The following is a 916,896-nucleotide window of genomic DNA, read 5'->3' as shown; positions in this document are numbered from 1 at the left end:
ATATGCCGCCGAGGTGCGGGAGCAGGAGCAGTTGTGGGTATCTCGCGGGGTGACTTCTGTGCCTACCATCGTGTTCAACGATCAGTACGCGGTGAGTGGTGGGCAGCCGGCTGAGGCGTTTGTCGGGGCGATTCGGCAGATTATCAGTGAGGCCAAGGGCTGAATGGGGGCTGTCAGATAAAAATTAAAAAGCAGCCGACCTGAGTGTTAGAAGCAAAAGCAGAGCCGCTTTATGTGGGAGCGGGCTTGCTCGCGAAGAACCAGAGGGTGCCGCGTTGAATCAGGATGCCCGAGTCATCGTTAACGACCTTCGCGAGCAAGCCCGCTCCCACATTTGGAGCGTGCCCGCCTTTGATTTTGCTGTTGCTTCAATCAAATTTATAGCTGATGGCAGTCTGCACCTGCCCCTGATTCACATCCCCGGTCTCCTTGACGATGCTGCTATTGGCCGCTGACCCCACCAGGTGTATCCAACTGGCACTGGTCAACAGCGACCACTTCGCATCCAAAGGAAACTCAAAACTTTGCGTCAACGTCAGGTTCTGAAACCCGGCACTGGCGTTATACGGCCGAAACCCCGAGGCCGCAGCCTCATTGGCATCCACCCCGAAAAACGTCTGCGCCTGGCGGGCATCGGCAAAGTGCGCCATCAGGCCGGTGCTGCCGATAATGCCGCTCCCCAACGGATAACCCAACTCGCCGCCGAGCTTCCCCACAACCCCGCTTTGATCACGCGCCCCGCCCACGGCCTGACCCACCTGTGCATACACCCGCCAGAAATCAGCCGGAGCGTACTGAATAAAGCCTCCAACCTCGGCCATATCCGAAACATCACGCAAGCCCCGCAGCGACCCATTGGCCGTCCGCCCCGGCAAGTAGTTGATGTAAGGCCCGGCAGTAAAGCCATGGGTATTCAGGGCACTCCAGGTCAGCCCATCGTCGGTACCCAGGCTGACACTCCCCCAATCCAGATCGAAATACGGGATCGGCCGCGTTTCGTAGCGGCTGCCCGTCGGATCATGGGGCTGATAGCTGACGCCTGCGCCGACCTCGCCGGTAATTCCGTCCGCCAGCGCAGCGCCGCAAACGCCCCACAGCCCCAGCAAACCGGTGAATACAGCAAAAGTAACCCTGAACATGAAGCCATTTCCTTTTGTGAACATGCGCGCATGAACGCGCAAACACCCGACCTTAGGCAAGCACTCATCTAGGTTGTAGCAAGCTACAAAAATTGTAGCCAGTTCCGACACAACCAAATGCAAATACCCGCCAAACCCTTTGAAAACAGGGGGTGCGAGCACTTGGCACAGTCCATGCTCTAGCACTCTGCAAGCGCAACAGCGCGCTCCTACTTCATAGGTAAATGCAGATGATCCACTGGCATATCGTGTGTGACTTCGACGGGACCATCACCCCTACCGACGTCATCGACAACGTCCTCCAACGCTTCGCCGGCCCCGAGTGGGAAACCATCGAGCAGGAATGGCTGGATGGGCACATCGGTTCGCGCGAATGCCTGAGCCGTCAACTGGCGCTGATCAAGGCGACCCCGGCCGAGTTGCTGGCGTATTTCGACAGCGTCGAGATCGACCCGGACTTCCCGGACTTCGTCGATCACGTCATGGGCCTGGGCGCTTCCATTGAAGTGGTCAGCGATGGCATCGAACAAGGCATCGCGCGGATTCTCTCGCGCAACTACGTGACCTTGCTGCCGATCCTCGCCAACCGCCTGCGCCAGGTCGACCAGAACAGCTGGCGCATCGACTTCCCGTATGCCAGCGACGCCTGCCGTGCCGCCTCCGGCAACTGCAAGTGCAAGTCCACGCCGCGCAACAAGCGCGTCCTGGTGATCGGCGACGGCAAGTCCGACATGTGCGTGGCCTCCACCGCCGACTTCGTCTTCGCCAAGGCCAGCCTGGCCGACTACTGCGAAGCCAACAACATCCCTTACGCGCGGTTCGACACCTTCGCCGAACTGCCGGCATTGCTGGCCAAGCTGCCTCAGGGCATCGCCGCCAACGCCACCTCCTTCAGCACCTCTTCCGACAATCAGGAACTCTTCCACCATGTCTGATATCCGCATCGCTACCGCAGAAGACCAGGTTCTTCTGGATAAAGAAGCCAAGTACTGCTCCTACGGCGACACCGTTCACTACATCGACCCGCCGCGCATTTTCAGCCGCTGCGAAGGCTCCTACGTGTGGGACACCGAAGACCAGGCTTACCTCGACCTGCAAATGTGGTACTCGGCCGTTAACTTCGGTTACGCCAACCCGCGCCTGAACAACGCGCTGAAACAGCAGATCGACACCCTCCCGCAAATCGCCAGCCAGTACCTGCACAAAGGCAAGATCGAGCTGTCGGAAATGATCGCAGTCGACGCCAAGAAAAAATTCGGCCTCGACGGTCGTGTGCACTTCAACGTGGGCGGTTCGCAGTCCATCGAAGACTCCCTGAAGGTGGTGCGTAACGCCACCAACGGCAAGAGCCTGATGTTCGCCTTCGAAGGCGGCTACCACGGCCGTACCCTTGGCGCTTCGTCGATCACTTCGAGCTACCGCTACCGTCGTCGCTATGGCCACTTCGGCGAGCGCGCCAACTTCATCCCGTTCCCGTACCACTTCCGCGGCCCTAAAGGCATGACCAAGGAAGAATACGGCAGCCACTGCGTGCAGCAGTTCGCCCGTCTGTTCGAAACCGAATACAACGGTGTGTGGGACCCGAAAGTCGGCCAGAGCGAATACGCCGCCTTCTACGTCGAGCCGATCCAGGGCACCGGCGGCTACGTGATCCCGCCGATGAACTTCTACAGCGAGCTCAAGCAGGTCCTCGACCAGCACGGCATCCTGATGGTCGTCGACGAAATCCAGATGGGCTTCTGGCGTACCGGCAAGCTGTGGTCGATCGAACACTTCGACGTCAAGCCGGACGTGATCGTCTTCGGCAAGGCGCTGACCAACGGCCTGAACCCGCTGGGCGGCATCTGGGCCAAGGAAGAGTTGATCAACCCTAAGATCTTCCCGCCAGGCTCCACTCACTCCACCTTCGCGTCCAACCCGTTGGGCACCGCGGTAGGCCTGGAAATGTTCAAGATGACCAGCGAAGTCGACTACGGCGCAATGGTCATGGCCAAGGGCAAATACTTCCTGGCCGGCCTGCAAGAGCTGCAAAAACGCTTCCCGATCATCGGCGACGTCGACGGCCTGGGCCTGGCACTGCGCTGCGAAATCTGCGGCCCGGACGGCTTCACTCCGGACAAGGCGACCCTGGACTACATGGTCGAGGAAGGCATGAAGGGCGACATGGTGGTTGACGGTCAGAAACTCGGCCTGATCCTCGACGTGGGCGGCTACTACAAGAACGTGATCACCCTGGCACCGTCGCTGGAAATCAGCTACCCGGAAATCGACCTGGGCCTGAAGCTGCTCGAGCAACTGCTTGTGCGAGCGACCAAACGGTGAGCAGCCACGAGATCGACCTCGGTGAAGGTGATGCCGGCTTCGTTCTCGGTAGCGGTCCGATTGGGATCCTGTTGATCCACGGCCTGACGGGCACCCCGACGGAACTCCGTCGGGTGGCTCAGGGGTTGGCCAAGGTCGGTAACTGCACGGTGTACGTGCCGACCCTGGCCGGCCACTGCGGGGACAACAGCGACCTGCAAGCCACCGGCTGGCAGGACTGGTACGAAGGCGTGCGCAAGACGTTCGTCGCGGTGAAACAGCGCCACGAGCAGGTATTCGTCGGCGGCTTGTCGATGGGCGCGGTGATGTCGATGTACGTGGCGTCGCAGTTCCCCGGCCAGGTTGCCGGCTTGCTGATGTACTCCACGACGCTGAAGTACGACGGCTGGAGCATCAACAAGATGGCGTTCATCACGCCCTTGCTGATCCGTATTCCCTTCGGTGTGCGCCTGTTCCGCTTTACTGAAAAGCCGCCCTACGGCATCAAGAACGAGCGCCTGCGGGCGATCGTCGAGCGGCAGATGAAGGAAGGGGAGAGCAGCGAGGCGGGTCTCTTGACCATGGAGGGCGTCACGGTGCGCGAGTTGCACTGGATGAATGCCGTGGTGAAGAAGCTCATGCCATCGATCAAGACCCCGGCCCTGGTGCTGCATTCCATCGAGGATGACATCACCAGCCGCTGGAACGCCGATTACGTGGAACGCCATCTCGGCGGCCCCGTGACCAAGATCCTGCTGGACAACTGCTACCACATGATCACCGTCGACCTGCAATACCGTCGGGTGATCGAGTTGAGTGCCGAGTTTGTCGGGCAGCACGCACACGCCACAGAGGCACCTGAAGATTATCGACAGCTGGCTTGAACCCTAAGGATTTGACGTGATCACCGCCCAAGCCTTTTCGACCATTCGGGCCATCGAACGCAGTGCCTGGAACGACTGTTTTCCCGATGCCCTGGAGGATTGGGGCTATTACGTGGCCGTGGAAAACGCCGCTATTGATGACTTTCAGTGGCGCTACCTCGCGGTGTTTGACGATGCAAGGCTGGTGGCGGTCGCGCCGGCGTTCATCACGCGGTATCGCCTGGACACCACCGTGTCAGGCGTAGGCAAGCGCTTTACCGAGCGCCTGGAGCGACTGTGGCCGGGTGTTTTGAAGTTGGGCCTGTATGCCATCGGCTCGCCGGTGGCGGAACAGTGCAATGCGGGCATCGCCAGCCACGTTGCCGAATCAGGGCGCGAGGCGCTGCTTGCGCAATTGCTCGCTGCCGCGCGCCAGGATGCCGATACGTTTGGTGTCGGGCTGGTGGCGGTCAAGGATGCACCGACCAGGGACGAAGGCTGGTCAAACAGCTGCCTTGGCGCGGGTTTCCAGAGCATGCCCAGCCTGCCAACGGCCTTGTTGCCGATCCCTTTTGGTTCAGTGGACGCCTACCTCGGTTCCCTGGACAAAGCCACCCGCAAGGACCTGCGCCGCAAACTGCGTGCGCCGGGGCCGCGTGTCGAGTGGCGACGCAACATCGACGACGTACTGCCGCGCATCATGGCGCTGTATGAGGCCACCCTGGAACGCTCCGACCTGCAGTTCGAGCGACTGCCGGCGGGCTATTTCACCGGTATCCTTGAACAGCTGCAGGAACGTGCGGTCTGTGTGCTTTATTGGGTGGACGAGCAACTGGTGGCGTTCAACCTGATCCTGTTTAACCGGGATCGCCTGATTGACAAGTTTTTCGGCGAAGACAGTGACTACAGTCGCGAATACAGCCTGGCGGTGCGCAGTTGGTTAACCAACATCGACTACTGTATTCGCAACGATATTGCGTTATATGAATGTGGTCAGGCCGGCTATGCCAGCAAGTTGCTGCTGGGCTGCGAGTTCCAGGGCAACAGCATGTTTTTCCGCCACCGTAACTGGCTGGTCAACCGTGCGCTGTTCGTTGCAAAAGTGTTTCTCCGACCGGATCGATCCGACCCTGCCATGGCTGCTGCGATAAGCGAAACCTGATGATCAACAAGACCCGCCAAAAAGCCCGCCCCTTTGCCATTTCGCGTTGGAGCGTCCAGCGCAAGCTGGTGTTGGCGTTCTGGCTGGTGACGGTGATCCCGACGATGATCGCGGCGGAGCTGGCCGCGACGACGCTGTCGCAGATCTTCGACAGTAACGTGCGTATCTGGCTGCAGGAGTCGACCAAGATCGTCAAGGACGAGATCGGCGACATCCTCCACGACAACGCCCGGGTCGCCCAACTGTTCCTGCGCTACACCAAGCCGCCGTCGTCGCGCCAGGCCGAGAAACACGACAAGCTGACCGCTGATATTGCCGCCGCCACCGACATCGACGTGGTCGCGCTGATCCGCAGCAGTGACCACAAAATCGTGTTTACCACCGCCGCCGACGACATCGTCAAGCAAATCAACCTGGCCAGTAATGCGGTGTTGCAGACGGTCGAAGTGGGTGGCGTGACCACCGGGGTTGTGGTGTCCACCTTCGAGACCAGCGAGGACGGCGTCGATTATCAACTGCTGGTGGCCACTTATCTGGACAGCAGTTTCCTGACCAGTGTGGCCGATGTGCATTCCCTCGACCTGCGCTTGTACCTGGCCAACCCCAGCGGGTTTTCGGAGATTTTCTCCACCCAGCGCTTTGTCGATCACCCCGCGCGGATTCCTTCGAGTATCGAATCTGCGCTGCGCAGCACCAAGCAGCCCAGCGAACAGTTCACCAACAACTACAGCGGTTTGTACTGGCCGATCTTCAACGATGCCGGCGAGCTGCAAGGGGTGATCTTCAGTGGCTTGCTGCGCCATACCAGCCTGGTGGGCCTGGTGAACCAGAGCAATCTGTTCGTGTTGATCTTCCTGCTCAGCTCGGCGTTGTCCCTTGGTGCGGGCATGCTGGTGTCCCAGCGCCTGACCCGGCCATTGCGGGATCTGTCCGAAGGCGTCAGCGCGGTGATCTCGGGTAACTATCAGCATCGTGTGGCGGTCAGCGGCGGCGACGAGCTGGCGCAACTGAGCAGCACCTTCAACCACATGACCGAGCGCCTCGGTGAGTTGCATCACCTGGAAGCGCAACTGCGCCGCCGCGACCGCCTGCATGCACTGGGCGAAGTCGCGATGGGCCTGGCCCACGAAATCCGCAACCCGCTGGGCATTATCAAGACGGCCACCCAATTGCTGCATCGCCGCGCCGATTTGCCGGAAACCGACAAGCGTCACCTCGAATATGTGATCAGCGAAGTCAGCCGGATCAACGACCTGATCACCGAATTCCTCGACTTCGCCAAACCCAGTGCGCCGCTGCGCACCGTGCAGGCGGCACGCCCGGTGGTGGAGGAGATCCTCGGCTTCTGCGGGCCTGAGCTTGCGACCCATAACATCGACGCGCAAATTGATGATGCGGCTCCCGGCGCGACGATTTATGCCGATGCCAAGCAGCTCAAGCAGGCGTGCCTGAACCTGATTCTCAACGCCGTCGACGCCATGCCCGGAGGCGGGCGCCTGACCCTGGGCATCCACAGCGTGGGCGGCAACACGGTGATCAGCATCGGCGATACCGGCGAGGGCATTGCGCCGGACATGATCGAGCGGATCTTCACACCATTCGTCACCACCAAGGCCTCGGGCACGGGCTTGGGTCTGGCCAAAGTGTTCTCGATCATGGAAAGTCATGACGGCAGCATCGAATGTGTCAGCGAGACAGATGCCGGCGCCACCTTCAGCCTGTACATTCCGGCCCAGGGTGCAGACGACGGCGATGATGAGGATGGTGATGACGCATAACGTATTGGTAGTTGACGACGAACCCAAGCTCTGTGACTTGCTTTCGTCGGCCTTGAGCCAGAGCGGGATCCAGGTGTTTACCGCCGGCAACGGCCTGCACGCGCTCAAGGTGCTGGAGCAGGAAGACATCGACCTGGTGATCAGCGACTGGCGCATGCCCGGCATGGACGGGCCGGCGCTGCTGGCGGAAATCAAGGTGCGCTACCCGCAACTGCCGGTGATCGTGATGACCGCCTACAGCACCGTGAAGAACGCGGTGCAGTCGATGCGCAACGGCGCCTACGACTATATCGCCAAGCCCTTCGATATCGACGAGCTGGACATCACGGTGGCGAAGGCCCTGCAGTTTCGCGACATCATGCGCGACAACGCGCGCATGCGTGCCGAGTTGGATGAACATGCGCAGTTCGACAGCCTGGTGGGTGACAGCCCGGCGTTCCGCCGCGTGCTGCACGCCGTGGACTCGGTGCGCGACAGCAACGCTACGGTGCTGCTGACGGGCGAAAGCGGCACCGGCAAGGAGATGGTCGCCCGCGCCATCCACAAGCACGGCAACCGCGCCGACAAGCCGTTTGTGGCGGTCAACTGCGCGGCAATCCCCGAAGGTTTGCTGGAAAGCGAGATGTTCGGCCACCGCAAGGGCGCCTTCACTGGCGCCGTGGCGGATCGGGTCGGGCGCTTCATGCAGGCCGACAAGGGCACGTTGTTTCTCGATGAAGTGGGTGACATGCCGTTGGCGTTGCAGGCGAAAATCCTGCGGGCCTTGCAGGAGCGGGTGATCGAGCCGGTGGGTGACCCGCGCGAGCGCAAGGTGGATGTGCGAGTGATCGCTGCCACCAACAAGAACTTGCTGGATGCGGTGGCGAACAAAGAGTTTCGTGAAGACCTTTACTACCGCTTGAACGTATTTCCGATTCCGCTGCCGGCCTTGCGTGAGCGGGTGGAAGATATCGCGCCGCTGGCCCGGCACTTTGCCCAGACCTTGAGTGCCACGGCGGGCAAACGCATCACCGGTTTCAGCCCCGAGGCGTTGCAGGCCATGGCGGCGTATTCCTGGCCGGGCAATATTCGTGAGCTGCAGAACTGTGTGGAGCGGGCGACCATTGTCGCGGCGACGCCGGTGATCGAGGATATTGATTTGCCGGCGTATCTGTTTGCTTCGACGCCGGCTGAGGATGGGGTGGGCGCGATACTCAGCAACGGGCCGGGTGTGCCGCAGGATCTGGATGCGGCGCTGGCTGAGGTGGAGAAGGCTTACATCATGGCTGCGTTGCAGGAGAGCAACGGGGTGCAGGCTGCGGCGGCGCAGAAGATCGGGATTTCCGAGCGCAGTTTTTGGTATCGGTTGAAGAAGCTGGGGATTCAGGTGGACAAGATTGTTCGCTAGGGGGCGCTGAGCGGTTGCTTGGGGGCATATCCGTTATTTAGGTAACGGCGACTTATGGTTTCGCTCTTACAGCGAGTCACTTTGCAAAAGCGGCAAAGTAACCAAAGCGCTCTGCCCCGCCTGTCGGCGCCTCGCTTGGGCTCGGCGTTCCCTCACTCCGGCATTGCTCCGCGGGCCGCCGCGACGGGCCATCCATGGCCCGGCGCGGCTAAACCGGCGTCCTGCCGGTTTACCCGCTCCGCAATACCTGCGTTCGGCCTCGGGCTTATTGGGGCAGTCAGATCAAGATCAAGATCAAAAGCACGGCGGCCTGAGAGCCGACCTGAGTGTTAAAAGCCAGATCAAAAACCAGAGCGAAAGCAGAGCCGCTTTTCTGTAGGAGCTGGCTTGCCGGCGATGCAGACAACTCGGTGTATCAGGCACACCCAGTTGATGCCATCGCAGGCAAGCCCGCTCCCACATTTGGACCGTGCCCGCTTTAGATTTTGATTTGGCTTTTGCTCTTCAACACTCAAGCCGGCCGGTAGGCCGCTGTGCTGTTGATCTGCTTTTGATCTTGATCTTAGGCGCCCCGTTAAACCACGCTGGCCGAACGCAGGCTTTGGAGCGTGGGTAACCCGGCAGGACGCCGGGTTAGCCGTCCTGGGCCAAGGATGGCCCATGACGGCGGCCCACGGTCCAAAGCCGGAGTGCGGGCACTCCGAGCCTAAGCGAGGAGCCGAGTGGTGGGGCAAGAGCGTTTTGCTTACTTTTGCGCTTTTCAAAAGTGAGCCGCTGTAAGAGCGGAACCAATAGCGGCCGTTACCTAAATAACGGATATACACACCCACCCGGCTCCGCATCTTTGATAGGTGTATGTCAGGCGTGTACCCGGACCCAAACGCTGACCAAAATCGTAGCCGCCATCAACCACGCCACCGCCGCCACCGCCAGCGAAGCCTCCAGACGCATCCGGTCAACCATCACATACAACGTCGCCAGGTACACAAAGTACGGAATGATCGACCACATCCCGAACACGATGGTGGTCTTCAAATCCTCCACCGAACGACCCTTGCCGACAATGTAATGCGCGATCAGCGCGAACGTCGGAAACAGCGGCACCAACCCTGCAATGTAATAATTCTTGGTCTTGGCCAGTGCGGCCAGGATCAGCACCACCCCCGCACCCAATGCTGCCTTCAACAATAAATCCACAATGCGCTCCTAGTGGCTCAGCCCGTACTTCTTGACCTTGTCGAACAACGTGGTCTTGGCCATCCCCAGTTCCTGGCTGGCCTGGGTCAGGTTGCCGCCGCTGCGTTGCAAGGCATCGTTGAGCAGGTTGCGCTCGAACGCCTCCACCGCTTCGGTAAAGGCCAGCCCATGGTTGCCGCTGCTGGCGCCGCTTTTCTTGAACGCCGGCAAACCGAGGGCAAACCGCTCGGCCACGTTGCGCAGTTCACGCACGTTGCCCGGCCAGTCATGGCTCATCAGGCTGGACAGGGTCTGGTTGTCGAGGTCCGGCGCGGTGCGGTCGAAACGCAGCGACGACTGCTGCAGGAAGTGTTCGAACAACTGCAGGATGTCTTCGCGGCGTTCACGCAGCGGCGGCAGTTCCAGGGTCACCACGTTGAGGCGGTAGTACAGGTCGCTGCGAAACTGGTTGGCGCGGCTCAGGTCGTCGAGGTCGGACTTGGTCGCGGCGATCACCCGGCAATCCACCGCCACGCTCTGGTTCGAACCCAGGCGTTCCAGGGTGCGTTCCTGCAACACCCGCAGCAGCTTGATCTGCAGGTTCATCGGCATGCTTTCCACTTCGTCGAGGAACAGCGTGCCTTCGTGGGCGTGTTCGATCTTGCCGATGCGGCGCTTGCCGGCACCGGTGAACGCGTTGGCTTCGTGGCCGAAGATTTCGCTTTCGAACAGGTTCTCCGGCAGGCCGCCGCAGTTCAAGGCGACGAACTGGTGGGAGTGGCGCCGGCTGAAATCGTGCAGGCAGCGCGCGACCAATTCCTTGCCGGTGCCGGTCTCGCCCTCGATCAACACGTTGGCCGAGGTGTCGGCGACGTTGGCGATCAATTCCCGCAGGTTCTGCATGGCCGGAGAGCGACCGATGATCCGGCCTTCCAGCGAATCGCGCTCGGCCAGTTGCCGGCGCAGCGACCAGACTTCCCGGGCCAAACCGCGTTGTTCCAGGGCGCGGCGGGCTACGTCCACCAGGCGCTCGGGAGAGAAGGGTTTCTCCATGAAGTCATAGGCGCCGTTGCGCATCGCGCCCACGGCCATGGAGATATCGCCGTGGCCGGTGATCAGCACCACCGGCAGGCTTTTATCCAGGGCCTTGAGCCGGGTCAGCAACTCCAGGCCGTCGATACCCGGCAGGCGAATATCGCTGATGACGATGCCGGCGAAGTTTTCACCGACGAGGGTCAGGGCCTCTTCGGCACTGCCCACGCCCACGCTGGGAATGTCTTCCAGGGCCAGGGCTTGCTGGCAGCCGAGCAATACATGGGGGTCGTCTTCGACGATCAGGACGGTCAGGTCGGTGGTTTTTTCTGCGTTCATTTCGACTCGACTTGTTGAGGGCTCGCCAGCGGCAAACTCAGGACAAAGGCAGTACCACCGCTGGCCGGATGCTCGACGGCGAGGTTGCCGCCGGTCGCCGCCGCGAGGCTGGCCGACAGCGTCAGGCCGAGGCCCAGGCCTTGTTCGCCGGGTTTGGTGGTAAAGAACGGTTCGAACAAATGCTTGCGGGTCTCGGGATCAATCCCGTGGCCGTTATCGCGCACCCGCAGGCGATATTTGCCGTCGGCGATGTCGCCTTCCAGCCACAGTTCGGGGGCCGGTTGCGCCTGCATCGCGTCCAGGGCGTTGCCCATCAGGTTGACCAGGATCTGCTCCAGGCGTGTCTGGTCGATCTGCAACTGCGCGCTGCTGAAGTGGCGGTGCACCGTCAGCGGCAGGGTCTCCAGGCGACTGCCGAGGATCTGGAACGTAGCGTCCACCGCCTTGCCCAGATTGGCTTCGCCCTGGTCATCGCCACGCCGGGCAAAGGAGCGCAGGCTGGCGGTGATGCGACCCATGCGGTCGATCAGTTCGTTGATGGTCTTGAGGTTGGCACTGGCGGTGTCCAGCGCCCCACGCTCAAGGAAGCGCACGGTGTTGCCCGACAGGGTACGCAGGGCGGCCAGTGGCTGGTTCAATTCATGGGCGATGCTGGTGGACATCTGGCCGATGGCCGCGAGTTTGCCGGCCTGCACCAGTTCGTCCTGGGCCCGGCGCAAGGTTTCCTCGGCCTGGCGCCGCTCGCGAATCTGGCTCTTGAGCCGCTCGTTGCTGGCCCGCAGGTCGGTGGTGCGTTCGGCAATCCGTCGCTCCAGCTGGTTATTGGCTTCCTGCAGGGCTTCCCGGGCGGCGAGGCGGGTGGCAATCACCTTGCGGCGCTCGTTCCAGGCAATCAGCAGGAATGCCACCAGCGCAAAGGCTACGGCCACCAGGATGCCCTGGTTGATGGCGGCCCGGCGCAGGTCGTTCAGCGGGGTGAGCAGGGTGAAATTCCAGGGGGTGTCGTTCAGTGGGCGGGTCTGGGCCAGGTAGCTGACCTCATGCTCGTCGGCCACCACTTCGCTGTTGGCCGGGAAGGTCAATTTCTCGGTGCCTTCGTTGAGGCGTTCGCGGGCCAGTGGTTCCAGCTCGTTGAGCGTCGCCCAGTAGTATTGCAGGCTGTGGGCGAGGCGGTCCTTGGTGTCATCGCTCAATGGCCGCACGGACTTGAGGCGACGGGCCGGGTCGCTGGAGAGAATGATGATGCCATTCTCGTCACTGACGAAGGCCTCCAGGCGCGCCCGCTGCCAGCGCTCTTCCAGCGCTTCCAGGCGTACCTTGACCACGGCGACGCCGATGATCTTGCCGTGTTCTTCCAGGCCATGGGCCAGGTAATAGCCGGGTTCGCCGTTGGTGCTGCCGATGCCGTAGAACCGGCCGGGCTGGCCGCGCACGGCATTCTGGAAATAGGCACGGAAGGACAGGTCTTCACCCTGGTAACTGTCGGCATCGCGCCAGTTACTGGTCGCCAGCACACGGCCGGTGGTGTCCATCACGTAGATCGCCCGGCTGCGACTGCGCCGGTTCAGGCCTTCGAGGTAGTCGTTGACGGTTTTGCGGGTTTCTTGATTCGGGTCGGCCAACAGCCTGGAGACGCTGGATTCCAGCTCCAGGAGACTGGGCAGGTAGGTGTATTTGCTGAGTTCGCTCTCGACGGTGCGGGCGTGCAGTTCCAGCTGGCGTTCGCCGGTATCGCTGAGGGTGCGGATCCCATAGAACTCGCTGATCCAGAAGCCGACGTAACCCAGTCCGATCATCAGGGCGATGATCAGCGGCGGCAGGAACAATTGGCGAATCAGACGAGGCTTCACGGCAAGTGATGGCGGCGCGGCGCGAAAGAGGTTGGGGTCGCATTTCATCACAGATGCCTTGGGTCAACCAGAGCTGCCAGCTTGCGCGGTCACGTGTGGGAGCAGGCTTGTGTGGGAGCTGGCTTGCCTGCGATTGCATCACCTCGGTGTAGCTGACACATCGAGGCGCCTGCATCGCGGGCAAGCCCGGCTCCCACACAAGCCAGCTCCCACACAAGCCCGGTTTTCACTGGGGAGCAGTGGTGCTTTTAGTGCTGCAGGATTTTCTCGAGGAAGTGCTGCGCACGCTCGGAGCGGGCGCTGATGTCGCCGAAGAATTCCTCTTTCGGGCAGTCTTCGATGATCTTGCCGGCGTCCATGAAGATCACCCGGTCGGCTACCTTGCGGGCGAAACCCATTTCGTGGGTCACGCACATCATGGTCATGCCTTCCTGGGCCAGTTGCACCATCACGTCGAGCACTTCGTTGACCATTTCCGGGTCGAGGGCCGAGGTCGGTTCGTCGAACAGCATGACGATCGGGTCCATCGCCAGCGCACGGGCAATCGCCACACGCTGTTGCTGGCCGCCGGAAAGCTGGCCCGGGTGCTTGTGGGCGTGAGCCGACAGGCCGACGCGCTCCAGCAGTTGCAGGCCCTTCTTGGTGGCTTCTTCCTTGCTGCGGCCCAACACCTTGATCTGCGCGATGGTCAGGTTTTCGGTGATGGTCAGGTGCGGAAACAGCTCGAAGTGCTGGAACACCATGCCGACGCGCGAGCGCAGTTTCGGCAGGTTGGTCTTCGGGTCGGCAATGGAGGTGCCATCGACCACCACGTCGCCTTTCTGGAACGGTTCCAGGGCGTTGACGCACTTGATCAGGGTCGATTTGCCCGAGCCGGACGGCCCGCACACCACGATCACTTCGCCTTTTTTAACCTCGGTGCTGCAATCGGTCAGCACCTGGAAGTCGCCATACCACTTGTTGATATTCTTGATAGAGATCATACGGCAAACCTTTTTTGCAGACGCTTGACCAGCAGCGAGGCGGAAAAGCTGATGATGAAGTAGACGACACCGGCGAAGATCAGGAACTCATTGGAGCGGCCGATGATGTCGCCGTTGGAGCGGGCGGAGTTGAGGAAGTCCACCAGGCCCACGGTGTAGACCAGCGAGGTGTCCTGGAACAGGATGATCGACTGTTGCAACAGCAACGGGGTCATCTTGCGGAACGCCTGGGGCAGGATGATCAGGCGCATGGTCTGGCCGTAGGTCATGCCCATCGCTTGCGCCGCGGCCATCTGGCCCTTGGGGATCGACTGCACGCCGGCCCGCACGATTTCGCAGAAGTACGCCGCCTCGAACATCATGAAGGCCACGACGCAGGAGGTGAACGCACCGATCGGGGTGTCTTCGCCGGTGATCCAGCGCAGCACGAACGGCACCGCCAGGTAGAACCAGGTGATCACCAGCAGCAGCGGGATCGAGCGGAAGTAGTTCACGTAGGCGCCGGCCAGGCGCGACAGCAGTTTGCTGGACGACAGGCGCATCAGCGCGAGGATCGTACCCAGGATGATGCCGCCGACCACGCCCATGACCATCAACTGCAAGGTCATGACCATGCCGTTCCACAGGCCCGGGATGGCGGGGATGATGCCGCTGAAATCGAAGTCCATTATTTACCCCCCACGGAGATCAGGCCGGGCACGGCGACTTTCTTCTCGACCACGCGCATCAGCAGCATCAGGCTCATGTTCAGGGTGAAATAGATCAGCGTGGCCAGGGTGAAGGCCTCGAACAGGTTGGCCGAGAACTCGGCGGTCTGTTTGGTTTGCGCCAGCAGTTCCATCAAGCCGATCAGGGACGCCACGGAGGAGTTCTTGAAGACGTTGAGGAATTCCGAGGTAAGCGGCGGAATGATGATCCGGTAGGCCTGGGGCAGCAGCACGTTCCAGTAGATCTGCGGCAGCTTGAAGCCCATGGCGCGCGCAGCGGATTCCTGGCCCCGTGGCAGCGCCTGGATGCCGGTACGCACTTGTTCGCACACCCGGGCAGCGGTGAACAGGCCCAGGCACACGACAACGCTCAGGTAGGCCGAGGTGGTCGGGTTGAGGTCTTGTTTGTACCAGTCCTGCAGGTTCTGCGGCAGCAGGTCGGGTATCAGGAAATACCAGATGAACAGCTGAACCAGCAGCGGTACGTTGCGAAACAGTTCCACGTAGCAGGTCGCGATGCCCGATACGATGCGGTTTGGCACGGTGCGCATGACGCCCAGAATGGACCCCAGCAGCAAGGCGATGATCCATGCCACGACGGCGATGGCAATGGTCCAGCCCAAGCCGGCGATGTACCAGTCGAGATAAGTCTCGCTGCCCACGCCGGTGGACTTGAAGAACACGCCCCAGTCCCAGTTGTAATTCATTAGGGTCTCCCCTCGAGATCGATCGATGTACAAGCACCCGCTTGGGGAAGATCCTTTCCCGCCCGACGGTGAACGCCAGGCACACGCGATCGGCTCGAAAACCGCCAGGTCGAGTGTTCCAAAATTAAAGCCAGCAGGTAGCAACAGACGCCTGAGGGAGGGTTGGCTCCCTCAGGACATAAGCTTAGTCAGGTATCAGATTTTTACGTCAGGCGCTGGCTTGTCGCTTGGGTTGGCGATCAGATCCTTGACCTTGTCGCTCATCGGGAAGTTGAGGTTCAGGCCTTTTGGTGGAATCGGGCTCTCGAACCACTTGCTGTAGATCTTGTTGATCTCGCCGGACTTGTACAGGCCGACGATCGCGTCATCCACGGCCTTCTTGAAGGCTGGGTCGTCTTTGCGAACCATGCAGGCGTAGGCTTCGAAGGACTGTGGAGTACCGGTGATGACCCAGTCGTCCGGCTTCTTGGCCTTGGCTTCTTCACCGGCCAGCAGCGCGTCGTCCATCATGAAGGCAACGGCGCGGCCGCTTTCCAGCATCTGGAAGGACTCGCCGTGGTCCTTGGCGGAGATGACGTTCATGCCCATCTGCTTGTCGGCGTTCATCGCCTTGATGATGCGCTCGGACGTGGTGCCGGCGGTGGTCACGACGTTCTTGCCTTTCAGGTCGGCGAAATCGCTGTAGGACGGCTTGCCTTCCTTGTCTTTCTTGACCAGCAGGCGGGTGCCGATTTCGAAGATATTGACGGTGAAGTCAACCTGCTGGGCGCGTTCGGCGTTGTTGGTGGTGGAGCCGCACTCGATATCCGCGGTGCCGTTCTGGATCAGCGGGATACGGGTTTGCGAGGTGACCAGGTTGTACTTGGTCTTCAGGTCGGGTTTGTTCAGGTCTTTTTTCAGGGCTTCAACGATAGCCAGCTGAATGTCGTGGGAGTAGCCCACGGGTTTGCCCGAACCATCCGCGATATAGGAAAACGGAATGGAGCTGTCGCGGTGAGCGAGAGTGATCGTGCCGGAGTCGTTGATTTTCTTCAGTGTGCCGGTGAGTTCGGCGGCGAAAACTGGAGTGCTGATCAGAGCAGCAGCGATAGCTGCGCCCAGGATATGGGGAACGATGCGCATCAATACTTCCTCGACATTTGTTTTTTTTATGAGACCGGTTGGGACGGCCACGTTTTTATATAAACAGTACTGCGAAAGCCTGTGACGGCTCCTGAGGCGCCTCAGGCAATCGCCTACGAGTGTAGAGCATGAGTCGTGCCAGACCAGAAATAAAAGGTTAACCATATGATTTATATAGAGATTAACTTTGTGTTACGGGTTTTTTCTCCTGTTTTGGTCCGGCAAACCGAATAGGTTGAGCTATGGCGTTCGGAAAACCGAATGGCGGCGTGGGCCTGTATCGCCCATGAAAAAGCCCCGGGAGTGTGGCTCCCGGGGCTTTTGGGTGTGGCTCTGTCAGAACGTATAGTCGGCCGACACCACTGCCGCGCGGCCATCGCCGGGCACTGCCCAACCGTTGTTGCGGATACGGGTGAGGTACTCCTTGTCGAACAGGTTGTTGATGTTCAGCTGCAGGTTCAACTGTTTGTTGACCTTGTAACCGAGCATCGCACGCTGCACCGCATAGCCGGGGGAAGTCGGCGAGTTGGCGGCGCTGACCAGGTACTGCTTGGTTTGCGCCGTGATGCCGTAGCCCACCTGGAAGTCGTAGGGCAGGTCGTACACCGTCCAGATGCTGGCTGCATGTTTGGGGGTGAAGGTCAGCGGCTCGCCTTTCTGCACGTCGATGCCGGTGGTCGCCAGGGTGTAATCGCTCGCGCTGCGCAGCACACGAGTGTTCAGGTAGGTGTAGTTGGCGAAGACCTTCCAGCGGTCAGTCAGCTGACCGCTCAGGCCCAGCGCCACACCGTCTGCACGTGCCTTGCCGTCGAGGGTCTGGGTGCCGCTCAGGTTGCTCGGGTCGTTGTCGGCGACTTTATAGTTGGTGCGGTCATTGCGGAAGATCGCGCCCGTCAGCGACAGGGCGTTGTCGAGCAGGTCCCATTTGGTGCCGATCTCATAGCTGACGGCGGTTTCCGGGGAAACATCGCAGTTGTTGGTGGCGATGCCTGAGCTTTTGGCCGGGGTGTAGCAACCCCCATTGACGCTGGCCTGGGACGGCGTCTTGCTGTTGCCGTAGGCGATATAGAAGCTGCCGTTTTCCACCGGTTTGTAGACCAGCGCCAGGCGGTAGGAGGTCAGGTCATCCGCCTGGCCGTAGCGAGTGCCGGGCGTTTCCACGCCAGTGCTGGAATAGGCATTGGTCACCGAGCTGCCGGCGTTGTGCTCGTAACGCAGGCCGCCGTTGATTTCCCACTGTGGGTTGAGCTTGAGCGTGTCGAAGGCATAGACGGCGCGGTTGTTCAGCGCGCCGTCAATGTGGGCGGCCCGGGTGAAGTTGACGGGGCCGGACCATTCGGAGTTCGGATCGCTGTAGCTGACCGGTGGTGGGACGATGGTGCTGCCGTTGGCGTTGGTCAGCCATTTACCGGTATCCGCCTCGTATTCCTCGCGGCTGATGGCGATGCCGGTCACCAGCGTGTGGTCGATGAACCCGGTGCTGAAGTGGCTGGTGACGTCGGTCTGGTTGGTGAACATCTTGTTCTGGGTGTTGCGCTCGTTACCCAGTGAGCCGCCGCTTGGCTGGAAGTAGCCTGGCTGCAGGCCTGCGGCGCAAGGGGCGCCGGTGATCTGGGTGCCGCTGGCCAGGCAGCCGGTCAATGCACCTTCGGGGCCGGAAGCGCGCAGGTCCTGGCGCACCCGCTCGACGCGGGTGAAGTTGCGCACCGAGACGGCGTCGTTGAAGTCGTGTTCGAGCTTCAGGCTGAACGAATCCGAGGTGATTTGCTGGTCATTGATGTTGTGGTAGCCGTAGTAGTCGCTCCAACCCACGCCCGGCATGGGCTTGCCGTTGTAGATCGGGATGCCGTACTGCGGCGTGTTGTTGTCTTTCTGGTGCTCGTAACTGACGGTGACGCGTGTCGGCGTGCCCAGGCCAAACGCGATGGAGGGCGCGATGCCCCAGCGTTCGTAATCTTCATAATCGCGGCCAGGTACGTCGTTACCATGGGCCATCAGGTTCAGGCGGAACGCGGTGGTGTCGTTCAGCGTCTGGTTGGTGTCCAGGGTGGTGCGCTTGTAGTTATCGGTGCCGATGCCCGCACTGATGGTGGTTTTGTCGCGTAATTCCGGCTGTTTGCTCACCAGGTTGATGGTGCCACCGACCGCGCCGGAGCCGGAATACACCGAACTTGCGCCGCTGACGACTTCGACCTGCTCCAGGTTGAACGGGTCGGTGCGGCTGTACTGCGCGCTGTCACGCACGCCGTCTACGTAGATGTCGCCGCTGGCGGAGAAGCCGCGCAGGTTGATGCTGTCGCCATACCCGCTGCCGCCTTCGCCGGCCCCGAAGGTGATCCCCGGCACGGTGCTGAGCACGTCGCGCAGGGTCAGCAGGTTCTGGTCATGAATGACTTCCTTGGGCACCACCGTGATGGTCTGCGGCGTGTCGCGCAATGGCTCGGTGTACTTGGGGGAAGAAGGCGCCACAGGGTTGTAGACGCTCTGGCTCGGGGCCTGGCCTTCGATGCTGGTCGCGCCGAGTTGGATGACCCCTGTGTTGTCTTCTGGTGCGGGCTCCGCCGCGTAACTGAATCCTCCTTGCGCAGCCACTGCCAGGCCCACTGCCGACGCGAGCAAATGCCGCGATGAGAGGGGGGCAGAACTGATGCCGGTAGCCATTGAGTAATCTCTTGTTAGTGTTAGTGAGATGCGATCGTAATTGATAAGCGATCTCAAATGTAATACTTTGTAACCAAATAAATCATGAAACTTTTTGCGGTCCTTGATCGCTACTCGGGGCAGGAATGCAGAGCGCACAGCCAGGCCGCGAGCCCTCGGATATCGGTGATAACCCGCGTGCCTATGTGCGCTGGGTGATGCATGCGGCACAGCTGGGAGATGCCGACGCACAGGCGACCCTGGCCCAGCTGCTGCTCGACGGTCGTGGCGTGCAGAAGGATGAGGCGCTGGGGTTGAGCTGGTTTCGCATCGCTGCGCGGCAGCGTCACCCCATGGCAATCAACATGATCGGGCGCTGCCTGGAGAATGGCTGGGGCTGCGAGGTCGACTTGGAAGACAGTGCGCGGCATTACCGCAAGGCCGCCGATCTGGGGCTGGATTGGGGTTTGTATAACTACGGCCAGTTGCTGACGCGTGGCCGTGGTGTGGAGCGTGACCTTGTCGCGGCATATGAACTGTTCCGCCAGGCTGCGGCCAAGGGGCACGCCAAGTCGATGAACCTGTTGGGTCGGTTCCACCATGAAGGCGTGGTGGTGCCCAAGGATGTTCAACTGGCGCGCCAGTGGTATCAGCGCTCAGCCGAGGCCGGGGATTTCCGCGGGCAATACAACCATGCTGCGGAGCTGGCTCACGACGGCGACGAAGTGCAGGCCTGCCTATGGTTGGAGCGGGCTCTCGCGACGGCCACGCCAGGCTTTTTGCAGGCGGCTTATCCCGTGTTGCTGGGCTCTGCCTTCAGCGGGATTCGTGAAATGGGCCTGCGCTATCAGCGTCATCTGCAGGCATGAAAAAGCCCCTGGACCTTTCGGTGCAGGGGCTTTTTTACGTCGGGCTGATCAGGCCGCTTCGATCTTGCCGCGGTTGTGCTCAACCTTGGACAGGTAACGCTGCACGTTCTCCTGCTCCTGCGGCGTGGTGAACAGGCCCAGCTTGCTGCGGCGCCACAGGATGTCCTGGGGCTGAGTGGCCCATTCTTCAGCGCACAGGTAATCGACTTCGCGGGTGTACAGGCCGCCACCGAGGTGGTCACCCATGTCCGCCAGCGATTGCACGCCTTCCAGCAGGCGCCAGGTGCGGCTGCCGTAAGTGGTGGACCAGCGACGGGCAATCTCGCTCGGCACCCAGTCGTATTTGCTACGGATTGCATCGGCCAGGGCTTCTGGCGTGCTCATGTTTTCGCCGCCGGGCAGGGTGGCTGTAGCCGTCCAGCTTGGGCGCATCTGCGTGAAGTAAGGCGCCAGTTGTGCCATCGCCGATTCGGCCAGCTTGCGGTAGGTGGTCAGCTTGCCGCCGAACACCGACAGCAACGGCGCCTCGCCCGAGGTGCCGGACAGCGCCAGGGTGTAGTCGCGGGTCACCGCCGACGGGTTGTCGGACTCGTCGTTGCACAGCGGGCGCACGCCGGAATAGGTGTGCACGATGTCATCGCGGCTCAGCTGCTTCTTGAAGTGCGCGTTGACCACGTTGAGCATGTAGTCGGTTTCACCTTCGGTAATCGCCACTTTCGCCGGGTCGCCGGTGTATTCGCGGTCGGTGGTGCCGATGATGGTCAGGTGGTTCAGGTACGGAATGGTGAAGACGATACGCTGGTCTTCGTTCTGCAGGATGTGCGCGTGGGCGCCTTCATACAGCTTCGGTACGATCAGGTGGCTGCCCTGGATCAGACGGATGCCGTAGGGCGAATCCAGCTTCAAGTCATCCTTGATGAACTTGGCCACCCACGGGCCGGCGGCGTTCACCAGCGCTCGGGCGCGGATCGAGAACAGGCTGCCGTCGGCACGTTCCATGTTCATTTCCCACAGGCCTTTGCTGCGGTGTGCGCTGACGCAACGGGTCTGGGTGTGGATGTGCGCACCCTTTTCCCGCGCAGCCATGGCGTTGAGTACTACAAGGCGGGCGTCGTCGACCCAGCAATCGGAGTATTCGAAGCCTTTGGTGATTTCGCTTTTCAGCGGGCTGTCGGGGCCGAACTTGAGGCTCTTGGAGCCTTCGAGTTTTTCCCGCTTGCCGAGGTGGTCATACAGGAACAGGCCGGCGCGAATCATCCATGCCGGACGCAGGTGCGGGCGGTGGGGCAATACAAAGCGCATCTGCTTGACGATGTGCGGGGCCTTGGCCAACAGCACCTCACGTTCAGCCAGGGCTTCGCGCACCAGGCGGAATTCGTAATGCTCCAGGTAACGCAGGCCACCGTGGATCAGCTTGCTGCTCGCGGAGGAAGTGTGGCTGGCCAGGTCGTCCTTTTCGCAAAGGAATACCGACAAACCGCGACCGGCTGCGTCTGCTGCAATCCCGACGCCATTGATCCCGCCACCGATAACGGCGACGTCATAGACTTCGGCAAGCGGTGGGGCAGGCAAGGTAGAAGGGTTCATCGGCTGGCCTCGCAATCTTTTTCGTATTGGAATTCGAACATAAATGTTCATTTGCGAAAATGGTAGCTTATAAACGCAGGCACAGCCAGCCCGCTTCGATTGAAAATACTGATCGAAGGGCGAACAAAGGAAAATTTGTGAACATCAGGGGGCAGGACACCCCCTGTATAGGCTTACACCACTTCCAGTCGAATCTTGTGCTGATTCAACAGTTGCACCAATGCCGGGACCGGCTGCTGATCGGTGACTAAACAATCAATCAAACTGATCGGTCCCAGGCGAATCATGGCGTTGCGCCCGAATTTGCTGGAGTCCGCCGCCAGGATCACCTTGCGCGCATTGGCAATGATCGCCTGGGAAACCCGTACTTCCTGATAATCGAAGTCCAGAAGGCTGCCGTCTTCATCGATACCGCTGATGCCCACCAAGGCGAAATCGACCTTGAACTGGTTGATGAAATCAACGCTGGCCTGGCCTACCACACCGCCATCCCGGCGCACGTTGCCGCCGGTCAGGAGTACGTCGAAGTCGTCTTTGGCACTCAGCATCATGGCGACGTTGAGGTTATTGGTAATGATTTTCAGGTGGCTGTGGTTAAGCAGCGCACGCGCGATCGATTCGGTGGTGGTACCGATGTTGATAAACAGCGAGGCGTGATCGGGGATTTGCGCGGCGATGGCTTCGCCGATGCGCTGTTTTTCGTCGCGCATCTGGTCGGCACGCATGGCGTACGCGGTGTTTTCAACGCTGGAGTCATAGGCTGCGCCGCCATGGTAGCGGCGCAACAGATTGGCTTCCGCCAGTTGATTGATATCGCGGCGGATGGTTTGCGGGGTGACAACGAAGAGCTGCGCCATTTCCTCGATACTCACATAGCCGCGTTCGCGAACCAGTTCGAGGATTTGTTGCTGGCGGGGAGGCAGATTCATGGTGCGTCCTTTGGGCTGCCGTAAAAAGTGGCCCATGATGACGCAGGAATCTGCTCCCTGCCAGTTACAACCCTATGCGCGTCCGGCGCTTGGCTTATTCAGCGCCTTCGTGGGGTTCCCAGTCGCGGGTGCGGCTGACTGCTTTCTGCCAGCCGGCGTAGAGTTTTTCCTTCGCCGCTTCTTCCAACTGCGGTTCGAATTGACGCTCGATTACCGCCTTGCCACGCAGTTCGTCCAGGCTGCCCCAGAAACCGCACGCCAGGCCGGCCAGGTAGGCGGCGCCCAACGCGGTGGTTTCGCGCATTTGTGGGCGTTCAACCTGGGTACCGAGGATGTCGGCCTGGAACTGCATCAGGAAGTTGTTGGCGACCGCGCCACCGTCTACCCGCAGGGATTTGAGGCGTTCGCCGGAATCCTGCTGCATGGCATCGAGTACGTCGCGGGTCTGGTAGGCAATCGACTCCAGGGCTGCACGAATGATGTGATCCACGCGTACACCACGGGTCAGGCCGAACAGCGCACCACGGGCATACGGGTCCCAGTACGGAGCGCCCAGGCCGGTGAAGGCTGGCACCAGGTACACGCCGTTGCTGTCCTTGACCTTGCCGGCGAAGTATTCGGTGTCGGTGGCATCGGCGATGATCTTCAACTCATCACGCAGCCATTGCACGGTGGAACCGCCGTTGAACACGGCGCCTTCCAGGGCGTAGGCCACTTCGCCACGCGGGCCGCAGGCGATGGTGGTGAGCATGCCGTGCTTGGATTTCACCGCCTTGTCGCCGGTGTTCATCAGCAGGAAGCAGCCGGTGCCGTAGGTGTTTTTCGCCTGGCCCGGTTCTACGCACATTTGGCCAAACAGCGCCGCCTGCTGGTCACCGGCGATACCGCCGATGGCGATACCGCTTTTGGTGCGACCATAGATTTCCGAGGAAGACTTCACTTCCGGCAGCATTTCGCGCGGCACGTCGAGAATCTCCAGCATCTTCGAATCCCACTCCAGCGTGTGGATGTTGAAGAGCATGGTGCGCGAGGCGTTGGTGTAGTCGGTGACGTGGGTCTTGCCACCGGTAAATTTCCAGATCAGCCAGCTGTCGATGGTGCCGAACAGCAGCTCGCCGTTACGCGCACGTTCGCGGCTGCCTTCGACGTTGTCGAGGATCCACTTGAGCTTGGTGCCGGAGAAGTACGGGTCGGTGACCAGGCCGGTGGTGTCGTTGATGTATTGTTCGTGGCCGTCGCGCTTGAGCTGCTGGCAGATCTCGGTGCTGCGGCGGCATTGCCAGACGATCGCGTTGTAGATCGGGCGGCCGGTGATTTTGTCCCAGACCACGGTGGTTTCACGCTGGTTGGTGATACCGATTGCCGCGACCTGGTCATGGTGCAGGCCGGCTTGTGCCAGGGCCTCGACCATCACCGCGCTCTGGGTGGCGAAAATCTCCATCGGGTCATGTTCGACCCAGCCGGCTTGCGGGTAATGCTGGGTGAATTCACGCTGGGCGGTGCAGACCACGTTGGCGTCACGATCGAAGATGATCGCCCGGGAACTGGTGGTGCCCTGATCGAGGGCAATGATGTAGTTCTTATTCTGAATGTCGGTCATGTCGATTGCCTTGGACGGAGAATAGGGAAGTCAGTAAACAGCCTGGGCCGCAAAAGGGCAGTACGGTCCAGGCTATCGCATCAGGAAGTACGGGTTTTGGCGGTGGCAGCCGCTTCGGTTGCATCAGTTGTAGCAGGTGCGGCGCTGGGCAGGTGACGGGCAATCAGCCCGCGATAGGCGGCAGCACCGAGGCAGGCGCCGACAATCGGCGCAAAGATCGGAATCAGGAAGTAAGGAATGTCGCGCCCGCCAGTGAAAGCCATTTCACCCCAACCGGCGAAAAAGGTCATCAGCTTGGGGCCGAAGTCGCGGGCCGGGTTCATCGCAAAGCCGGTCAGCGGGCCCATGGCACTGCCGATCACGGCAATCAGCAAACCAATCAGCAGCGGCGCCAACGGGCCGCGGGGCAGGCCGTTGTTGTCATCGGTCAGGGCCATGATCACGCCCATCAGGATCGCGGTGATGACCATTTCCACCAGGAACGCCTGGGCCGTGCCCAGCAGCGGATGCGGGTAGGTGGAGAACACCGACGCCAATTCCAGGCTAGCCTGGGTGCCGCGAATCATGTGGTGGGTTTGTTCGTAATCGAAAAACAGGTTGCTGTAGAGCGTGTAAACCAACGCGGCCGAACAGAAGGCCCCGGCGACTTGGGCGATGATGTAGAACGGCAGTTTGCGCTTGTCGAAATCGGCAAAGATGCAAAGGGCGATACTGACCGCCGGATTCAGGTGAGCCCCGGAAATGCCGGCGCTCAGGTAGATCGCCATGCTGACGCCGATCCCCCAGATGATACTGATTTCCCACAACCCAAAGCTGGCACCCGCGACCTTGAGCGCAGCAACACATCCGGTACCGAAGAAGATCAGCAACGCAGTGCCCAGGAATTCGGCCATGCATTGACTTGAAAGTGAAGGCTGTTGAAGAGCAGTTGTCATGGAAAACCTCTGTTTTTGTTGTTGTCTGGCGTTTTGCCGCAACGGGCAATCGGCGATTTTCACCGTGGCGAGGATCCCCATCCTGTTCGCGGCTTACTGCTGTGAATCCGTAGGTGCATTCCTACAGTATTCGTAAACGAAAAAATATAGACAAGAATGACGGCTGTCAAAGGTCGAAAGTGAACGATCGGTCATTTTGTAATTATTGGTGTGGTGAATGATCGTGCCGTGGGCGCGGGAAGCGGCAGGGAAGGTGCGCGTGAGCGCGTGGCAGAGGGCTTCGGACTAGAGCCTTTTGCTTGTTGTTGGCCTAGAATTGGCTGTCTGTTTTTTCACCTTTTTGCCAAGCCTGGAGCCCACATGACGCCCGCATTGGACCTGTTGAAAAAAGTTCGCGCCGAACATCGAATTCACAGTTACGAACATGATCCCAAGGCAGCGTCCTATGGTCTGGAGGCCGCGGAAAAATTGGGCCTGGACCCGGCGCAGGTGTTCAAGACCCTGCTGGCCAGCAGTGAAAAAGCCGAGCTGCTGGTGGCGGTTGTGCCGGTCGTCGGAAGTTTGGATTTAAAGGCGTTGGCGCAGGCGGCGGGGGTAAAAAAGGTCGAGATGGCAGACCCGGCAGCGGCGCAACGGGCCACGGGTTACTTACTAGGCGGCATCAGCCCGCTGGGGCAGAAGAAACGCCTGCGCACCTTCATCGATGTGACGGCGCAGTCGTTTCCGACAATTTTTATCAGTGCGGGGAGAAGGGGGCTTGAGGTGGAGTTGGCAGCGACAGTGCTGGCCGAACACACCCAGGCCAAGTTCGCGGAAATTGGCCGGGCGTGATGCGTTGACGTCAGGAGGCGGTGTTGTAGCGGCGAACGCCTGACTCAACCTGAGGGATTTGTGCTGCGGTGCTGCCTGAGGCCTGGAACAACACCAGGTGCTCGGCTGCCACGCGAATGCCCACGTCGGCACCGACCTGGTGATCGGCGTGGCTGGGGAAGATCGACTCCAGCTGAGCGCCTGTCGGCAGCTGCAAGCGATACAGGGTCGACGCGCCGAGGAACGTCTTGCCGACAATCCGCGCCTTCAAGGCGCTGTCCGGTGCATAAACGATGTCGTCCGGGCGCAGCAACACATCCACCGCGCCGCCGGTTGGCCAGGTGTAGGCACGATTGCCGCGCAACTCCCCCAGTTCGGTGGTAACCGATTCCGGCGTGTTCAACTGCCCGCGAATGAAGTAACCCTGGCCAATGAAGCTGGCGACAAAGGGTGTCAGCGGTTCGTGATAGAGGTTGTAGGGCGTATCCCACTGCTCCAGGCGACCCTCCTTGAACACGCCGACATGGTCACTCACTGCGAAGGCTTCTTCCTGGTCGTGGGTCACCAGAATCGCACTGGTGCCCCGCGCCTTGAGGATATCGCGTACTTCGTGGCTGAGTTTGCGCCGCAGTTCGCCGTCGAGGTTGGAGAAGGGTTCGTCCAGCAGCAACAATTGCGGTTCCGGCGCCAGGGCGCGAGCCAGGGCGACGCGTTGCTGCTGGCCGCCCGAGAGTTCGTGGGGGAAGCGCTTGCCGAGGTTTTTCAGGTTCACCAGTTCCAGCAATTCAGCGACCACACGCTCTTTTTGCGGGTGCTTGCGAATGCCGAAGGCGATGTTGTCGGCCACGCTGAGGTGTGGAAACAGCGCGTAGTCCTGGAACACCATGCCGATCCGACGTTTCTCCGGAGCCAGTGTGAAACCGGCGCTGGAAATGACTTCGCCTGCCAGGCTGATCTCGCCTTCATGCACCGGCTCAAACCCGGCAATCGCTCGCAGGGTGGTGGTCTTGCCGCAGCCCGAGGAGCCCAGCAGGCAACCGATGTCGCCGGCGTTGAGGTGCAGATTGAGGTTCTGCACCACCCGTTGGTCTTGATAGCCGCATGCCAGATTGCGCAGGTTCAGCAGTAGTGGCTGGCTCATGCAGGACGGTACGCCGGCGCAACCAGAAACTCGAGCAGGGCTTTTTGTGCGTGCAGGCGGTTTTCCGCCTGGGCCCAGGCTACTGAACGTTGATCGTCCAGCAGGTCGAGACTGATTTCTTCGCCACGGTGGGCGGGCAGGCAGTGCATGAACAGCACGTCCGGCGCGGCCAGGTCGAGCAGGGCGCGGGTGACCTGGAACGGGGCGAAGAGCTTGAGGCGCTTGGCGGTTTCCTCTTCCTGGCCCATGGAGGTCCACACGTCGGTGCTCACCAGGTGTGCGCCGATGACCGCCTCACGCGGGTCGCGGACGATGGTCACGCGGTCGCCGGCCTCGGCCAGGAAACGTGCATCCGGCTCGTAGCCTTCAGGGCAGGCAACGCGCAATTTGAAGTCGAACTGGATCGCCGCTTCTATATAGCTGTTGCACATGTTGTTGCCGTCGCCGATCCAGGCCACGGTCTTGCCCTGGATCGAGCCGCGCTGTTCGAGGAAGGTTTGCATGTCGGCCAGCAACTGGCAGGGGTGCAGGTCATCGGACAGGCCGTTGATCACGGGCACTCGGGAGTTGGCGGCAAATTCGGTCAGGGTGCTGTGGGCGAAGGTACGGATCATCACCGCATCCAGCATGCTCGACATCACGATCGCGCAATCGCTGATCGGCTCGCCACGGCCCAGTTGGGTATCGCGAGGTGACAGGAAGATAGCCTGGCCGCCGAGCTGAATCATGCCGGCTTCGAAAGACACGCGGGTGCGGGTGGACGACTTCTCGAAAATCATCCCGAGCACGCGGTTTTTCAAAGGCTCGAACAGTACGCCGCGGTTACGCAGGTCTTTAAGCTCAATGCCTCGACGGAGCACGCTGACCAGCTCTTCGGGCGTGCAATCCATCAGGGAGAGAAAGTGCCTTGCGCTCATCATTAACTACCTTTTTGCAACAGACCGCAGATACTCAAAGCCTGGTTTATTTTGAAAACGGGCGAGACCTGCGGCGAAAGCCGCACGGGGCGACGAAATAGGGGAAGGCGCGATCTTATAATTAAATGTCGCGTCTTACCAATAGGGCTACAGTTTTTAGGGGAGTTCAAGGACGCGGGGAGGGCGCTTTTGAAGCCTGTTTCCTGACAGCAGCGGGTCATTTGTACACTGGCGCTGCGCCACATTGCAATGCGTGAGGGCGGGCTGAGGCCGGGCTGCGTCGGTTTCAGCGGGCTGCCGAAGGCTTCTGAAACATTTCCTGATGTTTCCTCATGGCCTGGCCTGATGCCCCTGGATTCACACGACGAACGTTGCTGGCGCTGCTGCCCCGGGCGGGCCATAGTTTTCGTCCGAAGCGCCTAGCCCACAATAAAAGAGACTGGCCATGACCAAGACTCTCCACCACCGTGCCTGCCATCTGTGCGAAGCCATCTGCGGCCTCACACTGGAGACCACCCAGGGCGAAGACGCAAGCCTGGCGATCACCTCGATCAAGGGCGACCCCCTGGATACGTTCAGCCGTGGCCATATCTGCCCCAAGGCCGTGGCCCTGCAAGACATCCAGAATGACCCGGACCGCCTGCACCAGCCCATGTTGCGGGTGGGCAGCGAATGGCAGCCGATCCCGTGGGAAGACGCCTTTGTACTTGTAGCCGAGCGCCTGGCCGCGATTCAGACGCGTCACGGGCAGAATGCTGTGGCGGTGTACCAGGGCAATCCGAGCGTGCACAACTATGGTCTGATGACCCACAGCAACTACTTCCTTGGCCAGCTGAAGACCCGCAATCGTTTTTCCGCCACCTCGGTGGACCAGTTACCTCACCACCTCACCAGCCACCTGATGTACGGCCACGGCCTGTTGCTGCCGATCCCGGACATCGACCATACCGATTTCATGCTGATCCTCGGCGGCAACCCGCTGGCGTCCAACGGTAGCATCATGACCGTGCCGGATGTGGAGAAACGCCTGAAGGCCATCCAGGCTCGCGGCGGTAAAGTCGTGGTGGTTGATCCGCGCCGCAGCGAGACGGCGGCGATGGCCGACCAGCATCTGTTCGTGCGCCCGGGCGGCGATGCGGCGTTATTGTTCGGATTGCTCAATACACTGTTTGCCGAGAACCTGACCCGTGACAGTCACCTGCCGGTGGACGGCCTGGATGACGTGCGCCACGCCGTGGCCGGATTCACCGCCGAGGCCATGAGCCGTCAATGTGCGGTACCCGCCGAGCAGATCCGCCAGTTGGCCCGGGACTTCGCCGCGGCCGATGCGGCGGTGTGCTATGGCCGCATGGGCGTATCGACCCAGGCGTTTGGCACGCTGTGCCATTGGCTGGTGCAGTTGATCAACCTGGTGACCGGTAATCTGGATCGAGTCGGCGGGGCCTTGTGCACCACGCCGGCAGTCGACCTGGTAGCTTCCACCTCCGGCGGGCATTTCAATCGCTGGCAAAGCCGGGTTTCCGGGCGACCCGAGTACGGGGGCGAGCTGCCGGTATCGGCACTGGCTGAAGAAATGCTCACTGAGGGTGAAGGGCAAATCCGCGCCTTGGTGACGGTGGCGGGCAATCCGGTGTTGTCCACGCCCAACGGCCGGCAACTGGAGCAGGCGCTGGATGGCCTGGAGTTCATGGTCAGCATCGACCTGTATATCAACGAGACCACGCGTTACGCCGACCTGATCCTGCCGTCCACCTCGGCCCTGGAAAACGATCACTACGACACCACCTTCAATATGTTCGCGGTGCGTAACGTCACCCGTTTCAATCGCGCCATCCTGCCGAAACCCGAGGGTGCGTTGCATGACTGGGAAATCTTCGTCGGCCTGGCCCGGGCGTTTGCCGAGAAGACGGGTAATACACTCAAACCGACGATGCCGCCTGCGCAGATGATCGACTTCGGGCTGCGGGCCGGGCCTTATGGCGACAGGTTGTCCATTGCCGCGCTGGCCGATCACCCTCATGGCCTGGACCTCGGGCCGCTGAAACCCAACCTCGCAGGCCGCCTGAAAACCGCCAATGGCCATCTGCAGGCTGCACCGTCGGTTATACTTGCCGACCTGGCGCGCTTTGCCGCGCAGCCGGTGCCCGAGGTGAATGAGTTGCTGCTGATCGGCCGCCGGCATGTGCGCAGCAACAACTCCTGGATGCATAACTACCACCGGCTGGTGAAGGGCAAGCCTCGCCATCAACTGCTGATGCATCCGGATGACCTTGCCCATCGCCAGTTGACTGACGGGCAGCGGGTACGGGTCAGCTCGCGGATCGGCATGATCGAGGTGGAAGTGTTGGCCAGTCTCGACATGATGCCCGGCGTGGTCAGCCTGCCTCACGGTTGGGGCCACGGCCGCCCTGGCGTGCAGATGACCATCGCCAGCGGGCAGCCGGGGGCGAGCGCGAATGACCTGACGGATGAGCGGCAACTGGATGAGCTGTCGGGCAACGCAGCGTTGAACGGCGTGCCGGTGCAGGTGGCGGCGGCGTAAGGATTGTCTGTCGGGGAGTCCGAGCGTCACGCTGGGGTTTGCGTTACAATGCGCCACCGTGCCGACCCATGAGTCGGAAAGTTCCAGCCGAGGTGTTCCATGGATATCATCGAAACGATCAAAGAGCAGATTGCCAACAACACTATTCTGCTTTACATGAAGGGCGCCCCTAACGCTCCCCAGTGTGGCTTCTCCGCAAAGGCTTCCCAGGCAATCATGCAATGTGGCGAGAAGTTCGCCTACGTGGATATCCTGCAGAACCCGGAAATCCGCGCCAACCTGCCGAAGTACGCCAACTGGCCAACCTTCCCGCAGCTGTGGGTTGCCGGTGAGCTGGTCGGCGGTAGCGACATCATCACCGAAATGGCGGCTGATGGTTCGTTGCAGGCACTGATCAAAGACGCAGCGGCCAAAGCAGCTGCGAAGACCGAAGCCTGATTTGTTTTAGGCCGCGGCAATAAAAAGCCCCGCTTCTCGAAAGAGAGCGGGGCTTTTTAGTGGCCGGGAATTGTTGGGTTATTCACCCATCTGCGATTGCAGGTAATTCTCGATAGTCACTTTGTCGATCAGGCCGATTTGGGTTTCCAGCCAGTCGATGTGTTCTTCCTGGTCTTCAAGGATATCTTCCAGCAGTTCACGGCTGCCGAAGTCGCCCTTGGATTCGCAATGAGCAATGGCGGCCTTCAGGTCGGTGTGGCTCTTGCGCTCGAAGTTCAGGTCGCAGTTGATCATTTCCTGGGTGTGCTCGCCGATGTTCAGCTTGCCCAGGTCCTGCACGTTCGGCAGGCCTTCCAGGAACAGGATGCGCTTGATCAGCGCGTCAGCGTCCTTCATGGCCTTGATGGATTCTTTGTATTCACGCTTGCCCAGCTTTTCCAGGCCCCAATCGTCATACATGCGCGCATGCAGGAAGTACTGATTGATCGCGACCAGTTCATTGGCAAGGATTTTGTTGAGTTGCTGGATGACTGTGATGTCGCCTTTCATGATTGGGGTCCTGCCCTGTATTAGCTGTATATAAGGCGGAGTTTGAGCTGCGCATTTACTACTGTCAAACCTAAGTTATTGAATAATAAATGAAAATTAATCGGAATAAGAATGTTTGTGTTCCGCGTCTTGGCGCTAACTGTTTGAATTTCGGGCATAAAAAAACCGGACACTAAGTCCGGTTCTTTAAAACACGCTGATTAAGCGTGTGTAAATTCTGCTGAGTAGGGGATCGCAGCCTGGGCAGTTTGCAGCTGCGTCAGGGTTTCCCGTACCACTTGCTTGGCGAGGCAGGCGCATTTGCCGCATTGGCTGGCAACGCCGGTGGTTTCACGTACTTCCTTGTAGCTGCAGCAACCTTCGTAGATTGCTTCGCGGATTTGTCCGTCGGTGACGCCAGTGCAAAGGCAGACATACATAAGGGAGAACCATCGCGGTTTAAGGCTTAAGTGCGACGGATCTTAATGTTAACGAGAATGATTGTCAAAGTAGTTTCTCAAGCCTTGGTGTTTGCACGCGGCTTCACTGACGAACGGCTTTTTTCCGGTATGATGGTCGGTCTTCACGAAGCGTGATCACGTCACAGGCCTGTCGTTTAGCTGCGGCACACTGGGACGGATCCTTTTACTTCAGTCACCACCATCAGGAGATACCCAATGAGCGTACTCGTCGGCAAACAAGCCCCGGATTTCGACGTACCCGCCGTCCTCGGCAATGGCGAAATCGTAGACAGCTTCAAACTGTCTGAAGCCATCAAAGGCAAATACGGCCTGGTGTTCTTCTACCCGCTGGACTTCACCTTCGTCTGCCCATCGGAGCTGATCGCTCTGGATCACCGCATGGACGATTTCAAGGCGCGTAACGTTGAAGTGGTAGCCGTTTCCATCGACTCCCATTTCACCCACAACGCCTGGCGCAACACCGCCATCAATGATGGCGGCATCGGCAAAGTCAAATACACCATGGCTGCCGACATGAAGCACGACATCGCCAAGGCCTACGACGTTGAGTCCGAAGGCGGCGTGGCTTTCCGTGGCGCGTTCCTGATCGACGACAAGGGCGTTGTGCGCTCGCAGATCATCAACGACCTGCCGCTGGGCCGTAACATGGAAGAGCTGATCCGCCTGGTCGACGCTCTGCAATTCCACGAAGAGCACGGTGAAGTCTGCCCTGCCAACTGGAAAAAAGGCGACAAAGGCATGAACGCTTCGCCAGAAGGCGTTGCGGCTTACCTGACCGAGAACGCTGGCAAGCTGTAAGCCACGTTCGAAGCAAAAAAATCCGGCCTGAGAGGGCCGGTTTTTTTATGCGCGGGATTTGGCTTCAGTCGCCGAAGTCTTCCCAGCCGCCCATCTGTTTCCAACGGTTGACGATGCCGCAGAACAGCTCGGCGGTCTTCTCGGTGTCGTAGCGGGCCGAGTGGGCCTCACGACCGTCGAAGTCGATACCGGCAGCCTGGCAGGCCTTCGCCAGCACGGTCTGGCCATAGGCCAAACCGGCCAGGGTCGCAGTGTCGAAGCTGGAGAACGGGTGAAACGGGTTGCGCTTCATGTCCAGGCGCGCCACGGCGGCATTGAGGAAGCCCAGGTCGAAGCTGCTGTTGTGGCCCACCAGGATCGCGCGTTTGCAGCCATTGGCCTTCAGGGCCTTGCGTACGCCACGGAAGATGTCGGTCAGCGCCGCTTCTTCACTGACGGCCATGCGCAGTGGGTGATCAAGCTTGATCCCGGTGAACTCCAGGGCCGCCGCTTCGATGTTGGCACCTTCGAACGGCTCGACGCGGAAGAAGTGGGTGTGTTCCGGGAACACGAAACCCTGTTCATCCATGCCGATGGTCGTGGCGGCGATTTCCAGCAGCGCGTCAGTGGCGCAATTGAAGCCGCCGGTTTCTACGTCGATGACAACCGGCAGGTAGCCACGGAAACGCTCGGCCATCGGGTGACGGGAACCGCCACCACCGCCGCCGTGTTCCTGGTCGTCGTCGTAATGGTCTTCACTCACGGGTGTTCCTCCAGCAGGCGCCAGCGCAGTGTTTCACCGGCGCGCAGCGGGATAACGGTCAGCTCGCCAAACGGCAGGCTGGTGGGGGCGGCCCAGTCTTCACGGACCAGGGTAATGCGGTCGGTATTCGCCGGCAGGCCATAGAAACGTGGGCCGTTGAGGCTGGCGAACCCTTCAAGCTTGTCCAGGGCGTTGCGTTGTTCGAACGCTTCGGCATACAACTCGATCGCCGCATAGGCGGTGTAACACCCGGCACAACCACACGCGGCTTCCTTGGCGTGTTGGGCGTGAGGTGCAGAGTCGGTACCGAGGAAAAATTTCTCGCTGCCACTGGTGGCGGCATCGAGCAGCGCTACCTGGTGCGTGTTGCGCTTGAGAATCGGCAGGCAATAGAAGTGCGGCCGAATCCCGCCCACCAGCATGTGGTTGCGGTTGTACAGCAGGTGATGCGCGGTGATGGTCGCGCCGACGTTGGCCGAAGCCTCGGTGACGAACTGCACGGCATCGGCGGTGGTGATGTGCTCGAACACCACCTTGAGGGTTGGGAACAGCTCGACAACTCGGCGCATGTGCTCGTCGATGAAGATCTTTTCACGATCGAACACATCGACATCGCCACGGGTGACTTCACCGTGGATCAGCAACGGCATGCCCACTTCGGCCATGGCTTCGATGGCCGGCAGGATCTTGTCGATACTGGTGACGCCGGAATCGGAGTTGGTGGTGGCGCCGGCCGGGTACAGCTTGGCGGCGTGCACGAAACCACTGGCCTTGGCCTGGCGAATTTCTTCGGGCTGGGTGCGGTCGGTCAGGTACAGCACCATCAACGGTTCGAAGCGGCTGCCGGCCGGTCGTGCAGCGAGAATGCGCTGGCGATAGGCGTCGGCTTCCGCGGCGTTACGCACCGGAGGTACCAGGTTAGGCATGATGATGGCGCGGCCAAACGTGCGCGCTACATCGGCCACGGTTTGGGGCAACGCAGCACCATCGCGAAGATGAATATGCCAGTCGTCGGGACGCAGCAGGGTCAGGCGGTCGGACATTGGGGATTCCAGGCGGGTCAATCTGGTGGGAATGCTACCGGAAAAGACTCTTGCAGGCACTCGCTATCAAGTTTTGCAGGATGCGACCGATATCCCTGGGTATGCCTTAACGATGTATGACGCCTTGATGTGTTGTAGAAACCAGTGGAGCCTCCCGTGCGCCAGCATTATCTAGCCCTGCTCAGTGTGTTCGCCAGCCTGCCCGCGATGGCCCTCACGTTCCAGACACGTCTGGAGAATATTGAGTGGAAAGTGGAGGGCGATAAATTCGAGTGCCGCTTGACCCAGCCGATCACCGATTTCGGCTCGGGCGAGTTCGTGCGCCGGGCCGGCGAGCAGGCGACGTTTCGCCTGAAAGCCTTTAACGGCTCGTTGGGTGCCGGTTCCGCAACCCTGTTGGCGGCGGCTGCGCCGTGGCAGCCGGGGCGTGGCGATATCAACCTGGGGGCGGTGCGTGTCGGCAGTGGCGATGTGCTGTTCAACAGCTCCCAGGCCCAGGCCGGGCGTTTGTTTACCGGCCTGCTCGAAGGGCGCAGCCCGACGGTGCGCCACTATAGCCGCGACGGCGGTTACTCCGAGATCCGCCTGCTGCCGGCGAAATTCAGCAAGGCCTACAACGACTACCAACTCTGCACCACCAAGCTGCTGCCGATGAATTTCGAGCAGGTCAGACAGACCGAGGTGGGTTTCCCGGGTGGCGGCATCGAACTGGACGCGGCGGCCAGGAAAAAGCTCTCGGTGATTCTCGAATTCATGAAAGCCGACCCGACGGTTAACCACGTCGAGTTGAATGGCCACTCCGACAACAGCGGCAATCGCCTGACCAATCGCGACGTTTCACGGCGTCGTGCATTGGCGGTAATGGACTACTTCAAGGCCAATGGCATCCAGGAATCGCAGATTACCCTGCGCTTTCATGGCGAAAGCTATCCGCTGGCGCCGAACACCAACGCGGCCAACCGGGCGAAAAACCGCCGGGTGAATATTCAGCTCGAACGGGTGGCAGCCCCCGAGAAACCGGCGCCCCAGGCCAAGGCGCCAGACAACGCTGCCGCCACCTCATAAGGTGCGGCGTTTCGTCGCCCGCTCGACATAATCTGTCGCTTTATCTTCATTTGCTGTCGCGCCTCTGTAATTTCACGGTTTTGGTCGGTAGAATCGACGCCTTTCCGTACAACCCCGTGGAGTGATGGCATGGCCGACGTAAACAAGGTCGTTCTCGCGTATTCCGGCGGCCTGGACACTTCGGTGATCCTCAAGTGGCTGCAGGATACTTATAACTGTGAAGTGGTGACCTTCACCGCTGACCTGGGTCAGGGCGAAGAGGTCGAACCTGCACGTGCCAAGGCGCAAGCCATGGGCGTGAAAGAGATCTACATTGACGACCTGCGCGAAGAGTTCGTCCGCGATTTCGTTTTCCCGATGTTTCGCGCCAACACTGTCTACGAAGGCGAGTACCTGCTGGGTACTTCCATCGCACGTCCGCTGATCGCCAAGCGCCTGATCGAAATCGCCAACGAAACCGGCGCCGACGCCATTTCCCATGGCGCCACCGGCAAGGGCAACGACCAGGTGCGTTTCGAACTGGGCGCCTACGCCTTGAAGCCAGGCGTAAAAGTGATTGCTCCGTGGCGTGAATGGGACCTGTTGTCCCGTGAAAAGCTGATGGACTACGCTGAAAAGCACGCGATCCCGATCGAGCGTCACGGCAAGAAGAAGTCCCCGTACTCGATGGACGCCAACTTGCTGCACATCTCCTATGAAGGCGGCGTGCTGGAAGACACCTGGACCGAGCACGAAGAAGACATGTGGAAATGGACCGTCTCCCCGGAGAACGCTCCTGACAAGGCCCAGTACCTGGAACTGACCTACCGCAACGGCGACATCGTCGCGCTGGACGGCGTCGAAATGACCCCGGCCACCGTACTGGCGACCTTGAACCGTATCGGTGGCGAACACGGTATCGGCCGCCTCGACATCGTCGAGAACCGTTACGTGGGCATGAAGTCCCGTGGTTGCTACGAAACCCCGGGCGGCACCATCATGCTGCGCGCTCACCGCGCCATTGAGTCCATCACCCTGGACCGTGAAGTGGCTCACCTCAAAGACGAGTTGATGCCCAAGTACGCCAGCCTGATCTACACCGGCTACTGGTGGAGCCCGGAGCGTCTGATGCTGCAACAGATGATCGACGCTTCCCAGGTCCACGTGAACGGCGTTGTGCGCCTGAAGCTGTACAAGGGCAACGTGATCGTGACCGGTCGCAAGTCCGATGAGTCGTTGTTCGACGCCAACATCGCCACTTTTGAAGAAGATGGCGGCGCCTACAACCAGGCAGACGCGGCAGGCTTCATCAAGCTGAACGCGTTGCGCATGCGCATTGCGGCCAACAAAGGTCGCAAGTTGTTCTGAGTGTTGTAAGTTGCAATGAAAAATGGCCCCTCAAGGGGCCATTTTTTTTGGTTGAAAATACATCCGGAATCATCGGGCGTGCGCCTGTGTTTATTGTTCGCTTCGAAAAAGTTCAGGTACTCCAGGAGATGATCTGGAGTGTTTATATTTTTACGGGGGCAATGTTTATTAATTTCGTTCGATAAGTGATGCATTGTTGAAAGTGAGATTTTTTCTTGTAGGCAGGAACTATGTACTACAGAAAATTCACTCAGAAATGTACCGCGAATATGTCAGATGCTGACATGCCTGTAGGATTTATGGAGCGTTAGTAATTATGTCGAATGGAACTTTTAAAAACCCGGTTTCCCTCCGGGTTCACAGGTCTTCTGACAGCGCACAAGGGGCATTTCCTGAAACTTGTGTACGGCGCGTTTACCCGGGCCCGCGTAATCCTGGGAATTTTCACTCAAAATATGTTTGTGCTCGGAAAGTTCTGAAAGCCCCAACAAAACTGGATAGCTCCGATCTGGCGTTTTTTTGTAGGTTAAATCCTATGTCTTTGTGGGTTAGGTCTCTGCTTGCTGTTGCTTGGGGGGGAGCGCTATGCCAAGCGAGAAACGACTAGGCTATTGTGCTTACTCTTAATAATTCGAACAGCGAAATTGGACTTGCCCATGAATAAAGTGCTGATCGTGGATGATCATCCCGTCATTCGTCTTGCTGTGCGTATGCTAATGGAACGTCATAGTTATGAGGTCGTTGCCGAGACCGATAACGGTGTCGATGCCTTGCAACTTGCGCGCGAGCATATGCCGGACATTGTCATACTGGACATTGGAATTCCCAAACTCGATGGCCTGGAAGTTATATGCCGGCTGTCATCAACCAAACAGGCACATCCCTTCAAGGTGCTGGTGCTGACGTCCCAGGCGCCCGGGCATTTCTCGATGCGGTGCATGCAGGCGGGTGCTGCCGGCTACGTGTGCAAGCAACAGGATCTCACCGAGCTGTTGAGCGCGGTCAAGGCGGTGCTGTGCGGGTATAGCTACTTCCCCAACCAGGCGTTGAACTCGGTGCGCTCCACGATGGGCAACGCCAGCGAAGCGGACATGGTCGAGCGCCTGTCCGGACGGGAGATGATGGTGTTGCAGCAGTTGGCCCGCGGCAAGACCAACAAGGAGATCGCCGATGGCATGTTCCTGAGCAACAAGACTGTGAGCACCTACAAGACCCGCTTGCTGCTCAAGCTCAACGCCCGCTCGCTGGTGGACTTGATCGAGCTGGCCCAGCGAAACGGCCTGGTGTAGGCCGGCCTCACATTTACATCCAGTCAGAAAAAAGCCTCCGCAAGGGAGGCTTCTGTTTATCGTTGGATCGATTAGAGATCGAAGTCGTAATCGGCCAACTGTTTTTGCAAGCGCCGCTCTTCCAGAAGGTTGTCGATGGTGCGGCGTTTGCTCAAATTGGTCTTGGCCACCTCTACCGGTGCTTCTGCTGCATCATCGTCGGATTCAGCGCCAACAACGTCGTCTTCTACATCCAGTTGTTCTTTGCCAGTGCTCATAAGGTTAACTCCAGGCTAAGACTGCCGTTGGCGCTCCTTATAACGATAATCTCGGGCCTGGTAAAAAAGATTTTTTCAATCGACTCATCGATAAAAGCAATGATGGCTCAATCGTCGGAAGTCTTTTCCTTGTATTCGCACAGGTCTTCGATGCGGCAGCTGCCACAGCGCGGCTTGCGCGCCTGGCAGACATAGCGTCCGTGAAGGATCAACCAGTGATGCGAGTCCAGCAGATACGGCTTGGGCACGAACTTCGCCAGCTGTTTTTCCACCTCCACCACATTTTTTCCGCGGGCAATACCGGTTCGGTTGCTGACCCGAAAGATGTGCGTGTCCACCGCCATGGTCAATTGGCGAAATGCCGTATTGAGCACCACATTGGCGGTTTTTCGGCCAACACCCGGAAGGGCTTCCAGGGCTTCGCGCGTTTGCGGTACTTCGCTGCCGTGCAGTTCCACCAGCAGCCGGCATGTCTCGATGACATTCTTCGCCTTGCTGTTGTACAGGCCGATGGTCTTGATGTATTCGGACAAGCCCTCAACCCCCAGCGCGTAGATCGCCTCCGGGGTGTTCGCCACCGGATACAACTTGGCGGTGGCCTTGTTGACGCCGACGTCTGTGGACTGGGCCGAGAGAATCACGGCGATCAGCAACTCGAACGGCGAGGAGTAGGCCAGTTCGGTTTTCGGTTCCGGGTTGTCTTCGTGAAGCCGGCGGAAAATTTCCAGGCGTTTTGCGGCGTTCATGGGGCGAGCGGTTCCTTGCAAACAGTCAGTGTGGTTACGAAAAACGGGCCCAATAACCCGAGCAGGATAAACGCGGCGTGCACCGGCAGTACACGCTTCATCAGGTGCGGCCGGTGCTCAAGGGGTTCAGGTGCGGGCATCAGCCACCACCAGTGCCGCAAGCGCCTGCTCTGCCGTTTCGAAGTGCTGTTGCAGAATGATCAACTGCGACTGCTGTTCAAAGGTCGGCGGGTGGCCGAAAGCTTTCAGGGATTTGTGCAATTGGGCACGGCTCATGGCCAGGTTGATCTTGGCCTTCTTCAAGGCGGCGTCCATGGCCGCGGCTTTTTGTGCACGAACCCGCTCAATGGCCGCCTGGACCGGGTTGACCGTGGCCGCAGCTACCGGGGCGGCGCGCTTGGAGCGTGCCTGGCGTTCGGCAAGTTTCTGTTCCTCTTCGCGTTGCAGCCGCGCGTTGCGCTGTTCAAACCGTCGCCGGGCCCGGTCGCGCTTGAGGCTGCGTACCTCGCGTTCATGATCATTGGAGGCCAGCCCGCCGACAATCGGTACCACGGTGCTCAACGGACGCATTTCGATGCAATCAACCGGGCAGGGTGCTACACACAGGTCGCAACCCGTGCACTCGTCGACAATCACCGTGTGCATCAATTTGGCAGCACCGACGATAGCGTCCACCGGGCAGGCCTGGATGCATTTGGTACAGCCGATGCACTCCGCTTCACGGATAAACGCGATCTGTGCGGGCGCTTCCCCTCGAGATGTGTCCAACTCCAGCACCGGGAGCTTCAACAGCTGCGCCAGGGCTGCAATGGTTTCCTGGCCGCCCGGAGGGCACTTGTTGATCGCCTCGCCTTGGGCAATGCCTTCTGCGTAGGGCTTGCAGCCAGGATGCCCACATTTGCCACACTGGGTTTGCGGCAGCAGGGCGTCGATACGTTGAATCAGGCTCATGGTTTGATCATTGCGTTGGAACCCGGAAAAGCCACAGCCAACAGCGGGCCGACAGCAAACAGAATCCGATTATCCGGCAAGCGAGGAGGGGGTACTAGCTGAAACCGCCCCATGGCCGAGACCATGAGGCAGTCAGCCATTGTTACTTGATGCGCTGACCCGGCTTGGCGCCGCTGTCCGGGCTCAACAGGTAGATCTCTTCACCGCCAGGGCCGGCCGCCATCACCATGCCTTCGGAGATACCGAACTTCATTTTCCGCGGCTTGAGGTTGGCGATCATCATGGTCAGGCGACCATCGAGCTTGGATGGGTCCGGATAGGCGCTCTTGATCCCCGAGAACACGTTGCGTTGTTCATCACCGATGTCCAGGGTCAGGCGCAGCAGCTTGTCGGCGCCTTCCACGGCTTCGGCCTTGAGGATCAGGGCCACCCGCAAGTCCACCGCAGCGAAGGCGTCGAAGTCGATTTCCGGCGACAACGGATCTTTCGCCAGTTCGCCATTGCCGGCAGGTGCAGTGTCGCCGGTATCGGTCTTGCTGGCCTCGAGGTCTTCTTTCGATGCGTCGGTCATGGCCTGCACTTTTACCGGGTCGATACGGGTCATCAGCGGCTTGAACTCATTCAACTGATGGTTGCCGAGCAGTGTCGCGTGATCATTCCAGGTCAGCGGCGGCACATTGAGGAACGCCTCGGCGTCGGCTGCCAGCAATGGCAATACCGGCTTGAGGAAGATCACCAACTGACGGAACAGGTTGACGCCTGTGGCGCAGATCGCCTGGACTTCAGCCTGCTTGCCTTCCTGCTTGTTCAGCGACCACGGCGCCTTGTCGGCGATCCAGGCGTTGGCGCGGTCGGCCAGGCCCATGATTTCGCGCATGGCCCGGGCAAAGTCGCGGGCTTCATAGGCATCGGCGATGCTTGGCGCCGCCGCCAGGAACGCATCGGTCAACTCAGGTGCGGCATTTTCAGCCACCAGCACCCCGGCGTTGCCCTTGTGGATAAACCCGGCGCAACGGCTGGCGATGTTGACAACCTTGCCCACCAGGTCCGAGTTGACCTTCTGTACGAAGTCTTCCAGGTTCAGGTCCAGGTCGTCGACACCACGGCCCAGCTTGGAGGCGTAGTAGTAGCGCAGGTATTCCGGCGACAGGTGGTCCAGGTAGGTGCGCGCCTTGATAAAGGTGCCACGGGACTTGGACATCTTCTGGCCGTTGACCGTCAGGTAACCGTGCACGGCAATGCCGGTTGGCTTACGATAGCCCGAGCCTTCAAGCATTGCAGGCCAGAACAGCGCGTGGAAGTTGACGATGTCCTTGCCGATGAAGTGGTACAGCTCGGCCGTGGAGTCCTTGTTCCAGAACGCGTCGAAGTCCAGCTCCGGCGTGCGGTCGCACAGGTTCTTGAAGCTGGCCATGTAGCCGATCGGCGCGTCCAGCCACACGTAGAAGTACTTGCCTGGCTCGCCCGGGATCTCAAAGCCGAAGTACGGCGCATCGCGGGAGATGTCCCACTGTTGCAGGCCGGCGTCCAGCCATTCGGCGATCTTGTTCGCCACGGCGTCCTGCAGGGTGCCGCTGCGGGTCCAGGTTTGCAGCATCTGCTGGAAATCCGGGAGTTTGAAGAAGAAGTGCTGGGAATCCTTGAGTACCGGGGTGGCGCCGGAGATGGCCGACTTCGGATCCTTCAGGTCGGTGGGCGCGTAAGTGGCGCCGCATTTCTCGCAGTTGTCGCCGTACTGGTCCTCAGTGCCGCATTTCGGGCAGGTGCCCTTGATGAAGCGGTCGGCCAGGAACATTTTCTTTTCCGGGTCGAAATACTGGGTGATCGAACGCGTGGCAATGTGCCCGGCGTCCTTGAGGCGCAGGTAGATCTGGCTCGACAGCTCGCGGTTTTCGTCGGAGTGGGTCGAGTGGAAGTTATCGAAATCCACCAGGAACTCGGCAAAGTCGGCGCTGTGTTCAGCCTGGACATTGGCGATCAGTTGTTCCGGGGTGATCCCTTCCTTCTCGGCGCGCAACATGATGGCCGAACCGTGGGCGTCGTCCGCGCAGACATAAATGCATTGATTGCCGCGATGCTTCTGGAAGCGCACCCACATATCGGTCTGGATGTACTCAAGCATATGGCCAAGGTGGATGGAACCATTGGCATAGGGCAGGGCGCTGGTGACGAGGATCTTGCGTGGCTCGGACATGGGGCTCGGCTACTTGATGAAACGGAGGTCGGCCACTATAAAGCGCCGGGAAATTTATTTCACCCCGTGCGGCTGTTTCCGGATTTTCCCGCAGGCCGAAAGCGTGCCGCTGGGGCGCTGGAACGGTTAGGATAGCCGCCTGTTTTAGTCAGTCTTTTTTCGGGAGTAGCCCATGAGCGCCGTCAATCGCGCAGCGGTGGAAGCCGTTCTTCGCCAGTACACCGACCCCTACCTGAACCAGGACCCGGTCAGCGCCGGGTGCGTACGCGCCATCGACGTGCAGGGTGACAAGGTTTCGGTCCAGCTTGAGCTGGGCTACGCCGCAGGCCTGTTCAAGAGCGGCTGGGCGCAGATGCTGCAAATGGCCATCGAAGGCCTGGACGGCGTCAGCGCGGCCAGGGTCGACATCCAGTGCGTGATCGCCCCGCACAAGGCCCAGGCGCAGATTCCGGGCCTGGCCAACGTCAAGAACGTGGTGGCCGTGGCTTCCGGCAAGGGCGGCGTGGGCAAATCCACCACCGCCGCCAACCTGGCCCTGGCCCTGGCCCGGGAAGGCGCGCGGGTCGGGATTCTCGACGCCGACATCTATGGCCCGAGCCAGGGCGTGATGTTTGGCATCCCGGAAGGCACCCGGCCGAAGATCAAGGACCAGAAATGGTTCGTGCCGATCGAGTCCCATGGCGTGGAAGTCATGTCCATGGCCTTCCTGACCGACGACAACACACCGATGGTCTGGCGCGGCCCGATGGTATCCGGTGCGTTGCTGCAACTGGTCACGCAGACCGACTGGGGCAACCTGGACTACCTGGTGATCGATATGCCGCCCGGCACCGGCGATATCCAGCTGACCCTGGCGCAGAAAGTGCCGGTGGCCGGCGCGGTGATCGTCACCACACCGCAGGACCTGGCGCTGCTGGATGCCCGCAAGGGTGTGGAGATGTTCCGCAAGGTCAACATCCCGGTGCTGGGCGTCGTGGAAAACATGGCGGTGCACATCTGCTCCAACTGCGGCCACGCCGAGCATCTGTTCGGTGAAGGCGGCGGCGAGAAGCTCGCGACCCAGTACGGCGTGGAACTGCTGGCGTCGTTGCCGCTGTCCATGGGGATTCGTGAGCAGGCTGATGGCGGCAAGCCAACGGTCGTTGCCGAGCCCGATGGCCAGATTGCCATGGTCTACCAGGAGCTGGCGCGCCACGTAGGCGCGCGAATCGTCCTGCAGGAAGCAGAGGCCCAGGCAATGCCGACGATTACTGTCAGCGACGACTGATCCACCGGATGGGAAAAAAGCCTCGACCTTGTCGGGGCTTTTTCTTGCCTGGTGAACAGCAACGAGGCGTTTTTTACTCTTTTACGTAATTGCTGGTGTAAGCATTCACTTACTTTTTCGTAAGCGTTTGGGTTTTTTCGTCGGCGGGGGCGTCTTGAATTGATTACCTATATTTCTATCTTATTGAAATATAAAGATTATTTATTCGCGTTTGAGCGCGTAGATCGAAAACCCGGCGGGTTGGATCCCGTTGAACTTCCCCGTGAACTCTCTAAGATCAGTCCTGTGTCCACGGATTGACACAGTCATCAAGGAACGATGATTCAGGGAACCTCGCAGGATGCGATTCATCAGGACGATGAAAAGGAACACAGGGACTAGGGAAAAAATGTGGGCGGGTCATACCGCCCCTTTTTTTTGCCTGTAGAAAAGTGAAACCCGCCCCGCAGAAATGCAAAAAGGCCCGCAAGGGGCCTTTTGGAGGGCATCGACGCTATCAGCGTTCGAGGTCGGCAATCTTGCCTTTTTTGCCATCCCACTCTGCCGCATCCGGCATCGGGTCTTTGCGTTCAGTGATATTCGGCCAGATTTCCGCCAGCTCAACGTTCAACTGAATAAATTCCTGCATCTCTGCCGGGACTTCGTCCTCGGAGAAAATAGCGACGGCCGGGCATTCTGGTTCACACAGGGCGCAGTCAATGCACTCGTCCGGGTGGATGACCAGGAAATTCGGGCCTTCGTAGAAGCAGTCCACCGGACACACTTCTACGCAGTCGGTGTACTTGCACTTGATGCAGTTGTCGGTGACGACGAAGGTCATTTCTAATTTTCTCCTCAGGCGGCGGCAGCGAAACCCTTTGTGGCAGGGCTCGCGAGGTTCGGGAGCGATAGTCTGCAGGCCAGGCTAAAAGCCCGCAGCATCCCAAACCGCGCGAGAGTCTACCAGCTTGCAAGCGTCTGCGTTATATCCGAGTCTTCAGTGCATATAACATTTCGAGCGCTTTTCGCGGCGTCAAGTCATCCAGGTCAAGCTTAGCCAACTCATCCAGTACCGGATGAGGCAGGCTGGCGAACATGTCGCTCTGGTGCGGCGCGCTGGGTTTGTTGCTGGCCTTGGCCGGGCTGGCCACGGGAATCTCATGGGGCAGCGCGGTTTCTTCCAGGCGGCTCAGGTGCTCGCGAGCACGGGTAATCACCTCGGCCGGCACCCCCGCCAGTTGCGCCACGGCCAGGCCGTAACTCTGGCTTGCCGGGCCGGGCAGCACGTGGTGCAGGAACACGATGCGCTCGTTGTGCTCGGTGGCATTGAGGTGCACGTTGGCTACCAACGGCTCGTTTTCCGGCAGCACGGTCAGTTCGAAGTAGTGCGTCGCGAACAGCGTATATGCCCGCAGGTGCGCCAAACGTTCGGCCGCCGCCCACGCCAGGGACAGCCCGTCGAAGGTGCTGGTGCCGCGGCCCACTTCGTCCATCAGCACCAGGCTGCGTTCGGTGGCGTTGTGCAGGATGTTGGCGGTTTCGCTCATTTCCACCATAAAGGTCGAACGGCCGCCGGCCAGGTCATCGCTGGAACCGATCCGGGTGAAGATGCGGTCCACCAGTGACAATTCGCAGCTTGCCGCCGGCACGAAGCTGCCGATATGCGCCAGCAGCACGATCAACGCGGTCTGACGCATGTAGGTGGATTTACCGCCCATGTTCGGACCGGTGATCACCAGCATGCGGGTGTCGTCGTCCAGCGACAGGTCGTTGGCGACGAACGGCGTGGTCAACACCTGCTCCACCACCGGGTGGCGACCTTGCACGATGCGCATGCACGGCTCGCTGACAAAGCGCGGGCAGTTCAGGTCAAGGTTCAGGGCACGCTCGGCCAGGTTGCTCAGTACATCCAGCTCGGCCAGGGCGGCTGCGGTGTCCTGCAACGGCGCAAGCTTGTCGATCAGGCTTTCGAGCAAGGCTTCGTAGAGCATTTTCTCCCGGGCCAGGGCGCGGCTTTTGGCCGACAGCGCCTTGTCTTCGAATTCTTTAAGCTCCGGAGTGATAAAGCGCTCGGCACCCTTGAGGGTCTGGCGGCGCTGGTAATCGATCGGCGCCTGCTCGGCCTGCTTGCTTGGCAACTCAATAAAGTAGCCGTGCACGCGGTTGTAGCCGACTTTCAGGTTGGCCAGGCCGGTGCGGGCTTTTTCACGGGCTTCCAGGTCAATCAGGAACTGCCCGGCGTTCTCGCTCAGGGATTGCAGCTCATCCAGCTCGGTGTCGTAACCGGTCTTCAACACGCCACCGTCACGGATGATCGCGGGCGGGTTGTCGATGATGGCTTTTTCCAGCAGCGCCGCCAGCTCCGGGTAGGTGCCGGTGGTGACTGCCAGCTGCTGCAGGTGCGGTGCTTCCAGTTCGGTCATCGCCGCTTGCAGTTGCGGCAGGGCGCCGAGGGCATCGCGCAGGCGTGCCAGGTCGCGGGGCCGCGCGTTACGCAGGCCGATCCGCGCCAGGATCCGCTCGATATCGCCGATTTCCTTGAGCTGCGGTTGCAGCTTTTCAAAGCGGTAGCGGTCGAGCAGGCAGGTAATAGAGGTCTGGCGGGCTTGCAGCACGGTCAAATCCCGCAGCGGGCGGTTCAACCAGCGGGTGAGCAAGCGGCTGCCCATGGCGGTCTGGCAACGGTCGACCACCGATTGCAGGGTGTTGTCGCGCCCGCCGGCGAGGTTGGTGTCCAGTTCCAGGTTGCGACGGCTGGCGCCATCCAGCACCACGGTGTCGTCCAGGCGTTCATGACGCAGGCTGCGCAAATGCGGCAGGGCAGTGCGCTGGGTTTCCTTGGCATAGCTGAGCAGGCAACCGGCGGCGCCGATGGCCAGGGTCAGGGTTTCGCAACCGAAGCCCTTGAGGTCTTGCACGGAGAATTGCTGGCACAGGCTTTTCAGCGCCGAATCACGCTCGAAATCCCACGGCGCACGACGCTTGGTCCCACGGCGACGTTCCGCCGGCAGGTCCTTTGGCCAGTCGTCCGGGATCATCAACTCCACCGGGTTGACGCGCTCAAGCTCCGCCAGCAGATTCTCCCAGCCCTTGATCTCCAGCACCGTGAAGTTGCCACTGGTGATATCCAGGACTGCCAGGCCGAACAGGCGTTCGTCCCCCAGTACTGCCGCGATCAGGTTGTCGCGACGCTCATCCAGCAGCGCCTCATCACTCACCGTACCCGGCGTAATGATGCGCACCACCTGGCGTTCCACCGGGCCCTTGCTGGTGGCCGGGTCGCCGATCTGCTCACAGATCACCACCGACTCGCCCAGCTTCACCAGCTTGACCAGGTAACCTTCCAACGAATGATATGGAATCCCGCACATCGGAATTGACTGCCCGGCCGACTGCCCGCGCGCGGTCAGGGTGATGTCCAGCAACTTGGCCGCCTTCTTCGCGTCTTCATAGAAGATCTCGTAGAAGTCGCCCATGCGGTAGAACATCAACTGATCAGGGTGCTGGTTTTTCAGGCGCCAGTACTGCTGCATCATCGGGGTGTGGCTGGAAAGGTCGGTCATACGCGGGGTTCAGCTCTTCCTGTCGATTTTTGGCAAGGATAAATAGGCTAATGGTACATTGATTTTTTATGCATTGTGGGCGGCTATACGATGTTGAATTCTCGCTAAGAGCCTTATAAACGATGTGTTTGTCCTATGGTTTACGATAGAAACCAAGACAGATCGGGTTCGGTTGATCAATAAAAAAACCCGACGCTGGGTCGGGTTCTTTATTGCAGTGCCTTAGTAGATGTCAGGCTCGTTTTGCCTCAGCTGCCATCAATACAAGGTTCTGCTGTTTGGTCGCTTCGGTCAGCACTTCGCTGTATACGCGCTTTTTTTGATCAGATTTAGCGTTACGAATAAAGTCGGCAAAGGGGCTTTTTGCACCTTTGGTCAAGCCCAGCTTAATCGAAATCATCATTACGCTCCTGATGGTTGCCCGAGTCTGGCCTCAAGATCGGCCCGCGTGTGTCGCTCAGGAATATGGTAGTCAATTTTTTCGACACCGGCTTTGTACAATCGTCCCGAGTTGTCAATGTGCTTGAGCAGCAAATCCACGTGGATATCGCCGCCGTACTCTAGCTTAAGTGCGTTGACGACGTCACGTGCGGCAAAGTACTGGTCGATGAAATGCTCTTTACGAATCCTTCTTCCTTCTGCTTCTTCGCGAGCTTTGACGAAGTCCCAAGCGAGCCTCGGATCCTGGTAGACGTACAGAATCTGTACGAACCTGCCTTTTCTTAAGGAACGATCCACATTCCGCCTGGCGACATCAATGTTTGAAAATGTTCCGTCAAGGAGGAACGACTGCTGTTGGTCCATCGCAAAATCCAGAATCTTCTCCACCAAAATAGAAACCCCTCTCTGGAATAACCAGGAGTTACCGCCGGTATAGGCAACAAATTCGCTACGAAGCTCATCGGGGTCAATTCGAAGGATCGGGGTGTCGGCAAAAAGATTCACGAGCGCGATTGATGCCTCGGTTTTTCCTGCACCCGGTGAGCCGGCCATGTAGACCGATACAGGCGCCTCTTCCGGAGGATAGATAGCTTTGTCGGTCAGACGCCTGGCAATCATTTTCTTGTTTGAGCGAGCAAAGCGCAGCGCTTCGTCTGAGACTTCTTGCTCTGAGTGCGTCATGACTTTTCTGATTGGATCTGCAAAGTGCGTCATCAACAAACCCAGCATTTTTCCGATAGGCGCAGGTTAGCATGCGAGGCAGACCACAAATGGTTAGGTAAAAATCTGCAATCAATGCATTAAATATGCAAATAAGCATTTGCCAAGCATCAAAACTGCCTGCACTATCCGCGTTATGCAAAAACGCAACGTTTCTATCGTCTTAAGAGAGCTGCTGGACCGCGACCGGATCTCCCCCACGGAGCTTCACCGGCGTACCGGCGTGCCTCAATCCACACTGTCCCGGATCCTCAGCGGCAAGATCGTTGATCCGTCGGACAAGCACATCTCGCGCATCGCCGATTACTTCCAGGTCAGCACCGATCAGCTGCGCGGGCGCGCAGGGCTGGTGCCGGTGCGGTCGGACGAGCGTGACCCGATGCATTCGGAACTCAAGGACATAAGCCTGTGGGACGACGAAACACCCGTTAATGATGACGAGGTGTCGATCCCCTTTCTGCGCGAGGTTGAATTGGCTGCTGGATCAGGAAGATTCGTCATCGAGGAAAGCGAGAAGGCCAGCCTGCGGTTCGGCAAGCGCAGCCTGCGGCATAACGGTGTGCAGTTCGACCAGGCCAAGTGCGTGACGGTGCGCGGCAACAGTATGTTGCCGGTGCTGCGCGACGGCGCCACCGTAGGTGTCAATGCGGGCAAATGCGGGATTGGTGACATCGTCGATGGCGATCTTTACGCCATCAATCACAACGGCCAGCTACGGGTGAAACAGCTCTATCGCCTGCCTTCCGGGATTCGCCTGCGTAGCTTCAACCGCGATGAACATCCGGACGAGGACTACAGCTTCCAGGAAATCCAGGATGAACAGATCAGCATCCTTGGTCACGTTTTCTGGTGGGGCATGTACGCCCGCTAACCCTTCTGTGTAAGACAAAGCCCGCCAGTGAGCGGGCTTTTTTTCGTCTGCGTAAAACCACCAAACCCTTTGCCTGCGGGGCTATAAATGCACCTGTGCATTTCTTGCGCAAAAATAAATGCATTTGTGCATTGACTGTATATGCATACATGCATATTCTTCGTCTCAAGCCAGCCAAGAAGGCCTGGTGGAGGCGGCAAGGATGCTGCCAAGGAAGACAAGGACGTTACGCAACACCGGCAAGGACGCCATCGAAGCGATGGCAAGGATGCCAGGCAATACCGGCAAGGATGCCGACGCTCTTTAGTTTCAAACCGCTTCAAGAACAGGCAGCGATGAATCGGCCTTAACGGTTCAGAGGGTTGGCAACTGGCCCGGGTGTGCAGCGTAAAGCACCAGAAGCAGTTATCCGGCAGACAGGGATCGTGGTCGGAAAAACATTGAGGAAAGAACCGTACCGCGCCAGTAGCGCCGAAAGTTCGAGGACATCATTACTGAAAAGCCCGGGCAACCGGGCTTTTTGGAATGCCTACCTAGAGAACCCATTCAAATTGAAACAAACACCTACAACCGGCGACCTGCCGGTATCACTCATTCCAGGAGGCGTGACATGACAAACGAGCAGCAAGCGTTGGCGGAAATGCCTATCTGGCTGGTCATCGTATTGGCGGTGATTGGCGGGGTTTCCGGAGAAATGTGGCGCGCCGACAAGGAAGGCGCCCGCGGTTGGTCGCTTATGCGGCGCCTGGCCCTGCGTTCGGGGGCCTGCATGGTGTGCGGGGTATCAGCCCTGATGCTGTGCTACGCCGCCGGCATGTCGATCTGGACGGCCGGCGCCATTGGGTGCCTGACGGCCATGGCCGGCGCCGACGTGGCCATCGGCCTTTATGAACGCTGGGCGGCCAAGCGCATCGGCGTCAACGAAGGCCCTGGCCGGGACCCGCAGTAACCGTTGCAAGGACGCTACTTAAATGACACTTATCGAAAAACCCTCCCAATTGCCCCAGGCCATCAGCGAGGCACTGCGCAGGGCGTTTCCGGAACTTAAGGTCGGCACTCATCAGGACTTTCAGGGCGCCGCGAACGACACCGGCGTGTTGATCACGGTCGAAGGCAATGGGCCGGGCCTTCGCTCCCGCGAGGGGCGCAAGGCCCATGCCCTGGGGATTTCACTCAAGGCCATGGTGGCCCCGGGTGCCTTGCCCTTTGATGCCTGCGACCTGGCCAGCCAACTGATGGACCTGGTGCTGGATAACCGCTGGAACCTGCCGCAGGCGCAGTGCGACCTGCCGACCAGCATTGTCGCTGCGCCTTCAATACGCACCAGCGCAGAGACGGACTACGACACCTGGACCGTCACCTTCACCCAAACCCTCTATATCGGGCCGCCGTTGCTCAACGATCCCACAGGCAAGCCGCTTTTTGCCTGCACCTGGGACGTCTCGAACATCGACGACCCCGACCAATACAAGCCGCTGGCGGAGTAGCCCATGTTCGACGCGCTGTTACGCATGCAGCTGGGGCCGATCGTGGAGCGCCTGGCGGAAATGGAAAGCCAGCTCGAAGACCTGTATCGACGCGCCGAAAGTTTCTGCCGAATCGGCGTGTGCCAGGAGGTCGACGCCGCCAGCAATACCTGCAAGGTCAGCCACGGCGAACTGCTCACCCCGGCGATCCGCTTTTTCAACCCCAGCGCCGGAGCGCAGACGGAAACCCGCATCCCGTCAGTAGGCGAGCAATGTTTGCTGCTCAACTACGGTGCCGGGGAGGGCGGGGCGCAATCGGTGGCCTTGTTCGGCTTGAACAGCGACCGCTTTCCACCGGTCTCCAGCGCTTCGACACTGACCCGGCGCCGCCATCAGGACGGTACCCAGAGCGACTACGACGACGCCAGCCATACCTTCAACTGGGTCAATGGCCCCACCACGTTCACAGGTTCCCGCGAACAGGTCGACATCAAGGTCGGCGCCGCCAGCCTCACGATGAGCGCCCAGGGCGTCACGCTGCAAGTCGGCGGCAGCAGCCTGTTGCTGGATGCAGGCGGCGCGCACTTCAGTGGCCCGGTGGTGGACCACCAGGGTCGAGTCATCAGCCCCTGACAAGGACATCCCATGATCGGAATCGATAGAAACACCGGGGCGGCGGTCGATGACTGGCTGCAATTTGTGCAGCGCGCTACCCGAGCGCTGACCACGCCCTTGGGCACTCGCCAGAAGCGCCCGCTGTACGGCTCGATGATCCCGCAGCTGCTCGGGCAAAACCTCGGCGATGACCTGCTGATTCTCGCCCAGAGCCATGCCGCCCAGGCGTTCTACAACCCGCAGAACGGCATCGCCGACTTCGAGCCGCAAGTCATCGTCGCCAACCGCCAGGGCGCCGGCCTGTTGCTGCGCTTCGCCGGCACCTGGAAAAACCGCAAGCAATCCTTCGAGGTGGTGACATGAGCATGCTGATACCCGGCCAGAACCAGTTGGCTGAGCCAGCGATCATTGCGGTCGATGAGTTCGAACCGTTGCTGGCGGAGTTCAAGGCGTTTGTCGTCGATTACGTCGCCACTCGTGCACCAGAAAATGCCGCCAAGCTGAAGGTCAGCCTGGAGAACGAGAGCGAGTTGCTGACGTTGGCGCTGGAAGCTTTTTGCGTTCGCCTGCAAACCCACGAGCGCAAATACAACGCCCGCATCAAGCAGATGCTGGCGTGGTGGGCCACCGGCAGCAACCTCGATGCGCGCCTGGCGGACATGGGCCTGGAGCGCCAGGTGCTCGACCCTGGTGACCCGGCGGCTTTCCCGCCGGTACCGCCAACATTGGAGAGCGACGATGACGCCCGGTTGCGTTATTACCTCGCGCCTCACGCTCCGGCGGCGGGTTCGCGGATGCAGTATCGCCGGGAGGTTTTCACCCTCGGTGAGCGTCCATCGGTGAAAGTGCAAAGTGCTGCCCCGGGTGTGGTGACGGTCACTTATACCTTCGACCCGGACGGCTACGCGGCACGGGTCAAGGATGGCAACGGCCGTCGAACCGCGCCCGGCGAAGTGATGGTCACGGTCCTGTCCCGAGACGGGGATGGTACACCTTCTGCGGATCTACTCGACGGTGTACGCCGGCATTTCGCCCGGCCTGACGTGCGACCGGAAACGGATCTCGTCACGGTGCAGGCGGCTCAGATCCTGCGCTACAAAATCCGCGTGGTGGCCAAGATCAACGCCGGCCCGGATTCCGGATTGACCCAGGTAGCCGCGCAGCGACTGCTGCAAACCTACGCCGAGTCTTGTCATCGCCTGGAAGGGCGGGTGGACCCGAGCTGGATCGACTACGCCATCCACTCGGCAGGCGCTGCGCAACTGCAGATCCTTGAGCCGCTGGAGCCGATCGTCACCACGGCGTTTCAGGCTCCGTATTGCACGGGTGTCGAGGTGGAGGTGCACACGTTATGAGTGAGCCAAAAGGCAGTTTGCTGCCCGCCAACAGTTCGCCGTTGGAGAAGGCGCTGGACCTGGGTTTCGGGCAATTGCTCGATCGGGTCACTCCGCCATTCCCGGCCTTGATGAACCCGCTGCAGACGCCGGCTGAATTCCTTCCCTACCTGGCCGCTGATCGCGGCGTCAGTGAATGGGACGCCGCTGCCAGCGAGTCGGAGAAGCGCCTCACCGTGGCCTTGTCCTGGCAAATCCAGCGTCAGGCCGGTACGCCCAAGGCGCTGAGCTACGCCGTCGAATCCCTGGGATTCACCCCCAATATCAGTGCCTGGTATCAACAGCGGCCAACCGGCCTGCCTTACACCTTTGATGTGCAGGCAATCATCGGTCGCAGTTGGTCCAGTGGCGATCACAACCGTTTGATCCGCCGCATCAACGCGGCCAAGAGCGAGCGGGACCTGGCCACCATCACCATCGTGCACGAGACCTCCCAGGGTTTACGTGTTGCTGCAGCCGCTGATCCAGGGTTGAGCATCGGTGATGAGGGCCAGCCCGGGGCGTTGCCCGAAGTGAAGCTGCACGGGGTACTTGCTTGCAGAAGCGTGGCGCACACACCGCTCAGCGATGGCGAGTTGCAGTTGTGCGGCGTACTGCCTGAACTCGGGCTGGCGGCCCGGCTAAACAGTGCCGGGGTTGCCCGGCACTACACCATTAACGACTACGACCTCAGGGCGCAGCCATGACAGATGAAATTACACGCCTGGTGCGCTTCACCTCCAAGGGATTGGATGAAGTGCTGCAGGCAAAGAACCAGGGCTTGAAAGGCGAGATCACCCACATTGGCGCCGGTACTGGCCGCTACAACCCCGACGGCACCGAAGTGGCCCTGCGTGACGAGCGCCAACGGGTCGCCATTGTGGACTACGAGGATCTGGGCGACCGGCAACTCCGGATGGCCGCGCTGTTTGATGGCGAGGCCGAGTATGAGATCGGCGAGTTTGGTTTTTACCTCGCCAGTGGCACGTTGTTGGCGGTGTATTCCGTGGAGGGGAAGCTGCTCACGTATAAAGCGGCGGCGGCTCGGGTACTGCAGAAGTTCACCTTGGATATTTCGCCGTTGCCGGCGGATAGCGTGACGATTGTGGTGGGGAGCGAGAATTTGAATGTATTGATGGCTGAAGAAATCGCAATCATGGCGGCGGCTTCGGTTGGCAATATGTCCCGCCACGTTGATCTGATGTTGCGGGTTTATGCATCTCGAAGCGAAGTAGTTGCACTGACAAAAGTGCTGGAAAGACTAATTGACAGGGAGTTGATGATGGGAATTGAAACGACTATCACGAAAGTGGTGGATGCGTGTAACAAGCTGACAGAAACGGTGACTAACCAGATTGGCAAAATTGATGCACGGGTAGAGGCCGCGTCGAGTCAGTTCACTGCGTGGCGTAACGGTGTACAAGCGAAAGACATCAATGGCCGCGCGCTTTACAAGCAGGATATTGACCTAACCGGCTTGTCCACGGACGTGCTTTACCCAGTGTGGTGGAGCATGCCCGGTAACGATGGGGGAGAAACCGAGCTTACTATCTCTCGAATTTTTTCTCGAGATAGCGAAAAGGCGCCCTTTGGTGAGGGTATCTATCATATCGCCGGCTTGAACCTGCAATTGGAAGGTGTTGGTTTTCCATGGAATGGTGATGCCAACTTCCTGTCGATCAAACGAATATCGCAAACCTATCGCGAAACGGTTCGGGGCATCTCGTTTGGCATGATTTGCACGGCTCGTGCCGTTACAGGGCTTAAACCCATGTATGTCGGTTTGGTCGCTGGTCAGCTGACCACGTCCCCACAATTCTCCGGGATGTACCTAAGAGGTGGGTTGAGTTACACGATCACCAAAACGTTTGATTACCCTGTGAGCTTCAGCAAGGTGGATACCGAAGTGATCATGAAAGATGACGTTACGGCTGATTGGGAGGTGCGTTGGGTAGTGAAGCCTTATGCGCTGGCCCAGGCAGATGCCGTGCTTGGGAAGGCCTATGAAGAGAAGCGCTTGGCTTATTCCTACGACAACGACACTCGGTATACCGCCAAGGTTTAAGGACTGATCAAATGACTTTGTTTATTGAAAAACTGGAAACCCCCGCTGGTGACTCGCTGATCAACGTACCTGCCAGCGTGCAGACACTTAAAGGTCTTGGCTTTAGTGATGTGGCCGCTCAAGCGCTGATCGAGAAAGCCGCTGCCGCTGCAGCGCTCGCTAGCACTATTGCTGCTCGCCGCTCTGCCTATGTCAGCGAAGCGGACCCGATGTACCTCGAGTGGCAATTCGACGGTACGCCTGAGAAGGAGAAGGAATGGCGAGCCAAAGTGGCCGAAATCAAGGCGCGGTTCCCGTTGCCGGAAGATAAATAATCACCCACCGCGAAAGCGGTTTTTTTTCGCCCGCCCAAAGCCCCTCTCGCAGGGGCTTTGGCATTTTCCACCCGGAGAATCCCACTCATGTTTAACCGCCAAACCTACACCGTCCTCATTCCATTCCCCACCGGCAACGGCCACTGGTCTACCGCCGGCGAGGAACTGGAACTGCTGGACGTCGAAGCATCCGCCCTGCGCACCGCTGGCCGCCTGGAACTGACCAGCGTCCTCAACTCCACCCCGAAGAAGGCTGACTGATCATGGCTGAGGTTTTGAACTTCGAACACAACGGCATCACCGTGAACGCCACCGAATCCCCCGAGGCCATGGGTGGCCTGGGCGATAACGTCATCGGCCTGGTGGGCACTGCCCCCAACGCCCATGCGTCGATTCCGAAAAACGCCCCGTTCCGCATCAACAGCTTCACCACCCAGGCGCTGCTGGACCCTACCGGCGCTGAAACCGGCACGCTGTTCCACGCCGTTTACCAGATCCTCAAAGTGGTCAAGGTGCCGGTCTACGTTGTGATCGTCGACGAGGGCACCACCCCGGCCGACACCATCAATAACGTAATCGGCGGTGAAGAGCCGGTCACCGGCCGCAAACTGGGCCTCGCCGCCCTGGCCAGCGTCCCCGAAGACCTGACCATCATCGGCGCCCCGGGCTTCACCGGCACCAAGGCCGTGGCCGGCGAATTCGCCTCCTTCGGCAAGCGCATCAAGGCCCGTGTGGTGCTGGACGGCAAGGACGCAACCGTCGCCGACCAGGTGACCTACAGCGGCGAACTGGGCGGTGCCGATCTCGGTTTCGACCGTTGCCTGCTGGTGCACAACATGCCGTCGGTGTACTCCAAGGCCGCGAAGAAAAACGTGTTCCTGGCGCCGTCGTCCCTGGCGATTGCCGCATTGGCCAAGGTCAAGCAGTGGGAAAGCCCAGGCAACCAGGTGACCTTCGCCGAAGACGTGTCCCGCGTGGTTGAGTACAACATCCTCGACACCTCCACCGAAGGCGACCTGCTCAACCGCTACGGCGTGAGCTACTACGCCCGCACCATCCTCGGCGGTTTCTCGCTGCTGGGTAACCGCTCCATCACCGGCAAGTTCATCAGCTACGTGGGCCTGGAAGATGCGATCAGCCGCAAGCTGGTCAAGGCCGGCCAGAAAGCCATGGCCAAGAACCTGACCAAGTCGTTCATGGACCAGGAGGTCAAGCGCATCAACGACTGGCTGCAAACCCTGGTGGCCGACGAGACCATTCCCGGCGGCAGCGTGTACCTGCACCCGGAATTGAACAGTGTCGAGAAGTACAAGAACGGCACCTGGTTCATCGTCATCGACTACGGCCGCTACGCGCCGAACGAACACATGATTTATCAACTCAACGCCCGCGATGAAATCATCGAGCAGTTCCTGGAGGACGTTCTCTAATGTTTACCAACCGAATCAGACAGGCCATGGCGGCCACCCTTCAAGGCCTGCCGTTGTCGGCGACGGTCACCTCGTTCGCACCGCCGAAGATCGACTTCGACATGGAACAGATGACCGGCGGACGTTTCATCGCCGAAGAAATGGCCAAGAGCGCCAAAGTGCTCAACGCCACATTGGAGCTGCAAGGCGCGGGTCCGGAAATCATGCTTGCCTTGGGGGTGCGCCTGGGCGATGACATTTTGCTGAACGTGCGTGAAGCCGGCCAGGACCAGGACGGCAAGACTTACTTCACCTACCACACCATCGGCGGCAAGCTGAAAACCCTGACCGAGACAACCCTGAAGATGGGCGATAAACCCGCCATCACCCTGGAGTTCTCCTGCCGCACCTACAACCGCCTGGAAAACGGCATCCCGGTGATCGACATCGACGTGCGTACCCAGAAGTTTGTGCTTAACGGCGTCGACATCCTCGGCGATGCCCGCCGCGCGGTACTGATGCCTTAAGCCCCCGGGAGCGGGTTTTCCCGCTCCCATACTTCACCAAGGAATTGATTCATGGCCTGGATGCCTCCGCTGCACATCCTGCTGTCGCCGATCACCGCTGATACCGGCGCGCTGATCGAGCAGATTCAACTCAAGCCGTTGTTCTACGCCGCGCAAAAAGACGCGCTGGCCCGGGCCGGTGATGACGAGGACGATCAGTTCTTCGAACTGGCCAAACTCGCCACCGGCCTGTCGGAAAAAGAACTCGACCAACTCAAGCGTCCGGACTATGTGAGCATCGCCCAGTACGTGCACGACATGTCGACCCGGCCTGCGTCGTACTTCCTCGACGCCGACGAGCAGCCCCGCGAATCGGCGACCAGTGAGCACGTCTCGCTGCTGTTGCCCCTTGACACCGGCGGCCGCCGTCTCACCAGCCTGATCCTGGAAATGCCCGCCCTGCGCGCCACCAAGGCGATGAAAAAACTCGCCACCAACAAAGAGCGCGCCGAGTTCATCACTGCCCACTGCACCGGCCTGATGATCCCGGATCTCGCCGACCTCAGCGTGCCCGACTGGACCGAACTGCAGGGGCGCATCGACGATTTTTTAAACAAACCGGCGGACTTCTTTCGGAGCGCGACATCGAAGTAATTCTCGACATCGTGCCGCTCATTTACTCGGTAAATGAAGCGGAAATCCTGGACTGGGACGCCGGAAAAGCATTGCGCCGCTACGACATCGCGATCACTCGCCTTGGCGTCAAACAGGAGTAGAGCGGATGGCAGACAGTAAATTTGGATTGAGGTCGCTCATCGCCAGGGACGGCGAGGCGATTTACGGCTCGCTTGAAACGGCCGGGGCAGGCGCCAGCATCCAGCCGATTGCGCCGATGCTTGCCGGCCCGTCCTTGCTTGATGCCGTACCCGAGGACGTGCCGGGCCAGGAACTGGCGAATGTCGGTGCGCAACTGACGCAACTGGTCACGGGGCAGACCCGGCTCATCGACACGCTGGAGAGGTTCAACGGCTCATTGCTCGATGTGATGGGTGCCCTGAAAACCGGCAAGGGCAATAGCACGGGCGGCGCCTCATCCGATACCGTCAAACCCTCGCAGGCGCTGGAAACGGCGATGACCGACCTGCATGAAGTGGTGGGGTTTGCCGGGTATGAGCGCACACAACTGCGCGAAGCCAACCTGGCCTTGGCGTCCGACCCGATGGTTGCCGCGAGTGGCGCAGATGCTGTCGACCTGGCAAGGGTGGAGCAGGTGGGGGCCCGGTCCGGCGTAGGCAAGGACCTTGAAACTCGCCAGGCTGATTTGCTGCAGTTCGCCCGCGATAGCGCGCTCATCGCCGCGGCCTTTCAGACCGATATCAAGACGGCCGGCGAGATGATGGGCGGCTGGCGTGGGTCGATGAAGCTGGATCGCCCGCAGGCGCTGGATCTGGCTGACGCCACCAACGTGCTGGGTTCCCACGCTTCGCTCAAGGCCGATGCGGTGGATATTGGTTCGATTGTGCGCCAGAGCACTGCCGCGAGAACGTCGGGCATGAGCCCCGAGCAGGTAGCGGCGTTTTCGGCGGCGTTGCTGACGGTTGGTAACAACCGGGCGTCTGCCGGGCTTGCGGTGGAAAAAGTCGGCGCCGCGCTGGCCAAGGGTGACGGTGCCTCCGAGGGGCAGCGTGCTGCCTGGGCAGAGCTCAAGCTTGACCCGAAGGTGCTTGCGGCAGGCATGAAGCAGGACGCACCGCAAACAGTGCTGACGGTCCTCGAGGCGCTCAAGGCGCAGCCCCAGGAAAGGCAGGCGGCACTGGCCACGCAGTTGTTCGACGGTAACCGCTCGATTCTGAGTCTGGTGCCGGTGATCGACACGCTGAAGCAGGCCTTTTCGGCGGTGGCCGACAAGTCGACTTACGCGACTTCGGTCCTGGGAGACCAGGGCTCGGTCATGCGTTCGGCGACCGGGCGGGCAGACTCCACGCAAGCTCATGAACAAGCCTTCCAGGCCAGTACCACCCGCCTGGAGACAGCTTCCGATACGGCGATTGCACCCCTGAAAAACGGCGCACTGACGGTGCTGACCTCGGTGGTCAATGGCTTGGGCTGGCTGGCTGAATCGCTGCCCAAAGCCACGGCCGCCCTCACATTGGCCGCGGTGGTGATGGTGCCGCTGGCGAAGAAGCTCGGCGGCACTGTCGTGGACAAAGTCTTCGACAAGGTCGCCGGGAAAGTCCTGGGCGAGGGTGACGCGCCCCGCGATGCCGGTGGCAACAAGTCCGACCCGTCCGGCAGCAAAGGGAAGTCACAAGGTAGCGACACACGCCAGGGCGAGCGCACTCCAGGCAAAAACTCAGGCCCTGATGCGCCCACGAAAACCAACAGAGCCAGCCGAATCGCGAAGCGCGGTTCGTTGGCGTTGGTGGTGGCAGACGCGGGTATCAATCTCATCAAGGGCGCGAGCAATGGCACCCTGAAAGAGTCCGTTGGCGCCAGTGTGGGGTCGATAGGCGGTGGCGTCGCGGGTGGTGTGGCCGGCGAGGTTGCAGGGCTGGCCATTGGGCGAGCCGTTGGCACGCTCGCCGGGGCGGCGCTGGGTTCGATTATTCCGGGCGCCGGCACAGTGTTGGGCGGTGTGATCGGCGGCTTTGCCGGCGGTGCAATCGGTAAGGTGGTGGGCGGCGTCGTCGGCACGTTCGTCGGCAGCGACGTCGGGGCGAGCCTGGGCGAGAAAGTCATGAGCAGCGACGACCGTCTCCCGCCACCCGAACAGGTCAGCCAAAGCCTTCCCAACGCTCAAACAGACAACCGGCAAATCAACTTCGCCCCGCAGATCAACATTACCGCACCCGAGCAGACCAGTTACCAGGCGCTGGCGGCGCTCGTCGTGCAACAGATCGAGGCGCAGTTTACGCCGCTGTCGATGGACAACCTGCTGGCGACGCGACGCGACGCGGCACTCACCGATGGAGCGGTTTAATGCGACAACAAATGGTGTTGGGCAGCTTTATTTTCGGGCTGTCGCGCGGGTTTGCCTACGCGACCCTCGACCGTAACAGTAGCGGTGGCTGGGTCGCGCTGGACATCATTGCCGGCAAACCCAAGTCCAGCCAGACCGGCCAGGGCCTCGAAACATTGACCTTTGCCGGCAAGGCGGCGCGTGGCATTGGCATGGCCAGGCTCGACGAACTGCGCGACTTGCAGGCCTTGCGTACACCGCTGCCGTTGGTGGACGGGATTGGCCGTAACTGGGGGCTGTGGACGATCAAATCGGTGGACGAGAAACAAGCCAACGTGATCGACGACGGCACCGCCATGCTGATCAATTGGACGTTGATACTGGAGGAATTCGTCAATGCGTAGAGTCCGAAGTATTGCCGGTGACTCCGTCAACCTGCTGCTCTACCGCGAACTGGGTCGCAGCGACGACGCTGCCGAGGAAGCACTGTGGCATCTCAACCCGGACCTCGCGGAACACGGGGCGGTATTGCCGGCCGGCATCGGTGTAATCGTACCGGAGCTGGACGCGCGGCCCGCCGCAAAAAAACCGGTTTCGGTTTGGGATTAAGGAGGAACCATGGCACTTGGATTCACACCGGCGGTGGAAATTTACGGGACCAATGCCGCGCTGCTCAACGAGCGATTACTGGAGTGGGAACACACCGATGCCGCAGGCTTCGTCTCCGACCAGCTCAAGCTGACCCTCGACATCGAAGGGCTTGAAGGATTGCCCAGCCTGGGTGGGAGGATCGGCCTGCGGGTCGGTTACCTGGAGACCGGCCTGGAGGACAAGGGGCTCTTCAAGATTACCCAGCGCACCCCGTACCTGTTCCCCCTGCGCCTGGTGCTGGTGGCCACGGCGGCGCCGTTCGACCAGGACGAATTCAAACAGCGCCGCACAGCCAGCCATGGGCCAACCACCCTGGGCGCACTGTTCCGCCAACTGACCATACGTTATGGATTCTCACCCAGGGTCGCGCCGGATCTGGACGCTGAAACGATCGCTCACATCGACCAGACCAACGAAAGCGACATGAGCTTCCTGACCCGGCTTGCCAAGCGTTTTGATGCGGTGGCCAAGCCTGTCGACGAGCTGTATGTGCTGGGCCGTAAAGGCCAGATCACCTCGCTGTCGGGCAAGCCGCTGCAAGAAGTGCGGCTGTCGGTCACTCGTGATAACCGTCCGGGCGACCGCGCGTTTATCAGCGCCAGTTTTACCGAGACCAGCCGGGCCAAGTTCGAAGGGGCCAAGGCGTCCTGGTGGGATGTCGCTACCTGCAAGAAACGTGAGGTGGCGGTGGGCGGTGCGCCGTTCAAGGTCCTTGCCCAGCGCTACCAGAGCGAAGACGAAGCCAGGACGGCGGCCGAAGGCGAGATGCGCCGGGTTAGCCGTGAAGGCCTGCAGATCAATGTGATATGCCCCGGCAACCCGGCGTTCCAGGCCGAAGGGCTGCTGGTGCTGGATGAAACCTGGCCCGGCTTCATGCAGGGGCGCTGGTCCATCGACACGCTGACGGCCGTCGGCAAACGCAAGGAAAGCTACCGATGCACGATCAAGGCGAACGGATTGTCGTCACCGCAATGACGTGCTCGATCGGTTCCTTCTACCCACCCGCTTCGGCGGTTTTTTTATTGCCTGGTGAGATGCCATGAAGATAACCCCTCTGGTCAGTCATCTTCGGGATCACTGCCCATCGTTCAACCAACACATCCGCGCCGGCCTCGACCTCGACGCGCTGCAAAACCTGCCAGTGCTCGACTCACCCCAGGCGGTCGTGACGCCGATCAGTGACAAGGCCAGCCCTAACGCTGCGCAAAACAGCAGTCGCCAACCCCTGCGCGAACATTTTGGCGTGGTGCTGGTGCTGGATTTGCCGGATGGCCAGCAAGCCCAGGCGATGGACCAGCTGCATGCCTTGCGCGCCGAGGTCTGGCGGGCGCTGGTGGGCTACAGGCCCGAGGGGTTCTACGAGCCCATCCAGTACGACGCTGGCGAATGGCTGTTGCTCAGCAAGGTTCGCGGGTTGTACCGGCTGCGGTTTTTTCTCGAGAGCCAGTTGGGACGCAACCTCAGCACGCAGCCGGCGGAAACCTGGCTCGAGCTTGAACTGGACGCTTTGCCGTCCTTCAACGGGGTGACGGTGCGGGTCGATGCCATTGACCCAGCCGACCCCAACCTGCAACGCCCAGGCCCCGACGGGCGCCTGGAAATGACGTTTTCTGCCGAGGTAAAACCATGAGCAAACGCATCACCGTACTGCCGGTTTCCGGCCGTGCCGTACCTGACCCGGAGGCGGGCGATCTGTTGCCCGCCGAAGGCCGCGAAGTCCCGGACAACGCCTGGTGGCGTCGACGTCTGGCCGATGGCGACATCACAACCAAAGCCGTCAAGGCGGCAAAAACACAGGGAGCCAAGTAATGGCGATCGGATTCAGTCATATTCCGGCGGACATTCGTGTGCCGCTGTTCTACGCCGAGATGGACAATTCGGCAGCCAATAGTGCGTCGTCCGCCTTGCGCCGATTGATCGTGGCCCAGGTCAACGACAACGTCACCGGCCCGGAAATCGGCAGCCTGGTGCTGGTATCGAGCGCGGCCATGGCCAAGCGTATCGGTGGCCAGGGTTCGATGCTGGCGTCGATGTACGACACGTTCCGCAAGAGTGACCCGGTGGGCGAAATCTGGTGCCTGCCGCTGCACAGCACCGAAGGCAGCGCGGCCAAGGCCGAGCTCAAGCTGACCGGCGCCGCGACCCAAGGTGGCATTCTCAGCCTGTACGTCGGCGGCACCCGGGTTCAAGCGACCGTGATCAATGGTGCGACGGCTGCCGTGGCTGCCACCGCCCTGGCGCTGAAAATCAACGCCAGTGCCGACCTGCCGGTCAGTGCGGTAGCCGCCGATGGCACCGTCACCCTGACCGCCAAGTGGACCGGTGAGAGTGGCAACGACATCAGCCTGCAGCTCAACCGCCTGGGCCAGAGCAACGGCGAACAAACCCCCGACGGCCTGACCGCCGTGCTCGGCAAAATGGCGGCGGGCGCCGGTGTGCCGGACCAGCTCGCGGCATTGGCTGCGCTGGGCGACGAGCCGTTCGAGTTCATCTGCATGCCCTGGGCCGACACCACCAGCCTCAACGCCTGGCAAGCGGTGATGGATGACAACAGCGGTCGTTGGTCGTGGGCCAAGCAACTGTTCGGCCACGTTTACACCGCCAAGCGCGGCACTATCGGCACCCTGGTGGCGGCCGGGCAAGGGCGAAATGACCAGCACGTGACCATCCAGGCCATGGAGCCGGGCGTGCCGCAACCGTTCTGGGTCCAGGCCGCAGCATTGGCTGCACGCACGGCGGTGTTCATCTCTGCCGATGCCAGTCGTCCGACCCAAAGCGGTAGCTTGCCGGGCCTCGATCCGGCCGACGCGAGCGAGCGCTTCACTCTGACCGAGCGCCAATCGCTGCTCAACTACGGCATCGCCACCGCTTACTACGAAGGCGGTTACGTGCGCATTCAGCGGGCGATCACCACTTACCAGAAGAACGCGTTCGGCCAGGCGGACAATTCCTATCTGGACAGCGAAACCCTGCACCAGTCGGCCTTTATCGTGCGCCGCCTGCAGAGCGTGATCACCAGCAAGTACGGGCGCCACAAACTCGCTGCTGACGGCACGCGCTTTGGCGCCGGCCAGCCGATCGTCACCCCGAGCACTATCCGCGGTGAGCTGATTGCCCAGTACGCCAAGCTGGAACTGGAAGGTCATGTGGAGAACGCCGAGCTGTTCGCCGAGCACCTGATCGTCGAGCGCGACAGCCAGGACCCGAGCCGGGTCAACGTGCTGTTCCCGCCGGATTACGTCAACGGGCTGCGGGTGTTCGCGCTGCTCAACCAGTTCCGTTTGCAGTACGACGCGGCGGTGTAGGCCCCGCGCTTTTCGCAACTGATTCCAGCCCGCCGAGTGCGGGCTTATTTTTGGGAGAAACATCATGGGTCAACTGATTGCGGGCACCTGCTACGTCAAAGTGGACGGCGCTCAACTGACCATCAACGGCGGCTGTGAAGCACCGTTGATGGCCGTCAAGCGGGAAACCGTGGTGCCGGGTTTCTATAAGGAAACCGACATCACCCCGTCTTTCAAAGTTACCGCGCTGCACACGCCGGACTTTCCAATGAAGCAACTGATCGCCGGCACCGACATGACCGTCACCTGCGAATTTAACAACGGCAAGGTCTACGTGCTGGCCGGTGCCTACCTGGTGGAAGAGCCGGTGGCCAAGGGCGACGATGCCGTGATCGAGCTGAAATTCGAAGGCATCAAGGGGACCTGGCAATGACCGATACGGTGAAGCTGCAAGCGGCCATCGAGGCCCACGGCGAGTCATTGACCGAACTCACCCTGCGCCGCCCGACGGTGCAGGAGGTGCGGGCAATCAAGGCGCTGCCGTACAAAATCGACAAGGGCGAAGACGTGAGTCTGGACCTTGACGTCGCCGCCAAGTACATCGCCGTGTGCGCGGGTATCCCGCCGTCGTCGGTCAACCAGCTCGACCTGATGGACTTCAACGCGCTGAGCTGGGCCGTCGCCGGTTTTTTCATGAGTGCGGCGCAGGCTCCGTCGCCGAGCTGATTGCGGTGGCCTATGACCTGGCCTGGTTCTGGAAGGTTGATCCCGAACAGATGCTGGCCAGGTCTTTGGATACGCTCCGGGAATCCCTGGAGCATGCGCAACGGATCAATGCGATGCAGCAGGTGCAGTGATGGCAGAAGCTCAGAAAGTAGAAAGTACCGCCGTGCGCCTGACCGGCATCGACCAGCTGTCGCCCAAGCTTGCTGCGCTGCAGGCCATGGTCGGGCGCTTCAGGCAGAACCTGGAACAGACCGGTCTCGGCAAACTCGACGTCGCGGGCCTGGTAAAGGGCGGTGGGCTGGCGGCACCGTTTATCAGCGGTATCAAATCGGCGCTGGCGTTCAAGGCTGAGGTCGGCGAGGTCAATGCCGCCGTGGGGCAGGGCGTTACCGAAACGGCGACGCAAGGGCTGAAGGATTTCAACGCGTCGCTGGACAAGGTGTCGGTGGCGTTTGGTACTGCGCTGTTGCCGGCCGTCACGGCGGTGGTGGTCGGGTTGGAGCCGTTGCTGACGACGGTGGCCCAGGTGCTCACCGAAAATCCGCAACTGGTGCAGGGCCTGGCTGCCGGCGCAGTAGCGTTTACCGCGATGCAGGCGGCCGTCACCGGCGTGTCTCAGGCACTGGGCTTGATGCAGCTGGTGCTCAGCGCCAATCCGATAGTTTTGGTGGCTGTAGGCATTGCCGTGGCGGCAGGCTTGATCGTTGCCAACTGGAAGCCGATTTCGGCATTTTTTGTCGGGCTCGGCGAACGGGTGATGGCGGCGATTGGAACCTTGGGCGAGTTTTTCCAGACGGTCTTTGCGTTTCGTCCGCTGGAACAGGTGATGCGCTTGTGGGGGCCGATCACAGGCTTTTTTGCCGGGTTGTGGACGTCGCTGAAGGTAATGGCGCAGCCCTTGGTCGGCTTTTTCACCACACTGTTTTCCTGGTCGCCAATGGGTTTGATCGTCAACAACTGGACGCCGTTGAGCGGCTTTTTTGCGGCCCTCTGGGACTTGCTCAAGGCACTGAGTGTGCCGGTGGTCGAGTTCATGAAAAGTTTGTTCAGTTGGTCACCCCAAGGGCAAATCATTGCCAACTGGGGTGTGATCAGTGAGATGTTTGCGGCGATCTGGAGTGACTTCAAACTCACCGCGCTGGCGGCTTTTACCATCGTCAGCAGTTACTTCGATTGGTCGCCCCTGGACAAGGTTTCTGCCGTCTGGGGTAGCGTCAGCGGTGCATTCGCCTCGATCTGGGGCGATATCAAGTTGCAGGCCCAGGACGCCTTTGTAGTGTTGAGTGGCCTGTTCGACGACTGGCATCCGATGGAGCAACTTGAAGCCATGTGGGCACCGGTGCTGAGTTGGTTCACGGCGCTATCGGAGAAGCTTGCGGTGATCACCGCACCGATTCGCAAGCTGTTCAACGGTGGGCTGGGTGAGGTGATCAACCAGGCGACCGGCAGTGTGCTGGAGTTGACCACCGAGCAACAGGAACGTAATGCCGAAAGCGCGCGCGATCCGTCCTGGTTCCGCAAGGGGCCTGGCTTGGTATCACCGCTGGCGTCCAGCTCCAGTTCGCTGCTGCAACAAACCGCTGCCAACAACCGCACGCAGCTCAACGGCGATTTGCGGGTGAGCTTCGACAATGCACCGGCCGGCCTGCGGGTCGACCAGCCCAGAACCAACCAGCCCGGCCTGAGCGTCACCCCACGTGTCGGCTACCGTTCCCTGTCCCTTGGAGGCTCCAATGAGCTGGCGTGATCGTTTGTTGCCGGCGTCGTTTCGTGGCGTCGGGTTTTGGGTTGACCAGGCGAAAGTCCCGGTCGGCAAGAAGGGCCAGTTGCACGAATACCCTCAGCGCGACCTGCCTTTTTTTGAAGGGCTGGGCCAACAGTCCAGGGTGCATGAGCTGACGGCATTTGTAGTGGGCGAGGATTGCCTGGAGCAACGCGACAAGTTGCTCAAGGCCCTGGAGGTGGGCGCCGGCGAGCTGGTGCACCCGTGGCTTGGACGGTTGCAGGTCAAGGTCGGCGAATGCGAGATGACCCAAACCCGCCAGGACGGCGGGCTGGTGACCTTTGCCCTGAAGTTCTATCCCGACGAACCTTTGAAGTTTCCCACTACGGCGGTCAATACCCGCCAGCTGTTGCTGGTGTCGGCCGACAGTTTGCTGGGTTCGGCGGTGCTGCGCTTTGAGCAGGCCGTCGCACTGGTGAAGCAGGCGCGGGTGGGCATCCAGGCGTTGCGCAATGGCCTGGCAGAGGTTTACCAGGTAATTGAGCAGCAGTTTGCCCCACTGATTCAGTTGTATGGCGACCTGAATGCCTTGGTCAAAGCCATCAAGGAAGTGCCCAAGGAATTGAGCGCCGAGTTCAAGGGCTTGCTCGGTGATGTGAAGGAGTTGAAGGCATTTGCCCGCAGCGGCTATCGCGGCATGTTGGCCAACCTCTCGCAGCAGGTGGAAGCGGCTCGCACTATCGACGTGCCGAAGCTGACCACCGGCAAGGACAGCGTGGCGGCGGTGCAAGCCACTGCCAACCTGGTACAGGATGCGTTGTGGGTGAAGATCGCCCATTGGCTGGCGGACGTACCGGTGGCGACAAAAGCGGTGACGCTCAGTACCACGCCATCCGTGGCGCAACAGGCGGCACAGCCGGTGCAGCGCCGCGAAGTGCCGGTGGCCGACGATGTGCTGGTGCTGCGTGACCTTCTGAACGAAGCCATGTGGCAAGCCGCATTGAAGGCCGACGCCGGGCACTATGTTGCGCTGAACGACCTGCGCCAACAGATGTTCGCGCATCTGACGGCGGTGGCTTCGTCCGGTGTCCGGCTGGTCAATCTGACGCCGATGCGCAGCATGCCCGCCTTGCTGTTGGCCTATCAGCGCTTCGGTGACGCGACGCGAGTGGGCGAGGTGGTGCAGCGCAATCGGGTGGCCCACCCGGGCTTCCTGCCACCGGCGGACCTGCAAGTGGTCAGGGAGTAACCCATGATCGAGTTGGACAATGCCGTCACCCTGACCGTGGACGGCCTGGATTATGGCGGCTGGAAAAGCGTGGAAATCAGCGCCGACCTGGAGCGTCAATTTCGCACCTTCACCCTCAACATCACCTGGCAATGGCCCGGGCAAACCCTGGCGGCGCCGATCAAGCCCGGCGCCCGTTGCCAGGTACGCATCGGTTACGACCTGGTGCTCACCGGCTTTGTGTTCAAGGCGCCCATCAGTTACGACGGCCGACAGATCAGCCTGAGTATTCAGGGCGGCTCAGTGACCCAGGACCTGGTGGACTGCGCAGCGATAAACCAGCCCGGCCAGTGGCGCGGGCAAAGTGTGCTGAGCATCGTCCGGGCGCTGACGGCCACCTATGGCGTGGAGGTGCACAGCGAGATTGCCGAAACCGCGCGCCTGCATACCCACAGCATCGTGCCCGGGGAGACGGTATTTCAATCCATCGACCGCTTGCTGACGTTGTATCGGGTGTTCTCCACCGACGATGCGGATGGGCGCCTGGTATTGGCATCGCCCGGTAGTGCAGGGCGTGCGAATGACAGCCTGGAGCTGGGCCAGAACATCCTTTCGGCTAACGCACCGATGGACTTCGACTCGGTATTTTCCGAGTACCGCGTCATCGGCCAGCACAAGGGCGATGATCAAAAAAACGCAGCGGCGGTCAGTGAGGTTTCAGGGATTTCCCGGGATGAAAAAGCCACGCGAAAACGCGTCACGCTGATCAGCGAACCGACGCAGTTGACCCCCGAGCTGGCCCAGCAACGCGCCGACTGGGAACGCGCCACCCGTACCGGAAAAGCCCTGACCACCACCTACACCGTGCAAGGCTGGCGGCAGTCCAACGGCGATTTGTGGCGCCACAACCTGTTGGTGCGGGTGATCGATCCGGTGCTGGGCTTTGACCAGGACATGCTGATCTCCAAGGTCACCTGGTCGCTCTCCGACCAAGGTTCGATCACCACGCTACAGGTGGCGCCGCCGTCCACCTTTGATGCCAATTCGTTGCCATCCGCTTAACCACCAAGGAATTTCCATGAGCTTACTGACTCGCCTGCTGGCGCGCGGCACTGTCGTGCTCGCCCACTCGGCCACCAAGCTGCAATCGCTGCAAATGCGCCTGACGGCAGGCGAAGTGAACGACGACATGGAGCACTTCGAACCCTACGGTTTTACCAGCAACCCTCTGGCGGGTGCTGAAGGCATCGCCACCTTCCTGGGCGGTGACCGCTCCCATGCCATCGTGCTGGTGGTGGCCGACCGTCGCTATCGCTTGCAGTCCCTGGCGCCGGGTGAAGTGGCGATCTATACCGACGAAGGCGACAAAGTTCATTTCAAGCGCGGGCGGGTAATCGACATTGAAACCGGCACCTTGAATATCCGCGCCAGCCAGGCGGTGAACATTGATACGCCGACCCTGACCCAGAGCGGCAAGATCATCTCCCAGGGCGACCAGATTGCCGGCGGCATCAGCCAGATCCAGCACGTGCATGTGGGCGTCCAGCCCGGCAGCGGCCAGACCGGTGCGCCGGCGGGAGGCCAGTGATGTTTGTCTCCGACAACCTGAAAAATGCCCTGACCCGCTCGGTGCTGATCAGCCTGTTCACCTGGCGCCGTGCCGCGCCCGACGATGCGGTTGACGATGACGAGCGCTTCGGCTGGTGGGGCGACAGTTTTCCCAGCGTGGCCGACGACCGTATCGGCTCAAGATTGTGGTTGCTGCGCCGGGTCAAGCTGACCCACCAGACGCAACTGGACGCCGAATTCTATGCCCGCGAAGCCTTGCAATGGCTGATCGACGACGGGCATTGCAGCGCCATCGAAGTCCTCAGTGAGCGCCTCGACGCCCAGCGGCTCAACCTGCGCACGCAGCTGACCCTGGCCGATGGCGAGCGCCTGGACATCAACCCTGATAACAGTTGGCAGGTGATCTATGCCGTTTGAAACCCCTTCGCTGCCGGTGCTGATCAAACGCACCCAAAGCGACCTGGCCAGCGATTCGCTGCGCCAGTCCGATGCCCAGGTCCTGGCGCGCACACTGAGTGGCGCTGCGTTCGGCCTGTACGGTTATCTCGATTGGATCGCTGAGCAGATCCTGCCGGATACCGCCGATGAATCCACCCTGGAACGCATCGCTGCGCTGCGTTTGAACCAGGCACGCAAGGCGGCGGTAGCCGCCAGTGGCACCGTGAGTTTTACCGCAGCGGCGGGCGCGGTGCTGGATGTGGATACGGTGCTGCAAAGCAGTGATGGACGCAGCTTCAAGGTCACTGCTGCCGGCACGACCCATACCGGCCTTAACACTGCCACCGTGCAGGCGATTGACGCCGGCACGCTGGGCAACGCTGATGCCGGGCTGAGCCTGATCGCGGTCCAGCCGCTGCAAGGTATTGGTTCGACCTTTACCGTACTGGCGCCGGGGCTGACCGGCGGCGTGGCGCGAGAAACCCTGGAGTCGCTGCGGGCGCGGGTGATTCGTTCCTATCGCGTTATTCCCCAGGGCGGTTCGGCACAGGATTACGAGACCTGGTCCCTCGAAGTGCCCGGCATTACCCGCGCATGGTGTCGCGGCAATTACCTGGGGCCGGGGACGGTGGGGGTGTTCGTGATGCGTGACGACGACCCGCAGCCGATCCCTAATGCAGCGCAGTTGGCGCAGGTTCAAGCCCATATCGAACCGCTGCGGCCAGTGACCGCTGATGTGTATGTGTTGGCGCCGGTGATGAAGCCAGTGGTTTATCAACTGCGCTTGACCCCCGACACCAGCGCCGTGCGCGCGGCCGTCGAGGCCCAACTGCGAGACTTGCACAATCGCGAGGCGGGGCTGGGCGACAGCTTGTTGCTGACCCACATCGCCGAAGCCATCAGCACCGCCACCGGTGAGACCGATCACACACTGACAAGCCCGCTGGCGGACGTTACGGCGGCGACAAACCAGTTACTGGTGTTTGGAGGTATCACATGGCTGGGATAAGGACGGCTGGCCAGTACGAGGAACAACTGATCGCCCTGTTGCCCAGCGGTCCGGCCTGGGACCTGGAGACCATGCCGCAGTTGCAGACGGTGCTCAAAGGCATCGCCGAAGAACTTACGCGCATCGACGCCCGCGCCTGCGACCTGCAAAACGAAATGGACCCCGTGACCGTCAGCGAACTGGTGCCGGAGTGGGAAAGGGTGATGCAACTGCCCGACCCTTGCCTGGGCTTGAGCCCGCTGTACGACGACCGTCGCCTGGCGGTGCGTCGACGTCTGTTGGCGGTGGGCAGCCAGCGCGCCGCGTACTACATCGAAATCGCCCGCAGCCAGGGTTATCCCGACGCCAGTGTCACTGAACATCGCGCCCCGCGCATGGGCCGCTCACGGTTTGGCGCGGCGCATTTTGGCACCTGGCAGGCGCACTTCATGTGGACGCTCAACACCGGCGGCCGCCAGCACTTGGGGCGGCGGTTTGGGGCGAGTTATTGGGGAGAGCGGTTTGGCGTCAACCCGGGCAATGCCCTGGAGTGCCTGATTCATCGCAGCGCACCTGCTCATACGCAGGTGCACATCAATTATGACTAGAGGATAGAAGCGTGGATTATCCAAAGAGTGTGCCCAGCGTTGGGCTGGTGAATGGCAAGTTTGTGGATGAAAACCCGGTGACCGGGACGCCGGGGAGTTTGATTCCGGCGGCTTGGGGGAATGGGGTTACGCAGGAGATTTTGAATGTGCTGGCGGCGGCGGGGATTGCGCCGGATGAGACGAAGACCGATCAGCTGGCGCAAGCGTTGAGTGTGTTGAGTGATTGGTTGAAGTTGAGGAATAAGCCGACGACGTTGGCGGGGTATGGGATTACGGATGCTCTGGTGGTAGGCCGTACGTCCCAGCAGCGCCCAAGTCTTTCTTCCAGCATATTGGGTGAGATCGGCAATGGACAGGGGGGCGCACTGGAAATTCGTGAAGCGCAAGAAGTTTCTGATTCCACACGAGATTTCAACTATGCACCACGAATCATGTTCCATTGGGGCAAGATAATTGCTCGAGCACTCGCGATGAACGCGGACGGTGAGTTGCTCTGGAGTTCGAAGAAAATTTGGTCTGAGATCAACTTCAACCCTTCAACCAAAGCGGATAAGGCCACGACCCTTGCGGGCTATGGTGTGACAGATGCGCTGAGCATTGGCCAATACGGACTGGGTGGCAATGTTGCACCTGCTGCCGCGATTGATACCGTTGGGCTACCCGGCGGGTTTTACTATTACAGTGCCGGGAATACCAGTTTCGCCAACTACGTCGGATTGGTGAATATCCCTTACGGCGACGGAAATTACGCGGGGCAGATTGGCTTTCAGCAGGGGAACACAGAACCGGATGTCTACATCCGAGGCTGCTCTCAGGCTAAGGTCTGGAGCCCAACACGAAGGCTCTGGCACTCTGGAAATCTCGACCCAGCGTCGATGGGGGTTCCGGTCGGGACGACGATTCAGTATTGCGGTGCCTCGGCACCGGCTGGGTTTTTGAAAGAGAACGGTGCTGCGGTTTCTCGTACAGCCTATTCAAAGCTGTTTGACGTGATAGGGACGATGTTTGGCGCTGGTGACGGAAGCACTACGTTTAACCTGCCGGACAGCCGTGGTGAGTTCATCCGTGGCTTTGACGATGGACGCGGCGTGGACCCGCAACGCGGGCTGGGGTCGTTGCAACTGGATGCGATGCAAGGCCATTGGCACGGCCCTCGTCCTGGCACCACCCTGAACGGGAGCCCAGGCAACTGGAACGGCGTGGGCGGTGGTTCCAACGCATCGTTCAACATCGGCAGCACCGGTGACCCCGTAACCAACGGCGTCAATGGTGTTCCACGCACCGCCAACGAAACGCGTCCGCGCAACACTTCCCGTCTTATGTGCATCAAGTACTGAGGTCAATCATGACTACTTCTGCCCCTGTTATTTATCAGGCACACCCGGTGACGGGCGAATACATCGGAACGGCTTTTGCTGACCCCGATCCACTTGTCGAGGGGGCCTGGCTTATCCCCTCCATGGCTTTCAGTGAAGCCCCTCCTGTAACTGAGCCCGGCTTTGCTGCGGTTCACGTTAAAGATGCTCAAGCTATCTGGAACCTGGTTCCGGACATGCGCGGCCTTGTGTATCGAACGGATACCGGCGAGGAGATCCAATGGCAGCAGTTAGGTGAGTTGCCGTTGGAACTTACCTCGCTGAAACGCCCCGGGTCAGATCACGTTTGGGATGGCTCGTCCTGGCATCTCGATGAAAAGCTGAGGAACACGAACGAGTGTGAATCCGAACGACTCTGGCGGGATTCGGAAATCGACAGTATCAAGTGGCTTCGCGAGCGCCATCGGGATGAGTCCGATCTGAAGCGAGATACCACGCTGACAGAAGGACAATTTGCGCAACTGCTGGCTTATTTCCAACTGCTGCGTGATTGGCCGCAGAACTCGAAGTTTCCAGCCTCCGAATTTCGACCGGTTAAACCGGACTGGATGGTTGGCCTTGTACAATAGTGTGGTGCTCGTGAGTTCGGAGGTTTTTTCATGCCGATAACCCAGAATGATCTTGTGCAAATCATGCCTAACGCCCGCTCCCAAGCGGGCGTTTTCGTATCTGCGCTGAACACAGCCATGTCCAACCGCCAAATCACCACACCCAAACGCATCGCCGCCTTCCTCGCCCAAATCGGCCACGAATCCGGCGAACTGCGTTACGTACGTGAGCTGGGCAGCGATCAATACCTGAGTAAGTACGACACCGGCACCCTGGCCGCCCGCCTGGGCAACACCCCGGAAGCCGATGGCGACGGCCAGAAGTATCGCGGCCGCGGCCTGATCCAGATCACCGGCCGGCGCAACTACCTGGCGTGCAGTCAGGCACTGTTCGGCGATGAGCGTTTGTTGCACCAACCGGAGTTGCTGGAGACGCCGCAATGGGCGTGCGAATCTGCCGCGTGGTACTGGCAGAGCAATGGCTTGAACGAGCTGGCTGACCAGGACCAGTTCACCACGATCACCCGGCGCATCAATGGTGGCCTCAACGGTCTGGAGAACCGTATGCAACTGTGGGCGCGGGCGAAGGCGGTGTCATGGGCTTCCTGACGTCGTATCGCCTGTTTGGGTTTTGCCTGTTGTTCGCAGTTTCGGCGGGTGTTGCCTGGCAGGTACAGGCTTGGCGATATGGCGCACAACTCGAGCACCTGCAGGCTCTGCATGCCGCAGCACTCAGCCAGCAACAACAGGCCGAACAGGACAAACGGCTGGCACTGGAGCAACAACTCAGCGCCAGCGACCAACAACACACCCGGGAGCTTTCCGATGCACAACGCGCTCAGGCTCACCTGCGGGATCGCCTGGCCACTGCTGATGTGCGGTTGTCAGTCCTTCTCGACGCCAGCGATTCAGCCAGCGGCTGCCCAATGCCAGCCACCGCCACCCCCGGCAGCGTGGTTCATGGCGCCCCGCGAGCCCGACTTGACCCGGCGCATGCTCAACGAATTATCGGCATCACCGACGACGGCGACAACGCAATGATCGCCTTGCGCGCCTGCCAGGCGTATGTCCGGGCCGTCGCGCGTTAGTCTCTTGTAACTTGCATGGCCCATGGGCTCCTGTAGGGTAGGCGAACGCCCGTCCACTCCAGGAGATGACCGTGAAGGAAATTACTCAACTCGCCGCTGAACTTGGCCGACGCTTGCAGGTTCTCAATGCCCACGTCACGACGGCCGAGTCGTGCACCGGCGGCGGTATCGCCGAGGCAATCACGCGGATTCCCGGGAGTTCGGCCTGGTTCGAGGCGGGCTATGTCACGTATTCCAATCGCCAGAAGACGCGGCAACTGAATGTGCCGGAAGCTCTGTTCCCCAAGGTCGGTGCCGTCAGCCGCGAAGTGGTGGAGGCGATGGTGCGGGGCGCCCAGGAGAAAAGCCTGGCGCGTTTTGCCGTGGCAGTCAGCGGCGTGGCCGGGCCCGATGGCGGTTCGCCGGACAAGCCGGTGGGCACCGTATGGCTGGCCTGGGGCGTGGGCGATGAGGTTACCGCCGAGCTCGAACACTTCCCCGGCAACCGCGACGAGGTCCGCCGACAAACGGTAAAGGCCGCGCTAGAGGGCTTGTTGCGACGAGCTGCAGCAGAAATAGAAAATCAGGGGTAGGCGATCACGGATCTTTGTGGAACAATACTGTCTACTTATACAGGTATTGGCCGCCAGGCCTTATTGATTACGTGAGGACTTTAATGGACGACAACAAGAAGAAAGCCTTGGCTGCGGCCCTGGGTCAGATCGAACGTCAATTCGGCAAGGGTGCCGTAATGCGTATGGGCGATCACGACCGTCAGGCGATCCCGGCTATCTCCACTGGCTCTCTGGGTCTGGACATCGCGCTCGGCATTGGCGGCCTGCCAAAAGGCCGTATCGTTGAGATCTACGGTCCTGAATCTTCCGGTAAAACCACCCTGACCCTGTCGGTGATTGCCCAGGCACAAAAAATGGGCGCCACCTGTGCGTTCGTCGATGCCGAGCACGCCCTGGATCCTGAATACGCCGGGAAGCTGGGCGTCAACGTTGACGACCTGCTGGTTTCGCAACCGGACACCGGTGAGCAAGCGCTGGAAATCACCGACATGCTGGTGCGCTCCAACGCCATCGACGTGATCGTGGTCGACTCCGTGGCAGCCCTGGTACCCAAGGCTGAAATCGAAGGCGAAATGGGCGACATGCACGTGGGCCTTCAAGCCCGCTTGATGTCCCAGGCCCTGCGTAAAATCACCGGTAACATCAAGAACGCCAACTGCCTGGTGATCTTCATCAACCAGATCCGGATGAAGATCGGCGTGATGTTCGGCAGCCCGGAAACCACCACCGGTGGTAACGCGCTGAAGTTCTACGCTTCGGTCCGTCTGGACATCCGTCGTACTGGCGCGGTGAAGGAAGGTGACGAGGTTGTCGGTAGCGAAACCCGCGTTAAAGTCGTGAAGAACAAGGTGGCCCCGCCGTTCCGTCAGGCCGAGTTCCAGATTCTCTACGGCAAGGGTATCTACCTGAACGGCGAGATGATCGACCTGGGCGTGCTGCACGGTTTCGTCGAGAAATCCGGTGCCTGGTATGCCTACAACGGCAGCAAGATCGGCCAGGGCAAGGCCAACTCGGCCAAGTTCCTTGCGGATAACCCGGATGTTGCCGCTACGCTCGAGAAGCAGATCCGCGACAAGTTGCTGACCCCGGCACCTGACGTCAAGGCTGCCGCCAACCGCGAGCCGGTTGAAGAAGTAGAAGAAGTCGACACTGACATCTGAAGCAAACGATGAGCGTTGTCCTGGATACACCCGTCGCCGTAAGGCGCACTGCAATGGACCTGCTCGCACGGCGCGAGCATGGTCGAGTCGAGCTGACGCGTAAGCTGCGTCAGCGTGGCGCAGATCCCGAGATGATCGACGCAGCCCTTGACCGTTTGACGGAAGAAGGGCTGCTGTCGGAGTCCCGTTACCTCGAAAGTTTCGTCTCCTACCGAGCCCGATCCGGCTATGGCCCTGCACGAATTCGTGAAGAGCTGAGCCAGCGTGGCTTGCAGCGTGCTGATATCGAACTCGCGTTGCGTGAGTGCGGCATCAGTTGGCAGGCACAACTGGAAGAAACCTGGCGGCGCAAGTTTGCCGGTCATCTGCCTATTGATGCGCGTGAGCGGGCTAAGCAAGGTCGCTTCCTGAGTTATCGCGGGTTTTCGATGGAGATGATCAGTCGCCTGTTGAGCGGTCGGGATATGGATGACTGAAGGCTGCGCCTGGTAAATGGTTGCTCTGATCACTACGGGGCTTGGTGTGGCGAGGGAGCTTGCTCCCGCTGGGCTGCGCAGCGGCCCCAACCTGCGCATCGTTCTACTGGCACAATCCAAAAGGCCCGCTATGAAAATAGCGGGCCTTTTTTCGTTTCAGTGTCAGGTCACGCCGTCTCCGTCACCCGCTGCTGCGTTTTCCCCTGAGCCTGGGCCCAGTTTTCCGGCAAGTTGATGTAATCCACCAATTCCCGCAACCGTCCCTGATCACGCCCGTTGAAGTTGAACACCAGCCGCGTCAGATGGCTGAAGCTTGGCTCGTCATGCTCTTCGCCGGTGTACGCGATTTGTTGGAAGTCGCCACTGAGGCGAAGGCTGGCGAACGCCTCCTGCAGGTGGGCCAGTGCGCGGTCACTCAACGGATGATTCATGCGAATCACAAACTGGCGCTTCAGCCAGCGGGTGGAGTGGAAGTTGGCGTAGAACTGGTTGATTTCGTCCACCGCCTCTTCGGCGCTGTACACCAGGCGGACCAGCTTGAGGTCGGTGGGCAGGATGTAGCGATTGGCCTCAAGCTGGCTGCGGATAAAGTCCAGTGCGCCTTGCCAGAAGCTACCGCCTGGTGCATCCAGCAGTACCACCGGTACCAGCGGGCTTTTGCCGGTCTGGATCAGGGTCAGCACCTCCAGCGCTTCATCCAGGGTACCGAAACCGCCCGGGCACAGGATCAAGGCGTCGGCTTCCTTGACGAAGAACAGCTTGCGGGTAAAGAAGAAGTGGAAGGACAGCAGGTTCTCGGTGCCATCGATGGTCGGGTTGGCGTGCTGTTCAAAGGGCAGGGTGATGTTGAACCCCAGGCTGTGCTCCAGGCCGGCACCCTCGTGGGCCGCCGCCATGATGCCGCCGCCACCGCCGGTGATCACCATCAGATCCGAACGGGCCAGGACCGCGCCCACTTCCCGGGCCAGTGCGTACAGCGGGCTTTCCACCGGCGTGCGCGCCGAGCCGAACACCGTGACTTTGCGCCGTCCCTTGAACTGTTCGAGCACGCGGAAGGCGTGGTCCAGTTCCCGGATCGCCTGCAAGGTTATCTTGGCATTCCAGCGGCTGCGGTCGTCCTGGGCCATGCGCAACACGGTGAAGATCATGTCGCGATAAAGGGGAATATTCGGGCTGTTGGGCGCAATCAAGTGGAGTTGCGCGTCGACCTGCTGCGTGAGGTCGGTGCCGTTTTCTTCAAATTGACGGATCAGGAGTTCATTCGGTTCGTAAGGCATTCAACTTCTCCTTCTTCACAGAACCCTGGGTGCCGGCGAGAGATTCGTCGGGACCACGACACTGCATGTGTCGTTGCCTCTGATTAACGAGGTGGGCGAAACCGGTTCTGTATATTCCTTATGATTAAAAACCTTTGCATTGCACGCTCAGGAGGGCAACCCTCTTTTGCCCTGAAAATGTTACAGGACGGTGTGAAAACCCGATGTTCCAGGCGTTCAGGATGAATTGATCATGAGCCTATAAAGTCTTGGCTGGCAACCGCTTATTGATCACTTCTGAGGGAGTTTAGACGCTGCCGCGGGCGGGCAATGGCGGAGAGTGCAGAGGGGTATATTGCGCGCCGCTGGTCAGCGGCGCGCGACAGGAGTTATCGCTTACTTTTTCTTCTTCGCGGCAGCCGGTGCCGGGCAATCTGCTTCCTGGAACTTCACCGAGGCTACCGGGCGGTTGGTTTTGTTCTCGGTGATTTCATAGCGCATGATCGCGCCCTTGGCCATCAGCTCGCGGTAACCCTTGTTCAGGCACACACTTTGGCCGAGCTGGAAGTACACAGCCTTGGGGTTGGCGCGCATTTGCTCGGCGCGGTCGGGCAGTACGCTCAAATGGTCAATCAGCTGCAAGCCTTCAACAGTGTAGGCAACTTCCAGGGTCTTTTCGTCAATTTCCCGTGGCAGTTCTTTGTTGGTTTCCTCTGCGACGCTTTGCAGCTTCCTGTTCAGTTGAGCCTCCAGCAACGAGGCCGCTTGGGCACCCAGAGGCAACACCAGCGCGAGGGCGACGGACGGAACTACAAGGCGTGGCATAAGACGCAGCATGAAACTCTCCTGATTCGGTTACTGGTGCATAGACCAGCCACTGCGCTGTGCGTTCAGTGGCGCGGGATTATAGGTGACCGCTTGCCCCTAGGGCCAGCCTATTGCCGGGAAGTGCAGGTGGCCGGGGGCGGCTCTGGTAAACTGCGGTAACTTTTGCCTTCCGAGTTCTATCCGTGTCGATTTCCACTTCCCTGCGGCGCACCCGATGAGCCATGCCGTCTCCCGTTTGCGCACGCAGCGCCTGGCCCGTGCCGTAAAACCGTTTGTAGCGCGAGGCTCGCGGGCCGAACGCTGCCCCGGCTGCCGGGTGATTCCCGAGTACTGTCTGTGCGCCTGGCGGCCCAAGGTCCAGGCCAGATCCGGCATGTGCCTGCTGATGCACGACGTAGAGCCGATGAAACCCAGCAACACCGGCTGGCTGATCGCCGATGTGATCAACGACACGTCCGCGTTCCCCTGGTCGCGCACTGAGGTTGAGCCGGAGTTGCTGACCTTGCTGGACGACCCGCAATGGCAGCCATACATCGTCTTTCCCGGCGAATTCGTGGCCCCGGAGCGGGTGGTCCATCAGGTCAGGCTGGAGGAGGGCAAGCGCCCGCTGTTTATTTTGCTGGACGGCACCTGGAGCGAGGCGCGCAAGATGTTCCGCAAGAGCCCGTACCTGGAGCACTTGCCGGTGCTGAGCCTGGCGCCCGAGCAACTGTCGCGCTACAAGCTGCGTCGCTCCAAGCGTGATGACCACTTCTGCACCGCCGAAGTCGCCGCGCTGTGCCTGGAGCTGGCTGAAGATGCCGCAGCCAGTGAAGTCCTGGATGCCTATCTGGACGTATTCAGCACTCACTACCTGGCCGCCAAGTTTCAACTGGCGCTGGACCCGGCCGATGTCGTCCATACTCGCCTTGCACCTTATCTCTAGGTGTCATGGCCAGCCGACCTTTGCATGATGGCCGCGCAAACGCGCAGCCCGCTAAAATAGCCACGGGCGTAGCGCTTGACCACCCAGGCTACGCTGGGCATGCTTGGCGCCGATTGGGGCGCTGTCACAGATTGGATACGTCGCTTTTTGACGTTGAGCGCGCCCTTTGGTGACTGCTGGCCTGGCAGCCACCTTGCGCGTTGGCGAGCACTGAACCCATCAGTGCCGCCCTAAAAAACAGGATCATTTAATAAATGGCCACATACGAAATCCTGATTGCCGATGACCACCCGCTGTTTCGCAGTGCGCTGCACCAGGCGGTCACGCTGGGCCTGGGGCCGGATGTACGCCTCGTCGAAGTGGCCAGTATTGCCGAGCTGGAAACCCGTCTTACCGAAAAGTCCGACTGGGACCTGGTCCTGCTGGACCTGAACATGCCGGGTGCCTACGGTTTTTCCGGGCTGGTGCTGCTGCGTGGGCAATACCCGCAGATACCGGTGGTGATGGTGTCGGCCCAGGAAGAGGCGTCGGTGGTGGTGCGCTCCAAGGAGTTCGGTGCCAGTGGTTTCATTCCCAAGTCCAGCTCCATGGAAGACATCCAGAAAGCCGTGCGCACGGTGCTGGATGGCGATGTCTCCTGGCCGCCGCAGGCCTTTGAAGAGATCAACGTCTCCGACGAAGCCAAGGCCGCGCGTGATGGCCTGGCCAGCCTCACGCCCCAGCAGTTCCGCGTGCTGACCATGGTCTGCGAAGGTCTGCTGAACAAGCAGATTGCCTACGAGTTGAGCGTGTCGGAAGCGACCATCAAGGCTCACGTCACGGCGATCTTCCGCAAGCTCGGCGTACGTACGCGAACCCAGGCGGCGCTGCTCTTGCAACAACTTGAGTCAATTTCGCAGCATTAAGACGCTGTTCATTCACGTTTTTTTGACTTTGCTTGCTCTAGTTTCCCCACACCTTTTTGCTCAGTTGCCTACTCTATGTCGCCTTTCAAGGGTCAAACCGGTATCAAACGTATTTTCAACGCAGGCGGATATTCCCTGGATGGCCTGCGTGCGGCTTTCACCGGCGAGGCGGCGTTTCGTCAGCTGGTGTTGCTCAATGTCATCCTGATCCCGCTGAGTTTCTTCCTTAACGTCAGCCGGGTAGAGCGGGCGCTGCTGATCGCCGTGTGCCTGCTGGCATTGATCGTCGAGTTGCTCAACTCCGCCGTCGAAGCGGCGATCGACCGGATTTCCCTGGACCTGCACCCCTTGTCGAAAAATGCCAAGGACATGGGCAGCGCCGCGCAGTTCGTAGCGCTGACCATGATTACCCTGGTGTGGGCCGTGATCCTGATCTAGGCAATGGTCGGCAGTACAATCTCGTCGCTGCGCTGCACCCCGGCGGTGAACGACCGGCACAGCTCGAGGAATTCGCGCATCGCCGAGGTCTGGTACTTCTGTTTGTGCCAGATGAAGTAGAACTGCCGGGCCAGGTCCAGGTCCGGGGTTTCCACCGGTACCAGGCTGCCACGCCGGAAGGCGTCGCGCAGCGCCAGCCGGGAAATGCAGCCAATCCCCAAGCCTGATTCCACCGCGCGTTTGATTGCCTCGGTGTGTTCCAGCTCCAGGCGGATATTCAGCGCGCTGCGGTGATGCCGCATGGCCTGGTCAAAGGTCAGGCGTGTTCCAGAGCCTTGTTCCCGCAGGATCCACGCTTCATGGGTCAGCTCTTCCATGGTCGCCTGGCCGCGCTTGGCCAAGTGATGCTGGGGTGCGCAGAACACCACCAGTTCATCTTCCACCCAGGTTTGCACCTCGATGTCCGGGTGGCTGCAGTCGCCTTCGATTAGACCCAGATCAATTTCGTAGTGCGCCACCTGATGCACGATATGCGCAGTGTTCTGCACGTGCAGCTTCACCTGGCTCTCGGGATGCTGCTGCATGAAGCTGCCGATCAGCAGCGTGGCCAGGTAGTTGCCGATGGTCAGCGTGGCCCCGACCGCCAGGGAGCCGAAGCCCGACTTGCCGTTGAGCAGGTCCTCGATCTCCTTGGCCTGGTCCAGCAGTGCCACCGCCTGGGGCAATAGCTGGTGACCGAGGGCGTTGAGGCTCAGGCGTTTGCCCGCGCGGTCGAACAATTGGCAGCTGGATTGCCGCTCCAGCTCGGTAATCGACGTGCTGGCGGCGGATTGAGATAAGGCCAGAAGGCCAGCAGCGCGCGAGACGCTTTCCTGCTGGGCGACGGCGACGAAGACTTGCAGTTGACGTAGAGTAAATCGCATATCGATATAACCGATAACCCTTATCTTAATAATCCAGTTAACAGATATTGTCGCCGCCATTAGAATGCTGTGCAATTGCGCATCCATCATTTGGCGCAGACCCATTTCCAGGAGTCCCCCGTACATGAGCAACATGAACCACGAGCGTGTCCTCAGTGTTCATCACTGGAACGACACTCTGTTCAGCTTCAAGTGCACCCGCGATCCGGGCCTGCGCTTCGAGAACGGTCAGTTCGTGATGATCGGCCTGCAACAGCCCAACGGCCGCCCGCTCATGCGCGCTTACTCGATTGCCAGCCCGAACTGGGAAGAGCATCTGGAGTTCTTCAGCATCAAGGTGCCTGATGGCCCGCTGACTTCCCAATTGCAGCACTTGAAGGAAGGCGACGAGATCATCATCAGCAAAAAACCGACGGGCACCCTGGTGCTTGACGATTTGAAGCCGGGCAAACACCTGTACCTGCTCAGCACCGGCACTGGCCTGGCGCCGTTCATGAGCGTGATCCAGGACCCGGAAACCTACGAGCGTTTCGAAAAAGTGATCCTGTGCCACGGCGTGCGTTACGTCAACGAAGTCGCCTACCGCGAATTCATCACCGAGCACCTGCCGCAGAACGAGTTCTTCGGCGAGGCCCTGCGTGACAAGTTGATCTACTACCCGACCGTGACCCGTGAGCCGTTCGAAAACGAAGGCCGCCTGACCGACCTGATGCGCAGCGGCAAGCTGTTCAGCGACATCGGCCTGCCGCCGATCAATCCTGAAGACGACCGCGCCATGCTGTGCGGCAGCCCAAGCATGCTGGATGAAACCAGCGAAGTGCTCAACAGCTTCGGCCTGAAGGTTTCCCCGCGTATGCGTGAGCCGGGTGACTACCTGATCGAGCGTGCGTTCGTCGAGAAATAAGCGAACCGATTTGCTTTTGTGGCGAGGGAGCTTGCTCCCGTTGGACTGCGAAGCGGTCCCGGCGAGGCCACCTGGTTGTTCCAGATAAAATGGGGTGTCAGGTTTTGGGGCCGCTGCGCAGCCCAACGGGAGCAAGCTCCCTCGCCACATGACTTTGGTGCGACTAAAAAGCCCGCGTTGCCTTCACAGGCAGCGCGGGCTTTTTCGTTTCCGGGATTTACTTGGCGGCAATCACTTCCAGCACACAAATCATCCCGGCTTCGGGATAGTGCCAGCGCACATCAACATCCCAGAACTGCGCCCCGTATTCCCGCTCTGGCCCCGGCGTCTGGTACGCCGGCCGTGGATCCTGCGCCAGGCACTGCTCGATCAACGCCACCAATGGCTCGCCAAGGCGCTGAGCGTGGCCTTCTGCCTGTTGCAGCGCAGTCTTCAGCCACTGCACGGGAATCAGCTGTGGCGCAGCGCTGGCGATGCTGTTGGTCGCAGTGTCAACTATGTCTGCGTACGGCACGTACGGCTTGATGTCGAGAATCGGTGTGCCATCCAGCAGGTCGATCCCGGATATCCACAGGCGCCCATCTTCCACCTTATCCAGCTTGACCACTGACTGGCCGATGCCGTTGGGCCGGTGCGTCGCGCGGGTGGCGAACACGCCCATGGACGTGTTGCCACCCAGGCGCGGCGGGCGCACTTTCAGGCGGGGCTTGTCTTCCAGCGCCTGGTGGAACAGGAACAGCAGCCACACATGGCTGACCTGTTCCAAACCCTGCACCGCCTCACCCTGATCGAATGGCGCCACCAACTCCAGCACGCCCCGGGCGGCAGGCGCCAGTTGTGGCTGGCGCGGGATGGCGAACTTCTCCTTGAAGCAGGAGCGGACAAAGCCGATGGGCGAGACGCTGTAGTTCACGGGTTTAGGCGCGAACGCGCAGGGTCAGGCCCTTGAGGAAGTTGCGCAACAGCTGGTCACCACAGGTGCGGTAGTTGGTGTGGCCGAACTTGCGGAACAGTGCGCTCAGCTCAGGCTTGGACACCGGGAACTCGGAGGCCTTGAGGATTGCGTGCATGTCGTCTTCCTTCAGTTCGAAGGCCACGCGCAGTTTCTTCAGGACGATGTTGTTGGTCACCGGCAGTTCGATCGGCTGCGGTGGACGGCTCTCGTCCTTGCCGCGCTTGAAGATCACCAGGCCATCGAGGAAATGCGCCATGACTTCGTCCGGGCAGAACACGAAGCCTTCTTCCTCGTCTTTCTTGAGGTAGGTCAGCAGGTCGTCCTTGGTGACTTCCATGCCGCCGAGCTTGATGATCTCGACCATCTTGTTGTCGCTGATGTCGAGCATGTAGCGCACGCTGCGCAGTACGTCGTTGTGAATCATGGTGGGCAATCCTGGTCATTCAACTGTGGACACCGCCCAGGCAGGCGGTATCGAGAGATTCGGCGGCGAAAAAAGTCTTAGAATTTTTCTTTGCCGGACAGATAGCGCCATTGGCCTACCGGCACTTTGCCGATGGAGACTCCGCCAATGCGGATGCGTCGAATGGCGACGACTTTCAGGCCGACGGCTTCGCAGAACAAGGCAATCACACCCGGTTGCGGGTTTTTCAGCGCAAAGCGCAGGCGGTTCTCGTTCTGCCAGCTGGCTTTCACCGCCGGCAATTCCTTACCTTTGTAGGTCAGGCCATGGTTGAGGCGGTTCAGGCCGTGGGCGACCATGTCGCCGGACACCTCCACCACGTATTCCTGTTCGATCTTGTTCGCGTCAGCGGTCAGCTTGCGCAAAATCTTCCAGTCCTGGGTGAACACCAGCAGGCCGCTGGCCTTGGCTTGCAGGTCACTGCTGGCGGTCAGGCGCAGGAAGTGGCCCTTGAGCGGGCGCTTGCTGAAGCGGTGTTCTTCCGACAGGGTCTCGGCGTTGATCGACGCCATGGCTGTCTCGGCATCCACGCCGGCGGGGGCGTGGAACAGGATGGTCACCGGCTCCGGCGCTGTGGCCTTGGCCTCAGGGTCAAGCTCGACCTTCTGGGTGGTGACCTTGAACTGCGGCTCGTCGATCACTTCGCCGTCCACCGTGACCCAGCCGCCTTCGATGAACAGCTCAGCCTCCCGACGGGAGCAACCGACCAGTTCGATGAGGCGTTTGGAGAGGCGTAGGGGTTCAGTCATGACAAGGGCCGAAACAAAAGGGGGCGGCTATTGTACCTGTGTGGCGCCGGTTAATCCCGGCTCCATTTCATTTAGCCGCGACGCGCCTGTGGCTGGGCCTGGCGCAAACGCATGTGCAGCAACGGATAAGGCTGGCCCATGCCGTCATGGTCCGTGCGTCCGATCACCTCAAAGCCTTGCTTGAAGTAAAAGCCCAGGGCCTGCGGGTTCTGTTCGTTGACGTCCAGTTGATCGGCATTCATCGACTCGATGGCATAGCGCAGCAATTGCCGGCCCAGGCCCTGGCCACGGTGCTCGGGGTCGATAAACAGCATCTCGACCTTGCCCGCGGCCACCCCGGCAAACCCGGTGATGCGCTGGCGCGAGTCCTTGGTGCAGATCAGCATCACCGCGTCGAGGTAGCGGGTCAGCACCAGGTTTTTCAGCAACTCGATGTAACTGTCCGGCAGGAAGTCATGGGTGGCCCGCACCGAAGCCTCCCAGATGCGGGTCAGTTCCTGATAGTCGCTGGATTTGGGTGTATGGATAACCGAATGCTGACGCATGCCCGCTGCTCCTTGCCGATGATTGGCGCCGATGGGCAAAACGATAGACCTAAAAAAGCCCCGCATCTTGTCCAGAGGCAGGGCTTTTTCAATTCTTTACACCTTATGCGCGTTTTTCAGCCCACAGGTCGTACTCGTCGGCGTCGGTCACGGTGCACCAGACCTTGTCGCCCGGCTTCAGGCCGCTGGCATCGTCGATGAACACGTTACCGTCGATTTCCGGTGCATCGAAGAAGCAGCGGCCTACAGCGCCTTGCTCGTCGACTTCGTCGATCAGTACTTCGATCTCACGGCCGATGCGCAGTTGCAGGCGCGCCGAGCTGATGGCCTGCTGGTGCGCCATGAAGCGCTCCCAACGGTCCTGCTTGACGTCGTCCGGCACGATGGCAGCGTCCAGCAGGTTGGCCGGAGCACCTTCCACCGGCGAGTACTGGAAGCAGCCGACGCGGTCCAGCTGGGCCTCGGTCAGCCAGTCCAGCAGGTACTGGAAGTCTTCTTCGGTTTCGCCGGGGAAGCCGACGATGAAGGTGGAGCGGATGATCAGGTCCGGGCAGATCTCGCGCCAGTTCTTGATGCGCGCCAGGGTCTTGTCTTCGAAGGCCGGGCGTTTCATGGCCTTGAGGATTTTCGGGCTGGCGTGCTGGAACGGGATGTCCAGGTACGGCAGGATCTTGCCGGCGGCCATCAGCGGGATCAGCTCGTCAACGTGCGGGTATGGGTAAACGTAGTGCAGGCGCACCCATACGCCGAGGCTGCTCAGGGCTTCGCAGAGTTCGGTCATGCGGGTTTTCACCGGCGCGCCGTTCCAGAAGCCAGTGCGGTATTTGACGTCGACGCCGTAGGCGCTGGTGTCCTGGGAGATCACCAACAGCTCTTTCACGCCGGATTTGACCAGGCGCTGGGCCTCGTCCAGCACGTCGCCCACCGGGCGGCTCACCAGTTTGCCGCGCATCGACGGGATGATGCAGAAGCTGCAGCTGTGGTTGCAGCCTTCGGAAATCTTCAGGTAGGCGTAGTGGCGCGGCGTCAGCTTGATGCCCTGCGGCGGCACCAGGTCGATCAGCGGGTTGTGGTCCTGGCGCGGCGGCACTACGTCGTGCACGGCGTTGACCACTTGCTCGTACTGCTGCGGGCCGGTCACGGCCAGCACGCTTGGGTGCACGTTGCGGATGTTGCCTTCTTCCACGCCCATGCAGCCGGTGACGATCACCTTGCCGTTTTCCTTGATGGCTTCGCCGATCACTTCCAGGGACTCGGCCTTGGCCGAGTCGATGAAGCCGCAGGTGTTGACCACCACCACGTCCGCGTCCTGGTAGGTGGACACGACGTCATAGCCTTCCATGCGCAGTTGCGTAAGGATGCGTTCGGAGTCGACCAGAGCCTTTGGGCAACCCAGGGATACAAAGCCGACCTTGGGGTTGGCTTTTGCGATGGTGGTGGACATGTCTAACCTCGGTATTGAATGACGCCGCCCGTCGTGCACGAAAGGTGGCGGATGGGCACTTGGTGTGCCTCTGATCAAAAAGTGCGCAATTCTAGCGACGGGAATCGCTCTTGACCAGCTTTATGCAGGGAAATACGACGAGTGCTGCGCTATGCTTCGCGCCGTTGCACCTGAGTGAATTTCCTCGGTCAATAAATCGTCTGTAACGAGAAGTAAAACAGCGCATGCTGTGGACAGCATAGGCGCCCGCAGCAGGCGCGCTGTTTATAAAGGGCAGGAGTGGTTGATGGGTCAGGCAAGTAGTCAGGCAGCAGGTGCCGAGCAGTCCAACGCAAAGCCGATCGGCATGCTGGTGGCGGCAGTGGGGGTGGTTTACGGCGATATCGGCACCAGCCCGCTCTACACCCTTAAAGAGGTGTTTGCTGGCGGTTATGGGGTTCAGGTCAATCACGACGGGGTCTTCGGGATCCTGGCGCTGATTTTCTGGTCGCTGGTCTGGGTCGTTTCGATCAAGTACGTGCTGTTTATCCTGCGCGCGGATAACCAGGGCGAGGGCGGCATCATGGCCCTGACGGCTTTGGCCCGGCGGGCGGCGGCACCTTACCCCAAGTTGCGTTCGGTGCTGGTGATTCTCGGCCTGATCGGTGCGGCGCTGTTTTACGGCGACAGCATGATCACCCCGGCGATCTCGGTATTGTCGGCGGTCGAAGGCCTGGAACTGGCGTTTGATGGCCTTGAGCGCTGGGTGGTGCCGCTTTCGCTGGTGGTGCTGGTGGGGCTGTTCCTGATCCAGAAACATGGCACTGACCGCATCGGCAAGCTGTTCGGCCCGGTGATGGTGCTGTGGTTCCTGGTGTTGGCCGGCCTGGGCATCCATGGAATCATCCAGCACCCTGAGGTGCTCAACGCCCTCAACCCTGTGTGGGGCGTGCGCTTCTTCATCGTTCACCCTGGCATGGGCGTGGCGATTCTCGGTGCGGTGGTACTGGCATTGACCGGCGCCGAGGCGCTGTATGCCGACATGGGCCACTTCGGACGCAAGCCGATTGCCCGTGCCTGGTTCGCCCTGGTGCTGCCGGCGTTGGTGCTTAACTACTTTGGCCAGGGCGCGCTGCTGCTGGAAAATCCAGAGGCAGCCCGCAACCCGTTCTACCTGCTGGCACCGGAGTGGGCTCTGGTCCCGCTGGTGGCGTTGTCCACTTTGGCCACCGTGATTGCTTCCCAGGCGGTGATCTCCGGGGCGTTCTCCCTGACCCGTCAGGCGATCCAGCTCGGTTACATCCCGCGCATGCATATCCAGCACACTTCCAGCGCCGAGCAAGGCCAGATCTACATCGGCGCGGTGAACTGGTCACTGATGGTGGGCGTGATCCTGCTGGTGCTGGGCTTCGAGTCCTCCAACGCCCTGGCTTCGGCCTACGGTGTGGCGGTGACGGGCACCATGTTGATCACCAGCATTCTGGTGTCGGCGGTGATGCTGTTGCTGTGGAAATGGCCGCCGGTACTGGCTATCCCGGTGTTGATCGGTTTCCTATTGGTGGATGGGCTGTTCTTTGCCGCCAACGTGCCGAAGATCGTGCAGGGTGGTGCGTTTCCGGTATTGGCGGGGATTGTGTTGTTTATCCTCATGACCACCTGGAAGCGCGGCAAGGAGCTGCTGGTGGACCGGCTGGACGAAGGTGGGCTGCCGCTGCCGATCTTTATCAGCAGTATCCGTGTGCAGCCGCCGCATCGCGTGCAAGGCACGGCGGTGTTCCTGACCGCACGCCCGGATGCCGTGCCCCATGCCTTGCTGCATAACTTGCTGCATAACCAGGTGCTGCATGAGCAGGTGGTGCTGTTGACGGTAGTCTACGAAGACATCCCGCGTGTACCGGCCCAGCGTCGTTTCGAGGTCGATTCCTATGGCGAGGGCTTCTTCCGGGTGATCCTGCACTTTGGTTTCGTCGATGAACCGGACGTGCCCGAAGCGCTGAAGCTATGCCATCTGGATGACCTGGACTTCAGCCCGATGCGCACCACCTACTTCCTCAGCCGCGAAACCGTGATCGCGTCCCGCATCAAAGGCATGGCGCGTTGGCGCGAAGGGCTGTTCGCGTTCATGCTGAAGAACGCCAACGGCAACCTGCGCTTCTTCAAGTTGCCGGTTAACCGGGTGATCGAGCTCGGCACTCAAGTAGAAATGTAAGCCCAACAAAAAGCCCCCGGTGCCTTGCGGCAGCGGGGGCTTTTTTGTGGGCGCTTATTCGGCCGGGGTCTTGCCCTGGCGCTTCTCGATGATGTCTACCAGACGCTTGGCCAGCGCCGGGTAGTTCTCGTCGAAGTGATGGCCGCCAGGCAGCTTCACGGCTTCGCCGACAGCGGTCTTGTCGGTGCAGCCACTCTCGTCGACTTCTTCGGCACCGTAGATGCACACCACCTTGTCGGCCGGCAGCTTGGCCATTTCCGGGCCGGTCGCAGCTTCCTTGCCGGCGTTGCCCAGCCAGCCTTCCACTTCGATCTCGAAGCTGCCGGTGCGGGCGAAGGCCAGCAGGATGATCGCGTCTACACGCTGCTGCTCGTTTTCCGGCAGGCGGTTGTAGATGGCCGGCAGCACGTCGGCGCCGAACGAGTAGCCGGTCAGCACGAAGCGCTTGGTGCCCCATTTCTGCCGGTAGTGCTGCATCAGCTCGGCGAGGTCCTTGGCGCTTTGTTCCGGGGTCTTGTGCTGCCAGTAGTAGCGCAGGGTGTCGATGCCCACCACCGGGTAGCCGATCTTGGCCATTTCACCGGCCACGTCGCGGTCCAGGTCACGCCAGCCGCCGTCACCGGAGAGAAACAGGGTGACGGTGTCCTTGGCCTGGCCAGCCGGCACTTCGACCACCGGAATTGCCAGGCCGCCGTTGTCCGAGCCCACCAGTTGCTTGCGCAGCTCGTTGTTCAGCACTTGCGGGTAGTGAACGTCGTAGTCGCTGATGCTGGTGGTAGCACGCGGCGTGTCGCGTACGAAACTGGCAGCATCATCGTCAGGGTTATCGTTCCAGGCCACCAGCCAGCTACCGTGGGCCGAAGTCTTCGGCAACGGGTCGTTGCAGCCTGGCTGCGCCAGCGCGAAGCCGACGGAGATGGCATTGGCCTTGTCGTCGTTCTGTGCGGCCAGCCAGCGCCAGGCGAGGGATGCGCCAGGGCCGATGCCGCTGACCAGGGTCGCCGGGCCGGCGAGCTGGCCGAGGGCGGTTTGCAGGGCTTGTTCCTGCAGCTTGCAGTCATCCTTGGGCAGGATTACCTGGACGATCTGCGCTGCGCCGCCCTGGCTCAGGGCGATCAGTTGGCTGTCGGTCAGGGTTTCGTCGGCCAGCACGGCCACGGCCACGCGGGCCTTGGGCGCGGTACCCGGGGTAACGCGGGTCAGGACCGTGCCGTCAGCCTGTGGCAGTTGTTCCAGAGTCGGTTGCGGTGCAGGGCGGTTCCAGTACCAGTAGCCGCCACCGAGGATCAGTGCCAGTACCACCAAGAATGCCAATACATACCGCCAGGAGCGTCGAATCATCAGCGTTTCACCAATCCAGTCAAGCCGCCCGCAATCAGGGCGGCGGTGTCGGCCAGTGCCACCAGCGGATCAAGTCCTGCGGGCACGGCCATATAACGGGGTTCCCAGTCAGGCTGGAACTTGTCTTTGAAGCGGCGCAAGCCTTGGAAGTTATACAGTTGCTCGCCACGGCGGAACACCATCGAGCCCAGGCGTTGGGTCAGCGGGGCGCCACGTCGTGGTTGCAGGCCCGACAACGGCACCATGCCGAGGCTGAAGCGGGCGTAGCCATGGTTCTTATAATGTTGAATCAGGCCGACCATCATGAATTCCATGGTCAGTTTCGGCGCGTCCGGGTGCGCACGCATCAGGTCGAGACTGGCCAGGTCATGGCTGTAGGTCTCAAGCAGGTTCGCAAACGCTACCGGGCGCCCTTCGAAGCGAATGATCGCAATACGAAAGTGCTTGAGGTAGTCGTCGCTGAATCGTCCAAGGGAAAAGCCTTTTTCCCGCACGTTCTTGCCGGTTAGCCATGCGTCGGAGATGACTTTCAACTCCTCCATCGGGGCCTGGCCGGGTTCGTGGATCTCCAGGGACAAGCCATCACGGGTCCCGCGGTTCCAGGTGTAACGCAGGTCCTTCATCTCTTTGCCCTTGGCTTCCAGGTCAAAGCGTTTGAGGTCGACCCGGGCTTCTTCACCCAGTTTGATCGCGGTGAGGCCGATGTCCATGTAGTACGGCAGGTTCTCCGCGCGCACCTGGTAGAACACCGGGCGGGCGTGGTGAATGTCGCACAGGTCGCGGAACTGCCAGATCATCTCGGCCCGTTGCAGGGTCGGGCCAATCGGATCGTACAAGGCCACCAGGCTGCGACCGCGACGAGCGTACATCAGGAACGCTTCGTCGTTGGGATGAAACAGCAGGGCCTTGTCGCCGGTCAGCGCCAGGCCGCCGTCGGGTTGTGCAGAGTTCATCAGGATCTTGGTGGCGCGCTCCAGCTCATCCGGTGTCGGCAAGTGGATGATCGGGCGCGCGGTACGCAGCAGCCAGGTCAGCGACACCACCACCAGCACCACGGCCGCGCCCAGCAGCGAGCGCAGGCCACGCGGGGCGTTGGCGTCGAGGGTGAACTGCCACCACAACTGATGGCTGTAGGGCACGTCCTGGTAGGCGAACAACAGCAGCCAGATCGACGCACCGAGTACGCACACGCTGGCCACCAGGTACAGCGGCGAGAACGGCAGTTCGGTCAGGCGGCTGGCGCGATAGAACGAGCGCCGGAAGATCGCCAGCAGCACCGCCGTCATGGTCATCAGGCTGGCTTCTTCCCAGTCGAAACCCTTGAGCAGGGAGAGCAGGGCGCCGGTCAGCAGCAGCACCATGGTCAGCATCCACGCCGCGGACAACCGTCGACGCAGGCCCTGGGCCAACAGAAGGCAGAGCACGCCGATCAGGCTGGCACCAAAGTGCGACGCGTCAATCAGGCGATGAGGAATCAGGAAGCCGATGTTTTCCAGGCGTGAGTCGATTTCCGGGGTTGCGCCGGAAAACAGCAGGACCACGCCTGACAAAAAAACCAGTACGGCCAGGATCGGCGCAGCGAGGCCCGAGGCCGCGCGCAGGCTTTGTTGCGTATGGAACAGGCGCTGGGCTTCATTGACCAGCAGGAACACACAAGCGATCAACAGCGGCAGCACCACATAGATCATCCGGTACAGCAGCAGTGCGGCCGCCAGTGGCGCGGCACCGAGCTTGTCGGCGAAGGCAGCCAGCAGGATTGCTTCGAACACCCCGACGCCACCGGGTACATGGCTGAGCACACCGGCGGCCAGGGCCAGCAGGTACACCAGCAGGAACGGGCCAAAGGGCGGCGCTTCCGGCAGCAGCATATACAGCACGGTAGCGGCCGCAGCCACGTCGAGGGCAGTGATGATCAGTTGCAGGAAGGTCAGGCGACGGCCCGGCAGGCGCAAGGTGCGACGCCCGGCCCTGACCAGCAGGTTGTCCGGATACGGTTGTTCCGGCAGGCGGCGGCGGTAGATGCCGATGCACAGTGCGGCTGTTAACAGCAACACAGCACCGGCGATGCCGCCGAGCAGGCTGGCAGGTAGATGCAGGGCATTGGACGCGGCAGGCAGGTTGCTCAGGGTGGCCAGCGCAGCGAGCGGCGGCAGGGCGCAACCCAGGGCCAGGCTGGCAAACACGGTCATGCGCGCCACTTCCGAAGCGCCGATGCCATACCGTGCATATAAACGGTAGCGTACCGAGCCGCCCGAGAGCATCGACAGACCAATCGCGTTACCGATGGCGAATGCGGTAAAGCCGCCGTAGGCCAGAGTCTTGGCAGGCAGCTTCACGCCGGCATAACGGGCACCGGAAAATTCATAGCCCAACAAAATGATAAAGCCGGCGACAGCAGCACCGAACGCACCCAGCAGTGCAGGCTTGGGTACTTCAAGGATTGAATCGTGGAGCGCGTACAGATCCAGTTCAAGCAACAGGTGGCGACAGGCAATAAGGGCGATTGCGAACAGCAACAAGGTGACGGCCAGCCCGATGGGTTGGCGGTATTTGCTCAACAGATCCAGCCAGCGCAAACGGGTGGGAGTGATCGGTTGTGTCGCTGTGACAGAGTCTTGTGGTTCAGACGAGTTGGCGCGCATCAATCACCTCGTGGATTGTGCGCGACAGGATGGAGGTATCCAGCCAAGTTACCAATCCCTATGGACAAAATAATTACAAATATTAACGCGTATCGCGAAGTGCGGCGACAGCGCCCATTGGTCGTAGAAGGACAGTGCTTGAAGACTTAGCATAGCTTGCAATGAGATGGACTCTACAAACCGTGTACGGTTTCATGAAAGATGCCATGCCATTGTTTCAAAAGGACTTTTTCGTCAGATACAAAAAAGGCCACTCTTTCGAGCAGCCTTTTTTGATGTTTGGTTGCGGGAGCCGGATTTGAACCGACGACCTTCGGGTTATGAGCCCGACGAGCTACCAGACTGCTCCATCCCGCGTCTGTGTGGCGGCATTCTACAGAGCAACGGCGGGGTGTCAACCGTTAATCGAACGATGGGTCAAATAAGTGCAATTTAGCGTCGGATTGTCACGCGGGTGCGGTAAGTGCGCGATTGGGAAAGGTTTTTTGTCAGACAATCGAAACGAGGGCTAAAACAGACAGGCACAAAAAAGGCCACTCTTTCGAGTAGCCTTTTTTGATGTTTGGTTGCGGGAGCCGGATTTGAACCGACGACCTTCGGGTTATGAGCCCGACGAGCTACCAGACTGCTCCATCCCGCGTCTGTGTGTCGGCATTCTACAGAGGAACGCGAGTGTGTCAACCGCTGATTCAAAGAAAAGCGCTTGTGGTTCAATCGGTTAGCTCTCCAAGGTGGCCCCTTGATAGGCCGCGGGGCCAGTCTGGCCGAGGCTTTCAGCTCTATTGGGGGGTGTGTTTCGATTGAGAAAATGAATTCACCTGCGAATTTTCCTACCGCTTAAGCGGAAGATTCAAACTACTGGTGCTATATACAGGTGTGAGTGAGATACTGCCGGCCTGTCCGTTTTCTGCCCAGAACCACTGCCTTATATATGACGCAGCGCAAAATCATCCACGTCGACTGTGATTGCTTCTACGCCGCCATCGAGATGCGCGACGACCCGACCCTGGCGCAAAAGCCCCTGGCGGTCGGCGGTTCGGCAGACCGTCGCGGGGTGATCGCCACCTGCAACTATGAAGCACGGGCTTATGGTGTGCGTTCGGCCATGTCGTCCCGCCATGCCCTGAAGCTGTGCCCGGACCTGACCATCGTCAAGCCGCGCATGGATGCTTATAAAGAAGCATCAAAGGAAATCCAGACGATCTTTCGCGACTACACCGACCTGATCGAACCGTTGTCCCTGGACGAAGCCTACCTGGACGTCTCCGACAGCCCGCATTTCGGCGGCAGTGCCACGCGCATTGCCCAGGACATTCGCCGGCGGGTCTCCAACCAGTTGCACATCACCGTTTCCGCGGGCGTGGCGCCGAACAAGTTTCTCGCCAAGATCGCCAGCGACTGGAAAAAGCCCAACGGACTGTTTGTGATCACCCCCGACCAGGTGGAAGACTTTGTCTCGGCGCTGCCGGTGAAAAAGCTCCACGGCGTGGGCAAGGTGACGGCCGACAAGCTGGCGCGGCTGGGGATCGAGGACTGCCTGCAACTGCGGGAGTGGAACAAGTTGGCGCTGGTGCGAGAGTTCGGCAGTTTTGGCGAGCGGCTTTGGAGCCTGGCGCGTGGGATTGATGACCGTGTGGTGCAGAACGACAGCCGCCGGCAATCCATCAGCGTGGAAAATACCTACGATGTCGACCTGCCGGACTTGCCCAGTTGCCTGGAAAAACTGCCGGAGCTGATGGACACCCTGGCCGGGCGCATGGCGCGCATCGACAGCAGTTATCGGGCGGGCAAGCCGTTCGTCAAAGTGAAGTTTCACGACTTTACCCAGACGACCCTGGAGCAGGCGGGGGCAGGGCGGGACCTGGAGAGTTACCGGCAGTTGCTGACCCAGGCGTTCAATCGCGGCGACAAGCCGGTGCGATTGCTGGGAATAGGGGTGCGTTTGCTGGATTTGAGCAACGGCAACGAGCAGCTCCAATTCCCCTGGTAGGAACCGAAAACCAAATGTGGGAGCGGGCTTGCTCGCGAATGCGGTGTGTCAGTTGACGCATGTGCTGGCTGACACGCCGCATTCGCGAGCAAGCCCGCTCCCACATTTAAAGGCTTCAGCGTGCCCCGGGGTCCGCCACCAGGCGTCCGGCATCCTTGGTCAAGGCCTGCAGGAATTCCTGCTGCAACTCCGGATCATTGCGGGTCAGTTCGATCAGGCTCTGTTCCAGCTCGCTGGCTTCTTCTTCCAGGCCCAGCTCCGACAGGCGCTTGACCCGGTGCACCCACTCGTTGACCTCGTCGTCTTCCAGGTCGTCATAGATCAAACCGTGAGCTTCGAGCAATTTGCCCCGCAGGGTGCCGCTGATGGCCAGGGATGAGTCCGAGTGCACGTCATCCTGGGCATCTTCAACACTGATCTTCAGGGTGCTGATGCGGTTCAGGTCCTGCTCGGCAAACGGGCTGTCCAACAGGTTCAGGCGCAGCACGCCATCGCGGTCGGTGGTCAGCTCATGGGTTTGCTTGCCGGCAGTCACCTGTACCGGGCGCTCGCTCCAGGGCAGGCTCGAATACTCCACGCGCTTGTCGCGCTGGACTTCATCGATACCCGCCAGGTTCTGTTGCGCACGGCCGTTGGATTGCACGTTCATGAACGGGTTGAGCCCGTCCACGCCATAGCTGAGCCAATCCCGGGTCATGCTGGCAGGCAGGTTGCCCAGGGCAAACACATTCGCCACGTTGGCGCCGACGCCCGCCACGAGCGCGACCGCGCCCAGGGGCATCTCATAGAGTTTGCGCCAGGGCTGGTAGGGCGTGTAGCGGTCGTAGCGACGGGTAACTTCGAACTCGGTGACCTCAAAGGTCTTTTGCTCGTGAATGCGCACCCGGCGTTGCGGCAGCTCCAGCACCTTCGGCTCGCCCACGTCGATCTGCAGGCTGTGATCGAGCAATTTGCGCTCGATGCGTTCCTCGTGCTCGCTGCGTTGCGACATTTGGTTGGCGCAGCCGCTGACCAGCAGGGCGCCACATAACGTGGCGCCCCCCAGGGCTATGGTGTTTCGCTTGAACATGACGACTCTTGATCTGGTTTTCAGCGACGAATACGCGCCTGAAGGAAAGACAGCACGTCAGCCACCGGCAACGGTTGGGCCTCGGCTTCGGTCCGGCTCTTGTATTCCAGATTGCCATCGGCCAGGCCGCGGTCACTGACCACGATCCGGTGCGGGATGCCAATCAGTTCCATGTCGGCGAACTTGATGCCCGGGCTGGTTTTCTTGTCCCGATCATCCAGCAGCACTTCAAAACCGGCAGCCGTGAGTTCGGCATACAGTTTGTCGGTGGCTTCGCGTACTTGCTCGGTTTCGTAGCGCAGCGGTACCAGGGCAATCTGGAATGGCGCCAGGGCGTCGCTCCAGATGATGCCTTTCTCGTCGTTGTTCTGCTCGATGGCAGCCGCAACCACGCGGGATACGCCAATGCCGTAGCAGCCCATTTCCAGGGTGATCGGCTTGCCGTTCTCGCCCAGCACTTCGCACTTCATCGCCTTGCTGTACTTGTTGCCCAGCTGGAAGATGTGCCCGACTTCGATGCCGCGCTTGATTTCCAGGGTGCCCTTGCCGTCCGGGCTTGGGTCGCCGGCCACCACGTTGCGCAGGTCGGCCACGGTCGGAACCGGCAGGTCACGTTCCCAGTTCACGCCAAAGTAGTGCTTGTCATCGATGTTGGCACCGATGCCGAAGTCGCTCATCAGCTCAACCGAACGGTCGATGATGATCGGCAGTGGCAGGTTCAGCGGGCCGAGGGAACCGGCACCGGCGCCAATGGCGTCACGCAGTTCGGCGTCGGTGGCCATGACCAGCGGGCTGGCAACGCCTGGCTGCTGGGCGGCCTTGATTTCGTTGAGCTCGTGGTCGCCACGGATTACCAGGGCGATCAGCTTGCCTTCTTCCTCGGCGCGCACGATCAGGGTCTTGATGGTCTTTTCAATCGGCAGATTGAATTTTTCCACCAGGGCCGCGATGGTCTTGGTCTCGGGCGTGTCCACCAGGCGCAGCTCTTCGCTTGGCGCAGGGCGGGAAGTTTCCCGTGGCACGGCTTCGGCTTTCTCGATGTTTGCCGCGTAGTCGGAACCGTTGCTGAACACGATGTCGTCTTCACCGGACTCGGCCAGCACGTGGAACTCGTGGGAGCCGGCACCGCCGATGGAGCCGTTGTCCGCTTCAACCGGGCGGAATTTCAGGCCCAGGCGCGTGAACACATTGCAGTAGGCGGTGTGCATGCGGTCGTAGGTGACCTGCAGGGACGCCTGGTCAGCGTGGAACGAATAGGCGTCCTTCATGATGAATTCGCGGCCGCGCATCAAACCGAAGCGTGGGCGGATTTCGTCACGGAACTTGGTCTGGATCTGATACAGGTTGAGGGGCAGCTGCTTGTAGCTGCTCAACTCGTTGCGCATCAGGTCGGTGATCACTTCTTCGTGGGTCGGGCCGGCGCAGAAGTCCCGGCCATGACGATCCTTGAAGCGCAGCAATTCAGGGCCGTACTCTTCCCAGCGCCCGGATTCCTGCCACAGCTCAGCCGGTTGGGTGCTCGGCATCAACACTTCCAGAGAGCCGGCAGCGTTCATTTCTTCACGAACGATGGCTTCGACCTTGCGCATCACCTTCAAGCCCATGGGCAGCCAGGTGTACAGGCCCGAGGCCAGTTTGCGGATCATGCCGGCGCGCAGCATCAGCTGATGGCTGATCACGACCGCGTCGGAAGGCGTTTCTTTCTGTGTGGCGAGCAAATATTGACTGGTGCGCATGGTAGGCCGTTGTCGGTTGCTTGGACTTGAAATGACTTGGGATTGTACGGGCGCTTGCTGCCGACGTACAGGCATCTGGTTGCTGGAGCAGGGCTTCTGTGGGAGCTGGCATGCCTGCGATGCAGGCAACACGGTGTGTCAGTTACACCGCGGTGATGCAATCGCAGGCAAGCCAGCTCCTACAGTGATTCGTTTTCCTCGGGAGGATTCAAGCGAATCCGCCGGCTTTCCTGAAACCAGTGCAAGGCGATCAGGACCAGCGTCGGCACACCCAGCAGGCAGGTGATCATGAAGAAGTTGTGGTAACCGAACTTCTCGACCATCACCCCCGAATACCCGCCGATCAAGCGCGGCAGCAGCAACATGATCGAACTGAGCAGGGCGTATTGGGTGGCGGAGAACTTCAGGTTGGTCAGGCTCGACAGGTACGCGACAAACGCCGAGGTCGCCATGCCTGAACTGAAGTTATCCAGGGAAATGGTGAAAATCAGCATCTGCAGGTCCGGGCCCATGTCGGCGAGCATCACGAACAGCAGGTTGGTGCCGGCCGATGCAATGCCGCCAATGAACAGGATCGGCAGAATCCCGAAGCGCACGATCAACAGGCCACCCATGCCGGCGCCCAGCAGGGTCATGATCAGGCCGAAGACTTTGCTGACACCGGCGATCTGGTCCTTGGTAAAGCCCTGGTCGATATAGAACACGTTGGCCATTACGCCCATTACCGTGTCCGACATGCGGTAGGTGGCAATCAGCCCCAACAGCAGGAAGGCCTGCCAGCGGTAGCGCAGGATAAAATCGTTGACCGGCGTGAGCACCGGCGCCAGGCCCCGGCGGCCCATGGTCGACAGGCACAGCGTGGTCAGGATGATGTAGAGGATGGCCCGCAGGAACGCGCGATCTTCCAGCAGCAGGTCCAGCAGGCTGACCCCATGGAACAGCACGCTGGCGAAGTCAGTGTTGTACAGCTGGGTGAACATCGCCGGTACCGACACCAGCAGCACGATCAACACGAACACCGAGACCAGCTGGTGAGCAAAGCTGTAGCGCCCGGCCTGCAATTGGGTACGCAGCGGCACATTGGGTTCGCGCATGAACAGCGTGGTGAGCAGCGCAGGCACCATCAGTGCACCAAACAGCACGTACGTACCGGCCCATGCCGAGTGCTTGTAGTTGAACCCGGTGGAACCGAAGCCTTCGGCAAAAAACAGCGCACCTGCGGTGGCAAGCAGCGCGGCCACGCGATAACCGGACATATAGCTGGCGGCAAGCGCGGCCTGCTGGCTGTCGCTGGCGATTTCCAGGCGGTAGGCGTCTACGGCGATGTCTTGCGTGGCGGAAGCGAAGGCCACGATCACGGCGATGGCGATCAGCCAGGACAGATGCTTTTGCGGATCACAGAAACCCATGCCGATCAATCCGAGGATCACCAGCGTCTGGGACAGTACCAGCCAGGAGCGACGACGTCCGAGCTTGCCGAGCAGTGGCAGGCGCCATTGGTCGAGCAGGGGCGACCAGACCCACTTGAAGGCATAGGCCAGGCCGATCAGGCTCGCATAACCGATGGTTTCGCGGGCCACGCCGGCCTCGCGCAACCATACCGAGAGCGTCGAGAACACCAACATGTAAGGCAAGCCGGCAGCAAAGCCGAGCAGCAACAGCACTAACGTCGAGGGGCTGGCATAGGCGGCGAGCGCGGCGCGCCAGGTTTTACGGGGCATGGGCTGGAGTCTGCCTCAGAATTACGCAAATAAAGCGCGCACTCTAACCGCTGTGCTCTACCGGGCGCCAGCCATGACGCTGAATATCAACACGATTGTTCAGGATGCTGACGCCTTCGCCGCGCAAACGCGCACGTTGCTCGTCACCCGAGGCACTGCCCACCGGCAGACTTATCCGACCACCGGCACCCAGCACGCGATGCCAGGGCAGTTTGGTGTCCTCGGGCAGTTGGCTCAGGGTGCGACCCACCCAACGTGCGGCGCGACCCAAACCGGCGAGGTGTGCCAGCTCCCCGTAGCTGATCACGCAGCCTTCGGGCACTTGGGCGAGGGTCAGGTACAGCACGGTGCGGCGCATTTCAGCGGGGCTTTGCGGAGCGTCGGTCAGTTCGTTCACGGTGGCATATCCGATGAAAATATCCGTCTATTTGTAAGAAATTTCTGCAAAATGGGGGCTGAGAGCGGAACTCGATACGAATACCCGAGTCAGTCCTTGCTAAGAAGTTATCCACCCCGATAATGCCCGTTTTTTCGTCAAACTCGAGCCCCATATCCGCTTATGTTGTCCAGAACCCTGCTGTGCCTCGCTGTCTTCAGCGCCTCCACCCCGTTGCTCGCCGACACCGTCTGGTTGAAGAACGGTGACCGCCTGACCGGCAAGATCAAGGTTTTCGACGGCGGCAAGCTGCTGATCCAGACCGACTATGCCGGCGCGATACCGGTGGACTGGAAGCAGGTCAAGACCCTGGAGAGCGATCAGGAATTGCTGGTCAAGCAGGATGCCTACAGCGGTGAGAAGGCCAAGTCCCTGCAGCCGGCCGACGATGGCAAGGTCATCCTGGCCAACGGCGAGGCGCCCAAGACTGTCGACCTGGCGAGCATCCAGCAGATCATCAAGCCCAAGCCGGTGATCGAGGACCTGGTGTGGAAGGGCAATGTCGATATGGCGCTGGACTACAAGCGCGCGGAAAACGACACCAACGACTACGACATCGACTTCAAGACCACTGCCCGCCATGGCCAGTGGCGCCATACCGCCGAGGGCGAATACAACCGCGAATTCCAGGACGACGTGACCACCACCGACAACTGGGCGCTGGAGTACGACCTGGACCGGTTTATTACCGAACACTGGTTCTGGCAGGGCCGCTTGACCTACAAGCGCGACAAGGTCGAGGACCTGTCCCGCCAGCGCACCGTGGGTACCGGCCCGGGCTACCAATTCTGGGATGACGAACTGGGCGCGTTCTCCCTCGGTTCGCTGGTCAACCGCACTGACTATGAATACCAGGACGGCGGCAAGGACAACTTCTATTCGCTGGCCATGAAGTGGAACTACAACCGCTACCTGGTGGGCAAGACCGTTGAATTCTTCACCAATGGCGAAGTGGGCAAGCCGCTGGCCGGGCCGTCCGAGTACTCCCTGGATGCGGAAATGGGCTTGCGCTACAAAGTTACCGAGTGGGCCTCCCTCAACCTCAAGGCCGAGCGCGACATTATTAGTGGCGACTCGGAAAGCGCGTTGAGCAAGACCCGCTACACCGCAGGGTTCGGCGTCGCCTGGTAACGAGCCGCCTGGTAATTAAAGGCGTAACCCGCCGTCCATTTCCAGAATCCGCCCGGTGTAGTAGTCGTTCTCGAAGATATACGCCGCTGAATGGGCAATCTCCTCAGGCCGCCCCATGCGCTTGAGGGGAATGCCGGCGGTCATCTTCTCCAAGGCCTCAGGCTTCATGCCCAGGGTCATCTCGGTCTCGATAAACCCCGGTGCGATGCCCGCCACGCGGATGCCGTAGCGCGCCAGCTCCTTGGCCCAGGTCACAGTGGCGGCCGCTACACCGGCCTTGGCGGCGGAGTAGTTGGTCTGCCCGACATTGCCGGCCCGCGAGATCGACGAGATGTTGATAATGGTGCCCTGGTTCTTCAGCTCCACCATTTTCGCCGCCACCTCACGGGTGCACAGGAACACCCCGGTGAGGTTGACATCGATCACCGCCTGCCACTGGGCCAGGCTCATCTTGGTCATCTCGCCGTCCTTGACCTTGAGCAGCAAGCCATCACGCAAGATCCCGGCGTTGTTGATCAAGCCGTTGATCGCACCGAAGTCTTCGGCGATCTGTGCCACGGTGTGGGTCACCTGCTCTTCATTCGCCACGTTGCACAGATAGGCGCGTGCCTTCACCCCATGGGCCTGGCAGGCGGCCACCGCCTGGTCGAGTTTTTCCTGATTGAGGTCCACCAGCGCCAGGTTGGCGCCTTTGGCGGCAAAATACTCGGCCATGGAGCGGCCCAAACCCTGGCAACCGCCGGTGATAATGATTACTTTGTCGTTGAGATGCATTCGCAAGTCCTGTGGGCAGAATTAAGCGGCTATCCAGGTTTTTTTTTGACGAAATTTATCGAAGGAGTCATAAGTTGAGCGCGCACGTTGCCAAGAATGCCCGAGAACTACTGCTCAAGGAATACCGTGGGGCACTCGCCACCTTGTCCAAGGCCATGCCCGGTTTCCCGTTTGGCTCGGTGGTGCCGTATTGCCTGGACGCCGAGGGCCGGCCGCTGATCCTGATCAGCCGTATCGCCCAGCACACCCATAACCTGCAGAAAGACCCCAAGTGCTCGTTGCTGGTCGGTGAGCGTGAGGCGGACGACGTGCAAGCGGTAGGGCGCCTGACCTACCTCGCCGAGGCCGAAAAGCTCGAAGACGGCGCTGCGATTGAAGCCGCCGCCGAGCGTTATTACCGCTATTTCCCGGACTCGGCGAACTACCACAGGGCCCATGATTTTGACTTCTGGGTGCTCAAGCCGGTGCGCCATCGTTATATCGGCGGGTTCGGCGCGATCCACTGGGTCGACCAACTGACCCTGGCCAATCCGTTTGCCGGCAAGGCCGAACTGAGCATGGTCGAGCACATGAACAGCGACCACACCAAAGCGATTGCCCACTATGTCGAACTGGCCGGCCTGCCGACCTCCGAGCCTGCGCAACTGGCCGGTATCGACAGCGAAGGCATGCACTTGCGCATTGGCCAGGCCCTCTATTGGCTGCCCTTTGCCGAGCCTTGCAACACGCCGACACAAGTACGCGAAGCCTTGGTTTTCCTGGCTCACGCCGAGGTCTGGCCGAAAAAAGCAGCCGCTGAAGCTTGAATTCACGAAACGGCGACGTCATCTAAGGTGAAGTAGCAAGGCATTCTTGCGTTGAGGAACCATTTGATGCGCCCTTTTTTGTTGCTTTTTTTGTTGTTTCCGGTGCTTGAGCTGTTCGTATTCGTACAAGTCAGCGGGGCAATCGGGTTTTTCCCGGCGCTGCTGCTGATCATTCTCGGCTCGATGCTCGGCGTACTGGTGCTGCGCGTCGCCGGCCTGGCCACGGCGCTGCGCGCCCGTGAAAGCCTGAATCGCGGCGAGCTGCCAGCCCAGACCATGCTCGAAGGCCTGATGATGGCATTGGCCGGTGGCCTGCTGATCCTGCCGGGCTTTATCAGCGATGTGGTTGGCCTGGTGATGTTGCTGCCGTTCACCCGCAAAGTGCTGGCGGGCAAGATGCGCCAGCGTGCCGAAGAGGCTGCCATTCGCCAGCGCGCCTTTGCCGACGACCTGCAACCCCGTGGCGGCCCGGCCCCGCGCCAGCCCCTGGGGCGTGAGGGTGACGTGATCGAAGGCGAGTTCGAACACCGCGACCCCAAGTAATCCCCTCACTGGCACGGCACCCGCGGGTGCCGTGCGGCTTTTGAAGACGCCCCCCGACACAAAAATTTTCATCTCGGTACCCTTGTAATAAGCTTATGCGCCCTTATGTAACGGTCACCGCAAGGTTTCTGGTGGCGACACCAGACAGACTTCCGCGTTTCGCACCGCGAACCGCGACCGGCACCGCCGGAATTTAACTAGCCGGAATTGACACCGGCCGATGAAAAACACAATTAGGAGAGATCGACAATGAGCAAGCTTCGTCCTCTGCATGACCGCGTCGTCATCCGTCGCAGTGAAGAAGAAAAGAAAACCGCTGGCGGTATCGTGCTGCCGGGTTCGGCTGCTGAGAAAGCCAACCACGGTGTGATTCTCGCTGCTGGCCCAGGCAAGACCCTGGAAAACGGTGAAGTGCGTGCGCTGGCTGTGAAAGTGGGTGACAAGGTTGTTTTCGGCCCTTACTCCGGCAGCAACACTGTGAAAATCGACGGCGAAGACCTGCTGGTAATGGCTGAGAACGAGATTCTCGCTGTTCTGGAAGGCTGATTTCCCCGCTCATCTTCCCGTTACTACAAAGTATTTAAGGAATATCGATCATGGCTGCTAAAGAAGTTAAATTCGGCGATTCCGCCCGTAAGAAAATGCTCGCCGGTGTGAACGTCCTGGCTGACGCAGTAAAAGCGACCCTGGGCCCTAAAGGCCGTAACGTGATCATCGAGAAAAGCTTCGGCGCTCCGACCATCACCAAGGACGGCGTTTCCGTCGCCAAAGAAATCGAGCTGAAAGATCGCTTCGAAAACATGGGCGCGCAGCTGGTCAAAGACGTTGCCTCCCGTGCCAACGATGACGCAGGCGACGGCACCACCACCGCTACCGTCCTGGCTCAGTCGATCGTCAACGAAGGCCTGAAAGCCGTCGCTGCCGGCATGAACCCGATGGACCTGAAACGCGGCATCGACAAGGCGACCATCGCCATTGTCAAAGAGCTGAAGTCCCTGTCCAAGCCATGCGCTGACACCAAGGCAATCGCTCAGGTCGGCACCATCTCGGCCAACTCCGACAGCTCCATCGGCGACATCATTGCCGAAGCCATGGAAAAAGTCGGTAAAGAAGGCGTGATCACCGTTGAAGAAGGCTCGGGCCTGGAAAACGAACTGTCGGTTGTTGAAGGCATGCAGTTCGACCGTGGCTACCTGTCCCCGTATTTCGTCAACAAGCCAGACACCATGACCGCCGAGCTCGACGGCCCGCTGATCCTGCTGGTTGACAAGAAGATCTCGAACATCCGTGAACTGCTGCCAGTTCTGGAAGCTGTTGCCAAGGCCGGCCGCCCACTGCTGATCGTTTCCGAAGACGTTGAAGGCGAAGCCCTGGCGACTCTGGTTGTGAACAACATGCGCGGTATCGTGAAAGTGGTTGCTGTCAAGGCACCTGGTTTCGGCGATCGTCGCAAGGCAATGCTGCAGGACATCGCTGTTTTGACTGGCGGTACCGTTATCTCCGAAGAGATCGGCCTGAGCCTGGAAAGCGCTACCCTGGAACACCTGGGTAATGCCAAGCGCGTCACCGTGACCAAGGAAAACACCACCGTGATCGACGGTGCTGGTGTTGAAGCTGACATCCAGGCACGTGTTACCCAGATCCGCGCTCAAGTGGCTGATACCACTTCCGACTACGACCGTGAAAAACTGCAAGAGCGTCTGGCCAAGCTGTCCGGCGGCGTTGCAGTGATCAAGGTTGGCGCGGGTTCCGAAGTTGAAATGAAAGAGAAGAAAGCCCGCGTTGAAGACGCCCTGCACGCTACCCGTGCAGCCGTTGAAGAAGGCGTGGTACCTGGCGGTGGCGTGGCGCTGGTTCGCGCTCTGCAGGCTATCTCCGAGCTGAAAGGCGACAACGCTGACCAAGACGTCGGTATCGCTCTGCTGCGTCGTGCTGTTGAAGCACCTCTGCGCCAGATCGTTGCCAACTCCGGCGACGAGCCAAGCGTAGTGGTCGACAAGGTCAAGCAGGGTTCGGGTAACTTCGGTTACAACGCTGCTACCGGCGAATACGGCGACATGATCGAAATGGGCATCCTGGACCCGGCTAAAGTGACTCGTTCGGCTCTGCAAGCGGCTTCGTCGATTGCCAGCTTGATGATCACCACTGAAGCAATGATCGCCGAGATCAAAGAAGATGCTCCAGCTGGCGGCGGTATGCCAGACATGGGCGGTATGGGCGGCATGGGCGGCATGATGTAAGCCAGTCTTACCCCGATACTGAAAAACCCCGCCTGCAGCGATGCAGGCGGGGTTTTTTTATGCTGATCGTTCCCACGCTCTGCGTGGGAATGCCGCCAGGGACGCTCCGCGTCTCTCTTTACGCGCACGCCTCAGCTGACGCCGCGACGCCCCAGCAGTTTCTTGAACATGAAGCCGCGAGCCAGCATCAGGTGCGAGGCGGGCGGCAAAGATGCCACGGGTCCCGGTGCCGCAGAGCCGGATGACGGATGGACAGGCACGTGTGCGGTTTTTTTGAGGGGCGCCGGTTGGGGCCGCTCCCAATGGCCGGACATGACCACCATGCCCAGCAGTTTGAGGGTATTGCCGTAATAGTCATGGTCACGGATGGACCGGCGTTGCAGGTTGTCCCAAAGGTTATTGAGCCACAGCTGATTGTCGGGGTTGATCATTGCGCTGACCCCGAGTGCCGCCACAAAGGCCGGCTCATTGTGCGCTTCCTCGATCGCACTGCCGTCGATTCGGTAGCCACTGTTGAAGTTGCCCGGCTCATCGTGGGTGGTGGCGCGTGCCCAGCGGTTGAAGGTGGTCAAGGTGTACAGCGCACGCGGGTCACCGTACATCAGGTAATCCAGGCCGATGCGCCACGGGTAGCGGGCCGCGTTCCACGAATAGCTGCCGTCGTATGGGCCTTCCACCAGATCGGGCCGCGCCGGGGTGATCGAGGTGTCCAGGTGGCTGATGAAGTCCGGCACCAGCCCGCTGTTGGCGCTGTACCGTTGGGTAAAGTCACTGATGATCGAATAGGTCTTGTCGCGCACCGCCTGCCAGCGCTTGTCCCCGGTCATGGTGAAAAAGCTGTAGAGGTGCGACTGCATGAAGTCCGAGCTGCGGGTGGTGTACTCAAGCTCTGCGTCACCGTCGGTACCGGCCCAGTCGCCGAGCATCAGGTGCTGAGTCCTGGGGTGCACCTCGTGTTTCATGATCGCCGCCATCACCGTGTTGGCCTCGCTGCGATAGTCAATGGAGCCCTCGCTGCCCCATTTCTGATCCGCCAGCAACAGGGCGTAGGCGATGTCCAGGTCGCCATCGGTGGCACTGACGTCGCCACGGAAAGGGTCGGTGGAGTCACCGCATCCCTCGGTCTGGTTCCAGGCCATCAGGCCGGGATCGGACGCTGCCGGGTGATCCTGGAAGTAGCGCACCATGCCGTCGAAAGTCCGTTGGGCCTGGTCATCGTAGTCGGCCATCATCACAGTGAGCAGCATGCCGTAGCCATGGGCCTCGGACACGGTGATGGTGTTGGGCGCGGCGCCACCACCCACGGGTTTGTGGTCGGCGTTGACCTTGATGAAATACCGGCCGCTGCCGCATTCCCCCGACAGGTAAACCGCCTTCCAGTCCTTGTAGAACGTGACCAGTTGTTGATCCATGATCGCCTGGGGCTGGCGATTGGGCAGGATGGTGCCGGGGTAGTAGGGCGCGTGGACATTCTGGGCCGCAACGCCGCCTGACCATGAACCGGCGGCCATGCACAGTGATAACAGCAGCGTGGGCAGATGCCGTCTAGGGTGACGCATGAGCTGACTCTCCAACCTGATCCAAAGGGCAAGGTCGCGAGGTTAGCGGCAGCGCGGATGTTCCACTGTCACAGGCTGTAACAGCCTAGGCCGGGCGCAGTGCCAGGGTCAGGGTCAGGCGTGCGCCGCCCAACGGGCTGCGGGTGATCGACAGCTCACCACCGTGCCAGTGGGTGGCGCGCTTGGCCAGTGCCAGGCCGAGGCCAAATCCGCTGGGCTCGTCGCCGCCCATGGCCAGGCGCACGAAGGGTTCGAAGATCTTTTCGCGGTTTTCCGGCAGTACGCCCGGGCCGTCATCATCCACATGCAGCACCAGGTGCTGGCCCTGGCACGCAGCGCTGACGTTCACCCGTTCGCGGGCGTAGTTAATGGCGTTGCTTAACAGGTTGCGCACGATCAGATGCAGCAAGGCGCGGTCGCCGATCAGTTCCAGGTCGGCCGGGTCGGTGTCCAGGGTCAGCAAGCGATGGTGCCCGTCCAGCAGGGCAAACTCCTGCTGCAGCCAGGCATGGAGATTGATTGGCTCATGCTGCAGGTCGCTGGGTGCATCGGCCAGCCGGGCAAAGGCGAGGCTGGCGCGAACCAGCGACTCCAGCTCTTCGATATCGGTGTGCAGGCGCTCTTGCAGGCGGGTGCGGGTGTCGAGGTCGGCGCTTTTACTCAGCAGTGCCAGGGCAAAACGCATCCGCGCCAGGGGGGTGCGCAGTTCGTGGGACACCGCCTGGGAAACCTCCCGGTGGCGTTCGCCCATCGAGCTGATATCCAGCGCGTGCCGTTGCAAGGTCAGCAGCAGCGGCGCCCACTCCTGGCTCATCGCGGGCAGCAGCGTGTTGGGCGAGCGGGCGAGGGTAGCAATGCAGGCATTGAGGGCATCGAGGTCATGGGTGTATTTGCGCCGGGCACGCAGGGCAATCCAGAGAAACAGCAGTACCGGCAGGCCGGCGACACAGGCGGTCACCCAGTACACCGGATATTGCAGCAAGTCCTTCACTTCGGCGGTTCCCCACAAGGGGCCGAATTGAATCACCGTGTCATCGTCCAGCGGGAAGTAGGTGACGTCCTCATCACTGTTCTGCGCCGGCTGATGGTGGTCGAGCATCACAATAGCTTCAGGCGGCAGCTCGATATCATCCTTTTTCACCAGGCTCACCGGGTACTGAAAGCGTGCTTGCAGTGACTCGATGCGCGCCTCCCGTTGTTCGGCGGGCAAGGCCTTGAGTTGCTCGGCAACCAGATAACCCGGCCCGGCCATCAGCCGCAGAAAACTGTAGTCCCCGATAAACACCGAGGCGTTCGAGCACAACCACAACAGGTAAAAAGTGAGGGCGGCCCAACTGGTGCCGGCCGCGATGGCCATCCACGGGCGGACTTTAGACAGCATGCTGGCTCCCCGTCGGGATTTCGACGAACAGGTATCCCTGCGCCGTGATGGTCTGGATGGTCACGGGGCACTCAAGGCTCATCAGCTTTTTGCGCAAGCGCGACACCCGCATATCAATCGATCGGTTCAGCCCGTCGTACTCCAGGCCGCGCAGGCGCTGGAGCAGTTTTTCCCGGGTCAGCAATACGCCGCAATGGCGGGCAAAGATGGCGAGCAACTCGAATTCGGCCACCGAAAACTGCAAGGGCGCCTCGCCAAGCCAGGCGAAGTGGTTGTTCAGGTCCAGCCGAAAAGCGCCCCACTGGTAGTAACTGCGGGGGGCCTGGGGATGGCGGCGCAGCAGCGAGCGGATCCTTGCCAGCAACAGTTGCGGGTCGATTGGCTTGACCACGTAGTCGTCGGCCCCGGCGGCAAACCCCACCAATTGTTCGGCGTTCTCGTCCAGTGCCGTCATCATCAGGATCAGCCCAGGGTAGTGGTCGCGAATCTGTCGGCACAGGGTAAAACCGTCGATGCCCGGCAGCATCACATCGAGGATCAACAGTGCCGGTTGTTCATCCTGGATACGCTGGGCGGCGTGGTCGCCACGGTGTTCCACTGCGACGGTAAAGCCTTCGGCGCGCAGGAACTCGGCCGTCAGTGCCGCCAGGGGCAGGTCGTCTTCGATCAGCAACAGGGTATCGGACATGGCTCAGCAGGATCGTTGCCAAAAAGTGCGCAGAGTGTTGCGCCCTTGCCCCCGGCTAGGCAAGGGCTGTTCATCACGGCGTCACGGGCTGCTTGCGGAAGGCGGGCTGCGGTGTTTTCACCGGCCGGTACAGCAGGAAGTAATAGGCGCCCAAACAAATCAGCCAGCTGAAAATTGCCGTCCACACGTTGTGGGAAAGAAAGTGCGCCCCTTGCATCGTGCGGCTCACCGAAAGCACCGTGCCCAGGCCCAGCGCAAACATGAACGCCGAGCGCGCTATCCGCGGTCGGCGATCCCTCAGGGCAAAAAACAACGCAAACAGCGCAAACCCGGTCGCCGCATGCCCGCCCGGCCAGCAACGGCCAGGCTTGTCGGTCGGCGGCCTGGGGCTCAGCAGCTCGCTGTACGTCTCCTGGCCGCCAAACTCCTTGACGCTCCACGGGCATTGCACCCCGGTCACCGTCTTCAACGGTGAAACGAACGAGGTGGCCAGTGCCAGCGACAGCACCAGGCAGCCCAGTTCCCGGCGATAGGGTTTGAGCCGCTCAAAGACAAAGGCCCCGGCAAACCCGGCGATTGCCAGCACCGAAAACACGATCACCATCTGCTTGGCGCGATCGTGAAGAATGTCCTCCAGAAAAAAACTGTGCCGGCCCACGAAGCCGCCTTCGGACGCGTCGTAAAACAGCCTGGCGATGTCCATGTCCAGCGACGTCAGCTCCAGCAGCAACATGGCCACCGCCAGAACGGCAGGCACACCGAGGCACAGCCAGACGTTGAGGGGTTGGGATAACGGACGAACAGCGATTGCGTGCATGGCGAACTCAGACTCTAAAAAAAGCCCCGGTCAGACCTGGCCGGGGCATTCTGGTTAGCGTGTACTCACTTGGGAAGCCTCGTCCTTGGGCACCCTCCAGCTCAGCAACTGTTGCTTGTAGTCATAACTGGCGCCCTGGTAGTAGGTGATGGCCCGTTGGATCAACGGGTCATCGCTGCCAACGCGGATTTCGTGGCTGTCGCCCAGGGCCTGGTCATGCCGACGCAAGCCTTGGCGCGGGCTGAGAATCGCCAAGTCCTTGCCGTCGAACAACCCCAGGTACTGGTAATTGCCGACCACTACCCGTGGCGGCAGCGGGTTGTCCTGCAGCAGGTTGCGGCCAAAGAACGTCGACTCGTAGCTCAGGTTCAGCAAGCCCAGCAGGGTCGGGGCGAGGTCGATCTGGCTGGCCAGCTTCGCGTTCTCGCCGGCGTCTACCAGTTTGGGGGCGTAGATGAAGAGCGGGATCTGGTAATTGACCATCGGCAGGTCTTCCTTGCCGGCGCTGCCCGCCGTGTGGTCGGCGACGAAAATAAAGATCGTGTTGTCGAACCAGGGTTTCTGGCGCGCCGCCTCCAGGAACTGGCCGATGGCATGGTCGGTGTACTTCACCGCGCCGTCGCGACCGTCACCGGATTTGATATCAATGCGGCCAGCCGGATAGGTATACGGACGGTGGTTAGAGGTGGTCATCAGTTGCAGCAGGAATGGTTGCTGCTTGGCGTAGTCGGCGTCCGCCAGTTTCAGCGTCTGTTTATAGAGGTCTTCGTCGGCCATGCCCCAGGCGTTTTTAAAGCTGATTTCGGATTCCGGCACGCTGCTCTGGTCGACCACGCGGTAACCGTTGCCGCTGAAAAACGCGTTCATGTTGTCGAAGTAGCCTCGGCCGCCGTAGACAAACACGCTGTCGTAGCCGATGGCGTTGAGCTGCTGGCCCAGGCTGCCGAAACCGCTTTCCCGGCCGATACGCTTGACGATGGAGCGCCCGGGCGTTGGCGGGATGGCCAGGGTGATAGCTTCCAGGCCGCGGTCGGTGCGGGTGCCGGTGGCGTAGAAGTTATTGAAGTACAGGCTCTGTTTGCGCAGCGCATCGAGGTTGGGCGTGAGGTTATTCGGGTCGCCGTTGCTGCCCATGTACTTGGCACTGAAGCTTTCGATGGTTACCAGCACGATGTTGGGTTTGCGCAGCGTGCCGGGGTTGGTAATGGCGCGACGGATATCCAGCGGATCCGTGCCGATAAACCGTGCGTTGGGCTCGCTGAGTTCGGCGCGCAACTGCTTGGCGACTACATCTGCCGGCAGGCTCTTGTAGAACTGGGTGTAGTCCAGTTCGTTGTTACGGAAAGCGGCGAAGAACTGATAGGGGCCGTTGCTGGCCAATTCGTTGTTGTAGGCGTTACCGCCCTGGCTGCGCGGGCTGTCCTGGTTGATCAGTTGCAGGCTCAGGCCGGCCACCACCAACAAACCAAGGGCGTTGAGCAGGCGTTTGCGCATCGCAGGCAACGGCGAGTTCATCGCCGCGTTGAACGGTTTACGCAAGGCCAGGCTCAAGACAATCGCCATCACGGCCAGCAGGCTCAGCAGCTTGCCGATCGGATACGACTCCAGCAGGTTGTTCAACACCTCTTTGGAGTACACCAGATAGTCCACGGCAATAAAGTTGAAGCGCACGCCGAACTCGTCCCAGAACAACCATTCGGCCACGCTGGTGAAAAGCATGGCGAACAGGCTGACGGTGAGTACCGCCTGCAGGAACCAGCGATGGCCACGAAGGCGCCACAACCCCGGTGGGCACAGCAGCAAATACAGGCCCAGGGGCAGGGCGGCATAGGCGAGGAAGCCGAGGTCATACAGCAGCCCTACGCCGAATACCGGCAGCAGGTTGCCGCTCACCTCATCCAGATGGGTTACCAGCAGCACGCTGCGGGTCAGTAGAAAAACCACCAGCCAGGCACCGGTCACCAACAGCAAATAGCGCATTGGCGCCGTTTTTGGAAAACCCATGTCAACGTTCCTTATTTTCGATGGGCGCGATCTTCGCGCTGACACTGTAGTCAGCTTGTGAACCTATAGTGAAAAACTCGTTAAGTTCCCCAATCGGTTGAAAACAGTAATCGGCGCGGCCTTCAGGCCTAGCCGTGAGCCATACTTGGCCTTAAGCTGCGCGAGCCAACACGGCCGTTACCGCGTACGGAGACACTGCCCATGCGAATTTTATTGGTTGAAGACAACCGCGATATTCTGGCCAACCTGGCGGATTACCTGGGGCTGAAGGGCTACACCGTAGACTGTGCGCAGGACGGTTTGTCGGGCCTGCACCTGGCTGCCACCGAACATTACGACCTGATCGTGCTCGACATCATGCTGCCCGGCATTGACGGCTACACCTTGTGCAAACGCCTGCGGGAAGACGCGCGCCGCGACACGCCGGTGATCATGCTCACTGCGCGCGACCAACTGGATGACCGCCTGCAGGGCTTCAAGTCCGGCGCCGATGACTACCTGCTCAAGCCGTTTGCGCTGTCGGAGCTGGCCGCGCGTATCGAAGCGGTGCTGCGTCGTGCCCAGGGCGGCGGGCGCCGTGCCTTGCAGGTGGGTGACCTGAACTACGACCTCGATACCCTGGAAGTCACCCGCGAAGGGCGCCTGCTCAAGCTCAACCCGGTCGGCCTGAAGTTGTTGGCGGTGCTGATGCAGAAAAGCCCGCATGTATTGCGCCGTGAGATTCTTGAAGAAGCCCTGTGGGGCGATGACTGCCCGGACAGCGACAGCCTGCGTAGCCATGTCCATCAACTGCGTCAGGTGATTGATAAACCCTTCGCCAAGCCGTTGCTGCAAACGGTGCACGGTGTGGGTTATCGCCTGGCCGAGGGTCGTGATGGAGTTTAAGCAAAGCCTTGCCCAACGGATCATCATCGCCTTCGCCTTGATGAGCGCGTTGGTGGCGGGGGCCTTCGCCATGGGTATCGTCGCTACGGTGCACCTGGTGGAAGAAAAACTCATATCGGCAGGCCTGGGCGGTGACTTGCAACGGCTGCTGCTGATGGACAGCGTCGAGGACTGGAGCCATCGCCCCGAGCCCGACCAGTTGTTCTACTTCAGCGGCGGCCCCGGCGATTTCGAACTGCCCAAGGACTTGCGCCACCTGGAGCCTGGTTTTCACGAGGTGTTTCGGGAGGCACTGTCCTACCATGCCATGGTCGAGGTGGTCGACGGCCGCCGTTATGTCCTGCTGCAAGACCAGAGCGATTTCGAAGAGCGCGAGCGCGTGCTGTTTGCCGTGGTGCTGGTGGGGTTTGTACTCAGCCTGGCGTTGGCGGTATTCCTCGGCTGGGTGCTGGCGCGCAAGGTAATGGCGCCGGTGGTGCGTCTGGCCCGCCAGGTGCGGCACCGCGACCAGTTACTCGGACTGGCACCACCGCTGGCGCCGGATTACGCCGCGGATGAAGTCGGCGAATTGGCCGTGGCCTTCGACGCCACCCTGGGCCGTTTGCGCCAGGCATTGTCCCGGGAGCAACTGTTTACCAGTGACGTGAGCCACGAATTGCGCACCCCGCTGATGGTGCTCGCCAGTTCCTGCGAGCTGTTGCTGGAGAACCCCGCGATTGACCAGCGCGGCCGCAAGCAGGTCGAGCGCATTGCGCGGGCCTGTGAAGAAATGCGCGAACTGGTGCAGACCTTCCTGATGCTGGCCCGTGCCCAGCGCGAGGAGGCCGGCATGTCGCCCCAGGCCAACCTGGCCCAGGTGGCCGAGGACTTGCTGGGGATCTGGCGTGAGCCGATCGAGCGCAAAGGCCTTGAGCTGATCTATCAACCGGGCAATCCACTGGATACCCGCTACAACGCGACCTTCCTGCACGCGGTCATGGGCAACCTGTTGCGTAATGCCCTGCACTACACCGAGCATGGCTTGATCCGCCTTACCCTGGAACCGAGCGGTTTTGTGGTGGAAGACACTGGCGTGGGCATTCCCGAGGACAAGCGCGAAGCGATGTTCGAACCGTTTGTGCGTGGCAGTGAAAAGCGCGGTGAAGGCCTTGGCCTGGGTTTGTCCTTGGTTCAGCGCATCTGCGAGAACCAGGGTTGGAGCGTCAGCCTCAGCACCATGGAGCCCAACGGCTGCCGCTTTCACGTCGAATTGAGTCAGGTCAAAGCCTGATGCCTGCCCTGCCGCTAAGCTGCGGCAGACTTCCTGATTTTCGCCGAAGATGGCATCATGCCACGACTTGTGTCTGCAAAGTTTTGTAATGTATACGATTCGACAGGACAAGTTTTTCACAACGTGTTGACCTGTTGATCACAGGATTCTTTTTAAGGTTGTAGGCATCAGTAACTGGAGACCCGGTGATGCCTACCCCGATCAAGCTCGAATTTTCCGAAAAGTACGACGATCAGCACGCGCAGAATTATTTACTCAAACACCAGGACAATCTGGCTCGCCGGTTGTCCCACAAACGCGACGAGCAATTGGCCCGTGGTGCGCTGGCCATGGCCGGTGAGCCTGGCCTGGTGCTGGATTTGCCATGTGGTGCCGGGCGTTTCTGGCCGTTGCTGGCAGAAAAGCCCAACCGCGTGATCATCGGCGCCGACAACTCCGCGTCGATGTTGAAGATTGCCACCGTCGCCCAGCCGGCGGATGTGGTGAAACGGGTACGCCCCTTGCAAACGTCTGCCTTTGATATCGATTTGCCAGATAATGCGGTCGACAGTATTTTCTGCATGCGCTTGATGCACCACATTGGTGACCCCGAGCACAGGCTGGCAATACTGCGCGAATTTCAGCGTGTTACCCGTGACAGCGTGATTATCTCGTTGTGGGTGGATGGCAACTTCAAGGCGTGGAAGCGCAAGCGTGCCGAAGTGCGGCGTCGCAACAAGGGTGAGCAGGAAGGTTACCAAAATCGGTTTGTGTTACCGGCTGCTACTGTTGAGGCAGAGTTTGAGCAGGCCGGTTTCCGTGTTCAGGAATCTCTGGACTTCATACCGCTCTACGCCATGTGGCGAGTGTATGTATTGCGCAAGAGGTAACAGGATGGCTGTCGAGTGTTTACCAGGTAGTGAAGTAGCTCCCGAAGAGCGATTTGATTATTTCTGGCGCCAGCAGGGCGAGTGGGTCGAAGAGCCCAATCGTCGTCGTGGCGGTGAAAGTGGTGTGCAACGGGTAACGGGCACCAATGGGCGTTTGCTCTACAGCAAGCGCCAGACCGGTCATATCTACCGTAGTTGGCTTCATCCGTTTGGGCGCCCCACTGTGCTGCGTGAGCGTGACGCCCTGAAGGGCCTGCGCTTGCTGGATGTACGCGTACCGGAGTTGGTGTTCTGCGAGGCCCGTCGCGATCCTGAGCACCAATGGAAGGCGTTGTTGGTGACGGCGTCGCTGGACGGTTTCGACGAGATTGAAAACTGGTACGCCGCCGGTGGTCGTGAGCAGTATGGCGAGTTGGTGCATGAGCGTTTGCTCAAGGAACTCGCGGGTACGTTGGCGCGGATGCACAAGGGGCGTTGGCAGCATGGTTGCCTGTATATCAAGCATATCTTTGTGCGGGTGACGGGTGAGGGTGACGCGGCGAAGGTTGAGGTGGCGTTGCTGGATTTCGAGAAGTGCCGGCAGCGCTTGACCGCTTTGCGGGCGGCCCGGCATGACATGTTGCAGTTACGCCGCCATTCGTCGTGGAATGCTACGGACTGGCAAAAACTGAGCTACTTTTACGAGACGGCGTTTGGCAGCGCTATCAAGGGTTTAACGTAATGAAGCTAGAAATTGCACGAGGTTTGTTTCTGTTGGGGGCTTTGGGCATAGCTGCCCTGGCCCTGGCTGCCTGGGAGCAGCCCCGGACACAAGTTCTCAGTGCGGTGCAGGGTGTCGGGCAGCAATGCCCGATGCCGCGGATCGCCAAGGTCGGTGTCGCGGCCAAGCCTGATCATGAGTTGTTGTTGTTCATGTTCGGGATGTCCCAAGGGATGAGGCCACAGAGTTGAAGAGATTGAAGCCCAAATAAAAGGCCTCGCTAGTTCGAGGCCTTTTATTTGGGCTTGGGTTTTGGGTTGGTTGGTTGGTTGGTTGATCGAGTACATATCCGTTGCTGCGGTAACGGCGGCTTATGGTTCCGCTCTTACAGCGGGTCACTTTTGGCAAACGCCCCAAAAGTAACCAAAAGGTCTTTGCCCCACCACTCGGTGCCTCGCCTAGGCTCGGCATGCCCGCACTCCGGCACGGCTCCGCGGGCCGCCGCGACGGGCCATCCATGGCCCGGCGCGGCTAAATCGGCATCCTTGCCGATTTACCCGCTCCACCGTGCCTACTTGCGGCCATCGTGGTTGACGGGGCCCGCAGATCAAAATCAAAAGCAGATCAAAAGCAGAGCACAGCGGCCTACCGGCCGGCTTGAGTGTTTAACAGCCAGATCAAAAGCCAGAGCGAAAGCAGAGCTGCTTTTCTGTGGGAGCTGGCTTGCCTGCGATGCAGACACCTCGGTACATCAGGTACACCCAGTTGATGCCATCGCAGGCAAGCCAGCTCCCACATTTGACCGTGCTCAATTTAGCTTTTGATTTTGCTCTTCAACACTCAAGCCGGCCGGGAGCGGCGTTTTTCAAGGTAGTTGTCGCGTCCACCATCGTGCTACGCGACCTTGATGCTCACTGCCAGCTCCCTTTCGGGGTTCAGATATACCGTTCCGGCTGGCTTCCAGTTGCGTGTCTCACCAGACCAACGCTCCGGTCTCTTTTCTCTAGCTTGCCCGTAGATTGCATCGCGCCGGGCCAGGATTTCCCGGTCTTTTCCCTCGTGACGTTGAGCCGGTGTCACAAAACGGATTCGGCTATGACGATGCTCGGTGTTGTACCAGGTCATAAAGTCCCTCACCCAAACACGCGCATCATCCAGGCTGCTAAAACCATCTAGTGGCCACTGCGGGCAGTATTTCAGCGTCCTGAACAGTGATTCCGAATACGGGTTGTCATTGCTGACCCGCGGTCGACCACGAGATGGCGTGATGCCCAGATCGTACATCTTGGTCAGCAGCGTCACCGACTTCATCGGCGCGCCGTTGTCAGAGTGCAGCACCAGCGGCTGGCGCCAGCACTGTTCCCGGGTCACGCTTCGTTGCAGTAATACTGCTGCTTTTTCACCACTTTCTACGTCGTAAACTTCCCAGCCCACCGCCTTTCGGCTGTAGATATCTTCGATCAGGTAGAGGTAGTAAAACTTCCCTCGAACGGGTGACGGCAGGTACGTGATGTCCCACGACCACACCTGATTAGCGGCTGTCGCCGCATGAGTGGTGGGTGCCGGATGACGATGAGGTCGCTTGGCACGTGAACGACGATGTTGCTGGCCTGCGGCATGCAACACACGATAAAACGTCGCCTCTGAGGCTACATAACGCCCCTCGTCCGCCAGTTGTGGCACGATCTGACTCGGGGGCAGATGCGCGTAAGCCTTGCTGTTGCACAGCGCTACGATGGCCTGGCGCTCGGACTCGCTGAGCGCGTTGCTGGGCACGGGTCTTGAGGTTGTGGTACGCCCATCGGCCAGTATTTTTTCAGGCAAACTCCAGCGTTGCAGTGTCCGTAGCGAAATGCCGACCTCCAGACAAGCAGGCGCCCTGCGGGCGCCCGCCGCGATGGCTTCATTGAGCCAACCAACGAGTAAATACCGTTCTGGCAACAAGGTCAGTTGCCCTCGTCGTCGCTCCCCCAGTAGGCATTGAGCTTTTTTCGCAACACCAGTAACGCCGCTGTCTCAGCCAATGCCGCATCCTTGCGCCGCAGTTCGCGCTCAAGCTCGCGGATACGGTTTTTATCGTTCTTCGACTGGCCGGTGTTTACATTTTTAACCTTTGTTTGCTGGGTGCTACTGGCGATAAATGCATTGCGCCAATCAGTGATTTGCTCAGGAAAAATCCCTTTTCGCCGGCAGTACTCACCCAGTTCCAGCTCTGACAGAGCTGCTGTTTCTATGATGACCGCCATTTTGGATTCGGCTGACCAATTCTCAACAGGTTGTTTGGTGTCGGACAATTGCGTTCCTCTGGCAGCGGCTTGCTTGCGCCAATAATGGAGAGACATATCGCTGCAACCTTCGCGGCGAGCGACCTCCGCCGCCGAGAGGCTCAGGGGCGGAAGCATCATTTTTAGCAGCGCAGCTTTGCGCTCTTCTGAGTAGAAAGGCATGACCATACTCTTGCCGCCCCCGGAATGTTTTTAAAAAAGTGGGGGCACGACAACTACCCTGACACCGGGGGGGAGGCCGCTGTGCTTTTGCTTTTGATCTTGATCTTAGGCGCCCCGTTAAACCACGCTGGCCGAACGCAGGCTTTGGAGCGTGGGTAACCCGGCAGGACGCCGGGTTAGCCGCGCTGGGCCATGGATGGCCCATCGCGGCGGCCCACGGTCCAAAGCCGGAGTGAGGGCACACCGAGCCTAAGCGAGGTGCCGAGTGGTGGGGCAAGAGCGTTTTGCTTACTTTTGCGCTCTTCAAAAGTGAGCCGCTGTAAGAGCGGAACCATAAGCCGCCGTTACCGCAGCAACGGATATGCCCCCCAATCAAACCAGATGCAGATGGTTATCCCAGAGCCCCGCCGGCAACTCCAGCGGCTTGCCCACCAACGGCACCTGCCGACAATCATAAAACCGGCAACGGCCCTGCCCGGAAGTCACCACAAACCCGTCAGCCACCGCACCCACCCCGGCACAATCCGGCAACGGCCCGTCCAGCAGCAACTGCGCGCTGTCCATGTTCCAGATAAAGAATCGATTCCCCCGTGGCGCCGTCAACGCCACCAGCCGCAACTCGCTGTGCACCGCCACACTGGCCGTGTAGTGCCCCATGGCCTGCAATTGCTCATCCGCCACCGGAAACGCCACAAACGCCTGCCCCGGCCGCTTGATCGCCAGCAACTCCGACCGCTCATGGGAGGGCCCCATGAATTGCTGCCCCGCGAGGATCGTCCCGTCGCTGGCAATCCCCATATGCCGCACACTGTTCATCTGCTGGCCCAGGGTCTCCTTGCTCAACAGCGTACCGTCGCGTTTCATCAGGACCAGGCTCGGCTCCATGGCATTCAGGTTCATCTCCACCCGGCTCTCAGCCTCAGTGCGAATCCCGCCGTTAGCCACCACCAGCGTCTCGCCATCAGGCATCCACGACACCTGGTGCGGCCCGATCCCATGGGTAGAAATCTCCCCGGTGTGCACCAGCCGCTCACCCTCGAACCGGTACACACCCAGCAAACCGCGACCCGGGTCAGACGTGTCGTTCTCTGTGGCATACAACCACTCGCCATCCTTGTGCACCACCGCATGCCCGTAAAAGTGGCGATTGGCCTTGGAGGTGATGGTTTGCAGCAGCGCCCCGTCCCGCAAGTCGATCAGGTAACTCTCGGTGCCCGGCCGGCGGGCGACAAACAGCGCAATCGGCAGCGTCGGGTGGTTGATGATGTCGTGGCAGCGCTGGCCGACCTCGGTGGCAAATACCTGCTTGCCGTCCAGGCGAAAGCCGACGGCGTAGTGCCTGCCATCACTGTCATCCCGCGCCGAGAGCAGCAGCGGGCTTTTGCCCTTCTGCTTGAACAGCGTCCAGCCGCCCAAAGTGATCGCACTGAGCAGCACGCTGCCGAGGGCCAAAGCCTGTCGCCTGAGCATCATCAGTCACCGTCGTTGGCGTTAAAGCCCAGTTGGATGCCCAGCGCCTTGGCTAGCTCGCCTTCGTGCAGGCGGTGGACCACGTTGAGGCTGTCGTAGATATCGTTGAGTTGCTGGCGCCCGGCATCGTCGGCCAGCATTTCATTCAGCGTACGCTGGTTGCTGGCGAAGAGTTTCAGGGAGGCGGCATACGCGGCGTCGATCTTGTCAGCCAGGGGCTTTTGATCGGCAGGCAATAGGCCGCGCAGGCCTTTGTTGTCGACGCCGACCCAGACGGTCTGGGCGGCAGCCAGGCTGGCTTCCAGGCTTTGCAGGGACGACTGGCTGCGCCACGCATCGGCCTGGAACGGTTGCGGGATGCCCTTGGTCTGGCGGCCCATCGGGGTGCCGAGTTTTTTCTTCAGGGTGTCCAGTGCAGTCACTTGTACCCGCAGCAGGTCAGCAATGGCTTCGTGGGAATCGGCGTAGCGTTGGTTAGGAAACTTGGTCATCTGCGCCAGCATGCCGTCGGTGCTGTTCCAGCTCGACAGGATCTCTTCGGCCAGCAGTTTCTGGCGCTCGCCGATGGCTACCAGCAACGGGCAGTAGCGGGCTTTTTGCGTCTCGTCCGCCAGATCGGTCTTGGCGTCGTAGAGGATGTATTCGTAGGCCGACAGGCCCTGCACCACGACGCTGGATTTGGCCAGGGCGGCGGCGCCGATCTGTGGTTGGGCGGTCACCAGTTGCTCGACTTGACGACCCACCAGGTTTTTCTTGTCCGGCCAGAACTGCACCTGCCACGAGCGGTTGCCCTCGGCCAGCGGGCCGATCAGCAGCGGTTGCAACTCGGCCCAGGCCTTTTGCGCGTGCAGGAAGTCGGCGCGGGCGGTCTCCAGGCTTTCCTTGCCCTGGCAGTAGGCCAGGGCGCTGACGGCCAGTTGGCGGTCGGCTTCAACCCAGCGGCTGTAGGTCGGCAGGATCACTTGCTTGGCGATGGCCGCCGAGGTCACCGCTTGCGGGTCCTGGGGCGAGCACGCACCGAGGGCGAGGGCGGCCAGGCTGGTGAACAACAACTTGGGACGGAACATGTCGAGCTCCCTTCTGTAATTAGGACAAAGCTTATAAAGAATTCAGAAATGCCAGCAACGCGGCGCGCTGCTCGGCATTGAACGACAACACATGCTGCTGCGCCGCCTGGGCTTCACCGCCGTGCCACAGCACGGCCTCCATCAGGTTGCGGGCGCGGCCGTCATGCAAGAACTGAGTGTGGCCACTGACGGCTTGCGTCAGGCCAATGCCCCACAACGGCGGCGTACGCCAGTCGCGGCCACTGGCCTTGAATTCGCTGCGGTTGTCGGCGAGGCCGTCGCCCATGTCGTGCAGCAGCAAGTCGCTGTAGGGACGAATCACCTGGTTAGCCAATTCAGGTTCGGCGGCGGTGGGCGCCGTGGTGAATTGTGGGGTGTGACAGCCCTGGCAACCGGCCTGGTAGAACAGGTTTTTCCCGGCCAGCACTTGCGGTGCGTTGACGTCGCGGCGGGCGGGGACGGCCAGGTTGCGGGTGTAGAACAGCACCAGGCGCAGGATATTGTCGCTGACCTCAGGCTCGCCGTCCGGGCCATTGCCGTTGGGCGCCTGTTTGCAGGCCACTTGTGCATCGGTGCAGTCATCGAACGGTCTCAGGGAGGTGGTCAGGCCCATATCACCAGAGAACGCGTGAACATTTTGTTGATTGAGGTTCGGTTGCCCGGCTTTCCAGCCAAATCGACCGAGCACGGTCTTGTGTTGCGCGTCGTCCCAGACCCAATTCGCCCGCCCGACAATGGCTTCCTTGTCGGCGGTTTTCGGGTCGGTGTTGCGCAGGATGTCGGCGTCGGGGATCGCTTCGAGCAGCCCCAGGCCGATCATCGGCGGAGCAACCCGCGCCGAGAAGCGCGTGTCGGGGTGCATCGGCCCATAACCGAGCTGGGTGATTTGCAGGGCCGGCTTGCGCAGTTCGACCACGGTGCCGTCCTTGAAGCGGACGTTGACCGGTGTGTAGTCGACCCGCACCTTGCCCTCCGGGGCGACGCCGGGCACGGCCATGTCCTGCAATTGCCCACCGTAGACCGGCTCGGGGACTACACCCAGTTGCTCGATGACCTTCGTATAGGGCGGCGCATCGGGAATCGACAGGCGTACCAGCATCGACACCGCGTTGGGCGCGTCGGGCAATGGCGGATGCCCACGGCCATCCTTGATATGGCAGTTCTGGCAGGCATTGGTATTGAACAGCGGCCCCAGCCCGTCGCGGGCAGTGGTGGTGGACGGGGCAATTACCCAGGGGCTGCGAAAGAAACTGTTGCCGACGCTGAAGTCCAGGCGCCGGGTGGGCGACAGGTTGGCCGAGGGCAGGGAGAAGGCGTTCTGGTCGGTCTTCCTCACCGTGGTCGCGCCACCGGCACGCGCTTCACCAGGCTCGGCCTTGGTGAATCGCGGGGCGTCATCGCAGGCACTCAGGCTCAAGGCCATCAACAGTGCAGGCAGGCGAAGGGGCGAACGGGACATCAGTCTTCCTGAACGTAGGCTGAAAATAAGGCCGCAAAGTCTAACAGGGCAGGGCGGATTGAATAAGAGCAATTATCGTTTGGTGGTATCCGATTCATTCCCGCTAGAATGACCGCACATTTTTCTCTGGAGGTGGCCAATGCAGGCTCTCGACGCTTTGCTCAACCGTGTTTCCGTGCCGCGACTGCTGGACCCGGCACCGACCCAGGAGCAGCGCGACCTGCTGTTCGCCGCTGCCATGCGCGCGCCCGACCACGGCCAGCTGCGGCCTTGGCGCTTCCTGACGGTGGAAGGTGCGGCACGTGAGCGCATGGGCACCCTGCTGGCCGAAGCCGCCCGCCTGCAGGACGCCGACGCGCCCCAGGCCGTGATCGACAAGGCGCAGAACGGCCCGCTGCGGGCGCCGTTGGTGGTGGTGGTGATTGCCCGCCTGCAGGAACATTTCAAAGTGCCAAAATCCGAGCAGCTGCTGGCGGCGGCCTGTGCGGCCCACGGGATTCTGCTGGCGGCGTACGCCCAGGGGATCGGCGCGGTGTGGCGCACCGGTGAGTTGTCGTACTCGGCCCATGTCGCCAAAGGCCTTGGGCTGAAGGCGGATGAGGAAGTGATTGGCTTCCTCTACCTGGGCACCCCACAGAACCCGCCGCGTACGGCCCCGAAAGAAGACCTGGCGCCGTTTGTGGCAGCCTGGACGGGTCAATAAGGCACCGCGACTCTAAATGTGGACGGGCTTGTGTGGGAGCGGGCTTGCTCGCGAATGCGGTGTGTCAGTCAATACATGTACCGACTGATCCACCGCGTTCGCGAGCAAGCCCGCTCCCACATTGGGTGTTCACTGGTTTCAAGCCCGGGTCAAACCCGAAACTGATCCATCAGCTTCATCTGCTGGCTGGCCAGGGCGTTGAGCTGGCTGCTGATGGCCGCCGATTCGGTGGCCTGGCCGGTCAGGGTTTCGGTCACTGTGCGGATTGCCGAGACATTGCGGTTGACCTCTTCGGCCACCGCACTCTGCTGCTCGGCAGCGCTGGCGATTTGCAGGTTCATGTCGCTGATCACCGTCACTGCATCGCTGATCTTGCCCAGGGCCTGTACTGCCTGATGAATCTGCCCGGCGTTGTTCTGCGCCTGGCTCTGGCTCGAATGCATGGTCGCCACCACTCCACGGGTGCCAGTCTGGATGCGTTCGATCACCAGGCGAATCTCCTCCACCGAGTCCTGGGTACGCTTGGCCAGGTTGCGCACCTCGTCGGCCACCACCGCAAAACCGCGCCCGCTTTCCCCGGCTCGCGCCGCTTCAATCGCAGCGTTCAGGGCCAGCAGGTTGGTCTGTTCGGCGATGCTGCGGATCACTTCCAGTACCGAACCGATCTGCTCGCTGTTCACCGCCAGGGCTTCGACTTCGGTCACGGCCTTGCTCACTTCTTCGGCCAGGGTGGTGATGTCGCGGGTGCTGCGTTCAATGATCTGCATGCCTTCGCGGGCTGACTGGTCGGCGCCGCGGGCCGCGCTGGCGGCGTTGGAGGCGCTGTTGGCCACGTCGTGGGCGGTGGCGCTCATTTCATTCGAGGCGGTGGCCACCTGGTCGATCTCACGGAACTGCACCTGCATGCCTTCGCTGGTCTGGCGCGCGATTGCCGAGGACTGGTCGGCGGTGCCACGGGCTTCGGTGATGCTTTGCTTGATCTGCGCGATGGTCGGCTGCAGCTTGTCGAGGAAGCGGTTGAACCAGTTCACCAGTTCCCCCAGTTCATCTTTTTTACCGTAGGCCAGGCGCTGGGTGAGGTCACCGTCGCCGCTGGCGATTTCCTTGAGCATGGCGGCTACGCTGTTGATCGGCCGGGTCACGCCGGTGGCAGCCAGCCAGATCAGCAACAGTCCCAGGAGGCCGGCGGCTGCGCCTACCAGCAACGCCTTGAAAGTGTCGCTGGCCTGGGCGTTGTCGAGCACGGCCTGGAGTTTGTGGGCGTCTGCTAACAGCACCTGTTTGGGCAGCTTGATTACGATGCCCCAGGATTTGGCGTCGGCAATCGGCTTGACCGGGTACACCGCGCGGATTGTGTTGTCTTCCTCGCGGATCTTGCGGGTATCGCTGGCCAACAGCTGCACGATTTCCTTGCCTTCGGCGCCAAGGGTGTCGATCAGGTTTTTGCCGACTTTGGCGGGTTCACCGCTGTAGCCGGCGATCAGCCCGGTGCTGGAGATGATCTCCAGGTGCCCGGCGCCGTCGAACAGCTCTTTCTGCACCGCGTCGGTCGCGGCTTGCAGGGTGTTGAGGGCGAGGTCGACACCCACCACGCCGATCACTTTGCCGTCGACCAGCAGCGGCAGGGAAATGGTGGTCATCAACACCGGCTTGCCGGCTACGGTGTCTTCATACGGGTCCAGCAGGCAGGTGTTTTTTGTGTCTCGTGGGCAGGTGTACCAGATGTTGTATGGCGTGCCGCTGAGGTTGAGGCTGGTCTTGGTCAGGTCATCCTCGACCATCACGGTGTTCAGGCCTTCACCGCCGGCGCGGCTCCAGTAGCTGGAAAAGCGGCCTTTTTCGTTGGACACACGGGCGGCATCATTGACGAATTCACTGTCTTTGCCATCGAGAGCGTTGGGCTCGAATGACAGCCAGATGCCGAGCACCTTGGTGTTGCGGTCGAAGGCGGTTTTCAGGCTGTGGTTGAGTTCTTCACGCAAGGCCCCGGCATCCAGCGAGCGCTTGGCGGCCAGAGTGCGCAGGTCCTTGATCTGGTCTGCCAGGGCCGTCACCACCAACAGGCTTTCACCGAAGGTCTTTTGCAGTTGCACTGCTTGTTCGGCGGCCTTGGCCTGCAGCAGGTTCTGCACACTGTCGGTGAGCATTCGCGAGCTTGAATCGCTGATGAGTTCGTCGTTCTGGTTGGTCTGGTACAGGTTCATGCCGACCACCAGGGCGATCACCCCCAGCAGGCACAGACCGGACAACAGCACGATTTTCAAGCGAATGGAGAGGGTGTCGAACATAGAAGTACCCGCGAATGGACTTATTAGTATGCAAGCTCACGCGAGTCCATTCGGCGCTATGCCCGGAACATCGGCTTGGGCCGGCAGTTCATGAGCGGGAGCCGATGAGCGGTAGTCAGGGCGTCAGGTGGGTTGCGGGAGACGTTCCGGTCGCGACCAGATCCACAGGTTGCCCATGCTCATTCCGGCGATGGCCAGGTAGATCGGCCAGCCGTGGTCAAGCATCACCAGCATCAGGCCGGCGCACAGCAGCATGCTCACGGTGGCGCTGACTTTGGCCCGGCGGGCGATGATCTTGCCATTGCGCCAATTGAACAGGATCGGCCCGAACAGCCGGTGGTTTTCCAGCCAGGCACTCAGGCGCGGCGAGCTTTTGGTGGCGGCCCAGGCGGCCAGCAGGATGAATTCGGTGGTGGGCAAGCCCGGTACCACAATCGCAATCAAGCCGATGCCCAGGCTGACGTAGGCCAGCAGGCCGAACAGGACGCGGGCGATTTTGGATGAGGATTGGGTTTTGCCGGTCATGGGTGCGGTTTGCATGGATGGATTTACGAAGGATTCAAATTGAAACCGGATCAAAATGTGGGAGCGGGCTTGCTCGCGAATGCGGTGGTTCAGTCACCAGATATATTGACTGATCCACCGCATTCGCGAGCAAGCCCGCTCCCACATTTGATTGCATTCCAATCAGGGAATCAGGCCAGCTCAGGGGCGCTAGCGTACGCCTGTTCCAGCAACACGGTGAAGCGTACGAACGCATCAATCGCGCCTTTCTCCACTTCGGCTTCTTCTTCAGCGGTGAATTCCAGTGCGTCGAGGGTGCGGGTGAAGCGCTTCCAGCCTTCAGCGCGCCCCCCCGCCGGCTCGCCCAGGTGACGGGCACCGAAGGTTTCGCTCAGGCCCAGACCCACGGCGCGCTTGATCAGGAACGCGGCGCCCAGCTTGGAACCTTCGGACACGAACAGCCACCCCAGGGCTTCGGCCTTGCTCGGGTTTTTCACCGCGCCGACGACCGGGGCCGGTACTTCGGTGTCCAGGTCGCCCAGGTCCAGCTTGGCTGCTTCGGCACGACAGCGTTCGGCGAGGTCAGGGACGATCTTGATCAACTCGGCATCGTTGTACAGCGCCACCAGCTCCGACTGGAACAGGTATTGCGCGACCACGAAGCGGGCGAAGTTGGCCTGGGTTTCAAACGGTGCATGGGCCTTCACCAACGCATCGAGCTTGGTGTGCGGTTCGTTGGTGATCTGGTTCAGGCGCTGGGAGCGCAGGGCTGCACGTTCTGCGGTAGGGGAGGCGGTCATCGGGGAGTCCTTGAGAAGAGAAAGCGTCTGGTTGCCAGGCTGTTATGAACTAGACGAACCAGAAGACGCGTCACAGTAAAAAATCCTCACCCCGGCGCGGATTAAATTGTGCCGGGGGTGAGGCTCCATGGATCAGATGTCCCAGATCAGGTTGATCGCAAAGTTGCGGCCCGGCTGGGTCAGGCGGTCGAGGTTGGCCGGGCCGGTCACACCGGCTTCGCCGACGCTGTCGTAGCTGCGCACGTCATCCCAGTTCCAGTATTTCTTGTCCGTCAGGTTGTACAGGCCGCCGTTGATGGTCACGTCGTTGGTGACCTTGTAGAAGCCGGTCAGGTCGACGATGCCGAAACCCGGGGTCTTGAACGGGCCGTTGGCGCTGTTGCCGTCAGGGGCGAAGAAGGTGGTGCTGTCGACGCGGTCCTGTTTCTTGACCAGGGTCCAGCTGACCAGGGCACCGTAGTTTTGCTGGTCATAGCCCAGGCCGAACACGCCCTTGAGCGGGTTGACGCTGTTCAACGGTTCGCCGTTGTCGTCATTGCGCCCGTAGGTGTAGGCAATCGAGCCTTGGGTATACAGGCCCTGCGGTGCGCCGAATGCGTCGAGGCTCAAGCGGCCCTTGGCCTCCACGCCCTTGATGGTGGCGTGCTTGATGTTGTTGGCTTCGAACTGCTGGACGGTGCCACCGGCAACCGAGGCATCTTCGTCGATGAAATCACGGTACTTGTTGTAGTACACCGCCACATCAAACGAGCCCGAGTCGAAGTTGCCGCGAATCCCGGTTTCGACACCCCGGCTGCTTTCCGGCTTGAGGTCCGGGTTGGGTTCGACGGTGTAGCCCTGCTGCAGGTTTTCAAAGCGGCCATACAAGGCCTTGGCCGATGGCGTGCGATAGCCTTCGGCGTATTGGCCGAACCAGGTGTATTGCTCGGTCAGGGCATAAGTGATGCCGAATTTTGGCGTTACACGGTGCCAGTTCTTTTCCGAATCGCTGTGGTCGTAGATGCGTGTCGGGTCAACGGTATTGAGGAATTCCTGGGTCAGCTTGGGTTTGAGCTGGATGTAGTCGTACCGTACGCTGGGCAGGAAGGTCCACTTGTCCCAGGCAATCTGGTCCTGGGCAAACAGCGCGTAGGAGTTGATGGTCGGGTCGGGGAAGTCGCTGGCTTTTTTCACGCTGTCGGCGGCCGACGGGCTTGGTGCACCGATGGCGGTGCAGCCTGCGCCGACCGCCAGGCAGGTCGCGGCGCCTTCACGGGAACCGGTGACTTTCTGCTGTTTGAGGGTGGTGCCGTAGGTCACGACATGGTCGGTTTCGCCGATGCTGAAAGCCTTGTCCAACTGCGCGTCGAATACCCACTGCTTCTCTTCGTACAGGGTCTCGCGGGTGCGCAATACCTTGCGCGATGGCTGGTAGATTTCTGCGGTGGTCTGGTCGGTCTTGGCGATCTGGTAGTTGAGGCTGGTCTTGATGTGATCGGCAATCGGCGAGTCGAGGGCGAACTTGTTTTCGATGCCGAAGCGTTCGCGGGTGATGGTGTCGTTGCCCGTGCGGCCGCGGTAGAAGTTGAAGCCCTGGCCACCGACAAACGGGCCACCCACTGCGTTTTTCAGGTTGGTGTCGCGATCGTCCTTGAACTTCTCGTAGGTCAGGCCCAGGCGGTTGTCTTCGCCGTAGTTCCAACCCAGTTTGGCCAGCACGTTGGTGGTGCGCGCATCTTCCGGGTTGGCGCCGGTGCGGGCCAGGCCGGTGGCGTTATTGCCGTCGTAGGATTCCATCTCGTGACCGTTGCGCTGGCTCAGGTGCAGCAAGCCGTCGAAGTCCTGCACGCGACCGGCGACGGTGCCGGAGGTCAGCCAGCTCTCGTCGGCGGAGCTGTAGCCGGTCTTCAGGCGTGCGCCGTAGTCCTGGCCGGGCTTGATGATGTCGTTGGGGTCGAGGGTGAAATAGCTCACCGCGCCGCCGATGGCGCTGCTGCCGTACAAGGCCGAGGCCGGGCCGCGCAGGATTTCCACGCGCTTGACGATTTCCGGGTCGACGTAGTTGCGGCGGGTCTTGGCGTAGGGGCCGTTGAAGAAGTTGTCCGGCACCTCGACGCCGTCCACCTGGGTCAGGATGCGGTCGCCGTCGATCCCGCGAATGTTGTAGCCGGCATTGCCGGAGCGGGTGCCGGCACCGCCCACCGAAACACCTGGCTCATAACGCACCAGTTCGCGGATGGTGTTGACGTTCTGGCGGTCCAGTTCTTCGCGGTCGTGCACGGTCACGGTGCTGGGCACGCTGTCCACGGCCTGTTCCTGGCGGGTGGCACTGATGGTCATCTGTTGCAAGGTGATGGCGCCGACGGCGACGCGTTTTTCCAGCACGATGTTGTTGTTGCCCAGTTTGCGATAACCCAGGTTGGTCCCCACCAACAGCCGGTCCAGGGCTTTATCCGCCGGCAATGAGCCGCGCACGCCAGGGGACGACACACCCTGGCCCAGTTCTGCCGGCAGGCCGACTTGCCAGCCGGTCACCGCGGTGAAGGCGTTCAGCGCCGAGACCAGGGATTGCTGCTCGATGCTGAAGCTGTAATTGCCCTGGCTGCGGCTGGCAGGCTCGGCGGCGGTGGCGGCCATGACGGGCGCACCGGCCAACAGGATTGCGGCCGTCAGCAGCGACAAGCCCTGGCGGCGAACGGGCGAAGAGGACCGGCGGTTGAAACGAGACGACATCGAGAGCGCTCCGGAAGGTACGAATCTTATAGTTGCGCACTGAATCAAATAGGAATCAGTTGCATTGGCTATAACGAGACGTATCGTCGCTGGCTATCGAGTAAAAATAATTCTCATTTAGTTCAGGATCACCAGCGCCGGGTATTCCGAGAGCTTGGCCGAGGTGATGTGGGCCAGGGAGCGCACCACGTCGAGCGGCTGGTCGAGCCGGTAATTGCCGGTGACGGCCACGCTGGCCAGCCTGTCGTTGTTGTTGACGATCCAGCCGGGGTAGTAGCGACGCAATTCGGCCAGCACTTCGCTCATCGGGCAGTTTTCGAAGATCAGCCGACCGTCGACCCAGGCCAGGTCCTTGGTGGTGTCGAGCTTGGCCGGCTGGCCGAAGCCCTTGGGCCCGATGCGGATACTTTCACCGGCGCTCAGGCGCACCCGCGCGTCGTCAAACGTGTTGCTCAGGTCGACATCACCGCGCTGTACCTGAACCTGGGCTTCACCGTTCAAGTAGCGCACCGCGAAAGAGGTGTCCCTCACGCTGGCACGCACCGGGCCGGCGTCGATTTCCAGGGGCAGGCCACGGCTGGGCAGCACTTCGAAAAACGCCTCGCCCTGATACAGGCGGGCGATGCGCTGGTGGTCCTTGATGCTGCTGGAGAAGGCTGAGTTGGTGTTGAGCAACACTTTCGAGCCATCGTCCAGCTGCAGGCGCTGGCGTTCGCCCACCACGGTCAGATGGTCGGCCTGCAGGCGCATAGGCAGGTTGCTGAAGCTGAACAGGCCCAGCAGCAACACGGCGGCAGTGGCCAGGGGCTTCCAGTGCGGTTTGATACGGCGCCAGGCGCTGGGTTTGCGTGGCGCATTCAGGGCGACGGCAGCGCTGTGAACCGGCGCGCCGCCCCAGGCGGTCTGGGCCTTGATAAAGGCTTCGGCGTTTAACGGGTCGTTGGCGAGCCAGGCTTCAAATTCCGCTTGCTGCCCAGGTTGCGGGCACTGCAAGGCGATCAGCCAGTCGAGGGCTTGGTCCATGGCCGCGTCTTGCAACACCTCATGAGCCAGCTCATGGGGGTGCCGTTTATTCGGTTCCGTCACGGTGTTCCTCGGGTCTTCGCCACGTTTTAATCAATAGTCCTACAGACTGTGCCGACAAAGCTTAAGGGCGATCCAGTCTTTCGGCCACACCTATGCAGATGGCCATGATCAGTTTCAGTTCCTTCTGCACGGTGCTCAGGGACACGTCGAGCTTGTCGGCGATCTCCTGATAGCTGCAACCGTGCAGGCGGCTGAGGATGAATATCTGCTGCTGGCGGGCGCTCAACTGGCCGAGACTGACACTCAGGTGCTCGAGCAATTGCTCGGCCTGTGTCGCGTCTTCGGGGGTGCTGACGGGGGAGGCGACGCTTTGCAGGACGTCCAGCGGGACATCTTCCTGCAGGGTGCGGGCCTGAATCCTGCGGGCGCGCAGGTGATCCAGCGCCAGGTTGCGCGCCGTCTGGTAGACAAAGGGTTCAAGGTGGTCGATCGGCCGTTCGCTCAGGGCCCGGGTAACGCGCAGGTAGGTTTCCTGCAACAGGTCCTCGGCGGTGCTGTGGTTATTCACCATCCGCTGCAAGGTGCGCAGCAAAATCACCCGTTGGGTGAGGAAGACTTGGTTGAAACGAGATTGGCTCACAGTGATACCAGACCGATTTGCAGCGAATGATAATGCTTATCATCAACGCAAATGGCAAGTGGCACTTTGGATTACTGTAGGAGCGAGCTTGCTCGCGAAGGGCGTCAACGATATCGCTGGCATCCTGAATAAACGCGGTGGTTTTGCGTTTTTCGCGAGCAAGCTCGCTCCTACAGGCCGAGCATTACTCGGCGTTGCACAGCGCCAGGCAGTTATCCAGCATCCGGTTCGAGAAGCCCCACTCATTATCGTACCAGGCCAGCACTTTCAGCAGTTTGCCGCTCACTTTGGTGTGATTGGCGTCGAAGATCGACGAAAGCGGGTTATGGTTGAAGTCGCTGGAAACCAGCGGCAGGGTGTTATAGCCGAGGATTTTCGAGTGCTGGCTGGCTTCTTTCAGCAGCGCGTTGACCTGCTCGGCACTGGCTTCTTTTTTCAGTTGCACGGTGAGGTCCACCAGCGACACGTTGATCACCGGTACACGCACGGCCATGCCGGTCAGCTTGCCTGCCAGTTCCGGCAGCACCAGGCCCACGGCTTCGGCAGCGCCGGTCTTGCTCGGGATCATGTTCTGGGTGGCCGAGCGCGCGCGGTACGGGTCGGTGTGGTAGACGTCGGTCAGGTTCTGGTCGTTGGTGTAGGCGTGGATGGTGGTCATCAGGCCGCTTTCGATGCCCAGCTCGCGGTGCAGCACCTGGGCCACGGGCGCCAGGCAGTTGGTGGTGCAGGAAGCGTTGGAGATGATCTGGTGGGATTGACGCAAAATGTCATGGTTTACCCCATACACCACGGTGGCATCGGCGCCCTTGGCCGGGGCCGAGATGATCACCTTGCGCGCGCCGGCGGTAATATGGGCGGCGGCCTTGTCACGGTCGGTGAACAGACCGGTGCATTCGAACACCACGTCCACCTTGTGCGCAGCCCACGGCAGGTCGGCCGGGTTGCGAATGGCACTCACGGCAATCCGGTCACCATTCACGGTCAGGCTTTCCTGATCATGAGCGACCTCTGCGTCGAAAGTACCGTGGACGGTGTCGTATTTAAGCAGGTGGGCATTGATCGAGCTGTCGCCGAGATCGTTGATGGCGACGATCTGCAAATCCTGACGGTAGCCTTGGGTATAAAGTGCGCGCAGGACATTACGGCCAATACGGCCAAAACCATTGATAGCGATACGTAGAGTCATTGGAAGGTGCCTGTCGTCGATTTGTTGTAAGAATTACAAGATTATTCGCATAAAAATAGAAAACAAGCCTTTTTAGTGGCAATATTTTGTTCAATCTACAACGAGTGACCTGAATCAACTGGTCCGATTGGTCAAGCAACACCCTGCCAACCTCTTCGCGGCGGGCTTTTGACCAGCATAGACACTCAGGTCGCCACATCCGTTAGCCTGGAGTTCTATACATGCATCCCCGCGTACTTGAGGTCACCGAACGGCTTATCGCCCGCAGCCGTGCAACCCGTGAGGCATACCTTGCGCTCATTCGCGGCGCTGCCAGCGACGGCCCGATGCGCGGCAAGCTGCAATGCGCCAACTTTGCCCACGGCGTGGCCGGGTGTGGCACCGAAGACAAAAACAGCCTGCGCATGATGAACGCTGCCAACGTGGCAATTGTTTCGTCATATAACGACATGCTGTCGGCCCACCAGCCATACGAACATTTCCCCGAGCAAATCAAAAAGGCCCTGCGTGAAGTCGGCTCTGTTGGCCAGTTCGCCGGCGGTACCCCCGCCATGTGCGACGGCGTGACCCAGGGCGAGCCAGGCATGGAGCTCAGCCTGCTGAGCCGCGAAGTGATTGCCATGTCCACCGCGGTAGCGCTGTCCCACAACATGTTCGACGCCGCGCTGATGCTGGGTATCTGCGACAAGATCGTCCCCGGCCTGATGATGGGCGCCCTGCGCTATGGCCACCTGCCGATGATCTTCGTGCCGGGCGGCCCGATGCCGTCGGGTATCTCCAACAAACAGAAAGCCGACGTGCGCCAGCGCTACGCCGAAGGCAAGGCCACCCGCGAAGAGCTGCTGGAATCGGAGATGAAGTCCTACCACAGCCCGGGCACCTGCACCTTCTACGGCACCGCCAACACCAACCAGTTGCTGATGGAAGTCATGGGCCTGCACCTGCCGGGCGCCTCGTTCGTCAACCCGTACACGCCGCTGCGTGACGCCCTGACCCGCGAAGCCGCGCACCAGGTCACGCGCCTGACCAAGGCCAACGGCAGCTTCACGCCGATCGGCGAGATCGTCGACGAGAAATCCATCGTCAACTCCATCATCGCCCTCAACGCCACGGGTGGGTCCACCAACCACACCCTGCACATGCCGGCCATCGCCATGTCGGCGGGCATCATCCTGACCTGGGATGACATGGCCGACCTCTCCGAGGTGGTGCCGACCCTGTCCCACGTGTATCCAAACGGCAAGGCCGACATCAACCACTTCCAGGCGGCGGGAGGCATGTCGTTCCTGATCCGCGAACTGCTGGAAGCCGGCCTGCTGCACAACGACGTCAACACCGTGGCCGGTCATGGCCTGAGCCGCTACACCCAGGAACCGTTCCTGGTGGACGGCGAGCTGGTATGGCGTGAAGGCCCGATCGAAAGCCTCGACGAAACCATCCTGCGTCCCGTGGCCCGTGCGTTTTCCCCGGAAGGCGGCCTGCGGGTAATGGAAGGCAACCTCGGCCGGGGTGTGATGAAGGTCTCCGCCGTGGCCCTCGAACATCAAATCGTCGAAGCCCCGGCCGTGGTGTTCCAGGACCAGCAAGACCTGGCCGACGCGTTCAAGGCCGGTGAGTTGGAAAAAGACTTTGTTGCGGTCATGCGTTTCCAGGGCCCGCGCTCCAACGGCATGCCGGAATTGCACAAGATGACCCCGTTCCTCGGCGTGTTGCAGGATCGTGGCTTCAAAGTGGCGTTGGTAACAGACGGGCGCATGTCCGGCGCGTCGGGTAAGATTCCCGCCGCGATTCACGTCAACCCCGAAGCCCAGAGCGGCGGGCCACTGGCACGTGTGCGCGATGGCGATATCATTCGCGTGGATGGCGTCAAAGGCACCTTGGAGCTTAAGGTGGACGCCGAAGAATTTGCCGCGCGCGCGCCTGCCACGGGCCTTCTGGGCAATAACGTGGGGGCCGGTCGCGAGTTGTTTGCGTTTATGCGTTTGGCTGCAAGCTCCGCAGAGCAGGGCGCCAGCGCCTTTACCTCTGCCTTGGAGACACTTAAGTGAAGCTAGCGCTGGTCGGTGATATCGGTGGTACCAACGCCCGTTTTGCGTTGTGGCGGGATCAGGAGCTGCATTCGATCCGCGTCCATGCGACGGCGGATCATGCCAGCCCGGAAGAGGCGATCCAGGTCTATCTGAAGGAAGAAGGCCTGGCCATCGGCTCGATTGGCGCGGTGTGCCTGTCGGTCGCGGGGCCGGTGAGTGGAGATGAATTTAAATTCACCAACAATCACTGGCGCCTGAGCAAGACTGCGTTCTGCAAGACCTTGCAGGTGGACGAGCTGCTGCTGGTGAATGATTTCTCGGCCATGGCCCTGGGCATGACCCGCCTGAAGCCCGACGAATTCCGCGTGGTGTGCGAAGGCACGCCGGAGCCGTTGCGCCCTGCGGTGGTGATCGGCCCGGGCACTGGCCTGGGTGTCGGCACCTTGCTCGACCTCGGCCATGGCCGTTGGGCGGCATTGCCGGGGGAGGGCGGCCATGTCGACCTGCCCGTGAGCAGCCCGCGTGAAGCCCAGCTGTGGCAGCACATCTACAATGAGATCGGCCATGTCAGCGCTGAAACCGCCTTGAGCGGTGGCGGTTTGCCCAGGTTGTACCGGGCGATCTGCGCGGTGGACGGTCACGAGGTGGTTCTGGAAACCCCCGAGGCCATCACTGCCGCTGGCCTGGCGGGCGACCCGATTGCCCTGGAAGTGCTGGACCAGTTCAGTATCTGGCTGGGCCGCGTTGCCGGTAACAACGTGCTGACCACCGGCGGTCGTGGTGGCGTGTACATCGTGGGTGGGGTGATCCCGCGCTTTGCCGATTTCTTTATCAAGAGTGGTTTTGCCAGGAGTTTTGGCGACAAGGGCTGCATGAGCGACTACTTCAAAGGCATTCCGGTGTGGCTGGTGACGGCACCGTACTCAGGGTTGACAGGTGCTGGTGTGGCGCTTGAGCAGGCATTTGCATAGGCAGTGATGGCCTCTTCGCGAGCAAGCCCGCTCCCACATTCAATCCCATTCCAACTGGATGAATGAGGTCGAATGTGGGAGCGGGCTTGCTCGCGAAGGCGGCCTCAAGGGCAACAAATGACTTAAGCTTGGCCATAACAACAAGGAGGACCCCGTGAGCGTAATCAGTAAATCCATTCTCCTGGTCGACGACGACCAGGAAATCCGCGAGTTGCTGCAAACCTACCTCAGCCGCGCCGGTTTCCAGGTGCGTGGCGTGCCGGATGGCGCGGGGTTCCGCCAGGCGATGAACGAAGCCCCGTGCGACCTGGTGATCCTTGATGTGATGCTGCCGGACGAAGACGGTTTCAGCCTTTGCCGCTGGATCCGCCAGCACCCGCGCCAGGCGCAGGTGCCGATCATCATGCTCACCGCCAGTTCCGACGAAGCCGACCGCGTCATCGGCCTGGAGCTGGGTGCCGACGATTACATCGGCAAACCCTTCAGCCCCCGTGAGCTGCAGGCCCGTATCAAGGCCCTGTTGCGGCGTTGCCAGTTTGGCCAGGAGCGCAGCGGCGGCGAGGTGCTGGTGTTTGGCGAGTGGCGCCTGGACATGGTCAGCCACCGGCTGTTCCACGTCGACGGCGAGGAAGTGATTCTTTCCGGCGCCGATTTTGCCCTGCTCAAACTGTTCCTCGACCACCCCCAGCAAATCCTCGACCGCGACACCATCGGCAACGCCACCCGTGGCCGCGACCTGATGCCCCTGGACCGGATTGTCGACATGGCCGTCAGCCGTCTGCGCCAACGCCTGCGCGACACCGAAAAACCACCCCGGCTGATCCGCACCGTGCGCGGCAGTGGCTATCAATTGGCAGCCAGCGTGGTTGCCGGCAATGCCCACTGAGCGCCTGCGTGAACTGCGCCGGCGCATCCCGGTACCACGTTCGCTGCTGGGGCGGATGTTACTGCTGACCCTGTTGGCGGTGCTGTTTGCCCAGGCGTTGTCCAGCGTGATCTGGGTCTCGCAATTGCGCGCTACCCAGCTTGAAGGCCTGGTAACCGCCGCCCGCAGCCTGGCGCATTCGATGACCGCCAGCGTCAGTTATTTCCGCTCGTTGCCGGTGGCCTTCCGGCCGTTGGTACTGGACCAGTTGCGCAGCATGGGCGGTACCCGGTTTGTGGTGACGCTCAACGACAAGCCCCTGGACATGGCGGTATTGCCGGAAACCCCGCGCAAGCATGCAGTGCTCGGTGCTGTCGAAGAAGTGTTGCGCCAGACCCTGGGCAGCGACGTGCATGTTTCGGTGGAGTTCGTCAGCGCCGAAGACCTGCGCATCTTCAACGCCGGCTTGAAACTCGATGAATTGCCGCGCTCCTGGGCGCATTATGCGTTGACCCTGGAACCGGTGAATCCGCCGGTGTTGGTCACCCAGATCCAGCTGGCCCAGGGCGAATGGCTCTACATTGCCTCCTTGCTGCCCGAACCCTATACCAGCCTCGAAGAACAAGGCCTGCCATACCAGCAGGTGTGGTTTATCGTGCTCACCAGCGGCTTCCTGCTGCTGTTTATCGGCCTGCTGGTGCACTGGCAAAGCCGTCCACTCAAGCGCCTGGCGAGGGCGGCGCGGGACATGTCCCTGGGCGCCGACGTGGAGCCGGTGGCCGAAGGCGGCGGCAGCGAAGTGGTGGAAGTAGGCCGCGCGTTCAATGCCATGCGCGAACGCATCAGCCGTTACCTGACCGAACGCAGCCAGCTGTTCAGCGCCATTTCCCACGACCTGCGCACACCCATCACACGCCTGCGGTTGCGGGTGGAATTGCTGGAAGACGAGAACCTGCAAACCAAGTTCGGCCGCGACCTGGATGAACTTGAGTTGCTGGTCAAAGGCGCGCTGCAGTGTGTGAAAGACACCGACATTCACGAAAACATCGAACCGGTGGACCTCAACCACGTACTCGACTGCCTGGTGGAGCCGTACCTGGCGCCCAACGGCAATGGCCGCGTGACCCAACATGGTCGGGCACTTACGACGTACCCGGGCAAGCCGCTGGCGCTCAAGCGCTGCATCGGCAACCTGATCGACAACGCCCTGAAGTACGGGCAGAACGCCCATTTGCACATTGAAGACGATGGCGCGGAGTTCATCCTCCACGTCGACGACGAAGGCCCGGGCGTGCCGGAACAGCGCCTGGAGCAGGTCTTCGAGCCGCACTTCCGACTGGCCGGGCAGCAACAGGGTTACGGCCTGGGCCTGGGCATCGCCCGCAACATTGCCCACAGCCATGGCGGTGAAGTGAGTTTGCAGAATCTGCGGGAGGGCGGTTTGCGGGTGACCTTGCAACTGCCTCGTGGCCTGGATTGAACGCCACCAATACCGCAGTTGATTGAGTACTTGTGGCGAGGGAGCTTGCTCCCGTTGGGGCGCGAAGCGGCCCCAAAAGATGGGACTGCTGCGCAGCCCAACGGGAGCAAGCTCCCTCGCCACATTATTAGCATCCGGCGTTATAACCGTGGTTAGACGCTCTGGCGCAACCTGGCCAGATCCCGCAACGGCGGCGCACCAAACAGCCGGCTGTATTCGCGGCTGAACTGCGATGGGCTCTCATAGCCCACCCGATACCCCGCCGCCGAGGCTTCCAGGCCCTCGGCGATCATCAACCGCCGAGCCTCCTGCAAACGCAGTTGCTTCTGGTACTGCAGCGGGCTCATGGCGGTCATCGCCTTGAAGCGGTGGTGCAAGGTCGAGACGCTGAGGTTCACTTCCTTGGCCAGGTCATCAATGCGCAGGGGCTGTTCGTAGTTGCCGTTCAACCAGGTGATCGCCTGGCTCACCCGATGGCTCTGACTGTTGGCGACGGCAATTTCATACAGCCGATAACCCTGTGGACCGCGCAACAGGCGATAGAGAATTTCCCGATTGATCAGCGGCGCGAGCATTGCGATGTCTTTCGGTGTGTCGAGCAATCGGGTCAGGCGCAGCACGGCGTCCAGTAGCTGGCTGTCCAGGCGGTCGACATACATCCCTCGGGAGGTCGGGCGCGGGGGCACGCCCATCGGCCCGGCTTCGGCAATCAGTGCGGTGATCTGTGCCGGGTCGATATTCACCCGAATCGACAGGTTGGGGTCTTCCGGCGTGGCATCAAGGATGCGCCCGGCCACCGGCATCGCTACCGAAAACACCAGGTAATTGAGCGGGTCATAGGCGAAGACTTCATCCGCCAAACGCACTTCCTTGCGACCCTGGGCGAGGATGCACAGTGCGGGTTCCACCAGCACCGGCGTGAATTCACGCGGGGAGTTATGACGGTTGAGATACAGCGACGTGATCGCCGTGCCGTAGGAACCATCCTCCCAGGTATGCCGGCGAACGATGCCGGCGAGTTCTGCGCGCTGCTTTTCCATATCGGCGTCGAGGGGGTTGGAGCGAAGTTCGGGCGACGACATGGGACATCCTCTGGTGCTTTGACGATGGGCACAGCTTAAGGGCGGTTTTGCAAAAAGCGGTATTTCGATTCTGCACAATCCTTGCCTGATCCTGCGAAAAATCGTGAATCAGGCAAGCCGGGGCCTGTCATGCCCTTGAAATACGGCAGTCATGCCGGGAATAAACTTCGCAGGCCGATTGCTATATCTACGCATCTCGCAGGATTGTGCAATAAGCCAGCAGGAATTGACTAACCGCACCCACCCCCGCGCCCGTATCTTTGATCCTGTGGCAACACGCCCTCACAGTGCTTGCCGAGCATCACTTCTCAACGGGAGAGTCGAACATGTCCACCCCCATTCCCGCGAGCCATATGGCCTTTATCCGTGCCCGTACCGGGTACAGCACCGAACTGGGTGCACGCTTGAGCAGTTTGATCGAACCGGGCCGCCAGGCTCAGGGTTGCCTGCAATTCTCGTTGCAGCACTCCCTGGCCGACCCGGATGTGTGGTTGGTGTCGGGCTTCTGGAGCAGCGAGCAGGCGATGAGTGCCTACTTCAGCTCGCCAGCGCTGATGGTCTTCACCGAGTTGTTGAATGACATGGTGGTTCGCAGCATGGACTTCCAGACCTTCACCGACGCCTCGGCGGCCAATGCCTATGGCGAGTACCTGCAACTGGCGGGCTAGTGCTTTAGAATGGCCGCCTTTCCCATTGGCCAGGACCTGCAACATGGCACGTAAAGAGTTTGCCCACCACGAAGCCGTTTCCGCCTTGGTGCGTGAAGAAGAGGGTGGCTATAGCGCCGCCATCGCCGTCAAGGCGCTGGATGGCATGGGCGCACCGCGCTTTCACAAGATCCTCGATGGACAGACGTTCAAGACTGCCTCCGACGCCGACGATGCCGCAGCGCTGCAACTGGAGCGCTTGGTCGATGTAGATGAAGACGGTCAGCTCTCTTGGGCAACTTCCGCCAACTGAAAACACCGCTGATCCAAATATGGGAGCGGGCTTGTGTGGGAGCGGGCTTGCTCGCGAATGCGGTGGATCAGTTGGCATATGCATTGACTGATACGCCCCCTTCGCGAGCAAGCCCGCTCCCACATTTTTATCTCGTTCCAATCAGCGTTGCGCGGCGCCTGGGCGATACATTTTGAACAGCGCTTCCGGCCCCAATTGGAAATAATCCGCCGGGCCACCTCCACGCAGGATCGGCTGGGCGGCAGCCGTGTCGTACACCCCGTCTTTCAGCAGCCATTTGGCGATATGCACCGCGACCACCTCGCCGAGCACCAACCAGCTTGGCACCAGCTCCTTGTCTGCGCGCTGCAGCTGAATGATCTGCGTCACCTTGCACTCGAACGACACCGGGCTTTCGGCTACGCGAGGCACGGCGATCACCTTTGAAGCCACCGGCGTCAAGCCGGCTAATTCAAACTCGTTGACCTCGGGTGATACCGGCGCGCAACTCTGGTTCATCTGCTCGGCCAGCGGGCGGGTGGCCAGGTTCCACACGAACTCACCGGTCTGTTCGATGTTGTTCAGGCTGTCTTTGCGCCCGACACTGGAAAACCCAATGATCGGCGGAATGTAGTTGAAGGCGTTGAAGAAACTGTAGGGTGCCAGGTTCAGGCGGCCCTGGCTGTCGTGTGACGAAATCCAGCCAATCGGGCGCGGGCCGACAATCGCATTGAACGGGTCATGGGGCAGGCCGTGGCCGTTGGCGGGTTCGTAGAAATGAATATCGTCGGACATGGGCCGGGGTTCCTGCTGGTGGTTCGGGGAAGGGCATCATAGTGCACTCAGGTGGAGTGTTCGCCAATGAAAAAGGGGCTGTGTCATACACTGACACAGCCCCTTTTTTATCCTGGCAGAACCCTTAGTCCGTAGTAATCCGCGAATGCTTGCGGGTGTCCTTCATGGTCACATACACCAACAGCGACACCGCAATACACGCGGTGACGTACCAGTAGTAACCGGTTTCCATGCCAATGCTCTTGAACCACAGCGCGATATATTCAGCGGTGCCGCCGAAGATCGACACGGTCAGCGCATAGGGCAAGCCAACACCCAGGGCGCGGATTTCGGTGGGGAACAATTCGGCCTTCACCACGGCGTTGATCGAGGTGTAGCCGCTGACGATGATCAGCGCCGCCATGATCAGGAAGAACGCGCCCCACCAGGTCTGGATGGTGTGCAGGGTGGTGAGGATCGGCACGGTGAACAGGGTGCCGAGGACGCCGAAGGCGATCAGGATCGGCCGGCGGCCAACCTTGTCCGACAGCCCGCCGATGATGGGTTGCAGGCACATGAACAGGAACAGCGTGGCCGCCGAAATGGTGGTGGAGTCGGAGATGCTCATGCCGACGGTGTTCACCAGGTATTTCTGCATGTAGGTGGTGTAGGTGTAGAACGCCAGGGTGCCGCCCATGGTCAGGCCGACCACGGTCATCAGTTCCTTGGGGTGGCGCATCAAGGTGCGCATTGCGCTTTCCTTGGCCTTTTCTTTCTTGGTGAACGACTCGGTTTCTTCCATGCCACGACGCAGGTACAGCGCCACTACCGCGCACAGGGCGCCGATGGCGAACGGGATACGCCAGCCCCAGTCGTACAGCTGTTCGGTGGTCAGCAATTGTTGCAGCACGATCAATACCGCCAGGGCGATGAGCTGGCCGGAGATCAGGGTCACGTACTGGAAGCTGGAGTAGAAGCCCCGACGTTCCTTGGTCGCCATCTCGCTGAGGTAAGTGGCGGAGGTGCCGTATTCACCGCCGACCGACAGGCCCTGCAGCAAACGGGCGAATACCAGCAGGATCGGCGCACCGATACCAATGGCTTCATAGCCCGGGCTCAGGGCAATCAGCAGCGAGCCGAAGCACATCAGGTAGACCGACGCCATCAAGGCCTTTTTACGCCCGACCTTGTCGGCGTACAGGCCCATCAGCCAGCCACCGATCGGGCGCATCAGGAAGCCCACGGCGAAGATCGCGGCGGTGTTCAAGAGCTGGGCGGTGGTGTCGCCTTTCGGGAAAAAGGTCTTGGCGAAATACAGGGAGAAAGCCGCATAGACGTACCAGTCGTACCACTCGACCATGTTGCCGACCGATCCGCTGAAGATCGACCTGATACGGCTGGAGGTGGTGCGTCCTTTTGCCGGCGCAGTCGCCGACCCCAGAGGCAGGGAGTTGGAGTTATCCATTTAAGGATCCTTCATCTAATTGTTTTTGTGGAGCGCGCGGTAGCGCAGCCTGGCTGGGCTATAGCAGGAGCTGTGCCAAGCCGATGAAGGCCCGGTCTAGAAGGGTTTGCGGAAATTTTTGAGCGGAAAATTGCTGATGAATCAAGGGGGATGAGCGGAAAACCGCCGACGAAGATCGCTCCCACGCTCTGCGTGGGAGCGCATCCTGTGACGCTCCGCGTCACGATTTTAAGGGCGGACGCGGAGCGTCCAGAGCTGCATTCCCACGCGGAGCGTGGGAACGATCGGGTTAGAGGAACGTATCCCGCGCCAGGCCATGGCGCTGCATTTTTTCATTGAAGGTGCGCCGTGGCAGCTGCAGCTCGGCCAGCACCGCCTTGATATCGCCTTTGTGCCGGGTCAGCGCGGCTTTCAGGCAATGGGCTTCAAATGCTTCCTGCTGCGCCGCCAACGATTGCCCGGCTTCGATGCCTTCCGGCTCCGGTTCACCCAGCCCCAGCACCTGGCGTTCAGCGGCATTGGCCAGCTCCCGCACATTCCCCGGCCAGTCATGGCTGAGCAGGCGCCCCAGCGCGGGTCCGCTCAGGGGCGCGAAGTTGCGGCCCAGGCGCTCGGCGGCGCTTTGTGCAAAGTGCTCGAACAGCAGGGGAATGTCTTCCCGGCGTTCCCGCAGCGGTGGCAGGCGCAGTTGTGCGACGGTCAGGCGATAGGCCAAGTCCTCGCGAAAACGCCCGGCGCGAGCTTCGTCCAGCAGGTCGGGTTTGGTGGCGGCGATGATCCGCAAGTCCACCTTGATGCTTTGATTGGAACCGAGCCGTTCGAGTTTTTGCTCCTGCAACACCCGCAGCAATTTCACCTGCTGGGCCAGCGGCATGCTTTCGATCTCATCGAGAAACAGCGTGCCGCCATTGGCGTATTCCAGCTTGCCGATGCGCTTGCCCTGGGCGCCGGTAAACGCGCCACTTTCATGGCCGAACAGCTCGGCTTCAAACAGCTGCTCTGGAATCGCCGCGCAGTTCAGCGCCACAAACGGCTTCTTTGCCCGGGGGCCGAAATCATGCAGGCAACGGGCGACCAGTTCCTTGCCGCTGCCGGTTTCGCCGCGAATCAACACATTGACCGGCAAGCCGGCCAGGTCCAGGACTTGCCGGCGCAGGTTCTGCAAACCCCGGGACACCCCCAGCAGGCTCGATTCCAGTTGGGCCCGGTGATCGGCCTGCTGATGCAACCGGCGGTTTTCCAGCACCAGCCCGCGCTTGTCCAGCGCCCGGCGCAGGCTGCTGAGCAGGGCCTCGGGGCTGAAGGGTTTTTCGAGGAAGTCGTAGGCGCCGTCGCGCATGGCCTCGACGGCCATCGGCACATCGCCGTGGCCGGTGAGCAGAATCACCGGCAGGTCGGCGTCACGCCGCTGCACTTCAGCCAGCAACTCCAGGCCGCTGAGGCCGGGCATGCGCACGTCACTCAGGATCACCCCGGGAAAGTCCCGGGGCAATTGCGCCAGGCATTCCTCGGCGCGGCTGAACAACTGCACCTCAAAGCCGGACAGGCTCAGCCATTGCTCGACGGCCGTGCGAATGCTGGCTTCGTCGTCGACCACAATCACCGCGTTCAACATAGGTCTGGCGTCTCCAGCGCGATGGGCAAGGTCAGGGTAAAGATCGCCCCGTCACCTTGATTGCCGGCGCTCAGGCGCCCGCCAAGTTCGTGGACGATAGCGTACGACACGGCGAGCCCCAAGCCGAGCCCGTCGCCTACCGGCTTGGTGGTGAAGAACGGGTCGAACACGCTGTTGAGGTTTTCCTCGGCAATCCCGCCGCCGCTGTCGCTGACGGTCAGGTGCCATAGCTGCTGATCGGCGTGCAGACGGATCTCCAGGCGCTTGCGTGGCTTGTCGGCCATGGCGTCGAGGGCGTTGCGCAGCAGGTTGATCAGCACCTGTTCGAGGCGGATCGCGTCGCCGCGTACCCAGGCGGGGCGGGTCAGGTCCAGTACGGTGCCGATGGCTTCGTCCCGCAGGCGCGCATCGAGCAAGTGCAGGGATTGGTCCACCACCGTCGCCAGGTCGAGGCGTTCGCGCAGGCCGCTGGGGCTCTTGCGGGCGAAGGTCTTGAGGTGGCCGGTGAGCGCGGCCATGCGTGTGAGCATGTCGTCCAGCGGGGTCAGGGCCTGGTAGGCGTCGTCCACCCGGCCATGGTCCAGCAGCAGCCGCAGAGTCGCCAACTGCATGCGCTGGGCGGTCAATGGCTGGTTGATTTCGTGAGCGAGGGCGGCAGACATCTGCCCCAGCGCTGCCAGTTTGGCGGATTGCACCAGGCCATCCTGGGCGGTGCGCAGGGCGCGGGTGCGTTCTTCCACCAGTTGTTCAAGTTCTTCGCGGCTGCGCTGGCGCAGGCGGGCGAGGCGCCAGCGCTGGGTCAGGAACAGCACCAGGAACACCAGCGCCAGCCATGAACCGGCGGCGGCGAGGCCGGCGTTGCGTTGGTCTTCAAAGGCAAATTGTGGCTTGCGCAGCAGGTGCAAGGTCCAGCCTTCGGCCTTCAGCGGCAGGGATTCCCAAATGTAATTGGCCTTGCCGTCGGGGCCGTCGACGCGCATCAGGTGGCTGTTTTCGTCAAAGCGCTGCAACGCTTCGGTGTCCAGCGGCAGCAATTGTTTCTTGTCGTATTGGCGGGTGGCCTTGAGTTCGGCGTGGTCGCTGTCCGACAACGGACGCAGCGCGCGGTAGCGCCAGCCCGGCTGATTGGCGATAAACACAATGCCCCGGGCATCGCTGACCAGCAGCAAGTCATTGCCCTGGGCCCACTCGCGCTCCAGTTCCGGGAACTCCAGCTTGACCACCATGGCGCCGAGGAACTGCTCGTTCTCGCCGACCACCGCGCTGGAGAGGAAATACCCCGGAATTCCGGTGGTCACGCCCACTGCATAAAAACGCCCGGTGCCCTGGCTCAGGGTTTGGCTGAAGTAGGGACGAAACGCGTAGTTGTGCCCCACATAACTGCTGGGCAGGTTCCAGTTGCTGGCGGCCACGGCGAGGCCGTTGCGGTCCATCAGTTCCAGGGTCGAGGACTGGGCGGCGCCGTTGATGCGCTCCAGCTTGCGGTTGAGCAAATCCTGGGTGGCGGTGTCCAGCGGGCCCTTCAGGGCGCTGATCATTTCCGAGTCCAGGGCCAGCACGGCGGGCAGGGCGCGGTAGCGTTCGATCAGGGTGTGCAGGGAGTTGCCATAAAGCATGAGCTGCTGATTGGCGCGGGCGGCGTCATCCACCAGGGCCAGGCGTTCGGCGTGGCGGGTAGCCAGGGCGGCAGCCAGCATCGCACCGGCGATGATCAGCAGGGAGTAGAAGGTCAAACGCAAAGGCCGGGGAATCGCGATCATTCGAGGATGAACAGTGCAATTGGGGGCGAGCACCATAGCATGAGGCGCATGGCTGTTGTGGCGAGGGAGCTTGCTCCCGCTGGGGCGAGTAGCGGCCCCAAAAAAATGGGAGCGCTGCGCACTGGAGCGGAGCAAGCTCCCTCGCCACAGTGAGAGGTGCATGAAACAAAAAAAGGCGACCGTAGTGGTCGCCTTTTATCCTTGCAGGGGAAATGCTTACTGCACTTCAACCGCCAGGCTTTCACTGATCTTTTTCTGCCAGATGGCAGGACCGGTGATGTGTACCGACTCGCCCTTGCTATCAACGGCAACGGTGACCGGCATGTCTTTCACGTCGAACTCGTAGATCGCTTCCATGCCCAGCTCGGCGAACGCCACGACGCGGGATTTCTTGATGGCCTGGGCCACCAGGTAAGCCGCGCCGCCCACTGCCATCAGGTAAACCGCCTTGTGGTCCTTGATCGCTTCGATAGCGGTCGGGCCGCGCTCGGATTTGCCGATCATGCCCAACAGGCCGGTTTGCTCGAGGATCTGGCGGGTGAACTTGTCCATCCGCGTGGCGGTGGTCGGACCGGCAGGCCCCACCACTTCTTCGCGCACCGGATCAACCGGGCCGACGTAGTAGATGAAGCGACCCTTGAGGTCCACCGGCAGGGTTTCGCCCTTGTTCAGCATCTCGACCATGCGCTTGTGCGCGGCGTCGCGACCGGTGAGCATCTTGCCGTTGAGCAACACGGTTTCGCCCGGCTTCCAGCTCTGCACGTCTTCCGGGGTCAGGGTATCGAGGTTGACGCGACGGGCCGACGGGCCGGCTTCCCAGACGATTTCCGGGTAGGCGTCCAGCGGTGGCGCTTCAAGCGATGCAGGGCCCGAACCGTCGAGCACGAAGTGCGCGTGACGGGTGGCGGCGCAGTTGGGGATCATGCACACCGGCAGCGAGGCCGCGTGGGTCGGGTAGTCCATGATTTTCACGTCGAGCACGGTGGTCAGGCCACCCAGGCCCTGGGCGCCGATGCCCAGTTGGTTGACCTTCTCGAACAGCTCCAGGCGCATCTCTTCGATACGGTTGGACGGGCCGCGCTTCTTCAGCTCGTGGATGTCGATGGATTCCATCAACACTTCCTTGGCCATTACCGCGGCTTTCTCGGCGGTGCCGCCGATGCCGATGCCAAGCATGCCCGGTGGGCACCAGCCGGCGCCCATGGTCGGAACGGTCTTGAGCACCCAGTCGACGATCGAGTCGGACGGGTTGAGCATGGCCATTTTCGACTTGTTCTCGGAACCACCGCCCTTGGCGGCCACGTCCACTTCCACGGTGTTACCCGGGACGATGGAGTAGTGGATCACGGCAGGGGTGTTGTCCTTGGTGTTTTTACGCGCACCGGCCGGGTCGGCGAGGATCGAAGCCCGCAGGACGTTTTCCGGCAGGTTGTAGGCCTGGCGCACGCCTTGGTTGATCATGTCGTCCAGGCTCATGGTGGCGCCATCCCAGCGCACGTCCATGCCTACACGTACAAATACGGTGACAATCCCGGTGTCCTGGCAGATCGGGCGGTGGCCGGTGGCACACATGCGCGAGTTGATCAGGATCTGAGCCATGGAGTCACGGGCCGCTGGCGATTCTTCGCGCAGGTAGGCCTCGTGCATCGCCTGGATGAAGTCAACGGGATGGTAGTAGGAAATGAATTGCAGGGCGTCGGCAACGCTCTGAATCAGGTCGTCTTGCTTGATCACGGTCATGAGTCGCGCTCCTCTATAAGGGAACATTCAATAAAGGTGGCGTCAGTGTTGCATCGGTCGGCTGAAGCCACCTTTCCAAGGCACGCCAAAGTGGTGCAGGCGCGACGCTAAAAAGGCGCGGCAGTATAACCCGCCACGGTGGCCGATACACCCGACTATGGTCAAACTCTACCGGGCGTGATTCCCTGTAGACGCCTTTTTGATCCGAGACCCTTGATGCCTGAACTTCACGTCGGTGAACGCCACTGGTCGGTAGCCGCCGGCAGCAACCTGCTGGATGCCCTGAACCAGGCGGGCGTGGCCGTGCCTTATAGTTGCCGCGCCGGCAGCTGCCATGCCTGCCTGGTGCGTTGCCAGGGTGATATCCAGGACAACCAGCCGGATGCCCTGAGCCCGGCGCAGCGCCAGGATGGCTGGCGCCTGGCGTGCCAGTGCCAGGTCGCAGGTGACTTGCAGGTCGAAGCCTTCGACCCGCTGCGTGACGGGTTGCCGGCGACGGTGTTGAGCGTCGATTGGTTGAACCCGAGTGTACTGCGCCTGCGGCTGCAACCCGAACGCGGCTTGCGCTACCGGGCGGGGCAGCATCTGGTGTTGTGGGCCGGCAGCGTTGCGCGGCCTTATTCATTGGCCAGCCTGCCCCAGGAAGATCCGTTTCTCGAATTTCACATCGATTGCCGCCTGCCCGGCGAATTCAGCGACGCCGCCCGCCAATTCAAGGCCGGTGACAGCCTGCGCCTGGGCGAATTGCGGGGCGGCGCCTTGCAGTACGACCCCGACTGGCAATCGCGGCCGCTCTGGCTGCTGGCCTCGGGCACCGGACTCGGCCCGCTATGGGGCGTGTTGCGCGAGGCCTTGCGCCAGGATCACCAGGGCGCCATCCGGGTCATTCACCTGGCCCATGACGCGGGCGGTCATTACCTCGCCGGGCCATTGGCCCAGCTGGCTGGTGCGCATCCGAACGTGACCGTTGAGCTATGGACAGCGGCTGAGGTGACGCAGGCGTTGGCGCAACTGCGGCTTGTTTCCCGGCAAACTCTGGCTTTACTCTGCGGGCACCCGGCCAGTGTCGAGGCCTTTTCCAAGCGCCTGTTCCTGGCCGGACTGCCGCGCAATCAACTGCTGGCCGATGTGTTCCCGCCCCGTGGTTGAGCGCTGAATTTCCCAGCCGCGAGATTTGTCATGACCGATGCCATCCTGCAGCAACGCGAACGCGGGTTGCTGATTTTGCAGCTCAATCGCCCGGACAAGAAAAATGCCCTGACCCGCGCCATGTACAGCCAATTGGCCGAAGCACTGGAGCAGGCGGATGCCGATACCAGCGTGAATGCCGTGCTGATCCAGGGCAGCAGCGAGTGCTTCACCGCCGGTAACGATATTGGCGACTTCCTCGAACAACCGCCGGCGGATCTCGACAGCCCGGTCTTCAATTTCATGCGCAGCTTGCTCAACTGCCGCAAGCCGGTGATTGCGGCAGTGGCGGGCGTGGCGGTGGGAATTGGCACGACGCTGCTGCTGCATTGTGACCTGGTGTATGTCAGCCGGGATGCACGGTTGCGCATGCCGTTCGTCAACCTGGGGCTGTGTCCGGAGTTTGGGTCCAGCTTGATCCTGCCGCGCTTGCTGGGGCATGCCAAGGCGGCGGAGTTGCTGCTGCTGGGTGAAGGGTTTACCGGCGAACAGGCTGCCGCCTGGGGCATTGCCACCGAGGCATTGGGCAGCGGTGAATCGGCCCTGGCCAAGGCCCGGGAAATTGCTGGACGGTTTGAGACCCTGGCGCCGGGCGCGGTGCAGGTCAGCAAGCATCTGATGAAAAGCGTTGATCGCGAGCAGTTGCGCAAGGTGATCGAGGAGGAGGGGGCGTTGTTTACCCAGAGGTTGAAGTCGCCGGAGGCGATTGCGGCGTTGTCGGGGTTTATCACTCGGAGATGAATGAGCGTTGACTGGTCGGCCGTCTTCGCGAGCAAGCCCGCTCCCACATTCGACCGTGTTTCTTCAGGATGTACGCGATCAAATGTGGGAGCGGGCTTGCTCGCGAATAGGCCAGTAAAGCCAACACACAAGCCAATTTGCAATGCAAAAAGCCCCGCCATTCACATGGCGGGGCTTTTGTTTTTCAGCGAGCGGTCACTCAGACCATTGGGTCGCCAACGTGCAGGATCTTCATGCCGTTGGTGCCGCCGATGGTGTGGTAGCTGTCGCCCTTGGTCAGGATGACCCAGTCGCCTTTCTCCACGACGCCGCGCTTGAGCAACTCGTCGATCGCGGCCTGGCTGACTTGCTCAGGCGGCAGCGATGCCGGGTCGAACGGTACGGTGTAGACGCCGCGGAACATGGCCGCACGGGCCTGGGTTTCGCGGTGCGGGGAGAACGCGTAGATCGGGATCGAGGAACGGATGCGCGACATGATCAACGGCGTGTAGCCACTTTCGGTCAGGGCGATGATCGCTTTCACACCCGGGAAGTGGTTGGCGGTGTACATGGCCGCCAGGGCGATGCTCTGGTCGCAGCTTTCGAAGACCTTGCCGATACGGTGGCTGGAGGTCTTGCTGGTCGGGTGCTTTTCAGCGCCGACGCAGATGCGTGCCATGGCCTGCACGGCTTCCAGCGGGTACGGGCCAGCCGCACTTTCAGCCGAAAGCATCACGGCGTCGGTGTAGTCGAGCACGGCGTTGGCCACGTCGGACACTTCGGCACGGGTTGGCATCGGGTTCTGGATCATCGACTCCATCATCTGGGTCGCAACGATCACCGCCTTGTTGTGGCGACGTGCGTGCAGGATGATTTTCTTCTGGATACCGATCAGCTCGGCGTCACCGATTTCCACACCCAGGTCGCCACGGGCAACCATCACGGCGTCGGAAGCCTTGATCAGGCCGTCGAGGGTTTCGTCATCGGCTACGGCTTCGGCGCGTTCGATCTTCGCCACCAGCCAGGCAGTGCCGCCGGCTTCGTCGCGCAGTTTACGGGCGTATTCCATGTCGGCGGCGTCGCGCGGGAAGGATACCGCGAGGTAGTCCACTTCCATTTCGGCGGCGAGCTTGATGTCGGCCTTGTCTTTTTCAGTCAGGGCCGGGGCAGTCAGGCCACCGCCGCGACGGTTGATGCCTTTGTGGTCCGACAGCGGGCCGCCGATGATCACGGTGCAATTCAGTTCGGTCGGGGTGGCGGTGTCGACGCGCATTACCACACGGCCGTCGTCCAGCAGCAGTTCGTCGCCCACGCCGCAGTCTTTCACCAGGTCCGGGTAGTCGATACCCACGACTTGCTGGTTGCCTTCGGTCAGGGGATGGCTGGTGGAGAAGGTGAACTGGTCACCGATCTTCAGCTCGATCCGCTTGTTGGCAAATTTGGCGATACGGATTTTCGGGCCTTGCAGGTCACCCAGCAACGCCACGAAGCGGCCATGCTTGGCGGCCAGGTCACGCACCAGCTTGGCGCGAGCCTTGTGCTCGTCCGGGGTGCCGTGGGAGAAGTTCAGACGGGCAACGTCCAGGCCAGCCAGAATCAGCTGTTCGAGGACTTCCGGCGAGTTACTGGCCGGGCCAAGGGTGGCGACGATTTTGGTACGACGGACGGACATGCACGGACTCCTGAGTTCAAGCGCTGGGGAAGGCTACTATGCTCTTTGGTTGTAGTCATTGTTCGTTTGCACTACTTATCGATGATTCGCTTGTTTTCACTCTGCATGAACAGATGAACAACCTTGAAGATTTTCGATGAAGGGTCGATACACTGCACAAGACAGGAGAACCCCCATGCGAATCGTGATCATTGCTGCCCTGGCCGTCAGTGTTGTCGGCTGCACCCGTTGGTCGATGGACCATCATTTGAACAATGCGTACCGCGCCTACGGTGTGGGCGATTGCCAGCGGGTCACCCTTGAGTTGTCCCAGGTCGACCGTGAAAGCCGTTCCCGGCGCTACGTGCAACCGGAAGTCTCGATGTTGCGCGGGCAGTGCCTGGAGCGCGAGAAGCTGTTTGTCGATGCGGCGCAAACCTATCAGTTCATCATCAGCCAGTACCCGGCGAGCGAGTACGCATTCCGTGCCCGTGCCCGTTTGGATACCCTGCAGCAACTGGGGCATTACCCCGGCGCGAGCGTTGCCCAGCCGCGGCCGGCGTCGTTGTGATGATATTTGTCATGCCATAGCTGGCTCGTTGCCAGTCTTGGGCTAATCTTTGAATGTCAGTTTGTATAAGTTTCTATTCAAACGGATGGCGTTCCCGGATTTGGCAGCTGTAAAAGTGGCAACCCGTTTGCGGTTGTCGCACCGATATCCGGGGAGAGCGGGCCCTCAGGCTCGTTTCGAATCACTGGAGCGGCCACATATATGGCCATTGGATGGCGACCTCATCATGTTTACTCACCGACGGATCGAGCGGCATCAGTTACCTTGCTTCCTTCAAGTGTTCAACCGCCTGACGGACAAGCCAATCGGCTATCTGGGCAATGTTTCCGAGCAGGGCCTGATGTTGATCAGCCAGTTACCCATGATGGTCGATGTGGATTTCGAGCTGCGCTTGAAGATCCCCGGGCCTGAGGGTGAGGTGCAGGCGGTAGACCTCACGGCCACCTGCCTGTGGTGTCATGAGGATATAAACCCCCAGCATTACGATTCCGGGTTCAGCATATCCCAGGCCCCTGCCGAATATGGGGAGGTGATCAGCGCGCTGCTGGATTACTTCAGCTTTGATCCGTTGCAGGCCTCTGCCTAGGTGCTGCATCCGGCGTTCATAGCGCGCCGGCTTTTTTCCAGCCCAGGTAGCGGGTCACCAGGGCGGCACCCAGGTCCGAAGGCAGTGTGTCCAGTACCGACAGCCCGTGGGCGTTCAAGCGGTCGTGGAGTTCGTCCCGGGTATTGAGATAGTTGATCGTGCCGCAGTAGGCCAGGGCTTCGGGCAGGGTTTGCACGGGAGCCTGGCGTAACTGGTCAAGGATCTCCTCCCGCAGGCTTGCGACCATTACCCGGTGCTGGCGGCTGATGCGCTTTACGGCGCTGAGTAACTCTTCATCTTCCTCATCCCGCAAATTGGTCACTACGATCACCAGCGAGCGACGTTTCTGCCGGGCCAGCAGTTGGCTGGCGGCCGCCTGGTAATCGGCCGTACGCCGGGACGTGTCCAGGTCATACACCGCATTCAGCAACAGGTTGAGCTGGCCACTGCCCTTGACCGGCGCCAGGTAGCGCGGCTGGTCGCAGGCAAAGGTGCACAGCCCTACGGCGTCGCCCTGGCGCAAGGCTACATAACTGAGCAGCAGGCAGGCGTTGAGCGCGTGGTCGAAGTGCGACAGTTCGGCGTCCTGGCTGCGCATACGGCGGCCACAATCGAGCATGAACATGATCTGCTGGTCGCGCTCGTCCTGGTACTCCCTGGCAATGGGCGTGCGTTGCCGGGCGGTGGCTTTCCAGTCGATCTGGCGCAGGCTGTCACCTTCGCGAAACTCACGCAGCTGGTGAAACTCCAGGCCCAGCCCACGCCGTTGCCGCTGGCGTACGCCCAGCTGGTTGAGCCAGTTGTCCACCGCCAGCAACTGCGCGCCATACAGGCGTGCGAAGTCCGGGTAGACCCGGGTGGCGTCGCTGACGTCGATCAGGCGCCGGGCCGACCATAGCCCCAGGGCGCTGGGCAGATGCACTTCACAGCGGGTAAAGCTGAAATGCCCGCGCCTTTGGGGCCTTAGCCGATAACCCAGTTCACTGTGCTCGCCGGGCCGCAGTTCGATGGATTGCGGCAGGTCCTCCACCGCCAGGCCGTCAGGCACATGATCGAATACCTGGACCGCCAACGGCTGGGGATAATCGTGCTCCAGGGTTACCCGCACTTCCCCCCAGCGCCCCAGTGCCAGGCTGCCGGGCATCTGCCGTCGCACGCGCGGGGACGGCCGGCGGCGCAGGCGGCTGGCATCCAGCAGGGCCAGCAGCAACAGGGCCAGCAGCAGGCCCCACGTCACTGAGTGCAGGGCGTCTGGCACCTTGACCTGTAGCGCCACCAGTGCGCCGAGCAGGATACTCAGGCCCAGCAGTACACCGAGCCAGGTCAACAGCAGGCGGGTTGGTCTCATGGGCGTCTCATTGGCGTGGCGCCGGGACCTGGTCCAGCAATTGCCGGAGCACCTGGTCGACTTCCAACCCGTCGATATCCAGCTCCGGGGCAATACGCACCCGATGGCGCAACACTGCCAGGGCGCAGCCCTTGATGTCGTCCGGGGTCACGAACTCGCCCCCGCGCAGCAAGGCCCGCGCCCGTGCACCGCGAACCAGGGCGATGGAGGCCCGGGGCCCGGCGCCGATGGTCAGGCCCGGCCAACTGCGCGTAGTGCGGGCCAGGCGCACGGCGTAGTCGAGCACCTGCTCATCCAGCGCCAACTCGCTGGCAATCTGTTGCAACAGCAGCACGTCTTCGGCTTGCAGCACCGTGCGCAGCGGCTGTACGTCGAGCATGTCGGCTCGGGACGAGCGGGTGACTTCGCGCACCATGTCCAGTTCCTGCTGTGCCTCGGGATAGTCCATGCGCACCTTGAGCATGAAACGGTCCAGTTCGGCTTCGGGCAACGGGTAAGTACCTTCCTGCTCGATGGGGTTCTGGGTGGCCAGTACCATGAACGGCTGGCCGATGGGCAGCGCCTCGCCTTCAAGGGTTACCTGGCGTTCCTGCATGGCTTCCAGCAACGCTGCCTGGGTTTTCGCCGGGGCACGGTTGATCTCGTCAGCCAACAGCAGGTTGGTGAACAACGGTCCCTTGCGCAGCTTGAACTGTTCGGTATGCAGGTCGTATACGGCATGGCCGGTCACGTCGCTGGGCATCAGGTCCGGGGTGAACTGGATGCGCGCGAATTCGCCTCCAAAACAGCGTGCCAGCGCGCGTACCAGCAAGGTCTTGCCCAGGCCGGGAACCCCTTCAAGCAACACATGGCCGCCCGCGATCAACGCCGTGAGCACGTCATCGATCACCGGGTCCTGACCGATAACCGCCTTGCGCAGTTCGACGCGCAAGGCCTGGGCCAGTTGGCTGGCGCGCTGAATCGGGTCAGTGGCGGGAAATTCGCTCATAGGGCATTCCTGAGGGTTTGCAGGCAGGCCACCTGGCGGCTGAAATCGGCGCTGGAGAGCCGTTTCGTCGCAGGTGGGCCAAGGGCCTGGCTGATAACAAGGGAGGGTTGGCGGGTCAGGCGTTCAAGCACCCGCAATTGTTCGGCTGTATCGAGGTGTTCGAACCCGGGATGACGGCGCCGAGCGGTGCGCTGGATGTCGCGCTGCAAAGCTTGCAGCAAGCTGTCTTGCCCGCTGCGGCGCAACAGGAAGTCGGCACTGGCGTTCAAGTGTTCCTGCAATTGCCGGCGTGCCTTGGGCGCCGGTTGCCGGATCGGACCCTGGCGCAGGCTGGCGTGCCAGAGGCCCAGGGCGATCAGTGCGGCAAGTGCCATCAGTGCCTGGGGGAAGTAGCGCAACAACAGGCTGAACAGGTCCTCGACATCCGTGTTGAACAGCAGTGTGACCTGGGTGCCCTGGCTCAGGTACCAGAGCAGCCACGCGTTATCGTGCAGGCCGATGCCCGGGTTTTTCCACAGGTCGCTGTCGGTGACCACGGTCACACGCCCTTGCCCGAGGTTGACCTGCATCAGGTGCGTCGACCGGGCGCTGTTGGCCGAGAATTGTGCCAGGTGCCTGGGGTCGGTGAGGTTGAAGTCGGTGTCGAAGCTGAAATAGGCCGGCGCTGTTTCGTTGTCCACATAGAGTTTGGTCAGGTCCGGCGTGTTCTTTTTACGCGCGGGTGCCGGAGCGTCGAATTCTTCACTGAAGGATTGGTGTATCTGCACACGATCCAGCAACAGGTCGCCACTTTCACCGGTGTCCTCATCCCACAGCGCTTCGGCTACCAGCAGCAGATGGCCGCCAGCCCGGGTCCACTGCAGCAATTGATCAACCTGGGGCGGGCTCATGTTGCTGCGCTCGCCCAGCAACAGCAGGCTGTTGCCCTTGGGCGAAAGGCTGGCCAGCCGTTCGTGGCTGTTGGCATGTTCCACCACCAGGCCCTGCCGGCGCAGAAAGTGTTCAGCTGCCAGGTAGGGGTTGGCCAGGGCTTCGGGTGAAGGGCCGCGATCGACCACTTCCTGATAAGGAATCGCCTTGTGCCAGGCATAAAAACCGCCTGCTGCCAGCAAGCCCGCGACCAGCAGCCCGACCCACAGCAACGGCCGATTCATTGCGCCGCTCCCGAGCCGAACAGGGTTCGCCAATCGCTGCATAGCTGTTGTTGCACCAAGGCAGGCGGCAGGCGATGGCCATAGGCAAGGTTTTGCCAGTAACGGGTCAGCTCACCGCTGAATGCCAGCAGCTGCGGTTGTTGCAGTTGGCGGATACGTTCCAGGACTTCACCTTCCGTGTCGGCACTTTTCAGCGGCAGGTTGAAGTCGTGCAGCAAGCGGCTGAGCAACCCACGGTAGAGCAGGCCGAGGGCTTCCCGGGGCTGTGTTGCCCACAGCTGTTCGGCGGCGTCTGCGATGTCTTCGGGCAAGGTGTCAGCCCCCAGTTCAAGGCCGAATAGCTGCGAAGGCACGGGTTTGGCAGCCTTGGGTTTGCGCGGGCTGCGGCGGCTGACAAAGGCATGCAGCCAGTCGCGGTAGCGCCAGATCACCAGTGCCAGGCCACCTGCCAGCAATCCCCAGAGCAGTACTTCAAGGCCCTTGGCGATGTGCTTGAACGAATCACTGTTGAGGTTTTTCAGCAATGCTTCCAGCCAGGCTGGCAGCTTGGCATCACCTGCCGCTTTGTTTTTGTCGGCTGCTTTATCCTCGCCGAAGCGGTAGCGAGTGAGCGTTTCCGGGTTCTTGAACGGTGGCTGCTCCAACAGCGTCTTGATCGAGTGACTGGCCGATTGTGTAGTCAGCGGCGTTTGGGGAACCGGTTCATCAGCCCATGCCGATGGGATCGGCGGAATCAGCGTCAGCCCGGCCACCAGCAACAGCAGCGACGCCACACCGCTCAGGCGCTGGCGCATTCGGCGGAACACCAGTTCCAGGTCCCAGGCTTCCAGCACCGTGCGGCGGTTCAGGTAAAGGCTGAAGCCACAGGCGACATAGATCGGCTCCCAGAACACCAGGATCAAGGCGTAGAACATGTTGGTCAGGTGCTCCAGCCAACGCCAGTCGTGGCCGGCGGTGAGCACCAGTTGCTGCCAATCCCAGTCGCGTTCGACCTCTTGCGGCAGGAAGAAATAGAACACGGCCATCAACCCGAACCACAGGGCGATTTCCAGGTGCACCCCGATCAGGGTCAGCCAGCGCGCGGCGCCTGCGTTGCGCTGCTGCAACACCCCGAGACGTTGTTGGCGCGCCTGGCCTTGCAGCCCTTCGAGCTGGACCACCGGCATCTCGAAGCTACGGCTGAGGCTGAAGCGCCGCCAGGTCAGGCTGGCCAGCAGTTGGCCCTTGAGCAGCCGCGGCGATTGGCGCAGCGCTTGTTTCAGGCTGGGTGTTTCGCCGAACAGGGCCTTGGACAGGATATACAGTGGCAGGCGGTCGAATGCCGGTTTCAACCACCAGAACAGCAACAGCGCGGTGGTGGGGTGATTCCACAGCAGCACGCTGAACAGGGCGAAGACCGGCAAGGTCACGATGGCCCAACTGCTCATCAACAGCAGCCGATGTTCCCGGGCCAGCAGGATGCCGAGGTCCATGGCCTCCCAGGAGGTACGCGGGCGGATCACGACGCTGGCATCACTCAGGCGCATGGCGATTCCGTCCGGCAAACAGCAGGTAGGCCGCCACCAGCAACCACAGGGCGGTGCCGACCAGGTACTTGACCCACGGCGCCACGGCATTGGTGGACGACCAGTACGCCTCGATAAACGCGGCGATCAGCAGGAACACCATCACACCACAAATCATTTGCACACTTTTGCGCGCGGCCACGCGCAGGGATTCGCCTCTGGTGAGGGGCCCCGGTGCAATCAGCGCCCAGCCCAGTTGCAGGCCAGCCGCGCCAGCCAGGGCAATTGCGCTGAGCTCGAAGGCGCCATGGCCTATGACAAATGACCAGAACGTTTGCCCGTAGCCGATTTGCGTCAGGTGCCCGGCAACGGCGCCAATGATCAGGCCATTGAAGAACAGGAAAAATACGCTGCCCAGGCCAAACAGCAGCCCGGCGGCAAAGGTCTGGAAGGCGATGCCGATGTTGTGCATCACGTAGTAGCCGAACATCATCCAGTCCTCGCTGGAAGCGCGTTCGGCTGCCCGGCCCAGGCGGCTGGCATCGGGGTTGTACATGGCCTGCATCTCGGCCACCTGCCGGGGGCTGACGATGCTGTAGATCAAGTCCGGAAACAGGTACACCAGCAAGGCAATGCCGAGCAGGCTGCCAAAGAACAGCAGGCCGGCAGCCAGCACAAATGGCCATTGCGCGCGAACCAGCCTGGGGAAATCGGCCAGCAGGAAGCTCAGCACGTTTGCCCCCATCCGGCTGCGATGACGATACAACTGTTGATGGCCGCGCAAGGCAAGCTGCTGCAACGGGTCCACCAGGTAGCTGCTGTAGCCGCGCTCCTGGGCCAGGGCCAAGTGCTGGCACAACTGCCGGTATTGATGAGGGAAGTCGACGAAGTCGGCGCCTTTGGCTTTGCCTTTCTCCAACTGCGTCAATTGCTCGGCAAAGGCTTGCCATTGTGGCTGATGGCGGCTTTCGAAAAGACTCTGTTTCATGCTGGCCCCAACAATCCGCGGGCCACACCGTTGAGTTCTGCCACGGCGCGGGCAGGGGAGACCTGCAGGGGCGTGGCCAGGATAGCGGCCAGTTCGTTGACCCGTTCGGCTGACAGCTCGCCCTGGCGTTCGGCGAAGCTGAGAATCGCCCGTTGTTCGTTCAGCTCAAGGGCGAACGGCAGGCGCAGCGCCGGGGCCTGGGGCACTTGCGGGCGGGAAAGCGGTTGTTCGCGGTAGATCACCAGGGTCCCGGCCGCCAGGTCGCCCAGGCGCTTGAAGTTGGGGTGTTGCAGGCAACTGATGGCGCCGAGGAAATAGCCGAAGGGCAGCATGTCGACAAAGCGCAGCAGGTTACGGATCAGCGAGGCGGACCAGCCGATGGGCGTGCCGTCGTCCTGTACCACCCGCAGGCCCATGACCTGTTTGCCGGGCGAGCAGCCCTGGTTGAGTACTTCGAAAAGCACCATGTACCACCAACTGACGAGGAACAGCAGCAGCGAACCCAGGCCAATGCCCAGGTTGCCGAGAAAGGCCAATGCGATAAACAGGATGCCGAGAATCAGGCCGCGCAAACCCAGGTCGAAGGCAAAGGCCAGTGAGCGTACCAGCAGGCCGGCCGGGCGCAGGGGCAGGTCGATACCCTCCGGGGTCTCGATCTGGTAGCGGGTATCCAGTGGCGCAGGTGGCATCGCGGTCCTTGGCAGTGCGGCGCTGGCGCCTGGGCGGCAGCGGCGGGGTTGGAAAGACCGATGCTAGCAGTGTCGACGGTGGAAGCAACCACTCAACGATTTACTGAATGTTTGTACAGGGAACACAGCGCTGGCCCCCGATGCCTGCAAGCGCCTAGACTTTGCCGGTCTTCAGCACAGGAATAGCCCGTGACCACCATTTTCTGGTACGACTATGAAACCACCGGCATCAATCCGCGTACCGACCGCCCGCTGCAGGTAGCCGGTATTCGCACCGACCTCGAGCTTAACGAGGTCGGGCCGCCGGTCAATCTCTACTGCCACCCCAGCGACGATATCCTGCCGCATCCGGCAGCGTGCGCGATCACTGGCATCACTCCCGGCGTGCTGGCGGAAAAAGGCCTGGCCGAAGCCGACTTCATGACCCGGGTGCACGCCGAGCTGGCCACCCCGGGCACCTGCGGGGCCGGCTACAACACCTTGCGTTTTGACGATGAGATGACGCGCTACAGCTTGTACCGCAATTTCTTCGATCCCTATGCCCGGGAATGGCAGGGCGGCAACAGCCGCTGGGACCTGATCGACGTGGTGCGCACTGCCTACGCCCTGCGCCCTGACGGGATCGTCTGGCCGGAACAGGACGGGCGCGTCACCCTCAAGCTTGAGCGGTTGACGGCCGCCAACGGCATCGACCACGGCCAGGCCCACGACGCCTTGTCCGATGTGCGCGCCACCATCGCCCTGGCCCGGTTGATCCGCGAGAAGCAACCCAAGCTCTATGACTGGCTGTTTCAACTGCGCAGCAAACAACGGGTCATGGACCAGGTGCGGTTGTTGCAGCCGATGGTGCATATTTCCGGTCGTTTTTCTGCCGAGCGTCATTACCTGGGGGTGGTGCTGCCGCTGGCGTGGCACCCGCGCAATCGCAATGCATTGATCGTCTGCGACCTGGGGCTCGATCCGCAAGGGCTGTTGGACGAGGACGCCGATACCTTGCGCCGGCGCTTATATACTCGCCGCGACGAGCTGGCCGAAGGTGAGTTGCCGGTACCGCTCAAGTTGCTGCACATCAATCGTTGCCCGGTGGTCGCACCGTTGAGCGTGCTTCGGCCGCAAGACCGCGAGCGTTTGCAGCTGGATATGGATGAGTGTGAGGCGCGGGCCCTGCGGCTAAGCGACGCACAGGAACTATGGCGCGATAAACTGGCGGCGATTTACGCCGAGGAAGATTTTGCGCCAAGCGCCGATCCCGAGCAGCAGCTATACGATGGTTTTATCGGGGATCGTGATCGACGTTTATGTGAGCAAGTGAGAGTCGCCGAGCCGGCGCAACTAGCGCGCCAGCAATGGCCTTTCGATGATGAACGTTTGCCTGAATTATTATTTCGCTATCGTGCACGCAACTTTCCAGACACCTTGAATAGTGAAGAGCAACAACGCTGGAGAGTTTTCTGTCAGCAACGTTTGTCAGACCCTCAATGGGGCGCGCCAAACACCCTTGAGGGTTTTAAGCAGGCGTGTCTTGAGTTGGCTGTTAGTGCCACACCGTTTCAGCGCCAGGTGCTTGATGAATGGCAGGAGTATGTTGATGCCTTAGCGACTCGAATGAGTCGGTAATCAGCTTCCCGGTAAAATACGGACAATAAAAAACGCCAGCAAGCTGGCGTTTTTTATTGCGTTGCGTATCACGCAGCGTCCTGGCGAGGCTTAGCCCAGCAGGGTAGCCCAGCCTTCAACCACGTCGCCGCCCCACTTGGCTTTCCACTCTTTCAGAGTCTTGTGGTTGCCACCTTTGGTTTCAATCACTTCGCCGTTGTGCGGGTTTTTGTATTGTTTAACCTTGCGTGCACGCTTGGTGCCGGTAGCTTTTACGGCGCCACGTGGAGCCTTAACTTTCGAATCCGGATCCAGCAGCGCGATGATGTCACGCAGGGATTTGGAGTATTCGCCCATCAGGGTGCGCAATTTGCCTTCGAATTCCAGCTCGGTTTGCAGTTTGTCGTCTTGGGACAGGTTCTTCAAACGGGCTTGCAGCTCTTTGATAGCTTCTTCGGTGGCGCGATATTCGTTGATCAGGGACATGGGGACTACCTTATGCAGGGCGCTGGGTGAAAGGGGATAGTGGCTCAATAATAGTCAGACAGTTTGCCCAAGTAAACATTTAAGGCCGCATTTATGTAATTTACTTTGGTTGTTTGTGGCAAAAGCGTGGAATTGAGTTAATTAGTAAGGGGGATGGCCTAAAGATACTCTGGTTAAGTCTTGGCTTACTGCCGGAGTCCACGCGTTTGCACACATAGTGGGGAAAAACCCTACGCTATTAAGGGGCAGGGTTGACGCAGCCGATCAGAATAAGCGTTGAGGAATACTGCAGTTTTTCTGCGCAATCGCTAGAATGGCGGCCTTTGCGAAGTTCTGGAGTTTCCCCCTAATGCGCACTTTTCGGCTGGTGATTGCTTGCCCGGACCGGGTTGGCATCGTTGCCAAGGTCAGTAACTTTCTGGCTTCCCACAACGGTTGGATCACCGAAGCGAGCCATCACTCGGACAATCTCAGCGGCTGGTTTTTCATGCGTCACGAAATTCGTGCCGATACGCTGCCCTTTGGTCTAGAGGCATTTCGCGAGGCATTTGCGCCGATCGCTGAAGAGTTCTCGATGACCTGGCGCATCACCGACACGGAACAGAAAAAACGCGTGGTCCTGATGGCCAGTCGTGAGTCCCACTGCCTGGCAGACCTGCTGCACCGCTGGCACAGCGATGAACTGGACTGCGAGATCTCCTGCGTGATCTCCAACCACGACGACCTGCGCAGCATGGTCGAGTGGCATGGCATTCCGTACTACCACGTCCCGGTCAACCCGCAGGACAAGGAGCCGGCCTTTGCCGAGGTCTCGCGCCTGGTCAAGCAGCACGATGCGGACGTCGTGGTACTGGCGCGCTACATGCAGATTCTGCCGCCGGAGTTGTGCAGTGAATACGCTGGCAAGGTGATCAATATTCACCACAGTTTCCTGCCATCGTTTGTGGGTGCCAAGCCGTATCACCAGGCATCCCTGCGTGGCGTGAAGCTGATCGGTGCAACGTGCCACTACGTCACCGAAGAGTTGGACGCCGGTCCCATCATCGAGCAGGACGTGGTGCGTGTCAGCCATAGCGACAGCATCGAAGACATGGTCCGTTTTGGCCGTGACGTCGAGAAGATGGTGCTGGCTCGCGGCCTGCGCTATCACCTGGAAGACCGGGTACTGGTGCACGGCAACAAGACTGTCGTGTTCTGATTGAAGTGTTTTGATTGAAGAATGAAGGGCCTGGGCGTTAAATCGCTACAGGCCCTTTTTTTGAGCGCGGGTGAGGACTGGAGCATGAGCGATCCACTGGACAAGGCGACTTCCAAAGCCCCCGCGACGCTGGGAGAGGGTTGTTTGAGTCGATATGACCCGGATGACCTGAGCAGTGAGGACGGCACCGAGTTTCCAGGCGCCGCCGAGTTGTGGGAACAATTGCAGGACACATCCGAATTGCCTGAAGAAAAGGCGTCAGCGGCTGTGCAAGGCAGCCGCTGACCCGGCGGGATCAAATCCGGAAACTACCCACCAGTTGTTTCAAGCGCGCCGCTTGCTGTTCCAGGTCGGAACAGGCCCGCAAGGTTGATTGCAGGTTTTCCACACCTTCCTGATTGAGGGTGTTGATCTCGGTGATGTCCATGTTGATTGACTCCACCACCGAGGTCTGTTCCTCGGTAGCGGTGGCTACCGACTGGTTCATCCCGTCAATTTCGCCGATGCGCTGGGTCACGCTGTTCAGGCGCTCGCCCGCCAGGTTGGCGATTTCCACACTGTCCTGGCTGTGCCGCTGGCTTTCGCTCATGGTGCTGACCGAATCCCGGGCGCCGACTTGCAGCTCCTCGATCATCTTCTGCACCTGCTGCGCCGACTCCTGGGTGCGGTGCGCCAGGTTGCGCACTTCATCGGCCACCACCGCAAAGCCGCGCCCGGCTTCCCCGGCCCGTGCGGCTTCAATCGCCGCGTTGAGGGCCAGCAGGTTGGTTTGCTGGGAAATGCTGGTGATCACTTCCAGAATCTGCCCGATGTTCACTGTCTTGCTGTTAAGCGCTTCGATATTGGTGCTGGAGGCGCTGATCATCTGCGACAACTGGTTCATCGCCTTGATATTGCGTTCCACCACTTGCTGACCGTCTTCGGCCAAGTGCCGGGCATCGCTGGCCTGGTTGGAGGCCTGTGCGGCGTTGCGGGCGATTTCCTGGGCGGCGGCCCCCAGCTCGTTGATCGCGGCCGCGACGCTGTTGGTCCGGTTGGCCTGCTCGTCGGAATTGACCATTGAGGAATTGGAGGCGCTGACCACCCGCAGGGCCACTTCATTGACCTGCTCGGTGGCCGAGGAAACTTCGCGAATCGAGGTGTGAATCCGCTCCACGAAGCGATTGAAAGCGCTGCCAAGCACGCCGAATTCGTCGTGGTTCTGGATGGTCAGGCGGCGGGTCAGGTCGCCTTCACCGTCGGCGATGTCTTCCATGGCGCGGGTCATGACGTGCAGTGGCTGCAGGAGGATGCGAATCAGCATGCCCAGCAGGGCGATGATGATGACCACGGCGATGATCGTGGCGATGATCGCCGAGGTGCGGAATTCGCTGAGCATGGCGAAGGATTTATCTTTATCCACCGACAGGCCGAGGTACCAGTTCACCGAGGGCAGGCCCTTGATCGGGGTAAAGGTGACGATACGTGTCTTGCCGTTTACCTCGACTTCACTGAAGTCGCTGCTGATTCGGGGGGTGTTGTTCGGATACACGTCGGCCAGGGTTTTCATCACCAGGCTCTTGTCCGGGTGTACCAGCACTTTGCCGTCGGCACTGACCAGGAAGGCATAACCCATGCCGCCGAAGTTCAGGGCACCGATGTTGTCTACCAGGGTTTGCAGGCTCAGGTCGCCGCCCACCACGCCGACACTCTGGCCGGCCTTGCTGCTGGGGGTTGCGATGGAGATGATCAACTGGCCGGTGGCCGCGTCAATGTAGGGTTCGGTCAGGGTTGAGCCGTTGCTGCCCTGCGCGCCCTTGTACCAGGGGCGTACCCGTGGGTCGAAGCCGTCGGGCATCTTGGTATCGGGGCGGATGACGAAGCCGCCCTTGCTGTCGCCAAGGTATGTGGCCATGAACGAGGACGTCAGGGCCTTCTGTTCCAGAAGGCTGGCGACGCTGGTTGAATCCGGGTTGATGGCGATGTTCTGTGCGGCGCTTTCTATCAGCACTATGCGCCCGGTAAGCCAGGTCTGGATGTTGCTGGCAGTGACATCGCCCATTTCATGCAGGTAGTTGTTCAGGTCGTCGCGAATCGCATTACGCTGCAAGTAGTCGTTGTAGAGGGTAAACAACGCAAAGGCGGCAATGACGACAAGAGCGGCGGCAAGCAGGATTTTATGGCTGAAACGCAGATTTTTATTCATGGCTTGTGGGGTCCGCTATGGTCTTAATATCCGATGCACGTCCTTCTGGGACGCGCGGAATGGCTGCGTCAAAAAAAGTGTGATATTTCCATCTGCTCCTGCAGGAATTATCCGGCCTGTTTTTCCAAGACTTTTTGGGTCTCTCGCTTTATCTGTATCGACCATTCAGCGCCAAAGATTAACCATGGGTGACAAAATGCCTGACTCCTCGCAACTCATTATTGGTGCAGATCTTCAGGGCCAGCCGATTGCCCAGTCGATGCGCCTGGCCAACCGCCACGGCCTGATCGCAGGCGCCACCGGCACCGGCAAGACCGTGACCTTGCAGCGCCTGGCGGAAGCCTTCAGCGACGCCGGGGTCGCGGTATTTGCCGCCGATATCAAGGGTGACCTGTGTGGCCTGGGCGCTGCGGCCAACCCTCAGGGCAAGGTCGCCGAGCGCATAGCCGGCATGCCTTTCCTTAATTACACGCCCAAGGCGTATCCGGTGACGTTGTGGGATATCCACGGCCAGTCCGGTCATCCGTTGCGCACCACCATGAGTGAAATGGGCCCGCTGTTGCTCGGCAGCCTGTTGGAGCTCACCGACAGCCAGCAATCGGCCCTCTACGCAGCCTTCAAGGTGGCCGATCGTGAAGGCCTGTTGTTGCTGGACCTCAAGGACCTCAAGGCGCTGCTGAACCATTTGCGCTATCACCCGGAGTTGCTCGGGGAAGACGCGGCCTTGATGACCACCGGTTCCAGCCAGGCGCTGTTGCGGCGCCTGGCGGTGCTGGAGCAGCAGGGTGCCGAAGCGTTGTTCGGCGAGCCGGCGCTGCAACTCGAAGACATCCTGCAACCGGCCAGTGACGGCCGCGGGCGTATTCATCTATTGGACGCCAGCCGGCTGGTGCATGAGGCGCCGAAGGTCTACGCGACCTTCCTGCTTTGGCTGTTGGCCGAACTGTTCGAGCAACTGCCGGAACGTGGCGATGCCGACAAGCCGCTGCTGGCGCTGTTTTTCGACGAGGCGCATCTGTTGTTTGCCGACACCCCCAAGGCCCTGCAGGATCGCCTGGAGCAAGTGGTGCGGCTGATTCGCTCGAAAGGCGTCGGTGTGTATTTCGTCACCCAGTCTCCCGGGGACTTGCCGGACACCGTGCTGGCGCAACTCGGCTTGCGCATCCAGCACGGGCTGCGGGCGTTCACCACCAAGGAGCAGAAGTCCCTGCGGGCGGTGGCCGATGGTTTTCGGCCCAATCCGGCATTTGATGCGCTGGCGGTGCTGACCGAGTTGGGTACAGGTGAGGCATTGGTGGGAACCTTGCAGGAAAAGGGGACGCCTGAAGTAGTCCAACGCGTACTCGTAGCACCGCCGCAATCGCGGATCGGGCCACTGAGCGAAGCTGAGCGGGCAGCACTGATTGCCAGTTCGCCATTGCAGGGGCGTTATGACAAGCCGATTGACCGTGAGTCGGCGTACGAAGTGTTGATGGCGCGCAAGGACTTGGGCCCGCAAGAGGATTCGACGCCCGCCGCTGAAGAGCCAAGCTTTACCGACAAGGCCGGTGCTTTCCTCGGTACTACGGCAGGCAAGGCACTGAAATCGGCGATGCAACAGGCGGCCAATCAGATGGGCCGGCAGTTGGTGCGCGGGTTACTGGGGTCTTTGTTAGGCGGCAGCAAACGTAAATAACGATGGGATCAAATGTGGGAGCGGGCTTGCTCGCGAAAGCGGTGGATCAGTCAATATATCCAGTGACTGACACGCCACCTTCGCGAGCAAGCTCGCTCCCACACTTGGTTCTGCGCCGGTCTCAGGTTTTGGGTTTGGCGTGAGCGGCCAGCCGCTCCAGCGCAGCGCGTAAATTCGGATCGGTAATCCCGTCTGCCGTGGCCTGAATGGTTTCGGCGGCGATTTCCGACAAATCCATCGTATGCCCCACCGCGCCTTGCGGCACGGTCGGCGGTTGCACCTTGAACTGGATGCGCGTCAGGCTGGCGAATTCGTCGAAGGCCATCAATTGGCGCTGCAAACGTTTTTGCTGGTAGCGCAGGCGCGTCGCCCAATGGCCGTCGGTGACAATCAGCAGAAGATTGCCCTCGCGCCACGAGGCCACATGGCAGTGTTCGCGAGCGGCGGGCTGCAGTTGGCTTTCTACCAGGCGTTGCAGATGACCAAGGCGTTGCGCATGGCCGAAGATGGCTTTTAAAGGCTTGGCTTCGCGAAGCAACACGGCGGGAGCTCGGGCCGTAAGAGGGCGAAATGCCATGACTAGACACCTTAAGTAACAGAGAGGCCATGGTAGCAGAAAGCGTCTGCGACACCGCCGCCATTGCATTACCGGCAGTTTATCCATTAAATCAACGAGTAACTTATTGCCCGAATGGGTTGAAGTTCAGCAAAAAGCCCTTATTTTAAACAAGCCCTCCAAGAGCGCCGTGCCAGCATCGTGGAATAACGCCACTTTCCTCACCCACGTTTCCGGGTAGAATGCTCGTTCGCATGCGGCCGTGAGGGCTGCTCGGGCGACTCACGGGGCGCCCTCCATCCCTATGTGTGGAAGAACCTGCCGATATGTTTGCGCCTTTGTTAAAGAAACTTTTTGGAAGCAAGAATGAGCGCGAAGTCAAACGCATGCTCAAGACGGTGCAGCTGGTCAATGCCTTCGAAGAGCAGATGGTTGCCCTTTCGGACGAGCAATTGCGCGCCAAGACCGAAGAGTTCAAGGCCCGCATAGCCAAAGGTGAAACCCTCGACAAGCTGCTTCCCGAAGCCTTTGCGGTCGCCCGCGAAGCCGGTAAGCGTGTCATGGGCATGCGCCACTTCGACGTCCAGTTGATCGGCGGCATGACCTTGCATGAAGGCATGATTGCCGAAATGCGTACCGGTGAAGGCAAGACCCTGGTAGCTACCCTGGGCGTTTACCTCAACGCATTGTCCGGCAAGGGCGTGCACGTTGTGACGGTGAACGACTACCTCGCCCGCCGGGATGCCAACTGGATGCGTCCGCTGTACGAATTCCTCGGCCTGACGGTCGGCGTTGTCACGCCGTTCCAGCCGCCGGAAGAGAAGCGCGCCGCCTACGCTGCCGACATCACCTACGGTACCAACAACGAATTCGGTTTCGACTACCTGCGCGACAACATGGCGTTCAGCATGGAAGAAAAATTCCAGCGCGAACTCAATTTTGCCGTGATCGACGAAGTCGACTCCATCCTGATCGACGAAGCCCGTACCCCGCTGATCATTTCCGGCCAGGCCGAGGACAGCTCGCGCCTGTACACCGAGATCAACAAGCTGATCCCGCGCCTTGAGCAACACATCGAGGAAGTGGAAGGCGTGGTGACCAAAGAAGGTCACTTCACCATCGACGAGAAGACCCGCCAGGTCGAACTCAACGAAGCCGGTCACCAGTTCGTCGAAGACATGCTGACCCAGATCGGCCTGCTGGCTGAAGGCGAGAGCCTGTACTCGGCGCACAACCTGGGCCTGTTGACCCACGTGTATGCCGGCCTGCGTGCCCACAAGCTGTTCCATCGCAACGTTGAATACATCGTGCAGGACGGCCAGGTCGTACTGGTCGACGAACACACCGGTCGTACCATGCCGGGTCGCCGTTTGTCGGAAGGCCTGCATCAGGCGATCGAAGCCAAGGAAGCCCTGAACATCCAGGCTGAAAGCCAGACCCTGGCCTCGACCACCTTCCAGAACTACTTCCGTCTGTACAACAAACTGTCCGGCATGACCGGTACAGCCGACACCGAAGCGTTCGAATTCCACCAGATCTACGGTCTGTCGGTGATGGTTATCCCGCCGAACAAGCCGCTGGCGCGTAAAGACTTCAACGACCTGGTGTTCCTGACCGCCGACGAGAAATACGCTGCAATCGTCGCCGACATCAAGGAATGCATGGCCCAGGGCCGTCCAGTGCTGGTGGGTACTGCCACCATCGAAACTTCCGAGCACATGTCCAGCTTGCTGGCCAAGGAAGGCATCGAGCACAAGGTCCTCAACGCCAAGTTCCACGAAAAAGAAGCCGAGATCATTGCCCAGGCCGGTCGCCCGGGCGCACTGACCATCGCCACCAACATGGCCGGTCGTGGTACCGACATCCTGTTGGGCGGTAACTGGGAAGTGGAAGTTGCGTCCCTGGACAACCCGACCGCTGAGCAGATCGCGCAGATCAAGGCCGACTGGCAGAAGCGCCACCAGCAAGTGCTGGAGTCCGGCGGCTTGCAGGTGATCGCGTCCGAGCGTCACGAATCGCGCCGTATCGACAACCAGCTGCGTGGTCGTGCCGGTCGTCAGGGTGACGCCGGTTCCAGCCGTTTCTACCTGTCCCTGGAAGACAGCCTGATGCGCATCTTCGCCTCGGATCGGGTGAAGAACTTCATGAAAGCCCTGGGCATGCAGTCCGGTGAAGCGATTGAACACCGCATGGTGACCAACGCCATCGAGAAAGCCCAGCGCAAGGTAGAAGGCCGTAACTTCGACATTCGTAAGCAACTGCTTGAGTTCGATGACGTCAACAACGAACAGCGTAAAGTGATTTATCACATGCGTAACAGTTTGTTGGCCGCCACCAACATCGGCGAGACCATTGCCGATTTCCGCCAGGACGTGCTCAACGCCACCGTCAGCGCCCATATCCCGCCACAGTCCCTGCCTGAGCAGTGGGATGTTGCCGGCCTGGAAGCTGCGTTGAAGAGCGACTTCGGTGTCGACTTGCCGGTCCAGCAATGGCTCGACGAAGACGACCACCTGTACGAAGAAACCCTGCGCGAGAAGCTCATGACCGAGCTGCTGGCCGCGTACAACGAGAAAGAAGAGCAGGCGAGTGCCGAAGCACTGCGCACCTTCGAGAAGCAAATCGTACTGCGTGTGCTGGACGACCTGTGGAAAGACCACCTGTCGACCATGGACCACCTGCGTCACGGCATCCACTTGCGTGGCTACGCCCAGAAGAACCCGAAGCAGGAGTACAAGCGCGAGTCGTTCACGCTGTTCTCCGAACTGCTGGATTCGATCAAGCGCGATTCGATTCGTGTGCTGTCCCACGTTCAGGTGCGTCGCGAAGACCCGATCGAGGAAGAAGCCCGCCTGCGTCAGGAAGCCGAGGCACTGGCTGCGCGCATGCAGTTCCAGCACGACGAAGCGCCTGGTCTTGAGGCTCCGGAAGTATTGGGTGAAGAGGTCGATGTGGCCCTGGCCCAGGCCCCGGTGCGCAACGAACAGAAGCTGGGCCGCAACGAACTGTGCTGGTGCGGTTCGGGCAAGAAGTTCAAGCACTGCCACGGCGAAATCAACTAAGATTTTCGCCTGACGCTGCAACACCCCCGCGCCGCGACCGGCATCAGCCGTCGCGGCGTTTTGCCATTTCGTCACCGTCGATAGCGACGGGGTACACACCCAATATTTTTAGGAGCGCATTCATGGCTGTTGGTCTTGGTCCTTTGCCCACGTTGCACCCGGTTGCCGGTTTTGAACTCGGTATCGCTTCGGCGGGCATCAAGCGCCCGGGGCGCAAGGATGTGGTGGTGATGCGCTGTGCCGAAGGCTCGACCGTCGCGGGTGTGTTCACCCTGAACGCGTTTTGCGCCGCTCCCGTGATTCTGGCCAGGCAGCGTGTCGAAGGCCCGGTGCGTTACCTGTTGACCAACACCGGCAATGCCAACGCCGGGACCGGCGAGCCTGGCCTGGCCGCCGCTGCCCGCACCTGCGCCAAGCTGGCGGAGCTGACCGGCGTAGACGCCAGCCAGGTGCTGCCGTACTCCACCGGTGTGATCGGTGAGCCGCTGCCGGTAGAGAAAATCGAAGGCGCGCTGCAAGCAGCGCTGGATGACCTGTCGGTGGATAACTGGGCGGCTGCGGCTACCGGGATCATGACCACCGATACTCTGCCAAAAGGCGCCAGCCGTCAGTTTGTGCACGAAGGCGTGACCGTTACCGTCACGGGCATCAGCAAAGGCGCCGGCATGATTCGCCCGAACATGGCGACCATGCTGGGCTATATCGCCACCGACGCCAAAGTCTCCCGTGACGTGCTGCAAAACCTGATGCTCGACGGCGCCAACAAGTCCTTCAACCGCATCACCATCGACGGCGACACCTCGACCAACGATTGCTGCATGTTGATCGCCACCGGCCAGGCTGACCTGCCGGAAATCACCTCGTCCAACGGCGCGTATTTCGCAGCGTTGAAGCAGGCCGTGTTCGAAGTGTGCATGGACGTGGCCCAGGCCATCGTGCGCGACGGCGAAGGCGCCACCAAGTTTGTGACGGTTGAAGTCAACGGCGGCGGTAACCACCAGGAATGCCTGGATGTCGGTTACACCGTGGCTCACTCGCCGCTGATCAAGACCGCGCTGTTTGCCTCCGACCCGAACTGGGGCCGTATCCTGGCCGCTGTGGGCCGTGCCGGCGTGCCGAACCTGGACGTGAGCAAGATCGACGTGTTCCTCGGCGAAGTGTGCATCGCCAGCCGTGGCGCCCGGGCCGAGACGTACACCGAAGCCCAGGGTTCGGCGGTGATGCAGCAGGAAGAAATCACCATCCGTATCGAATTGGGTCGCGGTGAGTGCAGCGAAACCATCTGGACCACCGACCTGTCCCACGAGTACGTGAAGATCAACGCGGAATACCGCACCTGATACCAGGCAGGTCTTCAAACCGATTCAGAGGAAATAGTGCGGTGAAACGAGTTCATGTAGCAGCAGCGGTCATCCGGGGGGTCGACGGCAGGATTCTGCTGGCGCGCCGCGCCGATACCCAGCATCAGGGCGGCCTCTGGGAGTTTCCCGGTGGCAAGGTGGAGGCCGATGAGTCGGTCGCTATCGCGCTGTCCCGTGAATTGCAGGAGGAGCTGGGCATCCAGGTCACGGCGGCTCGCCCGTTGATCAAGGTGCAGCATGATTACCCGGACAAACAGGTGTTGCTGGATGTCTGGGAAGTCTCGGCCTTTACCGGCGAGCCCCACGGTGCCGAAGGCCAACCCCTTGAGTGGGTGACCCAGCGGGACCTTCCGAACTATGAGTTTCCGGCAGCCAATGCGCCGATCGTTGCGGCGGCGCGTTTGCCGGCTGACTACTTGATCACTCCGGGCGAGCTGGAGACACCCGTCCTGCTGCGCGGTATTCAAAAAGCCATCGCTGGTGGCATCAAGCTGGTTCAGCTGCGTGCCCCCAACGGTTACGACCCCAAGTACCGTGACCTGGCGGTGGACGCCGTGGGCCTGTGTGCGGGCAAGGCGCAACTGATGCTCAAGGGGCCGTTTGAATGGCTGGGGGATTTTCCCGCGGCCGGCTGGCATATGACCTCGGCGCAACTGCGCAAGTACGCCAGCAAGGGACGTCCTTTGCCGAAGGATCGCTGGTTGGCGGCGTCTTGCCACAATGCTGAGGAATTAGCCTTGGCGGAGTTGATGGACGTGGATTTCGTCACCTTGTCGCCGGTGCAGCCGACCCAGACTCATCCTGATGCCGAGCCGTTGGGCTGGGAGCAGGCGCAGCAGTTGATCAGTGGGTTCAGCAAGCCGGTGTTCTTGCTCGGTGGGGTGGGTCCTGCTGAGCGGGAAAAGGCCTGGGAGGCTGGTGCTCAAGGTGTGGCGGGGATTCGGGCGTTCTGGCCTGAGGTTTAGGCATAGCCCTGGCGAGTGGCCAGGGGAACTGTTGTGGCGAGGGAGCTTGCTCCCGCTGGAGTGCGCAGCGCTCCCGCTTTTTTGGGGCCGCTACGCAGCCCAGCGGGAGCAAGCTCCCTCGCCACAGGTTGCAATCGGTCAGTAAACATCAGTGCGGCTTTGCCGCCGCCTGCCACAAGATCTCTGCAACGCCCTGGCGCTTGGCAATCACCCTGGCTGCCACAAAGAGCAAGTCCGACAGCCGGTTGATGTACGCCAACCCGACGCCTTCCAGCGGTTCCTGCGCATTCAGGTGCTGACACCGGCGCTCCGCACTGCGAGCCAGGCTTCGGCATACATGGGCCTGGGCAATCAACGCCGAACCACCCGGCAGAATGAAGTTCTCCAGCGGACCGACCTCTTCATTCCAGCGATCGATCGCTGCCTCAAGCCGGTCGACTTCCGCCGCGTTCAGCGCCTTGTACACCGGCATCGCCAATTCGCCGCCCAGGTCAAACAGACGATGCTGGCAAGGTGTCAGCACCTCGATCACATCCTTCAACGCTGGATGCTGCCCGCTTTGTTCCTCCAATCCCGCCAGCAACAAACCCAACTGGCTGTTCAGCGCATCCACCTCGCCAATCGCCTCCACCCGTGGATGGTCCTTGGGCACGCGGCGGCCGTCGCCCAGGCCGGTTTCGCCCTTGTCGCCGGTACGGGTGTAAATTTTCGACAGGCGAAAGCCCATGGTTAGCGCTCCAGTTGAGTGAGTTCGTTGGGTGGCAATTGGCTGCCCGCCAGGGGCAAGCGCAAGGTGAAACAGGTACCCTGGCCAAGGGTCGAATGCACTTCCATCTGCCCCTTGTGATTGTTGGTGATGATGAAATACGAAACCGACAACCCAAGCCCGGTGCCCTGGCCGATTTCCTTGGTGGTGAAGAACGGCTCAAACGTGCGTTTGCGCACGTTCTCGCTCATGCCGATGCCGTTGTCTTCCACCTGGATTTCTGCCCACGGCGGGTTGAGCCGGGTGCGCAGGATGATCCGGCCGGGCTCGCTGCCGTCTTCGCGCTGGTGAATCGCCTGGGCGGCGTTTTTCAGCAGGTTGAGCAGTACTTGCTCCAGTTCGTTGGCGGTGCCGGGGACCGGGCCCAGTTGCGGGTCGAACTGGCGGATGATCGCCTGGCCCTTGAAGTCGAAGCCGACGGTGAGGTCGAAGTCGTTGCCGGCAATTTCCACCGCCTGGTCGATCAAGGCCGGCAAGTCGCACGGCGCCATCTGCCGGTTGCTGCGGCGGCTGAAACTGAGCATGTGGGTGACGATTTTCGCCGCCCGGGCGCCAGCCTGCTGGATGCCGTCGAGCAACTGTGGCACTTCGCGGCTTTGCAGGTAGCGGTTGACCGAGTCCAGGTCGATGCCCGCCTGTTCGGCGTGCTCGAGGTTTTTCGGCAGTTCGTTGGACAACCGGCGGCGAATGTTCTGCACGTTATGCAGGATCGCTCCCAGCGGGTTGTTGATTTCGTGCGCCATGCCGGCGGCCAGGCCACCGACCGAGAGCATTTTCTCTGACTGCACCATCATTTCTTCCAGGGACAAGCGCTGGGTGATGTCGTCGATCCGGATCACCACGCCGCGTCCGGCACCGCCCATCAACGGATAGAAGGTCAGGGCGTAGTGCTTGGGTTCGTCATCCTTGACCCAGGTAACGCGCTCGATCCGCTCCACGGTGTGTTGCTCGACCGTGGCCTTGATCTGCGGCAGGAACGGCTTGAGCGGCTGGAAGGCGAGGAAGATCGGCTGGTTCAGTGCCTCGTCCAGGCGGGTCCCGGAAAGTGCGCTGGCTTCCTGGTTCCATTGGGTGACGTAGAGCTGTTCGTCGAGGGCGATCAGCGCCGAGGGCATCGAGTCGATGATGCTGTTGAGGTAGTTCTGGAAGCCGGTGAGCTTTTTCTCGATCTTGCTGCGCACCTGCACTTCCAGTTCCAGCTTGCGGTTGGTGTGGCGGGTTTCTTCCGCCAGGCCCTGGGCTTGATCGTAGGCGGCCTGGGAATCGTCCCGCGCGCGCTTGAGTTGCTGCTCACGGGCTTCAATGCGCGAAAGCATGGTGTTGAAAGCTTCGGCGAGGCTGCCGATTTCATCATGGTTGCCGCGACCGGCGCGCAGGGCGTAGTTCTCTTCCCGGGTGACCTGGCGCGACAATTCTTCCAGTTCATGGATCGGCCGGGTAATCAGGCGCTTGATCTGCCGGGCGATCACCAGCCACAGCAGCACGCTGAAGATCAGGATACCCAGGCTGGCGGTGAAGGTCCCGGTATAGAAAGCCACCGGCAGTTCGCTGCTGGCCACCAGCAGCAAGTGCCCGGACGGTTTGCCGGCACGGGGCAGGGTGATCACCTGGTTGCTGCGAAATTCGGTGGTACGCCAGGTTTCAATGTCCCGGAAATTATCTGGCAGGTGCAGGCGATTGGCATGTTGCAGCTGGGCCAGGCGCGTGCCATCTCCGTCGTATAAGGCCGCGGCCCGCAATGGCGAGTAGCTGGTCAGTTCATCCAGCAGGGTTTGCGCCTTGAGCGGTGAGTCCAGGGACTCGGCGGCGAGCGACGGGTTGGACACCAGCCGACCGATGGCCTGCAAGGCCTGGGGCGCCATGCTTTCCTGGGAGATCCAGTAGGCGGCGCTGATAAAGGTCAGGTTGGCCACCAGCAAGACGGTGGTCAACAAAACCAGCAGGGCCGCCAGCAGTTTTTGCCCAACCGGTAGATTTTCGAGACGCTGGCGCAGTGGCATCAAGGTTTTCGCTGCAAAGGAACAAGCAGGCAGGGTAGCGCGTGCTTCAGTCGCTGGGCAATCCGCGTGCAGACAGTTGCCGTACCAGGCGCGCCTGGAGTTGTTGCAGGTGCGGCAAGCTCAGTTGGTGGCGGGCGGCCGCCTGGCAGGCATAGCCCAGCAAATAGCTGATTTCGGTGCGTCGGGCACTGGCCACGTCTTGGTACATCGAGGAGTAATTGGCCGCCGTGGCCTGGATTACCCGTTCCACTTCGCTGTGCAAATCTTCTGCGGCAGCGGGTTGGCCGCAGCATTCCAGCAGGTCGGCGAGTTCGGCGCACAGGGTGGCCACTTCGCACTGATGGGCTTGCAGCTCGCCATTGCGACATTGGTAAAGCACGGTCAGCGGGTTGATGGCGCAGTTCAGGGCCAGTTTGCGCCACAGGCGGGTGAGGATGTCGGTGCTCCACTCATGGGGAATGCCGGCGGCTTGCAGGTCATCCAGCCACAGCGGCGGAGTAGGGTGCCGAGCATCCCCCAGCCAGGTGTAGCCATGGCCGGCAAACACTACTCGCCAGTCACTCTCGCGAAACGCGCCTTCGGTGCTGGAGGCGAAGATGCAGCGTGCCTGGGGCAGTTGGGCGGCGACTGCGTCCTGGCTGCCCAGCCCGTTTTGCAACAGGATCAGTTCGGCGTCCGGCACCAGTCGATGTTCCAGTTGTGCGACGGCTTCCTGGGCGTCGTAGGCCTTGCATGCCACCAGCAGGCGATGAATTGGCCCAGGGCTGTCGGAGGTTTCGCCGACGACCGGGTAGGTGTGGGCCACGCCTTGCTCGACCAGGGTCAGGCCATTGGCCGTCTGATAACTCGCCAACCGCCTGTGATCCCGCAGGATCAGGCGCACGGGCAGCCCGGCGCGGGCCAGGCGGGCGGCCCACAGTGTTCCGAGGCTGCCGGCGCCGAGGACGTGCCAGGTGGTCGACATCAGTTTTTACTCCGTAAGGCTGCCCGCAGTGAACGAGGCGAAAGAACCGCTATAATGCCCGGGCATTTTAGCCCGGGCGTGCTCCATCTCTACTGAGCCGCGCCCCTTTTTTATTGGAGAAATTACATGCCGTCGTTCGACGTGGTATCCGAACTGGACAAACATGAAGTCACCAACGCCGTCGAGAACGCCGTCAAGGAGCTGGATCGCCGCTATGACTTGAAGGGCAAGGGCAGCTTCGAGTTCAAGGAAAAGGAGCTGACCGTCAACCTGACCGCGGAAGCCGACTTCCAGCTGGAAGCGATGATTGAGATCCTCAAGCTGTCTCTGGTCAAGCGCAAGATCGATGCACAGTGCCTTGAAATCAAGGATGCCTATGCGTCCGGCAAGCTGATGAAGCAGGAAGCCGTGCTCAAGGAAGGCATCGACAAGGAGCTGGCGAAGAAAATCGTCGCTCACGTCAAAGACGCCAAGCTCAAGGTCCAGGCCGCCATCCAGGGCGAGCAGGTGCGTATCACCGGCAAGAAGCGTGACGATTTGCAGGAGGCCATTGCTGCCCTGCGCGCCAAGACCTTCGACATGCCGCTGCAGTTCAATAACTTCCGCGACTGAGTGGACCCCTCGGGAACCTGTGGACGTTTTTGACGTCCCACGCCCAGAACCTGCAGAAACGATTGAGCCCTTCGGGGCTCATTTGTTATGTGGGGATTGATAAGGCCGCACATCCGGCAAACAGGAGAATGTAGATGGATTTGAACGCTGAAGTGGATCACTTGATCAAGACCTCGGAGTCGTGGTTACCGATGATCATGGAATACGGCAGCCGATTTTTGCTGGCCGTGGTCACCCTGGCCATTGGTTGGTGGCTGATCAACGTCTTGACCCACCGGGTAGGGCGTTTGCTGGCGTTGCGTAATGCTGACCTGGCGCTGCAACACTTCATTACCAGCCTTGCGAACATTGCGCTCAAGGTCATGCTGGTGGTCAACGTGGCCTCGATGATCGGCGTCGCAACCACCTCGTTCGTTGCCGCGATCGGCGCCGCCACCCTGGCCATCGGCCTGGCCTTGCAAGGCAGCCTGGCGAACTTCGCCGGCGGCGTGCTGATTCTGTTGTTCCGTCCGTTCCGCATTGGTGACTGGATCGAAGCCCAGGGCACTTCCGGTACCGTCGACAGCATTCAGATCTTCCACACCGTGTTGCGCACCGGCGACAACAAGACGGTGATCATCCCGAACGGCAGCCTGTCCAACGGCCTCATCACCAACACCAACCGTCAGCCGACCCGCAAGGTGGTGTTTGACGTGGGGGTCGACTATGAAGCCGACCTGCAGAAAGCACGTGAAGTGCTGTTGGAACTGGCCAAGGATCCACGTGTATTGGCTGATCCTGCGCCGGCAGCGGTAGTTTCGACCTTGGGCGACAGTTCGATCACGGTATCCCTGCGAGTCTGGACCAAGACTTCGGATTACTGGGATGTGATGTTCATGTTCAATGAACTGGCACGTGACCGTTTGAAAGCGGCGGGGATTGATATTCCGTTTCCACAACGGGTTATTCGCGTCATGCAGGAAAGTGCTGGGAAGTAATAGTGTGACTGGATGATTAAACCTGGCCGATGTGTCAGGTTTGTTACGCAGGATTAAACTAGATAGTTAGCTTGCTAGTTATCCGGTTGTTGAGATTAAGTTGCAATAAAAAAGCCGCTCACTTGCGAACAAGTGAGCGGCTTTTTAGTTAGGGCCGAAACCCTAAGTCATCGTTGTAATCAAACTGCCAATTACAAGATGTTCAGCGGGTATTGCGCGATCAGACGCAGTTCGTCGATGGACGCCGAACCGTAGTACACACCATCGCTGGAGCGATAAGTGGCTTGACGCACGCGCAGGCTCAGGTCTTTTGCCGGGCCGCTCTGGATCACGTACTTGGCTTCGATGTCACGTTCCCACTCTTTGCCGTTCGAGGTGTCGGCGGTGTTGGCGCCGGTACCTTTGACGTAGCGAGTCATGAAGCTCAGGCCTGGTACGCCGAAAGTCGCCATGTTCAGGTCGTAGCGAGCCTGGAACGACTTCTCGTCTTCAGCGTTGAAGTCGGAACGAGCGATGGAGTTGGCAAGGAAGATCGTGCCGCCGCCGTCTACGCCGTAGCCGTAGTCACCGTCACCGCTGACCTTCTGGTAGGCCAGGGTAAAGGTGTGAGCCTGGATGGTGTACGCGCCTTGCAAGCTGTAGGCACGGTTGTCCAGTTTGGTGGTGCCGTCTTTCTCAGCCCGTTGCAGGCCAGCGCCATCACTTTTGGTGCTGTAGATGTTGAAGTCGACCGCCAGGGACTGCTCATTGCTGAGCGCATGGGTCCAGTTCAGGTTGGCGTAGGTTTTCTTCCAGTAGTCTTCGGTCTTCGCGTAGTAGAGGCTGGCGCTGACTTCTGGAGTCAGGGCGTAGACACCACCGATGAAGTCGGTTTTTGTCAGGCCCAGGCTGTCGCGGTAGGTCTGGGCTTGTGCCACGCTCGAAGTGAAGTGACCGCCTTCAAGTTTCAGGCCTTTGATCTCGTTGCTGGTCAGCGAGATACCCTGTGGCAATTCAGGCAGCAGACGGCTGTCATCGGAAGCGAATACAGGCGCGGTGGTGTACTGGTCGCCGATTTTCAGGACCGTATCGGAGATACGGAACTTAACTGCGCCGCCGCCCTTGGAGTAATCATCCTGAGCGCGACCGTCGGAGCCAGTTGGAAACAGGCCAGTGCCGGAACGACCCTTGCCGCTGTCCAGTTTGACGCCCAACAGACCGATGACGTCGACACCCACACCGATGGTGCCTTGGGTGAAGCCCGACTGGTACAGGCCGTTGAAGCCCAGACCGGTTTCGTCGACGCGGCTCTTGCCGGTGTCATTGTTACGGAAGTCGCGGCTAAAGTTCAGGAGGCGAGTGTTGATGCTGAAAGTGCTGTCTTCAACAAAGCCCTTGGAATCGTCCTGGGAGGACGCCATTGCGAACTGCGAGGTGCCTGCTGAAACAGCCAGGGCGATCATGCTCCACTTCATCACGCGCATCGTGATTTGCTCCTTTGGTTTTAGGAAGAGTACTGCCGTCCCACCTATATTTTTGTCTGGGCGGCTCTTTCTTTTTTGTGTCGGCGCAAAGTTATATCACGCAGACATTATTGACGATACTTGCACATCTATCCTTTCAGCTTCTTTACGGGCCTGTCGTAAATTGCTAGCTCCATGTCGCAAATTCACAGTCCACTTGTAACCGGACTGACAACTTCAATGCTGTTTTAAAACCTTGGAAGCGGGGTGGAAAAGTCACCCCTGAAAGTTTCAACTCATCCCTGTCAGGCATTGAACCGCTGTTATTTTCCGTCGCGAAACACCTGCTTCCCGCCGGTGCCGTTGTCGACGATATGGGTGTGAATGCAACAAGCGTGCACAAACCCGTAACCGAATGTGATTTTTTCGTGAAAAGTGTCAACGGCCTGTAAAAACCGCATAAGCACGGGCTTTTTACGCCGTTTGGTTTGGCCTTGACGCGCCTGCCGCACTTCGGTTCGGTGGCGCATAAAACCTGTACCAGAGCAAAACGTTACCGGTTCACCCCGTTCGGTGGGTAGTTGGCGGATCCCTTTGAAGCACAAATGGGTCATTTTGGTGCAGTGCTTCACTGACTGCGTTTCTGCTCCCGTTCAGCCTTCGCCTTTTGAAAGCCGTCTGGCTCAAGGTCTTGAAGCATGTTCCGCGTCCCGACTTTGACCGGAATTGGATACATTGGTCATTTAGCGTAGCTGAAATATTGGCCTGTCTCGAAATGGTGCGCTTTTTTTCGTGGCGTCCTGTTTGGGCGCGTATTCGGCCACGCGCATTCGCCGTGAAGCGACTGGCATTCGCAGGTATGCTGGGCGCCTGAAACCTGACCCGCCGAACGGGAGTGACTGCTGTGTTCGCCTTAGATCCACGTCTTCAACAAGACACCTTGCCTATCGGGGATTTCCCCCTGTGTCGGCTGCTGCTTTCCAATGACTCGAATTACCCCTGGTTCATCCTGGTGCCGCGCATTGACGGTATCAGCGAAGTGTTTCAACTGGATGTCGCCGACCAGCAGCGGGTGTGGCAGGAAAGCACGGCACTGGCACAGTGGCTGAACGAAGGGTTCGGCGCCGACAAAATGAATATCGGTGCCTTGGGTAATGTGGTCAGCCAGCTGCACGTGCATGTGATCGTACGCAAGCGCGACGACGCGGCCTGGCCTGCGCCGGTCTGGGGCAAGCACCCGGCGAGTCCCTACAGTGACGAGCAAGTGGTGGCAATTCGTGCGCGCCTGCGCGAGATCCTGCCGGCCGACTTCACGTTCCTGGAGGCTTGAGCCATGGATCTTCAAGCCCGTGTGACCGACCTGGAAAGCCGCCTGGCCTTTCAGGACGACACCATCGAGACCCTGAATGACATCCTAGTCACCCAGCAGCGTGCCGTGGAACGCCTGCAGTTGCAGATGACTGCGTTGCTCAAGCGCCAGGAAGAAATGGGCGGCCAGTTCGAGTCGTCCGAGGAAGAGGCGCCGCCGCCTCATTATTAATAAGGCAGGGGTTGAACCCCCGGGCATAAAAAAACCGCGATGCAGCGAGGCTGCATCGCGGTTTCTTTTTTTCGGGGTGCTGGAATCAGCGACGCGGCAATGCGGCGATCACATCTTCAGCTTGCAGCCCCTTGTCACGGTTCATGACGGAAAACTCCACGCGCTGGCCTTCCACCAGTACGCGATGGCCTTCGCCGCGAATCGCCCGGAAGTGGACGAAGATATCGTCGCCCGAATCCCGGGAAATAAAGCCGAAGCCCTTGGAGGTGTTGAACCACTTGACGGTCCCGGTATCCCGGTTGGTCATGTCGTAGCTTTGCGACGCAGCGGCCGGGGAGGAGCGGTAAAAACTGATGGCCAGATGAAGAACGATGGCTACCAGTGCTATTGCCAGGCTGAGCAGGACGGCCGGGTGGCCACCCACTTCAGGCATAGGCGCCAGCAGGGTGAGGGTTTGCACGACAACAGCCAGGACCAGCAGGGCGCTGACCAGGTTTTGCAGTTGATGACGCGGGCCTTTGTTCCAGTAAGGAATGACTGGAGCCAGTGTCAGGTTAAGAAGACCAAAGAAGGTCAGGTAGAGAGCGTCAGGTTGCTGCAGGTAAGGCAGGGTCTCTGATCGCAGGCTGGGGATAAAGGACAGCAGCAAAGCTGCAGCGCCCGTTAGCAGGTGGACGATTTTCAACATTTTGATTAACTCACGTTAAGACGGATCACAAGGAAGAGCTGACGGGCACGGTTCGCTTCTGAACAATGGGAGGCGTTGGGCACGTGCACGGGTATCAGCCTATGCCGCTTGCCGCGAAAAATATCGGCGGCGACACGCTGCCTATTTAACAGCAAAGCCTGTGCCTACTCAAATCAAGCATTTCAGGCTGTTACAAGGGGCACGGCATTTCTGCGTCAAACACTTGTCCTAGACAGGTGCAGGCTTTTTCGCAGGTGCTGGGTAATTTTTCCGGTAGCTGTTGAAGCCTTGCCTGTCGGGCAAGCCCGCTCTGCAAGGGGCGATTTGCCGCACCTCGAAAGGGTCAGCCAGGCTGCGCACGGCCGGCACTCTTGCTAGAGTGGTCCTGCACCTGATCAATGAATTTTTATCAATTGAAGGGGAAACACATGGCAATCGATATTGGTATCAGTGAAGAAGACCGTAAATCAATCGTTGATGGACTTTCGCGACTGCTTTCCGATACCTATGTACTTTACCTGAAGACCCACAACTTCCATTGGAACGTAACGGGGCCCATGTTTCGTACACTGCACTTGATGTTTGAAGAGCAGTACAACGAACTGGCGCTGGCGGTGGATTCAATCGCAGAGCGTATTCGTGCCCTGGGCTTTCCCGCGCCGGGTGCCTACTCGGTGTATGCGCGACTTTCTTCGATCAAGGAAGAAGAGGGTGTGCCAAGCGCTGAAGACATGATCAAGCAACTGGTCGAAGGCCAGGAAGCGGTGACTCGCACAGCCCGGGGTATCTTCCCGTTGTTGGATAAAGTCAGTGATGAACCGACGGCGGACTTGCTGACCCAGCGTATGCAAGTGCATGAAAAGACCGCATGGATGTTGCGTTCCCTGCTCGAAAACAAATAACACCGGTGGCGGGAGGGCGTCGAGCTGACGCCCCTCGCATGCCTGCTTTCCGGCGATTTCCGCGATTCCGCGAGCTTCCTGATACGCGCGTTGGCTTGTCCTACGGTGATCGGCTCCCTGTCTTCTGGCTGCACTTGTCGTCTTGATGTTTTATAGCTCAACGGCCAACGAGAACATGAGTGGCCGTCAGGCAATGGAGTGTCAAGTGTATGTCACGCGGAGCAGGTAATGGAGTTATGGAAACGTGCGGATTGCACAAGATAAAGGTAGATCCCTTTGCCAAGGGGTTCGATATGAACTTGGCCAGGCCATTGTCCCGATCAGTTCGGCTTAATGGTTTTTCGACGTGTTTGCGGCTCGAAGAGGTGTATTGGAATATCCTCGCGGAGATCGCCAGGATCAATACGTGTTCGGTCAGTGCGCTGCTGTCTTACGTGGACCGGGAAGTGCACTTGCGTTATGGCGGTGTAAAGAACTTCAGCGGTCTGGTCAGGGTAGTTTGCGTGGTGCATGTATTGAAAGGGCGGCTTGTCGCGCCCAGTGTCCAGCCGGACCCTGCATGAACCTTGTGCCGGGCGCCCGTCCCGGGATTGCCCCGGGTCGGGCGCCTGGCAGAAGCGTGCCACAGCCACCTATATAAAGAGCAGCGCGCCGCTACGGCTGCACAGCCTCGATTTACCAGATATAATCCCGGGCTTTGCTGCGCATGCCGGGACTTTCCCACGGGATAGAGCCAGGGCAGGGCGTGGCGCAGTAATGATCTGATCGCCGAGACATCTCCATGCCCATGTACGACTATCAATGCGCTTCCTGTGGTCATCAGTTGGAAGCCATTCAAAAGATCAGCGCAGCGCCGCTGGTCGATTGCCCTGCCTGCCAGGCTCCGGAGCTCAAGAAGATGTTGTCCATGCCGGGCTTTCGCCTGAGTGGCAACGGTTGGTACGAGACCGATTTCAAGACCGGTTCGAAGAAGAATCTGGCCGGCGGCGACAAAGCAGACTGAGTTGAACTCTACGCGCAGGCTCCTGCATTATCCGTCACCTGACTTAGCTGTACGGTGATGAGGCAGACCTCCACCGAATTTCGAATTACGAGAAGCGAAACCACTATCATGATGCGCAGCCACTATTGCGGCCAACTGAACGAGACCCTGGAAGGTCAGGAAATCACCCTTTGCGGATGGGTTCACCGTCGCCGCGACCACGGCGGGGTGATCTTCCTCGATATCCGTGATCGTGATGGTCTGGCCCAGGTGGTGTTCGATCCGGACCGCGCCGAGAGCTTCGCCGCCGCCGACCGCGTGCGCAGCGAGTACGTCGTGAAGATCACCGGCAAGGTTCGCCTGCGTCCGGCCGGTGCCACCAACGCCAACATGGCGTCGGGCATGATCGAAGTGCTGGGTTACGAACTGGAAGTGCTGAACGAGTCGGAAACCCCGCCGTTCCCACTGAACGAGTTCTCCGACGTTGGCGAAGAAACCCGCCTGCGGTATCGCTTCCTGGACCTGCGTCGCCCGGAAATGGCCGAGAAGCTGCGTCTGCGTTCGCGCATGACCACCAGCATCCGCCGTTTCCTGGACGAGAACGGCTTCCTCGACGTCGAGACGCCGATCCTGACCCGTGCTACCCCGGAAGGCGCCCGCGACTACCTGGTGCCGAGCCGCACCCACGCCGGTTCCTTCTTCGCCTTGCCGCAATCGCCACAGCTGTTCAAGCAACTGCTGATGGTTGCCGGCTTCGACCGTTACTACCAGATCGCCAAGTGCTTCCGTGACGAAGACCTGCGGGCCGACCGCCAGCCGGAATTCACTCAGATCGACATCGAGACCAGTTTCCTCGATGAAAAAGAGATCATGGGCATCACCGAGCAGATGATCCGCAACCTGTTCAAGGAAGTGCTGAACCTGGAGTTCGGCGAATTCCCGCACATGACCTTCGAAGAAGCCATGCGCCGTTACGGTTCCGACAAGCCGGACCTGCGTAACCCGCTGGAACTGGTTGACGTTGAAGACCAGCTCAAAGACGTCGACTTCAAAGTGTTCAGCGGTCCGGCCAACGACCCGAAATGCCGTATTGCCGCGCTGCGCGTGCCTGGCGCTGCGAGCATGCCGCGTAAGCAGATCGACGACTACACCAAGTTCGTCGGCATCTACGGTGCCAAGGGCCTGGCGTACATCAAGGTCAACGAGCGCGCCAAGGGCGTCGAAGGCCTGCAGTCGCCAATCGTCAAGAACATCCCTGAAGCCAACCTCAATGTGATCCTGGATCGTGTTGGCGCGGTTGACGGCGACATCGTGTTCTTCGGTGCCGACAAGTCGAAGATCGTCAGCGAAGCGCTGGGTGCACTGCGGATCAAGGTCGGCAACGACCTGAACCTGCTGACCTGCCAGTGGGCGCCGATGTGGGTTGTCGACTTCCCGATGTTCGAAGAAAACGACGACGGCAGCTTCAGCGCACTGCACCACCCGTTCACCGCGCCGAAGTGCACGCCGCAAGAGCTGGAAGCCAACCCGGCTGGCGCTCTGTCCCGTGCCTACGACATGGTGCTCAACGGCACCGAGCTGGGTGGCGGTTCAATCCGTATCCACCGCAAGGAAATGCAGCAATCGGTCTTCCGCCTGCTGGGCATCAACGAAGATGAGCAGCAAGAGAAGTTCGGCTTCCTGCTCGACGCCCTGAAATACGGCGCGCCACCCCATGGCGGCCTGGCCTTCGGCCTGGACCGTCTGGTGATGCTGATGACCGGTGCCCAGTCGATCCGTGAAGTGATTGCCTTCCCGAAAACCCAAAGTGCTGCCGACGTCATGACGCAAGCACCGGGTGTGGTGGATGCCAAGGCGCTGCGCGAGCTGCATATCCGTCTGCGCGAGACACCAAAGGCTGAGTAAGGCCGCAGCGTGAAAGCGCGATAAGGTTTTACATTGTCAGCTAAGGGCGCATCTTCGGATGCGCCTTTGCGTTACAAGGGCTGCACGTTAAAGAGGGAAGTCCCGCCTGGGGCGGGATCGACAGGTTTCTACAGAATTTCGGAGTTGTGTTATGGCTGGCCATTCCAAGTGGGCGAACATCAAGCACCGCAAAGAGCGTCAGGATGCCAAGAAAGGCAAGATCTTCACCAAGTGGATTCGCGAGCTGACCGTTGCCGCGCGCCAGGGTGGCGGTGACCCGGGTTCCAACCCGCGCCTGCGCCTGGCCCTGGACAAGGCCCTCGGCGCCAACATGAGCCGCGACATCATCGACCGCGCCGTGGCCCGTGGTGCCGGTGCGGCCGATACAGACGACATGGTCGAGTTGAGCTACGAAGGCTACGGCCCGGGTGGCGTGGCGGTGATGGTCGAGTGCATGACCGACAACCGCAACCGTACCGCGGCTGCCGTGCGCCATGCGTTCAGCAAATGTGGCGGCAACCTCGGCACTGACGGTTCGGTGGCCTACCTGTTTGAGCGCAAGGGGCAGATTTCCTTCGCGCCGGGCGTGGATGAAGATGCGCTGATTGAGGCGGCAATGGAGGCCGATGCCGACGACGTGGTGACCAACGAAGACGGCTCCATCGACGTGTTCACCTCGTTCGCGGGCTTCTATTCGGTGCGTAACGCCCTGGAAGCGGCTGGTTTCAAAGGCACCGACGCGGAAATCGTGATGCTGCCGACCACCAGCGCCGAGCTGGACCTGGACGGGGCGCAGAAGGTACTCAAGATGCTCGACATGCTTGAAGACCTGGATGACGTGCAGAACGTCTATTCCAATGCCGATATTCCGGAATCGGTGGCTGAACAGCTAGGCTGAAGGATGATGCAGATCTAATGTGGGAGCGGGCTTGCTCGCGAAGGCGGCGTGTCAGTCAGTCAATACGGTGACTGATACACCGCCTTCGCGAGCAAGCCCGCTCCCACATTTTGATCTTGGCTATATCAAGAATTTTTTATCCAACTGCAGGCGTTATGACTCTAATTCTAGGTATCGACCCCGGTTCGCGAATCACCGGCTTTGGCGTGGTCCAACAGACCCCGCGAGGCTGCGTGTACGTGGCGTCGGGCTGTATCCGTACCGGCGCCGGCGAGTTGGCCGAGCGCTTGCAGATCGTGTATCGCGGCGTGCGTGAAGTGATCCAGACCTATGGGCCAGTGACCATGGGCATCGAAAAAGTGTTCATGGCGAAAAACGCCGACTCCGCCCTGAAGCTCGGCCAGGCCCGCGGTGCGGCCATCGTGGCCGGAGCCGAGGAGGGCATGGAGATCGCTGAATACACCGCGACCCAGGTCAAGCAAGCCGTGGTCGGTACCGGTGCTGCCAATAAAGAGCAGGTGATGATGATGGTCATGCACATGCTCAAACTCACCGCCAAACCGCAAATCGATGCCTCCGACGCCCTGGCCATTGCCATTTGCCATGCCCATACCCGTTCCAGCCTGATGCCCCATGGCTTGGGGACCGCACGCAGTCGTGGCGGCCGGCTGCGTCTCTGATAGCATCAGCGCATTCATTCTGCGTGGGGTGCATGAACGGCCTGTGCTGTCGGCCGGCATGCCCGCGTTATTACCGGCCAGGCCTTGATTTGAGCCGATTCTTAAGGATTCGAACGTGATTGGACGCTTGCGCGGCACCCTGGCTGAGAAACAGCCACCGCACCTGATTCTGGATGTAAACGGGCTGGGTTATGAGCTTGAAGTGCCCATGACCACCCTCTACCGCTTACCGTCGGTCGGTGAACCGCTGACCCTGCACACTCACCTGGTGGTGCGCGAAGACGCGCAATTGCTCTATGGGTTCGTTGGCAAGCGTGACCGGGATTTTTTCCGTGAGCTGATCCGCCTCAACGGCGTGGGGCCGAAGCTGGCGCTGGCGCTGATGTCGAGCCTGGAAGTGGATGAATTGGTGCGCTGTGTGTCGGCCCAGGACACGTCCGCGCTGACCAAGGTACCGGGCGTTGGCAAGAAAACCGCCGAGCGCTTGCTGGTGGAGCTCAAAGACCGCTTCAAGGCCTGGGAGGTTGTGCCGAGCATGTTTGCCCTGGTGCCCAACCAGCCTGATGCGCCGGGTGTGCCGGTGGCCAGCGCTGAAAGCGATGCGGTCAGCGCGCTGATCTCCCTGGGCTACAAGCCGCAAGAGGCGAGCAAGGCCGTGTCAGCCATCAAGGACAAGAACCTGAGCAGCGAAGACATGATCCGCCGCGCCCTGAAGGGAATGATTTAAGTGATTGAAGCTGATCGTCTGATCGCGGCCACCGGGCCTCGTGATCGTGAAGAAATCCAGGACCGGGCGATTCGCCCCCTGAGCCTTGCCGAATACATCGGCCAGCCCACCGTGCGCGAGCAGATGGAGCTGTTCATCCAGGCCGCGCGCGGGCGCAGCGAGTCCCTGGACCACACGTTGATCTTCGGCCCGCCCGGCCTCGGCAAGACCACCCTGGCCAACATCATCGCCCAGGAAATGGGCGTGTCGATCAAGTCCACCTCCGGCCCCGTGCTGGAGCGCCCGGGCGACCTGGCGGCGCTGCTGACCAACCTGGAGCCCCACGACGTACTGTTTATCGACGAGATCCACCGGCTTTCGCCCATCGTCGAGGAAGTACTGTACCCGGCCATGGAAGACTTCCAACTGGACATCATGATCGGTGAAGGCCCGGCGGCGCGCTCGATCAAGCTCGACCTGCCACCGTTCACGCTGGTGGGTGCGACCACCCGTGCGGGCATGCTGACCAACCCGCTGCGAGACCGTTTCGGGATTGTTCAACGTCTAGAGTTCTATAGCACGGCGGATCTGGCCACCATCGTCAGCCGTTCGGCGAGCATCCTTGGCTTGCCCCTGGACCCGGAAGGCGCCTTTGAAATCGCCCGCCGCGCCCGTGGTACCCCGCGGATTGCCAACCGTCTGCTGCGCCGGGTGCGCGACTTTGCCGAAGTGCGGGCCAAGGGGCATATCACCAAGCCCGTGGCAGACCTGGCGCTGAACCTGCTGGATGTGGATGAGCATGGCTTTGATCACCAGGACCGGCGCCTGCTGTTGACCATGATCGAGAAGTTCGACGGCGGCCCGGTGGGCGTGGACAGCCTCGCCGCCGCCATCAGCGAAGAGCGGCATACGATTGAGGATGTACTGGAGCCGTATCTGATTCAGCAGGGCTACATCATGCGCACGCCAAGGGGGCGTGTGGTCACCCGGCATGCGTATCTGCACTTTGGGTTAAACATTCCGTCACGATTGGGCGAGATGCCCGTAGTAGACGAATTCCTCGATGCAGTAGACGATTAAAAACGCTTGGCGATTCGATTTATTCGGAGTTTGTGCTGTCCTAGTGGCTGGCGTCGTCATTCTTTCGTTAGAAATGTGCCACAGAATGAAAAACAGTTGCCTGGCCGGATTGGCAACCTGAGGAGTAAGCACTAGAGTATGCGCGCGCAAAACGGGGATCAGTCGTTCGCACATCGCTGTCGCGTTTATTACGAGGACACCGATGCTGGCGGCATCGTTTATTACGTCAATTACCTAAAGTTCATGGAGCGGGCTCGAACCGAGCGGCTACGGGAGCTGGGCTTTGCCCAATCCCAGCTGGCAGGGGAGGACCTGTTGTTTGTCGTGCATTCCAGCGAGGCGCGTTACCACGCGCCGGCGCGACTGGACGACGAGCTGCTGGTCAGCGCAGAAATAACCGAATTGAACCGTGCCAGCCTGCGCTTTAAACAGCAGGTCAGGCGGGCTACGGATGCAACGCTGCTCTGTGAGGGGCAGTTTCTGGTGGCCTGTGTTCGCACCAATAGTTTGAAACCCCGGGCCATTCCCGAAACTCTACGCGCGGCCTTTGCCGGCGTGAGCGGCGCGGGTAAACATTCAGAGCAGGAGATTTAGCGTGGAACCTACCGTCGTCGACCATTCCTCCATGTGGAGCCTGGTCAGCAATGCCAGTGTCGTGGTTCAACTGGTGATGCTGGTCCTGGTAGCCGCATCGGTTACCTCTTGGGTCATGATTTTTCAGCGCAGCAACCTGCTGCGTGCTGGTCGACGTGCCCTGGAGAGCTTCGAAGAGCGCTTCTGGTCGGGTATCGACCTGTCCAAGCTGTACCGCCAGGCGGGCAGCAACCCGGACCCGGATTCGGGCGTCGAGCAGATCTTCCGCGCCGGCTTCAAGGAATTCTCCCGTCTGCGCCAGCAGCCAGGCGTTGACCCGGAAGCGGTCATGGAAGGCGTGGCCCGTGCCATGCGCGTCGCCATCTCCCGGGAAGAAGAAAAGCTTGAGCAAAGCCTGCCGTTCCTCGCCACCGTCGGTTCCGTTAGCCCGTATATCGGCCTGTTCGGTACCGTATGGGGGATCATGAACTCCTTCCGCGGCCTGGCCCAGGCCCAGCAAGCGACCCTGGCCACCGTGGCCCCGGGTATCGCCGAAGCGCTGATCGCCACCGCCATCGGCCTGTTCGCAGCTATTCCCGCAGTAATCGCCTACAACCGTTTTGCCGCTCGTGGCGAAACCTTGATCAGCCGTTACTACACCTTCGCCGATGAATTCCAGGCGATCCTGCACCGTAAAGTGCACACCAGCGAAGAATAAGCAGGTAATTCCCAATGGCTTTAATCGCTCGAGCTCGCAAAAAGCGCAAGCCGGTCGCCGAGATGAACGTAGTGCCTTACATCGACGTGATGCTGGTGCTGCTGGTTATCTTCATGGTGACCGCGCCGATGCTCAATCAGGGCGTGAAGGTTGATCTGCCCAAGGTTTCCAGCGAAGCCTTGCCGCAGGACAACAACACCCAGGTCCTGACCATTTCGATCAAGGCTGACAAGACCTATTACTGGAACCTTGGCAGCGAAGTCGACACTCAGAAACAGCAGGACAAGGCCATGACCTTGCCGCAGATGACTGATGCCGTGACCAAGATCATTCGCGCCGGCAACGAAGGTGGCAAGCACACCCAGGTGTTCATTCGCGGCGACAAGGTCGTCGACTACGGCTCCGTCATGGGCGCCATGGGCGGGCTGCAGAAGGCCGGGGTCGGTAATGTTGGCTTGATTACCGAGGCGCCCTGATGCACCAACAGCGAGAGCCGTCCGCCTCGGAAAGCTACTTCTGGCCTAGCGTCTGGGCAATTGCCCTGCACGTCCTGGTGTTTGGCATGCTGTTCGTCAGCTTTGCCATGACCCCGGACCTGCCGCCAGCCAAGCCGATCGTGCAGGCGACCCTGTATCAGCTGAAATCGAAAAGCCAGGCCACCACCCAGACCAATCAGAAGATTGCGGGTGAGGCCCAGAAGTCGGCTGCGCGCCAGACTGAAGTCGAGCAGATGGAACAGAAGAAGGTCGAGCAGGAAGCGGTGAAGGCTGCTGCGGAACAAAAGAAAGAAGAGGCGGCTCAAAAGGCCGAGGAATCGAAAAAGGCTGACGAGGCGAAGAAAGCTGCAGAGGCGCAAAAGGCTGATGAAGCCAAGAAAGCCGATAAAGCTGCCGAAGCCAAGAAGGCTGAAGAGAAACAATTGGCTGATATAGCCAAGAAGAAATCTGAAGAAGAAGCCAAGAAGGCTGCCGAAGAAGAGGCCAAGAAAAAGGCCGCTGAAGACGCGAAGAAAAAGATAGTCGAAGACGCGAAGAAGAAAGCCGCGGACGACGCCAAGAAGAAAGCTGAAGCTGACGAGGCGAAGAAGAAGATCGCCGACGATGCGAAGAAGAAAGCTGCCGCCGATGCCTCCAAGAAAAAGGCCCAGGAAGCAGCGCGTAAATCGACCGAAGACAAAAAGGCCCAGGCCTTGGCCGATTTGCTTTCCGACACGCCGCAGCGCCAGCAAGCCTTGGCCGATGAACGTGGTGATGAAGTCGCGGGCAGTTTCGACGACCTGATTCGTTCACGGGCAGCGGAAGGGTGGACCCGTCCTCCTTCGGCACGTAAAGGCATGACAGTAGTGCTGCAGATCGGCATGTTGCCGGACGGTACGGTGACTTCGGTCAGCGTGGCCAAGTCCAGTGGCGACGGTTCGTTCGACAGTTCGGCGGTAGCAGCGGTCAAGAACATTGGCCGGTTGACCGAGATGCAGGGAATGAAACCAAGCGACTTCGCTCCCTACCGTTCATTCAAGATGACATTCACACCTGAGGATCTAGCCTTGTGAGAAACCTTCTTCGAGGAATGCTTGTCGTTATTTGCTGCATGGCAGGGATAGCGGCGGCGGATGAAAAGAACATCCTGGTCACCAGCGGTAGCGATCGGGCCACCCCGATCGCCGTTGTGCCGTTTGGCTGGCAGGGCGGCAGCGTGCTGCCGGACGACATGTCGCAGATCATCAGCGATGACCTGCGCAACTCCGGCTACTACGCACCGATCGACAAAGGCAACATGATCAGCCAGCCGACCCAGGCCAGCGAAGTCATCTTCCGTGACTGGAAAGCGCTGAACGCCCAGTACCTGATGGTGGGCAGCATCACGCCCGCCGGCGGTCGCCTGCAGATCCAGTACACCCTGTTCAACGTCGCGACCGAGCAGCAAGTGCTGACCGGCAGCGTGTCGGGCACCACGGATCAGCTGCGGGACATGGCGCACTACATCTCCGACCAGTCGTTTGAAAAACTGACCGGGATCAAGGGTGCCTTCTCCACGCGCTTGCTCTATGTAACGGCCGAGCGTTTTTCGGTAGACAACACTCGTTACACTTTGCAGCGTTCCGACTATGACGGCGCTCGTGCAGTGACGTTGCTGCAATCCCGTGAGCCGATCCTGTCGCCGCGTTTCGCGCCAGATGGCAAGCGTATCGCCTACGTGTCCTTTGAACAGAAGCGTCCACGGATCTTCGTCCAGCACATCGATACCGGTCGCCGTGAGCAGATCACCAACTTCGAAGGCCTGAATGGCGCGCCAGCCTGGTCGCCGGATGGTTCACGCCTGGCATTCGTGCTGTCCAAAGATGGCAACCCGGACATCTACGTGATGAACATGGCTTCGCGCCAACTGAGCCGTGTTACCAGCGGCCCGGGTATCAACACCGAACCGTTCTGGGGCAAGGATGGCTCGACCATCTACTTCACCTCCGACCGTGGCGGCAAGCCGCAAGTCTACAAAACCAGCGTCAACGGCGGCGGCGCCGAACGAGTGACCTTTATTGGTAACTACAACGCTGCACCTAAGCTTTCGGCTGATGAAAAGACGTTGGTGATGATTCACCGTCAGGATGGTTTCACTAATTTCCGGGTTGCGGCCCAGGATTTGCAGCGTGGAACCGTAAAAATCCTTACAGATACCAACCTTGATGAGTCAGCTACTGTTGCGCCCAACGGCACCATGGTAATCTACGCCACCCGCCAGCAGGGCCGGGGAGTCTTGATGCTCGTGTCCATTAATGGACGCGTAAGGCTCCCGCTTCCTACCGCTCAAGGCGAAGTCAGAGAACCGTCCTGGTCCCCTTACCTGAACTGACGCGGCGCTACAAAAAGAAGTACTTAACACACTGGGGTTCATTAGGAGTTTCACGATGGAAATGCTGAAGTTTGGTAAGTTTGCTGCTCTGGCTCTGGCTCTGTCCGTAGCCGTTGGTTGCTCGTCTAAAGGCGGCGACAATGCCGGTGAAGGCGCAGCTGTTGATCCAAACGCTGGTTACGGCGCTAACACTGGTGCAGTTGACGGCTCCCTGAGCGAAGAAGCTGCTCTGCGCGCTATCACCACTTTCTACTTCGAATACGACAGTTCGGACCTGAAACCAGAAGCCATGCGCGCTCTGGACGTTCACGCGAAGGACCTGAAAGCTAACGGCGCTCGCGTTGTTCTGGAAGGTAACACCGACGAACGTGGTACTCGTGAGTACAACATGGCACTGGGCGAGCGTCGTGCGAAAGCCGTTCAGCGCTACCTGGTTCTGCAAGGTGTTGCTCCAGGCCAACTGGAACTGGTTTCCTACGGTAAAGAGCGTCCAGTTGCTACTGGCCACGACGAGCAGTCCTGGGCTCAAAACCGTCGCGTCGAACTGCGTAAGTAATTCGTCATGCGAACGTGCCGTCGTGCTCTAACTGTATTGGCTCTCAGCCTGGCACCGCTTGCGGTGTGGGCTGCGGTTCCTGTGGAAGATAGCAACTCTGGCTATAACAATAGCGGGAGCAGTTATCCGCCAGCGGGTTATGGCACGAACGGCGCCTATGCCGGGGGCGCGGCAACTGCCGCGCCTTCGGCACAGGGCGAACTGTTCAACCAGCTGCAACGCATGCAGGATCAATTGTCGCAGCAACAAGGCACGATTGAGGTTCTGCAGAATCAAGTGAACCAGCTGAAGCAAGAAGGCCTGGAGCGTTACCAGGATCTTGATCGACGCATTGGAGCCGGCGTTACACCAGCCGCCACTCCTGATAATTCTTCTGCCGGTGGCGCCGCAAGCGCCGCCGGTGGTGCAGCGGCAGGGGCCGCGGCTGCGAGCCAAGCCCCTGCCGCCAGCAGCGAACCGGGTGATCCGGCGAAGGAAAAGCTGTATTACGATGCAGCCTTCGACCTGATCAAAGCCAAGGATTTCGATAAGGCCAGCCAGGCTTTTACCGCATTCCTGCGCAAATACCCGAACAGCCAGTACGCGGGCAACGCCCAGTACTGGTTGGGTGAGGTGAACCTGGCCAAGGGTGATCTGCAGGGCGCAGGCCAGGCATTTGCCAAGGTCAGCCAGCTGTACCCCAAGCACGCCAAGGTGCCGGATTCGCTGTACAAACTGGCTGACGTAGAACGCCGCCTGGGTCATACCGACAAGGTCAAAGGCATTCTGCAGCAGGTGGTGGCCCAGTATCCGGGTACCTCTGCGGCCCAGTTGGCTCAGCGGGATCTGCAACGCATGTAAGCGTCGCAACCCGTTCAGAAGAAACCCGCGCCCTGCGCGGGTTTTTTCGTTAGAATCCACGCCCTTTTATGAAACACGCTTCCTGGGGTTTACGCGTTGGCGCAATTCCTTGAAGTGCCTGACGGAGGCGGACAGCCTGTTTAGCTGTTACGCCCGTGGCGACTATGCAAGACACATTACGTATCACCGAAGTTTTTTACTCGTTGCAGGGTGAAACGCGCACTGCCGGGCTGCCCACTGTATTTGTGCGCCTCACCGGTTGCCCGCTGCGTTGCCAGTACTGCGACAGCGCCTACGCCTTCAGCGGCGGCACCGTGCGCACCCTTGAAGACATCCTTGAGCAGGTGGCCGGTTACCGGCCGCGTTATGTCTGCGTCACGGGTGGCGAGCCACTGGCACAGCCCAATGCCATTCCCTTGCTCAAGCAGTTGTGCGATGCCGGTTACGAGGTGTCCCTGGAAACCAGCGGCGCCCTCGATATCTCTGCAGTCGACCCTCGGGTCAGCCGAGTCGTCGACCTCAAGACCCCAGGCTCCAAGGAAGTGCACCGCAACCGCTACGAGAACATTGAGCTGCTGACGGCCAACGACCAGGTCAAGTTCGTCATCTGTTCCCGTGAAGACTACGACTGGGCGACCTCCAAGCTGATCCAGTATGGCCTGGACCGCCGCGCCGGCGAAGTGCTGTTTTCCCCCAGCCATCATGACCTGAATGCTCGCGACCTGGCCGACTGGGTCGTTGCAGACAACCTTCCGGTGCGTCTGCAACTGCAACTGCACAAATACCTGTGGAACGATGAGCCGGGGCGCTGAGATGACTGATCAAAAACGTGCGGTGATCCTGCTGTCCGGCGGCCTCGACTCCGCGACCGTGGTCGCCATGGCCCGTGCAGAAGGCTACAGCTGCTACACCATGAGCTTCGACTACGGCCAGCGTCACCGTGCCGAACTGAACGCTGCCGCCCGTGTCGCCCGAGACCTGGGCGCGGTGGAGCACAAGGTGATCGGCCTGAATCTCGACGGCATGGGTGGCTCGGCGCTGACCGACAGCTCCATAGACGTGCCGCAAGGCCCCAGCGAAGGCATTCCGGTGACGTACGTGCCGGCACGCAACACGGTCTTCCTGTCCCTGGCCCTCGGCTGGGCCGAGGTGCTCAATGCCCGCGACATCTTCATCGGCGTCAACGCCCTGGACTACGCCGGATACCCGGACTGCCGCCCCGAGTACATCGAGTCGTTCGAGCGCATGGCCAACCTGGCGACCAAGGCCGGTGTAGAAGGGCAGGGCTTTCGCATCCTGGCGCCGCTGCAGAACCGCAGCAAGGCCGATATCGTGAAGGCAGGCGTAGGACTTGGCGTCGATTACTCGCTGACTGTTTCCTGCTATCAGGCAGACACTGATGGTCGCGCTTGTGGGAAATGCGACAGCTGCAGACTGCGTGCAGAGGGCTTCCAAGCGGCCGGAATTACTGACCCAACGCGTTATTTCTGATTTATTTTAAATAAGGTGTTGAATAATCCTTAGAAATCAGTATTATACGCGCCACCACACAGCGGGTCGTTAGCTCAGTTGGTAGAGCAGTTGGCTTTTAACCAATTGGTCGTAGGTTCGAATCCCACACGACCCACCATTTTTGGCGGTTTAGAAAATCCGGAAGGCCCACGCAAGTGAGGATTTCCGGGTTTTTTTTTGCCCAGTAAAAAGCCGATCACTCTCGCGACAGAGAGTGATCGGCTTTTTTGTTAAAGCTAGCCAAACCGCCCGGTGATGTAGTCCTCGGTCTGTTTCATCTTCGGCTTGGTGAAGATCTCATCCGTATTGCCATGCTCAATCAGTTCGCCCATGAACATGAACGCCGTGCTGTCCGACACCCGGGCGGCCTGCTGCATGTTGTGGGTCACGATGATCACCGTGTATTGCTCTTTCAGCTCGGTGATCAACTGCTCGATGCGCCCGGTGGAAATCGGGTCGAGCGCCGAGGTCGGTTCATCCAGCAACAATACCTGCGGGCGCAGCGCAATGGTGCGGGCGATGCACAGGCGTTGCTGTTGTCCGCCTGAAAGACTCTGGGCGCTCTGCTTGAGTTTGTCCTTCACCTCATCCCACAGCGCGCCGCCGCGCAAGGCTTGCTCGACTCGATCATCCATTTCCCGGCGCGACAGCTTTTCGTGGTGACGCACGGCATAGGCGATGTTGTCGTAGATCGACATCGGGAACGGCACCGGCTTCTGGAAGACCATCCCGACGTGGCTGCGCAGGCGGTTCATCGAGTAGCCGGGGGCGAGGATGTTTTCGCCATTGAGCAGCACTTCACCGCGGGCTTCCTGCTTCGGGTACATCGAGTAGATACGGTTGAACACCCGCAGCAAGGTCGACTTGCCGCAGCCCGATGGGCCGATGATCGCGGTGATGCGTTTTTCCGGAATGTCGATGTCGATGGATTTCAGCGAACGTTGGTTGTTGTAGAAAAACTCCAACCCACGGACACGGATTTTGGTTTTTTCAGGATCAAGGCGGGTCGATTGCATCAGTGGGACCTATTGCGCAAAAGAATCAGGCGAGACAGCAAGCTCAGCACCAGCACGAACATCGTCAGTACCAAGGCGCCTGCCCATGCGAGGGAGTGCCAGTCATCGAAGGGGCTCATGGCGTACTGGAAAATAACCACCGGCACGCTGGCAATCGGCTTGAGCAGGTTGCTGCTCCAGAACTGGTTGCCGAAGGCAGTGAACAGCAGCGGGGCGGTTTCGCCGGTAATCCGCGCCAGCGCCAGCAGGATGCCGGTCACCACGCCGGCCTTGGCCGCTCTCAACACGATCTGCAACGTCAGTTTCCACTGGGGTACGCCCAGGGCCAGGGCCGCCTCGCGCATGGTGGAAGGTTGCAGTTGGAGCATCTCGTCGGTCGTGCGCACCACCACCGGAATCACCAGCAAGGCCAGCGCCAGGGCACCGGCAATGGCGGAGAAACCTACCTGGTGATTGGTCAGCAGGTTCAGCGGCAGGATCACCCCGGTGTAGATGAACAGGCCCAGCACGATCGACGGCGCGGACAGCAGGATGTCGTTGATGAAACGCACCGTGGTACCCAGGCGCGAGTGCCGTGCGAATTCCGCCAGCCAGATACCGGCCATCAGCCCGATGGGCGTGCCAATCAGCAGCGCAATCCCGGACATCAGGGCGCTGCCATAAAACGCGTTGGCCAGGCCGCCGTCTGTTCCGGGTGGCGGCGTCATCTCGGTAAACAGGCGCAGGTTGAGCGCCTGAAAGCCGTTGATGATGGTGGTCAGCAGAATCCACGCCAGCCACAGCAGGCCAAAGACTGTCGCGCCACAACTGAGCAGCATGGCCACCCGGTTCTTCAAGGCACGCTTGCGGTACTGGCGTTCGTTGCTGCTCATAGGCCCTCCTTGCGGGACAGGCGCATGAGCATCAGCCGCGCCAGTGCCAGCACCACGAATGTCACGATAAACAGCAGGAAGCCCAGGGCGATCAGCGCCGAACGATGCAGGTCGGTGTACGCCTCGCTGAACTCGTTGGCGATGACGGACGCGATGGAACTGCTGGGCATCAGCAACGAGGCAGAGAACTGTTGCGCGTTGCCCAGCACGAAGGTCACGGCCATGGTTTCACCCAGGGCGCGACCGAGGCCGAGAAAGATCCCGCCGACCACTGCCGAACGGGTGTAGGGCAGGACGATGTCCCACACCACTTCCCAGGTAGTACTGCCCAGTGCGTAGGCCGACTCCTTCAATTGAGTCGGCACACTGCGGAAAACCTCATGCATCACCGACGTGATGAACGGCGTGATCATGATCGCCAGCACGATGCCGGCGGTCAGCATCCCGATGCCCAGCGGCGGCCCCTGGAACAGCGAGCCAATAAACGGAAGCGCACCCAGGTAGTCATTGATCCAGGGTGACAAGTGTTCAGCCATAAAGGGCCCGAAAACAAACAGGCCCCACATGCCATAGATAATCGAGGGAATGCCCGCGAGCAATTCAACGGCGGAGGCGACCGGCATTCTGAGCCAGGGCGGCGCCACTTCGGTGAGGAAAATAGCGATGCCGAAACTCACCGGCACCGCAATCAGCAACGCCAGCAACGAGGTGACCAAGGTGCCGTAGATCGGTACCAGGGCGCCAAAGTGGTTGTTGACCGCATCCCACTCGGTGCTGGTGATGAAACCGAAACCGAAGGTCTTGAAGGCCAGGCCACCGCCCCACAGGGTGGAGGCGGCGATGCTTGCCAAGAGCAGCAGCACCAGCATCGCGGCCCCGAACATCGAGCGTTTGAACCACAGATCGTGGCGCTGATCGCGAGCGGCGCGGCTATCACCCGACACGTCGCTTGCGTGAGTAGTCATAACCAGGGGTTGCACGGTGTCGTTCATATCAGAAGTGCTCACCCGCCTCCATCAAGCATGCACATGCTTGAGGAAGGGGGCTATAGAGGCGGATCAGTGAGCGAAGTCAGACTTCCAGTAACCTTCGATCCGGGTCACGAGGGAATCGGGCAACGCTACGTAGTCCAATGCCGCAGCCTGCTGCTGACCTTTCTCCAACGACCATTTGAAGAAGTTGAAAGCGGCCTGGCTTTGCTCGGCGTTTTTTGCCTGCTTGTACATGATGATCCAGGTGGTCGCCGTGATCGGCCACGCGTTCTCGCCCGGTGCGTTGGTCATGATCAGGTTGAAGTCATGGGCGTTGGCCCAATCGGCAGTATCAGCCGCTGCCTGGAAGGCCTTGGCGTTGGGCTCGACGAATTTGCCGGACGCGTTCTTCAGTGAGGCGTAGGTCATCTTGTTTTGCAGGGCGTAGGCGTATTCAACAAAGCCGATGGAGTTCTTGATCTGCTTCACGTAGGCCGAAACACCTTCGTTACCCTTGCCGCCCACACCGACCGGCCACGGCACGGTGGTGCCGAAACCGATTTTGGTTTTCCAGCCATCACTGACCTTGGAGAGGTAGTTGGTGAAGTTGTACGAGGTGCCCGAGCCGTCCGAGCGGTGGACCACGGTGATATTCGCGCCCGGCAGTTTCAAGCCGGGGTTGAGGGCGGCAATCGCCGGGTCGTTCCAGGCCTTGATGTCACCGAGGAAGATCTTCGCCAGCACATCACCATCGAGTTTCAGCTGGCCAGCTGCAACGCCCTCGACGTTCATCACCGGCACGATGCCGCCAATCACGCTTGGGAATTGGCCGAGGCCGCCGGCCTTCAGTTCATCCGCCGACAGCGGCGCGTCGGACGCACCGAAGTCCACGGTAGCCGCCTTGATCTGGGCGATACCACCACCGGAGCCGATGGACTGGTAGTTGATCCGGTCACTGGAGCTTTTGCTGTATTCCTGGGACCACTTGGACAGCACCGGGTAGACGAAACTGGAGCCTGCGCCCGTGACGTCAGTGGCGTGAGCGACACCACTCAGGCACAGGGCAGTGAACAACACTGACAGACTCTTTTTGGTCAGCAACATCACGACGACACCTCAAAGGAAGGGGGCAGGTGGAGGGCTCCACCTGCCTGGGACGTGACGATTTAATTCCTGAAATGTGTCTGTTTAATGACGGTTTGGCTTTATGAAGAAACATTTAGAAATATCTGTGGGCGACCCCGGAAGGGATGTTCCGAGGTCGCTGCACTGATCAACCCTGGCTGCGCACCAGGATCGACTCATCGATCTGGGCGATCGACGTGACTCCGGTCAACGTCATGGCCACGCGCATTTCCTTGGCGAAGATATCCAGCAGGTTCTCCACGCCACGCTGCCCGTCGGCGGCCAGTGCGTAAGCCTGTGCACGGCCCAGCAGAACGCCCTTGGCGCCCAGCGCGAGCATGCGCACCACGTCCAGCCCCGAGCGTACGCCGGAGTCCACCAGCACCGTCAGATCGCTGCCCACGGCTTGTACGATAGGCGCCAGTGCCTTGGCTGTGGACAGCACGCCATCAAGCTGGCGCCCGCCGTGGTTGGATACGACGATGCCGTCGGCACCAAAGCTCACCGCGTCCTTGGCATCCTGTGGGTCGAGGATGCCTTTGATGATCATCGGGCCTTTCCAGAATTCGCGGATCCACTCCAGGTCTTTCCAACTGATGGAAGGGTCGAAGTTGTTGGCCAGCCAGCCGATGTAGTCCTTCAGTTGGGTGGGCTTGCCCAGGTACTTGGAGATGTTGCCCAGGTCGTGGGGGCGACCCAGCAGGCCCACATCGAAGGCCCAGGCCGGTTTGGTCATGGCCTGCAGGATTTGGCGTTGCGGCCCGTAGGCGCCGGACATACCCGAATGGGCGTCGCGATAACGCGCGCCGGGGGTGGGCATGTCGACCGTGAACACGAGGTTTTTCACCCCGGCGGCCTGGGCGCGCTCCAGGGCGTTTTTCATGAAGCCGCGGTCTTTCAGCACATACAGCTGAAACCAGATCGATTGCGGGCTCTGGGACGCCACTTCCTCGATCGGGCACACGGAAACGGTCGACAGGCAAAACGGAATGCCCTTGTTCGCTGCCGCCTTCGCCGCCTGGACTTCACCACGCCGGGCAAACATGCCGGTCAGGCCCACCGGGCTGAGGACCACCGGCATCGCCAATGGCTGGTCGAACAACGTGGTTTCAAGGCTCAGGCTTTCGACGTTGCGCAGGATGCGCTGGCGCAGGCTGATATCCGACAGGTCCGAGCTGTTGGCCCTGAGGGTGTGTTCGGCGTAGGCGCCGCCGTCGATGTAGTCGAACAGGAAACGCGGCAGTTTGCGGCGGGCGGCTTCGCGGTAATCCGATGCAGACGAAATGATCATGAACAGTGATGCCCCGAGTGAAGAAAACGGTGGGGTGAGGATAGACAAAGGCCTTTCATGGTAAAAACAACTTTTCCAACTTGAATCAAGTCGCAAACGGAATACTCATGAACCTTCGTACGTTGCTGGCCTTTGTCGAAGTAGTTCGCCAGGGCAGCTTCTCACAAGCAGCCGAGGTGGTTTCGCTCACCCAGTCTACCGTCAGCAAGGCGGTCAAGACTCTGGAAGATGAATTGGGCACGCCGCTGTTCAATCGCATCGGCCACAAGAGCGAGCTCACGGCCGCCGGCGAAATTGCCTACCGCCGAGCGCTGGTGTTGCTGGCGGAGCGCAGTGACCTGGTGGCCGAGATCAACGACTTGCTGGGGCTCAAGCGCGGTGTATTGCGCATCGGCTTGCCGCCGGTGGGCAGTGGGGTGCTGTTTGCGGCGATGTTTGCCTTGTATCGACAGCGTTATCCGGAAATCGAGATCGAGCTGATCGAGCATGGCAGCAAGAAGTTGGGCGAATGCCTGGAGGCCGGGGAGGTGGACCTGGCCGCGTTGCTGGTACCGGTGGCGGGAGAATTTGAATATCAGGATGTGCGCGTCGAGCCACTGATGGTGGTGATGCCGATCGACCATCCTTTGGCCGGGCGTAAAAGCGTCGATTTTTCCGACCTGGCTGACTCGCCCTTTATTCTGTTCGAGGCCGGGTTTGCGCTTAACCGGATCATTCTCACGGCCTGCGAGCGCAGAGGCGTAGTCCCGCGTATCACCGCCCGCAGTGCGCAGATCGACTTTATCGTCGACCTGGTTGCCGCAGGCCTGGGTGTCGCGTTTCTACCGAGCATGCTGGCTTACAAACACCTGCACGCCGGCATCGCCCTGATCCAGCTGGACGAGCCCCAGACTGATTGGCACATCGCCCTGGCCTGGCGGCGACAGGCGCACTTGCCACCGGCGGCGCGGGCCTGGCTGGATCTGGCCCTGGAGATGGGGAATGTTCCGGACGCGGCCGGCCTGCGGTCTAGCCTTGTGCGACCAGGGGCAGGCGGCTCTTGACGACTTTTTGCAGCAGCAGGGCCAGCACCTCGGTGGAATACGGCTTCTGCAGCAAGACAAAACGGCTGGCCTCTTCCTGGGCGATACGCGCGTATTCGTCGTTGTAGCCGGTGGTGAGCACCACCGGCAGCCATGGGTACAAGGCTTCGATTGCGTCCAGCAACTCCAGGCCACTCATGCCGGGCATGGAGATATCGGAGAACACCACCTGGAAGCTTTCCGGGTTGGGGGCCAGGGCTTCCAGCGCGCTGTTCGCATCCGGCACCCACAGCACGTGAAAGCCCATCTGTTCCAGGGTTTGCGAGGTGTACAGGCCCACATCGGCGTTGTCCTCGACCATCAGCACGCACAAGCCTGAGACGATGGGCGAAACGCTGGTGTCTTGAGGTACCGGCATGGCACTTGGCTCGACCTTGGGCAGGTACAGTGTAAATTGGCTACCGCTGCCGCACTCGCTCTGTACCAGGATTTCCCCGCCTGATTGCTTGGCGAAGCCGTAAACCTGGGACAAGCCCAGGCCGGTGCCCTGGCCGATACCCTTGGTGGTGTAGAAGGGCTCAAAGATCGCGTCGAGTTTTTCCGGCGGGATACCCGAGCCGGTGTCCGCCAGTTCGATGGTCACGTAATCGGCGACACGTACCGGGTGAGCGCGAACCGAGGGTAGCCAGCTTGCCGTCGAAACGGTGATGGTCAAATGCCCGTTGCCGGCCATGGCATCCCTGGCGTTCACCACCATGTTGACCAGCGCGGTATCGAACTGGCTTTCGTCGGCGTTGATAAAGCAGGCGTCGTCAGGCACCTGGATGCTTACCTTGACCCGTGAACCGGTCAGGCTGTCCATCATCTCGCCCACCCGCTTTACACTTTCGCCGACGTTGAACACCTCGGGTCGCAAAGCCTGGCGGCGGGCGAATGTGAGCAACTGGGCCGTCAGGCGGGCCGCGCGATCGACCGTGCTGGCGATGGCTTCCACGTATTTCACGCGGCGTGCTTCGCTCAGGGCAGGTGGCTTGAGCAAGTCGGCACAGGACTTGATCACCGTCAGCAGGTTATTGAAATCATGTGCGACACCGCCAGTGAGTTGGCCGATGGCTTCCAGTTTCTGTGACTGACGCAGGGCGTCTTCCGACAGTCGCAGGGCTTCCTTGGCTTCTTCCTCAGCCTGGATGTCGCGGCCCACGGCGTGGATGTAGTCGCTGTCGGGCACGGCCGTCCAGGCGATCATGCGGTAGCTGCCGTCCTGGTGGCGGTAACGGTTCTTGAAATTGGGGAAGTTCTTGCCATCGCCCAAACGGCTGACCGCCGAGGATGAGACGGCCAGGTCGTCGGGGTGAACCAGGGCCAGCAACTGGCTGCCCACCAGGTCGTTTTCGGCGTGGCCGAGCATGCGTGTCCAGGCCGGGTTCACGGCGGAGATCACACCGTCGAGTTGTGCCACCAGCATCAGGTCCGGCGACAGGCGCCAGATACGGTCGCGATCGCGAGTGCGCTCGACCACCCGCTGTTCCAGGGACTCGTTGAGTTTGCGCAGGGACTCTTCGGCTTCGCGCAGGGGCGTGATGTCCCGGGACACGCAGAGGATTTTCTCCGGCAGGCCGTCACTGCCCATGATCGGGCTGACGTTCACGTGCCACCATTTAAGGTTGCCGGCCAGGGTGTGGGCAGCGCCGACAAAGCTGGCATTGCGACCGGCCTTGGCGGCCTCAACGGCAGCCTTGGCATCGAGATTGCCCTGGTCGTGCCAGAAGTCGGGCCAGGGGCAGCCGCGGATCGCATTGAAGTCGCTGACTTCCATGATCTGCTTGCCGCCTTCGCTCATGAAGGTCAGGCGGGCGTCGAGGTCCAGCACCTTGATGCAATCGTTGATGCTGGCAAGCACGCGTTCGGTGAAGGCTTCGCTGTGGTTGAGGCCCGCGGCGGACAAATCACTCTCGCCAGATTCAGGTGGGCTGTTTGTCTCAGGACCCGTCCCGATAGTGCTATTCATTTGAGTGCTGCCACGCGTGTTAAATGGCCGTCATCATGTCATTGCGACACTTATATCACCAGCGCCTTCACGCTTATTCGATGGCAGGCAATCCGGCATGCTGCAAGCGTGACGGCGAGATTAAAACCCATCAGTCATATTCAGGTTCCGGGGTCTGAATAAGTGCTGGAAAAACCGTCGAAGTCTTTGAAAGAAATAGGATTGTCGGACAATTTTGCGCATGAAAAACTCTTCATAATTTGCCCGCTCGAAGATTGGTAGCTTCCTCTCGCTGCCCAATAATTCGAGTTCTAATAATGAATAAAAAACTCTTCAAGAGCGCTTTGGCGCTGTCGATTTCCCTTGCCTCCACTTCCTTGTTTGCCGGTGGTTTCGCCCTCAACGAACAAAGCATCAGTTCAATGGGGACCGGTTACGCCGGGCGTTCCTCCTCCGCGGATGATGCCAGCACGGTGTTTGGCAACCCGGCGGGTATGTCTCGCCTTAAGCAGAATGAAGTGAGCATCGGGGCGACCTACCTGGATGCCAAGTCGAACATCAAGGATGCCAGCTCCAGCCAAGGTGGCGTGGACAACCCCGGCACCAACAAAGGCGATATGGTCCCCGGCATCGCCGTACCGATGGGCTACCTGGTGACGCCGATTGATGAACACTGGGCGTTTGGCCTGGGAATTTACGCGCCGTTCGGCCTCGTGACCGACTATGAACACAGCTTCCAGGGCAATGGCTTTGGCAACAAAAGCAAGGTTCAAGTCATCACCGTGCAGCCAACCGTCAGCTATGCCTTCAACGACAAGGTTTCGGTGGGCTTCGGTCCGACCTTCAACCGTATCAGTGGCGAACTGGACTCCAAGGTCCCGGCATTTGGCCTCGGCACGGAAAACGTAAAGGTCAAGGGCGACGACACCGCCACCGGTTTCAACGCCGGTATCCTGGTGCAGCCGATTGAAAGCACGCGCATTGGTGTGACCTACCACTCGCAGGTTGTGTATCACCTGTCGGGCAAAACCAACGCCTCGGGGGTGCTCACCGACCTGGTGGATGGCGGCCCGCAGCGGTATGACGCCAAGCTGGATGTCACCACGCCGTCGTCCGTGGACTTCTCGGTCACCCATAAACTCAACGATGACTGGACCCTGTACGTCGGCAGCACCTACACCCGCTGGAGCCAGTTGAAGAAGATTACGATCAACAACAGTGGCGTCTCTGACCTCGCCACCGAACTGGCCGGCCTGAACTCCATCACCGAAGAACAGCACTGGCATGACACCTGGTCTCACGCCATCGGCCTGTCGTACCAGTTGAACAAGCAACTGGTGCTGCGGACCGGCTTTTCGGTGGACCAGACGCCCACCAACAACACCGACCGGTCCGTACGTATTCCTACGGGCGATCGCACGGTGTTCAGCTTGGGCGCCGGCTGGACGCCAGTGGATAACCTGACCTTCGACGTCGCTTATTCCTACCTGAAAGAAGAGCCGATCAAGGTCCGCGACAATAATCCGCAACTGGCGCTGACCTACGACGCCAAGTATGAAAACAGCGCCAACGGTTTCGGCGGTTCGGTGACTTACCGCTTCTGATGCACCGGAAGAGGGCAAAGAGTCAGTTTTCTGACATGGCTCTTTGCTAGCAATTGTATCGGTCGCGCTACCAAACCTTCCCTGTCTTGGTTAAATTGGCTGCAATCCAGCTCAAGACAGGGATCGTCATGACTACGCTTTCGCCGATCAGCTCCGCCATCGCCCTTACCAATCGACCCGCCGTTACCCCGCCAGCTACGCAGGCGCCAGAAACGGACGCCGCTGCCGTGCGACCTTCCTCGGTGGTCAGCCTTGGCAATGTCACGGTAGACGTTCAAGCCGAGACGTATTCCCGCAACGGCCAATTGCCCGGCCATGGGCCGATCAATGCCTGGGAAAGTGACAGCGACGATGCGGTCACCAAAGCGATCAGCACGAATTTCCCTGCACTGCCCAGAGGCACAGGCTTCAGCGGCCTGGGCGCTACCCTGATCGAGCAATTTGCGAAGAGCGGTACCGACATTTCCCAGTCGGCGCTGAGCACCAACTCTTCCAGGACCCAAAGCCCCGCCGAACTCAAGGTTCAACAGACGCTGCTGCACAGCAAGGCCGACAACCTGGTCAGCCTGACCGTCAAGACGGCCAGCGGCAAGACCGTCACCTTCAGCCTGGCCAGCCAGTCCGCAGGCCTGGCCGCGCAGGCGAAGGTGGACGGTGGCGCCCTCAGCGCCGCCGAACTCAAGGAAGTCGCCAAGTTGGGCGAAGCCTTCCAGGACGCGATCGACGGCCTGGCCGCCCAGCCGCCGAAACTCGAGCTGAGCAAGCTGACGCAGTTTGATTCCAGCGTATTGGCTGCTGTGGACCTCAGCGGCAAATTGAAAGTGAGCAATACTGACGACCTCACGCTTGCATTCCATGCGGACAGCCAGGGCCGCACCACGCGCATGAGTAGCCCGGCGGGGGAAGTGAATCTCTTGGTCGACCTGAAGAACGCCGGCATCCTCGGCAACGCCAAGCAACAGGCAATCGCGCTGAAAAGCTACCTGGCCCAGTTCGACAAGGCCCAGACGCGGGGCAAAGCCAATGCTGACCTGATGGCGATGTTCAAGGATGCGTTTACCGCCATGAACAGCAACTACCCGCAGAGCGCCAAAGCGCCTGCGCCGCTGACCCGCAGCGCGGCAGATCAAGGCCTGCTGACGGGCCTGGCGGATTTCAAGGCCTCCATCAGCCAGGCGGCCAGCTCCCCCAACCCGGCGCGCCCAGGGGAAACCGATACGTTTGCCTATGGGATTTCCCAGAAAACGCGCATCGGCGGCAATGACCTCTCCAATCGCACGATCGATCAGGTCCAGCGATCAAGCCTCAAGGCCAGTTTCCATCAGGGCCTGGATGGCGGGAAGCCGCCGGCTTTCGATACCAGGCGCGAGTCGCAGAACTACCTCTATGTGCAGGTCGACGACAAGGCCAGCAGTGCGGCGAACATCACCTACAAGGATGGCTTCCTGACCAACGCCTCCGTGGACCAAAGCGCCAGCCAGAACACCCGCACCCAGCGATACGAGATGGCTCAACTGGTTAAAGACAGCGTGGTACCGAACGAGGCCACCAGCCATCGCGACTACCTGGTACTGCTGGAATATGCGGCGCGGGAAGGCAAGAGTGCCAAGGGCGCCGATGAAACCATCCTGAAGGATGCCCTGGCGAACATGCATCAGTGGGCGTTGCTGCAAGACGATCCGTCCGCTTTGCCCGGTTAAACCGGTCGTTGTAAAAAAGGGAAACCCCTGGCCGGGTTTCCCTTTTTCATGCCTGGCCGAATCCCAGATTAGGCTTTTGAAACCATTCGATATTCTGTAGCCTTGCGCAGCTTCACCGTGCTTGATGAACACAATCACTTCGTCCGGCGGCGCCCGAAAGGCTCCAGAGCCGGTGGTACACTCGACTTTCGCGCAACTGCGCCTGCAGGTCTTGCGAACATGACGCAAATTTCCGAACGCCTTCTGGTCCAAGCCCACCTCGACGCCAAGCAGCCCAAGGTGCTGAGCGCCGAAGAAGAGGCGGGCTACCGCGCCGCCATCGCCGCCGAGCTCAAGGCTCAGGACGCGGTGCTGGTGGCACACTTCTACTGCGACCCGGTGATTCAGGCCCTGGCCGAAGAAACCGGTGGCTGTGTCTCCGATTCCCTGGAAATGGCCCGCTTCGGCGCGGCGCACCCGGCCAAGAGCGTATTGGTGGCGGGCGTGCGATTCATGGGGGAGACGGCCAAGATCCTCACGCCTGAAAAACGCATCCTGATGCCGACACTGGAAGCCACGTGCTCCCTGGACCTTGGCTGCCCGGTGGATGAGTTCTCGGCATTCTGTGATCAGCACCCTGAGCGCACCGTGGTGGTCTATGCCAACACGTCGGCGGCGGTGAAAGCCCGTGCTGATTGGGTGGTGACTTCCAGTTGTGCGCTGGAGATTGTCGAAAGCCTGATGGATAACGGCGAGACGATTATCTGGGGGCCGGACAAGCACCTGGGCACCTATATCCAGCGTCAGACGGGTGCAGACATGTTGCTGTGGGATGGTGCGTGCATCGTGCACGAGGAGTTCAAGTCCAAGCAGTTGGAGGACATGAAGGCGTTGTACCCGGATGCAGCGATTCTGGTGCATCCGGAGTCGCCCACTTCGGTGATTGAGTTGGCGGATGCGGTGGGGTCTACCAGCCAGTTGATTGCGGCGGCGCAGCGGTTGCCGAACAAGACGTTTATCGTGGCTACTGATCGGGGCATCTTCTACAAGATGCAGCAGTTGTGCCCGGACAAGGTGTTTGTCGAGGCGCCGACGGCGGGGAATGGGGCGGCGTGTCGCAGTTGTGCGCATTGCCCGTGGATGGCGATGAATACCCTGGAACGTACGCTGCAGTGCTTGCGTGAGGGGAGTAATGAGATTTTTGTTGAGCCTTCGGTGATTCCGCAGGCGGTTAGACCGCTGAAGCGGATGTTGGATTTTACTCAGGCGGCTCGGTTGAGGTTGGCGGGGAATGCTTGATCTTGTTTGAGTACATATCCGTTATTTAGGTAACGGCCGCTTATGGTTCCGCTCTTACAGCGGGTCACTTTTGGCAAACGCCCCAAAAGTAACCAAAAGGTCTTTGCCCCACCACTCGGTGCCTCGCTTAGGCTCGGCATGCCCGCACTCCGGCCCGGTTCCGCGGGCCGCCGCGACGGGCCATCCATGGCCCGGCGCGGCTAAATCGGCATCCCTGCCGATTTACCCGCTCCACCGTGCCTACTTGCGGCCATCGTGGTTAACGGGGCCCGCAGATCAAGATCAAAAGCAGATCAAAAGCACAGCGGCCTCCCGGCCGGCTTGAGTGTTAAAAGCAAAAGCAAAGACCAGAGCGAAAGCAGAGCTGCTTTTCTGTGGGAGCGGGCTTGCTCGCGAAAAACCTGAGAGCGCCGCGTTGAATCAGGATGCCCACGTCATCGTTAACGACCTTCGCGAGCAAGCCCGCTCCCACATTTGGACCGTGCCCGCTTTAGATTTTGCTTTTAACACTCAAGCCGGCCGGGAGGCCGCTGTGCTCTTGCTGTTGATCTTGATTTTGATCTTAGGCGCCCCGTTAAACCACGCTGGCCGAACGCAGGCTTTGGAGCGTGGGTAACCTGGCAGGACGCCAGGTTAGCCGTCCTGGGCCAGGGATGGCCCATGACGGCGGCCCACGGTCCAAAGCCGGAGTGAGGGCACTCCGAGCCTAGGCGAGGAGCCGAGTGGTGGGGCAAGAGCGTTTTGCTTACTTTTGCGCTTTTCAAAAGTGAGCCGCTGTAAAAGCGGAACCAATAGCGGCCATAACCGCAGCAACGGATATGCCCCCAACCTGAAAACCTACTTCTTTTTCTTCGGAACCCGCACCAACCGCGTATCCGAATAAATGTCATGCCAGCCACGTTTCTGCTTGTCGAACAACGACCAGATAAACCCAAGCCCCAGGCACAACCACGAAGCAATCGACACCACAAACCGCAACAACGCCTGCCACAGACTGATCCGCGACCCATCAGCGTTCTGCACCCGCACCCCCCAAACCTGCATCCCCAGGGTCTGCCCCGAGTGCGTCCAGAACTTGGCAAAAAACCCAAACAACACAAAAAACAAAATCGTCGACAACAGCGGATCACCATCCAGCGCGCCAGACTCAGACAGCGCCCGCAACTTGGCCTCACCGACAAACCCCATCCACACCAGCTTGTAGATGAAGGCCGTGACGATCAGCAGGGCGGTGCACAACAGGAAGTCATAGAACATCGCTGCCAGACGACGGCCCAGGCCTACGGCGGGAAACTCGCCTTGGGGGCTCAGCAGGTGTTTCGACATGGCATGGCTCTCGGCAGGAAAAAAGCCATTTTACGGAAGAACGCCCATAAAAAAGCCCCTGATGTCATATCAGGGGCTTTTTGTCGCAGCAAGGATCAGCCTTCTGCTTGTACTTCGTCGGCTTGCATGCCTTTCTGGCCTTGCACCGCGATGAAGGTCACTTTCTGGCCTTCTTTCAGGCTTTTGAAGCCGTTGCCCTGAATAGCGCGGAAGTGGACGAACAGATCCGGACCGCTTTCTGGAGTGATAAAACCAAACCCTTTTTCGTCGTTAAACCACTTGACGGTACCGCTCTGACGATCAGCCATTTTCTTATTTCCTTGACGCAAAAAAATTAATGACAGCCCCTTTCACATGAAAGAGTACTGGGCTGGGTTGCAGGAAAGTAAGAGACGTCGAACGGGTTGTAGCAAACTTTGGCTACTGCCCAGGTCCAGGTTCAAAGCGACCCATGCAAACACAGTGGGCAAACTCTACGCCAACTAATACAGAAAAAACAAGCCCCGGCAAAACCCCAGGTTTTGCTCGGCCTCGTTACACTTCTGTCCACAATGTGGAACGCGTTTATTCGATAGAATTCGTCACTTGTTATAGGTGACTGAACATAACATTGACTATCGTCAATGCACTTTAATGTGGCGGTTGCGTTACAGATTAGTGCACGTTAACGCAACCGCGTTACTTATAGGAACAGTCAATCAACCACGGTAGTAACGTTGTGGCACGAATGGCATTTTACTTACACGTAGTGGCACCTTTTTCCCACGTACCAACGCAGATACTTCGGTATCCAGTGCGATGAAAGCGCTGTCCAGATAACCCATGGCCAGCGGGCCGCCCAGGCTCGGGCCAAAACCGCCGCTGCAGACGCTGCCGATCACGGTGCCATGTTCGTCGACGATTTCTGCGCCTTCACGGACCGGCGTGCGTTCCTGTGGCAACAGGCCTACGCGTTTGCGGCTGACGCCGGTTTGTTGCTGGGTGAAGATCGCATCGGCGCCCGGGAAGCCACCGGCGCGTGCGCCATCAGCACGACGGGCCTTGGAAATTGCCCACAACAGGCTGGCTTCAATCGGCGTGGTCTCGGTGTTCATGTCATGGCCATAAAGGCACAGGCCGGCTTCCAGGCGCAGGGAGTCGCGGGCGCCCAGGCCGATGGCCTGTACTTCGGTTTCGGCCAGCAGGCTGCGGGCCAGGGCCTCGGCGTTCGCGGCCGGTACCGAGATTTCGAAGCCGTCTTCGCCGGTGTAGCCCGAGCGGCTGACGTAGCAGTCCACGCCCAGCAGGCGGGTCGGTGCGAATTGCATGAAGGTCATGTGCTTGACCTCCGGCGCCAGGCGCGCCAGCACGCTGACGGCAGCCGGGCCTTGCAGGGCCAGCAGGGCGCGTTCCTCGAACAGTGGCTCGATGGTGCACTGGTCACCGATGTGCTGGCGCAGGTGGGCCAGGTCCTGGTCCTTGCAGGCGGCGTTGACCACCAGGAACAGTTCGTCGTTACCCAGGTTGGCGACCATCAGGTCATCGAGGATGCCGCCTTGCTCGTTGGTGAACATCGCACAACGCTGCATGCCCACCGGCAGGTCGATGATGTCCACCGGCACCAGGGTTTCCAGGGCCTTGGCGGCACCGGCACCGGTCAGGCGGATCTGGCCCATGTGCGACACATCGAACAACCCGGCTTGTTCACGGGTGTGCAGGTGTTCTTTCATCACGCCCAGCGGGTATTGCACCGGCATGTCGTAGCCGGCGAAGGGCACCATGCGTGCGCCCAGTTCGATGTGCAGGGCGTGCAACGGGGTTTTCAACAGGGTTTCGGTGGACATATTCAGCTCCTGAAAAACGTGCGGACGCGCTTATAGGCGTCAGCACTCGATAATGTTGACCGCCAAACCGCCACGGGCGGTTTCCTTGTATTTGCTTTTCATGTCGGCGCCGGTCTGGCGCATGGTGCGGATGACCTTGTCGAGGGACACGAAGTGTTGCCCGTCGCCGCGCAGGGCCATGCGCACCGCATTGATGGCCTTGACCGAACCCATGGCGTTGCGCTCGATGCAGGGCACCTGCACCAAGCCGCCGATGGGGTCGCAGGTCAGGCCGAGGTTGTGTTCCATGCCGATCTCGGCGGCGTTTTCTACCTGGGAAACCGTACCGCCCAACACTTCGCAAAGGGCACCGGCAGCCATGGAACAGGCCACGCCGACTTCCCCCTGGCAGCCGACTTCGGCGCCGGAGATCGAGGCGTTTTCCTTGTACAGAATGCCGATGGCTGCGGCGGTGAGCAGGAAGCGCACCACTCCGTCTTCGCTGGCCCCCGGGATAAAGCGCATGTAGTAGTGCAACACCGCCGGCACAATCCCGGCCGCACCGTTGGTGGGCGCCGTCACCACGCGCCCGCCATTGGCGTTTTCTTCGTTGACCGCCAGGGCGTACAGGTTGACCCAGTCCAGCACCGACAGCGGGTCGCGCAGCGCCGATTCCGGGTTCTTGCACAGTTGGCGATGCAACGCGGCGGCGCGGCGCTTGACCTTCAGCCCTCCCGGCAAAATCCCTTCGTTGCGACAGCCCGCGTCCACGCAGTCCTGCATCACCTGCCAGATCTTCAGCAGGCCGGCGCGGGTTTCCGCTTCCGGGCGCCAGGCGCTTTCATTGGTCAGCATCACCTGGCTGATGGACAGCCCATAGGTGGCGCAATGGCCGAGCAAGTCCTTGGCACTTTTGAACGGGAACGTCAGGGGCGTGGCGTCTTCGACAATCCGGTCGTGGCCGGCGGCGTCTTCATCCACCACAAACCCGCCGCCCACCGAGTAGTACTCGCGGCTGCGAATCTGCAAGCCGGCGGCGTCGAAGGCGCGGAAGATCATGCCGTTGGGATGATAGGGCAGGGGTTTGCGAATCATCACCAGGTGTTCTTTCTCGTTGAACGCAATGCTGTGTTCGCCGAGCAGGTTCAAGCGTGCGTTGCCGCGAATTTCCAACAGGCGGGCGGCAACGGTTTCGGTGTTCACAGTATCCGGGTGCTCGCCTTCCAGGCCCAACAATACGGCCTTGTCACTGCCGTGGCCTTTGCCGGTGGCGCCGAGTGAGCCGTAGAGCTCCACCTTGACGCAGGTGGTGGCGCCCAGCAGGTTGTCGCGCTTCAGTCCCTCGACGAATCGAGCGGCAGCGCGCATCGGGCCGACGGTGTGAGAGCTGGAGGGGCCGATGCCAATCTTGAACAGGTCGAACACGCTTAAAGACATGGTTGTTCTCCGGTTTCTTATTATTGATCGGATGTACTCGGTCCAATGTGGGAGCGGGCTTGCTCGCGAAAGCGGTGGGTCAGTCACCAGATGTATCAACTGACACTCCGCATTCGCGAGCAAGCCCGCTCCCACATCAGGTTACGCGTAGCTTTCGATCGACGGGCAAGCGCACACCAGGTTGCGATCGCCAAACACGTTGTCGACCCGGCCAACCGGCGGCCAGTACTTGGCTTCGATCAACGACGCCACCGGGTACACCGCTTGTTCACGGCTGTATGGGTGGCTCCATTCGCCAACCAGTTCCGCGGCAGTGTGTGGCGCGTTTTTCAGCGGGTTGTCGTCCTTGTCCAGCGAGCCATTTTCCACCGCGCGGATTTCTTCGCGGATGGCGATCATCGCGTCGCAGAAGCGGTCCAGTTCTTCCCTGGACTCGCTTTCGGTCGGCTCGATCATCAAGGTGCCGGCCACCGGGAACGACATGGTCGGCGCATGGAAACCAAAGTCGATCAGACGCTTGGCCACGTCATCCACGCTGATGCCGCTGCTGTCTTTCAACGGGCGCAGGTCGAGGATGCATTCGTGGGCCACCAGGCCATTGCTGCCGGTGTACAGCACGGGATAGTGCTCTTCCAGGCGGCGGGAAATGTAGTTGGCATTCAAAATCGCCAACTGCGAAGCGCGCTTGAGGCCCGCGCCGCCCATCATGCTGATGTACATCCAGGTGATCGGCAGGATGCTCGCGCTGCCGAACGGTGCGGCGCAGACCGCGCCTTCCTTGCGTTCCATCGCGGCATGGCCGGGCAGGAACGGCGTCAGGTGGGATTTGACGCCAATCGGGCCGACGCCCGGGCCGCCACCACCGTGGGGAATGCAGAAGGTCTTGTGCAGGTTCAGGTGGGATACATCGCCGCCGAACTTGCCCGGGGCGCAGAGGCCGACCATCGCGTTCATGTTGGCGCCGTCGATGTACACCTGGCCGCCGTTGTCGTGAATGATCCCGCAGATTTCGCGGATGCCTTCTTCGAACACGCCGTGGGTGGACGGGTAGGTGATCATCAGCGCAGCGAGGTGCTCGCGGTGCTCGATGGCCTTGGCACGCAGGTCTTCGATGTCGACGTTACCGCGTGCATCGCAGGCGGTGACCACGACGCGCATGCCGGCCATGTTGGCGGTGGCCGGGTTGGTGCCGTGGGCCGACGACGGGATCAGGCAGATATCGCGGCGTTCTTCGCCACGGCTCTGGTGATAGGCACGGATGGCCAGCAGGCCGGCGTATTCGCCCTGGGAACCGGCGTTCGGTGTGCAGGGAAATCGCGTCGTAACCGGTGGCCGCGCAGAGCATGGCTTCCAGTTCGGTCGTCAGTTGCTGGTAGCCGGCGCTTTGCGAGGCCGGGGCGAACGGGTGCAGGGCACCGAACTCGGCCCAGGTCACCGGGATCATTTCGCTGGCGGCGTTGAGCTTCATGGTGCACGAGCCCAGCGGGATCATGGTGCGATCCAGGGCCAGGTCCTTGTCGGCCAGTTTGCGCAGGTAGCGCATCAGCTCGGTTTCGGAGTGGTAACGGTTGAACACCGGGTGGCTGAGGATCGGCGACTGGCGCAGCAGCGCGGCCGGCAGGGTGCTTTCAACGCTGGCAGCCAATGCGGCGAAGTCCGGCAGGGCTTTACCGCCGGCGAACACGCTCCACAGGGTTTCGATGTCGGCTTGGGAGGTGGTTTCGTCGACCGACAGGCCAACGCGTTCGCCGTCGACCACACGCAGGTTGATGCGCTGGGCGCGAGCCTTGTCGTGCAGGGCAGCAGTTTGCGCGCCGGTCTTGATGGTCAGGGTGTCGAAGAAGTGGGCTTGTTCAACCGCCAGGCCCAATACGCCCAAGCCTTTGGCGAAGATCGCGGTCAGGTGGTGAATGCGGTTGGCGATCTGGGTCAGGCCTTTCGGGCCGTGGTACACGGCATACATGCTGGCGATGTTGGCGAGCAATACCTGGGCGGTGCAGATATTGCTGGTGGCCTTCTCGCGGCGGATATGTTGCTCGCGGGTCTGCATGGCCAGGCGCAGGGCCGGCTTGCCGAAACGGTCCACGGAGACGCCGACCAGACGGCCCGGCATGTCGCGCTTGAACGCATCCTTGGTGGAGAAGTACGCCGCATGCGGGCCACCGAAGCCCAGCGGAACGCCGAAGCGTTGCGCGCTGCCGATGGCCACGTCGGCGCCGAACTCACCCGGCGGGGTCAGCAGGGTCAGGGCCAGCAGGTCGGCGGCCACGGCCACCAGCGCATTGGCGGCGTGGAAGCGCTCGGTCAGTTCGCGGTAGTCGAACACGTCACCGTTGCTCGCCGGGTATTGCAGCAGGGCGCCGAAGAAGGCGCTGACGTCGGTCAGTTCACGCTCGTCGCCCACCACCACGTCGATGCCCAGTGGCTCGGCACGGGTGCGCAGTACGTCGAGGGTTTGCGGGTGGCTGTGCACGGAGGCGAAGAACGCGTTGCTGCCTTTGTTCTTGCTCAGGCGTTTGCAGAAGGTCATGGCTTCGGCAGCGGCGGTGGCTTCGTCCAACAGCGAGGCGTTGGCGATCGGCAGGCCGGTGAGGTCGCTGATCAGCGTCTGGAAGTTCAGCAGCGACTCCAGGCGGCCCTGGGAAATCTCCGGCTGATACGGCGTGTAGGCGGTGTACCAGGCCGGGTTTTCCAGCAGGTTGCGCAGGATCGGCGACGGTGTGTGGCAGTTGTAGTAGCCCTGGCCGATGTAGGTCTTGAACAGCTCGTTCTTGGCGGCAATCGCCTTGATCGAAGCCAGTGCGTCGGCCTCGCTCAAGCCATCGCTCATGCCCAGTACGGCGGTGCCCTTGATGCTCTCCGGGATCACGCTGGCGCTCAAGGCTTCCAGGGAATCAAAGCCCAGGGTGGCGAGCATGTGTTGCTCGTCGTCCTGGCGCGGGCCGATGTGGCGGGCGATGAATTCGTTGGCGGTGGTCAGATTAGTCATGGCGCGCTCCTCAGGCTTCAGCGTTGGCTTTGATCAGGCGGTCATACGCATCCTGATCCAACAGCTTAGCTACTGCGTCGGCATCAGCCGGTTTAAAGCGGAAGAACCAGCCTTCGCCCATCGGGTCTTCGTTGACCAGCTCGGGGCTGCCGTCCAGCTTGTCGTTTACTTCGAGGACTTCGCCGTCCAATGGCATGTATACGCCGCTGGCGGCCTTGACCGATTCAACGGTGGAGGCTTCTGCCCCTTTGTCGTAGGACTGCAGCTCAGGCAGTTGCACGAAAACCACATCACCCAGCGCGTTCTGCGCAAAAGCGGTAATGCCCACGGTCACGCTGCCGTCGGCTTCGGCGCGCAGCCATTCGTGATCTTCAGTAAAGCGCAACTCGCTCATGGAAACTCCTCAGGGCCAGATTCGTCTGGTGGACGGGATTGGAATAATGGGGAGTTGCTTAGCAAAATTGCGGCCAATGTTTTTTTATCGTTATAAAACAATTGGTTACTGATTATGGCAGGTGATGTTCGGAAGGTGGTTGTAGCGATATCGCTACAGCTGGACCGTTGAAAAAAAGACTATGAGGATCAAAGCCTTGCATGGCGACGCCTACGACGGTGTGTATCGATATCATTCCACTGTAGCGCTTTCAGTACGGGCGGAGGTCGCTTTTGAGGGCGCCGTAGATCAAATGTGGGAGCGGGCTTGCTCGCGAAAGCGGTATGTCAGTGCCGAATGTATTGACTGACCCAACGCATTCGCGAGCAAGCCCGCTCCCACATGTTGATCGCGTGCAGTCAGTCAGGGCTTGTTGGGAATACCGTACTTGCGCAGGCGATGGGCAATGGCGGTGTGGGAGGTTTGCAGGCGGCTGGCCAGCTGGCGAGTGGACGGGTAACTGGTATACAGCTTCTCCAGCAACCCGCGCTCGAAGTCTTCCACCGCCTGCTCCAGGCTGTCGACTTCACCATCGTTCTGCCGCGCCACCGAGGTGCCGGCGATGTCCAGGTCGCCGATGTCCACCAGGCTGCTTTCGCAAATGGCCGCGGCGCGGAAGATCACGTTCTGCAACTGGCGCACGTTGCCCGGCCAGCGGTTGCCCAGCAGCGCCGGGTAGGTGCCCGGCGCCAGGCGGCAGACCGGGCGCTGGATCTGCGCGCAGGCCTGCTGCATGAAGTAGCGGGCCAGCAGCAGGATGTCCTGGCCGCGCTCGCGCAGGGGCGGCACTTCGACGTTGAGCACGTTGAGGCGGTAGAACAGGTCTTCGCGGAAGGTGCCTTCGCTGACCATCTTTTCCAGGTCGCGGTGGGTGGCGCTGAGGATCCGCACATTGACCTTCACCTCACGGTCGCCGCCTACCCGGCGGAAGCTGCCGTCGTTGAGAAACCGCAGCAGCTTGGCCTGCAAGTACGGTGACATCTCGCCGATCTCGTCGAGGAACACCGTGCCCTGGTTCGCCAGTTCCATCAGCCCCGGCTTGCCGCCGCGCTGGGCACCGGTGAAGGCGCCGGGGGCGTAGCCGAACAGTTCGCTCTCGGCCAGGTTCTCCGGCAGCGCCGCGCAGTTCAGGGCCAGGAACGGCGCGCTGTGGCGCGCGCTGATGGCGTGGCAGGCACGGGCCACCAGCTCCTTGCCGGTGCCGGTCTCGCCCTGGATCAACAACGGTGCATCCAGCGCCGCCACCCGTTGCGCCCGCGCCTTGAGGGTGCGAATCGCCGGGGACTCGCCCAACAACGCGTCGAAACCTTCGGCGTGGTCATGGTGCAGCGCCGACAGTTGTTCGCCGATGCGGTTGGGTTGGTACAGGGTCAGCAGGGCGCCGGCGTCGGTGATCGGCGTGGCGTCCAGCAGCAGGGTCTGGCCGTTGACGCTGATTTCCCGCAGGGCCAGGCGAAAGCCGTGTTCCAGCAGGGTGGCCAGCAGGGTTGGGTCGTCGAACAGTTCGTTGATGCTTTCCCCGGCGGGTTCGCGACCGTACAAGGCGATCAGCGCCGGGTTGGCCAGCAGGATCTTGCCGGCGCTGTCCAGGGCCAGTACCGGGTCGGTCATGGCGGCGAGCAGGGCATCGAGTTGCAGGTGCTGGCGCTGGCCGGGGAGGATGTCGACCACGGTCACGGCTTGCACGCCGCGCACGCTGAACAGTGCATCACGCAGCTCTTCCAGTACCTCGGCGCTCAAGGTTGGCGCGTCGATGTAGACGTTGGGCGGAACCATTTCCACCGCATCCAGGTTCAGATTGCGCCCACCGAGCAAGGCCAGGACTTCCTGGGTGATGCCGACGCGGTCGATGAAGCTGACGTGGATACGCATGGGGCTGTTTTTGGTTCTGGCGAGCGAGAGGTGGCAAGTATGCCTTGGAGAAGATGGAGATCAAAATGTGGGAGCGGGCTTGCTCGCGAATGCGGTGTGTCAGTCACCGGATGTATCAGCTGATACACCGCATTCGCGAGCAAGCCCGCTCCCACATTTGATAGTTGGTGCCTGGGAAATCAGGTTATTCGAGGTGTTCGGGTTTGATCGGGTCGCCCGGCTTCACATCCAGCTGATGGCGCACATCCTCAAACATCAAATCGTACTGCTTGTGCATCTGGCCATTGAGCACGGCAATCTTCGGCATGCCGTACTTCTGCGCGATGTTCATCGCCTGCCGGGCGAAGTCGAACGACTGGTCCTTGGGCAGGAAGAACTCTTCCTTGAGCTCCTTGCCCTGCACCGTGCCGTGCATCTTGAAGAGCATTCCCTTGCCTTCCTTTGGGTCCTGGCTGACTTCGTAGTCGATGCACAGGTTGTAGCTGTAGTCATCCTTGTTCAGCGCGTGGCGTTCGATGTGCAGGTGACCAGGTTCAAAGGTAGCCATAGGCGTTTCTCCTCTACTTCACAGGTAGGTGATGCCAGGTTTTGCGGTACTGATGCGGGTGCCGGCGCTGCCCTGGACGATCGCTTCGATGTCCGAGAGTGAACCGATCACTGCGGTTTTTCCAGTCTGGCGGGCGAACTCGCAGGCGGCCTGTACCTTGGGCCCCATGGAGCCGGCAGCGAAGCCGAGCTTTTCGATTTCGTCCGGGTGCGCCTGGCCGATGGCTTTCTGGGTGGGTTTGCCGAAGTCGATAAATGCCGCATTGACGTCGGTGGCGATCACCAGCAAATCGGCGTCCAGTTGCCCGGCCAGCAACGAGGAGCACAGGTCTTTGTCGATCACGGCTTCAATGCCCTTGAGCTTGCCGTCTTCGCCATACATCGTCGGAATCCCGCCGCCGCCGGCGCAGATCACGATGCTGCCTTTTTCCAGCAACCACTGGATCGGGCGGATTTCAAAGATCCGCTTTGGCCGTGGGCTGGCCACTACGCGGCGATACTTGTCGCCATCGGGGGCAATCGCCCAGCCTTTTTCAGCGGCGAGTTTTTCCGCTTCGGCTTTGGAGTACACCGGGCCGATGGGTTTGGTCGGGTTCTGGAAGGCCGGGTCCTTGGCGTCGACTTCGACCTGGGTCAGCAGCGTGGCGAACGGCACTTCGAAGTCCAGCAGGTTGCCCAGTTCCTGTTCGATGATGTAGCCGATCATGCCTTCGGTTTCGGCTCCCAACACATCCAGCGGGTAAGGTGAAACCTGGGTGTAGGCGGCAGCCTGCAGCGACAGCAGGCCCACTTGCGGGCCATTGCCGTGGGCAATCACCAGCTCGTTGCCTTTGTGGATCTTGGCGATCTGTTTGGTGGCGATACGGATATTGGCCCGTTGATTGTCTGCGGTCATGGGTTCACCACGGCGCAGAAGGGCGTTGCCGCCCAGTGCAACGACGATACGCATATAAGGTTGTCCTTCCAGAATCCAGCGTTGTGAACACCGGGCCAAATGTGGGAGCGGGCTTGCTCGCGAAAGCGGTGTGTCGGTGAAAAATATAGCGACTGGCACGCCGCCTTCGCGAGCAAGCCCGCTCCCACATTTTGGACCGCGTATCAAAAGTGGGAGCGGTATTGGTTTAGATATCCGCCAGCGCCGACACCAGGATCGCCTTGATGGTGTGCATGCGGTTTTCCGCCTGTTCAAAGGCAATGTTGGCCGGGGACTCAAACACTTCTTCGGTCACTTCCACGCCATTGGCCAGGTTCGGATAACGCGCGGCGATGTCCTTGCCGACCTTGGTCTCGCTGTTGTGGAACGCCGGCAGGCAGTGCATGAATTTCACCCGTGGGTTGCCCGAGGCCTTCATCATCTTGGCGTTGACCTGGTACGGCAGCAGTTGCTCGATGCGCTCGTCCCACGCTTCCACCGGTTCGCCCATGGACACCCAGATATCGGTGTGGATGAAGTCCACGCCTTTCACCGCTTCCTTCGGGTCTTCGGTGATGGTGATGCGCGCGCCGCTTTCCTCGGCAAATGCCTGGCACTGCTTGATGAAATCAGCATGGGGCCACAGGGCTTTCGGTGCGCCGATGCGCACGTCCATGCCCAGCTTGGCGCCAATCATCAGCAGCGAGTTGCCCATGTTGTAGCGCGCGTCGCCCAGGTAGGCGTAGCTGATGTCATGCAGCGGCTTGTCGCTGTGCTCGCGCATGGTCAGGGTGTCGGCGATCATCTGGGTGGGGTGGAATTCAGCGGTCAGGCCGTTGAACACCGGCACACCGGCGAACTTGGCCAGTTCTTCGACGATTTCCTGTTCAAAGCCACGGTACTCGATGGCATCGAACATCCGGCCGAGGACGCGGGCGGTGTCCTTCATGCTTTCCTTGTGGCCGATCTGCGACGACACCGGGTCGATGTAGGTGACGTGGGCACCCTGGTCATGGGCCGCCACTTCGAACGCGCAACGGGTGCGGGTCGAGGTTTTTTCGAAGATCAGCGCGATGTTTTTGCCCTTCAGGTGCGGACGCTCGGTGCCGGTGTATTTGGCGCGCTTGAGGTCGCGGGACAGGTCCAGCAGGTAGTGCAGCTCGCGGGTGGTGTGGTGCATCAGCGACAGCAGGCTGCGGTTGCGCATATTAAAAGCCATGGTGGATCTCCTTCTGTTTAGGTTATCCCCCTGGCCGGCGCCTTATGAGCGGCGGCCAGGGTTTGAATATCAGTAGTCGATTGGGTCGCGAATGATCGGGCAGGTCATGCAGTGGCCGCCGCCACGGCCACGGCCGAGTTCACCGGCGCTGATGGTGATGACTTCCACACCGGCCTTGCGCAGCAAGGTGTTGGTGTAGGTGTTGCGGTCGTAACCGATCACCACGCCAGGCTCCACGGCCACTACGTTGTTGCCGTCATCCCACTGCTCGCGCTCGGCGGCGAAGCTGTTGCCGCCGGTTTCCACCACACGCAGGGCCTTGAGGTTCAGGGCGGCGGCGACGGTGTCGAGGAAGTTGGTTTTTTCGCGCTGGATGTCGATGCCGCCGGGCTTGGTCTCGTCCGGGCGCAGGGTGAAGGCGACGATCTGGTTGACCACCTCCGGGAAGATCGTGACCAGGTCGCGGTCGCAGAAGCTGAACACGGTGTCGAGGTGCATCGCCGCGCGGGATTTCGGCAGGCCGGCGACGATCACACGCTCCACGGCCTTGTGCTTGAACAGGTTCAGGGCGAGTTGGCCGATGGCCTGGCGCGAGGAACGCTCGCCCATGCCGATCAACACCACGCCGTTACCAATCGGCATCACGTCGCCGCCTTCCAGGGTGGCGTTGCCGTGTTCCTGGTCAGGGTCGCCGTACCACACCTGGAAGTCCGCGTTGGTGAACTCGGGGTGGAATTTGTAGATGGCGCTGGCCAGCAGGGTTTCCTGGCGTCGCGCCGGCCAGTACATCGGGTTCAGCGTCACGCCACCGTAGATCCAGCAGGTGGTGTCGCGGGTGAACTGGGTGTTGGGCAGCGGCGGCAGGATGAAGCTTGAGTGGCCGAGGAAATCGCGGAACATCTCGATGGTCTTGCCACCGAAACTGCTCGGCAGGTCATCGGCCGACACGCCACCGATCAGGTACTCGGCGACCTTGCGCGGCTCCAGGCTGCGCAGCCACGAGCTGACCTCATTGACCAGCCCCAGGCCCACCTGGTTGGCGGTGATCTTGCGCTCCAGGATCCAGTCCAGCGCTTCGGGGATGGCGACGATGTCGGTCAGCAGGTTGTGCATTTCCAGCACATCGATGTCGCGCTCGCGCATCTTGGTCACGAAGTCGAAGTGGTCGCGCTTGGCCTGGGCTACCCACAGCACGTCATCGAACAGCAGTTCATCGCAGTTGTTTGGGGTCAGCCGCTGGTGGGCCAAACCTGGGGAGCACACCATGACTTTGCGCAGTTTGCCGGCTTCGGAATGTACGCCGTACTTCACTTTTTCCGTGGTCATTACAGATCCTCCAGTGAACAATGATTACAGGGTCAGGAAGCCGGAGTAGAGGCCATAGCCCGCCACGAGGGCGCCTATGACGACTGCGGCGAAAATCAGCTTCTCGACGTTGGTGAAAATCGGTTTGCCCAGTTCATGCTTGGCCATGGCGAACAGGATCACGCCAGGGGCGTAGAGCAGGGCGGACAGCAACAGGTACTTGGTGCCACCGGCGTACAGCAGCCAGACCGCGTAGATCAACGCGATGGCGCCGATCAGCAGGTCTTTCCTGCGTTCGCCCGGGGCGCTTTCATAGGTTTCACCGCGCACCGCCAGCAGCAGTGCATAGGCCGCCGACCACAGGTAAGGCACCAGGATCATCGAGGTGGCGAGGTAGATCAGCGACAGGTAAGTGCTGGCCGAGAACAGCGTGATCACCAGGAAAATCTGCACCATGGCGTTGGTCAGCCACAGGGCGTTGGCCGGCACGTGGTTGGCGTTTTCCTTACGCAGGAACTCCGGCATGGTGTGGTCCTTGGCGGCGGCGAACATGATCTCCGCACACAGCAGCACCCACGACAGCAGCGCCCCCAGCAAGGAAATGATCAAGCCGACGCTGATCAATACCGCGCCCCAGTGACCCACCACGTGCTCCAGCACGGCGGCCATCGACGGGTTTTGCAGCTTGGCCAGTTCCGGTTGGGTCATGATCCCCAGGGACAGCACGTTCACCAGCATCAGGAACAGCAGCACGGTGATAAAACCAATCACCGTGGCCTTGCCGACGTCGGAGCGTTTTTCGGCGCGGGACGAGAAGATGCTTGCGCCCTCAATGCCGATGAACACCCAGACGGTGACCAGCATCATGTTGCGCACCTGGTTCATCACGCTGCCCAGGTCCGGGTTTTTCACGCCCCAGATGTCGGCGGTGAAGATGTCCAGCTTGAACGCGAAGAGCGCGATCAACACAAACAGCACCAGTGGCACCACTTTGGCGATGGTGGTCACCAGGTTGATGAACGCGGCTTCCTTGATCCCGCGCAGTACCAGGAAGTGCACGGCCCACAGCAGCACCGACGCGCCGATCACCGCCGCCGGGGTGTTGCCTTCGCCGAAGATGGGGAAGAAGTAACCGAGGGTGCTGAACAGCAGCACGAAATAGCCGACGTTGCCCAACCAGGCACTGATCCAGTAACCCCAGGCGGATGAGAAACCCATGTAGTCGCCAAACCCGGCCTTGGCGTAGGCATAGACCCCGCCGTCGAGGTCGGGCTTGCGATTGGCCAGGGTCTGGAACACGAACGCCAGGGTCAACATGCCCACGGCGGTGATCACCCAACCAATCAGTACCGCGCCGACATCGGCGCTGGCCGCCATGTTTTGCGGCAGTGAGAAGATCCCGCCACCAATCATTGAACCCACGACAAGTGCAACCAGTGCGCCGAGTCGAAGTTTTCCGGGAGATTCAGACATCGCATGACTCCAATGCAGGAGAAGAGAGACCACAGAATAAATCCGTGCGCTAATCAAACAGCTGACTCAGATCACTTCATTGGCACATTCCATTGTGAATTAATGACTTATGATGAAAGGTACGGGCGCTCAAGTGCCTCGCAGAGGCTCGTCGTAGAGCGGTTCTGCGTTTCAAACAACAGGTTTTCTCATTAGCATGGACCTTTGAAGCTAGCCCGTATTTACAGATATGCAAACCTTTACAGCGCAGCGTTATTTAAATTATAAATTTGCCTTAACGCTGTTTATTGTCATGCCTTTAAGTTATGAAGCAGGCGCCTTTATTGGCTATATCTAATAAACGCCGCGCCGGCTTAATAAATTAGTTGAGTGCACAGTTGTTGGCTCAATGGTTGTTTTGTTCAGGAGTATTCATGTCCCAATCCTCGGAAAAGCTGCGCCTCAATGCCTTGGTCGCCCTGGTGGTGGGCTCGATGATCGGCGGCGGGATTTTCTCGTTGCCGCAGAACATGGCGGCGCGGGCCGAGGTAGGCGCGGTGTTGATTGGCTGGGGCATTACCGCCGTGGGCATGCTGACCCTGGCCTTTGTGTTCCAGACCCTGGCCAACCGCAAGCCTGAACTGGATTCCGGCGTATACGCGTACGCCAAGGCCGGGTTCGGCGACTACATGGGTTTCTCGTCGGCCTGGGGCTACTGGATCAGTGCCTGGATGGGCAACGTCGGTTACTTCGTGTTGCTATTCAGTACCCTCGGCTACTTTTTTCCGGTGTTCGGCCAGGGCAATACCCCGGTGGCGATTGGCTGCGCGTCGGTGTTGCTGTGGGCGGTGCATTTTTTGGTGATGCGCGGGATCAAGGAGGCGGCGTTCATCAACCAGATCACCACCGTGGCCAAGATCGTGCCGTTGGTGATGTTTATCGTGATCGCCGCCGTGGCATTCAAGGCCGATATCTTTACCCGGGATATCTGGGGCCTGAGTAATCCGAATTTCGGCGGCGTGGTGGATCAGGTGCGCAACATGATGCTGGTCACGGTGTTTGTGTTTATCGGCATCGAGGGCGCCAGTGTCTACTCGGCGCGGGCCGAGAAACGCTCGGACGTGGGCCGGGCCACGGTCATCGGTTTCCTGGGGGTGTTGGCGCTGCTGGTATTGGTCAACCTGCTGTCGCTCGGGATCATGAGCCAGCCGGAACTGGCCAACCTGCAAAACCCGTCCCTGGCCGGGGTGCTGGAACATATCGTTGGCCCGTGGGGCGCGCTGTTGATCAGCATCGGCCTGGCGGTTTCGCTGTTGGGCGCGCTGCTGTCGTGGGCATTGCTCTGCGCCGAAATCCTCTACGCCACCGCCCATGACAAGACCATGCCGGCGTTCCTGAAAAAGGAAAACGTCAACCAGGTGCCGGTCAATGCGCTGTGGCTGACCAATGTGATGATCCAGCTGTTCCTGGTGATCACGCTGTTTTCGGAAAGTACCTACACCACCCTGATCTACCTGGCGTCGTCGATGATCCTCGTGCCCTATCTGTGGTCGGCGGCGTATGCGGTGCTGTTGAGCGGCCGCGGTGAAACCTACGAAGGCGCCCATGGCGAACGCACCAAGGACCTGCTGGTGAGCCTGATCGCCCTGGCCTATGCGGTGTGGCTGCTCTACGCCGGTGGCCTGAAGTACTTGCTGCTGTCGGCGCTGCTGTATGCACCGGGCGTGATCCTGTTTGCCCTGGCCAAGCGCGAGCAGGGCCAACCCTTGTTTACCCATCTGGAAAAAGGCATTTTCGCCTGCGTGATCGCCGGGGCGAGCCTGGCGGCGTATGGGTTGTACAGCGGGGTATTGTCGTTGTGAGAATGCAGCTGGCGTATCAGGCGCCGTATGACTGGGCGGCGATGTTGGGCTTTTTGTCGGCGCGGGCGATCAGCGGGATGGAGACGGTGGACGCTGGCGTTTACTCGCGCAGTATCAGTGTCGACGGTCAGCAGGGTTGGCTCAGTGTGTCGCCCGGGGCCGGGGATTGGCTTGAGGTGACGGTGGGCTTCCCCGACCCGGCAGCGTTGCCGGAAATTGAGCGGCGGTTACGGGACATGTTTGACCTGTCGGCTGACCCGAAGCGGATCAACCGGCAATTGGCGAATGATCCCTTGATGGCGAGCTTGGTGGCGGCGCGTCCTGGCTTGCGGGTGCCGGGAACCTGGGATGGTTTGGAGCTGGCGATCCGCGCGGTGTTGGGCCAGCAGATTACCGTGGTGGCGGCGATCAAGCTGGCGGGCAAGCTGGTGGCGCAGTACGGCACGCCGCTGGTGACGCCCCATGCCGGTGTGACCCATGTGTTTCCTTCGGCCGAGGTGCTGGCAGCCGCAGATTTGGCAACCCTCGGCATGCCGAAAAGTCGCGGGCGTACCTTGTCGGGCGTGGCCCAGGCGTTGCTGGATGACCCGCAGATCTTCCAGGCGAAGGCGAACCTGAAGGAAGGTGTGGCGCGGTTGGTCGCATTACCCGGGATTGGTGACTGGACGGCGCAGTACATCGCCATGCGCCAGATGCGCGAGCAGGATGCGTTTGCCTCGGGGGATATCGGTTTGATCAATGCGCTGGTGGCGCTGGAAGGCGGGCCGGTGAGCCCGCGCCAGTTGCTGGCGCGGGCTGAGGCCTGGCGACCGCTTAGAGCCTATGCGGCGCAGCATTTGTGGACATCACTGAGCCGCGCGGATTGATTCTGCATACCTGTGGCGAGGGAGCTTGCTCCCGCTGGGGCGCGAAGCGGCCCCATTGACCCAAAAGCTGGGGCCTGCTGCGCAGTCCAGCGGGAGCAAGCTCCCTCGCCACAGGATCTTCGGTCACCACTGAGGGCGGTGTGAGCCCAATTCCCCTGCGGGCAAGTCCCACTGCAACGGTGTCCCGCTGATGGTCACCGGGGGCAGCAAGCGGTGGGCCGGGCCCCAGGCGGTTTGCTCCACCACCAAGCCTTGATCACCCGGTTCTTCGGCCCGCAGCGGTAGTTGTTCAGGGACTTGTCCTGCGTCCACCAACAGCTTTGCCGTGCGCGCGAGGGACAACAATGCCGAACCGCCGCGGCCGGATTTCAATCGTTCACTCAACGCCTGGATCGCACTGGCCGCCATCAAATACCCGGTGGCGTGGTCGAGCGCCTGCAACGGCAGCGGCACCGGTTTGTCCGAGTTTTTCCACTGCCTGCCAGCCTCGGCAATCCCGGTGCTCATCTGCACCAGGCTGTCGAACCCCCGGCGATTGCGCCACGGGCCGCTCCAGCCGTAAGCGTTGAGGCTGGCGTCGATCAGGCCAGGCGCGAGGGCTTGCAGCGCAGCCTCACCGTAGCCCAGCTGTTCCAGTGCATCGGCGCGGTAGCCGTGCAGCAGAATGTCGGTGTCCTTGAGCAGGTTTTCGAAGATCAGGCGGTCGTCGGGGTTTTTCAGGTCCAGGCGGGCGCAACGTTTGCCCAGGGTCATTTCCGGCACCACGCCGGGTTCGTTCCATTCAGGGGAATCGATGCGCAGTACATCGGCGCCGAGGCCTGCGAGAAAACGGCTGGCGGTGGGGCCGGCCAATACGCGCGTCAGGTCCAGCACCTTGATGCCCGCCAGCGGCCTTGCCACCGAGCCCAGCCAGGGTTTGTCGCTGAGGGCTGCAAAGGTCTGGCGATGGACCAGCGGTTCCTGATTGACCGCCAAGCCTTGTGGATGAACTTGCCAGTCTTGCCATGAGCGCATCTGCGCCGCACAGCCGTTCGCCTCGACGATCGCCTGTTCCAGCTCGGCAGCGGTCCATGGCGCAACCTTCGCGGCCATTGCTTCACGGTCAGCGACCTGCCCGAGTACGCGCTCGGCGGCGGCACGGTGATGCGGTGCATTGGTGTGCAGGCGAATCCAGCCATCGGTGCAGGCGTAGTCGCCGGCAATCGGGTCCCACAGCGGCGGGGTGGTCCAGCCATCGGGGCGCAGCGAGGAGGAGAACCAGAACGAGGCGAGGCGCCGGTCCACGGTCACCGAGGGCTGGCGCCCGGTTTGCTGCAACAGCAACTGGGCGACCGCCTGGCCTGCGGCACCGATGCTGGCGCTGGCCAGTTCGGTGACGGCAAAGGTCGAGGGCAGGGCGCCGACCTCGGTTACGGCCAGTGGGGTGACGGGTAAATCGAGTGCTTCCTGGATGGGGGTGAGCAGATCAGTCATCAAAGGCCCTCCTAATGAGAAGGACCATCATAGAAGATCATCAGGGTTGAATGACAACCCCCGGCTCCAGCGGCAGGTCCACGCTGGCGATAAAGCCGCCGCCTTGATGATTGGCCAGGATCAGGCTGCCGCCATGGCGCTCTGCGGCGCGCCGCGCAATGGCCAGGCCCAGGCCATGGCCCTGGGCGGTTTGCCCCGGGGCGCGGTAAAACGGCTCGCCGAGTTGGCTCAGGTGTTCGGCATCCACGCCGGGGCCGTGGTCGCGCACACTGATCACAATGCGTTCGCCCTGGCGTCTGGCTTCCATTTCAATCGGTTGGCCGGGCGGGTTGAAGCGTTGGGCGTTGCGCAGCAGGTTATCCACCGCGCGTTCGATCATGGTCGGCCAGCCCTTGAGGTGCAGCCCGGCCTCGGCATCCAGCTGCACGGGTTGGTCCGGCGCGCCGAGCAAGGCGTCTTTTTGCAGGGTCCGGAGCAACGGGTTGAGGTCGATGTCTTCGGCACTGGCGTTATCGGCGTCCACCCGGGCGAGTACCAGGATTTCGCTGATCAACGCTTCCAGGCGGTCGCATTCGCGGGTCAGGCGCGGCCAGAGTTTTTCCCGCGCTTCGGGCGTGGCCCGTTCTGCCAGGGCCAGGGCGATCCGCAGGCGGGCCAGGGGCGAGCGCAGTTCATGGGACACATCCCGCAGCAACTGGCGCTGGCTGCCGATCAGGCTTTGCAGGCGGGCGCCCATGCGGTTGAAGTCGGTGGCCAGTACGCCGAATTCGTCGCGACGGTTGGCCAGCCGCGCCAGGCTGTTCTGCTGATAGGTGGTCTGGCCCAGGTCGTGCACTGCGCCGCGCAGGCGGCTGAGGGGGCGGGTGATGGACAGCGTCACCAACAAGCTGAACAGGGTCAGCACCACCAGCGCAATCGCCAGGGCACTTAACGGCCAGAGCAGGCTGCTGCGGTGCCAGGCGTCCAGTTCCGGGTGGGGAATGCGGTAGATCAGCAGGTAGGTGTCGCCGGTTTTTTCGCTGGTGTACTCGGCGGTCAGCCGGCGCCAGGGCAGGTGGCGGTCCTGGCTGTCGTTTTGCCGGGCTTCGAGGGCGGCGGCGCGGCGCGGGAAGGTGCCGCGCACCACAGGCTCGCCGCTTTCGTTAAGCACTTGCACGTCAATGTGGTACTGACGCTTGCGCTGCTGCAGCAGCTCCTGGGCGGCGTCTTCGCCCTGGGCCTCGTAAAGCTGCGTCCATTCCTGCGCGAGGTTATTGAGCCCAGGGTGGCGGCTGAGAATCCAGGCGTCCTGGTTGAGCATATGCCCAAGCAGGATCGACAACCCGGCAACCAGGGCGATGGCCAGCCAGAAGCTGGCAAGGACGCGCCAGAACAATGAACGCACAAGAAATCCTCAAACAGGAAAAGCCCAGCGGCGGTGGCCACTGGGCTGGGAGTGAAGCTAGATCATTATTGCGCTTTTTGCGGCTGCTGGGCTTTCCAGGCCTGGAATTCCTTCCACTCGGCGCGGCGCTCGGCTTGTTTCTTCACGATCTCGTCGAATTTCTTCTGTTGATCGGGTTTCAGCACGGCACGGATGTCGGTCTGGGTTTTCTGCTTGGCGGCCGCCATTTCGTCTTTCATGGCTTTCTGATCAGCGGCTGGCAGTTTGTCCAGGTACTTGCGCACCAACTCTTTGCGAGCGTGCCATTGCTGGCCCATCAACTTGCCGATCTGCTGGCGCTGTTCAGGGCTCAGGTCCAGCTGGCTGAAAGGGCCACCTTTGCCCCGCATGCCGTGTTCACCGCCGTGACCTGGGCCACCCATCATGTGGCCTTCAGGACCGCCCATCGGGCCTGGGCCTTCTGGCGCAGCGGCCATGGCAACGGTTGGCAGGGCAGCAGCGAACATCAAAGCGATAAGGGTCTTGCGCATGGTGATTCTCCTGTCTCTATTCCGGTGAGTCCGGATGTGAGTAGATTACGGAGATCAAGGTCAGCGGCAGTCAGGGGACGGTAAAGCTTGGGTAAAGAGGATTTTGGGCGGGGCTGACAAAACTATTGGCGACCGTAGCAGCTGTCGAGCCTTGGCGAGGCTGCGAGGCAGGCGCTGCGGTCTGACACATGTACCGAGGAGATGCTGTCGCAGCCTCGCCGAGGCTCGACAGCTGCTACGCGGGCTAGAGGCTGTAGTAATAGCCGCGGCTACGCAGCGCCACGATCCGTGGCCGGCCATCCGGGTGCGGGCCGATCTTCTTGCGCAGGTTGCTGACGTGCATGTCCAGGCTGCGGTCATACAGGGTCAGCTTGCGGCCCAGGGCGATTTGCGCCAGTTCCTGCTTGTCCAGCGGCTCGCCGGGCTGGCGCAGCAAGGCTTCCAGCAGGCGGCTTTCGGACACGGTCAGGGCAAATTCCTGTTCATCGATAGTGACCACGCCACGCACCGGGCTGAAGCACAGGTCGCCCAGTTCCAACTGAGTGGACACGGCGGCCGGGTGGCTGCGGCGCAGCACGGCGCGCAGGCGCGCGGTCAGTTCACGAGGATCGCAGGGTTTGGCCAGGTAGTCGTCGGCGCCCAGTTCCAGGCCGAGGATCCGGTCCAGGGGTTCGCCCCTGGCCGAGAGCATCAGCACCGGCAGTTCCGGGTGGTCGCTGCGCAATTGCTTGAGCAGCTCCAGGCCGCTGCCGTCGGGCAGCATCACGTCGAGCACCACGGCCGCCGGGGCGGCTTCGGCCAATGCCTTGCGGGCGCTCAAGCCGTCATGGCAGGCGCGCACCTGGAAACCTTCCTGGCTCAACCAACTGGTCAGCAGCTCACAGAGCTCCTGGTCATCATCTATCAGTAACAGCTCGCTCATGACTCACTCAATTTAGCCATTGTCGACGGCGCCGGTGCCCGCCACTGGCGAAGATCCCGCATAACAGGGCGATCAGCGCGACTGCCCCGCCGGTCACGAACCATTGTTGTTGCTCGGTAAGCCAGCGTGGCAAGGCACTGCCCTGTGCTTCTTTGAGTTGCTGGACCAGGCGTTGGTTCTCCTGGCGCAGTTTACTCAGTTGGGTACTTTCCCGCGTGGCGTCAGCACTTTGCAATTGCTTGCTCAGCTCATCGCGCTGGCGTTCGCTCTCTTTCAAACGTTGCTGCAAATCGGTGATCTGGCTGCCGGCACTCAAGGACAGGGGCGTGGAACTGCCGGTGTTCGAGGTTTCTTCAGCGTGGGCCGTAGCCCCGATCATTAACACTGCCAACAGACACAACTGACGTAAGCGCATCGGAACTCCTGATTCCACACGAATATTCAGAACGTTGTCGGCAGGTTACCGGGAATAATGAGCGTTTAGGAGTGCGCTGAAGCCATTTGGTTCAGCGCGCAACGAATCAAGGCAGGACTTGCTTGAACGGTTTGACCAGCACCTGGGCGTACACGCCGGCCGCTACATACGGATCAGCATCGGCCCAGGCTTGTGCCGCCGCCAGGGAGGCGAACTCGGCGACGATCAGGCTACCGATGAAACCGGCGTCTCCCGGGTCGTTGCTGTCTACCGCAGGATGCGGGCCGGCCAGTACCAGGCGGCCTTCGGCTTGCAGCTGTTTCAGGCGCTCGACGTGGGCCGGGCGTACGGACAGGCGTTTTTCCAGGGAGTTGGCGACGTCGGTGGAAATGATGGCGTAGAGCATGTCAGTCCTCGGTTTTCGGCGTGGTAGGGTCGGTGTCATGCAGGTGGCGCGACAGGTAGATACCCTGGCCGACCAGGAACAGCACGGTCATGCCCAGGCTGCCGAACACCTTGAAGTCCACCCAGTAGCTCTGGAAGGTAAAGGCGACGAACAGGTTGGCAGCGCCGCAGAACAGGAAAAACACGATCCAGGCGATGTTCAGGCGGGTCCACACCGGGTCTGGCAAGGTCAGCGCGTGGCCCATGATCCGCTTGATCAGCAGGCGATCACCGATGAAGTGGCTGCCGATAAAGGCCAGGGCGAACAGCCAGTTGACCACCGGGGCTTTCCATTTAAGGAAGGTTTCGCTGTGGAAGGCCAGGGTCAGGCTGCCGAACACAAGGCAGGCGACCAGGGTCAGCCATTGGCTTTTTTCCAGCTTGCGCTGGGAGATGAAGAGCGCGCCGTAGACCACCACGGAGCTGATGATCAGCACCGCCGTGGCGCTGTAGATGCCGCCGACAGTCAGCTCGTGGCCGGCAAGATCGATAACGCGAGGGTCGGTTTTGTAAACGATGAAAAACAGCAACAGCGGGATGAAGTCGATGAATTGTTTCACAGTAAGAGCCAGAAGCTGGATGTGGCGGCATAATAACAAACATCCTTGGTAGCGAAAGCGCCAGCTGACTTGAGGTTACACACTCCCGTGAATGTTGATTTGCACTGCCATAGCACAGCCTCCGACGGCGCCCTGGCGCCCGCGGTCCTGGTTGCGCGTGCGTTTGAAAAAGGCGTGCGAGTCCTGTCGTTGACCGACCACGACACCCTCGAAGGCCTGGCAGAGGCCCGCGAGGCGGCGCATGCGTTGGGCATGCAACTGGTCAACGGGGTTGAATTGTCCTGCACCTGGGGCGGCGCAACCATCCACGTATTGGGCTACGGTTTCGACGTCAACGCGCCGCCGCTGGTGGAGGCCATCGCCAAATTGCACGATGGCCGCTGGCTGCGGTCCGAAGAAATAAGCCGCAAGCTGGCCCTCAAGGGCATGCCCAACGGCCTGGAAGGCGCCCGCGCCATCCAGCAGGAACTGGGTGACAGCGGCAACGCCCCGGCCCGCCCGCACTTTGCCGACTGGATGGTGCGTGAAGGTTTTGTAAAGGATCGCGCCGAAGCGTTCCGCAAATGGCTGGGTGCCGGCAAGCTGGGGGACGTCAAGCAACACTGGCCAACCCTGGAAGACACCGTTGGCACACTGCGGGCAGCAGGTGCATGGGTCAGCCTGGCGCATCCGTGGCATTACGATTTCACCCGCAGCAAGCGTCGCAAGCTGATTGGCGACTATATTGGAGCGGGCGGCCACGCAATCGAAGTGGTCAACGGGCATCAACCCGCCGAGCAGGTAGGCAGCCTGGCGATTCTTGCCCGCGAATTTGGTCTGCTGGTCAGCGCCGGCAGTGATTTTCATGGCCCCGGCGGCTGGTCCGAGATTGGCGAGTACCGCGCCGTCCCGGAAGATTTGCCGCCCCTTTGGTGTCGCTTCAAACATGACCCCATTATTGCCACCGTCTGAACAGGTAGAACACGTGAGTCAATTCTTCCAGATTCATCCGGAAAACCCGCAGGCGCGCCTGATCAAACAGGCCGTGGAGATCATCCGTGCCGGTGGCGTGGTGATCTACCCCACGGATTCGTCCTACGCCATCGGTTGCCAGATCGGCGACAAGAATGCGGTCGAGCGCGTAAGACGCCTGCGTGACCTGGACAAGAACCACAACTTCGCACTGATTTGCAGCGACCTGTCCCAGCTGGGGCTGTTCGCCAAGGTCGACACCGGCACCTTCCGCCTGCTCAAGGCCCACACGCCGGGGCCCTACACCTTCATCCTCAACGCCACCCGCGAAGTGCCGCGCCTGCTGCTGCACCCGAAGAAGCGCACCATCGGCCTGCGGGTGCCGGAACACCCGATCGCCCTGGCGCTGCTGGCCGAACTCGGTGAGCCGCTGATGAGTGTGTCGCTGATCCTGCCGGGGGAAGAAGAGCCGTTGTACGACCCTTATGAAATGCGCCGGCTGCTGGAAAAACACGTCGACCTGATCATCGACGGCGGCTACGGCGGCAACAAGGCCTCCACCGTGATCAACCTGGCCGATGGCGAGCCGGAAGTGGTGCGTGTGGGGTGTGGCGACCCGGCACCGTTCATGGTCGAGGCCTGAATGTCGGCCGTGGAAACCGTCGACAGCCAGGCGGGCGCCCAGCAGGAACTGCCATTTGCCATGGTCTACGGCCAGGCCGTCATGGAAATGCCGCTGGACCTGTACATCCCGCCGGATGCGCTGGAAGTCTTCCTCGAAGCCTTCGAAGGTCCGCTGGACTTGCTGCTGTACCTGATCCGCAAGCAGAACATCAATATCCTCGACATCCCGGTGGCGGAAATCACCCGCCAGTACATGGGCTACGTCGAACTGATGCAGACCGTGCGCCTGGAACTGGCCGCCGAATACCTGGTGATGGCCGCGATGCTCGCGGAGATCAAGTCACGCATGCTGCTGCCGCGCTCGGAGACTATCGAGGCGGAAGAGGATGACCCCCGCGCCGAACTGATCCGCCGCCTGCAGGAGTACGAGCGCTTCAAGGCCGCGGCCGAAGGCATCGACGGTTTGAGCCGGGTCGGCCGCGATGTGCTGGTGCCCAAGCTCGACGCCCCGGAAGCCCGGGCGCGCAAGCTGCTGCCGGACGTGAGCCTGGAAGAGTTGCTGATGTCCATGGCCGAAGTACTGCGCCGTGGCGATATGTTTGAAAGCCACCAGGTCAGCCGCGAGGCACTGTCCACCCGCGAGCGCATGAGTGATGTGCTGGACCGCCTCAAGGGCGGCGGGTTTGTGCCGTTTGTCGAGCTGTTTACCAAGGAGGAAGGGCGCCTGGGGGTAGTCGTGACCTTTATGGCGATCCTTGAGCTGGTCAAGGAATCCTTGGTCGAGCTGGTCCAGAATGAGCCTTTTGCGGCTATCCACGTGCGGGCGCGAGCCGAATAAAGAGCTGAATCGATGAATCTGACTGAACCCCGCGAACTGGCTCCGCTGCTGGAAGCCTTTCTCCTGGCCTCGGGCAAGCCGCAATCCCTGGAGCGCCTGTTCGAACTGTTTGAAGAAGCCGAACGCCCTGAGCCGCCGGTGTTCAAGAAGGCCCTGGAGATTCTGCGCAAGTCCTGCGACGGCCGTGCCTTCGAGCTGCGGGAAGTGGCTTCCGGGTATCGCCTGCAAATTCGCGAGAAGTTTTCGCCGTGGGTCGGCCGCCTGTGGGAAGAACGCCCGCAGCGCTATTCCCGCGCGATGCTGGAAACCATGGCGCTGATCGCCTATCGCCAGCCGATCACCCGGGGCGAGATCGAAGACGTGCGCGGCGTCGCGGTCAACAGCCATATCGTCAAGACGTTGCTGGAGCGGGAGTGGATCAGGATCGTTGGCTACCGCGACGTGCCCGGCAAGCCGGCGATGTTTGCCACTACCAAGGTGTTCCTCGACCACTTCAACCTGAAAAACCTCGACGACTTGCCGCCGCTGGCCGAGCTGCGGGAGATGGAGCCGGACCCGGTCCTGGATTTCGACGACGCACCGGTGCCCGCCGGGTTGCAGGAGCTGGCCGACGCCAGCGCCGAGCCGGAAGAGCCGAAGGAAGAAACCAGTTTCCACACATTGTTGCTGGAACTGGATGACATGGAGCAGGGCATCAAGACCGACTTCGATGACTTGCTGCGTGATGGTGCGGTCAGTGACGGTGAGCAGGAGCCTGCGTTGCAACTGAACGTTGAGGTTGAGCTGCCAGTCGAAGTTGAAGATGAGCCCGAGCCTGAGCCCGAGGAGGACATCCTCGGCGTCGCCGAAGCCCGTGCCAAACTGCTGGCCGCCGTCGCAGCGCTCGAACAACCGCCGCTGAGCGACGAAGAAGACGAAGCCCGCGCCCTGGCCGAAGCCATCGAAAACGAACGCCGCCAATTCGAAGACTGACGCCGCTTCAAAATGTGGGAGCTGGCTTGCCTGCGATGCAGGCGACTCGGTCTTTCTGCTACACCGAGGTGATGCCATCGCAGGCAAGCCAGCTCCCACAGAAAACCAGTGCCTGGGAGGATTTCAATGAGCTCCACCAAAGACCCCTGCATCAGCATCTGCAAATTCACCGACGATATCTGCGTGGGCTGCGGGCGCAGCAAGCGCGAGATCCGTGCCTGGAAGAAACTCGACAAGGTCGACAAGCGCACGGTACTCGCCGAAGCCGAGCTGCGCCTGCTGGCGCTGGGTGCCACCGGTCGGCGGAAAGGCAAATGAGCCTGCACTTATCGACTAGTCTCTGATGCGCAACGCGCGCCATGAGCGTATGATTCGCGACCCTTTGGCGATGCGTTCGCCAAAAGCCCAGCTTTTACTATCTTCAGGCCAAGCCTGAATCGACACACCGGGAGGTGCTTAAGATGAGTGACCAAGACCAGAACGACACCCAGGAAATCGGCCCCGCAGGCGAAAAACTGCAGAAAGTCCTCGCCCGTATCGGCGTAGGCTCGCGCCGCGACGTAGAAGCCTGGATCACCCAGAAGCGCATCAAGGTCAACGGCGTTGAAGCCACCCTTGGCCAGCGCGTCGACCTGCACGATGCCATCACCATTGATGGCAAGGTCATCAAGCGTGAAGAGGCCGCCGAATCGGTGCGCCGCGTCATCATGTACAACAAGCCTGATGGCGAAATCTGCACCCGTGACGACCCGGAAGGCCGTCCAACCGTATTCGACAAGATGCCGCGCCCCAAAGAAGGCCGCTGGATCAACATCGGTCGTCTCGACATCAACACCACCGGCTTGCTGATGTTCACCACCGACGGTGAGTTGGCCAACCGCCTGATGCACCCTTCCTACGAGATGGACCGTGAATACGCGGTACGTGTGCGTGGTGAAGTCGATGACGAAATGATCGAGCGCTTGAAAGCCGGCGTCGTGCTGGAAGACGGCCCGGCCAGGTTCACCGACATCAAGCAGGCTCCAGGCGGCGAAGGCTTCAACCATTGGTACCACTGCGTGGTGATGGAAGGCCGTAACCGTGAAGTACGTCGCCTGTGGGAATCCCAGGGCCTGGTGGTCAGCCGCCTGAAGCGCGTGCGTTTCGGCCCGGTGTTTCTCAACTCCGACCTGCCGATGGGCCGCTGGCGCGAAATGAGCCAGTACGAAGTCGACATCCTCAGTGCCGAAGTCGGCCTGACGCCGGTGGCCATGCCGCAGATGAACGCCAAGAGCAAAGACAAGCTTGAGCGTATGCAGCGTAAATCGTCGCGTCCGGTGGCGCGTACCGACCGTGTTGCCCGCACCCTGCGCCCTGCGCTGGATGCACCGGCCACGGGCGGCCGCATCTCCCGCGAGCCGCACATCGAAGGCGAGCGTCGTCCTTCGGCACCGGCCCGTCAGGATGGCGAACGTGCGCCGCGCGCACCGCGTCCAGCCGGTCGTGGTGATGCACCTGCCGGCGGTCGCGGTAACCGTGGCGAGTCTGGTCGTGGTGCTCCGGCTGCGGGCCGTGCCGACGACAGCGCCAGCACCAAACGCCCAGCCAAGCCATCGCCGAAAAAGCGCCCGGGCCTGAAGCTGGTCGATGACGCGCCATCGGGCAAGCGTCGTGGTGCACCGGCCGGTTCCGGCCAGCGTCCAGGTTTTGGTCGCAAGAAGCCGCAGTGATTCGTTAAGCGCTGCATGAAAACGCCAACCCTCGGGTTGGCGTTTTTTTTGGGCCTGGATTTGGAGTGCTTTCTATCAAGCAGACCTGATTTCCTGTGGGAGCTGGCTTGCCTGCGATGGCATCACCTCGGTATTGCTGATAGACCGAGTTGCCGGCATCGCAGGCAAGCCAGCTCCCACAGTTGATCTCCATTGTTTTGGCGGGCGTGTCAGAACATGAAAGCCCCATCGAACACGGGTTTATCGTCGAGGGCCAACACGCCACTGGCGAAGATCAGGTCAAGGTGGTGGCTGCCTTTCTGCCCGCCACCCAATCCCAGGTGCAGCCCGCAATGACGCTCTTCAAAGCCGGCGTTGCGCGCATACAAATCCTTCACGCCTTCATTGGTGCCAATGCCCAGTTCTTCCACCCGGCGATTGGACGGGTTGGCATTCAGGTATTTGTTGAAGTCATCCGCCAGCCCCGGCACTTCGCTGGCCACGGTGCAGATGGTCGAGTTCTCGATCCACAGTTCCAGCGGTGATTGCAGCACGCCGTATTTGCGCGCAAAGGGAATGGTGCTGAGGAAGGTGCCGACGAACCGCACCTGGCCGTTGATGGCCTCGCTGTGGGTCGCGATCTCGCCGGGCGCTAGGTCGTGGTTGCCGATGCCGTTGATATTGGTCCACTTCTTGATGCTGCTCATGGGCGCTTCAAGGCGCGAGCCATGCTGGTCGGTGAAGCTCAGCACGCTGGCCTGGGACATGCGCCGGATCAACGTGGCGTTGAGGTCGGCAATCCGCTGTGGGGCGACGCTGAAGGTGTCGTAGAAATAGTCGCCGTAGTCCTTGAGCAGCAGGGATTTTTTCCAGTGCTCGGCCATCACGCCTTGCAGGGCACGGATAAAGTCCGGGCCCTCGGCACGTGGGTTGGGCAAGGTCGAGGAATCGTAGAGAAACATGTACAGGTCGCAGCCTTCGATGGCCTTGGCCAGCGCTTCGCTGGGGGCCTGGTCCAGGCGTTGTACCTGGAAGTCGAAGCGGGCAGCGCTGCCCTGGATGATCGATTGGGCGATGGCGTCGTAGCGTTCGGTATGGCCAAGCAAAATGGTGGGGCGGTGCAGGCCGGCGAGGGCCGGGTGATGGGCGAGGTAATACAGAAAATGTTCGACGGCGCGGGCCTTGTCCATGACGTCCTTCCTTCAAAGCCTTCGGTAGGAGCAGTGGCAGGTGCGGCGTCCCGCACCTGCCGGGGTGCCTGATCAGATTAGAAAGGCCACATCGCGGTGCCGAACGGCACGACGGCATCGGCTTGCATCATTTCAACGGCGGCCTCATGGGTCGGCGCTTCAAACCAATCGTCGAGTTGCAGTTCGGTTTCCAGGTCATTTTCCAGTGCTTGCATGGTGAATCTCCTAGATGACGTTGTTTGAGAACGAGCTTGCCAGCTTGCTGCGCTGGGCAAGTGGATGAACCTAGAAGAGAGTGTTTGGGATTGCAAAATTTTTATTGACACGGTTCCATTTGGATTTTTTATTCCGTTTTGATGGCGATTTGGTTTATGTCGATGAAACAGAGAGTTGGTTGCATCGTTTTGTAGGAATCGTCCTTTCGTCAACTTCTCGTTATCTGAAAGAATTTTCCTAATGTCCCTCCTATCTGCCGCACCGCATCCTGTCAGCCCAGACAGGTTTGGCGGTGTACAATGCGCCGCGTTTTACTGTGATCCCACTCTCTCAGGGCTATCCGCCTTGTTCATTCCGCCTGGCCACAAGCCCGTCGGGTTCGATTTCGTCACAGATAAAAACAACAGGTGACGTATGACCGTAAGAAAAAACGCTGGACCGGGGTTTGATCGGCGCTGCTGTAGCCCGTTACCAAAGCAGCACCCCTCCATGAGCACCCTCAAACCTTGCGTGAGACCCTTTCCATGAGTGAAGCCAACTCGCATTCAGGCGAACTGAAGCGCGGCCTGAAAAATCGCCATATCCAACTGATCGCCCTCGGTGGCGCGATTGGCACCGGGTTGTTCCTGGGGTCGGCCGGCGTGCTGAAATCCGCCGGGCCGTCGATGATCCTCGGGTATGCCATCTGCGGCTTTATCGCCTTCATGATCATGCGCCAGCTGGGCGAGATGATCGTCGAAGAGCCGGTGGCCGGTTCCTTCAGCCACTTTGCCCACAAGTATTGGGGCGGTTTCGCCGGCTTCCTGTCGGGCTGGAACTGCTGGATTTTGTACATCCTGGTGGGCATGTCGGAGCTGACGGCGGTCGGCAAGTATGTGCACTACTGGTGGCCCGAAATCCCGACCTGGGTGTCGGCGGCGGCGTTTTTTGTGTTGATCAATGTGATCAATCTTTCCAACGTCAAAGTCTTCGGCGAGGCCGAGTTCTGGTTTGCGATCATCAAGGTGGTCGCCATTGTCGGCATGATCGCCCTGGGCAGTTACCTGTTGGTGAGTGGCACCGGTGGGCCACAAGCCTCGGTGACCAACCTGTGGGAGCACGGCGGGTTCTTTCCCCATGGCGTGGGTGGTTTGGTGATGGCCATGGCGATCATCATGTTCTCGTTTGGCGGCCTGGAGATGCTCGGGTTTACTGCGGCTGAGGCGGACAAGCCACGCACGGTGATTCCGAAGGCGATCAACCAGGTGATCTACCGGATCCTGATTTTCTACATCGGCGCGTTGGTGGTGCTGTTGTCGTTGACGCCTTGGGACAGCTTGCTGGAGACCCTGAATGCCTCCGGGGACGCCTATAGCGGCAGTCCGTTTGTGCAGGTGTTTTCGATGTTGGGCAGCAATACCGCGGCGCATATTCTCAACTTTGTGGTGCTGACGGCGGCGTTGTCGGTCTACAACAGCGGCACTTACTGCAATAGCCGGATGCTGTTGGGGATGGCCGAGCAGGGTGATGCGCCGCGGGCATTGGCGAAGATCGACAAGCGCGGGGTGCCGGTGCGGTCGATTCTGGCGTCGGCAGCGATTACGCTGGTGGCGGTGTTGATGAATTACCTGATTCCGCAGCATGCGCTGGAGTTGTTGATGTCGCTGGTGGTGGCGACCCTGGTGATCAACTGGGCGATGATCAGTTTTTCGCATTTCAAGTTTAGGCAGCATATGGATCGGACGGGGCAGGTGCCGTTGTTCAAGGCGCTTTGGTATCCGTATGGGAATTATGTTTGCCTGGCGTTTGTGGTGTTTATTCTTGGGGTGATGCTGCTGATTCCGGGGATTCAGGTGTCGGTGTATGCGATTCCGGTTTGGGTGGTGTTTATGTGGGTTTGTTATGGGATCAAGAACAGGCGCAAGGCTCGGGAGGGGGTGGTGTTGAGTCGGGGTTGATCTCGGGTACATATCCGTTGCTGCGGTAACGGCCACTTATGGTTCCGCTCTTACAGCGGGTCACTTTTGGCAAACGCCCCAAAAGTAACCAAAAGGTCTTTGCCCCACCACTCGGTGCCTCGCTTAGGCTCGGCATGCCCGCACTCCGGCCCGGTTCCGCGGGCCGCCGCGACGGGCCATCCATGGCCCGGCGCGGCTAAACCGGCATCCTTGCCGGTTTACCCGCTCCACCGTGCCTGCTTGCGGCCATCGTGGTTGACGGGGCCCGCAGATCAAAATCAAAAGCAAAAGCACGGCGGCCTGAAAGCCGACCTGAGTGTTAAAAGCCAGATCAAAAACCAGAGCGAAAGCAGAGCTGCTTTTCTGTAGGAGCTGGCTTGCCGGCGATGCAGACAACTCGGTGTATCAGGCACACCCAGTTGATGCCATCGCAGGCAAGCCAGCTCCTACATTTGAACCGTGCCCGCTTTAGATTTTGATTTGGCTTTTGCTCTTCAACACTCAAGCCGGCCGGTAGGCCGCTGTGCTCTTGATCTGCTTTTGATCTTGATCTTAGGCGCCCCGTTAAACCACGCTGGCCGAACGCAGGCTTTGGAGCGTGGGTAACCCGGCAGGACGCCGGGTTAGCCGTCCTGGGCCAAGGATGGCCCATGACGGCGGCCCACGGTCCAAAGCCGGAGTGAGGGCACACCGAGCCTAGGCGAGGTGCCGAGTGGTGGGGCAAGAGCGTTTTGCTTACTTTTGCGCTGTTCAAAAGTGAGCCGCTGTAAGAGCGGAACCAATATCAGCCATCACCCAAATAACGGATATGTACCCAGCCCCCAGCCCCCAGCAGCCCAACACATTGGCGTATCCTTACCCCTCCACCCCAAGGCCCGATCAAAAAATGCTGGTGATATCCAACAACGTGCACCTCCCCGACGCCGAGATCGAGCTGACAGCCATCCGCGCCCAGGGCGCTGGCGGTCAAAACGTCAACAAGGTCTCCAGCGCCGTGCACCTGCGTTTCGACATCCCGGCCTCGTCCCTGCCTGACTTCTACAAGGAACGCCTGCTGGCCCTGCGCGACACCCGCATCACCAGCGAAGGCGTACTGATCCTCAAGGCCCAGCAATACCGAACCCAGGAACAAAACCGCGCCGACGCCCTCGAGCGCCTGGTGGAACTGATCCTCAGCGCCACCAAGGTCGAAAAGAAACGCCGCCCCACCAAACCCACCCTGGGCTCAAAGAAGCGCCGCCTCGAATCCAAGACCAAACGCGGCAGCATCAAGGCCGGCCGCGGCAAGGTTGATTTCTAAGCCGCGTCCCGCTCCTCGCGGTACTTCGGCGCCTGCCGGTACAAATACAGGCTCAACAGCAACCCGCCAAACGCCGCGATCGCCGCAAACAGGAAGATCGAGGCAAACCCGAACCCCGCCGCAATCGCCCCGGCCAACGGCCCGGTGATCCCCAACGACAAATCGATAAACAGCGAATACGCCCCCACCGCCGCACCCCGGCTCGAGGCGGGCACCAGGTTGACCGCCTCCACACCCAAGGCCGGAAACACCAGGGAAAAGCCAAACCCGCTCAACGCCGCACCCGCCAACGCCAAATGAGGATCCGGCGCCAGCCACAGCAGCAGCAGCCCCAGCGTCTCCACCGACAAACAGGCAATCGCTACGCGAAACCCGCCAATGCGGTTGATCAAATTGCCGAACAACAACCGCGCCCCGATAAAGCTGGCACCGAACAGGCTCAGGCACAGCACCGCGTTATCCCAATGCTGGGTCGCGTAATACAAGGTGATGAAGGTGGCGATGGTGCCAAACCCGATCGAGCCCAGCGCCAGCCCGCAGCCGTGAGGCAACACGCGCCCCAGCACATGCATGAACGGCAGGCGCTCGCCCACCACGATCGGCGCGGCGACTTTCGGCCAGGCCAGCAGCAGGCCCAGCACCGCCAGCAGGATGATGCTGACGCCCATGCTCCACAACCCGAAATGACTGACCAGCAACACCCCCAGCGGTGCGCCGATGGCCAGGGCGCCGTAGCTGGCGATGCCGTTCCAGGAGATGACCTTGGCGGTATTCGCCGCGCCCACCCGGCCAATGCCCCAGCCGATGGAACCCGAGCCCACCAGGCTTTCAGCGCTGCCCAGCACCAGGCGGCCAATCAGCAGGCTGGTGAGGCTCAGCGCCGGCAGGTGTGACAGCCACGCCGAGAGCAACATGAACACGCCGCTCAACCCGCAACCGGCCAGGCCGTACATGACGGCGCGCTTGCTGCCGCGGTTATCGATGATGCGTCCCGCGTAGGGCCGGCTCAGCAGAGTGGCCAGGTATTGCACGCTGATCACAAGGCCCGCGATCACGGCGCCAAAGCCCAGGTCGCTGTGCACATAGCCAGGCAACACGGCCAGGGGAATGCCGATATTCAGGTAGCCGATGAAGGTGAACAAAACGATGGAAACGACTTGCAGCGTGACCGCCATGGGGCGCTGGGTATCTGGCATGGGGAGAGGTCCACTGTCGCAGCAGGAAAAGATAGGCTGCTTATGATACCGATGCTGGGCGCGTGCGGGGGCAGCAAAGCAAACTTTTAGCGATCGGCGGGGTTGAGCAGTTGCGTGGTTACCAACGCGGCGAGGGCGTTTTCCTGGGTGCCGAAGCGCTTGAGCAGGAGGGCCTGTTTTTCCGGGGTGAGGCGGTTCCATACGTCGACCATGTGCAAGGCAGTATCGAGCAGGGCGGTATCGGGGGTGGTGTCGGTCATGGCGGGGCTCACGGTGTTCAGGCGGTGTGGAAAGCGCGCAATGTCACGCTTTCCACACGGTCTGGGTACGGCTCTCAGTCTTCGCTCTTGCGGTCGACCGGTTTTGCCTCTTTGGGCTCGGGCTTGGTGGCACCGGCCTGTTGCGGGGTTGGCTGCTCAGTTTCGTGCAGGCTTGGGAAGGGGAGATTAGGGATTTCGTGCATCGTCGTCGCTCCTCGCAAGATCTGTTTTATCAATCGCAGGTGATTCCGCGCGTTCAAAAAGCCTGTGCAGGATACAGCACTGTAAATGACAGAAAGATTTTATCTCAGAAAATGAACGCGTCTTCATCCCGCCGCGCAAGTGACGTGGCGCCACAGGGGTGTCGATTGTCATCGTACAACATCACCCTTCACGGATTGACATCGTACTGCGGACTGAATATAACGCTAACAGTTGTATGACGACATATGACGTTACAGTTTTATAGCGCCCGTAATACGGATGCGCTCGGTCGCAGAACGTACGCCTCAAATCTAAAAATAATTAAGGTGAAGCGATGAAAATCAAAGGCATCCGTTGGTGGATGGTCGGGCTGATGACGGTCGGCCTGATTATTAACTACCTGGCCCGCAACACGCTCTCAGTCGCAGCCCCCACGCTGATGACCGACCTGAGCATCTCCACTGAGCAGTATTCCCACATCGTTGTTGCCTGGCAGGTGTGCTACGCCTTGATGCAGCCGATCGCCGGTTATGTGATCGATGCGATCGGTACCAAGATGGGCTTTGCCATCTTCGCCATCTCCTGGTCGGTAGTCTGTGCCCTGGCGGCATTCGCCACCGGTTGGCAGAGCCTGGCAGTGGCCCGTGGCGCACTGGGGCTGACGGAGTCGGCGGGCTTCCCCGGCGGCGTCAAGGCGATTACCGAGTGGTTCCCGGCCAAGGAGCGCTCCGTCGCCATCGGCTGGTTCAACTTTGGTTCGTCGTTTGGTGCGTTGCTGGCGCCGCCACTGGTGGTCTGGGCGATTTTGCACAGCGGCTGGCAGTTGGCATTCCTGATCGTTGGCGGCATCGGCCTGGTGTGGAGCGGGCTGTGGCTGCTGCTGTACAAGCACCCGCGTGACCAGCGCCTGCTGGCCCAGGCCGAGCGTGAGTACATCGAGGCCGGCCAGGAAACCCACCTCAAGGAAGGCGTGCAGAAGAAAGCCAGCTGGAAGCGCATCCTCAAGAGCCGCAACTTTTTCGCCATCGCCTCGGCGCGCATGCTCTCGGAGCCGGCCTGGCAGACGTTCAATGCCTGGATTCCGTTGTACCTGATGACCGAGCGGCACATGAACATCAAGGAAATGGCGCTGTTCGCCTGGCTGCCGTTCCTGGCCGCCGACATTGGCTGTGTGCTGGGTGGCTACCTGAGCCCGTTGTTCCACCGCTACTTCAAGGTCTCGCTGTTCACCTCGCGCAAGCTGGTGATGCTGTTCGGTTGCCTGTGCATGATCGGCCCGGCGTGCATCGGCCTGGTGGACAGTGCCTACACCGCGATTGCCCTGCTGTGTGTCGGCGGTTTCGCCCACCAGACCTTGTCGGGTGCGCTGTTTTCCATCGCCTCGGACTCATTCGGCAAGAACGACGTGGCCACCGCCACCGGTGGCGGGCAGATGTGCGGGTTTATCGGGGCTGCGGCGTTTACTGCGGTGTTCGGCGTGCTGGTGACCAAGGTCGGCTACAGCCCGCTGTTTGTGGTGCTGGCGATTTTCGACATCATTGCGGCCATCGTGATCCTGATGGTGGCCCGGGAGATCGTCAAAGATCCGGAGCCAGCCACCCAAACCGGTCACGGCGGCACATTGCTGCCGGTTTAACCCTGGCGTTCCATCGCCGCCTTGTAGAGCGAGTTCTTCGGCTGGGCAAACACCCGCGCCAGCATCGGCTCGAAGAAGCTCAGCGGCAGGGTGTCGTAGGCCGGGTCGAACGCCGCCGCGTCGTACTGCGCGCAGAACTCGATGGTTTGCCGGTACTGCGGGTGGTCGCCAAATTGCTCGCGCAGGTGGCGGTCCATCCCCAGGTGATGGAAGAAGTAGTAGCCCTGGAAAATTCCGTGCTTCTCCACCATCCACAGATTTTCGGGGCTCACAAATGGCTTGAGGATCGCGGCGGCGATGTCCGGGTGGTTATAGGAACCCAGGGTGTCGCCGATGTCGTGGAGCAGGGCGCACACCACGTACTCTTCATCCCGGCCATCGTGCCAGGCGCGGCTGGCGGTTTGCAGCGAGTGGGTCAGGCGGTCCACCGGGAAGCCGCCGAAGTCGCCCTCCAGCAGCCGTAGATGCGCCAGGATCCGGCTTGGCAATTGCCGGGCGTAAGCACTGAAATCCTTGGCGATGATCGCCCAGTCTTCCTGGGTACCATCCTGCATATGGGTGAAACGGGCCTGCTGGTTCATCAAAGCCTCTCTTATTGTTCTTCAAGCGTGGGGCTAGAACGGCACCTTGCCCAGAATCATGTCGCGGTACATCACGAAATCCCCCAACAGGCTGTACAGCGGATGCTGGAAGGTCGCCGGGCGATTCTTTTCAAAGAAGAAATGGCCGATCCAGGCAAAGCTGTAGCCGGCTACCGGCAGCGCCAGCAGCAGCCACCACGCACCTTTGCCGATCGCCAACGCGAGTATGAAGATAACGAGGCTGGTGCCGATAAAGTGCAGGCGACGGCACGTACTGTTGCCGTGTTCGCTCAGGTAATACGGGTAAAAATCGGCGAAGCTGTTGAATTGCCTGGCATTTTCCACAGTGGTCTGCCCTCTGGTTATTGTTCTGCCCGACAGATGTTCGGCGGGGAGCTTATTTGAGTCTAGAGTCATCAGTGGTAACAGCCAGTGACAATAGATGCCACTTTAGTATCCTTCGGATTCCTGGCTGTCGTTTCAGCCTTCCTTGTTAAGAAAACGCCATGAGCGAACGAACGACTTCTGCAAGCTGGGCGATGGGGATAGTCAAGGCGCTGGAAATGGACGGCCTGGATTGCCGTGCCTTGTTCAAGCAGCTTGGCCTGGATTACGCCGCGCTGAATGACCCGGATGCACGCTTCCCCCAGGACTCCATGACCCGGCTCTGGCAGCGCGCGGTCGAGCTGTCGGGCAACCCGGCGATTGGCTTGAACATGGGCAAGGTGGTGCGCCCGGCGTCGTTTCATGTGGCCGGCTACGCCTTGATGTCCAGCAATACCCTGGCCGAAGGTTTTATGCGGCTGGTGCGTTACCAGCGAATCATTGCTGAAAGTGCCGACCTGAGTTTCCGCCTGTTGCCCGAAGGTTATGCGCTGATTCTGACGGTGCATGGCGACCACCTGCCGCCTACCCGGCAAAGTGCCGAAGCGTCCCTGGCCAGTGCCCTGGCGTTATGCGGCTGGCTGACCGGGCGCACGTTGCAACCGCGCAAGGTGCTGGTGCAGGGCGATCAGCCAGCGGACCTGGCACCCTATAAACAAGCCTTCCATGCACCGCTGGTGTTCAACGCGCCCTATGACGCGCTGATCTTCGAACGGGCCGATATGGAGGCGCCGTTGCCCACGGCGAACGAGGCGATGGCGTTGTTGCACGATCGTTTTGCCGGGGAGTACCTGGCGCGGTTTTCCGAGAGCCGGGTGACCCACAAGGCGCGGCAGGTGCTATGCCGGTTGCTGCCCCAGGGCGAGCCCAAGCGTGAAGTGGTTGCGCAGACGTTGCACCTGTCCCAGCGCACCTTGCAGCGCCGCTTGCAGGAGGAGGGCACGAGTTTCCAGACCTTGCTCGACGACACCCGCCGCGAACTGGCCGAGCAATACCTGGCGCAGCCGAGCATGACCCTGCTGGAAATTGCCTACCTGTTGGGGTTTGCCGACCCGAGCAACTTCTTTCGTGCGTTCCGCCGCTGGTTCGATGCCACGCCCGGCGAGTACCGGGCGCGGTTGCATGAGTTGCCTGTCAGTGACGCCAAAACGCCGGAATGCACAGCACAAACACCGTAATGATCTCCAGCCGGCCCAGCAGCATGCCGAATGACAGGATCCACTTGGCCGCGTCCGGCAGGGTGGAGAAGTTACCGGCCGGGCCGATGGTTTCACCCAGGCCCGGGCCCACGCCGGACACGGTACTGGCGGCGCCGGTCAGCGCGGTCATCCAGTCCAGGCCCAGCAACGACAGGGCCAGGGCGATGGCGCAGATGGTGATGGCGAAGAAAAACGAGAAGGTCAGGATCGACCGCACGATTTCTTCATCGAGGCGATGGCCGTTGTACTTCTGCTTGATCACCGCTCGCGGGTGAATCAACTGGTTCAAGTTGGCCTTGAGCAGGATGTAGGCGACCTGGAAACGGAAGATCTTGATCCCGCCAGCGGTGGAGCCGGAGCAACCGCCCACAAAGCCCAGATAGAAGAACAGCATCAGCGAGAAATTGCCCCAGATGCTGTAGTCCCCCAGCGCAAAACCTGTGGTAGTGACTACCGAAGTGACGTTTACCGCCACGTGGCGCAGCGCCTCCAGCCAATGCAGATTGGTGGTCCACCAATACCAGGTGCCGAGCACCAGCCAGGTCACCACCAGCAAACCAAGCATGCCCTGCACCTGCTGATCCTTGATCAGCGCCCGGCGGTTGCCGCGCATCGTGGCCACATACAGGGTGAACGGCAGGCTGCCCATGATCATCACCACCACGGCCACCCAGTGCACCGCCGGCTGTTTCCAGTGGGCCAGGGATTCGTCGGAAGTGGAAAACCCGCCGGTGGAAATTGCCGACATCGCATGGTTGATCGCATCGAACAGCCCCATCCCGGCCCACCAGAACGCCAGGCTGCCGAGGATGGTGATGCCCACGTACGCCGCCACGATCAGGCGCGCCACCATGTGTGAGCGGGGCATGACCTTTTCCGAGCGGTCGGAGGATTCGGTCTGGAACAGGCGCATGCCACCGATGCGCAGCAGCGGCAGGATCGCCACCGCCATGCCGATAAAGCCGATACCGCCGAGCCAGTGCAGCAGCGAGCGCCAGATGAGGATGCCCGGGGACATGGTGTCCAGGCCGCTGAGCACCGTGGAACCGGTGGCCGTGATGCCCGACATGCTTTCGAAGAACGAGTCGGTGTAGCTGATGTGCTGGGTCAACAGGAACGGCAGTGCGGCGAAGATGCACACCACCAGCCAGCTGGAGACGGTCAGCAGGTACATGTCCCGCGGGCGCAGGTGCACGTGTTCCGGGCGGCCGGGGATGACCAGCGCCAGGCCTGCGATAAAGGTAATCAGGCTGGCCCAGAGGAACGACGGCAGGTCGCTGGTGCGTTCAAAAAACACCAGGGTCGCCATGGGGATGACCATGGCGATCGCCAGGGTGATCAGGAAGATGCCGATAATGAAACCGATTATCCGTAAGGTCGGCAACGCCATGAGGTCCGCTCGGGGTGACAGGAAAGGCGCCATTCTACCTGCGGTGCAGGGCAAGTAAACCGGGGGGGCGTTGGAGACGTGGCAGATCAAGTGTGGGAGCGGGCTTGCTCGCGAAAGCGGTGTATCAGTCAACGGATGCATTGGCTGACCCACCGCTTTCGCGAGCAAGCCCGCTCCCACAGGAGATTTGTGCTGGTTGATGGAGCTTGGAGGGCAGGCACAAAAAAGGCGACCCGAAGGTCGCCTCATTCAACGCGGCACTGATCAGAACTCGTGATCAGCGTTATCCGGGTTCAAGTCACTGATGCCCAGCTTGCCAGCAGCCTGTTCGATCGAACCGGTCTGCTTCACCAATGCGGCGATGGCGTCACGTACGATCTGGTTGCCTTTGTCGTTACCGGCAGCAATCAACTGGTCGTAGTGTTCGCCGTTGTTGGCGTGGTCCACCATCACCTGGATCTTCGCTTCGGTGGAGGCCAGGTCAGCCTTCAACGCTTCATCGGCCGCCGGGTCGGCCTTGGCCACCAGGGAAGACAGGCTGGCGCCGGTCATCTTGGTACCGTCGGTGCGGGTGTACTCACCCAGGTAAACGTTACGAATACCCTTGGCGTCGTAGAAGTGCGAGTTGTGGGTGTTGTCGCTGAAGCAGTCCTGTTCGTCTTCCGGCGAGTTGGCTTCCAGGGAAACCTTCATGCGCTCACCGGCCAGCTCGCCCAGGGACAGGCTACCCATGCCGAACAGCATCTTGCGCAGGCCATCGGTCGCAGGTTCTGCTTCCAGCGTGGCGCGGTAGTTGTCTTCGACGTTGGGCTTCCAGTTGCCGACCATTTCTTCCAGGTCGCTGACCAGCAGTTGAGTCACGGCGCGCAGGTAGGTGCGGCGGCGCTCGTTGTGGCCGCCAGTGGCGCCATCACCGGTCATGTAGTCCGACGCTGGACGGTTGCCGGCGCCCGGGCCGGTGCCGTTCAGGTCCTGGCCCCAGAGCAGGAATTCAATTGCGTGGTAGCCGGTGGCTACGTTGGCTTCGGAACCGCCCAGCTCATTCAGGCTGGCGAGTTTTTCCGGGGTGATGTCTTTTACATCGACCTTGTCTTCGCCGACCTGGATCTCGTTGTTGGCGATGATGTTGGCGGTGGCGCCAGGGTTGCCCAGGGCGTGTTCGTAGGTCTTGTCGACGTAGTCGATCAGGCCTTCGTCCAGCGGCCAGGCGTTCACCTGGCCTTCCCAGTCGTCAATGATGGTGTTGCCGAAGCGGAACACTTCACTCTGCAGGTACGGCACGCGCGAGGCGATCCAGGCGGTACGGGCCGCTTTCAGGGTGTCGTCGTTCGGGTTGGCAAGGAAAGTGTCGATCGCGGTTTGCAGGGTTTTCGCGGTGGACTCGGCATCGCTGTATACCGCGAACACCATGTCAGCGTAATGCGCGACCACAGCCTTGGCGGCGGCCTCGTCTACCTGGCCTGCCGGGGCAGCCGCCGGGGCGGTGGTGCTGGCGGCGGCCGGGGCTTGAGGCGCGGCGGCCTTGTCTTTGCCTTCACCGCAACCGGCGAGCGAAATGGCAATGGCGAGAAGGCTGGCGGTGGCCAGGGGCATACGAATCATGGCGAACATCCTGCTTCGGTTGTTGATGGGGCACGCGGGGGGCGCGCAAAACTGCGACATAATGCGAAAGATTTGCATTTTGTGTAAAGCGTTATAAGCAGGAAATATTTAGTATCGATTTGCCGGCCATCGGCGCGCGTGGCCCCGATGGCCGGCATCGCTTCAGAGGATGGCGGCGTTATTGCGCTGGGCCTGTTTCAAGTAGGCCACCAACTCCCGTGCCGGCAAGGGTTTGCTGTAGTGGTAGCCCTGACCCTCGTGGCAACCCTCGGAGATGATGTAGGCCTCCTGTTCGGCGGTCTCCACACCCTCGGCGATCACCTGCATGCCAAGGCTTTTGCCGAGCTGGATGATCGCCCGCACGATGGTCGCATCGTCGTCGTCATCCAGCAGGTCCTGGACGAAGCTCTTGTCGATCTTGATCTTGTCCAGCGGCAGGCTTTTCAGATAGCTCAGGGACGAATAGCCGGTGCCGAAGTCATCAATCGCAATCAGTGCCCCGGAGCGGCGCAGGCTCAGCAGGTGCTGGGCGGCGGTGCTGATGTCTTCCATCAGGCCGGTCTCGGTGACTTCCAGCTCCAGGCTACGCGGCGGCAAGCGGTAGATTTGCAGCAGGTTGTTGACCACCCGTGGCAGCTCGGCGTGGTGCAACTGTACGGTCGACAGGTTGACCGCCATGCGCAGCTCGGTGAAGCCCAGGTCATGCCATTCCCGCAGTTGCCGGCAGGCCTGGTCCAGTACCCATTCGCCGATGGCAATGATGGTGCCGTTCTGTTCGGCCAGGGGGATAAACAGGTCGGGCGGCACCAGGCCGTGCTCCGGGTGCTGCCAGCGGATCAACGCTTCGACACCCACCACACGGTGGTCGAGATAGCTGATCTGCGGCTGGTACACCAGGTGAAACTGCTCGCGGCTCAAGGCGTCGCGCAGATCCTTTTCCAGCTCGCGGCGGCGGCGCATTTCGCTGTCGACGCTGGCGATATAGAACTGGTAGCGGTTGCGCGAGCGGCTCTTGGCCAGGGTCATGGTCTGTTCGGCTTTTTGCAGCAGCTTCTCGGTGCTGTCGCCGTCTTCCGGGAACAGGGTAATGCCGATGGTGGCACGCAGGCGGATCTGTTCGTGATCGAGGGCGAATTCGGCTTCCAGGTCGTCGAGGATGCTTTGTGCCAATTCGGCGGCTTCGTAGGGCTGCTCGATATCGGCCTGCACCAGGGCGAACTGGTCGCCGCCGAGGCGGGCGAGGGCGCCGAGGCGGCCGCTGTGGGCGCGCAGGCGGTCGGCCAGGGCCAGCAGCAACTGGTCGCCGGCCTGGTAGGTGAACTGCTCGTTGACGCTTTTGAAGTCATCCAGCCCCACGCACAACACCGCGACCCGACGTTGCCGGCGGCCGGCGTCGATCAGGATCTTGTCCAGTTGCTCCTGCAGTTTCTGGCGGTTCGGCAGGCCGGTCAGGAAGTCGTACTGGGCCATGCGCAGCAGGCTGTTTTCCGCCTCATGGCGCAAGTGCGTATTGCGCTCGATGGATTCGAGCAACTGGTTGGCGGTGTTGATCCAGAGCCCCAGCTCGTTTTTCTCGTGGCCCTTGAGCTGCGGGATCTTGTGCTCGCTGGGGCGGTCGGGGTTGATCGAACTCAGGTGCTCGATGATGCGCGACAGCGGCTTGGTCAGCAGCCAGTGATAGACCAGGTACAACACCAGCCCCATGGCCAGCGCCCGCAGCACCCCGGAGATGAAAATGATCACCGAACTGACGAGAAACCCTTTGCCATAGGTGGCGGTGTCGAGGGTGATGCTCAGGTCACCGTAGTACTCGCTGTAAGGCCCGCGCCCCACCAGCGGCGTGGTGAACGTGCGTTCCTGGCCCAGGATCAGGTCGGTCAGCCAGCGGCTCGGGGATTGTTGCAGGTCGCGGGTTTTTTCCGCGAGCATGGTTTCGTTGGGGTGGCCGATGGAGGCCATGCGCACGGCATCATCCTGGAACAGGCCTTCGATGACCTGCATGCCCATCTCCCGGTCCAGGCTGTAGACGGCCTGGGTGGACGGGTCGCGAAACATGTCGAGGATGCGCTGGGCATCACCGGCCACGGCCTGGCGCGTCTTGTACGCATCAAAGACGATCTGCGCCGCGCTCAGTACCACGCCCACGGCCAATGCCGAAAGCAGTACCACCCGTAGCAACTTCACCGACAAGCTGTTTTTGAGTTCCAGCTTCAAAGGGTTATTCCTTGTTCCATGCGGGTAGCCTCAATATGCCATGAGTATTGGCAATCCCGTGAGGGCAGTCAAAGGGACATTGCGGCCAGGGCAGGTTTTGCAGTTTAGATGAGCGCGTCCGGGGGTAAGACGTTGGGAGGGGGAATGGAAAGGCAGGCCTGGCATGGAGTGAAGTCGGCGGATCGTACGTGCCGACTTCTTGTACTGTCTTTTCAGGACGAGCGCGGGTTTTTCAGGCCAGCGACACAAACCGTCGAGCGTCAGCGCCCATCAGGTAAACGAAATTTTCGGCGGTTGTGGCTGGTCTTGCGCCTGGGGGTCGATTTGCCCCAAGGCCTGTCGAGCTATGTCCACGGTCTTATCAATGATGCCCAAGCTTTTGTCCAGAACGTCCAGGCCCTTATCTGTCACGTTATCGAACACGTTAAGTGCTTGAGGGGCCATGCCGATAAAAGATGCTAGATCCATATCAAGTTCTCCTGCAGTCAATCAGAGGGACATTCCTCTTACATGCTGCGTGGCGAAATCCTTTTGATGAGTTCCAGCGTTTTCCTGGCATTTTTCCATTTGTAATCGCCCACAAAAAAGCCCGGCAATCGCCGGGCTCTTTCTACTGCAAGCGGTACTTAAGCGGTGAAGGTCTTGCCTTCGAACTGCTCAGCCACGAACTTCCAGTTGACCAGGTTCCAGAACGCTTCCACATACTTTGGACGCACGTTGCGGTAGTCGATGTAGTAAGCGTGTTCCCAGACGTCGCAGGTCAGCAGCGGGGTGTCGCCGCTGGTCAGCGGGTTGCCGGCGCCGATGGTGCTGGCCAGGGCCAGGGAACCGTCAGCCTTTTTCACCAGCCAGCCCCAACCGGAACCGAAGGTGCCGACGGAAGTCTTGGTGAACTCTTCCTTGAACTTGTCGAACGAACCGAAGGCAGCGTTGATCGCCTCAGCCAGTGCGCCGGTAGGTTGGCCGCCGGCGTTTGGCGCCAGGCAGTTCCAGTAAAAAGTGTGGTTCCAGACCTGAGCGGCGTTGTTGAAGATGCCGCCCGAAGAAGACTTGACGATTTCTTCCAGGGTCTTGCCTTCGAACTCGGTGCCAGGCACCAGGTTGTTCAGGTTCACGACATAGGTGTTGTGGTGCTTGTCGTGGTGGTATTCCAAGGTTTCCTTGGAAATGTGCGGCTGCAGGGCATCGTGTGCGTAGGGCAGCGGCGGCAATTCGAAAGCCATGATGATTCTCCTAATCAGGTCAGTTGCGGTGAGCGCAAGGCCGATCACGGGCGGCCAAACAAGCGCCGGGGAGTTTGTACTCTTTGCGGCGCAGGGGCTGGATCATAGCACCGGGGGTGCGGCAAAACCACGCAACAACTGTGTGGGATAGAGGTTCCAGAGCGTTTTGGAATATCTACGCTGCGCTGATTAATTGATAGGCCACGCTGAACATCATGGCGGCTACCAGCAGGTCCAGAATCCGCCAGGTGGCGGGGCGCGCCAGCCACGGTGCCAGCCATGCGGCGCCCAGGGCCAGGGTCATGAACCACAGGAATGAAGCGCTGGCGGCGCCGGCCACGTAGGCGCCCGGTTCGGTTTGCTGGGCGCCGAGGGAGCCGATCAACAAGACGGTGTCCAGGTACACGTGAGGGTTGAGCAAGGTCACCGCCAGGGCGCTGAGCATCACCGCCTTCAACGAGCGTACCTTGAGGTTCTCACCCTCGCCCAGGCTCTGCTTCGAGCAGGCCCGGCGCAGGGCGAGGGTACCGTACCAGAGCAGGAACGCCGCGCCACCCCAGCGGGCAATCGCCAGCAATACCGGGTTATGCGCCAGCACGGTGGCCAGGCCGAATACGCCGGCGGCCACCAGGATCGCGTCGCACACCACGCACAGTGCCGCCACCGGCAGGTGATGTTCGCGCCGCAGGCTCTGCGCCAGCACAAACGCGTTCTGGGTGCCGATCGCCATGATCAAACCAAAGGCCACCAACAGGCCGTTCATATAGCTTTGCCACATAGGATTTACTCCGCGCCCGCCGCCAATTGCCGCAACACCGTCATGGCGCGCTCGGCATCGGCGCGGCCGACAAACAGGTGATCGTGGTAGTAGCCGGCAATCACGTTGCAACTGATCCCGGCCTGGCCCAGGGCCGTGGCGAACGCGGCGGTCAGGCCGACCGCTTCCAGGGCCGAATGCACGTTGAGGGTGATCCACGCAGCCACATAGTCGAAGGCCAGTCCGGCGCGCTCGGCCTGCTGGCGCTCGACGATCAACGTCAGGCCTTCCTGCTCGCGGAAGCTGCCGATCACCTCGCAACCTTCGGGGATTCGGCTGTCGGCCAGGGTGCAGAACACGTAGTCGCCGTCATTGAGCTGTGGGCTCATGCTGCGCAGCAGGGTTGCCAGGGCGGTTTCGCCAGCCATGTGGAGGTCCTTGAATAAGAAGAAGCGATGCTGGCTATTCTCCCGTCCAAGGTTGTATAAGAAAAACCAATATTGCTGATCGCTCATTAGGAAAACTGATGTTCGACTATAAATTGCTTTCCGCCCTGGCGGCGGTGGTGGAACAGGCCGGCTTCGAGCGGGGCGCGCAGGTATTGGGAATTTCCCAGTCGGCGATCTCCCAGCGCATCAAGCTGTTGGAGGCGCGGATCGGCCAGCCGGTGCTGGTACGTGCCACGCCGCCGACGCCCACCGAGATCGGCCGCCGCCTGCTCAACCACGTGCAACAGGTACGATTGCTGGAGCGCGACCTGCAAAGCCAGGTGCCCGCGCTGGATGAAGAGGGCATGCCCGAGCGCCTGCGCATCGCCTTGAATGCCGACAGCCTGGCCACGTGGTGGGCCGAGGCGGTGAGCGACTTCTGCGCCGAGCAGCATTTGCTGTTGGACCTGGTGGTAGAAGACCAGACCGTCGGCCTCAAGCGTATGCGCGCCGGCGAAGTGGCAGCCTGTATTTGCGCCAGCGAACGCCCGGTGGCCGGTGCCCGCAGCCTGTTGCTCGGCGCGATGCGGTATCGGGCGCTGGCCAGCCCGGCGTTTGTCGCCCGGCACTTTCCCGAGGGCGTGCGGGCCGATCAACTGGCCCGCACGCCGGCGCTGGTGTTCGGCCCGGATGATTTCCTGCAGCATCGCTACCTGGCGTCCCTGGGCGTCGACGGTGGTTTCGAACACCATCTATGCCCCTCGTCCGAAGGTTTTATTCGCCTGACGGAAGCCGGATTGGGCTGGGGCCTGGTGCCCGAACTGCAGGTGCGCGATCAGCTGGAAAAGGGCGTGTTGGTGGAGTTATTGCCAGATAAGCCGATCGATGTGCCGCTGTACTGGCATCATTGGCGCAGTGGTGGACAATTGCTGGGCCTGCTGACGGATCATCTGGCACACACAACGGGGCAATGGTTGGTGCCGTTGGCGTGATGGCCAGCGTCAAGGCAACAGCGATGAAAAACGAAAGAATGCGGAGTAAGTCATGAAAATTCTGGTCACCGGCGCAAGCGGCTTCATTGGCGGGCGTTTTGCGCGTTTCGCCCTGGAGCAGGGCCTGGACGTGCGGGTCAACGGGCGGCGGGCCGAAGGTGTGGAACACCTGGTACGGCGCGGCGCCGAGTTTATCCAGGGTGATTTGAATGATCCGGACCTGGTGCGCGAGCTGTGCCGCGACGTCGAGGCCGTGGTGCATTGCGCCGGGGCCGTGGGGCTGTGGGGGCGTTATCAGGACTTCCACCAGGGCAATGTGCTGGTTACCGAAAACGTGGTGGAGGCCTGCCTCAAGCAGCGGGTCGGGCGCCTGGTGCACCTGTCTTCGCCGTCGATCTACTTCGACGGCCGTGACCACCTGGGCTTGACCGAAGAACAAGTGCCCAAGCGTTTCAAGCATCCGTATGCAGCCACCAAATACCTGGCGGAGCAAAAGGTGTTTGGCGCCCAGGAGTTTGGCCTCGAAGTGCTGGCCCTGCGCCCGCGCTTTGTCACGGGGGCCGGCGACATGAGCATCTTCCCGCGCCTGTTGAAGATGCAGCGCAAGAACCGCCTGGCGATTGTCGGAGATGGCCTGAACAAGGTCGATTTCACCAGCGTGCACAACCTCAATGAAGCCCTGCTCAGCAGTTTGCTGGCGACGGGCTCGGCGTTGGGCAAGGTCTACAACATCAGCAACGGCGCCCCGGTGCCGGTGTGGGATGTGGTGAACTACGTGATGCGACAGATGGACATGCCTCAGGTCACCCGTTATCGGTCCTACGGCTTGTCTTACAGCGTTGCGGCGCTCAATGAAGCCTTCTGTGCCATGTGGCCAGGGCGCCCGGAACCGTCTTTGTCACGGCTGGGCATGCAGGTGATGAACAAAGATTTCACCCTCGACATCACCCGCGCACGGCATTATCTCGACTACCAGCCCAAGGTCAGCCTGTGGGCGGCCCTCGACGAGTTCTGCAGTTGGTGGAAGGCCCAGGACGTCGGACTTAAATAACCGGCAACACACCGGGAACCGAATTTGCGAACCCGGGTCGATCAGTGCGGCAGGTCGGGGGTTTATACTCCGACGCCTGGCTATCCATATGCCACCTCAAAGGATTTAAGGTTGATTCATGCGTAACGATGCTAACGACGACTTCGACAACGTTCCCAGCCTGCGGGCCGACACCTCGGACGACGATGATTTCGAGCCCACGCCGGCTACCTCCGTGCGCTCCCGGCCTGCGCCGGTCGTCAAGGTCAAGAGCGCCAGTACCGGGCCGCTGTGGGCATTGGTCGGTGCGCTGCTGTTCGCCTTCGCCGGCCTTGCCTGGTGGAGCTTCCAGCAGATTTCCCTGATGGGCCAGCAACTGGTGGCGACCCAGGAAAGCTTCGCGCGCATCAGCGAGGAAGCGGCGGGGCGCCTGCAGGATATTTCCGGCAAGGTGGTGGCCAGCGAAGCCAATGTGAATAATGGCAGCGAGGCCCTGAAACTGCAGATCAAGCAGCTGGAGACCCAGTTGCTGGAGCAGGGCAAGCAGCAGATGGGCGTGGCCGGCCAGGCAACGGACCTGGACAAGCGCCTGGAGCAGATGACCGCCAGCACGACCCAACTGTCCAGTGCCAACGCGCAATTGCAGGGCCAGGTCCAGGCGCTGACGGAGGCGGTGGCTACCCTCAAGTCCCGGGACGCCGAGTTCAAGGACCTCTCCGCCGACGTCGCAGCCCTGAAAAAACAGGGCAACCCCACGGCCGCCATCGCTCGCCTGGAGCAGGACCTTGTGGTCCTCAAGAGCCAACTGGACAACCGCGCCGCGGCTTCCGACGGTCCGTCCACCAAGGAGTTCGACGTGTTCCGCATCCAGACCACGCGTAACGTCACTGCCTTGCAAAGCCAGGTGCAGAACCTGCAGCAGCAGATCAACCAGCCTGCCCGGATCACCCCTCTCGGGCAGCAGTGATGTGAGGTGCTGCAGGCGTCACTACACATGACGCCTGCAGGCCCTGGCACAATCAATGTCACCAATCGGTGACATTTCCCGTCTCCTTCGTTACTTGCCCTCGCGCCGCCCTTGTTTAGACTCCCGTCATCCCGCACATAATAAAAAGGGCTAATCATGACCACGCAACCACTGCCTGCCAGTAGTTGGCTGAACGCACCTGCCCATCACGCCTGGCTTGCCACTGAAGGCCAGCGCCTGCTGTCATTCGCCAAGGCTTCCAGGCTGCCTGACGGCTTCGGCAACCTCGACGATCAAGGCGTCCTGCCGCCCGATGCCGTCGCCGAAACCATGAACACCGCCCGTATGACCCATAGCTTTGCCATGGCCCATGGCCTGGGCCTGCCAGGTTATGCCGACCTGGTGGAACACGGCGTCGTGGCCCTCAGCGGCCCGCTGCGCGATGCCCGGCACGGCGGTTGGTTCGCCACGCCCGACGCCCGCGACGGCAACACCGGCAAGGCCGCCTACCTGCACGCTTTTGTCGCCCTGGCCGCCAGCTCCGCAGTAGTGGCCGGCGCTCCCGGCGCGCAAACCTTGCTCAACGACGCGATCCATATCATCGACCAGTACTTCTGGAACGAAGAGGAGGGCGCGATGCTCGAGTCCTTCGCCCAGGACTGGAGCGGGGTAGAAGCCTATCGCGGCGCCAACAGCAACATGCACGCCACTGAAGCCTTCCTGGCCCTGGCCGATGTCACCGGTGAAACCCGCTGGCTGGACCGGGCACTGCGCATCGTCGAGCGGATTATTCATACCCATGCGGCGCAAAACCGGGACATGGTGATCGAGCATTTCGACAGCCATTGGCAACCCCTGCGTGGTTACAACGAAGACAACCCGGCCGATGGTTTTCGTCCCTACGGCATCACCCCCGGCCACGGCTTCGAATGGGCGCGACTGGTGTTGCACCTTGAGGCTGCGCGCCTGGATGCCGGGCTCGTCACCCCTGAGTGGCTATTGACCGACGCCAAGGGCCTGTTCGCCAGCGCCTGTGAATACGCCTGGGCCGTCGACGGCGCTCCCGGCATTGTCTACACCCTCGACTGGAGCCAGCGCCCCGTGGTGCGCGAGCGCCTGCACTGGACCCATTGCGAAGCCAGTGCCGCTGCCCAGGCGCTGCTCAAACGCACCGGCGAGCTGCATTACGAAACCTGGTACCGGCGCTTCTGGGAGTTCTGTGAAACCCGTTTCATTGACCGCACCCACGGCAGCTGGCACCACGAACTGAGCCCGAAAAACCAGCCCAGCGCGAAAATCTGGGGTGGCAAACCGGACCTCTACCACGCCTGGCAGTCTGTCTTGCTGCCGGGGCTACCCTTGTCACCGAGCATGGCCAGTGCCGTGGCCACCGGGCGCTATGTCACCAAGTGGTGACATTTTGGCGTCCCTTTGTTACCTGCACCTGAAAAATCCCTGTTTAAACTCGTTTGCAGCGCAAGCACCGACTTGCATGCATAACAACAAGAAAAAAGGTACTCAGATGAAAGCGATCAGTCGCCTCGCCGTAGCTATTTCCGTTGCCTCGTTGTTTCCCCTCAGTGCTTTTGCCGCCGACTCGAAAGGGACGGTTGAAGTTGTGCATTGGTGGACCTCGGGTGGCGAGAAAGCGGCAGTAGATGTCCTGAAGGCCCAAGTTGAAAAAGACGGTTTCACCTGGAAAGACGGTGCCGTCGCCGGCGGTGGCGGTTCCACTGCCATGACCGTACTGAAAAGCCGCGCCGTTGCTGGCAACCCGCCAGGCATGGCCCAGATCAAAGGCCCCGACATCCAGGAATGGGCGTCCACCGGGCTGCTCGACACCGACGTCCTGAAGGTTCCCGCCAAAGAAGAGAAGTGGGATTCGCTGCTGGACAAGAAAGTCTCCGATACCGTGAAGTACGAAGGTGATTACGTGGCCGTGCCGGTGAACATTCACCGCGTGAACTGGCTGTGGATCAACCCGGAAGTGTTCAAGAAAGCCGGTATCGAAAAACCGCCTACCACCCTCGAAGAATTCTACGCCGCTGGCGACAAGCTGAAAAAAGCCGGCTTCATTGCGCTCGCCCACGGTGGCCAGCCTTGGCAGGACAGCACCGTCTTCGAAGCGGTCGTGCTCTCGGTCATGGGGGCTGACGGTTACAAGAAAGCCCTGGTCGACCTCGACGAAAAAGCCCTGACCGGCCCTGAAATGATCAAGTCCCTGACCGAGCTGAAGAAAGTCGCGACCTACATGGACGCCGACGGCAAGGGCCAGGACTGGAACCTGGAAGCCGCCAAGGTCATCAATGGCAAGGCCGGCATGCAGATCATGGGTGACTGGGCCAAGAGTGAATGGACCGCCGCCAAGAAAGTCGCCGGCAAAGACTACGAGTGCGTAGCCTTCCCGGGCACCGACAAGGCGTTCACCTACAACATCGACTCCCTCGCTGCGTTCAAGCAGAAAGACAAGGGCACTGCTGCCGGCCAGCAGGACATCGCCAAGGTCGTGCTGAGCGAAAACTTCCAGAAGGTCTTCAGCATCAACAAGGGCTCGATCCCGGTTCGTATCGACATGTTGAAAGACATGGGCAAATACGGCTTCGACTCCTGCGCCCAGACCGCCGCCAAGGACTTCCTTGCAGACGCCCAGACCGGTGGCCTGCAGCCGAGCATGGCGCACAACATGGCGACCACGCTGGCGGTACAAGGCGCGTTCTTTGATGTCGTGACCAACTACATCAACGACCCGAAAGCTGACCCTGCGGATACCGCGAAGAAACTCGCTGCCGCGATCAAGTCTGCCAAGTAACGGTTAGCACTGAATGGCCTTGTGGGGGGACCCCCTAACCCCCACAAGGCATGTTCCTGTAGTCCTTTTTCCCTGTACTGGATTTTCCCATGAGTTCTGTTGCTGTGTTCAGCAAAGCCTCGCCGTTCGATGCACTGCAGCGCTGGCTACCCAAACTGGTGCTGGCGCCGAGCATGTTCATCGTTCTGGTGGGCTTCTATGGCTACATCCTGTGGACGTTCGTGCTGTCGTTCACTAACTCGACTTTCCTGCCGACCTACAAGTTCGTAGGCCTGGCGCAATACGTGCGCTTGTTCGACAACGACCGCTGGTGGGTCGCGAGCAAGAACCTCGCGGTATTCGGTGGCATGTTCATCGGCATCACCCTGGTGATCGGCGTGACCCTGGCGATTTTCCTCGACCAGAAAATCCGTCGCGAAGGTTTTATCCGCACCATTTACCTGTACCCGATGGCGCTCTCGATGATCGTTACGGGTACCGCCTGGAAATGGCTGCTCAACCCGGGCATGGGCCTGGACAAACTGCTGCGTGACTGGGGCTGGGAAGGCTTTCGCCTGGACTGGCTGATCGACCCGGACCGTGTGGTGTATTGCCTGGTGATCGCTGCTGTGTGGCAAGCCTCGGGCTTCATCATGGCGATGTTCCTCGCCGGCCTGCGCGGTGTTGATCAATCGATCATCCGTGCGGCGCAGATCGACGGCGCGAGCATGCCGCGCATCTACTGGAAAGTGGTGCTGCCAAGCCTGCGCCCGGTGTTCTTCAGTGCGGTAATGATCCTGGCGCACATCGCGATCAAGAGCTTCGACCTGGTGGCGGCCATGACGGCGGGTGGTCCGGGTTACTCCTCCGACCTGCCGGCGATGTTCATGTACTCCTTCACCTTCAGCCGCGGCCAGATGGGCATGGGTTCGGCCAGTGCGATTCTGATGCTCGGTGCGATTCTCGCGATCATCGTGCCTTACCTGTACTCCGAGCTGAGGACCAAGCGCAATGACTAGTCTTGCTGGCAAACCTGCCATCAGCCTGAGCCGCGTCGCGATCTACGCGGTGCTGATTCTCGCTGTCCTGCTGTACCTGGTGCCGTTGGTGGTCATGTTGCTCACCAGCTTCAAGACCCCGGAAGACATCAGCACCGGCAACCTGCTGAGCTGGCCCACCGTGATCACCGGCATCGGCTGGGTGAAAGCCTGGGCCACGGTTGACGGCTACTTCTGGAACTCGATCAAGATCACCGTTCCGGCGGTACTGATCTCCACCGCCATCGGTGCGTTGAACGGCTACGTGCTGTCGATGTGGCGCTTCCGTGGTTCGCAGTTGTTTTTCGGCCTGTTGCTGTTCGGCTGCTTCCTGCCGTTCCAGACCGTGCTGCTGCCAGCCTCGTTCACCCTCGGCAAGATGGGCCTGGCCAGTACCACCACGGGCCTGGTGTTCGTGCACATCGTCTACGGACTGGCGTTTACTACACTGTTCTTCCGTAACTACTACGTCAGCATTCCCGATGCACTGGTGAAGGCGGCTCGCCTGGATGGCGCGGGGTTCTTCACGATCTTCCGCCTGATCATCCTGCCGATGTCGACACCCATCATCATGGTGTGCCTGATCTGGCAGTTCACGCAGATCTGGAACGACTTCCTGTTCGGCGTGGTGTTCTCCAGCGGTGATTCGCAGCCCATCACGGTGGCGCTGAACAACCTGGTCAACACCAGTACCGGGGTCAAGGAATATAACGTTGATATGGCGGCGGCGATGATCGCCGGGCTGCCGACCCTGCTGGTCTATGTGGTCGCAGGCAAGTATTTCGTGCGCGGCCTGACGGCCGGCGCGGTCAAGGGGTAATCATGGCAACGCTCGAACTTCGTAACGTAAACAAGACCTACGGTACCGGCCTGCCGGACACCCTGAAGAACATCGAACTGTCGATCAAGGAAGGTGAGTTCCTGATCCTGGTCGGCCCTTCGGGTTGCGGCAAATCGACCTTGATGAATTGCATTGCCGGCCTGGAAAACATCACAGGTGGCGCGATCATGATCGGCGACCAGGACGTCAGCGGCATGAGCCCCAAGGACCGTGACATCGCCATGGTGTTCCAGTCCTACGCGCTGTACCCGACCATGAGCGTGCGCGAGAACATCGAATTCGGCCTGAAGATTCGCAAGATGCCCCAGGCGGCGATCGATGAAGAAGTGGCGCGAGTGGCCAAGCTGCTGCAGATCGAGCACCTGCTCAATCGCAAGCCGGGCCAACTCTCCGGTGGCCAGCAACAACGCGTGGCCATGGGCCGTGCACTGGCGCGTCGCCCGAAGATCTACCTGTTCGACGAACCGCTGTCCAACCTCGACGCCAAGCTGCGGGTCGAGATGCGTACCGAAATGAAACTGATGCACCAGCGTCTGAAAACCACCACCGTCTACGTCACCCACGATCAGATCGAAGCGATGACCCTGGGCGACAAAGTGGCGGTCATGAAGGACGGCATCATCCAGCAGTTCGGCACGCCGAAAGAGATCTACAACGACCCGGCCAACCTGTTCGTGGCGAGCTTCATCGGTTCGCCGCCGATGAACTTCATTCCACTGCGCCTGCAACGCAAGGACGGCCGCCTGGTGGCGCTGCTGGACAGCGGCCAGGCCCGCTGTGAATTGCCATTGAACATGAACGATGCCGGTCTTGAAGACCGCGAAGTGATCCTGGGCCTGCGCCCGGAGCAGATCGTGCTGGCCGCCGCCGAAGCCACCGGTGCGCCGACCATTCGGGCCGAGGTGCAAGTCACCGAGCCGACCGGTCCGGACACCCTGGTGTTCGTGCAAATCAATGACACCAAGGTCTGCTGCCGCCTGGCGCCCGATGTGGCGCCGCAAGTGGGCGAGACCCTGACCTTGCAGTTCGACCCGGCCAAAGTGTTGCTGTTCGACGCCAAGACCGGCGAGCGCCTGGGCACTGCCACCTCGTTGCCGGCACAGGATCGTGCGGACAACGTTGCTCAATTCAAGGGACGCTGAAGTTTCAAATGATGTGTAGGGGCTTTTGTGAGAGTCCTGCTCTCACAAAGAAGTAAACCGCGTTAGATAAAAACAGTTAATAACAATAAAGACGAGGATGTAGGGATGAAAAAGCACCACAACAACACCCGGCTGATCTGCCAACTGTCAGCAGCAGCCGCCCTGGTACTGTCCGCCAATGCGATGGCGGACGACGCGTTCAGCGCCGATTCCAAGTGGATGACCGGCGATTGGGGCGGCGAGCGTACCAAGCTGATCGAGCAAGGTATCGACATCAAGGCGGATTACGTCGGTGAAGTCGGTGGCAACCTCAGCGGTGGCTACAACAACGACAAGACTGCCCGTTACGCTGACCAGTTCGGTCTGGGCGTGGCACTGGACCTGCAAAAGCTGTGGGGCTGGGACAACACCCAGGCCAAGATCCAGTTGACCAATCGTAATGGCGCAAACATTTCCAACGACCGTATTGGCGACCCGCGTGCCGGCACCTTGAGTTCGTCTCAAGAAGTCGACGGCCGAGGCCACATGGTGCGTCTGACCCAGTTCTGGATTCAGCACCAGATGTTCGACAACAAACTGGACGTGAAACTCGGTTACTTCGGTGAAGGCGAAGACTTCAACACCTTCCCGTGCGACTTCCAGAACCTGTCGTTCTGTGGCTCGCAGGTCGGTAACTATGTAAACACCTGGTACAACTGGCCCGTCAGCCAGGCGGCTATCCGCGTGAAGTACAACATCACGCCTGAGCTGTATGCGCAAATCGGTGCGTACAACCAGAACCCGTCGCAACTGGAGCACGGCAACGGCTTCAAGCTCAGCGGCAGCGGCACCAAAGGCACCGTATTGCCGGTTGAATTGGTCTGGTCGCCGAAGGTCAATGGCCTGCCGGGCGAATACCGTGTGGGTTACTACAAGAGCACCGCCGACGCTACCGACGTACGTGAAGACGTCAACGGTAACGATGCTGGCACCACGGGCGCAGCCTTCCGCGTTCGCAGCAGCAAAAGCGGTTACTGGGGCGTTCTGCAACAGCAACTCACCACCCACAATGGCGATGCTTCCCGCGGCTTGAACATTGCGGCCAACGTCACCTTCCACGACAAAGACACCAACCTGGTCGACAACTACCAGTCGCTGATGCTTGTGTATAAAGGTCCATTCGACGCACGTACAAAAGATGACGTGGGTATCGGTGTATCCCGTATCCATGCCAACAGTGACGTGAAGAAAAACGCTGAGTTGCTCAACGCGGCCGGCGGGTTCACGGATTACGACCAATCGGGTTACGCACCGCTGCGTAACACGGAGTACAACGTCGAACTCAACTACGGCTTCCACGTCACCAACTGGCTGACCGTGCGTCCCAACCTGCAATACATCGCCAACCCAGGTGGTGTTAAGCAAGTCGACAACGCGGTGGTAGCGGGCCTGAAAATTCAGTCTACGTTCTAACGTTGTTGCGATAAGCTCCTTCTCTCTGTGCGCATTTTGCGGGTAGCCATGGCTATCCGCTTTTTTTTGTGTGGGAGCTGGCTTGCCTGCGATGCGAGCCCCGCGGTGTATCTGCCACACCGAGGCGATGCCATCGCAGGCAAGCCAGCGCCTGCAAAGATATTCAGGACCGTGGCACATGCATGAGCATCCGCTGCAACGCTTTTTCAAATCCCTGCGCGAGCGGCCGGTATTCGCCTGGGAACGCTTCCAGATGCGCGATGTGCTGGTGATCGATCACCCGCTCTGCCAGGCGGTGTTCAGTCGCCAGGGCGCGCAATTGCTGCACTTTCAGCCCACGGGCCAGAAACCCTGGCTGTGGTGCGCGGCCAAGTGGCCGCAGGTCGGCGCCATCCGTGGCGGCGTGCCGGTGTGTTGGCCGTGGTATGGCCGCCATCCCAGCGAAAACGCCTGGCCGTCCCATGGCTGGGCACGGCTGATCGACTGGAAATTGCTGGACAGCAGCACCGACGACGACGGCGTGCGTTTGCACTGGCAATTGCAGCTATGCGACTGGCAGGTGGACCTGCATGCACACCTGGGGGAAACCCTGGAGCTGCGCCTGGCCACCGAGCACCAGGACGAGCTGCCGTGCCAATTGAGCCATGCTTTGCACGCCTATTGGCGGATTGGCAACGTTGGTGAGATAGCGCTGTCTGGGCTCGATGGCGCGCAGGGCTACGACCAGCTGAATCGTCAGGCGTGCCAGCAGGAAGGTGAGTTGCGTGTCGATGGTGGGTGTCAGCGGGTGTTCCAGCACGACGGCGAACTGCACCTCAAGGACCATGCCTGGCAGCGCGAATTGTGCATCGACACCGGCGAGAGTGCCGACACGGTGGTGTGGCACCCGGGGAGTCGACCGTTGCTGGGGGTGAGCTTCAACGAGGCTGCGGGGTTTGTGTGTGTGGAGTCGGCGATGGCTGCTGCGAGCCTGGCGCCGGGGGAGAGGGCGCATTTGAGTTTGCAGGCGAGGGCGGGGGTTTAGCGCTGCGGCAAATGGCTCATTGTGGCGAGGGAGCTTGCTCCCGCTGGGGCGCGAAGCGCCCCTTGACCAGGCAATTGAGTTCTTTTTGAAAGACCGCGATGGACCTGTTGGGGCCGCTTCGCAGCCCAGCGGGAGCAAGCTCCCTCGCCACAAAAGGCGTTCAACTGCCTAGTTGAATTCATCCCCAACCGGATACCGGCTGTCGTTCAAGCTCTCTTTGATCTTGCGCAAGTGCGGCTGGAAATCCACTCCGCGACGCAAGGTCATGCCCGTCGCCAGTACATCCAGCACCGTCAACTGAATGATCCGCGAGGTCATCGGCATGTAGATGTCGGTGTCTTCCGGCAACGGAATGTTCAGGCTCACCGTACTGGCCTTGGCCAGCGGCGAATTTTCGGCGGTCACGCCCAGCACCGAGGCGCCGTTTTCCCGCGCAATACGTGCTACTTCCACCAGTTCACGGGTACGCCCGGTGTAGGAAATGATCACGAACAACTCCCCGGTGTGGGCCACCGAGGCGATCATCCGCTGCATCAGCACATCGGCGTGGGCCGTGACCGACAGGTTGAAACGGAAAAACTTGTGCAGCGCGTCCATGGCCACCGGCGCCGAAGCACCCAGGCCGAAGAAGTGGATCTGCCGAGCCTGGATCAGCAGGTCGACAGCCTTGCTGATCAGGTTCGGGTCCAGGGCCTGGCAGGCGCTGTCGAGGGACGCGATGGCACTGCCGAAGATCTTCTGGGTGTAGGCCTCCGGGTTATCATCGGCCTCCACCGCGCGGCTGACATACGCCGCGCCACTGGCCAGGCTTTGCGCCAGCTGCAATTTAAGTTCAGGGTAACCACTCACGCCGAACGAGCGGCAGAAGCGGTTCACTGTAGGTTCGCTGACCGAAGCGGCCTGGGCGAGGGCGGCAATAGAGAAGCGGGTCGCCTGCTGCGGGTTGAGCAGGATGACCTCGGCGACTTTACGTTCAGCCTTGTTCAGTTCTTCGAGGCGTTTCTGGATCTGTTCCAGTAGATTTCGCACGCGGTCCATTCATGTTTCCTTAGGGCGACGATGCAAATAAGGGTCGTCAACCAATCGACGAGCGGCCCTTTGCGGTGGCCTATCCTACTGAGGGTAGTTGAACACCACCACTCGGAATACGTTTTTCGGGAAAATGTTGTGGTTATTACTACATTTTTCCTTGAGTGATGCCTTAAAAAAAGGTATTTGTAGCTTAACTTGATAAAAGAACAAACATCATGCCTTCGATAACCGTGGAACCCTGCACCTTTGCCCTGTTTGGCGCCTTGGGTGATCTGGCGCTGCGCAAGTTATTTCCTGCCCTCTATCAACTCGATGGTGCGGGCCTGCTGCACGAAGACACGCGCATCCTGGCCCTGGCCCGTGAGGCCGGTTCCGAGCAACAGCACCTGGCCCACATCGAAAAAGAATTGCGTGGTTACGTTGGCAAGGAACTGGACGAAACCGTCGCCCAGCGTTTCCTGGCCCGCCTGACGTACCTGCACGTCGACTTCCTGAAGGCCGATGACTACGTCGCCCTGGCAGAGAACGCCGGCACTGAACAACGCCTGATTGCCTACTTCGCCACCCCGGCGGCGGTGTATGGCGCGATCTGCGAGAACCTGTCCAAGGTCGGCCTGGCGGAAAATACCCGCGTGGTCCTGGAAAAACCCATCGGTTCGGACCTGGATTCCTCGCGCAAGGTCAACGACGCCGTGGCGCAGTTCTTCCCGGAAAACCGCACCTACCGCATCGACCACTATCTGGGCAAAGAGACCGTCCAGAACCTGATCGCCCTGCGTTTTGCCAACAGCCTGTTTGAAACCCAGTGGAACCAGAACTACATCTCCCACGTGGAAATCACCGTGGCCGAGCAAGTAGGCATCGAAGGTCGCTGGGGCTATTTCGACAAGGCCGGGCAGCTGCGGGACATGATCCAGAATCACTTGCTGCAGCTGCTGTGCCTGATCGCCATGGACCCGCCGGCCGACCTGTCTGCCGACAGTATTCGGGACGAGAAGGTCAAGGTGCTCAAGGCCCTGGCGCCCATCAGTCCGGACGGCCTGACCACCCAGGTGGTGCGTGGCCAATACATCGCCGGCTACAGCGCCGGCAAGCCGGTACCGGGTTACCTGGAAGAAGAGAACTCCAACACCCAGAGCGACACCGAGACCTTCGTCGCCCTGCGTGCCGATATCCGTAACTGGCGTTGGGCCGGGGTGCCGTTCTACCTGCGTACCGGCAAGCGCATGCCGCAAAAACTGTCGCAGATCGTCATCCACTTCAAGGAACCGTCCCACTACATCTTCGCCCCGGAGCAGCGCTTGCAGATCAGCAACAAACTGATCATTCGCCTGCAACCGGACGAAGGGATTTCCTTGCGCGTGATGACCAAGGAGCAGGGCCTGGACAAGGGCATGCAACTGCGCAGCGGCCCGCTGCAACTGAATTTTTCCGACACCTATCGCAGCGCACGGATTCCCGATGCCTACGAGCGGCTGTTGCTGGAAGTAATGCGTGGCAACCAGAACCTGTTTGTGCGCAAAGATGAAATCGAAGCTGCGTGGAAGTGGTGTGACCAGTTGATCGCCGGGTGGAAAAAATCCGGTGATGCGCCCAAGCCGTACGCGGCGGGGTCCTGGGGGCCAATGAGCTCGATTGCACTGATCACGCGGGACGGGAGGTCTTGGTATGGCGATATCTGATTTGAAACTGCCTCAGGGCGTGACGGCCCATGAGTACCGCAATCCGGTGCTGCTGGCGGATGGCTTGGCCAATGACGTGGCCGAACAACTGCGCGCGGCCATCAGTGCCCGTGGCGAAGCGACCCTGGTGGTGTCCGGTGGCCGCAGCCCCGTGGCGTTCTTCCAGAACCTCGCCAAGCAGGGCCTGGACTGGTCCAAGGTGACCATCACCCTGGCCGACGAGCGCTGGGTGCCGGTGGAACACGCTGACAGCAATGCCGGCCTGTTGAAGCAGCACTTGTTGCAAGGCCCGGCGGCCAAGGCCAAGTTCCTCAGCCTGTACAGCGCTGCCGCCAATCTTGAAGACGCTGCCGAGCAAGCCGATCGCCTGCTGGCCGAGTTGTCGGCAATTGATGTGCTGGTGCTGGGCATGGGCGACGACGGTCACACCGCGTCGCTGTTCCCCAACAGCCCGAACCTGGCTGAAGCGTTGAAGCCGGACGGCAGCCGTCGTTGCTGGCCGATGCTGGCGCCGACTGTGCCGCGCCAGCGCCTGACCATGAGTCGTGCGCTGCTGGCAACCGCCCACTACACCGTGCTGTCGATTTCCGGCAGCTCGAAATTGACCACCTTGAGCGCCGCGCTGGCCAGTGACGACGTTGCTGCCATGCCGATACGCGCGTTTTTGCAACCTACTCTAGAGATTTACTGGTGCCCATGAGCCAAGGATCAGCCGCGATGAACAGCCCTCAACCTACCGTTTCCATGGCGGACAAAGTTGCCTTGATCGACAGCCTCTGCGCCAAGGCGCGGATCCTGCCGGTGATCACCATTGCCCGCGAACAGGACATCCTGCCGCTGGCCGATGCCCTGGCAGCCGGTGGTTTGACCGCGCTGGAAGTGACCCTGCGTTCGCAGTTCGGCCTCAAGGCCATCCAGGTACTGCGTGAGCAGCGTCCGGAGCTGTGCACCGGTGCCGGTACCGTGCTGGATCGTCATATGCTGGAAGCGGCCGAAGTGGCCGGTTCGCAATTTATCGTCACTCCCGGGATTACCCGTGACCTGCTGGAAGCCTCGGTACACAGCTCGATTCCGCTGTTGCCGGGCATCAGCAATGCCTCCGGGATCATGGAAGGTTATGGCCTGGGTTATCGCCGTTTCAAGCTGTTCCCGGCTGAAGTCAGCGGTGGCGTGGCGGCGATCAAGGCCCTGGGCGGCCCGTTTGGCGAAGTGAAATTCTGCCCGACTGGCGGGGTTGGCCCGGCCAACATCAAGAGCTACATGGCGTTGAAAAATGTGATGTGCGTGGGCGGTAGCTGGATGCTTGATCCGGAATGGGTCAAGAACGGCGACTGGGCACGCATCCAGGAAACCACCGCCGAGGCGCTGGCCCTGCTGGACTGATTGGATTTACCGAATCGTTGTTGCTGTGTTCTACGGCATTTTTGCGGTGCACTTGGTCGGTGTGCCGCTTTTTTTTGCCTGCGGAAAATGGCCCACTCCCACTGTAGGAGCGAGCTTGCTCGCGAAAAAACCGAGAGCACCGCGGGGTGTCAGGTTTCCCGTGTCATCGTTAACGACCTTCGCGAGCAAGCTCGCTCCTACAGTGATATCGCGCTCAGTTCGGTGATGGCTTTGATCAGCGCATGAATGTCCGCCGCTGACGTCAAAAAGCCTGGTGTCACCCGAATACAACTGCCGAACGACGCGCCGCTGCGGGTTGTGGTGAAGAGGTTGTATTCCTTGAGCAGTCGCTCCGCCATCACCTGCTGATCCTGCTTGTCAGTGAACTTGAACGACGTGATCGCGCAATACAGCCGTGGGTCGTCCGGCGTCAGCACTTCAATTCCCGGCAACTGCCGCACCTCACTCACCCACAAATCCCGCAGGTAGTTGAGTCGGGCACCCTTGGCCTTCGAACCGCCCAACAAGCGATGCTCCTCGAACACCAGCGGCAAGGTCATCAGCGCCGGGAAATTCGGTGTGCTGTACGGCGTACGGGCCCGTACATCGGTGATGGGGTAGTGGAACTCACCCATGTCCGGATCAATGTCCGCCAACCGTTGCGGGTCGATATAAATAAAGCCCAGGGTCAACGGCGCACCGATCCACTTGTGCAGGTTGAAACCGGCAAACGCGATACCCAACTGCGCCAGGTTGAACTCGATCTGCCCCAGCGCATGGGCGCCATCGAGGATCACATCAATTCCATGTTCCCTGGCAGCGCCGGCAATCGCCTCCACCGGCATCACCAGCCCGGTGCGGTGGGTCACGTAGGTCAGTGCCAGCAGTTTCAGGCGGGGATAGCGCAGGAACGCATCGCGATACGTCTGCACCAGGCTGTCGAAACTGGCCGGGTGTTCGTGGGCAATCTCGATCACTTCTACGCCGCGATTCTGCGCCAGCCAGCGCATGGCGCCCTTGACGGTGTCGTACTCCAGGTCGCTGATCAGCACCTGGTCGCCGGGCTGCAAGCGGTTGTAATTGCGGATCAGCGACTGCAACGCATCCGAGGCGCAGCGGGTGAGGGCGATGGCTTCAGGGTCGGCGTCCATCAATTGCGCCAACTGGTTACGGATCTCGACGTTTTCGCCCTGCTCGAAACGCTGGCGCACATGGATCGAGTTGCTGCGGTTGATGAAGGCGACGTTGTCCTGATACTGCTCAAGTACCGCGCGGCTCATGCGCCCGAAATAACCGTTTTCGAGGTTGATCGGGCCGGGCTCCAGGTCGTAGCGCTGGGCGATGGCATGCCAGTGTTGTTCGTCGCGGGTACTGTCCATGTGCGTGCTCTATTAATGACGAGGGGCGGGCTTGCCGTGCTTGGCGCGTAGGGGTTCCAGCAGTTCGGATAAACCGTTGTGGTCGATTTCCTGCATCAGGGCCAGCAACCCGCCCAGTTCGCCGTGGGGGAAACCTTCACGGGCGAACCAGTTCAGGTAGGGGCCGGGCAAGTCGGCAATGATCCGGCCCTTGTACTTGCCGAAGGGCATTTCGCGGGTGATCAGCAGTTCAAGTTTTTCAGGGTTCATTGCGGCTTCAGGTGTTTGAGTCGATGCCTTGGAAAATACAGGCATTCTGCATGGAGGCCAAATGACAGATCATGCAAATAAAGCGGATACAGATTTTTGTGTATTAGCTAACTTATTGAAATTTAAGTAATAAATTGTTTTTCAAAAGCTGGCACGGGCGCTGCAATTACTAATACACGTTTCTTAACCCGCGAAGGAATTGAAAAATGACTGATATCAACAAAGAATCGATCTCCGTACTCAACGACCTGATCGAGACCAGCAAAGACGGCCAGGAAGGCTTCAAGACCTGCGCAGAAGACATCAAGCACCCAGAACTCAAAGCCCTGTTTGCCAAACGTTCCGTTGATTGCGGTACCGCCGCTGCCGAACTGCAGACCGCAGTAAGAGCACTGGGTGGCGATCCGGAAGATTCCGGCAGCGTCGCCGGTGCCTTGCACCGTGGTTGGGTCGACGTGAAGTCGATGGTGACCGGTAAAGACGAAGAAGCCGTGCTGAACGAAGCCGAGCGCGGTGAAGACCACGCACTGAAGGCTTACAAAGAAGCGATCGAGAAGATCAACAAGCACAACCTGCTGGGCATTCGTGACCTGGTAGAGCGTCAGTTCCACGGCGCGCAACGCAACCACGACCAGGTGAAAGCCCTGCGTAACCAGGCTCGCGCTCAGTCTTGAGCCCCGCCTGAATAAAAAAGCCCCGCAGATGCGGGGCTTTTTCATGGGCGTTCGTTCAACCGATGCTGATGGCCGGCAGTTCGGTCAGGGTCACGGTCTGCTGCTTGCGTGGCGCGAGGATCTCGGCTTCGCCGTCTACCACCAGCTCATCGCGCTGGTTGAATACGCGGGTGGCGATGCGCACGCGGAATTTCGGCAGCTTCTCGAGGATTTCCAGACGCACGGTCAGGGTGTCGCCGATTTTGACCGGCTTCTGGAAGGTCATTTGCTGGCCGATGTATATCGTGCCGGGCCCAGGCAACTCGCACGCAACCGCCGCGCTGATCAGGGCGCCGCTGAACATGCCGTGGGCAATGCGCTCCTTGAACATGGTCGCCTTGGCGAATTCGGCGTCCAGATGCACCGGGTTGTGGTCGCCGGACATTGCCGCGAACAACTGGATATCGCGCTCTTCGACGGTCTTGCTGTAGCTGGCGGTCTGGCCGACTTCGAGGGCTTCGTAAGGCGTGTTGGTAACCTGGGTCATCAGTTGGTGCATCCTGTGGCTAATCATAAATCTTAATATATTGATTTTAAACGAAAAGTCATTCGCAGCGAGTAGGGCGGCGCAGCACTGCTGCCTGTGCCAGCCACGTCAGCACGTCGGCTGTGACCGCATCACGGTTGGTTTCGTTGAATAATTCGTGGCGCGCCTGTGGGTAAATGCTCAGCTCCAGGTGCTGGCAGCCGGCTTCACGCAACGCGTTGGCCAGACTTTTGAGACGCTTGCCTTCACTGACCGGATCACATTCACCGCCCATTATCAGGATCGGCAGCCCCGGGTCTATCTGAGCGAGATTGGACGCTTTGCTGATTTGCTGCAAGCCGCCCAGCAGGTCGATCCACAGCTGGTTGGTGCAACGGAAGCCGCAAAGCGGGTCGCTGACGTACTTGTCGACCTCGGCCGGGTCACGGCTGAGCCAGTCGAAAGCGGTGCGATTGGGTTTGAACGCCTTGTTGAACGATCCAAATGACAGGAAATCAATCAGCGCACTGCGCCCGCGCAACCCCTGGCGCAGGCGTTCGACATGGGCAATCACCTTGGCCGCGCCGTACAGCGCCACCGGCTGGAAATTCGAGCCGCTGAGAATCGCCCCGTTAAGGCTCGCGCTGTGGTGCAGCAGGTACGCCTGGGCAATGTAGCTGCCCATGCTGTGGCCCAGCAGGATGATCGGCACCCCCGGCGCTTGCTGGCCGATATGCTGGTTGAGGCTCGCCAGGTCGCCCACCACCTTGTTCCAGCCGTCTTTCTCGGCGAACAGCCCCAGGGTGCCCTCGTCGGCGGTACGCCCGTGGCCGCGCTGGTCGGGGGCGTACAGGCCGTAGCCGGCATCACACAACGCCTGGGCCAGGCGGGCATAGCGGCCACTGTGCTCGGCCATGCCGTGGGCCAGCATGATCAGCGCCTTGGGCGGCCCGTCCGGCAGCCACTGGTTGACGTACACCCGACTGCGGTCATTCGCGGTCAGCCAGAAAGTGGTGTGGTTCATGGCGCTTCCTTTGCTCAGGGTCGTTGCAGTGTATAGCTCATTCACCGCAGGACGCTGGATCAGCGCTGGCCTTGGCGGGGAGATTCACACAATCAATGACGCATCTTGTTGTATTTGCCTGATTGACCATAGCTGCTAACGTCCCCAAAGCTCCGCTTTCATCGCAACATCAAAAGCGGCCGGACCACTCAGGTAAGAGGACAAGAATAATGCAACCTGATTTCTGGAATGACAAACGCGCAGCCGGGGTTCCCAACGAGATCGACCTCACAGCCTATAAATCGGTGATCGAAGTCTTCGAGCGTTCCTGCAAGACCTTTGCCGATCGTCCGGCGTTCAGCAACATGGGGATCACCCTGACCTACGCCGAGCTGGATCGGCGCAGCGCCGCGTTCGCCGGTTACCTGCAGTGGCACACCGACCTCAAGCCGGGTGACCGCATTGCCGTGCAGATGCCCAACGTCCTGCATTATCCGATTGCCGTGTTCGGCGCCCTGCGCGCCGGGCTGATCGTGGTCAACACCAACCCGTTGTACACCCCGCGGGAAATGCGTCACCAATTCAAGGATGCCGGCATTCGTGCGCTGGTGTACCTGAACCTGTTTGGCTCGCGGGTTGAAGAAGTCAGCAAGGACACCGAGATCGAATACCTGATCGAAGCGAAGATGGGCGACTTCATGCCCGCCGCCAAGGGCTGGCTGATCAACACCGTGGTCGACAAGGTGAAGAAGATGGTCCCGGCCTATAACCTGCCGCAAGCCATCTCCTTCAAGCGCGCCCTGCGCATGGGCGCCGGCCAGGCACTCAACCGCCATCCGGTGACCCTCGACGACATCGCGGTGCTGCAATACACCGGCGGCACCACCGGCCTGGCCAAGGGCGCAATGCTTACCCACGGCAACCTGGTGGCCAACATGCAGCAAGTGCGGGCGTGCATGTCGCAACTGGGGGACGACGGCCATCCGCTGATCAAGGAGGGGCAGGAGGTGATGGTGGCGCCGCTGCCGCTGTACCACATCTATGCCTTCACCGCGAATTGCATGTGCATGATGGTATCGGGCAACCACAACGTACTGATCACCAATCCCCGGGACATTGGCGGCTTTATCAAGGAGCTGAAAAAGTGGCGCTTCACCGGGCTGCTGGGGCTCAACACCCTGTTCGTGGCCTTGATGGACCACCCGGACTTCAAGAGCCTGGATTTCTCCCACCTCAAGCTCACCAACTCCGGCGGCACCGCACTGGTCAAGGCCACGGCCGAGCGCTGGCAGCAACTGACCGGCTGCGCGATTGGTGAAGGCTACGGCTTGACCGAAACCTCACCGGTGGCCAGCACCAACCCCTATGGCGGCAAATCGAAGCTGGGCACCGTGGGCATTCCGGTGCCGGGCACGGCGATGAAGATCATCGACGACAACGGCGCGGAGCTGCCGCTGGGCGAGCGGGGCGAGCTGTGCATCAAGGGCCCGCAAGTGATGAAGGGCTACTGGCAGCAGCCGGTGGCGACCGCCGAGACCCTGGACGCCGAAGGCTGGCTCAAGACCGGCGATATCGCGGTGATCGACCCGGACGGCTTTGTGCGCATCGTTGATCGCAAGAAGGATCTGATCATCGTCTCGGGGTTCAACGTGTACCCCAACGAGATCGAAGACGTGGTGATGGCGCATCCGGCGGTGGCCAGCTGCGCGGTGATCGGCGTACCGGACGAGCGTACCGGCGAGGCGGTGAAGCTGTTTGTGGTGGCCCGTGCCCAGGGCGTGAGCCTTGAAGAGCTGAAGACCTACTGCAAGGCCAACTTCACCGGCTACAAGGTGCCCAAGCATATTGTGCTGCGTGAGTCGTTGCCGATGACGCCGGTGGGCAAGATCCTGCGGCGTGAGCTTCGCGACATCGCCTGATTTGGAATAGGCTCAAAAATGTGGGAGCTGGCTTGCCTGCGATGGCGGTGTATCAGTCACCAGATGTATTGGCTGACGAACCGCAATCGCAGGCAAGCCAGCTCCCACATTGTTTTTTTAGTTCTGTAGAGCCCATTCCAGAGCCCTTTCTTGGCTTATAGAATCTTTGCTCTAAAAATGACCATTAGATATTCTTGAGTCATGTTTATGACCGTAGGGGCCTCTTTTGGCTCTAGGCGGCCCTTGGCAAAGCTGCTACTCTCGGCGCGCTTTGTGACCTCTTGGCCTGCTTTTAACCGCCAGACTCACCCAAAAACAAACAAATAATAATCGCATCAAATGCGATGAATGAATTCGCGTCGCTGAGGAGTGGGCTTCCATGATCGAAGACTTTTGGAAGGATAAGTACCCCGCCGGGATTGCTGCAGAAATCAATCCAGACGAGTATCCGAATATTCAGGCGGTACTGAAGCAGTCCTGCCAACGCTTCGCCAACAAACCGGCTTTCAGCAACCTGGGCAAGACAATCACCTACGGTGAACTGTACGAACTGTCCGGCGCCTTCGCCGCTTACCTGCAACAGCATACCGACTTGCAGCCCGGTGATCGAATCGCCGTGCAACTGCCCAACGTCCTGCAATACCCGGTCGCCGTGTTCGGCGCCATCCGTGCTGGCCTGATCGTGGTCAACACCAACCCGCTGTACACCGCGCGGGAAATGGAACACCAATTCAACGACTCCGGTGCCAAGGCCCTGGTCTGCCTGGCCAACATGGCGCACCTGGCTGAAAAAGTCGTGCCCAAGACTTCCGTCCGGCACGTGATCGTCACCGAAGTCGCCGACCTGTTGCCGCCGCTCAAGCGCCTGCTGATCAACAGCGTCATCAAGTACGTGAAGAAGATGGTCCCGGCCTATCACTTGCCCAAGGCGATCAAGTTCAACGACGTATTGGCCAAGGGCCACGGCCAGCCGGTGAACGAAGTCAGCCCCGCCAGCGACGAAGTCGCCGTGCTGCAATACACCGGCGGCACCACGGGCGTGGCCAAGGGCGCGATGCTGACCCACCGCAACCTCGTCGCCAACATGCTGCAGTGCAAGGCGCTGATGGGTTCCAACCTGAATGAAGGTTGCGAGATCCTGATTACCCCGCTGCCGCTGTACCACATCTATGCCTTCACCTTTCATTGCATGGCGATGATGCTGATCGGCAACCACAACATCCTGATCAGCAACCCGCGCGACCTGTCGGCGATGGTCAAGGAACTGTCGAAGTGGAAGTTCAGCGGCTTTGTCGGCCTGAACACCCTGTTTGTTGCCCTGTGCAACAACGATGCCTTCCGCAAGCTGGATTTCTCGGCGCTGAAGGTCACCCTGTCAGGCGGCATGGCCCTGCAACTGGCGGCGGCCGAGCGCTGGAAAGCGGTCACCGGCTGCTCCATCTGCGAAGGTTACGGCATGACCGAAACCAGCCCGGTGGCCACCGTGAACCCGATCCAGAACATCCAGATCGGCACCATCGGCATTCCGGTGCCGTCGACCCTGTGCAAGGTCATCACCGATGACGGCGTCGAGCTGGCGCTGGGTGAAGTGGGCGAGTTGTGCGTCAAGGGCCCGCAAGTGATGAAGGGCTACTGGCAACGCGAAGACGCCACCGCCGAGATCCTCGACAGCGAAGGCTGGCTGAAGACCGGTGACATCGCGATCATCCAGCCGGATGGCTACATGCGCATTGTCGACCGCAAGAAGGACATGATTCTGGTCTCCGGTTTCAACGTCTACCCCAACGAGCTGGAAGACGTGCTGGCGACCCTGCCGGGCGTGCTGCAATGCGCGGCCATTGGTGTGCCGGACGAGAAGTCCGGGGAACACATCAAGATTTTCATCGTGGTCAAGCCGGGTGCCAGCCTTACCAAAGACCAGGTGATGGAGCACATGCGCGCCAACGTCACCGGCTACAAGGTGCCCAAGGCCGTGGAATTCCGCGATGCGCTGCCGACCACCAACGTGGGCAAGATCCTGCGCCGCGAACTGCGGGATGAAGAACTGAAAAAGCTGGGTTTGAAGAAGTAAATCGGCCCCAACAAAAAGCCCCGCAGATGCGGGGCTTTTTATTGAACGCTGATCCGGCCACTTGGAATGCAATCCAAATGTGGGAGCTGGCTTGCCTGCGATAGCGGTGGGCCAGTCAAAGCAGTGTTAGCTGACCCACCGCCATCGCAGGCAAGCCAGCTCCCACAGGTTTAGACCGTATTCCTACAGTGCGAACTGCGCGAAGCTCACACCGGCACCGGCCGGGCGTACGTCCTTGAGGAACGAGTCCTTGTCGGCACTCAGCTCCAGGGTAATCTCCGGCTTGCGCTTGCCGGCATTGCGCACCACCAGGCCTTCCAGCTTCTCGCGCAGAAACACCGTTGGCACCTTCAGGTGCAGCAACTGGTCGCTCTCGGCGTTGTGCATCAACAAGTGGATCCACTCGTACTGGCCCACGGCAATCCGGCCCACCGGCAGGTCGAACCACCAGATGTTGCGTTTGCGGTCCAGGTCGGTGAAGTGGCAGTTGTTGACACCGAGTACGGCACCGCCCAGTTCCTGGTTTCTGCGGGCAATGGCCTGTGCTTTATTGAGTTTCATAACCTTCCTACGGGATCTGTTACCCAGCGCTTGCGCCTGGATGTGCCCGGCATTCTCGTGGGTTGGCCGCAAAACATAAAGCCAAACCTGTACGGCGGGATGAAATGCCGCTGAAAAAATAATTGAAACTCTCTGGAAAGGCCAAGGGTCAACGTTTACGTAGTGACCAAAATCCTTGATTGTTCCCAGGAGAAATACCATGAGTAGCACATCGGATAAGGCAAAAGGTTTGGCGAACGAAGCCGTAGGCAACATCAAGCAAGGTGTTGGCAAAGTCACTGGCAACGACAAGTTGCGGGCTGAAGGCGTGGTTCAGGAAAAGAAAGGTGAAGTGCAAAAAGCAGTCGGCGACACCAAGGACGCAGTAAAGAAAGCGGTCAAATAGTCCCGACCTGGCTGCCTGCAATCCAGCAGCCCGACGGCCATCCACGGATGGCCGTTTTTGTGTCACCTGCAGTGATTAAAGTTTGGAAATTGTTTCAAGGTCGCCAAATGGGCTACCTTGATGTAGAAAACGGCCCCTGAGTCGCCCACGAACTCAACTTTTTGCGGCGAAAGGAGACGCTATGATTTTTCCGGTATTACAAGGCTTGCCCCTGCACAAAGTGCTGGTGCGCACTGTCACAGAGTTCCTCGATGACGAGATGCCTACGTACGCCTCGGCGCTGGCCTACCAGATGCTGTTCTCGCTGTTTCCCTTCCTGCTGTTCCTGATTGCCCTGATCGGTTTCCTGCACCTGCCGGACTTCTTCACCTGGCTGCGCATGCAATCGGAACTGGTATTGCCGCCCCAGGCCCTGGAGCAGGTCAACCCGGTGATCGACCAGTTGCAGCAATCCAAGGGTGGCCTGTTGTCGGTGGGTATCGTGATCGCGCTGTACACCGCCTCGGCGGGTGTGCGCCTGATGATGAGTGCGATGAATGCCGCCTATGACGTGGTGGAAGGCCGACCGATCTGGAAGCGCTTCCCGCTGTCGATTTTCTACACCGTAGGCTTCGCCGGCATGCTGTTGGCCGCCGCCGCCTTGATGGTGCTCGGGCCCCAGGTAATGGAATGGCTGGCGGGGCAGATCGGCATGCAGGAATTCGTGGTCACCCTGTGGACCATCCTGCGTTGGCCGCTGATCGTCATCCTGCTGATGTTCTCCGTGGCGTTGATGTACTACGTGATGCCTGACGTGAAGCAGAAGTTTCGCTTTATCACCCCGGGATCGGTCCTGGCGGTGGTGGTCTGGATCGTCGCTTCCCTGGGTTTTGGCTACTACGTCAAAACCTTTGCCGACTACAACGCCATGTATGGCAGTATCGGCGCGATCATTGTGCTGCTGTTGTACTTCTACATCTCGGCTGCCGTGCTGCTGCTGGGGGCGGAGATGAACGCGGTGATCGAACACATGTCGGCCGAAGGCAAGGATCCTGGTGAAAAGGACTTTGGCGAGCACGACGACAAACAACATGTCTCAGGCCTTGGCCGGGACCACTCACTCAAGCCCACTACCGATGAAGTCTGATCGATGATCCGTGAAATCCTGAAAATGGGCGATGAGCGCCTGCTGCGCATTGCCCCGCCGGTTCCGCCGGAAATGTTCGACAGCCCCGAGCTGTGGCAGTTGATTGATGACATGTTCCAGACCATGGAACACGTCGGCGGCGTCGGCCTGGCCGCGCCACAGATTGGAGTGGACCTGCAACTGGTGATCTTCGGTTTCGAGAGCAGCGAACGCTACCCGGACGCGCCCGCCGTGCCCCAGACCATCCTCATCAACCCGCTGATCACGCCGCTCAGCCCGGTGCTGGAAGAAGGCTATGAAGGGTGCCTGTCGGTGCCGGGCTTGCGCGGGGCCGTCGACCGTTACCAGCAGATTCGCTACGAAGGGTTTGACCCCAAGGGCGAGCCGATTGTGCGGATTGCCGAAGGCTTTCACGCGCGGGTGGTACAGCACGAGTGCGATCATCTGATCGGCCGGCTGTACCCATCGCGGATTACCGATTTCAGCAAGTTTGGGTTTATCGAAGTGATGTTCCCGGATATGGATCCGACGGCAGACGAATAACCCTCAGGCAAAACACACCTCAAACTGTGGGAGCGGGCTTGCTCGCGAAAGCGGAGTGCCAGTCACCGAAGATATAGACTGATCCACCGCATTCGCGAGCAAGCCCGCTCCCACATTTGTTCTGCGTGCATTCAGCTTATTTTGCGGGCTTCACAAACCGCAACGTCATCCGGTCCGACTCACCAATCGCCACATACTTGGCCTTGTCCTTCTCCCCCAACGTCAACGCCGGCGGCAAGGTCCAGACCCCATCCGGGTAGTCCTTGGTATCTTTCGGGTTGGCATTCACCTCGCTCTGCCCCTCAAGCTTGAACCCCGCATCCGTCGCCAGTTTCACCACATACGCGGTGGTCAGGTAACCGCTGTGCTTGATGTCTTCCAGCGACGCCCCGTCCTTGGCCCGGTGATCCACCACCCCCAGCACGCCGCCCGGTTTCAACACCTTGAAGAACGCCTCGAACATCGCCGGCGCCGTATCCGCCATCACCCAGTTATGCACGTTGCGAAAGGTCAGCACGGTGTCGGCCGAGCCAGGCTTGCCCAGCACCGGAGCCTTGGGGTCGAACTCGGCGAAGCCGGCCTTGGAATAATGCAGCGGGTCTGCGGCGAATTTCTTTTTCAGGTTTTCTTCTGATGTACGCGCGTAGGCACTGCTGTTCGGCGCCTGCACGGCGGCGATGTAGTGGCCGTTATCCTTGAGCAGCGGCGCCAGCAGCTCGCTGTACCAGCCGCCACCGGGGGTGATTTCGATCAGGGTCTGGTCGGCCCGCAGGCCAAAGAACTCCAGGGTCTGCTGCGGGTGACGATACCCATCACGCGCGCTGTTGGCCGGCACGCGCCAACTGCCGGCGAGCACGGTTGCATACTGCTCGGCGGAAACCGGCGCTTCGGCTGCCTGGCTCAAGGCCGGGGCGAGGAGAGCTGCAAGGGATAAGGCTGCAAGGGTCGCTTTCATGATCATCCTGTAATGGGCCGCTGGTGCCGCCGAGGCTAGCATGGGGCCCACAACGGCTGATCACACTTTATTGAAGGACGACCTCACCAACGGTTCTAAGCCCATGGCGATCATCGGCTTGTTGCGTTTGTAGCGCACCAGGCGCTCCGACAAGGACTGCGGCAGCAACGTGTCCTGGGTAAAACCCAGGCGTTGATAAAAGCCTTCCAGGTCCGGATGGCACAGCAGCCACACCGTGCCTTCAACGCTTGCGACCGAGGCGCGAATCAATTGCGCCGCCAGCCCCTGGCCACGCAGCGCCGGGTCGACAAACAGCCCGGTCAACCACTGCCCACCCACCACCGGCGTCAGGCACAGGCCCGCGACAATCTCGCTGCCCCTGGCCACCCACAACTGGCCACCCTTGAGGGCCTTCATCGGTGAGTTATGGCTGCGATAGAACTTGTTCAGCAGCGGCCACAACGGCTCTGCCAGTCGGTCGATGTGCAACTCGGGCATGGTTTTCAAACACGCGAATCCAGGGGGCGCAGATTATAAGTCGGGCAAAGCGCCTTCTGTTGGGCAATCGGTGTTATACCCAGTGTTACATCCCCTGTAAGTGGAGCACGCATCATGGCCAAAGGTCTGAATTCCAAGAAAGCTGACAAGAAGAAACCGGCAAAGACCGCCGATGAAAAACGCGCCGAGAAAAAGGCCAAGAAAACCGACAGCAACCTGTTTGGTCATTAAGTTCTAAGCTAAGCACCAAACGATCTGCAAGATTTTCCCGCCCCATTGCACAGAGCAGGATGAAGCCGACTTTTTCGTCGGCCACGCCTGCCCTGAGCTGCCGATGTCCAACTACCTTGATGAAACCCAGCGCCGGGAAATCGAAGCCCTGGCCCAGACCTTTACCGCCCGCACCGAGTGGCCGACCTGGCTGCTGTTGATCGGCGTCTATGCCGGCTGGTTTGCCGTGATCCTCGCCAGCCACTGGCTTGGCCTGTGGCTGAGTACCGCACTGTTGATCCCGCTCGTGACGCTGTGGATGTCCCTGCAACATGAACTGCTGCACGGCCATCCCACCCGCTTCACTGCTTTGAACAAACTCCTCGGCTACGCACCGTTTGCCGTCTGGTACCCCTACACCCTGTACCGCAACTGCCACCTGGTGCACCACAACGACGAAGACCTGACGGTGCCCGGTGTCGACCCGGAAAGCCGCTACCTGAATCAGCGGCAGTGGGACGACAGTTCGCTGTTCGAGCGCGCCTTGCATTGGCTGACCAAGACCGTCCTGGGGCGCTTCCTGTTGGGTTCGCCGCTGGCGCTGTGGAAGCTGGCGCGCAACGAGGTCAGGCGCCTGCGCAAAGGCCAGCGCCAGGCGTGGCTGATGTGGCTGAGCCATGGCACCGTGACCGTGCTGATGCTGACCTTCATCGCCCACTACAGCGTGCTGCCGGTGTGGCACTACGTGGCGCTGGTCAGCGTGCCGGCCTTGTCGGTGGCGGCGATCCGTTCCTACTATGAGCATCGCCCGCACCCACAACCGGAACAGCGCACGGTGCTTAACGAAGCCGCCTGGCCGTGGACCTGGCTGTTCCTCAACAACAACCTGCACCTGGTGCATCACGACTTGCCGAAGCTGCCGTGGTATTTGCTGCCCACCGTGTACCGCGCGCGCCGGGAACAATGGGTGGCGCGCAGCGGCGGGTTCCTGGTGCAGGGTTACGGCCAGTTGATCGGCCGTCACGGGCTCAAGGCCATCGACAGCCCACGGCACCCCTTTGCTTGAGAGACGACCATGAGTGACCGCTACGCCGAACTGCTGATGTACGTGGCGCCGCAGCAGGTGCAACAGGCCAATGAGCGCTGGCTTTCGCGCATCCTTGAGCGCCTGGGCGCGACCCGCCGCAAGGCTGATCATCTCGAGCTGCGCAGCCTGTGGCGTGCCCCGCAATTGCTGCTGACGCAAACCTGCGGCTACCCGCTGATGACCGAGCTGCGCGGGCAAGTCCAGGTGATTGGCCGCCCGCGCTACGAACTGCCCCACAGCAGCGGCGGCCAGCATTGCAGCCTGCTGCTGACCCGCGACGACAATCCCCGCGTTGCCTTGGCGGACTTCCAAGACAGCCGCGGTGTGATCAACGGCCATGACTCCAACAGCGGCATGAACCTGCTGCGCGAACGCCTGGCGCCGCTGCAGCAGGGCTGTCGGTTCTTTGCCGAAGTCGGCATCAGCGGCGCCCATCGCGAAAGCCTGCGCTGGCTGCGGGAAAACCGCGCCGACCTTGCCGCCATCGACAGCGTGACCTACGACTACCTCGCCCGTTTTGCGCCAGAGGAAGTGGCCGGGCTGAGGATCGTCACCCGCAGCGCGCCCAGCCCGACGCTGCCTTACATCAGCGCGCCGGGCTCAAGTGAACACCTGCGGGAGGTCATGAACCTGGCCTTGCAGGATCTGCCCGAAGTGGTGCAAACCCTCGGCGTACACGAAGTGCTGCCCGCCAGCGAAGCGGATTACCAGGTGCTGCTGGAATACCGGCAGCAGGCGGAAGCCTTGGGTTATCCACGCCTCCAATGATCGTTCCCACGCTCCGCGTGGGAATGCATCCTGTGACGCTCTGCATCACCATTTCAAAGCAGACGCAGAGCGTCCAAGGCGGCATTCCCACGCAGAGCGTGTGAGCGAATGGTTATATAAAAATACCTTTTAAATATTATTAAAGAATAAGCAGCCTTGCTAGGATCGCTCCACCGGAACACCGGACATAACGCGCAACCTACTCAGATGGAGCCACTATGTCCGGCGCCGACACTTCTCACAGCGATTACGTGGGCGGATTATTCCGCAGTCATTACGACTGGCTGTGCGGCCGTTTGCACCGCCATCTCGATTCCCGTGCCCACGCCGAAGACATCGCCGCCGACACCTTCGTCCAGCTCCTGAGTTCCCCGGGCGTGGCGCCGATCCGCCAGCCACGCGCCTTGCTCACCACCATTGCCCAACGCCTGATGTACCAGCTGTGGCGTCGCCGTGACTTGGAGCGCGCTTACCTCGACGCCCTCGACCAGGACGAAACCTCGCCCGCGCCATCCCCTGAGGATTTGGCGCAGATGCTCGAAGCCCTGCAGGCCATCGACCAGTTGCTCGACGGCTTGCCGGCCAAGGTCAAGGCGACCTTTCTGCTGTCGCAACTCAATGGCCTGACCTACCCGGAAATCGCGGCCGAGCTGGGCATTTCCCAACGCTCGGTCAGCGACTACATGACCCGTGCCGTCAACCGCTGCCTGCGGCTGTGCCTGGAATGAGCGACGACCTGATCGACAGCGCCACTCGCTGGGTGGTGTTGCTGCGCTCCGGCGAGGCGAGTGCCGCCGACTGGCAGCGTTACCATCAGTGGCGCGCCGCAGACCCGCGTCACGAAGCCTTGTGCCAACAACTGGAAACCCGCCTCGGTGTGTTTCAAATTCCGCAGGCCCAAGGCGTCAGCGGCAAGGTATTGCAGCAGGCACTGGACGCGCCATCCAGCCGCCGCACCGTATTGCGCGGTGCCCTGGTGGGCGCTGGCCTGATGCTGGGCGCCGGTTGGCTGGCCCGGCCGGTGTTGGAGGATTTGACCGCCGATATCCGCACCGGCACCGGCGAACGGCGCACTGTAGAGCTGGCGGATGGCAGCGAGTTACTGCTCAACGCCCGCAGTGCCGCCGACATCCAGTTCGACCCGCAACACCGCGTGGTGCGCCTGCGCGATGGCGAGTTGCTGGTGAAGATTGCCAGGGACAGCAACCGACCGTTTTTCATTCAGACCGATCAAGCTCGACTGCATGCCTTGGGCAATCGCCTGTTGCTGCGCGAGCGCGAAGGGCAGGGCCATGTGGTGGCGCTCAACGGCGCCCTGGAGATCGATGGCCAGAACGGCGAACGCCTGAAACTGGAGGCCGGGCACGAGGTGACTTACGACCGCTTCGGCTTCGGCCCGGTGCTGGCCAGTTCCTCGGGGGCGACGGCGTGGATCGACGGTTTCCTGCAAGTGCGCGACCGCCCGCTGGTGGAAGTGATCGACGCACTGCGCCCGTATCACAACGGTGTGCTGCGCCTCGATCCGGCGGTGGCAGGGTTGCGGGTCAGCGGCCTGTACCGCCTCGACAATCCCGACCAGATCCTCGACACCCTGGCACGCACCCTGCCGATCCACATCACCCGCCGGACCGGGTTGTGGGTGACCGTCAGTGCCGCCTGAAAACGGTTCACCTCGGTCAATGTGGGAGCTGGCTTGCCTGCGATGCGAGCACCTCGGCCTCGCAGATGTACCGCAGCGATACCATCGCAGCCTCGCTAAAACTCGACAGCTCCCACAGTTGACCGCGTCGTTTCCGAATGTCGGTTCTAACGACATAACCAAACGATCTGCAAGTTTTCCCCCGGCCATCCCACATCACTCCCGTAAGCGCTGCGGGGAGCAGCGCTCAGGAGTTTCCTTGGGGGGAGCCAACGTGAGCCCATTCAACCGTACACCGCTTCGAACCTTTGCCCTGGTGCCGTTGGCCAGTCTGTTCCTGTCCTTCGCCGCCAGCGCCGAAGACACGCGTCAGGTCTACCACATCGCGCCCGGCCCGCTGGACGAAGTGCTGCTGAACATCAGCCGCCAGAGCGGCCAGGTGATTTCCTTCACGCCGCAGCTGGGCAATTATTCCTCGGCGCGGGTTGACGGTTCGCTGTCGGCGCAACAGGCGGTAGACGCCGCGCTCAAGGGCACCGGCCTGCAAGTCCAGGTCAGCCCGGACGGTGCATTCATCATCAAGGAAGGCGCCAAAGTCGCGCCTGCCAGCAACAGCATCAAGGCGCAAACCGCCGAAGCCCAGGCGCCGACCCTCGACCGTGTGGTCGCCATCGGTACCCGTCGCAGCGACGCCACGGCCCTCACCAGCAGCGCCCCGGTGGATGTGATCAACGCCGAGGAACTCAAGCAAACCGGTGCCACCAGCCTAAACCAGGCGCTGTTCCAACTGCTGCCCTCGTTCAACTTTCCACAGAACAACAGCGCCACCCGCGGCCAGGACCCGAAAGGCGCCTCCCTGCGCGGCTTGTCCCCGGACCAGACCCTGGTGCTGATCAACGGCAAGCGCCGGCACACCTCGGCGGTGGTGAACATTTCCGGTGGCGTGCCGTTCATTGGCGCGCAGCCGGTGGACCTCGACATGATCCCCATCAGCGCCATCGACCACGTCGAAGTGCTGCGCGACGGTGCCTCGGCGCAATACGGTTCGGACGCGGTGGCGGGGGTGGTCAACATCGTGCTCAAGGAGCGCGACAGCGGTGGCGGTATCAACACCCAACTGGGCAAATACGCCCAGGGCGACGGCTTCAGCAAAACCACCGATGGCTGGTACGGCATCGGCTTGCCGGGGGACGGTTTCCTGACCCTGAGCTTCAACACCCTGAACAACAAACCCGATGACATCGGCGACAAATACGTCGCCGATGGCCAGGTACAAGACCCGCGCTGGGGCGGTGCCGGGCGCGACAAATACAACCTGGCGGCCAACGCCGAAATCGGCCTGAACGACCAATGGCGCCTCTACAGTTTCGCCACCTTCGGCCAGGACACTTCGGTAAACAACACGCCGCCGCTGCTGGCCAGCAGCCCGAACAACGTGGCCGGGATCTACCCCAACGGCACCATCCCGAAATACCGCTATCGCTATGAAGACGGCGCCGTCACCGTCGGCACCCGCTATGAAGACGAGAGCATCGGCCGCTTCGATTTGAGCGCCACCTATGGCCGCGACGAGCACGACGAACTGGCTTTCAACACCGTCAACCCGAGCTACGGGATCAACAGCCCGACCAAGTTCAACGTCGCCACCCTGGTCAACGACCAGACCAACATCACCCTGGATTACGCCAAGGATCTGAACGTCGACTGGTCGAGCCATCCACTCACCGTGTCGGCGGGCGTCGCGTACCGGCATGAGCAATACCGGCTGGAGGCCGGCGACTACGATTCCTATTCCTACGGTGGCATCGACGGCGTGCAGGTTGGTGCGGTGCAGGCCTCGGGCCTGACCCCGGACGACGCCGGCACCTTCAAACGTGATGTGGGCGGCGGTGTATTTCGGCCTGGAAAACCAGGTCACCGACAAGCTCCAGGTGGGCATTGCCGGGCGTACCGAGCACTACTCGGACTTCGGTTCAGCCACCACCGGCAAACTCTCGGCGCGCTATGACTTCACCCCGAAAGTCGGCCTGCGGGCCACGGTCAACAATGCCTACCACGCGCCCAGCCTGGGCCAGATCGGCACCTCCTGGACCACCACCACCAACCTCGACGCCAACGGCAACCCGGTGCTGACCCGCATGTTGCCGGCCGACAACCCGGCCGCCCGAGCCCTCGGTGCGCAGCCGCTGAAGCCCGAGAAGTCCACCAACTTCTCCCTGGGCCTGGTGCTGCGCCCAACCGACCAGGCCTCGCTGACCATCGACGCCTACCAGATTTCGATTCGTGACCGCCTGCTGTTCAGCGGTGGCATTTCCGGGCCGCTGGCCGAGCAGATCCTCAAGGACGCCGGCTACGGCCAGTACTCCTGGGCGCAGTTCATGACCAACGCCGCCGACACCCGCACCCGTGGCGTCGACATCGTGGGCAAGTACAACCTGGACCTTGAGCAGTTCGGCAACCTGAACCTGTCGGCGGGCTACACCAAGGCCCGCACCACCATCGAGAAGGTCCACGAAAACCCCAACGGCTTCGAAGTGCTGACCCGTGAATCCCGTGGCTTCCTGGAGCACGGTTACCCGGAAGACAAGCTGGTGTTTGGCGCGGTCCACAAGCTCAACCGATGGACCATCGCCCTCAACGAAACCCGTTACGGCAAGTACCGCAAATATGCGTCCAGCGAAGCCAACGCCCAGTACGACCAGACCTTCAGCGCGCAATGGACCACCGACCTGGACGTGAACTACGCCTTCACCAAACAACTGCGGGTGTCGGTGGGCGTCAACAACCTGTTCGACAGCAAGCCTGACGACTACAACACCCGTTTGCGCCAGACCCCGGGCCAGCAATACAGCTACCTGTCGCCGACGGCGCCGGAAGGGGCGTTTTACTACACGCGGCTCAGTTATGACTTTTAAACCCTGATGCAAAACCTGTGGCGAGGGAGCTTGCTCCCGCTGGGGCGCGTAGCGGCCCCAAGCACTTTGGGCCTGCTGCGCAGTCCAGCGGGAGCAAGCTCCCTCGCCACAAGAGCACTCTTCATGGAATCACCACGAGGTAACACATGAAAACAATCAAGAACCTGCTCGGTGGCTCGCTATTGGCACTCACCGTCCTGGCACAATCAGCCACGGCCGCCGAACCTGCCAAACCGATCCACTTCGGTGACATCACCTGGGAAAGCGGCAGCCTGATCACCGAAGTGCTGCGCCTGATCGTCGAGAAAGGCTACGGCCTGCCCACCGACACCTTGCCCGGCAGCACCGTGAGCCTGGAGGCCGCCCTGGCCAAGGACGATATCCAGGTGATCGGCGAAGAGTGGGCCGGGCGCAGTCCGGCGTGGGTCAAGGCCGAAAGCGAAGGCAAGGTGTTCGGCCTGGGCGACACCGTCAAAGGCGCCACCGAAGGCTGGTGGGTGCCGGAGTACGTGATCAAGGGCGACGCCGAACGGGGCATCAAACCCCTGGCCCCGGAGCTTAAATCCGTCGCCGACCTGGCCCGCTACAAAGACGTGTTCCGCGACCCCGAAGACCCGACCCGTGGGCGCTTCCTCAACAGCCCCACCGGCTGGACCTCGGAGATCGTCAACAGCCAGAAACTCAAGGCCTATGGCCTGACCGACAGCTACGTCAACTTCCGCACCGGCTCCGGCGCGGCGCTGGATGCCGAGGTTGCATCCTCGATCCGTCGCGGCAAGCCGGTGCTGTTCTACTACTGGTCGCCGACGCCACTGTTGGGGCGCTTCAAGTTGATCAAACTGGAAGAACCACCGTTCAACGCCGAAGCCTGGAAGACCCTGGCCGACGCCAACAACCCGCACCCCATCGGTACTCGTTCGATGCCAGCGCACCTGGCGATTGGCGTGTCGGCGCCGTTCAAGGCGCAGTACCCGCAACTGGTGACGTTCTTTGAAAAAGTCGACCTGCCGATTGACCTGCTCAACGGCATCCTCGCGCAAATGGCCGAGAAACGTAGCGCGCCGCGCCAGGTGGCCGAAGCGTTCCTGAAAGAACAGTCGCAGGTCTGGCAGCAATGGGTGCCGGCGGACGTCGCGGCCAAGGTCAAGGAGAGTCTCTGATGCGCAAGCTCATCGCAGCCACACTGCTGGCACTGTGCGCCGGGCCGCTGCTGGCGGCAGAACCGGCCACCCTGCGCGTCGGCTACCAGAAAAGCTCGGTGAGCATGGTGCTCGCCCGTGAGCATCACCTGTTCGAGCAAGGGTTGCCGGGCACCAAGGTCGAGTGGATCGAATTCCTCGGCGGCCCGCCGCTGATCGAAGCCTTGAATGGCGGCAGCATCGACATCGGCAATATCGGCGACATCCCGCCGATCTTCGCCCAGGCTGCCGGCATCGACATTCGCTACATCGGCGTCGAGCCCAATGACGGGCGCACCGAAGCCATCCTGCTGCCCAAGGACAGCACCGTGCAAAGCGTGGCCGAACTCAAGGGCAAGCGCGTGGCGTTGCTCAAGGGTTCCAGCGCCCACAACCTGTTCCTCAAAAGTTTGTTGCGTGCCGGCTTGCAGTGGAAGGACGTGAACGTGGTGTACCTGTCGCCCTCCGACGGCCGTGCCGCGTTTGAACAAGGCAAGGTCGACGCCTGGGTGGTGTGGGACCCGTACTACTCGGCGGCCGTGGTGGACGGTTCGGCGAAGGTGCTGGGGGATGGCCAGGGGCTGAACCCGGCGGGCAGTTTCTTCATCGCCAGCGGGCCGTTTGCCAAGCAGCACCCGCAGGCGATTGCGGCGATTCTCAAGGTGTTTGCCCAGGCGCAGCGGTTGTCGCTGGACCAGCATGACGAAAGCGTCGCGCTGATGGCCAAGACATTGGGCTTGCAGCCGGCGGTGGTGGAGAGTTACTTCCAGCACCGCTCGCCGACGCCGAGCCGGCCATTGGAAGCGGTGGATATCGCCAACCAGCAACGTACCGCCGACGCGTTTTTTGCCAACGGCCTGATCCCGAAAAAGGTCGATGTGCAGCAGGTTGTGTTCAAGGCCCCATAACTTTATCCCTGTGGCAAGGGAGCTTGCTGTAGGGAGGGAGCTTGCTGTGGCAGGGGAGCTTGCTTTAGGGAAAGAGCTGTTGTGGCGAGGGAGCTTGCTGTGGCGAGGGAGCTTGCTCCCGCTGGGCTGCGTAGCGGCCCCAAAAAAAGCGGGAGCGCTGCGCACTCCAGCGGGAGCAAGCTCCCTCGCCACAACAAGCTCCCTCCCCAAAGCAATCTCCCTCACCCCATAAAAGCATCTTCAGCATCGACCTTCGCAACCCATCAGTGAGCAGACCATGCAACCGATCTACATCGACTTCCTCAACGGCCTGGACATCGACGAACTGGCCCTGACCAACGACGAAATCCTCAACGCCATCGAATCCAGCCTGGCGATCCAGGGCCGCAGCGAGGCGGTGATCGAGCCGCGCATGCACCTGATTCCCGGCGGTGAAATCAATGGCCACTTCAACGTGCTGCGCGGTGTATTGGGCGGCGCAATCGGCTACGCCGGGGTCAAGGTGGTGGGCGACTTTGTCGATAACTACCGCAAGGGCCTGCCCTCGGAACTGGCGATTCTCAACCTGCTGGACCCGGCCACTGGCATCCCCAAGGCCATCCTCGACGCCTCGGCGATCACCGACATGCGCACCGGCGCCGTCACCGCCATCGGTGCCAAATACCTGGCCCGTCCCGACAGTAAAGTCCTCGCGCACATCGGTGCCCGTGGCACGGCGTATTGGAACGTGCGGCTGCTGGACCACCTGTTCGACTTCGACGAAATCCGCGTGCACTCGCGCCGCAGTGAAAGCCGCGAAGCCTTCGCCGAACGCCTGCGCCGCGACCTCGGCAAGCCGGTGATTGTCACGGACGATTGGGAGTCCACGGTGCGCGGCGCCGACATCGTGGTGGAAGCTTCACGCCTGGATCAGCCGCAACCGTTGCTGCACACCGAGTGGATCAAGCCCGGTGCCTTCGTCGTGCCCTACGGCACCATGAGCGCGGTGGAACTGTCGTTGACCGACATCATGCACAAGCTGGTGGTGGACGACTGGGGCCAGTGCAAGGGCGGGATGTTCGGCGCATTGCGCGCCCATGTCGACGCCGGAAAACTCAGCGCCGAAACCTTGCATGCCGAGTTGGGGCAGATCGTCGCCGGCTTGAAGACCGGCCGGGAAACCCCCGAGGAAACCATTCTGTTCTGGCACCGTGGCTTGAGCCTCAGCGATATCGCCCTGGGCCACGCACTGCTGGAAAAATCCAGACGCCTGGGGATCGGCCAGCGGTTGCGCTGGGCATGATTCACTTCGATTCCGCCGGTTTGACGATTGAGGATTTGCTGTCGATTGCCCGCCAAGACGCACCGGCTGACTTCAGCGATGCGGCCCGCCAACGTATCGACGAAGGGCATCGACTGTTGCTGCGCCTGGTGGCTGAAGGCACGCCGATTTACGGGGTGACCACCGGCCTCGGTGCGGCGGTGGATACGCAGGTTGCGCCGGTGCAGGCAAACATTCCTTTGGGGCGTGCGGTGGGCGTTGGCCGCCTGGCCAAGCGTGAGGAATTACGCGCGATCACCGCAGCCCGCTTGGCGGGGTTGGCCCAGGGGCGTTCGGGTATTTCGCCGGGTGTGGCGCAGGCGCTGTTGGCGTTACTCAACTGCGGTATGGAGCCCGCGGTGCCGTTGCTCGGCTCGCTGGGCGAGAGCGACCTGGCGCCGTTGGCGCATTTGAGCCTGGCGCTGAACGTGCCATTGACGGGCAAGGATGGCCTGGCGCTGGTGTCGGCCAACTCCGCGAGTATCGGCCTTGGCGCGTTGCTGGTGGCCGAGGCCGAACAGGCATTGCAGGCCGTGTTGGCGGGGCTGGCGTTGTCGTGTGAAGGCTATCGGGCCAACCTCAGTCCTTTCCAGCCGTGGGCTTCGCGGTTGCGCCCGGCGCCGGGGCAAAGCGGGCAATCAGCGGCGTTGCTGGAATTGCTGGCGGGCGGCGAATTGGCCGACAATCCGCGTCGGCTACAGGACCCGCTGAGCTTTCGCTGTGCCACGGTGGTTCAAGGCGCGGCGCATCAAGCGATGCTGCAACTGCGTGAAGTGGTTGAGCTGGAGCTTGCCAGCGGTGCGGACAATCCGGCGTTGATCAGCGAAGACGCGTTGGTGCTGGCCACGGCCAATTTCGACAGCACCCATCTCGCGCTGGCGGCCGAAGGCTTGGGCCTGGCGTTGAGCCGTGTGGCGGTGTGCAGCGCCGAGCGGATTGCCAAGTTGCTGTCGCCGGCTTCCAGTGAACTGCCGCGCTTTCTGATCAACCAGCCCGGGCACGTGGGCATGGCCGCCTTGCAGCGCACCGGTTCGGCGTTGGTGGCGGAGATCGGGCACTTGGCCAATCCGATCCCGGCGGTGAGCGTGCCGGTGGCGGATCGCGTGGAAGATTACGCGGGGCAGGCGCTGGCGGTGGTCGAGAAAACCCGGCAACTGGTGCAGCGCGTGGTGTGGCTGGGCAGCATTGAGTTGATCGTGGCGGCGCAGGCGGTGGACCTGCGCGGCACGGTTCAACTGGGGCAGGGCACCCGGCGTATTCATCAGGCGGTGCGCCGCCAAGCGGCGCACCTCGATCAGGATCGTTCGGGGTCGGTGGATGTGTTGGCGTTAAGCGCATTCATCGAAAACGATGGCTTGAAACCCATTCTCTAAACCAATGAAGACCCAATGTGGGAGCTGGCTTGCCTGCGATAGCGGTGTTGGATTCACCATCGCTATCGCAGGCAAGCCAGCTCCCACATTTTTGACTGCATTTCAGGTCATGGATTTTCAGCGGCCAGGGCGGCAATCACCGCCGGCCGCTCGCCGACCCGCTGCTGAAACTTGGCTAACGCCGGCCACTGCTGCAAGTCGATATCAAACAACCCCGCCCAGCGCAGCACCACAAACAGGTACGCATCCGCCACCGAGTACTGCGCGCCCAGCAGGTAATCCTGGCGCTCCAGGGTCTGTACCAGAATCGCAAAACGCTTGAACAGCGTGGCCTTGAACAGCGCCTTCACCTCATCGGGAATCGCGTCCTTGAACAACACTCCCAGCCCGCCATGAATCTCGCTGGAGACAAAGTTCAGCCACTCCTGCAAACGCACCCGCTCCCAGCTGCCATTGGCCGGCGCCAGGCCCGCTGCGGGTACCCGGTCGGCCAGGTATTGCAGGATGGCCGCGCCTTCGGTCAGTACCTCGCCGTTGTCCAGTTGCAGTGCGGCTACATAGCCCTTGGGATTGATCTGCAGGAAATCATCACCGTCAGCCGTGAGCTTTTTCTGGTTGTCGACGCGAATCAATTCAAACGGCAGGGCCAATTCCCGCAGCGCGATATGGGAGGCGAGGGAACAGGCATTCGGGGAAAAATACAGCTTCATCGGGGCAACTCCGCAGGACAGTTGCCTTCAGTCTCCTGGGCATGGCACCTTGGGTAAAATTAATCTTTCAGAATCCTGCCATAAGGACAGCTACTGCCATGATGAACCTGATGCACTGGCGCCTGCTGGTGGCCGTGGCGGACAACGGCAGCATCACTGCCGCCTCCGAACGAGTGGGCATGACTCAGTCCGCCGCCAGCCAGGCGATGGCGGCCATGGAGGCCAACCTCGGTGCGCAGTTGTTTGTGCGTGAGGCGCGTCAGACCGTGCCTACCGCCCTGGGCCTGCAGGTGATCGAGCAGGCGCGGGTGATGCTCGGGGCCTTGCAGGCGATTCGCACCACCGTGGACGAAGCGCGGCCGATGCTGCGTGGGACGATTCGCATCGCGAGTTTCCCCATGGTGCTGGCGGTGTTCCTGCCGCCGCTGCTGCGTCGGTTCAACCAGCTTTACCCCGGCATCGAGGTCACGGCCCTGGAAGTGACCGACGATGAAGTGAACACCTTGCTCGACGCGAATCTGATCGACCTGGGCGTGGTGCTCAACCCGCCGTCCGAGCGCAATGCCGCCGTGCTGGGGCGGGATAACTGGGTGGCGGTGCTGCCGATGGCCCACGGGTTTTCCCGGCGCCCGGCGCAGGCAACGGTCACGCTGGAAGAGTTGGTGGAGCAACCGTTCGTGCTTGCCACCGGCGGCTGCACCGTCAACGCCCGCAGCCTGGCGCAGGAAGCCGGCCTGGTGCTGCGCGAGGTGCGGGTGGAAGTGCGCGAATGGAACAGCGCTTTCAGCCTGGTGCGTGAAGGCGTGGGAGTGACGCTGGTGCCCGAGATGACCCTGCCGGCCCAGCGCCAAGGCTTGCGCATCATGCCCCTGGCGGAGCCGGTGCATCGCGAGTTTGCGTTGGTGACATCACGCCACCAACCGCCCTCCGCAGTGGTTAATGCTTTGTTGCAAATGCTGGCTGACTAGTGGCCTTGCATAGCGCCAACGCCTGTCTATGCTCACCCAGAACCGTTGATGACGCTCGGCATATAAAGCGTTTCGGATAGGTTTCCCCATAAAGGTCTTCGATCAAGATTCAAACCGTGAATGGAATGCGCCCGCGTGGGCGTCGGGAAAATAAAGGGTGATCTGACATGTTCAACCGCCAACACAAATCCGACCTGCTGGAAATCGAACGTTTCTCCTGCGCCCTTACCGAAGTCAAAGCCAAATTGGCCGCCATCAGCCGTTCCATGGCAATGATCGAGTTTGATCGCGACGGCATCGTGCTGGATGCCAATGAAAATTTCTGCAAGACCATGGGCTACCGCGCCGAAGAAATTCGCGGCAAGCATCACCGGATTTTCTGCGAAGAGGCCTACACCCACACCGACGCCTACGCCAAGCTCTGGCGCGAGCTGGCGCGGGGCGAGCCCCTCAGTGGCACCTTCATGCGGTTGAACAAGCATGGCCAGGAAGTGTGGCTGGAGGCCAGTTACATGCCGGTAATCGGTACCGACAACCAGGTGCAGAGCGTGATCAAGGTGGCCTCGGACATCTCGGCGCGGATTCACCGCGAGCATGAAAACCAGAGCCTGATCGACGCCATCGGCCGCTCCATGGCGGTCATTGAGTTCACCCCGCAAGGCCAGATTCTGAATGCCAACGACAACTTCCTGAAGACGGTGAAGTATTCCCTCAGTGAAATCGTCGGCCAGCACCACAGTCTGTTTTGTCATCGCGGTGAGACCGATTCGCCGGCCTACAAGGCATTCTGGGCCTCGCTCAATCGCGGCGAATATCACTCCCACCGGTTTGAGCGCAAAGACAAATTCGGCCAAACGCTGTTCCTGGAAGCCTCCTACAACCCGATCTTCGATGCCAACGGGCGCTTGTACAAAGTGGTGAAGTTCGCCAGCGACATCACCGACCAGGTCACCACCTTGCGCACGGCTGCCGACTCGGCTCACGCCACCTCGGTGCAAAACGACGCCTGCGCCCGCAAGGGTTCGGAAGTGGTGCAGCAGACCGTGCAGATCATCGAAGAAATTTCCCGTGACCTTAACGAAGCGGCCGTGAGCATCGACGCGGTGAGCAAGCAGTCGGACATCATCGGCACCATCGTCCAGACCATCCGCGGCATCGCCGACCAGACCAACCTGCTGGCGCTGAATGCGGCGATCGAAGCGGCCCGGGCGGGCGAGCATGGGCGCGGGTTTGCGGTGGTGGCGGATGAGGTGCGCAGTTTGGCGGCGCGAACCAGCCAGGCGACGATCGAGATTGTGGATGTGGTGCGCAAGAACCACGACCTGTCGATCAGCGCGGTGTCGAGCATGCAGTCGAGCCTGAGCCGCACGGGGCTTGGGGTGGAGCTGGCGAATGAGGCGGGGCAGGTGATCCTGGAGATTCAGGAAGGGTCACGGCATGTGGTGGATGCGATCAGTCAGTTCAATTCCACACTGCAACTGCAGTAACACACCGTTATGGCCGAGAAATAACCTGTGGCGAGGGCGTTTGCTCTGGCGAGGGAGCTCCCTAACCACAGCAGCTCCCTCACTCCAGCAAGTTCCCTGACCAGGGTTTGTATTGTCAGCGCTTAGATCGCAGCCAGGGTCTCTTTCACCGTCTGCGCCTGCGGGTCAGCCGTCTTCGCCGCTACCTGCTGCGTCTGCTGCTCTTTCAGGCGTTCTGCCACTTCCTTGGAAATAGCGTCCTGCTTTTCCTGAGGCATGTTCTTCACATCATCCTCGGTCAAACCCTGTTCCTTGAGCAGTTGCTCGCGGATGCGCTCAGCCGGGCTTTTTTTCATGTAGTCGGTGAAGTCACTGCGGGCCGACGTGGTGGAGTCAGTCTTGGCCGTATCGGTGGTCGAGGCGGTTGCGGTGGTGGCTTGCAACTGCACACGGGTCTTGGCGAAGGCGGCATTGATGTTGTCGGCAGTGGCGTCGGCCGCTGCCTGTGTGGTCGATACAGTCGTAGTGCCCTGTTGCACGTTTTGCGCGGCACCGCTGTACAGCGCGCTGGCCGCGGCATTGGCCGGGTCCATGTCTGCGCGCTTGATGCGTTGGATCGTCGACTGAGCCTGGGGGTTGTTGTTGATCAGCATGATCAGGACACCTGTGGATGTGGGCGGTGCCACAGGTGGAGCAATTAGCGTGCCCAGTGGTATGGCCCCGTGTTTACGGGGCTTTTGGCCGCTACCGTCGGCAAGCTACGGCGTGCCGACGGCCATTGTTTGCCGCTAGTGGGCAATGTTCTCCAGCGCCAGGTTGCGGGTGCGCGGGCCGAACCAACTGATGGTGATCATCACGATCAACATGCTGCTGGCGATAAACGCCAACACGCCGGGCGTGCCGAGGTGTTCGAGGATCACGCCGATCAACAGGCTGCTGAACACCGTCGACAACCGGCTGAACGAATAGCAGAAACCCACCGCCCGGGCGCGGATGTTGGTGGGGAACAGTTCGCTCTGGTAGGAGTGATAACTGAAACTCAGCCAGGCGTTGCAGAAGGTGATCATCACCCCGCAGATCACCAGGCCCACGGCGGTGGTTTGCAGCGCGAACAAACTGCCGAAGATCACCGCGCCGAGCGCCGAGCCGACAATCTGCCATTTGTTCTCAAACCGGTTCGCCACCTTCACAAACAGCAGCGGCCCCAACGGGTAGGCGAGGGTGATGATGAAGGCATAGCCCAGGCTGTGAGTGACGCTCACGCCCTGGCCCGAGAGCAGCGCCGGCAGCCAGTTGCCGAAGCCAAAAAAGCCGATGGCCTGGAACACATGAAACACAATCAGCATCAACGCCCGGCGCCGGTACGGCGGTTGCCAGATATCGGCGAAGCGCCCTTGGCCCTGCACGCTGACGGCTTGCGGTTCCGGCTCATCGAGTGGCTTGCCGTGGTCTTTCCGGCAGCGCGCTTCGAGGCTGTCCATGATCTGCCCGGCTTCGTCGAAACGGCCTTTTTGTGCGAGCCAGCGCGGCGATTCCGGCAGGCGCTTGCGCAGTTGCCAGATAAACAGCGCAAATACCGCACTGCTCACCACTACCCAGCGCCAGCCGGAAATCCCGAATGGTGCCTGGGGTACCAGCCACCACGACATCAACGCCACCGCCGGCACCGACAGGAACTGGATGAAAAACGCAAAGGCAAACGCCGAGCTGCGCATGCGCTTGGGCACCAGTTCCGAGAGGTAGGCGTCGATGGTCACCAGCTCGATGCCCAAACCAATGCCCACCAGGAAGCGCATGCAGATGATGCCCAGGGCGGAGGTCTGGATACCCATCAACACGGTGGCGACGGTGTACCAGATCAACGCAAAGGTGAAGATCGCCCGGCGCCCGTAGCGGTCGGCAATCGGGCTGAGCAGGCTGGCGCCGAGGAACAGGCCGAGAAAGGTCGCCGAGGCAAAGGCCGCCTGGTCGGAGAAGCCGAATACGCCCTGGCTGCCGGTGTGGAAAATTCCGTCACTGATCAGGCCGGGGCTGATATAGGCAGTCTGGAACAAGTCATACAGCTCGAAAAAGCCGCCAATCGACAGCAGCGCCACCAGGCGCCAGACAGTGGCGACGGCGGGCAACCGATCAATGCGCGCGCTGATGTGCGCGGCGCGGATCGGGTCGATACCGTCTGCAAGAGAGGGTGAAGACATGGGCAGAAGACTCAATAAGTGATCGGGATCTCGAATTCCTGGAACGCATCATCCACCGGTTGGTAACCCAGCACACGGGTTGTTTCGCTGAGGTCCAGGCGTTTGAAACGGTTATTGGAAATGCCATGGGCGATCAGGTGTTTCACCCCGATGGTTTCCACCGAGCGTTGCAGCAGTTGCACGGCGTCGCGGGGGCTGAGCCAGGCGCTGAGATCGCGGGCGTTGTTCAGGTCGTGGGTTTCGGGGAATTCAAACGCACCGATGCGCAGGGCGATGGTGGAGAGCGGGGTTTTGGCCGCGTAAAAACCGCACAGGGCTTCGCCGTAGCATTTGCTCACGCCGTACAGGTTGGCGGGCAGTACCGGCATGCCCGGCGTGATCTGCCGGTCTACCGGGTAGCCTTCGATGGTCTGGGCACTGCTGGCGAACACCAGGCGCTTCACACCTGCGGCCACGGCGGCTTCGAACAGGTAGGTGGTGGCCAGGATATTGTTGGGCAACAACTCGTCGAAGGTCGCGCTGGCGTGGGGGATGCCCGACAGGTGCACGATCACGTCAATCCCGTCGAGCAGGGCGGCGAGGGCGGTTTGTCGCTCAGGTCGGCGTGGATGAAACGGTGCTCGCCGAGGGCGAAATCCGGCTCGATGCGGTCGGTGAGGGTGAAGCGGTAGCGGTCTTTCGACGCTTCGAAAAACGTCTTGCCGATGCGGCCACAGGCGCCGGTGAGTAGTACGTTGAGTCCGTTCATTGGGTAGTCCTTGTTTTTAGTTGTGGCCGTCGAGGGCGAAGGTTTTGAAGCCGGGGCGTTGGCTGAGGGTTTCGTAGTAAGCGCTGACCGCCGGGTAGGACGGATGCTCCATGGGCGTCATCCACCAGCGGTGCACCGACAGGCCGATGAGGATGTCGGCGAGTGTGAAGTCGTTACCGGCGACGTAGGCGCCGGTTTTGATCAGTTGCTCTTCGAGCAGGCCCATCTTGTCGTTCCAGCTTTTTACCCCGGCTTTGACGCGTTGCGGGTCCTGGTAGTCCGGGTTCTTGCGTACCAGAGCGTGGAAGGCGTAGCCCCACGACGGGTTGAGTTCGGTGGCTTGCCAGTCCATCCATTGTTCGACCTTCGCACGGGCGACCGGCTCGGTGGGCAACAGGTCGTGGCGTTGGTGCAGGCTCACGAGGTAGCGGCAGATGGTATTGGATTCCCACAGCACGCCGTTGTCGTCGATGATCACCGGGACTTGGGCGTTGGGGTTCAGGGCCAGGAATTCGGGGGACTGGGTGGAGGCGAAGCCGATGCCCCAGTCTTCGCGGTCGTAGGGGATATCCAGTTCCTGGCAGGTCCACAGGACTTTTCGCACGTTGATGGAAGAAGTGCGACCGAGGATTTTCAGCGAATGGCCCATGGTGCTTTCCTGACGAGGGTGAGAAGGCAGGGGGCAATTTAGCAGGGGCATGGGCCAACGACGACTAAAAATGTGGGAGCTGGCTTGCCTGCGATGCAGGCACCTCGGTGTATCAGGCATACCGAGGTGATGCTATCGCAGGCAAGCCAGCTCCCACATTGACCGCGTCTGGACCCTTAGCAGAGCGGTGATTCCTGGTCCATCAGCTTGCCCATCAGCAATACGCCCAACTCACTCAACTGGTGAATCGCCAATGCGGTGTCGCGGTCTTTGCCGGTGAGTTCATCAGACAGGTCGAGCAATAACGTGTTGACCGAGGAAAACGTCTCGTAGCTGTTGGCGATCAGGCTTTCGCTGCTGGCGTCGGGGCTGACGGTGAATAAGGAAGGGGGATTGGGAGTAACTTTGAACATAAGCGTGACCTCTATCTGGGCCATCACCTGATCGCTACTAAACGAAAGGGTGGCGGCTGCACGCAGGTTAGTAGACCGGCAAAGTCACACAAAAATCCGGCGCGCCACAAGGGCGCCCTGCGCACAGCCACCATCAAGCACAGACACGTAAGTCTGATAGATGAAGCTCATGCTCATTCTGTATGACTGTCCAGGCTACTAAACCCGATCACTGAGAAATTCAGCGACCGGGCAACCTTAGAGAGCCCTACCCAGGCGCACAAGCCGGCGGATTCTGACGTACCTGTAGGTAACGGAGCAAGGCGCTGCCAGCAACACCAGCCACTTCCTACAGCTACCGCCTGTATGTGTTCGCGCAGTCTACTCAAGCTGGTTTGGCTTTTACGCTTAAGGGGCCAGTCTGAATATCGAAAGTACCCTCAAATTCCTGGTTCTCCGAGCCTGGCCAAGAACCCTGAAAGTGGAACTTTCCGTCCAGATCTCCAGCTCCTTTAATAAAGGTGCCTTTGTAATGGCCGGACACTGAATGCCAATGTTGTGGCCTGTCATTGGTTTCGCGGTTGTAATAGCCGGCGGCGTCGGGGTTGAAACCGCCGGAAAATTCACCTGCCGTGTCAGGCAGGACCAGTGTAATAAGCCGAATTTTTCCTAATCCATCAACGTACTCACCCTGAAACCAGAGATTTTTCTGACTATTATCAAACCTGATGCTGGTAGCCTCGAAAGGCCCATCTACGGATTTGTCAACCTTAAGTGTCCCTGTTACGGGGATTGCGTTAATTCTGTAGTGATCCATGGTCGAGAGGCTCCATCTAACTTGCAGTTGCTATCTCTTATTGCTGGATAGTTGCTTGATTAAATGAGCCTTTCACAGGTTCGTATACTGTCAGAAGTCACAGTGGATTTTCATAATCGCAAGGGCTAGCGTGGAGCGTTTTACCGATGGCCGTATACGGGGCCGGCCTAGGTACTCTCGCGCACCTTCAACTCAAACCCCATGTCCACCACCGGCCGGGCGATCTTGTTGCCGGCCATCACCGTCAACAAATGCTCGGCTGCCCGCCGGCCAATGGCTTCGCGCGGGGTGCTGATGCTGCTCAAACGCGGCACCATGAACGAGGAAGACGGCAGGTCATTGAAGCCCAGCACCGAGATCTGCTCCGGCACCTTGATGCCATGGCGCAGCGCTTCCAGCAGCGCACCTTGAGCCAGGTCGTCGTTGCCAAAGAAGATCGCGTCCACATCCGGATGGCTGGCCAGCAACTGCAGGAACAATTCACCACCCAGGCCCAGCGACGATGGCCTTGGCGTCAACACTTCCAGCGCAGGGTCATACAACCCCGCCTGTTGCAACGCCCGGCGAAAGCCTTCGCCGCGCAGCAAAGTCCGCTGGTCCAATTGCGCGCCAATGTAGGCCAGGCGCTTGCGACCCCGTGAGATCAAATGCGCCGCCGCTGTTTCCCCGGCGTTCAACTGCGAGAATCCTACGCAGTTCAGTCCGGCGCCCGGGTCCAGGTCCATCATGTACACACACGGCACATTGCTCGATTCCACCATGCGCCGGGCGCTTTCCGTACGGTCAAACCCGGTCAGCAGCAACCCCCGTGGCTGGTAGGCCATGTAGTTGCGCAGCAGGTCTTCTTCTTCGTCACGGGAATAGTGGGTGTTGCCGATCAGCACTTCAAAGCCCTTGGGCCGCAGCACCTGGTGGATGGCTTCCAGGGTTTCGATAAACAGCAGGTTGGACAGCGACGGCACCAACACCACCACCGACTGGCTCTGGGCAGATGCCAGGGCACGGGCGGCCGGGTTGACCACGTAGCTCAGTTCGGCGGCGGCTTTTTGCACTTTTTCCACCAGTTCGGTGGCCACGGTGCTGATGCCGCGCAAGGCCCGGGAGGCGGTAATCGGGCTCACGCCAGCCAGGCGGGCCACTTCATTGAGGGTAGGGCGGCCCGTGGTGCGGGTATTTTTATCGTTCTTGGGAGTCATCAGGCGGCTTGCCAAACAAAAATCGAGGCACTAAGGTAGCGCTGTCTCCAAGACCCTGCAAATTCTTGAACGTCGGGATGCCTGTTCCCGTTCAAACCTTTGGAGCAGATGCACGCGTCACTCCATAAAAATGACAAGACGGCGCGGGAAAAGCCTGTTTTTGCACTAGCCTTACAGCGTGCAAAGGTAGCGCTATCTGCGTCTTGAGGTGTTTCATGAGTCAACCTGTTACTGCCCTCGTGATCATGGGTGTTTCCGGCTGTGGCAAGTCCAGCGTCAGCGAGGCCCTGTGCCTGCTGAACGGCGCCACTGCCATCGAAGGCGACAGCTTTCACCCCGCCGCGAACATCGAGAAGATGAGCGCCGGCCATCCCCTTAACGACGAAGACCGCGCCGGCTGGCTCGACATCCTGTGCGATGAGCTGCGCCGCTCGCTCAAGGCCGGCGAGCATCCGGTGCTCACCTGTTCGGCCCTGAAGAAGAAATACCGCGACCACCTGCGCGAAGCCGCGCCGGGCCTGGGGTTTGTGTTTCTGGAGCTGACCCGCGAAGTCGCCGCCGACCGTGTATCCCATCGCCCCGGCCATTTCATGCCGGCCAGCCTGATCGACAGCCAGTTCGCCACCCTGGAATCCCCGGTGGGCGAGCCGTTGACCCTGGCCCTCAACGCCAGCGTAGACAGCGTCGAAGAACTGGCCGAGCAAACCAATGCCTGGTGGCTCGAACACGGCTTTGAACCAAACAAATAATTTTTTGCCGGACAAGATAGCGCTGTCCGCCTGCACTGAATTTTTTACCGGCTTTAATAACAACAACAAACAGGAGAGACCCCCATGTTTGGCTTGTCCCACGATACCTATCTGCTGCTCGATGCAGTGGTGACCATCATCGGCCTGATCGTGTTGATCACCCGGTTCAAAGTCCACCCGTTCATTGCGCTGATCATCGCCGCAGGCTTTCTCGGCCTGACCTCGGGCATGCCCGTGGACAAGATCATCAAGGCCTTCCAGGACGGCTTCGGCGGGGTGCTCGGCTTTGTCGGGATTATCCTCGCGCTGGGTACGATGCTCGGCAAGATGATGGCCGATTCCGGCGGTGCCGATCAGATCGCGCAAACCCTGGTGCGGGCCTTCGGCAAGGAGAAGGTGCAGTGGGCAATGATGTTCGCCGCGTTCCTGGTGGGCATTCCGCTGTTCTTCGAGATCGGTTTTGTGTTGCTGATCCCGCTGGTGTTTATCGTCGCGCGCCGTACCGGTGTGTCGCTGATCAAGATCGGCATCCCGCTGCTGGCCGGCCTGTCGGCGGTACACGGCCTGGTGCCACCGCACCCGGGCCCTCTGCTGGCGATCGGCGTGTTCGGTGCCGACATCGGCAAGACCATTCTCTACGGCCTGATCGTCGCGCTGCCTACGGCGATCATCGCCGGCCCGCTCTACGGTTCGTTTATCGCCAAGTACATTCCGGGCAACCCGTCCCAGGAACTGGTAGACCAACTGGCCAGTGAGCAACCGGAATCCAAGACCCTGCCGAGCTTCAGCATCACCCTGATCACCGTGCTGCTGCCGGTGTTCCTGATGCTGCTGAAAACCTTCGCCGACGTCGCCCTGCCGGACGGCCATGTGATCCGCAACTGGATGGACATGATCGGTCACCCGATCACCGCCTTGCTGCTGGCCTTGCTGTTGTCGCTGTACACCTTTGGCCATCGCCAGGGCATTGGCTCCAAGCAAATCCTCAAGCTGCTCGACGCCAGCCTGGCGCCGACGGCTGCGATCATCCTGATCATCGGCGCCGGTGGTGGCTTCAAGCAGATGCTGGTGACCAGCGGCGTAGGTGATGTGATCGGCCATATGGCGGTGACCGCGCAGATCAACCCGATCCTGCTGGCCTGGCTGGTGGCGGCGGTGATTCGTGTGGCTACCGGTTCTGCCACCGTGGCGACCATTACCGGTGCCGGCATTGTGGTGCCGGTGGTGGGAATGATCCCGGGGGTGAACCGCGAGTTGCTGGTATTGGCGACGGGGGCGGGCTCGCTGGTGCTGTCTCACGTCAACGATGCGGGGTTCTGGCTGGTGAAGCAGTACTTCAATATGACCGTGGCCGAGACGTTCAAGACCTGGACGGCGATGGAGACCATCCTGTCGGTGGTGGCGTTGGGCTTTATCATGTTGCTGTCGCTGGTGGTCTAGGCGGTAAGTGATCGTTCCCACGCTCCGCGTGGGAACGCATCCTGTGACGCTCCGCGTCACAAGCGGACGCAGAGCGTCCAAGGCGGCATTCCCACGCAGAGCGTGGGAACGATCATTCCTGCCGTTGGATCGGGTCAGGCGTCAGCTTTCTTGACCAGCCCATCCGCCCGGAACATCGCCCGGATGCCCCGTACCGCCTGGCGAATCCGGTCCTGGTTTTCGATCAGTGCAAAGCGCACGTGGTCGTCGCCATACTCACCAAAGCCAATCCCCGGCGACACACACACCTTCGCCTCAAGCAGCAGCTTCTTGGCAAACTCCAGCGAGCCCATCGCGGCATACGCCTCGGGAATCTTCGCCCAGACGTACATCGACGCCTTCGGGTTCTCGACCATCCAGCCCAGCTCATGCAGGCCTTTCACCAGCACGTTACGGCGCTGGCGGTACTGCTCGGCAATGTCCTTCACGCACTGCTGATCGCCTTCCAGCGCCGCAATCGCCGCGACTTGCAGCGGGGTGAAGGTGCCGTAGTCGTGGTAGCTCTTGATCCGCGCCAGGGCGTTGACCAGTTCCGGGTTGCCCACCATAAAACCAATGCGCCAGCCGGCCATGTTGTAGCTCTTGGACAGGGTGAAAAACTCCACCGCGATGTCCTTGGCGCCCGGCACTTGCATGATCGACGGAGCTTTCCAGCCGTCGTAGACGATGTCGGCGTAGGCCAGGTCATGCACCACCAGCACGTCGTACTGCTTGGCCAGGGCGATCACCCGTTCGAAGAAGTCCAGTTCCACGCACTGTGCGGTGGGGTTGGACGGGAAGCCGAGGATCATCATCTTCGGCTTGGGGATCGAGCCACGAATCGCACGTTCCAGTTCAGCGAAGAAGTCCACCCCCGGAATCAGCGGCACCGAACGCACCTGGGCGCCGGCAATCACGGCACCGTAGATGTGAATCGGGTAGCTGGGGTTGGGCACCAGCACCGTGTCGCCCTGGTCCAGGGTGGCCAGCATCAAGTGCGCCAGGCCTTCCTTGGAACCGATGGTCACGATGGCTTCGGTTTCCGGGTCGATGTCCACTTCGTAGCGGTCTTTGTACCAGCGCGAAATCGCCCGGCGCAGCCGCGGAATGCCTTTGGAAGTGGAGTAGCCGTGGGTGTCTTCACGCTGGGCGACGGTGACCATTTTTTCCACGATGTGCGGAGGCGTGGCGCCGTCAGGGTTACCCATGCTCAAGTCAATGATGTCTTCGCCGCGCCGACGCGCAGCCATCTTCAGCTCGGCAGTGATATTGAACACGTAAGGGGGGAGTCGATCTATGCGCGCAAAGCGGCGCGGCGAACGGGGTTCGGCCATGGTTGCCTCGAAATACGTAAGCGCCCGGAACCGTCCGAGCGACGTCGGCCACTGCGGTGGCCTGCGGGGCAGACAATACGGTCGATGATGGCCAATTGTCCAGATGCTGTGGGAAAAATTTCTGCTTGGAGTGCGACGGGGATATGCCCCTATACTCGACGCGGGTTTGTTCCCTCATAAGAAGGAGACTGTTCAGATGGATCAACAGACAAAACTGCCGTTACAGCCGCGCATGGAAGAGGGTAAGGCCCTGGTGATCGCGGGTGTGGAAGGGCATTATTTGAAGGCCACGATTGGCGATATCCCCAAGTTGTGGGCGTTGTTCGACACCTGTTTCAAAGACATTAAAAAGCGCGTTGGCGGCGTGACCTACGGCGTGTGCCACAACGCCAAACACGGTGAATTCGACTACCTGGCGGGCATCGAGGTGCCGACCAAGGGCGATGTACCGAGCAACTTCCAGTCGATTGAAATCCCGGCCCATCGCTATGCCGTGTTCCCGCATTTTGGCCCGGTGCAGGCGCTGGCGCAGACCTATGAACGCATCATGTTCGAATGGCTGCCGGCCTCCGGGTACAAGGTGGTCGGGGCTGATTTTGAGCGCTACAGCGCCGATTTCGATGTGGGTAAAGGCACGGGCTCCGTGGAAATCTGGATCCCGATCAACGCCGAATCCGCCTGACCGCGCCACCGGCAGGAGCGAGCACGTTCGCTCCTGCAATGGCCTCTCAATACAGCGTGGCCTTGACCCGCTCCGGCATCTCGCGGTCATAGGCTTCGGCGTCGAACGCTCCATCATTCAAGCGCTTGTGAAACGCCCCGGCGGAGGGCAGTGCCGAGCGATCCAAGTGCTTTTCCGGGTTCCAGCAATCGGAGCGCACAAAGGCTTTGGAGCAATGGAAATATGCCGCCTCCACCTGCACCAGAATCACCGAACGGGCCGCTTTGCCATTTACCGCAAAGCTCTCCAGCAACCCAGGCTCGATGGAAATCTGCGCCCGGCCATTGACCCGCAACGTCTCGCCAATGCCCGGGATGATGAACAGCAACGCTATACGTGGGTCCACCACCAGATTGCGCAGGGTGTCGAGGCGGTTATTCCCCGGCCGATCCGGAATCGCCAACGTGCGCTCGTCGATGATTCGTACAAAACCTGGCACGTCGCCACGGGGCGAACCGTCGATGCCGTCCGGGCCGGATGAACTCACCACCACCAAGGGTGACGCGCGGACCATGGCCTGGTAATCCTCGTTGAGAAACGGGATTTCCTTGCGCACGGCCCGTTCGTGGGGCAGGCCGTAGAGGGATTCGAGTTGTTCCAGGGTTGTTAGCATCTTCACCAGCTCCTTATTGTTTAAAACACCCACGCCAACCGGCGCTCATACCCAATCCGCCCCTTATACGCCTCCCCGCTGTCCACCCAACCCTGCTGCAAATACAGCCCCATCGCCGCCACATTGTCCGTGTCCACCGACAGCTCCAGCGCCTTGATCTGCGGCCAAACCAGGCGCGCGGCGGCGGGGAGGGCTTGCAGGCAGGCTTTGCCAAACCCCAGGCCTTGCTGATGGCGATCGACTTGCAACGCATGCAGCGTGGCGCTGTGTTCATCCGCCCAATGGGGCAGGCAGGGTGGGCGTTTGAGCAGCAGGAAGGCCACGGGAATCTCGTCGGCGAGTAACGCAAAGCCTGCCACGCCAGGGTTCGGATTGACCAGCAGGGTGTTCAGCGCACAGTAGATATCGCCGGAAAAAACCAGTTGTTCGGGATGCACTTCCAGGGCGTTGAGTTGCTGTTGTTGCAGGGCAGTCAACGTCTGATAGGCGACGAGGCGGGTTTCCATCGGCGTAGCATCCGAAATCCTACATAGAAGCGCGGATTCTAGCGGGTTTGCGGTAGTCGCAATTATTTTTTGCGGGACTGTCGATTGGCCCGGGGCTCAGTCGACTAAGGGTGTCTTCCGTGATTTTTCCCGCAAGGAGTATTGCCATGAGCACCGCAATCAGCAGCTTGATCGAACAATGGAAACAGGCGGTCACCGCCAAGGATGTCGAGAAGATTGTCAGCTTTTACGCCGACGATATCGTCGCGTTCGACGCCGTCAGCGCCCTGCAGTTCAAGGGCAAGACCGCCTATCAGGCGCACTGGAAGGCGTGCATGGAGTTCTGCCCGGGCCCTGGGGTCTTTGACTTCCATGAGATGCGTATCGTCGCCGGCGATAACAGCGCCTTTGCCCACTGGCTCGCGCACTGTGGCGGCACCGGGCCCGACGGCGTACTCAAGACCTGCTGGATGCGCGTCAGCGCCGGCTACCAGCGCGTTGGCGGCGAGTGGAAAGTGGTGCATGAACATTGGTCGGCACCGTTCGACATGGAAACCGGCGCCGGTCTGTTCGACCTGAAACCTTGAGCGCCGCGAACTATAGTCAGTTGTCCGAAAACGGAGAATCCCATGAAATACCTCTGCCTGATCTATAGCAACGAACAGGTGCTGCACGATTCGCCCGACAGCCCCAAGGACCCGGAATGTTTCGCCTATGGCCAGTCCGTGCAGGCCAGCGGGCGCATGCTCGCCGCCGAACCGCTGGAGTCGGTGAGCACCGCCACCACCGTGCGCATGCGCAATGGCAAGTTGTCGATCACCGACGGGCCGTTTGCCGAAACCAAGGAGCAGCTCGCCGGGTTTTATCTGATCGAAGCCAAGGACCTGAATGAAGCGATCCAGGTGGCCGGCGGCATACCGGCCGCCCGGGTCGGCAGTGTGGAAGTGCGCCCCGTGCGTGAATTGAATCTCTGATCACAACAATAAAACCCAGGAGGTTTCCCATGAGCATTCAACCCAAACCCGCCGAATTTGAACTGTCCATCAGTCGCTTGATTGATGCCCCTCGCAGCCGCGTGTTTCGCGCCTGGACCGAGCCGGCCTTGTTGCAGCAGTGGTGGGGCCCACACGGCATGACCACTCCCGAGTGCGAAATGGACCTTTGGGTGGGTGGGCAATTTCGCACGCTGATGCGCGCGCCGGACGGCAGCGAATACCCGACCCAGGGCGTATTCCTGGAGATTACCGCCCCCAGTCGGCTGGTGTTTACCGACGCCTTCACCCCCGGCTGGATCCCTTCGGGCCAGCCATTCATGACCGCCGAAGTCACCTTTGAAGATGTCGACGGCAAGACCCTGTACACCGCCCGCGCCATGCACTGGAGCGCCGAGACCAAGCAGGCCCACGAAGCCATGGGCTTTCACGAAGGCTGGGGGCAGAGCCTCGACCGGCTGGTGACGCTGGTGACCGAAGGCCTGCACGATTGACGGTGCAGGCCCGGGTTGAAGCGGTTTATCGCAGCGAATCGCGGCGCATCCTGGCGACCCTGATTCGCTTGCTTGGCGATTTCGACCTGGCTGAAGAAGCCTTGCACGAGGCGTTCTTCGTCGCAGTCGAGCGCTGGGGGCAGGATGGTGTGCCGGATAACCCCCGGGCCTGGCTGGTCTCGACCGGGCGCTTCAAGGCCATCGACCGTTTACGTCGCCAGGCGCGTTTTACCCCGTTGTTGCAGGCGCAAGCCGATGCGCTGGAAGCGGCAGATTGGAGCGTTGAAGACGTGGAAGACGACCGCCTGCGCCTGATCTTCACCTGCTGCCACCCGGCGCTGGCGGCGGATGCCCAGGCGGCGCTGACCTTGCGTGAGATCTGCGACCTCACCACCGAGGAAATCGCCCGGGCGTTTCTCGCCACGCCCACTAGCATCGCCCAGCGCATCGTGCGGGCCAAGGGCAAGATCCGCGAAGCGAAGATCCCCTATCAGGTGCCATCCCTGGCGGAGTTGCCCGAGCGCCTGGACAGTGTGCTGCGGGTGATTTACCTGGTGTTCAACGAAGGCTATTCGGCGTCCATGGGCGCCGACCTGACCCGTGAAGACCTGACCCGCGAAGCGATTCGCCTGGGCCGCTTGCTGATGGAGTTGTTGCCGGAACCGGAAGTGATGGGCTTGCTGGCGCTGATGTTGCTCCACCAATCCCGGCGCCCGGCACGCACCTCGGCGGGTGGCGAATTGGTGCTGCTGGATGAGCAGGACCGTTCGCTGTGGGATGCGTCGTTGATTGCTGAAGGATGCGCCCAGGTGGAGAAATCCCTGACCACACGCCGCTTCGGGCCCTACAGCCTGCAAGCAGCGATTGCGGCGGTACACGCTGAAGCCGTGAGCGCCGATGAGACTGATTGGCCGCAGATCGTCGGGCTGTATGACGTGTTGCTTGGAGCGATGCCATCGCCGGTGATCGAGCTGAATCGCGCGGTGGCCGTTGCGATGCGCGATGGGGCGCAGGCCGGTTTGCAATTGGTGGACGGCATTCTGGCGCGGGGGGAGTTGGTGGACTATCACCTGGCGTACTCGGCGCGTGGCGAGTTTTGTCGGCGATTGGGGCGAGTGGAGGACGCGCGGCGAGCGTTTGAACGGGCGCTGGCATTGACCCAGCAAGTGCCCGAAAAGCGCTTTATCGAGCGGCGATTGGCCGAACTCAAATAGTGCAGGCGCCGGAGATCCAAATGTGGGAGCGGGCTTGCTCGCGAATGCGGTGTGTCAGTCAACATTTCAGTGACTGATCCACCGCATTCGCGAGCAAGCCCGCTCCCACATTTGTTCGATGTTGTCTTGATGAATGAGTTACGGCTGCTGACGCGTCGCCGCCAACACGATCTCGCGAATGCACACATGCTGCGGCTGCTGGTAGGCATAGGCAATCGCCGAAGCCACATCATCGGCGCTCAGCACGGTGCCGCCCATGTCCTGTTTCCACGCCTGGTAGCCGGTCTTGATGGCTTCGTCGGTGGTGTGGCTCAGCAATTCGGTTTCCACCGCGCCCGGCGCAATGGTGATCACACGCACATTGTGCGGCGACATTTCTTCCCGCAGGTTTTCCGAAATTCCATGCACGGCGAACTTGGTGCCTACATAGGCGACGTGGTTGGGGAAGGTCTTGCGCCCGGCTACCGAGCTGACGTTGATGATGGTGCCACCCTTGCGCTCGACCATGCTGCCGGCCACCGCATGGATGCCGTTCAGCAGGCCCTTTACGTTGACGTCGAGCATCTGCTCCCACTGTGCCGGGTCCTGTTCGCTGACCGCGCCCAGCAGCATCACGCCGGCATTGTTGATGAGTGCATCGGCCGGGCCGAATTGCGCTTCAGCTTCCTTCACCGCCGCCACCAGCGCAGCGCGATCGGTGATGTCGACACCGCGACACAAGGTGTTCGGCAACTCCAGCGCATTCAGCCGGTCGATGCGGCGGGCCAGCAGCAACAGCGGGTGGCCGGCGGCCGACAGCAAGCGCGCAGTCGCTTCGCCAATGCCCGAACTGGCGCCGGTAATGATGATCAATGGCTTGCTCATGGTGGAACTCCTGAAATAAGAAAAACAAATAACTGAACGTGGAGCGCAGTATATTTAGCCCTCGGCTGGCTGAAAAATGCCTTATTCCTCTGTCTGTCATCGGTATTAACTATGGATGTGCGTCATCTCAAGGCGTTTCTCGCGGTATTCGAGGAACGCAATATCACCGCCGCCGCCCAGCGCCTGTTCATCAGCCAGCCGACGTTGTCGGTGACTATCAAGCAACTGGAAGAAGAACTGGGCGTGGCGCTGTTTCTGCGCCAGCCTCGTGGGGTCGAGGTCAGTGACGAGGCGCGGGTGCTGTACCCGCAAGCCCGGCGCATGGTGGCCGAGGCCGATGCGTTGAGCCGACTGTTTCGCGGGCGCGAAAACCGCATCGCCCTGGAACTGGGTGTGGAAGGCGATATTGCCGACAGCCAGATAGAAACCTTCCTGCGCATGGCGCACCAGGGCCTGCCGGGTTTGCTGCTGACCTTGCAGGAAGGCTGCGAAGGAGAAGGGCGCCTGGCGGTAGAGGAAATGTGCTGCGAGGACGAATTATTCCTGCCGCTTTGGGAAGAGTCCTACGTGATGGCACTGCCGATTGCGCACCCGATGGCGGCGGGCGGCAAGGAGCAGGCCTGGGCGCCGATCGAAGACTGGATCACCTGCCCGCAGCATGATTCCCACCAACGGCTGATGGCCTTGTACGGCCGTTCGCCCCAGGCGGTGGCCGGGCATGCCGGTTCGTTGACCCAGGCATTGCACATGGTGGCGGCCGGTGTGGGCGTGGCGATGTTGCCGCAGTCGCTGGCGGCGGAGCGGGCCGGAGTGGTGATTCGCCCCTGGCACCTGCCGGCACCCACGCTACGGGTGGGCTTGTGCTTTGCCGCCCAGGCCCTGGAGTTGCCGGCGTTGCGGGCCTTGCATGAGTATTTCCAGAACAACCGCCCGCCGCAGATTGAAGCCGCCTGACGGCGCCTTTGAATTCACCGCAAATTCAATGTGGGAGCTGGCTTGCCTGCGATAGCGGTGGTGACTGACACACCGCTATCGCAGGCAAGCCAGCTCCCACATTTGATCTTCATCGTTGCGAATAGTGTGTTCCGCCGTTATTCCAGCATCTTGCCCAGCAGCCAACTGCCGGCCGGGCCGGGCGGATGCTGGCGTGACCACAACGCGTCCACCGCCACCGAGCGCGGCCAACTTCGGGCCTTGATTTCACACAGGTGGTCGCCGCCAAAGCGTTCCACCAGCCAGCGCGGCAGCGGCGCCCAGCCAAAGCCCAGCTGCGCCATTTCCATCAGCATCAGGTAACTGGGGGCCGACCACACACGCCCCAGGCCCCGGGTTTCATTCGGGTTGATGATGCTCGCCAGGCGCAGTTCGCGGTGTTGCTCCAGGGTTTGCTGATCGATGTCCTTAAGGTTTGCCAGCGGATGTCTGGGTGAGACAAACAGCGCGATTTCCGTGCGCTCTTCCACGGTGGTGCTGGTGAGGTCCGGCGGGTAAACCTCCTGCATCTCGATAAACGCAATCTGCGCCCGGCCACTTTGCACCAGGGCAATCAAGTCCTCGCATTCGGCGATCAGGCATTCCAGCTCCAGGTCCGGGTAGCGCTGCTCGAAGGCGCTGAGGGCGGTTTCGAAACGGTCCGACTGGTACGTATCGGACATCGCGATACTCAACTTCGGCTCCAACCCCTGGGACAACTGGCTGGCCGCCAACTCCAGGCGGCTGCTGGCTTCCAGCACCTGCTCGGCGCGTTGCAGCAGCACATGCCCGGCCGGGGTCAGCGTCGGCTTGCGGCTGCTGCGATCAAACAGCACCACATCCAGGTCAATCTCCAGGCTGGCCACCGCCGCGCTGACGGTGGACTGGCTCTTGCCCAGCTTGCGCGCCGCCGCTGAAAACGAACCGTGGGTCGCCGCCTGCACAAACGCCTGAAGCACTTCGTGGGATGCCATGACTATCGCCTTGATCGATGGTTACTGGTTATGAAGTATCGAGTCAAAGGGTAATGATGGCAACCATCGTCACTCACGGAGAACGGGTCATGACACCCACTAAGTCGATTACTGAACGCGTTTGGCAGGCCATTGGTTTTGAAGGTTTGGCCTTGTTGATCTGTACACCGCTGCTGGCGTGGATCATGGATAAACCGGCCCTGGAGATGGGCGTCGTGACCTTGGCCATCAGCCTTATGGCACTGGCCTGGAACGTGATTTTCAACGGCCTGTTCGACCGTCTCAAGGCGCGCCTGCAACTGTCCGGCGGGGTGTGGACCCGCGTGCTGCATGCGTTGATGTTTGAAGGCGGGCTGGTGGCGATCTGTGTGCCGTTGATTGCCTGGTGGCTGAACATCAGCCTGATGCAGGCGTTTATCCTCGACATCGGCGTGTTGCTGTTTTTCCTGCCATACACCTACGTGTATCACTGGGCGTATGACGCCGCGCGGGAGCGGATTATGCAGAAACGGATGCGCACCGCGTAGGAGTCCGGCTTGCCGGCGATGGCGATTTTGGATACGTCATCGCCGGCAAGCCAGCTCCTACAGGGGTTGTAGGGCGGCCACAAAATCGAGGAATGCCCGCACCTTGGCCGCCGGCAAATGCCGCGACGGGTAGAAGGCATACAACGGGAAACGCTCGTCGGGCCAGTCGGGAAACAACTCGATCAACGCGCCGGATTTCAGCGCCGGTGCCAGCCCAAGGTCGAGCATTTGCGCCACTGCATGGCCGTGTTCGCACACGCTGTACAAGGTCCCGGCATCGTTGACCACCAGCCGCCCGCTGGTGGCGATGTTGACCTGCTCGCCCGGCCGGTGGAATTCCCAGCCAAACGGCCGGCCGGTCTGGGAGTCGCGAAAGTCGATGCACACGTGCTGGCCGTCTTCCAGGTCCTTGGGGTGTGAAGGGCGACCATGCCGCTCGAGATAAGCTGGCGAGGCCAACGTCAGCACCCGCACTTCCATCAGCTTGCGGGCGATCAGCGAGGACGATTGCGGAATGCCAAAACGGATGGCCAGGTCAAAGCCATCCGCCACCAGGTCCCCGAGTTGATCCCGCGTGTGCAGGTCCAACTGCAGCTGCGGGTATTGGCTCATGAATTCACCCAGCACCGGCCCCAGCACCAGCCGCGAAAAGTACGGGTCGATGTTCACCCGCAACCGCCCGCGAACCGTCAGGGCGCTGTCGGCCGCCGAGCTGGCGGCTTCTTCCAGGCCGGCCAGCAGCGGGGCGATTTCCTGGTAGAAACGCCGACCTTCGTCGGTCAATTGCACCGAGCGGGTAGTGCGGTCGAACAGGCGGATGCCCAAGCGTTTTTCCAGCCGCGAAATAGCCCGGCTGACCCCCGAAGGCGTCATCTCCAGGCTGTCGGCGGCGCGGGCGAAACTGCCGCTGTCGACCACGGCGGCCAGTACGCCCATGCCGCCGGCCAGTCCAGGATCAAAACTCATGGGTGATTGCCTGTCAGGTATCCGAAAGCATTGATGCTAGCGGAGAATCCGAGCGCGTTACAGAAACATCCCGCCCGAGGCCTCGACCCGTTGCCCGGTGATCCAGTTGCTGCCGTCGGCCAGCAGGGTGGAAATCGCCCCGCCGATATCATCCGGCAAGCCTGCGCGACCGAGGGCGGTGTTGTTGGCGACCATCGCGTTCACGCCCGGATTGTCGCGCACCACGCCGCCGCTGAAGTCGGTGGCAATCGCGCCGGGGGCCAGGGTGTTGACGGTGATGCCACGGGCACCCAGTTCCTTGGCCTGGTAGCGGGTCAGCACTTCCACCGCGCCTTTCATCGAGGCGTAGGCCGAATAACCCGGCAGGCTGAAGCGCGCCAGGCCGCTGGAGATATTGATGATGCGGCCACCGTCACTGATCAGCGGCAGCAGTTTCTGGGTCAGGAAAAACGGGCCCTTGAAGTGGATCGCCACCAGTTGGTCGAACTGCGCTTCGGTGGTGTCGGCGAAGCTGGCGTGGGCGCCGATCCCGGCGTTGTTGATCAGGAAGTTGAAGTGCGCCTGGCCGAACACGTCCTTCAATACCGAGCCGACCTGGGCGGTGAACGCCTCGAAGGTGGAACTCTGGCTGACGTCCAGTTGCAGCATGGCCGCCTTGCCGCCCAGCGCTTCGACTTGGGCGACCACGGCCTGGGCTTCGTCCGCCGCGCTGTTATAGGTACCGATAATGTCGACGCCTTGTGCCGCCAGGTGCAGCGCAGCGCTTTTGCCCAGGCCGCGGCTGGCGCCGGTGATGAGTGCGATTTTACGGGTCATGGTGAAGTCCTCGAGCGTGTGATGGTTCGTGGGACTGAGTGTATTTGTCCGGCCATAACGTGATAAACAGAGCTATGCCGGAATCACTGGCCGGATAAGGCGAACAATCCCATGAACAAACTAGAGTTGCTGCGTACCTTCGTGCGCGTCACCGAACTGTCGAGTTTCACCCAGGCGGGCGAAAGCCTGGGCTTGCCGCGCTCCACGGTTTCCGAGCATGTGCAGGCACTGGAAGAGTTGCTGGGCGCGCGCCTGTTGCAGCGCACCACGCGCAAGGTCCAGGCGACCCAGGACGGGCGCGTGCTGTATGAGCGCAGCAAGGATTTGCTGTCGCACATGGAAGAGCTGGAAGGCTTGTTTCGCCAGGATGAAGCGCAGCTGGCGGGGCGCATTCGGGTGGACATGCCCAATGTCATGGCCCGGGAATTGATCCTGCCGCGCCTGCCCGAGTTCATGGACCTGCACCCGCTGATCGAGCTGGAAATCAGCAGCACCGACCGCCAGGTTGATTTGCTGGCGGAAGGTTTCGACTGCGTCTTGCGCGTCGGTGCGCAGCCGGACCAGTCGGTGGTAGCCCGCTTGTTGTGCAGCATGCCGATGATCAACTGCGCCAGTGCTGCGTACCTGAAGCGCCACGGCGTACCCAGGACGCTCGCTGATTTGGCTCACCATCAACTGGTGCATTACGTACGCCCGCTGGGCTCACGTTCCCCAGGGTTTGAATACGTACAAGGCAACAAGGTGCAGCGGATTCCCATGGCCGGGCGCGTCACGGTCAACAGCACCGACGCTTACCGGGCGGCGTGCATCGGTGGCTTTGGCCTGACCCAGGTGCCCGCCCTGGGCATTCACGATCAACTGGCCAGCGGCGAGTTGGTGGCGGTGCTGGCGGACTATCCGGCGCCGGCACTGGACGTGTCCCTGCTGTACGCCGGCCAACGGCATTTGCCGCTGCGGGTGCGGGTGTTCATGGATTGGCTGGCCGCCACCTTGCAGGCTGCTTTCAACGCCGGGCAGACAACTGCTGCGGCGCCAGGAATGCATCATGGAAGTAATCCCGAAACGCCTGCATCGCCGGAGTGAAATCGCGCTCGCGGTGCCAGGCCAGGCCGACGCTCATGGGCGTGACCTTGTCGGTGACGCTCACGGTTTCGATGCGTTTGCCTTCCAGTGACCACGGGCGATGCACCAGGTCTGACAAGATCGCCACGCCGCTGCCGTTGGCGACCATGCTGCGCACTGCCTCCACCGAACTGGTGCGCAGCCGCACCGTGGGGGTTTGCCCGGCCTGTTCCCAGTAGCGCATGGCGCTTTGTTCGGCTTCGTCGACGGTGAGGAAAATGTACGGCTCCCTGGCCACATCGGCGAGGCTCACGGCGGGGCGTTCGCACAACGGGTGATGGCTGGGCAGCCACAGGCGGCGTTCGGAGTTGAAGAGGATTTCCGAGACGATATCCGCGTGGGTGAGGTTGGCGGTGAGCACCACGGCCATGTCGAACTGGCCGTTAAGCAGGCCGTGTTCGATGGCCTGGCGTTCCTGTTCGAAGACCTCGATGGTCACGTCCGGGTGCCAGTGTTCCATGCGCTGCAAGTGGTGCGGCAGGAAGTAACCGAGCACGGTGTAGCTGGCGGCCACCCGCAATACGCCGCTGGCGCGGTAGTCCGGCAGCGGGCTGTTCAGGGCATCGTCGACGCTGCGCACAATCACATACGCCCGGTTGAGGAAATGCCGCCCGGCGTCGGTCAGGCTCATGCCCTGGGCCGAGCGCACGAATAGCTGCGCGCCGAGCATCGCTTCCAGCTCCTTGATCGCGGTGGTCACCGCCGATTGGGAGATGTTCAGGTGAATCGCCGCCTGGGAGATCTGGCCGATTTCGGCGGTGGCGACGAAGTAGCGGATTTGGCGCAGGGTCAGGGACATGGTTTCTCCGCTCGTTCCCACGCTCTGCGTGGGAACGCATCCTGTGACGCTCTGCGTCACGATTTTAAAGGCGGACGCCGAGCGTCCAGGGCGGCATTCCCACGCGGAGCGTAGGAACGATCAGTATCGGGTATCTGATTTTCAGAAGATTGGCCATCTGATAATAGATCTTCCCAAGGGGTCAAGGGGCAGCCTAATTTCCATCGCAAGAACTTCAACGGAGCGACCCCGATGCAGGCAGTGGATTTCAATTCGGACATGGGCGAAGGCTTCGGCCCCTGGACCATCGGCGATGGCGTCGACAGTGAACTGATGGCCTACATCAGCTCGGCCAACATCGCCACCGGCTTTCACGCCGGCGACCCGGGCACCATGCGCCGTACCGTCGAACGCGCCAAGCAGTTGGGCGTGGCGATTGGCGCGCACCCGGGTTTTCGCGACCTCGTAGGTTTCGGCCGACGCCATATCAACGCCCCGGCCCAGGAGCTGGTGGACGACATGCTCTATCAACTCGGCGCCCTGCGGGAAATCGCCCGGGTGCAGGGCCTCACGCTGCAACACATCAAGCCCCACGGCGCGCTGTATATGCACCTGGCGCGGGATGAAGAAGCGGCGCGGTTGCTGGTGGAAAACCTGCAACGGCTGGAGCCCACGCTGCTGCTGTATTGCATGCCGAATTCGGTGATCTGGCGTATCGCCAAGGAACTCGGCCAGCCGGTGGTGCGGGAGTTTTATGCCGACCGTGAGTACGATCTCACCGGCTCCATCGTGTTTACCCGCAATGTGCGGGCGCTGGATCCGGCGACGGTTGCGGCGCGCGTACTACGGGCTTGCCAGACCGGGCTGGTACGTACGGTGGAAGGCGAAGACCTGTTTATCGAATTCGATTCCATCTGCCTGCACAGCGACACCCCCGGCGCCCTTGAACTGGTGGAAGCCACCCGTGAAGCGCTGGATCAGGCGGGCATCGAAGTGCGCACACCCCGCTGACCGACACCGGTGCCCAGACACCGGGTCTGATTGATTTTTTGCCTGCCTTTCTACAATGATTCCAAGAGGAACAGACATGGCTGAATCTTCCCCGATCCGCTACAGCTTTGGCGGTGATGAACACCTGTTTGCCGAGGTCAGCGAGAGCATGTCCCTGGAGGCTTTCTTCAAGGGCATGGCCGTCACCCGTGCGGTGGAGCGCCTGGCCCTGGACGGTGTGCTGGACGTCTGCCTGGCAAATGCCTCGTTCCAGATTCGTTTCGACCCGGACCGCATCGCGCCCCACGTGCTGCTCGACGCGGTACAAAGCGCAGAAGCCCAGGCCGTGGCCGAACGTACCTTGCACACCCGCATCATCGAAATCCCGGTGCTGTACAACGACCCCTGGACCCATGAAACCCTGATGCGCTTTCGCGACCGTCATCAGGACCCGACCGGCACCGACCTGGAATACGCAGCGCGGATCAACGGCCTGGCGGATGTGGACGCGTTTATCGCGGCCCACAGTGGCGCGCCGTGGTTTGTCTCGATGGTGGGGTTTGTGGCGGGCTTGCCGTTCATGTTCCAGATGGTGGAGCGCGAGCGGCAGTTGCAGGTGCCCAAGTACCTGCGCCCACGCACCGACACGCCGAAATTGACCCTCGGCCATGGCGGCTGCTTTGGCTGTATCTATTCGGTACGCGGCGCCGGCGGTTACCAGATGTTCGGCGTCACCCCGGCGCCGATCTACGACCCGCAACAGCAACTGGCTTACCTGAAAGAGCACATGGTGTTCTTCCGCCCCGGCGACATCGTGCAGTTCAAACCCATGGACCGCGACGCCTATGACCTGGCCGTGGCAGAAGTGGACGCAGGGCGCTTCGACCTGCGCATCCGCCCGGTGGAGTTTTCCCTCGACGCCTTTCTCGCCGACCCCATCGGCTACCCGAAAACCTTGCAGGAGGCGCTGGCATGATCAAGGTACTCAAACCCGGCCTCGCCACCTCCGTGCAGGATCTTGGCCGCGAAGGTTATTACCACCTCGGCATCCCGCCATCCGGCGCCCTGGACCAATACGCGTTGAGCGCGGCCAACCACCTGGTGGGCAACCCCATCGGCGCTGCCGGGCTGGAATGCACGTTGATCGGGCCGGAGCTGGAGTTTCAGCAGGATGCCCTGGTGGCGTTGTGCGGGGCGCTGATGTCGCCGCGCCTGGACGGCGTAGTGGTGCATCAGGACACCGCGTTTGAAGTGCGGGCCGGGCAAGTGCTGCGCTTTGAATTTCCCAGGGCCGGCGCGCGGACTTACCTGGCGGTGGCCGGTGGCATTGATGTGCCGCTGGTATTGGGCAGCCGGTCCACTTACACCCTGGGTGCGTTGGGCGGGTTTCACGGGCGGCGGCTGGTGGAGGGTGATGAACTGCCCGTGGGCGAAGCCAGCGGCAAAGGCCGGGCGGGGAACAGTTTGCCCATGGCGTTGCGCCAATCGGTGGGTGGGGACGTGACCCTGCGGGTGGTGCCGGGGCTGTACTACGAGCGCCTGACGCCCGCCGCCAAAAGCAGCTTTTTTGCCGAGCCCTGGACGGTGGGGTCGGAGGCCGACCGCATCGGCTATCGCTTCAAGGGCGGCAATGCCTTGAGCTTTCAGCCACGCGAACAGCCGTTTGGCGCCGGGTCCGATCCGTCGAACATCGTCGACAGTTGCTACCCCATCGGTTCGATCCAGGTGCCGGCGGGCCTGGAGCCGATCGTGCTGCACCGGGACGCGGTGTCGGGCGGGGGCTACGCGATGATTGGCACGGTGATCAGTGCCGACCTGGATCTGATCGGGCAGATGCAACCGAACCAGCGGGCGGGGTTTGTGGCGGTGACGCTGGAGGAAGCGTTGGAGGCGCGGCGGGTGTACAAGAAGCGGTTGAAGCTGATGGGTGGGTTGTTTAATACCTGAGAACGCCGCCGAACCCCTGTGGGAGCTGGCTTGCCTGCGATAGCGGTGTATCAGTCACCACCGCTATCGCAGGCAAGCCCGCTCCCACATTTTTATCGGGTTGTGTCAGAACAATTTGGTAAATAGCCAGTACAGGCTGCCCGACAACAGAATCGCCGCCGGCAAGGTCAGCACCCAGGCCATCAGCAAGTTGCGGATGGTCTTCATCTGCAAGCCACCGCCGTTCGCCACCATGGTCCCGGCCACACCCGACGACAACACATGGGTGGTGGACACCGGCAAGCCATACATGTCTGCCGCGCCGATGGTCAGCATCGCCACCATCTCGGCGGATGCGCCCTGGGCGTAGGTCAGGTGAGTCTTGCCGATCTTCTCGCCCACGGTCACCACGATACGTTTCCAGCCGACCATGGTGCCGAGCCCGAGGGCGATGGCCACGGCGATCTTGACCCACAGCGGGATAAACCGTGTGGCGTTGTCGATCTGTTGCTTGAACAGTTGCAGCTTGTTCTGGGTGTCGGCGTCGAAGTTGCCGACCTTGCCCTTGTCCATCAGGCGGATGGTTTCGCTGGTCAGGTACATGTCGTTACGCACGTTGCCCACGGCCTCGGCCGGTACGGCGGCGAGGGAGCCGTAGCTCTTCACTTCCTCACCGATATGCCCGGTGATGGCCGCCAGGGCGGGCACCAGTTCCGGGGTGGCTTCCTTGGTGCGTACGTAGGTCGACAAGGTGCCGCGAGAGTCGGCGGGGGCCAGTTGCGGCGCCGCTTTTACCAGGGCGGCCTGGGTGACTTCGGCCACCGCGGCAAACTGCAACGACTCACCGGCCGGCATGGTGCGGTTCAACGCGTAGGCCATCGGTAGGGTGCCCACCAGGATCAACATGATCAGGCCCATGCCCTTCTGGCCATCGTTGGAACCATGGGCGAACGACACACCGGTGCAGGTGGCGATCAGCATGCCGCGAATCCACCAAGGCGGCGGGGTATCGCCTTTCGGCGCTTTGTACAGCGAGCGATTTTTCACGAAGGCCCGCAGCGCCAGCAACAGCAGGGCAGCGAAGGCGAAGCCGATCAGCGGCGACAGCAGCAGCGCATAACCGATCTTGATCGCCTGGCCCCAGTCCACACCGCTGGTGCCGTCGCGGCCATGCATCAGTGCGTTGGCCACGCCCACGCCGATGATCGAGCCGATCAAGGTGTGGGACGACGACGCCGGCAACCCCAGCCACCAGGTGCCGAGGTTCCACAGGATCGCGGCGATCAACAGCGCGAAGATCATCGCAAAGCCGGCGGAGGAGCCCACCTGCAAAATCAGCTCTACCGGCAGCAGGGCGATGATGCCGAACGCCACCGCGCCGCTGGATAGCAGCACGCCGAGGAAGTTGAAAAAGCCCGACCACACCACCGCGAAATGCGGTGGCAATGAGTTGGTGTAAATCACCGTGGCCACCGCGTTGGCGGTGTCGTGGAAGCCGTTGACGAACTCGAAGCCCAGGGCGATCAACAGCGCCACGCCCAGCAGCAGGAACGGCGTCCAGGTGGTGACCACCGTGCCCAGCTCGTGCATGTCGTGCATCAGGCTGTAGGCGGTGAACAACAGGCCCATGGCGAGTACGGCGAAGAAAATGATCACCGTCACCAGGCCCGGTTTTTTGTCCAGGCGCGGTTTGGGATCGTTGGTGACGGAGGCGGTGGAGGCGGTCAGCGAAGGGGTTGCCATGCCGGAACATCCAGTGTTGAGGGAGGATATCCGTCATGATCGTTGCAGAATGTTACAGAGATGCTGCGGTAAATCAGTGTTTAGGGAATTGAAGTTGCCGCCGGTCTATAAAACACCGCCGATAAAATGTGGGAGCTGGCTTGCCTGCGATAGCGGTGTATCAGTCACCATCGCTATCGCAGGCAAGCCAGCTCCCACACTTGATCGCATTTCAAATCAATAATCCTTGCGCTTGCGAAATGCCCAGCGTCCGGCAATCAGGGTGATTGTCGCCACCAGCGCCACCAGAATCCAGAAGCCTTCCGGGTCTGTGGAGAGCGGCACGCCACCAACGTTCATGCCAAAAAAACCGGCAATGATGTTGATCGGCAACGCCAGCACCGTGACCACGGTCAGGGTGAACAACGTGCGGTTGCTCTGTTCGTTGAGGTTGGCGGCGATCTCTTCCTGCAGCAGCTTGATGCGCTCACCCAACGCCATCAGGTCGTTGATGATCAGCGCAAACTCCTCGGTGGATTTGCGCAGCTCTTTCACGTCTTCCTTCTGCAACCACTGGGGCGGGCGATTGAGCAGCCGCAGCAACGAGCCCGGCTCCAGCGCCAGCAACCGTTGCAGGCGCACCAGCACCCGGCGCGCGGCACCCAGTTCGGCGCGGTTGGTGGACAGGCGTGACGACAGCAACTGGTCCTCGATCTGGTCGACGCTGAGGCTGGTCTTGCGCACGATCTGTGTCAGCACCTCGCCCTGGTCCCGCAGCAAATGCACCAGCAGTTCCAGCGGCGAGCGAAAGTGTTCACCGGCCTTCACCGACGAGCGCAGCTTGTCCACCGAATGCAGCGGTTGCAGGCGCGCGCTGATCAGCAGCCGGCTGCGGGCGCACACCCACAAGGTGGAAATGTCTGAAGACACCATGCTGCTGAAGTTGAAGACCACGTCGTTGACCACCGCCAGCAAGGCCGAGTCCACGTGTTCGATGCGGGTGGAGCGTGAGCCTTCGTGCAAGGCTTCGAAGAATTCTTCCGGCAGGTTCAGGTGCGCCTGCATCCAGCGCTCACAGGCGGCGTGGGCCAGGTTCAAATGCAGCCACAGAAATTCGTCGGGGTCTCCGGGCTGCTGCAAGGCCGCAAGGGCAGTGGCTGAATCAATCTGTTCGCCCTTTTCACCGGGGCGGAAACGAAAACCGTAGAGCAAGCCAAACAGGTCGGAGTCCTGGTGGCTGTGGTCGATGCTGTGGTTCATGGAGGCTCGCAGGGAAAGTGCCTGTAGGAAATTTCACAGGTTCACCTGAGCGCATCATGGCAACTGAATTTGACGCTTTTGTGACGGTTTGAGGTGGCCGTCAATCGCCCGCGGGCAAACTGAAGCTGAACACCGTGCCGTCCTGCTCGCTGGAAGACACTTCCAGCCGCCCGCCATGGGCGTCGGCAATCTGCTTGACGATGTACAACCCCAGGCCCAACCCGGCCTGGGGCAGGGCGCCCGTCGGTCGGGAGTAGGGCTGGAACAGCAGCGGCATGGCTTGCTCACTGATCAGCCCAAGGTTTTTCACCGTTAACTCAAACGTGCCGGCGTTGACCTGCGCACTGACTTCAACCGGTCCTTGCGGGTTGCCGTGGCTGATGGCGTTGGCCACCAGGTTGGAGAGCAATTGCGCGAGCCGCTCGCGGTCGCCTTTCACACCCTTGAGATTGCCGATGCTGGCGTGAATCAGCCGCTTTGGATGGACGTGCTGCACCTCTTCCACCACATGCTGCAAAGTGTCTTCAAGCCCGGTGCATTCACTGATGTTCACCGGGATGCCGCTGCCCATTCGCCCGCGGGCAAAGTCCAGTACGTCTTCCACCAGTTGCGAGGCCCGGCGGCCGCTGGCCAGCATGTGCCGCACCAGCGTGTCGGTGGCCGGGTCCGGGTGTTTGCGCAGCAGACGTTCGGCGCCGACGTTGATGGCGAACAGCGGGTTGCGCAGGTCGTGGCCGAGCACGGCGATGAATTGTTCGCGCAGTTCGGCGGTTTCCCGCTCCTGCTGCAGGTCGGCTTCGGTCTGCTGGAGGCTTTCTTCGGCTTCGATCTGCAGCGACAGCACCCGGGCAAACGACTCCATGGTCGACTGGATGGTGCTGCTGCGCAGTTGCGCCGGGTTCGGGTCCAGGGCACAGATGGTGCCGAAGAAACGCCCGTCGGTGCGGAACACCGGCACCGAGATGTAGCTTTCAAAGTGGTAGATACGCGGCGTGTGGTGGTCGCGATACAGCGGGTCTTCGCTGGCTTTGTCGATCACGATCGAGACGTGGGAGTCGCGTATTTCGTGGCACAGGGTGGTGGTCAGGTCCAGCTCGCCACCCACGGGCAGGCCGAAGTCCAGTTGGTCGCGCACGGCGCAGGCGGTCCATGAATCATCGGTGACCCGGGCCACGGCCGCAAAACGCAAGCCGGTCATCTCGCTGACTACCTGGAGAATCGCCGGGACGGCGCTGACTCTGCCAATGGTGGCAATGTCGACGGCTTTTTGCCCCATGGCGAACGGTTCCGGTCCTGATGCTGCTGGCGTTGTGCCTTGGCTGATGGTTGGGATTCTAGCGAGCTTGGCGGCGTAAGGTACAAATTCGTTCACGCTAATTAGACTAATTGCTCTTCTGGGCGACGAGCGCGCATAAAAAAGCCGCGCGGCCCGAAGGCGGCGCGGCGTTTTTGCGGTTCAACTCAAGTGTCTTGCTTGTTTTCCAGGACTTCGCCGGTCTTGGCATCCAGCTTCACGTCCCACTTCACGTTGCTGGTGTCACGCAGTTCGGTCTCGTAGACCAGGCGGCCGGCGTTGTCTTCCAGTTCGGTGTCAACGATGGTGGCGCCTTTGTGCTGGGCCACGGCCTTGGCGTTGAGCTTTTCAAAATCCATCACGGCACCGGACTTGAGCAGGCTCGGAATCTGGTCCGGGCGAACATCGGCCTGGGCCAAACCGGCGGTAAGGGTCAAGGCGGCAGCAGCGAACAGAGCGGTCAGGTTTTTCATGATGTGATCCTTTGGGGTGAGCTGTTTAAGTGGGATCAGGTTAACCAGCGCAACTTAACTCACCCTTAAGATTGCGCCGTTTGTTCAATCGGCGGCGAGTGCGGGGTTTCATGCTGGCGTCTCACTTACGGGAGGCACAGATGAAACAGTTAATGGCCTGGGTGTATGCGCCCTTGTTTTGGGCAGGGTTTATCGGGTGGGCGCTGTGGCTGGTGCAGAGGGATGCGCTGCAGTGGCTGGGGCTGGTATTTGTTCTGGCGGTGGCGGTGTCGTTTATCGCCGAGTGGTGGTTGCCCTATGAGCCGCAGTGGAATCGCAACCAGGGTGATCGTCGTCGCGACTTGATTCACGCATTGGTCAATGAGGGCCTCAATGCGGCGGGCTTGTTGATCTTGCCGGTGCTGACCGCGCTGTTGGCCGTCGACGGTGTATGGCCGCGGGCGTGGCCGCTCTGGGCGCAATTGCTGCTGGCGATCTTCATTGCCGATGCGGGCATCACCCTGATGCATTACGCCAGCCACCGAGTCGCTGCCTTGTGGCGCCTGCACGCGGTGCACCACAGCGTGCAACGGCTGTATGGCTTCAATGGCTTGATGAAGCATCCGTTGCACCAGATGCTGGAAGCCACGGCCGGGTTGGCGCCGTTGATCCTGCTGGGCATGCCCACGGAGGTGGCGCTGCTGCTGGCCCTGGCGATTGCCGTGCAGCTGCTGTTGCAGCATTCCAATGTCGACATGCGCCTGGGGCCGCTGCGCTGGGTGTTCGCCTGGGCGCCGATGCATCGTTTTCATCACATGAAATATGGCCGGGCTGGGGATGTGAATTTCGGCTTGTTTTTCAATCTGTGGGATTGGCTCTTGGGTACGGCGTTTTACAGCCATGACTATCGAATGGGGCAGGGCGACTTGGGGATTGGCAGCCGGCCGGATTTTCCGCGGGAGTATGTGGCGCAGTTGCGCGATCCGTTCAGGACGGTGCAATTGAGCAAGGAGCCGCCGGTTCCCGTCGGTCTAGTCGAGGATTCGTACGTGCAGGTTGCGCAACGACGCCCCGGCCGTGACGCCGAATAGTTGTTTCATGGTCCGGGAAAAATGCGCCGAATCGGCGAACCCGGCGCCATGGGCAGCCTCGGTCAGGGTGCTGCCGCCGAGCGCCAGTCCCAGCGCCACTCGCAAGCGCCGCCACAACACCAGGCGACGTACCGGCAAACCCAGTTGGTTGGCGAACAAACGTTCCAGCTGGCTTAACGAAACGTGCGCCGCCTGTGCCAGGGCTTGGGCCGAGACCTTGCCACTCAGTTGCTGATCCAGCGCCGACAGCGCGCGCTCCACCCTGGCATCTTCCAGTGCGCGTCTCGGCAATTGGCGCAACGTGCGCTCGAGTGCTTCCAGGGACCGTTCACTGTCGGCCAGGGCGGCCTGCAAGGGGGCGATATCAAAGGCGCCGGGTTCGGCATACACCATCAATACCTCACCATGGGTTTGGAGGATGGCGTGGGGCATTCTGGACGGGATAAACAGGCGATGGGCCGTGATGGCACGGCCATCGAGGCTGGCCGTGACCGGCCCGCCCGCGGAGAACATCAGCTGATGGGCATAGTGTGCATGGGACGCGGTGCGCCCCGGTATGCCCTGGATCAGCCCGTAGTCAGGCCCCAGCCACAGGCGACCTGACCATTCGGGGCTCACTCAGTAACCGTTGTCCTGCAGCAGGTCGGCCACACTCGAGGACGGCCAGCGCTTGTAGTACTTCAGCAGTTCGGCAGCGCGGTTGGTGAAGATGCCATCGACGCCGGCTTTCATGACCTTGTCGAAGTCCACCGGCTCATCCACGGTGTACACGTGCACCAGCAAGCCCTTGTCGTGGGTCAACTGGTTCATCTCGGGTTTGACCAGGTCGGAATAGCTCTGGTCGCCCAGGTTGGTCAGCTGTGCCGAAGGGCCGGTACCGATGGCGCCCAGGCTCTTGGCCTCGTCGATCCATTTTTCGAACTCGGCGGCGTCCTTTGGCTCCTGCTTGGCGTAGTAGGCGGCTTTGCTCGGCTCGCCGGACTCGGCGAAGGGCACCTTGGATTTCGGTTCGATGCTGCCTTCACCTACCCACAACAGCAGGATTTTCGGGGTGTTGGGCATCTCTTTTTGCAGTTCTTTCAGGCTGTCTTTCTCAAAGGTTTGCAGCACCACGCGGCCCTTGCCCTGGCCGACGCCGATGTTTTTCTGGGCCTGGTTGGAGCCGGTGGAGCTCAACCAGCCTTTATCCAGCAGCTTGTTCTTCAGGTCGGCCTCGATGCCCGGGAATTGCTTCGGCTCCTTGGTTTCGATGTACAGGCCGGGTTTGTGCTGCGGATTGCCTTCGGCGATCTTGATGATTTCGTCCAGGCTGAGGATTTTCAGGCCGACGAAGCCCGGGCGGGCACGATCCGGGTAGGCGGCGTTGAACCAGCTGCCGGCGTCCAGGGTTTTAAGCTCGGCCCAGGTGAATTCGTTGGCCGGGCTGTCCTTGCGCTCCGGGAACTTGGTGGCGACGTCGGTGGTGCGTTGCAGGTTGTTGTCATGCAGGGCGAATAGCACGCCGTCCTTGCTGCGTTGCAGGTCCATTTCCAGGTAGTCGGCACCCAGGTCGCGCGCGACCTTGTAGGCGGCGGCGGTGGATTCCGGTGCATCGAAGGAGGCGCCACGGTGGGCAATCACGGCGGGGTGCGGAATGCCTTCGTTGGTGGCCAATTCGGTAGGGCTGATCGGGCTTGCCGCCTGTGCGTGGCCAAGGCCCAGCATCAGGGCCAGCAGCAGGGCACTCTTGGTAAACGTGACAGGCATATGCGAAGTCCTTTCGTGGAGGTAACTTTGAGAAGGGCTCCTTTTTAACAATTGCTTGCGAATGGCGCTATCACCAAACCGACATTAACGTGTTCACCGGCCATTTTTCTGCACTTTTGTGCGGTGCGATGCAGTACTCTTGCCTTGAATTGCCCCATCAGAGGGCAGATTTTCCTGCCACGCGTGTAAACCATCTTTCCAGTCCAAGTAGGACTTTTCAGTGAGGTTTACCATGCGCATCACCTCCGAGCTTATCTGCCAGGCCGCCGACCAACTCCAGGGTTTTGTCGGCCTGAACCGCAAGACTGGCCAGTACATCGTCCGTTTCAGCGAAGACTCCTTCGGCATGGACGTGGCCGATGACGGCATTATCCCGACCGCCGAGTTTGTCTGGCTGCCGGTCGACGGGCAGGCCATGACCTTGTCCCGCGAGCGGATCCAGTTGTTGCTCGACCAGAACATCGACGATCGCATCAACATCACCGAACCGCTGCGGGTGTACATGCGTCGGGTGGAGATTCCACAGATCAGTGCGGTGCGCAGTCTGGTCAGTTGAGTGCCGCATAGCCCTGCGGCTGGAGCGCTTTTTGTGGCTAGGGAGCTTGCTGTGGCAGGAGGCTTGCTGTGGTGAGGGAGCTCCCTCACCACACAAGCTCCCTCACTACAGCAAGCGCCCTCACCACAGAGCCTCCCTTGTCCACATTAAGTGTTTTACACGGGCTGAGGTTTCAGCGCTCGAACGCGTAAGACCGCTCCACCTTGCACACTCGTGTATGGCACGCCAAGTACCAGGTGGCGCGGCCCTGTTCGCGCACCTCAGTGTGTTCGGCGTGCTGCTTCCAGGCCAGGATCTCCGCTTCGCTGCTCCAGTAGGACACCGTGATGCCCAGCCCGTCGTCCCCGCGCGCCGATTCCACGCCGAGAAAACCGGGTTGTTGCCGGGCCAGTTCCAGCATGCGGTCGGCGGCTCGTCCGTAACCGTTGTCACCTTCAGTGCGCAATGAACTGAACACCACGGCGTAGTACGGCGGTTTGGGTGTCTTGGCGATCATGCGCAGGCCTTCAGCAGCGCAATGGCCAACGGCGGGGTGACGCCTTTAAGCGCCGCACGTTCCGGCTGGAACAGGGTGGCGACAAAAAACGGATGGCCCAGCAACTCCACCGCCCGCAGGTCGCCCGCCGAGTCATGGCCGCTGGCAATCAGGTCGGCTTCCAGCAATGCGCTTTCGAAGTCTGGATTGATGCCATAGCGGCAACGGTAGCCTTCATGGATATCCAGGGTGGCGTAGGCCTCGGCGATGCGGGTATAGGCCATCAAGCGGATGGTGTCGGTCGCTTCCACCAGCGCGCAGGTCAACGGTGTCAGCACTGCACGCGGCGAGTCGGGGGCCAGTTCGCCATGCTCGGCGTCGGCCCAGCCCAGCACGTTGCGGGCATATTCCAGCACCGCGTGTTGAAAACCGCCGCAGGTGCCGAGGAAAGGGCGCCGCTGTTCACGGGCATAACGGATGGCCAGCAGGGCGCCGTCCAGATCACGGTAAGGGCTGGCGGGGACGCACCAGAAGCCGTCGTAGTGCTGCAGTTGTTCGGTGGATTTGATCGTGTCGGTGGCCAGCCAGTCGAACCGCACCGTCAGGCCCAGCGCCGCGCCGGCCTGTTGCAACGCCAGGGGAATGGCCTGGTGGGCGGTGACCTGTGCATCGTAGTCGCCGATCAGGGCCAGGTGCAGGGTGGTTTTATTCATCGAGGGTATCCGTGGCTTGTTGAGTCCTGGCGCTCACTATAGATTGGCGCTCACGCAATCAATATTGGCGTTAACACACATGTTCAATGCAGCGGTGCACTATCAGATCGACTACCCCGACCTTTCCCTGATCCTCGCCCTGGTGCGCGGCGGCACGCTCGCGCGGGCGGCGGCGTTGCTGCGGGTGGATGTGTCTACGGTGTTTCGCGCGGTGCGGCGGCTGGAGACGGCGCTGGGCCAGACGCTGTTCGAAAAGAGCCGCGCCGGCTACCTGCCCACCACCTTGGCCACCACCCTCGCCGAGCAGGCCGAACGTGCCGAACAGGCGCTGGAGGCAGCACGTGTGGGAGTGGAGCAGGGCGGTGAAGTGATCAGCGGTACGGTGCGCCTGACGTGCACGGACTCGGTATTGCAGTCACTGTTGCTGCCGGCCCTGGCGCAGTTCATGCCGGGCTACCCGGCGTTGACCCTGGAGCTGAGCACGTCCAATGACTTCGCCAACCTCAGTCGCCGCGATGCGGATATTGCCCTGCGCCTGACCAAGGCACCGCCCGAGCATCTGGTAGGACGTTGCCTGGGCACGGTGTCGTATCGGGTGTGCGCCAGTGCCGACTATGCCCGCCAGCATGCGGGGGAGGAACTGGCGGCCCTGAACTGGATCGCGCCGGATGACTTCCTGCCGGATCACCCCACCGTCACCTGGCGGCGCCAGCACTTGCCGGGAGTGATGCCGGCCTATCGATGCAACAGCATGGTTTCGGTAACCGAGCTGGTGCGCGCGGGACTCGGCGCGGCCGCGTTGCCGGATTACCTGCTGGGCGCGGGCCTGGAACCGTTGAGCCCGCCGCTGGTGGGGCACGACACCGCCCTGTGGCTGCTGACGCGCCCCGATTGCCGGGCCTTGCGCTCGGTGGTGACGTTATTTGATCAGTTGGGCCAGCATGTGCGCTTGCCGGTGAGATAACTGTGGGAGCTGGCTTGCCTGCGATACAGGCGCTGTGGTGCATCAGGCATACCGCGCAGATGCTATCGCAGGCAAGCCAGCTCCCACACGGGATGCGTGGGAGGGTCAGGTCTTGCGCACGAATTGGTCGTGCATCTCGCTGGTCAGCCCTTCGATGCGTTCGGTCAGTTGTTTGGTCATCTCGGTGAGCTTGGTGTTCTGCTCCAACAGTTCCAGCAGTTGCTTGGTGGTCTGCGCCGCCTGGGCCTGGCGTTCGGTGTTGGCCACGGCCAGGGCTTCGCGGTGCTGGGCGTCGGCGTCGGATTGGGCCTTGTCCCGTGCGGCCTGGCGGGTCTGGGCGAGCAAAATCAAGGGGGCGGCATAGGCCGATTGCAGGCTGAACGCCAGGTTCAAGAGGATGAACGGGTAGACGTCAAAGTGCGTGATGCCGGTCATGTTGAGCACGACCCACAGAATCACGATTGCCGTTTGCGCCCCCAGGAACGTCGGGGTGCCAAAGAAGCGCGCGAAGGCTTCGGCTTTCAACGCAAAGGTGTCGTTGCCAAAGGTCGGCGCGAGATGGGCGTGTTTACGATGAAAGCGCAGGTGGTCAACGTTGGCTTCAGGTTTATCCGGGGTCATGGCGGGCTCGAATCCGTGGCGTAAGACAAGCCACCACTATAGACCGAGCCCTCGGCCTGGCACATGAAGAACCCTGTCGCTTACCTGTTGCCCCGTTCATTGGCAAACGCACTCACAGCCTGCACCGCCTCGCTGGCGCCTTCGCGAATCTGCAGGATCACCGTGCCGGCCTGGTTGGCCAGGTCCACGCCCTGGGCGGCGCGGTCGCGGGTACCGTCCATGCTGTCGATGGCCTGGCGGGTTTCGGTCTGGATCATCTCGATCATCGACGAAATCTCGGCCGTTGAACCGCTGGTGCGCGCCGCCAATTGCCGCACTTCATCGGCCACCACCGCAAAGCCACGCCCTTGTTCGCCGGCGCGTGCGGCTTCGATGGCAGCGTTCAATGCCAGCAGGTTGGTCTGGTCGGCAATCCCGCGAATGGTGTTGACGATGGCGGTGATCTGCTGCGAACGCTCGCCCAGCTTGGCGATCAGCGCGGAAGAACCGTCGATATTGGCGGCAATCTCACGCATGCCGGTGGCGGTCTGCTGGATCACCTCGGCGCCTTTTTCGGCGATGTCCCGGGTTTGCAGCGAGATGTGATAAGCCTGGGTGGCGCTTTGCGCGTCGGCCGCGTGTTTCTCCACCATGGCCGTGACGTCGGAGGCGTATTTCACCACCTTGCACAGGCGCCCGCTGGCGTCGTACACCGGGTTGTAGTTGGCTTCCAGCCACACCACCTGGCCGTTTTTGTCGATGCGTTCGAACTGGCCGTTGAACAGCTCACCCTGGTTCAGCCGTCGCCAGAAATCGCTGTAGGCGCTGCTGTTGGCCAGCTCCGGTGTGCAGAACATGCGGTGATGCTTGCCCTGCACCTGCGCCAGGTTGTAGCCCATGCGCTGCAGGAAATTCTGGTTGGCGCTGATGATGGTGCCGTCGAGGTTGAACTCGATCACCGCCATGGCGCGGTCGATGGCCTGCAACTTGGCGTTGGCTTCACTCTCGGCCTGCATTTTCGGGGTGACGTCCATGGCGTACTTCACCACTTTCACCACGCTGCCGGACTCGTCGCGCACCGGGTTGTAGCTGGCCTCCAGCCAGGTCGGCTGGCCGTTGCTGGTCACGCGCTCAAAGGTGCCGGACTGGAATTGGCCGTTGCGCAGTTGCGTCCATAGCTGGCCGTACTCGGCGCTGCGGGCAAAGGCCGGGGTGCAGAACAGGCGGTGGGACTGGCCCACGACTTGGTCGGCGGTGTAGCCCATGACCTTGAGGAAATTCTCGTTGGCCCGCAGGACTGTGCCTTGCAGATCAAATTCAATCACCGCCATGGAGCGGTCGATGGCGTCGAGAAGGCTGGCTTGCTGGGCAAGGGTGGCTTGCAGGGTACTGATGGTTTTTTTATGGGCGTTGAATAGCATGGTCGTGTGCTCGGGGGAAGCAAGCGTCAGGGGTATCCATGGGGGCGCCTGCCACCGTAAGGCCTGGCCATACGGCAAACGTGCTCATTGCCAGCTTCCTTGTGCTGGCAGCGGGGTGGAACAGCGGGTTCTGAGTCGTATGGCCGGCAAGAAGTTCTATGCCAGTCGACCAATGGCGGCATTATGCTATCGGTCGGCGACGGGCGCGTTTAATTCAGACGAGATGCAGAGGGCGGGATTCAGGCGGAATGGGCGACCACGTAGTCGCTGATATTGACTCGGTTACGGCCGGTGTCCTTGGCCGCGTACAGCGCGCGGTCCGCTGCGTTGAGCCACATGGCCGCGTCGGTGAAGGTGCTCTGGAAAGACGCCAGGCCAATGCTCAGGCTGACCCGCAGCTCGGGGATTTCCGGGTTTCGGTAATTGCTGAACACCTCGCGCATGCGTTCCATGACTTGCGCGGCCTGTTCCATGGGCATGTCCGGAAGAATCACACAGAACTCGTCGCCGCCGTATCGCCCGGCCAGGTCGTTTGCCCGCAGGTTGCGTCGAAGTTCCAGGCTTAGTTGGCGCAGAACCTGGTCACCGATGATGTGCCCATAGCTGTCGTTGATTTGCTTGAAATGGTCAATGTCGATCAGCGCGATGGTGGCGTTCCCATGTTGTTGTTGGCACTTGTGAAACTTCAGGTGCAGCAGGTCTTTCCACGAACCATGGTTGAGCAGGCCGGTGAGGCTGTCGGTGCGGCTCAGGGCGCTCAGGGCGCGTTTGTGTTCCGACAATTTGATCGCCAGGCGGTAGCAGACCATGCCCAGCGCCATGGGATACAGGGTCAGCATCGGCAGGCAGGCGTAGACCTGGACCAGGCTGACGTCGGGATTGAAGTGGATGCCAAACAGCAGCCAGGACACGCCGATACCTGCCAGTTGCGCCACGATGCCGTGGAGGAACAGGCGTTTGCCGCCGGCGGCGACGTTGTTCATGGTCATCATCGACAGGATGGTCACGGCCGTCAGTGGCGTGAACTGTGTAGTCGCCGCCCAGAACCCGCCGAGCAGTGAGTCGTAGAGCAGGTTTCGCCGTTCCGCCTTGTAGGGGAAATCAGAGCGGGTCGAAAGTTGATAGGCCAGGTGCGCCCAGCCAAAACCATTGAACAGCAGCAACGCCCAGACCCAGCCTGGCATTTGCAGTGGGTAGAGCGCGGCGATGACGCTGATGCAGCCGATGCCCAGGCCGATGATCCTTGGCCTGTAGATACGTCTGGCAAATGACAGCCCTTTGCCTCGTTGGTTTTCCATAGATTCCTGGGTCGATTCTTTTTTTGCAGGTACGACGGCACACGTGATCGGGAAAACCACTGGTCGGATAATACGTGTGAATATTGTCAGTTATTCGCGTGGGAATAATCAGTGTCCTTCCAGGCCATTTGCAAAGGACACGCGGCGAATCAGATAAAAACGACCTTGGATGTCGTTCCTGCAACAGGTCAGTGCTGCGGCACGACCTCATAGCCTGCGAGGAACAGGTCGATGGCCGACTCGATGACGTTCGCTTGGGCGTCGGCGTCCAGGGTCGGCTGGCCGAGGGTGATCTGTGGCCAGAAGGCAAAGGCCTTGAGCAGGCTTTGCACCTGGTGGGCGGCGAAGCATGGGTCGGTGCAGCTCAGCCGGCCGTCTTCCTGGGCGGCGCGCACCCATTGGGTGAAGCCTTCTTCACGCTTGCTCAGGCGGTTGACCATGTCCTGGGCACGCTCCGGCGAGTGGATGGTGGCGGCAATCGCGACCCGGGCCAGGTCGAGGAAGTTGGCGTCCGACATCATCGTCATCTTGGCCTGCAGCAACCCGCGCAGTTGCTCCCGCAGAGGGCGGTCGCTGGCGTAGCTGACGTCCAGTTGCGCAACACTGCTGGCCCACAGTTGATGCAGGATCTCGGCGAACAGCTCTTCCTTGCTCGGGAAATGGTTGTACACCGTGCGCTTGGAAACCCCCGCCGTGGCGGCAATCTTGTCCATGCTGGTGACCTCGAACCCGTTGTCACGAAACTCGGCAATGGCGGCTGCCACGATGGCTTCGCGTTTACGGTCGGTGAGGCGCAGGGGTACAGTCATGGTGGGAGTTCGGCTCTGAAGGGAAACTTACACTCGGTAGTTTACTTGCTCCCGGTTTTGTTGCAATCTAGAAACTACACTGTGCAGTGTAATTTTTAGAGCAGTCTGCAGGAGTTCCTCGGTAATGGCCACGATCTCAACCCGTCTCGACAGTTCTTCTACAGCGCCCAAGTCTTCCGAACAGCATCAAGGTCACTTCACCAATCAGAAGCCCATCCAGCATGGCGGCTTGGGCAAGACCCTGGGCATCATGTGGAAGATGCTCTTCCAGAAGCCCCGCAGCACGCGCCCGGTGGGTGAGATCCCGGTGCAGCCGCTGACTCGCGAGCAACTGTTTGCCGCCCCGGACCATAGCGTTTTCCGCCTCGGCCATTCCACCGTGCTGCTGAAAATGCGCGGCAAGTTCTGGCTGACCGACCCGGTGTTCGCCGAGCGTGCTTCGCCGTTCAGTTGGGCGGGCCCCAAGCGTTTCCATCAGCCGCCGATCAGCCTTGAGGACCTGCCGCCGATCGAGGCGGTGATTCTTTCCCACAACCACTACGACCATCTGGACCACAAGGCGGTGGTGCAACTGGCGGACAAGACCCGCTATTTCCTCGCGCCGCTGGGTGTGGGCGATACGCTGGTCAAGTGGGGCGTGGATGCCAGCAAGGTGCGGCAGCTGGATTGGTGGCAGGGCACTGAAGTGGACGGGATTCGTTTTGTGTCCACGCCGGCCCAGCACTTTTCCGGGCGCGGCCTGTTCGATGGCAACCAGACGCTGTGGTGTTCGTGGGTGATGATCGACGGCTCACGGCGAATTTTCTTCAGCGGTGATACCGGCTATTTCGAGGGCTTCAAGCGTATCGGCGAGCAGTACGGCCCGTTTGACCTGACCCTGATGGAGACGGGTGCCTACAACGTCGACTGGCCCCACGTGCACATGCAACCGGAAGAAACCCTGCAGGCGCACATCGACTTGAAGGGCCGCTGGCTGCTGCCGATCCATAACGGCACGTTCGACCTGGCGTTTCATGCATGGCACGAACCCTTCGACCGCATCATGGCACTGGCATGGGAGCGTAACGTGTCGATCACCACACCGGCGATGGGGCAGGCGTTCATGCTCAACCAGCCGGAGCGCGGGCAGGCCTGGTGGCTGGACGTCGAGCATCAGGGCAGTGAAGCGCACGTCAGCGGATAATCACCGTCTGATCGCGCGCTCAGGGATTTTGAACGAGCCATAACCAGCCATTTCCGACAGACATCCACCTCGCTGAAGGGATGCAATCACGCCTCGAAACTTTATTCCGGGGCGTGGGAGTGTATGGACGATAAGAGTAGGAAGGTCACGGGGCCGGGCGTGCGCTGCCTGTTCAAGCCTTCAGGATCGGGGGACAGTTGTACTCCCCAGCCTTGCGCCCCCGCTGCCAGCCAGGGCGTCGTGTTTGGCAGTCATGCGGCCGGTACGATCGTCAATTCGGCCACTCACCAGGGCGGCCTGGAGTTCGGCTCCACGGGCGGTTACGGCCCCAGGCTCGACCTCCCTGGCCCCATGATGCACAGCGTGCGCGATCCCGCGTTATCACTGATTGCCCTCAGCGGTGTCGACCCTGAGGGGCGGGTGATGGTGGAGATTCCACCCGTCGCTGATCCGGGTCATCTGATCAACACACCGCCTTTGGCTGGCAGCCGTATTGGTTTTGCCAGCGAGTACGTTACCGGTGATGTGCGCAAACCCGCCAAACACAGCCCGCACTTTGCCCGGGTACTGGACGTACTGCGTGCAGCCGGTGCGCAATTGGTGCCTGTGACGGCGCGGGTGACCGATGACACACGTCACTTCACCCTGGACCCCGGCAATGAGATTAACGACCGGGTCACGGAAAACCGCCTGGATGGGGTGGTGGCGGATGCGCAAGGTGTTGCTTTCCACAAAGCAGCGACTGCCGATAACCCACGCTTCAGCGTGCCCACGGGCACCGACGTCGACGGGGTGTCGAGGGTCGTCTGGTTCTATGGTGCGCACTGGTCCAGAGATCGTCTGGCGGCGTTGGTGCGAGGTTGTCAGCAGGTTCTAGGGCGGCTTTAAGGGCCTACACCATGGGGAGAGTGATCGTACGCCGCGGTAAGAGTTGCCCCCGAGTCATCGAGTATTTCGCTTCTTAGACTGAGGCAGGGATATCGAACGGTATTCCCAACATTCAGGCAGGCGGGGAGTATTTATGATTGGACCAGGTTTGGGCGCGGGATGGGCAGCGGGGCTTTTCGATGCAGTGGTGAACCCGCCACAGGCCTACAGGAGTGCCGACGATTTGGCAGCGGCCATGACCCGGCCCAATGGGGCCAGTTCCGATTCGGTGGTGAGGGATTCGCTGAAGCTGATCGCCAACATGGACAAGGGCTTGCAGGGCGGCAATGCGTTCATTGAAATCAATCCTGACGCTCGTGTGAAAGCCCGTGCGCTGGATCTGGAACGGGCCGAAGGCAAAGTGCGCGGGCCTTTGCATGGCGTTCCGATAGCGCTCAAGGATGTGTTCGAAACCGGCGACAAGATGCAGACCAGCGGTGGCTCCATGGCGCTGGTGGGCAGGCCCGCTTCAAGGAACGCCAAGGTGGTGGACAACCTGCTGAAGGCTGGCGTTGTGATTATTGGAAAAACCAACATGAGCGAATTGTCCAATTTTCGCTCTGAGGCGCCGGTTGATGGCTGGAGCTCCAGGGGCGGCTTGACCCTCAACCCGCATCGGCTGGATGGCCAGGCGGCGGGGTCGAGTACGGGCTCTGCGGTAGCCGTTGCACAAGGCATTGTGCCCTTGGCATTGGGGGTCGAAACCAATGGTTCAATCATTACGCCGGCGGCTTACAACGGTGTTATTGGTTTCAAACCGACCGAAGGATTAGTGAGTACCGAAGGGGTGATGACCAGTTCCCGCCAGGACACGGTGGGCACCTTCACCCGTAACGTGCGTGATGCGGCGCAAGCACTGGATGCGATGACGGATACCAACCGCTACACCCAGGGAATCAAGCCTGACGCCTTGGTGGGCAAGCGCATCGGCTATACGCCGTTGCCTGAGTTATCAGCAGAAGATGCCAAAGACCCGGCGAAAATAGCCGACAGGCAGCACTTCGAGGATGCCATTACGTTGCTGCGGGGCAAGGGCGCGACATTGGTACCCGTGGGTCAACTGGGTGAGGGCGTCCCGTACGAAACCCATGAACAATATAACGACGCGTTGTTATCGGACGTTAAACACCAGCTTGAAGCCTACCTGGCCGGACGGGCAGGCTTGCCGGTGAAGTCGCTGGCTGAGCTGATTGAATTCAACGAGCGCAACAGCGGTCCGGGTGTGCCGGATCAACAGATGCTCACCATGATCAACGGGATGGATATCAGTGATCAGGCGCGCAATGAGTTATGGGCTGCCATCGGCCCGATTTTCAAAAGCACCATCGATAAGCCACTGGCCGAGCATAAGCTTGATGCAATAGTGTCCAATTTTCACTCGTACAGTTACTACTACTCGGCAGTGGCCGGTTATCCCGGTATCTCCATGCCATCAGGAATGGACGACGAAGGGATGCCAACGGCCGTTCACTTTTATGGGGCAAATTTGAGCGAAGCCACGTTGCTGTCGGTCGCCTACGGGTATGAGCAGGCCTCCCATGCAATCAGGAAGCCTGCGTTTACACCCGGCCTGCGCTAGTCCGGATTACTTCAACCCATAACGAGCGGCGGGTTCACGGTGCGACAGGTTCGGGCCCAGGGCCAGCCGTGCGCTTTCGTAGGTGTCCCAATCGGCGCTGTCCGGCAGTGACGGAATCGTCACGGCTTCGCCTTGGGCGAGGCCTGCCAGGGCGGCGTCCACCAGGTTTTCGGTGGTCATCACCATGGCTTCCGGCAGGTTGTTCACAGGCAGGCCGGCGATGTCCCAGAACTCCGTGGCGGTAGCGCCTGGCAGCACCACTTGGACCACCACGCCCTTGTCACTCAGCTCATGCTGCAGCGATTCGCTGAACGCCTGCACGAACGCTTTGGTACCGCCATACACGCCATTCAGCACTTTGGGAGCGAGAGCGACAATCGAGCCGATATTGATAATCGTGCCACGGCCCTGGGCGACAAAGTTGGTTGCCGCGGCTTTGGCCAGGCGGGTCAGCGCCAGTACGTTCAGCAGAATCATCGCGTCCATTTTGTCGGCATCCGACTCCAGCAGCGAAGCCGTGGCGCCTACACCGGCGTTATTCACCAGCAGGCTGATACGGCTGTCTTCGTGCGCGATCCGGGCGATTCGCGCCAAGTCGGCTGGCAGATTGAGATCGGCCGCTATCACCTGCACGTCACGCTGGGTATTGGCTTTCAAGCGTGTTGCCAACTGCTCCAGACGTTGCTGGTTGCGGGCCACCAGAATCAGATCGTAGCCGGCACGGGCCAGGCGGTCGGCATACACCGCGCCTATTCCTGACGAGGCACCGGTAATCAGGGCATAACCTTTGTGTTGCGACATGGCAGTTGCTCCAAATGGGCCGGGGAGGGGATCGGCCTTGTTGGAACCAAGATTATGGGTGTAATGTGGTGGCTGCAATGTCATATATCCCTCCTTTAGAGACATGAGGTTTGGCCATGGTGTCCGTCGGTATCCTGCTTTTTCCCGGTTTCCAGGTGCTCAGCCTGTCCACCAGCAGCGTGTTCGAGTTTGCCAACTTCGTGGTGGGGCGACCGTTCTACCGCGTGGACTTGTTGTCGGAGCATGGCGGGCCGATAAAAAGCTCCATGGGCTTTGCCATTGATAGCCTGGCGTTCGGGCAGCAGGTCTACGACACGATCCTGGTGCTGGGGGACAACGAACTACTTGAGCCCACTCCTGGCATGGTGGAGTACCTGCAAGCATCATTGACGGCGTCGCGCCGGGTTACATCGGCCTGCACCGGGTCGTTCCATCTGGCGGCGGCCGGCCTGTTGGAAGGGCGCAAGGCAACCACCCACTGGTACCACGCCATGACGTTTCGCCAGCGCTACCCTAACGTGAAGCTGGAGGAAGACCGGATCTTCACCGTCGATGGCCCGCTCTGGACTTCTGCCGGGATGACCGCCTGCATCGACCTGGCCCTGGCCCTGGTCGAGCACGATTTGGGCGTGGAAGTGGCCCGCGACGTGGCGAAAAAACTGGTGGTTTACCATCGCCGTGCCGGTGGCCAGTCACAGTTCTCGGCGTTGCTGGAACTGGACCCAAAGTCCGACCGCGTACAAACCGCCCTGGCGTGGGCCAAAGGGCACTTGCACGAGGACCTCTCGGTAGAACAACTGGCGCAAGCGGCACACCTCAGCCCGCGTCAGTTCAGCCGACTGTTCCGCGCCGAAACCGGGCAATCCCCGGCCAAGGCGGTAGAACACCTGCGCATTGAAGCGGCGAGGTTGATGCTCGAATCCGGCAGCCACTCCATCGACGTCGTCGCCCGGGAGACGGGCTTCGGTGACCCGGAGCGCATGCGTCGAGCCTTCCTGCGAGCGTTTGGCCAACCGCCACAAATGATCCGTCGGGCGCTGCAGTTGCAGGCGTGAGTTGATGGCCTTGCGCGCTATGCACCATTGGGCTGAGGTGTTGTTGGGTCAATGGACGCCGCTGTTGAATCCAGAAACCTTGAGATGATCCCTTTGGCGGCCGGTTGTGCCGGAGTGCTGGCGCGGCCCCGCACATTCATCCCCCAACCCGGCGCAAAGCCCGGGAAAAACACCAACCCTTCAGCCTCCAGGCGAAACGCCACACTCAGGCGGACTTCATCGTCCACATCGCCATGGCTTTCAAAACGTTGAAGGGCGTCCACTTCCACATCCGCTTCCCGGGCCAGGTCTTCCCGGCTCCAGCCCAGCATCAGGCGGGCCTGGACGCTGTGCCGTGGGGTGAATTGATGAAGGACGATCTGCTGTTCTACGGTGCTGCTCATTGCCAGAGAGGACATGGCCTTTCTCCAGGTTCGACGGGGGGAGGGCAAACTATACTGTGTTTTTGTACAGTTGTTTTGACCGCTCATCAACTGGATTTTCCGATAGCGCTGCCGCCGCTCTATTTCGCCCCTTCCAGGTAGGTGCTCGGTGACTGGCCCAGCACCCGGCGGAACATGCTGGAAAATGCCGCCGGGTTTTCATAGCCCAGGTCCAGGGCGATCCGGGTGACGCTTTCACCGCTGGCCAACCGCGCCAAGGCCTGCACAACACAGGCCCGCTGGCGCCACTGCACGAAGCTCAGGCCGGTTTGTTGGCGGAAATGCCGGCTGAAGGTGCGCAGGCTCAGGTGCGATTGTTGCGCCCATTGAACCGGTGACTGGTGCACGTCCGGCCGCTGCAGAAACGTCAGGCACAGATCAAGCAGGCGAGGGTCCTCCGGCAGCGGGATATGCAGGGGCAAGTGCGTGGCGCGTGCCAGTTCATGCAACAGCAGGCTGACCAGCGCACCGTCGCGCCCGGCCTCGTCGTATTCCAGCGGCAGCTCCACCGCCTCCATCAGCAGCTGGCGCATCAGGGGGGAAACGTTGATGACGTGGCAGTCGGTGCCCAAGTCGGTGACGGCGTGCGGTTCGATATACAGGCTGCGCGTCGACACGCCGAGCATCAGCACTTCATGGGGCACTTGGGCGGGAATCCACACCGCGCGCTGGGGCGGCACAACCCAGTTGCCTTGCTGGGTGCTGACTTGCATCACCCCGGTGGCGCCATACAGCAACTGGCCGCGCCGATGGCTGTGGCGCTTGAGCAGATAGCCGTGGGGATAGTCGGTGCCGATTGCCACGACCGTTCGCGGGGTCAGGTCGAGCTGAGCGATGGAAACGTTGCGCATGGAGCTGATCCCGGAAGTGGCAATATCTCGCACATTATTGGCCGACATGCGCAAGCGGGCCAAGCCTTGAATCTCTATCGTCGACAGCTCTCCCTGATACTGAAGGCGATTCTCGATGTTCTATCTATTACTGGCACTGTTCGGCTGCATGACCGGCGTGACCGCTGTGCTGTTCGGCTTCGGTGGCGGGTTCGTGGTGGTGCCGTTGCTGTACGGCATGCTCAAGCTCAGCCGCGACGCGGGCGTGAGTGAATCAGCGATGCATATCGCGGTCGCCACCTCGACCTGCGTGATGATCGTCAACGCGCTGCTTGCCACCGGAAAACACCAGCGCAAAGGTAATCTGATTCGCCACTACCTGTGGCCGTTGGGCGGGTACATCGGGGTCGGCGCCGTGCTGGGCGCAGGGGCTGCAATGTTCGCCAGCGGCGATTTCATGCGGTACGCCTTTATCGCCTACCTGGCCATCACCATTGTCGATTGCCTGTTGCGCAGGGGCTTTCTCAGCCAGGACGACAGGCTCCAGCCACGACGCCTGAGCGGCGCGGAAGTGACGGGCGGCGGCATCGCCATTGGCCTGATCGCGACCTTCCTGGGTGTGGGTGGCAGCGTGATGACCGTGCCGCTGTTGCGCCGTTGTGGCTTGAGCATGTCCCAGTCCACGTCCATGGCTAATCCGCTGAGCGTGCCGGTGGCGCTGGCCGGTACATTTACCTACATGCTCATGGCGGGATTCGCCAAGGTGCAATTGGGCACGTGGTTTGTCGGCTATGTCGATTTGCTGGCGTTCGCCATCCTCACCCTGGGCTCGCTGCTGGGCATTCGCCTGGCCACGCCGTGGATTGGTCGTATCCCGGATGCACTGCATGCGCGGGTGTATATCGGGTTGTTGGGCGTGGTGATGGTGAGCATGCTGTTTTAGGTTTCCAACCCCGGCGCCTCGCGAATAATCAGGTGATCGAGGTTCTCGATATTGGCACTGAATACCCCGAACGTCTGCTCGGGGTTTTTCTTGCTTGGCACCTGTTTCAGCTCCGGCGTTACCCCGTAGAAGAAGCAATACAGCGCTCGATCACTGTCCACCGCGGCCTTGATCTGCTCCAGGAACGCCTTGCGCTTGCGGTAGTTCTCGATCAGTTTTTTGCTCAGGTAAACGTTGATGGAATAGGGCTTCTTGTCGAGCCAGGCTTTCTTTTCGAAGTCGATGCGAAAGCTGCTGGTGTAGTCCTTGATCTCCTTGATCTTGCCCCAGTAGATCAGGCCTTTGTTGTCCTGCAGGTATTCGATCTTCTTGAAAAACGTCCAGTAGGTCGCGGTGTGCTCGCCGATCTTCAAGGGCATGCTTTTGAGCTTGTCCTTGTCGCCGATATTGGACACGTAGCATTCCACCGGGTGGGCAAAGACGCTGGTCTTGTCCGGGGTGGTGTCGCTTGAGCTGTGAGACAAGGCGTTGCGGGTTGCCGGCGTTTTCGGCGGCTCTTGTGCGGTGCCACCCTCAGCACCGATGACCGGCGTTTTGCGTTCGTACTGGCGCCGCGTCAGGACAAATTCCGACGGGAAGTTTTCCTCCGGCCCATCCTCAGATTCGCCTTTTCCGGCAGGGCGACTGGCGTACCGGCAACCTTCAATATGCCGGGTGCTGGGGATGTTCTTGAAGTGGGGCGTGCGCAGGTAATTGACGTTTTTTGCATTGAACGTGCCCAACACATTGCCCGCCGCAAACGCCGCCCGGCATTCGTCGTTGGGGCACAGGAAACTGTCCTTGTCGGAATCGAAGGCGGCGGTTTCGTCGAAATTCAGGTCGCGCACGTCATAGATCGACAGCTTGTCGTCGAGACTCAGGCTGTAGGCCGTGTCGAATTTCATGGGGCTCGGGTCCGTGAGAGATTTCGCTATTAATAGCGGGATATCGAGCAAATATCAGTAGAAATTACGCACGGACCACTACACGCCGGCCACTCAGGAAACACAAGGTGCCACCCACTGCCGTCAACCCGCTCAGTACATAGAACATCGAGGCGGGGGATGCATTGATCAGCAGGTAGCCGCAGATTACCGGGCTCAAGGCGCCGCCAAATGCCGCCAGGTTTTGTGCGCCGTAATAACTGCCGCGCAGGGCGTCCGGGGCGATGGTGTCGATAAACAGGAACTCGGACGGGTAGATGATCATCTCCCCGAGGGTGAACACAAACATCGCGACACACCACGACACCAGGCCGTCCGCCATGCTGAAGCCGATCAACCCGGCAATAAACAGTGAGGTGCCGAGCACGATCCAGTAGCGCAGTTGTTCACGCTTGAGGAAGCGGCCGATCTGGTACTGCATCAGGATCACCGTGATGGCGTTGCACGCCAGCACCGCAGAGAGAATTTTCAGCGCGTTCTCCGGCTTGTAGGCCACCAGCAGAAACTGCGACAGATACAGGGTGTAGCGCCCGTGGACAATGGTGCTCAACAGGCTGCCGCTGGTGAACAGGATCAAGGTGCGATCGCTGCGCAGGGTCCTCAGGGTGCTGAGAAAACTTAAGGGTTTGTTGCTGTCGTCGCGCTGGGTCGGTGGGATGCCGATCATCAGGAACAGGCTGCCAAAGGCAATCGCGCTGGCGATCAGGAACGGTGCCAGGGGCATCTGCCCGGCAATCACCACGCCGAGCATCGGGCCGGTGGCGTAGCCGACATTGGTCAGCGTGTAGCGCAGGGAAAACACCTTGGCCCGCTGGCCCACCGGCAGGTTCTCGCTGATGATCGCCTTGGAGCCGATCAGGAACAGCGCCGAAGCGGCTTCGGTGATCACCAGGGTCAGGGTGGTCAGGTACAGGTTGCTGGCGAAGGTCAGCAACAAAAAACCGATGGAGCTGGAAAGCATCGCCAGGATCAGCAGCTTGCGCTTTTCCAGGCGGTCGATGATGTAGCCACCGTAGAGGCCCAGCAGGGTGGCGATGAAGACGGCGATGCCCATCAGCAAGCCGATGTCTTGCTGGTTGAGGCCCAGGCGGGTGCTCAGCAACAGGGCGAGCAATGGGCTGGTCATGGCGCGGCTGACGACGATGGTCACCGAGCAGATCATCAGGCGGCGGATTACCAGGGAGTACGTGGCCACGGTGGGGCGGATGTCCTTATTCTTGGGGCTGACGATGATCTTTCATACACAGTTGATCCCTGTGGGAGCCGGGCTTGCCCGCGATTGCGGTGTGTCAGCCACTGGAAATATCGACTGACACGCCCTCATCGCGGGCAAGCCCGGCTCCCACAGGGTTATAGGGTGTTACTGGCCGGCATTGATGCTGATTTTTTCCACCGCACCCTGCTCCAGATCCCACTTCTGCAGAATCTTGCCGTACGTCCCATCATCGATCATGCCCTGCAACGCCTCACTGATCGCCGTGACCAACTCGGTATTGCTCTTCTCGATCCCAAGCCCGGTGAACTGCTTGGAAATTGCCAGGCCCACCGGCTTGTACTTACCCTTGTCCAGCGACATCAGGTAAGGAATGGTTTCACTGCCCTGCATCGCCGCATCCAGACGGTTCTGCTGCAACTGAGCCCGCGCATCCGCCGAGCCCTCGGTACCAATCACCACGATGGCTGGCTTACCGGCCTTTTCGCAGTTTTCCTTGCTCCACGCGGCAATTTCCGACGGCCAGGTGGTACGTCGGCTGGTGCCGACTTTTTTACCGCACAGGTCAGTCAATTCCTTGAGGTCTTCACGCTTGGCCAGGGTGTACAGCTGCGGGCCGCTGGTGAAGTAGTCGATAAAGGTCACCGCCTTCTGACGCTCGGCAGTGTCGGTCATGCCCGACAGCACAATGTCCACGCGCTTGGTGGTCAGGCCGCTGAGCATTTGTTCGAAGCCGGTTTCCTGCCACTTGATCTTCACCCCCAAACGCTCGGCCAGGGCGTTGCCCAGGTCAAAGTCCAGGCCGGTGAGCTTGTTGGTGGCGGTGTCCTTGAAATCCATCGGCGGGTAGTTCGGCACGATGGCCGCGCTGATCTCACCCTTGTCCTTGATCGCTGCCGGCAATGCCGCCAAAACCGAAGTGGAGGCCATCAGGCCTACGAGCAAACTTGGAAGAAACAGATTTTTCATGGGGGCGTTCTCGTTAGTTTTTTAGTTAAGTGCGAACGGCAGAAATAAAGCTTTGGGTACGCGGGTTTTGTGGGCTTATTAGAATTTCTTCCGGGCTGCCGGCTTCCACAATCTGGCCGGCATCCATAAACACCATGCGGTTGGACACTTCGCGGGCGAAGCCCAACTCATGGGTGACCACAATCATGGTCATGCCGGTGGTGGCCAAATCGCGCATCACCGACAGCACTTCTCCTACCAGCTCCGGGTCGAGGGCTGACGTGGGTTCGTCAAACAACATCAGCTTGGGGCGCATCGCCAGCGCACGGGCAATTGCCACACGTTGTTGCTGGCCGCCGGACAACTCCACCGGGTACGCATTGCGCTTGTCCGCCAGGCCGACGCGGGCCAACAACTCCAACGCATCCTCGGTGGCTTCCTTGGGCGAGCGCTTGAGCACCTGGCACGGGCCCTCGATGATGTTCTGCAACACGGTCATGTGCGGGAACAGATTGAAGCGCTGAAACACCATGCCGGTGGCCAACCGCTGACGGGCGATCTGTGATTCATTCAATTCGTGCAGCTTGTTGCCGACGACCCGGTAACCCACCAGTTCGCCGTCGACCCACAGGCCGCCCTTGTCGATTTTTTCCAGCTGATTGACGCAGCGCAGCAGGGTACTTTTGCCGGAACCGGACGGGCCGATGATGCACAGCACTTCGCCTTGTTCGACTTCCAGGTTGATATCCTGCAACGCGTGATACTGGTCGTAATACTTGTTCAGGTTCACGGCCTTGACGATGCTTCTCATGGGGCAAATCTCCTCAGTCAGGGCTTACGAACGCTTGCCGGCGCCGCGGGCAAAACGACGCTCGAGGCGGCTCTGACCGAATGAAAGAACAGTCACCACCGCCAGGTACCAGATGCCTGCAACAATCAGCAGCTCCATGACCCGGGCGTTGGCGTAGTAGATGTTTTGCGCGTTGTGCAGCAGCTCCGAGTACTGGATCACACTCGCCAGGCTGGTCATTTTCACCATGCTGATGAACTCGTTGCCTACAGGCGGAATGATCACCCGCATCGCCTGGGGCAGAATCACCCTACGCAGCGCCTGAAGGCTCGGCATGCCAATCGACTTGGCGGCTTCGTACTGGCCGGTGTCCACCGACAACAGGCCGGCGCGCACCACCTCAGCGGTGTAGGCACCCTGGTTGATGCTCAGGCCGAGGAGGGCGGCCACGAACGGTGTCATCAGGTCCACGGTGTCGATGCTGAACAGCCCGGGAATCGCGATCACCGGGAAAATCAGCGCCAGGTTGAACCACAACAGCAGTTGCAGAATCAGCGGCGTACCCCGGAACAGCCAGGTGTAGGTGATGGCCACGTAACGCAGGATCGGGTTGGCCGACATGCGCATGATCGCCGTGATTACCCCGATCACCACCCCCAGCGCCATCGCCAGGATCGACATGATGATGGTGTTCACCAGGCCCCAGATGATCGCCTCGGACGTGAGGAACTGACCGATGTAGGACCATTCGATCTGACCGTTGGCGAATGCACGCAGCAAGGCAGCCAGTGCGATCACGATCAACGTGGCAAAAAACATCCGCCCGTAATAGCGACGGGGCACGTGCTCGTACTGGGTGATATCGAACTGGTTCTCGGTCTGCTGGCGCTCGGCTTGCAAGCGCTCTGCCGGGGTTTGTTTCATGGTGACTCTCCAAAACAACTGAATACACTGATCGTTCCCACGCTCTGCGTGGGAATGCAGCAAGGGATGCTCTGCGTCCCCAAAGCGTGACGCGGAGCGTCACAAGAGGCATTCCCACGCAGAGCGTGGGAACAATCTTTAAATTCGAAAGCCGGTGTAGTTTTCTGCCCACTTCTGTTGCGCAGCCAGGGCCACCTTCAACCGCCCAATCTGCTCCCGCACCCGCTCCGGCGCCGTACCCCCCCAACCACTGCGCGCCGCAATCGCCGCTTCCAGGGTCAGGCACTCACGCACTTGCGGCGTCAGCCGCGTATCCACCTCTGCCAACAACGCCGGCGAGGCTTCCCACAATTCAATTTCATGCTTCTCACAGGCCTGCACCAAGGCACCGGTAATCTCATGGGCCTCCTTGAACGGCACACCACGAGTGGCCAGCCAATCCGCCACCTCAGTTGCCAATGTGAAACCCATCGGCGCTTGACGCCGCAGCTCTTCCACCTGCACCTTCATCGTCGCGACCATCCCGGCCATCGCCGGCAGCACCAGCAGCAACGTATCCACGCTGTCCAACACACTGTGCTTGTCTTCACTCAAATCGCGGTTGTACGACAGCGGCAACGACTTGAGCGTGGACATCAGCCCGGTCAGGTTGCCAATCAACCGCCCCGCTTTACCCCGCGCCAATTCGGCAATGTCCGGGTTCTTCTTCTGCGGCATGATCGAGCTACCGGTGGCGTAGGCATCGTCCAACTGCACCCAGCGAAACTGCCGCGACGACCACAGGCAAAACTCCTCCGCCAGCCGCGAAATATTCACCCCGAGCATGCCTGCCACAAATAGAAACTCCGCCACGTGGTCGCGACTGGCTACAGCGTCGATAGAGTTTTCGCACGGCCCGGCGTAACCCATCTCCTTGGCCGAATGCTCCGGCTGGCGAGCAATTGCCGAGCCGGCCATCGCCGCAGCACCCAACGGCGACAACGCCGTACGCGCATCCCAGTCCACCAGGCGCTGCACATCCCGCAGCATCGATTGCGCATGAGCCAACAAGTGGTGGGCGAACACAATCGGCTGAGCCTGCTGCAAGTGGGTGAAACCCGGGCATATGCTCTCGATATGCTGCTCGGCCTGGTCCACCAGCGCCTGCTGCAACCCCAGCACCTCGGTGGTGATGGTGCGCGCGTGGTCCCGCAGGAACAGGCGCAAATCGTTGGCCGTCTGGTCATTGCGCGAACGTCCGGCGCGCAACTTGCCGCCCAGGGCGCCCAAACGCTCGGTCAACACCCGCTCGATGAAGGTGTGCACATCCTCGTCATCCAGCGTCGGGTGCAGGCGGCCAGCGGCAAAGTCCTCACCGATGCGGTCCAGCGCTTCCAGGGTGCGCAAGGTTTCCGACTCATCCAGCAACCCGGCGCGCTGCAACTCACGGGCATGGGCCCGGGAGCCGGCCAGGTCGTAGGGCGTCAGGCGAAAATAGCGCTCGGGGCAACGGGACAGCGCCGCCAAAGCAGCAGACGGTCCGGACTTGAAACGAGCACCCCAGAGGCGATCGGTGGGCTGAGACATGGTGTTCCTCACGCTTGTTTTTAGAAGTGACAAGCCCGATGGACGTGGCTTGGCCTTATGGATTCGGAGGGCAGTAGCAAAACGAAAAGTCCTGATCGTAGTGTCAGGTTTTTAGGGGCGTTAAATCAGCCGGTAAAAGCTGTTCAATCCGCTATATTCAAGGTTGCCAAGGGCGGTTAAGTATGTTCATTATTGCCGCCCGGCGATGTTCATGGAGTAGGTCAAAGCCTGTTGAATATGGCACTTGAGGTCAACACGTATTATGGAAACCCCACTTTCCAATTCTGGAAACATACCGCCAAAACCCGGCACAAGACCGCCCCTGCAACTCAGCGGCCTGGACTTCAAATTGCTGCGGGTGTTCAAGGCTGTGGTCGAAGCGGGCGGCTTCAGCGCGGCGCAGAACGAGCTGAATGTGGGCCTGGCGGCGATCAGCAAGCAGATTTCCGACCTGGAAATTCGCATCGGCATGCGCCTGTGTACGCGAGGGCGGGAAGGGTTTGGCCTGACCGAAGAAGGCAAATTAGTCTATCAAGCGTCCATTGAATTATTTGCCTCGGTAGACAGTTTCAGAGACAAGCTTAGTTCAGCACAGAACGAACTGATCGGCGACCTTAGTGTGGGCGTTATTGATAACACCGTCTCCGACGTTAATTCACCGCTGATTAATGCGCTGGGAAGATTACATACAGAGTCGCCAAAAATAAGATTACGCCTGCATGCCTCGCAACTGGACGAAGTTGAACGGGGCGTGGTGGAAGGGCGGCTGATTGTCGGCATCGTCCCGGTGTACCAGCGACGGGAAGAATTCGATTATTTCCCGCTGTACGAAGAAAAGTCCCACGCGTACTGCGCCGTCGGGCATCCGCTGTTTGAAGCGAGTGACATCAACGCAGATGTATTGCGCCAGCATGAAGTGGTCAACCATCGTTACGCGATCCACAGCGACAAGGCCAACTTTGTCAGCTACGACAGCCAGTCCGCCTCGGCCTCACAGGTTGAAGCCGTGGCCATCCTCATCCTCACCGGCCGCTTCCTGGGCTTCCTCCCCGAACACTACGCCGCGCCGCTGGTGAGGGAAGGGCGCCTGCGCGTGTTATGCCCGGAGCAGATCCACCTGAGCACGCCGTTCAACCTCATCCTGCGCCACAACGCCCCACGAAGCCCGCTGGTCAAAGCCTTCGCAACGGCACTCGGCGTGGATCTCAAAGCGCCAATCTAACGAATTCACACCACCCTTAGAACCTACAGAGATCCCCTGTGGGAGCTGTCGAGCCCCAGCGAGGCTGCGATGGGATCAACTCGGTCTACCCGCAGACCATATCCACCCGCATCACCGCCGCAACTTGCCCAACTTCTTCTTCGCATGAAAATGCGCTTCCTGCGCCGCTACCAACAGCTACCTGTTCGGCTACGCTCGTCGGGTAGCTGCTATAGAGCTATGCAATAGAGCACCTGCAAACTATCATTCTTACCTGTCTTCCCATGCCTAGAGAGGTGTTCCTTATGTCTACTGGAACGATCTTCACCAATAACCGTACACAAAATATCCGCATCCCCGCTGACATGCGTTTTCCCGCTGGGGTGAAAACTGTAGAGGTGCGTGCCGTGGGGCGCGAACTGATTATTTCGCCGGTTGAAAACACTTGGGACAGCTTTTTCCTTGCAAGCGAATCGGTATCTGATGATTTTATGGAGGAGCGCGCCGACCAAACCCAGCAAGAGCGAGAGTCCTTTGATGATTAAGTACATGCTTGATACGAACATCGTGATCTACATCATCAAGCGTCGGCCTATGGAAATACTGGAAAAATTCAATGCGAATGTAGGTCGTATGGTGATCTCTTCGATCACCCTTGCGGAATTGATGCACGGGGCCGAAAAAAGCCAGTTTGTTGAGAGAAATACTCGGGCGGTGGAGGACTTCATCTCCCGGCTTGACGTCATTCACTACGATGACAAGGCCGCTTTTCACTACGGCTCGATCCGCTCCGATCTCGAAAAGAAGGGCACTCCAATCGGCGTAAATGACCTGCACATCGCGGGCCACGCCAGAAGCTCAGGATTGGTCTTGGTGACTAACAACGAAGGTGAGTTCAAGCGAGTGAATGGCTTGATCGTGGAAAACTGGATCGCCGCCTAAGGCAGTCAATCCAGCGCACACAGATAGGTCGTCCAGGCGATTCAGCGTTGCTTGATTCGTTTCTTCTTCGCATGAAAATGCCGAAAATGCGCATCCTGCGCCGCCGCCAACAATTCCCGATCCCCGCGCGTATCACCCCAGGCCCTGAGCCGATAGTCCCCCAGATCCCCATAAACCGCCTCAAGCCGAAGCACCTTATTCTCACACCGGCAATTATTCCCGGTGAGCTTGCCCGTCAATACTCCGTCAACCACCTCAAGCTCAGTGCCGATCAACCGGATCCCAAGCCGATCCGCAAACGGCTGCAACACCAACGCCGGCGATGCCGAACACAGCGTCACCACCGCCCCGGACTTCACCTCATCGGCCACCGATTGCAGCCCGGTTGGGCGCATCAGCTTGTTCCAATACGCCTGGCAATACGCTTCCGCTTTCTGCTGAACCCACGCCTTGTCCACGCCGGTCATAAAGGTTCGGATCAACTGCGCCTTGAGCTCATCACGGCTAATGACGCGCAACAGAAACTGCGCGCCAGGCACCGCCAGCTTCACCATCCTGCGCACGAATTCGCCTTTACCAAAGGCGAACTTCAGGAACGGCACGAAGCTGTCGTGGTGGGTCAGGGTGCCGTCGAAGTCAAAGACGGAGAGTACTTTGGCATCCAAGGGGCCGGATTCGAGCATGTCTGGGTTCACGGGCGGGTCTCGGTCCTATCTCGTAATTTTGGTAATACATCAGTTGTGACCACAGAAGTTTACTCTTCTTTCAATCTTTCGATTTTCGAGTAAAGCCCTTTGGTGAAGTCACCGCGGTCACTTGATCGGTGACAACGCTGATGGCAATTCGGGCACAAGGCTACAGCATTGGTGATGCGATCCGAACCCTTCTGGGCGAGGTGCTTGACGTGATGTACTTCAAGAAATGGCAAGCCATCCACTTCGAAGGGAGCGTTTGAACCGCAGCCTTCGCAAATGCCATTGGCCTCATTCAATACCCAAGCGCGTACTTTGGGATCGCGAACAAAAGCCGTACCGACAATGGACACTTTCTGTGGCTTCGCAATTCCGTCCGGCACCTTCTCGATGGGCTGCTGCAGTAGCTTGGATGCTCGGCGGACGAGGGTTTGTTCATCTGCAGTTTGCGCTGTTTCATCTGATTCAAATATACGAAGGGCAGTGAGGGCTTTGCGAATCTGTTGTTCTACTCCCGAGCCCACGTTATTTGCAGGTTTGTACCCCTTGATCCGATCCAGGCCCATTTGGACCAGAACCGCAGAGATATTCTGCATGCGAAACTCGATGGAGCCTTCTGTACGACCTACGATTGGTCCCTGACGTAGCAATCGGTTTTCATGGGCTTTATTAAAGGGTTGGCCGTTCTTCTCCAAAGCCAACATCTTCAAGTAGGTCTCGACTGCCGCGGCTAATTCCTCGTCGCTCCAGTCGATGCTGTCTTTTGTAATATCCATACAGTCGCCGAGGGTAGAAAGTCCTCGGACGATACTGAGTGGCCACTAGCACGTCTACGAAATTTCCTACGAGACTGTAGGATTTGGCACTCTGCAAATACAAAAAAGCCCTGAACAAGTCAGGGCTTTTCAGTTGGCTAAGGAATCAATCCCAGCTCAGCGCGCCGCCAGTCTGGTACTCGATCACACGGGTCTCGAAGAAGTTCTTCTCTTTCTTCAAGTCCATGATCTCGCTCATCCACGGGAATGGGTTAGTCGTCCCTGGATACTCTTCCTTCAACCCAATCTGCGACAGACGACGGTTCGCGATGAACTTGAGGTAGTCCTCCATCATCGCGGCGTTCATACCGAGTACACCGCGCGGCATGGTGTCACGCGCGTATTCGATCTCCAACTGAGTCCCTTGCAGGATCATCTGGGTCGCTTCTTCCTTCATCTCGGTATCCCACAAGTGTGGGTTTTCGATTTTGATCTGGTTGATCACATCGATGCCGAAGTTCAGGTGCATCGACTCATCCCGCAGGATGTACTGGAACTGCTCGGCCACGCCGGTCATTTTGTTGCGACGGCCCATGGACAGGATCTGGGTGAAGCCGCAGTAGAAGAAGATACCTTCCAGTACGCAGTAGTACGCCACCAGGTTGCGCAGCAGCTCTTTGTCAGTCTCGACGGTGCCGGTTTCGAACTTCGGATCGGAGATCGAACGGGTGTACTTCAAGCCCCAGGCAGCCTTTTTGGCGACCGATGGAATCTCGTGGTACATGTTGAAGATCTCGCCTTCATCCATGGCCAGCGATTCGATGCAGTACTGGTAGGCGTGGGTGTGGATCGCTTCTTCGAAGGCCTGGCGCAGGATGTACTGGCGGCACTCCGGGTTGGTGATCAGGCGGTACACGGCCAGTACCAGGTTGTTGGCGACCAACGAATCCGCAGTGGAGAAGAAGCCGAGGTTGCGCATCACGATGCGACGTTCGTCGTCGGTCAGGCCTTCGGGGTTTTTCCACAAGGCGATGTCGGCGGTCATGTTGACCTCTTGCGGCATCCAGTGGTTGGCGCAGCCGTCGAGGTATTTCTGCCAGGCCCAGTCGTACTTGAAGGGTACGAGTTGGTTGAGGTCGGCGCGGCAGTTGATCATGCGCTTTTCGTCAACGGCCACGCGGGCGGCGGAGCCTTCGAGTTCGGCGAGGCCTTCGGCGACGTCGAGTTTGTCGAGGGCGGCCTTGGCGCGCACGATGGCGGCGGAGTCAGCGGCGGTGACGGCGCGGGCTTCGATGGCGGCAGCAGCGCCGGCGCCGTCGAGGCGGTCCATGTTGGCTTCGGTGGCGTGGCCGGCGTTGGCGCCTTTGGCAACTACTTCGCCGTCTTCTTCTTTGTCGAACTCGTCCCAGCTCAGCATGACGTGTCGTCTCCTGCGTGAGGGCTCTAAGGTGCCCGTGTGAAACCGGATGGTTGGGTGTTCACACGGCCCAAAGGCCGCGGTGGATCTTAAGGAATCGTTTGTTGCAGCTAGCGCACGCATTAAACGGAATCAGGGTTACGGGTGTTCTGCTTGAGGCTTGAGGGGCGGAGCAATGCTTACTGGCTCCAGCGGGGGCCTCAGGTCTGGCTCTTCGTCCCCATGTAAAGGGATATTGCAGGCCCGATTTACCCGCGCATTATAGGGAAAAATTCGACTTTGTGTTGCGGCGGATGGTCTCGGTGAGCGGCCAAAATGGTGGTGTTTGCAGCCAAGGTCCGGGTTTACAAGGCTTTGCCTGGCTTGGATTTTTTTGACGGGCGGTAGGCGTTTGTTTCAGCGCGCCGAACTGGGGCAGATTCGGTCTGGAAGTTCTTGCGCCGTTTGGCGCAAGAACGGGTCGCGGGGGGGTTACTGGGCTGCGGCTTTGATGCTGGCAAACATCTGCTTGCCAGCCTTGGCGGGGTCCGCGTCTTTATTGCTCATGAAGTTGCTGACCACATCAAACACCGCCCCTTGCACCGCCTGGGACGTGGACATGTTGAAGGCCATGCTCGGCTCCAGCGTGCCGGCGTTCTCGGCTTCGGCGAAGTCCTTGGCGGAAGCCTGGGCACAGCTGTCGAACTGGCTCATGTCCAGGCCCTTGATCACCGGGATGGAGCCTTTGTTCTGGTTGAACACGCTCTGGAATTGCGGCTCCAGGGCGATCTTGGCCAGGTCGTCGCGAGCCGCGTTGTTGCCCGGCGTATCATTTTTACTGGACGGTTTGAACATGGCCAGTGAGTCGATGGTGTAGCTATAAATGCCTTGTGAGCCGGGGAAGGGCACGCATTCATAATCGGCCCCGGCTTTTTTACCCGCCGCGGTCCACTCACTCTTGGCCCAGTCCCCCATGATTTGCATGCCGGCCTGGCCATTGATGACTTTGGCGGTTTCCATGTTCCAGTCCTGACCTGCGCCATTGGGGTCCATGTAGGTCTTCAACTTGCGCAGCGCGACAAAGACTTCGGTCATTTTGGGGCCGGTGAAGGTGGCTTCGTCGTTGTCGATAAAGGCTTTCTGGAAGCCATCGGCGCCCAGGATGCTGAGCACCAGGCCTTCAAATACGGTGGTGTCCTGCCAGGGTTGGCCGCCGTGGGCGATGGCGATATAGCCGGCGGCCTTGAGTTTGTCGCCGGCGGCGTAGAGTTCTTCCAGGGTGGCCGGGGCTTTGGACACGCCGGCTTTCTTGAGCACCTCGGGGTTGATCCATAACCAGTTGATGCGGTGGATGTTGAGCGGTACGGCGACGTAGTGGCCGTCGAATTTCATCAGTTGCGCAATGCTTTCGGGCAGCAGGCTGTCCCAGTGATTGGCCTTGGCGACGTCGTCGACGCTGGTCAGCAGGCCCAGCTTGCCCCACTCCTGAATGTCCGGAGCTTTGATCTGCGCGGCAGAGGGCGGGTTGCCGGAGACGGCGCGGCTCTTGAGGACGGTCATGGCAGCAGCGCCACCGCCGCCGGCCACGGCACTGTTTTGCCAGGTGAAGCCGTCTTTCTCGATCAGTTGTTGCAGCACCTGCACAGACTTGGCTTCCCCGCCCGAGGTCCAGTAGTGGACGACTTCAACAGTGCCTTTGCTGTCGGCTGCGTGAGCGGCGAACGTGCAAAGGCTGGCGAGGGAGATGGCAACGGCAAGGCGATGGGGGATTTTCATGTGGGATAACCCTTTTTGTTGTTTTGGGGAGCGGTGCTTATTCCAGCCCCAGCCCTTTGCGGCCGAGGGTGTTCAGTTGCGGCGTCATGAAGCGGTCTTTCCACTCTTTCTCGTAGTCCTCCCGGGCAAAGTCATCCGGCGAAACCCCTTGCTCGAACGCCCTGAGCACATCCTTGGCGTACCGCAGGTTTTTCGGGCACATGGGCGCGGCGGGCACGTACATCACGTTGCCCCAGCCTTGCTGGTTTTCGACGGGGGCGACGCTGTGGATTACGTCGCAGTGCCACCACACCGAATCGCCGGCCTGCACGTTCGGAATCGGGGTCATGCCCTGGACCAGCAGCGGATGCCATTTCTCTGAAACTGGCAGCACCTTGCCCGGCGCAACGCCGCACAACTCATCTTCGGGGACGTCGTCCAGCAGCGGGCGCAGCAGCATGTAGGCCATCGCCTTGGGGATCGGCAAGGTATGCAGCACGCCCTGGTCGGCCTGCATGTCGCACAGTGCGGTCCAGCCCTGGAAGGTACGGAAGGCCGAGCATTTCACCGTGTCCTTGTAGGCGTATTCATCGACTTCTGTGCGATTTGCAGCGTCCCAGGGGTCGTAGGACTTGAAATCGTTGCGGTAGATCTTGTCGAACACCTTTAGGTAGGCGGGGTGCAGCCAGCGTTCCAGGGCGCCCGAGTCGGTGTGCGGGCCAAGCCCTTTGGAGGTGGTGCCGGGTGGGCGGCGGCGGACGCGGTCGGGGTACAACGCATTGATGTCTGGGTCGAACCATTGCCGGCCTTGGGAATTGATGGTCCACAGGCGATTCAGGAACGACTGTGCAGCGCCCATGCGTTCGTGTTGGCGCACTTGCATCTGGGCGTCGGACCAATAGATGGGGAAAATCTCCGGGCGTGAGGCTTCGAGGTTGCCGAAGAAGTTGTCAGCCGGGCCGCGATACACCTCGTCGAAATGGTTGTGGTCGAGGTAGTCCAGCAGGCTCTTGTCCCACCCCAGCACTTGTTCCCTGGGGAAGTGGTTGCGGATCACCAGGCAGCCCCGGCGCTTGATGAGTGCCCGTTGTGCTTCGGTGACCTGGCCGGTGGCGATGGTTTCAAAGTCGAGCTCGGGCCAGGCGGACTGTTGGGCCTTGATCGAGGCGATTTCAGCCCTGATGAACTCGCTGACCTCGGCGAAGAGCGCAGGCACGTCGCCGATCTGCGCGCGCAGGGCCTTTTTCATGGCGACGATGCTGCGCTTGCAGTCGTCCGGCAGCTCGGCACATTCGAAGGTGTGGTAATTGCTCATGGGGTGACCTGTATTGTTGTTGTGCATACAGGTATGGAATCACCCCGGCTTGCCTGGGCGGCAGCCTGATTTAGCGCGTTGAGCAGTACGATTGTGGCGTTTGTTGTAAGGCGTATAGAAGAATCAGCTTATTGAAAGTGATGCCCGTGTTGCAGCCGAAACTGTGACGGCGTCATGCCCTTGTGCGCCTTGAACTGCCGATTGAACAGCGCCTGGGAGGCATAGCCGACCTGTTCGGAAATCGCGCTGACCGCCAGGTTGCCCTGCATCAATAAAGCGCAGGCATGTCCGATGCGTAACCGGACGATGTAGTCCAGCGCCGTGCAGCGTGTGTGTTTGCGGAACATGCGATGGAAGGCTGAAACGCTGACGCAGGCCATTTGCGCCAGCTCGGGAATGCCGACAGGTTGCGCATAGTGGCCGTGCAGGTAGTCCAGAACGCGGCGGATGCGTGCGTCTTCAACGATGTGAGGGGCGGCGTTTTCCGTCGCGATGCGCTGCGCGGTGATGTCCCGGGACAATGTGTTGAGCACGGTGAGCAATGAGATCAGTCGCTGGGGAGCGTCTTGCTCGACCATGGCCTCGATCACCGGGCGCAGCGCCCGGGACGTAGCGTTGCTGAAACTCAACGCTTGTCGCGCAGCAGCCAATAGCGCTCGCGTCGACCCCATCTCCGGAAACAGCTGCACCAGCGAATCCGCCCAAGCCTCTGAAAACCAGATAACCAAGGCAATGTGCGGTTTGGCGGGGTCGATCAACTCGACGGAAGACCAGCTATGGGGCACGTTCGGGCCCACCAGCACCAGGTCGCCATCATCGTAGAGCGCCACATCATTGCTGATATAGCGGTGCCCGCGACTGTTGAGGGTGAGGGTCAGTTCGTATTCGGGATGGTGATGCCATTCAAACGGAATCGCCTCCGGTAGACGCCTGTTCAGCAGGGTCCAGGAGGTGTTCGCGTCGGTTGGGATTTTTTCGAAACTGGCTCGCATGAATGCATCCTGCCTTGCAGGTGGGGTGGCGGCGCCACAATCGTAGCATTCGATTAGAGGGGGGGAGCGCTCTTTGCCGCAAGAACGATTTCTTGCGGCGAATAAGATCAGGTTCAGTTCAAACTAACGAAGTTATTATCCGTTAGAGCAACCGTTACCCATGACCTGATATTGAAGAATATGACGCTGACCTTGTGAGTCTTCATATTCCATTTTTACCGGTACAACTTTGCATACATCCGGGACTTCACTCATGGACACTACTTTGGCGACGTCCAGATGGGTGCTGTAAGTGTAATCCTCAACAATCGGGGTGCTCTGGCTGGCTACGTCAGTCGGGGCTTCGTCGGCCAGGGCGGCGGTGGCGCACAAGCTGCTAAGGGCCATAACTAATAACGCTTTCATTTGACTATTTACCTTTTGGCGGTCGAAAGGGGTCACGGGGCCCTTGTGAGGCCACGTGTGTAACTTGATTGGGAAGTTCGGATTAACGTTGCCTTCGTGGGGGCTGTTACGTTGTTAATCACAGTGCCTTGATGGCGAGGTTGATTTTAGGCGTCCGAGTTATATTCATATACCCGTGCTTTTGATAAACACTATTGGTGGTTTTTGTAACAATCGCGAAATGAAGGTTTTTTCAGAAACCTGCAAAGCGCCACGGGCCGCGGGCCAGAGCGCTGCCAGGGGATAGGTGGGCAATTTGTAGGGGCTTGTTACTACCATCGTCGAATGGTTCTATAGGTCCGGCCCGGCTACAACAGGGCCATACAACAACAACTATGTCACCGAGGTAAGAAAGATGAGTGCGGCTTCTCTGTACCCCGTTCGCCCCGAAGTAGCAGCCAATACGCTGACCGATGAGGCGACCTACAAGGCCATGTACCAGCAGTCGGTGGTCAACCCCGACGGTTTCTGGCGCGAGCAAGCCAAGCGCCTTGACTGGATCAAGCCTTTCACCACGGTGAAGCAGACCTCCTTCGACGATCACCATGTCGACATCAAATGGTTTGCCGACGGCACCCTCAACGTTTCCTACAACTGCCTGGACCGCCACCTCGCCGAGCGTGGCGACCAGCCAGCAATCATCTGGGAGGGCGACGACCCTGCCGAAAGCCGCACCATCACCTACCGCGAGCTGCATGAAGAAGTCTGCAAGTTCGCCAACGCCCTGCGCGGCCAGGATGTGCACCGCGGCGACGTGGTGACTATCTATATGCCGATGATTCCCGAAGCCGCGGTCGCCATGCTGGCCTGTGCCCGGATCGGTGCGATTCACTCGGTGGTGTTTGGCGGGTTCTCGCCAGAGGCCCTGGCCGGTCGGATCATCGACTGCAAATCCAAGGTGGTGATCACCGCCGACGAAGGCATTCGTGCCGGCAAGAAAATTTCCCTGAAGGCCAACGTCGACGACGCCCTGACCAACCCGGAAACCAGCAGCATCCAGAAAGTCATCGTGTGCAAGCGCACCGGTGGCAACATCAAGTGGAACCAGCATCGCGACATCTGGTACGAAGACCTGATGAAAGTGGCGGGCACCGTGTGTGCGCCGAAAGAGATGGGCGCCGAAGAAGCGCTGTTCATCCTTTACACCTCCGGCTCCACCGGCAAGCCGAAGGGCGTGCAGCACACCACCGGCGGCTACCTGTTGTACGCAGCCCTGACCCACGAGCGCGTGTTTGACTACCGCCCGGGCGAAATCTACTGGTGCACCGCCGACGTCGGCTGGGTCACCGGCCACACCTATATCGTCTATGGCCCACTGGCCAACGGCGCGACCACGCTGATGTTCGAAGGCGTGCCGAACTATCCGGACATCACCCGGGTGGCGAAGATCGTCGACAAGCACAAAGTGAACATCCTCTACACCGCACCGACCGCGATCCGCGCCATGATGGCTTCCGGCACCGCCGCCTGCGAAGGCGCCGATGGCAGCAGCTTGCGCCTGCTGGGTTCGGTGGGTGAGCCGATTAACCCGGAAGCGTGGGACTGGTACTACAAGAACGTCGGCCAATCCCGTTGCCCGATCGTCGATACCTGGTGGCAGACCGAGACCGGCGGCAACATGATGAGCCCGCTGCCGGGCGCCCATGCACTGAAGCCGGGTTCGGCGGCGCGCCCATTCTTTGGGGTGGTACCGGCGCTGGTGGATAACCTCGGCAACCTGATTGAAGGCGTGGCCGAGGGTAACCTGGTGATCCTGGATTCGTGGCCGGGCCAGGCACGTACGCTGTATGGCGACCATGACCGGTTTGTGGACACCTACTTCAAGACCTTCCGTGGCATGTACTTCACCGGTGACGGTGCGCGCCGTGACGAGGATGGCTACTACTGGATCACCGGGCGGGTGGATGACGTGCTGAATGTCTCCGGCCACCGCATGGGCACCGCCGAGATTGAGAGCGCCATGGTTGCGCACCCGAAAGTCGCGGAAGCGGCGGTGGTGGGTGTGCCTCATGACATCAAGGGCCAGGGCATCTATGTGTATGTCACGCTGAAAAACGGCGAAGAGCCGAATGAAGCGCTGCGCCTGGAGCTGAAAAACTGGGTGCGTAAAGAGATCGGGCCGATTGCTTCGCCGGATGTGATCCAGTGGGCACCGGGCTTGCCGAAGACCCGTTCGGGGAAAATCATGCGCCGGATCCTGCGCAAGATTGCCACCGCTGAATACGACGGGTTGGGCGATATCTCCACCCTGGCGGATCCGAGTGTGGTGGCGCATTTGATCGAGACGCACAAGACCATGAACGTCGCGTAAGGCGGGTTTGTGGGACATAGCCCCATTCGGCGTAGGCCGGGTGGGGCTTTTTTGTGCGATCGGACAGGCGACCTATAACCCATGTGGGAGCGGGCTTGCTCGCGAAGGCGGCGTGTCAGCCAGCACATCACCCACTGACACACCGCCTTCGCGAGCAAGCCCGCTCCCACATTTAGATTGCATTCCAAGGCTGGTCATCCGGTGGGGCGACTTACACAAGGCCAATAAATATCGGATTGTGTTGTAGGAAGTTTCTGAATGTTACCGAACCCGGCAAATGTGTAACCCCACGCCCAAACATGAGGCAAAGTGCTACGCCCATGCCCCGAAAACCCGCGTCTTAGACGCCCTGAAAAATTAGATCCAACGCTACACTTGCCGTGCTAGAAGGGTTTGCGAATAATAGGCCCGCAACTTGCAGCGTTAACAGGTTTAATATCTTTTGCCTCTGCATAAAATCAAGAGGCTGTCAATGTGCTGGAACCGCTTTCTCGGTGCTTCTGTAAATTGTTGTCGCATTGAGGAAATATCGGCTTCCGGCCTGTCGTTAGAATGCCGATCACTCGCTCGTCGTCGCCGATGCTGAACTGGCGCAGGACGCAGCACCGCTATTCGGTTTCACTCATTCGCATCGTGGGCCCTGGCTCATACTGCTGTTTTGCCCTATACCGATGGAGTCCCAAGATGAAGAAACTCGTGCTGTTGGGCGCCCTGGCGCTGTCCGTGCTGTCCATGCAGGCTTTCGCCGAAGGCAAGCCACTGAAGATTGGTATTGAAGCGGCTTACCCTCCGTTTGCCTCCAAGGCACCGGACGGCAGCATCGTCGGTTTTGACTACGACATCGGCAACGCCCTGTGTGAGCAGATGCAGGTCAAGTGCACGTGGGTCGAGCAGGAATTCGACGGCCTGATCCCGGCGCTGAAAGTGCGCAAGATCGACGCCATCCTGTCCTCGATGTCCATCACTGAAGATCGCAAGAAGTCCGTGGACTTCACCAACCGCTATTACCTGACTCCGGCTCGTCTGGTATTGAAGGAAGGCACTGCCGTCAGCGACAGCCTGGACGAACTGAAAGGCAAGAAAATCGGCGTGCAGCGCGGTTCGATCCACGACCGTTTTGCCAAGGAAGTGCTGGCTCCCAAAGGCGCCACCATTGTTCCTTACAGCTCGCAGAACGAAATCTACCTGGACGTAGAAGCCGGTCGCCTTGATGGCACCGTGGCCGACGCCACCCTGTTGCAGGAAGGCTTCCTCGACACGCCAGCCGGTAAAGGCTACGCGTTCACCGGCCCGGCCTTCACCGACGCCAAGTACTTCGGCGACGGTATCGGCATCGCGGTACGTAAAGGCGACAAGGAAAACCTGGACCGCATCAACGCTGCAATCGCTGCGATCCGTGCCAACGGCAAGTACAAGGCAATCCAGGACAAGTACTTCAACTTCGACATTTACGGCCCAGAAGCCAAGTAAACCGTCGCAGCTGTCTGTCCAGAATGGCGCAAGCACCAGGATCTCTGAAGTTTGCGCCATTTTTTCATCCCCCTTTTCGAGGACCTGAATCATGTTGAAAGGCTACGGGGCTGTCATCCTCGATGGCGCTTGGTTGACGCTTCAGCTCGCCTTGTCGTCCATGGCCCTGGCCATTGTTCTGGGTCTGATCGGGGTCGCGTTGCGCCTCTCGCCGGTGCGCTGGTTGGCCTGGCTGGGCGACCTGTACTCCACGGTGATCCGCGGGATCCCCGACCTGGTGCTGATCCTGCTGATTTTCTACGGCGGTCAGGACCTGCTTAACCGCGTTGCGCCGTTGCTCGGCTACAACGACTACATTGACTTGAACCCCTTGGCCGCCGGTATCGGCACCCTGGGTTTCATCTTTGGCGCCTACCTTTCGGAAACCTTCCGTGGCGCCTTCATGGCCATTCCCAAGGGCCAGGCCGAAGCCGGCCTGGCGTATGGCATGAGCCCGTTCCAGGTGTTTTTCCGGGTGATGGTGCCGCAGATGATTCGGCTGGCGATCCCCGGGTTTACCAACAACTGGCTGGTACTGACCAAGGCCACCGCATTGATTTCGGTGGTGGGCCTGCAAGACATGATGTTCAAGGCCAAGCAGGCGGCAGACGCCACCCGCGAACCTTTTACCTTCTTCCTCGCAGTGGCGGCGATGTACCTGGTGATCACCAGCGTGTCGTTGCTGGCCCTGCGTCATCTTGAGAAGCGCTACTCGGTAGGCGTAAAGGCGGCTGATCTATGATCTTCGACTACAACGTCATCTGGGAGGCCATGCCGCTGTACCTCGGCGGCTTGCTGACCACCCTGAAACTGCTGGCCATTTCGCTGTTCTTCGGCTTGCTCGCGGCCTTGCCCCTGGGCCTGATGCGCGTGTCCAAGCAGCCGATCGTCAACGGTGTTGCCTGGCTCTACACCTATGTGATTCGCGGCACGCCGATGCTGGTGCAGCTGTTCTTGATCTACTACGGCCTGGCCCAGTTCGAAGCGGTGCGCGAAAGCTTCCTGTGGCCACTGCTGTCCAGCGCGACCTTCTGCGCGTGCCTGGCGTTTGCCGTGAACACCAGCGCCTATACCGCCGAGATCATCGCCGGCAGCCTCAAGGCCACGCCCCACGGCGAGATCGAGGCAGCCAAGGCCATGGGCATGTCGCGCTACAAGCTGTACCGCCGGATCCTGCTGCCATCGGCCCTGCGCCGGGCGCTGCCGCAATACAGCAACGAAGTGATCATGATGCTCCAGACCACCAGCCTTGCGTCCATCGTCACCCTGATCGACATCACCGGTGCCGCACGCACGGTGAACGCCCAGTACTACTTGCCGTTCGAAGCCTATATCACGGCGGGTGCGTTCTACCTGTGCCTGACCTTTATCCTGGTGCGCCTGTTCAAGTTGGCCGAAGGCCGCTGGCTGAGCTACCTGGCTCCACGGAAGCATTGATATGGAACGTATCGATCACCTGTTGCCCTGGGGTCACCTGGGCTGCGAACGCCAGCTGACGGTGTTCCGTTTCGGCAGCGGCGAGCGCAAGGCTTATATCCAGGCCAGCCTGCACGCGGATGAGTTGCCCGGTATGCGCGCCGCCTGGGAGCTGAAAAAGCGCCTGACGGAACTGGAACAGCAAGGCGCCCTCAACGGCGTGATCGAGCTGGTTCCCGTCGCCAATCCGATGGGCCTGGGGCAACTGCTGCAAGGCAGTCACCAGGGCCGTTTCGAGATCGGCAGCGGCAAGAACTTCAACCGCGACTTCGTTGAGTTGAGCGAGCCGGTTACCGAGTTGCTCAACGGCAAGCTGGGGGATGATCCTCACGCCAATGTGCGCTTGATCCGCCAGGCCATGAGCGATGCGCTCAATGCGTTGCCGGCGCCGAGCAGCCAGTTGCAAGGCATGCAGCGGGTGTTGCTGAGCCATGCCTGCACCGCCGACGTGGTCCTCGACCTGCATTGCGACGCCGAAGCCGCGTTGCACATGTACGCGCTGCCGCAACACTGGCCGCAGTGGCGTTCGCTGTCGGCGCACCTGAATGTGAAGGTCGGCCTGCTGGCGGAAGATTCCGGCGGCAGTTCGTTTGACGAAGCCTGCTCGCTACCGTGGCTGCGGCTGTCCCGGGCGTTCCCCGAGGCGCAGATTCCCCTGGCGTGCCTGGCGACGACTCTGGAGCTGGGTGGCCAGGCCGATACTGGCCGTGACGAAGCGATTTTCCACGCTGAAGGCATCCTGGCGTTCCTCGCCGAGCAAGGCCTGATCCGTGGTGAATGGCCCGCGCCGCAGCACGAGCCCTGCGAAGGCCTGCCCTTCGAAGGCACCGAGTTGTTGTTCGCGCCCCACGCCGGCGTGATCAGCTACCTGCGTAAAGCCGGTGACGTAGTCGAAGCCGGCGACCCGATATTTGAAGTGATCGATCCCTTGTCCGACCGCGTGAGCATTGTTTGCGCGGGCACGCCTGGGGTGCTGTTTGCCGTTGAACGGCTACGTTATGCCCAAGCGGGTTTCTGGCTGGCCAAGGTGGCGGGGCGCGAAGCGCTGCGGCACGGGCGCTTGCTCAACGACTGACCAACTGTTTTTGTGAGAACCGACCGCATGTACAAACTTGAAGTCCAAGACCTGCATAAACGCTATGGCAGTCATGAAGTGCTCAAAGGTGTGTCCCTGGCCGCCGCGGCCGGTGATGTGATCAGCATCATCGGGTCCAGTGGCTCGGGCAAAAGTACTTTTTTGCGCTGCATCAACCTGCTGGAGCAGCCCCACGCCGGCAAGATTCTGCTCAATAACGAAGAGCTGAAACTGGTGGCCAACAAAGACGGCGCCATGAAGGCTGCAGACCCGAAACAGCTGCAACGCATGCGTTCGCGACTGTCGATGGTGTTCCAGCATTTCAACCTGTGGTCCCACATGACCGCGCTGGAAAACGTCATGGAAGCACCGGTGCACGTCTTGGGCATGTCGAAAAAAGACGCCCGGGAAAAGGCCGAGCACTACCTGGCTAAAGTCGGTGTGGGCCATCGTAAGGATGCGTTCCCTGGCCACATGTCCGGCGGTGAACAGCAGCGCGTGGCGATTGCCCGTGCCCTGGCGATGGAGCCTGAGGTGATGCTGTTCGACGAACCCACCTCGGCCCTTGACCCGGAGCTGGTGGGCGAAGTGCTGAAGGTGATGCAGGACCTGGCCCAGGAAGGCCGGACCATGGTGGTGGTGACCCACGAAATGGGCTTTGCCCGTGAAGTCTCCAACCAACTGGTGTTCTTGCACAAAGGCATCGTCGAAGAGCGTGGCAACCCGCGCGAAGTGCTGGTCAACCCACAGTCCGAGCGTTTGCAGCAGTTTCTTTCCGGCAGCTTGAAGTAAACAGAACTGCTTTTATGCACTGAATTAGTGCAAGCTTCACAGCTTTAAGGCTGACCCCGATCCCCTGTGGGAGCTGGCTTGCCTGCGATAGCGGTGGGTCAGTTTGCCTCTCTGGCACAGACACGCCGCCATCGCAGGCAAGCCAGCTCCCACATTAGATCTCCATATGGTTTGAGATTTGTGTTGGTTTACGGGCTAGCATTGGCCTTTGTCTTCATTACTGTTACTCGCTTCGGATAGCACTCCATGACTGCCCATCGAATTGGTTTCCTGATTTGGCCCAGCACTAAAGCACTGACGCTTGCGCTGGCTGAGGAGGCCTTGCGCGTTGCTCAGCGGGTGCATCCGGACGTGGTGTACGAACTCTCGTTTTTGCAGGCCGAGCCGCCAATGGACGGCGCCTGGCAACTGCCGGGTGAGCCCTGGGCTGGCAAGCTGGAAGGTTTCCAAAAGCTGTTCCTGCTGGCCGATGAGCCACCGACCGTCATCGCCTCCCAGCTCAGCACCGCCCTCAAGCAACTGGTGCGTGCCGGGTGTGTGATCGGCGGCCTGTCGGCCGGTGTGTATCCGCTGGCCCAGCTCGGTCTGCTCGACGGTTACCGCGCCGCTGTGCACTGGCGCTGGCAGGACGATTTTGCCGAGCGTTTTCCCAAGGTCATCGCCACCAGCCATCTGTTCGACTGGGACCGTGACCGCCTGACCGCCTGCGGTGGCATGTCGGTACTCGACCTGCTGCTGGCGGTGCTGGCCCGTGACCACGGCGCCGAACTGGCCGGGGCAGTCTCGGAAGAACTGGTCGTAGAGCGCATCCGTGAGGGCGGCGAGCGCCAGCGCATCCCGCTGCAAAACCGTCTGGGTTCCAGCCATCCAAAGCTGACCCAGGCCGTGTTGCTGATGGAGGCCAACATCGAAGAGCCGCTGACCACCGACGAAATCGCCCAGCATGTGTGCGTGTCCCGACGACAGCTCGAGCGGATCTTCAAGCAATACCTCAATCGCGTCCCCAGCCAGTACTACCTGGAACTGCGCCTGAACAAGGCCCGCCAGATGCTCATGCAAACCAGCAAGTCGATCATCCAGATCGGCCTGTCCTGCGGCTTCTCCTCGGGGCCGCACTTCTCCAGCGCCTACCGCAACTTCTTCGGCGCCACCCCTCGTGAAGACCGCAACCAGCGCCGCAGCAGCAGCCCGTTCGAATTGTCGTCGGTGCCGTCCGAGCGCGGCTAGGCATCAGTGCTCGGCCGGCATCTCCAGGCATGACGCTGTTCCTGTGCGCGGATGAGATCAACAGCAGACCAAAACGGCCATCGGCGACGGCATTGGATAGTTGTGCCTCACCGACCGCCCAAAACCGGCCCGGGCGGTTTAAACTGCGCCATTGCGATGCTATTTGTCGCATTGGCGTAAACCCGCGAAAATCGCGGGTTGGCGCTATAAGAAGTTGTCGCTTGGCGGCAAGGCCGCGCTGAAAACTGTCCTTACAATCCCTGCATCGCCCGCCAGTTTCAGGCAGGCGTTCCTCTTCAGGAGACTCCGATGTCCGTTGAGCAAGCCCCGGTGCAACGTGCCGATTTCGACCAGGTCATGGTTCCCAACTACGCACCTGCCGCTTTCATCCCCGTGCGTGGCGCAGGTTCGCGCGTATGGGACCAGGCGGGCCGAGAGCTGATCGACTTTGCCGGCGGCATCGCGGTCAACGTATTGGGCCACGCCCACCCGGCGCTGGTCGGTGCACTGACCGAACAGGCCAACAAGCTGTGGCACGTGTCCAACGTCTTCACCAATGAGCCGGCCCTGCGCCTGGCCCATAAGCTGATCGACGCCACGTTTGCCGAGCGTGTGTTCTTCTGCAACTCCGGCGCCGAAGCCAACGAGGCCGCCTTCAAGTTGGCCCGTCGTGTCGCGTTCGACCGCTTCGGCACCGAGAAATACGAAATCATCGCCGCGCTGAACAGCTTCCACGGCCGTACCCTGTTCACCGTGAACGTGGGTGGCCAGTCGAAGTACTCCGACGGCTTCGGTCCGAAGATCGTCGGCATCACCCACGTGCCTTACAACGATCTGGAGGCGCTGAAAGCCGCCGTCTCGGACAAGACCTGCGCCGTGGTGCTGGAGCCGATCCAGGGCGAAGGCGGCGTGCTGCCGGCAGAACTGTCGTACCTGCAAGGTGCCCGCGACCTGTGCGACGCGAACAACGCGCTGCTGGTGTTCGACGAAGTGCAAACCGGCATGGGCCGCAGCGGCGAGTTGTTCGCCTATCAGCATTACGGCGTCGTGCCGGACATCCTCACCAGCGCCAAGAGCCTGGGCGGCGGTTTCCCGATCGCGGCCATGCTGACTCGCGAAGACCTGGCCAAGCACCTGGTGGTCGGCACCCACGGCACCACCTACGGCGGCAACCCGCTGGCGTGCGCGGTGGCGGAAGCGGTGATCGACGTGATCAATACGCCAGAAGTGCTGGCCGGCGTTAACGCCAAGCACGACCTGTTCGTTTCCCGTCTGGAGAAGATTGGCCAGCAATACGGCATCTTCACCGAAGTGCGTGGCCTGGGCCTGCTGCTCGGTTGCGTGCTGAGCGATGCCTGGAAAGGCAAGGCCAAGGACATCTTCAACGCCGCCGAGCGCGAAGGCTTGATGATCCTGCAAGCCGGCCCGGATGTGGTGCGCTTCGCCCCGAGCCTGGTGGTGGAAGATGCCGATATTCAGGAAGGCCTGGACCGCTTCGAACGTGCGGTGAAAAAGCTGACGCAAGCCTGATGGACCGTTGGGTGCCCGGCGAGTCGGGCGCCCAACACAAATTTTGTATGCCGGACTCTTTAGTTGAAGCTGTGAAGATCAAATGTGGGAGCGGGCTTGCTCGCGAATGCAGTGGCTCAGTCACCTGAAATGTTGAATGACACACCGCTTTCGCGAGCAAGCCCGCTCCCACACTTGACCTCACTGATTTCAAGATCGTGTCCGGCATTTTTTCCTGTGAGTTTTTCGAGTTAAGGAGTGACACCATGCTGGTGATGCGCCCCGCGCAAATGGCTGATCTGGGCGAGGTACAGCGTCTGGCTGCGGACAGCCCGATTGGTGTCACCTCCTTGCCGGATGATGTCGAACGCCTGAGCGACAAGATCGCTGCGAGCGAAGCGTCCTTCGCCGCCGAGGTCAGCTTCAACGGTGAAGAAAGCTATTTCTTCGTCCTGGAAGACACCGACGCCGGCAAGCTGGTGGGCTGTTCGGCCATCGTTGCCTCGGCCGGCTACTCGGAACCGTTCTACAGCTTCCGTAACGAGACCTTCGTGCATGCTTCCCGCGAGCTGAAGATCCACAACAAGATCCACGTGCTCTCGCAGTGCCATGACCTCACCGGCAACAGCCTGCTGACCAGCTTCTACGTGGTGCCGGAGCTGGTGGGTTCGCCGTGGTCGGAGCTCAACTCCCGTGGCCGCCTGCTGTTCGTGGCCGGCCACCCGGAGCGCTTCGCCGATTCGGTGGTCACTGAGATTGTGGGCTACAGCGACGAGAACGGTGATTCGCCGTTCTGGGACGCCATCGGCCGCAACTTCTTCGACCTCAACTACGCCGCTGCCGAGCGCCTGTGCGGGTTGAAGAGCCGGACCTTCCTCGCCGAGCTGATGCCGCACTATCCGATCTATGTGCCGCTGTTGCCCGACGAAGCCCAGGAAGCCATGGGCCAGGTGCACCCGCGGGCGCAGATCACCTTCGACATCCTGATGCGCGAAGGCTTCGAGACCGACCATTACATCGACATCTTCGACGGCGGCCCAACCCTGCATGCGCGCGTCTCGGGCATTCGCTCGATCGCCCAGAGCCGTGTGGTGCCGGTGAAGATCGGTGAGATGGTCAAGGGTGTCGGCCGCCAGTACCTGGTGAGCAACGGCCAGTTGCAGGATTACCGCGCGGTGATGCTGGAGCTGGACTACGCGCCGGGCAAGCCAGTGACCCTGGACCTGGAAACCGCCGAAGCCCTGGGCGTCGGCGAGGGTGCCAGCGTTCGACTGGTAGCGGTTTAAGAATGAGTTTCGCGGGTGGCTTGCAAGGCGGCCCGTTTGAGGAGATAGCATGATCGTTCGTCCCGTACGCAGCAGCGATTTACCGGCCCTGATTGATCTGGCGCGCAGCACCGGCACCGGCCTCACCACCTTGCCGGCCAACGAAGAGCGCCTGACCCACCGGGTCGGCTGGGCTGAAAAGACCTTTCGCGGCGAAGCCGGGCGCGGTGATGCGGACTACCTGTTCGTGCTGGAAAACGACGAAGGCCGCGTGGTGGGGATTTCCGCCATCGCCGGTGCCGTCGGCCTGCGCGAGCCCTGGTACAACTTCCGGGTCGGCCTGACGGTCAGCGCCTCCCAGGAGCTGAACATCTACCGTGAAATCCCGACGCTGTTTCTGGCCAACGACCTGACCGGCAACTCCGAGCTGTGCTCGTTGTTCCTGCACGCCGATTACCGCAATGGCCTTAACGGCCGCATGCTGGCCAAGGCGCGCATGCTGTTTATCGCGGAATTCCCGCAGCTGTTTGGCAACAAGATCATCGCCGAGATGCGCGGCATGTCCGACGAAGCCGGGCGCTCGCCGTTCTGGGAAAGCCTGGGCCGGCACTTCTTCAAGATGGAATTCAGCCAGGCCGACTACCTCACCGGCGTGGGCAACAAGGCGTTTATCGCCGAGCTGATGCCGAAGTTTCCGCTGTACACCTGCTTCCTGTCTGAAGACGCGCGCAACGTGATCGGCAAGGTCCACACCGACACCGAGCCGGCCCTGAGCATGCTCAAGAGCGAAGGTTTCAGCTACCAGGGCTACGTCGACATCTTCGACGCGGGCCCGGCGGTGGAGTGTGAAACCACCAAGATCCGCGCCGTGCGCGACAGCGAAGCGCTGGTGCTGGCGATTGGTACGCCGGGCGACGACGCCACGCCGTTCCTGATCCATAACCGCAAACGTGAAGATTGCCGCATCACCGCCGCGCCGGCGCGGTTGGCTGCGGGCACCCTGGTGGTCGATCAACAGACCGCCAAGCGCCTGCAACTGATCGCCGGTGATCAAGTGCGTGCCGTACCGTTGTCCGCTGCCCGGGAGTCGAAATAATGAATTCGCTATACATCGCAGGTGAATGGCTGGCTGGCCAGGGTGAAGTGTTTGAGTCGCTGAACCCGGTGACCCAGCAGGTGGTGTGGTCGGGTAATGGCGCCACCGCCGAGCAGGTCGAGTCCGCCGTCCAGGCTGCACGCCAGGCGTTTCCGGCCTGGGCCAAGCGTTCCTTGGAAGAGCGCCTGAGCGTGCTGGAAGCCTTCGCCGCCAACCTGAAGAGTCGTGCTGACGAACTCGCCCGCTGCATCGGTGAGGAAACCGGCAAGCCTTTGTGGGAATCGGCGACTGAAGTCACCAGCATGGTCAACAAGGTCGCGATCTCGGTGCAAAGCTACCGCGAGCGTACCGGCGAGAAGAGCGGCCCATTGGGCGACGCCACTGCCGTGTTGCGCCACAAGCCCCACGGTGTAGTGGCGGTGTTTGGCCCTTACAACTTCCCGGGTCACTTGCCTAACGGGCATATCGTGCCGGCCTTGCTGGCGGGTAACACCGTGCTGTTCAAGCCGAGCGAGCTGACCCCGAAAGTCGCCGAGCTGACCGTGCAATGCTGGATCGACGCCGGCCTGCCGGCGGGCGTGTTGAACCTGCTGCAAGGCGCACGGGAAACCGGGATCGCCCTGGCGGCGAATCCGGGCATCGACGGTCTGTTCTTCACCGGCTCCAGCCGCACCGGCAACCATCTGCACCAGCAATTCGCCGGGCGCCCGGACAAGATCCTCGCGCTGGAAATGGGCGGCAACAACCCGCTGGTAGTGGACGAAGTGGCCGATGTGGATGCGGCCGTGTACACCATTATCCAGTCGGCGTTTATCTCCGCTGGCCAGCGTTGCACCTGTGCCCGTCGCCTGCTGGTGCCGGAAGGCGCCTGGGGCGATGCGTTGCTCGCACGCCTGGTGGCGGTGAGCTCGACCATCGAAGTCGGCGCATTTGACCAAACGCCGGCGCCGTTCATGGGCTCGGTGATTTCCCTCGGTGCTGCCAAGGCGTTGATGGATGCCCAGGAATTGCTGTTGGCCAATGGCGCCGTGGCGCTGTTGGAAATGACTCAACCCCAGGCCCAGGCTGCGTTGCTGACGCCGGGGATTATCGATGTGACCGAGGTTACGGAACGCGCTGACGAAGAGCTGTTCGGCCCACTGCTGCAAGTGATCCGCTACGCTGATTTCGAGGCGGCGATTGCCGAGGCCAACAACACTCAATACGGCTTGGCGGCCGGGTTGCTGTCGGATTCCGAGGCGCGTTACCAGCAGTTCTGGCTGGAAAGCCGTGCCGGGATCGTCAACTGGAACAAACAGCTGACGGGTGCTGCGAGCAGCGCGCCATTTGGCGGGGTAGGGGCTTCGGGCAACCATCGCGCCAGCGCCTATTACGCGGCGGACTATTGCGCGTACCCGGTGGCCTCCCTTGAGACCCCGAGCCTGGTGCTACCGGCGACGTTAACCCCGGGTGTGACGCTGATCTAAATGTGGGAGCGGGCTTGCTCGCGAAGGCGGTGTGTCATTCAACATTTCAGGCGACTGAACCACCGCTTTCGCGAGCAAGCCCGCTCCCACACTTGATTTGTGGTGTGTTCAAGTAATTTGATGCCTATAAAAATACAGATGTTCGTGGAGCCTCGCCGATGAAATCCTGTGAAGTCAATTTTGACGGTCTAGTGGGGCCGACCCATAACTACGGCGGCTTGTCCTACGGCAACGTCGCGTCCCAAAGCAATAGCCAGCAGTCCTCCAACCCGAAGGAAGCGGCGCTGCAAGGCTTGGCGAAGATGAAGGCCCTGATGGAAATGGGCTTTGTGCAAGGTGTGCTGGCGCCCCAGGAACGTCCGGATGTGGCCGCCTTGCGCAACCTCGGTTTTGCCGGCACCGACGCACAAGTCATCCAGCAGGCCGCCAAGCAAGCCATGCCGCTGCTGGTTGCCAGTTGCTCGGCGTCGAGCATGTGGGTGGCCAATGCCGCGACCGTCAGCCCGAGCGCCGACACCTTTGACGGTCGCGTGCATTTCACCGCCGCCAACCTCAACTGCAAATACCACCGCAGCATCGAACACCCGACCACCAGCCGCGTGCTGGGGGCGATGTTCGCTGACCAGAAGCACTTCGCCCACCACGCCGCATTACCGGCGGTGGCGCAGTTCGGTGACGAAGGCGCGGCCAACCACACGCGTTTCTGCCGGGACTATGGCGAGGCGGGCGTAGAGTTTTTCGTGTTCGGCCGCAGCGCGTTCGACACCCGCTACCCGGCGCCGCAAAAGTACCCGGCACGCCAGACCCTCGAAGCCTCCCAGGCGGTCGCGCGCCTGCACGGCCTGCGGGACGACGGCGTGGTCTACGCCCAGCAGAACCCGGCGGTGATCGATGCCGGTGTGTTCCACAACGATGTGATCGCGGTGGGCAATGGCGAGGTGCTGTTCTATCACGAGGACGCGTTCCTCAATACTGAGCAGATGCTCGGCGAATTGCAGGGCAAGCTCGGCAAGCTCGGCGGCAATTTCCAGTCGATCTGCGTGCCACGGGCCCAGGTGGGTGTTGAAGACGCGGTGCGTTCCTACCTGTTCAACAGCCAGCTGCTGACCCGCGCCGACGGTTCGATGCTGCTGATCGTGCCGGAAGAATGCCGCGCCAACGAGCGTGTCTGGCAGTACCTGCAAGGCCTGACGTCCTCCGGCGGGCTGATCCGCGAAGTCAAAGTCTTCGACCTCAAGCAAAGCATGCAGAACGGCGGTGGCCCGGCGTGCCTGCGCTTGCGTGTAGCCTTGAATGAAACCGAACTGGCGGCGGTCAACCCAGGGGTTATCATGACGGCGCCGTTGTACGACACGCTGACCCAATGGGTCGACAAGCACTACCGCGACAGCCTGCGGGAAACCGACCTGGCTGACCCGCAATTGCTGCTTGAGTGCCGGACGGCACTGGATGAACTGACGCAAATCCTTAAACTGGGCTCGGTTTATCCTTTCCAGATCAATTAACGCCGCACGGCTGAGAACTATTTATGACCACCGACACCCTGAAACTGATCCTTGAAGACACCGACGGCACCCAGCTGGAAACTTCCTGCACCCGCGTCGCCGTGGTGTGGCAGGGCAAGGAGATCTGGATCCAGCACGACGGCCGTGGCCAACTGCTGATCGGCGTGGACGTGGAAGAAGGCGACGCGGAATACGCCAACCTGCTGATGCGCCCATTGGCCACCAACCTGATGAGCCTGCAACTGGAAATGGAACCGGCCGACGTTGAAGGTGATGACGACGATCACGTCCACGGTCCTGGCTGCAACCACTAAGGAAGCTGCGTATGCTCGCCCTCGGCAAACTGCTTGAACTGACCCTCGCCGGTCGCGAACCGGCGCAAAAAATTCAACTGACTGTCGACGGCGTGCAACTGCGCTGGCTCAGTGAGGGCGCGCTGGAAGTGCGGCCTCCTGAGGCGCGGGACAACGGCAGCGACGTACTGCTGTCGTCCGGCATCCATGGCAACGAAACCGCGCCGATCGAATTGGCCGACCGCTTGCTGCAGGGCATCGCCCGTGGGGAGATCAAGCCCCGTACCCGTATTCTGTTCCTGTTCGGCAACCCCGAGGCCATGCGCCGCGGCGAGCGTTACCTCGAACTGGACGTCAACCGGCTGTTCAATGGCCGTCACGAACAAAACATCGGCCCCGAAGCCATGCGCGCCGCCGAGCTTGAGCAGTTGGCCCGCACCTTCTTCAGCGTGCCTGGGCGTAGCCGTTTGCACTACGACCTGCACACCGCCATCCGTGGCTCGAAGATCGAGCAGTTCGCACTGTACCCGTGGAAGGACGGTCGCCAGCATTCACGTCGTGAACTGGCGCGCCTGCGAGCCGCCGGCCTGGAGGCGGTGCTGTTGCAGAACAAGACGTCGATCACCTTCACGGCGTTTACCTATGAGCAGCTGGAGGCCGAGTCCTTCACCCTGGAGTTGGGCAAGGCCCGGCCGTTCGGGCAGAACCAGGGCGTGGACGTATCGCGCCTGGAAACCCGCCTCACGCAGATCATCGAAGGCAACGAGCCGGCCACCGAGAGCCTGGATGGCCTGCAGCTGTTCAGCGTCTCCCGGGAAGTGATCAAGCACAGCGATACCTTCGTCCTGCATTTGCCGGCGGACGTGGAAAACTTTTCGGAGTTGGAGAAGGGTTATCTGCTGGCCGAGGACATTGCCAAGACCCGCTGGGTGATCGAGGAGGAGGGCGCGCGCATCATCTTCCCGAACCCGAAGGTCAAGAATGGCTTGCGAGCGGGGATATTGATTGTGCCGACCACGGATGCCGGCCTGGCCTGAACCCCGAGACCGACTCGGTCAAATGTGGGAGCGGGCTTGCTCGCGAAGGCGGTGTATCAGTCAGACATGTATTGACTGACACTCCGCTTTCGCGAGCAAGCCCGCTCCCACATTTGCTTTGCAGTGTTGCTTAAACCGCGAGAGCACGTGGCTCATTGCGACGCAGTGCGCGAACCTTGTGCAGGGTGTCGGCGCAGGTGCGTGCCGCTTCCTGGCCCTTGTGCACGAAGTGCTCATAGAAGAACGTATGGTGCTCGCTGCCCGCGTGGAAGTGGTGCGGGGTCAGGGATACCGAGAACACCGGCACTTCGGTTTCCAGCTGGACCTGCATCAGGCCGCTGACCACGGACTGGGCCACGAACTCGTGACGGTAGATCCCGCCGTCCACCACCAGGGCGGCCGCGACGATACCGGCATAACGGCCGGACTTGGCCAGCAGCTTGGCGTGCAGGGGCATTTCAAAGGCGCCGCCGACTTCGAAGAAATCGATGTCCGATTCCTGGTAGCCCTGGGCGATCATTTCGGCGAGGAAACCTTTACGGGATTGGTCGACAATATCCTTGTGCCAGCAGGCCTGGATAAACGCGACGCGCTCGCCGTGATGGTTTTTGCTTTTGCTGTCGATTGCGGTGGGTTGCATGTTCTGACTCCTGTTTAAGAAAAAAACAGGGCGTTATGAATCGAATGGGATTTAAGGGTACGCACAGCGGGCTCATGTGAACATGACGTCAGTGCGGCCCTTAGGTGCCAATCCCGTTCTCTCTTCATCCGGACTATGACCGTCGGCCCCGGGATCACACCGGGTCTGCTGACCTTGTCGCCGTCCTGCCGGGGCAGTTCGAGGCGCCAAGCGCTCGCGGGCTATGCACGTTGCGTGCAATTACCGCCGGTGGGGAATTACACCCCGCCCTGAGAACGTTGCCGCCAGAACCCTGGCGGCGGAGAGTTTTTATCATGGTTTTTCAGAAACTGCACGGTTGGTTTATCGATAACCTATATCGGTTTGTTTGGTTGGTATTCGATTGTGCAAGCACGGGGCTTGATATTCCGCGGGTTTGCCCGCAGTAATCGTCAACACAAGAAACGCTCCAATCCGCTAGAGGCTAGTTTGATGAACGTGATTGACCTGCGCAGCGACACAGTGACCCAACCGACCCCTGGCATGCTCGAGGCGATGGCCACTGCCGCCAGCGGCGACGACGTCTACGGCGAGGACCCGAGCGTCAATCGCCTGGAAGCCGAACTGGCCAGGCGCCTGGGTTTTGCCGCCGCGTTGTTCGTGCCCACCGGCACCATGAGCAACCTGCTGGCGTTGATGGCGCACTGTGAGCGTGGCGAGGAATACATCGTCGGTCAGCAGGCCCACACCTACAAATACGAAGGCGGCGGCGCGGCGGTTCTCGGCTCGATCCAGCCACAACCCCTGGAAGTGCAGGCCGACGGTTCCCTGAACCTGGAGCACGTGCTGGCCGCGATCAAGCCGGACGACTTCCACTTCGCCCGTACCCGCTTGTTGGCGCTGGAAAACACCATGCAGGGCAAGGTCCTGCCGCTGGAATACCTGGCGGCCGCGCGAGCCTTTACCCGGGAACACGGCCTGGCCTTGCACCTGGACGGCGCGCGGCTCTACAACGCGGCGGTCAAGCTGGGTGTGGATGCGCGGGAAATTGCCCAGCACTTCGATTCGGTGTCGGTGTGCCTGTCCAAGGGCCTGGGCGCGCCGATCGGCTCGGTGCTGTGCGGCTCCACCGCGTTGATCGCCAAGGCCCGTCGTTTGCGCAAGATGGTCGGTGGCGGCATGCGCCAGGCCGGTTCGCTGGCGGCGGCGGGGCTGTACGCCCTGGATCACCAGGTGCAGCGCCTGGCCGACGACCACGCCAATGCCCAATGGCTGGGGGATGAACTGCGCAAGGCGGGTTATACGGTGGAGCCGGTGCAGACCAATATGGTCTACGTCGACATCGGTGATCGAGCCCAGGCCTTGAAGGCGTTTGCTGCCGAACGCGGGATCAAGTTGAGCGCGGCGCCGCGCCTGCGCATGGTCACGCACCTGGACGTCAGCCGGGCGCAGATCGAGCAAGTGCTCGCGACATTTGTCGAGTTTTCCCGGAAATGACAGTGCAGACCGTCTAATTGACTGTTTCTATCACATAAACACGCTGTACCACGGGCAAAGGGCCGATATAATGCGGCCCTTTGCCGTCGCTCCGTCTGATGACGTTTAGCACTGGCCTTTGGCCGCAGCCTCCGTGGAAGAACCTAATGAAAAGCGCAGAAATCCGTGAAGCCTTCCTTCGCTTCTTCGAAGAGCAAGGTCACACCCGTGTCGCCTCCAGCTCCTTGATCCCAGGCAATGACCCAACCCTGCTGTTCACCAACGCGGGGATGAACCAGTTCAAGGACTGCTTCCTGGGCCAGGAAAAGCGCGCCTACACCCGCGCCACCAGCAGCCAGAAGTGCGTACGCGCCGGCGGCAAGAACAGCGACCTGGAAAACGTGGGCTACACCGCCCGTCACCACACATTCTTCGAGATGCTGGGTAACTTCAGCTTCGGCGACTATTTCAAGAAAGACGCGATCACCTTTGCCTGGACCTTCCTGACCGGCGTGCTGAAGCTGCCGAAGGAAAAACTCTGGGTGACCGTCTACGCCACCGATGACGAAGCCTACGACATCTGGACCCAGCAAATCGGGGTGCCGGTCGAGCGCATGATTCGCATCGGCGACAACAAGGGCGCGCCTTACGCGTCCGACAACTTCTGGACCATGGGCGATACCGGCCCGTGCGGCCCGTGCACCGAGATTTTCTACGATCACGGCGCCGACATCTGGGGCGGCCCACCGGGCTCGCCGGAAGAAGACGGCGACCGCTACATCGAGATCTGGAACAACGTGTTCATGCAGTTCAACCGCACCGCCGATGGCGTGTTGCATCCGTTGCCAGCGCCGTCGGTGGACACCGGCATGGGCCTGGAGCGGATCAGTGCGGTGATGCAGCACGTTCACTCCAACTACGAGATCGACCTGTTCACCAACCTGCTGAGCGCTTCGGCCGCGGCCATTGGCTGTGCCAACGACAACCAGTCGTCGCTCAAGGTGGTGTCGGATCACATCCGTTCCTGCGGCTTCCTGATCGCCGATGGCGTGCTGCCGTCGAACGAAGGCCGTGGCTATGTGCTGCGCCGCATCATTCGTCGGGCCTGCCGTCACGGTAACAAGCTGGGCGCCACCGGCAGCTTCTTCTACAAGATCGTTGCCGCGCTGGTGGCCGAGATGGGCGATGCCTTCCCGGAACTCAAGCAGCAGCAAGCCAACATCGAGCGCGTGCTCAAGGCTGAAGAAGAGCAGTTCTCCAAGACCCTGGAGCACGGCCTGAAGATCCTCGAGCAGGACCTGGTCGAGCTCAAGGGCACCGTGGTGCCGGGCGACGTCGTGTTCAAGCTGTACGACACCTACGGTTTCCCGATGGACCTGACCGCCGACATCGCCCGCGAACGCGAGCTGACCATCGACGAGGCCGGGTTTGAGCGTGAGATGGAAGCCCAGCGCGTCCGTGCCCGTTCCGCCAGCTCCTTTGGCCTGGACTACAACACCCTGGTAAAGGTTGATGTGGCGACTTCGTTCATTGGTTACGAAGCCACCGTTGGCTCGGCCAAGATCGTGGCTATCTATAAGGACGGCAAGTCGGTTGACGTGCTGAACGAAGGTGACGAGGGTGTTGTGGTCCTCGACCAGACCCCGTTCTACGCTGAATCCGGTGGCCAGGTTGGCGACTGTGGTTTCCTGAGCTCCACCTCCGGTCGTTTTGAAGTGCGCGACACCACCAAGACCGGCGGTGCGTTCCTGCATCACGGCGTGCTGGTGCTGGGCAACCTGACCGTCGGCGCGCCGGTGGACACTCAGGTAGATGCCGACGTACGGCATGCAACTGCCTTGAACCATTCTGCCACTCACTTGCTGCACGCTGCGTTGCGTCAGGTGCTGGGTGAGCATGTGCAACAGAAGGGTTCGTTGGTCGATAGCCAGCGCCTGCGTTTTGACTTCAGTCATTTCGAGGCGATCAAGCCTGAGCAGTTGAAGGCCCTGGAAGACATCGTCAACGCCGAGATTCGCAAGAACACCCCGGTGGAAACCGAAGAAACCGATATCGAGACCGCCAGGAAGAAAGGCGCCATGGCGCTGTTTGGCGAGAAGTACGGCGACGAAGTGCGCGTATTGAGCATGGGCGGCAGCTTCTCGGTGGAGCTGTGTGGTGGTATTCACGCCAGCCGTACCGGCGACATCGGTCTGCTGAAAATCATCAGCGAAGGCGGCGTGGCTTCCGGCGTACGTCGTATTGAAGCGATCACCGGTGCTGCAGCCCTGGCCTACCTCAATGCGGCAGAAGAACAACTCAAGGAAGCGGCCGGCCTGGTCAAGGGCAGCCGCGACAACCTGATCGACAAGCTCTCCGGCGTACTGGAGCGCAACCGTCAGCTGGAGAAACAGCTGGAGCAGTTGCAGGCCAAGGCGGCCAGCGCGGCGGGCGACGATCTGTCGGCTTCCGCCCTGGACGTCAAGGGTGTGAAAGTGCTGGCCGTACGCCTGGACGGTCAGGACGGCAAGGCGCTGTTGGCCTTGGTCGATCAGTTGAAGAACAAGCTCGGCCGCGCAGTGATCCTGCTCGGCAGTGTCCATGAGGAAAAGGTCGTTCTGGTTGCCGGTGTAACCAAAGACCTGACTGGCCAACTCAAGGCCGGTGATTTGATGAAGCAAGCCGCCGCGGCAGTGGGCGGGAAGGGCGGTGGTCGTCCGGACATGGCGCAAGGCGGTGGTGTTGACGCCGGCGCCCTGGACGCGGCCCTGGCCCTGACCGTGCCGTTTGTCGAGGCAGGTATTTAAGGCGCTGTTAATGAGCCCGTGGTCTAGTCGCGGGCTCAGTCAGTGCTGGTTGATTGAATAACAGGCGCCCCTTTACGGGCTGAGGCGGCTTAGAAATGGCTTTGATCGTACAGAAATTTGGAGGCACCTCGGTCGGTTCTGTCGAAAGAATCGAGCAGGTCGCCGACAAGGTTAAGAAATTCCGCGATGCCGGCGATGACCTGGTGGTGGTGCTGTCGGCCATGAGCGGCGAGACCAATCGCCTGATCGATCTGGCCAAGCAAATCAGTGGCGATCAGCAACCGGTTCCCCGTGAACTGGACGTGATCATTTCCACCGGGGAGCAGGTGACCATCGCATTGCTGGCCATGGCGCTGAACAAGCGTGGTGTGCCGGCGGTGTCCTACACTGGCAACCAGGTCCGCATTCTTACGGATAGCGCGCACACTAAAGCCCGCATCCTGCAGATTGATGACCAGAAGATTCGCGCTGACCTGAAAGCCGGTCGTGTGGTAGTTGTCGCCGGTTTCCAGGGCGTCGACGAGCACGGCAACATCACCACCCTCGGTCGTGGCGGTTCCGACACCACTGGCGTGGCCCTGGCGGCAGCCCTGAAGGCTGACGAATGCCAGATCTACACCGATGTGGATGGCGTCTACACCACCGACCCGCGGGTCGTGTCCGTGGCTCAGCGCCTGGACAAGATCACCTTCGAAGAGATGCTGGAAATGGCCAGCCTCGGTTCCAAGGTGTTGCAGATCCGTGCCGTTGAGTTCGCCGGCAAATACAACGTTCCGCTGCGCGTACTGCACAGCTTCAAGGAGGGTCCGGGCACCCTCATTACTATTGATGAAGAGGAATCCATGGAACAGCCGATCATTTCCGGTATCGCTTTCAACCGTGATGAAGCCAAGCTGACTATCCGTGGCGTGCCAGACACCCCGGGCGTGGCTTTCAAGATCCTGGGCCCGATCAGTGGCGCGAACATCGAAGTCGACATGATCGTGCAGAACGTTTCGCACGATAACACCACCGATTTCACCTTCACCGTGCACCGCAACGAGTACGATGCGGCGGAGCGTATCCTGCAGAACACCGCGAAGGAAATCGGCGCCCGTGAAGTGGTCGGCGATACCAAGATTGCCAAGGTGTCGATCGTGGGCGTGGGCATGCGTTCCCATGCGGGCGTTGCCAGCCGCATGTTCGAAGCCTTGGCCAAGGAAAGCATCAACATCCAGATGATCTCCACATCGGAAATCAAGGTGTCGGTGGTGATCGAAGAGAAGTACCTGGAACTGGCTGTACGCGCACTGCATACCGCTTTTGAGCTGGACGCTCCGGCCCGACAGGGCGAGTGATGCGTTGCCAGGAAGGCGCGGTTATCCGCGCCTTTCATTTTTTTGCCGGACGCGTGATGAAGACCTGTTCTTTTACCTGCGCTCGACAATACTTAGGCGTGTAGGGCTATGGCCATTTGGTTGTAGGTCGAATGCCTTTTTTTTGCAGACTGTTGTTCCCGAAATGAAATGCGTGAGGAGAAAGGTATGCTGATTCTGACTCGTCGATGCGCAGAAAGCCTGATTATTGGTGATGGCGAAATCACCGTGACCGTGCTCGGCGTCAAAGGCAATCAAGTGCGTATCGGGGTTAACGCTCCGAAAGAGGTGGCTGTCCACCGCGAGGAAATCTACCTGCGGATCAAGAAAGAGAAGGACGAAGAACCAAGCCATTAATTTTTATCGTTTTTTATGTTTGCAAACGGGGATGAAGCTGGTTAATATACGCCCCGTGTTGCGGAGAGCTGGCCGAGTGGCCGAAGGCGCTCCCCTGCTAAGGGAGTACACCTCAAAAGGGTGTCGGGGGTTCGAATCCCCCGTTCTCCGCCATTATTTGCTTAGTACGTTGCAATCTGGTTTTTTCGCTAACTTGTTGAAACTAAACGAAAAAATAGCTTTACATAGAGATTGAACGGCCTATAATGCGCGGCAACAAATGCACTCGTAGCTCAGCTGGATAGAGTACTCGGCTACGAACCGAGCGGTCACAGGTTCGAATCCTGTCGAGTGCACCATTTAAGAGTTAGTTGCAGCAATGCAGGTAACTTGGCTTCAACCAGTTGTGATCTGGTCTAAAAACACAATCTGCACTCGTAGCTCAGCTGGATAGAGTACTCGGCTACGAACCGAGCGGTCACAGGTTCGAATCCTGTCGAGTGCACCAAACAACAAAAAGCCCGCCTAGTGCGGGCTTTTTGCCGTCTGGGGTTTTTATTTCCCGTGGCGCCTTTTTCTCCCGCCCATGTGTTTTCCTCTCAAGCTGTGTCGTCGCAGTTCATATGTGTGGCCAATGCTCAGCTTTGTGTCGCAAGCGCTTGTTCTTTCCAGTTTTTTGACGTTAAACGCGGCCGCCCGGTGTATCATTGCGCCCGTCAGCCCCGCCGGGGCTTGTGGAACACCTCCATGGACTTACCCAGTAGTTACTCAGTACCCCGTTTTACCAATCATGAATTGACTGATTGATCCTTCCGGCGTGCCCCGCTGCTGGGAGTGGAGTTCGCCTATGACCGAAGTTGAAGTAAAGAAAACACAAGAAAGCCTGCAGGATCGCCTGGCTCAAGTCGTCGAGCTGCTGCAGCGCCAGCGCGTGGTCGAAGACCTGACGCATCGCCAGGAAGGCGCGAACAATGACCGGGTCGAGAACCTGGTCCACCGGCAAAACCTTGTCGAGCTGCAACGCAAGCTCGATGACCTGCACTCCGCCGACGTTGCCTACATCCTCGAAGCCTTGCCGCTGAATGACCGCCTGACCCTTTGGCAGTTGGTCAAGGCTGACCGCGACGGCGACATCCTCCTCGAAGTATCCGACTCGGTCCGTGAAACGCTGATCGCCGACATGGACGATCACGAGCTCCTGGCGGCCGCCAAGGACATGGATGCCGACGAACTCGCTGACCTGGCTTCCGAGCTGCCGCGTGACGTCGTCCATGAGCTGATGGAAACCCTCGATGGCCAGCAGCGCGAGCGTGTGCGCTCGGCGTTGTCCTACGACGAGGAGCAGGTCGGTGCGTTGATGGACTTCGAGATGGTCACCATCCGTGAAGACGTCAGCCTGGAAGTGGTTCTGCGCTACCTGCGCCGTTTGAAAGAGTTGCCAGGCCACACCGACAAGCTGTTCGTGGTCGACTACGAAGGGATCCTCAAGGGCGTACTGCCGATCAAGCGCCTGCTGGTCAATGATCCGGACAAAAAAGTCGCGGACGTCATGGCCAGTGACCCGGTGAGTTTCCATCCGGACGAAGACGCTTACGACGCAGCCCAGGCGTTTGAGCGTTATGACTTGATCTCGGCCCCGGTGGTCGACAAGAACGGCAAGCTGATCGGCCGTCTGACCATCGATGAAATGGTCGACCTGATTCGTGAGGAGAGCGAAAGCGAAGTCCTCAACATGGCCGGTCTGCGGGAAGAAGAGGATATTTTTGCGTCGGTCTGGAAGTCCCTGCGTAACCGCTGGGCCTGGCTGGCGGTGAATTTGATTACCGCGTTTATTGCTTCACGGGTGATCGGCCTGTTTGAAGGCTCCATCGAGAAGCTCGTGGCCCTGGCTGCACTGATGCCGATTGTGGCGGGTATTGGCGGTAACTCGGGTAACCAGACCATCACCATGATCGTCCGCGCCATGGCGCTGGATCAGGTGGGGACCGGGCATGGCAAGCGTTTGATGCGCAAGGAGCTTGCGGTCGCGCTGATCAACGGCCTGGTGTGGGGCGGTGTCATCGGTATCGTGGCGTACCTGCTGTATGGCAGCTGGTCGCTCGGCGTGGTCATGACGGCGGCCATGACGCTTAACCTGCTGCTGGCAGCGTTGATGGGGGTTCTGATTCCAATGACCCTGGTGCGCCTTGGACGAGACCCGGCGATGGGCGCCAGTGTGATGATCACGGCCATGACCGACAGTGGCGGCTTCTTCATCTTCCTGGGCCTGGCAACCATCTTCCTGCTTTGATCCTTTCCATGGATCGGGGGCATTTGCCCCTTGATCCTTTCCTGACCAAATCCCGGGCAAAAAAAAGCCAGCGCATGGCTGGCTTTCAGCTTTCAGTTGCCAATCAGTTGGCTTCTGCAGCTGCCTCAACGTCGTGGGCGATCAGCGAGACGAGAGCATTTTGCTGGCGGTGGGAGAGCTGACGAAAACGCTGCAGCAGTTCGCGTTCGTGCAGTGACAGCTCGGGGCTGTCCAGGCGCATGCTCAGCTCGTCGCCCAGCGCACCTTCCTGAATCAGGCTTTGTTCCAGGCGTGCGATGATTTCGGAGTTCATGCTGCGGTGATGATTGCGAGCCACCTCGGCAATGCGTTCCCGCATTCCGTCTGGCAGACGTACGACGAACTTGTCAGCCGTACGGCTGGAATAAATTGCCTGTTTCAATGGGCGCATATATTTAACCGGTTAGTTCAGGGGAGCGGTTTTTGGAATTGGCCGCAAGATGCATGTTAGGACAAGGTTTGCTGCCAAATGTTCAACCTGAATTGCAAAGAGGCCGCATCATGCCTCAGATTTGCCAGTTCCTTGGCGTCAATTCTGTGACAAATATTGAACCGGCTACCGGCTTTATGCCAGTACTCATTTCAAAATTTGCGGACTGGTTGGAAAACTTTCCGCGGACGCACCCAAATGAGTGTTGAGCCCGCAGACCCTGGGCGCAAAAGGCTTTTCGGGCGCACATCCTATAGCAATATGGCCTTTTGCCCTTAACTTTAAGATTAGTGGCAAATTGCCAATTTACGAATGCGGAGCGACATATGGTCGGCTGTCCGGACGGACGAGCCGAGGCGTGGCAGCGATTTTAGCGAGGGCGACGAGCGGGGGGATTCAGCGCAGTACGGGATCGAATTTGATGCGGCGACCAATGAAGACTGCCAATACCCACAGGCTGCCAAACACGCCGGCGGCGACGAAGGAGACTGTCTGTACGTCTTGCGACAATACGTTAAGGCCGAGGCCGGCGGCGGCCAGTGTCAGGGTCAGAAACAGCCAGGCGGACTTGTTCATGGAATGCTCCGGTAAGCGGTTCAGAAAACCCAGTGTTCAGTGGCAGGAGCAGCTTGAGTGCCCTGGGTCAGTTGCAGTGGGGATTGCATGTTCGGCTTCATGACAGCCAGTTGCGGACGCTGCTGCAGGTGGTGGGGAATCGCCTGGCTGACCTGTGCGGCGTCGTCGGAAGTGGTGGACTGAAAATGGAACATCACCAGCGCAGCCAGTGCAACGGTATTGAGGGCTAGTAGAAGTGCGCTGTTCATGTGCATGTTCTCCGCAGATGGCTGGGCCGGACTGTATTTGTAGGATAAAGGATTGCAGGTGTCGTGCCAGTCTTTAATTGACAATAAATCCTTTAAAATCAAACATTTATATAGTGTTCAGATTGTCATGCTGTTGCAATTTGCAATGATGGCATTTTGGGGGAGTGCATTTTGCACGATGGTCCGAACCGTCCGTAATCGTTGAGCGGAATACCACCAGCTGTCACTGGCATGGGCCTACACTCAAAAAGCCAACGGACGACATGACAAAATTCACCTGCGCCGTTAACATGCACGCCGTCCGTCGCCGTGCCCATCGCCGGTTGGCTGTCATTAGTCCCAGTAGCTCAATTGGATAGAGCATCCCCCTCCTAAGGGGAAGGTTGGCCGTTCGAACCGGCCCTGGGACACCACTTCACCGTTGCTGCCCAAGCGGCCTCGACGTCCGCAAGCCCCGATCAGATTTATCTGGCGGGGCTTTTTTGTGGCCGGGCGTTTGAGTGCGGCAGACTTTTCAAACACCAACCGAACCTTGCCCGCGTTTGAGGTTCACACGGGAGGCAAGAGCGGGGCGCGCAAGTATTCGTCTGCATCCTGTACCTCGCGGGTGACTGGCGAGCGTCTGACACGTAGCCAATTGGCATGAGCAAAATATTCCCCGGCAACCGCGTGTTTTGGCTGTCCGGACCCGACGACCCGGGACTATCATTCCGGTAGTCCTGACACCCACAGCAAGGAGCCGCTCGGAACGCCGATGCGCCAGATCTGGAAACCTTTTCGAGCCCTTTATTTTGCTTCCCTGATGATGCTGATCGGCTCTGGCCTGCTCAGTACTTACCTGGCCTTGCGCCTGGCGGCAGATCACGTCGACAGCCTGTGGGTCGGTGCGTTGATGGCCGCCAACTATTTTGGCCTGGTGTTGGGGGGCAAGATCGGTCACCGCCTGATTGGCCGCGTCGGGCATATCCGGGCCTACGCCACCTGTGCCGGGATCGTCGGCGCGGCGGTGTTGGGCCACGGGCTGATCAACTGGCTGCCAGCCTGGATTGTGCTGCGGATGATTGTCGGCCTGGGCATGATGTGCCAGTACATGGTCATCGAGAGCTGGCTTAACGAACAAGCTGAAGCCAAGCAACGCGGTGCGGTGTTCAGCGGCTATATGATCGCCTCGTACCTGGGCCTGGTGCTGGGCCAGTTGATCCTTGTGATGCACCCGCAGTTGGGGCTTGAGTTGCTGATGCTGGTCGCGCTGTGTTTTGCGCTGTGCCTGGTGCCGGTGGCCATGACTCGCCGTATTCACCCGGCGCCGCTGCATCCGGCGCCGATGGAGCCGCGCTTCTTTATCAAGCGGGTGCCGCAGTCCCTCAGTACGGTGTTGGGGGCCGGGCTGATCGTCGGCTCGTTCTACGGTTTGGCACCGCTGTACGCGTCTCAGCAGGGGCTGACCACCGAGCAGGTCGGCCTGTTCATGGGTAGCTGCATTTTCGCCGGGCTGCTGGTGCAGTGGCCATTGGGCTGGCTGTCCGATCGATATGACCGCGCGCTGTTGATTCGCTGTTTCGCCTTGTGCCTGGCGGTGGCCGCGTTGCCGTTGGCGATCATGACCCAGGTACCACTGGAAGTGCTGTTCGTCGCGGGCTTTCTCTGTTCCCTGGTGCAGTTCTGCCTGTACCCGCTGGCTGTGGCGTTTTCCAACGACCACGTCGAGGGTGATCGCCGGGTGTCGCTCACTGCGATGTTGCTGGTGACCTACGGCATCGGCGCCAGTGTCGGCCCGCTGTTGGCCGGTGTGGTGATGAAGCTGTTCGGCAGCCATATGCTGTATGCGTTTTTCAGCGTGTGCGCATTGATCCTGGTGTGGCGCATCCGGCCCAAGGCGGTCACCAACCTGCATCAGGTGGACGACGCACCCCTGCATCACGTGGCGATGCCCGACAGCATGTCCAGCTCGCCCCTGGTAGCGTGCCTCGATCCGCGAGTGGACGAACAGGTGGTGCAGGACCAGATGCAGACCGCCGTTGTGGATCCCGAGCCGGAAGTCGATCCCGAACTGGATCAGCTGGAGCCTGTCACCGAGCCACCAGAGCATCCGGACCCGGATGATCACCCCCACGACTTGAGCAGGGCGCGCCCCTGAAAGCAAAAACGGGCAGCCCCCTTGAGGGACTGCCCGTTTTTTTGTCGCGACCTTTATTGTTTAAAGGTCGTCGTCCTTGTCAAACCGCCGCGCTTCACGCTGCAGTTGATACACAAACCGCTCGACCTGACGCTGCACCAGCCCGCTCATGTTATGAAAACGTAGGCCGGCGAAGGTGGTGTTGATCCTTTCTTCGAAGTGCAGGTAACGCAGTTCTACCGAGGTGGTCATGCTGCCAAAGGGTAGCGCGGCGATAAATCGGTCGTAGACCTGGCCCAGTTGCAGGCGCTCGGAAATATCCCCTTCGAAGCGCAATTTGCAGCCGGTGGCGGAAATATCCAGCAACTTGCCGCTGATGGGGGCCTTGAGTTTGTCGCCGCCCAGTTCGACGCTCACCAGTTGCGCCAGCTTCAACGCCGCACGGAAGGCGTTGCGACGCTGATGGTAAATCACCTCGCCAGGCATGCTGCCGCGGTAAATACGGTGGCCGCCGGCTTCATCGAGGGTCAGGGTGCCGTTGCTTTCCCAGGCTACCCGCACACCATCGTGAAAACCTTCGATCCGGAAAGCTTCGCCATTCTCGAGGTAGCGTTCGCCGTCGCGCGGGACCATTTCGTCCAGGGCCAGTGTCTTGCTGTCCCGGTCGATTTCCACCAGGTAGCTTTGAAACCGCTGGTTGCGTTCATGGAAGGTGATGATCAGCGGATCATGGCTTTCTTGCAGCATCCGCAAGGTGCCAGCGATTTCCAGCGGCGTGGTGAGTACCTTGGGTGGCTGCGGAGCATCTTCCGCGTTAAGGGTGTTGAACACGGTTCTTCCATCTCCAGACAAAATACGACTACACGCAAGTGCTGTCATTTTGCCAGTATGTGGCGCGACTTGGATAGGGCGCGCTCAAACTGGTTTCAGGCTTGGCTGCGGGTGCTTGGCTTGGCCAGGCGTGAGGTGGAGCCTTGAGCGTTGTAGAGAGCCGGAGGCTCGCCGCCGTGGAGGATACGCAACTGATTGGCGGTCGTGGCTTGCTGAAGCTGGATGGCCTGGCCGTTGAGGAGGTTGGTTTCCTGGCACAGGGTCAGCAACTGGTTGAGTTCTTTGCTCTGGGCCAGCAACTGGTCGCCCACCGTGGAGTGGCTGGCGAGTTGTTCCAGGCCCTTGTGGTCGGCCGTGAGGCCCAGGCTGATCAGAATCTGGCTGCGCTTCTTGCCGTGCTGTTCCAGCAGGACGATCAGCGATTGCTTGCGCGCCAGGATTTCTTCCAGCATGCGCATGTCCCGGCCGTACAGGGCCAGTGATTCTTCTCGAAGGAGCTCCAGCAGTTGCTGTGCGGGAGGCAGGTCTTCAATGATCAGTTGTAGCAAGTTTTCGTCGTGCATGGCTGGCCTTGGGGTTTAAGCGTCCAAAAGCCTGGCGCAGGCCTTTGCCTAGCGCTCGGCTTCGAAGTTAAGCAGTTTGCTGGCTACACGGTTGCTGTCGACCTTATAGCTGCCATCGGCAATCGCCTGTTTCAATTCGGCCACACGGGCTTTATTGACAACTGGCTGATCGCTCAGCGAGTCAGTGACCTTCTGCAACTGTTGAGCCTCATTGCTCAGGTGTACCGATTCCCCGCTTTGGCTCGCACCGGCCTGTTCTGTCTTGGCAGGCAGAGGCTGGGACTTGGCTTCAACGCTGTCTTTGGCACCGTTGGTGCGCGAAGAACCGGGCGTTGGCAGGGCGTTATTCAAACGACTGAAATCGATGACCATGTTAAAAAAACCTCTGGGTATTTGGACGCTTGCCATGTTTTCGGCCATACCCGGACAAACTTTAGGCTCGATTGACAATAAACCTATGCGCGATGCCGCTTTGCGCACAGTGTAGGAAAAGCTGGCGTCCGATGCCAGTGATCTATAAAGCCACCTCAACCTGTCCCGGCGCCGTCACCCGGGCCTTGATCACGCGGTTGGAATTCAGGTTCTTGACGCGAATCTGTTCACTCATGCCGCCGTTGGACAGGGCTTCCCCCGGCATTTTTACATTCAGGCCACCGCTGCTGGCGGAAATCACCACCTGGTCACCTTTGCGCACGACTTCGGCCTGCTCGAGATGGACCAGGGTAATCACCTGGTCAGCAACCATTGGTCGGGTAAGTTTCTGCCCGAGTGCCTGGTCAAGGGACGTGAGGTAGCTCTGGGTGATCATGCTGATGTCGCGCTCGCGCATCGCGACGTCATCATAACCAATGATTCCGGTACGTTTCAGCGGGCGCGTCACCACCACCACTTCGCGAAACAGTTTGACCTGGGCCGGCACGAACACCGTCCAGGGCGAGGCGCCTTCGCAGCGCACTTTCACGGTCACGCGCCCGATGGGCTGGGCGGGGCTTTCCAGGGAAGCTGTCAATTCTCTGTCGCACATGGGCATGCGCAGGCGCGGATCCAGCTGGTTGACCTGGATTTCGTAGCGGCCCGGTGTCTGCGTCGTGGCCAGATAATCTTCTACAGTGAACTCAAGAAAGCCTTGAGTGACGCCGATAAGCAGATCAGGCAAGGTGACGTTATCGGCGCGGGCCGGCTGGCCCGTAGCCAAGGCAAGCAACGCCATCGAGACGCAGAGCAATCTGCGGTACTGTGGGGATCGGAGGCGTCGGGAAACTGTCGTTTTGATGTCCATGGCCAATAAAAAAGCAAAGCTCGTGCCGTTTAGTGTTGGGTACGCGTCGTACCCCTAAGTTTTAGCGTAGGAGTCTGGGCATGGCCGGTGTAATGGATTCAGTGAACCAGCGCACACAGCTGGTGGGGCAGAATCGCCTGGAGTTGCTGTTGTTCCGTCTGGACGGCAAGCAGCTGTACGGGATTAATGTCTTCAAGGTTCGCGAAGTGCTGCAGTGTCCCAAGCTGACAATAATGCCCAAGTCCAGCCCGGTGGTTTGCGGTGTGGCGAACATTCGTGGCGCGACCATCCCGATTCTTGACCTGGCAATGGCCACCGGTTCGGCGGGGTTGCAGGACCGCGAGAGCCCGTTCGTGATCATTACCGAGTACAACACCAAGACCCAGGGTTTCCTGGTGCGCTCGGTGGAGCGCATCGTCAACATGAACTGGGAAGAGATCCATCCGCCGCCCAAGGGCACCGGTCGCGATCACTACCTCACGGCGGTGACGCGGGTCGACAACCAGTTGGTGGAAATCATCGACGTGGAGAAAATCCTCGCCGAAGTGGCCCCGACCTCCGAGGCGATATCGGTGGGTGTGGTAGACGCCGAAACCGCGCACAAGGCGATCTCGCTGCGGGTGCTGACGGTGGACGACTCTTCGGTTGCGCGCAAGCAGGTGTCCCGTTGCCTGCAGACCGTTGGGGTCGAAGTGGTCGCGCTCAATGACGGTCGCCAGGCCCTGGATTACCTGCGCAAGCTGGTGGATGAGGGCAAGAAGCCGGAAGAAGAATTCCTGATGATGATCTCCGACATCGAGATGCCGGAAATGGACGGCTACACCCTCACGGCCGAGATACGCAACGACCCACGCATGCAAAAACTACATATCATCCTGCATACTTCGTTGTCGGGTGTATTCAATCAGGCGATGGTCAAGAAGGTCGGTGCCGATGACTTCCTGGCCAAATTCCGCCCTGATGACCTGGCATCCCGGGTAGTCGACCGGATCAAGGCAGCAGATCACGGCTAGGGGCCTTTTCCCTGGCGGTCACACGATTTAAGAGGCGGTATCATTGTCTACGGGTAATTTGGATTTCGAACAGTTCCGGGTCTTCCTGGAAAAGGCCTGTGGCATATTGCTCGGTGAAAACAAGCAGTACCTGGTATCCAGCCGTCTCAACAAACTGATGGAGCAGCAAGGCATCAAGTCCCTCGGGGAGTTGGTGCAACGGATCCAGGGCCAGCCACGCAGCGGGCTCAAGGAGATGGTGGTCGACGCCATGACCACCAACGAAACCTTGTGGTTTCGCGATACCTATCCGTTTGAAGTGCTCAAGAACAAGGTGCTGCCCGAGGCGATCAAGGCCGCTCCCGGCCAGCGCCTGCGCATCTGGTCGGCCGCCTGTTCGTCGGGACAGGAACCGTATTCGATTTCGATGGCCATCGATGAGTTCGAGCGGACCAACATGGGCCAGTTGAAGGCCGGGGCGCAAATCGTGGCCACGGACTTGTCCGGCACCATGCTCACCAACTGCAAGACCGGCGAGTACGACAGCCTGGCGCTGGGGCGCGGGTTGTCCCAGGAGCGCTTGCAGCGTTTCTTCGATCCCAAGGGGGCAGGGCGTTGGGCGGTCAAGGCGCCGATCAAGAGCCGGGTGGAGTTTCGCTCGTTCAACCTGCTGGACAGTTATGCCAGCCTGGGCAAGTTCGACATGGTGTTTTGCCGCAACGTGCTGATCTACTTCTCGGCCGAGGTGAAGAAAGACATTCTGTTGCGCATCCACGGCACCCTCAAGCGTGGCGGTTATCTGTTCCTGGGGGCTTCCGAGGCGCTGAACGGTTTGCCGGATCATTACCAGATGGTGCAGTGCAGTCCTGGAATCATTTACCAGGCCAAGTGACGAGTGCTTGGACAAAAAGGGAGGCCTGCACAGGCCTCCCTTTTTTTATGGCCGCAAAGCGGCAAGCCCTCATTGCCGCTTTACTGGCGTTTCGCGGAAACCCTTTGCCGCTTTTCTGGCATTGCCGCCGGCAATTCCCTCGCAAACCCTTGATTTACGGGGCTCAAGCAACTTGGCATGGCCCTTGCTAAATCCTTGTTACGAAAAGCAGGTCAGCCCCTAAAGGTTTCCGCCATGAGCATCAGCTTCGATAAAGCGCTCGGTATCCACGAACAAGCACTGGGCTTTCGCGCCCAGCGTGCCGAAGTCCTGGCCAACAACATCGCCAACGCCGACACCCCGAACTACAAGGCTCGGGACCTGGACTTCTCTGCCGTGCTCGCCGCCCAGCAAGACAAGACCAAGAACGGCACCTTCGCCCTGAACATGACCAACAGCCGTCATATCGAGGCGCAAGGCCTGGGCAATGGTGACGAGTCGCTGCTGTATCGCACGCCGATGCAACCGTCGATCGACCAGAACACCGTGGACGCCCAGTTGGAGCAATCGGCCTACGCCGAGAACTCAGTGAACTTCCAGGCCAGCTTCACCCTGCTCAACAGCAAATTCAAAGGGCTGATGTCAGCCCTGCGTGGAGAATAAGCCATGTCCCTCGCCAGTGTTTTCAATATTGCCGGTAGTGGCATGAGTGCGCAGACCACGCGCCTCAACACCGTCGCCAGTAACATCGCCAACGCCGAGACCGTGTCTTCGAGCATCGACCAGACCTACCGCGCCCGGCACCCGGTGTTCGCCACCATGTTCCAGGGCGGCCAGGGCGGCCAGAGTGGCAGCGGCGATTCGCTGTTCCAGAACCAGGATGCCGCAGGCCAGGGCGTGCAGGTGCTCGGTGTGGTCGAAGACCAGAGCAACCTCGAAGCCCGCTACGAGCCGAACCACCCTGCCGCGAACGAAAAAGGGTACGTGTACTACCCCAACGTCAACGTGGTCGAGGAAATGGCCGACATGATTTCCGCCAGCCGCTCGTTCCAGACCAACGCGGAAATGATGAACACCGCCAAAACCATGATGCAGAAGGTCCTGACCCTGGGTCAGTGATAAGGGGCGCCAAATAATGGCCATTGTTGATAACAGTTCGACGAACACGGCAGTCCAGGACCTTTTTAACTCCAAGGTCAAGACGGCGACAGATAACACCAGCGTCGGTGACGCCGCCAAGTCGGCGACGGGCAACCAGGCGATGGGCAAGGACGCGTTCCTGCAATTGCTGGTGACCCAGCTGAAAAACCAGGACCCGCTGTCGCCCCAGGACAATGGCGCGTTCGTCGCACAGTTGGCGCAGTTCAGCAGTCTGGAAGGCATCAACAACCTGAATGACTCGGTGAATGCGATTTCCAGCAACTTCAGCTCCTCCCAGGCGCTGCAGGCTTCGTCGCTGGTGGGGCGTTCGGTCATCACCCAGACCGACAAGGCGATGGTGGATACCAGCAAGAGCATGACCGGTTCCGTGGCGGTGACGGCGGCGACGGGCAACGTCTCCGTCAAGATCACCGACAAGGATGGCAACGTCGTTCGCACCATCGACATGGGCGCCCAGAGCGCCGGCAACTCCAGCTTCGTCTGGGACGGCAAGACCGATGCGGGTGAGACGGCGCCACCCGGCACCTACACCTTCAATGCCACCACCAAGAATGACAAGGGTGACTCGGTGGCCCTCGCCACCTCGCTGCCGGCAACGGTGACCAGCGTAACCCTGGGCACGAACGGCGCTGAAATGGTGCTGAACCTGGCGGGCGGCCTGGGCAGTATCAAGCTGTCGCAAATTCAGACTATCGGTACATAGAGCCGGCTAAATACGGCAAAAGGAGAGAACAATGTCTTTTAACATCGGCCTTAGCGGCCTCTATGCGGCCAACAAACAACTGGACGTGACGGGCAACAACATCGCCAACGTCGCGACCACCGGCTTCAAGTCGTCCCGTGCGGAATTCGCGGATATCTACGCGGCTTCCAAGCTGGGTACCGGCCAGAACAGCATCGGCAATGGCGTGAACCTGGCGGCCGTGTCCCAGCAGTTCACCCAGGGTGACGTCAACAACAGCGGCGGCACGCTCGACATGGCGATCCAGGGCGGCGGCTTCTTCGTGCAGAAGGGCAGCGACGGTTCGCTGGAATACACCCGCAACGGTGCGTTCCGGGCCGACAAGGACGGCTACATCACCAACAACACCGGCACCTCGCGCCTGCAAGGCTACGCAGCGGATGCCGATGGCAACATCCAGAAGGGCGGCTTGACCGACCTGCAGCTCAACCTGTCGTACCTGCCACCGAAGGCTTCGAGCAAGGTGGATTCCACCAGTAACCTGAACTCCTCCGAGACGGCGATCGACCAGACGGCGCACCCGTTTGATCCGACCAAATCGGACAGCTTCACCACTCAATATTCCACCACGCTGTACGATACGCAGGGCAACGCGCATCCGATGGTGCAGTACCTGGTGAAGACCGACTCCAACACCTGGAAGTCCTACACCCTGATCGATGGGCGCAACCCTGACGGCTCGCCGATCAGCGGCACCGGTACTGACGTGAAAGCGCCAGTCGCCTCGACGCTGTCGTTTGACACCTCCGGCAAGCTGACCGGGATCGTTACCCCGCCAGCCACCGCTTCCAATACCACCCTGACCATTTCCGACTGGAAGCCGGGCGGCCTGGTCAATGGTGTCTGGACGCCTAACGGTGCGGCCGCCAACGCAGACGGCGTGGCCGTCAACATGGGGAACATCACCCAGTACAACTCCGCCACCTACCGCAACCCGCCGACCACCGATGGCTATGCCACCGGGCAAATCACCGGGCTGAAAATCGACGGCAGCGGCGTACTGTTCGCCACGTTCAGCAACCAGCAGAGCAAGGCCATCGGCCAGATCTCCCTGGCCAGCTTCAACAACGAGCAGGGCCTGCAGCCAGCCGGCGGCACCACCTGGAAAGAAACCTTCGCGTCGGGCCAGCCAGGTTTTGACACCCCGCAAGTCGGTACCCTGGGGTCGATCGTGGCCAACTCCCTGGAGAACTCCAACGTCAACCTGACCAACGAGCTGGTGGACCTGATCAAGGCCCAGAGCAACTATCAGGCGAACGCCAAGACCATCTCCACCCAAAGCACCATCATGCAGACCATCATTCAGATGACCTGATGTTGTCGCTTTAACTCGCTTTACCGAAAAGCCCCTCGCGTGAGGGGCTTTTTTTTGGGGGGCGTCACAGGCGGATACACGGCTGTCGGAACGGTACAAGGCCAGCCGGGCGATATCTGGAGCGGATCAGTCAGGGCCCTGGCGGCAACTGCATCACTGTTTCAGCGATAAAAATCGCCATGATGCACGTCGGCCAGAAGCCCACCGATGTTTTCAAGGAGGTGAAATACCTGCGCGAATCGCGACGGTGTTGTTCCAGGCAAAAGAAAACCCCCGATACGCCGTAGGCCTATCGGGGGTTTTTCAACCTTGGGTGGTTAGACCCAGGGTGTGCTCAGCTTATTGGCAAGCTTCGCAATCCGGCTCGTCGATCGCGCAGGCTTTAGGCACTGGCGCCGGGCCGGCAGGTGCGGCGAGAACCGAATCATCACCGTGGTTGCCGCCGCTGGAAACAGCGTTCAGCTTGCCGGTGTTGATGGTCGACTTCTCGGTGCTGGTGGCAGCCAGGGCACGGAGGTAGTAAGTGGTTTTCAGGCCACGGTACCAGGCCATGCGGTAGGTCACGTCGAGCTTCTTGCCCGATGCGCCGGCGATGTACAGGTTCAGCGACTGAGCCTGGTCGATCCACTTCTGGCGACGGCTGGCGGCGTCGACGATCCACTTGGTGTCCACTTCGAAGGCAGTCGCGTAGAGCTCTTTGAGTTCTTGCGGGATGCGCTCGATCTGCTGCACCGAACCGTCGTAGTACTTCAGGTCGTTGATCATGACCGAGTCCCACAGGCCGCGGGCTTTCAGGTCGCGAACCAGGTACGGGTTGATCACGGTGAATTCGCCCGACAGGTTCGATTTCACATACAGGTTCTGGTAGGTCGGTTCGATCGACTGCGACACGCCAGTGATGTTGGCGATGGTGGCGGTCGGTGCGATGGCCATGATGTTGGAGTTACGAATGCCTTTCTGCACACGGGCACGTACCGGCGCCCAGTCCAGGGATTCGTTCAGGTCAACGTCGATGTACTTCTGGCCACGTTGCTCGATCAGGATCTGTTGCGAATCCAGCGGCAGGATGCCTTTGGACCACAGCGAACCCTGGAACGTCTCGTAGGCGCCACGCTCGTCGGCCAGGTCGCAGGAAGCCTGGATCGCGTAGTAGCTGACCGCTTCCATGGACTTGTCGGCGAACTCGACTGCAGCGTCCGAACCGTAGGGAATGTGCTGCAGGTACAGCGCGTCCTGGAAGCCCATGATGCCCAGGCCGACCGGACGGTGCTTGAAGTTGGAGTTCTGCGCCTGGGGTACCGAGTAGTAGTTGATGTCGATAACGTTATCGAGCATGCGAACGGCGGTGTTCACGGTGCGTTCCAGCTTGGCGGTGTCCAGCTTGCCGTTGACGATGTGGTTCGGCAGGTTGATCGAGCCCAGGTTGCAAACGGCGATCTCGTCCTTGTTGGTGTTCAAGGTGATCTCGGTGCACAGGTTCGAGCTGTGGACCACGCCCACGTGCTGCTGCGGGCTGCGCAGGTTGCACGGGTCTTTGAAGGTCAGCCATGGGTGGCCGGTTTCAAACAGCATGGAGAGCATTTTGCGCCACAGGTCTTTGGCCTGGATGGTCTTGAACAGCTTGACCTTGCCCGGGTATTCGGTGAGGGCTTCGTAGTACTCGTAGCGCTCTTCGAAAGCCTTGCCGGTCAGGTCGTGCAGGTCCGGTACTTCGGATGGCGAGAACAGGGTCCACTTGCCGTCATCGAAGACGCGCTTCATGAACAGGTCAGGGATCCAGTTGGCGGTGTTCATGTCGTGGGTACGACGACGGTCATCACCGGTGTTCTTGCGCAGCTCGATGAACTCTTCGATGTCCATGTGCCAGGTTTCCAGGTAGGCACATACAGCGCCCTTGCGCTTGCCACCCTGGTTCACGGCTACGGCGGTGTCGTTCACTACTTTGAGGAACGGTACAACGCCCTGGGACTTGCCGTTGGTGCCCTTGATGTACGAACCCAGTGCACGCACCGGGGTCCAGTCGTTACCCAGGCCGCCGGCGAATTTGGACAGCATGGCGTTGTCGTGGATCGCGTGGTAGATGCCCGACAGGTCATCCGGCACGGTGGTCAGGTAGCAGCTGGACAGCTGTGGACGCAGGGTGCCGGCGTTGAACAGGGTCGGGGTCGACGACATGTAGTCGAAGGACGACAACAGGTTGTAGAACTCGATGGCACGGTCTTCTTTCTGCTTCTCTTCGATCGCCAGGCCCATGGCCACGCGCATGAAGAACACTTGCGGCAGTTCGAAGCGGATCCCGTCCTTGTGGATGAAGTAACGGTCGTACAGGGTTTGCAGGCCCAGGTAAGTGAACTGCTGGTCGCGCTCGTGGTTGATCGCCTTGCCGAGTTTTTCCAGGTCGAAGGTGGCCAGGATCGGGTTCAGCAATTCGAATTCGATACCCTTGGCGATGTAGGCCGGCAGGGCCTTGGCGTACAGGTCGGCCATCTCGTGGTGGGTGGCGCTGTCGGCGACTTTCAGGAAGCCCAGGCCTTCGGCACGCAGGGTGTCCATCAGCAGGCGCGCGGTGACGAACGAGTAGTTCGGCTCACGCTCGACCAGGGTACGGGCGGTCATCACCAGTGCGGTGTTGACGTCGGTCAGGGCCACGCCGTCGTACAGGTTCTTCAGGGTTTCGCGCTGGATCAGGTCGCCATCGACTTCTTCCAGGCCTTCGCAGGCCTCGGTGATGATGGTGTTCAGGCGGCCCAGGTCCAGCGGTGCAAACGTACCGTCGGCCAGGGTGATGCGGATCGACGGGTGAGCTTGTACGGCAGCTTCTTCGGCCGGGGAACGTACGGCACGTTCCTTGGCGCGCGAGTCACGGTAGATCACGTAGTCGCGGGCGACTTTCTGCTCGCCGGCACGCATCAGGGCCAGTTCGACCTGGTCCTGGATTTCTTCGATGTGAATGGTGCCGCCCGATGGCATGCGACGCTTGAAGGTTGCGGTGACCTGTTCGGTCAGGCGGGCAACGGTGTCGTGGATGCGCGACGAGGCAGCAGCGGTGCCGCCTTCAACTGCAAGAAACGCTTTGGTGATCGCGACGGTGATTTTGTCATCGGTGTAAGGAACGACAGTGCCGTTACGCTTGATCACGCGCAATTGGCCGGGCGCGGTGGCGGACAGATCCAGGTTCGAATCAGCGGCCTGCGGCACGGAGCCCTGCGGGTTCTCGCGAGTTGTGTCGGTTTGCATGGGGGGTTGTCTCCACATTCTATATTTATTTGGGCACCATCACGGTGCCCACCGTTCCGTCCTGAAGCACTTACAACAGGCCAGGGGCCTGGCATAACAACTTCGGGACAGGAGGAAGGGAGCTGTTCGCGCCGCTTCCATGCCGAAGTCTTCGGTTACAAGCCTTGGGGCTCTTTACCGTATTCCTGGTGGGTGACAGTTTCGTACTGCAACACCCGTACCGTTTTCGCCTGATCGGGGCAGAAAACGGCTGCCATCCGCGTGCGCGGTTTGGTCTTCTGAAAAAGGCTTAAGTTCACCAAACAGGAGCAAGAAAGAGCTTGAGTTTCTTGTCTGATTTGTGTTTGGTCTTTTCGCTGAAAACCCTACATGTAGGGTTTTTTTGGCGACGACCTACAAGATAATGCGTTTTGGGGGGCTTAGCAACGGACTACCTGTGGATAACGCTGTGGGTAAAATGTGTATGAAACGTGGAATGGCCGTGTAGGCCGCAGTGCTGCTGCATTGCGCCGTTTGTCACCGAATATTCCGAGGTAAAAACAACCGGTTGGATTTTTGCGGGCGCGAACCCTATCACAAAAAAACACGATGTCCGAACGCATTTGCGCGCTTGTGGCAGAGGGCCGGCCCGTTGCTACAATCGGCGGTTATCCATACAGTTTATGCCTCGCCTACATGACAACTGTAGGAGCGGGCTTGCCCGCGAAGGACGTCAACGATGACGCTGGAAACCTGAATAAACGCGGCGCCCTCGAGTTTTCTCGGGCAAACCCGCCCCTACAATAATTAGAACCGAGGTAACGCATGGAGCAAGAAGCCTGGCAGGTATTGATTGTCGAGGACGACGAGCGACTGGCCGAGTTGACCCGTGACTACCTGGAGAGCAACGGCTTGCGGGTGTCGGTAGAAGGCAATGGCGCCCTCGCGGCGGCGCGGATCATCGCCGAGCAGCCGGACCTGGTGATCCTCGACCTGATGTTGCCCGGTGAAGACGGCCTGAGCATTTGCCGCAAGGTGCGCGAGCGCTACGACGGGGTGATCCTGATGCTCACCGCGCGCACCGACGACATGGACCAGGTGCTGGGCCTGGACATGGGCGCCGACGATTACGTGTGCAAACCCGTGCGTCCTCGCCTGTTGCTGGCACGCATCCAGGCCCTGCTGCGGCGCAGCGAAAGCGTCGAGCCGGCACTCCCCGAAAAACAGCGGCGCCTGCAATTCGGCCCGCTGGTGGTGGACAACGCCCTGCGTGAAGCCTGGCTGCATGAGGGCGGCATCGAACTGACCAGCGCCGAATTCGACCTGCTGTGGTTGCTGGTGGCGAATGCCGGGCGGATCCTGTCCCGGGAAGAAATCTTCACCGCCTTGCGCGGTATTGGCTATGACGGCCAGGACCGCTCCATCGACGTGCGCATCTCGCGCATCCGCCCGAAAATCGGCGACGACCCGATCCACCCACGCCTGATCAAGACCATTCGCAGCAAAGGCTACCTGTTCGTCCCCGAAGCTGCGGCTGACCTGACGCCGTGAACTCAATCTTCCTGCGCATCTACGGCGGCATGTGCGCGGCGCTGATTCTGGTGGCGTTGCTCGGCGTACTGGCCTTGCACCTGCTCAATGAAGTGCGCAGCGGCCAGTACCGCGAGCGCCTGGCCCACGGCACCTTCGCGCTGATGGGCGACAACCTGCAACCCATGAGTGCCATCGAGCGCCGCCGCGCCCTGGCAGTGTGGGAGCGCTTGCTGGGTATCCCGCTGCAATTGCAGACCGTGGTGGAGGCGCACCTGGACCTGACCCAGCGTAGCCGTCTGCAACGCGGCCAGGTGTTGGTGGAGCAAACCGGGCCTCACGCGGCCAGGGTGCTGCGCTTGGTCAGTGACCAGGAGCAACTGTTGCTGACCGGTGAAGTGCAGCAAATCAGCGAACAACTGGCCCGCGCGACGATTTACCTGCTGGCCGATGAGCTGGTGCGTTTCCCGGTGGCGGAGCAACCGCAGAAACTCGCAGACCTGAAGGAAGCCAAGGGCTTTGGTTTTGAGATGCACCTGGTGATGCTCAATCAGGCTGATATGGACGAAGACCAGCGCCGCCGCGTGTCCGAAGGCGATACCGTGATGGCTCTGGGCAAGGGCGGGGATTCGATCCGGGTATTTGCCGGCATGGTCGGCACGCCGTGGGTCCTGGAAATCGGCCCGCTGTATCAGATGAATCCGTACCCGGCGCAATGGCTGATCCTGATTGCGCTGATCAGCCTGACCTTGATCGGCTTGATCGTCTATTTATTGGTGCGCCAGCTGGAGCGGCGCTTGAGTGGCCTGGAAGCCGCCGCCACGCGCATCGCCAAAGGCAGCCTGGAAGTGCGGGTGCCGGCCCGCGGCGCCGATTCGGTGGGGCGCCTGGCGGCAGCGTTCAATGGCATGGCCGAGCACCTGCAACGCCTGTTGGCAATTCAGCGCGAACTGGTGCGGGCGGTGTCCCACGAACTGCGCACCCCGGTGGCGCGCCTGCGGTTCGGCCTGGAGATGATCGGCGACGCGGCCACGCCTGAAGCGCGGCGCAAGTATATGGAGGGCATGGACAGCGACATCCAGGACCTCGATGGCCTGGTGGACGAAATGCTCACCTACGCGCGGCTGGAACAGGGGGCGCCGGCACTGAATTTCCAGCGGGTCGACCTCAATGCGTTGCTGGATCAGGTGATTGATGAACTGTCACCGCTGCGCCCGGAAATCAACGTGGCGCGGGGCATCTGCCTGTCCTCGGCGCATTGGGACGATGCATGGGTGGAGGCCGAGCCGCGTTACCTGCACCGTGCCCTGCAAAACCTGGTGAGCAACGCCATGCGCCACGCCCAGGGGCAGGTGCTGATCAGTTACCAGGTGGGCCAGGTGCGTTGCCGCATCGACGTGGAAGACGACGGACCGGGCGTACCGGAAAGTGCCTGGGAGCGGATTTTCACGCCGTTCCTTCGCCTGGATGACAGCCGGACCCGCGCGTCGGGTGGGCACGGCCTGGGGTTATCCATTGTGCGGCGGATCATCTATTGGCACGGCGGCCGGGCGTTGATCAGCAAGAGCAACAATTTGGGTGGCGCATGTTTCAGCCTGAGTTGGCCACGGGATCAGGAGAAGGTCTAGGCCTGGACGGCCACCAGGCTCAACAACTGCCCGCCATCCACCGCAAACTGCGCCTCCAGTTCCTTGCCATGGCACCACTCTGCGGACAGGTCCGTCAGCAACCGCAGCCGCGCATGGCCGGTATCCGACCACTCCAGCAACTCGGCATGCTCAAAATAAAAGCGCTTCTGCACGATCGGGTAGAGCGCCTTGAACAGGCTCTCTTTCGCCGAAAACGTCAGCGTCACCAGTTGCGCAACCTGTTCCCGCGGCCCGGCGGCCATGCGCAGCATTTCATCCGGAGTGAGAATTTCCCCGGCCAGGCGTTCCGCCCGCTCCAGGGGCAGCAGGTTCTCCAGGTCCATCCCCAGCCCGCGCCACTGTGACTTGTGGGCGACGATGGCCGCTGCATGGCCGGTGCTGTGGGTGATCGAACCGCTGATGTGCGCGGGCCAGACCGGCGCGCGGTCCTCGCCGATCGCCGGTACGCAATCCAGCCCGTCCAGCTGTTGCAGGGCCGCGCGGGCGCACAGGCGACCGGCCAGGAACTCCGCCTGCCGCTTGGCCACCGAACGCTGGATGCTCGCGGGTGGCGGCACGGCGCTGCGCTGGAAATCGCCGATGGCCAGCAGGGCCGGGTCAAAACGGGTGCTCAGCAAGACCGTGCCGGGCAAGGCATCGGGCAACGGCCAATGGGCGTCAAGTGGGGTGCAGCAGGCGGGTAGGGAATTCATGCCGAGTATTTTGCCGAGTTGCAGGGCCGCTGGATAGCCTGCGGCCGGGGATACGTAAATAACTCTTTACACAGTAGCCGGCCTCGGTTCAGCCCAGGTTCAGAGAGTGTTCAGGGGGAGTTCAGGGGCGTCTGCGTAGTCTGGCCCCGTACCCAAAGCCCAAGCGTATGAGGTAGCACCATGACTGCGATCAAGAAGCTGATGTTGGCCTTAACCATGCTCAGCGCCACCGCTGGCGTCCAGGCCTCTGATTCGAGTTTCGCGGGTTTCTCCAAGGAGAAGAGCAAAAAGCCCTACAGCCTTCTCCAGCGGGTGAGCTTCGAGGATGCCGGTGAACAGGCGGCTCCATGGGGCCAGTCCCTGGGCCAGCACACCCCGCAGTCAGACTATCGCGTGGGCAATGAAAACCTGTCAGGTCACTTCAACGGCAGTAAATTGCGCCAGCAAGACCTGCAGGGCCGCTATGATATACCCCAGTTGGAAAGTTGATTTGCCTTGGAGAGCTTTATGAAATTGCTGGTTGTCGAAGATGAGGCGTTGCTGCGCCATCACCTGTTGACCCGCCTTACCGACAGCGGTCACGTGGTCGAGGCCGTCGCCAATGCCGAAGAGGCGCTGTACCAGACCGGGCAATTCAACCACGACCTGGCGATCATTGATTTGGGCCTGCCCGGCATGGGCGGCCTGGACCTGATCCGCCAATTGCGCGCCCAGGCCAAGACCTTCCCGATCCTGATCCTGACCGCCCGTGGCAACTGGCAGGACAAGGTTGAAGGCCTGGCAGCAGGTGCCGACGACTACGTGGTCAAGCCGTTCCAGTTCGAAGAGCTGGAAGCGCGGATGAACGCACTGTTGCGCCGCTCCAGCGGTTTCACCCAATCCACCATCGTCGCCGGGCCGTTGCTGCTGGACCTCAATCGCAAGCAGGCGTCCCTCGACGAACAGCCACTGGCGCTGACCGCCTACGAATACCGCATCCTCGAATACCTGATGCGGCATCACCAGCAAGTGGTCGCCAAGGACCGCCTGATGGAACAGCTCTACCCCGATGACGACGAGCGTGATCCGAACGTGATCGAAGTGCTGGTGGGCCGCCTGCGCCGCAAGCTGGAAGGCCCGGCGGGTTTCAAGCCGATCGACACCGTGCGTGGCCTGGGCTACCTGTTCAATGAGCGCTGCCGTTGATTCGCTCGCTACGTGTACGTTTGATGCTCGCGGCCACCATCCTGGCCGTGCTGTTTATGCTGGCCTTGTTGCCGGCCATGCAGGGCGCCTTCAGCCTGGCCCTGCAGGACTCCATCGAGCAGCGCCTGGCGTCGGATGTCACGACGCTGATTTCGGCTGCCCGGGTTGAAAACAATCGCCTGCTGATGCCCGCGCAGCTGCCGGACGAGCGTTTCAACCTCACCGACAGCCGCCTGCTGGGCTACATCTATGACCGCGAAGGCCATCTGGTCTGGCGGTCGCGCGCGACCCAGGAAGAGAACATCAACTACAAGCCGCGCTATGACGGGCGCGGCAACGAGTTTGCGCGGATCCGCGAGGCCAACGGCCAGGAATTTTTTGTCTATGACGTCGAGGTCAAGCTGCTGGGCGGCAAGAGCGCGGCGTTCAGTATCGTCGCCCTGCAACCGGTGCGTGAATACCAACTGACCCTCGAAGGCCTGCGGGAAAACCTCTACCTGGGCTTCGGCGCCGCCTTGCTGGTGCTGCTGACCCTGTTGTGGCTGGGCCTGACCTGGGGCCTGCAGGCGCTGCGCCGGCTGAGCCAGGAACTGGATGAAATCGAAGGCGGTACCCGGGAAAGCCTCAGCGAGCAACACCCGCGCGAGCTGCTGCGCCTGACCGGTTCCCTGAACCGGTTGCTCCACAGCGAGCGGGAGCAACGCACCCGTTACCGCGATTCCCTGGATGACCTGGCCCACAGCCTGAAAACCCCGTTGGCGGTGTTGCAAGGCGTGAGTGAAGACATGGCCCAGCGCCCTGAAGATCGGGACCAGGCCTGGGTACTGCAATCGCAGATCGAACGCATGAGCCAGCAGATCAGCTACCAATTGCAGCGCGCCAGCCTGCGTAAAAGCGGCCTGGTGCGCCACCAGGTGCGGCTGGAGCCGGTGCTGCAAAGCCTGTGCGACACGCTGGACAAGGTTTATCGCGATAAGGGCGTGAAGGTCGCCTTTGAATTGCCGGACGAATGCGACGTGCCGATCGAGAAGGGCGCCTTGCTGGAACTGCTCGGCAACCTGCTGGAGAACGCCTATCGCCTGTGCCTGAGCGAAGTGCGCATCACCTTGCAGGAAAGCCTGGAGGGCACCGAGTTGTGCATCGAAGACGATGGCCCCGGCGTGCCGCCGGACCAGCGTGCGCGCATCCTGCAGCGGGGCGAGCGGCTCGACCGCCAGCATCCGGGGCAGGGGATTGGCCTGGCGGTGGTCAAGGACATCATTGAAAGCTATGGCGCCCGGCTGACCCTTGGGGATTCACCGCTGGGTGGGGCTGCGTTCAAGATTCACTTCCCGGCTGTTTGATCTTTATTGGCTGTGCCGGCCTCTTCGCGAGCAAGCCCGCTCCCACATTCGATGGCACTCCCAAGGTGGAACTCGGTCAAATGTGGGAGCGGGCTTGCTCGCGAAGAGGCCAGTCGCATCAATACACACCTAGGTTTCTTGTGCTCTATAGGCCCCCGGCGTCAACCCGGTCCACTTCTTGAACGCCCGATGAAACGCCGACGGTTCGGAAAACCCCAGCTGCTCGGCGATTTCCTGCAACGACAAATCCGCCCGCCCCAAATGATAGATCGCAATGTCCCGGCGCAACTCATCCTTGAGCGCCTGAAAGCTGGTGCCTTCCTCCCGCAAATGCCGACGCAGGGTCTGCGGGCTGATATGCAGGTGCTGGGCGACGGCTTCGAGGTCGGGCCAGGGCGTGCGGTCGCGGCTCAATAGGCGGCGCAACTGGCTGCTCAGGCTGTCGCCTTCATCCGGCCGCGACAGCAGGTCGGCCGGGGAGCGTTCGAGGAAATGCTTGAGGGTGCGCTCGTCCTGCAACAACGGCAGGCTCAGGTAGCGGCTGGGGAACACCAGGCTGCTGGTGGGCGCTGCGAATACCTGCGGGCAGGGGAACAGCAAGTCGTACTCACCGGCGTGGGGCGGCGTCGGGTAGCTGAAGGTGGCCTGGTGCAGGCGGATGCGCTGGCCAATCAGCCAACTGCCGAGGCGGTGCCAGATCACCAGCAGGCATTCGCTGAGGAAGTGATCCGGGTCCCAGAGCTGCGAATCGTCCAGGCTCAGGCGGGCCATTTCTCCTTCACGTGTCAGACGCCAGCGCGGACCCTGCGGGAATAGGCTATAAAATAATAAGCCGCGTTCCAGAGCCTTCTCCAGGGTGCGGCAGTGAATCAGCGCGTGGCACATCATGGCGAAGGTGCCGCGCTTGCTCGGGCCTTCGGCGAAGCCCAGGTATTCGTCATCCAGCGCCAGCCACAGCATTTGCAACAACTGGGTGAATTGCTCGGGGGCGATGCGGGCGCGGGGCTCGCTCAGCAGTTCCGCAGTGATGCCGACCTGCTGCAGCAGGCCCGAATAATCGTAGCCGGCCCGGCGAGCACCGCCGAGGGCGGCTCGGGCGTAGTGACTGGCGATGGTTCGTTCACGCATGAGGGGCCTCGTCCATTGAGTGGCGGATGTTAGCCACCCCGGGCGGGTGCAACAAGGCGGATATCCGCCAAATTGTAGGACGAGATCAGGCGAGCAGGCGGAAATCCGCCACTGTCTGTAGGCATAACCTTAAGCTGGAAATCGCCCGAGCGCTGATGTCTAAAGGCCTTCAGGGAGTTTCAGCAGAAGTGGCACGACGCTTGCGATACAGAGCGCAGGGAGACCGCTTCGAGCAGGCTCTCAAACAACAAATCCCTCCAGTGCAGGAGGGTTCGCAATTCAAGTGTCGTGGGCAATGGCGGATATTTGCCACACGGGACGATTGAGGAACTTTGCAATGACGACTCGTCAGCCACTGTACAAATCCCTGTATTTCCAGGTGATCGTTGCAATCGTTATCGGTATTTTGCTCGGTCACTTCTACCCGCAGACCGGCGTGGCCCTCAAGCCACTGGGTGACGGCTTCATCAAGCTGATCAAAATGGTCATCGCCCCGATCATCTTCTGCACCGTTGTCAGCGGCATCGCTGGCATGCAAAGCATGAAATCGGTCGGCAAGACCGGCGGCTACGCGCTGCTGTACTTCGAAATCGTCTCCACCATCGCCCTGCTGATCGGCCTGGTCGTGGTCAACGTCGTGCAACCGGGCGCCGGCATGCATATCGACGTGGCTACCCTGGACGCCTCCAAAGTCGCGGCCTACGTGACTGCCGGTGCCGACCAGAGCATCGTTGGCTTCCTGCTGAACGTGATCCCGAACACCATCGTTGGCGCGTTCGCTACCGGTGACATCCTGCAAGTGCTGATGTTCTCGGTGATCTTCGGTTTCGCCCTGCACCGCCTGGGTGCCTACGGCAAGCCGGTGCTGGACTTCATCGATCGTTTCGCCCACGTAATGTTCAACATCATCAACATGATCATGAAGCTCGCGCCACTCGGTGCCCTGGGCGCCATGGCGTTCACCATCGGTGCCTACGGCGTAGGTTCGCTGGTGCAGCTCGGTCAGCTGATGATCTGCTTCTACATCACCTGCATCCTGTTCGTGGTGCTGGTATTGGGCGCCATCTGCCGCGCACACGGCTTCAGCGTCCTGAAACTGATCCGCTACATCCGTGAAGAACTGCTGATCGTACTGGGTACTTCCTCGTCCGAATCCGCACTGCCACGCATGCTGATCAAGATGGAACGCCTGGGCGCCAAGAAGTCGGTAGTCGGCCTGGTTATCCCGACTGGCTACTCCTTCAACCTGGACGGTACTTCGATCTACCTGACCATGGCTGCCGTGTTCATCGCCCAGGCGACTGACACCCACATGGACATCACCCACCAGATCACCCTGTTGCTGGTACTGCTGCTGTCGTCCAAGGGCGCTGCTGGCGTGACCGGTAGTGGCTTCATCGTACTGGCCGCTACCCTGTCGGCTGTTGGCCACCTGCCGGTTGCCGGCCTGGCGCTGATCCTGGGTATCGACCGCTTCATGTCCGAAGCCCGCGCACTGACCAACCTGGTTGGCAACGCTGTTGCAACCCTGGTTGTGGCCAAGTGGGTCAAGGAACTGGACGAAGACAAGCTGAAAGTCGAACTGGCTTCCGGTGGTCGCGGTATCTCCGACACCCGTGAAGAAGACGACCTGGGCGTGGCCGAAGGCCCGGCTCCAACCGCCGTCAAGTAAGGCTGCAGCGTTTGTGAAAAACCCATCTTCGGATGGGTTTTTTTATGCCTTCGGGAAGCATCAGTCACTTCGGATGATGGTTTATGTGATTGCCGCCGACCGCCGGGTTTGCCTACTCTGTGGCCAATCGAATCGGAATCGGAGTCCGCATGTCAGGTCCCTTGGCGTCCCTCAAAGTACTGGATTTCTCCACCTTGCTGCCGGGGCCGTTCGCCTCGTTGCTGCTGGCCGACATGGGCGCCGAGGTGTTGCGCATCGAATCCCCCACACGGATGGACCTGCTGCGAGTACTGCCGCCCCATGACCAGGGGGTGTCGGCCAGCCATGCCTATCTGAACCGCAACAAACGCAGCCTGGCCCTGGACCTCAAACAGGCCGAGGCGGTGGCGATCGTGCGGCAACTGGTGGCGGACTACGACATCGTCCTCGAGCAGTTCCGCCCCGGGGTCATGGAGCGCCTGGGCCTGGGTTACGAGGCGTTGAAGGCGATCAACCCAAAGCTGATCTACGTCTCCATCACCGGCTACGGCCAGACCGGCCCCTACAAGGATCGCGCCGGCCATGACATCAATTATCTGGCCCTGGCAGGCATTGCCAGCTACACCGGGCGCCAGGACAGCGGGCCGTTGCCCTTGGGTGTGCAGTTGGCGGATGTGGGGGGCGGCTCGTTGCATGCGGTGATCGGTTTGCTGGCGGCGGTGATTGCCCGGCAGCACAGTGGGGTGGGGCAATACCTGGACGTGAGCATGACCGACTGCGCCTTCAGCCTGAATGCCATGGCCGGCGCCGGTTACCTGGCGTGCGGCGTGGAGCCGGCGTGGGAGAACCAGGTGCTCAATGGCGGCAGTTTCTATGACTATTACCGATCGCGGGAAGGACGCTGGTTGTCGGTGGGCAGTCTGGAGCCGGCGTTTATGCAGCAGTTGTGTACGGCGCTTGGCCGCCCTGAATTGGCGGCAATGGGCCTATCGCCCAAACCCGAGCAGCAGAAAGCCCTCAAGCTGGCGCTGCAGGTCGAGTTCGAGAAACGCAGCTTTGATGAGCTGTGTGAGCTGTTTGCCGGGATTGATGCGTGTGTCGAGCCGGTGCTGAATCTGAGCGAGGCCGTTGAACACCCGCAGTTGAAAGCCCGGGAGCTGGTCAGCCAGGTGCCGCGGGGCGATGGTTCCAGCCAGGCGCAAATGGCCTGCCCGCTGAAGTTTTCCGAGGGCTTGCCGGCGGCCAGGCATATCGGGGCGGCATTGGGCGCCCACAGCGATGAAGTGTTGGTGGAGTTGGGCTTCAGTGCTCAGCAGATAGATGATCTGCGGCGTGCCAAGGTAGTTCAGTAGCGCCTGGGCTGACGCTATCGCAGGCAAGCCAGCTCCCACAGGGGAATGCATTTCAACTGTGGGAGCTGGCTTGCCTGCGATGAGGCCCTCACTCCACCCGGGTTTCCCCGGTAAACACCAAAGTCTGCCGACACCTGCGGCACAAATACCGCCGCCCCTGGCCCACCAACCCGTGACGCTGGGGCGAAAACGGGAAGTCACTGTCGGCACACGGACAGCGGTAGATATACCGCGTGACGCGCCGCCGCTGGATTTCATAGGTGTGGCAGCGGTCCGGCGGCAGTTCGTAAACCCCACGCATGATCAACTGCCATTCCTCGCCATGGGGCTGGATGCGCTCGCCGAACAACTGGTGGGCAATCAGGTGGGCCACTTCATGGGCGACTGTCTGTTTAAGGAAGTGTTGGCTGTTTTCACGGTACAGCTGCGGGTTGAAGCGCAGCAGGTTCTCGTGCAAATGCGCGACACCGGCCTTCTGGCCCCGCAGCTTGAGGCTGACCTGGGGGCGTTTGAAGCTTCGTTTGAAAAAGGATTCGGCTTGCAGGAAACAATCTTCGACGCGGGTATTGAGTTGCTCGGGCATGCTGTACATATCTCCAGAGATGTCCAGTATGCCGCAAACAAGGGTGTATCCGAATCTGTCAGGCGCCGAATGGTCATGCATAACGCACAAAGCCACCTTGCGGTGGCTTTTCCTGCGGGTAAACCGCGTCAGTTGGTGTAGATCGGGCCTACGCCCAGCCCCCAGACGATCACGGTAAAGGCCATGATCGCCACCAGCACCACCAGGCCTACCGCCAGTACCGAGCTGGAAAACAGGAAGCCCTCGTCCGGGTGGATGTTCATGAAGGTCGGCAGCCCCACGTACAGCAGATACACCGTGTAGCAAATGGCCGCCGTGCCCACCACCATGCCCAGCCACATATGCGGGTACAGCGCCGCCAGCCCGCCGATAAACAGCGGTGTCGCGGTGTAGGTGGCAAACGCCACGCAGCGCGCCATGCTGGGGTTGGCGTCATAGGTGCGGGCCATCCAGTGAATGAACGCGCCCATCACCGCCACGCCGCCGAGCATCGCCGCGTAGGACATGAGGGTCATCCACAACGCGCTTTCCACCGTCAGCATCACCGGGGCGCGGCTGCCGATGACCCAACCCACCTGAGTGGTACCGATAAAGGCTGAGACAGCGGGGATGGCCGCGAGAATCAGCGTGTGGGTGAGGTACATGTGGCCGATGCTTTCTTCTTTATCGCCACGAATTTCCCGCCATTCCTGATCGGGGTGGGTGAAAAGTCCCACGACGTGATGGATCATGCCAGTCACTCCTGTCGTTATTACCATCGCCCCCCAGCGGAGCGCCCACGGGCCAATTGGCCTGAAAGGTCTGGATATATGTGCGACCTTATGTCGCAGTATAGGAAGTGATGACCGGAAAAAGTGTGGGGCTTTAGAGCAAATTGCGCTGTAAACATTGGGCTTAATCGCGGCGGGGTCTGTTGATTGGAATGCGGTCAACTGTGGGAGCGGGCTTGCTCGCGAATTCGGTGGGTCAGCTAAACACCTGGCGAATGACACTTCGCGTTCGCGAGCAAGCCCGCTCCCACATTGGAACTCGGTCGTCCATCCCGGTAAAATACCCGGCTTTTCGTCACACACCTTTCGCGGATCCAAGCGCCATGGGCACTCTTACGGTCAACCAGAACAAACTGCAAAAACGCCTGCGTCGCCTGGCCGGCGAGGCAGTCGCCGATTTCAATATGATCGAAGAGGGCGACAAGGTCATGGTCTGCCTGTCCGGCGGCAAGGACAGCTACACCATGCTCGACGTGCTGATGCACCTGCAAAAGGTCGCGCCGATCAAGTTCGACATCGTTGCCGTGAACATGGACCAGAAGCAGCCGGGTTTTCCCGAGCATGTGCTGCCGGCCTACCTCAAGGCATTGGGGGTCGAGTACCACATCGTCGAGAAAGACACCTATTCGGTGGTCAAGGAGCTGGTCCCGGAAGGCAAGACCACCTGCTCGCTGTGCTCGCGCCTGCGCCGTGGCACGCTCTATACGTTTGCCGACGAAATCGGCGCGACCAAGATGGCCCTGGGTCATCACCGCGATGACATCGTCGAAACCTTCTTCCTCAACATGTTCTTCAACGGCAGCCTCAAGGCCATGCCGCCCAAGCTGCGGGCCGATGACGGGCGCAACGTGGTGATCCGCCCACTGGCGTACTGCCATGAGAAGGACATCCAGGCCTACTCCGACCTCAAGCAATTCCCGATCATCCCGTGCAACCTCTGCGGCTCCCAGGAAAACCTGCAGCGCCAGGTGGTCAAGGACATGCTCCAGGATTGGGACCGCAAGACCCCGGGCCGCGTCGACAGCATCTTCCGCAGCTTGCAGAACGTGCAGCCGTCGCAGTTGGCTGACCGTAACCTGTTCGACTTCACCAGCTTGCGTATCGACGAAAGTGCGGCGTCGCGCTTCGTCAACGTAGTGAACCTCTGAGTGTTTTCACCGCTCTGACAGACGGCGCTCCTGGGCGCCGTTTTCATTTCAATCCTTAGGAGAGGGCATGCGCGATTACAAGTGGCTGCACGAATATTGTCTGAACCGGTTTGGTTCGGCGGCCGAGTTGGAAGCCCACCTGCCTGTGCCCCTGACCCCGGCGAAACTGCGCAAGATCAGCGATGACCGCTACCTGTCGACCCTGTCGCTGCGGGTGTTTCGCGCTGGCCTGAAGCACAGCGTGGTGGACGCCAAGTGGCCGGCCTTCGAGCAGGTGTTCTTTGGGTTTGACCCGGAAAAAGTCGTACTCATGGGCGCCGAGCACCTGGAGCGGCTGATGCAGGACACGCGCATCATCCGTCACCTGGGCAAGCTCAAGAGCGTGCCGCGCAATGCGCAGATGATTCTGGATGTCGAGAAGGAAAAAGGCAGCTTCGGCGGGTTTATTGCCGACTGGCCGGTGACCGATATCGTCGGCCTGTGGAAGTACCTGAGCAAGCACGGCCACCAGTTGGGCGGGCTGTCGGCGCCGCGCTTTTTGCGGATGGTGGGCAAGGACACGTTCGTGCCGAGCTATGACGTGGTGGCGGCGCTGAATGCGCAGAAGATCGTCGACAAGGTGCCCACCAGCCTGCGGGACCTGGCCACGGTGCAGGGCGCGTTCAACCAGTGGCATGCCGAGAGCGGGCGGCCGATGTGCCAGTTGTCGATGATGCTGGCTTACACCGTGAATCATTGATACCGGGTTGATGCCATCGCAGGCAAGCCAGCTCCCACACTTGGAATGCATTCCTCTGTGGGAGCTGGCTTGCCTGCGATAGCGGCAGGTCAGGCACTACAAAAGCATCAGGCAGGCAATCCTTCCCCCGCCAACCGCCGATTCAGCTGATGCCGGTACCGCACATACATCAACGCCGTGCAGAACACCGCCAGGCTCGCCAGCATCTCGAGCACACCAAACCACTGCCGGTTCGGGTCATAGGCCGCCAGCGCGCCCTTGATGAAATACAGGTTCACCACAAAGCACATCCATGAATGCCCGCGCGCGCTGCCCAGGATCATCCCCGGCGCCAGCAACAGCAGCGGCACCAATTCGATCAGCAGAATCACCCACGGCCGCGCGCCATGCAGATCGGCGAACGCCAGGTAGTAGGCACACAGCAGCCCCACCAATCCCAGGAACGCCAGCAGGCTCAACGCCCGCATCGCCTTGACCCGTGGCTCCAGCCAGGCCTGGGGCGGCAGTAGCTTAGGCTTCCTGGCCACGGCCGTTCTCCAGTAGCGCAGCGGTCTTCGCCAGGCGCAGGCCGAGGGCGCGGCACAGGGCGATCTCGTGTTGATCCAGCGCACGCTTGCCGTCGGCACCGGAATGGTGGCTGGCGCCATAAGGCGTACCGCCGCCCTTGGTGTCGAGCAGCGCCTGTTCACTGTAGGGCAGTCCGGTGATCAGCATGCCGTGGTGCAGCAGCGGCAGCAGCATCGACATCAGCGTGGTCTCCTGGCCGCCGTGCAGGCTGGCGGTGGAGGTGAACACACCCGCCGGCTTGCCGACCAGGGCGCCGGTCAGCCACAGGTTGCTGGTGCCGTCGAGAAAGTACTTGAGCGGCGCGGCCATGTTGCCGAAACGGGTCGGGCTGCCCAGCGCCAGGCCTGCGCAGTTTTTCAGGTCGTCGAGGCTGCAGTACAGCGGGCCGTCGACCGGAATGTCCGGCGCCACGGCCTCGCATTCACTGGAGATGGCCGGCACGGTGCGCAGCCGCGCCTCAAGCCCGGCTTGCTCGATGCCCCGGGCAATCTGCCGGGCCATTTCGCTGACTGAACCGTTGCGGCTGTAATACAACACCAGCACATACGGCGCACTCACGAAACCAGCTCCAGGATGTTCTCCGGTGGGCGGCCGATCACGGCCTTGTCGGCGGTGGCGAGGATCGGGCGCTCCATCAGTTTCGGATGAGCGGCGATGGCAGCGATCAACTGTGCTTCGCTGAGGCTGGTGTCACCCAGGTTGAGGGTTTTATATTCGTCCTCGCCGGTACGCAGCAGTTGCCGCGCGCTGATGTTCAGCTTGCCCAGCAGGGCCTGCAATTGCGCGGCGTCGAGCGGGGTTTCCAGGTAGCGCACCACCGTCGGTGTGAGGCCACGGGCTTCCAGCAGTTCGAGCGCACCGCGGGATTTCGAGCAGCGCGGGTTGTGATAAAGCGTCAGATCGGTCATGTGCGGGTCGCATCTTGCGTAAGGTGGCGGGTATTCTACCCGCGCTGCGCCGCGTCCTTAAACCATGAGAGGCGATAGGCCGCAGCCAACGTTCATTTTTACGAAGGATTACCCCATGACGAGGCGACTGTTAGGCGCATTGGCAATCATCGGCACACTGCTGCTCAGCGGCTGTGGCAATGATTATGGCGTTGACCAATATGGTCAGAAAGTGGCCGCCGAACGCCTGGACAAGCAATGGCTGGTGGTTAACTACTGGGCCGAATGGTGTGGCCCTTGCCGTACCGAAATCCCGGAACTCAACGCCTTGGCCGAACAGCTCAAGGGCCAGTCAGTGGGGGTGTTCGGGGTGAATTTCGACAACGTCCAGGGTGAAGAGCTCAAGAGCGCCAGCGAGAAGCTGGGCATCAAGTTCACCGTACTGGCGCAGAACCCGGACGGGATCTTCGACATTCCCCGCAGTGAAGCCTTGCCGGTGACCTACATCATCGATGACAAGGGCAAGGTGCGTGAGCAACTGATGGGTGAGCAGACGGCGGAAGGGGTGTTGGCCAAGCTCAAGGCGTTGCGCGGTTAAATGTAGGAGCTGGCTTGCCTGCGATGCGGGCAACTCGGTCTGTCAGCCAGACCGAGGCGATACAATCGCAGGCAAGCCAGCTCCCACAGAAGAGCCGGATTGCCACACGGCTGAATCAGCCTTCTTCCAGCCACAACCGCAACGGCTTGCCATCCGCCGGCCAGAAGCGGGTTTGTTCGATCGGCGAGATGTCCCAGCGCTGCACGCCTTGCAGGGCCTGGAAGAAGCGGTGCTCCTGCTCCATCAGCGCTTCGGCGCAGAGTTTGCGGGTGCTGCCGACCTTGCCGAAGCTCAGCTTGTCGCCATCCAGGGTGTAGGGCGCGAACCAATGGTTGCAGCCACCATTGCCGTAGGCCCGGCCATCGGCGCCGAGGGTCACGGTCAGGTGGGCGTAATCCATCAGCGGCCGCTCACCGATCCATTCCACCACGTAGCTGTGATCCTGCTTGAGCTTGACCTCGTCGCTGGCGCAGCCCGCAAGGCCTGCACCCAGCACGGCCAGCATCAGCAGGGCTTTCATTGCGCGGCCTGCTGGCATTTCGGGCAGCGGTGCTTGTCACCCAGGGTGGCCCAGCCCAACTCGGTAACCCGTGCAGTGGCGGCCGGTTGCAGCGGCTCCTTGGTCAGCTTGGTTTCCACCGCGAATTCAAACTCCAGCACGTTGTCGCAGCTGTCGCAGTTGACCTTCCAGGTGTGAATCTCCAGTTCGCCGAATTTCGGCCCCTGGGCCATGGCGACCCACTGGCCCGCCGGGCGGATGGAGTAGCGCGCATCGCCTTCGACGGTCAGGCGCATCGACAGGGTTTTGCTGCCGCGCAGGGTGACGATCAGAACGTCGCCGTTCTTGATCGAGCCACCGTTGCCGGTGACTTGATAACGGCCCGGCACCAGGGCCCGGCATTCGATCAGGGTGTGTTGCGGGCTCAGCAAGCTGAAGCGGAAATCGTGTTCGGCCATGGATCCTCCAAATAGGCGCGGCATCCTATCATGCGCCGCTACCCATCATGGCGCGGCTATGTGACCGCTGATCATCCTTCGACGAGGTTTTGCGCCTGTCCGCCGGCCCACGCCGCGATGTTGGCCAGGGTGGTGCCGGCAATCGCCCCCAGCGCCTCGCGGGTCAGGAAGGCCTGATGCGCGGTGATGATCACATTGGGGAAGGTCAGCAGGCGCGCCAATACGTCGTCTTGCAGGGGCAGGTCCGAGCGGTCTTCGAAAAACAGCTGGGCCTCTTCTTCATACACATCCAGCCCCAGATAGCCGAGCTGGCCATCCTTGAGTGCGTCGATCAGCGCCGGGGTGTCCACCAGGCCGCCGCGCCCGGTGTTGATGAGCATCGCGCCGGGCTGCATATGGGCGAGGCTTTGGGCGTTGATCAGGTGTTTGCTGTCCGCCGTCAGCGGGCAATGCAGGCTGATGACCTGTGACTCGCCCAGCAACTGCGGCAGGCTCACATACCGGGCGCCGAGGGCTTCGACCTGCGGGTTGGGGTAGGGATCGTACGCCAGCAGCTGGCAGCCGAACCCGGCCATGATCTTGGCGAATGTGGCGCCGATCTGCCCGGTGCCGACCACGCCGACGGTCTTGCCCACCAGGTCGAAACCGGTCAGGCCGTGCAGGCTGAAGTCACCGTCGCGGGTGCGGTTGTAGGCGCGGTGCAGGCGGCGATTGAGGGCCAGGATCAACGCGACCGCATGTTCGGCCACCGCATGGGGCGAGTAGGCCGGCACCCGCACGATGGTCAGGCCCAGGCGCTTGGCGGCGGGCAGGTCGACATGGTTGTAACCGGCGGAACGCAGGGCGATCAGGCGGGTGCCGCCGCTGGCCAACTGCTCCAGCACCGGGGCGCTGAGGTCATCGTTGATAAAGGCGCAGACCACTTCGTGGTGTTCGGCCAGGGCCACGGTGTCGATGTTCAGCCGGGCCGGCTGGAATTGCAGCTGCATGCCTTCGGGCAGCGGTTGGGCGAGAAAGCTGTCGCGGTCGTAGGTCTGGCTGCTGAAGAGGATGATGCGCATCAAATATTCCTTCTTGATGATGGAAAGCTGATTTTGTGGCGAGGGGGCTTGTCTGTGGTGAGTGAGCTTGCTGTGGTGAGGGCGCCTGTTGTGGTGAGTGAGCTTGCTGTGGCGAGGGAGCTTGCTCCCGCTGGAGTGCGAAGCGCTCCCAGGATTTTGGGGCCGCTGCGCAGCCCAGCGGGAGCAAGCTCCCTCGCCACAACAAGCTCCTCACCCCAGCAAGCTCCTTCGCCACATTGCCCCGAAAGTTTACGCGCTGACCCGCGCCTCGCTGGCCAGCCGGGCAATCGCCATGTCCAGTTCATCCAGGGCCGGCATGGCCTTGGCGTCGTCCTGCTTGAGCAGGGTCTCGGCCCGTTGGCAGGCCGCACGCAGTTGCGGCACGCCGCAATACCGGGTGGCGCCGTGCAGGCGGTGCACCCGTTCGATCAGGGCGTTGCGGTCATTGGCGTCACGGGCGACGCGAATCGCTTCACGGTCCGCTTCCAGCGAGGCCAGCAGCATCGCGAGCATGTCTGCCGCCAGATCCGCCTTGCCGGCCGCCAGGCGCAAACCTTCTTCATGGTCCAGCACCGGCAATTGCGTGGCATGCCCAAAACTTTCGGTGCCACGGTCCGGGCCCTGGTTGCGCAGGGCCAGCCCGGTCCATTTCAACACCACCTGGGCCAGTTGTCGTTCGCTGATGGGTTTGGTCAGGTAATCATCCATGCCGCTTTGCAGCAGGGCGCGTTTTTCGTTGGCCATCGCATGGGCCGTCAGCGCGACGATGGGCAGCGGTGTGCCATGGCGTTCGCTTTCCCACGTGCGGATTGCCTCGGTGCTCTGGCGACCGTCCATCCCCGGCATCTGCACGTCCATCAGCACCAGGTCGAAGGCTTCCTGCTTCACTGCCTCGATGGCCGAGTAACCGCTTTCCACCGCCTGGACCTTGGCGCCCATGTCTTCCAGCAGGGTTTGCACCAGCAGTAGGTTGGCCGGGTTGTCGTCGACACACAGCACCCGCGGCGCGCGGCTGGACAGGGGCTCGCCGGGTTCGCTGCGCAGCGGGCGCGGGCTGATCAGGTCGGCCAGGGCGCGACGCAGTTTGCGGGTGCACGCGGGCTTGGCCTGCAACTGGCTGTTGGGGTTGGGCACCGAGGGGTTGAACAGCAGCTGTTCGGTGGTCGGGCACAACACCAGTACCTTGCAGCCCAGGTGTTCGAGGTCCCACAGGTGCTGGTTCAAACGCTCCGGCGGAATGTCGTTGGCGGTGATGCCCAGCACGGCCAGGTCAATCGCCTGTTCGGTCTGGTGGGCGCTGGTGATGCCGTTGGTCAGGCTTTCCAGGCTGTTGAACGGGGTGACTTCCAGGCCGCAGTCTTCCAGCTGATGTTGCAGGGCCTGGCGCGCCAGCTCGTGGTTTTCCAGCACCGCCACGCGCCGGCCCAGCAGCGGCGCGGAGGGCAGGTCTTCGATATCGTCACGGGTTTTCGGCAGGTTCAGGCTGATCCAGAATTCCGAGCCTTCTCCCGGCGTGCTGTCGACGCCGATCTCACCGCCCATCTGTTCGATCAGGCGCTTGGAAATCACCAGGCCAAGGCCGGTCCCGCCGGGTTGGCGTGACAGCGAATTGTCCGCCTGGCTGAACGCCTGGAACAGTGCCCGCACATCCTGGTTCGACAGGCCGATGCCGGTGTCCTGCACGCTGATGCGCAGTTGCACGCTGTCTTCCTGTTCGTCTTCAATCATGGCGCGGGCAACGATGGTGCCTTCGCGGGTGAACTTGATCGCGTTGCTCACCAGGTTCGTGAGGATCTGCTTGAGCCGCAGCGGGTCACCCACCAAGGCGAGCGGCGTGTCGCGGTAGACCAGGCTCACCAGCTCCAGCTGTTTGGCGTGGGCGGCCGGGGCGAGGATGGTCAGGGTGTCTTGCAGCAAGTCCCGCAGGTTGAACGGGATGCTGTCGAGCACCAGCTTGCCGGCCTCGATTTTCGAGAAGTCGAGGATTTCGTTGATGATGCCCAGCAGGTTGTCGGCGGATTTTTCGATGGTGCCCAGGTAATCCAGTTGGCGCGGTGACAGTTCGCTTTTCTGCAACAAATGGGTGAAACCAAGGATGCCGTTCAACGGCGTGCGGATTTCATGGCTCATGTTGGCCAGAAACTCCGACTTGATGCGGCTGGCTTCCAGGGCTTCCTTGCGGGCCAGGTCCAACTCGATGTTCTGGATCTCGATGGTTTCGAGGTTTTGCCGCACGTCTTCGGTGGCCTGGTCGATGCTGTGTTGCAATTCTTCCTGGGCGTTTTGCAGGGTCTCGGCCATGCGGTTGATGCCCGAGGCCAGGTGATCCAGCTCCTGGCTGCCCAGCGGTGGCAAGCGGGTTTCGAGATTGCCGTCCTTGAGTTGCGCGACGGCCTGTTTGATCAGGCCGATCGGTGAGTTGATCGTACGGCTGATGCGCAAGGCGAGGGCCGCCGTGCAGATCAGGCCGATGGCGATCAGCAGCAGGCTCGCGAACAGGCTGCGGTAGCCACGCAGCAACATGCCGTTGTGGGACAGTTCCAGCTCGACCCAGCCGAGCAGGCGGTCGGATTCATCCGGGATCAGTTCACCGGCGAGGTTGCGATGGCGGCCGAACACCGGCAGCAGATAACGGGTGGCGTCATTGCCGGTGCGCTGCAACAGGTGCGAACTGTTGCCGATGGGCGGCTGGTTGAGCATGGTCGGCCCGGCGTGGGCCAGGGGCGTGCGGTCGGGCCCGAGGAACGACACGGCGCGCACATCGGTTTGTTCCAGGGACTGGGTGGCGATGCGTTCCAGCAGGTCGGTGTTCCTGGTGCCGAGGGCCGGAGCCACCAGCGGTGCCAGTTGCTCGGCGATCATCTCGCCGCGTTGCAGCAACTGCGACTGCAACTCCGAAAGCTGCATCCAGGTGAAGTACCCGCCCAGCAGCAACGCCATCAGGCTGGTAGGCAATAAGGTCAGCAACAGTACGCGGCCTTTTATCCCCATTCTTTTAAGCACGCCACTCTCCTGCTACCACACTGTTGTCGAATTCCACGCAGGCATCCGGCCCGCGCCACCTGCGCAGTGTAGCCATTTGCGCGGCGGGGAATCTTGCAAAATTAATGACCTGAGGCAAACCTTGGGCCGCCGGACGCCCGGCGGCGGTTGCTCATGGGGGGGCAATCTTGAATAATCAGTCATTGAGAATGACTTGCAGACGCTAATGAATCCCGCAGCACTTGGCTTACCCAGTATCCTGGCGATTGAAGACGATCCTGTGCTTGGCGCCTATGTCCATGAGCAGTTGGGCCTGTGTGGCTTCCAGGTGACCTGGTGCCAGAACGGCCAGCAGGGCCTGCAAATGGCCCGCGATCAGCGCTTCGACGTGGTGTTGATGGACATCCTGCTGCCGGGCATGGACGGGTTGTCGGTGCTCACGCATTTGCGCCAGAGCCATTCGATGCCGGTGATCCTGATGTCGGCCCTGGGGGCCGAAGCCGATCGCATCAGCGGTTTTCGCCTGGGGGCCGACGATTACCTGCCCAAACCGTTCAGCATGGCCGAGTTGCGGGTGCGCATCGAAGCGATCCTGCGCCGGGTCGCCCTGGACCGGCGGCCGTTGCCGGCCCTGGCGGCGGTGCGCGGCGATGCCCGCAGCCTGCGTTTCGATGACGAGCTGTGTGATGTGTTTCACCGGGAGCAGTGGGCCGGCCTGACCCGCAGCGAATATCGCCTGTTGGAAACCCTGCACCGCAACGCCGAAGAAGTCCTCAGCAAAGCCTTCCTCTACCAGCATGTGTTCCAGCGCGGCTATGCGCCCCATGACCGCAGCCTGGACATGCACATCAGCCAGATTCGTCGCAAGCTCAAGGCTGTCGGCTACAGCGAGCGGGAAGTGCGCACGGTGTGGGGCAAGGGCTATGTGTTGAGCGGTCACGATGACGGGCTTTAAAGCCGCGTTCAAACGGCTGCCGGGCAAGCATTCGTTATTCTGGAAACTGGCCTGCCTGCTGATCGCGTTCTGCTTGCTGATGATCTGGCTCAGTTGGTCATGGGGCCGGTATATGGAAGAGCAGAATGCCTTTCTGTCCAGCGAGGCCCGCGCCACCCTGAGCGGTTATGCCGCTGGCGCGGAACTGGCCTGGAACAAGGGCGGCAACGCCGGTGTGGACGAATGGTTGCACACCCTGGGCCAGCGCGAGCGCACCTGGGTGGGGGTCATCGGCAACGACCTGCAATCCCTGAGCAGCTACCCACTGACGGACAAGGAGAGCCAGCGCCTGACCTTCCTGCGCGGCCTGGACTGGCCCGTCAGCCGGCATGCCAAGGGCCTGCCGTGGTTGAAAATTCCGTTCCCGCTCGACCCGGGTGCGGGCTCCCTGGTGATCGAGTTGCCGCGGCGTTTCATGCCCGGGCAAAACCAGCTGTTCTGGCGGATCGTCACCAATGGCGTGATTCCCGGCCTGTTCACCCTGCTGCTGTGCATCGGCCTCTACCGGCTGTTGATCATGCCTCTCAACCACCTGCGAGAGCAGGCCAACGCCTGGCGTGCCGATCAACTGGGCACCCGGCTTTCCCGCGACACCACCAGCCGCCAGGATGAACTGGGGGAATTGGGCCGCGCGTTTGACCAGATGTCTGAACGCCTGCAAGGCACCGTGGCCCTGCAACAGCAACTGCTGCGGGATTTGTCCCATGAGTTGCGCACACCGTTGAGCCGCCTGCGTGTGGCCAGTGACAGCGAGCAGGACCTGACCCAGCTGCGCGAGCGCCTGGGGAGGGAAATCGACGGCATGCAGCGCCTGGTGGACGACACCCTGCAACTGGCCTGGCTCGACACCGAACGCGCGCCGTTGCCCAAGGAAGACATCCAGGTGCAGGCGCTGTGGGACATGCTCCGGGAAAACGCCTGTTTTGAAAGTGGCTGGCCGGCTTCACGCTTGCAGTGCGAGCTGGGGGCCGACTGCTGGGTGCGCGGTCATCTGAACCTGCTGGCCCAGGCATTGGAGAACATCCTGCGCAATGCCATCCGGCACTCTGCGCAAGACGGAACGGTGCAATTGGGCGGGCAGCGTGAGGGGGATCACTGGCACTTGTGGCTGGAAGACCAGGGCGGCGGGATCGATGAGGTGGAGTTGGAGCGAATCTTTGCGCCATTCACCCGGCTGGACGGTTCACGGCCCGGCGACGGCGGCTTTGGCCTGGGCTTGAGTATTGCGCGCAACGCCGTGCAGCGTCAGGACGGCAGCCTGTGGGCGGAAAATACCGGCCAGGGTTTACGTGTGCACATGCGCTTGCTGGCGCGCTAACGGTTACAACCTGCGCTGTTTGCGTTTTTTCCACTGGCGGGCCACCCACCAGCGCCAATAGCCCATGGTCAGGCAATAACCCAGCACCGCCATCACCAGCCCCAGTACTACCGAGCCCAGCAGGAACGGTTGCCACAGCGTCGACAACTGCCCGCTGATCCATTCCCAGGTCAGCTCGTCGGGCATGCTGCGGGGTGGCACATTCATCAGCCAGGCCCCGGTCATGTAGGTGCAGAAAAACACCGGCGGCATGGTAATCGGGTTGGTCAGCCAGACCAGGCTCACGGCAATCGGCATGTTGCCGCGCACGCTGATGGCGAGGACCGCTGCCAGCAGCATCTGCAAGGGAATGGGGATGAATGCCGCGAACAGGCCAACGGCCATGGCCCGCGCGACCGAGTGCCGATTGAGGTGCCAGAGATTCGGGTCATGCAGCAACTTGCCGAGAAAGCGTAAGGACTTGTGTTCCCGAATGCTGGTCGGATCGGGCATGTACCGTTTGAATAAGCGCCGTGGCATAAGGGGTCCAGGTCAGTTCGAGGGGCAAGTATGCCCGCATTCCACGAACGTGAAATTCAGACTTTGTGACAAATAATAATAGGCCACACCGCTAGCCCGGCTAAGACTCAATGGGTCGCTTTCAAGGAAAGATCCATGAGAACAGGGATGTTCGCACTCGCGCTGGGGCTGCTCGCCTTGCGTTTTTTACCCGCGTTGCCGTCCGGCGGCTGGCTGTTGCTGATGCCGGTGCTGGCCCTGATGCTGTTGCCTTTTCGTACCTATCCGCTGGGGTTTTTCCTGCTTGGCCTGGGCTGGGCATGCCTCAGCGCCCAGTGGGCGCTGGATGACCGGTTGGCCCCGCACCTGGATGGCCAGACCCGCTGGGTGGAAGGGCGTGTCAGCGGGTTACCGCAGCAGATGGGCGACGGTGTGCGCTTCGAACTGACCGACAGCCGGTCACGCAAGGACCTGCTTCCCAAGCGCATTCGCGTGTCCTGGCGCGGCGGCCCACCGGTTAAGAGCGGTGAGCGCTGGCGACTGGCGGTGACTCTCAAGCGTCCTTCCGGATTGCTCAATGCCGATGGCTTTGACTATGAAGCCTGGCTGCTGGCCCAGCGGATTGGCGCCACCGGCTCGGTCAAGGACGGCCAACTGCTGGCACCGGCACGACATGCCTGGCGCGACGGGATTCGCCAGCGGCTGCTGGCAGTGGATGCCCAGGGGCGAGAGGCAGGCCTGGCGGCGCTGGTGCTCGGCGATGGTTCCGGGTTGGCCGCCGAGGATTGGCGGGTCCTGCAAGCCACTGGCACCGTGCATTTACTGGTGATATCCGGGCAGCACATCGGCCTGCTGGCGGGGTTGATCTATGGCCTGGTCGCCGGTCTTGCGCGCTACGGGGGTTGGCCGAAACCTTTGCCGTGGCTGCCCTGGGCCTGCGGCCTGGCGTTTGCTGCAGCGCTGGGCTACGGCCTGCTGGCAGGTTTCGAGGTGCCGGTGCAACGGGCCTGTGTGATGGTGGGCCTGGTATTGCTGTGGCGCCTGCGGTTTCGTCACCTGGGAATCTGGTGGCCGCTGTTGCTGGCGCTGGACGCGGTGCTGATCCTCGAACCGCTGGCCAGCCTGCAGCCGGGGTTCTGGTTGTCTTTTGCGGCTGTTGCGGTGCTGATTTTGGCGTTCAGTGGCCGATTGGGCCCCTGGCCCTTGTGGCAAGCCTGGACCCGCGCCCAATGGTTGATTGCCATCGGCCTGTTTCCGCTGCTGCTGGTGCTCGGCCTGCCTATCAGCCTGAGCGGGCCGCTGGCCAACCTGGTTGCGGTGCCGTGGATCAGCCTGGTGGTGCTGCCCCTGGCCTTGCTGGGTACGGTGTTATTGCCGCTGCCTTATATAGGAGAGGGGTTGTTATGGCTGGCGGGCGGCACACTGGACGGGCTGTTCAAGGCACTGGCGCTGCTGGCGCAGTACTTGCCGGCCTGGATACCGGCGCAAGTGCCCATTGGCTATTGGCTGGTGAGCCTGCTGGGGGCGGTGCTGTTATTGCTGCCCAAGGGCGTCCCGTTTCGGCTGCTGGGTTGGCCGATGTTGCTGCTGGCGGTGTTTCCGCCGCGGGAGTCGATACCTCATGGGCTGGTCGAGGTGGTGCAGATGGATGTCGGCCAGGGGTTGGCGATCATCCTGCGTACCCGCAACCATGTACTGCTGTATGACGCCGGGCCGCGCTCCGGTGAGTTCGATCTTGGCGCGCGTGTCGTATTGCCTGCGTTGCGCAAGCTGGGTGTCGCAGAGCTGGACGTGATGCTGCTCAGTCATGCCGATGCCGATCATGCCGGCGGCGCGCTGGCCGTCGCCCAAGGGTTGCCGGTCAAGCGTGTGGTGGGCGGTGAGACGGCACGGCTGCCGGCCTCGCTCGGTACCCAGGCGTGTGTCAGCGGCGAGCAGTGGGAATGGGACGGCGTGAGGTTCGAGCTATGGCAATGGCCTGATGCGACGGACGGTAACCAGATGTCCTGCGTGTTACGGGTGCTGGCCAATGGCGAGCGCTTGTTGCTGACCGGGGATATTGACCATGACGCCGAGCGGGCATTGCTGGCCACTCCCATGGGCGCTCCTGTCGATTGGCTGCAAGCGCCGCACCACGGCAGCCGCAGCTCGTCGTCATGGGCCTTTCTACAGCGCCTGGCACCCAAGGCCGTGTTGATTTCCCGGGGGCGCAGCAATGGATTTGGCCACCCGCATCCACAGGTGCTGGAGCGTTACCAGGCCATGGGCAGCGCGATTTATGACAGTGCCGAGCAAGGCGCACTCCGCCTGCAACTGGGCACCTTCCAGCCGCCGCTGGCCGCGCGCAGCCAGCGGCGTTTCTGGCGCGAGCGCCCGTCGCAAAACAGCGTTACCAAAGAGCGGCCCCTTCGACAGGATGCTCTGGGGCAGGCCAGCCCTTCCACCGGACCCTTATGGTAAAGTGGCGCACTTTTTCGAGGGGACATTCACTGTGTGGGAATTGGTCAAATCCGGCGGCTGGATGATGTTGCCGATCATTTTGAGTTCCATCGCCGCACTCGGCATCATCGCCGAACGCCTATGGACCCTGCGTGCCAGCCGTGTAACGCCTGACCACCTGCTGGGCCAGGTCTGGGGCTGGATCAAGAACAAGCAGCTCGACAAGACAAAGCTCAAGGAACTGCGCGCCAACTCGCCCCTGGGTGAAATCCTCGCCGCCGGCCTCGCCAACTCCAAGCACGGTCGCGAGATCATGAAGGAGTGCATCGAAGAGGCCGCCGCCCGGGTCATCCATGAGCTGGAGCGCTACATCAATGCCCTGGGCACGATCGCCGCCATGGCACCGTTGCTCGGCCTGCTCGGTACGGTGCTGGGCATGATCGATATTTTCAGCTCATTCATGGGGTCGGGTATGACCACCAACGCCGCAGTGCTGGCCGGTGGTATTTCCAAGGCCTTGATCACCACGGCGGCGGGCCTGATGGTCGGTATTCCTTCGGTGTTCTTCCACCGTTTCCTGCAACGGCGCATCGACGAACTGGTGGTGGGCATGGAGCAGGAAGCCATCAAGCTGGTGGAAGTGGTACAGGGCGACCGTGACGTGGACCTGGTTGAGGGCAACGCGTGAAATTTCGTCGCAAGCAACGGGAAAACGTCGATATCAACCTGGCGTCGTTGATCGACGTGGTGTTTATCCTGCTGCTGTTTTTTGTCGTCACCACCACCTTTACCCGGGAAACCCAGCTGCGCGTCGACCTGCCGGAAGCCGTCAGCGGTTCGCCGGCGGAAGACCAGCAGGCCAAGCAGCTGGACATCGCCATCAGCGCCGATGGCGTGTTCTCGGTGAACAACCAGTTGCTGGAGAAAAACGACCTGGCCAGCCTGATGGAAGCGCTGCAAAAAGAGTCTGGTGGGGACACTAACTTGCCACTGTCCATCAGCGCCGATGGCAACACCAAGCACCAGGCCGTGATCACGGCGATGGACGCTGCCGGCAAGCTCGGCTTCAGCCATTTGCGCATGACCACCGTCGAGGCGGCGAGCCAACCCTGATGGCCATGACTGATCGTTTGCTCAAGGCCTGGTACGAAGGCCATCCGGCGCTCGCGTTGTTGCAGCCGCTGGAATCCCTCTATCGCCGGGTTGTGCAGCGCAAGCGCGCGCGGTTCCTGGCGGGCGAGGGCGAGATCTATCAGTCGCCGGTGCCGGTCGTGGTGGTAGGCAATATCACGGTGGGCGGCACCGGCAAGACGCCCATGATTCTCTGGCTGATCGACCATTGCCAGCGCAGTGGTTTGCGCGTCGGTGTGGTCAGCCGCGGTTATGGCGCCAAGCCGCCACAGTTTCCATGGCGCGTAGAGGCCGATCAAACCGCTGCGGTGGCGGGGGACGAACCCTTGCTGATCGTGCAGCGCAGCGGCGTGCCGCTGATGATCGACCCCGACCGCAGCCGCGCCGTGAAGGCGCTGTTGGCCAGCGAAACCCTCGACCTGATCCTCTCCGACGACGGCCTGCAACATTACCGCCTGGCCCGTGATCTGGAACTGGTGCTGATTGACGCCGCCCGCGGGCTGGGTAACCGTCGCTGCCTGCCGGCGGGGCCGTTGCGTGAGCCGGTCGAGCGTTTGCAGAGCGTCGATGCGCTGCTTTACAACGGCGCAGGTTCTGACCGTGACGACGGCTTTGCCTTCCGTCTGTTGCCTGCCGCGCTGGTCAACCTGCATACCGGCGAGCGTAAACCCGTCGAACACTTCCCGGTGGGGCAGCAGGTACATGCGGTGGCCGGCATCGGCAACCCGCAACGTTTCTTCAACACCCTTGAAACGCTACACTGGCGCCCAATACCCCATGCTTTTGCCGACCACGCGCCGTACAGCGCCGAGGTCTTGAATTTCACACCGGCACTGCCGTTGGTCATGACTGAAAAGGACGCGGTGAAGTGCCGCGCCTTTGCCAGGCCCGACTGGTGGTACCTTGCGGTGGACGCGGCACCGTCACCGGCGTTTATCGCCTGGTTCGACACGCAGTTGATGCGCTTGCTGCCCGCTCGCCTTTTGCCTTAAAACGCTGCTCTCCAGGACATACTCATGGACACCAAACTGCTCGATATCCTCGCTTGCCCGATCTGCAAGGGGCCGCTCAAGCTCAGCGCCGACAAAACCGAGCTGATCAGCAAGGGCGCCGGCCTGGCGTACCCGATTCGTGATGGCATTCCGGTAATGCTCGAAAGCGAAGCCCGCACCCTGACCACCGACGAGCGCCTGGATAAATGACCACCGCCTTCACCGTTGTCATCCCGTCCCGCTACGCCTCCACCCGCCTGCCCGGCAAGCCGCTGCAACTGATCGGCAACAAGCCGATGATCCAGCTGGTGTGGGAACAGGCCTGCAAAAGCAGCGCCGAAAGGGTAGTGGTGGCCACCGACGATCCGCGCATCATCGAGGCCTGCAAAGGCTTTGGTGCCGAAGCGGTGCTGACCCGTGAAGACCACAACTCCGGTACCGACCGCCTGGCCGAAGTGGCCACCAAGCTGGGCCTGGCGGCGGACGCCATCGTGGTCAACGTGCAAGGTGACGAGCCGTTGATTCCGCCCAGCGTGATCGATCAGGTGGCGGCCAACCTGGCAGCCCATGGCGAAGCGCGCATGGCGACCCTGGCCGAGCCGATTGAAGACATCGAGACCCTGTTCAACCCCAACGTGGTGAAAGTGGTCAGCGACATCAATGGCCTGGCGCTGACCTTCAGCCGCTCCACCTTGCCGTGGGCGCGGGATGCGTTCGCCAAACAGCCTGACGTGCTGCCGGCTGGCGTGCCTTACCGTCGCCACATCGGCATCTACGCCTACCGCGCCGGTTTCCTGCACGACTTCGTGAGCTGGGGCCCGTGCTGGCTGGAAAATACCGAATCCCTGGAACAACTGCGTGCCCTGTGGCACGGCGTGCGCATTCATGTGGGCGATGCCCTGGAAGCGCCGCCGGCGGGCGTCGACACCCCTGAAGACCTCGAGCGCGTCCGTCGCCTGCTGGGGGCCTGATGCAGGTTCTGTTCGTCTGCCTGGGCAACATCTGCCGTTCGCCCACGGCAGAAGGCGTTCTGCGCCACAAATTGCGCGAAGCCGGCCTGGCCGATCAGGTTGAAGTGGCCTCTGCCGGTACCGGTGATTGGCACGTCGGCAACCCACCGGACAAGCGCAGCCAGCGTGCAGCGCTGCAACGCGGCTACGACCTGTCGGCCCAGCGTGCACAACAGGTGTCGCGTGCCGACTTTTCCCGCTACGACCTGATCCTCGCCATGGACCAGAGCAACCTGCGCAACCTCAAGGCCATGCAGCCGGCTCAGGGCAAGGCGGACCTGGACCTGTTCCTTCGCCGCTACGACTCGGTGGTGGATGAAGTGCCGGACCCGTACTACGAAGGTGACCAGGGCTTTGAAACTGTCCTCGACCTGATCGAGCGCGCCTGTGACCTGTTGGTGATTGAATTGAAGGGCCGGTTATGACTTTGCAGGTACGGGCACAGGTTTCGCTCAAGCCGTTCAACAGCTTTGGTATCGACGTGCGTGCCCGGCTGTTTGCCGAGGCCCATAATGACGCCGACGTGCGTGAGGCCCTGGCCTGTGCCGCCGAGCAACAACTGCCGTTGCTGGTGATTGGCGGTGGCAGCAACTTGCTGTTGACCCAGGATATTGACGCACTGGTGCTGCGCATGGCCAGCCAGGGCATCCGAGTGTTGCACGACGATGGCGTGCAGGTCGTGGTTGAGGCCGAAGCGGGCGAAGCGTGGCATCCGTTTGTGCTGTGGACCCTGGCCCAGGGCTTTTCCGGCCTGGAAAACCTCAGCCTGATTCCCGGCACGGTCGGCGCCGCACCGATGCAGAACATCGGCGCCTACGGTGTAGAGATCAAGGATGTATTCAGCGGCCTGACCGCCCTTGATCGCCAGACCGGCGAACTACGGGATTTCAGCCTGGCCGAGTGCAACTTTGCCTACCGCGACAGCCTGTTCAAGCACGAAGTGGGGCGCTGGCTGATCCTGCGGGTGCGTTTTGCCCTGAGCCGCGCCGTGCATCTGAAACTTGAATACGGGCCGGTGCGACAGCGCCTGACCGAGCAAGGCATCGCGCAGGCCACGCCCAGCGATGTCAGCCGCGCGATTTGCAGCATTCGTAGCGAGAAACTGCCCGACCCGGCGGTGCTCGGCAATGCGGGGAGTTTCTTCAAGAACCCGCTGGTGTCCCAGGCACTGGCTGCCGAGTTGCAGCGTCAATACCCGGACCTGGTGGCTTACCCCCAGGCCGACGGGCAGATGAAACTGGCCGCCGGCTGGCTGATCGACAAGGCCGGCTGGAAAGGCTTTCGCGATGGCGATGCCGGCGTGCATCGATTGCAGGCGCTGGTATTGGTGAACTACGGCGCGGCCAGCGGCCAGGACATTGCCGGGCTCGCGCTGCGTATCCAGCAGGACATCGAAAAGCGCTTCAAGGTGGTGCTGGAAATGGAGCCGAATCGCTATTGAACTAAGCTTGTTTTTTGACGCACCAAGCCCTGCATTGCAGGGCTTTTTTATTGCCGGTGAGTTAACTTGGCTGACTACCGATATTTTTGATCAACCCATAGATGCTGTTTATCAAAATCAGTTGCAAGGTTGGCGGGAGGCGAAAGCCTGATGGACAGTGTTGATCTGAATGTATTACGCAGCGTGCTGGAATGGCGCCTCGCCGGGCAGCGAGTGGTGCTGTACAGCGTGGTCCAGACCTGGGGCAGCGCCCCGCGTCCGCCGGGGGCGATGCTGGCCTTGCGCGGCGACGGAGTGGTGATTGGCTCGGTGTCCGGCGGCTGTATCGAGGACGACTTGATCGCCCGGTTGCAGGACGGTCGGCTGCCTGACGACGGGCCGCCGGTGCAGCTTGTCACCTACGGTGTCACCCGGGACGAAGCGGCGCGTTTTGGCCTGCCGTGTGGCGGCACCCTGCGTCTCACCGAAGAGCGGGTGAGTGATCCGGGTTGGGTAGCTGAACTGCTGGCGCGCTGTGAGGCCCACGAGATTGTCGCCCGTGAGTTGGACCTGGCCACCGGCGAGGTGGTGTTGAGCGGTGCGAGTAAGACCGATGTGGTCAGCTTCAACGGCGAGCGTTTGCGCGCGATCTACGGTCCGCGCTGGCGCCTGCTGCTGATCGGCGCGGGCCAGCTGTCACGTTATGTGGCGGAAATGGCTCGGTTGCTGGATTTCGAAGTGCTGATCTGCGACCCGCGCCAGGAGTTTGTCTATGGCTGGGAAGAGCAGCACGGGCGCTTTGTACCGGGTATGCCGGATGAAGCGGTGTTGAATATCCAGACCGATGAACGCACCGCCATTGTCGCGCTCACCCATGACCCGCGCCTGGATGACATGGCGTTGCTGACGGCCCTCAATTCCCGGGCGTTCTACATAGGCGCGCTGGGTTCGCGGGTCAACAGCCAGAAGCGCCGGGAAAACCTCGCGGCACTGGGGTTGAGTGCGGAGGCCATTGCGCGGCTGCATGGGCCGATTGGCCTGCATATCGGCAGCCATACGCCGGCGGAAATCGCCTTGTCGTTGATGGCTGAAATCGTCGCCATCAAGAACGGGATCGATCTGCTGCAGAAAAAGCCGTTGCAGGCAGCGGTCAGTTGACGGGCATCGCCGTAATCATCCTGGCGGCGGGGCAGGGCAGTCGTTTTCGGGCCGAGGCGGGTGCCGATCAGGACAAGTTGCTGGCGCCCTGCGTGGGCCGGGATGGCATCACGCGGTCGGTGATCGAGCAGGTATTGGTGAATTTGCCGCCTGTGGCTACGAGACGTTGGCTGGTGACGTCACCGGATCGCACCGAAGTGATTCGGTTGGCTAAGGTGCACGGTTGCGAAGTATTGCTTTTGCGCTCGCCGGGCATGGGTGACAGCATCGCCGCAGCGGTGGCGGCCAGTGGGCCGTCGGCTGGTTGGCTGGTGGTGTTGGGGGATATGCCGTTTATCCTGCCGGCAAGTATCGAGCAAGTGATGGCAGGCCTGGAGGAAGACGGTATCAGCGCCCCGGTGCATGCAGGTCAGTACGGGCACCCCGTGGGGTTTGGCCGTTCATTCGGCCGGGCCTTGATCGCGCTGACCGGAGACCGCGGGGCAAAACCGTTATTTGCCAAGGCTTCGGTGCAGGAAGTCGTAGTCGATGATCCCGGTGTGTTGTGGGACGTCGATGTGCCAGGGTTGTTGGACTACCGCTAACTGATGTAACGGGCATAAAAAAGCCCCGCCTGATCACTCAGGCGGGGCTTTTTAGTGGCCGATGGAATCAGACGAGGGGTTTAGGCTCGTGCTCTTCTTCCAGGGCCTTAGGGTGGTGCTCTACCACTTCCTCGACGGAACGTACGTTCTCGTCGATGGCAGGGGCAGTGTGCTCAACCACGGCTTCGGTGACCGGAGCAGGGGTTGCTTGGGCAACTTCAGCGACGGCTGGAGCAGCTTCGGCAGCGGCCTTGGCAGCAGCGGCGGCCGCTTCAGCTTCCTTGCGACGACGACGCACTTCGCGTGGGTCGTTCGGCGCACGGCCATTTTCGGTCAGGGCGCTGGCCGGAGCGGCTTCAACCACCGGGGCTGCCACTTCGGCAACCACTGGCGCTTCAACCACTGGCGCAGGCTCGGCAACAACGGCAACAGGTTCAGCAGCGACCACCACTTCAGCGACTGGCGCTGGAGCTTCTTCGACCACTGGCGCAGGCGCTGGAGCTTCGACCGCTTCAACCACCGGGGCAGGTTCGGCAGCCCACTGGAAGGCGGTCTGTTCTTCGCGAACTTCACGCACTTCAGGGGTTGGCTCGGCTACCGGTGCTTCAACGGCGGCTTCAACCACGGGCTGTTGTTCAACAACAGCGGCAGGCTCGGCAACCACTTCAGCTTCAGGCTTAGACTCGCGAACTTCACGAACTTCACGAACTTCACGCACGTGACGAGCCGGCGCTACTTCCACTTCCGGAACAACCGGGGCTTCGACCGGGGTCGTTGCTTCAACCACTGGCGCTTCGACGGCTGGCGTCTCTACAACAGTGTTTTCCTGGATGGCAGCGGTGGCTGCTTCAGCTTGCTCGTTGGCCTGGGCTTCAGCAGGTGCGCTGATGACCGAGCTGGCGACAGCAGCGGTAACGGCCAGGCCGGCAGCCAGTTCGGCGCCAGTCGGTTCGCCGGTAGCGGCTGCGTTGGCTTCGCCGGTCTCTTCCGAGCCTTCGATTTCGTTGCCGTTGGCATCACGTTGACGCTCACGACGGTTGCTGCGACGACGCTGGCCACGGGAGCGGCGGCGTGGACGATCGCCTTCGGCGTTGTCCTGGCCGTCTTCCTGTTGCTGGTCTTCGTTGGACAGCAGCTCTTCTTCTTCACCGGCTGGAGCCGCTTGCTCGGCACGTGGTTGACGCTCTTCACGAGGAGGGCGTGGCGCACGTTCTTCACGCGGCTGACGAGCTGGACGCTCTTCAGCAGTGGCAGCGGTGGCAGCAGCAGCGGCTACGGCTGGAGCGGCATCCAACGGCTCGCGCAGTTCACGCACGCGTTCTTCACGCTCGCCACGTGGCTTGCGGTCTTCACGTGGAGCGCGTGGAGCACGCGGTGCACGTTCTTCGCGTGGTGCACGCTCTTCACGGGCCACGGTTGGTGTTTCTTCACGGGCTTCGCGCGGTTGGCGCTCTTCACGTGGGGCGCGTTCTTCGCGGGGTGCACGTTCTTCACGAGGCTTGCGCTCTTCGTCACGGCGACCGTTGCGATTGCGGCTCTGCTGGCGACCGTTGCGACGCTCTTCATTGCGTGCAGGGCGTTCAGTCACAGGCTTCTCGACCACAACTGGAGCCACCGGCTCTTCCTTGGTGGCGAACAGGCTGACCAGCGACTTCACCAGGCCCTTGAACAGGCTTGGCTCAGGCAGGGCAGCTGGTGCGGCAACCGGTGCGGCAGCCTCGACCGGAACCGGTGCGTTGGCACGGGCTGGCGCGGTCTTCACGGCGGCTTCCTGGCGAACCAGGGTGCGGGTCGCAGCGGCTGGCTGGACTTCTTCCACTTCGGCAGCGGCAGCAGCGATTTCGTAGCTGGACTGGTTGACGTGGGCTTCCGGGCTGTCATCACGCAGGCGCTGCACTTCGAAGTGCGGCGTCTCGAGGTGATCGTTTGGCAGGATGACGATGCGGGCACGGGTGCGCAGTTCGATCTTGGTGATCGAGTTGCGTTTTTCGTTGAGCAGGAACGCAGCGACCGGGATCGGCACCTGGGCGCGCACTTCGGCAGTGCGGTCTTTCAGGGCTTCTTCTTCGATCAGGCGCAGGATCGCCAGCGACAGCGATTCAACGTCACGGATGATGCCGGTGCCGTTGCAACGCGGGCAGACGATGCCGCTGCTTTCACCCAGGGATGGACGCAGGCGCTGACGGGACATTTCCAGCAGGCCGAAGCGCGAGATGCGGCCGACCTGTACGCGGGCACGGTCAGCTTCCAGGCATTCGCGGACTTTCTCTTCCACGGCGCGCTGGTTCTTGGCCGGGGTCATGTCGATGAAGTCGATCACGATCAGGCCGCCGATGTCACGCAGGCGCAGCTGGCGGGCGATTTCTTCAGCCGCTTCCAGGTTGGTCTGCAGGGCGGTTTCTTCGATGTCGCTACCCTTGGTGGCACGCGCCGAGTTGATGTCGATGGACACCAGGGCTTCGGTCGGGTCGATCACGATGGAGCCGCCGGAAGGCAGTTCGACGACGCGCTGGAAAGCGGTTTCGATCTGGCTTTCGATCTGGAAACGGTTGAACAGCGGAACGCTGTCTTCGTACAGCTTGATCTTGCTGGCGTACTGCGGCATCACCTGGCGGATGAAGGTCAGGGCTTCGTCCTGGGCTTCGACGCTGTCGATCAGCACTTCGCCGATGTCCTGGCGCAGGTAATCGCGGATGGCGCGGATGATCACGTTGCTTTCCTGGTAGATCAGGAATGGCGCGGAACGATCCAGGGACGCTTCCTTGATAGCGGTCCACAGCTGCAGCAGGTAGTCGAGGTCCCACTGCATTTCTTCGCTGCTGCGGCCCAGGCCGGCAGTGCGCACGATCAGGCCCATGTCGGCCGGAGCGATCAAGCCGTTCAGCGCTTCACGCAGTTCGTTGCGCTCTTCGCCTTCGATGCGACGGGAGATACCGCCGGCACGCGGGTTGTTCGGCATCAGGACCAGATAGCGGCCAGCCAGGCTGATGAAGGTGGTCAGGGCGGCGCCCTTGTTGCCACGTTCTTCCTTTTCTACCTGAACAATGACTTCCTGGCCTTCGCTCAGGACGTCCTTGATGTTCACGCGGCCTTCAGGGGATTTCTTGAAGTATTCGCGGGAGATTTCTTTGAGGGGCAGGAAGCCATGGCGCTCGGAGCCGAAATCGACAAAGGCAGCCTCAAGGCTTGGTTCGATGCGAGTAATCCGGCCTTTATAGATGTTGGCCTTCTTTTGCTCGCGTGCACCGGACTCGATGTCCAGGTCGTAGAGGCGTTGGCCGTCTACCAGTGCAACACGCAACTCTTCGGGTTGAGTTGCGTTAATCAGCATTCTTTTCATGTTGTACCGTCGGTTTCCGGGCTGCCGGAAACGGCGTTCGGCACACACGACTTCTCACGGTCGGTGTCAGGTGCGTCAAGAGTGGTTGGCCACTCCAGTGTCCAGCAATACCCGCCAAAATGGGCGGTATCGCGACGTACGCTTCCTGCTTGCTGTGGTGACTTAAGCACTCAGTCAGGAGGAGGAATCAACCGGCGACTGTGGACGAGATGAAGCGTCTAAATATAAGCCTAGTGCTACACAGTCCGACGGTTGTGCATCTCCACCCTACACGTATCCCTGATAATTCGGGTGCTGCCGCGCGCAGAATCCGCAGCGGGTTGGCATTTACCGTGTTCTCCAATGGGGAGTCCACGCTCATGGCTAAACAAGACCGGGTGTGGGCGATTGTGCTCTCACTCAGCTCGTAACAGGCGTTGTTTCCGAAGCATTCGCCGTGGTCTGGCTCCAGACTGACTGCACTTTGTGAACTGGCCGTAAATATCGGCGCAAAAGGCGAGTAATCACTCTGCTTTTTGCACTCGCTTCAGGCCTCATGTCACCTGCGCTTGTTACAATCTCGAGCCTTCCAGGGTGGCGAAAGCCCCGTAGGACGGCCTCGCGTCCTGATGAATTGCGATGGTCAGGGCCGGCAGTTTGCCGCTAGTCCTCTGTCCAGGCCGCTTTTGGCGGCGTTCGCGACTATAGCAGCAATGATTAAGTGCTTCAATTCCATAAAAAATTGTTATCATCGCCGCCATGACGACTACCGCCCCCCAGACCCCCAGCGTCCAGCTGCTCGAGGTCTCGCCGGAATATGCCGGCCAACGCATCGACAACTTTCTTCTTGCCAGGCTCAAAGGCGTGCCCAAGACCTTGATTTACCGCATTTTGCGTAAAGGCGAAGTGCGCGTGAACAAGGGCCGGATCAAGCCCGAGTACAAGCTGCAGGCGGGCGACATCGTCCGCGTGCCGCCGGTGCGGGTGCCTGAGCGTGACGAACCGGTCCCACTGGCCCAGGGCTTGTTGCAGCGCCTTGAGGCGTCGATTGTCTTCGAAGACAAGGCACTGATCGTGATCAACAAGCCGTGTGGCATCGCGGTTCATGGCGGCAGTGGCCTCAACTACGGGGTGATCGAAGCCTTTCGTCAGTTGCGCCCGGATGCCAAGGAGCTGGAGCTGGTCCACCGTCTGGACCGTGACACCTCCGGCCTGTTGATGATCGCCAAGAAACGCAGCATGTTGCGCCACCTGCATGCCGCCCTGCGCGGTGATGGCGTGGACAAGCGCTACATGGCGCTGGTGCGTGGCAACTGGGCCACCTCGATCAAGAGCGTGCGCGCGCCGTTGCAGAAGAGCAACCTGCGTTCCGGCGAGCGCATGGTCGAGGTGGACGAGGAGGGCAAGGAGGCGCTGACCCTGTTCAAGGTGCTGCGCCGCTTTGGTGACTTTGCCACCATGGTCGAGGCCAAGCCGGTCACTGGCCGTACCCACCAGATTCGTGTGCACACCCTGCATGCGGGGCACTGCATTGCCGGCGATACCAAGTACGGCGATGAAGATTTCTCCAAGGAAATCCGCGACCTGGGTGGCAAACGCCTGTTCCTGCACGCCTACATGCTGACCGTGCCGCTGCCCGATGGTGGCGAATTGAAGCTGCAAGCGCCTGTCGATGAAATGTGGGCCAAGACCGTGGAGCGCCTGAGTGTCGCACCCTGACTACAAGCTGTTGATCTTTGACTGGGATGGCACGCTGTGTAATTCCATTGGTCGGATTGTCGAGTCGATGCACGCGGCGTCGACCCGTTCCGGTTATGCATTGTGCGACGACCTGGCGGTCAAGGGCATTATTGGCCTGGGCCTGCCGGAAGCGATCCGCACCCTGTACCCGGAGATTGGTGATGGCGAGCTGATAGCGTTTCGTCAGCACTACGCCGATCACTACATGGCGCTCGACGCCCAGCCTTCGTCGCTGTTTGAAGGCGTGGCACAGGCCCTGGAAGCATTTCGCGCCGACGGTTATCACCTTGCGGTCGCGACCGGCAAGGCCCGTCGCGGCCTGGACCGGGTGCTCAAGGCCCATGGCTGGGAAGATTATTTCGACGCTACCCGTGCGGCGGATGAAACCGCCAGCAAGCCCCACCCTCTGATGCTCGAGCAGATCCTCGCTCAATGTGGCGTGTCGCCTCGGCAGGCGTTGATGGTGGGTGATGCGTCGTTCGACCTGATGATGGCGCGTAATGCTGGCATGGACTCCGTGGCGGTCAGCTACGGCGCCCAATCTGCCCAGGCGTTGCAGGCCTACGAGCCGCGCCTGACAATTGACCGTTTTTCTGAATTGCAGGCCTGGCTCAGCCGGGCCCATTAAGTCTTTGCTGGGGTAGATGGCATGACCGATGAGTGGAAAGCGCCTGAGAAGGCCAATGCCGATAACAATGGCGATGACAGAAGCTGGAAGTTGCTGGAGAAGACGCTGCTGGCCAGTGTCCAGGAGCAGCGTCGCTCCCGGCGTTGGGGGATCTTTTTCAAGCTTCTGACCTTTATTTATCTGTTGGGCATGCTGGTGCTGTTCAGTCCGCTGATGGACATGGAGAAGAGCGCCACCCGAAGCGGTAATTACACGGCGTTGATCGAAGTGCGCGGGGTGATTGCCGACAAGGAGTCTGCCAGTGCAGACAACATCGTCAGCAGCCTGCGGGCGGCCTTCGAGGACTCCAAGGTCAAGGCTGTGATCCTGCGCATCAACAGCCCGGGCGGCAGTCCGGTGCAGTCGGGTTACGTGTACGACGAGATTCGTCGCCTGCGCGCCTTGCACCCGGACATCAAGCTGTATGCAGTGATTTCCGACCTGGGTGCCTCGGGTGCCTACTACATCGCCAGTGCTGCCGACCAGATCTATGCCGACAAGGCCAGTCTGGTGGGTTCGATTGGTGTGACGGCGGCCGGTTATGGCTTTGTCGGCACCATGGAGAAGCTCGGGGTTGAGCGTCGTACCTACACGTCGGGTGAGCACAAGTCGTTCCTGGACCCGTTCCAGCCGCAAAAGGCGGATGAAACCCAGTTCTGGCAGGGTGTGCTGGATACCACTCATCGGCAGTTCATTGCCAGTGTGAAGCAGGGGCGCGGTGACCGGCTCAAGGATAAGGAGCATCCGGAGCTGTTCTCCGGTCTGGTCTGGTCTGGCGAGCAAGCGCTGCCATTGGGCTTGATCGATGGCCTGGGCAGTGCCAGTTCGGTGGCGCGGGACGTGATTGGCGAGAAAGAACTGGTGGACTTCACTGTTCAGGAGTCGCCGTTTGACCGGTTCTCCAAGAAGCTGGGTGCCAGCGTGGCTGAGAAGCTGGCGCTATACATGGGCTTCCAGGGTCCGACCCTGCGCTGAGAGCTTGAGCGCGACATGGCTCAAAATGTGGGAGCTGGCTTGCCTGCGATAGCATCACCTCGGTGCAACTGATGTACCGAGGTGTCTGCATCGCAGGCAAGCCAGCTCCCACATTTGTTTGTGATGTTCTCAGGGAATCTGCACGCCTTCGACCAGTAGCATGTCCACCAGTCGGATCAGCGGCAGTCCGACCAGGCTGGTGGCGTCTGGCCCTTCGGTGCTTTGAAACAGGCTCACCCCCAGGCCTTCGGCCTTGAAGCTGCCAGCGCAGTCGTAGGGCTGCTCGATGCGCAGGTAGCGTTCGATGCGTGCGGCGTCCAGCGTGCGCATGTGTACGGTGAAGGGGATGCAGTCGACCTGGCAATGGCCGGTGGCGCTGTTCAGTACAGCCAGGCCGGTCAGGAAGCTGACGCGCTTGCCACTGGCTGCCAGCAGTTGCTCACGGGCCTTCTCGAAAGTGTGGGGCTTGCCGATGATCTGGCCGTCGAGCGCGGCGACCTGGTCCGAGCCGATGATCAGGTGGCCCGGATGGCTGTCAGCCAGGGCGCGGGCCTTTTCCTCGGCCAGGCGCTTGACCAGCTCCACGGCGGACTCGTCCGGACGGTGGCTTTCGTCGATATCCGGCGAGCTGCAGATGAACGGCAGGTGCAGGCGGTTCAACAATTCCCGGCGATAAACCGAGCTGGAAGCGAGTAATAAAGGCAGCATGGGCGTCTCCTCAAGGCAGTCGCGGATTCTAGCGGGGAGGCCCGGTGACGGACAGGGCTGAATTTCCTTTGACATGGCCGGGTGCATCCCTATAATGCTGCGCCTATGTTGAATGACCCGATTCCACCTCACGTTGACCCGCGCAAATTGGCTGATCGTGGCACCACCCTTCAAGGTGAGCTGCTCCTGGCCGATTTGGAGAGACTCTGCGACCCGCTTTCCGACACTGTCGGTACGGTGCAGGCTAAATTCGTTTTTGAACGAGATGAACGTAAGTCTGTGGTAATCCACAGCTTTATCGACACCGAAGTCAAAATGGTTTGCCAGCGTTGTCTTGAGCTGGTCACCCTGCCGATCCACAGCGAATGCAGTTATGCTGTGGTGAAAGAGGGTGCGAATACCCAGTCGTTGCCGAAAGGTTATGACGTGCTGGAACTGGGCGAAGATCCTTTGGATCTGCAGTCACTGATCGAGGAGGAGCTTTTGCTCGCCTTGCCCATTGTGCCTGCTCATCATCCGGAAGAATGCCAGCAGCCGGCGGGTCTCGATGAGCCCGAACCGAGCGAGGACGAGGTAACGCGGTCCAACCCGTTCAGTGTATTGGCGCAGTTAAAGCGTGACCCAAACGTTTAGGAGTTAATCAATTATGGCTGTTCAGCAGAACAAAAAATCCCGCTCTGCCCGTGACATGCGTCGTTCGCACGACGCCCTGACGGCAAGCACTCTGTCTGTAGAAAAAACCACCGGTGAAGTTCACCTGCGTCACCACGTATCGCCAGAAGGCGTATACCGTGGCCGTAAAGTGATCGACAAGGGCGCTGACGAGTAATCACTTGTCTGCTCAAGTCATCGCGATTGACGCAATGGGCGGGGACTTCGGTCCCCGCAGCATTGTTCAGGCCTGCATTGCTTGCCTGTCTGCCACGCCCTCGCTGCACCTGACCCTCGTCGGTCAACCCTCCTTACTTGAAGAACTGATTGCCAGCCATCCGGCGGTGGATCGCGCGCGCCTGACTATTACACCGGCCAGCGAAACCATCACCATGGATGAAAAGCCTGCGCAGGCCTTGCGCGGCAAGCCTGATTCTTCGATGCGGGTGGCGCTTGAGCTGGTACGCGACGGCAAGGCCCAGGCCTGTGTCAGTGCCGGCAATACCGGGGCGTTGATGGCGTTGTCCCGGCATGTGCTGAAGACCCTGCCGGGCATTGACCGGCCGGCGATGGTTGCGGCTATTCCGACCCAGCAGGGCTATTGCCAGTTGCTGGACCTGGGGGCGAACGTCGATTGCAGTGCCGAGCATCTGCTGCACTTTGCCCTGATGGGCTCGGTGGCGGCCGAAGCGCTGGGCGTGGCCCGGCCTCGGGTGGCGCTGCTGAATATCGGCACCGAAGACATCAAGGGCAACCAGCAGGTCAAGCTGGCGGCGACGCTGTTGCAAAGCGCGCGAGGCCTGAACTACATCGGCTTTGTCGAGGGTGACGGTCTGTACCGCGGCGAAGCCGACGTGGTGGTGTGCGACGGTTTTGTCGGCAATATCCTGCTCAAGTCCAGCGAGGGCCTGGCGACGATGATTGCTGCGCGCATTGAGGCCTTGTTCAAGCGCAACCTGGCGTCACGCCTGGTGGGCGCCCTGGCGCTGCCCTTGATGCGGCGCTTGCAGGCTGACCTGGCTCCGGCGCGGCACAATGGTGCGAGTTTCCTGGGGTTGCAGGGCATCGTGGTGAAAAGTCATGGTTCGGCGGGGGTGCAGGGTTTTCAAAGTGCCATCCAGCGCGCCTTGATCGAGATCCAGGAAAACCTGCCGCAACGCTTGCACGGCCGCCTTGAGGATCTGTTGCCTTAGGCGAATCGGGCCGGAAATGCTTAAATGTGACCGGCCAGTTCAATTGACCATCCAATCTGTCAGTTTCTTGCGCTCCCACGTGTGGGGCGCCAATTTCCGACGACCAGATCATTAGGGGCTTGTTACATGTCTACATCCCTCGCATTCGTCTTTCCAGGGCAGGGTTCGCAGTCCCTCGGCATGTTGGCCGAGCTGGGCGCGGAACATCAGTTGGTCCTGGACACTTTCAAGGAAGCCTCCGATGCCTTGGGTTACGACCTGTGGGCACTGACCCAGCAAGGGCCGGAAGAGCTGCTCAATCAAACCGACAAGACCCAACCCGCCATCCTCACCGCCTCCATCGCCCTGTGGCGTCTGTGGCTGGCTGAAGGCGGCGCACGTCCGGCCTACGTTGCCGGTCATAGCCTGGGCGAATACAGCGCCCTGGTGGCCGCTGGCAGCCTGACCCTCGGTGAAGCGGTCAAGCTGGTGGAGCGTCGTGGCCAGTTGATGCAGGAAGCGGTTCCTGCCGGGCAGGGCGGCATGGCTGCCATTCTCGGCCTGGAAGATGCTGACGTGATTGCCGCCTGCGCCGAAGCGGCCCAGGGCGAAGTGGTCAGCGCCGTGAACTTCAACTCCCCTGGCCAGGTGGTGATCGCCGGCGCCAAGGCGGCGGTAGAGCGCGCCATCGAAAGCTGCAAGGCCCGTGGCGCCAAGCGTGCGTTGCCGTTGCCGGTCAGCGTGCCGTCCCACTGCGAACTGATGCGCCCGGCTGCCGAGCGTTTCGCCGAGTCGATCGCTGCGATCAACTGGCAGGCGCCGCAGATTCCGTTGGTACAGAACGTCAGTGCCGCCGTGGCCTCTGACCTGGAAACCCTCAAGCGCGATCTGCTGGAACAGCTGTACAAGCCGGTTCGCTGGGTTGAGTCGGTGCAGACCCTGGCCGCCAACGGCGCCACCCAATTGGTAGAGTGCGGCCCGGGCAAAGTCCTCGCCGGCTTGAACAAGCGTTGCGCCGAAGGCGTGTCGACTTCCAACCTCAATACCCCGGATGCCTTCGCTGCCGCTCGCGCAGCCCTGGCCTGACGTTAATTTCCGAACCTAGGAGAAGCCTGCATGAGTCTGCAAGGTAAAGTTGCACTGGTCACCGGCGCAAGCCGTGGCATTGGCCAGGCGATCGCCCTGGAGCTGGGCCGTCTGGGCGCTGTGGTCATCGGTACCGCAACCTCCGCCGCCGGCGCTGAACGTATTGCCGCGACGCTGAAGGAAAACGGCGTCCAGGGCACGGGTCTTGAGCTTAACGTGACCAGCGATGAGTCCGTGGCGGCCGTATTGGCTGAAATCACGGCGCAATTCGGTGCACCGGCTATTCTGGTGAACAATGCCGGTATTACCCGCGATAACCTGATGATGCGTATGAAAGACGACGAGTGGCATGACGTCGTTGATACCAACCTGAACAGTCTGTTTCGCCTGTCCAAGGGTGTTTTGCGCGGCATGACCAAGGCTCGTTGGGGTCGAATTATCAATATTGGCTCTGTTGTGGGTGCCATGGGCAACGCAGGCCAAGTAAACTACGCAGCCGCCAAGGCCGGTCTGGAAGGTTTCAGCCGTGCATTGGCGCGTGAAGTAGGCTCGCGGTCGATTACGGTCAACTCGGTGGCCCCAGGGTTCATCGACACCGATATGACCCGCGAATTGCCTGAAGCGCAGCGTGAAGCGTTGCTGACGCAGATTCCGCTGGGCCGTCTGGGCCAGGCCCAAGAGATCGCGAATGTGGTCGCTTTCCTGGCATCCGACGGTGCGGCATACGTGACTGGGGCTACAATCCCGGTGAACGGCGGGATGTACATGAGTTAAATTGTGACGGATCGCTTCAAAAAAATGTCATACGAGCTGTCTAAAATCCGTTATAAAGCTGCAATCTATTTATAGGCAGATGGCCAATAGGGTACGAGGGTGAAGCTTTCAGTTGAAAAGCTGAAAAGTCTTTCTATACACTTACCCACTGGCCAGCTGCCTGAATTTGTCCATTAGGAGTGAAAACAAGGTATGAGCACCATCGAAGAGCGCGTCAAGAAAATCGTTGCCGAGCAACTGGGCGTTAAAGAAGAAGAAGTGACCAACAGCGCTTCCTTCGTTGAAGACCTGGGTGCCGACTCCCTTGACACCGTTGAGCTGGTGATGGCTCTGGAAGAGGAATTCGAGACCGAAATCCCGGACGAAGAAGCTGAAAAAATCACTACCGTTCAAGCTGCTATCGACTACGTTACTAGCCACCAGGCGTAATAGTTTGTAATCGTCGCTTGCTGTGATGGAAAAACCGCACTGCCCTATGGCGTGCGGTTTTTTCCTTTAAGCCTGATGCAAAGTGTCGTCATTAGAAAAAGGAGAGTGCTGTGTCGCGTAGACGCGTCGTAGTCACCGGTATGGGTATGTTGTCGCCACTGGGTACGGATGTGCCGAGCAGTTGGCAGGGCATTCTGGCTGGCCGCAGTGGTATTGGTCTGATCGAACACACGGACCTTTCTGCCTATTCCACCCGTTTTGGCGGCTCGGTAAAGGACTTCAATGTCGAGGAATATCTCTCGGTCAAAGAGTCCCGCAAACTCGACCTGTTCATTCAATACGGCCTGGCAGCCGGTTTTCAGGCGGTGCGTAATGCCGGCCTGGAAGTCACCGACGCCAACCGTGAGCGCATCGGCGTGGCCATGGGTTCGGGTATTGGCGGTCTGACCAATATCGAAGAAACCAGCCGCACCCTGCATGAGTCCGGCCCTCGCAGAATTTCACCGTTCTTCGTGCCTGGCTCGATCATCAACATGATTTCCGGTTTCCTGTCCATCCACTTGGGTGCCCAGGGGCCTAACTACGCCATTTCCACGGCGTGCACCACGGGCACTCACTGCATCGGCATGGCGGCGCGCAATATCGCCTATGACGAGGCCGACGTGATGATCGCCGGCGGTGCCGAGATGGCCGCCTGCGGTTTGGGCATGGGCGGCTTCGGCGCGTCCCGTGCGTTGTCGACCCGCAATGACGAGCCGACCCGTGCCAGCCGTCCGTGGGACAAGGGCCGCGACGGTTTTGTTCTGGCCGACGGTGCCGGTGCGCTGGTACTCGAAGAGCTGGAGCACGCGAAGGCCCGTGGCGCCACCATCTACGCCGAGCTGATTGGTTTCGGCATGAGCGGTGATGCGTACCACATGACCTCGCCTCCGTCGGACGGCGCGGGTGCTGCACGCTGCATCACCAATGCGTTGCGTGATGCCAAGGTCAACGTTGACCAGGTGCAGTACATCAATGCCCATGGCACTTCGACCCCGACCGGCGACCTGGCGGAAGCCGAGGCCATCAAGTCGGTGTTCGGCGAGCATGCCTACAAGCTGGCGGTCAGTTCCACCAAGTCCATGACCGGGCACCTGTTGGGTGCGGCGGGCGCGGTCGAGGCAATCTTCAGCGTGCTGGCCATCAAGGATCAGGTCGCTCCGCCGACCATCAACCTCGATGAACCGGATGAGGGCTGCGACCTGAACCTCGTGCCTCACGAGCCGCAGAAGATGCCGATCGACGTGGTGCTGTCCAACTCGTTCGGTTTTGGTGGTACCAACGGTTCCCTGGTGTTCCGCCGGTTCGCCGAGTGATGGAGAGCTGGGTCGACGGTCAGCCGGCGGGCGCAGTGCCCCTGAAAGACCGTGGCCTGGCATACGGTGATGGGCTGTTCGAGACCATTGCCGTCAAGGCCGGGCAGCCCGTGCTGCTTGACCGCCACCTGCAGCGCCTTGAAGAAGGTTGCAGGCGGTTGGCGATTGTTGCGGATCAACCCCTGATCCGCAGCGAATTGCTGGCCTACGCCGCCGCCCTCGGTGACGGTGTACTCAAGTTGATCCTGACCCGTGGCGACAGCCAGCGCGGTTATGGCATCAGTGCTGGCGCTCCGGCGCGGCGCATTCTGCAAGGCAGTCCACCTGCCACTTATCCCCCGGAACATGCAGCGTCAGGCATTCGCCTGTTTGCGTGTACCACGCGTTTGTCCGAGCAACCGTTGCTTGCCGGCCTCAAGCACCTCAATCGCCTGGAACAGGTATTCGCCCGCGCCGAGTGGCAGGATGCCGATCACGCCGAAGGTTTGATGCTGGATATGTCCGGTCGAGTCATCGAAGGCGTCTTCAGCAACCTGTTCCTGGTGTGTGACGGCGTGTTGCTGACCGCTGATCTGAAACGCTGCGGCGTCGCCGGCGTCATGCGGGCCGAGCTGTTGGCCCAGGCGCAGGCGTTGGGCATCCCGACAAGCGTGGCCGATATCAGCTTTGAGCAGCTGCAACAGGCCGATGAAGTCTTGGTGTGCAACAGCGTATATGGCATTTGGCCGGTGCGCGGATGTGCTGCGATGAGCTGGCCGGTTGGGCCGCTCACCCGTAAACTGCAGGGCATTGTTCGCGCACTATTGGATATTTGATTTGAGACGTAAATTTGTATTGTTGCTGGAGATCGGTCTGGTCCTGGCGGGTTTGCTGCTGGGCGCTTCGGCCTGGAAGCTGAACTCGGCCCTTGAGCAGCCCCTGAATCTGACCCAGGAGCAATTGCTGGACGTACCGGCCGGCGCGACGCCCCACCGGCACCTTCAATCGTCTGGAAAACGACGGCGTGCTCAAGGATGCGTTCTGGTTGCGTCTCTACTGGCGCTTCAACCTCGACGGCCAGCCGCTGCACAGCGGCGAATACCGCATGACCCCGGGCCTCACCGCCGAGGGCCTGATCGGCCTGTGGCAGCGTGGCGAAGTGGTGCAGTACAGCATTACGCTGGTGGAAGGCTGGAACTTCCGCCAGGTGCGCGCGGCCCTGGCCAAGCATGAAAAGATCGAGCAGACCCTGTCCGGCCTGAGTGACAGCGAGGTGATGGAAAAACTCGGTCACCCGGGCGTATTTCCTGAAGGGCGCTTCTTCCCGGACACCTACCGCTTCGTGCGTGGCATGAGCGACGTTGAACTACTGAAAAAATCCTACAACCGTCTGGACGATGTCCTCGCCCAGGAGTGGAGCAAGCGCGCGGCCGATGCGCCGTACACCGACCCCTATCAAGCGCTGATCATGGCCTCGCTGGTGGAGAAAGAAACCGGCGTGCCGGAAGAGCGCGGCCAGATCGCCGGGGTATTCGTGCGGCGCATGCAGATCGGCATGCTGCTGCAAACCGACCCGACGGTGATCTACGGCCTCGGCGAGCGCTACACCGGCAAGCTGACCCGTGCGCACCTCAAGGAAGCCACGCCCTACAACACCTACGTGATCGCCGGCCTGCCGCCGACGCCGATTGCCATGGTCGGGCGGGAGGCGATTCATGCTGCGCTGAACCCGGTGGCGGGCAGCAGCCTGTATTTCGTTGCCCGAGGCGATGGCAGCCATATTTTCTCGGATAACCTGGATGCGCATAACGCAGCAGTGCGTGAGTTCCAGATGAAGCGTCGCGCCGATTACCGTTCCAGCCCGGCGCCGGCGGCAAAGCCTGCGGACGCGCCGCTGGATACGCCCGCCGAGCCGGCTCCGGCACCCGATGACGCCGCACCGCAAAGCCCGCAATGACTCTGACTAAGGACTGCCTGTGACTGGCTTGTTTATTACCCTGGAAGGCCCGGAAGGCGCCGGCAAGAGCACCAACCGTGAATACCTGGCCGAGCGCCTGCGCGCCGAAGGTATCGAGGTGCTGCTGACCCGTGAGCCTGGCGGCACGCCACTGGCCGAGCGTATCCGTGAAGTGCTGCTGACCCCGGGCGACGAACAGATGAACCCCGACACCGAGCTGTTGCTGGTGTTCGCCGCCCGCGCCCAGCACCTGGCCGAAGTCATTCGCCCGGCACTGGCCCGGGGCGCCGTGGTGATTTGTGACCGGTTTACCGATTCCACCTATGCCTATCAGGGCGGCGGTCGTGGCTTGTCCCTGGAGCGCATTGCGGCCTTGGAAACCTTCGTCCAGGGCGATTTGCGGCCCGACCTGACCCTGGTGTTCGATCTCCCGGTGGAAGTCGGCATGGCCCGTGCCTCCGCCCGGGGTCGCCTCGATCGTTTCGAACTGGAAACCCGAGTCTTTTTTGAAGCTGTGCGCGGCGCGTTTCTCAAGCGCGCCGAAGCCGACCCCGCCCGTTACTACCTGTTGGACGCCGCACAACCGTTGACTCAGGTTCAGCAGTGCATTGACGCCCTGTTGCCGAAGCTTGTGGAGCGTGTCCGTGGCTGAAGCCTACCCGTGGCAGGACAGCCTCTGGCAGCAACTGGCGGGCCGTGCCCAGCACGCCCACGCCTACCTGCTCCACGGCCCGGTGGGCATCGGCAAGCGCGCCCTGGCCGAGCGGCTGATGGCAAGCTTGTTGTGCCAGCGGCCCAACGGCCTGGAAGCCTGCGGCGAATGTAAATCCTGCATGCTGCTCAAGGCCGGCAGCCACCCGGACAATTATCTGCTGGAACCGGAAGAGGCCGACAAGGCGATCAAGGTCGACCAGGTGCGTGATCTGGTCAGCTTCGTGGTGCAGACCGCGCAGATGGGCGGGCGCAAGGTGGTGCTGATCGAACCGGTGGAGTCGATGAACATCAACGCCGCCAACGCCTTGCTCAAGAGCCTGGAAGAACCGTCCGGCGATACCGTGCTGCTGCTGGTCAGCCACCAGTCCAGCCGCCTGCTGCCGACCATTCGCAGCCGCTGCGTGCAGCAGGCCTGCCCGTTGCCGAGCGAAGCCATGAGCTTGCAGTGGCTGGCCCAGGCGTTGCCGGACTGCGGCGAGGCGGAGCGCGTCGAGTTGCTGACCCTGGCGGCCGGTTCGCCCCTGGCGGCGGTCAAGCTCCAGGCCCAGGGCGTGCGTGAACAGCGTGCGCTGGTGGTGGACGGGGTGAAGAAACTGCTCAAGCAGGAAGTGTCGGCCACGCAACTGGCCGAAAGCGCCTGGAAAGACATTCCCTTGCTGCTGCTGTTCGACTGGTTTTGCGACTGGTCGAGCCTGATCCTGCGCTACCAGCTGACCCAGGACGAAAACGGCCTTGGGCTGCCGGACATGCGCAAAGTCGTGCAATACCTGGCGCAGAAGAGCGCCCAGGACAAGGTGCTGAACATCCAGGACTGGATCCTCGCCCAACGCCAGAAGGTCCTCGGCAAGGCCAACCTCAACCGCGTGCTGTTGCTTGAGGCCTTGCTGGTGCAGTGGGTCGGTTTGCTCGGCCGCCGTTAATTTCAGTGGCCGACGGGTGTATCGTTGGCCAGACACTTTCCGTGACTCAAGTTGTAGATCCCTATGCTCGTAGATTCCCATTGCCACCTTGATCGCCTCGACCTGGCCCAGCACGGCGGCTCCCTCGACGCCGCCCTTGAAGCTGCGCGCCAGCGCGGGGTAGGGCACTTCCTGTGCATCGGCGTCAGCGCGGAAAACGCCGCCGACGTCAAAGCCCTGGCCGATCGTTATGCCGATGTCGACTGCTCGGTGGGCATTCATCCGCTGGACCTCAAGCCCGGCGAAGCCCCGGCCCTCGACTGGCTGCTCGGCGAACTCAATCACCCGCGCGTGGTGGCCATCGGTGAGACCGGCCTGGATTACCACTACGAACCGGAAGCTGCCGAGTTGCAGCAGGCGTCGTTCCGTCTGCACCTGCAAGCCGCCCAGCAGACTGGCAAGCCGGTGATCGTCCACACCCGTGGCGCCCGTGCCGACACCCTGACCCTGCTGCGCGAAGCCGCGCTGCCCCAGGCTGGTGTGCTGCATTGCTTCACTGAAGACTGGGACATGGCCAAGGCCGCGCTGGACCTTGGTTTCTACATTTCCTTGTCGGGCATCGTGACCTTCCGCAACGCCGATGCCCTGCGCGATGTCGCGCGCCAGGTCCCGGCAGACCGCCTGCTGGTGGAAACCGATTCGCCGTACCTGGCGCCAATTCCTCATCGCGGCAAACCCAACCTGCCGGAATACGTACGGGATGTGGCGGATTACCTGGCGATGCTGCGGGGCGAGTCCTGCGAGCGCTTTGCCGAACAGACCACCGAAAACTTCAAGCGCCTGTTCCCGCTGGCCCACGTCGGCCACTGAATCGCAGGCAAAAAAAACCCGGGTTCTGGGGGGTGAATCCGGGCTAAGACCATTAGGAGTAAAACAAGGGTACGCAGTCCGTCGGTACCCAGGTCGACGCGTCACTTGGGGGAGATGCCACGCCGACATTTCAAGTATTGATCAGTATCCGATTCAGTCCAGCCACATCTGATCGTTTTTTAAACAGATTTGGAATACGCCCGCTTCGGTTGAGTTCTCATTGGATGCGATGCACACGCGCCAATCACCTGTTTTATTTCTGACTCGAATCGGCACATTCGTTGGCGTGTTGTAAGTTAAGTGCAAAGGTTGTTCATATAGGCGTTGCCCAACGACCGTTCAGTCGGGATAATCCCGCGCACCGGGTAAAACGTTCCGACAAGCACGGCTTGGGGAGCGAACGCCCTTCCAATATCCATCTCTGCAGACCTTTTTCTTATGCACAAAGAACCCCGCAAGGTCCGTGAGTTTCGCCGCCGCGAGCAGGAAATTCTCGACACCGCACTCAAGCTGTTCCTCGACCAGGGTGAAGACAGCGTCACCGTCGAGATGATTGCGGATGCCGTGGGTATCGGCAAAGGCACCATCTACAAGCACTTCAAGTCCAAGGCCGAGATCTACCTGCGCCTGATGCTCGACTACGAGCGCGACCTGAACGAGCTGCTGCACTCGGCCGATGTCGACAAGGACAAGGAAGCGCTGTCCCGCGCCTACTTCGAGTTCCGCATGCGTGACCCACAGCGCTACCGCTTGTTTGATCGCCTGGAAGAAAAAGTGGTGAAGGGCCATCAGGTGCCGGAAATGGTCGAGGAGCTGCACAAGATCCGTGCCTCGAACTTCGAACGCCTGACCCTGCTGATCAAGGGCCGTATCAGCGAAGGCAAGCTCGAAGACGTGCCACCGTATTTCCACTACTGCGCCGCCTGGGCGTTGGTGCACGGCGCCGTGGCGTTGTACCACTCGCCATTCTGGAGCAATGTGCTGGAAGATCAGGAAGGTTTCTTCCAGTTCCTGATGGACATCGGCGTGCGCATGGGCAACAAGCGCAAGCACAGCACTGATTTGCCGAACGCCGAAACGCCGGCCACTTGAATCATTCGCCAGCGTGATGGCGATATGATTTCCTGCCCAGCGCAGTAACCCAGGAATATACTCAGGCAAGGACCTTGCTAAAACTTGATTTTTCAGTCAGGTTTTAGTGCGCCCGAATTATCCTCTGCCGGAGTGATCCATGATCGTTGATCGTCAAGGCAGGCGATTCCGCAATTTGCGGATCAGCCTGACCTCAGCCTGCAATTACGCCTGTACCTACTGCGTGCCCAACGGCAAGCGGCTGGTGGCTGCGCAGGACGAACTGTCGGCCGAGGCGATGGCGCGGGGTGTCGAGTACCTGATCGAGGCCGCCGGCATCGAGCGCCTGCGGATTACCGGCGGTGAACCGTTGGTCAGCCCCAAGCTGGAAGCCTTCATGGGCGCGGTGGGGCAGATGGGGCTCAGTGATATCAGCCTGACCACCAACGGCCAACTGCTGGCGCGCAAACTGCCGCTGCTGGTGGACGCCGGGATTCGCCGGATCAACGTGTCCCTCGACACCCTGGACGCCGACGCCTTCCGCAGCATCGCTCGCGGTGGCGACCTGGCCACCGTGCTCGACGGCATGGACCAGGCGAGCGCCGCCGGAATCAAGATCAAGGTCAACATGGTGCCGCTGCGCGGCCAGAACCTCGACCAGGTGATGCCGCTGCTCGACTACTGCCTGGAGCGTGGCTACGAGTTGCGCTTTATCGAATTGATGCGCATGGGCCACCTGGCCAACGATTCCAACGCGTTCCTGCAGCAATTCGTCAGCCTCCAGCAATTGCTCAGCCTGATCGGCGAACAGTACGAATACCTGCAAGCCAACGCCCCGGTGGACGCCACTGCCGTGCGCTACGAAGTGCCCGGCAAAGGTTTCTTCGGTGTCATTGCCAACGAAAGCGTGCCGTTCTGCCGGACCTGTTCGCGTTTGCGCCTGTCGTCCACTGGCTGGCTGCATGGCTGCCTGTCGTCGAGCAACCGCCACTACGTCGGCGACCTGCTGGACAAACCCCGCCACCAGGCCCTGCCGGCCTTGCAGCGCTTGTTGGTCAAGGCCTTGGGTGACAAGCAGGAAGTGGCCTTCTCCGGCGGCGCCACCATCATGAAGATCATCGGCGGCTAGTCTCGCAAGCTGGCGCAAAATCTGCATCTCGTGCCCATTCGCCGGTTTTCCGTCACCGGCCTTTGGAGAATTAGGATGCGTAGTCTGGTTTTGGTGCTGGCGTCACTCGCGCTGGGTGGCTGCATGACCGTCAGTGATATGGCCGAAGGCACGCGCTATCAGATGAGCGATGCCGGGCTGCTGGACCACAGCGATACTCGCCGCGTCAATTCGGTCCGCATACAGCCGGACTCCTTCGTCTTCATCGCCCAGGGCGCCTTCACCCCGCCGGGCAGTGCTTATCCACGGCCTAACGTGGTGGCCGAGGAAGCCTTCAACGGCTTTGTCGAATATTTCCCGATGGTCCGCCGCGCCCGCAAGCCGGAAGGCCTCGAGCAGGCGATGTCGGAAGCCCGCGCGGCGGGTGCGCATTACCTGCTGTACTGCCGCTTCGCCCAGGCGGATGACCGTATCGGCAACGCCGATGAATGGTCTGACCAGGAGGCGGTGGATCGCCTGGGTATCGACACCGGAACCATCCAGGTCATGTTGATCGAGACCAGTACCCAGTATTTGATTGATACTGTGCGCATCCATAGCCGTGGCGGTTTACTGACGTTCCACGACAACAAGCCAGATGACCTGATCGGCAAGCCCCTGGCGCACTACGCGCGCAGCCTGTTGGGCATGAGCGATCAGTAAGACACAAGGAGAGCAGCATGACCGATTCGGCCAAGGCCAATGAGTTGTTGGCGCAATTGCCCAAGGGCAAGGGGCCCGCGCCGGTGCATCTGTGGAACCCGGCGTTTTGCGGCGATATCGACATGCGCATCGCCCGCGACGGCACCTGGTTCTACATGGGCACACCGATTGGCCGCAAGCCGATGGTCAAGCTGTTCTCCAATATCATTCGCCGCGATGGCGATGATTATTTCCTGATCACCCCGGTGGAAAAGGTCGGGATCAAGGTCGATGACGCGCCCTTTGTCGCCGTGACCCTGGAAGTCGAAGGGCAGGGCGAGAGCCAAGTCCTGCGCTTTACCACCAATGTCGATGAACAGGTCGAAGCCGGTATCGAACATCCGCTGCGGGTGATGATCGACCCGGACACCCAGGAACCCTCGCCATACCTGCGGGTGCGCACCAACCTCGAAGCCCTGGTTCACCGCAATGCGTTCTACCAGCTGGTGGAGCTGGCGGTGACCCGTCCGATCAACGGTAAGAACTGGCTTGGCGTCTGGAGCGGCGGGGTATTTTTCCCCATCGGCCTGGAGCCCTGAGGCTGATTTCTCGCTATCCCTGAAATAATTCGCTTGCTGTAGCCGGGCGCTTTCGGTTATCAATTTGTACATGATTAGACATGTCCGATTTGATAAGAAAAAACGCGTCGTCGACGAGCTGATCCGCCGTATCGAGGGTGGAGTGATGGCCGACGGTGTCCTGCTGCCGGGCGAGCACCAACTGGCCGAAGAGTTTTCCGTCAGCCGCGGCACCCTGCGTGAGGCCCTGGCCGAGCTCAAGCGCCGCAGCTACATCGCTACCCAAAGCGGTGTCGGCTCCATCGTCACCTTCGACGGCATGGTGCTCGACCAGCGCAGCGGCTGGGCCCAAGCCCTGGCCGACACCGGCGCGGTGGTGACCTCCGAAATCCTGCGCCTGGAAGCCGTCACCCGTCCGGACCTGCTCAGCCGTCACGGCAGCGACCAATTCATCGCCCTCGACCGCCGCCGTCGCGCTGCCGACGGCACGTTCGTGTCCCTGGAGCGCTCGCTGATGCCGGCCTCGGGTGGCCTCGAAAGCCTGCCGCAAGTCGGCCTGATCGATAATTCCCTGACCATCACCCTGGCGGCCTATGGCTATGTCGGCGCCACCGGCAACCAATGGATCGGTGCCGAGCCTCTGAACGAAGAAGACGCCCAGCTCCTGGGGCGCCCGGTGGGCACAGTGTTCCTCAAGGCCCTTCGCACCACCTACGACCGCCAGGACCGCTTCATGGAATCCGTCGAAAGCTTGCTCGACCCTCTGCATTTTCGCTTGCACCTTGAATTTGGAACACCGACATGACCGCCACCACCCGCGCCCTCGGCGCCTTCTACGGCCTGGCACTGGGCGATGCGTTGGGCATGCCCACCCAGTCCCTGAGCCGCGAGCAGGTCAAGGCGCGTTTCGGCGCGATCACCGGCCTGGAAGATGCCGACGCCGATCAGCCGATCGCGCCGAACATGCCCAAGGGCTCGATCACCGATGACACCGAACAGGCGATCCTCGTCGGCCAGTTGCTGGTGGACGGGCAGGGCAGGATTGAACCCACCGAACTCGCCCAACGTTTGATCGACTGGGAAGCGGTGATGCGCGCCAAGGGTTCCCAGGATTTGCTGGGCCCCTCGACCAAACGGGCGATCGACATGATCCTGGCGGGCCATACCCCGGAAGAGTCCGGGCGCTACGGCACCACCAACGGCGCCGCCATGCGCATCACCCCGGTGGGCATCGCGGCGGACGTCAACGACCCGGCGCAGTTTATCCAGGCGGTGATCCAGGCGTGCCAGGTCACCCATAACACCAACCTGGGCATCTCCAGCGCCGCGGCGGTGGCGGCGGTGGTTTCCGCCGGGATCAACGGCGTCGATCTGGGCGAAGCGCTGAACATCGGCACGCAGATCGCCCAGCAGGCGGAAAACCACGGTCACTGGATTGCCGGCGGGCGTATCGCCACCCGCATCAGTTGGGCGCGCACCTTGAGCGTCGACAGCGGCGACAAGGCGCTGTTTACCGACCTGCTTTACGAATTGATCGGCACCTCGGTGGCGTCCCAGGAATCGGTGGTGGTGTCGTTTGCCCTCGCGCAGCAAGTCGCGGTGGGTGAAATGAACGCCATCGAAGCCCTGTGCATGGCCGCCAGCCTCGGCGGCGACACCGACACCATCGCGGCGATTCTCGGCGCGATGCTCGGTGCGTGCCTGGGGATGCAGTGCTGGCCTGAGGCGATGATCGAACAGGTCAAGCAGGTTAACCAACTGGACCTGGAACCCTTGGTCCAAGGCCTGCTCGAGCTGCGCTGAGCACCGCAGATCGAAACATGTGGGAGCTGGCTTGCCTGCGATAGCGGTCGATCAGTTGGTGAATCATCGACTGACACCACGCTATCGCAGGCAAGCCAGCTCCCACATTGATCCAGTCGAGTCAGGAAGACCGGCACACAGATTCAACTTGCCAACCTGCCACAACCACAAAAAAACAGGCATCAGGAGCACCCCACCATGAGTACGTCCTCTTCCGGCCAAAGCGCCGGGCAATTGGAAACACGCGGCATCGAGCCGGTCCCGGAAGGCGAGTGCAACGGCCATCCGCTGCAACTGTTCTGGGTCTGGTTTGCGGCCAACATCAGCATCCTCGGCTTGCCCCTGGGCGCGACCCTCGTAGCGTTTCGCGGCCTGGCGATCTGGCAGGCAATCATCGTGGCGATCCTCGGCGCCGCCGGCTCGTTTGCGGTGGTGGGCATCATCTCCATCGCCGGCCGTCGTGGCCGTGCACCGAGCCTGACCCTGTCCCGGGCGATCTTTGGCGTACGCGGCAATATCGGCCCGACGCTGGTGTCGCTGATGTCGCGCCTCGGCTGGGAAACCGTCAACACCACTACGGCTGCGTTCGTGCTGTTGTCGTTGTGTTCGATCCTGTTCAATTCGCCGGTTGCCGCCAAAAGCGCTCCGGTACTGACCCTGCTGTTCATCGGCATCTTCGTGCTGCTGACCCTCGCCGTGTCGGGCCTGGGCCATGCCACCTTGCTGGTGATCCAGAAGTGGGCCACCTACGTGTTCGGCGCACTGAATATCCTGGTGGGCGGTTTCCTCTGCGCCACCATCGATTGGAGCGCGGTGTTCAACGCCACGCCTGCGCCGTTGAGCGCGATGATCATTGGCATCGGCACCATGGCCGCCGGTACGGGTATCGGCTGGGCCAACGCCGGTGCCGACATGTCGCGCTACCAGCACCGCAGCGTCAAGGCTGTGCGCCTTGTGGCCTCTGCGGCATTCGGTGCGGGGATTCCGCTGGTGCTGTTGATCACCCTCGGCGGTTTGCTGTCGGTGGGCAACAACGACCTGGCGTCGGCCACTGACCCGATCATCGCGATTCGCGACATGCTGCCGACCTGGATGGCGGTGCCGTACCTGATCACCGCGTTTGGCGGGCTGTTGCTGTCGAATAACCTGTCGGTGTACTCGGCGGGCCTCACCACATTGACCCTCGGCTTGAAGGTCAAGCGCGTGCACGCAGTGATCGTCGACATCGTCGCGATCTTCGCCGGTTCGATCTACTTCATGCTGATCGCCGACAGTTTCTACGGCCCGTTCATCACCTTCATCTCGCTGCTGGCGGTACCGATCACCGCCTGGGTCGGGATCTTTGTGGTCGACCTGATTCATCGCCACTACTACAGCCCCAAAGACCTGCTGGACGTAACGCCAAGCAGCGCCTACTGGTACCGTGGCGGGGTTGAATGGCGTGCATTTGGCGCCTGGGCGATTGCGATCGTGCTGGGCTTCAGCTTCACCACCATCGGCACCACGGCCGAGAACATCTGGTTCGCCGGTCCGCTGTCCGATTCGTGGCTGGGCCACAACGGCCTGGGCTGGATCGTCACCTTCCTGGTGGCCGGCGGGATTTATGCGGTACTGGGTGGCGCGGCTGATCGTCGCCCGGCTTTGGTAGAGAGCGCTAATGTCTAGATTGCTGCACAGCGGCCAGGTCATCGTTGACCTGGTCATGTCCCTCGACACATTGCCTGCCACCGGTGGCGATGTATTGGCCAACTCCGCCAGCTTCGAAGCCGGCGGTGGCTTCAACGTGATGGCCGCGGCCCGACGCAACGGCTTGCCGGTGGTCTACCTGGGCCGCCATGGCACCGGCCGCTTCGGCGACCTGGCGCGCGCGGCGATGCAGGCCGAGGGCATTGAAATGGCCCTGGCCGCCAGCGACGACAAGGACACAGGCCTGTGTGTGTCCCTGACCGAAGCCACTACCGAGCGCACCTTCATTTCCCATATTGGCGCTGAGGGTGACTTGCTGGCGCAAGACCTGGCCAATGCGGTACCACGCGACGACGACTACGTGTACGTCAGCGGCTACAGCCTGCTGCTGGAAGGCAAGGCCCAGGCGTTGCTCGATTGGCTGTTGGCATTGCCGCGCCAGATCACGGTGGTGTTCGATCCGGGCCCGCTGGTGAAGGCACCGGACTCGGCCTTGATGGTCGCCCTGTTGCCGCGTATCGACATCTGGACCAGCAACGGGCCGGAAGCGCTGGCCTTTACCGGCGCGAGCGATCTGGCGGGGGCATTGCTCAAGCTCAACGAGCACTTGCCCGCCGACACCTTGCTGGTGGTGCGCGATGGACCGAATGGCTGCTGGATCAGCCGTAATGGCCAGGCCGAGCATGTGCCGGGATTCAAGGTCAAGGCGGTGGACAGCAACGGTGCCGGCGATGCTCACGCCGGGGTGTTTATCGCCGGCCTGGCCAATGGTTTGGCGCCAGCTGTCGCGGCACGTCGCGCGAACGCGGCGGCGGCCTTGGCGGTCACGCGCTGGGGGCCGGCCACCTCACCGGGCACGGCTGAAGTGGATGCGTTGTTGAGCGAGGGCTGATTCGGCAGAATAGTCGCCATTCAGCACGGAGCAGCGTCATGACCCAGAACATCTACGACACCGAGGTTTTCTTCGAGGGCTACAGCAAAATGGGTCGCTCGGTAGAAGGCCTCGCCGGCGCTCCGGAGTGGCCGGCTTTGCAAGCCATGCTACCGCCGGTGCCGGGGTTGAAAGTGGTGGACCTGGGTTGCGGTTACGGCTGGTTCAGTCGTTGGGCCCAGGAGCAGGGCGCCGAACAGGTGCTGGGGCTGGATGTCTCGCAAAAGATGCTGGCGCGGGCCAAGGAGATGACGTCCTCTTCGGCCATCACCTACGGCATCGCCGACCTGGAAAAACTCGACCTTCCGAATGCCGCTTTCGACCTGGGCTACAGCTCATTGGCGTTTCATTACATCGTCGATCTGAAAGGCCTGTTCGCGCGCATCCATCAAGCGCTGGTCCCGGGTGGGTGGTTGGTGTTTTCCATCGAACACCCGATCTTCATGGCACCCCGGCAACCGGGCTGGCTGATTGATGAGCAAGGGCGCAAGAGCTGGCCGGTGGACAGCTATCAGATCGAAGGACCACGGGTCACCAACTGGTTGGCAGATGGCGTGATCAAACAACATCGCACCGTAGGCACGTTGCTGACGCTGTTGATCCAGGCGGGGTTCACCCTGAGCCATGTCGACGAGTGGGGGCCGAGCGAAGCGGACCTGAAGGCCCGTCCCGCACTGGCAGAAGAGCTTGAACGCCCAATGATGCTACTGGTGGCCGCCCACCGCTGATTCCTTGGGTGAAAACCCGACCAAAAATGTGGGAGCGGGCTTGCTCGCGAATGCGGTGGCTCAGCCAATGAATCTGGCACTGATACACCGCTTTCGCGAGCAAGCCCGCTCCCACATTTTGTTCCGCGTTAACCGGCCTTTTTCAGCGCCTCAATCAACTCATCCTTGCGCATGGTCGAGCGCCCGGGAATGTCCTTGGCACGCGCTTCTCTCAGCAAGCTTTCCTTGGTCTGCGTACCCAGCGAAACCCGGCTGTTACGCGGATGCCCCTCACGGCTGGCAGCAGCCCGCTTGGCCGACTCATGCCGGTCCTGGGACTTCTTCGCCGGCGCCTTGCGCTGGCCTGAACCGCCGGCCTTTTCGCCGCCGCCAGACTGCTTGTTGACGGTGGCCCAGGCCCGCGCCTCGGCTTCTTCTTTCGACAAGCCCTGGTGCTCATAACTCGCTTCGATATGGGCGGCCTTGCGCTTCTGTTCGGTGGTGTATTTGGCTTTGCTTCCACGAGGCATTGCGATACTCCTTCTGGCCCTCATACAAAATACGAGGGCCAGACCAGGCAAGGTGTGTTATTGGCCCGCTTCGCTTTCCAGCTTGCGAGCCGCTTCCACGCCGGACGCGGTGAGCTTGATCGGCAGGTTCAGCGAATGTTCACCGGCATCGTTGCAGGTCACATGGCCTTCCTTGATCCACCCGCGGTCCTGCAAGGTGGCCAAGGCGCTGGCTACCACTTTTTCACCTCGGTAGTTGTCCAGCACTTCTTTGCCCAACCCACTGGGATGAGCGTGGAGCAGACGGGTGAGGACTTCTTTTTCAAGGTTGTGATCGACGTTCATGCATACCTCTTCACTGGGAAATGGTTGGGTGTTCGTCTGACTGATACTTGCTTAAGGGTGTGGCTGTTTTGGCGCGCCGGGAACATTGGAGTCGTCGCCACCCGGCGTGACGCTCTTGCCGGTACCGGTGCCCATTTTTCCGTTTTCAACATCAGTGCCCAAGCCCTGGCGATTTTGGTCATTGCCCTGCACGCGTGGGTCAGTGCCGCTCGGGTCCACGGTGGAACCGCCATCAATCGCTTTGCTGCCGGTGCCCATGGAGTCCTGGGACTTTTGGGTGGCAGGATTTTCCGGGCTGCCGATGGGATTCGTCGGGCCGGTGGAGGTTGAGGCGGCAAAGCTGCTCAGCGAAACCGCAGACAGCAAACCGGTGAGGGCGAGGGCGGCAAATTTGGAAGTCGTCATGATGGTGTCTCCATATGATTAATGTCCTTACCTGATATTGGTCCGCCCTCGTTTGTGATTCGTGCCTCGATACCGACGAACGGTCTTAGGTCGCTTGTAAGATTTTGTGTGACGAGATTCGGCGCCAGATCAACCGCGCCACCGTGATCAGCCAATTGAGCAGCGCCACCGCCAGTACGCTCATCAACAGGGTCGGCATGCCGTATTCGACGATGACCTTGCCCGCCAGCAGCGGGAAACCGAACACCCCGATAAAGTACGCCAGGCTGAACAACAGCAACGCCTGGGAGGTGGTGCCAGCGGGTGCCTCGTTCGCAGCCAAACCATTGATCACCGAATACGTCAGGCCGTAACCGACGCCCAGAGTGACGGCTGCCAGCAGGTAGCTGTAGTTGCCGCTGACCCTGAACCCGAACAGGAAAATCGACACCAGCATCAACCCCGACAACACACACGCCGCCCAATACGGATCAAGCTTGACCACGATGCCGGCGATCAGCAGGCGGCTGGTAATCGCCGCACTCATGAAGCCCAGGAAGAACAGCGAATAGTCCAGCCCGTGCAACGCCGCGTAGCTGGTCTGGAAACTCGACAGCCCGCCAAACACGCAACCGCCGAGGCCCACCATGATGATCGCGAACACCGCTTTCGATGACAGCACCTGGCGCGTGGCCGACCAGGAAATCTTCGCCACCGGCGCGGTGTGTTGACTCAGCGCGCGACCCAGTCGCCAGAAAATCAGCACACCCACCAGGCTCGCCAGCGCTGCTATATGAAAGGCCGCCGTCAGCGAAAAATCCAGGGCACTTGCCGCCCGCCCCAGCAGTGGCCCGGAGCCGATTCCGGTCATCATGCTGCCCGACAGCAGTGCGAAATATTTGGCCCGCTGCGCCGGTTCCACCAACATCGCCACGATGATCGGACCCAGCGTATAGAAGACGCCCCAGCCCAATCCCAACGACAAGCCAAAGAACATCAAGCCCTCGCCGACCCCCGGCGCCAGCGCAAAGCCCAGGCACGCCACCACCAGCAATACGCCGAGCAGGGCGATCGACCTGGCAGCCCCCAGCAGGTCGGCCAGATGCCCGGAAACCAGCACCGCCACAAAGGTGCTGAGCATCGCCATGGAGATCACGCTGCCGGCGTCGTGTTCGTTGCCGCCGCGCGAATGGATCAGCAGCGACAGCAAGAATGTCGAGCCATAGGACAGGGAGAGCAAATAACTGGCGAGGCAGAAGAGGGCGAACAGTTTTCCGCCGACCGCAGGTGAGGCGTGCATGGGGGAGCCTTGCGTCTGTTGGATTTATGCCCAACTTTTTACCATGCACGGCACGTGGGATTGTTCTGTGGTTCGCGGCGCTTGCGTTAGCCCGCAGCGGAGTATGGCGTGCCTATTTCTTCGATGAACAGGTTCATGAAACCCTTCAACCGCTCATGGCGCGCCAGGGCCATGCGTTGCCCCGTCGGCGTCTGAAATCCGCCCGCCAGATGCAGCAGCTTGGTCTGGAAATGGTCGAGGCAAAAGCGCTTGTCGTCGTACTCGCGATGCTGCGCCGTTGGGTCAGCCGGGTCATACAGCCCGCTGCCCATGCGCCCGGCGATATAGAACGTGCGGGCCACGCCGATCATGCCGAGGGAGTCCAAACGGTCGGCATCCTGCATGATCTTTGCCTCGAGCGTCACCGGAATAAGGCCCGCCGAAAAGCTGTGGGTCTCGATGGCGTGGGTCACCGCTGCAATCTTCCCGGGCTGCCACGCCAGCCCCTGCAAAATCTCCCCGGCCTTGTCTGCCGCCAGTTTCGAAGCCTTGGACCGCAACGGCGAATTCTTCTCCACTGCCACGCAGTCGTGCAGCAACACGGCTGCCAGCAGCACCTCGGGATCGCCGCCTTCCTCAGCCTGGATCAAGCGCACGTTGTGCCATACCCGCTGCAAATGGGACAGGTCGTGGGCGCCGTCTTCCGAAGGCTCAAGGGCGTGAGGCAATAACGTCGCGGCGAGGTCGGTCAAGGGCGTGAAGGGCATGGGGGTTCTCAAAGGTCGATGGCCTGCAGCTTAGCCGCGATTGAAATTGCACTGCAATCGGTCATTAAAGCGCCTTAGTATGTGTGCTTTATTTCCCTGACAAGGCCTGCCCATGACCATCGAGATTCGCCCCGCCGTGCCCAGCGATGCTGCGCAGATCCTGACCTTCATCACCGAGCTTGCCGACTATGAAAAAGCCCGGCACGAAGTGATCGCCAGCGTGGTGGACATCGAGCGCAGCCTGTTCAGTGAAGGTGCCACCGCCCACGGCCTGATCTGCCTGCGCGACGGTTTGCCGATCGGCTTTGCGGTGTTCTTTTTCAGCTATTCCACGTGGCTGGGCAGCAACTGCCTGTACCTCGAAGACCTGTACATCAACCCCGAGCAACGCGGTGGCGGGGCGGGCAAGAAGTTGCTGCGCCACCTGGCGAAAATCGCCTGTGACAACGGCTGCGGGCGTTTCGAGTGGAGCGTGCTGGACTGGAACGAGCCGGCCATCGCGTTCTACAAATCCATCGGTGCCCAGCCCCAGGAAGAGTGGGTACGCTACCGCATGGAAGGCGACGCCCTCAGGGATTTCGCACAAGGTTAAGTGTGCATAAAGGACCGGCTTTTAAAGCCGGTTTTTTTATATATTTGCTCACTATATGGGATGATAATTTATATATTGAGATGTTCCGGTTTCTGGGTTTATAGTCTTGCGCATCAGCACTCACTACCAAAAACAAAACAGGTGAAGCGATGCAGGCACAACCGTTGTCGTTACCTCCGGTGCCCGAGCCGACTTACGGCGAGCGACTGAAGAACAAAGTCGTGGTCATCACCGGTGCCGCCCAAGGCATTGGCGAGGCTATCGTCGCCTGCTTCCAGGCTCAGCAGGCGCGCCTGGTGATCGGTGATATCCAGGGCGAGAAGGTCGAGCAGGTCGCCGCCCACTGGCGCGAACACGGCGCCGAGATCTACGCACAACCTGTCGACATCACTTCCAAGGATCAATGGCGCGCCCTGGTGGACGTAGCCATCGAACGCTTTGGCCGCGTCGATGTGCTGGTCAATTGCGCCGGCGTCAACGTGTTCCGCGACCCGCTGGAAATGACCGACGAAGACTGGCGCCGCTGCTTCGCCATCGACCTCGACGGCGCCTGGTACGGCTGCCGTACCGTGTTGCCGCACATGATCGAGCAAGGCATCGGCAACATCATCAATATCGCCTCCACCCATTCCAGCCACATCATTCCCGGCTGCTTCCCGTACCCGGTGGCCAAGCACGGCCTGCTCGGGCTGACCCGCGCGCTGGGCATCGAATACGCGCCCAAGGGCATCCGCGTAAATGCCATCGCGCCGGGCTATATCGAAACCCAGCTCAACGTCGATTACTGGAACGGCTTTGCCGACCCGCACGCCGAGCGCCAGCGTGCCTTCGACCTGCACCCGCCCAAGCGCATCGGCCAGCCGATTGAAGTGGCGATGACGGCACTGTTTCTTGCGACCGATGAGGCGCCCTTTATCAATGCCACCTGCCTGATGATCGATGGTGGGCGGTCGGTGATGTACCACGATTAAAACTTTTCCAAATAACAAGAAGAGGTGGTTCATGCTCAAGAAAACACTAGGCACCCTTGCCCTCACGATGGCGCTCAGCGGCCTGGCCTCTGCCGAAGAAGTAAAGATCGGCTTCCTGGTCAAGCAGGCGGAAGAGCCCTGGTTCCAGACCGAATGGGCCTTCGCTGAAAAAGCCGGCAAGGACCATGGTTTCACCGTGATCAAGATCGCCGTGCCCGACGGCGAGAAGACCCTGTCCGCCATCGACACCCTGGCCGCCAACGGCGCCAAGGGTTTCGTGATCTGCCCGCCGGACGTGTCCCTGGGCCCTGCGATCATGGCCAAGGCCAAGCTGAATAACCTCAAAGTGCTGGCGGTGGACGACCGCTTCGTCGACGCCAAGGGCAAGCCCATGGAAGACGTGCCTTACGTCGGCCTGGACGCCTACAAGATCGGCCAGAAACAAGGCGAGGCCATGGCCACCGAAGCCAAACATCGCAACTGGGACTGGAAGGACACCTACGCCGTCATCAATACCTTCGACGAGCTGGAAACCGGCAAGAAACGCACCGACGGTTCGGTAGAAGGCCTCAAGGCCGCCGGCCTGCCGGTTGACCATATCCTGTTCACCGCGCAGAAAACCCTCGACGTGCCGGGCGCCATGGACTCCACCAACTCGGCCCTGGTGAAACTGCCCAGCGGCGCGAAAAACCTGCTGATTGGCGGCATGAACGACAGCACCGTACTGGGCGGCGTACGCGCCACCGAAAGCGCCGGCTTCAAGGCCACGAACGTGATTGGCGTGGGCATCAACGGCACCGACGCCATCGAAGAGCTGAAAAAATCCGACACCGGTTTCTACGGCTCGATGCTGCTCAGCCCCGATGCGTCCGGCTATAAAACCGCTACCGCGATGTTCGAGTGGGTGACCAAAGGCACTGAGCCTGCCAAGTTCACCGCACTGGATAACGTGACCCTGATCACCCGCGCCAACTTCAAGGAAGAGTTGAGCAAGATCGGTCTGTGGAAATGAACAGCGCCGCAGCAGAAAGCCTGCGCTTCAACGGCATCGGCAAGGAGTTTCCCGGGGTGAAGGCCCTGGCGCAGATCAGCTTTGAAGCGCGGCCCCATTCGGTGCATGCGCTGATGGGCGAGAACGGCGCGGGCAAGTCGACCTTGCTGAAAATCCTCGGCGGTTTTTATCCGCCCAACAGCGGCAGCTTGCAGTTGGGCGAACGCAGCGTGAGTTTCAAGTCGGCGGCCGACAGCATCGCCAGCGGCATCGCAGTGATTCACCAGGAGCTGCAACTGGTGCCGGAAATGACCGTCGCCGAGAACCTGCTGCTGGGGCATATGCCGTCGCGCTTTGGCGTGGTCAATCGCGGGGCGATGGTGCGCAAGGCACGGGAACTGCTCAAGGGCCTGGCGGATGAAATCGATCCGAACATGCGCCTGGGCAGCCTGTCCCTCGGCCAGCGGCAACTGGTGGAAATCGCCAAGGCCATGTCGCGCAACGCCCATGTGATTGCGTTCGACGAACCCACCAGCAGCCTCTCGGCCCGTGAGATCGAGCGGCTGATGGTGATCATCGCCCGGCTGCGGGATGAAGGCCGGGTGATCCTCTACGTGTCGCACCGCATGGAAGAAGTGTTCCGTATCTGCGATGCGGTGACGGTGTTCAAGGACGGGCGCTTCGTGCGCACGTTCGAGGACATGACGCAGTTGAACGTCGACCAGTTGGTCAACTGCATGGTCGGGCGCGATATCCAGGATATCTACGACTACAGGCCGCGCGAGCACTGCGGTGAAGCGCTGCGAGTCGAGGGTTTGCTCGGGCCGGGGTTGCAGGAACCGGTGAGCCTGCAGGTGAACAAGGGCGAGATTCTCGGGCTGTTCGGCCTGGTGGGGGCCGGGCGCACAGAGTTGTTGCGCCTGCTCGCCGGGCTGTCCCGCAGCACCCAGGGGACCCTGGTGCTGCATGGCCAGGCGCAGACGTTCAAGACACCACGGGATGCGATTGCGGCGGGGGTGTTGCTCTGCCCCGAAGACCGCAAGAAGGAAGGCATCGTGCCCCGCGCGAGTGTTGCGGAGAACATCAATATCAGTGCGCGGCGTGACCATGCGCGCTTCGGCTGGCTGATCCAGGGCGGCTGGGAACGCACCAACGCCCAGCGGCAGATCAGCGCGCTGAACGTGCGCACGCCGTCGGCGGACCAGCCGATTCTGTTCCTGTCGGGCGGTAACCAGCAGAAGGCAATTCTCGGCCGCTGGTTGTCGATGCCGATGAAAGTGTTGCTGCTGGACGAGCCGACCCGCGGCATCGATATCGGTGCGAAATCGGAGATCTACCAGATCATTCATAACCTGGCGGCCAGTGGCATCGCGGTGATCGTGGTGTCCAGCGACCTGATGGAAGTGATGGGCATCTCCGACCGCATCCTGGTGATGAGCGAAGGCGCCCTGACCGGCGAATTGACCCGCGATCAAGCGGACGAAGCACGGCTGCTGCAACTGGCTCTTCCGCGTACGCGGGACTGAAGAATACGAGGTGGGTATGTCACAGGTAAAAACTGCAAGAAGCTTCTGGCCGGGGTTCAACCAGCGCAAGTTTCTCGATGATTGGGTCATGCTGCTGGCGGCCTTGAGCATCTTTGTGCTCAGCGCCATCTTCATCGACAACTTCCTCTCGCCGCTGAACATGCGTGGCCTGGGGCTGGCGATTTCCACTGTGGGGATTGCGGCCTGCACCATGCTGTTTTGCCTGGCGTCGGGGCACTTCGACTTGTCGGTGGGTTCGGTGATCGCCTGTTCGGGCGTGGTGGCGGGGATCGTGATTCGCGACACCGACAGCGTGTTCTTCGGCGTGTCGGCGGCGTTGGCCATGGGCCTGGTAGTAGGGCTGATCAACGGCATCGTGATCGCCAAGCTGCGGATCAACGCGTTGATCACGACGCTGGCGACGATGCAGATCGTGCGTGGGCTGGCGTATATCTTTTCCAACGGCAAGGCGGTCGGCGTGATGGACGAAAACTTCTTCGTCTTTGGTAACGGCCAGCTGTTTGGCGTGCCGGTGCCAATCGTCATCACCGTGCTGTGCTTTGTGTTTTTTGGCTGGTTGCTGAACTACACCACCTACGGGCGCAACACCATGGCCATCGGCGGCAACCAGGAAGCGGCGCTGTTGGCAGGGGTGAATGTCGATCGCACCAAGATCATCATCTTTGCCGTGCACGGCGTGATCGGCGCGTTGGCCGGGGTGATCCTGGCGTCGCGGATGACCTCGGGGCAACCGATGATTGGCCAGGGGTTCGAGCTGACGGTGATCTCGGCGTGCGTGCTGGGCGGGGTGTCGCTGAGCGGCGGGATCGGGATGATCCGGCATGTGATTGCCGGGGTGCTGATTCTGGCGATCATCGAAAACGCGATGAACCTGAAGAACATCGACACCTTCTACCAATACGTGATTCGCGGCTCGATCCTGTTGCTGGCGGTGATTATCGACCGCATGAAACAGCGATAAAAAGGGCGCCACACGACCAATGTGGGAGCGGGCTTGCTCGCGAAAACGGTGTGTCAGTCAGCGTATGCATTAACTGGAAAACCGCCTTCGCGAGCAAGCCCGCTCCCACATTTTGATCTCCTCTGTTTTGCTGGTCCGCATTTGCCATAATGCTCGCCGTTTTCGTACTTCCCAATAGGCCCGATATGCAGGAAAACGCCCAAACTCCCGTCAAAGAAGCCGCGCCCACCGGCACTCAAACCCTGCTTCGTGGCCTGGGCGTGGTGCAGGCAGTGGCGGCCGGTGCGCGGGATCTGAAGGAAATCGCCAAGCGCATCGGCACCACCCGCAGCACCACTCACCGCCTGGCCAGTTGCCTGGTGGAAGAACGCTACCTGCGCGTAGTGCCGCAAGTCGGTTATCTGCTGGGTCCCAAATTGATCGAGCTGGGTTTCCAGGCCCGTGAAGAACTGCCTTTGGTCAGCCTGGCAGTGCCGTATCTGGACGAGTTGTCGGCGTTGACCGGCGATACCATCCACCTGGCTATTCGCGAATACGACGACGTGCTGTACCTGCACAAGAACCCTGGCCGCAACGGCCCGGAAATGCGCTCGCGCGTCGGCCATCGCATGCCGCTGGCGCGCACCGGGATCGGCAAGGCGTTGTTGCTGGATGACAGCGTGGAAGAGTGGCAGCGCCTGTATCAGGTCAGCCTGCCGACGGGCGGGAAGAATCTGCAGTGGCCGCAGCACCCCGAGCAATCCTGGGCGCAGTTTGAACAGCGCATGCAGGAATACGTGGCGGGCGGTTATGCATTCGATCTGGAAGACAACGAACCGTCGATCCGTTGTGTCGCGGCACCGGTGCGCGATGCCAGCCGGCGAATCGTCGCCGGCATCAGCATCGCCAGTACCGTGCCCTACATGCCGCTGGAGAAAATGGCCGAGCTGATCCCCGTGATCAAACAGGTCGCAGCACGGCTGTCAGCGGAGTTGGGCGCGAAGGCCTGATCAGGCCGTGATCGTTCCCATGCTCCGCGTGGGAATGCCGCTTCGGACGCTCCGCGTCCAGCACTTGAGCCCTGCGCAACGGTGACGCAGAGCGTCACGGCATGCGTTCCCACGCAGAGCGTGGGAACGATCTTGGTCAGGCCTTCAGGGTCGCCATGTCGATCACGAAGCGGTACTTCACATCACCGGCAATCATGCGGGTGTAGGCTTCGTTGATCTGGCGGATGTCGAGCATCTCGATGTCGCAGGTGATGCCGTGCTCGGCGCAGAAATCCAGGACTTCCTGGGTTTCGGCAATGCCACCGATCAACGAACCGGCCAGCACCTTGCGGCCCATCACCAGCTTGGCGGCATTGACGGGCGGGTCGACCGGCTCGATCAAACCTACCAGGATGTGCACGCCGTCAAAGCGCAGTACGTCGAGGTAGGGATTCAAGTCGTGCTGCACCGGAATGGTGTCCAGCAGGAAGTCGAAATGCCCGGCAGCGGCTTTCATCTGGGCTTCGTCGGTGGACACGATCACGTGGTCGGCGCCCTGGCGACGGCCTTCTTCAGCCTTGCTCGCGGAGCGGGTGAACAGCGTCACTTCCGCGCCCATGGCCTTGGCGAACTTGATGCCCATATGGCCCAAACCGCCCATGCCCAGAACGCCAACCTTGTCGCCAGCCTTCACGCCGTAGTGCTTGAGCGGCGAGTAAGTGGTGATGCCGGCGCAGAGGATCGGCGCGGCGCTGGCCAGGTCGAGCTTGGCCGGGATCTTCACCACGAAGTGCTCGCTGACCACGATGCTGTCGGAGTAGCCGCCCATGGTGTTGCTGCCATCGACCCGGTCCGGGGTGGCGTAGGTCATGGTCGGGCCTTCGAGGCAGTATTGCTCGAGGTCCGCGTGGCAGGCGTCGCAGTGACGGCAGGAGTCGACCATGCAGCCAACACCCACCAGGTCACCGACTTTGTGCGCGGTGACGCTGGCGCCGACAGCGGTGACCTTACCGACGATCTCGTGGCCCGGCATCAGCGGGTACACGGCGATGCCCCATTCGTTGCGTGCCTGGTGGATGTCGGAGTGGCAGACGCCGCAGTAGAGAATTTCGATCGCCACGTCATCGGCGCGCGGGCTGCGGCGTTCGAAGGACATGGGGGCGAGGGGAGTGGTGGCCGATTGAGCGGCATAACCGATGGCGGTGTACATGGAGAAACCTCGCAGGTGCAGTAACAGGTGAGGTGGCGCATTCTCCGCGCCGTGCCTGGGTGCGGCCATGGCGATTGCTCCGAGTCTCATGCCTATTCGTCCGGGAGTGCCCCTGGATTGGATCGTTGTGGCGCCAGACCTGCGATGATGGTCTCATCCCCTTTTTCGCGAAGTTTTTGCCATGTTGTTGACCCGCCATGTCGATGCCAATGCCGCGTTGGTTGCCTTGATCGAACCCCTGACACCCCGTGATGGGTTCTCGCCCACGAACCTGCCGGGCGTGCAGGTATTGCGTGCCAGTTGCGATGTGGCGCGCGGCCCGCAGATTTATGAACCGAGCCTGATGATCGTCGCCCAGGGCAGCAAGGTCGCGTACCTGGGCCCGCGTACTCTGGAGTACGGCGCGGGGCATTACCTGATCCAGGCGATGCCGGTGCCGTTCGAATGCGAGACTTTTGCCATGCCGAATGCACCGCTGTTGGGGGTGACGGTGGGCATTGATCGGGTGGTGCTGGGTGAGTTGGTGATGGCGATGGGGATCCAGAGCGGGCCACCGCCAGCGGCGCAAACGTTGGAGTCGATGAGTTCGGTGGTGCTGGACGACGCCATGCGCGGCTGTGTCGAACGCCTGTTGCAGTGCCTGCACGATCCGCTGGAGAGCCGGATCATGGGTCCGGCGCGGGTGCGGGAATTATTGTTCACCGCATTGCGCGGGCCACAGGCGGATGTGTTGCGCGCGCTGGTGGAGCAGCAGGGGCAGTTTTCCCGGGTGGCGACCTCGTTGAATCACCTGCATGCCCATTACGCCGAGCCGCTGAATATCGAGACATTGGCAGGTTATGCGCACATGAGTGCGTCGACCTTCCACGAACACTTCAAACGCTGCACGCTGTTGTCGCCGGTGCAGTACCTCAAGCGTCTGCGGTTGCTCAAGGCACAGCAGTTGCTGTTGGTGGAGGGCATGGGCGTGGCGCAGGCGGCCCACAGTGTGGGGTACCAGAGCACGTCGCAGTTCAGCCGGGAGTACAAGCGCTACTTCGAGCGTAGCCCCGGGGATGAGCGGGCGGCGTAACTCTCCCGGGCACAATTCGGTCAAAAATGTGGGAGCGGGCTTGCTCGCGAAAGCGGTGGTTCAGCCAAAACATCTGTGACTGATACACCGCTTTCGCGAGCAAGCCCGCTCCCACATTTGACCGAGTCGATGGGTCTTTTTCCGGGCTACAAAAAAGGCCCCCATTTGGGAGCCTTCTGTTCAAGCAGCGGATTTACATATTCGGGTAAGTCGGCCCACCCGCACCTTCCGGCGTCACCCACGTAATGTTCTGCGAAGGGTCCTTGATGTCACAGGTCTTGCAGTGCACGCAGTTCTGGGCGTTGATCTGGAAGCGCTTCTCGCCGTCTTCCTTGGTGATCACTTCATACACGCCGGCCGGGCAGTAGCGCTGCGCCGGTTCATCGTAGAGCGGCAGGTTGGTGCCGATCGGGATGCTCGGGTCTTTCAGCTTCAGGTGGCACGGTTGTTCTTCTTCGTGGTTGGTACCGGAGATGAACACCGAGCTCAGCTTGTCGAAGCTCAGCTTGCCGTCGGGTTTCGGGTAGTCGATCTTCTTGCTGTCCTTGGCCAGCTTGAGGCAGGCGTAGTCCGGCTTGGTGTCGTGCAGGGTGAACGGCATTTTGCCGCCGAGGATGTTCTGGTCGAACCAGTTGAAGCCGGCACCAATGATCGGGCCGAACTTGTGCATCGCCGGGCCGAAGTTACGGCTGGCGAACAGTTCTTCGTAGAGCCAGCTGTTCTTGAAGCTGTCGACGTAAGCGGTCAGTTCGTCACCGCCTTCGGATTCGGCGAACAGGCGGTCAGCCACGGCGTCAGCGGCGAGCATGCCGGACTTCATCGCGGTGTGGCTGCCCTTGATCTTGGCGAAGTTCAGGGTGCCCAGGTCGCAGCCGATCAGCGCGCCCGCCCTTGAACACCATTTTCGGCAGCGAGTTCAGGCCGCCTTTGCAGATGGCGCGGGCGCCGTAGCTGATGCGCTTGCCGCCTTCCAGGTACTGGGCCAGCACCGGGTGATGCTTGAGGCGCTGGAACTCGTCGAATGGCGACAGGAAGGTGTTGCTGTAGGACAGGTCGACGATCAGGCCGACGACCACCTGGTTGTTTTCCAGGTGATAGAGGAACGAACCGCCGGTGTTCTCCGCGCTCATGATGTCCAGCGGCCAACCGGCGGTGTGCACCACCAGGCCTGGCTGGTGTTTGGCCGGGTCGATTTCCCAGATTTCCTTCAGGCCGATGCCGTAGTGCTGGGCGTCGGCGTCGCTGTCCAGGTTGAAGCGCTGGATCAGTTGCTTGCCGATGTGGCCACGGCAACCTTCGGCGAACAGCGTGTACTTGCCACGCAGTTCCATGCCCGGGGTGTAGACGCCTTCTTTCGGGTTGCCTTCACGGTCGACGCCGAGGTCACCGGTGATGATCCCGCGCACCACGCCGTTTTCGTCGAACAGCGCTTCCTGGGCGGCGAAGCCCGGGTAGACTTCCACACCCAGGTTTTCGGCCTGCTGGGCGAGCCAGCGGCACAGGTTGCCCAAGGAGATAATGTAGTTGCCTTCGTTGTGCATGGTCTTGGGCACAAAGAAGTCAGGCACCTTGGTGGAAGCTTCGCTGGAGCGCAGTACATAGATGTCATCACGCACAACAGGGGTGTTGAGCGGTGCACCGAGTTCTTTCCAGTCCGGGAACAGTTCGTTCAGGGCACGGGGTTCAAACACGGCACCGGACAGGATATGAGCGCCGACTTCGGAGCCTTTTTCGACCACGCAGACGCTGATTTCCTTACCGGCTTCGGCGGCCTTCTGCTTCAATCGGCAGGCGGCAGACAGGCCTGCCGGGCCAGCGCCGACGATGACCACGTCGAATTCCATGTATTCGCGTTCCACAGGCTATCTCCTACTCAAGGCTCAACGGCTTTTTTTTCTAATGGGTGGAGGTTCGGTGATCCGTCCCACAATGCCTGCATCAATCTCATGCAAAGGGCAGGGGACGACCCACCTTTCTCTCTAGGTGGCGCATTATATCTACACCACTCTCAGCGTCCAATACAAACGTTTGTTTGAATTGCCCGCAAGCTAGGTAAATCAAAGCAACGCGGCTTATAACTGACCATTTTGGCGTATTGACCGGAATAGGCGTTCCGGTCAATATACGGTCGGTTTTGCGCATCCCGTAGGCAGACTGTGGGTTTCAAGGCCACCTCGAAAGACAGGCTGAAGGCAAATAAGGGTGACGCGCGAGCCACGATGGCGCGCAGTTTACACGCCACGATAATGAATGACCTCTCAGTCACCGCTGACGAACGGTCATCACTCCCGTGAGCAAGGTCCCCCGCCGACGATTGCCGGTGTTTTTGGAGGTGCCCTTGTGTGCCGATGAGCATCAAACCGCCAGGTTCGCCTAGGCGACTTTCTTTTCACCGGAGAGTAACGAGGAATCCATGAAGGTTCTTGTAGCTGTCAAACGCGTTGTCGATTACAACGTGAAAGTTCGCGTCAAGGCGGACAATTCCGGCGTCGACCTCGCTAACGTCAAGATGTCGATGAACCCTTTCTGCGAAATCGCCGTGGAAGAAGCCGTACGCCTGAAAGAGAAAGGCGTTGCGACTGAAATCGTCGTCGTTTCCATCGGTCCGACCACTGCTCAAGAGCAGCTGCGTACCGCCCTGGCGCTGGGTGCCGATCGCGCCATCCTCGTCGAATCCGCTGAAGAGCTGACTTCCCTGGCCGTTGCCAAGTTGTTGAAAGCCGTTGTCGACAAGGAACAGCCATCGCTGGTGATCCTCGGCAAACAAGCCATCGACAGCGACAACAACCAGACTGGCCAGATGCTGGCTGCACTGACCGGTTATGGCCAGGGCACCTTCGCCTCGAAAGTCGAAGTGAGCGGCGACAAGGTTGCCGTGACCCGCGAAATCGACGGCGGCGCGCAGACAGTTTCCCTGAAACTGCCGGCCATCGTCACCACCGACCTGCGTTTGAACGAGCCGCGCTACGCGTCCCTGCCAAACATCATGAAAGCCAAGAAGAAGCCTCTCGAAGTGCTGACTCCGGATGCTTTGGGCGTTTCCACCGCCTCCACCAACAAGACCGTAAAAGTCGAAGCGCCGGCTGCACGCAGCGCGGGCATCAAGGTCAAGTCGGTGGCTGAACTGGTCGAGAAACTGAAAAACGAAGCGAAGGTAATCTAACCATGACTATCTTGGTAATCGCAGAACACGACAACAAGGTCGTGGCTCCGGCCACCCTGAACACTGTCGCCGCCGCCGCCAAAATCGGTGGTGATATCCACGTCCTGGTCGCTGGCCAAAACGTTGGTGCCGTGGCTGAGGCCGCTGCCAAAATCGCTGGCGTGAGCAAAGTACTGGTTGCCGATAACGCAGCCTACGCTCACCAATTGCCGGAAAACGTTGCGCCGCTGGTTGCAGAGCTGGGCGCTGGCTACAGCCACATCCTGGCTGCCGCCACCTCCAACGGCAAAAACATCCTGCCGCGCGTTGCTGCGCAACTGGACGTTGACCAGATCTCCGAGATCGTTTCGGTAGAAAGCTCCGACACCTTCAAGCGTCCGATCTATGCCGGTAACGCCATCGCTACCGTGCAGTCCACTGCGTCGGTAAAAGTCATTACCGTGCGTGCCACCGGTTTCGACCCGGTTGCTGCTGAAGGTGGTTCGGCTGCGGTTGAAGCTGTGGCTGCTGCCCACGACGCTGGCACTTCCAGCTTCGTTGGCGAAGAGCTGGCCAAGTCCGATCGTCCGGAACTGACCGCTGCCAAGATCGTCGTTTCCGGCGGCCGCGGCATGCAGAACGGTGACAACTTCAAGCACCTGTACGCCCTGGCCGACAAGCTGGGCGCTGCGGTCGGCGCTTCCCGCGCTGCCGTCGACGCAGGTTTTGTACCGAACGACATGCAGGTCGGCCAGACCGGCAAGATCGTTGCGCCACAGCTGTACATCGCCGTCGGTATCTCCGGCGCGATCCAGCACTTGGCCGGTATGAAAGACTCCAAGGTGATCGTTGCGATCAACAAGGACGAAGAAGCACCTATCTTCCAGGTGGCTGATTACGGCCTGGTGGCGGACTTGTTCGAAGCCGTACCCGAGTTGGAGAAGCTGGTCTAATCCAGCCGCTTCACTTATAAAGAGCCCGGTCTTTTGACCGGGCTTTTTTTTGCCCGGTAATTTTTCAACTGGAGAACCCTGCCATGGAATTGCGTCCCTGGACTGTACTGCTGGCCCTGTCACTGCTGCCGACGGTGTCGCTGGCGGCGGGCAAATGTGATCGCCTGGTGATCACCGGCAGCCCGGACGCACCGCCTTATCTGTGGCGTGATCCCCAGGACCCCACGCACTTGATCGGCGCCACCGCCGACATGCTGCAGCAAGTGGCCAAGGACCTCGGGGTGAAAATCGACTTGCTGTACGGCGGCAAACGTTCCCTGGCGCTGGAAGAAGTGCGCAGCGGGCGCATGGACATCCTCGCCGACGCGCCATTGACCCTCGACGCCCTGGACTCCCTCGACTACATCCATCCGGCATTGGTGCAAACCGATTATCTGGTCTGGACCCGCAAGGATTCCTCCCTGGCCTACAGCCAGGCCAGCGACCTGCAGGGCCACAAGGGCGCGGTGTCGGAAAGGGCGCGCCTGAGCCGCGACTTTGAAACCTTCGCCGGTGAGCAACTGACCCTGCAGCGCCTGCCCAGCCTGACCCCGGCGTTCCAGAAACTGCTATTGGGAGAAGTGGACTACGTGCTCGCCGGACGTTATTCCGGCATGGCCATGGCCCAGACGTTGGGCATGAGCAACGACCTGGTGGCGCGGGAAATCCCCATCGACCAGCCGGGCCTGTACCTGGCCATTTCCCACAACTCCGCCTGCAACGATCCGTGGTTGCGCGGACAGCTCGCCAAAAAGATGACAGAATTGCCCGCGTCCGGTCTGGCGGAAACCGCGCTGCAGAGCAATCTTGAGCGCTGGAAAGCGCAGTTGCAGCAACCCGTCGGCACCCCAACAAAGTAGGGATTTTCAGTGACTATTCGACCTCTTTTCGCGGCCCTCGCCGTTGTAGCTCTGGCGGGATGTGCAGCCGATCCTGCGCCGAATGAACAAATGCGCCTGACCCAGCAAGCCCTGGAACAAGCCAGCGCCGTGGGCGCCGTCGCCAGCGATTCGCCCGAGCTGAAGCTGGCGGAAGACAAGTTCACCCAGGCCCGTGCCGACATGGCCGATGAATCCTACAAGGACGCCCGCATGCAGGCTGAAGAAGCCGAGCTGGACGCCCGCCTGGCGGAAGCGCGGGTGCTGACCCGCAAAAGCCAGGAGCAACTGAACGTGCTCAACACCCGTATCACCCGCCTGCGCAAGCAGTTGCAGTTGGGAGACGCCCAATGAGCCCGTTGATGCGTGGGTTGAGCTGTGTGGTGTTGCTGGGCAGTGCGCTGGGTGGTTGTGCGACCCATCCCGACAGTAACCTCGCCTTGCAACAGGCCAGCACTGACTTCCAGAAGGTCAAGGAAGATTCGAATGTGCTGCGTATCGCACCCAAGGACGTGATTCGCGCCGGTGAGTCCCTGGCCCGTGCCGACCGTTTCTCCAGCTTCTGGGGCAGCGGCGCCGATGTGGCGCATTACGCCTACCTGAGCCAGCGCTACAGCGCGATTGCCCGGGAACACACCGAGCAGGCACTCAATCAGGAGCGTGGGGTCAAGCTGGAGCTGGAACGCCAGCGCCTGCAACTGGCCCTGCGTGAAGCCAAGCTCTCCAGCGTTCAGCAACAGGGCAAATGGATTGAGGCGCAGATATCCAGCCTGACCACCGTCCAGCCTGATCGCGGGCTGGTGATGACCCTGGGTGACGTGCTGTTCGATACGGGTGATGCAGAGCTGCAAAACTCGGCCAACCGCACCGTGCTCAAAGTGGTGCAGTTCCTGCAACTGAACCCCAAGCGCGTGGTGCGCATCGAGGGTTACACCGACAATACCGGCGGCGAACAGGAAAATATCAAGCTGTCCCGGGACCGCGCTCAAGCGGTTGCGGATGTACTGAGCGACCTGGGGATCGACGAAAAACGCATTCAGGTCGAAGGCTACGGCGATCAGTATCCGGTCGAAGCCAACGCGTCTGAGCGGGGCAGGGCGCAGAACCGTCGGGTAGAAATTGTGTTCTCCGACGAGAAAGGCCAGCTGGGCGCTGCTCGCTGAACCTGATTCTCAAGGTGAAAGGTGATTCCTGTGGGAGCTGTCGAGCCCCAGCGAGGCTGCGACAGGATCGCCTCGGTGGACCTACGAGACTGAAGTGCCTGCATCGCAGCCTCGCTGAAGCTCGACAGCTCCCACATAAGCCCGATCAATGATCGGGTTTTTTATGCCCGCGATTCAGTTCGCAACCCTTACAGTTTTTTCTATCACTGCCGCCCGCGCTCGACTATTGTGGCAACTGTCCCCGTACACTTCTAAACTGTGCCGGTATGTTTCACACAAAAATAAAATACCCGTGAAATCGAGTGCTGCGTCATGACCAATCTGTTGCTCTACCAACGTATCGCCCAGCAGCTGGCTGAGGATATCCGCCGCGGTGTCTATCAACCGGGCGAGCGCGTGCCTTCGGTACGCAAAATGAGCTCCCAGCTCAACGTCAGCCACGCCACCGTGTTGCAGGCCTACGCGAACCTGGAAGACCAGGGTTTGATTCGCGCGCGGCCGCAGTCCGGGTATTACGTGCACCAGACGCCGGCGCTCACTGCGCCCACGCCGGACATCGCCCGGGTCGAGCGTCCAGGGTTGGTCACCCGCAGCAGCATCATTCAACAGGTGTTGGTGGAGTCCCGTCGCGAAGGCGTGTTCCCGCTGGGCGCCGCCGTGCCGAGTGTCGACTACCTGCCTGTGCGCGCGCTGCATCAGCAACTGGCCAAGGTCACGCGTTTCCAGAGCCCGCGGGCGTTCAGCTACATGTTCAGCCCGGGTTTCGAGCCGCTGCGGCGCCAGGTGGCGATCCGTATGCGCGATGCCGGGGTGGTGGTCGACCCCTCCGAAGTGGTGATCACCCATGGGTGTGTCGATGCATTGCAGATGTCGCTGCGGGTGCTGACCCGCCCCGGCGACCTGATCGCCGCCGAATCACCGACCTATTACGGCTTGCTGCAACTGGCCGATCTGCTGGGCCTGAAGGTCATCGAAATCCCCAGCGACCCGGCCACCGGCATGAGCCTGGAAGCCCTGCAACTGGCAGCCAACCAATGGTCGATCAAGGCTCTGGTGCTGACCACGCGCCTGAGCAATCCCCTGGGCGGCACCATGCCCGAAGAGCGGCAGAAACAGTTGCTGCGCCTGGCCTCGGATTTCGATATCCAGGTGGTCGAGGACGATATCTATGGCGAACTGATGTTCGAACTGGGCCGCACCAAGGCGCTGAAAGCCTACGACCGTCTGGACCGGGTCATCTATTGCTCGAGTTTCTCGAAGACCCTGTCACCGGGCATTCGCATTGGCTGGATGATTGCCGGCAAGTACCAGCAGGAAATCCAGCGCCTGCAAATGTTCAGCACCCATTCGGCCTGCAGCGTGACCCAGATGGGCACGGCGGCGTACCTGGAGAATGGCGGTTACGACCGCCACCTGCGCTATATCCGCCAGGAGTACCGCAAAAACCTCAGCGCGTTCCAGCTGGCCGTGCAGCAGTATTTTCCCGAAGGCACCCAGATGACCCGCCCGACCGGCGGTTTTATCCTGTGGGTCAGTTTGCCTGGACGGGTCAATACCCAGGAACTGCACGTGCGCGCCTTGCAGCAGGGCATCAGCATTGCACCGGGGCTGATCTTCAGTAATACGGAACAGTTCAACCACTGTATTCGCCTGAACTGCGGCACCCCGTGGAACCGCGAGGCGGAGCGCGCCTTGATGACCCTGGGGATGCTGGCAAGCCAGTTATGCCAGGAGACTGCGGCAGGTTTTTGAGGCATGGAAAGGGGACACGACGGGTAGCTGGCTAATTACCATGCTTGTCATACCGTCCTCAACAAGCGAGCATATGGCCTTCTGCCGTTAATGCTGCTGGCGATATGACTTATACCTTTCCTGCTGCCCTGCTGATCTGCGTGTTAAGCCTGTGTAACGCTGGCGCTGTCCTGGCGGCTCCCGCCAGTGAAGCGGTGCCTGCTGCCAGCTCCCAGCAAACGGTGCCGGCGAAAAAAGCCGCTGCGGCCAAGAAGGCACCGGTCGCGAAGAAAGCCCCCGCAAAGAAAGCAACGCCGGTGAAAAAACGTGCGCCTATCGCCAGCAAGTCAAAGTCGGCCCACGAAGTCGCCAAGACGCCGCTGCCGCCTGCAGAGCTGGATTTGAGCCTGCCGTCGAACATGGTCCGCCACCTGCAACCCCTCGGCACCATGCCGCAGCCGAAGAACGTGCCGCTGCTGCCGCCGATGTTTGCCGAAAAGCCCACTGACAACAGTGCATTCCAGATCAACGGGCGCCTGCTCAGCAATGAAATGCAGCTGCAACTGCGCAACGAAGAACGCCGCGAAGTAGAAGGCGCAGCGCTGGATTTCCAGTTCAAGCAATAAACCCGACGAGTAAACGTGACGCGCACCCTTGACCTTCTGTCGCAGACTGGTCAGTCACTATTGTTTTCGGTGAAAAACCCCTGTTAAGCCAATTTAAAACGTCTGTTTAAGGGCGTAGTCTTACGTGGCCATCAACGCTTGAGTTGTCGAGGATCTGTTCGTCATGAAATGCCGTGAAGGCTGTGGCGCTTGCTGCATTGCCCCATCCATCAGTTCTCCGTTGCCGGGAATGCCTGCCGGCAAACCGGCGGGCGAACGCTGCCTGCATCTTTCGGTCGAACAACTGTGCCAGTTGTTTGGCCAGCCTGAGCGGCCGGCAGTGTGTAGTTCGTTCCAGGCGGATATCGAGGTCTGCGGCAGTAGCCAGGCAGAAGCGATCAGGTTGATCGGCTGGTGGGAACAGATGACGGCGGCTTAGTGGGCTGTTCAAAGTACTGAACTTCAACAATAAGGAATAAGACCATGGGTTCACTGAAACGAATTGCTGTGTTGTGCGGTTTTACCGCGTTGTTCGCTGCCGCAGCGCATGCTGAAGACTGGCAGACGGCCAAGGATGAAGACGGCATCAAAGTGTCCTTGAGTGAAATTGCCGGCTCCAAGTACAAGGCTTATCGCGGTGTGACGACCATCAAGGCGCCGCTGGCCAAGATCCAGGCGCTGCAGGAAGACGTGGCGGGGGCCTGTTCCTGGATCCACGAATGCAAATCGCAGAAACTGCTCAAGCAGGAAGGCGACAAGAGCTGGACCTACACCCAGTTCAAGGCACCGTTCCCGGTGACCGATCGTGACTCGATCCTGGAAATCACCACCACCAAGGCTGCCGACGGCACCGTCACCCGCAAGCTGTTGGAAGTGCCGACCTACCAGCCAGAAGTCAAAGGCTATGTGCGCGTAGCCCAGGTCGATGGTTACTGGAAGCTGGTGCCTAAAGGCGACAACCTGACCGAAGTGACCTACCAGGTGCACACCGAGCCAGGTGGCAGCGTGCCGTCGTGGTTGGCCAACAAGTTTGTGGTGGACGCACCGTTCAACACCTTGAAAGCCCTGAAAGAACACGCTGAAAAATAACTGCAGTTGATCAGGTGCCTCCTGCCTTGAGTGGAACGATTTCCAGGCCCTCAAGGTCCAGATAGATGTAAGCCCACCCATGGGTTTTATCGAGGAGGCTCTGATGCCAAAGTGGAACGTTTCCTTCACCAATGATCATGGTGAGTCGGTAGTCGAGCAATTCGAGTGCGAGCAGAAACCCACGCTTGAAGAAGCCGCGCGCCTGGTTCGCGCCCGCGTATCACCGGTGCTGGAGGAACTGGATCTCAACGATCTGGAGGGGCGTATTGCCGAACCCACGGTCAAGATTCTGAAAGATCAAAACAGCATCAAAGACCTCAAGGTCGACCCCGCCGCCTGAACATTCCCTGTACGCCTTTAAACAGACTCTGGTGGAGGTGATAGCTTCGCGCTACTCTGCAATGGAGATCAGCGAATGAATCGCTAAGGTCTGGTCTTGTCAGCTACATGCTTGTCTCCCAGCGGCGACGTCACTGCCGTAACACCCGCGCCCTTGCAGCGCGGGCCTTGGGAAGCACGGAAAGTCTATCCATCGGTTTGAGGAGGACGTTTCATGAGCACAGCCTATCAAGAAGACATCAGCACCAACGTGTTGCGCCGCATGAAAGAGGGCGGCTTTGACTTCTCGCGTTTCCATCCCATCGAGTTCTACGCCATTTTCCCGGATGAGGAACGTGCGCGGCGGGCTGCGGGTCGGTTTCGTGGGGAATCCCTGAATGCCCAGGTCAGCGCGCGGGATGACGGCGCCTGGTACCTGGAATTGAGCAAAATCATGTTCGCCACCTACGACGGCATAGGAGACTTCGAGCAGGACTTTGAGGCGGTGGTCGAGCCCTTGGGCGGAATCATCGAGGGATGGGGCGTGAAACAGGAGGTGCGTGGGTTACCCATGTAGCGACATGAGCAACAACACAGCGTATCGGCTGACCTTTGGGTCGGCCGTTTTTGTTTCTGGCGCGGGAAAAATCCTGCGCAAAAAAAAGCCACCCGAGCAGGGTGGCCAAAGGGAAGATCGCAAAGGAGGAGAGCGATTCGGTACAAGCGTTAATGCGCAATGGATGAAGCTGTAGGACGCGTCCTGTTCAGCTGATGGAGGTGATTATCCGCGGGGTTTGCCGGGCAGTGAAATCAACTCTGACTATGCTGGTGATAGTCATGGCCTGCATTGCAATGAGGCGCCGCCCATGACAGCGGGCATTTGCTGCACCGGGACGGTGCGATGAGACCTGCGTCTATATCCAACTGATTGATACTTAAGTGTTTATGCCGCTGGCACGGGCCTTGCGATGGTTCTGGCGTCCGGGTGACAAGGAGTACGGCATGATCCGCACTTATTATGATGAGATGTACGACGGGGCAGGGCAGGTGCGCCCCCATTACCGCGAATTCGCCCGCTGGTTGGCCGACACGCCGGCCGAACTGCTGGCCCAGCGCCGGCGCGAAGCCGATTTGCTGTTTCACCGGGCCGGTATCACCTTCACCTTGTATGGCGATGAGCAAGGTACCGAGCGCCTGATCCCCTTCGACACGATCCCCCGCAGCATCCCGGCCAGTGAATGGCGGATCGTCGAGCGCGGCTGCATCCAGCGGGTCAAGGCGCTGAACATGTTTCTCGCCGACCTGTACCACGAACAACGCATTATCAAGGCCGGGATCATCCCCGCCGAGCAAGTCCTGGCCAACGAGCAGTACCAGTTGGCGATGCAGGGCCTGGACCTGCACCGGGATATTTATTCCCACATCTCAGGTGTCGACCTCGTACGCGATGGCGACGGCACTTACTACGTCCTCGAAGACAATCTGCGTACCCCCAGCGGCGTGAGCTACATGCTCGAAGACCGCAAGATGATGATGCGCCTGTTCCCCGAACTGTTCGCGGCCCAGCGCATCGCGCCCATCGACCACTATCCCAACCTGTTGCTCGACACCCTGAAAAGCTCCAGCCCGCTGGATAATCCCAGTGTGGTGGTGCTGACGCCTGGGCGTTTCAACAGTGCGTTCTTCGAGCATGCATTCCTGGCCCGGGAAATGGGCGTGGAACTGGTGGAAGGTGCCGATCTGTTTGTACGCGATGACCGCGTGTTCATGCGCACCACCGACGGCCCCAAGGCGGTCGACGTGATTTACCGCCGCCTCGACGACGCGTTCCTCGACCCGCTGGCCTTCAACCCGGACTCCATGCTCGGCGTACCGGGCCTGCTGGCGGCTTATCGCTCGGGCAACGTGGTGTTGGCCAATGCCATCGGTACCGGGGTGGCGGATGACAAGTCGGTGTACCCCTTCGTCACCGAGATGATCCGTTTTTACCTGGATGAAGAACCGATCCTGAAGAATGTTCCGACGTTCCAGTGCCGTAATCCCAGTGAACTGTCCCACGTACTGGCCAACCTTCCGCAACTGGTGGTGAAGGAAACCCAGGGCTCCGGTGGCTATGGCATGTTGGTCGGCCCGGCCGCCTCGGCGGCGGAAATCGAAGCCTTCCGTGCACGCATCAAGGCCAAGCCCCACGCCTATATCGCGCAGCCAACGCTGTGCCTGTCGACATGCCCGACCTTCGTCGAAAACGGCATCGCCCCACGGCATATCGACCTGCGCCCGTTTGTGCTGCAAGGCAAGGAAACCCGTGTGGTGCCCGGCGGCCTGACTCGTGTGGCGCTGCGGGAAGGCTCGCTGGTGGTCAACTCGTCCCAGGGCGGCGGCACTAAAGACACCTGGGTGGTCGAGGATTGAAATATGTTGAGTAGAACTGCCTCGGATTTGTATTGGATGTCACGCTACCTGGAGCGCGCGGAAAACCTCGCGCGGATGCTCGATGTCAGTTATTCGCTGTCGCTGATGCCCCAGGACGGGCGCGGCGATGGCCTGCATGAACTGGCGATGCCGCTGCTGATCACCGGCACCCTCGACGATTACCGCGAGCGCCACGGTGAACTGCACGCCGAACGCCTGCTGCACTTCTTCGCCCTGGATGCGGCGAACCCGGCCAGCATCTACAGCTGCCTCGGCGCTGCACGCGCCAGTGCCCATGCCGTGCGTGGGCGAATCACCGCCGACATGTGGGAAAACATCAACGCCACCTGGCTGGAGATTCGCGACATCGCCCAGCAAGGCCTGAGTCGCTACGGCATGAGCCGGTTCTGCGAGTGGGTCAAGGAACGTTCCCACCTGTTCCGCGGTGCCACCTACGGCACCATCATGCGTAACGACGCCTTTCGTTTTATTCGCCTGGGCACCTTTATCGAGCGCGCCGACAACACCCTGCGCTTGCTCGACGCCCGCTATGAAATGGCCGGCGACCAGGCCGAAGCGGTCACCGATGGTACCGCCCATGCCTACTATCAATGGAGTGCGTTGTTGCGGGCGTTGTCGTCGTTCGAGGCCTACACCGAAATCTACCGTGATGCCCCGGGCGCCCGACAAGTCGCCGAGCTGTTGCTGCTGCGCGCCGACGTGCCGCGGTCGCTGCGGGCCTGCAGTGAAGAGATCGACCAGATCCTTGGCAGCCTGCCCGGCATCAACGGTCGCCCGGCCCAACGCCTGGCAGCGGAAATGGACGCACGCCTGCGCTATACCGCCATCGACGAAATTCTCGAGGAAGGCCTGCACGCTTGGCTGACCGACTTCATCCCGCTCGTGCGCGAGTTGGGCGATGCTATTTACAGTTCCTACCTGGAGGCGGCATGAGACTTTCCATCAGCCACGAAACCACCTACCACTACGAAGACCAGGTGCGTGCCAGCATCCAGTACCTGCGGCTCACGCCCCACGACAGCGAGCGCCAGCATGTCCTCAGTTGGCAGTTGGACTTGCCCCGGCCGGTACGGGCGCAACTGGACCCGTTCGGCAACATCCTGCACGTGTTGACCCTGGACGAGCCCCATGAAGCCATCATCATTGGCGCCCGTGGCCAGGTGGATATCGACGAATTGCGTGAAGCCGAGCATGAAAGCCAGTCGGCCTTCCCGTTCCTGCGCTGCACCCGGTTGACCGAGCCGGACGAGGCCCTGCGCAGCTTTGCCGAAAAGCATTGCCATCAACGCCGCGACCGCAGCGCATTGATCGACCTGATGCACGCGCTGAACCAGTACATGACCTATTCGCCGGGTTCTACCGAAGTCGACACCTGTGCGGCCAAGGCGTTTGCCGGGCGAGCCGGGGTGTGCCAGGACCACACCCACGCCTTCCTCGCCTGTGCCCGCAGCCTGGGAATTCCGGCGCGTTATGTGTCGGGGTATTTGTACAGCGAAGACTGCGAGCACCTGGCCAGCCATGCCTGGGCTGAAGCGTGGCTGGATGACGCCTGGTACAGTTTTGACGTGACCAATCAACTGGCGCGGCCGGAGCGGCATTTGAAGCTGGCGGTGGGCCTGGATTACCTGGACGCCTGCCCGGTACGAGGCATGCGTCGTGGGGGAGGGCATGAGCAGATGCATGCGAAGGTATTTGTAGCGCCGACACCGGTGATTTCGGTGCAGCAGCAGTAGGATCCAGGGAGAGGGGGAGCTCTGTGTAGCAGGAGAGCTCTCCGTGCCAGGAAAACTTTTTGTGGCGAGGGAGCTTGCTCCCGCTGGGCCGCGAAGCGGCCCCAAGGCATGCCCCCGAGTTCTGTCTGGAGAAATGTGATTGCCTGATTGGGGCTGCTGCGCAGCCCAGCGGGAGCAAGCTCCCTCGCCACAGATTTACCTGAGCCTTAAGGCTGCTTTCTGCCCGCCATATGCTTCAAATACCCCACCAGCAGATCCAGGTCCGCATCCGGCACCACGCTGGTGGCAAACGCCGGCATCTTCGCCTGTGGCCAGTGCCGCATGCTTTTCGATTTCGGTGCAGCAGCAGTAGGATCCCGGGAGAGGGCTTTGTGTAGCAGGAAAGCTCTCCGTGCCAGGAAAACTTTTTGTGGCGAGGGAGCTTGCTCCCGCTGGGCCGCGAAGCGGCCCCAAGGCATGCCCCCGAGTTCTGTCTTGAGAAATGTGATTGCCTGATTGGGGCTGCTGCGCAGCCCAGCGGGAGCAAGCTCCCTCGCCACAGGTTTACCCGAGCCTTAAGGCTGCTTTCTGCCTGCCATATGCTTCAAATACCCCACCAGCAGATCCAGGTCCGCATCCGGCAGCACGCTGGTGGCAAACGCCGGCATTTTCGCCTGTGGCCAGTGCCGCATGCTTTGCGGATCGCGGATGTAGCGCTTGAGGAAATCCCCGGCAAAATATTCAGTGGGGTTGTAAGGAATATTCAGGTCCGGCCCCACCTGCGCATCGCCGGCCCCGTTCAGGCGATGACATGCCAGGCAGTTCTTCTGGAACAGTGCGAACCCCTGATTCACCGGGTCATTCGCCGCCAGTTTCGGATCCGGCAACAAAGCCGGGAAGCGCTCCGCCACCGTCTTCAACTGCTTGATCCCGGAAATCTGAAACGGCCACTGCTCAGGGCTGATATTGCCTGCCTGCGGATCGGTCCACACCAGATAAAACGGCCCGGCACTGGGCTTGCCGTCTGCCAGTGGCGGCCACGGATGCGCCGGATCTTCCACCGCCAGCCAGGCCCGCGCGCCGCTTTTTGATAGCAGCGGTGCCGCCGTCAGTTCCGCGGCAAAGCCGTCGAGGGCCACTGCCTGCAGATGATTTTCCGGCGTGATGCCCGGCAACAGCGCTGCCAACGGCACTGCGCGATAGGTCATATTGCGCTTGTAGGAAACGTCATCAACGATCTGCACCGTCTGCACATCCGGACGCTTGAGCAGTTCGATGGTTTCCCAGGTTTTGCTGGCGTGATCCAGCTCGACGGTCAATTTCGCGGCGTGCGCCGGCAAGGCCAGCAGCAGGATCAGGAGGACGATGATCTGTTTCAAGGAAGGGCCACATATCGGAAAAGGCGGTGGAACTCACGATACCGCAAAATCACAAAATCTCGGCGCGCAAAACGGCAGCCCCTGACGGGATCGCTATACGCAATATCCCGAAAGGCGCTGCCAAAGGCTGCGATCCTGGCGCTGTGTCTGCGCAGAATATGGGGTGTGAGAGGTCACCCAATGACCTTGGTGAGGTTGGGCAAGATCAGAATCAGGGTGGTGGCGAACAGAATAAGTCCCGCCTGACGTACTTTCGAATGCTTGAACATGGCTGACTGCCTTTTGTTGTTATTCCTGAGCGTCAAATGCGTGCCGGTCGATTCAACTATGACGGTGCTACATGACTCTTTTCTTACAGTTCCTACAGGTGCTCCAGCAAAACCCGGCAGCAACCTTTAACTTCTCTTACAGATTCAACCTTAGAGCCCTCGTTCTACATGGCTTAGATCCATTTCGTCTCATCACCTGAAGAAAACTTATTAAAAAGGCATGAGGCCAATTGCCAGCCAGACGCCAGCCCTACGGCTAGACAGCTAAAACGATTAATCAGCCGATTCCCGTAGCCTCCTACCGTTCGTCTGAGCGTGAGCGTCAAGGTCAATGAGCGGTTCGGTCATTGAATCCGGCGCCCTGGCGCCTAAGGTAAGGACACGATTCGTTGCATAGTGATTCGAGGACGTCATGACCCAAGCTTTGATCTTTGATGCGATACGCACGCCCCGGGGCAAAGGCAAGGCGGATGGCGCCCTGCACAGCGTCAAGCCGGTGAACCTGGTGGCCGGTTTGCTGACGGCACTGCAACAGCGCACCGACCTCGACACCCGGCAAGTGGATGACATCGTCCTGGGCTGTGTCACACCGATTGGCGACCAGGGCGCCGACATCGCCAAGACCGCCGCGTTGGTGGCGGACTGGGATATCAGCGTCGCCGGTGTGCAGATCAACCGGTTTTGCGCCTCGGGCCTGGAAGCCGTGAACCTCGGCGCGATGAAAGTGCGCTCCGGCTTTGAAGACCTCGTGGTGGTGGGCGGCGTCGAGTCCATGTCCCGAGTGCCCATGGGCAGTGACGGCGGCGCCTGGGTGCTCGACCCGCAAACCAATATGCACAGCCACTTCACCCCGCAAGGCATCGGTGCCGACCTGATCGCCACCTTGGAAGGCTTCACCCGCCAGGACGTCGACGCCTTTGCCCTGCACTCACAGCAGAAAGCGGCGCGGGCCAGATCAGACGGTTCCTTCAACAAGTCGCTGATCGCCGTGCAGGACCAAAATGGCATTGTGCTGCTGGATCAGGACGAATTCATCCGTGCCGATTCCACCCACGAAGGCCTGGGCAAACTCAAGCCCAGCTTCGAAATGATGGGCCAGATGGGCTTCGACGCCACGGCGTTGCGGGTCTACAGCCACGTCGAACGCATCAATCACGTGCACACACCGGGCAACAGTTCCGGGATCGTCGATGGCGCGGCGCTGATGCTGATCGGTTCTGAAGCAAAAGGTCGCGAACTCGGCCTGCAACCCCGGGCGCGGATCGTCGCCACCGCTGTCACCAGTACCGACCCCACCATCATGTTGACCGGCCCGGCACCGGCAACCCGCAAGGCACTGGCCAAGGCGGGTTTGCGGGTTGAAGACATCGACCTGTTCGAGGTCAACGAAGCGTTTGCGTCGGTGGTGCTCAAGTTCATCAAGGACATGGGCATCGACGCCGCCCGGGTCAACGTCAACGGTGGCTCCATCGCCATGGGCCACCCGCTGGGCGCCACGGGCTGCGCGATTCTCGGCACCTTGCTCGATGAGCTGGAGGTGCGCCAGCAGCGTTATGGCCTGGCCACCCTGTGTGTCGGCGGCGGCATGGGTATCGCCACTATCATCGAACGCCTCTGAGCCTAAGGAATCAGTCATGACCGATGCCATTCGTTACGAAAAGGGCCAGGACCAGATTGTGGTGCTGACCATCGACATGCCCGGCCAGAGCGCCAACACCATGAACGGGGTGTACCGCGAGGCCATGGCGGCCACCGTCGCCCGCCTGGACGCCGAGAAGGATTCGATTGCGGGCGTGATCATCACCTCGGCGAAGAAGACCTTCTTTGCCGGCGGCGACCTTAATGAACTGATCAAGGTCGACAAGCCCCACGCCAAGGATTTCTACGACAGCGTGCTGGTGCTGAAGGCGCAACTGCGCACCCTGGAAACCCTCGGCAAACCGGTAGTGGCCGCGATCAACGGCGCAGCGCTGGGCGGTGGCTGGGAGATTTGCCTGGCGTGCCAGCACCGTGTGGCGCTGGACCACAAGTCGGTACAGATTGGCCTGCCGGAAGTCACCCTCGGGCTTTTGCCGGGTGGCGGCGGTGTGGTGCGCATGGTGCGGATGCTGGGCCTGGAAAAAGCCTTGCCCTACTTGCTGGAAGGCAAAAAGATTACGCCGCAGGAGGCGCTGCAAGCCGGGTTGATTGATGAGCTGGCGGCAGACCGTGACGAGCTGCTGGCCAAGTCCCGGGCGTGGATTCTGGCCAACCCCGAGGCGAAACAGCGCTGGGACATCAAGGGCTATCAGATCCCGGGTGGTACGCCGTCCAACCCGAAAGTCGCGCAAATGCTTGCCATTGCGCCATCGATCCTGCGCGCCAAAACCAACGGCTGCTTCCCGGCCCCGGAGAAAATCCTCTGCGCCGCCGTGGAAGGTGCCCAGGTGGATTTCGACACCGCGCACTTGATCGAGACCCGCTACTTCACCGAGCTGGTCACCGGGCAAGTGGCGAAAAACATGATTGGCACCTTCTGGTTCCAGCTCAATGAAATCAATGCCGGCAGTTCGTGGCCCAAGGGCTTTGCGCCGTATGTGACACGCAAGGTCGGCGTGCTCGGCGCCGGGATGATGGGCGCGGGCATTGCCTACGTCAGCGCCTCGGCGGGCATTGAGGTGGTGCTCAAGGACGTCAGCCAGGCGGCGGCAGAGAAGGGCAAGGCCCACTCGGCCACGTTGCTGGACAAGAAGGTCGGGCGTGGGCAATTGACCGCCGAACAGCGGGAAACCATCCTCGCGCGGATTGTTCCTACCGAATCCGACGCCGATCTTGCCGGCTGCGACCTGATCATCGAAGCCGTCTTCGAGGATCGGGAACTCAAGGCCAAGGTCTCGGCGGCCGCGCAAAACGTGGTGGGTGCCGAAGCGGTGATCGCCTCCAACACCTCCACCTTGCCCATCAGCGGGTTAGCCACCGCCGTTCCAGACCAGGGCAAGTTTATCGGCCTGCACTTCTTCAGCCCGGTGGACAAAATGCCCCTGGTGGAAATCATCAAGGGCGCCCGCACCAGCGACGAAACCCTGGCGCGGGGATTCGACTTCGTACTGCAAATCAAGAAAACCCCGATCGTGGTCAACGACAGCCGCGGCTTCTTCACTTCAAGGGTGTTCGGCACCTTCACCAATGAAGGTATCGCCATGCTCGGCGAAGGCGTGGCCGCACCGATGATCGAGACCGAGGCGCGCAAGGCCGGGATGCCGGTGGGGCCGCTGGCGGTCTCTGACGAAGTTTCCCTCAGCCTGATGAGCCATATCCGTCAACAGACGGCCAAGGACCTACAGGCCGAGGGCAAGCCGTTACCCCAGCACCCGGCGTTTGCCGTGATCGACCTATTGCTCATTGAATACAAGCGCCCGGGCAAGGCGGCGGGTGGCGGTTTCTACGAGTACCCGGCGGGCGGGCAGAAACACCTGTGGCCGGAGCTGAAAAGCCGCTTCGAAAAGCCCGGCCAACAGATCTCGCCGCAAGACGTGCGCGACCGTTTGCTGTTCATCCAGGCCATCGAAACCGTGCGCTGTGTGGAGGAGGGCGTGTTGATGTCGACGGCTGATGCCAACGTCGGCTCGATCTTCGGTATCGGCTTTGCCGCCTGGAGCGGCGGGGCGCTGCAATTCATCAACCAATACGGCCTGAACGATTTCGTCGCCCGCGCCCGCTACCTGGCCGAGCAATATGGTGAGCGCTTCACGCCGCCGGCGCTGCTGTTGGAGAAAGCTGCACAGGGTGAAGCGTTTCGGTGATCCAAATGTGGGAGCGGCGATGGGGCTTGCCTTGGAAGGGTATTTCAAGGCAGGCTCTGGGGGTGTTCATTATTCCCATCGCCGTGTCAGGTATTTTTTATGTCGTTACGCGTGTGCATCCTGGAAACCGATATCCTGCGTCCTGGGCTGATCGATCAGTACCAAGGGTACGGGCAGATGTTCAAGCGCCTGTTCTCCAAACAGCCGATTGCCGCCGAGTTCGTCATCTATAACGTGGTGCAGGGTGAATACCCGGCGGATGAAGAAGTGTTCGACGCGTACCTGGTGACGGGCAGCAAGGCCGACTCCTTCGGCACTGATCCGTGGATCCAGACCCTCAAGACCTACCTGCTGGACCGCCATGCCCGCGGCGACAAGCTGATCGGCATCTGCTTCGGCCACCAGTTGCTGGCGCTGCTGTTGGGCGGCAAGACCGAGCGGGCGACCAAGGGCTGGGGCATGGGCATCCATGACTACAAACTGAACGCCAAGGCACCGTGGATGAGCCCGTTGGTGGAAGAACTGACGCTGTTGATCAGCCACCAGGACCAGGTCACCACCTTGCCGGAAAACGCCACCGTGATCGCCTCCAGCGAGTTCTGCCCGTTTGCGGCGTACCACATTGAAGACCAGGTGCTGTGCTTCCAGGGTCACCCGGAATTTATTCACGACTATTCCCGCGAGTTGCTGGAGATTCTTCAGACAACGCTGGGGGAGAAGGTCTACACCAACGGTGTGGCCAGCCTGGAACGAGACCACCACGGCGTCACCGTGGCGGAATGGATGATGCGGTTTGTGGCGCACAAACCAAAAGCGGACGTGGCCTAACTATTCGGGTTGATTGACGAGCTTTTTGTGGCGAGGGAGCTTGCTCCCGTTCGGCTGCGCAGCAGTCGCAAGCCTTGGGGGCGCTTCGCACCCCAGCGGGAGCAAGCTCCCTCGCCACAACAGCAGCTTTCCTACAGCCAGCCTGAACGCTTGAAGCTGGCCCACAAACTTGTACACCCCACCGCAATAAACCCCAGCACCGCAAAATACCCGTAGTGCCACTGCAGCTCCGGCATGTTCTGGAAGTTCATCCCGTAAATCCCGGCCACCGCCGTCGGGAACGCCAGAATCGCTGCCCACGCGGCAAACTTGCGTTGCACCACGCTTTGGCGCGAGGCTTCCAGCAACACCCCAATCTCGATGGTCTGGCTGGCGATATCCCGCAAGGTGGTCAGGTCTTCCATCTGCCGGGTGACGTGAATCTGCACATCGCGAAAATACGGACGCATGTTCTTGTCGATAAACGGGAAGCTCAGTTTCTGCAATTCCTGACTGATCTCCACCATCGGTGCCACATAGCGCTTCAGTCGCAGCACATCGCGGCGCAGGCCGTGGAGCTTCTGGATATCCGCTTCACTCAGGGAGTTGCACAACACGTTGCGCTCCAGCTCATCGACCTCGGCATGAATCGCCTCGCTCACCGGCTGGTAGTTCTCGGTAACAAAATCCAGCAGCGCATAGAGTACGAAATCTTCCCCATGCTCCAGCAACAGCGGTCGCGCCTCACAGCGCTGGCGCACATAGCCGTAGGACGCCGAATGGCCGTTGCGGGCGGTAATGATGTAGCCGTTGCCGGCAAAGATATGGGTTTCGATAAACTCCAGCTTGCCGTTATCGCGCACCGGTGAGTAGGTCACGATAAACAGCGCGTCGCCGAAGGTTTCAAGCTTGGGACGGCTGTGTTTTTCCAGGGCGTCTTCGATGGCCAGTTCGTGCAGGTTGAACTGGCGCTGCAGGTTGGCCAGTTCCAGGGCGCTGGGCTCCTCCAGGCCGATCCACACAAAGTGGTCAGGCTTGGCGGCCCACGCGGCGCCTTCGTCGAGGGTGATATCAGTGACTTTCTTTCCGGCGCTATAGACGGCGGCCGCAACAACTCTACCCATAGTGCTGATCGCTTCTTCTTGAATGGCAGATGACAACTGTCAGGCAGCTTAGCTGCCCTGCCCAATCAGAGTCAGCAAATTCGGCGGGGTTCAGCCGTGATTGCAGGCGTGGTTTGCAGCTCGCGGTCCATCGCCTCGATGCAGTCGCGCATTTGCTCGCGGCAGGTCTGCATTAACAGCGGCATGTCATCCATCGTCAGCCCCTTCGTAGGAATCGGCGGCAACGAGCGAATCAGAATATCGCCACTGTTCCAGCGATTGAGCTTCATCTGCTTCACATAGGTGCTGACACACACCTGCACAATCGGCACGCCTGCGGCGATCGCCATCTGGAACGCGCCTTTCTTGAACGGCAGCAGGGTTTCACCGAAGTTGCGCGTGCCTTCCGGGAACACCCAGATCGAGGTGTCGGCATGCGCCAAGGTGTGGGTGGTGGTCAGCATCGAGCGCCGCGCCTTGTGCGCATTGCCCCGGTCAATCAACACATTGCCCGCCAGCCAGAACAACTGTCCGAACAACGGCACCCACTTCAGGCTCTTCTTGCCGATACACACTGTGCGGTACGGCACCACGGTGCCGAACACAAACAGGTCGTAGTTGGATTGATGATTGGCGATGATCACGCAACTGCTGGGCTTGTTACGCAGCGAGTCGACATCGGCCTTCACTCGCAGGCGCAATAGCCACATCGCCGGCACTGCATACAGGCGCGCGCAGTAACGGCTGTTGTCCGGATTGAACGGCCGACAGATCCCCAGTAGCACGCCCAGCACGCCCGCAATCATAAAATGCAGGCCCATCAACAACATGCGTAACAAAAAAAGCATCGACACAGCCCATCGGGACAAAAGGTGGCGCAGTGTACGGATGTGCACTGTATTCGGCAATTGCCCCTATAGAGTCGGAAGATAGGCGATGTTTAAGCGCATGTTTCAACGTGCCGTGACAGACACCGCCTAGAGCGGTTGTGGGCAATCCGGAATTCTTTGTAAGAAAAAGCCCGACTCAAGGTCGGGCTTCGATTCAGCAGGCGTAGGTTTGATTAACCCAAGTGCCCCTGATCCTGAATGATCGCGTCATCCAGGGCTTCCAGCAGCGCCTTACGCACCTTCAGCTTGGTGTGCTTGTGGGCGTTCATATTGATCTTCTTCAACTGGCGAGCCGCTTCCAGTGCGGCTGCCTGCAACGCTTCCGGCGCCACCACCTTGTCCAGGAACCCGGCGCTCAACGCGTCCTGCGGGTTAAACATCTCGGCATTGATCACCGAACGGTGGAACGCCGACTTGCGCAGACGATCCCGCGCCAGCTCGATCCCGGCGTGGTGCATGGTCATGCCGATCATCACTTCATTCAGACCAATGCTGAACGGTCCGTCTACACCGATCCGGTAATCCGCCGACAGCAACAGGAATGCGCCCTTGGCCACCGCGTGCCCAGGGCACGCCACGATCACCGGGAACGGGTGCGACAACAGGCGGCGGGCGAGGGTGGAGCCCGACGTCACCAGGCTCACGGCTTCTTTAGGGCCGGCGGTCATCACCTTCAAATCATAGCCACCGGACAAAATCCCCGGCGTGCCCGTGATGATCACCACCGCCCGATCCTTCTCGGCCTGATCCAGCGCTTGATTAAACGCACTGACCACTGCCGGCGAAATGGCATTCACCTTGCCGTTGCTCAGGGTCAGGGTCGCGATACCGTCTTCGAGGTGGTAGGCAATCAACTCACTCATGACGCGATTCCTTGTAATGCTTGTAATAGAAGGACAGACGGCAGACGTTACCCACCGCGCCCGCCCCGGTAAAGCGCCATGACTGACTACCCAGTCAGACTTTTCCCCCATGCCCGCCCGCAGGCGGCCTTCGGCAGGGCGCAGCAGCTACTATAGACAAGCGCCGCGAGTGCCCGAGAATGGCAGAATCGCCGTGGTGCGCATGGCGCCACAGAGGGCTGGAACGGCATAACCGCCTAAGCGCATGAAAATTCTGAAAAAAACCTTTGCCATCGGAAAAGCTTTCGACTACATTAGCGCGCCTCGACAGACTGAATCAGTTTGACGAGATACGGTGAAGTGTCCGAGTGGCTTAAGGAGCACGCCTGGAAAGTGTGTATACAAGAAATTGTATCGAGAGTTCGAATCTCTCCTTCACCGCCAAATTCGATGTAAACAAAACCCCTGGTTTCGAGAGAAGCCAGGGGTTTTGTGGTTTCTGGGGTTTGAATACAGGGTTGTGCTAGAGAAAAATTTTCTCTAGCATCTGTCCCCATGGCTACCCTTCACAGTGAACGAAACTGGAAAATAAAAATCTATCCCGACGACCACGCGCCGCCGCACTTTCACGTGCAAACGCCGGACGGAGAGTCGTTGGTTCAGATAGAAGGGCTGGTGGTTCTCGGCAAAGGTGCCGAAACCAAGGCCTTGAAAGCTGCCCTGCTTTGGGCAAGAGTCCATACCACTGATCTTTGGCGCGTATGGAATGAACAAAACCGGAGGAACTGACTTATGACCAGCAAGCTTCGCATCTCTGCTGTGCAACCAGTTGCCGGCAAGCATGCCATCGAAATTGAGTGGAATAACGGTAAGCGACACACCGTTGATCTCACTGATCACATAAATACCTTCCCGATTCTAAAACCCCTTCAGGACTTGGCTCTATTTGGTCGGGTTGAAGTCGGTGAGTGGGGCTTTGACGTGACTTGGGGCAATGACCTGGAGTTGTCCTCCGTCACCTTGCATCGTTTGGCGCTGGAACAGTCCGGCGAGGTCATGCTGACGCAGGACTTCAGAAAGTGGATGCTCAGCAACAATCTGTCGCTCTCCGCTGCGGCTGTGGAACTAGGCTTCACTCGTAGGACCATTACTTCCTACAGCAGCGGGGCCGCTCTGATTCCCAAGCATGTAGGGTTGGCGTGTAAGGGGTGGGAGTACGAGCATAAGGCTCGTGGCACACGTTGCGTTTAGGTTGGGTAATGTTCGCAAAAAGGGATGACTGAGAGGTCGTCCCTTTTTCCTTTTTGCGGGGTCAAGCCAATGGGTTCAGGAATACTGCGCTGCCATCCTCCGACCTATGACATCCAGCAGATCGCATCCATCGCGTAACGGAATTGCGCAGAGCAAGGAAAAGTCGCCCAGCACGACCGTATCACTACTGATTTCTGCACGCAGCGCCAGGTTTTCTAGAACTTGGGTTACGGCGCGAATCCGATAGTTTGCAGCATCAAGCAGGACATCCAGCGGTGCTGTGGTGTCTACGAAAAGGGCGGGTGTGGTGCAGTCGTTGCTGGTGAGTGCCATATATTGATTCATACGGGAGTCCATCTGAGACAAATAGAAAAATAGCTAACCTTTTTCAAGTTAGACCTTCATAAAACAGCCGTCGCCTGAAAAACTGGATCGCAGAGTTTTAGTTTTCAGATTTGTCTTCGAGTCGCCAAACTCGGTCGCCATGACGGCGACCGAAAGACTATAGACCTGGCATTACGAAGCGGGCAGGGCATACTTTCAGATTGATCTGTAGGAAATCACTCCGATTGATCAACTGCACGCTCTCAAGCCTGCACATACACCCAAGCCGTCAACCCCGAAGCCAACCCCACCGAAACCCGCTTATAGTCCGATACCTCATACGCATCCGCCGCCGCCAGCTCCTTCTCGGTAATCTGAAACACCGTCCCCTCAACACTGTCCTCATTCCGCCCGCTCGGCGAAACAATCGGATGATGGGTCTTGCCACTGGCCGCCAACACCTCAGGATCGGTAATCTCCACCCAGCTTTTCGAGTACCCCAGCATCGCATCCTGCTGGCCCACCAACTCCCGACCAAAGTTGGCCAGCTGCACTGCCTTGTCCTGCAACGTGCCGTAGGAAAACAACAGCACGGGAAATTCGGTCGAGCGTTCCATCTTTATTCCTTGAAAAAGTTAAGCCAGCAAATCTTCGTAAAACGCACCATAAGCCCCGCTCGGGTGCGCAATTTGTATCTCCAGGATCCACAGCCCTTCATTCGGATACTGGTCAAAATCCCCAAGATCACCGCCACGGTAAATCGCATGTGGAAAGTCGCTGACACGGTGCCCTTTGATGTCCAGGTTCAGCACCCAACCCATTTCCTTCGCTTGCTCTTCGGCAAAACGATACAGCTCCAGGCCGACGACTTTATCGTTCCTCCAGCGCTGTTCCACCCGGTCAAACAACTCTTTCGCTGCGCGCGCACACGCGGCCATCTCCGGGTTGTTGCCAGTGCTGAAGGTCGCCCCCGCATCACCTTCATGGCCTTGCCACACGGCGCCCATGTCGATGAAGTAGATGTCGTTTTCCCCCAGCACCGGGTCGCCGTCGGAGCGTTCCTTGAAGGTCTTGAGGGTGTTGGCGCCAAAGCGCACCAGCAGCGGGTGCCAGATGCGCTGCATGTCGAGGTCGGCGAGGACTTTTTTGCCGAGCTCGCGGGCTTCGGATTCGAGCATGCCGGGGCGGATGAGTTTGGACAGAGCTTCGATGGCGCGCCAAGTCATGGCCTGGGCGTAGCGCATTGAGTCGATGCTGTAGGCGACGCCCACAGCTTCCTTGGATGATTGTGCGGTCACCGGCTTTTCCTCGGCTTTATAGTGTCAGGCGTTATGCGTTTTACTATATAGCGATGCCGGGGTGAAGCTTAAATATGCAGCCAGGCCATCCCGCCCAGCACCACGCTCACACTGCCTGCGGTGTAGGCCATGCGCTTCAACCATTCCTTCCTTGTCAGCAAGGTAATTGCCGCCAGCGAAATCGCGATCTGAATCGCGGTCATCGCCTGTGCCCAGCGGTGATGTTGGTGCAGTGCCTGTTCGGACTTTTCATCCCATTCCTTCGAGGTGGCCTCGAGCTTTTCGGCCTGTTTGCGCACGTCTTCCTTCTGGGTTTTATAACGCTCGATCTCATCGGTGTAGTGCTTGGCGTCAACGCCCGGAATATGGGTCGCCAGTTCCGCGAGGTTCTGCCGGCTGGATTTGGCCTGGTAGTAGTTCCACTGGTTGGCGGCTTCGGTCTTGAAGATGGCGGCGTTGTTTTTGTCCATCGCCGCTTCGCTTTCGGTGGAGCCGGCCTGGTAGCTGAGCATGGCGCCGACGGTGGCCATGATGGCGGTCATCACGGCGATGCGGCTGGCGAAATTGTCCCCGCTGCGGTGGGCATGTTCGGTGGCGTGTTCGACGTGTTTTTCGTGGGGGCTGGGGACTTCGAAGGCTTCGGACATGGGGGCGTCTATGAAGGGTTTGAGGGACTCTGATTCTTCACCAGCGAAGCTGTCTCAATCCTGTACGTAATGCTGCAAACCGGCCACCAGGGCGTCAAAGGTGACGCGGCAGCGCGGGCTGTTGCGCAGGTCTTCGTGCATGGTGACCCAGGTGTCCAGTTGCAGGGCAAATGCGTCCGGCAGCACTCGGCTCAGGCGGGCGTCTTGCCGGGCCAGTTTGACCTGGCAGCCACCGATGCCGGCGCCGGCGCGGATCAGGGCCAGTTGTGCGAGGTCGCTGTCGCTGCTGAGGGAAAAGGCGCTGCGGTCGAAGCCTTTGACGGCCAGGCTGCGGATGAAGGCGCTTTCCTGGTCGTAGCCGATGACTGAATGAGCTGAGAGATCATTCAGGCTCTGGGGTGTGCCATGTTGTTGCAGGTAGTCGTTGCGCGCATGCAGGCCGACTTCGATAACGCCGATCCTTTTCGCCAGAAGTTGTTCCTGGCTGGGTCGGACCATTCGCACGGCGATGTCGGCCTCCAGTTGCAGCAGGTCCAGCAGGCGATTGCTCAGCACCAGTTCGACCTTGAGGTGCGGGTGCTGCTGGCGCAGTCGGGTGATGATCGGCGGCAGGACTTCCACGCCGATCACTTCGCTGGCAGATACCCGTACCACGCCGCGTACTTCGGGGCCTTGTGGAGAGGCGGCGCGCTCGAGTGCGGCGGCGGTGGTTTCCATGGTTTCGGCATGGGTGCGCAGGGTGAGGGCGACCGCCGTGGGCAATAGGCCGCTGGCGGAGCGGGTGAACAGCACCACGTTGAGGGATTTTTCCAGCGCAGCGATGTGCCGCCCGACCGTGGGCTGCGTGATGCCGAGCTGCCGTGCGGCCCCCGACAACGATCCTTCCTTGAGTACCCCGAGGAACGACCGGTAAAGCTCCCAACCAATATTTGATGCCATGCATAAATGTATAGCGTCTGGATGATCTTCGGCAATTCCTCTATAGCCCGCTGGCGAACAGAATCGCTCCATCACATTACCCTCAGGGGAAAAAAGCATGAACAAGGTTCTGGTATTGGGCGCGACAGGCGGGATTGGTGGCGAGGTGGCGCGGCAGTTGTTCGCTGCGGGCTGGCAGGTGTGCGCCCTGACGAGGGATGTGGATAAGGCTCACAAGCAGAATGCCGATTTCACCTGGATAAAAGGTGATGCGCTGAACCGTGGGGAAGTCGTCGCAGCGGCCCGGGGTTGTTCGGTGATCGTGCATGCGGTGAATCCGCCCGGTTACCAGCGCTGGGCGGAGCTGGTGCTGCCGATGATCGACAACAGCATCGCGGCGGCAGTCGCTGAAGGGGCGACGATTGTCTTGCCGGGCACGGTGTACAACTTCGGGCCTGATGCATTCGCGCGGTTGGAGGAAGATTCGCCGCAGCATCCACTTACCCGCAAGGGCGCGATCCGGGTAGAGCTGGAGCAGCGTTTGCTTGAGGCGATCCGGCAGGGCGCACGAGCGCTGATCGTGCGGGCAGGCGATTCTTTCGGCGCCAACGCCGGCAGCAGCTGGTTTTCCCAAGGCCTGGTCAAACCCGCAAAACCGGTGGCCAGCGTGAGTTATCCGGGGGCACCCGGCGTGGGGCATCAGTGGGCTTACCTGCCTGATGTGGCGAGGACCATGGTCGAGTTGATTGCCCGCCGCGACAGCCTTGATGCCTTCGCCCGTTTTCATATGGCGGGGCACATAGATGCCGATGGTCGGCAGATGAGCCAGGCGATTCAGCGGGTGGTGTCACGCAGGACCGGCCAACAGCCTTCTGTACGTGCTTTCCCGTGGTGGCTGCTGAAACTGGCCGCGCCCTTTGTCACCACCTTCCGCGAGATGCAGGAAATGCGTTACCTGTGGCAAACCGAGGTGCGCATGGACAACCGCCGCCTCGTACAGATATTGGGCAGCGAACCGCACACGCCTTTGGACGAGGCGGTTGAGGCGACATTGGTGGGTATCGGCTGCTTGCCTAAGCGCGCCTGATCAGCCGCACATACACCGCGATATTGATCAACAGCACCAGCGCGCCCAGCCCCAGCTGTATCTGCGGCGTCAGCCCGGCCGGGTAGATCAGGGCCAGGATGTAATGCTCGATAAAGCCGCCGCCATATCCGTCCTGCCCGGCCAAATGACGAAACAGATTTTCCCAGCGGGTCAGCGGGCAGGGCAGATGGAACACTTCAACGGCAACGCCCCACGCGGCGGCAGGCAAATGCAGCCACATGACCGGTCGCCATTTGAGGGCGAGCAAACCGCCAAACAGCACGAACAGAATGAACGACAAATGAAACAGCACCAGGCCGTCGGCGGCGAAGCGGTAGAGCATGATGGGGTTCGCTTTTTGAATGGATCAGGTCCCGAATTCTTCCTTCAGGAACTCAATGAACACCCGCAATTTCTTCGGCGTGTTCGTACGGTTGAAGTAATACAAATACAGCGCGCTGTGGGCAATCCAGTCGTCCAGCACCTCCACCAACTCACCGCGTTGCAGGTACTGCTCGACGCTGGAGCGCGCCACGTAGGCAAAGCCAAACCCGTCCAGCGCACCGCGCACCATCAATTCAACATCGTTGGTCGCCAGCCGGCCTTTTACCGTAACCCGCATCTGCTTGCCGGCTTTTTCAAAGTCCCAGCGGTGCAGCGAGCCGGTCTGCGCACTGCGGTAGTTGACGCACTCATGCTCGAGCAGGTCGTGGGGATGAGTGGGCAGTTTGCGCCCCTGCAAATACTGCGGCGTGGCGACGATGACGAATCGCAACTGCGTCGCCACCGGCACCACCACCATGTCTTCGGCCAGCACATGGTCGTAGCGGATGCCCGCGTCAAAACCCTGGGCGACGATGTCCACCAGGCTGTTGTCCACCGCCACTTCCAGGTTGATGCCCGGGTATTTGCGCAGGAAGCGCTGGAGCAACGGTTGCAGGACCATTCGGCTGGCGGTGGAGGGAATGTTCAGGCGCAAGGTGCCGGCGGCGTCGACCGTCGCCGCTGCTACGCTGTGCAGGCTGGTTTGCAGTTCTTCCAGCAGCGGCGTGATCTTCTGGATCAACTGCTCGCCGGCCTCGGTCACGCTGACGCTGCGGGTGGTGCGGTTGAGCAGTTGCACACCCAACTGTTTCTCGAGGGCGCGCACGCGATGGCTGACGGTCGACACCGACAGGCTGCTGGCGTCGGCCGCCTGGGTGAAGCTTTTCGAGCGGGCGACCTGCAGGAACAATCGCAACTGCTGAAAATCGGGCGTGTCCATTGTGTGGTATTTCCGAAAGGGCCTTGCAGATTATGCATCTTTTTAGCAAGAACAGCGGCGCGCATACTTTTCCTACACACACGAGGATTGGCCCTTTATGACGATTTCCACCGCAAAACCCGTCTGGTTCATCACTGGCTGCTCCACCGGTTTCGGCCGTCAGCTGGCGTTGCACACCCTGAGCCTCGGCTACCCGACTGTGGTCACCGCGCGTAATCCGCAGCAGGTGCAGGACATCGTTGCCGGTCACGAAGAAAACGCCCTGGTCCTGACGCTGGACGTTACCGACCAGGCCCAGGTCGAGGCGGCTGTCAAAGCGGCTGAAGAACGTTTCGGCCATATCGACGTACTGGTCAACAACGCCGGTGTCGGCTACTTCGGCTCCTTCGAAGAAAGCGACCTGGATGACGTGCGCAACATGTTCGAAATCAACGTGTGGGGCTTGAGCGCCATGACCCGCGCGGCCTTGCCCGGCATGCGCGCCCGGCGCTCGGGCAGCATCGTGAACATTTCCTCGGTGGGCGGTGTGGCGGCGTTCCCGTCGCTGAGTTTCTACAATGCGACCAAGTTTGCGGTGGAGGGCCTTTCCGAGGCGCTGTCCCAGGAAGTCGCGCCGTTGGGGATCAAGGTGTTGCTGGTCGAGCCGGGCCCGTTCCGCACCGACTGGGCCGGGCGTTCGGCCAACGAGGCGGCTCACGGGATTGCCGACTACAAGGAAACGGCGGTGGCACGGGCCAATATGGTTCGCAACTACAGCGGCAAGCAGCCGGGTGATCCGGTGCGTGCGGCGATTGCCATCGTCAAGGCGGTGGAGGCCGAGCAGCCGCCATTGCGCCTGTTGCTGGGCAAGGCGGCGTTGACCTTTGCGCGGACCAAGGTGAAGGCGCTGAGTGCGGATTTTGATGCGTGGGCTGAGGTAACTGAGGGGGCGGATTTTCCCGAGTGAAGCACTGACTGGATTCGGCACAAGGCCGTAACGGTTGCTTGCAGGTAACGCTGGCCGTTATTGTGCTGAATCCTTTTAGTCCTTTTGCCCACGGATCTGTAGTGATGAATGCACCACGTACCGCTGTCCCGATCAAGGCTGTCATTTTCGATATGGACGGGTTGTTGCTGGACACAGAAGGCATCTACACCGAAGTCACACAGATCATCGCCGAACGCTACGGCCGTACCTATGACTGGGGGATCAAGCAGCACATCATTGGTCGCGGCGCCCAGGACCTGGCGGATTACGTGGTCAAGGCGCTGGACCTGCCGATTACCCCCGCAGAATTCCTGGTGATCCGCGAGCCGCTGATGAGCGAGCGTTTCCCCAAGGCCTTGGGCATGCCGGGTGCTGAGGCGCTGGTGCGGCACTTGAAGGCGCATAACATTCCGATTGCCGTGGGCACCAGTTCGTCGCGCAACTCGTTTGGGCACAAGACCACGTTGCACCGTGAGTGGTTTGGGTTGTTCGACACCATCGTCACGGCGGATGACCCGGAAGTCGGGGCGGCCAAGCCGGCGCCGGATATCTTCCTGACGGCGGCGCGCCGCTTGGGTGTGGCACCGGAGGATTGCCTGGTGTTTGAGGATTCGCCGTTTGGCGTGACAGCGGCGAAGGCTGCGCACATGACCGCGATTGCGGTGCCGGATGAGGCGATGGCGGACAGCAAGTATCACCATGCCGACCAGATTATTCGCAAGTTGGCTGACTTTGATTTGGCGGCGTATGGCTTGCCGCCGATGCGTTGATCCCTCTGAAGCGACTGGATTAAAAATGTGGGAGCGGGCTTGCTCGCGAATACGGTGTGTCAGCCGATACATGTGCTGACTGATCCACCGTATTCGCGAGCAAGCCCGCTCCCACATTTAGTCCTGCGGTGCCTTGGGCAAGGTCTTCTGCCGCAAAATATAAACCGTCACCAACACTGCACTGGTCAGCATGAACCCTCGCGCCCAGATCAGCGGCACCAGGTAGCAGGAAAAACCGATACTCACCCACATCAACCCAATGGCATACACCTTGCCCTTGAGCGGAATCCCGTTGCCATCCAGATAGTCACGAATCCACGGCCCCAGGCGCGGGTGTTCCACCAGCCAGCGGTAGAAGCGCGGGGAGCTACGGGCGAAGCAGGCGGCAGCCAGCAGAAGGAAGGGAGTCGTGGGCAGCACCGGCAGGAAGATGCCGATTACCCCGAGCGCCACGCTCAACCAGCCGATGGCCAGCAGAACGTAACGCAGGATCGCGGAACGGTTGCCCATGGGCGCCACGGGCAACGGTCTTAGTGGTGGCGAGGCTTGAGGATCGCCGGCTTTTCGTCAGGTGCGTTGCACAGCAGGTACAGGGCGGTCAGCGCTTCCGGGATCTGAACGATCATGTCGTCCATCAGGTTGGCGTCGGCGGCGATGTCGGAGAACTCAGGTTGCTCGTCGAACAGGCCGGAACCGACCATGATCGGCAGCAGCATTTCGCTGACTTCTTCTTCAGCCGTTTCGAACCAGGCCTCTTCACGCAGGAACACGCCTTCCATGAAACCGATGCACCAGCCGCGCAGTTCGGAGTCGTCCGGGTCTTCGCCCAGGTCCAGGTCGCAAGGCAATTCGAACTCTTCATCGGAAGCCAGTTGGCGGCCAATGTGAGCCTTGAGGGCCAGCAGGGTCGATTCGATTTCTTCGCGCTGGGCGGCATCACTGTAGTGAGGCTCTTCGGAGAACAGGGCGTCGATCCATTCACGGTCGGGAACGACATCGGAGCAGATCGATAGCGCGGTCAGATAGCCGTGGGCGGCCACGTAGTCCAGCGCCTCGTCGTGCAGCTCATCGGCATCGAGGAAGGCTTGCAGGCGGGTTAGTTGCTCAGCGAAGGACATTGACGGACTACCTTGGGAATAAACGATGGGCAATTCTAGGCTTTCTTGAGCTGCCAGGCCAGCCGCAGCACAGATTTGAGAGGTATTTGAGCCCGGCGGCAATTCACCAACGGCACCCTTTGCCGGGTAACGCTCGGGTATACTGCCGCGTTTTGTGATGCCCCTGCAGGCCAAGCGCCAGTCGCGGGAAAAGTTCGCTTACGGATTATTTCCCGCTCAAGCGTGCTTTTTCGACCAGCCTGTACAGAGGGATTTCGGCGATATTTGGAGTTTTTCATGCTCGAGCAGGCTCAACGCGTCCTCAAGGACATCTTCGGCTACGACAGTTTTCGTGGCCGCCAGGGTGCGATCATTGAGCGCGTGGCCAACGGCGGTGACGCCCTGGTGCTGATGCCTACCGGCGGCGGCAAGTCGCTGTGCTTCCAGGTACCGGCACTCCTGCGGGAAGGGCTTGCGGTGGTGGTGTCGCCGTTGATCGCCCTGATGGACGACCAGGTGGCCACCCTTGAAGAGCTCGGCGTGGCGGCTGCTTCGCTGAACTCCACCCTCAGCGCCGAACAGCAGCGCGACCTCGCCGCCCGGATCAAGCGCGGCGAAGTGAAGATGCTTTACCTCGCCCCCGAGCGCCTGGTGCAGCCACGGATGCTGGCGTTCCTGCAGAGCCTGGAAATCGCCCTGTTCGCCATCGACGAAGCCCACTGTGTGTCCCAATGGGGCCACGATTTCCGTCGTGAATACCTGCAACTGGGCCAACTGGCGGAACTGTTCCCCAACGTCCCGCGCATCGCCCTGACCGCCACCGCCGACAAGCGCACCCGCGAAGAAATCGTCGAGCGCCTGCACCTGCAGAACGCCGAGCGCTTCCTCTCGAGCTTCGACCGGCCGAATATCTTTTACCGCATTGTGCCCAAGGAACAGCCGCGCAAGCAGTTGCTGGCGTTCCTCTCCGATCGGCGCAGCGACGCCGGCATCGTCTATTGCCTGTCGCGCAAGAAGGTCGATGAGGTCGCCGCATTCCTCAGTGAACAAGGCTACCCGGCACTGCCGTATCACGCGGGTTTGCCCAACGAACTGCGGGCCTACCACCAGAAGCGCTTCCTCAACGAGGAAGGCCTGATCATGGTCGCCACCATCGCGTTCGGCATGGGCATCGACAAATCCAACGTGCGCTTCGTGGCCCACATGGATTTGCCCAAATCCCTTGAGGCGTACTACCAGGAAACCGGGCGTGCCGGCCGTGACGGCCTGCCGGCGGATGCGTGGATGGTCTACGGCCTGCAAGACGTGGTGATGCTCAAGCAGATGCTGCAGAACTCCGAAGGCGACGAGCGCCACAAGCGCCTGGAACAGCACAAGCTCGACGCGATGCTGTCGCTGTGTGAAGAAACCCGCTGCCGTCGCCAGACCTTGCTCGCCTACTTCGACGAAGACATGCCCAAGCCCTGCGGCCACTGCGACAACTGCGTGGACGGCGTGCAGACCTGGGACGCCACCGAGCCGGCGCGCCAGGCGTTGTCGGCGATCTACCGCACCGGTCAGCGCTATGGCGTCGCCCACCTGGTGGACGTGTTGCTGGGCAAGGACAATGAAAAGATTCGCAGCTTCGGCCACGAAAAACTCTCGGTCTACGGTGTGGGCAAGGCCCGCGCCGAAGGCGAGTGGCGCTCGCTGTTCCGGCAGATGGTCGCCCGTGGCCTGGTGGACATCGACCTGGAAGGCTACGGCGGCCTGCGCCTGAACGACAGTTGCCGGCCGCTGCTCAAGGGCGAAGTCAGCCTGGAGCTGCGCCGCGACCTCAAGCCGCAAACCACCGCCAAGAGCAGCACCAGCCAGGCCAGCCAACTGGTGCGTTTCGAAGAGCGCGAACAATGGGAAGCCCTGCGCGCGCTGCGTAAGAAGTTGGCGCAGGAACACAGCGTGCCGCCTTACGTCATCTTCCCGGACTCCACCTTGCTGGAAATGCTCCGCGACCATCCCACTACCCTCGGCGAGATGGCCAGGGTCAGCGGCGTCGGTGCGCGCAAGCTGGAGCGTTATGGCCAGGCCTTCCTCGAAGTGCTCGGCGGCCAGGTCGAGGCGCCGAAAGAGGTCGCCGACATCCGCCACGAGTTGATCAGCCTCGCCCGTGCCGGCATGACCCCGATCCAGATTGCCGGGCAGCTGCAGTGCTCGGAAAAGAACGTCTACACCTTGCTCGCCGAGTCCATTGGCAAGCAGCAGTTGTCGTTGGAGCAGGCCCTTGATCTGCCGGAAGATTTGCTCGGTGAAATCCAGGATGCATTCCTGGATGGAGAAGGCGAATTGCCACCCGTTTCCGAGATTGCGCCGCTGTTTACCGGCCGCGTTCCCGAGGGTGTTTTGTACTGCGTAAGGGCCGCTTTGCAGTCGGAATTCGAGATTTGATGTGCCAATTACGACAATGTAACGAATCAGTACATACCGGGTCTTGCCTACTGGCATGGGTCATGCTTAGCTGACTAATAATTAGCCACACTTTATTTTCAGTCTAATCCATGAGTTTTTTATGCCGTTAACCGATCAACACCGTTTTGGCATGCAGTTGGCGCATATGTCCCGAGGATGGCGTGCCGAGCTGGATCGCCGCTTGGCAGGTTTGGGACTGTCCCAGGCACGCTGGCTGGTGCTGCTGCACCTGGCCCGTTTTACCGAACCGCCTACCCAGCGTGAGCTGGCGCAGAGTGTCGGGGTAGAGGGGCCCACCTTGGCCCGTTTGCTCGACAGCCTGGAAAGCCAGGGCCTGGTGCAACGCCAGGCCGTGGTGGAAGACCGCCGCGCCAAGCGCATTGTGCTGTGCGACACCGCGAAGCCGCTGATCGAGCAGATCGAGACCATCGCCACGGCCTTGCGCCATGAGCTGTTTGTGGGTGTCGATGAAGAGGATCTGCGGGTGTGCATGCGGGTGCATGAACACATCCTCGGAAATCTCGAGAAGTCCTGATCCCAAGTACACAGAAGATCAAAAATGTGGGAGCGGGCTTGCTCGCGAAGGCGGAGTGTCAGTGAATACATGTGCTGACTGACACACCGCCTTCGCGAGCAAGCCCGCTCCCACATGGGTTTTGCGGCGTAGTTAGAAGGTTTGCCCCAGGTTCAGGTACACCGCCTGCTGACTGTCATCGTTAAACCCATAACTGAAATTCAACGGCCCCAGCGGCGTATCAAACCCCAGGAAAATACTGGCGGCGTTGATGTACCCGCTGTCGTATTCATTGTCGTTGTTCCAAGCCCGCCCTCGCTCCAGTGACGCGCCCAGGTACAACGGGAAATCCAGCGGCAAATAAGACCGCGGCGTCAGCCGGCGATAGTAGACCGCGCGCATCAGGCTGATGTTCTGCCCGGCAATCGCATCCTCCCGGAAGCCCGACAGCTGCCGCGCGCCCCCCAGCAGGAAGCTGGAAATCACCACGTCCGACTTATCCAGGGTGCGCCCATACCGCCCGCCGAGGATCAGTGTGTCCGGCCCGCTGCTCATGGCTTTGTCCAGCTTGAACTCCCACTGGCGATAGCGCTGGTCCGAACCCAGCCCCGGTTCGAACTCCCGGAAGGCCAGGCCAATGTCTTCGCCGGTATGGGGGAAGTACACGTTGTCGAACGAGTCGAAGGAGTACTTCAGCTCATAGAAACCCTCGCTGAAGTTGATGCTCGGTGAATTCCGGTCGCCAATGCGCACATCCGCCTTGCCCCAGGCCTCGCCGACGCCGAAACGAATCTCGCCGCTGTTGCCGATCTGCCGGCCCACGTTCAGGCCGAAGCCGTAGCGTTCCAGGCGGTATTCGGAGATCGGGTTGTTGTCTTCAATCAGTTCAACGTTCTGCGCCTGGGCACTGATATAGGGCGCGACGAAGTAGCGTGAACCGGTGTCCATCGGCTGATAGAACTCGCTGTACAGCTCCTGCTTGTCCCCGATCTGCACCCGCGTCAGCCATTCGGCGCCGAGGCGGTTGATGCCGTTCATGCGGTAGCTGGCGCCGAGGTTGAAGGCGCTGTCGCCGCGCATGTCATCCGACAGGTTCAGGCCCAGGCGCAGGTAGTCGGTGCCGCTGCGTTTGCCCCGGGCACTGATGACCAGGGTGTTGTCCTTGCCCTTTTTCACCACGCGGTATTGCACCTGTTCGAAGTAATCCAGGCCGTACAGAGTGCCCATGTCGGTTTGCAGGCGGGCCAGGTCCAGGGGCTCGCCGAGGTTCTGGCGGATGTAGTAGCGAATCACCTCGTCGCCCACCTTGGAGTCGTTCTCCACCTTGATCGCGGTGATCACCGGGTTGCGCTCGCCGGGCGTTCGCGCGGCCACCAGCGACGGGTCCACCGGTTCGGCCGGGCGCAGGTGCGCCAGGCGCACGTCGAGTGCGCGGGTGGCGCGGTAGCCCGCGTCGATCATGTCCTTGGCGCGCCCGAAATCCGTCACCCCGTAGGCGGCCAGGGGCGGCTGGATCAGCACGTCGCGGGGCGCCAGGGCCTTGAGTTGTTCTTCGGAATTGCGCCGGGTCATCAGGGTGATGGACTGGTTGAGCACGTCCACCACGGTGTTGAGTTGCTTGCGTGAGCGCAGCGGGGTGCCGATGTCGACGACGATGGCGATGTCGACCCCCATTTCCCGCGCCACATCCAGCGGGATGTTATCGGTCATGCCGCCATCCACCAGCAGCCGGCCATCCAGCTCCACCGGGGCAAACACCGCCGGGATCGACATGCTGGCGCGGATCACCTGGGGCAGGTGGCCTTTGCGGAACACCACTTTTTCACCACTGGTGATGTCGGTGGCCACGGCGCGGAAGGGGATCGGCAGCTTGTCGAAATCCCGCACGTTACTGGTGTGGGCAAACATGCTTTCCAGCAGCAAGGCCAGGTTCTGGCCCTGGATCACCCCCAGTGGCAGGCCCAGGCTGCCGTCGTCGCGGAAGCTGAGTTTCTGTTTGACCAGGAAATCGCGGTCATCCTGCTTGCGCCGGAATGGCACGTCTTCCCGCGGTGGCGCGTCAGACAGGGCAAGCTTCCAGTCGATGTTCAGCGCGAGTTTTTCCAGCTCGTCGATCTTGTAGCCCGAGGCGTACAGCCCGCCGATCACCGCACCCATGCTGGTGCCGGCAATCGCATCGATGTGGATGCCCTGTTCTTCCAGGGCCTTGAGCACGCCAATGTGCGCCAGGCCACGGGCGGCACCGCCGGAGAGCACCAGGCCGATCTTCGGGCGCGGGTTTTCGACGGCTTGGACGAGGACAGGGAACAGGCACAGCAACAGGCAGGACAACAGGCGGCGCATCATCAATCTCAAGGCAGGACGATAAAGGCCGGTATTATAGCCACTCGATCCTTTCAACCCGCCAAGCAGGAGCCAGTCAATTCATGTCAGCGGCCAAGCCCGAGATTGTCATCACCTATTGCACCCAGTGTCAGTGGCTGCTGCGCGCCGCCTGGCTGGCCCAGGAACTGCTGAGCACGTTCGCCGATGACCTCGGCAAAGTGGCCCTGGAGCCGGCCACCGGCGGTGCGTTTCGGATTACCTGCGACGGTGTGCAGATCTGGGAACGCAAGGCCGACGGTGGCTTCCCGGAAGCCAAGGTGCTCAAGCAAAGAGTGCGCGACCAGATCGACCCGCAACGGGACCTGGGGCATAACGACCGTACTCAGTGAACCTCGGCCGTGGTGGCCGGCTGCTTGGCCGGTTTGGCGCCGCCCATCAGCCCGGACACCACGATGGCCACGATGATCAGCGCGCCGCCCATCAGCATGCGCAGGGTTGGTGTTTCAGCAAACAGCAGCCAGGCCGCGGTGATGCCGTACACCGGCTCCATGGCAAACACCACCGCCGCCGTGCGCGCCTTGAGCACCGCGAGGCTGGCGACAAACAGGCTATGGGCCAGGCCGGTGCAGAACACCCCGAGCAGGCCGATCCACAGCCAGTCCAGTGGTCGCACTTCGGCCAGCCCGGGCGCGGCGACGGGCAACAGGCACAGCGCTACCACCACGTTCTGGCACAAGGCGGCCTGCACCGGCGGGATGCGCCCACTGGCGCGGTTGTTCAGCGACAGCAGCGAGAACAATAACCCGGAGCCGACCGCCCACAACAAGCCGCTGGTGGCCTGGCTGGCGAGATTGAAATCCGGCGTGACCAGCACCAGGCCGATGCTCACCAGCACCACCAGCAGGATCTCGTTGGCGCGAATCCGCTCGCGGAAAATCAGGCCTTCGAGAATCACCGTGAACGCCGGGAAGGTGGCGAAGCCCAGGGTGGCGATGGCCACACCGGCGACCTTTACCGCAATAAAGAAACTCACCCAATGCCCGGCCAGCAGCAGGCCGCTGACCAGCAGGCGGCGCCAGTCGCGGGCTTGCAGCTTCTGCCAGGGCGTGTTGCTGGCAAAGCGCGCAAAGATTGCCAGGGCAATGACCGCGAACGCGGCGCGGCCGAACACGATAATCGCCGGCGAAGCGGCCGCCAGTTTGCCGAACACACCAGTGAGGCCAAACATCAATGCGCCGATATGCAGGGCGCCGAGGGCTGTGCGGGGAGTCATTGCGATCCTTAAACGACGGGTTTACAGGATCGCAGTCTAGAGGGTTGCAGGCATTCGCGTCTGTCGTTGGGCTCGCGGCTTTTGTCGCAGGACTCTTGCTTGGTGAAGATCCCTGTGGGAGCTGGCTTGCCTGCGATGCAGGCAACTCGGTCGTTCAGATAGCGCGCGGTGATGCTATCGCAGGCAAGCCAGCTCCCACACCGGGCGGTACTCGTCTGAAGGCTCGGGGCGAGAGGCCAAACTCGCGCAGCATCGCCGCAGCAAATGCACTTTGCGAACCATAGCCCACCCGCGCGGCAATCTCGCCGATCGGCAGCTGGCTGTCGCGCAACAGGCCGCGGGCCATCTGCAAGCGCCGGGTGCGTATGTAGTCCATCGGCGTCTGCCCGCTTTCCGCGATAAACCGTGCATGCAGGCGAGCGACGGACAGGTCGGCGAGCTTCGCCAGGTCCGCCACTTGCAGTGGGTGCGCGGCATGCCGCTGGATATGCGCATCGAACGCGGCATAGGGCAGGCGCTTGCCCACCGGCGGCTGCGCAAGGTTGAGGCTGGCCAGCAGCAACACGGCGCCTTGCTGGGCGATCAGCGGGTCGTCCACCGGGCTGCTTGCCAGCCATTGCACCAGTTGGCTTTGGCGATTGTCGAGGGTCAGGTGTGCGCACCGGTCGAGCAAGCGGCGGCTGGCGTCGGCATGCTCGCCCAGGGACTGCGCCAGCCATTGCTCATCGGGCACGTCCAGCACCAGGCAGCGGCTGCCATCGCGACTGCGGCACGCGTGATGGGCGGAGTAGGGCAGCACCATCACACTGCTGTGCTGCACCTGGCCGCCCCGGCCATCCACCTCGAAGTCCAGGTGCCCGGACAGGCCAAACACCAGCTGTGCATGGTCGTGGCTATGGGCGATAGGCGCATCGGGGTAGTGGCGTAGCGTGAGGTTGGGTCTCATCGCAGTCTCCTGGGCAGGCCCGCAGTTTACATCGCTTCGCCGCCTGTGGGCGCTGTCATCAGACTGACGCAACACTGTCATGGGCTATTAATCCCATGGGCGCAAGCTCGCGAAAACACCGTGAGGCATGCCCATGACCAGCGCCGAACTCGCCAAACCCAGCCGCAAGCAACGCGTGCGTACCCTGTGGATTTCCGACGTGCATTTGGGCACCCGGGATTGCCAGGCCGAACACCTCTCGCATTTCCTCAAGGGCTACCACGCCGACAAGGTCTACCTGGTGGGCGACATCATCGACGGCTGGAAGCTGCGCAGTGGCATGTATTGGCCCCAGGCCCACACCAACGTGATCCGCCGCCTGCTGACCATGAGCAAGCGCGGCACCGAGGTGATCTACGTCACCGGCAACCACGATGAATTCCTGCGGCGTTATTCGAAGCTGATCCTTGGCAATATCCAGTTGGTGGACGAAGCGGTGCACGTGACTGCCGATGGCCGGCATTTGCTGGTGATCCATGGCGACCAGTTCGACGTGATCACCCGGTACCACCGCTGGCTGGCGTTCCTCGGCGATTCGGCCTACGAATTCACCCTCACGCTCAACCGCTGGTTGAACCACTGGCGGGCGCGCTATGGCTACGGCTATTGGTCGTTGTCGGCGTACCTCAAGCACAAGGTCAAGACGGCGGTGAGCTTTATCAGTGATTTTGAAGAAGCGATCGCCCACGAAGTGACCAAGCGCGAGCTGCATGGCGTGGTGTGCGGGCATATCCATCATGCGGAGATTCGCAAGGTGGGCGAGGTGGACTACCTCAATTGCGGGGATTGGGTGGAGTCGTGCACGGCGCTGATCGAGCACTGGGACGGGCATATCGAGCTGTATCGATTGGCGGATGCCCAGGCGAAAGAGGCACAGCTAAAGGCCGAAATGGTCGCGGGCTAAGCCTCAAACCCACAGACTCACAGACTCACTCAGTCTAAATGTGGGAGCGGGCTTGCTCGCGAATGCGGAGTGTCAGTCACCAGATAATTCGACTGACCCACCGCCTTCGCGAGCAAGCCCGCTCCCACATTTGGAGCCGGTTTCTTCAGTCAGGTGTGGGAAACATCTGCGATCGCTTCGGCCAACAACGTCAACCGCGTCGCATCAATCCCCGCCACGTTCGCACGCCCGGAATTGACCATATACACGCTGTGCTTGTCCCGCAGTTGCTTCACCTGGTCCGCACTCAACCCGGTATAGGAAAACATCCCGCGTTGCGCCGCAATATGCGCAAACCGCTCCGACAACCCATGGGGCGCCAACGCCTCCACCAGCCCGGAACGCAGCTGCGCAATCCGCGCCCGCATCGCTTCCACTTCCTCGGCCCACTGCTTTTTCAGCCCGGCGTCACCGAGAATCGTCGCCACCACAGCAGCACCATGGTCCGGCGGCGTCGACCACAAGTTACGCGCAATGAACGCCAGCTGGCTGCGCACATCCGTCAGTTTCTCGGCGTCCGCCGCGCACACAATCAACGCGCCGACACGGTCGCTGTACAAGCCGAAGTTCTTCGAGCAGGAACTGGTGATCAGCACTTCAGGCAGCTCAGCCGCGAACAGCCGCACGGCCCATGCATCCTGTTCCAGGCCATCGCCAAAACCCTGATACGCAAAGTCGATCAGCGGCAGCAACTGACGTTCCTGGACGATCTTCAGCACCTGGCGCCAGTCATCGTGGGACAGGTCGAAACCGGTCGGGTTGTGGCAGCAGGCGTGCAGCAGCACCACATCGCCCTTAGGCACCGTCGACAGGGTGGCCAGCATTGCCGCTACGTCCAGACGATTGTCGCTGCCCACGTACGGGTAATGGCTGACCTTGAGCCCGGCCTTGGCGAAGATGGTTTCGTGGATCGGCCAGGTCGGGTTGCTCAGCCATACGCCACGGCCGGGCAGGCTGTGGGCGATAAAGTCGGCGCTCAGGCGCAGCGCGCCGGTGCCGCCAGGCGTCTGGGTGGCGCCGGCGCGGCGTTCACTCAGCACTGGCGAACCGGCGCCCAGCACCAGCTCGCTGATCAGCGAGCCGAACGCGGCGTTGCCATGGCCGCCGATGTAGGTCTTGGTGGTTTGTTGCTCCACCAGGCGCTGTTCGGCCAGTTTCACCGAGTACGGGATCGGCGTCAGGCCCTGGTCGTCCTTGTACACACCCACGCCGAGGTCGAACTTGTTCGGGTTTGGATCCTGGGCGTACAACTCCATCAGCCCGAGGATCGGGTCTCCGGGCACCCGGCCAATCGCGTCAAAATGCATTACTTGCGGCCCTCGGCATCCTTGGCCACTTCGTCGGTGCGCGCGGCCATGATGAAGTCGTTGCGGTGCAGGCCCTTGATGGAGTGGCTCCACCAGGTCACGGTGACCTTGCCCCATTCGGTGAGCAGGCCCGGGTGGTGGCCTTCAGCTTCGGAGATCACGCCCACGGCGTTGGTGAAGGCCAGTGCGAATTTGAAATTCTTGAACAGGAAGACCTTTTCCAGCTGCATCACGCCATCGCGTACTTCGATGTTCCAGTCGGGGATCTGTTTGATCAGCACCGGCAACTCTTCGTCGCTGACTTGCGGGGCGTCGGCGCGGCAGGCTTCGCAGTGGGCTTGGTTCAAGGTGGTCATGTGGGGATTCCTGAAATCGAGTGTTTGGAAAACGGTCGTCAGTGGCGTCACCCTAAAGCAACGCGGGGCCAGGGAACAGACTCACCTGGCCCTAAAAGCCGCAGTTCAAGCCGCTTTTGGTTTGGGCGGAAACTTCGGTGCGTGCAGACCCAGCTGCATCCCGCGTTCAACCATGCCCATGATGTCTTCCTGCGCCACTTCGAACAGGCGCTTGAGGTTGGGCAGGGCGAAGTACAGCGGTTGCAGGATGTCGATACGGTACGGAGTGCGCATCGCTTCCAGCGGGTCGAAGGCTTGGTGTTCGGGCTCGTCCGAGAGGCAATACACGGTCTCCTTGGGCGAAGACAGAATGCCGCCGCCGTAGATGCGCCGGCCTTCGGGCGTATCCACCAGGCCGAACTCGATGGTCATCCAGTACAGGCGCGCCAGGTACACGCGCTGTTCCTTGGTGGCGGCCAGGCCGAGCTTGCCGTAAGTGTGGGTGAATTCCGCGAACCAGGGGTTGGTCAGCAGTGGGCAGTGGCCGAAGATCTCGTGAAAAATGTCTGGTTCCTGCAGGTAATCCAGCTCTTCACGGGTACGAATAAACGTCGCCACCGGAAACTGCTTATTGGCGAGCAATTCGAAGAAGGTCTGGAAGGGGATCAGCGCCGGCACCCGGGCGACTTGCCAGCCCGTGGTCTCGGCCAGCACTTTGTTGACTTCCGCCAGCTGTGGAATGCGGTCGTGGGGCAGGCCGAGCTTGTCGATGCCGTCCAGGTATTCCTGGCAGGCGCGGCCCTCGATCACTTTCAGTTGGCGCGTGATCAGGGTGTTCCACACCGCGTGTTCTTCGGGCGGGTAGTCGATAAAACCGTTCGCGTCGGGCTCGCGGGCCACGTACTGCGTCTGCTTCATACTGCTCTCCTGCTAGGCATTCGTTCTTGTTATGTCCTGGGATGAGCCTATTGATACGCCGCCTGGGCCAGGAAGCCATCCTCCTGTGCCACGCTTTTGTAGGAAAAGTTACTGGGATTCGTAAAGTTTTCGTTACGGATGAGGCGATTCGTTCTCCCTGTGGCGTATTTTGGGTGTGAATCGCCTCGCAGCTGTCACATAATCTTGACGATTATCTGCGCCCAGCGGCAAAAAGACGCAGCGCCTCCACCTCTTCGGGCCTTCTCATGCGTATCAAAGTGCATTGCCAGAACCGCATCGGCATCCTGCGGGACATCCTCAACCTGCTGGTGGAGTACGGCGTGAACGTCGCCAAGGGCGAGGTCGGTGGCGAGCACGGCAACGCCATCTACCTCTATTGCCCGAACCTGGTGAACCTGCAGTTCCAGGCATTGCGCCCGCAGTTCGAGGCGATTGCCGGGGTATTTGGCGTCAAGCGGGTAGGGCTGATGCCCAGCGAGCGTCGGCATATGGAGCTCAACGCGCTGCTGGGGGCGCTGGAGTTTCCGGTGCTGTCCATCGACATGGGCGGCTCCATCGTCGCGGCCAACCGCGCGGCGGCGCAGTTGCTCGGAGTACGGGTGGATGAGGTGCCGGGCATTCCGTTGTCGCGCTACGCCGAAGATTTCGATTTGCCGGAACTGGTACGGGCCAGCAAATCGCGAATCAACGGCCTGCGGGTCAAGGTCAAGGGCGATGTATTCCTGGCCGATATTGCGCCGCTGCAATCCTCCGAGCATGACGACAGCGAAGCCATGGCCGGCGCCGTACTGACCCTGCACCGCGCCGACCGGGTGGGTGAGCGTATCTACAATGTGCGCAAGCAGGAGCTGCGCGGCTTCGACAGCATTTTCCAAAGCTCCAGGGTCATGGCCGCCGTGGTGCGTGAGGCTCGGCGCATGGCGCCGTTGGATGCGCCTCTATTAATAGAAGGCGAAACCGGCACTGGCAAAGAGTTGCTGGCCCGCGCTTGTCACCTGGCCAGCCCACGCGGCCAGTCGCCGTTGATGGCGCTCAACTGCGCCGGTTTGCCCGAGTCCATGGCCGAGACCGAGTTGTTCGGCTATGGTCCCGGCGCCTTTGAAGGGGCGAGGGCGGAGGGCAAGTTGGGACTGCTGGAGCTGACGGCGGGCGGTACGTTGTTTCTCGACGGCGTCGGCGAAATGAGCGCGCGGTTGCAGGTGAAGTTGCTGCGCTTTCTGCAGGACGGCTGCTTTCGCCGTGTAGGCAGTGATGAAGAGGTGTACCTGGATGTGCGGGTGATCTGCGCGACCCAGGTGGACCTTTCCGAACTGTGCGCCCGGGGCGAATTCCGCCAGGACCTTTACCATCGTCTCAATGTGCTCTCGCTGCATATCCCGCCGCTACGCGAGTGCCTCGACGGTTTGCCGCCGCTGGTGGAGCACTTCCTGGATCAGGCCAGCCGGCAGATCGGCTGCCCGCTGCCCAAGCTCGCACCGGCGGCGATGGAACGCCTCAGCCATTACCACTGGCCGGGGAATGTGCGGCAGTTGGAGAACGTGCTGTTCCAGGCGGTTTCGCTGTGTGAGGGCGGCACCGTCAAGGCCGAGCACATTCGCCTGCCGGACTATGGCGTGCGCCAGCCGCTGGGGGATTTTTCCCTGGAAGGCGGGTTGGAGGAGATCGTCGGGCGCTTTGAAAAGGCGGTGCTGGCGCAGTTGTATGCCGAGCATCCCAGCAGCCGTCTGTTGGGCAAGCGGCTGGGCGTGTCCCACACCACCATCGCCAACAAATTGCGTGACTACGAAGTCGTCAAAGCCGAACGCGGTTAAACCTGTGGGAGCGGGCTTGCTCGCGAATGCGGTGGGTCAGTCGAATTATCCGGTGACTGACACTCCGCATTCGCGAGCAAGCCCGCTCCCACATGGGTTCTTTGTCGGTCTTGATACCTGCACTTGCCGTTAGCGGCATAAGTCCGCCGTTTTTTCGACTCTCTTCCTGCTGACCTCAGCTGCCACCTGCCGGCAAACCCCCGCCCCGCCTGGACTTTTCCTCATTTCAAAAAGTTGGTTCGCAAATTGCTTAAGCCTCATCAGTACAGCGGTGGGCGGCAAGCGTCCGTCAGAAAGAGGAAAGAGCGTGGATAAGTACCTTTACGTGGCAATGACCGGCGCCAGCCAGAATGCACTGGCGCAGAAGGCCCACGCCAACAACTTGGCGAACGTTTCCACCAATGGTTTCCAGCGTGACCTGGAACAGGCGCGCTCGATGCCGGTGTTCGGTGACAGCTTTCCGGCGCGGGCCTTTGCCTTGACCGAGCGCCCAGGCACGGACTTTTCCCCTGGCGCGATGATTGAAACCGGCCGTGACCTCGATGTGGCCGTCAGCGGTGACGGCTGGATGGCCGTGCAAAACCCGGATGGCGGCGAATCCTACGTGCGCAGCGCCAGCATGAACGTCGATGCGCTGGGTGTGCTGCGGGCCGGCAACGGCATGCCGATCATGGGCAACGGCGGCCCGATTGCCGTGCCGCCCCAGCAGCAGATCGAAGTCGGCCAGGACGGCACCATCAGCATCCGCGCCATGGGCGAAGGCCCGCGGGTGATGGCTGAAGTGGACCGGATCAAGCTGGTGCAGCCCGACCTCAAGAACATGACCAAGGGCCTCGACGGCACCATCCACACCAAGGATGGCCAGCCGGCCCAGGCCGATGCCAACGTCAAGCTGACGTCGGGCTTCCTGCAGGCGAGCAATGTGAACGCCGTCGAAGAAATGACGGCAGTCCTGGCCCTGTCCAAGCAGTTCGAATTGCACATCAAGATGATGAACAGCGCCAAAGAAGACGACCAGGCCATGACCCGCGTCCTGGCGATGAGCTGATAGCAGCCACACACTAATTTTTGTAGCGCGGCGCCATAAAACAGGCGCACGAAGGAGAAGAACATGCTTCCGGCTCTATACGTTGCCAAGACAGGCCTGTCCGCCCAGGACACCAACCTGACCACCATTTCCAACAACCTGGCCAACGTGTCGACCACGGGTTTCAAACGTGACCGCGCCGAGTTCCAGGACTTGCTCTATCAGATCAAGAAGCAGCCTGGCGCCCAGTCGACCCAGGACAGCGAATTGCCGTCGGGCCTGCAACTGGGTACCGGTGTGGCAATCGTTGGCACCCAGAAGAACTTCAGCGCCGGTAACCTGCAGCAGACCGGCCAGCCACTCGACCTGGCAGTCAACGGCAAGGGTTTCTTCCAGATCCTGCAGCCGGACGGCACCACCACCTACACCCGTGACGGTACGTTCCACCTGGACTCCAACGGCCAGGTCGTGACCGCCAATGGCTTCGCGCTGGAGCCGGCGATTGTCGTGCCGAACAACGCCCAGACTTTCACCGTCGGCAACGACGGCACCGTGTCGATCACCGTGGCCGGCAACCCGGCGTCCCAGGTGATCGGCAACCTGCAAACCGCCGACTTCATCAACCCGGCCGGCCTGCAGGCGATCGGTAACAACCTGTTCCTGGAAACCGCGTCCAGCGGCGCGCCGCAAATCGGCACCCCGGGCCTCAACGGTTTTGGTACCACCCTGCAAAGCACCCTGGAAACGTCCAACGTCAGCACCGTTGAAGAGATGGTCAACATGATCACCACTCAGCGCGCCTACGAGATGAACTCCAAGGTGATTTCCACCGCCGACCAGATGCTTTCGTTCGTAACGCAGAATCTGTAATCAAGTCTATGGGGCGCCCTTGAAGGCGCCTGCAACACCGTGAGGTATGGGTCATGAATCGCTATGTTTCTGTTCTGGCATTGAGTGGGATTGCTGTGCTCGCGGGCTGTGTCGCCCCGACGCCTAAGCCCAATGACCCGTACTATGCGCCGGTGTTGCCGCGCACGCCGTTGCCGGCGGCCGCCAACAATGGCTCGATCTACCAGGCCGGGTTCGAACAGAACCTGTACAGCGACCGCAAGGCCTTCCGGGTCGGTGACATCATCACCATCACGCTGAACGAGAAGACCCAGGCGAGCAAGAACGCCAACTCGCAGATCGGCAAGACCAGCAAGACCAGCATCGGCCTGACTTCGTTGTTTGGCGGTGTACCGAACACCAACAACCCGCTGGGCAGCGGTGACCTGAGCCTGGACGCCGGCTACAGCGGCGACCGCGCCACCAACGGCAAGAGCGCGGCAGGGCAGGGCAACAGCCTGACCGGCTCGATCACCGTGACCGTGGCCGACGTGCTGCCCAACGGCATCATTGCCGTACGCGGCGAGAAGTGGATGACCCTCAACACCGGTGACGAACTGGTGCGCATTGCGGGCATGGTTCGCGCCGACGATATCTCCACCGACAACACCGTGCCGTCGACACGGATTGCCGATGCACGCATCACCTACTCGGGTACGGGTTCGTTTGCTGACGCCAGTCAGCCGGGCTGGTTTGACCGTTTCTTCCTTAGCCCGCTGTTCCCTTTCTAGGTGATCACTTTGAACTTCAAACAGCTGATGGCTGCGATGTTGCTGCTGGCCTTGAGCGCAGGCGCCCAGGCCGAGCGCTTGAAAGACATCGCGAGCATTTCCGGCGTGCGGTCCAACCAGCTGATCGGCTACGGCCTGGTGGTGGGGCTTAACGGCACCGGTGACCAGACCACCCAGACCCCGTTCACCCTGCAGACCTTCAACAACATGCTTTCGCAGTTTGGCATCAAGGTACCGCCGGGCTCGGGCAACGTGCAGTTGAAGAACGTCGCGGCGGTGTCCATCAGCGCTGACTTGCCGCCGTTCGCCAAGCCGGGGCAGGTGGTCGATATCACCGTCTCGTCCATGGGTAACTCGAAAAGCCTGCGGGGCGGCACCTTGCTGATGACGCCGCTAAAAGGTATCGACGGCAACGTCTACGCGATTGCCCAGGGCAACCTGGTGGTGGGTGGCTTTGATGCCGAAGGCCGCGACGGTTCGAAGATCACCGTCAACGTGCCTTCGGCCGGGCGGATTCCCGGTGGTGCCTCGGTGGAGCGCACCGTGCCCAGCGGCTTTAACCAGGGCAACAGCCTGACCCTGAACCTCAACCGCTCTGACTTCACCACCGCCAAGCGCGTGGTCGACAAGATCAATGAGCTGCTCGGCCCGGGCGTGGCCCAGGCCATCGATGGCGGCTCGGTTCGTGTGACGGCACCGCTGGACCCAAGCCAGCGTGTGGACTACCTGTCTCTGCTGGAAAACCTTGAGGTTGACCCGGGCCAGGCGGTGGCGAAAGTCATCATCAACTCGCGGACCGGCACCATCGTGATCGGCCAGAACGTCAAGGTTTCGCCAGCGGCCGTGACCCACGGCAGCCTGACCGTGACCATCACCGAAGACCCGATCGTCAGCCAGCCTGGCCCGTTGTCCAACGGCCAGACTGCCGTGGTACCCCGTTCGCGGGTGAATGCCCAGCAAGAAGCCAAGCCGATGTTCAAGTTCGGCCCCGGCACCACCCTGGACGAGATTGTCCGTGCGGTGAACCAGGTGGGCGCAGCGCCCGGCGACTTGATGGCGATCCTCGAAGCATTGAAACAGGCCGGCGCCTTGCAAGCCGACCTGATCGTGATCTGACGCCATGGCCATGGACATGCGCAAGAGCGGCCTGACCAGCACGGCGGATTCGGGTTCCTATTCCGACCTCAACCGGCTTAACCAGTTGAAGGTCGGCGACAAGAACAGCGACGGCAACATGCGCAAGGTCGCGCAGGAATTCGAGTCGCTGTTTCTCGGCGAGATGCTCAAGTCCATGCGTTCGGCTACCGAAGCCCTGGGCAAGGACAACCCGCTGAATACCCCGGCGGCCAAGCAGTACCAGGAAATGTACGACCAGCAGTTGGCGGTTTCCCTGTCTCGCGAGGGCGGTGGTATCGGCCTGGCGGACGTGTTGCTGCGCCAGATGCAGAAGAACAAACCGGTGGACGCCCAGGCGGCCACCTTGCAAGGCCCGGCTGCGCCCGCGAAGAAGGTGGATGTACCGACTGAAATTGCCGCCGGTACCAAGGCCGATGGCCCGCTGGGCCGCAGCAATGGTCAGCGGCCATTGTGGGCGTACCGCGTGGCGGTGCCTGAAGGCACCAACTCCCACGCCAACGACATGGCGCTGATGAATCAGCGACGCATCTCGTTGCCGAGCAAGCTGACGGATCGCCTGCTGGCCGGCATCGTGCCGGGTGCCGAGGCTACCACTGCCGCCAAGGCCGCGCCGCTGCGCAACAGCGCTGCCGATGATGGCGTGGTCAACAGCACCGCCCGCAGCCTTGCCGCCATACCGCCTCGCGGGCAGATGCAGGTTTACGGCCGCGCCGTCGCCCAGCCACCGCTGGCACCGGCGAAGAAAGCCTTCAGCTCGCAGGATGAATTTGTCGCCACCATGTTGCCGATGGCCAAGCAGGCCGCCGCGCGGATTGGCGTCGACCCACGCTACCTGGTGGCCCAGGCCGCCCTGGAAACCGGTTGGGGTAAATCGGTGATGCGTGCCGAGGATGGCACCAGCAGCCACAACCTGTTCGGCATCAAGGCCGGCCAGAGTTGGCAGGGCGAACAGGCCCGGGCGATCACCAGCGAGTTTCGCAATGGCGCGATGGTCAAGGAGACGGCGCAGTTCCGTTCCTACAATTCCTACCAGGACAGCTTCCATGACCTGGTGACGTTGCTGCAAAGCAATGATCGCTATAAAGAAGTTGTGAAATCAGCCGACAACCCGGAACAGTTTGTGCGCGAGTTGCAAAAAGCCGGTTATGCAACCGACCCGGATTACGCCAGCAAGATTTCGCAGATCGCAAAAACGATGAACAGCTACCAGAACTACGCTGCCGCGGGCGCTTCCACTCATTTATAAGGTCTGAATCATGAGTTTGCTCAATATCGGGATGTCGGGGCTCAATGCCGCCCAGGGATCGTTGTCGGTCTTAAGTAACAACATCGCCAACGTCAACACCCCGGGATACTCGCGTCAACAGAGCGCTCAGACCGCGAATGCGTCGAACGCCTACGGCGGCGTATTTATCGGCACCGGTACGACCCTGGCGGACGTGCGTCGGGTGTACAACCAGTTTCTCACCACGGCTTACCAGAACAGCACGGCACTCGACAGCGATGCCAACGCCTACCTGGACCAGGCCAGTGCCATCGACAAGACCTTGTCGGATTCCAACACCGGCATGTCTTCGGTGCTCAGTGCCTTTTTCGCGGCGGCGCAGACGGCTTCTGCCACCCCGGGCGACGTGTCCGCGCGCCAATTGCTGCTGACCAGCGCCCAGACCCTGAGCAACCGCTTCAACTCCATTTCCGGCCAGTTGAACCAGCAGAAACAAACGATCAACAGTCAGTTGAGCACCATGACGGATCAGGTCAACAAGCTGACGTCCTCGATCGCCTCGCTCAACAAGCAGATTGCCCAGGCCCAGGGGACTTCCAGCAGTGCGCCGGCCAACCTGCTGGACTCGCGTGACGAAGCGGTGCGCTCGCTCAACGAGCTGATCGGCGTTACGGCCACGGAAAAAAACGGACAGTTCAGTATTACGACCGGTACGGGGCAGTCGCTGGTGGAAGGCGGGATATCCAATAATATCTCTGCGGTACCGAGTAGCACCGACAATAGCCAGTACACCATCCAGCTCTCGATGGGCGACTCGTCCATTGACCTTGGCAATGTAGTCACCGGCGGCAGTATCGGTGGCTTGCTGCGCTATCGCAGTGACGTGCTGATGCCGGCCATCAATGATCTGGGGCGCATCGCGATTGCCACGGCAGACACGATCAACAACCAGTTGGGCCAGGGCCTGGACCTCAACGGCGAATTCGGTTCGTCGCTGTTCACCGATATCAACAGCGCGGCGGCGATTTCCCAGCGCAGCCAAGGGGCCGCCGGCAACAGCGCGGGGTCTGGCAACCTGAATGTCACGATCAAGGACAGCAGCCAGCTGACGACCTACGACTACAAAGTCACGTTTACCAGCGGTAACCAGTACAACGTCGTCCGCTCCGACGGCAAGGCCATGGGTTCGTTCGACACCACCACCACGCCGCCGCCGGTGATTGATGGCTTTACCCTGGCACTGGACGGCAAAGGGCCCATGGCTGCCGGTGACAGCTTCAAGGTCAGCCCCACGGCCAACGGGGCCACGGGCATCGGTGTCGACCTGAAGGACGTCAACAAGCTCGCCTTCGCGGGCCCCTTGGCGGGGAACGCAAGCAAGACCAACACCGGCACCGGTACGTTCACACCGCCTCAGCTGACTGTGCCGCTGGATATTCATGGCGGCGCTGATACCGCCCAGTTGCGCGCCGGCATCGAAAACTCCATGCCGGTAAAAATGCTCTTTGGCAAGCCGGCCGCCGACGGCACCCAGTCGTATACGGTGAGCGACGCGCAAGGCAATCCGATCGGCAGTGGCACCATCATCCCGGGCCAGGGCAACAAGATCAGCATCAACGTACCGATGCGCGATGCCTCCGGTGCGTTGATCCCGGGCAAAAGCTTCAACTTCGACACCACGGTCGGCGGCTCGCCTGCCAATGGTGACAGCACGACTTTCTCGTTCAACGCTTCGGGCACCTCCGACAACCGCAACGCCCAGCAATTGCTGGACTTGCAGACCAAAGCCACCGTGGGCGCCAGCGACGGCAGCCCGGGTGTGAGCCTGGTCAGCGCCAACGCCCGACTCGTGTCGCAGGTGGGCTCCAAAGCCAGCCAGGCCGCTACCGATTCCACCGCGACGGGTGCGCTGTTGGCAGCGAACAAGGCGGCCAGCAACTCGGTGTCCCAGGTCAACCTGGATGAAGAGGCGGGTGACATGATCAAGTTCCAGCAGTACTACACCGCGTCGTCGCAGATCATCAAGGCTGCGCAAGAAACTTTCAGCACACTGATTAATGCCCTTTAAAGGAGTCTGGGACGATGCGTATTTCTACACAGCAGTATTTCGACACCAGCGCCAGCAAGTACCAGACGAACTATTCCGGTGTGGTGAAAGCCCAGGACCAGGCGAGCAGCGGTATCCGGGTGCAGACCGCCTCCGATGACCCCGTCGCCGCCGCGCGCTTGCTGCAATTGCAGCAACAGAAAGACATGCTTGGCCAGTTCAACGGCAACATCAACACCCTGCAGAACTCGCTGACCAACGAAGAATCGGTGTTAAAGAGCATCAACACCGCCTTGCAGCGCGGTAATGAACTGGCGCTGCGTGCGGCCAACCAGTCCCTGAGCGATGACGATCGTAAATCCATCGCCAGCGAAGTGGGCGCGCTTGAGGACCAGGTGCTGGGCTTGCTCAACTCCAAGGATGCCAACGGCAACTACATGTTTTCCGGGTCGAAAACCGACACGCCGCCTTACATCCGCAATAACGACGGCACCTACACGTATCAGGGTGACGAGACGCCGCTGAGCTTGCAGATCTCGGACAATCTGTCGATGGCGGGGGGCGACACCGGTAAGTCGATGATGGAAAGTTCGACCAACACCGGTCGCACCCAGGCTACGTTGTTGCCGCCTGCGGTCAATGACGGCAAGGTCGCGGTATCGGCGGGCACGGTGACCTCCGGTGTCACCTACACCAAGAGTTTTACCGACGGCCAGCCCTACAAGCTGACCTTCAGCAGCAGCACGCAGTATTCCGTGACCGACAAGGACGGTAACGACGTTACCTCCGAGATTCCCGGCAACGGCACTTTCGACGCGACCAAAGAGGGCGCATCCAGCGTCAACTTGCGCGGCGTCAAGTTCGATATCAGCCTGACGCTCGGCGCGGACGTTGCGCCCGGCGCTGACTCCGACGCACTGGTGGCGGGCAAGGCGTTCACCCTGCAATCCAAGCCGGACACCTTCAGTGCTTCGCGTTCGCCAGGCAACGCGTCGACTGCACAAGTGACCGGTGGCCAGGTGACGGATCAGGCGGCCTACGCCAGCACCTTCCCTGATACCGGTGCGGTGATCAAATTCACCAGCGGCACCACGTATGAGGTGTATGCGCAGCCCTACAGTCCGAACAGCAAGACCATCGCGACCGGCACCATGGCTGCCGGTGCCACCTCGATCAACGCGGCCGGCGTGACGTTCGACATCAGTGGTGCGCCAGGGGCGGGCGACCAGTTTGCGGTCAGCGCCGTCAGCAACAAGAACGAAAACGCCCTGGACACGTTGAGCCAATTGCGCAAAGCCCTGGAAACGCCGGCTGACGGCAACCTGGTCGCGCAGAACAACCTCAAGGATGTGGTGGCCAAAACCATCGGCAACCTGAACAACGCCAGTTCACAGATTGACCAGGTGCGCGGCTCCATCGGTGCTCGCCAGAATGCCCTGGATCTTCAAACAGATGAAAACACCAGCCTGGGGACTGCCAATACCAACACCATGAGTTCCCTGGGCAACGTTGACATGGGTCAGGCGGCGATCAACCTGCAGCTTCAGCAAACCATGCTGCAGGCCTCTCAGTTGGCCTTTGTGAAAATCTCTCAGTTGAGCCTGTTCAACAAAATGTGATGTCCGCAGCTGCAAACCGGCGGCTCACCCTGGAAACGGGGTGGGCCGTTGTGGTTTTTGGCGTTTGTATGTCCCCGTGTTTCGCACAAAGCGCAGAAAATTGAGTGACCTGTGAGTCATAAAGCGCATCTTCACTGTATCGTGTGAAAAGGATAGGTCGTCGCCAGGTCTCTGCGAGGGCCTGCCGCCAGGGTACAAAGGCGGTTTTCGGCGAGTTTTTTGCGGGGGCATCCCCATTATTGTCAGCACCCGGCGACGTGTCTCGCGGGGTGTTCTCCAGCTATTTAGTATTGGGAAGCCACAATGATTGGCATAAAAAGCATCGCCAGTTACGTGCCGGCAGACGGGATTGATAACTACGCCCAGGGTGCCAAATTCGCCAAGGATGAAGAATTCATCATTGGCAAGATCGGTTCGGCGTTCCTGCCGCGCAAGGATGCCGCGCAGGAAACCTCCGATCTGTGCGTCGAGGCGGTCAACGCCTTGTTTGCCAACAACCCCGATTTGAAGCGCGAGTCCATCGATGCGCTGATCGTCGTTACCCAGAATGGCGACGAAGAGGGCTTGCCTCACACCGCCGCCATTGTCCAGGACAAGCTGGGCCTGCCGACGCACGTGGCGGCCTTCGATATTTCCCTGGGCTGCTCGGGCTACGTCTACGGCATCTATGCGATGAAGGGCTTCATGGAGGCTACCGGCCTGAAGAATGGCCTGCTGGTGACCGCCGATCCGTACTCGAAGATCGTCGACCCGGAAGACCGCAACACCACCATGCTGTTCGGCGATGCCGCTACCGCCACCTGGATGGGTGAAGACGCGCCGTGGCAGTTGGGCAAGTCCAAGTTCGGCACTGACGGCTCCGGTGCGCCGCACTTGAAGGTCAGCGATGGCGTGTTCTTCATGAACGGCCGCCAGGTGTTCAACTTCGCCTTGCTCAAGGTGCCGGCGCATTTGCACGAGCTGCTCAACGAATCGGACCTCAAGGCTGACGAGATCGATGCGTTCTGCATCCATCAGGGCAGTGCGGCGATTGTCGACGCCGTGGCCCGACGTTTCGAAGACGCGCCGGTGGACAAGTTCATCAAGGACATGGTCGAGACCGGTAATACCGTGTCCTCTAGCATTCCGCTGCTGCTGGAAAAGCACATGCTCGACTCCACCTGGAAGCGCGTCGCCATCAGTGGTTTTGGTGTGGGGCTGTCCTGGGGCTCGGCGATTTTGCACCGCCCTTGACGACTTAAAGGCGCTGCACAAAAAAACGCCCATGATCGAAAGATCATGGGCGTTTTTTATTTGGCGCCAGAAAGCCAACAATTGCTGGGGTTTGGGCTATCGTAAATGCTTGAATTAAAAGGGGTGGCACGGCGCCAGTAAAAAAAATCAAAAAAGTCCTCAAGCAACCTGCTTTCACGACGATAACTATTACGAAGGTTCTCTAGGCCACACCCGGCGGTTGCCAGGGCCGGAAGCCGCAGTACACCACCCACGAGGATTTCGTCATGGCATTAACAGTAAACACCAACCTTGCTTCGTTGACCGTTCAGAACAACCTGAACAAGGCTTCCAGCGCCCTGCAAACTTCCATGCAGCGCCTGTCCTCCGGCCTGCGTATCAACAGCGCCAAAGACGATGCGGCCGGCCTGCAAATCGCTGGTCGTCTGACCAGCCAGATCAACGGCCTGGGCGTTGCCATCAAGAACGCCGGTGACGGTAACTCCATCGCGCAAACTGCTGAAGGCGCGATGCAGCAATCCACCAACATCCTGCAGACCATGCGTTCCCTGGCTCTGTCGTCCGCTAACGGCTCCCTCAGCGCTGACGACCGTAAGTCGAACCAGGCTCAGTACGCTGCTCTGACTTCTGAATTGACCCGTATCGCTTCTACCACCACTTTCGGTGGTCGTAACCTGCTGGACGGTTCTTTCGGTACTACCGCTTTCCAAGTGGGCGCCAACGCCAACCAGACCATCAACATGAGCCTGGGCAACGTAGCGGCTAACAACATTGGTTCGCAGCAGCTGCTGTCTTCTGCTCAAACGCCAACTGCTAACGGTATTGCAGCCGGTACCATCAGTGTGACCGGTGGCGGCCAGACTTCTGCTTCGCTGACCATCGCACAGGGCGCTTCGGCCAAGGAAATCGCTGCCCAACTGAACGGCGCAGTCGGCGGCCTGCAGGCCTCCGCCAGCACTGAACTTAAGTTCACTGTACCTGCCAGCTTCCCGGCTGCTACTCCAAACGGTAAGTTCGACCTGACAGTCGGTAGCGGTCCTAGCGCCACTACTGTTTCGTTCACCGGTATCACCAGCGCTGCTGACCTGGCCGACCAACTGAATTCCAACGCTGCCAAGCTGGGCATCAGCGTTAACTTCGACCAGTCGACCGGCTCTCTGTCGATCAAATCCGACTCGGGTGAGAACTTCACCTTTGATAACGCTGACGCTGGCGGTCAGCTGATGAGCATCGCTACCAAAGGCGGCGACGGCAAGTTCAACGCGACTGCTACCCCACTGGATGCAGGTCCGCTGGTTGCTACCGGCGCTATCTCGTTGAACTCCAGCTCGAGCTACTCGCTGACTGGTACCGGTGGTGGTGTTGCTGGCTTGTTCGGTGCAACCGGCGTCAACGCTGTCAACTCGGCGAAAGTTGTTGTCAGCAACACCGACGTGACCACCGCTGCCAACGCACAGAGCGCTGTCGACGTGCTGACCCAGGCACTGTCCACCATCGACTCCCAGCGTGCTGACCTCGGTGCTGTACAAAACCGTTTCGACAACACCATCGCCAACCTGCAGAGCATCTCGGACAACTCCACTTCTGCCCGTGGCGTGATCCAGGACGTTGACTTCGCCGCTGAAACTGCTCAGCTGACCAAGCAACAAACTCTGCAACAGGCTTCGACTGCGATCCTGTCCCAGGCGAACCAACTGCCATCCGCTGTACTGAAGCTGCTTCAGTAATAACGGCACTTGGTAACTGACGGAAGGGCGCGTTTACGTGCCCTTTTGTCTTTTGTCTAATGAGGTGATTGGTCATGGACATGAGCGTCAAACTGAACCTGTCTTACCCTGCGGCAGCGCCACAGAGTGCACCCGCTCCTGTCAGTGCCGATCCGCAGAAGCCCAAGGTGGACGCCGTTGCTGGCGCGAAAGATGCCCAGCAGCCATCGAGCCACACCGACTTGAAAAAAGCGGTCAACGACATAAACGAATTCATCCAGGCTGCCCAGCGCAAACTGGATTTTTCCATTGATGACTCCACCCACCAGGTTGTGGTCAAGGTCATTGCGACCGAAAGCGGTGAGGTCATTCGCCAGATTCCTTCGGAATTGGCCCTGAAACTCGCCCAGAGCCTTCATGACGCCAGCAGCTTGCTGTTTGACGCCAAGGTCTAAACTGGCATGAACTTTGTTGCGAAAACTGCCTAGAGCGTGATTCGTCAATAAAGCATCAGCCCCGGATTAGGAGAAAGACGATGACAGTCGTAGCAGGTCTAACGGTCAACGGCCCGGGTACGGGCATCGACGTTCAAGGTCTTGTAAAGTCGTTGGTGGGGTCGCAAACCGCACCCAAGCAAGCGCAGATCGACAGCCAGACCAAAACATCCACTGCACAACTGACCTCAATCGGCAAGATCCAGGCGGCTCTGGACGCGTTCCGGGGCGCGTTGGACACCATGACCAAGACTGTTAACTTCAGCGGCTTGAGTTCGACGCTGTCGAACGACAAGCTCGCGACGGTCACGTTGGGCCCAGGTGCCGCCGCCGGCAACTTTACGCTGGGTGTCACCCAATTGGCCACGGCGTCAAAGGTCTCCACCGCAGTAATTCCTGGCGGGCCGACGGCCGTTGTCAATTCCGGGGTCTCGGCGACGGTGTTTACGGTCTCCCAGTCCGGCAAGAATTACAGCGTCAGTGTGCCACCGGGCGGAACCCTGCAGCAGGTGCGCGATTCGCTCAACTCGCAGTACGGCAACGCGGGCTTGAGTGCCAACATCCTGACTGACTCCAACGGTTCGCGGTTGGTGGTCACATCGTCGACGACCGGTGTCGGTAGCGACATCACCTTCAAGGGCTCCTCGGGCCTGGATACGGGTGCGACGGTTGTGGGCTCGGCGCCGCAGAACGCCATATATAACCTTGATGGCAGCCCTCAAGAGTCCACGAGTAATACCCTGCCCGACGCAATCAGTGGTGTGAGCATTACCTTGACGGGGGTTTCGGGGACCGATGCCCCTTCGACGATCAAAGTCTCTGCGAACAGCGCAACCCTGAAGTCGGCAGTCAAGGGCTTCACAGATACCTACAGTGCGTTGGTCAAGGCTGTGAATGCCGAAACTCAGGTCACCACCAATGCCGACGGTTCCGTCACGCCAGGCCCGTTGACCGGGGACAGTTCGGTGCGCAGCATGATGGCGTCGATCCGCAACGTGATGAACTCGGTGACCGGTAGCGGCTCGTTTTCATCCCTGGCGCAGTTTGGCGTGACCACGGACCAGACAGCGGGCACCCTGAGCGTCAGTGATGTGGCGTTTGACAAGGCGGCCCTCACAAACGGCTCCGACATCAACAGCATCTTCACTGGCCCCAACGGGCTGCTGGCAAGCCTGACGAATGCCACCGCCAACTTTGCGCTGAGCAAGACCGGGGTGTTCGCCGAAAAGTCCGCGACCCTGCAGGATAACCTCAGGGACCTGACCAACCAACAGACCGCCTTGAACACGCGTTCTGATGCCCTGACGGCCTCCCTGACCCTGAAATACAACGCCATGGACTCCCTGGTTGCGCAGCTCAAGGCTCAGGGCGACAGCGTCATGACCACGCTCAACTCGCTGAACAATCCGAAGTCCACCTGATTGGCGGATGGATAAAGCCCGCCGAAGGCGCTGAGTCAAAGCGCCAGGCGGGCTAAAGTTTTGTGTAACGCCGTCGACATAATAATCAGCGTCCACCCTTTTAGCTGTCGCCTGTCACGAGGTAGAAACATGAATCCCATGAGAGCCCTTCGCCAATACCAGAAGGTCAACACCCACGCCCAGATCTCCGAAGCCAGCCCGCACCGCCTGGTGCAGTTGCTGATGGAAGGCGCACTGGATCGTATGGCGCAGGCCAAGGGTGCGATGGCTCGCGGTGATATCGCGCAGAAGGGGTTGATGCTGGGCAAGGCGGTGGACATCCTCGTCGGGTTGCGTGACGGCCTGAACCCCGAGAAGACCCCGGACCCGATTGCACTGCAGCAGTTGGATAACCTGTATGCCTTCATGACCATGCGTCTGCTGGAAGCCAACCGTCAGAATGACGCTGCGATGATCGATGAGGTCGCAGGTCTGATGATTACGCTCAAGGAAGGCTGGGATGGTATTGCCACAGAGGTACAGTAGGCCGTAAGGCCTGAGGACGATGTCATGAGCCAAGCATTGCAAAAAATCGACGAGACCCGTGAGGCGCTGTCCGAGGCGTTGGCTGAACGCAACTGGGGGGCGATCGGCGAACTGGATTTGGGCTGCCGCGCGTTGATCGATGCTGCGCTCAACGAGGATTCGGCGGATGAGGCAGCCATTCGGGCAAAACTGGAAGACTTGCTTTCGGTCTACCAGCAGTTGCTTGAGGCGACGACAGGGGAGCGCCAGGCTATTTTCGAAGAGATGTCGCAGTTCAACCGAGCTAAACATGCGTCAAAGGTTTACCATATGTTCGGCTGAAGGCTCAGTTAATCCGAACACCGCGCGTCATAAATTTGACTGTGCACGATTTTTTGACTTAACTAGTGCTATTTTCAGACGTCAGAAAGCCGTAGCGCAGAAAATGCCTACAGCAATCTAGATTGCCCCAACTCGAGGGCATTAGAGTTTTACTAGGGAAGTTGCTATTGCATGTGGCGTGAAACCAAAATTCTGCTGATCGATGACGATAGCGTTCGGCGCCGCGATCTGGCGGTGATCCTGAATTTTCTTGGCGAAGAAAATCTACCCTGTGGCAGCCACGACTGGCAGCAGGCGGTCAGCTCTTTGTCGTCGAGCCGCGAAGTCATTTGTGTGCTGATCGGGACGGTAAACGCTCCTGGTGCAGTGCTGGGCTTGTTAAAGACACTGTCGACCTGGGATGAGTTCCTTCCGGTGTTGCTGATGGGCGATATTTCTTCCGTGGACCTTCCGGAAGACCAGCGCCGCCGCGTGCTTTCCACCCTCGAAATGCCCCCCAGCTACAGCAAATTGCTCGACTCCCTGCACCGTGCCCAGGTCTACCGCGAGATGTACGACCAGGCCCGCGAGCGCGGCCGTCACCGCGAACCCAACCTGTTCCGCAGCCTCGTCGGCACCAGTCGTGCGATCCAGCATGTGCGCCAGATGATGCAGCAAGTGGCCGACACCGACGCCAGTGTGCTGATCCTTGGCGAGTCGGGCACCGGCAAGGAAGTGGTCGCACGCAACCTGCACTACCATTCCAAGCGTCGTGACGGGCCGTTCGTGCCGGTCAACTGCGGGGCGATCCCGGCAGAGCTGCTGGAAAGCGAACTGTTCGGCCACGAGAAGGGCGCCTTTACCGGGGCGATCACCAGCCGTGCCGGGCGTTTTGAACTGGCCAACGGCGGCACCCTGTTCCTCGACGAAATCGGCGACATGCCGCTGCCGATGCAGGTCAAGCTGCTGCGGGTATTGCAGGAGCGCACCTTCGAGCGCGTGGGCAGCAACAAGACCCAGAGCGTCGACGTACGCATCATCGCGGCCACCCACAAGAACCTCGAAAGCATGATCGAGGTCGGCAGCTTCCGCGAAGACCTGTACTACCGCCTCAACGTATTCCCGATCGAAATGGCGCCCCTGCGCGAGCGCGTCGAAGACATCCCGTTGCTGATGAACGAGCTGATCTCGCGCATGGAACACGAAAAGCGTGGTTCGATTCGCTTCAACTCGGCGGCGATCATGTCCCTGTGTCGCCACGGCTGGCCGGGCAACGTCCGCGAGTTGGCCAACCTGGTGGAGCGCATGGCGATCATGCACCCGTACGGGGTGATCGGCGTGGTCGAGCTGCCGAAGAAATTCCGCTACGTCGACGACGAAGACGAGCAATTGGTGGACAGCCTGCGCAGCGACCTGGAAGAGCGCGTGGCCATCAACGGCCACACGCCGGACTTCGGCTCCACCGCCATGCTGCCGCCGGAAGGCCTGGACTTGAAGGACTACCTCGGCAGCCTCGAACAAGGCCTGATCCAGCAGGCACTCGACGACGCCAACGGTATCGTCGCCCGTGCCGCCGAGCGCCTGCGCATCCGGCGTACCACCCTGGTGGAGAAGATGCGCAAGTACGGCATGAGTCGCAAGGAAGGTGATGAACAGGCGGATGATTGACGCCTGTTTTTCAACTGACTGAAAACTAAGCCTATTTTTTTAGGCACGGGTATTGCTACAGCACTCGCAACGTTCCGTTTAACTGACGGTCAGCCAAGCGAGAGAGCATGATGCCCCACGCCGCCCAACTATCTTCGGTCCCTGACACTCAGGGGCCGGCCCCCTCCGTAGAGCAGATCAGCCGTCTGGGGCTTGAACAGGCTTTTTCCCTGTTCAACCAGATGTCGAGCCAGTTGACTGACTCCTACAGCCTGCTGGAAGCCCGGGTTTCCGAGCTTAAAGGCGAGTTGGCCGTGGTCAGTGCCCAGCGCATGGAAGAGCTGGCCGAGAAAGAGCGACTGGCCAACCGTCTGCAAAACCTCCTCGACCTGTTGCCCGGTGGCGTGATCGTCATCGACGAGCAGGGTCGTGTGCGTGAAGCCAACCCGGCGGCCTGCAACATGCTTGGCCTGCCGCTGGAGGGCGAACTGTGGCGTGAGGTCATCACCCGCTGCTTTGCCCCGCGGGAAGACGACGGCCACGAAATTTCCCTCAAGGATGGGCGCCGCCTGTCCATCGCCACGCGTTCCCTGGATGCCGAGCCCGGCCAGTTGGTATTGCTCAACGACCTGACTGAAACCCGGCACCTGCAAGACCAGTTGGCCCGCCATGAGCGCCTGTCGTCTTTGGGGCGAATGGTCGCTTCCCTGGCCCACCAGATTCGTACGCCATTGTCGGCCGCGCTGATTTACGCCAGTCATTTGACTGATGAGCAATTGCCCGCCGCCACCCACCAGCGTTTTGCCGGCCGCCTCAAGGAGCGCCTGCACGAACTGGAGCATCAGGTGCGCGACATGCTGGTGTTTGCCCGCGGCGAATTGCCGCTGACCGATCGCGTCACCCCGGCCGCCTTGATGCAGTCCCTGCAAGCGGCGGCCGCCACTCATATCCAGGAAGCGTCAGTCCGTTGGCAGTGCGACAGCCATTACGGCGAGTTGCTGTGCAACCGCGACACCCTGGTGGGCGCGCTGCTCAACCTGATCGAAAACGCGACCCAGGCCAGCGGCCCCGGGGCGCGGCTCAAGGTGCACCTGTACAACCGTGGCGACACCCTGCGCCTGAGCATCAGCGACAGCGGCAGCGGGATTGACCCGGTGGTGCTGCAGCGCCTCGGCGAGCCTTTTTTTACCACCAAGACCAACGGGACCGGCCTGGGCCTGACCGTGGTCAAGGCAGTCGCCCGTGCACATCAGGGAGAATTGCAGCTGCATTCCCGGTTGGGTCGTGGCACGTGCGCGTTGATCACGCTGCCGCTGTTTTCATGCGCCGTCAGCGCGGAGTAAAAGGTCATGGCTATCAAGGTTTTATTGGTTGAAGACGATCGCGCCCTGCGTGAAGCATTGGCTGACACGCTGTTGCTGGCGGGCCATGACTATCGGGCGGTCGGTTCTGCCGAAGAAGCCCTGGACGCGGTGGAGCAGGAGTCTTTCAGCCTGGTGGTCAGCGACGTCAATATGCCGGGCATGGACGGACACCAGTTGCTCGGCCTGTTGCGTGCGCGCCAGCCGCAACTGCCGGTGCTGCTGATGACCGCCCACGGCGCCGTCGAGCGTGCCGTCGACGCCATGCGCCAGGGCGCTGCGGATTACCTGGTCAAGCCCTTCGAACCCAAAGCCTTGATCGAACTGGTCGCCCGGCATGCCCTTGGCACCCTGGGCGCTGCCGAGGGTGAAGGTCCGATTGCCTTCGAACCGGCCAGCGCGCAATTGCTGGAACTGGCGGCCCGTGTTGCCCGCAGCGATTCCACCGTGCTGATCTCCGGCGAGTCCGGTACCGGCAAGGAAGTACTGGCGCGCTACATCCACCAGCAATCCCATCGTGCCAGCCAGCCGTTCATTGCGATCAACTGCGCGGCCATTCCCGACAACATGCTCGAAGCCACCTTGTTCGGCCATGAGAAGGGCTCGTTCACCGGCGCCATCGCGGCGCAGGCCGGCAAGTTCGAACAGGCTGACGGCGGCACCATCCTGCTCGACGAAATCTCCGAAATGCCCCTGGGCCTGCAAGCCAAGTTGCTGCGGGTATTGCAGGAGCGCGAAGTGGAACGGGTGGGCGCACGCAAGCCGATCCAGCTGGACATCCGTGTGGTCGCCACCACCAACCGCGACCTGGCAGGCGAAGTGGCGGCGGGGCGCTTCCGTGAGGACCTGTTCTACCGGCTCTCGGTGTTCCCGTTGGCCTGGCGCCCGTTGCGCGAGCGCCCGGCCGACATCATCCCGCTGGCCGAGCGCCTGCTGGGCAAGCACGTCAATAAAATGAAGCATGCCCAGGCGCGCCTGTCGGCCGAGGCCCAGGCCTGTCTGATCAGTTACCCGTGGCCCGGCAACGTGCGGGAACTGGACAATGCGATCCAGCGTGCGTTGATTTTGCAGCAGGGCGGCCTGATCCAGCCCCAGGATTTCTGCCTGGCCATGGGCGCGGGCGCGGGCGCAGCGCCGCAGCCGAGCCTGGCTGCCGCGCCACAGGTCGAAGCCGTGCCTACCGAATCCGCCGGCGCCCTGGGCGATGACCTGCGTCGCCGGGAATTCCAGATGATCATCGACACCCTGCGCTCCGAGCGCGGGCGCCGCAAAGAAGCCGCCGAGCGCCTGGGCATCAGCCCGCGCACCCTGCGCTACAAGCTGGCGCAGATGCGTGACGCCGGGATGGACGTGGAAGCCTATCTCTACGCCACCTGAAAATTCTCAAAGCCGACAGGGCCAGTCGCCTTTTCTTACAGAATGCCACGGAGCTGGCACCCTTGTTGCTACCACCCCTGTAATCGCTGTGTAGTGTCAAAAAATTGCGGGTCGTCGGAGAGAAAGTTCATGAGCCAAGGTGTTGAGTTCAATCGGTTGATGTTGGATATGCGGTCCATGCAAATGGATGCCATGGCTCAACCGAAATCCGCCGCGCAAGCCGTACCGGAATTGGGCCAGAGCAGCTTTGCCGACATGCTCGGCCAGGCCATCAACAAAGTCAGCGACACCCAGCAGGCATCCAATCAGTTGGCGACCGCCTTCGAGATCGGCAAGAGCGGCGTGGACCTCACCGACGTGATGGTCGCCTCGCAAAAAGCCAGCGTTTCATTCCAGGCCTTGACCCAGGTGCGCAACAAACTGGTTCAAGCCTATCAAGACATCATGCAGATGCCGGTTTAAGGACGATTTGAGTCATGGCAGAAGCACTCGTGGATAACGCACCCGCCAAGGCAGACGGCAAGCCGCCGCTGTTTGGCCTGTCGTTCCTGGAAAACCTCTCCGAGATGACCATGTTGCGTCAGGTAGGCCTGATGGTCGGCCTGGCTGCCAGCGTGGCGATTGGTTTTGCCGTGGTGCTGTGGTCCCAGCAACCGGATTACCGTCCGTTGTACGGCAGCCTGGCCGGCATGGATTCCAAGCAGATCATGGAAACCCTGGCGGCGGCAGACATCAGCTACACCGTCGAACCGAATTCCGGCGCCCTGTTGGTCAAGGCCGACGATGTGGCCCGTGCGCGGATGAAACTGGCGGCTGCCGGCGTAACCCCGTCCGACGCGAATATCGGCTTTGAAATCCTCGACAAGGACCAGGGCCTGGGGACCAGCCAGTTCATGGAAGCCACCCGCTACCGTCGCGGCCTGGAAGGCGAACTGGCGCGCACCATCTCCGCCCTGAACAACGTCAAGGGCGCCCGCGTGCACCTGGCGATTCCGAAAAGCTCGGTGTTCGTGCGTGATGAACGCAAGCCCAGCGCCTCGGTACTGGTCGAACTCTTTGCCGGCCGCTCTCTTGAGCCTGGCCAGGTATTGGCGATCATCAACCTGGTGGCCACCAGCGTTCCTGAATTGAGCAAGTCGCAGATCACCGTAGTCGACCAGAAGGGCAACTTGCTGTCGGACCTCGCGGAAAACTCTTCGCTGACCATGGCCGGCAAGCAGTTCGACTACAGCCGCCGTATGGAAAGCATGCTGACCCAGCGGGTGCACAACATCCTGCAACCGGTGTTGGGCAATGATCGCTACAAGGCTGAAGTGTCTGCCGACGTCGACTTCAGCGCCGTCGAATCGACCTCCGAGCAGTTCAACCCGGACCAGCCGGCCCTGCGCAGCGAGCAATCGACCACCGAACAACGTACCGCCAGCAATGGCCCGCAAGGCGTGCCGGGTGCCCTGAGCAACCAGCCACCCACCCCGGCCACTGCGCCGCAAACCACCGGTGGCGCTGCCGCTACCGCAGGCGCGGTGCAGCCTGGCCAGCCGCTGCTGGACGCCAACGGCCAGCAGATCATGGATCCGGCCACCGGCCAGCCCATGCTCGCGCCGTACCCGGCCGACAAGCGCAACCAGTCCACCAAGAACTTCGAGCTTGATCGTTCCATCAGCCACACCAAGCAGCAACAGGGCCGGATCAATCGCCTGTCGGTGTCGGTGGTGGTGGATGACCAGGTCAAGGTCAATGCCGCAGACGGCGCCATTACCCGCGCCCCATGGAGCGCCGATGAATTGGCGCGCTTCACTCGCCTGGTGCAGGACGCGGTGGGCTTCGATGCCAGCCGTGGCGACAGCGTCAGCGTGATCAACATGCCGTTCTCCGCCGAGCGTGGCGAAGTCATCGCCGAGGCAGCGTTCTATACTCAGCCGTGGTTCTGGGACATCGTCAAGCAAGTGCTGGGGGTGTTGTTCATCCTGTTGCTGGTGTTCGGCGTACTGCGCCCGGTGCTCAACAACATCACCGGCCACGGCAAGAAGCAACTGGCCCTGGCCGGCGGCGACGTCGAACTGGGTGGCATGGGTGGCCTCGATGGCGAACTGGCCAACGACCGCGTGAGCCTCGGTGGCCCGCAAAGCATTCTGTTGCCGAGCCCGAGCGAGGGTTATGACGCTCAGTTGAACGCAATCAAGAGCCTGGTGGCCGAAGACCCGGGTCGTGTGGCCCAGGTCGTGAAAGAGTGGATTAACGCAGATGAGTGATAGCCGAGCTGCAGTAGCCAAACTCTCCCGGGTCGACAAAGCCGCCGTGCTGTTGCTGTCCCTCGGAGAAACCGACGCCGCCCAAGTGCTGCGCCACATGGGGCCCAAAGAGGTTCAGCGTGTCGGCGTGGCCATGGCGCAAATGCGCAATGTGCACCGCGAGCAAGTCGAGCAGGTGATGAGCGAGTTCGTCGAGATCGTCGGCGACCAGACCAGCCTGGGCGTCGGCTCCGACAGCTACATTCGCAAGATGCTCACCTCGGCCCTGGGCGAAGACAAGGCCAACGGCCTGATCGACCGCATCCTGCTGGGTGGCAACACCAGCGGCCTCGACAGCCTGAAGTGGATGGAACCGCGGGCCGTGGCCGATGTGATCCGCTACGAACACCCGCAAATCCAGGCGATCGTGGTGGCGTATCTCGACCCCGACCAGGCCGGTGAAGTGCTCGGCCACTTCGACCATAAGGTGCGCCTGGATATCATCCTGCGTGTCTCGTCGTTGAACACCGTGCAGCCAGCGGCGCTGAAAGAACTGAACACGATTCTCGAGAAGCAGTTCTCGGGCAATTCCAACGCTTCGCGCACCACCCTGGGCGGCATCAAGCGTGCGGCCGACATCATGAACTTCCTCGACAGCTCGGTGGAAGGCCAGTTGATGGACTCGATCCGCGAGATCGACGACAGCCTGTCGGTGCAGATCGAAGACCTCATGTTCGTGTTCAACAACCTCTCTGACGTCGACGACCGTGGCATCCAGGCGTTGCTGCGGGAAGTGTCCTCCGACGTGCTGGTGCTGGCGCTCAAGGGCTCCGACGAAGGCGTCAAGGAAAAGATCTTCAAGAACATGTCCAAGCGGGCTTCCGAACTGTTGCGCGACGACCTCGAGGCCAAGGGCCCGGTGCGCGTCAGCGACGTGGAAACTGCACAGAAGGAAATCCTCACCATTGCCCGCCGTATGGCCGAAGCCGGAGAAATCGTTCTCGGTGGGAAGGGCGGCGAAGAAATGATTTAAGGCGCCGCGCATGTCGAACAAAGATGAGACGCCCAGCGATCTGATTCGCGCACGGGACGTCGGAGGGTTCGACGTCTGGTCGCTGCCCAGTTTCGACCCGCATCGCCCGGAGCCTGAGCCGGAGCCGGTAGAAGAACCCCCGGCCGAGATGGAAGAAGTGCCGCTGGAGGAAGTCCAGCCACTGACCCTGGAAGAGCTCGAAAGCATTCGCCAGGAAGCCTACAACGAAGGTTTCTCCACCGGCGAGAAGGACGGTTTTCGCAGCACCACTCTCAAGGTCCGCCAGGAAGCCGAGGCCGCGCTGAGCGTCAAGCTGGCCAGCCTGGAAACCCTGATGGGCAGCCTGTTCGAGCCCATCGCCGAGCAGGACTCGCAGATTGAAAAAGCCATGGTCGGGCTGGTGGAGCACATCACCCGCCAGGTGATTCAGCGCGAATTGGCCCTGGACTCCACGCAAATCGAAAGCGTGATGCGCGAAGCCCTCAAGCTGCTGCCCCTGGGCGTCGGCAACGTGCGGCTGTACATCAACCCGCAGGATTTCGAACAGGTCAAAGCCCTGCGCGAGCGCCATGAAGAAACCTGGCGCATCGTCGAAGACGCCGCGCTGCTGCCCGGTGGTTGCCGGGTCGAGACCGAGCACAGCCGCATCGATGCCACGGTGGAGACGCGCATCACGCAGATCATGGCCAAGCTGTTCGATCAGTTGCACGAGCAGGCGCTGCACCCGGCAGAGCCGGACTTGAGCGTCGAGCTGGACACCCCCGATGCGCCTTGACCGCACCAGCTTCGCCAAGCGCCTGGGTGGCTATGCCGAAGTCACCGAGTTGCCCGGCCAGCCGATCCTGGAGGGCCGGCTGCTGCGCATGGTCGGCCTGACCCTGGAAGCCGAAGGCCTGCGCGCCGCCATGGGCAGCCGCTGCATGGTGATCAACGACGACAGCTACCACCCGGTGCAGGTCGAAGCCGAAGTGATGGGGTTCTCCGGCAGCAAAGTATTCCTGATGCCCGTCGGCAGCGTTGCCGGCATTGCCCCCGGCGCTCGCGTGGTGCCGCTGGCCGACACCGGCCGCCTGCCGATGGGCATGAGCATGCTCGGCCGCGTGCTGGATGGCGCCGGGCGCGCCCTCGACGGCAAGGGTGGGATGAAGGCCGAAGACTGGGTGCCGATGGACGGCCCGACCATCAACCCGCTCAAGCGCAACCCCATCAGCGTGCCGCTGGACGTGGGCATTCGCAGCATCAACGGTTTATTGACGGTGGGCCGCGGCCAGCGCCTGGGCCTCTTCGCCGGTACCGGCGTCGGTAAGTCGGTGCTGCTGGGGATGATGACGCGCTTTACCGAGGCCGACATCATCGTGGTCGGGCTGATCGGCGAGCGGGGCCGGGAGGTGAAGGAGTTCATCGAGCACAGCCTCGGCGAAGAAGGCCTCAAGCGTTCGGTCGTGGTGGCCTCACCGGCGGATGACGCGCCGCTGATGCGCCTGCGCGCCGCGATGTACTGCACACGCATCGCCGAATATTTTCGCGACAAGGGCAAGAACGTCCTGCTGCTGATGGACTCCCTGACCCGTTTCGCCCAGGCCCAGCGGGAAATCGCCCTGGCCATCGGCGAGCCGCCGGCCACCAAGGGCTATCCGCCGTCAGTGTTCGCCAAGCTGCCCAAGCTGGTGGAGCGTGCCGGTAACGCCGAAGCCGGTGGTGGTTCGATCACTGCGTTCTACACCGTACTCTCCGAGGGCGATGACCAGCAGGACCCGATTGCCGACTCGGCGCGGGGCGTGCTCGACGGGCACATCGTGCTGTCCCGGCGCCTGGCCGAAGAAGGGCACTACCCGGCCATCGACATCGAAGCCTCCATCAGCCGGGTGATGCCGTCGGTGGTCACCCCGGAGCACATGATGCGCGCGCAGCAGTTCAAGCAACTGTGGTCGCGTTATCAACAGAGCCGCGACCTGATCAGCGTCGGCGCCTACGTGGCCGGCGGCGATCGCGAGACCGACCTGGCGATTGCCCTGCAACCGCAACTGGTGACGTACCTGCGCCAGGGCCTCAACGACAAGATCAGCATGGGTGAAAGCGAGGCACACCTGGGCACCATCTTCGCGCCGGCGCCGGGCGGATAAACCATGGCCAACACTCGCGCCGCGCGCCTTGCCCCGGTAGTGGACATGGCCGAAAAAGCTGAAAAGACCGCCGTCCAGCGCCTGGGGTACTTCCAGGGCCAGGTTCGCCTGGCGGAAAGCAAGCTGGGGGATCTGGAGCGCTTTCGCGGCGAGTATCAGCAGCAGTGGATCGAGCGTGGCAGCAAGGGCGTCTCCGGGCAGTGGCTGATGGGCTACCAGGGCTTTCTCAACCAGTTGGAAACCGCCGTCGGCCAGCAGCGCCAGAGCCTGGCCTGGCACCAGGCCAACGTCGACAAGGCCCGCGACAGCTGGCAACAGGCCTATGCCCGGGTCGAAGGCCTGCGCAAACTGGTGCAGCGCTACATCGACGAAGCCCGTGCACTGGAAGACAAGCGCGAGCAGAAATTGCTGGATGAATTGTCCCAGCGTCTTCCCCGCCAAAACCCCTATTAACCACGCCCTCGCTCCTACATGGATTTGCCCACTTCCCTATCACCTGCTACACCTTGTTGCACATTGCCAATGACAAGGAAGCAGTCGTATGTCAGTCGAATCAGAAGTGTCCCTGGACGGGACGAAGTTGACGATCACCGTCAGGGGGCGATTCGATTTCGGTAGCCACCAGGCCTTTCGTGATGCCTACGAGCGGTTCTACAAGGTGCCCGAGATCTACGTGGTGGACTTGAAGGAAACCACCTACATGGACAGCTCGGCCCTGGGCATGCTCCTGCTGTTGCGTGACCATGCCGGAGGCGACAATGCCGAAGTGCAGGTGGTCAACGCCAACTCCGATGTGCGCAAGATCCTGGCCATTTCCAACTTCGACAAACTGTTCGACCTCACTTGAGCGTCCTGGCCCCGGTCCTCGAGGCGCTGACGGTGTTGATCGCCGAAGACAGCGCCGCCGACCTGTTGTTGCTGTCGACCATCGTGCGCCGCCAGGGCCACCAGGTGCTGACCGCCAGTAACGGCCAGGAAGCGGTCGATGTGTTTACCCGTGAACGGCCGCAGTTGGTGTTGATGGACGCCCTGATGCCGGTGATGGACGGCTTCGAGGCGGCCCGCCAGATCAAGCAGCGGGCGGGAGAGGCGCTGGTGCCGATCATCTTCCTCACCTCCCTGCGCGAGAGCGAAGCCCTGGCCCAGTGCCTGGATGCCGGGGGTGACGACTTCCTGGCCAAACCCTATAACCAGGTGATCCTCGCGGCGAAGATCAACGCCATGGACCGCCTGCGCCGCTTGCAGGCCACGGTGTTGCAGCAACGCGACCTGATCGCCCGGCACCACGACTACCTGCTGCAGGAGCAGCGAGTGGCCAAGGCGGTGTTCGACAAGGTGGCCCACTCGGGCTGCATCAACGCCGCGCCGAATATTCGTTATGTGCAGTCGCCCTACGCGCTGTTCAACGGCGATTTGCTGTTGGCCGCCTACACGCCGTCGGGCGATATGCATGTGCTGCTGGGGGACTTTACCGGCCACGGTTTGCCGGCGGCGGTCGGCGCCATGCCCCTGGCGGAAGTGTTCTACGGCATGACTGCCAAGGGCTACGGATTGGCGCAAACCCTGCGGGAGATGAACGCCAAGCTCAAGCGCATCCTGCCGGTGGACATGTTCTGTTGTGCCACCTTGCTGTGCCTCAGCGCCCAGCGACGGGTGGTGGAAGTGTGGAATGGCGGCATGCCCGACGGCTACGTGCATGACGTCACCACCGGCAAGCGTACGCCGCTGGTGTCGCGGCATTTGCCATTGGGCGTGCTGGCGGCCGATGCGTTTGATGACCGCACTGAAGTCTGGCCGATGGCGCTGGGTGACCGAGTGTTTTTGCTGTCGGATGGTGTGCTGGATACCGCCGATGCCCATGAACAGTTGTTTGGCGCCGAGCGGTTGCAGCAGGTGTTTGCGGCCAATCGCGAGCCGGACCGGTTGTTCGAGGAGATCGAACAGGCCCTGGCGGGTTTTCGCGGTGAGGTGCGCGATGACATCAGCATGGTGGAGATCAGCCTGCAGGCGGATGAGCCGTTGCGTTCGTCGTCGGTGGTGTATTCCGACAGTGGGCAGTCGTCGCCGCTGGATTGGTCGGTAAGTTTTGAGTTTCGTGCCGAGACGCTCAAGTCCTACAACCCTTTGCCGTATTTGTTGCAGTTGCTGTTGGAGATTCATGGGCTGCGGGAGCAGAGCGGGGCGTTGTACAGCGTGATGGCAGAGTTGTATTCCAATGCGCTTGAACATGGTGTGCTGGGGCTGGATTCGCGGCTCAAGCGGGATGCACAGGGGTTTGCTGCGTATTACCGCGAGCGTAATGAGCGGCTGGCGCGGTTGGATAGCGGGTATGTGCGGGTGCACCTGGATGTGGTGCCGACCGGGGAGGGGGGGTGTCTGACGCTGCGGATCGAGGACAGTGGGGCCGGGTTTGATGTGGATAAGGTGCTGGCCAGGCCGCTGGATGTTGACCGTCTGTCTGGTAGGGGATTGAGCCTGGTGCGCCAGTTGAGCAGCGATGTAGGCTGGTCTGACGGCGGGCGGTGTGTGTGCGTGGAGTTTTCATGGAAGGCTCTGGCATAATCCGCCGATTCTTGATCAAGGAGCGAACAAGTGGCAGAGATTCATCTGGACCCCGATGTGCTGACTGGCTTGCAGGAGGTCATGGAGGGCGAGTATCCGAAGCTGCTCGACACTTTTCTCGATGACTCGCAAAAGCGGGTAGAGGCGTTGCGCCGGGCTCGGGATGATGCCAAGGCGCTTGGGCGGATTGCGCATAGCTTTAAGGGGAGTAGCGGTAATCTTGGGGCGGTGCGGTTGGCTGAGCTTTGTCAGTTGCTCGAGGATAAGTCCGCCAAGCCTGTGGTTGCGGATTTGGCGCAGTTGGTGGATGAGATTGACCATGAATTCGCGCTGGTGCGGCCGTTGTATGAGCATGAGCGGGGGCGGTTTCAGCTCTGACGCTTTTGGTGTGTATATCCGTTTCTTCGGTAACGGCGGCTTATGGTTTCGCTCTTGCAGCGAGTCACTTTGCATAAGAGGCACAGTAACCAAAGCGCTCTGCCCCATCAAAAACCAGAGCGAAAGCAGAGCTGCTTTTCTGTGGGAGCGGGCTTGCTCGCGAAAAACCTGAGAGCGCCGCGTTCATCCAGAATGCCCGCGTCATCGTTAACGACCTTCGCGAGCAAGCCCGCTCCCACATTTGGACCGTGCCCGCTTCTGATTTGGCTGTTGCTTTTGCTCTTCAACACTCAAGACCCCATACAAGCCATCACCCAAATAACGGATATACACCCTTAAACCAAAACCTGGCCCAACTCTTGCTCTACCTCCTGTTACCGCACCCTCGACCCCTGTGCGGCGGAGACTCTTGACTATGGCAATCACCCCGAATTCGCTCCTTCAGGCAGCCCTTGCGGCCAAGCCTCAAGCGCCCGCTGCCAATCCACCGGCAGTGGCTGCGAACCCGCGGGACAAGGCCCCGGGCTTCGCTCAGGTGTTCGCCAACCAGGCCCCTGCGCCTGCGGCAAAACCTGTCGACACCCCCATCAAATCCACCCGCGACAAGCCTGCGGACAACAGCCCCAAGCCCGTCGCCAACAACGACAAGCCTGCCGCCGGTACGCCATCGGTTGCCGATAACGGCAAGACTTTGCCTGCCAACCCGCCGGCCAAGGCGGACACCCCGGACACCACCGCCAAGTCAGACGACGATGCCCCGGCAGACGATCCGTCCCTGGCCCAGCAACCTCCGGTCGACCCCGCCGTAGACCCGGCGCTGATAGCCGCGGTAGTCCCTGTCCCCGTCCCCGCTACGCCGGCGCCCGTCGAGACCCCGGCGCCAGCCACCGCGAAGGATGACAAGAACCAGCCAGTCGTGGCGCCACCGATTGCCGCGACCGACGACGCCAAGGCCGCCTTCGACCCCGAGGCCGATCCGCTGGATGCAATGCCCGCCGTGCGCCTGGCCATGGAACAGGGCGGACACGTGTCCGCCAGTAGCCAGGCCCCGGCAAAAACCGCCCCGGCCCCGACCCAGGATCAGCCGACCGCCGCGCAAAACTTCGTCACAGGCCTGGCCAATATGGTCGACCAGCAAGCGTCCAAGGACAGCACCGACCAGGGCGGCGACAAAGCCTTTGCCGGTCTGATCGACGGCGGCCTCAAGGATTTGAAGGACGCCAGCAGCGACACCCGTGTCGATGACTTCGCCAACCGCCTCGCCGCGCTGACCCAGGCTGCCACGCCGAAAACTGCGAATGCCCTGCCGCCGGTGGCCAACGCGCCATTGGCCATGCACCAGAGTGGCTGGACCGATGAGGTGGTGAATCGGGTCATGTACCTGTCCAGCGCCAACCTCAAGTCGGCAGAGATCCAGTTGCAGCCCGCTGAACTGGGTCGCCTGGACATCAGCGTGAAGATGTCCGCCGACCAGCAGGCGCAAGTCACCTTCATGAGCGGCCATGCGGTGGTGCGTGAAGCCCTGGAAAGCCAGTCGGGCCGCCTGCGGGAGATGTTTGCCCAGCAGGGCATGGGCCAGGTCGACGTCAACGTGTCGGACCAGTCCCGTGGCTGGCAGGGGCAGCAGGACCAGCAACAGCAGAACCAGGCTCGCGGCGTCAGCGGCAGTGGCGGGCGGGGTGATGGGGTTGATGGCGGCGGTATCGGTGAGGTGGCTGAAGTGGCCGCGCCGGTGGTGCAGTCGGTGATTGGCTCCAGTGCCGTGGACTACTACGCCTGATCCGAGGCCTGGCGATGATCAAAATGTGGGAGCGGGCTTGCTCGCGAATACGGAGTGTCAGTCACCGTTACAGGTGCTGATCCACCGCTTTCGCGAGCAAGCCCGCTCCCACATTGGTTTTGCAGTGTCGGCGAAACCGTGACCGAACTGACAACTCTGGCATAACACTTGCTCTTGCCTTTCCCCAGAACTATGAATCCCAGAATAGTGACGGATTATTGGCATGGCGAAGAGCGACGACGCAGCAAAAGCACCCGCAGGCAAGGGCAAGCTCAAGCTTATCCTGCTGATTGTCCTGGCCTTGTTGCTGGCGATCGGCTTGTCCGTGGGGGCTACCTGGTACTTTATGCACAGTGCCCAGAGCAAACCGGCCGCCACGGCCGAGGTCAACCCCAACGTCAAGCAACCGGCAATCTTCGAGCCGATGCTGCCGGCGTTTGTCGCCAACTTCAATCAGAACGGCCGTCAACGCTACCTGCAGGTGAGCATTACCCTGCTGGCGCGTAACCAGGCAGACCTGGATGCCCTCAAGGTGCACATGCCAGTGATCCGCAACAACCTGGTGATGCTGTTTTCCGCCCAACCCTTCGACACCCTCGCCACCCCGGTGGGCCAGGAAATGCTGCGCCAGAAGGTCACTGCCAGCGTGCAGGAAGTGGCCCAGAAGGAAGTCGGCAAACCTGTGATCGAGCAGGTGCTCTTCACTAATTTCGTATTGCAGTAGGATCACGACATGGCCGTGCAGGACCTGCTGTCCCAGGATGAAATCGATGCGCTGCTCCATGGCGTCGACGATGGTCTGGTACAGACCGAAATGGCTGCCGAGCCCGGCAGCGTCAAAAGCTACGACCTGACCAGCCAGGATCGCATCGTCCGTGGACGCATGCCGACCCTGGAAATGATCAACGAGCGTTTTGCCCGTTACACCCGTATCAGCATGTTCAACATGCTGCGCCGCTCGGCGGACGTGGCAGTGGGCGGCGTGCAGGTGATGAAGTTCGGTGAGTACGTGCACTCGCTGTACGTGCCCACCAGCCTCAACCTGGTGAAGATCAAGCCGCTGCGCGGCACCGCGCTGTTCATCCTCGACGCCAAGCTGGTGTTCAAGCTGGTGGACAACTTCTTCGGCGGCGATGGCCGTCACGCCAAGATCGAAGGCCGTGAATTCACCCCGACCGAGTTGCGGGTGGTGCGCATGGTGCTGGAGCAGGCCTTCATCGACTTGAAGGAAGCCTGGCAGGCGATCATGGAAGTCAATTTCGAGTACATCAACTCGGAAGTGAACCCGGCCATGGCCAACATCGTCGGCCCCAGCGAAGCCATTGTGGTCTCCACCTTCCACATCGAACTCGATGGCGGCGGCGGCGACCTGCACGTGACCATGCCGTACTCGATGATCGAGCCGGTGCGCGAGATGCTCGATGCCGGTTTCCAGTCCGACCTCGACGACCAGGACGAACGCTGGGTGAAAGCCCTGCGCGAAGACCTGCTGGACGTCGACGTACCCCTGAGCGCCACCGTGGCCCGTCGCCAGCTGCGTTTGCGGGATATTTTGCACATGCAGCCGGGGGATGTGATTCCCGTCGACCTGCCGGAAGAACTGATCATGCGCGCCAACGGCGTGCCGTCGTTCAAGGTCAAGCTCGGTTCTCACAAAGGCAACCTGGCGTTGCAAGTGATCGAACCGATCAACCGTCGCTGATCCACCTTAATTTCTGCTCCGCCGAGGACATGTAATGGCTACCGAACACGAAAACACTTCCGCCGAAGACCAGGCCCTGGCTGACGAGTGGGCGGCTGCCCTGGAAGAAACCGGCGATGTCGGCCAGGACGATATCGATGCACTGCTGGCGGCCGATGCGGCCACTGCACCGGTCGGCAACCGCCTTCCCATGGAAGAGTTCGGCAGCGTGCCGAAGAACAATGACCCGGTGACCCTCGACGGTCCGAACCTGGACGTGATCCTCGACATTCCGGTGTCGATCTCCATGGAAGTCGGCAGCACCGAAATCAACATCCGCAACCTGCTGCAGCTCAACCAGGGGTCGGTGATCGAGCTGGACCGCCTGGCCGGCGAGCCGCTGGACGTGCTGGTCAACGGCACGCTGATCGCCCATGGCGAAGTGGTGGTGGTCAACGAGAAGTTCGGCATCCGCCTGACCGACGTGATCAGCCCGAGCGAACGCATCAAGAAGTTGCGTTGATATGAAGCGCTCATTGGTAGGACTGTTATCGACGCTGCCCTTGAGCGTAATGGCAGCAGAACCGGTTGCCCAGGCGGCTGCGCCGGCGCTTGGCAGCGGTGTGGGCGGGCAACTCACCCAGTTGGTGCTGGGGTTGTTGCTGGTGGTGGGGCTGATCTTCGTGCTCGCCTGGGTGCTGCGCCGCGTGCAGCGCATCGGCCCGGGCAATGCCCAGGTCATCGAGCTGGTGGGTTCACGCGCCCTTGGCCCGCGGGACAGGCTGGTGCTGGTGCAGGTCGGCGACGAGCAGATCCTGCTGGGCATCACCCCCGGTCGCATCACCCCGTTGCACGTGCTCAAGTCGCCTGTGGAAGTGGCCCAGACCCAAGCGGCCACGCCGGAATTCGCCCAGCGCCTCATGGAGTTGCTGGGCAAGGATCAGAAGGATAAGAAGTAATGCGCGTTTTATTGACGCTCATGCTGTTGCTGGCAGCGCCGCTGGCGTACGCAGCAGACCCGTTGTCGATCCCGGCGATCACCCTGGGCACTAACGCGGCGGGCGCGCAGGAGTATTCGGTCAGCCTGCAGATCCTGCTGATCATGACCGCGCTGAGCTTCATCCCCGCGTTCGTGATGCTGATGACCAGCTTCACCCGCATCATCATCGTGTTCTCGATCCTGCGTCAGGCCCTCGGCTTGCAACAGACGCCGTCGAACCAGATCCTCACCGGCATGGCGCTGTTCCTGACGCTGTTCATCATGGCGCCGGTGTTCGACAAGGTGAACCAGCAAGCCCTGCAACCGTACCTGGCGGAGAAAATGACCGCCCAGGATGCGATCGACAAGGCCCAGGGCCCGATCAAGGATTTCATGCTGTCGCAGACGCGCTCCAGCGATCTTGAGTTGTTTGTGCGGTTGTCCAAGCGTACCGACATCGCCAGCCCCGACATGGCGCCGCTGACCATCCTGGTGCCGGCGTTCGTGACCTCGGAGTTGAAGACCGCGTTCCAGATCGGCTTCATGATCTTCATTCCGTTCCTGATCATCGACCTCGTCGTGGCGAGTGTGCTGATGGCCATGGGTATGATGATGCTGTCGCCGCTGATCATTTCGTTGCCGTTCAAGATCATGCTGTTTGTGTTGGTGGACGGGTGGGCGCTGATTATCGGCACCCTGGCCGGCAGTTTCGGTGGGGTGTAGGCCATGACGCCAGAAGTAGCAGTCGACCTGTTTCGCGAAGCCCTGTGGCTGACCACCATGATGGTCGCCGTGCTGGTGGTGCCGAGCCTGTTGGTGGGCCTGTTGGTGGCGATGTTCCAGGCCGCGACCCAGATCAACGAACAGACCCTGAGCTTTTTGCCGCGCCTGCTGGTGATGCTGATCACCCTGATCGTCGCCGGCCCGTGGCTGGTGCAAACCTTCATGGAGTACATCCTGCAGTTGTACGGCAGTATTCCGCAGTTGATCGGCTGACCCCGTGAATTCGATGCTGGCCTTGACCGACACCCAGATCAGCACCTGGGTGGCCTCGTTCATCCTGCCGTTGTTCCGGGTCACGGCCGTGCTGATGACCATGCCGGTGTTCGGCACCACCCTGGTACCACGGCGCATCCGCCTGTATTTCGCAGTGGCGATCACCGTGGTGATCGTGCCGGGCTTGCCGCCGATGCCACCGGTGAATGCCCTGGACCTCAGTGCAATGATGCTGATCGCCGAGCAAATCATCATCGGCGCCTTGCTGGGCTTCTCCTTGACGCTGTTCTTCCAGGCCTTCGTGATCGCCGGGCAGATCATCTCGATCCAGATGGGCATGGGCTTCGCGTCCATGGTCGACCCTACCAACGGCGTGTCGGTGGCGGTGATCGGGCAATTCCTGACGATGCTGGTGACCTTGCTGTTCCTGGCCATGAACGGCCACCTGGTGGTGTTCGAGGTGATGACCGAAAGCTTCACCACCTTGCCGGTGGGCAGCGGGTTGGTGGTCAATCATTTCTGGGAGCTTGTGGGGCGCTTGAGCTGGGTGCTCGGTGCATCCCTGCTGCTGGTATTGCCGGCGATCACTGCGCTGCTGGTGGTCAACATCGCCTTTGGCGTGATGACCCGGGCGGCGCCGCAGTTGAACATCTTCTCCATCGGTTTCCCGTTGACCCTGGTGCTGGGCATGGGGATTTTCTGGGTCGGCATGGCTGACATTCTCAATCAGTATCAACCGCTGGCGACCGACGCCTTGCAGTTTTTACGTGACTTGGCGCGGGCGCGGTAAGCCATGGCCGAGAGCGAGAGTGGCCAGGACAAGACAGAAGACCCCACGGAGAAACGTAAAAAGGACTCCCGGGAAAAGGGCGAGATTGCCCGCTCCAAAGAGCTCAACACCCTGGCGATCATGCTCGCCGGTTCCGGCGGCCTGCTGATCTACGGCGGTGGCCTGGCCCTGGACCTGATGGAGTTGATGCGCCTGAATTTCTCCCTGCCCCGCGACGTGCTGCTGAGCCCGGGCGCCATGGGCTTGTACCTGCTGCACTCGGGCAAGATCGCGATCCTCGCGGTGCAGCCGATCCTCATCACCTTGTTGCTGGCGGCCCTGATCGGCCCGATTTCCCTCGGCGGCTGGCTGTTTGCCGCCGGCAGCCTGGCGCCCAAATTCAGCCGGATGAACCCGGCGGCCGGGCTCAAGCGGATGTTTTCCACCAAGGCCCTGGTGGAACTGCTCAAGGCCTTGGCCAAGTTCATCCTGATCCTGTTTGTGGCGTTGACGGTGTTGTCGTCCGACATCGACGACCTGCTGCGCATCGCCCATGAGCCGATCGAGCTGGCGATCATCCACAGTGTGCAAGTGGTGGGCTGGAGTTCGCTGTGGATGGCCTGCGGGCTGATCATCATTGCTGCGGTGGATGCGCCGATCCAGCTGTGGGAAAGCCACAAGAAACTGCTGATGACCAAGCAGGAAGTGCGCGACGAGCACAAGGACCAGGAAGGCCGGCCCGAGGTCAAGCAGCGGATTCGCCAGCTGCAGCGCGAGATGTCCCAGCGCAAGATGATGGCCTCGGTGCCCGATGCCGATGTGGTCATCACCAACCCGACCCACTACGCCGTGGCGCTCAAGTACGACCCGGAGAAGGGTGGGGCGCCGATGTTGCTGGCCAGGGGCAGTGATTTCACGGCGTTGAAAATCCGCGAGATTGCGGTCGCCAATGACATCCTGCTGCTGGAATCGCCGGAGTTGGCGCGGTCGATCTTCTACTCCACCGACCTGGACCAGGAAATTCCGGCCGGGTTGTATCTGGCGGTGGCTCAGGTGTTGGCGTACGTGTATCAGATCCGCCAGTACCGGGCGGGCAAGGGCAAGCGGCCGGATCCGCTCAAAGACCTGCCGATTCCACCGGATTTGCGTCGGGATTCCTGATTTTGTAGCGCCTCTGCTGGCCTCATCGCGGGCAAGCCCGGCTCCCACATTTGATCGCATTCTCCCGGCCAACTCGGTCAACTGTGGGAGCCGGGCTTGCCCGCGATGGCGTCCGTCCAGGCAAAAAAAACTCCTGAGCGTTCCCGCAATTGCATCTCGCACCGTGTAAGTCGCGGGCGAGGGCGCTACCTCAATCAGCGTGGCGAGGGAGCTTGCTCCCGCTGGGGTGCGAAGCGCCCCCAATAAAGCTACCGCGGTGATTCAGGCAAAGCGCGCAAGCCGTTCCGGGGCTGCTGCGCAGCCCAGCGGGAGCAAGCTCCCTCGCCACAGGTGATGTGTGTACGGCGGTAGCCCTTCGCTGTCCGTGAGACCGATCTGCTTCCTCAAGCAAAAGTTGGAAGGCTTCTTGCAATACCGCCTCCAGGACGCTTCCCGGCGTCAAAAGTTTGCTTCAAGGAAACGAGGAATACCGGTGGATCGCTCTCAAATGCTCAGCACGGCCCGTGGCACCCTGACTGACCTCTCGCGAGGCAATCTGGGTGTGCCGTTGTTGTTGCTGGTGATGCTGGCAATGATGATGTTGCCGATGCCGCCGTTCCTGCTGGATGTGTTCTTCACCTTCAACATTGCGCTGTCGGTCGTCGTATTGCTGGTGTGCGTATACGCCCTGCGGCCGCTGGATTTCGCGGTATTCCCGACCATCCTGCTGATCGCCACCCTGCTGCGGCTCGCGCTTAACGTGGCTTCCACCCGGGTGGTGATGCTCCACGGCCAGGACGGCCACGCCGCCGCGGGCAAGGTGATCCAGGCCTTCGGCGAGGTGGTGATCGGCGGTAACTACGTGGTCGGTATCGTGGTTTTTGCGATCTTGATGATCATCAACTTCGTGGTCGTGACCAAGGGCGCCGGGCGGATTTCCGAGGTGAGCGCGCGTTTTACCCTCGACGCGATGCCCGGCAAGCAGATGGCGATCGACGCCGACCTCAACGCCGGCCTGATCGACCAGAACCAGGCCAAGGCCCGTCGCCTTGAAGTCGCCCAGGAAGCCGAGTTCTACGGTTCCATGGACGGTGCCAGCAAATTCGTGCGCGGCGACGCCATCGCCGGCCTGTTGATTCTGTTTATCAACCTGATCGGCGGCATGGCGGTCGGCATCTTCCAGCACGGCATGACCTTCGGCGACGCCGGCAAGGTTTACGCCCTGCTGACCATCGGTGACGGTTTAGTGGCGCAATTGCCATCACTGTTGTTATCTACAGCTGCGGCGATCATGGTGACCCGTGCTTCGGGCTCCGAAGACATGGGCAAGCAGATCAGCCCGGCAGATGTTTGCCTCGCCCAAGGCGCTGGCGGTGGCGGCAGGCATCATGGCGATCATGGGCATCGTGCCGGGCATGCCCCATGTCTCGTTCCTGAGCATGGCCGCCATGGCCGCCGGCGGTGCCTACCTGTTCTGGAAAAAACAAAACAACATCAAGGTGATTGCCCAGCAGGAAGTGGCGCGCCAGCAGGAGCTGCTGCCATCGCCGGCCCGCGCCCTGGAAACCAAGGAACTGGGCTGGGACGACGTGACCCCGATCGACATGATCGGCCTGGAAGTCGGCTACCGCCTGATTCCCCTGGTGGATCGCAACCAGGGCGGGCAATTGCTGGCGCGGATCAAGGGTGTGCGCAAGAAGTTGTCCCAGGACCTGGGCTTCCTGATGCCCACCGTGCACATTCGCGACAACCTCGACCTGGCCCCGAGCGCCTACCGCCTGACCCTGATGGGGGTGATTCTGGCCGAGGCCGAGATCTACCCGGACCGCGAACTGGCGATCAACCCGGGCCAGGTGTTTGGCAGCCTCAACGGGATTACCGCCAAAGATCCGGCTTTTGGCCTGGAAGCGGTATGGATCGAAATCAGCCAGCGCAGCCAGGCGCAGTCGCTGGGCTACACCGTGGTCGACGCCAGCACTGTGGTCGCCACCCACCTCAACCAGATTCTGTACAAGCACTCCCACGAGCTGATTGGCCACGAAGAAGTCCAGCAACTCTTGCAATTGCTGGCCAAGGCCTCGCCAAAACTCGCCGAAGAGCTGGTACCGGGTGTGCTGTCCACCTCGCAACTGCTCAAGGTGCTGCAAGCGCTGTTGGCCGAGCAGGTGCCGGTGCGGGACATTCGCAGCATTGCCGAAGCTATCGCCAACAATGCCGCCAAGAGTCAAGATACTGCCGCCCTGGTGGCCGCAGTGCGCGTCGGATTGTCGCGTGCAATCGTCCAAAGCATTGTAGGGCTTGACTCCGAGCTGCCTGTTATCACCTTGGAACCAAGGTTGGAACAAATATTGCTCAATAGTATTCAGAAGGCTGGGCAGGGCGCTGATGAGGGCGTGTTGCTGGAGCCAAGCATGGCAGAGAAGCTGCAGCGTTCGTTGATCGAGGCCGCGCAGCGCCAGGAAATGGAAGGCCATCCGGTGATCCTGCTGGTGGCTGGCCCCGTCCGGGCGATGTTGTCGCGGTTTGGACGCCTGGCTATACCGAATTTGCACGTATTGGCTTACCAGGAAATTCCTGACAATAAGCAAGTGACTATCGTCGCGACAGTAGGGCCCAACGGCTGAGGTAGTGGGATATGCAAGTGAAGCGTTTTTTCGCCGCCGATATGCGTCAGGCCATGAAACTGGTACGTGATGAGTTGGGCGCCGACGCTGCGATTATCGGTAACCGTCGTATTGCCGGCGGTGTGGAGCTGACGGCTGCCCTGGATTACAAACCCTCGGCCCTGGCGCCGCGCGTGCCGAACATGGAACTGGAAGACGAGCTGCGCAAGACCGCTTCGCGCATTGTCTCGGCCCAGGCTGAACTGAGCATGCGTGGCGACAGCGACGCCTCCACCAATCGCCAGCTGTTTGCCGGGCTGCCGTTGACCGCGTCCGAGCCGCTGGTAGAGCCGACTTTTGTTGAACCACCGCGTCCTGCTGCGCCAGCCCCGGCGCCGGCGGTAGACCAGCGGGTGTTCGACTCGATGCGTTTCGAACTCAACGGCCTGCGTGAACTGCTGGAAGTGCAGTTGGGTTCGCTGGCCTGGAACCAGTTGCAGGGCAGCCAGCCACAACAGGCCAACCTGTGGCGTCGCCTGCAACGCATCGGCCTGTCCGGCCCGTTGTCCCGCGACCTGCTGCAACTGACCACGCAAATTGAAGAACCTCGCCAGGCCTGGCGCATGCTCCTGGCCCACCTGGCGCGGATGATCGTCACCCCGGAAATCGAACCCCTGGAAGAAGGCGGTGTGATTGCCATGGTCGGCCCGGCCGGCATGGGCAAGACCACCACCCTGGCCAAGCTGGCCGCACGTTACGTGCTCAAGTACGGCGCCCAGAACATCGCGCTGGTGAGCATGGACAGCTACCGCATCGGCGCCCAGGAACAACTCAAGACCCTGGGCCGCATCCTCAATGTGCCGGTGACGCACGTCGACCCGGGCCAGTCCCTGGCCAACGCCCTCGACCCATTGCTGCGCAAGCGCGTGGTGCTGATCGACACCGCCGGCCTGCAAGCCAGCGACCCGGCCCTGCGCATGCAACTGGAAAGCCTGGCCGGGCGCGGGATCAAATCCAGAAACTATTTGGTGCTTGCCACTACCAGCCAGAAGCAGGTATTGACCGCCGCCTACCACAGCTACAAGCGCTGCGGGCTGGCGGGTTGCATCCTGACTAAACTGGATGAGACGGCAAGCCTGGGCGAAGTATTGAGCCTGGCAATCAGTCATGAATTACCGGTCGCCTACCTGACCGACGGGCCGCGGATCCCGGATGATCTGCATCTGCCGCGCCGTCATCAGTTGGTCAGCCGGGCTGTCAGCGTGCAAATGCAGGAAGAACCCAGTGAGGAAGCTATGGCTGACATGTTTGCTGACCTCTACCACAGCCCGAACAAGCGAGTTGGCTGAGGCATCATGGCTTTCTATTTAAAAATGACAGTGAAAAGTATCTACATCGATGGCCTGCCAGCAGTTCGCGCGGCCAACTTATGTAGCCTGCGTCTAAGCAAGACAAGGTAAAGAAATAAAATGGGCAGCATGCATCCCGTACAGGTGATCGCGGTGACCGGCGGCAAAGGTGGCGTCGGAAAAACTAACGTGTCAGTGAATTTGTCCCTGGCCCTGGCAGAGCTTGGCCGTCGCGTCATGCTGCTGGATGCTGACCTGGGGCTGGCGAACGTCGACGTTCTGCTGGGACTGACGCCCAAACATACCCTGGCCGATGTCATCGAAGGCCGCTGTGAGCTGCGCGACGTACTGTTGCAAGGCCCCGGCGGGATTCGCATCGTGCCGGCGGCTTCCGGCACCCAGAGCATGGTGCACCTGAGTCCGGCGCAACATGCCGGCCTCATTCAGGCGTTCAGCGACATTGGCGACAACCTCGACGTACTGGTGATCGACACCGCCGCCGGGATCGGCGAGTCGGTGGTCAGTTTCGTGCGCGCAGCCCAGGAAGTGTTGCTGGTGGTGTGCGACGAACCCACCTCGATCACCGACGCCTACGCCCTGATCAAACTGCTCAACCGCGACTACGGCATGAACCGCTTCCGCGTGCTGGCCAACATGGCCCAAAGCCCGCAGGAAGGGCGGAATCTGTTCGCCAAGTTGACCAAGGTCACGGATCGCTTCCTCGATGTCGCCTTACAATACGTTGGCGCAGTTCCTTACGACGAGTGTGTGCGCAAGGCCGTGCAAAAGCAGCGTGCGGTCTATGAAGCGTTCCCTCGTTCGAAGTGCGCATTGGCGTTCAAGGCTATTGCCCAGAAGGTCGATACCTGGCCGTTGCCCGCCAATCCCCGGGGGCATCTGGAGTTTTTCGTCGAGCGATTGGTGCATCAGACGAGCGCAGGACCGGTGCTATGACAGCCAGCGGCTACAACCTTTACAAGAAGTCGGCACGTGACAGTCAAGTCGAATTGATCGAGCGCTATGCGCCCCTGGTCAAGCGCATTGCCTATCACCTGCTGGCGCGCTTGCCTGCCAGCGTGCAGGTCGAGGACTTGATCCAGGCCGGGATGATCGGCCTGCTTGAAGTGTCGACCAAGTACGACGCGAGCAAGGGCGCGAGTTTCGAGACATACGCGGGTATCCGTATCCGTGGGGCCATGCTCGATGAAGTGCGTAAAGGTGATTGGGCGCCGCGATCAGTGCACCGCAATACGCGGATGGTGAGTGACGCAATTCGCTCAATTGAAGCAAAAACCGGTCGCGACGCTAAAGATCATGAAGTTGCGGCCGAACTCCAATTGAGTCTCGACGATTACTACGGGATTTTGAACGATACCTTGGGCAGCCGGCTGTTCAGTTTCGACGACCTTTTACAGGACGGCGAACATGAAGGGCTGCACGAGGACGGCGCGAGTGCCCATCTCGAACCGTCACGGGACCTGGAAGATGAACGCTTCCAGAGCGCGCTGGCGGACGCGATAGCCAATTTGCCGGAGCGTGAGCGACTGGTGTTGGCGCTGTACTACGACGAAGAGCTGAACCTCAAGGAAATCGGTGAGGTCCTGGGGGTCAGCGAATCGCGGGTCAGCCAGTTACACAGCCAGTGCGCGGCCCGCTTGCGGGGGCGTTTGGGAGAGTGGCGAGCGCGCTGACAGGCAGTGTGGGGACACTGCGAACGATACCGTCCAGGCCCTGCGCCCGGACGGGCTTGGCCCGTGGTGCGCCCCCGGTAGTCCTTTTTGTGTAACGCCTGTTGATTGATATGGCGCGCCCAGGTGCTGGGCGCGTTTAAGACTGCTTGGAGGTCGAATTGGACAAGAACATGAAAATCCTCATCGTTGATGACTTCTCAACGATGCGGCGGATCATAAAAAACCTGTTGCGTGACCTTGGGTTCACTAACACGGTCGAGGCGGATGACGGTATTACGGCGATTCCGATCCTCAACAGCGGGAGCATCGACTTTCTGGTAACGGACTGGAACATGCCGGGCATGACCGGTATCGATCTGCTGCGCCACGTGCGCGCTGATGAAAAACTGCGCAGCCTGCCTGTGCTGATGGTGACCGCTGAAGCCAAGCGTGAACAGATCATCGAAGCCGCCCAGGCCGGGGTCAACGGCTACGTGGTCAAGCCATTCACTGCACTGGCCTTGAAAGAGAAGATCGAAAAGATCTTCGAACGCATCGGTCATTGATGCTGCCACGGGGGAGCTATGGAGCATAAAGAATCATCGCAGGCCGACTTTGAGTCGACCCTGAAAAAACATGCTCATCAACTCGTCGAAAGCCTTGAAAGAGGCCAGTTCGGCGACGCGGTGCAGTTGATCCATGAGCTCAACCAGACCCGTGACCGCGGCCTGTACCAGGAAGTGGGCAAGCTCACCCGTGAGTTGCACAGTGCGATAGTCAATTTTCAGATTGACCCGCACATGCCCCAGGCCGAGGAAATCTCGCAGATCACGGATGCCACCGAACGCCTGTCCTACGTGGTCAGGCTGACTGAGGCGGCGGCCAACCGCACCATGGACCTGGTGGAAAACGCCACGCCTCTGGTCAACGGTATGGCCAGTGAAGCCAAGGCCCTGAGCACTGACTGGGGCCGGTTCATGCGTCGGGAAGTGGGCGCTGAGGAGTTTCGTGAGCTGGCGCGTCGGGTCGAGGGCTTTTTGTCCCGCAGCGAGCAGGAAAACCGCACGGTTTCCAGCAACCTCAATGACATTCTGCTGGCCCAGGATTACCAGGACCTCACCGGTCAGGTGATCAAGCGTGTGACCCAACTGGTCACCGAAGTGGAAAGCAACCTGCTCAAACTGGTGTTGATGGCGGGCCAGGTCGACCGGTTTGCCGGCATCGAACATGACCGCGCAGCGATCCTTTCTGAAAAAGATCCACAAAAACACCTCGCCAAGGGTGAAGGTCCGCAGATTCATGCCGATAAACGTGAAGACGTTGTATCCGGGCAAGACGACGTAGACGATTTGCTGTCCAGTTTAGGCTTCTAAGGAGCACACCCATGAGCTTCGGCGCCGATGAAGAAATCCTTCAGGATTTCCTTGTAGAGGCCGGCGAAATTTTAGAGCAACTGTCCGAACAACTGGTCGAGCTGGAAAGCCGACCGGATGATGCGAACCTGCTCAATGCAATTTTTCGCGGTTTTCATACTGTAAAAGGGGGCGCCGGCTTCCTCCAGCTCCACGAGCTGGTGGAGTGCTGTCACATCGCCGAGAACGTGTTCGACATCCTGCGCAAGGGTGAGCGGCACGTCGACTCGGAACTGATGGACGTGATCCTGGAAGCACTGGACGCGGTCAACGGCATGTTCAGTGAAGTGCGCGAGCGCGCACCGATCACTGCCGCCACGCCGGAACTGCTGGCCGCCCTGGCGCGCCTGGCGGAACCTGCGGCCAACGCTCCCGTGGTGGAAGCGGTGGCTGAGCCGGTTGCCGAGCCTGCGGGCGACGTGACCGACAGTGAATTTGAACAACTGCTGGACTCGCTGAACGCCGTCAAGGCCGAAGCCGAAGCGCCGGCAGCCAGTGCGCCGGCCATGGTGCCGACCACCGAAGACATTACCGACGCCGAGTTCGAGTCGTTGCTCGACCAGTTGCACGGCAAGGGCCAGTTTGCCCCGGACGCGGTGGCCGCAGCGCCAGCGCCAACGGAAGCCGCGGCGCCCGTCAGCAATGAAATCACCGACGACGAATTTGAAGCGCTGCTGGACCAGTTGCACGGCAAAGGCTCGTTTGCCGCCGAGGCTCTGCCGGAAGTCGCCGCAACGGCCGCCGCGCCTGCGGCACCCGCTGCTGCGCCGGCCGCCGATGGACTGATCTCCGATCACGAATTCGAAGCCCTGCTGGATGAACTGCACGGCAAGGGCAAGTTCACCGAAGTGGTCGGCGCTGCTGCACCGGCTGCTGCCGCGGCTGTCGCAACACCGGCTCCTGCCGCCAAGGCTGCCGCGCCTGTCGCAGCGAAAGCGGCTCCGGCTCCAGCCCCGGCCCGGGCTGCCACGGCTGCCCCGGCCCCGGACAAGCAACCGGCCAGTGAAGCCGAAACCACCGTGCGGGTTGATACCGCGCGCCTGGACGACATCATGAACATGGTCGGCGAACTGGTGCTGGTGCGTAACCGCCTGGTGCGCCTGGGCCTGAACAGTGGCGACGAGGCCATGCAAAAGGCCGTGTCGAACCTCGACGTGGTCACCGCAGACCTGCAGACCGCCGTCATGAAGACCCGGATGCAGCCGATCAAGAAAGTCTTCGGCCGTTTCCCGCGCCTGGTTCGCGACCTGGCACGCCAGCTCAAGAAAGAGATCAACCTGGAACTGGTGGGTGAAGAAACCGACCTCGACAAGAACCTTGTCGAGGCCCTGGCCGATCCGCTGGTCCACTTGGTGCGCAACGCGGTCGACCACGGTGTCGAGACGCCGGAAGAGCGCGAAGCCTCGGGCAAGAACCGCCAGGGCAAAGTGATCCTGGCGGCCGAACAGGAAGGCGACCATATCCTGCTGTCGATCACCGATGACGGCAAAGGCATGGACCCCACGGTACTGCGCAACATTGCAGTCAAGCGTGGGGTGATGGACAAGGACGCCGCCGACCGCCTCACCGACACCGAGTGCTACAACCTGATCTTCGCCCCGGGCTTCTCCACCAAGACCGAGATTTCCGACGTGTCGGGCCGTGGCGTGGGCATGGATGTGGTGAAGACCAAGATCAGCCAGCTCAACGGCTCGATCAACATCTACTCGACCAAGGGCCAGGGCTCGAAGATCGTCATCAAGGTGCCGTTGACCCTGGCGATCATGCCGACCCTGATGGTGATGCTGGGCAACCAGGCGTTCGCCTTCCCGCTGGTCAACGTCAACGAAATCTTCCACCTCGACCTGTCGCGCACCAACGTGGTGGACGGCCAGGAAGTGGTGATCGTGCGCGACAAGGCGTTGCCGCTGTTCTACCTCAAGCGCTGGCTGGTGGCTTCGGCCAAGCATGAAGAGCAGCGCGAAGGCCATGTGGTGATTCTTTCCGTGGGCACCCAGCGTATCGGCTTCGTGGTCGATCAACTGGTGGGCCAGGAAGAAGTGGTCATCAAGCCTTTGGGCAAAATGCTGCAGGGAACCCCGGGCATGTCGGGTGCGACCATTACCGGTGACGGTCGGATCGCGCTGATTCTGGATGTTCCGAGCATGCTCAAGCGTTACGCCGCACGGCGTATTTGATTCGGCCCGGGCAGGGCGGTTGTCCCTCGCCCGGCCTAACGGAGTGTTTATGGTAGTCAAGGTCCTGGTGGTGGACGATTCGGGTTTCTTCCGCCGCCGCGTCTCGGAAATTCTTTCATCGGATTCCAATATCCAGGTGGTCGGCACGGCCACCAACGGCAAAGAGGCGATCGATCAGGCCCTGGCGCTCAAGCCGGACGTGATCACCATGGACTACGAGATGCCGATGATGGACGGCATCACGGCGGTGCGGCACATCATGCAGCGCTGCCCGACGCCGGTGTTGATGTTCTCCTCGCTGACCCACGAAGGCGCCCGGGTCACCCTGGATGCGCTGGATGCCGGCGCGGTGGACTTCCTGCCGAAGAATTTCGAAGACATCTCGCGCAACCCCGAGAAGGTCAAGCAGATGCTCTGCGAGAAGGTGCACAGCATCTCCCGCAGTAACCGTCGCAGCCTGTTCAGTGCGCCGGCGCCCGCTCCCGTTACGCCGCCACCGGCCGCCCCGAGCACCTTTGGTCGCCCGGCGCCGGCACCGGTTGCGCGCCCGGCCGCCGCCCCGGTGCGTACGGCTGCGCCCGCCGCGCATTCACCTGCGCCCAAGCGCAAGGCCTACAAGCTGGTGGCCATCGGTACGTCCACCGGCGGCCCGGTGGCCTTGCAGCGGGTGTTGACCCAATTGCCGGCCAACTTCCCGGCGCCGATCGTGTTGATCCAGCACATGCCGGCCGCGTTCACCAAGGCGTTCGCCGAGCGCCTGGACAAGCTGTGCCGCATCAGCGTCAAGGAAGCCGAGGATGGCGACATCCTGCGTCCGGGTCTGGCGCTGCTGGCCCCCGGTGGCAAGCAGATGATGGTCGATGGCCGTGGTGCGATCAAAATCCTGCCGGGTGACGAACGCCTGAACTACAAGCCGTGTGTGGATATCACCTTCGGGTCTGCGGCCAAATCCTACGGCGACAAAGTTTTGGCGGTGGTGTTGACCGGCATGGGCGCCGACGGCCGTGAAGGCGCGCGCCTGCTCAAGCAGGGCGGCAGCGCGATCTGGGCCCAGGATGAAGCCAGCTGCGTGATCTATGGCATGCCCATGGCCATCGTCAAGGCCGACCTGGCCGACGCCGTCTACAGCCTGGACGACATCGGCAAGCACCTGGTGGAGGCTTGCCTCTGATGGATGTATTGAGCCTGATTGGCATCATCATGGCGTTTGTCGCGATTATCGGCGGCAACTACCTCGAAGGCGGCCACCTGGGCGCCCTGGCCAACGGCCCGGCGGCGTTGATCGTGATCGGCGGCACCGTGGGCGCGGCGTTGTTGCAGTCGCCCATGAGTTCGTTCAAGCGCGCGATGCAGATCCTCATCTGGATTATCTTCCCGCCGCGTGTCGACTTGCCGGGCGGCATCGACCGCGTGGTCAACTGGAGCCTCACGGCGCGCAAGGAAGGCCTGCTCGGGCTGGAAGGCGTGGCCGATGCCGAGCCCGACAGCTACGCGCGCAAAGGCCTGCAACTGCTGGTGGACGGCGCCGAGCCGGAAGCGATTCGCAGCATCCTCGAAGTGGACTTCTACACCCAGGAAAGCCGCGACATCAACGCTGCCAAAGTCTTTGAAAGCATGGGCGGCTACGCGCCGACCATCGGCATCATCGGTGCGGTGATGGGCTTGATCCACGTGATGGGCAACCTGGCCGATCCGTCGCAACTGGGCAGCGGGATTGCCGTGGCGTTCGTCGCCACCATCTACGGCGTGGCCAGTGCCAACCTGGTGTTGTTGCCGGTGGCCAGCAAGCTCAAGTCGATCGCCCTGCGCCAGTCGCGTTATCGCGAGATGTTGCTCGAAGGCATCCTCTCGATTGCCGAGGGTGAAAACCCGCGCTCCATCGAATTGAAGCTCCAGGGCTTCATGGATTGATGGGAGGTATTTGTTGTGAGCCGTCGCCGCCGCGAGCCTGAAGAACACGTCAACCATGAACGCTGGCTGGTGTCCTACGCCGACTTCATTACGTTGCTGTTCGCGTTTTTTGTGGTGATGTACTCCATTTCCTCGATCAACGAAGGCAAGTACAAAGTCATTTCCCAGGCGCTGATTGGCGTGTTCAACGACGCTGACCGCGCCCTCAAGCCGATACCCATTGGCGAAGAACGCCCCAAGACCGTGACCCCGGCCAAGCCGCTGGTCAACGACAGCGATGAAACCGCCGCCGGCATCGGTGGCACCAGCGACCCGCTGAAAAGCATCGCCGATAACATCAGCGCGGCCTTTGGCGACCTGATCAGCTCCAACCAGATGACCGTGCGCGGCAATGAGTTGTGGGTCGAGATCGAGCTCAATTCCAGCCTGCTGTTCGCCAGTGCCGATGCAATGCCCAGCGACCAGGCGTTTACCATCATCGACAAGGTGGCGGCGATCCTGAAGCCGTTTGAAAACCCGGTCCACGTTGAAGGCTTTACCGATAACCTGCCGATCAGTACCGCGCAGTACCCGACCAACTGGGAGCTGTCTTCGGCCCGGGCGGCGAGTATTGTACGAATGCTCGCGATGCAGGGTGTGAACCCCGGGCGCCTGGCGTCGGTGGGTTACGGCGAGTTCCAGCCGGTGGCCAATAACGCCACGGCGGAAGGCCGTGCGCGCAACCGTCGGGTGGTGCTGGTGGTGTCGCGCAACCTGGACGTGCGCCGCAGCCTGACCGGTACCGGCACTGCCAATGCAACACCGGATGCCGCCTTGAAGCGGGCTGGCACACAAACTGCACCAGCGCCCGTAAAGGCGCCGGTTCGCGGGAGTGCCGTCAATTCTCCGTCACCGGCTCTATAACCCCATGCAATTTCTCGGTCGAGCCTGTGCCTGCCGGGAGGAACAATCCGAATGAGAGTCTGGGCAGTTGCCAATCAAAAGGGTGGTGTCGGTAAAACCACCACGTCCATCGCCTTGGCCGGCTTGCTGGCCGAGGCCGGCAAGCGTGTGGTCGTGGTCGACCTGGACCCCCACGGCTCCATGACCAGCTATTTCGGCTATGACCCGGATGCCCTGGAACACAGTTGCTACGACCTGTTCCTGCACAAGGGCAGCGTGCCGGCCGACTTGCCGGGGCAACTGTTGCTGCCTACCAGCAATGAAAAGATCTCGCTGTTGCCGTCCAGCACCGCCCTGGCCACCCTTGAGCGCCAGTCGCCGGGGCAGAGCGGCCTGGGCCTGGTGATCGCCAAGACCCTGGCGCAGCTGTGGCAGGACTTCGACTACGCGATCATCGACAGCCCGCCGTTGCTCGGCGTGCTGATGGTCAACGCCCTGGCCGCCAGCCAACAGCTGGTGATCCCGGTGCAGACCGAGCACCTGGCCGTCAAGGGCCTGGAGCGCATGGTCAGCACCCTGGCGATGATCAACCGCTCGCGCAAGCAGGCGCTGCCGTTCAGCATCGTGCCGACCCTGTTTGACCGCCGTACCCAGGCGTCCCTCGGCACCTTGCGGGTATTGCGCGATGCTTATCCGGACACTATCTGGCAAGGCTACATCCCGGTGGACACGCGCCTGCGGGATGCGAGCCGGGCAGGGCTGACGCCGTCGCAGTTCGACGGCAAGAGCCGTGGGGTGCTGGCGTATCGGGCGTTGCTCAAGCACCTGTTGTCCCAGCAACTTGTGGCGCAGGTGGCGTGATGGTCATAAACAGTCCTGTAGGAGCCTGGCTTGCCAGCGATGCAGACGCCGTGGTTTTCCTGACCAAACCGGCTCTCGATTCAAGTCCGGACACTCACAGGCCGATAACCTCTGAATACAGGGTTGATGGGGCTTGCGCGTGGGCATACAGATGAACCGTCCCGTTGATTTCAAGACCCGGCCGCAACTGGCGCTGGAGTCCTACCTGGACGCTTTGCTCCAGGACGCCACCGAGGACATGCCGGAGCCGATTCTGATCCTCGATGAAGTCATCGAGCCTGAACCTGCTGCCCTGGACGAGTTTCAGCTGGCGGTCCTGGAAGAGCAGGCCCGTGATGCGTTGGTGGTTCCCGTAGCCGTTCCTGTACCGGTTGCTGTGCCCGTCGAGCCTGTGGTGATTGCGCCTGTAGTGGTGGAGCCGGTGGTTGAGGTTCACCTCCCGCCGAGCATCACGCCGCCGCCGGTACAGGGCGACGGTCGCCCGGTGTGGGCTGCGGAGCCGTTCGAATGTTTGCTGTTCGATGTCGCCGGGCTGACCCTGGCCGTGCCGCTGGTGTGCCTGGGGTCGATCTACTCCCTGGAAGGCCAGGAGTTGACGCCGTTGTTCGGCCAGCCGGATTGGTTCCTCGGGATCCTGCCGAGCCAGCAGGGCAACTTGAAGGTATTGGACACCGCGCGTTGGGTGATGCCCGACCGCTACCGCGATGACTTCCGCCAGGGCCTGCAATACGTTATTTCGGTCCAGGGCTACGAGTGGGGGCTGGCGGTGCATCAGGTCAGCCGCTCATTGCGCCTGGACCCGAACGAAATCAAATGGCGCAGCCACCGAGGCCAGCGGCCATGGCTGGCGGGCACTGTGATCGAGCACATGTGCGCGTTGCTGGATGTCGCCGAACTGGCGGAGTTGATTGCCAGCGGCGCGGTAAAAGCCATGCCGCTGAACAAACGCACTTGATAACAAGCAGCAGCGCTACGGCGCTGCCCAAGAACACACACCGTAACCAACGGTATTTGAAGGGGTCTGGAGTATGAACAAGTCAGTGTCCGCACAAGGTCTGGTGGATGATCCAATCCTGCAATGGGTCACCTTCAAGCTGGACAACGAGTCCTATGGCATCAACGTGATGCGTGTGCAGGAAGTGCTGCGCTACACCGAAATCGCTCCGGTTCCGGGTGCCCCAAGCTATGTGCTGGGCATCATCAACCTGCGCGGCAACGTGGTGACCGTGATCGACACCCGCCAGCGTTTTGGCCTGGTGCCGACCGAAGTCAACGACAACACCCGCATCGTGATCATCGAAGCCGACAAGCAAGTGGTCGGGATCATGGTCGACAGCGTGGCGGAAGTGGTTTACCTGCGCCAATCCGAAGTCGAGACTGCGCCGAACGTCGGCAATGAAGAGTCGGCCAAGTTCATCCAGGGTGTCTGCAACAAGAACGGCGAACTGCTGATTCTGGTTGAGCTGGACAAGATGATGAGCGAAGAAGAGTGGCAGGACCTGGAGAATATCTGATTGTTTCTTGAGGTAGCGGTGATCGTCCTGGCCATCCTTTGGGCCGGGACCCTGGGCTTCCTGCTGCGTTATGTTCGCCAGCAACGGGAATTGGCCACTCGACAAGTCGAGCGCGACGCTGTGCGCGACCGGCGGATCCTGGAGCTGGCCAAGCGGGTCGACCACTTCCAGCAAAGTGCGGTGCGTGTGGGTGATGAAGTGCACGAGCTGCGTTCGGTGCTGGCGCCGTTGCCGGACAAGCTGTCGGCACTCGAGCAGCGTGACCCGTCGAGCCTCTCATTCGCCCAGGCGGCGAAGCTGGTGGGCATGGGCGCCACGGTGGATGAGCTGACCCAGTCCTGTGGGTTGACCCAGGCTGAAGCGCAGTTGATGAGCCGGTTGCACAAGGACAACTGAAGGTTACGAGCTGCAAGCGGTATTGCTTGCAGCTTATAGCCGGTGTCGGTTGCTCAGCCATTCGGCCATGGTCGAGTCCTCCAAAGCATATTCACCACGGTTGGCTTTCCAGACCAACTCCTTCTCCCGCAGCACTTCCAGTGCTTTCTGCACGTTTGGTGTGCTGGCGTTCGGCTCGACCTGGGCCTGTTCCAGCTTGCGGTTCACATCCTGGAAGGTTTTCTCCGCAAAAGGCGAGAACGCCTGCTTGCCCAGGGTTCGTTCGCCCATCACTTCAAGTACCGCCTGTTGCAGCGGCGAGAGGTCGTTGTAGGCGCTCTCGTAATCGCTCCAGATGCCGGCCTGGTGATTGAGTGCCCCGGTCCTCAGCAACTCGCCAAGGTTGCTGGCCTCGCCAAGACCCACGCTCACTTCGGTCAGTAGTGTGTTGAGCATTTCCGGGCGCCGGCCAACGAGCTGGAAGGCATAGTCCATGTCCTCCAGGTTGAACTGGTTGGTCGCGGCCAGGCGCTGGTTCCAGAGGTCCGTCACGAACTCGACGAAATCCCGGCTCAACAGCGGGAACGGTGTGATATGGGCGCCGAAGAACGGTTGTTTGCTCTTGAGTACCAGGTTGGCGAGTTTGTCTCGGCTGGAGCCGGTGAAGACCAGGCGCAGGCCATCGGCCGTGCTGCTGCCGTTGAGATGATCCCGTGCCGCCTTGAGGGCGAACATCGCGTTCACCCCGCCTTCGCTGTTGAGGGCGTGCTGGGCCTCGTCCACGATCAGCACGATCATTTGCCCCGAGACCTGGTGCAGCACGTCCAGGGCGTGGCTGAGCGTGGTGCCGGCGGGCAATTGCGGTTTGGTGAAGTCCCAACTCAAGGTGCGCAGCAGGCTGATCTTATCGATACCGGCTTTCTTGGCCGCCTTGCTCACTGCGCTTTCGAACTCGCCCAGGGCTTTGCCGATAGCGCCGGAGATCAGTTCGGCGGGGTCGATTTCGCGGTTCATCCACAGGTCCACGTACACCGGCAGCCAGCCCCGGGCCTTGCACTCGGGGATAAGGTCGTTGCGCAGGAACGTACTCTTGCCGGTACGGCGCGGAGCCGCGAGGAACATGCCGGAGCTGTAGTCGGCAAATGACTCGCCTGCCATATCACGGGCGAGCGCTTCGGCGAGTAGCTTTCGACTGAGAATCGGGCGGGTAGGGCTCATGGGTTTATCCTGAACTATCGGGTTCGGGATAATCTATACCTCGAAAGATATAATTGCTATACACCACCCACCGCAACTGATCATTCCCACGCTCTGCGTGGGAATGCATCCCGTGACGCTCCGCGTCACCCCTGCGCAAGACTTGAACGTTGCAGCGCCGGTTGGACGCGGAGCGTCCGAGGTGGCGTTCCCATGCAGAGCGTGGGAACGATCAGCCGGCTCCCACCTTAATAATCGTCGCCTCTTTCCGTCACATCCCGCTCCACCGGCCCCGCGTCCGGGTCGTAGCCCACCGGGAACTTGCCCTTCAGCGTCCAGGCAAACGCGATGATCTCGGCGACGGTGCGGTACAACTCTTCCGGGATGCTGTCGCCCAACTCCATGCGTGCCAGTAATTTGACCAGCTCGGCATTTTCGTAAATCGGGACTTCGTTCTCCCGGGCCAGCTTGAGGATGGCTTCGGCCAGGGCATCGTCGCCCTTGGCGGTCAGGGTCGGCGCTTGTTGCCCGTCGTATTTGAGGGCGATGGCCTGGCGGGGCGGGTTGGGGTTTTTCATGCGGTTTCATCCACCCAGCGTTGTTCAAGCCCGGTTTTCGGGCCCCGTGGCGGGGTACCGAGGTGGCAGTCGAGGTCGCCGACGTTGAGTCCCGACGACACCAGGCGCTCGCGCAGGCTGCCCAGGTGGCTTTCGATCAGGCTGGCGGTGAAGGGCCGGGTCGCCCACAACTGGCTCGACAGTTTGCCCTGGCTCAGTTGCGCCTGGACCTGCAACGGGCCGAGCGGCTCCATGTCGAGCGCCATTTCCACGCGCCAGAGCATTTGCTTGGGATCCTTGCTGTCCTTGCGTTCCGGCTGTTCCTTGTCGGGCGCCGGTTCTTCCCGCTGGAACTTGACCTGCAACGGCACGATGTCCTGCAAGGTGCGCATGGGGATTTCCAGCTGCCAGGTGGTCAAGAGCTTGCCGTCGGCGGTGGTACCGGTCTGCTCCAGGCTCGACAGCTGATGGCTTTGCAGGCGGGAGATGGCCCCGGCGGCCAGGCGCAGCAGGTTTTCCAGGTCACTTTCACCTTCCAGGCGTTGCATCAGCCGATCGGGCAGCGGAAAGCCTGCGGGCGCCTGCCTGGCGCCGACCTGGCCGAGGGTGCCCAGCGGGCTGCGTACGAAACTGGGCAGCAACTGCGCCAGGGTGTTGGCAGCGAGGATCGCATTCAGATTGGTGCTGGCGGGCAGGGATGGCAGCAGGTCGGCGACGAAGCGCAGCAGCGCGCCTTTCATGTCCAGCGGCGGTATCTGCGGGTTTTGCCCGGCCAGCAACTTGGCTTCGAGGAAGGTCCCGCTGTTCTGGATCAGTTGCGCCAGCACCTTGGGGTTGCTGGCCTGGGCCAGGTCGGGCAGGCCGGCGAGCAAACGCTCGGCGGCGGCGCGCAGGTCGGCCCCGGTGCTGTCGCTGCTGGTCGCCGGCAGGCTTTGCAGCGCGGTGAACACCACGTCCAGCGAGCCCTGGCGGCTTTGCTGGGTGGAGAGTTGCTGGGCCACGGCCAATTGGTCCTGGCGCCCGCTCAGCGGTACAAAGCTCAAGGTCTGCGCACTTTGCACCACGGCGCTGAGCAGGCTGCCGACGCGCAAGGGCTGCGGGCTTTCGACGGTCAGGGTCGCGCCGCTGAGGACGTTATTGAGCACCGACACCAGTGAGCGATACACCACCGGCTGGTTGGCGCCCTGTGGCAGCGCCTGGGTGGTCAGCACCTTGCCTTGCAGCAGGGTGCCCACCGGTAACTGGCTGGTGTCGATACGCGTCAGCGCAGCGACGCTGGAACTCAGGGCCTGCTGCAGGCTGATGGACAAATTGCCCGACGGCGTCTGGCTGACTTCCACCTGGGTACCCAGCGGCAGCGGCTGGCTGCTGCTGGCCTGCACCAGGGTTTGCCGGCCGCCTTCCAGGGTCAGCTTGAGCAGCAACTGAAAGGCATCGCCGCCTTGTTTCAGTGCCAGCACCTCGGCATTTACGGTTTTTCCGGGGTCGATCAGGCCGGTCTGCGGCTCCAGCAGTTTCAGCAACTCGCCCGCTGCAGGCGCGGGCGCAGGCCCGGCCGGAAGCGTCGGGGGGAGCGTGGGAAGATTGATCTCACCGGTCATCGTGCGCGCCGTCTCAGGGGAAATTGCCCTCTTTAGAGTAGGGCATCACATGTATAATGCCGCCCGTCTTCAAAGAGAGCGTTAAAAACAACACAACTGATTGATCCAGCTCTCTAAAAACGGTCGCCAAAGCAGTTAATGTGCATCTCTTTAACGGCCGTTCCACCGCCGACTTGAACCGTAAAGGCCCGCGATCTCTTGACCAGCCCTCTTCTAGAAGCCGTAGCGCTCGCCTGTGAACGTGACCTGCGGATGCTGTTCGAACACCTCGAACTGCGTCTGGCGGGCGGCGACATGGTGCAGGTCAGCGGCCCCAACGGCAGCGGCAAGACCAGCCTGTTGCGCCTGCTGGCCGGGCTGATGCAGCCGACGGCGGGGGAAGTGCGGCTCAACGGCAAACCGTTGCACGAGCAGCGCACCGAGCTGGCGCGCAACCTGATCTGGATCGGCCACGCCGCCGGAATCAAGGATGTGCTTACCGCTGAAGAAAACCTCAGTTGGCTCAGCGCCCTGCATCATCCCGCCAGCCGCGAGGCGATCTGGCAGGCGCTGGCCGCGGTTGGCCTCAAGGGTTTCGAAGACGTTCCCTGCCACACCCTGTCCGCCGGCCAGCAGCGCCGCGTGGCCCTGGCCCGTTTGTATCTCGACGGCCCGCCGCTATGGATTCTCGACGAACCCTTCACCGCCCTCGACAAACAAGGCGTTGCCCAATTGGAAGAACACCTTGCCGCGCACTGCGAGCAGGGCGGCATGGTGGTCCTGACCACTCACCACACCTTGACGCGCATGCCCGCCGGTTACCGCGACCTCGACCTGGGCCGGTGGGCGGTATGAGCGTATTTGCCCTGTTGGTCGCCCGCGAAGCGCGGTTACTCTGTCGCCGTCCGGCCGAATTGGCCAACCCGCTGGTGTTCTTCGCGATTGTGATCGCGCTGTTCCCGTTGGCGGTGGGCCCCGAGACTAAACTGTTGCAAACCTTGTCTCCGGGACTGGTCTGGGTGGCGGCGCTTTTGTCAGTCCTGCTCTCGCTGGACGGGCTGTTTCGCAGTGATTTTGAAGACGGTTCCCTCGAACAGTGGGTCCTTTCGTCGCACCCCCTGCCACTTCTGGTATTGGCCAAGGTACTGGCACACTGGGCGTTTTCCGGCCTGGCGCTGGTATTGCTCGCGCCGCTGCTGGCGATGATGCTGGGGTTGCCCACCGAATGCCTGCCGGTGTTGCTCCTTTCCTTGTTGCTTGGCACGCCGGTTCTCAGTCTACTGGGCGCCGTAGGTGCGGCACTGACCGTCGGTTTGAAACGCGGTGGCCTGTTGTTGGCCCTGCTGATCTTGCCTTTGTATATCCCGGTGTTGATCCTGGGCAGCGGCGCGTTGCAAGCCGCGCTCCAGGGCATGCCGGCGACCGGTTACCTCCTGTGGCTTGGCAGCCTGGCCGCCCTGGCGGTAACCCTGACACCCTTTGCTATAGCGGCTGGCCTGAAGATCAGCGTCGGCGAATAATGAGGTCTGGTTAAGCGATAGAACCTTAACCAGTAAAGACCCTAAGCTTCTCGCAACGACGAGAAGCAACCGTGATGGAAACAGCATGAACTGGACCTGGTTTCACAAGCTCGGCTCGCCCAAATGGTTTTACGGCATCAGTGGCAAACTGCTGCCGTGGTTGAGCATCGCCGCGGTATTGCTGATCGGCATCGGCCTGGTCTGGGGCCTGGCCTTTGCGCCGCCGGACTACCAGCAAGGCAACAGCTTTCGCATCATCTACATCCACGTGCCTGCCGCGATGCTGGCCCAGTCCTGCTACGTGATGCTGGCGGTGTGCGGCATCGTCGGCCTGGTGTGGAAGATGAAACTGGCGGATGTGGCCCTGCAATGCGCCGCGCCCATCGGTGCCTGGATGACCGCCGTGGCGCTGGTCACCGGCGCGATCTGGGGTAAGCCGACCTGGGGTTCGTGGTGGGTATGGGATGCGCGACTCACCTCGATGCTGATCCTGCTGTTCCTGTACTTCGGCCTGATTGCCCTGGGCAACGCCATCAGCAACCGTGACAGCGCCGCCAAGGCCTGCGCGGTGCTGGCGATCGTCGGCGTGATCAACATCCCGATCATCAAATACTCGGTGGAGTGGTGGAACACCCTGCACCAGGGCGCCACCTTCACCCTCACCGAAAAGCCGGCAATGCCCGTGGAAATGTGGGCGCCGCTGCTGCTGATGGTGCTGGGGTTCTACTGTTTTTTTGGCGCCGTGCTGCTGCTGCGCATGCGCCTCGAAGTGCTCAAGCGTGAAGCCCGCACCAGTTGGGTCAAGGCCGAAGTGCAAAACAGCCTGGGAGCCCGTGGATGAGCTTCAACTCTTTCAGTGATTTTCTCGCCATGGGCCATCACGCCCTGTACGTCTGGACGGCCTATGGCATTTGCCTGGCGGTGCTGGCCCTCAACGTCGCCGCGCCGATCCTGGCCCGCAAGCGTTACCTGCAACAAGAGGCGCGTCGTTTGCGCCGGGAGACCGAAAAGTGAATCCGCTGCGTAGAAAGCGTCTGTTGATCATCCTGGCCATCATGGCCGGTGTCGGCATTGCCGTGACCCTGGCCCTGAGCGCCCTGCGGGAGAACATCAACCTGTTCTACACCCCGACCCAGATCGCCAACGGCGAAGCGCCGCTGGACACGCGAATCCGTGCCGGTGGCATGGTCGAGAAAGGCTCGTTGCAACGTTCCGGGGACTCCCTGGACGTCAAGTTCATCGTCACCGACTTCAACAAGTCCGTGACCATCACCTACCGCGGCATCCTCCCGGACCTGTTCCGCGAAGGGCAGGGCATCGTCGCCCTCGGCAAGCTCAACGCCGACGGCGTGGTCGTGGCCGACGAAGTGCTGGCCAAGCACGATGAAAAATACATGCCGCCGGAAGTCACCAAGGCCCTCAAAGACAGCGGCCAATCCGCCCCGACCCCTGCCAAGGAGGGCTAAGTCATGACGTCCGCACTGTTTATTCCGGAGTTGGGCCAGCTGGCGATGATCCTCGCCCTGTGCTTTGCCATCGTCCAGGCCGTGGTCCCGTTGCTGGGCGCCTGGCGCGGTGACCGTTTGTGGATGAGCCTGGCCCAGCCGGCTGCCTGGGGCCAGTTCGCCTTTCTGGTGTTCGCCTTCGGTTGCCTGACCTACGCCTTCATGACCGACGACTTTTCTGTCGCGTATGTGGCCAATAACTCCAACAGCGCCTTGCCCTGGTACTACAAGTTCAGCGCCGTGTGGGGCGCCCACGAAGGTTCGTTGCTGCTGTGGGCATTGATCCTCGGCGGCTGGACCTTTGCCGTCTCGATCTTCTCCCGCCAACTGCCGCAGGTGATGCTGGCCCGGGTGCTGGCGGTGATGGGCATGATCAGCATCGGCTTCCTGCTGTTCCTGATCATGACCTCCAACCCGTTCACCCGCATCCTGCCGCAGATCCCGGTCGACGGGCACGACCTCAACCCGCTGCTGCAAGACATCGGCCTTATCGTGCACCCGCCGATGCTCTACATGGGCTACGTCGGTTTCTCGGTCGCCTTCGCCTTCGCCATCGCCGCCTTGCTCGGCGGGCGTCTCGATGCCGCCTGGGCGCGCTGGTCGCGGCCGTGGACCATCGTCGCCTGGGCATTCCTCGGCATCGGCATCACCCTGGGCTCGTGGTGGGCCTACTACGAACTCGGCTGGGGCGGCTGGTGGTTCTGGGACCCGGTGGAAAACGCCTCCTTCATGCCCTGGCTGGTGGGCACCGCGCTGATTCACTCGCTGGCGGTCACGGAAAAACGCGGCGTGTTCAAAAGCTGGACCGTGTTGCTGGCCATCGCCGCGTTTTCCCTGAGCCTGCTGGGTACGTTCCTGGTGCGTTCCGGCGTGCTGACCTCGGTGCACGCGTTTGCCTCCGACCCGGAGCGCGGCGTGTTCATTCTGATCTTCCTGCTGTTCGTGGTCGGCGGCTCCCTGACGCTGTTCGCCCTGCGTGCGCCAGTGGTCAAGAGCCACGTGGGCTTCAACCTCTGGTCCCGGGAAACCCTGCTGCTGGGTAATAACCTGGTGCTGGTGGTGGCGGCCTCGATGATTCTGCTCGGTACCCTGTACCCGCTGGTGCTGGATGCCCTGAGCGGCGCCAAGCTGTCCGTCGGCCCGCCGTACTTCAACGCGCTGTTCATCCCCTTGATGGCGCTGCTGATGGTGGTGATGGCGGTCGGCGTACTGGTGCGCTGGAAAGACACCCCGGTGAAATGGCTGGTGGGCATGCTCACCCCGGTACTGCTGGGCAGCGCCGCATTGGCGGTGATCGCTGGGATTGCCTACGGCGACTTCAACTGGGCCGTGCTTGCCACCTTCATGCTCGCGGCCTGGGTATTGCTGGCCGGTGTACGCGACCTGATCGACAAGACCCGCCACAAAGGTTTGATCAAAGGCTTGCCGACCATGACCCGCAGTTACTGGGGCATGCAGGTCGCCCACATCGGCATCGCCGTGTGCGCCCTGGGTGTGGTGTTGTCCAGCCAGAACAGCGCCGAGCGCGACCTGCGCCTGGCCCCCGGCGAGTCCATGGACCTGGCCGGCTATCACTTCATTTTCGAAGGCGCCAAGCACTTCGAAGGGCCGAACTTCACCTCCGACAAAGGCACCGTACGTGTGGTGCGCAACGGTAAGGAAATCGCCGTGCTGCACCCGGAAAAACGCCTGTACACCGTGCAAAGCTCGATGATGACCGAAGCCGGGATCGACGCCGGTTTCACCCGCGACCTCTACGTCGCCCTGGGTGAACCGTTGGGCGATGGCGCCTGGGCCGTGCGGGTCCACGTCAAACCGTTTGTGCGCTGGATCTGGTTCGGCGGCCTGCTCACCGGCTTCGGTGGTTTGCTGGCAGCGATGGACCGGCGCTACCGGGTCAAGGTCAAGAGCCGGGTGCGTGAAGCCCTCGGTCTGCAAGGAGCGCCAGTATGAAGCGTTGGTTGATGGTGTTACCGCTGGCGGCGTTTCTGGTGGTGGCGGTGTTCCTGTATCGCGGGCTGTACCTGGACCCGGCCGAGTTGCCGTCGGCCATGATCGGCAAGCCATTCCCGGCGTTCTCGCTGCCGACGGTGCAGGGCGACAAGACCCTGACCCAGGCTGATTTGCTGGGCAAACCGGCCCTGGTCAACGTGTGGGGCACCTGGTGCATTTCCTGCCGCGTGGAGCATCCGGTGCTGAACAAGCTGGCGGAGAAGGGCGTGGTGATCTACGGCATCAACTACAAGGACGACAATGCTGCCGCCTTGAAGTGGCTGGCGGAATTCCACAACCCGTACCAACTGGATATCCGCGACGAAGACGGCAGCCTCGGCCTGAACCTCGGCGTATACGGCGCCCCGGAAACCTTCTTCATCGATGCCAAGGGCGTGATCCGCGACAAGTACGTGGGCGTGATCGACGAAGTGGTGTGGCGCGAGCAACTGGCCGCCAAGTACCAGGCACTGGTGGACGAGGCCAAGCCATGAAGCGTTGGTTAGCCGCCGCGGTATTGGGCTTGAGCATGGTCGGCGTGGCCCACGCCGCCATCGACACTTACGAATTTGCCAAGGACGGAGACCGCGAGCGTTTTCGCGAACTGACCAAGGAGCTGCGCTGCCCCAAGTGCCAGAACCAGGACATCGCCGACTCCAATGCACCGATCGCCGCCGACCTGCGCAAAGAGATTTTCCGCATGCTCGGCGAGGGCAAGGACAATCAGCAGATCATCGACTTCATGGTCGACCGCTACGGTGACTTCGTGCGCTACAAGCCGGCGCTCACCGGCAAGACTGCGCTGCTGTGGTTCGGCCCCGCCGGGTTGTTGCTCACAGGCTTAGTCGTTATGGCGGTGATTGTGCGCCGCCGTCGTGTCGCCCCGGCCGATGGCTCGGACTCGCTTTCCGTCGACGAGCGTCAACGCCTCGACCAACTGCTGGACAAAAAAACTGATGATTGATTTCTGGCTCGCAGCAGGTCTGCTGCTTCTGATTGCCTTGAGTTTCCTGCTGATCCCGGTGTTACGCGGCCGCCGTGCCCAGCGTGAAGAGGATCGCACTGCTTTGAACGTGGCGCTGTACCAGGAACGCGTGGCGGAACTGCAAACCCAGCAGACCGAAGGCGTGCTGGATGCGGCCCAGCTGGACAGCGGCCGCGCTGAAGCAGCTCGCGAGTTGCTGGCGGATACCGAGGGCGTGGAAAAGCCTCGGGAGTCGCGCCTCGGCAAACCGTTGCCGTTGCTCGCGGCCTTTCTGGTGCCGGTGCTGGGCGTGGCGCTGTACCTGCATTACGGTGCCAGCGACAAGGTCGAACTGACCCGCGAATTCTCCCAGCCGCCGGTGTCCATGGAAGACATGACCCGCCGCCTGGAGCGCGCCGCAGCGGCCCAGCCGGATTCGCCGGAAGGCCTGTACTTCCTCGGTCGCGCCTACATGGCCCAGGACCGTTCCGCCGATGCGGCGAAAATCTTCGAGCGCACCGTGGCCCTGGCCGGTCGCCAGCCCGAGTTGCTCGGCCAGTGGGCCCAGGCCCAGTACTTTGCCGACAACAAACAGTGGTCGCCCAAGGTCCAGGCCCTGACCGACGAAGCACTGAAACTCGACCCGAAGGAAGTCACCAGCCTCGGCCTGCTGGGCATCGCCGCCTTTGAAGGCCAGCGTTACCAGGAAGCGATCGACTACTGGAACCGCCTGCTGGCGCAACTGCCACCGGACGACAATTCCCGTGCCGCGCTGCAAGGCGGGATCGACCGGGCCGCCGAGAAGCTCAAGGAAAGCGGCGGTAGCGTGGCGCCCGTGAAGGCAGAAAAACAGATGCAAGTGCGGGTGGACCTGGCCGCCGATGTGAAGGCCAAGGCCCTGCCGACCGACAGCGTGTTCATCTTCGCCCGTGCCGTCAAAGGCCCGCCGGCGCCATTGGCGGCCAAGCGCGTGACCGTGGCCGACCTGCCGATCACCGTCGAGCTGGGCGACAGCGACGCGATGATGCCGCAGTTGAAACTGTCCAACTTTCCCGAAGTCCAACTGGTTGCGCGCATATCCCGGGCAGGTGCTCCCACAGCTGGCGAGTGGATCGGCCGCAGCCAACCCCTGGCCAGCAGCACCACTGCGCTGCAGCAGCTGACCATCGACAGTCCGGACCAATAATTCGAGGAAATGCCCATGACCGCTATCGCACGTATCACCCTGCTCAGCCTGGTACTGGGGTTGAGTGCTTGTGCGGTCCATCGGCCTCCGTCGCCTACCGGGCCGACTATTCCACCGACAGGGCCGTCGACCCAGCCGAGCACACAGCCAGGCACCCAGCCCTCAGGCCCAGTGATCAAACCGTCGAAGCCGGTGCCGAGCTCCTCGCCGACCTTCGCACCGCCACCGGGTGCGGCCAGCCACTGGGACGGCAAGATGCAGGTGTACGTGCTGGACGAGCAGGCCGATACGTTCTACCGCCAGCGCACCTACTACCGCTGGAGCAACGGCTGGAGCCGCTCCATCAGCCCGAACGGGCCTTGGGAAGAGACCGATGTCCATGGCGTACCGCCGGGGTTGAGCAAGCAGTACGCACAATGAAAAAAGGCGACCTTCGGGTCGCCTTTTTCATGGCTGGTTTGGAATACAGTCCACCCAACAACAAAGCTCAAATGTGGGAGCGGGCTTGCTCGCGAATACGGCGTGTCAGCCAACAAATCGGGCACTGATATACCGTATTCGCGAGCAAGCCCGCTCCCACATTTTGAATCTCGTTTGATTTGAAATTACGCCAGCTCCTCAGTCTGCCTGGGCGCGCTTGTCCAGTGGACCACCCCGGCAATCACCCCCAGCATCACCCCAAACTCCACAATCCCCATCCAGCCCAACCGCGCCATCAACCAGCCGCTGACTGTCGCCCCCACCGCACCGCCAAAAAACGTCGCCGTCATGTACAAACTATTGATGCGGCCCTGGGCTTTCGGGTCCACCGCAAACGCCCGGGTCTGGTTGGAAACCAGGCCCGACTGCACGCCGATATCCAGCACGATCACCCCCAGCACCAGCAAGATAATCGAAGTCTCGGCACCCGCCAGCAGCAGGAACGCCAAGGTCACAATCCCGATACTCGCCCCAATCACCTTGCGCGAACCCAGCCTGTCGGAAGCCCGCCCACCGAGCGACGCCGCCAACGCACCCGCCGCACCGATAATCCCGAAGCCACCTGCCCAGGCACTGCCCAATTGCCATGGCCCATGAGCCAACAGTGCTGCCAGATTCACCCAAAACGCATTGAAGCAAGCCCACAACAACGCCTGCACCATCATTGATTGGCGAATCGGGCTGTTGTCGCGCATCAGCGGCCACAGCGAAGCCAGCAGGCGAGGGTAGGACAGGTTGGTGCTCGGCACGCCCTGTGGCAGCAGCCTGGCGGCACCGATCCACACCGGGATCATGAAGGCCGCCTCCATCGCGTACACCGCCCGCCAGCCATAAGCCTCACCGACTACGCCGGCGATCGTGCGCCCGAGCAGGATGCCCACCATGATCCCGCTGACCACCGTGCCCACATTGCGCCCGCGTTCGTGGGGCTGCGACATCACCGCCGCGAATGGCACCAGTTGCTGCGGTACACAGCTCACAATCCCCAAGCCGAAAGACGCCCCGATCAGCGCCCAGATGCCCGGTGAAAACGCCGCCGCCAGGGCGAAACAGAACGCCAGGGCGATCTGCCCCAGCACCAGCTTGCGGCGGTCAAAACGGTCGCCCATCGGCAGCAGCAACGCCAGCCCGGTAGCAAAACCCAGCAGGGCGGAACCGGCCACCAGATCCACGGTGGTCACGTCTACGCCCATGTCCGAAGCGATCAGCGGCAGGATCGGCTGGGTGCAGTAAATATTGGTAATCACCGCGCCGGCGATCACCGCCATCATGATGATCTTGCCGCGCGGCGCGACCGCAGGCGCTGTGGAAGGTTGGGATGTCATCGGCAGGCCACTCACGGCGCTCTCCTTCAATGCAGATCTCCGGGAAGGAGATGAGTGGCCAACGTTACGCACTCGCGCTTGGCAGGATAATCCCCTAGGATTTGGAATCATCCTTCCAGAATTTGATAGGTTGCCATGAACCGTCTTGAATCCATGTCCATCTTCGTTGCCGTGGTTGATGCAGGCAGCCTGACCGCTGCGGCGCGGCGCCTCGACATGCCGCTGGCCAGCGTCAGCCGCAAGGTGGCTGAACTTGAGACGCACCTGAAAACCCGCCTGCTGCACCGCACCACGCGCCAGCTGTCGTTGACCGATGCCGGCGCCTCTTACCTCGACGCGTGCCGGCGCATTCTTGAAGACATCAGCGAGGCCGAGCGCGCGGCCACTGGCGAATATTCCCAGCCCCGGGGCGAACTGGTGGTTACCGCGCCAGTGGTCTTCGGGCGGCTGCACATCGTGCCGGTGGTGGCGGAATTCCTCGCGCAGTACCCGGAGATCGACATCAACCTGATCCTCACCGACCGCGTCGTGCACCTGATGGAAGAACACTGCGACGTCGCGGTGCGCATTGGCGAGTTGCCCGACAGCTCGCTCAAGGCCATGCAGGTGGGCACGGTGCGGCGGGTGGTGTGCGCCAGCCCGGCATACCTGGCCGCTCGCGGCATACCCGCTGAGCCCCAGGACTTGGCGGGGCATGACTGCATCACCTTCGAAGTGCTGGCGTCCCAAGGGGCGTGGGGATTTGGCGCGGGTAAAACCGGGCTCTCGGTACCGGTGCATTCGCGGTTGTCGGTGAACACCGCAGAAGCGGCGATTGCGGCGGCGACGTTGGGGGTTGGGGTGATTCGGGTACTCTCGTATCAAGTGGCGGATGCAGTGCGGGAGGAGGCGTTGGCGGTGGTGCTTGAGGCGTTCGAGTCGGCGCCGCTGCCCATTAGCCTGGTGCACAAAGGGCAGTCGCCGTTGCCGCTGAAGCTGCGGGCGTTTCTGGATTTTGTGATGCCGCGATTGCGTGCCCGCACCGCCCAATAACACCGACGAATTTGAACCTGATGAAAATCAAAATGTGGGAGCCGGGCTTGCCCGCGATAGCGGTGTATCAGGTTTTGAAACTGTTGCTGATACACCGCTATCGCGGGCAAGCCCGGCTCCCACATTGGATTTACGTTGCCAGTTGGATCTCGGCAAGGCGCGGCTTTAGAAACTCCAGGGCATCTTTAAACACCTGATGCCACTCTTCTGACGGTTCGCTCGCCAGCGGGTGCCAGAAGAACTGGAACTCGTGGCCGCCATCATCCTCTGCAAAATGGGTCCAGGTATCTGGCAGGTCTTCAGGGATCAGGCATTGATGAAAGGCCCATGTATGCCCCGTGGACGCTGAGTGCCAAGTGCCCAGGTCACGTATCACCTTGCCGGTTATCCCGGCCTCTTCAAGCAACTCTCTAACTGCCGCAGCCTCGGTACTTCGCCAGGCTCCAAGCTGCCCTTGACCAGTTGAAGACCTGCCAGTGGGTGTTTGAAGGCGAGGATTTCCAGGGATTGGCGGGTTCGCAGGATGACCGGACATGCCTTGTCTTTTGCCATCACGTTGTCCTTTTGCACATATTGGCGGCCAGCTATTGCACCACAGTCCGGCACATTTCCAATGCCGGGCGAAGACCTTGTGGCGAGGGAGCTTGCTCCCGCTGGACTGCGAAGCAGGCCCAAGTCAGCCACTTCAGTACATCTGACAGACCGTGTCACCCAGGCTTGGGGCCGCTGCGCAGCCCAGCGGGAGCAAGCTCCCTCGCCACAGGTTAGGTATGGATCGTTCCCACGCTCTGCGTGGGAATGCATCCCGTGACGCTCCGCGTCACCACTGCGCAAGACTTCAATGGACGCAGAGCGTCCGAGGCGGCATTCCCACGCAGAGCGTGGGAACGATCAACGTCCTACAGCTACTTCCAACCTTTCATCAAACCTTCATCAAACGGTTTTACTCCAGTCATGTGCAAGTCATAGGGCTGACACAGCCCGCGCCTACTGTCGTTTGAACTCAAACGCAGCCACGGATGGCTGTTCAACCAGACAGAGAAGCCCATGACTCCAGCTATCCATGTCGATCATCTGAACAAGACCTTTGCGAAGAAATCCGCGCTGGTCGACCTCGAACTCACCGTTGCCACCGGTGAGATGGTCGCGCTGATTGGCGCTTCCGGCTCCGGCAAGTCCACCTTGCTGCGCCACCTCGCGGGCCTGGCCTGTTGCGACAAGAGCAACGGCGGCAGCGTCAAGGTGCTGGGCCGGGAAGTGCAGGCCAGCGGGCGGTTGAATGGCAAGGTGCGGCGCCTGCGCGCCGACATCGGCTACATCTTCCAGCAGTTCAACCTGGTCAACCGCCTGAGCGTGCTCGACAACGTACTGCTCGGTTGCCTGGGCCGCATGCCGCGCTGGCGCGGCAACCTCGGTTTGTTCAATGCCGAGGAAAAACAGTTCGCCATGGAATCCCTGGCCCGCGTCGGCCTGGCAGACCTGGCCAGCCAGCGCGCCTCCACCTTGTCCGGCGGCCAGCAGCAACGCGTGGCAATCGCCCGCGCTTTGACGCAACGCGCCGAAGTGATCCTGGCGGATGAACCCATCGCCTCCCTGGACCCGGAGTCGGCGCGCAAGGTCATGGAGATCCTCGCCGACATCAACGGCCGCGACGGCAAGACCGTGGTGGTCACCCTGCACCAGGTCGATTACGCCATGCGTTATTGCCCGCGAGCCGTGGCGCTCAAGGGCGGGCGGATTCACTTCGATGGCCAGGCCAGCGAGCTGAGCAGCCAGTTCCTCAACGATTTGTACGGTGCCGATGTCGACACCAGCCTGATGTTTTCCGACCAGACCCGCACACCCGTCGTCCCCGCACGGTTGGCCCTGGCCCGCGCTTGAAACCTTACTAACGACCCACAGGAATCCTCTCCATGTTGAACCGTATCGGTCATGTGTTTCTGTCTGCCGTGCTGCTTGCCAGCGTGGCCATGGGCACTGCCCAGGCCGCCGACAAGGCGATCAATTTCGGCATCATGTCCACCGAGTCTTCGCAGAACCTCAAGAGCATCTGGCAGCCCTTCCTGGATGACATGCACAAGAAGACCGGCCTCACCATCAACGCCACCTTCGCTTCCGACTACGCCGGCCTGATCCAGGGCATGCGCTTCAACAAGGTCGACGTGGCCTGGCTGGGCAACAAGGCCGCGATGGAAGCGGTGGACCGTTCCAACGGCGAAATCTTCGCCCAGACCGCCGCCGCCAACGGGGCTGCCGGTTACTGGAGCGTGCTGATCGTGCGCAAGGACAGCCCGATCAACAACGTCGATGACATGCTCAAGAACGCCAAGAACCTGACCTTCGGCAACGGTGACCCGAACTCCACTTCGGGCTACCTGGTACCCGGCTACTACGTGTTCGCCAAGAACCACGTCGACGCTGCCACCGCGTTCAAGCGAACCCTCAACTCCAGCCATGAAGTCAACGCATTGAGCGTGGCCAAGGGGCAGTTGGACGTCGCCACCTTCAACACCGAAAGCTGGGACCGCCTGGAAGTCACCCAGCCGGACAAGGCCGCCATGCTCAAGGTGATCTGGAAGTCGCCGCTGATCCCGGCCGACCCGATGGTGTGGAGCAAGGCCCTGAGCGACAGCGAGAAGACCAAGATCCGCGACTTCTTCGCCAACTACGGTGACACCGACGAAGAGAAGGCCGTGCTGAAGAACATGCAACTGGGCAAGTTCCTCAAGTCCAGCGACGACCAGTTGTTGCCGATCCGCCAACTGGAACTGTTCAAGCAGCGCACCACCATCAGCGCCGACGACAAGCTGGAAGCGGCTGACAAGGCCAGGAAGCTCGCCGACATCGACGCCGACCTGGCCAAGCTGCAAGAGCGCATCACCGAACTGGACAAGAAGACCGCAGCCAACGGCTAACCCCCTGTAGGAATCGGGTTCATGTGGGAGCGGGCTTGCTCGCGAATACGGTGTGTCATTCAACGCATCCGGCGACTGAGTCACCGCATTCGCGAGCAAGCCCGCTCCCACATTAAGCCCAGTTCCAACCCTACACCGAGAGTGACCCATGACTACCTTGCATGCTGAAGCAGTGGGCAAAAGGACTTGGCCGCAATACCTGGGCTGGGGCCTGTTCCTGATCCTGCTGGCCTGGGCCTGGCACGGCGCCGAGATGAACCCGCTGGCGCTGTACCGCGATTCCGGAAACATGGCGACCTTCGCCGCCGACTTCTTCCCGCCGGACTTCCACGAATGGCGCTCCTACCTCAAGGAGATGATCGTCACCGTGCAAATCGCCCTCTGGGGCACGGTGCTGGCGATCGTCTGCTCGGTGCCCCTGGGCATCCTGTGCGCCGACAACATCACGCCGTGGTGGATTCACCAGCCGCTGCGCCGGGTGATGGATGCCTTCCGTTCGATCAACGAAATGGTGTTCGCCATGTTGTTCGTGGTCGCCGTCGGCCTCGGTCCTTTTGCCGGTGTCCTGGCCTTGTGGATCAGTACCACCGGGGTCCTCGCCAAGCTGTTTGCCGAAGCCGTCGAAGCCATCGACCCGGGCCCCGTTGAAGGTGTGCGAGCCACCGGTGCCAGTGCCCTGCAAGAGGTGATCTACGGCGTGATCCCGCAAGTGATGCCGCTGTGGGTGTCCTACGCGCTCTACCGCTTCGAGGCCAACGTGCGTTCGGCGACGGTGGTGGGGATGGTCGGTGCCGGCGGGATCGGCGTGATCCTCTGGGAGAACATCCGCGCGTTCCAGTTCGTGCAGACCTGCGCGGTGCTGCTGGTGATCATCGTGGTGGTGAGCTGTATCGACGTGCTGTCCCAACGCCTGCGCAAGCAGTTCATCTGACGTCGGAGGGGTGCCCCAGGGCGCTTTTTTTAAGCATGCAGTTGTCTAGACAAGATGAGCCGGTGTACCGCGAACTCGCTGACATCCTGCGCCGCGAACTGAGCAGCTACCAGGCCGGTGAATTCCTGCCGGGCGAGGTGCAACTGGCTGAACGCTTCGGCGTCAACCGCCACACCCTGCGCCGCGCCATCGACGAGCTGGTGTTCGAAGGCAGCCTGTTGCGCCGCCAGGGCAAGGGCACCCAGGTGCTGGACCGCCCGCTGATTTACCCGATGGGCGCCGAGACCTCCTACAGCCAGTCCTTGTCGGCCCAAGGCGTGGGCGTGGAAGCGATGCTGCTCAAGCGCCGCTACTGCTTTGCCAGCCGTGAAGAGGCCCAGCAACTGGGCATCGCCGAGATGGCGCCGATGATCGAGCTGCAAACCCTGCGCAAGCTCGACCACCAGCCGGTCAGCCTGATCCGCCACCGTTACTGCGCCAGCCATGCGCCGCTGCTGGCGGACTACAACGGCGGCTCGCTGCGCCACTACCTGCGTGAGCGCGACATGCCGTTGACCCGCACCCAAAGCCTGATCGGCGCGCGTTTGCCCAACCGCGACGAAGCCGCACTGCTGATGATGCCCCGGCACTTGCCGGCGCTCACCGTATTCACCCTTTCCCGCGATCGCGACGGCCGCCCGGTGGAGCTGGCGCAGTCCACCAGCCGTTCGGATCGCTTCCAGTACCAAGTGGTGACCTGATGGAGACCCCGATGAACCTGTCCCCGCGTCAACACTGGATCGGCGTGCTCGCCCGCGCCTTTCGCAGTGAATTGCTGCCCCATGAAGACGCCCTGCGCGACGTGGATTACCAACTGATCCGCGCCCCGGAAATCGGCATGACCCTGGTGCGTGGCCGCATGGGCGGCAATGGCGCGCCGTTCAACCTCGGCGAAATGAGCGTGACCCGCTGCGTGGTGCGCCTGGCTGACGGGCGTACCGGCTACAGCTATTTGGCCGGGCGCGACAAGGTCCACGCCGAACTGGCGGCCCTGGCGGATGCGCATTTGCAGGGCGCGCACCCGAGCCCCTGGCTCAGCGACCTGATCGGCGCACTGGCCAACGCCCAGGCCGAGCGCCGGGCGCAAAAAGAGGCCGACACCGCCGCCACCAAGGTCGAGTTCTTCACCCTGGTTCGAGGAGAAAACTGATGAATGCCCAACGCTTGCAACCGGCCTTTGTAGACCCGGTGCTGGACGCCCAGCGCGGTTTTCGCGGGGCCCTCAAGGCCCTCGCCGAGCCCGGCCTGATCCAGTCCTTGCCCGCGGCCCCCAGCCTTGAAGGCCTGGCGCCGGCTACCTATGCGCTGTGCCTGGCGCTGCTGGATATGGACACGCCGCTGTGGCTGGCGCCGTGCTTCGACACGCCGCTGATCCGCGCCAACCTGGCCTTCCACTGCGGCTGCCCGCTGACCGCCAACCGGGAAGAGGCCGCGTTCGCCTTGCTCGGTGAACAGGACTTGCTCGACCTCAGCGGCTTCGACCACGGCAATGACCGCTACCCGGATCAGTCCTGCACCTTGCTGGTCCAGTTGACCGATCTGGAAGCCGGTCGTGCCTTGAACTGGCGCGGTCCGGGGATCAAGACCCAGCGTCAGGTCAACCTGCCGGTGCCTCAAGCATTCTGGCTGGAACGTCAACGCCGCGAGACGTTTCCCCGTGGCCTGGACGTGTTGTTCGCCGCCGGCCATCACCTGATCGGCCTGCCACGCAGCACTCGAATTGCACAGGAGCATGCCTGATGTACGTAGCCGTCAAGGGTGGCCAACAGGCCATCGACAATGCCCACCGCCTGCTGGCGAAAAAACGCCGGGGCGATACTTCCATTGCGGAATTGAGCGTGGAGCAGATCCGCGAGCAACTGCCGCTGGCGGTCGCGCGAGTGATGAGCGAAGGCTCGCTGTACGACACGGAGTTGGCTGCACTGGCGATCAAGCAAGCGGCGGGGGATCTGGTGGAAGCGATCTTCCTGCTGCGGGCCTACCGCACCACGTTGCCGCGCTTCAGCCCGAGCCTGCCGATCGATACCGCGCAGATGTCACTGAGTCGGCGTTTGTCGGCGACTTTCAAGGACGTGCCGGGCGGGCAACTGCTGGGCCCGACCTTCGATTACACCCACCGCCTGCTGGACTTCGCACTGCTGGCCGAAGGTGAATACCCGGGCCCGCAAACCACGCCGGATGCGACTCTGGAAGCGTGCCCTCGGGTACTCGGCCTGCTGGCCAAGGAAGGGCTGATCAAGAACGAATCCGACGACACCGGCAGCGTCGCCGACATCACCCGCGACCCGCTGGAATACCCGGCCAACCGCGCCCAGCGCCTGCAAGCCCTGGCCCGTGGCGACGAAGGTTTCCTGCTGGCACTGGGTTACTCGACCCAGCGCGGCTACGGTCGCAACCACCCGTTCGCCGGCGAGATTCGCATCGGCGATGTGGAGGTGTGGATCGACCCGGAAGAGCTGGGTTTCCCGGTTTGCCTGGGCAGCATCGAAGTCACCGAGTGCGAGATGGTCAACCAGTTCGTCGGCTCGGCCACCGAGCTGGCGCAGTTCACCCGGGGCTACGGCCTGGCATTCGGGCATGCCGAGCGCAAGGCGATGGGCATGGCCCTGGTGGACCGCTCGCTGCGGGCCAACGAGTTCAACGAAGAAATCGTCTCGCCGGCCCAGCAGGAAGAATTCGTGCTGTCCCACTGCGACAACGTCGAGGCGGCGGGCTTTGTTTCCCACCTCAAATTGCCTCACTACGTGGACTTCCAGTCCGAGCTGGAACTGATCCGCAAACTGCGCCAACCGGCCGAGGGCACCCGCCATGAATGACCTGACTCAAGCGCCTGCGCGTGACCCTGCGTACAACTTCGCCTACCTCGATGAGCAGACCAAACGCATGATCCGCCGCGCCTTGCTCAAGGCCGTGGCGATCCCCGGTTACCAGGTGCCGTTCGGTGGCCGCGAGATGCCGCTGCCTTACGGTTGGGGCACCGGCGGCATGCAACTGACCGCCGCGATCCTGGGGGCTGACGACGTGCTCAAGGTGATCGACCAGGGCGCCGACGACACCACTAACGCCGTGTCGATCCGGCGTTTTTTTGCGCGCACCGCGGGCGTCGCCACCACCGAAAGCACCCCGGACGCGACGGTGATCCAGACCCGCCACCGCATCCCGGAAACTCCGTTGCAGGCCGACCAGATCATGGTCTACCAGGTGCCGATCCCGGAGCCGCTGCGTTTTATCGAACCGTCGGAAACCGAGACCCGCACCATGCACGCCCTGAACGACTACGGGGTGATGCACGTAAAGCTCTACGAGGACATCGCCACCTTCGGCCATATCGCCACCAGCTACGCCTACCCGGTGATGGTGGATGAGCGCTACGTGATGGACCCCTCGCCAATCCCGAAATTCGACAACCCGAAACTCGACATGAGCCCGGCGCTGATGCTGTTCGGTGCCGGTCGCGAAAAGCGCCTGTACGCGGTGCCGCCGTACACCCAGGTCACCAGCCTCGACTTTGAAGACCATCCGTTCGAAGTGCAGAAGTGGGAACACACCTGCGCAATCTGCGGCAGCCATGAATCGTTCCTCGATGAGCTGATTCTCGACGACGCCGGTACCCAGAGTTTTGTGTGTTCCGACACCTGGTACTGCGCCCAACGGGTCAAGGAGAACAACCAGTGAGCCAGCCTCTTTTGCAAGTGCGTGACCTGTCGTTGTTGTACGGAGAAGAGAAGGGCTGCCAGGACGTCAGCTTCGATTTGTACCCCGGTGAAGTGTTGGGGATTGTCGGTGAGTCGGGCTCGGGCAAGTCCACTTTGCTCTCGCTGCTCAGCGGGCGTCTGCCACCGCAGGCCGGCCACATCGGCTATCGCGGCAAGGACGGTGAATGGCTGGATCTGTACAGCGCCAGCGAAGCCGAACGTCGCACCTTGCTGCGCACCGAATGGGGCTTTGTCGAGCAAAACCCTCGGGACGGTTTGCGCATGGGGGTCTCTGCCGGCGCCAATATCGGCGAGCGCCTGATGGCCCAGGGCGTGCGCAACTATGAGCAACTGCGTGGCGCCGGCCTCGACTGGCTGGGCCAGGTAGAAATCGACCCGCAGCGCATCGACGACTTGCCCCGGACCTTTTCCGGCGGCATGCAGCAGCGCCTGCAAATCGCCCGCAACCTGGTCTCCAGCCCGCGTCTTGTGTTTATGGACGAGCCCACCGGCGGCCTGGACGTGTCGGTGCAGGCGCGCTTGCTCGACCTGTTGCGCGGCCTCGTTCGCGAGCTGGATCTGGCGGTGGTGATCGTGACCCACGACCTCGCCGTGGCGCGCCTGCTGGCCGACCGCCTGATGGTGATGCGCCGCTCGCGCGTGGTGGAAACCGGGCTGACGGACCAGATCCTCGACGATCCACAGCACCCTTACTCTCAACTGCTGGTGTCTTCGGTATTGCAACCATGATGAATGCCTTGATCGAGGTCCGTGACCTCTCGAAAACCTTCACCTTGCACCAGCAGAACGGCGTGGTGCTCAACGTGCTGCGCGGGGTGGAGTTCAGCGTGAAAGGCGGTGAGTGCCTGGTGCTGCATGGCCAGTCCGGCGCCGGTAAAAGCACGTTGCTGCGCACCCTGTACGGTAACTATCTGCCGGCGGGCGGCAGCATCCGGGTACAGCACCTTGGCGAATGGCTGGAGCTGGTTGGTGCCGAGCCGCGTGAGGTGTTGCAGGTGCGCCAGCAGACCCTGGGCTACGTCAGCCAGTTTCTGCGGGTGATCCCGCGGGTGGCCTGCCTGGATGTGGTGATGGAGCCCGCCCTGGCCCGTGGCTGGTCGAAGGCCAATGCACAGTCGCGCGCCGAGCATCTGCTGACCCGCCTGAATATCCCGCAACGCCTGTGGCAGCTGGCGCCCGGTACGTTCTCCGGCGGCGAGCAGCAGCGGGTCAACATCGCCCGCGGCTTCATGGTGGATTGGCCGGTGATGCTGCTGGACGAACCCACCGCGTCCCTCGACGACAGCAACCGCCAGGTGGTGCTGGAACTGATGAACGAAGCCAAGGCTGCTGGCGCGGCCTTGATCGGCATCTTCCACGACCGCGCCGCCCGTGAAGCGGTCGCAGACCGCCATTTCGACATGACCCCCGCGCCTGTTGCCCAAGAGGAATACGCCCATGCCCGCTGAACAGATCCTCAGTAATGCCCGCCTGGTGACGGCTGATCGCATGTTCCTTGGCAGCGTCGTGCTGCGTGACGGGCTGATCGTCGACATCGCCGAAGGCCGCAGCCAACTGCCCCAGGCCCAGGACCTTGAAGGTGATTTCCTGTTGCCGGGCCTGGTGGAACTGCACACCGACAACCTGGAAAAACACATGACCCCGCGCCCCGGCGTGGACTGGCCGTCGACCTCGGCGGTGCTCAGCCATGATGCGCAGATCATCGCGGCCGGCATCACCACGGTGTTCGACGCGGTGTCCATTGGCGATGTGAATCCCAAGGGCAACCGCATGCAGAAACTGCCGGCGATGCTCAATGCCATCGCGGCGGCAGAAAGCGCCGGCCTGACCCGCGCCGAACACCACCTGCACCTGCGGTGCGAGCTGTGCCACCCCGACACCCTGAGCGTGTTCCGCGACCTGGTGGAAAACCCATTGGTGCAGTTGGTGTCAGTGATGGACCACTCGCCGGGCCAGCGCCAGTTCGTGCTTGAATCCAAGTACCGTGAGTACTACATGGGCAAGTACCACCTGAACGACGAGACCATGGACGCGTTCATCAAGCTGCAAATGGCCAACTCCAGGGAGTACAGCGACCGCTACCGCGCCGCGATCGTCGAGCATTGCCTGGAACGCGGCCTGTCGGTGGCCAGCCATGACGATGCGACCCTGGCTCACGTCGAGGAGTCGGCGCGCTACGGCATGACCATCGCCGAATTCCCCACCACCCTGGAAGCCGCCCGTGGCTGCCGGCAACTGAACATGAAAGTTCTGATGGGCGCGCCGAACGTGGTGCGTGGCGGGTCCCACTCGGGTAATGTGGCCGCCGCCGGCCTGGCCGCCGAAGGATTGCTGGATATACTTTCCAGTGACTACTACCCGGCCAGCCTGTTGCAGGCGGCGTTCGTGCTGGCCGATCAACAGGATGGCGGCGATCTGTCGCGGGCGATCAGGATGATCAGCCTGGCGCCCGCGCACGCGGCGGGCCTCAGCGATCGCGGCGAAATCGCCACGGGTCTGCGGGCCGACCTGGTGCAAGCCAGGAGCCGCGACGGACTGCCCGTGGTCCAACAAGTGTGGCGACAAGCGAAGAGGGTGTTTTGATGGCAGGCAGGTTGATCTATCTCATCGGACCATCGGGTTCGGGCAAGGACAGCCTGCTGGATGCCGCACGACCGCGTCTGGCCGAGCGTGGCTGCCGCATTGTGCGGCGGGTCATCACCCGCTCGGCGGAAGCGGTGGGCGAAGCGGCGCAGGGTGTGAGCCCGGCGCAGTTTGCCGCAATGGAGGCCGAGGGCGCATTTGCCCTCAGCTGGCACGCCAACGGGTTGTCCTATGGCATCCCACGGGAAATCGATGAGTGGCTGGCGGCGGGGCACGATGTGCTGGTCAACGGCTCCCGCGGCCATCTGGCGCAAACCCGGCTGCGTTACCCGAACCTGCTGGTGGTGCTGCTGACGGTAGACCAAGGGGTGTTGCGCCAGCGCTTGCTGGCGCGGGGGCGCGAATCCCTGGCGGATATTGATCTGCGCCTGGCGCGCAATGCGCGATTCGCCGAGGGTTTGAGCGCTGCTGCAGACGTGTTCCTGCTCGACAATTCCGGCCACCTGGAACACACGGTCGAGCGCTTGCTGGGCTGCCTCGACGGGCAACCCGCATGCGCCTGACACTGCTGGGCACCGGCGATGCGCGGCAAGTCCCGGTGTATGGCTGTGAGTGCGCCGCCTGTGGCCTGGCCCGCCATGACCAGAGCCTGCGCCGCCGCCCATGCAGCGCATTGATCGAGTGTGGCGACCAGCGCTGGTTGATCGACAGCGGGTTGCCCGACCTCACCGAGCGCTTCCCGCCGCGCAGCTTCAACGGGATTCTCCAGACCCATTACCATGCCGATCATGCCCAGGGTCTGCTGCATCTGCGCTGGGGCCAGGGGCTGGTGATTCCGGTGCATGGGCCGGTGGATCCGGAAGGGTTGTCCGACCTGTACAAGCACCCCGGCATCCTCGATTTCAGCCAGCCGTTTGCCGAGTTTGAAACCCGCCGGTTGGGTGAACTGAGCGTCACTGCGTTACCGCTGCTGCATTCCAAGCCCACCCTGGGGTATCTGCTGGAAGGTGAAGGACGGCGCATTGCCTACCTTACCGACACCGTCGGCCTGCCACCCGCCACCCGCGATTGGCTGCAACGGGAGCCGCTGGATGTGCTGGTACTCGATTGCTCCATGCCGCCGCAACCGCAGGCACCGCGCAATCACAATGACCTGACGCTGGCGTTGCAATGTATTGAAGAGGTGGGTGCGCAGTTGGGGGTGCTGACCCATGTGGGGCACACGCTGGATGCGTGGTTGTTGCAGCATCGGCGGGAGCTGCCGCGGCATGTGACGGTGGGCTGGGATGGGCGGGTGATTTAACGTGGGAAGTTACGTCAAGCGGTGAAGTCCTGATCGCTGGTGGATTTGGATGAAAAGTTTGAGTGGATGTATCTTTGTTGATGCCGATTTGGAGTATTCATATTGGCGGCATTGTGTAGGTTTTTGTTTTTTTTCTGATAAACCAAGGCGCTGCCGCAACGGCTGGTGTGTGTTCAGTTGTTTAAATTACAAGTAATTTATTGAGTTTCTTAGCGGGTGTTTCATCGCTTTTAAATGTTTCGGTGAGAACTAAATAAGCGCTGTCCCGTGCTTTCCATGCATGGGAGCTTAATGGCTGATGCCGATTGTTCCGGCTCGTCTATTAATTAAAAGAGAGTGCTCTTTCTCATGAACGTTTTTGACGCGATCTCCATCAGGCCCATGCTTCAAAACTTGCCGGAGTCTGACCCCGGTCCGACTGGCTTCGGCGCGAAAGCCAAGCCGACCTACACCACGGATCAGGCCGGCAAGCAGATCTCGCGGGACAACCTGCGGTTTCACGATCGTAACGGCGACAAGAAAGTTGATCTGTCCTACACCGTCGACCCCAGTTTCACCGCGCAGCAGCAACAACGCGTTCGTCAAGCGGTGCAGTCCTGGCAGGATGTTGCCAACATTAACCTCAAGGAGCACGCAGATGGGGCAGACGGCACGGTAAACATTAAAAACAACCCTCGCGGTGACCGTGGTGTTGCCACATCACCTACACGCTCCAACACCAGCACGACCGCGACGATAGGCACGCTGAAAGCAGGGAGCAGACCTGGCCTGGGCAGCCACTTTTCGGTGACCGCGGTACATGAAATCGGGCACGCCATCGGCCTGCAGCATCCCGGCAACTACAATGGTGGCGGCTCTGCCTACAACAGTGGCGCGGTCTATGCCGGGGATACCAAGGCGCGCAGCGTCATGAGCTACTGGTCGGAGAAAAACCAGGCCGGCCACGACTTTCAGTCTTCGAATCCATCCGCGCCAATGATGGACGACATCGCGGCAGCGCAGCGGTTGTATGGGGCCAATCACCAAACCCGCAATACCGACACCACGTATGGTTTCAACTCCAACACCGAGCGGGAGGCGATGACGCTCAAGAGCGCCACGGACAAACCCGTTTTTTGCGTATGGGACGGCGGCGGTGACGATACGTTGGACTTTTCAGGGTTCTCACAGAACCAGAAGATCAACCTCAATGCCGAGTCGTTCTCTGACGTGGGCGGCTTGAAGGGCAATGTCTCGATTGCCAAGGGGTGCACAATTGAAAACGCAACAGGTGGGGCCGGTCGCGACACCCTGATCGGTAACGAGGCGGGCAATCGACTCAAAGGTGGAGCAGGGGCTGATACGTTGCGCGGTGGCGGCGGAGCGGACATGTTTATCTACGACAAGGCCAGTGATTCCACGCCCCAGGATCCTGACTTGATCGAGGACTTTACCAGCGGTACCGACAAGATCGACCTGTCGGGCGCATTGAAAGAAGCCGGGGTGGGCACCCTGGTGTTCACGGACCGATTCACGGGGCGCGCTGGCGAGGCCTTGCTCAAGTACGACGCCGCCACGGGCCGGTCAAGCCTTGAAGTTGACCTGAACGGCAGTGGCAAAGCCGAGTTGTTGATCAACAGTGTTGGCCAGATCAAGTCGACGGATGTGCAGTGGGCGGGGGCGACGCCTGGGTTCAAGCCGGTGCCATTACCCATGCCAAATGTAGTGCCGTCCCCGGCGCCGCCCCCTGCGCCTGATTCGAAAACGACCACGCTTGCAGTGTTGAACGAGATGATCGCCAAGACATTGTCGACGTTGCTGCAGCTATTGAAAGGTCTGCTTCAACAGCCGGGCGCCCCTGGGTAACCGCCAGAGTGAAGGCAGAGTCTGGCCCTGTTTCCAGTGCCTGGCTCTCAGCCATCAGCACCACGTGGTGCAGCAGCCGGATGTGTAGCAGATTGTTTTCATGCCCTGGTTAGGGCGATGGGTAATTGTAGGTTTATATGTCTCCGGTTTTCTTCGTATCGCATATTGAATGCAGAGCTGGCCTGATCTGAAACTTCTGAATATAAATATAGTGCGCTTGAAAAATTGGCGATGTGTTTCTGGCTGTTTGGATATTTAAATTGAAACGTTCATAGGGGTGACATTCGGTTTTTTCATGTGAGATTTTAAGGCGGCTGTTAAGTGAAACAGTCGCGTTGAAAGTCTGTTTCCTGATGAATGAAAGTCTCAACTAAAAGGATGTTGTTTTTATGAGAGTCACTGCTTCTTTTGTTAATTCGCCTGTATCAAGTCATGAGCTATCTACGTTGAATGCGGCCACTACCAGTGATGGCGCAACCTCAAAAAAAACCTTCACCACGGATGATGCTGCAAAGCAGATCCTGCGAGAGGGTTCGAGGCATTACGATCGTAATGGCGATAACAAAATCGAGCTTTCCTTCACCCTTGACGATCAATTCTCTGTGCAACAGAAAGCGTCCTTGCGCAAAGCCCTGACGTCTTGGCAGGACGTGACAAATATTGTCTTCAAGGAGGGGGCGCCAGGTCCGGATGGTTCAATAACCATCAAGGCCAATCCCGATGACAATGGCGGGGTGTCGGGGCTGCCTAATCGCTGGTACGGTGATATGAGCACTACGGTTGGAACGAAAGGCGCTTCTGATGCCCCACGGCATGGCGATGTTTTTTTATCAACGGCCATACATGAGTTGGGACATGCCCTGGGGCTTGGCCACCCTGGGGACTATGGTGAAAGTGTGCACTCTTATGCAGATGCCTTATACACGCAGGACACCAGAGCCCACAGCGTGATGAGTTACTGGCGAGAAACCAATCATACGGGCCATGACTTCAAATCGCGCGAACCTTCAACGCCAATGAAAGATGATATTGCTGCCGTACAGAAACTCTACGGGGCCAATCTCAATATTCGGAATACCGATACTACTTATGGCTTTGAATCCAATACTGACCGTGACCACTTCAGCCTTGAGTCCTCGAAGGACGCCCCGATATTTTCGGTATGGGACGGGGGCGGGAATGACACGCTGAACTTTTCGCTATTTTCCCAGAACCAGAAGATCAACCTTAATGCGGAGTCGTTTTCCAATGTGGGTGGCTTGAAGGGTAATGTGTCTATCGCCAAGGGCGTTGTCATTGAAAATGCCACAGGTGGCTCAGGTGACGATGAGCTCATAGGGAATGAGTCCGGCAACCGGCTCAAGGGTGGAGCGGGTTCAGACAGGTTGACAGGCGGCGCAGGCGCGGACGTGTTTGCTTACGATAGAGCGAGTGACTCGACACTCACCAGGCCTGACGAAATCCTGGATTTCATCAGCGGCACAGACAAGATCGACCTTTCGGGCTTATTGAAAAATACCTCAATCAAGCATTTCAACATTGTTGAGTGGTTTACGGGGCGTGCTGGCGAGATTGTCCTGAGCCATGACCCGCGCAGCGGAAACGGTAGTCTGGGTCTCGACACCACTGGCAGGGGCAAAGCGGATTTTCTGATTAAGAGCGTGGGTGGCATTCAGGCAAGTGACATAGTCACTGGCGGGGCATACGAACCTGGAGTTTCCAAGCCGGAGCCCCAACCAGAGCCCAAGCCAGAACCTCAACCGGACCCGAATCCGGAACCTTTTCCTGCTCCGCACGATACTGTCTATGGCTTTAACTCCAACACCGGTGATCCCTTCCTTAGCCTGCATTCCCAGAGTGGCGCTCCCAGGTTCATGGTGAGGGACAAAGGTGGCGATGACACCCTGGACTTTTCGGGCTTCCGGCAGAACCAGACCATCGACTTGCGCGAGGGCGCAGCCTCTAGCGTAGGCGGCTTGCGCAATAACGTTGGTATAGCCAAAGGTGTCACCGTGGAGAATGCGATTGGCGGCTCAGGCCGTGACACGCTCATAGGCAATACGGTGGATAACGTTCTCACCGGCGGGGCAGGTGGAGATACGCTCTGGGGTGTGGGCGGTAGAAACACGTTCAGGTATGAGAAGGCCAGCGACTCGGCCTATGACGACGCTGACCTGATCATGGATTTCACCAGTGGCCAAGACACAATTGATCTGACGGGTTTAATGACAGAAGTCGGAACGCCCTTGCGGCTGGTGGATAGCTACACGGGCCGTATTGGAGATACCGTCGTCAAATACAACCAGCAGAGCGGGCGTTACTTTGTGGGCATCGACTTACTGGGACGGCGTCAGACAAACTTCCTGCTTAAAAGCACACGCTTGATCCGGCCAGAGGACGTGATCGGTCTGTCTACTCACCTGCGCTGAAAAGCAACGCGCCAGGGCGCTCGCCATCTTCCTGGAGGGGATACCGCCCATAAATCCCTGGGCGGTAATTCCCAATCAGTCAGCAAGCCCTTGACCTCGTCACTCGTCATTTCTGGCGGATGCGGCGTTGGAGCCGTTGATGCGGTTGTAAGGTGGGTCAGGCAGTCGCCACCGCCCCTTGCCGCGAGGCGCTCAAGAAGCGCAGCAACGCCACCAGCGGGAATGCGCTGCCCACCAGCATCACCCCCAGCCAGCCGCCGTGTTCGTACACGCTGCTGGCAATCGCCGAGCCGAAGGCGCCGCCGATGAAGATGCTGGTCATGTACAGCGCGTTCAGTCGGCTACGGCTGTTGGCGTCGAGGGCGTAGATGGCGCGCTGGCCAAGGACCATGTTCATCTGCACGCAGAAGTCCAGGACCACGCCGGTCACCGCCAGGCCGATCACGCTGTACAGCGGGTGCACGAAGGCCGGCAGGAAGCTCAGTGCGGCAAACAGCATCGCCAGCAGCGAAGCGCGGTGGGTGTGGCCGGCATCCGCCAGGCGCCCGGCAATGGGCGCGGCGATGGCGCCCAGGGCACCGACCAGGGCAAACAGGGCGATCTGGCTTTGGCTCAGGCCGTGGTTGCGGGACAGTTCCAGCGGGGCGGCGGTCCAGAACAGGCTGAAGGTGGCGAACATGCAGCCCTGGTAAAACGCGCGCTGGCGCAGCACCGGCTGGCGGCGCAGCAGGGTGCCCAGCGAGGCGAGCAACTGGCCATAGCTGGCCGCGTGATCCGGTTGGCGCTTGGGGATGGTCAGCATCAGCACCACGCTGATAAACGCCATCAGTGCCGCGGCGGCCATGAACATGGCGCGCCAGCCGAAGTGGTCGGCCACCACGCTGGACACCGGTCGCGCCAGCAGGATACCCAGCAGCAGGCCACCCATGATGCTGCCGACCACCCGGCCACGGGATTCAGCCGGCGCCAGGTGCGCCGCCAGCGGAATCAGGATCTGTACCGACACCGAGCTGAAGCCGATCAGCAGCGACACCAGCAGGAACAGGTTCGGCTGTTCGGTGAACGCCGCACCCAGCAGGCTGGCGATGGCCACCACGGTGGTGATGATCATCAGCCGGCGGTTTTCCAGCAGGTCGCCCAACGGCACCAGGAAGAACAGGCCCAGGGCATAGCCGATCTGGGTCAGGGACACGATCAGGCTGGCCATGGCCGGCGTGAGGCCGATGTCCGGGGCGATCAGCTCGATGATCGGTTGCGCGTAGTAGATGTTGGCGACGATGGCGCCGCAACAGAACGCAAACAGCATCACCATGCCTCGGGTCATCGTGCTTGTAGCGGGGGGCGTGGCGTTCATGGCGTTCTCATAAAAGCGAAGGATTGTGGCGAGCGAGGATAAAGACTGGCCCCGGGCGCGAGTAGCCTGTCTGTGGTGATAACACTCATGCCGGGAATTAATGACTGAAACGTTAACTTTCGCGCTGAAGGTCGATGATACATTCAGTCACAACTGCATAAACAGGAAATCGACTGCCATGAAGACGACATTCAACAAGATGCTCCTGGCCTCCAGCCTGGCCGCGCTGATGACCGTGGGCGTTGCCCAGGCCGCAGATGCCCCGCGTGTCGGCGTGCGGGGTGCGATTACCGCGATGGACGGCGACGCGATGCACGTCAAGGTCAACAGCGGTGAAGACGTCACCGTGCACCTGACCAAGGACACGCAGGTGCGTGCGGTCACCCTGGCAAAAATCGAAGACATCAAGCCCGGCAGTTACATCGGTTCGGCGGCCATGCCCAACGCGGATGGCACCCTGACGGCGCTGGAAGTGCATGTATTCCCACCGGCGATGGCCGGTACAGGCGATGGGCACCGTGCGTTCGACCTGAAGGAAGGCAGCAGCATGACCAACGGCACCGTGGGTGACCTGGTGGTGAGCGATGGCCGCACGTTGACCGTCAAGTACAAGGGCGGCGAGCAGAAGATCGTGGTGCCGGATGATGTGCCGATCGTCAACCTGGAACCGGGTGATCGCAGCTTGCTGAAGCCTGGGGTGAAGGTGGTGATGTTTGCGGCGAAGGGCGCGGACGGGAGCGTGACGGCCCAGGCGATTTCCGCGGGTAAGGATGGCGTGACACCGCCGATGTAACGGCTGTAGATAGATCGTTCCCACGCTCCGCGTGGGAATACATCCAGTGACGCTCTGCGTCCCCAGCACGGTCCAGGTCTTGCGGCGCGGCCTGGACGCGGAGCGTCCTGTGATGCATTCCCACGCGGAGCGTGGGAACGATCAGCGATCAGGGTGCGGATTACTGGCCGGAGTAGATCTGGTCAAAAACCCCGCCATCATTGAAGTGGGTCTTCTGCACGGTGCGCCAGTCGCCAAAGGTCTTCTCTACCGACAGGAAGTCGACTTTCGGGAAGCGGTCGGTGTACTTGGCCAGTACTTTCGGGTCACGTGGACGCAGGTAGTTGTTGGCGGCAATTTCCTGGCCTTCCGGCGACCACAGGTACTTCAGGTATTCCTCGGCAGCCTCTTTGGTGCCTTTTTTCTCGACCACTTTGTCGACGATCGACACTGGCGGCTCAGCTTCTGCGGAAACGCTCGGGTAGATCACTTCGAACTGATCACGGCCGAATTCACGGGCGATCATTTCTGCTTCGTTCTCAAAGGTCACCAGCACGTCGCCGATCTGGTTGGTCATGAACGTGGTGGTAGCGGCACGGCCACCGGTGTCCAGCACGGGGGCGTGCTTGAACAGGTCACCCACGAACTTCTTGGCCTTCTCTTCGTCGCCACCGTTTTTCAGCACATAACCCCAGGCCGAGAGGTAGGTGTAGCGGCCGTTACCGGAGGTCTTCGGGTTCGGCACGATGACTTGCACGCCATCCTTGAGCAGGTCCGGCCAGTCTTTCAGGGCTTTCGGGTTGCCTTTGCGCACGATGAACACCGTGGCCGAAGTGAACGGCGCACTGTTGTTCGGCAGGCGGGTAACCCAGTTGTCCGGCACCAGTTTGCCGTTGTCCGCCAGGGCGTTGATGTCGGTGGCCATGTTCATGGTGATCACGTCAGCCGGCAGGCCGTCGATCACCGAGCGCGCTTGTTTGCTCGAACCACCGAAGGACATCTGCAGGGTCAGCTTGTCGTTTGGATGCTCGGCGGCCCAGTGCTTCTGGAAGGCGGCGTTGTAGTCCTTGTAGAAGTCACGCATCACGTCATAGGAGACGTTGAGCAGGGTGACCGGGGCGGCCTGGACGACGCCAGCCAGTGCGAGGCCGGCGGCCAGGAGAGAGGCACTAACGAGTTTTTTCACTGCTCATTCCTTGTTGTTCGAGAAGGTTTTTGAAACGCATGGGGGCAATATGCCAGCGACTATAACGGGGGGGCGCATAGTCGCTTAAAGATTAAAAAGAACTTTGCTTATTCCAGTTTCTTGAAAAGCGCGCTGCCACACCGTGAGCAAAACGCTGCATTGGGCTCATGGCTGTTTTTCTTGCACACCGGGCAATCCGTTTGCAATTGCTCACCGCGCATGGCGTTGGCCAGTTCGGCGGTGAAGATCCCGGTGGGCACCGCGATGATCGAATAACCGGTGATCATCACCAGCGACGAAATCACCTGGCCCAGCGGGGTCTTCGGCACGATATCGCCAAAACCCACGGTGGTCAGCGTCACGATTGCCCAATAGATGCCCTTGGGAATACTGGTAAAGCCGTGCTCCGGGCCTTCGATCACGTACATCAAGGTGCCGAACACCGTGACCAGGGTGCAGACGCTGACCAGGAACACCACGATTTTCTGCTTGCTGCCCCGCAGCGCCGACATCAGGTAGTTGGCCTGCTTGAGGTACGGGCCGAGCTTGAGCACGCGGAAAATCCGCAGCATCCGGATGATTCGGATAATCAGCAGGTACTGCGCGTCGCTGTAGTACAGCGCGAGGATCCCGGGCACGATCGCCAGCAAATCCACCAGCCCATAAAAGCTGAAGGCATAGCGCAACGGCTTGGGCGAGCAATACAGCCGCAGGCCGTACTCGATGGCGAAGATGATGGTGAAGCCCCACTCGATATAGGCCAGCACGTTGGCGTAGTTGTCGTGGACCTCCTGGATGCTGTCGAGGATCACGATCACCAGGCTGGCCAGGATGATCAGCAACAGGGTGCTGTCGAAGCGTCGGCCGGCCGGGGTGTCACTTTGGAAAACCATGACGTAGAGACGCTCACGCCAGTGCTTGTTGCTGTCCATGGAAGTCGCCTGAATCGAAGATCAGCGAAGCCTAGGGGGATTCGAAGGGGCTGTCCATGCGGGTTTTCTGCATCACCCGCTGACTGGCGCGCACCAGCCAGGTGGCGAGGATAAACGGCGCGGTCAGCGCGGGCAGGTTCAGGCCGGTGAAGCCGGGCGTGAGGATGATCGCCAGGAGAATGCCGATCAGCGGCAGCCAGGGTTGGCGACGATGCTGGCTGAGGGCCAGGGCGGCCAACGCCGCGGTTATAGCTGTGCAGGCCGAGCAGGGCGCTGGCGGGCTCGTCCATCAACAGGGCGATCAACACGCCGAGGCTCGCGCCGGTCAGCGCCCACAAGGCCGCGCGGCGGCTGGCTATTAAAAGGCCGAGGGCGATCAGCAGGCCGGCGAGGGGTTGGTCCATCAGGATGACTTGGGCCAGACCTGTGAACGGCGCGCAGATTAGCGCCCAGGTGCCGGGTTCGCTGGCGGCAAATGCGGCGGGCGCGGTGGTGCCCAGCAGCAGCCAGCCGAGTACCACAAACGGTGCGGTGTAGGCGGGCAGGTCATCGGGATTGGCGGCGCGTTTGAGCCACTGGCGAGTGAGGATTGCGCTGAGGCCACCGCAGGCGAGAATCAACGGCGGCAGCAGTGCCGACCAGCTGAAGTGCTGGCTGATCAGCAAGCCGAGCAGCACGCCGTTGTAGCTATAGAGACCGGCCTGGCGTTCGGCCTTGGGATAGCCGCGGCGTTGGGCGGTCAGCAAGCCGGCGACACCGCCCAGCAGCGCGCCGCCGAGCAGGGCCGGGGCGCCGATCAGGATCGCCAGCAGGCAGAGCAGGCCACACAGCGGGTGGCGCTGCAGGAATATCTGGCTGAAGCCGTTGAGCAGGGCTTCGGCCCAGTCGGGGCAGGATTGGTTGGGCATGATCAATAATCTGCAGGAAAGCGCCGAATCTTGTGGCGAGGGAGCTTGCTCCCGCTGGGGCGCGCAGCGGCCCCAAAAGATGGGCCTGCTGCGCAGTCCAGCGGGAGCAAGCTCCCTCGCCACAGGGGATTAGATCAATGTCTCGATCCGCAACGAGTTGGTCGACCCCGGCTGCCCGAATGGCACCCCAGCAGTAATCACCAACGTATCCCCACGCTCCGCCATACCCTGTGCCTGGGCAATCTCCAACGCCGTGGAACACACCTCATCCACCTGCCGCAGCCGATCGTTCACCACCGAATGCACGCCCCACGCCACGCTCAAGCGTCGCGCCGTCGACAGGTTCGGTGTCAGGTTCAGAATCGGCACCGCCGGCCGTTCCCGCGCCGCCCGCAAGGTGGAGCTGCCCGACTCGCTGTAGTTCACCAGCACTGCCACCGGCAGGATGCTGCTGATACGGCGGATCGCACAGCTGATGGCGTCCGACACCGTGGCATCCGCCTTGGGCCGGCTGACGTCCAGCTGGGTCTGGTAATCCGGGCCATTTTCCACCTGGCGAATGATTTTGCTCATCATCAGCACGGCCTCCAACGGGTATTCACCGGAAGCGGTTTCCGCCGACAGCATCACCGCGTCCGCCCCTTCCGCCACTGCGTTGGCCACGTCGGTGACCTCGGCACGGGTCGGCGCCGGGGAGAAGCGCATGGATTCAAGCATCTGCGTGGCCACCACCACCGGTTTACCCAACTGGCGGCACACACCAATGATGTCCTTCTGGATTTGCGGCACGCTTTCCGCCGGCACTTCCACCCCCAGGTCACCTCTGGCGACCATGATCGCGTCGCTCAACTCGGCGATTTCCTGCAGGCGCTGCACCGCCGAGGGCTTCTCGATCTTGGCCATCAGGAACGCCTTGTCGCCGATCAACTCGCGGGCTTCGCGGATGTCTTCCGGGCGTTGCACAAACGACAGCGCCACCCAGTCCACCCCCAGTTCCAGGCCGAAGCTCAGGTCGCGGCGGTCCTTGGCCGTCAGCGGGCTGAGCTCCAGCAATGCCTGGGGTACGTTCACGCCTTTGCGGTCCGACAGTTCACCGCCATTGAGCACGGTGGTGTCGATGGCATCGGCGTGCTTGGTGATCACCCGCAGGCGCAGCTTGCCGTCGTCCAGCAGCAGGTCCATGCCGGGCTGCAGGGCCGCGATGATTTCCGGGTGGGGCAGGTTGACCCGCCGCTGGTCACCGGGTGTCGGGTCCAGGTCCAGGCGCAGGGCCTGGCCGCGAATCAGTTGCACTTTTCCTTCGGCAAAACGCCCCACCCGCAGCTTCGGCCCTTGCAGGTCCATCAGGATGCCGAGGGGATAATTGAGCTGGCGCTCCACCTGGCGAATCCACTGGTAGCGTTGGGCGTGGTCGGCATGATCGCCATGGCTGAAGTTCAGGCGAAAGATATTCACCCCGGCTTCCACCAGCTCGCGAATGTCGTCGATGCTGTCGGTGGCCGGGCCCAGCGTGGCGAGGATCTTGACCTTCTTGTCAGGCGTCATGTTCAGGGGACTCTCTTTCAGGGCTTTCAAGAATCAGAATGGCGCGGAAATCGTTGACGTTGGTGCGGGTCGGCTCGGTGATGATCAAGCCGTCGAGGGCCGCGAAGTAGCCGTAGCCATTGTTGTTGTCCAGCTCGTCACTGGCGCTCAAGCCCAGGGCTTCGGCGCGGGCGTAGCTGGTGGGCGTCATGATCGCGCCGGCGTTGTCTTCCGAGCCGTCGATGCCGTCGGTGTCACCCGCCAGGGCGTAGACGCCGGGCAGGCCCTTGAGGCTGTCGGTGAGGCTCAGCAGGAATTCGGCGTTGCGTCCGCCACGGCCATTGCCGCGTACGGTGACGGTGGTTTCGCCGCCGGAGAGGATCACGCAAGGCGCCGCCAGGGGTTGGCCGTGCTGGATGATTTGCCGGGCGATACCGGCGTGCACCTTGGCCACGTCCCGCGCTTCGCCTTCCAGGTCGCCGAGGATCAGCGGGCTGAAACCGGCCTGGCGGACTTTCACCGCCACCGCTTCGAGAGATTGCTGCGGACGGGCGATCAGTTGGAAATGGCTACGGGCGAGCACCGGGTCCCCGGGCTTGACGGTTTCCGACTCCGGGCTTTGCAGCCAGGTGCGCACCGACGCCGGGATTTCAATCTGGTAGCGCTTGAGAATCGCCAGCGCCTGTTGCGAGGTGCTGGGGTCGCCAACAGTGGGGCCGGAAGCGATGACCGTGGCCTGGTCGCCCGGTACATCGGAAATCGCGTAGGTGTAGACGGTGGCAGGCCAGCTTGCCTTGGCCAGGCGCCCGCCCCTTGATCGCCGAGAGGTGCTTGCGCACGCAGTTCATCTCGCCAATGGTGGCGCCGGATTTGAGCAGGGCCTTGTTGATCGCTTGCTTGTCCGCCAGGGTGATGCCGGCGGCCGGAAGGGCAAGCAGTGCAGAGCCGCCGCCGGAGAGCAGGAAGATCACGCGGTCGTCTTCGCCCAGGTTGCTGATCAGCTCCAGCACACGCTTGGCCACGGCCTGGCCTGCGGCATCCGGCACCGGGTGCGCGGCTTCGACCACCTCGATTTTCTTGCAGGGTGCGCCGTGGCCGTAGCGGGTGACCACCAGGCCCGAGACTTCGCCTTGCCAGCAGTTTTCCACCACCAGCGCCATGGCGGCGGCGGCTTTGCCGGCGCCGATCACGATGACACGGCCGCTGCGGTCGGCGGGCAGATAGGGTTCGAGGACTTGCCGGGGGTGGGCGGCGTCGATGGCTGTGGCAAACAGCTCGCGAAGCAGGTGTTGCGGATCGACCGACATAAGCGGGCTCCCGGGGATTCTTGTTATTAGGGGTGCATCAGATCGTTCCCACGCTCCGCGTGGGAATGAATCACTGGACGCTCTGCGTCCGCTGTTGTGACGCGGAGCGTCACGGCTGCATTCCCACGCAGAGCGTGGGAACGATCAGGGGGTTATTTATCGCGAATCGAAAAATTCGCCATATGTTCCAGGCCCTTGATCAGCGCCGAGTGGTCCCAGTTGCCGCCACCGATGGCGGTGCAGGTGCTGAACACCTGCTGGGTGCCGGCGGTGTTCGGCAGGTTGATCCCCAGCTCCTTGGCACCGGCCAGGGCCAGGTTCAGATCCTTCTGGTGCAGGTTGATGCGGAAGCCCGGATCGAAGGTGCCCTTGATCATGCGCTCGCCATGCACTTCGAGGATTTTCGACGAAGCAAAACCCCCCATCAGTGCTTCACGCACCTTGGCCGGGTCGGCGCCGTTCTTCGAGGCGAACAGCAGCGCTTCCGCCACCGCCTGGATGTTCAACGCAACGATGATCTGGTTGGCCACCTTGGCGGTCTGGCCATCGCCATTGCCGCCCACCAGGGTGATGTTCTTGCCCATGGCCTGGAACAGCGGCAGGGCGCGTTCGAAGGTGTGCGGGTCGCCGCCGATCATGATGCTCAGGGTGCCGGCCTTGGCACCGACTTCACCACCGGACACCGGGGCGTCGAGGTAGCGTGCGCCGGTCTCGTTGATCTTCGCGGCGAAGGCCTTGGTGGCGGTGGGCGAGATCGAACTCATGTCGATCACCACTTTGTTCGGCCCAAGGCCTGCGGCAACGCCGTCGGCGCGGAACAGCACTTCGTCGACCTGCGGGGTGTCGGGCACCATGACGATGATGAATTCGGCTTCCTGGGCCACTTGCTGCGGGTTGGCCAGGGCCACCGCACCAGCGCTGATCAGTTCAGCCGGCGCCTTGCCGTGATGCTCGGAAAGAAACAGTTGGTGACCGGCCTTTTGCAGGTTGGCAGCCATGGGGTGGCCCATGATGCCGGTGCCGATAAATCCGATTTTAGCCATGACGAAAATCCTCTTATTGTTAGGTGTGCAGGCCTGGCGCGGCCTGCTAAACACAGGAGATCCACTGTGGGAGCGGGCTTGCTCGCGAATGGGGGCCGACATTCAGCATTGATGTCGACTGATCCACCGCTTTCGCGAGCAAGCCCGCTCCCACATTGGGTGCTGTGTTTGTTCAGTTAGATCGCGTTGTGGCTTTTGAGCCATCCCAAACCCGCTTCGGTGGTGGTCAACGGCTTGTACTCACAGCCGACCCAACCCTGATAACCGATGCGGTCCAAATGTTCGAACAGGAAGCGGTAGTTGATCTCACCGGTCCCCGGCTCGTTGCGCCCCGGGTTGTCCGCCAGCTGGATGTGGTTGATCTCACCCAGGTACGCAGCCATGGTGCGGGCCAGGTCGCCTTCCATGATTTGCATGTGATAGATGTCGTATTGCAGGAACAGGTTGGCACTGCCTACCTGCTCGCGAATCGACAGGGCCTGCGCCGTGTTGTTCAGGTAGAAGCCCGGGATGTCGCGGGTATTGATCATCTCCATCACAAGCTTGATGCCCACTGCCTGCAGCTTGTCGGCGGCGTACTTGAGGTTGGCGACGAAGGTTTTTTCAAGCGTCGCGTCATCCACGCCGGCAGGACGAATCCCCGCCAGGCAGTTGACCTGGGTATTGCCCAGTACCTGGGCGTAGGCGATGGCCAGGTTGACCCCGGCACGGAACTCCTCGACCCGGTCCGGGTGGCAGGCCAGGCCGCGTTCGCCCTTGGCCCAGTCACCGGCCGGCAGGTTGAACAGCACTTGGGTCAGGCCGTGGGCATCGAGTTGCGCCTTGATTTCAGCTGAGCTGAATTCATAGGGAAACAGGTATTCCACACCACTGAACCCCGCGTCGGCGGCGGCTTTGAAACGGGCAAGAAAGTCCTGTTCGGTAAACAGCATGGACAGGTTGGCGGCAAAACGCGGCATGGGGTTCTCCTTAATCGAGCAGTGAAATGGCAGTCGGCGCGTCGTTGCCCACCAGTGCCAGATCTTCGAATTCGTTGACGGCGTTGATCTCGGTGCCCATGGAAATATTGGTCACCCGCTCCAGAATAATCTCAACGATCACCGGAACCTTGAATTCTTCGATCATTTCCTGGGCCTTGCGCAGTGCCGGCTGGATCTGGCCCGGCTCGAACACCCGCAGGGCCTTGCAACCCAGGCCTTCGGCGACGGCCACGTGGTCGACGCCGTAACCGTTGAGTTCCGGTGCGTTGAGGTTGTCGAAGGACAGCTGCACGCAGTAGTCCATTTCAAACCCGCGCTGGGCCTGGCGGATCAGCCCCAGGTAGGAGTTGTTCACCACCACGTGGATGTACGGCAGCTTGAACTGTGCGCCCACGGCCAGCTCTTCGATCATGAACTGGAAGTCATAGTCACCGGACAGTGCCACGACGTTGCGGGTCGGGTCCGCCTTGACCACACCCAGTGCCGCCGGAATGGTCCAGCCGAGCGGGCCGGCCTGGCCGCAGTTGATCCAGTGGCGTGGTTTGTAGACGTGCAGGAACTGCGCGCCGGCAATCTGCGACAGGCCGATGGTGCTGACGTAGCAGGTGTCTTTGCCGAACACCTGGTTCATCTCTTCGTACACCCGTTGCGGCTTGACCGGCACGTTGTCGAAGTGGGTCTTGCGGTGCAGGGTGGCCTTGCGCTGCTGGCAATCGTGGAGCCAGGCGCTGCGGTCCTTGAGCTTGCCGGCGGCTTTCCACTCGCGGGCGACTTCAATGAACATGGTCAATGCAGAGCCGGCGTCGGAAACGATGCCCAGGTCCGGGGTGAACACGCGGCCGATTTGCGTCGGCTCGATGTCCACGTGAATGAATTTTCGGCCCTCGGTGTACACCTCCACCGAACCGGTGTGACGGTTGGCCCAGCGGTTACCGATGCCCAGCACCACGTCCGATTTCAACATCGTGGCGTTGCCATAACGGTGGGACGTTTGCAGGCCGACCATGCCCACCATCTGCGGGTGATCGTCCGGGATCGTGCCCCAGCCCATCAGGGTCGGGATCACCGGGATGCCGGTCAACTCGGCGAACTCCACCAGCAGTTCGCTGGCGTCGGCGTTGATCACGCCACCACCGCTCACCAGCAATGGGCGCTCGGCCTGGTCCAGCAGGGCCAGGGCTTTTTCCACCTGGATACGGGTCGCCAAAGGCTTGGCCAGGGGCAGTGGTTGGTAGGCGTCGATGTCAAATTCGATCTCGGCCATTTGTACGTCGAATGGCAGGTCGATCAGCACCGGGCCCGGGCGACCGGAGCGCATTTCATAGAAGGCTTTCTGGAAGGCATACGGCACCTGGCCGGGTTCCAGGACGGTGGTCGCCCACTTGGTCACCGGCTTGACGATGCTGGTGATGTCGACAGCCTGAAAGTCTTCCTTGTGCATGCGTGCCCGTGGCGCCTGGCCGGTGATGCACAGGATCGGGATCGAGTCCGCCGAGGCGCTGTACAGGCCGGTGACCATGTCGGTGCCCGCCGGGCCCGAGGTGCCGATGCACACGCCGATATTGCCGGCCTTGGTGCGGGTGTAGCCCTCGGCCATGTGCGAGGCGCCTTCAACGTGGCGAGCAAGGACGTGATCGATGCCACCGACCTTCTGCAAGGCCGAATACAGCGGGTTGATCGCGGCGCCCGGGATACCGAAGGCGGTGTCGACCCCTTCACGGCGCATCACCAGGACGGCGGCTTCGATTGCTCTCATTTTGCTCATGGTTTTGGTGCCTCTTGCGTTTTGTAATTGTATACAAGTGGTGTTGGTCCGAAGTGTATTCACGGCGAGCGGGGCAGGTCAATCCATTTTCTTGGGTGGCCTTTACGTTCGTCGGAAGGCTTATGGACGGGAATATTTCGACGTGTGGTGCGTATGTTTCGAAATATTGTATACAAAAAATAAATCTATTGTGTTCTATTTGTTTGATCGAGCTTCTGATCAGACAGAGCCCCACGGCTTTCCCATAACAAGATAAGGACGGCACCCATGAGCGCTTTAACCTTGAAAGTCGCAGTCAACCTGGCCAGCCACGCCATCGCGGCAGGCCGCACCATTTCGGCGGCACCGCTGACCGTTGCGGTACTCGACAGCGGCGGGCATTTGATAACGTTGCAGCGCGAGGATGGCGCGAGCCTGCTGCGCCCGCAGATCGCGATTGGCAAGGCCTGGGGTGCGATAGCCCTGGGCAAGGGCTCGCGCTTGCTGGCGCTGGACGCACAGCAACGGCCGGCGTTTATTGCCGCGCTGAACAGCCTGGGGCAGGGCAGCGTGGTGCCGGCGCCGGGCGGGGTGTTGATCCGGGATCAGGCGGGTGTGGTGCTGGGCGCGATCGGGATCAGCGGGGATACGTCGGATATTGACGAGCAGTGTGCGATCAGTGCGATCGAGGGGTTGGGGTTGTTGGCGGATGCGGGGGTTACTGCTTGATGTGAGGTGACTGGTCGGGCCTCTTCGCGAGCAAGCCCGCTCCCACATTTGACTGCATTCCAAGGCTGGAGCTCGGTCAAATGTGGGAGCGGGCTTGCTCGCGAAAGGGGCGACTCGGTCCCGGACCTAAACCCAAACCGCATCCCACAGCGGATAGTCGCCAATCCGCTCCACCAACCCTGCTCTTAATGGGTTGGCCACGACATACCGAGCCATCTTCACCAAGTCATCGTCCTTGCGCAGCGCACGATCATGAAAGCTGGTTTGCCATAGCCGCCCTTTGCGGCCCGTAGCGCCATTAACGGTTCGAGTGCTTTTGGACTTCACCTGGCACATCAGGTCTCCCAATGAGCCTTTTTGCAGCTCAATCAACCAGTGAAAGTGGTCGGGCATGACCACCCAGGCCAGGGAGTTCGCCAGCCCTTGATACTGGGCGAGCCGGAATTGCCAGACCACCAGGCGGCCGAGATAAAAATCACTGAATATCGGCGCGCGTTCGTGGGTGTTGGTGGTGATCAGGTAGATGCGGTTGGACTCGCTGAATCGCCCGATGCGCAGGCGATGTGAAGCAGCTGGATCAGGCATTCCTTTGCCTCTCTTCAGGTGGGGTTCTGAGAGGCTAGATCGGGGAATCTGGAGATGATGGTTTGGCTTTGTGCAGGATGTGTCTGGGAGAGCGCTTTCGCGAGCAAGCCCGCTCCCACATTGGATCTGCGGCGTTTAAACAATTTATGTCTGGCACAAATTCAAATGTGGGAGCGGGCTTGCTCGCGAATCTTGAAGACGCTGCGGTCTATCAGTCCCGCTCACACCCCTTCAACACCAACCGAATAATCGTCTGCGCCGCCGCCTCATAATCCGCTTCATCCAACTTCGCCTTGCCGGTCACCGCCGAAATCTGCCAGTCAAAATCCGCATACGTCTGCGTCGCCGCCCAAATGCTGAACATCAGGTGATGCGGATCAATCGGCGCAATCAGCCCACGGTCCACCCAGCTCTGGATGCAGTCGATGTTGTGCTTGGCCTGGGCATTCAGCTGTTCCACCTGCTCGGGGCTTAAATGCGGGGCGCCGTGCATGATCTCACTGGCAAACACTTTCGAGGCAAACGGCAAATCCCGGGAGATGCAGATCTTCGAGCGGATGTACCCGCTCAGCACGGCCGAAGGGTCGCCATCAGGATTGAACGGTGTGGAGGCCGCCAGGATCGGCTCGATAATGCTTTCGAGCACCTCGCGATAGAGGTTGTCCTTGGACTTGAAGTAGTAGTAGACGTTGGGCTTGGGCAGCCCGGCCTTGGCGGCGATGTCGCTGGTTTTGGTCGCGGCGAAGCCCTTGTCGGCAAACTCCTCACTGGCAGCCCGCAGGATCAGTTCTTTGTTGCGCTCGCGAATGGTGCTCATAGACCAGGAGGTTCCTTGCCAAGACAGGCGGTCTGGCATGGTAGCACCGGCTTTGCGCAGGGCTCAAGAATCCCGCCGCAGCCCTTACATGGCGGGGCGCCCAGCTGACTTTGTCTGTCTTGATGCTGAACGCATTCACGGTCGTACAGGCACAGCTCGAGCGCGCTGCTAGAGTTCAGGCAGCGAGCGGCCATTTAGCCTGGCCACCGCTTCCTGTTTTCGGCGTTCGAGAGAGAAACCCGTGGAGAAAAGCAGACGACGTACGTTCGCCTGGGCCGTTGGCACGTTGTTACTGGTAGCGTTGTTGATTGCCCTGGGTTTGCACTTCTTTGCAGGCGGGCACAAAGGCCGGCCTCCCGCCACCGGCGAACCGGTGGCCGTGGTGCCGGTGGTGTTGCAGGACGTGCCGGTGTATATCGACGCCCTCGGCACCGTCACCCCCACCCGCAGTGTGACCGTGGTCACCCAGGTCGATGGCATCCTCAGCAGCGTGGAATTCAAGGAAGGCCAGCACGTCAGCAAGGGCCAGGTGATTGCGCGGATCGATGACCGCGCCCTCAAGGCCCAACTGGCCGTGGCCAAGGGTACCCTGGCCCACGACCAGGCTGTGTTGAGCAATGCCCAGCGCGATCTGGTGCGCTACCGCGAACTGGTCAAGGCCGGTTCTACCAGCCAGCAAACCGTCGACACCCAGGCGTCCTTGGTCCAGCAACAACTGGGCACCGTGGCTGCCGACCAGGGCAATGTGCAGAACCTTGAAGTGCAGGTCGGCTACTGCACCATCACTTCGCCGGTCGACGGTGTGGTGGGCCTGCGCCTGGTCGACCCCGGCAATTACGTCACCACCACCAGCACCACCGGCATCGTGGTGATTACCCAGATGAACCCGGCCACCGTGGTGTTCGCGGTCCCCGAGGACGACTTGGGCGCTATCAACCAGGCCCTGGGCCGTGGCGCCGTGACGGTGCTGGCCTACGACCGCAACAAGAAAGCCCTGCTGGCCACCGGCAGCCTGTTGGCCCTGGACAACCAGGTAGACACCTCCACCGGCACCATCAAGGTCAAGGCGCAGTTCGATGATTCGGGCAGTGCGCTGTTCCCCAACCAGTTCGTCAATGCGCGCTTGAAGGCCGACACCCTGGCCCAGGTTGCCGTGGTGCCCACCCGGGCGATCCAGCATGGCAGCCAGGGCGATTTTGTGTTCGTGGTGAATGGCGACAAGGCCAGCCTGCGCAACATCAAGACCGGCCCATCGATGGGCGATGTGTCGGCGGTACTCGAAAACGGGGTCAAGCCAGGCGAACAGGTGATCACCGAAGGCGCCGACAAACTGGATGACGGTTCGGCCGTGAAGGTCGTCGCCCAGTGAGGAGCTGCCGAGCATGAACATTTCGCGGCCCTTTATCGAACGTCCCGTCGCCACCACCTTGATGATGGTCGCGGTGCTGTTGCTGGGCATGTTGGGGTATCACCTGTTGTCGGTGTCGGCGTTGCCTGAAGTCGACTACCCGACCATCCAGGTCTTCACCCAATACCCCGGCGCCAGCCCGGACGTGGTCAGCTCCTCGATCACCGCGCCGCTGGAGCGCCAGCTCGGCGAGATGCCGGGCCTCAAGTCGATGAACTCCACCAGCTCCGACGGCGCTTCGGTGGTGACCCTGCAATTTGACCTGTCGCTGTCCCTGGACGTGGCAGAGCAGGAAGTGCAGGCCGCGATCAACGCCGCCGGCACCTTCCTGCCGGCCAACCTGCCGTACCCGCCGGTGTACAGCAAGGTCAATCCGGCGGATGCGCCGGTGCTGACCCTGTCCCTGACCTCCGATGTGTTGCCGCTGACCAAGGTCGAGGACCTGGCGGATACACGGCTGGCGCAGAAGATCTCGCAGATCACTGGCGTCGGCCTGGTGACCATCAGCGGCGGCCAACGCCCGGCGGTGCGGGTCGAGGCGAATACCTCGGCGCTCAATAGCCTCGGCCTGTCCATTGATGACCTGCGCACCTCCCTCGGCACGGCCAACGTCAACCAGGCCAAGGGCAATATCGACGGCAAGTTCCAGGCGTATTCGATTGGTGCCAACGACCAGCTGCAATCGGCCGAGGAATACCGCGACCTGGTGATCGCCTATAAAAATGGCGCACCGATTCGCCTGTCGCAGATCGCCAGTTCCACCCAGGGCCCGGAGAACCCGCGCCAGGCTGCGTGGACCAACAGCACGCCGTCGATTGTGCTGAACATCCAGCGCCAGCCAGGCGCCAACGTGATCCAGGTGGTCGACCGCGTGCAGCAATTGCTGCCCAAGCTGCGGGCCAGTTTGCCGGGTACCTTGAAGGTCGATGTGCTGACCGACCGCACGCAAACCATCCGCGCCTCGGTCACCGATGTGCAGTACGAACTGGCGGTGGCGGTGCTGCTGGTGGTGATCGTGATTTTCATTTTCCTGCGCGACGTTGCGGCGACGGTTATTCCGGCAGTCACCGTGCCGCTGACGCTGGTGGGCACCCTGGCGGTGGCTTATGCGCTGGGCTTCTCCCTGAACAACCTGACACTGATGGCGCTGACTATCGCCATCGGATTCGTGGTGGACGACGCCATCGTGATGATCGAAAACATCACGCGCTATATCGAGGCGGGCGACTCGCCGCTGGAGGCGGCGCTCAAGGGGGCGGAGCAAATCGGCTTCACGATTATTTCGCTGTCGATTGCGCTGATTGCAGTGATGATCCCGCTGCTGTTCATGGGCGATGTGGTCGGCCGGCTGTTCCGCGAATTCGCCATGACCGTGGCCGTGACCATCGTTATCTCGGCGTTCATCTCCCTGACCCTCACGCCGATGATGTGCGCGCGGATGCTCAAGAATAAGCACCAGGAACGCCGCGCGGATTTCTTCGACCGCATCAACACCCACTACGTGCGTGGCCTTGACTGGGTGTTGGCGCACCGCACCTTGACCCTGATCTCGATAGCGCTCACCGCCGCGCTGACCCTGATGATTCTGGTGATCATGCCCAAGGGCTTTTTCCCCGACCAGGACACCGGCCTGATCCAGGGCATTTCCCAAGCCGCGCCGACCGTTTCGTTCCAGCAGATGCAGACCGAACAACAGCGCCTGGCCGCGCGAATCCTCAAGGACCCGGCGGTGCAAAGCCTGTCGTCCTTCGTCGGTATCGACCAGACCAACCCGACCATCAACCAGGGCAACCTGCTGATCAACCTCAAGCCCCGCGGCGAGCGTGACAGTGCCACCGAGGTGATCCGCCGGCTCTCCGATGCCAACGCCGACGACGCCGGGATCCGCCTGTACCTGCACTCGGTACAGGACCTGACCCTCGACGCCACGGTGTCCACCACCAGCTACCGCCTCGGCCTGCAAGCCACCGATCCGGACGAGCTGGAAACGTGGACCACCAAGCTGCTGGCGGCGATCAAGCAAGACCCGATGTTCACCGATGTGCAAAGCCAGGCGATGCAATTCGGCAATCAGATCCAGCTGACCTTTGACCGCGCCACCGCCTCGCGACTCGGTATCACGCCCCAGGCGATTGACGATGTGCTGTATGACGCCTTCGGCCAGCGCCAGGTCTCGACGATCTACACCCAGCTCAACCAGTACCACGTGGTGATCGCCACCGACCATCCGCCGCGCAACTTGCCGGACCTGCTCACCGGGTTGTACGTGGACATTCCGGGTGGCGGCGTCGCGCCGCTGTCGAGCATGGCGACCCTGCAGGTGGTGCGGGCGCCCGTCACCATCAACCGGCTGGGCCAGTTTCCGTATGCCGACGTTTCGTTCAACCTAGCGCCCGGCCAGACCCTTGGCGCGGCGGTCACGCGGCTCAAGGACATCGAGGCCAAGGTCGGTTTGCCGCTGTCGGTGCAGGCCAACCTCGAAGGTGCGGCGGCGACGTTCGAGCAGTCGCTGTCCAACCAGGTGTTCCTGGTGGTGGCGGCGATTGTGGTGGTGTACCTGATGCTGGGGATTCTGTACGAGAGCTTCGTGCACCCGGTGACGATCCTTTCGACGCTGCTCTCGGCGGCGCTCGGGGCCTTGCTGGCGCTGCTGGTGACCGGCACGCAGTTCGACATTATCGGTTTGATTGGCATTGTGTTGCTGATCGGCATCGTGATGAAAAACGGCATCATGATGGTCGACTTTGCCCTGGAGTTGTTACGCGAGGGCGGCCTGAGCCCCACGGCCGCGATCCGCCAGGCGGCAGAGTTGCGGTTCCGGCCGATCCTGATGACCAGCATGGCGTCGCTGTTCGGCGCGGTGCCGCTGGCGCTCGGTACGGGGATTGGTTCGGAGCTGCGTCACCCGCTGGGCATCGCGATTATCGGCGGGTTGTTGCTCAGTCAGTTGCTGACGCTGTTTTCCACGCCGGTGATCTTCCTCGCCATGCACGGCCTGGGGCAGCGCTTCAGCCGCCGCCCGGCTGAAGCGGTCTGATGGCAATGAACCTCAGCGCGCCGTTTGTTCGCCGCCCGATTGCAACCACCTTGATGGCGGCCGGCCTCGCGCTGTTTGGCGCGCTGGCCTTCATGCTGTTGCCGGTGGCGCCGTTGCCGGAGGTGGATTTCCCGACCATCAGCGTCAGCGCCTCGTTGCCCGGCGCCGATCCGACCACCGTCGCCAGTTCAGTGGCCACGCCCCTGGAGCGCCAGTTCGGGCAGATCGCCGGGGTCACGCAGATGACCTCATCCAGCAGCTTGGGCTCGGCGCGGATCATTTTGCAGTTCGACCTGAATCGCGACATCGACGGCGCCGCGCGGGATGTGCAGGCGGCGATCAATGCGGCCCGCAGCAACCTGCCCAGCGACCTGTCCGGCAACCCGACGTACCGCAAGGTCAACCCGGCGGATTCGCCGATTCTGATCATCAGCCTGACCTCCGACAGCGCCACGCCGGGGCAGATGTATGACGTGGCCTCGACCCTGTTGGAGCAAAAGTTGTTGCAGACCACCGGGGTCGGTGACGTGACGGTGGGCGGCGGGGCGCTGCCGGCGGTGCGGGTGGAATTGAACCCCGATCGGCTCAACCAGTACGGCGTCAGCCTGGAGCAGGTGCGCCAGGTGATCAACGCCTCCAACGTCAACTTGCCCAAGGGCAACGTGGCCATCGGCGACCGTAACTACGGCATTGCGGCGAATGACCAGTTGCTCGATGAAAAGGACTACGGGCCGCTGGTGGTCAAGGCCCACAACGGCGACCTGATCCATATCGCCGACCTGGGCTACGTGCGCGAAGACGTGCAGGACCTGCGCAACTTCGGCCTGTCCAACGGCAAGCCGGCGGTATTGCTGGTGGTGTTCAAGCAGCCGGGCGCCAACGTGATCGAAACGGTGGACGCGGTGAAAGCCTCGCTGCCGTTCCTGCAAAGCTCGATTCCGGCGACGATCAAGCTCAACCTGCTGATGGACCGCACCACCACCATTCGCGCCTCGTTGCATGACGTCGAGATCACGTTGCTGGTGTCGATCCTGCTGGTGACCCTGGTGACCTTCGGCTTCTTCCGCGACTGGCGCAGCACCCTGGTGCCGGCGATTGTGGTGCCGCTGTCGCTGCTCGGCACCTTCGGCGCGATGTACTTCCTCGGCTACAGCCTGAACAACCTGTCACTCATGGCGCTGACGATTTCCACCGGCTTTGTGGTGGACGATGCGATTGTGGTGGTGGAAAACATCATGCGCCACCTGGAGCGCGGCAAGACCCGGGTGGAAGCGGCGCTGGCCGGTGCCCAGGAAGTCGGCTTCACGGTACTGACCATCAGCGTGTCGCTGGTGGCGGTGTTTATTCCGCTGCTGCTGATGGGCGGGATTGTCGGGCGGCTGTTCCGCGAGTTTTCGGTGTCGTTGTCGGTGGCCATTGTGATCTCGATGCTGATCTCGCTGACGGTTACACCGATGCTCGCCAGCGTGCTGCTGCGCGCGCCGAAAGCGATTCATGAAGGCAGTGAACACCCGGACTCGCGCTTTCACCGCTTCTACGATCGCACCCTCGGTTGGGTGATCGACCATACGGTGCTGATGGGTTTTGTGACGGTGTTGGTGATCGTGCTCGCCGGCGTGTTGTACGTGCTGGTGCCCAAGGGTTTTTTCCCCCAGGAAGACACCGGGCGCTTGCAGGGCAGCATCCTGGCGAACCAGAGCATTTCCTATGGGGCGATGCAGAAGGACTTCACCGAGATCAACCGCAAGGTGATGAAAAACCCGAACATCGAAACCGTCGCCGGGTTTGTCGGCGGTGGCGGAGGGGGCGGCGGGGCGGTCAACAGCGCGCAGATGTTTGTATTGCTCAAGCCCTTGGGCGAGCGCAAGGACAACGCCACCGAAATCATCGGCCAGATCCGCCGCAGCCTCGGCGACTTGCCGGGCACCAAGCTGTATTTGCAGTCGGCCCAGGACATCACCGTGGGTGGCCGGCAAAGTGGCGCGCAATACCAATACACCCTGACCGCCGATGACCAGGAGTCGCTGGACGAATGGGTGCCCAAGGTGATGGCGGTGCTGCGCAAATTGCCGCAACTCACCGACCTCAATACCGACCAGCAAGACAACAGCTTGCTGGCCAATGTGCAAATCAACCGGGACACGGCGGCGCGCCTCGGGGTGAGTGTCTCGGCGGTCGACCAGACGCTGTACGACGCCTTTGGCCAGCGCCAGGTCGCGACTCTGTATCGCGCGGCCAACCAGTACCACGTGGTGATGGAAATCGCGCCGGAATACTGGACCGACCCTTCCGCGCTCAAGGGCATTTATGTGCCGACGGGCACCCAGGCCACGACCACCAAGGGCACCACGGCGGTGCCCAACCTGACCACCGGGCAGACCCTGGTGCCACTCTCGGCACTGGCGGATAACACGGTGGCGCGCACCGCAATTTCCATCAGTCACCAGGGCACGTTCCCGGCGGTGACAGTCTCGTTCAACCTGGCGCCCGGTACGTCCATCGGCCAGGCCACGGCGATGGTGGACGATGCGGTGAAGCAACTGCGCATGCCCGCCAGTGTGGTCGGTCAGTTTGCCGGTACGGCCCAGGTGTTCCAGTCGTCGGTGGCCAGTGAGCCACTGCTGATCGTCGCTGCGTTGCTGTGCGTGTATATCGTGCTGGGCATCCTCTACGAAAACCTGACGCACCCGCTGACCATTCTTTCGACCCTGCCCTCGGCCGGCGTCGGTGCGTTGATCGCCTTGCTGCTGACCGGCACCGAGCTGTCGATCATTGCGCTGGTGGGGGTGATTCTGTTGATTGGTATCGTGAAGAAAAACGCGATCATGATGATCGACTTCGCGATCACCGAGCGGCGGGAGTTCGGCCTCACGGCCAAGGAAGCGATTCGCCGAGCGTGCCTGATCCGCTTCCGGCCGATCATGATGACCACCCTGGCGGCGATTCTTGGCGCGCTGCCGCTGGTGCTCGGCACCGGCTACGGTTCGGAGCTGCGCCGGCCGTTGGGGATTTCGATTATTGGTGGCCTGCTGTTCAGCCAGGTGCTGACGCTGTACACCACCCCGGTGATCTACCTGTGGCTCGACCGGGCGTCACAGCGCCTGGGTCGGCGTAAGGAAGCAAGGTTATGAACGTGAAATACAGCGTGCTTTGCATCAGCCTGCTGCTCGGCGGCTGCATGGTCGGGCCCGATTACCAGAAGCCCGCCATGGAGCTGCCGCAGTCGTTCAAGGAAGGCGCGCAGTGGCAACGCGCGGCGGCCAATCCCCAGGGGGCAATGGACAGCCAGTGGTGGCTGGCCTATCAGGACCCGGTACTGAACGATTTGGTGGCGCGCTCGGCCAAGGCCAACCAGTCGATCATCGCGGCGGAGGCGGCTTATCGTCTGGCCCAGGCGCAGGTGGCGTCCAGCCGGGCAGGGTTGTGGCCCACCGTTGGTGTAGGGTTGTCGGGTTCGCGGGGAACGGCAGGCAGTGGTAGCGGCACGTCCACCACCGGTACCACGGCGGGCGGCGTGCAGAACAGTGTCAGCGCAACCTTGACCGCCAGTTGGGAGCCGGACCTGTGGGGCCTGGTGCGGCGCGGGATAGAGTCCAGCCAGGCGACGGCCCAGCAATCGGATGCGTTGCTGGCCGGGGTGCGGCTGTCCATCAGTTCCAGCGTGGCGAGTAACTACCTCGCCCTGCGGCAGATGGACATCGACGTGCGCCTGTTGCAGCAACAACAGAAGATCAACCAGCAACTGCTGGACATGATCCAGGTGCAGTTCACCCAGGGCGTCGCCACCAACGACCAGTTGCTGGTGGCGCAGGACCAGTTGACAACCTCGATTGCCGACTTGCAGACCTCCCTGCGCGACCGCGAGCAATACGAACACGCGCTGGCGGTGCTGGTGGGTGTGGCGCCGAGTGAATTCAGCGTGGCAGTGCGCAATGACTACAGCTTCGTGGTCCCGCGGCCACCGTTGACCTTGCCGTCGACCCTGCTGCAACGGCGTCCCGATGTGGTGGCGGCGGAGCGCTCGGCAGCGGCGGCCAACGCGAAAATCGGCGTGGCCGAAGCTGCGTTCTTCCCTACGCTGGATCTGACTGCCGAAGCCGGTTACCGCGGCAGTGCGTTGGGCGGGTTGTTCTCCCTGCCCAATCGCATCTGGACGTTGGGGCCGGCGCTGGCGGAAACCCTGTTCGATGGCGGCGCCCGCGAAGCGGCGGTCAAGCAGGCCGAGGCCAGCTATGACCAGATCGCCGCGACCTACAAGGGCACCGTGCTCAGCGCCTTGCAGAACGTTGAAGACAACCTGTCGGCAATCAACCACCTGCAAACCCAGGCCGATGCGTTCCAGCAGGTGTACCAGCGTAATCAGCAACTGTTCGGCAGCCAGGAAGCACAGTTGCGCGCCGGCACCGTGAGCCAGGAGGCCGTGCTGACCCAGCAACTGGTGTTGCTGCAAGCCGAGCAGAATCTTCGCGACACCCAGGGCCAGCTCAGCCAGGGCAGTGTGGCGCTGATCCAGAGCCTTGGCGGTGGCTGGCAAACGCCTGCGCGCTGAACGGCTCGCTAACCCGGTGTGCGCCGCGTTATTCTCGGCGCACTTTGAATCACGGGAAGCCTGAGCCATGGCAGGAAGCAGTTTGCTGGTATTGATCGACGACATCGCCGCGGTGCTCGATGATGTGGCGTTGATGACCAAGATGGCCGCGAAGAAAACCGCCGGCGTGCTGGGGGACGACCTGGCGCTGAATGCCCAGCAAGTCTCCGGGGTGCGCGCCGAGCGGGAAATTCCGGTGGTGTGGGCGGTGGCCAAGGGCTCGTTCGTCAACAAGTTGATCCTGGTGCCCGCCGCCTTGCTGATCAGCGCGTTTGCGCCGTGGGCGGTCACGCCGTTGTTGATGCTGGGCGGCGCTTACCTGTGTTTTGAAGGTTTCGAAAAACTCGCCCATAGCTTCTTCCACAAGCGCACCGAAGAACAGGCGCACCTGGTGGAAGCCGTGGCGGATCCGGCCACGGACCTGGTGGCCTTCGAGAAGGACAAGATCAAGGGCGCGATCCGCACCGACTTCATCCTCTCCGCCGAAATCATCGCCATCACCCTCGGTACCGTGGCCGATGCACCGCTGATGCAGCAAGTGATCGTGTTGTCGGGTATCGCCATCGTCATGACCATCGGCGTCTACGGCTTGGTGGCCGGTATCGTCAAACTCGATGACCTGGGCCTGTGGCTCACCCAGAAGCCCGGCCAGGCGGCGCGCAGCATTGGCGGGGCGATCCTGCGGGCGGCGCCGTACATGATGAAAAGCCTGTCGGTGATCGGTACGGCGGCGATGTTCATGGTGGGCGGTGGCATCCTGACCCATGGTGTGCCGGTGGTGCATCACTGGATCGAGACCGTGAGCCAGAGCACTGGCGGCCTGGCGTGGTTGATGCCGACGTTGCTCAATGCAGTGGCGGGGATCATTGCCGGGGCCGTGGTGTTGGCGGTGGTCAGCGTGCTGGGTAACCTCTGGAAGCGGGTGAGGGCATAGGCATTTGATCGAGCGACGGCAATTCAGCGGGGGCATGAAAGGCAAGAACCTCCGCTACCTGAATGAAAATCCCGGCGAGGCCCGTCAGACGGTGCGTGCGGGATTTGTGTTGCTCGAACATTTCTCGCTGCCGGCGTTTACCCAGGCGCTGGATACGCTGATCACCGCCAACCTGCTGCGGCCCGCTTCTTTTTCTACGTCGACCTTCGGCTTGCGGGAAGGCGAGGTGACCAGTGACCTGGGGCTGGTGATCCGGCCCGATGCGCGGCTTGAGTCTTCGGTGCTTAAAGAGTTGGACCTGTTGGTGATATGCGGTGGCTATCGCACTGAACTGAAGGCTGCGGAGGAGTTTATCCACCTGCTGAAAAGCGCCTCGGAGCAGGGTGTGAGCCTGGCCGGTTTGTGGAATGGTGCGTGGTTCCTGGGGCGTGCGGGATTGCTGGGCGGCTACCGCTGCGCCGTGCACCCGGAACATCGCCCGGCCCTCGCTGATTTCTGCAAGGCGACGCAGGTCAGCAGCGAACCCTATGTGATTGATCGCGACCGGCTGACGGCATCGAGCCCTTCCGGTGCGTTTCATATGGCGCTGGACTGGATCAAGGGGCTGTACGGCAAAGCGTTGGTGGAGGGGATCGAGGACATCCTGGCGTTTGAGGAGTCGCGCTACCGGCGGGTGAAACCCACGGAAAACGTGTGCTTGAGCGCGCCTCTGCGCGAGGTGGTCAACCTGATGGACGCCAACCTCGAAGAGCCTCTGGAGCTTGAGCAACTGGCCGTTTATGCGGGCCGTTCCCGACGCCAGTTGGAGCGTTTGTTCAAGGAGCAGCTTGGCACCACGCCCCAGCGTTATTACCTGGAACTGCGCATCACCGAGGCCCGTCGGCTGCTGCAACACACCGAGCTGTCCCAGGTGGATGTGCTGGTGGCTTGCGGGTTTGTCTCGCCGAGCCATTTCAGCAAGTGCTACAGCGCCTACTTTGGCTACAGGCCATCCAAGGAAAAGCGCCTGGTCAAATAGCCTGAGATTGGCATTCGCCACAAATATAGATACGATGCTAATCATTAGCTTGCTATCTATATGTGGGTTTAATGAAATCCTCCACCTTCCAGCTCCCTGATTTCTGGCAGGCGACGTTGACCCCGTCCCGTAGCGATCTGCTGTTTGCCTTGCGCAACATGATCGCCGGCGGGGTCGCGTTGTACCTGGCCTTCTGTTTTGACTTGCAGCAACCGCAATGGGCCCTGACCACCGTATTTATCGTGGGCCAGCCCACCAGCGGCATGGTCCTGGCCAAAGGCGCCTATCGGCTGGTGGGTACGTTTGTCGGGGCCATGGTTTCCATTGCGATGATCGGCGTGTTTGGCCAGGCGCCGTTGTTGTTCCTGCTGTGCATGGCGCTGTGGCTGGCGTTCTGTACCACCGGGGCTTCGTTGCTGCGCAATCACGCGTCCTATGGGTTTGTGCTGGCGGGTTACACCACGGCGATTATTGCGCTGCCCGCTACGGCGGCACCGCTGGGAGTGTTCGATGAGGCGGTGGCGCGCTGCCAGGAGATCAGCCTGGGGATTCTTTGTGCCTCCATCGCCAGTACGATTCTGTGGCCGCGCCGGGTCGAGCAGGTGCTGGCGGTTCAGGCGCGCGCCGCCTGGCAGGCCGGGGTGCGGGCTGCCGCTTCGGAGCTGTTGGGTAACGACCAGCGTAAAGGCTTGCTCGAAGCGTTGAGCCGCCTGGTGGCGGTGGACAGTCAGCGCGACCATGCCTGGTTTGAAGGGCCCAAGGGCCGGCGCCGCTCCCAGGCCTTGCGGGTGCTCAGCCGTGATCTGCTTAGCCTGCTGCGGGCGGCGCGGGGCGTGGCGCGCCAGCGGATGATGCTCGATGAAACGGCGGCGGTCGGGCTACTGATTGAAGCGGTGGCTTCGGCGTTGCAGCAGGAGCGTCTTGATGAACTGCCCGGGTTGTCACAACGGCTTGGCCTGGCGTTGCAGGATCCGCAGCTTGGCCAGGAGGCGCACTTTTGCCTGGTGCAACTGGCGCAGGTGTTGCGCTTGATTGAGCTGGGTGCATTGACGCTGTCGGCGGTCGAGCAGGGCAGGGTGCCGCCCGGCGCACCGGGAGCGATGTCCTGGCACCGGGATATCGAGCAGGGGGTGCTTGGCGGGCTGCGCAGTGCGTTGGCGTTTCTGGCGGTCGCGGCGTTCTGGATCTTTACGGCATGGCCTTCGGGTTTGGGCGCGGTATCGATTTGTGGCGTGGTGTTGAGCCTGTTTGCAGCGCGGGAAAACCCGTCGGCCTCCAGCCTGAATTTCCTCAAGGGCATAGCGCTGTCGATCCCGGTGGCCGGTTTTGTGTGCTTCGTGCTGTTGCCCGGCTTCGATGGCTTTCCCCTGTTATGCCTGGCGTTGGGAGTGCCGCTGTTTTTCGCCTCGTTGTGCATGAGCCGCCTCAAGCTGGCGGCCACGGCCTCGGCGTTCTGCATCTTTTTCGTCAACAATGTCGGGCCCAGCAATGTGATGACCTATGACTTCGCCGCGTTCCTCAACAAGGCCATCGCGACGTTGGTGGGTGTCGGTATTGCCGTGGTGGTGTTTCGGCTGATCCAGCTCAATCCCGGCGAACATCACTATCGGCGGATGTTCAAGGCGTCGTTGTTCGACCTGGCGCAATTGACTTCCCGTCCCCTGGAGCAGGCTGAAAGCTGGTTTGGCGGGCGCATGGCGGACCGGCTGATTCGCCTGTCGCGCTACAGCGAAACCTTGCCTGCCGATCGCCGTGTCCACTGGGATAACGGATTGCTGGGGCTGGACCTGGGGGATGAGTTGCTGGAGTTGCGTGCCTGCCTGGCGGACAGCCGGGGTGCGTTGGCGATTGAGCGCGATCGCTATTTGCGGGCATTGGAGTCGGTGTTGGAGGAGGGTGGACCGAGCGTGGCGAATGAGTCGCTGATGGATGCGGCCAGCGTTGCGATGCTTGACGCGCTTGAACAGCCTTCGGGATTGGCGGAGCAGGATCGGGAAATGGCCAGGGCGGCCGTGCTGCAACTGCGGTTTACGTGGCGTAAGTGGTGTCGGCGGGGGATGTAGGCGCTGGCAAGCCAGCGCCTACACGGGGCATTACTCGGCGATCTGCAACTTGCGCGCCTCGGTGTACACGTAGCGCACCTTTTCATACTCGAACGGCGAGTTCATCTGGCCGTAGCGGAAGCTGGTCTGGTAGCGCTTGTCGACGGCGCGCAGGGCCCAGATTTCCGGGTGGTTTTCGCTGACCTTGGACACGTTCAGGAAGTTGATCTCGGTCTCGGCGCCGTAGTCCACCAGCAGGCCGGTGGTATCCCGCAGGTTCGACGGACCAAACAGCGGCAGCACCAAGTAGGCGCCGCCCGGTACACCGTAGAAGCCCAGGGTCTGGCCGAAGTCTTCGCTCTGGCGCGGCAGGCCCATGGCGGTGGCCGGGTCCCACAGACCGGCGATGCCGATGGTGGTGTTGAGCAGCAGGCGGCCGGTGGTTTCCAGGGAACGATGGCCCTTGAGCTGCAGCAGGCTGTTCAGCAGGTTGGGTACATCCCCGAGGTTGTTGAAGAAGTTGCTGACGCCGGTACGCAGGAAGCTCGGGGTGACATAGCGGTAACCGTCCACCACGGGCAGGAACACCCACTGGTCGAAGCGGTAGTTGAAGTGGTAGACCCGGCGGTTCCACGACTCCAGCGGGTCGTAGACATTCAGCGCGTTGACCGACGAGCGCTCGAACTCACGCTGGTCCAGGCCAGGGTTGAACTTGAGGTGGCTCAGGGGCTCCTTGAAGCCGTCGGAGTCCACTACGGTCGGCGTGTGGGCCTTGCTGTTGTCGGCATTGGCCACGCCCGCGCACATCAGGGCGGCGAGCAGCAGAAGATATTTAGCCACGGAAGAACTCCAGCATGGCGTCGGCGTTGACGCGGTAGTTGAGGTTGCCGCAATGGCCGCCCAGGGGGTAGACGGTCAAGCGATCGCCGAAGGTTTTACGCAGGAAGCCAAGGTCGCCAGGGCCCAGGATCACGTCGTCGGCGTTGTGCATGACGGCGATTTTCGGGCTGTCGTGCAGGTAGTCCTTGAGGGCATACAGGCTGACCTGGTCAACCAGTTGCAGCAGGCTGCCGCCGTCGGAACGGGCGCGCCACATCGGGATCACCTGTTCGGTGAGGTAGCAGTCGAAGTCGCACTGCAGCGCACGCTTGAGGAACGGCGTGAGGCTGGTGCCTTCGCTGATCGGGTACTTGGGCGGGATGATCAGGCCGCGACGGTTGATCAGGTCCGAGGTGAAGGCAATGTCGGCCGCCGAGAAGCGGAATGAAGTGCCGATCAGCATCGCCATCTGTTCGTTGGTCAGGTGTTCCTTGGAGTTCTGGAAGTCGTACAGCAGGGCATCGTTGAGGTCGATGTAGCCCTTTTGCTGGAAGTAGCGGGTCAGTTTGTTCAACACCAGCTCATAGAAGGTGGTGCTGTTGTTGATGCCCTTGACCTCGGTCTGCACCAGTTTGTCGAGGTTGGTGATCGAGGTATAGAGGTTGACCGGCGGGTTCAGCAGCAGGACTTTCTTGAAGTTGAAGCTGCGACGGGTTTCGTCCAGCTTGCTGACAAAGGCTGCGTCGAGGGCGCCGAGGCTGTAGCCGGTGAGGTAGAAGTCGGTCACGGGCAGCGTCGGGTTTTGCGCGCGTACGGCCTGCATCACGCGGTACATGTCTTCGGCGTCTTCCTGGCTGATGCCGGGAGTGGCGAAGCGCGAGGCGGCGGCAATGAAGTCGAAGCTGGTGGGGGACGACAGCTGGACGACGTGGTAGCCGGCCTTGTAGTAGAGCTTTTTCAGGTATTCGTTGATGGTGCTGTCAAAGCGTGCGCCGGTGCCGGCGATCAGGAAGATCAGCGGTGCGGCACGGTCCTGCTTGGCGATGCGGTAGGTGAGTTTCTTCACCGCCCAGAAGTTGTCAGGCAGGCTGAACTCGCGCTCGGGACGCATCGTCAGGGTGTAGTCGGACTGATTGATTTGATCGTCCGATGGCAGTTCCGGCCGCAGGTTCGGCGGGGTAGTGGCGATGGTCGCTTCAAACGGGTTGGTCAAAGGGTAGCCATAGCTGGCCTGGTCGATATCGACCGCCAGTGCTGACGCACTCAGAAAAAGGCTGCCCAACAGGGCCGCACAGCGCAAGGAACGGAGCATGACTAAATCCCTAAGAGGAAAACGTGCTGAAGTGGAGTTCGCAGGCTATGACCACCGCGTTGCTGCCGAAGTGCCAGCCTTCGGCACTAAAAGTCGGAAAAAACGTCGGAATCGGGGTAATAGTAGCGAGACGATACACTTTGGCACGCCTTAATGAACACTTATCTGTTTGCAAAACTTGCCAACGGCCACCGGGGGATTAAGCTGGGCGCCGTTTTCGCCTATCGGAGTGCCCCATGTCCCGCCGTTTTCCGCTGATCCTGTTGCTTATTGCCCTGCCGCTTTGGCTGGCCGCCAGTTATGGCGCGCGTTACGGATTCATGGAGGATGGCCGTTGGGTGGGCATTTGCGCCGACGAAGCCAGCCGCTGGGAATGCCAGGTGCGTTCCAACCTGGGGTTGATGATTCACTTCAAGGTGTTGGGCTGGGCGGCGCTGGTCACGGCGGTGCTGGCGTTTTTCGTGCCGGGCCGGGCCGGGTGGGGATTGGCCGTGTTGGCGCTGGTGTTCGGGTTTCCGGCGTTGGCGTTGTACAACACGACGTTTGCGGTGTTTGCGGTGGTGATTGCGGGGTTGCGGTTGGTCAGGGCGCCTCGGGCAGCCTGACAGGGCCCCATCGCAGGCAAGCCAGCTCCCACATTTGACCGTGTTCACAGATCCAAATGTGGGAGCTGGCTTGCCTGCGATAGCGGTCTTAAGCCTTGCGCACCCGCAAGCAACGCCACAAGGCTGCAACCATGAGCAGGCTCACCACCGTCCAACCCCACGCCTGCTGGTTCATCAACCCTTCACGGAACAACTGCGGCGCAATGCCGGCACCGATGATGAACGCCAGCAACGCAATCTCCCGCCGCAGCCCGCTCACCGGACGCACCAGGTACACCAGCGCCGGCAGCACCAGCGCGGCACTCGGGAAGCTGCGGTAACGCGGGTCAAATACCAGCGCCAGCATCATGACCGCACCGGCAAACCCGGCGATTGCCACCAGCCAGCCAGCGCGCTGCTCCAGCCAGTTGAAGGCGCGTTCGCGCCAACCTTCTCGCGCACTCAACGCCAGGGCCGCGTGAGCCAGTACCGCAAGGTTCAAGGCCACCAGCAATCCAGCCCACACCCACTCATCCGTGAAGCGCGCGGTGACCCGGTTCAACTCGGCCCAGGTGCCGATCGAGCAGGCCGCCACGGCGCCCAGCAATGGCAACAACAACGCAGCCCGGGCCGTGCGCACGCGGCCACCCAGCAGCAGCGTGCCCAGCAGGATAATCCCGCCAACCCCCAGCCACAGCGGCCAGTACGGCACATTGGTCACCGGGCCGGCGAGCACGCCCTTGTCCTGGCGGTCCGCATCAAATAGGCCCCAGTAACCCCCCACCGCCCCTTCACTGGCGCGTTTCCACGGCTGGTCAAACGCTTCGATCAGGTTGTAGTGCCAGCCATTGGCTTCGGCCATGGCCACGAACCCGCGCATGAATTTCGCTTCGTTGACCCGGCTCGGCACCGCCGTTTCCCGCTGGCGGCCTTCGCTCGGCCAGCCGGTCTCGCCGATCATCACGTCCTTGGGGGCGAACTTGTTGCCGAAGGTCTGGCGCACATCGCCCACGTGCTTGAGCGCCTGGTCGATGCCCGAGGGGTCATCTTCCCAGTAAGGCAGCAGGTGGATGGTCAGGAAGTCCACGGCCGGGGCGATTTCCGGGTGTTGCAGCCAGAACTCCCACACATCGGCATAGGTGACCGGTTGCTTGATATGGTCCTTGACGTGATGGATCAACTTGACCAGCTGCGCGGCAGTGACTTCCTTGCGCAGCAGGGTTTCGTTGCCGACGATCACCGAGGTGACGACGTCGGGGTTGGCATTGGCCGAAGCGATCAGTGCCTCGACTTCCTTGGCGGTGGCCACCGGATCACTGCTGACCCATGCGCCGCTCATCAGCTTCAGGCCGTGTTTGCGCGCCAGTGCCGGCAAGTCTTCAAGGCCGGTCTGGGAGTAGGTGCGAATGCATTCGAAACGGGTGGCCAGCAACGCCAGGTCGGCATCCATGCGCTCGGGGCGCAGTTTGAACGGCTGGTCGAACGGCGACTGGTCTTTGTCGAAGGGCGTGTAGGACGCACATTGCAGCTTGTGGCTGGCGCTGGCCACGTCCGGCAGCACCACCGGTTGGCCAAGGCCGTACCAATAGCCGCCGAGGGCCAGCACACCGAGGATCAGGGCAAATAAATAGGGCAGGAGCGGGAAACGTGCAGTCGCGGGCATGATCAGGCCGTCTGGGGGCAAAGGCGCGCATCTTACCCGGATTTGAGCCGTCCCAGTGGGGCCGCATAATTTTGACATGCAAAGTTCGGGCGGGATCGTCGGTGAATGTCCTACAAATCATCCTGCTGGCGATGTGATGTCGTTTCTTGCTTACCTGAGGTCGCAGTCAGAGCAGGTCGCTTGTGGCAGCAGGTTGATGATCGAAGTGTCAGCCCTCCACTGATGAGGCACCCACGTGATCGATGCGCGTGAAGGGGGCGCGGTGCACCACATAACAACAGGTTGACGTCGCTCGGCATCCGCCGGGCGCAGCACTTTCGGGGAAGCACTATGAAGATGCGACGACTCTTGGGCGCAGCTGCCACTCTGGTAGTTGCGATGAGCTCCACACTGGCCAGCGCCGACAGCAAAACCCTGAGCATCGGCTATGTGGATGGCTGGTCGGACAGTGTCGCCACCACCCACGTGGCGGCAGAAGTGATCAAGCAAAAGCTCGGTTATGACGTGAAACTGCAAGCGGTCGCCACCGGGATCATGTGGCAAGGCGTGGCCACCGGCAAACTCGACGCCATGCTCTCCGCCTGGTTGCCGGTGACCCACGGTGAATACTGGGCCAAGAACAAGGACAAGGTGGTCGACTACGGCCCCAACTTCAAGGACGCCAAGATCGGCCTGATCGTGCCTGAGTACGTGAAAGCCAAATCCATCGAAGACCTCAAGACCGACACCACCTTCAAGAACAAGATCGTCGGTATCGACGCCGGTTCAGGCGTGATGCTCAAGACCGACGAAGCGATCAAGGCCTATGGCCTGGACTACAAACTGCAAGCCAGTTCGGGCGCGGCGATGATCGCCGAGCTGACCCGTGCCGAAGACAAACAGGAATCCATTGCGGTCACCGGTTGGGTGCCACACTGGATGTTCGCCAAGTGGAAACTGCGTTTCCTGGACGACCCAAAAGGAATTTATGGTGCTGCTGAAACCGTCAACAGCATCGGCAGCAAAGGCCTGGAAAAGAAAGCCCCGGAAGTCGTGGCGTTCCTGAAGAAATTCCAGTGGGCCTCCAAGGATGAAATCGGCGAAGTCATGCTGGCGATCCAAGAGGGCGCCAAGCCTGAAGCGGCGGCCAAGGACTGGGTGGCCAAGCACCCTGAACGTGTCGCCGAGTGGACCGCTAAGTAAGTCTCTTGTGGGAGCTGGCTTGCCTGCGATGCAGACGCCTCGGTGCACTTGATGTATCGAGGTGATCCCATCGCGGGCAAGCCCGGCTCCCACATTATTTCGCCCCCGCAATTATTCCTGCACCTTCAATATCCCTCGCTACACTCCTTCTACTACTAAGGTCGTCTGGAACCTGTTCCTCAGCCGCATACAGTGGATATGTTCCAATAATAAAAAGCTGTGCTGCGAGGATAAAAACAATGAACGACAGCATTTACCTCTCGATTCAAAACAGCCCGCGTTTCAAGGAGCTGGTTAGTAAAAGGGAAAGATTCGCCTGGATTCTCTCGGCAATCATGCTTGGGCTTTACTCCGCTTTCATTCTTCTGATTGCCTATGGGCCGCAAATACTGGGGGCCAAGATCAGCCCCGGTTCGTCCATTACGTGGGGGATCCCGATCGGGGTCGGGCTGATTGTGTCGGCCTTCGTCCTCACCGGCATCTATGTACGACGCGCCAACGGCGAATTCGACGACTTGAACAATGCGATTCTCAAGGAGGCTGCGCAATGATCCGTCGTCTATTGGCTGTACTCGGCGCTTCGGCCTTTGCACCTGCCGTTTGGGCGGCCGATGCACTGACCGGCGAAGTGCATAAACAACCGCTGAATATCGCAGCGATCCTGATGTTCGTGGCCTTCGTCGGCGCGACCTTGTGCATCACCTACTGGGCGTCCAAGCGCAACAAGTCGGCGGCCGACTACTATGCGGCCGGCGGCAAGATCACCGGGTTCCAGAACGGTCTGGCGATTGCCGGTGACTACATGTCGGCAGCCTCCTTCCTGGGGATTTCCGCGCTGGTGTTCACCTCCGGCTACGACGGCCTGATCTACTCCATCGGCTTCCTGGTGGGCTGGCCGATCATTCTGTTCCTGATCGCCGAGCGCCTGCGTAACCTGGGCAAATACACCTTTGCCGACGTGGCGTCCTACCGCCTGGGGCAAACCCAGATCCGCAGCCTGTCGGCCTGTGGCTCTTTGGTGGTGGTGGCGTTCTATCTGATCGCGCAGATGGTCGGCGCGGGCAAGCTGATCCAGCTGCTGTTCGGCCTGGATTATCACGTCGCGGTGATCCTGGTAGGCATCCTGATGTGCCTCTATGTGTTGTTCGGCGGCATGCTGGCGACCACCTGGGTGCAGATCATCAAGGCAGTGCTGTTGCTGTCCGGTGCCTCGTTCATGGCGCTGATGGTGATGAAACACGTCAACTTCGACTTCAACATGCTGTTTGCCGAGGCGATCAAGGTTCACCCTAAAGGTGAAGCGATCATGAGCCCGGGCGGTCTGGTGAAAGACCCGATTTCGGCGTTCTCCCTCGGCCTGGCACTGATGTTCGGTACCGCCGGCCTGCCGCACATCCTGATGCGCTTCTTCACCGTGAGTGACGCAAAGGAAGCTCGCAAGAGCGTGCTGTATGCCACTGGCTTCATCGGCTACTTCTATATCCTGACCTTCATCATCGGTTTCGGCGCGATCCTGCTGGTCAGCACCAACCCGGCGTTCAAGGATGCTGCAGGTGCCTTGCTCGGCGGTAACAACATGGCGGCGGTGCACCTGGCCAACGCGGTGGGCGGCAGTATCTTCCTGGGCTTCATCTCGGCCGTGGCATTTGCCACCATCCTGGCAGTGGTTGCCGGTTTGACCCTCGCGGGTGCTTCGGCGGTGTCCCATGACCTGTACGCCAGCGTGATCAAGAAAGGCAAGGCCAACGAGAAGGATGAGATTCGCGTATCGAAGATCACCACCATCGCCCTGGCAGTGCTGGCGATTGGCTTGGGCATCCTGTTTGAAAGCCAGAACATCGCGTTCATGGTGGGCCTGGCGTTCTCCATTGCGGCCAGCTGTAACTTCCCGGTGCTGCTGCTTTCCATGTACTGGAAAAACCTCACCACCCGCGGTGCGATGATTGGTGGCTGGCTGGGCTTGATCAGCGCCGTTGGCCTGATGATCCTCGGCCCAACCATCTGGGTCTCGATCCTGCACCATGAGAAGGCGATCTTCCCTTACGAGTACCCGGCGCTGTTCTCGATGATCATTGCGTTCATCGGCATCTGGTTCTTCTCCATCACCGACAAGTCGGCGGCGGCAGAGAAGGAACGTGCGCTGTACTTCCCGCAGTTTGTGCGTTCGCAGACTGGCCTGGGGGCGAGTGGGGCGGTTAGCCACTAAGCCTGTAACAGTTACAAAAAAATGCCCCGGTCGTGAGATCGGGGCTTTTTTTTGCCTTTATTGGTAACAGATACGACAAAACTGTTTCTCAAATCCGGCACAAATAAAAACGGCCTCTCTATCAAGGGAGGCCGTTTTCGGTGTAGCCAAGTAGCGATCAGCTTACTTGCGGTCTTCCAGCTTGGTGATGTCACGCGACTCGTAGCCGGTGTACAGCTGGCGCGGACGGCCAATCTTGTACGGGCTGGAGAGCATTTCTTTCCAGTGGGAGATCCAGCCCACGGTCCGCGCCAGGGCGAAGATCACGGTGAACATGCTGGTTGGAATGCCGATCGCCTTGAGGATGATCCCCGAGTAGAAGTCGACGTTCGGGTACAGCGAGCGCTCGATGAAGTACGGGTCGGTCAGGGCGATCTCTTCCAGGCGCATGGCCAGTTCGAGTTGCGGATCGTTCTTGATGCCCAGTTCCTTCAACACTTCGTCGCAGGTCTTCTTCATTACGGTGGCGCGCGGGTCGCGGTTCTTGTAGACCCGGTGACCGAAGCCCATCAACTTGAACGGATCGTTCTTGTCCTTGGCCTTGGCGATGAACTTGTCGATGTTCGAGACATCGCCGATTTCATCGAGCATGGTCAATACGGCTTCGTTCGCACCGCCGTGGGCAGGGCCCCACAGTGCGGCGATACCGGCGGCGATACAGGCGAACGGGTTGGCGCCCGAGGAGCCCGCCAGGCGCACGGTAGAGGTCGAGGCGTTCTGTTCGTGGTCGGCGTGGAGGATGAAGATCTTGTCCATCGCGGCGGCCAGCACCGGGCGTGATCGGTTTGATCTCGCACGGGGTGTTGAACATCATGTGCAGGAAGTTTTCCGCGTACGTCAGGTCGTTGCGCGGGTACATCATGGGTTGACCCATGGAGTACTTGTAAACCATTGCGGCCAGGGTCGGCATCTTGGCAACCAGGCGGATCGCGGAGATTTCGCGATGCTGCGGGTTATTGATGTCCAGGGAGTCGTGATAGAAGGCCGACAGGGCGCCGACTACGCCGCACATGACGGCCATCGGGTGGGCGTCGCGACGGAAGCCGTTGAAGAAGGTCTTCAACTGCTCGTGAACCATGGTGTGGTTCTTCACGGTGCTGACAAACTGGGCCTTTTGCTCAGCTGTTGGCAATTCGCCATTAAGCAGCAGGTAGCAGGTTTCCAGGTAGTCCGACTGTTCAGCAAGCTGTTCGATCGGGTAGCCGCGGTGCAGCAAGATACCGTTATCACCGTCGATATAGGTGATCTTCGACTCGCATGAGGCGGTCGACATGAAGCCTGGGTCAAATGTAAAACGGCCCGTGGCCGTCAGGCCCCGTACGTCGATAACATCGGGACCAACGGTGCCGGTTAAAATGGGCAGCTCGACGGGGGCTGCGCCCTCGATGATCAACTGCGCTTTTTTGTCAGCCATGTGGCCTCCTATTTATGCTTCAAATCATCAGACAGACCCCCCACGCAGGGCCCGCACCACTATAGTGAGATAAATTCAGATGTCAATTTGCCTAAAGTCTTGCTCCAGAAGGCTTTAACCGTACTTTTTCCTCGAAATTACCTGCCATTTACGCCTTTTATGCCGCCAGCGCAATGCGCTATTAGGGTGAGGAGTGCGCGTTGTCATTAGTTGCCTAACTGTCTATACTCGGCCTCCGACCGCCAGGGGCTTTTGGGCCCGTTTTGATGGGGGTCGCACTCCCTGGGTGGTGGTTACCTGACCAGTGCACTCCCCAACAACTTTGCCCTGATTGTTAGGGGCTCTTCAGTGTGAAAAAAAGCCGTGAATAGCCAACGACCTGTAAACCTAGACCTAAGGACCATCAAACTCCCCATCACCGGCGTAACGTCGTTCCTGCACCGTGTATCCGGCATCATCCTGTTTCTTGGCCTGGGCATCATGCTTTATGCATTGAGCAAATCCCTGGGTTCGGAAGAAGGGTACGCCGAGGTGAAGGCATGCTTGACCAGTCCGCTGGCCAAATTCGTCGCCTGGGGCCTCCTGTCCGCTCTGCTTTATCACCTTGTGGCCGGTATTCGCCACTTGATCATGGACATGGGTATCGGTGAGACGCTGGAAGGCGGCAAGCTGGGCTCGAAAATCGTCATCGCCATTTCCGTGGTGCTGATCGTTCTGGCGGGAGTTTGGATATGGTAACCAGCGTTACGAACCTGTCGCGTTCGGGCCTCTATGACTGGATGGCGCAACGTGTGTCTGCGGTTGTTCTCGCGGCTTATTTCATCTTCCTGATCGGGTACCTCGCGGCGAACCCTGGCATTGGCTACGCCCAATGGCACGGCCTGTTCGCTCACAACGGGATGCGCATCTTCAGTCTGCTGGCCCTTGTAGCCCTGGGCGCTCACGCCTGGGTTGGCATGTGGACCATCGCGACCGACTACCTGACGCCGATGGCGCTGGGCAAGTCCGCGACAGCAGTACGGTTTCTCTTCCAGGCAGTATGCGGCGTCGCGATGTTCGCTTACTTCGTCTGGGGTGTGCAGATTCTTTGGGGTATCTGATTCATGGCTAACACAGTTAATACGCTTTCATTCGACGCCATCATCATTGGCGGCGGCGGTGCCGGCATGCGCGCTGCGCTGCAACTGGCCCAGGGCGGTCACAAGACTGCCGTGATCACCAAGGTGTTCCCGACCCGTTCCCACACCGTTTCGGCCCAGGGTGGCATCACCTGCGCCATCGCCTCCGCCGATCCAAACGATGACTGGCGCTGGCACATGTACGATACCGTCAAGGGTTCCGACTATATCGGTGACCAGGACGCTATCGAATACATGTGCTCCGTAGGCCCGGAAGCGGTCTTCGAGCTGGAGCACATGGGGCTGCCGTTCTCCCGTACCGAACAGGGTCGCATCTACCAGCGTCCGTTCGGCGGCCAGTCGAAAGACTTCGGTAAGGGTGGCCAGGCCGCTCGTACCTGTGCCGCAGCCGACCGTACCGGTCACGCGCTGTTGCACACCCTGTACCAGGCCAACCTGAAGGCCGGCACCGTATTCCTCAACGAATACTACGGCGTCGACCTGGTGAAGAACGAAGACGGTGCCTTTGTAGGCATGATCGTTATCTGCATCGAAACCGGCGAAACCTCTTACGTGCGGGCTAACGCCACCGTATTGGCCACCGGCGGTGCAGGCCGTATCTACTCTTCGACAACCAATGCCCTGATCAACACCGGTGACGGTATCGGCATGGCCCTGCGTGCAGGCGTTCCGGTACAGGACATCGAAATGTGGCAGTTCCACCCGACCGGCATCGCTGGCGCCGGTGTACTGGTTACAGAAGGTTGCCGTGGTGAAGGTGGTTACCTGATCAACAAGAACGGCGAGCGCTTCATGGAGCGTTATGCTCCGAACGCCAAAGACCTTGCCGGTCGTGACGTTGTAGCCCGTTCCATGGTTAAAGAGATCATCGCCGGTAACGGCTGTGGTCCCGATGGCGACCACGTGATGCTGAAGCTCGATCACCTCGGTGAAGAAGTGCTGCACAGCCGTCTGCCAGGCATCATGGAGCTGTCCAAGACCTTTGCTCACGTTGACCCGGCTGTTGCGCCGATCCCGGTTGTTCCAACTTGCCACTATATGATGGGCGGCGTTGCCACCAACATTCATGGCCAGGCGATCACCCAGGACGCCGACGGCGTTGACCAGATCATCCCTGGTCTGTTCGCGGTAGGTGAAGTAGCTTGTGTATCGGTTCACGGTGCCAACCGTCTGGGCGGCAACTCGCTGCTTGACCTGGTGGTATTCGGTCGTGCCGCCGGCCTGTTCCTGGAACAGACCCTCAAGGAAGGCGTTGATTACGCGCGTCCACGCCAGTCCGACATCGACGCTGCCCTGGCACGTCTGGATGGCCTGAACTCGCGTACCGATGGCGAAGACGTTGCCTCCCTGCGCAAAGAACTGCAAAGCTGCATGCAGAACTACTTCGGTGTGTTCCGTACCGGCGAATACATGCAGAAAGGTATCGCCCAGCTGGCTGACCTGCGTACGCGCATCGCCAACGTCAAGATCAACGACAAGAGCCAGGCGTTCAACACCGCTCGAATCGAAGCCCTTGAGCTGCAAAACCTGCTGGAAGTGGCTGAAGCGACTGCGATCGCCGCCGAGGTTCGTAAAGAATCCCGTGGTGCTCACGCTCGTGAAGACTATGAAGACCGCGACGACGAAAACTGGTTGTGCCACACCCTGTACTTCCCGGGTGACAAGCGCGTAACCAAGCGTGCCGTGAACTTCTCGCCGAAGACGGTTCCGACGTTTGAACCGAAGATTCGGACTTACTAAGGGTGGCTGCCATGTTGAAAGTCAGTGTTTATCGCTACAACCCTGATCAGGACGCTGCGCCGTTCATGCAGGAATTCCAGGTCGATACCGGTGGTAAGGACCTGATGGTGCTGGACGTGCTGGCCCTGGTTAAAGAGCAGGACGAGGGTTTCTCCTATCGTCGCTCTTGCCGTGAAGGTGTCTGCGGCTCCGACGGCATGAACATCAACGGCAAGAACGGCCTGGCGTGCATCACGCCGCTGTCTTCCGTGGTGAAAGGCAACAAGTTGGTTGTTCGTCCGCTGCCAGGTTTGCCGGTTATCCGTGACCTGGTCGTCGATATGAGCATCTTCTACAAGCAATACGAGAAGGTTAAGCCATTCCTGCAGAACGACACGCCGGCTCCGGCCATCGAGCGTCTGCAGACTCCGGAAGAGCGCGAGAAGCTGGACGGTCTGTACGAGTGCATCCTGTGCGCTTGCTGCTCGACTTCCTGCCCGTCCTTCTGGTGGAACCCCGACAAGTTCCTGGGCCCAGCTGCCCTGCTGCAAGCGTACCGCTTCCTGGCAGACAGCCGTGACACCAAGACTGCCGAGCGTCTGGCTTCGCTGGATGACCCGTTCAGCGTATTCCGCTGCCGCGGGATCATGAACTGCGTCAACGTATGTCCCAAAGGCCTGAACCCGACTAAGGCCATTGGTCACGTACGTAGCATGCTGCTGCAAAGCGGCGTGTAACCGACGTTGTAGTAAAAGCAGGACCGTTGTGCCCGTAGATGCTACGGCGCAGGCTTCAACCGGCGCCGTAGTTTTAACTTGAGCAGCGACTTACAAAGACGCGGCTCTTATTTTGAAGAAATGAGACAAGCAGGGGCATTCGGGTTGGTACCCGAACTATCAGCGTGATCCTAAGTGGCTTGTTTTGGTCGCTGCACTTGGCCTTTTGCAAGCAAACTCGGTGTTTTCGCCGGTGGTGTCCCCAAATCGAGGGTGACCAAGCATGCAAGAAAGCGTGATGCAGCGCATGTGGAACAGCGGCTATCTTTCAGGTGGTAACGCTGCCTATGTGGAAGAGCTTTATGAGCTCTACCTGCACGACCCTAACGCTGTGCCAGAAGAATGGCGCACCAAATTTCAGACGTTGTCTTCAGACGGCAACGCTGCCACCGATGTATCGCACGCAACAATTCGCGATCAGTTCGTGCTGCTGGCAAAGAACCAGCGCCGCGCCCAGCCGGTTTCTGCCGCAAGCGTGAGCAGTGAGCACGAGAAGAAGCAAGTTGAAGTACTGCGACTGATCCAGGCCTACCGTATGCGTGGCCACCAGGCAGCCCAGCTTGACCCGCTGGGGCTGTGGCAGCGTCCTGCACCTGCAGACCTGTCGATCAATCATTACGGCTTGACCAATGCCGATCTTGATACGACCTTCCGTGCCGGCGACCTGTTCATCGGCAAAGAGGAAGCGAGCCTACGCGAAATTCACGAAGCGTTGCAGCAGACATATTGCCGCACCATCGGTGCCGAATTTACGCACATCACTGATTCCGAGCAGCGCCACTGGTTCCAGCACCGCCTTGAAGGCGTGCGTGGTCGCCCGGTGCTGTCTGCGGACGTCAAGAGCCACTTGCTCGAGCGCGTCACTGCAGCGGAAGGCCTGGAAAAATACCTGGGCACCAAATACCCGGGCACCAAGCGTTTCGGCCTGGAAGGCGGCGAAAGCCTGATCCCGATGCTCGACGAGCTGATCCAGCGTTCCGGTTCCTACGGCACCAAGGAAATCGTGATCGGCATGGCCCACCGTGGCCGCTTGAACGTGCTGGTCAACACCTTCGGCAAGAACCCGCGCGAGCTGTTCGACGAGTTCGAAGGCAAGAAGAAGGTCGAGCTGGGTTCCGGTGACGTTAAATATCACCAGGGCTTCTCGTCCAACGTAATGACCACCGGCGGTGAAGTTCACCTGGCCATGGCGTTCAACCCATCCCACCTGGAGATCGTTTCTCCAGTGGTCGAGGGGTCGGTACGTGCGCGCCAGGATCGTCGTAACGATTCCACCGGTGAGAAGGTGCTGCCGATTTCCATCCACGGTGACGCGGCGTTCGCCGGTCAGGGCGTGGTCCTGGAAACGTTCCAGATGTCGCAGACTCGCGGCTTCAAGACCGGCGGTACCGTTCACATCGTCATCAACAACCAGGTGGGCTTCACCATCAGCAACCCGCTGGACGCACGCTCTACCGAGTACGCGACCGACGTTGCCAAGATGATCCAGGCGCCGATCCTCCATGTGAATGGTGATGATCCGGAAGCCGTGTTGTTCGTGACCCAGTTGGCCATCGATTACCGCATGCAGTTCAAGCGTGACGTGGTCATCGACCTGGTCTGCTACCGTCGTCGCGGTCACAACGAAGCGGATGAGCCTAGCGGCACCCAACCGTTGATGTACCAGCAAATCACCAAGCAGCGCACCACCCGCGAGCTGTATGCCGATAGCCTGATCAAGGCCGGCGTGGTGGACGATGCACGTGTTCAGGCGAAGATCGATGAATACCGCAACGCGCTGGACAACGGCCTGCATGTCGTGAAAAGCCTGGTTAAAGAGCCGAACAAAGAGCTGTTCGTTGACTGGCGTCCGTACCTGGGCCACGCCTGGACTGCGCGTCACGACACCTCGTTCGATCTGAAAACCCTGCAGGAACTGTCGGCCAAGCTGCTGGAAATCCCAGACGGTTTCGTCGTACAGCGCCAGGTTGCGAAGATCTACGAAGACCGTCAGAAGATGCAAGCCGGCGGCCTGCCGATCAACTGGGGTTACGCTGAAACCATGGCGTACGCGACCCTGGCGTTCGAAGGTCACCCGATCCGCATGACTGGCCAGGACATCGGCCGCGGTACGTTCTCGCACCGTCACGCTGTGTTGCACAACCAGAAAGACGCGGGCACCTATATCCCGTTGCAGAACCTGTACGAAGGCCAGCCACGTTTCGACCTGTACGATTCGTTCCTGTCCGAAGAAGCCGTACTGGCGTTCGAATACGGTTACTCGACCACCACGCCTCAGGCGCTGGTGATCTGGGAAGCCCAGTTCGGCGACTTCGCCAACGGTGCCCAGGTGGTTATCGACCAGTTCATCACCAGCGGCGAGCACAAGTGGGGCCGTCTGTGCGGTCTGACCATGCTGCTGCCACACGGTTATGAAGGTCAGGGTCCGGAGCACTCCTCGGCCCGTCTGGAGCGTTACCTGCAATTGTGCGCCGAGCACAACATCCAGGTGTGCGTGCCGACTACCCCGGCCCAGATCTACCACTTGCTGCGTCGCCAGGTGATCCGCCCGCTGCGCAAGCCGCTGGTAGTGCTCACCCCGAAATCGCTGTTGCGTCATAAATTGGCCATCTCGACCCTGGAAGATCTGGCGGATGGTTCGTTCCAGACCGTTATTTCAGAAATCGACACCCTCGACGCGGCCAAGGTCACTCGCCTGATCCTGTGCAGCGGCAAGGTTTACTACGATTTGCTGGAAAAACGCCGTGCCGAAGGCCGCGAAGACATCGCCATCGTGCGGATCGAGCAGCTTTACCCGTTCCCGGAAGACGACCTGATGGAGGCCATCGCGCCTTACACCAACCTCACCAATGTGGTGTGGTGTCAGGAAGAACCGATGAACCAGGGCGCGTGGTACAGCAGCCAGCATCATCTGCGTCGCAGCATCGGCAATCACAAACAGGCACTGGGCCTGGAGTACGCCGGTCGTGATGCTTCTGCTGCACCTGCGTGTGGTTATGCGTCGATGCACGCCGAGCAGCAGGAAAAACTGCTGCAAGATGCTTTCACTGTTTAACGCCTTCGCGCTGACTGAAACCGAATTTTAAGGACCCACAGATAATGGCTATCGAAATCAAAGCCCCGTCATTCCCGGAATCGGTTGCCGATGGCACCGTTGCCACCTGGCACAAGAAACCAGGCGAGGCCGTCAAGCGTGACGACCTGATCGTCGACATCGAAACCGACAAGGTCGTGCTCGAAGTGTTGGCTGAAGCTGACGGCGTGCTGGGCGCAATCGTTGCCGAAGAAGGCGCTACCGTCCTGTCGAACCAGGTACTGGGCTCGATCGAAGAGGGCGGTGCTGCTGCCGCTGCTCCTGCTCCTGCCGCCGCTGCGGCACCGGCTGCTGCCGCAGCTCCAGCTGCTGCACCGGCTGCGGGTGGCGAAGATCCAATCGCTGCACCGGCTGCGCGTCAGCTGGCTGACGAAAACGGCATCAACCTGGCGTCCATCAAGGGCACCGGCAAAGATGGCCGTGTGACCAAGGAAGACGTGGTTGCCGCCGTTGAAGCCAAGAAAAACGCTCCAGCTGCTGCGCCTGCCAAGGCTGCTGCCCCGGCTGCCGCTGCTCCTGTGTTCGCCGCTGGCGACCGCACCGAGAAGCGCGTACCGATGACCCGCGTGCGTGCCACCGTGGCCAAGCGCCTGGTTGAAGCACAGTCGAACATGGCGATGCTGACTACTTTCAACGAAGTCGACATGACCGAAGTCATGGCCCTGCGTTCGAAGTACAAGGACCTGTTCGAGAAGTCCCACAACGGCGTACGCCTGGGCTTCATGTCGTTCTTCGTGAAAGCGGCCACCGAAGCGCTGAAACGCTTCCCGGCAGTCAACGCTTCCATCGACGGCGGCGACATCGTTTACCACGGTTATGCTGACGTCGGCGTTGCCGTCTCCAGCGACCGTGGCCTGGTGGTACCGGTTCTGCGTAACGCCGAGCTGATGAGCCTGGCTGAAATCGAAGGCGGCATCGCCAACTTCGGCAAGAAGGCCCGTGACGGCAAACTGACCATCGACGAGATGACCGGTGGTACCTTCACCATCACCAACGGTGGTACTTTCGGTTCGATGATGTCGACTCCGATCGTCAACCCGCCACAAGCTGCGATCCTGGGCATGCACAACATTCTGCAGCGTCCTATGGCGATCAACGGCCAAGTGGTTATCCGCCCGATGATGTACCTGGCGCTGTCGTACGATCACCGCCTGATCGATGGTAAAGAAGCCGTGACTTTCCTGGTGACCATCAAGAACCTGCTGGAAGACCCGGCTCGTCTGCTGCTGGATATCTGATAAAGCGGCGGTGCGCCGTACCACCCGGTCTGCCGCGAGGCAGGCCGGAGTGCGGCTCACGGCTTGAAGCTTTTAGCTAAAGAGGATTTTTTTTCATGTCGCAGAAATTTGACGTTGTAGTGATTGGCGCAGGCCCTGGCGGCTACGTTGCCGCCATCAAGGCCGCACAACTGGGCCTCTCGACTGCTTGCATCGAAAAATACACCGACAAGGAAGGCAAACTGGCGCTGGGCGGTACTTGCCTGAACGTTGGCTGCATTCCTTCCAAGGCGCTGCTGGACAGCTCCTGGAAATTCCACGAAGCGCAAGACGGTTTTGCCATCCACGGCATCAACCACGCTGGCGTGACCATGGACGTGCCAGCGATGGTCGGCCGCAAGGCCAACATCGTTAAAGGCCTGACTTCCGGCGTTGCTACCCTGTTCAAGGCCAACGGCGTTACTTCCCTGCAAGGCCACGGCAAACTGCTGGCCGGCAAGAAAGTTGAAATCACCAAGCCTGACGGTTCGACCGAAATCATCGAAGCCGAGAACGTGATCCTGGCTCCAGGTTCGCGTCCAATCGACATTCCACCGGCTCCGGTCGACCAGAACGTGATCGTTGATTCGACCGGCGCCCTGGAATTCCAAGCGGTTCCAAAACGTCTGGGCGTGATCGGCGCTGGCGTGATCGGCCTGGAACTGGGTTCGGTCTGGTCCCGCCTGGGTTCCGAAGTGACCGTGCTGGAAGCCCTGGACACGTTCCTGCTGGCTGCCGACACCGCAGTGTCCAAAGAAGCGCTGAAAACCCTGACCAAACAAGGTCTGGACATCAAGCTGGGCGCTCGTGTTACCGGTTCCAAGGTTAACGGCGAAGAAGTTGTCGTGACCTACACCGACAAGGATGGCGAACAGACCATCACTTTCGACAAGCTGATCGTAGCCGTTGGTCGCCGTCCGGTGACCACTGACCTGCTGGCTTCCGACAGCGGCGTGAACATCGACGAGCGTGGTTTCATCCACGTTGACGATCACTGCGCTACCACCGTGCCGGGCGTCTACGCCATTGGCGACGTGGTTCGCGGCATGATGCTGGCGCACAAGGCTTCCGAAGAAGGCATCATGGTTGTCGAGCGCATCAAGGGTCACAAGACCCAGATGAACTACGACCTGATCCCGTCTGTTATCTACACCCACCCGGAAATTGCATGGGTCGGCAAGAACGAACAGCAGTTGAAAGCTGAAGGCGTTGAAGTTAACGTCGGCACCTTCCCGTTTGCCGCTTCTGGCCGTGCCATGGCAGCCAACGACACCGGTGGTTTTGTCAAAGTCATCGCTGATGCCAAGACTGACCGCGTATTGGGCGTCCACGTGATTGGCCCAGGCGCAGCAGAACTGGTTCAGCAAGGCGCAATCGGTATGGAATTCGGCACCAGCGCCGAAGACATCGGCATGATGGTTTTCTCCCATCCGACCCTGTCCGAAGCGCTGCACGAAGCCGCGTTGGCAGTGAATGGCCATGCCATCCACATCGCCAACAAGAAGAAGCGCTAAGCGAGATAATAAGAAACCACGGCGGTTGCCCGTCGTGAGCCTTGTGCGCAAGACTCACCGCGGAATATCCGCTGGACGCAGTCTTGCGCAGTTTCACCACCCAGGGTTCAGGCCTTTGGTGGTTTGACTGTGCAAGCAGCAGTCACAGGTGGCGCGGCACTCAATAAAGAGCGCAGCGCCGAATGCGCAGTACCTAACGAAGACGGTAATAAGCATGAATCTTCACGAGTATCAGGGTAAGCAGCTGTTCGCTGAATACGGCCTGCCAGTATCCAAGGGTTACGCAGTAGACACCCCGGAAGCAGCAGCAGAAGCTTGCGACAAAATCGGCGGCACCGAGTGGGTTGTCAAAGCCCAGGTTCACGCTGGTGGTCGCGGTAAAGCGGGCGGCGTCAAGCTGGTTCGCAGCAAAGAAGACGCCAAAGCCTTCGCTCAGCAGTGGCTGGGCAAGCGTCTGGTGACTTACCAGACTGATGCCAATGGCCAGCCAGTCACCAAGATCCTGGTTGAATCGTGCACTGATATCGCTAAAGAGCTGTACCTGGGCGCTGTCGTTGACCGTTCGAGCCGTCGCATCGTGTTCATGGCCTCCACCGAAGGTGGCGTGGACATTGAGAAGATCGCTGAAGAAACCCCAGAAAAAATTCTGAAAGCCACTATCGATCCACTGGTTGGCGCTCAGCCATTCCAGGGTCGCGAGCTGGCATTCCAGTTGGGTCTGGAAGGCAAGCAAGTTGCCCAGTTCGCCAAGATCTTCGTAGGTCTGGCCAAACTGTTCCAGGATCACGATCTGGCCCTGCTGGAAGTGAACCCGCTGGTGATCAAGGCTGACGGCGATCTGCATTGCCTCGATGCCAAGATCAACATCGACGCCAACGCCATGTACCGTCAGCCTAAGCTGAAGACTTTCCACGATCCGTCGCAAGACGATCCGCGCGAAGCGCACGCTGCCAAGTTCGAACTGAACTACGTAGCCCTGGAAGGTAACATCGGTTGCATGGTCAACGGTGCTGGCCTGGCCATGGGTACCATGGACATCGTCAACCTGCATGGCGGCAAACCAGCCAACTTCCTCGACGTAGGCGGCGGTGCCACCAAAGAACGCGTTACCGAAGCGTTCAAGATCATCCTGTCCGACTCCAACGTCGCTGCAGTACTGGTCAACATCTTCGGCGGCATCGTTCGTTGCGACATGATTGCCGAAGGCATCATCGGTGCAGTGAAAGAAGTCGGCGTTAAAATCCCGGTTGTTGTGCGCCTTGAAGGTAACAACGCTGAACTGGGCGCTAAAGTACTGGCAGAAAGCGGTTTGAACATCATCGCTGCTACCAGCCTGACCGACGCTGCTCAACAAGTTGTCAAAGCTGCGGAGGGCAAATAATGAGCGTCCTGATCAATAAAGACACCAAGGTTATCTGCCAGGGTATTACCGGTTCCCAAGGTAGTTTCCACACCCAGCAAGCCATCGAATACGGCACCAAGATGGTGGGTGGCGTTACGCCTGGTAAAGGCGGCACCGAGCACCTGGGCCTGCCAGTGTTCAACACCGTGAAAGATGCTGTAGCTGCCACTGGCGCCACCGCCAGCGTGATCTACGTTCCAGCTCCTTTCTGCAAGGACTCCATCCTGGAAGCAGCATTCGGCGGCATCAAGCTGATCGTTTGCATCACCGAAGGCATTCCTACCCTGGACATGCTGGACGCTAAAGTTAAGTGCGACGAGCTGGGCGTAGTCCTGATCGGCCCTAACTGCCCAGGCGTGATCACTCCAGGCGAATGCAAGATCGGCATCATGCCAGGTCACATTCACTTGCCAGGTAAAGTCGGTATCGTTTCCCGTTCCGGCACCCTTACCTACGAAGCTGTTAAGCAGACTACTGACGCCGGTTTCGGTCAGTCGACTTGCGTCGGCATCGGCGGTGACCCGATCCCAGGCTCGAACTTCATCGACATCCTGAAGCTGTTCCAGGAAGACCCGAAGACCGAAGCGATCGTAATGATCGGTGAGATCGGCGGTTCGGCTGAAGAAGAAGCGGCTGCCTACATCAAGGCACACGTGACCAAGCCGGTTGTTTCCTACATCGCTGGTGTGACTGCCCCTGCTGGCAAGCGCATGGGCCATGCTGGCGCAATCATCTCTGGCGGCAAGGGTACTGCAGACGAGAAGTTTGCTGCCCTGGAAGACGCAGGCGTTAAAACCGTGCGTTCGCTGGCAGACATCGGCAAGGCTTTGTCCGAGCTGACCGGTTGGGCTGTCAAGTAAGCCTCGCGCTTAACTGACGCTTCACCCCACAAAGGCCACCTTCGGGTGGCCTTTGTGCATTCTGAAGGTTGGTGGAGATCAACATGTGGGAGCGGGCTTGCTCGCGAAAGCGGTGTGTCAGTCAGCTCATGAGTGGCTGATACACCGCTTTCGCTAGCAAGCCCGCTCCCACATTCGATCGCATTTCAAAATTTAGATATAAAAACGCGACATAAAAATGTCGCTTATCGGACAGTTCGCCCCGCAACAGTGCGTTTGACCCGCAAATTCGTTAGGCTAGCCGCCTCTTTATGCGTGTGCCTCCCAAAAGGAAGCCTCGCGCCAGACCGGTCGGTCCCCATCCGGACCGGCAGTATTTCCCTCATCCATAGGGAAGCCCTCTCTAAATTCCGATTCAGTAGTGTGGTATTTCCTCAAATGAAAGTGTTGAAAAGCCAGGACATCCTGGCGTTGGGCTTTATGACTTTTGCCCTGTTCGTGGGCGCCGGCAACATCATCTTCCCGCCAATCGTCGGTTTGCAGTCCGGGCCTCATGTCTGGATGGCAGCGCTGGGCTTCCTGATCACCGCGGTCGGTTTGCCGGTGATCACCGTTGTCGCCCTGGCCAAGGTCGGTGGTGGCATGGACGCGTTGAGCAGTCCGATCGGCAAGATCGCCGGTGGCTTGCTGGCAGCGGCGGCCTACCTGGCTGTCGGCCCGTTGTTCGCCACCCCGCGAACCGCCACCGTTTCCTTTGAAGTGGGCCTGGCGCCGCTGACCGGTGAAAGCCCGCTGGCGCTGTTCCTCTACAGCTCGGTGTACTTCCTGTTGGTGTTCTTCATCTCCCTGTACCCGGGCCGCCTGCTGGATACCGTCGGTCGTTTCCTGGCACCGTTGAAGATCATCGCCCTGGCCGTCTTGGGCATTGCTGCCTTTGCCTTGCCGGCCGGCGATGTGGGTGTTGCCACCCCTGAGTACGTGGCGGCACCGTTCTCCCAGGGCTTTATCAATGGTTACCTGACCATGGATACCCTCGGCGCGCTGGTATTCGGCATTGTGATCGTCAACGCGATCCGCTCCCGTGGCGTCGAGTCGCCGAAGCTGATCACCCGCTACGCGATCATCGCCGGGCTGATTGCCGGGGTGGGCCTGGCGCTGGTGTACATCAGCCTGTTCCGCCTCGGTTCGGGCAGCCATGAAGTGGCGGCCGGTGCCGCCAACGGCGCCGCCGTGCTGCACGCCTACGTCCAGCACACCTTCGGCTCCCTGGGCAGCGGCTTCCTCGCCGTGCTGATTTCCCTGGCGTGCCTGGTAACCGCGGTGGGCCTGACCTGCGCCTGCGCCGAGTACTTCAGCCGCGTACTGCCGCTGTCCTATAAGACCCTGGTGGTGATCCTGGCGGTATTCTCGCTGTTTGTGTCCAACCTGGGCCTGACCAAGCTGATCGCGTTCTCGATCCCGGTGCTGACCGCCATCTACCCGCCGTGCATCGTGCTGGTGGCCCTGAGCTTCTGTAAGGACTTCTGGCAGGAGCAGGGCCGGATCGTTGGCCCGGTGATGCTGGTGTCGTTCATCTTCGGTTGCATTGACGCGCTGAAGGGCGCGGGCCTGGCTGACTGGATGCCATCGCAACTGGCTCACCTGCCGCTGAGCGAGCAGGGCCTGGCGTGGCTGGTGCCTTCGGTGATGACGCTGGTGGTTGCGGTGGTGATTGACCGCCTGCTGGGCAAACGCAGTGAAGCGATGGCTTAAACGTTTAGCCACTAACTTGTGCCGAGGTTTAGTTCGAAGTTTCGAGCTGCCCGGCCGGGTTAAAACCACCGGACAAAGTAAAGCCCGCTATTAAGCGGGCTTTCTTTTGCAACATGACTTTTCAAGTCACAGTGTTCAAGTCGTCAGACTCAAGAACCGGTTGCAGGTGTTGCTTCTTTCGCAGCAGCTTCGTTCGATTCAGCCTGAGCTTTGGCAGCATCGGCGTTTTCTTTCGCAGCGTCGTTCACTTTATCCTGTGCTTTCGCCATGTCTTTTTGAGCTTGCTCAGAGTGGGCTGCGGCGTCTTGGGCTTTGTCTTCGGATTTTTTGTCGCAGGCAGCGAGGCCGAGGGCAGCAGCCAGCATCATGGAAATAGCTAAAGTCTTGCGCATGGGGTGTTTCTCCTTATTGAAGATATCTACTGGCCTTTCGAGCCTATGCCCAACGCTTAGTTCCTTAAATCTCACAGATATATAAGGCTTTTCCCTAGGGAACTTTCAGCAAGGTTGTCTACTCCGCCGGCTCCACACTAATAAGAGTCTTTAACGAATGACCGAAAATCCTCTTTTATCCCGTGCCACGCGCTTTGTTTCAGCCTTGCGCCACTGCCAGGTGCTGGGCATCCAGGTGCACGCCGCCAGCGAGGACGGCATGACGCTGGTGTTGCCCTATGCTCCGCATATCGTCGGTGACCCGCAGACCGGCGTGATCCACGGCGGCGCCATCACATCCTTGATGGACACCGCCTGTGGCATGGCTACCTTGTGCGTACTACCGGAGTTCGAGGTTTGCCCGACCCTGGACCTGCGCATCGACTACATGCACCCGGCCGAGCCCCATAAACCGGTATTCGGCTTTGCCCAGTGCTACCGGGTGACCACCGACGTGATCTTCACCCGCGGCTTCGCCTACCAGGACGATCCGCAGCAACCGATTGCCCACGTGGTGGGCACGTTCATGCGCATGGGCAAGCGCCTCAAGGGCAGCCAGGGCCTGGGCAATGCAATCAAGGGAGAACAGGCATGACCCATCAATTCAAGACCCGTCTGCAGCAAGCCCACGAGCGCGGCAACTATGATGCGCTGCTCAACCTGATTCCCTACGCCAGGCTGATCGGTATCGAATGCACGCGCCTGGGGGATGAATTGCTGTTCCGCATGCCGGCCAACAAGGACAACATTGGTAACCCGATATTGCCGGCGATCCACGGCGGGGTGATCGCGGGCTTCATGGAGCTGTCCGCAGCCTTGCATTTGCTGGTGTTCACCGGTGCGCCTGGTGTTCCCAAGATCATCGATTTCTCCCTGGATTACCTGCGCGCCGGCCAGTTTCGCGACACCTACGCCAAATGCCAGGTGTGGCGCCAGGGCCGGCGGGTGGCCAACGTGGCGATCACCGCATGGCAAAGTACCCAGGCCGAACCGATTGCCACCGCCCGTGCGCATTTCAAGATTGAGGAACCTGCTCGCCCTTGAAATCCTGGTCTTAGCCCCCAACTTTGATGACAACCCGCCGCCAACCCTCAAGGGCGCGGCCACTGCCATCCAATTGGAGTTTGATGACCATGAGTGTGGAAACTCAAAAGGAAACCCTGGGCTTCCAGACCGAGGTGAAGCAACTGCTGCACCTCATGATCCATTCGCTGTATTCCAACAAGGAAATTTTCCTTCGCGAATTGATCTCGAACGCCTCTGACGCTGTCGACAAATTACGTTTCGAAGCCCTGTCCAAGCCTGAGTTGCTGGAAGGTGGCGCGGAACTGAAAATCCGTGTGAGCTTCGACAAGGACGCGAAAACCGTCACCCTCGAAGACAACGGTATCGGCATGAGCCGTGACGATGCGATCACCCACCTGGGGACCATCGCCAAATCCGGCACCGCTGATTTCATGAAGAACCTGTCGGGCGACCAGAAGAAAGATTCGCACCTGATCGGCCAGTTCGGCGTGGGCTTCTACTCGGCCTTCATCGTTGCCGACAAGGTTGAAGTATTCAGCCGCCGTGCCGGCCTTGCCGCCAGCGAAGGCGTGCACTGGTCTTCCAAGGGCGAGGGCGAATTTGAAATCGCCACTGTCGACAAGGCTGATCGTGGTACCCGCATCGTCCTGCACCTGAAGTCCGGTGAAGACGAGTTCGCCGATGGCTGGCGTCTGCGCAATATCATCAAGAAGTACTCCGACCACATCGCGTTGCCGATCGAGTTGCCGAAAGAACAAGCGGCGGCCGAAGGCGAAGAAGCCCCGGCCCAGGAATGGGAAGTGGTCAACCGCGCCAGCGCCCTGTGGACCCGTCCTCGTACCGAAGTCAAGGACGAGGAATACCAGGAGTTCTACAAGCACATCGCCCACGATTACGAAAACCCGCTGAGCTGGAGCCACAACAAGGTCGAAGGCAAGCTGGAATACAGCTCGCTGCTCTACGTACCGGCCCGTGCTCCGTTCGACCTGTACCAGCGTGAAGCGCCGAAAGGCCTGAAGCTGTATGTGCAGCGCGTATTCGTGATGGACCAGGCGGAATCGTTCCTGCCGTTGTACCTGCGCTTTATCAAGGGCGTGGTTGACTCCAACGACCTGTCGCTGAACGTGTCGCGGGAAATCCTGCAGAAAGACCCGATCATCGACTCGATGAAGTCGGCGCTGACCAAGCGTGTCCTCGACATGCTGGAAAAGCTGGCGAAAAACGAGCCTGAGCAATACAAGGGCTTCTGGAAAAACTTCGGCCAGGTCATGAAAGAAGGCCCGGCAGAAGATTTCGCCAACAAGGAAAAAATCGCCGGCCTGCTGCGTTTCGCATCGACCAACGGTGACGACGGCGAGCAGAACGTTTCCCTGGCCGAATACCTGGCGCGCGCCAAGGAAGGTCAGGACAAGATCTACTACCTGACCGGTGAAACCTACGCTCAGGTCAAGAACAGCCCGCACCTGGAAGTCTTCCGCAAGAAAGGCATCGAAGTGCTGCTGCTGACCGACCGCATCGACGAGTGGCTGATGAGCTACCTCAGCGACTTCGACGGCAAGAGCTTTGTTGACGTCGCCCGCGGCGACCTGGACCTGGGCAACCTGGATTCCGAAGAAGACAAGAAAGCCGCTGAAGAAGTGGCCAAGTCCAAAGAGGGCCTGGTTGAGCGAATCAAGACCGCCTTGGGCGATGCCGTCAGCGAAGTGCGGGTTTCCCATCGTCTGACCGATTCCCCGGCGATCCTGGCCATCGGCGAGCAGGACCTGGGCATGCAGATGCGTCAGATCCTGGAAGCCAGCGGTCAGAAGGTTCCGGATTCCAAGCCGATCTTCGAATTCAACCCGGCTCACCCGCTGATCGAGAAACTCGACGGCGAGCAGAGCGAAGAGCGGTTTGGCGACCTGTCGCACATCCTCTTCGACCAGGCAGCCCTGGCTGCCGGCGACAGCCTGAAAGACCCGGCCGCTTATGTGCGCCGACTGAACAAGCTGTTGGTTGAACTGTCGGTTTAACACCGTTGTAGAAAAACCCGCTTCGGCGGGTTTTTTCGTTCTGGAGCCTTTCACCTGGAGTAAATGATGAGCCAAATCACCGTGCGTTCCGTGGTCTATCAGATTGATGGCCAGTCTTATGAAAGCCGCCTGGCATTTGATGCCAGTCATAAGGGCCCGCTGCCAGGGTTGTTGATGGCGCCGAACTGGATGGGTGTCAGTGCCGGCGCTGAAGAGATCGCCAAGAGCGTGGCCAGCAAGGGCTACGTGGTGCTGCTTGCCGACCTGTACGGGCAAACCGTCCGCCCTTCGAACGGCGATGAAGCGGGTGCGGCGATGATGCCGTTGAAGAATGACCGGCCGCTGTTGAACAAGCGCATGCAGGTCGCGCTTGATCACCTGAAAACCCAGACTGAAGCGGCGGTGGATACCTCGAAGCTGGCGACCTTTGGTTTCTGCTTCGGTGGTTGCTGCTCCCTGGAGCTGGCACGTACCGGTGCACCGTTGAAAGCTGCCGTTTCGTTCCACGGCAGCCTCGACACGCCGAACCCGGCCGATGCAAAAAACATCAAGGGTTCCGTGCTGGTGTTGCACGGTGCTTCCGACCCGTTGGTGCCGAAGGAGCAACTGCCGGCGTTTGAAGACGAAATGAACGCCGCCGGTGTGGATTGGCAATTGCTGAGCTACGGCGGTGCGGTGCACTCGTTTACCGACCCGCACGCGAATGTGCCGGGCAAGATGATGTATGACGCGAAGACCGCTGCGCGGGCCTTCCAGTCGATGCATAACTTGCTGGATGAAGTGTTCAAGGGCTGATAGTTCGGTTGCCTGAGCTGGCCCCTTCGCGAGCAAGCCCGCTCCCACATTTTAACCGTGTACATCCTGAAGGAACGCGGTCGAAATGTGGGAGCGGGCTTGCTCGCGAAGGCTGTTTCACAGGCAATAAAGCGCTTAAGCCTTGCCTCCAGGCAACTCGATCCGCTCACTTTCCCCCGGCACTGTCGGCCAATCCCCAGCCGCCCAACGCTGCCGAGCCTGCTCGATCAACGCCGGATCACTCGCGACAAAATTCCAGTTAATCCGCCGTGGCCCATCCAGCGCCGCGCCGCCGAACACCACCAGGTGGCAATCAGTCTCGGCAAACAGCCCCATGCTTGCGCCTGCCGGCAACACCACCAGGCTATGCACCTCCAGCGCTTCGCCATCCAACTGCGCCTCACCCTCCAGCACATACACCGCCCGTTCTTCATGCTCATCCGGGATCAGCAGGGTGGTAGCCGTCTGCATCCGCACCTCGGCATACAAGGTGGGCGACAACACCGGCACCGGCGATTCGAGGCAAAAGCCACTGCCGGCAATCAGGCGAATCTGCACGCCGAGGTTATCGCTCACCGGCAAGCTGGCGGCCGGATGATGGCTGTAATGCCCAGGCCCTTGTTCATGTTCCTTGGGGGAGGCCAGCCACACTTGCAACCCGTGCAGGCTGAAACCACTGGCCTTCAACGCCTCGGGGCTGCGTTCAACGTGGGCAATGGCACTGCCGGCTGTCATCCAGCTGACGTCCCCGGCCTTGACCACCTGATCGGAGCCGAGGCTGTCCTTGTGCAGGAGTTCGCCTTCAAACAGGTAGGTCAGGGTAGACAGGCCGATGTGCGGGTGTTGGCGAATGTTCATGCCGGTACCCGGGGCATAACGGGTTTGCAGCATATGGTCGAAAAACACGAAAGGCCCGACGCTGCGGCATTGCCTGGAGGGCAGTGGGCGCAGGATCGGTTGGCCTTCCACATCTTCGGCGCGCGGGCGAATCACGGTCACGGTGGTCATGGTGCTTCCCAGTCTGAGCGGGTCTGATGGTACTGAGCATAACCCGCTCGACGGGAGGTTGCCGCTACTGGCTGAAGGCGCCTTCGGAGAGCCGGGTCTCAATGGTAACTTCGGCCGTGGTCATCAGCTTGTGCACCGGGCAGCGATCCGCCACGCGGTGCAGCTCGTCGCGCTGCTCGTCAGTGAGTACGCCCTTGAGGGTCAGTTTGACGTTGAGCTTGTATTTGCCCTTTTGCTCTTCGGTGCTGTCATGGGTGACTTCCACGGTCACGCCGGTCAGCGGTATGTCTTTTTTCTGCGCATAGAGCTTGACGGTCAGGGCCTTGCAGGACGCCAGTGCGGCGTCGAAGTAATCGTGGGGGGAGGGCGCCGAATCGTCGCCGCCCAGGCTCTTGGGCAGGTCGGTAAACAGCTCGTGGTTATTGATATTGACGCTGTGGCGGAAGTTTTCGGCGTTCAGCGTGTTCACGGTAACAGGCATGGCAAACCTCACAGGGTGGCAGGAAGAAGCTCATGCAGTTATAGAGCATGCTGGCACGTTGGTGTTCCCCGTTGTTTACCGCTGAACCCGCAGGCGCGGTCCGAGGTCTACCGGCATTAGCCCTTGTTTGAGATACCCCCGTGCGCCGGACCCGCCTGAGTATTGCCCTGTTGCTGACCGCCGCAAGCCTTGCGGTGCAGGCTCGCGACTATGCCTACAGCGATGCACACCTGCATTACGTCGATTTCTTCCAGGAGTCGGCGGGCATGGATAAATTACTCAAGGCCATGGCCGATAATCGCATCGAGCATGTGATGATTTCCGGCATACCGGTGGCCAAGAAATGGCATGAGGACGAACCCAAGCGGCCGCGCTATTACGCCGGGGACGACGCCGACGCCTATTGGTACAGCGCCACCGACGTGTTCGTCGCCGATGCGGTCAATAAATTGAGCCCGGAGCAACGTCAGCGCTTTCATCCGTTCCTCAGTGGTTTCAATCCCAACGATAAAAATGCCGCATCCCATATCCAGCGCATGCTCGACCTCAATCCTGGGCTCTGGCAAGGCATCGGCGAAGTCTTCACCCGTCACGACGACCTGACCGCGCTGACCTCCGGCGACACCCCAAGGGCCAACAACGAGGCGATGACCCGCATCTATCACCTGGCCGCGGAGAATGATCTGCCGGTGATGGTGCATTCCAACATCACCTCCAAGCGTGAGAAAAATCCGTTGTACCTGGCGGAAATGGAAGAGCCGCTGCGTAATCACCCGCACACCCGGTTTATCTGGGCCCATGCGGGCAGCAGCATGGAGATCCATCGGCACCAGACGCAGATGGATTTTTTGCTGCCGACCCTGGCGCGCATGCTGGAGGCTTACCCCAACCTGTACGTCGACCTGTCCTGGAGCGTGCTCACGCCTTACTTGCTGGATGAGGCGGGAAAGGCACGCCCTGAGTGGGTAAAGCTGGTGGAGCGCTTCCCGGACCGCTTCATGCTTGGCTCAGACGTAGTAGGACGCTTCAACAAGCTCGGTAAGGAAATGCGCAGCTTTGACCCGTTCCTCGATGCGTTGCCTGAGGATGTGGCCAGAAAGGTCGCGCGGGACAATTTCCTGGCGATTCTGCCCAAGCCCAGGTGATGGGTTTAGCTGAATCGCTACAGCCGGGGCGGGGCGATCATAAGGCGTTTTGATATCGCGTTTTCGTCTTAGGCAAACGTCTCAACTCGCCGATAGCTTTCAAGAGCCCGCTGCAGGTGGATGCAGCGCTTTTGGAAGGATTCCGAGCATGAATATCAGAAGTCTGAATATCGCCCCTCGCGCCGGCCTGGGGTTTGGTTTGCTGGCGCTGATGGTGTTTGCCCTGGGCGGGTTCGCCTTGTTGCAGATGGGCAATATGCGCCAGCAGTCTGACCAGGTGGAAAACAACTGGCTGCCCAGCGTGATGGCGGTCGGCGAGATGAATCAGGACCTGCTGCGGGTACGGGCCCTGACGTTGCGGCTGCTGCTTAACCGCGACCCGCAGGCGATCACGCAGAATGAGCAGAAAATCACCGAGCTGAAAAGCGGCCTGCACAAGGCTCAGTCCCTCTATGAAGGTTTGATCGTGCTGCCTGAAGAGCGGGTGCTGTTCGATCGCTTTAAAACCGAGGAAGAGCGTTACCTGCAGCGCCAGGAACAGGTGATGGCGTTTTCCCGGGCGAATCAGTTGGAAGACGCGATCAAGGTGGTCAACGGCGAGATGAACCAGTTGGCCGACGAACTGGCCGGCACCCTGCGTGAGCTGGTGACGTTGAACAAGGTCAGTGCCAATCAGGCGGCGAGCCTGGCGCAAAGTGTGTTCACGCAATCGCGCAGTTGGGTGGTTGGCATGATTGCCGTGACGGCGCTGATCACCATCGGCCTGGCATTGTTGCTGACCCGCAGTATTGTGCTGCCGTTATCCCAGTCTTTGAAAGTCGCCCAGGGTGTGGCCAGTGGCGATCTGACCGGGGTGATTACTGTCAGCGGCCAGGATGAGCCGGCGCGTTTGCAGCAGGCGCTGAAAAGCATGCAGGAGAGCCTGCGGGAAACCATTCGGCGTATTTCCGACTCGTCCAGCCAGTTGGCGTCGGCTTCCGAAGAGCTTAGTTGCGTGACCGAAGATGCCACCCGTGGGTTGCATCAGCAGAGTCAGGAAATTGAGCAGGCGGCTACTGCGGTGAACCAGATGACGGCGGCGGTGGAGGAGGTGGCGAGCAATGCGGTGGCTACGTCCCAGGCATCGCGGGAGTCGGATCGTATCGCTCAGCACGGGCGCGAGCAGGTGCATCAGACGGTGTTGTCGATTGAGTCCCTGGCGGATGATGTGACGGCCAATGCGACTCAGGTGGAGGACCTGGCGCAGAAGGTATATGGCATCAGCAAGGTGCTGGATGTGATTCGTTCGATTGCCGAGCAGACCAATTTGCTGGCGCTGAATGCCGCCATCGAAGCGGCGCGAGCTGGGGATGCCGGGCGTGGGTTTGCGGTGGTGGCGGATGAGGTGCGTGCCTTGGCCCATCGTACGCAGCAGTCGACCCAGGAAATCGAGCAGATGATCAGTGGGATTCAGCAGGGGACTGATCAGGCTGTCAGCTCCATGCAGCAGAGCAATACTCGGGCGCGGTCAACGTTGGATATCGCCAAGTCGGCGGGGACGGCGCTGGAGGAGATTGCTTCGGCGTTTACCCTGATCAACGAGCGCAACCTGGTGATTGCCAGTGCCTCGGAAGAACAGGCGGCGGTGGCGCGGGAGGTGGATCGCAATTTGATGAATATTCGCGATTTGGCACAGCAGACGTCGGCGGGGGCGAACCAGACCAGTGCGGCGAGCCAGGAGTTGTCGCGGTTGGCGGTGGATCTCAACACGATGGTGGCTCGGTTTTCGGTTTAGGTTGTTGGGGGGGGGGCATATCCGTTGCTGCGGTCACGGCGGCTTATGGTTTCGCTCTTACAGCGAATCACTTTGCAAAAAAGCGGCAAAGTAACCAAAGCGCTCTGCCCCGCCTGTCGGCGGGGCGCCTAAGATCAAAAGCAAGAGCACGGCGGCCTGGAAGCCGACCTGAGTGTTAGAAGCAAAAGCAGAACCGCTTTTCTGTCGGAGCCGGCTTGCCGGCGAAAACCTGAGAACGCCGCGTTGAATCAGGATGCCAGCGTCATCGTTAACGACCTTCGCGAGCAAGCCCGCTCCCACATTGGACCGTGCCCGTTTTAGCTTTTGATTTTGCTTCTAAACACTCAAGCCTGAGCGAGGTGCCGAGTGATCGGGCAAGAGCGTTTTGCTTACTTTTGACTGGGCACGCATTCCGGCTTTCAAAAGTGAGCCACTGTAAGCGCGGTAAACGGGTAAAAAAACGCCCCGAACCAGTCGGGGCGTTTTCAGGCGATCAAGCTGCGAGAGCTTACTTACCCTGCCAGCGTTTCAGCACCAGGGTGGCGTTAGTGCCACCAAAGCCGAAGCTGTTGCTCATCACTGTATTGATGGTCGCATCTTCACGAGTCTTGGTCAGGATAGGCATGTCAGCCACGTCCGGGTCCAGTTCCTCGATGTTGGCAGAACCTGCCATGAAGTTGCCTTCCATCATCAGCAGGCAGTAGATCGCTTCGTGAACGCCAGCGGCGCCCAGGGAGTGACCCGACAGGCTCTTGGTAGAGCTGATCGCCGGAGCCTTGTCGCCGAATACCGCACGCACGCCTTCCATTTCCTTGGAGTCGCCGACCGGAGTCGAAGTACCGTGGGTGTTCAGGTAGTCGATCGGGGTATCAACGGTGGACATGGCCATCTGCATGCAGCGGATGGCGCCTTCGCCGCTTGGCGCAACCATGTCGTAGCCGTCGGACGTCGCGCCGTAGCCGACGATTTCCGCGTAGATCTTCGCACCACGGGCCAGGGCGTGTTCCAGCTCCTCGACCACCACCATGCCGCCACCGCCGGCAATGACGAAGCCATCACGGTTCTTGTCATAGGCGCGGGAGGCTTTGTCCGGGGTTTCGTTGTACTGGGTCGACAGGGCGCCCATGGCGTCGAACAGGAACGACTGGCTCCAATGTTCTTCTTCACCGCCGCCGGCAAACACGATGTCCTGCTTGCCCAACTGGATCTGCTCTACAGCGGTACCGATGCAGTGAGCACTGGTGGCGCAAGCGGAGGAGATCGAGTAGTTCACGCCCTTGATCTTGAACGGTGTGGCCAGGCAGGCGGAAACGGTGCTGCCCATGGTCCGCGTGACGCGGTACGGGCCAACGCGCTTGACGCCTTTCTCGCGCAGGATGTCCAGCGCTTCCATCTGGTTCAAGGTCGACGCGCCACCGGAACCGGCGATCAGACCGGTGCGTACGTTGGACACCTGGTCTTCGCTCAGGCCGGAATCGGTGATCGCGTCCTTCATGGCCAGGTAGGCGTAAGCGGCTGCGTGGCCGACGAAGCGATAGATCTTGCGATCGATCAGCTCTTCGAGGGGCAGGTCGATGGAGCCGGAAACCTGGCTACGCAGACCCATTTCGGCATATTCCGGGTTGAAGCGGATGCCAGGGCGACTTGCACGCAGGTTAGCGGAGACGGTCTCTTTGTCATTGCCCAGGCACGAAACAATGCCCAGACCAGTGATAACGACGCGGCGCATGCGGATAACCCTTAAAAGTTGTCAGTGGAAGTGAATACGCCGACCCGAAGGCCTTCGGCAGTATAAATCTCGCGACCGTCGACAGTCACCGAACCATCGGCAATGGCCAGGTTCAGCTTGCCCTTGAGGACGCGCTTGATTTGAATGTTGTAAGTGACTTTCTTGGCGGTCGGCAAGACCTGGCCAAAGAACTTCACTTCGCCCGAACCCAGGGCGCGACCGCGGCCCGGCAGGCCTTGCCAGCCCAGGTAGAAACCGACCAGCTGCCACATGGCGTCAAGGCCCAGGCAGCCCGGCATCACCGGATCGCCTTCGAAATGGCAGGCGAAAAACCACAGGTCAGGGGTGATATCCAGCTCGGCGACCAATTCACCTTTGCCGTACTTGCCACCCTCTTCGCTGATATGGGTGATGCGATCCACCATCAGCATGTTCGGGGCGGGCAGTTGCGCGTTACCTGGGCCGAACAGCTCACCGCGACTGCAGCGCAGCAGGTCTTCCCGAGTAAAGGCGTTTTGTTTGGTCATGCGAGCTCCTCAATAATCCCATGCGGCAGGGCAGGGCAAATCTTCCCGGCCGACTGAAGCGTTCATGCCTCATATCGGCAGCCTACACATAGACTATTGCGTTGTAGTGAAAGTCACAGCGTCAAGGTCATGAATGTACACTTGTGCACTGAAATTATAAACCGGGCCGGTTTACGGGCCCGTTCGGGTGCCTAAGACTGCCGCACTTTCGTCTTTCACGCCAGTCGCAGTTGGCTGATGGCACCGTGTTACTGCACCCATCTCTGCAGGATTTGCTGCAAATCCGTGCGTTTGAACGGCTTTGCCAGGTAATCGTTCATTCCAGCTGCCAGGCAGGCTTCGCGATCGCCCTGCAAGGCATTGGCCGTGAGGGCAATGATTGGCAGCTCGGCGCAACCGGGCAACTGGCGAATCTGCCGGGTAGCCTCGTAGCCATCGATGCCCGGCAGTCGGCAGTCCATCAGGATTGCGGTAAAAATCAGGCTCTCGGCGCTGCGAATCGCTTCGGCGCCGTCGGTGGCGATGCTCACCTCGAACCCCAGGCTGCGCAGCATGGCTTCGACCACCGTGCGATTGACCGGGTTGTCTTCCACCAGCAACACGTTGCGCCCTTCGCCCGCACGGGCATTGCCTTCGGTATTCGGCGCGAGCACCGGCAAGCTCTGCTGGTAGATCGCCAGCGGGATTTCCAGGGTAAACACCGAGCCGTGGCCTTCTTCGCTCTGGGCGCGCAGGGTGCCGCCCATGCGTTCGGCCAGGGTGCGTGCGATAGGCAGTCCCAGTCCGGTGCCGCCGTAACGTCTTGAAATGGAACTGTCGGCTTGCTGGAACGCATCGAACATCAGTTCCAGGCGCTCGGCGGAAATGCCAATCCCGCTATCGCGCACGGTGCAGGTGAACCACAGCAATTCATGGTCCAGGGTCTGCCAGTGGGGTTCGACGGTGACGGTGCCCTGCTCGGTGAACTTCAGGGCATTGCCGATCAGGTTCACCAAAATCTGCCGGATGCGGGTCGGGTCGCCCTGTACCTGCAGCGAGCCCAGGCCCTGGGGGATCGGCACTTCGAGCGCCAGCCCGCGTTGTTGGGCGGCGTGCTGGAAGGCCTGGGCGCAACTGCTGATCAGCTCCACCAGGTCGAACGGAATGTGCTCAAGCTCCAGGGCCGCGCGCTCGATGCGCGAGAAGTCGAGGATGTCGTTGATCACCTTCAGCAGGTGTTCGGTGGACTCCGAGGCCAGCGCCGCGTATTCAGTCTGTTCCTCGGTCATGTCGGTGGTTTCCAGCAGTTGCAGCATGCCCAGCACCCCGTTCATCGGCGTGCGCAATTCATGGCTCATCATCGCCAGGAAGTCCGACTTGGCATTGTTCGCCCGCTCGGCTTCTTCGCGGGTCTGGATCAACTGGGCCATGGCCTGGTGCTGTTCACGACTGGCCTGGTTCAAGCCATCGGCGAGGTTATTGATGTGGCGCGACAGGTCGCCCAGCTCCGAGTCATCCACGATGGGCAGCGGCGTCTGGTAATCGCCCTGCTGGATCGCCTTGACCGCATTGCCCATGGCGCTGATCGGTTGCGACAGGCTGGCCGCCAGGCGCCGGGCCAGCAGGAAGGTAAACAGCAGGGCGAACAGCGCGAGAATCCCGGCCTTGAACAGGATTTCCTGCTGGCGCTGGCTGAACGCATCGTTGGACATGCCGACAATCACTCGCCCCAGGTAGTCCGCGCGCGGGGCCTTGGGCTCGGCAGTACTGTCCTGGAAGAAGTCATTGCCCAGCTGGATATGTTGCAGGCGAATCGGCGCCTGGAAGACTTTCACCGACAGCGAGCGATCGTGCTTCTCCGACGGTTGCTCGACATACACCAGGATATTTTCTGCGCTGTCCTGAATCTCCAGGAAGCGCACGTGCGGCGTGGCGAGGGTGGCCCGCAACAGGCTTTCAAGCACGTCGTTGTTGCCGGAAATCACCCCGTATTCGGTGGCCGGCGCCAGTTGGTTGGCGATCAACTGGCCGGTGTGGTCCAGTTCCTGGCGCAGGTCCTGGATCCGCACGAAGGTGAAGAAGCTGATCAACAGCAGCGTCAGCAGGAGTGCCGGGCCCAGGGTAATGAGCTGGGTCCGGGTGTTGATGTCCCAACGGCGACGAAATGTCATGGGCGTTTTTCTCCTTCGGCCAGGCGGGCGGCGACGTTGGTTTCGTCCACCTGTTCGATCCCCAGTGAGCGCGCAACCTGCGGGTTGCCTACGACTTTGAAACGTTCCGGGTACAGCGAGCGCGGCCAACTGGCCGGCGCATGATCCAGCAGGCGGTCGAGCACATCCAGCCAGTCGGTCTGATCGCTGTAGGTGCTGGCCAGGCTGCCGGCCTTGACGAACCCGGCGTTGGGCCCGACCAGTGGCAATTGCCTGGCGTAGCTGCTGAGCAGCAGGTTTTTCGCGGTTTTCGGGTTGTACAGCTGGGGATCATCCAGCCCCAGCAAGACGTCGCTGTTCTTGAACAGGCTTTGCAGCGGGCGACTGTCATTAATGTTTTCCCAAAGCTGGGGCACGATCTCCAGGCCCATGGGCGCGGCGTACTGGCGCAGCTCGCGCAGCAGGAACTCGCTGTCGATGCCATAGAGCACACCGATGCGCCGGGCCTGAGGCAGGATGCCGGTGATCAGGCGCAGTTGTCGGTCCAGCGGTGGGTCGCTCCACAGCAGGCTGATCTTCGCAGGCAACGTGGCACCCAGGCGCTGGCGCGCTTGCAGGCGGCTGATGCGCAGCACCAGGGTCGGTGGGCCCTGGGCGTCTTGCAGGCGCCAATCAAGGCTGGGCAGGTCCAGCAGGATCAGGCGGGTGCTGGTCGGCAAGTTTGCAGGGGCGGGCAGGTCCTTGAGCGGGGTGAACTTCACGCTGTCTTCGGGACGCTGCAGGGCCAGGGCCTGGACGAATGTTTGTACGCCCGGGCCGTCTTCGTCGGCGGTCAGCAGGATATCCGCTGCCCATGTCGGTGCGCCGAACAGTAAAACCCCAAGCAACACACAGCACCGCCAGAGCCGGGCGGTAAAGGGGAGGGTCATCCGTGACGAGTCGCTGTCCACTAGAACTCTAACTCCGCACTGAAGTAGAGCACGTGGCGTTGGTCATAGTTGTTGTCGGGCCAGGTGGTGGGCTGATTGTCGAGGCGTTGTTGCAACATGCCGGCCAGCTCCACGTTGGCTTTGCCCAAGGCAATGCGCTTGGCCACCCGCAGGTCGACCCTTTCGAAGCGATACTGGTTGAGCGCATCGTCGCCATAGTAGAACACCGCGCTGGACCAGCCATGGCCCCATTCCCGCATCCAGCCGGCCGAGCCGCTGTTGCGGGCGGTCTGCTGCCTGTCCAGGGGGTTGGTGGCGCTGGCATCCACATAAGCATAGGTGACGCGCAGCCGGTCGGCGGTGCTCATGTGCCAGTCGAGCTGGGTTTCGGTGCCGGTAAAGCGCGAGCTGTTCGAGTTGCTGGCGATGTACTGGTTGTTGCGCAGCGGCTCGCTGACCATTTCGCTGATTTCGTCGTAGAACAGCTTCACGTCGACGTTCAGCCCGATGTCGGCAAAAAAGCCGTTGTAGCCCAGCTCCCGGGAGCGCATCAGCTCTTTGTCGAGGTTGCCCGGGCCACGGGTCACCACGAAGTATTGGCCGGAGTTCTGGCCGTAGGCCGGCGAGCTGAGGTTGGTGACGCGGTAGCTCCAGTTGACGTTGTTCTCGAACATGTCCGGGGAGCGAATGGCTTCGGAGTACACCGCGCGCAGGCCGTGGCGCGGGTTGATCAGGTAGTTGACGGCCACCCGTGGCGTCAGCGAGTTGCCGCTCAGGTGGGTGTCTTCGTACATTGCGCCGCCCTGCAGCAGCCAGTGTTCGCTGGCCCGCCATTCCAGGTGGCCGAACAGGCGCCAGGTGGTGTCGTCCAGGGTGCCGTTGAAGTAGGTGTCGGAGTCGGCGCGGTCGTAGCGGTAGTTCATGCCGCTGACCAGGCGCAGGCTGTCGGACAGGCTGAGGGTGTCTTGCAGCTCCAGGTCGTAGCGGCTTTCCTTGGTGCTTTGGTCGATGTTGCCGCAGACCGGGTCCTTGCCGCCGTCCCCCCATTGCTGGAGCACCTGGCGGGCCAGTGCCTGCTCGGCGGCGCTGCCGGGTGGAAGGTTGCCGGGGTTGAAGTTGTTCATGTGCCGGGCCAGTCGCTCGGCATAGTTGGGGTTGAGCTGCCACAGCTGCGTCAGTTCCGGGCTGAACGAGACCTTGGCATCGCACGCGCGCCAGATCTGCCGGCGATCCCATTGCTGGGCCGAACCCTGGATATACAGGCTGTGATCGGGGTTGAAGTCGAAGTTCCAGCGCAGGGAACCGGCATAGTCCTTGGCGCTGACGTCGGAATTGTTACCGCCTTCGGTAATCCCGTCGAACACCGGTTGGTAGGTGTAAGGGCGCTGGTTGGTGCCTTCCTTGGCGTCCAGTTGCCAGTCGATGCTTTGTTGCGCGTTCAGGGTCTGGCTCACGGCCAGGCTGAAGCGGTTCAGGCGGCGCCCGTCGCGGCGGTCAGCGCCCACGCGGTCGCTGTCAAAGCCATCGTCCTGTTGACCGGAGAGTGACAGGCGCAAATCGCCGGTGTCCCAGCCCATGCCCTGGCTGGCGTACCAGTCGTTGATCCCTCGGCCGCCCTGGGTGAGTTTCATCCGCGTGCCATGGCTGTTGGCCGGCGAGCGGGTGAGGATGTTGACGACGGCCATCAGCGCGTTGGCGCCGTAGCTGACGGTATTGGGGCCGCGGAAGACCTCGATGCGGTCGATGTCTTCCAGGGCTACCGGAATATCGCTCCAGTCCACCGTGGCCAGGCCCGCGCGGTACACCGAGCGCCCATCGATCAACACCTGCATGCGCCGCGCATCGCCCGCCTGGGTGCCGTGGTAATTCACGGCGGCCTGGTTGCCGGTGGTGTAGCCGACCATCATCCCGGGCACCAGCCGCAGCAGTTCGGGGATATCCCGCGCACCGCTGGCCTTGATCAACTCGGCGTCGATCACCGTCATGCTGCCGGGCACGGCGGCGGCCGATTGCTTGAGCCGGGTGGCGGTCAGCACCTGCGGCAGCGGCTGGCTGTCGAGGAACAGGTCGTCAGCCAGCACCGGCACACTGCACCACGGCATGCACAACAACGTCAGCAGAAGGGATGAGCGAGGAGGAGGGCCCAAATACACGGCACGGCCTTGATAATTACGGATAGCCGCCCATGTTAACTGAGGTGGGGCCTTTTGCCAGTCGTCGGCCCTGTAATTACTTCGCACAAATGTCGCATTTTCCGACAAGCGTTTGAATTGACGCGGGGGCTGGCCGCAGGCGGGTCGCTCCGTATAATGCGGCCATCGCCACTGCTATGGATTAACGGATTGCATATGACTGAACAGCGCCCTATTGCGGTCCTGGGAGGCGGAAGTTTTGGTACCGCCGTGGCTAATCTGCTGGCTGAAAATGGTCACCGGGTGCGCCAATGGATGCGTGACCCCGAGCAAGCCGAAGCCATTCGGGTCAACCGGGAAAACCCCCGTTACCTTAAAGGCATCAAGATTCTGCCGGCCGTGGAGCCGGTGACTGATTTACAGGCGACGCTGGACGAGTGCGACCTGTGCTTCGTTGCGCTGCCCTCCAGCGCCCTGCGTTCGGTGCTTGCACCCCATGCCGAGCGGCTGGCGGGCAAGCTGCTGGTGAGCCTGACCAAGGGCATTGAGGCGCACACCTTCAAGTTGATGAGCGAGATCCTTGAAGAAATCGCCCCCGAAGCGCGGATTGGCGTGTTGTCCGGGCCGAACCTGGCGCGGGAAGTGGCTGAGCACGCGCTGACTGCCACGGTGATCGCCAGTGAAGACGAAGAACTCTGCGAGCGGGTGCAGGAGGTGCTGCACGGTCGCACCTTCCGCGTGTACGCCAGTGCCGACCGTTTCGGCGTCGAGCTGGGCGGGGCGTTGAAGAACGTCTACGCGATCATCGCCGGCATGGCGGTTGCGCTGGGCATGGGTGAAAACACCAAGAGCATGCTGATCACTCGCGCCCTGGCCGAGATGACCCGGTTTGCGGTCAATCAGGGCGCCAACCCGATGACCTTCCTTGGCCTGGCGGGTGTGGGCGACCTGATCGTCACCTGCTCGTCACCGAAAAGCCGCAACTATCAGGTCGGTTTTGCCCTTGGCCAGGGCTTGAGCCTGGAAGACGCCGTGACGCGTTTGGGCGAAGTGGCGGAAGGCGTCAACACCCTGAAGGTGCTGAAGGCCAAGTCTCAGGAGGTCGGGGTGTATATGCCGCTGGTTGCCGGGTTGCACGCGATCCTGTTTGAAGGGCGCACCTTGAACCAGGTCATCGAGTTGCTGATGCGGGCCGAGCCGAAGACCGATGTCGACTTTATTTCCACCAGTGGTTTCAACTGAGGAACGCGTCATGAACGATCCGAAAGCAGCACCCAAGTACGAGTCCATCGGCCTGCGTGTCCTGTGGATGCTGGTGTTTGCCCTGGTGTGGCAAGTGGCGCAGTTTCTGCTGGGCGCGCTGGTGGTGGTGCAACTGGTTTATCGCTTGGTGTATGGGGCACCGAACCTGGGGCTGATGAATTTTGGTGACAGCCTGAGTCAGTTCTTGGCGCAGATTGGGCGGTTTGGCAGTTTTCACAGTGATCAGAAGCCTTGGCCGTTCGCCGATTGGCCGACGCCCCGTGCACCGGAAGGTGAGGCTGCTCACAGTGTGCCGCCTGCACCGCATCCGGCGCGTGATGAGGAACCCAAGCTATGAAGGTGTGGGTGTTGCGTCACGGTGAGGCCGAGGGGCATGCGCGTACGGATGCCGAGCGTAATTTGACGGCCCATGGGCGCGATGAGGTGTTGCGCAGTGCGGGGCATCTGATCGGGCAGCCGATTCGGGCGATCATTGCCAGTCCGTATGTGCGGGCGCAGCAGACGGCGCAGTTGGTGCGGGAGGCGTTGGGGTTTGAGCCTGAGATCCGCACTGTGCCTTGGTTGACGCCGGAGAGTAATCCGCTGGAGGTGCTCAAGCATCTCGACAATGACGATGATGTGTTGCTGGTTAGCCATCAGCCGTTTGTGGGGGGGCTGATCAGTTATTTGCAGCATGGGCATTTGCGGCAGCCGCAGGCTATGAGTACGGCGAGTTTGGCGGAGTTGGAGGGGGATTTTCCGTTGGCGGGGTTGATGAGTCTTTTGAGTGTTCGGAGTCCTTAAGGTTGGTTTTGGGTACATATCCGTTGCTGCGGTAACGGCTGCTTATGGTTCCGCTCTTACAGCGGGTCACTTTTTTACAAACGCCTAAAAAAGTAACCAAAAAACGCTTTGCCCCACCACTCGGTGCCTCGCTTAGGCTCGGCATGCCCGCACTCCGGCCCGATTCCGCGGGCCGCCGCGACGGGCCATCCATGGCCCGGCGCGGCTAAATCGGCATCCTTGCCGATTTACCCGCTCCACCGTGCCTACTTGCGGCCATCGTGGTTGACGGGGCCCGCAGATCAAGATCAAAAGCAGATCAAAGGCAAGAGCACAGCGGCCTCCCGGCCGGCTTGAGTGTTAAAAGCAAAAGCAAAGACCAGAGCGAAAACAAATCTGCTTTTCTGTGGGAGCTGGCTTGCCTGCGATGCAGACAACTCGGTCTTTCAGATACACCGAGGCGATGCCATCGCAGGCAAGCCAGCTCCCACATTTGACCGTGCCCGCTTTAGCTTTAGCTTTTGAATTTGCTTTTGCTTTTAACACTCAAGCCGGCCGGTAGGCCGCTGTGCTCTTGATCTGCTTTTGATTTTGATCTTAGGCGCCCCGTTAAACCACGCTGGCCGAACGCAGGCTTTGGAGCGTGGGTAACCCGGCAGGACGCCGGGTTAGCCGTCCTGGGCCAGGGATGGCCCATGACGGCGGCCCACGGTCCAAAGCCGGAGTGAGGGCACACCGAGCCTAAGCGAGGTGCCGAGTGGTGGGGCAAGAGCGTTTTGCTTACTTTTGCGCTGTTCAAAAGTGAGCCGCTGTAAGAGCGGAACCATAAGCGGCCGTTACCTGAATAACGGATATGCCCCCAAAAACAGCAGAACTTGCACCCCCCGCGCTCCCATGAAATAGTCAGCCAAGCAAGTGCTTGGTTGGCTACCATCGGAACACAAAGGAGCGCGTCCATGTCTGTCGCTATTCGTTTGCCGCTGCAAGTCTTCTTCGACCGCGAAGCCCGCCACCCACGGCAACGATTCCTGGTTCAGCCCATCAAGGGCGGCGAGGTCCAAACCCTCACCTGGGCCGAAGCCGGTCACCAGGCCCGCTGCGCCGCCCACTGGCTGCGAGCCCGCGACCTGCCCCAGGGCTCCCACATCGCCCTGATCTCGAAAAACTGCGCCCACTGGATCATCGCCGACCTCGCCATCTGGATGGCCGGCCACGTCTCGGTCCCGCTCTACCCCAACCTCACCGCCGACTCCGTCGCCCACGTACTCGAGCATTCCGAAGCCGCACTGGCATTTATCGGCAAACTGGACGACTGGCCCGCCATGTCCGCCGGAGTAAAGGCCGACCTGCCCACCATCAGCCTGCCGCTGTGCCCCGATGGCGAATTCGATTTCACCTGGGCCGACCTGCAAGCCTGCTCACCCATTCAGGACAACCCCGCGCCCGCAGCATCCGATCTAGCCACCATCATCTACACCTCCGGCACCACCGGCCTGCCCAAGGGCGTGATGCACAGCTTCGGCGCGCTGGCCTTCGCGGCCATCCGCGGCACTGAACTGTTCGGCCTGGGGGAGGGCGATCGCCTGCTGTCCTACCTGCCGCTGTGCCACGTCGCCGAACGCATGTTCGTGGAGATGGCCTCGATCTACACCGGACAGACAGTATTTTTCGCCGAGAGCCTCGACACTTTTCTGACAGACCTCAAACGGGCGAGGCCAACAGCGCTGTTCGGCGTACCGCGGATCTGGACCAAATTCCAGATGGGCGTCTATAGCAAAATCCCCGCAAGCCGCCTCGATACCTTGCTGCGCTTGCCCTTCATCGGCAAACGGGTCGGCCACAAAGTGCTCGCCGGGTTGGGCCTGGACGCTGTGCGCGTGGCGATCTCCGGTGCAGCCCCCGTGCCCGAAGCACTGTTGGTCTGGTATCGCCGGCTGGGCCTGGATGTGCTGGAGGTCTATGGCATGACCGAAAGCTGCGGCTACTCCCACGTGTGCCGCCCCGGCCAGCAGAAACTCGGCTGGATAGGCCCGCCATGCCCGGACGTCGAAGTGCGCATCGGTGACGACGGCGAAGTCCAGGTACGCAGCGGCGCGACCATGCTCGGTTATTACAAGGACCCGGCAAAAACTGCCGAGACCCTCACCGCCGACGGCTTCCTGCGCACCGGCGACAAGGGCGAGCAGGGCACCGATGGCCGCCTGCGGCTGACCGGGCGGCTCAAGGAAATCTTCAAGACCAGCAAAGGCAAATACGTGGCCCCGGCGCCGATTGAAAACCGCCTGGCCGAACATGCACGCATCGAGCAGGTGTGCGTGGTGGGCGATGGCTTGAGTGCGCCCATGGGCCTGTGCGTGTTATCTGCCGTGGGCCTGCAAGATGCCGCAGGCGCTGGGCGCCAGGCTTTGCAGGGCAGCCTTGAACGCTTGCTGGAAGAGGTCAACCAGGTGCTGGATAAACATGAGCGCTTGCGCCAACTGGTGGTGGTGAAAGACAGTTGGGCGGTGGAAAACGGTTTTCTCACGCCGACCTTGAAGATCAAGCGCAACGTGATTGAATCAGCCTACGGGTCGCAGTTCCTGGCCTGGAGCGAGCGCTCCGAAGCCGTGCTGTGGCAGGATTGAGCACTGACATAAAACCAATAAGGACCGATCAATGAGCCTGTGGCGCACCCAACCGAATATCGAGCAACTGAATGCGATTCAGAAAAACACCATCGGTGAAGTACTGGATATCCGCTTTGAACGTTTTGACGACGAGTCCCTGACGGCCAGCATGGTGATCGACCACCGCACCCATCAACCCTACGGCCTGCTGCACGGCGGCGCGTCGGTGGTACTCGCGGAAACCGTGGGCTCCATGGCCAGTTACCTGTGCATCGACGCCAGCAAGTTCTATTGCGTGGGCCTGGAAATCAACGCCAACCACCTGCGCGGCTTGCGCAGCGGGCGGGTGACGGCGGTGGCCAAGCCGATTCATATCGGGCGCACCACCCACGTGTGGGACATCCGCCTGACCAGCGATGAGGGCAAGGCCAGCTGCGTGTCGCGCCTGACCATGGCCGTGGTGCCGCTGGGCGAGACCCCGCCGGCCCGATAGGCGTGGCGTGAGTGTCATCATTCCTGGCAGTTACAGTCATTGCCGTGACTGCCCGGTCTGGGGAGAATCAACACTCTGTTTACGGTGATGGATCAGGTATGTCGCAGCACGTGTTTTTCGCTCACGCCAATGGCTTTCCTTCGGCGACCTACGGCAAATTGTTTGCCGCCCTGGCCCCGGAGTACGCCGTCGCGCATTTGCCGCAGCACGGTCACGACCCCCGTTTTCCAGTGGATGACAATTGGCAGAACCTGGTGGACGAACTGATCCACCACCTTGAGCAACAACCCGAGCCGGTGTGGGGCGTGGGCCATTCGTTGGGTGGCGTGCTGCACTTGCACGCGGCCATGCGTTGCCCGCAGTTGTATCGCGGGGTGGTGATGCTCGATTCCCCGGTGCTGACCCTGGCGGATCGCTGGGTGATCCGCGCGGCCAAGCGCTTCGGTTTTATCGACCGGCTGACCCCGGCGGGGCGCACCCTGGGCCGTCGTGAAGAGTTCGCCGACCTGGCGGCTGCGCGCCAGTACTTCGCTGGCAAGACCTTGTTTCGCGGCTTTGATCCCGACTGTTTTGATGCCTACCTGCAACACGGCCTGGAGCCGGTGGGTGATCGCCTGCGCCTGCGCTTTGATCCGGCCACCGAAATCAGCATCTACCGCGGCGTACCCCACACCAGCCCCGGCCAGGCCCGGCAACTGAAAGTGCCGCTGGCGGTGGTGCGTGGTCGCCAGAGCCGGGTGGTGATGCGTCACCATGCCAGCGGCGTGGGGCGCATGCCCATGGGCGAAATGCTGACCATGCCCGGCGGCCACATGTTTCCCCTTGAACGCCCACAGGACACCGCCACTTTGATCAAGAACCTGTTTGCCCGTTGGGAAGCTCGCCAGCGCGAGCGCAGTTGCGCATGACTGCGCCCGTCGAAGAAGTCCGCCTGGCGCTGCCGCACATCGAGTTGGCGGCGCATCTGTTCGGCCCTGAAGATGGCCTGCCGGTGATTGCCCTGCATGGCTGGCTGGACAACGCCAACAGCTTCGCCCGGCTGGCACCGAAACTCGATGGCCTGCGCATCGTTGCGCTGGACATGGCCGGCCATGGTCACTCGGCCCATCGACCCGTTGGCGCCGGTTATTCCCTGTGGGATTACGTCCACGACGTGCTGCAAGTCGCCGAACAACTCGGGTGGAAACGTTTTGCATTACTTGGCCACTCCCTCGGCGCCATCGTTTCCCTGGTGTTGGCCGGCGCCTTGCCGGAGCGGGTGACGCACCTGGGATTGATTGATGGCGTGATCCCGCCGATCGGCACCGCAGACAACGCCGCCGAACGCCTCGGCATGGCGTTGCAGGCGCAAATGAACCTGCAGGACAAGCGCAAGCCGGTGTACAACACCCTTGATCGCGCGGTGGAAGCGCGGATGAAAGGCGTGGTGGCAGTCAGTCGTGAAGCCGCCGAACTGCTGGCCCAGCGTGGCTTGATGCCCGTGCCGGGTGGTTACACCTGGCGCAGCGACAGCCGCCTGACCCTGGCCTCCCCCATGCGCCTGACAGAAGAACAGGCGATGGCCTTCGTGCGCCGAGTCGGCTGTCCGACACAGTTGGTGGTCGCCGAAGACGGCATGTTGGCGAAACATTCCGAATTGCTTTCCGGGCTTCCGTTCCAGGTGACTACCTTGCCCGGTGGCCATCATTTGCACCTGAATGACGAGCCAGGCGCTACCCTTGTTGCAGACTGTTTCAATCGGTTCTTCTCCACGCCTTGACTTGGCGGGGTCAACTGCCGAGGCTGGGCGGATCGAAAGGGAGTCAACCATGAACGATCTCAACACCGCAGCGCACCCCAATGGCCAGGGCGCGCCGATCCGATGAGTATGCCGAAGGGATTTTTCCGTGTTCTGGGGCTGTGCTGTTTCAGCCCGCTGGTGTTTGCCGCCGACGTACCGGGTAGCCAGGACTTGCCCGCCGTGGCCCGTCAGGTCGACGCGCAGATTGTCGACTACCGTCCCGCCGAAGAGAAAGAACGTATCTACCCGCTGGGCTCGATCCGCAAGATCAGCGGCCAGCTGCGCTATGAAGGCCAGGCCACCGCCCGCGGCCAAGCCACTGCCATCACCTACGAACTGCCTGCCGAGCACACCTCCAGCGCCGCCTTTACCGCCACCCGTGAAGCCTTGCAGGCCCAGGGCGCGCAACTGCTGTTCTGGTGCCAGGCCCGTGATTGCGGCGAAAGCAGCCTGTGGGCCAATGAAGTGTTCGGCAATGCCAAGCTGGTGGGCGCCGACGGCCAGCAGGAATACCTGCTGCTGCGCCTGGCGGCCCCGCAGGACAACTCCCTGGTCGCGTTGTACGGCATCACCCGGGGCAATCGACGGGCGTACCTGCACGTGGAGCAGATGGACGCCAGCGCACCGCTGGGCGATTTGCTGCCGACCTCCGCTACGCTGCTGCGGGAACTGAAAAGCACCGGCGAGCTGGATTTCCCCCAGCTGGGCGCCGAACCTGACGCCACCTGGCTCACCCTTATTTCCCGCGGATTGAACCTGGATGCCACGTTGCGGGTCAGTTTGACCGGGCCCACCGCCGAGGCATGGCGTCAGGGCTTGATCGATCAGGGCGTACGTGCGGCGCGCCTGGAAACCGGCACCACTGAAGCCAAGGGTTTGCACCTGCATCTGATACGCTGACCGTTCCAGGGCGAACGGACCCGCGCCGTTCGCCTAAGCTCTTCCTCTTACAGACTTCTTTTCGAGAAACCACATGCTCAATAACGATCGCCTGCTGGTGCAGATCCTGCTGCTGGTGTTGTTTGGTGCCAGCTTCTGGGTGATGGCGCCGTTCTGGTCGGCGCTGTTCTGGGGCGCGGTACTGGCGTTTGCCAGTTGGCCGGTGATGCGCTTGCTCACCCGCTGGCTGGGCGGTCGCGAATCGCTGGCCGCCGGGATCCTGACCCTGGTCTGGATGCTATTGGTGGCGTTGCCGCTGGTTTGGCTGGGGTTCAACCTGGCCGACCATGTGCGCGATGCCGTGGGCCTGATCAAGGATATCCAGGTGGATGGCTTGCCTGCGGCGCCCACCTGGCTCGGCTCCATTCCCTTTGTCGGCGAACGATTGGTGGCGATGTGGGACAGCATCGACCAGCAGGGCGCGGCACTGATGGTCACGTTGAAACCGTACCTGGGACAGGTCGGCAACTGGTTGCTGGCCCGCAGTGCGCAGATCGGCGGCGGCATCCTGGAACTGACCCTGAGCCTGGTGTTCGTGTTCTTTTTCTACCGTGACGGGCCGCGCCTGGCGATGTTTGTGCATCGCTTGCTGGAGCGGTTGATCGGCGACCGGGCGGGTTATTACATCGAACTGGTCGCGGGTACGGTGCAGCGGGTGGTCAACGGTGTGATCGGCACCGCTGCCGCCCAGGCCTTGCTGGCGCTGATCGGCTTCTGGATTGCCGGTGTTCCGGGGGCTTTGGTGCTGGGGATCGTGACGTTCCTGCTCAGCCTGATTCCGATGGGCCCGCCGCTGATCTGGATTCCGGCCACCGCCTGGCTCGCCTGGAAGGGCGACTACACCTATGCGGTGTTCCTCGGTGTATGGGGCACGTTCATCATCAGCGGCGTCGACAACGTGCTCAAGCCCTACCTGATCAGCCGTGGCGGCAACCTGCCGCTGGTGATTGTGTTGCTGGGGGTGTTTGGCGGGTTGATTGCGTTCGGCTTTATCGGCCTGTTTATCGGCCCGACATTGCTGGCGGTGGCGTATAGCTTGTTGACCGACTGGAGTGCCACCCAGGCTCAGGTGCGGCGGGAAGATAAAACCGGGCAGTAATGGTTCCTGCAGGGCGCAGGAACCATTCCTACGCCCTTGGCAGCCACATTACGGCGGTAAGGCCGCCGCCCGGAGTTTCCTCCAGGCTCAGCCGTCCACCGAGGCGTTCCACGGCTTCCTTGGAAATCGTCATGCCCAACCCCACGCCACCGGAATTGCGGTTGCGCGAGCCTTCCAGCCGATAAAACGGTTCAAACACCGCCTCGCGTTTATCCGCCGCAATGCCCGGGCCGTGGTCGATCACCTTCACCACCAGCGCCTGCGGAGTGTCCGCGAGTTCGATGCGCGCGGTGCCGGCGTATCGCAGGGCGTTGTCGATCAGGTTGTTCAGGCACGAACGCAGGGCCATCGGTTGCACTTGCAGCGGCGCGCACTCACCACTGCATTGCACATCGGAGCCACGGTCCTGGGCGTTTTCACTCAGGGACTCCACCAGCGCCTGCACATCCAGCCAATGCCGGGTTTCGCTGGTGCGCTGCTCGTGCAGGTAGCTCAGGGTGGCGTCGAGCATGCCGATCATGTCGTCCAGGTCCTGGCGCATCTGGCCCTGCAGCTTGGTGTCTTCGATCTGTTCCAGGCGCAGCTTGAGCCGTGACAGCGGCGTGCGCAGGTCGTGGGACACGGCGCCCAGCATGCGGGCACGCTGGGTGACCTGTTCGCGGATGCGCTTTTGCATCAGGTTGAAGGTCGATGCCGCTTGCCGAGCCTCTCGTGGGCCGGACTCGTTCAGCGGTGGGCTGTCGAGGTCCAGGCTCAGGCGCTCGGCCGCGGCGCTCAGGCGCTGGATTGGCCGGCTGAGCAGCTTGGCGCCGTACCAGGCGGCAATGATCAGCGAGATAAACTGGAAGGTCAGCGGTACCACAGGCCCGCCGAACCAGGGACGGCGATGCTCCTTGGGCATTGGCGTCAGGCTGCCGTCCGGTTGCTCGATGAAGGTCTCGTGGGGCGGAGGGGGCGGCGGGCCATAATGGTGAAACCAGAAGAATGCCAGCGCGTGGGCCAGCACAATCGCCACCAGCAACACGCCGAACAGCCGCCCGAACAGGGTGTTGAAGGCGTTGCGCATCAGCCGATATCTCGGGCGTCGAACAGGTAGCCTTCACCGCGTACGGTCTTGATCAACTGCGGGGCCTTGGGGTCGTCCCCCAGCTTCTGGCGCAGGCGCGAGACCAGCAGGTCAATACTGCGATCAAAGGCCTCGATGGAGCGACCCCGGGCCGCGTCCAGCAATTGTTCACGGCTCAGTACCCGGCGCGGGCGCTCGATAAACACCCACAGCAAACGGAATTCGGCGTTGGACAGCGGCACCACCCAGCCCGTCGTCGGCCACCAGCTGGCGCAGCACGCTGTTGAGGCGCCAGTTGTCGAAGCGGATATTCGCCCGTTGCTCAGTGCGATCATCCCGCACGCGACGCAGGATGGTCTGGATACGGGCCACCAGTTCGCGGGGCTCGAAGGGCTTGGACATGTAGTCGTCGGCCCCCAGTTCCAGGCCGATAATGCGGTCGGTAGGTTCGCAGCGGGCGGTGAGCATCAGGATCGGGATGTCCGATTCTGCCCGCAGCCAGCGGCACAGCGACAGGCCGTCTTCGCCCGGCAGCATCAGGTCGAGCACCACCACGTCGAAGGTCTCGGCTTGCATGGCCTGGCGCATGGCCGCGCCATCGGTCACGCCGCTGGCGAGAATGTTGAAGCGTGCCAGGTAATCGATCAGCAGTTCGCGGATCGGCACGTCGTCGTCGACAATCAGCGCGCGGGTGTTCCAGCGTTTGTCTTCACCGACAAGCGAGGCTTTTTGATCGTCATTCAGCACAGGAGTCAGGGTTTGCATGGTGCGATCATCTACCTGGTTGGCCGCCGGGCCGAAGCTCGGCGGCGAGGTTGTTGCGTTCAGCATAGGCGCCCAGCCCCGGGGCTGGAAGTTCTGTACGATGGTTCACGTGTGCGAGGCTAATCTTCGGGGGTATTGCAGGCATGTCGGGAATGTATCTGTTTCGACACAATTGCCCGGGAGCCCGCAATCTGGCGGCTAAATCGCGAATTACCGATCATCGGATCCCGCAAACCCGCTGCTTGCGCTACAATCCGCGCCGATTTCGACTTGCCTGAGAGCCCATTCCAATGTCCGCCTGCCAGACTCCTATCATCGTCGCCCTGGATTACCCCACTCGTGACGCCGCACTGAAGCTGGCTGACCAGTTGGACCCCAAGCTTTGCCGGGTCAAGGTTGGCAAGGAACTGTTCACCAGTTGTGCCGCCGAAATTGTCGGCACCTTGCGTGACAAAGGGTTCGAGGTGTTCCTCGACCTGAAATTCCACGATATCCCCAACACCACCGCGATGGCGGTCAAGGCCGCCGCCGAAATGGGCGTGTGGATGGTCAACGTGCACTGCTCCGGCGGCTTGCGCATGATGGCTGCGTGCCGTGAAGTGCTCGATCAGCGCAGCGGCCCCAAGCCACTGCTGATTGGCGTGACCGTGCTGACCAGCATGGAGCGTGAAGACCTGGCCGGCATCGGCCTGGACATCGAGCCACAGGAACAAGTGCTGCGCCTCGCGGCCCTGGCGCAAAAGGCTGGCCTGGACGGCCTGGTGTGCTCGGCGCTGGAAGCGCAGGCGCTGAAGACCGCCCACCCGGCGTTGCAACTGGTGACCCCGGGGATTCGCCCGGCGGGCAGCGCCCAGGACGACCAGCGTCGCATCCTGACCCCACGCCAGGCCCTGGATGCCGGTTCCGATTACCTGGTGATCGGTCGCCCGATCAGCCAGGCGGCCGACCCGGCCAAGGCGCTGGCAGCGGTAGTTGCCGAGATTGCCTGACTAAAGCGACCACGGTCTCTGTGGGAGCTGGCTTGCCTGCGATAGCATCGCCTCGGTATCACTCAAACACCGAGTCGCCTGCATCGCGGGCAAGCCCGGCTCCCACATTAACCGTGTGTGCAGAACGATCTGCGGTGTGTCAGCTGACTTTCAGTACCAACTTCCCAAAGTTCTCACCGTTGAACAGCTTCATCAGCGTCTCCGGGAACGTCTCCAGCCCCTCGACTATATCTTCCTTGCTCTTGAGCTTGCCCTGAGCCATCCAGCCGGCCATTTCCTGCCCGGCAGCGGCAAAATTCGCCGCGTGGTCCATCACCACAAACCCTTCCATGCGCGCACGATTGACCAGCAGTGACAGGTAGTTGGCCGGCCCTTTGACAGCTTCCTTGTTGTTGTACTGGCTGATGGCGCCGCAGATCACTACGCGGGCTTTCAATGCCAGGCGGCTGAGCACGGCATCGAGAATGTCCCCGCCGACGTTATCGAAATACACGTCCACACCTTTCGGGCACTCGCGCTTGAGGCCGGCATGCACGTCTTCGTTCTTGTAGTCGATGGCTGCATCAAAACCCAGTTCATCCACCAGGAACCTGCATTTGTCGGCGCCGCCAGCGATGCCTACCACGCGGCAGCCTTTGATCTTGGCAATCTGCCCGGCAATGCTGCCCACCGCGCCTGCCGCGCCGGAGATCACCACGGTCTCGCCGGCCTTGGGCGCGCCGGTGTCCAGCAGGGCGAAGTAAGCGGTCATGCCGGTCATCCCCAGCGCCGACAGATAACGCGGCAACGGCGCCAGTTTCGGATCGACCTTGTAGAAACCCCGCGGCTCACCGAGGAAGTAATCCTGCACACCCAAGGCACCGTTGACGTAGTCGCCCACGGCAAATTTCGGGTTGTTCGACGCGATCACCTTGCCTACGCCCAAGGCGCGCATGACTTCGCCGATACCCACCGGTGGAATGTAGGATTTGCCCTCGTTCATCCAGCCACGCATGGCCGGGTCCAGGGACAGGTATTCGTTGTGCACCAGCACCTGGCCGTCGTGGGGTTTACCCACCGGCACTTCCTGGTAAGTGAAGGTGTCCCGTGTGGCCGCGCCGACCGGGCGTTTGGCGAGCAGGAATTGGCGGTTGGTCTGGGCAGTCATGGCAGCGACTCTTGAGAAGTGGACCTTGAGTGATAGACCCTTCGGGCTGCACCGGCAAGGTGCGCGGCACCTGCGAATGCCCACCGATCCACTGCAATGATAGTGATGAGGGTGCCGTTATCACTGCGGCTCATGGTTCGCCAACCGGGCTTTTGATAGTGCTGACGCGCCGATGGTGGCTCTGGCTAGACTGGGGTCATCGAGCATCCCCATCGAAGGAACATCCACCATGAGCATGACATTTTCCGGCCAGGTCGCCCTGGTGACCGGTGCGGCCGCCGGCATTGGCCGCGCCACTGCGCTGGCGTTCGCCGCTGAAGGCTTGAAAGTCGTAGTCGCCGACCTGGACGCGGCTGGCGGCGAGGGCACTGTGGCGCTGATTCATCAGGCCGGTGGCGAAGCGGTGTTTGTGCGCTGCAATGTCACCCTCGAAGCGGACGTGCAGCAGTTGATGCAGCAGACCGTGGCCACCTATGGCCGGTTGGACTATGCCTTCAACAACGCCGGGATCGAGATCGAGAAGGGCAAGCTGGCGGACGGCAGCCTGGATGAGTTCGACGCAATCATGGGCGTCAACGTCAAGGGCGTGTGGCTGTGCATGAAGTATCAACTGCCGTTGCTCCTGGCTCAGGGCGGCGGCGCCATCGTCAACACGGCTTCTGTGGCAGGACTTGGGGCGGCGCCGAAGATGAGTATCTATGCCGCGTCCAAGCACGCGGTGATCGGCCTGACCAAGTCGGCGGCGATCGAGTACGCGAAAAAGAAAATCCGCGTCAACGCGGTATGCCCGGCCGTGATCGACACCGATATGTTCCGCCGTGCCTATGAAGCTGACCCGCGCAAAGCCGAATTTGCCGCCGCCATGCACCCGGTCGGGCGTATCGGCAAGGTCGAGGAGATCGCCAGCGCCGTGCTTTATCTGTGCAGCGACGGTGCTGCCTTCACCACGGGCCAGGCATTGGCGGTGGACGGTGGCGCGACCGCGATTTAGGAAGTGAGACGGATGCCATTCAGAAAAGCGTTGGAGGCGCTGTGGGGTTTTTCCGCAGGTGGCCAGATGCCGCACCTGAATGTGTTTCACTAGGTAAATAATTCAATTAAATCAATGATTTAATAAATCTTGATCGCGGCTGTCATTGGGCTTATGTGCTTAACTGGTTTGGGTTAAATGACAACAGTTTAAGTGAGTGGCTCATGGATTTAGGGATCGATCGACAAGCCCTTGTACCGGTAGTGCAGCAAATCGTCAGTGCGCTGGCCGCCTGGATTCGCGAGAGCGGCGCCAGCCCCGGGACGCGGTTGCCCTCGGTGCGGCAACTGGCCCACGAGAACCTGCTCAGTCAGTCCAGCGTCATCGAGGCGTTCGAGCGGATGGTTGCCCAAGGTGTGCTGGCCTCAAGGCAAGGCGCCGGTTTCTGTGTGGCCCAGCCACCCGCCGAGCGTGGTCTTCGCGGTGAAAACCAATGGTATGAGGGCGCCGAGTCGGGGTGGGGCGCCTTCATCGACAATCAACTGGGCGAACTGAAACTGGGATGCGGCTGGCTGCCGGACACCTGGCGCGAGAGCGACGACATCAGCTACGCGATTCGTGAAGTCACCCGCACCGACACCGCGGCCGTCTTCAACTACAGCACGCCGCTGGGCCTGCCGGCCCTGCGTGAACAGCTGCTCAAGCGCCTGGCGCACATCCAGGTGGCAACCCGGGTCGAGCATATCCTCACCACCCACGGTGCGAGCCATGCCCAGGACCTGCTGATCCGCACGCTGCTCAAGGCCGGCGACACCGTGGTGGTGGAAAGCCCGGGGTACGGCAACCTTTACCGCCAACTGGCCTTTCATGGTGTCAAGCTGCTGGAAGTGCCGCGCACCCGTGGCGGCCCGGACATGCATGCCCTGGAAGCGCTGTTGCGCGGGCACCGGCCCAAGTGCCTGTTCATCAACAGCCTGTATCACAACCCCACCGGCACCAGCCTGTCCCTGGCGGTGGCCGAGCGCTTGCTGCAACTGGCCCATTCCCAGGACTTCTTCATCATCGAGGAGGACGTCTATGGCGACCTGCAACATGCCACGTGCACCCGGTTGTCGGCGTTGCCCCACGAGGACCGGGTGATCTATGTCTCGAGTTTTTCCAAGACCCTCAGCAGCGCCTTGCGGGTGGGGTACCTCACGGCCAGCGGGGCGATCATCGCGCAATTGGCCAGGGTCAAGACCTTGACCGGCATCGGCACCTCGCGGTTTGCCGAGGCGGTGGTGGCTACGTTGCTGGCCAATGGTACCTACCGCAAGTGGGTGCAACGCCTGCGCCGGCGGCTGAGCACGGAAATGGCCATGACCCTGCAGGTGCTGGAAGACGAAGAGTGGGAGGTGTTTGCGGTGCCGGCGGGGGGCATGTTCCTCTGGGCGCGCCCTGGTGTCGGCGACCGTTCCACCGTGCAGGCGCGGGCTCGCCGGCTGGGGGTGTTGCTGTCGCCGGGGACGCTTTTCAGCCCGACGGGCGAATCCAGCGACTGGCTGCGCATCAATGTGGCCTACGCTTCTGATCAGCGTGCACTGGCGTTGTTCAAGGCCATGGGGCCGGCAGGATCGACCTCTACCATTCTGAAAACGACGAGGATGTAGCTTTTTGCCATTATTGTGGCGCCAAACCCTTGTATTCAGTGCCCCGGGGTTGCGAATCTCGCTGCATCGAAACCTGGCTTGATGGCATTCGCCATTGCAAGAGGACTCAAGTGCAATGATTTCTGCCGTGCAACGACGTTTTGCCAACCTCGGTATGGCCAAGAAACTGGGCTTGGGCTTTGCCCTGGTACTGCTGTTGACGGCATTGGTGGCCGCGATTGGCGTATGGTCGCTGCAAACCGTTGGCCAGCGCTTCGAGGGCCTTAAAGCCATGTCGGCGCTCAACAGCGGCTTGCTCAAGGTGCGCTTGATCGAGCAGGACTACGCGTTGCATGCCGACCCCAAGTCGGTGGACGCCTTGCACGAAAGTGTCGACGCGTTGGCGGCCCAGGCGGTAATTCTCAAGGCCCAGTCGCCTGCCAATGTCCCGGTGATGAGCGACGTCGAGCAGGCGCTGGCGGCGTATCGCAAGGCGTTCGATGAGTTTGTCGAGCTGACCCAGACCAAGGACCTGGCGCTGGAAATGGCCAGTTGGTCGGTCTCCAGTGTCGCCAACAACCTTGATGTGTTGCAGGCCGGGCTGGCGGACGACGGCGCCTATGGCCTCAAGGAAAGCCAGGGCAAGGAAGGTGCCGAATTCATCGAGCAGGCGGGGCAGGTCAGCCAGGTCTCGCGCCTGATGCTGCAGGCCATGAACGAAGCGCATGTGCGCCTGGACCAGAGCCGCAAGGGCGATGACGAGAACGCCGAGCAAGGCAAGATCGAGCAGGCCGATCAGGCCCTGGCCCAGGTCGAACAGCTGAAAACCACCGTCAAGGATCCTGGCTACCAAACCGTGCTTAACGAAGTGTCCGGGCATATTGCGGCCTTCAGCGAAAAACTCGGCGAATACACCGGGCTGCTGGCCCAGGAAAAAGTCGTCTACAAGCAGTTGCACGAACGTGCAGCCGAAGTGGTCACCCGGGTCAATCAGGCCTACGACGCAGAAGACCTGTCGATGCAGGCGCAGTTGAAGAAAAGCGCGTTGCTGATCATCGGTTCTTCGGCGTTGGCGTTATTGGTCGGGCTGATTGCCGCGTGGATCATTACCCGTTTGATCGTTGCACCGTTGCGCAGCGTGATTGCAGTGGCCCAGCAGATTGCCGCCGGTGATCTCAGTGGCCGTATGGAAGTCAGTCGCCGGGACGAGATGGGCCAGTTGATGCTCGCGATGCAACAGATGAGCAGCGGCCTGAGCAGCATGGTCAGCGGGTTGCAGGCGGGTATCGAGCAACTGGCCAGCTCGGCCCATTCGCTGTCCAGCGTCACCGAGCAGACCAATATCGAGGTCAGCAGCCAGAAGGAAGAAACCGAGCAGGTGGCCACGGCCATGAACCAGATGACCGCCACCGTGCACGATGTGGCGCGCAACGCCGAAGAAGCGGCCCAGGCGGCGCAGACGGCGGATGACAAGGTCGACAGCGGCCAGCAGGTGGTGCGCCAGAGCTTGCAGCGTATCGAGTTGCTGGCCAGCTCCGCGACCTCCGCCAGTACCAGCATCGAAAGCCTGAGCGCGGAGATCCAGACTATCGGCACCGTCCTTGAGGTGATCAAGAGCGTGGCCGAGCAAACCAACCTGCTGGCGCTGAATGCGGCCATCGAGGCGGCGCGGGCGGGCGAGCAGGGCCGCGGTTTTGCCGTGGTGGCCGACGAGGTGCGGGCGCTGGCCAAGCGCACCCAGCAATCGACCGAGGAAATCGAACGGTTGGTGAGTACCTTGCGCAGCGCTGCGCAGGCTTCGGTGCAGCAGATCAGGCAGAGCGGCGAACTGGTCAAGCTGGCGGTCAGTGATGCCCTGGAAACCGAAAGCGCCCTGGGCAGCATCGCGGCGGCGGTGTCGTTGATCCAGCAGATGAACCAGCAGATTGCCGCGGCGGCCGAAGAGCAAAGCTCGGTGGCCGAGGAAATCAACCGCAGCGTCACCAGCATCCGTGCGAGTGCCGATCAATCGGCGTTGAGCATGCAGGGCAATGCAGCGTCGAGCATCGAGCTGGCGCAGTTGGGTACGGAGCTTAAGGGGATGGTCGGGCACTTCCGCCTTTGATCACCGCAGGCCTGCGGCGATCAAAGGGCAGGGCGGTCAGGCGTTGTTGGCCAGGAAGGTCAGCAGCGCTTCGTTGACGAAATCGGGGTTTTCCCGGCTGGAGATATGCCCGGCGTGCGGAATCAACGTCAGCGCGCAGCCGATCAAGGCCGCCATTTCTTCTGATTCGGCCGGTGGGCGTGGCTTGTCCTGCTCGCCACACATCACCAGGGTGGTGTCGGTGTCGAGGCGCGCCAGTTGTTCCAGCACATCCGCGCGGCTGAAGATAATCCGGCCCAGCGGCACGATGCTGTGCACCAGGCGCTCCTTGGGGAAGGCCTGCAGTGCGTTGCGGAAATCCTGGTACAAGGCCGACGCCCGGTCGATACCGGGACGGAAGAAGATCGGCGCCACCACATCCAGCAGCGGTTCCGGAATGGCGCCGGCGTCTTCGATCATCTTGAACAGCGAAAAGTAGTATTGGCGAGTGGCTTCCGGCTCGGCGCCCAGGTGCGTGTCCATCAGCACCAGGCTGTTGACCCGCTCGGGAGCCAGCAGCGCCAGGCGTGCGCCCCACATGCCGCCGACCGACAAGCCCACGAGGTTGACCCGGGCAATGTCCAGGTGATCCAGCAGCGCCAGGTGCTGGCGTGCGAGGTCGTCCAGGGATGCAGTGTTTGCAGGCAGTGCGCCGGACTCGCCGTGGCCCCAAAGCTCGGGGACGATCACCCGGTACTGTTGCGACAGGGCTTCGATCTGCGGCGCCCACATCTGGCTGTCCCACAGGTAGCTGGAACCGAGGAGAACGGCCGGGCCGGTGCCCTGGTCGAGGTAGTGCAGCGGTTGTCCATCGATGAGCACGACAGGCATGGCGAAGCCCTTTTCGTTAACGGAGAGAGGGGCCTTTTTTACGCTATTCGAGGGGAAGGGGATAGGTGCAGAGTGATGGCATGTGGCGAGCGGGTTTGCCGCCCACCACAATGGCAGGGGATCAGTCGTAGATGGCTTTCTTCTTCCAGTCGGCGTCCGCATCCACCACTTTCAAGCCTTCGGTCAATTCGTTGACCTCGTCTTCAGCCGGTTCAAGGTTGGACAGCACCATGGAGTTGGCGCGCGCCAGCTGTTTCTCGAGCAATTGCAGCTGCTGGCTGTACACCACCGGCTCCGGTTGCTTGCGCAGGTACTGCACGCCGCGTTCGAACGCCAGGCGAGCCTGGCCCGGCTGGCCTTGTTGCAGCGCGTGCTGGCCCAGGTTGTTGAAGAACTCGATGTGCAGCAGCACCAGGATATGGCGGATTTCCTTGATCCAGTGCTTGGCTTCATTGGTCGGCAGGAAACCGTCCTGGGCCGCTCGGGTCACCTGGCCATGCAGTGCTTCGAGCAGGAAACGTACATCCTTGGCCTTGGCTTCGGTCTGGATCGGGCCTGGCGGGTTGTTCACCGGAATCGATTCGCCCTGGGCCACCAGTGCGTTGAGTTCAGTGATGCGTGCCTTGAGCGACGCATTGGACTTGTCGAGGTTCAGCAGGCGCTGATTGACGTTGAGCTCCAGGCGGGTCAGCAGCAACTTGAGTCGCGGCGTCATCAACTGGCCAGGGAAGGTCTCGGTGATTTCGCCGCAGCGGCGCAGCCGGTCATTGAGTTCGATCCGGGTCCGGTTCTTTTCCAGCTTATTGTTTTCCACCACGTGGTTCATGTAGCCAATGGCGATCAGTATTACGATCCCGGCTATTACCAGCAGGGTGATCATGAGTGGTGTCACCGGTGTGACCTCTTTATGGGGTTTGCATTGAAGTGTAGTGACTGGTGCAGTGACCGGATAGGACTGAGCGACCAGTTGCGTCAGTAGTTTCTTCTATATAGCTGGGCAGTCCCTGCGTAGATGCACATTGCCATCATTTGCTGTGGCGAACTATAGCGCCTTGTGGAACGCCAGAATATAGGCGCCAAAGCCTGGACGGCGAGAAACCCTTGCAACCCCCGTAAACCACGGCGAAGTCATTGATTTAAATAAATTTATCCTTGGGGGTTGACGACCTCCCAATCCATCCATAGAATGCGCGCCACTTACAGCGTAAAGCACACAGCGAAACGCGGTAGGGAGTGAATGTTGTACGTGTGTCCCCTTCGTCTAGTGGCCTAGGACACCGCCCTTTCACGGCGGTAACAGGGGTTCGAGTCCCCTAGGGGACGCCATATGCGGGAATAGCTCAGTTGGTAGAGCACGACCTTGCCAAGGTCGGGGTCGCGAGTTCGAGTCTCGTTTCCCGCTCCAAATTTAAGCAGTGGTGCCCTCGGGCGGCACTGAGTGAAACCAGTGCGTAATCTTCGGATTTAATCTCTGGGCACTGAAATACACACCATGTGTTTCAGTAGCGTGTCCCCTTCGTCTAGTGGCCTAGGACACCGCCCTTTCACGGCGGTAACAGGGGTTCGAGTCCCCTAGGGGACGCCATTTGCGGGAATAGCTCAGTTGGTAGAGCACGACCTTGCCAAGGTCGGGGTCGCGAGTTCGAGTCTCGTTTCCCGCTCCATATTTAACGAAAACGCCGATCAGCAATGATCGGCGTTTTTGTTTGTGGGTTTTTTATGGGATGGGGCGCAAAGCTACTTTCAGACCGGCTCCAATCCTGTCCAAAGCCAGACGACAGCCTCACCCTCCACGGTCGGCATTGGAGCCCCATACTCCAGAATTTGCTTGCTCTCTGGCTTGTATTCGCAGACCCAGGCACCCGGATATGGACACGGTTGGCCACTATTCGCGCGCATGCCGCTGACCGTCCAGTGCCAGCGAACGACGCGCCCTTCATGGGCAGGCAGTCGCTCGTTCAGCTGGATATCGCACGAGGCGAATCGGTCGGATTCAACTTCCCAGCGGCCTGCGCGAGGGGCCGGATCGTGGGTGTTGGCATAGCGGGCAGGTTCTGGTGGTGTTTGATCCGGGTCACGTTGCCATATCACCCAACCATCTGCGGACTCTCCTTCGAGGTTCGGCATCAGTTCGCCCTGTTTGAAAGCTCGCCGGGTTTGCGCCTGTCCAGAAACCAGCCACCATCCGGCCTGAATACAGGCAGTACCCGCTACGCTGCAAAGAGGCATTGGTGTAGAGGCTTTTCCAGAGGGTATAGGTGGTGGGGCGGTGAAGCGCATTGCCGGCGTCGGCCAATCGCTGTCGGCGTCAAAGCGCGCCATCCAACGCCGGCTGTCAGGGTCAGTGAAGCGCACGTTGGGGTCGCCGTCCCATTGGCCGAAGCCCAGCAATCCCAAATTGTCGTAGCGGATAGGCTTGAGCAGTTTATTCAAGAGCATGGGCAGTTCGGGCACGCCTTGTTCGACGGGGTACAACTCCGGCTGTTCACCCAGTTCGATCCATTGGCCGCTTTGTAATTCGGTAATGCTGATGCGTGGGTGAGAGAGTGCCGTACGTACCTGTTCGCGGGTCAGGTCGAGCTTTTCGCGCCAGTAGTCGGCGAGCAGGAAGGCCCAGGTGGGAGGGCGGATGCCGTTGAGCAACTCGTCTCGCATCGCAAACTCGTAGTCGATATCGAGCCCATGGAACGCCGGGGTCAACGCTCTTTCCCACGTTGTAACCTCCGCACGCGTGCCGTATTCCATCGGATTAGCCATGGCGAAACCGCTGTAGACCTGATGGGCCTTGAGCAGGTCAATGGTCTTGAGGACAAACTGACGCCAGGCATCACGGTTATCCAGCCACCATTGCCAGCGGTAATAAAATACGATTGAGGAATATTCAGTTCTGGTTCCGTCAAGCCGATACCAACTGAGCCAGAAGTCGCCCGATGTCGTAGGTGAGCTTGCATGGTTTGTTTCGTCGGAAAACCAGAACACGAAGTGCTCGTGTGGATGGGCATCCATGGCCTGCCTGCGAAGATCAGGCTCCTCCTCAGGGTAAGAATGAGGGCGATCCGTGTCTTCGTGCATGGTCATGGTGTAAGGGTGACCAAGCATTTTCTCGAAGGCTTCGTGGATATCCACCATCAGCAGGGCGACATCGCGATGAGTGCCAGGGGTGGATGGAAAATAGAAGCTGATGAAGGGGCTGACGCTGTGGGACGCGTCCTCTGTTCCGGATTCGGAATTGGGCCATTCTTTCAGTAGTTCGATAAATAGATCACGTTCTTTTACGGTAAACATTTGGTGAGTTGTACTCATAGCTATTTCTTCTTCCTCGCCTGTTCACTTGGTGTAGGTTTCTTTCCATCTCCTTCAAAGCCAGTGCAATCCTCCGGCACCCGCAACAGCGCAACTTTCTCTCTGCCGATTTTGTCCGGGTTGACGCCTGTTACGGGTTTCATCAGGTTCGCGTAATCTGATATTTGCTTTTTAACCACCCAATCTCCCGGAAACTTGATCTCCACCGCCGCGAACACATTGTCGGTTTCAAACGGTTCCTGTCGGTATTCAACAACGACCAGGTCGGGTGCCAGCAATCCCTTCGGGCGTGGCCAAAATGGCTGGATATCGCTGCCGAATCGTTTGGGGCGCGTTGCAGGGGTCCCAAGCAATGCCTTCTTGCTGGTGGCGTTGTAGTTCGGTTCTGATTTGAGTGGGCTACGCCACTCCAGCGCCTCGTCTACGGCCTCAAAGAACAACGAGGCGGTAAATTGTTTTAGTGCGACTTCAATCGTGGTTTTCACGGTGTCGCCGGCAATTTTCTTACTGATGCGCCGTGGTACTTTGATCGGCATCTGCAGGGCAACCGCGCAGACTTGGCTGATCGCCGGACGAAAAGGCACCTTGCGCTCGATGTACTCCTTGAATTCGATGTTCTCTTGCCCTCTGCGAGAGACGGTGCTGTTGCCGCCGCGATCTACGACGGCAAAGGTCGAACTCTTGACCTCGATTTCCCGCGTCATTGCTTCAATGGTGGCGCGAAGCGTGTCCTTGATCTGTTTCCTGCGCTCGGCAATCTCCACGGCAAGCTGGGCCAGCTCGGCGGCGGTTTTAGTGTTTTCAAACGCCTGATTCGCACGGTAGGCCCGGTAGGCGCCATCAATAATGCGAGCGACAACGGGGGCGAGAGGACCGGGCATGAGTCGAGATCTCCAATGTGCTGATCGAGAAAACCACTAGGAAATGTCCAGTCAGTTCCGCCCAGGGGGCAGGCCAGTCCTTCGGTCAGGAGAGCGCCTCAACGGCTCCAGTCCCATCCAGAGCCAGACGACAGCCTCACCCTCCATGGTCGGCATTGGAGCCCCATACTCCAGAAATTGCTTGCTCTCTGGCTTATATTCGCAGACCCAGGCACCCGGATATGGACACGGTTGGCCACTATTTGCGCGCATGCCGCTGACCGTCCAGTGCCAGCGAACGACGCGCCCTTCATGGGCAGGCAGTCGCTCGTTCAGCTGGATATCGCACGAGGCGAATCGGTCGGATTCAACTTCCCAGCGGCCTGCGCGAGGGGCCGGATCGTGGGTGTTGGCATAGCGGGCAGGTTCTGGTGGTGTTTGATCCGGGTCACGTTGCCATATCACCCATCCCTCTGCGGACTCTCCTTCGAGGTTCGGCATCAGTTCGCCCTGTTTGAAGGCTCGCCGGGTTTGCGCCTGTCCCGGAACCAGCCACCATCCGGCCTGAATACAGGCAGTACCCGCTACGCTGCAAAGAGGCATTGGTGTAGAGGCTTTTCCAGAGGGTATAGGTGGTGGGGCGGTGAAGCGCATTGCGGGCGTCGGCCAATCGCTGTCGGTGTCAAAGCGCGCCATCCAGCGCCGACTGTCTGGGTCAGTGAAGCGCTCGTTGGGGTCGCCGTCCCATTGGCCGAAGCCCAGCAATCCCAAATTGTCGTAGCGGATAGGCTTGAGCAGTTTGTTCAAGAGCATGGGCAGTTCGGGCACGCCTTGTTCGACGGGGTACAACTTCGGTTGTTCACCCAGTTCGATCCATTGGCCGCTTTGTAATTCGGTAATGCTGATGCGTGGGTGAGAGAGTGCCGTACGTACCTGTTCGCGGGTCAGGTCGAGCTTTTCGCGCCAGTAGTCGGCGAGCAGGAAGGCCCAGGTGGGAGGGCGGATGCCGTTGAGCAACTCGTCTCGCATCGCAAACTCGTAGTCGATATCGAGCCCATGGAACGCCGGAGTCAACGCTCTTTCCCACGTTGTAACCTCCGCACGCGTGCCGTATTCCATCGGATTAGCCATGGCGAAACCGCTATAGACCTGATGGGCCTTGAGCAGGTCAATGGTCTTGAGGACAAACTCGCGCCAGGCATAGCGGTTATCCAGCCACCATTGCCAGCGGTAATAAAATACGATTGAGGAATATTCAGTTCTGGTTCCGTCAAGCCGATACCAACTGAGCCAGAAGTCGCCCGATGTCGTAGGTGAGCTTGCATGGTTTGTTTCGTCGGAAAACCAGAACACGAAGTGCTCGTGTGGATGGGCATCCATGGCCTGCCTGCGAAGATCTGGCTCCTCCTCAGGGTAAGGATGAGGGCGATCCGTATCTTCGTGCATGGTCATGGTGTAAGGGTGACCAAGCATTTTCTCGAAGGCTTCGTGGATATCCACCATCAGCAGGGCGACATCGCGATGAGTGCCAGGGGTGGACGGAAAATAGAAGCTGATGAAGGGGCTGACGCTGTGGCGGGCCACCTCATCGGTACCCCAGTCAGTGTTGGGCCACTCCTTGAGCCCTGCAATAAACTCATCACGTTCATCTTCATCAAACAATCTATGAGTAGTGCTCACGCCTACCTCCTGTTTTTGTTGCCTTTAGGTGTGGAACGACTCTTCTCATCCGCTTCAAAGCCAGTGCAATCTTCCGGCACCCGCAACAGCGCAACTTTCTCTCTGCCGATTTTGTCCGGGTTGACGCCTGTTACGGGTTTCATCAGGTTCGCGTAATCTGATATTTGCTTTTTAACCACCCAATCTCCCGGAAACTTGATCTCCACCGCCGCGAACACATTGTCGTTTTCAAACGGTTCCTGTCGGTATTCAACGACGACCAGGTCGGGTGCCAGCAATCCCTTCGGGCGTGGCCAAAATGGCTGGATATCGCTGCCGAATCGTTTGGGGCGCGTTGCAGGGGTCCCAAGCAATGCCTTCTTGCTGGTGGCGTTGTAGTTCGGTTCTGATTTGAGTGGGCTACGCCACTCCAGCGCCTCGTCTACGGCCTCAAAGAACAACGAGGCGGTAAATTGTTTTAGTGCGACTTCAATCGTGGTTTTCACGGTGTCGCCGGCAATTTTCTTGCTGATGCGCCGTGGTACTTTGATCGGCATCTGCAGGGCAAGCGCGCAGACTTGGCTGATCGCCGGACGAAAAGGCACCTTGCGCTCGATGTACTCCTTGAATTCGATGTTCTCTTGACCTCTGCGAGAGACGGTGCTGTTGCCGCCGCGATCTACGACGGCAAAGGTCGAACTCTTGACCTCGATTTCCCGCGTCATTGCTTCAATGGTGGCGCGAAGCGTGTCCTTGATCTGTTTCCTGCGCTCGGCAATCTCCACGGCAAGCTGGGCCAGCTCGGCGGCGGTTTTAGTGTTTTCAAACGCCTGATTCGCACGGTAGGCCCGGTAGGCGCCATCAATAATGCGAGCGACAACGGGGGCGAGAGGACCGGGCATCAGTCGAGATCTCCGCTGTGCTGATCGAGAAAGTCATCAGTAAAAATAGCCTTGGCCTCGACGGGTGAGGCTTGATCATCGAGGGCCATTAGATAGGGCTGCCAGGTTTCGGTGATTCGCTGATCGTCGCGCATGATTGCCTTATGGGCCTGCACTGACCTGGATGCTTCGGTAGCCGTCCAGTCGGTTCCGCCCAGGGAGCAGGTCAGTCCTTCGGTCAGGAGAGTGGCGCCATCCGTAATGCGATATTGATAGCCTGCAAAGGCACGCTGATCGTTCTTCAGAAGGGTGTAACGCCCCAGGAATGCCCCGGGCGGTTCGGGAGATGATTGCGGGCTACCCAGCGGATTGCCCGTACCGATTGGATAGGTGGTGACGGGGCCTTTGATTTTGATGGTCAGCCCGTCAAGGGTAATGCCATCGTGGTCAATCGTGATGCTGCCACCTGGAGCCTTCAGCACAATGCGCTGGCTCGATGTGATATCGAACACAGGCGTTTTTTGCTCAATGCGTTGCCCTGCAGACAGGCGATAGCGATTGCGGACTGAGTGCTCTGCACTGCCGCCGATCTGGATGTCATGGTCAGCGGCAATCTTGTCATGTCGGTTGTTGGCAATCTCCTCAACCCGGTCACCGCCGATACTGGTGTGAAGATTACGCCCCAGCGTCTGAGTTCGATCACGTCCGATCTCCAGATGCTGGTCTTGAACAACTGCAATGCGCTCATCGTTGCCCACTCGTTCGCTGCGGTTATGGCCGATTTCAACCTGCTCGTCGTGTTCGACTTTTTCGCTGCGATCATTGCCCACGAATGTCGTGTTGTTGTGCTTGATATGAACGTTCTTGTCTTTCTCGGCGTGGATAAACACTTCCTCCTGGCCCAGCTCATCCTCAAAGCGCAGTTCATTGAAGCCTTCGCCCTTATGGGTTCGGCTCTTGATGGTCATCCGTGTCTTGTGTTTGGGCAGCGGGTAGGGCGGTAGGTTGGTTTGCCGGTACGCGGTTCCCGTGGCAATAGGCTGGTCAGGATCGCCATCTAAATAGCTGATCACCAGTTCCTGACCCACCCGCCGGGATCGCCATGGAGCCCCAGGTCGCCCCGGCCCAGCCCTGGGTGACGCGGATCCAGCAGGAGCTGTGGTCGTTGTTTTTGTCCGAGCGGTCCCACGGGAACTGCACTTTGACCCGGCCCCATTCGTCGCAGTAGATCTCCTCACCGGGAGGGCCCACCACCGTCGCAATCTGGGGGCCGTCGATGCAGGGTTTCTTGCGCAGGGGCGCTTTCCAGTCGGAGGTCCAGCGGATGGCGCTGGCTTTCATTTCGTAGGAAGTGCCGAGGCCGCTGCCGAACGATTCCTCCTGCAAGCTGGTGTGCTGCTTGCCTGCATGGGTGATGGCGATGGTGCGCCAACGGTCATTGAAATCCTCCCGTGGATGCTCGTTGAGGTCGAAAGCCAACCCCGGTTGCAGGCGCGCGTCGTCGCCTTCCAGGTGCGCCAGCTTGGCGTCATTGCGCAGCGCAGCCAGGCGGGTCTTGGTGAAGGGCTTGCCGGCGATGTCACGCTTGTAGCGGCCAGGGTAGTCGTAGCGTTCGTAATCCTTGTGCTGGTTGTTCAGGTCCTGATCGCCGGTGGCGGTATGCTGCTGGCTGTAGCGCGGATGGGTGAAGGTGTAGTCGCGCTGCACCTGCACGGCGGTGCGTACCTGTTCGGTGTAGTGGAAGCGGTTCAGGGCCGGTTCCATGGCGTCGCCGCCGCTCATGGGCTGGTAGACCACCGGGCAGTCGGTGTGGGTGCCGATGGTGCCCAAGCCGCCGACGCGGTCGGTGAGCCATAGGGTGTGGCCATCGGCGCGGTGTTCGAAGGTATAGAGCAGGCCTTCTTCGGCAGCCAGGCGAGCGATGAAATCAAGGTCGGTTTCGCCAGCTTGTACGCAGTACTCGCGAGGTTGATGATCGAAGCAGAGGTAGGTTTTGACGTCGGTCAGTTTCTGTTCGGCCAGCATGCTGATGATGATGTCGGGCACGGTCTGGCCCTGGAAGATGCGCCAGTTGGAGCGCAGGTCGAAGCGGGCCAGGGTCGGTTCGATCACGGCGGTGTAGCGGGTACGGCGAAAGCCGGTGTCGCCTTGGGTGAATAGGCTGACCAGTCCGTGGACGTAGCGTACCGGCGAGTAGCCGCGCCAGATGGTGAACAGCGCGGCCAGGTCGAGCACGCGGTAGAAGTCGATGGCCGGGTGATGGCTGACCAGTTCCAGCGTGAGTTTGAACGGCTGAGACAGGCCCTCCTCAAGGGTGAACGAGACCACTTCGAAGGGATCGCCCCGTAGCGGTTCGAAGGTGTAGCGCAGGTCGCTTTGACGGGGCATCGGGCCTCCTGGTGGTTTTCGCGCAGGGGTTAGAGCTTGAGAATTTTGTCCAGTGAGACAAGTACCTCTCGTGTAAGGGCGTTCAAGCGCAGGGTGTAGATCGCGTACGCGGTGACCAGTACGACGGTAGCCAGTGCCCACGGCGTCCAGAGCGGCCAGGCACGTTTGATCCGGTAATTGCGCGGCGCGACATTTTTCAGTGGATCAGTCAGGCGTTTGGGTGTCTCGCCGCGCAGCGGGCGCAACAGGCCGTGCAGTTGGTTGATGATCTTCTGTATTTCGTCATCGCCCTTGGCATGGGCGCCGTATTTGCCTTTGAGACCGGAGACCAGGCACTGGTACATGAACTCCAGCACATGCTGGTACCTGGCCGCTTCGGGGATCATGTTGTTCATGACGGTAAAGAATTTTTCGCCGCCCCACGTCTCCTCATGAAACTGACTGAGCAGTGAGCGTGCACTCCAAGTGGAGGACTTGCCCCAGGTAGTGCTCATGACCACCTCGTCCAACAGCAGGCACAGGCTGTAGGAGTAGGCTTTGAGCATGCCGGCGTCATAGTCGAGCTGACGGACTTCTTCCATGATCGTGGTGATTTGGTTGCTGACGCTTTGGTACAGCGCGGGCACATTATCGTGCCGGTCCAAACGGCGCAGCCGGATGACCAGCCCGATCAGAGGCGTAGCCGCATCACACAGCGGGTTCCAAGCCAGGCCGCGCATATCGAACTCAGGGTCGGCCAGCAAGGGGGCGGGGCTGGAGCCTGTGGCTCCCGGCTCGGGCGAAGCAACGGGTTTTGTGTGGAGGGCTGTATTCGATGGGGCATCACTCATCGTGTTGTCTACACTCTTGCAGGTTAAGAGGTGCAACGTGAGTTCTGCTTTTTCGTTGCTGGTGTCACTCTAGGCTGACAAGATTTGGCGACTCAATAGAGCGTGGGAGATCAAGAGCGATCCTACAATTGAGGACGTAAAAGGCTGTCGGTTTTGCCTGTATTTTGTGGGCGAGGACGCAATGCCTCGCTCCACGTGGCGTCCGAATCCCTAGAAGTTATCCATCGCGTGGCACATGGACAGCCTTCCCGACGGCGTCGGCTCAATCGGACTCCATCGTTCGGCACCCTTCGGCAGTTCCGCCAGCTCGAACGCACAACTGCGGGACAGGGATGCGCGCACCATGTAGTCCATGCCGGACTTGGGGATAAACGTCATGGTGTTGAAACATTGCCGGCCAGCTTGCGGCAGCCCGATGTAGTGAAAGGCGATGGGCGTGTTCGCTGGAATCAGCAGTTCGGATGACACCGCACCGTCCCAGGTATAGATCGGCCCCGGCATACCGAGGCTTGCACCATTGCGGTCGGCGAAGCCGGATTTGGCTGAGACCATCACGCCGGCGCCGGGAACATTCCAGTCCAGGCAGTCGCGCCCTGGCACTGCACGCACCATGCCGTCGCTGATCACGCGCACGCGCGCCGTCTCGGTGGCGGGCGGCGCCGTGTAGGCGGTGTTGAGGGAGCGGATGTTATACACCTGGCCGCAGCCGCTGAGGAGCACCAGGAACAGGGCGGGAATGACACGTAAAGTGCTCATGGCTGGCGGCAGTTCTGGCTGACCGACAGATGCGGCGCGGGCTCATGGCTGACCATCTGCAAGCCATCGGCGCCCTGGAAGATAAAATATGTGCTGCGACAATCCCTGAATGTCTGCGAGTAACCCTCAGCCCGGAATCCCTGCCCGTCGATCTTCCTGGTCACCGTATTGTCACGGCTGACCACGGCGAGTACCTGCTCATAGCTGTCGCCCATCTTCACCCCCGGCACCCCGGTGGAGGTCATGGAATTGGCACAACCTGCCAGCCCGATGGCCGCCCAAACCAGCGCCGTACCGTACAGTCCATTGCGTGTGGTGTTCATCCCTGCTCTCCATCCATGAGGTGTGCAGGGTTGGTCAGCGCAACGGCGGAAAAGTGCAACATTCATATCTGGCAATGTGACATTGCCCGCAAATCATGGGATTTGCAGGCAACGGCTCACGGCTTGCCCGGATGCGGCTCCGGGTACTCGCTTGTCACGTCCAATGCCTTGGCATACGGCCCGTCCCACAGTTGCTCGTGTAAATCTCCCACACGCTTGGCCATCGCCTCACTGCGCATCACCACTTCCAGGTTGCGCGAGTTATCGAAATAACCGCCCAGCCAGTTACTGGTGCCCACCCACGCCACTTGCCCGTCGATTTCCATGGTCTTGCTGTGGATCACCCGCGCATAAGGAATAAATCCTTGCCTGGCCTCGGGCAGCGTGACGATCTTGACCTCGACATTCGGCAGCACCGCCAGGCTTTTCAGGTACGGCAATTCCAGTGCTTCGGTGTTCCAGTTGGATACCATCAACTTGATCGAGACCCCGCGCGCTGCCGCTGCACGCACTGCATTGTCGATCATCGCGTAGTAAGGCCGGGTTCTGTCAGGTCCATAGGACAGCGGCGCGTAGTCCAGCAGTTGTACGCGCACTTCCTTTTTCGCCTCTCCCAGCAGACGTGGCAGTTCCAGCTGCGAATCACCCACACCCGGCGGGTTGTAGCGCTGGGGGCTGGCTACCAGGTAGTTGCCGGTGCGTGCTGGTGTGGCGCCTGTGGCGGGCAGGGCAACAGGCTGGTTGTCGGCCAACGCAGCCTGGGCCTGCCAGTCCTGTTCAAAAATGGCCTGGGTCTGGGCGACGACGTTTGCATCACTGATCAACAGCCCGGTTTCGTGGATATGCTCCAGCGAACGCCAGTCGAAGTTCTGGCTGCCGATAAACGCCTGCTTGCCATCCACTACCATGTACTTGGCGTGGATGATCCCGCCACTCAGCTTGCCATAGGGCAGGATGCGGAAGGTCAGGTTGGGAATGGCTTTCAGGCGCTCCAGGGTCGAGGCTTCCGACAGCCGCACGCCTTTTTCTTCCAGCAGGAAGCGAATTTTCACCCCGCGTTTGCCGGCGGCTTCCAGGTGTTCAATCACCTTGTCCATCACCGAGCCAGGATGGTCGGCCGCGTAGAACTGGCCGATGTCGATGCGGCTTTTCGCGCCGTCGAACAGCTGGATCCACACGGGGCCGGGCTGGCGCAGATCGGCGGTGCCAAGTTGGGTGTCCACTGGCACGGTGTGTACCAACTCAAATCCCGGAATTGAAAAGTCCGCCTGGGCAAGCGGACTGAGGAGCAGGCCTGCAAGGCCGGCGATACGTAATTTCAGCGATATGGACATAGGCGTCTCATCGGGCAAAAAAAGGGCGGGCGCATGATGCGCCCGCCCCGGGAAGGTCACGCAGTGCGGGTGTGCAGCGGGGTCGGTACCAGGTGCGGCACTTCACCCTGCACGCGGGCACCGGTTGCAGCGCGGATCAGCAGGATTTTCAGCTGGTCGTTGATACGCTCCAGGCTGTCCTGGAAGAAGTTGTGGAACACCACGCAGAACAGCGCGATGGCGATACCCAAACCCGTGGCGAACAGGGCCGTACCGATACCACCGGAAATCTGGCCCGGGTCGGACACACCGGCACTGGCCAGCGCCTTGAAGGTGTCGATGATGCCGAGGATGGTCCCCAACAGGCCGAGCAGCGGCGCGGCGGTGGTGATGGTTTCGATGATCCACAGGCTGCGCGACAGCGGCGCGCGGGTCTTGAGGTACTGGGTTTCGATCTCGTCGTCCAGGTCCTTGCGCGAACCATGGGACGCCTTCTGCGCCAGGATCGGCAGCACCATGCTCAGCGGCAGGCTGTCACGGCGAGTCAGGTTTTCCGGCAGGTCGCGTTCGCTGTGCACATTGGCGCCCAGCACTTCGGTCAATGCACGGGCCTGGCGGCGCACGTAGGCGAAGTAGATGCCACGTTCGATGGTGATGAAGATTGCAATCGCCAGTGCGGCGTACATCACATAAAAGGTGATTTGGTGAAGCAGGTTCATGTCCATGATGCTGAGCCTCGCAGTTAGAAATTGGCTTCCAGGGAAACGGTGACGGTGCGGTCAAGCCCAACGATGTAGGCCGGGTCGCCATCGCGGAAACCGCTGTAGCTCGCCGAGTTGGTCTTGGTGGTGTACACGCCGTCCAGGTACTTCTTGTCGAACAGGTTGTCGACGTTCAGGCGCAGGGTTGCGTCCTTGACGACTTTCTTGTCCACCGGCAGGTAGATACCGGCGCCGAGGTTGAAGATGGTGCGGGCGGAGATGGCTTCGTCGTTGGTCAGGTCGCCATAGAGCTTGCTGGTGAACTTGCCGCCGAAGGTGCCGTAGAAGCGCCCGTCGTCATAGCCGATGTTGGCCGCCAGCATGTTGGTCGGCACGTTGGCGAACTGCTTGCCGCTGGTGGGCAGCACGATCGGCTTGCCGGCGCTGAACACGGTCAGGTCGTCCTGCTGCTTGGAGCTGGTGTAGGTGTAGGAGGTGTAGTAGTTGAAGTTGTGCGGCAGCTTGCCGCTCCACTCCAGTTCCAGGCCTTTGTTGATGACGGTGCCGGCGTTGATGTCGGCGGAATCACCGTTGCTGTCCAGGGAGGTGAGCTGGCGATTCTTGAACTGCATGTAGAACAGGGTCGCGGCGAGGGTGCTGTCTTCGCCGGTGTAGCGCCAGCCCAGTTCCTGGTTCCAGCTGAGTTCCGGCTTGGAGTCGAGGGAGCCGACGCCTTTGTCGTACAGCACGTAGTTCTGTGGAATACGCATGTTGCGCGACAGGCTGTAGAACAACTGGTCACGCTCGTCGAGCTGGTATTTCAGGCCGGCGTTGGGCAGCAGTTTGTTGTAGGTCTGGCTGGCCTTGCCGGGTTGCTCGGTGAGGCTGCCGTGGTTGGTGCCGTCACGCTCGACGTTCATGTAGGCAATGCCCGCGATCAACGTCCAGTCCGAGTTGATGTACCAGGTGTCCTGGGTCCAGACCTTTTGCGCCGGCGTCACGGTGTAGCGGTCGCGACCCTGTACGGTGTTGCCGTTGGCGTCGACCACGGAGTTGCCGTCGGGCCAGGTATCGCTTGGCTTGCCGTTGTTCTTGAGGGCAATGAACGGTTGGGTCTGGCTTTGGCGGGCGCGTTCATACCAGTAGCCGAATTGCAGGCTGTGGTCGCCCAGGTCCCAGTTCAGCTTGGTGGTGATGCCCGGGCGCCAGGTCTGGGTGCGCGAAGGGCGGTAGTAGACGCCGGTGGTCGCGGAACCGTCGGCGTTGTATTGAGCCTGTGTCGGCAGGTTGCCGAGGTCGAAAACGCCGCCCTTGTTCGAGCCACTGTTCAGCGCATAGGCCGAGGAGCCCACGCCGCTGCCGTTGCCGTAGTAGTAATACGGGATCACCGAGAGGGACAGGTTGTCGCTCAGCTTGTACTGGGTGTTGAGCACGGCGGTAAAGGTCTGGAACGGGTTCTGCGCCAGGTCGTAGTAGCTGCTGACCTTGCCGTTGGCGCCCACCGCCGGTGTCGCCGGGTACGGGTCGTACTTGCGGCCGTACTGCTGGAACTGTGCCTTGGTCAACTGGCTGTAACTGTTGTTGTCCTGCTCGTGGTACTTGAGGATCAGGTTGGCGGTGTTGCCGTTGCCGGCGTCGAAGAAGCTGTTCCACTCCACCTTGTCCGCACGTACGGCACCCGAGCCGCGCCACATCTGGCCTTCGGTGTGGGAGGCCGACAGCCAGTTGCTCAGGCCGTTGACTTCACCGGTATTGAGGCGGGCAAAGGTCTTGCGGGTGGCGTTGCTGCCGACCACTTGCTTGACGAAGGCACCGGTTTCCTTGGTGGGGCGAATGGTCACGATGCCGATGTTGCCGCCGCTGGAACCGATGTGCGGGCCGTCGGCTTCCGACGAGCCCTGGGTGACGAAAATCTGGTCGATGTTTTCCGGGTCGCCCAACAGATTGGAGTACAACGCGTAGTTGCCGGAGTCGTTGATCGGCATGCCGTCCACCGACATACCGACCTGGTCGGAGTTCATGCCGCGCATGGTGAAGCGGAAGCCCGAGAGGCCGGTGTTGTCTTCACTGGAGATGTTCAGGCCCGGGGTGTACTTGAGCTTGTCGATGGCGTTGCCGGTGGCCGTCTGTTTGTCCAACGCTTCCTTGGTGATGGTCGAGCGGCCCTTGGCGCTCTCTTCCTGGACCATGTAACCGCCCCCAGCGGTTGCCTTGCCCTGTACCCCAATAGTCCCGACGTCACTGTCGCTGGTATCTGCCATGACCACTCCATGGGTCATGCTCGTCGCGGCAACGAGTGCCAGATGAATCCGGGTGAACTTCATCACTGTCGTCCTGGTGGTGTGTGCTTATTGCACGCTGTAGTTGAAGGTGGCGGTGAAGCGCTGCTCGTTACGTCCACCGAAGGCTTGTTCGGGGAACGGTTTCACCTGCTTGATACGGCGCAGGCTGTTGGTGGCGGCCCGGTTGAGCAGCATGCTCGGCGCCGGGGTCTGGATCCCGGAGTCGAGGACGCGGCCTTGGCGGTCCACCATTAACCAGACCACCACCTCGCCACTCGGGCGTTCAAGGGACGCCTGGCGCCCGGTGGGGTATTGCTTGTAGGTGTCCAACTCGTTGCGCAAGCCCTTGAGGTAGCCGCCTTCCAGTGCCTGGCCGTCGACTTTCGGCGGCGCCGGCGGAGCGGTGGGGGCCGGCGTTGGTGCGGGAGCGGCTTGCACCGGCTTGGCGGCCACCGGAGCTGGCGCAGGCACAGGCGTTGGCTTGGCGACCACGGGCTTGGGCACCGGTTTTGGCTTGGGCTCAGGCTTTGGCAGTGGTTTGGGGATCGGCTTGGGTGGCGGAGGCGGAGGGGCAGGTTCGGCCTCCTCGTCTTCGATCACCGGCGGCGGTGGCGGCGGTTCTTCCACCACGGGCTCGGGGACCACTTCCGGCTCGGGCTCGACCAGCGCGAGTTCAACCGCCGACTCGTCGTACTGCGGCTGGATCTTCAGGGGTTGGGACTGGATACCCAGTGCAATCAGCACCAGGGCGATCAGGGCCGGGACACTGCCCAGCAGCCGACGCGCACGAAACAAGGCATACATGATCAGGACTTTTTCGTGGCGATGGAGACAGAGGTAAAGCCACCCAGGCGCAGGGTGTCCATCACCTCGACCAGGCGCGACACTTCCACGCCTTTGTCGCTGTTGACGATGATCGTCGACTTGGTGTCTGGCTTCTCGCCGGCCTTGAGTGCAGGCACCAGCGCGTCGACGGTCAGGTCCTTGCCATCGAGCTGCAGCTGACCTTCCAGGCCCAGGGTCAGGATGAATTTATTTTGCGGCTTGAGCTGCTGTGAACTGCTGGCGCTCGGCAGATGAGTCTTCATGCCCAGGGCCGGAATCACGTTCAAACTCACCAGTACAAAAAACACCAACAGGAACATCATCACGTCGATCATCGGGATCAGTTCGATGTGTGCCTTGCGTTTTTTGGGTTCATCCCAAGTTCTCATTCCGCTACCCCGCAGTTGATTAGGGGCGACACGCTAGCAACCAAAAATGACCGAATGGTTAACTTTAATTTAAGCTTTTAAGGCTCTAGGGCGCGTCTTACAGACGACTCGTGGGTCTATTTATCTACGTAATGAAACTGACACGACGCGGGTACATTCTTGGAGAATTTATTTCGCGAGTCCGCCTGCATGAGCATTGCACTGCCGCATTTATCCACCCCGCGACTGCTGTTGAAGCCTCTGCAAAAGGAGCAGGCCGAGACGTTGTCGGTGCTGGCCAACGATCCCGATATTGCGAACAACACGGCTGCGATTCCATCGCCTTACACCTTGGAAACCGCACACGCCTTTATTGATGGCCAGGCAGAGAATTACCGCTCGGGGCATTCACTGGGGCTGGGTATTCATCTGCGGGAAACCGGCGAATTGATCGGCGTGATCAGTCTCAGATTATCTGCTGCTCATCGAAGTGGGCATCTCGGGTATTGGGTGGCCGCCCATTCTCGAAGCCAGGGTTATGCCGCCGAAGCAGCGGCGCAGATCATGGCGTTTGGGTTCAGCGAATTGGCGCTGCAGCGTGTGGGCAGCCAGTGCTTTGCTCGTAACAAAGGGTCCGCTCGGGTCATGGAAAAAATTGGCTTGGGTTACGAAGGGTGCATGAAGGGTGCCTTCCTCAAGAATGGGGTGCACGAGGACATGTTGTTGTATGGCCTGGTGCGTGCCGATTGGACGGAGCGCAGTTGATGAGCGTGAATCACGATCGCCGTCGCGTACTGGGCGGGCTTGCAGTTGCCACGGCGTTTTCGATCCTCAGCCCGTTTGCCCGTAGTGCAGGCATCGACTATCCCTTCACCCTCGGTGTGGCGTCAGGCGATCCATTGCCCGATGGTTTCGTGATCTGGACGCGCCTCGCGCCGCTGTTCAATGCCGCCGACGGTCGGGGTGGCTTGAGCCGCGCGGTGCCGGTGCGCTGGAAGGTGGCCCGCGATGCAGCGATGACGCACGTTGTGCGCCAGGGCGAGGTGATGGCCAGCGAGCGTTTCGCCCATTCGGTGCATGTGGAAGTGAGCGGGTTGGAGGCGGGTCGACCTTACTGGTACCAGTTCGAGGGCCTCGGTGCGCAAAGCCCGGTGGGCCAGTCGCGCACAGCGCCGGCGGTGCATGCCATGGCATCGGCGCAGCTGGGTTTTGTCTCCTGCTCCCATTGGGAGCGAGGCTACTTCAGCGCCTATCGGCATTTGGCCGCCGAGCAGCCTGACCTGGTGTTTTTCCTCGGGGATTACATCTATGACAGTTCCTACGCGGCTGATTCCGGCAAGATCATTCGCCCCCACGGCAGCGGCAATGCGTTGAATCTGGTGGATTACCGCAACCGCTACGCCCTGTACAAGACCGATCCGGATTTGCAGGCACTGCATGCTGCGGCGCCCAGTGTGGTCACCTGGGACGATCACGAAGTGCAAAACGACTATGCCAGCCAGTGGTCCCAGGACCCGAACATCCCGGTGACGAGTTTTCTCAAGCAGCGGGCGGCGGCCTACCAGGCCTTCTACGAGCACATGCCGCTGCGGGCCAGCAGCCTGCCGCGCGGGCCGGACATGCGCCTCTATCGGCGTTTGGATTACGGCCGGCTGGCGCGTTTCCATGTGCTGGATGGGCGTCAGTACCGCTCCGAGCAGCCATGCATCCTGGCCAATGGCAGCCACAAGGGGCATGTGGCCGCGAATACCTGTGCCGACCTGCGCGATCCCCGTCGCACCATGCTCGGCTGGGAGCAGGAGGCTTGGCTGGATCAGGGTTTTGCCGAGTCCCGGGCACAATGGAACGTGATCGCCCAGGACCTGTTGGTCGCGCCGCTTACGCAACGTGACCTGACCAACCACAAGCCCGGCCGCTGGACAGATGGCTGGGATGGTTACATGGCCAACCGTGAGCGGATGCTTGCGTCGATGGTGCGCAGAAAGGTGAATAACCCGGTGTTCTGGGGCGGCGATATTCACTCGTTCTGGACGACGGACCTGCACGCTGACGCAGGGAATCCGGATTCGCCCGTGGTCGCGACCGAGTTTGTCGGCACGTCGGTGACGTCTGACGGGCCGCCATTTGATGCGTTCAGTGCGATCCTGCCCCTCAATCCCCATGTGAAGTTTTTCGACAGCCGCCAGCGCGGCTATGTGTCGGTGGCGCTTGAGGAGAGGAATATGCTGACGAACTTCCGGGTGATTTCCGATCCCCGGGATCCGAACGCCAGCGTCTCGACCCTCAAGTCGTTTTTGGTGGAACCGGGCAGGGCGGGGGCGATTGCGGTTTAGTCAGTTCAGGGTATAGCGCACCGACAATGCACCCTTTTTCTCGGAGAGGGCCAGGATCGTCACCTGACCCACGTCCCCCAATGCCTGCACATGCGTGCCGCCGCAGGCATAGGCCGGCAGGTCGCCAAAACCCACTTGCCGCGTACCGTCATCCAGGGCCATATGGCGCGGCAGGTTGGCGGCGATCCATTGGTCGACTTGCCGCTGGATCGCCTCGGCGTCCATGGCCTGGGCCGAGGTGCCGCGAATAAAGGTGATCTTGCCTTCGCCCGGCCAGTGATGAGCCTTGATCGGCATCCAGCCCAGGGTTTCACCGGCATTGCCGATAAGATGCCCGGCCGAGTGCAGGCGCGTGTGCAAGGTGCGGCGGTCTTCGTCGACGCGTGCCTGGATCACGCCGGGAGCCACGGGGCGGTCTACGTAATGCACGACATGATCGCTTTCCTGCACCACCTTCAACACCTGGCTTGCCCCGAGCCAGCCGGTGTCGCAGGGCTGGCCGCCACCTTGTGGATGGAAGATTGTGGACTGCAGGATTACCGCAAACTGGTTATCAAAAGGTGTGCATCCCAACACTTCAAGTTCGGCATTCAGGTGGTCATGGGTAAAAAACAGGCGCTGGGTCATCATTTATATCCGCATCAGGGTTTCTAACCGGCAGTATAAGAAGTGCACCAATGGGTGATAATCCGTTCAAATCTCAATGGACTTGTGCGTCATGAGCATCAATCTTCCCTTACCGCTGCTGGGCGAAATGGCGATTTTCGTCAAGGTGGTGGAAACCGGCAGCTTCTCCGAGGCTGCGCGCCAACTGGGAGCATCACCGTCCTCCGTGAGCCGCAGCATCTCACGCCTGGAAAAGGCCCTGGCGACTCGCCTGTTGCAACGCACCACGCGCAAATTGCGCCTCAGCGAAGGCGGCGAAGAGGTGTTCAAGCGCTGCCAGGAAATGGTCAGTGCTGCGCGGTCGGTGATGGAAATCAGCGGCCAATACACCCATGAAGCCGAAGGGCTGGTGCGGGTCAGCGTGCCCAAGGCGGTAGGGCGTTTTGTGGTGCATCCGCATATGCCGGAGTTTTTGCGGCGTTATCCCAAGGTCGACGTGCAGTTGATCCTGGAGGACCGGCATGTGGACCTGATTGACGACAATGTCGACCTGAGCATCCGCATCACCGACAGCCCGCCGCCGGGGTTGGTGGGGCGCCAGTTGCTGCCGATCGAGCATTTGATCTGCGCCACGCCGCGGTACCTGGCGGAGCATGGTACGCCGCAGCATCCCCATGATTTGCTGGAGCACAGTTGCATCTACCTGGGTGAGACGCCGGGGGATGCGCGCTGGAAGTTTCGCCAGGGCAGCAAGGCGGTGACGGTGGGCGTGCGCGGGCGGTATGCGGCGAATCACACAGGCGTGCGGCTGGATGCGGTATTGCAACATGTGGGGATTGGCAGCTTGCCGTATTTCACGGCGCGGCATGCGCTGGAGGCGGGGGAGGTGGTGCAGGTGTTGCCGGGGTGGGATTTCATTGCGTCGTACCACGGGGATGCGTGGCTACTGCATTCGCCGACGAGGTACCTGCCGCCGAAGTTGCGGGTGTTTATTGATTATCTGGTGGAGTGCATGGCCAAAGAGCCGACGCTGAAGAAACGGTAGGAATACAGTTTAAATGTGGGAGCGGGCTTGCTCGCGAATGCGGTGGTTCAGTCACCTAAAATATTGACTGAACCATCGCATTCGCGAGCAAGTCGAACCGTCGCACCGCCGCTCCCACATTTGATCTGCGTGAGCCCTGAAATCAGTGCTTGGGCTGGTCATTGGACATGGCCAATAACTGCTTTTCCTGGTTCCAGTCGAACGGTTCGTCGTTCTGTTCAGCTTCGAAGCGACGTTCTTCCAGGGCCTGGTACAGGTCCAGCTCGTCGTCGGGCATGAAGTGCAGGCAGTCGCCACCGAAGAACCACAGCAGGTCGCGCGGTACCAGGTGAGCAATTTGCGGGTAGCGCAGGATGACCTGGCTCATCATGTCCTGGCCCAGGTACTGGCTTTCGATCGGGTCGATGGGCAGCAAGGCGCGCAGTTCATCGAAGCGCTCCAGGAACAGGAGGTGGCTTTCCTCGGGAACCTGTTCGGCTTCGCCGACGGCAACCAGGATGCTGCGCAGGTGGTCGAGCAAGACGAGATGATCGGCAACGACGTTGGACACGAGATAAGTCCTCAAGAGCAAAACGGGCGCGAGAGTATATAGCTCGGTGCCTTGCCTCACAAATACGATTCCTTTTGACGAGTGGCTGTTGTTGTCAGGCAAGGCGCCGCGACGAGTCATAGCTTGCTATGGCGAGGAGCGGCAACGCAGCATGACGACAACAGACGCCGTCAAAAGGGATCAGTATTTGTGAGGCAGGGCACTCTACCCGTTTTTATATGACCGCTGGGATCAGCGGACTTTTCCCTCGGCCTGGCTCAGTTCTTCCTTGCTGAAATCATCCACGTCGATCACCTTGCGCCGCGCCGCTTCAGCGTCACGCAGGGTCTGCGCCTCGGCCGGTTGCAGCACGCCGGCATGCAGCGCGGCATCGATGGCGTGTTCGCCCGCGGTCGGTTTGACCTGGCCGCTCTTGAGGCCTTCGTGGAGTTTTTTCTGCAACGGATGGCTGTCGGCCAACAGGTCGTAGGCATGTTGCAGGGCGCCCACCGGATCTTCTGCAGACTGTGGGCGATAGCAGCCCGCCAGCACCGCTTCCAGGGTCGGGTCACCCTTGGCGCGACCGAGCACTGCGGCCACTTCGGCATCCAGCGCATCGGACGGGCCTTTATGACGGCGGCCGAACGGGAACACGATCACCCGCAACAGACAACCCAACACCTTGCTCGGGAAGTTGGTCAGCAGTTCATCCAGTGCACGCTCGGAGTGGCCAAGGCTCTCTTCCATGGCCCAGGCGAACAGCGGTTCCAGGTGGTCTGGCGAATCCAGGTCGTGATAACGCTTGAGTGCAGCCGATGCCAGGTACATGTGGCTCAGCACATCACCAAGACGTGCCGACAGGCGTTCGCGTCGTTTCAACTCGCCGCCCAGCAGCATCATGCTCAGGTCCGCCAGCATCGCAAACGCCGCGGCCTGACGGTTGAGTGCGCGGAAATAGCCCTGGCTCAGGCTGTTGCCCGGAGCCTTTTCGAAGTGACCGAAACCGAGGTTCAACACCAGGGTGCTGGCGGCGTTGCTTACGGCAAAGCCGATGTGCTGCAGCAGCAGGCCGTCGAATTCCTTCAGCGCCTGGTCATGGTCTTCGCGACCGGCCAAGGCCATTTCCTTGAGGACGAACGGATGGCAGCGAATTGCGCCCTGGCCGAAGATCATCAGGTTGCGCGAGAGGATATTCGCGCCTTCCACGGTGATGAAGATCGGCGCGCCCTGCCAGCTGCGACCCAGGTAGTTGTTGGGGCCCATGATGGTGCCCTTGCCGCCGTGTACGTCCATCGCGTGGCTGATGCATTCGCGGCCGCGTTCGGTCAGGTGGTACTTGAGGATCGCCGACAGTACCGAGGGTTTCTCCCCGAGGTCGACCGCGTTGGCGGTGAGCATCCGCGCGCTGTCCATCAGCCACGCGTTGCCGCCGATGCGGGCCAGGGCTTCCTGGATGCCTTCAAAGGCCGCCAGCGGTACGTTGAACTGCTCACGCACCTGGGCGTACTGGCCGGTCACCAGGCTGGTGAACTTGGCCGCGCCCGTTCCGACGGCAGGCAGGGAAATCGAACGGCCTACCGACAGGCAGTTCATCAGCATCATCCAGCCCTTGCCGAGCATTTCCTGGCCACCGATCAGGAATTCCAGCGGAATGAAAACATCCTTGCCGGAGTTGGGGCCGTTCATGAACGCGGCGCCCAGTGGCAGGTGACGGCGGCCAATTTCAACACCCGGGGTGTCGGTGGGGATCAGCGCGAGGCTGATGCCCAGGTCTTCTTTGTCGCCCAGCAGATGATCCGGGTCATGGGCCTTGAAGGCCAGGCCGAGCAAAGTCGCTACCGGGCCGAGGGTGATGTAGCGTTTTTCCCAGTTCAGGCGCAGGCCGAGGGTTTCCTTGCCTTCCCATTCGCCTTTGCAGATCACCCCGGTGTCGGGCATGGAGCCAGCATCGGAACCGGCCAGTGGGCCGGTCAGGGCAAAGCACGGGATATCGTCGCCACGGGCCAGGCGTGGCAGGTAATGGTTGCGTTGTTCATCGGTGCCGTAGTGCAGCAGCAATTCGGCCGGGCCCAGGGAGTTGGGGACCATGACCGTGGAGGCGAGGTCGCCGCTGCGGGTCGCCAGCTTCATCGCGACCTGGGAGTGGGCATAGGCGGAGAAGCCTTTGCCGCCGAACTCCTTGGGGATGATCAGGGCAAAAAAGCCATGCTGCTTGATGTGTTCCCAGGCGGCGGGGGGCAGGTCCATGGCCTGGCCGATTTCCCAGTCGGTGACCATGGCGCACAGTTCTTCGGTAGGGCCGTCGATGAAGGCTTGTTCTTCTTCAGTCAGTTGCGCCTTGGGATAGGCCAGCAGCTTGTCCCAGTCGGGGCGGCCGCTGAACAGCTCGCCGTCCCACCACACGGTGCCGGCGTCGATGGCGTCGCGCTCGGTCTCGGACATCGGCGGCAGGACTTTCTGGAACCAGTTGAACAGCGGCGCGGTGAAGTACTTGCGGCGCAGGTCCGGCAGCAGCAGCGGGGCGGCTACCACGGCGATCAGCACCCAGAAGATCAGCAGCAACCAGCCTGGTGCATGGCTGAAGGCGCCCATCGCCAACAGGTAGACGGCGACCACGCCGATGGCGGGCAGGGGCGCGATGCGCCGGTGCGCCAGGTAGGCAATGCCCACCACCAGAACCAGTATCCACAACAACAGCATATTCAATCCTCCGTGAAACCAGGTGCGAAATCACCTCAGAGCTTAGTCGGCATCCGAACAAGCGGGGTGACGAGGGTGTTACGTGGTGTGCCAGGTCGAATCACCACCAGGCGCCGACATTTGGCCGAATCGTCGTTATCGCAGAGAGCAGGCCTGTGGTTAGACTCAAGGCTTGCCTCGGAGATCAACCTCATGAATGCGTACTTGAATCCCGGCCGCTTCATCGATAGTGACCACCCTGCGGTGGTGGAGTTCGCCGAAAAACATCGCGGTTCGAGTGCCGCACTTCGTGACCAGGCAGTCAGTCTTTACTACGCTGTGCGCGAGGCGGTGCGCTATAACCCCTATACCTTCAGTCGCGACCCGCAAACCCTCAGCGGCAGCTTTGCACTGGCGGCCGGCGAGAGTTATTGCGTGCCCAAGGCAACATTGCTGGCGGCGTGCGCAAGGCACTGCGGGATCCCGGCGCGCATCGGCCTGGCCGACGTGCGTAACCACCTCTCGACGCCCCGTTTGATCGAGCTGCTCAGAAGTGACGTATTTGCCATGCATGGCTACACCGAACTGTATCTGGATGGCCGTTGGGTCAAGGCCACGCCCGCATTCAACCAGCAACTGTGTGAACTGTTCGATGTGCCACCCCTGGAGTTCGACGGCATTCACGACAGTGTTTTCCACGCCTTCAACCGCAAGGGCCAGCGCTCCATGGAGTACGTGGTGGACCATGGGCAATTTGCCGAGGTGCCCGAGGAATTCTTCTTCGCCCACATCCAGAAATGTTACCCGCACCTGTTTGGCGAGCAGATGCCGATCCTGCTGGGGGACATGCAGAGTGATTTAAGCCGAACGTGATCCGGCGTATGCTGCCCCGGCATTCATCCAACCATCTTTTTCAAAATCGGGGCGGTCATGCTGAAAATCTGGGGTCGTAAAAATTCGTCAAATGTCAGGAAAGCACTGTGGTGCGCCGAGGAGCTCGGCCTGGACTATGAGGCAATTGATGCGGGCGGGGCTTTTGGTGTGGTCGACACGCCGCAATACCGCGCGCTGAACCCCAATGGCCGGGTGCCGATGATTGAAGATGGCGACTTTGTGCTGTGGGAATCCAACACCATCGTGCGCTACCTGGCCGCCAAACATGCGCCGGATTCGAACTGGTACCCCAGCGAGCTGCAAGCCCGGGCCAACGCTGAAAAGTGGATGGACTGGACCACCTCGACCCTGGCCGAACCGTTCAAGACCGTGTTCTGGGGCGTGCTGCGAACCCCGGCTGAAAAACAGAACTGGGACACCATCAACGCCGGTCGCCAGGCCTGCATCGATGTTTTGCAGACGGTGGATCAGGCCTTGGCCACGCAACCTTACCTGTCCGGCAGCGAGATCGGCATGGGCGATATTCCCTTGGGCAGCTTCATTTATGCCTGGTTCGAAATGCCCATCGAACGCCCGTCGATGCCTAACCTGGAAGCCTGGTACCAGCGGCTGCGCCAGCGTCCGGCCTATCAGAAATCGGTCATGACCGCGTTGACCTGATACCGACTATTAATACGGGTTACTGTACTTGTGCGGCGCGGACAAGCACCATGCTTGTCACGCGCAGCCGTTGTATTCCGTGCGGTCTGCCCTCATGTAACAATTCTATTCCTCTTCTTTGGTGCGTAATCCGATATGAGTTCCGCTCTGTCCATCCGGCAGCTAACCAAAACCTACGGCAACGGTTTCCAGGCCCTGAGTGGTATCGATCTGGACGTCGCCGAAGGTGATTTCTTCGCCTTGCTCGGCCCCAATGGCGCCGGCAAATCCACCACCATCGGGATTCTCTCGACCCTGGTCAACAAGACCACCGGTACGGTGAATATCTTTGGCAACGACCTGGACAAATCCCCGGCGGCGCTCAAGCGCAGCATCGGCGTGGTGCCCCAGGAGTTCAACTTCAACCAGTTTGAAAAGACCTTCGACATCGTCGTGACCCAGGCCGGTTACTACGGCATCCCGCCGAAGATCGCCAAGGAACGCGCCGAGCAATACCTCACGCAACTGGGCTTGTGGGACAAGCGCGACGTGCCTTCGCGTTCCCTGTCCGGGGGCATGAAGCGCCGCTTGATGATCGCTCGCGCCCTGGTTCACGAGCCGCGCCTGCTGATCCTCGACGAGCCGACAGCGGGCGTGGACATTGAGCTGCGTCGTTCGATGTGGACGTTTCTCACCGAGCTGAACCAGAAAGGCATCACCATCATCCTCACCACGCACTACCTGGAAGAGGCTGAGCAGCTGTGCCGCAACATCGGCATCATCGACCACGGCACCATTGTCGAAAACACCAGCATGCGTAATTTGCTGAGCCAGTTGCACGTCGAGACCTTCCTGCTCGACCTGAAAAACGACATGACGGTTGCGCCCCAGTTGATCGGCTACCCGAATCGCCTGGTGGACAGCCACACCCTGGAAGTCCAGGTGGACAAAGCCGTGGGCATCACCGCGCTGTTTGGCCAACTGGCTACCCAGAACATCGAGGTGCTGAGCCTGCGTAACAAAACCAATCGCCTTGAGGAGTTGTTTGTGTCCCTGGTGGAGAAAAATCTGGCGAAGGTGGCGGTATGAGTTCGGAACTGCAACCCAACCTTGTCGCGCTGCAGACCATCGTTTATCGCGAAGTGAAGCGCTTTACCCGGATCTGGCCGCAGACCTTGCTGCCGCCAGCGATCACCATGGTTTTGTACTTCGTGATCTTCGGTAACCTGATTGGTCGGCAGATTGGTGATATGGGTGGATTCACCTATATGGAGTACATCGTGCCGGGGTTGATCATGATGTCGGTGATTACCAACTCCTACGGCAACGTGGTGTCGAGCTTTTTTGGCAGCAAGTTCCAGCGGTCCATCGAGGAATTGATGGTGTCGCCGGTGTCGCCTCATACGATTTTGATCGGCTACACCCTGGGCGGTGTGCTGCGCGGGTTGATGGTTGGGGTGATTGTGACGTTGCTTTCGCTGTTCTTTACCCATTTGCAGGTGCATCACCTCGGGATCACGCTGTTGGTGGTGGTGCTGACGGCGACTATCTTTTCGTTGCTGGGGTTCATCAATGCGGTGTTTGCGCGCAACTTTGATGATATTTCGATTATTCCGACGTTTGTTCTTACGCCGCTGACGTATCTGGGTGGGGTGTTTTATTCGATCACCTTGCTGCCGCCGTTCTGGCAGACGGTGTCGTTGGCTAACCCGGTGTTGCATATGGTTAACGCGTTTCGCTATGGGATCCTGGGCGTTTCGGACATCAAGATCAGTGTGGCGATCACCTTTATGCTGGTGGCGACTGTGGTGCTGTATGTGGGGTGTGCGCGGTTGCTGGTGAGTGGGCGTGGGATGCGCACCTAAGCGTTGAGATGTGATGAAAGACGGCCTCCAGATGAGGCCGTTTTTTTTGGATTTTGGGGGAGTGCATATCCGTTATTTAGGTAACGGCTACTTATGGTTCCGCTCTTACAGCGGGTCACTTTTTTACAAACGCCTAAAAAAGTAACCAAAAAACGCTTTGCCCCACCACTCGGTGCCTCGCTTAGGCTCGGCATGCCCGCACTCCGGCACGGCTCCGCGGGCCGCTCCACCGTGCCTACTTGCGGCCATCGTGGTTGACGGGGCCCGCAGATCAAAATCAAGAGCAGATCAAGATCAAAAGCACGCAGCCTCGCTGACGCTCGACAGCTGCTACGGGCGGGGTGGCTCTGCTTTTCTGTGGGAGCTGGCTTGCCTGCGATGCAGACAACTCGGTGCATCAGGTACACCCAGTTGATGCCATAGCAGGCAAGCCAGCTCCCACATTTGACCGTGCCCGTTTTAGCTTTTGATTTTGCTCTTCAACACTCAAGCCGGCCGGTAGGCCGCTGTGCTCTTGCTTTTGATCTTGATTTTGATCTTAGGCGCCCCGTTAAACCACGCTGGCCGAACGCAGGCTTTGGAGCGTGGGTAACCTGGCAGGACGCCAGGTTAGCCGTCCTGGGCCAAGGATGGCCCATGACGGCGGCCCACGGTCCAAAGCCGGAGTGAGGGCACACCGAGCCTAGGCGAGGTGCCGAGTGGTGGGGCAAGAGCGTTTTGCTTACTTTTGCGCTTTTCAAAAGTGAGCCGCTGTAAGAGCGGAACCCATATCAGCAACAACCCAAATAACGGATATACACCCAAACCCAAACCCAAACCCACAAACCACAAACCACAAACCACAAACCACAAACCACCTTACGGCAGCAAAGCTAACTCAATCAGCTCATGCAGTTCTTCAACCTCAAGCGGCGCGGTAGAAAACAGATTACGAAAAACGGTTGGCGCAACAATCAAATTGATCAGCCGATCCACGCTGGGAAGTGTCCCGGTGTCGTCGGTGTACCGATCCAGGATCGTCTCCAACTGCCCGGTGAGAATCCCCACGCAATACCCCGGCGCCTGACTGCATTGCACATCACGCATCATCTCGCGGCCAAGGTCCGAGCTCATCTCATCACGGTATTGCTCACCCCAGGCCCGCAGGTCTCCGCGCAGGCTGCCGGTATCAGCCGGCTCACTGTCCGGGCGCAGACGGGCCATCGCAACATCGGCCAGCAGCGCCGCCAAGTCACCCCAGCGCCGGTAGATGGTCGAAGGCGTCACTCCGGCGCGCGTGGCTATCTGCGGCACGGTCACGCTGGAACGGTCCTGCTCTTCGAGCAATTCACGCACCGCCGAATGCACTGATTCCTGGACCCGGGCACTACGGCCCCCCGGGCGGAGCCCTTCTTTTATCGCCATGCGTAAAACCTTAACACAAAGAATTTGCTTTAAGCGCCATCCGGTAGCACACTCCGCAAAAGCAAAATATTAGCTTTAGCGGAGCGTGCCCATGTCCAGCGTTACTTCTCATCGTTCCAGCCTGGTGTTTCTGGCGATCACCTTGCTGACGTTTCTCGCCGCCTCCAGCGCGCCGACCCCGTTGTACCACCTCTATCAAGAGGGCCTGCACTTTTCGGCGGCGATGTTGACCCTGGTATTTGGCATTTACGCCTTGAGCCTGCTGGCTGCATTGCTGACCGTGGGTTCACTGTCGGACCACCTGGGGCGCAAGCCGGTAATTTTTGCCGCGCTGCTCCTCGATATGCTGGCGATGTTGCTGTTTATCAATGCCGACAGCGTCGGCTGGCTGATTGCCGCCCGCACGGTACAAGGCTTTGCCACCGGCATGGCCACCGCCGTACTGGGCGCCGCATTGCTCGACACCGACCGCCAGCAAGGCCCGCTGATCAACAGCGTAGCGCCTTTGCTGGGCATGGCCTGCGGGGCCATGGGCTGCAGCCTGCTGGTGGAGTTCGCGCCGATGCCGACCACGTTGATTTACTGGACCCTGCTCGGGTTGATGATCCTGCAGGCATTGTACGTCTGGCGCCTGCCGGAGACAGTCAGCCGGATTCCGGGGGCCCTGGCCTCGCTATGGCCCACCTTGCATGTACCGCCCCAGGCCCGACGCGCCTTGTGGATCTCGTTGCCGGTAGACGTAGCCGTATGGGCCATGGGCGGTTTTTATCTGTCCCTGGCGCCCTCGCTGGTGCGGGCGGCGACCGGGTCCACCTCGAACCTGATCGGCGGCGGGCTGGTGGCGGTGTTGACGCTGAGCGGTGCGGTGATGATTTTCAGCCTGCGCAACCGCCCGGCGGACAAGGTCTTGCGGTTGGGCGCCGTGCTGCTGGCGGTGGGTGTTGCGCTGATCCTCACGGCCGTCCACAGCGCCAGCCTGCCGCTGTTTTTCATTGCCACGCTGATCGCCGGCAGTGGTTTTGGCTCGGGATTCCTCGGCGCGCTGCGCAGTGTTTTGCCGTTGGCCTTGCCCCATGAGCGGGCGGGCTTGATGTCGGCGTTCTATGTGCTGAGTTACCTGGCGTTCTGTGTGCCGTCGCTGTTGGCGGGCAACTTGACGCGCACCTTCGGTTTGATCGCCACCACCGACGGTTATGGCGTGGTGCTGATCGTATTGGCACTCGGCGCGTTGGTGGCGTTGCTAATGCAGGATTTGGCGAAGAGCAGGGCGACGGCGGGTAATTGATTCGGTAATAATTCGTCACCCTTACGCCTTGGGATTCACCCATGAAGATCATCCGCAGCAAAGAATTCACCGGCAGCCGCGCCTGGGAGGCGCTGGACATCGCCAATATGAATGGCATCACCACCCGTTTGCATTGGACCGACCAGCCGTATCGCTGGCACGTGAATGACGGCGAAGAGGTGTTCGTGGTGCTTGATGGCCAGGTGCAGATGCACTATCGCGAAAACGGCAGCGAACAGATGGCCTTGCTTGAGGTAGGCGACATCTTCTACGCCAGTGTCGGCACCGAGCATGTGGCCCATCCACAGGGCCCGGCACGGATTCTGGTGATTGAAACCGAAGGCAGCGTTTAATCACATATCTACGAAACAGATAACAGTTAGAGATATTACCCGTTATATAGATATTCGATTCGGTTCTACCATGGTCTCAACCTCATGCGAGGAAGAGGACTACACCATGACTTGCCCGAATACGCTTCACAGCCGCTTGAAACCCTTCAGTCACCTGACCCGTCCCCGGGAAGTGATTCGCCAGTTCACCCCCAACTGGTTTGCCGCCACCATGGGCACCGGGGTGCTGGCGTTGGCGCTGGCGCAATTGCCGGTCAACCTGGCGGGACTGCACGCCGTGGCCGAAGGGCTGTGGCTGTTTACCATTGGCCTGTTTGTGTTGTTCAGCGTGCTGTATGCGGCGCGCTGGGTGATGTTTTTCCACGAGGCCCGGCGCATTTTCGGGCACTCCACGGTGTCGATGTTCTTCGGCACCATCCCCATGGGCCTGGCGACCATTATCAACGGCTTCCTGCTGTTCGGCGTGCCGCGCTGGGGGGATGGCGTGGTGCAACTGGTCGAGGTGCTGTGGTGGCTCGACGTCGCGATGGCCCTGGCCTGCGGGGTGCTGATCCCGTTCATGATGTTCACCCGCCAGGAACACAGCATCGACCAGATGACTGCCGTGTGGCTGTTGCCGGTGGTGGCCGCGGAAGTCGCCGCCGCCAGCGGTGGCCTGCTGGCGCCGCACCTGGCCGACGCCCATTCGCAACTGGTGATGCTGGTGACCAGCTACGTGCTGTGGGCGTTCTCCCTGCCGGTGGCGTTCAGCATCCTGACCATCCTGATGCTGCGCATGGCCCTGCATAAACTGCCACACGCCAATATGGCCGCGTCGAGCTGGCTGGCTCTAGGTCCCATCGGCACCGGTGCCCTGGGCATGCTGGTACTGGGCGGTGATGCACCTGCCATCTTTGCCGCCAACGGTCTGCCCGGCGTCGGTGAGATGGCCAACGGCATCGGCCTGGTCGCAGGCATCACCCTGTGGGGCTTCGGCTTGTGGTGGATGCTGATCGCGGTGCTGATCACCCTGCGTTACCTGCGGGCCGGTATCCCGTTCAACCTTGGCTGGTGGGGCTTCACCTTCCCGTTGGGCGTGTACTCGCTGGCCACGCTGAAACTGGCGAGCACCTTGCACCTGGGTTTTTTCAGCATCGTTGGTTGCGTGTTGGTGGCGGCGCTGGCGCTGATGTGGCTGATTGTCGCCAAGCGCACGGTGCAGGGCGCCTATAAAGGCGAGCTTTTTGTATCGCCGTGCATTGCAGGACTAGCGAATAAGTAAGCAGGATTAGGTAAAGTCGTGGCCTGGAAAAACCAATAACAGCCTTCAGGCCACGCAGGAACACGGACGATGAGCCACCCCTCGCAATTCACTTTGCTGCGCAAACGGCGTTTCCTGCCGTTCTTCATTACCCAGTCCCTTGGTGCGTTCAACGACAATATATTCAAGCAGTCGTTGATCCTGGCGATTCTCTACAAGCTGACCATCGAGGGCGACCGCTCGATCTGGGTCAATCTCTGCGCGTTGCTGTTTATCCTGCCGTTCTTCCTGTTCTCGGCCCTGGCCGGGCAATTTGGCGAGAAGTTCAACAAGGACGCGCTGATCCGGGTGATCAAGATCGGCGAAATCGTGATCATGTCCGTGGGCGCGGTGGGTTTCATGTTCAACCACCTGGAGCTGATGCTGCTGGCGCTGTTTGCCATGGGCACGCACTCGGCGCTGTTCGGGCCGGTGAAGTACTCGATCATGCCCCAGGCCCTGCACGAGGATGAGCTGGTGGGCGGCAATGGCCTGGTGGAAATGGGCACGTTCCTCGCAATCCTCGCGGGCACCATTGGCGCCGGGATCATGATGTCGTCCACCCATTACGCGCCGGTGGTCTCGACCGCCATCGTCGGCATTGCGGTGCTGGGCTACCTGGCCAGCCGCAGCATTCCGCGCGCGGCGGCGTCCAGCCCCGAGATGCGCCTGAACTGGAATATCTTCAGTCAGTCCTGGGCCACCTTGAAGCTCGGCCTGGGGCAGACACCGGCTGTGTCGCGCTCGATTGTCGGCAACTCGTGGTTCTGGTTTGTCGGCGCGATCTACCTGACGCAAATCCCGGCCTACGCCAAGGAATGGATGTACGGCGACGAGACTGTGGTAACGCTGATCCTCACGGTGTTCTCGGTGGGCATCGCACTGGGTTCGATGCTGTGCGAAAAGCTCTCCGGGCGCAAAGTCGAGATCGGCCTGGTGCCGTTCGGCTCGTTCGGTTTGACCGTGTTCGGCCTGCTGCTGTGGTGGCATTCCGGCGGCTTCCCGCAGAACGTCCAGGCCAACGACTGGATCGCCGTGCTGAGTTACGGCCAGGCGTGGTGGGTGTTGTTCGATATCCTTGGCCTCGGCGTATTCGGCGGCTTCTATATCGTGCCGCTGTACGCGTTGATCCAGTCGCGTACCGCCGAGAACGAGCGGGCGCGGGTGATCGCGGCCAACAACATCCTCAACGCGCTGTTCATGGTGGTCTCGGCGATCGTCTCGATCCTGCTGCTGAGCGTGGCCAAGCTGTCGATCCCCGAGCTGTTCCTGGTGGTGTCGCTGCTGAACATCGCGGTCAACACCTACATCTTCAAGATCGTGCCCGAGTTCACCATGCGTTTCATGATCTGGCTGCTCAGCCATTCCATGTACCGCGTCGAGCACAAGAACCTCGAGCTGATCCCAGACGAGGGCGCGGCGTTGCTGGTGTGCAATCACGTGTCGTTTGTCGATGCGCTGTTGATTGCCGGTTCGGTGCGTCGGCCGATTCGTTTTGTCATGTACTACAAGATCTACAACCTGCCGGTTTTGAACTTTATCTTCCGCACTGCCGGGGCGATTCCGATTGCCGGGCGGCATGAGGACATCCAGATCTACGAAAAGGCCTTCCAGCGGATTGCCCACTACCTTAAGGACGGCGAGCTGGTGTGCATCTTCCCGGAAGGAAAATTGACCTCCGATGGCGAGATGAACGAGTTTCGAAGCGGCGTGACGCGGATTCTTGGAGAGACGCCGGTGCCGGTGATTCCGATGGCGTTGCAGGGGTTGTGGGGGAGTTTTTTCAGTCGCGATCCGAACAAGGGCTTCTTCCACCGGATCTGGTCACGGGTGACCCTGGTGGCCGGCGCGCCGGTGACGGTGGAGGCGGCGACGCCCGAGGCGTTGCATGGTCTGGTTGGCACGTTGAGGGGTGATCTCAAGTAGTCAAGTTCTGGTGCTCAGGACCTTCTGCGCTGAAGGGCCTGGGCAGGGACTGACTTTGATGTGGGACAACGCTTGCAGTTTGTAGTTTTGGGTAATAAATCACTCATCCTGCGGAACCATTTCTTTCTAATTGCCACGCAGTCATCGTAGTTGTCTAACGCTAAGGATGATTTTCGATGAACATGCAAGTGAGTACTAACCCTCCCGCTTTACAACCGCCTTTACATACTCTTTCTACAGCACCCTCCGATAAGTTACAGGATAAACAGGGCGAGCCTTCTGCGCCGATAAAGATCATCCCGAATATGCCATTCAATGAAGGTGGGGTCCAGATAGATTTAAGTGTTAGGGGCGGCGGGCGTGGTTTTTTCTCCCCGCCAAAAGACCAGGCGTTAACGATTAAGACGGGTGACAGCGCGGACAAAATTCATATTAAAAATTCGGCTGATGGAGGATTGACCGCCGAGATTAATGGCAAGACCTACGACATTCCTTTCGATACCAAGAGTAATGGTCAGCAGCATCTTGAGATCCAAAGCAACGGCGGAGACGACAATGTCACTATTGACGACGACGTAAAAGTGCCCGTCAGCGTCAAGCTGGGAGCCGGCAACGATCGATTCAACGCTGGAGGCGGCAGGACCAATGTCTACGGCGGTGTTGGTAATGACACCATTCAATTGGGCAGCGGTGTCGGGTATGCCGAGGGCAACGATGGGGATGACACGATCACCGGAGGCTCGGCATATAGCGTCATGTATGGGGGTAACGGCAACGACAAGTTGCGGGGAGCAGGTGGTGGCACTTACATGGACGGTGGCAGCGGCAATGATTCGCTGCGTGGGGGCGGTGGGAAGAACGTCATGAATGGCGGGAAGGGAAATGATGTTGTAGATGGTGGTGCTGGTCAGAATACAATTTATACCGGCAAGGGGCAGGATACGGTTAATTCAGTATCTGATAAGGATATTGTTTACGGCAAGAAAGACGACACTATAAAACGCACGGGGAACTCTAAGTTCGTTGAGGTGACGCCGTCTGACGTTGGTAAAAAAGCGTTTGAGGTTAAAGGGGATGGTGAGTTCAAGCAGCGCGTTGAAGATGATCTAGAGTTTTTTCGGGGTTCTCCAGTAGGGCAAAAAATGCTTGGGGCGTTAGACAAGACTCCCGCGCCGATAAAAATAGAGAAGGTGCCAGAGTCGGAGGGTATCTTTTATAAGTACGGACGTAAGGACTTACAACCACTCAATGAGCACCCACCTCAAGATTCGCAACACGGATTCATCACTAATAACACGCCAGGTATGCCGGCTGATGATGCAACAGTCTCCTACAACCCTTCGTTCATTATGGACAAGTACGAGCGTCCAGGCGTCTCAACCCTGTTCCATGAGTTCGCCCATGCGTACGACGGTGTCGACGGTAAGTTCTTGCCCGGAGAAACTGAAGTACCGCCAGAAACTAGCGATCCCCGCAGGCCAACTCGTGAGCCAAATTTGGAGCGGCAAGCCGTTGGGTTACCAACGGACGGTGAACCTTATGATTTTGATAATGACCCCTCAACGCCCCCTACCAGTACAAACCCGGAGCCGTATAACGAAAATGCACTTTACAAGGAATGGGGGAAAGAACCGCGTGAACGCTACTATGACGTCTGATGCATCACAGAGTAGTAAATAGCGTGCCGTACTCGGTGGACTATTAAGTCCACCTTGTTTTTATTGCCGGTGAGTGGCTCAGGCGCTGATCTTGAGCCCGATCAGCCCGCAGATAATCAACGCCACACTGGCCAGTCGAAACAACGCCATGGATTCCCCAAACAGGATAATCCCGGCAATCACCGTGCCCACTGCACCGACACCGGTCCAGATGGCATAGGCGGTGCCCAGCGGCAGTTCCTTCATGGCCAGCCCCAACAGTCCGAGGCTGACGGCCATGGCGGCAATCGTCAGGGCCGTGGGCAGTGGCTTGCTGAAACCGTCGGTGTATTTCAGTCCGACGGCCCAGCCGACTTCAAACAGTCCGGCAAAAAACAGAATGATCCAGGACATGGTGACCTTCCTTTATAGAAGTGGGGTCGTCCCCGGATTAAGCGCTTGATTGCGTCGCAGGGTCGTCCCCGCGAAGCCCGGTAGAGTGCCGAATATTGATCAGGTGATCAAGTTTCGGACTTGCCCGCCAACAATTCGCGGTCTTCCTTTTCGCTCATCCGCCGGAAGTACGTAGCCAGGAGTGCCCCGGAAATATTGTGCCAGACGCTGAACAGCGCACTCGGCACTGCGGCTAGCGGTGAGAAGTGTGCACTTGCCAGTGCGGCGCCCAAGCCGGAGTTCTGCATGCCCACTTCCAGCGACAGGGATTTGCGTTGTGCCAGCGGCAGCCCGAACACACGGCCGGTGAAATAGCCCAGCAGGAAGCCAAAGGTGTTATGCAGGATCACCACCGCCATGATCAGCAGGCCCGACTCGGCAATCTTCGCCTGGCTGGCCGCCACCACGGCGGCGACAATCGCCACGATGCTGACCACCGACACCAGCGGCAACACCTCGACCGCATGCCGTACCCGGGCGCCCAGCAAGCGCTGCGCCACCACGCCCAACACGATCGGCAGCAGTACCACTTGCAGGATCGACCAGAACAACTCCATGAACGACACCGGCAACCAGGCCGAGGCCAGCAGCCAGATCAGCGCGGGCGTCAGCAGCGGAGCGAGGAGGGTGGTGACGGCTGCAATGGCCACCGACAGGGCCAGGTCGCCTCGGGCCAGCCAGGTCATGACGTTGGACGACGTGCCGCTCGGGCAGCAGCCGACGAGGATCACACCGACGGCAATTTCCGGTGGCAGGTGAAAGACCTGGCACAGCAGCCAGGCCACGCCGGGCATGATCACGAAATGCGCGACCACACCCAATGCCACGCGCCACGGATGGCGCGCGACTTCAGCGAAATCTTCAAGTTTGAGGGTCAGCCCCATGCCGAACATTACCAGGCCCAACAGCGGCACGATGGCGCCTTTGAGGCCGAGAAACCAGGCGGGTTGCAGGAACGCAACCACGGCAAAAATCAGCACCCAGTAGGCGAAGGTATTGCCGACGAAACGGCTCAAGGCGGCGAGTGCACGCATGGGGTTGGTCCTTGTTATTCGATTTTGGAAGTGCGCATGCGATCAAATGTGGGAGCGGGCTTGCTCGCGAATGCGGTGTGTCAGCCAGGAAGATATCAACTGAAAGGACGCATTCGCGAGCAAGCCCGCTCCCACATTTTGATCTTCACAAGGCTTTAGATACCTTGTGGGGTTTCTTCGCCACCCAGTGCCTCAACCAACGCCGGCAGGAAGTCGCCAAACGTCAGCATCATCAGGGTAAAGCTGGCGTCCTGCTGGCCCAGTGCTTCGTCGCCGCCGTCCTGTTCAGCCTGATCCTGCAGCAGGTCTTCGAACTTCAGGCGCTTGACGGTCATTTTGTCGTCCAGCATGAAGGACAGCTTGTCCTGCCAGGCCAGGGACAATTGGGTCACGACTTTGCCGGTGGTCAGGTGCAGCTGGATCTCTTCGCCGGTCAGGTCCTGGCGTTTGCAGCGCACGATGCCGCCGTCTTCGTGGGTGTCGCGCAGTTCGCATTCGTCGAGGACGAAGAAGTCATCGGCCGGTTTCTGGGTGGTGACCCAGTCGGTCATGATGGCGGTTGGCGCGGTTTTCACGGTCAGCGGACGTACCGGCAGGGTGCCGATCACTTCACGCAGGGTGGACAGCAGGTCTTCGGCACGTTTCGGGCTGGCGGAGTTCACCAGGATCAGGCCCTGTTTCGGCGCGATGGCGGCGAAGGTCGACGAGCGACGGATAAACGCGCGCGGCAGGAAGGCCTGGATGATTTCATCCTTGATCTGGTCGCGTTCCTTTTTGTAGACCTTGCGCATTTGCTCGGCTTCGATCTCTTCGACCTTTTCCTTCACCGCATCACGCACCACGCTACCCGGCAGGATACGTTCTTCCTTGCGCGCAGCGATCAGCAGGAAATCACCGCTGACGTGCACCAGGGGCGCGTCTTCGCCTTTACCGAAAGGGGCGACGAAACCGTAAGTGGTCAACTCCTGGCTTGCACAAGGGCGCGCCAGTTTGGTGGCCAGTGCAGTTTCCAACGCCTCGGCATCAACAGGCAGATCTTGGGTCAGGCGATAGATAAGCAGGTTTTTGAACCACATGGGGTGAGTCTCTCCTTATATACAAAGGGGGGCATTATTCTCCTCATGGCGTCATAGGCCAACCCTCGCTAAGCCATTGGAAGGCCTGAAAAAAATTATTTAAGAAAGTGCTTGCCAGACTATGGGTCGCTCCGTAGAATGCGCGCCACACCGAAAGTGAAGGGTGATTAGCTCAGCTGGGAGAGCGTCTGCCTTACAAGCAGAATGTCGGCGGTTCGATCCCGTCATCACCCACCATTCGCTTTATGTGTTACGCGCAGCGGTAGTTCAGTCGGTTAGAATACCGGCCTGTCACGCCGGGGGTCGCGGGTTCGAGTCCCGTCCGCTGCGCCATATTCGGTCACCTGGAACGCTGAACGCCAGGTACCACAGGAAGCCCGCTCATTGAGCGGGCTTTTTGCTGTCTGGGGTTTGCAAGAAACCGCCGGTCTAAAAAACGCCCCCGATCATGTGCCGTGATCGGGGGCGTTTTTTATGGGGTTTAGAAATCCCAGCGGGTACTGACCATTACGTTGCGAGGGTCGCCGTAGTACGACGAGTTGTAGAAGCCGATGTTGGTGTAATACGACTTGTCGAACACGTTGTTGACGTTGACGGTCGCCGACACGCTGTCGGTGATCTGATAGCGGGCCATCAGGTCCACCAGCCAGTAGGGATCCTGGGCAAATTTTTCTTGAGCGCCGCCCTTGGCCCAGTTGCTCAGTACCTGCCAGCCTTGACCCTGCCAACGCGCGCCGCCGCCGAGGGTGAGTTTGTCGAGGCTGCCGGTCAGCTTGTAGCTGGTATAGACATTGACCTGATCTTCCGGCTCCCAGGTCGATACCTTCTTGCCGCTTTCATCACGGGCAATCTTGTGGGTGTAGCCTGCCTGCAACTGCCAGCCGGGTGTCAGCTCGCCAGAGATTTCCGCCTCATAACCCTTGGTTTTCGAAGTGATCGGCTTATAGGCGTAGTCGCGAGCGGGGTTGGTTGGATTGGCGTTGTACTCCGTATCTTCCTCGGGGCGGTTTTTTTCGTGAACCTCGAAGTAGGCGATGCTGGAATTCAGGCGCCCTTCGAAGAATTCACCCTTGAGCCCCACTTCATAGTTTTTGCCTTCATCCGGCTCCAGCAATTTGTTGTTGCGATCACGGTTGAACGACTGCGGCAGGAAAATTTCCGTGTAACTGGCGTAGGCCGACACGTTGTCGTTGAGGTCGTATACCAGGCCCGCATAGGGCAAGACCTTGCCGCTTTTTTTCGTATCACTGGTGCCGGTGACCTGGAAGTCTGCAACGCGCGTGCCCAGCAGCAGCGAAAGATCGTCCGTGAGGCTGAAGCGAGCGGTCATGTAGCTGCCGGTCTGGCGGGTGATTTCATCGTTTTTGTTGGTGACTTCGCCCCAGTCCGGCTTCGGGATGTCGCCGTTCCAGTTGTAATAGTCGAAGTTATTGTTGGGCAGGCTGGCGTTGGTGTAGTCCTTGCCTTTCCAGTGGGAGCGGGAAACCGAGGTGCCGACCACCAACTGGTGTTCTCGGCCAAACAGGCCGAAGGGGCCAGAGGTGTAAAGGTCGGCGCTGTCGCTGACGGTTTCACCTGTGTATTTGCGCGCCAGCACTGAGGGCAAACCTGGGCTCACGAAACCCAGGGGGGCGTTGTAACCGTTGATTTGATGGTTGTACTGACCTTTGGCGACCCAGCTATTTTCGAAGCTGTGTTCAAGGGTGGCAAAGGCGGTGCGCGTGTACTGCTGCCAACTGCTCCACCGTGGCCCGTTGTTGAATGAGCGCTTGGAGCCAATGCGATTGCCGGATTCGTCATACAGCGAGGCACTGCCGGTCCAGCTTGAGCCTTTGGGGTCATTATCCTGATAGTCCGCGCCCACGGTCAGCAGGGTATCCGGCGACAGGTCCGCCTCCAGGATGCCGTAGTAGACGCTGGTTTTGCGTTGGTAATGGTCCATGAAGGAGTGTTTGTCTTGATGGGCCGCCACGGCTCGGCCGCGGATGTTGCCGGTTTCGGTCAAGGGACCGCTGACGTCAACTTCCGATCGGTAGTTGTCCCAGGAACCGGCGCCAAGGTCGATATGGCCCTTGAATTCCTGGGTAGGTTTCTTGCGGATCATGTTGATGGTGCCACCAGGGCCACCGGCGCCAGTGAGCAGGCCAGTGGCGCCCTTGAGGATTTCTACCCGGTCATAGATCACCATGTCGGTGAGGGTATGGCCGGACGAATACTGCGGGTCTTGCAGGATAGGAATACCGTCGTACTGGAAGTTGCGAATCGCGAAGCCGCGGGAGTAATAGCTGGTACGGTCGCTGTCATACGTTGCCACGGTGATGCCCGGGGTATGGCGCATCACGTCGTCGATGGAGTTGAGGCCAAAGTCATCCATGGCCTGGCGGGTGACCACCGAGATCGATTGCGGAGTTTCCCGTGGCGTCAGCACCAGGCGGGTAGCGGTGGCGATGGTGCCGGGGGTGTAAGAGCCGGAGCCTTCGGTAATGGTGCCGAGTTGGTTGGCGCTGATCTGCGTCGCCCCCAGCTCCACGGCGCCGGTGGGGGTAGGGTTGGCTTCCAGTGCGTAGACCTGATCACCTTTGACTGCCCGATAACCACTGCCACGCAGCAGCTTTTCAAACCCGGCCTCCACGCTATAAGTGCCTTTGAGTCCCGGGCCCGCGAGCCCCTGCAGGTTCTGGGACTGGAACACGATAGCCACGCCCGCTTGCTGGGCGAACTGGTTGAGTGTGGCGCCCAGCGGCCCGGCAGGTATGTCGTAGGCTTGGGCCGCAACGGCTACCGTTTCGGCCTGGGCCAAGTGGGTATTGAGCAGCGTCGTCGCGAGCAGTGTGAGGGTCAGCGGCGCGCTGCTCAGCAGGCGTCTGCGAGGCTTGGAAGGGAAGGGCATGGTGAGGGCAGTCCTTTAGTCATCGGTATACCTTCCTTGACGGGCAACCCGAAAAAAAGCGGAAGCAATGCGAATAATTATTTTTTGCTCTCGGTATCCGGGCTGACAATTATCAGCCATGGGGTAAAGGTTTTCAGCGTGATCGGCAGGGTTTGAGCCAGCATCTGCAAGGTGCGGTCGGTGTCATCCAGGGGAAGTACGGCCGAGACCTTGAGACTGGCCAGTGCGGCGCGATCAAACTGCAAGCGGCCCGAACGGTGACGGGCGATCTCATCCAGCACTTCCGGCAACGGTCGGTTATCCACCACCAGTTGATGGCGGCGCCAGGCCCCATTGATGCTCGCCGTATCGATGCTGCCGGAGAGGCGCACGGCATCTTTGCTGAGTCGCGCCTGCGAGCCCGCATCAACTTCCAGTGTCTGCTGCCCGTTCGCGCTTTTTGCCGCCACGCGGGATTCGAGCATGCTCAGCACCGTAACGTCATCCTCGCGCCTGACCACAAATCGCGTACCCAGGGCGCGCAGGGTGCCTTGGGCGGTCTGCACCACAAATGGCCGTTCGCCATCGTGGGCCACTTCCACCAGGATCTCGCCTTGCAGCAATTCGATGCGGCGCTGCCGGCTGTCGAAATGCAGATTCGCCGCACTGATGCCGTTCAGGGTCAGCGTCGAGCCGTCCGCCAGCCGCAGGGTTTTCCATTCGCCGGGGCCGTTGTGCACATCGGCCATCCATTGTTGTGGATAAGGACTGTAGAGCAGCGCCATGGCGGGAAGGCCCAGGCTGCAGGCCAGTACCAACGCGCGGACGTAGTTTTTGCGCGCCTTCCCATGCCGGGGAAAGGCCGCACTCAAGGCCGCCCGGGCCGGTGCCTTTTGCCCGCGCAGGGCCTGCATCCGCGCAATCACATCTTCCATGCGCGCTGCTGATGCGGCGTGTTGCGGGCCTTGCTGCTTCCAGCGCTCGAACGCCTGGCGCTGGGCCTCGGTCAATTCGCCTTCGTGCAGGCGAATCATCCATTCGGCGGCTTGTTCATCGATCTGTTGGCGAGAGTCGGGCATGCGCGGCTCAGATGTCCACGCTGTGGCTGCAATGCAGCAGGGCCTGGATCAGGTATTTGCGTACCGTACGTTCCGACAGCTTCAGTTGTCGGGCGATTTGCTGCTGGGTCAGGTCTTCGAGGTAATACAGCACAAACGCCTGGCGCATATTGTCGTGCATGCCTTCCAGCATGAAGGCGATGTGCTCGAGGGCCTCCAGGGTGGTGTGGATCTGTTCGGGCGACTGGAAACCTTCCAGGGTTTCCACCGTCAGCATCAATTCCTGAAGGTAGGCGTGCTCAATCTGCTTGCGCCGTGCCTGGTCGATGATCAGACGCCTGGCGGTGGTACTTAAATAGGCGCGGGGTTCGCGGATGGCGGTCACCGACTCGCGGGCGTGCAGAATCCGCGCGAAGGTGTCCTGCGCCACGTCGGCGGCGTTATGGGTACAGCCCAGTTTTCGGCGCAACCAAGTGAACAGCCAGCCGTGATGCTGGCTGTACAGCTCGGTAATCTCCCGTTGGAACGGCGGTTCACCCACAGACATAAGGCCCGGCCCAGGTGTTATTGAGAATAATTGTTAATTGTGGGGCCAAGGCTTGGGCAAACGCAATAGACTCGCGTTTGCACCCAAAGCGCCGGTTTTGCGGGGTGCGCGGGGTCGAAGACAAAATATTTTAAATAAATTGCATTTAAATCATGACATTACGGAAAAATGCTATAGAATGCGCCCCACACCGAAAGTGAAGGGTGATTAGCTCAGCTGGGAGAGCGTCTGCCTTACAAGCAGAATGTCGGCGGTTCGATCCCGTCATCACCCACCATTCGCTTTATGTGTTACGCGCAGCGGTAGTTCAGTCGGTTAGAATACCGGCCTGTCACGCCGGGGGTCGCGGGTTCGAGTCCCGTCCGCTGCGCCATATTCGGTCACCTGGAACGCTGAACGCCAGGTACCACAGGAAGCCCGCTCATTGAGCGGGCTTTTTTGTGCCTGGGATTCAGCTCAACGACTGAATGCCCGGTTCGGTTTGCACGGGTGCAATGCTGTTTCGCCCCATGAAGGCCAGAACCACCAACGCCGTCAGCACGGTGAATCCCGCGAGCAGTTGCAGCAACGTGTTGAACCCCGCGATGTAGGCGCTGCGCAGTGCTTCCGGCGGAAGGGCGGCCGAGGCCAGTTGCACGTTGCCCATGACCAGGCCTTGGGCAATCACTGACACGTCGGCCCCTGCGAGACCCTTCAGGTGATGTGCCACCAATGCGCCCAATACCGCCATCGTGATCGCCAGCGCCACGCCTTCACTGGCCACGCGGGTGGTGTTGAAAATCCCCGCCGCCATTCCCGCGCGCTCCTTGGGCACCACGCTGATCGCCAAACCATCCATCAAACCCCACGGCAGCCCGGTGCCGATCCCGATGACCAGCATTGCGGCGATGGTCTGCGCAGGCTGGTTGGCCAGGCTTAATCCCCACAGGCCCACCGCCGCGATCAGCAAGCCAATGGCACACAACAGTCCTGCTGAGAGCCAGCGGGTCAGCGATGCGGCGATCATCGGCACCACCAGCATCGGTGCCGATAACGCGAGCATCATCAAACCCGCTTCCAGCGCACTGGCGCCTTCCACACCGATAAACCGCAGGGGCAGCAACACGATCAGCACGATGTAGCAGTAACAGGTACCGATCGGCAGGAGCTGCACGCCAATAAAACGCGGGAAGCGAAACAGCCGCAGCTCCAGCATCGGTTGGCTGGAGCGGTTTTCGACGAGGACAAACACCAGCAAAAACACCGCCGCCGCGATCAGCAGGGCATCAACCAGCGGCGACGTCCAGCCGTGCTCCGGCGCGAGGATCACCGCCGTGGTCAGGGCCACCAGCATCGCGGAAAACGTCAGTACACCAGCGGTGTCCAGCCGCAGCGCTTGCGGGTCGCGGCTTTCACGCATTTTGGGCGCGGCAAACAGCAGCGAAATACCGGCCAATAATGCAGTGCCGAGAAAAATCGAGCGCCAGCCCCAGTGCTCGATCAGCACCCCCGACAGCAATGGCCCAAACGCCAGGCCTGCACCGAATGTGGTGCCCAGCAAGCTGAAGGCGCGGGTGCGGGCATGGCCGTCAAACTCCTGGGCCAGCGCCGCACAGCCACTGGCCAATGCCGTAGCCGCCGCGACGCCCTGCACGCCACGCAACACATCCAGCCAGAAAATCCCCGGTGCCACTGCCAGCAGCAAGGAGACCACGGTAAACAGCGCCATGCCCCACAAGAAAAGACGCTTTCTCCCATACAGGTCGGCTAGGGTGCCGGCGGCCATCAACAGGCTGCCGAAACTCAGCATGAACGCGTTGGTGATCCACGCCAGTTGGCTGGGCTGGGCGGCAAATGCCTGGCCGATAAAGGGCGTGGCGACGGCGCCGCCGGTAAAGCTCATGGGCAATACCAGGGCGGCCAGGCAAATGGCCGCCAGGATGGAATATCGGCCATGGGCGGGCGCAGATTCGGTTGTCGTGTTCATAGGGGCATTCCCGCGAGTTTGAAGATTAAAAGACTCTAATCAGGATGCAATCACGGATAAATGGGCTTACATTCCGTTCATAACGGACTGGATGGATGCAATGACGTGACCGATAACTTGAGCGGCGTGATCGCCTTCGTGAAAACGGCAGAGGCCCTGAGCTTCACCGGCGCGGCCCGGGCGATGGGGATTTCCGCTTCGGCGGTGGGCAAGAATGTCGCCAAGCTTGAGGCGTCACTGAATGTGCGGCTGTTGCACCGCAGTACGCGCAAGGTCAGCCTCACCGCCGAAGGCCAATTGTTCTACGAGCGCAGTCGGAAGATTCTCGACGACCTGCAAGACGCCCGCGCCATGCTTTCCCATGCGATGCAGGCACCCCGGGGCAAACTGCGGGTCAGCCTGCCCACCATCGGTTATCGCTTTCTCTTTCCGCACATGATGGCGTTCCGCAAAGCCTACCCCGAGATCGAACTGGAGCTGGATTTCAACGACCATCTGGTGGATGTGATCGAGGAGGGCTTCGACGTGGTCATCCGCAGCGGCGGTCTGGCGGACTCGACCCTGATGGCCCGCAAACTGGGACCGTTCAGGTTTGTGCTGTGCGCATCACCCGAGTACCTACGGGCCAACGGCCGGCCAGAGTCCCTGAGCGATTTGGAGCATCACCCGTGCTTGCGTTACCGCTTCGCCACCACCGGCAAAATCATGGACTGGACCTTGTCCGCCAACCCGGCCATCACCCAATTGCGCCTGCCCACCGCGCTGACCCTGAACAACATGGAGGCCATGCTCCGGGCCGCGATGGACGGCCATGGGATTGCCTACGTGCCGGACTTCCTGGCCCGCGAAGCCCTCGCCCAGGGCCAGCTGGAAACCGTGCTCGACGGCCATTCCGATGACCAGGGCCAGTTCTGGGCGCTGTGGCCATCCAGCCGGCATCTCTCGCCGAAGATCCGCGTGTTTGTCGATTTCGCCGCCGCGCACCTGTTCACAAACCCACCAGTCGGTAGCCCACCTGCAACTCGGTGATGAAGTACTGCGGCTGGGCCGGGTCCGCCTCCAGCTTCTGCCGCAGGTGCGCCATGTGCACCCGCAGGTAGTGGGCGCGGTCCACGTAATCCAGGCCCCACACCTCGAGCAATAATTGCCGGTGGGTGAGCACCCGGCTCTGCCCGCGAATCATCGCGCACAGCAGGCGGTATTCGATGGGCGTCAGGTGCACCGGCAGGCCTTGGCGCCACACTTCATGGGTCGCCAGGTCCACCTCGATATCGCCAAACGCCACCTTGCTGGTGGCCGCCACGGTGCCGGTCTGCCCATGACGGCGCAGTTGCGCACGGATGCGCGCGAGCAACTCGGGTACGCCGAAGGGTTTGGTCAGGTAGTCATCGGCGCCGGCGTCCAGGGCGGCGACTTTTTCCTCTTCGCGATCCCGTGCCGACAACACCAGGATCGGCACCGCCAGCCATCCCCGCAGCTCGCTGATCAGCTGTTTGCCGTCGCCGTCCGGCAGGCCGAGGTCGACGATCACCAGGTCCGGCTGACGGCTGGAAGCGTGGATCAACGCGCGTTTGACGCTGTCGGCCTCGAACACCTGGAAGCCCTCATCCTGCAGGGCGATGCCGACAAAACGGCGGATGTTGGCCTCGTCTTCAACAATCAGAATGCGTGCAGTGCTCATAGGGCGTCCATTGGGGGCGGAGTACCCGCCGGTAAAGTGATGACGAAATGCATGCCGCGCTCGCTGCCGGGTCTGGCTTCGATGCGCCCGCCGTGGGCTTCGACGATGCGCTTGGCCAGGGCCAGCCCCAGGCCGATTCCGGCGACCGAGGATTCCTGCTGGCCACGGGCAAACGGTTCGAACAGATTGGCCGGCGCGCTGCCCGGGCCGGTGTCGCTGACTTCCAGCAGGATGCTGTCGGAAACGGAACGGGCGGTGACGGTGATGACCGTGCCAGGCGGGGTGTATTTGGCGGCGTTGTCCAGCAGGTTGACCAGCACCCGTTCGATCAGCAGCGCGTCGACTTCTACCAGCGGTAATTGCGGGTCCAGCGTCGTGTTCACCACATGCCGGGCCAGTGGTTCACGCAACTGGCGCAGGGCGCTGCCGACGATCTCTTCCAGCAAATGCCATTGCCGGTTGAGTCGCACACCGCGCTCCTGCATGCGGGCCATGTCCAGCAGGTTTTCGATCAAGCGTTGCATCGAGGTCGCCTGCTCATGAATACCGTGCAGCAACGCGGTCAGCGGCCCCGGCGGCGCATGGGGCAGGGCGGTGTCGGCGGCGCCGATCAGTGTGGTCAGGGGTGTGCGCAGGTCGTGGGAAATCGCCGCGAGCAAGGTGTTGCGCATTTTCTCGCCTTCCATCTGCACCATCGTGCTTTGCGCCACTTCGACGAAGTGCACGCGCTCCAGGGCAATCGCCAATTGGCTCATGCAGGCTTCCAGCAGGCGGCGCTCTTCGGGCTCGTTGAGGCGTTCGCTTTGCGCCAGTTCCAGCACCAGCACACCGCGCACGCGCATCGGCGCCTTGAGCGGCAGGTAGCAGCCCTTGGCGGCGGACAAGGTGTCGGTGCCCTGGCCGGCGGACTGGCCGTGGTCGTAGGTCCATTGGGCGATGCTGTCGTCGATCGGCAGCCCGCCCGCGCCCACGCTGTGCACGCCGTCGGCGGCGTCCGGCAAGGCCAGGCCGACCCGCGCCTCGAACACGCCGCTGAAGGTGCGCAGCGCCACTTCGCTGATCTGCTCCACGGTCAACGCGGCCGACAGGTCCCGGGCCAGGCGCGCCAGTGAGGTTGCGCGACGTTCTCGAGCGGCGGCGGTGCGCGCTTCGTGGCGCAGGCGTGCGGTGAGCTGCCCGGTGATCAGGGCGATGCCGAGCATCAACGCGAAGGTGAAGAAATACTGGGTGTCGTTGACGGTAAACGAGTAGCGCGGCTGGACGAAAAAGAAGTCGAAACACAGCACCGCGAGCATCGCTGCCCACACGCCGGGGCCGCGTCCAAACCGCAGGGCCACCAGCACCACCGTGAGCAGGAACAGCATCACCACGTTGGCCAGGTCGAACACCTGCAGCAGCAGCGCGGCGATGGCGCTGGCGGTGAAACAGGCGAGTGTGGACCAGAGGTAGGCCAGGGTTCTGCCGGGCGCTGGTGTAGGTTTTTCAATGGCAGGAACAGTGCCTGGCAACATGCCATGGGCGATCACGATCTGGTCGATCTGCGGATGGTGCCGGCTGATCCGGTCGCTCACCGACTGATGCCAGAACCGCCATGCCCGGCGTGGGTGATGGCCGAGCACCAGGCGATTGGCGTTGTGTTCCCGGGCACAGGCGGCCAGTGCTTCGGCGACGTCCATGCCCGGCAATGTCGCGGTGTCGGCGCCGAATTCGCTGGCCAGGGCCAGGGTTTTCATTGCTGTGAGATAACGCTTGGCGCCGCGGCCCTGGGCTGCGGCGACGTGCACCACGATCCAGTCCGCCTCGAGCTTTTGCGCCAGGCGCGCGGCTTCTCGCACCAGGCGTTCATCACCGGCGTCACCGGCCACGCCTACCAGCAATCGCTCGCGGGCGGGCCACAGGGTCTTGATCGACTGTTCGCGACGGTACACGCGCATCTGCGTGTCGACCCGGTCGGCCGTGCGGCGCAGGGCCAGTTCCCGCAGGGCGAGCAGGTTGCCCTTGCGGAAAAAGTGCCGCGACGCACGTTCGGCCTGAGGGCCCAGGTACACCTTGCCGTCCTTCAAGCGTTGCAGCAGATCATCCGGCGGCAGGTCCACGACGACCACTTCGTGGGCATTGTCGAACACGTGGTCCGGTACGGTTTCCCGCACGCGAATGCCGATGATCCCACTCACCAGATCGTTAAGGCTTTCCAGGTGCTGGACGTTGAGGGTGGTCCACACATCGATGCCGGCGCTGAGCAGTTCTTCCACGTCTTGCCAGCGTTTCGGGTGGCGCGAGCCGGGCACGTTGCTGTGGGCCAGTTCATCCACCAGCAGCACGGCGGGATGGCGTTGCAGGGCGGCGTCGAGGTCGAATTCGGTGAGGGTGAAATCGTGATGCAGGCGTTGGGCGCGGGGCAGTTGTACGAGGCCGTTGAGCAGGTTGGCGGTTTCCTGGCGGCCGTGGGTTTCCACCACACCGGCGAGTACGTCGCGCCCCAGGCTGACTTCCCGTTGCGCCGCGTCAAGCATGGCGCAGGTCTTGCCCACCCCGGCGTTGGAGCCGAAGTAGATACGCAGTTTGCCGCGCAAGGCGGCCTGTTCTTCCTGCTGGACCCGGGCGAGAAGGGCGTCGGGGTCGGGGCGTTCTTCGTTTAATGCGGGCATGTCATTCCTGGTCAATGCGGTTCAATGGTGGGAGCGGGCTTGCTCGCGAAAGCGGTGTGTCAGTGACAGTCGAGTTGGCTGACACTCCGTATTCGCGAGCAAGCCCGCTCCCACATTGGGTTTGCGGTGCTACACGAGACCCAGCCCGGTCAGCACCAGGTCAATCAGCTTGATCCCGGCAAACGGCACCAGCACCCCGCCCAGGCCATAGATCAGCAGGTTGCGATTGAGCAATGCCGCCGCGCCAATCGCCCGGTACGTCACGCCGCGCAGGGCCAAGGGAATCAGCGCCACGATGATCAACGCGTTGAAAATCACCGCACTGAGGATCGCCGAGTTGGGGCTGGTCAGGTGCATCACGTTCAGCGCGCCGAGCTGCGGATAGGTCGCGACAAACGCGGCCGGGATGATCGCGAAATATTTCGCCACGTCATTCGCCACGCTGAAGGTGGTGAGTGCGCCACGGGTCATCAGCATTTGTTTGCCCACCTCGACCACTTCGATCAGCTTGGTCGGGTTGCTGTCGAGGTCGACCATGTTGCCGGCCTCTTTCGCCGCCTGGGTGCCGCTGTTCATCGCCACCGCCACGTCGGCCTGGGCCAGTGCCGGGGCGTCGTTGGTGCCGTCGCCGGTCATGGCCACGAGCTTGCCCTGGGCCTGGTAGTCGCGGATCAGCTGCAGCTTGTCTTCCGGGCGCGCCTCGGCGAGGAAGTCATCCACGCCGGCTTCCACCGCAATCGCGGCGGCGGTCAGGCGGTTGTCGCCGGTGATCATCACCGTCTTGATGCCCATGCGCCGCAGTTCGGCGAAGCGCTCCTTGATGCCGCCCTTGACCACGTCCTTGAGCTCCACCACGCCGAGTGCCTTGGCCCCGTCCGAGACCACCAGCGGAGTGCTGCCGCGACGCGATACTTCGTCGACCTTGGCCTGCAATGCAGCCGGAAAGCTCCCGCCGAGCGCTTCGATATGACTGCGGATCGCATCTGCTGCACCCTTGCGAATACCGCGGCCTTCGGGCAGGTCGACGCCGCTCATGCGGGTCTGTGCAGTGAAGTGCACAAAGCTTGCGCCGAGGGCGTTGATGTCCCGCGCGCGGATGTCGAACTTCTGCTTGGCCAGCACCACGATGCTGCGGCCTTCCGGGGTTTCGTCGGCCAGGGACGCCAGTTGCGCCGCGTCGGCCAGTTCAGCTTCCTTGACCCCCGGTGCCGGCAGGAAACTGCTGGCCTGGCGATTGCCCAACGTGATGGTGCCGGTCTTGTCCAGCAGCAACACGTCGATGTCACCCGCCGCCTCAACGGCGCGGCCGGAAGTGGCGATCACATTGGCCGACATCATGCGGCTCATGCCCGCCACGCCGATGGCCGAGAGCAGGCCGCCGATGGTGGTGGGAATCAGGCACACCAGCAACGCCACCAGCACCGTGGCGCTGATCACGTTGCCACTGCCACTCATGGCCACGGCGAAGATCGAGTACGGGCTCAGCGTGGCGATCACCAGCAGGAACAACAGGGTCAGGCCCACCAGCAAAATCGTCAGGGCGACTTCGTTGGGGGTCTTCTGGCGCTTGGCGGATTCGACCATCGAGATCATGCGGTCGAGGAACGACTCGCCCGGGTTGACGCTGATGCGCACCACCAGCCAGTCCGACAGCACCCGCGTGCCGCCGGTGACCGAGGAAAAGTCGCCGCCGGCCTCGCGAATCACCGGTGCCGATTCGCCGGTGATTGCGCTTTCGTCCACCGAGGCCACGCCTTCGATCACCACGCCGTCCAGCGGCACCAGGTCGCCGGCTTCGATCAACACCACCTGGTCTTTGCGCAACAGCGTGGCTTCGGTCGGCAGCCATGGGGCGCCGTGTTTGGGTTGTTGCAGCAACTTGGCCAGGGTCTGGCGCTTCATCCCGCGCAGGCTGGCGGCCTGGGCACGGCTGCGGCCTTCGGCCAGGGCCTCGGCAAAGTTGGCGAACAGCACGGTAAACCACAGCCACAAACAGATGCTGAGGATAAAGCCGCTGGGCGCTTCACCCTGGCCACCCAAGGACTGGAACCACAGCAGCGTGGTGAGGAGGCTGCCCAGGTACACGACGAACATCACCGGGTTTTTCCACTGCGCCTGGGGCAGCAGTTTCTTGAACGCGTCCCCGCAGGCGGTGAGCACGATGGCGCGGTCAAACAGAGGTAAACGAGCATTCTTGATCATGGGGGAATCTCTTACTCACTGGCCGCAATGGGGGGCTGGCGCTCAGGCAGGCGGGCGTCCAGCGCGAGGTTGAGTTGCAGCACATTGACTCGTGGTTCGCCAAGCAAACCGAGGGTGCGGGCGGCGGTGTTTTCGTTCACCAGTTGCAGCAGTTCGGTTTCGGGGATCTGCCGCAGGCGGGCGACCCGGGCCAGTTGGATGCGCGCGTTGGCCACGGAGATATGCGGGTCCAGGCCGGAGGCGGAAGCGGTGACCGCATCCACCGGCACCTGGGCGTCGGCGGCGAGGCCGTTGTCCTGGCGGTAGGCTTTAACCCGGGCTGCGACCTGGTCCACCAGTTTCTGGCTGGTAGGGCCCAGGTTGCTGGCGCCGCTGGAACCGGCGTTGTACGGCTGGGAGACACTTTTGCTCGGGTCTTGCGGGTCGGCACCGAGGGTCATGCTCGGGCGGCCGTGGAAGTAGCCGGGCCTGGTGAAGTCCTGGCCGATCAACGCCGAGCCGATCACCAAACCGTCGCGTTCAATCAGCGAGCCCTGGGCCTGGAACGGGAACAGCAACTGCGCGGCAAAGGTGGTGAAGATCGGGTAGGCGAGGCCGGTCAGCGCCATGAAAAACACCGCCGAAACCAGCACCGGGCGCAACAGCCCTTTGAATATCGATTGAGTCGTCATCAACGTGTCCTTAGTTGTACGTCTGGCCGGACAGCAACTGCAGTTGCTCCACCAGCGGACCGAGCGCGAGCGCCGGCAGGAAAGTCAGGCCGCCCACCACCAGCACCACAAACACCACCAGCACCATGAACAGCGGGGTTGCGGTGGGGATGGTGCCGGCGCCGGCAGGCACGGTCTTTTTCATCGCCAGGGAACCGGCCACGGCGAGCATCGGCAGCATGGTGAAGAAGCGCCCGACCAGCATCGCCAGGCCAATGGTGGTGTTGAAGAACGGCGTATTGGCGTTCAGCCCGGCGAACGCCGAACCGTTGTTGGCGGTGCCGGAGGTGTAGGCGTAGAGCACCTCGCTGAAACCGTGGGGGCCGAGGTTATTCAGGCTGGCCATGGTGTCGGGCCACAGGGCGGCGAGGGCGGTGAAACCGAGGATGCTGATGGGGTGCGCGAGCACCGAGAGCATCACCAGTTTTATCTCCCGAGCCTCGATCTTCTTGCCGAGGAATTCCGGGCTGCGGCCGATCATCATGCCCACCAGGAACACCGTCAGCAGCGCGTACTGGATCAGGTTGATAAAGCCCACGCCGTCGCCGCCGAACACGCAGTTGAGCATCATCTGCGCCAGGGGCACGAAGCCGCCCATGGGGGTCAATGAGTCATGCATCGCGTTGACCGAGCCGGTGGTGGCCGCAGTGGTGGTGGCGATAAACAGGCTGCTGTCGGCGATGCCGAAACGCAGCTCCTTGCCTTCCATATTGCCGCCGCTTTGCTCGATGGACAGCGTCTGGTTGGCACCTGCCTGGGTCAGCAGCGGGTTGCCGTTTTGCTCGGCGCCATACACCAGAGCGAGAAAGCCTAAGAACATCACCAGGAAGGTGCCGAAAAACACCCAGCCCTGACGGCGTTGCAGCAGCATGCTGCCGAAGGTGTAGGTCAGCGCCGACGGGATCAGCAACATGCTGAGGATGTGCAGGGCGTTGGTCAGCGGCGTCGGGTTTTCGAACGGGTGCGCGGCGTTCATGCTGAAGAAGCCGCCGCCGTTGGTGCCGATATGCTTGATCGATTCAAAGCTCGCCACGGCGCCGACAATCAGTTGTTGCTGCGCGCCTTCCAGGGTGGTGGCCAGGGCTTGGGAGGAAAAGGTCTGCGGCATGCCTTGCCACACATACACCAGAGCCATGCCCACGCACAGCGGCAGCATCACGCGGTACAGGGTGCGGGTGAAGTCGACCCAGAAGTTGCCGATATCCGCCGAGCTTGAGCGACTCAGTCCACGGATAAAACCGGCTGCGGCGACCACGCCCGAGGTGGCGCCGACGAACATCAGGAAGGTGATTACTGCCATCTGGCTGAAGTTCGACAGGCTGGTTTCGCCCGAGTACGCCTGCCAGTTGGTGTTGGTGATAAAGGAAGCGGCGGTATTGAACGCCAGGTCCGGGGTTTGTGCGGCCAGCCCGAGTGGGTTGATCGGCATGACGGCCTGTAACCGCAGGATGAGATAGCCGAGCAGCATCATCGCGGCGTTCGACAGCAACAGGGCCGAACCGTAGCGGGCCCAGCTCATGGTTTCCAGCGGGTCGATGCCCAGCAAGCGATAGGTATAACGTTCCGGCAGGGCGTGGCGGGTTCCGGTAAACACCCGGGTCAGCCACTTGCCCATCAGCACGGCGAGCCCGGTCATCAACCCCAGGACCAGCGCAAATTCCAGCAAAGTGCTTAGCATGTCGAGGCTCCGTTCAAATCTTGCCCATGGCGACAATGGCCATGGTTGTCGCGGCGAAAAACACCAGGGAGAGGCCTACAAAAATCATGTCGTACATGGTGGGGCTCCCTAGAACTTTTCGGCGCGAATGAGGGCGTAGCCCAGATAAGCGAACAGCCCGACGGCGCATAGGCCGCTGGCGATATAGATGAACTTGAGTGTGAGCACGGTGGAACTCCCCTGATTAATAAGCCGCGATTGCGGACGCGGGGAGGTTAAGAGGTTGGGTATCAAGTTCGGGCACTGATTGCGGGTTTGGGCATTAAGACGGTGTATAGAGGGCGGTGGGGTGGGCGAACGGAAAAAAGGGATAACCCGGGGGCGGGGTATCCCTTGAAGCACTGGGGTTTTGCTGCTTTTGATGATCAGCTTATTTGGCTTTCTTTTTCTTTGATTCGCGGGTGGCGAGTTGTTCGAAGCAAAACGCGGCGGCGCCGAACAGGGCGATCATTGAGAGGACGATCATGCCTAACGTTGAACTTTCCACGATGACTTCCTGCGGGGGTTATTGAGGTGGAGGTCACAGTAGTGGAGGGGGGATTAGTTGCTCAATAGAGACGACTTAAACGTTACGGCTGGGGGTGAATCTATACGGGTTCTTTACGTTGATGTTGGGTGTATATCCGTTTTTTAGGTAACGGCTACTTATGGTTTCGCTCTTACAGCGACTCACTTTGGAAAAGCCCCAAAGTAAGCAAAGGGCTCTGCCCCGCCTGTCGGCACCTCGCTAGTGCTCGGTGTTCCCTCACTCCGGCATTACTCCGCGGGCCGCCGCGACGGGCCATCCATGGCCCGGCGCGGCTAAACCGGCGTCCTGCCGGTTTACCCGCTGCGCAATACCTGCGTTCGGCCTCGGGCTGAATGGGGCAGTCAGATCAAAATCAAAAGCAAAAGCACAGCGGCCTCCCGGCCGGCTTGAGTGTTAAAAGCAAAAGCAAGATCCAGAGCGAAAGCAGAGCTGCTTTTCTGTGGGAGCGGGCTTGCTCGCGAAAAACCTGAGAGCGCCGCGTTCATCCAGAATGCCCACGTCATCGTTAACGACCTTCGCGAGCAAGCCCGCTCCCACATTTGGACCGTGCCCGCTTTAGCTTTTGATTTTGCTTTTCAACACTCAAGCCGGCCGGTAGGCCGCTGTGCTCTTGATCTGCTTTTGATCTTGATCTTAGGCGCCCCGTTAAACCACGCTGGCCGAACGCAGGCTTTGGAGCGTGGGTAACCTGGCAGGACGCCAGGTTAGCCGTCCTGGGCCAAGGATGGCCCATGACGGCGGCCCACGGTCCAAAGCCGGAGTGAGGGCACACCGAGCCTAAGCGAGGTGCCGAGTGGTGGGGCAAGAGCGTTTTGCTTACTTTTGCGCTGTTCAAAAGTGAGCCGCTGTAAGAGCGGAACCAATAGTCGCCATTACCTAAATAACGGATATGTCCCCAACACCGCGGAGCTACAAATTCCGGCTATGCCGATAATCACTGACCGCCTCATACACCGCCTTACGCAACCGATTAATCCCCCCAATCGGCCGATGCGCCTCCACCCCAAACCACGGATTAAACGACTGATTATCACAAGCCAGATTCAACGCCGGCGTATCAAAATCCTGCGCCGGAATCACCACCTTGGCCACCGTCTCAAACGGCGCATCACTCTCTTTCCATTCAATGCTGGTGTCCTCGATCGGCATGAACTTCTGCGGATTCTGCCGCTGAATCTGCAACACAAAACACGCCGCCACCCGGTCCGTCGACAATTGCTGATTCAACGCACTGCGCAAAAAATTCGGCAGGTCCTGATTCTGTTTGGGCAGCACATACGCAGGACACCCCTGGGGATCCGGCGCCACCCGAAACTTCGCATTCGCCGCCCCAAACTTATACGGCGACACCGAGAAATACGTCGTCTGCGTAGGACTCACCGGCGGCGGCGCCAACGTCGCCAGCGCGATAAACAAATGCCGCACCTGCCAACTGCGCGGATCCACCCCGGGGAAAAACGCCATGACTTTCTTGCCATCGGCCTGAGCCGAAATGTTCTGCGCATACTCCGCCACATCACTGACGAAAAAATTCGGATGGCTGAACATCACAAAGTCCTGCTCACCCCGCGCCTGCTGATCCGCCAGCAGCTGTTTGCCTGGCACGTCCAGCAACTTGATCGCCATCCCCCGGGCATCCCGGATGCTGTCGAACTGCGGATACGCATTGCCGTTGGACAGTCGCATCATCGCTTGCCAAGTCTTGCCCGGCTCGGCGAACACGCCCTGGCGCAGGGCCGGGTCGAGGTCCGCCAGTACGCTGACCTCGGCCTTCACGCAGCCATGGGCCTTGGCATGCGCATCCCGCAGGTAACGCGTGCCTTCGCGATGTTGATCGACGATGCGCACGGCGGTCTGGATGATGCCCTGGGTCATGGCCGCTTCACCCGGCGGGATCTGTTCATCCGGCGATACCGGGCCGCTGTGCTGCCAGGCAAACCACAGGGTGGACAGCAACCAGCCCAGCAGGCCCAGGCCCACCAGCCACAACAGGGTCTTGCCGAGAAACGCGCCGAGGCGCAGCCAAAGTCGAGCGAGCATTTAAAAATCCTTTTCTGCGAAGTCGGTTGGGTCAGGGCAGTTGCTGTTCCAGCGGGCCGCCCAGCACTTTCAAATATTCCAGCAGCGCCCAGCGTTCCTGGGGCAGCAAGCCTCGGCCGATCACCCCGTTGCCACGCTGCCCGGCACGGAATTCGTGGCCGCTGTTGTGGTTGCCGGTGATGCGCGTATCGAACAGGAACGCGTTGGGGAACGCGGCGGTTTGATAGCCCAGGTGGCGCGGGTCGTATTCGAAGGTGCCTTTATAGAAGGTCGGGCTGCGCTCGTCCTGAGGCGAGAGCAATTGGTAGATCGTCGGCACCGAGCCGTTGTGCAGGAACGGCGGTGTCGCCCACACCCCGGCCAGGGGCCGTGCCTTGTAGGCACGCAATTCGCGTACGCCGATCGGCAGGCCGAAGCCGTCCAGGCGCGGGCGTTCGGCAGGTGTCACACCGGCGGCACGGTAGGCGTGGTCTTCGACAAAGGCGGTGATGTAGGCCAGGCCTTTGGCTGAAGAGAGGCTGCGCAGGTCCAGCGGCTCGGTGGGCGTGGGGTGCAGTTCGACGTTCATTTTCGCCAACTCCGCTGGGTCCCATTGCAGGGCGCTGAGGTCGAAGCGGTGGTCAGCGATATTGTTGGCAGTAGCGGGGTCGGTGCCGATCACCTCCACCGGGAGCATTTTCAATTGTCGCACCGGGCGGCCATCGACCTGGGACACCGCTGGCACGTGGCAGCCGGCGCAGTTTTCCGCGAACAGTGCGCGACCCTGGGCGGCCAGCGGTTTGTCGATGGCGCCGAACAGGTCTTCGGGCCAGGTGGGTGGCATGAGCCGTTGCAGGGTTTCTTCGATGGTATTCAGGTCGCGAACCCGCACGCTGGAGGCGTAGCGCGCATCGCCCTGGAGCGGCTGGCCGGCGCTGTCGAAGAAGTCCAGGGTGGCGCCGACGCCCAGGGCTTCGCCGATATTGCGGGCCATGGGTTGTTGGGCCGAGCCATTCCATTGCACCCAGTCGAAGGTCCAGATGTCCCACAGTTGCGGGTAGTCCACCGGGGCGTTGGCGATGCGGTAGTTGTCGGGGGAAATGGCGTCGCCGAAGCTGGCGTTGGCGATACGGCCAAAGGCGTCGGTGCGGCCCGGGCCTTCTTCGGTGGGGTAGAGGCCACGGTGGGTGTCGTTCCAGGCAACTTTGAGGAAGTTGTTCAGGGACTTCTTGAAGTCCTGGCGCAGTTGCGCTGCGGTCTGGTCGTTGTAGTCATGGCCCAGCACGGTGCGGGCAAAGCGCTCGAATTTCCACGGGTTGTAGTAGGTCGAGGCAAGGCTGGCGACCAGCGCCTGGCCGAAGCTGCCGCCGCGCAGGGTCGGTACGCTGGACGGCAGCACATGCTGCGCCGGGCCGCCGTCGATGCGCAGGCCCTGGCCTTTAAAGTTCAACTGGCCGGTGTGGCAGGCGGCGCAGGTGATGTCGAGAAACTCATCATTGCTGCCGGCATTTTTATGCCGGGCGAAACCCACCGGCAGGTTGCCGGGGTTCTGCGCGGTGGGCACCTGCCTGGGGTCTACCAGAAAACCAAAGCGCGCCAGGTACTCGGGCGTGGCGAAACGCTGCTCGGAGAACGGCAGTTCCAAGGCGGTAAACCAGGCATACCGCAGGCCCTTGACCTGGGTGCCCTGGGGGGTGAAATAGTAGGTCTGGCGATCTGCGGCGCTCCATTGGTCCTGGTAGTGCACCTGTTCCACCGGCACGTAGACCGGCAGCTTCGGGTTGACCACGTAATAGAGCACCACCGCCAGGACCAGGCCCAGCAGTATGAAAATCATCAGCAAAACACGGGAAAAAATGCGCAAGATAACTATCCTTGTCGAGTTGTAGCGTTCTTATGCCATCAGGCCAGCAGTGCGGCAAGTGGCCATGAGTCTCGTTCCAGCGCTGCTGCCGTCCGTTGCAGGGCCCTGGATTGAATGAAAATGCTTTTAAACACGTGAACTTATCAGAAGTTTCCTGCTCACATGCCGGTAGCCATTGGTCGTGGCCGCCTGATAAGCTCGCGACTTTACTCGAATGCCCTTTTGGCACACGAACAAGGAAATAGCATGAAACAGCATCGGTTGGCGGCGGCGGTGGCCCTGGTTAGCCTGGTACTTGCGGGTTGTGATTCGCAAACCAGCGTAGAGCTGAAAACCCCGGCGCAAAAAGCTTCCTACGGTATCGGCCTGAACATGGGCAAAAGCCTTGCCCAGGAAGGCATGGATGACCTGGACTCCAAAGCGGTAGCCCAAGGCATCGAAGATGCCGTCGGCAAGAAAGAACAGAAGCTGAAAGACGACGAGTTGGTCGAGGCGTTCGCCGCACTGCAGAAGCGTGCTGAAGAACGTATGACCAAGATGAGTGAAGAGTCGGCAGCCGCCGGCAAGAAATTCCTCGAAGAAAACGCCAAGAAAGACGGCGTTGTCACCACTGCTTCCGGTCTGCAATACAAGATCGTGAAGAAAGCCGACGGTGCTCAACCCAAGCCTACCGACGTAGTGACTGTTCACTACACCGGCAAGCTCACCAACGGCACCACCTTTGACAGCTCCGTGGATCGCGGCAGCCCGATTGACCTGCCGGTCAGCGGCGTGATTCCGGGTTGGGTCGAAGGCCTGCAACTGATGCACGTTGGCGAGAAGGTCGAGTTGTACATCCCGTCCGACCTGGCCTACGGCGCGCAGAGCCCGAGCCCGGCGATTCCAGCCAACTCCGTGCTGGTATTCGACCTGGAACTGCTGGCCATCAAGGACCCGTCCAAGGCAGACGCTCCTGACGCACCGGCGGCTCCTGCTGCCAAGAAGTAATCAGCGCCTGAACACACAACGCCCCGTCTCGACGGGGCGTTGTTGTTTCTGGCCTGTGCGATCGTTCCCACGCTCTGCGATCGTTCCCACGCTCTGCGTGGGAATGCATCCCGTGACGCTCTGCGTCACCATTGCGCATAGCTCAAGCCTAGCGCTAACAGCAAGCGCGGAGCGCCACAGGCGGCATCCCCACGCAGAGCGTGGGAACGATCAGTTGAATCCACGGCAAATTCAACCGAACCCATGCGGGCTAGAGCAGTCTGATAAAAGACCCGAGTACGGGTAGACGCAGATTATCTCCAAGTCAATGAATTCTTGGGTTTTTTTTATGTGCGCAAAAAACGCCCGATCTGACTGTAGGCCTTGTATTACGCGGCTTTCAGCCTGGAAAATAGGCTCTGTTCACAAGGTTATCCACAATTTGTGTGGATAACCTTTTCTGTCGCCTGGAACTGGAGTGACGATGAAAGCCCCGTTTAATTTCACCCGCTTCCTGCCCATGGCTGCTCGCCTGCTTGGCCGTGGGCGCTTGCCGACGTTGTTGTTCGCGGTCGCCGCCAAAGGCTCGAGCCAGGGCAACCGGCTGGGCAAGCTCAAGGACGACCTCAAGCTGCTCCAGGCCTTGTGCCTGGCCTACTGGCGCGGCGAGTACCGGGCCATCAGCCCCAAGGCGCTGATTTCGGTAGTGGCAGGGTTGATGTACTTCCTGAGCCCGATTGATGCGATCCCGGACTTTATCCCGGTGTTCGGCATGCTCGACGACATTGCTGTGCTGGCGTGGGTCATGAAGACCCTCGACGGCGAACTGAGCGCCTTTCGCGCCTGGCGCGAGCGTCAGCTCCCCGAGAAACTTGCGGTGGTTGAGCGCCTTCCTGCGACGCCTCAGTTGCTTACGCAGGAACACCTGAAAAAAAACTGAACCTTGGGAATATCCCCCTGCGCTCTTTGTGGCTGTTAGGATTACACTCCTAAGGAAAGTACTTACGAAGTAAGTGTTGTGATCCTACGGGGCAGTCATGGATATTCAGATAATTACAAAGGATGGCGAGCCCGAATATGCGGTTCTGCCATGGGCTCAGTATCAGGCGCTGTTAAAAGCTGCCGGTCAGCAACAGCCAACGCCTCCCGCTCCGACCATTAGCCAAGCCACTGCCGAACCGGATCTGCGCCCCCTGGAGCAGCTGCGAAGCCTGCGCGAGGCCAAGGGCCTGGCCATCGAGGTTCTGGCGCGCACAGTGGGCATCAGCCCGTCTTACCTGGGCCTGATCGAAAGCGGTGAACGCCAGCCGGACGCTGCCATCCGCCGCAGCCTGGCCTGGGAACTTGGCGTTGCAGGTTGGAGGGACGAAACGTGAGCGTACGCATCAGCCGTCAACATTGGGATGGGTTACTCAACGAGCTGGACCAGGCGCGCCGACAGCGCCACCTCTTGACCTACCGCGCCTTGCTGGAGCGCCTGCAATTTCCCACGCCGGCCATGCAGACCCTGACGGCTGCGCTGGAGCACCTGGCGGCGCTGGATGCCAAGGCCGACCAACCACTGCGCAGCTCCCTGGTGATCAGCCAGGGCGCCAGTCGCCTGCCACGTACCGGTTTCTTTGAATGCGTGGAGCGTCTCGGGCGCTTCTGCGGGCCGTCCGATGGCGTGGCCGCGGCGTCGTGGCACGCATCCGAAGTGGTGCGAGTATTTGAGTACGATTATCCCGAGTCAGCGGAGGCGTAGTGTTCTGGAAGCTCAAGGCGTATGCCAGTTACTGGCTGGCGCGCAAGTTGTTTCATTGGTCCTGGTTCGTGCGACAGCCGCGTGGCTGGCAGTGGCTTGAAGGCCAGTTCGCGCGCATGGCCAATCTGGGCGACGTAGGAGCACAGAGTTTCTACGGACATATCCTGACGTTTCGTGGCAAGGGCCTCGGCGCCCGTGAAGAAGGCGTGCGGCTGTTGCGGCTGGCGGCCCTGGCCGGCGACGGCAAGGCGGCCTACCAGATTGGGGTGTTGAGCCTTGCGGGCAGCCTTGGCAAGGCGCCTGATCCGCTGGAAGCGGCACGCTGGTGGAAAATCGCCGCCCGAGCCGGGCACCCGTTGGCGCAGATGCGCCTGGAGCAACTCTGATCTAGAGCGGCTGCGGTTCTGCCTGGCCCAACTCCAGGCTGTCAATCACATGAATGCTGTAGCCCGCCACGTTCTTCGCGTGGTGCTTGGCTTGCGAGGCCAGTTCTGCCAACTGGCTGGCATCGAGTTGTCCACAGGCCTGTGGATACAAATGCACCACGCCGATGGACAGCGACAGCAGCGCAAACTCCTGGCGCACGCCCTGGCGGTTCAGTGCAACGAAACAGCCCGCGTCCAGATGCTCGCTGCGATAGAAGCGCCGGCACTGGGTATGGAAATCGTCCAGCAGTTGGTTCAGCCGCTTGCGCCAATCCTGCGGCCCCAGCACCAGCAAAAAGTCATCACCGCCGATATGCCCGACGAAGTCGCGGCTGGGGTCTACCCGGTCGTTCAGGCATTGCGCCAGGCACAGCAGCACTTCATCGCCCCGGCCATAGCCGTAGATATCGTTGAATGGCTTGAAACTGTCGATATCGACGTAGCAGATCACAGACTCGCGTTGTTGCTGCAGCAGCCGCGTCAGGCACTGCTGGATGGGGACGTTGCCCGGCAGCAAGGTCAGCGGGTTGGCATAGCGTGCCTGCTGGATTTTCAGCTCGGTAATCAGCTTGAGCACATCGATCACCCGGCCCAGCCCCAGATAATCGCCGTTGAGGGTGATGATGAAATCTTCCTCGATCCGCTGGCGTGCGCGACTGGTGAGCAGGCGGCTGACCTGCTGCAGGGACTGGCTCAGTTCCACCGCGAGAAAGTCATCACTCATCAAGCGGCTGATGGGCTTGCGGGCGAACAGATCGGTGGCGAACGGCTTGAGCAGCGCATCTGACAGCGAGTGCCGGTGCACGATGCCAATCGGGTGGCCACGCTCATCCAGCACCGCCAGGGAATTGAGGTTGGCCTGGCGCCGGAAGGCTTCCAAAACCTGCGCCGTGGCAGTGTGCTGGCCCACGGCCGGTTGTTCGTTGAGCAGGGCGCTGAGGTCGCTGCCTTCGTCGTTCAGCGCGACGTTGGCGTTGTCGGGCTTGGGCAGCATCAACCGCGCTTCCTGCGGCGGGTGTTCCTGGGGGCGGCAGAGCAGGTAGCCCTGCACCAGGTCAACGCCCATTTCCGTGAGCACCGCCAACTCTTCCGGCAATTCGATGCCTTCGGCGATGACCTGGGCCCGGGAGGCCTTGGCGATTTGCAGGATGGAGCCGACAAACTCGCGCTTGAGGGCGTCCTGGTGGATGCCGTCGATAAAGTGTCGATCGATCTTCACGTAGTCCGGGCGCAGCTCCGACCACAGCCGCAGGCTGGAATAACCGGCACCCAGGTCATCCAGGGCAATCGAAAAGCCCATGGCGCGGTAGTGGTGCAGCGCGGTTTGCAGCAGTTGAAAATCGTCGGTCGGGGTTTGCTCGGTCAGTTCGATCACCACCTGGCTGGGCGGGATGCCGAAGTCGCTGAGCAGTTGCAGGGTACGGCCGGGCTGGTGGGCGGTCTCCAGCAGGGAATCGGGTGAGACGTTGAGAAACAGCTTGCCCGGCAGTTTCTGCTCGCTGAACCGCCGGCAGGCACTTTCCCGGCAGACCATCTCCAGCTCACTGAGACGCCCGGCGTGACGGGCCACGGAGAACAGTGCGACAGGGGAGTGCAAGGGGCTGTTGGACGGGCCGCGACTGAGGGCTTCATAACCGATGACGCGTCGTTCAGACAGGGAAATGATGGGTTGGAACAGGCTGTGCAAACTGCCTTGAGCCAGGATTGAGCCCAATGCATTCAGCTGTTCGGTCATGGTCATGATTTTCTCGGGTCGAAAAAAAAGGACCTGCTTTGGCAGGTCCTTCATTTCACGACAGAATGATGTCTATTTGATGACACTCCGAGGAGCATTCACATTAAATCGCCATCATTTACTGCTTGGCCACCGTCTTGCTGATTTTCAAGTAGTCCAGCAGGATGCGCCCGGTCTCGCTCAGGTAGGCATCATCTTCCGGCTTGGTTTTATCAGGCTCGGCGGCGATCGCGTCTTCGTCTTCTTTCTTCAGTTCCTTGAGCGGGGCTTCGCCTTTCGCCTTGCGGCGGGCGTTCTCCAGCACCAGTTGCTGATTCTCGATGTCGGTGTGCTGCGCACGACGGTCGGCTTCGTTCAGGCTGACGGTTTTCTCTTCCATCAACTTCTTGGCCAGGGCCAGTTTGTCGCGGATGAAGATGAACTCGGCATCCTTGGCGGAGCGGGCTTCGTGATCAGCTTTCAACTCTGCGATGTACGGTTTGAACGGGTCTACCGCGGGCTTGATCGCAGGACGGATGGTGTCCCACGGCATGGCCTCAGGCAGTGCGCTCTCGCCGATTTCCTTGGTGTCGATGATCGACGGGAAATCGACGTCCGGCAGTACGCCCTGATGCTGGGTGCTCTGCCCGGAAACCCGGTAGAACTTGGCCAGGGTCAGTTTCAGCTCGCCATGGTTCAGCGGCTGGATGGTCTGCACGGTGCCTTTGCCGAAGGTCTGGCCGCCGATGATCAGCGCACGGTGGTAGTCCTGCATCGCGCCGGCAAAAATCTCCGAGGCGGATGCCGAGAGGCGGTTGACCAGCAACGCCATCGGCCCTTTGTAGAAGGCACCCGGGTTCTCGTCTTCCAGCACGTCGACACGGCCGTCAGCGTTACGCACCAGCACGGTCGGACCCTTGTCGATAAACAGGCTGGTCAGCTCGGTGGCTTCCTGTAGGGAACCGCCGCCGTTGTTGCGCAGGTCGATGACCACGCCGTCGACTTTTTCCTTCTGCAATTCTGTGAGGATTTTCTTAACGTCGCGGGTGGTGCTCTTGTAGTCCGGATCACCGGCGCGGAACGCTTTGAAGTCCAGGTAGAACGCCGGGATCACCACCACGCCGAGCTTGTAGTCCTTGCCATCCTGCTTGAGGTTGAGGACTTGCTTCTGGACGGCCTGGTCTTCGAGTTTCACCGCTTCACGGGTGATGGACACGATCTTGCTGGTCTGGTCGTTCGGTGCGTTGGTGTGCGGAATCACTTCCAGGCGCACCACGCTGCCTTTCGGCCCGCGGATCAGCTTGACCACTTCATCCAGGCGCCAGCCGACCACGTCGACCATCTCTTTGTCGGCCTGGGCCACACCGATGATCTTGTCGGCCGGGGCAACCTGCTTGGTCTTGTCGGCCGGACCTGCCGGCACCAGACGCACGATCTTCACCTGGTCGTTATCGCTTTGCAGGACGGCACCGATGCCTTCCAGCGACAGACTCATGTTGATATCGAAATTTTCCGCGTTATCTGGCGACAGATAATTGGTGTGCGGGTCGTAGGACATTGCGAAGGTGTTGATGTAGGCCTGGAAGATATCTTCGGCACGGGTCTGATCCAGACGTGCCAGCTGATTCTTGTAGCGCTTGGTCAACAGTTCCTGGATGGCCTTCGGCTCTTTGCCGGCGATCTTCAAGCGCAGGACTTCATCCTTGACGCGCTTGCGCCACAGGTCGTCCAGCTCGGCTTCGGTGGTCAGCCAAGGAGCGTCCTTGCGGTCAACCAGCAAGGTCTCTTTCTTGGTGAAGTCGAACTTGTCGACACCTTTGTCCAGCTCACCAATGGCGAAGTCCAGACGCGCTTTGACGCGGTCCAGGTAGCGCTTGTAGATGGTGAAGCCGGGCTGTAGGTCACCGCTCTTGAGGAAGTCGTCGAACTGCGTCTTCCACTTGTCGAACTCGGTGATGTCGCTGGCCAGGAAATAGCTGCGCGAGGGATCCAACAGCTTGAGGTAGCTGTCGTAAATGATCACCGAACGAGCGTCGTCCAACGGCGGCTTGCTGTAATGGTGGCGCTTGAGCAACTCGACGACGTTAAGGCTGGCAATCACCTCATCGCGATCAGGCTGAAGGTTGTCCCAGCTGTTGGCTGCGAACGTATTGCTCGACAGCGGCAAAAGGCCGATACCGATAAAAAGAGCGAGGGCGGTGCTGGGGAACAAATGCTTCATGCTGATTCGACGCGGGGGCAATTGATAACGCATATTAGGCCGTCTTTGAAGTCGCCGGTTCCATATGGGCCGGTCGCATAATGCAAAAAGCCCGACGCTACAGCAACGGGCTCAGTCCAGACTCACTATGGAGGCACTGTGAAAGCATTGCAAGGCGTTGAAGGTCATGTGGAGTGGCAAGAAGAGCCAAGTCCTACATGCGATGTAGGCCAAGTACGCATTCGCGTGGCGGCTGCGGGCCTGAATCGCGCCGATTTATTACAGCGTTCGGGGCTTTATCCGCCACCTCCCGGTGCCAGCCAGGTGCTGGGCCTGGAGTGTTCCGGGGTGATCAGCGAAGTCGGCGCCGGTTCGTCGTGGCAAGTGGGGGATCGGGTTTGCGCCTTGCTGGCTGGCGGCGGGATGGCTGAAGAAGTGGTGGTGGATGCGCGGCATGTGCTGCCGGTGCCGGAGGGCGTATCCCTGGTCGAAGCGGCCGGGTTGCCCGAGGTATACAGCACCGCGTGGTTGAACCTGTTCCAGTTGGCGGGCCTCAAGCCCGGCGAGAAGGTGTTGTTGCATGCCGGTGCCAGTGGGGTGGGCTCGGCGGCGATTCAGTTGTGCAAGGCGTTTGGCAGCCCGTGCTGGGTCAGCGTGGGGTCGGCGGATCGCCTTGCGTACTGTGAAGCGCTGGGGGCTCAGGGGGGTGTGGTACGTACTGACGGCATCGAGGGCTTGAGGGATTTTGGACCGTTCGATGTGATTCTTGACCCGGTGGGGGGGAATTACGCGGCGCTGAATCTCAAGCTGGTGGCGCGTGATGGGCGCTGGGTGTTGATCGGGTTGATGGGAGGGCGTGAGGCGCAGATCGATCTGGCGCAGGTGTTGGCCAAGCGTGTGCAGGTGTTGGGGTCGACGTTGCGTAGCCGGGATGATCAGTTCAAGGCTGACTTGTTCAGTGACTTGAGCCAGCATGTATGGCCGTTGTTTGCCGAGGGGCGCTTGAGTCCGCAACTGGCCAGGACGTTTCCGATCAAGGATGCTGAGGCTGCGTTTGCTGAACTGGCGACTAATCGGATTTCCGGGAAGCTGGTGTTGGTGATTGACGAGAGTCTGACCTGATTTCAGATGCGACATTTGTGTTGGGGGGAGTTGGGCTGGGTGTATATCCGTTATTTTCGTAACGGCGACTATTGGTTCCGCTCTTACAGCGGCTCACTTTTGAAGAGCGCAAAAGTAAGCAAAACGCTCTTGCCCCACCACTCGGCTCCTCGCCTAGGCTCGGAGTGCCCTCACTCCGGCTTTGGACCGTGGGCCGCCGTCATGGGCCATCCTTGGCCCAGGACGGCTAACCTGGCGTCCTGCCAGGTTACCCACGCTCCAAAGCCTGCGTTCGGCCAGCGTGGTTTAACGGGGCGCCCAAGATCAAGATCAAAAGCAGATCAAGAGCACAGCGGCCTACCGGCCGGCTTGAGTGTTGAAGAGCAAAATCAAAAGCTAAAGCGGGCACGGTCAAATGTGGGAGCTGGCTTGCCTGCGATGGCATCAACTGGGTGTACCTGATGTACCGAGTTGTCTGCATCGCAGGCAAGCCAGCTCCCACAGAAAAGCAGAGCTTCATCAGCTTCAGCTTCAGATTCGGCTTTCGCTCTGGTCTTTGCTTCTGCTTTTAACACTCAAGCCGGCCGGTAGGCCGCTGTGCTTTTGCTTTTGCTTTTGATCTGACTGCCCCAATAAGCCCGAGGCCGAACGCAGGTATTGCGGAGCGGGTAAACCGGCAGGACGCCGGTTTAGCCGCGCCGGGCCATGGATGGCCCGTCGCGGCGGCCCGCGGAGCAATGCCGGAGTGAGGGAACGCCGAGCCACAGCGAGGCGCCGACAGGCGGGGCAGAGCCCTTTGCTTACTTTGGGGCTTTTCCAAAGTGAGTCGCTGTAAGAGCGAAACCATAGGCGGCCGTTACCTAAATAACGGATATGTACTCACCTCAAACCAGCGCAACAAAACGTCAAACCCAATGATGAATCGGCCACCCAGCCTTCTCAGCATGCGCCCGCAGCACCGGGTCCGGATTCACCACCTGCGGGTTCTCCACCTTCAGCAACAGCGGCAAATCATTGCGCGAATCCGAGTAGAAGTACGCCCCATCAAGGTGCTCACCTTCCTGCTCCAGCCATTCCATCAGGCGAGTGATCTTGCCTTCGCGGTAAGTCAGTACACCTGTGGTCTTGCCGCTGTACACCCCATGGGCGACGTCCAGCTCAATCCCCAGCACTTCATCAATGCCGATACGCGCCGCAATCGGCTTGACCAGGTGCGTCCCCGACGCCGAGATCACCAAAATCCGGTCACCATTCTTGCGGTGCTGTGCAATGGTATGGGTGGCTTCGCTGTAGATCAGCGGCTCGATATAACGTCTTCCACCCACGGCTCTACAAGGTGCTCGATCTCTTCCGGCGTGCGGCCAATCATCGGCTCCAGGCTGAAGTCCATGAAATCCTCCATGGCCAGCTCACCGCGGCTGTAGGCCGCCATCAGTTCGTCGTTCTTGCGCATGAACGACTCACCATCCACCCAGCCCAGGCGGCCCATCTGCTCGCTCCACAGGGTGGCGCAGTCGCCGTGGATCAGGGTGTCGTCCAGATCAAAAATTACCAATGCCATCTGTCACGCTCTCTCAAATAAATCGTGCGTCAGGCTACTTCACACAACGCACTTGGGTCGATGGAAAGTGCCAATCTCTGACCATCCGGGTGCAGATCGTCAGCCGAGCGGTTAAGCACATCCACCACCAATTCCACGCCCCGGGCTTCGATGCGGTAGCGAATCACGTTGCCCAACAGGCTGTGGCTGCGCACCAACGCATCCAGCTCACCGCTGCGGCTGAGCTCAATGGCCTCCGGGCGAATGGCGATGCGCCCGGTGACCGGGCGCTGCAACAGTTTGCTGGCCTTGTCGGCGTCCAGCAGGTTGTAGTTGCCGATAAAGCCGGCGGCGAACACATCCACCGGCGCGGTGTAGAGGGTCTCGGCATCGCCGCTCTGTACGATCTTGCCCTGGTTCATCAGGAAGATCCGGTCGGACATGGTCAGGGCTTCTTCCTGGTCATGGGTCACGAAGATGGTGGTCAGGCCCAGCTCACGCTGGATCTGGCGAATCTGTTCACGCAGGTGCTTGCGAATCCGTGCATCGAGGGCCGACAACGGCTCGTCGAGCAACAGCAGGCGCGGGCGCGTCACCAGCGAGCGGGCGAGGGCCACGCGCTGGCACTGGCCGCCGGACATCTGGTGCGGGTAGCGGCCGGCGAGTTCTTTCAGCTCCACCAGTTGCAACACTTCCTGCACGCGTTTGTGGCTGTCGTCGGCATTGACCTTCTGCATGCGCAGGCCGAAGGCGACGTTCTGTTCCACCGTCATGTTGGGGAACAGCGCGTAGCTCTGGAACACCATGCCGATATGCCGTTTCTGTGGGCTCAGCGGGACGATGTCCTGGCCATCCAGCAGGATTTTCCCGCTGTCCACCGAGGTCAGGCCGGCGATGCAGCGCAGCAGGGTCGACTTGCCGCAGCCCGACGGGCCAAGCAGGGTGACGAATTCGCCCTTGGCGATTTCGCAGTTGATGTCACTGAATACCGGCGTACCGGCGTAGCCTTTTTGCAGGTGTTGGACGCTGACGAAGCTCATTGGCTTTTGTCCTTGTTCAAGATGTTGGCGGCCCAGGTCAGCACCAGCACGAAGAAGAAATAGGAGATCACCAGGGCACTGGTGAAGTGGCCGCTGCTGTTACGCATATTGTTGAGGTACACCTGCAGGGTTTCGTAGCGGGTGCCCACCAGGATGTTGGCGAACACGAACTCGCCGAACAGGAACGAGAACGACAGCAGCAATGCCACCATCAAGCCCTTGCGCAGGTTCGGCAACACCACCAGGAACGCCGCCTGGAAGGTGCTGGCACCGAGCAGTTGGGCGGCGTCCATCAGGTCCCGCAGGTTGATCGCTTGCAGGTTGTTGGTGATCGCCCGATACATGAACGGCAGCGCCACGGTGAAGTAGCAACCGATCAGGATCCACGGCGTACCCACCATCGCAAATGGACCCGAGCCATAGAGCTGCAACAGCCCCACCGACGACACCACCGGCGGCACCGCGAAGGGCAGCAGGATCAAAATGTTCATCAGCGCATCGAGTTTTGGAAAGTGGTAATGCACCACAAACAGCAGCGGCAGGATCAGCACCACCGACAAGATCAGCGCGCCAACGCACACCAGCAGCGACTGGCCGAAGGCATTCAGGAAGCGCGGGTCACTCCACAGCTGGATATACCATTTAAAGGTAAAGCCGGATGGCAGGATGGTCGCCGACCAACTGCTGGCGATGGAGTAGACCAGGGTGCCGAGCAACGGCAGCACCAGGATTGCAAACAACAGATACACCACTACGCGGTGGTAGAGGGCGGCCGAGCCAGGTTCAGCGCGAGACATGGTAGCTCCTCTTGAGCAGCAGTTGATGGACCACGGTCACCACGGTCATCAGCGCCACCAGCACCACGGCCAGGGCACTGGCCATGTTCGGGTCCAGGGAAATATCGCCGGAGACCATCGCCGCGATGCGGATCGGCAGCACGTTGAAGTTGCCGGTGGTCAGCGCGTACACCGTGGCGTAGGCGCCGAGAGCGTTGGCCAGCAGGATCACGAAGGTGCCCAGCAGCGCCGGGGTCAGCACCGGCAGACCGATGTGCCGCCAGTACTGCCAGCCGTCCGCGCCGAGCAATGAAGCAGACTCGCGCCAGTCTTCACGCAGTGCATCAAAGGCCGGGTAGAGCAGCAACACGCCGAGGGGAATCTGGAAGTAGGTATAAAGGATGATCAGGCCGGTCTTGGAGTACAGGTTGAAGTCCTGAATGATCCCCGCCTGCTTGAGCATGATGGTGATGCTGCCGTTGAACCCCAGCAGGATGATGAAGGCGAAGGCCAGGGGTACGCCGGCAAAATTGCTGGTCATGTTGGCGAACGCGGTCACGAAATTGCGCAGCGGCCCGTCGACCCGGCGCAGCGAGTAGCTGCCGAGTACGGCGATGATGATCCCGAACACGCTGGAGTAGAAACTGATTTCCAGGCTGTACTGGATCGCCTGCATATAGAACTTCGAGCTGAAGATCTTGCTGAAGTTGGCCAGGCCCCAGCCGAACTCTTCGGACTGGACGCTGCTGATCATCACCCACACCAGCGGGGCGATTTCGAACACGATAAAGAAGATGGCGAAGGGCACCAGGCACAAGGCGGCCAGCCATTTGCCGCGGATCACTGAATTCACTTCAACAGCTCCCGGCATACAGGTTTGTCGTGGGGTACACCCAACAGCTCGCAGACGGTGCCGCACAGCTCGGTTTGTTTGGGCGTGGCGTGGGTGTCGAGGCTGAAGGCATCACCCAGCACAAACAGCGGCACTTCCCGTTCTTCCGGCAGCAGGCCGTTGTGGGAGCGGTCGTTGTTCATGCCGTGGTCGGCCGTCACCAGTACCTGGTAACCGGCGTCGAGCCAGCCTTGCAGGTAGTCGGCGAGGATGATGTCGGCCGAGCGCGCGCTGTTGCGGTATTGCGGGGTGTCGAGGCCGTGCTTGTGGCCGGCATCGTCGATGTTCATCGGGTGCACCACCAGGAAATTCGGCGCGTGTTTGAGGCGCAGGCTTTCGGCGTCGGCAAACAGGTGCGAGTCCGGGTAGTGGTCATTCCAGTAGAAATGCCCGTGCTGGATCGCCAGGGCCGGGTCGCTGGTATGCCGATCCCGGGCGGCGATAAAGGGCGAGCGGTTATACAACTCGCTGACCCAGTGATACGCCGCCGCCGCCGTGGATAAACCGGCGTCGGTGGCGTAATGGAAAATGCTGCGCTGGTTGGACAGGCGCGAGACGTTGTTGTGGACGATGCCGCTCTCGATCGGCGGGACGCCGGTGAGGATGCATTCGTACAGTGGCCGGGACAGGGCCGGCAGTTCACATTCCAGTTTGTACAGTGCTGCGCGTCCTGCGCCGACATAGGCCTGCAAGTGCCCCATGGCGTGTCGGGCAACCTCGTAATTCAGGCCGTCGAGCACGACAAGGATGACGTTGTGCTTCATAGGGGCTGGGGCTCCGCAACAAATAGGCTTGACTCGGTTTTTCGGTTGGAACACCGATCAAATGGGGGAGCTGGCTTGCCTGCGATAGCGGTGTGTCAGTCGACAATGCTGCTGAATGTCATACTGCTGTCGCAGGCAAGCCAGCTCCCACACTGACCGCGTTCCACTTGAACAGGCGTATTAAGCCTTATTGCATATTGATGATGACTTCTTCCTGCCACTTCTGCGGCAGTGCCTTGGAGGTCTTCTCCCAAGCGTCGGCGTCCTTGATCGGCGTGACTTTCTTGTACTGCTCGTTAGGCAGCAGCTTGGCCTGTACGTCGGCTGGCAAGGTCAGGTGCTCGGCACGGATCGGCCGCGCATTGCCACGCGCCAGGTTGGTCTGGCCGGCGTCGCTGAAGATGTATTCGCGGGTCAGCTTGGCGGCGTTCGGGTGCTTGGCGTATTTGTTGATGATGGTGGTGTAGCCGGAAATCACCGAGCCGTCCGATGGGATCAGCACCACGTAGTCATCCGGGTTGGCCATCTTGGCCTTGTAGCTCAGGCCGTTGAAGTCCCAGACCACGCCCACTTCCACTTCGCCTTTTTCCATGGTGGCGATGGTTGGGTTGGCCAGCGACAGGCGGCCTTGCTTGGCGATGTCGGCGAACATCAGCAGCGCCGGCTGAATGTTCTTCTCGTCGCCACCGTTGGCCAGTGCGGCGGCGAGTACGCCGTTGGCAGCCTGGGCGGCGGTGCTCACGTCACCGATGGAAACCTTGTATTTGCCGGTCTTCAGGTCAGCCCAGCTTTTCGGAGCTTCGGAGCCGTGCAGGAGTTTTTTGTTGACGATAAAGGCGATGGTGCCGGTGTAGGCCAGGGCCCAGTTACCGTCCTTGTCTTTCGCCCAATCCGGGACTTGTGCCCAGGTGGTCGGTTTGTACGGTTGGGTAACGCCCTGTTTCACCGCGATCGGGCCGAAGGCTGCACCCACGTCGCCGATGTCGGCGCTGGCGTTGTCTTTCTCTGCCGCAAACTTGGCGACTTCCTGGGCGGAGCTCATGTCGGTGTCGATGTGCTTGAGGCCGTAGGTCTTGGCCAGGTCGTCCCAGGTGCCTTTCCAGTTGGCCCAGTCATCGGGCATGCCGACGCTGTTGACGGCGCCTTCCGCTTTCGCGGCGGCTTCCAGGGTTTTTAGATCGGTATCAGCGGCCATGGCGGCGGTGCACATGGCAATGGTCGAGCCTAACAGTGATGCCAGGAAAAGCTGTTTCATCCGAAGCTCCTTTGGGCGTTTTCAACGCTGCGTTTTTATCGACGTTTGCGGTGGTGTTGGTCTAGGTCAGCAATACACGAGCCAATTTAGGCGTGGCGGATGACAGTTTCATGTCGATGTCGTTTTTTGTTGGCCTGGACGGGGGATCACCGGGTAAGCGTAGACCATGCCCAACCGCCCGGAAGCCTTGGACTTGGCCGATGTATTGCAGGTCTTGTGGCAGCACGTCGCGAGGCGCTGTCATCTGTCGGTCATGTGCAATGCCTAGGCTTGCACGCAACAGCAGAGGCGCGTTTAGCGGGCGTTTTGTGCACCTGAATAGTGCTGGTCTAGTCCAGATAGGTAACGTTGATGCGTGATGAGGCAACCAAGGCGGTGACAACCATTGGCCTGGCGCTGCAAGAGCAGATCGACCATGGCTTGTTGGCGCCTGCCAGTAAGCTGCCGGCCGAGCGCAAGCTCAGCGAGTTGTTTGGTACCACCCGGATTACGGTGCGGGAAGCCTTGTTACAACTTGAGGCACAAGGGCAGATTTATCGCGAGGAGCGGCGGGGGTGGTTTGTGTCGCCGCCCAGGCTTGCCTATAACCTGATGCAGCGCAGTCATTTTCACGCGATGGTGAGTGCCCAGGGGCGGGTGCCGTCGACCGAGGTGATTTCGGCGCGGTTGCAGCCGGCTTCGGCGGCGGTGTGTGCGTGGTTGCAGTTGCCGGCGTTGTCCAGTGTGATTCAGATTTGCCGGGGGCGCAGGATTGATGGGCGGTTGGTGTTGTATGTGGAGCACTATCTGAACCCGCAGTATTTTCCGGGGATTCTGGAGTGTGATTTGAATCAGTCGATTACGGAGTTGTATGCGCGGGTGTATGACTTGCACTACGGGCGGGTGCGGTTTGAGATTGTGCCGACGTCATTGCAGGTTGAGGCGGCGGCGGCGTTGAGGGTGTCGGTGGGGAGCCCGGGGTTGCGGATTGCTCGGGTTAATTATGATCAGCATGAGCGGTTGATTGATTGTGATCTGGAGTTTTGGCGGCATGATGCGATTCATGTGGGGGTGGATGTGGTTTGACGTTTTGCCTGTGTGTATCCGTTATCTAGGTCACGACGGCTTTTGGTTCCGCTCTCACAGCGGCTCACTTTTGAACAGCCGGAATGCCGGCCCAGCCCCAAGTAAGCACAGGGCTTTACCCCGATGACCTGAGTGTTAGAGCAAAAGCAGAGCCGCTTTATGTGGGAGCGGGCTTGCTCGCGAAAAACCTGAGGGCGCCGCGTTGAGTCAGGATACCCACGTCATCGTTAACGACCTTCGCGAGCAAGCCCGCTCCCACATTTGGATCGTGTCCGCCTTTGGGTTTGCTGTTGCTTCACCACACTTAAGCCCGAGCGAGGTGCAGAGTGGTGGGGCAAGAGCGGAACCCTAGGCGGCCGTTACCTGAATAACGGATATACCCTCAATCCGCCGCATTGGCATACAAATAATCCGTCGCCAACGAAGCCAACGTCCGTACCCCAACCACCAACGCCGACTCATCCACAAAGAACCCCGGATTATGATTCGGTGCCGCCTTGCTCATGTCCTGATCCCTCGGCGTCACCCCCAGAAACACAAACAACCCTGGCGCTTCCTTGGCATAAAACGAGAAGTCCTCAGCCCCACCCACCAACGGCGCGTTGACCACATCCCCATTCGCCGCCCAACGCAAACTCGGCAGCATCTTTTCGGTCAGCGCCGGGTTGTTGATGGTCGGATCGTACTTCTCAATGATCGTCACCTCAGCCTTCGCCCCACCACTCTCGGCGATTTTCTCGACGGTCTGCCGCACATCCGCATGCAGCTTCTGGCGAATGCCATAGTCGTAGGAGCGAATGGTCCCACTCATATCCACCGACTCAGGAATGATGTTGTACCGCGTCCCTCCGTTGATGGTGCCAATACTCACCACCGCCGGAAACGAAGAAATGTCGGTACGCCGACTGACCACCGTCTGCAGCCCCACAATGGCCTGCGCCCCCACGGTAATCGGATCGATCCCATCCCACGGCCGCCCCGCATGGGTCTGCTTGCCCAGGATCTTGATCCGCAGGTCATCCGAGCTCGCCAGCGTCGGCCCCGGCCGATACGCAATCTGCCCCGCAGGCACCCCGGCCCACACATGCAGCCCAAAAACGGCATCCGGCTTGGGCGATTTCATCAGCCCTTCCTGCACCATCATCTTCGCGCCCCAAGTGTTTTTACCGTCGGGGATAAAGTCGCTCGGGCCTTCTTCAGCCGGCTGGAAATAAAACACCACGGTCCCAGGCAGACGATCGCGCATACCTGTAAGGATTTTCGCCGTGCTCAGCAGGATGGCGGTGTGGGCGTCGTGGCCGCAGGCGTGCATCACGTCGACTTCTTTATCGAGGTACACACCCTTGGCCTTCGAGGCGAAGGGCAGGCCGGAGACTTCCTTGACCGGCAGCGCATCCATGTCGGCGCGCAAGGCCACGGTCGGGCCGGGCAGGGCGCCCTTGAGGATGGCGACAACGCCCGTGCGCGCCACGCCAGTCTTGACCTCCAGCCCCATCTCCCGCAGCTGCTTGGCCACCAGCTCCGCGGTGCGATGTTCGGTGTTGCCCAGTTCAGGATGGGCGTGGATGTCGCGCCGGGTTTCCAGCAAGGCCGGTTCCAGTACTTTGGCCTGGGCGGCGATGGTTTCACGGGCACTGTCCTGGCCGCTGCTGGCGGCGATGACCGCGCTGCTGGCGACACCGCACAGCAGGCCGAATACCCATTGGTGTGTAAGACCGGTCAAACGCATAAGGACTCTCCATGATTATTGTTGTTGATCCTGACGTCATCCGGGCAGCGCTTACTCTTTCTCTTGCACGCCTCCCGCCGCTGTCACCACTTGCACGCTCAAGCGCGGGGTGGCCAGGTCCAGCCCGGCTTCGTCGAGGTGACGCTTGAGCGACAGGTTGAACGCCCGCGAAACCTCCCACTGCTTGATCGGCGCGGTCTTGAAGCGGGCGCGAAGAATCGCACTGCCGGACTCGAAACTTTCTACACCCTGAATCTCCAGCGGCGACCAGATATTGCGCCGCTGCAACGGGTCGTTGCGCATCTTCTGCCCGACGTCGCGCATCAGCTTGATGGCGTCGTCGATTTCCATGTTGTAGGGAATCGCCACCCGGAAGATCGCGTAGCCGAACTCCCGGGAGTAGTTCTTGATGCTTTTGATTTCACTGAACGGGATCGTATGCACGATGCCGTCGATGTCCCGCAGGCGCACGGTACGGATGGTCAAGCCTTCGACCGTCCCCAGGTGGCCGCCGACATCCACGTAGTCATCAATCGCCAGGGAGTCTTCGATAATGATGAACAGGCCGGTGATCAAATCCGCCACCAGCGACTGTGCACCAAAACCGATGGCCAGGCCGATCACACCGGCACCCGCCAGCAGCGGCGTGACGTTCATGCCCATGTTCGCCAGGGCGACGATGGCGGCAATGATGAAGATGGTCACGAACAGCACGTTGCGAATCAACGGCATCATCGTCTGCGCACGCGCATTGGCCAGGCCTTTGCGCGAGCGGGTGAGGGCGTGGTGGATCGCGGTGTCGCTGAGGATCCAGATCAGCCAGGCAAACAGCAATGTGCCGGCAAGGCCGAACAGCTTGACGCTGATTTCATGCCCGTCGCCTTCGGTAAAGCGGATCAGCGACAGGCCCCAGACCCGCAGGCCGAGTTCGATAAACACCAGCCACACCACTAGGTGGGCGAGGGTGTAGACGAAGCTTTTCAGGCGCTCGGAGTACAGCGCATGGCGCTTGTGTCCACGCTGCGGCTTGAGTGAATGGCGGCGCACCAGGCCGTTGATCACCATGCACAGCACCAGCAACACCGTGCACAACAACGACTGGCGCAGGGCGGTGCTGGTGTCGCCGGCGGAGACGAAGGTGGCGAACAGCGAGATGCCCACCAGCAGCAACGCCGGCAGGTACCAGAAGGTGCCGACGATTTCGATGGTGTCACTCAGGGCGCGGCGGGTCAGGCGGCGGGACAGCGGCTGGTTGCGGATCAGGTGCGCAATCGGCCGGCGGAATCGCAGGATGAACACACCGGTGGACAGCGCGGCCATGACATTGGCGATGGTCGCGGCGACATGGGACAGGTGCTGGCCCAGGCTCTCGGCCAGGCGCGGGTCGCTGACGGCTTCGCCAAAGGCGGCAAAGCTGCCGATCAGCCATAACGGCCGGAAGGCCTGGTGGCGCAGGATGTACAACGCGCGGTGACGGTGCGGGCCGTCGAGTACGGAAAACGCGACCACGCAGATCGCCGAGAAGCAGGTGCCCACCACCAGCGCATAGGCCAGCACCATTGCCAGGGATTTGCCGAGGGACGAGGGCAGTGCGTAGCTCATGTAGACGGTGATCACCAACGCGATCAGCCACGGGCCGAGCTTGCGCAGGGCAAAGCGCAGCAGGTCCCAGGTCTTGGGGTGTTGCGGCAGTTCTTCGGTCAGGCCGAAGCGCTCGCGCACCCGGTGGCTGAGCCAGATCAGGATCGCGGCCAGCAGGCTCCAGAGCATCAGGATCATGGCAAAGGCAAAGATGATCGGCAGCCATTCGCTGGCCGGCAGCATCAGTGCGGTGAGTTCATCCTTGGCCTGGTCAAACTCGTTGGACCAGCGATTGAGCGGGCTGTCGGCACCGGAGAATTGTTGCTCCAGGCTCGACAGCGTACCGCCGATCAAACCGAGCACACCCAGTTCGGCGGCGGGCTGGGCCTTTTGCGTGGTCTCACGAAGCTTTTTCAGGTCGCTCAGCAGCTTGGTGCGCTGCTGGTCGTTTTCCAGGGTCTTGATCACCTCGTCCAGGGACTGGCCCAACGGGACGTCGGCTTGCGGCTGGGTTTTGGTGTTGCTGCCCAGCAGCCCCGGCAGGCTCACGGCGTGGGCAGGCGCCATGGGCAGCAGGGTCAGCAGGCAGAAAAGCAGGCAACAGGGCAGGGCAAACAGACGGGCAAGCACGAGGCGGTCAACCTTAAAAACGACGAATTGACCGAGTGTACGAGGCCGTCATGTGCAATGCGAGTGAGATTGTCATTCGGCGAGTTTGGCGAGGATCTTGTAAACCACGGTGCCGAGGATCAGCAGCATGCCGATCCACATGCCGAACACACCGATGGGTTTGTCGCGGAAGTTGAAGCCGATGGCCAGGAGGATCATGCCGGTCAGGATGGGGATAAGCATGGAGTGGAAGGCGGACATGGTGATCATGGTGCGACGGCCTTGTCGGGTGGGAATAGGTATAAGTCTAGGTCGATTTCGCCAAGTGCGAGTTGATCCGTGTCAGAAACGCTACAAAACCCGGTTAATTTCTACATCCGATGGCTTTTTTTCGATTGGCCACGGTCAACATCCCTCAGGAACCTTAAACCCAGGAGCATTCATCCATGAGCACACCCAAGGCACTGTTGATTCTGCACGGCAAGCAAGCCCTCAACGAAGAGGTGCGGGCGGCAGTGCAGGGCAAGCGCGAGCAGGGCTGGGACCTGGCCGTACGGGTGACGTGGGAGGGTGGCGATGCCCAGCGGTTTGTCGATCAGGCCCTTGCCGATGGCTACACGCGGCTGATTGCCGGCGGCGGTGACGGCACCCTGCGGGATGTGGCCGAGGCCATGGCCCGGGCCAAGACCGAGGCCAGCCTGGTGCTGATGCCCCTCGGTACCGCCAACGATTTTGCCCGCGCCGCCGGTGTGCCGCTGGAGCCCGAGCAGGCTCTGGACCTGCTGGATGTACCGGCCCGTGCCATCGACCTGGGCGAAGTAGGCGGGCAGATCTTCCTGAATATGGCCACTGGTGGTTTTGGCAGCCAGGTCACTGCCAACACCTCCGAAGACTTGAAGAAAGTCCTCGGTGGCGCGGCCTATCTGTTCACCGGCCTGTCACGCTTCAGCGAGTTGCGCGCGGCCTACGGTGAATTGCAGGGCCCTGACTTTCACTGGCGCGGCGAGCTGCTGGCCCTGGGCATCGGCAACGGGCGCCAGGCCGGTGGTGGCCACGTGCTGTGCCCCGGCGCCCTGGCCGATGATGGTTTGTTGGATATCAGCATCTTGCCGGCGCCGCAGGAAGTGGTCGGCACCCTGCGCAACCTGATGACGGACGGCTGGGGCCTGGACAATATGTTTGTGCGGGCGCGCTTGCCGTGGGTCGAAATCAAGGTTGCCGAAGGGCTGGCGATCAACCTCGACGGCGAACCACTCCAGGGTGACGACTTGCACTTCTCGGCCTTGCCCCAGGCACTGCGGGTGCATCTGCCGGAGGACTCACCGTTGCTGACTAATCGTCAAGGCTGATGATCTGTTCGCGCACTGCGAACAGCACCAGGCCCGCCACGTCGAAAATCTGCAGGCGCTTCATGATCTGCGAGCGGTGGGCTTCCACGGTCTTGATGCTCAGACCCAGGCCATTGGCGATTTCACGGGTGGACTTGCCGCGCACGATCAAGCGCAGGATTTCCAACTGGCGTGCCGTCAGGTTGTGGCTGTGGGGCGGCGGGTTGACCTGGGCCTGATTGCGGATCAGCGCCTGGTTGATCACCGTATGGGCGATTGCCGGGCTGAGGTAGCGTTCGTTGTTGCGCAACGCCAGCAGCGCGTGCTCCAGCTCATTGGCCGTGGTGTCCTTGAGCAGGTAGCCATGGGCGCCGGACTCCAGCGCGCACATGATCAGCTCCGGGTCGGTGTGCATCGACAGGATCAGCACCTTGCTCTTCGGATAGGCGCGCTTGAGGTCTTTCAATGCATCGAGCCCGCCGGTGTGCTTCATCGACAGGTCAAGCAGCACGATGTCGGGTTGCAGCGCGTCAAACCGCTCCAGCAACTGCGCGCCGTCGCTCGCTTCACCGATCACCGCGTAGCCGGGAATATCCATGACCAGCGCACGCACGCCGGCCCTGATCAGGGAGTGGTCATCCACCAGGAGTAAGTTGCACGTCACTCTAGAACCTTATGGGGGTTGGCCCGTTCGAGGGCGCGGGGCGCCCAGGGGAAAAGCGCTTCGATCCTCGTCCCGGAGCCTGGCTGGCTATTGACCGACAATGTGCCTCCCAGTTGATCAATCCGCTCGGACATCCCGGCCATGCCCCGCTGGCCTTCCTGGGCGGGGTTGATGGCGGGCGAAAAGCCCTGGCCGTCATCGCTGATAAACAGTGACAGACCTTCGGGCAGGCGTTGCAGGCGTACCAGCAGGTTACGTGCCTGGGCATGGCGCAGCATATTGGTGACGGCTTCCTGGGTAATGCGAAAGGCGGCAACAGCCATCTCTTCCGGGATGCCGGTCAGCCGTTGATGGCATTCCAGGCTCCAGCTTACCCGGGTGTTTTCCAGGGTCTTGAGCAGATGCGCCCGCAGGCTCGCCTCAAGGCCCAGGCTCGCCAGTTGCCGGGGGTTGAGGATGGCCGACACGTCCTGCACCTTGGCCAGGGTTTCGTTGAGGGTGTTGCACAGCACCGCACAGTGGCCCTGCAGGTTTTCCGGAAGACGGCGCTTGAGCCATTCACTTTGCAGCTTGGCGGCGGTCAACAATTGGCCGATATCGTCGTGCAGTTCGCGGCTGAGGCGATGACGTTCGTTTTCCTGGACCTGCAACAGGCGGTCGGCCAACTCCTGGGGCTGGAACTTGATGGACTTGCGTGAGCGCCACTGTTGCAAGCCCACCACCAGCAGGGTGGCCAGGTTCACTGACAACAGCGCCAGGGGAAGATCGGCCGAGTGTGCATAAGCCCACAGGCTGAGCAGGCACGCGCACAGGCATAGCGCGAGGGTTATCCAGCGTGCATTGCTTCGGGACACGGACCTTGCGATGAGTGACTTCAGGCTGGCGTACATAGGAGGCGCATTTCACGTTTATATGCATCATGAAGTTGAGTCACTTCGAGCGGGGCATGGTACCACCACTATTACCGTTGGTCGCCTGGCGCCGAGCGGGATGAGGCGTATTAATCACGGCAGCGTCCCGGAAGGTAGTCCCGGAGTTCAACGAGTGGGGAAGTTGTATCATTGAAGTTGTTTTGTATCAGTATTGTCGTTAGTGGCTTATTGATATTTTTCTGCTAACGACGTCGTGATGCATAAATAGTTGTGGTGTCGTTTTTAGATAATCAGGCAATTGAATGCGACATTTTTGTCGCTTAAATGCGAAGAAGCCTCAAATAGCGTAAGGCCTGTGTTGTTGCTTATAGCCGAAATCGCTTTGGGGGATGTGTTGGACAACGGTGGCGATCAACACGGTTTGTTCCGTTTCATCCAGGCCGAGCTTGCCGGTTTTTGTATCGATCAACTCCAGTTGCCAGGCCAGCAGGGTGAGGCAGTTGTGCAGTGCATCAAGTGCTTCGTCATGCAGTTGCAGGGGGCTGGCGGCGTTGCTGATCAGGTACTGGATATGCCGTGAGAACTCGCTGATCGCCCTCAGGGCCAGGGCTTCGGATTTTTCCGCGAGCTTGATCAGGTTGGTTTTCATGCAGTCGATCGCGTCACTGTCGTTGCGGATCAAATGCAGGTGGCTCAAGCATTCTTCAGACTTGGCCAGCAACATTTCCGCTTCGAGGAGGAACTCGGGAAGTGCAAGTTGCCACTCTTTGCCGTCGTTCATCACACAAGTCTCCAGAACATACGATCGGATGATGAGATGTTGCACCGGTTGAATGGCGTAAAACTACCGCTGAAATATGACGAATATCTGTAGGCCAGTTCCGACTTTTCAGTAGGAAATTTATTTGAATGACGGCCGTCGTCCGAGTACCCCACAATTTCCAGGGGCATTCGCACAACTTCTTTGGGTGCCAGTACATAAGTCACTGGATGATCCGTTGGCCGTGGGCTTGCGATAGCAAACAAAAGCCTGACTCCATTCATGCAATGAGAATGGCGTCACATTAATGGCTATTAGATATCGCGAATATCAGGTTGGTCCTGATTGTGGATAGGGGAATCCCTTACATAGCGGAACCTCGCGCAGACTTTGCGGTCACGCGGCGGTGGTGATGGGCCTTGCGTTGAAGCGGGTTCAGTAAAGCATGATGTCAGTGTGACATCAATGGATTTGCATGGCATTTTAGTGGGGGTCAAGGTCCGGCGTTTGCCGCCGATAACCTGCTTCAGTGACCAGCACTATCCATCCGCTAAACCCCAGGAGTCTTTAATGGCCGGCATTCTCGACACGGTAGATCAACGCACACAATTGGTGGGTGAGAATCGCCTGGAGATCCTCATGTTTCGCCTGGCCGGGCGGCAGCTGTTCGCGATCAACGTGTTCAAGGTGCAGGAAGTGCTGCAACTGCCCAAGTTGACCCTGATGCCCCAGCGCCACCCGTTTGTCTGCGGGGTGGTCAACCTGCGTGGGCAGACGTTGCCGGTGATCGACCTGTCCCAGGCGATTGGCATGCGTCCGCTGATTCCGGGCCCCAACAGCACCATTATCGTCACCGAGTACAACCGCTCGGTGCAGGCGTTCCTGGTGGGCGGCGTCGACCGCATCGTCAACATGAACTGGGAGGCGATCCTGCCGCCGCCGGCAAGTGCCGGGCGCCAGCATTACCTGACGGCCATCAGCAAGGTCGATGACCAGTTGGTGGAAATCATCGACGTGGAAAAAGTCCTCGCCGAAATCGTGCCCTACAACGCCAAGGTTTCCCGCGAGAAACTTGAAGACCCGGTGCTGGAACGCGCCCGCGGCCGCGAAGTGCTGCTGGTGGATGACTCCAACGTCGCCCTCTCGCAACTGCGTGACACCCTCGGACAGTTGGGGGTGAAGATGCACATTGCCAGCGACGGCCTCAAGGCACTGAACATGCTCAAGGCCTGGGCCGACAGTGGCCAGGTGATGACCGACAAGCTGTTGATGATCTTCACCGACGCCGAAATGCCCGAGATGGACGGCTACCGCCTGACCACCGAGATTCGCAACGACCCGCGCCTGCGCAGCCTGTACGTGGTGCTGCATACGTCGTTGTCCGGCAGCTTCAACGACTCGATGGTGAAGAAGGTCGGTTGCGACAACTTCCTCTCCAAGTTCCAGCCCGACAAGTTGGTGGACGTGGTACGTCAGCGCCTGATGCTGGACGAAGTCCCGGCTTGAGCTTAGGGTGACGGCTTTGTCCCTCAGGAATGCAGGCCCATGCTTCGTCTCAGCGCGTTGTACCGATACCCCTTGAAGTCCGGCAAGGGTGAATCCTTGCAGCAGATCGGCCTGGACACACTCGGGCTCGACGGGGATCGACGCTGGATGTTGGTGGACGAGGCCAGCGGGCGTTTCCTGACCCAGCGCGCCGTGGCCAGGATGAGCCAGCTTTCGGCACTGTGGAACAGCGCCGGTGGCCTGACCTTGAGCGCCGAGGGCCAACCTGCGCTTGACGTGCCACTACCTGGCAGCGATGCCGAGTTGCGCGGCGTGACCATCTGGCGTGACACCTTGCGCGTGCCGGATGCCGGTGACGAGGCAGGCGCCTGGCTCAGCGAATTCATCGGCAAACCCACGCGGCTGGTGCAAGTGCCGCTGTCCCGTGCGCGCACGACCGAGGCCGGCTACGGCAAGGATGATGACAAGGTCGCGTTTGCCGATGGCTTTCCGTTGCTGCTGATCGGCCAGGCGTCCCTGGATGACTTGTCCCAGCGTATCGGTCGGCCCATGGAGATGCTGCGTTTTCGCCCCAACCTGGTGATCGAGGGCAGCGAAGCCTTTGCCGAAGACGGCTGGAAGCGGATACGGATCGGTGATGTGGAGTTTCGCGTGGTCAAGTCCTGCTCACGCTGCATCCTCACCACCATCGACCCGGCGAGTGGCGAGCGCAGTGCCGACCGCGAACCGCTGGCCACGCTCAAGACCTACCGCGAGCAAGAGGGCGATGTGATGTTCGGGCAGAACCTGGTCAACGATGGGGTGGGCCGCCTGGAAGTCGGCATGCCGGTGACGATCCTGGAGTAAGCAGCCCTGAAATGAAAAATGCCCGTCTCTCGCGAGACGGGCATTTTTTTTGGCTATCGAACGTTTAGCCGCGGTATTCGCACAGGTAGGCGGTGTCGACCGCCACCTTCAGCTGGAACTTGCTGTTGGCTGGCACGTTGAACTGGCTGCCGGCGGCGAAGGTTTCCCAGTCGGTGCTGTCTGGCAGCTTGACGGTCAGTGCGCCCGATACCACGTGCATGATTTCACGCTGGGCAGTGCCGAACTCGTATTCACCCGGGGCCATGACGCCGATGGTCGCCGGACCTTCTGCAGTGCCGAAAGCGATCGACTTGACGGTGCCGTCGAAGTACTCGTTGACTTTAAACATGGGCGAATCCTCGGAAAAGGGTCAAGAAAGGTCGGCCAGTATGCCTTCTACACGGGCAAAATCAACGGCAGCAGCCGTGCGGTATTGCGTGCATCTTCCAGCGCCCGATGCTGTTGGCCGTGGAACTGCATGCCGGCCAGTTGCAGCGCGCCGTTGAGCCCCAGCGGCTTGTCCAGGCGCCGGGCCTTGGCGAAGCGTTGCTTGAGGTTCACGTGGGGCGTCTGGCCCAGCACGCTGCTCAAGCCATGGCGCTGCCACTCCAGTTCCAGTTGCTGGCGATCGTAGTCACCCCAGCTCGCCCAGCCTTCCAGGCGTGCCTGGTGCTGGCCAAGCCAGCGTTCGAACAGCGGCCACACCTCGATCAACGGCGCGGCAGCGTCGATATTCGCCTGGGTGATGTGGGTCAACTGGCGGCAGAACGGCGTCAGCAGCGGCCTGCGCAATGGCCGCACGAAACGCTGGAAATGGTCCAGTTCACGGCCCTGGCGGTTGACCAGGCTCACACCGATTTCGATGATTTCCATCTCGGTCACGGGCCAGCCGCCTTCATCCGTTGTGGCTTCAAGATCAATAATCAGCCAATGAGGCATCGCAGGTTCCCGTACTCTTCCCGTCCTGATGGGGATAGAGCGTAGCCAAGCCTGCTAGTTCCGCCCAGGGCTTACTCGATCTCCAGCAAAATCTGACGGTTCCTGACCTGATCGCCTGCAACCGCCTGGATTCGCTTGACCACGCCACTCATGCCGGCCTTGAGTGGGTGCTCCATTTTCATCGCTTCCAGCACCAGCAACAGCTGGCCCTTGCTGACCGAATCGCCTTCGCTGACCCGTACTTCGACAATTGCCCCATCCATCGGCGCCTTGACCGTGCCGTTGCCGGCCTCGGCCTGGCGGGTGGCGACGGTTTGGGTTCGATCATTGATGCACACGCCGGGCAACCAGAGCCGGGTGCCTTGCAGGTGGTAGGCAATGCGACGGCGAATGCCGTTGAGAACGGCGGTGGCCCAGCGTCCGTCGGTGGAGAGGTCGCGTATTTCGATGGCGTGCTGATCAATCTCGACGTGCAGGCAATTGTCCGCCAGCACACTGAGGCTGATGGTCCGGGGCTCGTCGTGTTCGGCCAATTGCCAGGTCCAGGGTACGCTGGCGTTGTTGCGCCAGCCGGATAATGGTTGGGTGTGAGCGCTGGCGCTGTGTTGGTAAAACAGCGCGGCGGCCAGGGCCAGCTCTTCGTTGGTCGCGTGGGTACGCGGGATGTCGCTGAAGTGTTCGGCAATAAAGCCGGTGCTGAAATCGCCGGCGATGAAGTGTGGATGCTTGAGCAGGCTGGCCAGCAGGCGCTGGTTGGTGGGCACGCCGAGCAGCACGCAGTCTTCCACGGCCCTGACCAGCTTGCGCCGGGCCTCTTCGCGGGTGGCGCCGTGGGCGATGATCTTGCCCAGCATCGAGTCGTAGAACGGGGTGATGCGCTGGCCTTCCAGCACGCCATGATCGATGCGCACACCTGGCGCCGGGTCCCAGCGCAGTACGTCGCCGGTTTGCGGGAGGAAGCCCTGGGCCGGGTCTTCGGCGTACAGGCGCACTTCCATGGCGTGGCCGGTTAGGGTCACTTGTTCCTGACTCAGGGGCAAAGGTTGGCCGGCGGCGATGTGCAGTTGCCAGGCGACGAGGTCGAGGCCGGTGATCAGTTCGGTGACCGGGTGTTCGACCTGCAGGCGGGTGTTCATTTCCAGGAAGTAGAAATTGCCGTCGCGGTCGAGCAGGAACTCCACCGTGCCGGCGCCGACGTAATTGACGGCGCGCGCGGCCTTGAGGGCGGCTTCGCCCATGGCTTGGCGCAGCTCGGGGGTCATGACGGGGCAGGGGGCTTCTTCGATGACTTTTTGATGGCGGCGCTGGACCGAGCAGTCGCGTTCGCCGAGGTAGATCAGGTTGCCGTGGGTGTCGCCGAACAGTTGGATTTCGACGTGGCGGGGGGCGATCAGGGCTTGTTCGAGGATGAGTTCGGCGCTGCCGAAGGCGTTTTGTGCTTCGGAGCGGGCGGTGCGCAGGTGTTCCAGCAGGGTGTCGGGGTTGTGTACCAGGCGCATGCCGCGGCCGCCGCCGCCGGCGCTGGCCTTGATCATCAGTGGGTAGCCGATGTGGGTGGCTTGTTGTTGCAGGGTTTGGTCGTCCTGGTCGGGGCCTTGGTAGCCCTTGATGCAGGGGACGCCGGCGTTGAGCATGGCGATTTTTGAGAGGCGTTTGCTGCCCATCAGGTCGATGGCTTCGGGGCTGGGGCCGATGAAGGTGAGGCCGGCGTTTGCGCAGGCTCGGGCGAAGTCGGGGTTTTCGGAGAGGAAGCCGTAGCCGGGGTGGATGGCGTCGGCGCCGGTGCGGTGGGCTGCGTTGAGGATGGCTTCGATGTTCAGGTAGGACTGGGTGACGGGGGCGGGGCCGATGTTGATGGCTTCGTCGGCCATCTGGACGTGCAGGGCGTCGGTGTCGGCTTCGCTGTAGATTGCTACGGTGCGGTAGCCCAGGGATTGGGCGGTGCGCTGGATGCGGCAGGCGATTTCGCCACGGTTGGCTATGAGGATTTTGTTGAACATGAGTGACCCCTTGGGTTGGCGTTTACCGTGTACATATCCATTCCTGCGGTAACGGCTGCTATTGGTTCCGCTCTTACAGCGGGTCACTTTTGAAAAGCGCAAAAGTAACCAAAACGCTCTGCCCCGCCTGTCGGCGCCTCGCTGTGGCTCGGCGTTCCCTCACTCCGGCATTACTCCGCGGGCCGCCGCGACGGGCCATCCATGGCCCGGCGCGGCTAAACCGGCGTCCTGCCGGTTTACCCGCTGCGCAATACCTGCGTTCGGCCTCGGGCTTATTGGGGCAGTCAGAGCAAGATCAAAATCAAAAGCAAGAGCACGGCGGCCTGAAAGCCGACCTGAGTGTTAAAAGCCAGAGCGAAAGCAGAGCTGCTTTTCTGTAGGAGCTGGCTTGCCGGCGATGCAGACACCTCGGTGCATCAGGTACACCCAGTTGATGCCATCGCCGGCAAGCCAGCTCCTACATTTGAACTGTGCCCGCTTTAGCTTTTGATTTTGCTCTTCAACACTCAAGCCGGCCGGTAGGCCGCTGTGCTGTTGATCTGCTTTTGATCTTGATCTTGGGCGCCCCGTTAAACCACGCTGGCCGAACGCAGGCTTTGGAGCGTGGGTAACCCGGCAGGACGGCGGCCCACGGTCCAAAGCCGGAGTGAGGGCACACCGAGCCTAGGCGAGGTGCCGAGTGGTGGGGCAAGAGCGTTTTGGTTACTTTTGCGCTTTTCAAAAGTGACCCGCTGTAAGAGCGGAACCAATAGTCGCCATTACAAAAATAACGGATATGCCCCCGATTCATCGCGCCCACCCCGGCCTGCGCTTCTGCACAAACGCCTGAGTCCCCTCAACCCCTTCCTCACCACAAACCGCCTCGGCAAACCACTCGGCAGCCTGGTCCAACAACGGCCCCAAAGCCTGCTCACCACTGGCCAGCAGCAACGCCTTGGTCCGCGCATTAGCCCCCGGAGCACATCGCAAAACCTGCCCCAACACCTCATCCAGCCGCTCCGCCAACGCCTGCGGATCGTGCTCCACAAAATGCACCAACCCCAACCGCAGCGCCTCAACCCCATCAAACCGCGCCGCCGTCAAAGCCAGCCGCCGCGCTTGGGTCAGCCCGATACGCTTCACCACAAACGGCGCAATCTGCGCCGGCAACAACCCAAGGCCGGTCTCCGGCAACCCAAACTGCGCCTGATGATCCGCAATCGCTACATCACTGACACACACCAACCCAAACCCACCGCCCAGCACGGCACCCTCAAGCACCACAATCACCACCTGCGGCAGCGCCTCCACTTCCTGCAACAGCGTACCGAACGCCCGGTTCAACGCCTGCAAGCCGCCCGCGGCTCCCGCGCGAGCCATGTCCTTCACATCGCCACCGGCCGAAAAATGCCCACCCGCGCCGCTGATAACCAACGCCCGCACGCTCTTGTCCCCAGCCACATCGGCCAGTACCGCACGCAGTTCGTTGACCATTTCCAGGCTCATGGCATTGCGGCTGTCCGGCCGATTGAGGGTCACATGCAGCACCCCGTTATGCGGTTCCAGCAACAACGTGTTCACGACTTCTTCCCCGGCAGGGTGCCCATCAATTTGCAGATGATCCCCAGCATGATCTCGTCCGCCCCACCACCAATCGACACCAGCCGCACATCGCGATAAGCCCGGGCCACCGGGTTGTCCCACATGAACCCCATGCCGCCCCAATATTGCAGGCAACTGTCGCTGACTTCCCGGCCCAGGCGGCCGGCCTTGAGCTTGGCCATGGAGGCCAGGCGCGTCACGTCCTGGCCCTTGATGTACTGCTCGGTGGCCTGGTACACCAGCGCCCGCAGGCATTCGATTTCGGTGGACAGTTCGGCCAGGCGGAAGTGGATCACCTGGTTGTCGATCAGCGCCTTGCCAAAAGTCTTGCGTTCCTTGCAGTACTCGATGGTGCTGTCGATGCAGTACTCCAGGCCCTTGACCATATTGGCCGCGCCGAACAGCCGCTCTTCCTGGAACTGCAGCATCTGCATCATGAATCCCGCACCTTCATGGCCGATGCGGTTGCGCTGGGGGATGCGCACATCGTCGAAAAACACCTGGGCGGTTTCCGAGCTGTGCATGCCGAGCTTTTCCAGGGGCGGGCTGACGCTGATGCCGGGGGTGTTCATCGGCACCATGATCAGCGACTTGTTGATGTGCGGCTTGTCGTCCGAGGTGTTGGCCAGCAGGCAGATGAAGTCGGCGCTCGGTGAGTTGGTGATCCACATCTTGCTGCCGTTGATCACGTAGTCGGTGCCGTCCTTGCGGGCATGGGTTTTCAGCCCGGCCACGTCGGAGCCGGCGCCGGTTTCCGAGACGCCGATGCAGCCCACCTGTTCGCCGCTGATGGCCGGGCGCAGGAATTCTTCGCGCAATTCATCGGAGCCGAAGCGGGCGAGGGCCGGGGTGCACATGTCGGTCTGCACGCCGATGGACATCGGGATGCCGCCGCAGCGAATGCTGCCGAACTCTTCGGCGGCGACGATCGAGTAGCTGTAGTCGAGGCCCATGCCACCGAATTTTTCCGGCTTGGAGATACCCAGCAAACCGAGGTCGCCGGCCTTGCGGAAGATCTCGTGGATCGGAAAGCGTCCGGCCTTTTCCCACTCATCCACATGCGGGTTGATCTCGCGCTCGACAAAGCCACGGACGGTGCGACGCAGTGCTTCGTGTTCCTGGGTGAAGATCATTTTTATTGTTCTCCCTATGGGGACGCGGGGCGTCCCGGGCTGCATTCCCACGCGGAGCGTGGGAACGATCATCAAAACCGCGCCACACCAAAGCTGTTGGGCTGTAGTTGCCGCACCTCGGCCTCGTGGCAGATGTCCAGCAGAAACCCGAGCAAGGTCCGTGTATCCCGTGGGTCAATCAGCCCGTCGTCCCACAGGTTCGCGCTGCCATAAAGGGCGGTGGACTGGCTGTCGAGTTTCTGTGCGGTGACCTGTTCGAGCATATCGAGCACCTTGGGGTCGGGCACCAGGCCGTCTTTCAGTTGCTTGGCTTCGGTGACGATCCGCAGCACCTTGCCCGCCTGGGCGCCGCCCATCACGGCGGTGCGGCTGTTGGGCCAGGCGAAGATGAAACGCGGGTCGAGCCCACGGCCGCACATCGCATAGTTGCCGGCACCGTAGGAGCCGCCGACGACGATGGTCAGTTTCGGCACCCGGGCATTGGCCACCGCCTGGATCATCTTCGCGCCGTGCTTGATCACGCCTTGCTGTTCTGACTCGGTGCCCACCATGAAGCCGGTGGTGTTGTGGAAGAACAGCAGCGGTGTCTGGCTCTGGTCGCACAGCTGGATAAATTGCGCGGCCTTGCTCGCCCCCTTCGGGGTGATTGGCCCGTTGTTGCCGATAAAGCCGCAGGCCCGGCCCTGGATATGCAGGTGGCCGCAGACGGTGTGCGGGTCGAACTCGCCCTTGAACTCCAGGAAGTTGGAAGCATCCGCCAACCGCGCGAGGATTTCGCGCACGTCGTAGGGCTTTTTCGGATCGTCGGGGATCAGCCCCAACAGCTCGTCAATCGGGTACAGCGGCTCGCTGTAAGCGCGCTTTGGCACAGGCGGCAAGCGGTCATCCCACGGCAATAGGCTGACAATCTCACGCACGATGCGCACACCATCAGCGTCGTTTTCCGCCAGGTATTCAGCGGTGCCGGCGGTTTGTGCATGCATCTCGGCGCCGCCCAGTTCTTCATCGGTGGCGACTTCGCCGGTGGCGGCCTTGAGCAGCGGCGGGCCGGCCAGGAACAGCTTGGCCTTGCCACGCACCACCACCACGTAATCCGAAAGACCCGGCTGATACGCGCCGCCCGCCGTGGCCGAGCCATGCACCACGGTGATCTGCGGCAGGCCCATGGCCGACATCCGCGCCTGGTTGGCGAAGCTGCGGGCGCCTTCGACGAAAATCTCGGCGGCGTAGTTGAGGTTGGCGCCGCCGCTTTCTGCCAGCGTCACCACCGGCAGTTTGTTTTCCATGGCGATCTGTTGCAGGCGCAGGGATTTTTTCAGGCCCGAGGGGGAAATGGTCCCGCCCTTGATCGCGCTGTTGTTGGCCACCACCAGCATGCGCACGCCGCTGACGTAGCCGATGCCGGCGATCAACCCGCCCCCAGCGGCGCTGCCGTCTTTGTCATCGTGCAGTTTGTAGCCGGCCAGGCTCGCCAGTTCGAGGAACGGCGCGCCGGGGTCGAGCAATAAATTCAGGCGTTCCCGTGGCAGCAGTTGCCCGCGCTTGTCGAACCTGGCCTTGGCTTCGGCGGCCTTGCCCAGCAGGTTTTGCTCCAGCTGGCGCAATTGATTGACGCCCGTGAGCATCGCTTCGCGGTTCTGCGCGAATTGCGGGCTGTGGGCGTCGAGTTGCGAGTCGATCACCGGCATGGCTTATTTCTCCTCCTTGAGCACGTCCGGCAAGTAAGCCCGGTGGAAACCATTAAAGGACACGCTCGGCGGTTGCGCCTTGTGCAGCGGCCATGCGCGGCTGCCCAGGCTGGCGGCGCCGTCGATGCGCAAGGTGCTGCCGCTGACGAACGCGGCGGCGGGGCTGAGCAAGAACACAATCGCCGCGCTGACTTCCGATTCGGTGCCGATGCGCTTGAGCGGTACATGCTCGCGCAAGGTCGGGATCACCGCCTTGAATGCGCCTTCGTAGGTGTCCATGCCGCTGGAGGCAATCCAGCCCGGCGCCACGGCGTTGACCCGCACCCCCGCGTAACCCCATTCAAAGGCGGCGGTCTTGGTGAAGTTGTCCATGCCCGAACGTGCCGCACCGGAGTGGCCCATGCCGGGCATGCCGCCCCACATGTCGGCGAGCATGTTGACGATGGATCCGCCGTGCTTGCTCATGCTCTGGTTGAACACTTCCCGGGCCATCAGGAAACCGCCCACCAGGTTGGTGCGCAACACGGTTTCAAAGCCCTTCTGGTTGATCGACGCGAGCGGCGAGGGGTACTGGCCGCCGGCGTTGTTCACCAGGCCATGAATCGGGCCGTGCTCCTGCAGGACCTGGCCGACCAGCCCCTTGACCGCTTCTTCATCACGAATATCGCAGGCCTGCCAGCTGGCGCGACCGCCGTCCTCACTGACCTCCGCCGCCACCGTTTGCAGTTTTTCCGGCTTGCGCCCCACCAGGATCACATGGGCGCCGAGGGCTGCCAGCTCGTGGGCGGTGCAACGGCCAATGCCACTGCCGCCGCCGGTAACGATGATGGTCTGCCCCTGGAACAGGTCGGCTTTGAAGATCGAGTCGAAGGCCACGGCGCGGGTCCTTTAAGTGAATTGATCGGCAATGTGCTGCGGCACGGCAATCGGGATTTCCAGCAGTTGCTGGGCGAAGGCCTTGCCTTGGGGATCGATGCGCAGGCTGGCAATCCCGCCGCCACCCAGGGCGTTTTCCAGCAGGAAGTTCAGGCTGTGGCTGCCGGGCAAATACCAGCGCTCGACGCGGCCGTGGATCGGGTCGAGCACGTGGCTCATCCAGTCGACGATCACTTCGGGCGTCAGCGCCTCGGCGATCCACGGCAGGTACTCGGGCTCGCGGGCGATCACCCCGATGTTGCTGTGGTTGCCCTTGTCGCCGGAGCGGGCCACGGCCAGCTTGACCAGCGGCACGTTGGCGTCGGCGCGGCCTTGGGGCTTGGGCGGGTCGATCAATGCGATCGAGGTGTTCAGCGGTTTGGCGACGGGCAATTCGCAGGCATGCCGTTCGCCAAGGAAGTCGACCTGCAATTGGCAGGCGCTTTTATCGATCAGGAATGAAAACAACCGAATCAGCGGGTACACCGTAGGTCGCCCGCCGACGATTCCGGTGAGCCCCGGCGCCATGCCGGTGGCCGCCTGGGCAATCTCCCGGGCGAACAGCACCAGCGCCTGTTTGCTGGGGTGACGCACCGCCAGTTTCACCACCACTTCGCGGCAGTCCTGGCGTTGGGCATGGGGGCCGTAGGTGGCTTCGCTGCCCAGCAGTTCGATGTTGATGTCGGTGTAGGGCGCCCAGCCGCGCTGGCTGAACAGCTCTGAGGTCTTGTTGATGATCGCCTGGCTGACCCGTTCGGCCTTGGCCACCGCGTCGATCCCGGCGATCAGGCAACTGGCGGTGCAGCGAAAACCATCCGGGTAGGTGGCGCTGACCTTGTATTGGTCGGTGGGCGGCAGGCCTTTGGCGCCGTGCAGGTGCACGCGGTTTTTGCCTTGTTGCCGGAGCTTGACCTGGCTGAAGTCGCAGATCACGTCGGGCAACAGGTAGGCGCGCGGGTCGCCGATTTCATACAGCAGTTGCTCGGCGACGCTCAGTTCGCTGATCAGTCCGCCGGTGCCCTCGACCTTGCTGACGGTGAACTGGCCGTCGGCACTGACCTCCACAATCGGGAAACCGATGTGTTCGTAGTCCGGTACCTCCCGCCAATCGGTGAAGTTGCCGCCGGTGCACTGCGCGCCGCATTCGATGATATGCCCGGCCAATGCCGCCTGGGCCAGGCGGTCGTAGTCCTGCCAGGACCAGTCGAATTCATGCACCAGCGCTGCGCTGACCACTGCGCTGTCGACCACACGGCCGGTGATGACGATATCGGCGCCCAGCTTCAACGCCTGCACGATACCGGGCGCGCCGAGGTAGGCGTTGGTGGATACGCACATCGGCGGCAAGGGCGCGCCGCTGAACATGTCGGTGACGCCGTGCAGTTGCTTGAACTGCGGTTGCAGGTCATCCCCCAGCAGTACGGCGATCTTCAACGGGATTCGGGCCTGGTCGCAGGCCGCCTGCAACGCGGCGGCGCAGGCCTGGGGGTTGATCCCGCCGGCGTTGCTGATCACGCGGATGCCCTGGCGCTGGATATCCGCCAGCAGCGGCGTCAGCACCTCGACGAAATCCGTGGCATAGCCGGCCTGGGGATCTTTCATTCGCGCTCCGGCGAGGATCGACAGGGTGACTTCCGCCAGGTAGTCGAACACCAGGTAATCCAGCGTGCCGCCGTGCACCAACTGCGCAGCGGCGGTGCAGGTGTCGCCCCAGAAGGCGCTGGCGCAGCCGATGCGTACCGTCTTGTTCATGGGGCGTCCTTCCTCTGGTTTGCTGGCACCCACACTACCAAGCAAGCGCTTGGTTTGTAAACTCTGGTCATAACTTTGCCCCAAGCGCTTGCTTGGTTGGCTGCCACGGCCTAAATTGCCGCCCAAGACGTAACCAGAAGTTAAGGAGAGCAGCATGGATGAGCAAAAAGCCCTGCGGGTGATGCGCACCATGGTCGACGCCGGCCAATTGACCGACCCCGACAGTGCCCGTGGCAAGCTGCTGCAAACCGCGGCCCACCTGTTTCGCAACAAGGGTTTTGAGCGCACCACCGTGCGTGACCTAGCCGGCGCGGTCGGGATCCAGTCCGGCAGCATCTTTCATCACTTCAAGAGCAAGGACGAAATCCTGCGGGCGGTGATGGAGGAAACCATCCACTACAACACCGCCCTGATGCGCGCTTCCCTGGCCGAGGCGAGCAACGTGCGCGAGCGGGTGCTGGCGCTGATTCGTTGCGAATTGCAGTCGATCATGGGCGGCAGTGGCGAGGCCATGGCGGTGCTGGTGTATGAATGGCGTTCCCTGTCGGCCGAGGGCCAGGCCCAGGTGCTGGCCTTGCGCGATATCTACGAAGAGATCTGGTTGCAGGTGCTGGGGGAGGCGAAAAACGCCGGTTACATCAAGGGCGATGTGTTTATCACGCGGCGTTTCCTGACGGGCGCCTTGTCCTGGACCACCACCTGGTTTCGCGCCCAGGGCAGCATGACCCTCGAGCAACTGGCCGACGAAGCCTTGCTGATGGTGTTGAAAGCTGACTAGCCCTTTCGCGCAAGCTATTAATTGTGTGGCAGAAAGTTGTCTCGATAGACAAAAACGCCTAGCTTAGCGGGATCAAAGTTTTCGACGGTGTGTGCCTTGATGTTTTCGCCTTGGCGATTGGCTGCAGGACTCTCAATATGGGCACTTGGCGCACTGTGGCTGATGCCTGCCTCGGCCGCCCAACTGGTGAGGGTCGGTGCTGCGCATTTCCCGCCATACACCGTGCGCCCGGAGCAGGGCGCCGACACCGGGTTGCTGCCGCAACTGGTGGAAGCCTTGAACGCCCTGCAAACCGACTACCAGTTTGTGCTGGTACCCACCTCGATTCCCCGGCGTTTTCGCGACTTCCAGCAAGGTCGGGTGGACATGGCGATCTTCGAAAACCCCAAGTGGGGCTGGCAGGATATTGCCCACACCGATGTCGACATGGGCCTGGAGGATGCGGAAATCTTCGTGGCCCAGCAGGAGCCCGGTCGCGACCAGTCGTATTTCGCTGACCTGACCGGCAAGCGCCTGGCGGTGTTCAGCGGTTATCACTACGCGTTCGCCAACTTCAACCCCGACCCCAAGTACATGGCGGAGCACTTCAACGCCACCTTGACCTATTCCCACGACAGCAACCTGCTGATGGTCGCTCGGGGCCGGGCCGACATCGCCCTGGTGACACGTTCCTACCTCAGCGATTTCCTGGTGCGCAATGCCGATACGGCGGGGCAGTTCCTGGTGTCCGAGCGGATCGACCAGGTGTACCACCACTATGCGTTGCTGCGGCCCAAGGCGCCGATCACGGGGCCGGCGTTCGCCGGGCTGCTCAAGCAGCTGAGGGACAACGGCCAGTTGCTGAAGATCTTCGAGCCTTACCGCATCGATGTAATGCCGGTACCGTGATCGTCTAAATTTTTGCCCTCGGCTCACGTCACTTGTTGAACTGTCGACGATTCGTGAGCCCATCCCATGTCCAATCTGAATGACCTGTCAGTGCTGCCCTTGCCGGCGGGACCCGCCCTGAATGCTGATGAAACTGATAGCCGCCTGAGCCTCACCCTTGAGGGCCAGCCGCTGATTCGCCTGCGCCTTGAGCGGGGTGATGAGGTGCAGGTGCATTTGCAGGAGCCCGCCAGTGTGCCGGCTGCCCGTGCGTTGTGGGCGGCGTGTTATTGGCTGTTTGCCAGGGAGCCCGGGCGCCAGCGACTGGTCTGGTGTCTTGAGCATGCGCCGGAGGATGCCTTGCGCAGTGGGTTGCTGGTGGCGACCGGGGTTGCCGGGCAGTTTCATTGCGAGCGCACGTTGTTCTGGCAGTTGCCGCAACCGTGGCTGGGGCAATCTCTCACGGGGACTTATCCGCAGCAGATGATCATCAGCGGTGGCAAGCGTCATCCTGCCCGTGCGCCGAAGCCGCGGGGCGAGGTGTATCGGCGGTTTGATGCGCGGTTGGGGGCGTGGATTTCACTGCGTACGGTGGAGGTTGATGTTGATCTGGCGCGCTTCAATCGTTGGCAGAACAGTGCGCGGGTGGCGAATTTCTGGCAGGAAACCGGCAGCCTGGAACAGCATCGGGAGTATCTGGACAAGCTGGAAGCGGATCCCCATGTGTTGACGTTGATTGGCTGTTTCGATGATGAGCCGTTTGCTTATTTCGAGGCGTATTGGGCGAAGGAGGATCGGATTGCGCCGTTTTATGATGCGGCGGATTACGATCGCGGGATTCATATGCTGGTGGGCGAAGAGCACCACCGTGGTCCGCACAAGGTAGCGAGCTGGTTATCGGCGCTGGTGCATTACTTGTTTCTCGATGATCCGCGTACGCAGCGTGTGGTGGCTGAGCCTCGGGCGGATAACGGGAAGATGATTGGGCATATGCAGAATCAGTGTTTCCACTGTGAGAAGGAGTTTGATTTTCCTCATAAGCGGGCGGCGTTGATGATTCTGGGGCGGGAGCGGTTTTTTGAGCGGTGTGGGTTGGTTTGATCGGGGGCATATCCGTTATTTAGGTTACGGCCGCTTATGGTTCCGCTCTTACAGCGGCTCACTTTGGAAAAGCCCCAAAGTAAGCAAAGGGCTCTGCCCCGCCTGTCGGCGCCTCGCTGTGGCTCGGCGTTCCCTCACTCCGGCACCGCGAAGCGGGCCGCCGCGACGGGCCATCCATGGCCCGGCGCGGCTAAACCGGCGTCCTGCCGGTTTACCTGCTCCGCACTGCCTGCGTTCGGCCTCGGGCTTATTGGGGCAGTCAGATCAAGATCAAAAGCAAAAGCAAAAGCACAGCGGCCTCCCGGCCGGCTTGAGTGTTAAAAGCAAAAGCAAAAACCAGAGCGAAAAAAATCTGCTTTTCTGTGGGGGCGGGCTTGCTCGCGAAAAACCTGAGAGCGCCGCGTTCATCCAGAATGCCCGCGTCATCGTTAACGACCTTCGCGAGCAAGCCCGCTCCCACATTTGGACCGTGCCCGCTTTAGATTTTGATTTTGCTTCTAACACTCAAGCCGGCCTGTAGGCCGCTGTGCTTTTGCTTTTGATCTTGATTTTGATCTTAGGCGCCCCGTTAAACCACGCTGGCCGAACGCAGGCTTTGGAGCGTGGGTAACCTGGCAGGACGCCAGGTTAGCCGTCCTGGGCCAGGGATGGCCCATGACGGCGGCCCACGGTCCAAAGCCGGAGTGAGGGCACTCCGAGCCTAGGCGAGGAGCCGAGTGGTGGGGCAAGAGCGTTTTGCTTACTTTTGCGCTGTTCAAAAGTGAGCCGCTGTAAGAGCGGAACCATAGGTAGCCATCACCCAAATAACGGATATGTACCCAGCGCCAGACCCAATCAAACCCGCCGCGCAAACGTGTCGCTATGAGTCCCGGAAACCTTCCGGCAATGCACCAGCGCATCGCGAATCATAAAGTTCACCAACGTCGGTGAAACCCCCAGCTCCTTGGCAATATCCTTCTGCGGCACCCCGTGCAGCCGGTACATCTCAAACGCGTAACGCGTGCGCTGAGGCAACTCGGTCAAGGCGTCGGCAATGTTCTCCAGCGTCGAAAAGTTGATGTGCGAGGTCTCAGGTGAAGCGCCGTGAATAACCACATTCAAGCCTTCCTCTTCCGTGCCGGAATATTTCAGCTCCAGCGCCTGCTTGCGGTAGTGATCAATAGCCAGGTTGCGCACGATCTGGAACAGGTAACTGAGCTGCGCCTTGAACGATGACGTGATGGTGGGGGCCGATTGCAACCGGAAGTAGGCGTCTTGCACCACGTCTTCGGCGCGGGATCGGCAGCCGGTAATACGCGCTGCGATCTTGACCAGGATCAGTCGATTGTCGACGAAGGCCTGGAGTAGGGGTGAGTCGCACCTGCCTGTGGATACTTGTTCCGTCATGGAAATCACCTTGTTGCAAGAGAAGGTTGGGGGAGGGCGTCCTTGCTGAGGCCTCCTACACATCGGGCAACAAATTATGCTTAATGATAATGATTGTCAAATGAGAAGACGAACTAATCTTATGCCTTATCGAGAGGTGTGAACGGCGTCTCGTTGACTAATTATTTCCAGGTGCCATCCGTTCTCATGGGTGAAAGGCCAGTTAACAAACCGGCCAAGGATCAGCGCTTGGAGGAGGACAAAATGGGTTTTTATCGTGTGAGCGGGAGTGGTCTGAAATGAACACGCCGGCTCGATTACGCCTGTTTTGCCTGCCTTACTCCGGCGCCAGCGCCATGGTCTACAGCCGCTGGCGACGGGCGCTGCCGGAGTGGTTGCAGGTGCGGCCGCTGGAGTTGCCGGGGCGCGGCATGCGCATGGACGAGCCGTTGCAGCGCGATATCAAAAACCTGGCCGGGCAACTGGCTGATGAGATCCGCGCCGAGCTGGACGGCCCCTACGCCTTGTTCGGCCACAGCCTCGGCGGCCTGCTGGCCTTCGAACTGGCCCATGCCCTGCGCGAACGGGGCGCGCCGCCGCCATTGGCGCTGTTTGCCTCGGGTACCGCCGGCCCGGCCTGTCGCGATGTCAGCGAATACGCCATCGAGAAAAACGACGAACAACTGATCGCCCGCCTGCGGGAACTCAAGGGCACGGGCGAAGACGTGCTGGCCAACGCCGAACTGATGCAGTTGATGCTGCCGATCCTGCGGGCCGACTTCCTGCTGTGCGGCAGTTTCGAATACGGCGAGCGTGAGCCGCTGAGCCTGCCCATCCATGTATTCGGCGGCAAGCAGGACACGGTGCGCGCCGATCAACTGCTGGACTGGCAGCAAGACACCGCCAGCGGTTTCTCCCTCGACATGTTCGACGGTCACCACTTCTTCCTGGTGCAGCACGAGAGTTCCGTACTGCGCTGTGTGCGGCGTTACGCCGACGAACACCTGGCCCGCTGGCGCAATGACGCCGCGCGGCAGATGGCCCGGGCGACCGGCTGAACAAGCCCCCGGCCACACATTCCCCGATTTTCCAGTAAGCCGATTTCAGGCAGGAACCCCATGATGGACGCCTTCGAACTTCCCCGCACCCTGGTTCAGTCCCTTCAACGCCGCGCCGCGCAAACCCCGGATCGACTGGCGTTGCGCTTCCTTGCCGAGACGGCCGAACAGAGCGTTGTCCTCAGTTACCGCGACCTCGACCTGCGCGCCCGCACCATTGCCGCCGCCTTGCAGGCCGACGCCGGGCTGGGCGATCGTGCGGTGCTGCTGTTCCCCAGCGGGCCGGATTACGTCGCGGCGTTCTTTGGTTGCCTGTACGCCGGGGTCATCGCGGTGCCGGCCTATCCGCCGGAGTCCGCCCGCCGTCATCATCAGGAGCGGCTGCTGTCGATCATTGCAGACGCCGAGCCGCGGTTGCTGCTGACCACGTCCAGCCTCGGTGATTCGCTGGCGCAACTCGAAGGCGCGCCGCAGTTGCTGTGCGTCGACAGCCTCAATGCCGAAATCGCGAGCCATTGGGTTGCGCCCAACTTGCAAGACGATGACATCGCCTTCCTGCAATACACCTCCGGCTCCACTGCGTTGCCCAAGGGCGTGCAAGTGACCCACGGCAACCTGGTGGCCAACGAATTGCTGATCCGTCGCGGCTTCGGCATCGACCTGAACCCCGACGACGTGATCGTCAGCTGGTTGCCGCTGTACCACGACATGGGCCTGATCGGCGGGCTGCTGCAGCCGATCTTCAGCGGTGTGCCGTGCGTATTGATGTCGCCGGCGTACTTCCTTGGCCGGCCATTGCGCTGGCTCGAAGCGATCAGCGAATACGGCGGCACCATCAGCGGCGGGCCGGACTTCGCCTATCGCTTGTGCAGCGAGCGAGTCAGCGAGTCGGCATTGGATCGCCTGGACCTGAGCAAATGGCGCGTGGCGTATTCCGGCTCCGAGCCGATCCGCCTCGACACCCTCGAACGCTTCGCCGAGAAGTTCGCCGCCTGCGGTTTTACCCCGAACAATTTCTTCGCCTCCTACGGCTTGGCGGAGGCCACCTTGTTCGTTGCCGGCGGCACCCGTGGCCACGGCATCCCGGCCCTGCGCCTGGACGAACAGGCCCTGGCCGCCAATCGCGCCGAGCCAGGGCAGGGCGCGGCGATCATGAGTTGCGGCACCAGCCAGCCCGAGCACGCGGTGCTGATTGCCGACCCCGCCACCCTGGCGACGCTCCCCGACAATGCCGTCGGTGAAATCTGGGCCACCGGCCCGAGCATCGCCCACGGCTACTGGCGCAACCCTGAAGCCACCGCCAAGACTTTCGTCCAGCACGAAGGCCGTACCTGGCTGCGGACCGGCGACCTCGGGTTTATCCGCGAAGGTGAGGTATTTATCACCGGTCGCCTGAAAGACCTGCTGATCGTGCGGGGCCACAACCTGTATCCCCAGGACATCGAGCAAGCCATCGAGCGCGAAGTGGAAGTGGTACGCAAGGGCCGGGTCGCCGCGTTCGCGGTGAATGACCAGGGCCTGGAAGGCATTGGCATCGCCGCCGAAATCAGCCGCAGCGTGCAGAAAATCCTGCCGCCGGAAGCACTGATCAAGGCGATTCGCCAGGCGGTGGCCGAAGCCTGCCAGGAAGCGCCGAGCGTGGTGGTGTTGCTCAACCCCGGTGGCTTGCCGAAAACGTCCAGCGGCAAGGTGCAGCGCTCGGCCTGCCGCACACGCCTGGCGGACGGCAGCCTCGACAGTTATGCGCAGTTCCCCGGCGTGCAAGCGCAGGCGGGTGATGCGGTGCTGGCGTCCGAGCTGCAAAGCCGGATTGCCGCGATCTGGTGCGAGCAATTGCAGGTGACGCAGGTCGCCGCCGACGATCACTTCTTCCTGCTGGGGGGCAACTCCATCAGCGCCACCCAGGTCGTCGCCCGGCTGCGGGAAACCCTCGGCCTGGAACTGAACCTGCGCCTGTTGTTCGAAGCGCCCACCCTGGCCGCCTTCGCCACCAGCGTCGGGCAATTGCAGCAGGACGGCGGCGTGGCCCAAGGCGCAATCCATGGGTTGTCGCGACAGGAAGACCTGCCGCAATCCCTCGCGCAGAACCGTCTGTGGATCACCTGGCAACTCGACCCGCACAGCAGCGCCTACACCATTCCCGGCGCCTTGCGGTTGCGCGGCGAGCTGGATGAAGACGCGGTGCGCTCAAGCTTCCAGCAATTGATCCAGCGCCACGAAGCCCTGCGCACGCGCTTCTTCGAGCGCGATGGCCAGGCCTTCCAGCGGGTCGACGCCAAGGCTGATTTCGATCTGCAAGTCATCGACCTCAGCGATTTGCCTGCCGCCGAGCGGGAAGCCCGTGCCAAGCAGATTCGTGAAGACGAAGCCCGCACCCAGTTCGACCTGGAGAAAGGCCCGCTGCTGTGGGTAACGCTGGTGCGCCTGGATGACGAAGACCACCAACTGCTGGTGACGATGCACCACATCATCGCGGACGGCTGGTCGCTGAACGTGTTGATCGACGAATTCTCGCGACTGTACGCCGCTGCGTCCCAGGGCCAACCCCTGGAGCTGCCAGCGCTGGCCCTGCAATACGCCGACTACGGAAGTTGGCAGCGCCAGTGGCTGGCCGAAGGCGAGGGCCAGCGGCAACTGGCTTACTGGAAACAACAACTGGGCGACGAGCACCCAACCCTGAGCCTGGCCACCGATCACCCGCGTTCGGCGCAGCACCTGCGCAGTGCCTCGCGTCACAGTGTGCGTGTGAGCGCGAGCCTCGGCGAAGCCATTCGCAAGACTGCCCAAAGCCACGAATCCACGCCGTTCATGCTGTTGCTCGCGGCGTTCCAGAGCCTGCTCTATCGCTACAGCGGCCAGCGCGATATCCGCATCGGCGTGCCCAACGCCAACCGTCCGCGCCAGGAAACCCAAGGCCTGATCGGGTTCTTTATCAACACCCTCGTACTGCGCGCCGAACTGGATGCGCGCCTGCCCTTCGCCGAGTTGCTGACGGCAACCCGCACCGCAGCGCTGGGTGCCCAGGCCCATCAGGACCTGCCTTTCGAACAACTGCTGGAAGCCTTCCCCCAAGCTCGGGAACAAGGCCTGTTCCAGGTGATGTTCAACCACCAGCAACGTGACCTCGGCGCCCTGCGCCGCTTGCCGGGCCTGCTTGCCGACGAGCTGGCATGGCACAGCCGCGAAGCCAAGTTCGACCTGCAACTGCACACTGAAGAAGACCGCAACGGGCGCCTGAGCCTGTCCTTCGACTACGCCGATGAGCTGTTCGACGCCGCCACCATCGAGCGCCTGGCCGGGCACTTCATCAACCTGCTGCAAGCCATCTGCGAGCAACCACAACAGGCCATCGGCGACCTGAAGCTGTTGCATGTCGACGAGCAGCGCCAACAACAGCAGTGGAGCGCTGCGCCGTGCACACCGGCGCAGCGCTGGCTGCCGGAACACCTCAACCAACACGTCTCGGAACGCACCGCACTGGTGTGGCAGGACGGCAGTCTGACCTTCGCGCAATTGCACACCCAGGCCAACCGCCTGGCCCATTACCTGCGGGACAAGGGCGTCGGCCCGGACGTGTGCGTGGCCATCGCCGCCGAGCGTTCGCCGCAACTGCTGATCGGCCTGCTGGCAATCATCAAGGCCGGCGGCGCCTATGTGCCGCTGGACCCGGATTATCCCGCCGAACGCCTGGGCTACATGCTCAAGGACAGCGGCGTGCAACTGCTGCTGACCCAAACTTCACTGCTGGAACAACTGCCCACGGCGCAAGGCGTGTGCGTCATCGCCATGGACAGCCTCAAGCTCGACAGTTGGCCGACCCATGCGCCGGGTTTGCACCTCAATGGCGACAACCTCGCCTATGTGATCTACACCTCCGGCTCCACCGGCCAGCCCAAGGGCGTGGGCAACACCCATGCCGCGCTGGCCGAGCGCTTGCAGTGGATGCAAGCCACCTACCAATTGGATGAAACCGATGTGCTGATGCAAAAGGCGCCCATCAGTTTCGACGTGTCGGTGTGGGAGTGTTTCTGGCCGCTGATCACCGGTTGCCGCCTGGTGCTGGCCGGCCCCGGCGAGCATCGCGATCCCCATCGCATCGCGCAGTTGGTGCAGGAGCACGGCGTGACCACGCTGCACTTTGTGCCGCCGCTGTTGCAGCTGTTTGTCGACGAACCGTTGGCTGCCGAATGCACCAGCCTGCGTCGCCTGTTCTCCGGCGGTGAAGCGCTGCCCGCCGAGTTGCGCAACCGGGTGCTGGCGCAGTTGCCGGCGGTGCAGTTGCACAATCGGTATGGCCCCACCGAAACCGCGATCAACGTGACGCACTGGCATTGCCAGGCCGAGGACGGCGAGCGTTCGCCGATTGGCCGGCCGCTGGGCAATGTGATTTGCCGGGTGCTGGATGATCAGTTCGAGCCGCTGCCGGCGGGTGTGCCGGGTGAGTTGTGCATCGGCGGCATCGGCCTGGCCCGGGGTTACCTCGGGCGTGCGGGGCTGACCGCCGAACGCTTTGTCGCCGACCCGTTGGGTGAGGCGGGCGCACGCCTGTATCGCACCGGTGACCGCGTGCGCTGGAGCACCGATGGGGTACTGGAATACCTCGGGCGCCTGGATCAGCAGGTCAAACTGCGTGGCTTCCGTGTCGAGCCTGAAGAAATCGAAGCCCGCCTGCTGGCTCTCGACGGCATCGCCCAAGCGGTGGTGCTGGTGCGGGAAACCGCAGCCGGTGCGCAGTTGATCGGTTACTACACCGCCAGCGAACCGTTGGATGAACAGGACGTAAAAACCGCCCTGGCCGCCGAACTGCCGGAGTACATGGTCCCGGCGCAATTGATGCGCCTGGACGCGATGCCCCTGAGCCCAAGCGGCAAACTGGATCGCCGCGCCTTGCCGGAACCGGTGTGGCAGGTACGTGAACACGTCGAACCTGAAACAGCGCTGGAGCAGCAAATCGCCGCGATCTGGCGTGAAGTCCTGGCGCTGCCACGCATCGGCCTGCGGGACGACTTCTTCGCCCTTGGTGGCCATTCGTTGCTGGCGACGCAAATCATCTCCCGCACCCGCCAGGCCTGTGACGTCGAACTGCCGTTGCGCACGCTGTTCGACGCCAGCGAGCTGGGGGCTTTCGCCGAGCAGGTCCGGCTGATCCAGGCCGCCGGGCAACGTAACCAACAGCTGGCCATCGGCAAGGTCGACCGCAGCCAGCCGGTGCCACTGTCCTATTCCCAGCAGCGCATGTGGTTCCTCTGGCAGATGGAGCCCGACAGCCCGGCGTATAACGTCGGCGGCATGGCGCGCTTTCGCGGGGTGCTGGACGTGGGCCGTTTCGAGGCGGCGTTGCAGGCCTTGATCATGCGTCATGAAACCCTGCGCACGACTTTCCCGAGCATCAATGGCGTGGCGCAGCAGAAGGTTGCGGCGCAAACCGGCGTGCGCATGGATTGGCAGGATTTCTCGGCGTTCAGTGAGGCCGAGCGGCAACGGCGTGTGCAGCAACTGGCCGATCATGAAGCCCACACGCCGTTCAATCTGGAAACCGGCCCATTGCTGCGCGCCTGCCTGGTCAAGGCCGGCGAGCTGGAACATTACCTGGTGCTGACCCTGCACCATATCGTCACCGAAGGCTGGGCCATGGACATCTTTGCCCGTGAACTCAGCGCGCTGTACGAAGCGTTCATCGACGACCGCGAATCACCACTGGCGCCACTGCCGGTGCAGTACCTCGACTACAGCGTGTGGCAGCGCCAGTGGCTGGAGGCCGGCGAACGCCAGCGCCAACTGGATTACTGGACCGCGCAACTGGGCACCGAACACCCGCTGCTGGAACTGCCGGGCGACCGTCCGCGGCCACCGGTGCAAAGTCACCAGGGCGAGCTGTACCGTTTTGACTTGAGCGACGACCTCGCCGCCCGCGTGCGTGCCTTCAACGCCGAACGCGGCCTGACCCTGTTCATGACCATGACCGCCACCCTCGCGGTATTGCTCTACCGCTACAGCGGCCAGACCGACCTGCGCATCGGTGCGCCGGTGGCCAACCGGATTCGCCCGGAAAGCGAAGGGCTGATTGGCGCATTTCTCAACACCCAGGTGCTGCGTTGCCAGCTCAACGGGCAGATGAGTGTCGGCGAACTGTTTGACCAGGTTCGCCACACCGTGATCGAAGGCCAGTCCCATCAGGACCTGCCGTTCGACCATCTGGTGGAGGCCCTGCAACCACCCCGCAGCGCGGCGTACAACCCGCTGTTCCAGGTGATGTGCAACGTGCAGCGCTGGGAATTCCAGCAGAGCCGCACCCTGGCCGGGATGACCGTCGATTACCTGGCCAACGACGCCCGCGCCACCAAGTTCGACCTCAACCTGGAAGTCACCGACCTCGATCATCGCCTGGGTTGCTGCCTGACCTACAGTACCGACCTGTTCGACGAGCCGCGCATTGCGCGCATGGCGGCGCATTGGCAAAACCTGCTGGAAGCCTTGCTCGCCGATCCGCAACGGCGCCTGAGTGAGTTGCCGTTGCTGGAGGCTGGCGAACAGCGCGCCCTGCAAGACAGCCTCGGCATTGAGGCTGGCGAGCATCGCCTCGACCAGTGCATCCATCACCTGTTCAGCGAGCAGGCCCTGGCCCGTGCCGATGCACCGGCGTTGACCTTTGCCGGGCAGACCCTGAGCTACAGCGAACTCGACAGCCGCGCCAATCGCCTGGCCTGGATGCTCCGCGAGCGCGGCGTGGGCCCGCAGGTGCGGGTCGGCCTGGCGTTGCCGCGTTCGCTGGAGATGGTGGTTGGCCTGCTGGCAATCCTCAAGGCCGGCGGCGCCTATGTGCCGCTGGACCCGGAATACCCGCTGGACCGCCTGCACTACATGATCGAAGACAGTGGCATCGGCCTGTTGCTCAGCGATGCCGCGATGTTCGACGCATTGGGCGAACTGCCTGAGAGTGTCGGCCGCTGGTGCCTGGAAGAGGACCTGCCAACCCTGGCGGACTACCCGGCGAGCGAGTTGCCTTTCATCAGCCTGCCGCAACATCAGGCCTACTTGATCTACACCTCCGGTTCCACCGGCAAGCCCAAGGGCGTGGTGGTGTCCCACGGTGAAATCGCCATGCATTGCCAGGCGGTGATCGAACGCTTCGGCATGCGCCCGGATGACTGCGAGCTGCACTTCTATTCCATCAACTTTGACGCTGCCACCGAGCGTCTGCTGGTGCCGTTGCTCAGTGGTGCCCAGGTTGTGTTGCGGGCCCAGGGCCAGTGGGACGCGGAAGAAATCTGCGGGCTGATTCGTCGGCACCGCATCAATATCCTGGGCTTCACCCCAAGCTATGGCAGCCAGTTGGCGCAATGGCTGGCCACGCAAGACCAGACCCTGGCGGTGCGCATGTGCATCACCGGCGGTGAGGCCCTGACCGGCGAACACTTGCAGCGCATTCGTGCGGCATTCAAGCCGGCGCTGTTTTTCAACGCCTATGGCCCGACTGAAACCGTGGTGATGCCGTTGGCCAGCCTGGCCCCGGAAGCCCTGGAAGAAGGCGCCGGCAGCGTGCCGATCGGCAGCATCATCGGCGCGCGTGTGGCCTACATTCTGGATGCGGATCTGGCGCTGGTGCCGCAAGGCGCGACGGGTGAGTTGTACGTCGGCGGTGCCGGCCTGGCCCAGGGGTATCACCAGCGTCCGGGGATGACCGGGGAGCGGTTTGTCGCGGATCCGTTTGCCACGAACGGCGGTCGCCTGTATCGCACCGGCGACCTGGTGCGCCAGCGTGCCGATGGCCTGGTGGAATACCTCGGTCGTATCGACCATCAAGTGAAGATTCGCGGGTTCCGCATCGAGCTGGGGGAAATTGAAACCCGCCTGTTGGAACACCAGGCGGTGCGTGAAGCAGTGGTGTTGGCGCTGAATTCCCCGAGCGGCAAACAGTTGGTGGCCTACCTGGTCAGCGACGAAGAACACGGTGCACTGCGTGAATCCCTCAAGGCGCATTTGAAAGCGCAGCTGCCGGACTACATGGTGCCCGCGCACCTGATTGTCCTCGACAGCATGCCGCTGACCGCCAACGGCAAACTCGACCGCCGCGCCTTGCCGCAGCCGGACCCCGAGGCGAATCGTCAACAGTACGTGGCGCCGCGCAACGAGCTGGAGCAAACCCTGGCGGCCATCTGGTGCGCGGTACTGAACGTGCAACAGGTAGGCCTTGACGACAACTTCTTCGAGTTGGGCGGCGACTCGATCCTGTCGATCCAGGTGGTCAGCCGGGCCCGGCAGGCGGGGATTCATTTCAGCCCGCGTGATTTGTTCCAGCACCAGACCGTGCAAACCCTGGCCGCCGTGGCGACCCGCAGCGAGCAGGTCAGCGCCGAACAAGGCGTGTTGACCGGCGCGTCCGGGCTGACGCCGATCCAGCACTGGTTCTTCGACACCGACATCCCGGAGCGCCAACACTGGAACCAGGCGTTGCTGCTGGAGCCGGTTCAGGCCCTGGAACCTCATCGCCTGGAGCAAGCGTTGCTGGCGGTGCTGGAACATCACGACGCCCTGCGCCTGAGCTTCACCCAGCGCGACGCCCAATGGCACGCCGAACACTTGGCGGTGCCGGAAGGCGGCCTGCTGTTGCAAGCCCAGGTGGCGGACATGGAGCAGTGCAGCGCGCTGTTCACCGACACCCAGCGCAGCCTCAACCTCGCCCATGGCCCGTTGTTGCGCGCGCTACTGGTGGACGGCCCGCAAGGCCAGCGCCGGCTGCTGATCGCGATCCATCACCTGGTGGTGGACGGCGTTTCCTGGCGGGTATTGCTGGAAGATTTGCAGACCGTGTATCGCCAGTTGAGCGACGACCAGCCGGTCAACCTGCCGGCCAAGACCAGCGCCTTGCGCGACTGGGCGGCGCGGTTGCAGGCGTATGCCGGCAGCGAATCCCTGCGTGAGGAGCTGCACGTGTGGCAGCAACAGTTGGCCGGCCCTGCCGTTGAATTGCCGGTGGATCGCCCACAGGGTTCGCTGCGCAATCGCGACGCCGATACCGTCAGCGTGCGCCTGGATGCCGAGCGCACCCGCCAGTTGTTGCAGCAGGCACCAAGTGCCTACCGCACCCAGGTCAACGATTTGCTGCTGACCGCCCTGGCCCGTGTGCTGTGCCGTTGGAGTGGCCATGAATCCGCATTGATCCAGCTGGAAGGCCACGGCCGCGAACCGCTATTCGACGAGATCGACCTGACCCGCAGCGTCGGCTGGTTCACCAGCGCCTACCCGCTGCGCCTGACCCCGCTGCATATCGAAGAAGCCGCCGGGCAGGGCGCCTCGATCAAGGCGATCAAGGAGCAACTGCGCGGCGTGCCCCACAAAGGGTTGGGTTATGGCGTGCTGCGCTACCTGGCCGACGACCTGTGCCGCCAGACCATGGCCGCGTTGCCGAGCGCCAGTATCACCTTCAACTACCTCGGCCAGTTCGATCAGAGCTTTGGCGCCGACGCACTGTTCCACCCGCTGGACGAGTCCGCCGGGATCGCCCACGACCCGGACGCGCCGTTGCCCAACGCGCTGAGTGTCGACAGCCAGGTGTACGGCGGTGAGCTGGTGCTGCGCTGGACCTTCAGCCGCGAGCGTCACCACAGCCAGACCATCGCTGAACTGGCGGACGCTTACCTGGCGGAACTGCAAAGCCTGATTGAACATTGCCTCAAGGCAGACGCGGGCGGCCTTACGCCGTCGGACTTCCCGCTGGCGCACCTGACCCAGGGGCAACTCGATGCGCTGCCGGTGCCGGCCAATGCCATCGAAGACGTGTACCCGCTGACCCCGATGCAGGAAGGCTTGCTGCTGCACACCCTGCTGGAACCGGGCACCGGCCTCTACTACATGCAGGACCGCTACCGCATCAACAGCGCCCTGGACCCCGAGCGTTTCGCCCAGGCCTGGCAGGCGGTGATCGCCCGTCATGAAGCCTTGCGCGCCTCGTTCTGCTGGAACGTCGGCGAAGACATGTTGCAGGTTATCCACAAGCCCGGCAGCACGCCGATCGAGTACCTCGACTGGAGCCAGGAGCCGGAAAGCGAGCAGGAACCGCGCCTGCAAGCGTTGCTGAAAAGCGAGCGTGAAGCCGGTTTCGATCTGCTTAACCAGGCGCCCTTCCACCTGCGGCTGATCCGCGTAGGCGAAGCCCGCTACTGGTTCATGATGAGCAACCACCACATTCTGATCGATGCGTGGTGCCGCTCGCTGCTGATGAACGATTTCTTCGACATCTACATGGCCCTCGGCGAAGGTCGCGAAGCGCAACTGGCGACGCCACCGCGTTACCGCGATTACATCGCCTGGCTGCAACGCCAGAACCTCGCCGAGGCGCGCCAGTGGTGGCAGCAGAACCTGCAAGGGTTCGAACGCACCACACCGATTCCGAGCGACCGGCCGTTCCTGCGCGAACATGCCGGCCACAGCGGCGGCATGGTGGTAGGCGACTGCTACACCCGCCTGGATGTGCGCGACGGCGCGCAATTGCGCGAGCTGGCCCAGGCTCATCAATTGACGGTAAACACCTTCGCCCAGGCGGCATGGGCCCTGGTGCTGCGGCGCTTGAGTGGCGATCGCGACGTGCTGTTCGGCGTCACCGTGGCCGGGCGCCCGGTAGAAATGCCCGAGATGCAGCGCACTGTCGGGCTGTTTATCAACAGTATCGCCTTGCGGGTCAAGCTGCCGGAGGACGATCAGCAGTGCAGCGTGCGCCAATGGTTGAGCGGCCTGCTCGACAGCAATATGCAACTGCGCGAGTACGAGTACCTGCCGCTGGTGACCATCCAGGAGCACAGCGAACTGCCGAAAGGCCAGCCGCTGTTCGACAGCCTGTTCGTGTTCGAGAACGCCCCGGTGGAAGTCTCGGTACTGGACCGTGCGCAAAGCCTGAATGCCACCTCGGATTCCGGTCGCACCCACACCAACTTCCCGCTGACGGCCGTGTGCTACCCGGGCGATGACCTGGGCTTGCACCTGTCCTACGACCAGCGTTATTTCGATGAAACCACCGTGCAAGGCATGCTCGCTGAATTCAAGCGGCTGCTGCTGGCGCTGGTGCAGGGCTTCCATGGCGACATGGCCGACTTGCCGCTGATTGGCGAGCAGGAGCGTGAGTTCCTGGTGGACGGCTGCAACCAGAGCGAGCATGAGTATCCGCTGGAGCGCAGTTACATCGAGCTGTTCGAAGCCCAGGTGGCAGAGCATCCACAGCGGATTGCCGCCAGTTGCCTGGATCAGCAATGGAGCTATGCCGAACTGAACCGACGCAGTAACCGCCTGGGCCATGCATTGATCGCGGCCGGTGTCGGGCCGGATCAACCGGTGGCGTTGCTGGCCGAACGTAATCTGGATCTGCTGGGCATGATCATCGGCAGCTTCAAGGCGGGTGCCGGTTACCTGCCGCTGGACCCGGGGCTGCCGACCCAGCGCTTGAGCCGGATCATCGACCTCAGTCGTACGCCGTTGCTGGTGTGCACCGAGGCTTGTCGGGAACAGGCGGATCTGTTGCTGGAAGAGTTTGCCTGTGGCTCGCGACCGAGGCTGCTGGTGTGGGAGGAGATGACTGGCTCGCAGGAAAACCCCGGTATCTACAGCGCGCCGGATAACCTGGCCTACGTGATCTACACCTCGGGCTCCACTGGCCTGCCCAAGGGCGTGATGGTCGAACAGCGCGGCATGCTCAATAACCAGTTGAGCAAGGTGCCGTATCTGCAACTGACTGAGCACGATGTGATCGCCCAGACCGCCTCGCAAAGTTTCGATATCTCGGTGTGGCAGTTCCTCGCGGCGCCGCTGTTCGGGGCGCGGGTGGACATTGTGCCGAATACCATTGCCCATGATCCGCAAGGCTTGCTCGCTCACGTCCAGGCCCAGGGCATTACCGTGCTGGAAAGCGTGCCGTCACTGATCCAGGGCATGCTCGCCCAGGAGCGCATGAGCCTGGATGGCTTGCGCTGGATGCTGCCGACGGGTGAAGCGATGCCGCCGGAACTGGCGCACCAGTGGTTGCTGCGTTATCCGCAGATTGGCCTGGTCAACGCGTATGGCCCGGCGGAATGTTCGGACGACGTGGCGTTCTTCCGCGTCGACCTGGCGTCGACCCGTGGCACTTATCTGCCGATTGGTACGCCGACCGACAATAACCGGTTGTACCTGCTGGACGGTGCGCTGGAACTGGTGCCTCAAGGCGCCGTCGGCGAGTTGTGCGTGGCCGGGACGGGCGTGGGGCGTGGTTATGTCAGCGATCCGCTGCGCACGGCGCAAGCGTTTGTGCCGAATCCATTTGGTGCGGACCGGTTGTATCGAACAGGGGATTTGGCCCGCCGTCGCAGCGACGGTGTGTTGGAGTACGTCGGGCGCATCGACCATCAGGTGAAGATTCGCGGTTACCGGATCGAGCTGGGTGAAATCGAAGCGCGCCTGCATGAGCAGCCTGAAGTGCGGGATGCGGCGGTGGGCGTGCAGGAGGGCGTCAACGGCAAGCATCTGGTGGGCTACCTGGTGGCGGCGGATGCGCAGCTCAACCCGGTTGAGCGCCTCGATCGCATCAAGCAACGCCTGCGTGCCGAGCTGCCGGAGTACATGGTGCCGTTGCATTGGCTGTGGCTCGACCGTTTGCCGCTGAACGCCAACGGCAAGCTGGACCGCAAGGCCTTGCCGGCATTGGAGATCGGCCAGTTGCACAGCCAGGATTATCTGGCGCCGCGCAATGAGCTGGAGCAGACGCTGGCCGGGATCTGGGCCGAGGTGCTCAAGGTCGAGCGGGTCGGCGTGCAGGACAACTTCTTCGAACTGGGCGGGCATTCGTTGTTGGCCACGCAGATTGCTTCACGGGTACAGAAGACGCTGCAGCGGGATGTGCCGTTGCGGGCGATGTTCGAGTGCAGCACGGTGGAGGCGTTGGCGGGGTATATCGAGGGGCTGGCGGCGAATGAGATCAGCGCGGAGAAGGTGGATCGGTTGAGTGATTTGATGGCGGAGCTGGAGGGGTTGTAAGACTCTGAACCTTCGCTGTTTTTGGCGGCCCCTTCGCGAGCAAGCCCGCTCCCACCTTTTGAACTGTGAATACATTCAAAAGGTGGGAGCGGGCTTGCTCGCGAAGGCGTCAGACTGGTCGCCGCTTACTTCGGCCCGAGAATCTTCACCAACTTATCCGGCGACGGCGCTCCTTGCTGTTGCTGCAACCCACCCTTGTCATCCAGATAGAAAATCGCCGGCGTCGCCGACAACTCCAGCTCGTCCATCAACTTCATGTTCGAATCGAGCTTGGCCTGGATATCCGCCGGGATCTTCTCCAGCGCCTGCAGCTTGCTGCCCTTACCGGCAGCCTCATGGGTTTCAAGGGCCTGCTGTGGATCCTTGGCGGCAAACAGCGCGGCCGACTTGCCCGGGCTGTCCTCACGAATAATCCCCACCATGATGTGCCGCAACTGTACCTTGCCCGACTTCACCCACGGCCGCGCCTGTTCCCAGAACATGTTGCAGTACGGGCAGTTCGGGTCGCTGAACAGGTACACGATGCGCGGCGCATCCTTGTTACCGTCCTGTATCCAGTTGCTGTGTTCCATCTTGGCCCAGACTTCCTTGGCCATGGGCGCATACACCAGTTTTTCCAGGGGGGCGGTGCTCAGGTCGTTGCCATCAGCATCGTACAGGTTGCCGGCAATCACGCTTTTGCCGTCTGCGGTCAGGTACAGCGCCATGCCGCGGTTCTGGTATTGCGCCGCGTAACCTGTGAGGCCGCTGGGCGCATCGAACTTGCCGATGATCTTGGCCCCCTTGGCTTCGATGTTCTTGATCGGCGCCGGCCAGTCTTCGGCGTGGACCAGGCTGGCGGCCAGGGTCAGGGGCAGGAGTGTCAGCAGGTGGCGGAGGCGGAGCATGGCGAATTCCTTGTGGTGGCCGGCAGGGCCGGTTTGGCGGGGGTCGGCTCGAAGCGCTCCATGGCGCGGGCCAGGCTGGCCTGTGAGAGTTCGCCCAGGTGGCTGTTGATCAGGCGACCATCAGGTTGGTAGAAGAGGGTGGTAGGCAAGGCCATGGAGCCGACGGCCTGGCCGAGGCGGCCGCTGGCGTCGAACAGCACGTTATCCAGGTTCAGGCCCTGGGTCGCCAGGTAGGTGGCGACGCTTTGCATGCTTTCGGCCTGGTTGACGAACAGGAAGGTCACGTCCGGGCGCTGGCGCTGGGCACTTTCCAGTACCGGCATTTCGCGCCGGCACGGCGGGCACCAGGTGGCCCACAGGTTGATCACCAGCGGGCCGCCCTTGTAGTCGGCCAGTTGCACGGTTTCGCCATTGGCGTTGCGCAGGGCAATGTCCGGCAGGTGCGTGCCTTTTTCGTAGAGGGTCAGGGACAGGCTGGTCAAGGCCCAGAACGCCAGGCCGGTGATCACGCCGGCGCTCAGTGGCTTGCGCAGCAGCGGGCGGCGCCAGCCGTAGATCAGCGCGCCGATGATCAGCACGATCACGCCGGGCCAGGCGAGAAAACCGCCGTCGCGCAGGTCGACGATTTGCAGCGGGTCATTCTGGTAGTACGACCAGTACATCAATACGAAGCTGACGCGTGCGGCGAGCATGCCCAGCAGAAACAGGGTGAACAGCACCGACTCGGGGTTCTCGCCGCCGCGCTTGGCCACCCGCCAGCCCACCAGGGTGGCGAGGATCAACGCCGTGATCAGCAGCAAGTGATTCAGGGCGATGGCGAAGGTGCCGATGGTCAGTGTCAGCATCAGAGGGCTTCCCGGGCTTGGGTCCAGCGTTGCAGGAAGGCGGCGGCGTCGACTTCGCCGGTGATGCGCTGGGCGCGGCGCTCTTCACCGTCGGGGCCGATCCAGACGAAGCTCGGCGGGCCGGGGACCTTGTAGCGGCCCAGCAGCTCGCGGCTGGCGGCGTTGTCGGCGGTGACGTCGAGGCGCAGCAGGCGCACATCCTTGAGGGCGTCCAGTACCTCGGGTTTGCCGAACACCTGTTTTTCCATGATCTTGCACGACACGCACCAGTCGGCGTAGTAGTCCACCAGCACCCATTGGCCCTGGGCCTTGGCGCTGTCGAGCTGGCTTTGCAGTACGGCCGGGTCGTTGATGGTCATGAAGGCTTCGTGGGCGGTGGGAGCACCGGCTACCCGCGAGCCGCTGTAGACCTTCAGCGGTTGCCACAGGTCGTCGCTGCCGCCGGCCGCGCCGATCACCAATACGCTGCCCCAGAGGCCCAGCACCAGCGAACCGGCACCGAACAGCATGGCGGTACGCCCGAAATCGCGGGCCAGGCGCCAGCCGCAGTAGGCCATGACCAGCGCCAGCACACCCCACAGGCCGAGCCACAGGGTTTCACCGACCACCGGGCGAATCATCAGCACGGCGGTGGCGAGGAACAGGAAGCCGAAGATGCCCTTGAGGATATTCATCCAGGTGCCAGGCTTGGGCAGGAAGCGGTTACCCACGGTCACCAGCAGCAACAGCGGCACGCCGATGCCGATGCCCATGGCAAACAGGATCAGGCCGCCGTGCAAGGCGTTGCCGCTTTGGGCGATGTACAGCAGCGCGCCGGCCAGGGGCGCGGTCATGCACGGGCCCACCAGCAAGCCGGACAGGGCGCCGAGCACGCCGGCGCCTACCAGGCTGCCGCCGCTTTGGTTGCGGCTGACGTTGTCCAGGCGATCGCGCAGGAAGGCCGGCAGTTGCAGTTCAAAGAAGCCGAACATCGGCAGGGCGAGAATCACAAACAACGCAGCGAAGCTGCCGAGGATCCACGGGGTTTGCAGCAGGGCGGCGAGGTTGCCGCCGAGCAGCGCAGCCAATACACCGAGCGCGGCATACACCAGCGCCATGCACACCACGTAGCTGGCGGCCAGGGCAAAGCCGCGCCGTGGGCTGGCGCCGCTGCCGACCACAAGGCCGGCGAGGATCGGCAACATCGGCAGGGAACACGGGGCAAAGGCCAGCAGCAGGCCCAGGCCGAAGAACACCAGCAGGCTCCAGCCCAGGCTGCGTTGTTGCAGGCCGCTGGCCAGGCTTTGGTCCTGGGCCTGGCCGGTGGCGGCGACGGCAGGGTTGCCGCCCAGGTCCACGGTGATCGATTGCGGCGGGTAGCACAGGCCGGCATCGGCGCAGCCTTGCCAGCCGAGCTTGACCTGGCCGGTGGCGCCGGCGGGAATCTTCACTTCCAGGCCCTGGCGATAGACTTGCTGCTCGCCAAAGAACTCGTCGCTGTGGGCTTCGCCCTGGGGCAACGTCGGCTTTTCGGCCAGGCCATCGAATTTCATGCGCTGCTGGTACAGGTAGTAACCGTCGGCAATCTGCCAATACAACTGGGTTTCGCCGGAGGCCAGACGCTCGGAGGTAAAGGTGAAGGCTTTGCCCACCGGGAGGAAGTCGGGTTTGGTCTCGAATGGATTGTTGCCAGGCGCGGCCTGGGTGAATCCAGCAAACAACACCAGCAGGAAGATAAACAGATGCCGCATGATCAAGCCTTAGTTCGAAGCAAGTGGGACACACAATGTGTGGCGTTGATTAACCGATGATTAACCGGGCTATCCTAGAAAGAAGCGATTATCCGGGATTCTTGGCGTTGGCGGCATAATGCACGCTTAATCCACTGCCTTTTTAATCACCCTCACATTTTGCAAAGGGTTCACCATGCACGTACTGGTCTGTGAAGACGACGAGCTGATCGCCAGCGGCATTGTTGCCGGGCTCAGCGCCCAGGGCCTGACGGTCGAGCGCGTCGGCACGGCTGCGGCTGCCCGGGCGATGCTCAAGGTGGCGGAATTCGACGTGATGGTACTCGACCTCGGCCTGCCGGATGAAGACGGCTTGAAGCTGTTGCAGCAACTGCGCAGCCAGGGCCTGGAGATTCCAGTGCTGATCCTGACCGCACGGGATTCGGTGACCAACCGCGTCGACGGCCTGCAGGCCGGTGCCGACGACTACCTGCTCAAGCCCTTCGACCTGCGCGAACTCGCCGCACGCCTGCACACCCTGTTGCGCCGGGTAGCCGGGCGCAGCGTCAATCTGATCGAGCACGGGCGCCTGACTTACAACCCCAGCAGCCGCGAAACGTTGCTGGGCGGTGAGTCGGTGGACCTGTCCCGCCGCGAGCAGGCGCTGTTGCAGGCCCTGTTGCAAAACCGTGGCCGGGTGCTCTCCAGCGAGCAACTCAAGGACAGCGTCTACGGCCTGAACGACGAACTGGAAAGCAACGCCCTCAACGTGCACATCCACCACCTGCGGCGCAAACTCGGCAACGGCATCGTCGAAACCGTGCGCGGCCTGGGCTATCGCCTGGGCCCGGCTGACGGTGGAGAGGACGCTTCGTGATGAGCCTGCGCCTGCGGCTGACCTTCAAGCTCGGTGCGGCCTTTGTGCTGATCTGGGCCCTGGCCGCCGCGTGGATGCTCAACGACCTGCGCAACCAGATGATGTTTTCCCTCGACCAGCGCCTGGTGGCGTCGGCGCGCATGGTGGCAGGGCTGATGGAGCAGATGCCCGGCCTCTCCAGCACGGGGGAGGGCGCGCACTTCAGCGCCGAACAATTGAATGTGCCAGGCGGTATGGCGTGCCAGGTCAGTTCCTTGCGCGGCGTGGTTTTGGCCCGCAGCCACACCACGCCGGACCAGGGCCTGGAGTCGCGCAAGAGCGGCTTTCGCGACCAGATGATTGATGGCGTGGGCTGGCGCAGCTTTACCCTGTCCCGTGGCGATTTGTTTATCACCACCGCCGACCGGCAGGTGGAGCGTGAAGCGTTGAACCTGTCGATCCTGCTGGCCGCCTCGGTGCCGGTGGGCGTGGCATTGTTGGGCTGCCTGTGCCTGTTGTGGCTGGGGATCGGCCAGAGCCTGTTGCCGCTCAACCGCATGCGTGACGCCTTGATGCGCCGCAGTGCCGACTCCCTCGAACCGTTGCAGATCAGCCCGCTGCCCAGCGAACTCAAGCCACTGCTCGACACCCAGAACCAGTTGCTGCAACGCATCGCCAAGACCATCGAACGCGAACGCCGCTTGACCGGTGACGCGGCCCACGAATTGCGCAGCCCGTTGACTGCGATCAAGACCCACCTGCAAGTGGCGCGCATGACCGAAGGCGCCGCCCGTGACCAGTCCCTGGCCCACGCTGAAGAGGGCGCCGACCGCTTGCACCGCACCCTTGAGCAGTTACTGCTGCTGGCGCGGGTCGAAGGCAGCCTGTCGTTTGATGACGGCCTGCAATCGAGTGCCGAGCAAGTTGCGCAACTGGCGATCCAGGATGCCAACGGCGGCGACAATCAGCGTATTGACCTGATCCTGGCAGACGGTTTGTCCGAAAAACCTTTGGAAATGCCGGTGGGCCTGGCCGTCGCGGCCCTGCGCAACCTGCTGGACAACGCGTTGCGCCACACCCCGGCCGATACTCGGGTGGAGCTGAGTGTGTCCAGCGCTGGCGACAATGTGGTGTTCCGGGTGCGTGACCATGGCGCGCCGATTTCCAGCGAAGACTTGCAACACTTGACCCAGCGCTTCTGGCGCAACGGCAACAGCCCGGGTTGCGGCCTGGGGTTGGCGATCGTCCAGGCCATCGTGCAGCGCTGCTCGTGCTCCCTGAAATTCGACAGCCAGGCCGATGGCATGCGCGTCGACCTGGGCATGCCGTTGCGGCGCTGAAACCTTCTTTTCACAGCACACATAGCTACCGCCATCCTCAAGCGCAACGCTTCAGGATGGCGGTCATTTTTTTGTGTTTGAACCGGCTGAATGACTCGGCCTGTGTTGAAAAGGACAGCCCCTATGTTGGTTATCGATTCCACGTATCCCGCAAACGACTTCAATGAGCGCAATGGCCAGGCCGTGCGCCAGGTGATTGTGCATTACACTGCCGCGCCCTTTGCCTCGTCATTGCGTGCACTGACCCGCGACGGTTTCAGTGCCCACTACCTGTTGGCCGACCCCCATGACGCCAGCTACCGCGCCGCCGGCTATGACGAGTTGCGGGTATTTCGCCTGGTGGACGAAGCGCAACGCGCCTGGCACGCCGGCACCAGCCACTGGGCCGGGCGCGATAACCTCAACAGCCGCTCCATCGGCATTGAAATCGTCAACCAGGCCCGGGATGACGCCGGTGTGTTGACCTTCCCGGCCTATGGCGCAGAGCAGATTGACGTGTTGATCGCCTTGATTCGTGACATTCAGGTGCGTTACCCGGCGATCGGTCCTACCGACATCCTCGGGCATTCCGACATTGCCTATTGGCGCAAGAGCGACCCCGGCCCCCGCTTGCCATGGCGCTGCCTGTTCGAGGCGGGCGTGGGGGCCTGGTATGAAGAGGTGGCCAAGATGGCCTATCAACGTCGGTTCGACATCGGCCTGCCGCCAGAGGTTGAGGTGGAGCGGGCGTTCCAGCGCTACGGTTATGCCCCGGCGAAAAATCGCCTGGGTTTCCAGCAACGTGTCCGTGCGTTCCAGATGCATTTTCGGCCCTCTGACTACAGTGGGCGGCTGGATGCGCAGACCTGCGCGATCCTGTATGCGTTGAATGAAAAATACACCGGGGTGGCCGGGTAAATCCGCTAAAGCTGTTTTTAACGACCACAGGTGTAAATCCTCCCTTCGCTGATGCGTTTCCAGAACAGGAAATCCGTGCGCGGCCCTTGGGCCTGGCGCCAACGGGTGGGCAGTTTGGTCACCATCATCAGCGTATTGAGGGATCGAGAGATGTCAGTCGCTACCAGCCGTATCGAAGAGACCCAGGCGGTCCCTGCGGAAACGCTTTACCAGTTCGATGAAACCCCGCTGCTGGCCCGCCAGCGCCAGCAGGAATCCAATGCCCGCAGCTACCCACGGCGCATTCCCCTGGCGCTCAAGCGCGCCCGTGGGATCTATGTCGAGGACGTCGAAGGCCGCAGCTTTATCGATTGCCTGGCCGGTGCCGGCACCCTGGCGCTGGGGCACAACCACCCGGTGGTGATCGATGCCATTCGCCAGGTGCTGAGCGATGAATTGCCGTTGCACACCCTGGACCTGACCACGCCGGTCAAGGACCAATTCGTGCAGGACCTGTTCGGCCTGCTGCCGCCGGCGCTGGCGCAGGAAGCCAAGATCCAGTTCTGCGGCCCCACCGGCACCGATGCGGTGGAGGCCGCGCTGAAACTGGTGCGCACCGCCACCGGGCGGAGCACGGTGTTGTCATTCCAGGGCGGTTATCACGGCATGAGCCAGGGCGCCCTGAGCCTGATGGGCAGCCTGGGGCCGAAGAAGCCACTGGGCGCGTTGCTCGGCAATGGCGTGCAATTCCTGCCATTCCCATACGACTACCGTTGCCCGTTCGGGCTGGGCGGCGCGGAAGGGGTGAAGGTCAACCTGCATTATCTGGAAAACCTGCTCAACGATCCCGAGGCCGGTGTATTGCTGCCGGCGGCGGTGATCGTCGAGGTGGTGCAAGGCGAGGGCGGCGTGATCCCGGCTGATCTCGACTGGCTGCGCGGCCTGCGGCGCATTACCGAGCAGGCTGGTGTGGCGTTGATTGTCGACGAAATCCAGAGCGGCTTTGGTCGCACCGGCAAGATGTTTGCCTTCGAACATGCCGGCATTGTCCCGGACGTGGTCGTGCTGTCCAAGGCCATCGGCGGCAGCCTGCCACTGGCGGTGGTGGTGTATCGCGACTGGCTCGACACCTGGTTGCCGGGCGCCCATGCCGGGACCTTCCGCGGTAATCAGATGGCCATGGCGGCCGGCTCGGCGGTGATGCGTTACCTCAAGGACCACGACATTCCCGCCCACGCGGCCGCCATGGGCGAGCGCCTCGGCGAACACCTGCGCATCCTGCAGCGCGACTTCCCGCAGTTGGGAGACATTCGTGGCCGTGGGCTGATGCTCGGTGTGGAACTGGTGGACCCCGCCGGTGCGCCTGATGCCCAGGGCCACCCGCCGGTGCATCGCCAACTGGCGCCGCTGGTGCAGCGTGAATGCCTCAAGCGCGGGTTGATTCTCGAACTGGGCGGGCGACACGGCAGCGTCGTGCGTTTCCTGCCGCCGCTGGTGATTACTGCCGCAGAAATCGACCGTGTGGCCGAGATTTTTGGTCGCGCCCTGGCGGCGTCGGTCACCAGCCTCTAATTTTTTATCGGGCTGGCACGTTCCTTCTTACATCAGCTGTGCGTGGTGCGCAGCCAGCCTTACACCGACGGAGAACAGCAATGACCTCAGTATTCGACCGCGAAGACATCCTGTTTCAGGTAGTGGTCAACCATGAAGAACAATATTCCATCTGGCCCGACTACAAGGCCGTGCCGGAAGGCTGGCGCACCGTGGGCAAAAGCGGGATGAAGAAGGAGTGCCTGGCCTACATCGAAGAAGTGTGGACCGACATGCGCCCGCTGAGCCTGCGCCAGAAGATGGATAGCCAGGCACTTGCCGGCTGACCCGGACCTCGGGCATAACACCGACTCAAATGTGGGAGCGGGCTTGCTCGCGAAGGCGTTGTTTCAGTCACCGTATGTGTTGACTGTCACACCGCATTCGCGAGCAAGCCCGCTCCCACATTTACTGTGTTTCGCCGGTGAGAGGCGCGTTACAGCGCCTTGATCACCTGATCCACATTGCCTTCCAGTTCCGCCACCGGGTCGGCGCCATCGGTGCCCAGCACCAGCAACTTCGCCCCGCCCGCCGTGACCGCCGCCTGCACTGCATCGCTTGGCTTGCGGTGATGCAGCACCACGGCCACCTCATTCTCCTTCAAGCCTTCGCTCAGTTGCTGCAACGCCTCGGGTGTCCACTCGGTATCCGCCCTTGCATCGGTGCTGACCAGCTCCAGGTTCAAGCCACTGACGAGATAACCAAAGTGATCGCTCAAGCTGGCCACCGTCAGGTTATCGGCCTTGGCCAGTCGCGCTTCGCTGTCGGCGGTGAGCTTGAGCAGGCGTTGCTTGAGCGCGGCCAGGTTGGCTTCGATCTGCGGCTTGGCCTCGGGCGCCAGGCGGCTCAGGTCGGCGGCCATCACATCGGCCATGCGCCCCATGTTGTTGCTGGCTTGCCACGGCTGGCTGTTCAGGCCGTCGGTGGCGCCCGGCTGCACGGCAATCCCCGGCAAGCCGCCGTCCACCGGGCGCGCGGCGTCGACTTCGACGATGCGGATATTGCTGCGCCGGGCCACCGGGTACAGCGGGTCGTCGGGCCACAGCGAGCGCAGGCCGATGGCTGCATCGGCGTCCAGCGCCAGGGTGTTCAGCGCCTGCGCACCGCGCCCGGTGAAATAGGCGACTTGCCGCGAGCCGGGCAGGTTGGCCGGTGCCGCGCGCTCAAGCTGCACATCAGTGCCTTTGAGCAACACCTGCGCCAAGCCATAGGTGATCGGCAAGGCGGCGAGGACTTTCACCGGTTTTGTCGCCTTGGCCTGGTTCAAGGCAGCATGGCCAACGCCTTGGTTGGCGGTGATCTGTAGCGGCTTGACGCCGTCGGCGGCGAATGCCGGTGTGGCAATGGCCAGGGCCAGAAGCAGTGGTCGAAACATCGGGCGCATTATCCAAGATTCCCTTTCAGGCTGGGGACCGTGCCGCGGGCGATGGCGGCGAGGGCGAAGGCGATACCGGCTACCAGGATGATCGCGGCACCGGACGGAATCGGCAGGTCGAAGATGATCGGCAGCAGGATCCCGCACAGGGTGCTGACGGTGGCGATCACCACCGAGATCCAGAAGAAGCCCTTGAGCGATTGGCTCAACAGGCGTGCGGCGGCCGCCGGAATCACCAGCAACGCACCCACCAGGATCGCACCGATGACCTTGACCGCCGCCACGGTGATCAGGGTCACCAGGATCACGAACAGGTAGTCCAGGGTCTTCACCGCCACCCCGCGCACCGCCGCCAACTGCGGGTTGAAGCTGGCGAGCATGATGCGGTTGTACAGCGGCAGGGCCAGGGCCATCACCAATGCGCCGACAATCGCCAGCACCAGCAGGTCATTGCCGTTGACGGTCAGCACCGAGCCGAACAGCACGTTTTCGAGAATGTGCACGTTGATCTTGCCCGCCAGAATCAGCAGCAGGCTCGCGCCCAGGGCCAGGGACACCGAGAGGAATACGCCGATCAGCGTGTCCGGCGCCAGGCCGGTGCGGTTGCGCAGGTAGTTGAGCAGGATCCCGAACAGCAGGCAGTAGCCGAACAGGCTGCCGTAAGGCCCGGTGTAGGGTTCCCCCAGCAGAATGCCCACGGCCACGCCGGTCAGTGCGGCATGGCCCACGGCTTCGGAAAAGAACGCAAAGCGCTTGACCACCACCAGGGTGCCCAAACCGCCCAGCACCGGGCCGATCAGCAGGCCGGCGAGCAGGGCGTTGACTACAAATCCATAGGCCAGCGCTTCCGGCAGATACCCGGAAGACGCCCAGCCCTGGACCATCAGGCGAAAGGCTTCATAGCTCATAAGGCCGGGCTCCGTGGGTGGGTGGAGAACAGGGTCAGCAGGCGGTCCGGGGTCAGTGCCTCTTTCGGCTTGGCGTCGAACAGCACACGGCGGTTCAGGCCGGTGACGCGATCGGCCAGGCGGCCGACGGCTTCCAGGTCGTGTTCGATCCACAGCACGGTGATCCCGGCCTGGCGCCAATCGTTCAGCAGCCGCTCGAACACCTGGATCCCGGCTTCGTCCAGCGCCGACATCGGTTCGTCCAGCACCAGCAAGTGCGGCGCCGGGATCAAGCCCTGGGCCAGCAGCACCCGCTGGCGTTCACCGCCAGACAGGGCACCCATGCGCCGCTTGCGCTTGTCCTGCATGCCGACCCGCTCCAGTGCGTCGCCAATCGCGGCGGCGTAATGTTTGGACAGCCCGAGAAACGCCGGACGCCGCTGGCACATCGCGGCCATGAAATCGTCGACGGTCATCGGCAAGCCCCGGTCGAACTCCAGCGCCTGGGGTACGTAGCCGATGGTGCCGGGTGCATCCGGCCAATGCAGGCTCAACTGGCCCTGGTGCGGCGTTTGCCCCAGCAGGGTCTTGATCAGCGAGCTTTTGCCGCCGCCGTTGGGGCCCACCAGCGCATGGATGCTGCCGGGCTGCACCTGGAAACTCACTGCATCGAGGATCACCGTACGGCCCAGGGTCAGCGCGACGTTATCGAAGTCGAGGGTCGGGCCAACGCTGGCCACACTCAGGTGTTCAGCCGCCGTCATGCCCCGGACTCCTGAATCGCCCGCACCACGGTGTTGAGGTTGCCGGTCATTTCCACTTCGTATTTTTCCGCGCTGTAGTCGCCATAGGAAATATGCGACAGCGGGTACAGCTTCACCCCGGATTCACGCTGGATGGTGTCGACGTAGCTGGACGGGAAATCCATCTCCGAGAAGATCACTTTCACGTCCAGTTCCCGCAGTTGGTCGATGGTTTTCTTCAACTGGCTGGGGCTCGGCTCGATGCCGTGGGCCGGTTCCACCACGGCGGTGACTTCCAGGCCGAATTCCCGCAGCAGGTAGTCATATGCCGCGTGCACGGTGGCCACCCGCAGGTCGGGGTTGGGCGCGCTGGTGAGCTTGGCCAGGGCGTCGGCGCGCATCTGGCGCAGGCGCTTGCCGTAGGCGCGGGCGTTCTGGGTGTAGGTCTTGGCGTTGTCCGGGTCGAGCTTGCCCAGTTCCCGGGCAATGTTGTTCACCTGGGCAATCGAGGCGCTGATGGACAGGAAGGTGTGCGGGTTGACCACTTTGCCCGCACCGCGCGCAGCGTTGCCGGTGGCGGCCAGCAGCGGCACGTTGGCGTTGGCCTCGATCACCGGGATGTCCGGGCGCTCGCTGGTGGCGATCATACGGTCGGCGAAATCGTCATGGCCGACGCCGTTGAGCACGATCACATCGAGGGTGCCGATGCGCTTGATGTCTTCGGCACGGGGCTCGTAGGCATGGGGATTGAAACCGGCCGGGATCAGCGGGACAACTTCAGCCTTGTCGCCGACGATATTGGCGACGTAGCTGTAATACGGGTGCAGGGTGATGCCGATGCGCAGGCGTTTTGCCGGGTCGGCACTGGCGAACGGGGCCAGCAGCACGGTGATCAGGCCGACCAGCACCAGACGTAATAATGGAGATGAAATAGACATGGTCTTCTCTCGGCTGCAACGTGAATTCAGTGACGATGCTGGCGGGTGACACCGGCATCGAATTGCGCGACTACCTGCTGCCAGCCCGCGCTGATCAGCGCCTGGTCAGTGAGGTCGGTGGGGGCGGTGAGGTGGGCGCTGCGGTTGAGCCAGATATCCGGCTCGGCGCCGCGGATGCGCATCAACAGCGAACCGCTGAGGTCCGGCGTCTGGCTCAGGCCCAGATAGGCCGCGTCCAGCAACTGCCAGCGGTGGTCGCCACGGCTCACCGAACTGGCGTCCTGGGCGAAGGGCGCGAAGCCCTCTTCGGCCAGCTGTTCAGGCGTCGGCAGGGCGCTGTGTTCCTCCTGCAGCAAGTGGATTTCATCCAGGGTCACCCGCAGGTCGGCATAGATGCCTTGCTCGGCGGCGCTGAGGTCGCGGCGGGCGTCCAGTTGGTGGCTGGGCACGGCGGCGATCTCCTGGCTTTCACCGCGCAAGGCCACCACCGTGCCGGCAACGGCGAGGATGATCAGGCACAACAGCAGGACATACAGGGTTTCGTGCCCGGCACCGGCCGGGCGCACGACTTGGGTTGTACGGCTCATTGGGGCTGGATATCCGCTTGGTCGATTTCCACCACGTGGCCGGGGCCGGCATCAAACAGCACGTAGAACTCGGCGGAGGGTTTCTTGAAGGTCAGCTTCGAGTCTTCTCCCAGCTTGCCGGGCACCAGGATGGTCTCGTCGTAGCCGATCACGTCCAGGGTCACGCCGGGGGCACCGCTGCCATCGGAGAAACCGCCGGTGCACTGGATCTGCTCGCCGGCGATTTCCTTGCATTCGCACATCGGGTTGTGGGCCAGGGCGACGGTACTGAAACCGGCGCCGAGGATCAGCACGCCACAGGCGCGGGCCAATTGCTGCAAGGTCATGGTTTAACTCCTCGTTTTTTCAGCCAGTCGATGGTGGCCGGCGAAGCCTGGCTCAAGGGAATGGAGGCCTGGTGCATGGCGCCGTCCCAGCCTTCCATGGTGATCCACACTTCGGCGTCCAGCGGGGTGCGCTCAGGGATCGGCAACGCAGCGCCCATGCGGTATGGGGTGCCGAAGAAAATCACCCCGGCCGCCCGCAGGCTGCGGGGCTTGCCGATACGCAGGTAGGTCGCCTTGACCTGGTCGATGCACGTGGCACACAGGGCAGCGTTGAAGGATTTCATCGGGCCTGCCGGGTCCGGGCGCGGCGGCTCGTTGCGTAGTTCGGCGAGCTTCAGGCTCCAGGGGCCGACCTGTACTTCGCCGATCTCCCGTTCACCCAGGCCGCTGTCGCCGCGAAACAGCGCCGCGTCGGCAAAGTACTTGGGCATGAAGCCCAGGGGCACCAGCAACAGCAGGATATTGATATGGAAGCGCCATTTGAGCCAGAAGGCCCGCAGGGGCGAGGGGGGTTGAACCGTCATGGCCTTGTTCATGGGTTGGCCTTCGTGGTCTCAGCCTGCAAGGCCTGGGTTTTCGCCGGTTGACGGGCTGCCTTGGCTTCGCGTTTCAGCGCATTGAGGGTGGCCAGGGCCGTGCGTTTGGTCCAGATCAGCAAGCCGCTCAAGACCATCATGCTCAGCACCAGGCCGAAGAAGGCCCAGATCAGCTTGATCCAGATCCCGCCAAAGTCCCCGGTGTGCAACGGGCGCATGGATTCGGTGACGAACTCCAGGGCCGAACGGTCGGACAGCAGGTGCGAGGCGGCGATTTCGCCGTTGTACGGGTTGATTTCCGCGGTCTGGAACATCAGCGGGTACCAGCCACGCCCGCCGATGCGCAGGTGGCTGTAGGCGTTGCTGGGCAGGCTCACGAAGCTGGCCTCAAGCCCGGGAATGCGCTGGGTGGCGATGTTGATCGCCTCGTCCAGGGGAATCATGGGCGCCGGTACGCCCGGGGCGGACATCGGCACTTTGTCGCGGGCAATCGCCGGGACGATCGGCTCGCTGGAAATGGTGATCTGGTTATCACCCAGGATCGCCTGGATCAGGAACCAGGTGCCTGTGATGGAAATCACCGCGATAAACCAGATCGACCAGATGCCGCTCAACCGGTGGAAGTCGCCCCAGAAAATCCGCGCACCGTGACGAATGCGCAGGGTCGGCCTGAAAAAACCTTTCCAGAAACGCTTGTAGACCACGAGGCCGGTGACCAGCGAGGCCAGCAGCGGCAAGCCCAGCAGCGAGACCAGGTACCAGCCCCAGCTGTAGCCATTGGTGAAAGGCACCAGCCACCAGCCATGCAGGGCACGGGTAAATTGCTGGAAGTTGAACGATGGGCTGATGCCCTGGATCACCCCGGTGTATGGGTTGACGTAGACCTCCAGCGAGCGCCCGTCGGGGTAGCTGAGGTCGGCGCTGAGGGCGAAGTGCGATTCGTCCGGGCGGCTCAGGGATTCGACGATCACCTGGGGTTCGGCGCGCTTGATGGCGCCGATCACCTGGTCGTAGGTGAGCGGTTCGGCATCGTCCGACGGCTTGCTGGCGCGGATGTCCGGGTTGGCCAGCCAGACGATCTCCTGGCTGACCACCGCCAGGGTGCCGGTGACGCAGACGATCAGCACAAAGAACCAGATGGGCAATGCCAGCCAGCTGTGCACGAGAAACCAGAGTTTTGAGCGTGACTTCTTCGACATGTGAATGAGGGTCTTGATCGGAGGGAGGCGGTAAAGGCCCGGAAAACGCCACCCGTAGCTTTTGCTGACGCGAGCGGCTGTATCTAAGTTAAGACGGATGAGAAACACAAAACCCTAAGGCGGATATGAAAGTAAATGTTTCAGATACGCATTCATGCAACACGAAACATGTTCCGAGCCATCACCAAGGCGGGATTGATGGGGCGGGGGCGCTGCCTATGATGGGGTCATACCGTTGAGCGAGCCCCATAATGACTTCTGCCAGAACCCTCTACGACAAACACATCGATTCCCACACGGTGTGCCGCCTGGATGACCAGGGCCATGTGCTGCTGTACATCGACCGCCAGGTGATCAATGAATACACCAGCCCGCAAGCTTTCAGCGGCTTGCGCGAGGCGGGCCGTGGTGTGTGGCGGCCCGGTACGGCGTTGGCGGTGGTCGACCATGTGAACCCCACCACGCCCAAGCGCATCGCGACCATGCCGGATGCGGGCGGCGCGCGCCAGGTGTCGTACCTGGCGGAAAACTGCCGGGATTTCGGGATCGAGCTGTTGGATATCCTCGACAAGCGCCAGGGCATCGAACACGTGATCGCACCGGAACAGGGTTTTATCCTGCCGGGCATGGTGATCGCCGCCGGCGACAGCCACACCACCACTTACGGGGCCTTGGGCGCGTTCGGCTTTGGCATTGGCACTTCGGAAATCGAGCATTTGCTGGCCTCGCAAACCCTGGTCTACAAGCGTTTGAAAAGCCTGCGTGTGACCGTGGACGGCGAACTGGCCCGTGGGCTGACCTCCAAGGACGTGATCATGGCGCTGATCGGCAAGATCGGTGCCTCGGGTGCCACCGGCTACGCCATTGAGTTTTGTGGGTCGACCATCGATGCCCTGAGCGTCGAGGCGCGCATGACCATCTGCAACATGGCGGTGGAAGCCGGTGCACGTGGAGCCTTCATGGCGCCGGACGAAAAGGTCTTCGCCTACCTCAAGGGCAAGCCACGCGCGCCGAAGGGCGAGTTGTGGGAACGCGCCCTGGTGGGCTGGCGCCAACTGCACTCGGATGCCGACGCGGTGTTCGACCTCGAAGTGCAACTGGATGCCAGCGCCCTTGAACCGATGGTCACCTGGGGCACCAGCCCCGACCAGGCCGCGCCCATCGGTGCCCGTGTGCCGGACCCGCAAGACATCAGCGACCTGATCCTGCGCCAGGACATGCGCCGCGCCTTGAACTACATGGGCCTCGAAGCCGGCATGCCGTTGAGCGACATTGTGATCAGCCACGCGTTTATCGGCTCCTGCACCAACGCCCGCATCGAAGACCTGCGCGACGCCGCCAGCGTGGTGCGCGGCAAGCACGTGGCCGACCATGTGCGGGCGATGATCGTGCCGGGCTCCACCGAAGTGCGTGACCAGGCCGAAGCCGAAGGCCTTGCCGCGATCTTTATCGACGCCGGGTTTGAATGGCGCCAGTCGGGCTGCTCGATGTGCCTGGCGATGAACGACGACGTGCTGGAGCCGGGCGACCGCTGCGCCTCCAGCACCAACCGCAATTTCGAAGGCCGCCAGGGCGCGGGTGCCCGCACGCACCTGATGAGCCCGGCCATGGTCGCCGCTGCGGCCATCACTGGCCGGCTGACAGATATTCGCCACTTTGGAGACCGCACATGAGCTTGCAACCCTTCACTCGGATCACCGGCAAGGCGGCGCCGATGCTGGCGGCCAATATCGACACCGACGTGATCATGCCCAAGCAGTTTCTCAAGGGCATCGACCGCAACGGGCTGGATCGCGGGTTGTTCTTTGATTTGCGCTTTTTGCCCTCGGGTGAGCCTGACCCGCAATTTGTGCTGAACCAGCCGGCCTGGCAGGGCGCGAGTTTTATGGTAGTGGGGCCGAACTTCGGCTGTGGTTCCAGCCGGGAGCATGCGGTGTGGGGCCTGAAGCAGATGGGCATTCGCGCGTTGATCGGCAGCAGCTTTGCCGGGATTTTCTATGACAACTGCCAGCGTAACGGGGTGTTGTTGATCACGCTGGAGGAGGCGGTGTTGCAGCGGTTGGGGCAGATGGTGAGTCAGCCTGAGCAGGCGCAGATCAGTGTGGACCTTGAGGCGCAGGAGATTCTTTTGGCGGACGGGCAGGTGATTGCGTTCCAGATCGATACGTTGCGCAAGACTGCGTTGTTGTTGGGGTTGGATGCTATTGGCACGACGTTGCAGCGCAGTGAGCAGATCAAGGCGTTTGAGCGTGAGCATCTGGCGGCCAATCCCTGGCTCGGGTGATGGGGCTGTAGTTGCAGGTTGGCTGCTGCGCACTGCCTGCGTTCGGCCTCGGGCTGAATGGGGCAGTCAGATCAAAATCAAGAGCACAGCGGCCTCCCGGCCGGCTTGAGTGTTAAAAGCAAAAGCAAAGACCAGAGCGAAAACAGATCTGCTTTTCTGTGGGCGCGGGCTTGCTCGCGAAAAACCTGAGAGCGCCGCGTTCATCCAGAATGCCAGCATCATCGTTAACGATCTTCGCGAGCAAGCCCGCTCCCACATTTGGACCGTGCCCGCTTTTGATTTGGCTTTTTGCTCTACAACACTCAAGCCGGCCGGTAGGCCGCTGTAAGAGCAGAACCGTCAGCGGCCGTTACCGCAGCAACGGATATGTACTCAAACCCGGCACGCTAAATCGACAACCCCTTGAAGTGCTCCTGCAAAAACTCCACACACGCCCGCAACTTCCCGGAGTAGGCCAGCCGCGTCGGGTACACCGCCCACACGTTGGCGCTCTGGGTGTAGTCGTGCAGCACCTGCACCAGTTTCCCTTGCTCCAGCAGCGGCTTCACATCCCACATCGAACGCAGCAACACGCCGCGCCCGTCCAGGGCCCATTGCAAGACGATCTCGCCGTTATTCGACGACAACGGCCCGCGCACGCGCACGCTGTCCTGCACGCCATCGCGCTCCAGGTGCCAGATGCCAAACGCGTTGTCGCGCTCCTTGAGCACCAGGCAGTCGTGCTGTTCCAGGTCGCTCAAGTGCTGCGGCACACCACGGCGTTCGAGGTAGGCGGGCGCCGCACACAGCACCCGCCGGTTACTCACCAGCCGGCGACCGATGTGTTGCCCGGGGATGTCGTCGCCCACGCGAATCTCCAGGTCGAAACCCTCGCTGACGATATCCACCACCCGGTCGAACAGGTCCAGGCGAATCTCCAGGTTCGGGTATTGTTCGGCCAATAGCGACAAGGCCGGTGCCACATGGTTACGGCCGAAACCGAAGCTGCTGCACAAATGCAGGTGGCCGCGCGGGCTGTCGTGGGCGTCGGAAAGCTCGTCGGACAACTGCTGGAAGTCTTCGAGAATCCGCACGGCCCAGCGCTGCACACGCTCGCCATCTTCGGTCAGGGCGATACGGCGGCTGGTGCGGTGCAGCAGGCGGGTGGCGAGGGTGGTTTCGAGAATCTGGATACGCTTGCTGACGTAGGCCGGGGACAAACCCAGCTCGTCGGCAGCCGCAGCAAAGCCGGCCTTGCGGATCACGGTCAGGAATACCCGCAGGTCTTCAGGTAGAGGCACGGTATCTTTCTTGTTGTTCATCAGAAACAGGCATGGCGGCATGAACCGCCAGAATAGCACCGGTATGGCGAGGGAGCTTCTGTGGCGAGGGAGCTTGCTCCCGCTGGAGTGCGTAGCGCTCCCAAAGATCTTGGGGCCGCTGCGCAGCCCAGCGGGAGCAAGCTCCCTCGCCACAGGGGATTGGTGTTTAAGGGTTACTCGGCGGCGATCTTCGCCTGGGCGGCGGCCCGTGCATGGCGGCCGTGCTTGAGGGCGATGGGCGCCATTTTCTCGCGATCCAGTTCACCTTCCCAGGCCGCCACCACCAGCGCCGCCACGGCATTGCCGATGATGTTGGTCAGTGAGCGGCATTCGGCCATGAACCGGTCCACACCCAGGATCAGCACCATCGCCGCCACCGGTACCGTCGGCACCACCGCGAGGCTGGCGGCCAGCGCGACAAAACCTGCGCCCACCACCGCACCGGCGCCTTTTGAGGTAAGCATCGCCACCGCCAGCAGGGTCAGTTGTTGCTCCAGCGTCAGGTCGATATTGGTCGCCTGGGCCAGGAACAGCACCGCCAGGGTCATATAGATGTTGGTGCCGTCCAGGTTGAAGGTGTAGCCGGTGGGCACCACGATCCCCACCACGCCTTTGGACGCGCCAAGGCTTTCAAGTTTCTGGATCAGTTGCGGCAGGGCCGATTCGGAGGAGCTGGTGCCCAGCACGATCAACAGTTCAGCCTTGATGTACGTCAGCAGCTTGAAGATGCTGAACCCCACATACCGGGCGATGCTGCCCAGCACCACGGCGACGAAGAAAAACGCGGTGACGTAGAACGTACCCACCAGTTTCAACAGCGGCAGCAGCGAGCCCAGGCCGTATTTGCCGATGGTGAAGGCGATGGCCCCGAAGGCCCCGATCGGCGCGACGCGGCTGATCATCCCGACGATGCGGAAGAACACTTCGCTGGCCTGGTTGATCACGCCGACCAGGGGCCGGCCCTTCTCGCCGATCATCACCAGCCCGAGGCCAAACAGCACCGACACAAACAGTACCGGGAGGATTTCGCCTTTGGAGAAGGCGTCGAAGAAGGTAGTGGGGATCACATGCATCAGGAACCCGGTGACGCCTTCGCCGTGTTCGGCCTGGCCGACAAAACCGGCGATGGCGGAGGTGTCGAGGGTCTTCACGTCGATGTTGAAACCCACGCCGGGGTGCAGCAGGTGCGCGGCGAGGATGCCGATTACCAGGGCGATGCTGGAGACGATCTCAAAGTACAGCAGCGCCTTGCCGCCGACTCGGCCCACCTGCTTCACGTCGTGCATGCTGGTGATGCCGGAGACCACGGTGCAGAAGATGATCGGGCCGATGATCATCTTGATCAGCTTGATAAACCCGTCGCCCAACGGCTTGAGGTCGATGCCCACCTGAGGCCAGTGGTTGCCGATCAACACGCCCAGCACAATGGCGATGATCACCTGCACATACAGGGTTCCCAGCAGTTTTCTGATTGTCATTTTTATTATCTCGAGACGTTTTTTGGGCAAGCAGATCCCGTCGCAGGCTGTTTCAAGCCTGCGGGGCGGGATCGGTCAGGTCAGCGGTTCATAAAGGCTCAGCGAAGGAAGGTCAGGACTTCGCCGAGCAGCACTTCAGGGATTTCTTCTGCGATGTAGTGGCCGGCCGGCAGGGCCTTGCCACGTACGTCGGTCGCGACTTTCTGCCATTCCTTGAGGGGTTCGAAGCAGCGCCCGACGGTGCCTTCGGCGCCCCACATCACCAGCAGCGGCAGCTCCAGGTGGTTGCCCTTGTCGATATCGGCGCGGTCGTGCTCAAGGTCGATGCCGGCGGCGGCGCGATAGTCCTCGCAGATCCCGGTGGCGGTGCCGGGCAGTTTCAGGCAACGCAGGTATTCGGCGAAGGCTTCATCGGTGAACGGCTTGAGCCCGGCACTGCGGCTGCCCATGACGCTGCGCAGGTAGAGTTCCGGGTTGCCTTCAATCAGGCTCTCGGGCAACGGCGCCGGGCGGATCAGGAAGAACCAGTGCCAGTAGGCGCGGGCAAAGGCTTCGTCGGTCTGGGCGTACATGGACAGGGTTGGTGCGATGTCCAGCAGCACCATGCGCTGCACGGCCTTGGGGTGGTCCAGGGCCAGGCGATGGGCGACGCGGGCGCCACGGTCGTGGGCCAGCACCGAGAACTCGTCGAAGCCCAGGGCTTTCATCAGCTCGACGCCGTCGCGGGCCATTTCACGTTTTGAATAATTGGTGTGATGGTCAATGGCGGCGGGCTTGCTGCTGTCGCCATAACCGCGCAGGTCGGCGGCGACCACGGTGAAGTGTTCGGCCAGTTGCTCGGCGACCTTGTGCCAGATGACGTGGGTCTGCGGGTGCCCGTGCAGCAGGAGCAGGCCGGGACCTGTGCCGCCTTTGCGGTAGCAGATGTCCACGCCGTTGACGTGGCGCTGGTCTTTTTGGAATCCGGCGAACATGGAATGACTCCTTGTGATGATTGCTTGCATCCTGAAATCACACGGCGCCCGGGGCAAGGGGGAAAGCGTGGAGGGGTTGTTCATGAAGTGTGTTGAAGCCCGATCTTTCAGGCAGTGCAGGTCAACGGTGGGAGCTGGCCTGCCTGCGATGCAGGCAACTCGGTGTATCAGTCGCACCGAGGTGATGCCATCGCAGGCGAGCCAGTTCCTACCGTTGGGTTGCGTCGCCCAGGCGACTTCATCCTTGCTTGAACAACGCCTCGGCACGCTGGCGAACCTGCGCCTCGGTCAAGTCCTCCTTGCGCGTGGCCAGGAACCACACATGCCCGAAGGGGTCTTTCAGCGTCCCGGAACGGTCACCGTAAAACTGATCCTTGGGTTCTGAAATCGCCGTGCCGCCGGCCTTGATGGCCTGGGCGAACTGTTGGTCGACGTCCTGCACATAGAGATGCAGGCACACGCTGGGGTGTTCTTTTCCCGGGCTGCCGAACGACATTTCGCTACAGGGCGAGGCCATCATGATCGCCGAATCGCCAATGCGCAGTTCGGCATGGCCGATCTTGCCGTCGGGCATGTCCAGGCGCATGACTTCGGTGGCACCAAAGGCTCGTTTGTAGAACTCGATGGCTTCAGCGGCTTTGTCGATGCCCAGGTACGGCGTGATGCTGTGGTAGCCCTCGGGAATGGGTTTAACGCTCATATCGTTCTCCTTGATGGTGGTTGTGGAGGGACGGCTTTTTCACTATAGGCCACGTGCGCCGTGGCTTGCGGGCAGCCGACGAGGTGTTGCCCAGGCAACAGCAAACCGGCAGTTTGCTGCGCCAAGGGCGGTCTGCCGCGCGTATATCGGGAGCAAACCCTTGTGTTTGAAGGCCAGGCGCCTCAGGCACAGAAGCTGCAATGCCTCTGGCAAACCATTCGCCCGAGAGCGTTGTATGTCTGTACTGCCTGTATCTGCCGATTACCCGATTCACACGCCCCACGCCGAGTTGATCCGCGACGAGGCCCACGCACTGGCCGTTGCCCACCGGGTTGCTGCCGTGTTGCTGGAGCAGGACGCCGAGCGCGACCGCACCCGCCAGGTGCCTGCGGAGGTCGTCGACCTGTATTCCAACAGCGGCCTGTGGGGCATCAGCGTGCCCCGCGAGTTTGGTGGTGCCCAGGTGTCCTACGCGGTGTTGGCCCAGGTGATTGCGATTATCTCGGCGGCCGACCCTTCGCTGGGGCAAATCCCGCAGAACCATTACTGCCTGCTGGAAGATATCCGCCTGCAAGGTACGCCCGAGCAGCAGGCGTACTTTTTTGGCCTGGCGCTGGAAGGGCATCGGTTTGCCAATGCGCTGTCGGAAACCGGCGGCAAGAACGTCCAGGACATCCAGGCGACCATTCGCCAGCAAGGCGATGGCTATGTGATCAACGGTCGCAAGGGTTATTGCACCGGTTCGCTGTATGCCCACTGGCTGGCGGTGCTGGCGCTGGATGAACAGCAAAATGCGCAATTGGCGTTCGTGCCGCGCGGCACTGAAGGCCTGGTGGTGGTCGACGACTGGGACAGCATGGGCCAACGCACCACCTCCAGCGGCACGGTGCTGGCCGAAGGCTTGAAGGTGCCGGCGTTCAATCTGTTTCCTACCCATCGTTCCTACGATTCGCCGACCCTGGCCGGGCCTTTCGCTCAATTGACCACCGCCGCCATCGATGCCGGCATCGCCCGTGCCGCGTTGCGTGACACGGTGCAGTTCGTCCGTCAATTCGCCCGTCCATGGATCGATGCCGAGGTGGAAAAAGCCAGTGAAGACCCGTTGACTATCATCCAGGTCGGCGCGCTGGATATTCGCCTGGAAGCGGCGGAAGCCTTGCTGGAGCGGGCCGGAAAGGCCCTGGACGCCGCGCGCCCGGCACCCGATGAAGACAACGTTGCCCACGCCTCCCTGGCTGTCGCGCGAGCCAAGGTACTGACCACTGAAATCGCCATTGAAGCCAGCAACAAGCTCTTCGAACTCGGCGGCACCCGCTCCACCCTGAAGAAGCACAACTTCGACCGTCACTGGCGCAATGCACGGGTGCATACCCTGCATGACCCGGTGCGCTGGAAGTATCACGTGGTGGGCAACTGGCTGCTCAACGGCGCCAAGCCACCGCGTCACGATTGGTCCTGAACCATGGCCGAGCTGTTTAAAAACATCTATTGGGCCGACATCGGCCAAGCCTGCCTGGAAACCCTGAGCATGCTCAGCGCGGCCCTGGGTTTTACCGTGCTGCTGGGGTTGCCGCTGGGGGTGCTGTTGTTCCTCACCGGCAAGCGCCAGTTGCACGAAACCCTGGTGGTGTATCGGGCGCTGTCGGTGGTGGTCAACGTGCTGCGCTCGCTGCCGTTCATCATCCTGCTGATTGTGCTGATCCCGGTGACCACCTTGCTGGTGGGCACCTCCCTGGGCGTGGCCGGCACCATTCCGCCGTTGGTGGTGGGCTGTACGCCGTTCTTTGCGCGGCTGGTGGAAACCGCCTTGCGCGAAGTCGACCGTGGCGTGGTGGAGGCCACCCAATCCATGGGCGCCAGCACCTGGCAGGTGATCCGCCACACGCTGTTGCCGGAAGCCCGGGGCGGGCTGCTGGCAGCGGTCACTGTCACCGCGATTGTGCTGGTGGACTACACCGCCATGGCCGGGGTGATCGGTGGCGGTGGCCTGGGCGACCTGGCTATCCGCTACGGCTATCAGCGTTTCCAGACCGACGTGATGGTGGTCACCGTGTTGCTGCTGTTGGTGCTGGTGCAGGCCCTGCAGATGACCGGTGACCGTTTGGTGGCGCATTACAGCCGCCGTTGATTCCTATAACTAATGCCTTCGGAGCAACCATGAAAAAATCCCTGGCCATCTTGGCCGCTGTCTTGTCCTTCAATGCCGTTGCCAACGAGACGCTGGTCGTCGGCGCCACGCCCGTGCCTCACGCCGAGATCCTCGAGTTCGTAAAGCCGGTGCTGGCCAAGGAAGGCGTGGACCTGCAAATCAAGGTCTTCACCGATTTCATCCAGCCCAACCAGCAACTGGCGCTGAAGAACATCGACGCCAACTACTACCAGTACCGGCCATTCCTGGATGACTACAACAAGACCCGGAATACCAACCTCGTGCCGGTGGTCGGTGTGCACATCGAGCCTTTCGGCGCGTACTCGACCAAGATCAAAAATATCTCGGAGTTGAAAGACGGCGCGACAGTGTCGATCCCCAACGACCCGGTCAACACTGGCCGCGCCTTGGTGCTGCTGGACGAAGCCGGCCTGATCAAGCTCAAGGACCCGAGCAACACCCTGGCCACGCCGCGGGATATCGTTGAAAACCCCAAGCACCTGAAAATTCGTGAACTGGAAGGTGCGTTGCTGGCCCGCTCGGTGAGCCAGGTGGACCTGGCGTTCGTGTTTGCCAACTACGCCCTGGAAGCAGGGATCGACACCAACAGCGCGTTGATCGTCGAGAAGGGCAAGAGCCTGTATGTGGAGTACCTGGTCGCGCGCCCGGACAACATCAATGACCCTGGCATCCAGAAACTGGCCAAGGCGTTGAACTCCGATGAAGTGCGCCAGTTCATCCTGACCCGCTATAAAGGCCAGATTGCCCCGGGATTCTAAGTCTGACGGCGATCAAAATGTGGGAGCGGGCTTGTGTGGGAGCGGGCTTGCTCGCGAAGGCGGTGGATCAGCCACTGCATCTGGCGACTGACACCCCGCTTTCGCGAGCAAGCCCGCTCCCACATTGATCGAGTTTTACCCCGCCATTATGTGGACGGCTCCAAGAGTTGTGCCCCAGGCCCGCGCTCACCCAGTACGTCGTCGTGATTGCGCAGCGGGCACGCCTCCAGCGACAGGCACCCGCAGCCAATACAGCCGTTGAGTTTGTCCCGCAGCAACATCAGTTTTTCGATGCGCTGGTCCAGGTCCTCACGCCATAGCGCAGACAGGCGCTCCCAATCGGCAGCGTTGGGCGTGCGGCCATCGGGCAAGGTTTGCAGCGCGTCATGGATCGTCGCCAGGGGAATGCCCAAACGCTGGGCAATCTTGATCACCACCACCCGGCGCAACACATCCCGCGGATAGCGCCGCTGGTTGCCGGCGTTGCGGTGGCTCTTGATCAACCCCTTGGTTTCATAAAAGTGCAGCGCGGTAACCGCCACGCCACTGCGGGCTGCCAGTTGGCCGACGGTGAGTTCTTTGGTGACCATGAAAAAGCCCTTGACCTTGACTTAACTAGAGGTTTTACCCTGCGTGGCATCGAATCGCAAGATTGTGCCTACAGTGAGAGGGGAATGTTCATGCAGGTATTAGAGAAGAGTCTGAGTTTTACCCAGATGGTCGAATTCCACATCGAGCCTCAGCAGCAATCGGCTTTGGTGGCGGCCCTGTCATCGCAAAGCGAGCGCCTGGCCCAGGGCCATGGCGGCTTCATCAATGCCAGCGTGCAGGTCAGTGATGATGGGCGCCGGGTGCTCAGCTACCTGCAATGGCGCTCCCGCGAGGAGGGGGAAGCGGCCTTCAAGTGTTTTGAGCACGGTGAGGAAGACTTCTGGACGCTGATCCGCGCCCACCAGGCCACGGCAGTGACCTTCGGTTCGTTCCAGGTGCTGCGCAGTATCGAGCGCAGCCATGACAACGCTCTGCACTGCCGCCTAAATTGACAGGTGCAGCATGCGTTCGCCCTGTACGTTTTCGCCGGGGCGTCGCTTGTTCACCGCCAGCTCGCCGATCTTGATCAAACGGGTACGGGTCACGTTGCGGCTCAGGCCCAGCAGGTTGGCGGTGTGCACCTGGTTGTAATGGCTGAAGCGGTAGGCGGCGCGCAGCAGCGCATCCTCGACCTTTTCATGCAGGGCCCCGGCCTGTTCCTCGAAGAGCTTTTGAAAGGCGCGTTCCAGCAGGGCTTCGGCGCTGTTGTCGGTGCCGTGCTGGCTGTCGTCCTGACGCTCGATGCGCATGTTCGACAGGCGCAGGTCGTCGCGCTCGATCACCCCGTTGCGGCAGATCAGCAGGGTATGGTGGATCACGTTTTCCAGCTCGCGGATGTTGCCCGGCCAGCTGTAGCTTTTGAGCTTTTGCTCGGCCTCGCGGCTGATGGTGATCGGGCCGTAACCCAGGCGCTGGCTGTAGGCTTCGATGAAATGCCGGGTCAGTGGCAGGATGTCACCGGGCCGATCCCGCAGGGGGCTGAGTTCGAGGCTGACCACGTCTAGGCGGTAGTACAGGTCTTCGCGGAAATGCCCGGCATTGATGGCTTTCTCCAACTGAACGTTGGTGGCCGCCAATACCCGCACGTCGATGGGAATGCTTTTGCGTGAGCCCAGGCGCACCACTTCGCGTTCCTGCAGTACCCGTAGCAGCTTGACCTGGATCGCCATCGGCAAGTCGCCGATTTCATCGAGGAACAAGGTGCCGCCGTCCGCCTCTTCGAACCAGCCGGCCTTGGCACTGAGGGCGCCGGTGAAGGCGCCTTTTTCATGGCCGAACAGCTCGGCTTCCACCAGGGACTCGGAAAACGCGCCGCAGTTCACGGCCACGAAGGGCCGGTTGCGCCGGGCGCTGAGGTTGTGGATATGGCGCGCCACCAGCTCTTTACCGGTGCCGGTTTCGCCGATGATCAACACGCTGGCTTCGCTGGGCGCGACTTGCTGGATGTGCGCCAGCAGCGCCTGGGATTTGGGGTCTTCGAAGACCTGGGCCGTGGCGCGGATCGAGGTCGCAAGAGCGGGCGAGGGCGGTAAGGTTAAAAGCTGCATGGGCACCTCTTCTAGGAGTAGAACGTGGGAATCGGCAGGGACTGGTTCAACGCCCAGTCCCCCAGTTCGTGGAGCTTGTAGTCCACCGGGTCGTGCAAGGTTTGCGTGCGCAGGTTGCGCCAGTGCCGGTCCAGGCGCAGCGAGGCGTGGGTGGAGCGCGCGCCGGTGACTTCGAACAGGCGGCTGCACAGCTCCAGGCCGTTGCGGGTGGCGGCGACCTTGGCCGTGGCGATGGCGATGGCCAGCTCGCCGCGCTCGCTTTCACTGAGGCTCGGACCCTTGGCCCAGGCCTGGTCCAGCAGTTCGGCGGCGCGTTCCACCAGCAGGCGCACGCCTTCCAGCGCGACCCAGAATTCGCCGTAGTGGTTGAGCACGTAAGGGTCCTGGCGAATGTCCTGCACCGTGGATTTATGCCAGGGCCGGGTTTCGGTCAGGGTGTAATTCCGGGCTTCGGCAAAGGCGCCTTCGGCGATGCCGAGGAACATATGGGTGAAGGTCAGTTGAGCGATCAGCGGGCGCAGGCAGGCGAAGGGCGTACTCAGCGGGCCGGGATCGAGGAGCAATTCCGACTCTTCCACGCGTACCCGTTCGAAGCTGGCGCTGCCGCTGTCAGTCTGGCGCTGGCCGATGTTGTTCCAGTCATTGTGCAGGGTGATGCCACTGCGCCCGCTGGGGATGGCCGCGATCAGCAGCTTGCCGCCGGCGCTTTCATCCACCGCCGAGGCGATCAGCATTTCCGAGTCGCTGGCTCCGGAGCAAAAGCTCTTCTTGCCTGAGAATTCGCGCCAGCCGTTGTAGGCTTTGACCACCGTGCGCGTGTCCAGCGGGTTGAGGGCGTTGCCCCAGAACCAGTTCTTGCGCGCGGTTTGTTCGAACCAGGGTTGCCATTGCTCCGGGCGTGAGAACAGGCGAACGGTGGCGAGCATCAGGTGATGAAAACCGAAGACGTGGGCGATGGAGCTGTCGACCTTGGCGAATTCGCGCACGATCTCCAGGGTTTCGCTCCAGCGGGCGCCGAGGCCGCCGTACTGGGTGGGAATGCTCAGGGCCAGCAAGCCGCTTTGGCGCAGGGCGTCACGTTCGGTCTTCGGTGTGCCGCCGCGCTCGTCGCGTTCGACGGCAGTGAGGGCAAATTCGGCGGCCAGCAGTTTGGCGGTCTGCAAGGGTGAGGGCAGGACGCTGTTGGGTTTGGCTGTCACGCGGTATTCCTCATGGTGTGCCGGGGCGTGCCCCGGCAGACGGCAGGTCAGGCCTTGGCTTTTGCCGGCAGGACGTCGTTGGCAATCATTTCGCCGAACGGCCCGGTGAGGTTGGTGACGCCGCGCCCGGCCAGGCTGGCGTAGGGTTCCGGCAGCAGCGGGAACACCAGTTCGGCAAAGCGATACGCCTCTTCCAGGTGCGGGTAGCCGGAGAAGATGAAGCTTTCGATGCCCAGGTCTGCGTATTCCTTGATGCGCTCGGCGACTTGCTGAGGGTTGCCCACCAGGGCCGTGCCCGCGCCGCCACGTACCAGGCCGACGCCGGCCCACAGGTTGGGGGCGATCTCAAGGTTGTCGCGGCGCCCGTCGTGCAGGGCGGCCATGCGCCGCTGGCCTTCGGAGTCAAAGCGCGAGAAGGATTTTTGCGCGGCGGCGATGGTCTCGTCGCTGATGTGCTCGATCAGTTTGGCCGCGGCTTTCCAGGCGTCTTCTTCGGTTTCGCGCACGATCACATGCAGGCGAATCCCGAATTTGACGGTGCGCCCGTGGCGGGCGGCGCGCTCACGCACGTCGGCGAGTTTCTCGGCGACGGCGGCCGGTGGTTCGCCCCAGGTCAGGTACACGTCGACTTGTTCGGCGGCGAGGTCGTGGGCAGCGTCCGAGGAACCGCCGAAATACAGCGGTGGATATGGCTTCTGCACCGGTGGGTAAAGTGCCTTGGCGTTCTGCACGCGCAGGTGTTTGCCTTCGAAATCCACCGATTCGCCTTGCAGCACGCGGCGCCAGATCTTGAGGAATTCGTCGGTCACTTCGTAGCGTTCGCTGTGATCGAGGAAGCTGCCGTCGCCGCGGTTTTCGTCGGGGTCGCCGCCGGTCACCACGTTGATCAACAGGCGGCCATTGGACAGCCGGTCGAGGGTGGCGGCCATGCGTGCGGAGACGGTTGGCGAGATGATCCCCGGGCGAATCGCCACCAGGTAACGCAGGCGTTCGGTCAACGGCACCAGCGCCGAGGCAATCACCCAGGAGTCTTCGCAGGAGCGGCCGGTGGGAATCAGCACGCCGTGGTAGCCGAGGTTGTCGGCGGCCTGGGCGACTTGTTTCAAATAGTTGAGGGTGACCGGGCGAGCACCCTGGGTGGTGCCCAGGTAGTGGCCGTCACCGTGTGTAGGCAGAAACCAGAAAACATCCATGACAAATCCTTAAGCGATTTTCAGCAGAGAGGTGGGATGCGCGGCAAACAACGGCGCGGCGCGTTCTGCAGCAAGGCGAATGCGGGCCTTCAAGGGCTCACTGGTTATGTGGTAATCGGTGAAATCGGCCTCGGTGGCGTATACGCCAATGGGCAAGGTCAGGGCCTGGAAGAAACTGAACAGCGGGCGCAACTGGTGATCGAGTACCAGTGCGTGGCGTTCGCTGCCGCCGGTGGCCGCCAGCAACACCGGGGTGTTGATCAGGGCGTTGAGGTCGACCAGGTCGAACAGGTGTTTGAGCAGGCCGGGGTAGGAGCCGCGATACACCGGCGCGGCAACGATCAGCAAGTCGGCCTGTTCGATGGCCTGCAGTTGCGCTTCGACGTCGGCGGGCAATTCCTGGCGGGACAGTGCGCCGCCCAGCGGCCGGGCAATGTCGCCCAGTTCGATCAGGGTGGCCTGGATCGGCAATTGATCGGCCAGTTCGGCCAGCACCGCCTGGGTCAACACCAAGGTGCGGGACGGACGCCAGGTTCCGCCGGAGAGGGCAACGACATTCAATGGACGGGTCATCAACAGTTCCTTTTTCAACAGTGGCTCAGGGCAAGAGCAGTAGCAGGGCTTGAGCAAGAGCTGTACCAAGCTGTGCAGCCCTTGACTGGCGTGGCCTCTGTGCCAGGTGTTGGAAAATGGTGGTGTTGTCTGCCTGGTGTTTTGTTGAATGACTGTTGCCTGGGCAACAGTTGCCAGGCGAACAGTGGCGTGAGTGTTGAGGCCATTTATAGAGGGTTGTGTTTATTCCGTAAATGAACGTATTTCCATATTTATAGATCTACATGGAATATAAGGCGCGACTATCAGAAGTGTCGCAAAGGTTGATAGCGACTATCACGGCTGATGATTTTTCACCGTGCAGGGGCGGGAGTAGCCTGTACTCATTGACTTCAGCCCGTTTCGCAGGACCTTCGCCATGAACCGTTTTCTCGCCATTTCCGTATTGCTTGTCACCTCAGTCCTTGCCGGTTGTGCGACACATTCGTCGCCCGAACTGCGTGGCTACTCGGCCGAGGAGAGCAAGGAACTGGCGCTTGAAGCCCTGAGCCGTCGAGGCCTGTCATTTGATGAATACCAACAGAAGAAAGCCGAACTGACCGGCCGGCCACAGAACACCTTCGGTTTCGACCGTCAGGGTGAGATGAATGCCGAGCGCAGCATGACGCTGCACGGTCGCCCCAGTTGAGTCAGTGGCGAGGTCTGAAAAGCCCGAGGTTTCCCACAGGAACCTCGGGCTTTTTGTTTGCCATCCGTTTCCCGGAGCCTGTTAAGCTGAATTTCAGGAGCGTTCCTACGCACTTTTAAATAAAGTGGTCTTTCTTTAACGGCACGGGATCAGGTAAACCATCTTCCTTCCTGATTGCGGCCCCTGAGACGTTGTTCTCGGGAACCTGCTCTGCGAGTCTTTAACGTCATGAATAAACGTCCGCTGTATTTCGACTACGCCGCCACCACGCCGGTGGATGAGCGGGTCATCCAGGTGATGGTTGAGTGTCTGGGCTTCAATGCCAACTTCGGCAACCCTGCGTCCAGTTCCCACGCGTTCGGCCAACAGGCCCGGCAAACGGTTGAGCAGGCACGGGGCCAGGTGGCTGAGTTGGTCGGCGCCGAGCCGGCACAGATTGTCTGGACCTCCGGTGCCACCGAGTCCAACAACCTCGCCATCAAGGGCGTTGCCCAGGCGCGCGGCGTGGCCGGCGGGCACATCATCACCAGCCAGATTGAACACAAGGCCACGCTCGACACCGCTCGCCAGTTGCAGGAAGCCGGGGTTGCCGTGACGTACCTGGTGCCGGACGCCGAGGGTTTGATCAGTGTCGAGGCGGTGAGCGAAGCATTGCGTGAGGACACCTTCCTGGTGTCGCTGATGCTGGTGAACAACGAGCTGGGCACTCTTAACGATATCCGGGCGATTGGCGCACGCGTGCGCGAGCATGGCGCGCTGTTTCACGTGGATGCGGCGCAGGGCGCAGGCAAGGTCGAGATTGACCTGGCCGAATGGCCAGTGGACCTCATGTCATTTTCCGCACACAAACTCTATGGTCCCAAGGGTATCGGCGCGTTGTACGTCGGCCCACGTGCGCAGCAGAAAGTGCTGGCGCAGATTCACGGCGGTGGCCATGAAGGTGGTTTGCGTTCGGGCACCCTGGCAACTCACCAGATTGCCGGCATGGGTACCGCGTTTGCCCTGGCGGCAGCGTCCTTTGCTGAAGAAAAGGCGACCATCGTTGCCTTGCGCGAGCGCCTGCTGGAACAGCTGAATACAATTGCCGGGGTGCGCCTCAATGGCAGCCTTACCCAACGCATTCCCCACACCCTGAGCCTGACGTTCAGCGAAGGCGAGTTCAATTCCGCCGCCTTGAGCGCGGGCATTGCCTTCTCGGCCACTTCGGCCTGCAATTCGGCGAGCAATGCACCGTCCCATGTGCTTCTGGCGCTGGGCCATGATGCCCGCAGCGCAGGTCGCACCATTCGCTTGAGCCTCGGGCGGTTTACCACCGAGCAGGATATCGATCAGGCGGTACAGCTGATCAAGGCCGCGCTGGCCAGCGCACCGGCTTTCTGGGCCGTTTGACCCCATAACAATTATTAGTGGTTAGCAGGAGACACGATGAGCACACAGCCTTTGACCCATGGAACGGTTCCCCAGCGCCTGGCGCACACCCGCGAACTGATGAGCCGCGAGGGCATTCATGCCCTGTTGGTGCCGTCGGCGGACCCGCACTTGTCCGAATACCTGCCGGGTTACTGGCAGGGCCGTCAGTGGTTGTCGGGTTTCCATGGGTCGGTGGGCACGCTGATTGTTACTGCGGATTTTGCCGGTGTATGGGCAGACAGCCGCTATTGGGAACAGGCGACCAAGGAACTCAAGGGCAGTGGTATCGAGTTGGTCAAGCTGCAACCCGGCCAGCCCGGGCCGCTGGAATGGCTCGCGGAGCAGACGCCGGAAGGCGGCGTGGTGGCCGTTGATGGTGCGGTCATGGCCGTGGCCTCGGCGCGCACCCTGGGCAGCAAGCTGGAGGCACGTGGTGCACGCTTGCGCACGGATATCGACTTGTTGAATGAAGTCTGGCAAGACCGTCCAACCTTGCCGAACCAACCGATCTATCAACATCTGCCACCCCAGGCCACCGTCAGCCGTGGCGAGAAGCTCGCAGCCCTGCGTGCCAGCTTGAAGGAAAAGGGGGCCGACTGGCATTTCATCGCGACCCTGGATGACATTGCCTGGCTCTTTAACCTGCGGGGTGGCGACGTTTCGTTCAACCCGGTGTTTGTCTCGTTTGCCTTGATCGGCCAGCAGCAGGCGACGCTGTTTGTGGCCCTGAGCAAAGTCGACGCCGAGCTTCGCGCGGTGCTGGAACAGGATGGCGTGACCCTGCGCGATTACAGCGAAGTCGCAGCTGCGTTGAAGGACATTCCTTCGGGCGCGAGTGTGCAGGTCGACCCGGCCCGGGTGACCGCCGGCTTGCTGGAAAACCTGGGCAGTGGCGTCACGCTGATCGAGGGGCTTAACCCGACCACCTTGGCCAAATCGCGCAAGAGCCTGGCGGACGCCGAGCACATTCGCCAGGCCATGGAGCAGGATGGCGCGGCCCTGTGTGAATTCTTCGCCTGGCTCGACAGCGCGTTGGGCCGTGAGCGCATCACCGAACTGACCATTGATGAGCACCTGACGGCAGCGCGTACCCGTCGTCCGGGTTATGTGTCGCTGAGCTTCAATACGATTGCCGCATTCAACGCCAACGGCGCGATGCCGCACTATCACGCGACCGAGGAAGAACACGCGCTGATCGAGGGCGATGGCTTGCTGCTGATCGACTCGGGTGGCCAATACCTGGGCGGCACGACCGATATCACGCGGATGGTGCCTATCGGGACGCCAAGCGAAGAGCAGAAGCGCGATTGCACGCGGGTGCTCAAAGGTGTGATTGCCTTGTCCCGCGCGCATTTCCCCAAGGGCATTCTTTCGCCGCTGCTGGACTCGATTGCCCGTGCGCCGATCTGGGCCGAAGGCGTGGACTATGGCCACGGCACCGGTCATGGCGTCGGCTATTTCCTCAATGTGCATGAAGGCCCGCAGGTGATCGCGTACCAAGCCGTCGCGGCGCCGCAAACGGCAATGCAGGCAGGCATGATTACCTCCATCGAGCCCGGCACTTACCGGCCGGGCCGCTGGGGTGTGCGCATCGAGAACCTGGTGTTGAACCGTGAAGCGGGCAAGACCGAGTTTGGCGAGTTCCTCAAGTTCGAGACACTCACGCTGTGCCCGATCGACACCCGTTGCCTGGAGCCGTCGTTGCTGACGGTGGAAGAACGCCAGTGGTTCAACGATTACCACGCGCAAGTCCTTGAGCGCCTGAGCCCGCTGCTCAGTGGCGCGGCACTGGAATGGTTGCAGGTGCGTACGGCCGCTATCTGAGGGGCTGCAGTTCGGGCGCCTGGGTCAGGGCATCGGCCATGTAGTCGATAAACGCTTTGACCCGGGCGGACTGGCGGCGATTGGGTGCCGAAACGGCATGAATCGGCAGCGACTGCGGGGTGTAGTCCTGCAGCAAGGCGACCACCCGGCCGGCCTTCAGGTCATCAAAGAACAACCATAGGGGCGACAGCGCAATGCCGTGCCCCGCCAATACCATCTCGCGTATAGCCTCGGAGTTATTGCTCTGGGCGTTGCCCTTGATCTTGACGCTGTGCCGCGTCCCGTCCTTTTCGTAGCCCCATTGGTTCTGGCTGCTGAGCAGGTTGAACAGCAGGCAATTGTGCCGGGCCAGCTCTTGCGGTGTTTGCGGCGCCGGGTGTTTGGCCAGATAGGCCGGACTGGCGAGGGTGACCCGGTGAGTAGTGCCGATCTGCCGGGCGATCAGGCCGCTGTCGCGCAACTCGCCGATGCGCAGGGTAACGTCCAGGCCTTCGCTGACCAGGTCCTGATTTTGATCGTTCAGTTGCAGGTCAACCTGTACCTGTGGGTATCGATCGAGAAATCCCGCCAGGCGTGAGGCGATGTGCAGGCGACCGAAGCTCACCGACGAGCCAATGCGTAACGGACCGGCGACAGCCTCCTTGCCGGACTGGAAGCTGTGTTCTGCAGCATCCACCGCCGCGAGGATTTGTCGGCAATGGCTGTAGTAGCGCTGGCCTTCGTCTGTCAGGGAGAGTTTGCGGGTGCTGCGGGAAATCAGCTTGCCGCCCAGTTCTGTCTCCAGTGCACGCAGTACTTTGCTGATAGTGGGCTGAGTGGTCTGCATCTCCCGGGCAACCGCAGAGAAACTCCCGCGCTCGATCACTCGAACGAAAATGGCCATTGCGTTGAGCTTATCCATGGGGCTACCGATTCATGCCAAATGAGCATGGTCACTATAGCCGTTTGGCGTCTTATCGGCATGAATGGCCGGGCACATCATGGTGATCACTTCCTGATGAATCGAGATCGCGACCATGACTGATACAACTCAAATGCACGCCCTGGTGGTGGATGTGGCGAATGGGCCGTTACGGCTGGCAACGATTCCAAGGCCGACGCCTGGGGATGGTGAGGTGCTGGTGAAGATCAAGGCCAGTGGCCTCAACCCGTTGGATGGGAAAATTCGAGCAGGCGAGGCGGCCCATGCCCGTCAGCCGTTGCCGGCTGTGATTGGCTTGGACTTGGCGGGGATCATCGAGACGGTGGGCCCGGGTATCAACGAGTGGAAGGCGGGCGACGAAGTGTACGCCCTGGCGACGGGAGTGGGCGGCCTCCAGGGTTCGTTGGCGGAGTTTGCCGTGGTGGATGCGCGCTTGCTGGCGAGAAAACCCGTGACCCTGAGCATGCGCGAAGCCGCGGCATTGCCGCTGGTGCTGATCACCGCATGGGAAGGGCTGGTGGACCGTGCGCATGTAGGCCCGGGGCATAAAGTACTGATTCAGGGCGGTGCGGGTGGTGTAGGACATGTCGCCGTGCAAGTGGCTAATGCATTTGGCGCCGAGGTGTTTGCGACCGGTTCAGCCAGGCAGCGGGCGTTGATCGAGGGGCTGGGCGCTACGTTTATCGACTACCAACAGCACACCGTCGAGGAGTATGTAGCCTTGCACACGGCGGGCGAAGGTTTTGACATTGTGTATGACACGGTGGGCGGGCCGACGCTGGATGCATCCTTCCGGGCGGCCAGGACTTATCACGGGCATGTGCTGAGTTGTCTTGGCTGGGGTTCTCATAGCCTGGCGCCGTTGTCGTTTCGCGGGGCGACTTACTCCGGGGTGTTTACCCTGCTGCCGATGCTGACGGGCAAGGGGCGGGAGCACCACGGGCAGATCCTTGCCGAGGCGGCGCAGTTGATTGATGACGGGAAGCTCACGCCGATTCTCGACGGGCGTCAATTCGACCTGGACTCGGCAAACGCCGCCTGCGAGTTACTCGCCGGCGGCGCTCAAGGGCGTCTGGTGATTGAAATCTAGCTCAGCGCTTCGCGGACAAACTCCAGGCGGTCCTGGCCGAAAAACAACTGGTCGTCGACGAACATCGTAGGTGCCCCGAATACGCCGCGCTGGATGGCGTGCTCGGTATTGTCTTTGAGGGTGGCCTTGACGGCATCGTCATTCGTCAACGCGAGGACTGCTTCGGGATCAAAGCCGTGTTCAGCCAGCACCGCAGCCACCACAGCAGGATCACCCAGGTGACGGCCTTCTACCCAAAGGGCACGGAACAGGCAATCGATGAAATCCTGAAAACGCTCGGGTTGGCGCATTTGGACACCGGTGACAGCGCGCATCAGCGTCAATGTATTGATGGGGAAGTGTGGGTTGAACTTGAGCGGGACGTTGTAGCGCTGGGCGTAGCGTGCCAGGTCCTGGAACATGTAGCGACCTTTGGCGGGAACGGTGGCCGGTGACGCATTGCCGGTGGCCTTGAACACCCCGCCCAGCAGCATTGGCTTGTAAATCAGCTGGGTGCCGGTTGCAGCGCACAGGCCTGGAAGTTGGGTATAGGCCAGATAGGTGGCAGGGCTGCCGAGGTCGAAGAAAAATTCTACTGTTTTACTCATGCTGGATACTCGCAGTTTATTGTTATGGGGCGCGCTTACCAGGGTTCATTCCAGGGGCGCAGGTCCAGCTCGAAGGTCCAGGCGTCCCGGGGCTGGCTGTGCAGGTACCAATAGTTATCGGCGATGTGGTCCGGATTGAGAATGCCGTCCTGATCCTTGAGGGCGTATTTTTGCGGGAAGTTGTCGCGGATGAAGTCGGTGTCGATGGCGCCATCCACGACGACGTGGGCGACGTGGATATTCCGTGGGCCCAGTTCGCGAGCCATGCTTTGCGCCAGTGCACGGATCCCGTGTTTGGCTCCAGCGAACGCGGCAAAGCCGGCGGCTCCACGCAACCCGGCCGTGGCACCGGTAAACAGGATGGTGCCGCGGTTACGGGTGACCATGCGCTTGGCCACTTCCCGCGCGTTGAGGAAGCCTGAGAAACAGGCCATCTCCCAAATCTTGAAGTACTTGCGGGCGGTTTCTTCCAGGATGCTGCACGGCACATTGGCGCCGATGTTGAACACGAAGGCTTCGATGGGGCCCAGCTCGGTTTCAATCCGCTCGATCAGCGCGATAACGTCTTCTTCCTTGCGGGCATCGCAGGCAAAGCCATGCGCCTCGCCACCTGCTGCGTGGATGCTATCCACCAAGGGTTGCAGTTTATCGGCGCTGCGCCGGGTGACGCAGGCGACGTAACCCTCACGGGCGAAACGCTTGGCGATGGCACCACCTGTGGCATCGCCGGCACCCACTACCAGTACGATTTTCTTGTTGTTCGTCATGGGAGATCCTTTAGTAAACGATCGTTTGCCAAACGAACGTTATGCTACGATTCAGCAGGCGTCAAGCTGACAGCACAGTGGAGGAAGCGATGCGATATTCGGCTAGTCACAAGCAGCAAACCAGGGAAAAGCTTCTGAACAGCAGTGCGGCACTGGCGAAGAAAGAGGGTTTTGCCAGTGTCGGGGTGGATGGCTTGATGAAGGCCATTGGCTTGAGTGGCGGTGCGTTTTATAGCCACTTCGCTTCGAAGGATGAATTGTTCAGTTCGATTGTCGAGCGTGAGTTGAGCCACAGCCTTGAGCGATTGAATGGCGACGGGGTGCAAAGCCGTGAGCGGCTGGATCGCTGTTTGAAGTTCTACCTGAGCATGGCCCATGTGGAGCAATCCGAAGCCGGATGTGCGTTGCCGAGCCTGGGGGCGGAGATTGCGCGATCTGATGTGGCCGTTCGTCAACAGGCGCAGGACTGGATTTGCCGATTGCAGGTGGGGTGGGCAGCAACACTGGGCAGCGAGGCCCTGGCGTGGTCGATTCTGTCGCAATGCATCGGCGCCCTGGTGGTGGCGCGGATGATGGTCGACCCGCAGGTGCAGGCACAGGTCCTGTCATCGAACTACGAGGTGCTCAGCCAGCAGCTGTCGAGGCTGTGAGGTCATCGACAGTTACTTGCAGATGACAATCATGCTTCGGCTTGTGTAGCCGGCGGGGTTAAGACCGAACGGGTAGTCGCCTGGGTCTTCGGCGTTGTCCCCCGACTTGGCGATGACTTTATAGCCTTTGGCGCCACACGAATTAGCTGCACTGGCGTAGCACTGGTCCCAGGAAGAGGACAGGCCTGAGCAGTTGATATGCAGGCCCTTCTTTCCCCGTTTTACTTCGGTCTTGGTGGTCGCGGCACAACCTGCAATTGCCACAATCATGAACAGCATCAAAATTCGCTTCATTACTATCCTTAATAGCCGCCTCGCTTAAGTGCACGAAGCTGGCTTTGCTCGCTCTCGAGTGTAGCGTTCATGATGTCCTTATCGAAAATCTCCATGAATGACACTGGGTTACGACCTAAACATGGCCTAATTGAGCGGCAAATGCCATAGCTACGTCAAATCCTGAATCAATCGGCTGGAACGAGTGGTTTTGATTCGTTACGCATGGTCAGGGTTGCACCCACCGAGGCCAGGATAATGCAGGTGATGGCCAGCCATTGCGCCAGGGACAAGTGCTCTTGAAGGAAAAACAGCCCGGACAGGGCGCCGAACGCGGGTTCGATACTCATCAGGGTTCCGAACGTGCGGGCTGGCAGGCGAGTCAGGGCGACCATCTCCAGGGTGTAGGGCAGGGCGGTGGATAAAACCGCGACACCAATGGCGATCGGGATCAGCGAGGGTGTGAGGAGTGCGGCGCCCGCGTGGACGATACCTATCGGTGCAACAAACAACGCTGCAATCATTACGCCGAGGGCCGCAGTCTGAACGCCATTGTCGGCGCCGGCCTTTTGGCCAAACAGAATGTAGAGTGCCCAGCACGCACCTGCGCCGAGTGCATAGGCGGCGCCTGTGAGGTCAATGCCGCTGCTGGCTTCGTCCACTGGGATCAATAGCAGAAGTCCGACAATCGCCAAGGCTATCCAGAGAAAGTCTACGGCGCGTCGCGAAGCGTAGATGGCGACTGCCAGTGGGCCGGTGAATTCGAGGGCTACTGCAATTCCCAGCGGAACGGTGCGCAGCGACATATAGAAGAGGAAGTTCATTCCCCCCAGCGCCATCCCGTAGACGATCACCGTCTGCAACGACTTGGCTGTCAGCTTGGCGCGCCATGGGCGTAAAAGGAGCAGCATGATCACACTGGCGAAAATCAGGCGCAGGGTGGTGGTGCCCTGGGCGCCCACGATGGGGAACATGCTTTTGGCGAGTGAGGCGCCTGATTGAATAGAGGCCATGGCAATGAGTAGCAGGCCGACCGGAAACAGTGTCGAAGCCAGGCTACGCGGGGAAGTGGTCATTGAGGGTATTCGTCCGAGGTCGTATTGAAAGAAACCGAGTGGCTATGATGCTTAACTGTTGAGCGTTGGGCAATATATTGCTCAATTAGTTAAGGGGTCCTTCCTATATAGACGAATTCCGTGATTGTCGGGATGGATTGATAGAAAAGCTGAATTAAGGGTTGACGGCAGATTCTGGAAGTCTATAATTCGCCCCACTTCCGGCGCAGTCGAAACGGAAAACTCCTTGGTAAACAAAGAGTTATGTAGGTTTCGACGGCGAGCTGCTTCAGGTCATCGAAGCCCAGAAGGAGTTAGTAAGGCAGTGTTGTTTGGCCCTATTAACGTTTCGATCTTCTCGGTCGAAAGCGGAGAAAAAGAGGTGTTGACAGCAGCGTGTAACGCTGTAGAATTCGCCTCCCGCTAACGAGAGATCGGAAGCGCAAGTGGTTGAAGTTACAAAGGAAACTTTGAAAACTTCTGAAAATAATCACTTGACAGCAAATGAGGCTGCTGTAGAATGCGCGCCTCGGTTGAGACGAAAGATCTTAACCAACCGCTCTTTAACAACTGAATCAAGCAATTCGTGTGGGTGCTTGTGGAGTCAGACTGATAGTCAACAAGATTATCAGCATCACAAGTTACTCCGCGAGAAATCAAAGATGTAACCAACGATTGCTGAGCCAAGTTTAGGGTTTCTTAAAAACCCAAAGATGTTTGAACTGAAGAGTTTGATCATGGCTCAGATTGAACGCTGGCGGCAGGCCTAACACATGCAAGTCGAGCGGTAGAGAGAAGCTTGCTTCTCTTGAGAGCGGCGGACGGGTGAGTAATGCCTAGGAATCTGCCTGGTAGTGGGGGATAACGTTCGGAAACGGACGCTAATACCGCATACGTCCTACGGGAGAAAGCAGGGGACCTTCGGGCCTTGCGCTATCAGATGAGCCTAGGTCGGATTAGCTAGTTGGTGGGGTAATGGCTCACCAAGGCGACGATCCGTAACTGGTCTGAGAGGATGATCAGTCACACTGGAACTGAGACACGGTCCAGACTCCTACGGGAGGCAGCAGTGGGGAATATTGGACAATGGGCGAAAGCCTGATCCAGCCATGCCGCGTGTGTGAAGAAGGTCTTCGGATTGTAAAGCACTTTAAGTTGGGAGGAAGGGCAGTAAATTAATACTTTGCTGTTTTGACGTTACCGACAGAATAAGCACCGGCTAACTCTGTGCCAGCAGCCGCGGTAATACAGAGGGTGCAAGCGTTAATCGGAATTACTGGGCGTAAAGCGCGCGTAGGTGGTTCGTTAAGTTGGATGTGAAATCCCCGGGCTCAACCTGGGAACTGCATTCAAAACTGACGAGCTAGAGTATGGTAGAGGGTGGTGGAATTTCCTGTGTAGCGGTGAAATGCGTAGATATAGGAAGGAACACCAGTGGCGAAGGCGACCACCTGGACTGATACTGACACTGAGGTGCGAAAGCGTGGGGAGCAAACAGGATTAGATACCCTGGTAGTCCACGCCGTAAACGATGTCAACTAGCCGTTGGGAGCCTTGAGCTCTTAGTGGCGCAGCTAACGCATTAAGTTGACCGCCTGGGGAGTACGGCCGCAAGGTTAAAACTCAAATGAATTGACGGGGGCCCGCACAAGCGGTGGAGCATGTGGTTTAATTCGAAGCAACGCGAAGAACCTTACCAGGCCTTGACATCCAATGAACTTTCTAGAGATAGATTGGTGCCTTCGGGAACATTGAGACAGGTGCTGCATGGCTGTCGTCAGCTCGTGTCGTGAGATGTTGGGTTAAGTCCCGTAACGAGCGCAACCCTTGTCCTTAGTTACCAGCACGTAATGGTGGGCACTCTAAGGAGACTGCCGGTGACAAACCGGAGGAAGGTGGGGATGACGTCAAGTCATCATGGCCCTTACGGCCTGGGCTACACACGTGCTACAATGGTCGGTACAGAGGGTTGCCAAGCCGCGAGGTGGAGCTAATCCCAGAAAACCGATCGTAGTCCGGATCGCAGTCTGCAACTCGACTGCGTGAAGTCGGAATCGCTAGTAATCGCGAATCAGAATGTCGCGGTGAATACGTTCCCGGGCCTTGTACACACCGCCCGTCACACCATGGGAGTGGGTTGCACCAGAAGTAGCTAGTCTAACCTTCGGGAGGACGGTTACCACGGTGTGATTCATGACTGGGGTGAAGTCGTAACAAGGTAGCCGTAGGGGAACCTGCGGCTGGATCACCTCCTTAATCGACGACATCAGCTGCTCCATAAGTTCCCACACGAATTGCTTGATTCATTGAAGAAGACGATAAAGAAGCAGCCCGAAATTGGGTCTGTAGCTCAGTTGGTTAGAGCGCACCCCTGATAAGGGTGAGGTCGGCAGTTCGAATCTGCCCAGACCCACCAATTTTGTGTGGGAAACGCCTGTAGAAATACGGGGCCATAGCTCAGCTGGGAGAGCGCCTGCCTTGCACGCAGGAGGTCAACGGTTCGATCCCGTTTGGCTCCACCACTACTGCTTCTGTCTTGAAAGCTTAGAAATGAGCATTCCATCACTGTGATGGTGAATGTTGATTTCTAGTCTTTGATTAGATCGTTCTTTAAAAATTTGGGTATGTGATAGAAAGATAGACTGAACGTTACTTTCACTGGTAACGGATCAGGCTAAGGTAAAATTTGTGAGTTGCTCTTTATGAGCAAGAATCGAATTTTCGGCGAATGTCGTCTTCACAGTATAACCAGATTGCTTGGGGTTATATGGTCAAGTGAAGAAGCGCATACGGTGGATGCCTTGGCAGTCAGAGGCGATGAAAGACGTGGTAGCCTGCGAAAAGCTTCGGGGAGTCGGCAAACAGACTTTGATCCGGAGATGTCTGAATGGGGGAACCCAGCCATCATAAGATGGTTACCTTACACTGAATACATAGGTGTATGGAGCGAACCAGGGGAACTGAAACATCTAAGTACCCTGAGGAAAAGAAATCAACCGAGATTCCCTTAGTAGTGGCGAGCGAACGGGGACTAGCCCTTAAGTGGCTTTGAGATTAGCGGAACGCTCTGGAAAGTGCGGCCATAGTGGGTGATAGCCCTGTACGCGAAAATCTCTTAGTCATGAAATCGAGTAGGACGGAGCACGAGAAACTTTGTCTGAATATGGGGGGACCATCCTCCAAGGCTAAATACTACTGACTGACCGATAGTGAACTAGTACCGTGAGGGAAAGGCGAAAAGAACCCCGGAGAGGGGAGTGAAATAGATCCTGAAACCGTATGCGTACAAGCAGTGGGAGCAGACTTTGTTCTGTGACTGCGTACCTTTTGTATAATGGGTCAGCGACTTATTTTCAGTGGCGAGCTTAACCGAATAGGGGAGGCGTAGCGAAAGCGAGTCTTAATAGGGCGTCTAGTCGCTGGGAATAGACCCGAAACCGGGCGATCTATCCATGGGCAGGTTGAAGGTTGGGTAACACTAACTGGAGGACCGAACCGACTACCGTTGAAAAGTTAGCGGATGACCTGTGGATCGGAGTGAAAGGCTAATCAAGCTCGGAGATAGCTGGTTCTCCTCGAAAGCTATTTAGGTAGCGCCTCATGTATCACTGTAGGGGGTAGAGCACTGTTTCGGCTAGGGGGTCATCCCGACTTACCAAACCGATGCAAACTCCGAATACCTACAAGTGCCGAGCATGGGAGACACACGGCGGGTGCTAACGTCCGTCGTGAAAAGGGAAACAACCCAGACCGTCAGCTAAGGTCCCAAAGTTATGGTTAAGTGGGAAACGATGTGGGAAGGCTTAGACAGCTAGGAGGTTGGCTTAGAAGCAGCCACCCTTTAAAGAAAGCGTAATAGCTCACTAGTCGAGTCGGCCTGCGCGGAAGATGTAACGGGGCTCAAACCATACACCGAAGCTACGGGTATCATCTTCGGATGATGCGGTAGAGGAGCGTTCTGTAAGCCTGTGAAGGTGAGTTGAGAAGCTTGCTGGAGGTATCAGAAGTGCGAATGCTGACATGAGTAACGATAATGGGTGTGAAAAACACCCACGCCGAAAGACCAAGGTTTCCTGCGCAACGTTAATCGACGCAGGGTTAGTCGGTCCCTAAGGCGAGGCTGAAAAGCGTAGTCGATGGAAAACAGGTTAATATTCCTGTACTTCTGGTTATTGCGATGGAGGGACGGAGAAGGCTAGGCCAGCTTGGCGTTGGTTGTCCAAGTTTAAGGTGGTAGGCTGGAATCTTAGGTAAATCCGGGATTCTAAGGCCGAGAGCTGATGACGAGTTATCTTTTAGATGACGAAGTGGTTGATGCCATGCTTCCAAGAAAAGCTTCTAAGCTTCAGGTAACCAGGAACCGTACCCCAAACCGACACAGGTGGTTGGGTAGAGAATACCAAGGCGCTTGAGAGAACTCGGGTGAAGGAACTAGGCAAAATGGCACCGTAACTTCGGGAGAAGGTGCGCCGGTGAGGGTGAAGGACTTGCTCCGTAAGCTCATGCCGGTCGAAGATACCAGGCCGCTGCGACTGTTTATTAAAAACACAGCACTCTGCAAACACGAAAGTGGACGTATAGGGTGTGACGCCTGCCCGGTGCCGGAAGGTTAATTGATGGGGTTAGCTAACGCGAAGCTCTTGATCGAAGCCCCGGTAAACGGCGGCCGTAACTATAACGGTCCTAAGGTAGCGAAATTCCTTGTCGGGTAAGTTCCGACCTGCACGAATGGCGTAACGATGGCGGCGCTGTCTCCACCCGAGACTCAGTGAAATTGAAATCGCTGTGAAGATGCAGTGTATCCGCGGCTAGACGGAAAGACCCCGTGAACCTTTACTATAGCTTTGCACTGGACTTTGAATTTGCTTGTGTAGGATAGGTGGGAGGCTTTGAAGCGTGGACGCCAGTTCGCGTGGAGCCAACCTTGAAATACCACCCTGGCAACTTTGAGGTTCTAACTCAGGTCCGTTATCCGGATCGAGGACAGTGTATGGTGGGTAGTTTGACTGGGGCGGTCTCCTCCTAAAGAGTAACGGAGGAGTACGAAGGTGCGCTCAGACCGGTCGGAAATCGGTCGTAGAGTATAAAGGCAAAAGCGCGCTTGACTGCGAGACAGACACGTCGAGCAGGTACGAAAGTAGGTCTTAGTGATCCGGTGGTTCTGTATGGAAGGGCCATCGCTCAACGGATAAAAGGTACTCCGGGGATAACAGGCTGATACCGCCCAAGAGTTCATATCGACGGCGGTGTTTGGCACCTCGATGTCGGCTCATCACATCCTGGGGCTGAAGCCGGTCCCAAGGGTATGGCTGTTCGCCATTTAAAGTGGTACGCGAGCTGGGTTTAGAACGTCGTGAGACAGTTCGGTCCCTATCTGCCGTGGACGTTTGAGATTTGAGAGGGGCTGCTCCTAGTACGAGAGGACCGGAGTGGACGAACCTCTGGTGTTCCGGTTGTCACGCCAGTGGCATTGCCGGGTAGCTATGTTCGGAATAGATAACCGCTGAAAGCATCTAAGCGGGAAACTAGCCTCAAGATGAGATCTCACTGGAACCTTGAGTTCCCTGAAGGGCCGTCGAAGACTACGACGTTGATAGGTTGGGTGTGTAAGCGCTGTGAGGCGTTGAGCTAACCAATACTAATTGCCCGTGAGGCTTGACCATATAACACCCAAGCAATTTGCGTCGAAGAGACCAGATTGCGGTGTGTGAAGACGAAACGAACCGAAAGTTCGAGATCTTGCAAAACACCGAAAGCTATCACATACCCAATTTGCTGAAGCGAGGCCAGCTGGCCACGACTCAGTACCCGAATTTCTTGACGACCATAGAGCATTGGAACCACCTGATCCCATCCCGAACTCAGCAGTGAAACGATGCATCGCCGATGGTAGTGTGGGGTTTCCCCATGTGAGAGTAGGTCATCGTCAAGATTAAATTCCAGAACCCCTGATTGCTTATGCAGTCAGGGGTTTTGTTTTGGGCGGTCGGAAAACGGGGAGAGAGCTGTTGGCCGTAAAAAAGATCCAGCCTGGTTAAAAGCCTTGCTCCCTGATCAACTCAATCAGTGCCCTTAACCCGGCCGGCACATGGCGCCTACCTGGGTAATAGAGGCGCAAGCAGTCAAAAGACGGCGTCCATTCCTCCAGTACGCGCACTAACGTCCCGTTCGCTAAATCGGCAGCGGCATTCCATTCCGTAAGATAGGTCAAGCCTAGTCCCGCCCTGGCAGCCTCAAGCATCAGAGTCGGATTATCCAGGGTCAAAACCCCTTGCACCTCGACAGCAAGCGCTTCGCCATGTCGCTCAAACTCCCAGTGATAGATCGCACCGCTGGGCATCCGGCTGCGAATACACTGATGGGCCCGCAGATCCATGGGACTGACGGGAACTGGGTTGAGAGCAAAATAGTCCGGGCTGCCCAATACCGAAAAACGCTGGGCCGGACTGATATCGACTGCGATCATGTCTTGAGGAACCGTATCCCCGAGCCGAATCCCTGCATCAAACCCCTGCGCGACGATATCCACCAGCCGCCCCTCAGTGACGATATCCAATTTCATCCGTGGATAACGTCGCAGGTACTCCAGCAGCAACGGCATCACCTGCTTTGCCGCCCCCGCCGAGGTATTCAGGCGCAAGGTACCGCTGGGTTCCGCGCTGCGATTTCCTGCCTGTTCCAAGGCCGTGCGAATGCTCAACAGTGCAGGGGTAATGGTTTCGACAAACTCCGCGCCCACTTCAGATAACGACACGCTGCGCGTGGTGCGATTGAACAGCCTCACCCCCATCCGCGCTTCAAGCCCCGCGATAGAGTGGCTCAACGCCGATGTCGACACATTCAACTCGGTCGCCGCTGCACGAAAACTGCGATGCCGAGCCACTGCCAGCACCGCTTCCAACTCATTCAGCCCGGATGTATTCATTGTCCTGAATCGCTCATCAACTCATGCCGATTTGTACGGCTTATCAGCTCAATCATAGTGACTTACCGTAGGACGCACTAGCTCAGCGTCCCGGAGGACCTATGCAATACATCAACCAGATTTACATCAACGGCGACTTTGTGACGCCCCATGGCGAAGAGCTTTTTGACCTGTTCAACCCTGCAACAGGCCAGCGTATCGGCCAGGTTCGATTGGCAAATGAACAAGACGCCCTGGATGCCATCGCTGCCGCCAAGCGAGCTTTTACCGAGTTCTCCCATAGCTCTAAAGATGTGCGCATCGACTATCTCAAACGCCTTCACGCCGCAGTTGAATCCATTGAAGACGCACTTACCGACGCGATTATCGAGGAGTACGGCGCCCCAATATCCCGTGCGCGGTGGATGGCCAGGCATGCAGCCAGCGTCCTGCAAGATGCCGCTTTAGTACTGGAGAGCTACAACTTCTCCCGACGCATTGGCATCGCCGAGGTGGTCATGCAGCCGCTGGGTGTGGCCGGCTTGATCACACCCTGGAACAGCAACGCCGGTTTTATCTGCGGCAAGCTCGCTGCAGCGTTGGCCGCCGGCTGTACCGCCGTGATCAAACCCAGTGAAATGAGCGCAATCCAGACCTCGCTAGTCACCCGCGCGCTTCATGAAGCTGGCTTGCCTCCCGGTGTATTCAACATCGTCACTGGCCGTGGCGAAACCGTAGGCGCCGTGTTGAGCGCCCATCCCGACATCGCAAAAGTGTCCTTCACCGGTTCAACCGCTGTCGGCAAAACAATCCTGCGGACCGGCGCCGAGACCCTGAAGCGCGTGACCCTAGAGCTGGGCGGCAAATCACCGGTGCTGATTCTCGATGATGCGGACCTCAAGACGGCCGTGCCCATGGCCCTTCAGGCCGGTTTCATGAACAGCGGCCAGGCCTGTATCGCCGGCACTCGAATCCTGGTACCCGAAAGTCGTTTGGAAGAAATCGAAGCGCTGATGATCGACGAGGTGGCCAACGTGCAAGCCGGCGACCCTCGTGACCCAGCTACTGCGGTCGGCCCCATGGTCAGCCAAAAACAGTGGGAGCGCGTACAGCGCTACATTCAGATCGGGATCGAGGAGGGCGCCCACCTATTGGCAGGAGGTCGCGGTTTGCCTGAGGGCATCAAAGCCGGGTGGTTCGTAAAACCAACCGTATTCAGCCGGGTGACCAACCAAATGGCCATCGCCCGCGAGGAGATTTTCGGCCCAGTGCTCTCGATCATTACCTACGCAACCGAGGAAGAGGCCCTGACCATCGCCAACGACACACCCTACGGCCTCCAGGCATACATCCTGTCTTCAGATCCCGAACGCGCCCGCAGGCTGGCCAGCCGTATAGACGCTGGCCGAGTGCTGATCAATACCCTGGCCCATGAACCTCTAGCGCCGTTTGGTGGCTTCAAGCAATCGGGTATCGGCCGCGAGTACGGCACATTCGGCCTCGAAGCCTTCCTGGAGCCCAAGTCGATCCTGAGCTGATCGTCAGCATAAAAACGCATGAATAAGGTCAACGGCTCAAACCAAAGTGCATGAACAGGCTCCATTAGCACACCGTTCAGGGAAATCGATGCAAAGTGTTTCTGCATTTTTGGTATGGTGCAGCACATTTTCACAAGGACTGATTTTTCCTCCGCAGGAAGCGGCGTCGACCTTATTCAACGAGATGCTGTAGAAATGCCTGAACCAATACCGATCAAGGATCACGAAAAAGAAAACCGCCTGGTCAACAAGCGGCTGCTGGCCTGCGCGCTGCTGGTAATCGGCATTACCTGCGCCCTGGTAGGTCGGATGTACTTCCTGCAGGTGGTGCAGTACGACTACCACTCCACCATTTCCGAAAACAATCGCGTCCACGTCCTGCCGATCACACCGACCCGCGGCCTGATCTATGACCGCAACGGCGTAGTACTTGCCGACAACCGTCCCAGCTACAACCTGACCATCACCCGCGAGCGCACCACCGATCTCAAAGGAGAGCTGGACGCTATCGTCAGCCTCCTGCATTTGCCCGCCGAGGATCGCGGCGTATTTGATAAGGCGCTCAAGCAAGCCCGTCATCCCTTCGTGCCCGTCACCCTGTTCTACGAGCTGACCGAAGAGCAGATCGCCGTGCTGGCCGTCAACGAATTCCGCCTGCCAGGCGTGGATGTCGAGCCGCAATTCGTCCGCCATTATCCGCTGGGTGCGCACTTTGCCCACTCCATTGGCTACGTAGGCCGGATCAACGAAAAAGAATCCAAAGCCCTCGACTCAGTGGAGTACCGGGGCACGCAGTCCATTGGTAAAACCGGGATCGAGCGTTTCTACGAGTCCGAGTTGCATGGCCACGTCGGCTATGAAGAAGTTGAAACCAACGCCCAGGGCCGCGTCCTGCGGGTGCTCAAGCACACCGACCCGATCCCCGGCAAAAACATCGTGCTGAGCCTGGACGTCAAACTCCAGGAAGCCGCCGAAGAAGCCCTCGGCGACCGCCGTGGTTCGGTGGTTGCTCTCGACCCGGCAACCGGCGAAGTGCTGGCGATGGTCAGCAAGCCAAGTTTCGACCCGAACCTGTTTGTCACCGGCATCAGCTTCAAGGAATACGCCGCGCTGCACGACTCCCTCGACCGTCCGCTGTTCAACCGCGTGCTGCGCGGGCTCTACGCGCCGGGTTCGACGATCAAGCCGGAAGTCGCCATCGCTGGCCTCGACAGCGGCGTGGTTACCGCCCAGACCCGGGTGTTCGACCCGGGCTATTACCAACTCCCGGATTTCGACCACAAATACCGCAACTGGAACCACAGCGGCGATGGTTGGGTGGACATGGACGCAGCGATCATGCGCTCCAACGACACCTACTTCTACGACCTGGCCCACAAGCTGGGTATCGACCGCCTGCACGACTACCTGGCCGAGTTCGGCCTTGGCCAGAAAGTCTCCCTCGACATGTTCGAAGAGTCAGCCGGCCTGATGCCGTCCCAAGCCTGGAAGCGCGCTACCCGGCGCCAGCCTTGGTTCCCGGGTGAAACCGTGATCCTCGGCATCGGCCAGGGTTACATGCAGGTCACCCCGTTGCAGCTGGCCCAGGCCACTGCGCTGATCGCCAACAAGGGCGTGTGGAACCGACCGCACTTGGCCAAGACCATCAATGGCGTGCCGCCGGTGGATGAAAACCCGATGCCCAACGTGGTGCTCAAAGACCCGCGCGACTGGGAGCAGGTCAACCACGGCATGCAATTGGTAATGCACGATCCACGCGGTATCGCCCGGGCGGCTGCAGCCGGTGCGCAGTACCGGATTGCTGGCAAGTCTGGTACTGCGCAGGTAGTGGCGATCAAGCAGGGCGAGCGTTACAACCGTCTCAAGACCCTGGAGCGCAACCGCGACAACGCCTTGTTCGTCGGCTTTGCCCCGGCGGAGCACCCGCGGATCGTGATTTCGGTGATGATCGAAAACGGCGAGGCCGGTGGCCGAGTGGCGGGGCCGGTGGTGCGCCAGATCATGGACGCCTGGCTGCTCGATCAGGAAGGCCACTTGAAGCCGCAATACGCGACCCCTGCCAAGGCGCCGGGTGATCCCCACGTCTAAAGCCACAAATACACACAGGTGATTGCCCTTACTCCTACATTCGTCTAAATTGCGATTCGTTCTCATTAGCGCTAATCGCCATCATGCCCGAATCGATCCGCCACGCTCACCAGCCTGTTGCCACGCTTTACGGTGCCCATCACCGCTGGCTGGTGGGTTGGTTGCGTTCGCGGCTGGGGTGTTCGCATCAGGCGGCTGACCTGGCACAGGACACCTTCATTCGCCTGCTATTGGCCGACCGGGCCAAACCTCTGGCCGCCGACCTGAAGGAGCCGCGGCACTTCCTGGTGACCATCGCCAGGCGCGTGATGATTGACAGCTACCGTCGCAAGGCCCTTGAGCAGGCTTATCTCCAGGCTTTGGCCGAACAGCCCTTGGCCTACGCCCTGTCACCCGAAGAGCGCCTGCTGATCATCGAAACCCTGCAGCGCCTCGATGCGATGCTCGACGGTCTCGGGCGCAAGGTGAAACGCGCGTTCCTGCTCTCTCAGTTGCAGGGCATGCCTTACAAGGAAATCGCTGAGCAGCTACAGGTCTCGGTCAGCTCGGTGACCAAATACATCGCCAAGGCCACCGAGCATTGCCTGCTTGAAGCGCTGGACCAATGACCCTTGACCCGCAACGCCAGGCGCTGAGTGCCGCGGCCCAATGGGTTGCACGCCTGGCGGAGGTGCCCGGTGATCGCCAGCTTCAGCAGGACTGGAACACGTGGCGCGAAGAATCCCCGTTGAACCAGTGGGCCTGGCAGCGTGTGGAGATGCTCCAGGGCCAACTCCAGTGCCTGCCGGGATCCCTGGCCGTCAATGTGCTGGACAAGGCCGCCGATCATTCCCGGCACCTGGGGCGACGCGGCTTGCTCAAGGGCCTGGTGATCGGTGCCGGGGTGAGCGCCATGGGCTGGACCGGCTATCGCCAGGCGCCGATATGGATGGCCGATCAGCGCACCACCACCGGCGAACGTCACACTGTCACCCTCGAGGATGGCACCCGGCTGTCGCTCAATACGGCCAGCGCCGTAGATGTGCGCTACGGCCCGGACCAGCGGCTGATGATCCTGCGCGCCGGTGAGATCCTGATCGAGACCGCCAAGGATGCACGCCCTTTCATGGTACGCAGCGCCCACGGCGAGATGCGCGCGCTGGGCACACGTTTCACCGTGCGCCAGTTCGACGGCTACACCGCCATGAGCGTCCTGCAACACGCCGTGGCCGTGCGCCCGGGTGATGAGCTGGCAGAGACGGTGATCACCACCGGCAACGCCGTGACCTTCGATACCAGCCGCCTGCTGACGCTGCGCGCCATTGAGCCCGGCGAGGGCGAATGGGCGGCGGGGCGCCTGGTGGTGGACAACTGGCGGCTGGATCGCCTGCTCGAAGAGTTGCAGCGCTATCGGCCAGGTTACCTGGGGTGTGCTGCCGAGGTCGGCCACCTGCGGGTCTCCGGCGCCTATTCCCTGGATGATCTGGACCTGACCCTCACCGCACTGACCCGTGCGCTACCGGTACGGCGCATCTCCCGCACCGATTACTGGACCCAAATTGTCGCCCGCGGATAAAAACGCAAAATATTTATCCGCCGCCGTTGTCGATTTGCCGCGCCTCGCTCGACTCCTCCTGCAATACCTCTTCATTTCTTTCGGTCACCAGGAGTCAGTAATGCGCGCAGGGCAAACTTCAGTCGCCAATCCACCGCTTCGATCATTTCGCAAAAAGCCCCTGCAGGTGGCGTTGTTCGGCGTGTCGTTGATGGTGCAATACAGCCTTCTGGGCCCGTTGCTGTCCCCAGGCTCCAGCGCTGTGGCGGCCAGCCCGCAAAAGACCTTCAGCATCGCGCCCGGCCCGTTGGGGTCGGTACTGAGCCGCTTTGCCAGTGACGCCGGCGTCGTCTTGTCTTTTGACTCGGGCCTGACTGCGGGCAAGCAGAGCCAGGGCCTCACCGGCACCTACAGTGTCGAGCAGGGTTTCGCGCGTTTGTTGGCGGGCAGCGCCCTGAGCGTGGCGGCCAATGGTGATGGCAGCTACGGCCTGATCCCGCAATCCAGCGGCGCCTTGACCCTGGGCGCCACCAGCATCAATGCCGAAGGGCTGAGCCTGACCACCGAAAACACCGGCTCCTACACCACCGGCGCCACCAGTACCGCGACCAAGCTACCGTTGTCGCTGCGGGAAACGCCGCAATCGGTCAGCGTCGTCACCCGCCAGTTGATGGACGACCAACACCTGTCGACCCTCAACGAAGTGCTGGCCTTCACCCCCGGCATCAGCAGCAACCACCGCGACAGCGAGCGTTACTCGTTCTATTCCCGGGGCTTTGAAATCCAGAATTTCCAGTACGACGGTATTCCGTCGCAGGTGGCCAACGAGTCCCAGCAATACACCGGCGCAATCTCCGACATGGCGATCTACGACCGCGTCGAAGTGGTGCGCGGCGCCACCGGGCTGATGAGCGGCGCCGGCACTCCATCGGCCACCATCAACCTGGTGCGCAAGCGCCCGACCAAGGACTTCCAGGCCTACGTTTCCGGCGAAGCCGGGGCGTGGGACCGTTACCGTTCCGAAGTCGATGTGTCCGGCCCGTTGACCGAAACCGGCAACGTGCGCGGACGTTTCGTCGCGGCTTATCAAAAACAGAATTCGTTCATCGACTGGTATAAGCAGGACAAGCGCGTGATGTATGGCGCCCTGGACATCGACCTGAACGAAAACACCACGCTGCGCACCAGCCTCGACTACCAGAACAACGACGCCAATGGCAGCACCTACGGCCATATCCCGCTGTTCTACAACAATGGCACCCAGACCCACTTCTCCCGCTCCTTCAACCCGGCCTCGCGCTCCAGCTACATGGACAACACCAGCTACACCTTCACGACGATGCTCGATCACAAGCTGGATGACGACTGGAGCCTCAAGACTGCCTACAGCCATCAGTATTCCTACCGCAAAGGACAGGGCGCGTCGGCCAGTGGCGGCTACCCGGACCCCGTGACAGGGCAGGGCGCGGGTGCCTTCATCTATCGCCTGGACAGCTACCAGACCCAGGACACCGTCGATGTGTATGCCACCGGCCCGTTCCAGCTGGGCGGGCGTGAGCATGAACTGGTGATGGGCGCCAGCAGTTCGCGCACGCACCTGAACTTCCCCGACTACAGCAGCGGTTCGGCCGATAACGACTACGGTCAGGTGGACAACATCTTCACCTGGGATGGCCGGCAGTACAGTCGCCGTTCGTACACCGAAGTCGGTGGCACCGTCACCACTTTGCAACAGACCGGCGTCTACGCCGCCCTGCGCTTGAAACCGATTGATCCGCTGACGATCATCCTGGGGACGCGGGTCAGTTGGTGGAACCAGGAGAACGCCGACCGGGACTACGCAGCAGGCACGAAAACCATCGATAAAACCAGGAAGACCGGCGTGGTCACGCCCTACGCCGGCGTCATCTATGACCTCAACGATACCTACTCGGTCTACGCCAGCTACACCAACATCTTCCTGCCGCAGACTTTCTACAAGACGTCTTCAAAGGGCTCCCTGGCGCCGCAGCAGGGCGACAACTACGAAATCGGTCTCAAGGGCGAATTCTTCAATGGCGCGCTGAACGCCAGCATTGCGCTGTTCGACATCGAGCAGAAGAACACTCCCGAGCAATCCGGCACCGACTCTTCAGGCGCAGCCGTCTACAAGGCCATCGCCGGCACCAGCACTCGTGGCGTCGAAACCGAAATCTCCGGTGAAGTGGGCGAAGGCTGGAACGTATTCGGCGGCTACACCTACCGCGAATCCCACGACAAGGACGGCGCACGCGTGCAGGCCAACCAGCCGATCAACCTGTTCAAACTTGGCACCTCATACCGCCTGCCCGGCAACCTCGACCGCCTGACCATCGGCGCCAACGTCACCTGGCAAAGCGAGATCTATGCGTCCTCCCAAATCAACTACGAAGGCCCGTACTACAAGGCCAAGCAGGACCCGTACGGTGTGGTCGGCCTGCTCGCCAGCTACCAGGTTGATGAACACCTGTCGGTGGGCCTGAACGTCAACAACCTGTTCGACCAGAAGTACTACGACGGCCTGGGCACGTTCAACTCCGGCTCCTACGGCGAACCGCGCAACGCGATGGTCAACGCCAAGTGGCAATTCTGACTCGCTGAAACCGGGAATGCGCAACCCCAGGGTTGCGCATTGGTCGATGTCGCCTACTGTCAATACAGGAGGTGTCTCATGCACGAATCAAATGAAATCAAACGTAAAGTCCTGCTCAACGCTCCACGCCAACGGGTCTGGGAAGCACTGACCGACGCCGAGCAATTCGGCAGCTGGTTTGGCATCGCCCTCAAGGGCAAACAGTTCGCCCAGGGCCGGGCCATTGAAGCCCCCATCACCTATCCCGGTTACGAGCACGTGGTGTGGAAGGCAAGGATCGAGCGGCTTGAACCACAGACGCGGTTCTCTTTCAGTTGGCATCCCTACGCGGTAGACGAGGGAGTTGATTACGACGCCGAAACCCCAACGCTGGTGGAGTTCACCCTCGAGGATCACGCCGAAGGCATCTTGTTGCGCGTGGTGGAGTCAGGTTTTGACGGGATCCCGGACGTTCGCCGCCAGAAGGCCTACAAGAAGAACTCCCGAGGCTGGGATGATCAGATGAACAACATCGAAGACTATCTGGCGAAATCCCATCAGCCGTGAGCTGATGGGGCGCCGCATTCATCAGCCTTCGTGGGCGGTGCTGATTTCCAGGGTATCGGTGTAGGTCACCAACACGCTTTGGCCAGCAGACAGCAGGGTTGCCAGGGCAATTGCCTGGCGAAGAGGGCGCAATACATTCATTGAGTGGACTTCCATGTGAGAGGAGCCTTGAGTCTAGTGGCGAGTTCGCGATTCGCAAATTCGCCACTGAGACGGAACGGCTACTTGATCACCACCGGATTCACCGGTGCGCCACTGCCCCCGACAATCTTCAGCGGGGCGGCGGTGTAGAGGAATTTCCACTGGCCGTCGTCCGCACAATCGGCGGCCAGTTCCTCCAGCAACACGATTTCGGTGAAGGCGATCCCCAGGTTGCGCATCAGCGCGCAATGCAGCGGAATCTGCACCCCGGACACCGGGTCGGTGATCACTTCGTTGGCGATGGTGTCGGTCACCAGGTTGGGGATTTCCATCTCGTGGAACCACTCCACCAGCTCCCGGCTGTACGTCAGCCCCGGCTCCATCAGGTCCTTGAAGAACTCGGTCTTGCCCAGCTCATAAAACGCCCCCATGGACCCGGTGCGGATGATCAGGATGTCACGTTTTTCAATGGTGACGCCCTGGGCCTTGGCGGCGTCGAGCAGGTCCAGGTGGTTGAAGGTTTCGCCCCGACCCAGGCACTTCTTGCCGCGATGGCGGGCCATGTCGATCAGCACCGCACGGCCCACCACGCCGCGTTCGGCAATCGCCAGCACGCTGGCCTTGGCCATGCCGCCAACGGTGGTCTGGGCGTCGTAGCCGTTCCACAGTTGATTGTCGTACCAGGCGTGGCCGAGGGCGTCGTACTGGGTCGAGCCTTGCAGCTGCATGAAGATCACGTCGTCGGAATACGCCGCACCACCGGTCATGTGCGGCTGTTTGCCGAAGTGGTAATGGCTGTGGTCGAGGGTATTGAAGCGCATCGACGGGTTGCGCGCCGGCCACATCGGGTCGCCGTCGGGGTGGCCGATCTGCACTTGCAGGGTAAAGGTCTTGCCCTGGCGCACCGAGGCCACGCCCCGCAGTACTTCGGCTTCAGTCAGGTAATTGAGGGCGCCGACTTCGTCGTCCGGGCCCCATTTACCCCAGTTCTTTGGCAGGCCTTCAAGCAATTCGCGGGTGTTCGGCTCGTTCTTATTATGAAGATCACACATAGCAATTCCGGTCCCTGTGAGAGTGAGTTACACGCAGCGCCCGCCATCGACTTCAAGGCAAGTGCCGGTGATGAACGCCGCTTCGTCCGACGCCAGGTACAGGCAGGCGTTGGCCACATCTTGCGGGGTGGAAAAGCGCCCCAGGGGAATGGTCGCCATGAATTTCTGGCGGTTTTCCGGGGTGTCCGGCACGCCCATGAATTCGCTGAGCAACGCCGTGGCACCCACCACCGGGTTCACGCAGTTGACGCGGATATTGTCCGGCCCCAGCTCCGCCGCCATGGTCTTGCTCATGACCACCACTGCGCCCTTGCTGCCGTTATACCAGACCAGTCCCGGACGCGGGCGGATCGCCGCCGTCGAGGCAATATTGACGAACACGCCGCCGCCCTGGCCGCGAAAATGCGGCACAAAATGCTTGGCGCTCAAGAAGATGCTTTTGACGTTGACCGCAAACACCCGGTCGAACTCGGCTTCGTCGACTTCCAGCATCGGCCGGTTGCGGTGGGTGGTACCGGCGTTGTTGATGACGATATCGAGGCCGCCGAACTGCTCCAAAGTGCCACGCAGCAGGGCGCCCATGCTTTCATCGTTGGCCACGTTGACCTCGATGAAATGCGCATGGCCGCCGCTTTCGGCGATTTCATTGACCACCCGCTGACCGCCGACGGCGTTCATGTCGGCGACGATGACCTTGGCGCCCTGGCGCGCGAAAGTCTTGGCGATGCCCTCGCCAAACCCCGAACCGGCGCCGGTGACGATCGCGACTTTATTGGCTAAACGCATGGTGTGTTCTCCGTTCTTGTTGTTGTGAGGAATCAACCGTGTTTGATCGCAATGGTCTTCAAGGTGGTAAAGCCCAGCAGCGCCTCGAAGCCTTTTTCCCGTCCATACCCGCTGGCCTTCACGCCGCCGAATGGCAATTCAACGCCGCCACCAGCGCCATAGTTATTGATGAACACCTGGCCACAACGCAGGGTGCGCGCCAGGCGCATTTGCCGCGCGCCATCGCGGGTCCACACGCCGGCCACCAGGCCGAACTCGGTGCCGTTGGCCAGGCGAATCGCTTCGGCTTCATCGTCGAAGGGCATCACGGCCAGCACCGGGCCGAACACTTCCTGTTGCGCCAGGCGACTGTCAGGCGGCACATCGCGAAACAGCACCGCCTCCTGGAAATACCCGCTGCTGCCGGCCTCGGCCACCACCGTTCCGCGTGCGGCGACGATGATCCCTTCCTGTTCGGCTTGACGAATAAACTCGCGCACCAGGCGCAGCTGCTTCTGATTGATCAGCGGGCCCATGTCCAGGTCCAGCGCCGAAGGCCCGGCGCGCAGTTCGCTGAAACGTTGGCTGAGGCGTGCGAGCAGGGTTTCGTAAATGCTGCGTTCCACCAGCAAACGGCTGCCGGCGGAGCAGGTTTGCCCGCAGTTCTGAATGATGGCGTTGACCAGCACCGGCAACGCTTCATCCAGGTCGGCATCGGCGAACACCAGTTGCGGCGACTTGCCGCCCAACTCCAGGGTGACCGGGCAGTGGCGTTCGGCAGCGGCTTTCGACACGGCAGTACCGGTGGCGGTGGAGCCGGTGAACGAAATGTGATCGATGCCCGGGTGTGCACACAACGCCGCGCCGGCTTCGTAGCCGTAACCGGTGACTACGTTGATCGCGCCGGCTGGAAAACCAACCTCGGCAGCGATTTCCGCCAGGCGCAGCAACGACAGGCTGGCATCTTCCGCCGGCTTGACCACGCACGCATTGCCCGCCGCCAACGAGGCGCCGACGCTGCGCCCGAAAATCTGCATCGGGTAATTCCACGGGATGATATGCCCGGTCACCCCGTGGGGTTCGCGCACCGTCAACACCGTGTAGCCGGCCTGGTACGGCAGGGTTTCGCCGTGCAGTTTGTCGGCGGCACCCGCGTAGTATTCGAAATAGCGGGCAAGGGCGGTGGCATCGGCGCGGGCGACTTTCAGCGCCTTGCCGGTGTCCCGCGCCTCGATCTGCGCCAGCTCTTCATGATGTTCCAGCACCGCCACGCCAAGCTTGGCCAGCAAACGGCTGCGCTCCACGGCAGACAACCGGCCCCACGGGCCGTCGAAGGTTTCGCCGAGTGCCAGGCGCGCCGCGCTGATCGCCGCCTCGATATCGGCGGCCGTGCCACGGGCGATGCTCGAATAGGTTTCGCCGGTGCTGGGGTCGATCACCGGAATGTCTTCCAGCGAGGTCGACGCCAGCCATTGGTTGGCGATGTAATGTGCGTTGGTCATGTTCAGCTCCTGTTCCCTGCGACGCATTCGGCGATGGCGCGACCCACTTCGACAGTGCTGGCGCTGCCGCCCATTTCCCGGGTGCGCGGGCCTTCGGCAAGCACCGTTTCGATGGCGGACACGATGGCTGCCGCCGCTTCCTGGTAAAGCGGATCACCGTCGCCCAGGTGCTCGATCATCAGCGCGGCCGACCAGATCTGCCCGATGGGATTGGCGACACCGAGCCCGGCAATATCAGGCGCGGAACCGTGCACCGGCTCGAACAGCGACGGGTAGCGCCGCTCCGGATTGAGGTTGGCCGACGGCGCAATGCCAATGGTGCCGGTGCACGCCGGGCCGAGGTCGGAAAGGATGTCGCCGAACAGGTTGGAGGCCACCACCACATCGAACCAGTCGGGATGCTGCACGAAGTGCGCGCACAGAATGTCGATGTGGAACTTGGCGGTCTTCACGTCCGGGTAGCGCCGGGCAACTTCGTTAACCCGCTCGTCCCAGAACGGCATGGTGATCGAGATACCATTGGATTTGGTCGCCGCCACCAGGTTTTTCCGCGGCCGCTGTTGCGCCAGTTTGAAGGCGTAGTCCACCACGCGGTCCACGCCTTCGCGGGAGAAGATCGACTCCTGCACTGCGATTTCCCGCGCCGTGCCTTCCCACATGCGGCCGCCAACGCTGGAGTATTCACCCTCGGTATTTTCCCGCACCACGATAAAGTCGATGTCCCCGGGCACGCGGCCGGCCAGCGGGCAGAGCACGCCGGGCATCAGGCGCACCGGGCGGATATTCACGTATTGATCGAACTGGCGGCGGATCTTCAGCAGCGACTCCCACACCGCAGTGTGGTCGGCAATGATGTCGGGCGCACCCACCGCGCCGAAGAAGATCGCGTCATGGCTGCCGACCTGTTCGGCCCAGTCGTCGGGCATCATCGTGCCGTGGGCCAGGTAGTGTTCGCTGCACCAGGCAAAGTGGTCGAAGTGAAAGTGAATACCGAAGCGCCGGCTGACAGCGTCCAGTACCCGCAGGCCTTCGGGCACCACTTCGCGGCCGATGCCGTCGCCTGGAATCACGGCGATGCGGTGGGTGGGGCGGGTGTGGGATTGGGACACGCCGTGTCTCCTGTCTTGTTTTTATAGGAAGGTCTGGCGGGGGCATTCTTGGCACAGCTGTGACAACAGGGGAATTGCTAATTGTGGAATCGGCCTTCGCAAAATTCGAAGGCCAAAGGTTTACGCAGGGTTGGCACTCAGGTAGTCGAACAGTGCCAGGCTCGTCAGCGACGGCTGTTCCTTGCGCATGCACAGGTACATCTGCCGGTCGGCCCAGCTGTCGTCGATTTCGATAAAGCGCAAGGCCATCTCTTTGCGGAAGATCTGCACCGCGCCCTGCGGCAACACGCCCACGCCCTGGCCGGCAGCGATCAAGCGGCACACTGCTTCGAAACTGCGCACCTGCACCCGCAGCCGCAACGGCATGCCGATCGCCGCGGCGGCTTCGGTAATCAACGGGGTGATGGCGGCGTTGTCTTCCAGGCCGACGAAGTCGTAGCCGAGCAAATCCTCGAAGCGCGCATGGCGCATTTTCAGTGGGTGGTCATTGGGCACGAGCAGGCACAGGCGGTCCTGGCAGTAGGGCTCGAACCGCAGCTCTTCGCTGGGGCGGGTGGTGACGATACCGACATCCGCCACGCCCTCGCGCACGGCCTGGAGGATCTCCCGGCTGCGCTCCTCGCGAATATCCAGGCGGATGCCCGGGTGCAAGGTGTTCCACTGGGTCAGTTGGCGCGGCAGTTCCTGGCTCATCGCCGAACTGTTGGCGTACAGGCAAACCCGGCCGGTGGCGCCCTTGGCGTAATCGGCGAGGTCGGCGTGCATGCCGTCCACGGCCCGCAGGATCGATTGTGCATGCTGGGCCAATACTTCCCCGGCTGCCGTCGGTGAAACGCCGGTGGAGGTGCGGGTCAGCAGGGCGACCTTGAAGTGCTGCTCCAGCAGCGACAGGCGTCGGCTGGCGGCAGAGAGGGAGAGATGGGATTGCTCGGCCGCCCGGGACAGGTTGCCCAGCTTGACCGCCTTGAGGAACAGCTCGATGGAAGTGAGGTCGGGGGACATGCCGGGGTCCTTGTGCGCAGTGGTTGGGAAACTACGCAGTTGGCGTTCGGCTGTCCAATGTCCGGCAAACAACCCGGGTGAAAGCAGATCTGCTTTCTGTAGGAGCTGGCTTGCCTGCGATAGCATCACCGGGGTGCATCTGATACACCGCGGTGCCCGCATCGCAGGCAAGCCAGCGCCCACATTGACAGGGGTTAGAAGTCGATACTGGCCGACAGCTTGGCCACGCGCGGGTCACCTTGGGTCAGGTAGCCGCCGAGTGCCGATTCCCAGTACTTGGTATTGGCGACGTTCTCCACAGTGGCGCCGAGGGTGACGTCACGCTGTTCCACCTTGAAGGTGTAGCGGGCGCCCACGTCGAAGCGGTTCCAGGCGGGCAGGCTGAGGTTGTTGGCCGCGTCGGCATATTGGCCGCCGGTGCGCAGCATCCGGCCGTTGACTGTCACGCCTTGCAGGCCTGGTACATCCCAGTCCACGCCGGCATTCAGTTGGAAGGTCGGTACGCCGATGGCGCGGTTGCCGTCGTTGGCGCCGTTCTGGGTGCCGTGGACTTCGGTGTGGATGATGGTTGCGCCGCCCAGCAGGCGCAGGCCGGCGATCGGTTCACCGAACACGTTGAGCTCCACGCCTTTGTTGACTTGCTCGCCCTGGCGAACATAGGTGGCGCTCAAGCCGTCGGCGCTGAGTTGTGAGTAACCGTCAGTTGGTTGCTCGATGCGATACACACCCAGGGTTGCGCCATAGGTACCCATGTCGAGCTTGACCCCGGCTTCGGTCTGTTTCGAGCGCGCCGGGGCATAGGCCTGGCCGGCGTTGGTAATGGGTGCGGTGCCGGCGTTCTGAGGTGCGGTCGGGCCCTGGGCCAAGCCTTCGATATGGTTGGCATAGAACGACACGTGGTCCCACGGCTTGAACACCAGGCCGTACACCGGTGTGGTGATCGACTTGTCGTAATCGGCGTTACGTGGGCCCGACCCGTAGGCATACCCTTGGACCACCAGTTCCTGGCGGCGCAACCCGGCGGTCACCAGCAAGCGATCATCCATAAAGCCCAGGGTGTCCGAGACCGCTGCACTGCGGGCGAAGGTCTTGGCGGTGATGCCCGGATCGTTCAGGTCGCCGCCGACGAAACTGCCCTTGACCGGTTCGGCAACGTCCACCGGGTTATAGATATTGCTGGCGTGGCCGTTGAGGTCGAAGTCATAGGCGTTGCGCGTCTGGGCCCAGATCCCGGTCAACCCGAAGTTCAGTTTGTGGCTGACAGCGCCGGTCTGGAACTTGCCATTCAAGCCCGCCATCAGGCTGGTGTTGTCTTCCTGGTGGGCGATGCGCGAGCCGCTGACGGTGGCATTGCCCAGGGTGTCATTCAACGTGACCGAGGAGTAACGGCCAATCTCGTTGGTGTGCTTGGCGCCGCCCGCGATGTAGGCGGTCCAGTTGTCATTCAGGTCGTACTCGGCGCGCAACATGCCGAAAGTGTCTTCCAGGCTGCTGGTGCCCCAGCTCGGCGCGTAGTTGGTGTCGGCCGAAGGCGCGTTGGGGATATGGGTCAGGTTCTGGCCGAGCAACACGGTGTTGCGCCCGCCATTGATCTGCTGTTTCGAGTAGACAAAGTCTCCCGACAAACGCAGCGCATCACCGCGATAGTCCAGGCCAACCGCAAACAGCTTCGAACGCTGGTTCTCGTCATCGATCCCGGTGTCGCCTTCGCGCTGGGAAATATTCACCCGTGCGCCAAAACGATTGTCCTCGCCAAAACGTTGCCCGATATCCAGGTGCTCGCCGACCCGGCCATCGCTGCTGATGTCGGTGCTGAAACGCCGCAACGGCACATCATCGGCGCGCTTGGGTTGCAGGTTCACGCCGCCGCCAATCCCGGAACCGCCGGGCGTCACGCCATTGATAAAGGCGTTGGGGCCCTTGAACACTTCAACCCGCTCCAGGGCGTCGGTGGACATGATCTGGCGCGGCAGGATGCCGTACAGACCGTTGAACGAAATGTCATCGCCGTTCAGCGGCAGGCCACGGATCACAAAGGCCTGGGCCTGGTTCGCGTACCCCGACGCCTGGCGCACGGACGAATCGTTGAGCAGCACATCGCCGACGTTCTCGGCCTGCTGGTCACGGATCAATTTTTCGGTATAGGAAGACATGCTGAAGGGCACGTCCATGATGTCCTGGTTGCCCAGCACCCCCAGTTGCCCGCCGCGGGCGACCTGGCCGCCGGCGTACACCGGGGGCAGGGCGTTGGGCGTGGCCGCGTCGGCGCTGATGGTGGTAGCGCCCAGTTCCAGAGCCTTGCCGTCCTGACTGTTGTTCGCATCCTGCGGGGTTTCTGGAGTGGCGGCGTGAGCGGCGAGGCTCAGGGAGCAGCAAAGGGCGAGCAGGGTAGGGCGAAACGGCACAGCCAAACGGGTGGAAGTGGGCATGGTCGATCCTGACGGCGAACCGTCAATGTGAGGAAAAGGGCAACAACGTTGCGCGTCCTCGCTGCGCGGATACGACTCCGGTGCGAATGATAGTAATTGTTATTAACGTTCTGCAACAAGTTTGTGAGATTACTCTCTCCGTATACGTAGGCCATTTCGGTTAAATCGCCGCGCCGTGGCACAGGCCGAGTAGAATCACGCCCTGAAAGTGATTCTTGAGGTGTGGCAAGGTGGATTTACAGCAGGGGTTTGTCCTGACCCGGCATTGGCGCGACACCCCGGCGGGCACGGAGGTCAGCTTTTGGCTGGCTACCGATCAAGGCCCCAGGTTCGTGCGCTTGCCGGTGCAGACCTCCGTGATGTTCATCCCGCAAGCCCATCGCAAGCCGGCCGAGCTGCAGCTCAAGGGCGAGCGCGGTATCGAGTTGCGCGATCTGGCGCTCTGCGACTTCCACCATCGCCCGGTGCTGGGCCTCTACACCAAACAGCATCGCCAATTGATGGACCTGGAAAAGCGCCTGCGTCGAGCCGGCATCGACGTCTACGAAGGCGATGTGCGCCCGCCCGATCGCTACATGATGGAGCGCTTCATCACCGCGCCGGTGTTGTTCGGCGGCAAAGCGGGCGAGGGCGGCATGCTGGTGGAGGCGCAGATGAAACCCGCGCCGGATTATCGCCCGCCACTCAAGCTGGTGTCGCTGGACATCGAGACCACCGCCCAGGGCGACCTGTATTCCATCGCCCTGGAAGGTTGCGGCGAGCGCCAGGTGTACATGCTCGGCCCGCCCAACAACACCGATGCGGTGGACTTCAAGCTCGACTACTGCGACACCCGCGCCGAACTCCTCGAACGCCTGAACCTGTGGCTCGCTACCCATGATCCCGACGCGATCATCGGCTGGAACCTGGTGCAGTTCGACCTGCGCGTGCTGCACGAACATGCGCAACGCCTGAACGTGCCGCTGCTGCTGGGCCGTGGCGGCGATGCCATGGGCTGGCGCGAGCACGGCAGCCGCAATCACTACTTCGCGGCAGCGGCCGGGCGGTTGATCATCGATGGCATCGAAGCCTTGCGCTCGGCCACCTGGAGTTTCGAATCCTTCAGCCTGGAAAACGTCGCCCAGACCTTGCTCGGTGAAGGTAAATCGATCTCCACGCCGTACCAGCGCATGGACGAAATCAACCGCATGTTCGCCGAGGACAAGCCCGCGCTGGCACGCTACAACCTCAAGGACTGCGAGCTGGTCACGCGGATTTTCGAGAAGACCGAGCTGCTGAAATTCCTCCTCGAACGAGCCAGCGTCACCGGCTTGCCGGCAGACCGCAACGGCGGTTCGGTGGCAGCGTTCACGCACCTGTACATGCCGCTGATGCACCGCCAGGGTTTCGTCGCGCCGAACCTGGGAGACAAACCACCCCAGGCCAGCCCCGGCGGGTTTGTCATGGATTCGCGCCCGGGCCTCTACGAGTCGGTGCTGGTGCTTGACTACAAAAGCCTCTACCCGTCGATCATTCGCAGCTTTCTGATCGACCCGGTGGGCCTGATCGAAGGCCTGCGTCACCCCGAAGACAGCGAGTCGGTGGAAGGCTTTCGCGGTGCGCGGTTTTCCCGCACCCGGCATTGCCTGCCGTCGATTGTCGCGCGGGTTTCCGAGGGCCGCGAAGTGGCCAAGCGCGAACACAACGCGCCGCTGTCCCAAGCGCTGAAGATCATCATGAACGCCTTCTACGGCGTACTCGGTTCCAGTGGTTGCCGCTTTTTCGACACGCGACTGGCATCGTCCATCACCCTGCGCGGCCACCAGATCATGCGCCAGACCCGCGAGCTGGTCGAAGCCCGGGGTTATGAGGTGATCTACGGCGATACCGACTCGACTTTTGTCTGGCTCGGCAGCCCCCATTCCCAGGAAGACGCGACGCGCATCGGCCTGGACCTGGTGCAGCACGTCAACACCTGGTGGCGCGAGCGCCTGCAGAATGAGTTCGGCCTGCAAAGCGCCCTGGAACTGCAATACGAAACCCACTTCAGCCGCTTCCTGATGCCGACCATTCGTGGTGCGGAAGAGGGCAGCAAAAAGCGCTACGCCGGGCTGGTCACCCGTGCCGACGGCAGCGAAGAAATGGTCTACAAGGGCCTGGAAACCGTACGCAGCGACTGGTCGCCCCTGGCCCGGCAATTCCAGCAGGAACTCTACCAGCGCATCTTCCACCGCCAGCCCCACCAGGATTATGTGCGCGACTACGTACGTCGCACCTTGAGCGGCGAGCTCGACGACCTGCTGATCTACCGCAAGCGCCTGCGCCGGCAACTGGGCGACTACGAGCGCAACGTACCGCCCCACGTGCGCGCCGCGCGGCTGGCCGACGAATACAACGACCGCCAGGGCCGCCCGCGCCAGTACCAGAACGGTGGCTGGATCAGCTACGTGATCAGCGTCAACGGCCCCGAACCGCTGGAAGTGCGCCAGGCACCGATCGACTACGACCACTACGTCACCCGGCAACTGCAACCGGTGGCGGACGCGATCCTGCCGTTTGTAAACGATGACTTCGGCACCCTGGTGGGCGGCCAGATGGGCTTGTTCTAAAACGGCTTGCCTTGAGGTGGCGAGAGCCTGCAATCTTGGCCACTGACGACCACCAGACAGCGCAGCCCTCCCATGACTGAAATCACCCTGACCGGCACCACGGTCGAACTCCGGCCCCTGCAACGCGAACACGCCACCGCGCTGGTACAGGCTGCTGCCGACGGGCAGTTGTGGAACCTCAAGGTGACCAACGTGCCGGGGCCCGACACCGTCGAAAAGTACGTGGACATTGCCCTGGCCGGGCGTGAGGCGGGCACCGTGATGCCGTTTGTCATCGTGCGCCGCGACACCGGTGAAGTGGTGGGCAGCACCCGGTTCTGGAAAGTCGACCGGGTCAACCGCAAGCTGGAGATCGGCCACACGTTTATCAGCCAGTCGGTGCAGAAGTCCGGGGTCAACACCGAGGCCAAGCTGTTGCTGCTGACCTACGCGTTTGAAGTGATGGAGTGCGTGCGGGTGCAGTTCACCACCGATGAACTCAACGAAAAATCCCGGGCCGCGATCCTGCGCCTCGGCGCGGTACAGGAAGGGATCGTGCGCCACGAGCGCATCATGCCCGATGGCCGCAAGCGCAACTCGGTGCGCTTCAGCATCATTGATCCGGAATGGCCACAGGTGAAGGCGGGGTTGCAAGCCAGGCTGGCTCGCTAGGGCTTATGGCTCAGCTCTTCCACCAACTCATCCATCCGGTCGGCAATTTTCGGCGTGGTCGACAGCACAAAGCCTTTTTGCGTGCCCACATAGGTCTCGACGATGTACAGCGTGTCGCCCACATCCAGCCCCAGTTCCTGCAAGGCTTCGTCTGGCAGGCGGATGGCGCCGTCGCCGTCCCAGTCTTCGATCGTGACGCGTTTGCTGTGCATGATGGCTTCCCGTTGAACGAATGAACGGCCTAGCCTAACACCTCAATCCACTGCCAGGAGGCTTGGCACTGTGTACACCCTTTACGGAACCCCCGGCACCGGCTCGTGCATCATCGAAATTGCCCTGCAGCGTTGCGGTGTCGAGTGGTGCCAGGTCGACGCCTGCTCCTGGGAAGACCGCGTGGGCAACGAGGCGTTGGCGCGGATCAACCCGCTCAAGCAAATCCCCACCCTGAAACTGCCCAATGGCAGCGTGTTGACGGAAAGCGCGGCGATCCTGATTCACCTGGGCCTGCAGTTTCCCGCCTCAGGGCTGCTGCCCGAGGAGCCCGCCCAAGTCATTCGCGGCCTGGTGTACATCGCCGCCAACTGTTACTCGGCGATTGGCATCATCGACTATCCGGAACGCTGGACCGACAGCCCCGATGCGCAGCAGCATGAACAGTTGATCAGCGGCACCCGTCGCCGCCTGCATAGGGCCTGGGAGGTGTTTGCCGATCAATTTGCCGAGCAACTGTTCACCCCGGCGCAGGTTCCGAATGCACTGGCGATCATGGCTGCGGCGGTGTCGCGTTGGGCAGGCGGGCGGGACGCGCTGCAACAGTCGCGGCCTGAGTTTGCCCGGGTGCTGGCGCAGGTGGATGCCCACCCAAACGTAGCGCCGGTATTTGCCCGGCATTGGCCGTCGTGAGCATCCGCAATCAAAAGAAACAATGAGGCGTAAGGTGGCTAAACGCCTTGCGTCGCGGGCGTCCTGACCTACGCTTTCTGAAGTTGTTGTAGGAATCATCCTTGAATTTGACTGTCGCAGACATGAAACTCAAGAACCCTGCATGGAATTCAAAGGAGGTGTGCATGCTCATCCGGTCGCTGACCCTGGCTACCCTGATGGCTTTTACGGGGCCGCTGTTGGCCGCAGATGATCTCAATCCGCTCAAGCAGGACCTGGGCAAGTCCCGTCCGTTGGTGGTGGTGGAGCTCGACTCCGGCAACCCGACGTTGGCCACCCTCAAGAAACAGCTGGACGAGCCTGCCAACAAGCAGTCCTTTGAAGAGCGCAACATGGTGCTGTACACCGTGTCCTTTGGCAGCATCGGCGCTGAAGGCGAGAAGTTCGCCAAGGACGCGAAGGACAACAAGAAGCTCGCACCGCCTGAAACCAACGCGCTGATCCGCGCACTCAAGCTGGGTGCCGGCAGTGGCACCAAAGTGATTCTGGTGGGCAAGGACGGCGAGAAAAAACTCGAGAAGACCGTGCCACCCGACACCCTCAGCCTGGCGGATTTCTTCAGCGCGATTGATCAGATGCCCCAGGCTGAAAAGGACCTTGCCGCGCCGGCCGAACCTGAGCCCGCTGCCCCTGCAGCAGGCAAGCCTGGAGCCAAGGCCGGCAAGAACTCCAAGCATCCAGCGCCACAACCGGCACTGGATGATTGAGCGTTTTTCTGTAGGCGCTGGCTTGCCTGCGATAGCATCACCTCGGTAATTCAGGCACACCGCGGTGATGCCATCGCAGCCTCGCTAAAGCTCGACAGCTCCCACATCACGCCTCAAGCTCCAGGCTTTTCACCGGCCACCGCCGGTGCCTTGCGCACCGGGAACGGGAAGTAGAAAAACCGCAGGAAGGCCACCCGCTTGATCACCTCGCCGATCATCAACGGCACCACCACCGCCACCACCAGCCCGATAAACGCCGCCGCCACATCCGGCAGGCCCAGGTGCTGCAGGAGGGCAATGGTCTTGTGCTGGATCTCGCCGTGGAAAATCAACAGGATCAGTGTCGACTGGCCGATGTAGGTCATGGCGCGGGTCAGCACCGCAGACGTCATCATCAACCCGGCCAGCGCCCAGCAGATGTACACACCGATCACCGCCAGTGCACTGGTCCACAGCCAATGGTCATAGCGCCGTTGAGCCAGGTCCATGGTGTCCCAGGTCGGGATGAAAATCGCGAAGTACACCACCAGTGCTACCACCATGCTCAGCAGTGAGCTCTGGTGTTTGCGCAGCACGTCCCGCAGCAGATAACCGAGGATGAAATAGGTACTGCTGATCAACGTGACATCCAGGCTGAAGGGCAGCCCCGGCATCGTCCAGGTCTGGCCGCCGACGGTGATCGGTACCTGCCAGAACCAGTCCAGGGTCCAGACCCCCAGCAGCAACTGCACGCCCACCACCACGCAACTCCACACCAGGGACAGGCCCAGGCGTTGCATCAGCCGCAGCATCACCCAGGCAAACAGTATCGCCGCCCAGAAGTGTGGCAAGAACCACAAGGCCTGCCAGGGCAGGGTATCCACCGAGGCGTACAGCACGCCGCCAATGTCGGGCAGCAGCGGTTGGCCGCGCAGGATGTCGCGCACCAGTACGTACACCAGCATCGTGGTGAAGAACGGCTTGAGCAGGGCATCGGCCTTGCGCACCGCCATTTCAACGAACGGCTGCTCGGGCTTGAAGAACACCCCGGAGAGGAAAAAGAACAGCGGCAGGATGAAGACCGCGAGTATCGGGTACAGCAGGTTCGGGGAATGCTCCACGAACCAGCCATGCCCGAACACGATGATCAGGATGCCAATGCCCTTGGCAATATCCATTTGAATCCAGCGTTTTTTCACCTGACTGCTCCCACTCTATAAATCTGCCTTGCGCCACGGCTTGAGCCACAGGCCCATGCCCAGCAACACCACGGCTCCGGCCAGGGTGCTCAACCCCAGCTGAAGCCAGATACCTTGGATCCTGAACAACACCAATGCCGCCAGGCCCATCATCAATGCACTCAACACCCAGTGCCGCTTCCAGGGCAGGGCGCCGAGCAAGTCCTGGCGCTGCATCAACAGCAACGCGGTGCACAACACCCCGGCGAGGGCGGCCAGCGGAATGCCCGCCAGGCCAAACACAAACGGCAGCGCAGCCAGCAGCAGCACGTTCACCAGGCTCCCCAGCAACTCGCAACGCAGCGGCTGGCGGGTGTCGCCGGCGGCATAGGCATAACGCGCCAGCAGGGCGTTCCAGGCGCCGAACACCAGCGGCACGGCAAACCAGGCCAGCAGCAGCGGCAACGGCGAATCCACCGACTGCTTCGGCAGCAGCAACGCCACCAGGCTCGGCGCCGCCGCCACCAGGCCGACGCCTGCGGGCAGGGTCAGCAGGCTGGCGGTTTCCAGGCCGCGCTTGAGCAGGGCCAGGCGCTCGTCGCCCTGGCGCCGGCTCATCATGCCCAGCAGCACCTGGTTGAGGCTCATCAGGGCAATCAACGGCAAGTTCATCAGCTTGCGGGCCAGGTTGACCCAGGTCACCGCACCTTCACCCAGCAAGGACGCCACCAGCCGTTCAATCAGCGCCAAACCCTGGCTGGCACCGTTGCTTAAAAGCAGCGGGCCTATGCGAGCGCCCAGCTCGCGCAATTCCAATGTCGAAGCCCGCAGCCGCCACGGCCGCCAGCCCAGGCGCAGCATCGACGGCAACAGCGCCAGGGGCATCAGCAGGCTGCCGGTGAGGCAGGCCAACGCCAGCGAGTGCGGTTGCGTGGCGGTGCCGGCGAGGGCGAGGTAGGTCACCGGCGGCAGGTTGAACAGCAACGAGCCGAGCCCCGCGACCACAAAGCGCTCGCTGGCCTGCAGCGGAATACTGAACAGCGCATGCAGCATCAGCCCCGGCACACTCCAGGCGAGAATCTGCAAGTTGCTGCTGGCGAGGCTGGTGGCCGTCGCCGCCAGCCCCGGGCCGAGCAGCTGCACCAGCCATGGCGCCAGCAACGTCAGCAGCAGGCTGGTCACCAGGGCGATCAGCAACAGCGCCGGGAACAACACCGCCAGCCAGTCCAGGCGCTCGCCGTCCTTGCGTTGCAGGTACAGCGGCAGGGCGGCGGCACTCAGCACACCCCCGGCCAGGGACATGCGTAACGCTTCGGGCAAGAACAGCGCGATCAGGAACGCATCGCTGCGCTCGCCCGCACCCCACGCCGCCACCAGCAACCACTCACGGGCAAACCCGAGGCACAGCCCCAGCAAGGTTGCCAGGGTCAACCAGAACGCCGATCCGAGCATGCCTAGGGCCCGACGCTATTGAACACAGGCTTGCGATGCGCCACGGTCTTGACCTTTGGCAGACGCGCCGGAAACAGCCGCCGCGCCTCCAGCACGTTGATCCCCACCATCAGCCAGAACAGCGCAATCATCACCAGGGCGAAGCTGAAGTAGTGGTCGAAAAAGCCGCTGACCAGCGCCGACAGAATCCCCGCCGTGCTGCCCAGCCAGATCGCATTGTCCTTGGTCAGGCGGATCGGGCCGATTTCCGGACGGGACTCGCGCCACCAGCGCCAGGTCACCGCGATAAACAGCAGCATGCTGATCACCCCGGTCTTGTAGACGAAATTCAGCCACAGGTTGGAAATCCCCAGCAGGTGCGTACCCGGCACCGGAGGGTCAACCTTGAAGCCAATGCCCAGCGGGTAACTGGCCACGGCCTGGGGGAACATGCGGTATTCGTCAAAGCGCACTTCGGTACTCGCGTTCTGCGCCGAAAAGATTGTCGCCAGACGTTCCTGCAACGGTGGGTACGACAGCACCAGCGCCACGGCCAACGCCACGCCGATCATCAGCAAACGCCCGGTGTACGGCACCCGGCGCGACGCCATCCAGATCAGCACCAGCGCCAGGCTGACCATCGCCCCCCGGCTACTGGCCAACAGCAAGGCTGCCGCACCCAGGCAGGCAACGCCCAGGCCGAGACCGCGTTTCCAGCCGGTGTTGGTGATGCCGTAGCAGAACGCCAATGGCAGCAGCAGCGCCATGATCCCGCCGGTGGCATTCGGGTGCATCCATGGCGAACCCATCCGCGAGGCCATGGCACCCAGGCCCAGGGACAGGGTGTCGAGGCTGCCGTAGTTCATCAGGGTCAGGATCGGCAACATGCCCGAGGCCGAGCGCGAGCGGATAAATACGCCGATGGACATCACCAGCATCGCCAGTGTGCCCAGCAACAAGGCGATCACCAGGGCTTCGCGGTTCTTCTGTTCAACCAGCAGCTTGGCGGCGAGGAACAGCACCGACAGGTTCAGCAGCCAACGCAACCAGTTCGCCACGCCGCTGGCCTCGGCGGTAATGCTCACCTGGCCGACGATAAACGGCACCACTGTGAAGATCATCAGCCACATCAACATGCGGTCGGTAGGGCGCCGCGACAGCGGTGGGGCGGCCGGCAGGCGCGAGAGGAAACCGTGCCAGATCACCGCCGCCCAGGTCAGGGCGATCAGCGCCTCACTGACCGTACTGCGAATCCCCAGGTTGAGGGTGGAGTAGGGCATGAACGTCGCCACCAGGGCGAACAGCAGCAGCCCCCAGAACGGGAACCGCAGAATCGTCACGGCAGCGGCCAGGCCGATCACTGCCAGCACGGCCTTGACCGGGGAAAGAAACAGGATCAACCCACCAAACAGCAGGCCGAAGACGATGGCGACGAGGCTACCCAGTGAGATTCTCAATTCAATTCCTCGATCAGTTCGGCCAGGCGCCGACGGTAGGCCTGGTGGTTGAAGCGTTCGGCCCAGCTGCGTAACTGTTCAGGTGGTTGTTCGACGGGTTGGTCGGCCAGGTGCAGCATCAATTGCACCAGCGCCGCGCCGTCCGTGGGTGAAAACCGCGGTGCCAGCGGCGGGGTGATTTCGTCCAGCGAGGTACCGCTGGCCACCGCCACCGGAGTGCCGACGCTCAGGGCTTCGATTACCGGCAAGCCAAAGCCTTCCGCGTAGGAAGGCTGCCACAGGCGCAAGGCCTTGCGGTAGAGCCCGTGCAATTCAGCGTCGGATACGCCGCTCAAGGCGCGTATCCCCGGGTAGTTGCGTTGTGCTTCGGGCAAATGCTCCAGGCTGCCCACCAGCACCAGTTCCGGCACGCTCGGCGACTGGCTGCGCGCTTGCTGCCAGGCGTCCACCAGGAACGGCACGTTCTTGCGCAATTCCCGGGTACCCACCAGCAGCCAGTAGCGCTCGGGCAGTTGCCGGGCCGAGAGGTCCGCCGGCAGTCCGACAAAACCGACCACCTGGTTGGGCAACACGCGAATCTTGCCTGCCGCCTTGGGAAACAGCCGCGCGGTTTCGTCGGCACTGTACTGCGAAGGCGTCCACACCCGGTCTGCCGTGTGCACCGCATAGGTGATCGACAGCCGATCACTGGCCTTGTAGATCAGCGCCTTCAGGCGGTTGGCGTGATAGTTGTCCAGGGTGATCTGAAACAGGTCATGCAGCAGCACCACGGTGCGCAGGCCCTGGGGTTTGGGCGGCAGCGGCAGGCCCATATTGAAGGTGCTGATGTACACATCGATATGCTCATTGCGCAGCGCCTTGGGCAGGTAGCCCGCCTCGAAACGCAGGCGCTGGTGCGGCTGGTGCATGGCGGTCTTGGCGCAGCCCCAGTCCGGGCAATGCACGTTCAGGCGCAGCTCATCCCCCAGCGGCGCGACGCTGAAGCGTTCGAGCTCGATGCCGGGCAGGGTGCGCAGGGCATCTTCCAGGGCGTACACCTGGCGACTGATGCCTGATTGCGGCGAGGTGCCGACGGTGCGGTAATCGAGGCCTATGCGCATGCCGGCTCCTTTTGGCTCTGGGGCGACAGTTGCGCGTACACCTGCTCCAGCTGGCTGGCGGCGACGCTCCAGTCATGGGCACGGCGCACATAGGCGCGACCGGCTTCGCCCATGGGAGCAGCGACTTCAGGCTGTTGCAGCAGGCGCACCACGGCGTCGGCCAGGCTTTCAGCGGTCTGGCCGCCGAGGTAATCCAGGCCTTCCACCAGGTCCAGGCCGGACACGCCCTGGTCGGTACTCGCCAGCGGCAGGCCGGCGGCCAGGGCTTCAAGCACCTTGAGCTTGGAGCCGCCGCCATGGCGCAACGGCGCCAGAAACACCGAGCAACTCGATTGCAGGGCCAGCAGGTTGGGGACAAAGCCCTGCCATTCGATGCGTCCGTCCTGCCAGCGTTCGCGCCAGCTTTCCGGCATGCCGAAACCGCAGACGCTCATGCGTGCGTCGGGGCAGCGGGCCCACACTTTCGGCAGGATCTCATCCAGTGCCCACTCGATGGCATCGACGTTGGGCGCGTATTCGTAGTTGCCCAGAAACAGCACGCGGCGGGTCGTCGGGTCGGGTCGGGCAGCAGCGAAGTGCGCGCAATCCACCCCGTTGACCACCACCGGTACCGGCTTGCCGGCAATATGCGCCAGGGTCTGGGCGTCGGCGTCGGTCACGGCGACCACTTGCGCGGCCTGGCGCATCACCCGGTGTTCCCAGCGGCCGTAGCGCCATTGATCGTAGCGTATGAACGGCAACGCCCAGCCGGGCAGGCGGTCGTAAGTCGCGGCGCCGAGGGACGATTCGACATTGTGCTCGGTCAGCACAAACGGCTGGGAGCGACGGGCCAATGCAGCTTCGTAAGGCTGGAAGGTGTAGGTATGTTCGATCTGCACCACGTCCCAATGCTCGGTCAGCAAGCGCTCGAAGGTGTCCTGCAGTTCACCCGACAGGCCATTCACACTGGCCAGCAACGGGTACGGCGCAAACAGCCCGGCCAGCAGGGTCTTCAGGCTGCGCAGCGGGCGCCGGGGGAGGATGATCACCTGTTCCAGAAAGGCTTCCAGCACGTGGCGATCCGTCAGCGATACCGCATGTTTGTCATGCAGCAGCAAGGTGATCCGATGCCCGCGCGCAGCCAGGCTGCGCAGCAAATGAAACTGGCGCGTCTTGCCGCCGCTGGTAGCGGGCCAAGGCGAGTAGGGCAGGATCCAGAGGATGCGCATGGGTGGCTTCAATCCCATAACAGAATTTGCAGGTTCGGCTTGACCGGTACGTCCAGTCCATTGGTGCCACTCAACGGTGTTTCGGTGCCGCGCAACGGGTCATACAAGGTGGCGGTGGTCATGCCCGGCAAGTGCGCGCTGCCGCCACGGGCCGACCAGAAGAACCACACCTTGCGCCCGTCGGCACGGGACCAGCCGATGCTGAACAGGCCATCGGGCAACTGATCGGCGGTGGGTGGGTCGCCGGGGGTCAATTTGGGCCCGCTCACCTGCAGGAAATTCTGCAGCGCGGTGTACGACGGCTTGGGGTTGGCGTCGATGTCGAGCAAGCCATAACTCTGGTCGCGCACGCTGGCGCGCTGGTCCAGGTCGCTCAGGGTGAACAGGAAGATCTTGTCGAAATCCAGCGCGCTCATCAGCGCGACGCGGCGCACGATGTAGTCGGCCTGGCCCTGGGTGGTGATGAAGTCCTGCACCTCTTTCGGGCCTTTGTAGGTCGACCAGCCCCACTCGGTGCTCCACAGGGTATTCACCCCGGCCGCCCGCAGTTTCTGGTTGAGGGCGCTGGTTTTTTCGACAAAGTCGAGGTTCGACGGCGTGTTGCCTTCGGGCAATTGGGTGTAGGGGTGATAGGACATGATGGTATTCAGGCTCGGCACGCCCAGTTGCAGCAGCCCGTCGAGCATGTTCTGGCCGTTGGGCATTTCGCTGAAGAATGCCATGCCGGCGGCCACCACCGGTTTGTTCGGGTTCACCACCCGCAACGCGGCGGCGGTGACTTGCAACAGGTTCGCATAGCCGGCCGGGTCGGCGGCGGGGCGCCAGAACCCCAGCAGGTTCGGTTCGTTCCACACCTGCCACGCATCTACGCTGGGGTAACGCTGTTCCAGCAATGCCATGCGGTTGGCGAAGATATTCGGGTCCTTGGGCGGGAACTGGTCCTGGTACGGCGAGGAGGCGGGCGCGGTGGTGGCGAACTTCGCCGAGCCCACCAGGTAGAACACCGACTTGATCTGGTTCTGCTGCAGCTTGTTCACCAGTTCGTCGAGGGTCGCGACGTTGTACTGGTTCTCGGCGGTTTCCAGCTGGTCCCAGTGCAGGTCCAGGCGCACCCACTCCAGGCCCAGGGCCTTGAGGCGGTCGATCTGCTTCTGATAACGCTCGGGGCTGAACCACAGGAACTGCGCGTTCACCCCCAGGAAGTCCTTCCACACGACCTCTTTGCTGCCCTTGAGCACATGGCTCTCGGCATCGGCCGGGCGGCCCCAGAGAAAGGCGGTCAAACCCAGCGCAGCGACGACTGCGAGGGTAGCGAGGTAAGTCCGTTTACGCGCCATGGTTGCCTCCTGCAACGGTTTGCTCAAACAGGCTCGCGAACTTCTGCGCGGTCACTGGCCACAACCGTTCACGGCCTATGGCGGCGGCGCGTGCGGCCCAGTCCGTGGCCATGTGCGGGTTGCGTGCGAGCCGCAGCAGTTGTTCGCTCAAGGCGGCTACATCGCCTTGTGGATAGATGGCGCCATTGCCGCTGGCGACTTCCTCGGCAAACGCCCTGGCATCGGAGGTGATCGCGCCGCGCCCGCAGGCGGCAGCCCAGGACAATGCGCCGCTGGTGCCGCGCTGGCGGCCCAGCAGGCCGAGCTTTTTCGATTCGCGATACGGCAGCACCATCACATGGTGCGCCTGGATCGTCTGCGGGATCTCGCTGGCCGGCAAATTCAGCCGCCAGTCGATGGAGCCTGCCAGGCCGAGTTCGGCAATCTGGCTGTTCAACTGCTCCAGGTAATTGCCGCCTGTGCCAAACGCCATTTCGGCGGCAGTGCCACCGGCCAGGGTCAGGCGCACACGGTCACGCAATTCGGGGGCTTTTTCGAAGGCGGCGGCCAGGGCCTGCAACAGATCTTCGATGCCTTTGCCACGGTAGATAAAACCGAAATACAACAGGTGCAGCGTATCCAGCGGCGGCAAGGCCACCGGCGGGATATCCAGGTTGGCGTGGTTGATCACCGCCACCTTGCCGGCGGGCAATTGCATGCGCGCCGTCAGGCAGTCGGCGCCCAGGCGGGTGAGGGTCACCAGCCGGGTCAGGCCCTGGGCGACGTGACGTTCTTCGCGCAGGGTCAAGGGATCGGCCAGCACCACTGCCGCCTGGGGCAATGGGCTGGGCAAGGATTCCAGCAGGTTCAGCGGAAAGGGCAATTGCTCGCGCCGCCAGACCATGCGCTCCGGGTCATGCACCGTGGCGGTCAACGGCAGGGCGGGGTAGGCCTTGCGCAATTCGCGCAGGGCCAGGAACTCCCCCAGCCGCCCGCCGCCCAGCTCGGCGTGGACCAGGTCAACACCCTGCCAGTCGAAACCGGCAATGGCTTGCTTGATCGCTGCCGTGCTGCCGACCACGCCCGTCAAGGGCGTAGCCACCTCGACGCCCAGTTGCTCCAGTGCCGTCTTGAAGTGGTTCGCGTAGTCGGCGATCCCGTTCTTTTCCGGCGGCAGGGGAGCGAGCAGGGCGATGCGCATCAGAACGAACCCCGGTATTTGGCGATGGTTTTCAGCACCTTGACCGGTACCTCGAACTTGCGGCGGTTGATGATAATGCCATCGACCTTGCCGAACGCCGTGGTGAGGATCGACAGTGCGTGTTCCACCACCGGTACCGTGCTTTTTTGCGCTTCCACTACCAGCGCAATCAGGTCGGCACGGCGCAGGTTGATGAACGCATCACGATTGTCCAGCAGCGCCGAAGCATCCAGCAGTACCACCTGGCCCGGAATCGCCGGCTCAACCCCGCCGATCCGCACCCGCACGCCGTTCTCTTCCAGCAACTGGCGCAACTGCTCAACGATAAAGCTCACGCCTTCACCGTGCCGTGCCGAGGTCAGCCCCAGGGTCAGGCCCTGTTCGGCAATACGCTCCAGCGGCAGCAACCCATACAGGCGATAGATGCTCGCGTTGAAGGCGTTGGTGCTTTGCGCGGTGCTGGTGTCCAGCTCCGGCAGCGTGGTCCACAGCGGCAGGCCGAATTTGCCTTCCACCAGGCCGCCGTCGTGGATCCGTTGATCCAGCAGGTAGCACAGGTAGATCACCAGCAGGCCGACCACGATGGAGAACGGGATCGCCAGCAACAGCATCAGCAGAGTTTTCGGGAAGACGCGCCCAGGGTTCAGGGTAGCTTCTTCGATCACCGCGATGTTACTGATCTGGCTCTTGTCCAGTTCGCGGTCGATCCGCGATTTTTCCAGGCTGTCGACATACAGCGCGTAGTTTTTCTCGGTGCCGTTCAGCTCACGGGCCAGGCGCGCCAGTTCCGGCTCGATGGCCAGGGCGTCCTTGCGCTGGGCTTCCAGTTCAGTCAGTTGTTTCTGCTGTTGCACCAACTGTGTACGCAGCGACTGGTTGCGACTGGTCTCATCCAGCAGTACCCGTTGCAGGTGGATTTCCAGAGTGTTCGGCGCGCGGTTCTCGGAGCTTTGCACCGTGTCGCTTTCACCGGCGACCTGGGCCTGCATGGCACGGATCGAAGCGTCCAGGGCTTTGACCGGCGGCGCGTTATCCGTGTAGGTACGCATCATGTCGGCTTTTTCCAGAAGCTTCTGGTTCAGCAGGCGACGCAAGTCTTGTTGCTGCGGGTTCAACGCGATCTGGCGAACCGTGGTCACCTCTTTGGGCTGGCCCTTGAGTTGGTCACGGGTGCTCTGCAACGCCACGTCGGAGGAAGCGATCAGCCGAGTGGAGTTGAACACCTCGCCACGCAGCACGTTGATCCGCTCGGACAAGTCTTCCAGGCGATCGGTGATGCTCGAGGCGCCGATGTCGTTCAAGTGCGCGAGGATCTGCTCCTTGTAGCTCTTGATCTGCGCAGCGCTGGAAGACACCTGGCCTTCATAGAACGCATACAGGCTCTTGCGGCCCAACGCCTGGGTGCGCTCGTCGATGTAGGTCTCGACCCAATCCTTGACCACCGCCTGGGCGATTTGCGGGTCATCCCAGCGGAAGCTGATGTCCATCACCGTAGAGCCGATGGCGTGGGTCACTTCGAAGTTTTTCTCCAGGCTTTTCGCCAGGCGTTCCACCGGGGTGGTTTCTTCGACGATGCCAACGGTTTCCAGCACCACTCGCACACCGTCAAATACGGCACTGATGCCTTTCTTGACGTACCACTTGGTGCGCTTCCACACGCCTTCCGGCGGCTGCATCTTGTCCATCACGTCGAGGTAATGCTCGGCCACTGCACGCACGATAGGGCGGCCGGTCAGCAGGCGCTCTTCGTCGACAATCGGGTCGCGCTGGGTGCTCGGCATGACGATTGGCTGACGGTTGTCGACCTCGATCGGCATCGTCGAGTCACGCCCTGGTTTTACCAGCAATCGCGCGGTGGATTCATACTTGGCCGGCAGCAGGAACGCCCCCAGCAAAATGATCACCAGCGCGGCAATCGCCGCCAGTTTGAACTCGTGCTTGAAGATGAAGAACAGACGCAGAAGATCACGAAAAGAACGGATCTCGATCATGGGATGTCGCTCCTTTAGTGGTTCGTGGTGTAGCTGTAGCCCACACCAATGGATTTGGTGAAGGGAATCAGCTGGTTCAGGTAAGTGTCCACGCCTTGGATCCGTTCGCCGACGTTGGACTTGGGTACAAACACCACGTCACCGCGTTGCAGCGCCACGGGCTTGCGGCCCAGTGCGCCGTTCTTCAGGTACTGGCTGAAATCGAGGAAGTAGGCGTGGTAGACGCCTTGGCCATCTTCACGCAGCAGGGCGACCATGCTCGCGTTGCCCACCGAGCTCACGCCGCCGGCACCGAGAATCGCCTGCTCCATGGTCGGGGCCGTGGCGATGGAGATAGCCGACGGGTTTAATACCGCGCCGCCGACGATCACCGTGTTGCCCGGCGCCTGGTTGATGTTCACCGTCACCCGAGGCTCGCGATACACCGGTGCGAGTTTCTGGCTCAGCTCGGCGGCGACTTCCGCCGGCGTGCGCCGCGCCACCTGGATCGGCCCCAGGAAGGGATAGTTGATCTTGCCGTCGTTCTGCACGGTGTACAGCGTCAGCTCGTAAATCGTGCTGACGTTGAACGCCGACAGGGTTGGCATTTCCCCGGCATCGCGGACAATCCGCAACTGGTCGCCGATGCGGATCCGCTCCACCGCCGGTGGCAGTTGGGCCATGCGATCGAGGGCCTGCTTGCCCTCGTCCACCGTCTTGCCATCGGGCGCGACGATCCGCGCGGGCGTATTGCAGGCGGCCAATGCCATCATGGCCAGGACGAGCAAGGTTCGTTTCATCAAAGGGGTCTTCCTGTAGGTCATGATGCTCACCTCCAATAACCGGGGAACATGCTGATGCGCCGCTTGAGGGCGAGGGGGAGCTGGCGCTCCAGATGGCCCAGCCGGTAGCCGAGCAATTTGAACGCGCTGCGCACCAGTACTTCGGGTACGCGGTGCAATGCACCGGCTTCGCGTAACGCTCGAAGCTCGGCCAGTACATAGCGTTTACCTTCACCGCCGGCATCGCCAAAAGCCTGGCGGATCCACGGCTCGCGGCCGTAGAAAACGCCAATGTCGAAGTAGCGGTGAAACTCATCCATGAGACGGTAATCGTGGGAGTGATAGACCAGGGCGGTGGCGGCGTAGCGCACCTTGTAGCCTTCCAGCAGCATGCGGGCGGCGACGTAGGCGTCCTCGCTGCCGATCACATCCGCGGGGAAGCCACCGACGGCTTGCAGGGCGCTGCGCCGGTACACCGAAAACGAATCCGAGCTGAAGCAGGTCTTGATCCCCAGCTCCGGCGCATCAGCCAGGCTTTTGCTGCGGCTTTGCGGCGGGTAATTGAAGTGGCGTGACTGGGCGCCCAGCACGCCGGCATCCGGGTGCGGCAACTGGCGGCCGTAAGCGACGCCGTTGAGCGGGTCCAGTTCCAGTTCGCCCACCAGGTTGGCGAACGTCTCGGGTTCGGCGGGGATCGCGTCCTGGGTCATCACGATCAGCGCGTCGCCGTCGACTTGCTCGCTGGCCCAGCGGCGGGTGCCGCCATGGTTGAAGTCCTTGGCATCGATCACTTCGACCCGTACGCCGAACTCGCGAAAACGCGCCACGGTGTCATCGCTGGAAGCGCTGTCGACCACCAGGGTTTCGTCCGGTTGCAGGGTTTGCATGCGCAGCGCCGGCAGCAGCCGGTCGAGGTGGCTGGAAGCGTTGCGGGTCGGGATGATCAGGGCGGTACGCATCACTTCTTCACTTCGGCCGGAGCCCGGCCGTAGATGTCGTCAAAACGCACAATGTCGTCTTCGCCCAGGTACTCGCCGCTCTGCACCTCGATCATCACCAGGTCGATGATGCCGGGGTTGGTCAGGCGGTGCTTGTGCCCGGCCGGAATGTAGGTGGACTCGTTGGCGTTGATCAGGAATTCACGGTCGCCGTTGGTAATCATCGCCGCGCCGCTGACTACTACCCAGTGCTCGCTGCGGTGATGGTGCATTTGCAGGGACAAGGAGGCCTGGGGCTTGACCACGATGCGCTTGATCTTGAAGCGGCTGCTTTCTTCCAGCACGGTGTAGGTGCCCCACGGCCGGGTGACAGTGCGGTGCAGGCTGAATGCCGGATGGTCCTGGCGCTTGAGCTCGGCGACGATGTAGCGCACGTCCTGGCTGCGCTTGGCGTCGGCAATCAGGATCGCATCCGGGGTGTCGACGACGATCAGGTCGCGCACGCCCACTGCGCCCAACACGCGCTTGGGCGAGTCGATGTAGCAGTTGTGCACGTCATGCAGGATCGCCTGGCCATTGACCTGGTTGCCGTTGGCGTCGCTGGGGGTGAGTTGGCGCACCGCGTCCCAGGAACCGATATCACTCCAGCCGATGTCGCAGGGCACCACCGCCACTTGCGCGGATTTTTCCATCAGCGCCACGTCGATCGAGATGTCGGGCGCCGCGCCGAAACCTTCAGCGTTCAGCTCGCGCTGACGGCAACTGTTGTTGTTCAGGCTGTGGCCGTGCTCGAGGGCGGCCTTGGCGGCGTCCAGCACGGCGGGGGCGTGCAGCGCCAGTTCCTCCAGCAATGTACCGGCCTTGAAGCAGAACATCCCTGCATTCCACAGGTGCTTGCCGCCGTCCAGGTAGCCCTTGGCGGTGGCCAGGTCGGGCTTCTCGACGAAGCGCTTGACCCGGAACCCCTGGCCCAGCGCCTCGCCTTGTTCGATATAGCCGAAGCCGGTTTCCGGGTGGTCGGGCTGAATGCCGAACGTCACCAGGTAGCCGGCTTCCGCCAGTTCGCGGGCCTGGGTGACGGCATCGGCGAAGGCGCTTTCATCAAGAATCAGATGGTCGGCGGGCAGGATCAGCAACTGCGCCTCGCTGCCGAAGTTTTCCTGTACATGCAGGGCGGCCACGGCGATGGCGGCGGCGGTGTTGCGCCCGAACGGCTCAAGCAACAGGTCAAGGGCCAGATGGGCCTTGTTGACCACGCGGTAGTCATCGAGGGTGCGAAACAGCAGGTCGCGGTTGGTCACCGTCAGCACGCTTTCCACGCCCGGCAGGTGACTGGCCCGCAGGAACGTCTTCTGCAGCAGGCTCTGGTCATCACGCATGCGCATGAAAGGCTTGGGCATGTTTTGCCGCGACACCGGCCACAGCCGGGTGCCCGAACCACCGGAAATGATGCAGGGAATCAAGCCGTTGAGGGTGTTCATCAATAGACTTCCTTGGTCGAAAGGACGGCCGGGACCGTCATGAAAACGATGTACAAGTCGAACCACACCGACCACTTCGAGATGTACTCCAGGTCGTACTCAACGCGTTTCTGGATCTTGAACAGGGTGTCGGTTTCACCACGATAGCCGTTGATTTGCGCCCAGCCAGTGATGCCCGGCTTTACCCGGTGGCGCGAGCTGTACTCGCTCACGGCAACTTCGTAGGGCACGCCGGCGGCCTTGGTCGCGGTGGCATGCGGGCGCGGGCCGACCATCGACATGTTGCCCAGCAGCACGTTGAACAGCTGCGGCAGCTCATCGATGCTGGTCTTGCGAATGATCCGGCCCACGCGGGTGATGCGCGGGTCGCCGCGGGTGGTCTGGCGGTCGGCGTTGAAGTCGCTCATCTCGGCGTACATCGAGCGGAACTTGAACACCCGGATCACGTTGTCGTTGTAGCCAAACCGGTTCTGGCGAAACAGCACCGGGCCCTTGGAGTCGAGCTTGATGGCAATCGCCGTGATCAGCATGATCGGCGACAGTGCCACCAGGCCCAGGGTTGCCAGGATCAGGTCTTCACAGCGCTTGATAAACGGCGACCAGCCCCGCAGCGGCACATGGGAGGTGTTGAACATCAGGATGCCGCCCACATCGGTGATGCGGCTGTGGCCATAACGCAGGGCGGCCATGTCAGGCACCAGCATGACGTTGACCGACATCTGCCGCAGGCGCTTCACCAGCCCGTTGATCCGCTGTTCGGCGGCCCAGGGCAGGGTGATCATCACCTGGTTGACCTGCTCGGAGCGGATCAGCTTTTCCAGGTCGCGTGTGTTGCCCAGCAGCGGCAGGTTGCTCAGTTCCTTGGGGATGCGCTCGGTGCGGTCGTCGATAAAACCGATCAGTCCGGAACGGATATCGCCGTTGCGCTGCAAGTGGTCGGCCACGTGCACGGCGGTGTCGGTGAAGCCGAGGATCACCGTGCGTTGCAGGTATTTGCCGCTGGCCATCAGGTTGCGGAACAGGCGCAGCATCACGATCCGCTCCAGCCCGAACAACGCCAGGCTGGTGATAAACCAGAACGCCAGGTTGCGCGGGCTCAACTGCGGGAACATCAGCAGAATCTGGTACATGAACAGCAGGATGCAAAAGGCCGCGGACCAGGCCACCAGCATGGTGCGAAACCGCAGGCGGTTGCTGAACAGCTCCTCGGAGTAAACCCCCATGGCCTGGAACAGAATGATCGTCAGGATCGCGAAAAACAGCAGCAAGCCGAGAAAGTGGGCGCGCAGTTCGGGGGCCATCGGGTCTGGATAAAACAGCAGGATCAGTGCTGGGAAAACGGCGGTGAGGCCGTGCATCAATTTTACGAAAACAACAAAGAACTCAATGAAACCGGCCCGGGTCAAAAACAGGCTGTCGACTGACGACTTCTCGCGCATAAAAACATCCCTCATTGCACACCAGGGCTTCCTTGTTCGGCTGCTCATCCATAAAGGCAGGGCTTGCTTTATAAGTGGCGCCAGACGAACGGTTACTTCGCTGGGTAATACGCAATTACCTATCTATCTGCAGGGAATTTGCGGGGTAATGGCTAAATGATGGTTCCCTTTTCGTCGCTCGTCAAGGTTTTGACTTTTTTATAAGACCTTCGGTCTAGGCACGTCAGGTGCTCTTCCGCGTGACAGTTTGTTGACTGTCTTGGTCGGATTTCCGGGTTTTCCCGGAACAAAATGCTGGCGTTTTGGAGTGTAGGAACAAATTTGGGAAATTTCCTGCGGCTGAGGAAAACCTTTTTTTGACGGAGGTCGGATGCGGGGTTTTTCGGGGACAAGCGATGAGTGGTGAGGACGTGAGTCCGTCACCACATTGAGGCGGTACTAACCTTAAAAATTGCCTTTCAAACTGACGGTAAAGTTGCGCGGTTCGCCGTAGAAATTACCCCAGTCGGCCGTTCCCACCGTCTGATAGTAATTTTTGTCGAAGAGATTGTTACCGTTCAGCGCCACCGTCCATGTGTCATCAACCCGGTACGCCAACCGCGCATTCCATACCGCATAACCGGCTTGTTCCAGTTTGATGCCTTGAATTCGGTAGTTGCTGCTCTGGGCGTTGACGCCGGTGCCGACGCTCCATTTCGACAGTGTGCCGTCCAACTGATAATCGCCCCACAAGCGCAGCATGTGTCGCGGCACGTAGCTGTTTGCGACCGCGCCAATTGCGGCGCTGTTGATGTTGTTGAGATTCTTGGTCTGGGTGTAGGTGTAGCCGCCCGCCACTTGCAAGCGTTCCAGCAACTCGCCACTCAACTCGGCTTCGACACCTTGTGCGCGAACCTTGCCAGTGTCGGTGTAGCAATAGCCGTCTGCCGAGGTACCGCATTGGGTGGTGTAGTCGGTTTCGGCGGCGTTTTTCTCGATAGCGCGGAACAATGCCAGCGAGCTGTTGAGGCGCCCCTCAAACCATTCGCCCTTGATGCCCAGCTCGTAGTTTTCGCCGATTTTGGGCTTGAGGGCGGCGCCGGTCACCGTGGCGTTGGAGCTTTGTGGCTGGAAGATATCGGCGTAGCTGGCGTACACCGAAAGGTTGTCGTCGAGGTCATAGATCACCGCGGCGAACGGCGTGACTTCACCGGTTTCCTTGGTGCGTGCATCCTGCAGGGCCCATTCGCCCCAGGCGAGGTTATTCGACTGGCGGCGGTTTTCGAACCAACTGACGCGACTGCCGAGCACCACCATCAATGGCTCGGCCAGCCTCAGGCGCAAAGTGGCGTAGGTACCGTACTGGGTGGCGGTTTCCTTGACGGTGCCGCCCCGGTACATGTTGGGCCAGAAGGTATCGTTGGCGGGCTGCGGGAAGTGGTGGTTGGGCAGGAAGATACTTTGCCGGTCGGGCAGGCTCCGGATCGCGTAGACATCGTCCTGGGTGCCACGGCTGCCATTGGCGCCGATGATGAGTTCATGCTGCAAACCGAACGCTTCGAACTTACCGTCCAGGTAGGCATCCAGTCCGAAATCCCGGTGGTCGTAGTCAAACAGCGCGGCGTACATCTCGGCGGTTGGCGCCGGATCACCGTACTTCACGGTGCCTTGGCTGGCGGCGTATTTGATGTCTTGCAGGTTGCGGCTGTTCACCGCCGTGACCTTGAGTTGCCAGTCGTCGTTGAAGTGGTGGGTGAGGTCGGCAAACAGCGTAGTGCGTTGGCTCTGCCAGTCGTTCCAGGCCTGGCCCAGGCAGGTGGAACGGCTCAGGCCGATGCTCTTGCCGTCGCTGTAGCGCGGCACGCCGCCCCAGCAGGGCGTTGCATCGACATCTTCGTAGCTGGCACCGATGCCCAGGGTGGTGTCAGGCGAGAGGTCAACATCCAGTGCGAGGTAGACAGCTTGGTCCTGGCGCTTGGAGACGTCCATGTACGAGCCACGGTTCTGTTGGCTGACCACGGCGCGGCCGCGTACGGTGCCGCTGTCATTGAGCGGGCCGCCGGTATCGACGTCGGCGCGGTAGTTGTCCCAGGTGCCGGCAGACAGCGACAGGCTGGTGGTGGGTTTGTCTTGTGGCCGCTTGCGCACGAAGTTCACCGCACCACTGGCGGTGCCGGCGCCCTTTAGCATGCCGGCCGCACCCTTGAGCACTTCCACCCGGTCATAGATCGCCATGTTGGCGGTGAAGCTGTCGGCCTGTACGTAGTCTTTGCCGATGTCCAACGGTACACCGTCGAACTGGTATTGGCCGAGCATCTTGAAACCACGGGAATAGAAATACTTGCCACCCATAGGTGAGTCGTAGGTGGTGATGCCCGGGGTGTGTTCCAGTAATTGATCGATGGTGGTGATGTTCTGGTCGTCGATCAGCTTGCGGGTCATGACGCTGACCGATTGCGGTGTTTCCCGCAGGCTGTGGGCGCCCTTGCCGATGGTCACGGCGCCAGTGGTGTAGGAACCGCTGCCGTCAGTGGTGACGCCGAGGTGTTCGCCGGTCACGGTGGTGGCACCCAGGTTCAGCGCGCCGGTGTCCGCGACTTGCGGCAACAGCAGCCAGGTGTTGTTGCTCTGGCGTTGGGCTTGCAAGCCCTGGCCCTGGATCAATTGGCTCAAGGCCTGTTGGCTGTCCAGCGCGCCGTTGAGGCCGGGGCTGGTCTTGCCGGCGACGCTGGTGGCGTCATAGGACAGGCTGATACTCGCCTGGCGCGCAAACTGGTCGAGCACCGTGGCCAATGGGCCGGGTGCGATGTTCCAGTCACGGGCCTGGGTGTCGCTGGCAGGCGTTTGCGCCATGACCGCCAGGGGCAGGGCGCTGCCGTTCAGGCAGGCACCGAGCAGGGCGGCGTGCACCGCATGCTTGAGGGGAGAACGCTTGGAGGGGAACGCTTGCATGACCGCGGAATGCTCCTGAAGGAAGTGGACAGAATCGGCCTGTTGATCGGCCTTTCCTTACAGGTCGAGCGAAGATGAGAATTCACCTCATTTATTTTCGGAAGGTCATGCACGAGCGGCGACGGTCACCCAATAACGGCTGCGATAGGTGATGTTCACCGACAGTGCCTGTGCCACCAGGGTCAGGACCTGATCGGTATCGTCCAACTGGTAAGTCCCGGACACACGCAGGCCGGCGACCGCTTCGCTGCAGCGCACCAGCCCAGTGCGGTAACGGCTCAGCTCCGCGAGGAAATCGTCCAGACGCATGTTGTGAGCGCTGATCACACCGTCGCTCCAGGCCCAGGGATCCAGGCCCGTGGTGGCGGGTGGACGCAAGCCGTTTCGATCAAACAGCATTTGCTCGCCGGGCTGTATCACGCCACGTGCGCTGGCCTGATGGCTGTCGGCGAATACCGCGACGCTGCCTTTTTGCACGGCGAGCAAGGTGCCGTGGGGCTCCTCGCGCACCATGAACCGGGTGCCCAAGGCGCGCAGATAACCGTCACGGGTTTGCACCCAGAAGGGCCGTGGCGCGCTACCGTCGGCGCCCATGTCGATCAGGATTTCACCCTGGCGCAACTGCACCAGACGCCTTTCGGTGTTGAAGACTGTGTCGATGGCGCTGGCACTGTTGAGCTGGATACGGCTGCCATCGTCGAGGGCGACCCAACGCCGCTCTCCGGTGTCGGTGCGGTAATCGGCCAGCAGGCCGGGCAATGGCGTGTAGTCGCGGCCGAACCAAGTTAGCCCTGCGGCACCGGCGAACAGCCCGAGCAACTTCAACCCTTCACGGCGGCTGATGCGTTGGCGGGCACCTTGCAAGGCATGGCGGCCGACCTGTGCCGGCAACTGCGCAAACTCGTCACTCATCGACGAGACCCGTTGCCAGGCCTGCTGGTGATCGCCACTGGTTTCAAGCCAGCGTTCGAAGGCAGCGGTGGTGGCGTCATCGGCAATATTGAACCGCAGCTTGATCATCCACTGGATCGCCTGGTCCACCAATGGCGGATTAGCCTTCGGCATAACGCAACCGATAACAGGCATGCAGTGCCTTGGCCAGGTCGCGTTCCACGGTGGCCTTGGACACCCCCAGGCGCAGGGCGATCTGTTGGCAGGTCAGGCCGTCCAGTTGCGCCAGCAAAAACGCTTCGCGCACCCGTGGCTTGAGTTGGTCCAGCAGGCGGTCGATGCGCTCCAGGCTGTCGAGGATCAGCAGGCGGGTTTCTTCCGACGGCACCTCGACTTGCGGGAAATGCGCGAGACTCTCCAGATAGGCACGCTCCAGTTCGCGGCGGCGATACTGGTCGATCATCAGGCTGCGGGCGATGCTGCTCAGGTAGGCCCGGGGTTGCAGCAAGGCTTGCTGCTTGCGCGCATTGAGCAGGCGCACGAAGGTTTCCTGCGCCAGGTCGGCGGCATGCTCACGGCAGCCCGTACGCCGGCTCAACCAGCCGCGCAGCCAGGAATGATGGGCATGGTAGAGCTGGCCGATGGCGGCATGATCCAGTGGGTGGTCGCTCGACATGGGCATCCTGGCGCGGGCGTCTTAATTGATAACGGTTCGCATTCTATGCGTTGGCCAGAGGATTGGGCAATCGTTGCCGTGTGGATTTGGCCGGATGCACAAACCCACACAGGCTTGACGGGGTTGCGGCTAAGCCTTGCGCAGGTGCAAACACTCAATCGAGCGGTCGACGGTGGTCTTGGCAATTTCCAGCAAATGCCACACCGCCAGCAACTTTGCCCGCTCGGGGCTTTGCAGCAGTTCGCCGCAGTCGAGGGCGGTGGCCGAGGCGCTGCTGAGCAGGCTGGCAGTGTAGAGCAGGGAGTCTTCGAAGCTCAGGTCTTCGTTGACGGTATGGAAGCCCTGGGAGGGCAGGTAATGTTCGAGGGCGCGATTGAAGGCAGCGCGGTTTTTGAGCAGGTCGATGGGTGGGTCGGGGACGGGTTTATTCATGGTGTAACTCCTTTTCGGTTAAGGAGCCGACCCCTTCGCGACTAAACGTAGGGTGGCGGCTGTACGCAGGTTAGTCGACCGGCCGAAAAGGAAAAACCGGCGCACCCGAAGGTGCCCTGCGCACAGCCACCATAAAACCTCATGATGGGACATGCGCCTTTTCGGATCCGGGCGACTAAACCCGATCACTGATGAGCAGTGACGGGGCGAAGACTAGCCACCGGTTCCGGCAGGCACAAGGCCGAAAGATTGTCTCGGAAATGTCCCGCAAATCAAAGGGATTTACCCTGCTGGCCCTTTATTCATATCCGAATTGCCTCGCGAATTTTCCCCAAGGCTATTCTCAACGTCGCCAAGTCAATCGACCCCAGCGCCACCCGCAACGCATGCGGCACATGGGCCGTACAGGCAAACGGCTCGGCACTGGTGACCCGCACACCCTGGCCCTCAAGCGCAGCCACCACTGCATCCGCCCGCAGACCTTCCGGCAACACCAGCCACAGGTAATACGACGCCGGATGCGCAATCACCTCACACCCTCGCAAGACCTCCCGGGCCAGCGCCTGGCGTTGGCGCGCATCCTGGCGCTTGTGCTCTTCCAGTGCATCCACTGCACCGGATTCTATCCAGCGGCACGCCAGGTTCACCGTGAGCGTCGGCGTGCTCCAGGTCGAGACACGGATCGCTTGCTCCAGCGCCGGCACCCACGCCTTGGGCGCGACGATAAACCCCACCCGCAACCCCGACGCCACACTCTTCGAAAGGCCAGACACATACACCGTGCGCAGCGGCGCATAAGTAAACAACGGCTTCGGTGCGGGCTCGGCGAGAAAGGCGTAGGCGCCGTCTTCGATCAGTAGAAAATCGTAGCGTTCAGTCAACGCTGCAAGGCGCTCGCGGTCGGCTTCACCCATCACTGTGCCCAGCGGATTGTGCAACGTGGGCATGCAATAAAAAGCCCGCACCGGGCGCCGTTTGCACAAAGCCTCCAGCGCATCCAGATCCGTATGCCCAGCCGGTTGCGGCAGCGGCTCCAGGTCGATGCGCTGGGACTGGGCCAGGGTTTTCAACCCGGGATACGTCAGCGCATCCACCGCCAATACATCCCCCGGTTGCAGCAGCGCCATCAGGCTGACGGCGAGGCCTTGTTGCGCACCGTTGACGATCAGCACTTGCTCGCCACTCACGCGAATCTGCCGATTGCGCAGGTGCCGCGCGGCGGTCTGTCGTTCATGGGCACGGCCACCCTGCGGCGCGGAATGCAGCAGCGCATCGAGGTCGCCCGAGGCGGCAATGGCACGCAAACCGTCGCGCAGCATCTCGGCCTGGCCCGGCAACGAGGGGTAGTTGAGGCTCAGGTCCACGGTGCCCGGTTGCAGCGGTTGTTGCACCAGGCCCATGCCCCGCAGCAATGTGGTGTCGCGCACAAACGTCCCGCGTCCCGGTTCACCCACCACCAGGCCGCTGGCCTCCAGTTCGCTGTACACCCGCAAGGCAGTGGCGAGGGCGATGCGATGGCTGTTCATCAGGCTACGCAGGGTCGGCAACTGGGTGCCCGGCGGCAACTGTCCGGCGCGAATCCGCGTGGCCAGTTCATCGACGATCAGTTTGTAGCGGACCTGAGCCATGGTGCGTTCCTGTGTAAAGTGTATCTAGATCAATTTTTTGTTTGTATCAGGTGGGCTGATTAATCTACAGGCTTTCCCGGCGGATGGCTTGAGCATGATCGACCTCGCAACCCTGGCTGTGTTCTCTGGCGCAGTCCTGCTGCTGTTGTTATCCCCGGGCCCGAACATGGCCTTCGTCATCAGCCACGGTGTGACCCATGGCTGGCGTGGCGGGGTGGCATCCGGGTTGGGCATCAGCGTGGCGGACCTGCTGCTCACGGCACTGACCGCAACCGGCGTGACCGCTCTGGTCGCCAGCTGGCCGCCGGCCTTCGACCTGATTCGCTACGCCGGGGTGTTGTACCTGCTGTGGCTGGTGTTCAAGACCCTGCAGAAAACGCCCGCCCTGGACGCGGCCCACGTCAGCCGCGTGCCGCTGGGCCGGGTGTTTGTGCGGGCAATGCTCAACAGTTTGCTCAACCCCAAGGCGTTGCTGTTTTTCATGGTGTTCCTGCCGCAATTCGTCAGCCCCGAGGCGGGCCCCATCGCGCTGCAACTGGTGCAACTGGGGATCATCCTGACGCTGATCAGCGGTGTGTTTCATGCCGTGCTGGGGATTTTTGGCGGGGCGGTGAGCCGGTTTTTTGCCGGCAAACCGGGGAGCGCAGGCTTACAGAAATGGGGCCTGGCAACCGTGCTGATGGTGCTGGCCGTGCGCTTGGCATTGATGTCTCGCCCGACGTGAAACATCACTCATAAAAGGACGTTACCCATGTACATCGCAGCCTTTATCTACAAGCCCGGCGAACGGGATGACGAGTTCCAGCGCCTCACGAATCTGATCGACGCACTGGCAGCAAGGCTGCCGGGATACGTGGGGGCCGAGTCGTGGCGTTCGGCGGATGGCGGGTTGATCAACGCCAGTTATTACTGGCGTGACGAGGCCTCCATTCGCGCCTTTGCCAGCCACCCGACCCACCTGGAAGCCAAGCGCCTATACCGCCGCTGGTACGGCGGTTATCACGTGGTGATTTCCAAAGTGGAGCGGGCGTATGGGGACGGCACCATCGGGCATCTGGTGCCCGCCGACCGCCACGGGCGGGCGAACGCTTAACCCAACCTGGCCGCCGCCCGTGCCACGATTTCACCCCGGGTCTTGCGCGACTCGGCGGTGCGCTTGCGGGCTTCCTCCAGCACATGCGGCGGTGCGGTTTCGGGCCGGCCAGCATTGAACGGCGGCGCCGGGGCGTATTCAATCTGCAGCTGCACCAGTTGCGCCGCCGCCTCGCTGTACAGCTCGGCGGCCAGGGTCAGGGCAAAGTCGATCCCGGCGGTAATCCCGCCACCGGTCAACAGGTTGCCGTCACGCACCACGCGCTCCTGCACCGGGATCGCACCGAGCGGTGCGAGCAGGTCGTGGTAGGCCCAGTGAGTGGTCGCGCGACGCCCGCGCAGCAAGCCCGCGGCACCCAGCACCAGGGAGCCGGTGCACACCGATGTCACATAGCGCGCGGTCTGGGCCTGTGTCTTGAGAAACGCCAGGGTCTGCTCATCCTCCATCAATGCCCCGACGCCAGAACCGCCGGGCACGCAAATCACATCCAGCGTCGGGCACTCGTCATAAGTGGTGCTGGGGGTAAACACCAAGCCGGTGCTGGAGGTGACCGGCGCGAGGTCCTTCCACACCAGATGCAGCTTCACATCCGGCAGCGATCCCAACACGTCGTAGGGCCCGGTGAGGTCCAGTTGCTGGATGCCGGGGAACAACAAAAAGCCGAGCTGCAAGGTCATGGGGACTGCTCCTGATAAAGGGATGGACGGCTTCACTCTAGTCACCTAGGCTTTGGCGCATACGCCATTGAGCCCACGAATTGCGCCAACATGCCCAGAATCATCAACGTACTCGCCTTTGCCAATGTGCAGGTCCTCGATGTCACCGGGCCCTTGCAAGTGTTTGCTTCGGCCAATGACCTGGCGCGCCAGCAGGGTTTGCCGTTGCCCTATGCGGTCAGTGTGATTGCCGCCCAGGCCGAGCCGGTGATGACCTCGGCGGGCCTGGCCCTGGTGGCCGAGCCGTTGCCGGCCGCCGATGCGCCGTGCGACACGTTGGTGATCGCAGGCGGGTGGGGCGTGTACGGGGCCGCCGAAGATCCGGCGCTGGTGGACTGGGTTCGGCAAAAAGCCACCCAGGCCAGACGCATCACCTCGGTGTGCACCGGCGCTTTTCTGCTGGCCGCCAGTGGTTTGCTCGACGGCTGCCGCGTGGCGACTCACTGGACCCGCTGCGAAGAGCTCGCGCGCAAATACCCACAACTGACGGTGGAGGCCAACCCGATTTTCATCCAGCAGGGCAACCTGTGGACTTCCGCCGGCGTGACTGCCGGCATCGACTTGTGCCTGGCACTGGTGGAAGAAGACCTGGGCCGCGCCGTGGCCCTGGAAGTGGCGCGGCACCTGGTGGTGTTTCTCAAGCGCCCCGGTGGGCAGTCGCAGTTCAGCGTGACGTTATCCCTGCAAAAGGGCGGTAGCCGTTTTGCGGAGCTGCACGCCTGGATCGCTGAACACCTGACCCTCGATTTGAACGTTGCCACACTGGCCGCCCAGGCGGGCATGAGCGAGCGCAGCTTCGTGCGCCACTACCGCGCCGAAACCGGCCAGACGCCGGCGCGGGCCGTCGAATTGATCCGTGTGGAAACCGCCCGCCGGCAACTGGCCGACAGCAGCGCGTCGATCAAACGTATTGCCGTGCACTGCGGCTTTGGCTGCGAAGAAACCATGCGCCGCAGCTTCCTGCGGGCGGTGTCGATCACGCCCCAGGCCTACCGCGAACGGTTTTCCTCACCCGGTTGAAGCGAAGCCTGTTTGAACGAATAGGTACGTTTTTGTATCAAGGTGCTATGTTACTCACAGTCCATTGCGCAGTGTCTTGATCCCAGGCCTCTACGTCGCGGTTTTGAACCTTCCCGGCGTGCGCACAGCTCATGAATTCACTACCTCCTGTCCTTGTCGAACTACGCGCGGCGACCGCTGCGCTGCATCGACGTCTCGACACTCGGCTGCCTTTTTCCCGCATGGACCTTGCGCTGTACCGCGAGTTGATGAGTGCCTATTACGGCTTCTATCAGCCGCTGGAGCGAGCCCTGGCGCCGTGGGGTGAAATCATCCCTGACCTGGAATGGGGACGGCGCAGCAAAACCCCGTACTTGCAGGCTGATTTGCGGGCGCTGGGCCTGGAAAACCTGCAGATCGATGCCTTGCCGATATGCCCCGAACTGCCCGCCATCACCAACGTGGCCCAGGCCTTGGGCGCCCTCTATGTGCTGGAAGGCGCCACCCTCGGCGGCCAGGTGTTGCGCGACCTGATCGAGATCAAGATTGGCGTGGGCTCCACCAATGGCGGCGCGTTCATGAATGTGTACGGGGCCGAGACCAGCGCCCTGTGGCAGCGCTTTATGGCGTGCCTTGACCCGCTGCGAACCGCGTACGAGCGCGTGGAGGCGGTGAAGGTCGCCGAGTCGACCTTCCTCTGTTTCGAGCAGTGGCTGGACCGCTGCGGGGTGCTGCGATGACCACGGTCGATACGCTGATCGACGATTGCGCCAGCGAGCCCATCCATATCCCCGGCTCGATCCAGCCTCACGGGTTGTTGTTGACGCTGAGCGAACCGGCGCTTGAGGTGCTGCAAGCCAGCAGCAACCTGAGCGTCGCGCTGGGCCTGGACGCGCAACGCCTGTCGGGCCAGGCGCTGGCAAGTGTGCTGGGCAGCGAAGCGGCAGTACAGGTGAGTCGTGCCCTGGCAGACCTGGACGCCTTTGAGGAGGAGGTGCATCAACTGACGCTGGATGGCTACGCCTACGACATCCTGCTGCATCGTCATCAAGGCCTGCTGTTTCTCGAACTGGAGCGGAGCCTCACGCTTGAGCACAGCGCTGTGAAGCAGCTGTCCCGAACGCTGCGCCGCTTGCAGTCGGCCAAGACGCTCGACAGCTTGTACCAGATCAGCGTGACCGAGATTCGTAGCCTCACCGGTTATGACCGGGTCACCTTGTACCGCTTCGAGCAGGAAGGCCATGGCAAAGTGATTGGCGAGGCCCTCAGCGACGGCATGCAGCCGTACCTGGGATTATGTTTTCCCGCGTCGGACATCCCGCCCCAGGCCCGCGAGCTGTACCGGCTGAACTGGATCCGCGCGATTCCCGACGCTGAGTACCAGCCGGTGCCGATCCTGCCGGCCCTGCGCCCCGACAACGGCCAGCCCCTGGACCTCAGCTTCGCCGTGTTGCGCAGCGTGTCCCCGGTGCACTGCCATTATTTGAAGAACATGGGCGTGCGTTCCTCCATGAGCATTTCGCTGCTCAAGGACGACCAGCTCTGGGGCCTGATCACCTGTGGTCACCGTGAGCCGTTGCGCGTGCCCCATGAACTGCGCACGGCGTGCACCAGCATCGGCCAGTTGTTGTCGATGCAGATCACGTTGCTCCAGGAGCAGCAGGAGCGCCGCCAACAACGTGACAAGGCCGCCATGGTCGAAGAGTTGGTCGCCGCCATGACCGCGGACCAGTGCGATGTGATGGAAAGCCTGTTGCCCTATGCGCAAACGCTGCTGAACCTGACCGCCGCCGGTGGCCTGGCGATACGGGTGGAAGAGCGCCTGCATGTGTTCGGCGTTTGCCCTGCACGTGCTGAAATCCACGCCTTGTACCAGTGGGTGCGCGGACAGGGCAAAGGCGTGGTGCACAGCCATCAATTGTCGGTGGACTTTCCCCCGGCGGCGGCCTACCAGGCCCATGCCAGCGGCCTGTTGGCGTTCTGCCTGCCCAAGCCGGTGGACAACGCGGTGATGTGGTTTCGCCCGGAGGTGCAGTCCTCGGTGGAGTGGAGCGGCCAGCCGGTCAAACATCAGGAACCGGGCAGCACGACCTTGAGCCCGCGCCTGTCGTTTGAGTTGTGGAAGCAGCAGGTCGACGGCAAGGCGCTGTATTGGTCGCTGTCGGAGCTACAGGCGGTGGAGAGCCTGCGGCGCAATGCCCTGGAGCATGACCTGGCGCGCCAGGTGCAACGCGAACATGCTGCGGTGCGGGCGCGTGACGAGCTGGTGGCGGTGGTCTCCCATGACCTGCGCAGCCCGCTGACCATCCTGCTGATGCAATGCGGCATGATGCGCAGCATGGTGCCCGCCGAGGACAACAAGGCGAACCGGCGCCTCTCCACCGCGATTGAAACCATGCAAAACGCCACCGCCCGCATGAACACGCTGCTGGAAGACCTGATCGATATTTCGCGCATCGAGGCCGGGCGCTACAGCGTTTCGCTGCAACGGCTCGATGTGGCGGCAACCCTGGACCAGATCTGTTCGATGTGGCAACCGCTGGCGGCGGCCAAGGGTTTGGACCTGACTTGGCGCTCAGTGGACGGGCTGAGTGCCCAGGCCGACCCGGAGCGCTTGTTCCAGGTGTTTTCCAACTTACTGGGCAACGCCCTGAAATTCACCCCGGTGGGCGGAGTGATCGAGGTGATTGCCGAGGCGGCGGGGGACGAAGTGCTGTTTCGGGTATGCGACAACGGCATCGGCATCGACCCGGCGCAGTTGCCGTATATCTTCGACCGCTACTGGACCTCACGCGAGGGCAACCCCACCGGCAGCGGGCTGGGGTTGTACATCTCCCACGGCATCGTCGAAGCCCACGGCGGCACCCTGTGGGCTGAAAGCGTGGTGGGGCAGGGCAGCGTGTTCAGCTTCAGGATTTCGGCCGGGGGCTGAGGCTCAGCAGCTCGAAGATCGCCTCAAGGGTTGCCTGGGGCGCCTCCTGGGGAATGTTGTGGCCCACGCCGGCCAACACCTCGCGCCGATAAAACCCGCTGAAATTTTCCAGGTCGTCATCTTCGACCGGGGCCGGACCTACGCCGTCATCGGCGCCGCACAACGAGATGCTCGGTACTGAAATCGACGGTGGCTGCACCAGGGCCTGCTCGATGCTTTCCAGCGCCGGATCACCCGGCGCGTACATGAAGCGATGACGGTAGGAATGGACCACCACCTCGACAAAATCCGGGTTATCAAACGAGGGCGCTGTCTTGCCATACAGGCTCGGCCCTTCGGCCCAGGACGGCGACCAGAGCGCCCACAGCAACTGGCAGAACTCACGCCGGTTGGCGGTCAGTCCGTCGACACCCCGTTGGGTATGAAGGTAAAACTGATACCACAGCCGATGCTCTGTTTCCGGCGCCCGAGGCTTGGTCGACGCAGCGATATCCTGAATGTTGTAGCCATCGCCCGTCACCAGGCCGCGCACCCGTTCAGGCCAAAGCGCCGCAACGATACACGCCGCGCGTCCGCCCCAGTCATAGCCCACCAGCGTGGCTTTTTCGATGGACAGGGCATCCATGAAATCCAGCAAATCCTTGGCCAGCGCTGCTTGTTGGCCGGAGCGCATCACCTGATCGTTGATAAAGCGCGTCGGGCCATAGCCGCGCAGGTATGGCACCAATACCCGGTAGCCACGTGCGGCGACCACCGGGGCGATCTCGTCATAGCCACGAGGGTCGTAGGGGAAGCCATGCAGCAGGATCACCACCTCACCGCCTTCCGGGCCATGGGCTTCGTAGGCGATATCGAGCATGGGCGTGCGTATTTGGAGGGTGGGCATGGAGGCTCCGAGGGTGGAGGGAAAGTGTTGGAACTGTAGACCAGGCGGGTTACCGAGTGTGGTTCGAAAGGCTGCAATTGCTTGACTTGTCTAGACCGGCCTGGCGCAAGCCGATGCAATTACCCCAAGGGTCGCGCACCTGGCACATCCACTCGCCGCCCTCGACTTCCATTGGCCCGCGATACAACGTGGCGCCTAACGTGACCAGTCGCTGTACCTCGTGAAGCAGGTCCGTCACCCGCCAATACACCACCGACCCGGCCGCGCCGCTGGCGACCTTGTTGTCTGCATTCACGATTTCGAGGGCAACGCCGTCCACGTCCAAGTGACCGAAATCGTCGGGCTCATGGTAGATGCGCGTGGCGGTAGGGAAGGCCGCGGCGTACCACTCCGTGGCGGCACGCCAGTCGGGGACGTGAATCAGGATGGAGATAATGGGCATCAACCGAACAACACCTGCTGCCAATGGGTTTCACTGATGATAGCGATCGGAATACCGCTATTTCTTAACTCGACGGCTTTTTTGATCTTTGTTCCATATGAGCTATGGAGCCATTGTTCATTACCAACGCTCCCGACCACGAGAAAATGAACCTTCTTGCTTACCGAGTTGCCGATAAGGCCGCCGCGTTCGACGACAAGTAACTCACATTCTTTGCGAGGCCCATACGCCATGACACCGGTAAACAAAAAAGTCCGGTCCTGCCACTCCAGTGTCGGAGCCGGATTGTTCAGCGGCAGGCTGCTGACAGCAGAGGGGCGTTGAGGTGACCCCACCGAGATACCGGAAAACTGATGCAGCATTTCCAACAGTTCTGCGGACTCTTCCGCGTCGAGAACACCGTCACTCAACATGCTGGCAAGGCGCTGATAAAGAATGTTTACCACCGGGTCTTCCAACTGGAGCAGATGGGTTTCTATCCAGGTCTTTAGAAACGCTGCTTCCATCTGATTGATGTTTCCGTCGGCGACCAGGCCGGCAGTGACGCCGAGTAATGCGTCGGCAGAGCGCCGATCAATACGCGCCTTGTGGAAGAGGTGACTGCGTTCGAATTCCTGATGAAGATCGGTCATGCGTCCATGCTCCTTAAGTCAGTGCTTTGCCAGGTCTCGGTCCAGCTCAGCATGGGCCGAAGGTTTCGCGTTGATGGTGAAACCGATATACACACATGTTGTGATGTTTGCCAAATAACCTGTGGCGAGGGAGCTTGCTCCCGTTGGGCTGCGCAGCAGCCCCAGGTTTTGTTGAATGTGTTCTTTGAGTTAGATGGCGTTGAGCTTCTTGGGGCCGCTTCGCGACCCAGCGGGAGCAAGCTCCCTCGCCACAGTGAGGGGCTGACTTAAATCTCTGCGTGGGTGATGACGTGTTTGAAGTGGTGTCGCCACAAATCCGCGCCCAGTTTCCCCGAGCGATCCAGCGACGAACCCACGGTCAAATCGCTGATCAGCGTGGGCTGTAATCCGGCATCAAACAACGCAAACCCGGCCGCCAGCACACAGGTGTCAGTCTGGATGCCACACACCAACACCCGGTCTGGCGCGAGGCTTTTCAGGTGGCTGATGGTCTCGGGCGTGGGCGCATAGCCGTGTTTGATGAAGATATGGTCAGCGGCGATCAGGCTGTCGTCGTCGGGCGCCGGTTGCCAGCCGAGTTGGCGAGCGAAGGGGGTTATGTTTTCGTCGTGGCGCTCTACGGTGGCCACTGACGGCATGCGACCCAGCAGGGCGTTGATGCCGATTACCAGCCAGTCGGGCGGGGCGAAGGAGGGTTGTACATCGATGATCAGTAGGACTTGGCGCATTGGCATCCTGGTATAGATCGAAGGACCATGCATTGTGCACCGGGTACACCTCGTCTCCAAGTCTGGCGCGGTCATGTGGGAGCAGGCAAGCCAGCTCCCACAAGGTTACTCAATTGCCTTGAGATTGTGCTCGGGCTCAAGGCTGCCAAACCGTCTTCACCCCGCTCAACTTCCGGTCCAGAAACGTCGCTGCGCTGATCAGCGCCAAATGGCTCAACGCCTGCGGTGTATTGCCCAAATGCCGTGCCTGGTTATCAAATTCTTCGGCATACAACCCCAGCGGGTTGGCATAGCGCAGCAACTGTTCAAACTCCAGATGCGCCTTCTCCACTTGCCCGGCCCGGGCCAGGCATTCCACGTACCAGAACGAGCACGCTGCAAACGCGCCCTCGGTGCCTTGTAGCCCATCAATCTGGCTGTCGTCGTTGCGATAGCGATAAACCATCCCATCGCGCACCAGGCTTTTCTGGATCGCTTCCAGTGTCGACAACCAGCGCGGGTCTGTCGCCGCAACGAAGCGCACCAGTGGCATCAACAGCATCGAGCCATCCAGCGCGGTGCTGCCGATATGCTGCACGAAGTGGCCGCGTTCTTCGTTCCAGAAGTTGCTCCAGATATCGGCGTAAATCGCCTGGCGGGTCTGGTCCCAACGGGCAAACGGCGCCGGCAGCGAGCGCTTGGACGCCAGTCGAATCGCCCGGTCCAGGGCCACCCAGCACATCAGCCTTGAGTGCAGGAAGTGATGCTGCTCACCGCGCATTTCCCAGATGCCGACGTCTTTGTGGTTCCAGGTTTCGCAGACCTGGTCGGCCACTTCCACGGTGTGCTTCCAGCCCTCGTGGGAGATGGCCTCACCGTATTTGTTGACCAGGTATACCGCGTCCATCAACTCGCCGTAGATATCCAGTTGCACCTGGTCGTACGCCTCGTTGCCGATGCGCACCGGTTGCGCGCCGCCGTGGCCGCTGAGGTGGCTCAGCTCGGTTTCCGGCAGTTCCTGGCGGCCGTCGATACCGTACAGGATGTTGATTTTCATCGGCTGATCGCAGCAGTCACCCACCCGGCCTTTCAACCAGCGCATGTAGCCGTTGGCTTCCTCGATAAACCCCAGGCGCATGAACGCGTAGACGGTGAACGAGGCGTCGCGGATCCAGGTGTAGCGGTAGTCCCAGTTGCGCTCGCCGCCGGGTGTTTCCGGCAGGCCGAAGGTGGCGGCGGCGAGGATTGCACCGTGTTTGCGCGAGGTCAAAAGCTTCAAGGCCAGGGCCGAACGATTGACCATCTCGCGCCAGCGCCCACGGTAGTTGGATTGGGAAATCCAGCCGCGCCAGAACTTCAGGGTGCGCTCCAGGCACAGGTCGGTGCAGTCGTTTTTGACTCGGGCATCGTCCAGCCCGCCGAGGACAAACTCGGCGCCTTCTTCCTGGCCGAGTTCAAAGGATGCTACGGCAGCGTCGCCATCCAACTGCAGGGTGTGGCTGCTGGTCAGGCGCAGGCCGGGTTGGTCTGCGGCCTCAAACAACACGTCGCCGTCATCTTGAGTGGCCCGGGTCTGGGCGCGGGCGTAGTCATGACGCACTGCGCAGCGCATATGGATGCTCGCTTTGCCGCTGACCACCCGCACCCGCCGAATCAGGATCGGCAGGTCGTCAACTTCTTCACTGACGGTCAAGAAATCGGTAATTTCCACCACCGCGTCATTACTCAACCAGCGGGTTTGCAGCACGTTGGTGTCGGGCAGGTAGATCTGCTCGCGGCGGGCGTCGGGCAGGTCCGGCGTGAGCTGGAAGATGCCGGCGGCGGGGGAGTCCAGCAATGAGCAAAAGATGGAGGGGCTGTCGAACTCCGGCCAGCAGAAAAAATCGATGCTGCCCTTATCGTTCACCAGCGCCGCGCTGCGCATGTCGCCGATGATGCCGTGGGCATCAATGGCACTTTGTGGTTCGTTTTTCAGATCAACCATTGCCACGAAACTCCGGATAAAGGCTCATGCCGCCGTCAATAAACAAGGTGCTGCCCACCACGTAGTCGGAGGCATCACTGGCCAGCCACACCACCGCATTGGCGACATCTTCGACGTCACCCACGCGGCCATAGGGAATTAACTTGAGAAGCTCCACCTCGGCCGCGCCTTCGGTGGCGGCGCGGTTGATGGCCGTGCGAATCGCCCCCGGCGCAACGCCGTTGATGCGGATGCGCTGCTGGCTGACTTCCTGAGCCAGGGTGCGCATCAGCATTTCCACGCCGCCCTTGGAAGCGGCGTAATTCACGTGGCCGGCCCAGGGAATCACCTGATGCACCGAACTCATGTGGATAATCTTCCCGGCGGCCCGGGAAACGCCTTCGCGGATGCCCTGGCGATTGAAGATGCGCAAGGCGGCGCGGGCGCAGAGGAACTGGCCGGTGAGGTTGACGCCGATCACGGCGTTCCAGTCGTCGAGGGTCATGTCGACGGCAGCGGCATCTTTCTGCATGCCCGAGTTGGCCACCAGAATGTCCAGGTGCCCAAACGCCTCAAGGGTTTGCGCAAACAGGCGTTCGACATCCGCCTCTTTCGACACATCGGCGCCAATTGCAATCGCCCGGCCGCCGTTGGCATTGATCTGCGCCGCCAGTGCTTCAGCCGGCGCCGCCTGGGCGTTGTAGTTCAACACCACGGCAGCTCCAGCCTCCGCCAGGGCCTTGGCAGCCCCCGCGCCGATCCCGGAACTCGCGCCGGTGACTAGCGCCACTTGTTGCTCCAACGAAATGCGCATTGCCCCACCCAACCTTTTTCAGAGTGCCCAATTAGCTGACTGATGGCGTGGGCCACAAGTTCACCGGCTGTCTGGAATGCGACGATGGCTGTCTATATCTATCGTTTTTGCCACAGGGCTTTTCGCTAGAATCAACGCCTGATTGATGCGAGACCTGAGCCGATGAACCGCCAACCCCGCCCTTGGCTTGAAGCCTATGCCGACAATTACCGCAACGACGACGTGGTGCACCCCCATTGCCATGCCCAGGCGCAGCTGATCCATGGCGTGTCCGGGGTGATGGTGGTCAGCACCGCCCAGGGCAGTTGGCTGGTGCCCTCCGGGCATGCGCTGTGGGTGCCGGCCGGAACCCCGCACGAAATCCGCATGGCCGGCGAGGTGCATATGCGCACGCTGTTCCTGATGCCCGAGGCCGAGCCGGGGCTGGGGCGCACCTGTCAGGTGATCGAAGTGTCGGCGTTGCTGCGGGAGCTGATCGTCGCCGCCACGCAGATTGCCGGGCACCACAGCCCGCGTCTGCAGGCCATGATCGAGTTGATCCGCATGGAACTGCTCGCCGCGCCGGTGGTGGCGATGCACGTGCCGGTGCCTGGCGAAGCACGGCTCGCCAGGCTGTGCACGCATTTCATCCGCAACCCCTCTGACGACAGCAGCCTGGAATCCTGGGCCGACAGCCTGAACATGAGCGCCCGCACCCTGAGCCGAGTGTTCCAGCGGGAGTTGGGCATGAGTTTCGGTGAATGGCGCAAGCGTGCGCGGTTGGCCCTGAGCTTGAAGTTGCTGGCCCAGGGCGTGTCGATCCTGGAGGTGGCGCTGGAGCATGGTTACCAGAGCCCGAGTGCGTTCAGTGCGATGTTTCGCAAGTCGCTGGGTTATCCGCCAAGTCATTTTCGGCCGGCTGGGTAAGTTTTCCTGCCGTGGTGGAAAGGCAACCTACCTGTGAATTCTGACAGTAGACACCCATGCTCCAATGCTCAACGCTGCAGGCAGTCACTGATGTGTCCAAAGGATGGGCCTCATGGGAAAGATCCTGCTGCTGTTGCTGCTTGTCAGCCTGTCTGGCAGCCACGTCATGGCGCGGGCGCCGCTCGACAAGGCTGCGTTCATTGAGCATTTGCTCGGGCAGATGACCGTTGCCGAGAAAGTCGGCCAGCTGGAGCTGATTGGCATTGACCGGGAGCGGACCGGAGCCAGCATTCGGGAGGGGATTGCCAGTGGTTTGGTGGGTGGAATTAGTGGCACGCCTTCGCCACCTTATGGATGGGCGTTGCAGCAAGTGGCGATGGAGCGAAGCCGGTTGAAAATCCCGCTGTTCTTTGCGGCGGATGTGATTCATGGCTTGCATACGATATTCCCGGTGAGCCTGGCGCTCGCGGCCAGTTGGGACATGTCGGCGATTGCCCTTGCGGGACGCATCAGCGCCCAGGAGGCAAGCGCCGAGGGTGTTCATTTGACGTTTGGCCCATCGGTGGACATTACCCGCGACCCTCGCTGGGGCAGAGTCTCGGAAGGTTACGGGGAGGATCCCTTCCTGGCCTCTCGTATCGCGGGTGTCATGGTCAAGGCGTATCGAGGGGATGATCCTCGCACAACCGACAGCCTCAAGGCCGGCATCAAGCACTTCGCGTTGTACGGTGCGGTCGAGGGTGGCAAGGATTACAACAGCGTCGATATGAGTAAGGCGAACATGTACCAGTTTTACTTTGCGCCGTATCGCGCCGCGGTCGAAGCCGGAGCAGGCATGGCAATGATTGCGTTCAATACCATCGATGGTGTTCCGGCTGCCGCCAATCGGTGGCTGATCAAGGATGTACTGCGGCAGGCGTGGGGGTTTGTCGGCGTGACATTGGGTGATTGCCGGGCAATTGAGGGGTTGGTTTTGCATGGTGTTGCCCGTGATGTCAGGCAGGCTGCGGCGTTGGCGGTGCGCTCAGGTGTCGACATGGAACTCTGCGATGACGCGTATGCCAGGTATTTGCCTGGATTGGTTGCATCGAGGGAAGTTGATGTCGGGGTGCTGGATGAGGCTGTGCGGAATGTGCTGGGACTGAAGTATGACTTGGGGCTGTTCGACAACCCGTATCGAAATCTCAACCGCACAGAGTTGCCTCCCATTGCAACGCGCCTGCAGCGAGACGCCGCCCGGGACATTGCTCGCAAGACCTTCGTGCTATTAAAAAACGCCCATCAGACGCTGCCGTTGAACAAGCAGGACAGCATTGCGCTGATCGGTCCCTTTGCCAAAAGCCGGCGCGACCTGTTGGGCAGTTATTGCGGTGATTGTGACGAGCGGAACGTGGTCAGTATCTACGAAGGCCTGGCTCGTGCGGTTGAAGGCAAGGCACCGCTGCTCTATGCCAAGGGCGCGAATTTCACCACGGACACCCAGTTGTCCGAACGCCTGAAACACTACAACACGCCGTTGGATCTGGACCCGCGTTCGCCTGAGGCGCTGCTGGACGAGGCACTGGAGGTGGCGCGTCGGGCCAAGGTCATCGTGGCGGTTGTCGGCGAACCCTGGAGCGTCAACGATGAGTCTATCAGTCGCGCGCGTATCAACCTGCCCGCCAGTCAGCGGCGATTGCTCAGTGCGCTGAAGTCGTTGGATAAGCCGTTGGTGATCGTGCTGGTGAATGGCCGTCCCCTGGATTTGACCCGGGAGCAGGCACAGGCCGACGCCCTGCTGGAAACGTGGTTCAGTGGTACGGAGGGCGGCAATGCGGTCGCTGATGTGCTGTTCGGCGACTACAACCCGTCAGGCAAGTTGCCGATGACATTTCCTCGGTCGGTCGGGCAAATCCCCCTCTATTACAACCACCTGAATACAGGGCGCCCGTTTGATTCTGCTGCGCCCTGGAAATACATGAGCCAATACATCGATGAACCCGACGGCCCGCTTTATCCCTTCGGCTATGGGTTGAGCTACACCCGGTTCGAGCTTTCCGACTTGCAGTTGTCAACGTCGGTATTGCGCGCGGGAGAGCAACTCAAGGCGCGTATCACGCTGGCCAATACCGGCCCGCGTGACGGTGAAACGGTTGTCCAGTTGTATATCCGTGATCTGGTCGCCTCGGTCAGCCGGCCGGTCAAGGAGCTCAAGGGTTTCGAGAAAATCATGCTCAAGGCCGGTGAGCGCAGGATCATTGAATTCACCCTGGATGAGAACGACCTGAAGTTCTACAACGCCCAGCTGGACTACGTTGCCGAGCCCGGCGAGTTCAAGGTGCAGATCGGCTTGGACTCCCAGGACGTACAGGAGCAAAGCTTCGAGTTGCGTTAAGCAAACATATTGTCCGGTTAGCGACGACACATGGCCCTGACGCGGGCGAATCGGACAGACCACCTGCCTAATCTGCAAGGCTCCTTCTTGAGCGAGCCTTGTGATGCACAGCCCTTCTTTTCATCCATGGATGCCCATCGCCCTGTTGAGTGTGCTGGCCGGGTGCAGTGGCGTGTCCGGCCAGCCGTCGACCGTCACCGCGCAGCCCTCGCCGCGGCTATCCGTCGAGTCGGCCGAGCCATTACCCGCCCGCTGGTGGCAGCTGTACCGCGACCCGCAACTGGACGCCCTGGTGGCGCGGGCCTTGCGCCAGAATAAAGACCTTGAAGCCGCTGCCGCCCACGTCGACGCCTTGCTGGCGCGGCTGGAACAGGTCGACGGCGAGCGCCTGCCGTCTACCTCTCTGGACTATGGCCTGGCCTACGGTCGCAGCCGGGATGACCAGACCCTGGCCCAGGCCACCAACGGTCATGCCGGTGCGGAATGGAGCCACACGCCTGAGTTTTCCCTGAGCTACACCCTCGACCTGTGGGGCGAGGTGCGTTATCGCATTGCCGCCGCACGGGCGGATGCCCAGGTGGCGCGGGCGCTGGAAGACGAGTTACGGGTGACAGTCGCCGCGCAGACGGCCCGCGCGTATGCCCAGGCCTGTGTGTATGGAGTGCAGGAGCAGGTGCAGGCGCACTCGGTGCAGTTGCTGGAGCAGAGCGTCGCGGTCACGCAAAAGCTGCAGAAGGCTGGCGCGGCGACGGACCTGGACCTGACTCGCTTGCAAGGCCTGCTGGAAGAAACCCGTGCACCGCTGCCGATGTTCAAGGCCCGGCGCAGCAGTGCGTTGTATGAGTTGGCCGTGCTCAGCGGTTTGTCGCCGGAGCAGGTCACACCGCGCAGCTGTGCCCACAGCCCGCAGTTGCAGGCTGCGTTGCCGGTGGGCGAGGGGTGGGCGCTGGTGCAACGGCGGCCGGACATCCGCCGCGCCGAAGGGCAATTGCGCGCAGCCACCTTGACGGTGGGCCTGTCCCGCGCCGAGCTTTACCCGCGGATCACCTTCGGCGCGATGCTCGGTTCGTCCGCCAGCAGCCTGGGCAAACTCGGGGACCGCTACGCCACGGTGTATTCCGTCGGGCCGCTGGTGTCCTGGCGCTTTCCCAACCGGCAGGTCGCCCAGGCGCGGGTCAGGCAGAGCCAGGCCGAAGCGCGCCAGGCCCTGGCACGGTTTGACGGTACGGTGCTCAACGCACTGAAGCAGGTGGAGCAGGCCATGGCCCTGTACCAGGGCGAACAGCAGCGTGGGCAGGCCCTGGCCGCCGCCCTGGACAACAACCGCCGCGCCTTCGACCTGGCCTCCCGCGGCTACCATTCCGGCGCGCTGGATGCCCTGCAACTGCTGGACAGCGAACGCAGCCTGGTGGGCCTTGAAGCCCGCGTGGCCGAGTCCGACCTGCGCTTGATCAACCGCCAGATCGACCTGTTCCAGGCCCTCGGTGGCGGCTGGCAGCGTGACGATCCAACCGCCCCCTTATCTGTCGCTGTCAATGGAGCCAAACCATGAACCAGGCTGTTGAACCCATTCGCCTGACCGTTATGCAACGTCATCGTCGCGCCCTGGTGACCACGGCTTCCCTCGCGACGCTGGTGGGGCTGGCAACCTTTGCCGGGTACTGGTGGCAATGGGGGCGTTTTCTTGAAGAAACCGACGATGCCTATGTGCGCGCTGATTGGGTCGCTATCAGCCCGCGCATTGCCGGGTATGTAGCCCAGGTGCTGGTGGAAGATAACCAGCCGGTCAAGGCCGGGGATGTGCTGGTGCGTATCGATGAGCGGGATTTCACCGAGCGTCTGAACAGCGCCCAGGCGCAACTGCAACAGGCGCAAGCAGCAGCGAGCGCACAGCAGGCATCGGTGCAAACCCTTGACGCGCAAATGGGCGAGCAACAGCAACGCATCGCCCAGGCCCGGGCGGAACTGAGCAGTGGCGAGGCCGAAGCCCGGCGCGCGCGGCTCGATTACCAGCGTTATCGTGAATTGGTCGCGCAACAGGTGGCCAGCGCCCAGCACCTGGAAACCGTCAGCGCCAGCCAGGCCAAGGCCCAGGCGGCCCTGGCCCAGGCGAGCGCCCAGGTCGCGCGGCAGCAGGCGCAGTTGCAGGTCTTGCAGGCACGCCGGCAACAGGCGCAGGCGCAAATCGTCGAGCATCAGGCACGCATCGGCGAGGCCCAGGCCAACCTCGCGCTGGCCCGCAATGCGTTGAAGGACACCGAGATCCGCGCGCCTTTTGACGGCGTGGTGGGCCAGCGCAAGGTCCGGCGCCAGCAATACGTGATGCCCGGCCTGCCGCTGTTGGCTGTGGTGCCGGTGGAGCAGGCCTATGTGATTGCCAACTACAAGGAAACCCAGTTGCAGCACATGGCGCCGGGGCAGTCGGTGGAAATCGCGGTGGACAGTTTTGCCGGCGCACATTGGCACGGCAAAGTGGAAAGCATCGCTCCCGGCTCCGGTGCCGTGTTCGCGCTGTTGCCGCCGGACAACGCCACCGGCAACTTCACCAAGATCGTCCAGCGGTTTCCGGTAAAGATTCGCCTGGAACCCGGTGAGTCGCGGGTGCTGCCGGGCATGTCGGTGATTGCCACGGTTGATACCCGCCCTGCCGCCAGCCAGGAGCACGTCCATGGAGGCTGAAGGGCGTGTGCCGTTTCGCGCCTGGGTCGCGGTGATTGGCGGGCTGTTCGGCTGCTTCATGGCCGGGATGAACGTGCACGTCACCAGCGCCGCACTGCCGGAAATCGAAGGTGCACTGGGCGCGACGTTTGAGGAGGGTTCGTGGATTTCCACCGCTTACCTGGTGGCGGAGATCATCATGATTCCCCTCACCGCGTGGCTGGTGCAGGTGTTTTCCCTGCGCCGGGTGATGCTGTGGGGCTCGGGGATATTCCTGGTGGCCTCGGTGGCGTGTTCGCTGTCGCCCAACCTGCAAGTGATGATCCTGATCCGGGTGGTGCAGGGCGCGGCCGGGGCGGTGCTGATTCCCTTGTCATTCCAACTGATCATCACCGAGCTGCCGCCCAGCAAGATCCCGCTGGGCATGGCCTTGTTCAGCCTGGCCAACAGTGTGGCCCAGGCCGCCGGGCCGTCGATTGGCGGCTGGCTGACCGATGCGTATTCCTGGCGCTGGATCTTCTACCTGCAACTGTTCCCGGGGATCGCGTTGCTGGCGGCGGTGGCCTGGTCCATTGACCGCCAGCCGATGCAGTTGGGCCTGCTGCGCCAGGGCGACTGGCTGGGTATCGGCTGCATGGTGCTGGGCCTGGGTGCGTTGCAGATCGTGCTGGAGGAGGGCGGGCGCAAGGACTGGTTCGGCTCGCCCTTTATCGTGTGGATGACACTGCTGGCGGTGGTGGGCCTGATCGGCTTCGTGGCCCGGCAATTATGGGGCGCGCACGCCTTTATCAACCTGCGACTGTTGGGTCATTACAACTTTGGGGTGGCCAGCGTGGCGATGTTTATCTTCGGCGCCAGTACCTATGGCCTGGTGTTCCTGGTGCCCAACTACCTGTCGCAATTGCAGCACTACAACGCCAGCGAAATTGGCGTGAGCCTGATCGCGTATGGTCTGGTGCAACTGATCATGGCGCCGTTTTTGCCGCGCCTGATGAAGTGGGTCAGCGCCAAAATGCTGGTGGCCTCGGGGTTCGCGATCATGGCTTTGGGCTGCTGGATGGGTGCGCACTTGTCGGCGGACAGCGCCAGCAATGTGATCGTGCCCTCGATCGTGGTGCGCGGCATGGGCCAGCCGCTGATCATGGTGGCGTTGTCGGTGCTGGCGGTGCACGGCCTGGCCAAGGCGCAGGCGGGGTCGGCGTCGGCGGTGTTCTCGATGCTGCGCAACCTGGGGGGCGCGGTCGGCACGGCGCTGCTGGCGCAATTGGTGGTGGTGCGCGAGCGGGTGCATTCGGCGCGTATTGGCGAGTCGGTGACGCTGTTTGACCCGGCCTTGCAACAGCAGCTTCCCGGTGGCGGGGTGCTGCAGGATCAATTGCCGGAACATCAGGTGGTGCTGAACCTGCTGGACCAGAGTGTTCGTCATCAGGCGTTTTTGATGGCTTACAGTGATGCGTTCTTTCTGGCGTGCGTGGCGTTGGCGGCGTGTGGGGTGGCGGCGTTGATGTTGCGGCGTATCTAGGGGCAGTGCTGTGGGTGATTCAAGTGAGCGCAATAACGGGGCGCCCAAGATCAAGATCAAAAGCAGATCAAGAGCACAGCGGCCTACCGGCCGGCTTGAGTGTTGAAGAGCAACAGCAAAATCAAAAGCGGGCACGGTTCAATGTGGGAGCTGGCTTGCCTGCGATGGCATCAACTGGGTGTGCCTGATGTACCGAGTTGTCTGCATCGCAGGCAAGCCAGCTCCCACAGAAAAGCAGAGTTACCTGAATAACGGATATGTACCCCATCTGATCCTGAAAACCCCGACCGCACTCGTTCAGCGAACGGCATTAGGCTCCAACCCGCGCAACAACAACTCCAGACCTTGCAAGGCTTCTTCCAGCCGCGCCCCTGGGTGTTCATCCTGGGCGATCCACAGCGATGCGCTCACCAGGCTGCCATTGATCAGCCTCGCCAGCGCCTGGCTGCACGCCTGCTCGATGAGGCCCGCTTGCATCAAGTCATCGAGCAGCTGGCGCAGCGAGTCCACGCATTGCTGCTGGTCGGTGGCACCCAGCACCGCCGGCGCATCTTGCAGCACAATGCGCTGGACCTCGGGATCCTGAGCCATACGCAAATAAACCCGACAGCGCTCGCAAAACCCTTCCCAAGGATCAACCGCCTGTTCCGAGATACGCTGCAGGCTCGCATCCATTTCACCGTCGAGCTGCGCAACCACCGCCGCCAGCAAGCCTTTCTTGTCGCCAAAATGATGGTACAACGCACCCCGGGTCAGGCCGGCGCGAGCGGTGAAATCGTCCATCGACGTCTGGGCGTAGCCTTGTGTGGCGAAGGCCTGGCGGGCGCTGGCGATCAGGCGGGCGCGGGTGTCTTCGATCATGTCGGCACGGGCTCGGCTCATGGGTAAGGCTCACAATAGGTGATTGACATACGACGCGTATGTTACGCATGATTTGTCACATACGCACCGTATGTATTTTGCCCCGAAAACCTCGAATAGCAAGTTTCAGGGCGCTCAGGAAGAGGTTACACACCATGGCAAACCCCTACGCCGAGCTGTTCCAGGCGCCAGGTTCCAGGGCTTTTGTATTGGCGGGCATGCTGGCCCGCATGCCGATCTCCATGACCGGGATCGGCTTGATCACCATGCTGTCGCAAGTGCACGGCGGTTACGGTTTGGCCGGTGCGGTGACCGCTACCTTCGCCCTGGCCACCGCGTTTTGCGCGCCCCAGGTCTCACGGTTGGTGGACCGTTATGGCCAGGGCCGGGTGTTGCCGGTGGCCGCGTCCATCGGCGGCGGCGCGCTGCTGCTGCTGTTGCTCTGCACCCGGGTGCAGGCGCCAACGTGGACGCTGTTCGTCTTTGCCGCGCTGGCCGGCTGCATGCCCAACATGTCGGCCATGGTGCGGGCGCGCTGGACCGAGCTGTATCGCGGCCAGCCCAAACTGCAAACGGCGTTTGCCCTGGAGTCGGTGCTCGACGAGGTGGTGTTCATCATTGGCCCGCCGGTCTCGGTGGGTCTGTGCGTGCTGCTGTTCCCCGAAGCGGGGCCGTTGATTGCCGCGCTGTTTCTGGCAGTGGGCGTGACCGCCTTTGTGCTGCAACGCCAGACCGAGCCACCGGTGCATGAACATCACGCCGAGCACGGCCGTTGGCTGATCGCCTCGCCCTCGGTGTTGATCCTGGTGGTGCTGTTGATGGCCATGGGCATCATCGTTGGGGTGGTGGATGTGGTCAGTGTCGCGTTCGCCCAGCATCAGGGCCAGCCCGCCGCGGCGAGCATTGTATTGTCGGTATACGCCATCGGTTCGTGTCTGGCCGGGCTGGCGTTCGGTGCGCTCAAGTTGAAAGCACCGCTGCCGCGCCAGTTCTTGTACTGCGGCGTGGCCACCGCCGTGACCACGTTGCCGTTGTTGCTGGTGACGAATATTCCGGGGTTGGCGGCCGCGATCTTCATCTCCGGCCTGTTCTTCGCCCCGACCCTGATCGTGTCCATGGCCCTGGTGGAACAAATCGTTCCGCCCAGCCGCTTGACCGAAGGCATGACCTGGCTGATCACCGGCCTGAGCATCGGCGTGGCCATTGGTGCTGCCAGCTCCGGCTGGATGATCGACCGCTTCGGCGCACCCAGCGGGTTCTGGGTGGCGCTGGCGGCGGGTGCGGTGGTGCTTGGGGCGGCGGTGCTGGGGTATCGGCGGCTGGGGTGATTACCCGGTCACCAGTGCGCCGCGATGTTGCAGGAATTCGTTCAGCGCCTGGCGCGTGAGATCGTTCAACGTGACTTTTTGCCGGATCGCGGCGAGGGCGGCGGCCAGGTGGAGGTCATGGCCGACACGGACGTTGAACGAACCCTTGCAGGGCTTTTCCGGTGCTTGCCCAAGGGCCTGGCAGGTCTCGATGTAGTCGTCCACGGCGGTGCAAAAGGCGGCGTCCAGTTCGGCGACGGTTTTGCCCTCGTAGCTGACCAGGGCCTTGATGAAAAGCAGCTTTCCGAACAGGCAGTTGTCTTCGATGCTGGCTTCGATGGAGCCGATGTAGCCTTTGTGTTTCAGCTGGTTGTTCACTGAATCAGTTCTCCTGATTTCAATTGTTCGATGATCTGGCGCCGCAGCAGCGTGACGAGTTCGGGCCAGGTAAAGGCCGATTGCTCATTGAGCAGTTTGGCCAGCAGCTTTTCATTTTTCGACACGGCGATTCTCGCCTGCAACTAAATGTAGTTGCAATTGATGGGTTGCGTCAATGATAGGACAGCCGCGCCGAGCCTCTCGGTGTTTGATGTAACCCTTGATGACACCGTGGTCTGCGCCCCCAATCCCCCGCTAATTTTTCCCTTCCGGATTCGTTTTATAGGGACGACGTGCCTTTGTGCTTCCTGCCTATTGCCCCGGATCCCAAGAAATGAACGCTGAAGACTCCTTGAAACTTGCTCGCCGGTTTATCGGGTTGCCCCTGGAAAAACGCCAGATGTTCCTCCAGGCGCTACACAAGGAAGGGGTGGATTTTTCCCGGTTTCCGATCCCGGCAGGGGTGGAGGCCGAGGACCGGCAGGCGCTGTCCTATGCGCAGCAGCGGATGTGGTTTCTGTGGCAACTGGATCCGGCCAGTGGCGCCTATAACCTGCCCGGCGCGGTACGGCTCAAGGGCGCCTTGAGCCTGCCGGCGATCGAGCAGGCGTTCGCCAGCCTGGTGGCCCGCCATGAGACGTTGCGCACGGTGTTCCAGCGCCAGGCGGATGATCGTCTGTTGCAAGTGGCCGCACAGTCGCCGCTGGTTGTCGAACAGTTGGACTTCAGCGCCCTGGCACCCGCCGAGCGTGAGCAGGCGGTGATGCAGGCCGCTACCCGTCAGTCGCTGTTGCCCTTCGACCTGGCCAACGGCCCGCTGCTGCGGGTGCAATTGCTCAAGCTGGCCGAGCAGGAACACGTGCTGCTGCTGACCTTGCACCACATCGTGTCCGACGGCTGGTCGATGAACGTGTTGATCGACGAGTTCATTCGCTGCTACGACGCCCATGAGCGCAACGAGCCGCCGCAACTGCCGGCCTTGCCGATCCAGTACAGCGACTACGCCCTGTGGCAGCGCCGCTGGCTGGAGGCCGGCGAGCAGGCTCGTCAGCTGGAATACTGGCAGGCACGCCTGGGAGATGAGCACCCGGTACTGGAGTTGCCCATCGACCATCCGCGCCCGGCGATGCCCAGCTACCAGGGCACCCGGCATAACTTTGCGATTGATCCGGCGCTGGCTGCGCAGTTGCGCAGTTGCGCGCAAAAACACAATGTGACCTTGTTCATGTTGCTGCTCGGCGCGTTCAACGTGCTGCTGCATCGCTACACCGGGCAGGGCGACATTCGGGTTGGCGTGCCGATTGCCAACCGCAACCGCAGCGAAGTCGAAGGGCTGATCGGTTTCTTCGTCAATACCCAGGTGTTGCGCACCGAACTGACCGGGCAAACCCGCGTCGACGAGTTGCTGCAAGGCATCAAGGAACACGCACTGGGCGCCCAGGCCCATCAGGAATTGCCGTTCGAACGCCTGGTAGAAGCCTTGAAAGTCGAGCGCAGCCTGAGCCACACACCGCTGTTCCAGGTGATGTACAACCATCAGCCGCAAGTGGCGGACATCGCCGCGGTCAACACCGCCTCCGGGCTTGAACTGTCCCTGGTGCAATGGCAAGGCCGTACCACCCAGTTTGACCTGAGCCTGGACACCTACGAGAAGTCCGGCACCCTGCACGCCGCGCTGACCTATGCCAATGACCTGTTCGACGCCGCCACCATCGAGCGCATGGCCCGGCACTGGCTCAGCCTGTTGCAGGCGATGGTCGCCGATGGCAGCCAGCGCATCGGTGAATTGCCGATGCTCGCCGCCGCAGAGCAGCACGTGCTGGTGCATGACTGGAACCAGACGGCCGAGGCGTACCCGACCGAACGTGGCATCCACCACCTGATCGAAGGCCAGGTACAACGCACTCCGCATGCCGTTGCCCTGGTGTTCGGCGCGACGCAGTTGACCTACGCGCAGCTCGACGCGCGCGCCAACCAGTTGGCCCATGCCCTGCGCGAGCAGGGTGTTGGCCCGGACGTACTGGTGGGGATCTGCATCGAGCGCTCCATCGAAATGGTGGTCGGCCTGCTGGCGATTCTCAAGGCCGGCGGCGCCTACGTCCCGCTGGACCCTGAATACCCCCGCGAACGCCTGGCTTACATGATCGAAGACAGCGGCATCGGGCTGCTGCTCAGCCAGCAGAGCCTGCTGTCGACCTTGCCGGTCGACGGCATCAACGTCATCGCACTCGACCAGGCACAAGGCTGGCTCGACGATTACGGCCGCGAGCCTCTGGCCGTCAACGTGCACGCGCTGAACCTCGCCTATGTGATCTACACCTCCGGCTCCACCGGCAAGCCCAAGGGCGCAGGCAACAGCCATCGTGCGTTGGTCAACCGCCTGTGCTGGATGCAGCAGGCTTATGGCCTGGATGCCAGCGACGCAGTGTTGCAGAAAACCCCGTTCAGCTTTGACGTGTCGGTGTGGGAGTTCTTCTGGCCATTGATGAGCGGCGCACGGCTGGTAGTCGCAGCACCCGGCGAGCATCGCGAGCCGGCTCGCCTGATCGAGACCATTGGCGAGCACGCTATCACCACGCTGCACTTCGTACCGTCGATGCTGCAGGCATTTATCCACGAGCCGGGCGTGCAGGCCTGCGCCAGCCTCAAGCGCATCGTATGCAGTGGCGAGGCGCTGGCGCTGGATGCGCAGTTGCAGGTGTTCGCCAAGCTTCCGGGCGCCGGGTTGTACAACCTCTACGGCCCGACGGAAGCGGCCATCGACGTCACCCATTGGACCTGCATCGACGAAGGTGCCGACAGCGTGCCCATCGGCCGCCCCATTGCCAATCTGGGAACCTACATCCTCGACGCGCAACTCAACCCTGTGCCGGCAGGCGTCAGCGGTGAGCTTTACCTCGGTGGCACCGGGCTGGCCCGCAGTTACCACCGCCGCGCGGCGCTCACCGCCGAGCGTTTTGTGCCGTGCCCGTTCAATGACGGTGCGCGGCTGTACCGGACCGGCGACCGGGTGCGCCAGCGCGCCGACGGTGTGATCGAATACCTCGGCCGCCTCGATCATCAGGTCAAGCTGCGCGGCCTGCGTATCGAGCTGGGTGAAATCGAGACCCGCCTGATGCAACACCCGCTGGTGCGCGAGGCCGTGGTGCTGGTGCAGGGGGGCAAACAGTTGGTTGCTTACCTGGTGCTGGAGGGAGGCGAGCCTGCCACGCCGTGGCAACCGGAGCTCAAGGCGTGGCTGTTGAACAGCCTGCCGGAATACATGGTGCCCACCCACCTGATGCCGCTGGTGAAATTGCCGGTGACCGCCAACGGCAAGCTCGACCGCAAGGCCTTGCCGTTGCCGGAAGCTGCGCCGCAGCAGGCGTTTGTGGCGCCGGAAAATGACCTGCAAAAAGCCTTGGCGGCGATCTGGAGTGATGTGCTGGCCATTGAGCAGGTCGGCCTGGAAGACAACTTTTTTGAGCTTGGCGGTGATTCGATCATCTCGATCCAGGTGGTCAGCCGTGCGCGCCAGGCGGGGATTCGCCTCAGCCCCCGCGACCTGTTCCAGTACCAGAGTGTGCGCAGCCTGGCGTTGGTGGCGAGCTTTGACCAGGCCAGCACGATCGACCAGGGCCCGGTCAGCGGCGAGGTGATCCTGACTCCGGTGCAGCAGGGCTTTTTCGAACAGGCGATCCCGGCACGTCAGCACTGGAACCAATCGTTGTTGCTCACGCCGCGCGAGCCGCTGGTGGCCGAAGCACTGGACGTCGCACTGACCCGGCTGATCAACCACCACGATGCCTTGCGCCTGCGTTTTGTGAAGGGCGCCGATGGCTGGCAACAAGCCCACACGGCCCCCGTCAGCGAGTCAGGCCTATGGCAGGCAAGTGCCGCCACCGACAGCGAATTGGCCGCATTGTGCGAGGAGGCCCAGCGCAGTCTCGACCTGCAGCAGGGCCCGCTGCTGCGTGCCGTGCTGGTAGACATGGCCGACGCAAGCCAGCGCCTGTTGCTGGTGCTGCACCACTTGGTGGTGGACGGTGTGTCCTGGCGCATCCTGCTGGAGGACCTGCAGCAGGCTTACCGCGCGCCTGCGCAGTTGCCGGGCAAGACCAGCGCCTATCAGGCTTGGGCGCAGCACTTGCAGGCCCACGCGCGAACGCTGAATGGGCAACTGCCGTATTGGCAGGCACAGTCGGGCACGGCCGATTTACCCTGCGACAACCCACAGGGCGGGTTGCAAAATCGCCTGGGGGAAAAGATCGAAACCCGCCTCAACCCCGAGCTGACCCGCCAGTTGCTGCAACACGCGCCGGCGGCGTATCGCACCCAGGTCAACGACCTGCTGCTGACAGCCCTGGCACGGGTGGTCAGCCGCTGGAGCGGGCAGGACGCAGCGTTGATCCAGCTCGAAGGCCATGGCCGTGAAGACCTGTTTGAAGCGCTGGACCTGACCCGCACCGTGGGCTGGTTCACCAGCCTGTTCCCGGTGCGCTTGCAGGCGCAAGGCGAGCTGCCGGCGGCGATCAAGTCGGTCAAGGAACAACTGCGCGCAGTGCCGGACAAGGGCCTGGGCTACGGATTGCTTCGCTATCTGGGCGAGCCTGAGGCGCGTGAAGCGCTGGCCGGGTTGCCGGGGCCGCGTATTACGTTCAACTACCTGGGGCAGTTCGACCGTCAGTTCAATGACTCGGCGCTGTTCGTGCCGGCCAGCGAAAGCAGTGGCCAGGCCCAGGACGGCGAGGCACCGCTGGCCAACTGGCTGACCCTGGAGGGCCAGGTGTATGGCGGTGAGCTCGCGTTGCAATGGGGCTTCAGCCGCGAGATGTTCCAGGCCGCTACCGTCCAGCGCCTGGCCGACGATTATGCCGTCGAGTTGGCAGCATTGATCGAGCATTGCTGCGCTACCCAGGCGGGGCACGTCACGCCGTCCGATTTCCCGCTGACCCACCTGACCCAGCAGCAACTCGACGCGCTGCCGGTAGCAGGGCCGGCCATCGACGATATCTACCCGTTGTCGCCGATGCAGCAGGGGATGTTATTCCACACCCTTTACGAGCCCCAGGCACAGGCCTATATCAACCAACTGCGCCTGGACATCGAAGGCCTCGATTTGCTGGCTTTCGGCCGTGCGTGGCAGTCTGCGCTGGATCGGCATGACATCCTGCGCAGCAGTTTCCATTGGCTGGGACTCGACAGTGCCCATCAAGTGATCCATCGCCAGGTCGACCTGCAGTTGCAGGTGATCGAGGCGGTCGACGCCGACCTTGACGCCCTGGCCGACGCCGAGCGCGAGCGCGGTTTTGATTTGAGCGTCGCACCGCTGTTCCGTCTGACGCTGGTGCGTGGTGCCGGCAGCGGCTGGCATTTGATCTACACCAGTCATCACATCCTGATGGATGGCTGGAGCAACGCACAGCTGCTCGGCGAAGTCATCAGCCATTACGCCGGTCAGGCGCTGCCAGCGCCCCTGGGGCAATTTCGCGACTACCTGGGCTGGTTGCAGCAGCAATCGTCAGCGGCGGACGAGGCCTTCTGGCGCGCCAGCCTGGCCCCGGTGCAAGCCCCGACGTTGTTGGCCGAGGCCCTTCGCCCACCGGTGGACGGCGCAGGCATGGCCGACCATCAGGCGGTTCTCGACAGCACGTTGACCACCACCCTGAGCGAGTTCGCCCGTCAGCAAAAAATCACCCTCAACACCCTGCTCCAGGGAGCCTGGAGTGTGCTGCTGCAACGCTACACCGGCCAGCCGTGCGTCGTGTTCGGTGCCACGGTCGCCGGGCGTTCCGCGCCGCTGCCAGGTATCGAGCAACAGCTGGGGCTGTTTATCAATACCTTGCCGATGATCAGCACACCCGCCCCGGCGCAACAGGCCGCCGCCTGGCTGGGCGAGTTGCAAGCCTTGAACCTTGGCCTGCGTGATCACGAACATGTGCCGCTGTACGACATTCAGGGGTGGGCCGGCCAGCAGGGCGCGGCGCTCTTCGACACGTTGCTGGTGTTCGAAAACTTCCCCGTCGCCGAAGCGCTCAAGCAGGGCGCGCCCGCTGGCTTGTCGTTTGGCCAGTTGCACAACCACGAGCGCACTAACTACCCGTTGACCCTGGGTATCGAGCTGGGCAGCAGCCTGCGCCTGGAGTTCAGCTATGACCGGGCGCGTTTCAGCGAGGCCCAGGTCGCCCAGCTGAGCGCCAACCTGCAACACCTGTTGGTGCAACTGGCGGCAGACCCTGGCGCCAGCCTTGGCAGCCTGCAATTGCTCGATGAGCCTGGCCGTCGCGCCATGCTTGGCCTGAGTCAATCCCGGGCGGCAAGCACCCGTCATCACGGGTTGGTCCACGAGCGCATCGCCGCCCAGGCCCAGGCCACTCCGGCTGCGCTGGCGGTACTGGCGGGCAGTCAACGCTTGAGCTACGGCGAGCTCAATGAGCGGGCCAACCGCCTGGCTCATCGCTTGCTGGAGCACGGCGTTGGCCCCGGCCGGCGCGTCGGCCTGGCTGCGCGACGGGGCCCGCAGTTGATCGTCAGCCTGCTGGCGGTGCTGAAAAGCGGCGCGGCCTATGTCCCGCTGGACCCCAAATACCCCAACGAACGCCTGGCCTACATGTTGGCGGACAGCCGCCTGGATCTGTTGCTCTGCGAAACCGGCCTGCTGGCAGATTTACCGTTGCCCGCATCGTTGACCCGCGTGGACTTCACCGCGTCGGGTGAAGAACTGGCAGCTTACGCCTGCGGCAACCCGCCAAGCCATGCCGTCGCCGCCGACCTGGCGTATGTGATCTACACCTCCGGCTCCACCGGGCAACCGAAGGGTGTGGCGATCGATCACGCCGCCCTCGGCCAATTCTGCGAGAGTGCCGAAGACTACAGCGTGCTGTCCTGCACGGACCGGGTGCTGCAATTCGCGACATTCAGCTTTGATGGTTTCGTCGAGCAATGCTACCCGCCGCTGTGCGTCGGTGCTGCGCTGGTCATGCGCGGTGACGAACTGTGGGATGCGGGGCAACTGGCTCGGGAAATCGTAGAGCAGGGCGTAACCCTGGCCGACTTGCCGGCAGCCTATTGGTACCTGTTAGCCAAGGAGTGTGCCGTCGATGGCCGTTCGCTGGGCAACTTGCGCCAGGTCCACGTAGGCGGTGAGGCGATGTCGGTTGAAGGCCTGCGAGCCTGGCATGACGCCGGGCTGGGCAAGGTGCGCCTGCTCAACACCTACGGCCCCACTGAGGCGACCGTGGTGTCCAGTGTGCACGACTGCCAGTTGGCGGATGCCAGCGATGCGTTCGGCATCCCGATTGGCCGGGCCATCGCGGGTCGTGCGCTGTATGTGCTCGACAGCGCCTTTGAGCTGCTGCCCGTCGGCGGTGTCGGTGAGCTGTACATCGGCGCTCCGGCCGGCCTGGCCCAGGGCTATTTTGACCGTCCCGCGTTGACGGCTGAACGCTTCCTGCCGGACCCGTTTGCCGGTGTGCCGGGTGCGCGCCTGTACCGCAGTGGCGACCTGGCCCGCTACAACCAACATCATGCCCTGGAGTACGTGGGGCGGATCGACCATCAGGTGAAGATCCGCGGTTTGCGCATCGAAATGGGCGAAATCGAAGCGTGCCTGCAAGCCCTGCCGCAGGTGCACGAAGCCGCGGTGATCGCCTACGAAGGACCCACAGGCGCGCAGTTGGTGGGGTATGTGGTAGCCGCCCAAGGCGTAGCCACCGAGTCTGCTGACCTAGCCGCCATCCTGGCTCAATCACTGCCCGACTACATGGTGCCGGGCCATTGGGTGTGGCTGGACGCGCTGCCGTTGAACAACAACGGCAAGCTCGACCGCCGCGCATTACCTGCGCCGGACCTGAGTCAGCCTCGGCAGGCCTACGAGGCGCCTCACAGCCCGTTGCAGATCCAGTTGGCGGCGATCTGGCAGGCGGTGTTGCAGGTAGAGCGCGTCGGCCTTAATGATCATTTCTTCGAGCGTGGTGGCCATTCGTTGCTGGCGACCCAGGTTATTTCCCGGGTGCGGCATGCGCTCAAGCTTGAAGTGCCGTTGAAAGCGTTGTTCGAGCATCCGACACTGCTGGCTTTCGCCGCCGCGTGCGCGGGTTTGCAGGTGCAGGAAAGCCTGCCCATGCTGGCCCTGGAACGCGGCCGGCCGATGGCGCTGTCATCGGCCCAGGAGCGCCAGTGGTTCCTCTGGCAACTGGACCCCGACAGCGCGGCCTACCACGTGCCCACCGCGCTGCATCTGCGTGGCAGCCTGAATGTGGCGGCACTGGAGCAAGCGTTCCAGGCGCTGGTGCAGCGTCATGAAGCCTTGCGCACCACCTTCGTCGAAGAAGGCGACCAGACCTGGCAGGTGATCCAGCCACGGCGGGCCCAGGTGGTTGAACAGCAAGCCGTGGATGTCCACGGGATTGCTGCAACCGTTGAGCACGAAATCCAGCGTCCGTTCGACTTGCTCAACGGCCCGCTGATGCGCGTCAAGTTGCTGAGGGTGCAGCCTGACCATCACGTCCTGATCATTACCCAGCACCACATCATTTCCGATGGCTGGTCGATGCAAATCATTGTCGACGAGTTGATCCAGTTCTACCGCGCGTTCTGCGCGGGCACCGAGACCGCCTTGCAAGAGCTGGCGCTGCAGTACGCCGACTATGCCGTCTGGCAGCGCCAGTGGATGGCCGAGGGCGAAAGCGCCCGGCAACTGGCGTACTGGCGTGAGAAATTGGGCGGTGAGCAACCGGTGCTGGAGCTGCCCTTCGACTTCCCGCGTCCGGCCGAACAGAGCTTGCGTGGTGCACGCCTGGACTTCAATTTGCCAGCGGAACTGGCGTCTGGCTTGCAGGTCCTGGCGCAACGCGAACAGGTGACGTTGTTCGTGCTGTTGCTGGCTTCATTCCAGATGCTGTTGCACCGCTACAGCGGGCAAGGCGACATCCGTGTCGGCGTGCCGGTAGCCAACCGTAATCGCATGGAAACCGAAGGCCTGGTGGGCTTCTTCGTCAACACCCAGGTGCTGCGCGCCGAGTTTGACAGCCAGGCTTCGTTCAGCGATCTGCTGCAACAGGTTCGTCAGTCGGTGCTCGACGCCCAGACTTACCAGGACTTGCCGTTCGAGCAGTTGGTGGATGCTCTGCAACCCCGGCGCAGCCTTAGCCACAGCCCGCTGTTCCAGGTGCTGTTCAATCACCAGAACCGTGAGACTGGCGCGGCGCAGTTGCCAGGATTGTCGATCGAGGGCGTGGCCTGGGACAGCGGCACGTCCCAGTTCGACCTGAGCCTGGACACCGGCGAAGTGGCCGGCGGCCTGGCGGCGTCCCTGACGTACGCCACCGATCTATTCCAGCGCAGCACCATTGAACAACTGGCGCACCACTGGCAGAACCTGCTGCACGCTATCGTCAGCCAGCCTGGGCAGGCTGTCGCGCAGTTTGCGCTGCTGGACGCCGATGAGCGCCAAACGATCCTGCGGGACTGGAACAGCCTCGAACTGAGTGGCACTTTCGAGGGGGGCTTGCATGAGCTGATCGAGGCTCAGGCCCGGAAGGCACCTGACCAGTTGGCGATGATCTTTGGCGCCGAATGCCTCGACTATCGCCAGCTTAACGCACGTGCCAATCGCCTGGCCCGCCGCCTGCGTGAGCGCGGCGTAGGGCCGGAAGTGCGGGTGGGTGTGCTGCTGCCTCGCTCGGTGGAAATGGTTGTGGCGTTGCTCGCGACGCTCAAGGCCGGCGGCACCTATGTGCCCCTGGACCCCAACTATCCGGCCGACCGATTGGCCTACATGCTGGAAGACAGTCAGGCCCGGTTGTTGCTGACGGATGCCCAAGGCATGGGGGGCGGCCTGGAGGTGCTGCAGGTGCCCTCTGAAAGCGTTGACCCGCAACACCCCGATTGTGCCGACCTGCCAGCCCTGGCGAGCGCTGATAATCTCGCCTATGTGATCTACACCTCGGGTTCGACCGGCAAGCCCAAGGGTGTTGCCATCAGCCATCGCAATGCCGTTTCACTGATTCAGTGGGCCCAGGGTGTCTACCGTCGCGAGGACTTGCAGGGGGTATTGGCTTCAACCTCGATCTGCTTCGACCTGTCGGTGTGGGAGCTTTTTGTCACCCTGGCCAGTGGCGGCTTCTTCATCCTGGCTGAAAATGCCCTGGCGCTGGCGGATTTGCCGGCGCGGCACCGGGTTACCTTGATCAACACCGTGCCCTCGGCGATTGCTGCGTTGCACCAGGCCGGGCAGATTCCCGACAGCGTGCGCATCATCAACCTCGCCGGTGAGCCACTGAAGCAGTCGCTCGTGGATGGGCTTTACCAGCAGGCCACGCTGAAGCATGTGTATGACCTGTACGGGCCCTCCGAAGACACCACGTATTCGACTTACGTACGCCGCACAGCGGGTGGCCGGGCGAGCATTGGCCGACCGCTGGCCGGTACCGACAGCTATGTGCTGGACGCACAGTTGGAGCCGGTGCCGGTCGGTGTGGTCGGTGAGTTGTACCTTGCCGGCGCCGGGATCGCCCGGGGCTACCTGCTGCGCCCGGACCTGACGGCGGAGCGCTTTGTGCCGGACCCGTTCGGCGATCGCGCAGCTCGGCTGTACCGCACCGGTGACCTGGTACGCTATCTGGCCGATGGCGAAATCCAGTACGTGGGACGCATCGATCATCAGACCAAAGTGCGTGGGTTTCGCATCGAGCTGGGCGAAATCGAGAAGCGCCTGCTGCAACATGTCGCTGTCCACGAAGCCGTGGTGGTGGCCCATGAAGCGCAGAGCGGCACTCGTCTGATTGCCTATCTGGTGTTGGAGCCTGGGGCGCAGTCCGGTGTGCAAGACGATGTGCGTGTCTGGCTCAAGCAGACGCTTCCGGACTACATGGTGCCGGCCCAGATGGTCATCCTTGATCAACTGCCGTTGACACCCAATGGCAAGCTCGACCGCAAGGCCTTGCCGGTGCCGGAGCTACAAGGTTCCCATGCGCTGCATGTAGCGCCGCACAGCGAGCTGGAACGCCGTATTGCGGCGATCTGGCAGGACGTGCTCAAGGTGCCGCAGATTGGCGTCAGCGATAACTTCTTCGAGCTGGGCGGCGACTCGATCATCTCGATCCAGGTGGTCAGCCGTGCGCGCCAGGCCGGGATTCGTTTTACCCCCAAAGAACTGTTCCAGCACCAGACCGTACAAGGCCTGGCCTCGGTGGCGCAGTTGGGCGAGGGCGCACTGCTGATCGATCAGGGCCCGGTGACCGGCGACAGCGTGTTGCTGCCGATCCATCAGGCATTTTTCGATACGGCGATTCCCGAGCGGCACCACTGGAACCAGTCGGTACTGCTCAAGACCACGCAGCCGTTGAACCCTGAACATCTGGAACAAGCCCTGCACGCCTTGCTGGTGCAGCACGATGCCTTGCGCGTGAGCTTCGTCCGGCAGGCCGATGGCTGGCGAGCGACTTACCAGCCGGTCAGCGAGCAACCTTTGCTGTGGCAACGCAGCATCGTCGACGCTTCGGCGCTGGAGCAACTGGGCGACGAAGCACAGCGCAGCCTGGACCTGGGCAATGGCCCACTGCTGCGCGCGGTGCTGGCGACCCTGGCCGACGGCAGTCAGCGGCTGCTGCTGGTGATCCATCACCTGGCGGTGGATGGCGTTTCGTGGCGCATCCTGTTCGAAGACCTGCAAACCGCCTACGAGCAACTGCAGCAGGGGCGTGTCGTGGCACTGCCGGCCAAGACTTCGTCGGTCAAGGCCTGGGGCGAGCGGCTGCTGCGTCACGCCAGCAGCGAGCAGATGCATCAAGAGCTGGATTACTGGCAGCAAGCGTTGCAGGGCGTACCTGCAGCACTGCCGTGCGATAACCCTCACGGTAAACAATTGAATCGTGACGCGCAGGTGGTGCACACGCATCTGGACAAAACGCTGACTCGACAGCTGTTGCAGCACGCTCCGGCGGCGTACCGGACTCAGGTCAACGACCTGCTGTTGACGGCGTTGGCGCGGGTCATCAGCCGTTGGGCGCAGACGCCTTCGGTGCTGGTGCAGTTGGAGGGGCACGGCCGCGAGGAGTTGTTCGACGACCTGGACCTGACCCGCAGCGTGGGGTGGTTCACCAGCGTATTCCCGGCGAAGCTCACCCCGGCGGCCGATATCGCGGGTTCCATCAAGCAGATCAAGGAGCAACTGCGGGCGATCCCTGAAAAGGGCCTGGGTTTTGGCCTGCTGCGTTACTTGGGGGATGCCCACGCGCAATCGGTGCTTGAAGCGTTGCCGACACCGCGTATTACCTTCAATTACCTTGGTCAATTCGATAGCAGTTTCCAGGCGCAGGACGCGTTGTTCATGCCAGGCCGCGAGCCTGCCGGGGCCGAGCAAAGTCCTGAAGCGCCACTGGGCAACTGGCTGGAAATCAACGGCCAGGTGTACGACGGCGAGCTGGACTTGAGCTGGACCTTCAGCCCGCCCATGTTCGATGCGCAAGCCCTCAAGGCCCTGGCCGATGACTATGCCGGTGAGTTGCAAGCGCTGATCGAACATTGCTGCCTGCCGTCCACCCAGGGTGTGACCCCTTCGGACTTCGCCCTGGTGCAGTTGACCCAACAGCAACTGGAAGGGTTGCCTGTACCCGCAGGGGATATCGAGGACATCTTCCCGTTGTCGGCCATGCAGCAAGGCATGTTGTTCCACAGCCTTTACCAGCAGGACGCCAGTGATTACATCAACCAGATGCGCCTGGATATCGATGGTCTGGACACAGCGCGTTTCCGCGACGCCTGGCAAGCGGCGGTGGATGCCCATGACAGCCTGCGCAGCGGTTTTATCTGGCAGGGGGAGTTGGACCATCCGCTGCAGATCATTCGCAGGCAGGCGCCGCTGAGTTTTGTCGAGCACGACTGGCGTACTCGTCCCGAGCTGGCGGCGGCGCTGGACGCTGCTGCCGCTGCCGAGCAGGCGCAGGGTTTCGATCTGGGCGAGGCGCCGTTGCTGCGCTTGACCCTGATTCGTACGGGCGAGCAGCGTCATCATCTGATTTACACCCACCACCACATCCTGATGGACGGCTGGAGTAACTCGCAGTTGCTGGGTGAGGTGCTGCAACGCTACAGCGGTCAACATGCGATGGCGCCGGTCGGCCGTTATCGTGACTATATGGCGTGGCTGGCATCCCAGGATACGGCACGCAGTGAGCTGTTCTGGAAGGCTCAGTTACGCCCTCTGAGCGAGCCCACCCGGCTGATCCAGGCGTTCGGCGCCACGCCTGTGCCGGTGCAATCAGAGCCTGCCTACGGTGACTACCAGCAACTGTTCGACGCCGCCCGTACCCATCGCCTGAACGAGTTCGCCCGTCAGCACAAGGTCACGCTCAATACCGTGCTTCAGGCCGCCTGGCTGGTGTTGTTGCAACGCTACACCGGACAGCAGACCGTATGTTTCGGTGCCACGGTCTCGGGGCGCCCGGCCGAAATTCGCGATATCGAGCAGCAGGTCGGGCTGTTCATCAATACCTTGCCAGTGATCGCCGAGGTTCGTGCCGAGCAGCCGATGGGTGAGTGGTTGCAGGTGTTGCAGCAACAAAACCTGATGCTGCGGGAGCACGAGTACACCCCGTTATTCGAGATCCAGCGCTGGGCCAGCAGTGCCGCCGATTCGCTGTTCGACAGCCTGCTGGTATTCGAGAACTACCCGGCTTCCGAAGCGTTGCGCCAGGCGGCGGTGCCCGAGCTGAGCTTCGGCCCTGTCGACAGCCAGGAGCGGACCAACTACCCGTTGACCCTGGCGGTGGCGACCGGCGAGACCCTGGCGATTCACTACAGCTACCTGCGCGCGTCTCTGGCCGCCGAGCATGTACGCCAGATCAGCCTGCACCTGGAACAACTGCTGGAACACATGCTGGCATTGGTTCCGGGTGCCGCAGTCGGCGAGTTGCAACTGGTGACGGCCATCGAGCGCCAGCAATTGGTGGATGGCTGGAACTGCCGTGATACGCGCTTCAGTACCACCACTTCGATCCATCAGTTGATCCAGGCCCAGGCCCTGCGTGCACCGGATGCCGTGGCCTTGATGTTTGCCGAGGAGCAACTGACCTATGGGCAACTGGATCGGCGTGCCAACCGCCTGGCCCACAAACTGATCGATCAGGGTGCCGGGCCGGACGTTCTGGTGGGCATCGCCCAGGAACGTGGGCTGGGCATGGTGGTTGGGCTCCTGGCGATTCTCAAGGCGGGCGCGGCCTATGTGCCGCTCGACCCGGAATACCCGCGTGAACGCCTGGCCTACCTGATGCAGGACAGTGGCATCGGACTGCTGCTCACCGATTCGCGCCTGGCTGAGCGCCTGCCGACGCCCGTCGGGATCACGCGCCTGGAGCTGGACCGGCTGGCGCTGGACGCAATGCCCGACAGCCCACCGGTGGTCGACCTGCACGGGCAAAACCTGGCCTATGTGATTTACACCTCGGGCTCCACCGGCCAGCCCAAGGGCGTGACGGTTGCCCATGACGCCCTGGCCATGCATTGCCTGGCTATCGGCGAGCGCTATGCCATGAGCGAGCAGGACTGCGAGCTGCATTTCATGTCCTTCGCGTTCGACGGTGCCCATGAACGCTGGCTGACCACCTTGAGCCACGGTGGCCGCCTGTTGATTCGCGACTCCAGCCTCTGGACGCCGGAGCAGACGTACCAGGCCATGCACCGTCACGGTGTGACCGTCGCGGCATTCCCGCCGGTGTATTTGCAGCAATTGGCCGACTACGCCGACCAGCATGGCAACCCTCCGGCCGTGCGCATCTACTGCTTTGGCGGTGATGCGGTGCCCCAGGCGTCGTTCGAGCTGGTCAAGCGTGCGCTCAAGCCGCAGCACATCATCAACGGCTATGGCCCGACCGAAACCGTGGTTACGCCGCTGATCTGGAAGGCTGCGGCAGACCAGATGTGCGGCGCCGCCTATGCGCCGATCGGCAGCCGTATCGGTGACCGCAGTGCCTATGTACTGGATGCCGGCGGCGAGTTGCTGCCTCAGGGCCTGGCCGGTGAGTTGTACCTGGGCGGGGAAGGGGTGGCGCGTGGTTACCTTAACCGTGCGGCGCTGACGGCCGAGCGCTTTGTACCGGATCCGTTCGCTGGCTCCGGTGGCCGTCTGTATCGCAGCGGCGACCTGGTTCGCCAGCGGGCCGACGGGGTGATCGACTACCTGAGCCGGATCGACCACCAGGTAAAAATCCGTGGTTTCCGTATCGAGTTGGGGGAGATCGAGGCTCGGTTGCAGGAGCAACCGCAGGTGCAGGAAGCCGTGGTGCTGGCGCAAGAGGGCGTGAACGGGGCGCAACTGGTGGGCTATGTGGTGACTGCCGTCACTGCAGCAGACGAGGAGGTATCGGGCGCGCGGACTAAATTGCGTGAGCGGCTCAACGTTCGTCTTAAAGAGATTCTGCCGGGCTACATGGTTCCTACCTATCTGGTGTTCCTCGAAGAGTTGCCCCTGACCCCCAATGGAAAGCTGGATCGCCGTGCACTGCCGGTGCCCGACGCCAGCTTCATGCAGCGCATTTATGCCGCCCCGCAAGGCACCGTGGAGCAAACCCTGGCCGCTGTCTGGGCGGACGTCCTGGGCGTGCAGCAAGTGGGCAGGGAGGACAACTTCTTCGAGTTGGGTGGGCATTCATTACTGGCGACGCAAGCGACTGCGATGGCGCAGATGCAATTGGGAGCCAACGTCGCGCTGGACCTGATCTTCAAGGCAAGCACTTTGCGTGACTACGCAAGTGCTGTTGATGGCTGCTTGAACAGCAACCTTGAGCAGGACCTGAGCGATATGCATGACTTCCTCACCGAGCTGGAGACAAATTGAGATGGCGTTAATGGATAACATCGAGCTGGTTCAACGTTTCATCAGGCTGGCGCTGCCTCAGCGCAAGGCCTTTTTTGAAAAGTTGGCCAGCAAGGGCATGAGCCTTGGGCAACTGCCTGTGCCGATGATCCGCCATGAGTTTGAAGCCATACCGTTGTCCTATGCCCAGCACCGCCAGTGGTTTCTCTGGCAGTTGGAGCCCGAGAGCGCGGCCTACCACGTACCTGCTGCCCTGCGTTTGCGGGGTGTGCTGGATGTCGAGGCTTTGCAGCGCAGCTTTCAGGTGTTGATCGAGCGTCATGAGTCCTTGCGTACGCGTTTTGTCCAGGATGCCGGGCAGACGTTGCAGGTGATTACCCCGGCGGCGGACTTTAACCTGCCGGTGCACACCCTGGAGCCTGGCGATGCGGCCGGGCTTGAGGCGCGCATCAGTGCATTCGTCGAAGCACAGACGCGTCAGTTGTTCGATTTGCAGCAAGGCCCGTTGCTGCGGGTCTGCCTGTTGCGCGTGGCGCCGGACGAGCATGTGCTGGTGCTGACCCAGCACCATATCGTGTCCGATGGTTGGTCCATGCAAGTGCTGGTTGAGGAACTGGTGCAATGCTACGCCGCCTTCACCCAGGGCCACGCTCCGCAACTGCCGGCGCTGGCGATCCAGTACGCCGACTACGCCATCTGGCAGCGACACTGGATGGAGGCTGGCGAGCGTGATCGTCAACTCGCTTACTGGACCGCGCAGTTGGGCGACCTGCCGCCGGTGCTGGAGCTGCCCACCGACAAGCCCCGCCCCTTGCAACCGAGCTACCGTGGCGAACGCCTGGAAATGGCCCTGGATGCGAGCCTGGGGCAACCTTTGAAAGCCCTCGCCCAGCGTGAGGGGGTGACGCTGTTCATGGTGTTGCTGGCATCGTTCCAGTTACTGCTGCACCGCTACAGCGGGCAGCGGGATGTCCGGGTCGGGGTGCCGGTGGCCAACCGCAACCGGCCGGAAACCAAAGGCCTGATCGGCTTTTTCGTTAACACCCAGGTGCTCAAGGCCGAGATCGACGGCCAGATGTCGTTCCGGGCCTTGCTGGCCCAGGTCAAGCAGGCAGCCTTGGGCGCCCAGGAGCATCAGGAACTGCCCTTCGAGCAGTTGGTCGAGGCGCTGCACCCCGAGCGAAGCCTGGGGCATAACCCGTTGTTCCAGGTGATGTATAACCACCAGAGCGAAGGTCGCGGCTCCAGTGCCGAGCCCGTATTGAACCTGCCGCAGTTGACCGTCGAAGGCCTGGACTGGAAAACCTGCACGGCGCAATTTGACCTGACCCTGGACACGGCGGAGTCGGCACGCGGTCTGTCAGCCGCACTGACTTATGCCACCGATGTATTTACCGCCGAGGCCATCGAACGCCTGGCGCAGCATTGGCAAAATCTGTTGCGGGCAATCATCACCAGTCCGCACCAGGCGGTAGGGGAGTTGCCGTTGCTGGCGGCGGACGAACACCGGCGCATCCTCCAGCAGTGGAACCCGAACCTGCGGGCATTCGACGTGAACCAGTGCCTGCACCATTTGATCGAAGCCCAGGCCGAGCGTACCCCCGATGCCCTTGCCGTCAGCTACGAAGATCAGCACCTGACGTACGGTCAGTTGAATGCGGATGCCAACCTGTTGGCGTATCGGCTGATCGAGGCCGGTGTCGGCCCTGATGTGTTGGTGGGGCTCTCTACCGAGCGCAGCCTGGAGATGCTGGTCGGTCTGCTGGCGGTGCTCAAGGCCGGTGGTGCCTATGTGCCCATGGACCCTGGTTATCCACAGGATCGTTTGCATTACATGATGCAGGACAGCAGCATTGCGTTGCTGTTGGCGCAGTCCTCTGTGCTTGAACACTTGGCGCCAGCACCGTCGATTCGTGTGCTGGCACTGGATAACGTCGTCGGCGCAGGCCAGGAACCGTCGGGCAACCCGCAGGTGGCGGTCAGCCCTGACAACCTGGCATACGTGATTTACACCTCGGGCTCTACCGGACAGCCCAAGGGCGTGCTGCTGCCCCATCGCAATGTGGTGCGCCTGTTCAGTGCCACCGATGACTGGTTCCGCTTTGGCGCGACGGATGTGTGGACGCTGTTCCACTCCTGTGCCTTCGACTTTTCCGTGTGGGAGCTGTTCGGTGCGCTGACATACGGCGCGCGCCTGGTGGTTGTGCCCCATGACGTCAGCCGTTCCACCGAAGACTTCTACGCCTTGCTCTGCCGTGAGCAAGTGACCGTGCTCAACCAGACACCTTCGGCGTTCAAGCAGTTGGTGCAGGTCGCCTGCGCTCACCCGGCCGCAGGCCTTGAGCACTTGCGCTACGTGGTGTTTGGCGGTGAGGCACTGGAGGTCAAGGCATTGCAGCCGTGGTTTGAGCATTTCGGTGATCGTTCGCCGCAACTGATCAACATGTATGGCATCACTGAAACCACCGTTCACGTGACGTATCGACCCATCACCCGGGCCGACTTGGCGAACGAGGCGAGCAGCCCGATCGGCGAGCCTATCGTTGACCTGTCCTGGTACCTGCTGGACGCTCAGCTCAACCCGGTCCCTGAAGGTTGCATCGGCGAGCTGTATGTCGGCCAGGCGGGCCTGGCCCGAGGCTACCTGCACCGTGGCGATCTGACCGCCAGCCGGTTTATTCCCGATCCGTTCCGTGCTGACGGCGCGCGCCTGTACCGTACCGGCGACCTCGCGCGTTTGCGTGCGGGCGGGGTGGTGGAATATGTCGGGCGGATCGACCATCAAGTGAAAATTCGCGGGTTTCGTATCGAGTTGGGTGAGATCGAGGCGCAACTGCTCAAGTTGGCTTGCGTGCGTGAAGTTGCGGTGTTGGCCCGGCCCGGCGTGGGCGGCCAGCAGTTGCTGGCCTATATCGTGCCGGCCGCACCGGTCTTCGACGCAGAGACCCATGATGGCCTGCGCGAGACCATTCGCCAGTCGCTCAAGGCCGAGCTGCCGGACTATATGATTCCGGCGCATGTGGTCTTTCTGCCGAGCCTGCCGTTGACGGTCAACGGCAAACTCGACCGCCAGGCGCTGCCAGAGCCTGAGCTGCAACAGCAGTCGTATGAAGCGCCGTGCGGTGAGCTGGAACAACAGGTGGCGTTGATCTGGCAAGAGGTCCTGGGGGTTGAGCGTGTCGGTCGCCAGGACGATTTCTTCGAGCTCGGCGGTCACTCGTTGCTGGCCACCCAAGTGGTATCGAGGGTTCGTCATGGTCTTGAGCTGAACGTGCCGCTCAAGGCGTTGTTCGAGCACACGACCCTGCAGGCATTCGCCCGGGTATTGAACCAGGAACCCGCCGAGCAGGCCCCCGCGTTTGTCGTGGTTGATCGTGGCTCGGCATTGCCGTTGTCGTATGCCCAGGAGCGCCAGTGGTTCCTCTGGCAGCTCGATCCCCTGAGTGGTGCCTACAACATACCGACGGCCTTGCGCCTCGCAGGCGCGCTGGATATCCAAGCGCTCCAGAGCAGCTTTGACGAGTTGCTGGTGCGTCATGAAACCTTGCGTACCACGTTTGTCCAGGAACCATCAGCGCACCCTGCAAGTGATCCATGCGCCAGTGCCAATGGCGATTGTCGTGGACACCCTTGACGCCGGCACTGATCCGCACGCCGGGATTGCCGCTTATGTGCAGACCCATGCCGAGGCGTTGTTCGACCTGCAGACCGGGCCCTTGTTACGCGTGAAGTTGTTGCGCCTGGCCGATGATGATCACGTGCTGGTGCTGACCCAGCATCACATCGTCTCCGATGGCTGGTCCATGCAACTGATGGTGCAGGAACTGGTTGAGCTCTATGACGCCTTCAGCAGCGGCCGCGCGCCTGAGGCCAGGCCATTGCCGATCCAATATGCCGACTATGCCGCCTGGCAGCGTCAATGGATGGAGGCCGGTGAGCGTAAGCGCCAACTGGCTTATTGGACCCGGCAACTGGCCGGTGACCAGCCGTTGCAATTGCCGTTGGACTATTCGCGCCCGGCCGAACAAAGCTTTCGGGGGGCGCAGCTGGAAATCGTCCTGCAACCCGGGCTCGGCGCTTCGCTGCTCGGCCTGGCCCAGCAACTGCGTGTGACGCCGTTCATGCTCTTGCTTGCCTCATTCCAGACGTTGCTGCATCGCTACAGCGGGCAATCCGACATCCGGGTCGGGGTCCCGATTGCCAACCGCAACCGGGTTGAGACCGAGCGCCTGATCGGCTTTTTCGTCAATACCCAGGTACTCAAGGCCGATGTGAAACCGACCCTGGCGTTCGCGGATGTCGTGCAGCAAGTCCGGCAGACCGCCCTTGAGGCCCAGGCTCACCAGGACCTGCCATTCGAACAGTTGGTTGAAGCGTTGCACCCTGAGCGCAGCCTGAGTCATAGCCCGCTGTTCCAGGTGATGTTCAACCATCAGAGCGAGGCGGCGCGCGGACAGCAGGCGACGCGCTTGCCGGGCCTGGCCATCGAAAGCCTTGAGTGGGCCAGCCACACGGCCCAGTTCGACCTGGTGCTCAATACCTTTGAAACCGGGCAAGAGTTGGCCGCCACGCTGACCTACGCCACCGATCTGTTTGCGCCGGCGACGGTCGAGCGTCTTGCCGGCCATTGGCAAAACCTGCTGTGCAGCATTGTCGCGGATCACACGCGGCCGGTTGCCGAGCTGTCGTTGCTGGGCGGTCATGAGCTTGAGCTGATTGAGCGGACCTGGAACGCCAACACCCTGGACTTCCCGCGTGAGCGGTGCATCCATCAACAGATTCAGGACCAGGTGCAGCGTACGCCCGACGCCCTGGCGGTTATCTGGAATGATGAACAACTGACCTACCGCCAGTTGAACGGCCGGGCGAATGCCCTGGCCCACAAGCTGGTGGCGCTGGGTGTTGGCCCTGAAGTGCGGGTTGGCGTGGCCATGCCGCGCAGTGCGCAGATGGTTGTGGCATTGCTCGCGGTACTCAAGGCGGGCGGCGCGTATGTGCCGCTGGACCCGGATTACCCGGCCGAGCGCGTGGCCTACATGCTCAAGGACAGCCAGGCGCGGGTGTT

General features: G+C 61.1%; 821 protein-coding genes, 18 tRNA genes, 3 rRNA genes, 24 pseudogenes and 1 riboswitch (2 of these 867 cut by a window edge). Of the genes and pseudogenes, 491 read left to right on the top strand and 375 right to left on the bottom strand.

Going from position 1 to position 916,896, the window contains the following annotated elements:
- Positions 1-163, top strand: the 3' portion of a protein-coding gene (locus QF039_RS22735; RefSeq protein WP_003216466.1) for a DsbA family oxidoreductase. Its footprint begins 491 nt before the window's first position; only the last 163 of its 654 coding nucleotides appear in the window; its start codon lies off the left edge, out of view; it ends in the stop codon at positions 161-163.
- A gap of 205 nt (positions 164-368) precedes the next feature.
- Here the strand turns inward: QF039_RS22735 and QF039_RS22730 are convergent, their stop codons facing one another.
- A complete protein-coding gene (locus QF039_RS22730) occupies positions 369-1,139 on the bottom strand; it encodes a MipA/OmpV family protein (RefSeq protein WP_177020512.1) in 771 nt (256 codons plus the stop codon).
- A 230-nt stretch (positions 1,140-1,369) separates the two neighbouring features.
- On the opposite strand from QF039_RS22730, the gene QF039_RS22725 reads away from it, so the two are divergent.
- From QF039_RS22725 to QF039_RS22700, 6 genes are read left to right on the top strand one after another with little or no spacing between them, the layout of a single operon-like run.
- Positions 1,370-2,074, top strand: a complete 705-nt coding sequence (locus QF039_RS22725) for an MtnX-like HAD-IB family phosphatase (protein WP_177020513.1) — start codon at positions 1,370-1,372, stop codon at positions 2,072-2,074.
- The gene (locus QF039_RS22720) at positions 2,067-3,461 is read left to right on the top strand and encodes an aspartate aminotransferase family protein (protein WP_003216473.1); all 1,395 of its coding nucleotides are present in this window, start codon (positions 2,067-2,069) and stop codon (positions 3,459-3,461) included. Before QF039_RS22725 ends, QF039_RS22720 begins: the two co-directional genes overlap by 8 nt.
- A complete protein-coding gene (locus QF039_RS22715; RefSeq protein ID WP_003216475.1) occupies positions 3,458-4,324 on the top strand; it encodes a carboxylesterase in 867 nt (288 codons plus the stop codon). Before QF039_RS22720 ends, QF039_RS22715 begins: the two co-directional genes overlap by 4 nt.
- Positions 4,325-4,340: 16 nt before the next feature.
- Complete coding sequence (locus QF039_RS22710) at positions 4,341-5,465, top strand: GNAT family N-acetyltransferase (protein WP_307520828.1); 1,125 nt, start codon at positions 4,341-4,343, stop codon at positions 5,463-5,465.
- Entirely contained in the window at positions 5,465-7,243 is a 1,779-nt protein-coding gene (locus QF039_RS22705) for a HAMP domain-containing sensor histidine kinase (RefSeq protein ID WP_307520825.1), read from the top strand. The genes QF039_RS22710 and QF039_RS22705 overlap by 1 nt, the downstream gene beginning before the upstream one ends.
- Positions 7,233-8,630: a sigma-54 dependent transcriptional regulator gene (locus QF039_RS22700; protein WP_003216481.1), complete on the top strand. Its 1,398-nt coding sequence runs from the start codon at positions 7,233-7,235 to the stop codon at positions 8,628-8,630. The genes QF039_RS22705 and QF039_RS22700 overlap by 11 nt, the downstream gene beginning before the upstream one ends.
- An 858-nt stretch (positions 8,631-9,488) precedes the next feature.
- Here QF039_RS22700 and QF039_RS22695 read toward each other — a convergent pair.
- From QF039_RS22695 to QF039_RS22660, 8 genes are all read right to left on the bottom strand, one after another.
- Positions 9,489-9,818: a GlpM family protein gene (locus QF039_RS22695; protein WP_172834602.1), complete on the bottom strand. Its 330-nt coding sequence runs from the start codon at positions 9,816-9,818 to the stop codon at positions 9,489-9,491.
- 18 nt (positions 9,819-9,836) lie between these two features.
- On the bottom strand, positions 9,837-11,177 hold the full coding sequence (locus tag QF039_RS22690; RefSeq protein WP_003208736.1) for a sigma-54 dependent transcriptional regulator: 1,341 nt from the start codon (positions 11,175-11,177) through the stop codon (positions 9,837-9,839).
- Positions 11,174-13,075: a sensor histidine kinase gene (locus tag QF039_RS22685; RefSeq protein ID WP_003208735.1), complete on the bottom strand. Its 1,902-nt coding sequence runs from the start codon at positions 13,073-13,075 to the stop codon at positions 11,174-11,176. Before QF039_RS22685 ends, QF039_RS22690 begins: the two co-directional genes overlap by 4 nt.
- 200 nt (positions 13,076-13,275) lie before the next feature.
- Positions 13,276-14,010 (bottom strand): amino acid ABC transporter ATP-binding protein, encoded by a 735-nt coding sequence (locus QF039_RS22680; protein ID WP_003208734.1) that lies wholly within the window; start codon positions 14,008-14,010, stop codon positions 13,276-13,278.
- Positions 14,007-14,678, bottom strand: coding sequence for an amino acid ABC transporter permease (locus QF039_RS22675; protein ID WP_003208733.1), 672 nt, complete (start codon positions 14,676-14,678; stop codon positions 14,007-14,009). Before QF039_RS22675 ends, QF039_RS22680 begins: the two co-directional genes overlap by 4 nt.
- Positions 14,678-15,424, bottom strand: coding sequence for an amino acid ABC transporter permease (locus tag QF039_RS22670; protein WP_003208731.1), 747 nt, complete (start codon positions 15,422-15,424; stop codon positions 14,678-14,680). The genes QF039_RS22675 and QF039_RS22670 overlap by 1 nt, the downstream gene beginning before the upstream one ends.
- A 195-nt stretch (positions 15,425-15,619) precedes the next feature.
- Positions 15,620-16,546 (bottom strand): glutamate/aspartate ABC transporter substrate-binding protein, encoded by a 927-nt coding sequence (locus tag QF039_RS22665; protein ID WP_008433481.1) that lies wholly within the window; start codon positions 16,544-16,546, stop codon positions 15,620-15,622.
- A gap of 336 nt (positions 16,547-16,882) precedes the next feature.
- Entirely contained in the window at positions 16,883-19,207 is a 2,325-nt protein-coding gene (locus QF039_RS22660) for a TonB-dependent siderophore receptor (RefSeq protein ID WP_307520819.1), read from the bottom strand.
- 125 nt (positions 19,208-19,332) lie between these two features.
- Between QF039_RS22660 and QF039_RS22655 the strand changes: the two genes are divergently transcribed.
- Entirely contained in the window at positions 19,333-20,055 is a 723-nt protein-coding gene (locus QF039_RS22655; RefSeq protein WP_307520817.1) for a tetratricopeptide repeat protein, read from the top strand.
- Between the two features lie 48 nt (positions 20,056-20,103).
- Here QF039_RS22655 and glpD read toward each other — a convergent pair whose 3' ends face one another.
- The 4 genes from glpD to QF039_RS22635 all read right to left on the bottom strand — a co-directional run bounded on the left by glpD (position 20,104) and on the right by QF039_RS22635 (position 25,106).
- A complete protein-coding gene (glpD, locus tag QF039_RS22650; RefSeq protein WP_008433488.1) occupies positions 20,104-21,642 on the bottom strand; it encodes a glycerol-3-phosphate dehydrogenase in 1,539 nt (512 codons plus the stop codon).
- Positions 21,643-21,815: 173 nt separating this feature from the next.
- On the bottom strand, positions 21,816-22,571 hold the full coding sequence (locus QF039_RS22645) for a DeoR/GlpR family transcriptional regulator (protein WP_003208723.1): 756 nt from the start codon (positions 22,569-22,571) through the stop codon (positions 21,816-21,818).
- A gap of 94 nt (positions 22,572-22,665) precedes the next feature.
- Positions 22,666-24,171, bottom strand: a complete 1,506-nt coding sequence (glpK, locus tag QF039_RS22640) for a glycerol kinase GlpK (protein ID WP_063027424.1) — start codon at positions 24,169-24,171, stop codon at positions 22,666-22,668.
- Positions 24,172-24,251: 80 nt separating this feature from the next.
- Positions 24,252-25,106 carry an MIP/aquaporin family protein gene (locus QF039_RS22635; RefSeq protein WP_008433490.1) on the bottom strand — a complete coding sequence of 285 codons (855 nt, stop codon included), beginning with the start codon at positions 25,104-25,106 and terminating at the stop codon, positions 24,252-24,254.
- Between the two features lie 360 nt (positions 25,107-25,466).
- On the opposite strand from QF039_RS22635, the gene ybaK reads away from it, so the two are divergent.
- Positions 25,467-25,937 carry a Cys-tRNA(Pro) deacylase gene (gene ybaK / locus QF039_RS22630; RefSeq protein WP_003208718.1) on the top strand — a complete coding sequence of 157 codons (471 nt, stop codon included), beginning with the start codon at positions 25,467-25,469 and terminating at the stop codon, positions 25,935-25,937.
- Positions 25,938-25,947: 10 nt separating this feature from the next.
- Here ybaK and QF039_RS22625 read toward each other — a convergent pair whose 3' ends face one another.
- Positions 25,948-27,057: an ABC transporter ATP-binding protein gene (locus QF039_RS22625; RefSeq protein WP_003208716.1), complete on the bottom strand. Its 1,110-nt coding sequence runs from the start codon at positions 27,055-27,057 to the stop codon at positions 25,948-25,950.
- Entirely contained in the window at positions 27,054-27,974 is a 921-nt protein-coding gene (gene argF / locus QF039_RS22620) for an ornithine carbamoyltransferase (protein WP_134327267.1), read from the bottom strand. Before argF ends, QF039_RS22625 begins: the two co-directional genes overlap by 4 nt.
- Before the next feature lie 445 nt (positions 27,975-28,419).
- Between argF and QF039_RS22615 the strand changes: the two genes are divergently transcribed.
- Both QF039_RS22615 and grxD read left to right on the top strand, forming a co-directional pair.
- Positions 28,420-30,516: a molybdopterin oxidoreductase family protein gene (locus tag QF039_RS22615; RefSeq protein ID WP_177019253.1), complete on the top strand. Its 2,097-nt coding sequence runs from the start codon at positions 28,420-28,422 to the stop codon at positions 30,514-30,516.
- Positions 30,517-30,615: 99 nt separating this feature from the next.
- Positions 30,616-30,954 carry a Grx4 family monothiol glutaredoxin gene (grxD, locus tag QF039_RS22610; RefSeq protein ID WP_003208710.1) on the top strand — a complete coding sequence of 113 codons (339 nt, stop codon included), beginning with the start codon at positions 30,616-30,618 and terminating at the stop codon, positions 30,952-30,954.
- Between the two features lie 78 nt (positions 30,955-31,032).
- Here grxD and bfr read toward each other — a convergent pair whose 3' ends face one another.
- Positions 31,033-31,503, bottom strand: coding sequence for a bacterioferritin (gene bfr / locus QF039_RS22605; RefSeq protein WP_008433502.1), 471 nt, complete (start codon positions 31,501-31,503; stop codon positions 31,033-31,035).
- A 200-nt stretch (positions 31,504-31,703) separates the two neighbouring features.
- A complete protein-coding gene (locus tag QF039_RS22600; RefSeq protein ID WP_003208706.1) occupies positions 31,704-31,922 on the bottom strand; it encodes a bacterioferritin-associated ferredoxin in 219 nt (72 codons plus the stop codon).
- A 237-nt stretch (positions 31,923-32,159) separates the two neighbouring features.
- On the opposite strand from QF039_RS22600, the gene QF039_RS22595 reads away from it, so the two are divergent.
- Positions 32,160-32,762, top strand: a complete 603-nt coding sequence (locus QF039_RS22595; protein WP_003172097.1) for a peroxiredoxin — start codon at positions 32,160-32,162, stop codon at positions 32,760-32,762.
- A 64-nt stretch (positions 32,763-32,826) separates the two neighbouring features.
- Here the strand turns inward: QF039_RS22595 and rnt are convergent, their stop codons facing one another.
- Both rnt and pyrC read right to left on the bottom strand, forming a co-directional pair.
- Entirely contained in the window at positions 32,827-33,504 is a 678-nt protein-coding gene (gene rnt, locus QF039_RS22590; RefSeq protein ID WP_003208704.1) for a ribonuclease T, read from the bottom strand.
- A complete protein-coding gene (gene pyrC / locus QF039_RS22585) occupies positions 33,501-34,547 on the bottom strand; it encodes a dihydroorotase (protein WP_307520807.1) in 1,047 nt (348 codons plus the stop codon). The genes rnt and pyrC overlap by 4 nt, the downstream gene beginning before the upstream one ends.
- A 156-nt stretch (positions 34,548-34,703) precedes the next feature.
- Here pyrC and QF039_RS22580 point away from each other — a divergent pair, with 156 nt between their 5' ends.
- From QF039_RS22580 to QF039_RS22570, 3 genes are all read left to right on the top strand, one after another.
- Positions 34,704-35,612, top strand: a complete 909-nt coding sequence (locus QF039_RS22580) for an OmpA family protein (RefSeq protein ID WP_307520805.1) — start codon at positions 34,704-34,706, stop codon at positions 35,610-35,612.
- 129 nt (positions 35,613-35,741) lie between these two features.
- A complete protein-coding gene (locus QF039_RS22575; RefSeq protein WP_003208700.1) occupies positions 35,742-36,959 on the top strand; it encodes an argininosuccinate synthase in 1,218 nt (405 codons plus the stop codon).
- A 656-nt stretch (positions 36,960-37,615) separates the two neighbouring features.
- Positions 37,616-38,248 (top strand): response regulator transcription factor, encoded by a 633-nt coding sequence (locus tag QF039_RS22570; protein WP_003208698.1) that lies wholly within the window; start codon positions 37,616-37,618, stop codon positions 38,246-38,248.
- Between the two features lie 71 nt (positions 38,249-38,319).
- Here the strand turns inward: QF039_RS22570 and QF039_RS22565 are convergent, their stop codons facing one another.
- The 4 genes and pseudogenes from QF039_RS22565 to metG all read right to left on the bottom strand — a co-directional run bounded on the left by QF039_RS22565 (position 38,320) and on the right by metG (position 42,396).
- On the bottom strand, positions 38,320-38,505 hold the full coding sequence (locus QF039_RS22565; RefSeq protein WP_003208696.1) for a PA3496 family putative envelope integrity protein: 186 nt from the start codon (positions 38,503-38,505) through the stop codon (positions 38,320-38,322).
- Between the two features lie 107 nt (positions 38,506-38,612).
- Positions 38,613-39,251: an endonuclease III gene (nth, locus tag QF039_RS22560; RefSeq protein ID WP_307520803.1), complete on the bottom strand. Its 639-nt coding sequence runs from the start codon at positions 39,249-39,251 to the stop codon at positions 38,613-38,615.
- A gap of 558 nt (positions 39,252-39,809) precedes the next feature.
- Positions 39,810-40,223 (bottom strand): annotated as a pseudogene (rsxB, locus tag QF039_RS33815) (electron transport complex subunit RsxB); the annotation flags it as partial.
- Positions 40,224-40,344: 121 nt separating this feature from the next.
- Complete coding sequence (metG, locus tag QF039_RS22550) at positions 40,345-42,396, bottom strand: methionine--tRNA ligase (RefSeq protein WP_307520799.1); 2,052 nt, start codon at positions 42,394-42,396, stop codon at positions 40,345-40,347.
- 172 nt (positions 42,397-42,568) lie between these two features.
- Between metG and apbC the strand changes: the two genes are divergently transcribed.
- On the top strand, positions 42,569-43,663 hold the full coding sequence (gene apbC / locus QF039_RS22545) for an iron-sulfur cluster carrier protein ApbC (protein WP_102369833.1): 1,095 nt from the start codon (positions 42,569-42,571) through the stop codon (positions 43,661-43,663).
- Between the two features lie 496 nt (positions 43,664-44,159).
- On the opposite strand, the gene fdxA is transcribed toward apbC, so the two are convergent.
- From fdxA to QF039_RS22525, 4 genes are all read right to left on the bottom strand, one after another.
- A complete protein-coding gene (gene fdxA, locus QF039_RS22540; protein ID WP_003208688.1) occupies positions 44,160-44,483 on the bottom strand; it encodes a ferredoxin FdxA in 324 nt (107 codons plus the stop codon).
- A gap of 142 nt (positions 44,484-44,625) precedes the next feature.
- The gene (gene mutS, locus QF039_RS22535; protein ID WP_003208686.1) at positions 44,626-47,205 is read right to left on the bottom strand and encodes a DNA mismatch repair protein MutS; all 2,580 of its coding nucleotides are present in this window, start codon (positions 47,203-47,205) and stop codon (positions 44,626-44,628) included.
- A 232-nt stretch (positions 47,206-47,437) separates the two neighbouring features.
- Complete coding sequence (locus QF039_RS22530; RefSeq protein WP_003208685.1) at positions 47,438-47,608, bottom strand: hypothetical protein; 171 nt, start codon at positions 47,606-47,608, stop codon at positions 47,438-47,440.
- Positions 47,608-48,360, bottom strand: a complete 753-nt coding sequence (locus QF039_RS22525) for a zeta toxin family protein (RefSeq protein WP_256344147.1) — start codon at positions 48,358-48,360, stop codon at positions 47,608-47,610. Before QF039_RS22525 ends, QF039_RS22530 begins: the two co-directional genes overlap by 1 nt.
- 142 nt (positions 48,361-48,502) lie before the next feature.
- On the opposite strand from QF039_RS22525, the gene QF039_RS22520 reads away from it, so the two are divergent.
- The 37 genes and pseudogenes from QF039_RS22520 (at position 48,503) to recX (ending at position 76,361) form a co-directional block, all read left to right on the top strand.
- Positions 48,503-49,237, top strand: coding sequence for an XRE family transcriptional regulator (locus QF039_RS22520; protein WP_032899152.1), 735 nt, complete (start codon positions 48,503-48,505; stop codon positions 49,235-49,237).
- A 610-nt stretch (positions 49,238-49,847) separates the two neighbouring features.
- A complete protein-coding gene (locus tag QF039_RS22515) occupies positions 49,848-50,186 on the top strand; it encodes a phage holin family protein (RefSeq protein WP_003208680.1) in 339 nt (112 codons plus the stop codon).
- A gap of 22 nt (positions 50,187-50,208) precedes the next feature.
- Positions 50,209-50,724: a hypothetical protein gene (locus QF039_RS22510; protein ID WP_177041851.1), complete on the top strand. Its 516-nt coding sequence runs from the start codon at positions 50,209-50,211 to the stop codon at positions 50,722-50,724.
- 3 nt (positions 50,725-50,727) lie between these two features.
- Positions 50,728-51,336 (top strand): phage baseplate assembly protein V, encoded by a 609-nt coding sequence (locus tag QF039_RS22505; protein WP_307520791.1) that lies wholly within the window; start codon positions 50,728-50,730, stop codon positions 51,334-51,336.
- Positions 51,337-51,348: 12 nt separating this feature from the next.
- Positions 51,349-51,681: a phage baseplate protein gene (locus QF039_RS22500; RefSeq protein ID WP_003208675.1), complete on the top strand. Its 333-nt coding sequence runs from the start codon at positions 51,349-51,351 to the stop codon at positions 51,679-51,681.
- Entirely contained in the window at positions 51,678-52,673 is a 996-nt protein-coding gene (locus tag QF039_RS22495) for a baseplate J/gp47 family protein (protein WP_307520788.1), read from the top strand. Before QF039_RS22500 ends, QF039_RS22495 begins: the two co-directional genes overlap by 4 nt.
- Positions 52,670-53,398, top strand: a complete 729-nt coding sequence (locus QF039_RS22490) for a phage tail protein I (RefSeq protein WP_087695287.1) — start codon at positions 52,670-52,672, stop codon at positions 53,396-53,398. The genes QF039_RS22495 and QF039_RS22490 overlap by 4 nt, the downstream gene beginning before the upstream one ends.
- Positions 53,395-53,904, top strand: a pseudogene (locus tag QF039_RS22485) (hypothetical protein); the annotation flags it as partial. The gene QF039_RS22490 and the pseudogene QF039_RS22485, both read left to right, overlap by 4 nt.
- 863 nt (positions 53,905-54,767) lie before the next feature.
- The gene (locus tag QF039_RS22480; RefSeq protein ID WP_177009849.1) at positions 54,768-55,070 is read left to right on the top strand and encodes a hypothetical protein; all 303 of its coding nucleotides are present in this window, start codon (positions 54,768-54,770) and stop codon (positions 55,068-55,070) included.
- Positions 55,071-55,157: 87 nt separating this feature from the next.
- Complete coding sequence (locus tag QF039_RS22475; protein ID WP_003208665.1) at positions 55,158-55,331, top strand: hypothetical protein; 174 nt, start codon at positions 55,158-55,160, stop codon at positions 55,329-55,331.
- A gap of 2 nt (positions 55,332-55,333) precedes the next feature.
- Positions 55,334-56,500 carry a tail protein gene (locus tag QF039_RS22470; RefSeq protein WP_003208663.1) on the top strand — a complete coding sequence of 389 codons (1,167 nt, stop codon included), beginning with the start codon at positions 55,334-55,336 and terminating at the stop codon, positions 56,498-56,500.
- Positions 56,500-57,006 (top strand): phage major tail tube protein, encoded by a 507-nt coding sequence (locus QF039_RS22465; protein WP_003208662.1) that lies wholly within the window; start codon positions 56,500-56,502, stop codon positions 57,004-57,006. The genes QF039_RS22470 and QF039_RS22465 overlap by 1 nt, the downstream gene beginning before the upstream one ends.
- Before the next feature lie 51 nt (positions 57,007-57,057).
- Positions 57,058-57,639, top strand: coding sequence for a phage tail assembly protein (locus QF039_RS22460; RefSeq protein WP_003208660.1), 582 nt, complete (start codon positions 57,058-57,060; stop codon positions 57,637-57,639).
- Positions 57,640-57,766: 127 nt separating this feature from the next.
- Entirely contained in the window at positions 57,767-59,965 is a 2,199-nt protein-coding gene (locus tag QF039_RS22455; protein WP_307520780.1) for a phage tail tape measure protein, read from the top strand.
- Positions 59,965-60,348: a phage tail protein gene (locus QF039_RS22450; RefSeq protein ID WP_307520778.1), complete on the top strand. Its 384-nt coding sequence runs from the start codon at positions 59,965-59,967 to the stop codon at positions 60,346-60,348. The genes QF039_RS22455 and QF039_RS22450 overlap by 1 nt, the downstream gene beginning before the upstream one ends.
- The gene (locus tag QF039_RS22445) at positions 60,341-60,553 is read left to right on the top strand and encodes a tail protein X (RefSeq protein ID WP_003208655.1); all 213 of its coding nucleotides are present in this window, start codon (positions 60,341-60,343) and stop codon (positions 60,551-60,553) included. The genes QF039_RS22450 and QF039_RS22445 overlap by 8 nt, the downstream gene beginning before the upstream one ends.
- Positions 60,554-60,562: 9 nt before the next feature.
- Positions 60,563-61,570 carry a phage late control D family protein gene (locus QF039_RS22440; RefSeq protein WP_307520775.1) on the top strand — a complete coding sequence of 336 codons (1,008 nt, stop codon included), beginning with the start codon at positions 60,563-60,565 and terminating at the stop codon, positions 61,568-61,570.
- A gap of 64 nt (positions 61,571-61,634) precedes the next feature.
- Complete coding sequence (locus QF039_RS22435; RefSeq protein WP_307520773.1) at positions 61,635-62,225, top strand: hypothetical protein; 591 nt, start codon at positions 61,635-61,637, stop codon at positions 62,223-62,225.
- Positions 62,222-62,404 (top strand): DUF2635 domain-containing protein, encoded by a 183-nt coding sequence (locus tag QF039_RS22430; protein WP_087695298.1) that lies wholly within the window; start codon positions 62,222-62,224, stop codon positions 62,402-62,404. Before QF039_RS22435 ends, QF039_RS22430 begins: the two co-directional genes overlap by 4 nt.
- Complete coding sequence (locus QF039_RS22425) at positions 62,404-63,900, top strand: phage tail sheath subtilisin-like domain-containing protein (RefSeq protein WP_307520771.1); 1,497 nt, start codon at positions 62,404-62,406, stop codon at positions 63,898-63,900. Before QF039_RS22430 ends, QF039_RS22425 begins: the two co-directional genes overlap by 1 nt.
- Before the next feature lie 64 nt (positions 63,901-63,964).
- Positions 63,965-64,312: a phage tail tube protein gene (locus QF039_RS22420; protein WP_177022720.1), complete on the top strand. Its 348-nt coding sequence runs from the start codon at positions 63,965-63,967 to the stop codon at positions 64,310-64,312.
- Positions 64,309-64,605: a phage tail assembly protein gene (locus tag QF039_RS22415; protein ID WP_102369827.1), complete on the top strand. Its 297-nt coding sequence runs from the start codon at positions 64,309-64,311 to the stop codon at positions 64,603-64,605. Before QF039_RS22420 ends, QF039_RS22415 begins: the two co-directional genes overlap by 4 nt.
- A gap of 5 nt (positions 64,606-64,610) precedes the next feature.
- Complete coding sequence (locus tag QF039_RS22410) at positions 64,611-64,736, top strand: hypothetical protein (RefSeq protein WP_307520767.1); 126 nt, start codon at positions 64,611-64,613, stop codon at positions 64,734-64,736.
- Entirely contained in the window at positions 64,736-66,352 is a 1,617-nt protein-coding gene (locus QF039_RS22405; protein ID WP_307520764.1) for a hypothetical protein, read from the top strand. Before QF039_RS22410 ends, QF039_RS22405 begins: the two co-directional genes overlap by 1 nt.
- Entirely contained in the window at positions 66,339-67,577 is a 1,239-nt protein-coding gene (locus QF039_RS22400) for a DNA circularization protein (protein ID WP_307520762.1), read from the top strand. Before QF039_RS22405 ends, QF039_RS22400 begins: the two co-directional genes overlap by 14 nt.
- 3 nt (positions 67,578-67,580) lie before the next feature.
- Positions 67,581-68,618 (top strand): phage baseplate assembly protein, encoded by a 1,038-nt coding sequence (locus QF039_RS22395; protein ID WP_307520760.1) that lies wholly within the window; start codon positions 67,581-67,583, stop codon positions 68,616-68,618.
- Positions 68,619-68,634: 16 nt separating this feature from the next.
- Entirely contained in the window at positions 68,635-69,144 is a 510-nt protein-coding gene (locus QF039_RS22390) for a phage baseplate assembly protein V (protein ID WP_177019268.1), read from the top strand.
- Entirely contained in the window at positions 69,144-69,542 is a 399-nt protein-coding gene (locus QF039_RS22385) for a phage GP46 family protein (protein ID WP_307520757.1), read from the top strand. Before QF039_RS22390 ends, QF039_RS22385 begins: the two co-directional genes overlap by 1 nt.
- Positions 69,532-70,572, top strand: coding sequence for a baseplate J/gp47 family protein (locus tag QF039_RS22380; RefSeq protein ID WP_307520755.1), 1,041 nt, complete (start codon positions 69,532-69,534; stop codon positions 70,570-70,572). The genes QF039_RS22385 and QF039_RS22380 overlap by 11 nt, the downstream gene beginning before the upstream one ends.
- Positions 70,560-71,159 carry a YmfQ family protein gene (locus tag QF039_RS22375; protein ID WP_087695306.1) on the top strand — a complete coding sequence of 200 codons (600 nt, stop codon included), beginning with the start codon at positions 70,560-70,562 and terminating at the stop codon, positions 71,157-71,159. Before QF039_RS22380 ends, QF039_RS22375 begins: the two co-directional genes overlap by 13 nt.
- Before the next feature lie 11 nt (positions 71,160-71,170).
- Positions 71,171-72,496, top strand: coding sequence for a tail fiber protein (locus QF039_RS22370; protein WP_307520752.1), 1,326 nt, complete (start codon positions 71,171-71,173; stop codon positions 72,494-72,496).
- Positions 72,497-72,504: 8 nt separating this feature from the next.
- Positions 72,505-73,104 (top strand): phage tail assembly chaperone, encoded by a 600-nt coding sequence (locus QF039_RS22365; protein WP_307520749.1) that lies wholly within the window; start codon positions 72,505-72,507, stop codon positions 73,102-73,104.
- Positions 73,105-73,134: 30 nt separating this feature from the next.
- Positions 73,135-73,692 (top strand): glycoside hydrolase family 19 protein, encoded by a 558-nt coding sequence (locus tag QF039_RS22360; RefSeq protein ID WP_307520747.1) that lies wholly within the window; start codon positions 73,135-73,137, stop codon positions 73,690-73,692.
- Positions 73,680-74,171: a lysis system i-spanin subunit Rz gene (locus QF039_RS22355; RefSeq protein WP_307520746.1), complete on the top strand. Its 492-nt coding sequence runs from the start codon at positions 73,680-73,682 to the stop codon at positions 74,169-74,171. Before QF039_RS22360 ends, QF039_RS22355 begins: the two co-directional genes overlap by 13 nt.
- Positions 74,172-74,242: 71 nt before the next feature.
- A complete protein-coding gene (locus QF039_RS22350; RefSeq protein WP_003208648.1) occupies positions 74,243-74,743 on the top strand; it encodes a CinA family protein in 501 nt (166 codons plus the stop codon).
- Positions 74,744-74,826: 83 nt separating this feature from the next.
- Complete coding sequence (gene recA, locus QF039_RS22345; RefSeq protein ID WP_003208645.1) at positions 74,827-75,885, top strand: recombinase RecA; 1,059 nt, start codon at positions 74,827-74,829, stop codon at positions 75,883-75,885.
- 8 nt (positions 75,886-75,893) lie between these two features.
- The gene (gene recX / locus QF039_RS22340; RefSeq protein ID WP_003208644.1) at positions 75,894-76,361 is read left to right on the top strand and encodes a recombination regulator RecX; all 468 of its coding nucleotides are present in this window, start codon (positions 75,894-75,896) and stop codon (positions 76,359-76,361) included.
- Positions 76,362-76,528: 167 nt separating this feature from the next.
- Here recX and QF039_RS22335 read toward each other — a convergent pair whose 3' ends face one another.
- Together QF039_RS22335 and QF039_RS22330 are read right to left on the bottom strand one after the other, a co-directional pair.
- Positions 76,529-77,638, bottom strand: coding sequence for a TIGR00730 family Rossman fold protein (locus QF039_RS22335; protein WP_003208643.1), 1,110 nt, complete (start codon positions 77,636-77,638; stop codon positions 76,529-76,531).
- 375 nt (positions 77,639-78,013) lie between these two features.
- The gene (locus QF039_RS22330) at positions 78,014-78,454 is read right to left on the bottom strand and encodes a PA3611 family quorum-sensing-regulated virulence factor (protein ID WP_003208640.1); all 441 of its coding nucleotides are present in this window, start codon (positions 78,452-78,454) and stop codon (positions 78,014-78,016) included.
- Between the two features lie 205 nt (positions 78,455-78,659).
- On the opposite strand from QF039_RS22330, the gene QF039_RS22325 reads away from it, so the two are divergent.
- The 3 genes from QF039_RS22325 (at position 78,660) to QF039_RS22315 (ending at position 80,713) form a co-directional block, all read left to right on the top strand.
- Positions 78,660-79,370, top strand: coding sequence for a tRNA-uridine aminocarboxypropyltransferase (locus QF039_RS22325; protein WP_177067288.1), 711 nt, complete (start codon positions 78,660-78,662; stop codon positions 79,368-79,370).
- 254 nt (positions 79,371-79,624) lie between these two features.
- Complete coding sequence (gene erdR, locus QF039_RS22320) at positions 79,625-80,275, top strand: response regulator transcription factor ErdR (protein ID WP_003208636.1); 651 nt, start codon at positions 79,625-79,627, stop codon at positions 80,273-80,275.
- Positions 80,276-80,350: 75 nt separating this feature from the next.
- On the top strand, positions 80,351-80,713 hold the full coding sequence (locus tag QF039_RS22315) for a diacylglycerol kinase (protein ID WP_003208635.1): 363 nt from the start codon (positions 80,351-80,353) through the stop codon (positions 80,711-80,713).
- On the opposite strand, the gene QF039_RS22310 is transcribed toward QF039_RS22315, so the two are convergent.
- On the bottom strand, positions 80,710-81,636 hold the full coding sequence (locus QF039_RS22310) for a LysR family transcriptional regulator (RefSeq protein WP_003208633.1): 927 nt from the start codon (positions 81,634-81,636) through the stop codon (positions 80,710-80,712). The genes QF039_RS22315 and QF039_RS22310 overlap by 4 nt on opposite strands.
- 124 nt (positions 81,637-81,760) lie before the next feature.
- Between QF039_RS22310 and fpr the strand changes: the two genes are divergently transcribed.
- Positions 81,761-82,540 (top strand): ferredoxin-NADP reductase, encoded by a 780-nt coding sequence (gene fpr, locus QF039_RS22305; protein ID WP_003189055.1) that lies wholly within the window; start codon positions 81,761-81,763, stop codon positions 82,538-82,540.
- A 217-nt stretch (positions 82,541-82,757) separates the two neighbouring features.
- Here fpr and tsaA read toward each other — a convergent pair whose 3' ends face one another.
- The 5 genes from tsaA to rimO all read right to left on the bottom strand — a co-directional run bounded on the left by tsaA (position 82,758) and on the right by rimO (position 86,696).
- Positions 82,758-83,453 (bottom strand): tRNA (N6-threonylcarbamoyladenosine(37)-N6)-methyltransferase TrmO, encoded by a 696-nt coding sequence (tsaA, locus tag QF039_RS22300; RefSeq protein WP_307520734.1) that lies wholly within the window; start codon positions 83,451-83,453, stop codon positions 82,758-82,760.
- A gap of 4 nt (positions 83,454-83,457) precedes the next feature.
- A complete protein-coding gene (locus QF039_RS22295) occupies positions 83,458-83,919 on the bottom strand; it encodes a DUF1456 family protein (RefSeq protein WP_003208629.1) in 462 nt (153 codons plus the stop codon).
- A 77-nt stretch (positions 83,920-83,996) separates the two neighbouring features.
- Positions 83,997-84,707, bottom strand: a complete 711-nt coding sequence (locus tag QF039_RS22290) for an rRNA pseudouridine synthase (protein WP_003208627.1) — start codon at positions 84,705-84,707, stop codon at positions 83,997-83,999.
- Between the two features lie 71 nt (positions 84,708-84,778).
- On the bottom strand, positions 84,779-85,252 hold the full coding sequence (locus QF039_RS22285) for a GNAT family N-acetyltransferase (protein WP_003208626.1): 474 nt from the start codon (positions 85,250-85,252) through the stop codon (positions 84,779-84,781).
- Between the two features lie 103 nt (positions 85,253-85,355).
- Positions 85,356-86,696 carry a 30S ribosomal protein S12 methylthiotransferase RimO gene (rimO, locus tag QF039_RS22280; RefSeq protein WP_218172220.1) on the bottom strand — a complete coding sequence of 447 codons (1,341 nt, stop codon included), beginning with the start codon at positions 86,694-86,696 and terminating at the stop codon, positions 85,356-85,358.
- 286 nt (positions 86,697-86,982) lie between these two features.
- On the opposite strand from rimO, the gene QF039_RS22275 reads away from it, so the two are divergent.
- Entirely contained in the window at positions 86,983-88,884 is a 1,902-nt protein-coding gene (locus tag QF039_RS22275; RefSeq protein ID WP_003208622.1) for a potassium transporter Kup, read from the top strand.
- Positions 88,885-88,938: 54 nt separating this feature from the next.
- On the opposite strand, the gene QF039_RS22270 is transcribed toward QF039_RS22275, so the two are convergent.
- The 4 genes from QF039_RS22270 to QF039_RS22255 all read right to left on the bottom strand — a co-directional run bounded on the left by QF039_RS22270 (position 88,939) and on the right by QF039_RS22255 (position 93,507).
- Positions 88,939-90,225, bottom strand: a complete 1,287-nt coding sequence (locus tag QF039_RS22270; RefSeq protein ID WP_177019279.1) for a virulence factor family protein — start codon at positions 90,223-90,225, stop codon at positions 88,939-88,941.
- On the bottom strand, positions 90,225-92,867 hold the full coding sequence (gene mprF, locus QF039_RS22265) for a bifunctional lysylphosphatidylglycerol flippase/synthetase MprF (protein ID WP_008433574.1): 2,643 nt from the start codon (positions 92,865-92,867) through the stop codon (positions 90,225-90,227). Before mprF ends, QF039_RS22270 begins: the two co-directional genes overlap by 1 nt.
- Before the next feature lie 280 nt (positions 92,868-93,147).
- Positions 93,148-93,224: transfer RNA gene (locus QF039_RS22260), tRNA-Met, on the bottom strand.
- Between the two features lie 206 nt (positions 93,225-93,430).
- Positions 93,431-93,507: transfer RNA gene (locus tag QF039_RS22255), tRNA-Met, on the bottom strand.
- 291 nt (positions 93,508-93,798) lie between these two features.
- On the opposite strand from QF039_RS22255, the gene dinB reads away from it, so the two are divergent.
- On the top strand, positions 93,799-94,857 hold the full coding sequence (dinB, locus tag QF039_RS22250) for a DNA polymerase IV (protein WP_003208617.1): 1,059 nt from the start codon (positions 93,799-93,801) through the stop codon (positions 94,855-94,857).
- A gap of 115 nt (positions 94,858-94,972) precedes the next feature.
- Here the strand turns inward: dinB and QF039_RS22245 are convergent, their stop codons facing one another.
- The 4 genes from QF039_RS22245 to QF039_RS22230 all read right to left on the bottom strand — a co-directional run bounded on the left by QF039_RS22245 (position 94,973) and on the right by QF039_RS22230 (position 99,741).
- Positions 94,973-95,926 carry a hypothetical protein gene (locus QF039_RS22245; RefSeq protein WP_003208616.1) on the bottom strand — a complete coding sequence of 318 codons (954 nt, stop codon included), beginning with the start codon at positions 95,924-95,926 and terminating at the stop codon, positions 94,973-94,975.
- Between the two features lie 20 nt (positions 95,927-95,946).
- Entirely contained in the window at positions 95,947-97,662 is a 1,716-nt protein-coding gene (locus QF039_RS22240; RefSeq protein WP_307520726.1) for a proline--tRNA ligase, read from the bottom strand.
- A 179-nt stretch (positions 97,663-97,841) separates the two neighbouring features.
- On the bottom strand, positions 97,842-99,383 hold the full coding sequence (locus tag QF039_RS22235; RefSeq protein ID WP_008433581.1) for an AmpG family muropeptide MFS transporter: 1,542 nt from the start codon (positions 99,381-99,383) through the stop codon (positions 97,842-97,844).
- A 43-nt stretch (positions 99,384-99,426) separates the two neighbouring features.
- Positions 99,427-99,741, bottom strand: coding sequence for an MGMT family protein (locus tag QF039_RS22230; protein ID WP_218166212.1), 315 nt, complete (start codon positions 99,739-99,741; stop codon positions 99,427-99,429).
- A 201-nt stretch (positions 99,742-99,942) separates the two neighbouring features.
- Here QF039_RS22230 and QF039_RS22225 point away from each other — a divergent pair, with 201 nt between their 5' ends.
- A complete protein-coding gene (locus QF039_RS22225) occupies positions 99,943-100,950 on the top strand; it encodes a DUF481 domain-containing protein (protein ID WP_177009843.1) in 1,008 nt (335 codons plus the stop codon).
- Between the two features lie 15 nt (positions 100,951-100,965).
- Here QF039_RS22225 and QF039_RS22220 read toward each other — a convergent pair whose 3' ends face one another.
- Positions 100,966-101,724, bottom strand: a complete 759-nt coding sequence (locus tag QF039_RS22220) for an SDR family oxidoreductase (RefSeq protein WP_003208604.1) — start codon at positions 101,722-101,724, stop codon at positions 100,966-100,968.
- A 74-nt stretch (positions 101,725-101,798) separates the two neighbouring features.
- Between QF039_RS22220 and QF039_RS22215 the strand changes: the two genes are divergently transcribed.
- The 4 genes from QF039_RS22215 to groL all read left to right on the top strand — a co-directional run bounded on the left by QF039_RS22215 (position 101,799) and on the right by groL (position 105,313).
- Complete coding sequence (locus QF039_RS22215; protein ID WP_102606187.1) at positions 101,799-102,530, top strand: HugZ family protein; 732 nt, start codon at positions 101,799-101,801, stop codon at positions 102,528-102,530.
- A gap of 66 nt (positions 102,531-102,596) precedes the next feature.
- On the top strand, positions 102,597-103,073 hold the full coding sequence (locus tag QF039_RS22210; RefSeq protein WP_003208601.1) for an FxsA family protein: 477 nt from the start codon (positions 102,597-102,599) through the stop codon (positions 103,071-103,073).
- Positions 103,074-103,322: 249 nt separating this feature from the next.
- A complete protein-coding gene (gene groES / locus QF039_RS22205; protein ID WP_003208599.1) occupies positions 103,323-103,619 on the top strand; it encodes a co-chaperone GroES in 297 nt (98 codons plus the stop codon).
- Between the two features lie 50 nt (positions 103,620-103,669).
- Positions 103,670-105,313 carry a chaperonin GroEL gene (groL, locus tag QF039_RS22200; RefSeq protein WP_003208597.1) on the top strand — a complete coding sequence of 548 codons (1,644 nt, stop codon included), beginning with the start codon at positions 103,670-103,672 and terminating at the stop codon, positions 105,311-105,313.
- Between the two features lie 131 nt (positions 105,314-105,444).
- Here groL and QF039_RS22195 read toward each other — a convergent pair whose 3' ends face one another.
- The 5 genes from QF039_RS22195 to QF039_RS22175 all read right to left on the bottom strand — a co-directional run bounded on the left by QF039_RS22195 (position 105,445) and on the right by QF039_RS22175 (position 111,762).
- On the bottom strand, positions 105,445-106,872 hold the full coding sequence (locus QF039_RS22195; RefSeq protein ID WP_307520719.1) for a glycosyl hydrolase family 8: 1,428 nt from the start codon (positions 106,870-106,872) through the stop codon (positions 105,445-105,447).
- Between the two features lie 85 nt (positions 106,873-106,957).
- Complete coding sequence (locus tag QF039_RS22190) at positions 106,958-108,253, bottom strand: sensor histidine kinase KdpD (RefSeq protein WP_102369813.1); 1,296 nt, start codon at positions 108,251-108,253, stop codon at positions 106,958-106,960.
- Positions 108,243-108,941 carry a response regulator transcription factor gene (locus QF039_RS22185; protein ID WP_102369812.1) on the bottom strand — a complete coding sequence of 233 codons (699 nt, stop codon included), beginning with the start codon at positions 108,939-108,941 and terminating at the stop codon, positions 108,243-108,245. Before QF039_RS22185 ends, QF039_RS22190 begins: the two co-directional genes overlap by 11 nt.
- Positions 108,942-109,014: 73 nt before the next feature.
- On the bottom strand, positions 109,015-109,758 hold the full coding sequence (locus tag QF039_RS22180; protein ID WP_307520715.1) for a phosphatase PAP2 family protein: 744 nt from the start codon (positions 109,756-109,758) through the stop codon (positions 109,015-109,017).
- Positions 109,759-109,812: 54 nt separating this feature from the next.
- Complete coding sequence (locus tag QF039_RS22175) at positions 109,813-111,762, bottom strand: LTA synthase family protein (RefSeq protein ID WP_307520713.1); 1,950 nt, start codon at positions 111,760-111,762, stop codon at positions 109,813-109,815.
- A gap of 201 nt (positions 111,763-111,963) precedes the next feature.
- Here QF039_RS22175 and colR point away from each other — a divergent pair, with 201 nt between their 5' ends.
- The 5 genes from colR (at position 111,964) to QF039_RS22150 (ending at position 115,737) form a co-directional block, all read left to right on the top strand.
- Positions 111,964-112,647: a two-component system response regulator ColR gene (gene colR, locus QF039_RS22170; RefSeq protein WP_003208587.1), complete on the top strand. Its 684-nt coding sequence runs from the start codon at positions 111,964-111,966 to the stop codon at positions 112,645-112,647.
- Positions 112,637-113,917 (top strand): HAMP domain-containing sensor histidine kinase, encoded by a 1,281-nt coding sequence (locus tag QF039_RS22165; protein ID WP_102369809.1) that lies wholly within the window; start codon positions 112,637-112,639, stop codon positions 113,915-113,917. Before colR ends, QF039_RS22165 begins: the two co-directional genes overlap by 11 nt.
- 188 nt (positions 113,918-114,105) lie before the next feature.
- Entirely contained in the window at positions 114,106-114,786 is a 681-nt protein-coding gene (locus tag QF039_RS22160) for a class I SAM-dependent methyltransferase (protein WP_008433602.1), read from the top strand.
- 4 nt (positions 114,787-114,790) lie between these two features.
- Entirely contained in the window at positions 114,791-115,507 is a 717-nt protein-coding gene (locus QF039_RS22155) for a lipopolysaccharide kinase InaA family protein (protein WP_023659223.1), read from the top strand.
- Positions 115,507-115,737 (top strand): hypothetical protein, encoded by a 231-nt coding sequence (locus QF039_RS22150; RefSeq protein WP_008433604.1) that lies wholly within the window; start codon positions 115,507-115,509, stop codon positions 115,735-115,737. The genes QF039_RS22155 and QF039_RS22150 overlap by 1 nt, the downstream gene beginning before the upstream one ends.
- Positions 115,738-116,380: 643 nt before the next feature.
- On the opposite strand, the gene QF039_RS22145 is transcribed toward QF039_RS22150, so the two are convergent.
- The 4 genes from QF039_RS22145 to QF039_RS22130 all read right to left on the bottom strand — a co-directional run bounded on the left by QF039_RS22145 (position 116,381) and on the right by QF039_RS22130 (position 121,929).
- Positions 116,381-117,933, bottom strand: a protein-coding gene (locus tag QF039_RS22145; RefSeq protein WP_307517254.1) for an IS3 family transposase whose coding sequence is annotated in 2 segments (ribosomal slippage) — positions 116,381-117,471 and positions 117,471-117,933 — 1,554 coding nt in all. Because the reading frame shifts where the segments join, the coding sequence is not laid out codon by codon here.
- A 372-nt stretch (positions 117,934-118,305) separates the two neighbouring features.
- Positions 118,306-119,403: a DUF1513 domain-containing protein gene (locus QF039_RS22140; RefSeq protein ID WP_087694475.1), complete on the bottom strand. Its 1,098-nt coding sequence runs from the start codon at positions 119,401-119,403 to the stop codon at positions 118,306-118,308.
- Between the two features lie 2 nt (positions 119,404-119,405).
- Positions 119,406-120,470, bottom strand: coding sequence for an imelysin family protein (locus tag QF039_RS22135; RefSeq protein ID WP_307520706.1), 1,065 nt, complete (start codon positions 120,468-120,470; stop codon positions 119,406-119,408).
- A 31-nt stretch (positions 120,471-120,501) separates the two neighbouring features.
- Positions 120,502-121,929: a di-heme oxidoredictase family protein gene (locus tag QF039_RS22130; RefSeq protein WP_307520704.1), complete on the bottom strand. Its 1,428-nt coding sequence runs from the start codon at positions 121,927-121,929 to the stop codon at positions 120,502-120,504.
- A 139-nt stretch (positions 121,930-122,068) separates the two neighbouring features.
- Here QF039_RS22130 and QF039_RS22125 point away from each other — a divergent pair, with 139 nt between their 5' ends.
- Entirely contained in the window at positions 122,069-122,632 is a 564-nt protein-coding gene (locus QF039_RS22125) for an NAD(P)H nitroreductase (protein ID WP_087694472.1), read from the top strand.
- Between the two features lie 149 nt (positions 122,633-122,781).
- Here the strand turns inward: QF039_RS22125 and QF039_RS33810 are convergent, their stop codons facing one another.
- The 8 genes and pseudogenes from QF039_RS33810 to gap all read right to left on the bottom strand — a co-directional run bounded on the left by QF039_RS33810 (position 122,782) and on the right by gap (position 131,788).
- Positions 122,782-123,537: a methyl-accepting chemotaxis protein gene (locus tag QF039_RS33810; protein ID WP_371132077.1), complete on the bottom strand. Its 756-nt coding sequence runs from the start codon at positions 123,535-123,537 to the stop codon at positions 122,782-122,784.
- Between the two features lie 102 nt (positions 123,538-123,639).
- Positions 123,640-124,779 (bottom strand): annotated as a pseudogene (locus QF039_RS33805) (HAMP domain-containing protein); the annotation flags it as partial.
- 264 nt (positions 124,780-125,043) lie between these two features.
- Positions 125,044-125,445: a YbaN family protein gene (locus tag QF039_RS22115; protein WP_008435511.1), complete on the bottom strand. Its 402-nt coding sequence runs from the start codon at positions 125,443-125,445 to the stop codon at positions 125,044-125,046.
- Between the two features lie 170 nt (positions 125,446-125,615).
- Complete coding sequence (locus QF039_RS22110) at positions 125,616-126,224, bottom strand: biliverdin-producing heme oxygenase (RefSeq protein WP_307520700.1); 609 nt, start codon at positions 126,222-126,224, stop codon at positions 125,616-125,618.
- Between the two features lie 132 nt (positions 126,225-126,356).
- Positions 126,357-128,936: a TonB-dependent receptor gene (locus QF039_RS22105; protein WP_177019289.1), complete on the bottom strand. Its 2,580-nt coding sequence runs from the start codon at positions 128,934-128,936 to the stop codon at positions 126,357-126,359.
- 117 nt (positions 128,937-129,053) lie between these two features.
- The gene (locus QF039_RS22100) at positions 129,054-130,022 is read right to left on the bottom strand and encodes a FecR domain-containing protein (RefSeq protein WP_087694633.1); all 969 of its coding nucleotides are present in this window, start codon (positions 130,020-130,022) and stop codon (positions 129,054-129,056) included.
- A gap of 61 nt (positions 130,023-130,083) precedes the next feature.
- Positions 130,084-130,602 carry an RNA polymerase sigma factor gene (locus QF039_RS22095; protein WP_003214115.1) on the bottom strand — a complete coding sequence of 173 codons (519 nt, stop codon included), beginning with the start codon at positions 130,600-130,602 and terminating at the stop codon, positions 130,084-130,086.
- A 184-nt stretch (positions 130,603-130,786) separates the two neighbouring features.
- The gene (gene gap / locus QF039_RS22090) at positions 130,787-131,788 is read right to left on the bottom strand and encodes a type I glyceraldehyde-3-phosphate dehydrogenase (RefSeq protein ID WP_003214117.1); all 1,002 of its coding nucleotides are present in this window, start codon (positions 131,786-131,788) and stop codon (positions 130,787-130,789) included.
- Positions 131,789-132,009: 221 nt separating this feature from the next.
- Between gap and edd the strand changes: the two genes are divergently transcribed.
- The 5 genes and pseudogenes from edd to QF039_RS33800 form a co-directional block, all read left to right on the top strand.
- Complete coding sequence (gene edd, locus QF039_RS22085) at positions 132,010-133,836, top strand: phosphogluconate dehydratase (RefSeq protein ID WP_003214119.1); 1,827 nt, start codon at positions 132,010-132,012, stop codon at positions 133,834-133,836.
- Positions 133,833-134,789 carry a glucokinase gene (locus QF039_RS22080; RefSeq protein ID WP_307520695.1) on the top strand — a complete coding sequence of 319 codons (957 nt, stop codon included), beginning with the start codon at positions 133,833-133,835 and terminating at the stop codon, positions 134,787-134,789. The genes edd and QF039_RS22080 overlap by 4 nt, the downstream gene beginning before the upstream one ends.
- A gap of 154 nt (positions 134,790-134,943) precedes the next feature.
- Positions 134,944-135,675: a response regulator gene (locus tag QF039_RS22075; protein WP_003214124.1), complete on the top strand. Its 732-nt coding sequence runs from the start codon at positions 134,944-134,946 to the stop codon at positions 135,673-135,675.
- Entirely contained in the window at positions 135,665-137,134 is a 1,470-nt protein-coding gene (locus QF039_RS22070) for an ATP-binding protein (RefSeq protein ID WP_087694634.1), read from the top strand. The genes QF039_RS22075 and QF039_RS22070 overlap by 11 nt, the downstream gene beginning before the upstream one ends.
- 21 nt (positions 137,135-137,155) lie before the next feature.
- Positions 137,156-137,257: pseudogene (locus QF039_RS33800) on the top strand (N-acetyltransferase); the annotation flags it as partial.
- Between the two features lie 29 nt (positions 137,258-137,286).
- Here the strand turns inward: QF039_RS33800 and QF039_RS22065 are convergent.
- Positions 137,287-138,216, bottom strand: coding sequence for an AraC family transcriptional regulator (locus tag QF039_RS22065; RefSeq protein ID WP_102605693.1), 930 nt, complete (start codon positions 138,214-138,216; stop codon positions 137,287-137,289).
- Between the two features lie 326 nt (positions 138,217-138,542).
- Here QF039_RS22065 and QF039_RS22060 point away from each other — a divergent pair, with 326 nt between their 5' ends.
- Both QF039_RS22060 and QF039_RS22055 read left to right on the top strand, forming a co-directional pair.
- Positions 138,543-138,884: an antibiotic biosynthesis monooxygenase family protein gene (locus QF039_RS22060; protein WP_003214130.1), complete on the top strand. Its 342-nt coding sequence runs from the start codon at positions 138,543-138,545 to the stop codon at positions 138,882-138,884.
- A 43-nt stretch (positions 138,885-138,927) separates the two neighbouring features.
- Complete coding sequence (locus QF039_RS22055; protein ID WP_003214132.1) at positions 138,928-139,176, top strand: hypothetical protein; 249 nt, start codon at positions 138,928-138,930, stop codon at positions 139,174-139,176.
- A 141-nt stretch (positions 139,177-139,317) separates the two neighbouring features.
- Here QF039_RS22055 and QF039_RS22050 read toward each other — a convergent pair whose 3' ends face one another.
- The 5 genes from QF039_RS22050 to QF039_RS22030 form a co-directional block, all read right to left on the bottom strand.
- Positions 139,318-139,950 (bottom strand): flavin reductase family protein, encoded by a 633-nt coding sequence (locus QF039_RS22050; RefSeq protein ID WP_008435502.1) that lies wholly within the window; start codon positions 139,948-139,950, stop codon positions 139,318-139,320.
- Positions 139,951-140,074: 124 nt separating this feature from the next.
- The gene (locus QF039_RS22045; protein ID WP_003214136.1) at positions 140,075-141,394 is read right to left on the bottom strand and encodes an MFS transporter; all 1,320 of its coding nucleotides are present in this window, start codon (positions 141,392-141,394) and stop codon (positions 140,075-140,077) included.
- Positions 141,395-141,683: 289 nt separating this feature from the next.
- On the bottom strand, positions 141,684-143,009 hold the full coding sequence (locus QF039_RS22040; protein WP_102605689.1) for a sigma-54 dependent transcriptional regulator: 1,326 nt from the start codon (positions 143,007-143,009) through the stop codon (positions 141,684-141,686).
- Positions 143,003-144,769 carry an ATP-binding protein gene (locus tag QF039_RS22035; protein ID WP_003214141.1) on the bottom strand — a complete coding sequence of 589 codons (1,767 nt, stop codon included), beginning with the start codon at positions 144,767-144,769 and terminating at the stop codon, positions 143,003-143,005. The genes QF039_RS22040 and QF039_RS22035 overlap by 7 nt, the downstream gene beginning before the upstream one ends.
- Positions 144,770-144,985: 216 nt before the next feature.
- Complete coding sequence (locus QF039_RS22030) at positions 144,986-146,509, bottom strand: fumarate hydratase (RefSeq protein ID WP_003214142.1); 1,524 nt, start codon at positions 146,507-146,509, stop codon at positions 144,986-144,988.
- 216 nt (positions 146,510-146,725) lie between these two features.
- Between QF039_RS22030 and QF039_RS22025 the strand changes: the two genes are divergently transcribed.
- Positions 146,726-147,658: an iron-sulfur-binding ferredoxin reductase gene (locus tag QF039_RS22025; protein WP_307520685.1), complete on the top strand. Its 933-nt coding sequence runs from the start codon at positions 146,726-146,728 to the stop codon at positions 147,656-147,658.
- 30 nt (positions 147,659-147,688) lie between these two features.
- A complete protein-coding gene (locus QF039_RS22020) occupies positions 147,689-148,438 on the top strand; it encodes an enoyl-CoA hydratase-related protein (protein ID WP_003214147.1) in 750 nt (249 codons plus the stop codon).
- 199 nt (positions 148,439-148,637) lie between these two features.
- Here the strand turns inward: QF039_RS22020 and pyk (QF039_RS22015) are convergent, their stop codons facing one another.
- Positions 148,638-150,089, bottom strand: coding sequence for a pyruvate kinase (gene pyk / locus QF039_RS22015; protein ID WP_003214149.1), 1,452 nt, complete (start codon positions 150,087-150,089; stop codon positions 148,638-148,640).
- Positions 150,090-150,264: 175 nt separating this feature from the next.
- Between pyk (QF039_RS22015) and QF039_RS22010 the strand changes: the two genes are divergently transcribed.
- Entirely contained in the window at positions 150,265-150,639 is a 375-nt protein-coding gene (locus QF039_RS22010) for a tol-pal system YbgF family protein (RefSeq protein WP_003214151.1), read from the top strand.
- Positions 150,640-150,865: 226 nt separating this feature from the next.
- The gene (locus QF039_RS22005) at positions 150,866-151,225 is read left to right on the top strand and encodes a PilZ domain-containing protein (protein ID WP_177019297.1); all 360 of its coding nucleotides are present in this window, start codon (positions 150,866-150,868) and stop codon (positions 151,223-151,225) included.
- A gap of 16 nt (positions 151,226-151,241) precedes the next feature.
- Here QF039_RS22005 and QF039_RS22000 read toward each other — a convergent pair whose 3' ends face one another.
- The 6 genes from QF039_RS22000 to QF039_RS21975 are packed head-to-tail and all read right to left on the bottom strand — an operon-like array spanning position 151,242 to position 157,897.
- Positions 151,242-152,573: a DUF58 domain-containing protein gene (locus tag QF039_RS22000; RefSeq protein WP_177019298.1), complete on the bottom strand. Its 1,332-nt coding sequence runs from the start codon at positions 152,571-152,573 to the stop codon at positions 151,242-151,244.
- Between the two features lie 7 nt (positions 152,574-152,580).
- Positions 152,581-153,561, bottom strand: coding sequence for a MoxR family ATPase (locus tag QF039_RS21995; RefSeq protein WP_008432346.1), 981 nt, complete (start codon positions 153,559-153,561; stop codon positions 152,581-152,583).
- Positions 153,558-154,715 (bottom strand): DUF4350 domain-containing protein, encoded by a 1,158-nt coding sequence (locus tag QF039_RS21990; RefSeq protein ID WP_307520678.1) that lies wholly within the window; start codon positions 154,713-154,715, stop codon positions 153,558-153,560. The genes QF039_RS21995 and QF039_RS21990 overlap by 4 nt, the downstream gene beginning before the upstream one ends.
- Positions 154,712-156,241 carry a DUF4129 domain-containing protein gene (locus tag QF039_RS21985; protein ID WP_214499906.1) on the bottom strand — a complete coding sequence of 510 codons (1,530 nt, stop codon included), beginning with the start codon at positions 156,239-156,241 and terminating at the stop codon, positions 154,712-154,714. The genes QF039_RS21990 and QF039_RS21985 overlap by 4 nt, the downstream gene beginning before the upstream one ends.
- On the bottom strand, positions 156,228-157,208 hold the full coding sequence (locus QF039_RS21980; RefSeq protein WP_307520675.1) for a stage II sporulation protein M: 981 nt from the start codon (positions 157,206-157,208) through the stop codon (positions 156,228-156,230). Before QF039_RS21980 ends, QF039_RS21985 begins: the two co-directional genes overlap by 14 nt.
- Positions 157,205-157,897: an RDD family protein gene (locus tag QF039_RS21975; RefSeq protein WP_003214165.1), complete on the bottom strand. Its 693-nt coding sequence runs from the start codon at positions 157,895-157,897 to the stop codon at positions 157,205-157,207. Before QF039_RS21975 ends, QF039_RS21980 begins: the two co-directional genes overlap by 4 nt.
- A gap of 189 nt (positions 157,898-158,086) precedes the next feature.
- On the opposite strand from QF039_RS21975, the gene sbcB reads away from it, so the two are divergent.
- Positions 158,087-159,514 carry an exodeoxyribonuclease I gene (gene sbcB / locus QF039_RS21970; protein ID WP_307520672.1) on the top strand — a complete coding sequence of 476 codons (1,428 nt, stop codon included), beginning with the start codon at positions 158,087-158,089 and terminating at the stop codon, positions 159,512-159,514.
- Positions 159,515-159,604: 90 nt separating this feature from the next.
- Here the strand turns inward: sbcB and mvaT are convergent, their stop codons facing one another.
- Positions 159,605-159,979, bottom strand: a complete 375-nt coding sequence (gene mvaT / locus QF039_RS21965) for a histone-like nucleoid-structuring protein MvaT (RefSeq protein WP_003209760.1) — start codon at positions 159,977-159,979, stop codon at positions 159,605-159,607.
- Positions 159,980-160,328: 349 nt separating this feature from the next.
- On the opposite strand from mvaT, the gene purU reads away from it, so the two are divergent.
- Both purU and QF039_RS21955 read left to right on the top strand, forming a co-directional pair.
- Positions 160,329-161,177: a formyltetrahydrofolate deformylase gene (purU, locus tag QF039_RS21960; protein WP_003209762.1), complete on the top strand. Its 849-nt coding sequence runs from the start codon at positions 160,329-160,331 to the stop codon at positions 161,175-161,177.
- 84 nt (positions 161,178-161,261) lie between these two features.
- Positions 161,262-161,462, top strand: coding sequence for a hypothetical protein (locus tag QF039_RS21955; RefSeq protein ID WP_023659227.1), 201 nt, complete (start codon positions 161,262-161,264; stop codon positions 161,460-161,462).
- Between the two features lie 10 nt (positions 161,463-161,472).
- On the opposite strand, the gene QF039_RS33795 is transcribed toward QF039_RS21955, so the two are convergent.
- Both QF039_RS33795 and QF039_RS33790 read right to left on the bottom strand, forming a co-directional pair.
- Positions 161,473-162,237, bottom strand: a complete 765-nt coding sequence (locus QF039_RS33795; protein WP_371132408.1) for a methyl-accepting chemotaxis protein — start codon at positions 162,235-162,237, stop codon at positions 161,473-161,475.
- Positions 162,238-162,330: 93 nt separating this feature from the next.
- Positions 162,331-163,362 (bottom strand): annotated as a pseudogene (locus QF039_RS33790) (cache domain-containing protein); the annotation flags it as partial.
- 196 nt (positions 163,363-163,558) lie between these two features.
- Between QF039_RS33790 and QF039_RS21945 the strand changes: the two are divergent.
- A complete protein-coding gene (locus tag QF039_RS21945) occupies positions 163,559-165,037 on the top strand; it encodes a helicase HerA-like domain-containing protein (protein ID WP_008432355.1) in 1,479 nt (492 codons plus the stop codon).
- Positions 165,038-165,158: 121 nt separating this feature from the next.
- On the opposite strand, the gene QF039_RS21940 is transcribed toward QF039_RS21945, so the two are convergent.
- Positions 165,159-165,614: a DUF721 domain-containing protein gene (locus QF039_RS21940; RefSeq protein WP_008432358.1), complete on the bottom strand. Its 456-nt coding sequence runs from the start codon at positions 165,612-165,614 to the stop codon at positions 165,159-165,161.
- A 305-nt stretch (positions 165,615-165,919) separates the two neighbouring features.
- Between QF039_RS21940 and secA the strand changes: the two genes are divergently transcribed.
- The 3 genes from secA to QF039_RS21925 all read left to right on the top strand — a co-directional run bounded on the left by secA (position 165,920) and on the right by QF039_RS21925 (position 170,981).
- Positions 165,920-168,655, top strand: coding sequence for a preprotein translocase subunit SecA (gene secA, locus QF039_RS21935; protein WP_307520666.1), 2,736 nt, complete (start codon positions 165,920-165,922; stop codon positions 168,653-168,655).
- A gap of 122 nt (positions 168,656-168,777) precedes the next feature.
- On the top strand, positions 168,778-169,995 hold the full coding sequence (argJ, locus tag QF039_RS21930) for a bifunctional glutamate N-acetyltransferase/amino-acid acetyltransferase ArgJ (RefSeq protein ID WP_177041498.1): 1,218 nt from the start codon (positions 168,778-168,780) through the stop codon (positions 169,993-169,995).
- Between the two features lie 41 nt (positions 169,996-170,036).
- Positions 170,037-170,981, top strand: a complete 945-nt coding sequence (locus QF039_RS21925) for a Nudix family hydrolase (protein ID WP_307520664.1) — start codon at positions 170,037-170,039, stop codon at positions 170,979-170,981.
- Between the two features lie 148 nt (positions 170,982-171,129).
- Here QF039_RS21925 and QF039_RS21920 read toward each other — a convergent pair whose 3' ends face one another.
- Genes QF039_RS21920 through QF039_RS21910 form a run of 3 tightly spaced genes read right to left on the bottom strand, consistent with a single transcriptional unit; the run spans position 171,130 to position 174,711 of the window.
- Positions 171,130-171,708: a cob(I)yrinic acid a,c-diamide adenosyltransferase gene (locus QF039_RS21920; RefSeq protein WP_003209781.1), complete on the bottom strand. Its 579-nt coding sequence runs from the start codon at positions 171,706-171,708 to the stop codon at positions 171,130-171,132.
- 2 nt (positions 171,709-171,710) lie between these two features.
- Entirely contained in the window at positions 171,711-173,747 is a 2,037-nt protein-coding gene (locus QF039_RS21915; RefSeq protein WP_003209782.1) for an ATP-binding protein, read from the bottom strand.
- 46 nt (positions 173,748-173,793) lie between these two features.
- Positions 173,794-174,711 (bottom strand): putative 2-dehydropantoate 2-reductase, encoded by a 918-nt coding sequence (locus QF039_RS21910; RefSeq protein WP_177051405.1) that lies wholly within the window; start codon positions 174,709-174,711, stop codon positions 173,794-173,796.
- 126 nt (positions 174,712-174,837) lie between these two features.
- On the opposite strand from QF039_RS21910, the gene QF039_RS21905 reads away from it, so the two are divergent.
- Positions 174,838-175,323 carry a YajQ family cyclic di-GMP-binding protein gene (locus QF039_RS21905; protein ID WP_003209785.1) on the top strand — a complete coding sequence of 162 codons (486 nt, stop codon included), beginning with the start codon at positions 174,838-174,840 and terminating at the stop codon, positions 175,321-175,323.
- 134 nt (positions 175,324-175,457) lie between these two features.
- A complete protein-coding gene (locus tag QF039_RS21900; RefSeq protein WP_003209787.1) occupies positions 175,458-176,300 on the top strand; it encodes a mechanosensitive ion channel family protein in 843 nt (280 codons plus the stop codon).
- A gap of 191 nt (positions 176,301-176,491) precedes the next feature.
- Here QF039_RS21900 and QF039_RS21895 read toward each other — a convergent pair whose 3' ends face one another.
- Entirely contained in the window at positions 176,492-177,763 is a 1,272-nt protein-coding gene (locus QF039_RS21895; RefSeq protein ID WP_003209790.1) for an OprD family porin, read from the bottom strand.
- Between the two features lie 883 nt (positions 177,764-178,646).
- On the opposite strand from QF039_RS21895, the gene QF039_RS21890 reads away from it, so the two are divergent.
- Together QF039_RS21890 and QF039_RS21885 are read left to right on the top strand one after the other, a co-directional pair.
- Positions 178,647-179,072 carry an HIT domain-containing protein gene (locus QF039_RS21890; RefSeq protein ID WP_307520655.1) on the top strand — a complete coding sequence of 142 codons (426 nt, stop codon included), beginning with the start codon at positions 178,647-178,649 and terminating at the stop codon, positions 179,070-179,072.
- 3 nt (positions 179,073-179,075) lie between these two features.
- Positions 179,076-179,282: a SlyX family protein gene (locus QF039_RS21885; protein ID WP_003209796.1), complete on the top strand. Its 207-nt coding sequence runs from the start codon at positions 179,076-179,078 to the stop codon at positions 179,280-179,282.
- Positions 179,283-179,367: 85 nt separating this feature from the next.
- Here the strand turns inward: QF039_RS21885 and QF039_RS21880 are convergent, their stop codons facing one another.
- Positions 179,368-179,970, bottom strand: a complete 603-nt coding sequence (locus tag QF039_RS21880; protein WP_003209798.1) for a cold-shock protein — start codon at positions 179,968-179,970, stop codon at positions 179,368-179,370.
- Between the two features lie 428 nt (positions 179,971-180,398).
- On the opposite strand from QF039_RS21880, the gene QF039_RS21875 reads away from it, so the two are divergent.
- The 18 genes from QF039_RS21875 to QF039_RS21790 all read left to right on the top strand — a co-directional run bounded on the left by QF039_RS21875 (position 180,399) and on the right by QF039_RS21790 (position 194,287).
- On the top strand, positions 180,399-180,872 hold the full coding sequence (locus QF039_RS21875) for a Dps family protein (RefSeq protein WP_003209800.1): 474 nt from the start codon (positions 180,399-180,401) through the stop codon (positions 180,870-180,872).
- A 209-nt stretch (positions 180,873-181,081) separates the two neighbouring features.
- On the top strand, positions 181,082-181,435 hold the full coding sequence (locus tag QF039_RS21870) for a ribbon-helix-helix domain-containing protein (protein WP_043225921.1): 354 nt from the start codon (positions 181,082-181,084) through the stop codon (positions 181,433-181,435).
- A 218-nt stretch (positions 181,436-181,653) separates the two neighbouring features.
- Positions 181,654-181,875, top strand: a complete 222-nt coding sequence (locus QF039_RS21865) for an FmdB family zinc ribbon protein (RefSeq protein WP_003209804.1) — start codon at positions 181,654-181,656, stop codon at positions 181,873-181,875.
- A 108-nt stretch (positions 181,876-181,983) separates the two neighbouring features.
- Complete coding sequence (gene aspS, locus QF039_RS21860) at positions 181,984-183,759, top strand: aspartate--tRNA ligase (RefSeq protein WP_003209808.1); 1,776 nt, start codon at positions 181,984-181,986, stop codon at positions 183,757-183,759.
- A 151-nt stretch (positions 183,760-183,910) separates the two neighbouring features.
- Positions 183,911-184,657 carry a YebC/PmpR family DNA-binding transcriptional regulator gene (locus tag QF039_RS21855; protein WP_003209810.1) on the top strand — a complete coding sequence of 249 codons (747 nt, stop codon included), beginning with the start codon at positions 183,911-183,913 and terminating at the stop codon, positions 184,655-184,657.
- 155 nt (positions 184,658-184,812) lie between these two features.
- The gene (gene ruvC / locus QF039_RS21850) at positions 184,813-185,337 is read left to right on the top strand and encodes a crossover junction endodeoxyribonuclease RuvC (protein ID WP_003209812.1); all 525 of its coding nucleotides are present in this window, start codon (positions 184,813-184,815) and stop codon (positions 185,335-185,337) included.
- 115 nt (positions 185,338-185,452) lie between these two features.
- The gene (ruvA, locus tag QF039_RS21845) at positions 185,453-186,064 is read left to right on the top strand and encodes a Holliday junction branch migration protein RuvA (RefSeq protein WP_003209814.1); all 612 of its coding nucleotides are present in this window, start codon (positions 185,453-185,455) and stop codon (positions 186,062-186,064) included.
- A complete protein-coding gene (gene ruvB / locus QF039_RS21840) occupies positions 186,065-187,123 on the top strand; it encodes a Holliday junction branch migration DNA helicase RuvB (protein WP_003209815.1) in 1,059 nt (352 codons plus the stop codon).
- 138 nt (positions 187,124-187,261) lie between these two features.
- Entirely contained in the window at positions 187,262-187,717 is a 456-nt protein-coding gene (gene ybgC, locus QF039_RS21835; RefSeq protein WP_008432379.1) for a tol-pal system-associated acyl-CoA thioesterase, read from the top strand.
- Between the two features lies 1 nt (position 187,718).
- Positions 187,719-188,414, top strand: a complete 696-nt coding sequence (gene tolQ / locus QF039_RS21830; RefSeq protein ID WP_003209819.1) for a protein TolQ — start codon at positions 187,719-187,721, stop codon at positions 188,412-188,414.
- Between the two features lie 23 nt (positions 188,415-188,437).
- Positions 188,438-188,890, top strand: a complete 453-nt coding sequence (tolR, locus tag QF039_RS21825) for a protein TolR (protein ID WP_161635741.1) — start codon at positions 188,438-188,440, stop codon at positions 188,888-188,890.
- On the top strand, positions 188,890-189,963 hold the full coding sequence (tolA, locus tag QF039_RS21820) for a cell envelope integrity protein TolA (protein ID WP_003209823.1): 1,074 nt from the start codon (positions 188,890-188,892) through the stop codon (positions 189,961-189,963). Before tolR ends, tolA begins: the two co-directional genes overlap by 1 nt.
- A gap of 17 nt (positions 189,964-189,980) precedes the next feature.
- Positions 189,981-191,261 carry a Tol-Pal system beta propeller repeat protein TolB gene (tolB, locus tag QF039_RS21815; protein ID WP_032868196.1) on the top strand — a complete coding sequence of 427 codons (1,281 nt, stop codon included), beginning with the start codon at positions 189,981-189,983 and terminating at the stop codon, positions 191,259-191,261.
- Between the two features lie 55 nt (positions 191,262-191,316).
- Positions 191,317-191,817, top strand: coding sequence for a peptidoglycan-associated lipoprotein Pal (pal, locus tag QF039_RS21810; protein ID WP_003209827.1), 501 nt, complete (start codon positions 191,317-191,319; stop codon positions 191,815-191,817).
- Between the two features lie 6 nt (positions 191,818-191,823).
- On the top strand, positions 191,824-192,657 hold the full coding sequence (gene ybgF / locus QF039_RS21805) for a tol-pal system protein YbgF (RefSeq protein WP_023659229.1): 834 nt from the start codon (positions 191,824-191,826) through the stop codon (positions 192,655-192,657).
- Positions 192,658-192,821: 164 nt separating this feature from the next.
- The gene (gene queE, locus QF039_RS21800; RefSeq protein ID WP_003209831.1) at positions 192,822-193,469 is read left to right on the top strand and encodes a 7-carboxy-7-deazaguanine synthase QueE; all 648 of its coding nucleotides are present in this window, start codon (positions 192,822-192,824) and stop codon (positions 193,467-193,469) included.
- 1 nt (position 193,470) lies between these two features.
- Positions 193,471-194,148, top strand: coding sequence for a 7-cyano-7-deazaguanine synthase QueC (queC, locus tag QF039_RS21795; protein ID WP_043225928.1), 678 nt, complete (start codon positions 193,471-193,473; stop codon positions 194,146-194,148).
- Positions 194,149-194,211: 63 nt separating this feature from the next.
- A tRNA-Lys gene (locus QF039_RS21790) sits at positions 194,212-194,287 on the top strand.
- A gap of 118 nt (positions 194,288-194,405) precedes the next feature.
- On the opposite strand, the gene pstB is transcribed toward QF039_RS21790, so the two are convergent.
- The 5 genes from pstB to lldD form a co-directional block, all read right to left on the bottom strand.
- Positions 194,406-195,185: a phosphate ABC transporter ATP-binding protein PstB gene (pstB, locus tag QF039_RS21785; RefSeq protein WP_003209835.1), complete on the bottom strand. Its 780-nt coding sequence runs from the start codon at positions 195,183-195,185 to the stop codon at positions 194,406-194,408.
- Entirely contained in the window at positions 195,185-196,057 is an 873-nt protein-coding gene (gene pstA, locus QF039_RS21780) for a phosphate ABC transporter permease PstA (protein WP_307520639.1), read from the bottom strand. The genes pstB and pstA overlap by 1 nt, the downstream gene beginning before the upstream one ends.
- Entirely contained in the window at positions 196,054-197,049 is a 996-nt protein-coding gene (pstC, locus tag QF039_RS21775) for a phosphate ABC transporter permease subunit PstC (RefSeq protein WP_003209839.1), read from the bottom strand. Before pstC ends, pstA begins: the two co-directional genes overlap by 4 nt.
- 66 nt (positions 197,050-197,115) lie before the next feature.
- Entirely contained in the window at positions 197,116-198,132 is a 1,017-nt protein-coding gene (gene pstS, locus QF039_RS21770; protein ID WP_003209841.1) for a phosphate ABC transporter substrate-binding protein PstS, read from the bottom strand.
- A gap of 169 nt (positions 198,133-198,301) precedes the next feature.
- Positions 198,302-199,444 carry an FMN-dependent L-lactate dehydrogenase LldD gene (gene lldD / locus QF039_RS21765; RefSeq protein ID WP_003209842.1) on the bottom strand — a complete coding sequence of 381 codons (1,143 nt, stop codon included), beginning with the start codon at positions 199,442-199,444 and terminating at the stop codon, positions 198,302-198,304.
- Positions 199,445-199,551: 107 nt separating this feature from the next.
- Here lldD and QF039_RS21760 point away from each other — a divergent pair, with 107 nt between their 5' ends.
- Entirely contained in the window at positions 199,552-200,487 is a 936-nt protein-coding gene (locus QF039_RS21760) for a LysR family transcriptional regulator (RefSeq protein WP_307520635.1), read from the top strand.
- On the opposite strand, the gene QF039_RS21755 is transcribed toward QF039_RS21760, so the two are convergent.
- Complete coding sequence (locus tag QF039_RS21755; RefSeq protein ID WP_307520633.1) at positions 200,453-202,411, bottom strand: PAS domain-containing sensor histidine kinase; 1,959 nt, start codon at positions 202,409-202,411, stop codon at positions 200,453-200,455. The genes QF039_RS21760 and QF039_RS21755 overlap by 35 nt on opposite strands.
- A gap of 359 nt (positions 202,412-202,770) precedes the next feature.
- Between QF039_RS21755 and QF039_RS21750 the strand changes: the two genes are divergently transcribed.
- The 3 genes from QF039_RS21750 to nadA all read left to right on the top strand — a co-directional run bounded on the left by QF039_RS21750 (position 202,771) and on the right by nadA (position 207,035).
- Positions 202,771-204,057, top strand: a complete 1,287-nt coding sequence (locus tag QF039_RS21750) for an OmpP1/FadL family transporter (RefSeq protein ID WP_003209847.1) — start codon at positions 202,771-202,773, stop codon at positions 204,055-204,057.
- Positions 204,058-204,185: 128 nt separating this feature from the next.
- Positions 204,186-205,757, top strand: coding sequence for a lactate dehydrogenase (locus QF039_RS21745; RefSeq protein ID WP_307520631.1), 1,572 nt, complete (start codon positions 204,186-204,188; stop codon positions 205,755-205,757).
- A 219-nt stretch (positions 205,758-205,976) separates the two neighbouring features.
- Positions 205,977-207,035: a quinolinate synthase NadA gene (nadA, locus tag QF039_RS21740; protein WP_307520629.1), complete on the top strand. Its 1,059-nt coding sequence runs from the start codon at positions 205,977-205,979 to the stop codon at positions 207,033-207,035.
- Positions 207,036-207,872: 837 nt separating this feature from the next.
- On the opposite strand, the gene QF039_RS21735 is transcribed toward nadA, so the two are convergent.
- From QF039_RS21735 to arcD (QF039_RS21680), 12 genes and pseudogenes are all read right to left on the bottom strand, one after another.
- Positions 207,873-208,361: an RDD family protein gene (locus QF039_RS21735; protein ID WP_003220044.1), complete on the bottom strand. Its 489-nt coding sequence runs from the start codon at positions 208,359-208,361 to the stop codon at positions 207,873-207,875.
- Between the two features lie 95 nt (positions 208,362-208,456).
- Positions 208,457-208,669: a cold-shock protein gene (locus tag QF039_RS21730; RefSeq protein WP_003220045.1), complete on the bottom strand. Its 213-nt coding sequence runs from the start codon at positions 208,667-208,669 to the stop codon at positions 208,457-208,459.
- Between the two features lie 390 nt (positions 208,670-209,059).
- A complete protein-coding gene (gene gcvT / locus QF039_RS21725; protein ID WP_307520626.1) occupies positions 209,060-210,184 on the bottom strand; it encodes a glycine cleavage system aminomethyltransferase GcvT in 1,125 nt (374 codons plus the stop codon).
- 39 nt (positions 210,185-210,223) lie between these two features.
- Positions 210,224-211,600 (bottom strand): L-serine ammonia-lyase, encoded by a 1,377-nt coding sequence (locus QF039_RS21720; protein ID WP_307520623.1) that lies wholly within the window; start codon positions 211,598-211,600, stop codon positions 210,224-210,226.
- Positions 211,601-211,741: 141 nt separating this feature from the next.
- A pseudogene (gcvP, locus tag QF039_RS21715) lies at positions 211,742-214,589 on the bottom strand (aminomethyl-transferring glycine dehydrogenase).
- Positions 214,590-214,599: 10 nt separating this feature from the next.
- Positions 214,600-214,983 carry a glycine cleavage system protein GcvH gene (gene gcvH, locus QF039_RS21710; protein WP_003220049.1) on the bottom strand — a complete coding sequence of 128 codons (384 nt, stop codon included), beginning with the start codon at positions 214,981-214,983 and terminating at the stop codon, positions 214,600-214,602.
- Between the two features lie 402 nt (positions 214,984-215,385).
- On the bottom strand, positions 215,386-216,894 hold the full coding sequence (locus tag QF039_RS21705; RefSeq protein WP_087692648.1) for a sigma-54-dependent transcriptional regulator: 1,509 nt from the start codon (positions 216,892-216,894) through the stop codon (positions 215,386-215,388).
- Between the two features lie 184 nt (positions 216,895-217,078).
- Positions 217,079-217,441: a DUF5064 family protein gene (locus QF039_RS21700; RefSeq protein WP_307520620.1), complete on the bottom strand. Its 363-nt coding sequence runs from the start codon at positions 217,439-217,441 to the stop codon at positions 217,079-217,081.
- 18 nt (positions 217,442-217,459) lie between these two features.
- Positions 217,460-218,389: a carbamate kinase gene (gene arcC, locus QF039_RS21695; RefSeq protein ID WP_307520617.1), complete on the bottom strand. Its 930-nt coding sequence runs from the start codon at positions 218,387-218,389 to the stop codon at positions 217,460-217,462.
- A gap of 172 nt (positions 218,390-218,561) precedes the next feature.
- Positions 218,562-219,572 carry an ornithine carbamoyltransferase gene (locus QF039_RS21690; protein ID WP_003220053.1) on the bottom strand — a complete coding sequence of 337 codons (1,011 nt, stop codon included), beginning with the start codon at positions 219,570-219,572 and terminating at the stop codon, positions 218,562-218,564.
- 69 nt (positions 219,573-219,641) lie between these two features.
- Positions 219,642-220,898, bottom strand: coding sequence for an arginine deiminase (arcA, locus tag QF039_RS21685; protein WP_003220054.1), 1,257 nt, complete (start codon positions 220,896-220,898; stop codon positions 219,642-219,644).
- Positions 220,899-220,922: 24 nt separating this feature from the next.
- On the bottom strand, positions 220,923-222,350 hold the full coding sequence (gene arcD, locus QF039_RS21680) for an arginine-ornithine antiporter (RefSeq protein WP_003220056.1): 1,428 nt from the start codon (positions 222,348-222,350) through the stop codon (positions 220,923-220,925).
- A 413-nt stretch (positions 222,351-222,763) separates the two neighbouring features.
- Between arcD (QF039_RS21680) and arcD (QF039_RS21675) the strand changes: the two genes are divergently transcribed.
- Entirely contained in the window at positions 222,764-224,191 is a 1,428-nt protein-coding gene (arcD, locus tag QF039_RS21675) for an arginine-ornithine antiporter (protein ID WP_307520614.1), read from the top strand.
- Positions 224,192-224,193: 2 nt separating this feature from the next.
- Positions 224,194-225,057, top strand: a complete 864-nt coding sequence (locus QF039_RS21670) for a DNA-3-methyladenine glycosylase (RefSeq protein ID WP_307523014.1) — start codon at positions 224,194-224,196, stop codon at positions 225,055-225,057.
- A gap of 123 nt (positions 225,058-225,180) precedes the next feature.
- On the opposite strand, the gene QF039_RS21665 is transcribed toward QF039_RS21670, so the two are convergent.
- The 7 genes from QF039_RS21665 to QF039_RS21635 all read right to left on the bottom strand — a co-directional run bounded on the left by QF039_RS21665 (position 225,181) and on the right by QF039_RS21635 (position 230,785).
- A complete protein-coding gene (locus QF039_RS21665) occupies positions 225,181-226,530 on the bottom strand; it encodes a CoA transferase (RefSeq protein WP_307520612.1) in 1,350 nt (449 codons plus the stop codon).
- A gap of 40 nt (positions 226,531-226,570) precedes the next feature.
- Positions 226,571-227,914, bottom strand: coding sequence for a cell wall metabolism sensor histidine kinase WalK (locus QF039_RS21660; protein WP_003220063.1), 1,344 nt, complete (start codon positions 227,912-227,914; stop codon positions 226,571-226,573).
- Positions 227,915-227,979: 65 nt separating this feature from the next.
- Positions 227,980-228,444 carry a Spy/CpxP family protein refolding chaperone gene (locus tag QF039_RS21655; protein ID WP_087692654.1) on the bottom strand — a complete coding sequence of 155 codons (465 nt, stop codon included), beginning with the start codon at positions 228,442-228,444 and terminating at the stop codon, positions 227,980-227,982.
- 244 nt (positions 228,445-228,688) lie between these two features.
- On the bottom strand, positions 228,689-229,366 hold the full coding sequence (locus tag QF039_RS21650; protein ID WP_003220065.1) for a response regulator transcription factor: 678 nt from the start codon (positions 229,364-229,366) through the stop codon (positions 228,689-228,691).
- A gap of 7 nt (positions 229,367-229,373) precedes the next feature.
- Complete coding sequence (locus tag QF039_RS21645) at positions 229,374-229,781, bottom strand: hypothetical protein (RefSeq protein WP_003220067.1); 408 nt, start codon at positions 229,779-229,781, stop codon at positions 229,374-229,376.
- Between the two features lie 106 nt (positions 229,782-229,887).
- Positions 229,888-230,187: a YciI family protein gene (locus tag QF039_RS21640; RefSeq protein ID WP_087692655.1), complete on the bottom strand. Its 300-nt coding sequence runs from the start codon at positions 230,185-230,187 to the stop codon at positions 229,888-229,890.
- Position 230,188: 1 nt separating this feature from the next.
- Positions 230,189-230,785, bottom strand: a complete 597-nt coding sequence (locus tag QF039_RS21635) for a septation protein A (protein WP_102369772.1) — start codon at positions 230,783-230,785, stop codon at positions 230,189-230,191.
- A gap of 87 nt (positions 230,786-230,872) precedes the next feature.
- Here QF039_RS21635 and QF039_RS21630 point away from each other — a divergent pair, with 87 nt between their 5' ends.
- The 6 genes from QF039_RS21630 (at position 230,873) to rluB (ending at position 235,879) form a co-directional block, all read left to right on the top strand.
- On the top strand, positions 230,873-231,736 hold the full coding sequence (locus QF039_RS21630; protein ID WP_003220073.1) for a PHP domain-containing protein: 864 nt from the start codon (positions 230,873-230,875) through the stop codon (positions 231,734-231,736).
- Between the two features lie 13 nt (positions 231,737-231,749).
- A complete protein-coding gene (locus tag QF039_RS21625) occupies positions 231,750-232,379 on the top strand; it encodes an L-threonylcarbamoyladenylate synthase (protein WP_003220075.1) in 630 nt (209 codons plus the stop codon).
- Between the two features lie 120 nt (positions 232,380-232,499).
- Positions 232,500-233,198, top strand: coding sequence for a ScpA family protein (locus tag QF039_RS21620; RefSeq protein WP_177021748.1), 699 nt, complete (start codon positions 232,500-232,502; stop codon positions 233,196-233,198).
- Between the two features lie 12 nt (positions 233,199-233,210).
- Positions 233,211-234,170, top strand: coding sequence for an SMC-Scp complex subunit ScpB (gene scpB / locus QF039_RS21615; RefSeq protein WP_307520604.1), 960 nt, complete (start codon positions 233,211-233,213; stop codon positions 234,168-234,170).
- Positions 234,171-234,296: 126 nt separating this feature from the next.
- Positions 234,297-234,488: a DUF1289 domain-containing protein gene (locus tag QF039_RS21610; RefSeq protein ID WP_003220079.1), complete on the top strand. Its 192-nt coding sequence runs from the start codon at positions 234,297-234,299 to the stop codon at positions 234,486-234,488.
- Between the two features lie 143 nt (positions 234,489-234,631).
- A complete protein-coding gene (gene rluB / locus QF039_RS21605; protein WP_177020975.1) occupies positions 234,632-235,879 on the top strand; it encodes a 23S rRNA pseudouridine(2605) synthase RluB in 1,248 nt (415 codons plus the stop codon).
- A 209-nt stretch (positions 235,880-236,088) separates the two neighbouring features.
- Here the strand turns inward: rluB and QF039_RS21600 are convergent, their stop codons facing one another.
- The gene (locus tag QF039_RS21600; protein ID WP_307520599.1) at positions 236,089-237,048 is read right to left on the bottom strand and encodes a leucyl aminopeptidase; all 960 of its coding nucleotides are present in this window, start codon (positions 237,046-237,048) and stop codon (positions 236,089-236,091) included.
- Positions 237,049-237,125: 77 nt separating this feature from the next.
- A complete protein-coding gene (locus QF039_RS21595) occupies positions 237,126-237,263 on the bottom strand; it encodes a hypothetical protein (protein ID WP_003175756.1) in 138 nt (45 codons plus the stop codon).
- A 525-nt stretch (positions 237,264-237,788) separates the two neighbouring features.
- Here QF039_RS21595 and QF039_RS21590 point away from each other — a divergent pair.
- Both QF039_RS21590 and arfB read left to right on the top strand, forming a co-directional pair.
- Positions 237,789-239,201: an amino acid permease gene (locus QF039_RS21590; protein WP_177020974.1), complete on the top strand. Its 1,413-nt coding sequence runs from the start codon at positions 237,789-237,791 to the stop codon at positions 239,199-239,201.
- Positions 239,202-240,087: 886 nt separating this feature from the next.
- On the top strand, positions 240,088-240,501 hold the full coding sequence (gene arfB / locus QF039_RS21585; RefSeq protein WP_003212972.1) for an alternative ribosome rescue aminoacyl-tRNA hydrolase ArfB: 414 nt from the start codon (positions 240,088-240,090) through the stop codon (positions 240,499-240,501).
- Here arfB and QF039_RS21580 read toward each other — a convergent pair.
- The 3 genes from QF039_RS21580 to QF039_RS21570 all read right to left on the bottom strand — a co-directional run bounded on the left by QF039_RS21580 (position 240,498) and on the right by QF039_RS21570 (position 242,160).
- Complete coding sequence (locus QF039_RS21580; RefSeq protein ID WP_177008479.1) at positions 240,498-241,697, bottom strand: MFS transporter; 1,200 nt, start codon at positions 241,695-241,697, stop codon at positions 240,498-240,500. The two genes, arfB and QF039_RS21580, sit on opposite strands and share 4 nt — an antisense overlap.
- 86 nt (positions 241,698-241,783) lie before the next feature.
- A complete protein-coding gene (locus QF039_RS21575) occupies positions 241,784-241,957 on the bottom strand; it encodes a hypothetical protein (protein WP_008430977.1) in 174 nt (57 codons plus the stop codon).
- 74 nt (positions 241,958-242,031) lie between these two features.
- Positions 242,032-242,160, bottom strand: a complete 129-nt coding sequence (locus QF039_RS21570; protein ID WP_003212978.1) for a hypothetical protein — start codon at positions 242,158-242,160, stop codon at positions 242,032-242,034.
- Positions 242,161-242,522: 362 nt separating this feature from the next.
- Between QF039_RS21570 and QF039_RS21565 the strand changes: the two genes are divergently transcribed.
- Positions 242,523-243,797, top strand: coding sequence for an MFS transporter (locus tag QF039_RS21565; protein WP_052024259.1), 1,275 nt, complete (start codon positions 242,523-242,525; stop codon positions 243,795-243,797).
- Here QF039_RS21565 and QF039_RS21560 read toward each other — a convergent pair.
- Both QF039_RS21560 and QF039_RS21555 read right to left on the bottom strand, forming a co-directional pair.
- Positions 243,794-244,378, bottom strand: coding sequence for an HD domain-containing protein (locus QF039_RS21560; protein WP_275964791.1), 585 nt, complete (start codon positions 244,376-244,378; stop codon positions 243,794-243,796). The genes QF039_RS21565 and QF039_RS21560 overlap by 4 nt on opposite strands.
- 33 nt (positions 244,379-244,411) lie before the next feature.
- On the bottom strand, positions 244,412-244,723 hold the full coding sequence (locus QF039_RS21555; protein ID WP_003212984.1) for a DUF962 domain-containing protein: 312 nt from the start codon (positions 244,721-244,723) through the stop codon (positions 244,412-244,414).
- Positions 244,724-244,884: 161 nt separating this feature from the next.
- Here QF039_RS21555 and QF039_RS21550 point away from each other — a divergent pair, with 161 nt between their 5' ends.
- A complete protein-coding gene (locus QF039_RS21550; RefSeq protein WP_003212986.1) occupies positions 244,885-245,940 on the top strand; it encodes an AraC family transcriptional regulator in 1,056 nt (351 codons plus the stop codon).
- On the opposite strand, the gene QF039_RS21545 is transcribed toward QF039_RS21550, so the two are convergent.
- The 7 genes from QF039_RS21545 to QF039_RS21515 all read right to left on the bottom strand — a co-directional run bounded on the left by QF039_RS21545 (position 245,897) and on the right by QF039_RS21515 (position 253,575).
- Positions 245,897-247,351, bottom strand: coding sequence for a TrkH family potassium uptake protein (locus tag QF039_RS21545; RefSeq protein WP_177022247.1), 1,455 nt, complete (start codon positions 247,349-247,351; stop codon positions 245,897-245,899). The genes QF039_RS21550 and QF039_RS21545 overlap by 44 nt on opposite strands.
- Before the next feature lie 264 nt (positions 247,352-247,615).
- A complete protein-coding gene (locus tag QF039_RS21540) occupies positions 247,616-248,953 on the bottom strand; it encodes an imelysin family protein (protein ID WP_003212990.1) in 1,338 nt (445 codons plus the stop codon).
- A 162-nt stretch (positions 248,954-249,115) separates the two neighbouring features.
- Positions 249,116-251,167, bottom strand: coding sequence for a bifunctional diguanylate cyclase/phosphodiesterase (locus tag QF039_RS21535; RefSeq protein WP_003212994.1), 2,052 nt, complete (start codon positions 251,165-251,167; stop codon positions 249,116-249,118).
- Positions 251,168-251,437: 270 nt separating this feature from the next.
- Positions 251,438-251,635, bottom strand: a complete 198-nt coding sequence (locus QF039_RS21530; RefSeq protein ID WP_307520590.1) for a hypothetical protein — start codon at positions 251,633-251,635, stop codon at positions 251,438-251,440.
- 158 nt (positions 251,636-251,793) lie between these two features.
- Complete coding sequence (locus QF039_RS21525) at positions 251,794-252,390, bottom strand: superoxide dismutase (protein ID WP_003212997.1); 597 nt, start codon at positions 252,388-252,390, stop codon at positions 251,794-251,796.
- A 175-nt stretch (positions 252,391-252,565) separates the two neighbouring features.
- Complete coding sequence (locus tag QF039_RS21520; RefSeq protein WP_003212999.1) at positions 252,566-253,168, bottom strand: LysE/ArgO family amino acid transporter; 603 nt, start codon at positions 253,166-253,168, stop codon at positions 252,566-252,568.
- Between the two features lie 5 nt (positions 253,169-253,173).
- Positions 253,174-253,575: an ACT domain-containing protein gene (locus tag QF039_RS21515; RefSeq protein WP_003213000.1), complete on the bottom strand. Its 402-nt coding sequence runs from the start codon at positions 253,573-253,575 to the stop codon at positions 253,174-253,176.
- 98 nt (positions 253,576-253,673) lie between these two features.
- Here QF039_RS21515 and QF039_RS21510 point away from each other — a divergent pair, with 98 nt between their 5' ends.
- The 10 genes from QF039_RS21510 (at position 253,674) to QF039_RS21465 (ending at position 264,848) form a co-directional block, all read left to right on the top strand.
- Positions 253,674-254,567, top strand: coding sequence for a LysR family transcriptional regulator ArgP (locus QF039_RS21510; protein WP_003213001.1), 894 nt, complete (start codon positions 253,674-253,676; stop codon positions 254,565-254,567).
- A gap of 52 nt (positions 254,568-254,619) precedes the next feature.
- Positions 254,620-255,618: an NAD(P)-dependent oxidoreductase gene (locus QF039_RS21505; RefSeq protein WP_003213003.1), complete on the top strand. Its 999-nt coding sequence runs from the start codon at positions 254,620-254,622 to the stop codon at positions 255,616-255,618.
- Positions 255,619-255,736: 118 nt separating this feature from the next.
- Entirely contained in the window at positions 255,737-256,564 is an 828-nt protein-coding gene (locus QF039_RS21500; RefSeq protein WP_307520584.1) for an ATPase, read from the top strand.
- A 156-nt stretch (positions 256,565-256,720) separates the two neighbouring features.
- Entirely contained in the window at positions 256,721-257,980 is a 1,260-nt protein-coding gene (locus tag QF039_RS21495; RefSeq protein WP_307520582.1) for an AGE family epimerase/isomerase, read from the top strand.
- Between the two features lie 106 nt (positions 257,981-258,086).
- On the top strand, positions 258,087-259,373 hold the full coding sequence (locus tag QF039_RS21490; RefSeq protein ID WP_134327218.1) for an ABC transporter substrate-binding protein: 1,287 nt from the start codon (positions 258,087-258,089) through the stop codon (positions 259,371-259,373).
- A gap of 89 nt (positions 259,374-259,462) precedes the next feature.
- Positions 259,463-260,371 (top strand): carbohydrate ABC transporter permease, encoded by a 909-nt coding sequence (locus QF039_RS21485; protein WP_003213011.1) that lies wholly within the window; start codon positions 259,463-259,465, stop codon positions 260,369-260,371.
- Positions 260,364-261,209 carry a carbohydrate ABC transporter permease gene (locus tag QF039_RS21480; RefSeq protein WP_003213012.1) on the top strand — a complete coding sequence of 282 codons (846 nt, stop codon included), beginning with the start codon at positions 260,364-260,366 and terminating at the stop codon, positions 261,207-261,209. Before QF039_RS21485 ends, QF039_RS21480 begins: the two co-directional genes overlap by 8 nt.
- Positions 261,210-261,211: 2 nt before the next feature.
- A complete protein-coding gene (locus QF039_RS21475) occupies positions 261,212-262,372 on the top strand; it encodes an ABC transporter ATP-binding protein (RefSeq protein ID WP_003213014.1) in 1,161 nt (386 codons plus the stop codon).
- Between the two features lie 105 nt (positions 262,373-262,477).
- A complete protein-coding gene (locus tag QF039_RS21470) occupies positions 262,478-263,824 on the top strand; it encodes a carbohydrate porin (RefSeq protein WP_063027703.1) in 1,347 nt (448 codons plus the stop codon).
- Positions 263,825-264,002: 178 nt separating this feature from the next.
- Positions 264,003-264,848 (top strand): D-hexose-6-phosphate mutarotase, encoded by an 846-nt coding sequence (locus tag QF039_RS21465; protein WP_307520576.1) that lies wholly within the window; start codon positions 264,003-264,005, stop codon positions 264,846-264,848.
- A gap of 168 nt (positions 264,849-265,016) precedes the next feature.
- On the opposite strand, the gene QF039_RS21460 is transcribed toward QF039_RS21465, so the two are convergent.
- Positions 265,017-265,877: a MurR/RpiR family transcriptional regulator gene (locus tag QF039_RS21460; protein WP_173406104.1), complete on the bottom strand. Its 861-nt coding sequence runs from the start codon at positions 265,875-265,877 to the stop codon at positions 265,017-265,019.
- Between the two features lie 218 nt (positions 265,878-266,095).
- On the opposite strand from QF039_RS21460, the gene zwf reads away from it, so the two are divergent.
- Genes zwf through QF039_RS21445 form a run of 3 tightly spaced genes read left to right on the top strand, consistent with a single transcriptional unit; the run spans position 266,096 to position 268,945 of the window.
- Positions 266,096-267,562 (top strand): glucose-6-phosphate dehydrogenase, encoded by a 1,467-nt coding sequence (gene zwf, locus QF039_RS21455; RefSeq protein ID WP_003213023.1) that lies wholly within the window; start codon positions 266,096-266,098, stop codon positions 267,560-267,562.
- Positions 267,549-268,262 (top strand): 6-phosphogluconolactonase, encoded by a 714-nt coding sequence (gene pgl / locus QF039_RS21450; RefSeq protein WP_307520573.1) that lies wholly within the window; start codon positions 267,549-267,551, stop codon positions 268,260-268,262. The genes zwf and pgl overlap by 14 nt, the downstream gene beginning before the upstream one ends.
- A gap of 17 nt (positions 268,263-268,279) precedes the next feature.
- Complete coding sequence (locus QF039_RS21445) at positions 268,280-268,945, top strand: bifunctional 4-hydroxy-2-oxoglutarate aldolase/2-dehydro-3-deoxy-phosphogluconate aldolase (RefSeq protein WP_003213027.1); 666 nt, start codon at positions 268,280-268,282, stop codon at positions 268,943-268,945.
- A 99-nt stretch (positions 268,946-269,044) separates the two neighbouring features.
- Here the strand turns inward: QF039_RS21445 and QF039_RS21440 are convergent.
- The 3 genes and pseudogenes from QF039_RS21440 to QF039_RS21430 form a co-directional block, all read right to left on the bottom strand.
- Positions 269,045-269,152: pseudogene (locus QF039_RS21440) on the bottom strand (outer membrane lipoprotein carrier protein LolA); the annotation flags it as partial.
- A complete protein-coding gene (locus QF039_RS21435) occupies positions 269,143-270,324 on the bottom strand; it encodes an aminotransferase class V-fold PLP-dependent enzyme (protein WP_307520570.1) in 1,182 nt (393 codons plus the stop codon). The pseudogene QF039_RS21440 and the gene QF039_RS21435, both read right to left, overlap by 10 nt.
- A gap of 12 nt (positions 270,325-270,336) precedes the next feature.
- Positions 270,337-270,573, bottom strand: a complete 237-nt coding sequence (locus tag QF039_RS21430) for a DUF3820 family protein (protein ID WP_003213031.1) — start codon at positions 270,571-270,573, stop codon at positions 270,337-270,339.
- 206 nt (positions 270,574-270,779) lie between these two features.
- Here QF039_RS21430 and QF039_RS21425 point away from each other — a divergent pair, with 206 nt between their 5' ends.
- The gene (locus tag QF039_RS21425) at positions 270,780-271,247 is read left to right on the top strand and encodes a PA2169 family four-helix-bundle protein (RefSeq protein ID WP_003213033.1); all 468 of its coding nucleotides are present in this window, start codon (positions 270,780-270,782) and stop codon (positions 271,245-271,247) included.
- A gap of 55 nt (positions 271,248-271,302) precedes the next feature.
- Here QF039_RS21425 and QF039_RS21420 read toward each other — a convergent pair whose 3' ends face one another.
- Complete coding sequence (locus tag QF039_RS21420; protein ID WP_003213034.1) at positions 271,303-271,773, bottom strand: MaoC family dehydratase; 471 nt, start codon at positions 271,771-271,773, stop codon at positions 271,303-271,305.
- 58 nt (positions 271,774-271,831) lie between these two features.
- The gene (locus tag QF039_RS21415; RefSeq protein ID WP_003213037.1) at positions 271,832-272,776 is read right to left on the bottom strand and encodes an alpha/beta hydrolase; all 945 of its coding nucleotides are present in this window, start codon (positions 272,774-272,776) and stop codon (positions 271,832-271,834) included.
- 209 nt (positions 272,777-272,985) lie between these two features.
- On the opposite strand from QF039_RS21415, the gene fadD2 reads away from it, so the two are divergent.
- Positions 272,986-274,674 (top strand): long-chain-fatty-acid--CoA ligase FadD2, encoded by a 1,689-nt coding sequence (fadD2, locus tag QF039_RS21410; RefSeq protein WP_003213039.1) that lies wholly within the window; start codon positions 272,986-272,988, stop codon positions 274,672-274,674.
- A 379-nt stretch (positions 274,675-275,053) separates the two neighbouring features.
- Entirely contained in the window at positions 275,054-276,745 is a 1,692-nt protein-coding gene (fadD1, locus tag QF039_RS21405) for a long-chain-fatty-acid--CoA ligase FadD1 (RefSeq protein WP_003213041.1), read from the top strand.
- Between the two features lie 183 nt (positions 276,746-276,928).
- Here the strand turns inward: fadD1 and QF039_RS21400 are convergent, their stop codons facing one another.
- Positions 276,929-277,306, bottom strand: coding sequence for a hypothetical protein (locus QF039_RS21400; RefSeq protein WP_003213043.1), 378 nt, complete (start codon positions 277,304-277,306; stop codon positions 276,929-276,931).
- Positions 277,307-277,505: 199 nt separating this feature from the next.
- Between QF039_RS21400 and QF039_RS21395 the strand changes: the two genes are divergently transcribed.
- The 3 genes from QF039_RS21395 to def all read left to right on the top strand — a co-directional run bounded on the left by QF039_RS21395 (position 277,506) and on the right by def (position 279,360).
- Complete coding sequence (locus tag QF039_RS21395) at positions 277,506-277,691, top strand: CsbD family protein (RefSeq protein WP_003213044.1); 186 nt, start codon at positions 277,506-277,508, stop codon at positions 277,689-277,691.
- Positions 277,692-277,872: 181 nt separating this feature from the next.
- Positions 277,873-278,817, top strand: coding sequence for a YihY/virulence factor BrkB family protein (locus tag QF039_RS21390; RefSeq protein ID WP_177008473.1), 945 nt, complete (start codon positions 277,873-277,875; stop codon positions 278,815-278,817).
- Positions 278,818-278,820: 3 nt separating this feature from the next.
- Entirely contained in the window at positions 278,821-279,360 is a 540-nt protein-coding gene (def, locus tag QF039_RS21385; RefSeq protein WP_003213049.1) for a peptide deformylase, read from the top strand.
- A gap of 136 nt (positions 279,361-279,496) precedes the next feature.
- Here def and QF039_RS21380 read toward each other — a convergent pair whose 3' ends face one another.
- Both QF039_RS21380 and QF039_RS21375 read right to left on the bottom strand, forming a co-directional pair.
- A complete protein-coding gene (locus tag QF039_RS21380; protein WP_177081084.1) occupies positions 279,497-280,315 on the bottom strand; it encodes a class I SAM-dependent methyltransferase in 819 nt (272 codons plus the stop codon).
- A gap of 60 nt (positions 280,316-280,375) precedes the next feature.
- Positions 280,376-280,813: a GNAT family N-acetyltransferase gene (locus QF039_RS21375; protein WP_032898798.1), complete on the bottom strand. Its 438-nt coding sequence runs from the start codon at positions 280,811-280,813 to the stop codon at positions 280,376-280,378.
- Between the two features lie 334 nt (positions 280,814-281,147).
- Here QF039_RS21375 and QF039_RS21370 point away from each other — a divergent pair, with 334 nt between their 5' ends.
- The 9 genes and pseudogenes from QF039_RS21370 (at position 281,148) to QF039_RS21330 (ending at position 292,191) form a co-directional block, all read left to right on the top strand.
- On the top strand, positions 281,148-282,089 hold the full coding sequence (locus QF039_RS21370; RefSeq protein WP_307520558.1) for a fatty acid desaturase: 942 nt from the start codon (positions 281,148-281,150) through the stop codon (positions 282,087-282,089).
- Positions 282,090-282,098: 9 nt separating this feature from the next.
- Positions 282,099-282,878: a phosphate/phosphite/phosphonate ABC transporter substrate-binding protein gene (locus tag QF039_RS21365; protein ID WP_307520557.1), complete on the top strand. Its 780-nt coding sequence runs from the start codon at positions 282,099-282,101 to the stop codon at positions 282,876-282,878.
- A gap of 218 nt (positions 282,879-283,096) precedes the next feature.
- On the top strand, positions 283,097-283,606 hold the full coding sequence (locus tag QF039_RS21360) for a sigma-70 family RNA polymerase sigma factor (protein ID WP_003213062.1): 510 nt from the start codon (positions 283,097-283,099) through the stop codon (positions 283,604-283,606).
- Positions 283,603-284,538, top strand: a complete 936-nt coding sequence (locus QF039_RS21355; protein WP_307520554.1) for a FecR domain-containing protein — start codon at positions 283,603-283,605, stop codon at positions 284,536-284,538. Before QF039_RS21360 ends, QF039_RS21355 begins: the two co-directional genes overlap by 4 nt.
- A 253-nt stretch (positions 284,539-284,791) precedes the next feature.
- Positions 284,792-287,432: pseudogene (locus QF039_RS21350) on the top strand (TonB-dependent receptor domain-containing protein).
- Between the two features lie 146 nt (positions 287,433-287,578).
- Complete coding sequence (locus tag QF039_RS21345; protein WP_307520553.1) at positions 287,579-288,592, top strand: ABC transporter substrate-binding protein; 1,014 nt, start codon at positions 287,579-287,581, stop codon at positions 288,590-288,592.
- Entirely contained in the window at positions 288,592-289,518 is a 927-nt protein-coding gene (locus tag QF039_RS21340) for an aliphatic sulfonate ABC transporter substrate-binding protein (RefSeq protein WP_008431606.1), read from the top strand. The genes QF039_RS21345 and QF039_RS21340 overlap by 1 nt, the downstream gene beginning before the upstream one ends.
- 277 nt (positions 289,519-289,795) lie before the next feature.
- Entirely contained in the window at positions 289,796-290,800 is a 1,005-nt protein-coding gene (locus QF039_RS21335) for an ornithine cyclodeaminase family protein (RefSeq protein ID WP_134327210.1), read from the top strand.
- Positions 290,797-292,191, top strand: coding sequence for an aromatic amino acid lyase (locus QF039_RS21330; RefSeq protein ID WP_307520549.1), 1,395 nt, complete (start codon positions 290,797-290,799; stop codon positions 292,189-292,191). The genes QF039_RS21335 and QF039_RS21330 overlap by 4 nt, the downstream gene beginning before the upstream one ends.
- A 107-nt stretch (positions 292,192-292,298) precedes the next feature.
- Here QF039_RS21330 and gstA read toward each other — a convergent pair whose 3' ends face one another.
- On the bottom strand, positions 292,299-292,901 hold the full coding sequence (gene gstA, locus QF039_RS21325; protein WP_008431610.1) for a glutathione transferase GstA: 603 nt from the start codon (positions 292,899-292,901) through the stop codon (positions 292,299-292,301).
- Positions 292,902-292,999: 98 nt separating this feature from the next.
- On the opposite strand from gstA, the gene QF039_RS21320 reads away from it, so the two are divergent.
- The 3 genes and pseudogenes from QF039_RS21320 to QF039_RS33780 all read left to right on the top strand — a co-directional run bounded on the left by QF039_RS21320 (position 293,000) and on the right by QF039_RS33780 (position 295,356).
- A complete protein-coding gene (locus tag QF039_RS21320; RefSeq protein WP_008431612.1) occupies positions 293,000-293,869 on the top strand; it encodes a LysR family transcriptional regulator in 870 nt (289 codons plus the stop codon).
- Positions 293,870-294,036: 167 nt separating this feature from the next.
- Positions 294,037-294,765: pseudogene (locus tag QF039_RS33785) on the top strand (PAS domain-containing protein); the annotation flags it as partial.
- Between the two features lie 18 nt (positions 294,766-294,783).
- A complete protein-coding gene (locus QF039_RS33780; protein ID WP_371132976.1) occupies positions 294,784-295,356 on the top strand; it encodes a methyl-accepting chemotaxis protein in 573 nt (190 codons plus the stop codon).
- Between the two features lie 122 nt (positions 295,357-295,478).
- On the opposite strand, the gene QF039_RS21310 is transcribed toward QF039_RS33780, so the two are convergent.
- From QF039_RS21310 to QF039_RS21280, 7 genes and pseudogenes are all read right to left on the bottom strand, one after another.
- Positions 295,479-295,988 carry a hypothetical protein gene (locus QF039_RS21310; RefSeq protein ID WP_177048359.1) on the bottom strand — a complete coding sequence of 170 codons (510 nt, stop codon included), beginning with the start codon at positions 295,986-295,988 and terminating at the stop codon, positions 295,479-295,481.
- Positions 295,989-296,123: 135 nt separating this feature from the next.
- Entirely contained in the window at positions 296,124-297,533 is a 1,410-nt protein-coding gene (locus tag QF039_RS21305) for an MFS transporter (protein ID WP_003213083.1), read from the bottom strand.
- A gap of 11 nt (positions 297,534-297,544) precedes the next feature.
- Positions 297,545-298,281 (bottom strand): annotated as a pseudogene (locus QF039_RS21300) (NAD-dependent epimerase/dehydratase family protein).
- Between the two features lie 16 nt (positions 298,282-298,297).
- A complete protein-coding gene (locus QF039_RS21295) occupies positions 298,298-298,930 on the bottom strand; it encodes a glutathione S-transferase family protein (RefSeq protein WP_307520543.1) in 633 nt (210 codons plus the stop codon).
- A gap of 176 nt (positions 298,931-299,106) precedes the next feature.
- Positions 299,107-299,343, bottom strand: coding sequence for a DUF6124 family protein (locus QF039_RS21290; RefSeq protein WP_307520541.1), 237 nt, complete (start codon positions 299,341-299,343; stop codon positions 299,107-299,109).
- 364 nt (positions 299,344-299,707) lie between these two features.
- Positions 299,708-300,139, bottom strand: a complete 432-nt coding sequence (locus QF039_RS21285) for a hypothetical protein (RefSeq protein ID WP_177049547.1) — start codon at positions 300,137-300,139, stop codon at positions 299,708-299,710.
- A 167-nt stretch (positions 300,140-300,306) separates the two neighbouring features.
- The gene (locus QF039_RS21280; RefSeq protein ID WP_167665540.1) at positions 300,307-301,338 is read right to left on the bottom strand and encodes a LacI family DNA-binding transcriptional regulator; all 1,032 of its coding nucleotides are present in this window, start codon (positions 301,336-301,338) and stop codon (positions 300,307-300,309) included.
- 212 nt (positions 301,339-301,550) lie between these two features.
- On the opposite strand from QF039_RS21280, the gene QF039_RS21275 reads away from it, so the two are divergent.
- Positions 301,551-302,084: a gluconokinase gene (locus QF039_RS21275; protein ID WP_008431624.1), complete on the top strand. Its 534-nt coding sequence runs from the start codon at positions 301,551-301,553 to the stop codon at positions 302,082-302,084.
- Between the two features lie 84 nt (positions 302,085-302,168).
- On the top strand, positions 302,169-303,524 hold the full coding sequence (locus QF039_RS21270; RefSeq protein WP_008431626.1) for a GntP family permease: 1,356 nt from the start codon (positions 302,169-302,171) through the stop codon (positions 303,522-303,524).
- A 134-nt stretch (positions 303,525-303,658) separates the two neighbouring features.
- Here QF039_RS21270 and alaC read toward each other — a convergent pair whose 3' ends face one another.
- Positions 303,659-304,876, bottom strand: coding sequence for an alanine transaminase (gene alaC, locus QF039_RS21265; protein ID WP_003213096.1), 1,218 nt, complete (start codon positions 304,874-304,876; stop codon positions 303,659-303,661).
- Positions 304,877-305,072: 196 nt separating this feature from the next.
- Between alaC and QF039_RS21260 the strand changes: the two genes are divergently transcribed.
- Positions 305,073-305,558, top strand: a complete 486-nt coding sequence (locus tag QF039_RS21260; RefSeq protein WP_307520537.1) for a GyrI-like domain-containing protein — start codon at positions 305,073-305,075, stop codon at positions 305,556-305,558.
- Positions 305,559-305,604: 46 nt separating this feature from the next.
- Here the strand turns inward: QF039_RS21260 and QF039_RS21255 are convergent, their stop codons facing one another.
- Together QF039_RS21255 and QF039_RS21250 are read right to left on the bottom strand one after the other, a co-directional pair.
- Positions 305,605-306,210, bottom strand: a complete 606-nt coding sequence (locus QF039_RS21255) for a pyridoxamine 5'-phosphate oxidase family protein (RefSeq protein WP_177048371.1) — start codon at positions 306,208-306,210, stop codon at positions 305,605-305,607.
- Between the two features lie 20 nt (positions 306,211-306,230).
- A complete protein-coding gene (locus QF039_RS21250; RefSeq protein ID WP_177067309.1) occupies positions 306,231-306,716 on the bottom strand; it encodes an N-acetyltransferase in 486 nt (161 codons plus the stop codon).
- Positions 306,717-306,862: 146 nt separating this feature from the next.
- Between QF039_RS21250 and QF039_RS21245 the strand changes: the two genes are divergently transcribed.
- The 4 genes from QF039_RS21245 to QF039_RS21230 are packed head-to-tail and all read left to right on the top strand — an operon-like array spanning position 306,863 to position 309,395.
- On the top strand, positions 306,863-307,282 hold the full coding sequence (locus QF039_RS21245) for a nuclear transport factor 2 family protein (RefSeq protein WP_134327201.1): 420 nt from the start codon (positions 306,863-306,865) through the stop codon (positions 307,280-307,282).
- Between the two features lie 42 nt (positions 307,283-307,324).
- Positions 307,325-307,669, top strand: a complete 345-nt coding sequence (locus QF039_RS21240; protein WP_003213107.1) for a YciI family protein — start codon at positions 307,325-307,327, stop codon at positions 307,667-307,669.
- Between the two features lie 29 nt (positions 307,670-307,698).
- On the top strand, positions 307,699-308,181 hold the full coding sequence (locus tag QF039_RS21235) for an SRPBCC family protein (protein WP_307520531.1): 483 nt from the start codon (positions 307,699-307,701) through the stop codon (positions 308,179-308,181).
- A 2-nt stretch (positions 308,182-308,183) separates the two neighbouring features.
- A complete protein-coding gene (locus tag QF039_RS21230) occupies positions 308,184-309,395 on the top strand; it encodes an RNA polymerase sigma factor (RefSeq protein WP_307523008.1) in 1,212 nt (403 codons plus the stop codon).
- A 138-nt stretch (positions 309,396-309,533) separates the two neighbouring features.
- Here the strand turns inward: QF039_RS21230 and QF039_RS21225 are convergent, their stop codons facing one another.
- The gene (locus QF039_RS21225; RefSeq protein WP_178904005.1) at positions 309,534-310,259 is read right to left on the bottom strand and encodes an SDR family oxidoreductase; all 726 of its coding nucleotides are present in this window, start codon (positions 310,257-310,259) and stop codon (positions 309,534-309,536) included.
- 111 nt (positions 310,260-310,370) lie between these two features.
- Between QF039_RS21225 and QF039_RS21220 the strand changes: the two genes are divergently transcribed.
- Positions 310,371-311,213: a LysR family transcriptional regulator gene (locus tag QF039_RS21220; protein ID WP_307520527.1), complete on the top strand. Its 843-nt coding sequence runs from the start codon at positions 310,371-310,373 to the stop codon at positions 311,211-311,213.
- Between the two features lie 137 nt (positions 311,214-311,350).
- On the opposite strand, the gene QF039_RS21215 is transcribed toward QF039_RS21220, so the two are convergent.
- On the bottom strand, positions 311,351-312,205 hold the full coding sequence (locus QF039_RS21215; RefSeq protein WP_307520526.1) for a LysR family transcriptional regulator: 855 nt from the start codon (positions 312,203-312,205) through the stop codon (positions 311,351-311,353).
- Positions 312,206-312,294: 89 nt separating this feature from the next.
- Between QF039_RS21215 and QF039_RS21210 the strand changes: the two genes are divergently transcribed.
- Positions 312,295-312,732 carry a multidrug/biocide efflux PACE transporter gene (locus QF039_RS21210; RefSeq protein ID WP_087693157.1) on the top strand — a complete coding sequence of 146 codons (438 nt, stop codon included), beginning with the start codon at positions 312,295-312,297 and terminating at the stop codon, positions 312,730-312,732.
- A gap of 57 nt (positions 312,733-312,789) precedes the next feature.
- On the opposite strand, the gene QF039_RS21205 is transcribed toward QF039_RS21210, so the two are convergent.
- Positions 312,790-313,698 (bottom strand): LysR family transcriptional regulator, encoded by a 909-nt coding sequence (locus QF039_RS21205; protein WP_003211434.1) that lies wholly within the window; start codon positions 313,696-313,698, stop codon positions 312,790-312,792.
- A gap of 57 nt (positions 313,699-313,755) precedes the next feature.
- Positions 313,756-314,514, bottom strand: coding sequence for an SDR family NAD(P)-dependent oxidoreductase (locus tag QF039_RS21200; protein WP_307520520.1), 759 nt, complete (start codon positions 314,512-314,514; stop codon positions 313,756-313,758).
- Between the two features lie 111 nt (positions 314,515-314,625).
- On the opposite strand from QF039_RS21200, the gene QF039_RS21195 reads away from it, so the two are divergent.
- Positions 314,626-315,597 carry a LysR family transcriptional regulator gene (locus QF039_RS21195; protein ID WP_177048382.1) on the top strand — a complete coding sequence of 324 codons (972 nt, stop codon included), beginning with the start codon at positions 314,626-314,628 and terminating at the stop codon, positions 315,595-315,597.
- Here QF039_RS21195 and QF039_RS21190 read toward each other — a convergent pair.
- A complete protein-coding gene (locus QF039_RS21190) occupies positions 315,518-316,435 on the bottom strand; it encodes a LysR family transcriptional regulator (RefSeq protein ID WP_177019369.1) in 918 nt (305 codons plus the stop codon). The genes QF039_RS21195 and QF039_RS21190 overlap by 80 nt on opposite strands.
- Positions 316,436-316,666: 231 nt before the next feature.
- On the opposite strand from QF039_RS21190, the gene QF039_RS21185 reads away from it, so the two are divergent.
- From QF039_RS21185 to QF039_RS21175, 3 genes are all read left to right on the top strand, one after another.
- Positions 316,667-317,425 carry a 5-oxoprolinase subunit PxpA gene (locus QF039_RS21185; RefSeq protein ID WP_003211441.1) on the top strand — a complete coding sequence of 253 codons (759 nt, stop codon included), beginning with the start codon at positions 316,667-316,669 and terminating at the stop codon, positions 317,423-317,425.
- A gap of 76 nt (positions 317,426-317,501) precedes the next feature.
- Positions 317,502-318,380: an allophanate hydrolase subunit 1 gene (locus QF039_RS21180; RefSeq protein ID WP_008432967.1), complete on the top strand. Its 879-nt coding sequence runs from the start codon at positions 317,502-317,504 to the stop codon at positions 318,378-318,380.
- A complete protein-coding gene (locus QF039_RS21175) occupies positions 318,377-319,351 on the top strand; it encodes a biotin-dependent carboxyltransferase family protein (protein WP_307520515.1) in 975 nt (324 codons plus the stop codon). The genes QF039_RS21180 and QF039_RS21175 overlap by 4 nt, the downstream gene beginning before the upstream one ends.
- A gap of 105 nt (positions 319,352-319,456) precedes the next feature.
- Here the strand turns inward: QF039_RS21175 and QF039_RS21170 are convergent, their stop codons facing one another.
- The 4 genes from QF039_RS21170 to QF039_RS21155 all read right to left on the bottom strand — a co-directional run bounded on the left by QF039_RS21170 (position 319,457) and on the right by QF039_RS21155 (position 324,079).
- Positions 319,457-321,073, bottom strand: coding sequence for an inorganic phosphate transporter (locus QF039_RS21170; RefSeq protein WP_307520513.1), 1,617 nt, complete (start codon positions 321,071-321,073; stop codon positions 319,457-319,459).
- A 216-nt stretch (positions 321,074-321,289) separates the two neighbouring features.
- Positions 321,290-322,312 (bottom strand): transporter, encoded by a 1,023-nt coding sequence (locus QF039_RS21165; protein WP_307520511.1) that lies wholly within the window; start codon positions 322,310-322,312, stop codon positions 321,290-321,292.
- A gap of 100 nt (positions 322,313-322,412) precedes the next feature.
- Entirely contained in the window at positions 322,413-323,588 is a 1,176-nt protein-coding gene (locus tag QF039_RS21160) for a GAF domain-containing sensor histidine kinase (protein ID WP_307520509.1), read from the bottom strand.
- 185 nt (positions 323,589-323,773) lie between these two features.
- Positions 323,774-324,079 carry a PepSY domain-containing protein gene (locus QF039_RS21155; protein WP_177054581.1) on the bottom strand — a complete coding sequence of 102 codons (306 nt, stop codon included), beginning with the start codon at positions 324,077-324,079 and terminating at the stop codon, positions 323,774-323,776.
- A gap of 140 nt (positions 324,080-324,219) precedes the next feature.
- On the opposite strand from QF039_RS21155, the gene QF039_RS21150 reads away from it, so the two are divergent.
- Complete coding sequence (locus QF039_RS21150) at positions 324,220-325,149, top strand: sterol desaturase family protein (protein WP_307520505.1); 930 nt, start codon at positions 324,220-324,222, stop codon at positions 325,147-325,149.
- Here the strand turns inward: QF039_RS21150 and QF039_RS21145 are convergent.
- Together QF039_RS21145 and QF039_RS21140 are read right to left on the bottom strand one after the other, a co-directional pair.
- Complete coding sequence (locus QF039_RS21145; protein WP_177117364.1) at positions 325,090-325,767, bottom strand: AraC family transcriptional regulator; 678 nt, start codon at positions 325,765-325,767, stop codon at positions 325,090-325,092. The genes QF039_RS21150 and QF039_RS21145 overlap by 60 nt on opposite strands.
- A complete protein-coding gene (locus QF039_RS21140) occupies positions 325,768-326,895 on the bottom strand; it encodes a glycerophosphodiester phosphodiesterase (protein WP_008432958.1) in 1,128 nt (375 codons plus the stop codon). It lies immediately after the preceding gene.
- A 232-nt stretch (positions 326,896-327,127) separates the two neighbouring features.
- On the opposite strand from QF039_RS21140, the gene QF039_RS21135 reads away from it, so the two are divergent.
- Entirely contained in the window at positions 327,128-327,451 is a 324-nt protein-coding gene (locus QF039_RS21135) for a DUF2025 family protein (protein ID WP_008432956.1), read from the top strand.
- A gap of 172 nt (positions 327,452-327,623) precedes the next feature.
- Here the strand turns inward: QF039_RS21135 and QF039_RS21130 are convergent, their stop codons facing one another.
- Positions 327,624-327,947 carry an antibiotic biosynthesis monooxygenase gene (locus tag QF039_RS21130; RefSeq protein WP_102605202.1) on the bottom strand — a complete coding sequence of 108 codons (324 nt, stop codon included), beginning with the start codon at positions 327,945-327,947 and terminating at the stop codon, positions 327,624-327,626.
- The gene (locus tag QF039_RS21125; protein ID WP_307520499.1) at positions 327,944-328,639 is read right to left on the bottom strand and encodes a CTP synthase; all 696 of its coding nucleotides are present in this window, start codon (positions 328,637-328,639) and stop codon (positions 327,944-327,946) included. Before QF039_RS21125 ends, QF039_RS21130 begins: the two co-directional genes overlap by 4 nt.
- 79 nt (positions 328,640-328,718) lie before the next feature.
- Between QF039_RS21125 and QF039_RS21120 the strand changes: the two genes are divergently transcribed.
- Positions 328,719-329,603 (top strand): LysR family transcriptional regulator, encoded by an 885-nt coding sequence (locus QF039_RS21120; protein ID WP_307520497.1) that lies wholly within the window; start codon positions 328,719-328,721, stop codon positions 329,601-329,603.
- A 105-nt stretch (positions 329,604-329,708) separates the two neighbouring features.
- Here the strand turns inward: QF039_RS21120 and QF039_RS21115 are convergent, their stop codons facing one another.
- The 4 genes from QF039_RS21115 to QF039_RS21100 all read right to left on the bottom strand — a co-directional run bounded on the left by QF039_RS21115 (position 329,709) and on the right by QF039_RS21100 (position 333,731).
- Positions 329,709-330,224 carry a DUF1003 domain-containing protein gene (locus QF039_RS21115; RefSeq protein WP_003211469.1) on the bottom strand — a complete coding sequence of 172 codons (516 nt, stop codon included), beginning with the start codon at positions 330,222-330,224 and terminating at the stop codon, positions 329,709-329,711.
- An 80-nt stretch (positions 330,225-330,304) separates the two neighbouring features.
- Complete coding sequence (locus QF039_RS21110) at positions 330,305-331,624, bottom strand: PAS domain-containing methyl-accepting chemotaxis protein (protein ID WP_307520494.1); 1,320 nt, start codon at positions 331,622-331,624, stop codon at positions 330,305-330,307.
- Positions 331,625-331,863: 239 nt separating this feature from the next.
- A complete protein-coding gene (locus tag QF039_RS21105) occupies positions 331,864-332,922 on the bottom strand; it encodes a diguanylate cyclase (protein WP_003211472.1) in 1,059 nt (352 codons plus the stop codon).
- 188 nt (positions 332,923-333,110) lie between these two features.
- Complete coding sequence (locus tag QF039_RS21100; protein WP_003211473.1) at positions 333,111-333,731, bottom strand: TetR/AcrR family transcriptional regulator; 621 nt, start codon at positions 333,729-333,731, stop codon at positions 333,111-333,113.
- A 124-nt stretch (positions 333,732-333,855) separates the two neighbouring features.
- On the opposite strand from QF039_RS21100, the gene QF039_RS21095 reads away from it, so the two are divergent.
- The 3 genes from QF039_RS21095 to QF039_RS21085 all read left to right on the top strand — a co-directional run bounded on the left by QF039_RS21095 (position 333,856) and on the right by QF039_RS21085 (position 337,420).
- Positions 333,856-334,914: an MBL fold metallo-hydrolase gene (locus tag QF039_RS21095; RefSeq protein WP_008432945.1), complete on the top strand. Its 1,059-nt coding sequence runs from the start codon at positions 333,856-333,858 to the stop codon at positions 334,912-334,914.
- A gap of 123 nt (positions 334,915-335,037) precedes the next feature.
- Positions 335,038-335,802 (top strand): hypothetical protein, encoded by a 765-nt coding sequence (locus QF039_RS21090; protein ID WP_307520491.1) that lies wholly within the window; start codon positions 335,038-335,040, stop codon positions 335,800-335,802.
- Positions 335,803-336,037: 235 nt separating this feature from the next.
- Positions 336,038-337,420, top strand: a complete 1,383-nt coding sequence (locus QF039_RS21085; protein WP_307523006.1) for an amidase family protein — start codon at positions 336,038-336,040, stop codon at positions 337,418-337,420.
- A 6-nt stretch (positions 337,421-337,426) separates the two neighbouring features.
- Here the strand turns inward: QF039_RS21085 and QF039_RS21080 are convergent, their stop codons facing one another.
- On the bottom strand, positions 337,427-338,221 hold the full coding sequence (locus QF039_RS21080; protein ID WP_008432939.1) for an SDR family oxidoreductase: 795 nt from the start codon (positions 338,219-338,221) through the stop codon (positions 337,427-337,429).
- Positions 338,222-338,337: 116 nt separating this feature from the next.
- On the opposite strand from QF039_RS21080, the gene QF039_RS21075 reads away from it, so the two are divergent.
- On the top strand, positions 338,338-339,276 hold the full coding sequence (locus QF039_RS21075; RefSeq protein ID WP_008432938.1) for a GlxA family transcriptional regulator: 939 nt from the start codon (positions 338,338-338,340) through the stop codon (positions 339,274-339,276).
- 17 nt (positions 339,277-339,293) lie between these two features.
- Here the strand turns inward: QF039_RS21075 and QF039_RS21070 are convergent, their stop codons facing one another.
- Positions 339,294-339,674 carry a helix-turn-helix transcriptional regulator gene (locus tag QF039_RS21070; protein ID WP_177008444.1) on the bottom strand — a complete coding sequence of 127 codons (381 nt, stop codon included), beginning with the start codon at positions 339,672-339,674 and terminating at the stop codon, positions 339,294-339,296.
- Positions 339,675-339,778: 104 nt separating this feature from the next.
- A complete protein-coding gene (locus QF039_RS21065) occupies positions 339,779-340,549 on the bottom strand; it encodes a helix-turn-helix transcriptional regulator (protein ID WP_307520486.1) in 771 nt (256 codons plus the stop codon).
- Between the two features lie 115 nt (positions 340,550-340,664).
- Between QF039_RS21065 and QF039_RS21060 the strand changes: the two genes are divergently transcribed.
- On the top strand, positions 340,665-341,471 hold the full coding sequence (locus QF039_RS21060; protein ID WP_307520485.1) for a sulfite exporter TauE/SafE family protein: 807 nt from the start codon (positions 340,665-340,667) through the stop codon (positions 341,469-341,471).
- On the opposite strand, the gene QF039_RS21055 is transcribed toward QF039_RS21060, so the two are convergent.
- The 6 genes from QF039_RS21055 to argH all read right to left on the bottom strand — a co-directional run bounded on the left by QF039_RS21055 (position 341,468) and on the right by argH (position 347,895).
- The gene (locus QF039_RS21055; protein WP_307520484.1) at positions 341,468-342,415 is read right to left on the bottom strand and encodes a hypothetical protein; all 948 of its coding nucleotides are present in this window, start codon (positions 342,413-342,415) and stop codon (positions 341,468-341,470) included. The two genes, QF039_RS21060 and QF039_RS21055, sit on opposite strands and share 4 nt — an antisense overlap.
- Before the next feature lie 64 nt (positions 342,416-342,479).
- Entirely contained in the window at positions 342,480-343,649 is a 1,170-nt protein-coding gene (locus QF039_RS21050) for an MFS transporter (RefSeq protein ID WP_003211499.1), read from the bottom strand.
- Positions 343,650-343,814: 165 nt separating this feature from the next.
- Positions 343,815-344,636, bottom strand: coding sequence for an ABC transporter substrate-binding protein (locus QF039_RS21045; protein ID WP_102605193.1), 822 nt, complete (start codon positions 344,634-344,636; stop codon positions 343,815-343,817).
- A 25-nt stretch (positions 344,637-344,661) separates the two neighbouring features.
- A complete protein-coding gene (locus QF039_RS21040) occupies positions 344,662-345,426 on the bottom strand; it encodes an amino acid ABC transporter ATP-binding protein (RefSeq protein ID WP_003211502.1) in 765 nt (254 codons plus the stop codon).
- Between the two features lie 24 nt (positions 345,427-345,450).
- Complete coding sequence (locus tag QF039_RS21035) at positions 345,451-346,329, bottom strand: amino acid ABC transporter permease (protein WP_003211504.1); 879 nt, start codon at positions 346,327-346,329, stop codon at positions 345,451-345,453.
- A gap of 138 nt (positions 346,330-346,467) precedes the next feature.
- Positions 346,468-347,895 (bottom strand): argininosuccinate lyase, encoded by a 1,428-nt coding sequence (argH, locus tag QF039_RS21030; protein ID WP_307520478.1) that lies wholly within the window; start codon positions 347,893-347,895, stop codon positions 346,468-346,470.
- 262 nt (positions 347,896-348,157) lie between these two features.
- Here argH and QF039_RS21025 point away from each other — a divergent pair, with 262 nt between their 5' ends.
- The 3 genes from QF039_RS21025 (at position 348,158) to QF039_RS21015 (ending at position 350,038) form a co-directional block, all read left to right on the top strand.
- Positions 348,158-349,117, top strand: coding sequence for a LysR family transcriptional regulator (locus QF039_RS21025; protein ID WP_102369727.1), 960 nt, complete (start codon positions 348,158-348,160; stop codon positions 349,115-349,117).
- Positions 349,118-349,401: 284 nt separating this feature from the next.
- Positions 349,402-349,641 carry a type II toxin-antitoxin system VapB family antitoxin gene (gene vapB / locus QF039_RS21020; protein WP_008432930.1) on the top strand — a complete coding sequence of 80 codons (240 nt, stop codon included), beginning with the start codon at positions 349,402-349,404 and terminating at the stop codon, positions 349,639-349,641.
- A complete protein-coding gene (locus tag QF039_RS21015) occupies positions 349,634-350,038 on the top strand; it encodes a type II toxin-antitoxin system VapC family toxin (protein ID WP_008432929.1) in 405 nt (134 codons plus the stop codon). The genes vapB and QF039_RS21015 overlap by 8 nt, the downstream gene beginning before the upstream one ends.
- Before the next feature lie 41 nt (positions 350,039-350,079).
- Here QF039_RS21015 and QF039_RS21010 read toward each other — a convergent pair whose 3' ends face one another.
- The 7 genes from QF039_RS21010 to QF039_RS20980 form a co-directional block, all read right to left on the bottom strand.
- A complete protein-coding gene (locus QF039_RS21010) occupies positions 350,080-350,721 on the bottom strand; it encodes an HAD-IB family hydrolase (protein WP_307520472.1) in 642 nt (213 codons plus the stop codon).
- A gap of 71 nt (positions 350,722-350,792) precedes the next feature.
- Positions 350,793-351,506 (bottom strand): HNH endonuclease, encoded by a 714-nt coding sequence (locus QF039_RS21005; RefSeq protein ID WP_307520470.1) that lies wholly within the window; start codon positions 351,504-351,506, stop codon positions 350,793-350,795.
- Positions 351,507-351,651: 145 nt separating this feature from the next.
- Positions 351,652-352,902, bottom strand: a complete 1,251-nt coding sequence (locus QF039_RS21000) for a ribonucleotide-diphosphate reductase subunit beta (protein ID WP_177025719.1) — start codon at positions 352,900-352,902, stop codon at positions 351,652-351,654.
- A 471-nt stretch (positions 352,903-353,373) separates the two neighbouring features.
- Positions 353,374-354,657, bottom strand: a complete 1,284-nt coding sequence (locus tag QF039_RS20995) for an ABC transporter substrate-binding protein (RefSeq protein WP_307520467.1) — start codon at positions 354,655-354,657, stop codon at positions 353,374-353,376.
- Positions 354,658-354,694: 37 nt separating this feature from the next.
- Positions 354,695-355,951: a DUF1479 domain-containing protein gene (locus QF039_RS20990; protein ID WP_307520465.1), complete on the bottom strand. Its 1,257-nt coding sequence runs from the start codon at positions 355,949-355,951 to the stop codon at positions 354,695-354,697.
- 128 nt (positions 355,952-356,079) lie between these two features.
- Positions 356,080-356,943 carry an AraC family transcriptional regulator gene (locus QF039_RS20985; RefSeq protein WP_307520463.1) on the bottom strand — a complete coding sequence of 288 codons (864 nt, stop codon included), beginning with the start codon at positions 356,941-356,943 and terminating at the stop codon, positions 356,080-356,082.
- Positions 356,944-357,078: 135 nt separating this feature from the next.
- Positions 357,079-357,348: a DUF2790 domain-containing protein gene (locus QF039_RS20980; protein ID WP_008435250.1), complete on the bottom strand. Its 270-nt coding sequence runs from the start codon at positions 357,346-357,348 to the stop codon at positions 357,079-357,081.
- Positions 357,349-357,742: 394 nt separating this feature from the next.
- Between QF039_RS20980 and acs the strand changes: the two genes are divergently transcribed.
- From acs to astE, 14 genes are all read left to right on the top strand, one after another.
- Complete coding sequence (gene acs, locus QF039_RS20975; protein WP_003214346.1) at positions 357,743-359,698, top strand: acetate--CoA ligase; 1,956 nt, start codon at positions 357,743-357,745, stop codon at positions 359,696-359,698.
- Between the two features lie 684 nt (positions 359,699-360,382).
- A complete protein-coding gene (locus QF039_RS20970) occupies positions 360,383-361,168 on the top strand; it encodes an ABC transporter substrate-binding protein (RefSeq protein WP_017475899.1) in 786 nt (261 codons plus the stop codon).
- A gap of 91 nt (positions 361,169-361,259) precedes the next feature.
- Complete coding sequence (locus QF039_RS20965; protein ID WP_003214341.1) at positions 361,260-361,949, top strand: ABC transporter permease; 690 nt, start codon at positions 361,260-361,262, stop codon at positions 361,947-361,949.
- Positions 361,946-362,644, top strand: a complete 699-nt coding sequence (locus QF039_RS20960) for an ABC transporter permease (RefSeq protein ID WP_010165618.1) — start codon at positions 361,946-361,948, stop codon at positions 362,642-362,644. The genes QF039_RS20965 and QF039_RS20960 overlap by 4 nt, the downstream gene beginning before the upstream one ends.
- Position 362,645: 1 nt before the next feature.
- Positions 362,646-363,758, top strand: coding sequence for a succinylglutamate desuccinylase/aspartoacylase family protein (locus tag QF039_RS20955; protein ID WP_008435255.1), 1,113 nt, complete (start codon positions 362,646-362,648; stop codon positions 363,756-363,758).
- A 27-nt stretch (positions 363,759-363,785) separates the two neighbouring features.
- Positions 363,786-364,550: an ABC transporter ATP-binding protein gene (locus QF039_RS20950; RefSeq protein ID WP_003214336.1), complete on the top strand. Its 765-nt coding sequence runs from the start codon at positions 363,786-363,788 to the stop codon at positions 364,548-364,550.
- Positions 364,551-364,796: 246 nt separating this feature from the next.
- The gene (locus tag QF039_RS20945; RefSeq protein WP_008435259.1) at positions 364,797-365,777 is read left to right on the top strand and encodes a GlxA family transcriptional regulator; all 981 of its coding nucleotides are present in this window, start codon (positions 364,797-364,799) and stop codon (positions 365,775-365,777) included.
- Between the two features lie 309 nt (positions 365,778-366,086).
- Positions 366,087-367,307, top strand: a complete 1,221-nt coding sequence (locus QF039_RS20940) for an aspartate aminotransferase family protein (RefSeq protein WP_003214332.1) — start codon at positions 366,087-366,089, stop codon at positions 367,305-367,307.
- Positions 367,308-367,552: 245 nt separating this feature from the next.
- Complete coding sequence (gene aruF, locus QF039_RS20935) at positions 367,553-368,572, top strand: arginine/ornithine succinyltransferase subunit alpha (RefSeq protein ID WP_003214328.1); 1,020 nt, start codon at positions 367,553-367,555, stop codon at positions 368,570-368,572.
- A gap of 49 nt (positions 368,573-368,621) precedes the next feature.
- Positions 368,622-369,647, top strand: coding sequence for an arginine N-succinyltransferase (astA, locus tag QF039_RS20930; RefSeq protein ID WP_003214325.1), 1,026 nt, complete (start codon positions 368,622-368,624; stop codon positions 369,645-369,647).
- On the top strand, positions 369,644-371,113 hold the full coding sequence (gene astD, locus QF039_RS20925; protein ID WP_168197533.1) for a succinylglutamate-semialdehyde dehydrogenase: 1,470 nt from the start codon (positions 369,644-369,646) through the stop codon (positions 371,111-371,113). Before astA ends, astD begins: the two co-directional genes overlap by 4 nt.
- Positions 371,114-371,271: 158 nt before the next feature.
- Positions 371,272-372,618 (top strand): N-succinylarginine dihydrolase, encoded by a 1,347-nt coding sequence (gene astB, locus QF039_RS20920; protein ID WP_008435262.1) that lies wholly within the window; start codon positions 371,272-371,274, stop codon positions 372,616-372,618.
- Between the two features lie 23 nt (positions 372,619-372,641).
- Positions 372,642-372,932, top strand: coding sequence for a hypothetical protein (locus tag QF039_RS20915; protein WP_003214319.1), 291 nt, complete (start codon positions 372,642-372,644; stop codon positions 372,930-372,932).
- 11 nt (positions 372,933-372,943) lie between these two features.
- Positions 372,944-373,948, top strand: a complete 1,005-nt coding sequence (gene astE, locus QF039_RS20910; protein WP_003214315.1) for a succinylglutamate desuccinylase — start codon at positions 372,944-372,946, stop codon at positions 373,946-373,948.
- A 130-nt stretch (positions 373,949-374,078) separates the two neighbouring features.
- On the opposite strand, the gene QF039_RS20905 is transcribed toward astE, so the two are convergent.
- The gene (locus QF039_RS20905) at positions 374,079-374,588 is read right to left on the bottom strand and encodes a 6,7-dimethyl-8-ribityllumazine synthase (RefSeq protein WP_003214313.1); all 510 of its coding nucleotides are present in this window, start codon (positions 374,586-374,588) and stop codon (positions 374,079-374,081) included.
- Between the two features lie 111 nt (positions 374,589-374,699).
- Positions 374,700-374,869: riboswitch (FMN riboswitch) on the bottom strand.
- Positions 374,870-375,059: 190 nt separating this feature from the next.
- Between QF039_RS20905 and ltaE the strand changes: the two genes are divergently transcribed.
- The 8 genes from ltaE (at position 375,060) to mgtE (ending at position 382,810) form a co-directional block, all read left to right on the top strand.
- Complete coding sequence (ltaE, locus tag QF039_RS20900) at positions 375,060-376,064, top strand: low-specificity L-threonine aldolase (RefSeq protein ID WP_102606409.1); 1,005 nt, start codon at positions 375,060-375,062, stop codon at positions 376,062-376,064.
- A 146-nt stretch (positions 376,065-376,210) separates the two neighbouring features.
- Entirely contained in the window at positions 376,211-378,829 is a 2,619-nt protein-coding gene (gene alaS, locus QF039_RS20895) for an alanine--tRNA ligase (protein ID WP_307520452.1), read from the top strand.
- Positions 378,830-378,924: 95 nt separating this feature from the next.
- Positions 378,925-380,166, top strand: coding sequence for an aspartate kinase (locus QF039_RS20890; protein ID WP_003214308.1), 1,242 nt, complete (start codon positions 378,925-378,927; stop codon positions 380,164-380,166).
- Between the two features lie 186 nt (positions 380,167-380,352).
- On the top strand, positions 380,353-380,541 hold the full coding sequence (gene csrA, locus QF039_RS20885; RefSeq protein ID WP_002554426.1) for a carbon storage regulator CsrA: 189 nt from the start codon (positions 380,353-380,355) through the stop codon (positions 380,539-380,541).
- A gap of 62 nt (positions 380,542-380,603) precedes the next feature.
- Positions 380,604-380,694, top strand: a tRNA-Ser gene (locus QF039_RS20880).
- A 108-nt stretch (positions 380,695-380,802) separates the two neighbouring features.
- Positions 380,803-380,879 (top strand) — tRNA-Arg (locus tag QF039_RS20875).
- A 72-nt stretch (positions 380,880-380,951) separates the two neighbouring features.
- Positions 380,952-381,028, top strand: a tRNA-Arg gene (locus QF039_RS20870).
- Between the two features lie 339 nt (positions 381,029-381,367).
- Positions 381,368-382,810 carry a magnesium transporter gene (mgtE, locus tag QF039_RS20865; RefSeq protein WP_003214265.1) on the top strand — a complete coding sequence of 481 codons (1,443 nt, stop codon included), beginning with the start codon at positions 381,368-381,370 and terminating at the stop codon, positions 382,808-382,810.
- 103 nt (positions 382,811-382,913) lie between these two features.
- On the opposite strand, the gene QF039_RS20860 is transcribed toward mgtE, so the two are convergent.
- The 3 genes from QF039_RS20860 to QF039_RS20850 all read right to left on the bottom strand — a co-directional run bounded on the left by QF039_RS20860 (position 382,914) and on the right by QF039_RS20850 (position 384,103).
- Positions 382,914-383,240, bottom strand: a complete 327-nt coding sequence (locus QF039_RS20860) for an Arc family DNA-binding protein (RefSeq protein WP_003175643.1) — start codon at positions 383,238-383,240, stop codon at positions 382,914-382,916.
- Positions 383,241-383,675: 435 nt separating this feature from the next.
- Positions 383,676-383,855 carry a PA3371 family protein gene (locus QF039_RS20855; RefSeq protein ID WP_307520448.1) on the bottom strand — a complete coding sequence of 60 codons (180 nt, stop codon included), beginning with the start codon at positions 383,853-383,855 and terminating at the stop codon, positions 383,676-383,678.
- Between the two features lie 20 nt (positions 383,856-383,875).
- Positions 383,876-384,103 carry a hypothetical protein gene (locus QF039_RS20850; RefSeq protein WP_003214261.1) on the bottom strand — a complete coding sequence of 76 codons (228 nt, stop codon included), beginning with the start codon at positions 384,101-384,103 and terminating at the stop codon, positions 383,876-383,878.
- A gap of 336 nt (positions 384,104-384,439) precedes the next feature.
- On the opposite strand from QF039_RS20850, the gene QF039_RS20845 reads away from it, so the two are divergent.
- Together QF039_RS20845 and QF039_RS20840 are read left to right on the top strand one after the other, a co-directional pair.
- Positions 384,440-384,516: transfer RNA gene (locus QF039_RS20845), tRNA-Arg, on the top strand.
- Between the two features lie 341 nt (positions 384,517-384,857).
- On the top strand, positions 384,858-386,240 hold the full coding sequence (locus QF039_RS20840) for an MFS transporter (protein WP_307520446.1): 1,383 nt from the start codon (positions 384,858-384,860) through the stop codon (positions 386,238-386,240).
- Positions 386,241-386,300: 60 nt separating this feature from the next.
- Here the strand turns inward: QF039_RS20840 and QF039_RS20835 are convergent, their stop codons facing one another.
- From QF039_RS20835 to flgA, 4 genes are all read right to left on the bottom strand, one after another.
- Complete coding sequence (locus QF039_RS20835; RefSeq protein ID WP_177066986.1) at positions 386,301-387,050, bottom strand: flagellar brake protein; 750 nt, start codon at positions 387,048-387,050, stop codon at positions 386,301-386,303.
- Positions 387,051-387,145: 95 nt separating this feature from the next.
- Positions 387,146-387,613, bottom strand: a complete 468-nt coding sequence (gene flgN / locus QF039_RS20830) for a flagellar protein FlgN (RefSeq protein WP_003214256.1) — start codon at positions 387,611-387,613, stop codon at positions 387,146-387,148.
- Positions 387,614-387,661: 48 nt separating this feature from the next.
- Entirely contained in the window at positions 387,662-387,985 is a 324-nt protein-coding gene (flgM, locus tag QF039_RS20825; protein WP_003214254.1) for a flagellar biosynthesis anti-sigma factor FlgM, read from the bottom strand.
- Between the two features lie 142 nt (positions 387,986-388,127).
- Positions 388,128-388,892 carry a flagellar basal body P-ring formation chaperone FlgA gene (gene flgA / locus QF039_RS20820; RefSeq protein ID WP_032899382.1) on the bottom strand — a complete coding sequence of 255 codons (765 nt, stop codon included), beginning with the start codon at positions 388,890-388,892 and terminating at the stop codon, positions 388,128-388,130.
- Between the two features lie 80 nt (positions 388,893-388,972).
- Here flgA and QF039_RS20815 point away from each other — a divergent pair, with 80 nt between their 5' ends.
- The 6 genes from QF039_RS20815 (at position 388,973) to flgE (ending at position 393,973) form a co-directional block, all read left to right on the top strand.
- Positions 388,973-389,905: a chemotaxis protein CheV gene (locus tag QF039_RS20815; protein WP_003214250.1), complete on the top strand. Its 933-nt coding sequence runs from the start codon at positions 388,973-388,975 to the stop codon at positions 389,903-389,905.
- A 43-nt stretch (positions 389,906-389,948) separates the two neighbouring features.
- On the top strand, positions 389,949-390,776 hold the full coding sequence (gene cheR / locus QF039_RS20810; protein ID WP_003214248.1) for a protein-glutamate O-methyltransferase CheR: 828 nt from the start codon (positions 389,949-389,951) through the stop codon (positions 390,774-390,776).
- Positions 390,777-391,010: 234 nt separating this feature from the next.
- Positions 391,011-391,418: a flagellar basal body rod protein FlgB gene (flgB, locus tag QF039_RS20805; RefSeq protein ID WP_003214246.1), complete on the top strand. Its 408-nt coding sequence runs from the start codon at positions 391,011-391,013 to the stop codon at positions 391,416-391,418.
- Positions 391,419-391,421: 3 nt separating this feature from the next.
- Complete coding sequence (gene flgC / locus QF039_RS20800; RefSeq protein WP_003214244.1) at positions 391,422-391,874, top strand: flagellar basal body rod protein FlgC; 453 nt, start codon at positions 391,422-391,424, stop codon at positions 391,872-391,874.
- A 16-nt stretch (positions 391,875-391,890) separates the two neighbouring features.
- A complete protein-coding gene (gene flgD / locus QF039_RS20795) occupies positions 391,891-392,619 on the top strand; it encodes a flagellar hook assembly protein FlgD (RefSeq protein ID WP_003214242.1) in 729 nt (242 codons plus the stop codon).
- A gap of 31 nt (positions 392,620-392,650) precedes the next feature.
- Positions 392,651-393,973 carry a flagellar hook protein FlgE gene (flgE, locus tag QF039_RS20790; protein WP_003214240.1) on the top strand — a complete coding sequence of 441 codons (1,323 nt, stop codon included), beginning with the start codon at positions 392,651-392,653 and terminating at the stop codon, positions 393,971-393,973.
- 339 nt (positions 393,974-394,312) lie between these two features.
- Here flgE and QF039_RS20785 read toward each other — a convergent pair whose 3' ends face one another.
- The gene (locus tag QF039_RS20785) at positions 394,313-397,210 is read right to left on the bottom strand and encodes a ribonucleoside-diphosphate reductase subunit alpha (RefSeq protein ID WP_008435294.1); all 2,898 of its coding nucleotides are present in this window, start codon (positions 397,208-397,210) and stop codon (positions 394,313-394,315) included.
- A gap of 804 nt (positions 397,211-398,014) precedes the next feature.
- Between QF039_RS20785 and QF039_RS20780 the strand changes: the two genes are divergently transcribed.
- Positions 398,015-398,740, top strand: coding sequence for a response regulator (locus QF039_RS20780; protein WP_008435295.1), 726 nt, complete (start codon positions 398,015-398,017; stop codon positions 398,738-398,740).
- Positions 398,737-400,347, top strand: a complete 1,611-nt coding sequence (locus QF039_RS20775; protein ID WP_307520435.1) for an ATP-binding protein — start codon at positions 398,737-398,739, stop codon at positions 400,345-400,347. Before QF039_RS20780 ends, QF039_RS20775 begins: the two co-directional genes overlap by 4 nt.
- Here QF039_RS20775 and QF039_RS20770 read toward each other — a convergent pair.
- A complete protein-coding gene (locus QF039_RS20770; protein ID WP_008435301.1) occupies positions 400,344-401,060 on the bottom strand; it encodes a 4'-phosphopantetheinyl transferase in 717 nt (238 codons plus the stop codon). The two genes, QF039_RS20775 and QF039_RS20770, sit on opposite strands and share 4 nt — an antisense overlap.
- A 180-nt stretch (positions 401,061-401,240) precedes the next feature.
- Between QF039_RS20770 and QF039_RS20765 the strand changes: the two genes are divergently transcribed.
- Genes QF039_RS20765 through QF039_RS20755 form a run of 3 tightly spaced genes read left to right on the top strand, consistent with a single transcriptional unit; the run spans position 401,241 to position 403,588 of the window.
- Positions 401,241-401,549, top strand: coding sequence for a hypothetical protein (locus tag QF039_RS20765; protein ID WP_003214230.1), 309 nt, complete (start codon positions 401,241-401,243; stop codon positions 401,547-401,549).
- 18 nt (positions 401,550-401,567) lie between these two features.
- Positions 401,568-402,245: a response regulator transcription factor gene (locus tag QF039_RS20760; RefSeq protein WP_003214228.1), complete on the top strand. Its 678-nt coding sequence runs from the start codon at positions 401,568-401,570 to the stop codon at positions 402,243-402,245.
- Positions 402,242-403,588, top strand: a complete 1,347-nt coding sequence (locus QF039_RS20755; protein ID WP_023659245.1) for an ATP-binding protein — start codon at positions 402,242-402,244, stop codon at positions 403,586-403,588. Before QF039_RS20760 ends, QF039_RS20755 begins: the two co-directional genes overlap by 4 nt.
- 129 nt (positions 403,589-403,717) lie before the next feature.
- Here the strand turns inward: QF039_RS20755 and QF039_RS20750 are convergent, their stop codons facing one another.
- Positions 403,718-404,716, bottom strand: a complete 999-nt coding sequence (locus QF039_RS20750) for an AraC family transcriptional regulator (protein ID WP_003214223.1) — start codon at positions 404,714-404,716, stop codon at positions 403,718-403,720.
- 337 nt (positions 404,717-405,053) lie between these two features.
- On the opposite strand from QF039_RS20750, the gene QF039_RS20745 reads away from it, so the two are divergent.
- Both QF039_RS20745 and QF039_RS20740 read left to right on the top strand, forming a co-directional pair.
- On the top strand, positions 405,054-406,388 hold the full coding sequence (locus tag QF039_RS20745; protein ID WP_008435307.1) for a dicarboxylate/amino acid:cation symporter: 1,335 nt from the start codon (positions 405,054-405,056) through the stop codon (positions 406,386-406,388).
- A gap of 149 nt (positions 406,389-406,537) precedes the next feature.
- Complete coding sequence (locus tag QF039_RS20740) at positions 406,538-407,719, top strand: CaiB/BaiF CoA-transferase family protein (RefSeq protein WP_307520428.1); 1,182 nt, start codon at positions 406,538-406,540, stop codon at positions 407,717-407,719.
- An 88-nt stretch (positions 407,720-407,807) separates the two neighbouring features.
- On the opposite strand, the gene QF039_RS20735 is transcribed toward QF039_RS20740, so the two are convergent.
- Both QF039_RS20735 and QF039_RS20730 read right to left on the bottom strand, forming a co-directional pair.
- Complete coding sequence (locus QF039_RS20735) at positions 407,808-408,302, bottom strand: SprT family zinc-dependent metalloprotease (protein WP_004371405.1); 495 nt, start codon at positions 408,300-408,302, stop codon at positions 407,808-407,810.
- A 128-nt stretch (positions 408,303-408,430) separates the two neighbouring features.
- Positions 408,431-409,033, bottom strand: coding sequence for a Yip1 family protein (locus tag QF039_RS20730; RefSeq protein ID WP_004371402.1), 603 nt, complete (start codon positions 409,031-409,033; stop codon positions 408,431-408,433).
- A gap of 362 nt (positions 409,034-409,395) precedes the next feature.
- Here QF039_RS20730 and ttcA point away from each other — a divergent pair, with 362 nt between their 5' ends.
- Positions 409,396-410,220, top strand: a complete 825-nt coding sequence (gene ttcA, locus QF039_RS20725) for a tRNA 2-thiocytidine(32) synthetase TtcA (protein ID WP_102604979.1) — start codon at positions 409,396-409,398, stop codon at positions 410,218-410,220.
- A gap of 67 nt (positions 410,221-410,287) precedes the next feature.
- The gene (locus QF039_RS20720) at positions 410,288-410,959 is read left to right on the top strand and encodes a DNA-3-methyladenine glycosylase I (protein WP_177008424.1); all 672 of its coding nucleotides are present in this window, start codon (positions 410,288-410,290) and stop codon (positions 410,957-410,959) included.
- Between the two features lie 107 nt (positions 410,960-411,066).
- Here the strand turns inward: QF039_RS20720 and QF039_RS20715 are convergent, their stop codons facing one another.
- Genes QF039_RS20715 through arsC form a run of 3 tightly spaced genes read right to left on the bottom strand, consistent with a single transcriptional unit; the run spans position 411,067 to position 412,434 of the window.
- On the bottom strand, positions 411,067-411,486 hold the full coding sequence (locus QF039_RS20715) for a DUF2069 domain-containing protein (RefSeq protein WP_177019556.1): 420 nt from the start codon (positions 411,484-411,486) through the stop codon (positions 411,067-411,069).
- Positions 411,470-412,084, bottom strand: coding sequence for an NAD(P)H:quinone oxidoreductase (gene wrbA / locus QF039_RS20710; RefSeq protein WP_004371390.1), 615 nt, complete (start codon positions 412,082-412,084; stop codon positions 411,470-411,472). The genes QF039_RS20715 and wrbA overlap by 17 nt, the downstream gene beginning before the upstream one ends.
- A complete protein-coding gene (gene arsC, locus QF039_RS20705; RefSeq protein WP_008435325.1) occupies positions 412,081-412,434 on the bottom strand; it encodes an arsenate reductase (glutaredoxin) in 354 nt (117 codons plus the stop codon). The genes wrbA and arsC overlap by 4 nt, the downstream gene beginning before the upstream one ends.
- Positions 412,435-412,549: 115 nt before the next feature.
- Between arsC and QF039_RS20700 the strand changes: the two genes are divergently transcribed.
- Positions 412,550-413,011, top strand: a complete 462-nt coding sequence (locus tag QF039_RS20700; RefSeq protein ID WP_004371382.1) for a TlpA disulfide reductase family protein — start codon at positions 412,550-412,552, stop codon at positions 413,009-413,011.
- Between the two features lie 115 nt (positions 413,012-413,126).
- Here the strand turns inward: QF039_RS20700 and QF039_RS20695 are convergent, their stop codons facing one another.
- The 4 genes from QF039_RS20695 to QF039_RS20680 all read right to left on the bottom strand — a co-directional run bounded on the left by QF039_RS20695 (position 413,127) and on the right by QF039_RS20680 (position 418,032).
- On the bottom strand, positions 413,127-413,531 hold the full coding sequence (locus tag QF039_RS20695; RefSeq protein WP_004371380.1) for an META domain-containing protein: 405 nt from the start codon (positions 413,529-413,531) through the stop codon (positions 413,127-413,129).
- A complete protein-coding gene (locus QF039_RS20690) occupies positions 413,528-413,968 on the bottom strand; it encodes a hypothetical protein (protein WP_004371378.1) in 441 nt (146 codons plus the stop codon). Before QF039_RS20690 ends, QF039_RS20695 begins: the two co-directional genes overlap by 4 nt.
- A gap of 71 nt (positions 413,969-414,039) precedes the next feature.
- Entirely contained in the window at positions 414,040-415,029 is a 990-nt protein-coding gene (locus tag QF039_RS20685; RefSeq protein WP_004371376.1) for a 2-hydroxyacid dehydrogenase, read from the bottom strand.
- Between the two features lie 249 nt (positions 415,030-415,278).
- Positions 415,279-418,032, bottom strand: coding sequence for a response regulator (locus QF039_RS20680; RefSeq protein WP_008434994.1), 2,754 nt, complete (start codon positions 418,030-418,032; stop codon positions 415,279-415,281).
- 205 nt (positions 418,033-418,237) lie between these two features.
- Here QF039_RS20680 and QF039_RS20675 point away from each other — a divergent pair, with 205 nt between their 5' ends.
- Together QF039_RS20675 and QF039_RS20670 are read left to right on the top strand one after the other, a co-directional pair.
- On the top strand, positions 418,238-418,966 hold the full coding sequence (locus QF039_RS20675) for a response regulator transcription factor (protein ID WP_004371371.1): 729 nt from the start codon (positions 418,238-418,240) through the stop codon (positions 418,964-418,966).
- Complete coding sequence (locus QF039_RS20670) at positions 418,953-420,323, top strand: sensor histidine kinase (protein ID WP_008434990.1); 1,371 nt, start codon at positions 418,953-418,955, stop codon at positions 420,321-420,323. Before QF039_RS20675 ends, QF039_RS20670 begins: the two co-directional genes overlap by 14 nt.
- Before the next feature lie 3 nt (positions 420,324-420,326).
- Here QF039_RS20670 and QF039_RS20665 read toward each other — a convergent pair whose 3' ends face one another.
- The gene (locus QF039_RS20665; protein ID WP_004371367.1) at positions 420,327-420,842 is read right to left on the bottom strand and encodes a DUF2062 domain-containing protein; all 516 of its coding nucleotides are present in this window, start codon (positions 420,840-420,842) and stop codon (positions 420,327-420,329) included.
- A 147-nt stretch (positions 420,843-420,989) separates the two neighbouring features.
- Between QF039_RS20665 and QF039_RS20660 the strand changes: the two genes are divergently transcribed.
- From QF039_RS20660 to QF039_RS20610, 11 genes are read left to right on the top strand one after another with little or no spacing between them, the layout of a single operon-like run.
- Entirely contained in the window at positions 420,990-423,281 is a 2,292-nt protein-coding gene (locus QF039_RS20660) for a DNA internalization-related competence protein ComEC/Rec2 (RefSeq protein ID WP_307523003.1), read from the top strand.
- Between the two features lie 31 nt (positions 423,282-423,312).
- On the top strand, positions 423,313-423,948 hold the full coding sequence (locus QF039_RS20655; protein WP_004371363.1) for a MotA/TolQ/ExbB proton channel family protein: 636 nt from the start codon (positions 423,313-423,315) through the stop codon (positions 423,946-423,948).
- Complete coding sequence (locus QF039_RS20650; protein WP_004371361.1) at positions 423,945-424,373, top strand: biopolymer transporter ExbD; 429 nt, start codon at positions 423,945-423,947, stop codon at positions 424,371-424,373. The genes QF039_RS20655 and QF039_RS20650 overlap by 4 nt, the downstream gene beginning before the upstream one ends.
- The gene (lpxK, locus tag QF039_RS20645; protein WP_177008421.1) at positions 424,373-425,383 is read left to right on the top strand and encodes a tetraacyldisaccharide 4'-kinase; all 1,011 of its coding nucleotides are present in this window, start codon (positions 424,373-424,375) and stop codon (positions 425,381-425,383) included. The genes QF039_RS20650 and lpxK overlap by 1 nt, the downstream gene beginning before the upstream one ends.
- A 24-nt stretch (positions 425,384-425,407) precedes the next feature.
- Positions 425,408-425,593: a Trm112 family protein gene (locus QF039_RS20640; RefSeq protein ID WP_003174668.1), complete on the top strand. Its 186-nt coding sequence runs from the start codon at positions 425,408-425,410 to the stop codon at positions 425,591-425,593.
- Positions 425,590-426,354, top strand: coding sequence for a 3-deoxy-manno-octulosonate cytidylyltransferase (gene kdsB / locus QF039_RS20635; protein WP_008434982.1), 765 nt, complete (start codon positions 425,590-425,592; stop codon positions 426,352-426,354). The genes QF039_RS20640 and kdsB overlap by 4 nt, the downstream gene beginning before the upstream one ends.
- The gene (locus QF039_RS20630; RefSeq protein ID WP_004371338.1) at positions 426,354-426,818 is read left to right on the top strand and encodes a low molecular weight protein-tyrosine-phosphatase; all 465 of its coding nucleotides are present in this window, start codon (positions 426,354-426,356) and stop codon (positions 426,816-426,818) included. The genes kdsB and QF039_RS20630 overlap by 1 nt, the downstream gene beginning before the upstream one ends.
- Entirely contained in the window at positions 426,815-427,834 is a 1,020-nt protein-coding gene (murB, locus tag QF039_RS20625; RefSeq protein WP_004371335.1) for a UDP-N-acetylmuramate dehydrogenase, read from the top strand. The genes QF039_RS20630 and murB overlap by 4 nt, the downstream gene beginning before the upstream one ends.
- A 7-nt stretch (positions 427,835-427,841) precedes the next feature.
- Entirely contained in the window at positions 427,842-427,985 is a 144-nt protein-coding gene (locus QF039_RS20620; protein WP_177041366.1) for a hypothetical protein, read from the top strand.
- Entirely contained in the window at positions 427,985-428,971 is a 987-nt protein-coding gene (locus QF039_RS20615) for an XdhC family protein (RefSeq protein ID WP_004371334.1), read from the top strand. Before QF039_RS20620 ends, QF039_RS20615 begins: the two co-directional genes overlap by 1 nt.
- A complete protein-coding gene (locus tag QF039_RS20610) occupies positions 428,968-429,555 on the top strand; it encodes a nucleotidyltransferase family protein (protein ID WP_307520408.1) in 588 nt (195 codons plus the stop codon). The genes QF039_RS20615 and QF039_RS20610 overlap by 4 nt, the downstream gene beginning before the upstream one ends.
- A 67-nt stretch (positions 429,556-429,622) precedes the next feature.
- Here the strand turns inward: QF039_RS20610 and rne are convergent, their stop codons facing one another.
- Positions 429,623-432,886 carry a ribonuclease E gene (gene rne / locus QF039_RS20605; protein ID WP_307520406.1) on the bottom strand — a complete coding sequence of 1,088 codons (3,264 nt, stop codon included), beginning with the start codon at positions 432,884-432,886 and terminating at the stop codon, positions 429,623-429,625.
- 747 nt (positions 432,887-433,633) lie between these two features.
- On the opposite strand from rne, the gene rluC reads away from it, so the two are divergent.
- The 3 genes from rluC to QF039_RS20590 are packed head-to-tail and all read left to right on the top strand — an operon-like array spanning position 433,634 to position 436,256.
- Entirely contained in the window at positions 433,634-434,593 is a 960-nt protein-coding gene (gene rluC / locus QF039_RS20600; RefSeq protein WP_004371325.1) for a 23S rRNA pseudouridine(955/2504/2580) synthase RluC, read from the top strand.
- A complete protein-coding gene (locus QF039_RS20595) occupies positions 434,580-435,242 on the top strand; it encodes an HAD-IA family hydrolase (RefSeq protein ID WP_307520403.1) in 663 nt (220 codons plus the stop codon). The genes rluC and QF039_RS20595 overlap by 14 nt, the downstream gene beginning before the upstream one ends.
- A 21-nt stretch (positions 435,243-435,263) precedes the next feature.
- Positions 435,264-436,256, top strand: coding sequence for a S49 family peptidase (locus QF039_RS20590; RefSeq protein ID WP_008434971.1), 993 nt, complete (start codon positions 435,264-435,266; stop codon positions 436,254-436,256).
- Between the two features lie 129 nt (positions 436,257-436,385).
- On the opposite strand, the gene QF039_RS20585 is transcribed toward QF039_RS20590, so the two are convergent.
- Positions 436,386-436,964, bottom strand: coding sequence for a nucleoside triphosphate pyrophosphatase (locus tag QF039_RS20585; protein WP_307520400.1), 579 nt, complete (start codon positions 436,962-436,964; stop codon positions 436,386-436,388).
- Positions 436,965-437,069: 105 nt separating this feature from the next.
- Between QF039_RS20585 and QF039_RS20580 the strand changes: the two genes are divergently transcribed.
- The 21 genes and pseudogenes from QF039_RS20580 to QF039_RS20480 all read left to right on the top strand — a co-directional run bounded on the left by QF039_RS20580 (position 437,070) and on the right by QF039_RS20480 (position 455,436).
- Positions 437,070-437,597, top strand: coding sequence for a YceD family protein (locus QF039_RS20580; protein ID WP_004371317.1), 528 nt, complete (start codon positions 437,070-437,072; stop codon positions 437,595-437,597).
- Positions 437,598-437,610: 13 nt separating this feature from the next.
- A complete protein-coding gene (gene rpmF / locus QF039_RS20575; RefSeq protein WP_004371305.1) occupies positions 437,611-437,793 on the top strand; it encodes a 50S ribosomal protein L32 in 183 nt (60 codons plus the stop codon).
- 4 nt (positions 437,794-437,797) lie between these two features.
- On the top strand, positions 437,798-438,808 hold the full coding sequence (gene plsX, locus QF039_RS20570) for a phosphate acyltransferase PlsX (RefSeq protein ID WP_080673274.1): 1,011 nt from the start codon (positions 437,798-437,800) through the stop codon (positions 438,806-438,808).
- A gap of 126 nt (positions 438,809-438,934) precedes the next feature.
- The gene (gene fabD, locus QF039_RS20565) at positions 438,935-439,873 is read left to right on the top strand and encodes an ACP S-malonyltransferase (protein WP_102604969.1); all 939 of its coding nucleotides are present in this window, start codon (positions 438,935-438,937) and stop codon (positions 439,871-439,873) included.
- 30 nt (positions 439,874-439,903) lie between these two features.
- Positions 439,904-440,647, top strand: a complete 744-nt coding sequence (gene fabG, locus QF039_RS20560) for a 3-oxoacyl-ACP reductase FabG (RefSeq protein WP_004371297.1) — start codon at positions 439,904-439,906, stop codon at positions 440,645-440,647.
- Between the two features lie 192 nt (positions 440,648-440,839).
- On the top strand, positions 440,840-441,076 hold the full coding sequence (gene acpP / locus QF039_RS20555) for an acyl carrier protein (protein ID WP_004371293.1): 237 nt from the start codon (positions 440,840-440,842) through the stop codon (positions 441,074-441,076).
- 110 nt (positions 441,077-441,186) lie between these two features.
- Positions 441,187-442,431 (top strand): beta-ketoacyl-ACP synthase II, encoded by a 1,245-nt coding sequence (fabF, locus tag QF039_RS20550; RefSeq protein WP_307520391.1) that lies wholly within the window; start codon positions 441,187-441,189, stop codon positions 442,429-442,431.
- Positions 442,431-443,246 (top strand): aminodeoxychorismate lyase, encoded by an 816-nt coding sequence (pabC, locus tag QF039_RS20545; protein WP_004371289.1) that lies wholly within the window; start codon positions 442,431-442,433, stop codon positions 443,244-443,246. Before fabF ends, pabC begins: the two co-directional genes overlap by 1 nt.
- A gap of 1 nt (position 443,247) precedes the next feature.
- Positions 443,248-444,367, top strand: a pseudogene (gene mltG / locus QF039_RS20540) (endolytic transglycosylase MltG).
- A 19-nt stretch (positions 444,368-444,386) separates the two neighbouring features.
- On the top strand, positions 444,387-445,019 hold the full coding sequence (gene tmk, locus QF039_RS20535; protein WP_004371284.1) for a dTMP kinase: 633 nt from the start codon (positions 444,387-444,389) through the stop codon (positions 445,017-445,019).
- A complete protein-coding gene (locus tag QF039_RS20530) occupies positions 445,012-446,001 on the top strand; it encodes a DNA polymerase III subunit delta' (RefSeq protein WP_004371282.1) in 990 nt (329 codons plus the stop codon). Before tmk ends, QF039_RS20530 begins: the two co-directional genes overlap by 8 nt.
- Positions 446,002-446,064: 63 nt before the next feature.
- Positions 446,065-446,850: a TatD family hydrolase gene (locus QF039_RS20525; RefSeq protein ID WP_307520387.1), complete on the top strand. Its 786-nt coding sequence runs from the start codon at positions 446,065-446,067 to the stop codon at positions 446,848-446,850.
- Positions 446,851-447,288: 438 nt separating this feature from the next.
- Complete coding sequence (locus QF039_RS20520) at positions 447,289-447,942, top strand: TetR/AcrR family transcriptional regulator (protein WP_004371278.1); 654 nt, start codon at positions 447,289-447,291, stop codon at positions 447,940-447,942.
- 139 nt (positions 447,943-448,081) lie between these two features.
- Positions 448,082-449,050 carry a GTP 3',8-cyclase MoaA gene (locus QF039_RS20515; RefSeq protein ID WP_004371275.1) on the top strand — a complete coding sequence of 323 codons (969 nt, stop codon included), beginning with the start codon at positions 448,082-448,084 and terminating at the stop codon, positions 449,048-449,050.
- 75 nt (positions 449,051-449,125) lie between these two features.
- Positions 449,126-449,731 carry a DUF4823 domain-containing protein gene (locus QF039_RS20510; RefSeq protein ID WP_063027950.1) on the top strand — a complete coding sequence of 202 codons (606 nt, stop codon included), beginning with the start codon at positions 449,126-449,128 and terminating at the stop codon, positions 449,729-449,731.
- A 17-nt stretch (positions 449,732-449,748) separates the two neighbouring features.
- Positions 449,749-450,309: a DUF1285 domain-containing protein gene (locus tag QF039_RS20505; protein WP_307520384.1), complete on the top strand. Its 561-nt coding sequence runs from the start codon at positions 449,749-449,751 to the stop codon at positions 450,307-450,309.
- A gap of 70 nt (positions 450,310-450,379) precedes the next feature.
- Positions 450,380-451,093 carry a GntR family transcriptional regulator gene (locus tag QF039_RS20500; RefSeq protein ID WP_307520382.1) on the top strand — a complete coding sequence of 238 codons (714 nt, stop codon included), beginning with the start codon at positions 450,380-450,382 and terminating at the stop codon, positions 451,091-451,093.
- Entirely contained in the window at positions 451,090-452,091 is a 1,002-nt protein-coding gene (locus QF039_RS20495; protein ID WP_177041386.1) for an ADP-ribosylglycohydrolase family protein, read from the top strand. Before QF039_RS20500 ends, QF039_RS20495 begins: the two co-directional genes overlap by 4 nt.
- A 198-nt stretch (positions 452,092-452,289) precedes the next feature.
- Entirely contained in the window at positions 452,290-453,756 is a 1,467-nt protein-coding gene (locus QF039_RS20490; RefSeq protein WP_063027958.1) for a cytosine permease, read from the top strand.
- Positions 453,749-454,669, top strand: a complete 921-nt coding sequence (locus QF039_RS20485; protein ID WP_023659250.1) for a PfkB family carbohydrate kinase — start codon at positions 453,749-453,751, stop codon at positions 454,667-454,669. The genes QF039_RS20490 and QF039_RS20485 overlap by 8 nt, the downstream gene beginning before the upstream one ends.
- Positions 454,670-454,707: 38 nt before the next feature.
- Positions 454,708-455,436: a bifunctional 2-polyprenyl-6-hydroxyphenol methylase/3-demethylubiquinol 3-O-methyltransferase UbiG gene (locus QF039_RS20480; protein ID WP_307520377.1), complete on the top strand. Its 729-nt coding sequence runs from the start codon at positions 454,708-454,710 to the stop codon at positions 455,434-455,436.
- Between the two features lie 128 nt (positions 455,437-455,564).
- On the opposite strand, the gene QF039_RS20475 is transcribed toward QF039_RS20480, so the two are convergent.
- The 5 genes from QF039_RS20475 to QF039_RS20455 all read right to left on the bottom strand — a co-directional run bounded on the left by QF039_RS20475 (position 455,565) and on the right by QF039_RS20455 (position 458,699).
- Positions 455,565-455,945: a Rho termination factor N-terminal domain-containing protein gene (locus QF039_RS20475; RefSeq protein ID WP_177041392.1), complete on the bottom strand. Its 381-nt coding sequence runs from the start codon at positions 455,943-455,945 to the stop codon at positions 455,565-455,567.
- Positions 455,946-456,002: 57 nt separating this feature from the next.
- On the bottom strand, positions 456,003-456,269 hold the full coding sequence (locus tag QF039_RS20470; protein WP_004371249.1) for a hypothetical protein: 267 nt from the start codon (positions 456,267-456,269) through the stop codon (positions 456,003-456,005).
- Between the two features lie 51 nt (positions 456,270-456,320).
- On the bottom strand, positions 456,321-456,674 hold the full coding sequence (locus QF039_RS20465; protein WP_102604805.1) for a hypothetical protein: 354 nt from the start codon (positions 456,672-456,674) through the stop codon (positions 456,321-456,323).
- Between the two features lie 85 nt (positions 456,675-456,759).
- On the bottom strand, positions 456,760-457,953 hold the full coding sequence (locus QF039_RS20460; protein ID WP_307520370.1) for an MFS transporter: 1,194 nt from the start codon (positions 457,951-457,953) through the stop codon (positions 456,760-456,762).
- A gap of 86 nt (positions 457,954-458,039) precedes the next feature.
- The gene (locus QF039_RS20455) at positions 458,040-458,699 is read right to left on the bottom strand and encodes an HD domain-containing protein (protein ID WP_177081039.1); all 660 of its coding nucleotides are present in this window, start codon (positions 458,697-458,699) and stop codon (positions 458,040-458,042) included.
- A gap of 112 nt (positions 458,700-458,811) precedes the next feature.
- Between QF039_RS20455 and QF039_RS20450 the strand changes: the two genes are divergently transcribed.
- From QF039_RS20450 to QF039_RS20425, 6 genes are all read left to right on the top strand, one after another.
- Positions 458,812-459,291 carry a GNAT family N-acetyltransferase gene (locus QF039_RS20450; RefSeq protein WP_004371239.1) on the top strand — a complete coding sequence of 160 codons (480 nt, stop codon included), beginning with the start codon at positions 458,812-458,814 and terminating at the stop codon, positions 459,289-459,291.
- A gap of 149 nt (positions 459,292-459,440) precedes the next feature.
- Positions 459,441-460,262 carry an SDR family oxidoreductase gene (locus QF039_RS20445; protein ID WP_004371237.1) on the top strand — a complete coding sequence of 274 codons (822 nt, stop codon included), beginning with the start codon at positions 459,441-459,443 and terminating at the stop codon, positions 460,260-460,262.
- 31 nt (positions 460,263-460,293) lie between these two features.
- Positions 460,294-461,274: a substrate-binding domain-containing protein gene (locus QF039_RS20440; protein WP_177041398.1), complete on the top strand. Its 981-nt coding sequence runs from the start codon at positions 460,294-460,296 to the stop codon at positions 461,272-461,274.
- Positions 461,271-462,779 carry an L-arabinose ABC transporter ATP-binding protein AraG gene (gene araG, locus QF039_RS20435; protein WP_004371233.1) on the top strand — a complete coding sequence of 503 codons (1,509 nt, stop codon included), beginning with the start codon at positions 461,271-461,273 and terminating at the stop codon, positions 462,777-462,779. Before QF039_RS20440 ends, araG begins: the two co-directional genes overlap by 4 nt.
- Before the next feature lie 16 nt (positions 462,780-462,795).
- Positions 462,796-463,761 carry an L-arabinose ABC transporter permease AraH gene (gene araH, locus QF039_RS20430; RefSeq protein ID WP_004371231.1) on the top strand — a complete coding sequence of 322 codons (966 nt, stop codon included), beginning with the start codon at positions 462,796-462,798 and terminating at the stop codon, positions 463,759-463,761.
- A 185-nt stretch (positions 463,762-463,946) separates the two neighbouring features.
- Positions 463,947-464,750, top strand: coding sequence for an IclR family transcriptional regulator (locus tag QF039_RS20425; protein WP_004371229.1), 804 nt, complete (start codon positions 463,947-463,949; stop codon positions 464,748-464,750).
- Positions 464,751-464,886: 136 nt separating this feature from the next.
- Here the strand turns inward: QF039_RS20425 and QF039_RS20420 are convergent, their stop codons facing one another.
- Positions 464,887-465,939 carry an NAD(P)-dependent alcohol dehydrogenase gene (locus QF039_RS20420; protein ID WP_167663949.1) on the bottom strand — a complete coding sequence of 351 codons (1,053 nt, stop codon included), beginning with the start codon at positions 465,937-465,939 and terminating at the stop codon, positions 464,887-464,889.
- Positions 465,940-466,120: 181 nt separating this feature from the next.
- Between QF039_RS20420 and QF039_RS20415 the strand changes: the two genes are divergently transcribed.
- Positions 466,121-467,011 (top strand): AraC family transcriptional regulator, encoded by an 891-nt coding sequence (locus QF039_RS20415; protein WP_004371227.1) that lies wholly within the window; start codon positions 466,121-466,123, stop codon positions 467,009-467,011.
- Between the two features lie 193 nt (positions 467,012-467,204).
- Here the strand turns inward: QF039_RS20415 and QF039_RS20410 are convergent.
- A pseudogene (locus QF039_RS20410) lies at positions 467,205-468,870 on the bottom strand (electron transfer flavoprotein-ubiquinone oxidoreductase).
- A 554-nt stretch (positions 468,871-469,424) separates the two neighbouring features.
- On the opposite strand from QF039_RS20410, the gene QF039_RS20405 reads away from it, so the two are divergent.
- From QF039_RS20405 to QF039_RS20335, 15 genes are all read left to right on the top strand, one after another.
- Positions 469,425-470,174, top strand: a complete 750-nt coding sequence (locus tag QF039_RS20405) for an electron transfer flavoprotein subunit beta/FixA family protein (RefSeq protein WP_004371224.1) — start codon at positions 469,425-469,427, stop codon at positions 470,172-470,174.
- 2 nt (positions 470,175-470,176) lie between these two features.
- Positions 470,177-471,106 carry an electron transfer flavoprotein subunit alpha/FixB family protein gene (locus QF039_RS20400; protein WP_307520358.1) on the top strand — a complete coding sequence of 310 codons (930 nt, stop codon included), beginning with the start codon at positions 470,177-470,179 and terminating at the stop codon, positions 471,104-471,106.
- Between the two features lie 83 nt (positions 471,107-471,189).
- Positions 471,190-472,005, top strand: a complete 816-nt coding sequence (locus QF039_RS20395) for an ABC transporter substrate-binding protein (RefSeq protein WP_102369693.1) — start codon at positions 471,190-471,192, stop codon at positions 472,003-472,005.
- A gap of 9 nt (positions 472,006-472,014) precedes the next feature.
- Positions 472,015-472,377: a DUF4398 domain-containing protein gene (locus QF039_RS20390; protein ID WP_008434912.1), complete on the top strand. Its 363-nt coding sequence runs from the start codon at positions 472,015-472,017 to the stop codon at positions 472,375-472,377.
- A complete protein-coding gene (locus tag QF039_RS20385; protein WP_004371220.1) occupies positions 472,374-473,186 on the top strand; it encodes an OmpA family protein in 813 nt (270 codons plus the stop codon). The genes QF039_RS20390 and QF039_RS20385 overlap by 4 nt, the downstream gene beginning before the upstream one ends.
- Before the next feature lie 312 nt (positions 473,187-473,498).
- On the top strand, positions 473,499-474,938 hold the full coding sequence (locus QF039_RS20380; RefSeq protein WP_008434911.1) for a PLP-dependent aminotransferase family protein: 1,440 nt from the start codon (positions 473,499-473,501) through the stop codon (positions 474,936-474,938).
- Between the two features lie 104 nt (positions 474,939-475,042).
- Entirely contained in the window at positions 475,043-475,543 is a 501-nt protein-coding gene (locus tag QF039_RS20375; protein WP_102369692.1) for a translation initiation factor 2, read from the top strand.
- 163 nt (positions 475,544-475,706) lie between these two features.
- Positions 475,707-475,961 carry a YkgJ family cysteine cluster protein gene (locus tag QF039_RS20370; protein ID WP_004371217.1) on the top strand — a complete coding sequence of 85 codons (255 nt, stop codon included), beginning with the start codon at positions 475,707-475,709 and terminating at the stop codon, positions 475,959-475,961.
- Positions 475,962-476,005: 44 nt separating this feature from the next.
- The gene (locus tag QF039_RS20365; protein ID WP_004371215.1) at positions 476,006-476,611 is read left to right on the top strand and encodes an START domain-containing protein; all 606 of its coding nucleotides are present in this window, start codon (positions 476,006-476,008) and stop codon (positions 476,609-476,611) included.
- 79 nt (positions 476,612-476,690) lie between these two features.
- On the top strand, positions 476,691-476,951 hold the full coding sequence (locus QF039_RS20360; RefSeq protein ID WP_004371213.1) for a hypothetical protein: 261 nt from the start codon (positions 476,691-476,693) through the stop codon (positions 476,949-476,951).
- Positions 476,952-477,164: 213 nt separating this feature from the next.
- A complete protein-coding gene (locus QF039_RS20355; protein WP_003193463.1) occupies positions 477,165-477,506 on the top strand; it encodes a ribonuclease E inhibitor RraB in 342 nt (113 codons plus the stop codon).
- Between the two features lie 4 nt (positions 477,507-477,510).
- Positions 477,511-477,681, top strand: coding sequence for a hypothetical protein (locus QF039_RS20350; protein WP_301072590.1), 171 nt, complete (start codon positions 477,511-477,513; stop codon positions 477,679-477,681).
- A gap of 250 nt (positions 477,682-477,931) precedes the next feature.
- A complete protein-coding gene (locus tag QF039_RS20345) occupies positions 477,932-479,341 on the top strand; it encodes a circularly permuted type 2 ATP-grasp protein (protein WP_004371206.1) in 1,410 nt (469 codons plus the stop codon).
- A gap of 3 nt (positions 479,342-479,344) precedes the next feature.
- Positions 479,345-480,295: an alpha-E domain-containing protein gene (locus QF039_RS20340; RefSeq protein WP_004371204.1), complete on the top strand. Its 951-nt coding sequence runs from the start codon at positions 479,345-479,347 to the stop codon at positions 480,293-480,295.
- Positions 480,292-481,095: a transglutaminase family protein gene (locus tag QF039_RS20335; RefSeq protein ID WP_004371203.1), complete on the top strand. Its 804-nt coding sequence runs from the start codon at positions 480,292-480,294 to the stop codon at positions 481,093-481,095. Before QF039_RS20340 ends, QF039_RS20335 begins: the two co-directional genes overlap by 4 nt.
- A gap of 206 nt (positions 481,096-481,301) precedes the next feature.
- Here QF039_RS20335 and QF039_RS20330 read toward each other — a convergent pair.
- Positions 481,302-481,421 (bottom strand): annotated as a pseudogene (locus QF039_RS20330) (cytochrome c); the annotation flags it as partial.
- A 228-nt stretch (positions 481,422-481,649) separates the two neighbouring features.
- A complete protein-coding gene (locus QF039_RS20325) occupies positions 481,650-482,453 on the bottom strand; it encodes a cytochrome c (protein ID WP_307520346.1) in 804 nt (267 codons plus the stop codon).
- A 681-nt stretch (positions 482,454-483,134) separates the two neighbouring features.
- Here QF039_RS20325 and QF039_RS20320 point away from each other — a divergent pair.
- The 3 genes from QF039_RS20320 (at position 483,135) to QF039_RS20310 (ending at position 487,332) form a co-directional block, all read left to right on the top strand.
- Complete coding sequence (locus QF039_RS20320) at positions 483,135-484,340, top strand: acetyl-CoA C-acetyltransferase (RefSeq protein ID WP_307520344.1); 1,206 nt, start codon at positions 483,135-483,137, stop codon at positions 484,338-484,340.
- Between the two features lie 16 nt (positions 484,341-484,356).
- Positions 484,357-486,504, top strand: coding sequence for a 3-hydroxyacyl-CoA dehydrogenase NAD-binding domain-containing protein (locus tag QF039_RS20315; protein ID WP_307520342.1), 2,148 nt, complete (start codon positions 484,357-484,359; stop codon positions 486,502-486,504).
- Positions 486,505-486,603: 99 nt separating this feature from the next.
- Positions 486,604-487,332: an amidotransferase gene (locus tag QF039_RS20310; protein ID WP_307520339.1), complete on the top strand. Its 729-nt coding sequence runs from the start codon at positions 486,604-486,606 to the stop codon at positions 487,330-487,332.
- 131 nt (positions 487,333-487,463) lie between these two features.
- On the opposite strand, the gene QF039_RS20305 is transcribed toward QF039_RS20310, so the two are convergent.
- The 3 genes from QF039_RS20305 to QF039_RS20295 form a co-directional block, all read right to left on the bottom strand.
- The gene (locus tag QF039_RS20305) at positions 487,464-488,435 is read right to left on the bottom strand and encodes a magnesium and cobalt transport protein CorA (RefSeq protein ID WP_004371189.1); all 972 of its coding nucleotides are present in this window, start codon (positions 488,433-488,435) and stop codon (positions 487,464-487,466) included.
- 71 nt (positions 488,436-488,506) lie between these two features.
- Positions 488,507-489,262 (bottom strand): 1-acyl-sn-glycerol-3-phosphate acyltransferase, encoded by a 756-nt coding sequence (locus tag QF039_RS20300; protein ID WP_177027707.1) that lies wholly within the window; start codon positions 489,260-489,262, stop codon positions 488,507-488,509.
- Between the two features lie 215 nt (positions 489,263-489,477).
- Positions 489,478-490,167: a crotonase/enoyl-CoA hydratase family protein gene (locus QF039_RS20295; RefSeq protein ID WP_102604813.1), complete on the bottom strand. Its 690-nt coding sequence runs from the start codon at positions 490,165-490,167 to the stop codon at positions 489,478-489,480.
- 333 nt (positions 490,168-490,500) lie between these two features.
- Here QF039_RS20295 and QF039_RS20290 point away from each other — a divergent pair.
- The 3 genes from QF039_RS20290 (at position 490,501) to QF039_RS20280 (ending at position 491,397) form a co-directional block, all read left to right on the top strand.
- Positions 490,501-490,590, top strand: a tRNA-Ser gene (locus QF039_RS20290).
- A gap of 111 nt (positions 490,591-490,701) precedes the next feature.
- Positions 490,702-490,935, top strand: a complete 234-nt coding sequence (locus QF039_RS20285) for a DUF4160 domain-containing protein (RefSeq protein ID WP_169385986.1) — start codon at positions 490,702-490,704, stop codon at positions 490,933-490,935.
- Positions 490,936-490,938: 3 nt separating this feature from the next.
- The gene (locus QF039_RS20280) at positions 490,939-491,397 is read left to right on the top strand and encodes a DUF2442 domain-containing protein (RefSeq protein ID WP_087692754.1); all 459 of its coding nucleotides are present in this window, start codon (positions 490,939-490,941) and stop codon (positions 491,395-491,397) included.
- A gap of 75 nt (positions 491,398-491,472) precedes the next feature.
- Here the strand turns inward: QF039_RS20280 and QF039_RS20275 are convergent, their stop codons facing one another.
- From QF039_RS20275 to QF039_RS20255, 5 genes are all read right to left on the bottom strand, one after another.
- Positions 491,473-491,742 (bottom strand): short-chain dehydrogenase, encoded by a 270-nt coding sequence (locus tag QF039_RS20275; RefSeq protein ID WP_087692753.1) that lies wholly within the window; start codon positions 491,740-491,742, stop codon positions 491,473-491,475.
- Between the two features lie 242 nt (positions 491,743-491,984).
- Positions 491,985-492,338, bottom strand: coding sequence for a gamma-glutamylcyclotransferase family protein (locus QF039_RS20270; RefSeq protein WP_307520335.1), 354 nt, complete (start codon positions 492,336-492,338; stop codon positions 491,985-491,987).
- Between the two features lie 18 nt (positions 492,339-492,356).
- Positions 492,357-493,019 (bottom strand): M24 family metallopeptidase, encoded by a 663-nt coding sequence (locus tag QF039_RS20265; RefSeq protein ID WP_307520333.1) that lies wholly within the window; start codon positions 493,017-493,019, stop codon positions 492,357-492,359.
- A gap of 68 nt (positions 493,020-493,087) precedes the next feature.
- Entirely contained in the window at positions 493,088-493,666 is a 579-nt protein-coding gene (locus QF039_RS20260) for a DUF4337 domain-containing protein (RefSeq protein ID WP_102369684.1), read from the bottom strand.
- 54 nt (positions 493,667-493,720) lie between these two features.
- Positions 493,721-494,605 (bottom strand): LysR family transcriptional regulator, encoded by an 885-nt coding sequence (locus tag QF039_RS20255; protein WP_177019579.1) that lies wholly within the window; start codon positions 494,603-494,605, stop codon positions 493,721-493,723.
- A 97-nt stretch (positions 494,606-494,702) separates the two neighbouring features.
- Here QF039_RS20255 and QF039_RS20250 point away from each other — a divergent pair, with 97 nt between their 5' ends.
- Complete coding sequence (locus tag QF039_RS20250; protein WP_307520329.1) at positions 494,703-495,671, top strand: SDR family oxidoreductase; 969 nt, start codon at positions 494,703-494,705, stop codon at positions 495,669-495,671.
- On the opposite strand, the gene QF039_RS20245 is transcribed toward QF039_RS20250, so the two are convergent.
- Together QF039_RS20245 and QF039_RS20240 are read right to left on the bottom strand one after the other, a co-directional pair.
- Positions 495,658-496,014 carry a DUF2784 domain-containing protein gene (locus QF039_RS20245; protein WP_008434882.1) on the bottom strand — a complete coding sequence of 119 codons (357 nt, stop codon included), beginning with the start codon at positions 496,012-496,014 and terminating at the stop codon, positions 495,658-495,660. The two genes, QF039_RS20250 and QF039_RS20245, sit on opposite strands and share 14 nt — an antisense overlap.
- Positions 496,015-496,038: 24 nt before the next feature.
- Complete coding sequence (locus tag QF039_RS20240) at positions 496,039-496,935, bottom strand: LysR family transcriptional regulator (protein ID WP_004371170.1); 897 nt, start codon at positions 496,933-496,935, stop codon at positions 496,039-496,041.
- Positions 496,936-497,032: 97 nt separating this feature from the next.
- Here QF039_RS20240 and QF039_RS20235 point away from each other — a divergent pair, with 97 nt between their 5' ends.
- Both QF039_RS20235 and QF039_RS20230 read left to right on the top strand, forming a co-directional pair.
- Complete coding sequence (locus QF039_RS20235) at positions 497,033-497,881, top strand: oxidoreductase (RefSeq protein ID WP_307520324.1); 849 nt, start codon at positions 497,033-497,035, stop codon at positions 497,879-497,881.
- A 104-nt stretch (positions 497,882-497,985) separates the two neighbouring features.
- Positions 497,986-498,672: an HAD-IA family hydrolase gene (locus QF039_RS20230; RefSeq protein ID WP_004371166.1), complete on the top strand. Its 687-nt coding sequence runs from the start codon at positions 497,986-497,988 to the stop codon at positions 498,670-498,672.
- A gap of 117 nt (positions 498,673-498,789) precedes the next feature.
- On the opposite strand, the gene QF039_RS20225 is transcribed toward QF039_RS20230, so the two are convergent.
- Both QF039_RS20225 and QF039_RS20220 read right to left on the bottom strand, forming a co-directional pair.
- Positions 498,790-499,182 (bottom strand): YbaN family protein, encoded by a 393-nt coding sequence (locus QF039_RS20225; RefSeq protein WP_102606413.1) that lies wholly within the window; start codon positions 499,180-499,182, stop codon positions 498,790-498,792.
- A gap of 20 nt (positions 499,183-499,202) precedes the next feature.
- Positions 499,203-499,790: a YecA family protein gene (locus tag QF039_RS20220; RefSeq protein WP_004371163.1), complete on the bottom strand. Its 588-nt coding sequence runs from the start codon at positions 499,788-499,790 to the stop codon at positions 499,203-499,205.
- A 276-nt stretch (positions 499,791-500,066) separates the two neighbouring features.
- Between QF039_RS20220 and recQ the strand changes: the two genes are divergently transcribed.
- Both recQ and QF039_RS20210 read left to right on the top strand, forming a co-directional pair.
- Entirely contained in the window at positions 500,067-502,193 is a 2,127-nt protein-coding gene (gene recQ / locus QF039_RS20215) for a DNA helicase RecQ (RefSeq protein ID WP_307520320.1), read from the top strand.
- 121 nt (positions 502,194-502,314) lie between these two features.
- The gene (locus tag QF039_RS20210) at positions 502,315-502,749 is read left to right on the top strand and encodes a MarR family transcriptional regulator (protein ID WP_004371158.1); all 435 of its coding nucleotides are present in this window, start codon (positions 502,315-502,317) and stop codon (positions 502,747-502,749) included.
- Between the two features lie 132 nt (positions 502,750-502,881).
- Here the strand turns inward: QF039_RS20210 and QF039_RS20205 are convergent, their stop codons facing one another.
- The gene (locus QF039_RS20205; RefSeq protein WP_003214625.1) at positions 502,882-505,071 is read right to left on the bottom strand and encodes a patatin-like phospholipase family protein; all 2,190 of its coding nucleotides are present in this window, start codon (positions 505,069-505,071) and stop codon (positions 502,882-502,884) included.
- Positions 505,072-505,154: 83 nt separating this feature from the next.
- Between QF039_RS20205 and QF039_RS20200 the strand changes: the two genes are divergently transcribed.
- A complete protein-coding gene (locus tag QF039_RS20200) occupies positions 505,155-505,442 on the top strand; it encodes a SelT/SelW/SelH family protein (RefSeq protein ID WP_003214624.1) in 288 nt (95 codons plus the stop codon).
- Here the strand turns inward: QF039_RS20200 and QF039_RS20195 are convergent.
- Both QF039_RS20195 and QF039_RS20190 read right to left on the bottom strand, forming a co-directional pair.
- A complete protein-coding gene (locus QF039_RS20195) occupies positions 505,436-506,326 on the bottom strand; it encodes a DMT family transporter (RefSeq protein ID WP_003214622.1) in 891 nt (296 codons plus the stop codon). The genes QF039_RS20200 and QF039_RS20195 overlap by 7 nt on opposite strands.
- 154 nt (positions 506,327-506,480) lie before the next feature.
- Positions 506,481-507,272 (bottom strand): AraC family transcriptional regulator, encoded by a 792-nt coding sequence (locus QF039_RS20190; protein ID WP_307520315.1) that lies wholly within the window; start codon positions 507,270-507,272, stop codon positions 506,481-506,483.
- Between the two features lie 133 nt (positions 507,273-507,405).
- Here QF039_RS20190 and QF039_RS20185 point away from each other — a divergent pair, with 133 nt between their 5' ends.
- Positions 507,406-508,215, top strand: coding sequence for a UDP-2,3-diacylglucosamine diphosphatase (locus QF039_RS20185; protein WP_003214618.1), 810 nt, complete (start codon positions 507,406-507,408; stop codon positions 508,213-508,215).
- Between the two features lie 149 nt (positions 508,216-508,364).
- On the opposite strand, the gene QF039_RS20180 is transcribed toward QF039_RS20185, so the two are convergent.
- The 3 genes from QF039_RS20180 to phhA all read right to left on the bottom strand — a co-directional run bounded on the left by QF039_RS20180 (position 508,365) and on the right by phhA (position 510,814).
- On the bottom strand, positions 508,365-509,561 hold the full coding sequence (locus QF039_RS20180) for an amino acid aminotransferase (protein WP_307520313.1): 1,197 nt from the start codon (positions 509,559-509,561) through the stop codon (positions 508,365-508,367).
- The gene (locus QF039_RS20175; protein ID WP_003214616.1) at positions 509,561-509,917 is read right to left on the bottom strand and encodes a 4a-hydroxytetrahydrobiopterin dehydratase; all 357 of its coding nucleotides are present in this window, start codon (positions 509,915-509,917) and stop codon (positions 509,561-509,563) included. The genes QF039_RS20180 and QF039_RS20175 overlap by 1 nt, the downstream gene beginning before the upstream one ends.
- A 105-nt stretch (positions 509,918-510,022) precedes the next feature.
- Complete coding sequence (gene phhA / locus QF039_RS20170) at positions 510,023-510,814, bottom strand: phenylalanine 4-monooxygenase (protein WP_063028067.1); 792 nt, start codon at positions 510,812-510,814, stop codon at positions 510,023-510,025.
- Positions 510,815-511,080: 266 nt separating this feature from the next.
- Here phhA and QF039_RS20165 point away from each other — a divergent pair, with 266 nt between their 5' ends.
- From QF039_RS20165 to QF039_RS19925, 49 genes and pseudogenes are all read left to right on the top strand, one after another.
- On the top strand, positions 511,081-512,646 hold the full coding sequence (locus tag QF039_RS20165) for a sigma-54-dependent phenylalanine hydroxylase transcriptional regulator PhhR (RefSeq protein WP_003214613.1): 1,566 nt from the start codon (positions 511,081-511,083) through the stop codon (positions 512,644-512,646).
- 307 nt (positions 512,647-512,953) lie between these two features.
- Positions 512,954-513,694: a flagellar basal body rod protein FlgF gene (locus tag QF039_RS20160; RefSeq protein WP_003214611.1), complete on the top strand. Its 741-nt coding sequence runs from the start codon at positions 512,954-512,956 to the stop codon at positions 513,692-513,694.
- 63 nt (positions 513,695-513,757) lie between these two features.
- Positions 513,758-514,543 (top strand): flagellar basal-body rod protein FlgG, encoded by a 786-nt coding sequence (flgG, locus tag QF039_RS20155; protein ID WP_003214609.1) that lies wholly within the window; start codon positions 513,758-513,760, stop codon positions 514,541-514,543.
- A 53-nt stretch (positions 514,544-514,596) separates the two neighbouring features.
- Positions 514,597-515,292: a flagellar basal body L-ring protein FlgH gene (gene flgH, locus QF039_RS20150; RefSeq protein WP_003214607.1), complete on the top strand. Its 696-nt coding sequence runs from the start codon at positions 514,597-514,599 to the stop codon at positions 515,290-515,292.
- A 27-nt stretch (positions 515,293-515,319) separates the two neighbouring features.
- Positions 515,320-516,408, top strand: a complete 1,089-nt coding sequence (locus QF039_RS20145; protein WP_032899355.1) for a flagellar basal body P-ring protein FlgI — start codon at positions 515,320-515,322, stop codon at positions 516,406-516,408.
- A gap of 4 nt (positions 516,409-516,412) precedes the next feature.
- Positions 516,413-517,675 (top strand): flagellar assembly peptidoglycan hydrolase FlgJ, encoded by a 1,263-nt coding sequence (flgJ, locus tag QF039_RS20140; protein WP_087692741.1) that lies wholly within the window; start codon positions 516,413-516,415, stop codon positions 517,673-517,675.
- 10 nt (positions 517,676-517,685) lie between these two features.
- Positions 517,686-519,722 (top strand): flagellar hook-associated protein FlgK, encoded by a 2,037-nt coding sequence (gene flgK / locus QF039_RS20135; RefSeq protein WP_102604682.1) that lies wholly within the window; start codon positions 517,686-517,688, stop codon positions 519,720-519,722.
- Between the two features lie 14 nt (positions 519,723-519,736).
- Positions 519,737-521,320 (top strand): flagellar hook-associated protein 3, encoded by a 1,584-nt coding sequence (locus tag QF039_RS20130; RefSeq protein WP_003214602.1) that lies wholly within the window; start codon positions 519,737-519,739, stop codon positions 521,318-521,320.
- Positions 521,321-521,623: 303 nt separating this feature from the next.
- A complete protein-coding gene (locus QF039_RS20125) occupies positions 521,624-522,553 on the top strand; it encodes a ketoacyl-ACP synthase III (RefSeq protein WP_003214601.1) in 930 nt (309 codons plus the stop codon).
- Between the two features lie 266 nt (positions 522,554-522,819).
- Entirely contained in the window at positions 522,820-524,280 is a 1,461-nt protein-coding gene (locus QF039_RS20120; protein WP_307520304.1) for a flagellin, read from the top strand.
- Between the two features lie 74 nt (positions 524,281-524,354).
- Positions 524,355-524,714 carry a flagellar protein FlaG gene (locus tag QF039_RS20115; RefSeq protein ID WP_008434852.1) on the top strand — a complete coding sequence of 120 codons (360 nt, stop codon included), beginning with the start codon at positions 524,355-524,357 and terminating at the stop codon, positions 524,712-524,714.
- A gap of 80 nt (positions 524,715-524,794) precedes the next feature.
- Complete coding sequence (gene fliD, locus QF039_RS20110; RefSeq protein ID WP_307520302.1) at positions 524,795-526,174, top strand: flagellar filament capping protein FliD; 1,380 nt, start codon at positions 524,795-524,797, stop codon at positions 526,172-526,174.
- 129 nt (positions 526,175-526,303) lie between these two features.
- The gene (fliS, locus tag QF039_RS20105; protein ID WP_003214591.1) at positions 526,304-526,699 is read left to right on the top strand and encodes a flagellar export chaperone FliS; all 396 of its coding nucleotides are present in this window, start codon (positions 526,304-526,306) and stop codon (positions 526,697-526,699) included.
- A 24-nt stretch (positions 526,700-526,723) separates the two neighbouring features.
- Positions 526,724-527,020, top strand: coding sequence for a hypothetical protein (locus QF039_RS20100; protein ID WP_008434847.1), 297 nt, complete (start codon positions 526,724-526,726; stop codon positions 527,018-527,020).
- 171 nt (positions 527,021-527,191) lie between these two features.
- Positions 527,192-528,667: a sigma-54 dependent transcriptional regulator gene (locus QF039_RS20095; protein ID WP_003214588.1), complete on the top strand. Its 1,476-nt coding sequence runs from the start codon at positions 527,192-527,194 to the stop codon at positions 528,665-528,667.
- Positions 528,668-528,777: 110 nt separating this feature from the next.
- A complete protein-coding gene (locus QF039_RS20090) occupies positions 528,778-529,989 on the top strand; it encodes a PAS domain-containing sensor histidine kinase (protein ID WP_043225993.1) in 1,212 nt (403 codons plus the stop codon).
- A gap of 6 nt (positions 529,990-529,995) precedes the next feature.
- Positions 529,996-531,384 (top strand): sigma-54 dependent transcriptional regulator, encoded by a 1,389-nt coding sequence (locus tag QF039_RS20085; RefSeq protein ID WP_307520299.1) that lies wholly within the window; start codon positions 529,996-529,998, stop codon positions 531,382-531,384.
- A 129-nt stretch (positions 531,385-531,513) separates the two neighbouring features.
- Positions 531,514-531,846, top strand: a complete 333-nt coding sequence (gene fliE, locus QF039_RS20080; RefSeq protein WP_003214581.1) for a flagellar hook-basal body complex protein FliE — start codon at positions 531,514-531,516, stop codon at positions 531,844-531,846.
- A 14-nt stretch (positions 531,847-531,860) separates the two neighbouring features.
- A complete protein-coding gene (gene fliF, locus QF039_RS20075) occupies positions 531,861-533,636 on the top strand; it encodes a flagellar basal-body MS-ring/collar protein FliF (protein WP_008434839.1) in 1,776 nt (591 codons plus the stop codon).
- Entirely contained in the window at positions 533,629-534,648 is a 1,020-nt protein-coding gene (gene fliG / locus QF039_RS20070; protein ID WP_003214577.1) for a flagellar motor switch protein FliG, read from the top strand. Before fliF ends, fliG begins: the two co-directional genes overlap by 8 nt.
- Before the next feature lie 10 nt (positions 534,649-534,658).
- Positions 534,659-535,423 (top strand): flagellar assembly protein FliH, encoded by a 765-nt coding sequence (gene fliH / locus QF039_RS20065; RefSeq protein ID WP_008434837.1) that lies wholly within the window; start codon positions 534,659-534,661, stop codon positions 535,421-535,423.
- Positions 535,413-536,771: a flagellar protein export ATPase FliI gene (gene fliI, locus QF039_RS20060; RefSeq protein WP_087694334.1), complete on the top strand. Its 1,359-nt coding sequence runs from the start codon at positions 535,413-535,415 to the stop codon at positions 536,769-536,771. Before fliH ends, fliI begins: the two co-directional genes overlap by 11 nt.
- A gap of 3 nt (positions 536,772-536,774) precedes the next feature.
- A complete protein-coding gene (gene fliJ / locus QF039_RS20055) occupies positions 536,775-537,224 on the top strand; it encodes a flagellar export protein FliJ (RefSeq protein WP_008434833.1) in 450 nt (149 codons plus the stop codon).
- An 88-nt stretch (positions 537,225-537,312) separates the two neighbouring features.
- Positions 537,313-537,618 carry an STAS domain-containing protein gene (locus QF039_RS20050; RefSeq protein WP_003214569.1) on the top strand — a complete coding sequence of 102 codons (306 nt, stop codon included), beginning with the start codon at positions 537,313-537,315 and terminating at the stop codon, positions 537,616-537,618.
- On the top strand, positions 537,615-539,333 hold the full coding sequence (locus QF039_RS20045) for a fused response regulator/phosphatase (protein WP_177049306.1): 1,719 nt from the start codon (positions 537,615-537,617) through the stop codon (positions 539,331-539,333). The genes QF039_RS20050 and QF039_RS20045 overlap by 4 nt, the downstream gene beginning before the upstream one ends.
- Before the next feature lie 30 nt (positions 539,334-539,363).
- Entirely contained in the window at positions 539,364-539,711 is a 348-nt protein-coding gene (locus QF039_RS20040) for an Hpt domain-containing protein (RefSeq protein WP_003214564.1), read from the top strand.
- Between the two features lie 415 nt (positions 539,712-540,126).
- Positions 540,127-541,491 carry a flagellar hook-length control protein FliK gene (locus tag QF039_RS20035; RefSeq protein WP_307520291.1) on the top strand — a complete coding sequence of 455 codons (1,365 nt, stop codon included), beginning with the start codon at positions 540,127-540,129 and terminating at the stop codon, positions 541,489-541,491.
- Positions 541,492-541,714: 223 nt separating this feature from the next.
- Positions 541,715-542,215 (top strand): flagellar basal body-associated protein FliL, encoded by a 501-nt coding sequence (gene fliL / locus QF039_RS20030; RefSeq protein WP_003214560.1) that lies wholly within the window; start codon positions 541,715-541,717, stop codon positions 542,213-542,215.
- A gap of 9 nt (positions 542,216-542,224) precedes the next feature.
- Positions 542,225-543,193: a flagellar motor switch protein FliM gene (gene fliM, locus QF039_RS20025; protein WP_003214559.1), complete on the top strand. Its 969-nt coding sequence runs from the start codon at positions 542,225-542,227 to the stop codon at positions 543,191-543,193.
- A 34-nt stretch (positions 543,194-543,227) separates the two neighbouring features.
- On the top strand, positions 543,228-543,695 hold the full coding sequence (gene fliN, locus QF039_RS20020; protein ID WP_003214557.1) for a flagellar motor switch protein FliN: 468 nt from the start codon (positions 543,228-543,230) through the stop codon (positions 543,693-543,695).
- Between the two features lies 1 nt (position 543,696).
- Positions 543,697-544,131: a flagellar biosynthetic protein FliO gene (fliO, locus tag QF039_RS20015; RefSeq protein ID WP_023659254.1), complete on the top strand. Its 435-nt coding sequence runs from the start codon at positions 543,697-543,699 to the stop codon at positions 544,129-544,131.
- A complete protein-coding gene (gene fliP, locus QF039_RS20010) occupies positions 544,131-544,874 on the top strand; it encodes a flagellar type III secretion system pore protein FliP (protein ID WP_003214554.1) in 744 nt (247 codons plus the stop codon). The genes fliO and fliP overlap by 1 nt, the downstream gene beginning before the upstream one ends.
- Before the next feature lie 3 nt (positions 544,875-544,877).
- Complete coding sequence (gene fliQ, locus QF039_RS20005; RefSeq protein WP_003214552.1) at positions 544,878-545,147, top strand: flagellar biosynthesis protein FliQ; 270 nt, start codon at positions 544,878-544,880, stop codon at positions 545,145-545,147.
- Positions 545,148-545,160: 13 nt separating this feature from the next.
- Complete coding sequence (gene fliR / locus QF039_RS20000; protein ID WP_003214551.1) at positions 545,161-545,937, top strand: flagellar biosynthetic protein FliR; 777 nt, start codon at positions 545,161-545,163, stop codon at positions 545,935-545,937.
- Positions 545,938-545,940: 3 nt separating this feature from the next.
- On the top strand, positions 545,941-547,077 hold the full coding sequence (gene flhB / locus QF039_RS19995; protein ID WP_307520283.1) for a flagellar biosynthesis protein FlhB: 1,137 nt from the start codon (positions 545,941-545,943) through the stop codon (positions 547,075-547,077).
- 487 nt (positions 547,078-547,564) lie between these two features.
- Positions 547,565-549,680, top strand: a pseudogene (flhA, locus tag QF039_RS19990) (flagellar biosynthesis protein FlhA).
- An 11-nt stretch (positions 549,681-549,691) separates the two neighbouring features.
- Positions 549,692-551,008: a flagellar biosynthesis protein FlhF gene (gene flhF, locus QF039_RS19985; protein ID WP_003214543.1), complete on the top strand. Its 1,317-nt coding sequence runs from the start codon at positions 549,692-549,694 to the stop codon at positions 551,006-551,008.
- 120 nt (positions 551,009-551,128) lie between these two features.
- Entirely contained in the window at positions 551,129-551,962 is an 834-nt protein-coding gene (gene fleN, locus QF039_RS19980) for a flagellar synthesis regulator FleN (RefSeq protein ID WP_003192912.1), read from the top strand.
- Entirely contained in the window at positions 551,959-552,699 is a 741-nt protein-coding gene (gene fliA / locus QF039_RS19975) for an RNA polymerase sigma factor FliA (protein ID WP_008434817.1), read from the top strand. The genes fleN and fliA overlap by 4 nt, the downstream gene beginning before the upstream one ends.
- A 170-nt stretch (positions 552,700-552,869) precedes the next feature.
- Positions 552,870-553,244 (top strand): chemotaxis response regulator CheY, encoded by a 375-nt coding sequence (locus QF039_RS19970; protein WP_005790040.1) that lies wholly within the window; start codon positions 552,870-552,872, stop codon positions 553,242-553,244.
- 18 nt (positions 553,245-553,262) lie between these two features.
- The gene (locus tag QF039_RS19965) at positions 553,263-554,051 is read left to right on the top strand and encodes a protein phosphatase CheZ (protein ID WP_003214538.1); all 789 of its coding nucleotides are present in this window, start codon (positions 553,263-553,265) and stop codon (positions 554,049-554,051) included.
- Positions 554,052-554,062: 11 nt separating this feature from the next.
- The gene (locus QF039_RS19960) at positions 554,063-556,267 is read left to right on the top strand and encodes a chemotaxis protein CheA (protein WP_307520278.1); all 2,205 of its coding nucleotides are present in this window, start codon (positions 554,063-554,065) and stop codon (positions 556,265-556,267) included.
- Between the two features lie 49 nt (positions 556,268-556,316).
- Positions 556,317-557,438, top strand: a complete 1,122-nt coding sequence (locus QF039_RS19955) for a chemotaxis response regulator protein-glutamate methylesterase (protein ID WP_008434810.1) — start codon at positions 556,317-556,319, stop codon at positions 557,436-557,438.
- Complete coding sequence (locus QF039_RS19950; protein WP_003210645.1) at positions 557,438-558,178, top strand: flagellar motor protein; 741 nt, start codon at positions 557,438-557,440, stop codon at positions 558,176-558,178. Before QF039_RS19955 ends, QF039_RS19950 begins: the two co-directional genes overlap by 1 nt.
- Before the next feature lie 15 nt (positions 558,179-558,193).
- Positions 558,194-559,081, top strand: a complete 888-nt coding sequence (motD, locus tag QF039_RS19945; protein WP_003210644.1) for a flagellar motor protein MotD — start codon at positions 558,194-558,196, stop codon at positions 559,079-559,081.
- A gap of 51 nt (positions 559,082-559,132) precedes the next feature.
- The gene (locus QF039_RS19940) at positions 559,133-559,921 is read left to right on the top strand and encodes a ParA family protein (protein ID WP_003210643.1); all 789 of its coding nucleotides are present in this window, start codon (positions 559,133-559,135) and stop codon (positions 559,919-559,921) included.
- A gap of 151 nt (positions 559,922-560,072) precedes the next feature.
- Positions 560,073-560,876: a CheW domain-containing protein gene (locus QF039_RS19935; protein WP_003210642.1), complete on the top strand. Its 804-nt coding sequence runs from the start codon at positions 560,073-560,075 to the stop codon at positions 560,874-560,876.
- Between the two features lie 73 nt (positions 560,877-560,949).
- Positions 560,950-561,435, top strand: a complete 486-nt coding sequence (locus QF039_RS19930; RefSeq protein WP_003210641.1) for a chemotaxis protein CheW — start codon at positions 560,950-560,952, stop codon at positions 561,433-561,435.
- Positions 561,436-561,831: a DUF2802 domain-containing protein gene (locus QF039_RS19925; protein ID WP_008434800.1), complete on the top strand. Its 396-nt coding sequence runs from the start codon at positions 561,436-561,438 to the stop codon at positions 561,829-561,831.
- A 33-nt stretch (positions 561,832-561,864) separates the two neighbouring features.
- On the opposite strand, the gene QF039_RS19920 is transcribed toward QF039_RS19925, so the two are convergent.
- From QF039_RS19920 to QF039_RS19910, 3 genes are all read right to left on the bottom strand, one after another.
- Positions 561,865-563,028, bottom strand: coding sequence for a hypothetical protein (locus QF039_RS19920; RefSeq protein WP_307520271.1), 1,164 nt, complete (start codon positions 563,026-563,028; stop codon positions 561,865-561,867).
- Positions 563,029-563,255: 227 nt separating this feature from the next.
- Positions 563,256-563,585, bottom strand: coding sequence for an EscU/YscU/HrcU family type III secretion system export apparatus switch protein (locus QF039_RS19915; protein WP_003210638.1), 330 nt, complete (start codon positions 563,583-563,585; stop codon positions 563,256-563,258).
- Entirely contained in the window at positions 563,582-565,165 is a 1,584-nt protein-coding gene (locus tag QF039_RS19910; protein WP_032899324.1) for a flagellar hook-length control protein FliK, read from the bottom strand. Before QF039_RS19910 ends, QF039_RS19915 begins: the two co-directional genes overlap by 4 nt.
- A 252-nt stretch (positions 565,166-565,417) precedes the next feature.
- Here QF039_RS19910 and ccmA point away from each other — a divergent pair, with 252 nt between their 5' ends.
- The 10 genes from ccmA to QF039_RS19860 all read left to right on the top strand — a co-directional run bounded on the left by ccmA (position 565,418) and on the right by QF039_RS19860 (position 572,731).
- Entirely contained in the window at positions 565,418-565,999 is a 582-nt protein-coding gene (ccmA, locus tag QF039_RS19905; protein ID WP_003210636.1) for a cytochrome c biogenesis heme-transporting ATPase CcmA, read from the top strand.
- Positions 565,996-566,664, top strand: coding sequence for a heme exporter protein CcmB (ccmB, locus tag QF039_RS19900; RefSeq protein ID WP_003210635.1), 669 nt, complete (start codon positions 565,996-565,998; stop codon positions 566,662-566,664). The genes ccmA and ccmB overlap by 4 nt, the downstream gene beginning before the upstream one ends.
- Before the next feature lie 85 nt (positions 566,665-566,749).
- Positions 566,750-567,505 (top strand): heme ABC transporter permease, encoded by a 756-nt coding sequence (locus QF039_RS19895; RefSeq protein WP_003210634.1) that lies wholly within the window; start codon positions 566,750-566,752, stop codon positions 567,503-567,505.
- Positions 567,502-567,678: a heme exporter protein CcmD gene (gene ccmD / locus QF039_RS19890; RefSeq protein ID WP_008434788.1), complete on the top strand. Its 177-nt coding sequence runs from the start codon at positions 567,502-567,504 to the stop codon at positions 567,676-567,678. Before QF039_RS19895 ends, ccmD begins: the two co-directional genes overlap by 4 nt.
- Positions 567,675-568,130, top strand: coding sequence for a cytochrome c maturation protein CcmE (gene ccmE, locus QF039_RS19885; RefSeq protein ID WP_008434786.1), 456 nt, complete (start codon positions 567,675-567,677; stop codon positions 568,128-568,130). Before ccmD ends, ccmE begins: the two co-directional genes overlap by 4 nt.
- Positions 568,131-568,133: 3 nt before the next feature.
- Entirely contained in the window at positions 568,134-570,122 is a 1,989-nt protein-coding gene (locus QF039_RS19880; protein WP_087694319.1) for a heme lyase CcmF/NrfE family subunit, read from the top strand.
- Entirely contained in the window at positions 570,119-570,655 is a 537-nt protein-coding gene (locus tag QF039_RS19875; protein ID WP_307520264.1) for a DsbE family thiol:disulfide interchange protein, read from the top strand. The genes QF039_RS19880 and QF039_RS19875 overlap by 4 nt, the downstream gene beginning before the upstream one ends.
- On the top strand, positions 570,652-571,125 hold the full coding sequence (locus tag QF039_RS19870; RefSeq protein WP_003210629.1) for a cytochrome c-type biogenesis protein: 474 nt from the start codon (positions 570,652-570,654) through the stop codon (positions 571,123-571,125). The genes QF039_RS19875 and QF039_RS19870 overlap by 4 nt, the downstream gene beginning before the upstream one ends.
- Positions 571,118-572,311, top strand: coding sequence for a c-type cytochrome biogenesis protein CcmI (gene ccmI / locus QF039_RS19865; protein WP_307520261.1), 1,194 nt, complete (start codon positions 571,118-571,120; stop codon positions 572,309-572,311). Before QF039_RS19870 ends, ccmI begins: the two co-directional genes overlap by 8 nt.
- A gap of 15 nt (positions 572,312-572,326) precedes the next feature.
- A complete protein-coding gene (locus QF039_RS19860) occupies positions 572,327-572,731 on the top strand; it encodes a hypothetical protein (RefSeq protein ID WP_167663638.1) in 405 nt (134 codons plus the stop codon).
- A 185-nt stretch (positions 572,732-572,916) separates the two neighbouring features.
- Here QF039_RS19860 and QF039_RS19855 read toward each other — a convergent pair whose 3' ends face one another.
- Positions 572,917-574,116, bottom strand: coding sequence for an MFS transporter (locus tag QF039_RS19855; RefSeq protein ID WP_087694340.1), 1,200 nt, complete (start codon positions 574,114-574,116; stop codon positions 572,917-572,919).
- 135 nt (positions 574,117-574,251) lie between these two features.
- On the opposite strand from QF039_RS19855, the gene QF039_RS19850 reads away from it, so the two are divergent.
- Positions 574,252-575,148, top strand: a complete 897-nt coding sequence (locus QF039_RS19850) for a LysR family transcriptional regulator (RefSeq protein WP_177008374.1) — start codon at positions 574,252-574,254, stop codon at positions 575,146-575,148.
- A 130-nt stretch (positions 575,149-575,278) separates the two neighbouring features.
- On the opposite strand, the pseudogene QF039_RS19845 reads toward QF039_RS19850, so the two are convergent.
- Positions 575,279-575,700: pseudogene (locus QF039_RS19845) on the bottom strand (NUDIX domain-containing protein).
- Between the two features lie 495 nt (positions 575,701-576,195).
- Between QF039_RS19845 and phnC the strand changes: the two are divergent.
- The 15 genes from phnC (at position 576,196) to QF039_RS19770 (ending at position 590,909) form a co-directional block, all read left to right on the top strand.
- Positions 576,196-577,029 carry a phosphonate ABC transporter ATP-binding protein gene (gene phnC, locus QF039_RS19840; RefSeq protein WP_003210623.1) on the top strand — a complete coding sequence of 278 codons (834 nt, stop codon included), beginning with the start codon at positions 576,196-576,198 and terminating at the stop codon, positions 577,027-577,029.
- A gap of 32 nt (positions 577,030-577,061) precedes the next feature.
- Entirely contained in the window at positions 577,062-578,063 is a 1,002-nt protein-coding gene (gene phnD / locus QF039_RS19835; protein ID WP_003210622.1) for a phosphonate ABC transporter substrate-binding protein, read from the top strand.
- 148 nt (positions 578,064-578,211) lie between these two features.
- The gene (phnE, locus tag QF039_RS19830; RefSeq protein WP_003210621.1) at positions 578,212-578,994 is read left to right on the top strand and encodes a phosphonate ABC transporter, permease protein PhnE; all 783 of its coding nucleotides are present in this window, start codon (positions 578,212-578,214) and stop codon (positions 578,992-578,994) included.
- Between the two features lie 35 nt (positions 578,995-579,029).
- Positions 579,030-579,734, top strand: a complete 705-nt coding sequence (gene phnF / locus QF039_RS19825; protein ID WP_023659262.1) for a phosphonate metabolism transcriptional regulator PhnF — start codon at positions 579,030-579,032, stop codon at positions 579,732-579,734.
- An 11-nt stretch (positions 579,735-579,745) separates the two neighbouring features.
- Entirely contained in the window at positions 579,746-580,183 is a 438-nt protein-coding gene (gene phnG / locus QF039_RS19820) for a phosphonate C-P lyase system protein PhnG (protein WP_003210619.1), read from the top strand.
- Positions 580,183-580,773, top strand: a complete 591-nt coding sequence (gene phnH, locus QF039_RS19815; RefSeq protein ID WP_063028147.1) for a phosphonate C-P lyase system protein PhnH — start codon at positions 580,183-580,185, stop codon at positions 580,771-580,773. Before phnG ends, phnH begins: the two co-directional genes overlap by 1 nt.
- Complete coding sequence (locus QF039_RS19810; RefSeq protein WP_307520253.1) at positions 580,773-581,849, top strand: carbon-phosphorus lyase complex subunit PhnI; 1,077 nt, start codon at positions 580,773-580,775, stop codon at positions 581,847-581,849. Before phnH ends, QF039_RS19810 begins: the two co-directional genes overlap by 1 nt.
- A complete protein-coding gene (locus QF039_RS19805; RefSeq protein WP_008434764.1) occupies positions 581,842-582,708 on the top strand; it encodes an alpha-D-ribose 1-methylphosphonate 5-phosphate C-P-lyase PhnJ in 867 nt (288 codons plus the stop codon). The genes QF039_RS19810 and QF039_RS19805 overlap by 8 nt, the downstream gene beginning before the upstream one ends.
- On the top strand, positions 582,669-583,478 hold the full coding sequence (gene phnK, locus QF039_RS19800) for a phosphonate C-P lyase system protein PhnK (protein WP_085984643.1): 810 nt from the start codon (positions 582,669-582,671) through the stop codon (positions 583,476-583,478). The genes QF039_RS19805 and phnK overlap by 40 nt, the downstream gene beginning before the upstream one ends.
- Entirely contained in the window at positions 583,478-584,197 is a 720-nt protein-coding gene (gene phnL / locus QF039_RS19795; RefSeq protein ID WP_008434762.1) for a phosphonate C-P lyase system protein PhnL, read from the top strand. Before phnK ends, phnL begins: the two co-directional genes overlap by 1 nt.
- On the top strand, positions 584,187-585,332 hold the full coding sequence (locus tag QF039_RS19790; RefSeq protein WP_307520250.1) for an alpha-D-ribose 1-methylphosphonate 5-triphosphate diphosphatase: 1,146 nt from the start codon (positions 584,187-584,189) through the stop codon (positions 585,330-585,332). Before phnL ends, QF039_RS19790 begins: the two co-directional genes overlap by 11 nt.
- Positions 585,332-585,895: a phosphonate metabolism protein/1,5-bisphosphokinase (PRPP-forming) PhnN gene (gene phnN, locus QF039_RS19785; protein WP_003210611.1), complete on the top strand. Its 564-nt coding sequence runs from the start codon at positions 585,332-585,334 to the stop codon at positions 585,893-585,895. The genes QF039_RS19790 and phnN overlap by 1 nt, the downstream gene beginning before the upstream one ends.
- Entirely contained in the window at positions 585,886-586,635 is a 750-nt protein-coding gene (gene phnP, locus QF039_RS19780) for a phosphonate metabolism protein PhnP (protein WP_003210610.1), read from the top strand. Before phnN ends, phnP begins: the two co-directional genes overlap by 10 nt.
- A 348-nt stretch (positions 586,636-586,983) precedes the next feature.
- Positions 586,984-588,480, top strand: coding sequence for a M10 family metallopeptidase C-terminal domain-containing protein (locus tag QF039_RS19775; RefSeq protein WP_307520247.1), 1,497 nt, complete (start codon positions 586,984-586,986; stop codon positions 588,478-588,480).
- Between the two features lie 389 nt (positions 588,481-588,869).
- The gene (locus QF039_RS19770; protein WP_307520245.1) at positions 588,870-590,909 is read left to right on the top strand and encodes a M10 family metallopeptidase C-terminal domain-containing protein; all 2,040 of its coding nucleotides are present in this window, start codon (positions 588,870-588,872) and stop codon (positions 590,907-590,909) included.
- A gap of 157 nt (positions 590,910-591,066) precedes the next feature.
- On the opposite strand, the gene QF039_RS19765 is transcribed toward QF039_RS19770, so the two are convergent.
- Positions 591,067-592,263: an MFS transporter gene (locus QF039_RS19765; protein WP_032899318.1), complete on the bottom strand. Its 1,197-nt coding sequence runs from the start codon at positions 592,261-592,263 to the stop codon at positions 591,067-591,069.
- Positions 592,264-592,441: 178 nt separating this feature from the next.
- Between QF039_RS19765 and QF039_RS19760 the strand changes: the two genes are divergently transcribed.
- Complete coding sequence (locus QF039_RS19760; RefSeq protein WP_003210601.1) at positions 592,442-593,056, top strand: DUF5666 domain-containing protein; 615 nt, start codon at positions 592,442-592,444, stop codon at positions 593,054-593,056.
- A gap of 160 nt (positions 593,057-593,216) precedes the next feature.
- On the opposite strand, the gene QF039_RS19755 is transcribed toward QF039_RS19760, so the two are convergent.
- From QF039_RS19755 to gcl, 8 genes and pseudogenes are all read right to left on the bottom strand, one after another.
- On the bottom strand, positions 593,217-594,221 hold the full coding sequence (locus QF039_RS19755; RefSeq protein ID WP_307520242.1) for a sulfate ABC transporter substrate-binding protein: 1,005 nt from the start codon (positions 594,219-594,221) through the stop codon (positions 593,217-593,219).
- A gap of 107 nt (positions 594,222-594,328) precedes the next feature.
- A complete protein-coding gene (locus QF039_RS19750) occupies positions 594,329-595,153 on the bottom strand; it encodes an ion transporter (RefSeq protein WP_177008368.1) in 825 nt (274 codons plus the stop codon).
- Positions 595,154-595,184: 31 nt separating this feature from the next.
- Positions 595,185-596,061 (bottom strand): annotated as a pseudogene (locus QF039_RS19745) (urea transporter).
- 129 nt (positions 596,062-596,190) lie between these two features.
- A complete protein-coding gene (pyk, locus tag QF039_RS19740) occupies positions 596,191-597,606 on the bottom strand; it encodes a pyruvate kinase (protein ID WP_003210597.1) in 1,416 nt (471 codons plus the stop codon).
- Positions 597,596-598,892 (bottom strand): annotated as a pseudogene (locus QF039_RS19735) (glycerate kinase). Before QF039_RS19735 ends, pyk (QF039_RS19740) begins: the two are co-directional and overlap by 11 nt.
- Before the next feature lie 152 nt (positions 598,893-599,044).
- Positions 599,045-599,935, bottom strand: coding sequence for a 2-hydroxy-3-oxopropionate reductase (locus tag QF039_RS19730; protein WP_307520239.1), 891 nt, complete (start codon positions 599,933-599,935; stop codon positions 599,045-599,047).
- 176 nt (positions 599,936-600,111) lie between these two features.
- Positions 600,112-600,894, bottom strand: coding sequence for a hydroxypyruvate isomerase (gene hyi / locus QF039_RS19725; protein WP_307520237.1), 783 nt, complete (start codon positions 600,892-600,894; stop codon positions 600,112-600,114).
- Positions 600,895-600,904: 10 nt separating this feature from the next.
- A complete protein-coding gene (gene gcl, locus QF039_RS19720; RefSeq protein WP_003210593.1) occupies positions 600,905-602,680 on the bottom strand; it encodes a glyoxylate carboligase in 1,776 nt (591 codons plus the stop codon).
- Positions 602,681-602,947: 267 nt separating this feature from the next.
- Between gcl and QF039_RS19715 the strand changes: the two genes are divergently transcribed.
- On the top strand, positions 602,948-603,388 hold the full coding sequence (locus tag QF039_RS19715) for a heme-binding protein (RefSeq protein WP_003210592.1): 441 nt from the start codon (positions 602,948-602,950) through the stop codon (positions 603,386-603,388).
- A gap of 126 nt (positions 603,389-603,514) precedes the next feature.
- Here QF039_RS19715 and QF039_RS19710 read toward each other — a convergent pair whose 3' ends face one another.
- Positions 603,515-603,973, bottom strand: a complete 459-nt coding sequence (locus tag QF039_RS19710) for a transposase (protein ID WP_177008365.1) — start codon at positions 603,971-603,973, stop codon at positions 603,515-603,517.
- A gap of 211 nt (positions 603,974-604,184) precedes the next feature.
- Positions 604,185-604,790, bottom strand: a complete 606-nt coding sequence (locus tag QF039_RS19705; RefSeq protein WP_003210590.1) for a TetR/AcrR family transcriptional regulator — start codon at positions 604,788-604,790, stop codon at positions 604,185-604,187.
- Between the two features lie 241 nt (positions 604,791-605,031).
- On the opposite strand from QF039_RS19705, the gene QF039_RS19700 reads away from it, so the two are divergent.
- The 7 genes from QF039_RS19700 (at position 605,032) to QF039_RS19670 (ending at position 617,838) form a co-directional block, all read left to right on the top strand.
- Entirely contained in the window at positions 605,032-606,159 is a 1,128-nt protein-coding gene (locus QF039_RS19700; protein ID WP_307520233.1) for an efflux RND transporter periplasmic adaptor subunit, read from the top strand.
- A 13-nt stretch (positions 606,160-606,172) separates the two neighbouring features.
- Complete coding sequence (locus QF039_RS19695; protein ID WP_307520231.1) at positions 606,173-609,235, top strand: efflux RND transporter permease subunit; 3,063 nt, start codon at positions 606,173-606,175, stop codon at positions 609,233-609,235.
- Positions 609,236-609,240: 5 nt separating this feature from the next.
- Positions 609,241-612,366, top strand: a complete 3,126-nt coding sequence (locus tag QF039_RS19690) for an efflux RND transporter permease subunit (protein ID WP_373462081.1) — start codon at positions 609,241-609,243, stop codon at positions 612,364-612,366.
- Positions 612,363-613,784 carry an efflux transporter outer membrane subunit gene (locus QF039_RS19685; protein ID WP_177019607.1) on the top strand — a complete coding sequence of 474 codons (1,422 nt, stop codon included), beginning with the start codon at positions 612,363-612,365 and terminating at the stop codon, positions 613,782-613,784. The genes QF039_RS19690 and QF039_RS19685 overlap by 4 nt, the downstream gene beginning before the upstream one ends.
- A gap of 67 nt (positions 613,785-613,851) precedes the next feature.
- Positions 613,852-614,757: a DUF808 domain-containing protein gene (locus tag QF039_RS19680; protein WP_177019608.1), complete on the top strand. Its 906-nt coding sequence runs from the start codon at positions 613,852-613,854 to the stop codon at positions 614,755-614,757.
- Between the two features lie 34 nt (positions 614,758-614,791).
- Positions 614,792-615,775, top strand: coding sequence for a GlxA family transcriptional regulator (locus QF039_RS19675; protein WP_307520224.1), 984 nt, complete (start codon positions 614,792-614,794; stop codon positions 615,773-615,775).
- Between the two features lie 71 nt (positions 615,776-615,846).
- Positions 615,847-617,838 (top strand): FUSC family protein, encoded by a 1,992-nt coding sequence (locus QF039_RS19670; protein WP_307520222.1) that lies wholly within the window; start codon positions 615,847-615,849, stop codon positions 617,836-617,838.
- Between the two features lie 30 nt (positions 617,839-617,868).
- Here the strand turns inward: QF039_RS19670 and QF039_RS19665 are convergent, their stop codons facing one another.
- Both QF039_RS19665 and QF039_RS19660 read right to left on the bottom strand, forming a co-directional pair.
- On the bottom strand, positions 617,869-618,657 hold the full coding sequence (locus QF039_RS19665) for a VacJ family lipoprotein (RefSeq protein WP_003210582.1): 789 nt from the start codon (positions 618,655-618,657) through the stop codon (positions 617,869-617,871).
- Positions 618,650-619,948, bottom strand: coding sequence for a hypothetical protein (locus QF039_RS19660; protein WP_003210581.1), 1,299 nt, complete (start codon positions 619,946-619,948; stop codon positions 618,650-618,652). Before QF039_RS19660 ends, QF039_RS19665 begins: the two co-directional genes overlap by 8 nt.
- Positions 619,949-620,184: 236 nt before the next feature.
- Between QF039_RS19660 and QF039_RS19655 the strand changes: the two genes are divergently transcribed.
- Entirely contained in the window at positions 620,185-620,553 is a 369-nt protein-coding gene (locus tag QF039_RS19655; RefSeq protein ID WP_177049340.1) for a hypothetical protein, read from the top strand.
- Positions 620,554-620,641: 88 nt separating this feature from the next.
- Here QF039_RS19655 and QF039_RS19650 read toward each other — a convergent pair whose 3' ends face one another.
- Positions 620,642-622,195: a glycosyl hydrolase family 17 protein gene (locus tag QF039_RS19650; RefSeq protein WP_307520216.1), complete on the bottom strand. Its 1,554-nt coding sequence runs from the start codon at positions 622,193-622,195 to the stop codon at positions 620,642-620,644.
- A 330-nt stretch (positions 622,196-622,525) separates the two neighbouring features.
- On the opposite strand from QF039_RS19650, the gene QF039_RS19645 reads away from it, so the two are divergent.
- The 3 genes from QF039_RS19645 to QF039_RS19635 all read left to right on the top strand — a co-directional run bounded on the left by QF039_RS19645 (position 622,526) and on the right by QF039_RS19635 (position 625,583).
- Positions 622,526-623,377, top strand: coding sequence for a glycine betaine ABC transporter substrate-binding protein (locus tag QF039_RS19645; protein WP_008433997.1), 852 nt, complete (start codon positions 622,526-622,528; stop codon positions 623,375-623,377).
- Between the two features lie 239 nt (positions 623,378-623,616).
- Entirely contained in the window at positions 623,617-623,928 is a 312-nt protein-coding gene (locus tag QF039_RS19640) for a DUF485 domain-containing protein (protein ID WP_003210577.1), read from the top strand.
- A complete protein-coding gene (locus QF039_RS19635) occupies positions 623,925-625,583 on the top strand; it encodes a cation acetate symporter (RefSeq protein ID WP_003210576.1) in 1,659 nt (552 codons plus the stop codon). Before QF039_RS19640 ends, QF039_RS19635 begins: the two co-directional genes overlap by 4 nt.
- A gap of 162 nt (positions 625,584-625,745) precedes the next feature.
- On the opposite strand, the pseudogene gltA reads toward QF039_RS19635, so the two are convergent.
- Positions 625,746-627,036: pseudogene (gene gltA / locus QF039_RS19630) on the bottom strand (citrate synthase).
- 363 nt (positions 627,037-627,399) lie between these two features.
- On the opposite strand from gltA, the gene sdhC reads away from it, so the two are divergent.
- From sdhC to brnQ, 10 genes are all read left to right on the top strand, one after another.
- Positions 627,400-627,774, top strand: a complete 375-nt coding sequence (gene sdhC / locus QF039_RS19625) for a succinate dehydrogenase, cytochrome b556 subunit (protein WP_008433998.1) — start codon at positions 627,400-627,402, stop codon at positions 627,772-627,774.
- Positions 627,768-628,136, top strand: a complete 369-nt coding sequence (gene sdhD / locus QF039_RS19620) for a succinate dehydrogenase, hydrophobic membrane anchor protein (RefSeq protein WP_003210573.1) — start codon at positions 627,768-627,770, stop codon at positions 628,134-628,136. The genes sdhC and sdhD overlap by 7 nt, the downstream gene beginning before the upstream one ends.
- 3 nt (positions 628,137-628,139) lie before the next feature.
- Positions 628,140-629,915 (top strand): succinate dehydrogenase flavoprotein subunit, encoded by a 1,776-nt coding sequence (gene sdhA, locus QF039_RS19615; protein WP_003210572.1) that lies wholly within the window; start codon positions 628,140-628,142, stop codon positions 629,913-629,915.
- Between the two features lie 11 nt (positions 629,916-629,926).
- Positions 629,927-630,631, top strand: coding sequence for a succinate dehydrogenase iron-sulfur subunit (locus QF039_RS19610; RefSeq protein ID WP_003210571.1), 705 nt, complete (start codon positions 629,927-629,929; stop codon positions 630,629-630,631).
- 262 nt (positions 630,632-630,893) lie between these two features.
- Positions 630,894-633,725: a 2-oxoglutarate dehydrogenase E1 component gene (locus tag QF039_RS19605; protein ID WP_003210570.1), complete on the top strand. Its 2,832-nt coding sequence runs from the start codon at positions 630,894-630,896 to the stop codon at positions 633,723-633,725.
- Positions 633,726-633,769: 44 nt separating this feature from the next.
- Positions 633,770-635,002: a 2-oxoglutarate dehydrogenase complex dihydrolipoyllysine-residue succinyltransferase gene (gene odhB, locus QF039_RS19600; protein WP_008434003.1), complete on the top strand. Its 1,233-nt coding sequence runs from the start codon at positions 633,770-633,772 to the stop codon at positions 635,000-635,002.
- Positions 635,003-635,097: 95 nt separating this feature from the next.
- Positions 635,098-636,534, top strand: coding sequence for a dihydrolipoyl dehydrogenase (gene lpdA / locus QF039_RS19595; protein ID WP_003210568.1), 1,437 nt, complete (start codon positions 635,098-635,100; stop codon positions 636,532-636,534).
- A 214-nt stretch (positions 636,535-636,748) separates the two neighbouring features.
- A complete protein-coding gene (sucC, locus tag QF039_RS19590) occupies positions 636,749-637,915 on the top strand; it encodes an ADP-forming succinate--CoA ligase subunit beta (RefSeq protein WP_003210567.1) in 1,167 nt (388 codons plus the stop codon).
- Positions 637,915-638,796, top strand: coding sequence for a succinate--CoA ligase subunit alpha (gene sucD, locus QF039_RS19585; protein ID WP_003210566.1), 882 nt, complete (start codon positions 637,915-637,917; stop codon positions 638,794-638,796). Before sucC ends, sucD begins: the two co-directional genes overlap by 1 nt.
- Before the next feature lie 417 nt (positions 638,797-639,213).
- On the top strand, positions 639,214-640,527 hold the full coding sequence (gene brnQ / locus QF039_RS19580; RefSeq protein WP_003210565.1) for a branched-chain amino acid transport system II carrier protein: 1,314 nt from the start codon (positions 639,214-639,216) through the stop codon (positions 640,525-640,527).
- Between the two features lie 149 nt (positions 640,528-640,676).
- On the opposite strand, the gene QF039_RS19575 is transcribed toward brnQ, so the two are convergent.
- A complete protein-coding gene (locus QF039_RS19575) occupies positions 640,677-640,919 on the bottom strand; it encodes a hypothetical protein (RefSeq protein ID WP_003210564.1) in 243 nt (80 codons plus the stop codon).
- A gap of 157 nt (positions 640,920-641,076) precedes the next feature.
- On the opposite strand from QF039_RS19575, the gene QF039_RS19570 reads away from it, so the two are divergent.
- The 4 genes from QF039_RS19570 (at position 641,077) to QF039_RS19555 (ending at position 644,791) form a co-directional block, all read left to right on the top strand.
- Positions 641,077-641,553 (top strand): PaaI family thioesterase, encoded by a 477-nt coding sequence (locus QF039_RS19570; protein ID WP_003210563.1) that lies wholly within the window; start codon positions 641,077-641,079, stop codon positions 641,551-641,553.
- Complete coding sequence (locus tag QF039_RS19565; RefSeq protein WP_177019613.1) at positions 641,550-642,002, top strand: PaaI family thioesterase; 453 nt, start codon at positions 641,550-641,552, stop codon at positions 642,000-642,002. The genes QF039_RS19570 and QF039_RS19565 overlap by 4 nt, the downstream gene beginning before the upstream one ends.
- Positions 642,003-642,091: 89 nt before the next feature.
- Positions 642,092-643,996, top strand: coding sequence for a molecular chaperone HtpG (htpG, locus tag QF039_RS19560; RefSeq protein ID WP_003210561.1), 1,905 nt, complete (start codon positions 642,092-642,094; stop codon positions 643,994-643,996).
- Between the two features lie 66 nt (positions 643,997-644,062).
- Positions 644,063-644,791, top strand: coding sequence for a dienelactone hydrolase family protein (locus QF039_RS19555; protein WP_008434010.1), 729 nt, complete (start codon positions 644,063-644,065; stop codon positions 644,789-644,791).
- A gap of 135 nt (positions 644,792-644,926) precedes the next feature.
- Here QF039_RS19555 and QF039_RS19550 read toward each other — a convergent pair whose 3' ends face one another.
- Both QF039_RS19550 and QF039_RS19545 read right to left on the bottom strand, forming a co-directional pair.
- Positions 644,927-645,799, bottom strand: a complete 873-nt coding sequence (locus QF039_RS19550) for a pirin family protein (RefSeq protein ID WP_307520202.1) — start codon at positions 645,797-645,799, stop codon at positions 644,927-644,929.
- A 64-nt stretch (positions 645,800-645,863) separates the two neighbouring features.
- The gene (locus QF039_RS19545) at positions 645,864-646,280 is read right to left on the bottom strand and encodes an OsmC family protein (RefSeq protein WP_003210558.1); all 417 of its coding nucleotides are present in this window, start codon (positions 646,278-646,280) and stop codon (positions 645,864-645,866) included.
- A gap of 140 nt (positions 646,281-646,420) precedes the next feature.
- Here QF039_RS19545 and QF039_RS19540 point away from each other — a divergent pair, with 140 nt between their 5' ends.
- Both QF039_RS19540 and QF039_RS19535 read left to right on the top strand, forming a co-directional pair.
- Positions 646,421-647,425, top strand: a complete 1,005-nt coding sequence (locus tag QF039_RS19540) for an amidohydrolase family protein (protein ID WP_008434016.1) — start codon at positions 646,421-646,423, stop codon at positions 647,423-647,425.
- 148 nt (positions 647,426-647,573) lie between these two features.
- Positions 647,574-649,199: a methyl-accepting chemotaxis protein gene (locus QF039_RS19535; protein WP_003210555.1), complete on the top strand. Its 1,626-nt coding sequence runs from the start codon at positions 647,574-647,576 to the stop codon at positions 649,197-649,199.
- Between the two features lie 57 nt (positions 649,200-649,256).
- On the opposite strand, the gene QF039_RS19530 is transcribed toward QF039_RS19535, so the two are convergent.
- The 6 genes from QF039_RS19530 to QF039_RS19505 all read right to left on the bottom strand — a co-directional run bounded on the left by QF039_RS19530 (position 649,257) and on the right by QF039_RS19505 (position 656,666).
- Positions 649,257-649,487 (bottom strand): hypothetical protein, encoded by a 231-nt coding sequence (locus tag QF039_RS19530; protein ID WP_177116746.1) that lies wholly within the window; start codon positions 649,485-649,487, stop codon positions 649,257-649,259.
- Between the two features lie 220 nt (positions 649,488-649,707).
- Positions 649,708-650,928, bottom strand: a complete 1,221-nt coding sequence (gene fabB / locus QF039_RS19525) for a beta-ketoacyl-ACP synthase I (RefSeq protein ID WP_003210553.1) — start codon at positions 650,926-650,928, stop codon at positions 649,708-649,710.
- Between the two features lie 11 nt (positions 650,929-650,939).
- On the bottom strand, positions 650,940-651,455 hold the full coding sequence (fabA, locus tag QF039_RS19520; protein WP_003210552.1) for a 3-hydroxyacyl-[acyl-carrier-protein] dehydratase FabA: 516 nt from the start codon (positions 651,453-651,455) through the stop codon (positions 650,940-650,942).
- Positions 651,456-651,703: 248 nt separating this feature from the next.
- Positions 651,704-653,605, bottom strand: coding sequence for an ATP-binding protein (locus QF039_RS19515; protein ID WP_177019615.1), 1,902 nt, complete (start codon positions 653,603-653,605; stop codon positions 651,704-651,706).
- Positions 653,602-654,513, bottom strand: a complete 912-nt coding sequence (locus QF039_RS19510; protein WP_052024261.1) for an ABC transporter substrate-binding protein — start codon at positions 654,511-654,513, stop codon at positions 653,602-653,604. Before QF039_RS19510 ends, QF039_RS19515 begins: the two co-directional genes overlap by 4 nt.
- Positions 654,514-654,533: 20 nt before the next feature.
- On the bottom strand, positions 654,534-656,666 hold the full coding sequence (locus QF039_RS19505) for a TonB-dependent siderophore receptor (protein WP_178903803.1): 2,133 nt from the start codon (positions 656,664-656,666) through the stop codon (positions 654,534-654,536).
- Between the two features lie 195 nt (positions 656,667-656,861).
- Here QF039_RS19505 and QF039_RS19500 point away from each other — a divergent pair, with 195 nt between their 5' ends.
- The 9 genes from QF039_RS19500 to QF039_RS19460 all read left to right on the top strand — a co-directional run bounded on the left by QF039_RS19500 (position 656,862) and on the right by QF039_RS19460 (position 665,587).
- Positions 656,862-657,887 carry an NAD(P)H-dependent glycerol-3-phosphate dehydrogenase gene (locus QF039_RS19500; RefSeq protein ID WP_003210548.1) on the top strand — a complete coding sequence of 342 codons (1,026 nt, stop codon included), beginning with the start codon at positions 656,862-656,864 and terminating at the stop codon, positions 657,885-657,887.
- Between the two features lie 10 nt (positions 657,888-657,897).
- A complete protein-coding gene (locus tag QF039_RS19495; RefSeq protein ID WP_003210547.1) occupies positions 657,898-658,245 on the top strand; it encodes a DUF4389 domain-containing protein in 348 nt (115 codons plus the stop codon).
- Entirely contained in the window at positions 658,242-658,691 is a 450-nt protein-coding gene (gene sixA, locus QF039_RS19490) for a phosphohistidine phosphatase SixA (protein ID WP_307520191.1), read from the top strand. The genes QF039_RS19495 and sixA overlap by 4 nt, the downstream gene beginning before the upstream one ends.
- Before the next feature lie 935 nt (positions 658,692-659,626).
- The gene (locus QF039_RS19485; RefSeq protein WP_102369643.1) at positions 659,627-661,294 is read left to right on the top strand and encodes an AMP-binding protein; all 1,668 of its coding nucleotides are present in this window, start codon (positions 659,627-659,629) and stop codon (positions 661,292-661,294) included.
- A gap of 31 nt (positions 661,295-661,325) precedes the next feature.
- Complete coding sequence (locus QF039_RS19480) at positions 661,326-661,769, top strand: hotdog fold thioesterase (RefSeq protein ID WP_003217165.1); 444 nt, start codon at positions 661,326-661,328, stop codon at positions 661,767-661,769.
- 98 nt (positions 661,770-661,867) lie between these two features.
- On the top strand, positions 661,868-662,677 hold the full coding sequence (locus QF039_RS19475; protein ID WP_177010081.1) for an alpha/beta fold hydrolase: 810 nt from the start codon (positions 661,868-661,870) through the stop codon (positions 662,675-662,677).
- Complete coding sequence (locus QF039_RS19470) at positions 662,674-663,528, top strand: alpha/beta hydrolase (protein WP_307520184.1); 855 nt, start codon at positions 662,674-662,676, stop codon at positions 663,526-663,528. Before QF039_RS19475 ends, QF039_RS19470 begins: the two co-directional genes overlap by 4 nt.
- A gap of 102 nt (positions 663,529-663,630) precedes the next feature.
- Positions 663,631-664,449: a DUF4892 domain-containing protein gene (locus tag QF039_RS19465; protein ID WP_177021217.1), complete on the top strand. Its 819-nt coding sequence runs from the start codon at positions 663,631-663,633 to the stop codon at positions 664,447-664,449.
- 73 nt (positions 664,450-664,522) lie between these two features.
- Complete coding sequence (locus QF039_RS19460; protein ID WP_003217173.1) at positions 664,523-665,587, top strand: AI-2E family transporter; 1,065 nt, start codon at positions 664,523-664,525, stop codon at positions 665,585-665,587.
- A gap of 28 nt (positions 665,588-665,615) precedes the next feature.
- On the opposite strand, the gene QF039_RS19455 is transcribed toward QF039_RS19460, so the two are convergent.
- Positions 665,616-666,653 carry a cell wall metabolism sensor histidine kinase WalK gene (locus QF039_RS19455; protein ID WP_003217175.1) on the bottom strand — a complete coding sequence of 346 codons (1,038 nt, stop codon included), beginning with the start codon at positions 666,651-666,653 and terminating at the stop codon, positions 665,616-665,618.
- Positions 666,653-667,418: pseudogene (locus QF039_RS19450) on the bottom strand (response regulator). The gene QF039_RS19455 and the pseudogene QF039_RS19450 overlap by 1 nt, the downstream one beginning before the upstream one ends.
- 290 nt (positions 667,419-667,708) lie before the next feature.
- Here QF039_RS19450 and pyrF point away from each other — a divergent pair.
- Complete coding sequence (gene pyrF, locus QF039_RS19445) at positions 667,709-668,407, top strand: orotidine-5'-phosphate decarboxylase (RefSeq protein WP_003217180.1); 699 nt, start codon at positions 667,709-667,711, stop codon at positions 668,405-668,407.
- 139 nt (positions 668,408-668,546) lie between these two features.
- Here pyrF and QF039_RS19440 read toward each other — a convergent pair whose 3' ends face one another.
- The gene (locus QF039_RS19440) at positions 668,547-669,554 is read right to left on the bottom strand and encodes an NADP-dependent oxidoreductase (protein WP_307520178.1); all 1,008 of its coding nucleotides are present in this window, start codon (positions 669,552-669,554) and stop codon (positions 668,547-668,549) included.
- A gap of 229 nt (positions 669,555-669,783) precedes the next feature.
- Here QF039_RS19440 and QF039_RS19435 point away from each other — a divergent pair, with 229 nt between their 5' ends.
- The 4 genes and pseudogenes from QF039_RS19435 to QF039_RS33770 all read left to right on the top strand — a co-directional run bounded on the left by QF039_RS19435 (position 669,784) and on the right by QF039_RS33770 (position 674,256).
- Entirely contained in the window at positions 669,784-670,545 is a 762-nt protein-coding gene (locus QF039_RS19435) for an SDR family oxidoreductase (RefSeq protein ID WP_008431261.1), read from the top strand.
- Between the two features lie 203 nt (positions 670,546-670,748).
- Positions 670,749-672,173 carry a PLP-dependent aminotransferase family protein gene (locus tag QF039_RS19430; RefSeq protein ID WP_134327080.1) on the top strand — a complete coding sequence of 475 codons (1,425 nt, stop codon included), beginning with the start codon at positions 670,749-670,751 and terminating at the stop codon, positions 672,171-672,173.
- A gap of 115 nt (positions 672,174-672,288) precedes the next feature.
- Positions 672,289-673,395: pseudogene (locus QF039_RS33775) on the top strand (HAMP domain-containing protein); the annotation flags it as partial.
- A complete protein-coding gene (locus tag QF039_RS33770) occupies positions 673,375-674,256 on the top strand; it encodes a methyl-accepting chemotaxis protein (protein WP_371315662.1) in 882 nt (293 codons plus the stop codon). The pseudogene QF039_RS33775 and the gene QF039_RS33770, both read left to right, overlap by 21 nt.
- 36 nt (positions 674,257-674,292) lie before the next feature.
- Here QF039_RS33770 and QF039_RS19420 read toward each other — a convergent pair whose 3' ends face one another.
- Both QF039_RS19420 and QF039_RS19415 read right to left on the bottom strand, forming a co-directional pair.
- Positions 674,293-675,105, bottom strand: coding sequence for an alpha/beta fold hydrolase (locus tag QF039_RS19420; protein WP_307520173.1), 813 nt, complete (start codon positions 675,103-675,105; stop codon positions 674,293-674,295).
- A 121-nt stretch (positions 675,106-675,226) separates the two neighbouring features.
- Positions 675,227-675,985: a hypothetical protein gene (locus tag QF039_RS19415; RefSeq protein WP_003217193.1), complete on the bottom strand. Its 759-nt coding sequence runs from the start codon at positions 675,983-675,985 to the stop codon at positions 675,227-675,229.
- 370 nt (positions 675,986-676,355) lie between these two features.
- Here QF039_RS19415 and QF039_RS19410 point away from each other — a divergent pair.
- The 4 genes from QF039_RS19410 (at position 676,356) to QF039_RS19395 (ending at position 676,769) form a co-directional block, all read left to right on the top strand.
- Positions 676,356-676,431 (top strand) — tRNA-Glu (locus QF039_RS19410).
- A 3-nt stretch (positions 676,432-676,434) separates the two neighbouring features.
- Positions 676,435-676,510: transfer RNA gene (locus QF039_RS19405), tRNA-Gly, on the top strand.
- 104 nt (positions 676,511-676,614) lie between these two features.
- A tRNA-Glu gene (locus QF039_RS19400) sits at positions 676,615-676,690 on the top strand.
- A 3-nt stretch (positions 676,691-676,693) separates the two neighbouring features.
- Positions 676,694-676,769, top strand: a tRNA-Gly gene (locus QF039_RS19395).
- 79 nt (positions 676,770-676,848) lie between these two features.
- Here the strand turns inward: QF039_RS19395 and QF039_RS19390 are convergent.
- The 13 genes and pseudogenes from QF039_RS19390 to QF039_RS19325 form a co-directional block, all read right to left on the bottom strand.
- Complete coding sequence (locus QF039_RS19390) at positions 676,849-678,408, bottom strand: type VI immunity family protein (RefSeq protein ID WP_307520170.1); 1,560 nt, start codon at positions 678,406-678,408, stop codon at positions 676,849-676,851.
- Positions 678,409-678,410: 2 nt separating this feature from the next.
- Positions 678,411-679,289 (bottom strand): VRR-NUC domain-containing protein, encoded by an 879-nt coding sequence (locus tag QF039_RS19385; protein ID WP_307520168.1) that lies wholly within the window; start codon positions 679,287-679,289, stop codon positions 678,411-678,413.
- 51 nt (positions 679,290-679,340) lie between these two features.
- Positions 679,341-680,948, bottom strand: a complete 1,608-nt coding sequence (locus tag QF039_RS19380; RefSeq protein WP_307520166.1) for a type VI immunity family protein — start codon at positions 680,946-680,948, stop codon at positions 679,341-679,343.
- 2 nt (positions 680,949-680,950) lie between these two features.
- The gene (locus QF039_RS19375) at positions 680,951-681,829 is read right to left on the bottom strand and encodes a VRR-NUC domain-containing protein (RefSeq protein WP_307520164.1); all 879 of its coding nucleotides are present in this window, start codon (positions 681,827-681,829) and stop codon (positions 680,951-680,953) included.
- Positions 681,829-684,196, bottom strand: a pseudogene (locus tag QF039_RS33765) (type VI secretion system Vgr family protein). Before QF039_RS33765 ends, QF039_RS19375 begins: the two are co-directional and overlap by 1 nt.
- A 29-nt stretch (positions 684,197-684,225) precedes the next feature.
- The gene (icmH, locus tag QF039_RS19360) at positions 684,226-685,026 is read right to left on the bottom strand and encodes a type IVB secretion system protein IcmH/DotU (RefSeq protein WP_373462027.1); all 801 of its coding nucleotides are present in this window, start codon (positions 685,024-685,026) and stop codon (positions 684,226-684,228) included.
- Positions 685,027-685,236: 210 nt separating this feature from the next.
- Positions 685,237-685,782: a hypothetical protein gene (locus QF039_RS19355; protein ID WP_307520154.1), complete on the bottom strand. Its 546-nt coding sequence runs from the start codon at positions 685,780-685,782 to the stop codon at positions 685,237-685,239.
- Positions 685,779-686,105, bottom strand: coding sequence for a hypothetical protein (locus QF039_RS19350; RefSeq protein ID WP_087695362.1), 327 nt, complete (start codon positions 686,103-686,105; stop codon positions 685,779-685,781). The genes QF039_RS19355 and QF039_RS19350 overlap by 4 nt, the downstream gene beginning before the upstream one ends.
- Positions 686,106-686,221: 116 nt before the next feature.
- A complete protein-coding gene (locus QF039_RS19345; RefSeq protein WP_003217201.1) occupies positions 686,222-687,439 on the bottom strand; it encodes a phospholipase D-like domain-containing protein in 1,218 nt (405 codons plus the stop codon).
- Positions 687,440-687,495: 56 nt separating this feature from the next.
- Positions 687,496-688,143 carry a MotA/TolQ/ExbB proton channel family protein gene (locus tag QF039_RS19340; RefSeq protein ID WP_003217203.1) on the bottom strand — a complete coding sequence of 216 codons (648 nt, stop codon included), beginning with the start codon at positions 688,141-688,143 and terminating at the stop codon, positions 687,496-687,498.
- Positions 688,144-688,160: 17 nt separating this feature from the next.
- Positions 688,161-690,443: a TonB-dependent receptor gene (locus QF039_RS19335; protein ID WP_307520150.1), complete on the bottom strand. Its 2,283-nt coding sequence runs from the start codon at positions 690,441-690,443 to the stop codon at positions 688,161-688,163.
- 24 nt (positions 690,444-690,467) lie between these two features.
- Positions 690,468-691,205: an energy transducer TonB gene (locus tag QF039_RS19330; RefSeq protein WP_307520148.1), complete on the bottom strand. Its 738-nt coding sequence runs from the start codon at positions 691,203-691,205 to the stop codon at positions 690,468-690,470.
- Between the two features lie 2 nt (positions 691,206-691,207).
- Positions 691,208-691,615 (bottom strand): biopolymer transporter ExbD, encoded by a 408-nt coding sequence (locus tag QF039_RS19325; RefSeq protein WP_307520146.1) that lies wholly within the window; start codon positions 691,613-691,615, stop codon positions 691,208-691,210.
- 189 nt (positions 691,616-691,804) lie between these two features.
- Here QF039_RS19325 and QF039_RS19320 point away from each other — a divergent pair, with 189 nt between their 5' ends.
- Complete coding sequence (locus QF039_RS19320) at positions 691,805-692,359, top strand: GNAT family N-acetyltransferase (RefSeq protein WP_307520144.1); 555 nt, start codon at positions 691,805-691,807, stop codon at positions 692,357-692,359.
- On the top strand, positions 692,359-693,927 hold the full coding sequence (locus tag QF039_RS19315; RefSeq protein ID WP_307520143.1) for an alkaline phosphatase: 1,569 nt from the start codon (positions 692,359-692,361) through the stop codon (positions 693,925-693,927). Before QF039_RS19320 ends, QF039_RS19315 begins: the two co-directional genes overlap by 1 nt.
- Here the strand turns inward: QF039_RS19315 and QF039_RS19310 are convergent, their stop codons facing one another.
- Positions 693,928-694,554, bottom strand: coding sequence for an alanyl-tRNA editing protein (locus tag QF039_RS19310; RefSeq protein WP_307522997.1), 627 nt, complete (start codon positions 694,552-694,554; stop codon positions 693,928-693,930).
- Positions 694,555-694,645: 91 nt separating this feature from the next.
- Between QF039_RS19310 and QF039_RS19305 the strand changes: the two genes are divergently transcribed.
- Positions 694,646-695,578, top strand: coding sequence for a LysR family transcriptional regulator (locus QF039_RS19305; protein WP_003217218.1), 933 nt, complete (start codon positions 694,646-694,648; stop codon positions 695,576-695,578).
- A 142-nt stretch (positions 695,579-695,720) separates the two neighbouring features.
- On the opposite strand, the gene QF039_RS19300 is transcribed toward QF039_RS19305, so the two are convergent.
- A complete protein-coding gene (locus QF039_RS19300) occupies positions 695,721-696,128 on the bottom strand; it encodes a PA2817 family protein (RefSeq protein ID WP_003217220.1) in 408 nt (135 codons plus the stop codon).
- Between the two features lie 231 nt (positions 696,129-696,359).
- Positions 696,360-698,807, bottom strand: a complete 2,448-nt coding sequence (locus QF039_RS19295; RefSeq protein ID WP_307520140.1) for an acyl-CoA dehydrogenase — start codon at positions 698,805-698,807, stop codon at positions 696,360-696,362.
- A 192-nt stretch (positions 698,808-698,999) separates the two neighbouring features.
- On the opposite strand from QF039_RS19295, the gene QF039_RS19290 reads away from it, so the two are divergent.
- The 4 genes from QF039_RS19290 (at position 699,000) to QF039_RS19275 (ending at position 702,184) form a co-directional block, all read left to right on the top strand.
- Positions 699,000-699,659 (top strand): transglutaminase family protein, encoded by a 660-nt coding sequence (locus QF039_RS19290; RefSeq protein ID WP_307520139.1) that lies wholly within the window; start codon positions 699,000-699,002, stop codon positions 699,657-699,659.
- A 57-nt stretch (positions 699,660-699,716) separates the two neighbouring features.
- Complete coding sequence (locus QF039_RS19285) at positions 699,717-700,340, top strand: glutathione S-transferase family protein (protein ID WP_003217226.1); 624 nt, start codon at positions 699,717-699,719, stop codon at positions 700,338-700,340.
- A 135-nt stretch (positions 700,341-700,475) separates the two neighbouring features.
- Complete coding sequence (locus QF039_RS19280; RefSeq protein ID WP_003217227.1) at positions 700,476-701,408, top strand: ABC transporter ATP-binding protein; 933 nt, start codon at positions 700,476-700,478, stop codon at positions 701,406-701,408.
- Positions 701,405-702,184 (top strand): ABC transporter permease, encoded by a 780-nt coding sequence (locus QF039_RS19275; RefSeq protein WP_003217229.1) that lies wholly within the window; start codon positions 701,405-701,407, stop codon positions 702,182-702,184. The genes QF039_RS19280 and QF039_RS19275 overlap by 4 nt, the downstream gene beginning before the upstream one ends.
- A gap of 858 nt (positions 702,185-703,042) precedes the next feature.
- Here the strand turns inward: QF039_RS19275 and QF039_RS19270 are convergent.
- Positions 703,043-703,588, bottom strand: coding sequence for a TetR/AcrR family transcriptional regulator (locus QF039_RS19270; protein ID WP_177069403.1), 546 nt, complete (start codon positions 703,586-703,588; stop codon positions 703,043-703,045).
- A gap of 91 nt (positions 703,589-703,679) precedes the next feature.
- Here QF039_RS19270 and QF039_RS19265 point away from each other — a divergent pair, with 91 nt between their 5' ends.
- The 5 genes from QF039_RS19265 to QF039_RS19245 all read left to right on the top strand — a co-directional run bounded on the left by QF039_RS19265 (position 703,680) and on the right by QF039_RS19245 (position 710,089).
- Positions 703,680-704,873, top strand: a complete 1,194-nt coding sequence (locus tag QF039_RS19265; RefSeq protein WP_307520135.1) for an MFS transporter — start codon at positions 703,680-703,682, stop codon at positions 704,871-704,873.
- A gap of 41 nt (positions 704,874-704,914) precedes the next feature.
- Positions 704,915-705,226: a cupin domain-containing protein gene (locus tag QF039_RS19260; protein WP_102369631.1), complete on the top strand. Its 312-nt coding sequence runs from the start codon at positions 704,915-704,917 to the stop codon at positions 705,224-705,226.
- A gap of 106 nt (positions 705,227-705,332) precedes the next feature.
- The gene (locus tag QF039_RS19255) at positions 705,333-706,487 is read left to right on the top strand and encodes a TDT family transporter (protein WP_307520132.1); all 1,155 of its coding nucleotides are present in this window, start codon (positions 705,333-705,335) and stop codon (positions 706,485-706,487) included.
- A 69-nt stretch (positions 706,488-706,556) separates the two neighbouring features.
- Positions 706,557-708,431: an MFS transporter gene (locus QF039_RS19250; protein ID WP_177029243.1), complete on the top strand. Its 1,875-nt coding sequence runs from the start codon at positions 706,557-706,559 to the stop codon at positions 708,429-708,431.
- Positions 708,432-708,607: 176 nt separating this feature from the next.
- Entirely contained in the window at positions 708,608-710,089 is a 1,482-nt protein-coding gene (locus QF039_RS19245; protein WP_177023019.1) for a M91 family zinc metallopeptidase, read from the top strand.
- A 78-nt stretch (positions 710,090-710,167) separates the two neighbouring features.
- Here the strand turns inward: QF039_RS19245 and sugE are convergent, their stop codons facing one another.
- The 3 genes from sugE to rdgC form a co-directional block, all read right to left on the bottom strand.
- On the bottom strand, positions 710,168-710,482 hold the full coding sequence (gene sugE / locus QF039_RS19240; RefSeq protein ID WP_003190128.1) for a quaternary ammonium compound efflux SMR transporter SugE: 315 nt from the start codon (positions 710,480-710,482) through the stop codon (positions 710,168-710,170).
- Between the two features lie 107 nt (positions 710,483-710,589).
- The gene (locus tag QF039_RS19235) at positions 710,590-711,555 is read right to left on the bottom strand and encodes a bile acid:sodium symporter family protein (protein WP_003212369.1); all 966 of its coding nucleotides are present in this window, start codon (positions 711,553-711,555) and stop codon (positions 710,590-710,592) included.
- Positions 711,556-711,710: 155 nt separating this feature from the next.
- Positions 711,711-712,631 (bottom strand): recombination-associated protein RdgC, encoded by a 921-nt coding sequence (rdgC, locus tag QF039_RS19230; protein WP_008430455.1) that lies wholly within the window; start codon positions 712,629-712,631, stop codon positions 711,711-711,713.
- Between the two features lie 161 nt (positions 712,632-712,792).
- Between rdgC and QF039_RS19225 the strand changes: the two genes are divergently transcribed.
- Positions 712,793-712,868, top strand: a tRNA-Val gene (locus QF039_RS19225).
- Between the two features lie 19 nt (positions 712,869-712,887).
- A tRNA-Asp gene (locus QF039_RS19220) sits at positions 712,888-712,964 on the top strand.
- Between the two features lie 148 nt (positions 712,965-713,112).
- Here the strand turns inward: QF039_RS19220 and QF039_RS19215 are convergent.
- The 3 genes from QF039_RS19215 to QF039_RS19205 form a co-directional block, all read right to left on the bottom strand.
- Positions 713,113-715,521, bottom strand: coding sequence for a TonB-dependent siderophore receptor (locus QF039_RS19215; RefSeq protein WP_307520126.1), 2,409 nt, complete (start codon positions 715,519-715,521; stop codon positions 713,113-713,115).
- Between the two features lie 77 nt (positions 715,522-715,598).
- Complete coding sequence (locus QF039_RS19210; protein ID WP_177010111.1) at positions 715,599-716,579, bottom strand: FecR family protein; 981 nt, start codon at positions 716,577-716,579, stop codon at positions 715,599-715,601.
- Between the two features lie 7 nt (positions 716,580-716,586).
- Positions 716,587-717,105, bottom strand: coding sequence for a sigma-70 family RNA polymerase sigma factor (locus QF039_RS19205; protein ID WP_177040051.1), 519 nt, complete (start codon positions 717,103-717,105; stop codon positions 716,587-716,589).
- A 201-nt stretch (positions 717,106-717,306) separates the two neighbouring features.
- Between QF039_RS19205 and QF039_RS19200 the strand changes: the two genes are divergently transcribed.
- Positions 717,307-717,382, top strand: a tRNA-Val gene (locus QF039_RS19200).
- Positions 717,383-717,401: 19 nt separating this feature from the next.
- Positions 717,402-717,478: transfer RNA gene (locus QF039_RS19195), tRNA-Asp, on the top strand.
- A 78-nt stretch (positions 717,479-717,556) separates the two neighbouring features.
- Here the strand turns inward: QF039_RS19195 and QF039_RS19190 are convergent.
- Positions 717,557-719,071 (bottom strand): MFS transporter, encoded by a 1,515-nt coding sequence (locus QF039_RS19190; protein ID WP_307520122.1) that lies wholly within the window; start codon positions 719,069-719,071, stop codon positions 717,557-717,559.
- A gap of 105 nt (positions 719,072-719,176) precedes the next feature.
- Between QF039_RS19190 and QF039_RS19185 the strand changes: the two genes are divergently transcribed.
- Entirely contained in the window at positions 719,177-720,100 is a 924-nt protein-coding gene (locus QF039_RS19185; protein WP_307520119.1) for a LysR family transcriptional regulator, read from the top strand.
- On the opposite strand, the gene QF039_RS19180 is transcribed toward QF039_RS19185, so the two are convergent.
- From QF039_RS19180 to QF039_RS19145, 8 genes are all read right to left on the bottom strand, one after another.
- Positions 720,060-720,752 carry a response regulator gene (locus QF039_RS19180; RefSeq protein ID WP_003219430.1) on the bottom strand — a complete coding sequence of 231 codons (693 nt, stop codon included), beginning with the start codon at positions 720,750-720,752 and terminating at the stop codon, positions 720,060-720,062. The genes QF039_RS19185 and QF039_RS19180 overlap by 41 nt on opposite strands.
- Positions 720,749-723,400 (bottom strand): sensor histidine kinase KdpD, encoded by a 2,652-nt coding sequence (locus QF039_RS19175; protein ID WP_307520116.1) that lies wholly within the window; start codon positions 723,398-723,400, stop codon positions 720,749-720,751. Before QF039_RS19175 ends, QF039_RS19180 begins: the two co-directional genes overlap by 4 nt.
- Before the next feature lie 129 nt (positions 723,401-723,529).
- Positions 723,530-725,602, bottom strand: coding sequence for a potassium-transporting ATPase subunit KdpB (gene kdpB / locus QF039_RS19170; RefSeq protein WP_307520115.1), 2,073 nt, complete (start codon positions 725,600-725,602; stop codon positions 723,530-723,532).
- Positions 725,603-725,613: 11 nt separating this feature from the next.
- Positions 725,614-726,273 carry a K(+)-transporting ATPase subunit C gene (gene kdpC, locus QF039_RS19165; RefSeq protein ID WP_307520112.1) on the bottom strand — a complete coding sequence of 220 codons (660 nt, stop codon included), beginning with the start codon at positions 726,271-726,273 and terminating at the stop codon, positions 725,614-725,616.
- Between the two features lie 10 nt (positions 726,274-726,283).
- The gene (gene kdpA, locus QF039_RS19160) at positions 726,284-727,990 is read right to left on the bottom strand and encodes a potassium-transporting ATPase subunit KdpA (RefSeq protein WP_177010104.1); all 1,707 of its coding nucleotides are present in this window, start codon (positions 727,988-727,990) and stop codon (positions 726,284-726,286) included.
- A gap of 108 nt (positions 727,991-728,098) precedes the next feature.
- Positions 728,099-728,197 carry a K(+)-transporting ATPase subunit F gene (gene kdpF / locus QF039_RS19155; protein WP_003219423.1) on the bottom strand — a complete coding sequence of 33 codons (99 nt, stop codon included), beginning with the start codon at positions 728,195-728,197 and terminating at the stop codon, positions 728,099-728,101.
- A 1,270-nt stretch (positions 728,198-729,467) separates the two neighbouring features.
- On the bottom strand, positions 729,468-730,598 hold the full coding sequence (locus tag QF039_RS19150; protein WP_003211127.1) for a catalase family protein: 1,131 nt from the start codon (positions 730,596-730,598) through the stop codon (positions 729,468-729,470).
- Between the two features lie 31 nt (positions 730,599-730,629).
- A complete protein-coding gene (locus QF039_RS19145) occupies positions 730,630-732,441 on the bottom strand; it encodes a di-heme-cytochrome C peroxidase (RefSeq protein WP_307520107.1) in 1,812 nt (603 codons plus the stop codon).
- 246 nt (positions 732,442-732,687) lie between these two features.
- On the opposite strand from QF039_RS19145, the gene QF039_RS19140 reads away from it, so the two are divergent.
- From QF039_RS19140 to QF039_RS19120, 5 genes are all read left to right on the top strand, one after another.
- Positions 732,688-733,428 carry an FKBP-type peptidyl-prolyl cis-trans isomerase gene (locus QF039_RS19140; RefSeq protein WP_177040057.1) on the top strand — a complete coding sequence of 247 codons (741 nt, stop codon included), beginning with the start codon at positions 732,688-732,690 and terminating at the stop codon, positions 733,426-733,428.
- A 463-nt stretch (positions 733,429-733,891) separates the two neighbouring features.
- Positions 733,892-734,347, top strand: a complete 456-nt coding sequence (locus QF039_RS19135) for a YkvA family protein (protein ID WP_003211120.1) — start codon at positions 733,892-733,894, stop codon at positions 734,345-734,347.
- Positions 734,348-734,444: 97 nt separating this feature from the next.
- Positions 734,445-734,783: a helix-turn-helix transcriptional regulator gene (locus tag QF039_RS19130; protein ID WP_177068222.1), complete on the top strand. Its 339-nt coding sequence runs from the start codon at positions 734,445-734,447 to the stop codon at positions 734,781-734,783.
- Positions 734,780-735,151 carry a hypothetical protein gene (locus QF039_RS19125; protein WP_003211116.1) on the top strand — a complete coding sequence of 124 codons (372 nt, stop codon included), beginning with the start codon at positions 734,780-734,782 and terminating at the stop codon, positions 735,149-735,151. Before QF039_RS19130 ends, QF039_RS19125 begins: the two co-directional genes overlap by 4 nt.
- A complete protein-coding gene (locus QF039_RS19120) occupies positions 735,151-735,537 on the top strand; it encodes a sel1 repeat family protein (protein ID WP_003211114.1) in 387 nt (128 codons plus the stop codon). The genes QF039_RS19125 and QF039_RS19120 overlap by 1 nt, the downstream gene beginning before the upstream one ends.
- 1 nt (position 735,538) lies before the next feature.
- Here QF039_RS19120 and QF039_RS19115 read toward each other — a convergent pair whose 3' ends face one another.
- Together QF039_RS19115 and QF039_RS19110 are read right to left on the bottom strand one after the other, a co-directional pair.
- Positions 735,539-737,317 (bottom strand): bifunctional diguanylate cyclase/phosphodiesterase, encoded by a 1,779-nt coding sequence (locus QF039_RS19115; protein WP_307520102.1) that lies wholly within the window; start codon positions 737,315-737,317, stop codon positions 735,539-735,541.
- A 112-nt stretch (positions 737,318-737,429) separates the two neighbouring features.
- Complete coding sequence (locus tag QF039_RS19110) at positions 737,430-739,511, bottom strand: carboxy terminal-processing peptidase (protein WP_023659269.1); 2,082 nt, start codon at positions 739,509-739,511, stop codon at positions 737,430-737,432.
- 138 nt (positions 739,512-739,649) lie between these two features.
- Between QF039_RS19110 and QF039_RS19105 the strand changes: the two genes are divergently transcribed.
- On the top strand, positions 739,650-740,612 hold the full coding sequence (locus tag QF039_RS19105) for a zinc-binding dehydrogenase (protein ID WP_087694978.1): 963 nt from the start codon (positions 739,650-739,652) through the stop codon (positions 740,610-740,612).
- A gap of 884 nt (positions 740,613-741,496) precedes the next feature.
- On the opposite strand, the pseudogene QF039_RS19100 reads toward QF039_RS19105, so the two are convergent.
- From QF039_RS19100 to QF039_RS19075, 6 genes and pseudogenes are all read right to left on the bottom strand, one after another.
- Positions 741,497-742,152 (bottom strand): annotated as a pseudogene (locus QF039_RS19100) (HAD family hydrolase).
- 29 nt (positions 742,153-742,181) lie between these two features.
- Positions 742,182-743,171 carry an ABC transporter ATP-binding protein gene (locus QF039_RS19095; protein WP_177023415.1) on the bottom strand — a complete coding sequence of 330 codons (990 nt, stop codon included), beginning with the start codon at positions 743,169-743,171 and terminating at the stop codon, positions 742,182-742,184.
- On the bottom strand, positions 743,168-743,968 hold the full coding sequence (locus tag QF039_RS19090) for an ABC transporter permease (protein ID WP_003219747.1): 801 nt from the start codon (positions 743,966-743,968) through the stop codon (positions 743,168-743,170). Before QF039_RS19090 ends, QF039_RS19095 begins: the two co-directional genes overlap by 4 nt.
- Positions 743,955-744,800 carry an ABC transporter permease subunit gene (locus tag QF039_RS19085; RefSeq protein WP_003219748.1) on the bottom strand — a complete coding sequence of 282 codons (846 nt, stop codon included), beginning with the start codon at positions 744,798-744,800 and terminating at the stop codon, positions 743,955-743,957. Before QF039_RS19085 ends, QF039_RS19090 begins: the two co-directional genes overlap by 14 nt.
- On the bottom strand, positions 744,797-745,603 hold the full coding sequence (locus tag QF039_RS19080) for an alkaline phosphatase family protein (RefSeq protein ID WP_102606234.1): 807 nt from the start codon (positions 745,601-745,603) through the stop codon (positions 744,797-744,799). Before QF039_RS19080 ends, QF039_RS19085 begins: the two co-directional genes overlap by 4 nt.
- 187 nt (positions 745,604-745,790) lie before the next feature.
- Positions 745,791-746,858, bottom strand: coding sequence for an ABC transporter substrate-binding protein (locus tag QF039_RS19075; protein ID WP_003219752.1), 1,068 nt, complete (start codon positions 746,856-746,858; stop codon positions 745,791-745,793).
- Positions 746,859-747,209: 351 nt separating this feature from the next.
- Between QF039_RS19075 and QF039_RS19070 the strand changes: the two genes are divergently transcribed.
- On the top strand, positions 747,210-747,923 hold the full coding sequence (locus QF039_RS19070) for a UTRA domain-containing protein (RefSeq protein WP_010166446.1): 714 nt from the start codon (positions 747,210-747,212) through the stop codon (positions 747,921-747,923).
- Between the two features lie 382 nt (positions 747,924-748,305).
- Here the strand turns inward: QF039_RS19070 and QF039_RS19065 are convergent, their stop codons facing one another.
- The 3 genes from QF039_RS19065 to QF039_RS19055 form a co-directional block, all read right to left on the bottom strand.
- The gene (locus QF039_RS19065) at positions 748,306-749,652 is read right to left on the bottom strand and encodes an amidohydrolase (RefSeq protein WP_102369614.1); all 1,347 of its coding nucleotides are present in this window, start codon (positions 749,650-749,652) and stop codon (positions 748,306-748,308) included.
- 51 nt (positions 749,653-749,703) lie between these two features.
- Complete coding sequence (locus tag QF039_RS19060; protein WP_003219758.1) at positions 749,704-751,863, bottom strand: mechanosensitive ion channel family protein; 2,160 nt, start codon at positions 751,861-751,863, stop codon at positions 749,704-749,706.
- A 72-nt stretch (positions 751,864-751,935) separates the two neighbouring features.
- Entirely contained in the window at positions 751,936-752,112 is a 177-nt protein-coding gene (locus tag QF039_RS19055; RefSeq protein WP_003219760.1) for a hypothetical protein, read from the bottom strand.
- A gap of 176 nt (positions 752,113-752,288) precedes the next feature.
- Here QF039_RS19055 and yegS point away from each other — a divergent pair.
- Positions 752,289-753,213, top strand: a pseudogene (gene yegS, locus QF039_RS19050) (lipid kinase YegS); the annotation flags it as partial.
- Here the strand turns inward: yegS and QF039_RS19045 are convergent.
- From QF039_RS19045 to QF039_RS19035, 3 genes are all read right to left on the bottom strand, one after another.
- Positions 753,175-753,834: a response regulator transcription factor gene (locus QF039_RS19045; RefSeq protein WP_003219763.1), complete on the bottom strand. Its 660-nt coding sequence runs from the start codon at positions 753,832-753,834 to the stop codon at positions 753,175-753,177. The pseudogene yegS and the gene QF039_RS19045 overlap by 39 nt on opposite strands.
- Entirely contained in the window at positions 753,831-754,724 is an 894-nt protein-coding gene (locus QF039_RS19040) for a sensor histidine kinase (RefSeq protein ID WP_003219766.1), read from the bottom strand. Before QF039_RS19040 ends, QF039_RS19045 begins: the two co-directional genes overlap by 4 nt.
- Before the next feature lie 319 nt (positions 754,725-755,043).
- Positions 755,044-755,487, bottom strand: a complete 444-nt coding sequence (locus QF039_RS19035; RefSeq protein WP_003219767.1) for a hypothetical protein — start codon at positions 755,485-755,487, stop codon at positions 755,044-755,046.
- A gap of 549 nt (positions 755,488-756,036) precedes the next feature.
- On the opposite strand from QF039_RS19035, the gene QF039_RS19030 reads away from it, so the two are divergent.
- Positions 756,037-756,972, top strand: a complete 936-nt coding sequence (locus QF039_RS19030) for a chemotaxis protein CheV (RefSeq protein WP_008430676.1) — start codon at positions 756,037-756,039, stop codon at positions 756,970-756,972.
- 39 nt (positions 756,973-757,011) lie between these two features.
- On the top strand, positions 757,012-757,818 hold the full coding sequence (locus QF039_RS19025; protein ID WP_003219772.1) for an MOSC domain-containing protein: 807 nt from the start codon (positions 757,012-757,014) through the stop codon (positions 757,816-757,818).
- 64 nt (positions 757,819-757,882) lie between these two features.
- Here QF039_RS19025 and QF039_RS19020 read toward each other — a convergent pair whose 3' ends face one another.
- The 8 genes from QF039_RS19020 to QF039_RS18985 all read right to left on the bottom strand — a co-directional run bounded on the left by QF039_RS19020 (position 757,883) and on the right by QF039_RS18985 (position 767,826).
- Positions 757,883-758,167: a pyrimidine/purine nucleoside phosphorylase gene (locus QF039_RS19020; protein ID WP_003183665.1), complete on the bottom strand. Its 285-nt coding sequence runs from the start codon at positions 758,165-758,167 to the stop codon at positions 757,883-757,885.
- Positions 758,168-758,214: 47 nt separating this feature from the next.
- Positions 758,215-758,757, bottom strand: a complete 543-nt coding sequence (locus QF039_RS19015; protein ID WP_003219774.1) for an exonuclease domain-containing protein — start codon at positions 758,755-758,757, stop codon at positions 758,215-758,217.
- A 71-nt stretch (positions 758,758-758,828) separates the two neighbouring features.
- Entirely contained in the window at positions 758,829-760,757 is a 1,929-nt protein-coding gene (locus QF039_RS19010) for an acetyl/propionyl/methylcrotonyl-CoA carboxylase subunit alpha (RefSeq protein WP_307520085.1), read from the bottom strand.
- A 786-nt stretch (positions 760,758-761,543) separates the two neighbouring features.
- Positions 761,544-762,317 carry an enoyl-CoA hydratase/isomerase family protein gene (locus QF039_RS19005; RefSeq protein ID WP_087695083.1) on the bottom strand — a complete coding sequence of 258 codons (774 nt, stop codon included), beginning with the start codon at positions 762,315-762,317 and terminating at the stop codon, positions 761,544-761,546.
- Positions 762,314-763,471, bottom strand: a complete 1,158-nt coding sequence (gene atuD / locus QF039_RS19000) for a citronellyl-CoA dehydrogenase (protein ID WP_177081317.1) — start codon at positions 763,469-763,471, stop codon at positions 762,314-762,316. Before atuD ends, QF039_RS19005 begins: the two co-directional genes overlap by 4 nt.
- Positions 763,472-763,542: 71 nt before the next feature.
- A complete protein-coding gene (gene atuC / locus QF039_RS18995; RefSeq protein WP_177028813.1) occupies positions 763,543-765,159 on the bottom strand; it encodes a geranyl-CoA carboxylase subunit beta in 1,617 nt (538 codons plus the stop codon).
- Positions 765,160-765,162: 3 nt separating this feature from the next.
- Entirely contained in the window at positions 765,163-766,035 is an 873-nt protein-coding gene (locus QF039_RS18990; RefSeq protein WP_307520078.1) for an SDR family oxidoreductase, read from the bottom strand.
- A 12-nt stretch (positions 766,036-766,047) separates the two neighbouring features.
- Positions 766,048-767,826 carry an acyclic terpene utilization AtuA family protein gene (locus QF039_RS18985; RefSeq protein WP_307520076.1) on the bottom strand — a complete coding sequence of 593 codons (1,779 nt, stop codon included), beginning with the start codon at positions 767,824-767,826 and terminating at the stop codon, positions 766,048-766,050.
- 154 nt (positions 767,827-767,980) lie between these two features.
- Between QF039_RS18985 and QF039_RS18980 the strand changes: the two genes are divergently transcribed.
- The 3 genes from QF039_RS18980 (at position 767,981) to QF039_RS18970 (ending at position 770,572) form a co-directional block, all read left to right on the top strand.
- The gene (locus QF039_RS18980; protein WP_087695088.1) at positions 767,981-768,604 is read left to right on the top strand and encodes a TetR/AcrR family transcriptional regulator; all 624 of its coding nucleotides are present in this window, start codon (positions 767,981-767,983) and stop codon (positions 768,602-768,604) included.
- Positions 768,605-768,703: 99 nt separating this feature from the next.
- On the top strand, positions 768,704-769,492 hold the full coding sequence (locus tag QF039_RS18975) for an ABC transporter substrate-binding protein (RefSeq protein ID WP_083853176.1): 789 nt from the start codon (positions 768,704-768,706) through the stop codon (positions 769,490-769,492).
- 66 nt (positions 769,493-769,558) lie between these two features.
- Positions 769,559-770,572, top strand: a complete 1,014-nt coding sequence (locus QF039_RS18970) for a GNAT family N-acetyltransferase (RefSeq protein ID WP_307520072.1) — start codon at positions 769,559-769,561, stop codon at positions 770,570-770,572.
- Between the two features lie 259 nt (positions 770,573-770,831).
- Here the strand turns inward: QF039_RS18970 and QF039_RS18965 are convergent, their stop codons facing one another.
- Together QF039_RS18965 and QF039_RS18960 are read right to left on the bottom strand one after the other, a co-directional pair.
- Positions 770,832-771,020: a hypothetical protein gene (locus tag QF039_RS18965; protein WP_307523085.1), complete on the bottom strand. Its 189-nt coding sequence runs from the start codon at positions 771,018-771,020 to the stop codon at positions 770,832-770,834.
- Between the two features lie 386 nt (positions 771,021-771,406).
- Positions 771,407-771,958 (bottom strand): RNA polymerase factor sigma-70, encoded by a 552-nt coding sequence (locus tag QF039_RS18960; protein ID WP_076953019.1) that lies wholly within the window; start codon positions 771,956-771,958, stop codon positions 771,407-771,409.
- Positions 771,959-772,236: 278 nt separating this feature from the next.
- Here QF039_RS18960 and QF039_RS18955 point away from each other — a divergent pair, with 278 nt between their 5' ends.
- Together QF039_RS18955 and QF039_RS18950 are read left to right on the top strand one after the other, a co-directional pair.
- Positions 772,237-772,995 (top strand): thioesterase II family protein, encoded by a 759-nt coding sequence (locus tag QF039_RS18955; protein ID WP_003209023.1) that lies wholly within the window; start codon positions 772,237-772,239, stop codon positions 772,993-772,995.
- A gap of 60 nt (positions 772,996-773,055) precedes the next feature.
- On the top strand, positions 773,056-785,994 hold the full coding sequence (locus QF039_RS18950; protein ID WP_307520069.1) for a non-ribosomal peptide synthetase: 12,939 nt from the start codon (positions 773,056-773,058) through the stop codon (positions 785,992-785,994).
- A gap of 125 nt (positions 785,995-786,119) precedes the next feature.
- Here QF039_RS18950 and dsbG read toward each other — a convergent pair whose 3' ends face one another.
- From dsbG to dsbD, 3 genes are read right to left on the bottom strand one after another with little or no spacing between them, the layout of a single operon-like run.
- A complete protein-coding gene (gene dsbG / locus QF039_RS18945; RefSeq protein WP_307520067.1) occupies positions 786,120-786,881 on the bottom strand; it encodes a thiol:disulfide interchange protein DsbG in 762 nt (253 codons plus the stop codon).
- Positions 786,857-787,726, bottom strand: coding sequence for a TlpA disulfide reductase family protein (locus tag QF039_RS18940; protein WP_087695093.1), 870 nt, complete (start codon positions 787,724-787,726; stop codon positions 786,857-786,859). Before QF039_RS18940 ends, dsbG begins: the two co-directional genes overlap by 25 nt.
- Positions 787,726-789,456: a protein-disulfide reductase DsbD gene (gene dsbD / locus QF039_RS18935; protein WP_307520064.1), complete on the bottom strand. Its 1,731-nt coding sequence runs from the start codon at positions 789,454-789,456 to the stop codon at positions 787,726-787,728. The genes QF039_RS18940 and dsbD overlap by 1 nt, the downstream gene beginning before the upstream one ends.
- 175 nt (positions 789,457-789,631) lie before the next feature.
- On the opposite strand from dsbD, the gene QF039_RS18930 reads away from it, so the two are divergent.
- From QF039_RS18930 to QF039_RS18910, 5 genes are all read left to right on the top strand, one after another.
- Positions 789,632-790,312 (top strand): response regulator, encoded by a 681-nt coding sequence (locus tag QF039_RS18930; RefSeq protein WP_003209011.1) that lies wholly within the window; start codon positions 789,632-789,634, stop codon positions 790,310-790,312.
- The gene (locus tag QF039_RS18925; protein ID WP_307520060.1) at positions 790,312-791,631 is read left to right on the top strand and encodes an ATP-binding protein; all 1,320 of its coding nucleotides are present in this window, start codon (positions 790,312-790,314) and stop codon (positions 791,629-791,631) included. Before QF039_RS18930 ends, QF039_RS18925 begins: the two co-directional genes overlap by 1 nt.
- 123 nt (positions 791,632-791,754) lie before the next feature.
- Positions 791,755-792,528: an N-acetylmuramoyl-L-alanine amidase gene (locus QF039_RS18920; protein WP_003209007.1), complete on the top strand. Its 774-nt coding sequence runs from the start codon at positions 791,755-791,757 to the stop codon at positions 792,526-792,528.
- A 150-nt stretch (positions 792,529-792,678) separates the two neighbouring features.
- Entirely contained in the window at positions 792,679-794,079 is a 1,401-nt protein-coding gene (locus tag QF039_RS18915) for an aspartate aminotransferase family protein (RefSeq protein WP_087695097.1), read from the top strand.
- Positions 794,080-794,159: 80 nt separating this feature from the next.
- A complete protein-coding gene (locus QF039_RS18910; RefSeq protein WP_003209001.1) occupies positions 794,160-794,384 on the top strand; it encodes an MbtH family protein in 225 nt (74 codons plus the stop codon).
- 149 nt (positions 794,385-794,533) lie between these two features.
- Here the strand turns inward: QF039_RS18910 and QF039_RS18905 are convergent, their stop codons facing one another.
- From QF039_RS18905 to QF039_RS18870, 8 genes are read right to left on the bottom strand one after another with little or no spacing between them, the layout of a single operon-like run.
- Positions 794,534-795,481 carry a metal ABC transporter solute-binding protein, Zn/Mn family gene (locus QF039_RS18905; protein WP_003208999.1) on the bottom strand — a complete coding sequence of 316 codons (948 nt, stop codon included), beginning with the start codon at positions 795,479-795,481 and terminating at the stop codon, positions 794,534-794,536.
- Complete coding sequence (locus QF039_RS18900; RefSeq protein WP_003208998.1) at positions 795,481-796,380, bottom strand: metal ABC transporter permease; 900 nt, start codon at positions 796,378-796,380, stop codon at positions 795,481-795,483. The genes QF039_RS18905 and QF039_RS18900 overlap by 1 nt, the downstream gene beginning before the upstream one ends.
- The gene (locus tag QF039_RS18895) at positions 796,377-797,123 is read right to left on the bottom strand and encodes a metal ABC transporter ATP-binding protein (protein WP_307520056.1); all 747 of its coding nucleotides are present in this window, start codon (positions 797,121-797,123) and stop codon (positions 796,377-796,379) included. Before QF039_RS18895 ends, QF039_RS18900 begins: the two co-directional genes overlap by 4 nt.
- The gene (locus QF039_RS18890; protein WP_023659272.1) at positions 797,120-798,040 is read right to left on the bottom strand and encodes a metal ABC transporter substrate-binding protein; all 921 of its coding nucleotides are present in this window, start codon (positions 798,038-798,040) and stop codon (positions 797,120-797,122) included. Before QF039_RS18890 ends, QF039_RS18895 begins: the two co-directional genes overlap by 4 nt.
- Positions 798,041-798,066: 26 nt before the next feature.
- A complete protein-coding gene (locus QF039_RS18885; protein WP_102605703.1) occupies positions 798,067-798,627 on the bottom strand; it encodes a DUF6162 family protein in 561 nt (186 codons plus the stop codon).
- Positions 798,624-798,953, bottom strand: coding sequence for a hypothetical protein (locus QF039_RS18880; RefSeq protein ID WP_177042805.1), 330 nt, complete (start codon positions 798,951-798,953; stop codon positions 798,624-798,626). Before QF039_RS18880 ends, QF039_RS18885 begins: the two co-directional genes overlap by 4 nt.
- A complete protein-coding gene (locus QF039_RS18875) occupies positions 798,950-799,489 on the bottom strand; it encodes a hypothetical protein (protein WP_008431660.1) in 540 nt (179 codons plus the stop codon). The genes QF039_RS18880 and QF039_RS18875 overlap by 4 nt, the downstream gene beginning before the upstream one ends.
- Positions 799,486-800,688: a PepSY domain-containing protein gene (locus QF039_RS18870; protein ID WP_307520049.1), complete on the bottom strand. Its 1,203-nt coding sequence runs from the start codon at positions 800,686-800,688 to the stop codon at positions 799,486-799,488. Before QF039_RS18870 ends, QF039_RS18875 begins: the two co-directional genes overlap by 4 nt.
- Before the next feature lie 251 nt (positions 800,689-800,939).
- Between QF039_RS18870 and leuC the strand changes: the two genes are divergently transcribed.
- Complete coding sequence (gene leuC, locus QF039_RS18865; protein WP_003208986.1) at positions 800,940-802,361, top strand: 3-isopropylmalate dehydratase large subunit; 1,422 nt, start codon at positions 800,940-800,942, stop codon at positions 802,359-802,361.
- Positions 802,358-802,972 carry a 3-isopropylmalate dehydratase small subunit gene (gene leuD / locus QF039_RS18860; protein ID WP_003208984.1) on the top strand — a complete coding sequence of 205 codons (615 nt, stop codon included), beginning with the start codon at positions 802,358-802,360 and terminating at the stop codon, positions 802,970-802,972. The genes leuC and leuD overlap by 4 nt, the downstream gene beginning before the upstream one ends.
- A 386-nt stretch (positions 802,973-803,358) precedes the next feature.
- On the opposite strand, the gene QF039_RS18855 is transcribed toward leuD, so the two are convergent.
- The 4 genes from QF039_RS18855 to QF039_RS18840 form a co-directional block, all read right to left on the bottom strand.
- On the bottom strand, positions 803,359-804,273 hold the full coding sequence (locus QF039_RS18855; protein ID WP_307520046.1) for a LysR substrate-binding domain-containing protein: 915 nt from the start codon (positions 804,271-804,273) through the stop codon (positions 803,359-803,361).
- A 173-nt stretch (positions 804,274-804,446) separates the two neighbouring features.
- Positions 804,447-805,751 carry a C4-dicarboxylate transporter DctA gene (dctA, locus tag QF039_RS18850; RefSeq protein WP_003207293.1) on the bottom strand — a complete coding sequence of 435 codons (1,305 nt, stop codon included), beginning with the start codon at positions 805,749-805,751 and terminating at the stop codon, positions 804,447-804,449.
- A gap of 98 nt (positions 805,752-805,849) precedes the next feature.
- Entirely contained in the window at positions 805,850-806,725 is an 876-nt protein-coding gene (locus QF039_RS18845; RefSeq protein WP_087695267.1) for an alpha/beta fold hydrolase, read from the bottom strand.
- A 238-nt stretch (positions 806,726-806,963) separates the two neighbouring features.
- Positions 806,964-807,425, bottom strand: a complete 462-nt coding sequence (locus QF039_RS18840) for a VOC family protein (protein ID WP_307520043.1) — start codon at positions 807,423-807,425, stop codon at positions 806,964-806,966.
- 235 nt (positions 807,426-807,660) lie between these two features.
- Between QF039_RS18840 and QF039_RS18835 the strand changes: the two genes are divergently transcribed.
- Genes QF039_RS18835 through QF039_RS18825 form a run of 3 tightly spaced genes read left to right on the top strand, consistent with a single transcriptional unit; the run spans position 807,661 to position 810,353 of the window.
- Positions 807,661-808,884: an SfnB family sulfur acquisition oxidoreductase gene (locus QF039_RS18835; protein WP_307520041.1), complete on the top strand. Its 1,224-nt coding sequence runs from the start codon at positions 807,661-807,663 to the stop codon at positions 808,882-808,884.
- 3 nt (positions 808,885-808,887) lie between these two features.
- Positions 808,888-809,553 (top strand): methionine ABC transporter permease, encoded by a 666-nt coding sequence (locus QF039_RS18830; RefSeq protein WP_008430846.1) that lies wholly within the window; start codon positions 808,888-808,890, stop codon positions 809,551-809,553.
- A gap of 29 nt (positions 809,554-809,582) precedes the next feature.
- The gene (locus QF039_RS18825; protein ID WP_102369600.1) at positions 809,583-810,353 is read left to right on the top strand and encodes a MetQ/NlpA family ABC transporter substrate-binding protein; all 771 of its coding nucleotides are present in this window, start codon (positions 809,583-809,585) and stop codon (positions 810,351-810,353) included.
- Between the two features lie 146 nt (positions 810,354-810,499).
- Here the strand turns inward: QF039_RS18825 and soxR are convergent, their stop codons facing one another.
- On the bottom strand, positions 810,500-810,943 hold the full coding sequence (gene soxR, locus QF039_RS18820) for a redox-sensitive transcriptional activator SoxR (protein ID WP_008430848.1): 444 nt from the start codon (positions 810,941-810,943) through the stop codon (positions 810,500-810,502).
- 90 nt (positions 810,944-811,033) lie between these two features.
- Here soxR and QF039_RS18815 point away from each other — a divergent pair, with 90 nt between their 5' ends.
- Positions 811,034-811,396 (top strand): antibiotic biosynthesis monooxygenase, encoded by a 363-nt coding sequence (locus QF039_RS18815; protein ID WP_032898632.1) that lies wholly within the window; start codon positions 811,034-811,036, stop codon positions 811,394-811,396.
- Here QF039_RS18815 and QF039_RS18810 read toward each other — a convergent pair.
- The 4 genes from QF039_RS18810 to msuE are packed head-to-tail and all read right to left on the bottom strand — an operon-like array spanning position 811,388 to position 815,456.
- Positions 811,388-812,491 (bottom strand): sigma-54-dependent Fis family transcriptional regulator, encoded by a 1,104-nt coding sequence (locus QF039_RS18810; RefSeq protein ID WP_003210127.1) that lies wholly within the window; start codon positions 812,489-812,491, stop codon positions 811,388-811,390. The two genes, QF039_RS18815 and QF039_RS18810, sit on opposite strands and share 9 nt — an antisense overlap.
- An 11-nt stretch (positions 812,492-812,502) precedes the next feature.
- Entirely contained in the window at positions 812,503-813,690 is a 1,188-nt protein-coding gene (locus QF039_RS18805) for an acyl-CoA dehydrogenase family protein (RefSeq protein ID WP_003210129.1), read from the bottom strand.
- Positions 813,691-813,737: 47 nt separating this feature from the next.
- Entirely contained in the window at positions 813,738-814,883 is a 1,146-nt protein-coding gene (gene ssuD / locus QF039_RS18800) for an FMNH2-dependent alkanesulfonate monooxygenase (protein WP_003210130.1), read from the bottom strand.
- 9 nt (positions 814,884-814,892) lie between these two features.
- The gene (msuE, locus tag QF039_RS18795; RefSeq protein WP_003210131.1) at positions 814,893-815,456 is read right to left on the bottom strand and encodes an FMN reductase; all 564 of its coding nucleotides are present in this window, start codon (positions 815,454-815,456) and stop codon (positions 814,893-814,895) included.
- A 397-nt stretch (positions 815,457-815,853) separates the two neighbouring features.
- Here msuE and QF039_RS18790 point away from each other — a divergent pair, with 397 nt between their 5' ends.
- From QF039_RS18790 to QF039_RS18780, 3 genes are all read left to right on the top strand, one after another.
- Complete coding sequence (locus QF039_RS18790; protein WP_003210133.1) at positions 815,854-816,123, top strand: hypothetical protein; 270 nt, start codon at positions 815,854-815,856, stop codon at positions 816,121-816,123.
- A gap of 228 nt (positions 816,124-816,351) precedes the next feature.
- The gene (locus QF039_RS18785; protein WP_087695274.1) at positions 816,352-817,512 is read left to right on the top strand and encodes a cysteine desulfurase family protein; all 1,161 of its coding nucleotides are present in this window, start codon (positions 816,352-816,354) and stop codon (positions 817,510-817,512) included.
- Positions 817,513-817,548: 36 nt separating this feature from the next.
- Positions 817,549-819,357, top strand: coding sequence for an aminopeptidase P family protein (locus tag QF039_RS18780; protein ID WP_008430859.1), 1,809 nt, complete (start codon positions 817,549-817,551; stop codon positions 819,355-819,357).
- Here the strand turns inward: QF039_RS18780 and QF039_RS18775 are convergent.
- The gene (locus QF039_RS18775; RefSeq protein ID WP_307520029.1) at positions 819,350-820,258 is read right to left on the bottom strand and encodes a LysR family transcriptional regulator; all 909 of its coding nucleotides are present in this window, start codon (positions 820,256-820,258) and stop codon (positions 819,350-819,352) included. The two genes, QF039_RS18780 and QF039_RS18775, sit on opposite strands and share 8 nt — an antisense overlap.
- 115 nt (positions 820,259-820,373) lie before the next feature.
- Here QF039_RS18775 and QF039_RS18770 point away from each other — a divergent pair, with 115 nt between their 5' ends.
- The gene (locus QF039_RS18770) at positions 820,374-821,369 is read left to right on the top strand and encodes a zinc-dependent alcohol dehydrogenase family protein (RefSeq protein WP_307520027.1); all 996 of its coding nucleotides are present in this window, start codon (positions 820,374-820,376) and stop codon (positions 821,367-821,369) included.
- Here QF039_RS18770 and QF039_RS18765 read toward each other — a convergent pair.
- Positions 821,366-821,956, bottom strand: a complete 591-nt coding sequence (locus QF039_RS18765) for a 2-hydroxychromene-2-carboxylate isomerase (RefSeq protein WP_008430864.1) — start codon at positions 821,954-821,956, stop codon at positions 821,366-821,368. The genes QF039_RS18770 and QF039_RS18765 overlap by 4 nt on opposite strands.
- A gap of 35 nt (positions 821,957-821,991) precedes the next feature.
- The gene (locus tag QF039_RS18760; protein ID WP_003210139.1) at positions 821,992-822,723 is read right to left on the bottom strand and encodes an SDR family oxidoreductase; all 732 of its coding nucleotides are present in this window, start codon (positions 822,721-822,723) and stop codon (positions 821,992-821,994) included.
- A gap of 89 nt (positions 822,724-822,812) precedes the next feature.
- Between QF039_RS18760 and QF039_RS18755 the strand changes: the two genes are divergently transcribed.
- The gene (locus QF039_RS18755) at positions 822,813-823,373 is read left to right on the top strand and encodes a TetR/AcrR family transcriptional regulator (protein ID WP_008430866.1); all 561 of its coding nucleotides are present in this window, start codon (positions 822,813-822,815) and stop codon (positions 823,371-823,373) included.
- 12 nt (positions 823,374-823,385) lie between these two features.
- Here QF039_RS18755 and QF039_RS18750 read toward each other — a convergent pair whose 3' ends face one another.
- Both QF039_RS18750 and rhtA read right to left on the bottom strand, forming a co-directional pair.
- On the bottom strand, positions 823,386-823,667 hold the full coding sequence (locus tag QF039_RS18750; RefSeq protein WP_003210144.1) for a hypothetical protein: 282 nt from the start codon (positions 823,665-823,667) through the stop codon (positions 823,386-823,388).
- Between the two features lie 167 nt (positions 823,668-823,834).
- Entirely contained in the window at positions 823,835-824,722 is an 888-nt protein-coding gene (gene rhtA, locus QF039_RS18745; protein ID WP_307520023.1) for a threonine/homoserine exporter RhtA, read from the bottom strand.
- 698 nt (positions 824,723-825,420) lie between these two features.
- Between rhtA and QF039_RS18740 the strand changes: the two genes are divergently transcribed.
- The 5 genes from QF039_RS18740 to rrf all read left to right on the top strand — a co-directional run bounded on the left by QF039_RS18740 (position 825,421) and on the right by rrf (position 830,633).
- Positions 825,421-826,957, top strand: a 16S ribosomal RNA gene (locus QF039_RS18740).
- Between the two features lie 83 nt (positions 826,958-827,040).
- Positions 827,041-827,117, top strand: a tRNA-Ile gene (locus tag QF039_RS18735).
- Positions 827,118-827,147: 30 nt separating this feature from the next.
- Positions 827,148-827,223, top strand: a tRNA-Ala gene (locus tag QF039_RS18730).
- Positions 827,224-827,470: 247 nt separating this feature from the next.
- A 23S ribosomal RNA gene (locus QF039_RS18725) occupies positions 827,471-830,364 on the top strand.
- A gap of 153 nt (positions 830,365-830,517) precedes the next feature.
- Positions 830,518-830,633: ribosomal RNA gene (gene rrf, locus QF039_RS18720) — 5S ribosomal RNA — on the top strand.
- Together the 16S, 23S and 5S rRNA genes with 2 tRNA genes alongside form the textbook arrangement of a ribosomal RNA operon.
- A gap of 102 nt (positions 830,634-830,735) precedes the next feature.
- Here the strand turns inward: rrf and QF039_RS18715 are convergent.
- Entirely contained in the window at positions 830,736-831,626 is an 891-nt protein-coding gene (locus QF039_RS18715) for a LysR family transcriptional regulator (protein ID WP_087695321.1), read from the bottom strand.
- A 101-nt stretch (positions 831,627-831,727) separates the two neighbouring features.
- Here QF039_RS18715 and QF039_RS18710 point away from each other — a divergent pair, with 101 nt between their 5' ends.
- From QF039_RS18710 to QF039_RS18685, 6 genes are all read left to right on the top strand, one after another.
- On the top strand, positions 831,728-833,143 hold the full coding sequence (locus QF039_RS18710) for an aldehyde dehydrogenase family protein (RefSeq protein ID WP_307520020.1): 1,416 nt from the start codon (positions 831,728-831,730) through the stop codon (positions 833,141-833,143).
- Positions 833,144-833,338: 195 nt separating this feature from the next.
- A complete protein-coding gene (mrdA, locus tag QF039_RS18705; protein WP_003208249.1) occupies positions 833,339-835,231 on the top strand; it encodes a penicillin-binding protein 2 in 1,893 nt (630 codons plus the stop codon).
- Positions 835,232-835,314: 83 nt separating this feature from the next.
- On the top strand, positions 835,315-835,839 hold the full coding sequence (locus QF039_RS18700; RefSeq protein WP_307520017.1) for a sigma-70 family RNA polymerase sigma factor: 525 nt from the start codon (positions 835,315-835,317) through the stop codon (positions 835,837-835,839).
- The gene (locus QF039_RS18695; protein ID WP_307520015.1) at positions 835,836-836,786 is read left to right on the top strand and encodes a FecR domain-containing protein; all 951 of its coding nucleotides are present in this window, start codon (positions 835,836-835,838) and stop codon (positions 836,784-836,786) included. The genes QF039_RS18700 and QF039_RS18695 overlap by 4 nt, the downstream gene beginning before the upstream one ends.
- 100 nt (positions 836,787-836,886) lie before the next feature.
- Complete coding sequence (locus QF039_RS18690; protein WP_307520013.1) at positions 836,887-839,376, top strand: TonB-dependent receptor; 2,490 nt, start codon at positions 836,887-836,889, stop codon at positions 839,374-839,376.
- A gap of 78 nt (positions 839,377-839,454) precedes the next feature.
- Entirely contained in the window at positions 839,455-839,922 is a 468-nt protein-coding gene (locus QF039_RS18685; RefSeq protein ID WP_134327048.1) for an SRPBCC family protein, read from the top strand.
- Between the two features lie 221 nt (positions 839,923-840,143).
- On the opposite strand, the gene QF039_RS18680 is transcribed toward QF039_RS18685, so the two are convergent.
- The 6 genes from QF039_RS18680 to QF039_RS18655 form a co-directional block, all read right to left on the bottom strand.
- Positions 840,144-841,115, bottom strand: a complete 972-nt coding sequence (locus QF039_RS18680; RefSeq protein ID WP_087695324.1) for a cyclase family protein — start codon at positions 841,113-841,115, stop codon at positions 840,144-840,146.
- A gap of 27 nt (positions 841,116-841,142) precedes the next feature.
- Entirely contained in the window at positions 841,143-841,901 is a 759-nt protein-coding gene (locus tag QF039_RS18675; protein ID WP_008434578.1) for an SDR family oxidoreductase, read from the bottom strand.
- A 32-nt stretch (positions 841,902-841,933) separates the two neighbouring features.
- Positions 841,934-843,382, bottom strand: a complete 1,449-nt coding sequence (locus QF039_RS18670) for an aldehyde dehydrogenase family protein (protein ID WP_003208241.1) — start codon at positions 843,380-843,382, stop codon at positions 841,934-841,936.
- Between the two features lie 2 nt (positions 843,383-843,384).
- Positions 843,385-844,491, bottom strand: a complete 1,107-nt coding sequence (locus QF039_RS18665) for a tartrate dehydrogenase (protein WP_307520007.1) — start codon at positions 844,489-844,491, stop codon at positions 843,385-843,387.
- Between the two features lie 120 nt (positions 844,492-844,611).
- On the bottom strand, positions 844,612-845,493 hold the full coding sequence (locus tag QF039_RS18660) for a LysR family transcriptional regulator (protein WP_003208237.1): 882 nt from the start codon (positions 845,491-845,493) through the stop codon (positions 844,612-844,614).
- Between the two features lie 194 nt (positions 845,494-845,687).
- Positions 845,688-847,922 carry a TonB-dependent siderophore receptor gene (locus QF039_RS18655; protein ID WP_307520003.1) on the bottom strand — a complete coding sequence of 745 codons (2,235 nt, stop codon included), beginning with the start codon at positions 847,920-847,922 and terminating at the stop codon, positions 845,688-845,690.
- 230 nt (positions 847,923-848,152) lie between these two features.
- On the opposite strand from QF039_RS18655, the gene QF039_RS18650 reads away from it, so the two are divergent.
- Together QF039_RS18650 and QF039_RS18645 are read left to right on the top strand one after the other, a co-directional pair.
- A complete protein-coding gene (locus QF039_RS18650) occupies positions 848,153-850,510 on the top strand; it encodes a DNA polymerase II (protein WP_307520001.1) in 2,358 nt (785 codons plus the stop codon).
- A gap of 72 nt (positions 850,511-850,582) precedes the next feature.
- A complete protein-coding gene (locus tag QF039_RS18645) occupies positions 850,583-851,161 on the top strand; it encodes a GNAT family N-acetyltransferase (protein WP_087695329.1) in 579 nt (192 codons plus the stop codon).
- Here QF039_RS18645 and QF039_RS18640 read toward each other — a convergent pair.
- On the bottom strand, positions 851,158-851,373 hold the full coding sequence (locus tag QF039_RS18640) for an AbrB/MazE/SpoVT family DNA-binding domain-containing protein (RefSeq protein WP_003208231.1): 216 nt from the start codon (positions 851,371-851,373) through the stop codon (positions 851,158-851,160). The genes QF039_RS18645 and QF039_RS18640 overlap by 4 nt on opposite strands.
- Before the next feature lie 70 nt (positions 851,374-851,443).
- Between QF039_RS18640 and QF039_RS18635 the strand changes: the two genes are divergently transcribed.
- Together QF039_RS18635 and QF039_RS18630 are read left to right on the top strand one after the other, a co-directional pair.
- The gene (locus tag QF039_RS18635) at positions 851,444-852,064 is read left to right on the top strand and encodes a glutathione S-transferase (protein WP_307519998.1); all 621 of its coding nucleotides are present in this window, start codon (positions 851,444-851,446) and stop codon (positions 852,062-852,064) included.
- Between the two features lie 164 nt (positions 852,065-852,228).
- Positions 852,229-852,810, top strand: coding sequence for a DUF4174 domain-containing protein (locus QF039_RS18630; protein ID WP_134327043.1), 582 nt, complete (start codon positions 852,229-852,231; stop codon positions 852,808-852,810).
- A 113-nt stretch (positions 852,811-852,923) separates the two neighbouring features.
- Here QF039_RS18630 and QF039_RS18625 read toward each other — a convergent pair whose 3' ends face one another.
- The 17 genes from QF039_RS18625 to QF039_RS18545 all read right to left on the bottom strand — a co-directional run bounded on the left by QF039_RS18625 (position 852,924) and on the right by QF039_RS18545 (position 874,848).
- The gene (locus QF039_RS18625) at positions 852,924-853,988 is read right to left on the bottom strand and encodes an acyltransferase family protein (protein WP_166742176.1); all 1,065 of its coding nucleotides are present in this window, start codon (positions 853,986-853,988) and stop codon (positions 852,924-852,926) included.
- Positions 853,989-854,003: 15 nt separating this feature from the next.
- A complete protein-coding gene (murJ, locus tag QF039_RS18620; RefSeq protein ID WP_177009199.1) occupies positions 854,004-855,419 on the bottom strand; it encodes a murein biosynthesis integral membrane protein MurJ in 1,416 nt (471 codons plus the stop codon).
- A gap of 2 nt (positions 855,420-855,421) precedes the next feature.
- Positions 855,422-856,849: an O-antigen ligase gene (locus QF039_RS18615; protein ID WP_043225192.1), complete on the bottom strand. Its 1,428-nt coding sequence runs from the start codon at positions 856,847-856,849 to the stop codon at positions 855,422-855,424.
- Between the two features lie 2 nt (positions 856,850-856,851).
- Complete coding sequence (locus QF039_RS18610) at positions 856,852-857,955, bottom strand: glycosyltransferase family 1 protein (protein WP_008434566.1); 1,104 nt, start codon at positions 857,953-857,955, stop codon at positions 856,852-856,854.
- Positions 857,946-859,163, bottom strand: a complete 1,218-nt coding sequence (locus QF039_RS18605) for a glycosyltransferase family 4 protein (RefSeq protein WP_307519994.1) — start codon at positions 859,161-859,163, stop codon at positions 857,946-857,948. Before QF039_RS18605 ends, QF039_RS18610 begins: the two co-directional genes overlap by 10 nt.
- Positions 859,164-859,171: 8 nt before the next feature.
- A complete protein-coding gene (locus QF039_RS18600) occupies positions 859,172-860,500 on the bottom strand; it encodes a cellulase family glycosylhydrolase (RefSeq protein ID WP_008434562.1) in 1,329 nt (442 codons plus the stop codon).
- On the bottom strand, positions 860,490-861,680 hold the full coding sequence (locus QF039_RS18595) for a glycosyltransferase (protein WP_003208215.1): 1,191 nt from the start codon (positions 861,678-861,680) through the stop codon (positions 860,490-860,492). The genes QF039_RS18600 and QF039_RS18595 overlap by 11 nt, the downstream gene beginning before the upstream one ends.
- On the bottom strand, positions 861,680-863,671 hold the full coding sequence (locus tag QF039_RS18590) for an exopolysaccharide transport family protein (protein WP_003208213.1): 1,992 nt from the start codon (positions 863,669-863,671) through the stop codon (positions 861,680-861,682). Before QF039_RS18590 ends, QF039_RS18595 begins: the two co-directional genes overlap by 1 nt.
- A 14-nt stretch (positions 863,672-863,685) precedes the next feature.
- Positions 863,686-864,450, bottom strand: coding sequence for a polysaccharide biosynthesis/export family protein (locus QF039_RS18585; RefSeq protein WP_003208211.1), 765 nt, complete (start codon positions 864,448-864,450; stop codon positions 863,686-863,688).
- Positions 864,451-864,479: 29 nt separating this feature from the next.
- The gene (locus QF039_RS18580; protein WP_003208209.1) at positions 864,480-865,391 is read right to left on the bottom strand and encodes a glycosyltransferase family 2 protein; all 912 of its coding nucleotides are present in this window, start codon (positions 865,389-865,391) and stop codon (positions 864,480-864,482) included.
- Positions 865,391-866,851 (bottom strand): mannose-1-phosphate guanylyltransferase/mannose-6-phosphate isomerase, encoded by a 1,461-nt coding sequence (locus QF039_RS18575; RefSeq protein ID WP_177029333.1) that lies wholly within the window; start codon positions 866,849-866,851, stop codon positions 865,391-865,393. Before QF039_RS18575 ends, QF039_RS18580 begins: the two co-directional genes overlap by 1 nt.
- Positions 866,851-868,290 carry an undecaprenyl-phosphate glucose phosphotransferase gene (locus QF039_RS18570; RefSeq protein WP_003208206.1) on the bottom strand — a complete coding sequence of 480 codons (1,440 nt, stop codon included), beginning with the start codon at positions 868,288-868,290 and terminating at the stop codon, positions 866,851-866,853. Before QF039_RS18570 ends, QF039_RS18575 begins: the two co-directional genes overlap by 1 nt.
- A 444-nt stretch (positions 868,291-868,734) precedes the next feature.
- Complete coding sequence (locus QF039_RS18565) at positions 868,735-871,221, bottom strand: TonB-dependent receptor (protein ID WP_093207807.1); 2,487 nt, start codon at positions 871,219-871,221, stop codon at positions 868,735-868,737.
- 105 nt (positions 871,222-871,326) lie between these two features.
- Positions 871,327-872,286, bottom strand: coding sequence for a FecR domain-containing protein (locus QF039_RS18560; protein WP_177067864.1), 960 nt, complete (start codon positions 872,284-872,286; stop codon positions 871,327-871,329).
- The gene (locus QF039_RS18555) at positions 872,273-872,788 is read right to left on the bottom strand and encodes a sigma-70 family RNA polymerase sigma factor (RefSeq protein ID WP_102369583.1); all 516 of its coding nucleotides are present in this window, start codon (positions 872,786-872,788) and stop codon (positions 872,273-872,275) included. The genes QF039_RS18560 and QF039_RS18555 overlap by 14 nt, the downstream gene beginning before the upstream one ends.
- A gap of 129 nt (positions 872,789-872,917) precedes the next feature.
- Positions 872,918-873,220, bottom strand: coding sequence for a DUF6124 family protein (locus QF039_RS18550; RefSeq protein ID WP_003208197.1), 303 nt, complete (start codon positions 873,218-873,220; stop codon positions 872,918-872,920).
- 302 nt (positions 873,221-873,522) lie between these two features.
- The gene (locus tag QF039_RS18545) at positions 873,523-874,848 is read right to left on the bottom strand and encodes a PLP-dependent aminotransferase family protein (RefSeq protein WP_307519981.1); all 1,326 of its coding nucleotides are present in this window, start codon (positions 874,846-874,848) and stop codon (positions 873,523-873,525) included.
- A 94-nt stretch (positions 874,849-874,942) separates the two neighbouring features.
- On the opposite strand from QF039_RS18545, the gene QF039_RS18540 reads away from it, so the two are divergent.
- Together QF039_RS18540 and QF039_RS18535 are read left to right on the top strand one after the other, a co-directional pair.
- Complete coding sequence (locus QF039_RS18540) at positions 874,943-875,572, top strand: LysE family translocator (protein WP_307519979.1); 630 nt, start codon at positions 874,943-874,945, stop codon at positions 875,570-875,572.
- Between the two features lie 27 nt (positions 875,573-875,599).
- Complete coding sequence (locus QF039_RS18535) at positions 875,600-875,941, top strand: antibiotic biosynthesis monooxygenase (protein WP_003208192.1); 342 nt, start codon at positions 875,600-875,602, stop codon at positions 875,939-875,941.
- On the opposite strand, the gene inhA is transcribed toward QF039_RS18535, so the two are convergent.
- Positions 875,938-876,618: an isonitrile hydratase gene (gene inhA / locus QF039_RS18530; RefSeq protein WP_307519976.1), complete on the bottom strand. Its 681-nt coding sequence runs from the start codon at positions 876,616-876,618 to the stop codon at positions 875,938-875,940. The genes QF039_RS18535 and inhA overlap by 4 nt on opposite strands.
- Before the next feature lie 90 nt (positions 876,619-876,708).
- On the opposite strand from inhA, the gene QF039_RS18525 reads away from it, so the two are divergent.
- The 3 genes from QF039_RS18525 (at position 876,709) to QF039_RS18515 (ending at position 880,588) form a co-directional block, all read left to right on the top strand.
- Positions 876,709-877,677, top strand: coding sequence for a GlxA family transcriptional regulator (locus QF039_RS18525; RefSeq protein ID WP_177067867.1), 969 nt, complete (start codon positions 876,709-876,711; stop codon positions 877,675-877,677).
- Positions 877,678-877,808: 131 nt separating this feature from the next.
- Entirely contained in the window at positions 877,809-878,396 is a 588-nt protein-coding gene (locus QF039_RS18520; RefSeq protein WP_032899296.1) for a biliverdin-producing heme oxygenase, read from the top strand.
- Positions 878,393-880,588 (top strand): ATP-binding protein, encoded by a 2,196-nt coding sequence (locus QF039_RS18515; protein ID WP_307519972.1) that lies wholly within the window; start codon positions 878,393-878,395, stop codon positions 880,586-880,588. Before QF039_RS18520 ends, QF039_RS18515 begins: the two co-directional genes overlap by 4 nt.
- Here QF039_RS18515 and QF039_RS18510 read toward each other — a convergent pair.
- The 6 genes from QF039_RS18510 to QF039_RS18485 all read right to left on the bottom strand — a co-directional run bounded on the left by QF039_RS18510 (position 880,566) and on the right by QF039_RS18485 (position 886,032).
- On the bottom strand, positions 880,566-881,474 hold the full coding sequence (locus QF039_RS18510; RefSeq protein ID WP_307519970.1) for an alpha/beta fold hydrolase: 909 nt from the start codon (positions 881,472-881,474) through the stop codon (positions 880,566-880,568). The two genes, QF039_RS18515 and QF039_RS18510, sit on opposite strands and share 23 nt — an antisense overlap.
- A 49-nt stretch (positions 881,475-881,523) precedes the next feature.
- Complete coding sequence (locus QF039_RS18505; protein WP_003208182.1) at positions 881,524-881,916, bottom strand: VOC family protein; 393 nt, start codon at positions 881,914-881,916, stop codon at positions 881,524-881,526.
- Positions 881,916-882,548: a BRCT domain-containing protein gene (locus QF039_RS18500; protein WP_087695346.1), complete on the bottom strand. Its 633-nt coding sequence runs from the start codon at positions 882,546-882,548 to the stop codon at positions 881,916-881,918. Before QF039_RS18500 ends, QF039_RS18505 begins: the two co-directional genes overlap by 1 nt.
- A 266-nt stretch (positions 882,549-882,814) precedes the next feature.
- Positions 882,815-883,276 carry a cysteine hydrolase family protein gene (locus QF039_RS18495; RefSeq protein WP_008434533.1) on the bottom strand — a complete coding sequence of 154 codons (462 nt, stop codon included), beginning with the start codon at positions 883,274-883,276 and terminating at the stop codon, positions 882,815-882,817.
- Positions 883,277-883,412: 136 nt separating this feature from the next.
- Complete coding sequence (locus tag QF039_RS18490; protein WP_008434531.1) at positions 883,413-885,239, bottom strand: glycoside hydrolase family 15 protein; 1,827 nt, start codon at positions 885,237-885,239, stop codon at positions 883,413-883,415.
- Positions 885,232-886,032: a glucose 1-dehydrogenase gene (locus QF039_RS18485; protein ID WP_010166680.1), complete on the bottom strand. Its 801-nt coding sequence runs from the start codon at positions 886,030-886,032 to the stop codon at positions 885,232-885,234. Before QF039_RS18485 ends, QF039_RS18490 begins: the two co-directional genes overlap by 8 nt.
- Before the next feature lie 162 nt (positions 886,033-886,194).
- On the opposite strand from QF039_RS18485, the gene QF039_RS18480 reads away from it, so the two are divergent.
- The 5 genes from QF039_RS18480 to QF039_RS18460 all read left to right on the top strand — a co-directional run bounded on the left by QF039_RS18480 (position 886,195) and on the right by QF039_RS18460 (position 893,492).
- A complete protein-coding gene (locus QF039_RS18480) occupies positions 886,195-886,938 on the top strand; it encodes a helix-turn-helix domain-containing protein (protein WP_307519963.1) in 744 nt (247 codons plus the stop codon).
- A 112-nt stretch (positions 886,939-887,050) separates the two neighbouring features.
- On the top strand, positions 887,051-889,312 hold the full coding sequence (gene bglX / locus QF039_RS18475) for a beta-glucosidase BglX (protein ID WP_307519960.1): 2,262 nt from the start codon (positions 887,051-887,053) through the stop codon (positions 889,310-889,312).
- A 103-nt stretch (positions 889,313-889,415) separates the two neighbouring features.
- Positions 889,416-890,864, top strand: coding sequence for an efflux transporter outer membrane subunit (locus tag QF039_RS18470; RefSeq protein ID WP_307519958.1), 1,449 nt, complete (start codon positions 889,416-889,418; stop codon positions 890,862-890,864).
- Positions 890,861-891,991, top strand: a complete 1,131-nt coding sequence (locus tag QF039_RS18465) for an HlyD family secretion protein (protein WP_003208172.1) — start codon at positions 890,861-890,863, stop codon at positions 891,989-891,991. The genes QF039_RS18470 and QF039_RS18465 overlap by 4 nt, the downstream gene beginning before the upstream one ends.
- A complete protein-coding gene (locus tag QF039_RS18460) occupies positions 891,981-893,492 on the top strand; it encodes an MDR family MFS transporter (RefSeq protein ID WP_003208170.1) in 1,512 nt (503 codons plus the stop codon). The genes QF039_RS18465 and QF039_RS18460 overlap by 11 nt, the downstream gene beginning before the upstream one ends.
- Positions 893,493-893,789: 297 nt before the next feature.
- On the opposite strand, the gene QF039_RS18455 is transcribed toward QF039_RS18460, so the two are convergent.
- Positions 893,790-894,374 carry a TetR/AcrR family transcriptional regulator gene (locus QF039_RS18455; protein ID WP_307519954.1) on the bottom strand — a complete coding sequence of 195 codons (585 nt, stop codon included), beginning with the start codon at positions 894,372-894,374 and terminating at the stop codon, positions 893,790-893,792.
- A 134-nt stretch (positions 894,375-894,508) separates the two neighbouring features.
- Here QF039_RS18455 and QF039_RS18450 point away from each other — a divergent pair, with 134 nt between their 5' ends.
- A complete protein-coding gene (locus tag QF039_RS18450; protein ID WP_307519951.1) occupies positions 894,509-895,681 on the top strand; it encodes an MFS transporter in 1,173 nt (390 codons plus the stop codon).
- Here the strand turns inward: QF039_RS18450 and QF039_RS18445 are convergent, their stop codons facing one another.
- Both QF039_RS18445 and QF039_RS18440 read right to left on the bottom strand, forming a co-directional pair.
- Positions 895,682-896,038 (bottom strand): type II toxin-antitoxin system HicB family antitoxin, encoded by a 357-nt coding sequence (locus tag QF039_RS18445; protein ID WP_307519949.1) that lies wholly within the window; start codon positions 896,036-896,038, stop codon positions 895,682-895,684.
- On the bottom strand, positions 896,035-896,163 hold the full coding sequence (locus tag QF039_RS18440) for a hypothetical protein (RefSeq protein WP_307519946.1): 129 nt from the start codon (positions 896,161-896,163) through the stop codon (positions 896,035-896,037). Before QF039_RS18440 ends, QF039_RS18445 begins: the two co-directional genes overlap by 4 nt.
- A 209-nt stretch (positions 896,164-896,372) precedes the next feature.
- Here QF039_RS18440 and QF039_RS18435 point away from each other — a divergent pair, with 209 nt between their 5' ends.
- Positions 896,373-911,852, top strand: a complete 15,480-nt coding sequence (locus tag QF039_RS18435; protein WP_307519944.1) for a non-ribosomal peptide synthetase — start codon at positions 896,373-896,375, stop codon at positions 911,850-911,852.
- A 10-nt stretch (positions 911,853-911,862) separates the two neighbouring features.
- Positions 911,863-916,896: pseudogene (locus QF039_RS18425) on the top strand (amino acid adenylation domain-containing protein); it runs 5,983 nt beyond the window's last position.

Origin of the sequence: Pseudomonas sp. W2I6 (assembly GCF_030815935.1) — a bacterium.
Lineage (GTDB): Bacteria > Pseudomonadota > Gammaproteobacteria > Pseudomonadales > Pseudomonadaceae > Aquipseudomonas.
This window is presented reverse-complemented; position numbering and strand designations above follow the sequence as displayed.

Excerpts from the sequence above, each read along its gene's own strand:
- QF039_RS22730 (WP_177020512.1), bottom strand. The coding sequence starts at position 1,139 with ATGTTCAGGGTTACTTTTGCTGTATTCACCGGTTTGCTGGGGCTGTGG.
- QF039_RS22725 (WP_177020513.1), top strand. The coding sequence starts at position 1,370 with ATGATCCACTGGCATATCGTGTGTGACTTCGACGGGACCATCACCCCT.
- QF039_RS22720 (WP_003216473.1), top strand. The coding sequence starts at position 2,067 with ATGTCTGATATCCGCATCGCTACCGCAGAAGACCAGGTTCTTCTGGAT.
- QF039_RS22705 (WP_307520825.1), top strand. The coding sequence starts at position 5,465 with ATGATCAACAAGACCCGCCAAAAAGCCCGCCCCTTTGCCATTTCGCGT.
- QF039_RS22700 (WP_003216481.1), top strand. The coding sequence starts at position 7,233 with ATGACGCATAACGTATTGGTAGTTGACGACGAACCCAAGCTCTGTGAC.
- QF039_RS22690 (WP_003208736.1), bottom strand. The coding sequence starts at position 11,177 with ATGAACGCAGAAAAAACCACCGACCTGACCGTCCTGATCGTCGAAGAC.
- QF039_RS22685 (WP_003208735.1), bottom strand. The coding sequence starts at position 13,075 with ATGAAATGCGACCCCAACCTCTTTCGCGCCGCGCCGCCATCACTTGCC.
- QF039_RS22680 (WP_003208734.1), bottom strand. The coding sequence starts at position 14,010 with ATGATCTCTATCAAGAATATCAACAAGTGGTATGGCGACTTCCAGGTG.
- QF039_RS22675 (WP_003208733.1), bottom strand. The coding sequence starts at position 14,678 with ATGGACTTCGATTTCAGCGGCATCATCCCCGCCATCCCGGGCCTGTGG.
- QF039_RS22670 (WP_003208731.1), bottom strand. The coding sequence starts at position 15,424 with ATGAATTACAACTGGGACTGGGGCGTGTTCTTCAAGTCCACCGGCGTG.
- QF039_RS22665 (WP_008433481.1), bottom strand. The coding sequence starts at position 16,546 with ATGCGCATCGTTCCCCATATCCTGGGCGCAGCTATCGCTGCTGCTCTG.
- QF039_RS22660 (WP_307520819.1), bottom strand. The coding sequence starts at position 19,207 with ATGGCTACCGGCATCAGTTCTGCCCCCCTCTCATCGCGGCATTTGCTC.
- QF039_RS22655 (WP_307520817.1), top strand. The coding sequence starts at position 19,333 with ATGCAGAGCGCACAGCCAGGCCGCGAGCCCTCGGATATCGGTGATAAC.
- glpD (WP_008433488.1), bottom strand. The coding sequence starts at position 21,642 with ATGAACCCTTCTACCTTGCCTGCCCCACCGCTTGCCGAAGTCTATGAC.
- QF039_RS22645 (WP_003208723.1), bottom strand. The coding sequence starts at position 22,571 with ATGAATCTGCCTCCCCGCCAGCAACAAATCCTCGAACTGGTTCGCGAA.
- glpK (WP_063027424.1), bottom strand. The coding sequence starts at position 24,171 with ATGACCGACATTCAGAATAAGAACTACATCATTGCCCTCGATCAGGGC.
- QF039_RS22635 (WP_008433490.1), bottom strand. The coding sequence starts at position 25,106 with ATGACAACTGCTCTTCAACAGCCTTCACTTTCAAGTCAATGCATGGCC.
- ybaK (WP_003208718.1), top strand. The coding sequence starts at position 25,467 with ATGACGCCCGCATTGGACCTGTTGAAAAAAGTTCGCGCCGAACATCGA.
- QF039_RS22625 (WP_003208716.1), bottom strand. The coding sequence starts at position 27,057 with ATGAGCCAGCCACTACTGCTGAACCTGCGCAATCTGGCATGCGGCTAT.
- argF (WP_134327267.1), bottom strand. The coding sequence starts at position 27,974 with ATGAGCGCAAGGCACTTTCTCTCCCTGATGGATTGCACGCCCGAAGAG.
- QF039_RS22615 (WP_177019253.1), top strand. The coding sequence starts at position 28,420 with ATGACCAAGACTCTCCACCACCGTGCCTGCCATCTGTGCGAAGCCATC.
- grxD (WP_003208710.1), top strand. The coding sequence starts at position 30,616 with ATGGATATCATCGAAACGATCAAAGAGCAGATTGCCAACAACACTATT.
- bfr (WP_008433502.1), bottom strand. The coding sequence starts at position 31,503 with ATGAAAGGCGACATCACAGTCATCCAGCAACTCAACAAAATCCTTGCC.
- QF039_RS22600 (WP_003208706.1), bottom strand. The coding sequence starts at position 31,922 with ATGTATGTCTGCCTTTGCACTGGCGTCACCGACGGACAAATCCGCGAA.
- QF039_RS22595 (WP_003172097.1), top strand. The coding sequence starts at position 32,160 with ATGAGCGTACTCGTCGGCAAACAAGCCCCGGATTTCGACGTACCCGCC.
- pyrC (WP_307520807.1), bottom strand. The coding sequence starts at position 34,547 with ATGTCCGACCGCCTGACCCTGCTGCGTCCCGACGACTGGCATATTCAT.
- QF039_RS22575 (WP_003208700.1), top strand. The coding sequence starts at position 35,742 with ATGGCCGACGTAAACAAGGTCGTTCTCGCGTATTCCGGCGGCCTGGAC.
- QF039_RS22570 (WP_003208698.1), top strand. The coding sequence starts at position 37,616 with ATGAATAAAGTGCTGATCGTGGATGATCATCCCGTCATTCGTCTTGCT.
- QF039_RS22565 (WP_003208696.1), bottom strand. The coding sequence starts at position 38,505 with ATGAGCACTGGCAAAGAACAACTGGATGTAGAAGACGACGTTGTTGGC.
- nth (WP_307520803.1), bottom strand. The coding sequence starts at position 39,251 with ATGAACGCCGCAAAACGCCTGGAAATTTTCCGCCGGCTTCACGAAGAC.
- metG (WP_307520799.1), bottom strand. The coding sequence starts at position 42,396 with ATGTCCGAGCCACGCAAGATCCTCGTCACCAGCGCCCTGCCCTATGCC.
- apbC (WP_102369833.1), top strand. The coding sequence starts at position 42,569 with ATGAGCGCCGTCAATCGCGCAGCGGTGGAAGCCGTTCTTCGCCAGTAC.
- fdxA (WP_003208688.1), bottom strand. The coding sequence starts at position 44,483 with ATGACCTTCGTCGTCACCGACAACTGCATCAAGTGCAAGTACACCGAC.
- mutS (WP_003208686.1), bottom strand. The coding sequence starts at position 47,205 with ATGACCGACCTTTCCAGCCACACCCCGATGATGCAGCAGTACTGGCGC.
- QF039_RS22530 (WP_003208685.1), bottom strand. The coding sequence starts at position 47,608 with ATGATGATTTCGATTAAGCTGGGCTTGACCAAAGGTGCAAAAAGCCCC.
- QF039_RS22525 (WP_256344147.1), bottom strand. The coding sequence starts at position 48,360 with ATGACGCACTTTGCAGATCCAATCAGAAAAGTCATGACGCACTCAGAG.
- QF039_RS22520 (WP_032899152.1), top strand. The coding sequence starts at position 48,503 with ATGCAAAAACGCAACGTTTCTATCGTCTTAAGAGAGCTGCTGGACCGC.
- QF039_RS22515 (WP_003208680.1), top strand. The coding sequence starts at position 49,848 with ATGACAAACGAGCAGCAAGCGTTGGCGGAAATGCCTATCTGGCTGGTC.
- QF039_RS22510 (WP_177041851.1), top strand. The coding sequence starts at position 50,209 with ATGACACTTATCGAAAAACCCTCCCAATTGCCCCAGGCCATCAGCGAG.
- QF039_RS22505 (WP_307520791.1), top strand. The coding sequence starts at position 50,728 with ATGTTCGACGCGCTGTTACGCATGCAGCTGGGGCCGATCGTGGAGCGC.
- QF039_RS22500 (WP_003208675.1), top strand. The coding sequence starts at position 51,349 with ATGATCGGAATCGATAGAAACACCGGGGCGGCGGTCGATGACTGGCTG.
- QF039_RS22495 (WP_307520788.1), top strand. The coding sequence starts at position 51,678 with ATGAGCATGCTGATACCCGGCCAGAACCAGTTGGCTGAGCCAGCGATC.
- QF039_RS22490 (WP_087695287.1), top strand. The coding sequence starts at position 52,670 with ATGAGTGAGCCAAAAGGCAGTTTGCTGCCCGCCAACAGTTCGCCGTTG.
- QF039_RS22480 (WP_177009849.1), top strand. The coding sequence starts at position 54,768 with ATGACTTTGTTTATTGAAAAACTGGAAACCCCCGCTGGTGACTCGCTG.
- QF039_RS22475 (WP_003208665.1), top strand. The coding sequence starts at position 55,158 with ATGTTTAACCGCCAAACCTACACCGTCCTCATTCCATTCCCCACCGGC.
- QF039_RS22470 (WP_003208663.1), top strand. The coding sequence starts at position 55,334 with ATGGCTGAGGTTTTGAACTTCGAACACAACGGCATCACCGTGAACGCC.
- QF039_RS22465 (WP_003208662.1), top strand. The coding sequence starts at position 56,500 with ATGTTTACCAACCGAATCAGACAGGCCATGGCGGCCACCCTTCAAGGC.
- QF039_RS22460 (WP_003208660.1), top strand. The coding sequence starts at position 57,058 with ATGGCCTGGATGCCTCCGCTGCACATCCTGCTGTCGCCGATCACCGCT.
- QF039_RS22455 (WP_307520780.1), top strand. The coding sequence starts at position 57,767 with ATGGCAGACAGTAAATTTGGATTGAGGTCGCTCATCGCCAGGGACGGC.
- QF039_RS22450 (WP_307520778.1), top strand. The coding sequence starts at position 59,965 with ATGCGACAACAAATGGTGTTGGGCAGCTTTATTTTCGGGCTGTCGCGC.
- QF039_RS22445 (WP_003208655.1), top strand. The coding sequence starts at position 60,341 with ATGCGTAGAGTCCGAAGTATTGCCGGTGACTCCGTCAACCTGCTGCTC.
- QF039_RS22440 (WP_307520775.1), top strand. The coding sequence starts at position 60,563 with ATGGCACTTGGATTCACACCGGCGGTGGAAATTTACGGGACCAATGCC.
- QF039_RS22435 (WP_307520773.1), top strand. The coding sequence starts at position 61,635 with ATGAAGATAACCCCTCTGGTCAGTCATCTTCGGGATCACTGCCCATCG.
- QF039_RS22430 (WP_087695298.1), top strand. The coding sequence starts at position 62,222 with ATGAGCAAACGCATCACCGTACTGCCGGTTTCCGGCCGTGCCGTACCT.
- QF039_RS22425 (WP_307520771.1), top strand. The coding sequence starts at position 62,404 with ATGGCGATCGGATTCAGTCATATTCCGGCGGACATTCGTGTGCCGCTG.
- QF039_RS22420 (WP_177022720.1), top strand. The coding sequence starts at position 63,965 with ATGGGTCAACTGATTGCGGGCACCTGCTACGTCAAAGTGGACGGCGCT.
- QF039_RS22415 (WP_102369827.1), top strand. The coding sequence starts at position 64,309 with ATGACCGATACGGTGAAGCTGCAAGCGGCCATCGAGGCCCACGGCGAG.
- QF039_RS22405 (WP_307520764.1), top strand. The coding sequence starts at position 64,736 with ATGGCAGAAGCTCAGAAAGTAGAAAGTACCGCCGTGCGCCTGACCGGC.
- QF039_RS22400 (WP_307520762.1), top strand. The coding sequence starts at position 66,339 with ATGAGCTGGCGTGATCGTTTGTTGCCGGCGTCGTTTCGTGGCGTCGGG.
- QF039_RS22395 (WP_307520760.1), top strand. The coding sequence starts at position 67,581 with ATGATCGAGTTGGACAATGCCGTCACCCTGACCGTGGACGGCCTGGAT.
- QF039_RS22390 (WP_177019268.1), top strand. The coding sequence starts at position 68,635 with ATGAGCTTACTGACTCGCCTGCTGGCGCGCGGCACTGTCGTGCTCGCC.
- QF039_RS22385 (WP_307520757.1), top strand. The coding sequence starts at position 69,144 with ATGTTTGTCTCCGACAACCTGAAAAATGCCCTGACCCGCTCGGTGCTG.
- QF039_RS22380 (WP_307520755.1), top strand. The coding sequence starts at position 69,532 with ATGCCGTTTGAAACCCCTTCGCTGCCGGTGCTGATCAAACGCACCCAA.
- QF039_RS22375 (WP_087695306.1), top strand. The coding sequence starts at position 70,560 with ATGGCTGGGATAAGGACGGCTGGCCAGTACGAGGAACAACTGATCGCC.
- QF039_RS22365 (WP_307520749.1), top strand. The coding sequence starts at position 72,505 with ATGACTACTTCTGCCCCTGTTATTTATCAGGCACACCCGGTGACGGGC.
- QF039_RS22360 (WP_307520747.1), top strand. The coding sequence starts at position 73,135 with ATGCCGATAACCCAGAATGATCTTGTGCAAATCATGCCTAACGCCCGC.
- QF039_RS22355 (WP_307520746.1), top strand. The coding sequence starts at position 73,680 with ATGGGCTTCCTGACGTCGTATCGCCTGTTTGGGTTTTGCCTGTTGTTC.
- recA (WP_003208645.1), top strand. The coding sequence starts at position 74,827 with ATGGACGACAACAAGAAGAAAGCCTTGGCTGCGGCCCTGGGTCAGATC.
- recX (WP_003208644.1), top strand. The coding sequence starts at position 75,894 with ATGAGCGTTGTCCTGGATACACCCGTCGCCGTAAGGCGCACTGCAATG.
- QF039_RS22335 (WP_003208643.1), bottom strand. The coding sequence starts at position 77,638 with ATGCCTTACGAACCGAATGAACTCCTGATCCGTCAATTTGAAGAAAAC.
- QF039_RS22330 (WP_003208640.1), bottom strand. The coding sequence starts at position 78,454 with ATGCTGCGTCTTATGCCACGCCTTGTAGTTCCGTCCGTCGCCCTCGCG.
- QF039_RS22325 (WP_177067288.1), top strand. The coding sequence starts at position 78,660 with ATGAGCCATGCCGTCTCCCGTTTGCGCACGCAGCGCCTGGCCCGTGCC.
- erdR (WP_003208636.1), top strand. The coding sequence starts at position 79,625 with ATGGCCACATACGAAATCCTGATTGCCGATGACCACCCGCTGTTTCGC.
- QF039_RS22315 (WP_003208635.1), top strand. The coding sequence starts at position 80,351 with ATGTCGCCTTTCAAGGGTCAAACCGGTATCAAACGTATTTTCAACGCA.
- QF039_RS22310 (WP_003208633.1), bottom strand. The coding sequence starts at position 81,636 with ATGCGATTTACTCTACGTCAACTGCAAGTCTTCGTCGCCGTCGCCCAG.
- fpr (WP_003189055.1), top strand. The coding sequence starts at position 81,761 with ATGAGCAACATGAACCACGAGCGTGTCCTCAGTGTTCATCACTGGAAC.
- QF039_RS22295 (WP_003208629.1), bottom strand. The coding sequence starts at position 83,919 with ATGATTCACAACGACGTACTGCGCAGCGTGCGCTACATGCTCGACATC.
- QF039_RS22290 (WP_003208627.1), bottom strand. The coding sequence starts at position 84,707 with ATGACTGAACCCCTACGCCTCTCCAAACGCCTCATCGAACTGGTCGGT.
- QF039_RS22285 (WP_003208626.1), bottom strand. The coding sequence starts at position 85,252 with ATGCGTCAGCATTCGGTTATCCATACACCCAAATCCAGCGACTATCAG.
- rimO (WP_218172220.1), bottom strand. The coding sequence starts at position 86,696 with ATGTCCACCACCATCGCAAAAGCCAACCCCAAGGTCGGCTTTGTATCC.
- QF039_RS22275 (WP_003208622.1), top strand. The coding sequence starts at position 86,983 with ATGGGTCAGGCAAGTAGTCAGGCAGCAGGTGCCGAGCAGTCCAACGCA.
- QF039_RS22270 (WP_177019279.1), bottom strand. The coding sequence starts at position 90,225 with ATGATTCGACGCTCCTGGCGGTATGTATTGGCATTCTTGGTGGTACTG.
- mprF (WP_008433574.1), bottom strand. The coding sequence starts at position 92,867 with ATGCGCGCCAACTCGTCTGAACCACAAGACTCTGTCACAGCGACACAA.
- dinB (WP_003208617.1), top strand. The coding sequence starts at position 93,799 with ATGACGCAGCGCAAAATCATCCACGTCGACTGTGATTGCTTCTACGCC.
- QF039_RS22245 (WP_003208616.1), bottom strand. The coding sequence starts at position 95,926 with ATGTTCAAGCGAAACACCATAGCCCTGGGGGGCGCCACGTTATGTGGC.
- QF039_RS22240 (WP_307520726.1), bottom strand. The coding sequence starts at position 97,662 with ATGCGCACCAGTCAATATTTGCTCGCCACACAGAAAGAAACGCCTTCC.
- QF039_RS22235 (WP_008433581.1), bottom strand. The coding sequence starts at position 99,383 with ATGCCCCGTAAAACCTGGCGCGCCGCGCTCGCCGCCTATGCCAGCCCC.
- QF039_RS22230 (WP_218166212.1), bottom strand. The coding sequence starts at position 99,741 with ATGCGCCGCACCGTGCTGTACCTGACCCTCGCCCAAGTGCCCGAAGGC.
- QF039_RS22225 (WP_177009843.1), top strand. The coding sequence starts at position 99,943 with ATGTTGTCCAGAACCCTGCTGTGCCTCGCTGTCTTCAGCGCCTCCACC.
- QF039_RS22220 (WP_003208604.1), bottom strand. The coding sequence starts at position 101,724 with ATGCATCTCAACGACAAAGTAATCATTATCACCGGCGGTTGCCAGGGT.
- QF039_RS22210 (WP_003208601.1), top strand. The coding sequence starts at position 102,597 with ATGCGCCCTTTTTTGTTGCTTTTTTTGTTGTTTCCGGTGCTTGAGCTG.
- groES (WP_003208599.1), top strand. The coding sequence starts at position 103,323 with ATGAGCAAGCTTCGTCCTCTGCATGACCGCGTCGTCATCCGTCGCAGT.
- groL (WP_003208597.1), top strand. The coding sequence starts at position 103,670 with ATGGCTGCTAAAGAAGTTAAATTCGGCGATTCCGCCCGTAAGAAAATG.
- QF039_RS22195 (WP_307520719.1), bottom strand. The coding sequence starts at position 106,872 with ATGCGTCACCCTAGACGGCATCTGCCCACGCTGCTGTTATCACTGTGC.
- QF039_RS22190 (WP_102369813.1), bottom strand. The coding sequence starts at position 108,253 with ATGCTGTCTAAAGTCCGCCCGTGGATGGCCATCGCGGCCGGCACCAGT.
- QF039_RS22185 (WP_102369812.1), bottom strand. The coding sequence starts at position 108,941 with ATGTCCGATACCCTGTTGCTGATCGAAGACGACCTGCCCCTGGCGGCA.
- QF039_RS22180 (WP_307520715.1), bottom strand. The coding sequence starts at position 109,758 with ATGCACGCAATCGCTGTTCGTCCGTTATCCCAACCCCTCAACGTCTGG.
- QF039_RS22175 (WP_307520713.1), bottom strand. The coding sequence starts at position 111,762 with ATGGGTTTTCCAAAAACGGCGCCAATGCGCTATTTGCTGTTGGTGACC.
- colR (WP_003208587.1), top strand. The coding sequence starts at position 111,964 with ATGCGAATTTTATTGGTTGAAGACAACCGCGATATTCTGGCCAACCTG.
- QF039_RS22165 (WP_102369809.1), top strand. The coding sequence starts at position 112,637 with ATGGAGTTTAAGCAAAGCCTTGCCCAACGGATCATCATCGCCTTCGCC.
- QF039_RS22160 (WP_008433602.1), top strand. The coding sequence starts at position 114,106 with ATGCCTACCCCGATCAAGCTCGAATTTTCCGAAAAGTACGACGATCAG.
- QF039_RS22155 (WP_023659223.1), top strand. The coding sequence starts at position 114,791 with ATGGCTGTCGAGTGTTTACCAGGTAGTGAAGTAGCTCCCGAAGAGCGA.
- QF039_RS22150 (WP_008433604.1), top strand. The coding sequence starts at position 115,507 with ATGAAGCTAGAAATTGCACGAGGTTTGTTTCTGTTGGGGGCTTTGGGC.
- QF039_RS22140 (WP_087694475.1), bottom strand. The coding sequence starts at position 119,403 with ATGCTCAGGCGACAGGCTTTGGCCCTCGGCAGCGTGCTGCTCAGTGCG.
- QF039_RS22135 (WP_307520706.1), bottom strand. The coding sequence starts at position 120,470 with ATGTTCCGTCCCAAGTTGTTGTTCACCAGCCTGGCCGCCCTCGCCCTC.
- QF039_RS22130 (WP_307520704.1), bottom strand. The coding sequence starts at position 121,929 with ATGTCCCGTTCGCCCCTTCGCCTGCCTGCACTGTTGATGGCCTTGAGC.
- QF039_RS22125 (WP_087694472.1), top strand. The coding sequence starts at position 122,069 with ATGCAGGCTCTCGACGCTTTGCTCAACCGTGTTTCCGTGCCGCGACTG.
- QF039_RS33810 (WP_371132077.1), bottom strand. The coding sequence starts at position 123,537 with ATGCAGGTGCAGTTCCGTGAGATCGACCAGGTGGCCACCGCCTCGAAT.
- QF039_RS22115 (WP_008435511.1), bottom strand. The coding sequence starts at position 125,445 with ATGACCGGCAAAACCCAATCCTCATCCAAAATCGCCCGCGTCCTGTTC.
- QF039_RS22110 (WP_307520700.1), bottom strand. The coding sequence starts at position 126,224 with ATGACCGCCTCCCCTACCGCAGAACGTGCAGCCCTGCGCTCCCAGCGC.
- QF039_RS22105 (WP_177019289.1), bottom strand. The coding sequence starts at position 128,936 with ATGTCGTCTCGTTTCAACCGCCGGTCCTCTTCGCCCGTTCGCCGCCAG.
- gap (WP_003214117.1), bottom strand. The coding sequence starts at position 131,788 with ATGACTCTACGTATCGCTATCAATGGTTTTGGCCGTATTGGCCGTAAT.
- edd (WP_003214119.1), top strand. The coding sequence starts at position 132,010 with ATGCATCCCCGCGTACTTGAGGTCACCGAACGGCTTATCGCCCGCAGC.
- QF039_RS22070 (WP_087694634.1), top strand. The coding sequence starts at position 135,665 with ATGCCCACTGAGCGCCTGCGTGAACTGCGCCGGCGCATCCCGGTACCA.
- QF039_RS22065 (WP_102605693.1), bottom strand. The coding sequence starts at position 138,216 with ATGTCGTCGCCCGAACTTCGCTCCAACCCCCTCGACGCCGATATGGAA.
- QF039_RS22060 (WP_003214130.1), top strand. The coding sequence starts at position 138,543 with ATGTCCACCCCCATTCCCGCGAGCCATATGGCCTTTATCCGTGCCCGT.
- QF039_RS22055 (WP_003214132.1), top strand. The coding sequence starts at position 138,928 with ATGGCACGTAAAGAGTTTGCCCACCACGAAGCCGTTTCCGCCTTGGTG.
- QF039_RS22050 (WP_008435502.1), bottom strand. The coding sequence starts at position 139,950 with ATGTCCGACGATATTCATTTCTACGAACCCGCCAACGGCCACGGCCTG.
- QF039_RS22045 (WP_003214136.1), bottom strand. The coding sequence starts at position 141,394 with ATGGATAACTCCAACTCCCTGCCTCTGGGGTCGGCGACTGCGCCGGCA.
- QF039_RS22040 (WP_102605689.1), bottom strand. The coding sequence starts at position 143,009 with ATGTTGAACGCGGTGATTGTGGTCGACGACGAAGCCAGCATTCGCACG.
- QF039_RS22035 (WP_003214141.1), bottom strand. The coding sequence starts at position 144,769 with ATGATCGCGATTCCCCGGCCTTTGCGTTTGACCTTCTACTCCCTGCTG.
- QF039_RS22030 (WP_003214142.1), bottom strand. The coding sequence starts at position 146,509 with ATGACCGTGATCAAGCAAGACGACCTGATTCAGAGCGTTGCCGACGCC.
- QF039_RS22025 (WP_307520685.1), top strand. The coding sequence starts at position 146,726 with ATGCCTGAACTTCACGTCGGTGAACGCCACTGGTCGGTAGCCGCCGGC.
- QF039_RS22020 (WP_003214147.1), top strand. The coding sequence starts at position 147,689 with ATGACCGATGCCATCCTGCAGCAACGCGAACGCGGGTTGCTGATTTTG.
- pyk (WP_003214149.1), bottom strand. The coding sequence starts at position 150,089 with ATGTCCGTCCGTCGTACCAAAATCGTCGCCACCCTTGGCCCGGCCAGT.
- QF039_RS22010 (WP_003214151.1), top strand. The coding sequence starts at position 150,265 with ATGCGAATCGTGATCATTGCTGCCCTGGCCGTCAGTGTTGTCGGCTGC.
- QF039_RS22005 (WP_177019297.1), top strand. The coding sequence starts at position 150,866 with ATGTTTACTCACCGACGGATCGAGCGGCATCAGTTACCTTGCTTCCTT.
- QF039_RS22000 (WP_177019298.1), bottom strand. The coding sequence starts at position 152,573 with ATGAGACCAACCCGCCTGCTGTTGACCTGGCTCGGTGTACTGCTGGGC.
- QF039_RS21995 (WP_008432346.1), bottom strand. The coding sequence starts at position 153,561 with ATGAGCGAATTTCCCGCCACTGACCCGATTCAGCGCGCCAGCCAACTG.
- QF039_RS21990 (WP_307520678.1), bottom strand. The coding sequence starts at position 154,715 with ATGAATCGGCCGTTGCTGTGGGTCGGGCTGCTGGTCGCGGGCTTGCTG.
- QF039_RS21985 (WP_214499906.1), bottom strand. The coding sequence starts at position 156,241 with ATGCGCCTGAGTGATGCCAGCGTCGTGATCCGCCCGCGTACCTCCTGG.
- QF039_RS21980 (WP_307520675.1), bottom strand. The coding sequence starts at position 157,208 with ATGAAACAGAGTCTTTTCGAAAGCCGCCATCAGCCACAATGGCAAGCC.
- QF039_RS21975 (WP_003214165.1), bottom strand. The coding sequence starts at position 157,897 with ATGCCACCTGCGCCACTGGATACCCGCTACCAGATCGAGACCCCGGAG.
- mvaT (WP_003209760.1), bottom strand. The coding sequence starts at position 159,979 with ATGTCCCTGATCAACGAATATCGCGCCACCGAAGAAGCTATCAAAGAG.
- purU (WP_003209762.1), top strand. The coding sequence starts at position 160,329 with ATGCGCACTTTTCGGCTGGTGATTGCTTGCCCGGACCGGGTTGGCATC.
- QF039_RS21955 (WP_023659227.1), top strand. The coding sequence starts at position 161,262 with ATGAGCGATCCACTGGACAAGGCGACTTCCAAAGCCCCCGCGACGCTG.
- QF039_RS33795 (WP_371132408.1), bottom strand. The coding sequence starts at position 162,237 with ATGGTCAATTCCGACGAGCAGGCCAACCGGACCAACAGCGTCGCGGCC.
- QF039_RS21945 (WP_008432355.1), top strand. The coding sequence starts at position 163,559 with ATGCCTGACTCCTCGCAACTCATTATTGGTGCAGATCTTCAGGGCCAG.
- QF039_RS21940 (WP_008432358.1), bottom strand. The coding sequence starts at position 165,614 with ATGGCATTTCGCCCTCTTACGGCCCGAGCTCCCGCCGTGTTGCTTCGC.
- secA (WP_307520666.1), top strand. The coding sequence starts at position 165,920 with ATGTTTGCGCCTTTGTTAAAGAAACTTTTTGGAAGCAAGAATGAGCGC.
- argJ (WP_177041498.1), top strand. The coding sequence starts at position 168,778 with ATGGCTGTTGGTCTTGGTCCTTTGCCCACGTTGCACCCGGTTGCCGGT.
- QF039_RS21920 (WP_003209781.1), bottom strand. The coding sequence starts at position 171,708 with ATGGGCTTTCGCCTGTCGAAAATTTACACCCGTACCGGCGACAAGGGC.
- QF039_RS21915 (WP_003209782.1), bottom strand. The coding sequence starts at position 173,747 with ATGCCACTGCGCCAGCGTCTCGAAAATCTACCGGTTGGGCAAAAACTG.
- QF039_RS21910 (WP_177051405.1), bottom strand. The coding sequence starts at position 174,711 with ATGTCGACCACCTGGCACGTCCTCGGCGCCGGCAGCCTCGGAACACTG.
- QF039_RS21905 (WP_003209785.1), top strand. The coding sequence starts at position 174,838 with ATGCCGTCGTTCGACGTGGTATCCGAACTGGACAAACATGAAGTCACC.
- QF039_RS21900 (WP_003209787.1), top strand. The coding sequence starts at position 175,458 with ATGGATTTGAACGCTGAAGTGGATCACTTGATCAAGACCTCGGAGTCG.
- QF039_RS21895 (WP_003209790.1), bottom strand. The coding sequence starts at position 177,763 with ATGCGCGTGATGAAGTGGAGCATGATCGCCCTGGCTGTTTCAGCAGGC.
- QF039_RS21885 (WP_003209796.1), top strand. The coding sequence starts at position 179,076 with ATGGATCTTCAAGCCCGTGTGACCGACCTGGAAAGCCGCCTGGCCTTT.
- QF039_RS21880 (WP_003209798.1), bottom strand. The coding sequence starts at position 179,970 with ATGTTGAAAATCGTCCACCTGCTAACGGGCGCTGCAGCTTTGCTGCTG.
- QF039_RS21875 (WP_003209800.1), top strand. The coding sequence starts at position 180,399 with ATGGCAATCGATATTGGTATCAGTGAAGAAGACCGTAAATCAATCGTT.
- QF039_RS21870 (WP_043225921.1), top strand. The coding sequence starts at position 181,082 with ATGTCACGCGGAGCAGGTAATGGAGTTATGGAAACGTGCGGATTGCAC.
- QF039_RS21865 (WP_003209804.1), top strand. The coding sequence starts at position 181,654 with ATGCCCATGTACGACTATCAATGCGCTTCCTGTGGTCATCAGTTGGAA.
- aspS (WP_003209808.1), top strand. The coding sequence starts at position 181,984 with ATGATGCGCAGCCACTATTGCGGCCAACTGAACGAGACCCTGGAAGGT.
- QF039_RS21855 (WP_003209810.1), top strand. The coding sequence starts at position 183,911 with ATGGCTGGCCATTCCAAGTGGGCGAACATCAAGCACCGCAAAGAGCGT.
- ruvC (WP_003209812.1), top strand. The coding sequence starts at position 184,813 with ATGACTCTAATTCTAGGTATCGACCCCGGTTCGCGAATCACCGGCTTT.
- ybgC (WP_008432379.1), top strand. The coding sequence starts at position 187,262 with ATGCGCGCGCAAAACGGGGATCAGTCGTTCGCACATCGCTGTCGCGTT.
- tolA (WP_003209823.1), top strand. The coding sequence starts at position 188,890 with ATGCACCAACAGCGAGAGCCGTCCGCCTCGGAAAGCTACTTCTGGCCT.
- tolB (WP_032868196.1), top strand. The coding sequence starts at position 189,981 with ATGCTTGTCGTTATTTGCTGCATGGCAGGGATAGCGGCGGCGGATGAA.
- pal (WP_003209827.1), top strand. The coding sequence starts at position 191,317 with ATGGAAATGCTGAAGTTTGGTAAGTTTGCTGCTCTGGCTCTGGCTCTG.
- ybgF (WP_023659229.1), top strand. The coding sequence starts at position 191,824 with ATGCGAACGTGCCGTCGTGCTCTAACTGTATTGGCTCTCAGCCTGGCA.
- queE (WP_003209831.1), top strand. The coding sequence starts at position 192,822 with ATGCAAGACACATTACGTATCACCGAAGTTTTTTACTCGTTGCAGGGT.
- queC (WP_043225928.1), top strand. The coding sequence starts at position 193,471 with ATGACTGATCAAAAACGTGCGGTGATCCTGCTGTCCGGCGGCCTCGAC.
- pstB (WP_003209835.1), bottom strand. The coding sequence starts at position 195,185 with ATGCAATCGACCCGCCTTGATCCTGAAAAAACCAAAATCCGTGTCCGT.
- pstA (WP_307520639.1), bottom strand. The coding sequence starts at position 196,057 with ATGAGCAGCAACGAACGCCAGTACCGCAAGCGTGCCTTGAAGAACCGG.
- pstC (WP_003209839.1), bottom strand. The coding sequence starts at position 197,049 with ATGAACGACACCGTGCAACCCCTGGTTATGACTACTCACGCAAGCGAC.
- pstS (WP_003209841.1), bottom strand. The coding sequence starts at position 198,132 with ATGTTGCTGACCAAAAAGAGTCTGTCAGTGTTGTTCACTGCCCTGTGC.
- lldD (WP_003209842.1), bottom strand. The coding sequence starts at position 199,444 with ATGATCATTTCGTCTGCATCGGATTACCGCGAAGCCGCCCGCCGCAAA.
- QF039_RS21760 (WP_307520635.1), top strand. The coding sequence starts at position 199,552 with ATGAACCTTCGTACGTTGCTGGCCTTTGTCGAAGTAGTTCGCCAGGGC.
- QF039_RS21750 (WP_003209847.1), top strand. The coding sequence starts at position 202,771 with ATGAATAAAAAACTCTTCAAGAGCGCTTTGGCGCTGTCGATTTCCCTT.
- QF039_RS21745 (WP_307520631.1), top strand. The coding sequence starts at position 204,186 with ATGACTACGCTTTCGCCGATCAGCTCCGCCATCGCCCTTACCAATCGA.
- nadA (WP_307520629.1), top strand. The coding sequence starts at position 205,977 with ATGACGCAAATTTCCGAACGCCTTCTGGTCCAAGCCCACCTCGACGCC.
- QF039_RS21735 (WP_003220044.1), bottom strand. The coding sequence starts at position 208,361 with ATGTCGAAACACCTGCTGAGCCCCCAAGGCGAGTTTCCCGCCGTAGGC.
- QF039_RS21730 (WP_003220045.1), bottom strand. The coding sequence starts at position 208,669 with ATGGCTGATCGTCAGAGCGGTACCGTCAAGTGGTTTAACGACGAAAAA.
- gcvT (WP_307520626.1), bottom strand. The coding sequence starts at position 210,184 with ATGTCCACCGAAACCCTGTTGAAAACCCCGTTGCACGCCCTGCACATC.
- QF039_RS21720 (WP_307520623.1), bottom strand. The coding sequence starts at position 211,600 with ATGTCTTTAAGCGTGTTCGACCTGTTCAAGATTGGCATCGGCCCCTCC.
- gcvH (WP_003220049.1), bottom strand. The coding sequence starts at position 214,983 with ATGAGCGAGTTGCGCTTTACTGAAGATCACGAATGGCTGCGCGCCGAA.
- QF039_RS21705 (WP_087692648.1), bottom strand. The coding sequence starts at position 216,894 with ATGCGTATCCACGTCAGCTTCATCGACCGCGTCGGCATCACCCAGGAA.
- QF039_RS21700 (WP_307520620.1), bottom strand. The coding sequence starts at position 217,441 with ATGGCTACCTTTGAACCTGGTCACCTGCACATCGAACGCCACGCGCTG.
- arcC (WP_307520617.1), bottom strand. The coding sequence starts at position 218,389 with ATGCGTATCGTCGTTGCACTGGGCGGCAACGCCCTTCTGCGCCGTGGT.
- QF039_RS21690 (WP_003220053.1), bottom strand. The coding sequence starts at position 219,572 with ATGGCTTTTAATATGCGCAACCGCAGCCTGCTGTCGCTGATGCACCAC.
- arcA (WP_003220054.1), bottom strand. The coding sequence starts at position 220,898 with ATGACCACGGAAAAAGTGAAGTACGGCGTACATTCCGAAGCCGGCAAA.
- arcD (WP_003220056.1), bottom strand. The coding sequence starts at position 222,350 with ATGTCTGAATCTCCCGGAAAACTTCGACTCGGCGCACTGGTTGCACTT.
- arcD (WP_307520614.1), top strand. The coding sequence starts at position 222,764 with ATGTCCCAATCCTCGGAAAAGCTGCGCCTCAATGCCTTGGTCGCCCTG.
- QF039_RS21670 (WP_307523014.1), top strand. The coding sequence starts at position 224,194 with ATGCAGCTGGCGTATCAGGCGCCGTATGACTGGGCGGCGATGTTGGGC.
- QF039_RS21665 (WP_307520612.1), bottom strand. The coding sequence starts at position 226,530 with ATGACTGATCTGCTCACCCCCATCCAGGAAGCACTCGATTTACCCGTC.
- QF039_RS21655 (WP_087692654.1), bottom strand. The coding sequence starts at position 228,444 with ATGCGCAAGACCCTTATCGCTTTGATGTTCGCTGCTGCCCTGCCAACC.
- QF039_RS21650 (WP_003220065.1), bottom strand. The coding sequence starts at position 229,366 with ATGAGCGAGCTGTTACTGATAGATGATGACCAGGAGCTCTGTGAGCTG.
- QF039_RS21645 (WP_003220067.1), bottom strand. The coding sequence starts at position 229,781 with ATGCGCTTACGTCAGTTGTGTCTGTTGGCAGTGTTAATGATCGGGGCT.
- QF039_RS21640 (WP_087692655.1), bottom strand. The coding sequence starts at position 230,187 with ATGCTCTACGCCATCATTTCCACCGACGTCGCCAACTCCCTGGAAAAA.
- scpB (WP_307520604.1), top strand. The coding sequence starts at position 233,211 with ATGAATCTGACTGAACCCCGCGAACTGGCTCCGCTGCTGGAAGCCTTT.
- QF039_RS21610 (WP_003220079.1), top strand. The coding sequence starts at position 234,297 with ATGAGCTCCACCAAAGACCCCTGCATCAGCATCTGCAAATTCACCGAC.
- rluB (WP_177020975.1), top strand. The coding sequence starts at position 234,632 with ATGAGTGACCAAGACCAGAACGACACCCAGGAAATCGGCCCCGCAGGC.
- QF039_RS21600 (WP_307520599.1), bottom strand. The coding sequence starts at position 237,048 with ATGGACAAGGCCCGCGCCGTCGAACATTTTCTGTATTACCTCGCCCAT.
- QF039_RS21595 (WP_003175756.1), bottom strand. The coding sequence starts at position 237,263 with ATGCAAGCACTGGAAAATGACCTGGAAACCGAACTGCAACTCGACGAT.
- QF039_RS21590 (WP_177020974.1), top strand. The coding sequence starts at position 237,789 with ATGAGTGAAGCCAACTCGCATTCAGGCGAACTGAAGCGCGGCCTGAAA.
- arfB (WP_003212972.1), top strand. The coding sequence starts at position 240,088 with ATGCTGGTGATATCCAACAACGTGCACCTCCCCGACGCCGAGATCGAG.
- QF039_RS21580 (WP_177008479.1), bottom strand. The coding sequence starts at position 241,697 with ATGCCAGATACCCAGCGCCCCATGGCGGTCACGCTGCAAGTCGTTTCC.
- QF039_RS21575 (WP_008430977.1), bottom strand. The coding sequence starts at position 241,957 with ATGACCGACACCACCCCCGATACCGCCCTGCTCGATACTGCCTTGCAC.
- QF039_RS21570 (WP_003212978.1), bottom strand. The coding sequence starts at position 242,160 with ATGCACGAAATCCCTAATCTCCCCTTCCCAAGCCTGCACGAAACTGAG.
- QF039_RS21565 (WP_052024259.1), top strand. The coding sequence starts at position 242,523 with ATGGTCGGGCTGATGACGGTCGGCCTGATTATTAACTACCTGGCCCGC.
- QF039_RS21560 (WP_275964791.1), bottom strand. The coding sequence starts at position 244,378 with ATGAACCAGCAGGCCCGTTTCACCCATATGCAGGATGGTACCCAGGAA.
- QF039_RS21550 (WP_003212986.1), top strand. The coding sequence starts at position 244,885 with ATGAGCGAACGAACGACTTCTGCAAGCTGGGCGATGGGGATAGTCAAG.
- QF039_RS21545 (WP_177022247.1), bottom strand. The coding sequence starts at position 247,351 with ATGGCGTTGCCGACCTTACGGATAATCGGTTTCATTATCGGCATCTTC.
- QF039_RS21540 (WP_003212990.1), bottom strand. The coding sequence starts at position 248,953 with ATGATTCGTATGCCCCTGGCCACCGCCAGCCTTCTCGCCATTGCCATT.
- QF039_RS21530 (WP_307520590.1), bottom strand. The coding sequence starts at position 251,635 with ATGGATCTAGCATCTTTTATCGGCATGGCCCCTCAAGCACTTAACGTG.
- QF039_RS21525 (WP_003212997.1), bottom strand. The coding sequence starts at position 252,390 with ATGGCTTTCGAATTGCCGCCGCTGCCCTACGCACACGATGCCCTGCAG.
- QF039_RS21520 (WP_003212999.1), bottom strand. The coding sequence starts at position 253,168 with ATGTGGCAAAGCTATATGAACGGCCTGTTGGTGGCCTTTGGTTTGATC.
- QF039_RS21515 (WP_003213000.1), bottom strand. The coding sequence starts at position 253,575 with ATGGCTGGCGAAACCGCCCTGGCAACCCTGCTGCGCAGCATGAGCCCA.
- QF039_RS21510 (WP_003213001.1), top strand. The coding sequence starts at position 253,674 with ATGTTCGACTATAAATTGCTTTCCGCCCTGGCGGCGGTGGTGGAACAG.
- QF039_RS21505 (WP_003213003.1), top strand. The coding sequence starts at position 254,620 with ATGAAAATTCTGGTCACCGGCGCAAGCGGCTTCATTGGCGGGCGTTTT.
- QF039_RS21500 (WP_307520584.1), top strand. The coding sequence starts at position 255,737 with ATGCGTAACGATGCTAACGACGACTTCGACAACGTTCCCAGCCTGCGG.
- QF039_RS21495 (WP_307520582.1), top strand. The coding sequence starts at position 256,721 with ATGACCACGCAACCACTGCCTGCCAGTAGTTGGCTGAACGCACCTGCC.
- QF039_RS21490 (WP_134327218.1), top strand. The coding sequence starts at position 258,087 with ATGAAAGCGATCAGTCGCCTCGCCGTAGCTATTTCCGTTGCCTCGTTG.
- QF039_RS21485 (WP_003213011.1), top strand. The coding sequence starts at position 259,463 with ATGAGTTCTGTTGCTGTGTTCAGCAAAGCCTCGCCGTTCGATGCACTG.
- QF039_RS21480 (WP_003213012.1), top strand. The coding sequence starts at position 260,364 with ATGACTAGTCTTGCTGGCAAACCTGCCATCAGCCTGAGCCGCGTCGCG.
- QF039_RS21475 (WP_003213014.1), top strand. The coding sequence starts at position 261,212 with ATGGCAACGCTCGAACTTCGTAACGTAAACAAGACCTACGGTACCGGC.
- QF039_RS21470 (WP_063027703.1), top strand. The coding sequence starts at position 262,478 with ATGAAAAAGCACCACAACAACACCCGGCTGATCTGCCAACTGTCAGCA.
- QF039_RS21465 (WP_307520576.1), top strand. The coding sequence starts at position 264,003 with ATGCATGAGCATCCGCTGCAACGCTTTTTCAAATCCCTGCGCGAGCGG.
- zwf (WP_003213023.1), top strand. The coding sequence starts at position 266,096 with ATGCCTTCGATAACCGTGGAACCCTGCACCTTTGCCCTGTTTGGCGCC.
- pgl (WP_307520573.1), top strand. The coding sequence starts at position 267,549 with ATGGCGATATCTGATTTGAAACTGCCTCAGGGCGTGACGGCCCATGAG.
- QF039_RS21445 (WP_003213027.1), top strand. The coding sequence starts at position 268,280 with ATGAACAGCCCTCAACCTACCGTTTCCATGGCGGACAAAGTTGCCTTG.
- QF039_RS21435 (WP_307520570.1), bottom strand. The coding sequence starts at position 270,324 with ATGGACAGTACCCGCGACGAACAACACTGGCATGCCATCGCCCAGCGC.
- QF039_RS21430 (WP_003213031.1), bottom strand. The coding sequence starts at position 270,573 with ATGAACCCTGAAAAACTTGAACTGCTGATCACCCGCGAAATGCCCTTC.
- QF039_RS21425 (WP_003213033.1), top strand. The coding sequence starts at position 270,780 with ATGACTGATATCAACAAAGAATCGATCTCCGTACTCAACGACCTGATC.
- QF039_RS21420 (WP_003213034.1), bottom strand. The coding sequence starts at position 271,773 with ATGACCCAGGTTACCAACACGCCTTACGAAGCCCTCGAAGTCGGCCAG.
- QF039_RS21415 (WP_003213037.1), bottom strand. The coding sequence starts at position 272,776 with ATGAACCACACCACTTTCTGGCTGACCGCGAATGACCGCAGTCGGGTG.
- fadD2 (WP_003213039.1), top strand. The coding sequence starts at position 272,986 with ATGCAACCTGATTTCTGGAATGACAAACGCGCAGCCGGGGTTCCCAAC.
- fadD1 (WP_003213041.1), top strand. The coding sequence starts at position 275,054 with ATGATCGAAGACTTTTGGAAGGATAAGTACCCCGCCGGGATTGCTGCA.
- QF039_RS21400 (WP_003213043.1), bottom strand. The coding sequence starts at position 277,306 with ATGAAACTCAATAAAGCACAGGCCATTGCCCGCAGAAACCAGGAACTG.
- QF039_RS21395 (WP_003213044.1), top strand. The coding sequence starts at position 277,506 with ATGAGTAGCACATCGGATAAGGCAAAAGGTTTGGCGAACGAAGCCGTA.
- QF039_RS21390 (WP_177008473.1), top strand. The coding sequence starts at position 277,873 with ATGATTTTTCCGGTATTACAAGGCTTGCCCCTGCACAAAGTGCTGGTG.
- def (WP_003213049.1), top strand. The coding sequence starts at position 278,821 with ATGATCCGTGAAATCCTGAAAATGGGCGATGAGCGCCTGCTGCGCATT.
- QF039_RS21380 (WP_177081084.1), bottom strand. The coding sequence starts at position 280,315 with ATGAAAGCGACCCTTGCAGCCTTATCCCTTGCAGCTCTCCTCGCCCCG.
- QF039_RS21375 (WP_032898798.1), bottom strand. The coding sequence starts at position 280,813 with ATGCCCGAGTTGCACATCGACCGACTGGCAGAGCCGTTGTGGCCGCTG.
- QF039_RS21370 (WP_307520558.1), top strand. The coding sequence starts at position 281,148 with ATGTCCAACTACCTTGATGAAACCCAGCGCCGGGAAATCGAAGCCCTG.
- QF039_RS21365 (WP_307520557.1), top strand. The coding sequence starts at position 282,099 with ATGAGTGACCGCTACGCCGAACTGCTGATGTACGTGGCGCCGCAGCAG.
- QF039_RS21360 (WP_003213062.1), top strand. The coding sequence starts at position 283,097 with ATGTCCGGCGCCGACACTTCTCACAGCGATTACGTGGGCGGATTATTC.
- QF039_RS21355 (WP_307520554.1), top strand. The coding sequence starts at position 283,603 with ATGAGCGACGACCTGATCGACAGCGCCACTCGCTGGGTGGTGTTGCTG.
- QF039_RS21345 (WP_307520553.1), top strand. The coding sequence starts at position 287,579 with ATGAAAACAATCAAGAACCTGCTCGGTGGCTCGCTATTGGCACTCACC.
- QF039_RS21340 (WP_008431606.1), top strand. The coding sequence starts at position 288,592 with ATGCGCAAGCTCATCGCAGCCACACTGCTGGCACTGTGCGCCGGGCCG.
- QF039_RS21335 (WP_134327210.1), top strand. The coding sequence starts at position 289,796 with ATGCAACCGATCTACATCGACTTCCTCAACGGCCTGGACATCGACGAA.
- QF039_RS21330 (WP_307520549.1), top strand. The coding sequence starts at position 290,797 with ATGATTCACTTCGATTCCGCCGGTTTGACGATTGAGGATTTGCTGTCG.
- gstA (WP_008431610.1), bottom strand. The coding sequence starts at position 292,901 with ATGAAGCTGTATTTTTCCCCGAATGCCTGTTCCCTCGCCTCCCATATC.
- QF039_RS21320 (WP_008431612.1), top strand. The coding sequence starts at position 293,000 with ATGATGAACCTGATGCACTGGCGCCTGCTGGTGGCCGTGGCGGACAAC.
- QF039_RS21310 (WP_177048359.1), bottom strand. The coding sequence starts at position 295,988 with ATGCTGATCAACAACAACCCCCAGGCTCAGTCGACGATCCAACGCATC.
- QF039_RS21305 (WP_003213083.1), bottom strand. The coding sequence starts at position 297,533 with ATGTCTTCACCCTCTCTTGCAGACGGTATCGACCCGATCCGCGCCGCG.
- QF039_RS21295 (WP_307520543.1), bottom strand. The coding sequence starts at position 298,930 with ATGGGCCATTCGCTGAAAATCCTCGGTCGCACTTCTTCCATCAACGTG.
- QF039_RS21290 (WP_307520541.1), bottom strand. The coding sequence starts at position 299,343 with ATGTTCAAAGTTACTCCCAATCCCCCTTCCTTATTCACCGTCAGCCCC.
- QF039_RS21285 (WP_177049547.1), bottom strand. The coding sequence starts at position 300,139 with ATGGATCACTACAGAATTAACGCAATCCCCGTAACAGGGACACTTAAG.
- QF039_RS21275 (WP_008431624.1), top strand. The coding sequence starts at position 301,551 with ATGAGTCAACCTGTTACTGCCCTCGTGATCATGGGTGTTTCCGGCTGT.
- QF039_RS21270 (WP_008431626.1), top strand. The coding sequence starts at position 302,169 with ATGTTTGGCTTGTCCCACGATACCTATCTGCTGCTCGATGCAGTGGTG.
- alaC (WP_003213096.1), bottom strand. The coding sequence starts at position 304,876 with ATGGCCGAACCCCGTTCGCCGCGCCGCTTTGCGCGCATAGATCGACTC.
- QF039_RS21260 (WP_307520537.1), top strand. The coding sequence starts at position 305,073 with ATGGATCAACAGACAAAACTGCCGTTACAGCCGCGCATGGAAGAGGGT.
- QF039_RS21255 (WP_177048371.1), bottom strand. The coding sequence starts at position 306,210 with ATGCTAACAACCCTGGAACAACTCGAATCCCTCTACGGCCTGCCCCAC.
- QF039_RS21250 (WP_177067309.1), bottom strand. The coding sequence starts at position 306,716 with ATGGAAACCCGCCTCGTCGCCTATCAGACGTTGACTGCCCTGCAACAA.
- QF039_RS21245 (WP_134327201.1), top strand. The coding sequence starts at position 306,863 with ATGAGCACCGCAATCAGCAGCTTGATCGAACAATGGAAACAGGCGGTC.
- QF039_RS21240 (WP_003213107.1), top strand. The coding sequence starts at position 307,325 with ATGAAATACCTCTGCCTGATCTATAGCAACGAACAGGTGCTGCACGAT.
- QF039_RS21235 (WP_307520531.1), top strand. The coding sequence starts at position 307,699 with ATGAGCATTCAACCCAAACCCGCCGAATTTGAACTGTCCATCAGTCGC.
- QF039_RS21225 (WP_178904005.1), bottom strand. The coding sequence starts at position 310,259 with ATGAGCAAGCCATTGATCATCATTACCGGCGCCAGTTCGGGCATTGGC.
- QF039_RS21220 (WP_307520527.1), top strand. The coding sequence starts at position 310,371 with ATGGATGTGCGTCATCTCAAGGCGTTTCTCGCGGTATTCGAGGAACGC.
- QF039_RS21215 (WP_307520526.1), bottom strand. The coding sequence starts at position 312,205 with ATGGCATCCCACGAAGTGCTTCAGGCGTTTGTGCAGGCGGCGACCCAC.
- QF039_RS21210 (WP_087693157.1), top strand. The coding sequence starts at position 312,295 with ATGACACCCACTAAGTCGATTACTGAACGCGTTTGGCAGGCCATTGGT.
- QF039_RS21205 (WP_003211434.1), bottom strand. The coding sequence starts at position 313,698 with ATGAGTTTTGATCCTGGACTGGCCGGCGGCATGGGCGTACTGGCCGCC.
- QF039_RS21200 (WP_307520520.1), bottom strand. The coding sequence starts at position 314,514 with ATGACCCGTAAAATCGCACTCATCACCGGCGCCAGCCGCGGCCTGGGC.
- QF039_RS21195 (WP_177048382.1), top strand. The coding sequence starts at position 314,626 with ATGAACAAACTAGAGTTGCTGCGTACCTTCGTGCGCGTCACCGAACTG.
- QF039_RS21190 (WP_177019369.1), bottom strand. The coding sequence starts at position 316,435 with ATGTCCCTGACCCTGCGCCAAATCCGCTACTTCGTCGCCACCGCCGAA.
- QF039_RS21185 (WP_003211441.1), top strand. The coding sequence starts at position 316,667 with ATGCAGGCAGTGGATTTCAATTCGGACATGGGCGAAGGCTTCGGCCCC.
- QF039_RS21180 (WP_008432967.1), top strand. The coding sequence starts at position 317,502 with ATGGCTGAATCTTCCCCGATCCGCTACAGCTTTGGCGGTGATGAACAC.
- QF039_RS21175 (WP_307520515.1), top strand. The coding sequence starts at position 318,377 with ATGATCAAGGTACTCAAACCCGGCCTCGCCACCTCCGTGCAGGATCTT.
- QF039_RS21170 (WP_307520513.1), bottom strand. The coding sequence starts at position 321,073 with ATGGCAACCCCTTCGCTGACCGCCTCCACCGCCTCCGTCACCAACGAT.
- QF039_RS21165 (WP_307520511.1), bottom strand. The coding sequence starts at position 322,312 with ATGAACCACAGCATCGACCACAGCCACCAGGACTCCGACCTGTTTGGC.
- QF039_RS21160 (WP_307520509.1), bottom strand. The coding sequence starts at position 323,588 with ATGGGGCAAAAAGCCGTCGACATTGCCACCATTGGCAGAGTCAGCGCC.
- QF039_RS21155 (WP_177054581.1), bottom strand. The coding sequence starts at position 324,079 with ATGAAAAACCTGACCGCTCTGTTCGCTGCTGCCGCCTTGACCCTTACC.
- QF039_RS21150 (WP_307520505.1), top strand. The coding sequence starts at position 324,220 with ATGAAACAGTTAATGGCCTGGGTGTATGCGCCCTTGTTTTGGGCAGGG.
- QF039_RS21140 (WP_008432958.1), bottom strand. The coding sequence starts at position 326,895 with ATGCCTGTCACGTTTACCAAGAGTGCCCTGCTGCTGGCCCTGATGCTG.
- QF039_RS21135 (WP_008432956.1), top strand. The coding sequence starts at position 327,128 with ATGCGCATCACCTCCGAGCTTATCTGCCAGGCCGCCGACCAACTCCAG.
- QF039_RS21130 (WP_102605202.1), bottom strand. The coding sequence starts at position 327,947 with ATGATCGCCAAGACACCCAAACCGCCGTACTACGCCGTGGTGTTCAGT.
- QF039_RS21125 (WP_307520499.1), bottom strand. The coding sequence starts at position 328,639 with ATGAATAAAACCACCCTGCACCTGGCCCTGATCGGCGACTACGATGCA.
- QF039_RS21120 (WP_307520497.1), top strand. The coding sequence starts at position 328,719 with ATGTTCAATGCAGCGGTGCACTATCAGATCGACTACCCCGACCTTTCC.
- QF039_RS21115 (WP_003211469.1), bottom strand. The coding sequence starts at position 330,224 with ATGACCCCGGATAAACCTGAAGCCAACGTTGACCACCTGCGCTTTCAT.
- QF039_RS21110 (WP_307520494.1), bottom strand. The coding sequence starts at position 331,624 with ATGCTATTCAACGCCCATAAAAAAACCATCAGTACCCTGCAAGCCACC.
- QF039_RS21105 (WP_003211472.1), bottom strand. The coding sequence starts at position 332,922 with ATGGAAAACCAACGAGGCAAAGGGCTGTCATTTGCCAGACGTATCTAC.
- QF039_RS21100 (WP_003211473.1), bottom strand. The coding sequence starts at position 333,731 with ATGACTGTACCCCTGCGCCTCACCGACCGTAAACGCGAAGCCATCGTG.
- QF039_RS21095 (WP_008432945.1), top strand. The coding sequence starts at position 333,856 with ATGGCCACGATCTCAACCCGTCTCGACAGTTCTTCTACAGCGCCCAAG.
- QF039_RS21090 (WP_307520491.1), top strand. The coding sequence starts at position 335,038 with ATGGACGATAAGAGTAGGAAGGTCACGGGGCCGGGCGTGCGCTGCCTG.
- QF039_RS21085 (WP_307523006.1), top strand. The coding sequence starts at position 336,038 with ATGACCCGGCCCAATGGGGCCAGTTCCGATTCGGTGGTGAGGGATTCG.
- QF039_RS21080 (WP_008432939.1), bottom strand. The coding sequence starts at position 338,221 with ATGTCGCAACACAAAGGTTATGCCCTGATTACCGGTGCCTCGTCAGGA.
- QF039_RS21075 (WP_008432938.1), top strand. The coding sequence starts at position 338,338 with ATGGTGTCCGTCGGTATCCTGCTTTTTCCCGGTTTCCAGGTGCTCAGC.
- QF039_RS21070 (WP_177008444.1), bottom strand. The coding sequence starts at position 339,674 with ATGTCCTCTCTGGCAATGAGCAGCACCGTAGAACAGCAGATCGTCCTT.
- QF039_RS21065 (WP_307520486.1), bottom strand. The coding sequence starts at position 340,549 with ATGCGCAACGTTTCCATCGCTCAGCTCGACCTGACCCCGCGAACGGTC.
- QF039_RS21060 (WP_307520485.1), top strand. The coding sequence starts at position 340,665 with ATGTTCTATCTATTACTGGCACTGTTCGGCTGCATGACCGGCGTGACC.
- QF039_RS21055 (WP_307520484.1), bottom strand. The coding sequence starts at position 342,415 with ATGAAATTCGACACGGCCTACAGCCTGAGTCTCGACGACAAGCTGTCG.
- QF039_RS21045 (WP_102605193.1), bottom strand. The coding sequence starts at position 344,636 with ATGAAAAATCTGTTTCTTCCAAGTTTGCTCGTAGGCCTGATGGCCTCC.
- QF039_RS21040 (WP_003211502.1), bottom strand. The coding sequence starts at position 345,426 with ATGAGAAGCATCGTCAAGGCCGTGAACCTGAACAAGTATTACGACCAG.
- QF039_RS21035 (WP_003211504.1), bottom strand. The coding sequence starts at position 346,329 with ATGAAACAAACCCCGGCAGAGCGCTTGCAAGCCGAGCGCCAGCAGACC.
- argH (WP_307520478.1), bottom strand. The coding sequence starts at position 347,895 with ATGTCTCAGCCCACCGATCGCCTCTGGGGTGCTCGTTTCAAGTCCGGA.
- QF039_RS21025 (WP_102369727.1), top strand. The coding sequence starts at position 348,158 with ATGGAAACCCCACTTTCCAATTCTGGAAACATACCGCCAAAACCCGGC.
- vapB (WP_008432930.1), top strand. The coding sequence starts at position 349,402 with ATGTCTACTGGAACGATCTTCACCAATAACCGTACACAAAATATCCGC.
- QF039_RS21015 (WP_008432929.1), top strand. The coding sequence starts at position 349,634 with ATGATTAAGTACATGCTTGATACGAACATCGTGATCTACATCATCAAG.
- QF039_RS21010 (WP_307520472.1), bottom strand. The coding sequence starts at position 350,721 with ATGCTCGAATCCGGCCCCTTGGATGCCAAAGTACTCTCCGTCTTTGAC.
- QF039_RS21005 (WP_307520470.1), bottom strand. The coding sequence starts at position 351,506 with ATGGATATTACAAAAGACAGCATCGACTGGAGCGACGAGGAATTAGCC.
- QF039_RS21000 (WP_177025719.1), bottom strand. The coding sequence starts at position 352,902 with ATGCTGAGCTGGGACGAGTTCGACAAAGAAGAAGACGGCGAAGTAGTT.
- QF039_RS20995 (WP_307520467.1), bottom strand. The coding sequence starts at position 354,657 with ATGAAAATCCCCCATCGCCTTGCCGTTGCCATCTCCCTCGCCAGCCTT.
- QF039_RS20990 (WP_307520465.1), bottom strand. The coding sequence starts at position 355,951 with ATGAGCAATTACCACACCTTCGAATGTGCCGAGCTGCCGGACGACTGC.
- QF039_RS20985 (WP_307520463.1), bottom strand. The coding sequence starts at position 356,943 with ATGCGAGCCAGTTTCGAAAAAATCCCAACCGACGCGAACACCTCCTGG.
- QF039_RS20980 (WP_008435250.1), bottom strand. The coding sequence starts at position 357,348 with ATGAAAGCGTTATTAGTTATGGCCCTTAGCAGCTTGTGCGCCACCGCC.
- acs (WP_003214346.1), top strand. The coding sequence starts at position 357,743 with ATGAGTGCGGCTTCTCTGTACCCCGTTCGCCCCGAAGTAGCAGCCAAT.
- QF039_RS20970 (WP_017475899.1), top strand. The coding sequence starts at position 360,383 with ATGAAGAAACTCGTGCTGTTGGGCGCCCTGGCGCTGTCCGTGCTGTCC.
- QF039_RS20965 (WP_003214341.1), top strand. The coding sequence starts at position 361,260 with ATGTTGAAAGGCTACGGGGCTGTCATCCTCGATGGCGCTTGGTTGACG.
- QF039_RS20960 (WP_010165618.1), top strand. The coding sequence starts at position 361,946 with ATGATCTTCGACTACAACGTCATCTGGGAGGCCATGCCGCTGTACCTC.
- QF039_RS20955 (WP_008435255.1), top strand. The coding sequence starts at position 362,646 with ATGGAACGTATCGATCACCTGTTGCCCTGGGGTCACCTGGGCTGCGAA.
- QF039_RS20950 (WP_003214336.1), top strand. The coding sequence starts at position 363,786 with ATGTACAAACTTGAAGTCCAAGACCTGCATAAACGCTATGGCAGTCAT.
- QF039_RS20945 (WP_008435259.1), top strand. The coding sequence starts at position 364,797 with ATGACTGCCCATCGAATTGGTTTCCTGATTTGGCCCAGCACTAAAGCA.
- QF039_RS20940 (WP_003214332.1), top strand. The coding sequence starts at position 366,087 with ATGTCCGTTGAGCAAGCCCCGGTGCAACGTGCCGATTTCGACCAGGTC.
- aruF (WP_003214328.1), top strand. The coding sequence starts at position 367,553 with ATGCTGGTGATGCGCCCCGCGCAAATGGCTGATCTGGGCGAGGTACAG.
- astA (WP_003214325.1), top strand. The coding sequence starts at position 368,622 with ATGATCGTTCGTCCCGTACGCAGCAGCGATTTACCGGCCCTGATTGAT.
- astB (WP_008435262.1), top strand. The coding sequence starts at position 371,272 with ATGAAATCCTGTGAAGTCAATTTTGACGGTCTAGTGGGGCCGACCCAT.
- QF039_RS20915 (WP_003214319.1), top strand. The coding sequence starts at position 372,642 with ATGACCACCGACACCCTGAAACTGATCCTTGAAGACACCGACGGCACC.
- astE (WP_003214315.1), top strand. The coding sequence starts at position 372,944 with ATGCTCGCCCTCGGCAAACTGCTTGAACTGACCCTCGCCGGTCGCGAA.
- QF039_RS20905 (WP_003214313.1), bottom strand. The coding sequence starts at position 374,588 with ATGCAACCCACCGCAATCGACAGCAAAAGCAAAAACCATCACGGCGAG.
- ltaE (WP_102606409.1), top strand. The coding sequence starts at position 375,060 with ATGAACGTGATTGACCTGCGCAGCGACACAGTGACCCAACCGACCCCT.
- alaS (WP_307520452.1), top strand. The coding sequence starts at position 376,211 with ATGAAAAGCGCAGAAATCCGTGAAGCCTTCCTTCGCTTCTTCGAAGAG.
- QF039_RS20890 (WP_003214308.1), top strand. The coding sequence starts at position 378,925 with ATGGCTTTGATCGTACAGAAATTTGGAGGCACCTCGGTCGGTTCTGTC.
- csrA (WP_002554426.1), top strand. The coding sequence starts at position 380,353 with ATGCTGATTCTGACTCGTCGATGCGCAGAAAGCCTGATTATTGGTGAT.
- mgtE (WP_003214265.1), top strand. The coding sequence starts at position 381,368 with ATGACCGAAGTTGAAGTAAAGAAAACACAAGAAAGCCTGCAGGATCGC.
- QF039_RS20860 (WP_003175643.1), bottom strand. The coding sequence starts at position 383,240 with ATGCGCCCATTGAAACAGGCAATTTATTCCAGCCGTACGGCTGACAAG.
- QF039_RS20855 (WP_307520448.1), bottom strand. The coding sequence starts at position 383,855 with ATGAACAAGTCCGCCTGGCTGTTTCTGACCCTGACACTGGCCGCCGCC.
- QF039_RS20850 (WP_003214261.1), bottom strand. The coding sequence starts at position 384,103 with ATGAACAGCGCACTTCTACTAGCCCTCAATACCGTTGCACTGGCTGCG.
- QF039_RS20840 (WP_307520446.1), top strand. The coding sequence starts at position 384,858 with ATGCGCCAGATCTGGAAACCTTTTCGAGCCCTTTATTTTGCTTCCCTG.
- flgN (WP_003214256.1), bottom strand. The coding sequence starts at position 387,613 with ATGCACGACGAAAACTTGCTACAACTGATCATTGAAGACCTGCCTCCC.
- flgM (WP_003214254.1), bottom strand. The coding sequence starts at position 387,985 with ATGGTCATCGATTTCAGTCGTTTGAATAACGCCCTGCCAACGCCCGGT.
- flgA (WP_032899382.1), bottom strand. The coding sequence starts at position 388,892 with ATGGACATCAAAACGACAGTTTCCCGACGCCTCCGATCCCCACAGTAC.
- QF039_RS20815 (WP_003214250.1), top strand. The coding sequence starts at position 388,973 with ATGGCCGGTGTAATGGATTCAGTGAACCAGCGCACACAGCTGGTGGGG.
- flgB (WP_003214246.1), top strand. The coding sequence starts at position 391,011 with ATGAGCATCAGCTTCGATAAAGCGCTCGGTATCCACGAACAAGCACTG.
- flgC (WP_003214244.1), top strand. The coding sequence starts at position 391,422 with ATGTCCCTCGCCAGTGTTTTCAATATTGCCGGTAGTGGCATGAGTGCG.
- flgD (WP_003214242.1), top strand. The coding sequence starts at position 391,891 with ATGGCCATTGTTGATAACAGTTCGACGAACACGGCAGTCCAGGACCTT.
- flgE (WP_003214240.1), top strand. The coding sequence starts at position 392,651 with ATGTCTTTTAACATCGGCCTTAGCGGCCTCTATGCGGCCAACAAACAA.
- QF039_RS20785 (WP_008435294.1), bottom strand. The coding sequence starts at position 397,210 with ATGCAAACCGACACAACTCGCGAGAACCCGCAGGGCTCCGTGCCGCAG.
- QF039_RS20780 (WP_008435295.1), top strand. The coding sequence starts at position 398,015 with ATGGAGCAAGAAGCCTGGCAGGTATTGATTGTCGAGGACGACGAGCGA.
- QF039_RS20770 (WP_008435301.1), bottom strand. The coding sequence starts at position 401,060 with ATGAATTCCCTACCCGCCTGCTGCACCCCACTTGACGCCCATTGGCCG.
- QF039_RS20765 (WP_003214230.1), top strand. The coding sequence starts at position 401,241 with ATGACTGCGATCAAGAAGCTGATGTTGGCCTTAACCATGCTCAGCGCC.
- QF039_RS20760 (WP_003214228.1), top strand. The coding sequence starts at position 401,568 with ATGAAATTGCTGGTTGTCGAAGATGAGGCGTTGCTGCGCCATCACCTG.
- QF039_RS20750 (WP_003214223.1), bottom strand. The coding sequence starts at position 404,716 with ATGCGTGAACGAACCATCGCCAGTCACTACGCCCGAGCCGCCCTCGGC.
- QF039_RS20745 (WP_008435307.1), top strand. The coding sequence starts at position 405,054 with ATGACGACTCGTCAGCCACTGTACAAATCCCTGTATTTCCAGGTGATC.
- QF039_RS20740 (WP_307520428.1), top strand. The coding sequence starts at position 406,538 with ATGTCAGGTCCCTTGGCGTCCCTCAAAGTACTGGATTTCTCCACCTTG.
- QF039_RS20735 (WP_004371405.1), bottom strand. The coding sequence starts at position 408,302 with ATGCCCGAGCAACTCAATACCCGCGTCGAAGATTGTTTCCTGCAAGCC.
- QF039_RS20730 (WP_004371402.1), bottom strand. The coding sequence starts at position 409,033 with ATGATCCATCACGTCGTGGGACTTTTCACCCACCCCGATCAGGAATGG.
- ttcA (WP_102604979.1), top strand. The coding sequence starts at position 409,396 with ATGGGCACTCTTACGGTCAACCAGAACAAACTGCAAAAACGCCTGCGT.
- QF039_RS20720 (WP_177008424.1), top strand. The coding sequence starts at position 410,288 with ATGCGCGATTACAAGTGGCTGCACGAATATTGTCTGAACCGGTTTGGT.
- arsC (WP_008435325.1), bottom strand. The coding sequence starts at position 412,434 with ATGACCGATCTGACGCTTTATCACAACCCGCGCTGCTCGAAATCCCGC.
- QF039_RS20700 (WP_004371382.1), top strand. The coding sequence starts at position 412,550 with ATGACGAGGCGACTGTTAGGCGCATTGGCAATCATCGGCACACTGCTG.
- QF039_RS20695 (WP_004371380.1), bottom strand. The coding sequence starts at position 413,531 with ATGAAAGCCCTGCTGATGCTGGCCGTGCTGGGTGCAGGCCTTGCGGGC.
- QF039_RS20690 (WP_004371378.1), bottom strand. The coding sequence starts at position 413,968 with ATGGCCGAACACGATTTCCGCTTCAGCTTGCTGAGCCCGCAACACACC.
- QF039_RS20685 (WP_004371376.1), bottom strand. The coding sequence starts at position 415,029 with ATGCGCATCATCCTCTTCAGCAGCCAGACCTACGACCGCGACAGCTTT.
- QF039_RS20675 (WP_004371371.1), top strand. The coding sequence starts at position 418,238 with ATGAATCCCGCAGCACTTGGCTTACCCAGTATCCTGGCGATTGAAGAC.
- QF039_RS20670 (WP_008434990.1), top strand. The coding sequence starts at position 418,953 with ATGACGGGCTTTAAAGCCGCGTTCAAACGGCTGCCGGGCAAGCATTCG.
- QF039_RS20665 (WP_004371367.1), bottom strand. The coding sequence starts at position 420,842 with ATGCCACGGCGCTTATTCAAACGGTACATGCCCGATCCGACCAGCATT.
- QF039_RS20660 (WP_307523003.1), top strand. The coding sequence starts at position 420,990 with ATGTTCGCACTCGCGCTGGGGCTGCTCGCCTTGCGTTTTTTACCCGCG.
- lpxK (WP_177008421.1), top strand. The coding sequence starts at position 424,373 with ATGGCCATGACTGATCGTTTGCTCAAGGCCTGGTACGAAGGCCATCCG.
- QF039_RS20640 (WP_003174668.1), top strand. The coding sequence starts at position 425,408 with ATGGACACCAAACTGCTCGATATCCTCGCTTGCCCGATCTGCAAGGGG.
- kdsB (WP_008434982.1), top strand. The coding sequence starts at position 425,590 with ATGACCACCGCCTTCACCGTTGTCATCCCGTCCCGCTACGCCTCCACC.
- QF039_RS20630 (WP_004371338.1), top strand. The coding sequence starts at position 426,354 with ATGCAGGTTCTGTTCGTCTGCCTGGGCAACATCTGCCGTTCGCCCACG.
- murB (WP_004371335.1), top strand. The coding sequence starts at position 426,815 with ATGACTTTGCAGGTACGGGCACAGGTTTCGCTCAAGCCGTTCAACAGC.
- QF039_RS20615 (WP_004371334.1), top strand. The coding sequence starts at position 427,985 with ATGGACAGTGTTGATCTGAATGTATTACGCAGCGTGCTGGAATGGCGC.
- rne (WP_307520406.1), bottom strand. The coding sequence starts at position 432,886 with ATGCTGATTAACGCAACTCAACCCGAAGAGTTGCGTGTTGCACTGGTA.
- rluC (WP_004371325.1), top strand. The coding sequence starts at position 433,634 with ATGACGACTACCGCCCCCCAGACCCCCAGCGTCCAGCTGCTCGAGGTC.
- QF039_RS20590 (WP_008434971.1), top strand. The coding sequence starts at position 435,264 with ATGACCGATGAGTGGAAAGCGCCTGAGAAGGCCAATGCCGATAACAAT.
- QF039_RS20585 (WP_307520400.1), bottom strand. The coding sequence starts at position 436,964 with ATGCTGCCTTTATTACTCGCTTCCAGCTCGGTTTATCGCCGGGAATTG.
- QF039_RS20580 (WP_004371317.1), top strand. The coding sequence starts at position 437,070 with ATGTTGAATGACCCGATTCCACCTCACGTTGACCCGCGCAAATTGGCT.
- rpmF (WP_004371305.1), top strand. The coding sequence starts at position 437,611 with ATGGCTGTTCAGCAGAACAAAAAATCCCGCTCTGCCCGTGACATGCGT.
- fabD (WP_102604969.1), top strand. The coding sequence starts at position 438,935 with ATGTCTACATCCCTCGCATTCGTCTTTCCAGGGCAGGGTTCGCAGTCC.
- fabG (WP_004371297.1), top strand. The coding sequence starts at position 439,904 with ATGAGTCTGCAAGGTAAAGTTGCACTGGTCACCGGCGCAAGCCGTGGC.
- acpP (WP_004371293.1), top strand. The coding sequence starts at position 440,840 with ATGAGCACCATCGAAGAGCGCGTCAAGAAAATCGTTGCCGAGCAACTG.
- pabC (WP_004371289.1), top strand. The coding sequence starts at position 442,431 with ATGGAGAGCTGGGTCGACGGTCAGCCGGCGGGCGCAGTGCCCCTGAAA.
- QF039_RS20525 (WP_307520387.1), top strand. The coding sequence starts at position 446,065 with ATGCTCGTAGATTCCCATTGCCACCTTGATCGCCTCGACCTGGCCCAG.
- QF039_RS20520 (WP_004371278.1), top strand. The coding sequence starts at position 447,289 with ATGCACAAAGAACCCCGCAAGGTCCGTGAGTTTCGCCGCCGCGAGCAG.
- QF039_RS20515 (WP_004371275.1), top strand. The coding sequence starts at position 448,082 with ATGATCGTTGATCGTCAAGGCAGGCGATTCCGCAATTTGCGGATCAGC.
- QF039_RS20510 (WP_063027950.1), top strand. The coding sequence starts at position 449,126 with ATGCGTAGTCTGGTTTTGGTGCTGGCGTCACTCGCGCTGGGTGGCTGC.
- QF039_RS20505 (WP_307520384.1), top strand. The coding sequence starts at position 449,749 with ATGACCGATTCGGCCAAGGCCAATGAGTTGTTGGCGCAATTGCCCAAG.
- QF039_RS20500 (WP_307520382.1), top strand. The coding sequence starts at position 450,380 with ATGATTAGACATGTCCGATTTGATAAGAAAAAACGCGTCGTCGACGAG.
- QF039_RS20495 (WP_177041386.1), top strand. The coding sequence starts at position 451,090 with ATGACCGCCACCACCCGCGCCCTCGGCGCCTTCTACGGCCTGGCACTG.
- QF039_RS20490 (WP_063027958.1), top strand. The coding sequence starts at position 452,290 with ATGAGTACGTCCTCTTCCGGCCAAAGCGCCGGGCAATTGGAAACACGC.
- QF039_RS20485 (WP_023659250.1), top strand. The coding sequence starts at position 453,749 with ATGTCTAGATTGCTGCACAGCGGCCAGGTCATCGTTGACCTGGTCATG.
- QF039_RS20480 (WP_307520377.1), top strand. The coding sequence starts at position 454,708 with ATGACCCAGAACATCTACGACACCGAGGTTTTCTTCGAGGGCTACAGC.
- QF039_RS20475 (WP_177041392.1), bottom strand. The coding sequence starts at position 455,945 with ATGCCTCGTGGAAGCAAAGCCAAATACACCACCGAACAGAAGCGCAAG.
- QF039_RS20470 (WP_004371249.1), bottom strand. The coding sequence starts at position 456,269 with ATGAACGTCGATCACAACCTTGAAAAAGAAGTCCTCACCCGTCTGCTC.
- QF039_RS20465 (WP_102604805.1), bottom strand. The coding sequence starts at position 456,674 with ATGACGACTTCCAAATTTGCCGCCCTCGCCCTCACCGGTTTGCTGTCT.
- QF039_RS20460 (WP_307520370.1), bottom strand. The coding sequence starts at position 457,953 with ATGCACGCCTCACCTGCGGTCGGCGGAAAACTGTTCGCCCTCTTCTGC.
- QF039_RS20455 (WP_177081039.1), bottom strand. The coding sequence starts at position 458,699 with ATGCCCTTCACGCCCTTGACCGACCTCGCCGCGACGTTATTGCCTCAC.
- QF039_RS20450 (WP_004371239.1), top strand. The coding sequence starts at position 458,812 with ATGACCATCGAGATTCGCCCCGCCGTGCCCAGCGATGCTGCGCAGATC.
- QF039_RS20445 (WP_004371237.1), top strand. The coding sequence starts at position 459,441 with ATGCAGGCACAACCGTTGTCGTTACCTCCGGTGCCCGAGCCGACTTAC.
- QF039_RS20440 (WP_177041398.1), top strand. The coding sequence starts at position 460,294 with ATGCTCAAGAAAACACTAGGCACCCTTGCCCTCACGATGGCGCTCAGC.
- araG (WP_004371233.1), top strand. The coding sequence starts at position 461,271 with ATGAACAGCGCCGCAGCAGAAAGCCTGCGCTTCAACGGCATCGGCAAG.
- araH (WP_004371231.1), top strand. The coding sequence starts at position 462,796 with ATGTCACAGGTAAAAACTGCAAGAAGCTTCTGGCCGGGGTTCAACCAG.
- QF039_RS20425 (WP_004371229.1), top strand. The coding sequence starts at position 463,947 with ATGCAGGAAAACGCCCAAACTCCCGTCAAAGAAGCCGCGCCCACCGGC.
- QF039_RS20420 (WP_167663949.1), bottom strand. The coding sequence starts at position 465,939 with ATGTACACCGCCATCGGTTATGCCGCTCAATCGGCCACCACTCCCCTC.
- QF039_RS20415 (WP_004371227.1), top strand. The coding sequence starts at position 466,121 with ATGTTGTTGACCCGCCATGTCGATGCCAATGCCGCGTTGGTTGCCTTG.
- QF039_RS20405 (WP_004371224.1), top strand. The coding sequence starts at position 469,425 with ATGAAGGTTCTTGTAGCTGTCAAACGCGTTGTCGATTACAACGTGAAA.
- QF039_RS20400 (WP_307520358.1), top strand. The coding sequence starts at position 470,177 with ATGACTATCTTGGTAATCGCAGAACACGACAACAAGGTCGTGGCTCCG.
- QF039_RS20395 (WP_102369693.1), top strand. The coding sequence starts at position 471,190 with ATGGAATTGCGTCCCTGGACTGTACTGCTGGCCCTGTCACTGCTGCCG.
- QF039_RS20385 (WP_004371220.1), top strand. The coding sequence starts at position 472,374 with ATGAGCCCGTTGATGCGTGGGTTGAGCTGTGTGGTGTTGCTGGGCAGT.
- QF039_RS20380 (WP_008434911.1), top strand. The coding sequence starts at position 473,499 with ATGACCAATCTGTTGCTCTACCAACGTATCGCCCAGCAGCTGGCTGAG.
- QF039_RS20375 (WP_102369692.1), top strand. The coding sequence starts at position 475,043 with ATGACTTATACCTTTCCTGCTGCCCTGCTGATCTGCGTGTTAAGCCTG.
- QF039_RS20370 (WP_004371217.1), top strand. The coding sequence starts at position 475,707 with ATGAAATGCCGTGAAGGCTGTGGCGCTTGCTGCATTGCCCCATCCATC.
- QF039_RS20365 (WP_004371215.1), top strand. The coding sequence starts at position 476,006 with ATGGGTTCACTGAAACGAATTGCTGTGTTGTGCGGTTTTACCGCGTTG.
- QF039_RS20360 (WP_004371213.1), top strand. The coding sequence starts at position 476,691 with ATGGGTTTTATCGAGGAGGCTCTGATGCCAAAGTGGAACGTTTCCTTC.
- QF039_RS20355 (WP_003193463.1), top strand. The coding sequence starts at position 477,165 with ATGAGCACAGCCTATCAAGAAGACATCAGCACCAACGTGTTGCGCCGC.
- QF039_RS20350 (WP_301072590.1), top strand. The coding sequence starts at position 477,511 with ATGAGCAACAACACAGCGTATCGGCTGACCTTTGGGTCGGCCGTTTTT.
- QF039_RS20345 (WP_004371206.1), top strand. The coding sequence starts at position 477,932 with ATGATCCGCACTTATTATGATGAGATGTACGACGGGGCAGGGCAGGTG.
- QF039_RS20340 (WP_004371204.1), top strand. The coding sequence starts at position 479,345 with ATGTTGAGTAGAACTGCCTCGGATTTGTATTGGATGTCACGCTACCTG.
- QF039_RS20335 (WP_004371203.1), top strand. The coding sequence starts at position 480,292 with ATGAGACTTTCCATCAGCCACGAAACCACCTACCACTACGAAGACCAG.
- QF039_RS20320 (WP_307520344.1), top strand. The coding sequence starts at position 483,135 with ATGACCCAAGCTTTGATCTTTGATGCGATACGCACGCCCCGGGGCAAA.
- QF039_RS20315 (WP_307520342.1), top strand. The coding sequence starts at position 484,357 with ATGACCGATGCCATTCGTTACGAAAAGGGCCAGGACCAGATTGTGGTG.
- QF039_RS20310 (WP_307520339.1), top strand. The coding sequence starts at position 486,604 with ATGTCGTTACGCGTGTGCATCCTGGAAACCGATATCCTGCGTCCTGGG.
- QF039_RS20305 (WP_004371189.1), bottom strand. The coding sequence starts at position 488,435 with ATGGGTAGAGTTGTTGCGGCCGCCGTCTATAGCGCCGGAAAGAAAGTC.
- QF039_RS20300 (WP_177027707.1), bottom strand. The coding sequence starts at position 489,262 with ATGCTTTTTTTGTTACGCATGTTGTTGATGGGCCTGCATTTTATGATT.
- QF039_RS20295 (WP_102604813.1), bottom strand. The coding sequence starts at position 490,167 with ATGAGTGAGTTGATTGCCTACCACCTCGAAGACGGTATCGCGACCCTG.
- QF039_RS20285 (WP_169385986.1), top strand. The coding sequence starts at position 490,702 with ATGGCTACCCTTCACAGTGAACGAAACTGGAAAATAAAAATCTATCCC.
- QF039_RS20280 (WP_087692754.1), top strand. The coding sequence starts at position 490,939 with ATGACCAGCAAGCTTCGCATCTCTGCTGTGCAACCAGTTGCCGGCAAG.
- QF039_RS20275 (WP_087692753.1), bottom strand. The coding sequence starts at position 491,742 with ATGAATCAATATATGGCACTCACCAGCAACGACTGCACCACACCCGCC.
- QF039_RS20270 (WP_307520335.1), bottom strand. The coding sequence starts at position 492,338 with ATGGAACGCTCGACCGAATTTCCCGTGCTGTTGTTTTCCTACGGCACG.
- QF039_RS20260 (WP_102369684.1), bottom strand. The coding sequence starts at position 493,666 with ATGTCCGAAGCCTTCGAAGTCCCCAGCCCCCACGAAAAACACGTCGAA.
- QF039_RS20255 (WP_177019579.1), bottom strand. The coding sequence starts at position 494,605 with ATGGCATCAAATATTGGTTGGGAGCTTTACCGGTCGTTCCTCGGGGTA.
- QF039_RS20250 (WP_307520329.1), top strand. The coding sequence starts at position 494,703 with ATGAACAAGGTTCTGGTATTGGGCGCGACAGGCGGGATTGGTGGCGAG.
- QF039_RS20245 (WP_008434882.1), bottom strand. The coding sequence starts at position 496,014 with ATGCTCTACCGCTTCGCCGCCGACGGCCTGGTGCTGTTTCATTTGTCG.
- QF039_RS20240 (WP_004371170.1), bottom strand. The coding sequence starts at position 496,935 with ATGGACACGCCCGATTTTCAGCAGTTGCGATTGTTCCTGCAGGTCGCC.
- QF039_RS20235 (WP_307520324.1), top strand. The coding sequence starts at position 497,033 with ATGACGATTTCCACCGCAAAACCCGTCTGGTTCATCACTGGCTGCTCC.
- QF039_RS20230 (WP_004371166.1), top strand. The coding sequence starts at position 497,986 with ATGAATGCACCACGTACCGCTGTCCCGATCAAGGCTGTCATTTTCGAT.
- QF039_RS20225 (WP_102606413.1), bottom strand. The coding sequence starts at position 499,182 with ATGGGCAACCGTTCCGCGATCCTGCGTTACGTTCTGCTGGCCATCGGC.
- QF039_RS20220 (WP_004371163.1), bottom strand. The coding sequence starts at position 499,790 with ATGTCCTTCGCTGAGCAACTAACCCGCCTGCAAGCCTTCCTCGATGCC.
- recQ (WP_307520320.1), top strand. The coding sequence starts at position 500,067 with ATGCTCGAGCAGGCTCAACGCGTCCTCAAGGACATCTTCGGCTACGAC.
- QF039_RS20210 (WP_004371158.1), top strand. The coding sequence starts at position 502,315 with ATGCCGTTAACCGATCAACACCGTTTTGGCATGCAGTTGGCGCATATG.
- QF039_RS20205 (WP_003214625.1), bottom strand. The coding sequence starts at position 505,071 with ATGCGCCGCCTGTTGTCCTGCCTGTTGCTGTGCCTGTTCCCTGTCCTC.
- QF039_RS20200 (WP_003214624.1), top strand. The coding sequence starts at position 505,155 with ATGTCAGCGGCCAAGCCCGAGATTGTCATCACCTATTGCACCCAGTGT.
- QF039_RS20195 (WP_003214622.1), bottom strand. The coding sequence starts at position 506,326 with ATGACTCCCCGCACAGCCCTCGGCGCCCTGCATATCGGCGCATTGATG.
- QF039_RS20190 (WP_307520315.1), bottom strand. The coding sequence starts at position 507,272 with ATGAGACCCAACCTCACGCTACGCCACTACCCCGATGCGCCTATCGCC.
- QF039_RS20185 (WP_003214618.1), top strand. The coding sequence starts at position 507,406 with ATGACCAGCGCCGAACTCGCCAAACCCAGCCGCAAGCAACGCGTGCGT.
- QF039_RS20180 (WP_307520313.1), bottom strand. The coding sequence starts at position 509,561 with ATGCATTTTGACGCGATTGGCCGGGTGCCCGGAGACCCGATCCTCGGG.
- QF039_RS20175 (WP_003214616.1), bottom strand. The coding sequence starts at position 509,917 with ATGACCACCTTGAACCAAGCCCACTGCGAAGCCTGCCGCGCCGACGCC.
- phhA (WP_063028067.1), bottom strand. The coding sequence starts at position 510,814 with ATGAAGCAGACGCAGTACGTGGCCCGCGAGCCCGACGCGAACGGTTTT.
- QF039_RS20165 (WP_003214613.1), top strand. The coding sequence starts at position 511,081 with ATGCGTATCAAAGTGCATTGCCAGAACCGCATCGGCATCCTGCGGGAC.
- flgG (WP_003214609.1), top strand. The coding sequence starts at position 513,758 with ATGCTTCCGGCTCTATACGTTGCCAAGACAGGCCTGTCCGCCCAGGAC.
- flgH (WP_003214607.1), top strand. The coding sequence starts at position 514,597 with ATGAATCGCTATGTTTCTGTTCTGGCATTGAGTGGGATTGCTGTGCTC.
- QF039_RS20145 (WP_032899355.1), top strand. The coding sequence starts at position 515,320 with ATGGCTGCGATGTTGCTGCTGGCCTTGAGCGCAGGCGCCCAGGCCGAG.
- flgJ (WP_087692741.1), top strand. The coding sequence starts at position 516,413 with ATGGCCATGGACATGCGCAAGAGCGGCCTGACCAGCACGGCGGATTCG.
- flgK (WP_102604682.1), top strand. The coding sequence starts at position 517,686 with ATGAGTTTGCTCAATATCGGGATGTCGGGGCTCAATGCCGCCCAGGGA.
- QF039_RS20130 (WP_003214602.1), top strand. The coding sequence starts at position 519,737 with ATGCGTATTTCTACACAGCAGTATTTCGACACCAGCGCCAGCAAGTAC.
- QF039_RS20125 (WP_003214601.1), top strand. The coding sequence starts at position 521,624 with ATGATTGGCATAAAAAGCATCGCCAGTTACGTGCCGGCAGACGGGATT.
- QF039_RS20120 (WP_307520304.1), top strand. The coding sequence starts at position 522,820 with ATGGCATTAACAGTAAACACCAACCTTGCTTCGTTGACCGTTCAGAAC.
- QF039_RS20115 (WP_008434852.1), top strand. The coding sequence starts at position 524,355 with ATGGACATGAGCGTCAAACTGAACCTGTCTTACCCTGCGGCAGCGCCA.
- fliD (WP_307520302.1), top strand. The coding sequence starts at position 524,795 with ATGACAGTCGTAGCAGGTCTAACGGTCAACGGCCCGGGTACGGGCATC.
- fliS (WP_003214591.1), top strand. The coding sequence starts at position 526,304 with ATGAATCCCATGAGAGCCCTTCGCCAATACCAGAAGGTCAACACCCAC.
- QF039_RS20100 (WP_008434847.1), top strand. The coding sequence starts at position 526,724 with ATGAGCCAAGCATTGCAAAAAATCGACGAGACCCGTGAGGCGCTGTCC.
- QF039_RS20095 (WP_003214588.1), top strand. The coding sequence starts at position 527,192 with ATGTGGCGTGAAACCAAAATTCTGCTGATCGATGACGATAGCGTTCGG.
- QF039_RS20090 (WP_043225993.1), top strand. The coding sequence starts at position 528,778 with ATGCCCCACGCCGCCCAACTATCTTCGGTCCCTGACACTCAGGGGCCG.
- QF039_RS20085 (WP_307520299.1), top strand. The coding sequence starts at position 529,996 with ATGGCTATCAAGGTTTTATTGGTTGAAGACGATCGCGCCCTGCGTGAA.
- fliE (WP_003214581.1), top strand. The coding sequence starts at position 531,514 with ATGAGCCAAGGTGTTGAGTTCAATCGGTTGATGTTGGATATGCGGTCC.
- fliF (WP_008434839.1), top strand. The coding sequence starts at position 531,861 with ATGGCAGAAGCACTCGTGGATAACGCACCCGCCAAGGCAGACGGCAAG.
- fliG (WP_003214577.1), top strand. The coding sequence starts at position 533,629 with ATGAGTGATAGCCGAGCTGCAGTAGCCAAACTCTCCCGGGTCGACAAA.
- fliH (WP_008434837.1), top strand. The coding sequence starts at position 534,659 with ATGTCGAACAAAGATGAGACGCCCAGCGATCTGATTCGCGCACGGGAC.
- fliI (WP_087694334.1), top strand. The coding sequence starts at position 535,413 with ATGCGCCTTGACCGCACCAGCTTCGCCAAGCGCCTGGGTGGCTATGCC.
- fliJ (WP_008434833.1), top strand. The coding sequence starts at position 536,775 with ATGGCCAACACTCGCGCCGCGCGCCTTGCCCCGGTAGTGGACATGGCC.
- QF039_RS20050 (WP_003214569.1), top strand. The coding sequence starts at position 537,313 with ATGTCAGTCGAATCAGAAGTGTCCCTGGACGGGACGAAGTTGACGATC.
- QF039_RS20035 (WP_307520291.1), top strand. The coding sequence starts at position 540,127 with ATGGCAATCACCCCGAATTCGCTCCTTCAGGCAGCCCTTGCGGCCAAG.
- fliL (WP_003214560.1), top strand. The coding sequence starts at position 541,715 with ATGGCGAAGAGCGACGACGCAGCAAAAGCACCCGCAGGCAAGGGCAAG.
- fliM (WP_003214559.1), top strand. The coding sequence starts at position 542,225 with ATGGCCGTGCAGGACCTGCTGTCCCAGGATGAAATCGATGCGCTGCTC.
- fliN (WP_003214557.1), top strand. The coding sequence starts at position 543,228 with ATGGCTACCGAACACGAAAACACTTCCGCCGAAGACCAGGCCCTGGCT.
- fliO (WP_023659254.1), top strand. The coding sequence starts at position 543,697 with ATGAAGCGCTCATTGGTAGGACTGTTATCGACGCTGCCCTTGAGCGTA.
- fliP (WP_003214554.1), top strand. The coding sequence starts at position 544,131 with ATGCGCGTTTTATTGACGCTCATGCTGTTGCTGGCAGCGCCGCTGGCG.
- fliQ (WP_003214552.1), top strand. The coding sequence starts at position 544,878 with ATGACGCCAGAAGTAGCAGTCGACCTGTTTCGCGAAGCCCTGTGGCTG.
- fliR (WP_003214551.1), top strand. The coding sequence starts at position 545,161 with ATGCTGGCCTTGACCGACACCCAGATCAGCACCTGGGTGGCCTCGTTC.
- flhB (WP_307520283.1), top strand. The coding sequence starts at position 545,941 with ATGGCCGAGAGCGAGAGTGGCCAGGACAAGACAGAAGACCCCACGGAG.
- flhF (WP_003214543.1), top strand. The coding sequence starts at position 549,692 with ATGCAAGTGAAGCGTTTTTTCGCCGCCGATATGCGTCAGGCCATGAAA.
- fleN (WP_003192912.1), top strand. The coding sequence starts at position 551,129 with ATGGGCAGCATGCATCCCGTACAGGTGATCGCGGTGACCGGCGGCAAA.
- fliA (WP_008434817.1), top strand. The coding sequence starts at position 551,959 with ATGACAGCCAGCGGCTACAACCTTTACAAGAAGTCGGCACGTGACAGT.
- QF039_RS19970 (WP_005790040.1), top strand. The coding sequence starts at position 552,870 with ATGAAAATCCTCATCGTTGATGACTTCTCAACGATGCGGCGGATCATA.
- QF039_RS19965 (WP_003214538.1), top strand. The coding sequence starts at position 553,263 with ATGGAGCATAAAGAATCATCGCAGGCCGACTTTGAGTCGACCCTGAAA.
- QF039_RS19960 (WP_307520278.1), top strand. The coding sequence starts at position 554,063 with ATGAGCTTCGGCGCCGATGAAGAAATCCTTCAGGATTTCCTTGTAGAG.
- QF039_RS19955 (WP_008434810.1), top strand. The coding sequence starts at position 556,317 with ATGGTAGTCAAGGTCCTGGTGGTGGACGATTCGGGTTTCTTCCGCCGC.
- QF039_RS19950 (WP_003210645.1), top strand. The coding sequence starts at position 557,438 with ATGGATGTATTGAGCCTGATTGGCATCATCATGGCGTTTGTCGCGATT.
- QF039_RS19940 (WP_003210643.1), top strand. The coding sequence starts at position 559,133 with ATGAGAGTCTGGGCAGTTGCCAATCAAAAGGGTGGTGTCGGTAAAACC.
- QF039_RS19935 (WP_003210642.1), top strand. The coding sequence starts at position 560,073 with ATGAACCGTCCCGTTGATTTCAAGACCCGGCCGCAACTGGCGCTGGAG.
- QF039_RS19930 (WP_003210641.1), top strand. The coding sequence starts at position 560,950 with ATGAACAAGTCAGTGTCCGCACAAGGTCTGGTGGATGATCCAATCCTG.
- QF039_RS19920 (WP_307520271.1), bottom strand. The coding sequence starts at position 563,028 with ATGAGCCCTACCCGCCCGATTCTCAGTCGAAAGCTACTCGCCGAAGCG.
- QF039_RS19915 (WP_003210638.1), bottom strand. The coding sequence starts at position 563,585 with ATGAAAAACCCCAACCCGCCCCGCCAGGCCATCGCCCTCAAATACGAC.
- QF039_RS19910 (WP_032899324.1), bottom strand. The coding sequence starts at position 565,165 with ATGACCGGTGAGATCAATCTTCCCACGCTCCCCCCGACGCTTCCGGCC.
- ccmA (WP_003210636.1), top strand. The coding sequence starts at position 565,418 with ATGCTGTTCGAACACCTCGAACTGCGTCTGGCGGGCGGCGACATGGTG.
- ccmB (WP_003210635.1), top strand. The coding sequence starts at position 565,996 with ATGAGCGTATTTGCCCTGTTGGTCGCCCGCGAAGCGCGGTTACTCTGT.
- QF039_RS19895 (WP_003210634.1), top strand. The coding sequence starts at position 566,750 with ATGAACTGGACCTGGTTTCACAAGCTCGGCTCGCCCAAATGGTTTTAC.
- ccmD (WP_008434788.1), top strand. The coding sequence starts at position 567,502 with ATGAGCTTCAACTCTTTCAGTGATTTTCTCGCCATGGGCCATCACGCC.
- QF039_RS19880 (WP_087694319.1), top strand. The coding sequence starts at position 568,134 with ATGACGTCCGCACTGTTTATTCCGGAGTTGGGCCAGCTGGCGATGATC.
- QF039_RS19875 (WP_307520264.1), top strand. The coding sequence starts at position 570,119 with ATGAAGCGTTGGTTGATGGTGTTACCGCTGGCGGCGTTTCTGGTGGTG.
- QF039_RS19870 (WP_003210629.1), top strand. The coding sequence starts at position 570,652 with ATGAAGCGTTGGTTAGCCGCCGCGGTATTGGGCTTGAGCATGGTCGGC.
- ccmI (WP_307520261.1), top strand. The coding sequence starts at position 571,118 with ATGATTGATTTCTGGCTCGCAGCAGGTCTGCTGCTTCTGATTGCCTTG.
- QF039_RS19860 (WP_167663638.1), top strand. The coding sequence starts at position 572,327 with ATGACCGCTATCGCACGTATCACCCTGCTCAGCCTGGTACTGGGGTTG.
- QF039_RS19855 (WP_087694340.1), bottom strand. The coding sequence starts at position 574,116 with ATGACATCCCAACCTTCCACAGCGCCTGCGGTCGCGCCGCGCGGCAAG.
- QF039_RS19850 (WP_177008374.1), top strand. The coding sequence starts at position 574,252 with ATGAACCGTCTTGAATCCATGTCCATCTTCGTTGCCGTGGTTGATGCA.
- phnC (WP_003210623.1), top strand. The coding sequence starts at position 576,196 with ATGACTCCAGCTATCCATGTCGATCATCTGAACAAGACCTTTGCGAAG.
- phnD (WP_003210622.1), top strand. The coding sequence starts at position 577,062 with ATGTTGAACCGTATCGGTCATGTGTTTCTGTCTGCCGTGCTGCTTGCC.
- phnE (WP_003210621.1), top strand. The coding sequence starts at position 578,212 with ATGACTACCTTGCATGCTGAAGCAGTGGGCAAAAGGACTTGGCCGCAA.
- phnF (WP_023659262.1), top strand. The coding sequence starts at position 579,030 with ATGCAGTTGTCTAGACAAGATGAGCCGGTGTACCGCGAACTCGCTGAC.
- phnG (WP_003210619.1), top strand. The coding sequence starts at position 579,746 with ATGAACCTGTCCCCGCGTCAACACTGGATCGGCGTGCTCGCCCGCGCC.
- phnH (WP_063028147.1), top strand. The coding sequence starts at position 580,183 with ATGAATGCCCAACGCTTGCAACCGGCCTTTGTAGACCCGGTGCTGGAC.
- QF039_RS19810 (WP_307520253.1), top strand. The coding sequence starts at position 580,773 with ATGTACGTAGCCGTCAAGGGTGGCCAACAGGCCATCGACAATGCCCAC.
- QF039_RS19805 (WP_008434764.1), top strand. The coding sequence starts at position 581,842 with ATGAATGACCTGACTCAAGCGCCTGCGCGTGACCCTGCGTACAACTTC.
- phnL (WP_008434762.1), top strand. The coding sequence starts at position 583,478 with ATGAATGCCTTGATCGAGGTCCGTGACCTCTCGAAAACCTTCACCTTG.
- QF039_RS19790 (WP_307520250.1), top strand. The coding sequence starts at position 584,187 with ATGCCCGCTGAACAGATCCTCAGTAATGCCCGCCTGGTGACGGCTGAT.
- phnN (WP_003210611.1), top strand. The coding sequence starts at position 585,332 with ATGGCAGGCAGGTTGATCTATCTCATCGGACCATCGGGTTCGGGCAAG.
- phnP (WP_003210610.1), top strand. The coding sequence starts at position 585,886 with ATGCGCCTGACACTGCTGGGCACCGGCGATGCGCGGCAAGTCCCGGTG.
- QF039_RS19775 (WP_307520247.1), top strand. The coding sequence starts at position 586,984 with ATGAACGTTTTTGACGCGATCTCCATCAGGCCCATGCTTCAAAACTTG.
- QF039_RS19770 (WP_307520245.1), top strand. The coding sequence starts at position 588,870 with ATGAGAGTCACTGCTTCTTTTGTTAATTCGCCTGTATCAAGTCATGAG.
- QF039_RS19765 (WP_032899318.1), bottom strand. The coding sequence starts at position 592,263 with ATGAACGCCACGCCCCCCGCTACAAGCACGATGACCCGAGGCATGGTG.
- QF039_RS19760 (WP_003210601.1), top strand. The coding sequence starts at position 592,442 with ATGAAGACGACATTCAACAAGATGCTCCTGGCCTCCAGCCTGGCCGCG.
- QF039_RS19750 (WP_177008368.1), bottom strand. The coding sequence starts at position 595,153 with ATGGACAGCAACAAGCACTGGCGTGAGCGTCTCTACGTCATGGTTTTC.
- pyk (WP_003210597.1), bottom strand. The coding sequence starts at position 597,606 with ATGACGCCTGACAAGAAGGTCAAGATCCTCGCCACGCTGGGCCCGGCC.
- QF039_RS19730 (WP_307520239.1), bottom strand. The coding sequence starts at position 599,935 with ATGGCTAAAATCGGATTTATCGGCACCGGCATCATGGGCCACCCCATG.
- hyi (WP_307520237.1), bottom strand. The coding sequence starts at position 600,894 with ATGCCGCGTTTTGCCGCCAACCTGTCCATGCTGTTTACCGAACAGGAC.
- gcl (WP_003210593.1), bottom strand. The coding sequence starts at position 602,680 with ATGAGCAAAATGAGAGCAATCGAAGCCGCCGTCCTGGTGATGCGCCGT.
- QF039_RS19715 (WP_003210592.1), top strand. The coding sequence starts at position 602,948 with ATGAGCGCTTTAACCTTGAAAGTCGCAGTCAACCTGGCCAGCCACGCC.
- QF039_RS19710 (WP_177008365.1), bottom strand. The coding sequence starts at position 603,973 with ATGCCTGATCCAGCTGCTTCACATCGCCTGCGCATCGGGCGATTCAGC.
- QF039_RS19705 (WP_003210590.1), bottom strand. The coding sequence starts at position 604,790 with ATGAGCACCATTCGCGAGCGCAACAAAGAACTGATCCTGCGGGCTGCC.
- QF039_RS19695 (WP_307520231.1), top strand. The coding sequence starts at position 606,173 with ATGAACATTTCGCGGCCCTTTATCGAACGTCCCGTCGCCACCACCTTG.
- QF039_RS19690 (WP_373462081.1), top strand. The coding sequence starts at position 609,241 with ATGAACCTCAGCGCGCCGTTTGTTCGCCGCCCGATTGCAACCACCTTG.
- QF039_RS19685 (WP_177019607.1), top strand. The coding sequence starts at position 612,363 with ATGAACGTGAAATACAGCGTGCTTTGCATCAGCCTGCTGCTCGGCGGC.
- QF039_RS19680 (WP_177019608.1), top strand. The coding sequence starts at position 613,852 with ATGGCAGGAAGCAGTTTGCTGGTATTGATCGACGACATCGCCGCGGTG.
- QF039_RS19675 (WP_307520224.1), top strand. The coding sequence starts at position 614,792 with ATGAAAGGCAAGAACCTCCGCTACCTGAATGAAAATCCCGGCGAGGCC.
- QF039_RS19670 (WP_307520222.1), top strand. The coding sequence starts at position 615,847 with ATGAAATCCTCCACCTTCCAGCTCCCTGATTTCTGGCAGGCGACGTTG.
- QF039_RS19660 (WP_003210581.1), bottom strand. The coding sequence starts at position 619,948 with ATGCTCCGTTCCTTGCGCTGTGCGGCCCTGTTGGGCAGCCTTTTTCTG.
- QF039_RS19655 (WP_177049340.1), top strand. The coding sequence starts at position 620,185 with ATGTCCCGCCGTTTTCCGCTGATCCTGTTGCTTATTGCCCTGCCGCTT.
- QF039_RS19650 (WP_307520216.1), bottom strand. The coding sequence starts at position 622,195 with ATGCCCGCGACTGCACGTTTCCCGCTCCTGCCCTATTTATTTGCCCTG.
- QF039_RS19645 (WP_008433997.1), top strand. The coding sequence starts at position 622,526 with ATGAAGATGCGACGACTCTTGGGCGCAGCTGCCACTCTGGTAGTTGCG.
- QF039_RS19640 (WP_003210577.1), top strand. The coding sequence starts at position 623,617 with ATGAACGACAGCATTTACCTCTCGATTCAAAACAGCCCGCGTTTCAAG.
- QF039_RS19635 (WP_003210576.1), top strand. The coding sequence starts at position 623,925 with ATGATCCGTCGTCTATTGGCTGTACTCGGCGCTTCGGCCTTTGCACCT.
- sdhD (WP_003210573.1), top strand. The coding sequence starts at position 627,768 with ATGGTAACCAGCGTTACGAACCTGTCGCGTTCGGGCCTCTATGACTGG.
- sdhA (WP_003210572.1), top strand. The coding sequence starts at position 628,140 with ATGGCTAACACAGTTAATACGCTTTCATTCGACGCCATCATCATTGGC.
- QF039_RS19610 (WP_003210571.1), top strand. The coding sequence starts at position 629,927 with ATGTTGAAAGTCAGTGTTTATCGCTACAACCCTGATCAGGACGCTGCG.
- QF039_RS19605 (WP_003210570.1), top strand. The coding sequence starts at position 630,894 with ATGCAAGAAAGCGTGATGCAGCGCATGTGGAACAGCGGCTATCTTTCA.
- odhB (WP_008434003.1), top strand. The coding sequence starts at position 633,770 with ATGGCTATCGAAATCAAAGCCCCGTCATTCCCGGAATCGGTTGCCGAT.
- lpdA (WP_003210568.1), top strand. The coding sequence starts at position 635,098 with ATGTCGCAGAAATTTGACGTTGTAGTGATTGGCGCAGGCCCTGGCGGC.
- sucC (WP_003210567.1), top strand. The coding sequence starts at position 636,749 with ATGAATCTTCACGAGTATCAGGGTAAGCAGCTGTTCGCTGAATACGGC.
- sucD (WP_003210566.1), top strand. The coding sequence starts at position 637,915 with ATGAGCGTCCTGATCAATAAAGACACCAAGGTTATCTGCCAGGGTATT.
- brnQ (WP_003210565.1), top strand. The coding sequence starts at position 639,214 with ATGAAAGTGTTGAAAAGCCAGGACATCCTGGCGTTGGGCTTTATGACT.
- QF039_RS19575 (WP_003210564.1), bottom strand. The coding sequence starts at position 640,919 with ATGCGCAAGACTTTAGCTATTTCCATGATGCTGGCTGCTGCCCTCGGC.
- QF039_RS19570 (WP_003210563.1), top strand. The coding sequence starts at position 641,077 with ATGACCGAAAATCCTCTTTTATCCCGTGCCACGCGCTTTGTTTCAGCC.
- QF039_RS19565 (WP_177019613.1), top strand. The coding sequence starts at position 641,550 with ATGACCCATCAATTCAAGACCCGTCTGCAGCAAGCCCACGAGCGCGGC.
- htpG (WP_003210561.1), top strand. The coding sequence starts at position 642,092 with ATGAGTGTGGAAACTCAAAAGGAAACCCTGGGCTTCCAGACCGAGGTG.
- QF039_RS19555 (WP_008434010.1), top strand. The coding sequence starts at position 644,063 with ATGAGCCAAATCACCGTGCGTTCCGTGGTCTATCAGATTGATGGCCAG.
- QF039_RS19550 (WP_307520202.1), bottom strand. The coding sequence starts at position 645,799 with ATGACCACCGTGACCGTGATTCGCCCGCGCGCCGAAGATGTGGAAGGC.
- QF039_RS19545 (WP_003210558.1), bottom strand. The coding sequence starts at position 646,280 with ATGCCTGTTACCGTGAACACGCTGAACGCCGAAAACTTCCGCCACAGC.
- QF039_RS19535 (WP_003210555.1), top strand. The coding sequence starts at position 647,574 with ATGAATATCAGAAGTCTGAATATCGCCCCTCGCGCCGGCCTGGGGTTT.
- fabB (WP_003210553.1), bottom strand. The coding sequence starts at position 650,928 with ATGCGCCGCGTCGTTATCACTGGTCTGGGCATTGTTTCGTGCCTGGGC.
- fabA (WP_003210552.1), bottom strand. The coding sequence starts at position 651,455 with ATGACCAAACAAAACGCCTTTACTCGGGAAGACCTGCTGCGCTGCAGT.
- QF039_RS19515 (WP_177019615.1), bottom strand. The coding sequence starts at position 653,605 with ATGACATTTCGTCGCCGTTGGGACATCAACACCCGGACCCAGCTCATT.
- QF039_RS19510 (WP_052024261.1), bottom strand. The coding sequence starts at position 654,513 with ATGACCCTCCCCTTTACCGCCCGGCTCTGGCGGTGCTGTGTGTTGCTT.
- QF039_RS19500 (WP_003210548.1), top strand. The coding sequence starts at position 656,862 with ATGACTGAACAGCGCCCTATTGCGGTCCTGGGAGGCGGAAGTTTTGGT.
- QF039_RS19495 (WP_003210547.1), top strand. The coding sequence starts at position 657,898 with ATGAACGATCCGAAAGCAGCACCCAAGTACGAGTCCATCGGCCTGCGT.
- sixA (WP_307520191.1), top strand. The coding sequence starts at position 658,242 with ATGAAGGTGTGGGTGTTGCGTCACGGTGAGGCCGAGGGGCATGCGCGT.
- QF039_RS19485 (WP_102369643.1), top strand. The coding sequence starts at position 659,627 with ATGTCTGTCGCTATTCGTTTGCCGCTGCAAGTCTTCTTCGACCGCGAA.
- QF039_RS19480 (WP_003217165.1), top strand. The coding sequence starts at position 661,326 with ATGAGCCTGTGGCGCACCCAACCGAATATCGAGCAACTGAATGCGATT.
- QF039_RS19475 (WP_177010081.1), top strand. The coding sequence starts at position 661,868 with ATGTCGCAGCACGTGTTTTTCGCTCACGCCAATGGCTTTCCTTCGGCG.
- QF039_RS19470 (WP_307520184.1), top strand. The coding sequence starts at position 662,674 with ATGACTGCGCCCGTCGAAGAAGTCCGCCTGGCGCTGCCGCACATCGAG.
- QF039_RS19465 (WP_177021217.1), top strand. The coding sequence starts at position 663,631 with ATGAGTATGCCGAAGGGATTTTTCCGTGTTCTGGGGCTGTGCTGTTTC.
- QF039_RS19460 (WP_003217173.1), top strand. The coding sequence starts at position 664,523 with ATGCTCAATAACGATCGCCTGCTGGTGCAGATCCTGCTGCTGGTGTTG.
- QF039_RS19455 (WP_003217175.1), bottom strand. The coding sequence starts at position 666,653 with ATGCGCAACGCCTTCAACACCCTGTTCGGGCGGCTGTTCGGCGTGTTG.
- pyrF (WP_003217180.1), top strand. The coding sequence starts at position 667,709 with ATGTCCGCCTGCCAGACTCCTATCATCGTCGCCCTGGATTACCCCACT.
- QF039_RS19440 (WP_307520178.1), bottom strand. The coding sequence starts at position 669,554 with ATGACTGCCCAGACCAACCGCCAATTCCTGCTCGCCAAACGCCCGGTC.
- QF039_RS19435 (WP_008431261.1), top strand. The coding sequence starts at position 669,784 with ATGAGCATGACATTTTCCGGCCAGGTCGCCCTGGTGACCGGTGCGGCC.
- QF039_RS19430 (WP_134327080.1), top strand. The coding sequence starts at position 670,749 with ATGGATTTAGGGATCGATCGACAAGCCCTTGTACCGGTAGTGCAGCAA.
- QF039_RS33770 (WP_371315662.1), top strand. The coding sequence starts at position 673,375 with ATGCTCGCGATGCAACAGATGAGCAGCGGCCTGAGCAGCATGGTCAGC.
- QF039_RS19420 (WP_307520173.1), bottom strand. The coding sequence starts at position 675,105 with ATGCCTGTCGTGCTCATCGATGGACAACCGCTGCACTACCTCGACCAG.
- QF039_RS19415 (WP_003217193.1), bottom strand. The coding sequence starts at position 675,985 with ATGATCACCCTGCTGGTAATAGCCGGGATCGTAATACTGATCGCCATT.
- QF039_RS19390 (WP_307520170.1), bottom strand. The coding sequence starts at position 678,408 with ATGAGTACAACTCACCAAATGTTTACCGTAAAAGAACGTGATCTATTT.
- QF039_RS19385 (WP_307520168.1), bottom strand. The coding sequence starts at position 679,289 with ATGCCCGGTCCTCTCGCCCCCGTTGTCGCTCGCATTATTGATGGCGCC.
- QF039_RS19375 (WP_307520164.1), bottom strand. The coding sequence starts at position 681,829 with ATGCCCGGTCCTCTCGCCCCCGTTGTCGCTCGCATTATTGATGGCGCC.
- icmH (WP_373462027.1), bottom strand. The coding sequence starts at position 685,026 with ATGAGTGATGCCCCATCGAATACAGCCCTCCACACAAAACCCGTTGCT.
- QF039_RS19355 (WP_307520154.1), bottom strand. The coding sequence starts at position 685,782 with ATGAGCACTTTACGTGTCATTCCCGCCCTGTTCCTGGTGCTCCTCAGC.
- QF039_RS19350 (WP_087695362.1), bottom strand. The coding sequence starts at position 686,105 with ATGAACACCACACGCAATGGACTGTACGGTACGGCGCTGGTTTGGGCG.
- QF039_RS19345 (WP_003217201.1), bottom strand. The coding sequence starts at position 687,439 with ATGTCCATATCGCTGAAATTACGTATCGCCGGCCTTGCAGGCCTGCTC.
- QF039_RS19340 (WP_003217203.1), bottom strand. The coding sequence starts at position 688,143 with ATGGACATGAACCTGCTTCACCAAATCACCTTTTATGTGATGTACGCC.
- QF039_RS19335 (WP_307520150.1), bottom strand. The coding sequence starts at position 690,443 with ATGAAGTTCACCCGGATTCATCTGGCACTCGTTGCCGCGACGAGCATG.
- QF039_RS19330 (WP_307520148.1), bottom strand. The coding sequence starts at position 691,205 with ATGTATGCCTTGTTTCGTGCGCGTCGGCTGCTGGGCAGTGTCCCGGCC.
- QF039_RS19325 (WP_307520146.1), bottom strand. The coding sequence starts at position 691,615 with ATGAGAACTTGGGATGAACCCAAAAAACGCAAGGCACACATCGAACTG.
- QF039_RS19320 (WP_307520144.1), top strand. The coding sequence starts at position 691,805 with ATGAGCATTGCACTGCCGCATTTATCCACCCCGCGACTGCTGTTGAAG.
- QF039_RS19315 (WP_307520143.1), top strand. The coding sequence starts at position 692,359 with ATGAGCGTGAATCACGATCGCCGTCGCGTACTGGGCGGGCTTGCAGTT.
- QF039_RS19310 (WP_307522997.1), bottom strand. The coding sequence starts at position 694,554 with ATGACCCAGCGCCTGTTTTTTACCCATGACCACCTGAATGCCGAACTT.
- QF039_RS19305 (WP_003217218.1), top strand. The coding sequence starts at position 694,646 with ATGAGCATCAATCTTCCCTTACCGCTGCTGGGCGAAATGGCGATTTTC.
- QF039_RS19295 (WP_307520140.1), bottom strand. The coding sequence starts at position 698,807 with ATGCTGTTGTTGTGGATACTGGTTCTGGTGGTGGGCATTGCCTACCTG.
- QF039_RS19290 (WP_307520139.1), top strand. The coding sequence starts at position 699,000 with ATGAATGCGTACTTGAATCCCGGCCGCTTCATCGATAGTGACCACCCT.
- QF039_RS19285 (WP_003217226.1), top strand. The coding sequence starts at position 699,717 with ATGCTGAAAATCTGGGGTCGTAAAAATTCGTCAAATGTCAGGAAAGCA.
- QF039_RS19280 (WP_003217227.1), top strand. The coding sequence starts at position 700,476 with ATGAGTTCCGCTCTGTCCATCCGGCAGCTAACCAAAACCTACGGCAAC.
- QF039_RS19275 (WP_003217229.1), top strand. The coding sequence starts at position 701,405 with ATGAGTTCGGAACTGCAACCCAACCTTGTCGCGCTGCAGACCATCGTT.
- QF039_RS19270 (WP_177069403.1), bottom strand. The coding sequence starts at position 703,588 with ATGGCGATAAAAGAAGGGCTCCGCCCGGGGGGCCGTAGTGCCCGGGTC.
- QF039_RS19265 (WP_307520135.1), top strand. The coding sequence starts at position 703,680 with ATGTCCAGCGTTACTTCTCATCGTTCCAGCCTGGTGTTTCTGGCGATC.
- QF039_RS19260 (WP_102369631.1), top strand. The coding sequence starts at position 704,915 with ATGAAGATCATCCGCAGCAAAGAATTCACCGGCAGCCGCGCCTGGGAG.
- QF039_RS19255 (WP_307520132.1), top strand. The coding sequence starts at position 705,333 with ATGACTTGCCCGAATACGCTTCACAGCCGCTTGAAACCCTTCAGTCAC.
- QF039_RS19250 (WP_177029243.1), top strand. The coding sequence starts at position 706,557 with ATGAGCCACCCCTCGCAATTCACTTTGCTGCGCAAACGGCGTTTCCTG.
- QF039_RS19245 (WP_177023019.1), top strand. The coding sequence starts at position 708,608 with ATGAACATGCAAGTGAGTACTAACCCTCCCGCTTTACAACCGCCTTTA.
- sugE (WP_003190128.1), bottom strand. The coding sequence starts at position 710,482 with ATGTCCTGGATCATTCTGTTTTTTGCCGGACTGTTTGAAGTCGGCTGG.
- QF039_RS19235 (WP_003212369.1), bottom strand. The coding sequence starts at position 711,555 with ATGCGTGCACTCGCCGCCTTGAGCCGTTTCGTCGGCAATACCTTCGCC.
- rdgC (WP_008430455.1), bottom strand. The coding sequence starts at position 712,631 with ATGTGGTTCAAAAACCTGCTTATCTATCGCCTGACCCAAGATCTGCCT.
- QF039_RS19215 (WP_307520126.1), bottom strand. The coding sequence starts at position 715,521 with ATGCCCTTCCCTTCCAAGCCTCGCAGACGCCTGCTGAGCAGCGCGCCG.
- QF039_RS19210 (WP_177010111.1), bottom strand. The coding sequence starts at position 716,579 with ATGCCCGACTCTCGCCAACAGATCGATGAACAAGCCGCCGAATGGATG.
- QF039_RS19205 (WP_177040051.1), bottom strand. The coding sequence starts at position 717,105 with ATGTCTGTGGGTGAACCGCCGTTCCAACGGGAGATTACCGAGCTGTAC.
- QF039_RS19190 (WP_307520122.1), bottom strand. The coding sequence starts at position 719,071 with ATGAACACGACAACCGAATCTGCGCCCGCCCATGGCCGATATTCCATC.
- QF039_RS19180 (WP_003219430.1), bottom strand. The coding sequence starts at position 720,752 with ATGAGCACTGCACGCATTCTGATTGTTGAAGACGAGGCCAACATCCGC.
- QF039_RS19175 (WP_307520116.1), bottom strand. The coding sequence starts at position 723,400 with ATGCCCGCATTAAACGAAGAACGCCCCGACCCCGACGCCCTTCTCGCC.
- kdpB (WP_307520115.1), bottom strand. The coding sequence starts at position 725,602 with ATGATCAAGAATGCTCGTTTACCTCTGTTTGACCGCGCCATCGTGCTC.
- kdpC (WP_307520112.1), bottom strand. The coding sequence starts at position 726,273 with ATGACGACTCAATCGATATTCAAAGGGCTGTTGCGCCCGGTGCTGGTT.
- kdpA (WP_177010104.1), bottom strand. The coding sequence starts at position 727,990 with ATGCTAAGCACTTTGCTGGAATTTGCGCTGGTCCTGGGGTTGATGACC.
- QF039_RS19150 (WP_003211127.1), bottom strand. The coding sequence starts at position 730,598 with ATGCTCGCTCGACTTTGGCTGCGCCTCGGCGCGTTTCTCGGCAAGACC.
- QF039_RS19140 (WP_177040057.1), top strand. The coding sequence starts at position 732,688 with ATGAAACAGCATCGGTTGGCGGCGGCGGTGGCCCTGGTTAGCCTGGTA.
- QF039_RS19135 (WP_003211120.1), top strand. The coding sequence starts at position 733,892 with ATGAAAGCCCCGTTTAATTTCACCCGCTTCCTGCCCATGGCTGCTCGC.
- QF039_RS19130 (WP_177068222.1), top strand. The coding sequence starts at position 734,445 with ATGGATATTCAGATAATTACAAAGGATGGCGAGCCCGAATATGCGGTT.
- QF039_RS19115 (WP_307520102.1), bottom strand. The coding sequence starts at position 737,317 with ATGACCATGACCGAACAGCTGAATGCATTGGGCTCAATCCTGGCTCAA.
- QF039_RS19110 (WP_023659269.1), bottom strand. The coding sequence starts at position 739,511 with ATGAAGCATTTGTTCCCCAGCACCGCCCTCGCTCTTTTTATCGGTATC.
- QF039_RS19095 (WP_177023415.1), bottom strand. The coding sequence starts at position 743,171 with ATGAGCTTCGTCAGCGTCCAACACCTGCAAAAAGGCTACGCCGGTACG.
- QF039_RS19090 (WP_003219747.1), bottom strand. The coding sequence starts at position 743,968 with ATGTCTCGCGCTGAACCTGGCTCGGCCGCCCTCTACCACCGCGTAGTG.
- QF039_RS19080 (WP_102606234.1), bottom strand. The coding sequence starts at position 745,603 with ATGAAGCACAACGTCATCCTTGTCGTGCTCGACGGCCTGAATTACGAG.
- QF039_RS19075 (WP_003219752.1), bottom strand. The coding sequence starts at position 746,858 with ATGAAACAGCTTTTCCTGGCATCACTGTTAGGCTCGACCATTGCCATG.
- QF039_RS19070 (WP_010166446.1), top strand. The coding sequence starts at position 747,210 with ATGCGTGATGAGGCAACCAAGGCGGTGACAACCATTGGCCTGGCGCTG.
- QF039_RS19065 (WP_102369614.1), bottom strand. The coding sequence starts at position 749,652 with ATGCGTTTGACCGGTCTTACACACCAATGGGTATTCGGCCTGCTGTGC.
- QF039_RS19055 (WP_003219760.1), bottom strand. The coding sequence starts at position 752,112 with ATGATCACCATGTCCGCCTTCCACTCCATGCTTATCCCCATCCTGACC.
- QF039_RS19040 (WP_003219766.1), bottom strand. The coding sequence starts at position 754,724 with ATGTACGCCAGCCTGAAGTCACTCATCGCAAGGTCCGTGTCCCGAAGC.
- QF039_RS19035 (WP_003219767.1), bottom strand. The coding sequence starts at position 755,487 with ATGAACGACGGCAAAGAGTGGCAACTTGCACTTCCCGAGTTCCTCCTC.
- QF039_RS19030 (WP_008430676.1), top strand. The coding sequence starts at position 756,037 with ATGGCCGGCATTCTCGACACGGTAGATCAACGCACACAATTGGTGGGT.
- QF039_RS19025 (WP_003219772.1), top strand. The coding sequence starts at position 757,012 with ATGCTTCGTCTCAGCGCGTTGTACCGATACCCCTTGAAGTCCGGCAAG.
- QF039_RS19020 (WP_003183665.1), bottom strand. The coding sequence starts at position 758,167 with ATGTTTAAAGTCAACGAGTACTTCGACGGCACCGTCAAGTCGATCGCT.
- QF039_RS19015 (WP_003219774.1), bottom strand. The coding sequence starts at position 758,757 with ATGCCTCATTGGCTGATTATTGATCTTGAAGCCACAACGGATGAAGGC.
- QF039_RS19010 (WP_307520085.1), bottom strand. The coding sequence starts at position 760,757 with ATGTTCAACAAAATCCTCATAGCCAACCGTGGCGAAATCGCCTGCCGC.
- atuD (WP_177081317.1), bottom strand. The coding sequence starts at position 763,471 with ATGATCTTCACCCAGGAACACGAAGCACTGCGTCGCACCGTCCGTGGC.
- atuC (WP_177028813.1), bottom strand. The coding sequence starts at position 765,159 with ATGCCGGTGATCGACTCGCAACTCGACGCCCACAGCCCGCAATTCGCG.
- QF039_RS18985 (WP_307520076.1), bottom strand. The coding sequence starts at position 767,826 with ATGAACAAGACGGTACGCATCGGCTGCGCCAGCGCCTTCTGGGGCGAC.
- QF039_RS18980 (WP_087695088.1), top strand. The coding sequence starts at position 767,981 with ATGGATGAGCAAAAAGCCCTGCGGGTGATGCGCACCATGGTCGACGCC.
- QF039_RS18975 (WP_083853176.1), top strand. The coding sequence starts at position 768,704 with ATGTTTTCGCCTTGGCGATTGGCTGCAGGACTCTCAATATGGGCACTT.
- QF039_RS18970 (WP_307520072.1), top strand. The coding sequence starts at position 769,559 with ATGTCCAATCTGAATGACCTGTCAGTGCTGCCCTTGCCGGCGGGACCC.
- QF039_RS18960 (WP_076953019.1), bottom strand. The coding sequence starts at position 771,958 with ATGACGGAACAAGTATCCACAGGCAGGTGCGACTCACCCCTACTCCAG.
- QF039_RS18955 (WP_003209023.1), top strand. The coding sequence starts at position 772,237 with ATGAACACGCCGGCTCGATTACGCCTGTTTTGCCTGCCTTACTCCGGC.
- QF039_RS18950 (WP_307520069.1), top strand. The coding sequence starts at position 773,056 with ATGATGGACGCCTTCGAACTTCCCCGCACCCTGGTTCAGTCCCTTCAA.
- dsbG (WP_307520067.1), bottom strand. The coding sequence starts at position 786,881 with ATGCTCCGCCTCCGCCACCTGCTGACACTCCTGCCCCTGACCCTGGCC.
- QF039_RS18940 (WP_087695093.1), bottom strand. The coding sequence starts at position 787,726 with ATGCTGACACTGACCATCGGCACCTTCGCCATCGCCCTGAATCACTTG.
- dsbD (WP_307520064.1), bottom strand. The coding sequence starts at position 789,456 with ATGCGGCATCTGTTTATCTTCCTGCTGGTGTTGTTTGCTGGATTCACC.
- QF039_RS18930 (WP_003209011.1), top strand. The coding sequence starts at position 789,632 with ATGCACGTACTGGTCTGTGAAGACGACGAGCTGATCGCCAGCGGCATT.
- QF039_RS18925 (WP_307520060.1), top strand. The coding sequence starts at position 790,312 with ATGAGCCTGCGCCTGCGGCTGACCTTCAAGCTCGGTGCGGCCTTTGTG.
- QF039_RS18920 (WP_003209007.1), top strand. The coding sequence starts at position 791,755 with ATGTTGGTTATCGATTCCACGTATCCCGCAAACGACTTCAATGAGCGC.
- QF039_RS18915 (WP_087695097.1), top strand. The coding sequence starts at position 792,679 with ATGTCAGTCGCTACCAGCCGTATCGAAGAGACCCAGGCGGTCCCTGCG.
- QF039_RS18910 (WP_003209001.1), top strand. The coding sequence starts at position 794,160 with ATGACCTCAGTATTCGACCGCGAAGACATCCTGTTTCAGGTAGTGGTC.
- QF039_RS18905 (WP_003208999.1), bottom strand. The coding sequence starts at position 795,481 with ATGCGCCCGATGTTTCGACCACTGCTTCTGGCCCTGGCCATTGCCACA.
- QF039_RS18900 (WP_003208998.1), bottom strand. The coding sequence starts at position 796,380 with ATGAGCTATGAAGCCTTTCGCCTGATGGTCCAGGGCTGGGCGTCTTCC.
- QF039_RS18895 (WP_307520056.1), bottom strand. The coding sequence starts at position 797,123 with ATGACGGCGGCTGAACACCTGAGTGTGGCCAGCGTTGGCCCGACCCTC.
- QF039_RS18890 (WP_023659272.1), bottom strand. The coding sequence starts at position 798,040 with ATGTCTATTTCATCTCCATTATTACGTCTGGTGCTGGTCGGCCTGATC.
- QF039_RS18885 (WP_102605703.1), bottom strand. The coding sequence starts at position 798,627 with ATGAGCCGTACAACCCAAGTCGTGCGCCCGGCCGGTGCCGGGCACGAA.
- QF039_RS18880 (WP_177042805.1), bottom strand. The coding sequence starts at position 798,953 with ATGACCTTGCAGCAATTGGCCCGCGCCTGTGGCGTGCTGATCCTCGGC.
- QF039_RS18875 (WP_008431660.1), bottom strand. The coding sequence starts at position 799,489 with ATGAACAAGGCCATGACGGTTCAACCCCCCTCGCCCCTGCGGGCCTTC.
- QF039_RS18870 (WP_307520049.1), bottom strand. The coding sequence starts at position 800,688 with ATGTCGAAGAAGTCACGCTCAAAACTCTGGTTTCTCGTGCACAGCTGG.
- leuC (WP_003208986.1), top strand. The coding sequence starts at position 800,940 with ATGACTTCTGCCAGAACCCTCTACGACAAACACATCGATTCCCACACG.
- leuD (WP_003208984.1), top strand. The coding sequence starts at position 802,358 with ATGAGCTTGCAACCCTTCACTCGGATCACCGGCAAGGCGGCGCCGATG.
- QF039_RS18855 (WP_307520046.1), bottom strand. The coding sequence starts at position 804,273 with ATGAACAACAAGAAAGATACCGTGCCTCTACCTGAAGACCTGCGGGTA.
- dctA (WP_003207293.1), bottom strand. The coding sequence starts at position 805,751 with ATGACAATCAGAAAACTGCTGGGAACCCTGTATGTGCAGGTGATCATC.
- QF039_RS18845 (WP_087695267.1), bottom strand. The coding sequence starts at position 806,725 with ATGTTCGCCGGATTCCAAAAAGACCAGCGCCACGTCAACGGCGTGGAC.
- QF039_RS18840 (WP_307520043.1), bottom strand. The coding sequence starts at position 807,425 with ATGAGCGTTAAACCCATTCCCGAGGGCTACCACAGCATCACGCCGTAC.
- QF039_RS18835 (WP_307520041.1), top strand. The coding sequence starts at position 807,661 with ATGTCTGTACTGCCTGTATCTGCCGATTACCCGATTCACACGCCCCAC.
- QF039_RS18830 (WP_008430846.1), top strand. The coding sequence starts at position 808,888 with ATGGCCGAGCTGTTTAAAAACATCTATTGGGCCGACATCGGCCAAGCC.
- QF039_RS18825 (WP_102369600.1), top strand. The coding sequence starts at position 809,583 with ATGAAAAAATCCCTGGCCATCTTGGCCGCTGTCTTGTCCTTCAATGCC.
- soxR (WP_008430848.1), bottom strand. The coding sequence starts at position 810,943 with ATGGTCACCAAAGAACTCACCGTCGGCCAACTGGCAGCCCGCAGTGGC.
- QF039_RS18815 (WP_032898632.1), top strand. The coding sequence starts at position 811,034 with ATGCAGGTATTAGAGAAGAGTCTGAGTTTTACCCAGATGGTCGAATTC.
- QF039_RS18810 (WP_003210127.1), bottom strand. The coding sequence starts at position 812,491 with ATGCAGCTTTTAACCTTACCGCCCTCGCCCGCTCTTGCGACCTCGATC.
- ssuD (WP_003210130.1), bottom strand. The coding sequence starts at position 814,883 with ATGGATGTTTTCTGGTTTCTGCCTACACACGGTGACGGCCACTACCTG.
- msuE (WP_003210131.1), bottom strand. The coding sequence starts at position 815,456 with ATGACCCGTCCATTGAATGTCGTTGCCCTCTCCGGCGGAACCTGGCGT.
- QF039_RS18790 (WP_003210133.1), top strand. The coding sequence starts at position 815,854 with ATGAACCGTTTTCTCGCCATTTCCGTATTGCTTGTCACCTCAGTCCTT.
- QF039_RS18785 (WP_087695274.1), top strand. The coding sequence starts at position 816,352 with ATGAATAAACGTCCGCTGTATTTCGACTACGCCGCCACCACGCCGGTG.
- QF039_RS18780 (WP_008430859.1), top strand. The coding sequence starts at position 817,549 with ATGAGCACACAGCCTTTGACCCATGGAACGGTTCCCCAGCGCCTGGCG.
- QF039_RS18775 (WP_307520029.1), bottom strand. The coding sequence starts at position 820,258 with ATGGATAAGCTCAACGCAATGGCCATTTTCGTTCGAGTGATCGAGCGC.
- QF039_RS18770 (WP_307520027.1), top strand. The coding sequence starts at position 820,374 with ATGACTGATACAACTCAAATGCACGCCCTGGTGGTGGATGTGGCGAAT.
- QF039_RS18765 (WP_008430864.1), bottom strand. The coding sequence starts at position 821,956 with ATGAGTAAAACAGTAGAATTTTTCTTCGACCTCGGCAGCCCTGCCACC.
- QF039_RS18760 (WP_003210139.1), bottom strand. The coding sequence starts at position 822,723 with ATGACGAACAACAAGAAAATCGTACTGGTAGTGGGTGCCGGCGATGCC.
- QF039_RS18755 (WP_008430866.1), top strand. The coding sequence starts at position 822,813 with ATGCGATATTCGGCTAGTCACAAGCAGCAAACCAGGGAAAAGCTTCTG.
- QF039_RS18750 (WP_003210144.1), bottom strand. The coding sequence starts at position 823,667 with ATGAAGCGAATTTTGATGCTGTTCATGATTGTGGCAATTGCAGGTTGT.
- rhtA (WP_307520023.1), bottom strand. The coding sequence starts at position 824,722 with ATGACCACTTCCCCGCGTAGCCTGGCTTCGACACTGTTTCCGGTCGGC.
- QF039_RS18715 (WP_087695321.1), bottom strand. The coding sequence starts at position 831,626 with ATGAATACATCCGGGCTGAATGAGTTGGAAGCGGTGCTGGCAGTGGCT.
- QF039_RS18710 (WP_307520020.1), top strand. The coding sequence starts at position 831,728 with ATGCAATACATCAACCAGATTTACATCAACGGCGACTTTGTGACGCCC.
- mrdA (WP_003208249.1), top strand. The coding sequence starts at position 833,339 with ATGCCTGAACCAATACCGATCAAGGATCACGAAAAAGAAAACCGCCTG.
- QF039_RS18700 (WP_307520017.1), top strand. The coding sequence starts at position 835,315 with ATGCCCGAATCGATCCGCCACGCTCACCAGCCTGTTGCCACGCTTTAC.
- QF039_RS18695 (WP_307520015.1), top strand. The coding sequence starts at position 835,836 with ATGACCCTTGACCCGCAACGCCAGGCGCTGAGTGCCGCGGCCCAATGG.
- QF039_RS18690 (WP_307520013.1), top strand. The coding sequence starts at position 836,887 with ATGCGCGCAGGGCAAACTTCAGTCGCCAATCCACCGCTTCGATCATTT.
- QF039_RS18685 (WP_134327048.1), top strand. The coding sequence starts at position 839,455 with ATGCACGAATCAAATGAAATCAAACGTAAAGTCCTGCTCAACGCTCCA.
- QF039_RS18680 (WP_087695324.1), bottom strand. The coding sequence starts at position 841,115 with ATGTGTGATCTTCATAATAAGAACGAGCCGAACACCCGCGAATTGCTT.
- QF039_RS18675 (WP_008434578.1), bottom strand. The coding sequence starts at position 841,901 with ATGCGTTTAGCCAATAAAGTCGCGATCGTCACCGGCGCCGGTTCGGGG.
- QF039_RS18670 (WP_003208241.1), bottom strand. The coding sequence starts at position 843,382 with ATGACCAACGCACATTACATCGCCAACCAATGGCTGGCGTCGACCTCG.
- QF039_RS18660 (WP_003208237.1), bottom strand. The coding sequence starts at position 845,493 with ATGTCCCCCGACCTCACTTCCATCGAGCTGTTCCTCAAGGCGGTCAAG.
- QF039_RS18655 (WP_307520003.1), bottom strand. The coding sequence starts at position 847,922 with ATGCCCACTTCCACCCGTTTGGCTGTGCCGTTTCGCCCTACCCTGCTC.
- QF039_RS18645 (WP_087695329.1), top strand. The coding sequence starts at position 850,583 with ATGACTGAAATCACCCTGACCGGCACCACGGTCGAACTCCGGCCCCTG.
- QF039_RS18640 (WP_003208231.1), bottom strand. The coding sequence starts at position 851,373 with ATGCACAGCAAACGCGTCACGATCGAAGACTGGGACGGCGACGGCGCC.
- QF039_RS18630 (WP_134327043.1), top strand. The coding sequence starts at position 852,229 with ATGCTCATCCGGTCGCTGACCCTGGCTACCCTGATGGCTTTTACGGGG.
- murJ (WP_177009199.1), bottom strand. The coding sequence starts at position 855,419 with ATGCTCGGATCGGCGTTCTGGTTGACCCTGGCAACCTTGCTGGGGCTG.
- QF039_RS18610 (WP_008434566.1), bottom strand. The coding sequence starts at position 857,955 with ATGCGCATAGGCCTCGATTACCGCACCGTCGGCACCTCGCCGCAATCA.
- QF039_RS18605 (WP_307519994.1), bottom strand. The coding sequence starts at position 859,163 with ATGCGCATCCTCTGGATCCTGCCCTACTCGCCTTGGCCCGCTACCAGC.
- QF039_RS18600 (WP_008434562.1), bottom strand. The coding sequence starts at position 860,500 with ATGGCGCGTAAACGGACTTACCTCGCTACCCTCGCAGTCGTCGCTGCG.
- QF039_RS18595 (WP_003208215.1), bottom strand. The coding sequence starts at position 861,680 with ATGCGCATCGCCCTGCTCGCTCCCCTGCCGCCGGAAAAGAACGGGATC.
- QF039_RS18590 (WP_003208213.1), bottom strand. The coding sequence starts at position 863,671 with ATGATCGAGATCCGTTCTTTTCGTGATCTTCTGCGTCTGTTCTTCATC.
- QF039_RS18585 (WP_003208211.1), bottom strand. The coding sequence starts at position 864,450 with ATGAAACGAACCTTGCTCGTCCTGGCCATGATGGCATTGGCCGCCTGC.
- QF039_RS18580 (WP_003208209.1), bottom strand. The coding sequence starts at position 865,391 with ATGCGTACCGCCCTGATCATCCCGACCCGCAACGCTTCCAGCCACCTC.
- QF039_RS18575 (WP_177029333.1), bottom strand. The coding sequence starts at position 866,851 with ATGAACACCCTCAACGGCTTGATTCCCTGCATCATTTCCGGTGGTTCG.
- QF039_RS18570 (WP_003208206.1), bottom strand. The coding sequence starts at position 868,290 with ATGCGCGAGAAGTCGTCAGTCGACAGCCTGTTTTTGACCCGGGCCGGT.
- QF039_RS18565 (WP_093207807.1), bottom strand. The coding sequence starts at position 871,221 with ATGCAAGCGTTCCCCTCCAAGCGTTCTCCCCTCAAGCATGCGGTGCAC.
- QF039_RS18560 (WP_177067864.1), bottom strand. The coding sequence starts at position 872,286 with ATGCCGAAGGCTAATCCGCCATTGGTGGACCAGGCGATCCAGTGGATG.
- QF039_RS18555 (WP_102369583.1), bottom strand. The coding sequence starts at position 872,788 with ATGTCGAGCGACCACCCACTGGATCATGCCGCCATCGGCCAGCTCTAC.
- QF039_RS18550 (WP_003208197.1), bottom strand. The coding sequence starts at position 873,220 with ATGAATAAACCCGTCCCCGACCCACCCATCGACCTGCTCAAAAACCGC.
- QF039_RS18545 (WP_307519981.1), bottom strand. The coding sequence starts at position 874,848 with ATGGCTCAGGTCCGCTACAAACTGATCGTCGATGAACTGGCCACGCGG.
- QF039_RS18540 (WP_307519979.1), top strand. The coding sequence starts at position 874,943 with ATGATCGACCTCGCAACCCTGGCTGTGTTCTCTGGCGCAGTCCTGCTG.
- QF039_RS18535 (WP_003208192.1), top strand. The coding sequence starts at position 875,600 with ATGTACATCGCAGCCTTTATCTACAAGCCCGGCGAACGGGATGACGAG.
- inhA (WP_307519976.1), bottom strand. The coding sequence starts at position 876,618 with ATGACCTTGCAGCTCGGCTTTTTGTTGTTCCCCGGCATCCAGCAACTG.
- QF039_RS18525 (WP_177067867.1), top strand. The coding sequence starts at position 876,709 with ATGCCCAGAATCATCAACGTACTCGCCTTTGCCAATGTGCAGGTCCTC.
- QF039_RS18520 (WP_032899296.1), top strand. The coding sequence starts at position 877,809 with ATGAATTCACTACCTCCTGTCCTTGTCGAACTACGCGCGGCGACCGCT.
- QF039_RS18515 (WP_307519972.1), top strand. The coding sequence starts at position 878,393 with ATGACCACGGTCGATACGCTGATCGACGATTGCGCCAGCGAGCCCATC.
- QF039_RS18510 (WP_307519970.1), bottom strand. The coding sequence starts at position 881,474 with ATGCCCACCCTCCAAATACGCACGCCCATGCTCGATATCGCCTACGAA.
- QF039_RS18505 (WP_003208182.1), bottom strand. The coding sequence starts at position 881,916 with ATGCCCATTATCTCCATCCTGATTCACGTCCCCGACTGGCGTGCCGCC.
- QF039_RS18500 (WP_087695346.1), bottom strand. The coding sequence starts at position 882,548 with ATGACCGATCTTCATCAGGAATTCGAACGCAGTCACCTCTTCCACAAG.
- QF039_RS18495 (WP_008434533.1), bottom strand. The coding sequence starts at position 883,276 with ATGCGCCAAGTCCTACTGATCATCGATGTACAACCCTCCTTCGCCCCG.
- QF039_RS18490 (WP_008434531.1), bottom strand. The coding sequence starts at position 885,239 with ATGGTTGATCTGAAAAACGAACCACAAAGTGCCATTGATGCCCACGGC.
- QF039_RS18485 (WP_010166680.1), bottom strand. The coding sequence starts at position 886,032 with ATGCGCATTTCGTTGGAGCAACAAGTGGCGCTAGTCACCGGCGCGAGT.
- QF039_RS18480 (WP_307519963.1), top strand. The coding sequence starts at position 886,195 with ATGAACCGCCAACCCCGCCCTTGGCTTGAAGCCTATGCCGACAATTAC.
- bglX (WP_307519960.1), top strand. The coding sequence starts at position 887,051 with ATGGGAAAGATCCTGCTGCTGTTGCTGCTTGTCAGCCTGTCTGGCAGC.
- QF039_RS18470 (WP_307519958.1), top strand. The coding sequence starts at position 889,416 with ATGCACAGCCCTTCTTTTCATCCATGGATGCCCATCGCCCTGTTGAGT.
- QF039_RS18465 (WP_003208172.1), top strand. The coding sequence starts at position 890,861 with ATGAACCAGGCTGTTGAACCCATTCGCCTGACCGTTATGCAACGTCAT.
- QF039_RS18460 (WP_003208170.1), top strand. The coding sequence starts at position 891,981 with ATGGAGGCTGAAGGGCGTGTGCCGTTTCGCGCCTGGGTCGCGGTGATT.
- QF039_RS18455 (WP_307519954.1), bottom strand. The coding sequence starts at position 894,374 with ATGAGCCGAGCCCGTGCCGACATGATCGAAGACACCCGCGCCCGCCTG.
- QF039_RS18450 (WP_307519951.1), top strand. The coding sequence starts at position 894,509 with ATGGCAAACCCCTACGCCGAGCTGTTCCAGGCGCCAGGTTCCAGGGCT.
- QF039_RS18435 (WP_307519944.1), top strand. The coding sequence starts at position 896,373 with ATGAACGCTGAAGACTCCTTGAAACTTGCTCGCCGGTTTATCGGGTTG.